We start from the raw sequence: 912421 nt of genomic DNA, 5'->3' as shown, positions 1-912421 counted from the left end.
CGAGGTGGGGGCCCGTCCCCTGGTGGAGCGCGCGGTGCTCGGCGCGGCCCCCGTGCGCCCGCTGCCGCCGCTCGACGGGGACAGCGCCCCGCTGCTGCCCGCCGCCGGGGTGCGCGTCCTGGATCTGACCCGGGTCCTGGCGGGCCCGGTCGCCACCCGCACCCTCGCCCTGCTGGGCGCGGACGTGCTGCGCCTGGACGCGCCCTGGTCGCCCGAACTCCCCGACCAGCACGCCGACACGGGCTTCGGCAAGCGCTCCGCGACCCTGGACCTGGCCGCCGACCGGGACGCCTTCGAGGAGCTGCTGGCCGGGGCGGACGTCGTGGTCACCGGCTACCGGCCGGGCGCGCTGGACCGCTTCGGCCTCTCCCCCGAGGCGCTCGCGGAACGGCACCCCGGACTGGTGCTGGCGCAGGTCTCGGCGTGGGGCACCTACGGGCCCTGGGGCGGGCGGCGCGGCTTCGACAGCCTGGTGCAGGTCGCCACCGGCATCGCGGTGACCGAGGGCTCGGCGGCGGAACCGGGCGCGCTGCCCGCGCAGGCCCTGGACCACGGCACCGGCTATCTGCTGGCGGCGGCCGTCCTGCGGGCGCTGACCGAACGCTCGTACGACGGTGCGGGACGCTCCGTCCGGCTGGCGCTGGCCCGCACGGCGCACTGGCTGACGGACGGGATGCCGTACGACGACGGCCCGGGGGCGGTCGAGACCCCGAAGGCGGACGACGCCGCCCGTGTCCCCCCGGACGCCTGGCTCGCCGAGGCCGACGGTCCCCTCGGGCGGCTGCGGCACGCCCTCTCCCCGGTGAACTTCGCGGGCGGGCCCGGGGATTGGCGCCGGCCGCCGACGCCCTGGGGTTCGGACCGGGCCGCCTGGGCGTGAGCCCGCACCACAGGGGCGCGCGTGCGGGTCGCCATCGGGGGCCTCCGGGCCCCGGAAAGCACTCCGCACCACAGGGGCGCGCGTGCGGGTCGCCCGGGAGCGAGCCCGGTCACCCGGTGCCTGGAGGTGCGACCCGGCCCCGGCGTGCGCCCCGCTCACACGCCGACCGCCCCCAGCAGGCTGCCCGCCGCGTACGTGACCGCCATCGCCAGCGCCCCGCCGCCCACATTGCGCAGCACCGCCCGCCGGGGCGCGGCCGAGCCGAGGCGGGCACTGGTCCAGCCGGTGAGGACGAGCGCGGCGAGCACGGAGAACACGGTGACCGGCAGCCGCCGGTCGGTCGGGGGCAGCACGATGGCCAGCAGCGGCAGCAGCGCGCCCACGGTGAAGGCGAGGAAACTCGCGCAGGCCGCGTGCCACGGATCGGTCAGCTCGTCGGGGTTGATGCCCAGCTCCACCCTGGCGTGGGCGCGCAGCGCGTCCCGCTCGGTGAGCTGCTCGGCGGCCTCCCGGGCCACCTCCTCGGACAGCCCGCGCGCCCTGAGCATCCCGGTCAGCTCGCGCAGTTCGGCCTCGGGCTGCTCGCGCAGCTCCCGTTTCTCCACGGCCAGCGCGGCCAGTTCGGAGTCGCGCTGGGTGGAGACGGAGACGTACTCGCCCGCCGCCATGGACATCGATCCGGCGAGCAGTCCGGCGAGGCCCGCGGTGAGCAGCGCGGTGCGGCTGCCGGTCGCCCCGGCCACGCCGACGACGAGGCCCGCGGTGGAGACGATGCCGTCGTTCGCGCCCAGCACGGCGGCGCGCAGCCAGTTCAGGCGCGCGCCGAGCGCGCCGCCGTGGTTCTCCTCGTGCTCCGGTTCCGTCACAGCGGCGAGGATCGCACTCTTGGACGCGTTCGCGCCGCTCGGACGCTCCCGGAGCGACAACAGGCGCGGCGGAAAGGGCCGTTCGGCCCGGACGGGCGCCGCGCCGGGGCCCGGGCGGGGCGAGCCGGGGGGACCTGTGGGGCGGAGATGTCGGTCGCGGCCCGTATCCTCAATGACCATGCTCGAAGACCGTGCGCCCGCAGTGTCCTCCGCCACCCGGTGGCCGACCGCGTATCCCCAGGGGTACGCGGTCGTTGACGTGGAGACCACCGGCCTGGCCCGGCACGACCGGATCATCTCCGCCGCCGTCTACCGGCTGGACGCGCGCGGCGAGGTCGAGGACCACTGGTACACCCTGGTCAACCCGGAGCGCGATCCGGGACCCGTGTGGATACACGGTTTGACGAGCGAGGCGCTGGAGGGCGCGCCGCTGTTCGCGGACATCGCCGAGGAGTTCGCGGCCCGTCTGGACGGCCGGGTGCTGGTCGCGCACAACGCGGTCTTCGACTGGCAGATGATCGCCCGGGAGTACGCGCGCGCCGAGCGCCGGGCGCCGGTGCGCCAGCGGCTGTGCACCATCGCGCTGTCCAAGGAGCTGGGGCTGCCGCTGCCCAACCACAAGCTGGAGTCGCTCGCCGCGCACTTCGGCGTGGTGCAGCAGCGGGCGCACCACGCGCTGGACGACGCGCGGGTGCTCGCGGAGGCGTTCCGGCCCAGCCTGCGGGCCGCGGCGGCGGGCGGCGTACGGCTGCCGCTGCTGGAGTGCCGCCCGCTGACGGAGTGGTCGGACGCGCCGGTGCCCCGGCAGTCCTCCCCCGGCTACGGCGGCTACCGTCCCGGCAGTTGGCGCCCCTCCCGCAAAAGGCCCGCATGCCCCTATCCCAACCCGGGCCGCTATGAAGACGGCAAACCTCTCAAACAGGGCATGCGGGTGGCGTTCTCCGGTGACACCTCCACCGAGCGGGATCTGCTGGAGGACCGGGCGACCGAGTGCGGGCTGCATGTGGCGTCCAGCATCTCCCGGCTGACCAGCCTGCTGGTGACCAACGACCCCGACTCGGGCACCTCCAAGGTGGTCAAGGCGCGGCAGTTCGGCACGCCGGTCGTGGACGAGGCCGCGTTCGGACAGCTGCTGCGGGATGTCGAGCCCGCGGACGAGTAGGGCCACGGCCGGGTGATCGTACGAAAGAGTGGTTGACGCACGACTCACCCGGAACCCGCTCGCCCGGACCCGCCCGACGGATCACCCTGTGGCGCATGGCGAGATGCGAAGTGTGCGGCAATGACTACGGAATGACCTTCGAGGTCCATGCCCAGGGCGCGGTCCATGTCTTCGACTGCTTCTCCTGTGCGATCCACCGCATGGCCCCGATCTGCGAGCACTGCCGGGTGCAGATCATCGGGCAGGGCGTGGAGGTGGACGGCCACTGGTACTGCGGAGCGCACTGCGCCCGCGCGGAGGGCCGTACCGGGGTCGTCGACCGGGTGTGACCGGCCGGCCGGACGCCACCGGGTGTGACCCGGTACCCGCCTGAATGCACCCCGCGGCCCGGATGTACCGTCGTGGGGTGCATCGCTACCGCTTCCTGTTGTCCCTCCAGTGGGTCATCCTCACCATCGTCGCGATCGCGCTGATCCCGACGATGATCAAGCTGGGTTTCTGGCAGAAGCACCGCTACGAGGAGCGCACCGCGCGCAACGACCTCGTCTCCTCCGCGCTGCACGCCCGGCCGGTCCCCGTGGAGCGGCTGTCCTCCCCCGGGCACGCCGTGACCCGGACCGAGAGGTACCGCACCGTCACCGCGACCGGCACCTTCGAGACCGCGAAGACGGAAGTGGTCCGGCGCCGGACCAACGAGAACGGCGATGTCGGCTACCACGTCCTGACCCCGTTCGTCCTCGCCGACGGCAAGGTACTGATGGTCAACCGCGGCTGGGTCGCCGCGGACGCCTCCCAGACCGCCTTCCCGGAGATCCCCGCGCCGCCCCCGGGGCGGACCACCATCAGCGGGCGCCTGATGGCCGACGAGACCACCGCGGCCAGCGGCATCAAGAACCTCAAGGGCCTGCCCGACCGGCAGATCATGCTGATCAACAGCACCGAGGAGGCGCACCGGCTCGGTGTGCCGGTGCTCGGCGGCTACATGGAGCAGACGGCGCCGACGCCCAAGGGCGGCTCCCCGGAGCAGATCTCCGACCCCGGCACCGAGGACGCCCCGCTGAACTACGCCTACATGATCCAGTGGTGGCTGTTCGCGGCGGCCGTCCCGGTCGGCTGGTGGTTCCTGCTCCGCCGGGAGATCCGGGACCAGGAGGAGGCCGCGGCGGCGCCGCAGCCCAAGGAGGGCGAACCGGCCGCCGTCTGACGGCCCGCGCGGGCCTCGTTTCACTCCCCCGGCGCACCACCTGATTGGCCCCCGGGCCCGCCGGGAAACCGCATCCCGTGAACGCCCGTGACCGTGCCCGTATCGAGGACTACGCCCTCATCGGCGACGAGCAGACCGCGGCGCTGGTCGGCAGGGACGGCTCGATCGACTGGCTGTGCCTGCCCCGCTTCGACTCCGGCGCCTGCTTCGCCCGGCTGCTCGGCGGCGCGGACCACGGCCACTGGCGGATCGCGCCCGAGGCCGCGGGCGACGACGGCACCTGCACCCGCCGGGCCTACCGCTCCGACACCCTCGTCCTGGACACCGAGTGGGACACCCCCGAGGGCACGGTCCGCGTCACCGATCTGATGCCGCAGCGCGAGCACGCCCCCGATGTCGTGCGCATCGTGGAGGGCGTCAGCGGCCGGGTCACCGTCCGCGGCACCCTGCGGCTGCGCTTCGACTACGGCTCGATCACGCCGTGGATGCGCCGCTCGGACGGCCACCGGGTGGCGGTCGCGGGCCCCGACTCGGTGTGGCTGCGCTCCGAGCCGCCGGTGCGCACCTGGGGCGAGGACTACCGCACCCACTCCGAGTTCACCGTCGGCGAGGGCGAGCGGGTCGCGTTCGTGCTCACCTGGCACCCCTCCCACGAGCGGCGCCCCCGGCTCGTCGACCCGTACGAGGCCCTGGAGAGCAGTGTCGGCGACTGGCGGGCCTGGGCCCGGCGCTGCCGCTACGACGGACCGCACCGGGACGCCGTCGTCCGCTCCCTGATCACCCTCAAGGCGCTCACCTACGCCCCGACCGGCGGGATCGTCGCCGCGCCCACCACCTCGCTGCCCGAGCGGCTGGGCGGGGTGCGCAACTGGGACTACCGCTACTGCTGGCTGCGCGACTCCACCCTCGCCCTCGACGCGCTGCTCACCGCGGGCTACCAGGAGGAGGCCGAGGCCTGGCGCAACTGGCTGCTGCGCGCGGTCGCCGGGAATCCCGCCGCGCTCCAGATCATGTACGGCGTCGCGGGCGAGCGGCGCCTGCCGGAGAGCGAGCTGCCCTGGCTGCCCGGCTTCGCCGGCTCCTCCCCGGTGCGCATCGGCAACGGCGCCGTGGAGCAGCTCCAGCTCGATGTGTACGGCGAGGTGATGGACTCGCTGTCGCTGGCGCGGGGCGCGGGCCTGCCCACCCGGCCGCACATGTGGTCGATCCAGCGGGCGCTGATGGACTTCCTGGCGTCGGCGTGGCGGCGGCCGGACCAGGGCCTGTGGGAGGTGCGCGGCGAGCGCCGCCACTTCGTGCACTCCAAGGTGATGGTGTGGGTGGCCGCCGACCGGGCGGTCCGGACCCTCGAACAGGGCCAGGAGACCAGCGGCGACCTGGAGGGCTGGCGGCGGCTGCGCGCGCAGGTGCACCGGGAGGGTCTGCGAGAAGGGCTACGACCCGCGGCGCAACACCTTCACCCAGTTCTACGGCTCCCGCGAACTGGACGCCGCCCTGCTGCTCATCCCGCGCGTCGGCTTCCTGCCGCCGGACGACCCCCGGGTGATCGGCACGGTCGACGCCATCCGCGCCGACCTCGCCCACCACGGCTTCCTGCGCCGCTACGACTCCGAGGACGACGACGACTCGGTGGTCGACGGGCTGCCGGGCGGTGAGGGCGCGTTCCTGGCCTGCTCGTTCTGGCTGGTGGACGCGCTGCATCTGACCGGGCGCCCGAAGGAGGCACGGGAGCTGTTCGAACGGCTGGTGCGGGTGGCCAACGACGTGGGACTGCTGGCCGAGGAGTACGACCCCGGCGCGGACCGTCAGCTGGGCAACTTCCCGCAGGCGTTCAGCCATCTCGGCCTGGTGAACTCCGCCCTCACACTGTTCGGGACCGACGAGGCAGGATAGGGGCCATGGATCTTGGACTGAAGGACCGGGTGTACATCGTCACCGGGGCCACCCGCGGCCTCGGCAACGCGGCCGCGCGGCAGCTCGTCGCGGACGGCGCGAAGGTGGTGATCACCGGCCGGGACGAGCAGCGGGCCGCGGCGGCGGCCGCCGAACTGGGCCCGGACGCGGTGGGCGTGGCCATGGACAACGCGGACGAGCAGGCGCCCGAGCGGCTGATCGAGACCGCCCGTGAGCGCTTCGGCGGCTTCCATGGGGTGCTGGTGAGCGTGGGCGGTCCGCCGCCCGGGTTCGTCGCCGACAACACCGACGAGCAGTGGCGCACCGCGTTCGAGTCCGTCTTCCTCGGCGCGGTGCGGCTCGCCCGCGCGGCGGCGGCCGAGCTGGACGAGGGCGGTGTCATCGGCTTCGTGCTGTCCGGCTCGGTGCACGAGCCGATCCCGGCGCTGACCATCTCCAACGGCCTGCGCCCCGGGCTCGCCGGGTTCGCCAAGTCCCTCGCGGACGAGCTGGGTCCGCGCGGCATCCGGGTGCTGGGCCTGCTCCCGGCCCGCATCGACACGGACCGGGTGCGCGAGCTGGACTCCCTGTCCGCCGACCCGGAGGCCACCCGCGCCGCCAACCAGTCCCGCATCCCGCTGCGCCGCTACGGCACCCCGGAGGAGTTCGGCAGGGTCGCGGCCTTCCTGCTGTCCCCGGCGGCGTCCTATCTGACCGGGATCATGGTGCCGGTGGACGGCGGGATGCGGCACGGATTCTGATCCCGCAGGTCCTTGACTGCGCCGGAGTCCGTCCGGAGGCCCGTCAGGTGACGCGCTCCGCCCGGTGCTTGACCGCCGCGAGGCGGACCTCCGCCGGGAGGGACGGCAGGCCCGCCGACTCGCGGGCGTGGGCCAGGGGCCCGGCGGCGAAGTCGCTCAGCGCGGTCGAGGGGGCCACCTCGGGGGCCAGCCGCAGCGCGACCCGTGCCCTGGGCTTCCTGCGCCGGCCCCGCAACCGGACCTGGGCATGGGCCACTCCGGTCCCCCTGCCGGTCTCCTCGGCCAGGGCGCTCTCCAGCGCCTTGGCCGACAGGAGCGCGGCGCCGCCGTCGCCGGTGTCCACCCGGATGTCGGCGAGGCGGTGCCGGCGCAGGATCACGTTCAGCCACCACAGGGCCCCCAGCACGAGCAGGGCCAGCGCGGCGATCAGCGCGGGCCACCACCAGTCGGCGGCCCGGTAGTGGGTGCGCTCGGCACGGCTGAGCAGGACGTCGTGCGAGCCGCCGTGGATCCACCAGGAGGGCGGCCGGACACCGAGGCCGACGGCGAGCACCGCGCCGCCGAGGGCGAGCAGGATCAGTCCGGCCAGGGCGAGCAGGGCCCGGTTGAGTGCCCCGGAGCGCATCGCCGTCACCCCTTCCGCGGAGCCCGGGTCACCCGCAGGGCGAGCCGGGGGGTATGGGTCAGGCCGAGGCCGTGGATCGCCTCGGTCAGCGTGGTGTCCAGGTCGGCGCGCACCTCGTCCGGTTCCCGGAAGTGCGAGACGGCGCGGACCGCGGCCTTGCGGCGGCGCATCCGCACCCGTACGGACCGTACGCCGGACAGTTCCATGGCCCGGTCGCGCAGCACCTGGGCAGCGGCGGCCCGCTTGAGCGTCGCGCGGACGTCCGGGTGCGGGCGGCGCATCGGCAGCAGGGAGCGTTTTCCCGGGGTGAGCGCGAGGAGCAGCAGCCACAGGCCGAGGGCGACCGCGAGGGCCGCGCCGGCCAGTACCCAGGTGTCGTCCAGGGGCCGTTCGGCCAGTTGACGGGCCAGGTAGCGGCGCCAGTGCATCGCGGGCCGGTGGGCGCGTACCGAGATGATGTCGTAGAGCAGCAGGCCCGCGCCGGCCAGCAGCAGGACGGCGACGACGGTCGCGGGGACGCGGCGCGGCGCCCAGGATCGGCGGCTGCGGCCCGCGTCCGCGGGGGCGTCGGCGCTCTTGTCGAGGGTGACCTGGCTCATCGGATCCTCCGGCCCGCGGCCGTCGGCGGGTGCAGCCGCTCGATGTGGACGGCGACCTCGGAGACCGTCAGGTTCACCAGCGCCCCCACCCGCTCGGTGACGTGACGACGCACGGCGGCGCAGCGGGCGCCGATGTCGCAGGGGTAGCCGAGTTCGAGAAAGACGCGGATCCGGGCGGTGTCGCGGTGGACGGCCACCGTGGCGTGCGGCGCCCCGGCGTCGGCGGGCGGCGGCCCCAGCGCCTCGCGGGCGGCCCGCGCGGCGACCTTCGCCACCACCCGGTCGGCGATCCGGGTGGCGCCCCGCTCCCCGGGCGGCACCCGGGCCGGTGGCTCTCGTACCGCTCCGGTCCCGGTGCTCACGGTGGTCACCGCCGCCGGTCGCGGCCGCGGAAGAAGTCGCCGGGATCCAGGTCGCCCTCGGCGAACCTGCCGACCACGAACCCGACGGCGCCCAACGCCGCCACCAGCAAAAACGCGCCGAACCCGCCGAAGTAGCCGGCGAACCCCAGCGCCAACCCGGCGATCATGCCGACCATGGCCGTGCTCATGAAGCGCTCCTCAGTCCATCGGATGTACGGGGTCCGGCGCGGGCCGGGTCACTGGATCCGGGGCTCCGGCTCCTCCTCCTCTTCCTCGTCGGGCAGCTTGACGTCGCTGACCGCGATGTTGACCTCGACGACCTCCAGGCCGGTCATCCGCTCCACCGCGGCGACCACGTTCTCGCGCACGGCACCGGCGACATCGCGGATGGAGACGCCGTAGTCCACCAGGATCTCCAGGTCGAGAGCGGCCTGCACCTCCCCGACCTCGGCCTTCACGCCACGGGTCACCGACTTGGAGCCGCCGGGGACCCGGTCGCGCACGGCGCCGAGGGTGCGGGCGAAGCCGCCGCCCATCGCGTACACACCGACCACGTCACGGGCGGCCATCCCGGCGATCTTCTCCACCACGCCGTCCGCGATGGTGGTCCGTCCCCGGGTCGACGGATCCCCGCCGCCGCGCCGGACGGCCTTCCGGGTCGACGTCTGCGGCTCGCCGCCGCCTTCAGGGGTCGTCGTCATGTCGGTCATCGCCGTACGTCCCTTTCGGTCGTCGTCCTTCCACCACCGTAAGCACGTTTGCGCGACCGCGCGCCGTGGATGGGGCAGGCTGGATGCATGACGGACGCGTGGACCCAGGTCGTACGACATCACACGGGGCTCGGCAGGCTGCTGCCGTTGGGTGAGCCGGAGGACGGCGCGTGGATCGCGGAGAACGCGGCGGGCGCGGTGCTGCGGCGGGCGGTGGCGGACGGGCTGCCCGGGGTGCGCCTGGGCGCGCTGCGGATCGGGCTCGCCGACCCGCAGGACGTGGCCGAGCCCGTGGTGCCGGCCCCGCCGAGCGCGCTGGGGCCGGGCGCCCTGCGGGTGACGGCGGACTTGACGGCGACCTCCGCCGAGCCGCTGCCCGCCACCGCGGAGCGCCTGCGGGACCTGCTCGCGACGGCGGCGGGCGAGCGCCTCGGCCTGGTGGTGGCGGAGGTGGATCTGCGGATCACGGATCTGCTGGAGCCGGACGGGCACCTCGTGGAGGTACGGCCGCCCGAGCCGCCGGAGGCCCGGGAGGAGACGGCCCTGTCCGCGTTGCGCGCGGCCGAGGCGGCCGTCGCGGTGCCGGGAGTCGTACGGCTGACCGGACCGGGCCGAGCGGTGCGGATCGAGGAGCGGACGGACGGCACGGCCGCGCTGGCCCACCGCCATGTGCGGGTGGACCTGGCGACCGACGCGACCCACCGGACCGTGGAGGTGGCCCGGCGGGTGCGCGCGGCCGTACGGGAAGCGCTGGAGGACAGGCCGACGGTGGCCGTCCTGGTCACGTCGGTGGGGTGAGCCCTATTCGCCGATGCCGGCCAGGTCGCGCAGGCGGCGGGCCTGGGCCGCGCGCTCGGCGGAGCGCTGTTCGTCGTACGAACGGCCGGCCGCGCCGCTGAGCAGTGCCTTGGTCTCGACCACGGCGTCCCGCGGGGCGGCCACCAGAGCGGCGGTCAGATCGCGTACGGCGCCGTCGAGTTCGTCCACGGCGACGGCCAGGTTCGCCAGGCCCGAGGCCACCGACTCCTGCGCGCCGACGAACCGCCCGGTCACGCAGATCTCCAGCGCGCGGGCATACCCGACCAGGCCGACCAGCGGATGCGTGCCGGCCAGGTCGGGAACGATGCCGAGACCGGTCTCGCGCATGGCGAACTGCACATCGTCGGCGACGATCCGCAGGTCGCAGGCGAGCGCCAGCTGGAATCCGGCACCGATGGCATGTCCCTGTACGGCGGCGACGGACACGATGTCGTTGCGTCGCCACCAGGTGAACGCCTCCTGGAATTCGGCGATGGTCGCGTCGAGCCCTGCGTCGTCACGACGCGCGATATCGGTGAAGGTCGGCTCGCCCGGGATCCCCTCCGGGGTGAACATCTGGCGGTCCAGCCCGGCGGAGAAGGACTTGCCCTCGCCGCGCAGCACCACGACACGGACGGAGCCCGGCAGCAGCCGGCCGGCCTCGGCGAGCGCCCGCCACAGGGCGGGGCTCTGTGCGTTGCGCTTGGCCGGATTCGTCAGCGTCACCGTGGCGATCGCGTCGTCGACGGTGAGCCGTACGCCGTCCTTGTCGAGTACAGGAGCGAGGTCCTTGTCGGGCGTGGCCATGGGGCGCCTCCGGTGGGTGCGGTCAGCGAAGCGAAGCTAAGTGACTGCACAGTAACCACCCGGCCGGTCGGTTCGCCGACCGGGTGGCCACCATCGAAGCCGATGGGCCGCCCGGAGTCAGGACGTCGCGGCCTTCTTGCCCCGGGTCGCTCCGCCACGCCCTCGCAGCGTGACGCCCGACTCGCTGAGCATCCGGTGGACGAAGCCATACGAGCGGCCGGTCTCTTCGGCCAGTGCCCGGATGCTCGCACCGGAGTCGTACTTCTTCTTCAGGTCTGCCGCGAGCTTGTCGCGCGCGGCGCCGGTCACCCGGCTGCCCTTCTTCAGAGTCTCGGCCACCCGTGCCTCCTCATGGGAAGTGCGCTCTGGTCTCCTCATGATCACCCCTCCGGGGCGTGATGGCCACCCATTCGGCAAGGTCGATGGGACATCGTTGTGACGACAGGAGCGGATCCCCACAAGCGGAACGCCGGATTCCAGCCCTCTCCGTCGACAGGGCCGAACGGGTGGGCTCGCGAAGTACCAGGTCAGAGACGCGACACGGCCGACCCCTTGCTGGACAAGGGATCGGCCGGGAAATCGGTGTACGACACACCCTGGTATGAGGAGATCTCACACAGATGGCGGATCACGGCTCGGCCGAATGATCCATACTCAGTGGATCAGGCTTTCGATCACGCCAGGGCGACGAGATCCGCGTAGTCGGAGCCCCACAGGTCCTCGACGCCGTCGGGCAGCAGGATGATCCGCTCGGGCTGGAGCGCCTCCACGGCGCCCTCGTCGTGGGTGACGAGGACGACCGCGCCCTTGTAGGTGCGCAGCGCGCCGAGGATCTCCTCGCGGCTGGCCGGGTCGAGGTTGTTGGTCGGCTCGTCCAGCAGCAGCACATTGGCGGAGGAGACCACCAGCGTCGCGAGCGCGAGCCGGGTCTTCTCGCCGCCGGACAGGACGCCCGCGGGCTTGTCCACGTCGTCGCCGGAGAACAGGAACGAGCCGAGCACCTTGCGGACCTCGACCAGGTCCATGTCCGGGGCGGCCGAGCGCATGTTCTCCAGGACCGTGCGCCCGGGGTCGAGGGTCTCGTGCTCCTGCGCGTAGTAGCCGAGCTTGAGCCCGTGCCCGGGGACGACCTCGCCGGTGTCGGGCTGCTCGGCACCGCCGAGCAGGCGCAGCAGGGTCGTCTTGCCCGCGCCGTTCAGGCCGAGGATGACGACCCGGGAGCCCTTGTCGATCGCGAGGTCGACGTCGGTGAAGATCTCCAGCGAGCCGTACGACTTCGACAGGCCCTCGGCCATCAGCGGGGTCTTGCCGCAGGGAGCGGGCTCGGGGAAGCGGAGCTTGGCGACCTTGTCGGACTGGCGGACCGCCTCCAGGCCGGAGAGCAGCTTGTCGGCGCGGCGGGCCATGTTCTGCGCGGCGACCGTCTTGGTGGCCTTGGCGCGCATCTTGTCGGCCTGCGCGTTCAGGACGGCGGCCTTCTTCTCGGCGTTGGCCCGCTCGCGCTTGCGGCGCTTCTCGTCGGCCTCGCGCTGCTGCTGGTAGAGCTTCCAGCCCATGTTGTAGACGTCGATGTTCGAGCGGTTGGCGTCCAGGTAGAACACCTTGTTGACGACCGTCTCGACCAGGTCGACGTCGTGGGAGATCACGATGAAGCCGCCGCGGTAGGTCTTCAGGTAGTCCCGCAGCCAGATGATCGAGTCGGCGTCGAGGTGGTTGGTCGGCTCGTCCAGGAGCAGGGTGTCGGCGTCCGAGAACAGGATCCGGGCCAGCTCGATACGGCGGCGCTGACCGCCGGAGAGAGTGTGCAGCGGCTGGCCGAGCACCCGGTCGGGCAGGTTCAGCGCGGCGGCGATGGTGGCGGCCTCGGCCTCGGCGGCGTACCCGCCCTTGGTGAGGAACTCGGTCTCCTGGCGCTCGTACTGCTTCATCGCCTTGGCGCGGGTGGCGCCCGTGCCGTTGGCGATCCGCTGCTCGTTCTCGCGCATCTTGCGCAGCAGCGTGTCCAGGCCGCGCGCGGACAGGATGCGGTCGCGGGCGAGGACGTCCAGGTCGCCGGTGCGGGGGTCCTGCGGGAGGTAGCCGACCTCGCCGGAGCGGGTGATGGTGCCGGCCGCGGGGATGCCCTCGCCGGCCAGGCACTTGGTGAGGGTGGTCTTGCCTGCGCCGTTGCGGCCGACGAGGCCGATGCGGTCACCCTTGGCGACCCGGAAGGTGGCGTTCTCGATGAGGATGCGGGCGCCGGCGCGCAGCTCGATTCCGGTGGCGGAGATCACGGACAGACTCCTGGGCGTACAGAGGTTGGCGGGTGGGCGGCTGAGGACGTTCCCGCCGTCTAATGCGCGAGGAGAATGGCCATGGGAAGAAGTCTAACGGGGCCGTGCAAGCCGATTTCCCGCGTCCGCGCCCCCGGGGCCGCATCCAGGGGCGGCGGACCGGGGAGAAATTCCCGGGAGCCACGGGAGGAGTGATCCGCATGGCATCGATGGGCGGGGGACGGCCGGGCATCTGCCCCACGCTGCTGTACACGGACGCGAAGGCGGCGATCCGGCAGCTCACGCGGGGCCTCGGCTTCACCGAGCTGACCGTGTACGAGGCGGCCGACGGCAAGGTGCTGCACGCCGAGCTGGTGCAGGGCAACGGCGCGATAATGATCGCCTCCAAGGGCCGCGGCGGGCCCTTCGACACGGCGCTGCGCGACGCGGGGCCCACCGGGATCTACGTCGTGGTGGACGACGTGGACGCCCATCACCGGCGGGCCGCGGCGCACGGCGTGGAGATCCTCGCGCCCCCGGCGGACCAGGACTACGGCTCGCGGGACTATCTGGCCCGGGACGTCGAGGGCAACATCTGGAACTTCGGGACGTACGCGCCGGAGATCGGCCTCTGAGCCGTCCCCGGCGGGCGCGCGGACCCGCACACCCGCCGGAGTCGCCGGCGCACCCCCTCAGCCGCCGGTGTGCACCTGGAACGCGGCCCGGCGCACGGCCTTGGCGAGGGCCGGGTCGGGATGGGCGGCGGCGAGGGCGACCAGGACCTGCACGGTGCGCGGGTGGCCGACGGCGCGGACCTCGTCGAGCAGCCGGGGCACGGTGGGCTGCACCGCGGACTCCAGGTGCCGTACCAGCATCGGCGCCTCGCCGTGGTCGGCGACGGCCGCGGCGGTGTCCACCCAGAGCCAGGTGGCCTCCTCGCGGGTGAGCACCTCGTGGGCGTCCTCCGGGTCGAGACCGTCGTGCTCGGCGAGCCACAGCAGGGCGTACGGCCGCAGCGTCGGCTCGTCCACCACCGCGCGCACCTCGGGCTCGGCGGGGGCGCCGACCACGCGCAGCGCCTCGAAGGCCAGCCCGCGCAGCAAAGCGTCCTCGCCCCGCGCGGCGTCGATCAGCTCGCTGACGGCGCTGCCGACGGTGCGGGCGGCGAGCCAGGCCCGGTACTCGGCGCGGGCCGCGTTGGGGCGCAGCTGGGCGCAGCCGCGCAGCATGTCCTCGGCGGACTGCTCGATGTTGCCGGCGGGGCTCTGCGCGGCCACGCAGATCTGCTCCAGCTTGACCCACACCGCCCAGCTGCCCAGCGGGGTGAGGGTGGCCTGCCCGCCGCCGCAGGTGAGGGCGCCGACGGACGCGAGGGCCGCCAGCGCCCAGTCGAGGAGCGGCGCGAGGGAGGCGGGCGGGGTGTCCGGGGTCCCGGCGGGCTCGGCGGCGGCCTCGACGGGGGGCTCGGTGCCGGGCCCGTAGGAGACCTCGCAGCGTTCGGTGCGCAGTTCGGTGACCCGCTGCTGGAGCAGGTCGAGCAGCTGTTCGACCGGGACGGGTCCGGCGGACAGCTGGAGGAAGGAGAGCACCTGCGGCATGGCGGAGACGGCCTCCGCGACGGCGGCCGGCTCGTGTCCCTCGGGTTCGGGCAGGGCGAGCGACCAGGCGTCGAAGAGGGCGACCCAGCCGCGCAGCACGGCGCTGTCGTCCCGGTCCCAGGCGCGCAGCCGCCAGCCGGGGCGCGCGCTGTCACCGTGCACCTCGACCAGTCCGGCCAGGCGTGCGGTGTCCCAGTCGGCGCGGATCTGCTCGGGGGTGAGCCCGAGGTCGGCGGCCGCGCGGTCCGCGGTGGCGGCGGAGAGGGTGGCCTTGCCGTCGGCGGTGGCGGCGTCGCGGCCGGGGCCCAGGGCGTTGTCCGCCCAGCGGGCGACGCGGACCGCGCCGGCCAGCCCGGCGCGGGCCATTTTGGCCAGCTCGGCGGGCGCGGGGGTGCCCTCCGGCGGCCGGGGTGCGGGGCGGCGCGTGGGCCGCTGGTTCACAGCTGCGGGGGCGGCGGCCAGGGGTCGAGGTCGGACGAGTCGGAGCCTGGAGTCGCGCGGGATACGGGACGTCACAGGGGCAGTCTTCCGGTTGACGGTCCGAAAACCCAAACGGAATGTCACGGCGGGCGACGGGGCTGGCCAACGCACCGGGCTCCACAGGGGGTCGGGGGGCATGTTCCGGCCAACCGCGCGATCACAACCGGAAGGACCCCGGCCGTTCCCGCGCGCGCCCGGTGCGACCCGGCGCGCGCCGTCACATCAGTGGGGTCAGGAAGCGCCGCAGCCGTTCCTCGTACGCCGGGGGGTCCGGGTTCCACATCGCCGCGTGCGGGGCGTTCGGCACGGTGTGCAGGGCGACACGGTCGGGGCGGCGGGCGGCGAGCAGCCGGGAGAACTCCCAGGGGGCGACCCGGTCGCCGGGCCCGTGGATGATCAGGGTGGGCACGGCGAGCCGGTCGGGGTCGGTGATCTCGGCGACCCGGTCGGCGTGCAGTCCGGCGCGGCCCTGGGCGGCGCGGACCGCGAGCGGCAGCAGCGGGGCGGGGGTGTGCCGGGCGCGGGCGAGGGCGCGCAGCGTGGCCTCCCAACTGAGCACCGGCGAGTCGAGGATCAGCCCGGCGATGTGCTCGCGCACGGCGGAGTGCTCGGCGGCGCGCAGCGCCATGGTGGCGCCGGTGGACCAGCCCAGCAGGACGACGCGGCGGGCGCCGTGGCGCACGGCGTAGCGGATCGCCGCGTCCACGTCCCGCCACTCGGTCTCGCCGAGGTGGTTCAGGCCGTCCGCGGGGCGGGGCGCGCCGAGGTCGCCGCGGTGGGCGAGGGCCAGCACCGGAAGCCTGCGGGCGACCAGGAAGCGCATGACGTTCATGGCGTGCTCGCGGGTGGTGCCCAGGCCGTGCACGGCGATCACCCAGGTGTGCCGGTCGCCGGGCAGGAACCAGGCGGGCAGCGCGCCGAGTTCGCCGGGCACGTCCACGTCGGCGTGGTCGAGGCCGAGCGCGGTGCGCGGGTTGCCGACGTACAGGTTGGGGGTGAGCCAGACGGAGTCGCCGGGCGCGAGGGTGCCGTGGGTCACGCCGTCCAGGCGGCGCACGACGGTGTCGGCGGTGTGCCGTGCCGTGTCCAGGACGGGCCCCACGACCGCGTGCGAGCCGTCGCCCGCGAGGCCGTAGAGACCGGGGCGCAGCGCGGCCAGGTCCCGGGTGAGCGTGATCTGGCCGGCCGCGGTGCCGTGCACGGTGAGCCGGGGCTCGGTGGGCAGCGGCCGGCCGCCGCTGGCCTTCAGCGCGACATCACTGGCGAGCCGCCCGGCGGCCACGGATGCTAGTCCGGCGGCCACGACGGCGGTGACCGCGGCGGCGGTCGCTTTGAGGGGGCGCACGGCACCAGTGTCACGGGGGGTGCGGTGCCCGGCCAGCGGAGAGGCGGGGCGGGGTGAGGGGGGTGAAGGGGGCGAGAGGTTAAGGAGCGAGGCCAGGTCGCGGATCGGGGAACTGATCGGGGAGCTGATCGAAAAGCTGCGGGACACGGGTCACCTCCGTTGGCCGTATCCCTTCAGGCGTTCCCCGACTTCGGCGAGTTGTGCCTCCGTCAGCAGAGACGGGGTCAGGCCCGGCACCGAGGAGGCGGTCAGCCAGAGGCGGCACATCCACTCCAGCTGGGCGGTGCGGTCGTACGCCTGGTCGAGGGTGGCGCCGTGGGTGAGGGTGCCGTGGTTCTGGAGGAGGCAGCCGGAGCGGCCGGCGAGGGCCTGGAGCATGTGCGCGGCCAGTTCGTCGGTGCCGTAGGCGGCGTACGGCGCGACGCGCACCGGTCCGCCGAGGGCGGCGGCCATGTAGTGCACCAGCGGCAGCTCGGGCACCAGCGTGGAGACCGCGGTGGCGTGCACGGCGTGGGTGTGGACGATCGCGCGGGCGTCGGTGGTGCGGTAGACGGCGAGGTGCATGGGCAGTTCGCTGGTCGGCACCAGTGTCCCGAGCACCTGACGGCCGGTGAGGTCCACGCCGGTGATGTCGTCCGGGGTGAGCCGGTCGTAGGGCACGCCCGACGGGGTGACCAGCACCACGTCCCCGACGCGCGCGGAGACATTGCCGGAGGTGCCGACGACCAGCCCGTCGGCGACGCTCCGCCGCGCCGTCGCCACCAGCGCCGCCCATGTCCCGGCCGCTTCCTCGCGCACTTCCTGGCCCGTCTCCCGCAGCTTGGAGGTCATGCCCGCGATCCTGCCAGCCGCTTGTACACCAGGTGGCCGGTCGCCGCACTTCCGACCGAACTCCCGCACCCCCAAAAGGGTGTACATCCGGCCAAACGCTAAGAATCTCCACTGATTCAATGATCACCGGCCCTTGAATGAGCGCTCCTTGCCCTCCGGGCGACCTGGTCGTCCGTCACCCCCGGGGAGCCGGCTCATGGCCCGTCACCGCACCCACCTCCGCCGCCGCGCCGGTGCCCTCGCCGCGACCACCGCGGCCCTCACCCTCACCTGCGCCGCCACCGCCGCGGCCGGCCCCCCGGAGCGGGTCGCGAGCCTGCCCAGGGGGCACGACGTGTCGTCCCACCAGAAGACGGTGGACTGGCCGGCCGCGCGGGCCCGCGGGGCGCGCTTCGTCTACGTCAAGGCGACCGAGTCCACGGGCTACCGCAACCCCTATTTCCACCAGCAGTACGACGGCGCCCGCGACGCGGGACTGATCCGCGGCGCCTACCACTTCGCGCTGCCCGACGAGTCCTCCGGCGCCACGCAGGCCCGGTACTTCGTGGCGCACGGCGGGGACTGGCGGCCCGACGGCTGGACGCTGCCGCCCGCGCTGGACATCGAGTACAACCCGTACAGTGCGAAGCACCCCTGCTACAGGCTGGGCTGGAAGCGCATGACGGCCTGGATCTGGTCGTTCAGCGACGAGATCGCCCGCGAGACCGGCCGCCGTCCCGTGATCTACACCACGGCCCACTGGTGGAGGCAGTGCACCGGCGACAGCCACGCCTTCGCCTCCCGCCACCCCCTGTGGGTCGCCCGCCACGGCTCCTCGGACCCGGGCAGGCTGCCGGGCGGCTGGCAGTACTGGACCTTCTGGCAGCACGCCACCTCCGGCCGGCTGCCGGGTGACCAGAATCTCTTCAACGGCAGCTCCAGCAGGCTGCGGACCTTCGCCACGGCCGGCGACCCAAGCGGTGCACGGGCACCGGGGGTTCCGGAAGCGGAAGCGGAGCCTCATACCCCCGACGCGGACACCACCCTGCCCGCCCCAGTTCATCTTCCGTTCACCCAGGTTGCCTACGTTCATCCGGACAACGACCTCGAATGATTGTCTGGGTAAATGGAAAGCTTCTCGCTGATCCTCGCGATTGTGGTGGTCACCGCACTCGCGTTTGATTTCACGAACGGTTTCCACGACACCGCGAACGCGATGGCCACCACCATCTCCACCGGCGCGATGAAGCCGAAGCTCGCGGTAGCCATGTCCGCCACCCTCAACCTGGTGGGCGCCTTCCTCTCCGTGGAGGTCGCCAACACGATCTCCAAGGGACTCGTCGACGAGAGCGGCATCCGCCCCGAGGTCATCTTCGCCGCCCTGGTCGGCGCGATCCTCTGGAACCTGCTGACCTGGCTGGTGGGCCTGCCCTCCAGTTCCTCGCACGCCCTGATGGGCGGTCTGATCGGCGCCGCCGTCGCCTCCGCCGGATTCGGCGCCGTGCACGGCGGGGTCCTGGTCACCAAGGTGCTGCTGCCCGCGGTCGCCGCGCCGGTCGTGGCGGGGATCGCCGCGCTGGTGGCCACCCGGCTCTCCTACGGCGCCGGCACCAGGACCGAGGGCGAGGCCACCCGCAAGGGCTTCCGCGTCGGCCAGGTCGCCTCCGCCGCGCTGGTCTCCCTCGCGCACGGCACCAACGACGCGCAGAAGACGATGGGCATCATCACCCTCGCGCTGATCGCGGGCGGCGCCATCGCCCCCGGCTCCAACCCTCCCACCTGGGTGATCCTCTCCGCGGGCCTCGCCATCGCGCTCGGCACCTACATCGGCGGCTGGCGCATCATCCGCACCATGGGCACGGGCCTGACCGATCTGGAGCCCCGGCAGGGCTTCGCCGCGCAGACCAGCGCCGCGACCGCCATCCTGGCCTCCTCCCACCTCGGCTTCTCCCTCTCCACCACCCATGTCGTCTCCGGCGCGGTGATGGGCTCGGGTCTCGGCCGCAAGGGCGGTGTGGTCCGCTGGTCCACCGCGACCCGGATGGCCGTCGCCTGGGTGCTCACCCTGCCGGCCGCCGCGCTGGTCGGCGCGGGCGCCGAGGCCGTCACCGAACTCGGTGACGGGGGCACCGCGGCGGTCGCCGTCTTCCTGGTCGCCGCGAGCGCCTGGATCTACAAGCTGTCCCGGCGCGAGGTCATCGACCACACCAATGTGGTCGCCGACCCGGCCGCGGAGCCCTCCGGCGTGGTGACCACCGCCATCGCCGCGGTGAGCCCCCCGCCCGCCGGCACGATCACCGAGGACCTCACGGCCACCATCCCGGCCCCCGCACAGGCCCCGGCCGCCGGACCGGCGGCCCCCGCCGCCGCGGCCCCGCCGGCCGCCACCGTCTGACCCCGAGCCCCGTTCACCAAGGAAGCAACCCCATGAAGATCGACTGGGCGGCCATCGGCTCCGTCTTCGGCGTCAGCCTCGCGTTCACCGTCGGCCTGGTGGTCCTGTTCACCCTCGGCGTCAACGGCCTGGCCCGGCGCGAGAAGGCCGCGGCCGAGGGCGGCTCCGCCACGCTCGCCGTCACCGGCGCCTACGTCTGCTTCGCGGCCTGCGCGGCGGCGGTGGCGTACGGCATCCTCCTCATCGTCTCCAAGTCCTGAGCCCGGGGCCCGGTCCCGGGTCCCGGCAGTTTCCCGAAGGCTCCCCTCCGCCGCCCGCGGCAGGGGAGCCTCTCGCGTGCCCGGCCACCCCTCGTGGTGTGGGAATCTGCACACTCCCGCAGGTCAACGGCAAGTTGACGGCCGTTCCGGGGGCGTGGTGGACTGCCCACGCCATGTACGGCAGCAGGAGAGGAAGCCGGTGCGAATCCGGCGCGGTCCCGCCACTGTCACCGGGGAAGAACTCCCCGGGTAGCCAGGAACTCTCGCCGCCGATCACGTCGAACCAGGGCGCGGACACCCTGAGTGAGGACACATCGCCATGCCCGGCTGCCGAAGGACCAGTACCAGGACCACCGCCACGGTGACCACGGCCGACTGAGCCGATGGCCGCCGATCGCAGTTACGCGTACGGCGCCGCCGCCGGACTTCTCGGCGACCTCCTCCTCGGCGATCCCCGCCGCGGGCACCCGGTCGCCGCGTTCGGACGTGCGGCCGCCGCTGTCGAGGGCGCGTTGTGGCACGACCACCGCGGCTGGGGCACCCTGCACACCACCGTGTGCGCCGGTGGCGCCGTCGCGCTCGGAGCGCTGGCCGCACACGTCGTACGCCCCTCCCCCGCCGCCTCCGCCGCCCTGACCGCCGCGGCCGCCTGGGCCGTCGTCGGCGGCACCTCCCTCGCCCGCGAGGCCGAGGCCATCGGGGCCGCCCTGACGGCCGGGGACATCGAGACGGCCCGCGCCCGGCTGCCGCATCTGTGCGGCCGGGACCCGCAGGCGCTGGACGCCGACGGGATCGCACGGGCCGTGGTCGAGTCGGTCGCCGAGAACACCTCCGACGCGGTCGTGGGCGCCCTGGTGTGGGGCGCGGCCGCCGGGGTGCCGGGGCTGCTGGGCTTCCGGGCCGTCAACACCCTGGACGCGATGGTGGGTCACAAGTCCGCCCGGTACCGCCGCTTCGGCTGGGCGTCCGCGCGCCTGGACGACGTGGCCGGCTGGCCGGGGGCCCGGCTGACCGCCGTCCTCGCCGCCGCGGCCGGACCCGATCCGCGCGGCGCCCTGCGGGCCTGGCGCGCGGACGCCCGCCGCCATCCGAGCCCCAACGCCGGTCCCGTGGAGGCGTCCTTCGCGGGCGCCCTCGGCGTCCGCCTGGGCGGCACCCTCTCCTACGGCGGCCGCGTCGAACACCGGCCCGTGCTCAACGGCGCTGCCGGACGGGCCGTACAAGTCCCCGACATCGGGCGGGCCGTACGGCTCTCCCGGCGCGTCGGCCTGCTCGCGCTCGGCACCACACTCGCCGCGCGCCTTTTCGTCAACGGACCGAAGGGACGCGGGAAGTGAACGGTGGTCTCCTCGTCGCCGGCACCACCTCCGACGCCGGCAAGAGCGTCGTGACGGCCGGGATCTGCCGGTGGCTGGTGCGCCAGGGCGTGAAGGTCGCGCCGTTCAAGGCGCAGAACATGTCCCTCAACTCCTTCGTCACCCGTGAGGGCGCCGAGATCGGCCGGGCGCAGGCCATGCAGGCCCAGGCGTGCCGGATCGAGCCGACCGCGCAGATGAACCCCGTGCTGCTCAAGCCGGGCGGCGAGCAGAGCAGCCAGGTGGTGCTGCTGGGCAAACCGGTGGGCGAGATGAGCGCGCGCGGCTACCACGGCGGGCGCCGGCAGCGGCTGCTGGGCACGGTGCTGGACTGCCTGGCCGAGCTGCGCGGGCAGTACGACGCGGTGATCTGCGAGGGCGCGGGCAGCCCGGCCGAGATCAATCTGCGCCGCACCGACATCGTCAACATGGGGATCGCGCGCGGCGCCCGGCTGCCCGTGCTCGTCGTCGGCGACATCGACCGCGGCGGCGTCTTCGCCTCCTTCTTCGGCACCGTCGCCCTGCTCTCCCCCGAGGACCAGGAACTGGTCGCCGGGTTCCTGGTGAACAAGTTCCGCGGTGACGTCTCGCTGCTGGAGCCGGGCCTCGACATGCTCAAGGGCCTCACCGGGCGGCCGGCGTACGGCGTGCTGCCGTTCCGGCACGGACTCGGGATCGACGAGGAGGACGGCCTCCGCGTCTCCCTGCGGGGCACGGTGCGGGAGTCGGCCGTCGCTCCCCCGCTCGGCGCGGACGTGCTGCGCGTCGCCGTGTGCGCGATCCCGCTGATGTCCAACTTCACCGACGTGGACGCGCTCGCCGCCGAACCCGGCGTCGTGGTGCGGTTCGTGGACCGCCCGGAGGAGCTGGCCGACGCCGACCTGGTCGTCGTCCCCGGCACCCGGGGCACCGTCCGGGCGCTGCGGTGGCTGCGCGAGCGCGGCCTCGCCGACGCGCTCGCCCGCAGGGCCGCCGAGCACCGGCCCGTGCTCGGCATCTGCGGCGGCTTCCAGATCCTCGGCGAGCACATCGAGGACGACGTGGAGTCGCGGGCCGGCGCGGTCCCCGGCCTCGGACTGCTGCCCGTGCGGGTGCGGTTCGCCCGCGAGAAGACCCTCACCCGCCCCGCCGGCCGGGCCCTCGGCGAACCGGTCGAGGGGTACGAGATCCACCACGGCGTCGCCCGCGTCACGGGAGGCGAAGCCTTCCTGGACGGCTGCCGGGTCGGCGCGACCTGGGGCACCCACTGGCACGGCTCACTGGAGTCGGACGGCTTCCGCCGGGCCTTCCTGCGCGAGGTGGCCGCCGCCGCGGGCCGCCGCTTCGTGCCCGCGCCGGACACCTCCTTCGCCGCGCTGCGCGAGGAGCAGCTGGACCGGCTCGGCGATCTGATCGAACAGCACGCGGACACGGACGCGCTGTGGCGGCTCATCGAGTCCGGCGCGCCGCAAGGACTGCCCTTCATCCCACCGGGAGCGCCCGCATGAGCACAGTGTTGTTGTTGTCCACCGCCGACACCGATCTGCTGGCGGCCCGGTCCTGTGGCGCCGGCTATCTGATCGGCAACCCCACCCGGGTCGACGTCGCCGAGGAGCTGCCGCGGCTGCTGGCGGGCGCGGACCTCGCCGTCGTACGGCTCCTCGGCGGCAAGCGCGCCTGGGAGGACGGGCTGGCCGCGCTGAAGGCGTCCGGCGTCCCGGCGGTGCTGCTGGGCGGCGAGGCGGTGCCGGACGCGGAGCTGATGGCCGAGTCGACCGTGCCCGCCGGAGTGGTGGCGGAGGCGCTGCGCTATCTGGTCGAGGGCGGCCCGGACAATCTGCGCGAGCTGTCCCGGTTCCTGTCCGACACCGTGCTGCTGACCGGCGAGGGCTTCGAGGAGCCGCGCCGGATGCCGGAGTTCGGCGTGCACGGCGGATACGAGGTCCAGGAGGGCCGCCCGACCGTGGGCGTGCTCTTCTACCGGGCCCATGAACTCAGCGGCAACACCGCCTTCGTGGACACCCTGTGCACGGCCATCGAGGCGCAGGGCGCCAACGCCCTTCCGGTGTACTGCGGTTCGCTGCGCGGCGCGGACGCCGGGCTGTACGAACTGCTGGGCCGCGCCGACGCGCTGGTCGCCACCGTGCTCGCGGCCGGCGGCACCCACGCCTCCGAGGCGTCGGCGGGCGGCGACGAGGAAGCCTGGGACATCGGCGCGCTGGCCGATCTCGACGTGCCCATCCTGCAAGGGCTCTGCCTCACCTCCTCGCACTCCGCGTGGGACGAGTCGGACGCCGCCCTCTCCCCCATGGACGCGGCGATGCAGGTCGCCATCCCCGAGTTCGACGGCCGGCTGATCACCGTGCCCTTCTCCTTCAAGGAACAGGGCCCCGACGAGGTCCCGGTGTACGTCGCCGACCCCGAGCGGGCCGCCCGGGTGGCCGGGATCGCGGTGCGGCACGCCCGGCTCGGGTACAAGCCGAACGCCGAGAAACGCGTAGCGCTGGTCTTCACCGCCTACCCGACCAAGCACTCCCGGGTCGGCAACGCGGTCGGCCTGGACACGCCCGCCTCCGCGGTCCGGGTGCTGGACGCGCTGCGCGACGCCGGGTACTCCCTCAGCGAATACCCGTCCGAGGGCGACGAGTTGATCCACCGGCTGATCGAGGCCGGCGGCCATGACGTGGAGTGGCTGACCGAGGAGCAGCTGGCCACCGCACCCGCGCGGGTGCCGCTGGCCGACTACCGGGCGTGGTTCGAGACGCTGGATCCCGAGCTGCGCGAGGCGATGACCGAGGCGTGGGGCGAGCCGCCGGGCAACCTCTACGTGGACGGCGACGACATCGTGCTCGCCTCCCTCCGGTTCGGCAACGTCGTCGTGATGATCCAGCCGCCGCGCGGCTTCGGCGAGAACCCGATCGCGATCTACCACGACCCCGACATGCCGCCCTCCCACCACTACCTGGCGGCCTACCGCTGGCTCGACCACACCTTCGGCGCGGACGCGATCGTGCACATGGGCAAGCACGGCACCATGGAGTGGCTGCCGGGCAAGGGCCTCGGCCTCTCGCGCGGCTGCGCGCCGGACGCGGTGCTCGGCGAACTCCCGCTGATCTACCCGTTCATCGTCAACGACCCCGGCGAGGGCACCCAGGCCAAGCGGCGCGGGCACGCCACGGTCGTGGACCACCTGGTGCCGCCGATGGCCCGCGCCGACACCTACGGCGACCTCGCCAAGCTGGAGCAGCTGCTGGACGAGTACGCGCTCGTCTCCGACCTCGACCCGACGAAGGCGCCGGCCGTGCGCGCCCAGATCTGGACCCTGGTCAAGGCCGCCGAGCTCCACCACGACCTGCATGTGGACGAGCAGCCGGACGACGAGACGTTCGACGAGTTCGTGATGCACATCGACGGCTATCTGTGCGAGATCAAGGACGTGCAGATCCGCGACGGCCTGCACATCCTGGGCGGCGGCCCGGTCGGCGAGCCCCGCGTCAACCTCGTCCTCGCCGTGCTGCGCGCCTCCCAGGTCTGGGGCGGGCAGGCGAACGCGCTGCCGGGCCTGCGGGCCGCCCTGGCCGAGCATTTCGGGCTGGTGGAGAAGGAGCTGCTGGCCGAGCCGGGCGCGCCGCTGAAGGTGCCCGTGGAGCTGACGGACCTGGTGGAAGGTCCGGCGCGGACGGCCGCCGACGCGATCGACCTGCTGGAGCAGCTGTGCCGGCGGATCGCGGAGGGCATGGAGGCGCGGGACTGGGCGCGCGAGGCCGTACGGGAGGTCGTGCGGGAGGCGCTCGGGGGTGTCGAACTCCCGGACGCGGTCGCGGTGTCGGAGTTCGCCTGCGACGAGGTCGTACCGCGACTCGCGCGCACCACGGACGAGATCGGGCACATCCTGCGGGCGCTGGACGGCGGTTACGTCCCGGCGGGGCCCTCGGGCTCGCCGACCCGCGGCCTGGTGAACGTCCTGCCGACCGGCCGCAACTTCTACTCCGTCGACCCCAAGGCCATCCCGTCCAGGCTCAGTTGGGAGGTCGGGCAGTCGCTCGCGGACTCGCTGGTGCAGAGGTATCTGGCCGACACCGGCGCGTACCCGAAGTCCGTCGGCCTGACGGTCTGGGGCACGTCCGCGATGCGCACCCAGGGCGACGACATCGCCGAGATCCTGGCACTGCTGGGCTGCCGCCCGGTCTGGGACGACGCCTCGCGCCGGGTGACCGGCTTCGAGGTGATCCCCCCGGCCGAGCTGGGGCGCCCGCGCATCGATGTCACGGTCCGCATCTCCGGCTTCTTCCGGGACGCGTTCCCGCACGTGGTCGGGCTGATCGACGACGCGGTGCGGGCGGTGGCCGCGCTGGAGGAGCCGGCCGAGTCCAACTACGTGCGGGCGCACGTGGAGGAGGACACCGCCGAGCACGGCGACCGGCGGCGGGCCACCGCCCGTATCTTCGGCTCCAAGCCGGGCGCGTACGGCGCGGGTCTGCTGCCGCTGATCGACGCCCGCAACTGGCGCTCCGACGCGGACCTCGCCGAGGTGTACGCGGTGTGGGGCGGCTACGCGTACGGCAGGGGCCTGGACGGGCGGGCGGCGCGCGGGGACATGGAGACGGCGTTCCGGCGGATCGCGGTGGCGGCGAAGAACGTCGACACGAGAGAGCATGACATCGCGGACGCCGACGACTACTTCCAGTACCACGGCGGCATGGTGGCCATGGTGCGCCATCTGACGGGGGCCAACCCCGAGGCGTACGTGGGTGATTCGGCGGTGCCGGACCAGGTGAGGACCCGCACGCTGGGCGAGGAGACGCACCGGGTGTTCCGGGCGCGGGTGGTCAACCCGCGCTGGATGGCGGCGATGCGCAGGCACGGCTACAAGGGCGCCTTCGAGATGGCGGCGACCGTGGACTACCTGTTCGGGTACGACGCCACGGCGGGCGTGGTGGACGACTGGATGTACGAGAAGTTGTCCGCCGAGTACGTGTTCGACCCGGAGAACCGGGACTTCATGAAGAAGTCCAACCCGTGGGCGCTGCGCGGCGTCACGGAGCGGCTGCTGGAGGCGGCGGACCGGGGCCTGTGGGCCGAGCCGGACGCGGAGACGCTGGAGCGGCTGCGCGCCACCTATCTGGAGCTTGAGGGCGACTTGGAGGGCGACGACCAGTGACCACCCCCTTTCCTTTCACGGCCGTTGTCGGCCAGGACGATCTGCGGCTCGCGCTGCTGCTGAACGCCGTGTCCCCGGCGGTCGGCGGTGTGCTGGTGCGCGGCGAGAAGGGCACCGCCAAGTCGACCGCGGTACGGGCCCTTTCGGCACTGCTGCCCGAGGTGGCCGTGGTGCCCGGGTGCCGGTTCTCCTGTGCCCCCGCGGCGCCCGACCCGGGGTGCCCGGACGGGCCGCACGAGGCGGGTCCGGGTGGCGAACGGGCCGCGCGGATGGTCGAGTTGCCCGTCGGGGCCTCGGAGGACCGGCTGGTCGGGGCGCTGGACATCGAGCGGGCGCTCGCGGAGGGCGTGAAGGCGTTCGAGCCGGGCCTGCTGGCCGACGCGCACCGCGGGATCCTGTACGTGGACGAGGTCAACCTGCTCCACGACCACCTGGTCGACCTGCTGCTGGACGCGGCGGCGATGGGCGCCTCCTACGTGGAGCGCGAGGGCGTCTCGGTGCGGCACGCCTCGAAGTTCCTGCTCGTCGGGACCATGAACCCGGAGGAGGGCGAGCTGCGGCCGCAGCTGCTCGACCGGTTCGGGCTGACCGTCGAGGTCGCCGCCTCGCGGGAGCCGGACCAGCGGGTGGAGGTCGTACGACGGCGCCTCGCGTACGACGACGACCCCGCCGCCTTCGCCGCGCGCTGGGCCGGCGAGGAGGCCGCCGTACGGCAGCGGATCGTCGCGGCACGGGAGTTGCTGCCCCAGGTGCGCCTCGGTGACGCGGCGCTGCGGCAGATCGCGGCGACCTGCGCGGCCTTCGAGGTGGACGGCATGCGCGCCGACATCGTGATGGCGCGCACGGCGACCGCGCTGGCGGCGTGGGACGGGCGGACGGACGTGCTCGCGGAGGACGTACGGCAGGCGGCGCTGCTCGCGCTGCCGCACCGCAGGCGCCGCAACCCCTTCGACGCGCCGGGCCTGGACGAGGACAAGCTGGACGAGACGCTGGAGCAGTCCGCCGGTCAGGACGGGGACGGCGACGACGATCCCGACGGTCCCGGTGGCGGCGGGCAGCCGGCGCCCGAGTCCGGTCCCGAGGGCGGCGGGGACACCGCCGCGCGGCCGGAGGCCGGTGAGGGCGGGGAGCCGCAGCCCGCCGGTGCCGGCGCGGGTGAGCAGTCCCCGGTGCGGGCGGCCGAGCCGTTCCGGACCAAGGTGCTCAGCGTGCCCGGGATCGGGGAGGGTGCCGCCGGGCGGCGTTCGCGGGCGCGGACCGAGCACGGCCGGACCACGGGGGCGCGGCGGCCGCAGGGGGCGCTGACCAAGCTGCATCTGGCGGCGACCGTGCAGGCGGCGGCGCCGCATCAGCGGGCGCGCGGCCGGTCCGGGCCCGGCCTCGTGGTCCGCCGGGACGATCTGCGGCAGGCGAGCCGGGAGGGGCGCGAGGGCAATCTCGTGCTGTTCGTGGTGGACGCCTCGGGGTCGATGGCGGCCCGGCAGCGGATGGGCGCGGTGAAGGGTGCCGTGCTGTCGCTGCTGCTCGACGCCTATCAGCGGCGGGACAAGGTGGGTCTGGTGACCTTCCGGGGCTCCGGCGCGGACGTGGCGCTGCCGCCGACGTCCTCGGTCGACGCGGCGGCCGTACGGCTTCAGTCGCTGCCGACGGGCGGCCGTACCCCGCTCGCGGCGGGGCTGCTCAAGGCGCACGAGGTGCTGCGGGTGGAGCGGTTGCGGGATCCGGCGCGGCGGGCGCTGCTGGTCGTCGTCACGGACGGCCGGGCGACGGGCGGTCCGGAGCCGGTGGCGCTCGCGGGGCGGGCGGCGCGGCTGTTCGCGGCCGAGCAGGTCGCCTCGGTGGTCGTGGACTGCGAGTCGGGGCCGGTACGGCTCGGGCTCGCCGGGCAGCTCGCGGGTGAACTCGCGGGTACGGCCGTCACGTTGGACGAGCTGCGGGCGGACTCCATCGCCGGGCTGGTACGGGATGTGCAGGGGACGTCGAGGAGGGCCGCGTAGTGCCGCAGGGACAGCCGAGTGTCGTACCGGACGACGGACTGACGACCCGTCAGCGTCGCAACCGGCCGCTGGTGGTGGTGCACACGGGCGTCGGCAAGGGGAAGTCCACCGCCGCGTTCGGGCTGGCGCTGCGGGCCTGGAACCAGGGGTGGCCCATCGGGGTGTTCCAGTTCGTCAAGTCGGCGAAGTGGAAGGTCGGCGAGGAGAACGCGCTGCGGGTGCTCGGGGCCTCCGGCGAGGGCGGGCGCGTGGACTGGCACAAGATGGGCGAGGGCTGGTCCTGGGTGCAGCGGGACGCGCAGATGGACAACGAGGAGAAGGCGCGGGAGGGCTGGGAGCAGGTCAAGCGTGACCTGGCGGCCGAGACGTACCGGTTCTACGTCCTCGACGAGTTCGCGTACCCGATGCACTGGGGGTGGGTGGACACCGAGGAGGTCGTGGAGGTGCTGCGCGGCCGTCCCGGTACCCAGCATGTGGTGATCACCGGGCGGAACGCGCCGGCGAAGCTGGTGGACTTCGCGGATCTCGTGACCGACATGTCCAAGGTCAAGCACCCCATGGACGTGGGGCAGAAGGGCCAGAAGGGCATCGAGTGGTGACACCGTCGATGCCGCGGCTGGTCGTCGCCGCGCCCTCCTCGGGCAGCGGCAAGACCACCGTGGCCACGGGGCTGATGGCCGCGTTCGCCGCGCGGGGGCTCGCCGTGTCCCCGCACAAGGTCGGGCCGGACTACATCGATCCCGGGTATCACGCGCTCGCGACCGGGCGGACGGGGCGGAACCTGGACGCGTACCTGTGCGGGCCGGAGCTGATCGCTCCGCTCTTCCTGCACGGGGCGCGGGGGTGCGACCTCGCCGTGGTCGAGGGTGTGATGGGGCTGTACGACGGTGCGGCCGGGGAGGGTGAGCTGGCGTCCACCGCGCAGGTGGCGAAGCTGCTGGGGGCGCCGGTGGTGCTGGTGGTGGACGCGTCGGCGCAGTCGCGGTCGGTGGCGGCGCTGGTGCACGGGTTCGTGTCGTGGGATCCGCGGGTGCGGGTCGGGGGCGTGATCCTGAACAAGGTGGGGTCGGCGCGGCACGAGGCTCTGTTGCGGGAGGCGCTGGAGTCCGTCGGGGTGCCGGTGCTGGGGGTGTTGCGGCGGGCTCCGCTGGTGGAGACGCCTTCCCGGCATCTGGGGTTGGTTCCGGTGGCCGAGCGGCGCGGGGTCGCGGTGGACGCCGTTGCGGAGATGGCGGCGTTGGTGGCCGGTGGGTGTGATCTGCCCGCGCTGGAGAGGCTGGCGCGTTCCGCGGGCGCCGTCCCAGGGGGCTCCGCCCCCTGGACCCCCGACTTCTCGCCCACCCACGACCACCCGTCTCAGCGAACTGGAAGGCCAAGGCCCAAAATCGCCGTCGCCGGTGGCCCCGCCTTCACCTTCTCCTACGCCGAGCACACCGAACTCCTCACCGCCGCCGGCGCCGACGTCGTCACCTTCGATCCGCTTCGTGACGAGGAACTGCCCGACGGCACCGCCGGGCTGGTCATCGGCGGCGGGTTCCCCGAGGTGTACACCGCCGAGCTGTCGGCCAACAAGCCGCTCCGGGCCGCCGTGTCCGAACTCGCGGAGCGTGGCGCGCCGATCGCCGCCGAGTGTGCCGGACTCCTCTACCTGTGCCGGGAGTTGGACGGCAGTCCCATGTGCGGCGTGCTGGACGCCACCGCGCGGATGGCGGAGCGGCTCACGCTCGGGTACCGGGATGCCGTGGCCGTCGGGGACAGTGTGCTGGCCGGTGCCGGGACGCGGATGCGGGGGCACGAGTTCCACCGCACCGTGGTGGAGCCGGGGGCCGGTGCCGTGCCCGCCTGGGGGTTTTGGGGCCGGGAGCGGCGGGTCGAGGGTTTTGTACAGCGGGGCGTGCACGCGAGTTATCTGCACACGCACTGGGCGTCCGAGCCCGGTGTCGCCCATCGGTTCGTGGAGAGGTGCCGGACGTCATGAGCAGCAGGCTGATCGGTGTCGGGGTCGGCCCCGGGGACCCGGAGCTGGTGACCGTGAAGGGGGTCAACGCGCTGCGGGCGGCCGAGGTGGTCGTCGTCCCCGTGATGGACAGCGGTGAGCGCGGGCGGGCCGAGGCGACCGTGGCGCACTACGTGTCCGGGGAGAAGATCGTCCGCGTGGTGTTCGCGCTGAACGAGCGGTCCGACCGGGCGCGCCGGGAGGCCGCCTGGGACGCGGCGGGCGCGCGGGTCGCGGAGCTGCTGGGGCGGCACGGCTCGGTCGCGTTCGCCACCATCGGGGACCCGAACGTGTACTCGACGTTCACGTATCTCGCGCAGACCATCGCCGGGCTGGTGCCCGGGGTGGTCGTGGAGACCGTGCCCGGGATCACCGCCATGCAGGATCTCGCGGCGCGCTCCGGTGCCGTGCTGACCGAGGGCACCGAGCCGCTGACGCTGGTGCCGGTGACGGCGGGCGCGGCGGTGCTGGAGGAGGCGCTGGCCGGTCCGGGGACGGTCGTGGCGTACAAGTTCGGGCGGCAGGCCGCCGAGGTCGCCGGGGCGCTGGCGCGGGCCGGGCGGCTGGACGACGCGGTGTGGGGCTCGGCGCTGGGGCTGCCGGAGGAGTCGGTGCGGCGCGCGGCGGAGCTGGACGGCTCGCCGCTGCCGTACCTGTCGACGCTGATCGCGCCGCCGCGGCGGGACGGCGGGCGGGGCGGGAAACTGTGACCGGTGCCCGGCGGCCGGCACGGTCAGCCGGAGATGCCGACCACCAGCCAGATGAACGCGGCCCCGGCCACCGTGCACAGCAGGGTGGAGCGGGCGGGGTGCTCGTGATGGGCCTCGGGCAGGATCTCGGCGGCGGCGAGGTAGAGCAGGACGCCGCCGAAGAGGCCGAGATAGCCGCCGAGCACCGGTTCGGGGATGTGGAAGAAGACGGTCGACAGCGCGCCCACCAGGGGGGCGCAGGCGTCCGCGACCAGCATCCCGATGGCGCGCCGGCGGGCGTTGCCGTACAGGCTGGTGATGGTGAAGGTGTTGAAGCCGTCCGCGAAGTCGTGGGCGATCACGGCGAGCGCGACGGCCGTGCCCATGCCGCTGCCGACCTGGAAGGCGGCGCCGATGGCGACGCCGTCCATGGCGCTGTGGCCCACCATGGCGCCGGCCGCGGTGAGGCCCACCTCGGGCGCCCGGTGGTGATCGTGCTCGGCGCCGCCGTGGGCGGCCTGGCGCGCGGCGAGGGTGCGTTCCACGAGATGGGCGAGCAGAAATCCGGCCACGAACAGCAGCAGGGCCGCGGGGACGCCGAAGATCTCGCGGTCGGCGGCGCGCAGCGCCTCCGGCAGCAGGTCGAGGCCGACCACGCCCAGCATCAGACCGCCGGCGAGTCCCAGGACGAGATGCCGACGGTCGGTCACTCGCTGAGCCGTCCAGCCGCCGGCCAGCGTCATCAGGAACGCGCCGAGCGCGACGAAGACCGCCATAGGCACTTGCTATCCGATGAAGGCGCCTTCGCGCACATCGGGCACCTCACATACCGCCTCGCATCCTGACATTTCACCCCGCTACTGCCGTGTGCTTTCCGTACGAGAGGATTTTCCCGATGGCCGACGCCGTCCCGGACGCCCCTGCCGGCGCCACCACCGAGACCCCTGGCGAGGACGTCGCCGCCACCCCCCTGGGTGACGGTGGCGGAAAAGTGACCTTCGTCGGGGCGGGCCCCGGCGCCGCCGATCTGCTGACGTTCCGGGCCGCGCGGGCGATCGCCGAGGCGGACGTGGTGATCTGGGCGGCGAGCCTGGTGCAGGCGGAGGTGCTGGAGCACGCGCGCGCGGACGCGGAGGTGCTGGACTCGGCGGCCATGTCCCTGGAGCAGGTCGTCGCGGTCTACACGCGGGCGCGCGCCGAGGGCCTGAAGGTGGCGCGGATCCACTCCGGCGACCCGGCGCTGTGGGGCGGTACCCAGGAGCAGCTGGACCGGTGCGCGGAGCTGGGCATCGCCACCGAGGTGGTGCCCGGGGTGTCGTCGTTCTCCGCGGTGGCCGCCCTCGCGCAGCGGGAGCTGACGATCCCCGAGGTCGCGCAGTCCGTCGTGCTCACCCGGCTCGGCGGCGGCAAGACGCCGATGCCGCCCGGCGAGGAGGTGCGCGAGTTCGCCCGGCACGGCACCACGATGGCGCTCTTCCTGTCGGCGGCGCGCAGCGGTCAGCTGGTGCGGGAGCTGCTGGAGGGCGGCTATCCGACGTCCACTCCGGTGATCGTCGCCTACCAGGCGACCTGGCCGGAGGAGCTGATCGTGCGGTGCACGATCGGCACCCTGGAGGAGACGGTCAAGGAGCACAGGCTCTGGAAGCACACGCTGTTCCTGGTCGGGCCCGCGCTGGCCGCGCGGGGCACCCGCTCGCACCTCTACCACCCCGGGCACTTCCACGGCTACCGCAAGGCCGAGCCCGGTGCGCGGCGGGCGCTGCGCGAGCGAGGGGCGGGCGGATGATCACGGTCGTCGGCACGGGGACGGGGGCACCGCTTCCCGAGGACGTCGCGTCGGGCGCCGCGCTCGTCGTCGGCGGGCGGCGGCATCTGGACGCGGTGCGGCTGCCCGCCGGGGCCGAGCGGATCGTGCTCGGGCCGCTGGCGCCCGCGCTGGACGCCATCGCCGGGTACGTCGGCAAGGAGCTGCCGGTGCTGGTGCTGGCCTCCGGGGACCCCGGTTTCTTCGGGATCGTCCGGGCGCTCGCCGAGCGCTTCGGCCCGGAGCGGCTGTCGGTGCGGCCGGGGGTCTCCTCGGTGGCCGCCGCGTTCGCCCGGCTCGGGCTGCCCTGGGACGACGCGCTCGTGGTCAGCGCGCACGGCAGGGATCTGCGCACCGCCGTGAACGTCTGCCGCGCGCGTCCGAAGGTCGCCGTCCTCACCGGCCCGGGCGCGGGCCCGGCCGAACTGGGCGCCGCGCTCACCGGCCACGACCGGACCCTCGTGGTGGCCACCGCGCTGGGCGACCCGCAGCGGGAACGGGTGGAGCGGGTCACGCCCGCGCAGGCGGCGGCGCGGGACTGGGGTACGGCGGTGAGCGTGGTGCTGTGCCTGGCGGAGCCCCCGGCACCGGGCCCCCCGCGCACCGTCGCCGGGGTGCCCGCCGCTCCGGCCCGCTGGGCCCTGGAGGAAGCCGCGTTCGCCCACCGCGACTCGATGATCACCAAGTTCGAGGTGCGCGCGCTCGCGCTGGCCCGGCTCGGGCCGCGGCTCGGGGACCTGGTGTGGGACGTCGGCGCGGGGTCCGGGTCGGTCGCGGTGGAGTGCGCGCGGCTCGGCGCGGCCGTCGTCGCGGTCGAGAAGGCCGCGGACGGGGTGGACCGGATCCGGGAGAACGCCCGCGCCCACGGCGTCGAGGTGGAGGCCGTGCACGGCACCGCGCCCGACGCGCTGGCCGCGCTGGCGGACGATCCGGACGCCGTCTTCATCGGCGGCGGGGGGCGCGAGCTGCCCGCCGTGATCCGGGCGTGCGCGCTGCGTGCGCGCCGGACCGTGGTGGTGGCGATGGCCGCCCTGGACCGGGTGCCCGCGGCCCGCGAGGCGCTGACCGGCGCCGGGTTCGACTGCGAGGGCGTGCTGCTGCACTCCTCGCGGCTCGCCCCGCTGCCGGGTGAGGTGACCCGGCTCGCGGCCACCAACCCGGTGTTTCTGCTCTGGGGCGTCAGAACCCCCGTTCCCATCGAAGGAGTTGACCAGTGATCGGCCTGATTTCCGCCACCGCGGCGGGGGCGGCGGCACGCGACCGGCTGGCCGCGGCCTGGCCGGACCGCACCCGGGTGTACGAGGGCCCGGTCGGGGAGGCGGTACGGTCCGCGTTCGCCGAGTGCGAGCAGCTGGTGTGCTTCCTGGCGACGGGCGCGACGGTACGGCTGCTCGCGCCGCTGCTCGCCGGCAAGGCGGCCGACCCCGGCGTGGTCTGTGTGGACGAGGGCGGCCGGTTCGCGGTGTCGCTGCTCGGCGGCCATGGCGGCGGCGCCAATGAACTCGCGCGGGAAGTGGGCGATTTGCTCGGTGCCGAGCCGGTGGTGACGACCGCCACGGACGCCGTGGGACTGGCCGGTCTGGACACGCTCGGCCTGCCCTGCGAGGGCGCGGTCGCCGCCGTGTCCCGGGCCCTGCTGGACGGCGAACCGGTCGCGCTCGCCGCCGAGTCGGCGTGGCCGCTGCCGCCGCTGCCGGTGTCGCCGCAGGGGTCGTACACGATCCGGCTCACCGACCGGGACGTCGAACCCGGCGAGCGCGAGGTGCTGTTGCGGCCGCCGTCCCTCGTCGTCGGGGTCGGCGCCTCCAGGGGCGCCCCGGTGGCGGAGGTGCTCGGGCTGATCGAGGGCGCGCTGCGGGAGGCGGGGCTGTCCCCGAGGTCCGTCGCCGAACTCGCCACCGTGGACGCCAAGTCGCAGGAGCCGGGCATCCTGGGCGCCGCCGAGCGGCTGGGCGTGCCCGTGGTGACGTACTCCGCCGAGGAGCTGGCCGCCGTCGAGGTGCCCAACCCCTCCGCCGCCCCGCTCGCGGCCGTCGGCACCCCGTCGGTCGCCGAGGCGGCCGCGCTGCTCGGCGGCGGCGAACTCCTCGTCCCCAAGCGGAAGTCGGACGCCGTCCCGGCGATGGCGACCTGCGCCGTGGTGCGCAGGCCCGGGCGTGGGCGGCTCGCGGTGGTCGGGCTCGGGCCCGGCGCCCGGGATCTGCTCACCCCGCGCGCGGCGGCAGAGCTGCGCCGGGCCTCGGTGCTGGTCGGGCTCGACCAGTACGTGGACCAGATCCGCGATCTGCTGCGGCCCGGCACCCGGGTGCTGGAGTCCGGGCTCGGCGCCGAGGAGGAGCGGGCCCGCACCGCCGTGGCGGAGGCCCGGCGCGGGCACGCGGTGGCGCTGATCGGCAGCGGGGACGCGGGCGTGTACGCCATGGCCTCGCCCGCGCTCGCCGAGGCGTCCGACGACATCGAGGTGATCGGGGTGCCCGGGGTGACGGCCGCGCTGGCCGCCGCCGCGATCCTCGGCGCCCCGCTGGGCCACGACCATGTCTCCATCAGCCTCTCCGACCTGCACACGCCGTGGGAGGTCATCGAGCGGCGGGTGCGGGCGGCGGCCGAGGCGGACCTCGTGGTCACTTTCTACAACCCCCGGTCCCGGGGCCGCGACTGGCAGCTGCCCAAGGCGCTCGGCATCCTCGCCGAGCACCGCGCGCCGACGACGCCCGTGGGTGTCGTGCGCAACGCCTCGCGGCCGGACGGGTCGAGCCGGGTCACCACGCTCGCGGCGCTCGACCCGGCGAGCGTCGACATGATGACGGTCGTCACCGTGGGCAACACCGCGACCCGGACCGTCGCCGGGCGCATGGTGACCCCGCGCGGCTACCGCTGGCAGAGCGGACGCCCGCAGGAGACGGAGGAGGCCCGGTGAACCGGATCGTGCACCCCATCGAGCAGGAGTCCTTCCGGCGGCTGCGCGCCCGCCTGGACACCTCGCACCTCCCGCCGCTGACCCGGGCGGTGGTGGAGCGGGTCATCCACTCCGCCGCCGACCTGGAGTACGCGAGCGATCTCGTGCTGGCGGAGGCGGACCTGGGGCCGGCGCATGCCGCGCTGCACGCCGGGGCGCCGGTCGTGGTGGACGTGGAGATGGTCGCCGCCGGCATCACCCGGCGCGCGACCGTGTGCCGGCTCAAGGACGCCAGGTCCGGCCCCGGACTGACCCGTTCGGCGCATGCGATCCGGCTCGCCTACGAGGAGGTCGGGCCCGGCGCCCTGTGGGTGATCGGCTGTGCGCCGACCGCCCTGGAGGAGCTGCTGACCCTGGACGCCGACCCGGCGCTCGTCATCGGCCTGCCCGTCGGCTTCGTCGGCGCGGCCGAGTCCAAGGCCGCGCTGCGCGAGAGCGGGCTGCCCGCCGTGAGCAACGTGTCCGAGAAGGGCGGCTCGGCGGTCGCGGCCGCCGCCCTCAACGCCCTGCTGTACCAACCGATTTCCCCCGAGGAGACCCTGTGACCACCCCGCCCGCCCTGCTGATCGCCGGCCATGGCACCCGTGACGACGCCGGAGCCGAGGCGTTCCGTGCCTTCGTACGGGAGCTGGGGCGCCGCCGTCCCGACCTGCCCGTCGCGGGCGGCTTCATCGAGCTGTCCCCGCCGCCGCTCGGCGACGCGGTGGCCGAGCTGGTGGAGCGGGGCGTACGCCGGTTCGCGGCCGTGCCGCTGATGCTGGTGTCCGCCGGGCACGCCAAGGGCGACATCCCGGCCGCGCTGGCCCGTGAGAAGGAACGGCACCCGGGCATCTCGTACACCTACGGCCGCCCGCTGGGCCCGCACCCGGCGCTGCTGAACGTGCTGGAGCGGCGCCTGGACGAGGCGATCGGGGACCAGGACCGCGCGGAGGTGACCGTACTGCTGGTCGGCCGCGGCTCCACCGACCCGGACGCCAACGCGGAGGTGTTCAAGGCGGCCCGGCTGCTGTGGGAGGGCCGGGGGTACGCCGGCGTGGAGACGGCGTTCGTGTCCCTCGCCGCGCCGGACGTGCCGAGCGGTCTGGACCGCTGTGTGGCGCTGGGGGCGCGGAAGATCGTCGTGCTCCCCTACTTCCTGTTCACCGGGATCCTCCCGGACCGGGTGCGGCGGCAGACCGAGGAGTGGGCGGCCGCGCACCCGGAGACCCCGGTGTCCTCGGCCGATGTCATCGGTCCCGAGCCGGAGTTGCTCGACCTGGTGCTCGAACGGTACGAGGAGGCCGTCAAGGGCGACCTGCGCATGAACTGCGACTCGTGCGTGTACCGGATCGCGCTGCCGGGCTTCGAGGACAAGGTGGGCCTGCCGCAGCAGCCGCACTTCCACCCGGACGACGACGGCCACGACCACGGGCACGGCCATCACCACCACGGCGGGCACACGCACAGCCATGCCCACTGAGGACTCCCCCGGGCCGGACCTGCGCCACCACGGGGACGCCGAGGTACGGGACGACGGCGCGGCGCTGGTCGATCTCGCCGTCAACGTACGGTCGGACACGCCCCCGCCCTGGCTGCGGGAACGGATCGCCGCCTCCCTGACCTCCCTCGCGGCCTACCCGGACGGGCGGGCCGCGCGGGCGGCGGTGGCGGCGCGGCACGGGCTGCCGGTGTCGCGGGTGCTGCTGACGGCGGGCGCGGCGGAGGCGTTCGTGCTGCTCGCCCGCGCCCTCGAGGTCCGCCGACCGGTCGTCGTGCACCCGCAGTTCACCGAGCCGGAGGCGGCGCTGCGGGACGCCGGGCACACGGTGGAGCGGGTGCTGCTGCGGCCCGAGGACGGCTTCCGGCTGGATGCCGCGCTGGTGCCGGAGCGGGCGGATCTGGTGGTGATCGGCAATCCGACCAACCCGACGTCGGTCCTGCATCCGGCCTCGGTGATCGCCGGGCTCGCCCGGCCCGGGCGGGTGCTGGTGGTCGACGAGGCGTTCATGGACGCGGTGCCGGGCGAGCGGGAGGCGCTGGCCGGGCGGACGGACGTCCCCGGACTCGTGGTGCTGCGCAGCCTCACCAAGACCTGGGGGCTCGCGGGTCTGCGCATCGGCTACGCGCTGGCCGAGCCCGGGATCGTCGCCGAGCTGGAGCGGGCCCAGCCGCTGTGGCCGGTGTCCACACCGGCGCTGGCCGCCGCCGAGGCGTGCGTGTCGGCCCGCGCCCTGGCGGAGGCGGGCCACGCGGCCCATCGCATCGCGAGCGACCGGGCGCACCTGGTCGCGGGCCTGTCCGCGTTCGCCTCCCGCGGGGTGCGGGTCGCGGGACCGGCCGAGGGGTCCTTCGTGCTGGTGGGCGTCCCGGAGGCGGCGGCCGTACGACGCCGGCTGCGGGACCTCGGCTACGCCGTGCGCCGCGGGGACACGTTCCCCGGCCTCGGCGCCGGCTGGATACGCCTCGCCGTCCGCGACCGGCCCACGACGGACGCCTTCCTGACGGCGCTGGCAGCCGCCCTCGGCTGACGGAAACCCCCGCCCCTGTCGACCACCCTCGGCCAACGGGAACCACCCCCTCGATCCTGCCGACGCCCCCGGCCGACAGACCCCCCTCAGCCCGGCGACCGCCCCCCGGCCGGCGGAAGCCGCCCCCCTCGGGGCCCCGACGACTGCTTGCGGCTGTTGGGAGCCGCCGTCCTCGATCCTGCCGACGGCCCCCGGTCGACAGGCCCCCGGCCGCCAGATCCCCCTCAGCCCCGACGACCACCCCGGGCTGATGGGAGCCATCCCCTCGGTCCACGCAGGCCCCGGCACGGCTCGGGACCGGTGAGGTCCCCCCGGCCTCCCCGGTCCCGCCCCGTCGCTCCCCCTGCCGTCAGCTCCTGCGGCGGCGCGCCATCAGTACCGCGCCGCCGCCCGCCGCCAGCAGCGCCACCGCGCCGCCCGCGATGTACGGCGTCGCCGGGTTGCCTCCCGTCTCCGCGAGGTTGGTGTCCGAGGCGCCGCCCTGCGGTTTCACGTCGGAGACCGGCGCGGCGTCGGACTTGGTGCCGGAGCCCGGGTCGTGACTCTGCGTCGGGGGCTTCGAGGGCGGCGCCATCGGGGACTCGCAGGTGGCCTTGGCCAGCGTGACCGTGCCCTCGACGTCCGCCACGTTCAGCTTCAACGGGTTGACGGAGACCTTCAGTTGGAGCGCGGTCGCGGTCGCCGTGCGCGAGGTGGTACTGCGCTGCGCGAGATCGAGGCGGACCTCGCCGACGCCGGGCACCTTGACCTCGACCGGCCCCCCGGCGGTGAGCGTGACCCGGCGGCCGAGGACGGTGACCGTGCCGACGATCTTCGTGTCGGCGGCCGGGGGCTTGCCCACCTCGCAGGTGGCCCGCGCGGTGACGGTGTCCACCTCGATCAGGGACAGCAGGGGCAGGCCGGGGACGTGCAGCCTGGCGTGCACGAGGCGGACGGAGCCCTCGGCGCGCCGGCCGGTGACGGTGGCCCGGGACTGGGCCACGTCCGCGCTGAGCACGGTGAACGGGTTGCCGCCGGACACCCCGTCGAGCCGGGCGGACAGGGCGGTCCGGTCGGCGCTCCGGGGTGCCGTGACCTCGTTGAGGGAGACGGCGAGCGGGACGTCGACGGACTTGTCGAGCAGGGACACGTCGAGCCCGGTGTGCAGGACGACGGCGGTGGCGCGGCCGGGATTCTCGGACGCGTGCGCCGCGCCCGCGCCGAGGACGGCGGGCGCGGTGGCCAGTGCGGTGACGGTCGCCGCAGCGGCCAGACGGCGCACGGGCATACGGAAGTTGGTGCTGTTCAAGGCGGTGGGACCCCCCACTTGAAATGCTTGGGACCCGTCAACCTTGTCGCCAGTGTGGGTGAACGGTCAGCAAACCTGGGTCACTTCACTCCAACGTGGAAATTCCGCACGCCTTTTCGAATCACCGTGCACACGCGTTCCCTCACCTGTCCGCGGGCCCTACTCCACCACCGCCCCGTTCAGCACCACCCGGCGCGGTGCCGCCAGCACCCCCACACCGGCCCGGGGGTCCTCGTCGTACACCACGAGGTCCGCGGGCGCCCCCTCCTCCAGGCCGGGCCGCCCGAGCCACGCGCGCGCGGACCAGCTGGTCGCCCCGAGCGCCTCGATCGGCGGGATGCCCGCGGTGACCAGCTCGGCGACCTCCGCCGCGACCAGCCCGTGCGGCAAGGAGCCGCCGGCGTCGGTGCCGACGAACACCGGGATCCCGGCGTCGTACGCGGAGCGCACCGTGTCGTAGCGGCGCTCGTGCAGCCGGCGCATATGGGCCGACCAGTCCGGGAACTTGCTCTCGCCGCCCGCCGCGAGCCGCGGGAAGGTGGCGATGTTGACGAGGGTGGGGACGATGGCGACGCCCCGCTCGGCGAACAGCGGGATCAGGTCCTCGGTGAGGCCGGTGGCGTGTTCGATGCAGTCGATGCCCGACTCGACCAGGTCGCGCAGGGAGTTCTCGGCGAAGCAGTGCGCGGTGACCCGGGCGCCCAGCCGGTGGGCCTCGGCGATCGCGGCCCCGACCGCCTCCCGGGGCCAGCAGGGGGAGAGATCGCCGAGGTCACGGTCGATCCAGTCGCCGACCAGCTTGACCCAGCCGTCGCCGCGCCGGGCCTCCTGGGCGACATAGGCGACGAGGTCGTCCGGCTCGATCTCCCAGGCGTAGTTGCGGATGTAGCGGCGGGTGCGCGCGATGTGCCGCCCGGCCCGGATGATCTTCGGCAGATCGGCCCGGTCGTCGATCCAGCGGGTGTCGGAGGGCGAGCCCGCGTCCCGCATCAGCAGGGTGCCCGCCTCCCGGTCGGTCAGTGCCTGCTTCTCGGCGGTCTCCGCGTCGACCGGTCCGTGCGCGTCGAGACCCACATGGCAGTGGGCGTCGACCAGGCCGGGCAGCGCCCACCCCGTCACGGTCCGGACGTCCCGGGCCCCGGTGGGGCGGTCGTACGACACCCGGCCGCCGACCACCCACAGTTCGTCGCGTACGTCCTGCGGTCCGACGAGGACCCTGCCCTTGACATGCAGCACCGGCTGATCGCTCATACCGGCACCTTAGAGGGCTAGCCGAGCCCGGTTCCTCCCTGGTCCGCGACCCCCTCCTCCACCTCGGCCATCGCCGGGTCGAGGAGGCGGGAGAGGAAGTGGCGGGTGCGCTCGTGCCGGGGAGCGCCGATGACCTGTTCGGGGCGGCCCTCCTCCACGATCACGCCGCCGTCCATGAAGACGACCCGGTCGGCGACCTCGCGCGCGAAGCTCATCTCGTGGGTGACGACCATCATCGTCATGCCCTCCCGCGCGAGGCCCCGCATCACCGCGAGGACGTCGCCGACCAGCTCGGGGTCGAGCGCCGAGGTCGGCTCGTCGAAGAGCATCACCTCGGGGCCCATGGCGAGCGCGCGGGCGATGGCCACCCGCTGCTGCTGGCCGCCGGAGAGGGCGGAGGGGTAAGCGCCGGCCTTCTCCGCGAGGCCCACCCGGGCCAGATTCTCGGCGGCGACGCGCTCGGCCGCCGCCCTGTCCCGCTTCAGTACCCGGCGCTGCGGCAGCGTGAGGTTCTCGGTGACGCTGAGGTGCGGGAAGAGGTTGAACTGCTGGAAGACCATGCCGATCCGGCGGCGGACGGCGTCGATGTCGACGTCCGGGTCGGTGACCTCGGTACCGCCGACGAAGACCCGCCCCTCGGTGGGCTCCTCCAGCAGGTTCACACAGCGCAGCAGCGTGGACTTGCCGGAGCCGGACGGGCCGATGACGCAGACGACCTCGCCCTGGGCGATCTCCAGGTCGATGCCGCGCAGCACCTGGTTGTCGCCGAAGGACTTGTGCAGACCCTGGACGCGGATCTCGGGGGTGGTCACCTGATCTCCCTGAGGGCCTTGGTTTCCATACGGCGGACGACGAGGCTGAGCGGGATGGTGATCAGCAGATAGCACAGGCCCGCGACCAGGATCGGCGTGGAGTTGGCGGTCTGGCTGGCCAGGTCGTTGCCGAACTTGGACAGTTCGCGCTGTTCCAGGGTGACGCCGAGGAACAGCACCAGCGAGGAGTCCTTGAAGAGCAGGACGAGTTCGTTGGTCAGCGGCGGCAGGATGATGCGGAAGGCCTGCGGCAGGATGATCGAGACCATGGCCCGCGCGGGCGAGAAGCCGAGCGAACGGGCCGCCTCCATCTGCCCCTTGGGCACCGCCTGGATCCCGGCGCGGATGGTCTCGGCCATGTAGGCGGCGGAGACCAGGCCGAGCGCCACGGCGACCTTGCCGTAGGTGCCGCCCGGGTACTGGACGGTCGGGAAGGCCAGCGGCACGCCGACGCCGACGAAGATGAAGATCAGCAGCGCGGGCAGGCCGCGGAAGATCTCGATGTAGATGCCGGCGAGCCAGCGGTAGGGGCCCACGGAGGACAGCCGCATCAGGGCGATGACCATGCCGAGGGCCAGGCCGACGACGAACCCGGACAGCGTGTACAGCACGGTGTTCTTCAGGGCGACCGTGATCAGCTCGGGGAACAGTTGCTTGGCGATGCCGGGCTGCGCGAACTGGTTCTGGAGCCGCCCCCAGTCCGCGGTGAGCGCGAAGGCGAGCACCGCGGCGGCGAGGACGGCGTACTGGGCGCCGCGCGAGAGCCTGCGCTTCTGCGTGCGCGTCAGCCCCGTGCGCTTCGGCTGGATGCCGGTGTCCGTGTCGGCCATGGGGTCAGGAACCGGCCGGGGAGGCGACGGAGGGGTCGTACGGGCCGATCCACTTCTCGTAGATCTTCTTGTAGGTGCCGTCGGCCTTGGCGTCCTTGAGGGCCTTGTCGATGGCCTTCAGCAGCGGCTTGTTGCCTTTCTTGACCGTGAAGCCGTACTGCTCGCCGGTCTTCAGGTTGTCGACCACCTTGAACTTGTCCGCGTTGGCCTTGTCCTTCAGCCAGCCCTGGACCACCGGGTAGTCGATGACGACGGCCTGGACCTGGCCGGTGCGCAGGCCGTTGAGGACGGCGTCGGAGGAGGCGAAGGAGACCGGGTCGAGGCCCTTCTTCTTGGCGAAGTCCTCACCGGTGGTCTGCGCCTGGGCGCCGAGCTTCTTGCCCTTGGCGCCGTCGAGCGAGGTGATCCCGCTGTTCTTGGCGACCAGCACCGCCTGGGTGGCCTCGAAGTACGGGTCGGAGAAGTCGACGTTCTTCGCCCGCTCGGGGGTGATCGTCATACCGGCGGCGGCCAGGTCGCACTGGCCGGAGTTCAGGAAGGCGCCGGTCTTGAAGTTCTCGAACGGCGTGTCCACGATCTGCTGCTTGACGCCGAGGTCCTTGGCGACCAGGTCGATCAGGGAGACGTCGAAGCCCTGCACCTTGCCGTCGACCACCGACTGGAACGGCGGGTAGGGCAGGTGGGTGCAGGTGGTGAGCTGCCCGGCCTTGGCGAGGTGGACACCGCCGGCCACGCTCTTGCCGCCCCCCGAGTCACTGGAGGAGCAGCCCGCCACGACGAGCACGAGGCCCGCGGTCGCGGTGGTGGCGGCCAGCAGGCGGGTCCGGCGTCCGAAGGGCGTTTTCATGGGGGGAGTCTCCTGAGGAGGGAACAATAGGTTCCGATTATAAGGAAATGTTTGGGTATCTCAAACCAAACCCATGGCCTTGGAGGGCCTGGACCTAAGATCGGGGGGAGCAGACCGCTGTGGCCCCTGCGAACCTCCCGACGAAGAGAGAGCACCGCCGTGACGCACCCCCTCCTCGACCTGCCCCCGCTGACCGCGCGGCGCTTCGCCGCGATCGAGGACCGGGTGGCCCGGCTGCTGGACACCCGGCAGGACGTACTGATCACCCAGGGCGAGGCGCTGCTGCCGCTGGAGGGCGCGATCCGCGCCGCCGCCGGTCCCGGCACGGTGGCGCTGAACGTGATCACCGGCCCCTACGGGCGGACCTTCGGTGACTGGCTGCGGGACGCCGGCGCGACCGTGTACGACATCGCGGTCCCCTTCCACACGGCGGTGCGGGCGGAGCAGATCCGTGCCGCGTTCGCCGAGCACCCGGAGATCGACTTCGTCTCGCTGGTGCACGCGGAGGCGGCGACCGGCAACACCAACCCGGTCGCGGAGATCGGCGAGGCGGTACGGGAGCAGGGCGCCCTCTTCTATCTGGACGCGGTCGCCTCGGTGGGCGCCGAGCCGGTGCTGCCGGACGCGTGGGGCGTGGACCTGTGCGTGATCGGCGCGCAGAAGGCGATGGGCGGCCCGGCGGGCGTCTCGGCGATCTCGGTGAGCGAGCGGGCCTGGGCCCGGATGGCGGCGAACCCGAACGCGCCGCGCCACTCCTACCTCTCCCTGCTGGACTGGAAGGAGCGCTGGCTGGACGCCGGCCGCACGGCCCTGCCGCACGCCCCGGCCCAGCTGGAGATGCTGGCGCTGGACGCCTGCCTGGAGCGGATCGAGGCGGACGGCCCGGAGACGGTGATGGCCCGCCACCGGCGCGCGGCCGCGGCCACCCGGGCGGGCGCGCTGGCCCTCGGCGGCGGCCTGGAGCCGTACGTCCACGACGCCGGGGACGCCGCCCCGGTCGCCACGACCCTGCGCGTCCCCTCCTCGCTCGCGGCCTCCGATCTGGTCGCCGCCGCGCTGGCCGCCGACCCCGCCCTCCCGCTGGCCGCGGGCGGCGGCGCCCTGGCCAAGGAGATGATCCGGGTCAACCACTACGGCCCCGACGCCACCGGGTCCGCCGTCCAGGCATCCCTGGCCGCCCTGGGCACGGCCCTCGCCGCGCGGGGCGCGACGGTGGACCCGGCGGCCGCCCGGCAGGCCGTGGAGCGGGCCTGGCGGTAACCGCGAGGAATTCCCGGGCAGCACGACGGCCCGCGCCCCGAGGCGCGGGCCGTCGCCATGCGCGCGGGTATTCCCGGTGAATGAATCGACGACGCTAAATCTCGAATTCAATTCGGCTTCACAATTCCCGCTAATTTCCCGGACGGCAGCTTCCCATACTCTTCTGCCCGCTTTTTGCACGGCTAAACGGGCCAGTTTTCCGGGAGATTTCCGACGGTTTCAGGGGTGTGACACACCCCACAAAATTTAGGTTTTGCCCCACTTTGCCATAGGTCAAAGCGGTCATTTCACTCCGCCTGTCGAGCGGTGCCGCATCTGCGGTGATGCATTTTTAAATTTGCCTCGCTAAATTCGTGCCGCATGACCGCCGCATCCGCAGACCTGCTCATAGACCGACCGGAAACGGCCGACGGCGCCGCGCTCTGGCGCCTCGCCAAGGACTCGAAAACGCTCGATCTCAACTCGTCCTACAGCTATCTGCTGTGGTGCCGGGACTTCGCCGGCACCTCGGCGGTGGCGCGTGATGCGGACGGCACACCCGTCGGATTCATCACCGGGTACGTGCGGCCCGACCGTCCGGACACCCTGCTCGTCTGGCAGGTCGCCGTGGACTCCGCCCAGCGCGGCCGCGGCATCGCCGCCGCGCTGCTGGACGGGCTGACCGCGCGGCTCGCCGCCGAGCGCGGCGTCACCCGCCTGGAGACCACCATCGCGCCCGGCAACACCGCCTCCGAGCGGCTGTTCACCTCGTTCGCCGAGCGGCACGGCGCGCACCTCACCCGCGAGGTGCTGTTCCCCGCCGAGCTGTTCCCGGACGGCCCGCACGACTCCGAAGTCCTCTACCGCATCGGCCCGTCGACCGATTCCCACGCCCTCTGAGGAGCGAATCACCGTGACCATCACCCAGCCCGACCTCAGTGTCTTCGAGACCCTCGAGTCCGAGGTGCGCAGCTACTGCCGCGGCTGGCCCACCGTGTTCGACCGCGCGCAGGGCAGCCGGATGTACGACGAGGACGGCCATGCGTACCTCGACTTCTTCGCCGGTGCCGGATCACTCAACTACGGCCACAACAACCCGGTGCTCAAACGGGCGCTGATCGACTATCTGTCCCGGGACGGGGTCACCCACGGCCTGGACATGTCGACCACGGCCAAGCGCCGCTTCCTGGAGACCTTCCAGAACCTGGTGCTGCGCCCGCGCGACCTGCCGTACAAGGTCATGTTCCCGGGCCCGACCGGCACCAACGCCGTGGAGTCGGCGCTGAAGCTGGCCCGCAAGGTGAAGGGCCGCGAGGCCATCGTGTCCTTCACCAACGCCTTCCACGGCATGTCCCTGGGCTCGCTCGCGGTGACCGGCAACGCCTTCAAGCGGGCCGGCGCCGGCGTCCCGCTGGTGCACGGCACCCCGATGCCGTTCGACAACTACTTCGACGGCACCGTCCCGGACTTCCTGTGGTTCGAGCGGCTCCTGGAGGACCAGGGCTCCGGTCTGAACAAGCCCGCCGCGGTGATCGTGGAGACCGTGCAGGGCGAGGGCGGCATCAATGTGGCCCGCCCCGAGTGGCTGCGCGCCCTCAAGGAGCTGTGCGAGCGGCAGGACATGCTGCTGATCGTCGACGACATCCAGATGGGCTGCGGCCGTACCGGCGCCTTCTTCTCCTTCGAGGAGGCCGGGATCACCCCCGACATCGTCACGGTGTCGAAGTCCATCAGCGGCTACGGCCTGCCGATGTCGCTGTGCCTGTTCCGGCCCGAGCTGGACGTCTGGGAGCCGGGCGAGCACAACGGCACCTTCCGCGGCAACAACCCCGCGTTCGTCACCGCCGCCGCCGCGCTGGAGGCGTACTGGACCGACGGCTCGGCCATGGAGAAGCAGACCCGCACCCGCGGCGAGCAGGTCGAGCAGGCGCTGATCTCCATCACCGAGGAGAACCTCGCCGACGTCAAGGAGTACCGCGGCCGCGGTCTGGTGTGGGGCCTGGAGTTCCACGCCAAGGACCGTGCCGGGCGGATCGCGCGGCGGGCCTTCGAACTGGGCCTGCTCATCGAGACCTCGGGCCCGGAGAGCGAGGTCGTCAAGCTGCTGCCGGCCCTGACCATCACCCCCGACGAGCTGGACGAGGGCCTGAGCATCCTCGCCCGCGCCGTCCGGGAAACCGCCTGAACCACCTGAACCACACCGTCCGACCGCAACGTCCGACCAGGAGGAAGCACCACCGTGATCGTCCGATCGTTCAAGGACATCGAAGGCACCGACCGGCACGTCAAGTCGAAGTCGGGTACCTGGGAGAGCAAGCGCATCGTCCTGGCCAAGGAGCGGGTCGGCTTCTCGCTGCACGAGACCATCCTGTACGCGGGGACCGAGACCCAGATGTGGTACGCCAACCACATCGAGGCCGTCGTCTGCACCCAAGGCGAGGCCGAACTGACCGACCGCGAGACCGGGAAGACGTACACCATCACGCCCGGCACCATGTACCTCCTGAACGGGCACGAGCGGCACACGCTGCGTGTCAAGGAGGACTTCCACTGCATCTGCGTGTTCAACCCGCCCGTGACCGGACGGGAGGACCACGACGAGAACGGCGTCTACCCGCTGCTCACGGAGCCCGAGCCCGAGGAGGTGTGAGCGACCATGACCACCGCCACCGTGAAGGACCTGTACCCGACCCGCGGCGCCACCGAGGTGACCGTCCCACGCCAGGACCCGGTCCTGTGGGGCACTCCGGACACCCCCGGGCCGATCGCGGCGGCCGAGCTCCAGTCGTACGAGCGTGACGGCTTCCTCGCCGTCGACCAGCTGATCGGACCCGGCGAGGTCGAGGTCTACCGGCAGGAGCTGGACCGGCTGGTCAGCGACCCGGCGATCCGCTTCGACGAGCGCTCCATCGTGGAGCCGTCGTCGCAGGAGATCCGCTCGGTCTTCGAGGTGCACCGGATCAGCGAGGTGTTCGCCCGGCTGGTGCGGGACGAGCGCGTGGTCGGCCGGGCCCGCCAGATCCTCGGCTCGGACGTGTACGTCCACCAGTCGCGGATCAACGTCAAGCCGGGCTTCGGCGCGAGCGGCTTCTACTGGCACTCGGACTTCGAGACCTGGCACGCCGAGGACGGCCTGCCGAACATGCGCACGGTGTCCGTCTCGATCGCGCTGACCGAGAACCACGACACCAACGGCGGCCTGATGATCATGCCGGGCTCGCACCGGACGTTCCTCGGCTGCGCGGGCGAGACGCCCAAGGACAACTACAAGAAGTCGCTCCAGATGCAGGACGCGGGCACCCCCTCCGACGGGGCGCTGACGGAGCTGGCGGGCGAGTACGGCATCAAGCTGTTCACCGGCAAGCCGGGCTCGGCCACCTGGTTCGACTGCAACTGCATGCACGGCTCCGGGGACAACATCACCCCGTTCCCGCGCAGCAACGTCTTCATCGTGTTCAACAGCGTGGAGAACACGGCGGTGGAGCCGTTCGCCGCGCCGGTGCGCCGACCGGAGTTCATCGGCGCGCGCGACTTCACCCCGGTGAGGTAGGCGCCTTCTGACACCGGGCCGGGGCCTTTACGTGTGGGACGGGAGGCCCCGGCCCGGTCATGTCCCGGCGGGGTCAGCCGGCCAGCGCGTCGAGCAGCCGGTCCACGTCCGCCGCCGTGTTGTAGAGGTGGAAGGACGCGCGCAGACTGCCCGCCCGGTCGGCGACCTGGATGCCGGCCCGGCTCAACCCGGCCTGCCGCGCGCCGAGTCCGGGCACGGAGACGATCGCCGAGCCGGGCGCGGGCAGCGGTTCGTGCCCCAGCCGGGCGATCCCCTCGGTGAAGCGGCCGGCGAGCGCCAGGTCGTGCGCGTGCACGGCGGCCACGCCCAGCTCCTCGATCAGCGTGAGCGAGGCGTACACCCCGCTGTAGGTGAACAGGCCGGGGCTGACGTCGAACCGGCGGGCACAGCGGGCGAGTTCGGCGACCGGGCCATAGCAGCCGCCCCAGGGATCCTCGGCCGCGACCCAGCCCGCGAGCAGCGGGGTCAGCCCGCCGAGGTCCTCGGGGACGACGAGGAAGGCGGCGCCGTGCGGGCCGAGCAGCCACTTGAAGGTGGTGGCGACGGTGTAGTCGTAGCCGTCCGCGTCGATCGGCAGCCAGCCGGCGGCCTGGGAGAAGTCGACGTAGGTGCGCGCGCCGTGGGCGCGGGCCGCCGCGCGCAGGGCGGGCAGGTCGGCGAGACGGCCGTCGGCGGACTGCGCGGCGCTGACCGCGACCAGCGCGGTGCCGGGGCGCACGGACTCGGCGAGCCGCTCCAGCGGTACGGCGCGCACCTTGAGGTCGCCGCGCACATGGAAGGGGTTCACCACGGAGGTGAAGTCGTCCTCGACCGTGAGGACTTCGGCGCCCGCGGGCAGGGAGGCCGCGATCAGACCGGTCTGCGCGGCGACCGAGGGACCGGCCGCCACCCGGCTCACCGGGACCCCGGCCAGCCGGGCGAAGGCGGCGCGGGCCCGCTCGACGTCCTCGAACAGCGGGTCCAGCGGCCGGCCCGCGGCCCGGATCGCCATCGCCTCCTGGAGCGCGGTGAGAGTGCGGGCCGGGAGCAGGCCGCTGGTCGCGGTGTTCAGATAGGTGTTCTCCGGGCGGAACTCGGCGCGGACGAGGCTCTCGAAGTTCTCCATGAGCCCACTGTGCGGGTCGGTGAGGTCCCCGTCCATCGCGCGTCTCTCCGGGGATCCGCCAAGCGTTTCTCGGACGACCGCGCCGAGCCGGGGGTTCGCGCCCCGCGCGGTCAGTCGCGCGGCGGCACCGCGCAGCCGTCCGGGCCGCAGGCGTCGGCACCGCCCTGGTCGACCAGCGTCAGCGGGGCGCGCTCGCCCCAGGCCTGGCCGAGCGCCTGGGTGAAGACCTCGGCGGGCTGGGCGCCGGAGACGCCGTACTTGCGGTCGAGCACGAAGAAGGGGACGCCGTTCGCGCCCAGCTCGGCGGCCTCGCGCTCGTCCGCGCGCACCGCCTCGGCGTACGCCTCGGGGTCGGCGAGCACCGCGCGCACCTCGGCCGCGTCGAGCCCGGCGCCGGTGGCCAGCTCGACCAGCCGCTCGTCGCCCCCGGTGAAGACGGACCGCTCCTCGGCGAAGTTGGCCCGGTACAGGGCCTGGATCAGCTCGTCCTGCCGGCCGCGCTCCTTGGCCAGGTGCAGCAGGCGGTGCATGTCGAAGGTGTTGCCGTGGTCGCGGCCCCGGGTGCGGTAGTCCAGGCCCTCGGCGGCGGCCTGGGCGCCCAGGTTGTCCTCCCCGGCCTCGGCCTGCGCCTCGCTCATGCCGTACTTCCTGGTCAGCATGGTGAGCACGGACTCGACATCGCCCTTGGCGCGGCCGGGGTCCAGCTCGAAGGAGCGGTGCACCACCTCGACGTCCTCGCGGTGCGGGAAGGCGGCGAGCGCCTTCTCGAAGCGGGCCTTGCCCACATAGCACCAGGGGCAGGCGATGTCGCTCCAGATCTCGACGCGCATGTCTTCGGCTCTTTCCAGGTCGTACGGGGGCGGAGACGATCCCCGCCGAGTACGTGAACATTCAAATGACCCCGGTCATTCCCCCGGCGCTTCCGGCGGCACCGCGTACCGCAGGAACAGATGGTGGTCCCCCGGCGCGGGCGGGTTCTCCGGGTCCGGCACCCAGCCCTGCCGGGCGTAGAAGGCCTGGGCCCGCAGGTTGTCCACATGCACGTCGAGCACGGCCGTGCGCCGTCCCGCCGCCCGCCACTCCGCCGCGCAGGCCGCGTGCAGGGCCGTACCGATGCCGCCCCGCCAGCGGTCCGGGTCGACATGGAACTGGAACAGCTTGACGGTGTCCGGGCCGGCTCCGTCCGGCGTCCGGAAGGAGGCGACCCCGGCGAGCCGGCCCTCCCGGACGGCGCACAGCACCCGCCCGTCGGGCCGCTCGATGGACCCCCGCCACGCCTCGGTCCAGTCGAGCTGCGCCTGCGGGACACCGTCCGGGTAGTACGTCGAGCGCGCGCGCAGATGCAGTGCGGCGACGGCCCCGGCCTCGGCGGACAGCGCGGTGCGGATCTCCAGGGTGCTCGCGGGTTCACTGATCATGGGACGGAGGACGCCGTGTCCGGGCCGCCGGTTCCCGGTGTTCTCTGCACTGGACGCCGTCGAAGCGAAGGGGCCGAGGGCGATGACGGCAGGGGACGCGGGCGGCGCGCAGGTCAAGTCCGCGGTACGGACGGTCGAGTTGCTGGAGTACTTCGCCGGCCGCCCCGGCATGCACTCCCTCGCGGCCGTGCAGGAGACCGTCGGCTACCCCAAGTCCAGTCTGTACATGCTGCCGCGCACCCTCGTGGAGCTGGGCTGGGTGGAGACGGACGCGACGGGCACGCGGTACGGCATCGGGGTGCGGGCGCTGCTGGTGGGCACCTCGTACATCGACGGCGACGAGGTGGTGGCCGCCGCCCGCCCGGCCCTGGGCCGGCTCGCCGACGACACCACCGAGACCGTCCACCTGGCCCGGCTCGACGGCACCGGCGTGGTCTACCTCGCCACCCGCCCGTCCCCGCACTCTCCTCGCCCCTTCACCCGGGTCGGGCGCCGCCTCCCGGCCCACTCCACCTCGCTCGGCAAGGCGATCCTCGCCACGTACACCGCCGACGAGGTACGGGCGCTGCTGCCGCCGGAGCTGCCCGCGCTCACCGAGCACACCCTCACCGACCGGGAGCGGCTGATCGAGGAGCTGCGCCGGGTGCGGGAGCGGGGCTTCGCGGTCGACCGCGAGGAGACACACGGTGGGGCTGCGCTGCTTCGGCGTGGCGCTGCCGTCCGCAGCCCGGCCCGGGACGCGGTCAGCTGCTCGGTGCCGGTGGCCCGGCTGACCCCCGACCGTGAGCGGACGATCAAGGACGCGCTGTCCGAGGCCCGCGACCGGCTGACCCTGGCGACGCGCAGGCTCTGAGCGCGGACCGGGGCCGGGGGCGAGCCGCGCGCCGCGCTCCGGCACGGCGGTCGCACCGTCGTAGTCTCGGGCCCCATGGAGATCGCGCTGCGGACCGTCCTCGACGAGGATCTGCCGTTGTTCTTCCGGCAGATGACCGACCCGGTGGCCCTGCGGATGGCCGCGTTCGGCCCCCAGGACCCGACCGACCGGGACGCCTTCGAGGCCCGGCTCAAACGGATCCGCGCCTCCTGCGACGTGCTGCGCACGGTGCTGGCCGACGGGCGGGTGGCCGGCAGCGCGGCGGTCTACGGGGAGCCCGGCGAGCGCGAGGTGACGTACTGGATCGACCGCGCCTACTGGGGCCGGGGCGTGGCGACGGCCGCGCTGCGCGCCCTGCTCGCCGAGGTCCCCGAGCGGCCGCTGTACGCGCGGGCGGCGGCCGACAACACCGCCTCGCTGCGGGTCCTGGCCAAGTGCGGCTTCCGCGAGTCCGTCCGGGCCCGGGGCTTCGCCAACGGCCGGGGCGAGGAGATCGAGGAGGTCGTGCTCGTCCTGGCCGCGGACATCCCGGAGGCATGACCCGGGGCGCATGAGTACGGGATGAACGGGACATGAGAATTCCCGGCGCGAGGGAACGTTCGTGCCCTTCCCGGACGTCTTCCGTACGGGATGAACGGGATGAACAAGACGATCAGGCGAGCGTCCGTCTTCTCGCTGCTGCTCGTGATCGCCCTGCTGGTCAGGGCGACCTGGGTGCAGTTCTACGACGGACAGGCCCTCGCGGACGACACGAACAACCGGCGCAACGCGATCGCGACCTACTCGCAGCCGCTCGGGAACATCATCGTGGCCGGAAACGCCATCACCGGCTCGGCCCGGACCAAGGGAGGCGACCTCGCCTACAAGCGCACGTACAAGAACGGCAAGCTGTACGCGGCGGTGACCGGCTACGCCTCGCAGGCGTACGCGCCCACGCAGCTGGAGGGCATCTACACCGATCTGCTCAACGGCACGGACCCCGGCCTGAAGTCGATCATGGACACCCTCACCGGTGAGCGGGCCGACCCCGGCGACGTGGTCACCACCATCGACCCGGCGGTGCAGAAGGCCGCCTACGACGCGCTCGGCGACAAGAAGGGCGGGGCCGTCGCCATCGACCCGAAGACCGGCCGCATCCTGGCCGCCGTGTCGACACCGTCGTACGACCCCTCGGAACTCACCGACGCCAACACGGCCGGCCCCGCCTGGAAGCGGCTCAACGCGGACCCGGACAAGCCGATGAGCAACCGGGCGCTGCGCCAGCCGCTGCCGCCCGGCTCGACGTTCAAGCTGGTCGTGGCCTCGGCCGCGCTGGAGAGCGGGCTGTACAAGAACGTGGACCAGCACACCGACAGCCCCGATCCGTACCGGCTGCCGGGCACGGTGCGGGACCTGGCCAACGAGAACCCCTCGGCGCCCTGCCGCGACGCCCCGATCCGGGTGGCGCTCCAGTACTCCTGCAACAACGTCTTCGCCAAGATGGCCGTCGACCTCGGCCAGGACAAGGTGCGGGCCATGGCGGAGAAGTACGGCTTCAACGACGACCGCCAGGACGTGCCGGTGCGCGCCTACCCCAGCGTCTACCCGAAGGACATGGACAAGTCCTCGACCGCGCTGACCGGCATCGGCCAGTACGACGTCACCGCGACCCCGCTCCAGATGGCGATGGTGTCCGCGGCGATCGCCAACGGCGGTGAGCTGCCCTCGCCGCACATGGTGTCCCGGACCGTGGACAGCGGCGGTGACGTGGTGCACGACTACGACGGCGACACCAGCAGCAAGCGGATCATCAGCGCCGGGACCGCGGCCCAGCTCCAGTCCGCCATGGAGACCGTGGTCAAGGACGGCACCGGCACCAACGCGCTGATCGACGGCGTGACCGTCGGCGGCAAGACCGGTACCGCGCAGCACGGCGAGAACAACAGCAAGACGCCGTACGCCTGGTTCACCTCGTTCGGCAAGTCCGACAGCACCGGCAAGGAGGTGGCCGTCGCGGTGATGGTCGAGCAGTCGGACGCGGCCCGCTCGGAGGTCAGCGGCAACGGGCTGGCGGCGCCGGTGGCGCGGGCCATGATGGCGGCGGCGCTGAAGAAGTGACGTGAGCGCCAGGGGACCGGCGAGAACCACCGCGCCCCCGCCACGGCGCCGTCCATGCGGCGGCCGGTGGCGGGGGCGCGGACGTCAGCGGGCCCTGCCGGGCCTCCGACGGAGGTCCGGGATGCCTCAGCCGACGAAGTACGTCGGGTTCGGCAGCTTGTACGTACGGCCGGAGTAGCCGCCGTCCAGGTCCGAGTACTGGTCGCCGAAGTCGGCGATGATCCGGTAGCCGAGGTCGTTCTCGATGTGCTTGCGGGTACCGGCCTTGTACTGGACGGTCGTGCACGTCCAGGTGCCCGGGGTGGCGCAGTCCTTCAGGTAGGCCGGCGGGTTGGCCGCGTCCTTGAGGAACATGTGGGCGGCGTCCAGGTTGACGTCGGCACCGACCTTCTTCAGGTTGGTGACGGCGGCACCGCGCTGCGCCTCGGTGAGACCGGAGTTGTAGAAGACCGTGACGCCCTTGGACCGGGCGTACCGGATCAGCTCCGGGCTGCCGAAGACGGCGGGACGGTTGGCCTGGTTGACGTAGTCGTTCCAGGTGGCCGAGCTGTAGCCGTAGTTGTTGCGCTTCTCGTAGTCGAGGCTCAGCAGCACCGTGTCGTCGATGTCGAACATGACGGCGGGCTTCTGGTGGTGCGCGCGCGAGGTACGGGCGGCCCGGTCGATGTACTTCTTGGCGTCCCGGTCGATCCGCGCCAGGTCCTTGGCGTACGGGCTGGTCGGCGACGCCTGGTAGACGCCGTCGCTGTCGGCGGTGGTGCCGTAGTAGGTGTCGATGTCCTTCGTCAGGAGCCCGATGTTGTAGGGCTCGTGGGTGGAGTTGGCCGTCGACTGACCGGCGGTGGCCGCGCCCGCGCCGTACAGGGCGGCACCGGCGACGATACAGGCGGCGCCGGCAGCGGCCGCTCTGAGGGACTTCCGCATGGATTCTCCGGATCTGGTGGCTAGAGTGAGTGACCAGGTCACGGATTGTCTACGCGCATAACAAGGGGTACCGCGAGGCCTGTTATCCGATCGATACGGACGTCTTTTTCCGGCCATGTCCGAGCGGCCCGCCGGAATCGCGTGTTCCGGTGCGGGAATTCGGGCATCAGGCGATGTTCCCCTGGAGTGCCGTCAGGCGGCGGCCGGGCCGGGGACCGATGCCGGTCGGCGGCGACCGCGCCAACGCCTCGGTGACCGACGGGACTTCGGCGCGGAACGCGGGGCGCGGAGCCCGGAACCCTGAGCGCGAGGCGTCCGCGAACGTGGTCCGGTCGCTTCAGCGTGCCGCCAGTGCCTCGCGCACCGCCGCGAGGTCCCCGTCCGACGCCAGTCCGGCGTGGTACAGCCGCAGTTCCGTCGCGCCGGCCGTCCGGGCGCGGGCCGCGTCCGCCGCGAGGGTGCGGGGGCTGCCGCCCATTCCGGAGACGACGGTGAAGTTGGCCGCCAGCACGGTCCGTTCGCCCGCGTGCGCGGCGAAGGGCGCCAGCGGGGCCGTGCCCGCGGTCCAGGGGACCACGACGCCGTCGGCCACGGAGAGGATGTGGGCGGGGTCGACGCCCGCGTTCGCTCCGCAGTGCTCGGGGACGGGGTCCGCGTGCAGCAGGACCTGGAACCCGGCGGGCGCGGCGGCGCGCACGGCGGACACGGCCGTCTCCTGGAGGGTGCGGGCGGTCCCGTCCCGCCAGGTCCGGACGGCGGCGGCCCGCTCCTCGCCGAGCAGTTCCGCCACCGTCGGCAGGCCCCGGTCGACCGCCTCGCCCCGCCACAGCGGCTCCAGTGCGGCCCGCACGGCGAAGGCCAACTCCTCGGCGCCCAGACCCTGTTCCCCGTAGCCCCTGCGGCAGGAGGGGCAGAAGCACAGCGACATCAGGTACTCCCCGGCCTCGCCCAGGGGCACGCCGGAGATCTTGTCGTGGGCGTGCAGATGCGGCAGTCCGTACCAGCCGAGGGACTCCAGTTCGGTGCCCCGCGCGCCGGGGCGTACGGCGGCCTCGGCGGCGAGGTCGACGAGGTAGGCGCGGGTGGCCTCCTGGGCGACGCAGGGCGCCCAGGGGTAGCGGTCGCCGTAGGCGTTGACGACGGAGGTGCCCGGATGTTCCGCGCCCAGGCGGGAGTTGTGCGCGAGGACCACCCAGGTGTGCACCGCGAGCCCGGCGCCGTCGAGCGCCCGCGCGGCCTCGCCGTAGGCGTCGCCGGGGGCCCAGCGGCCGGCGGGGTACGGGCTCGGGACGCGGCCGCTCCAGTGGTCGCCCGGCGGGTAGAGGACGGCCGCGTGTTCGGCGGTGACGACGCGGTGGCGGGGGTGGCGCGGGGTCAGGGCGCGGGTGGAGTGGTAGGCGGCGGCGAGGGTCACCTGTTCCACGCCGAGCCCGGCGATGCGGGCGGGGGCGTCGGGGTCCCCGTTGACGTCCCAGGGGTAGACGAACGCGGCGGCCTTCACGCGGGACTCCTCGACGTGCATTCCTCTGACCATCGTCCATATCCATGAACGGCCTCAAGCTAAGGGGGCCCCGCGAGGCGGTCAACACCGGGCGCCTCACGCGCGGCGCCCGGCCACATCGCGCCGTACCGGACGCAGAGAATCGGACACGCGGGCGCCGAACGGGCCCGTCCGGCGCCCCATCCGGGCACGCGGGCCGCCCGTTTCCACCCCGCCCGGCACCGCCGCGCAGGTCCGCGACGGACGGCATGCCCGGCAAACGGGCTCAAGCGGGCAGCATCGGGCGGGCAACAAGCCTGGTCAGGGCGGCGGACCGACGGTAGAACTTCCCCCGTGGGCCCGAACGGGCAGCTCCGCGGGAGGAGGGTGACGGGATGACCGGAACGGCGGAGGAACGCCGGCGCGAGATCGTGCGGGCCGCGCGCGCCACCGGCGCGGTCGATGTCACCGCGCTCGCCGCCGGACTGGGCGTGGCCAAGGAGACCGTCCGGCGTGATCTGCGCGCTCTGGAGGACCACGGGCTGATCCGCCGCACCCATGGCGGGGCCTACCCGGTGGAGAGCGCCGGTTTCGAGACCACGCTGGCGTTCCGGGCCACCAGCCAGGTGCCCGAGAAGCGCCGGATCGCCGCCGCCGCGGCCGAGTTGCTGGGCGACGCCGAGACCGTCTTCGTCGACGAGGGCTTCACCCCGCAGCTCATCGCCGAGGCCCTGCCCAGGGACCGGCCGCTGACCGTGGTCACCGCGTCCCTGCCGGTCGCGGGCGCCCTCGCCGGGGCGGACCACATCCAGGTGCTGCTCCTCGGCGGCCGGGTGCGGTCCGGCACACTGGCCACCGTCGACCACTGGACGACGACGATGCTGTCCGGCTTCGTCCTCGACCTCGCCTACGTCGGCGCCAACGGCATCTCCCGCGAACACGGCCTGACCACGCCCGATCCGGCGGTCGGCGAGGTCAAGGCGCAGGCGATGCGGGCGGCGCGGCGCGCCGTGTTCGCGGGCGTGCACACCAAGTTCGGCGCGGCGAGCTTCTGCCGGTTCGCGGACGTCGCCGCGCTGGAGGCGATCGTGACCAGCGCCCAGCTCCCCGCGGCCGAGGCCCACCGCTACGCCCTGCTGGGCCCCCAGGTCATCCGGGTCTGAGAAACCCGGTCCCCTCCCCTGCGGGCCTTCCCCACCCATCGAACACCCCTTATATCCCCATACATCCAGGAGTGATCCATGCGCACCCCGAGCCGACGGAGGCCACGAGCCACGCTCGTCCTGGCCGCCGCAGGGACGCTGCTCACCCCCCTGCTCTCCGGCTGCTGGGTCGGGGCGGGCGGAGCCGGATCCGGCGGCGACTCGATCAACGTACTGATGGTCAACAACCCCCAGATGGTGGAGCTCCAGAAGCTCACCGCCGCGCATTTCACCAAGGAGACCGGCATCAAGGTGAACTTCACCGTGCTGCCGGAGAACGACGTCCGCGACAAGATCAGCCAGGACTTCGCCAACCAGGCGGGCCAGTACGACGTCGCCACCCTCTCCAACTACGAGATCCCGATCTACGCCCGCAACGGCTGGCTGCGCCCGATGGACGGCTACGTCGCGAAGGACCCGTCGTACGACGAGAAGGACGTACTGGCGCCGATGCGCACGTCCCTGACCGGCGACGACGGCAAGCTCTACGGGCAGCCCTTCTACGGCGAGTCGTCCTTCCTTATGTACCGCAAGGACGTGTTCGCGGCGAAGGGCCTGACGATGCCCGCCCACCCCACCTGGCAGCAGGTGGCCGACCTCGCCGCGAAGGCCGACGGCGCGAAGCCCGGCATGCGGGGCATCTGCCTGCGCGGGCTGCCCGGCTGGGGCGAGATGGCGGCACCGCTGACCACGGTCGTGAACACCTTCGGCGGCACCTGGTTCGACAAGGACTGGAAGGCCCGGCTGGACTCGCCCGCCTTCCGGAAGGCGACGAAGTTCTATGTCGGCCTGGTCCGCGCGCACGGCGAGTCCGGCGCCGCGCAGTCCGGGTTCGCCGAGTGCCTGAACGACATGACGCAGGGCAAGGTCGCCATGTGGTACGACGCCACGTCCGCGGCCGGCTCCCTGGAGGCGAAGGGCTCCCCGGTCAAGGGCGAGCTGGGGTACGCCCCCGCCCCGGTCGAGCGGACCGAGTCCTCCGGCTGGCTCTACACCTGGGCCTGGGGCATCCAGCACGCCTCCCACAACCCCGACAAGGCATGGAAGTTCGTCTCCTGGGCGTCGAGCAAGGAGTACGAGCAGCTGGTCGGCGAGACCAGCGGCTGGCCCGACGTCCCGGCGGGCAAACGAGCTTCGACGTACGAGAACGCCGACTACCGGCGCTCCGCCGCGGCCTTCCAGGAGATGACCCGGCAGGCCATCGAGAGCAGCCGCCCGAGCGACCCCGGCGTGCAGCCCCGTCCCGCGCCCGGCATCCAGTTCGTCGACATCCCCGAGTTCACCGACCTCGGCACCAGGGTCTCCCAGGAGATCAGCGCGGCCATCGCCGGACGCCAGTCCGTCGACACGGCCCTGAAGAAGTCCCAGCAGCTCGCCGAGAAGATCTCCAAGGAGTACGAGGGACGATGACCGCCACCACCACGGCCCCGTACGCGGCCGCCCCCGCCCGGCCGCTGAAACGGCCCCCCGCCCGGCTGCGCGCCTGGGCCACCCGGGCCCCGCTGCTCCCCGCCCTCGTCTTCATGATCGCGGTCACCCAACTGCCCTTCGTGGCCACGCTGGTGATCTCGTTCTTCGACTGGAACGCCCTCTACCCGAAGGCCCGCCGCTTCACCGGCCTCGCCAACTACCGCCAGGTGCTCACCGACACGGACCTGCGCCACTCGGTGTGGACCACGGTCCTGCTCACCGTGGCGGTGGTGCTGGCCAGCCTGGTGCTCGGGCTGCTCCTCGCCCTGCTCCTGGACCGGCGCTTCCGCGGCCGGGGCGTCGTACGCACCCTGCTGATCGCCCCCTTCCTGGTGGTCCCGGTCGCCGCCGCGCTGCTGTGGAAGCATGTGCTCTACAACCCCGAGTACGGCCTGCTCAACGGGCTGCTGCACTACGTCGGCGGCCCCCAGCCGGACTGGATCTCGGGCACCCCGCTGCTCGCGGTGGAGGCGTCCCTGGTGTGGCAGTGGACGCCGTTCATGATGCTGATCCTGCTGGCCGGGCTGCAGAGCCGGGACCGGGAGCAGATCGAGGCGGCCCGGGTCGACGGCGCGGGCGACTGGCAGATCTTCCGCCATCTCACCCTGCCCCATCTGCGCCGCTACCTCGAACTGGGCGCCCTGCTCGGCTCGATCTACATCGTGCAGAACTTCGACGCGGTGTTCACCATCACCTCCGGCGGCCTCGGCACGGCGAACCTGCCGTACACCGTCTACCAGAGCTTCTACCAGGCCCATGAGAACGGCCTCGCCTCGGCGGCGGGCGTCCTGGTCGTCATCGGCTCACTCGTGATCGCGACCTTCGCGCTGCGCGTGGTCTCGTCCCTGTTCCGCGAGGAGGCGGCCCGCTCATGACCGCGCTGCGACGACACGGCCTCGGCCTCGTGGCCTGGCTGGCCGGCATCGTCTTCTTCCTGCCCATCGCCTGGATGGCGCTGACGTCCTTCCACTCCGAGCAGGACGCGGCGACCAACCCGCCGTCCTTCGGCGCCGCCCTCACCCTGGACGGCTACCGCGAGTTCTTCGGCGTCGGCGGCGGGGCCAGCCCCTGGCCCGCGCTGATCAACTCCGCGGTGGCGTCGGTGGTCTCCACCCTCTTCGTGCTGCTGCTCGCCCTCCCCGCCGCCTACGCGCTGTCGATCCGGCCGGTGCGCAAATGGACGGACGTGCTGTTCTTCTTCCTGTCCACGAAGATGCTCCCGGCCGTCGCGGGACTGCTGCCGATCTACCTGTTCGCCAAGCACACCGGGACCCTCGACAACATCTGGCTGCTCGTCGTCCTCTACACCGCGATGAACCTGCCGATCGCGGTGTGGATGATGCAGTCCTTCCTCGCCGAGGTGCCGGTCGCGGTGATCGAGGCGGCCCGGGTGGACGGGGCCCGGCTGCCGACGATCCTCGCCCGGGTCGTCGCCCCCATCGCGCTGCCCGGCATCGCGGCGACGGCCCTGATCTGCTTCATCTTCAGCTGGAACGAGCTGCTGTTCGCCCGGGTACTCACCGGCGTCGCCGCCGAGACCGCGCCCGTCTTCCTGACCGGCTTCATCACCAGCCAGGGCCTGTTCCTGGCCAAGGTGTGCGCCGCCTCGCTCGTCATCTCCCTGCCGGTGCTCGCCGCGGGGTTCGCCGCCCAGGACAAGCTGGTCCAGGGCCTGTCGTTGGGAGCCGTGAAATGAAGGCCGCCGTCATCGAGTCCGTGGGCCGCGCCGTCGTCACCGAGGTCCCCGACCCGGCCCCGGGACCCCGCGAGGTCGTCGTCGAGGTCGCCGCGTGCGGGCTGTGCGGCACCGATCTGCACATCCTCCAGGGCGAGTTCGCGCCCAAGCTGCCGATCGTGCCGGGCCATGAGTTCGCGGGCACGGTGGTGGCCACCGGCGCCCAGGTCACCGAGGTCACCACCGGCGACCGGGTGGCCGTGGACCCGTCCCTGTACTGCTACGAGTGCCGCTACTGCCGCGACGGCCACAACAACCTGTGCGAACGCTGGGCCGCGATCGGCGTCACCACGGCGGGCGGGGCGGCCCAGTACGCCGTCGCCCCCGTCGCCAACTGCGTCAAGCTGCCCGAGCATGTGCGCACCGAGGACGCGGCCCTGATCGAACCGCTGTCCTGCGCGGTGCGCGGCTACGACGTGCTGCGCTCCCGGCTCGGCTCCCATGTGCTGATCTACGGCTCCGGGACCATGGGCCTGATGATGCTGGAGCTGGCCAAGCGCACCGGCGCGGCGAGCGTGGACATGGTGGACCTGAACCCGGCCCGGCTGGAGACGGCCCGGCTGCTCGGCGTCTCGGGCGCGGCGGCCGGCGCGGACGAACTCGACCGGCCGGGCGGCTGGGACGTGGTGGTGGACGCGACGGGCAACGCGGCGGCCATCCAGGACGGTCTGGGCCGGGTGGCGAAGGCGGGCACGTTCCTCCAGTTCGGCGTCGCCGACTACGCCACCCGGGTGCAGATCGACCCGTACCGCATCTACAACCAGGAGATCACCATCACCGGTTCGATGGCGGTGCTGCACAGCTACGAGCGGGCGGCGGAGCTGTTCGCGAACGGTGTCCTCGACCCGGGGGTCTTCATCAGCGACCGGCTCCCGCTGGAGCGGTACCCGCAGGCGCTGGAGCAGTTCGCGGCGGGGGTGGGGCGGAAGATCGTCGTCGTGCCGTGAACGGCCGGGGCGGGGATGACAGCCGATGCCGGTGGTAAGGGAACGGTAAAGCGGTTTCGTTCGTTACCCCCCACATGACAGCTATGACCCCTGGCTCGAACGTTCCGCTCTCCGCCGCGCGCATCACGGTGGACGTGGCCGCTCCCGTGCGGCTGGACGTCTCGGGCCTGCTGCTCACGGGCGACGGCAAGGTGCGCTCGGACGACGACTTCATCTTCTACAACCAGCCGTCCGGACCGGGTGTGGCCTACCGGTCCGGCGGCGGTGCCGCGCCCGACGCGATCACGGTCGACACCGCGGCCGTGCCGCCGGACATCGAGAAGATCGTGGTCACGGCCAGCCCGGACGCGGCCGGGCAGACCTTCCAGGGCATCGAGCCGACGGCCACCATCCGCGACGCGGACGGCGGCGCGGTGCTGGCCACGTTCACACCGCCGCAGCTGGGCGCCGAGACCGCGCTCGTGGTGGTGGAGGTCTACCGCCGCGCCGGCCAGTGGAAGGCCCGCGCGGTCGGCCAGGGGTACGCGAACGGGCTCGCGGGCATCGCGACGGACTTCGGTGTGACGGTCGAGGAACCGGCGGCGGCCCCCGCGGCGCCCCCGCAGCCGGCGGCACCGCCGGTGGCGCCCTCGGCGGCCCCGCCGATGCCCGCCGCCCCGCCGGCCGCTCCCCCGGCCCCGGCCCCGGGCGCGGGGAAGATCAACCTGGACAAGGGCCGGGTCAGCCTCCAGAAGAACCAGACGGTGTCGCTGGTCAAGGGCGGCCGGCCGCTGCTCTCCCAGGTGCGGATGGGCCTCGGCTGGGAGCCCGCGTTCCGGGGCGGCGACATCGACCTCGACGCCTCCGTCATCGCCTACGGCCCGCAGCGCGACCACATCGACAGCTGCTACTTCGGCAAGCTGACGATCCTCAAGGGCGCGGTCAAGCACTCCGGTGACAATCTCACCGGCGAGGGCGCGGGCGACGACGAGGTGATCGTGGTCGACCTCGGCCGCATCCCCCAGGAGGTCACCGGTCTCGTCTTCACGGTCAACTCCTTCTCCGGCCAGAAGTTCACCGATGTCGCCAAGGCGTACTGCCGCCTCGTGGACGCCGCGTCGGAGGAGGAACTGGTCCGCTTCGACCTCACCCAGGCCGAACCGCAGACCGGTGTGCTGATGGCCAAGCTGATCCGCCAGTTCTCCGGTGAGTGGGAGATGACCGCGATCGGCGACTTCGTGAAGGCGAGGACGGTCCGCAACATGGTGGGCCCGGCGGCGAAGGCTCTCTGACCGCGGGGTCCCGCCACGCCACGACGGTCTGGCGGGACCCCGCGCCCCTTACTTCCGCTGCCGCTTCCAGGGCCCGGTGATGGCGAGCATGATGCCCGGGATCTGGATGTTGGCGTACAGGGTCCGCCCGTCGGGCGAGAAGGTGACGCCGGTGAACTCGCTGTATTCCGGCTCCTCTTCGGTGCCGATGTTCAGCTCGTTGCGCGCGATCGGGTAGGTGCGCCCGCTGTCGGTGGCCCCGAACAGGTGCTGGACGCCCTCGCCGTCCTCGGCGATGACCAGACCGCCGTACGGCGAGACGGTGATGTTGTCCGGGCCGTCGAACGCGCCGTCCCTGCCCGGGTCCGGGTTCACGCCGAGCAGCACCTTGAGGGTGAGGGTGCGGCGCCGGGGGTCGTAGAACCAGACCTGGCCGTCGTGCTGGACCGGGCTCTCCGCGCGGGCGAAGGAGGAGACGACGTAGACGCCGCCGTCACCCCACCACATGCCCTCCAGCTTGCGGGCGCGGGTGACCTGGCCCTCGCCGAACTGCTTGCGCGTGGAGACCTGCCGGGCGTCGCGGTCGGGGACGTCCACCCAGTCGACGCCGTAGACCGTGCCGGTCCTGGTGGCGCGGGAGAGGTCGTCCACGAACCGGCCGCCGGAGTCGAAGCACTTGAACGCCTGGAGGACGCCCGCGTCGTCGGCGAGGGTGCGCAGCCTGCCCCGGCCGTGGCGGAAACCGGTCGGCGGGGTCCAGCGGTAGAGCAGGCCGTTGGGGCCCGCGGCGTCCTCGGTGAGGAAGAGGTGGCCGCGCCCGGGGTCGACCACGACGGCCTCGTGGGCGTACCGGCCCAGCGCCTTGACCGGCTTGGGGGCGCGGTTGGCCCGGTGGTCGGCGGGGTCCACCTCGAAGACGTAGCCGTGGTCCTTGGTCATGCCGTTCTGGCCGGCCTTGTCCTCGGTCTCCTCGCAGGTCAGCCAGGTGCCCCAGGGGGTGCTGCCGCCCGCGCAGTTGGTGGCGGTGCCGGCGATGCCCACCCATTCGGCGACCCGGTCGCGGCGCACCTCGACCACCGTGCAGCCACCGGCCGCCGCGGGGTCGTACACCAGGCCCTCGGTGAGCGGCACCGGGTGGGGCCACTTGGCGCGCGGGCCCGCCAGCTCGTGGTTGTTGACCAGCAGGGTGGTGCCCCGGGGACCCGCGAAGGCGGCGGTGCCGTCGTGGTTGGACGGCGTGAACTCCCCCGACTCCAGGCGGGTCCTGCCGCTGTAGGTGATGATCTGGTAGCTGAACCCGGCGGGCAGCGCGAGGATGCCCTCGGGGTCGGCCTCCAGGGGGCCGTAGCCGACGCCGGGCAGGCCGTGGCCGTGACCGTGCCCCCGGCCGTGGGCGGAGGCGGCGTCCCCGTGCGCGGTGTCGGTCTCCGTGGACGCGAGGGCGTTCGGCGCGGTGGCGAGCACGCCGGCGCTGCCCGCCAGGGCGATCCCGGCACCGGTGATCGCTGAGGTTCTGGCGAAGTCCCTGCGGGTGAGCGACATGGTGTCTCCTGTGACGGATGGGTGAGCCGTGGAGGTCGGCGGACCGCGTTCGGCGCACACGCTCCCGGCGGCGCCTGAACGGGAGTTGAACGCGGGGCTACCGCAGGCACCCTTGTTCAAGAAACCGTATGCGCCACACCAAGAGCGGACCAAGCGTCACGGCGGACCGGAGCCACGCCGACACTCGCCACGCTCACCCCGCCCCAGCACGCTCGCCACACCTCGGCCCGGTCAGCCCACCGGCCCACCTCAGCCGCTCGCCACACCTCGGCCCACTCGACCCGACCTCGGCCGCTCACCCCGCGCCAGCCCCGTCAGCCCACCGGCCCACTCACCCCACCCCGGACCGGTCAGCCCACCCGCCCGCTCAACCCCCTTGCTGCGAGCGCGCCTTGAACGCCGCCTTGCGGGCCTCCTTGGCCACCTTCTTGTCCGGGTGCAGCCGTCCCATCGCCTCCAGCACATCGGCCGTCGCCGGGTGCTCCACCCGCCACGCGGCCGCGAAGAACCCGCTGTGCTGCTCGGCGAGCCCCTCCACCAGGGCCTGGAGCTCCTCGGAATTGCCCTCGGCGGCCAGCTGGGCGGCGACGGTGTCGATGGTCAGCCAGAACACCAGGTCCTGGGAGGGCGCGGGCACCTCGGCGGCGCCCCGCTCGCTGAGCCACACCCGGGCGAGACCGCCGAGTTCGGGGTCGTCCAGCACCTCCCGCAGCGCGGGCTCCGCCTCCCCGCCGACCAGGGACAGCGCCTGCTGGCAGCGCAGCCGGCGCAGCGGCCCCCCGGCGTCGGCGCCCCGGGCCGCGGCCAGCAACTCCCGTGCGCCGGACAGCGGTTCGTGCCGGTTCAGCCACAGCTCCGTCTCGGCGAGGGCGGCCGCGGGGCCGAACGCGGCGGTGCCGTCGAGCAGCACGTCCGCGCCCTTGTCGGCGAGTTCACCGACCACCGGGGCCTCGAAGCCGGCCTCCATCAGCCGCGCCCGCAGACCGTAGGCGCCGAGCGGGGTCAGACGCACCATGCCGTAGCGGGAGACGTCGGCCTCCTCCACCGGCGCGGCGAGTTCCTCGTCGGCGTCGGCCATCAACGCCTCGTCCACCGGCCGGTACTCGACCAGGCCGACCGGCTCCAGCGTCCGGAACTGGTCGTCCAGGCGCATCATCGCGTCGGACACCTGTTCAAGGATGTCATCGGTGGGCTCGCCCATGTCGTCCGGCACGATCATCGACGCGGCGAGGGCGGGCAGCGGGACCGGCCCGTCCCCGGCGCCGTCCTCACTCACCGTCAGGAGGTAGAGGTTGCCGAGCACACCGTCGAGGAACTCGGCCTCGGACTCGGGGTCCCAGTCGAGTGACGCGAAATCGATCTCGCCGCCCTCGTCCAGCGCGTCCACCAGATCGTCCAGATCGGGCACGCTCGCGTCCGCCAGCACGGTCTCCAGCGCGGCGAGCCACACCGTGAGCACCTCGTGCGGGGACCCGGTGAGCAGGGCCAGCGCCTCGCCCGCGCGGACCGTGCCGCTCTCCTCGTCGGCGATCTCGACCAGGCCGGAGTCCAGCGCGACCCGCCAGGCCTCGGCGGCGTAGGCGGCCGCGTCGTCGCCGGTCAGCCCGAGCTGCTCGGCAGCGGCGGGGAGCTGCTCCTCGACCAGGCTGCCGCCCGCGTCCACCTGGGTGTCGGGGCCGGCCCAGCGGGCGAGCCGGGCCGCCCGCGCGAGCAGCGGCGTGGACAGCGCGGCGCGTGCCAGCTCCGCTTCGGAGTGCAGCCGTACGGGCGGCAGGGGGGAGCTGTCTGACATCGGCTGGATCTCCTCGGACCGTGAAACGTGCTCAGCCCCTCAGCCTAGACGGATTTGGGCCCATGCCGCCCGGTTCATCTCCTCGCCGTCCCTCGTACATGGCCGAAACCTTGACAAGTCCCGGGCGCAGGCTGGAGATTGACGCGCGTAGAAGTCGGGGAACGACCGTTCACTCGGCGCTACGCGCGTCACGGAGGGCAACGGCCCCCACACGCAACCGATCCACCTCGTCCCGGCACCCCGTAACATCCCCGGAGGGATCCCTTGCCGAGCAGGTCCACCGCGCGTCTCGCCGCGCTCACCGTCGCCGCCGTCTGCTCCGCCGCGTCGGCCGTCGTCCTCACCTCCCCCGCGCACGCCGACGCGGTGCGCATCCACGACATCCAGGGCACCACCCGCCTGTCGCCGTACGCCGGGCAGAAGGTGACGGACGTGCCGGGCATCGTCACCGCCACGCGCACCTACGGCTCGTCCAAGGGCTTCTGGCTCCAGGACGCGACGCCCGACGACAACCCCGCCACCAGCGAGGGCATATTCGTCTTCACCAGCTCGGCGCCGAAGGTCGCGGTCGGCGACTCGGTGACGGTGACCGGCACGGTCTCCGAGTACGTCCCGGGCGGCACCGCCTCCGGTGAGCAGTCCGTCACGGAGATCACCAAGCCCACGATCACCACGGTCTCCACCGGCAACGCCGTCCCGGCGCCGGTCGTCATCGACGCGAGGTCGGTGCCGAGCCGCTACACGCCGCAGGGCGACACCGCGAACGGCGGCTCGATCAACAACCTGCCGCTCCAGCCCAAGAAGTACGCCCTGGACTACTACGAGTCCCTGGAGGGCATGAACGTCCAGGTCAAGAACGCCCACGTGGTCACCGCCACCGACCCGTACAGCGAGCTGTGGGTCACGGTGAAGCCGCGCGAGCACCACGACCGCCGCGGCGGCACGGTCTACGGGTCCTACGACTCGCAGAACACCGGCCGCCTCCAGATCCAGTCGCTGGGCGCCACCGCCGACTTCCCGAAGGCGAACGTCGGCGACACGCTGACCGGCACCACCACCGGCCCGCTGGACTTCAACCAGTTCGGCGGCTACACCCTGGTCGCCGGACAGCTCGGGACGCTCAAGAGCGGTGGCCTCCAGCGCGAGACCACCAAGAAGCAGACCGGTCGGCAGCTCGCGGTCGCGACGTACAACGTCGAGAACCTCGACCCGTCGGACAACACGTTCGACCAGCACGCCGCGGCGATCGTGCACAACCTCCAGTCCCCCGACATCGTGTCCCTGGAGGAGATCCAGGACAACAACGGTGTCACGGACGACGGCACGGTCGACGCGAGCGTCACGGTGAACAAGCTGATCGACGCGATCGTCGCGGCGGGCGGCCCGAAGTACGACTGGCGTTCCATCAACCCGGTCAACGACCAGGACGGCGGCCAGCCGGGCGGCAACATCCGCCAGGTGTTCCTGTTCAACCCCGAGCGGGTGTCCTTCGTGGACCGCGCGGGCGGCGACTCCACCACCGCGGTGGGCGTCGTCAAGGAGCACGGCCAGGCCCAGCTCACCGCGTCCCCGGGCCGGATCGACCCGGCCGGCACCGCCTGGCAGGACAGCCGCAAGCCGCTCGCCGGCCAGTTCGTCTTCCAGGGCAGGACGGTCTTCGTGATCGCCAACCACCTGATCTCCAAGGGCGGCGACCAGAGCCTGACCGCGCAGTACCAGCCGGTCACGCGCAGCTCGGAGACCCAGCGCCACGCCCAGGCGCAGGAAATCAACGCGTTCGTCAAGGACATCCTGAAGATCCAGAAGAACGCGGACGTGCTCGCCCTCGGCGACATGAACGACTTCGAGTTCTCCGGCACCGCGAAGATCCTCGAAGGCGACGGCGAGCTGTGGTCGGCGATCAAGTCGCTGCCCAGGAGCGAGCGTTACACGTACGACTACGAGGGCAACTCGCAGGTCCTGGACCAGATCCTGATCAGCCCGGCGGTGCGCCGCGACTCGTTCCAGTACGACAGCGTGCACATCAACTCGGAGTTCAACGACCAGATCAGCGACCACGACCCGCAGGTGCTGCGCTTCCGCCCCTGACCCCCGGGTCCAGGACCGGCTGAACACCGCGTTCAGCCGGTCCTGCCCGGCGGTCCCGCCCGCGAGACTTCTCCGTCCGGACGGACTCGGTGCCCGGTCGGCGGGCGGGACAGGTGAGGGGCGCTCAGCAGGAGCAGGGGCGGCGGCTCATGCCACGGGTCGCGCCACGGCTCCCGCCGCCGCGCAGCACCCCCGCCGCGATCAGGGCGACCGCCCCGGCCGCGCCCGCGATCAGCACCGGGCGCGGCACCCCGCGCAGGCCCTCGGCGGCCTTGCGGGCGGGCGGCGCGAGCTGTCGCTGGGCCACGGCGGCCCGGTCCTGCACGCGGTGCCCGGCGTCCATCGCCCTGCTCTGGGCCTGGCGTCCGGCCTCCAGGGCGCGGTCGCGCAGGGGCCGGCCGTCATGGGCGCCGCCGTGCTGGGCGACCCGGCTCTGGAGCGTGTGCCCGGTGCGCGCGGCCGTCCCCTGCACCGCGTGGCCCGCCTGTGCGGCCCGCCCCTTCATCGCGTGCGCCGCGTGCGTGGCCCGGCCCTGGGCGCCGTGCCCGGCCTGGGCGGCGCTGGAGCGCAGCTGCACCTTCATGGCGCCGGCCTTGTCCTTCAGATCGGCGGCCCGCGCCCGCGCACGCCCCTTCACATCGACGCGGTCCACCAACTGGGCCACGGTGTCGCCGAGTTGGTTCCTGGTCTGCGCGATCTGCGCGCGCAGCTCGTCGGGGCCCTTGGCGCCCGAGCCGTGCGGGTTCCTCTGGGTCATCGATGTGCCCTTTCCTTGATCACGTCGACATCGGCCCGGACGCTGCCGAGGGTCTCCTCCGGCACGGGCGATCCGGCGCGGCGCAGCTGGGCGCGTCCGGTGACGGCCAGGACGGCGGCCACGGCGAACAGCACGGCCGCGACGATCAGCGCCGCCGCCCACAGGGGCAGCACCAGGTCGAGGGCGGCGGTGGCCGCGCCGGCCAGCACGATCAGTCCGACGTAGCCGAGGGCGCCCGCGGCGCCCAGCAGCCCGCCGCCGGTCCCGGCCCGTTTGCCCTTCTGGGCCAGCTCCGCCTTGGCGAGGGCGACCTCCTGCCGCAGCAGCAGGGAGAGCTGTTCGGTGGCGCGATTGACGAGTTCCCCCGTGGAGGGGTGCCCGTCGAGTGCGGGGCGTGTGTGCGGTCGTGTGTGCGAGGTCATGGTCACGGTGTCCCGCCTCCTTCCTGTACGGGAACATCCGGGTACCCGGGCCGGGCGACGTCAGCCGCCCTTGTCCGCTCCCCCGGTCCCGCGGTCGCCGAGACGCCCGAGCTGGGACTGGAACCAGTCGAGCCGTGCCTGCAACAGGGCCGCCTCGGCGACCAGTTCGGGCACGCCCCAGTCGGTGCCCGTCGCCGGTTCGGTGACGGTCCCGGCCGAGGCGCCGCCGTCCGCCCGTACCCGCAGGCCCTCCCCGGCGAGCCGGGCGAACTCCGCGAGGGTGACGGCCGTACGGCCGCGCGCGCAGACCGCGCAGCAGGGGGCGAGGGCGCGCCGGCCGGGCCGGCCCCAGCCGGCGTCGGCCAGCAGGGCCGCGGTGGCGCCGCAGGCGCAGGGGCCCGCGGTGGCGGTGCGCACCCGCTGGCGGGCGTAGCGGAAGCCGCGCTCGAAGCGGATGTAGGCGCCGAGCACGGAGACCTCCAGGAGGAGCGCGGTGCGGTGCTCGGCGGTGCAGCGCAGGGCGTCGGCGGCGGCGCGGTCGTGGACGCAGTGGAATCCGCAGTCGCACAGGCGCGCGGGTGGGCGGTGCCTGCGGCCGTAGACGCAGGACGCCTGGTCGAGCACCCCGTACGGAAGCGCGCCGCCGAGCGACACCCCGGTGAACCCCGCCCGGGTGCCGTCCGGGGACAGCACCGGGTGGGCGATCTTGTAGCCGGTCGGCGGCTCCGTGGGGCGTTCTGCCGGGAGCCGGAGCCTCATCGGCCTGCCGGAACCTCTTCACGGGCCGGCTCGGCCGGTGCGGTACGGGCGGCCTCGGCGGGCTGCCGGACCGTCTCTTCCTCGTCGTGGATTCCCGGCCGCTCCTCGGCGACGCCGGTGGCCAGTGCCTTGCCGAGCTTCATGGTGCCTCCATGGCTCACGTCGGTGATGACCCTCCGCCCATGGTGACCCATGAACGGCCGACTTGGACACACGACCTTGCGCCACACCCGAACAAGTAAGCAAACTTACGAATACCGTGAAGAAGAATTAAGTGGAGCTACATCGACCCGCTGCCGACACTAACGGGTATGACGATCACACACAGCCCCTCCCCCTTCGGCCGCGTCCTGTGCGCGATGATCACCCCGTTCACCGAGGAGGGGGCGCTGGACCGGTCCGGCGCCCAGGAACTGGCCGCCCACCTGGTCGCGGAGGGCTGCGACGGGCTGGTCCTCAACGGCACCACGGGCGAGTCGCCGACCACCACCGACGGCGAGAAGGCGGAGCTGATCACGGCCGTACGGGAGGCGGTCGGCGCGCGGGTCCCCCTGATCGCGGGCATCGGCACCGCCGACACCCGGCACACCACCGAACTGGCCCTCGCCGCCGAGAAGGCGGGCGCCGACGCCGCGCTGGTCGTGGCGCCCTACTACAGCAGGCCGCCCCAGGAGGCCGTCGCCGCGCACTTCCGCGCCGTCGCCGACGCGAGCGGACTGCCGGTCCTGCTCTACGACATCCCGGGCCGCACCGGCACCCGCATCGAACCGGAGACGATCCTCCGTCTCGCCGGCCACCCACGGATCGCCGGCGTCAAGGACTGCTCCTACGACCTCCTGGGCGCCCAGAAGGTACTCGCCCGCACGGAGTTGGCCTATTACGCGGGCTGCGACGAGCACAACCTCGCCCTGTACGCCGTCGGCGCGGCGGGCTGCATCAGCACCGTCGCCAACGCCGCCCCGCGCCACACCCGCGCCGTCCTCGACGCCTTCGACGCGGCCGACACCGCGCGGGCGCGGCGACTCCAGCTGCGGGCGACCCCGTTGATCGAGGCCATGACGGCCGCGGACCTGCCCGGGACGGTCACCGCCAAGGCCCTCCTGTCCCGGCTCGGCCTGCCCGCGGGCCCGGTCCGCGCCCCACTGCTGCCCGCCTCTCCGCAGGTGACAGCCGAACTGCACGCCCGCTTCGAAGAACTGACCGAATCCTGATCCGCGCTCCCCCCGTCTGCCGTACGGTGTCCCCGTGAGCCGCCCCCTGCTCTTCCTGGACGTCGACGGTCCGCTCAACCCGTACGGCGCCCGACCGGAGCGCCGGCCGGAGGGTTATACGACGATCCGGGTGCCGCTGGCCTCCTCCCGCCGCCCCCTGCGGGTCTGGCTGAATCCGGCCCACGGCCCCGCGCTGCTGGCCCTCGGCTACGAGCTGTGCTGGGCGACGACCTGGATGGCCGAGGCCAACCACTGGATCGCCCCTGTCCTCGGACTGCCCGAACTGCCGTACGTCGACTTCGGCGCGGGCCTGTTCGCGCACCGGTCCGACGGGGTGCACTGGAAGACGGAGGCGATCGTGGCGTACGCCGGGGGCCGGCCGTTCGCCTGGGTCGACGACGAACAGAGCACCGAGGACGCGGTGTTCGTGACCGACCACCACCCGGGCCCCGCCCTCCTCCACCATGTGGACCCCCGCATCGGCCTGCGCGAGGGCGACTTCACCACCCTGGCGGAGTTCGCGGCCGGCCTGACCTGACCGAGCGCCCCTCACCACGCGGGCGAGGGGCGCTCCGGGCTTGCGGGGCCGGTCAGTTGTGGCTGTGCAGGATGTCGTTCAGGCCGCCCCAGACCGCGTTGTTCGGGCGGGCCTCGACCGTGCCGGTGACCGAGTTGCGGCGGAAGAGGATGTGGGAGGCGCCGTTGAGGTCGCGGGCCTTGACGATCTGGCCGTCGGGCATGGTGACGCGGGTCCCGGCGGTGACGTACAGACCGGCCTCCACCACGCACTCGTCGCCGAGGGCGATGCCGACGCCCGCCTCGGCGCCGACCAGGCAGCGCTCGCCGATGGCGATGATCACATTGCCGCCGCCGGACAGGGTGCCCATGGTGGAGGCGCCGCCGCCGATGTCCGAGCCGTCGCCGACGACGACACCGGCCGAGATCCGGCCCTCGACCATCGAGGTGCCGAGCGTGCCGGCGTTGAAGTTGACGAAGCCCTCGTGCATCACGGTGGTGCCCTCGGCCAGGTGCGCGCCCAGCCGGACCCGGTCGGCGTCGGCGATGCGGACGCCCTTGGGAGCCACGTAGTCCGTCATGCGGGGGAACTTGTCGATCGAGGTGACCTGGAGGTGCAGGCCCTCGGCGCGGGCGTTCAGCCGCACCTTCTCGATGTCGTCCACGGCGACCGGGCCGAGCGAGGTCCAGGCGACGTTGGCGAGGTGGCCGAAGATGCCGTCCAGGTTCTGGCCGTGCGGCTTGACCAGGCGGTGCGAGAGCAGGTGCAGGCGCAGATAGGTGTCGTGCGCGTCCAGCGGCTTCTCGTCCAGCGAGGCGATGACCGTGCGGACCGCGACCACCTCGACGCCCCTGCGGGCGTCCGGGCCGATCGCCGCGGTCGCGCCGCCGCCCAGCAGCTCCGCCGCGCGCTCGGCGGACAGCCGCTCGGTGCCGGCCGGGCCCGGCTCGGCGACCAGCTCGGGCGCGGGGAACCAGGTGTCGAGAACGGTGCCGTCGGAGGCGATCGTGGCGAGGCCGGCGGCGACGGCGCCGGTGGTACGGGAAGCAGTGTCGGTCATGGGACAAAACCTAACGTGGCACGGGGTGCGGGGGCGAACCGTGTCTCATGTGCCGGTCGCGGGATCCGCCTTCACCCGATCCGCCGGCCCCCGGCCGGACACCCTCCCGTTCGGCCGATCACCCGCCCGAGCGCCTCCCGCGCGTACGCCTCGTCGTACGACCCGCCCGTCAGCAGCACCTGGAGGCAGATCCCGTCCATCAGCGCGAGCAGCGCCCGCGCCGTCACCGCGTCGACCCGGGCGGACAGCCGCGCGCCGGTCTCCTCGGTCCACCGGGCGGCGACGGGCCGCAGGGCCGGGCGGCGCAGGGCGGCGAGGTACAGCTCGTACTCCAGCTCCGCGCCCGGACGGTCGCCGTTCAGCCAGTCGCCGAGGACCCGGGCGAGCCCGGCCGCGAGATCGCCGCAGGCCAGCGCCCCGCCGGCGTCGAGCGCCGCCGCGAACCCCTCGTTCGCCTGGCTCAGGGCGGCCACCAGCAGATCGTCCAGGGTGGCGAAGTGGTACGTGGTGGAGCCGAGCGGCACATCCGCCTCGGCCGCGACCGTGCGATGGCTCAGCCCGGCGAGCCCGTCCCGCCCGGCCACCCGGATCGCCGCGTCGATGATCCGCTGGCGCCGGCCGGGGTCGTAGCGCCGGGCCATCAGTGGCTCGTCCCGCCGAGGTTCAGCACCACCACGCCCCCGATGATCAGCAGGATCCCCGCCACCTTGACCGCGTCGAGCCCCTCCCCGAACAGCAGCAGCCCGAGCACCGCGATGGCCGCGGTCCCCACCCCGGACCAGATCGCGTACGCCGTACCGATCTGCACCGTCTTGAGCGTCTGCGCCAGCAGCAGGAAAGACACCAGATACCCCAGCGCCGTCACCAGCGAGGGTCCGAGCCGGGTGAACCCATGGCTGTACTTCATCGCCGTCGTGGCGGTCACCTCGGCGGCTATGGCGCCGGCGAGCGTCAGATATCCCATGTGTACGAGCGTACACAGGATGTGTACGGCCGTACATGACGACGGTGCGACGCGTAGGCGAACAGGGGGCGCCGGGGCGGGCGCCGGGCATGCGAAAGGGGCCACGGCATTCCTGCCATGGCCCCTCGCACAAGCTCTGTGCCAGACGCTGTCAGACGTTGAAACCCAGCGCGCGCAGCTGCTCACGGCCCTCGTCCGTGATCTTGTCCGGGCCCCACGGCGGCATCCAGACCCAGTTGATCCGGAGCTCGTTGACGATGCCGTCCGTGGCGGACTTGGCCTGGTCCTCGATGACGTCCGTCAGCGGGCAGGCCGCGGAGGTCAGGGTCATGTCCACGGTGGCCACGTTGGAGTCGTCCACGTGGATGCCGTAGATCAGGCCGAGGTTGACGACGTCGATGCCCAGCTCGGGGTCGACCACGTCCATCAGGGCCTCACGGAGTTCCTCCTCCGAGGCCGGCTTCATCTCGACGGTGTCGCTCATGCGGTCTTCCTTTCGGCTTCGGCGCCACCCAGCGCCTGGGCCGTCGCGTCCTTCCACGCCATCCAGCTCAGGAGGGCGCACTTGACCCGCGCGGGGTACTTGGAGACACCGGCGAACGCGACCGCGTCCTCCAGCACCTCCTCCATCGCGTCGTCCGGCTCGATCTTGCCCTTGGACTGCATCAGCTCCAGGAACGTCTCCTGGATCTTCTGCGCCTCGGGCAGGTCCTTGCCGACCAGGAGGTCGTTCAGCACGGAGGCCGATGCCTGGCTGATCGAGCAGCCCTGGCCCTCGTACGAGACGTCCGCGATCTTCGTGCCGTCGTACTTCACACGGAGGGTGATCTCGTCGCCGCACGTCGGGTTCACATGGTGCACCTCGGCGTCGCCATCCCGGAGACCACGCCCGTGCGGGTTCTTGTAGTGGTCCAGGATGACTTCCTGGTACATGGAGTCCAGCTTCACGGTTTTCGACACGCCTCTCAGCCGAAGAAGTTCCGTACGTGCTCCAGACCGTCGACCAGAGCGTCGATCTCGGCCGGCGTGGAGTACAGATAGAACGACGCTCGCGTGGTCGCGGGAATTCCGTAGCGCAGGCAGACCGGACGGGCACAGTGGTGGCCGACGCGGACCGCGATGCCCTGCTCGTCCAGGACCTGGCCCACGTCGTGCGGGTGGATGTCGCCCAGGGTGAAGGAGATCGCGGCGCCCCGGTCCTCGGCCGTGGTCGGGCCGATGATCCGCAGATCGGGGACCTGGGCCAGCCGCTCCACCGCGTACTGGGTGAGCGCGTGCTCGTGCGCGAGGATCTTCTCCATGCCGATCGCCTGGAGGTAGTCGATCGCCGCGCCCAGGCCGACCGCCTGCGCGATCGGGGGCGTGCCCGCCTCGAACTTGTGCGGCGCGGGGGCGTACGTCGAGGAGTGCATCGAGACGGTCTCGATCATCTCGCCACCGCCCAGGAACGGCGGCAGGTCCTCCAGCAGCTCCTGGCGGCCCCACAGCACGCCGATGCCGGTCGGACCGCACATCTTGTGGCCGGTGAAGGCCACGAAGTCGGCGCCGAGGGCCTGGACGTCCACCGGCATGTGCGGCGCGGCCTGGGAGGCGTCGACGCACACCAGCGCGCCGACCTCCTGGGCGCGGCGCACTATCGCCTCGACCGGGTTGACGGTGCCGAGGATGTTCGAGACCAGCACGAAGGAGACGATCTTCGTCTTCTCGGTGATGATCTCGTCGATGTTCGACAGGTCCAGGCGGCCGTCGTCGGTCAGGCCGAACCACTTCAGCTTCGCGCCGGTGCGCTGCGCCAGCAGCTGCCACGGCACGATGTTGGAGTGGTGCTCCATCTCCGTGATGACGATCTCGGTCTCGTGGTCGACCCGGTAGGGCTCGTCGGCCCAACCGAGCATGTTGGCCACGAGGTTGAGGGACTCGGAGGCGTTCTTGGTGAAGATCACCTCGTCGCGGCTCGGGGCGTTGACGAACTCCGCCACCTTGTCGCGCGCGCCCTCGTAGAGTGCCGTGGCCTCCTCGGCGAGGACGTGCACGCCGCGGTGGACGTTGGCGTTGTAACGCTCGTAGTACTCGTTGAGGGCGTCCAGCACCTGGCGCGGCTTCTGGCTGGTCGCCGCGTTGTCCAGGTACACGAGCTTCCTGCCGTCGTGGACGACACGGTCCAGGACGGGGAAGTCCTTGCGGATCGCCTCGGTGTCGAGGAGGCCCGACAGCTGTGTCACGCGGATGCGCCACCCTTCACGTATGCCTCGTAGCCCTCGTTCTCCAGCTTGTCCGCGAGCTCCGGGCCGCCGGACTCGACGATGCGGCCCGCAGAGAAGACGTGGACGTGGTCGGGCTTGATGTAGCGCAGGATGCGCGTGTAGTGCGTGATCAGCAGGGTGCCGACCTCGCCCGTCTCGCGGACGCGGTTGACGCCCTCGGAGACGATGCGCAGCGCGTCGACGTCCAGGCCCGAGTCGGTCTCGTCCAGGATCGCCATCTTCGGCTTGAGCAGTTCGAGCTGGAGGATCTCGTGGCGCTTCTTCTCGCCGCCGGAGAAGCCCTCGTTGACGTTGCGCTCGGCGAAGGCGGGGTCCATGTGGAGACGCTCCATGGCCTCCTTGACCTCCTTCACCCAGGTGCGCAGCTTCGGGGCCTCGCCGCGCACGGCGGTGGCGGAGGTGCGCAGGAAGTTGGAGACCGAGACGCCGGGGACCTCGACCGGGTACTGCATGGCCAGGAACAGGCCGGCGCGGGCGCGCTCGTCGACGGACATCTCCAGGACGTCCTCGCCGTCGAGCAGCACGGTGCCCTCGGTGATCGTGTACTTCGGGTGACCCGCGAGCGAGTAGGCGAGGGTCGACTTGCCGGAGCCGTTGGGGCCCATGATGGCGTGCGTCTCGCCCTGCTTCACGGTCAGGTCGACGCCCTTGAGGATCTCCTTCGTGGCGTTGTCGGCCTCGACGGTGACGTGCAGGTCTCGGATTTCAAGCGTTGCCATGGATGCCTCAGGACTCCTGGGTGAGGGAGACGAGCACGTCGTCCCCTTCGATCTTTACGGGGTATACGGGTACGGGGCGCGTCGCGGGGAGGCCGGACGGCTTGCCGGTACGCAGGTCGAACGCGGAGCCGTGCAGCCAGCACTCGATCTGGCAGTCCTCCACCTCGCCCTCGGAGAGCGAGACGTTCGCGTGGGAGCAGATGTCGTAGATCGCGAACACCTCACCCTCGGTGCGGACGACCGAGACCGGCGTGCCGTCGAGTTCCACCCGCCTGGGGGTGTCCTCCTCCAGCTCGCTCAGCCCACAGGCGCGTACGAAACTCATGCGACCGAGGCCTCCAGCTCCTGCCCGATCCTGGCGAGCAGACGCTCCTCGATGTCGGCGACGCCGATCTGCTGGACGAGTTCGGCGAAGAAGCCGCGGACCACCAGGCGGCGGGCGTCCTGCTCGGGGATGCCGCGGGCCATCAGGTAGAAGAGCTGCTCGTCGTCGAAGCGGCCGGTGGCGGAGGCGTGGCCGGCGCCCACGATCTCGCCGGTCTCGATCTCCAGGTTCGGCACCGAGTCGACGCGGGCGCCGTCGGTGAGGACCAGGTTGCGGTTCATCTCGTAGGTGTCGGTGCCCTCGGCCTTGGCCTCGATGAGCACGTCGCCGATCCAGACCGCGTGCGCGTCGTCGCCCTGGAGCGCGCCCTTGTAGACGACGTTCGACTTGCAGTGCGGGGTGTTGTGGGTGACCAGGAGGCGGTGCTCCTGGTGCTGGCCCGCGTCGGTGAAGTACAGGCCGTACAGCTCGGCCTCGCCGCCGGGGCCCGCGTAGGCGACACGCGGGTGCAGCCGTACGACGTCGCCGCCGAAGGTGACGACGACCGACTTGAAGGACGCGTCCCGGCCGATCAGCGTGTTGTGCTGGGCGGTGTGGACGGCCTTGTCGTCCCAGTCCTGGACGGAGACGACGGTCAGCTTGGCGCCGTCGCCCAGCACGTACTCGACGTTGGCAGCGAGCACCGCGTCGCCGGTGTGGTCGATGACGACCACGGCCTCGGCGAAGGCGCCCAGCTCGATCACCTGGTGGGCGAAGGCGGTGCCGCCCTGGCCGTGCACGGCGATGCGGACCGGCTCGGTGAGCACGGTCTCCTTGGGGACGGTCACGACCGAGGCCTGCTCGAAGGCGGAGTACGCCTGGGCGGCGATCCGGTCCACGGGGGTGCCCGCGCGGCCGAGGCGCGCGTCGTCGCGGCCCACGGTCTCCACGACGACGCCCTCGGGGGCCTGCACGTCGACCTTCACGCCGTCACCGGTGGCGACGGCGGTGCCGTCGTGCAGCCCGCGCAGGCGCTCCAGCGGGGTGAACCGCCACTCCTCCTCGCGGCCGTGCGGGACGGGGAAGTCCGCGACGTCGAAGGACGGGGGCACGCTCATGCGCGTGGCGACGGTCGACTCCGCGGCCACCGCGATCTGGCCGGCGGTGGTGGAGCCCACCGGGATGTTCTGGGCCTCAGCCATGGCTGTCGTATTGCTCGCTTTCTCAGGTCAGTGGCGTGATGGTGGGGCGGTGGGCGGTCAGCCGACCGCGCCTTCCATCTGCAGCTCGATCAGCCGGTTGAGTTCGAGCGCGTACTCCATGGGCAGCTCCTTGGCGATCGGCTCGACGAAGCCGCGCACGATCATCGCCATCGCCTCGAACTCGGTCAGACCACGGCTCATCAGGTAGAAGAGCTGGTCCTCGGAGACCTTGGAGACGGTCGCCTCGTGACCCATGGACACGTCGTCCTCGCGGACGTCGACGTACGGGTACGTGTCGGAGCGGGAGATGGTGTCGACGAGCAGCGCGTCGCACAGCACGTTCGACTTGGAGCCGTGGGCGCCCTCGCCGATCTCGACCAGGCCGCGGTACGAGGTGCGGCCGCCGCCGCGCGCCACGGACTTCGACACGATGTTGGACGAGGTGTTCGGCGCCATGTGGACCATCTTGGAGCCGGCGTCCTGGTGCTGGCCCTCGCCCGCGAAGGCGATGGACAGGGTCTCGCCCTTGGCGTGCTCGCCCATCAGGTAGACGGCCGGGTACTTCATCGTCACCTTGGAGCCGATGTTGCCGTCGATCCACTCCATGGTCGCGCCCTCGTACGCCACGGCGCGCTTGGTGACCAGGTTGTAGACGTTGTTCGACCAGTTCTGGATGGTCGTGTAGCGGCAGCGGGCGTTCTTCTTGACGATGATCTCGACCACGGCGCTGTGCAGCGAGTCCGACTTGTAGATCGGCGCGGTGCAGCCCTCGACGTAGTGCACGTAGGCACCCTCGTCGACGATGATCAGGGTCCGCTCGAACTGGCCCATGTTCTCCGTGTTGATACGGAAGTAGGCCTGGAGCGGGATCTCCACGTGCACGCCCTTCGGCACGTAGATGAAGGAGCCGCCGGACCACACGGCCGTGTTCAGCGCGGCGAACTTGTTGTCGCCGGCCGGGATGACCGTGCCGAAGTACTCCTTGAAGAGCTCCGGGTGCTCCTTGAGGGCGGTGTCGGTGTCCAGGAAGATGACGCCCTGCTCCTCCAGGTCCTCGCGGATCTGGTGGTAGACGACCTCCGACTCGTACTGGGCGGCCACGCCGGCGACCAGGCGCTGCTTCTCGGCCTCGGGGATGCCCAGCTTGTCGTACGTGTTCTTGATGTCCTCGGGCAGGTCCTCCCAGGACTCCGCCTGCTTCTCCGTGGAGCGCACGAAATACTTGATGTTGTCGAAGTCGATGCCCGACAGGTCGGAGCCCCAGTTCGGCATGGGCTTCTTCTCGAAGAGCCTGAGGCCCTTGAGGCGCAGCTTGGTCATCCACTCCGGCTCCGACTTCTTGTCGGAGATGTCGCGGACGACGTCGTCGTTCAGACCGCGCCGGGCGGAGGCACCGGCCACGTCGGAGTCGGCCCAGCCGTATTCGTAGTTGCCCAGGCCCTCCAGCTCAGGGTGGGCAGTCTCCGTGGGGAGAGTCATGCGGGGTTCCTCCCGGCCGTGCTTGCAGGTGCGTCAGTGGAAATCTTGGGAATGAACGTCGTGCAGACGCCGTCGCCGTGCGCGATGGTCGCCAGTCGCTGGACGTGGGTACCCAGCAGCTCGGCGAAGATCTCCGTCTCCGCCTCGCACAGCTGCGGGTACTGCTCCGCGACATGGGCGACCGGGCAGTGGTGCTGGCAGAGCTGCTCGCCGACCGGTGCGCTGCGCGCCGTAGCAGCGTACCCGTCCGCGCTCAAGGCCTTGGCCAGCGCTTCCGCGCGCTTGTCGGGGCTCACGCCCTCGATCGCCCGGCGGTACGCCCTCGCCTGGGAGGCGATCCGGGCGCGGGCGAAGGCGGCGACCGCGCCGGACCCGCCCTCGTGCTCGGCGATCCAGCGCAGCGCGTCCGCGGCCAGCTTGTCGTACGACTGGTCGAAGGCGTCGCGGCCGCAGTCGGTGAGCGCGAAGACCTTGGCGGGGCGGCCGCGCGTGCGTGTGCCGTACACCCGCTGCTCCCGGGCCTCCACCACGTCGTCCGCGGCCAGCGCGTCCAGATGGCGCCGGACGGCCGCCTGGGTCAGTCCCAGCCGGCCCGCGAGTTCGGCGACGGTCGAGGGCCCGTGGTCCAGGATGGATCGCACGACGCGGTTGCGCGTGGAGCGCTCACCGGTCGCGAGCTCCTCCTGCGGGGCCCCCGTGGGGGCCTCCCGAGCCTCGCCGACGTTTTTCACAACGCCATTGTTGCGTAATTCATCCGGGCCTGACAAGCGCCGTCGGGATCATCGACGGTGCCCTGCGTCACTTAGGTATACCTAATCTGACCTGCGAAAATGATCTCTGATCGATCATCCGGAGACCGCTCGGCAGGCAATCCGTCGGCGCCCCGTCCGCCCGTCCGGAAGGCTCTCCGGCCATGGTCACACCCCCTCCGACCGGGCCTCTTGCCACCGGGACGACATCGCCGCCGGACTGCGGCGGCTCGGCTTCGAGCGCGGCGAGACGCTCTTCGTACATTCGTCCCTAAGTTCGCTCGGGTGGGTGAACGGCGGGGCCGTTGCGGTCGTCAAAGCGCTCCTCGACGCGCTCGGTCCCCGCGGCACCCTGGTCGTCCCGGCCCAGTCCTCCGACCTCTCGGACCCGGCCGAATGGGTGAACCCGCCGGTGCCCGAGGAGTGGCGGGACCGGATCCGGGCCACCATCGCCACCGTACGACCCCCTGATCACCCCCGCCTCGGCGTCGGGGTGATTCCGGAGACGGTGCGCACCCGGCCGGGCGCCCTGCGCAGCGCGCACCCGCAGACCTCCTTCGCGGCCCTCGGCGCCCCGCGCGCGGGAGGGGAGGCCCGTCGCCCGGGGCGGGGTGGGCGCGGCCGACGCCCGGCTGTTCCCGTCGGCGGACGCCGTGGACCCACGCCGAGCGGTGGCTCCGCGCGCGCAGGCCCGTCACCTACGGGTTCCCGCACCCCCGCGACTGATCGGCGAGCGCTCTCCCTAGACTCAGGTCCCATGCGAAGTGAGCCCGTGGTCCAGGTCCAGGCCCTGGTGAAGCGGTACGGCACGAAGACCGCGGTGAACGGCCTCGACCTGGAGGCCAGGGCCGGTGTGACCGCCGTTCTCGGACCCAACGGCGCCGGCAAGACGACGACGGTCGAGACCTGCGAGGGGTACCGGAAGCCGGATTCCGGCACGGTGCGCGTCCTGGGCCTCGACCCCGTGCGGCAGTCGGCCGAGCTGCGGCCCCGGATCGGTGTGATGCTCCAGTCCGGCGGCGTGTACTCCGGCGCCCGCGCGGACGAGATGCTGCGCCATGTCGCCAAGCTGCACGCCCACCCGCTGGACGTGGCCGCCCTGATCGAACGACTCGGCCTCGGCAGCTGCGGCCGTACCTCCTACCGTCGGCTCTCCGGCGGCCAGCAGCAGCGCCTCGCGCTCGCCATGGCCGTCGTCGGCCGCCCGGAACTGGTCTTCCTGGACGAGCCGACCGCGGGCCTCGACCCGCAGGCCCGCCGGGCCACCTGGGACCTGGTGCGGGACCTGCGCGCCGACGGCGTCTCGGTGATCCTCACCACGCACCACATGGACGAGGCCGAGGAACTCGCCGACGACGTCGCGATCATCGACGGCGGCAAGGTCATCGCCCAGGGCTCCCCGGAAGAGCTGTGCAAGGGCGGCGCCGAGAACACCCTGCGCTTCTCCGGCCGCCCCGGACTCGACGTCGCCTCGCTGCTCAAGGCCCTCCCGGACGGCTGCACCGCCGCCGAGCTGACCCCGGGCGCCTACCGCGTCGTCGGCCAGGTCGACCCGCAGCTGCTGGCCACCGTGACCTCCTGGTGCGCCCAGCACGGCGTGATGCCGGACCGCATCTCGGTCGAACGGCACACCCTGGAAGACGTCTTTCTGGAGCTGACCGGCAAGGAGCTGCGTTCATGATCTCGACCCGCACGGAGATCGGCCGGGGGCCCGGGGGTCGCCCCCCAGGAGGACACAGCCTGGAGCTGACCGGCAAGGAGCTGCGCTCATGACCACCGCGCCGGGTACGTACGCGCCCAAGCCGGGGGCCGCGCCCCTGCCCCGCATGATCGCGGCGCAGGCGGCCCTGGAGACCAGGATGCTGCTGCGCAACGGCGAGCAGCTGCTGCTGACGGTCGTCATCCCGACCCTGCTGCTGGTGCTGTTCAGCTCCGTGGACATCGTGGACACCGGCAAGGGCAAGGCCGTCGACTTCCTCGCGCCGGGCATCCTCGCCCTCGCCGTGATGTCGACCGCGTTCACCGGACAGGCCATCGCCACCGGCTTCGAGCGCCGCTACGGCGTCCTCAAGCGGCTCGCCGCCTCGCCGCTGCCGCGCTGGGCCCTGATGGCCGCCAAGACGGCGTCCGTGCTGGTCACCGAGGTGCTCCAGGTGATCCTGCTGGCGGCGATCGCCCTGGCGCTCGGCTGGTCCCCGCACGGCAACCCCGCCGCCGTGCTGCTCCTCCTGGTCCTCGGCACCGCCGCCTTCTCCGGGCTCGGCCTGCTGATGGCCGGCACCCTGAAGGCGGAGGCGACGCTGGCCGCGGCCAACCTGGTGTTCCTGCTGCTGCTCGTCGGCGGCGGGGTCATCGTGCCGCTGGACAAGTTCGGCTCGGCCGGACAGCACATCCTCGGCCTGCTGCCCATCTCCGCCCTCTCCGACGGCCTGCGGGACGTGCTCCAGCACGGCGCCGGGATGCCCTGGGGCGACCTGGGGATCCTCGCCGTGTGGGCGGTCGTGGGGCTCGCGGCGGCGGGCAAGCTCTTCCGCTGGGAGTGAGCGGGGCTTCCAGGGCCGGCGGCCCGGAAGTGAGCGGCGACACGGCGCCCGTACGGGACCCTCGTGAAAGCGTGCACAAGCAGCGGCCTACGATGGTGGGCGTGCCAAAGCTGAACCGCGCCGACGCCGTAGCGGCCCTGCGTAATCCGCTCGCCTTCATCGCCGACCGCTGGACCCCGAAGCCGGGGACCGTGCAGCGGGCGGCCCTCATCGCGCTCGTGATGTCGGTGGTGATCGTCGTCACCGGCGGTGCCGTACGGCTGACCAGCTCGGGCCTCGGCTGCCCGACCTGGCCCGAGTGCACCGACGGGTCCCTGACGCCGACACAGGCGCTGAGCTATCACAGCGCCATCGAGTTCGGCAATCGCATGCTGACCTACGTGCTGTGCGCGGCGGTCGGCTGGGCGATCATCGCCGCCCGCGCCGAGAAGCCGTACCGGCGCGCTCTGACCCGCCTCGGCTGGGCGCAGTTCTGGCTGGTGATGGGCAACGCGGTGCTCGGCGGCATCGTGGTGCTGGTCGGCCTCAACCCGTACACCGTCGCCGCGCACTTCCTGCTGGCGACCGCGCTGATCACGGTCGCCGCGGTGATGTGGCAGCGCACCCGCGAGGGCGACACGGCGCCCCGGCCGCTGGTCGGCAAGGCCGTGGTGCAGCTGGTGTGGTTCCTGGTGGTCGCGGCCGTGCTGCTCATCGCGGCCGGCACCGTGGTCACCGGCGCGGGCCCGCACGCGGGCGACTCCAGCGATGTGAAGCGGATCCCGATCGACTGGGAGACCGTGGCCAAGCTGCACGCGGTGCTCGCGTGGATCGTGGTGACGCTGACGTTCGCCCTGTGGTTCATCCTCAAGGCCGTCGACGCCCCGCGCGGCCCGCTGGCCCGCACCCGGGAACTGTTCCTGATCCTGCTGAGCCAGGGGGCGGTGGGCTACATCCAGTACTTCACGCACCTGCCCGAGCTGCTGGTCGGCCTCCACATGCTCGGCTCCTGCCTGGTGTGGATCGGCGTCCTGCGGGTCCTGCTGGCGCTGCGCGAGCGCCCGGAGACGGAGCTGGAAGTACCCGAGCCCGCGGCCACGGTTCCCACGAACGCCTGACGCGCCCCTACGAGCGTCTCGCTCACCCGGGCCCGGCGATCAGCCCGTCGATCGCCGGGCCCTCAGCGCGCCCCGCCGGGTGAGCCACATGCCGCCGCCCACCGGGGCGCGACCTCTCGTACGGCCTTCAGACCCGGCGGCGCGGGAAACACCGCGATACCGGCCGCTGTGGGCGCCCCACAGGGGCGCGGGGAACCGCTCGATCAGCCACGAGGCACCCGCACGCGGCAGCACGACCGCATCCGCATCCGCTCGAAGCTAGCCCCCGACCTGGATCCCGGCCATCCGCTTCCACTCGTACGGCCCGGTCGTCACCTTCGCCGCGAACTCACCGTCAAACGCCTCGTGCCGGGTGATCCCGGCCTTCTCCACCGCCTGCTCGGCGATCGCGTAGGAGGGGGCCACCACATCGCCCCAGCCGCCGTCCTCGCCGACGAGCACGATCCGCGCCCCGCGCTCCCCGATGTACGCCACCTGCCCCTCCGCACCGCCGTGGGCCTTGGAGAAGGCGCTGATCCTCCGGGCGAGCCGGGCCACCGTGCGCTCGGCCTTCGCGTCAACCTGCTGCGTGTCTGCCATGCCTGGATGCTACCGACGAGTAGATCAAACGGCGACGGGAGGGGTGCGTGGCCTTGACCACGCACCCCTCCCGTCGGAACGCCTCGGGAAGCAGAAGGTGCGTCAGCGCAGGAACGGGTCCACCGCGACGGCGACGAAGAGGATCGACACATAGGTGATCGACCAGTGGAACAGCCGCATCTCCTTGAGCTTCGCGCCGGTCACCTCGGCCTTCGCCCGGTTCTGGAGCCCGTGCGCCTCCCACAGCCAGAAGCCGCCGGCCGCGAGGGCCACCACCGTGTAGAACCAGCCCGTGTACCCCAGCGGGGTGAGCAGCAGCGAGACGACGACCATCACCCAGCTGTAGATGACGATCTGCCGGGCCACGACCTTGTTGGAGGCGATCACCGGGAGCATCGGCACACCGGCGCGCGCGTAGTCCTCCTTGACCTTCATGGACAGCGGCCAGTAGTGCGGCGGCGTCCAGAAGAACATCACCAGGAACAGGATGATCGGTGCCCAGGACATCGAGTCCGTGACCGCGGACCAGCCGATCAGCACCGGCAGACAGCCCGCGATGCCGCCCCACACGATGTTCTGCGCGGTGCGGCGCTTGAGGATCATCGTGTAGACGACGACATAGAAGAGCAGCGCGCCGAGCGACAGCCAGGCACTGAGCCAGTTGACGGTCAGCCCGAACAGCAGCGTGGAGACGACCCCGAGGGCGATGCCGAAGGCCAGGCACTCGCGCGGGCTGACCATCCCGGTCACCAGCGGCCGCTGCGCGGTGCGGTCCATGACGGCGTCGATGTCGCGGTCGATGTACATGTTCAGCGCGTTGGCGCCGCCCGCGGAGAGGTAACCGCCGAGGCAGGTCAGCAGCACCAGCTTCAGATCGGGCACACCCTGCTGCGCCAGGAACATCACCGGCACGGTGGTGATGAGCAGCAGCTCGATGATCCGCGGCTTGGTCAGCGCCACGAATGCCTTGGCACGGGCCCCGAACGGCCGGTGGGCCGGGCTCGGGTTCGTACCACCGAGCACGGCAGCTGGACGGGATTCGACGGCCGTCACGCACACCCCTGACAGAGACATCCCAGCGAGCCTCCCCCGGATGAGGTCTTCATGAAGGGCTCGCGCGTACCACGCCACTTTAGACGTTGCCCATACCCCGGCCTTCGCGGGGGTGGGGTCGTGTTGGCGGTCACACGGACGGGCCCCCGCGGGGCGCTCCCGGGACGTCTCGGAACACCGTTTGTCGGAGATCGCAAAAGAGGGCACCCACCACTCTTTTGAGCGGTCAGATGAGCGTCTCTTTATTCATGTGCCAAATGCCGTCCCGACCAGTCGGGAGGCGGATCCCGTCGATGCCCGGCAGTCTGGAAACACCCGCGAAAACGCACGTCCTTACGAGGGTAGGCTCGACAACGGCCGGCGGGCAGAAGCACGCCGGCGGCCGGGTGGGCGCATGCCCCGAAGACCGGCGACCGACATGTGGAGAGGAGCCCTGACCCAGGGTGAGCACCAAGCCGACCACCACAGACCTTGAGTGGACCGACCTGGACCAGCGGGCCGTGGACACCGCCCGAGTCCTGGCCGCCGACGCCGTACAGAAGGTCGGCAACGGCCATCCCGGTACGGCGATGAGCCTGGCCCCCGCCGCCTACACCCTCTTCCAGAAGGTGATGCGGCACGACCCGGCCGACCCGGAGTGGGTGGGGCGCGACCGCTTCGTGCTGTCCGCCGGCCACTCCTCCCTGACCCTCTACACCCAGCTCTACCTGGCCGGCTTCGGCCTGGAGCTGGCGGACCTGGAGTCCTTCCGCACCTGGGGTTCCAGGACCCCGGGCCACCCGGAGTACGGACACACCAAGGGCGTCGAGACCACCACGGGCCCGCTGGGCCAGGGTGTGGCCAACGCGGTGGGCATGGCGATGGCCGCCCGCTACGAGCGCGGTCTGTTCGACCCGGAGGCCGCCCAGGGCGAGTCGCCGTTCGACCACTTCATCTACTGCATCGCCGGTGACGGCTGCCTCCAGGAGGGCATCTCCGCCGAGGCGTCCTCGCTGGCCGGCCACCAGAAGCTCGGTAACCTGATCCTGCTGTGGGACGACAACCACATCTCGATCGAGGGCGACACCGAGACGGCCGTCTCCGAGGACACCGCCAAGCGCTACGAGGCGTACGGCTGGCACGTCCAGCGCGTGGAGCCGAAGGCGGACGGCGACCTGGACCCGGCGGCGATCTACGCCGCGATCCAGGCGGCCAAGCAGGTCACCGACCGGCCCTCCTTCATCGCGATGCGCTCGATCATCGCCTGGCCGGCCCCGAACGCCCAGAACACCGAGGCCGCGCACGGCTCGGCGCTCGGCGCGGACGAGGTCGCGGCCACCAAGCGCGTCCTCGGCTTCGACCCGGAGCAGTCCTTCGCCGTCGAGGACGCTGTGATCACGCACACCCGCAAGGCCCTGGAGCGCGGCGCCCGCGCGAAGGCCGAGTGGGAGAAGGCCCTCCAGGTGTGGCGGGACGACAACCCCGAGCGCGCCGCCGAGTTCGACCGCATCGCGGCGGGCGAGCTGCCCACCGGCTGGGAGGAGAAGATCCCGGTCTTCGAGCCCGGCAAGTCGGTCGCCACCCGTGCCGCCTCCGGCAAGGTGCTCCAGGCGCTCGGCCCGGTGATCCCCGAGCTGTGGGGCGGCTCCGCCGACCTCGCCGGCTCGAACAACACCACGATCGACAAGGCCAGCTCCTTCCTGCCCGAGGGCAACCCGCTGCCGGAGGCCGACCCGTACGGCCGGACGATCCACTTCGGCATCCGCGAGCACTCCATGGGCGCCGAGCTGAACGGCATCACCCTGCACGGCAACACCCGTGTCTACGGCGGCACCTTCCTCGTCTTCTCCGACTACATGCGCAACGCCGTGCGCCTGTCGGCCCTGATGCACCTGCCGGTGACGTTCGTGTGGACGCACGACTCCATCGGCCTCGGCGAGGACGGCCCCACCCACCAGCCGGTCGAGCACCTGGCCTCGCTGCGCGCCATCCCGGGCCTGAACATCGTCCGCCCGGCCGACGCCAACGAGACCGCGATCGCCTGGCGCGAGGTCCTCAAGCGCTACACCAAGGAGTTCGGCAAGGGCCAGCCGCACGGCTTCGCGCTGACCCGTCAGGGCGTGCCGGCGTACGAGCCCAACGAGGACGCGGCGAAGGGCGGTTACGTCCTGTTCGAGGCCGAGGGCGGTGAGCCGGAGGTCATCCTGATCGCCACCGGTTCCGAGGTGCATGTGGCGGTTGAGGCGCGTGAGCTGCTCCAGGCCGACGGCGTCGCGACGCGCGTCGTGTCCATGCCCTCGGTCGAGTGGTTCGAGCAGCAGGACCAGGGGTACCGGGACTCCGTGCTGCCGCCGTCCGTCAAGGCCCGTGTCTCCGTGGAGGCGGGCATCGGGCTGACGTGGCACAAGTACGTCGGGGACGCCGGCCGCATCGTCTCCCTGGAGCACTTCGGTGCCTCCGCGGACGGCAAGGTGCTCTTCGAGGAGTTCGGCTTCACCGCGGAGAACGTGGCCGCGAAGGCCCGGGAATCCATCGCCGCCGCCCAGCGCTGACGCTCATATACGACACGTAGGAGATGTAATTCCATGACAGACGCACTCAAGCGCCTCTCCGACGAAGGCGTCGCGATCTGGCTGGACGACCTGTCGCGCAAGCGGATCACGTCCGGCAACCTCGCCGAGCTGATCGACCAGCAGCACGTCGTGGGCGTCACCACGAACCCGACGATCTTCCAGAAGGCGATCTCGCAGGGCGACGGCTACGACCTCCAGGTCTCGGACCTCGCCGCCCGCAAGGTCACCGTCGAAGAGGCCATCCGCATGATCACCACGGCGGACGTCCGCGACGCCGCCGACATCCTGCGCCCGGTCTTCGACGCCACGGACGGCCAGGACGGCCGGGTCTCCATCGAGGTCGACCCCCGTCTCGCGCACAACACCAAGGCGACCGTCGCCGAGGCCAAGCAGCTGGCCTGGCTGGTGGACCGCCCCAACACCCTGATCAAGATCCCGGCCACCCAGGGCGGTCTGCCGGCGATCACCGAGGTCATCGGCCTGGGCATCAGCGTCAACGTCACGCTGATCTTCTCCCTCGAGCGCTACCGCCTGGTCATGGACGCCTACCTCTCCGGCCTGGAGAAGGCCAAGGAGCGCGGCCTGGACCTGTCGAAGATCCACTCGGTGGCGTCCTTCTTCGTGTCCCGCGTGGACACCGAGATCGACCGCCGTATCGACGAGATGGGCACCGACGAGGCCAAGGCGCTGCGCGGCAAGGCCGGCGTGGCCAACGCGCGCCTCGCCTACCAGGCGTACGAGGAGGTCTTCTCCTCCGACCGCTGGAACGTGCTGGAGAACGCGGGCGCCAACAAGCAGCGTCCGCTGTGGGCCTCCACCGGTGTGAAGGACCCGGCGTACAAGGACACCATGTACGTCGAGGAACTGGTCGCGCCGAACACGGTCAACACCATGCCGGAGGCCACCCTGGAGGCCACCGACGACCACGGCGAGATCCGCGGCGACGCGGTCACCGGCACCTACGCCGGGGCCCGCGCCGACCTGGACGCGCTGGAGAAGATCGGCATCTCGTACGACGAGGTCGTACAGGTGCTGGAGGACGAGGGCGTCGACAAGTTCGAGACGTCCTGGAACGACCTGCTGAAGTCCACCCAGGCGGAGCTCGAGCGCCTCGCCCCTTCGGAGGGCTGACTTGTCACCCGTTTCGGGATCCGGAGCGACGAACCCGCTCCGTGACCCGGCCGACCGACGGCTCCCGCGTATCGCGGGGCCGTCGGGTCTGGTCATCTTCGGGGTCACGGGCGACCTGTCGCGCAAGAAGCTGATGCCCGCGGTGTACGACCTCGCCAACCGGGGTCTGCTGCCGCCGGGCTTCTCGCTGGTGGGCTTCGCCCGCCGCGAGTGGGCCGACGAGGACTTCGCGCAGGAGGTCCACGACGCCGTCAAGGCGCACGCCCGTACGCCGTTCCGCGAGGAGGTCTGGCAGCAGCTCATCCAGGGGATGCGCTTCGTGCAGGGCACCTTCGACGACGACGAGGCGTTCGAGCGGCTGCGCTCCACCATCGAGGAGCTGGACAAGGCACAGGGCACGGGCGGCAACTTCGCCTTCTACCTGTCGGTGCCGCCGCGCTCCTTCCCGGTGGTCATCCAGCAGCTGAAGAAGCACGGACTCGCCGACCAGTCCGGCGGTTCCTGGCGGCGCGCGGTCATCGAGAAGCCGTTCGGACACGATCTGAAGTCGGCCGAGGAACTGAACGCCATCGTGCACGAGGTGTTCGCCCCGGACCAGGTCTTCCGGATCGACCACTACCTCGGCAAGGAGACCGTCCAGAACATCCTGGCGCTGCGCTTCGCCAACACGATGTTCGAGCCGATCTGGAACCGGTCCTTCGTGGACCATGTCCAGATCACCATGGCCGAGGACATCGGCATCGGCGGCCGGGCCGGCTACTACGACGGTATCGGCGCCGCCCGTGACGTCATCCAGAACCATCTGCTCCAGCTGCTCGCGCTGACCGCGATGGAGGAGCCCGCCTCCTTCGACGCGCAGGCGCTGGCCGCGGAGAAGACCAAGGTGCTCGGTGCCGTACGGCTGCCGAAGGACCTGGGCAAGGGCACCGTGCGCGGACAGTACGCGGCGGGCTGGCAGGGCGGCGAGAAGGTCATCGGCTACCTCGAAGAGGACGGCATCGACCCGAAGTCGAAGACCGACACGTACGCGGCGATCAAGGTCGGCATCGACAATCGCCGCTGGGCGGGCGTCCCCTTCTATCTGCGCACCGGCAAGCGGCTCGGCCGCCGGGTGACGGAGATCGCCGTCGTCTTCCAGCGGGCCCCGCACTCCCCCTTCGACCACACGGCGACGGAGGAGCTGGGCCAGAACGCGATCGTGATCCGCGTCCAGCCGGACGAGGGCATCACGGTCCGCTTCGGCTCCAAGGTGCCGGGCACCTCGATGGAGATCCGGGACGTGTCCATGGACTTCGCCTACGGCGAGTCGTTCACGGAGTCCAGCCCGGAGGCGTACGAGCGGCTCATCCTGGACGTGCTGCTCGGCGACGCCAACCTCTTCCCGCGCACGGAGGAGGTCGAGCTGTCCTGGAAGATCCTCGACCCGATCGAGCAGTACTGGGACAGGCACGGCAGGCCCGCGCAGTACCAGTCGGGCACCTGGGGCCCCGCCGAGGCGGACGAGATGCTCGCACGAGACGGACGGAGCTGGCGCAGGCCATGAAGATCGACCTGACCGACACCACCGCCGGCGAGATCAACAAGGGGCTCGTGCGGGGCCGCCGCGCCATCGGCACGCCCGCCGTCGGCATGGTTTTGACCCTCGTCATCGTCACCGACGAGGAGAACGCCTACGACGCCCTGAAGGCCGCCAACGACGCCTCGCGCGAGCACCCCTCGCGCACGCTGGTGGTCATCAAGCGGATCTCCCGCACCTCGCGCGACCGCACCAGCTCGCGCCTCGACGCCGAGGTGCGGGTGGGCGCGGAGGCGGGCACCGGCGAGACGGTCATCCTGCGGCTGTACGGCGAGGTGTCCCAGCACGCCGACTCGGTCGTGCTGCCGCTGCTGCTGCCGGACGCCCCGGTGGTCGTGTGGTGGCCGGTGAACGCCCCGCTGGACCCGGCGAAGGACCCGCTGGGCGCGCTGGCCCAGCGCCGGGTCACCGACACCTACACCGCCGAGGAGCCGGTGCGGGAACTCGCGGCCCGCGCCGACGCCTACACCCCCGGCGACACCGATCTGTCCTGGACCCGGATCACGCCCTGGCGCTCGATGCTGGCGGCCGCCCTGGACCAGGTCGACTGCCGGGTGGAGGCGGTCGAGGTGCAGGGCGAGGCGTTCAACCCGAGCTGCGAGCTGCTGGCGATGTGGCTCGCGGACCGGCTGGACGTGCCGGTACGGCGTTCCCCGTCCGCCGGGCCCGGTCTGACCGGGGTCCGCATGGAGACGACGTGCGGACCGATCACCCTGGACCGCGCGGACGGCTCGCTGGCCACGCTGTCCATCAAGGGGCAGCCGGCCCGCGCGGTGGCGCTCAACCGGCGCGACACCGCCGAGCTGATCGCGGAGGAGCTGCGTCGGCTGGACCCGGACGACACCTACGCGTCGGCGCTGCGGTACGGAGTGGACCGGCTGGAGACGGTTCCGGAGCAGGAGACTTCGGACGCGGATTCCGCTTCGGGTTCGGCTTCGGACGCTCCTTCGGAGTCGGATTCGGCTTCCGAGGGTTCGGCTTCCGAGGGCGGGGCGAAGCCGGCCGCCGAGCCGGAGCCCGTCGAGGAGGCGGCCAAGGCGCCCGCGAAGAAGGCGACGTCGTCCCGGGCCGCGAAGAAGGCTCCCTCCAGGAAGGCGACGGCGAAGTGAGCACCCCCCAGCTGGTCGTCCACCGCGACAAGGAACTGATGGCCCAGGCCGCCGCGGCGCGCCTGATCACGAAGATCGTGGACGCGCAGGCCTCCCGGGGCACCGCGTCCGTGGTCCTCACCGGCGGCCGCAACGGCAACGGTCTGCTGGCCGCGCTGGCCGAGGCACCCGCCCGGGACGCCGTGGACTGGACCCGTCTCGACCTGTGGTGGGGCGACGAACGCTATCTGCCCGAGGGCGACCCGGAGCGCAATGTCACCCAGGCCCGCGCGGCCCTGCTGGACTCCGTCCCGCTGGACCCGGAGCGCGTGCACGCCATGCCCGCCTCCGACGGGCCGTACGGCACGGACGTCGAGGCGGCGGCCGAGGCGTACGCGGCGGAGCTGGCGAAGGCGGCCGGCCCTGAGAACCATGGCTCGGTGCCCACCTTCGACGTGCTGATGCTGGGCGTCGGCCCGGACACCCATGTGGCCTCGCTCTTCCCGGAGCTGCCGGCCGTGCGGGAGACCGAGCGCACGGTGGTGGGTGTGCACGGCGCGCCCAAGCCGCCGCCGACCCGGATCTCGCTCACCCTGCCCGCGATCCGCTCGGCCCGTGAGGTCTGGCTGCTCGCGGCGGGCGAGGACAAGGCGGAGGCGGCGGCCATCGCCCTGTCCGGCGCGGGTGAGATCCAGGCCCCGGCGGCGGGCGCCCGCGGCCGGAGCCGCACCCTGTGGCTGCTGGACTCGGCGGCGGCCTCCCAGCTGCCGCGCACGCTGTATCCGCCGGCGTCCCCGTGACGTCGGTCGGCGGGTAGGCGAAGGAGACGGCGGGGGCCGATGGTCCCCGCCGTCTCCCGTTCCGGGACTCAGCGGCCGTACGAGTACCGGGAGTCGTACGGTGTCCGGCCGAGGTGCGGCGCCGGATGGTCCGCCAGCCGTATGCCGAACCGCCGCTTCAGGACGGCCAGTTCGTACAGCGCTATCCCGGTGACCGTCACCGGGGCGCCGAGGATGAACACGATGCCGAGGGTGAGCCCGAGGCCGTGCAGATCGCCCGTGAACAGATCGGGCAGGGCCATCAGCCAGGCGGTGACGATGGCGAGCAGGGGCGGCAGTCCGCGGTGCACGGCGGCCGTGCCGAAGAAGTTTCCGGTGACGCGCAGGGCCCCGGCGCCGACGAACCAGACCAGCCACAGTGTCAGCGGACCCAGCGGGAGGATCAGCAGTCCCGCGCCCAGTCGGCTGCTGTTCTGGAGCAGGAAGAGGGTCAGGGCCGCCGCGGCCACGAAGGTGAGCAGCAGCCCCAGGGCCCGCAGCAGCAGCGGGCGCAGGGAGCGCAGGCTGCCGCCGCGCCGCCAGATCCACAGCATCACCCCGACCGTCAGCGGGGCGATCACCAGCAGCACCCCGCAGGCGATCAGCAGGTTCTCCAGCATCTCCGTGAGGGCGAAGCCGCCCTGTACGAAGGTGTAGACGCCGACGGCGGCGACGGTGCCCGCGGCCACCCGGATCCGCTTGAGCTGTTCGACGCCCGGATCGAGCGGTTCCGGTATCCAGGCGGGGTGGAACACCGCCCATGCCGCGTGATGGGCTTTCAGGTAGTTGCGTTTCCCCTGGGCACCCGGTGCCCGGTTTCCCCGTGCCACTGCGCACTCCCCCGAGTAGCGTCGTTCTTGATCATCGGGAGTGTACGGGACATCGGCCGGCGGACCGCCCGATGCCCCGCGCTCCCTGCCGTCGTCAACCGCGGCCGCGCAGCTCCCGGTAGGTGGCGACCAGCGCCTTGGTCGAGGCGTCGAGGCCGGGTACCTCCGCGCCCTCGGTGAGGGCGGGCTCGACGCGCTTGGCGAGGACCTTGCCCAGCTCCACGCCCCACTGGTCGAAGGAGTCGATGTCCCACACCGCGCCCTGGACGAACACCTTGTGCTCGTACAGCGCGATCAGCTGGCCCAGCACGGACGGGGTCAGTTCCTTCGCCAGGACGGTGGTCGTGGGCCGGTTGCCCGGGAAGGCCTTGTGCGGCACCAGTTCCTCGGGCACGCCCTCCGCGCGGACCTCCTCGGCGCTCTTGCCGAAGGCGAGGGCCTGGGTCTGGGCGAAGAAGTTGGCCATCAACAGGTCGTGCTGCGCCTTCAGTTCACCGCTCAGCTCGGCGACCGGCTCGGCGAAGCCGATGAAGTCCGCCGGAATCAGCTTGGTGCCCTGGTGGATCAACTGGTAGTACGCGTGCTGCCCGTTGGTGCCCGGCGTGCCCCAGACGACCGGCCCGGTCCCCCAGTCGACCTGCTTGCCGTCCCGCGCCACGTACTTGCCGTTGGACTCCATGTCCAGCTGCTGGAGGTAGGCGGTGAACTTGGACAGGTAGTGGCTGTACGGCAGTACGGCGTGCGACTGGGCGTCGTGGAAGTTGCCGTACCAGATGCCCAGCAGGCCCAGCAGCAGCGGGGCGTTGGCCTCGGCCGGGGCGGTGCGGAAGTGCTCGTCGACCAGGTGGAAGCCGTCCAGCATCTCCCGGAACCGGTCCGGGCCGATGGCGATCATCAGCGAGAGGCCGATCGCGGAGTCGTACGAGTAGCGGCCGCCGACCCAGTCCCAGAACTCGAACATGTTGTCCGGGTCGATTCCGAACTCGGTGACCTTCTCCGCGTTGGTGGACAGCGCCACGAAGTGCCTGGCCACCGCGGCGTCGTCGCCGAGCGCGCTCAGCAGCCAGGTGCGCGCGGAGGTGGCGTTGGTGATCGTCTCGATGGTGGTGAAGGTCTTGGAGGCGATGATGAACAGCGTCTCCGCCGGGTCGAGGTCGCGGGTGGCCTCGTGCAGGTCCGCGCCGTCCACGTTCGACACGAAACGGACCGTCAGGTCCCGGTCGGCGAAGCTGCGCAGCGCCTCGTACGCCATCGCGGGCCCGAGGTCGGAGCCGCCGATACCGATGTTGACGACATTGCGGATCCGCTTGCCCGTGTGCCCGGTCCAGGCGCCGGAGCGCACCCGGTCGGCGAAGTTGCTCATCTTGTCGAGGACGGCGTGCACCCTGGGCACCACGTTCTCGCCGTCGACCTCGATCACCGCGTCCCGGGGCGCGCGCAGCGCGGTGTGCAGCACCGCCCGGCCCTCGGTGACGTTGATCTTCTCGCCCCGGAACATGGCGTCCCGCAGCCCGAACACGTCCGTCGCCGCGGTCAGCTCGCGCAGCAGCCGCAGGGTCTCGCCGGTGACCAGATGCTTGCTGTAGTCGATGTGGAGATCGCCGACCCGCAGCGTGTACCCGGTGCCGCGCTCGGGGTCGGCGGCGAACAGATCCCTCAGATGGGTGTCGGCCAGTTCCTCCCGGTGCTCCGCGAGAGCGGTCCACTCGGGCGTCTGGTCGAGCCTGGTACGGCCGTCTGCTTTCATTTCCGACTTCCGCCTTCTGTCGTGCCTGTCCCAGCGATTCCAACCTAATTGATCACCCGGGGACGCGAGCCGTGGTGGCGCCGTCCCGTGGCGCGGTGACGGGTGCGTCCGGCCGGGCGGCCGGTATGAGCGCGAGGGCGGAGAGGACGAGGAAGGCGACGGGCAGGGCGGTCGGACCGGGCACGGAGCGCCTGACGACGGGCGCGGCGGTCCGCGCCGTACCGGCGAGCAGGGCGATGCGCACGGGGCCGAGCGCGGCGGCCCCGGTGACGAGCAGCAGCACGGCGAAACGCAACGCGGTGCCGATGCTGGACAACACGGCGAAACCCAGCGCGGTGCCGAAGCGGGACGGCACGGCGGCACTCCGCAGCCACCCGATGCCCCCGTGCCACACGGGCGCATGCATCTCCCCCGCCGCCACCGTCGTCACAACTCCCCCTCGCGGTCGTCGCCTTCACGAGAACCGTAGAGGGTGCCACTGACAATCGACCGGGAGCGAGCGGCGGATACGGCTCCGGCCAGGCACCCGAGGGTGCCTGGCCGGGCCTCAACGTCTAGATCTCGCCGCGCAGTTTGGCGAGTGCCTCGGCGAGGATCGCCTCGCCGTCCGCGTCGCTGCGCCGCTCCCGTACATACGCGAGGTGCGTCTTGTACGGCTCGGTGCGCGGCGGGTCCGGCGGGTTGTCCCGGTCCTGGCCGGCCGGAAAGCCACAGCGCGGGCAGTCCCAGGTGTCGGGGACCTGTGCGTCGCTGGCGAAGCTCGGCTGGGTCTCGTGCCCGTTGGAGCACCAGAAGGAGATGCGCAGCCGCGGTGCGGACTCGCCGCGCTCGGCCTCGCCCATCGGCCCCGCCCCGACCCGGCTTCCTCGGATCGCGTTGCCACTTGCCACGGTCGTAACTCCCTGCGTGATGGTGCCGCGAAGCGAGTCGGCGTACCGCTTCGCTGCGAGCGCCTCAGTCTACGTAAGGCCCAACGCGCGTCCAGTGATGGGAGTTACCGCCCCCGCACCCAGACGCAAGCCCCATGATAGGCCGCGCTCGGGAGCGCGTACCGAACATGGGGCTCAACGTACGGAATGAGTGTGCCTGGAAGGCCGGGATCAGCTGTTCGTCTTCATCAGGATGCCGAGGACCACGATGCACGCGATCCACAGCACGCCGATCACGACGGTGATCCGGTCGAGGTTGCGCTCGGCGACCGAGGAGCCGCCGACGGAGGACTGCATGCCGCCACCGAACATGTCGGAGAGGCCGCCGCCCTTCCCCTTGTGCATCAGCACCAGCAGCATCAGCAGCAGGCTGAAGACGATCAGGGCGATCGAGAACCCCAAAACCACGGCTGGACCAACTTCCTCGGAATCGGATGGACGACGGGGGCACAGCTCCTGGGCCGTGCCCCCGCAAGAGTACGACGTATCGCGGCTACCGCCTACTCATGGACGGTGCGGCCGCTCCGTCACTGATCGCGGAAGCGCACGATCTTGACGAACTCGTCGGTGTCCAGCGAGGCGCCGCCGACCAGGGCGCCGTCGATGTCGGCCTTGGCCATGATCTCGGCGACATTGCCCGACTTCACGGAGCCGCCGTACTGGATGCGGACCTGGTCGGCCACGTCCTGGGAGTACAGCTCGGCGAGCTTGGCGCGGATGGCGGCGCAGACCTCCTGGGCGTCCTCGGCGCCGCAGACCTTGCCGGTGCCGATGGCCCACACCGGCTCGTAGGCGATCACGATCGTCTCGGCCTGCTCGGCCGGGAGGTCCTTCAGACCGCCCTCGACCTGGGCGAGGGTGTGGGCGACGTGGTTGCCCGCCTCGCGGACCTCCAGCTCCTCGCCGACGCACAGGATCGGGGTCAGACCGTGCTTGTAGGCGGCCTTGACCTTGGCGTTGACGATCTCGTCGGTCTCGGCGTGGTACTGGCGGCGCTCGGAGTGGCCGATGACCACATAGGCGCACTTCAGCTTGGACAGCATCGGGCCGGAGATCTCGCCGGTGTAGGCACCGGAGTCGTGCTGCGAGATGTCCTGGGCGCCGTACTTGATCTTGAGCTTGTCGCCGTCGACCAGGGTCTGGACGGAGCGCAGGTCGGTGAAGGGCGGCAGGACAGCGACCTCGACGGCCTCGTAGTCCTTGTCGGCCAGGGCGAAGGCGAGCTTCTGGACGTGGGCGATGGCCTCGAGGTGGTTGAGGTTCATCTTCCAGTTGCCCGCCATCAGCGGCGTGCGGGTGGTCATACGGGGTCAGTCCTCCAGTGCGGCGAGACCGGGAAGCGTCTTGCCCTCGAGGTATTCGAGGGAGGCGCCGCCGCCGGTCGAGATGTGGCCGAATGCGTTCTCGTCGAAGCCGAGCGTGCGCACGGCCGCGGCGGAGTCACCGCCGCCGACGACGGTGAAACCGTTCGAGTCTACGAGCGCCCGGGCGACCGCCTTGGTGCCCTCGGCGTAGTCCGGGTGCTCGAAGACGCCCATGGGGCCGTTCCAGAACACGGTCCGGGCGTCGGCGAGCTTCGAGGCGTACAGCTCCCGGGTCTTCGGGCCGATGTCCAGGCCCTCCTGGTCGGCGGGGATCTTGTCCGCGTCGACGGTGTTGTACTGGCTCGGCGCCTTGGTCTTCAGGTCCGGGAACTCCCGGGAGACCAGGACGTCGACGGGGAGCAGCAGTTCCACGCCGAGCTTCTCGGCGCGCTCCATGTACTCGGTGACGGCCGGGATCTGGTCCTCCTGGAGGAGGGAGATGCCGACCTCGTAGCCCTTGGCCTTGAGGAAGGTGTAGGCCATGCCGCCGCCGATGAGCAGCCGGTCGGCCTTGCCGAGCAGCTGGTCGATGACGGCGAGCTTGTCGGAGACCTTGGCACCGCCGAGCGCGACGACGTAGGGGCGCTCGACCTCCTCGGTGAGCTTCTTCAGGACGCCGACCTCGGTGGCGATGAGGTGGCCGGCGTAGTGCGGCAGCCGGGCCGGGAGGTCGTAGACGGAGGCGTGCTTGCGGTGCACGGCGCCGAAGCCGTCGCCCACGTACACATCGGCGAGGGCGGCCAGCCGGTCCGCGAACTCGCCGCGCTCGGCGTCGTCCTTGGCGGTCTCGCCGGGGTTGAAACGCAGGTTCTCGATGACGGCGACCTGGCCGGGCTGAAGGCCGTCGACGGCGTCGTGGGCGGCGGGGCCGACCGTGTCCTCGGCGAAGGCGACCGGGGCGCCGAGCAGTTCACCGAGGCGCTCGGCGGCGGGCAGCAGCGAGAAGGCGGGCTCCGGGGCGCCCTTGGGGCGGCCCAGGTGCGAGGCGACGATCACCTTGGCGCCCGCTTCGGCGAGCGCCTTGACGGTGGGCAGCACGGCGCGGATGCGGCCGTCGTCGGTGATCGTCCCGTCGGCCAGCGGCACATTGAGGTCGGCGCGGACGAAGACCCGCTTGCCGCTTACGCCGTCGGCGAGAAGTTCGTCGATCGTCTTCATTGAGTGGACTCCTGAGGAGGGCTCGTGGTGCACCTTGATCGTATGAGGACGTGATCCGTGCGTGAGACAGGGCCCGGTCAGCGCGACGGTGCGCTGGCCGAGCCCTGCTCTCATGTCACGGTCGTGCTGCTGCGGTCTTCGGCGATCAGAGCTGGTTGCCGACGAAGACCGTGAGGTCCACGAGACGGTTGGAGTAGCCCCACTCGTTGTCGTACCAGCCGATGACCTTCACGTTCTTGCCCTCCTGGACCATGGTCAGGGAGGAGTCGAAGGTGCAGGACGCCGGGGCGTTGACGATGTCCGAGGAGACGATCGGGTCCTCGGTGTAGTCGAGGAGGCCCTTCAGCTCGCCCTCGGCGGCCTTCTGGAAGGCGGCGTTGACCTCTTCCTTGGTGACCTCGCGGCTGAGCTCGACCACGAGGTCGGTGACGGAGCCGGTGGGGACCGGGACGCGCATGGCCAGGCCGTCCAGCTTGCCCTTGAGCTGCGGCAGGACCAGGGCGGTGGCCTTGGCGGCACCGGTGGTGGTCGGGATGATGTTCTCGGCGGCGGCGCGGGCGCGGCGCAGGTCCTTGTGCGGGAAGTCCAGGATGCGCTGGTCGTTGGTGTACGCGTGCACCGTGGTCATCAGACCCTTGACGATGCCGAAGTTCTCGTCCAGGACCTTCGCCATCGGGGCCACACAGTTGGTGGTGCAGGACGCGTTCGAGATGACGTGGTGGTTGGCCGCGTCGTACTTGTCCTGGTTGACGCCCATCACGATGGTGATGTCCTCGTCCTTGGCCGGAGCCGAGATGAGGACCTTCTTGGCGCCGCCGGCCAGGTGCTTGGCGGCGTCCTCGCGCTTGGTGAAGATGCCGGTCGACTCGATGACGATGTCGACGCCCAGCTCGCCCCAGGGGATGTCGGCCGGGTTGCGCTCGGACAGCACCTTGATGGTGTGGCCGTCGACGGTGATCGTGTCGGCGGTGTGGGAGACCTCCTGCTTGAGGCGGCCCAGGATCGTGTCGTACTTCAGCAGGTGGGCCGTGGTGGCCGTGTCACCCAGGTCGTTGACAGCCACAACCTCGATGTCCGCACCCTGCTCCAGCAGTGCGCGGAAGTAGTTACGACCGATGCGGCCGAAGCCGTTGATGCCTACGCGGATCGTCACGAACCGATCTCCTCGTTGGTACGCCGGCCATGCGAGCCGGCGAGCTCTGTTTGGGATGTCCCCGACCACCACCGACCCTACCTCTCCGCGACCCCCTCGGTGACATCGAGATGACGCATACATGGGCAGGCGTTCCGTACCTGGCAGTAGAGGTACGGACCCTCTCGGATCGGCAGTTGATTCACCCGTTTTTGCTATCGAATGTCGCCCCTTGTTGACGTCAGTGTCACTCGTTCGTGAGCGGGTCGGCTCACCTGTTGACTACCCCGATTCCGCACCGTTGATGAGGGCTCCGCTCACCTGTGATATGAGCACTCCGGTCCGCCGGACGCGGGCGTACAAAAGCCGGTGCCGAATCCCCTCGAACGGGGTTCGGCACCGGCGTGTCGGTGTCGGTGTCGGGTCGGGTCGGGTCGGGTCGGGTCAGCCGACCAGGTTGTCCGCCAGCTCCTCCGACAGATTGGCCTCGGTGCCCGGGATGCCCAGATCCGAGGCGCGCTTGTCGGCCATGGCCAGCAGCCGGCGGATCCGGCCCGCGACCGCGTCCTTGGTCAGCGGCGGGTCGGCGAGCGCGCCCAGCTCCTCCAGCGAGGCCTGCTTGTGCTCCATGCGCAGCCGTCCGGCCGCGGCGAGGTGCTCGGGCACCTCCTCGCCCAGGATCTCCAGCGCGCGCTGCACCCGCGCCCCCGCGGCCACCGCCGCGCGGGCCGAACGCCGCAGGTTCGCGTCGTCGAAGTTGGCGAGCCGGTTGGCCGTGGCCCGCACCTCGCGGCGCATCCGCCGCTCCTCCCAGGCCAGCACCGACTCGTGCGCGCCGAGCCGCGTCAACAGCGCGCCGATCGCATCACCGTCCCGGACGACCACGCGGTCCACCCCGCGCACCTCCCGGGCCTTGGCGGCGATCGACAGCCGGCGGGCGGCGCCGACCAGTGCCAGCGCGGCCTCCGGACCCGGGCAGGTCACCTCCAGGGAGGAGGAGCGGCCGGGCTCGGTCAGCGAGCCGTGCGCGAGGAACGCCCCGCGCCAGGCCGCCTCCGCGTCACAGGTGGCCCCCGAGACCACCTGCGGGGGAAGCCCGCGGATCGGCCGGCCCCGGCCGTCCACCAGGCCGGTCTGCCGGGCGAGTTGGTCCCCGCCCGCGACGACCCGGACGACATAGCGCGAGCCGCGGCGCAGTCCGCCGGGGGCCATCACGATCAGCTCCGAGCTGTGGCCGAAGATCTCCAGGATGTCCCGTTTGAGGCGGCGGGCCGCCATCGCCGTGTCCAGCTCCGCCTCGATCACGATGCGCCCGCTCACCAGATGCAGGCCGCCGGCGAACCGCAGAATGGCGGAGACCTCCGCCTTCCTGCAGCAGGTCCGGGTGACGGGGAGCCGGGAGATCTCGTCCTTCACCGCTGCCGTCATCGCCATGGGCCGATCCTTCCATGCATCCGAAAAATACGGTCGTACGCGGCGGCCAACAGCTCCGGGTCGTGCCGGGGTGTTCCGTCGGTCCGGGCCACCGGGGCCAGCTCGACCGCGGCTCCCAGCCGCTTGGCGGCCTCGGTGAGCGAATCGCGGTCGGGCACGGCGGCCTCGTCGGCCAGCACCACGTCCAGGGCGAGTTTAGGGGCGTGTCGCCCCAAAACCTCCAAATGACGCTGCGGGGAGAAGCCGTCTGTTTCCCCCGGCTGCGGAGCGAGGTTCAGGGACAGGACCTTGCGGGCCTTGGTCTCGGTCAGGGCGTCCAGCAGCTCGGGCACCAAGAGATGCGGGATCACCGAGGAGAACCAGGACCCGGGGCCGAGCACCACCCAGTCCGCGTCCAGGACCGCCGCGAGGGCCTCCGGGACGGCCGGCGGGTCGTTCGGCACCAGGTGGACGGACTGCACCTCGCCGGGCGTCAGCGCCACGGTGGCCTGCCCGCACACCGTGTCCACGGCCTCCGGGTGCTCCGGATCATGTCCCTTGACCAGGGCCTGGAGCTCCAGTGGCACGGCGGACATGGGCAGCACCCGTCCGTGCGCGCCGAGCAGCTTGCCGACCAGGTCCAGCGCCTGGACATGGTCGCCGAGCTGCTCCCACAGGGCGACGATCAGCAGATTGCCCACCGCGTGGTCGTGCAGATCGCCCTGGGACTGGAAGCGGTGCTGGATGACACGGGACCAGGTCTGGCCCCAGTCGTCGTCCCCGCACAGCGCGGCCAGCGCCTTGCGCAGATCGCCGGGCGGCAGCACGCCCAGCTCGTCGCGCAGCCGTCCGCTGGAGCCGCCGTCGTCGGCCACGGTGACGACGGCGGTGAGATCGCCGGTGATCCGGCGCAGCGCGGCCAGCGAGGCCGACAGGCCCATGCCACCGCCGAGCGCGACGACCTTGGGCTGTGCGCCCCGGCGGCGGGGCCGGCCCCCGCGGGCCTCGACCGGGCGGCCGGCGCGGGTCTCGCCCGAGCGGCCGGAGCGCGCCTCGGGCACCATCCGGCGCAGCCGTCCCAGCCGCGGTGTACGTTCCGTCATTCCCGTCCCATGTCCCGGTGTACGACCACCGTTTCCACACCCTCGGCCGCGAGGCGCGCGGCGAGTTTCTCCGACATCGCGACCGAGCGGTGCTTGCCCCCGGTACAGCCGATCGCGATGGTCACATAGCGCTTGCCCTCACGCCGGTAGCCGGCCGCGATCAGCCGCAGCAGCTCGGCGTAGCGGTCCAGGAACTCCTTGGCGCCGGGCTGGTTGAAGACATAGGCGGCGACCTCCTCGTTGAGGCCCGTGAAGGGGCGCAGCTCCGGGACCCAGTGCGGGTTGGGCAGGAACCGCATGTCCGCGACGAGGTCGGCGTCGACCGGGAGGCCGTACTTGAACCCGAAGGACATCACGGTGGCCCGCAGTTCGGGCTCCTCCTCGCCGGCGAACTGGGCGTCCATCTTGGCCCGCAGCTCGTGCACGTTGAGGCTGGAGGTGTCGATCACCAGGTCGGCGTCGCCGCGCAGTTCGCGCAGCAGCTCCCGCTCGGCGGCGATGCCGTCCACGATGCGGCCGTCGCCCTGGAGGGGGTGCGGGCGGCGCACCGACTCGAAGCGGCGTACCAGGGCCTCGTCGGAGGACTCCAGGAAGACGATCCGCCGGGTGACGTGCTTGGCCTCCAGGTCCGCCAGGGACTCGCGCAGGTTGTCGAAAAAGCGCCGGCCTCGGACGTCCACCACGACCGCGATCCGCGCCACGTTCCCCTGGGAGCGGGCGCCCAGTTCGACCATGGTGGGGATGAGCGCGGGCGGCAGGTTGTCCACGACGAACCAGCCGAGGTCCTCCAGGCACTTCGCGGCCGTCGAGCGGCCCGCTCCGGACATGCCGGAAATGATCACCAGCTCGGGGATCGCCGCTTCGGGGACCCCGGGTGCCTCGCCGCCCGTACTCACCTGTGCTCCGTTGTCGTCGCCCGTGTCCTGCCCGCTCTCAGGGCCGGTGGGCCGGGGGGCGGTCTCCCCGCCCGGGTCCGGGTGCGCCTGATCTCGGCGCTGTGTGGGCTGTGCGTCGTTCTCGCTCATGTCTCCTGCCCCCGTCGTTCGTCCGAGGGGCCCGCGGTCACGGGCTCCCCTGAGGGACCCGCCGTCGTCTCGGGTTCCTCGTCTTCCATGATCTCTCCGGTCGCCGTGTTCACGGCGGGTGCGGCCGGGGCCGCCTGGGCGAGGGCCGCGGCGATGGTCTCGGCCGTCTTGCGGCCTATCCCGGGCACTTCCTGGATCTGTTCGATTGTGGCGGACCGCAGCCGCTTCACCGAGCCGAAATGCTTGATGAGCGCCTGTTTCCTCGTCTCGCCGAGGCCGGGGACGTCGTCCAGGGGGCCGGCGCGGAAGCGCTTGGCGCGCTTGGTGCGCTGGTAGGTGATCGCGAACCGGTGCGCCTCGTCCCGGACGCGCTGGAGCAGATACAGACCTTCGCTGGTGCGGGGCAGCACCACGGGGTCGTCCTCGCCGGGCAGCCAGACCTCCTCCAGCCGCTTGGCCAGGCCGCACACCGCGATGTCGTCGATCCCCAGTTCGTCCAGCGCCCGCCGGGCCGCCGCGACCTGCGGCTGACCACCGTCGACCACGACCAGCTGGGGCGGATAGGCGAACTTCCGGGGCCGACCGTCGTCGTCCTTGAGGGAACCGTTGAGAGGGACGGCGAGGGGGTCGTCGAGCGGGTCGGGGCCGCTGGGGGTGAGGGGGACGGCGGGTCGTGGGGCGGATCTCGGGGCGGCGGGGGCGCGGGACGCCGTGTCGGCGGGGACGTCGGATGCCGGGGTGGCCAGAGCGCCGGGTTCCGTGGCGGCGGGGGCTCCGGATGCCGGGGTGGCCGGAGCGCCGGGTTCCGTGGCGGCGGGGGCTCCGGATGCCGGGGTGGCCGGAGCGCCGGGTTCCGGAGCGGCGGGGGCGCCGGGGCCCTCGCTGAGGGGGGCTCCGGGTCCCGCGCTGGCGGGGGCCCCGTTTCCTGCGCTGACGGGAGTCAGTGGGGGCGCGGTGCCGGTGGGCGTGGCCGGGGCGTCTTCCGGTGCGGTGCCGGCGTCGGTGGGGGTGGCCCCGGCGTCGGCGGGCGCGGGGGCCTCGCCCGTGGGCGGGACCTCGGCGTTCGCGGGGGCTGTCGTCTCCTCCGACGGGGTGATCCCGGCCTCGGCGGGCGCGGCTCCCCCGTCCGTGAGCACGGCCTCGCCGTCGGTGCCCGGCTCCTCGCCGTCGGCCCACTCCCCCGTCCGCTCCTTGTCGGCGAGGTACCGCTTGAAGCGGCGGGTGATCACCTCGTGCATGGAGCGGACGTCGTCCTGGCCGGCGAAGCCCTTGATCTGGAAGCGGCGGTACTCGCCCTTGCGCTGGAGGCCGTCCTCGAAGACGACCATGGAGGCGACCACGTCGTCCCCCTGGAGGTGCGAGATGTCGTAGCACTCGATGCGCAGCGGGGCGCTGTCCAGGTCGAGGGCGTCGGCGATCTCCTCCAGGGCGCGCGAACGGGTGGTGAGGTCGGAGGCGCGCTTGGTCTTGTGCAGGGCGAGCGCCTGCTGGGCGTTGCGCTGCACGGTCTCCATCAGCGCCTTCTTGTCGCCGCGCTGCGGGATGCGCAGCGACACGATCGACCCGCGGCGGCCGGTCAGCCACTCCTGGACCGGCTCGACCGGCTCGGGCAGCGCCGGGACCAGCACCTCCTTGGGCACGGCGTCCCCGGTCTCCTCGCCGTACAGCTGCTGAAGGGCGTGCTCGACCAGGGCGCCGGTCGTGATCTCCTCGACCTTGTCGGTCACCCAGCCGCGCTGGCCGCGCACCCGGCCGCCGCGCACATGGAAGATCTGCACGGCCGCCTCCAGTTCGTCCTCGGCGACCGCGATGAGATCGGCGTCGGTCGCGTCGGCGAGCACGACCGCGCTCTTCTCCATGGCCTTCTTCAGGGCCCCGATGTCGTCGCGCAGCCGGGCGGCCCGCTCGTACTCCATGTCCTCGGCCGCCTCCGTCATCTGCTTCTCCAGGCGGCGGAGGTAGGTGCCGGTGCGGCCGGCCATGAAGTCGCAGAACTCGTCGGCCAGGTCCCGGTGGTCCTCGGGGCTGATCCGGCCGACGCAGGGGGCGGAGCACTTGCCGATGTAGCCGAGCAGGCAGGGGCGGCCGGTGCGGGCGGCGTTCTTGAACACGCCCGCCGAGCAGGTGCGCACCGGGAAGACCCGCAGCAGCAGGTCGACGGTGTCCCGGATGGCCCAGGCGTGTCCGTAGGGCCCGAAGTACCGCACGCCCTTCTTCTTGTGACCGCGCATCACCTGGACGCGCGGGAACTCCTCGTTCATCGTCACCGCGAGGTACGGGTAGCTCTTGTCGTCGCGGTACTTGACGTTGAACCGGGGGTCGTACTCCTTGATCCAGGAGTACTCCAGCTGCAGTGCCTCGACCTCGGTGGACACCACGGTCCACTCCACGGACGCGGCGGTGGTCACCATCGTCCGGGTGCGCGGGTGCAGGTTCGCCAGGTCCTGGAAGTAGTTCGCCAGGCGCTGGCGGAGGCTTTTCGCCTTTCCGACGTAGATCACCCGGCGGTGCTCGTCACGGAACCTGTACACCCCGGGGGTGTCCGGGATCTCACCCGGCCTGGGGCGGTAGCTGGAGGGATCGGCCATGTCTCACACCCTACTGGCGAGCACCGACACCGCGTCGGGCCTGTGGATAACCCCGGCCACGCGGCTCGTCCGCAGGCCCCCGCGCGGGCCTGCGGAGGTCACGCCCGCCGGTGCCGGAGGGCCGCCGGGGGACACGGTCCGGCCAGTAGTACGGGGCGTACGACCCCAAGGTGTTGTCGGGTTCCGGTCAACACGCTTCAATGCGGGGGAACTCGGGGCCGTCGCGCGCGGGAAGGGGCGCGACGCGCGCGGCCAGGGGCGTCCACGACGCCACGGGGGTGGCCCCGCACACCCGCGCAGACGGTCTGACCAGCCGTAGTGACACCGACAGAAAGGCCCCACGGCATGCGGCATGTCCTAGAGCACGCGGACCACCCCACCGGGGAACTGGACACGGCCCTGCGGGGCGGCCCTTTCCACGTGGCGCTGCGCGCCGCGATCGCCGCGCGCGGGCTGCCGCTCCAGCGTGTCCAGCACCATCTCTCGCGCCATGGCGTCAAAGTCGGTGTGACCAGCCTGAGTTACTGGCAGCAGGGTGCCCGCCGCCCCCAGCGCCCGGAGTCGCTGCGCGCCGTCCGCGCCCTGGAGGAGATCCTCCGGCTGCCGGACGAGTCGCTGATCAGGCTGCTCGCCGAGTCCGACCGGCGCGAGGAGGCCGACACCCCCGCGGGCCACCCGTACCGCTCGCCGGCCGAGACCGCGGGCGTGCTGGACCGGCTCCGGGCCGAGCTGGGCCGGCCGGCCGACAGCGGGCTGCACACCCTGGGCCACCACGAGTGCGTCCGGATCGGCGCCGGGCGGGAACTGGTGGCCCGCGAGGCCCATCACATCGTGCGCGCCCACCGCGACGGCGTCGACCGTTTCCTGGTCGTCCACCGGGGCGACCCCGGCCGCACCCCGCACGAGATGAGGGTGCGGGCCCTGGAGAACTGCCGCACGGGCCGTGTCCGCCGGGACCAGGGCACCGGGGTGCTGGTGGCCGAGCTGCTCTTCGGCACCCGGCTGCGGGCCGGCGACACCTTCCTCTTCCGGTATGCCGTCGAGGACGGCGCGGCCGCGCCCGCCCACGAGTACCTGCACCACTTCGAGGCGCCCGGCGGTCAGTACGCGCTCCAGGTGCGCTTCGACGCGGCCGCGCTGCCCGTGCGCTGCCGGCGCTTCACCCAGCACGCGCCGGAGGCCCCGCGCAGCGCCCGACAGGAGCTCCCCGTCACCGGGCCGCATCACTGCGCCCATGTGGTCGAGCCGCGCATCCGGCCGGGCGTCGTGGGCATCGCCTGGGACTGGCCCCAGTGAATGCCTCCGTGGGCAAGGGCCGCCGCCGCCCATCGGTCGGTGCGACCGCTGAGGCCGGGCGGTGCGGGTCGGACAGTGCGGGACGGGGATCAGGCGGCCGGGCCGGCCACGATCCTGCCGTTCTCCGTCTTCACCGACAGCTCCGTCAGCGGCTCGGTGGCCGGCGACTGGACCACCTTGCCGGTCACGGCGTCGAACTCGCTGCCGTGGCAGGGGCAGATCAGGGTCGTGCCCTGGAGCTTGTTGATCGGGCATCCGGCGTGCGTGCAGACCGTGCTGTACGCCTTCAGCGTGCCGCTCTTGTCCCGGCTGACCACCACATTGTGGTCCTTGTAGAGCTTGGCGCCGCCCTTGGCGACGTCGCCCTCCGCGCCGAGGTCCACCGGCGCGGTCGGAGTGGCGGCCGATCCGCTGTCTCCCGGCCCGGAGCACGCGGCCAGGCCGAGCCCGGCGACCGGGACCACGGCGGCCCCTCGAAGAACGGTACGACGGCTCGCGGAAGGACGCGTGGGCATCTCGGACTCCACTGGTCAAGGGGTGTACACGGCGACGATACCGGGGCGGGAATCCGGGCCGGGGGCGGGGTGCGGTGCGCGACGGCAGGGTGGGGGCGAGCGCGTCGGATGCGGCGGGATCGGGCACGTAAACGTTTGCGCAAGCGTTTACGCGGGCTCTGCCGATGGGGTACGTTCCCGGCCGGGCGCCCGTAACGGCGGGCGGTGAGGAGGGGAGCACGATGGCCACCATGGCGGACGTCGCGCGGAGCGCCGGAGTCTCCGTGGCGACCGTCTCCCATGTCCTCAACGGCACCCGTCCGGTCTCGCCCGGCACCCGCCGGGCCGTCCTGGACGCCGTGGACGTCCTCGGCTACACCCCCAACACCCTGGCCCGCTCCCTGGTGACCGCGCGCACCCGCTCCATCGGGCTCGCGGTGTCGGCGATCAGCAATCCGTACTTCACCGAGATCCTCCAGGGCGTCGAGGCCGCCGCCCTGGAGGCCGGCTACGGGCTGCTCCTGGCCGATCCGCACGACGACCCTCTCCATGAGCGCAAGGTCGCGCAGCTCCTGCATGAGCGCCGGGTGGACGGCATGATCGTCGCCCCGTCCGCGCGGCCGGGCGAGCTGGTCGACTACCTCGGCCGTCATGCCGTACCGACCGTGTTCCTGGACCGGCTGATCGACCCGCCCGGATCCGGCGAGGGGACGCCCCCGGCCACGGGCGCTCCGTTCTTCGACCAGATCTGTGCGGAGGGCGCCGAGCCGACGGCCCACCTCGTCACCCATCTCGCCGGTCTGGGACACCGCCGGGTCGGCCTGATCGCCGGGCTGCCGGGGCTCAGCACGACCCGTGAGCGCGTCACCGGCTATCTGGACGGCCTCGCCGCCGCGGGCCTGGCGCACGACGACCGTCTCCTGGTGTCCGGCAACTCCGAGTCCGCCGGCGCCGAGCGGGCCGCCGCCGCCCTGCTCGCCCTCCCCGATCCGCCCACCGCGCTCGTCACCGCCAACAACGCGATGACCCTCGGCGCCCTGCGCGCCCTGCGCCGACACGGCCTGGCCGTGCCCGGCGACATCGCCCTGTGCTGTTTCGACGACTTCCCCTGGGCCGACCTCTTCTCGCCCCGGCTCACCGCCGTCGCCCAGCCCAGCAGGGAGCTGGGCGCCCGGGCCGTACGGCTGCTCCTGGAACGCCTGGCCGAGCCGCACCGGCCGTCCCGGACCGTGCGGCTGCCCTGTGCGTTCGTCCACCGCACGTCCTGCGGCTGCCCGGAGGAACCAGAGCGGCCCGGGGCAGCCGCGCGCACCGCGTCGTCCGCCCTGTCCGAGATCCCGCCCGAGCCCCCGTCCGAGAAGGGAACCGCCTCGTGATCGTCGTCGCCGGTGAGGCACTGATCGACCTGGTACCGCAGGGCCCCGGTGCCCTCGCGGCCCTGAAACCGGCGCCCGGCGGCGGCCCGTACAACACCGCCCTGGCCCTCGGCCGGCTCGGTTCTCCCACCGCCTTCTGCTCCCGGACGTCGTACGACGCCTTCGGCGAGGCCCTGCTCGACGGGCTGCGGCGGGCCGGGGTGGAGGTGGCGGGCGTACAGCGCGGGCCGGAGCCGACGACCCTCGCGGTGGCCACGATCGACGGCGGCGGCTCCGCGTCGTACTCCTTCCATGTCGAAGGCACCGCCGACCGTCTCTTCACCGCGCCCGCCTCGCTCCCCGCGGGCACCCGCGCGGTGTCCTTCGGCACCCTGTCGCTCGTCCTGGAACCGGGGGCGAGCGCCTATGAGGAGCTGATGCGCGGGGCGGCCCGGCAGGGGCTGTTCACCGCGCTCGACCCGAACATCCGGGCGGGACTGATCCCGGACGCGGACGCCTACCGGGCGCGTTTCGCGAGCTGGCTGCCCTCGGTGGCGCTGCTGAAGGTGTCCGCGGAGGACGCGGCATGGCTGGGCGGGACGCCGCGCGCGTGGCTGGCCGAGGGGCCGTCGGCCGTGGTGGTGACCCGGGGCGGCGAGGGTCTGACCGTGTACACCCGGGACGGCGGGGAGTGTTCCGTACCCGGTGAGAAGGCCGACGTCGTGGACACCATCGGCGCCGGTGACACGGTGAACGCGGCGCTGCTGCACGGTCTGTCCGCCCTGGACGCGCTGTCGCGCGAGGCGCTGGCCGCCCTCGGGACGGAGGGCTGGACACGACTGCTGCGCTTCGCGGCGCGCGCGGCGGCGATCACCTGTTCACGGGCGGGGGCGGAGCCGCCGTACGCGGACGAGCTGGGTGCTGTGTGAGCCGTCCGCTTTCCGTCTGCTCTTGTCAAGGAGCGGCCGCCGGTTCGTGCGGCTGAGGGTGGAACGAACGGCGCCCCGCGGGGAGTTCCCGCGGGGCGCCGTATTTTTGACCTGATGTCAGGCTTTGCTCGCCCGTGTCGTCTTCCTCGCGGGCGCCGCCTTCTTCGTGGCGGTCTTCGTCGCGGCCGTCTTCTTCGTGGCGGTCTTCTTCGTGGCCGCTGCGGCCTTCTTGGTCGCCGTGTTGTCGGCCTTGGCCGTCACCGCCTTCTTGGCCGGCGTCCTGGCCGCGGCCGTCTTCCTGGTGGCGCGCGGTGCCTTCACGGGCTCCGCGTCGCTGACCCGGTCGGCGCCGAGGATCTCGCGCAGGAACTTGCCGGTGTGGCTGGCCGGGACCCCGGCGACCTCCTCGGGCGTGCCCTCGGCGACCACCAGGCCACCGCCGGCGCCGCCCTCCGGGCCCATGTCCACGAGCCAGTCGGCGGTCTTGATCACATCGAGGTTGTGCTCGATGACGATGACCGTGTTGCCCTTGTCGACCAGGCCACCGAGCACCTTCAGCAGCTTGCTGATGTCCTCGAAGTGCAGACCGGTGGTGGGCTCGTCCAGCACGTAGACCGTGCGTCCGGTGGAGCGCTTCTGGAGTTCGCTGGCGAGCTTGACGCGCTGCGCCTCGCCGCCGGAGAGCGTGGTGGCCGACTGGCCGAGGCGCACATAGCCGAGGCCGACGTCGTGCAGCGTCTTCAGGTGGCGCGAGATCGCCGGGACCGCCTCGAAGAAGTGCATGGCCTCCTCGATCGGCATGTTCAGCACCTCGGCGATGGACTTGCCCTTGTAGTGGACCTCCAGGGTCTCCCGGTTGTACCGGGCGCCGTGGCAGACCTCGCACGGGACGTAGACGTCCGGGAGGAAGTTCATCTCGATCTTGATGGTGCCGTCGCCCGCGCAGTTCTCGCAGCGGCCGCCCTTGACGTTGAAGGAGAAGCGCCCGGGCTGGTAGCCGCGGACCTTGGCCTCGGTGGTCTCGGCGAACAGGCGGCGGACGTGGTCGAAGACACCGGTGTACGTCGCCGGGTTGGACCGCGGGGTGCGGCCGATCGGCGACTGGTCGACATGGACGACCTTGTCCACCAGGTCGTCGCCCGCCACGCGCGTGTGGCGGCCGGGGACGGTGCGCGCGCCGTTCAGCTCGCGCGCCAGGTGGGTGTACAGGATGTCGTTGACCAGGGTGGACTTGCCGGATCCCGACACGCCCGTGACGGCCGTGAACACGCCCAGCGGGAAGGACACGTCGATGTCCTGGAGGTTGTTCTCACGGGCGCCGTGCACGGTGAGCTGGCGCGAGGGGTCGCGGGGGCGCCGGACCTCCGGCAGCGGGATCGCCTTGCGACCGGAGAGGTAGGCGCCGGTCTGCGACTCGGCGTTGGCGAGCAGTTCCTTCAGGGAGCCGCTGTGCACCACCTTGCCGCCGTGCTCACCGGCGCCGGGGCCGATGTCGACCACCCAGTCGGCGACCTTGATGGTGTCCTCGTCGTGCTCCACGACGATGAGCGTGTTGCCCATGTCGCGCAGCCTGACCAGGGTCTCGATCAGCCGGTGGTTGTCGCGCTGGTGCAGACCGATGGAGGGCTCGTCGAGCACGTACAGGACGCCGACCAGGCCGGAGCCGATCTGGGTGGCCAGGCGGATGCGCTGGGCCTCGCCGCCGGACAGGGTGCCGGCCGCGCGGTTGAGCGAGAGGTAGTCCAGGCCGACGTCGACCAGGAAGCGCAGCCGCTCGTTGACCTCCTTCAGCACGCGTTCGGCGATCTTCTTGTCGCGGGCGCTCAGCTTCAGCTCGCCCAGGAACTCCGCGCAGTCGCTGATGGACATCGCCGAGACCTCGGCGATCGACTTCCCCATGACGCTGACGGCGAGGACGATCGGCTTCAGGCGGGTGCCCTCGCAGGAGGGGCAGGGCACCTCGCGCATGTAGCCCTCGAAGCGCTCGCGGCTGGCGTCGCTCTCGGCCTCGCTGTGCCGGCGCTTGACGAAGGGCACCGCGCCCTCGAAGGGGGTGGTGTAGACCCGCTCGCGGCCGTACCGGTTGCGGTAGCGCACCTCGATCTGGGTCTTGTGGCCGTGGAGCAGGGCCTTCTTGGCGCGCTGGGGCAGGCCGGCGAAGGGGATGTCCGTGCGGAAGCCGAGCGCGTCCGCGAGGGCGCCGATCAGGCGGCTGAAGTAGTCCTTGGTGTGTCCGTGCGACCAGGGGTGGATGGCGCCTTCGTCCAGGGACTTGTCGGGGTCCGGGACGATCAGCTCGGCGTCGACCTCCATACGGGTGCCGATGCCGGTGCACTCGGGGCACGCGCCGAAGGGCGAGTTGAAGGAGAAGGAGCGCGGCTCCAGCTCCTCGAAGGACAGGTCGTCGTACGGGCAGTACAGGTGCTCCGAGTACATGCGCTCGCGCTCGGGGTCGTCCTCGGGGAGGTCCACGAAGTCGAGCACGACCATGCCGCCGGACAGGCCGAGGGCGGTCTCCACGGAGTCGGTGAGGCGGCGCTTGGCGGAGTCCTTCACCGTGAGGCGGTCCACGACCACCTCGATGGTGTGCTTCTCCTGTTTCTTCAGGGTCGGCGGTTCGGACAGCTGGACGGTCTGGCCGTCCACCCGCGCACGGGAGTAGCCCTTGGTCTGGAGGTCGGAGAAGAGATCGACGAACTCGCCCTTGCGCTCGCGCACCAGCGGCGAGAGCACCTGGAAGCGGCTCCCCTCCGGCAGCTCCAGGACCTTGTCCACGATGGCCCCCGGCGACTGGCGCGAGATCGGGCGGCCGCACTCGGGGCAGTGCGGCTTGCCGATGCGCGCGAAGAGCAGACGCAGGTAGTCGTAGACCTCGGTGATGGTGCCGACAGTCGAGCGGGGGTTGCGCGAGGTCGACTTCTGGTCGATGGAGACCGCCGGGGACAGGCCCTCGATGAAGTCGACGTCCGGCTTGTCCATCTGTCCGAGGAACTGCCGTGCGTACGAGGAAAGCGACTCCACGTAGCGCCGCTGGCCCTCGGCGAAGATCGTGTCGAAGGCCAGGGAGGACTTGCCCGACCCCGAAAGGCCCGTGAAGACGATGAGCGAGTCACGAGGCAGGTCGAGCGAGACATTCTTCAGGTTGTGCTCGCGCGCGCCACGGACGATGAGACGGTCGGCCACGCCGGTCCGCACCTTTCTTGGGAGAAGTGACAGGGGCGAAGCCCCCGTGCTTCTTCACACTAGGGGGAGCCACTGACAACGCCGGTCGGATTGCTCGGTTGCATAACAACCCCCGGCCTTCCAGCATGCCCGACGCCGTCTTCGACCATATAGCACGCGCATTCGAATTACGGACGAGCTTCACCAGCTTCACCCGAACGTGTGGCGGGGCTAGGGTCGGGCCCATGATTGATCACGCTCATGACCTGGCATGTGTACGTGACGCGACCGAGCGGCTGCTCAACGCGGTCGCACAACTGGACAACGCCTCACTCGCCGAGCCGTCACGGCTTCCCGGCTGGAGCCGCGGCCATGTCCTCGCCCACCTCGCCCGCAACGCGGACGCGCTCGTGAACGTCCTCGAAGGCCGTCCCATGTACGCGAGCGCCGAGGCGCGGGACGTCGACATCGACAACGGCGCCGCGCGCCCCCTGGAGACCCAGCTCGCCGACCTGCGCGAGACCGCGGAGCGGTTCCGGGCGGCGGGGGACGCGCCCGCGGACTGGACGCGCACGGTGGAGCTGCGCAACGGGGTCACCGACGACGCGGCCCGGGTGCCGTTCCGCCGGTGGGTCGAGGTGGACCTGCACCACGTGGACCTCGGGATCGGGTACGACCTGGAGGACCTCCCGGCCGAGTTCCTGGAGCGCGAGTCCGACTTCCTGACCCGGCGCTTCTCCGGCAACCCCGACGTGCCCGCGACCCGTGTGACGGACGGCACCCACGAGTGGACCACGGGACGGCACGCGGACAAGCCCGAGGTCACCGTCACGGGCACCCCGGCCGACCTGGTCGGCTGGCTCGCCGGCCGCCGCGACGGCTCCGCCCTGGCGGCGGACGGCGCCCCCCTGCCGAAGCTCCCACCGCTCTAGGTTTCGAACCCGAGGCCCGGCAGAGCGGCCGCCGGCGCCGGACGGTCATCCGGTGAACGTCCGCGGTTCGGACCGCTTGTGTCAGTGAGGCGTCGCCGTCACCGCGAACGGCATAGGCTGATCACCATGACGTACACGGGCGAGGTCAGGGTCGGCGGGCCGGCGGATGTGCATGAGCTCAAGGACCTGATGATCACGAAGATCGCGGTCGGGCCGATGGACAACAACGCCTATCTGCTGCGCTGCCGGGCCACCGACGAGCAGCTCCTGATCGACGCCGCGAACGAGCCGCGGACGCTCCTGGGGATGATCGGTGACGACGGCATCGCATCCGTCGTCACCACCCACCAGCACGGCGACCACTGGCAGGCGCTCGCCGAGGTCGTGGCCGCGACGGGCGCGCGCACGCACGCCGGCCGGGAGGACGCGCCCGGCATCCCGGTGGCCACCGACGTGCTCGTGGACGACGGCGACGTCATCCGGGTGGGGCAGGTGGAACTCACCGCCCGCCACCTCGTCGGGCACACGCCGGGCTCCATCGCGCTGGTCTACGACGACCCGCACGGCCATCCGCACGTCTTCACCGGCGACTGCCTCTTCCCGGGCGGCGTCGGCAACACGCGCAAGGACCCGAAGGCGTTCGCCAGCCTGATCCATGACGTGGAGACGAAGATCTTCGACGCGCTGCCGGACGAGACCTGGGTCTATCCGGGGCACGGCGACGACACCACGCTCGGCGCCGAGCGCCCGCACCTGCCGGAGTGGCACGCGCGCGGGTGGTGAACTCAGGCCGCCCGTAAGGGGGATGCCGTACGACCGGTATGTACGACGGGACGTGCGCCCGGCGTGAACGCCGTTCCGCGCGCCCCGTGTGAACGCTTCGCACACGCCCGGCGCACACGCACGCTCCCCCGGACCGGTGGCACGCGGTCAACTGGTCGCGGCCCCGCCCGGGATGACGGCTCCCGAGCGGAAGGGCCGCCGGTCTGCCCACCCTGCCCTGGGCCGGCGGCCCGGGCCGGGGCCCAGGTACCGCCGCCCGGCCCGCGTTCACACGGCCGCAACACCCGCTCCCACTATGCGGACAAAAATGGTCGTGACCTCGACAAATGCCGAGTTCGCTGCCACTCTCCCGCCATGCACCTCGCCCCTCGCACAGTGCGCCGCGCGGTAGCGGCCGCCACCCTCGTCCTGCTCGCCACCGCCGTCGGCTGCGCCCCGCAGCCCGAGGCGAAGTCGTCGGCCACCGCGCCCGGTTCGGCCGCCGCGAGCTGCGCCAAGGGCAAGCTGGCCACCAAGACGTCCGGGAAACTGACCATCGCGACGGACGAACCCGCCTACGAGCCGTGGTTCAAGGACGACAAGCCCGCCAATGGCAAGGGCTTCGAATCCGCGGTCGCCTACGCCGTGGCCAAGCAGCTCGGCTACGGCAAGGACGAGGTGGCCTGGCAGAGCGTGCCCTTCAACAAGGCGTTCGCGCCCGGCGTGAAGACCTTCGACTTCGACATCAACCAGGTTTCGATCAGCACCGAACGCAAAAAGGCCGTCGACTTCTCCTCCGGCTACTACGACGTGCGCCAGGCCGTCATCGCGCTCAAGGGGAGCAAGGCCGCGAAGGCGAAGAGCATCGCGGACCTGCGCGGCCTCAAACTGGGCGCCCAGGTGGGCACCACCAGCCTCGACTACATCACCGACGTGGTGAAGCCGAAGCAGGACCCCGCCGTCTACGCCAAGAACGACCAGGCCAAGTCCGCCCTGAAGAACGGTCAGGTCGACGCCGTCGTCACCGACCTGCCGACCGCGTTCTACATCACCTCCGCCGAGGTGACGAACGCCAAGATCGTCGGCCAGTTCGAGAACCAGGGCGGCACGCCCGAGCAGTTCGGCCTGGTGCTCGACAAGGGCAGCGCGCTGACCCCGTGCGTGAGCGGCGCCGTCGACGCCCTGCGCAAGGACGGCACGCTGGCGCGGCTCGACCAGCAGTGGCTGTCCGACGCCGTCGGCGCCCCGGTGCTCAAGTGACCGTCACCAGGGGCGAGTCCGCGCGGGAGGGGGCCGACGACGAGGACGGCATGCCCGGCGACGACTACGTCCCCTCCGCGCGGCGGCTGGAGCGCGAGCGCCACAAGCGGGTCCGGGCCCGCCGCGCGACGGCCGTCGCGGCGCTGTCCACCCTGGTCACCGCCGCCGTGCTCTACCTGGTCGTGGTCGACGCGCCCGGCTGGCCGCGCACCCAGGAGACGTTCTTCAGCGCCCAGTACGCGCGCGAGGCGCTCCCGAAGGTCCTCGAAGGGCTGTGGCTGAACGTCCGCCTGCTGCTGATCTGCGGTGTCGCCGTCCTGGTCCTCGGCATGCTGATCGCGATCGCGCGCACCCTGCGCGGCCCGGTGTTCTTCCCGCTGCGCGTGCTGGCGGCGGCGTACACCGACTTCTTCCGCGGGCTGCCGCTGATCATCAATCTGATGATCGTGGTCCTGGGTGTGCCCGCGCTGCGGCTCCAGGGCGTGACGGTCGATCCGGTGCTGCTCGGCGGTACGGCGCTGACGCTGACGTACTCGGCGTACGTCGCCGAGGTGTTCCGGGCCGGCATCGAGTCGATCCACCCCTCCCAGCGCGCGGCGGCCCGCTCGCTGGGCCTGACCAACCGCCAGGCCCTGCGCTACGTGGTGCTGCCCCAGGCGGTGCGCCGGCAGGTGCCGCCGCTGCTCAACGACCTGGTGTCGCTCCAGAAGGACACCGGCCTGGTGTCGATCGGCGGCGCGGTGGACGCCGTACGGGCGGCCGACATCATCGTGGGCCGCAGCCTGAACTACACGCCGTACATCGTGGCGGGCCTCGTGTTCGTGGCGCTGACCATTCCGATGACCCGCCTCACGGACTGGGTGACGGCCCGGCTGGACCGGCGGCGGGAGCAGGGGGGATCCCTATGAGCGACGCGCCCGTGCTGCGCATGGAGTCGGTCCGCAAGACCTTCGGCGAGTCGGTGGTCCTGCGGGACGTCGACCTGGAGGTCGCCCCGCACACGGTGACCGCGCTGATCGGCGCCTCCGGGTCCGGGAAGTCGACGCTGCTGCGGTGCGCCAACCTCCTGGAGGAGATCGACGACGGCGCGATCTGGCTGGACGGCGAGGAGATCACTGATCCCCGGGCCGACCAGGACGCGGTGCGGCGCCGGATCGGCGTGGTCTTCCAGGCGTACAACCTCTTCCCGCACATGAGCGTGCTGGACAACATCACGCTCGCCCCGCGCCGGGTGCACGGCGTCTCCCGCGCCGAGGCCGAGGAGCGGGCCAGGGGGCTGCTGGAGCGCCTCGGGCTGGCCGGCAAGGCGGACGCCTATCCGGACCGGCTCAGCGGCGGCCAGCAGCAGCGGGTGGCGATCGTCCGGGCCCTCGCCGTGCGGCCCCGGCTGTTGCTGCTGGACGAGGTCACGGCCGCGCTCGACCCCGAACTGGTGGGCGAGGTGCTGGAGGTGGTCCGGGGGCTGAAGGACGAGGGCATGACCATGGTGCTGGCCACCCATGAGATGGGCTTCGCGCGGGACGTCGCCGACCAGGTGTGCTTCCTGGACGGCGGGGTCGTCCTCGAACACGGCACCGCCGAGCAGGTGTTCGGGGATCCGCAGCAGGAACGCACCCGGCGCTTCCTGCGGCGGATCGTCGAGGCGGGCCGCCTGTAGGACCGCCTCAGGACCCTGCGGCGGCGCGGGGACTACGTGTCGGCCCGCGTCGCGCCCAGGAGTGCCACGACGCGCTCGACGCCGAACACGTAGCCCTGCACGCCGCAGCCCGCGATCACGCCGTCGGCACGCAGGGAGACGTACGAGTGGTGCCGGAACGTCTCGCGCCGGTGGATGTTGGAGATGTGCACCTCCAGGACGGGCATGTCGTCGCAGGTGTTGAGCGCGTCCAGGATCGCCACCGAAGTGTGGGAGTAGGCGCCGGGGTTGATGACGATGCCGCAGTGGTCCAGGCGTGCCTCGTGGATCCAGTCGACCAGTTCGCCCTCGTGGTTGGACTGCCGGAAGTCGATCGTGCCGCCGTGCGCGGCCACCGCCTCGGCGCACAGCGCCTCGACGTCGGCGAGGGTCTCCCGGCCGTAGATCTCCGGCTGGCGCTGGCCCAGCAGATTCAGGTTGGGCCCGTTGAGGATCATGATCGGGGCGTTGGCCAGGGTGCGGGGCACGGTTCCTCCGGTCGTTCAGGGCGGTGCGTCCGCGACCGCTCGTTCCCGGTGTATCACGGCTCCGGCGTGCGCTCCGGGCCCGTGCCCCACTCGCCCCGGGCGCGCGCTTCGGCCACTCGGTCACCCCTGTACGCCCCCGTAACTCGTGGTCACGGTGGGTAGTTGACGCACCATGCACGACGTACGCGCTGTCACCACCGCCTCTCTGCCGCGCCTGGCCGCCGCCTCGCTCGCCGGCACCGCGGTCGAGTTCTACGACTTCTATGCCTACGGGACCGCGGCCGCGCTGGTCCTCGGGCCGCTGTTCTTCCCCTCGTTCTCGCCGGCCACCGGGACGCTGGCGGCGTTCGCGACGTTCGGCGTGGGCTTCGTGGCCAGGCCGCTGGGCTCGGTGCTGTTCGGGCACCTCGGGGACCGGCGCGGGCGGCGGCCGGTGCTGATGACCTCGCTGCTGATCACCAGCGCCTCGACGATCGCGGTGGGCTGTGTGCCCTCGTACGCCTCGATCGGCGTGGCCGCGCCCGTGCTGCTCCTGCTGCTGCGGTTCCTGCAAGGGCTCGGGCTCGGCGGCGAGTGGGGCGGGGCCGTACTGCTCACCGTGGAGCACGCGCCCGCCGGACGGCGGGCCCTGTGGTCGAGCATTCCGCAGCTGGGGCCCGCGATCGGCTTCGTGCTCGCCAACGGGGCGATGCTGGCGCTGTCCACCGGGCTCTCCGACGCGCAGTTCGCGCAGTGGGGCTGGCGGGTGCCGTTCTGGGCGGCCGCGGTGCCCGCCCTGGCGGGGCTGTGGCTGCGCTCGTCGCTCGCCGAGAGCCCCCGGTTCCTGGAGCTCGACGACCACGCGCGCGTGCCCTTCATGGAGGTCGTACGGCACCACAGACGGCTGGTGCTGCTGGCCGCGGGGGCGCTGTCCGCCGGGTACGCGGTGTTCTACGCGGTGACGACCTGGTCGCTGTCGTACGCGACGGAACGGCTCGATGTGAGCCGGAGCGTCATGCTGACCTGTGTCATGGCGGCGGTGCTCGTGCAGGCCCCGCTCATCCCCGCCGCCGCGCTGCTCGGCGACCGCTACGGGCGCCGGCCGATGTGCGTGACCGGATGCGCGGCCTGCGCGCTGTGGATGCTGCCCATGGTCTCGCTGCTGGCGACCGGCGAGCCGCTGCTGATGTTCCTCGGGATGCTGGGCGCGCTGCTCGCCTTCGTCACGGTGTTCTCGGTGGTCTCCGCCTATCTGCCGGAGCTGTTCGACGCCCGGGTGCGCTGCACGGGCGCCGCGGTGGGCTACAACCTCGGCGGGGTGCTCGGCGGCGCGCTCACCCCGATCGTGGCCACGGCGCTCGCGCAGGGAGGCGGGCGGGTCCCCTGGGGCGTGGGCGGCTATCTGACCGGTATGGCGCTGCTCAGCCTGGGCTGCTTCGCGCTGCTGCCGGAGACACACCCGGCGCCGCTCCCGGCGGTGGAGACGGTCGCCGGCTCGGTCAGGGGTTGATCGCCAGCTCCAGGTAGGCCGCGAACAGCACCAGGTGGACGCCGCCCTGCAAGGGGGTGGCCCGGCCCGGCACCACGGTCAGGGAGGCGACCACCACCGTCAGCGCCAGCAGCAGCATATGGACGGAGTCGAGGCCGAGGACGAGCGGTCCCGACAGCCAGAGGGAGGCCAGTGCCACGGCCGGGATGGTCAGTCCGATGCTGGCCATCGCCGAGCCGAGCGCGAGGTTGAGGCTGGTCTGCACCCGGTCCCGGCGCGCGGCGCGCAACGCGGCGATGGTCTCGGGGAGCAGCACGAGCAGGGCGATGATCACACCGACGACGGCCTGGCGCAGGCCCGCCGCCGCCACGCCCGACTCGATGGCGGGTGAGACGCCCTTCGCCAGGCCGACGACGCCGATCAGGGCCAGACCGAGCATGCCGAGGCTGATCAGAGCGGTGCGCTTGGACGGGGGGCTGGCGTGGTCCTCGGTGCTGATGACCTCGCCCTGCCGGGTGATGGGCAGGAAGTAGTCCCGGTGCCGCATCGTCTGGGTGGTGACGAACAGGCCGTAGAGGATCAGTGAGGACAGCGCGGCGAAGGTCAGCTGGAGCGTGGAGAACTCCGGTCCGGGCTTGCTGGTGGTGAAGGTCGGCAGCACCAGGCTCAGCGTGGCCAGGGTGGCGACCGTCGCGAGCGCGGCACCGGAGCCCTCGGGGTTGAAAACGGCGGTGCCGTGCCGCAGCGAGGCGACGAGCAGGCAGATGCCGACGATGCCGTTGCAGGTGATCATCACGGCGGCGAAGACGGTGTCCCTGGCCAGGGTGGAGCTTTTGTCTCCGCCGTCGGCCATCAGCGTGACGATCAGCGCCACCTCGATGACCGTGACGGCGATGGCCAGCACCAGGGAGCCGAAGGGTTCGCCGATGCGGTGGGCCACCACCTCGGCATGGTGCACCGCCGCGAGGACGGCTCCGGCGAGCACCACCGTCACCAGGGCGATGACCAGGCCCGGCATGGCCCGGTGCCAGGTGAGGATCAGCAGGACGACCGCGAGCACCGGCACAAGGATCGTCCATCGCCGGGCGAGTGATCGCAGCCAAGTGATCATGCCGCGATCGTCGCAGAGAGCCACATGGTTCGCATTCTGTTCGTTCCGGATGCTTCCGTCCCTTCCCTGCGGTGTCCGGCGCCGGCTCGGGCCGGGCCCCGCGTGTCCGTTCGTGTCCCACGGAGGATCCTCCGCGAGCGGAGAGCCCTCCGTGGGTGGTGGCCCTGACGGGCCGTGCGAGCCGTGTGGTCAGGTCAGACGTCCACGGACTCCCTCTTCCCGGCGTCCTCGCCGTCGGCGCCCGCCTCGGCGGCCGCCTGTTTCCTGGAGGCCATGAGGCTGGTGACCGTGGTGATCACCAGGACCCCGCAGATCACGCCGAGCGAGACCGGGATGCTGATCTCGGGCACCGGCACGCCCGATTCGTGCAGTGCGTGCAGGACGAGCTTCACGCCGATGAATCCGAGGATGACCGACAGGCCGTACGAGAGGTGGACCAGCTTCTTCAGCAGGCCGCCGAGGAGGAAGTACAGCTGACGCAGGCCCATCAGCGCGAAGGCGTTGGCGGTGAAGACGATGTACGGGTCCTGGGTGAGGCCGAAGATCGCGGGGATCGAGTCCAGGGCGAATAGGACGTCGGTGGTGCCGATGGCGAGCATCACGACCAGCATCGGGGTCATGATCCGCTTGCCGTTCTGCCGGATCCACAGCTTGGTGCCGTGGTACCGGTCGGCCACGCCGAACCTGCGCTCCGCCGCCTTCAGCAGCCGGTTCTCCTCGAACTCCTCCTCGCCCTCGTCGTCGGAGCGGGCCTCCTGGACGAGCTTCCAGGCGGTCCATATCAGGAAGGCGCCGAAGAGGTAGAACACCCAGGAGAAGCTGGTGACGATCGCGGCTCCGGCGGCGATGAACACCGCTCGCAGCACCAGGGCTATCAGGACGCCGATGAGCAGGACGCGCCGTTGGTAGAGCGCGGGCACCGCGAACTTCGTCATGATCAGGACGAAGATGAAGAGGTTGTCGACGCTCAGCGACTTCTCGGTGATGTAGCCCGCGAAGAACTCGCCGGCCGGCTGTCCGCCACCGAAGAAGAGCAGGCCGAGGCCGAAGAGACCGGCCAGGACGATCCAGACGACGGTCCAGATGCCCGCTTCTTTGATCGACACCTCATGGGGCTTGCGCCCGATGAGGAAGTCGAAACCGATCAGGGCGGCCAGGCCCACGATGGTGAGGACCCACAGGGTCATGGAAACTTCCACGGCAACCTCCGGCATTTCGAGATGGCAAGCACATATGCGTTGTCACTGCCGGAGGTCTCTTCCACCCGCACGGGGGCCGACGCCCCGGGACCGGAACCGGTCCGTATTGACGGGTGCGCCGCAGTCAGGGAGTACTCCCCTCCGCTTGGAAAACAGTACCCCAATTACCAAGCGTTGGTAAAGTGCAATACCAAGAAAGATCCAAACTTGCAGGTCAGATGGGCTTTACTTACGCTTGATCAAGGCGGTGACGACCTCGTCCAAGACCTGTTCCACGACCCGGCTGCCCACCGGCACCAGCGCGGGCTCGTAGGTCCAGGCGTGGCCCACCCAGGGGTCGGCGAAGTGCTCGTCGGGGACCGGGGTGAGGCGCATCAGCGAGCGCCACAGCGGGTTGAGCAGGGGGCCGTAGGCGGCGGCGTCCGCGCGGTCCGCCACCAGCAGGAGGTGCACGCCGACCGCCGGTCCCTCGTCCGCGAGGTAGCGCAGCCGTGTGATGGCCCGGTCGTCGAAGCCGTGCGGGAAGTCGTTGACGACCAGCAGCTGCCGCGCGGTGTCCACACCGTCCGGCAGCGACCCGGCCGCGCCGCCCCGCACCGCCATCTGCACCAGGTCGACCCGCCGGGTGAGCCGTTCCAGCATCTCCGTGACGCCCGCCGCCCCGGTCGCGGGCGGTGATGCGAGGACTCCGGCGCCGGTCAGCGGCCGCAGCGCGCGGGTCCCCGCGCCGGCCGGGTCGATGACCCGCACGGCGAACTCCCCCGCCGGATGCACGGCGAGCAGCCGGGCCGCGAGCGCCACCGCCGTCTCCATGGCCGCCTGCCGCAGCGCGGCCGGGTCCGCGAAGGATCCCTCCGGCATGGTCGTGGCACCGCTGTCGATCCACAGACCGTGCTCCAGTGGCAGTCTGACCAGAAGCGGGATGCGCAGCGGCAGGCTCTCGGGCAGATGCAGATCGCCGAGCCGAAGCGCCATCGGCGGTTCGGTGGGCGTGCGGTAGCCGTGCCAGGCGGGGCTGTCCCAGCGGGCGTAGGCGGGCGGCAGCGCCGGTTCGACCACCTCGGACTCCGCCGTGAGCTGGGCGAGGTCGCGGTCGAGAGCGGCGCGCGCCTGCTCGGCCAGTTGGTCCCGGCGGGCCCGGGCCGCCTCGCGCGCGGCCGTGTTCCCGTCGCCGAGGCGGGCGCGCGGGTCGGCGAGGGCCTGGTCGAGCTCCTTCTCCAGGCGGGTGTCGGCGAAGTCGACGGCGCTGCGGTACGCGGCAGTGGTGCGCGTCAGGTCCTCGAACATGCCCCAGACCTGGTTGTACAGCCGTTCCTCCGTCGACCAGCCCACGGCGTCGCCCGCGACCGGTGGGGCAGGCTGTCCGTCGGCGGCCGGGGATGCCGCGGGCGTGGGCGGTGCGGTGTGCCGGGGTCGGCGGGGGTGGGAGTAGTCGATCGGGCCGCCCGGAGGTACGTCCGCCGGTGCCGGGGTGTCGTAGGGGTCGCGGCCCGTGTCGTGCGCGCGCCGCGTGTCGTGGTCGTACGCGGCCGTGGGGGCGGGGTTCGTCGTCCCCTGTATGACGGCGGCGAGCGTGTCGGCCTCGGGCAGGCCCTGGTCGGCGAGGAGGGCGGCGAGGCCGTCGGCGTAGCCCTGGCCCATGGCGCGGATCTTCCAGGCGCCCTGTCTGCGGTACAGCTCCAGGGCGACCACGGCCGCCTCGGTGTCCAGGCCGGTGACGGTGTAGCGGGCGATCTCGGTGCCGTCGGGGCCGTGCACCGTGGTGAGCGGGGCGGGGACGGCGCCGAACCGGAGCGGGCCCGTGGTCCCGGTGGGCAGGGCGAGGAAGACGCCGACCCGGTGGACGGCCTCGGGCACGGCCGACAGGTCCACGGCCAGGCGGTGTTCGGCGGCGGCCTGCCGGGGGACCTCGGCGCCGGGGAGCGCGGGGGCGCCGGGGTGGGCGACCCGCTGGGGGCCCCGCACCGTGCCGTTCTCGTCTGCGAGCGTTGCCCCGGCCAGGACCGGGACCGCGCACGATATCCGGATCTCCAGCCGGACCTGGGGCAGCGGGCGGTTCTGTCCCCGCACCAGTTCGGCCGTCATCCCCGTCGCCCCCGTGCTGTCGTGAAGCCCCGCCCACCGGATCCGCGGCTACAGGTGCGGCAGGATCGCCGGCATCAGGTCCTGGAAGGTGCGCCCGTTGGCGGCGCTACCGAGGGCGGTCATCGTCCAGCCCGGGCCCGCGCGGTGCACCTTGGCCATGATCTGGGCGGTGTACTCGCCGCCGCCGGCCAGCGTGTAGCGGGCGAGTTCCTGGCCGTTGGACTCGTCCACCAGGCGGCAGAACGCGTTCTCCACCTCTTGGAAGGTCTGGCCCGTGAAGGAGTTCACGGTGAAGACGATCTGGTCGATGTGGACCGGGACGCGCTGGAGGTCCACGAGGATCGCCTCGTCGTCGCCGCCCTGGCCGACGCCGCCGACCAGGTTGTCGCCGGTGTGGCGCACCGATCCGTCGTCGCTCACCAGGTGCCGGAAGAAGACGACGTCGACCGGCTGCTTCTCGGCGAAGAGCACCGCGGAGGCGTCCAGGTCGATCTCCTTGGTGCGCGAGCCGAACAGACCGCGGCGCTTGGCCGCCTGCCAGCCCAGCCCCATACGGACCGCGGTGAGGGTGCCCCCGTCGTTCTTCTCCAGGCTGATGGCCTGACCCTTGCTCAAGTTGACGGACACGGCTGAATCCCCTCTCGGAAGTCCCCTGTGCCGCAGGCCGCGCGGCTGGTCAGAACCCTACGCAGGGGCACGGACACCGCCGCACCCCGGTCCGCGCTTTGTGTCGGTGTTGCAACACTCGGCGCGTATGCCGAGGTCCGGCGGTGTCGCGCGGATCAGGCGATGCCCGCCTCCCGCATCTGGCGCAGCTCCTTCTTCATCTCCGAGACCTCGTCGCGCAGCCGGGCCGCGATCTCGAACTGGAGCTCCGCGGCGGCGGCGCGCATGCGCTCGGTCATCTCCTCGATCTGTTCGGCGAGTTCGGCCGCCGGACGGTCCGTGGGTACCGTGGCCGCGGCCTTGCCCTTCGCGCCCTTGACTGCCTTGCCGCCCTTGACCGCCTTGTCGCTCAGCGCGGGCACGGGGGCCTTGGCGCCCTTGCCGTCCTTCGACTTGCGGTAGCCGCTGCCGAGGAGCTGCTCGGTGTCGACCTCCTCGCGGGCGATCTGCGCGACGATGTCGTTGATCTTCTTGCGCAGCGGCTGCGGGTCGATGCCCTTTGCCTTGTTGTAGGCGATCTGCTTCTCGCGGCGGCGATTGGTCTCGTCGATGGCCCGCTCCATCGCCGGGGTGATCTTGTCGGCGTACATATGGACCTGGCCGGAGACATTGCGCGCCGCGCGGCCGATGGTCTGGATCAGCGAGGTGCCGGAGCGCAGGAAGCCCTCCTTGTCGGCGTCGAGGATCGCCACCAGGGAGACCTCGGGCAGGTCGAGACCCTCACGCAGCAGGTTGATGCCGACCAGGACGTCGTACTCACCGGCGCGCAGTTCGCGCAGCAGTTCCACGCGGCGCAGGGTGTCGACGTCGCTGTGCAGATAGCGCACCTGGATGCCCAGTTCCAGGAAGTAGTCGGTGAGGTCCTCGGCCATCTTCTTGGTGAGCGTGGTGACCAGGACGCGCTCGTCCTTGTCGGTGCGCTTGCGGATCTCGTGCACCAGGTCGTCGATCTGGCCCTCGGTGGGCTTGACCACGACCTCGGGGTCGACCAGGCCGGTCGGGCGGATGATCTGCTCGACGACGCCGTCGGAGCGCGACAGCTCGTAGTTTCCCGGGGTCGCGGACAGGTAGACGGTCTGCCCGATGCGCTCCTGGAACTCCTCCCACTTCAGGGGCCGGTTGTCCAGGGCGGAGGGCAGGCGGAAGCCGTGCTCCACGAGGGTGCGCTTGCGGGAGGCGTCGCCCTCGTACATCGCGCCGATCTGCGGGACGGTGACGTGCGACTCGTCGATGACGAGCAGGAAGTCGTCCGGGAAGTAGTCGAGCAGGGTGTTGGGCGGGGAGCCGGGCAGGCGGCCGTCGAAGTGCATCGAGTAGTTCTCCACGCCGGAGCAGGTGCCGATCTGGCGGAGCATCTCGATGTCGTAGGTGGTGCGCATCCGCAGGCGCTGGGCCTCCAGGAGCTTGCCCTGCTTCTCCAGCTCGGCCAGGCGCTCGCCCAGCTCCTTCTCGATGTCGTTGACGGCCCGCTCCATGCGCTCGGGGCCGGCGACATAGTGGGAGGCCGGGAAGACGTACAGCTGCTGGTCGTCGCTGATGATCTCGCCGGTGAGCGGGTGGAGGGTGGACAACGCCTCGATCTCGTCGCCGAACATCTCGATGCGGACGGCGAGCTCCTCGTAGACCGGGAAGATCTCGATGGTGTCGCCGCGGACGCGGAAGGTGCCGCGGGTGAAGGCCAGGTCGTTGCGCGTGTACTGGATGTCGACGAAGCGGCGCAGCAGGTCGTCCCGGTCGATCTCGTCACCGACTCGGAGGGGGACCATGCGGTCCACGTATTCCTGCGGGGTGCCCAGGCCGTAGATGCAGGACACGGAGGCGACCACGACGACGTCACGGCGGGTGAGCAGCGAGTTGGTCGCCGAGTGGCGCAGCCGCTCGACCTCCTCGTTGATCGAGGAGTCCTTCTCGATGTACGTGTCCGACTGCGGGACGTACGCCTCGGGCTGGTAGTAGTCGTAGTACGAGACGAAGTATTCGACCGCGTTGTTCGGGAGGAGCTCGCGGAACTCGTTGGCCAGCTGGGCGGCCAGTGTCTTGTTCGGCGCCATCACCAGGGTGGGGCGCTGGAGCTTCTCGATCATCCACGCGGTGGTGGCGGACTTGCCGGTGCCGGTCGCGCCCAGCAGGACGACGTCCTTCTCGCCGGCCTTGACGCGCTTGGCCAGGTCGGCGATGGCCGTCGGCTGGTCGCCGCTGGGCTGGTAGGGACTGACGACCTCGATGGGCGCCACCGTGCGTTCGATGTGGGAAACGGGCCGCATGCCATCAACCGTACGACCCCCCACTGACAACGGGTCCCGGTCAGCGGTCCTGCGGGGTGCGGGCGCCCTGCCGTACGGGCCCGCGGTCAGAGTGTCGGTGCTGGTGGGGGGCGGGTCGGGGGCCGGTGGGGGCGGCGGCCGGGACGCCCGGGGCGGTCAGGGCGACCGCCCGGTCGGGGTGGCGCAGGACGAGCATCGGGTCGAGGATGACGGCGACCCCGGCGAGGACCAGGAGGACGAGGGGGCCGAGCAGCATCGGTACGAGCGCGGACGCGTCCGGCGTGTCGGCCGTCGTCTCGGCGGTGCCGTCGAGGCGGACGGTGAGGGCGGCCATCGCCATGTAGTGCATGCCGCTGACGGCGACGCCCATCAGGAGGCTCGCCCCTACGCTCGGCAGCAGGCTCCGGGCGCGTCCGGCGGCCCACAGGGCGGCGGTGGCGGCGGCGACCGCGATGGCGACGGAGGCGACGACCCTTGGGGTGCTGTAGGCGAAGCTTCCGTGGAAGCGCATCCCGGCCATGCCGAGGTAGTGCATCGAGGCGAGGCCCAGTCCGGTGACGGTGCCGCCGGTGAAGAGCGGTGCCCCGGTGGCGCCCCGGTAGCCGACGATGAAGACTCCTATGCCGACCATGACGACGGCGAGTCCGAGGCTCGCGTAGGTCACCGGCTCGTCGTAGTGGACCGGTGCCTGCTCGATGCTGAAGCCCATCATGGCGATGAAGTGCATGGTCCAGGTGCCGCAGCCGAGCGCGGCGGCGCCGAGGGCCAGCCAGGCGGGCCGCCATGAGTGGGTGACCAGCAGGGACCGGGTGATGCAGCGCAGCCCGAGGGCGCCACCGAGGCAGGCCATCAGAAAGGCCACCAACGGGGTGACGGCCCCGTAGCCGAAACCGTCGACCGTGCCCTGCATCCGCGGCTGCCCTTCGCCCTCGTATGTCCCGGAAACCCTGAAGATCCGCGCCGTACCAGGATCACGTGAGCGGCCGGGGGTGTCGCAGAGAGTATGACTGCCACCGGAATGGTCGAACGACTTTCCGACAAAGAAACACGGCCCTGCCCCAGTTGTGGCGCACCGGTGAGCACCCGGAGGCGTCTTACCGCGATATGTGGCCTTCGGTGCGGTCGCGTACCGTTGGCGCTCTGCTGTCACTCTGGTGCTGTCGGTCGCCGGTCCGGCGTCGGTGGGTTTTCGTTCGACGCGAGGAGTAAGCATGCGCGCGCGCCTGGTCGCCGCTCTGGCCGCCGTGGTCCTGACCGTGCTGTCCGCGGTGGCCCTGGTGAGTCTCACCTCCGACGCCAGGGCCGGCGTGCGGCCGCCCTTGGTGATCGCCCACCGGGGTGCCCCCGCCCACGCTCCCGAGAACACGCTGCCCTCGATCGACAAGGCGGCGCGGCTGGGCTCCACGTGGGTCGAGAACGACGTCCAGCGCACCAAGGACGGCGAGCTGGTGGTCATCCACGACGACAGCTTGAAGCGCACCACGAACGCCGAGAAGGTTTTCCCCGGCCGGGCGCCGTGGAAGGTGAAGGACTTCACCGCCGCCGAGATCGCCCGGCTGGACGCGGGCAGCTGGTTCTCCCCCGCCTTCGCGGGCACTCGCGTGCCGACCCTGGAGCAGTACATGCGCCGGGTGGAGCACAACCACGAGAGCCTGCTCCTGGAGGTCAAGAACCCGGAGCTGTATCCGGGTATCGAACAGCAGATCCTGAAGGTCCTCGGCAACGAGGGCTGGCTGGACCGCGGCCATCTGAAGCGGCTTGTCGTGCAGAGCTTCAGCGCGGACAGCGTACGGACCGTCCATGAGCTGAAGCCCGCGCTGACCACGGCTTATCTCGGGGCGCCCCCGGTCTCGCGGCTGAAGGACTACGCGCGTTTCGCCGACCTGATCAACCCGTCGTACGGATCGCTCACCAAGTCGTACGTGTCGGCGGTGCACGGGGTGCGCGGGCCGCACGGCCGGCCGCTCGGGGTGGACGCCTGGACGGTGGACGACAAGGCCACCGCCCGCGAGGTCGCCGGGTACGGCGTCGACGGGATCATCAGCAGCAAGGCGGACGTGGTGCGGGCGGCCCTCGACACGAAGTGAGCCGGGCCCCCGCCGCGGCGAGTGGGCGGGCCTGCTGGGGGCGGGCGGCGCCGGACCGGCGGGCGTTGTCAGTGGTGGGTCGTACCGTGGGCGCATGGACAGCCATGGGCAGGACGAGCAGCGGGTGGTGTGGGCCCTCGTCGAGACCGACATCGGCCCGCTGATGCTGGCGGCGACCAGGAACGGACTGGTCAACGTGGTCTTCCACGCCACCGACGCGGTGCGCGAGCGGACGCTGGAGCGGCTGGCGGCCCGGTTCGGCAGCCCGCCCGTGGCGGATCCGCGGGCGCCGGTGCTGGTCGAGGCGATACGCCAGCTGCGGGCGTATTTCGCGGGTGAGCGGCAGGACTTCGAGCTGCCGCTGGACTGGTCGCTGATCTCCGGGTTCAACCGGCAGGTGCTGCGGGAGCTGGCGTCCGGGGTGCCGTACGGCAGCGTGGTGGGGTACGGCGATCTCGCGGGCCGGGTCGGGCAGCCCGGCGCGGCGCAGGCGGTCGGTGTGGCGATGGGCGCCAATCCGCTGCCGGTGGTCGTGCCGTGCCACCGGGTGGTCGAGAGCGACGGCGGGATCGGGGGTTTCGGGGGCGGACTGGAGACCAAGCGACAGTTGCTCGCCCTGGAGGGTGTGCTTCCCCAGCCGCTGTTCTGACCGGCCGCCCGCCGTATCCGGCCAGGGCCGGTCGCCGTTCGGCCAGGTACGGACGCTTCGCGTGCGGCACCGGGCCCCTGGGCGTTTAGCCGTGGCCGGTGCCCGCCAGGGATACCGGCAGGGACCGGCGGACAGGAGGCGGGCACATGGTGCTGGTGGTGTCGGAAGAGGTCCGGGAGGCGATCCAGGCGCGGCGGCCGGTGGTGGCCCTGGAGTCCACGATCATCGCCCATGGTCTGCCCCGCCCGCGCAATCTGCGGGTTGCCCTGGAGCTGGAGGAGGCGGTGCGCGGCGAGGGCGCGGTGCCGGCGACCGTCGCCGTGCTCGACGGTCGCCCGCTGATCGGCCTGGACAAGGCGCAGTTGGAGCGGGTCGCCAATGACGACGCCATCCGCAAGCTGGGCCATCGCGACCTGCCGTTCGCGGTGGCGGCGCGTGCGAGCGGGGCGACGACGGTGTCGGCGACCGCGCGGCTGGCCGCGCTGGCGGGCATCCGGGTCTTCGCCACCGGCGGGCTGGGCGGGGTGCACCGGGAGTGGACGGCGACCCAGGACGAGTCGGCCGACCTGGGGCTGCTGGCGCGGACCGGGATCACGGTGGTGTGCGCGGGCGTGAAGTCGATCCTGGACGTGCCCGCGACCCTCCAGCGACTGGAGACGCTGGGCGTGGCCGTCGCCGGGTACGGCACGGACCGGTTCCCTGGCTTCTACCTCTCCGACTCGGGACATCCGGTCGACTGGACGCTGAACGCCCCCGAGGAGGTGGCGGAGGTGATGCGTGCCCAGGACGCGCTGGGCGCGGCGGAGTCGGCGCTGATCGTCGCCAATCCGGTGCCGGAGGCGGAGCAGCTCGACCCCGAGCTGCACGCGCGCGTGCTCGACGAGGCGCTCGTCGCCTGTGCGGAGCAGGGCGTCACCGGTCAGGCGGTGACGCCGTTCCTCCTCGACCACCTGGTGCGGCACACGGACGGCGCGTCGCTGCGTGCCAACCTGGCGGCGGTGCGCGGCAATGTGCGGCTGGGGGCGCGGATCGCCACGGCGTGGGCGCGGGGGTGACCGGGGGCCGTACGGGGGCGCTGCTGGTCGTCGGGGACGTCGTCACCGATGTGGTCGCCCGGCACCGGGGGCCGCTCGCGACCGGCACGGACACGGCCGCCGCGATCCGGACGCTGCCGGGCGGCGCGGGCGCCAACGTGGCCTGTTGGGCGGCCCATTCGGGGTGTGCGGACGTACGGCTGCTCGGCCGGGTCGGCGCGGACGCCGCCGACTGGCACGAGCGGGAGCTGGTCGCGGCCGGGGTACGGCCGCTGCTGGTGACCGACCCGCAGGCGGCGACGGGGACGGTGGTGTGCCTGGTCGACGCGGGCGCGGCGGCCGAACGTACGTTCCTCACGGACAGCGGGGCGTCGTTGCGGCTGGAGCCCGCGGACTGGTCGGACGCCTTGCTCGACGGGGTCACCTGGCTGCATCTGTCGGGTTATCTGCTCTTCACTGAGTCGAGTCGGGCGCTCGCGGGGACCGCTCTCGATGCCGCTCGGGCGCGGGGTGTGCCGGTCAGCATGGATCCGGCGTCGGCCGGTTTTCTGGTGAAGCTGGGAGTCGACCGGTTCCTCGCCTTCGCCGAGGGGCTGGACGTGCTGCTGCCCAGCCGGGACGAGGCGTGTCTGCTGACAGGGGCCGTCGAACCGGCCGACGCGGCGGCCGAGTTGAGCCGTGCCGTCCCGCTGGTGGTGGTCAAGGCGGGGGCGGAGGGGGCGCTGGTGGCCCGTTCCGGGAGTGCGCCGGTGCGAGTTCCCGCCGTACCGGCGAGCGCGCGGGACACCACGGGTGCCGGTGACGCCTTCACCGGCGCCTTCCTCGCCGCCCTCCTCGCGGGCGCGGAGCCACGGGAGGCGGCGGCGCGGGGGTGCCGGGCGGGCGCGAGGGCGGTGGGCCGGATCGGTGGCAGACCGCCGTACCGGGGCGAGGTGGCCGAGGAGGGCGTGGCGCGGGGCGGATGAGGAGCGTCGGGCGGGACGACCGAGAGGGCCGTGGGACGAGGGGTTCGAGACGGCGTCGGTCGAGGCGGGCGCGGGTACGTCCGCCGCTTCACGAGGGCGGGTAGGTCGCCGCGCGGGAGGTGTTGTGCCTCACAGCGGGGAGGTATGCCTTGCGGCCGGCCGGGGGGTTATGCCTTGCGGCCCCACGCCGAGATCATCGGTGCCGTGGTCAGGTCCATGTCGCCGGACTCGACGTTGGCGAGGTGCTGGTCGATCTCCTCGTCGGTGGCCAGGCCCGCGTCGAGCAGGCGGCCGCGGATCTGGCGGACCGTCGCGGCTTCCAGTGCGGTGCAGGCGGGCGAGGTCATGGGGAAGAAGCCGTCGGCCTCGACCTCGTGCAGTCCGGCCTCGCGGAGCAGGCGGGGCAGTCGGCGGCCGTAGGAGAGGTCGGCGCCGTGTTCGGCGAGCAGGCTGCGGAAGCCCTGCCGGAGCCGGTTGGCGAGCCGCTGTTCGGGGCCGTACTCGTCGGGGCAGGTCAGCGACTGGAGGGCGGGGTCGGCGTCCTCGATCAGGAGTCGGCCGCCGGGCTTCAGCGCCTTGATCATGGAGGTCAACGCGCGTTCCCGGTCCGGGACATGGACCAGGACGAGCCGGGCGTGGACCAGGTCGAAGCCCTCTCCCGGCGGTTCCTCGGCGCCCACGTCGTGGGTGCGGATCCGCACCGGCGGGTGGTCCACGGGAGCCAGCCGCGAGGTGTCGATGTCGGTGGCGACGACCGTGCCGTCCGGCCCCACCTTCCGCGCGAGCCAGGACACCACGGAGGTGCCGCCGGCCCCGACCTCCCAGCAGCGCCAGCCCGGCTCGATACCGAGGGCCTCGATGTGCCGGAACGTCGTGGGGTCGAACAGGGTGGCGAACGCGCCGAAGCGCTCCCCCGCCTCGCGCTGCTGGTTGTCCAGGAGATACCCGCCGGATGCTGTCATACCGCGCATCATCCCAGGTGGCGGGCGGGTGCGGGCGGTCTGCTCCTGTGGGGCGGGGATCGATTTCTTGACGGCGGGCGGCCGGCTCCCCGGGAGGGGGCGGGGGTTTTCCACAGGCAGGAACAAAGCGGAACGTCGTGTTCCCACAGGCTTGCCCGCTCTTTGCTCAGGACTGGCACACTTTCGGGCCAGGGCGCGAAAGCGTTGCACGGGGAGATCCACGCGAGGAGATGCAGATGTCCATGGCAGGGAATCTGCGGAAGGTCACGAAGCTGGGCACGGCCGGCGGCCTGCGCAAGGTCGCACAGCTGGCCCGGCGGCGGCCGCGCGTGGACCTGAGCCATCCCGCCCGCTCGCCCCTGGGCTCCTCCGTGGTCAACTGCGTGACGTACCAGGACGGCATACGGGTACCGCAGTGCACCGACCTGCTGGAATCGGTGCGGATGGTCCGCAAGACCGGCGAGGGCTTCGTCTGGCTGGGGTTGCACGAGCCGACGGACCGCGAGTTCGCGGGCGTCGCCGAGCTGTTCGATCTGCACCCGCTCGCGGTGGAGGACGCGGTCGAGGCCCATCAGCGGCCGAAACTGGAGCACTACGGCAACACCTTGTTCGCGGTGTTCAAGACCGTCTGCTACGTCGAGCACGAACGGCTGACAGCGACCAGCGAGGTGGTGAACACCGGCGAGATCATGGCCTTCGTCGGCGAGGACTTCGTCATCACGGTGCGGCACGGCCGGCACGGCTCGCTGGGGCCGCTGCGCGAGGAGCTGGAGTCGCACCCGCACCAGCTCTCCAAGGGCCCGGCGGCGGTGCTGCACGCGCTGGCTGACCATGTGGTGGACGGCTATCTCAGTGTGACGGACGCGGTGCAGGCCGATATCGACCAGGTGGAGACGGAGGTGTTCTCGGAAGGAGGTGCGCGGCTCGACCCGGGGCGCATCTACCAGATGAAGCGTGAACTGCTGGAGCTGAAGCGGGCGGTGATGCCGCTGGCCCGCCCCGTGGAGGATCTGGCCACCCGGCCCCTGCGGGTCGTCGCCCCCGACATACAGGCGTACTTCCGGGATGTGCTGGACCATCTGACCCGGGCCAAGGAGCAGATAGCCGCCTTCGACGAACTGCTCAACTCCATTCTCCAAGCGCACCTGGCACAGGTGACGGTCGCGCAGAACGAGGACATGCGGAAGATCACGGCATGGGCGGCCGTGATCGCCGTACCGACCATGGTGTGCGGGGTGTACGGCATGAACTTCGACCACATGCCGGAGCTGCACTGGCGGTTCGGCTATCCGCTGGCCATGGCGGTGATGGCGGCGGCCTGCCTGGCGCTGTACCGGGGCTTCCGCCGCAACGGCTGGCTCTGAGCCGCGACGGCCGGCCCCGACCGGCGGGGCCCGCGGGGCGACGGGCGGGTGCCGATGGTCCGGTACGCGCGGCGGGGAGGGCTCGGTGCGGTGCCGTCGGAGGGCCGTCGGGGTCAGCCGCGCCAGGCGGGGTGGCGTGGGTCGTCGGCGCGGACGAGGACATCCGCCGTGGCGGCCGGGTCGGTCTCGGAGTCGTAGCGCTCGAAGGCGGGGAGCGTCCAGTGGTCGGCTTCGGGAGTACGGCGGCGCAGGGCCGCCGGGGACAGGAGGACGTGGACGGTCAGGTCGAACGGGAACCAGTGGCGCAGCAGAAGGGGGCCGTGGAGCAACAGGACGCCGCCGGGCGGGAGTTGGACGTACGGGCTGCGGGTGGCGCGGTCGGTGGCCGGGTCCCACAGGTCGGGCAGGACGCGGCCGCTGCCGCCGGGGTCGAGCGGGCCGAACACCTCTCGCCACAGAGCGCCGGTGTCCAGCCAGCCGCCGTAGTACGACTCCGCGTCGCGCCGTCCGTGCTCCAGGCGCAGTGAAGCGGGGCGCAGAAAGCCCTCTGCCCCGACGACCAGCGAGGGCCGGCCGCGCACGCGGAGCGCCTCGCCGACCCGCTCGGCCAGGTCCCCGGGACGGGCGGCCGGGGCCCCGTCGAGGGCGACGCGCAGCCACGCGCCACCGTCGGCCGGTTCCATTCCGGCCAGCCGGTCGGCGAGCAGTTCGGCGAGCCGGTCCCAGGTGATCGCTTCGAGTCGCACAGGGCCATGATGCCGGGTGCGGTCGGGGGCGGGGGCGAGGGGAGGAGGGCGCCCCTATTGCCTTTCATTGAGGGGAATCGGAGTGCGGTGGGTCGGCGAGCTGGGCGCAGACGCGGGGTGGCCGACCTGCTGTGGGATGACGTGAAGTGCTTCATCGACCCGGACTGGATGGGGTCGTTGTCGGACATGCGTCTCCCGAATACCTCGGTGGAGGGACTGGCAGGCGGTTCTGATCTTGTCGTGGAGAAGGGGGCAAGTCGGTGCCGATGGGGCCGGAAGGCGACAACGGCCATCCGGTGCTCGGCTTCGGCATAGAGGCCGATCGAGGCGTTCTCTTCGCAGACCCGCAGGTCAGGCGAGTGCGGCCGACGGCTGGGGTTCGCAGAGGGTTCCGTCGCGGGGCGTGGCGAGGAGGACAGCGGCTCAGCGCCTCGCGAGGCAGAGCAGGGCTTGGGCGTGACTCTTTTCCTGGGCGATCTTCTTGTCGTCGCAGGCCCGCGATGACGGGTCTCCCAGGGCCGCGAAGGCAGTGAGGAAGGAGGCTCGTTCGAGCTGCTTGTTTCCCCTTCTGGAGGGCTGTTCGCCTCGGATCGATGAGCCCGAGCTGCGAGGGGGTCGGGGAAACCCGAACGGGAGGCAGCACCCGCTGCGGGGAAGAACCCCACCATGGGAATCCCCTCAACTCCCCACCCCACTCACGGCCTTGTCGTCATCCAGCCCCTCAAGCACCAGCGCTGCTCCGCCTGCCGGCGCGGTCCGCTGTCCCTGTTGGTCATGGAGAACGGCGCCCCTCGATGCCTGAGCTGCGTCGATCTCGGCCATCTGGTCCTTCTTCCGCGTGGTGACACGGCGCTGACCCGCAGGTCGCGGGAGGAGAGCGCGTTGTCGGCGGTGGTGGTGCGGTTCAACCGGCGCAAGGGGCGGTACGAGCGGCAGGGTGTGCTCGTGGAGGAGGCGGCGCTGGCCCGTGCGGAGGAGCGGTGTCTGGCGGATGCGGAGGCTCGGCGTCGGCGGCGGGCGCGGGACGCGCGGCGCAGGGGGGTGGCGGACGAGCGGTTCGCGGCGGCGTTCGCGGCGGAGATCCTCCGGCTGTTCCCGGGCTGCCCGGCGGAGCGGGCGCGGGCGATCGCGGCGCATGCCTCGGTGCGGGGCAGCGGGCGGGTGGGGCGCAGTGCGGCGGGGCGGGCGCTGTCCGAGGGCGCGGTGATCTCGGCGGTGGTGGCGGGCGTACGGCATGTGGACACGCCGTACGACCAGCTGCTGATGAGCGGGGTACCGCGGAACGAGGCCCGGCGTCGGATCGCCCCTGCCGTGGAGGGTGTGCTGCGGGCGTGGCAGGAGGCCGGGGAAGAGGCCGAGGAAGAGGCCGAGGAAGAGGCCGAGGGCTCGGGGCCGGACGCCCCCGGCTACGGACGGTGAGCCCCCCGCCCCGTCGCCCGCCCCCGTCGCCCGCCCCCGCCGCCCTGCGCCGCCTCCTGGGCGGACGTATCGTGGCCGGAAGAATGCCGATATGTGCCGCCCGGTGGCGCAGGGCCGGTCGGGTGGCCGGTGCGGGGTGCCCGTAGGCGAGGAAGATGATCATGGCCGATCCAAAGGGGTTCATGACCACGCCGCGTCAGGAGTGGGCGCGGCGGCCCGTCGAGGAGCGGGTGCGGGACTGGGACGAGGTGTATGTGCCGGGGGCGCTGCTGCCGATCATCAGCAAGCAGGCGGACCGGTGCATGGACTGCGGGGTGCCGTTCTGCCATGAGGCCTGTCCGCTGGGCAATCTCATCCCCGAGTGGAACGATCTGGTGGCGCGGGAGGACTGGCGGGCGGCGAGCGACCGGTTGCACGCGACGAACAACTTCCCTGAGTTCACCGGGCGGTTGTGTCCGGCGCCCTGTGAGGCGGGGTGTGTGCTGGCGATCAATCAGCCGGCGGTCACCATCAAGAACGTCGAGTGCGCGATCGCCGACCGGGCCTGGGAGGAGGGGTTCGTGCCGGCGCGGCCTCCGGAGCGGTTGTCGGGGAAGACGGTCGCGGTGATCGGCTCGGGGCCGACGGGTCTCGCGGCCGCGCAGCAGCTGACGCGGGCCGGGCACACGGTGGCGGTGTACGAGAAGGACGACCGGATCGGCGGGCTGATGCGGTACGGGATCCCCTCGTTCAAGATGGAGAAGCGGCATCTGGAGCGGCGGCTGGGGCAGATGCGGGCCGAGGGGACGAGGTTCCGTACCTCGATGTCGGTGGGGCGGGATGTCGACGCGGCGGAGTTGCGGACGCGGTTCGACGCGGTGGTGCTCGCCACGGGTGCCACGGCGTGGCGGGAGCTTCCGGTGCCGGGCCGGGAGTTGGAGGGGATACATCAGGCGATGCGGTATCTGCCGCTCTCCAACCGGGTGGGTGAGGGGGATCTGGCGGTTTCGCCGTTGTCGGCGGCGGGCCGGCATGTGGTGATCGTGGGTGGTGGGGACACGGGGGCGGACTGTCTGGGGACGGCGGTGCGGGAGGGTGCCGCGTCGGTGACCCAGCTGGACATCTACGCGCAACCGGAGGCGGCACGCGACGAGTACGCGGAGCCGTGGCCGACGTATCCGAAGATCTACCGGCTGTCGCCCGCGCACGAGGAGGCGGGTGAGTTGCGGACAGCGCCGGCGGCGGACGCGGACGCGCGGTTGTTCGCGGCGTCGACGCTGCGTTTCTCGGGGGACGAGGGCGGGCATGTGCGGGCGCTCGAACTGGTGGAGGTGGACGAGCGGCGGCAGCCGGTGCCGGGGAGCGAGCGGACGATCCCGGCCGACATGGTGCTGCTCGCGTTGGGGTTCTCGGGGCCGGACCGGGAGGACGGGCTGGTCGAGCAGCTGGGGCTGGTGCTCGACGCGCGGGGCATGATCGCCCGGGACATCGGTTTCGCGACCAACGTTCCGGGGGTGTTCGCGGCCGGGGACGCGGCGCGCGGGCAGTCGTTGATCGTCTGGGCGATCGCGGAGGGGCGGGCGGTGGCGGCGGCCGTCGACCGTTATCTGACGGGCAGTTCGCAGCTGCCCGCGCCGATCTCACCCGAGGACAAGCCGATGCGGGTGTGAGCGGGCCGACGCGGGGGCGAACGGGGGGGCGGGCGGACACGTCCGTGGACGTGCGCCGCCCCCACCACGCTCACCAGGGCTTACGACCTACCGCTTGCGGGCCACCGCACCGTACCCGGGGATCACCCCGTCGTCCTGACCCGGCACCGGCTCGCCGAGTTCCGGATGCCACTTGTGGACGATCTCGACGCCGGGATCGACGAGTTCGAGGCCGTCGAAGAAGCGGGTGAACTCCTCGCGGGAGCGCAGGGCGATGGTGATGCCGGCGCCCTTGAGCTTGTCGGTGGCGGTGACGGACTCGTCGGGGGTGAAGTCCGAGGTCGCGTGGGTCATCACCAGGTAGCTGCCGGACGGCAGTTCGGACAACAGGCGGCCGACGAGGTCGTGGGCGCCGTCCGCGTCCGTGATGAAGTGCAGCAGGGCGATCATGGAGAGGGCGACCGGCTGCTCCAGATCGAGGACCTCGCGGGCACCGGCGATGATCGCGTCCGGGTCGCGCACATCGGCCTGGAGGTATTCGGTGGCGCCCTGCGGGGTGCTGCGCAGCAGGGCGGCCGCGTGGGCGAGGACGATCGGGTCGTTGTCGCAGTAGACGACCCGGGCGTCGGGCGCGACCTCCTGGGCGACCTGGTGCAGGTTCGGCTCGGTCGGTATGCCGGTGCCGATGTCCAGGAACTGCCGTACGCCCTGGTGGGCCAGCCACCTCGTGGCGCGGTGCATGAAGGCGCGGTTGACCCGGGCCATGACCGGGATGCGGGGTTCGAGCGCCAGCATCTGGCGGCCCATCTCCTCGTCCACGGGATAGTTGTCCTTGCCGCCGAGATACCAGTCGTACATCCGTGCGGGATGGGGTTTGCTGGTGTCGATCTCTACGGCCGTCGGGTCCTGCCCGCTCATGCGGAACTCCGTACACGTCTGTGGTGATGGTTAGTCAAGTCTGTTTTAAAAACGAGAAGTCGAGCAAGTAGCAACACAAGCGACACGTGTCAGGAGAGCAGGAAGTCGGCCTCCCCCGCCTTGGCTCCTTCTATGAAGGCGGTCATCTCGTCCGTGGTGTAGATCAGGGCCGGTCCGTCGGGGTCGGTGGACTGGCGTACGGCGATACGGCCGTCGGCCAGTTTCATCGCCTCCAGGCAGTTGCCGCCGTTGCCGCCGCTCCAGGGCTTGTGCCAGCCCTCACTGCCCAGCTCCCGTGCGGGCATGCCGTTGTAGACGCGGGCGCGCGGCTTGATGTGTTTCATTCACAGCTCCTTGCAGAGATCCCGGAGGATCTCTTTCGTGCGTTGTGCCGTGGCGGCCTGCGCCGCCATGCGGTCCATGACCTCGAGGTGGGTCGCCACCTCCGCGCGCGCGTCGAGGTAGACGGCGCCGGTCAGGTACTCGCTGTAGACCATGTCCGGCAGTTCTGACATGGCGAATCGGAACAGCACGAAGGGCCCGTACGTCCCCGGGTGCGGGCCGTTCTCGAACGGCGCGACCTGGAGGGTCACGTTCGGCAGGCTCGCGGCCTCGATCAGTCGTTCGAGCTGGGCGCGCATCACCTCGGGGCCGCCGACGGGGCGGCGCAGGGCGGTCTCGTCCATCACGGCCCAGAACCGGGGCGCGTCGGGGCGGTGGAGGAGTTCCTGGCGCCGCATGCGCAGCGCGACATGGCGCTCGATGTCGTCCGGGCTGGTCTCGCCGATCGCCCCGGACCTGAGCACTCCGCGCGCGTAGTCCTCGGTCTGGAGTAGTCCGGGGACGAAGTGCGGCTCGTAGGAGCGGATGAGGCTCGCGGCGCCCTCCAGGCTGACGTACATGGAGAACCAGCCCGGCAGGATGTCGTGGAAACGCTGCCACCATCCGGGGCGGTTGGCCTCCTCGGCCAGCTGGACGAAGGCTTCGGCCTCCTCGTCGGGGACGCCGTACGCCTTCAGGAGCAGCTGGAGGTACGGAATCTTGAGGGCGACCTCGGCCATCTCCATGCGGCGGACGGTCGCGGGGGCGACGCGCAGCACCCGGGCGGCGTCCTCGCGCTTCAGGCCGGCGCGTTCCCGCAGGTCCAGCAAACGCCGCCCGAGGACCACCTGACCCACCGTCGGCGCGGACCGCGGTTCACTCACGCCCCCACCTCCACCAAAAGCCTTCTGCCAAAGGAACCCTGACAGCCGTGCGGCGCCGTTCGAAGACTCTCTCGGAGATCGGGTCGGACCCCCGAGGGACCCAATTGGCGCCGCTCGACGTGCTGTTGCGAGCAGTGTGCCACGGCGCCTGACCGAGTCACACTGCACTCTGCAATTTTCAGAGTGACCCTTGCCAAGTGTCCGCGGCGGGGCGATAGTGGCAGGCGTGATTCCGTCCGCGCCTTTAGGAACAGACGCCGCCGCAGACCGTTCCGGTCGCGGCGCCTCAGCGGCGGCGGCCCCTCGGGGTGTCGCCGCCGTCGAGCGCCGGTTCCGTTTCGAGCTGGCCGCGCATCCGGGTTCCGTGGCCCGGGCGCGGCGCCTGGCGCATGCCCGGCTGACCGGCTGGTCGGTGTGCGCGGACACCTGTGACAGCGCGGCTCTGGTCATATCGGAGCTGGTCACCAACGCGATCGTGCACACCGCGAGCACGCGGGTCGTGTGCGAGCTGCACGACCGCGACGACCGGGTGCGTATCTCCGTGCGGGACGAGGGCTGCGCCCCCGGCGAGCCCCACCCGTCCCCGCAGCGCCCCGACGAGGAGCACGGGAGGGGGTTGCTCCTCGTCGAGGCGCTGTGCCGGTCCTGGGGCGCGCAGGAGCAGGGTTCCGGGCTGCTGGTCTGGGCGGAGCTGGCTCGCCGGGGCGAGGTGCCGGGAGGTGCCGAGCCGCGCGACGATCTGGGCTGGGGTGCCGCCCGCCCCAAGCCGGACCGGCCGGACGGCTCGGACGGCTCCGACGGCGACCAACCGGCCGAGGGCCCCGGGATGGGTCACGGCTCGGGACACGACTCGGGTCACGGTCCGGGCTTCGGCCTGGGCCTTGGCTCGAACCTCGGTCCGGGCCTCGGTACGGATCACGACAAGGGCCACGGCCCGGACCACGGTATGGACGGTGACATGGGTACCGACCGACTCTGGGGCACTCTCGAACAGCCCGCGCACCGGGTGCCGGCGCAGCATCCTGCGCACGAGCCGTCCGGGCGGCCCCCGCTGCGGACCCCGGATCACCGGTGGCACGGGGCGCAGGAGCGGTACGGCATGCCGGACCGCCGTTCGCACCGGGCTCCCGAGCCGCGTCTGTGGGAGCGGCCGTGACCGGCGCGACGGGCCGGGGGCGGCTCGGCGCCCGGGGTTCCGGCAGGCGTCTCGACGTCCGTTCCGAGGCCGCCGGGTCCGAGCGGGCGATGGGGATGGGGATGGACACCCTGGTACGGCTGCAGCGCCGCCGCCCGGGCGTGCAGCCGCTCCACCGGCTCCAGGTGCCGGAGGGCATGACGGTGCCGCTCGGCTGTGACGCCGTGGGGGTGCCGGACCGGCTCGGGCCGCACGTCGTGTCGCGGCTGCCGCGGCTGGGGTGTGTGTACGCCGACGACGCCTACTGGTGGTGGATCGTCCCGTCGGACTCCGACTACGCCCTGCCGTGGCCGGCGCCCGCCCAGTACGCTCCGGGCGCCCTGGTCAGGGGCACCGCCCGGCTGATCCACCGGCCCGGGGGCTCGGCGCCGTACACTCCGCCGATCCCGCTCTACCTGGCGCTGTGCCGGGCGACGGGCACGACTCCTGACTGGTCGCGCACCATCACCGCGTAGACCCACCGTCACCGCGACGCAAGGCCCGCTGTCGCCGCACGGCCTCACTCGACCGCCTCACTCCCCCGCACGATCACCAGGAACGTGTCCGTCGTGAGGTCCATGACGACCTCCGCGGGCAGGCCCTCCTTGCGTCGCGCGTGCGCGAACTCCTCCGCGGGCCACGATCCACGCGGCCCGCCGGCGGGAAAGCGTTCGAGCACCGTTCGCCCGGTCACCATCGCGCACCTCCACAAAGCGTCGTCCTTTCTGGAGTCAACGCGCTGGAGGGGCCGAACGCCTCGCCCGGTGACCCGACTGAGACATGGATGACACGATTCCGGTGCAGATCATGACGATTCGGTCACCGATCGACACAAAGCGTGCCGTCCGTGTTCAGAACCGCCCGGGGCAGAACCGTCTGGGTCGAAACCGTCCGCGGGTCAGAAGTCGTACTCGTCGTGCAGACGCGGCCCCTCGCTGCCGACGGCGCGGCGGCCGAGGGCGGTCAGATCGAGGAGGGCGGCGGTGGTGCCCAGTTCGTCCAGGTCCGCGCCGTACACCGAATAGGTGTGGAAGACCCGGTCGTGTTCGCGCAGGAAGCAGCTCAGGCCCGGTCGCTCGACCGGTTCCCCGCCGTCCCGCACGGTCGCCTCGAAGTCGTCGTTGAAGTCCCCCGGGGACGAGGAGTACCAGGGCACCGTCCAGCCCATCCGCGCCTTGAACGGCAGGATGCGGGTGAACGGCGCCCGGGAGACCGCGGCGAACGAGGTGTCGCGGGCGCGCAGATGGGCGAGGTGGCCGACCTGGTCCAGGAAGGCGGCGCAGCACGGGCAGCCGGTCGTCCGGTCGGGGGCGAACATGAAATGGTGGACGACGAGTTGGGAACGGCCCCCGAAGAGGTCGAGGAGGGTGGCCTTGCCGTCGCCACCCTCGAAGAGGTAGCCGGGGTCGACCTCGACCATGGGCAGCCGTCGCCGCTCGGCGCCGAGTGCCGCGCGCTCCCGCCTGACCGACTCCTCCCGGCGCCGCAACTCCTCGCGCGCGGCACGCCATTGCTCGCGCGAGACGATCTCCGGTGACGACATGGGCCCTCCTGTCCGACGGTCGGTTCGAGGTGGTGACCGGCGGCGGACCCGGAAATCATCGCCCGGGCGGGGATTTTCTCCGGTGGGTTTACGACGGCGATGTCCGCCGAGTCGCAGGCAGCGCCCCGGCGACGATCTCCTCCGCCCTGGCGACGGCCGCGACCAGGGCGTCGGGGGTGGCCCGCAGCCGGCCCGCCACCTCGTCGAACTCCCGCAGCCCGGCCCGCTCCAGCAGCCGTTTCTCGTTGGTGATCCACTCGCCGCGAGCCGCGAGCCGCGAGGACCGCGTCGGCCGCCTGGGCAGCCGCAGTGGCAGGGCGCCCGCGGTCTCGGTCAGTCGGCCCCAGGGCGCGTGGTTGGCCTTGGCGTAGCCGAGGGTGGCGCGGGCGGTGCCACCCCAGTGCCCGGCGGCGGTACGACGCAGCGGCTCCGGGTAGCCGGCCGGGCGGGGGCTCGGGGACCGGTTCGTCGCGCTGGCCAAGGAGCGCAGTCCGGAGGGGCTGACCCTGTGGGCCTTCCAGGTCAACGGGGCCGCGCACCGTTTCTACGAACGCCACGGCTTCCTCGCCGCCGAGTCCACGGACGGCAGCGGCAACGAGGAGCGGGAGCCGGATGTGCGGTACGTCTGGCAGCCCTGAACCCCGAGGAACGGCTCACCACGGCGCGCGCCCGGTGACGGAGAGAGCGGTTCAGCGCACCGGCAGCCCGGCCGTTCGCGCCGCCGTGCCCAGTACCTCGCGCAGCATCTCCGGCGTGAGCTTGCCGGTGAAGGTGTTGCGCTGGCTGACATGGAAGCAGCCGAAGAGGTCCAGGCCGTCGAGCGCGACGCGGGTGCCGTGGCCGAAGGGCGGACGGGGGCGGGGCACCGTCCAGCCGGCCTCGGTGAACGCGGGCAGTGCCGCCTGCCAGCCGAAGGCGCCGAGGACCACCACGGCCCGCAGCGTCGGGCGCAGCAGTTTCAGCTCCTGGACCAGCCAGGGGCGGCAGGTGTCGCGCTCGCCGGGAGTCGGCTTGTTGGCGGGCGGCGCGCAGTGGACGGGTGAGGTGACCCGGAGCCCGTACAGCTCCAGGCCGTCGTCGATGTGGAGAGAGGTGGGCCGGTTGGCGAGACCGAGGTCGTACAGCGCCTGGTACAGCACATCGCCGGAGCGGTCGCCGGTGAACATGCGTCCGGTGCGGTTGCCGCCGTGCGCGGCCGGGGCCAGGCCGATGATCAGCAGCCGGGCGTCGGCGGGCCCGAAGCCGGGCACCGGGCGGCCCCAGTACGTCCAGTCCGCGAAGGCGGCGCGCTTGGTCGCCGCCACCTCCTCGCGCCACTCCACCAGCCGGGGGCAGGCCCGGCAGCCCGTGACCCGCCGGTCCAACCGGGCAAGGGGGCTGCTGTCGTCCATAGAGTCACCGTATGCCCAGGTCGCCGCCGCCCATGCCCACGGCCTGGCGCCTTTCTCCCCGTCCTGGCCTCTCCCTGCGGCCTGGCCTCTCCCCGCGCCCTGATCTCTCCATCCCGGCCTCCGCACACCGACCCGGACGCCCCCTCCTGTCTGCGCGCCGACCCGGACGGCACCCCCTTCCTGTCTGCTCCCGTCTACGCGCCGATCCGGGCGGCGCCCCCCTTTCCGTGAGCCCTCGGGCCACCCCCCGGAAAACCTGTCCAGGTCGTCCGGCCCGTGGCGTTAGGGTCGGGACATGGCTTCCGAGGATGCGGACGAGAACGTGAACCGGGACGCCGGGGGACGGCCCGGGACGGCACCCGCCCAGGACGCCGGGGACGCCGGTACCTCGGCCGGCGGCCCGGTGGACCCCGGGGCGCGGCCCACGGGGAGCGCCACGGTGAACCCCGCCGTGGACCCCGAGGTCGCCGCCGCGGTCGCCGCTGCCGAGGCCGCAAGTCCCGGTGGTGGTGAGACGGTCCGGATCGACAGCTGGATCTGGGCCGTACGTCTGATCAAGACGCGGTCCCAGGGCGCCACCGCCTGCCGTGGTGGTCATGTGCGTGTGAACGGTGAGCGGGTGAAGCCGGCCTACTCGGTGCGGGTGGGCGACGAGGTCCGGCTGCGGAACGAGGGGCGGGAGCGGATCGTGATCGTCAAGCGCCTCATCCGCAAGCGGGTCGGCGCGCCCGTGGCCGTGCAGTGCTACATCGACAACTCCCCTCCCCCGCCGCCCCGCGAGGCCGTCGCCCCCGTCGGGATCCGCGACCGGGGCGCCGGCCGGCCCACCAAGCGCGACCGCCGGGACATGGAACGTCTGCGCGGCCTCACACCGCCGGGATTCAGCAGCGACATGAACGGACCGGAGGGACGACCCCGGGGCCGGTGACGGGCAACACCGGGCGCGCCCCTCCCCCGTCCGTGACGTCCGCCATGACGTCCGCCACGGCGTCCGCGTCGCGCCCACCGCGCCCCCCTGACAGTTACCACGTCCCACTCACGTTCACCTCGTACCCCTGGCGCTTACCGGGTCACCGGGGCGTCCGCACGGCCCGTACCCATGTCCCGTCCGGCGTCAGGTACTTGTCCGCCTCCAGTCCCACCTCCGCCAGCGCCGCTTCGAACTGTTCCTTCGTCAGGGGACGAGCGCGGAAGGTCTGGGTCCAGGTGCCGTCCGGGATGATCGCACCCGTGCCCGTGCCCTCGTATCCCTCACGCGTCTTGACCGTCATGCCCGGAGAACGGCCCGTCCTCGCCCTCCCGTTCCCGTTCGATCACAGTTCACCCGTTCGAGCGATCCACCGTCGGGCGGGGACGCGCGGCGGAGAGTACGTTGCAAGAAGGAGTGGTGATCCGATGCGTACGGGCAGTGAACCGGCGACCGCGCGCAGTGCTCTGCGGGCGCGGTTGTGGCTGAGCGTGTGGGGGCTGGTCTGGGCGGTCTTCGGCACGGCGGTGTTCGCGCTCGTCGGGCGCCCCGGCTGGGCGATCGCCTGCGGAGTGCTGCTGCTGATCGTCACCGCCGACCTGGCCCTGATCGTCCGGCACCTCCGGCAGGGCCCGCACTACCAGCCGGGCCGGAACGTGCCGCCGTACCAGCCGCCGGACGACGACGGGGCCCGCTCCCCCCGGCTGTCGCGGCGCGGCCCCTCGTGCCCCCGGCCGCCGCGCCACCGGCACCCCTGACGGACGCCCCCCGCACGGCCACGGCCTCAGCCGTCGAAACGGGCCGCCTTCAGATACTCCGGGTTCGGGTCCAGCGCCGCGGCCAGCCGGAAGTGGCGCTTGGCCTGGTCGGCGCGGCCCTGGCGCTCGTAGGTGCGGGCCAGGGCGAAGTGCGCGAACGCGTTGTCCGGCTCCCGCTCCAGGACGATGGTGAATTCCAGCTCGGCGGGCCGTAGTTGCGCGGCGGCGAAGAAGGCACGCGCGCGCAGCAGCCGGGCCGCGGTGTTCTCGGGGTGCGCGGCGATGACTCCGTCGAGCAGCTTCACCGCACCCCGCGGATCCCGCGCGTGGAGCAGTTGCTCGGCGGCACGGAAGTCGATGACATGCGTCTCCGGAGTGGGTCCGGGGGAACCGCTGGTCTCGGGCACGGCAGAGTCCTTCCCTCGTTCCCGAGGTTCAACGCCCCTGCCCGGGCCGCTATTCCGCGGGCCGGTCCGCTGCGGAGCCGGTGTGGGCCGGGCGCACCAGGCCGTCCCAGACCGCGTCGACCCGCTTGCGCAGCGCATCCAGGGGGACGTCGTTGTCGATCACGATGTCCGCGATCGCGTGCCGCTGCCCGCGGGTGGCCTGGGCGGCCATGCGGGCGCGGGCGTCCTCCTCGGTCATCCCGCGCAGCCGTATCAGCCGGTCGAGCTGGGTCTCGGGGCTCGCGTCCACGACGATCACGAGGTCGTAGAACGGCGCCAGTCCGTTCTCGGTGAGCAGGGGCACGTCGTGGATCACCACGGCGTCGGGGGACGCGGCCTCCTCCAGCTCGCGGGAGCGGGCGCCGACCAGGGGGTGCACGATCGAGTTGAGGACCGCGAGTCTGTCCGGATCGGCGAAGACGATCGAGCCGAGGCGGGGCCGGTCCAGGCTGCCGTCCTCGGCGAGGATGTCGGGTCCGAACGCCTCGACCACGGCGGCGAGGCCGGGCGTGCCGGGCGCCACGACCTCCCGCGCGATGCGGTCCGCGTCGATCAGCACGGCTCCGTGCTCCACGAGCAGCCGGGACACCTCGCTCTTGCCGGCGCCGATCCCGCCGGTCAGGCCAACTTTCAGCATGAGCGGAAGCTTAGGCCCTGCCACCGACAGTGGCAGGACCGGAGGCCGGACGGCGGCGGAAGCCGGGGCTCAGGCCTCTCCCTCGCGCTCCGCGAGGAAGCGCTCGAACTCGCGCCCGATCTCGTCGGCGGACGGGATCTCCACCGGTTCGGCGAGCATGTTGCCCCGGGTCTCGGCGCCGGCCGCCGCGTCGTACTGGTGCTCAAGGCCCTGCACGAGGGCGGTCAGCTCCTCGTCGCCCTCCTGGATCTGCCGGTCGATCTCGGTCTGGGTGCGCCGCGCGTCCGTGCGCAGGGAGTGCGCGATGCCGGGCAGGACCAGGCCGGTGGCGGCGGTGATGGCCTCCAGGACGGTCAGCGCGGCGTCCGGGTACGGGGAGCGGGCGACGTAGTGCGGGACGTGCGCGGCGACACCCAGGACGTCGTGACCGGCCTGCATCAGCCGGTACTCCACCAGCTGCTCCACGCTGCCGGGCACCTGGGCCTCCTCGAAGGGACTGGTGTGGCCGGGGACCAGGTCGACACGGTTGCCGTGCGGGGTGAGGCCCACGGGGCGGGTGTGCGGGACGCCCATGGGCAGGCCGCTGAAGTTCACGGACAGACGGACGCCGAGCCGGTCGGCGATCTGCCGTACCGCCGTCGAGAAGCGCTCCCATTCCACGTCCGGCTCGGGCCCGGACAGCAGCAGGAAGGGCGCGCCTGTGGTGTCCTGGACGAGGTGGACCTCGATGGCCGGGGTCTCGTAGTCGGTCCAGCGGTCGCGCTTGAAGGTGAGCAGCGGCCGGCGGGCCCGGTAGTCCACGAGCCGGTCGTGGTCGAACCGGGCGACGACCTGGTGGGGCAGCGAGTCGAGCATCCGGTCGACGATGAGGTCACCGGTCTCGCCCGCGTCGATGTATCCGTCGAAGTGGTAGAGCATGACAAGGCCGGCCGATTCCTGGGCGAGCGCCATGTCGACCACGGCGAGGCCCTTCGGCTCCCATGCGTACAAACCCTGCGGATCAAGCACTGTGACCGCTCCTCCTCCTGTTCCTCCGCTACAACGCGCCCTGGAACGGGGTCATTCCCGTGACACGCCGCTGATCAGCGATCTCCTGGGGTCCGTCTTGACGCCCTGTCACCTGGTTCGTACCTTCGCGGTGCGCTGTTCACCATGACGGCCGCGGTTCACGTATGCGATCGCGCGATGTCAGGCAAGAGCGCGCGATGTCACGCAAGAGATCGTCCCTGGGACAGGAAGGCACCCCTCTGCGCATATCCATGCCGCTCACCTCCCTGCTCGCCGCGGCCGCCGTCACCGGTGGTCTGCTGCTCTACGGCCCGGCCCCGGCCATGGCCGCCTCGACGGTCGAGGTGACGACCGCGGCCCAGCTGAAGACCGCGCTCGCGAACGCGCGGCCCGGTGCCACGATCCATCTCGCGGACGGCACCTACCAGGGCGACTTCAACGCGACCGCGCCGGCCACGGCGTCCGCCCGGATCACCCTCACCGGCTCCGCCAAGGCCGTCCTCACCGCGAGCGGCGGCTACGGGCTGCATCTCGACGGCGCCTCCTACTGGACGGTCAGCGGGCTGACCGTGACCGGAGGCCAGAAGGGCATCATGATCGACGCGGCCCAGGGCGTGATCGTGGACGGCGTCACGGTGCACGGCCTGGCCATGGAGGGCGTGCACTTCCGCGATTCCAGCGCGGACGGCGTGATCAGGAACTCGAGGATCTACGACACCGGGAACGACGGCGACGGCATGGGCGAGGGCGTCTACGTCGGCACGGCCAACACCCTGTCCGACCGCAGCGACCGCGTCCAGATCCTCGACAACACCATCGGCCCGGACGTGGGCGGCGAGAACGTCGACGTCAAGGAGGGCACGACCGGTACGCGGATCATCGGCAACACCTTCGACGGCAGCGGCCTGACCGGCGCGAACTACGACGACTCCTGGGTCGATGTGAAGGGCGACGACGTCCTGGTCCAGGACAACACCGGCACCCGCACCAGCAACGACGGCTACCAGACCCACACCCAGCAGCCCGGCTGGGGCTGCGGCACGGTCTTCAAGGGCAACAAGTCCGCCCTGACCGGCGCCACGGGCCCCACCCAGCTGGCCATCGACGTCAGCAACGACACCACGGCCTGCAAGACGACGGTCTACACCTCGAACACGGTCACGGGCGGCAAGGGCCTGACAAACATCGGGGTGACCTCCTGATACCGGCCACCGCAACCCCCTAGGGGAGCGGGGAACTGCGCGAAAAGCCACGACGAACCCGCACCCGAAACACGGCAGCCGCACCCCCGAAAACCCTGAGGGGCCCCACCTCGAAAGGTGGAGCCCCTCAGCAGCTAACTGCTAAGCCTCAGCGGCCGGCGTTCAGCTCTGGCCGCCCGCGAGCTTCTCGCGCAGCGCAGCCAGGGCCTCGTCCGACGCCAGGGCGCCGGAGGTGTCCGCACCCTCGGAGGAGTACGAGCCACCGGTCGCGGCCGGAGCCGCAGCCTCGCCGCCCTCGGCCGCGGCAGCGGCGTCGGCCTCGCGGGACTTGATGACCTGCTGCTGGTGCTGCTCGAAGCGGGACTGCGCCTCGGCGTACTGGCGCTCCCACTCCTCGCGCTGCTTCTCGTAGCCCTCGAGCCAGTCGTTGGTCTCGGGGTCGAAGCCCTCGGGGTAGATGTAGTTGCCCTGGTCGTCGTAGGACGCGGCCATGCCGTACAGGGTCGGGTCGAACTCGACGGCCGACGGGTCGGCGCCGAAGGACTCGTTGGCCTGCTTCAGCGAGAGGCTGATGCGACGACGCTCGAGGTCGATGTCGATGACCTTGACGAAGATCTCGTCGTTGACCTGGACGACCTGCTCCGGGATCTCCACGTGGCGCTCGGCCAGCTCGGAGATGTGGACCAGACCCTCGATGCCCTCGTCCACGCGGACGAACGCACCGAACGGAACCAGCTTCGTGACCTTGCCGGGCACGACCTGGCCGATCTGGTGGGTGCGGGCGAACTGCTGCCACGGGTCTTCCTGGGTCGCCTTCAGCGACAGGGAGACGCGCTCGCGGTCCATGTCCACGTCGAGGACCTCGACGGTGACTTCCTGGCCGACCTCGACAACCTCGGACGGGTGGTCGATGTGCTTCCAGGACAGCTCGGAGACGTGGACCAGACCGTCGACGCCACCCAGGTCCACGAAGGCACCGAAGTTGACGATCGAGGAGACCACACCGGAGCGGACCTGACCCTTCTGGAGGGTCGTGAGGAACGTCTGGCGGACCTCGGACTGGGTCTGCTCCAGCCAGGCACGGCGGGACAGGACCACGTTGTTGCGGTTCTTGTCCAGCTCGATGATCTTGGCCTCGAGCTCCTTGCCGACGTACGGCTGGAGGTCGCGGACACGGCGCATCTCGACGAGGGAGGCCGGCAGGAAGCCACGGAGGCCGATGTCGAGGATGAGACCACCCTTGACGACCTCGATGACGGTACCGGTGACGATGCCGTCCTCTTCCTTGATCTTCTCGATGGTGCCCCAGGCACGCTCGTACTGGGCGCGCTTCTTCGAGAGGATCAGGCGGCCTTCCTTGTCCTCCTTCTGGAGGACCAGGGCCTCGATCTCGTCGCCGACGGCCACGACCTCGTTCGGGTCGACGTCGTGCTTGATCGAGAGCTCGCGGCTCGGGATGACACCTTCGGTCTTGTAACCGATGTCGAGCAGGACCTCGTCCCGGTCGACCTTCACGATGACGCCGTCGACGATGTCGCCGTCGTTGAAGTACTTGATCGTCTCGTCGATCGCGGCGAGGAAGGCTTCCTCGTTACCGATGTCGTTGACCGCTACCTGCGGGGTGGTGGCGGTGGTCTCGGTGCTGCTCGTCATGTGGGAAAGGGCTCCGGTACGGACATTGAAGTCGTAGGTACTGCTTACGCCGGGAGCCTGTTTCGCTCTGCAGAAGACCGGACAGCCAAGGAAGCGCCACCTTTACGGACACCGGGTGCCCGGTGGCGCCTCGAGAACCGAGGGGACATACATACAGATGCGAGCGCAGCCTGCTACGTCTGAGGCGCGCAGGCCCGCAGCGCAACTTGTAGCATACGGGGGCAGCCGGAAAGGGTCAATGCGCGACGGCGGACACCCGGGGCGGATCGCCGTACATCCGGCACAAAATGTCCCACAGGACCGCGCGGCAGGGCCGTGCGCCGCCGTCCACGGCGTACCGCCGTCCGGAGGGCCGGGACGGAAGATTACGACGAGGGAGCCGATCATCCAAGAGTCCGAACGGCCCGAGCCCGAGGGGTTCGAGCCCGAAGCCACCCGCCGTGACGCCGATGTCGCCGAGAGCAGCCGGGCCAACCGGGGCTGGTGGGACCGCAACGCGGACGAGTACCAGGTCGAGCACGGCACGTTCCTCGGCGACGACCGGTTCGTGTGGGGCCCGGAGGGTCTGGACGAGGTGGAGGCCGAGCTGCTCGGCCCGCCGGAGGAGCTGAAGGGCAAGGAGGTCCTGGAGATCGGGGCGGGCGCGGCGCAGTGCGCGCGCTGGCTGGCCGCCCAGGGCGCCCGTCCGGTGGCCCTGGATCTCTCGCACCGCCAGCTCCAGCACGCGCTGCGCATCGGTGGATCGTTTCCGCTGGTGTGCGCGGACGCGGGTGCGCTGCCCTTCGCGGACGGCGCCTTCGACCTGGCGTGCTCGGCGTACGGCGCGCTGCCGTTCGTGGCGGATCCGCGCCTGGTGCTGAGCGAGGTGCGGCGGGTGCTGCGGCCCGGGGGCCGGTTCGTCTTCTCGGTGACCCATCCGATCCGCTGGGCGTTCCCGGACGAGCCGGGCCCCGAGGGCCTGTCGGTGGCCGCCTCCTACTTCGACCGCACGCCCTATGTGGAGCAGGACGATCAGGGCCGGGCGGTCTACGTGGAGCACCACAGGACGCTGGGCGACCGGGTCCGCGACATCGTGGCCGCCGGGTTCCGCCTGGTGGACCTGGTGGAGCCGGAGTGGCCGGCCTGGAACAGCTCGGAGTGGGGCGGCTGGTCCCCGCTGCGGGGCAGCCTGATCCCGGGTACCGCCGTCTTCGTGTGCGAGCGGGACTGAAACCTCCCCGATCGGGGACGCGTGGGGCGGGTCCGGCCGTCGTACGACACTTGGGGGCGTGATCCGTTACGACGCCCTGGACGCGCTGCCCGTGCGCTCCGCCCTGACCGCCCTGACCGACGCGCTCGCGGCCGACGGCACCGCCGTCCTGGTGGCGCCGCCCGGCACCGGCAAGACGACGCTGGTCCCGCTGGTGCTGGCGGGGCTGGTCGGGGAGGGGCCGGCGCGGCGGGTGGTGGTGGCCGAGCCACGGCGGATCGCGGCGCGTGCGGCGGCGCGGCGGATGGCGTGGCTGCTGGGCGAGCGGCCCGGCGAGAGCGTGGGCTTCACGGTGCGCGGCGAGCGGTCCGTGGGGCGGCGCACGCGGGTGGAGGTCGTGACCACGGGCGTGCTGCTCCAGCGGCTCCAGCGCGATCAGGAGCTGGCCGGGGTGGACGTCGTCGTGCTCGACGAGTGCCATGAGCGGCATCTGGACGCCGACACGGTGGCGGCCTTCCTGTGGGACGTACGGCAGGCGCTGCGGCCGGAGCTGCGGCTGGTGGCCGCGTCGGCGACCACGGACGCGGAGGGGTGGGCGCGGCTGCTGGGCGGGGCGCCGGTGGTCGAGGCGGTGGGGACGGCGCATCCCGTGGAGGTGGTGTGGGCGCCGCCGGTGCGCCCGGTGCGGCCGCCGCACGGGATGCGGGTGGACCCCGCGCTGCTGGCGCATGTGGCGTCGGTGGTGCGGCGGGCGCTGGCCGAGCGGGACGGTGACGTGCTGTGTTTCCTGCCCGGGGTCGGCGAGATCGCGCGGGTGGCCGGGCAGTTGGGTGAGCCGGCCGGGGTGGAGGTGCTCCAGGTGCACGGGCGGGCGCCGGCGGCCGTGCAGGAGGCGGTGCTGTCCCCCGGGGAGCGGCGGCGGGTGGTGCTGGCGACCTCGGTCGCGGAGTCCTCGCTGACCGTGCCCGGGGTGCGGGTGGTGGTGGACTCGGGGCTGGCCCGGGAGCCCCGGGTGGATCACGCGCGCGGGCTCAGCGGGCTGACGACGGTACGGGCGTCGCGCGCGGCCGGGCGGCAGCGGGCGGGGCGGGCCGGGCGTGAGGCGCCGGGTGCGGTGTACCGGTGCTGGGCGGAGGCGGAGGACGGCCGGCTGCCGGCGTTCCCGGCGCCGGAGATCAAGGTGGCCGATCTGACGTCGTTCGCGCTTCAAACCGCCTGCTGGGGGGATCCGGACGCCTCGGGTCTCGCGCTGCTGGATCCGCCGCCGGGCGGTGCGATGGCGGCGGCGCGCTCCGCGCTGGTGGCGGTGGGCGCGGTGGACGCCGCGGGGCGGGCGACGGAGCGCGGCGTACGGCTCTCCCGGCTCGGGCTGCATCCTCGGCTGGGGCGGGCGCTGCTGGACACGTCGGGGGCGGGGGCGGAGGTGGTCGCGCTGCTCTCGGAGGAGGTGCCGAGGGAGTACGGCGACGATCTCGCGGGCGCGTTGCGCTCCGCCCGGCGTGGGGGTGACGGCTACGCGGGGCGGTGGGCGGCGGAGGTACGGCGGCTGCGGTCCCTCGCGGCGGAGTCCTCCGGCTCACCTGCGCGGGACGGTCGCCCCCGGGTGGACGCCGGGCCGGGCACCCGGGGGCGGAATCCCACGCAACCGGTCCCGTCGGCCGGTGCCGGGGAGGACGGCCTCGCCGGGCTGGTCGCGGCGCTCGCCTTCCCCGAGCGGGTCGGGAAGTTGGACGGCGGGTCGTACCTCATGGTGTCCGGGACGCGGGCCGAGGTGGTGGAGGGGTCGGCGTTGCGCGGGGCGCCGTGGATCGTGGTGGCGGTGGCCGACCGGCCGGGCGGGAAGGGGCATGCCCGGGTGCGGCTCGGGGCCGCCGTGTCGGAGGAGGTGGCGCGGGCGGCGGCGGGGGCGGCGCCGGACGAGCGGGACGAGGTGCGCTGGGCGGACGGCGATGTCGTGGCCCGGCGGGTCGAGCGGCTCGGGGCCGTCGAGCTGACGGTGCGGCCCTTGAAGGACGCCGCGCCGGAGCTGGTGCGCGCGGCGCTGCTCGAAGGTTTGCGGCAGGAGGGGCCGGCGCTGCTGCGGTGGACGCCGGACGCGGAGGTGCTGCGACAGCGGCTGGCGTTCCTGCGCGCCCGGCTCGGGGAGCCGTGGCCGGACGTGTCGGACGAGGCGCTGCACGCGCGCGCGGAGCAGTGGCTGGAGCCGGAGCTGGGCCGGGCCCGGCGGCGGGCGGATCTCGCGCGGATCGACGCCGGGCAGGCGCTGGCGCGGCTGCTGCCCTGGGCGAGCGGGGCGGCCGGGCGCCTGGACGAGCTGGCGCCCGAGCGGATGACCGTACCGAGCGGGTCCAGGATCCGGATCGACTACCGGGATCCCGAGCGGCCGGTGCTCGCGGTGAAGCTCCAGGAGATGTTCGGGCTGCGCGAGACGCCGTCCGTGGCGGGTGTGCCGCTGCTCGTGCATCTGCTCTCCCCCGCCGGGCGGCCCGCCGCGGTGACGGTCGATCTGGCGTCGTTCTGGCGGGACGGCTACCGGGCCGTGCGGGCCGAGCTGCGCGGCCGCTATCCGAAGCACCCGTGGCCGGAGGACCCGGCGGCGGCCGAGCCCACCCGGCACACCAACGCGCGGCTCAGGCGCTGACCGGCCGCGGTTCCGCCGCCCGGGCGGGTGCCGGGCCCCCGGGGCGGCGGGCGCGGGCCTCCAGGACGAGGGAGAGGACGAGCAGGAGCAGACCGAGGGCCAGGGCGCCCCAGGGGACGTAGGAGGTGAGCGCGAGGACGAGGGTGCGGTTGTGCTTGACGAGGGCGACCGTGTGCTCGACGTAGTCCGCGCGCATCTTCACGTCCCCGGCGAACGCGGTGACCCTGGCGCGTCCGCCGAGCAGGGTGCCGCCGCGCAGTTCCTCTTGGTGGATCTCCTCGCCGTAAACCGGTGCGCCGGTGACGGGTTCGACCCAGAACGTGCGGACCGTGGTGTACCAGCGGGTGGTGCCGGTCCTGGCGACGGTCTGCGGGGTGATGCCCTTGACCGGCATGGACTTCGGCAGGGGGACCTTGGTCCAGGGGACGGTCTGTTCGAAGCGGTAGACCTTCAGGCCGTGGAACTCGCGGGTGCCCTGGTAGTGGATGGGGCTGGTGGTGCGGGTCTGCGCGTCGAAGTACTCGTAGTCCCGTTTCTGGGTCAGGAAGGGCCACTTGAACTCGATGCCGCCCCGCTCGACCGGGTCGCCGTCGACCATCTCGCCGGTGGCGTGGACGGGGGCCTGGCTGTGGGCGTCGAAGATGTAGCGCTCGGGGACCTCGGAGACCATCCTGCCGTCGGGCCCCTGGACGTAGGACAGGGCGTTCCAGACGACGACCGGCCGGTGCGCGGTCCTCCCGATCCTCTCGGCGGCCGCCACATCACCCTTGAGGGTCTGCACGATGGTGACCTGGGGGACCTTTTTCGCGCGCAGGGTGCCGTAGTCGAGGAGGGTCGCGTTCCTGGCCTCCAGGACGACGTCCTGGTACTGGTCCGGGGGGATCCGGGCCAGGCGTGGAAAGGCGTACCAGCGCGTCAGTGGGGACAGTGCCGCGCAGAAGACGGCACAGGCGAGCAGGATCAGGCTTGCCGTGCGGCGCATCGCGGCTTCCCTCCCGGACGGGTCACGGATGTGCGGGGACCGTGGTCAGCAGCGGTTTCGGTGAGGTGTGCCCGGACGGTGCGCCGAGTGCGCCGATGGTGAGGACCAGGGCGAAGGCGAGGGCGAGGCCGGTCGCGGCGGCGATCAGGGCGCGCATGCGGGGCCTCCCGGGGACGGTCGGTGCTCTGACGGTTTCTGGCGCCCTGACGGTTTCTGATGCGGCGTCAGGATTTGGGCACCGTAGCAACGGGCGGGCGAGATGAGAACAGCGGTGCGCCCACGAACGACGGCGCCCTCCCCGCCGGGAGCGGGGAGGGCGCCGTGGAGGTCCGGGCGGCTCAGGAACCGGCCGGGGCGCCCGGGGAAGCCGAGGCGCTCGGGGACGGGGACGGGCTCGCCGTGGCGGTGCCGTCGGCGGCGACCGTCAGCTGCACGGTGAGGGTGCCGCCGCCGGGGGTGGTGACGCGCAGCAGGAACGTGCCGGTGGTGTCGTCCGCGTACAGCTTCGGCAGCGTCAACAGGCCCTTGGCGTCCGTCTTCAGACCGGTGAGGGTGCGTACGGCGTTGCCGGTGGTGGCGTCCTTGAAGTAGGGGCCCTTGTCGTTCTCGGTGGCGTCGGTGGCGGACTTGATCAGGGTGGCGGTGGCGGCGACCTTGTCCGCGACGGCGCCCTTGTACGTCGCTTTCACCTGGATCCGGTCGGCGAACTCGCCGCCGGGGACGCAGGCCGGCGGCGTGTCGCCGGTGGTGACCGCGGTCAGGGTGTCGGCGGTGCGTTCGGTGACGGTCGCCTGGTAGTCGACGCCCTTGAGCGAGCGGCCCACGACGGTGGCGGTGACCTTGAAGTCGCCGGTCTTCTCGCCCGCCAGGAGCGCGGGGGCCTTCGCGACGCCCTTGCTGTCGGTGGCGACCGTGGCCACGTCCTCGCCGCCGGTGAAGGTGGCGTCGGTGTCCCCGGAGACGGTGAACCGGATCCTCACCTTGGCCACCGCCGCGCCCGCCTTGGTCTCGGCGCGGGTGCTGATCGTTCCGGTGAAGGCGTCTCCGGCCGTCGCGGTGAGCTTGGCCGTGCCCGTGCCCGCGTTCTCCAGGTGGTCCACCGTGTCGGTGGGGGTGGGCGTGCTCGGGTCGGGCTTCCCGGGCGGCCGCGGGGCGGGGTCGCCGCCGTCCTGGCCGTCGCCGGGCTTCGACGGCGAGGGGCTCGGCCGGCCGCCCTGGTCCTTCGAACCCGGCTTGCCCTGGTGCGGGTCCGCGGGCTCGGCGGGGGTGGACGGCGTGGTGCGCGGGGTGCCGTCGTCGCTGCGGCGGCCGGGCGCGGTGCCGGTGCCGTCGGGTACGGAGTAGGTGCCCTTGCTGTAGTACTCCATCCACGACAGGACGGTGTTCAGGTAGTCCTGCGAGTTGTTGTAGCCGAGGATCGCGGTGTGCAGGTCGGCCGCCTGGGACAGGTCCCGGTCGCCGCGGCACAGGTAGTGGCCGGCGGCGAGGGCGGCGTCGTAGATGTTGTTGGGGTCCTTCTTGCCGTCGCCGTTGCCGTCGCGGCCGGCCCAGGCCCAGGTGGACGGGATGAACTGCATGGGCCCGACGGCCTGGTCGTACTGGGCGTTGCCGTCGTACGCGCCGTGGTCGGTGTCCTGGATGAGCGCGAAGCCGTTGCCGTCGAGGACCGGGCCGAGGATCGGTTTCAGCGTGGTGCCGTCGGCGTCGACCTCGCCGCCGCGGGCCTGGCCGGACTCCACCTTGCCGATGGCGGCGAGGAGTTGCCAGGGCAGATTGCAGCCGGGCTTGGAGGCGCGCAGCTCCGCCTCGGCCTTCTTGTACGCGTCGAGGACCGTGGCCGGTATGCCCGCCTCGGCGGCGCCCTGGGCTACGGGGGTGCCGGCGCTCGGCGAGGGGCTCGGGTTGGGGCTGTTCAGGGGCGGCAGGTCCGTGTAGTACGGCGAGTTGCCCGTGGCGTCGCCGCCGGTGGGGTCCGGTACGGGGGCGGAGGCGCCGGCCGTCGTCTGTCTGCCGTGGTCCTCGCCGGTCGCTCCCGGAGCCTGGGACGCGGAGAGAGCCGCGACCGCCGCCGCGGCCACGGCGGTGGTCGCCGCCCCCTTGCGCAGCCGCCTGCCGAAATGCGCCGCCATAGAGTGACCCCTCCCAAGGACGCCGTGCGTCCGTATCCACGTGTGTGTCTCGCCCTGGTCTGACGAACGACCCGGTGTTCCGGTTGCCCCTGTGCCGACCTTTCCCCCGCATGACCGTATCCGGCCCGTGCGTCCGGCACGGCGCCGCAGGCGACCCTACGGCAACTTGCTTTGCGGGGGCACCCGTTCATGCCCGATTTTCACCGGTTGGCCACCTGCCGTTGAGGTGGGCGCGCCCGGCGGTCCGCCAGGGCGGTGACAATGGCCCGCTCTTGAGTTGGGAGGAGGGGAGGCCCGGCCCCTAGAAGACGGCGCGCGGCCCGGGGTCGCGGGGGCCGTGGCGGGGCGGGCGTTCGGCGAGGGGGGCGACGAAGACCGTGAGGGTGGGGCGGGGGCGGGATCTCGGGATCAGTGTGAGCGTGAGCGCGAGATAGCCGCGGGCCAGATCGGTCCACTGGCGCCAGTCGTGGGCGCGAGCGGCGGCCCCGGTCCGGTTGGCGCGGTCCTTGAGCCCGCGCCGGGCGTTCCGGGCGGCCCTGCGGACGGTCGTGGCCGGGTCGGCGGGGATGCGGGCGGTGCTTGCGTCGGCCGCGAGGGCCGGGACCGGCGAGGCGGGCAGTGCCTGTGCCTCGCCCGAGGCGGGGTCCGCCCAGACCCGGGTCACTGCCTCGGGCGTCCGGCGGTGAAGCATGCGTATACCCATGCCCGCAGTGTTGCGGCTGCGGAGGGTGCGGGGCGTTTTGACGGGGGCCACGTGAGTGACGGTCCCGCCGGGGGTTGAGCCGTCTTTGTGGTACCGGCGCGGAATGGGGGATCCCGGCTTGCGCGGGCGGCCGGGGGCGCCGTATCCCGACGGGATACGGCGCCCCTCACCGCTGCGGCCCGGGCGCGGCGGCTCCTCGGCCGTCGCGGCGTGGGCTAGTGCGCGGCCGACTCCCAGTCCGGGCCGACGCCGACCGAGACGTCCAGAGGGGCCTTGAGGCTCACGGCGCCGGACATCTCGTGGCGGACGAGCTCCTCGACGCGGGCGCGCTCACCGGGGGCGATCTCCAGGACGATTTCGTCGTGGACCTGGAGCAGCATCCGGGACCTCAGGTCCGCGGCCCGCAGCGCGGCGTCCACCTTGAGCATGGCGATCTTGACGATGTCCGCCGCCGTGCCCTGGATGGGCGCGTTCAGGGCCATCCGCTCGGCGGCCTCGCGGCGCTGGCGGTTGTCGCTGTTGAGGTCGGGCAGATAGCGGCGGCGTCCGAAGACGGTCGCCGTGTAGCCCGTGGCCCGGGCCTCGTCCACGGCGCGGCGCAGGTAGTCGCGGACCCCGCCGAAGCGCTCGAAGTACGCGTCCATCAGGGCGCGGGACTCCGCCGCCTCGATGTTCAGCTGCTGGGAGAGGCCGAACGCGGACAGGCCGTACGCCAGGCCGTACGACATCGCCTTGATCTTGCGGCGCATCTCCGCGTCCACCGCGGCCGGCTCGACGCCGAAGACCTGGGAGGCGGCCGTGGTGTGCAGGTCCTCACCGGAGGTGAACGCCCTGATCAGGCCCTCGTCCTCGGAGAGGTGCGCCATCACGCGCAGCTCGATCTGGCTGTAGTCGGCGGTCATCAGGGACTCGAAGCCCTCGCCGACGACGAAGCCGCGCCGGATCGCCCGGCCCTCGTCGGTGCGGACCGGGATGTTCTGGAGGTTCGGGTCCGTGGAGGACAGCCGGCCGGTCGCGGCCACCGTCTGGTTGAAGGTGGTGTGGATACGGCCGTCGCCCGCGATGGTCTTGACCAGGCCCTCGACGGTGACACGGAGCTTGGCCTGCTCGCGGTGGCGGAGCATGATCACCGGCAGCTCGTTGTCCGTCTGGGTGGCGAGCCAGGCCAGGGCGTCGGCGTCCGTGGTGTAGCCGGTCTTGGTCTTCTTGGTCCTGGGCAGGGCCAGCTCGTTGAAGAGGACCTCCTGGAGTTGCTTGGGCGAGCCCAGGTTGAACTCGTGGCCCGCGGCCGCGTGCGCCTCCTTCACGGCCTGCTGCACCGCACCCGCGAACATCTGCTCCATCGCGTCGAGGTGCGCGCGGTCCGCGGCGATGCCGTGCCGCTCCATGCGGGCGAGCAGGGCGGAGGTGGGCAGCTCCATGTCGCGCAGCAGATCGGCGGCGCCGACCTCCTCCAGGCGGCCTTCGAACGCCTCGCCGAGGTCCAGCACGGCGCGGGCCTGGATCATCAGGGCCTCGGCCTCCGCGGCCTCGTCCGTGCCGAAGGCGAGCTGGCCGTCGGCCGCGGCGGCGGGGGTCAGCTCGCGGTGCAGGTACTCCAGGGACAGCGCGTCCAGGTCGAAGGAGCGCCGGCCGGGCTTGACCAGGTAGGCGGCGAGCGCGGTGTCCATGCGCACGCCCTCGATGCGCCAGCCGTGCTCGGCGAAGACGCGCATGGCGCCCTTGGCGTTGTGGAACACCTTGGGGCGCTCGGCGTCCGCCAGCCAGGCCGCGAACGCGTTCTCGTCGGCCTCGTCCAGCTCGGCGGGGTCGAACCAGGCGGCCGCTCCCCCGGCCGCCGCCAGGGCGACCTCGGCGACGGAGCCGCTGCCCAGCGCCCAGGTGTCCACGGTGGCGACGCCCAGGGGCCCGGTGCCGTGCTCGGCGAGCCAGGGGGCGAGTTCGCCGGTGCGCAGGACGGTGCCGTCGATCTCGACGCCCTCGGCGGTGGCCGGGGTGGTGTCGGCCTCCTCGGTGCCGGGGTCGACGGCGAAGAGGCGCTCGCGCAGGGACGGGTTGCGGATCTCCAGGGTGTCCAGGATCAGCGCGACGCCCTTGCGGTCGTACGGCGCGCGCTCCAGGTCGGTGACCGCCTTCGGCAGCTCGACCTGGCGCTCCAGCTCGGTGAGGACGCGGTTGAGCTTGACCGACTCCAGGTGGTCGCGGAGGTTCTGGCCCGCCTTGCCCTTGACCTCCTCGGCGCGCTCGACCAGCTCGGCGAAGGAGCCGAACTGGTTGATCCACTTCGCGGCGGTCTTCTCGCCGACGCCGGGGATGCCGGGGAGGTTGTCGGACGGGTCACCGCGCAGGGCGGCGAAGTCGGGGTACTGGGCGGGCGTCAAGCCGTACTTCTCGAACACCTTCTCCGGGGTGAACCGGGTCAGCTCCGAGACGCCCTTGGTCGGGTACAGCACGGTGGTGTGCTCGCTGACCAGCTGGAAGGAGTCGCGGTCGCCGGTGACGATCAGTACGTCGAAGCCCTCGGCCTCGGCCTGGGTGGCGAGGGTCGCGATGATGTCGTCGGCCTCGAAGCCGTCGACGGCGAAGCGGGGCGCGTGCATCGCGTCCAGGAGCTCGCCGATCAGCTCGACCTGGCCCTTGAACTCGTCGGGGCTCTTGGAGCGGTTCGCCTTGTACTCGGTGAAGCGCTCGGAGCGCCAGGTCTTGCGGGAGACGTCGAAGGCCACGGCGAAGTGGGTGGGCGCCTCGTCACGCAGGGTGTTGGCCAGCATCGACGCGAAACCGTAGATCGCGTTCGTCGGCTGGCCCGTCGCGGTGGTGAAGTTCTCCGCGGGCAGCGCGAAGAACGCGCGGTAGGCCAGCGAGTGCCCGTCCATGAGCATCAGCCGGGGACGGGAGCCGCCGGGGGTCTTGTCGGTCTTCTTCGATGCTGTCTCTGCCACGCCACCGATCCTGCCACGCCCCACTGACACTCCGGACCGCGTGTGCCTCCGGCGGTCGGGCGGACGGTGCCGGCCGGGGCCCGGTTCGACGTCATCGAGCCCCAAGGCCCCATGGGTCACCGCCGTCGCGTCCGCTAGCCGGAAGGCCACCGGGTGGGGGGAGCGACGCATGGCGGGCGGTCCGGCGCCGGCCCCCCCCCCCCCCCCCCCCCCCCCCCCCCCGGGGGCGCTCAGCCGGGCCCCAAGGGGGCGCTCAAAGGGCAGCGGGCGGCCGAGGAAGACCCGGGGCGCCGACCGGTGCGGGCCGCCGACCGGTGCGGGTGCGGCCGAGCACCGTCGCGGCGGAGCACCGTCGCGGCGGAGCACCGTCGCGGCGGAGCACCGTCGCGGCGGAGAAGAGCGCCCCGGTCAGATCGGCCGATCGCCGCCGCCGTCGCGTTTCATCGCTTCGCGGCGAGTAAACCGGCGGCCGGGCGGAACAGACCGGAGGCCCGGGCGCAGACGCCGCACGAGCGGCCCCCTCCGAGCCCCGGGGTCGGCGGCACGCGAGGCAGCGGGGGCGGCGCAGGACGGTCCCGTATCGCCGCCGTGGCGGCTCACGAGGCGGCGTGGCGGCTCACGAGGCGGCGCGGCGGCGCACGAGGCGGCGCGGCGGCGCACGAAAGCCGCGTATCGCCACCTCGGAGACTCACCGTCGCGCTTCCCCAGGCAAGCCGATCACCTCACCGCTGACCGCCCTCCCTGCCGAGAACTCCCACCCCACCGGCCACCCCCACGAACCTCCGGCGAGCCGGACTCGCACGCCCCCGCCGACGCTCCCCCGCCCCCCCTGGAGCCGCCCGTTCCCCCTGTCAGTCCCCCGTGGGAGGATCGGCCCCGTACGTGGTACACGCAGTCGAAGGGGAGCGTGCGATGGCGACGAAGCCGCCCAAGGGTGATCCGGTGCAGGACGCGCCGCAGGTCGCGGAGCCGAAGCACGCGGCGGCGGGGCTGCCGGCCATCGGGCACACCTTGCGGATCGCCCAGCAGCAGATGGGCGTCCGGCGCACCGCGCTGACGCTGCTGCGGGTGAACCAGAAGGACGGCTTCGACTGCCCGGGCTGCGCCTGGCCGGAGCCGGAGCACCGGCACACCGCGGAGTTCTGCGAGAACGGCGCGAAGGCGGTGGCCGAGGAGGCCACCCTGCGCCGGGTCACCCCCGAGTTCTTCGCCGCGCACCCCGTCGCCGACCTGGCGACCAGGAGCGGGTACTGGCTGGGCCAGCAGGGGCGGCTCACCCATCCCATGTACCTCCCCGAAGGGGCGGCGCACTACGAGCCGGTCACCTGGGAGCGCGCCTTCGGCATCATCGCCGAGGAGATCGCCGCCCTCGCCTCCCCGGACGAGGCCGTCTTCTACACCTCGGGCCGCACCAGCAACGAGGCGGCGTTCCTGTACCAGCTCTTCGCACGCGAGCTGGGCACGAACAACCTGCCGGACTGCTCGAACATGTGCCACGAGTCGTCGGGCTCGGCGCTCACGGAGACCATCGGCATCGGCAAGGGCAGCGTCCTCCTGGAGGACCTCTACCAGGCCGATCTGATCATCGTGGCGGGCCAGAACCCGGGCACCAACCACCCCCGGATGCTGTCCGCGCTGGAGAAGGCCAAGGCGAACGGCGCGAAGGTGATCAGCGTCAACCCTTTGCCCGAGGCGGGCCTGGAGCGGTTCAAGAACCCGCAGACCCCGCAGGGCATGCTCAAGGGCGCCGCGCTCACCGATCTGTTCCTCCAGATCCGCATCGGCGGCGACCAGGCGCTCTTCCGGCTCCTCAACAAGCTGATCCTGGCGACGGACGGCGCGGTCGACGAGGAGTTCGTGCGCGAACACACGCATGGATTCGAGGAGTTCGCCAAGGCCGCGGAGTCCGCCGACTGGGACGAGACACTGGCCGCGACCGGTCTGAGCCGCGCGGAGATCGAGCGGGCGCTGGAGCTGGTGCTCGCCTCCGAGCGGACCATCGTCTGCTGGGCGATGGGTCTGACCCAGCACAAGCACTCCGTGCCGACGATCCGCGAGGTCGTTAACTTCCTGCTGCTGCGCGGCAACATCGGCCGGCCGGGCGCGGGCGTGTGCCCGGTGCGCGGCCATTCGAACGTGCAGGGCGACCGCACGATGGGCATCTTCGAGCGGCCCGCGCCCGCCTTCCTGGACGCCCTGGAGCGGGAGTTCGGGTTCGCGCCGCCCCGGGAGCACGGCTTCGACGTCGTACGGGCGATCCGCGCGCTGCGCGACGGCGAGGCGAAGGTGTTCTTCGCCATGGGCGGCAACTTCGTCTCCGCGTCCCCGGACACCGAGGTGACCGAGGCGGCGATGCGGCGGGCGCGGCTGACGGTGCATGTGTCGACCAAGCTGAACCGCTCGCACACGGTGACCGGCGCGCGGGCGCTGATCCTGCCCACCCTGGGCCGCACCGAGCGCGACGTGCAGGCGAGCGGCGAGCAGTTCGTGACCGTGGAGGACTCCATGGGCATGGTGCACGCCTCGCGCGGCCGGCTGGCGCCCGCGAGCGCGCAGCTGCTGTCCGAGCCGGCGATCGTGTGCCGGATGGCCCGCGCGGTGCTCGGGGAGCGCAGCGTGGTGCCGTGGGAGGAGTTCGAGAAGGACTACGCGGCCGTCCGCGACCGGATCGCGCGGGTGGTCCCGGGGTTCGGGGACTTCAACGCGCGGGTGGCCCGGCCCGGCGGTTTCGCGCTGCCGCACGCGCCGCGCGACGAGCGCCGCTTCCCGACCGCCACCGGCAGGGCGAACTTCACCGCGGCGCCGGTGGAGTACCCCGAACTGCCCGAGGGGCGGCTGCTGTTGCAGACACTGCGCTCGCACGACCAGTACAACACCACGATCTACGGTCTGGACGACCGCTACCGGGGCATCACGGGTGGCCGCCGGGTGGTGCTGGTGAACGCCGAGGACGCGCGCTCGCTCGGGTTCGCCGAGGGGGCGTACGTGGATCTGGTGAGCGAGTGGCGGGACGGCGTGGAGCGGCGGGCGCCCGGTTTCCGGGTGGTGCTGTACCCGACGGCCCGGGGCTGCGCGGCGGCGTACTACCCGGAGACCAATGTGCTGGTACCGCTGGACGCGACGGCCGACACCAGCAACACCCCCGCCAGCAAGTCGGTGATCGTACGCCTGGAGGCGCACACGGAAGGCCGTCTGGAACAATCGGCGACCGACTGAGCGTTCGCTCAGGTTAAGACAGGTGTACGACGAACGGAGCCGGCTCATGGGCGAGCAGCAGCAGGTGCAGTTCCCGCAGGAGGTCATCGAGGAGTACGCGGCGCTCGGTGTGGACCTGCCCGCGCTGTTCTCGGCCGGTGACCTCGGCACGCGGATGGGCGTGCAGATCGTGGAGGCGTCCCCCGAGAAGGTCGTCGGCACGATGCCGGTGGAGGGCAACACCCAGCCGTACGGCCTGCTGCACGGCGGCGCCTCGGCGGTGCTCGCGGAGACGCTGGGCTCGATCGGCGCGATGCTGCACGGCGGCAGCACCAAGGTGGCGGTCGGTGTGGACCTCAACTGCACGCATCACCGAGGGGTCCGCTCTGGTCTGGTGACCGGGGTGGCCACGCCGGTGCACCGGGGCCGGTCGACGGCGACGTACGAGGTCGTCATCAGCGACGAGCAGGGCCGCCGGGTGTGCAGCGCCCGGCTGACCTGTCTGCTGCGCGACCTCGGCACGCGAAGCGGCGAGCAGGCGCCCGCCGCGGTCTGACGCTCTCTCACCAAAAGCCCGGTCCACTCCCCAAAAGGGGTGCGACCGGGCCTTTTTGTCACCGATGCGATGTCATCCCGCATACGGAAAAGTGGAATTCCCTCGTCCGGCCGGGACGGCCCCTTGACGGCCACCGGAACCGGGGCGGCGATATCGACGTCCGGCCGCCCAAAATTGCTGTATACGGCACCTTTACTTTCCGGCGTAACGCTGCGTAACACACGCGCAATAAGCACCTCTTGCCTCCCCCGCGCGGGCGCACCCCTGGGTGATCTTCCCCGGGCGCCCCGGGGGCATCGCGCCCACCGGCCCGCGACCTCGACCCGAGGGCCAACCGGAAGTGCGCATTCTCAAAATGTGGACCGTGGGGAAATTCCGCCAAACCGGCCGAGAGTATCCCCGGCGGAACTTTCCCGTCCGCGCCGTCATAACAAGAAAGTCACAAGGACGCCTGCGGCGCTGCCCAGGTCTCCATAGCGGGCTTAGAGTCACGGCCAGTCACCGCTCCAACGGGAGTTCGGTACCAACGCGGCTCTACGCCGTCCCGTTCCAGGGACCGCTCATGCCTGCGGAAAGGATCGATTGTGCGACAGCGTTCTCTGGTGATTCTTACCTCCGTTCTGACGACCGGGGCTCTGACTCTCACCGCCTGCGGCTCCCGCAACAATGACAGCAAGGGCGGCGACAGCGGCAACGTGACGGTCACCATCGGCGTGGACGCCCCGCTGACCGGCCAGAACTCCGCGACCGGCCTCGGCATCCAGTACGGCGCGCAGATAGCGGTCGACGACGCCAACAAGAACAAGACCGTCCCGGGCGTGACCTTCAAGGTCAAGGCACTGGACGACAAGGCGATCCCGGCCACCGGCCAGCAGAACGCCACCCAGCTGGTCGCCGAGAAGGACGTCCTCGGCGTGGTCGGCCCGCTCAACTCCGGCGTGGCCACCCAGATGCAGCAGGTCCTGAACACCGCCGACCTGGTGGAGATCTCCCCGTCGAACACCGCCCCGGAGCTGACCCAGGGCAAGGACTGGCAGACCAAGAAGGTCCGCCCGTTCAAGAACTACTTCCGCACCGCGACCACCGACGCCCTCCAGGGCGCGTTCGCGGCGGACTACGCCTACAACGGTCTGCACAAGAAGAAGGCGTTCGTCGTCGACGACAAGCAGACCTACGGCGCCGGCCTCTCCAAGATCTTCAAGGAGCAGTTCGCCAAGCAGGGCGGCAAGGTCATCGGCACCGACCACGTCAGCGTGGGCGACCGTGACTTCTCCACCCTCGTCACCAAGATCAAGAACTCCGGCGCCGACATCCTGTACTACGGCGGCCAGTACGACGAGTCCCAGGTGCTGACCAAGCAGCTCAAGGACGCCGGCGCCAAGATCCCGCTGTTCGGCGGCGACGGCATGTTCACCCCGACCTACATCAAGACCGCCGGCAAGGCCGCCGAGGGCGACCTCGCGACCTCCATCGGCGTCCCGGTCGACACCCTGCCCGCCGCCAAGGACTTCGTGGCCACCTACAAGGCCAAGAAGTACCCCGGTGACTACGGCACCTACGGCTCGTACTCCTACGACGCCACCACCGCGATCATCAAGGCCGTCGGCCAGGTCATCAAGGACGGCAAGCTCCCCGACGACGCCCGCGCCAAGGTCGTCGACGCGGTCCAGCACAACTCCTTCGACGGTATCTCCGGCAAGATCTCGTTCGACGAGTTCGGGGACACCACGAACAAGCAGCTGACCGTCTACCAGGTCGTCAACGGTGCGTGGAAGTCCGTCAAGAGCGGCGTCGCCAACCCGAAGTAGTCCGCGGCACACATCGCGACTCCAGGGCCGCGCGGCACCGACCACCGTCACCGCGCGGCCCGCCCTCTACCGCCCCCTTGACTCTCCCCACCACATGGAGGCCATGCGGTGAACACCCTGCCGCAGCAGCTGGCCAACGGGCTGTTCCTCGGCTCGATGTACGGTCTGATCGCCATCGGCTACACGATGGTGTACGGCATCGTCCAGCTCATCAACTTCGCTCACGGCGAGATCTTCATGACGGGAGGCTTCGGCGCCCTCACGGTGTATCTCGTCCTGCCGGACGGCGTATCCATGTGGATAGCCCTGCCGGCGATGCTCGTCGGCGGCGCCCTGGTCGCCGTACTCATCGCCGTCGGCGCCGAACGCTTCGCCTACCGGCCGCTGCGCGGCGCGCCACGCCTGGCGCCGCTCATCACGGCCATCGGTCTCTCGCTCGCGCTCCAGCAGCTCGTCTTCAACCTGTACCCGAACGCCAAGGCCGCCCGGGTCTTCCCACAGCTCCCCTTCGGGCCCTACCACCTGGGCTCGGTCACCGTGCAGAGCGGCGATCTCTTCCTGATCATCGCCGCCCCGGTGTGCATGGCGATCCTCGCCTTCTTCGTACGGCTCTCGCGCACCGGCCGCGCCATGCAGGCCACCGCGCAGGACCCGGACACCGCCCAGCTGATGGGCATCGACACCAACCGCATCATCGTGATCGCGTTCGCCATCGGCGGCCTGTTCGCGGCGGTCGCGGGCACCGCGTACGGCCTCAAGTACGGCTCGGTCTCCTACGACATGGGCTTCCTCGCCGGCCTCAAGGCCTTCACCGCGGCCGTCCTCGGCGGCATCGGCAACATCTACGGCGCCATGCTCGGCGGACTCGTCCTCGGCATCGCCGAGGCCATGGCCACCGCCTACATCGCGGACATCCCCGGCATGCACCAGCTCGGCGGCCAGGGCTGGGCACCGGTCTGGGCCTTCGTCCTCCTCATCCTCGTACTCCTCTTCAGACCACAGGGTCTGCTCGGCGAACGCGTCGCGGACAGGGCGTGAGCACCATGACCGACACCACCCTCCAGACCCCGGCGGAGCGCGGCCCCCTGCCGCTCCCGGCCGCCGCGGCCCGGCCGCTCATCGCCGTCGGCGCCGTCGGCACCATCGCCAGCGCCTTCCTGAGCTGGACCTGGACGTCCGACTTCCCCGGCAACCTGACCATCTACGGCTACCCGGCCGGACTCCAGATCCTGGCCCTGGTCGCCGGCGCGCTCACCCTGCTGTACGCGCTCGCCCTGTGGCGGGTGAAGGGCCTCGGCTGGCTGAACCCGTCGGGCGCCACCAGCCCGGTGTTCCTGACCGCCCTGTCGGCGTTCGCCGTCTGCTGGTTCACCGGTATCGCCATCGCCGTCGACCTCGGCGGACTGGTCAACCTCGACCCGGGCGCGTACGTCGCGATGGTGGCCTCCCTGCTTCCCGTGCTCGGCGCCCTCGCCCTGCCGCACCCGGCCCCGGGCACCGGCCTCAAGGGCTATCTCACCAAGCCCGACCAGCCCCGCCCCGGCACCCTGTCGCCACTCGTGGAACGCGCCGTCGTCACCGTCGGCACCGCCCTCGGCCTGGTGGTCTTCACCTACGGCATCGGCATCGACGACGATGACAGCGAGACCTTCATCGGCTTCCTGCTGATCTGCGTCTTCGCCGCCTGGGGTCTGGTGCACGCCGGGCTCCTCGACCGGTACACGACCATGTCCACCCGCCACAAGGGCTTCGCGGCCTGCCTGGCGTTCGTGGCCGCCGTGATCTTCCCGTTCACGCAGAGCAACGACCACAACGCCAACATCGGCGTGAACATCCTCATCTTCGCCACCGTCGCGCTCGGCCTGAACATCGTCGTCGGCCTCACCGGTCTGCTCGACCTCGGCTACGTCGCCTTCCTCGGCGTCGGCGCCTACGCGGCCGCCCTGGTCTCCGGCTCCGAGTACTCGCCCTTCCAGGTCCACTTCCCCTTCTGGGCCGCGGCGCTCACCGGCATGGCCGCCTCGCTGGTCTTCGGTGTCCTGATCGGCGGTCCGACGCTGCGGCTGCGCGGCGACTACCTGGCGATCGTGACGCTCGGCTTCGGAGAGATCTTCCGGATCACCGTCAACAACCTGGACGGCGACTCCGGTCCTAACGTCACCCGCGGGCCCAACGGCATCACCCAGATCCCCGACATCCAGCTCTTCGGGTTCAACCTGGGCGACGCCCACACCTTCGGCTCGTTCACCCTCGGCCGGTTCGCCAACTACCTGTTCCTGATGCTGATCATCACGGCGATCGTGGTGCTCGTCTTCACCCGCGCCGCCGACTCCCGTATCGGCCGCTCCTGGATCGCCATCCGCGAGGACGAGACCGCCGCGACCGCCATGGGCATCAACGGCTTCAGGGTCAAGCTGATCGCGTTCGCGCTCGGCGCCTCCCTGGCGGGCCTGGCCGGCACCGTGATGGCGCACGTGAACTACAGCGTCAACCCGCAGCCGTACCAGTTCGCCGGCGCCGCCCCGCCCAACTCGGCCTTCCTGCTGGCCGCCGTCGTCCTCGGCGGCATGGGCACCGTCAGCGGCCCGCTGCTCGGCGCCAGCCTGCTCTACCTCATCCCGGAGAAGCTCCAGTTCATGCAGAACTACGAGCTGCTCGCCTTCGGTGTGGCACTGATCCTGCTGATGCGGTTCCGGCCGGAGGGCATCATCGCCAACCGCCGCCGCAAGCTGGAGTTCCACGAGACCGGCCAGCTCGACGTACCGGCACAGACGACGCTGTCCGAGGACACGGCCGTCACCAAGGCAGGGGCGTAAGGAACCATGACGACACCTGTACTCGAAGCCCGTGACGTCACCATGCGGTTCGGCGGTCTGACCGCCGTACGGTCCGTGGACTTCACGGTGAACAGCGGCGAGATCGTCGGTCTGATCGGGCCGAACGGCGCCGGCAAGACCACCTTCTTCAACTGCCTCACCGGCCTGTACGTGCCCACCGAGGGCACCGTCGCCTACCAGGGCAAGGTGCTGCCGCCCAAGCCGCACCTGGTGACGCAGGCGGGCATCGCCCGTACCTTCCAGAACATCCGGCTCTTCGCCAACATGACCGTTCTGGAGAACGTCCTGGTGGGCCGCCACACGCGGACCAAGGAGGGCCTGTGGTCGGCGCTGCTGCGCGGCCCCGGCTTCCGCAAGGCCGAGCGCGAGTCCGAGGCGCGGGCCCTGGAACTCCTGGAGTTCGTCGGCCTCGCCGGCAAGCGCGAGCACCTGGCGCGCAATCTGCCCTACGGCGAGCAGCGCAAGCTGGAGATCGCGCGGGCGCTGGCCAGCGAGCCGGGCCTGCTGCTCCTGGACGAGCCGACGGCGGGCATGAACCCGCAGGAGACCCGGGCCACCGAGGAACTGGTCTTCGCCATCCGGGACATGGGCATCGCCGTCCTCGTCATCGAGCACGACATGCGGTTCATCTTCAACCTGTGCGACCGCGTCGCCGTGCTCGTGCAGGGCGAGAAGCTGATCGAGGGCACCTCCGAGGTCGTCCAGGCCGACGAGCGGGTCATCGCCGCCTATCTGGGCGAGCCCTTCGAGGGCGAGCCGGGCGAGGCGGAGGCCGCCGAGGTCGAGGCGGCGGAGGCCGGAGCGGCCGCGGCCGAGACGGCGGACACGGCGAAGGCCGCGGCGACCGCGGCCCGGACGGCGCGGGCCGGCACAGCCGAGGGTGAGGCGACGGAGGCCGGGGCGGCCGAGGTCGAGGCGGCCGGTTCCGCCGACAGCACAGAGGGAGAGACCCAGTGACCGCACTGCTGGAGGTCGAGGACCTCAGGGTCGCCTACGGCAAGATCGAGGCCGTCAAGGGCATCTCGTTCAGCGTCGAGGCCGGCCAGGTCGTGACCCTCATCGGCACCAACGGCGCCGGCAAGACGACCACCCTCCGCACCCTGTCCGGGCTGCTCAAGCCGGTCGGCGGCAAGATCCTGTTCGACGGCAAGCCGCTCACCGGCGTCCCCGCGCACAAGATCGTCGCCCTGGGCCTGGCCCACTCCCCCGAGGGCCGGCACATCTTCCCGAGGCTGAGCATCGCGGAGAACCTCCAGCTCGGCGCCTTCCTGCGCAAGGACAAGGACGGCATCGAGCGGGACATCCAGCGCGCCTACGACCTCTTCCCGATCCTGGGCGAGCGGCGCAAGCAGGCCGCGGGCACTCTGTCGGGCGGCGAGCAGCAGATGCTGGCCATGGGCAGGGCGCTGATGTCCCGGCCCAAGCTGCTGATGCTGGACGAGCCGTCCATGGGTCTGTCGCCGATCATGATGCAGAAGATCCTGGCGACGATCGCGGAGCTGAAGTCCCAGGGCACCACCATCCTGCTGGTCGAGCAGAACGCCCAGGCGGCGCTCTCGCTCGCCGACCAGGGCCATGTGATGGAGGTCGGCTCGATCGTGCTGTCCGGCACCGGACAGGATCTGCTGCACGACGAGTCGGTCCGCAAGGCGTATCTGGGCGAGGACTGACGCTCCTTCTGACTGACGCCCCTTCTGTACGACGATGCCCGCGCCCCCTCCGGAAAGGGGGCGCGGGCATCGGTCGTACGCGGGAGCGGGCTCAGCCCTTCTTGGCGGCCTTCTTCTCCTCGTTGTCCGTGATCACGGCCTCGGCGACCTGCTGCATCGACATGCGGCGGTCCATGGAGGTCTTCTGGATCCAGCGGAAGGCGGCCGGCTCGGTCAGGCCGTACTCGGTCTGGAGGATCGACTTGGCGCGGTCGACCAGCTTGCGGGTCTCCAGGCGCAGGGTGAGGTCGGCGACCTCCTGCTCCAGCTGCTTCAGCTCGGTGAAGCGGGAGACGGCCATCTCGATCGCCGGCACCACGTCGCTCTTGCTGAACGGCTTGACCAGGTACGCCATCGCCCCCGCGTCCCGGGCGCGCTCGACCAGGTCGCGCTGGGAGAAGGCGGTGAGCATCAGGACCGGGGCGATGGACTCCTCGGCGATCTTCTCGGCCGCGGAGATGCCGTCCAGCTTGGGCATCTTCACGTCCAGGATCACCAGGTCCGGCCGGTGCTCGCGGGCCAGCTCGATCGCCTGCTCGCCGTCGCCGGCCTCACCGACGACGGTGTACCCCTCCTCCTCCAGCATCTCCTTGAGGTCGAGGCGGATCAGCGCCTCGTCCTCGGCGATGACGACACGGGTCGTCAGCGGAGGCACGTGCGACTTGTCGTCGTCGGGCGCGTCTACGGGCTGGGGCGACTCGGCGGTCACGGGGGCTCCTCGTTCGGTGCAGGGGTACTGCTGACAAGAGCCTACCTAGCTACGGTATGGTGGACGCGCGGAGGGTCGGGGGAAACCTTTGATTCTGCGAGCCCCGGTAGCCCAATTGGCAGCAGGCAACGGATTCAAAACCCGTACAGTGTCGGTTCGAGTCCGACCCGGGGCACTTTTTCCTTGTTTTCCAAGGTCACCGGTTTTCCCGATTCACGGGTTTGTGCGGGCCCCTTCGGCGAAGGGGCCCTTTTTCGTATCCGACCGCCGTCTACGCCTCCGGGCCGCCCTCGCCGATGCGGTGGACGCGGACCATGTTGGTGGAGCCGGAGACCCCGGGCGGGGAGCCGGCCGTGATCACCACGACGTCGCCCTTCGCGCAGCGGCCGTACCGCAGCAGCAGCTCGTCCACCTGCTCGACCATCGCGTCGGTGGAGTCCACGTGCGGGCCGAGGAAGGTCTCGGCGCCCCAGGTGAGGCTGAGCTGGGAGCGGGTGGCCGGCTCGGGGGTGAAGGCGAGCAGCGGGATCGGCGAGCGGTAGCGGGAGAGCCGACGGGCGGTGTCCCCGGACTGGGTGAAGGCCACCAGGAACCTGGCGCCGAGGAAGTCGCCCATCTCGGCGGCCGCGCGGGCGACCGCGCCGCCCTGGGTGCGCGGCTTGTTCCGCTCGGTCAGCTGCGGGAGCCCCTTGGCCAGCATGTCCTCCTCGGCCGCCATGACGATCTTCGCCATGGTGCGCACGGTCTCCACCGGGTACTTGCCGACGCTGGTCTCGCCGGAGAGCATCACCGCGTCCGTGCCGTCGAGGACCGCGTTGGCCACGTCGGAGGCCTCGGCGCGGGTGGGGCGGGAGTTGTCGATCATGGAGTCGAGCATCTGGGTGGCGACGATGACCGGCTTGGCGTTGCGCCGGGCCAGCTTGATGGCGCGCTTCTGGACGATCGGCACCTGTTCCAGGGGCATCTCCACACCGAGGTCGCCGCGCGCGACCATCAGCCCGTCGAAGGCGGCCACGATGTCGTCCAGGTTGGCCACCGCCTGGGGCTTCTCGACCTTGGCGATCACCGGGAGGCGGCGGCCCTCCTCGGCCATGATGCGGTGCACCACCCGGGCGTCGTCGCCGCTGCGCACGAAGGAGAGGGCGATGACGTCGACGCCGATGTGCAGCGCCCAGCGCAGGTCCTCCTCGTCCTTCTCGGACAGGGCGGGCACGGAGACGGCGACCCCGGGCAGATTGAGGCCCTTGTGGTCGGAGACCATGCCGCCCTCGACCACCCGGGTGCGCACCCGGGGGCCGTCGACGGCGGTGACCTCCAGGCAGACCCGGCCGTCGTCCACCAGGACGCGCTCGCCGGGGACGACGTCCCCGGCGAGCCCCGCGTAGGTGGTGCCGCAGCGGTGGCGGTCGCCCTCCACGCCGTCCTCGACGGTGATGGTGAACTCGTCGCCGCGTTCAAGGAGTACCGGTCCCTCGGCGAAACGGCCGAGGCGGATCTTCGGACCTTGAAGGTCGGCGAGGATTCCGACACTGCGGCCGGTTTCGTCGGCAGCCTTGCGCACGCGCTGGTAACGCTCCTCGTGTTCGGCGCGGGTGCCGTGGCTGAGGTTGAAGCGGGCGACGTCCATTCCGGCCTCGACCAGTGCCTTGATCTGGTCGTACGAGTCGGTGGCGGGCCCCAATGTACAGACGATCTTTGCTCGGCGCATGGTTCGAGCCTAGGGCTTACCCGCCGGTAGAGATTCCGGGCCGCATGACCACTCAACAACCTTTACGTGAAGCCTTATTGACAAGTGTTGAATTGTGCGGACGGCCGCTCCTATGAGCGAATTCCGCTCACTTCTCTTCGATGAGCGGGGTGAGTTGCTGGGTGGAGTGCCGGGCCTGGGGGACGGCGGAATGCGGTTCGCGCAGGCCGAAGGTGGTGAAGGCCGTGCGGTCCGGCAGGGGGTAGGCGTCCTTTCCGGTGAGCGAGTTGAGAATGGTGGCGCCGCGCCAGGCGGCGAGGCCCAGGTCGGGGGCGCCGACGCCATGGGTGTGCAGTTCGGCGTTCTGGACGTAGACGGACCCCGTGACCGAGGGGTCGAGGACCAGGCGGAAGTCCGCGTCGATGCGCGGCCGGTCGCCGGCGTCGCGGCGCATATAAGGGTCGAGCCCGGCGAGGAGACGGCCGAGGGGCCGCTGCTGGTAGCCGGTGGCGAGGACGACGGCGTCGGTGGCGAGCCGGGAGCGGCTGCTCTCCTCCAGGTGCTCCAGATGGAGCTCGATCTTGTTGCTGGCGATCCGGCCCGCGGTGCGCACCCGCACGCCCGGGGTGAGGACGGCGTCGGGCCAGCCGCCGTCCAGGGTGCGCCGGTACAGCTCGTCGTGGATGGCGGCGAGGGTGCCGGCGTCGACGGCCTTGTGCAGCTGCCACTGGGCGCCGACCAGCCGGTCGCGGACGGGCTCGGCGAGGGCGTGGAAGTAGCGCGTGTAGTCGGGGGTGAAGTGCTCCAGGCCGAGCTTGGAGTACTCCATCGGGGAGAACGCGGGGCTGCGGCCGATCCAGTGCAGCCGCTCCTCGCCGGCCGGGCGGCGGCGCAGCAGGTCGAGGAAGATCTCGGCGCCGGACTGCCCGGAGCCCACCACGGTGATGTGCCCGGCGGCCAGCAGTTCCTCGCGGTGGTCGAGGTAGTCGGCGGCGTGTACGACGGGCAGGCCCTCGGCGTCGACCATGGGCTTGAGCGGGGCCGGCACATGGGGGACGGTGCCGACGCCGAGGACCAGGTTGCGGGTGTAGGCGCGGCCGAGGGCGTCGGCCTCGCCGTCGGCGTCGAGCTGGGTGAAGTCGACCTCGAACAGGGCGCGTTCGGGGTTCCAGCGGACGGCGTCGACCTGGTGGCCGAAGCGCAGTCCGGGCAGGTTCCGGGCGGCCCAGCGGCAGTAGGCGTCGTACTCGGCGCGTTCGATGTGGAAGCGCTCGGCGAAGTAGAAGGGGAACAGTCGCTCGCGGGTTCTGAGGTAGCTGAGGAAGCTCCAGGGGCTGGTGGGGTCGGCGAGGCTCACCAGGTCGGCGAGGAAGGGCACCTGGACGGTGGAGCCCTCGATGAGCAGGCCGGGGTGCCAGCTGAAGCCGGGCCGCTGTTCGTAGAAGACGGCGTCGAGTTCGGGCAGCGGCTGGGCGAGGGCGGCGAGGGAGAGGTTGCAGGGGCCGATGCCGATGCCGACCAGGTCGCGGGGGGCGTCGGGGTCACGGCGCGGCAGGAGGGTGGTCCGAGGGGCCGGGTGGGGGGTCATCTGGGGGTGCTTCCTTCGACGAGTTTCAACAGGTGGGCCAGGTCGTCCGGCCGGGTGTGGGGGTTGAGGAGGGTGGCCTTGAGCCAGAGGCGGCCGTCGAGCCGGGCGCGGCCGAGGACGGCCCGGCCCTCGTGCAGCAGTGCGCGGCGGGCGTCGGCCACGGCGGCGTCGGTGGCCTCGGCGGGGCGGAACAGGACCGTGCTGATGACGGGCGTGTCGTACAGCTCGAAGCCGGGGTGTGCCTCGATGAGCGCGGCGAACTCACGGGCCAGGTCGCAGACCTGGTCGACCAGCGCGCCGAGGCCGCGGCGGCCGAGGGTCCGCAGGGTGACCGCGGCCTTGAGGATGTCGGGGCGGCGGGTGGTGCGCAGGGAGCGGCCGAGCAGGTCGGGGTGGCCGGCCTCGGTGTCGTCGTCCGCGTTCAGATAGTCGGCCCGGTGGTGGAGTACGGCGAGTTCGGCCGGGTCGGCGACGGCGAGCAGGCCGGCGGCGACCGGCTGCCAGCCGAGTTTGTGCAGGTCGAGGGTGACGGTGTGGGCGGCGTCGAGTCCGGCGAGTCTGCCGCGGTGCCGGTCGCTGAAGAGCAGTCCGCCCCCGTAGGCGGCGTCGATGTGCAGCCGGGCGCCATGGGCCGCGCACAGGGCGGCGATCTCCGGCAGCGGGTCGATGAGGCCGGCGTCGGTGGTGCCCGCGGTGGCGGCGACCAGCAGGGGGCCGGGGAGCGCGGTGAGGGCGGCGTCGAGGGCGGCCGGGTCGAGGGTGCCGCCGGGGGCCGGGACGAGCACCGGCTCGGGCAGTCCGAGCAGCCAGGCGGCGCGGGCCAGCGAGTGGTGGGCGGCGTCGCCGCAGACGAGCTGGACGCTGCCGTTTCCCGCCTCGCGGGCGAGCAGCAGGGCGAGTTGGTTGGACTCGGTGCCGCCGGTGGTGACCAGGGCGTCGGCCAGTCCGGCCGCTTGTGCGAGGGCCCGGGTGACGACGGCTTCCAGGGCGGTGGCTCCGGGAGCCTGGTCCCAGGAGTCGAGGGAGGGGTTGAGGACGCTGACCGCGAGGTCGGCGGCGGTGGCCACGGCGAGGGGCGGGCAGTGCAGATGGCCGGCGCACAGCGGGTCGGCGGGGTCGGCGGCGCCCTCGGCGAGCAGTCGTACGAGATCGCGCAGGCCGTCCGGGTCGCCCTCCTCCGGCAGTACGTCCCCGAACGCGTCGGCGACCTGCCGGGCGGTGGCCTCGGGTCCGCCTGCGGGCAGCGGGCCGCCGCGCGCCTCCCGGCCTTCCGCCAGCGCGTCCAGCACCGTGTCCAGGAGCGGGCGGAGGGCGGCCAGGCCGTGCGGGCCCGAGGCGAGGGGCTGGGTGGGCATGGGCTGGCCTCCGCTCTCGGGACTGCTCGGGGCGCGCCGCGTGGGCTCCGGGTGGTACGGGAACAGGGACGGGTGTCCCGTACGTCCAACGAGCGGGACCCGCACGTGGGTACTGCCGTACGGGGAAAACTTGTCGGAGCGGCCGGATCTGCCACTACCGTCGGCCGGATGGTGGACACGTGGATGCTCGAGGTGCCCGGCGAACGGGTGGTGGTACGTGAACTCGCCCCGGCGGACGAGGCGCCGTTGATCCGATTGTTCGAGGAGTGCGAGGACTGGTTCCTGGCGGCCACCGGGCTGCCGTCGGCGCCGGGTGATGTGCAGAGCCTGTACTACGGCCTGCCCGAGGGCGCGCGTCCCGATGCCAAGGTCCTGCTGGTGCTGGAGCGGGACGGGGTGGTCGCGGGTGTCGTGGACGCGGTGCGCGACCACCCGGAGCCGGGTGCGATCGCCGTCGGCCTGTTCCTGCTGGCCCCCTGGTCCCGGGGTCGCGGTCTCGGCCACCGCCTGGCCCGCTCCCTGCTGCAACGGGCCGGGGATCCGCCCCTGGTGACGGCGACGGTCCCACCCGGCTGGCGCGCCGGCGAACGCTTCCTGGAGCGGCTCGGCTTCACCCTGGACCCGGAACCCGGCCCGACCAGCGCCAACCGCAGGTCGGGACCGCGGGAGGAGGGGGTACGGCGGGCGGTGCTGAGGCGGGGCGGGGGGCTGGGGCGGGGCGCGGGGCCGGAGGGCGCTGAGGCGGGGCGCGGGGCCGGAGTGCGCGGATTGCGGCTTGGCTGCGGTCAGGGGCGTGGCGTTTAGATCCGCGGACGCGGCCAAGCCGTTGCCGGGCCGTACTCAGGCACTCGGGCACTCAGGCACTCAGGCACTCAGGCACTCAGGCACTCAGGCACTCAGGCACTCAGGCACTCAGGCACTCAGGCACTCAGGCACTCAGGCCATGCTCGGCGTGGCCACCAGGTCGAGGGAGTGCTGCCACAGGCGGGCCGCCTTCTTCGCCCTCGTGCGACGGGCAACCGGGCGCGGGAACTCGGCGGACTGCTGGTGTGCCCGCTGCTCGGCGGCCTGACGCAGCGCCGAGCAGCAGGTCCCGGAAACCGGGGGCTAGGCGCCGAAGTCCGCCGCGTGGTCACGGGCCCACCGGGCGAAGGTGCGGGCCGGGGTGCCCGTGATCCGTTCGACCGTGTCGGTGATCTCCGGGGGTACGCCGATGGTGGCCTCGAAGGTCTCGAGAAGGCGGTCGAGCATGTGCGCGTCCAGGTAGGGGAACAGCTCGGGGCCGGCCGTGCGGGGGTCGATCTCGACGAAGGTCAGCTCCTTGCCGACGGCCGCGCCGATCGCCGCGACCTGCTCGGCGTTGGTGGCCGCCGCCGGTCCGGTCAGACGGTGTACGGCACCCTCGTGGCCGTCGTCCAGGAACACGCGTTCGGCGACGGCGGCGATGTCGTCCTCGTGGATCGGTGCGGCCACCGCGTCCGCGTAGACGCCCCGGACGGTGTTCCCGGCGCGGACCTGGGGCGCCCACTGGAGGGCGTTGGTGGCGAACGCGTGGGGCCGCAGAAACGTCCACTCCAGGCCGCTGTCCCGGATCAGCCCCTCGGCGGTGGCGTGCAGGACGTGGATGGGGTGGGACTCGTCGGCGCCCTCCTGGACGATGCCGCTGGAGAGCAGGACGGCGTGCCGGACCCCGGCCGTGCGGGCCGCCGCCAGCAGGGGCTCGGTGACGGCCTGCGCGTAGAGGAAGACCCCGGCCACCCCGTCGAACAGGGCGGCGGGTTCCTCGGGCCGGAACCGCGCCACCTCGGCCCGCTCGGGCAGCGCGGCCCGCTCCGGGTCACGGGTCAGCGCGCGTACCGGCCGGCCCGCGGCGAGGAGTCGGTCCACCAGGGCGCGGCCCACGTTTCCGGTCGCGCCGGTCACTGCGATCACGATGGTTGCCTCCCGGCTCGGTCGATCATGTCGTTCCACCGAGCCTAGGAGGCCGATCCGGGTGCCGCATCGGCATTGAGGACCAGCGGCGCCTGGGCCATCGGTCCTACTTCCGTCCCTCCCCCTCGCGGGCCCGCAGCGCACGGCCCAGGTCGTCCAGGCGGTCGGCCAGGGCGCGGCGCAGGGACGGGGTGAGGTCGTCGCGGTCCAGGCATGCCTCGCCCAGGCGCACATGCTCGGCGTCGACGGCGTGGGCCGGGAAGCACCAGCGGCCGACGGAGGCGGCGATGGCGGGGCCGCGGCGGGCGGCGAGGGGGACCGACTCCTCGTAGAAGCGCGGCACGTACTCCCGCACCAGGTCGGCCTGTTCGGGCTGCCAGAAGCCGTGGGCGGTGGCCGTGAACAGGTAGTTGGACAGGTCGTCGCCGTCGAACATCGCGGCCCAGGCCGCGCGCTTGGCCTCCGGGTCGGGCAGGGCGGCGCGGCAGCGGGCGGCGCCCTCCTGGCCGGTGGCGCTCGGGTCGCGGGCCAGTTCGGCGGCGATGGCGGCCTCGTCGGTGGCGCCGAGCACGGCGAGCCGGGCGAGGATGCGCCAGCGCAGGTCGGGGTCGAGTTCGGGACCGCCGGGCACGGTGCCGTCGGCGAGCCAGGCGGCGATGGTGTCCGGGTGGGCGGCCACGTTGACCAGGTGGCGGACGGCGATCAGCCGCAGGCCGGGGTGGTCGCCGTCCTCGGTGCGGCGCAGCAGGTCGCGGCAGAGGGCGGTGAGGGTGCCCAGCGCGGCCGGGCGCTCCGCGGCCGGCAGGTACTGGTCGGCGATCTGGCCGCTCGCGAAGACGAGCACGCCCTGCACGATGGCGAGGTCGGTCTCGCGCGGCAGATGGGCGCGGGCGATCTCCAGGTAGGCGGCGGGCGCGAGTTCGCCGTCGCGCACCGCGTCCCGCAGAGCGTTCCAGACGATCGCGCGGGTGAGCGGGTCGGGCAGCCCGGACAGGCTGCTGCGGACCGATGCGAAGGACTCGGCGTCGAAGCGGACCTTGGCGTAGGTGAGGTCGCCGTCGTTGAGCAGGAGCAGCGCGGGGCGCTTGCCGATGGGGCGCGGTTCGTCCTGCGGGACGTCGAGTTCGAGGCGCTCGCGCAGGATCAGCCGGCCCTCGTCGGCGACGTCGTGGTCGTACAGGCCGGCGACGATGCGGTGCGGGCGGCTGCCCTTGTGGTCGACGGTCAGTGTGCAGGCGCCGTCGGCGGTCCCGGTCACGGGCGTGAGGGTGTCGACGCCGGTGGTGCGCAGCCAGCTGTCGGCCCAGGCGCGCACATCGCGTTCGGTGACGGAGGCGAGGGAGTCCAGGAAGTCGGCGAGGGTCGCGTTGCCGAACTTGTGCCGGGCGAAGTGGGTGTTGATGCCCGCGAGGAAGTCCTTCTCGCCCAGCCAGGCGGCCAGCTGGCGCAGCGCGGAGGCGCCCTTGGCGTACGAGATGCCGTCGAAGTTGAGCAGGGCGGAGGCGGCGTCGTCCACGCCCTCGGGGGCGACCGGGTGGGTGGTGGGGCGCTGGTCCGCCTCGTAGCCCCACGCCTTGCGGGTGACGCCGAACTCGGTCCAGGGGTCGCTGAAGCGGGTGGCCTCGGCGGTGGTCTGGTAGCCCATGTACTCGGCGAAGGACTCGTTCAGCCAGATGTCGTCCCACCACTTGAGGGTGACCAGGTCGCCGAACCACATGTGGGCCATCTCGTGCGAGATGACCATGGCGCGCAGCTGGCGCTCGGTGTCGGTGACGGCGGAGCGGTAGACGAACTCGTCGCGGAAGGTGACCAGGCCGGGGTTCTCCATGGCGCCCGCGTTGAACTCGGGCACGAACGCCTGGTCGTAGGAGTCGAAGGGGTACGGCTCCTCGAACTTCTCGTGGTAGCGGTCGTAGCACGCGCGCGTGACCTCGAAGATCTCCTCGGTGTCCACGTCGAGGTAGGGCGCGAGGGAGCGGCGGCAGTGGATGCCGAAGGGCAGCCCGCGGTGCTCGGTGCGCACCGAGTGCCAGGGGCCGGCGGCGACGGCGACCAGGTAGGTGGAGATCGGCGGGGTGGGCGCGGCCCGCCAGATGCCGTCCGGGCCGCGCTCGGTGACACCGTTGGCGAGTACGGTCCATTCGTCGGGCGCCTTGACCGAAACCTCGAAGACGGCCTTCAGGTCGGGCTGGTCGAAGGCGGGGAAGACGCGCCGGACGTCGTCCATGGCCAGCTGTGTGTACAGGTAGGTCTCGCCGTCGACCGGGTCGGTGAAGCGGTGCATGCCCTCGCCGGTGCGCGAGTAGCGCATGGCCGCCTCGGCGCGCAGTTCGTGCTCGCCCGCGGTGAGGTTCTTCAGCGGCAGCCGGTCCTCGTGCAGCGAATCCGGGTCCAGGGGCTGTCCGTCGAGGGTGACGGAGCGCAGCTCGGCGGGCTTCACCTCGAGGAACGTGTCCCCGTCGGACCGCGTGGTGAACCGGATCACGGTACGGGAGTCGAAGGTCTCGTCCCCGGTGGTGAGGTCCAGTTCGACCGTGTAGCGGTGGACGTCGAGGAGCTGAGCTCGGAGCTGCGCTTCATCGCGCGTGAGTGCGGACATGCACGCCATGCTGCCTGATGGGACTGACAGCGCACAGAGGAGGAGCGTTACACGGTTATTATCCGACCCGCCCCTTTCCTTCACCTTGTTCGGAATTCGGAGCCCGGGATCCGGGTTCCGGATTCAGCTCCCGTTGGTGTCCTCGGCGATGCGTTCGTGGTGCCTGATCACCTCGGCGATGATGAAGTTCAGGAACTTCTCGGCGAACGCGGGATCGAGCTTGGCGTTCTCGGCGAGTCGGCGCAGCCGGTCGATCTGGCGGCCCTCTCGGGCCGGGTCGGCGGGCGGCAGCTGGTGCACGGCCTTGAGCCGGCCGACCTGCTGGGTGGCCTTGAAGCGTTCCGCGAGCATATGGACGACGGCCGCGTCGATGTTGTCGATGCTGTCGCGCAGCCGTTCCAGTTCCTGGCGGACCTCGGGGTCCACGGCACCCGTACCCGTGTTGCTGGTGGTCATGGACGCCAACCCTATGTGGTCGACGGGGACCGGTTCATGGGGTGTCCGGTGGATGGATCGTCGGATGGTCGGATCGTCGAGGGAAGACCGGGGACGATCATCGGGGGGTCGTCCGGGTCCGGGACCCGCTCGCTCCAGCCGCCCGGGACGCTGCGGCCCTGCTGAACGCGGAAGCGGGCCGGGGCGAGGCCGACACGCCGGGTGAACAGGCGGGAGAAGTAGGCGGGATCGTCGTAGCCGACGCGGCGGGCGACGGCGGCGACGGGCAGTTCGGTGGCGGCGAGGAGTTCCTTGGCGCGGCCGAGCCGGATGCCGAGCAGGTAGTCCTTGGGGGTGCAGCCGGCGGCCCGGCGGACCGCGCCGCGCAGTTCGGCGGTGGTCATGCCGTGCCGGGCCGCGTGGTCGGCGACGCTGAGCGGGGCGCAGGCGTCCCGGGCGAGGGCTTCGAGGACCTGATCGCCGTCGGGGGCGAGATCGGCGCGGGCGCGGCGCAGGGCGACCAGGAGTTCATGCACGGCGGCGCCGGTCTCCACCTCCAGGAGGGGGTTGCCGCGCCGGGCGGCGCGGGCGATGCGGGCGACGACCGCGCGCGGTCCGGCGGCGTCGGAGAGGGCCACGACGGGCCGTTCGGGCTCGATGTAGCCCAGTTCCGTGTAAGTAGCGGTGGCGGGCCCGGCGAAGTCCACGAAGCCCTCGTCCCAGCCGGTGTCCGGATCGGGGGCGTAGTGGTGGGGCACGCCGGGGGTGAGCCAGAGCAGCGCGGGCGCGGTGACGGTCGTACGGCGGCCGTCCGCGCCGGCGTACCAGCCGCCGCCTGAGCTGATCACGACGGCCACATGGTGGTCGAGGGTGCGCGGGCCGACGGTGGGCAGCGCGCCGTGCTGGAGTCCGACGCCGAGGCAGACCAGGCCGAGGCGGTGGTGGGCCGGGCCGGGGCTGAAGAACCGCATCCAGGTCTGGTACATCGCTGCTCCTCCTGGCGTCGGCGGCGGCCGATTTTTGTCCAAGTGGCGCCGATCTTCGTCCATGGTGCCGGGCACCGGAAGGGGTGAGCCTTGGCGGTATGAGCGAGTTCACCGTGGGCGAGAGGGACTTCCTGCTGGACGGGCGGCCGGTGCGGCTGCTGTCCGGGGCGCTGCACTACTTCCGGGTGCACGAGGAGCAGTGGGAGCACCGGCTCGCGATGCTGCGGGCGATGGGTCTCAACTGCGTGGAGACGTACGTGCCGTGGAATCTGCACCAGCCGGCCCCGGGGCGCCACCGGGACGTGGCGGCGGTCGGCCGGTTCCTGGACGCGGCGCGCGCTGCGGGCCTGTGGGCGATCGTGCGGCCCGGTCCCTACATCTGCGCCGAGTGGGAGAACGGGGGTCTGCCGGCCTGGCTGACGGGCGAGCTGGGCGGGCGGGTGCGCACCAGCGACGAGCGGTACCTGCGCCATGTCCGCGACTGGTTCGGCCGGCTGCTGCCCGAGATCGTGTCCCGGCAGGCCGACCGCGGCGGCCCGGTGGTCCTGGTGCAGGTGGAGAACGAGTACGGCAGCTACGGCTCCGACGCGGGCTATCTCGCCGAACTGGCCGCCCTGTTGCGCGCCGAGGGTGTCACCGTGCCGCTGTTCACCTCCGACGGCCCCGAGGACCACATGCTGACCGGCGGGTCGGTGCCCGGGGTGCTCGCCACGGCGAACTTCGGCTCCCGCGCGCGTGAGTCCTTCGCCGCGCTGCGCCGCCACCGGCCCGAGGGCCCGCTGATGTGCGTGGAGTTCTGGTGCGGCTGGTTCGACCACTGGTCCGGCACGCCCGCCGTACGCGATCCCGGGGAGGCCGCCGAGGTGCTGCGGGAGATCCTGGAGTGCGGCGCCTCGGTGAACCTCTACATGGCGCACGGCGGCACGAGCTTCGGCGGCTGGGCGGGCGCCAACCGGGGCGGCGAGCTGCACGAGGGTGCGCTTCAGCCGGATGTGACGTCGTACGACTACGACGCCCCGGTGGATGAGTACGGCCGCCCGACGGAGAAGTTCCGGCGCTTCCGCGAGGTGCTGGCGCGCCACCGGGAGGGCCCGTTGCCGGAGCTCCCGCCGGAGCCCGCACGACTGGCCGCCCCCGCCGGGGTTCGGCTCGCCGAATGGGCTCCTATGGACGCCGTGCTGTCCGCCCTCGGCGGCGCGGAGACGACACGCCCCCAGGCGCCCACGTTCGAGGAACTGGGCGTCACCCGGGGCCTGGTGCGCTACGAGGTGGACGTGCCCGGACCGCGCGAGCCGTACCCGCTGTCCGTTCGGGGGCTGCGGGATCTGGCCGTGGTGTACGTCGACGGGGTGCGGGCCGGGGTGCTCACCGAGGCGGAACCGCGGCTCAAGGAGCCCGTCGCGGGTCCGGCGCGGGTGGAGCTGTGGGTGGAGTCCCTCGGCCGGGTGAACTACGGGCCGCTCCTGGGCGAGGCCAAGGGGATCACCGGGGGCGTGCTGCACGAGCGGCAGTACCTGCACGGGGTGCGGGCCCGGGGGCTGGACCTGGACGCGTTCGAGGACGGCGTGTCGGCGGTGCCGTTCAGCGCGCCGCCCCCGGCGGGCGGCCCTGGGCTGTACCGGGGCACGGCCACGGTCCTCGGGGCGGCCGGGGACGCCCGGCTGGAACTGACCGGGCTGACGCGCGGATTCGTGTGGATCAACGGGTTCTGTCTCGGCCGCTACTGGTCGGTGGGGCCCCAGCGGTCGCTGTACGTTCCCGGGCCGGTGCTGCGGGAGGGCGAGAACGAGGTGTGGGTGCTGGAGCTGGAGGACGCGGCGGGCGCGGGAGCGGCCGTGCCGCGGTTGCTGCCGGTGTGAGGGGGCGGTGCGGCGCCTACCCTGGAGGGGCGGTCGCCGAGGCGGTCGGGGACCGGCGCGGGATGTCCGGGGTCTGGGGGTGCCGACGTGGCGAACGGCGGACCGGTGGAGCACGGCTTCCCGCATCTGGAGACGGTGCGGGCGGCGATCACCGCGCTGTACCGGCGGCTGTCGCCGACGACCGTACAGACGTTCGCGACCAGCGTGGCCCCCGCGGACGTGGCGTTCTGCGACACCGACGACCTGCATCTGGGGGCTCAGCGGGTGGCCCGGGAGATGGTGCGGCACTTCCGGTTGCCGGACGCGCGGCTGATCGTCGGCTTCCGGGAGATGACCCACGCGGCGAACATCGAACTGGCGGCGGGGCCCGAGTACTTCGTGGAGCTGAACGACCGTTTCCGCACCCATCGCGAGGACATCGGCGCGGCGCTCGCGCACGAGGTGGCGCACGCCTATCTGCACCGCCTGGACCTCGCCTTCCCCACCACGGCGGAGAACGAGATCCTCACCGACACGGTGACGACGTACCTGGGCGCGGGCTGGCTGCTGCTGGACGCCTACCGGGAGGACTCGCTCTCCTCGCAGAAGCTGGGCTATCTCACCCCGGAGGAGTTCGGGTACGTGCTGGCCAAGCGGGCGCTGCTGTTCGACGAGGACCCCTCGATCCGGTTCACCAGCCCGCAGGCGTACACCGCGTACACCAAGGGGCTGGCGCGGGCCCGCCATGACGCCCAGCAGCCCCCGCTGACCGGCGCCGGCTGGGCGGGCCGCCGCCGCTACGCCCACGACCGCCGCCACGCCGCACCGGCTCCCCCGGGCGCCCCCTACTCCTTCGGCACCGACCCCGCCGGCGCCCTCCACGTCACCTTCCCGTGCCCGACCTGCCACCAGCGGATCAGGGTGCCGGTGCGGGGGCGGGTGCGGGCGCGGTGCGGGTTGTGCGGGGTGGTGTCGGAGTGCGATACGTGAGCGGGGGCGGTCGAGGGGGCGTGTCGGTCGGGGGCGCGAGGGGTGTTCCGTTGGCCGCGCCTCGGGCGCGGGGGGGGTTCCGTAGCCCGCGCCCCGGTGCCGGCGGGTCAGCCGGTCCCCGTCCCGTACACCGCGCCCGGCCGCTCCGCCTCCCCCAGCAGTCGTAACGCCTCCTCGCCCACCTCCTCCACTCCCCACCGGGCCCCCTTGTCCGCCGTGGGGCCGCGGCGCCAGCCCTCCATCACGCTGAGCCGGCCGCCCTCGATCTCGAACACCCGTCCGTTCACGCCCGCACTCGCGACCGAGCCCAGCCACACCACCAGCGGCGAGACGTTTTCCGGGGCCATGGCGTCGAAGCCGGTCGCCGGGGCGGACATCGTCTCGGCGAAGGTGCGCTCGGTCATCCGGGTCCGGGCCGCCGGGGCGATGGCGTTGACCCGGACGCCGTACCGGGACAGTTCGGCCGCCGCGACCAGGGTGAGGGCCACGATCCCGGCCTTGGCCGCGCTGTAGTTCCCCTGCCCGAGCGAGCCCAGCAGACCGGCCCCGCTGCCGGTGTTGACGACCCGCGCGACCGGCCCGCGCCCGCCCTTCGCCTCGGCCCGCCAGTACGCGGCGGCGTGCTTCAGCGGCAGGAAGTGCCCCTTGAGATGGACCCGGAGCACCGCGTCCCAGTCGTCCTCGTCGAGGTTGACGAGCATCCGGTCGCGCAGGAACCCCGCGTTGTTGACGAGCGTGTCCAGCCGCCCGTACGTCTCCACCGCGGTCCGCACCAGCGAGGCCGCGCCCTCGCTCGTCGCGACGTCCCCGCCGTGCGCCACCGCCGTGCCGCCCGCCGCGCGGATCTCGGCGGCGACGGCCTCCGCCGGGTTCCCACCGGCGGGCTCGCCGTCCAGCCGTACCCCGAGGTCGTTGACGACGACCCGCGCGCCCTCCGCCGCGAAGGCGAGGGCGTGCGCCCGCCCCAGCCCCCGCCCCGCGCCGGTGACGACGACCACCCGCCGCGCGCAGATTCCGCTCACACCCATCTCAGCTCTCCTCCGAGGACGTCGGACTTCCCGCGGGCCCTCGCCCCACCGCACCCAGAAATACCGGCCACTCCCCACCCCCGTGCACCTGGAGGCTCGCCCCGCTGATGTACGCCGCGGCGTCGGAGGCGAGGAAGACGGCGGCGGCGCCGACGTCGGCGGGAGCGGCCAGCCGGCCGAGCGGGACGGTGCGGGCGACGGCGGCGATGCCCTCGGGGCCGCCGTAGTGCGCGGCGGACCGCTCGGTGCGCACCATGCCCACCACGAGCGTGTTGACCCGTACATGCGGCGCCCACTCCACCGCCATGGACGCGGCGAGATTGGCGAGCCCCGCCTTGGCCGCGCCGTAGGCGGCGGAGCCGGGCGAGGGGCGGCCGCCGCTGACGCTGCCGATCATGACGACGGAGCCCCGGCTGCGCCGCAGGTGCTCGTGGGCGGCGAGGGACGCGGTCAGCGGGGCGGTCAGGTTCAGCTCCAGGACCTTGGCGTGGTGTTCGGCGTCCGCGTCGAGCAGCCGCCGGTACGGCGTCCCGCCCGCGTTGTTGACGAGTACGTCGAGCCGGGTCAGCGCGCCGAAGAAGGCCCGGACGGCGGGCGGGTCCCGCAGGTCGAGCGGGGTGAACTCGACGCCGTCCAGCGGCTGTTCGGGGGGCCTGCGGGCACAGGTCAGGACGTGGGCGCCCGCGTCCGCGAAGGCCCGTGCGATGCCGGCGCCGACCCCGCGGGTGCCGCCGGTGACGAGGACGGTGCGGCCGCGGAAGGAGCCGGCCGGGGCGTGCCAGGAGTTGTCCACAGGGCGCGCGGTCGAGTTTTCCACAGGGCCTCCCGCTGGTCCGTGGCGGCTGCTAATTTCGTAGCCATCGCACCTAACAAATGTTTGGTGGAAAGGTAGCTGATGCGCCCATGGGTGTCTCCCGTTCGTCCCCGGAAAATGGGATTTCCGTGGTCACCGTCGACTTCCCGCCGGTCAACGCGCTCCCGGTGACCGGCTGGTCCGCGCTGGCCGAGACCGTGCGCGCCGCGGGCCGCGACCCCGAGGTCCGCTGCGTGGTGCTGGCCGCCGAGGGCCGGGGGTTCAACGCGGGCGTGGACATCAAGGAGATACAGACGCACGGACAGCGGGCGCTGATCGGCGCGAACCAGGGCTGCGCCGACGCCTTCGCCGCGGTGTACGAGTGCGGGACACCCGTCATCGCGGCGGTGCAGGGGTTCTGCCTGGGCGGCGGGATAGGCCTGGTGGGCAACGCGGACGCGATCGTGGCGAGCGAGGACGCCGTCTTCGGGCTGCCCGAGCTGGACCGGGGCGCGCTGGGCGCCGCGACCCATCTGGCCCGGCTGGTCCCGCAGCATCTGATGCGCGCCCTGTACTACACGGGGCGGACGGCGAGCGCGGCGGAGCTGCACCGGCACGGCTCGGTGTGGCGCGTGGTGCCGGGCGCGGAGCTGCGGGCGGCGGCGCTGGAGCTGGCCCGGGAGATCGCCGCCAAGGACGGCCGGCTGCTGCGCATGGCCAAGGCCGCGATCAACGGCATCGATCCGGCCGATGTGCGCCGTAGCTACCGCTTCGAGCAGGGCTTCACCTTCGAGGCGGCCCTCAGCGGGCTGGCCGACCGGGTGCGCGACACGTTCGGCGAGGACACGGGCGGGGACAGGAAGGAGGGGGTGTAGATGGGCGACAAGACGATGACCGCCGAGGAGGTCGTCGGGCGGCTGGAGAGCGGGATGACCCTGGGCATCGGCGGCTGGGGCGCGCGCCGCAAGCCGATGGCCCTGGTGCGCGCACTGCTGCGGTCGGGGTTACGCGATCTCACGGTCGTCTCCTGCGGCGGCCCGGACGTCGGGATGCTGGCCGCGGCCGGGCGGGTGCGGCGACTGGTCACGGCCTTCGTCACCCTCGACTCGATCCCGCTCGAACCGCACTACCGGGCGGTCCGCGAGCGCGGCGGGCTCGAACTGACGGAGGTGGACGAGGGGATGCTGCTGCGCGGCCTGGAGGCGGCGGCGCAGCGGCTGCCCTTCCTGCCGGTGCGGGCGGGCGTCGGCTCGGACGTCATGCGCGTCAATCCCGGCCTGCGGACGGTCACTTCGCCGTACGAGGACGGGGAGACGCTGGTGGCGATGCCCGCGCTGCGGCTGGACGCGGCCCTGGTGCATGTGCACCGCGCCGACCGGCTGGGCACCGGTCAGTGTCTGGGTCCGGACCCGTATTTCGACGATCTGTTCTGCGCGGCGGCGGATACGGCCTACGTCTCCTGCGAGCGGATCGTGGACACCGCCGAGCTGACCGAGGGGGCACCGCCGGAGTCGCTGCTGCTGCGCCGGCTCACCGTGACGGGCGTGGTGGAGGCGCCGGACGGTGCGCATTTCACCTCCTGCGCGCCGGACTACGGACGGGACGAGGAGTTCCAGCGGCTGTACGCGAAGACGCCATGGCCGGAGTTCGCCGGGCGGTTCCTCGGCGCCGGCGAGGGCGGGTACCGGGCGGCGGTGGCCGAGTGGCGCAAGGAGGCGGGGCGATGAGGGCGACCCGGGCGGAGTACTGCGTGATCGCCTGCGCCGAGGCGTGGCGCGGGGCCGGGGAGATACTGGCGAGCCCGATGGGGCTGATCCCCTCGCTGGGCGCGCGGCTGGCCCGGCTCACCTTCGCTCCGGACCTGCTGCTGACCGACGGGGAGGCCCTGCTGGTCCGCCCGGACGGCACCCCGGAGGGCCGGCTGACGTTCCGGGAGCATCTGACGCTGGTGGCGGGGGGCCGCCGGCACGTGATGATGGGCGCGAGCCAGATCGACCGGTACGGCAACCAGAACATCTCCTGCGTCGGCGACTGGGCCCGCCCCCGCCGCCAGCTGCTCGGGGTGCGCGGGGCCTCGCTCAACACGCTGAACAATCCGACGAGTTACTGGATCCCCCGGCACTCGCGGCGGGTGTTCGTGGAGCGGGTGGACATGGTGTGCGGGGTGGGGTACGACCGGGCGGCCGCGCTCGGCCGGACGGCCCGGTTCCACCACCTCGGGCGGGTCGTCTCCGATCTCGGGGTCCTCGACTTCCGGGCGCCGGACCACTCGATGCGGCTGGCCTCGCTGCATCCGGGGGTGAGCGTGGCGGAGGTGCGGGAGGCGACGGGCTTTGAACTCGTGGCGCCGGACGAGGTGCCCGTCACCCGGGAGCCCGAGCCCGGGGAACTGCGGCTGATCCGCGAGGTGCTGGACCCGGAGGGGGCCCGGGAGCGCGCGGTGCCCGAGGGGGTGCGGGACTGATGGAGACCACGCTCACCCGGCTGACCGGCGTCCGTCATCCGGTGGTGCAGACCGGGATGGGCTGGGTGGCCGGGCCCCGGCTGGTGTCGGCGGCGGCGAACGCGGGCGCGCTGGGCATCCTGGGCTCGGCCACGATGACACCCGCTCAGCTGCGTTCGGCGATAAGGGAGGTGCGGTCGCGCACGGGGGCGCCGTTCGGGGTGAATCTGCGCGCGGACGCCCAGGACGCGGTCGAGCGGGTGGAGATCCTGCTGGAGGAGGGCGTCCGGGTGGCCTCCTTCGCGCTGGCACCCTCCCGCGAGCTGATCGCCCGGCTCAAGGGGGCGGGGGTGGTGGTCGTCCCGTCCGTCGGGGCGCGGCGGCACGCGGAGAAGGTGGCGGAGTGGGGCGCGGACGCGGTGATCGTGCAGGGAGGCGAGGGCGGCGGGCACACCGGCGAGGTGGCCACGAGCGTGCTGCTGCCGCAGGTGGTGGACGCGGTGCGGATACCGGTGGTGGCGGCGGGCGGGTTCTTCGACGGGCGGGGCCTGGTGGCGGCGCTGGCGTACGGGGCGGCGGGGGTGGCGATGGGCACCCGGTTCCTGCTGACCTCGGACTCCACGGTGCCGGATCCGGTGAAGGCCAGGTATCTGGCGGCCACGGTCCGGGACGTCACCGTGACCCGGGCGGTGGACGGGCTGCCGCACCGCATGCTGCGCACGGACCTGGTGGCGGCGCTGGAGCGTTCGGGCCGCATACGGACCCTCGGGCACGCGGTGCGGCGGGCGGCAGACTACCGGCGGCTGTCGGGGCTGACCTGGCGGCAGCTGGTCCGCGACGGTCTCGCTCTGCGTCACGGCAAGGAGCTGTCCTGGAGCCGGCTGCTGCTCGCGGCGAACACGCCGATGCTGCTCAAGTCGGCGATGGTGGACGGCCGTACGGACCTGGGGGTGATGGCGGCCGGGCAGGTCGCCGGGGTGATCGAGGACCTGCCCTCGTGCGCGGAACTGGTGGAGCGGATCGTGAAGGAGGCGGAGGAGGTGATGAAGGGGCTGACGGAAACGGCGGGGCGCGCCGGAGGCTGACGGGGTCGGCGTGGACGGCGTCCGGCGAACCCGGGGCCTGGCAGTACCGGGGCTGACGGGGTCACGGTCCCGGATCCGGCGGGTCCGGCGGGTCCGGCGGGTCCGGCGGGTCCGGAGATCGGCAGGGCCGTCGGCGGGGAGGCGGGCGGCCCTCGGACCCGGAGACCGGCATGAACAGCGGCGGACAGGCAGAGGGGCCCCGGGCCATTGGCGTCGATGGCCCCAGGCCCGGAGGCCGACCGGCTCTCAGGCCGATGGGCCCTCAGCTCCCGGGGTGGTCGGGACCAAGTGGCCGAGAGGCCGATGGCCCTCAAGGCATCAGGGACCCGGGCCCGGAGGCTGGCAGGGCAGGGCCAGCGACTGAGGGGCTGGCCGGGCCACCGGTCCCAACGACCGCAGGTCCGGTGGCCGCCGTGCCCCCAAGGCCCGCGAGTCCCGAGACCCGCGAGCCCCTAGGCCCGCGAGTCAAGGGGCCCGCGAGTCCTGGAGCTGGCGGGCTCCGATGCCGAGAGGCTGACGCCCCCGGGAAGAGAGGGCTGTGGCCGCCCGTGCTCAGAGGCGTTCGATGATCGTCACGTTGGCCTGGCCGCCGCCCTCGCACATGGTCTGGAGGCCGTAGCGGCCGCCGGTGCGCTCCAGTTCGTGGAGCAGGGTGGTCATCAGGCGGGCGCCGGTCGCGCCGAGGGGGTGGCCGAGGGCGATCGCGCCGCCGTTGACGTTGACCTTCTCGGGGTCGGCGCCGGTCTCCTTCAGCCAGGCGAGGACGACCGGGGCGAACGCCTCGTTGATCTCCACGACATCGAGGGCGTCGATGGTCAGGCCGGTCTTCTTCAGGGCGTGCGCGGTGGCCGGGATGGGAGCGGAGAGCATGCGGATGGGGTCCTCGCCGCGCGCGGAGAGGTGGTGGACGCGGGCGCGGGGACGCAGTCCGTGGTCGCGGACCGCGCGTTCGGAGGCGAGCAGCAGGGCGGCGGCGCCGTCGGAGGTCTGGGAGGAGCAGGCGGCGCTGATGGTGCCGCCGTCGAGGACCGGCTTCAGGGCGGCCATCTTCTCCAGGGAGGTGTCGCGGCGGGGGCCCTCGTCCACGGCGACCGGGCCGTAGGGGACGGTCTCGCGCGCGAAGCGGCCGGTGTCGAGGGCCCACACCGCCCGGCGGTGCGAGCGCAGGGCGAACTCCTCCTGCTCGGCGCGGCCGATGCGCCACTGGGCGGCGATCGCCTCGGCGCCGGCGAACTGGTTGACGGGCCGGTTGCCGTAGCGGGCGCGCCAGCCGGTGCTGCCGAGGAAGGGGCCCTCGGTCAGGCCGAGCGGGACGGCGGCCTGACGGGAGGCGAAGGCGATGGGGACCTGGGACATGTTCTGCACACCGCCCGCGACCACCAGGTCCTGGGTGCCGGAGAGCACGGCCTGCGCGGCGAAGTGCACGGCCTGCTGCGAGGAGCCGCACTGCCGGTCCACGGTCACGCCCGGCACCTCCTCGGGCAGCCCGGCGGCCAGCCAGCTCGTACGGGCGATGTCCCCGGACTGGGGGCCCACCGCGTCCAGACAGCCGAACACGACGTCCTCGACGGCGGCCGGGTCGACACCGGCCCGCTCCACGAGGGCTCGAAGGACATGGGCGCCCAGGTCGGCCGGGTGGACGCCGCTGAGTCCTCCCCCGCGTCGCCCGACGGGCGTGCGGACCGCTTCGACGATGTAGGCCTCGGCCATACGACTCGACTCCCTCACAGGAAAGGGGTGTTATCCGCTGTGCTCGCTCTTGTCGTTCTTCTCGCTGTGCTCGCCGTGCGCTTCGTGCTGTGCGCGTACGGCGATGCCGTCCAGCACCATCGACAGGTACTGGCGGGCGATCTCCTCGGGGCTGTGCTGTCCGCCGGGCCGGTACCAGGAGGCGGCGACCCACACGGTGTCGCGGACGAACCGGTAGGTGAGCCGGACGTCCAGGTCGCGGCGGAAGACGTGTTCGGCGACGCCGCGTTCCAGGGTGGAGAGCCAGGCCCGTTCGAACCGGCGCTGAGACTCGGCGAGGAAGGCGAACCGGTCCTGGGCGGCGAGGTGCCGGCTCTCCTTCTGGTAGATGGCGACGGCGGCGCGGTGCCGGTCGATCTCCCGGAAGGACTCGGTGACGAGGGCCTCCAGCGTCTCGCGGGGCCCGAGTCCGGCGGCGAGGACGGTGTCGTAGCCGCCCCACAGCTCGTCGAGGAAGGTGCGCAGGATCTCTTCGAGCATCGACTCCTTGGAGTCGAAGTGGTAGTAGAGACTGCCCGCGAGCATCCCGGCGTGGTCGGCGATGCGGCGGACGGTGGTGGCGTTGTAGCCGTGTTCGGCGAACACTTCGGCGGCGGTGTTGAGGAGTTCGCCGCGCCGGACCGCGGCGGCGGTCACCTGGGGCTTCTTCTTGGTCGGCACGCACCCATTCTGGACGCTCCCCCTCCCGCCCTAGGCGCGCTGGCTGCTGACGGCGACGGTCTCGCCGGTCATGTACGAGGAGTAACCGGAGGCGAGGAACACGATCACGTTGGCCACCTCCCAGGGTTCGGCGGCCCGGCCGAAGGCTTCGCGTCCGGCCAGATCCGCCAGGAGTTCGGGGGTGGTGACCTTCACGAGGTGGGGGTGGTGGGCGAGGCTGGGCGCGACGGCGTTGACCCGCACCCCGTAGGGGGCGGCCTCGATGGCGGCGCAGCGGGTCAGGGCCATCACCCCGGCCTTGGCGGCGGCGTAGTGGGCCTGTCCGGCCTGGGCGCGCCAGCCGACGACGGAGGCGTTGTTGACGATCACTCCGCCGCCGGTGGTCCGCAGGGCGCGCAGGGCGGCGCGGGTGCAGCGGAAGGTGCCGTTCAGGGTGACGTCGAGGACGCGGGTCCACTGGTCGTCGGTCATGTCGGCGAGGGGCGAAGTGCCGCCGAGTCCGGCGTTGTTGACGACGATGTCCAGTCGGCCGTGCTCGGCGGCGGCCGTCTCGAACAGGGCCCGGACCTGCCGCTCGTCGGTGACGTCGCAGGGCAGGGCGGTCACCGCGCCCGGGAACCGCCGGGCCAGTTCGGCCTCGCGCTCCGCGAGGCGGCGGGGGTGTGCGTCGCTGAGCAGGACGCGGGCGCCCTCCTCCAGGAAGCGGCGCGCGGTGGCCCCGCCGATGCCGGTGCCGGCCGCCGCGGTGACGACGGCGGTGCGGCCCTTGAGCAGTCCGTGCCCGGGGACGTAGGCCGGGCTCTCGACGCCTGTCATAGGGCCACGCTAACCTACCAAACACTTGTTAGGGAAGGACGGTGACGGCGGCCATGGACCTGACCTTCTCCCCGGCCGACGAGGAGTTGCGCGCCGAGGCCCGCGCCTGGCTGGCGGCGCATGTGCCGAGGGTGCCGTTGCCCTCGCTGGAGACCGCGGCCGGGTTCGCCGCCCATCGCGCCTGGGAGGCCGAACTGGCCGCGGACCGCTGGTCGGTGGTGTCCTGGCCGCGGCGGTACGGCGGACGGGACGCGGGGCTGCTGGGGTGGCTGCTGTTCGAGGAGGAGTACTGGGCGGCGGGCGCGCCGGGCCGGGTCGGGCAGAACGGGACCGATCTGCTGGCGCCGACCCTGCTGGAGCACGGGACGCGGGAGCAGTGCGCGCGGGTGCTGCCGCCGATGGCCTCGGGCGAGGTGGTGTGGGCGCAGGCGTGGTCGGAGCCGGAGGCGGGTTCGGATCTGGCCTCGCTGACCTCCCGGGCGGTGCGCGCGGACGGCGGCTGGCTGCTGAGCGGTCAGAAGACCTGGTCCTCGCGGGCGGCCTTCGCCGACCGGGCCTTCGGGCTGTTCCGCAGCGATCCGGGGGCGGAGCGGCCGCATCAGGGGCTCACCTATCTGATGTTCGACCTGCGGGCTCCCGGGGTGACGGTGCGTCCGATCGGCCGGCTGGACGGCAGGCCCGCGTTCGCGGAGCTGTTCCTGGACGAGGTGTTCGTGCCGGAGGAGGACGTGATCGGCGAGCCGGGGCAGGGCTGGCGGATCGCGATGTCGGCGGCGGGCGACGAGCGGGGGCTGACGCTGCGTTCACCGGGCCGCTTCCTCGCGGCGGCGCACCGGCTGGTCGGGCTGTGGCGGGCGCGCGGCTGCCCGGAGCACGCCCGGGAGCGGGTGGCGGACGCGGTGATCGGCGCCCGCGCCTACCGGCTGTTCACCTACGCGGCCGCCTCCCGGTTCCTGGCCGGTGACCGGCTCGGCCCGGAGACCAGCATGAACAAGGTGTTCTGGTCCGAGCTGGACCTCGCGCTGCACGAGACGGCGCTCGACCTGCTGGGCCCGGAGGCCGAGGCGGCCGACGGCGACTGGGCGCAGGGCTACGTGTTCGCGCTGGCCGGGCCGGTCTACGCGGGCACCAACGAGATCCAGCGCGACATCATCGCCGAGCGGCTGCTCGGCCTGCCGAAGGGACGCCGCTGATGCGCTTCCTGCCCGATGCCGAACAGCGCGCCTTCACCGACGCGTTGGGCGCCCTGCTGGCGGCGGCGGGCACCCCGGCGGTGGTCCGGGAGTGGAGCCGTGGCGAGCACGCGCGCGGACGGGCGTTGTGGGCGCGGCTCGGAGCGGCGGGGGTGTTCGGGCTCGCGGTGCCGGAGGAGTACGGCGGGGCGGGGCGGCGGCCGGTGGACCTGGCTCTCGCCTTCGTGGAGTTGGGGCGGCACGCGGTGCCCGGGCCGCTGGTGGAGACGGTCGCGGCGGCCCTGCTCCTGGACGCGCCGCCGTACGCCGGGCGCTTTCTGCCGGGGCTCGCGGCGGGCGAGGAGCCGGCCACCGTCGCGCCGCCCGGTGGCCTCGCCCTCGACGGGGACGCGGCCGCGCTCCGGCTCGCGCTCACCCCCGGCGGCCTGTACCTGGCGGCTCCGGGACCGGTGCGCGCCTCCCTGGATCCGGCCCGCCGGCTGACCCCGCTCGTCCCGGACGGCACGCCGCTGCTCACCGCTCCCCCGTACGAACGGGCTCTCCGCTGGGCCCGGCTGGCCGTCGCCGCCCAGGCCCTCGGGGTCGGTCTCGCCCTGCTCGACCGCACGGTGCGCTACGTAGGGCAGCGCACCCAGTTCGGGGTGCCCGTGGGCTCCTTCCAGGCGGTCAAGCACCGGCTGGCCGACGCGAAAACGGCCCTGGAGTTCGCCCGGCCCCTCGTGCTCGGCGCGGCGGTGTCGATGCGTCCGGCGGACGTGGCCGCGGCCAAGCTCAGGGCGTGCGAGGCGGCGTACACCACCGCGCGGACGGCGCTGCATCTGCACGGCGCGATCGGCTACACCGCGGAGTACGACCTCTCCCTGTGGCTGACCAAGGCCCGGGCGCTGCGCGCCGCGTGGGGGACGCCCGAGGAGTGCCGGGAGCTGGTCCTGGCCGATGCCCTCGGGGAGGTGACGCCCTGAGCGGGCCGGTTCAGGAGGGGCGGACGATGCCCGCGGCGCGCGCGGCCGACAGCCAGGAGGGGAACTCGGCGACGAGACGGTCGTACAGCTCGCTCTCGGGGACGCGCCGGGGGTCCTCGCCCGCGTGGAAGAAGCCGGCGTTGTCCACGATCCGCTTGCCGGGGACCGGGAGTTCGTCCAGTTTCCGCAGGAAGTCGAACTGCTTGCTGTGCGGGTCGCCGAAGCCGATGAACTGCCAGAACAGGGGGAGCTTGGCGGACTTGCAGAGGTAGCGTTCCGCGGCGAGCTTGTTGATCGGGCCGCCGTCGGTCTGGAAGACGACCAGGGCGGGGTCGGTGGCGCCGCTGTCCAGGTAGTGGTCGATGACGGCGTCCATCGCCAGGTGGTAGCTGGTCTTGCCCATGTGGCCGAGCCCGGCGGCGATCCGCTCGACGCTGCCTTCGTGACGGGCGAGGGGTATGTCGGTGACGGCGTCGATGTCGGTGGAGAAGAACACCACCGGCACCCGGCCGTCGTCGTCCAGGTGCGCGGACAGCCCCAGCACCCGGTCGGCGAGCGCCTGGACGCTGCCGTCCTGGTAGTAGGGGCGCATGGAGCCGGAGTGGTCGAGGACGAGGTAGACGGCGGCCCGCAGTTCGTCCAGGCCGTGTTTGCGCAGGCTGACCCCGGCCGAGCGGTAGGCGCCGACGAGCGCGGGCGCGGTCTCCTCCACCTTGCGCAGGCTGATCGCGGCCATGGCCCCCCTCTGGCTGTTCCGAGGAGCCGAGCCTACGTGATCACGCGCTCCGGGCGGCACGGCCGTCACACAGGTTCGCTCTTTTGATCGCTGCCGCCCCACCGGCTCGCCGTGCTTCCCCCCGCCCCTCCCCTTTCCTTAAGGGGTGCCCGTTCCATCCGGCAGGCGCGGACCGTGTTCGGGGGGCGGGTCACCGCGGTGCCGCTGCTGACCTATGTGCTGGTCGGGCTGAACGTGGTGGCTTATCTGGTGGAGCTGGCCCGGCCGTCGTTCGGGTACCGCTTCGCGATGCTCGGCACCACGCCCGCCGGCCATGTCCCGGAGGGGGTCGCGCACGGGGAGTGGTACCGGCTGCTGACCGGCGCGTTCCCGCATCTGACGCCCGGTGAGGGGACGTTCGGGATCAGGCACGTCCTGTTCAACATGGTGGCGCTGTGGAACATCGGCCGGGTCGTGGAGTCCCAGCTGGGCCGGGTGCGCTACCTCGCCCTGTATCCGCTGTCGGCGCTCGGCGGCTCGGTGCTGGAGCTGCTGCTGCTCCCGGAGTCGTACACGGTCGGCGCCTCCGGTGCGATCTTCGGGCTGGGCGCCGCCTACTGGGTCATGGGCCGCCGCCTCGGCCACGACATGCGCGAGGTCAACCGGTACACGGCGGGCCTGCTGCTGTGGCTGGTGATCTCCGCGGGGCTCACCTCCTGGCAGGGGCACCTCGGCGAGCTGCTCGCGGGCGCCGTGGTGACGCTGGCGTACGCCTACGCGCCCCGCGACGGGCGGCGCGCGCTGGTGCAGGCGGGGGTGTGCGTGGCCCTGCTCGCCCTGCTGATCGCGCTCGCCTGGCTGAAAGCGGCCTCGCTGACCGCCTGAGCCCAGGGCACCGCGAGGCGGGGCGGAAAAGTCAACGGCGTCTGCCCGGTCGTCCGGTCGGGGACAGGTGGGCAGACGCCATTGGTGTTCCGCACGCCTTTGTGCGGGACGTTCCAGGGGTGCCGTCAGACCGCGAGCGCGCGGTCGGTCGGGCGGATCGGGGCCGGCAGGTCGCTGGCCCCGGTCAGGTAGCGGTCGACGCCGCGGGCGGCCGAGCGGCCCTCCGCGATCGCCCAGACGATGAGGGACTGCCCGCGGCCGGCGTCACCGGCGACGAACACTCCCGGCACATTGGTCTGGAAGTCGGCGTCGCGGGCGATGTTACCGCGCTCATCGAGGTCTAGACCAAACTGCTCCACCAGGCCGTTCTCCCGGTCGGTGCCGGTGAAGCCCATCGCGAGGGTGACCAGCTGGGCCGGGATGCGGCGCTCGGTGCCCGGCTTCTGGGTCGGCCTGCCGTCCACGAACTCGACCTCGGCGATGTGCAGCCACTGCACATTGCCGTCCTCGTCGCCCTCGAAGTGGGTGGTGGAGGCGGAGTAGATCCGCTCGCCGCCCTCCTCGTGGGCCGAGGTGACCTTGTAGAGGATCGGGAAGGTGGGCCAGGGCTGCCCGGTCGGGTGCCGCTCGTCGTTCGGGCGGGGCATGATCTCCAGCTGGGTGACCGAGGCCGCGCCCTGCCGGTGGGCGGTGCCCACGCAGTCCGCGCCGGTGTCACCGCCGCCGATCACGACGACGTGCTTGCCCTCGGCCGTCACGGGGGCGGACACGTAGTCGCCCTCCTGGACCTTGTTGGCCAGCGGCAGGTACTCCATCGCCTGGTAGACGCCCTTCAACTCCCGCCCGGGTACGGGCAGATCACGGGCGGTGGTGGAGCCCGCGGCGATCACGATCGCGTCGTAGCGCTTCTTCAGGTCGCGGGCGTTGAGGTCGCGGCCGACCTCCACGCCGGTGCGGAAGCGGGTGCCCTCCGCGCGCATCTGCTCGATACGGCGGTTGATGTGCCGCTTCTCCATCTTGAACTCGGGGATGCCGTAGCGCAGCAGACCCCCGATGCGGTCCGCGCGCTCGTAGACGGCGACCGTGTGGCCGGCCCGGGTCAGCTGCTGGGCGGCGGCGAGGCCGGAGGGGCCCGAGCCGATGACCGCGACCGTCTTGCCGGACAGGCGCTCGGGGATGCTCGGGGCGACGTGCCCGCCCTCCCACGCCTTGTCGATGATGGAGACCTCGACGTTCTTGATGGTGACCGGCTGCTGGTTGATGCCGAGCACACACGCCGACTCGCACGGCGCCGGGCACAGCCGCCCGGTGAACTCCGGGAAGTTGTTGGTGGCGTGCAGCCGCTCGTAGGCGGCGGCCCAGTCCTCGCGGTAGGCGTAGTCGTTCCACTCGGGGATCAGGTTCCCGAGCGGACAGCCGTTGTGGCAGAACGGGATGCCGCAGTCCATGCACCGGCTGGCCTGCTTGCCGATGATCGGCAGCAGGGAGCCGGGGACGTAGACCTCGTTCCAGTCCTTGACGCGCTCACCGACGGGACGGGTCCTGGCGACCTCGCGGCCGTGGTTGAGGAAGCCCTTCGGATCAGCCATTGGTCGCCGCCTCCATCATCTTCTCGGTGATCTCGGTCTCGGAGAGACCGGCTCGCTCGGCGGCGTCCTTGGCGGCGAGCACTGCCTGGTACGTGCTGGGAATGATCTTGCTGAACCGGGCCGCGGCCGCTTCCCAGTCGGCGAGCAGCTTCGCGGCGACCGTCGAGCCGGTCTCCTCCGCGTGCCGGCGCACGACGTCGTGCAGCCACGCCTTGTCCGCGTCGGCCAGTTCCTGGACGGCGTCCGCGTTGCCCGCGTTGACGTTGGCGGGGTCGAGGTCGATGACGTAGGCGATGCCACCGGACATGCCCGCCGCGAAGTTGCGGCCGGTCGGGCCGAGGACGACCGCGTGACCACCGGTCATGTACTCGCAGCCGTGGTCGCCCACGCCCTCGGAGACGACCAGCGCGCCGGAGTTGCGCACACAGAACCGCTCACCGGTACGACCGCGCAGGAACAGCTCGCCGCGGGTGGCGCCGTAGCCGATGGTGTTGCCCGCGATCGTCGAGTACTCGGCGAGGTGGTCGGCCGCGCGGTCCGGGCGGACGACGATCCGGCCGCCCGAGAGGCCCTTGCCCACGTAGTCGTTGGCGTCGCCCTCCAGGCGCAGCGTGACACCACGCGGCAGGAAGGCGCCGAAGGACTGGCCCGCGGAACCGGTGAAGGTGATGTCGATGGTGTCCTCGGGCAGGCCCGCGCCGCCGAACTTCCGGGTCACCTCGTGGCCGAGCATGGTGCCGACCGTGCGGTTGATGTTGCGGATGGCGACCTGGGCGCGCACCGGCTGGGCCTCGGTCGCGTCGTCCGCGGCCAGGGCGTCGCCGGCGATCTTGATCAGCTCGTTGTCCAGGGCCTTCTCCAGGCCGTGGTCCTGGGCGATCTGCCGGTGGCGGGCGGCGCCCTCGGGCAGGTCCGGCACGTGGAACAGCGGTGCCAGGTTCAGGCCCTGCGCCTTCCAGTGGTCGACGGCGCGCCGCACGTCCAGCACCTCGGCGTGGCCGACGGCCTCCTCGATGGAGCGGAAGCCCAGTTCGGCGAGCAGCTCGCGGACCTCCTCGGCGATGAACCGGAAGAAGTTCACGATGTGCTCGGCCTTGCCGGCGAAGCGCTCGCGCAGCACCGGGTTCTGGGTGGCGATACCGACCGGACAGGTGTCCAGGTGGCAGACGCGCATCATGACGCAGCCGGAGACGACGAGCGGCGCGGTCGCGAAACCGAACTCCTCGGCGCCGAGCAGCGCGGCGATGACCACGTCGCGGCCGGTCTTGAGCTGACCGTCGGTCTGTACGACGATCCGGTCGCGCAGCCCGTTGAGCAGCAGCGTCTGCTGGGTCTCGGCCAGGCCCAGCTCCCAGGGGCCGCCCGCGTGCTTGAGGGAGGTCAGCGGGGAGGCGCCGGTGCCGCCGTCGTGACCGGAGATCAGCACGACGTCCGCGTGCGCCTTGGACACACCGGCCGCGACGGTGCCGACGCCGACCTCGGAGACCAGCTTGACGTGGATCCGGGCCCGGGGGTTGGCGTTCTTGAGATCGTGGATCAGCTGGGCGAGATCCTCGATGGAGTAGATGTCGTGGTGCGGCGGCGGGGAGATCAGGCCCACGCCGGGCGTCGAGTGACGCGTCTTGGCGACCCACGGGTAGACCTTGTGGCCGGGCAGCTGGCCGCCCTCGCCGGGCTTGGCGCCCTGGGCCATCTTGATCTGGATGTCGTCCGCGTTGACCAGGTACTCGGAGGTGACGCCGAAGCGGCCGGAGGCGACCTGCTTGATCGCCGAGCGGCGCGCGGGGTCGTACAGGCGCTCCGGGTCCTCGCCGCCCTCACCGGTGTTGGACTTGCCGCCCAGCTGGTTCATGGCGATGGCGAGGGTCTCGTGCGCCTCCTTGGAGATGGAGCCGTACGACATCGCGCCGGTCGAGAACCGCTTGACGATCTCGCTGACCGGCTCGACCTCCTCGACCGGGATCGGCGCCCGGTCCGAGGTGAAGCCGAACAGGCCGCGCAGCGTCATCAGGCGCTCGGACTGCTCGTTCACGCGCGAGGTGTACTTCTTGAAGATGTCGTAGCTCGCGGTGCGCGTGGAGTGCTGGAGGCGGAAGACCGTCTCCGGATCGAACAGGTGGGGCTCGCCCTCGCGACGCCACTGGTACTCGCCGCCGATGTCCAGGGCGCGGTGCGCCGGGGCGATGCCGGAGGCGGGGTACGCCTTGGCGTGGCGGGCGGCGACCTCGCGGGCGATGACGTCGATGCCGACGCCGCCGATCTTGGTGGCGGTGCCGTTGAAGTACTTCTCCACGAAGGTCTCGTCCAGGCCGACGGCCTCGAAGACCTGGGCGCCGCGGTAGGAGGCGACGGTGGAGATGCCCATCTTGGACATGACCTTCAGGACGCCCTTGCCGAGGGCGTAGATCAGGTTCTTGATGGCCTTCTCGGGGTCGGCGCCGTCGAGGAAGGTGCCCGCGCGGACCAGGTCCTCCACCGACTCCATGGCCAGGTACGGGTTGACGGCGGCGGCGCCGTAGCCGATCAGCAGGGCGACATGGTGGACCTCGCGGACGTCGCCGGCCTCGACCAGCAGGCCCACGTGGGTGCGCTGCTTGGTGCGGATGAGGTGGTGGTGGACGGCCGCGGTGAGCAGCAGCGAGGGGATCGGCGCGTGCTCGGCGTCGGAGTGCCGGTCGGAGAGGACGATCAGCCGGGCGCCGTTCTCGATGGCCGCGTCGGCCTCGGCGCAGATCTCCTCGATGCGGGCGGCCAGCGACTCGCCGCCGCCGCTCACCCGGAACAGACCGGAGAGGGTCGCGGCCTTGAAGCCGGGCATGTCGCCGTCGGCGTTGATGTGGATGAGCTTGGCCAGCTCGTCGTTGTCGATCACCGGGAAGGGCAGCAGGACGGACCGGCAGGAGGCGGCGGTCGGGTCGAGCAGATTGCCCTGGGGGCCGAGCGCGCTGCGCAGGGAGGTGACCAGCTCCTCGCGGATGGCGTCCAGCGGCGGGTTGGTGACCTGGGCGAACAGCTGGGTGAAGTAGTCGAAGAGCAGCCGGGGGCGCTCGGACAGGGCCGCGATCGGGGAGTCGGTGCCCATGGAGCCGATCGGCTCGGCGCCGGTGCGGGCCATCGGGGCGAGGATGACGCGCAGCTCCTCCTCGGTGTAGCCGAAGGTCTGCTGGCGGCGGGTGACCGAGGCGTGGGTGTGCACGATGTGCTCGCGCTCGGGCAGGTCGCCCAGCTCGATCTCGCCGGCCTCCAGCCACTCGGCGTACGGCTGTGCGCCGGTGAGCGAGGCCTTGATCTCGTCGTCCTCGATGATGCGGTGCTCGGCGGTGTCCACGAGGAACATCCGGCCGGGCTGGAGGCGGCCCTTGCGGACCACCCGGGCGGGGTCGATGTCGAGGACGCCGACCTCGGAGCCGAGGACGACCAGGCCCTCGTCGGTGACCCAGTAGCGGCCGGGGCGCAGACCGTTGCGGTCGAGCACGGCGCCGACCTGGGTGCCGTCGGTGAAGGTGACGCAGGCGGGGCCGTCCCACGGCTCCATCATCGTGGCGTGGAAGCCGTAGAAGGCGCGCCGGGCCGCCTCCATGGAGGCGTGGTTCTCCCAGGCCTCCGGGATCATCATCAGCACGGAGTGCGGCAGCGAGCGGCCGCCGAGGTGCAGCAGCTCCAGGACCTCGTCGAAGGAGGCGGAGTCGGAGGCGCCGGGGGTGCAGACCGGGAAGATCCGCTCCAGCTTCTCCGGGGGGCCGAACAGGTCGGAGGCCAGCCGGGACTCGCGGGCGCGCATCCAGTTGCGGTTGCCCTGGACGGTGTTGATCTCACCGTTGTGGGCGATGAAGCGGTACGGGTGCGCGAGCGGCCACGAGGGGAAGGTGTTCGTGGAGAACCGGGAGTGCACCAGCGCGATCGCGGAGGCGAAGCGGCGGTCGGACAGGTCCGGGAAGAAGGGCTCCAGCTGGCCGGTGGTCAGCATGCCCTTGTAGACGATGGTGCGCGCGGACAGCGACGGGAAGTAGACGCCCGCCTCGCGCTCGGCGCGCTTGCGCAGCACGAACGCCTTGCGGTCCAGGGCGATGCCCTCGCAGGCCCCGTCGGTGACGAAGATCTGCCGGAAGACCGGCATGGTGGCGCGGGCGGTGGCGCCCAGCAGCTCGGGGGCGACCGGGACCTCGCGCCAGCCGAGGACGGTCAGGTCCTCCTCGGCGGCGATCGTCTCGATCGCCGAGACGGCGTCCTCGGTGCCCTCACCGGGCAGGAAGGCGATGCCGACGGCGTACGAACCGGCGGCGGGCAGTTCGAATTCGGCCACCGCGCGGAAGAAGGCGTCCGGCACCTGCGAGAGCAGGCCCGCGCCGTCGCCCGAGTCCGGCTCGGAGCCGGTGGCGCCGCGGTGCTCCAGATTGCGCAGCACGGTGAGCGCCTGGTCGACCAGGGTGTGGGAGGCCTCGCCGGTGAGAGTGGCGACGAAACCGACGCCGCAGGCGTCATGTTCGTTGCGGGGGTCGTACATACCCTGCGCAGCAGGGCGAGCATCCATGAACGACCAGTTCTGGCCGTTCTCGGAATGCTGGGACGGCTGGCGCGGCGTACGCATCGGCTCTCCCGTCGTCGTCATGTGGCATGTGGCGTGTGCCGAGGGACGACGTTGGCCCTCTGCGGAGATGGCGAAATTTCGTGCAGGTTACATGATGACCCGGTTCTCGGGAAGCGGATACTCCGTTTCATCATGCGGACACCACGAGGGTTCTCGACGGGTGTCTGGGAGCCGCGCGGGGCGGCCGGGTACCGCACGAAGCGGCCGGTGCCGCATGGCGCGACGACCGGGTGCCGCACGGGGCGACCTGGCCGCCGCGGCGGCGGCGAACACGTGGAGGGTGGACCGCCGGGACACCATCGATCGGATCGGTGCCCATCGGTCCGGGGGAGCAGGAGGGTCTTCGTCGGCCCGCCCCGCAGGGGTGCGGCAGGCGTCATTGCCCACGGCGCTTACGGCTCATGCCCCGTGGTCATCCATCCGAAACCAGCGGGTAACGGCTACTTATTCGCCACCACGTATAAGTACCGGTCGCGCGTCATCCTACGGCCGTTCCGAACAGGGCGCCCAGGGCGTACGTCACACCGGCGGCCGCGCCGCCCAGCGCGAGCTGCCGCAGACCGCTGAACCACCAGCTGCGCGCGGTCACCTTGGCCACGACGGCGCCGCAGCCGAAGAGCCCGATCAGGGCGAGCAGCAGGGCGGGCCACAGGACGGTCGCGCCGAGCAGGTACGGCAGCAGGGGCAGCAGCGCGCCGAGGGCGAAGGAACCGAACGAGGAGACGGCCGCGACCAGCGGGGAGGGCAGGTCGCCCGGGTCGATGCCCAGCTCCTCGCGGGCGTGTATCTCCAGGGCCTGCTCGGGGTCCTTGGACAGCTGCCGGGCGACCTCGCGGGCCAGTTCGGGAGCCACGCCCCGGGCCGCGTAGAGTGCCGCGAGCTCGTCCTCCTCGTCCTGGGGGTGACGGCGCAGTTCGCGCCGCTCGACGTCCAGTTCGGCCTCGACCAGTTCGCGCTGGGAGGCGACGGAGGTGTACTCACCGGCGGCCATGGAGAAGGCGCCGGCGGCGAGGCCCGCGAGTCCGGTGATGACGATGGTCTGGTGGCCGACGGCCCCGCCGGCCACGCCGGTCATCAGGGCGAGGTTGGAGACCAGGCCGTCCATCGCGCCGAAGACGGCGGGGCGCAGCCAGCCGCCGTTGACGTCGCGGTGCGTGTGGTTGTCGCGGTGCGCTTCGTGCAGCGCCGCCGTGGTCTCGATGAGGGCCATGATCTTCTTCCCCGATTTAGCTTAGCCAAAGCTAACTTTGGACGAGTTCTATTTTTCGACACAACAGAATCTACGCCGTTCCTGATCACTCCGCCAGCAAGGGAAGGCTGGGCTAACCTGCGGCTTTACGGTTCGTGCGCTCATCGGCGCCCCTTACCGCTCAGGTTGGCCGAGCGGGTGACAGGACCCCTTCCCAGGCACGTACGGCGGCTCGTCGTGGGACACATCCGCAAAGGGTCCGCGGGCCCGGGTGGGCCCCGCCGAAGGAGGCCGCCCATGGCATCGACCGCCCGCACTCCCTCGCTCCCGGTGTCCGGGGAGCTCACCGGCCCGCGCTCCCGGGCCCGGGGCGCGCTGCTCGGCCTGGCCGTCGGGGACGCGCTCGGCGCCCCCGCGGAGAACCTGAAGCCCTCCGAGATCCGGGCCCGCTGGGGCCGTATCACCGGGTACGTCGCGGACCGGCCGCAGGGCACGGACGACACCGAGTACGCGCTCTTCTCCGGACTGCTGCTCGCCCGGCACGGCTCCGCGCTCACCCCGGCGCACGCGGAGGCGGCCTGGCACGAGTGGATCACCGAGCGGGCCACGTTCCGCGGCGCGGGCTTCAGCGAGCGGGGCACGCTGGAGAATCTGCGCCGGGGGCTCGCGGCGCCGATCTCCGCGCAGCACCGGCACGCCTGGAGCGACGGGCTGGCGATGCGCGCGGCCCCCTTCGGGGTGTTCGCGGCGGGCCGGCCCGGGGAGGCGGCCCGGCTGGTCGCCGTCGACGGCTCCGTCAGCCACGAGGGCGAGGGCATCTACGGCGGCCAGGCCGTCGCGGCGGGGGTGGCGGCGGCGATGGCGGGCGCCGCCGTCCCGGTGGTGATCGCCGCGGCCCTCGCGGTGATCCCGGACGACTCCTGGACGGCCCGGTCCCTGCGCCGCGCGGTGGCCGTCGCCCACCGGGGTGAACGCGCGGTCCGCTCCGCCGTCGTCATCGGCGGCTATCCCTGGACCGACCTCGCCCCGGAGGCGGTCGCCCTGGCGTTCGGCGCCTACGCCACGGCCGACGGCGACTTCCGCGAGGCGGTCCTGACCGCGGTCAACATGGGCCGCGACGCGGACACGACGGCGGCGGTGGCGGGCGCGCTGTCGGGCGCGACGCAGGGCCTGCCGGCCATCCCGACCGCCTGGGCGTCCGCGATCGGCCCGGCGCGGGGCAGGTGCCTGCCGTCGATGAGCGGGTGGCATGTGCTGGAGGTGGCGGACCTCCTGGTACGGAAGGCGAACGGGGAGCGGGCCGCCGAACCTCCCACGTCCCCACCCGCCCTCGCCTCCCTCCGGCCCACCGCTATTCCCCTACTCACCCCCACCCCCCAGCCGACCGATCCACCGCAGCCCACAACCATGGCCCGGCCGACCGCCGCTCCTCCTCTCGCCAGCGCCTCCCACCCGACCAACGCGCCTCAGCCCGTAATCGCCGCCGCCCTGCCGATCGCCCAACCCCAATCCGCCCTCACATCCCCCCAGCCAGCCACCGCTCCCCTCATCGCTCCCACCCTCCCGCCGACCGAGCCGCCCCAGCCCGTGACCACCGCCGCCTTGCCGACCACCCAACCCCGACCTGTCCTCGCATCCCTCCAACCGAGCACCACTGCCCTCATCGCCCCCGCCTCCCACCCGACCAGCGCACCCCAGCCCGTAACCACCGCCGCCCGCCCCACCGATCCGCCCCCGCCCGCCGCCACCCCGACCCACGCCCCATCCCCACCTCTCCCCACAGCCACCCGGGCCGCCGAACCACCCTCACCCCCGCCCGCCGCCTCCCCACCCCCCGAGCCACCCCCAGCCCCCTCCACAACCCCCCAGCCGATCGCCCCACCCCCGCCCCTCACCCCGGCCTCCCAGCCGACGGATTCGGGTGGTGGGTGGGCGAAGGAGGACGGCCGGGGGGCCAGGGGGCGGAGCCCCTTGGGCGGGGTGGACGTCGGCGGCATGGATGTGGTCGGCGTCGATGCCGACGTCGACAGTGAAGGGGCACCGTGATGGCCGGGCGGGTCGAAGGGATGTTGTTGGGGCTTGCCGCCGGGGACGCCGCCGGCTGGCCCGCGGGGCGGCACCGGGCGGCCCGGATGCCGGAGTGGACCCGTCGGCTCACCCGTGAACTGGACACCTTCGCGGAGCAGAACGCGACCACCACCCTCCCCGTGCCGATCGCCCTCAACCAACCCCCCGAACCCCTCCGCCTCGGCCCCTCCGACGACGCCGAATGGGCCGCCTTCGCCGCGGAGGCGGTCCTGCGGGCCGGTGCCGACGACGCCCTCGGCGACCTCAGCCGTGACCGCCGTATGCGCGCCGCCATCGACCTCACCTGGTCCGCCGTCGCCTGCGAGGTCGCCGCCGCCGCGGACCGCGCGCCGGAGATCGAGTCCGCCGTACTGCCGCTGCGCGCCCGCATCTCCGTCCGGGCCGGTCTCGGCAACCTCGCCACCGGCCTGCGCCCGCCCGCCAGCGGCCACGACAACCCGCACTACTTCGACGACGCCGCCTGCGTACGCGCCTGCGCCCTCGCCGTGGCCCACCCCGGCGACCCCGAACGCGCCGCCGACCTCGCCGAGTTCGACGCCCGCTACACCCAGGACGGCGACGGCGTGCACGGCGCCCGCGCCATGGCCGCGGCCGTCTCGCTCGCTCTCACCGGCGCGGACACCCGCGCCTGCGTCACCGCCGCCCTGGCCGAACTCCCGCCCGGGACCGAGATCGGCCGCAACGCCCGGCACGCGCTCGCCCTCGCCGCGGACGGCGCCTCCGCCTTCGCCCTCGTACCCCTCCTCGAACACCAGATCGTGGACCATGTCTACAGCTACGGCGTGGCCGCCGCCGAGACCGTCCCCGTCGCGCTCGCGCTGACCACCGCCGCCGACGGCCGTATCGCCGCGGCCGTACCCGCCGCCGCCTGCCTGTCCCGGGTCGCCGACTCCGCCCCCGCCCTCACCGGCGCCCTCACCGGAGCGCTCGGCGGCGCCGCCGCGATCCCGGGGACCTGGCGGGACGCCTGCCGGGTGCTGCCCGGCTGCGCCCTGCCCCGGCTGACCGGCACCGATCTGGTGGAACTCGCCGGACTCCTGGAAGCCGCGCAACCGGCCCGCCCGGGAGGATGATTCGGGCATGACGCCCAAGCAACCCAAAGGCACCGGACACCCCGATCTGGACGAACGGATCACCGGCGCCCTCGTCGGCGCCGCAGTCGGCGACGCCCTCGGCGGACCGGTCGAGGGCTACTCCCCCGACCAGATCGCCGAGCGCCACGGCGGCCTCGTGCACGGCATCGTCGGCCCCTGGCACGGCGACGCGTGGCGCACCGCCCGCCCGCTCGCGCCTTACCACAAGGGCGACGGACACGTCACCGACGACACCTTGATGACCCACGCCCTGGTCCGGGTCTACGACCGCGTCCGCGACCACCTCGACGCCTACGCGCTCGCCGAGCACCTGGTGCCGGACCTGATGACCAGCCCCCGCTGGATCCCCGAACTGGAGGCGGAGGCACTGCCGTTGCACCGCCTCTTCCTCGCCGAGAAGTGGCTGGTGGCCCGGCTCGCCTACGGTCACGCGGACCCCCGGGAGGCGGGCACCGGCAACATCGTCAACTGCGGTGCGGCGATGTACATGGCCCCCGTCGGCCTGGTCAACGCGGCCGACCCGCGCGCCGCGTACGCCGAGGCGCTGGACATCGCCGGGGCCCACCAGTCGTCGTACGGCCGGGAGGCGGCCGGTGTCTTCGCCGCGGCCGTCGCCGCCGCCACCGCGCCGGGCGCGACTCCGGACTCGGTGGTGACCGCCTGCCTGGCGCTGGCCAAGGACGGCACCCGGGCGGCGATCGAGAAGGTCTGCGAAGTGGCGTACCGGCACAGCGACTTCGCCTCGGCGCTCGGTCCGCTGCGCGCGGCGGTCGAGCCGTACGACACCGTCGGCCCGGACTACCGGGCCCCCTCGCTCGGCGCCCGCCGCCCCTCGCGGCTGCACTCCATCGAGGAACTCCCCGTCGCACTCGGCATGCTGGTGGTCTCCGGCGGCGACTACCGGCACGCGGTGCTCGGTTCGGTCAACTACGGGCGCGACTGCGACTCGATCGCCACCATGGCCGGTGCCCTCGCGGGCGCGCTCGGCTCGCCGGTGCCCGAGGAGTGGGCGAAGACGGTCGCGGAGGCGAGCCGCCTGGACCTGTGGCAGCCGGCCCGGACCCTCGCCCAGGTGGCGCGCGAGGTGTTCGCCCTCGACCGCGGCCGGCGCCGCGCCCATGAGCGGGCCTTCGGCGCCCTGGGAGGCGCACCGGACACGGGCGACCCGTCCCGCACCGGCCGGGGAGGCGTGCCGTGCTCCGACTGACCTGGGTCCAGCCCGAGGACCTGCTCGGCCACGAACTGCGCCAGGCCCGCCTCGACGGCCGCGAGCCGTCCCGGATCGAGGAGCGCTGGCGTGCGGCGGGCGGCCCGGACGCCCCGGACCGGGCGGGCGCCTCCCCGCACCGCGTCTCGCGCTATCTGCGGCTGCTCGCCGAGGACCTGCTGGACGAACTGGCGGATCTGCCCAGCCGGTTGGCCGACGACGAGCCGACCGAGTTGGCCGCGATCCGGGCCGCCTGCCCCGACTGGCCCGCCGGGCGGCTCGCCGGGACGCCGGGACCGCTCGCGTTCGAGGCGTCCTGGCTGGGCCGGGCCGCCGGCTGCCTGCTGGGCAAGCCGGTCGAGAAACTGCCCCTGGACGCCGTGCGCGCCCTCGCCCGGGCCAGCGGCAACTGGCCGCTGAACGGCTACTTCACCGCCCGTGGCGTGCCCGCCGAACTGCTCGACGCGCACCCGTGGAACCGCCGCTCGGCCGCCACCTCGCTGGCCGAGAACATCGATGGCATGCCCGAGGACGACGACCTCGACTACCCGCTGCTCAACCTGCTGCTGCTCCAGCGGCACGGCAAGGGCTTCAGCACCGCGGACGTCGCCCGGCTGTGGCTCGAAGAGCTGCCGCCGGGACGGACGTTCACCGCCGAGCGCCTCGCCTACCGCAACCTCCTCAGCGGCGTGGAGCCCCCGCACACCGCCCGCCACCGCAACCCCTTCCGGGAGTGGATCGGCGCCCTGATCCGCGCCGACGTGCACGGCTGGACCAACCCGGGCGACCCGGCCGCCGCAGCCGAACAGGCGTACCGGGACGCGGTGTTGACCCACACGGCAGGCGGCGTCTACGCGGCCATGTTCACCGCCGCCACCCTGGCCGCGGCCGCCACCGGCGACCACGACGTGCACACCTGCCTGCGCGTGGGCCGTTCGGTCGTCCCGCACCGCTCCCGGCTGGCCGGGGCCATCGACCACGCCGTTCAACTGGCCGCCACGCACGAGGACTTCGACACCGTGGTGGACGAACTCCACGCCGTCTACTCCCCCACCCACCACTGGGTGCACGCCCTGCCCAACACCGCCCTGCTGGCCGCCGCGCTCACCCACGCGGACGGCGACTTCACCGGCTCGATCCGGCGGGCGGTGGCGGGCGGCCTGGACACCGACTCGGTCGGCGCGAGCGCGGGCAGCATCGCCGGGCTCCTCGCGGGCTCCCCCGCCGCGCTCCCCGAGCACTGGCGGGCCCCGCTGAAGAACCGGCTCGCCACCGCCGTCGCCGACTTCGACGGCACCGGCTTCGACACCCTCGCCCACCTCACCCACCTGGAGGCGAACCGCCCATGACCCATATCGCCGTCCTCGGCAGCACGAACATGGACCTCGTCGCCTTCGTCGCCAGGGCCCCGCGGCGCGGCGAGACGGTGACCGGCCGGGAGTTCCGGACGATCCCCGGCGGCAAGGGCGCCAACCAGGCGATCGCCGCCGCGCGGGCCGGGGCCACCGTCTCGATGATCGGCGCGGTGGGCAACGACGCGGCCGGGACCCGGCTGCGGGAGACCCTCGAACACTCCGGTGTGGACACCGACTTCCTGCGCACGGTCGAGGGCCCCTCCGGCACCGCGCACATCGTGGTGGACGACGAGGGCGGCAACTCCATCGTCGTCGTCCCGGGCGCCAACGGCACCGTCGACCATCTCTCGCCCGGCGACGAGGGGCTGATCGCCTCCGCCGACACCCTGCTGCTCCAGCTGGAGATCCCGCCGGCCGCGGTGGTCGCGGGCGCCGCCGCCGCACGGCGGCACGGGATCCGGACGATCCTCACGCCCTCCCCCGTCCAGCCGCTGCCGCCCGAACTCCTCGCCGCCACCGACCTGTTGGTGCCCAACCAGTACGAGGCGATCACCCTCACCGGCCGCACCGACCCGCGCGAGGCCGCCACGGCGCTCCTTGAGCTGGTGCCGCGCGTGGTGGTCACCCTGGGCGCGACGGGCTGCCTGTACGTCGCCCGGGACGCCGAGCCGCTGGTGGTACCCGCGCCCCGGGTCGAGGCGGTGGACAGCACGGGCGCGGGCGACACCTTCACCGGGGCGCTCGCGGTGGCCCTCGCCGAGGAGAAACCCGTACGGGAGGCCCTGTCCTGGGCGGCCGCCGCGGCGTCCCTCTCCGTCGAGCGGGCCGGGGCGTCGGCGTCGATGCCGTACCGCCCGGAGATCGACGCCCGGTTCACCGCGTGAACGGGGGCGGGGCAGAAGAGGCGAACGGGGGTACGGCGGCGCGCGCCGGGGCGCTGGACGGGCTGCGGGTGCTGGACCTGGCCACGCTCTTCGCCGGGCCCATGGCCGCGACGCTGCTCGGCGACTTCGGCGCCGAGGTGATCAAGGTCGAGCATCCGGGGCGCCCCGATCCGTCCCGGGGGCACGGTCCGGCCAAGGACGGGGTCGGCCTGTGGTGGAAGGTGCTCGGCCGCAACAAGCGGGCGATCACCCTGGACCTGTCCCGGCCGGGCGGGCGGGCGACCCTGCTGCGGCTCGCCGCCACCGCCGATGTCGTGATCGAGAACTTCCGCCCCGGGACGCTGGAGAAATGGGACCTGGGCTGGGCGGAGCTGTCCGCGGCCAACCCGCGTCTGGTGCTCGCCCGGGTCACCGCGTTCGGGCAGTTCGGGCCGTATGCGCACCGGCCCGGGTTCGGCACCCTCGCGGAGGCGATGAGCGGCTTCGCCGCGCTCACCGGGGAGCCGGACGCGCCGCCGGTGCTGCCGCCCTTCGGGCTCGCCGACTCGGTCGCGGGCCTCACCACCGCGTACGCCGTGCTCACGGCGCTGGCCGCGCGGGAGCGCACCGGCACCGGGCAGGTCGTGGACATGGCGATCATCGAGCCGATCCTGTCCGTGCTCGGCCCGCACCCCACCTGGTACGACCAGCTCGGCTACGTCCAGGAACGCACCGGCAACCGGTCCGCGAACAACGCCCCGCGCAACACGTACCGCACCGCCGACGGCACCTGGGTTGCCGTCTCCACGTCCGCGCAGTCCGTGGCGGAGCGGGTGATGCGGCTGGTGGGGCGGCCGGAGCTGGTCGAGGAGCCCTGGTTCGCGTCGGGCGCGCAGCGGGCCGCGCACGCGGAGGTGCTGGACGCGGCGGTCGGCTCCTGGATCGCCGCCCGCGGCCGTACGGAGGTCCTGGCGGCGTTCGAGAAGGCGGAGGCGGCGGTGGCGCCGGTGCAGGATGTGCGGGACGTGTTCGAGGACCCCCAGTACCAGGCGCTGAACACGGTGACGACCGTGCCGGACCCGGAGCTGGGCCCGCTGCGGCTGCAGAACGTGCTGTTCCGGCTGTCCGCCACGCCCGGCGCGATCCGCTGGGCCGGGCGGCCGCACGGCGCGGACACCGACGCGGTCCTCACCGAGCTGGGCCTCGCCCCGGCCGATATCGCCGCCCTGCGCGCGGAGGGCGCCCTGTGACCCCGCTGACCTGGCTGTACGTCCCCGGGGACCGGCCCGCCGTGGTCACCAAGGCGCTGGCGGCGGGCGCGGACGTGGTGGTCGTCGACCTGGAGGACGCGGTGGCGGCGGAGCGCAAGGAGTACGCGCGCGCCGCCACGGCGGAGCTGCTCACGGCGGCGCAGCCGGTGCCGGTGCATGTGCGGATGAACGCCCTGGACACCCCGTGGGCGGCCGCGGACCTGGCGGCGCTGCGGGGTCTGCGCGGTCTGTCGGGGCTACGGCTGCCGAAGGTGACCGGTCCCGCGGAGGTGCGCCGGGTCGCCGCCGCCGTGCCGTACCCCCTGTACGCGCTGCTGGAGTCGGCGCTGGCCGTCGAGCACGCGTACGCCATCGCGGGCGCGCACCCGTCGCTGCGGGGCATCTCCCTCGGGGAGGCGGATCTGCGGGCGGACCTCGGGGTGCGGGCGGACTCGGGGCTCGACTGGCCGCGCTCCCGGGTGATCGTCGCCGCGCGCGCCGCCGGGCTGCCCCCGCCGGCGCAGACCGTCCACCCCGACATCCGCGACCTCGACGGCCTGGCCGCCTCCTGCGCCCACGGCCGCGCCCTCGGCTTCCTCGGCCGGGCCGCGATCCATCCCCGCCAGCTCCCGGTCATCGAGCGCGCCTATCTGCCCACCCCCGCCGAACTGGAGCACGCCGAGACCGTCCTCAAGGCCGCCACCACCGAACCCGGCGCCCAGGCCCTCCCCGACGGCCGCTTCATCGACGCGGCGGTGGTCGCCATGGCCCACCGCACACTGTCGCTGGCCCGGCGGGGGTGAGAGGCCGGGGACGGGCGGGGCCGACGCGGCACCGCCGGTCACCGCCGCCGTGTCGGGTGCCCTCGCGGTGGAAAGGAGGGGCGGCCACCGTGGTGGAGATCGGCGGTGCCGGGCCCGGTGGCGCAAACGCCGAGGGCGCCCGGGGGGATCCGGGCGCCCTCGGTGTCGTACAGGCGGTCGTCAGCTCTTCTTCGTCGCCGACTCGGTCTTCTCGTCGGTGGTCGCCTTCGGGCCGTCCGGCGCGTCCACGGGCTTCTCGGTGTCGGTGTCCGTCTCGGGCGCCGTCTCCGTGTCCTCGGCCGGGCCCCCGGCGGCGAGGGGTTCCACGACCTCCTCGCGGCCCGGACGGCGGCGGGACGAGACGATCATGTAGGTGACCGCCAGGAGGAAGACGATCAGCGCCGTCCAGTCGTTGAGACGCAGGCCGAGGATGTGGTGGGCGTCGTCCACCCGCATGTACTCGATCCAGCCCCGGCCCACGCAGTACGCGGCGACATAGAGGGCGAACGCCCGGCCATGGCCCAGCTGGAAGCGGCGGTCGGCCCACATCACCAGGAAGGCGACGCCGATGCACCACAGCGACTCGTACAGGAAGGTCGGGTGGTAGTAGCCCGGTACCCGGCCGCCCTCGGAGGACGTGATGTGCAGCGCCCAGGGGAGGTGCGTCTCCCTGCCGTACAGCTCCTGGTTGAACCAGTTGCCCCAGCGCCCCATGGCCTGCGCGAGGGCGATGCCGGGCGCCACCGCGTCGGCGTACGCGGGCATCGGGATGCCCCGGCGCCGCGCCCCGATCCACGCGCCCAGCGCGCCGAGCGCGATCGCGCCCCAGATGCCCAGACCGCCCTGCCACACCTTGAAGGCGTCCACCCAGTCACGGCCGGGGCTGAAGTACAGCTCGTAGTCCGTGATCACGTGGTAGAGCCGGCCGCCGACCAGGCCGAACGGCACGGCCCACACCGCGATGTCGGCGACCGTGCCGGACTGCCCGCCACGGGCGACCCAGCGCCGGTTGCCGAGCCAGACGGCGATGAAGACGCCGATGATGATGCAGAAGGCGTAGCCGCGCAGCGGAATGGGGCCGAGGTACAGCACCCCGCGGGACGGACTGGGAATGTAGGCAAGTTCCATGGCAAGTCCGACGCTACCGTGCCGGGCCCCGGCGACACCAAGCCGCCTGGCTACGGGTCCATAACAGGGACATGGGATGCGCTCACCCCGGGCCCGCTAGCCCTGGTCCGCCGACTCCACCATCTGCTTCAGCTTGGCCGGGGACATCGACTGGTCCTGGTAGATGTTCTTGCCGCCGAGCAGCACCGTGGGCGTGCCGGTGAAGCCGCCGCCCTGGAACGCCTTCTGCGAGCGGTTCACCCAGCTGTCGTGCGTCCCCGCGTCCACACACTTCCGGAACGCCGGTGAGTCCAGGCCGCCGACCTTGCCCGCCAGCGTGATCAGCTTGGCGTTGCTCGCGAAGGCGTCGTCGGTCTCCTTGGGCTGGTTCGAGTACAGCGTGTCGTGGTAGTCGCGGAACTTCCCGGCGTCCTGGGCGCATGCCGCCGCGTTGGCCGCGCGCAGCGAGCCGGTGCCGCCGAGATTGCCGTCGATCAGCCGGACCAGGTGGTACTCGACGCGCAGCTTGCCCGCGTCGACCAGCTCATGGAGGGTGGGCCGGTACGCCGCCTCGAAGGCCTGGCAGGCGGGGCAGCGGAAGTCCTCCCAGACGGTGAGCGTCGACTTCGCGCCGTCCTTGCCGACCGGGATCGCGAGACTGTCCTTGCCCTGCGCGCCGGAGGGCGCCACGACCGGGCCCGCGTCGCCGCTCGCCTTGTTCTTGCCCGCGTTCGCGGCGATCACGCCGATCACCGCCGCGAGGGCCAGGATGCAGACGACGCCGCCCCCCACGATCAGCGACCGGCGCCGCTTCTCCGCGGACTTCTGCTTCTCGCGCTCGACCGCCAGCCGCTGGCGGGCGGTCCGCTTTCCGTCACGGTTCTTCTCGCTCACACCCCCAGAACGAACCGGGGAGGCGCAGCGCGCCTCCCCGGCCCGAGGTCCACCCGTTCGAGTGACCGGAATGCCCGATACATGACGACCGGCAGGCGCCGACCGCCCCGCGACGGCACGCGCCGGTCACCCCGCGACGATCCCCGGGTCACGCCTGGCCGCGCACGCCCTTCGCCAGGTCACCGGCCAGCTCGCGCACCGCCGCCAGGCCGGACGCGTGGTCCGGGGCGTCCAGCATCCGCTTGACGAAGGCCGAGCCGACGATCACACCGTCGGCGAAGGTGGCGACCTCGGCCGCCTGGACCGCGTTGGAGACGCCGAGGCCGACGCAGACGGGCAGCTCGGCGCGGGTGACCCGGGTGCGCTGCACCAGGTCCTGGGCCTGCGCGCCGACGGACTCACGGGTGCCGGTGACGCCCATGAGCGAGGCGGCGTAGACGAAGCCGCTGCCCACCGAGGTGATCTCGGCGAGCCGCGCGTCCTTGCTGCTCGGCGCCACCACGAAGACGGTGGCGAGGCCGTGCTTGTCGGCGTGCTCCCGCCACAGCGCGGACTCCTGCACCGGCAGGTCGGGCAGGATGCAGCCCGCGCCGCCCGCCTCAGCCAGCTCGGCGGTGAACCGCTCGACGCCGTAGCGGTCGATGGGGTTCCAGTACGTCATCACGAGCACGGGCTTGCCGGTGGCCGCGTGGGCCTCCCGCACCGTGCGCATCACGTCCGCGATCTTGACGCCGCCGCGCAGGGCGATGTCGTCGGCGGTCTGGATGACCGGGCCGTCCAGGACCGGGTCGCTGTGCGGCAGGCCCACCTCGACCACGTCGGCGCCGCCGTCGAACACGCTCTTGATCGCCTCGATGCCGCCGTCCACGGTCGGGAACCCGGCCGGGAGGTAGGCGATGAGCGCGGCCCGGCCCTCGGCCTTCGCGGCGGCGAGGGTGTCCGTCAACAGCTCGATGTTGCCGCTCACTTGGCGTCCCCCTCGATCTCGGCGGTGGCGGCGGCGTCCGCGGCCACCTCGGCGTCGGTGTCGTACAGCCCGAAGTAGCGGGCCGCGGTGTCCATGTCCTTGTCGCCGCGGCCGGAGAGGTTGACGACGATCAGCCCGTCCGGGCCCAGCTCCTTGCCGACGTCCAGGGCGCCCGCGAGGGCGTGGGCGCTCTCGATGGCCGGGATGATGCCCTCGGTGCGCGACAGCAGGCGCAGGGCCTGCATCGCGGCGTCGTCGGTGACCGCGCGGTACTCGCCGCGGCCCGAGTCCTTGAGGTAGGCGTGCTCGGGCCCGATGCCGGGGTAGTCCAGACCGGCCGAGATCGAGTACGGCTCGGTGATCTGGCCCTCCTCGTCCTGGAGGACGTAGGAGCGGGAGCCGTGCAGGATGCCGGGCTCGCCCGCGGTCAGGGTCGCCGCGTGCTCGCCGGTGTCGATGCCGTGGCCCGCCGGCTCGCAGCCGATGAGGCGGACGCCTTCGTCGGGCACGAAGGCGTGGAAGAGGCCGATGGCGTTGGAGCCGCCGCCGACGCAGGCGACGGCCGCGTCGGGCAGGCGGCCCGCGCGCTCCAGGATCTGGCGGCGGGCCTCGACGCCGATGACCCGGTGGAAGTCGCGGACCATGGCCGGGAAGGGGTGGGGGCCCGCGACGGTGCCGAACAGGTAGTGGGTGCGGTCGACGTTGGCGACCCAGTCCCGGAACGCCTCGTTGATGGCGTCCTTGAGGGTGCGGCTGCCGGACTTCACGGCCACCACCTCGGCGCCGAGCATGCGCATCCGGGCCACGTTCAGGGCCTGGCGCTCGGTGTCGATCTCGCCCATGTAGATGGTGCAGTCGAGGCCGAACAGCGCGCAGGCGGTGGCGGTGGCGACGCCGTGCTGGCCCGCGCCGGTCTCGGCGATGACACGGGTCTTGCCCATGCGCCTGGTGAGCAGCGCCTGGCCGAGCACGTTGTTGATCTTGTGCGAGCCGGTGTGGTTCAGGTCCTCGCGCTTGAGGAACACCCGCGCGCCACCGGCGTGTTCGGCGAACCGGGGCACCTCGGTGAGCGCCGAGGGGCGGCCGGTGTAGTTGACCATCAGGTCGTCCAGTTCGCGGGCGAACTCGGGGTCCTGCCTGGCCTTGTCGTACTCGACGGCGACCTCGTCCACGGCGGCGACGAGGGCCTCCGGGATGAACTTGCCGCCGAACGCTCCGAAGTAGCCCTCGGAGCTGGGGACCTGACCCTCCGGGTCGGGGAAGAAGTAGTTGCTGGGCATGCGGAAACCTCACGGTGAGTGCGGTGAAAAGACACTGTTCGCCGTGGGGCGGGAGGTCGTCTGTCGACTGCGGGCCGTCAGTGACTCGTCGCGCTCACGCGACGGAGCCGCATTCGACTCTGCCCCGCGCCCCTGAAGGTCGGCCGGTGCCATCGCATGCCGTTGACCTGCCCCGGTTCGTCGCCGATGACGTAGCGGACCCGGCGGCCGTGGACGCGGCGCGCGGGTGCGCGGCAGCCGCGGGGGCGGCAGCCGCGGGCGAGGCGCGCGTAGCGGTCCGCGGTCGTCATGGTCGCAGTCATCGGGGTCAGCCTAGCGGGAGCTCAGTCGCGGCCGTGCCGCAGCGCGGGGTGCTCGCCGGCGGCGACCATGTCGGAGACGGCGGTCCTCGGGTCGCGGCCGGTGACCAGGGACTCGCCCACCAGGACGGCGTCGGCGCCGGCGTTGGCGTAGGCGATCAGGTCGTGCGGGCCGCGCACGCCGGACTCGGCGACCTTGACGATGCCCTCGGGCACCTCCGGGGCGACCCGCTCGAAGGTGCCGCGGTCCACCTCCAGGGTCTTGAGGTCGCGCGCGTTGACACCGATGATCCGGGCCCCCGCGGCCACGGCGCGCTCGACCTCGTCCTCGTCGTGCACCTCGACCAGCGGGGTGAGGCCGATGGAGACGGCGCGCTCGATCAGGGACTCCAGGGCGGGCTGCTCCAGGGCGGCCACGATCAGCAGGACGAGGTCGGCGCCGTACGCGCGGGCCTCCCACAGCTGGTACGAGGTGACGATGAAGTCCTTGCGCAGCACCGGGATGTCCACGCGGGCGCGGACGGCCTCCAGGTCGGCGAGGGAACCGCCGAAGCGGCGCTGTTCGGTGAGGACGGAGATGACGGCCGCGCCGCCCGCCTCGTAGTCGGCGGCAAGGCCCGCCGGGTCGGCGATCGCGGCCAGCGCGCCCTTGGAGGGGCTGGAGCGCTTGACCTCGCAGATCACCTTGACGCCGTCGCCCTTGAGCGCGGCCACCCCGTCCTTGGCGGCGGGTGCTTTGGCCGCGCGCTCCTTGAGCTCGTCGAGGCTGACGCGTGCCTGCCGCTCCGCGAGGTCGGCACGGACTCCGTCGATGATCTCGTCGAGCACACTCACGCGAGCGGCCCCCTTTCAGACGGTTGGTTCCTTCAGTTCCTTCAGGTTGTGAAAACCCTTGGTCACTCGATGGTATCCGGAGCGGGGCCCCGGCCTCGCATCCGGTGGACGCCGGTTTCACTCCTTGGACGTCGACGCCGCTGGTCAGGGGTGCAGCCAGGCGCCGGACGGCAGATTGCGGACCACGGTGAACACCAGCAGCAGCGCGCCGATGGCCCACATCTGGGCGTTGCCCGGCGCGAGCCGTGCGGGACGGCCGCGCCACGCCCGTACGACCCAGACCGCCCACAGCGCCGCGAAGAGGAAGTAGCCGGCCACGGCGGGCGCGTTGTCGTGCAGCGCCGCCGTCAGGTCGCCGTGCACGAACGCGTGCGCGCTGCGCAGCCCGCCGCAGCCGGGGCAGTACAGGCCGGTGAACCGGTAGAGGGGGCAGACCGGGTAGTGGCCGGGGTGGTTCGGGTCGACGGTCCCGACATAGGCGAAGGCACCGGCGACGGCCGAGAGCGCACCGGCGGGGGTGGCGAGACGCCGCCACCGGGGGGCCGGCGGAGCGGCGGCAGGGGGTGCGGACCAGGGGCGGGCGTCCGGCGACGAGAACGGCACCGGGGCGGGCGGCCCGAGGCCGGTGCGGGTGGCGGGGAAGGACGCGGCGGGCGGGGCCGGTCGGTCGGCGGCGGTCACGTCAGGCATTCTCGCCGACGCGGCGGCCGTGCGCGCGGGGTGCGGTCGCGGCGGGGCCCCGGCGGACGCGGAAGGGCGGCCCGGGTCCGTCAGGGACACCCGGGCCGCCCTCCACGAAGAGGTGCCGTGCTCGGCCGCTCAGCTCTCCACCGCGACGGGCTCGCGCGCGGCGATGGGGGCGCCGACCATCGCGAGGGGCTTCTGGCTGTCGCCGAGGCCCATGGCCTTCATGATGCCGCCGACGATCGCGCCGCCGATGATGAGGGCCATGCCGACCCAGAAGCCGATGGGGTCGGCCATCACCATGAAGGCGCCGGCGACCAGGAAGCCGACGAAGGAAATGATGACGCCGGTCCAGGCGGCCGGGGTGTGACCGTGGCCGTGGCTGCTGCCCGCCATGTCTGTGCTCCTCGTTGCTGTGTACGTGTCCCAGAAGAGCGACGTACGTGTCGTACGGCTCCGAGCCCGCCCGTCACTGTCCGAGCCGGACGCTCGCCGTCCATTGTCCCGTACGCGCACACGCGCCGGACGCGGGGGTGGCGTCTGGTTCGCCACATCCGCGCGGGGTCAGGCGCCGGTGGGGTCCTCGCCCCGGTCCAGGGCCTTCCAGATCTCCTCGGGCCGCTCCGGATCGACCGGCCTGGCCGCCTTGCGGGGGCGGTCGGTGCCGCGCTCGTAGCGCCCGGACATGGCGGGCCAGCCGCTGCCGAAGCGCAGCGCGAGCAGACCCGCGAGCAGGATCAGCAGTCCGCCGACGGCCGCCACGTACGGCCAGCCGGTGTGGCTCAGCGCCGCGACCGTGGCGGTGGTGTCGCCGCTGGCCTGGGCGGCCTTCTCGTCCAGCGCGCTGTTGTCGGTGGCGGAGACCAGGGCGGCGGCGACGATGCCCGCGCCGGACAGCGCGAGCAGCCCGGCGACGAGGAAGCGGCCGGCCCGGCGGACGGCGAAGACGGCGACGAGCGCGGCGAGACCCACTATGGCGAGGGCCGCGGGCACGCCCGTGACATCGCTGCCCTTCGCGGTGAGCGGGAACGCGCCGCCGGCCACCGACGCGGTGCCCTCCGCCCAGCGCTGCCGGCTGGCGAGCAGCGCCACGGCCGCGCCGAGCGCGCCGGACAGGAGGGCCACGGCGAGGCTGCGGCGGCCGGACCGGGCGGGCGCGGCGGCTTCGGATCGGGGGTGAGGAACGGCAGTCACGTACTCCACTATCGCCTGAACCCCGGGCGAACCGTCACCCGGGGTTCCGTGAGACGCGCCCTATGCGCCGAGCCGGTTGGCCGTGTGCACCGCGCGCAGCACCGCCGCGGCCTTGTTGCGGCACTCCTGGTCCTCGGCGACCGGGTCGGAGTCGGCGACGATGCCCGCCCCGGCCTGCACATACGCCGTGCCGTCGCGCAGCAGGGCGGTACGGATGGCGATCGCGGTGTCGGAGTCGCCCGCGAAGTCGAGGTAGCCGACGCAGCCGCCGTACAGACCGCGCCGGGAGGGTTCGAGTTCGTCGATGATCTGCATCGCCCGGGGCTTGGGGGCGCCGGAGAGGGTGCCGGCCGGGAAGCAGGCGGTGAGCACGTCGAAGGCGGTGCGGCCGCCGGCGACCCGTCCGGTGACGGTGGAGACGATGTGCATCACGTGCGAGTAGCGCTCGACGGACATGAAGTCGACGACCTCGACGGAGCCGGGCTCGCAGACCCGTCCGAGGTCGTTGCGCCCGAGGTCGACCAGCATGAGGTGCTCGGCGCGCTCCTTGGGGTCGGCGAGCAGTTCCTCGGCGAGTGCCTGGTCCTCCCGCGGGGTGGCGCCGCGGTGCCGGGTGCCGGCGATGGGGTGCACCATGGCCCGCCCGTCCTCGACCTTGACCAGGGCCTCGGGGGACGAGCCGACGACGTCGAACGCGCCGCCGTCCTCGTGGGGGAACCGGAACAGGTACATGTACGGCGAGGGGTTGGTGGCCCGCAGCACCCGGTAGACGTCCAGGGCGCTGGCCGTGCACGGCGTCTCGAAGCGCTGGGAGGGGACGACCTGGAAGGCCTCGCCCGCGCGGATGCGCTCCTTGACGTCCTCCACGGCACGCCGGAAGTCGGGGCCGCCCCACAGCGCGGTGTACTCGGGCAGTTCGGAGGGCGGCAGCACGGCCGGGGGCTGGGCCACGGCGCGGGTGAGGTCGGCCTCCATGGCGTCGAGGCGGGCCACCGCGTCGTGGTACGCCTCGTCCACGCCGGTGTCCAGGTCGTTGTGGTTGATCGCGTTGGCGATCAGCAGGACCGAGCCCTCCCAGTGGTCCATGACGGCGAGGTCGCTGGTCAGGAGCATGGTCAGCTCGGGCAGCTTCAGGTCGTCGCGCTCGCCGGGGCCGATCTTCTCCAGGCGGCGCACGATGTCGTAGCCGAGGTAGCCGACCATGCCGCCGGTGAAGGGGGGCAGACCCTCGGTGTGCGGGGTGTGCAGGGCCTGGAGGGTGGCGCGCAGGGCCTTGAGGGGGTCGCCGTCGACGGGGACGCCGGCCGGCGGGGTGCCGAGCCAGTGGGCCGCGCCGTCACGGGCGGTGAGGGTGGCGGAGCTGCGCACGCCCACGAAGGAGTAGCGCGACCAGGAGCGGCCGTTCTCCGCGGACTCCAGCAGGAAGGTGCCCGGGCGTTCCCCGGCCAGCTTGCGGTAGAGGGCCACCGGGGTGTCGCCGTCGGCGAGCAGCTTGCGGGTGACCGGGATGACACGCCGGTCGGCGGCGAGCTTGCGGAAGGTCTCCAGGTCCATGGCGGCGGGCCTCACTGGTCCGCGCCGGACGGGAGGCCGGCGTCCTTGAGCAGCACGTCCTCGTCGAAGCAGGTGCGCGCGCCGGTGTGGCAGGCGGCGCCCTCCTGGTCGACCTGGACCAGCACGGTGTCGGCGTCGCAGTCCAGCGCGACCGACTTCACCCACTGGACGTGCCCGGAGGTGTCGCCCTTGACCCAGTACTCCTGGCGGCTGCGCGACCAGTAGGTGCAGCGGCCGGTGGTCAGGGTCCGGTGCAGCGCCTCGTCGTCCATCCAGCCGAGCATGAGCACCTCTCCGGTGTCGTGCTGCTGGGCGATGGCGGGCAGGAGGCCGTCGGCGCTGCGCTTGAGCCGGGCGGCGATCTCCGGATCGAGGCTGCTGGGCCGGGGGGTGCCGGGCGTACTGGTCATGGGTGCCATTGTGCCGCGCGCCACTGACAACATCGGGCGGGTGTCCACTGCGCGGACCGGTGGCTGGCCGTAGGCTGACCCCATGTCGACCTTCGCCAAGCGTGAACGGCTCCTGTTCGCCGATCTCTTGGAAACCGTGGGCCCGGACGCGCCGACTCTGTGCGAGGGCTGGCGGACCCGGGATCTGGCCGCGCATGTGATCGTGCGCGAGCGCCGCCCGGACGCGGCCGGGGGCGCGCTGATCAAGCGGCTCGCCCCACGCCTGGAGAAGGTGATGGCGGAGTACACCGCGAAGCCGTACGAGGAGCTGATCCAGCTGATCCGCACGGGTCCGCCGCGGTTCTCGCCGTTCCAGGTCAAGCAGGTGGACGAGGCCGCGAACACGGTGGAGTTCTACGTGCACACCGAGGACGTGCGCCGGGCGCAGCGGGACTGGAGCGCGCGGGAGCTGGACCCGGTGTTCCAGGACGCGCTGTGGTCGCGCCTGGAGCGTACGGCGCGGCTGCTGGGGCGCGGGGTGCCGACGGGTCTGGTGCTGCGCCGGCCCGACGGGCAGACCGTGGTGGCGCACAAGGGCGCACCGGTGGTCACGGCGACCGGGGAGCCGTCCGAGCTGCTGCTGTTCGCGTTCGGCCGGGACCGGGCGGCGCGGGTGGAGCTGGAGGGCGAGGCGGACGCGATCGACAGGCTGCACTCCTCCAAGCAGCTGGGCTTCTGACCGGGGAGGCCCGCCCGTGATCAAGGTCGCGATGACCGGGGTGTACGTGGACGACGTGGTGCGGGCGCACGCCTTCTACACGGAGGTCCTCGGCTTCGAGACGCGCACCCGCATGGATCTCGGGGACGGCGTCCTCTTCGTCACCGTCGGCGCGCCCGGGGGCGCCCAGCCTGACCTCCAGCTCCTGCTGGAACCCGGCGAGGGCCCCATCGCGGAGTCCTACCGCCGCGCGCTGTACGAGGCGGGCATCCCCTGCATCGTCTTCTCGGTGGACGACCTAGCCGCCGAGCACCGGCGCCTGCGCGGCCTGGGTGTCCGCTTCCCCCACGGTCCGCGGGAGCAGGGGCCGGTGCTGGCGGCGGTCTTCGACGACACGTGCGGCAACCTGGTGCAGCTGGTTCAGCCGAAGGGATGAACGCCGGGGGCATGAGCCTCAGGCGGGCAGTTCGGCGCGGCGCAGGGCCGGTACGACGAGGGCGACGACCCCGCCGAGGGCGCACACGGAGGCACTGACCAGGTAGACCGGGCCGAGCCCCCAGGCACCGATCGCGGCGGCGGCGAGGGGCATGCTCAGCGGGGTGAAGCCGAGGCTGATCAGGCTGGAGACGGCGGTGACCCGGCCGAGGCAGGCGGGGTCGGACTGGGTCTGGAGCAGGGCGCCGCACATCGCGCCGCTGAGCCCGGTCAGCAGACCGACGAGCAGGGCGGTGCCGACGGCCGCCCAGAGGCCGGGCGCGTAGGCGAGGGCGCCGATGGCCAGGGAGCCGACGACGATGGTGACGCCGGCGAGCAGTCCGGCGCGCGGCAGCCGGCCCCGGAGGGTGAGCAGCAGCGAGGCGGCGCCGGCCCCCACGCCGAACCCGGCGAGCACCCAGCCCATCCCGGAGGCGCCCCAGCCGCGGTGGTCCGCGAGCAAGGTCAGACCGACGTTGAGCGGGCCGACGAAGCCCAGGTCGCCGAGGGCGATGGTGAGCATCAGCGGGGCGAGGACACGGTGGCCGCGGATGTGGCGCAGCCCGGCCGCGAGGTCGGCCCGTGCGGTGGCGCGGGGGCCGTCCGCCCGGTCGCCGGGCAGCTCCCGTATGCGTACCGAGAGCAGCAGCGGCACGGACACGGCGATCAGCAGTCCGGCGAGGGCGAAGGCCGCACTGGCGCCGCCGACGGCCACGCCGAGGCCGCCGAGCGGGGCGCCGACGACGCTCGCGAAGCGGATGGCCAGGCCGCGCATGCCCTGGACGCGGGCCAGCTGGTCCTTGCCGGTGACCCGGGCGGGCAGGGCGCCGACGGCGGGCACGAACACGGCGTCCACGGTGCCGAAGACCAGTGCGAGCAGGGCGAGCGGCCACAGTCCGGGGCTGGTGAGGTACAGCAGGGCGGCCACCGTAAGGACGGCGGCGCAGCGCAGGGCGTCGCTGCCGATGACGACCCGCCGGGGCCCGAACCGGTCGGCGATCACTCCCCCGCCGAGCATCAGCACGGCCCGGGGCAGCGCGCTCGCCGACATCACCAGGCCCGCCTGTGCGGCGGTCCCGGCCTGTACGGCCGCCCAGGACAGCGCCAGGTAGTACACGCTGTCGCCGAGCATGGAGCACGTGTAGGCGGACAGCCAGCGCCGCACATTGGGGTCCCGGTGGGCCTGTACGGCGGCCGGGGTGACGAGGGTCGAGGTCAAGGCGGGCTCCTTGGGGGGCCGGGGCGCAGGGGCGGGGAGGCGTCGGCGGGGCTCAGGCACGGAAGGGGAACGCGTAGGTGTGCACCGCGACGTTCTCGCGGCCCTCGTCCTCACCCGTCGCCTCCGCCGCCCGGCCGCGCTCGTCGTACCGCCGCACGAGGGCGAGCATCTCCCGGCTCAGCTCGGCGAGTTCGGCCGGTGTGAGCCGCAGTACGGACTCGGAGGAGACCGCGCCGGGTGCCCACTGCTCGCCCCAGTGCGGGCGCTCGTCCAGGAAGCGCAGGTACATGTCGGACCGCTGGGCGAAGAAGAGCCGGCTGGCGGCGGTGTGCGCGGCGATCTCCTCGGGGGCGTCGCGGAAGTCCTCGTCGCGGATCCGCACCCCCTCGGAGGCCGGCCGCCACCAGCGCTCCCGCCCGTCCCCGCGCCCCGGCCCGGCCTCCTCGATCAGCCCGTGCTCGGCGAGTTTGCGCAGGTGGTAGCTGGCCAGCGAGACCGCCTCGCCGACCTGGTCGGCGAGCTGGGAGGCGGTCGCGGTCCCGGCGAGGGTCAGGGCCCGGTACAGCCGCATCCGCAGGGGGTGGGCGAGCGCCTTGAGCGTGCCCATGTCCTGGATCCGGCGGTCTTCTTCCTGATCTGCCATGCCCGCGACGTCCTTCTCTGCCATGTCCACGACCCTAGATGCGAAAGAAATCTTGCGCAATAATTTTTGCGCAATTTCTCTTGTGTATCGGGCCGCACGAAGGCCCCGGCGGCTCAAGCCACCGGGGCCTTGGGGACGCGCGCGTCAGCGGACGGGGTGTCCGGCCTCCCGCAGGGTCTCCTTGACCTCGCCGATCCGCAGGTCGCCGAAGTGGAAGACGGAGGCCGCGAGGACCGCGTCCGCGCCGGCGGTGACGGCCGGCGGGAAGTGGGCCAGCGTGCCCGCGCCGCCGGAGGCGATCACCGGCACCGAGACGTGCTCCCGGACGGCCGCGATCATCTCCAGGTCGTAGCCGTCCTTGGTGCCGTCGGCGTCCATCGAGTTCAGCAGGATCTCGCCCGCGCCCAGCTCGGCGGCCCGGTGCGCCCACTCGACGGCGTCGATGCCGGTGCCCCGGCGGCCGCCGTGCGTGGTCACCTCGAAGGACCCGGACCCGGTGCGCCGGGCGTCCACCGACAGGACCAGCACCTGGCGCCCGAAGCGCTCGGCGATCTCCCGGATCAGCTCGGGCCGGGCGATCGCCGCGGTGTTCACGCCGACCTTGTCGGCGCCGGCCCGCAGCAGCTTGTCCACGTCCTCGGCGGTGCGGACGCCGCCGCCGACGGTGAGCGGGATGAACACCTGCTCGGCGGTGCGGCGCACCACGTCGTACGTCGTCTCCCGGTCGCCCGAGGACGCGGTGATGTCCAGGAACGTCAGCTCGTCGGCGCCCTCGGCGTCGTACACCTTGGCCATCTCGACGGGGTCGCCCGCGTCGCGCAGGTTCTGGAAGTTGACACCCTTGACGACCCGGCCGTTGTCCACGTCCAGGCAGGGGATGACTCGGACCGCCAGGGTCATGACCGCTCAGGCTCCTCTGAATGCTTCAAGCTCTACTTCGACCAGGATGCGCGGGTCCACGAAGCCCTCGACCACCAGCAGGGTCGAGGCGGGGCGCACGGAGTCGAACAGGTCCTTGTGGGCCCGCCCCACCTCGTCGACGTCGCGCACATGGTTCAGGTACATACGGGTGCGGATCACGGACTCGACGCCGAGCCCGAACTCCTTCAGCGCCTCCAGGGCGTTGCCGAAGGCGACCCGGGTCTGCTCGTACGGATCACCCTCGCCGTACAGGACCGTGCCCTTGAAGGACGTGGTGCCGCCCACCGACACCCGGTCGCCCGCCGCGACGGCGCGCGCAAAACCGAAACTCGCCTCCCAGGAACTTCCGCTCTGCACCCGCCGTACGGCTTCCGATGTCATGACGCCACAGCCTCCAAGGCCTCTTCCAGGGTGAACGCCTTCGCGTACAGGGCCTTCCCGACGATGGAGCCCTCGACACCGAGAGGCACCAGTTCGGCGATGGCGCGCAGGTCGGCCAGGGACGACACGCCGCCGGACGCCACGACCGGCCGGTCGGTGGCCGCGCACACGGTGCGCAGCAGCTCCAGGTTGGGGCCCTGGAGGGTGCCGTCCTTGGCGATGTCGGTGACGACGTAGCGCGCGCAGCCCTCCTTGTTGAGGCGGTCCAGCGTCTCGTACAGGTCGCCGCCGTCACGGGTCCAGCCACGGCCGCGCAGGGTGGTGCCGCGCACGTCCAGGCCGACCGCGATCTTGTCGCCGTGCTCGGCGATCACCTTGGCGACCCACTCGGGGGTCTCCAGGGCGGCGGTGCCGAGATTGACGCGGGTGCAGCCGGTGGCGAGGGCGGCGGCGAGGGTGTCGTCGTCGCGGATGCCGCCGGACAGCTCCACCTTGATGTCCATGGCCCTCGCGACCTCGGCGATCAGCGCCCGGTTGTCACCGGTGCCGAAGGCCGCGTCCAGGTCGACCAGGTGCAGCCACTCGGCGCCGGACCGCTGCCACGCGAGCGCGGCCTCCAGCGGGGAGCCGTAGGAGGTCTCGGTCCCGGACTCGCCGTGGACGAGGCGTACGGCCTGGCCGTCGCGGACGTCGACGGCGGGGAGGAGTTCGAGCTTGGCCATGGTCTACAGGGTTCCGATCCAGTTGGTGAGGAGCTGGGCGCCGGCGTCGCCGGACTTCTCGGGGTGGAACTGGGTGGCCCACAGGGCGCCGTTCTCCACCGCCGCGACGAAGGGCTTGCCGTGCGTGGCCCAGGTGACCTTGGGCGCGGCGATCAGCGGGTTGTGGGTCTCCTGCGTCCAGTCGTGGACGGCGTAGGAGTGCACGAAGTAGAAGCGGGCGCCGGCGTCCAGGCCGGCGAACAGCTCGGAGTCGGCGGGCGCGTCCACGGTGTTCCAGCCCATGTGGGGCACGACATCGGCCTCCAGGGGGCCGACGGTACCGGGCCACTCCTCCAGGCCCTCGGCCTGGACGCCGTGCTCGATGCCGCGCGAGAAGAGGATCTGCATGCCGACGCAGATGCCCATCACCGGGCGGCCGCCGGACAGCCGGCGGTCGATGACCCAGTCGCCGCGCGCGTCGAGCAGGCCCCGCATGCAGGCGGCGAAGGCGCCGACGCCCGGGACCAGCAGGCCGTCGGCGTTCATCGCCGCGTCGTAGTCGCGGGTGATCTCCACGTCGGCGCCGACCCGCGCCAGGGCGCGTTCGGCCGAGCGGACGTTGCCGAAGCCGTAGTCGAAGACGACGACCTTCTTGGCGGCAGCGCTCAACTCCACACCCCCAGCCGCATGACGCCGGCGACCAGGCACATCCCGGCCGCGATGGAGAGCAGCACGATCAGGCTCGTGGGCATCTTCTGCTTGACGAAGGAGATGATGCCGCCGACCAGGAAGAGGCCGACGACGATCAGGATGGTCGACAGACCGGTCATGGGTTACAGCGCGCCCTTCGTCGACGGGAGGATGCCGGCCGCGCGCGGGTCGCGCTCGGAGGCGTAACGCAGCGCCCGGGCGAGCGCCTTGAACTGGCACTCCACGATGTGGTGGGCGTTGCGTCCGTACGGTACGTGAACGTGCAGCGCGATCTGCGCCTGGGCCACGAAGGACTCCAGGATGTGCCGGGTCATCGTGGTGTCGTACTCGCCGATCATCGGCGCCATGCGCTCGGGCTCGGTGTGCACGAGGTAGGGGCGGCCGGACAGGTCGACGGTGACCTGGGCGAGGGACTCGTCCAGCGGGACCGTGCAGTTGCCGAAGCGGTAGATGCCCACCTTGTCGCCGAGCGCCTGCTTGAAGGCGGCGCCGAGCGCGAGGGCGGTGTCCTCGATGGTGTGGTGGGAGTCGATGTGCAGATCGCCGTCGGTCTTCACGGTCAGGTCGAACAGTCCGTGCCGGCCGAGCTGGTCGAGCATGTGGTCGTAGAAGCCGACGCCGGTGGCGATGTCGGTCCGCCCGGTGCCGTCGAGGTCTATCTCGACCAGGACCGAGGTCTCCTTGGTGGTGCGCTCGACGCGCCCTGCGCGGCTCATGCCTCAAGCTCCTTCTTGACTTCACGTACGGCGTCGAGGAACGCGTCGTTCTCCGCGGGGGTGCCGGCCGAGACCCGCAGCCATCCCGGTACGCCGTTGTCCCGGACCAGGACGCCCCGGTCGAGGATCTTTCGCCAGACCGCGTGGGCGTCGGCGAACCGGCCGAACTGCACGAAGTTGGCGTCCGACCCGACGACGTCGTAGCCGATCGCGCGCAGCTCGGCGACCAGCCGGTCCCGCTCGGACTTCAGCTGCTCGACATAGCCGAGCAGGGTGTCGGTGTACTCCAGGGCGGCCAGCGCGGTCGCCTGGGTGATCGCCGACAGGTGGTACGGCAGCCGGACCAGCTGCACGGCGTCCACCACGGCCGGGTCGGCCGCGAGGTAGCCGAGGCGCAGGCCCGCCGCGCCGAACGCCTTGGACATGGTGCGCGAGATCACCAGGTGCGGGCGGCCTTCGAGCAGCGGCAGCAGCGAGTCGCCGTGGCTGAACTCGACGTACGCCTCGTCCACGACCACCATCGACGGCCTGGCCGCCTGCGCCGCGTCGTACAGCGCGCGGACCGTCTCGGGCGGGATCGCGTTGCCCGTGGGGTTGTTGGGGGTGGTGAGGAAGACCACGTCCGGCTTGTGCTCGGCGATGGCGCGCTCGGCGGCGGCCGGGTCGATCGTGAAGTCCTCGTCGCGCGGACCGGGGATCCAGCCGGTGCCGGTGCCGCGGGCGATGAGCGCGTGCATCGAGTACGACGGCTCGAAGCCGATCGCGCTGCGGCCGGGCCCGCCGAAGGTCTGGAGCAGCTGCTGGATGACCTCGTTGGAGCCGTTGGCCGCCCAGACGTTCTCCAGGGCGAGCGGGAACCCGCCGGTGTCGCTCAGGTACTTGGCCAGCTCGGTGCGCAGCCGGACCGCGTCCCGGTCGGGATAGCGGTTCAGGTCGCGGGCGGCTTCCCGGACCCGCTCCGCGATCCGCTCGACCAGCGGCTCGGGCAGCGGGTACGGGTTCTCGTTGGTGTTCAGCCGGACGGGGACGTCCAACTGGGGCGCGCCGTAGGGGGACTTGCCGCGCAGCTCGTCCCGGATGGGGAGGTCGTCGATCCTCACGTCGCTCACTTGGTCTCCGGTACCTTCCACCCGAACCTCGCCTTGACCGCCGCGCCGTGCGCCGGCAGGTCCTCCGCCTCCGCCAGCGTCACCACATGGTGCGCGACCTCGGCCAGCGCGTCCCTCGTGTAGTCGACGACGTGGATGCCGCGCAGGAAGGACTGCACGGACAGGCCCGAGGAGTGGCAGGCGCAGCCGCCGGTGGGCAGGACGTGGTTGGATCCGGCCGCGTAGTCGCCGAGCGAGACGGGGGCCCAGGGGCCGATGAAGATCGCGCCCGCGTTGCGCACCCGGTCGGCCACGGCGGCGGCGTCGGCGGTCTGGATCTCCAGGTGCTCGGCGCCGTACGCGTCGACCACCTTCAGGCCCTCCTCGACGCCGTCCACCAGGACGATCGCGGACTGCCTGCCCGCGAGGGCCGGGCGGATCCGGTCCTCGACGTGCTTGGTCGCCGCGACCTGCGGCTCCAGCTCCTTCTCCACCGCGTCCGCGAGGTCCGGGGAGTCGGTGACGAGGACGGCGGCCGCGAGCGGGTCGTGCTCGGCCTGGCTGATCAGGTCGGCGGCCACGTGCGCCGGGTCGGCGGTGTCGTCGGCGAGGACCGCGATCTCGGTGGGTCCGGCCTCGGTGTCGATGCCGATGCGGCCGGTGAAGTAGCGCTTGGCGGCGGCCACCCAGATGTTGCCGGGGCCGGTGACCATGTTGGCGGGCGGGCAGGACTCGGTGCCGTGGGCGAACATCGCGACGGCGGTGGCGCCGCCGGCCGCGTACACCTCGTCCACGCCGAGCAGCGCGCAGGCGGCCAGGATCGTCGGGTGCGGGAGTCCGTCGAACTCGGCCTGCGGCGGGGAGGCGAGCGCGATGGACGCGACGCCCGCCTCCTGGGCCGGGACCGCGTTCATGATCACGGAGGAGGGGTAGACCGAGCGGCCGCCCGGCGCGTACAGCCCGACGCGCTCGACCGGAACCCATTTCTCGGTCACCGCGCCGCCGGGGACCACCTGGGTGGTGTGGGCGGTGCGGCGCTGCGCGCGGTGCACGAGGCGGGCGCGCCGGATGGACTCCTCCAGGGCGGCGCGCACGTCCGCGTCGAGGCCGGCCAGCGCGTCGGCGAGCGCCTGGGCCGGGACACGGACGGATTCCAGCCGTACTCCGTCGAACTTCTCCGCGAAGTCGATCAGCGCCGCGTCGCCACGATGATGCACGTCCTCGCAGATCGGACGCACCTTCTCCAGGGCGGCCTGAACGTCGAAGTCGGCTCGGGGCAGCAGGTCACGCAGGGCGGGCCCGTCGGGGAGGGCGTCGCCGCGCAGATCGATTCGGGAAATCACGGTTCCAATTCTCTCAGACCGCCGTCCGTAGTCGTCCGCACGTATCAATGGCTGATACAGGCCGTGGACCAATGCGTGGTACAGACGCTGGCCAAAACTCGGAAGATCCCCTTCACCCCGGGTGTTCCAGGCGTCACTCAGCGGGCATCAACGGCAGGACGAAACACCCGAACAGCGGAGAAAGAAGGAACAGCGGTGACCGAGGGGACCGGCTTCGCCGCCGGGGACCTGCCGGACGACCTGACCGCGGCCGAGGCGGGCATGTGGCAGGCCTTCCGCAACGGCAGTGTGTACGACCTGAGCAGCGGCGACTCCGTCGTGGACGATCCGCACGGCGGCCACCCCTGGGGGCCCGAGCGGTCCGTGCGGGCGCGCATCATCGCCTGGCTGCTGCTGGACGGACCGCCCGCGCTCGCCGGGCGGGTGTCCGCGCTCAAGCTGGCCGGGGTGCGGGTCACGGGCACCCTGGATCTGGCGGGCGGGACCGTGCGGCCGTACGTCGAGCTGCGCGACTGCCGCTTCGACACGCAGGTGCTGGTGCCGGAGGCGCGGTTCAGCACACTGCGCCTGGTGAACTGCTCGGTGCCGCGCCTGGAGGCGGCCCGGCTGCACACCGAGGGCGATCTGCATCTGCCGCGCTGCCGCTTCCAGAACGGGGTCCGGCTGACCGACGCGCGCATCGGCACCGATCTCCTGATCAACCAGGCGATCGTGTACCGGGACCGCAGCGGGCGCTCGATCTCCGCGGACGGCCTCAATGTGGGCCAGGACCTCCAGGCGGAGCTGCTGGAGTCGCACGGCGAGCTGCGGCTGCGCGGCGCCCAGATCGGGGTCTCGCTGAGCCTGCGCGGCGCGCGCCTGTCCAACCCGTACTCCCGGCTGGCCCTGAACGCGCCCCAGCTCAGCGTGGAGCGCACTCTGTACCTGACCCCGGCCGGGGTGGGGAACCCGCTGCTCAGCGGGACCACACCGGCGCGCGGGACGCGGATCCAGCGGTTCGAGTGCCAGGGCGGGCTGCGGCTGGACGACGGGCGGTTCGGGGACGCGGTGGACCTGGAGCGGGCCCGGTTCACCCTCACCGACGACCAGGAGCTGTCGCTGCGCCGGGTGCACGCGCCCGAGCTGCGTTTCCTCGGGGACGGCCCGGGGCGGGGCAAGGTGGTGCTGTCGGGGGCGCAGATCATGAACCTGGTGGACCGCGCGGGCGCCTGGCCGGGCGCCGGGCGGCTGCACATGGGCGGCTTCGCCTACGAGAACCTGGTGCCCCAGGGCCCGTTCCCGCTGACCCGGCGCCTGGACTGGATCGCCGCCGCCACCGCCGAGTACGCCCCGGAGCCGTACGAGCGCCTGGCCTCGGTGCTGCGGGAGGCCGGGGAGGACGAGGACGCCCGGGAGGTGCTGCTCGCCAAGCAGCGCAGGCGCCGGGAGACGCTGCCGCTGGCGGGCAAGCTGTGGGGCTACGTCCAGGACCTGACGGTCGCGTACGGCTACCGGCCCGGCCGCGCCGCGGTGTGGATGGCGGTGCTCTGGGCGGCCGGCACCCTCGCCTTCTCGCATGCCGCGCACCCCCCGACGAACCACGACGAGCACCCCTACTGGAGCCCGGCCCTGTACACCCTGGACCTGCTGCTGCCGGTGATCGATCTCGGGCAGGTCAGCGAGTGGCAGCTGCGCGGCCCCTGGCAGTGGCTGGCCGCCGCGATGATCATGCTGGGCTGGATCCTGGCGACGACGGTGGCGGCGGGCGCGACCCGGCTGCTGCGGCGCAGCTGATGTGCGGACACGCCGTGCGGCGGCGCGTGCGGGCGGGATGCGGGCGCGTGCGGGATGCGAAGCGCGTGCGGGGTGCGGGCGCGTGCTTGTGCGGGCATGTGCGGTCATGTGTGTAAAGACCGCCCTTGACGCACCCCGTCGTACAAAAGCCGAACACTCGCCCTTTGCCGGTCCTTGACCCTTGGCCGTACAACCTTCCACGACTTCCCCCAAGCCTCTGGCGCAGCCCCGACCTGCGGACTTTCAATGGTCCGCACCATGGTTCCGCTGCCTTCGTTCATCCGCCGCTCCTGGATGTCCCGACGTTCCGCGCGCCCGGCCGGAGGGATCGCCTCCGGGGACGAGGCCGTGCTCGACGCGCCCGACGACCGGCTCTCGCCCGCGCTGGTCGCCGCCGGACGCGGCGAGTACCGGGCGGCGGCCGAGCTGCTCACGGGCACCCGGGCCGCGGCCGAGTGGGAGAGCCACGACCGGTACGCCCGGCGGCTGGCCGCGTTCGCCCGGCTGCGCTCCGAGTGGTTCGAGGACTGGCGGGCGGCCGAGCCGGACGACCCCGGCGCCCTGCTGGTCGCGGCCCAGCTGGCGGTGGACCGGGTGTGGTCCTCACCCGCCCGCGCCGAGCTGCTGCGCGAGGTCAGCCCGCTGATCACGGCCGCCGCGCGGGCCGACGTCCGGGACCCGGTGCCCTGGCGGATCGCGCTGGACCACGCGCGTGGCTCGCGGGCCGGGCACCGCTACTTCGAGGAGCTGTGGGAGGCGGCGCTGCGCCGCGCCCCGCACCACTACGGCTGCCATGTGGCCGCCCTGCGCTATCTGGGCGCGTTCTGCTGCGTCCGCTTCGGGGACACCCCGCACGTGCCGAGCGCCGCGCACCGCGCGTGCTTCGACTTCGCCGAGCTGGCCGCGCAGGACGCGCCGGCGGACTCGCTGGTGCAGGTGCTGCCCGCGTGGGCCGCGTACGGCTATCTGACCGAGGGCGGCGGGCCCGGGGTGCCCCGGCAGCGGCTGGACTCGGCGGCCGACCGCGCGATAGCCCTGTCGGCGCGGTTCGCTCCGGCCGACCCCTGGTCCGCCGGGGTGCGCAACAAGCTGCTGTACGTGCTGCTGCGCCTGGACCGCCCCGAGGACGCCCGCGCCCTGGTGCATCTGATCGGCCCCTATGTGACCTCCTGCCCCTGGGACCGGTTCTCGGACGACCCGCTCGGCCACTTCCTGCGGCTGCGCGAGCACCTGCTGTCGGGGGGCGGAGCACCCGTTCCGGCGGGGCTGCTGCCGGTGCCGGAGGACCTTCTGCCCGGGCACCGCGGTCACGCGCGTCCCGCCGACCATTAGGCTGGGGCGCCGTGACCACCGTCCGTCTGCCGCTCTTCCCGCTGAACACGGTCCTCTTCCCGGGACTCGTGCTGCCGCTGAACGTCTTCGAGGAGCGGTATCGCGCCATGATGCGCGAGCTGCTGAAGACCCCCGAGGAGGAGCCGCGGCGGTTCGCCGTCGTGGCCATCCGCGACGGGCACGAGGTGGCGCCCAGCGCCCCCGGCATGCCCGACCCCACCGCGGAACCCGAGCGGGGCCCGGCCGCGGGCTTCGGCCCGGATCCGCTCAAGTCCTTCCACCAGCTGGGCTGTGTCGCGGACGCGGCGACCATCCGGGAGCGCACCGGCGGCACCTTCGAGGTGCTCGCGACCGGTACCACCCGGGTGCGGCTGCTGTCCGTGGACGCCTCCGGGCCCTATCTGACGGCCGAGCTGGAGGAGCTGGCGGAGGAGCCCGGCGACGAGGCGGGGGCGCTCGCGGAGGGCGTGCTGCGGGCCTTCAGGCAGTACCAGAAGCGGCTGGCCGGGGCGCGGGAGCGGTCGCTCGCCACGAGCGCGGAGCTGCCGGACGACCCGAGCGTGGTGTCGTACCTGGTGGCGGCCGCGATGGTGCACGACACGCCGACCAAGCAGCGGCTGCTCCAGGCGCCGGACACCGCGTCCCGGCTGCGGGACGAGCTGAAGCTGCTGCGCGGCGAGACCGCCATCATCCGTAACCTGCCGTCGCTGCCCGCGTTCGAGCTGACGCGGACGCCGACCAGTCTGAACTGAGTCCACACCCTCATGGCGAAGAAGCCGAAGAAACAGCAGCAGTCCGGGGGCACCCCGGCGACGGTCGCGCTGAGCGCGGCGGGCGTGGAGTTCACGGTCCACGCCTACGAGCACGACCCCTCCCACCCCTCCTACGGCGAGGAGGCGGCCCAGGCGATGGGCGTCTCCCCCGAGCGCGTCTTCAAGACCCTGGTGGCCGACGTGGACGGCAGTCTCGTCGTCGGCGTCGTCCCGGTCGCGGGCACCCTCGATCTGAAGGCCCTGGCCGCGGCGGTGGGCGGCAAGCGCGCCGCCATGGCCGACCCGGCCCTGGCCGAGCGCACCACCGGCTACGTCCGCGGCGGGATCTCCCCGCTCGGCCAGCGCAAGCGGCTCCCCACCGTCCTGGACGACTCGGCCCTCGGCCACGCCACGATCTGCGTCTCGGCGGGGCGGCGGGGCCTGGAGGTGGAGCTGGCGCCGGGCGACCTGGCGGAGCTGACGGGCGCGGTGTCGGCGCCCATCGGGCGGGGTTGAGGGAGCGGGGCCGAGTTCCCGTCGGGCGGGCTGAGGCAGCGGGCCCGGGTCACCAGTGGGCTGGGCTGAGGCAGCGGGGGCCGCGTACCTGTCGGGCGGGGCCGAGGGGCCCCGGTCCGCGTGCCTGCTGGACGGAGGGGGTGCGCGTGCCTACTGGGCGGGGGTGAGCGGCACCTCGTCCGGGTGCTGGGGCTCGGGGTCGCGGGGGCCGAACAGCGCGGTCAGGCCGAGATGGACCAGCACCGCGGCGAACGGCCAGGACAGCAGCGCGGCCTTGGCGCCCAGGCGCAGCGGGGCCGGGAAGGTGACCCCCTTGCCGACCGCGCGGGCATGGGCGATGACGTCGGACGTGGGGCCGAGCCACACACCGAGCCGCCAGGCCAGCAGGGAGCCGAGCAGTGCGCCGAGCGCGAGGCCCACGACCAGCGGTACGCCGCCCCGCCTGCGCCACAGGAACGCCGCGAGCCCGCTCACCGCGCCGAACGCGAGCGCCAGCAGGGTGAACGTGCCGTCCACGCCGACCGCCTGCTCCCCCTCGGTGTCCTTGAGGTAGACCACCCAGCTGTTGCCCGACTGGTCGCCGACCAGCGGCACATGGGGCGCCAGCCGCCACCACAGCAGCCCGAGGAGCGCCCCGCAGACCGCCACCAGCACGGTGATCACGGCGGCCTCGCGCGCTTCGGTCTTCATCCCGGGGCCGTCCTCTTGGTAGGCGCCCGCCGCCGGCGCCCCGGCGGGCGGCGCCTGCCGGACCTGGTGCGCGGAGTGGTCGTGCGGGGGCGGGGGCGGGTTCAGCGGTGCGGTCACCCTGCCATCGTGCCAGGTCGGCCTGTGCGCCGCGTCACCGGACGGCGGCCCTGCGGTACGCCCACGCGGCCACGGCCAGCGAGATCACCCCGACCCCCGCGCACACCCCCAGGTCAGCGAGGACCACGGCCCAGTCCGGGTGCGCGCCGAAGGTGCGGGCGTACGCCTCCACGCCGTACGTGGAGGGCAGCAGGTCCCGCGCCAGCCGGACGAGCTGCGGCATCCGGTCGGGCGGCAGCACGCCGAGCAGCAGCGCCGCCGACATGCCCAGCTGTCCGAGCAGCGTGGCCAGCTCGGGGCGGGGCGCGAGCAGGCCGAGCGCCGCGCCGAGCCCGGACAGCGCGGCCCCGGCGAGCGGTACGACGGCCAGCAGCACCCACAGATTGGCCAGCGGCAGCCCGAACAGCACACAGCCGAAGGCGGCGGTCACCAGCGTCCCGGGCAGCGTGAAGGAGGCGTACGCGGCCGCCGTGCCCAGCACCACCGCGGCGGGCGGCACCGGCAGCGTGGCGTAGTGGTCGAGCCCGCCGCCGGCCCGCAGCTGCCCGAAGTACTGGGCGAGCAGATTGAGCGCGACGAACGCGACGACGAGCACGGAGGAACCGGCCACCACGGACCGCGCCTCGAAGCCGTTGTCGACGACACCGCGCATCATCACGGTGATGCCGATGGACTGGAAGGTCGCCACGAACAGCAGCGGGATCCGCGCCACCCGGGCCCGGGACAGCTGCGCCCGGTACACGGCCACCAGCGACGGCCACAGCCGCGCCGCGGGGGCGAGTTCGGCCGCGACCGGCTCCGCCTCCGGCAGGACGCGGGCGGTGTCCGGCAGAACCTGCGCGGGTACGACACTCACGACGAGCTGCTCCTCTTCCCTACGGCAGTCGTACCGGCCTTGCCGCGTACGGCCCGTGTGCTCATGCCGTCACCGGCCGTCATGCCTTCACCAGCCCCTGCCGGGCGGCCCCGCCGAGGGCCAGATAGACGTCCTCCAGGCTGGGCGTGGCCAGGGTGAAGTCGTCCAGGGCGGCGAAGGCGGCGCCGCCGGTCACGGTGGCGACGGCGGCGCGGGCCTCCTCGGGCGCGAGCCGCAGCGTCCAGCGCCGGCCGGTCTCCACGGCGCGTTCGCGCAGCACGGCGACCTCGGGCACGTCCAGCGGCGCCCGTTCCCGCCACACCAGTTCCACCCGGACCTCGCCCGCGACGCGTTCCTTCAGCCCGGTGGGGGTGTCGCAGGCGATGACCCGGCCCCGGTCGAGCACGGCGACCCGGTCGAGGACGGTCTCGGCCTCGATGACGTTGTGGGTGACGAGGAGGACGGTGGTGCCGTACTCGGCGCGCCGCCGGTCCACGGCCGACCAGACCGCCCGCCGGGCCACCGGGTCCATGCCGGTGGTCGGCTCGTCCAGGACCAGCAGCGGACGCTCGCCGACGAGGACGGCGGCGAAGGTGGCGAGCCGGCGCTGCCCGCCGGACAGCTTCTTCAGCGGCCGCCCGGCGATCGGGGTGAGCCCCAGCTCCTCCAGTACGGCGTCCCGCTCGGCCCGCGCCCGTGTCACGTCCAGGCCGCGCAGGCGTCCGGTGGTCTCGGCGGCGAGGGAGACGGTCAGCTCGTCCAGGGCGGTGGACTCCTGGCCGAGGTAGGCGAGGAGGCGGGCGGCCCGCTCCGGGTGGCGCACGATGTCGTGGCCGAGGATCTCGACGCTGCCCCGGTCGGGGCGCAGCAGCCCGGTGAGCTGTCGTACGAGGGTGGACTTGCCGGCGCCGTTGGGGCCGAGCAGCCCGAAGATCTCCCCGCGCCGTACCGTCAGCTCCAGGGCGTCGGTGGCCCGCACCTCGGGGGTGCCGGGTGCGCCGCGGCGGCTCTTGACGGCCGGATAGGTCTTGGCGAGCCCGCGTACGCGGACGACCTCGTCCTGCCGAAGTGCCTGCCCCACGCGCGTACTCACAAGGGAAGAGGGTACGGGGTCCGGACCTTTACCCGCCCTTGGGGCCGCCCGAACGGCACCGGCCGGAGGGCTCCTCCGGCCTCGCTCCGCCCCTGCCCCGGCCTCGCACCGGATCCCGGCCCCGTGCGGCCCCGGTCCCACCCCCGTACGGTCTCCGACGGACGCCCCGATCCGCACCGGCCTCGCACCGGGCCTCCGACCAGCCTCATCAGGGCTCCCCGGCCCCCACTCGTACCGGCCGGCTCATGCCCCGTCGCGCACCGGCCCGTCCTCCCCCGCTCCCTGCCCCGTCCTCGTCCCGGCCCGGCGCCCGGTTCCGTCTCCGCGTCGTGCTCCCGCGCCCGCCGTCTCACTCCCCCGCGCTCGCGTGCTCCGCGGCGGCCGGGATGTCGAACTCCCGCCAGAAGCCAGCCCGGATGGCGTAGCGGTCGTGCTCGTCGATCTGGTCGTCCTTGTGCGCGAGCAGCCCGAAGCGCGCGGCGTAGCGCAGCAGCTCCCCGTCGATGCGGTGCGGGATGCGCGGGTACATCTGGGAGAGCCGCTGGAGATGGCTCTGGTCACCGAGCCGGGACATCCAGCGGCGGGCGAAGACCTGCCCCACCTCGTACGGATCGCCGCCGACGGTGGTGATGTCCTCCTCGCGGTCCGCCCAGCGCTGCTCGGCCGTGGTGAGCTGGGCGAGGGTCGGCATGGCGGCGGCCTCGGCGGGTTCGGCCACCGCGCCGGGCCGGTCCACCCAGCCCTTGTCGGAGGACCAGCGCAGGGTCGCGGTGGTGGGCTGCGGGGCGGGCTGGACGGTGCCGGGGGCGCGCAGCGCGGCGAGGTCCTTGGGGGTGGGGACGCCCTTGGGCGCGGGCACCCGCTCCTGGCTGCCGTTCCCGGTGGCGCCGGACGGCGGGTGCGGCTCCTGCTCGGCGGCGCGCTCGGTGGCCGCGGAGAGCGCGGACTCGGGCAGCGGGGCGGAGAGGATCGCGGCGATCTCGGGGCGGGGCACCGGCGGCGGAGCGCACACCCCGGTCAGCTCCTTGACGCGGACGGCCTGGGTGATCCAGGCCCGGTCCAGCACGCGCCGCTCGTCGGCCTCGGCGACCAGGTCCTCGGACTGGTTGTAGTCCCCGTCGGCGGCCTGGACGGCCCACAGGTGTACGGCCACGCCGTGCTCCTTGGCCGCCATCATGCCCGGCAGCAGATCGCCGTCGCCGGTGACGAGGACGACGTCGGAGCAGGCGCGGTTACGGGCCAGCTCGGTCAGCTCGGCGTGCATGGCGGCGTCCACGCCCTTCTGCGCCCAGCGTCCGTCGCTGCGGGTGAGGGCGCCGAGGCGGACGGTGACCCGGGGCATCACGCGCAGCCGGCGGTGCTCGGGCTGGGGAACCCGGTCGGGGGCGCCGTCGAACCAGTAGATGCGCAGCAGGGGCCGCTCGGTGTCGGACTCGGCGCGGTCGCGCAGGGCCTGGATCAGTGCGGTGTGGTCGACGGTGATCCGGGACCGCGAGGGCTCGCCCGCGAGGAGGCTGGCGGCCGCGCCCAACAGATACCCGGCGTCCACCAGGACGATGCAGCGGTCCACGCGACTCACCCTCTTCCCGGGAGGTTTTGCTTCGGACTTCCTTCGAGTCTGCCCGACCGCGCGGGGGTTAACGGCCCGAACTCGATCTTCGGCGTGGCGTTTGCGGCTGTTACTCGCCAACCTACCCTGTCACACAGGGTAATTGTCCGACATGCGATTGATGTCAGCGTATGTGAATCTGAATCCGGCCCTGGCCCCTAGATCCCCCGCAGGAGGCAGATCACCATGGCCAAGAACAAGAACCGTAAGCAGGGTGGCTCGCAGAACCGCGCCGCGCAGCACGCCGGTCAGGCTCACGAGCAGGCGCAGCACACCACGGAGGCCCATGAGTCTCCGGTGACACACATCCAGGGCAGTTCCGGTGATACCGGGCGTGGCAAGAAGCAGAAGAGCTTCGGCCACAACTAATGGGCGATCGACGCCTGTTGCGTAAGAAAAGAGGGGCGCACCCATGACGGGTGCGCCCCTCTCGCGCTGCCGGGAGCCGGCTCGGCCCGCTCAGCCCGCGAGGCAGGACGGACCGAGCAGCACCTTCAGGTCGCCGAAGAGCGCCGGGTCGGGCTTGACCCGGTGCCGGTCCAGGCGCAGCACCGTGGTCTTGCGCGGCCCCTGGAGCTTGATCCGCACCTCGCTGTCGCCCTTGTGGTGGCTGAGGATCTCGCCGAGGCGGCTGACCATGGGCGGGGTGACCCGGGTCGCCGGGATGGTGAGGACCACCGGCGCGTTGGCGCCCGCGTTGGACAGGTCCGGGACCATCAGTTCCATGGCGACCAGCCGGGGCACGTCCTCGCGCTTGTCGAGGCGGCCCTTGACGAACACCACGGCGTCCTCGACCAGTTGGGTCGACACCAGCTGGTAGGTGGCCGGGAAGAACATGCACTCGATGGAGCCCGCGAGGTCCTCGACGGTGGCGATCGCCCAGGCGTTGCCCTGCTTGGTCATCTTGCGCTGGAGGCCCGAGATGATGCCGCCGATGGTGACCACCGCGCCGTCCGCGTGCTCGCCGCCGGTGAGCTGGGAGATGCCCGCGTCGGCCTTGTCGGACAGCACGTGTTCGAGGCCGAACAGCGGGTGGTCGGAGACGTACAGACCGAGCATCTCCCGCTCCTGGGCGAGCAGATAGGTCTTGTCCCACTCGTCCTCGGTGAACTGCACGTCGAGACCGAAGCCGGGCTCGTCCGCGCTGTCGTCGCCCATGCCGCCGAAGAGGTCGAACTGGCCCTCGGCCTCCTTGCGCTTGACCGCGACCACGTTGTCGATCATCGGCTCGTACTGCGCGGTGAGGCCCTTGCGGGTGTGCCCCATGGTGTCGAACGCGCCGGCCTTGATCAGCGACTCGGTGGTGCGCTTGTTGCAGACGACCGCCTCGACCTTGTCGAGGTAGTCGGGGAAGGAGGCGTACTTCCCCTTGGCCTTGCGGCACTTGATGATCGACTCGACCACGTTGGTGCCGACGTTGCGCACCGCGGAGAGGCCGAAGAGGATCACGTCGTCGCCCTGGGCGGCGAAGTTGGACTCCGACTCGTTGACGTTCGGCGGGAGCACCCGGATGCCCATGCGGCGGCACTCGTTGAGGTAGACCGCCGACTTGTCCTTGTCGTCCTTGACGGAGGTCAGCAGACCGGCCATGTACTCGGCGGGGTGGTTGGCCTTGAGGTAGGCGGTCCAGTACGACACCAGGCCGTACGCGGCCGAGTGCGCCTTGTTGAACGCGTAGCCGGCGAAGGGGACCAGCACGTCCCACAGCGCCTGGATGGCCTCGTCGCTGTAGCCGTTCTTGCGGGCGCCGCCCTGGAAGATGGTGAAGTTCTTCGCCAGTTCCTCGGGCTTCTTCTTGCCCATCACACGGCGCAGGATGTCGGCCTCGCCGAGCGAGTAACCGGCGATGATCTGCGCGGCCTTCTGCACCTGCTCCTGGTAGACGATCAGGCCGTAGGTGACGTCCAGGACCTCCTTGAGCGGCTCCTCCAGCTCCGGGTGGATCGGCGTGATCTCCTGCTGCCCGTTCTTGCGCAGGGCGTAGTTCGTGTGGGAGTTCATGCCCATCGGGCCCGGCCGGTACAGGGCCGACACGGCGGAGATGTCTTCGAAGTTGTCGGGCTTCATCAGGCGCAGCAGCGAGCGCATGGGGCCGCCGTCGAACTGGAAGACGCCGAGGGTGTCGCCGCGCTGGAGCAGTTCGAAGGTCTTGGGGTCGTCCAGCGGCAGGGACAGCAGGTCGATGTCGAGGCCCTTGTTGGCCTTCACCATCTTGACCGCGTCGTCCATGATCGTGAGGTTGCGCAGGCCCAGGAAGTCCATCTTCAGCAGGCCGAGCGACTCGCAGCTCGGGTAGTCCCACTGTGTGATGGTCACGCCGTCGGTGTGCCGCACCCAGACCGGGACGTGGTCGGTGATGGTCTCGCTGGACATGATCACGCCGGCCGCGTGCACACCCATCTGCCGGACCAGGCCCTCCACGCCGCGCGCGGTGTCGATGACCTTCTTCACATCCGGTTCGTTCTCGTACATCCCCCGGACCTCGCCCGCCTCCGAGTAGCGGGGGTGCTGCGGGTCGGTGATGCCGGACAGCGGGATGCCCTTGCCGAGGACGTCGGCGGGCATGGCCTTGGTGATGCGGTCGCCCATCGCGTACGGGTAGCCCAGCACGCGCGCCGAGTCCTTGATCGCGTTCTTGGCCTTGATGGTGCCGTAGGTGCCGATCATGGCGACCTTGTCGGCGCCGTACTTCTCCGTCACGTACCGGATCACCTCGACGCGCCGGCGCTCGTCGAAGTCGATGTCGACATCGGGCATCGAGATGCGCTCGGGGTTGAGGAACCGCTCGAAGATCAGGCCGTGCGGGATCGGGTCGAGGTCGGTGATGCCCATGGCGTAGGCGACGATCGAACCGGCCGCGGAGCCTCGGCCGGGGCCGACCGCGATGCCGTTGTTCTTGGCCCACATGATGAAGTCGGCGACCACGAGGAAGTAGCCGGGGAAGCCCATCGAGATGATGACGTCCATCTCGTAGTCGGCCTGCTTCTGGCGGTCCTCGGGGATGCCGCCGGGGAAGCGGCGCTCCATGCCCCGGCGGACCTCCTCCTTGAACCAGGTGACCTCGGTGTAGCCCTCGGGGATGTCGAACTTCGGCATCAGGTCGCGCTTCTCGAACATGCCGGTGGTGTCGACCATCTCGGCCACCAGGAGCGTGTTGGCGCAGCCCTCCTGCCAGGCGTCCGAGGAGTCGATGGCGTACATCTCGTCCGTGGACTTCAGGTAGTAGCCGGTGCCGTCGAACTTGAAGCGGTCCGGGTCGGAGAGGTTCTTGCCGGTCTGGATGCACAGCAGCGCGTCATGGGCGGTCGCCTCATGGGCGTACGTGTAGTGCGAGTCGTTGGTGACCAGCGGGGGGATGCCGAGCTTCTTGCCGATCTCCAGGAGGCCGTCACGGACCCGGTGCTCGATGTCGATGCCGTGGTCCATCAGCTCCAGGAAGTACTTGTCCTTGCCGAAGATGTCCTGGTACTCGCCGGCGGCCTTGAGGGCCTCGTCGAACTGGCCGAGGCGCAGCCGGGTCTGGAGCTCGCCGGAGGGGCAGCCGGTGGAGGCGACGATGCCCTCGGACCACTGGGAGATGGTCTCCTTGTCCATCCGGGGCCACTTCTGCAGCCAGCCCTCGGCGTACGCGTCGGAGGACAGCCGGAAGAGGTTGTGCAGACCGGTCCGGTTCACCGCCCACATCGTCTTGTGGGTGTAGCCACCGGAACCGGAGACGTCGTCGCGCTTCTGGTGCGGCTGGCCCCACTGGATCTTGCGCTTGTTGCGCCGGGACTCGGGGGCGACGTAGGCCTCGATCCCGATGATCGGGGTGACCCCGGACTTCTGGGCGGTGTGGAAGAAGTCGTACGCCCCGTGGAGGTTGCCGTGGTCGGACATGGCGATGTGCGTCATGCCCATTTCATTGCAGGCATTGAACATGTCCTTCAGCCGCGCGGCACCGTCCAGCAGCGAGTACTGGGTGTGGACGTGCAGGTGCGTGAACGGCGGCTTTGACACGGTTCGGCCTCCAACAAAGAACGTCAGGCGACGGGCGGGCGGACACTCCGGGGACAGCGTCGAATCCTATGCCCTGGCACTGACAGCCGGGATCGGTCCCCGCGTACGGTCGGGCGGGAACCGGGCACTCCTGCACGGCGTCGCCCGTTGGAGACGGCGAAAGCGCTGTCGTATCCATGGACGCACAGTGACGCACCACTCCCGCACCAGGAGGCATCCCGCGATGTCGGTCCCCCAGCTCAGCGACGAGCAGCGCGGCGAGGAGATCCTCGCCGTGTTCGACACCGCCTTCGGCAGGCTCCTGGCCGCCGACCCGGCCGCGTTCCGGGTGAAGTTCCGGAAGATGGCGGCCTCGGCCTTCGCCTTCTACCGGGGCACGGCGTGCCTCTTCTACCACGACATCGACGCCGAGCGCCGGGGCGGCCCCTACCTGGACGACCGCACCTCGCGGGTGTGGATCCACGGCGACCTGCACGCGGAGAACTTCGGCACGTACATGGACTCGTACGGCCGCCTGGTGTTCAACGTCAACGACTTCGACGAGGCGTACGTCGGCCCCTTCACCTGGGACCTGAAGCGCTTCGCGGCCTCCATCGCGCTCCTCGGGTACGCCAAGGCGCTGAGCGACGAGCAGATCACCGAGCTGGTGACGGTCTACGCGGACGCGTACCGGGAGCGGATCCACGCCCTGGCCACCGGCGCCAAGAGCGACGAGGTGCCGCCGTTCACCCTGGACACCGCCGAGGGCCCGCTGCTCGGCGCACTGCGGGCGGCCCGCTCGCTCACCCGGTTCGAGCTGCTGGACTCGATGACCGAGATCCGTGACTTCGAACGCCGGTTCGCATCGGGTCCCGGCACCGTGGAGCTGGACGCGGCCGACCGCTACAAGATCCTCGCGGCCTTCGACGGCTATCTGGAGACGCTGCCGGACTCCTCCCTGGCCCGCCCGGACTCCTACCGGGTCAAGGACGTCGTGGGCCGCCGGGGCGTCGGCATCGGCTCGGCCGGGCTGCCGTCGTACAACATCCTCCTGGAGGGCCACAGCGACGCCCTGGAGAACGATGTGGTGATCTACATCAAGCAGGCGCAGACCCCGGCCGTCTCCCGGCACATCACCGACCCGGCCATCGCCGGGTACTTCCAGCACGAGGGACACCGCACGGTGATCTCCCAGCGCGCCCTGCAGGCGCACGCCGACCCGTGGCTGGGCTGGACCGAGCTGGACGGCGCGGGCCAGCTGGTCGCCGAGGTCTCGCCGTACGCGGTCGACCTGGACTGGAGCGACCTCGACGACCCGGAGGAGATCGCGCTGGTCGTGGCCGACCTGGGCCGGGCCACGGCGACCATGCACGCGGCGGCGGACGACACCTCCGGCGAGTCCCTGGTGCCCTTCTCCACCGAGCGGGCCATCGACGCGGCGATCGCGGCCCGCGAGGAGGGCTTCGCGCCCCTGCTGGTGGACTTCGCGCACACCTACGGCGCTCGGGCCCGCGCGGACCACCACATCTTCGTGGAGCTGTTCCGCAACGGCCGGATCCCGGGGCTGTAGGCGCCCGCCGGGGCGATGGCGTGCGCGTACTCACAGGCCCCCTTTAGGGGTCCCTTACTCCGGTTCGTGACAGACTCTCCTCTCGCTATGGACATATCCGGGACCTACCTCAGAGCCGTTCGCGCGGTGCTGTTCACGGCCTTCGTCGTGACCCTCGGCACCGCGTCGCACGTGCTGCTGTCCCGGACCCCGCTGCCGGCCGCGACCGTGGCCGCGGTCGCCGCCGGCGTCTTCACCGGCGCGTACGCGCTGGCGGGCCGCGAGCGCGGCTTCGGCCGGATCGCGGCCCTGCTGGTCCCGCTGGAACTGGCCGCGGACACGGTGTTCACCACCGGCCAGCAGACCTGTTACGGCCGGGCGGGCGGCCCGGTCGCCGGCCCCCTGCACGCCTTCGGCCTCGACCTGCTGTGCCACGGCGGCGCGGTGGGCACCCCGCTGGCCCAGGTGGGCCGGGGCCAGGCCGCCGGGGTGCTGGCCGACGCCACCCCGGCCACCGCCTGGCTGCTGCTCGCCGCGCACATCGGCGTGAGCCTGCTGGCCGCCGCCTGGCTGCGCCGGGGCGAGCGGGCCCTGGTGCAGCTGCTGCGCGCGGTGGCCGCCGCCTCCTTCCGGCCGCTGCTCCTCGCGGTGGCCGCGGTCGTCGTACGACTCCTGCCGGAGGGGCGCCCGCCCCGCCCGGTCCGGCGCCGGGCCGCCGCCCGCGACCGGCTGCTCGCCCACTCCCTGGGACGGCGTGGACCGCCGTGCTCCGCCCCGCTCACCGCTTGGTGAGCGGCTCCGAGCCACCCCACCCGTATCCCGCGCACGACAGCTGCGCGACCCCCAGGGAGAACACCCAGATGAGCAAGCGGAACAGCCAGGCGTCGAAGAACGCGGCCCGGGAGCGGCTGCGCGTGGAGCGCGAGCGCCAGGCCAAGCGCGACAAGGCCAGGCGCCAGGCGTTCGTGGCCGGCGGCATCGTGGTCGTCCTGGCCGCCGCGGGCGGCATCGGCTACGCCGTCGTCCAGGCCAACAAGCCCAGCTACTGGGAGGGGCTGAAGGACGCGAAGGTCGTCGCCCCGGCCCACACCGAGGGCGCCAAGGGCACCACGGTCGTCATCGGCAAGGCCGGCGCCAAGAAGACCCTCAAGATGTACGAGGACCCGCGCTGCCCGGTGTGCGCCCAGTTCGAGCAGACGGTCGGCCCGACGCTGCACAAGGACATCGACGACGGCAAGTTCAAGTACCAGTACGTCGGCGCCACGTTCCTGGACGCGCACGACAACGGTGTGGGCTCCAAGAACGCGCTGAGCGCGCTCGGCGCCGCGCTGAACGTCAGCCCCCAGGCGTTCCTGGACTACAAGTCCGCGCTGTACTCCACGAAGTGGCACCCGGACGAGAACGACGACAAGTTCAAGGACGACAGCTACCTCATCAAGATCGCCGACACCGTTCCGGCGCTGAAGGGCAACGCCACCTTCCAGAACGCCGTCAAGAAGGGCACCTACGACGCCTGGGCGGTGAACATGTCGAAGCAGTTCGACGACAACAAGGACGGCGTGACGGGCACCCCGGCCTTCGTCATGGACGGCAAGCAGCTCAACGGCGGCAACATGATCACGTCGGTGGACGAGTTCAACAAGGTCATCGACGCCGCCGTCAAGGGCTGACGGGCCCCGCAAGGGTGACGAACCCTCAGGGGTGACGAGCCCCAGGGTGACGGCTTTTCGGAAACCGAAGGCCGAGTGAAGAGCGGGCGAACATTCCCTGTTCGCCCGCTCTTTCGTTCTACTGATCGGTAACCTGATCGGCCGTGACCAGTCGAAACAGATCACTTCCGGCCTCCCAGGGCCTCAACTCGCTTTCTCCTCGCCGCCGTACGGTCGTCAAGGCCGCGGCGGCGACCGCTGTGCTGGCCGGGCCGCTCGCCGCCGCCCTTCCGGCCCGCGCCTCCGCTCAGGCCCCCGCCTTCCTGCACGGGGTGGCCTCCGGTGATCCGCTGCCCGACGGCATCCTGCTGTGGACCCGTGTCACCCCGACCCCGGACGCCACCCCCGGCTCCGGTGTCGGCCCGGACACCGTGGTGAGCTGGGTCGTCGCCACCGACAAGGCGCTCACCCAGGTCGTCAGCAAGGGCTCCACCACCGCGACGGCCGCCTCGGACCACACGGTGAAGGCCGACATCCGCGGCCTCCAGCCGGCCACGGACTACTGGTTCCGCTTCTCCTCCGGCGGCGCCGACTCGCCCGTCGCGCGCACCCGCACCGCCCCGGCCGCCACCGCGGACGTCTCCGGGCTCCGCTTCGGCGTGGTCACCTGCGCCAACTGGGAGGCCGGCTACTTCTCCTCGTACCGCCATCTCGCGGCGCGCAGCGACCTCGACGCCTGGCTGCACCTCGGCGACTACATCTACGAGTACAAGTCCGGCGAGTACGCGGCCCGCGGCAAGGTGATCCGGCAGCACGCCCCCGCCAACGAGATCATCACGCTCGCCGACTACCGCGTCCGGCACGGCAAGTACAAGACCGACGCCGACCTCCAGGCCCTGCACCTGAAGGCGCCGGTCATCGCGATCTGGGACGACCACGAGTTCGCCGACAACGCGTGGTCGGGCGGCGCGGTCAACCACACCGAGGGCGCCGAGGGCACCTGGACCGCCCGCAAGGCCGCCGCCAAGCAGGCCTACTTCGAGTGGATGCCGGTGCGCCCGGCCATCGAGGGCACCACCTACCGGCGGCTGCGCTTCGGCAAGCTCGCCGACCTGTCCCTGCTGGACCTGCGCTCCTTCCGCTCCCAGCAGGTGTCCGGCACCAGCGGCGCGGTGGACGACGCGAGCCGCACCATCACCGGCCGGGCCCAGCTCGACTGGCTGAAGGCGGGCCTGAAGGCGTCCGACACCAAGTGGCGCCTGGTCGGCAACTCGGTGATGATCGCGCCGTTCGTCATCGGCTCCCTCACCGCCGACCTGCTCAAGCCGCTCGCCCAGCTGCTCGACCTGCCGCAGGGCGGCATAGGCGTCAACACCGACCAGTGGGACGGCTACACCCACGACCGCCGGGAGCTCCTCGACCACCTGACGTCGAACAACATCGGCAACACCGTCTTCCTGACCGGCGACATCCACATGTCCTGGGCCAACGACGTGCCGGTGGACGCGGGCACCTATCCGCTGTCGGAGTCGGCCGCCACCGAGTTCGTCATCACCTCGATGACCTCCGACAACCTCGACGACATCGTCAAGGTCCCCGAGGGCGTGGTCTCCGCGGTCGCCGCGCCGCTCATCGAGGCCGCCAACCGGCACGTCCACTGGGTGGACACCGACCGGCACGGCTTCGGTGTGCTCGACATCACCGCCGACCGCGCCCAGATGGACTACTACGTCCTCTCGGACCGCACCGACCGGAACGCCACCGCCACGTGGGAGCGCTCGTACCGCACCCGCACCGGCACGCAGAAGATCGAGCGCACCTACGACCCGGTCTGAGGGGTCTGGAGGCCGTCGAGGAAACCGAGCGCCACGCGCCAGGTCGCCTCGGCGGCCTCCGCGTCGTGGTCCGGCAGGCCGGGGTCGGTGTACAGGTGCCCGGCCCCGGCGTACCGGTAGACCTCCACGTCGGCGCCCGCCCGGCCCATCTGGAGGTACCAGGCGCTGAGCCAGTCGTCCGTCTCGAACGGGTCCGGCTCGGCCACGTGCAGCTGCACCGGCAGCTCGTCCACGGACGCGTTCGGCGCGATGTCCGAGGTGCCGTGCAGAAGCAGCAGTCCGCGCGCCTTGTCGTCGCCGAGGGCGAGGGTCTGCGCCACGGAGGCGCCGAGCGAGAACCCGGCGTAGACCAGTCCACGCTCCGAGTACGGCGCCGCCGCCAGCACGGCCCGCTTCAGCAGCTCGTCCTTGCCGATGCCGTCGCTGAACTCCATGCCCTCCTCGACGGTGTCGAACGTCCGCCCCTCGAAGAGGTCCGGCGTCCACACCTCGTGGCCGGCCGCGCGCAACCGGTCGGCGGCATCGCGCACCGCGGGCCTGAGCCCGTAGGTCGAGTGAAAGAGCATGATGTTCATGGGCCCATGGTGCCAGCCACGGGGGCCAGGGCCGGTTCGGGCCCGGGGCGTGACGAGTCACACGTTCACGATCGCCGTGGGCGGTTACGTTCGAAGGCATGGAGACCGTACTGCGCCCTGTGATCGTGGTCGGCGCGTCCGTGTTCCTGACCGTCCTCATCGGCTGGGCCACCGACGTACTGCTGCGCAAGGCGGACGAACGCCACCCCGAGACCCCCCTGTGGGACCGGCTGCGGCGGGCCCGCGTCCCGTACCAGCTGGTCCTGTGCGCCGCCCTGCTCAGAGGCTCCTACGACCAGGCGGAGCTGCTGGAGGAGCACCGGGTCGGGGTCGGCCGGACCCTGACCCTGGTGCTGATCGGGGCCGCGGCCTGGCTGGCGATCCGGATCGCGAGCGCCGTGGTCGAGACCACGTACAGCCGCTACGCGCGCGCCCACCACGACGCGGCGCGGGTACGGCGGGTGCGCACCCAGGTCACGCTGATCATGCGCGTGGTCGCGGCGATCATCGGCGTGGTCGCGGTGGCCTCGATGCTGCTGACCTTCCCGGCGATGCGCGCCGCGGGCGCCTCCCTGCTGGCCTCGGCCGGTGTGCTCGGCATCGTGGCCGGTGTCGCCGCGCAGTCCACGCTGTCGAACCTGTTCGCCGGGCTCCAGATCGCCTTCGGCGACATGGTCCGCATCGGCGACACCGTGGTCGTGGACGGCGAGTGGGGCACGGTCGAGGAGATCACCCTGACCTTTCTGACGGTACGGACCTGGGACGAGCGCCGGATCACCATGCCGGTGTCGTACTTCACCTCCAAGCCGTTCGAGAACTGGTCGCGGGGCACCCCGCAGATGACCGGGATCGTGTTCTGGCAGCTCGACCACAGCGCGCCCCTGGAGGCGATGCGCGAGAAGCTGCGCGACATCCTGCGCCAGTGCCCGGCCTGGGACGGCCGCGCCTCCAATCTGGTGGTCACCGACTCCACCGCCAACACCATGGAGGTGCGCGCGCTGGTGACCGCGAAGGACGCCGACGACATATGGACGGTGCGGGTCGCGGTCCGCGAGCAGATGATCACCTGGCTGTCCGCCGAGCATCCCTACGCGCTGCCCCGGGTCAACACCTCGGACGCGGTGCTGCCGCCCTACCGGGTCCCCTCCCCGGACCGGCACTCGCTGCGCAAGGCGTACGAGTTCCCGCGCACCGGACGGAGCTGAGCGGGGCGGGGCCGGTCCGGCGGGCGAGCGGGCCGGTCCGGCGGGCGGGCCGGTCCGGCTCAGTGTCCGCGTTCGGCGCCTCCGTTGACCTGGATGATCTGTGAGGTGATGTGCCCGGCGGCGGGCGAGGCCAGCCAGTGCAGGGTGGACGCCACGTCGCCCGGCTCGCCCGCCCGGCCGGTGGAGGTCTCGGCCACGAGCTGTCCGCGCCGCTCCTCGGACATGCTGCCGCCGAAGAAGTCGGTGGCCTCGATGTAACCGGGCGCGACCACGTTCACCGTGATGCCCCGGTGGCCCAGGCGGCGGGCCAGATCGTGGGCATAGGGGTGCAGCCCGGCCTTGGACGCCGCGTAGGCGCCGCTGCCCGAGCCGCGGTAGGCGGCGATGGAGCTGAGGAAGAGCACCCGGCCGCCGGGCTCGGCGAGCCGCTCCTGGAGGGCCTCGGTGAGCAGCACCGCGGTCAGGGTGTTGAGTCTGAAGGCGACGGTCCAGGCATGGGCCACCCGGTCGAGGGGGTCCTCGCCGCCTGCCGGTGGCTCCAGGCCGCCGGAGCCCCCGGCGCTGTGCACGAGCACGTCGACGGTGCCGAACTCCCGGGCGACCAGCCGGGCCACCTCCCGCACGTCGGCGGGCTCGGAGAGGTCGGCCGCGTGGGTGAGCGCCCCCGGCACCCCGGCCTTCTCCAGCACCTCCGCGCGCCGCCCGAGGAGCAGCACCCGGTCCCCGTCCGCGGCGAAGGCGCGTGCCGTCGCCAGCCCGATGCCCGTACCGCCTCCGCTGATCACGATGTTGCGAGTCATGATCCGAGAGTAGAAGTACCCGGCGGACGGCGCTTGCGATTGTCCACAGACCCCATACATACGTATGCCCGGATATACACAGCCAGCCGAGCGGCCGGCCGCGCGCTCCTGGCGTCAGCGCAGGCTGCGCACATCGAGATGGCGCAGGACGCGGTCCACGATCTCCGGGTCCATCCCCGGCTCGCTGCGCGCGGCGAGCACCTCGTGCCGGGCCGCGCTGAGCATCTCACCCTGGATGCGGCGGATCCGCTTCAGCCGCTTGGCCCGCTGGTGCTGTGCCTCGCGGCGCTCCTCCTCGCCCATGTCGGGGCTGATCCGGATGCCGATGTCGAAGGCCTGCCGCAGCATCTGCTCGGACAGTTCCTCGGGGAGTTCCTCCACCTGTTCGATCTCCCGGAGCCGACGCTTGGCCGCCTTGGCCGCGCGCACCGCGAGATCCTTCTCGTACTCCTTCTCCCGCTCGGCGTCGGCCTGCACCCGCAGCCGTTTGACCAGCCACGGCAGGGTCAGCCCCTGGATCACCAGGGTGGCCACGATCACCCCGAAGGCGATGAAGACGATCTCGTCCCGGTCCGGGAAGGGTTTTCCGGCGTCGGTCTCCAGCGGGATGGCCAGCGCCAGCGCGACCGAGGCCACCCCGCGCATCCCGGACCACCACATCACGACCGTCTCCCGCCAGCTCGCCGGGATCTCCTCCTCCACGTCGCGCCGGGCGTGCAGCCGTTTCGTCAGCCAGGTGGCCGGGAGCAGCCACAGCAGTCGTACGACGATCACCACACCGGCGACGGCGGCCGCCCAGCCGAGCAGTTCGCCCCACCGCCCGCTGGCCGTGCGGATCGCGTTGTGCAGCTCCAGGCCGATCAGACCGAAGGCGACGCCCGTGACGAGGGTGTCGATGATGTCCCAGAAGGTGTGTCCGGCCAGCCGGGTCATCACGTCGTCGGCGCCGGTGGCGTACTCGGAGAGGTAGAGGGCCGTGGTGAGCACGGCGAGGACGCCGGAGCCCTGGAGCTTCTCCGCGAGCACGTAGGAGGCGTACGGCACCAGGAGGGTCAGGCCGATCTGGAGCGTCGGGTCCCCGAGCAGGTCCATCACCCGGTTCGCGCCCCAGCCGAGCAGCAGCCCCACGGCCACCGCGACCACGGCGGACAGCACCAGCGCGAGCCCGGCCCGCCAGGGCGAGAACAGACCGCTCACGGCGGCGGCGATCGCCACGTGGTAGAGCACGATGGCCGTGACGTCGTTGAACAGCCCCTCGCCCTCCAGGATGGACACCAGGCGGCGCGGCAGCCCGAGTTGTCCGGCGACGCTGGTCGCGGCGACCGGGTCGGGCGGGGCGATCAGGGCGCCGAGCGCCACGGCGGCGGCGACCGAGAGGCCGGGCACGATCGCGTGGGCGACGAAGGCGACGCACACCGTGGTGACGAACACCAGGGCGACGGCCAGGGTCAGGATCGGGCGTTTGTTGGTCGTGAACTGCCGCCAGGAGGTGCGCCGTACGGCCGCGTACAGCAGGGGCGGCAGCAGGCCGGGCAGGATCAGCTCGGGCGGGATGTTCACGTTGGGCACGAAGTCGGCCACCGCGAGGACCCCGCCGAACAGGGTCATCAGCACCGGGGCCGGCACCCCGAGGCGGTCGCCCACCGGGACACTCACCAGGGCCCCGAGCAGCAGGGCGAACAACAGAGCCAACTGATCCAAGGCCGGCACTCCGGGGTCGTCATGGCACGAGAGGGTTCAAGCCTGCCATGCCGACCGGCCACCGGCTGTCTCAGGGCATCGCCACGGTGGCTACCGCCGTACCCCGTTCACCGCCTCAAGTGCCGGTGGTCACAGGGCGCGGCGCATCGCCCGGTGGGGTATGTCGGCGTCCAGGAACTCTGGTCCGTACGCCGCGTAGCCGAGCCGCTCGTAGAAGCCCAGCGCCTGGGTCTGCGCGTGCAGGTCCACCGCGGCCAGGCCGCGCGCGCGGGCCGCGTCCTCGATGGCCCGCACCAGGGCGGCGCCGATGCCGAGCCCGCGGGCCGCGCGGGAGACCGCGAGCCGCCCGAGGGAACCGACGGAGGCGTCCGCGCCGGTCTTGGCGACGGCCGCCTCGCCGGTCAGCAGCCGGCCGGTGCCCAGCGGGGTGCCGTCCGCGCCCAGGGCGAGCACATGCACGGCGACGGCGTCGTACGCGTCGTACTCGATGGTCTCGTCCACGCCCTGCTCGCGGACGAAGACGTCCTTGCGGACCGCGAAGCACGCCTCCAGGTCGGCGGGGTCTCCGGCGACGCGGACGGTGGGGGTCCCGGTCATCCGTAGGTCTCCTCGCGGACCAGGTCCAGGGCCTGCTGGAGGTCCTCGGGGTAGTCGGAGGAGAACTCCACCCAGCTGCCGTCACCCGGGTGTTCGAAGCCGAGGCGCACGGCGTGCAGCCACTGGCGGGTGATGCGCAGCCGCTTGGCGAGGGTGGGGTCGGCGCCGTAGGTGAGGTCGCCGACGCACGGGTGGCGGTGGGCGGCCATGTGGACGCGGATCTGGTGGGTGCGGCCGGTCTCCAGCTTCACATCGAGCAGGGAGGCGGCGCGGAAGGCCTCGATGAGGTCGTAGTGCGTCACCGAGGGCTTGCCGTCGGCGGTGACCGCCCACTTGTAGTCGTGGTGGGGGTGGCGGCCGATCGGGGCGTCGATGGTGCCGCTCGTCGGGTCCGGGTGGCCCTGGACCAGGGTGTGGTAGCGCTTGTCGACCGTGCGCTCCTTGAACTGGCGCTTGAGCGAGGTGTACGCGTACTCCGACTTGGCGACCACCATCAGGCCGGAGGTGCCCACGTCCAGGCGGTGCACGATGCCCTGGCGCTCGGCGGCGCCGGAGGTGGAGATCCGGTAGCCGGCGGCGGCGAGACCGCCGATGACGGTCGGTCCGGTCCAGCCCGGGGAGGGGTGCGCGGCCACGCCGACCGGCTTGACGATCACGACCACGTCATCGTCGTCATGCACGATCTCCATGCCCTCGACGGGCTCGGCGACCACCTGCACCGGCGCGGGTGCCTGCGGCATCTCGACCTCCAGCCAGGCGCCGCCGCGCACCCGCTCGGACTTGCCGACGACCTCGCCGTCGACCTGCACCTTGCCGGACGCGGCCAGCTCGGCCGCCTTCGTGCGGGAGAAGCCGAACATGCGGGAGATGGCGGCGTCGACGCGCTCGCCCTCCAGGCCGTCGGGCACGGGCAGGGTACGGATCTCGGGAATCGTGCTCACCCGTCGAGTATGCCGGACGGGCACGGCGGCCCCGACCGAGCCTGTGGAAAACCGGCCCCGGCCCCGGTGCGCGGGGGCCCTGCCGTCAGTCCTTGTGGACCGTGCCGTCCGGGTCCAGGCCGCGGAAGGACAGCAGCACGATCAGGATGCCGCCGCACACGATCGCGGAGTCGGCGAGGTTGAAGATCGCGAAGCCCTTGGGCGCGATGAAGTCCACGACCTGGCCCTCGAACACCCCGGGGGCGCGGAAGATCCGGTCGGTGAGGTTGCCGAGCGCGCCGCCGAGCAGCAGGCCGAGCGCGATGGCCCAGGGGAAGCTGTAGAGCTTGCGGGCCAGCCGCATGATCACCACGATCACCGCGGCGGCGATCACCGTGAAGATCACGGTGAAGGCCGCGCCGAAACCGAAGGCGGCGCCCGGGTTGCGGATGGCGTTCAGTTCCAGCAGGTCCCCGACGAGCTTGATCGGCGCGTGGCCCTCCAGCTTGGCCACCACCAGCGTCTTGCTGATCAGGTCGAGCGCGTAGGCGAACGCGGCCACGGCGAACAGCACGGCGATCCGGCGGCCGCGGCCGGTCCGCTCCTGCTCCGGGGCGTGCTCCGGGGTCCGATGTGCGCCGTCCTCCGGGGTGTCCGGCGTATTGATGATGCGCTCCGCCTCTGCCACGTGCGTCCCTCGACCTAGGTACCTGACTCGGGACGAGACTACGGCACGCTCCGGCGGCCCCACACGCTCAGGAGCGGCGTTCCTGCTTCTGCTTGCACTCCACGCACAGGGTGGCCCGCGGGAAGGCCTGCATCCGGGCCTTGCCGATGGGGTTGCCGCAGTTCTCGCACAGGCCGTAGGTGCCCGCGTCCAGCCGTTCGAGCGCCCGTTCGGTCTGGGTGAGCATCTCGCGCGCGTTGGCCGCCAGCGCCAGCTCGTGCTCGCGGGTGATGTTCTTGGTCCCGGTGTCGGCCTGGTCGTCGCCCGCGCCGTCCCCGGAGTCGCGCATCAGACCGACCAGGGACTCCTCGGAGGAGCTGATCTCCCGGCGCAGCCGCTCCATCTCGGACTGGAGCTCCGCACGCGCCTCGGTGACCTCCTGTCCGGTCCAGGGGTCCTCACCGGGGCGCACCGCCAGCTCGCCGGGGTCCGCCGCGGCGAGGCGCGCCTTGGGAACGGCGGTGTCGTCCGCCGTGGCCGTGCCAGGGGTCTTCTTCGCAACCACGTTCGTGGCTCCTGTCTGCTTCGCGGCCCGCGCCGCACCCGCCTTCTTGGCCGTGCTCTTCGCGTCCGGCTCCGCCGTGCGGGCCGTGGTCCTCGCGGCCTTCCCGGCGGTGGTTCCGGCCTCGGCGGCGCCCCCGGCCGCCGTGTCGCCGGCCGTCGCGCCCCCGGCCGCCGTCTTCTTGGCCGCGCTCTTCCTGGCGGGCGCCTTCTTCGCCGCCTTCCTGGCCGCCGGTCTCCCGCCCGCCGGCTTCTCAGCCGCGCCCGTTCCATGCGCGGCCTCCGCCGTCTTCTCGGCCACCGCGCTCTTCTCGGCCGCCGCCTTCTTCTCCGGCGTCTTCCTGGCGGCCGTCTTCCTCGCCACCGGGTGGGCGGCGGCCTCCTCGGCCGCGCCCGTCTGCTCCAGGACCGGCTTCACGGTGGCTCCCTTCTCGGCGGCGGCCTTCCTGGCCACCGCCTTCCCGTCCCCCTCCTCGGCCACCGCCTTCCGCGCCCCCGCCTTCCTGGCAGCGGCCTTCCGGTCAGTGGATTCCTCGGTGTCCGTCCTCCCGGCCACGGTCTTCTTCGCGCTCTCTCTCGCCACCATGGCCGCGGCCCCTTCACATAGGGTGATCTCGCTCGCGAATCGTGCTGGGACGATAAATCGACTTGCCTCCCGCGGCAACGGGGCACACCGCCCGGTTCGCCCGGCCGCACCCCCCGCGCGACGGGCCTGCATCCGTTGTGCCCAGCTCCCCGCCGGGTAATCCGCCGCGCCGGGCATCACCCCCCGTACCCTCGCCATTCGGGGCATCGGGCGCCCGCGCCGGGCCCCCGGCGGCCGCCGCCCCGAAAAGCGGTCGGCCGCTGTCCGCGCGGCGCCGTACACTGGGCGCAGCGAGCAGCATGGATGGGGACGAGTAGCGGCGTACGCAGCCCAGAGCGACCCGGGGACGGTGGAAGCCCGGGGGCGAGCGCGACGTGAAGATCACCCCGGAGCCGCCGGAAGAAAGCCGCAGCCGTAAGGGCCAGGCCAGTAGAACCGGCTTCGCGAACCCAATGAGGGGGCCCACCGGCGACGGAGTCACGGCGGCGGGCCAAGGAGGGTGGTACCGCGGGAGCGCGCCGCACACGGCGTAGGAATCGAAGCTCTCGTCCCTCCGACGGAAGGCAGCAAGTCCGTTGGAGGATGCTCGCAGATGACAGCGCCGACGTACCGCCAGGTGCCCGCACAGGTCGACCTGCCCGCGCTTGAGCACGCCGTGCTCGACTTCTGGCGCGAGCAGAAGATCTTCGCCAAGACCCTGGAGCAGTCCGAGGGCCGCCCCGAATGGGTGTTCTACGAAGGTCCGCCCACCGCCAACGGCATGCCGGGCGCCCACCACATCGAGGCGCGCGTCTTCAAGGACGTCTTCCCCCGCTTCCGCACCATGCGCGGCTACCACGTGGCCCGCAAGGCCGGCTGGGACTGCCACGGCCTGCCCGTCGAGCTGGCCGTGGAGAAGGAGCTGGGCTTCTCCGGCAAGCAGGACATCGAGGCGTACGGCATCGCCGAGTTCAACGACAAGTGCCGCGAGTCCGTGACCCGGCACACCGACGCCTTCGCCGAGCTGACGACCCGGATGGGCTACTGGGTCGACCTGGACGACGCCTACCGGACCATGGACCCGGAGTACGTGGAGTCGGTCTGGTGGTCGCTGAAGGAGATCTTCGGCAAGGGCCTGCTGGTCCAGGACCACCGCGTCGCCCCCTGGTGCCCCCGCTGCGGCACCGGCCTGTCCGACCACGAGCTGGCACAGGGCTACGAGACGGTCGTCGACCCCTCGGTGTACGTCCGCTTCCCGCTCACCTCCGGCCCGCTGGCCGGCGAGGCCGCGCTGCTGGTGTGGACGACGACCCCCTGGACCCTGGTCTCCAACACGGCGGTCGCCGCCCACCCGGAGGTCACCTACGTCGTCGCGACGAACGGCGAGGAGAAGGTCGTCGTCGCCGAGCCGCTGCTCGCCAAGGCGCTCGGCGAGGGCTGGGAGCCCACCGGGCAGACCTTCACCGGCGCCGAGATGGAGCGCTGGACCTACCAGCGCCCCTTCGAGCTGGTCGAGTTCCCGAGCGTCAGCGAGGGAACCGATGGGCACAGCCCGGAGCCGGCCCACTACGTGGTGAACGCCGACTACGTGACCACCGAGGACGGCACGGGTCTGGTCCACCAGTCCCCCGCCTTCGGTGAGGACGACCTCAAGGTCTGCCGCTCCTACGGCCTGCCCGTCGTCAACCCGGTGCGCCCCGACGGCACCTTCGAGGAGGACGTGCCGCTGGTCGGCGGCGTCTTCTTCAAGAAGGCCGACGAACAGCTCACCGAGGACCTCAAGCAGCGCGGCCTGCTCTTCCGGCACCTGCCGTACGAGCACAGCTACCCGCACTGCTGGCGCTGCCACACCGCGCTGCTCTACTACGCGCAGCCCTCCTGGTACATCCGTACGACGGCCGTCAAGGACCGTCTGATCCAGGAGAACGAGAAGACCAACTGGTTCCCGGACACGGTCAAGCACGGCCGCTTCGGCGACTGGCTGAACAACAACATCGACTGGGCGCTGTCCCGCAACCGCTACTGGGGCACCCCGCTGCCGATCTGGCGCTGCGAGGACGACCACCTCACCTGCGTCGGCTCCCGCGCGGAGCTGTCCGAGCTGACCGGCACCGACCAGTCCGGGCTCGACCCGCACCGCCCGTACATCGACGCGCTCACCTTCGCCTGCCCGCACGAGGGCTGCGGCAGGGCGGCCACGCGCGTGCCGGAGGTCATCGACGCCTGGTACGACTCGGGTTCGATGCCGTTCGCGCAGTGGGGCTACCCGTACAAGAACAAGGAGCTGTTCGAGAGCCGCTACCCGGCCCAGTTCATCTCCGAGGCCATCGACCAGACCCGCGGCTGGTTCTACACGCTGATGGCCATCGGCACCCTGGTGTTCGACAAGTCGTCGTACGAGAACGTCGTCTGCCTCGGCCACATCCTCGCCGAGGACGGCCGCAAGATGTCCAAGCACCTGGGCAACATCCTTCAGCCGATCCCGCTGATGGACCAGCACGGCGCGGACGCGGTGCGCTGGTTCATGGCGGCCGGCGGTTCCCCATGGGCGGCGCGCCGGGTGGGCCACGGCACCATCCAGGAGGTCGTCCGCAAGACGCTGCTGACGTACTGGAACACGGTCGCCTTCCAGGCGCTGTACGCCCGTACGTCGAACTGGGCGCCGAGCGCGGCCGACCCGGCCCCGGCCGAGCGCCCGCTGCTGGACCGCTGGCTGCTGTCCGAACTGCACGCGCTCACCGACCAGGTGACGCAGGCGCTGGAGGGATACGACACCCAGCGCGCCGGCAAGCTGCTGTCCGCGTTCGTCGACGACCTGTCCAACTGGTACGTCCGCCGTTCGCGCCGCCGCTTCTGGCAGGGCGACAAGGCCGCGCTGCGCACGCTGCACGAGGTGCTGGAGACGGTCACCCGGCTGATGGCGCCGATCACCCCGTTCATCACCGAGCGGGTGTGGCAGGACCTGATCGCGCCGGTCACCCCGGGCGCCCCGGAGTCGGTGCACCTGGCGTCCTGGCCCGAGACCGACCTCGGTTCGATCGACCCGGAGCTGTCGAAGCAGATGGTGCTGGTGCGCCGGCTCGTGGAGCTGGGCCGTGCCACGCGTGCCGAGTCGGGCGTCAAGACGCGCCAGCCGCTGTCCCGCGCGCTGATCGCGGCGAGCGGTTTCGAGACCCTGGACCGCGAACTGCACGCGCAGATCACGGAGGAGCTGAACGTCTCCTCGCTGGCGTCCCTGTCCGAGGTCGGCGGCTCCCTGGTGGACACCACCGCCAAGGCCAACTTCCGCGCGCTGGGCAAGCGGTTCGGCAAGCGGGTGCAGGACGTGGCCAAGGCCGTCGCCGCCACCGACGCCGCCGCGCTGTCGCTGGCGCTGCGGCAGGGCACGGCCTCGGTGGAGGTCGACGGTGAGACGATCACACTGGCGCCGGACGAGGTGATCATCACCGAGACGCCGCGCGAGGGCTGGTCGGTGGCGTCCGACTCCGGTGCGACGGTGGCGCTGGACCTGGAGATCACGGAGGAGCTGCGCCGGGCGGGGCTCGCCCGTGACGCGATCCGGCTCATCCAGGAGGCGCGCAAGAACAGCGGCCTGGATGTCGCGGACCGGATCGCGCTGCGGTGGACGTCCACGGACCCGGCGGTGATCGCGGCCCTCGGTGAGCACACCGAGCTGATCGCGGACGAGGTCCTGGCGACGGACTTCGCCCAGGGCGAGGCCGACGACAGCTACGGGGACGCCTTCGCCGACGAGGGTCTGAGCCTGGTGTTCCGGCTGCGCAAGGCGTAGGCGCCGGCGGTCGCTTGAGAAGGGCCCGCCCTCCGGTCCGGAGGGCGGGCCCTTCTTGATGGGTGCGGCCTGGCACGCTTGGCGTGCGCGGTTCCCCGCGCCCCTGAAAGCTTCGACACACCCCGCTTGAAAGGGCACCGCGCACAAAAGAACGCGGCCCCGGACCGGAGTCCGGGGCCGCGTTCTCAGCGCTGCCGACGCCTATGGCGTACTACTCACCGCTGCCGGCGCTCAGTTGTCGTCCTCGTCGATCAGGAAGCCGCGCATCGGCGAGGGAGCCTGACCCATCGGGGACGGGCCCTGCGGGCGGACCGGAGCCATCGGCTGGGTCATGGCGGGCGTCATCTGCTGCTGACCGCCGTAGGACGGACCGGACGTCTGGGAGGGCGAACCACCCATCGCCTGGTTGCCGCCGTAGGACGGGGCACTCGCGCCGGCCGGAGCCATGGAGGGCGCCGGGGACGGCGGCAGGGACGCGGCGGCCGGGGTACGCGGCGGGGCCAGCGAGTCGTCGGCCTGGGTCTCCAGCTGGCGCAGCTGCGACTCCAGGTACGACTTCAGGCGCGTGCGGTACTCGCGTTCGAAGCCGCGCAGGTCCTCGACCTTGCGCTCCAGCGTGGCGCGAGCGGACTCCAGGGAGCCCATCGCGACGCGGTGCTTCTCCTGCGCGTCCCGCTCCAGGGCGTCGGCCTTGGCACGGGCGTCACGCTCCAGACCCTCGGCGCGGCTGCGGGCCTCGCCGACGATCTTGTTGGCCTCGGAGCGGGCCTCGGCGATCGCCTGGTCGGCGGTCTGCTGGGCCAGCGAGAGGACACGGGCGGCGCTGTCGCCACCGGGGCCCTGACCGGGACCGCCCATGGGACCGCCCATCGGGCCACCCATCGGACCGCCCATGGGGCCACCCATCTGCTGCTGCATGGGCGGCTGACCACCCATCGGGCCCTGTCCCATGGAGCCCTGTCCCATGGAGCCTTGCCCCATCGAGCCCTGACCCATGGACCCCTGTCCCATGGAGCCCTGACCCATCGGGCCCTGTCCCATCGGACCCTGGCCCATCGGGCCGGGACCCTGAGGACCACCCTGCCCGCTGGGACCGGCGGGCAGCTGCGGGGCACCGCTCGGCAGCTGGGGCGGACCACCCATGGGGCCACCCATCTGCTGCTGCGGCGGGCCCGATATGCCGGCGGGTACCGGAGAGCCGGGTCCTCGCATGCCCTGCTGCTGCTGTTCCTGCTCCGGAGGCTTCCGGGAGTTCTGCTGGTTCTGCGCCGCGGCCCGCGTGGCGGCCGCCAGCTTCGCGCGCAGGTCCTCGTTCTCCCGGAGCAGACGGGTCAGTTCGGCTTCGACCTCATCGAGGAAGGCATCGACCTCGTCCTCGTCATAGCCTTCTCGGAGGCGGACGGTCGTGAACTGCTTGTTCCGCACGTCCTCGGGGGTCAACGGCATCTCTTCACCTCAACGTAGTCATCGGCAGTCGGCAAGACCGGGTCGTCCACACGCTCATCTCACGAAGTTCTGCACGATGGCGATGAGAATGTAGACGATGATCATCAGTACGAAGAAGGACAGGTCGAGCGCCACGCCCCCGAGACGCAGCGGCGGAATGAACCGCCGCAGAAGCTTCAGCGGTGGATCGGTGACAGTGTAGGTGGCCTCCAGTACGACCACCATCGCCTTGCCGGGTTGCCATGAGCGGGCGAACTGGAAGACGTAGTCCATGACCAGCCGGAAGATGAGCACGACGAGAAACACCATCAGCGCGATGTAGATCACCTGCGCGAACACGCCCATGGCCTGCGTTTCCCTCTCCCCTGTTCCGAGCTCTTGCGTACTGCGGTCCGGTCTGCGTCTCAGCTCTGGTTGAAGAACCCGCCCTCTGCGATGCGGGCCTTGTCCTCCGCCGTGACATCGACGTTAGCAGGAGACAACAGGAACACCTTCTGCGTCACCCGCTCGATACTGCCGTGAAGACCAAACACCAAACCGGCCGCAAAGTCGACAAGTCGCTTGGCGTCTGTGTCATCCATCTCAGTCAGATTCATGATCACCGGGGTGCCCTCACGGAAGTGTTCCCCGATGGTACGGGCCTCGTTGTAGGTCCGCGGGTGCAATGTGGTGATCCGGTAAGGCTCTCGTTCCGACACGACCTTGGGCATGATCACCGGCGCGTTCTTCTCCAGGGACTGACGTTCTTGTGTGATGGACGCCACGGGCGCGATCCGCGCCGGGCGACCGGATTCCGCGGGTAGCGAAGCCGCCCTGGACACCGGTTCACGGGGCGCCGGAGGCTGCACCACTCGCACCGATTCATCCCTTTGGGGCTGATGTGCCTCATGCGGTTGATGCAGCGGCTCGTGCCGCCGGTGGTCCCGCTCGGGCTCCGGGTCCAACTCGGGCTCGAAATCGTCATCGGGGTCGAATCCGCGGCCGTCGTACCCATCGTCCTCCACGAGGCCGAGGTAGACCGCCATCTTGCGCATCGCGCCGGCCATGCTCTGAGTCCTCCGCTCTGTGGTGGATCGGCTGACGACTGCCAAGTGCCCGCGATCCACGCGGTCGTTGTGTCCGTTTCGCGAACACTGACCATATTTTCTGCTGTGGTCCGACTTCCTGGCGACGTTACCCGAGCCGGGGACGGACACCGAGTACCGCAGTGCCGACGCGCACATGTGTCGCCCCGGCAGCCACGGCCTGCTCCAGGTCCGCACTCATCCCTGCCGACACCATGGTTGCAGCCGGATGGACGCGGCGCAGGTCGGTCGACAAAACCATGAGGCGCTCGAACGCCGCCTGTTCGCGTCCCGCGTACTCACCGGTGAGCGGAGCCACGGTCATCAGACCGTCGAGCCGCAGTCCCGGCGAGCCGGCGACGAGGTCGGCCAACTCTTCGATTCCGTCCGGGGCGACGCCCCCGCGCTCCCCCCGCCCGGTCGCGTCCGCGTCGAGCGCGACCTGGATCAGGCACCCCACCTCGCGCCCGGCGCGCGCCGCCTCCTTGGACAGCGCGGTGACGAGCCGTGCGCGGTCGATCGACTGCACGACATCGGCGTAACCGACCACGGAGCGCACCTTGTTGGTCTGCAGCTGGCCGACAAAGTGCCACTCCAGGGACAGATCCGCACAAGCCGCCGCCTTCGGCGCGGCGTCCTGGTCGCGGTTCTCGGCGACATGGCGCACCCCGAGCTCCGAGAGGAACCGCACATCGCTCGCCGGGTAGGTCTTGGTGACCACGATCAGGGTCACCTCCTCCCGCCGCCGGCCCGCGGCCGCGCAGGCGCGGGCGATGCGCTGCTCCACATGCGCCAGATTCCCGGCGAGTTCGGTCTTACGGTCCGTCATTCCCCATCAGTCCAGCCAGACATAGGCCGCGAGCCGACCGGTGGTGCGGTCGCGGCGGTATGAGAAGTGGTCCCCCGACTCCAGCGTGCACACCGGCGAATGCGCCCGGTCGCACACCCCGAGCCGGTCGAGCTGCGCGTGCACTCCGGCGCTCACGTCGACCGCCGGTGTGCCCCAGCTGGTTTCGGCGTGCGCCGTCGGCTCCACCGCGGCCACCTCGGCACGCATGGTCTCCGGCACCTCGTAGCACCGGCCGCAGACGGCCGGTCCGGTGCGGGCGACGATCCGCTCGGGCACGGCGCCCAGTTCGGCCATGGCCCGTACGGCGGCGGGGACGACCCCCTTGACCATGCCGGGCCGGCCGGCGTGGGCCGCGGCGGCGATCCCGGCGACGGGGTCGGCGAGCAGCACCGGCACGCAGTCGGCGGTGAGTACGGCGAGGGCGAGTCCGCGCCGGGCGGTGACGAGGGCGTCGACCTCCGGCACCGGACGGGTGCCCCAGGGCTCGTCCACCACGGCCACCTCGGCACCGTGCACCTGGTTCATCCACACCACGCGAGCGGGATCCAGGCCGAGCGACGTGGCGGCCAGCTTCCGGTTGGCCGCCACCGCCTCGGGCGTGTCGCCGACCGCGCCGCCGAGGTTCAGCTCCTCATACGGAGCGGCGCTCACCCCGCCCCACCGGTCGGTGAAGGCGAAGTGCGCGCCGCTCACGCTCTCGCGCTGTCCTATCACTTCAGGAAGTCCGGGACGTCCAGTTCCTCGGCCGCGCTGTCCGAGTAGGCGGGGCGCGGCGCCGGGGTGAGGGGCGGGGCGACCGGGATGTCGGCCACCGGCTCGGGGGCCGGCTCCGGCTCCTCCTTCGGCTTCACGCTGCCGAGCGAGCCGAAGGACGGACGGCTCTCGGACTGCCGTACCGGCGCGGGCTCCTCGCGGCGGGCGGGGGCCGAGGTGGAGGCCGAGCCCAGGGCGCTGTCCCGGCGGGCCGGCGGCTGGCCGCCGTCGAAGCCGGCCGCGATCACGGTGACGCGGACCTCGTCGCCGAGGGCGTCGTCGATGACCGCGCCGAAGATGATGTTGGCCTCGGGGTGGGCGGCCTCGCTGACCAGCTGGGCCGCCTCGTTGATCTCGAAGAGCCCGAGGTCGGAGCCGCCGGAGATGGAGAGCAGCACGCCCCGGGCGCCGTCGATGGACGCCTCCAGGAGCGGGGAGGAGATCGCCATCTCGGCCGCGGCCACCGCGCGGTCGTCGCCGCGGGCCGAGCCGATGCCCATGAGGGCCGAACCGGCCTCGGACATGACCGACTTGACGTCGGCGAAGTCCAGGTTGATCAGGCCCGGGGTGGTGATGAGGTCGGTGATGCCCTGGACACCGGAGAGCAGGACCTGGTCCGCGGACTTGAAGGCGTCCAGGACCGAGACCTGGCGGTCCGAGATGGACAGCAGCCGGTCGTTCGGGATGACGATGAGGGTGTCGACCTCTTCGCGCAGTTCCGCGATGCCGTCCTCGGCCTGGTTCGCGCGGCGCCGTCCCTCGAAGGTGAACGGGCGCGTGACCACGCCGATGGTGAGGGCACCCAGGGAGCGCGCAATGTTGGCCACGACGGGCGCGCCGCCGGTGCCGGTGCCGCCGCCTTCACCGGCGGTCACGAAGACCATGTCGGCCCCCTTGAGGACCTCCTCGATCTCTTCGCGGTGGTCCTCGGCGGCCTTGCGGCCGACGGCCGGGTTGGCGCCGGCGCCGAGTCCGCGGGTGAGTTCCCGGCCGACGTCCAGCTTGACGTCGGCGTCGCTCATCAACAGCGCCTGTGCGTCGGTGTTGATGGCGATGAACTCGACACCCTTGAGACCGACCTCGATCATCCGGTTGATGGCATTGACACCACCGCCGCCGACACCGATGACCTTGATGACTGCGAGGTAGTTCTGCGGTGCTGCCACGTCGAAGGCCTCTCGCCTCGAATTACGTCGCCGCCGCGGGCGGTTGCCCGCGCCGTGACGACAGATGCCGAATGGGACGGTCCGTAGCGCCGACCCGAACCCTAAGCCTGAAGTTTAGGGTTACCAGTGTGTCTGTTCCCTGGAGTCTTCTGAACAGGACACTAAGTCGACAAGTGGCGCCCGTTCAACGAACACGCCGAACCTCCCGTTTTTCTTTTCACCCTATGTGATCAGCCATAGCCGTGCCCAACCAGGGTGCTGGCCTGCACTGATGCGCGTCAACTCGCCGATGACGCAGGGGCGGTGGGGACGCTGACGTCGAAGTGGCGTGCGCCGGAAGCTGCTTTCATGAGTGCGGTCAGGGTCCGCGCCTTGGCGCGGCCGTTCTCCGCGCTCCCCCAGGCGACGGTGCGGCCGTCGGCCAACTCCAGCCGGATGTCGTCGTAGGAGTGCACGTCGACGGTGCCGGTGAGGCGCCTGACGGGGCCCGGCAGTTCGCCGGCGACCAGGACCGCCTCCCGCACCAGCCGGTCGGTGCCGAAGCGCCGCAGGCTCGCGGCGGCCGAGCCCGACGAGGACACGGACATCCGCAGCAGCGGAGCGCCCTCGGGGGCCTGCGCGACCGTGGCGAACCGGACACCCTTGTGGTCGACTTCGACGAAGTTCTTTCCTTTTCGCACCAGCAGGACCGGGGTTCGCTCGGTCACCTTCAGCTCGATGCCGTGCGGCCAGGAGCGGGACACCTCGACCGTGTCAATTCGCGGCAGTTCGCGCCGGGTTCGGGCCGCGATGGCTCCGGTGTCGACCGACACCAAAGGCGCCCCCACCGGTACGGCGGCGGCGTCACGCACCTCGGCGGGCGTCAGCACCCGGGTGCCGGAGACCGGGACCCGCTCGACGCGCAGCCACGAGGAGCCGTACAACACCCATACGGCACCGGCCGCTACGAGCACCACGGCCACCGCCAGGATGACGATCGTACGAAGACGTAGTCGCCTTATCCTTCGAGTGAGCGGCGGACCGGACGACTCCTGCTGGCGTTCCCCGCGTTCACGAGTCGTCGGTCCGGCCACCCTCACTACCCTTTCGTCATACGGTCCTAACGGCGCGAGGCGATGGCCTCGTACACCATGCCGACGAGCAGCTCGTCGGCGTCCCGGCGGCCGAACTCGCTCGCGGCGCGGGACATCTCGTAGAGCCGGTGCGGATCGGCGAGCACGGGCAGCACGTTGTGCTGCACCCACTCGGGCGTCAGTTCCGCGTCGTCCACGAGGAGTCCGCCGCCCGCCTTGACCACCGGCTGGGCGTTCAGCCGCTGTTCGCCGTTGCCGATGGGCAGCGGTACGTAGGCGGCCGGCAGTCCGACGGCGGAGAGTTCGGCGACGGTCATCGCGCCCGCGCGGCAGAGCATCATGTCGGCCGCGGCGTACGCGAGGTCCATCCGGTCCAGGTAACTTACCGGGATATAGGGGGGCATCCCCGGCATCTGCTGTACCTGCGGCAGTTCGTTCTTCGGGCCGACCGCGTGCAGGATCTGGATACCGGCCTGCTGGAGCCACGGGGCGACCTGCTGGACCACCTCGTTGAGCCGGCGCGCGCCCTGCGAGCCGCCGGAGACCAGCAGCGTGGGCAGGTTGGGGTCGAGGCCGAAGCGGTGCCGGGCCTCGGGGCGCACGGCCGCGCGGTCCAGCGTGGCGATGGAGCGGCGCAGCGGGATGCCGATGTAGCGGGAGCCGCGCAGCTTGCTGTCCGGCGTGGAGACGGCGACCTGCGCCGCGTACCGGGACCCGATCTTGTTGGCCAGGCCCGGACGGGCGTTGGCCTCGTGGATCACGATGGGCACGCCGAGCCGCTTGGCGGCGAGGTAGGCGGGCAGCGCGACATAGCCGCCGAAGCCGGCCACGGCGTCCGCCTTGGTGCGTTCGAGGATCTGCTCGGCGGCCTTGATGGTGCCGCGCAGCCGCCCGGGGACGGTGATCAGCTCGGGGGTGGGCTTGCGCGGCAGCGGCACCGCGGGGATCAGCGCCAGCTCGTAGCCGCGCTCCGGGACGAGCCGGGTCTCCAGACCGCGTTCCGTGCCCAGGGCCGTGATCCCCACGCTCGGGTCCTGCCTGCGCAGGGCGTCCGCGAGGGCGAGCGCGGGCTCGATGTGGCCGGCGGTCCCTCCACCGGCGAGTACGACATGCACCGAAATTCACCGCTCTCCGGACGAACGCGCCGCCGAGGCACGCCGTCGCATCGTGTTCCATCTCCGAGACCCCCGAACCGCACCGGAGCCTCCCGCCCGCTTTCTACCAAAGCGAGGTTGCCGCAGCGCAAGCGCCGTCCGCGCAGCGGGGTCGTCGCGCGCGAACGCGATCAGCAGCCCGATGGCGAACATGGTCGGCAGCAGGGCGGATCCCCCGTAGGAGAACAGCGGGAGCGGAACACCGGCGATCGGCAGCAGGCCGAGCACCGCACCGATGTTGATCACCGCCTGAGCGATGATCCAGGTGGTCACACCTCCCGCGGCGTACCTCACGAAGGGGTCTTTCGTGCGTCCGGCCACGCGGATACCCGCATAGCCTAGAGCCGCGAACAGGGCGAGCACCGACAGTGTGCCCGCCAGACCCAGTTCCTCACCGGTGACGGCGAAGATGAAGTCGGTGTGCGCTTCCGGCAGTTGGCCCCATTTTTCCACACTCGCGCCGAGCCCGGAGCCGAAGAGTCCGCCGGAGGCGAGCGCGTAGATGCCGTGCACGGCCTGCCAGCAGTCGGCGCCCTGGGCGCGGGGCTCGGTGGCGCCGATGCAGGCGAGGCGGGCCATCCGGTTGGGGCTGGTCTCGATCAGGATCACCCCGAGCACGACCGCGACCGAGAGCACGCCCGCGAACAGCCGGGTCGGGGCGCCCGCGAGCCACAGCAGCCCGAACAGGATCGCTGTGAGAATGATCGCGGTTCCCATGTCGCCGCCGAGCATGATCAGTCCGAGCAGCAGGAAGGCGGCCGGCACCAGCGGCACCAGCATGTGCTTCCACTGGGTCAGCAGTTTCCGCTCCTGTTTGCGGGCGATCAGGTCGGCGCCCCACAGCACCAGGGCGAGCTTGCCGAACTCGCTGGGCTGGATCTGGAAGGAGCCGCCGAGAGAGATCCAGTTCTGGTTGCCGTTGACCGACATCCCTATCCCGGGGACCTGCACCAGGGCCATCATGAAGACGGCGCCGGCGAGGATCGGGTAGGCCAGGGCCCGGTGCAGTTTCACCGGCATCCGGGAGGCCGCGAACAGCAGGACACCGCCGATCACCGCGGCCAGCAACTGCTTGCGGAAGAAGTACGAGCCCGGCAGCGACATCTGGAGCGCGGTGACCTGGGAGGCCGAGTAGACCATCACCAGGCCGAGCACCGTGATCAGCATGCTGCCGCCGACGATCAGGTAATAGGCGGTCAGCGGCCGGTCCCAGGCCCGCCGGGCGCGCGTGACGAACCGCCGTACGGGGTTCTCGCGCGCGGCGCCGGGGACGGCGGGACGCCGGGACGCCCGCTGCACGGGGGGCTTTCCGGTACGGCTACTGGGCATCGGCGCCTCCACTGGACGTCGGCCGCCCCACGCGTCCCTCCCAGGATCCGCCCGGCGGGCGGCCGGGGTCAGGCGCGGAGTTCGCCGACCGCCGTCGCGAACGCGTCACCGCGCTGGTTGTAGTTGGTGAACATGTCCATGGAGGCGCAGGCCGGCGCGAGGAGCACCGTGTCGCCGGCGACCGCGAGCCGCTTGGCCTCCGTCACCGCCTGGAGCATCGCCCCAGTGTCGGTCCGGTCGAGGTCGACCACGGGTACTTCCGGGGCGTGTCGCGCGAGGGCCTCGCGGATCAGGGCCCGGTCGGCGCCGATCAGGACGACGGCGCGCAGGTGCTTCGCCGAGGCGGCGACCAGTTCGTCGAAGGTCGCGCCCTTGGCGAGGCCGCCCGCGATCCACACGATCGACTCGTACGCCGCCAACGATGCCTGCGCGGCGTGGGTGTTGGTGGCCTTGGAGTCGTCCACGTAGGCGACGCCGTCGATGTCGGCGACGTGCTCGATGCGGTGGGCGTCCGGCCGGAAGGCGCGCAGTCCGTCCCGTACGGCCTGGGCGGGCACCCCGAAGGCGCGCGCGAGGGCCGCCGCCGCGAGGGCGTTGGCGATGTTGTGCGGGGCGGGCGGCCGGACGTCGGAGACCTCGGCCAGTTCCTGCGCGTTCTTCTGCCGGTTCTCGACGAAGGCGCGGTCGACCAGGATGCCGTCCACGACGCCGAGTTGGGAGGGTCCGGGGGTGCCGAGGGTGAACCCGACGGCCCGGCAGCCCTCCTCGACGTCCGCCTCGCGCACCAGGTCCTCGGTGGCCCTGTCGACCACGTTGTAGACGCAGGCGACCTGGTTGCCCTCGTAGACGCGGCCCTTGTCGGCGGCGTACGCCGCCATGGAGCCGTGCCAGTCGAGGTGGTCGGGCGCGAGGTTGAGGACGGCGGCGGAGTGGGCGCGCAGCGAGGGCGCCCAGTGCAGCTGGTAGCTGGACAGCTCCACGGCGAGGACGTCGTACGTCTCCTCGCCGAGGACGGCGTCCAGCAGCGAGACCCCGATGTTGCCGACGGCCGCCGTGCGCAGGCCCGCCGCCTTCAGGATGGCGGCGAGCATCTGCACGGTGGTGGTCTTGCCGTTGGTGCCGGTGACGGCCAGCCAGGGGGCCGCGTCGGGCCCCCGCAGCCGCCAGGCCAGCTCCACGTCGCCCCAGACCGGTACGCCCGCCTGGCCGGCCGCCTGGAAGAGCGGCTTGCCGGGCGCCCAGCCGGGGGCGGTGACGATCAGCTCGGTGCCCTCCGGGAGGGTCGCGCCGTCACCCAGGCGCACGGTGATGCCGAGCGCCCGCAGGCCCTCGGCCTGCTCGCGGGCGCGGGCGTCGTCGCCGTCGTCGACGACGGTGACGATCGCGCCGCGCGCGTGCAGCGCCTCGGCCGCCGGGATCCCGGAGACGCCGAGTCCCGCGACGGTGACGTGCTTGCCCTGGAAGTCGAAGGGCGCCGAGCCGGTGGTCACTTTTCCGCTGCCCATCCCGCGTAGAAGAGGCCCAGTCCGACGATCACACAGATACCTTGGATGATCCAGAAGCGGACCACGACCAGGACCTCGGACCAGCCCTTGAGTTCGAAGTGGTGCTGGAGTGGTGCCATCCGGAAGACGCGCTTGCCGGTGAGCCGGAAGGAGCCGACCTGGATGACGACCGACATGGTGATGAGCACGAACAGGCCGCCCATGATGGCCACCAGCAGCTCCGTGCGGGAGAGGATGGCCAGGCCGGTGAGGACACCGCCGAGGGCGAGCGAGCCGGTGTCGCCCATGAAGATCTTCGCCGGGGACGTGTTCCACCACAGGAAGCCCAGGCAGGCGCCCATCAGCGCGGAGGCGACCACGGCGAGGTCGAGCGGATCGCGCACCTCGTAGCAGGCGGCCGGGTTGGTCAGGGTCTGCGCGTTGGCGCAGGACTCCTGGTACTGCCAGACGCCGATGAAGGTGTAGGCGCCGAAGACGAGGACGGAGGCGCCGGTGGCGAGGCCGTCCAGACCGTCGGTCAGGTTCACGCCGTTCGACATCGCGAGGATCATGAACAGCGCCCAGATCACGAACAGCACCGGGCCGATCGACCAGCCGAAGTCCGTGATGAACGACAGCTTGGTGGAGGCCGGGGTGTTGCCGCGGGCGTCGGGGAACATCAGCGCCAGGACGGCGAAGGAGATGCCGACGATCAGCTGGCCGGCCATCTTCGCCTTGGCGCGCAGACCCAGCGAACGCCGCTTGACGATCTTGATGTAGTCGTCCAGGAAGCCGACCAGGCCCATGCCGACCATCAGGCCGAGCACCAGCAGACCGGAGAACGTCGGCGGCTTGCCGGTGATCACCTTGGACAGGAAGTACGCGGCGACCGTGGCGAAGATGAAGGCGATACCACCCATGGTCGGCGTACCGCGCTTGCTGAGGTGCTCGCGCGGGCCGTCGTCACGGATGAACTGGCCGTAGCCCTTGCGGGCCAGCAGCTTGATCAGCAGCGGGGTGCCGACCAGGGTGAGGAAGAGGCCAATGACACCCGAGAACAGGATCTGGTTCATCATCGGGCGGCAACCTCACCCTCGGCACCGGTCTCCAGCAGCGCCGCGGCGACACCTTCGAGCCCCACCGAACGGGACGCCTTCACGAGGACGACGTCCCCCGGGCGCAACTCGCTGCGCAACAGGTCGATCGCCGCCTGTGCGTCGGACACGTGCACCGACTCCTCACCCCACGAACCCTCGTTATATGCGCCCAGTTGCAGCCAGGAGGCCTCAATCCCCCCGACGGCGACGAGCTTGCTGACGTTGAGCCGGACGGCGAGCCGTCCGACGGCGTCGTGCTCGGCGAGTTCCTCGTCCCCCAGCTCGGCCATCTTGCCGAGCACCGCCCACGTACGCCGTCCCTTGCCCATGGCCGCGAGTGCCCGGAGGGCGGCCCGCATGGACTCGGGGTTGGCGTTGTAGGCGTCGTTGACGATGGTCACGCCGTCCGGGCGCTCGGTGACCTCCATGCGCCAGCGGGAGAGGGAGCCCGCCCCGGAGAGCGCGGTGGCGATCTCTTCCGCGGACATGCCCAGCTCATGGGCGACGGCGGCCGCGGCGAGCGCGTTCGACACGTGATGCTCACCGTACAGGCGCATGGTCACATCAGATGCACCGGAGGGTGTGTGAAGCCTGAAGGCGGGCTGTCCGGTGTCCGTGAGTCGTACATTCTCGGCACGTACGTCCGCTTCGGCCGACTCTCCGAAAAGGACCACCTTCGCCTTGGTACGCGGTGCCATGGCGCGCACCAGCGGGTCGTCGGCGTTGAGCACGGCCGCGCCGTCCTCGGGCAGCCCCTCGATGATCTCGCCCTTGGCCTGGGCGATCTGCTCGCGGCCGCCGAACTCGCCGATGTGGGCGGTCCCGACGTTGAGGACGACACCGATCCGCGGCGGGGTGAGGCCGGTGAGGTAGCGGATGTGGCCGATGCCCCGGGCGCCCATCTCCAGGACCAGGAAACGGGTTTCCTCGGTCGCGGTGAGGGCGGTCAGCGGCAGCCCGATCTCGTTGTTGAACGAGCCCGGCGTGAACACCGTCGGCGCCTTGCCGCTCAGCACCTGGGCGATGAGGTCCTTGGTGCTGGTCTTGCCCGCCGAGCCGGTCAGGGCGACGAGGGTCGCGCCGAGCCGGGCGACGACGTGCCGGGCGAGGGCACCGAGGGCGTTCTGGACGTCCTCGACCACGATCGCGGGCACGCCGACCGGGCGCGACGCCAGTACGGCGACCGCGCCCGCCTCGACGACCCGCGGTGCGAAGTCGTGGCCGTCCACGCGCTCGCCGACGAACGCGGCGAACAGGCTGCCGGGCACCACCTCCCGGGAGTCCCGGACGACCGGTCCGGTGACCTGCACGGACGGATCCGGTATGTCGTGCGTCTGCCCGCCGACGACAGCTGCGATCTCGGCGAGGGAGAGGGCGATCACAAGTTCATCCCTGGGTCTTCTGGATAGCTTCGCGAAGCACCTGGCGGTCGTCGAAGGGACGGACCACACCGGCGATGTCCTGGCCCTGCTCGTGGCCCTTGCCCGCGACCAGCACGGTGTCGCCGGCCTGGGCGCGGCCCACGGCGGCGGTGATGGCGGCGGCCCGCTCCTCGAAGAGCAGCACCTCGCCGCGCTCGTGCGCGGGCACGGAGGCCGCGCCCTGGAGCATGGTCGCGAGGATCGCGAGCGGGTCCTCGGAGCGGGGGTTGTCCGATGTCAGTACGGCCGTGTCGGCGAGCCGGGCCGCGGCGGCGCCCATCGGGGCGCGCTTGGTCTGGTCGCGGTCGCCGCCGCAGCCCAGGACGATGTGCAGCCGGCCCTTGGTGACCTTGCGCAGCGCCTTGAGCACCGACTCGACCGCGTCGGTCTTGTGGGCGTAGTCCACGACCGCGAGGTAGGGCTGTCCGGCGTCGACGCGCTCCAGGCGGCCGGGGACGCCCGGGACGGCGGCGATGCCGTCGGCGGCGGTCTGCGCGTCGAGGCCGGCCGCGGCGAGGGCGACGACGGCGGCGAGGGTGTTCGCCACGTTGAAGGGTCCGGCCAGCGGCGACCTGGCCTGCACCCGCTCGCCGTTCGGGCCGAGGACCGTGAACGTCGAGTCCAGCGGGCCGACCTGGACGTGCTCGGCGCGCCAGTCGGCGTCGGGGTGGCCCTCGGCGGAGAAGGTGACGACGGGGACGGTGGCCTCCTCGGCGAGGCGGCGGCCGTACTCGTCGTCCACGTTGACGACGCCGAGCCTGCTGCGTTCCGGCGTGAAGAGCTGCGCCTTGGCCCGGAAGTAGTCCTCCATGCCGGAGTGGAACTCCATGTGTTCCGGGCTGAGGTTGGTGAAGACCGCGATGTCGAAGACGCAGCCGTCGACCCGGCCGAGGACCAGGGCGTGGCTGGAGACCTCCATGGCGACCGCCTCGGTGCCGCGTTCGCGCATGACGGCGAACAGGGCCTGGAGGTCGGTGGCTTCGGGGGTGGTGCGCTCGGACTTGATGCGCTCGTCGCCGATGCGCATCTCGACGGTGCCGATCAGGCCGGTGGCCTTCACGGTCCGCAGGCCGCCCTCGACCAGGTAGGCCGTGGTGGTCTTGCCGGAGGTGCCGGTGATGCCGATCTGGAGCAGGTCGCGCCCGGGGTGGCCGTAGATGGTGGCGGCCAGTTCGCCCATCCCGGCCCGCGGGTCGGGCACCACCAGGACCGGCAGTCCGGTCGCGGCGGCGCGCTCGGCGCCGGTCGGGTCGGTGAGCACGGCGGTCGCGCCGAGGCCGGCGGCCTGGGTGACGAAGTCGGCGCCGTGCAGGCGGGCGCCCGGGAGGGCGGCGTACAGGTCGCCGGGGCGGACGGCGCGCGAGTCGTGGGTGATCCCGGTGATCTCGGCGGTGGCGTCCGGGGCGGCGGCACCCAGCTGATCGGCCAGCTCCGCGAGGGGTGTGGCGGAGACGTGGACCGGTCGCGGCGGTCCCGGATATGTCACGGAAGCGCCCTTCTGGGTGGTTTGGGACTGATCAGCGTGTGGCACGGCGGTGAGCGTACCGGGCGCACCCGCCTCGGAGCGAAGCGAGGGCTCGGGGGGCCGGTGGTTCCCGGGTCCTGGGGTGATCGTTGTCACTGGCTGGATCCTGTGCTTTCGGTGCTGGTCAGGGCTTGTATTCGACCGGCAGGTTCGCGGGCGGCGCGCCGGTGGGCGGGACCTGGAGGGTCTTCAGGGCGAACTCCATGACCTTCTTGTAGATGGGCCCGCAGATCTGGCCGCCGAAGTAGCCGCCGGAGGTGGCGTTCTGGATGGCGCAGTAGACCGTGATGCGGGGCTTGTCCGCGGGGGCGAACCCGGCGAAGGACGAGGTGTAGCCGCGGTATCTGCCGGTGGCCGGATCCACTCGGTTGGCGGTGCCGGTCTTGCCGGCGACGTTGTAGCCGGGGATGCGCGCGGAGATGCCGGTGCCCTGTTCGTCGTCGACCACGGACTCCAGCATCTCGGCGACCGACCTGGCGGTCTTCGCGCTGACGACCCTGGTCTCCTCGGGCTTGGCCGCGGGGGTGAACCGGCCGTCGGGTCCCTTGGTGCCGCGGATCAGGCTCGGCTGGACGCGGACGCCGCCGTTGGCGATGGTCGAGTACACGGACGCGGCCTGGAGGGCGTTGATGGAGAAGCCCTGGCCGAAAGGGATCGTGTACTGCTGCGAGGTGGACCACTTCTGCGGCGGCGCCAGGATGCCCGGGGTCTCGCCCGGGAAGTGCAGCCCGGTGTAGCTGCCGATGCCGAACTTGCGCAGGTAGGAGTAGAGGACCTGGTTGGCCTGCGGCTGGGTCTTGCCGAGCTGGCCGGTGGCCAGGATGGTGCCGATGTTGCTGGACTTGGCGAGCACGCCGTTGAGCGTGAGGTCCCAGGTCGCGTGGTCGACGTCGTCCTGGAAGAGCCGGTCGCCGCGGTGCAGCCGGTTGGGTACGACGACATGGGTGAGCGGGGTCGCCGCGTTCTCCTGGAGGACGGCGGCCATGGACATCACCTTGGCGGTGGAGCCGGGCTCGTAGGCGTCCTGGACGGCCGCGTTGCCGAGGGCGTCCGGGTCCGCCTTGGAGAGGTCGTTGGGGTCGAACCCGGGCGCGTCGGCCATGGCGAGGATCTGGCCGGTGCGGGTGTCCTGGACGACGACGTAGCCGCGGTCGGCCTTGGACTTCTTCACCTGCTCGGTGATGGCGTTCTGGGCCGCCCACTGGATGTCGCGGTCGATGGTCAGCTCGACGTCGGAGCCGGGCACGGCGGGCGTCTCGGCGGAGCCCACGGTGGGCACCTCGCGGCCGCCGGACTGGGCGTAGCGGATCTTGCCGTTCTTCCCGGCGAGCTGCTTCTCCAGCATCCGCTCGATGCCGCCGCCGCCCTTGCCGTCGGCGTTCACCCAGCCGAGTATCGAGGCGGCGAGGTCGCCGTTGGGGTACACGCGCTGGCTACTGGGGTCGGCGAAGACGCCGGCCAGGACGTTGGCGGCGCCGGCCTTCTGGGCGAGGGCGGACTTCAGGTCCTTGATCTGCTTCCAGACCTGGGGGGTCTGCCGGGTGGCGAGCCGCGCGTAGCGGGAGTTCTTGTCGGCGGGCCGCAGCTTCTTCACCAGGGCGGCCTGGTCCTGGCCGAGGATCGGGGCGAGGAGGGCGGCGGCCCGCTCGGGTCCGTCGGCGATCTTCAGCTGCTTGGCGCTGAACATCGTCGGGTCGGCCGTGATGTCGTAGGCGTCCTCGCTGACGGCGAGGGCCACGCCGTCGCGGTCGGTGATGCCGCCGCGCTCGGCGGCCAGCGTATGGACGACGTACCGGTTGACCTCGGCCTTCGCCGCGTACGCGCTGGCCTCCACGGCCTGCACCTGGAGCAGTCGTACGACGAAGACGGCCAGCACCAGGCCGAGGGCGAGGCCCACCAGGCGCAGCCGGGGCCGGGGGCTGCCGAGCCGCAGCGGGCGCTGGGCGGGCACCCGGCCCGCGCTCGGGCGCCGTACCGGGCGGGCGCCGGGCCCTGGCTGCCGGCGTGCGGCGCCCTGTGGCCGGGACGGCTTCGCGGGGCGGGGCACGCGGCGGCGCGGGGGTTCCCTGTCGGACACTTCCGTCACCTGCCGGGGGTCGGGGTGGGAGCGGACTGGGGGGTGCCGGCGGCGGCCGGGGCCGCGGGGGCGGCGCCGCCGGGGGGTACCGGGCTCCGCGCCCCGGTCGCCGGGGCGGGGCCGGCCGGGAGGCCGGGCGGCGGGGTGAGCTCCAGGGACTCGGGGGCGGGCGGGCCTTCGAATGCGGCCGCCTCGGGGGAGGCGGCGCCGGGTACGCCCTTGACCGTGCCGTTCGGGTCGAGGAAGGCGGGGTCGCCGCCGGGGACCATGCCGAGTTCGTGGGCCCGGCGCTCCAGGGCGTCGGGGGACGAGTAGGTGTCGATGTCCCGCTGGAGGGCCTGTTCCTCGTCGGTGAGGTTCTGGGTCCGCTTCTGGAGATCGGCGAGTTTGAACGAACCCTCGCTCAGAGCGGAGTTCAGCACCAGCAGCCCGATGAGGCCGCCGCCGAGGAGCAGGACGACGAGGAGGACGAACGGGGTGCGGGCGGCCTTGGCGCGGCCGGCCGGGAAGAGCCGGGCGAGCCGCGCGGCCCGCCCCTTCAGTTCGGGTTTCCTAGGCACCGCTCCCCCAGTGGGTTCCGGGGACCGGGGTCCCGGGGACCAGCCCACCCGTCCGGCTCACTCGGCGTCCTCCCTGATGCGCTCGGCACCCCGCAGCCTGGCGGGGGCGGCCCGGCGGTTCTCGGCGATCTCTTCCTCGGTGGGAAGTTCGGCACCACGGGTGAGCAGCTTGAGCCGCGGCTGGTAGCGCTCGGGCACCACCGGCAGTCCGGGCGGCGCGGTGTTCGCCGCACCCGCCGCGAACACCTGTTTGACCAGCCGGTCCTCCAGCGAGTGGTACGACAGCACGGCGACCCGCCCGCCGACGGCGAGGGCCCGCACGGCGGCCGGGATCGCCCGCTCCAGGACCGACAGTTCGCCGTTGACCTCGATGCGCAGCGCCTGGAAGGTGCGCTTGGCCGGGTTGCCGCCGGTGCGCTTGGCGGCCTGCGGCAGCGCGTCGCGGATCAGTTCCACCAGACGGGCGCTGTTGCTGAACGGCTCCTTCTCGCGCTCGCGCACGATCGCCCCGACGATCCGCTTGGCCTGCTTCTCCTCGCCGTACGCGCGCAGGATGCGCACCAGTTCGCCCGCCGGGTAGGTGTTGAGGACCTCGGCGGCGCTCATGCCGGTCGTCTGGTCCATGCGCATGTCGAGTGGCGCGTCCTGGGCGTAGGCGAAGCCGCGGCCGGCCTCGTCCAGCTGCATGGAGGAGACGCCGAGGTCGAACAGGACGCCCTGGACGCGCGGGACGTCCAGCCGCTCCAGGACGTCGGGCAGTTCGTCGTAGACGGCGTGCACCAGGGTGGCCCGCTCGCCGAAGGGCGCGAGGCGCTCCCCCGACAGGCGCAGCGCCTCCTTGTCCCGGTCGAGGCCGATCAGACGGGCCTCGGGGAACCGGGCCAGCAGCGCCTCGCTGTGCCCGCCGAGGCCCAGGGTGCAGTCGACGACCACCGCTCCCGGGCGCTCCAGGGCGGGTGCCAGCAGGTCCAGGCACCGCTGGAGCATCACCGGGACGTGTCGACTCTGGCTCAAGGGGGCCTCTCATTCCGGCGAGGCGCCGTGCGCACCGCGGGCCCCCGCCAGCTCAGGAACAGGGGGGCGGCCGGCGCCGGAAGCGTCAGCCGACCGGGGAGCGGGAGGAGGCCGGGCCGTACGTACGCGCCGCGCACGCGGGGAGACGGATCCGGGCGGGTGCCGGGTCTCCGGGGTTTCACCAGCGGGGAGGAACACGCCTCCCGCTTCGCGTCACTTTAGTCCACGGTGTCTCACGGTCAATCAACCGGCCTGCGCGTCGCGCACCGCCTCCGCACGGACGCCGCCTTTCGAACAGATTCACCCTTCCGGCCCTGGTTTGCCGTCCGTATGGGGTAGCTCACAACAAGCCACGATGACGTTCTTTGTCCGCTCTCACAGCGGGCCACGTCCTTGAGTGACCAGTAACGTCATGAGTATGTCGACTTCTGCAGCAGTTCCCACTGGATCCGAAGGCGCCATAAGCGGCGGTGGCGCGGTGACCGACCGCCTGGTGGAGGCCAACCAGCGGTACGCCGCCCAGTTCGCCGATCCGGGCATGGACGCCCGGCCCGTGCTCAAGGTCGCGATCGTGGCGTGCATGGACGCCCGTCTCGACCTGCACGCCGCCCTCGGTCTGGAGCTGGGCGACTGTCACACCATCCGCAACGCGGGCGGGGTCGTCACCGACGACGTCATCCGCTCCCTGACCATCAGCCAGCGGGCGCTGGGCACCCGCAGCGTGGTGCTCATCCACCACACCGGCTGCGGCATGGAGACCATCACCGAGGAGTTCCGGCACGACCTGGAGATGGAGGTCGGCCAGCGCCCGGCGTGGGCGGTGGAGTCCTTCCGCGACGTCGACCAGGACGTACGGCAGTCGATGCAGCGGGTGCGCACCTCGCCGTTCCTGCTGAGCACCGAGGACGTGCGCGGCTTCGTCTTCGACGTGCGCACCGGCGCGCTGCGCGAGGTGGACCCGGCCTGACCGGCGCCCCGGCCACCCCGGGGCACTTTCCGTTCCGAGCTTCCGCCCCCGGCGCAATACCCGCCGAAACGTATCGAAAGCCTGGCCGAAAGGGCCGTACGACCGACATCGTGCGGGCAGTTGTCCACAGGCGGTGACACGAATCGGTAACGGCAGCAAGAATGCGGTGTGCGACATCGCGCGGAACCATTTCCGCGTGGTGTCCGTGTTTCGGGGTGGGCCGGCCGTGATCACGCGTGCCGGCCCGGGAAGAACGGGCCGAGGAGGGCCGGGTGACGACCTATGACGGTCGAGACAACCTCAGCGATCTGAGTGCCACGGTGGAGCGGGTGCGCGGCTCGGTGGAAGGCGTGATCGAGGGCAAGCCCGAGGTCGTACGGCTCGCGCTGACCGTGCTGCTCGCCGAGGGCCATCTGCTGATCGAGGACGTTCCCGGCGTGGGCAAGACGATGCTCGCCAAGGCGCTGGCGCGGTCCATCGACTGCGCGGTGCGGCGCATCCAGTTCACGCCCGACCTGCTGCCCTCGGACATCACCGGTGTCTCCATCTGGGACCAGCAGCGCCGCGACTTCGAGTTCAAGCCGGGCGCGGTCTTCGCGCAGATCGTGATCGGCGACGAGATCAACCGCGCCTCGCCCAAGACCCAGTCGGCGCTGCTGGAGTCCATGGAGGAGCGCCAGGTCACCATCGACGGGCAGTCCTATGAACTGCCCAGCCCCTTCATGGTGGTGGCCACCCAGAACCCGGTCGAGATGGAGGGCACCTACCCGCTGCCCGAGGCCCAGCGCGACCGCTTCATGGCCCGTGTCTCCGTCGGCTACCCGAGCGCGGAGGCCGAGCTGCGGATGCTGGACGTGCACGGCGGGGCCAACCCGCTGGACGACCTCCAGCCGGTGGCGCACGCGCACGAGATCGTGAAGCTGATCGACGCGGTGCGCGGGGTGCACGTCGCCGAACCGGTGCGCCGGTACGCGGTGGAACTGGTCGCCGCCACCCGTGTCCACCCCGATCTCAGACTCGGCGCCTCACCGCGCGCCACTCTGCATCTGCTGCGCGCCGCGAAGGCGTCCGCCGCCCTGGCCGGCCGGGAGTTCGCGCTGCCGGACGACGTCCGGGAACTCGCCGTGGCCGTCCTCGCGCACCGGCTGCTGCCCACCGCCCAGGCCCAGCTCAACCGCCGCGGCGCGGAGCAGGTGGTGCAGGAGATCCTCCAGCGCACCCCGGTGCCCGCCGCCCCGGGCGCGCGCGGCGGGCTCGACGGCATCGGCCGCGGCGTGCCCGCCTGTCCCCAGCAGCCCCCGCGGGGTCTGTGATGAGCGCCGGGGGGACGGAGCGGGCGGCGGCCGGGCGCGTGGAGGCGGGCGGGATCCGCACCGCGCTGGCCGGTCTGACCACCCGCGGCCGCTCCTTCCTGGCGGCCGGGATCGCCGCCGCGATCTGCGCCTATGTGCTCGGCCAGAGCGAACTGCTGCGCGTCGGCCTGCTGCTGGCCGCGCTGCCGCTGACCTGCGCGGCCGTGCTCCACCGCACCCGCTACCGGGTGTCCGGCACCCGGGCGCTGTCCCCCGAGCGCGTCCCGGCCGGCGGCGAGGCCCGGGTCCGGCTGCGGATGGACAACGTCTCCCGGCTGCCCACCGGGCTGCTGATGCTCCAGGACCGGGTGCCCTATGTGCTCGGGCCCCGGCCCCGGTTCGTGCTGGACCGGATGGAGCCGGGCGGCCGGCGCGAGGTGTCCTACCGGGTCCGCTCGGACCTGCGCGGCCGCTATCCGCTCGGCCCGCTCCAGCTGCGGCTCACCGACCCCTTCGGGATGTGCGAACTGACCCGCTCCTTCGCGGAGTCCGACACCCTCACCGTCATCCCCCGGGTGACCCCGCTGGCCCCGACCCGGTTCGCCGGCGAGGCCAAGGGCTACGGCGACGGGCACCGGCGCGCACCGGCCCTGGCGGGCGAGGACGACGTGATCCCGCGCGGCTACCGGTACGGCGACGATCTGCGCCGCGTGCACTGGCGCTCCACCGCGCGCTACGGCGAGCTGATGGTGCGCCGCGAGGAACAGCCCCGGCGCGCCCGCTGCACCGTCCTGCTGGACACCCGCGGCGGCGCCTACGAGGGCGCGGGCCCCGACTCGGCCTTCGAGTGGGCCGTCTCCGGCGCCGCCTCCACGCTGGTGCACCTGCTCGAACGCGGCTTCTCGGTACGGCTGCTGACCGACACCGGCAGCGCGGTGCCCGGTGAGAGCGCCGACGGTTTCGCGGGCGGCGGCCAGGAGTCCGCGGACGCGGCCGGGCTGATCCTGGACACCCTCGCGGTGATCGACCACTCCGGCGGCGAGGACCTCTCGCGGGCCCATGACGCGCTGCGCGGCGGCGGCGAGGGCCTGCTGATCGCCTTCCTCGGCGACCTGGACGAGGAGCAGGCCACCACGGTCGCCGGGATGAGCCGACGCGGTGGCGGCGCCGTCGCCTTCGTCCTGGACCCGGCCACCTGGACCCGCGACCCGTCCGAGCCCCCGCACCCCGAGGACCCGCGCACGGACCGGCTGCACCTGCTGCGCGAGGCGGGCTGGACGGTGGTCGAGGTGCCGCGCGGTGCCGCCCTCGACGAGCTGTGGCAGCGGGCGGACCGTGAGCGCTCGGGCCTGGCCGCGGTGGCGGGGGAGGCACGGGCATGAGCGGGCGGGCGCGCCTGGCGCTGTGCGCGGCGGCGGCCACCTTGATGGCCTCGTGCGCGCTGCTGCCGCTGGTGAACGGGCCGTCCTGGCTGCTGGAGCTGGTGCCGCTGGTGGTCGTGCAGAGCGGGGTGGGCGCGGCGGCGCGGCGGGTGCCGCTCGGCCGGCCGCTGACCGTGGTGGTGCAGGCGGTGGCCACGCTGGTGCTGCTCACCCTGGTCTTCGCCCGCGGGCACGCGATCGCCGGGGTGATCCCCGGCCCCGACACCTTCTCGTACCTCTCCGAGCTGCTGCGGCAGGGCGGGCAGGACGTGAGCCAGTACGCGATACCGGCGCCGCTCACCGACGGCATCCGGCTGATGCTGATCGGCGGTGTGCTGCTGATCGGCCTGCTGGTGGACACCCTCGCGGTGACCTTCCGCAGCGCCGCGCCCGCCGGGCTGCCACTGCTCGCGCTGTACTCGGTGGCCGCCGGACTGTCCCAGGGCGGTCCGGACTGGCTGTGGTTCCTGGTGGCGGCGGGCGGCTATCTGATGCTGCTGCTCGCCGAGGGCCGGGACCGCCTCGCACAGTGGGGCCGTGTCTTCGGCGCCGCGCCCCGCGCCCAGGGCGGCCCCCCGGACGGGGGCACGGTCGCCCCGGTGCGCACCGGGCGGCGGATCGGCGCGGTCGCCCTCGGGGTGGCCCTGGTGGTGCCGCTCGTGCTGCCCGCGATGCGGGGCGGCCTGCTGGCCGCGGACGGCGCGGGAGTGGGCGCGGGCCCCGGCCGCGGCGGCACCATCTCCGCGGTCAACCCGCTGGTGTCGCTGCGCGACAGTCTGAACACCACCGACGACCGCACGGTGCTGTCCGTGCGCTCCAGCAGCCCCGACCTCTCGGACCTGTATCTGCGCATCGTCTCCCTGGACGAATTCGACGGCACCACCTGGAAGCCGGCGCAGCGGCACATCGTGGGCGTGCCGAGCACGTTCCCGGCGCCGTCCGGGCTGGGTGCGGACGTCCGGCGGGACACCGTGCGGACCACCGTCAAGGCGGCGGACTGGTACGCGCAGGACTGGCTGCCGATGCCCTACCCGCCGAGCAAGGTGCGGATCGACGGCAGCTGGCGGTACGAACCGGTCGGCATGACCCTGGTGGGCGACCACGGCCAGACCACGCGCGGTACGACGTACCAGGTGACCAGCCTGGACGTGCGGCCGACCGCGGGGCAGCTGGCGACCGCGCCGGAGCCGCCGGCCGCGCTGCGGCGCGAGTACACCGAGGTGCCCGGCACCCTGCCGAAGGTGGTGGCGCGGACCGCCCGGGAGGTCACGGCGGGCGCGAAGAACCACTACGAGGAGGCCGTCCGGCTCCAGGACTGGTTCTCCACCGACGGCGGTTTCCAGTACGACACCCAGGTGGCGGTCGGCAGCGGTCCGGACGCCATAGCGAACTTCCTGAGGAAGAAACAGGGGTTCTGCGTCCACTTCTCCTTCGCGATGGCGGCGATGGCCCGCACCCTCGGCATCCCGGCCCGGGTCGCGGTGGGCTTCGCGCCCGGCACCCCGCAGGCGGACGGTTCGGTGACGGTGAGCCTGAAGGACGCGCACGCCTGGCCCGAGCTGTACTTCCAGGGCGTGGGCTGGACCCGGTTCGAGCCGACGCCGACGCGGGGCGTGGTGCCGTCGTACACCCAGCCGGTGGCGCCCGGCACCTCACAGCCGGACCAGTCGCTGCCGTCCAAGAACGGCTCCTCGAAGCCGTCGGCGGCCCCGTCGGACGGTGCCGACTGCGCGGGCGGTCCGGGGGCGTGCGACACGCCGTCGGCGGCGGCGGTCCCGGCCGGAGGCGGCAGCGGCCCGGGCCCGTGGTGGTTCGCGCTGACCGTGCCGGCCGTACTGGTGGTGCTGGCCGTGCCGCTCTCGCCGCTGCTGTGGCGATCCCGGATGCGGTCGGTGCGGCTCGGTGGGCATGCCCGCACCGACGAGGGGGCGGCGGCGCACACGCTGGCCGCGTGGCAGGAGCTGACCGACAGCGCGTGGGACCTGGGCATCCCGCCGGACGAGTCGCTGACCCCGCGGGGCGCGGCCGACCGGATCATCCGCCTGGGCCGTCTCGACGGACCGGCCGGCGCCGCGGTCCACCGCGTGGCCGGCGCCCTGGAACAGGTCCTGTACGCCCCCCGGCCGCGTCCCGCCCCGGGCGTGGCCGACGATGTACGCCAAGCGGCGGCGGCCCTCCACGGCACGGCCTCCCGCAAGGCCCGTCTGCGCGCCCGCCTCCTGCCCCGCTCGGCGGTCCGTGTCCTGTGGGCGTTCTCGGCCCGCTGGTCGACGCTCCGCACCCGGGCGACGGCGGCCCGGCCGGTGATCCGGCGCCCGCGCTCCTCGGAGCGTTAGCCACGCGCACCCCCGCGCCCTGTCAGGGGCGCGGGGAACTGCGCGACCAGCCACCACGGCGCGCCAGCCGACGACGGCAGGGCGGCAGGGCGGCAGCACAGCGGGAGACAAAGCCGAGGGGTGACCACCGGTCCTGGTGATCACCCCTGGGAAAAGCTCAGGCAGCCCGGCCGAAGCAGCGGAGCGCTACCGTCCCTGTTCGTCCCGCCGTCTTTGCCACCGCTCCTCGATGCGATCCATCATGGACCGCCTGGCCCGCATCGGGCGCCGAACCGCGCCCGCGGGTTGTTCCCCCGGTTTGGGCGCCTTGCGCCAGCCCGTGACCGCGAGTACCGCGCAGCCGAGCATGACGAGAAAACCTACGACGCTGACCCAGATCAACTGGGCGACCATTCCGGCCATGAGGAGCGCGATACCGACGAGGAAGCCCGCGACCGCCTGGTAGACCCGCCGCCGGGTGTACGTACGCAGCCCGCTTCCCTCAAGCGCTGACGCGAACTTGGGATCTTCGGCGTACAGCGCTCGCTCCATTTGCTCGAGCATGCGCTGCTCGTGCTCCGAGAGCGGCACGGAGTCCTCCTCATCGTGCGGTCGCCGGGGCGACCCGGGGGGTCCCTTCAGGATAGGCAGGGAATCGCCCCCGTGAAACCCGCCCCTCTGCGCCAATTGACCAACCGGGGTCCCGCCATGGCCGTCCCGGCTCGCCGATGCTTCCATTCCCCGGCGGCCGACCCGTCATGCCGGGTGGTGTACCTCGATCATACGGCGCAAACCCCTCGATCGGGGGGCTTGTGCTGTACTCCATCCGCCGCCGATGCCCTGATCAGCGGCGGGTCGGCCGCGTGCTCAGACCTCGGTGGCGGCCGGCGTCTCGCCGAGCACGTGCAGCTGGGTGGCCACGGAGTGGAACGCGGGCAGCTCGGCCGCGGCCGCCTCCAGCCGCAGCAGCGCGTCCAGCGCGGCGGGCTCGGTGTCCACCAGGACGCCGGGCACCAGGTCGGCGAAGACCCGCACGCCGTGCACCGCGCCGACCCGCAGGCCCACGCCCTCGACCAGCGCGGTCAGCTGCTCGGCGGTGAAGCGGCGCGGCATCGGGTCGCCGGGGCCCCAGCGGCCGTCGGGGTCCTGGAGGGCCTGCCGGGCGTCGGTGAAGTGGCCGGCGAGGGCGCGGGCGAGCACCGCGCCGCCGAGGCCCGCGGCCAGCACGCTGAGGACGCCCTCGGGGCGCAGGGCCGCGACCGCGTTGCGCAGGCCCTCGGCCGGGTCTTCCATGTACTCCAGGACGCCGTGGCACAGCACCGCGTCGTAGCCGCCGCGCTCGACCACGTCGAACAGGCCGTGGGCGTCGCCCTGCACGCCCTTGACCCGGTCGGCGACACCGGCCTCGGCGGCCCGGCGCTCCAGCGCGAACAGCGCGTTGGGGCTGGGGTCGACCACGGTCACACGGTGGCCGGCGCGGGCGAGGGGCACCGCGAAGTTGCCGCTGCCGCCCCCGGTGTCGAGGACGTCCAGCGCGTCCCGCCCCGTCGCCTTGACCCGCCGGTCGAGGGCGTCCTGGAGGACCTCCGAGACCACGGCGGTCCGCAGCGAGGCGCGGGTGCCGGAGCGGTCGGAGCGCAGCGAGGCCGTATGCGGGTGGTGAGGGGAGACGGGCGGGCGCATCGGGTCCGACACGGCAGTTGGCTCCTCGGCAGGCTGGACGTCTTTCAGACGTCTCCACCCTATTGCCTCCGGCGCTCCGCCTGGTCATCGCGGGGGCCGCGCCCGGCGTCCGTCTCGCTCGGCGGACGCCGGGCGCACCACCCGTGCTCAGCCGGCATCCGGTAGGTCACCGCGGGCCCCCGGAGCGCCGGGCTCCCCGGCGTCCTGGCGGGGCCGGGGCAGGACCGGCTGGAGGACGAGCATCCGCTCCACGAGGCGCAGGAACACCGCCACGTCCCGGACCAGGTCGTCGGCGTCCCGCCGGCTCGCGGCGCCCCGGATGCCGGCCTCGGCGCGGGCCCGGCGGGCGGCGCCGGAGGCGAAGAGGGCGCTCCACTCGGCCAGTTCGGGGGCGATCTCGGGCAGCACCTCCCAGGCGCTGCGGATCCGGGCGCGGCGGCGCGGGGAGGTCTCGGGCCGGCCGCGGGCGGCGAGCACGGCGGCGGCGGTGCGCAGGGCGGCGAGGTGGGCCGCCGCATAGCGCTCGTTCGGCGCTTCCAGGGTGGTGGCCTCCGAGAGGCCGGCGCGGGCCTGGGTGAGCAGGTCGAGGGCGGCGGGCGGGGCCGTGGCCTGCCGGACCACGGGGTGCACATCGCTCGCCGGGCCGGTCGCGGAGGGGACGGCGCTGGTCAGTGAGGGGGCAGGGCCGAGGGCGCGGCGCCGGGGTGCGGCGGCTGCGGACGAGTGGGCCATGACGAACCTCCTGTCGTCTGGGTGACAGCACGGGTGCCGTCTGTACCCATCGTGAGGTATGCCACTGACAATCCGACCTGACCTGGACTTTTACTTCACGCGACGATGGGCATAGTTTTATACTGACCAGTCAGTTTAAAAATACCGAACCGCAGGGGGGCTTGTGGACGGCGCGCACGTCACGGCCGAGGACCTCGGGCTCAAGGGACCACGGGGGTGGGCCTTTCGGGGCGTCACCCTCGACGCGGCACCCAGCTCGCTGATCGCGATCGAGGGACCGTCCGGCTCCGGCCGTACGTGTCTGCTGCTCGCGCTCACCGGACGGATGAAGTCCACCGAGGGAGTAGCCACTGTCGGCGGATCCACACTTCCCCGGCACCTGGCGGCCGTGCGCCGCTTCAGCGCGCTCGCCAACGTGCCCGGGGTGACGGATCTGGAACCCGCCCTGACCGTCGGCGAGCACCTGCGCGAACGCGCCCTGCTCCAGCACCGGTTCGGCGACTCCCTGCGCGAGCTGCTGCACCCGCGGGCCGGGCGCTCGCACGAGGCACGGCTGCGCGTGGACGAGGCACTCGCCGCGGCCGGACTCGACCTGGAGTCGCTGCCCAAGGGCTCCCGGACGGCCGTACGCGACCTGGAGCGGGTGCAGGAGCTGCGCCTGTCGGTCGCCCTGGCGCTCATCGGCCGGCCCCGGCTGCTGGGCGTGGACGACCTCGACACCAAGCTGTCGGAGGCCGAACGCGCCGAGGTGTGGGACCTGTTGGGCACCCTGGCGGGCGCGGGGACGACGGTCCTGGCGGTGTGCCGCAACGCCCCCGAGGGCTGTGTCACCGTGTCCACGAGCCGGACGGACGACACGGACGGCACGGAGGAGACGGGCGGCACGGAGGAGACGGCCGAGACGGACGACGGCGCCGGGAGCCGGAAGGCCGACCGCCGCACCGAGGAGGACGCCGATGCGCTCGCCTAGGCTCGCCGCCCTGGAACTGCGGCGCTTCGGACGCGGCAGGCTCCCGCGCGCCGCCCTCGTCGCCCTGCTCGTGCTGCCGCTGCTCTACGGCGGCCTGTACCTGTGGTCCTTCTGGAACCCGTACGGCCGCCTGGACCGCATCCCGGTGGCCCTGGTCAACGACGACAAGGGCGCCACCGCGGGCGGCAAGAAGATCACCGCGGGCGACGACCTCGCGTCCCGGCTGCGCGACAGCAAGACCTTCGACTGGCACGAGGTCAGCGACGCCGAGGCCCGCAAGGGCGTGGAGAACGGCACGTACTACCTGTCGCTCACCATGCCGGGCGACTTCAGCCGGCGCATCGCCTCCAGCTCCGGCGGCGACCCGGAGACCGGCGCCCTCCAGGTGCGCAGCAACGACGCGAACAACTACATCGTCGGGCAGATATCCCGCACGGTCTTCAACGAGGTGCGCTCGGCCGCGTCCAGCAAGGCGTCGCGGTCCTTCCTGGACAAGATCTTCATCTCGTTCTCCGACATCCACGACAAGACGGTCACGGCCGCCAAGGGCGCCGACAAGCTGAACACCGGCCTGGGGAAGGCCGAGAAGGGGTCCAAGGACCTCGCCGACGGGCTCGTGGACGCCAAGAGCGGCAGCGGGAAGCTCGCCAAGGGCATCAAGAAGCTGGACACGGGCTCCGGCGACCTCCAGCAGGGCTCCCGGCAGGTCGCCGACGGCACCCAGGCGCTCGCCGACAAGGTCGACGGCGTCTACGCCGAGGCGGGCCCGTTCCTGAAGGACAACGAGAAGACCATCGGGGACACCGCAGGTTTGGTCGCCGACTCGGCCAGGACGGTCCAGGACAACCTCGACGTCCTGGTGAAACACGCGCCCCTGGCCGCGAAGGCCGCGCACCTGTCCGCCGCCGCCCTCGCGGACATCTACAAGGAGCGCTGCGAGACCGCCGCCACCCCCGTCCCCGACCCGGCCTGCCCGCAGCTCAAGAAGGCGAAGCAGGCCGCCGCGGACGTGTCCGGCGTCGCCGACGACCTCAGCACCCTGATCGCCGACCAGAACGGCGACCTGACGACCATGCGGGACAACCTGGGCATCCTCCAGAAGCAGGCGACCGCCCTCCAGAAGAGCGCGCCGCACCTGTACGAGGACGTCAGCGACGCCGTCAAGAAGATCGACAAGCTGAACGCCGGCGCGCAGAAGGTCGCCGACGGCGCCAAGAAGCTGCACACCGGCCTGGCCACCGCCAACAAGGGCGCCACCACCCTGGACGCGGGCATCGGCACCGCCAAGACCGGCGCCCAGACCCTCGACGGCGGCCTGTACAAGCTGTCCGACGGTTCGGAGAAGCTCGCCGGCGGGCTGCACAGCGGCGCCAAGAAGATCCCCGACTACGACAAGCACGACCGCGACCGGCGCACCGGCGTCATGGCCGACCCGGTCCAGCTGGCCTCCCACGATCTGCACAAGGCGCCCAACTACGGCACCGGGTTCGCCCCGTACTTCATCCCGCTGTCCCTGTGGGTGGGCGCGATGGTCGCCTACATGCTGATCCCGCCGCTCAACCGGCGTGCCCTGGCGGCCGGTTCACCACCGTGGCGGATCGCGTTCGCCGGATGGCTGCCGGTGGTCGCGCTGGGCGTGCTCCAGGTGGTCGCGCTGATGGCCGTACTGCACTGGGCGATCGGGCTCCAGATGCTGCGGGCCGCCGGCACGATCGGCTTCCTGTTCCTGGTCGCCGCGTGCTTCGCGGCGATCGTGCAGTGGCTCAACGCCCGCTTCGGCGCGGCCGGCCGGATCCTGGTCCTCGCCCTGCTGATGCTCCAGCTGACCTCGGCGGGCGGCACCTATCCGGTGCAGACCAGCCCGTACTTCTTCAACGCCATCCACCCGTATCTGCCGATGAGTTACGTCGTGTCGGCGCTGCGCCGGCTGATCACCGGCGGCGGGCTGGGCCCGGTGTGGCAGGCGTGCGCGGTGCTGACCGCGTTCACCGTGGGCGCCCTCGCGCTGACCGCGCTCGCGGCCCGCAAGCGGCAGGTGTGGACGCTGGACCGGCTGCACCCGGAGCTGAGCCTGTGAGCCCCGGACCGGCCCGGACGGCCCGGGTACCTGTGAGAATCGGTGCCATGGAACGCAGCAGCGCCAGGTCCGGCGGCAGCACGCGCCGGGAGGCGACCCGGCAGAAGCTCTACGAGGCGGCCGTCACGCTCATCGCCGAGCAGGGCTTCTCCGCGACCACCGTGGACGAGATCGCCGAGCGGGCGGGGGTCGCCAAGGGCACCGTCTACTACAACTTCGCGAGCAAGTCGGTCCTCTTCGAGGAGCTGCTGCGGCACGGGGTCAGCCTGCTCACCGCCTCCCTGAAGGAGGCCGCGGAACAGACCGCGCACGAGGGCGGCAGCAGGGTGGACGCGCTGGACGCGATGGTCCGCGCCGGCCTGGTCTTCATCGACCGCTACCCGGCCTTCACCCAGCTGTACGTGGCCGAGCTGTGGCGCACCAACCGGGCCTGGCAGTCCACGCTGATGGTGGTGCGCCAGGAGGCCGTCGCCGTGGTCGAGGGCGTGCTGCGCGAGGGCGTGGCGGGCGGCGAGTTCAGCGAGGAGATCGACGTCCAGCTGACGTCGGCGGCCCTGGTCGGCATGGTCCTGGTGGCCGCGCTCGACTGGAAGTCCTTCCAGCCGCAGCGCTCCCTGGACGATGTGCACGCGGCCCTGTCCCGGCTGCTCCAGGGCCGGGTCAGCGGCCGGGTCTGAGCCACCGGGCGACCGGGGCAGAGCCATCGGGCGGCCGGACACCGCCGAACGGCACACGGAAGGCGCCGGTCCGCGTCAGGACCGGCGCCTTCGCGCTCCCCCGTACCTCTCCCCCGTGACCCCCCGTAACCCCCGTACTCCCCCTGGGTCGTGGCCAGGCGGCGGGCACCGTTCCGCCGCCCCGTGCCGGCGGTACCGGGCCGCGCCCCCTTGCCGGGCTCCACTCTTCCGTGCCGGCCCCTTCCGGCCCATCCGTGCGCCTACTCATCCGGTGAACTAGGTACGGATACTCAGGCCTGCGTGTACATGCCCAGGACGGGCGCCCCGGACCTCGCTACGATCGCCTGCGTGTCCGTACTCCCTCTCGTCTTCACCAGTGGCTGGGCCAGCGGCATCAACGCCTACGCGGTGGTGCTCCTGCTCGGCCTGTTCGGCGTGACCGGGGTGAGCGACGACGTCCCGCAGGCCCTCCAGCGGCCCGAGGTGCTGATCATCGCGGGCGTGCTGTTCCTGTGCGAGGCGGCCGCCGACAAGGTGCCCTACGTCGACTCGGTATGGGACTCCGTGCACACCGTGATCCGGCCCGCCGCGGGCGCCTGGGTGGGCGCGCTGCTCGCCGGGCACAGCGGCTCGTACTCGGAGGTGGCGGCCGCGCTGATCGGCGGTTCGACGGCGCTGGCCAGCCACTCGGTCAAGGCCGGGACGCGGATGGCGGTCAACGCCTCGCCGGAGCCGTTCAGCAACATCGCGCTGAGCATCGGCGAGGATCTGGGCGTCGGCGCGCTGGTCTCCTTCGCGATGTTCCATCCGCGGGCGGCGGCGGTCATCGCGGCGGTGCTGCTGGTCGCGGGGCTCGCCGCGCTGTTCTTCCTGGTCTCCCGCATCCGCCGCTTCCTGCGCCGCCGCGCCCAGCGCCGCGAGGAGCGCCGGCTGGCCTCACGGGTGCCCTGAGCCGCGTGGAGGCCGCCCCGGGATCGCGTTGTCGGTGGTGGTCGCTAGAGTCACGGACATGGCACGGATCGCGGTGATGGGCGCCGGTATGGGCGCGATGGCGGCCGCCGCCCGGCTGGCCGTCGCGGGCCACCGGGTGGTGGTGTACGAGCGCACGGACACCTACGGCGGCGGGGTGCGCCGCTTCGAGCGGGACGGGTTCGGCTTCGACACCGGCCCGGGGCTGCTGACCCTGCCCGCCGTCTACCGCGACCTGTTCGTCAAGACCGGCAAGGAGCCGCTGGAGGACCGCGTCGAGCTGGTCCAGGTCGACCCCTCCGCGCGGCACCTCTTCGCGGACGGCACCGAGGCGGCCCTGCCGAACGCCTCGCGCGCGGGCGTCGTCGCGGCGCTGGACGAAGCGCTGGGCGGCGGCGCGGGCGCCCGCTGGGGCGACTTCCTGGTGCGGGCCCGCGAGGCCTGGGACCGCACCCGCCGGCCGCTGCTGGAGGAGCCCCTGTGGCCCGACTGGCAGGTGCTGACCGGCAAGGAGCCGTATCCGGCGGTCCCGCACAAGCGGCTGCTGCGCACCCGGCGGGCGGGCACCCTGGCCGAGATCGGCGCCTGGGAGCTGCGCGACCCCCGGCTGACGGCGCTGCTCGCCGGGTATGCCCTGGCCTACGGCGTCGACCCGGCCACCGCCCCGGCGAGCGCGGCCGTGCTGCCGTACATGGAGCACGCCTTCGGCACCTGGTATGTGCGCGGCGGGATCCGGGAGTTGGCGCGTGCGGTGTACGAGCGGTGCCTGGCCCGGCGGGTGGAGTTCGTCTTCGGCGCCGAGATCACCCGGGTGCTGTTCGAGGACGGCCGGGCGGCCGGGGTCGAGCTGGCCGACGGGACCGTGGCCGAGGCGGACTTCGTGGTCGGGGCGGAGCCCTGGCGGCTGGGCGGCCTGGTGGAGGGGACGCCGTACGGACCGGGGGCGGTCGCGCCGGAGCCCGAGGACCGGTTCCCGGGGCGGATGGTGGTCTGCCTGGCCCTGCGCGGCGCCCGCGAGCCCGGTGCCGCGCATCGCACGGTGGTGCACTCGGCCGACACCGAGGGCGAGCTGGAGCTGTTCCGGCACGGCACCCCGCCGGGCCTGCCGACGGTCCGCGTCGACCGGCCGGACGACCCCGCGCTGCGCCCCGACGACACGCACGAGTCGATGGTGCTGACGGCGACGGTCCCGGCGGCGACGCGGTACGACTGGGGCGCGCCGGGTGTCGCCGACGCGTTCGCCGAGCGCATGATCACCGCCGCCGAGCGCGCGGTGCCCGAGCTGCGGGAGCGGATCCTGTGGCGCGAGGTGCGCACCCCGCTGGACACCGCGCGGGAGACGGGCGCCACCGGGGGCGCGGTCCCGCCGCCCGCGCTGGCCGCCCCCCGGGGCGTGCTGCACCCGGCCAACGCCACGGGGACACCGGGCCTGTTCGCCGTCGGCGGCTGGTCCCACCCGGGCGGCGGGCTGCCGCACGCGGGCATGTCGGGCGCGCTGGTGTCCGGGCTGATCGTGGAGGGACCGGACTTTCGGGGCTCACAGTGACCCGCGCGTGAGCCGGGCCCCGAACGGGAGTTGAGCCGCACCCGGGGCCCGAACCGCGCCCCGGCCGCGCCCCGGTCGGTACCCCCCCCCCGCGTCTCAGTAGCGGTACTGCTGCTCGTCGTACCCGGCGCCCGGCTGCTGCCGGCCGTGGCCCTGGTAGGGGTACGGCTGCTCCTGCGGGAGTTCGCCGCCCTCGCCCTCGTCGGTGCGCTGCTGCGGCACCCACACCCCGCCGGCCGGGGTCTCCCCGTAACCGCCGGTGGCGTACGGGTCCTGGGCGTAACCCTGCTGGCCGTACTGCTGGGCGTAGCCGGGGTCGTAGCCGTCGGCGGCGTAGGGCCGGCTGCCGATGTAGGGGTCCGAGTAGTTGGCGTAGCCCTGCTGGGGGGCGCCCTCGTAGCCGTACCCCTGCTGCTGCCCGTAGCCGGAGTAGTCGTAGGACTGGCCCTGCTGCTGGGCGGCGTGGGTGGCGGTGTCGCCGTAGACGCCGTAGTTGCCGGTGTCCTCGGGCAGGGGCTGCGGCTCGTAGACGGAGGCGCCGTCGGCCGGGGGACGCGCGGGCGAGAAGACGTCGTCGCGGTCGTAGTCGTCGTACGCGTCCGGGACGGAGCCGTCCGGGGCGTACGGGTCCTGACCGGGGGCCGGTTCGTCGGCGGGGCCGGCCGGTGCGGGCGCGGGGGCCTGCGCCGCCCGGGCGTTGCGGTCGCCGCGGCCGCGGCGGCGCTTGCTGCCGCCGGACTCCGCGGCGCCGGCCTCGGGCCGCCGGACCGCCCAGCCGGCCGCGAAGCCGCGGCGGAAGGAGAGCGTGACGAGGGTCTGACCGACGGCGAAGGCGATCGCGCCCGCGCCGATCACGAGGACGGACGGCATCATGACGCCGACCACCACCCCGAGGAAGCCGGCGAAGGCGAGCAGCCGCCAGCGCAGCCGCGCCTTGTACTGCAGCAGCACCTCGCCGAGCAACCACAGCGCGACGCCGCCGAATGCGATGTAGAGGACCGTCCAGCCCATGTACGCCCCTCTCCCAGTGGCCGTTACGCAGTGTGTCTCAACACCACGCGGCAGGTCTAGGCCTGCGGGGGGTGGTGCAGGCCCAGGTTCTCGTAGATCTCCAGGGTCGCCGTGGAGCTGTTGAGCGTGATGAAGTGCAGTCCGGGCACGCCTTCGGACAGCAGTCGCGCGCAGAACTCCGTGGCGAAGTCGATACCGATGGAGCGTACCGCCGCCGGATCGTCCTTCGCCGCGAGGATCCGCTCTTTCAGGACGTCAGGGAACTGAGCGTTGCTGAGCTTGGGCAGCCGCTCCAGCATGCGCACGCTGGTGACCGGCAGGATCTCCGGGATGACCGGGATGTCGCAACCCGCCTCCACCACCCGGTCGCGCAGCCGCAGATAGGACTCGGGCTGGAAGAACATCTGGGTGATGGCGTAGTCGGCGCCCGCCCGGCACTTGTCCACGAAGTGGGCGACATCGGTGTCCCAGTCCGCGGAGCGCGGGTGCATCTCCGGGAAGGCGGCGACGCCCACGCAGAAGTCGCCCGACTCCTTGATGAGGCGCACCAGTTCGGCCGCGTAGGTCAGGCCCTTGGGGTGGGCCACCCACGCGCCCATGGGGTCGCCGGGCGGGTCGCCGCGCACGGCGAGCATGTTGCGGATCCCGGCGTCGGCGTACTGGCCGATGATGTTGCGCAGTTCGGCGACGGAGTGGTCGACCGCGGTGAGGTGGGCGACCGGGGTGAGCGTGGTGTCGGCGACGATCTGCTGGGTCTCCCTGACGGTGCCCGCGCGGGTCGAACCGCCGGCGCCGTAGGTGACGGAGACGAAGTCGGGGGCGACCGCCTCGACCCTGCGCAGCGCGGTCCACAGGCTCCGCTCGCCCTTGGGGGTCTTCGGCGCCGAGAACTCGAAGGAGTACGTGGTCTTGCCGCCGGCGAGCATGTCACGCACGGTGCGCGCGCGATCAGTCCTGGTGGATGCGGTTCCGAGGGCCATACCCGCAGGTTAGCCAGGGGACGGCGGTCCCCCAACCGAACTCCGGAAATTTGCCCGAATTGTCGGCTTGTCGTCCACCCCTTGGGACGCGTCCCTGGGACAAGGCTTTGGGACACGCCCCCCGAGCGGGCTCGTCAGGACCGCCGCAGCCGCCGGGCGAACTCGGCGGCGGCGGCGCCAGGGTCGTCCGCCTCGGTGAGCGCGCGCACCACGACCACCCGGCGGGCCCCGGCCTCCAGGACCTCGTCCAGGTTGCCGAGGTCGATGCCGCCGATGGCGAACCAGGGGCGCTCGGTGCCGAGCGCGGCCGTGTACCGGACCAGGTCGAGGCCCGGGGCGGGGCGGCCGGGCTTGGTGGGGGTGGGCCAGCAGGGCCCGGTGCAGAAGTAGTCCACGCCGTCCTGGACGGCGGCTGCGGCGGCCTCGTCCTCGGCGTGGGTGGAGCGGCCGATCAGCACGTCGTCGCCGAGGATCGCGCGGGCCGCGGGGACCGGCAGGTCGCCCTGGCCGAGGTGGAGCACATCGGCGCCGGCGGCGTGCGCGACATCGGCCCGGTCGTTGACCGCGAGGAGCCGGCCGTGCCGGGCGCAGGCCTCGGCGAGGACCTCCAGGCAGGCCAGTTCCTCGGCGGCCTCCATGCCCTTGTCGCGCAGCTGCACGATGTCGACACCGCCGGCCAGCACCGCGTCCAGGAACTCCGGCAGGTCGCCCTGACGCCTGCGGGCGTCCGTGCACAGGTACAGCCGGGCGTCGGCGAGTTCGGCGCGGGCGGAGTCGGACATGCGTGGGCCCCCGGGGGTCGGTGTGTGCTGGGCGGGCGGTGGCGTACGGCGCGCGGGGCGTCGTACGCCACCCCCTCAGGTGGTCGGGCTCAGACGGCGAGCGCCTGGGCGCGGCGCTTCACCTCCGTGCCGCGATTCTCGCTGAGGGCCTGCGCGGGGGTGCCGGGCAGGGTCGGGTCGGGGGTGAAGAGCCATTCGATCATCTCTTCGGCCGTGAAGCCGTCGTCCCGCAGGAGCGTCAGGGTCCCGGTGAGGCCCTTGACGATCTGGTCGCCGTCGATGAAGGCGGCGGGGACGTGCAGCGCGCGGTTCTCACCCCGGCGTACGGCGATGAGCTGGCCGTCCTTGACCAGCTGCCGCACACGCGTCACCTCGATGCCGAACTGTTCGGCGATGTCGGGGAGGGTGAGCCAGGCGGGGACGAGAGCGTCGATCTTCGTGTCAATCTCGGTCACGGGTACAGGGTAGGCGCTCGGCCGGGAGCGGCGCTCTGTGCCGGTGGCCGAGCGCGGCTCCGTCGTGGCCGGTCGCGCGGTTCCCCGCGCCTCTTCGGGGCGCTAATCCGTCGTGGCGTCCTTCAGAGGGCGAGCCGGGTCCGCCACCGCCTCCGGGTCCAGGACGCGGCCCGCCTCGATCAGCTTGCGGCCCTGGGCGAGATCGCGCGGCCGGCCCACGGCCAGCAGGGCGACCAGGCGGCCCGCGCGCAGCCAGCACACCGTCCAGGCGGGTCCCGCGGGGTCGCCGCGCCACACCAGCCGGTCGGCGGCGGCATGGTGGCCCGCGTACTGGACGAAGCGGCCGAACTGCTCGGACCAGAAGTACGGCACCGGGTCGTAGACGGCGGTGCTCTCGCCGAGGATGCCCGCGGCGACGGTGCGCGGGCCCTGGAGGGCGTTGTCCCAGTGGTGCACGAGGAGGCGTTCGCCGTAGCGGGCCGAGGGGAAGGAGGCGCAGTCGCCGACGGCGTACACATCGGGCGCGGAGGCGCGCAGCCGGGCGTCGGTGACGACCTCGCCCGACGCGCCCAGCTCGATGCCGGAGCCGGTCAGCCAGCCGGTGGCGGGGCGGGCGCCGATGCCGACGACGACCGCGCCCGCGGGCAGCCGGGTGCCGTCGGCGAGCACCACCGCGCCGTCCTCGACGCGCTCCACGCGCGCGCCGGTGCGCAGTTCGGCGCCGCTGTCGGCGTACCAGCCGGCCATGGGGGCGGCGACCTCGGCGGGCAGCACCCCGGCGAGCGGCCGGTCGGCGGCCTCGACGACGGTCACCGCGCAGCCGGCCTCGCGGGCGGCGGTGGCGAACTCGGCGCCGATCCAGCCGGCGCCGACGACCACGATGTCGTGCTGCCGCGCGAGCACCGGTCGCAGCCGTTCGGCGTCGTCCAGGGTGCGCAGCAGATGCACGCCGGGGACGCCCTCGGTGCCGGGCAGGTTGACCGGTTCGGCGCCGGTGGCGAGCACCAGGACGTCGTACGGCACCGGGCCCGCCTCGGTGTCCAGTTCATGGTCGGCGGGGCGGGCGCCGAGGACCTCGCAGCCGAGCCTGAGGCCGACGCCGAGCGCGTCGAAGTCGAGGTCGAAGGCGGAGCCCTCGGCCTTGCCGAGCAGGACGGCCTTGGACAGCGGCGGCCGGTCGTACGGCTGGTGCGGTTCGGCGCCGACGACGGTCACGTCGCCCGCGAAACCCCGTTCCCGCAGGGCCACCGCGGTCTGCACCCCGGCCATGCCCGCGCCGGCGACGACCACGCGCCGGACCCCTGCCGTGCCCTCCTGGGCTGTCTGCTCGCTCACCCGATCACCATAGACAGTCGGCGATCAACCGGTCAGGGGGCGTGCGCGACGACCTGTTCCACGACGCTGGTGCCGGAGCCGGGTCCCGACTCCCACTCCCAGGTCTCCCAGGTCTCCTCCAGGCGCACCCCGCCGTCGGGCAGTTCCACGACCGTGGACACGCAGTGGCCGCAGGCCGTGCTGCCGTCGGTGCGCAGCTGCACGTACCGGAAGTCCAGGCGGTCGCCCGCGCGGGTGCCGGCCAGATGGCCGCGGACGATGTCGCCGCCCCGGTACTCGGCCCAGATCGCGCCGTCCTGCTCGTGGTAGGCGAAGCGGGTCCGGGTGCCGACCTGACCTGCGGACCGGTCGGCGACGGGGGCGAGGACCAGACCGTCGAGCGACGGGGCCATGACCGAGGGCTCCCTTACGGGTGGGGAGGGGGGCGGGCTAGGGTGGCCACCGTACAAGCACTCGCGGGAGCCCGGACGCACCGGGCTGAGAGGGAGGCTGGCGGCCTCCGACCGTACGAACCTGATCCGGGTCATGCCGGCGAAGGGAGGGGCTGGACGCCCATGTCCACACGTACGCCCGAAACCCCGGGACGCCCCGACGTCCTGGTCGTCGGGGGCGGGATCATCGGCCTCGTCACGGCCTGGCGCGCGGCGCGCCGGGGGCTCGCGACGGCCCTGGTGGATCCGGCTCCGGGCGGCGGGGCCGCGCAGGTCGCGGCCGGGATGCTGGCCGCGGTCACCGAACTGCACTACGGCGAGGAGACGCTGCTCGCCCTCAATCTGGAGTCGGCGCGCCGCTACCCCGGCTTCGTGGCCGAACTGACCGAGGCGAGCGGCCGGGACCTCGGCTACCGGCGCTGCGGCACCCTCGCGGTCGCGCTGGACGCCGACGACCGCGCCCATCTGCGGGAACTGCACGCCCTCCAGCAGCGCTGCGGCCTGGAGGCGGAGTGGCTGTCGGGGCGCGAGTGCCGCCGACTGGAGCCGATGCTGGCGCCCGGGGTGCGCGGCGGGCTGCGGGTCGACGGCGACCACCAGATCGATCCGCGCCGGCTGGCCGCGGCCCTGGTGATCGCGTGCGAGCGGGCCGGGGTGGTGTTCCACCGGGTGTGGGCGCAGCGGCTGGACGTCGTACGGGAGAGGGCCGTCGGGGTCACCGCAGCGGACGGGACGGCGCTCAGCGCCGGGCAGGTGGTGCTCGCGGGCGGCAGCCTCAGCGGGCGGCTCGCGGGGGTGCCCCCGGAGCTGGTGCCGCCGGTGCGGCCGGTGAAGGGGCAGGTGCTGCGGCTGGCGGTGCCCGAGCGGTACGCGCCGTTCCTCAGCCGGACGGTGCGGGCCGTGGTCCGGGGCGGCCAGCTGTATCTGGTGCCCCGGGAGAACGGCGAGCTGGTCGTCGGCGCCACCAGCGAGGAGCTGGGCTGGGACACGACGGTCACCGCGGGCGGCGTGTACGAGCTGCTGCGCGACGCGCACGAGCTGGTGCCGGGCATCACCGAGCTGCCGCTCACCGAGACCAGGGCCGGGCTGCGGCCCGGGTCCCCCGACAACGCGCCGCTGCTCGGGCCCTCGGGGCTCGACGGGCTGCTGCTGGCGACCGGGCACCACCGCAACGGGGTGCTGCTCACGCCGGTCACCGGGGATGTGATGGGGCAGTTGCTGGCGGGAGGCCCGCTGCCCGAGGAAGCCCGTCCGTTCACGCCGGAGCGCTTCGGCGCGCCGCGCGTCCAGCAGCTGGAGCAGACCGTATGAGCGCCGTGTCGTCCACCATCACCGTCTCCGTCAACGGGCAGCGCCGAAAGATCGCGCCGGGTACCGCGCTCGACGCCGTCGTACGGTCCCTCGTGCGGGCCCCCGCCGGGGTGGCGGCCGCCGTCAACGAGACGGTCGTACCGCGGACGGAGTGGGCCGGGACCGCGCTCGCCGAGGGCGACCGGGTCGAGGTGCTCACCGCGGTGCAGGGAGGCTGAGCCATGACCGAGGATCGCCTGGTCATCGGGGGTACGGCTGTCGGGTCGCGGTTGATCATGGGTACCGGCGGGGCGCCCAGCCTCGATGTGCTGGAGCGGGCGCTGGTGGCCTCCGGGACGGAGCTGACGACGGTCGCGATGCGGCGGGTCGAGCCGTCCGTGCACGGCTCGGTGCTGTCCGTGCTGGAGAAGCTCGGCATCCGGGTGCTGCCGAACACGGCGGGCTGCTTCACCGCCGGGGAGGCCGTGCTCACGGCGCGGCTCGCGCGGGAGGCGCTCGGTACGTCGCTGGTGAAGCTGGAGGTCATCGCCGACGAGCGGACGCTGCTGCCGGATCCGGTGGAGCTGCTGGAGGCGGCGGAGACGCTGGTGGACGACGGGTTCACGGTGCTGCCGTACACCAACGACGATCCCGTGCTCGCGCGGAAGCTGGAGGACGTGGGGTGCGCGGCGGTGATGCCGCTGGGCTCGCCGATCGGGTCGGGGCTCGGGATCCGCAACCCGCACAACTTCCAGTTGATCGTGGAGCGGGCGGGGGTGCCGGTGATCCTGGACGCGGGGGCGGGGACGGCGTCGGATGTGGCGCTGGCGATGGAGCTGGGGTGTGCGGGGGTGATGCTGGCGTCGGCGGTGACGCGGGCGCGGGAGCCGGAGGTGATGGCGGCGGCGATGCGGCACGCGGTGACCGGGGGGAGACTGGCGCGGGTGGCGGGGCGGATACCTCGCCGGTACTGGGCGGAGGCGTCGTCTCCTGCGGAGGGTCTGGCCGTGCTCGATCCCGAGCGTCCCGCGTTCTGACCTACCCGCGCACCACCCGAAACCCTCGGCCGGAAGGCCGGACCTCCCTGTGGGACGCGATCACCGTCGGCGGCTCCCCGCCCGTGGCCCGGCCTCTCGACCCGTGGACCGGCGTCCGCCCCTCGGTCGGCCACCGCCTCCTCCTCCTCCCCCGGAATATGGCGTCCCCGCGTAAGAAGCGTCACAGGTCGGCTTCAGTGCCCTGGTGGGGAAGGCGGAGGGGAGGGGGAAGGGTGTGGGGGCTCGTAGACTCGGCGTGTGGACATGACCCTTCAGGACGCCCTCGTCGGGCACGTGCTCGACGGTCGGTATCGCGTGGACGCGCGGATCGCGGCCGGCGGGATGGCGACGGTGTACCGGGCGCTGGACACGCGCCTGGACCGGGTGCTCGCGCTGAAGGTGATGCATCCCGCGCTGGCGGCCGACGGCGTCTTCGTGGAGCGGTTCATCCGCGAGGCGAAGTCCGCGGCCCGGCTCGACCATCCGAACGTGGTGCAGGTCTTCGACCAGGGCACCGACGGCTCGTATGTGTACATGGCGATGGAGTACGTCGCCGGGTGCACCCTGCGCGACGTGCTGCGCGAGCGCGGCGCGCTGCGCCCGCGGGCCGCGCTGGACATCCTGGAGCCGGTGCTCGCCGCGCTCGGCGCCGCCCACCGGGCCGGTTTCGTGCACCGGGACATGAAGCCCGAGAACGTGCTGATAGGCGACGACGGACGGGTCAAGGTCGCCGACTTCGGCCTGGTCCGCTCCGTCGACACGGTGACCAGTACGACCGGCTCCGTGCTCGGCACCGTCGCCTACCTCGCCCCCGAGCAGATCGACCAGGGCACCGCCGACCCCCGCGTCGACGTGTACGCCTGCGGTGTCGTGCTCTACGAGATGCTGACCGGCGCCAAGCCGCACTCCGGGGACTCCCCCGCGCAGGTGCTCTACCGGCACATCAACGAGGACGTGCCGCCGCCCTCCGCGCTGGTGCCGGACCTGGCCCCGCGGCTGGACGAGCTGGTCGCCTCGGCCACCGCCCGCGACCCAGAGGTGCGCCCGTACGACGCGGTCGCGCTGCTCGCCGGGGCCCGCGAGGCCCGCGAGGCGCTGACCGAGGAACAGCTGGACGCCGTACCGCCGGGGGCCAGGACGGTGGAGCACGAGAACGCGGAGAACCGTACGAGCGTGATCCCGCGCGCTCTCACCGTGCCCCGGCCGCTCCCGGTCGACGGGGACGGCGACGGCGTCAGCCGCACCGCCCGCTTCCAGGCCGCGCCGGTCCCGCCCCCGCGCCGGTCCCGGCGGCTCATGCTGACGATCGCCGTCGCCGTGCTGCTGGTGCTCGGCGCCGGCACCGGGGTCTGGTACATCAACTCCGGCCAGTTCACCAAGGTCCCGCCGCTGCTGACGAAGTCCGAGGCGCAGGCCCGGGACCGGCTCCAGGACGCCGGGCTGCACGTCGGGAAGGTGAAGCGGGCCTACGACGACACCGTCGAGCGCGGCACCGTGATCAGCACCGACCCTGCGCCCGGGGCCCGGATCCGGGACCATGACGCGGTGGCGCTGACCGTCTCGCTCGGCCCGGAGACGGTCAAGGTCCCGGACCTGGCCGGTCTGCCGCTCGCGAAGGCCCGGCAGAAACTCACGGCGGCCGGTCTGGAGCCGGGCATGGTCACCCGGCAGTTCAGCGACGACATCGACGCGGGCGCCGTCATCTCCACGGCTCCCTCCTCCGGGACCGAGCGGCACGCGGGCTCGGCGATCGCGCTGACCGTCAGCAAGGGCAGCCCGATCGACGTGCCGGACGTCACCGGCGACGACCCGGCCGACGCGCGGCAGGAGCTGACGAGCGCCGGGCTCAAGGTGAAGATCGCGAGCGAGCAGGTCAACTCCGAGTACGACAAGGGCAAGGTGGCCCGGCAGAGCCCCGGCGACGGCGAGCAGGCCGCCGCGGGCGACACGGTGACGCTCACCCTGTCCAAGGGCCCGCAGCTGATCGAGGTCCCGGACGTGACCGGCGACAGCGTGGACGACGCCCACCAGGCACTGGAGGACGCCGGGTTCAAGGTCAGCGAGGACCGCGGGATCCTCGGCCTGTTCGGCGACACCGTGCAGAAGCAGTCCGTCGAGGGCGGGAAGACCGCCCCCAAGGGGTCCACGATCACGATCACCATCAGGTGAGGCCGTGCGGATGCGCGGACGACGAGGCCGGTGACCGGGTTCACCCCCGGCGCCGGTCCGGGCGCGCCCGCGGACATGACACCCTGGACAGGTGAGTTCCGTTTCCTCGTCCCTCCCCCGGTCCCTCCCGCGCAACCCCGTCGGCGGCCATGTCCCGGTGGCCGGCGGTCTGCACTCCGTGGGGCTGTCGTACGCCCAGGAGCTGGAGGCGGAGACCGTCCAGGTCTTCGTGGCCAACCCGCGCGGCTGGGCCACCCCCGCCGGGAACCCCAGGCAGGACGAGGCGTTCCGCGCGGCCTGCGCCGAGGGGTCGGTCCCGGCGTACGTGCACGCCCCCTACCTGATCAACTTCGGCTCGCACACCGAGGCCACCGTGGAGAAGTCGGTGGAGTCGCTGCGGCACTCGCTGCGGCGCGGCCGGGAGATCGGGGCGCTCGGCGTGGTGGTGCACACCGGCAGCGCGACCGGCGGCCGGGCCCGCGAGGTGGCCCTGAAGCAGGTGCGGGAGCACATGCTGCCGCTGCTGGACGAGCTGACCGAGGACGACGACCCGTTCCTGCTGCTGGAGTCCACCGCGGGCCAGGGCGCCTCGCTGTGCTCGCGCACCTGGGACTTCGGGCCGTACTTCGAGGCGCTGGACGCCCACCCCAAGCTGGGCGTGTGCCTGGACACCTGCCACATCTTCGCCGCCGGGCACGATCTGACCGGCCCGGCCGGCATGAACCAGACGCTCGACCTGCTGGTGGAGACCGTCGGCGAGGGGCGGCTGAAGCTGATCCACGCCAACGACTCCAAGGACGTGGTCGGCGCGCACAAGGACCGGCACGAGAACATCGGCTCCGGGCATATCGGCGAGGAGCCCTTCCGCGCCCTGATGAACCACCCGGCGACCGAGGGCGTCCCGCTGGTCATCGAGACCCCCGGCGGCAAGGAGGGCCACGCGGCGGACGTGGCCCGGCTCAAGCGCCTCAGGGACGGCTGACGCGAGCCCCCGGCCCGCGCGCCTTTGGGGCCACCGGCCCGCGAGATTCCGGGGCCTGCCCCCGAGGCTCGGGGGCCGCCGGCCGGACCGTCACAGCTCCGGTCCCTCCCCCGGCTCCTCCTGGTAGGAGTAGCGCTGTTCCTTCCAGGGATCGCCCACGTTGTGGTACCCGCGTTCCTCCCAGAACCCGCGCCGGTCGGCCGTCATGTACTCGATGCCCCGCACCCACTTGGGCCCCTTCCAGGCGTACAGATGGGGCACGATCAGGCGGGCCGGGAAGCCGTGCTCGGCGGTCAGCAGCTCGCCGTCCTTGTGGGTGGCGAAGAGGGCGCGGTCGGAGAGGAAGTCCGCGAGGCGCAGGTTGGAGCTGAAGCCGTACTCCGCCCAGACCATCACATGGGTGACGTCCGGGGCCGGCGGCGCCAGGTCCACGATCGCGGCGGCCGGGACCCCGCCCCACTCCGCGCCGAGCATGCTGAACCTGGTCACGCAGTGCAGATCGGCCACCACGGTGGCGTACGGCAGGGCCGTGAACTCCTCGTGGTTCCAGCAGTGCTTGTCGGCGTCGGCGGTGGCGCCGAAGACCCGGAAGTCCCAGCGCTCGGGCCGGAACTTGGGGACGGGTCCGTAGTGCGTGACCGGCCAGCCGCGCTGGAGTCGCTGCCCCGGCGGAAGCTCGGACCCTGCCACCGCTCCAGTCTCTCGCTCCACCGGATGACCCATGCAACCATCCTGACAGACCTCGGGCGGTGCCCCTGACCGCCCCTCCTCGAAACGGGCAAAAGCCACCAAACCTCGGCAGACTTACTAAGTACGCACTTACTGGACGATCTTCGCGTCCGGTGCAATCATGCGGCCCACACCTCCCCCGATATCCGTGCGGGAGACATCCGTGTGGAAGGAGCCGCTGCGATGCAGGGCGACCCCGACGTCATCGAACTGCTCAACGAGCAGCTGACCGCCGAGCTGACGGCGATCAACCAGTACTTCCTGCACTCCAAGATCCAGGACCACCGGGGGTGGTCCAAGCTGGCGGAGTACACCCGGCGCGAGTCGTTCGACGAGATGCGGCACGCGGAGATCCTGACCGACCGCATCCTGCTGCTCGACGGGCTGCCGAACTACCAGCGGCTCTCCCACATCGAGGTGGGGCAGACGGTGACGGAGATGTTCCGGGCCGACCGGCAGATCGAGGTCGAGGCGATCGACCGGCTGCGCCGGGGCGTGCAGATCATGCGCGACAAGGACGACATCACGTCCGCGAACATCTTCGAGGCGATCCTGGCCGACGAGGAGCACCACATCGACTACCTGGACACCCAGCTGGAGCTGGTCGACAAGCTGGGCGAGGCGCTGTACATCTCGACGGTGATCGAGCAGAACCAGCCGGACCCCTCGGGGCCGGGCACCGGCAGCTTCTAGCGGTGGCCTAGGCGGCGTCGTCCATGCGGTCGAGCGTCGCCGGGGCGCGCTGTTCGATCAGCTCGCGGCGGGGGCAGGCGCCCCGGCCGAGCAGCGCCTGGATGCGTCGTACGCAGCGGCCGCAGTCCGTTCCGGCCTTGCACGCGGAGGCGATCTGTCGCGGGGTGGCGGCGCCGTCCTCCGCGTGCTGCTGGACCTGGGCCTCGGTGATGCCGAAGCAGCTGCACACGTACACGCGGACTCACCTCCCGACGGGATCGCCGTAACTCTGCCGTCCCGTTTCCCGGTGAGGCAAACCTAACCTTACCCGCCGCTTCGCGACCGCAAAAGGGCGAGGGGCGCGGATCGCATGTGATCCGCGCCCCAGCGCACCGCCGGTGAGGGGTTCGCCTACTGGTCCCGGTACATCTCCGCGACCAGGAAGGCCAGGTCGAGGGACTGGCTGCGGTTGAGCCGCGGGTCGCAGGCCGTCTCGTAGCGCTGGTGCAGGTCGTCCACGAAGATCTCGTCGCCGCCGCCCACGCACTCGGTGACGTCGTCGCCGGTCAGCTCCACATGGATGCCGCCCGGGTGGGTGCCGAGGCCCTTGTGGACCTCGAAGAAGCCCTTGACCTCGTCCAGCACGTCGTCGAAGCGGCGGGTCTTGTGCCCGGAGGCCGCCTCGAAGGTGTTGCCGTGCATCGGGTCGGTCACCCAGGCCACCGTGGCGCCGGACGCCGTGACCTTCTCGACCAGCTCGGGCAGGTGGTCGCGGATCTTGTCGGCGCCCATGCGGACGATGAAGGTCAGCCGGCCCGGCTCCCGGTCGGGGTCGAGGCGGTCGATGTACTTCAGCGCCTCCTCGGCCGTGGTGGTCGGGCCGAGCTTGATGCCGATCGGGTTGTTGATCTTCGAGGCGAACTCGATGTGCGCGTGGTCCAGCTGGCGGGTGCGCTCACCGATCCACACCATGTGCCCGGAGACGTCGTACAGCTTGCCGGTGCGGGAGTCGACCCGGGTCAGGGCGGACTCGTAGTCCAGCAGCAGCGCCTCGTGCGAGGAGAAGAACTCGACGGTCTTGAACTCCTCCGGGTCGGTGCCGCAGGCCCGCATGAAGTTCAGCGCGTTGTCGATCTCCCGGGCCAGCTGCTCGTAGCGCTGGCCGGAGGGGGAGGTCTTCACGAAGTCCTGGTTCCAGGCGTGCACCTGGCGCAGGTCGGCGTATCCGCCGGTGGTGAAGGCGCGCACCAGGTTCAGCGTGGACGCGGAGGCGTTGTACATCCGCTTGAGCCGCTCGGGGTCCGGGATGCGGGCGGCCTCGGTGAAGTCGAAGCCGTTGACGGAGTCGCCCCGGTACGTCGGCAGCGTCACCCCGTCGCGGGTCTCGGTCGGCTTGGAGCGGGGCTTGGAGTACTGCCCGGCGATGCGGCCGACCTTCACCACGGGCACGGAGGCCGCGTAGGTGAGGACGGCGCCCATCTGGAGCAGCGTCTTCAGCTTCTGCCGGATCTGGTCGGCGGACACCGCGTCGAATGCCTCGGCGCAGTCGCCGCCCTGGAGGAGGAACGCCTCTCCCTTGGCGACGGCCGCCATCCGGGCACGCAGCTGGTCGCACTCGCCCGCGAAAACGAGCGGCGGATACGTCTCCAACTCCGCGACGACTTCGCGCAGCGCCACGGGGTCGGGGTACTCGGGCTGCTGCGCCGCGGGCAGGTCTCGCCACGTCGCATGAGCGGCGGCGGCTTGGGAATCAGCGTTCACGGTCACAGCCCCAGGTTACGGCCTCACGTCCGACCCACCGGCCTCAGCTCACAAAATGAGACGGAGCGGGGCGACCGCCCCACCCGTCGACCCCCGCATGCGCGGGGAGCACATCGCGGATCTCGGTTCGTGACCGCCGCTCGTCGGACCACCCCCGCGTCTGCGGGGGCCGGGTGCCTCAGTACGTCCAGCGAACGCCAGTGTGAGAGATCACGCGGACCCCGGGGACCGGCCGGACATGGGGTACGCTGCGCAGCATGTTCGCGCTTTCCGACCAGAACTGGTGGTGGACCGCTCCTCCGGCGGCCCGCTGATCGCGCGTACCCAGATTTCGCGAAGGCCGCCCGAGGGCGGCCTTCGGTGTTTTCCGGGGTCGTTCCTCTCCTTGACCGAACAGGAGCCCGACCCGTGGATCTCAAGGACCTGCTGTCCGACCCCCGCCCCTTCGCCCTGCTGCGCCGCCGGGTGCCCGGCCGGGCCGAGCACCCGGTGGAGGTGCTGATCGGCCCGGTCGCCGGCCGGGACCGGCTCGCCGAGCTGCCGGACGAGGGGCTCGCCCTGGTGCCGTTCCGGCAGATCCGCGAGCGCGGCTTCGACGTCCGCGACGACGGCACCCCGCTCCTGGTGCTGACGCCCGAGGAGTCGTACGAGATGCCGTACGACGAGGCGCTGCGGCAGCTTCCCGCGCACCGGGTCCGCGTCGAGGGCGGCGGCTTCGACGTCGGTGACGAGGAGTACGCCGGGATCGTCGGCCGGGTCCTCGAACAGGAGATCGGCGGGGGCGAGGGCGCGAACTTCGTGATCCGGCGGACGTTCGAGGGCGAGATCCCCGGGTTCGGCCGGGCGGACGCGCTGGCGCTGTTCCGCAGGCTGCTGGAGGGCGAGCGCGGGGCGTACTGGACGTTCGTGGTGCACACCGGGGAGCGCACCCTGGTCGGCGCGAGCCCCGAGGCGCATGTGCGGATGTCCGGCGGCACGGTCGTGATGAACCCGATCAGCGGGACCTACCGCTATCCCGCCGAGGGCCCGGCCCCGGAGCACCTCCTGGACTTCCTCGCCGACGGCAAGGAGATCGAGGAGCTGTCGATGGTGGTCGACGAGGAGCTGAAGATGATGTGCACCGTCGGCGACATGGGCGGGGTCGTCGTCGGGCCGCGCCTGAAGGAGATGGCGCACCTCGCGCACACCGAGTACGAGCTGCGCGGGAAGTCCTCGCTGGACGCCCGGGACGTGCTGCGGGAGACCATGTTCGCGGCCACGGTCACCGGGTCGCCGGTGCAGAACGCGTGCCGGGTGATCGAGCGGCACGAGGTCGGCGGGCGCGGGTACTACGCCGGTGCGCTGGCCCTGCTCGGCCGGGACGCGGGCGGCGCGCAGACCCTGGACTCCCCCATCCTGATCCGCACCGCCGACATCGGCGCGGACGGCCGGCTGCGGGTGCCGGTCGGGGCCACCCTGGTGCGCGGCTCACAGCCGGCGGGCGAGGTCGCCGAGACCCATGCCAAGGCGGCGGGCGTGCTCGCGGCCCTCGGGGTGCGTCCCGGGCGGCCGCGCGCGGAGCGGGAGCTGCCCCGGCTGGCCGACGATCCCCGGGTGCGGGCCGCGCTGGACGGGCGGCGGGCCTTCCTCGCCCCGTTCTGGCTGCGGATGCAGCAGCCGGCCGCCGAGGTGAGCGGGCACGCCCTGGTGGTCGACGGCGAGGACACCTTCACCGCGATGCTGGCCCATCTGCTGCGCGCCACGGGCCTGGAGGTGACGGTACGGCGCTACGACGAGCCGGGGCTGCGGGCTGCGGTGCTCGCGCACGAGGGCCCGGTGGTGCTCGGCCCCGGCCCCGGGGACCCCTGCGACCTGGCCGATCCGAAGATGCGGTTCCTGCGGGAGCTGGCCCGGACCGTCCTGCGGGAGCACCGGCACGGGGTGCTGGGCGTGTGCCTGGGCCATGAACTGCTCGCGGCGGAGCTGGGGTTGGAGATCGTCCGCAAGGAAGTGCCGTACCAGGGGGCGCAGACGGAGATCGAGCTGTTCGGGCGCCGCGAGACCGTCGGCTTCTACAACAGCTTCACCGCCCGCTGCGACGAGGACGCGGCGCGGGAGCTGGCGGCGCACGGGATCGAGGTGAGCCGGGCGGCGAACGGCGAGGTGCACGCCGTGCGGGGGCCCGGGTTCGCGGGGGTGCAGTTCCACCCGGAGTCGGTGCTGACGCTCGACGGGGCGGCGATCGTCGGGGAGTTGACGGGGCGGCTGCGCGGCGCGGGCGCGTTCTGAAGCCGCCGGGCTGTGGGCCGGGTCGCCGGCCCACAGCCCGGCGGGTCCGTTCGGGCTCAGCCGAAGAACACCCCGGCCTCCTCGTACAGCTTCGGGTCGACCGTCTTCAGCTTGGCGGTCGCCTCGGCGAGCGGCACGCGCACGACGTCGGTGCCGCGCAGGGCGACCATCTTGCCGAAGTCGCCGTCGCGCACGCAGTCCACGGCGTGCAGTCCGAAGCGGGTGGCGAGCCAGCGGTCGAAGGCGCTGGGGGTGCCGCCGCGCTGGATGTGCCCGAGGACGGTGGTGCGCGCCTCGTTGCCGGTGCGCTTCTCGATCTCCTTGGCCAGCCATTCGCCGACCCCGGACAGCCGGACATGCCCGAAGGAGTCCAGCGACTGGTCCTTGAGCACCATCTCGCCGTCCTTGGGCATGGCGCCCTCGGCGACCACCACGATCGGGGCGTACGACGCCTTGAAGCGGGAGGTGATCCAGGCGCACACCTGGTCGAGGTCGAAGCGCTGCTCGGGGATGAGGATGACGTTGGCGCCCCCGGCCAGGCCCGAGTGCAGGGCGATCCAGCCGGCGTGCCGGCCCATCACCTCGCAGACGAGGACCCGCATATGGGACTCGGCGGTGGTGTGCAGCCGGTCGATGGCCTCGGTCGCGATGTTGACGGCGGTGTCGAAGCCGAAGGTGTAGTCGGTGGCGGACAGGTCGTTGTCGATGGTCTTGGGCACGCCGACGCAGGGCACGCCGTACTCGCCGGACAGCTGGGCGGCCACCCCGAGGGTGTCCTCGCCGCCGATCGCGATCAGGGCCTCGACCTCCTGCTTGGCGAGGTTGTCCTTGATCCGGCGGATGCCGCCCTCGATCTTGAGGGGGTTGGTCCTGGAGGAGCCGAGGATGGTGCCGCCGCGGGGCAGGATGCCGCGCACGGCGGGGATGTCGAGGCGGACGGCGCGGCCTTCGAGGGGGCCGCGCCAGCCGTCCCGGAATCCGACGAACTCGTAGTCGTAACTCTGCACGCCCTTGCGCACGATGCCCCGGATGACGGCGTTGAGCCCGGGGCAGTCGCCGCCTCCGGTCAGTACTCCGACCCGCATGGAAATGTCCCTTCACCCGCAGTGCCTGACGATTCGTCACGCTAATGGTGATGCGTGTCACATCGGGAGAGGCGGTACGGGTGAATCGGGGGGATTTCCACGGACGTCGGGGCGCGCCCGCGGGAGCGGGGGCCGGTGTGGCGGGTGGGGTGGGGCCGGTGCGGCGGGGGTGCCGGGTGTCACTCCTCGTCGAGGCCGCGTTCGATGGCGTACCTCACCAGCTCGACGCGGTTGTGGAGTTGGAGCTTGCCGAGGGTGTTCTGGACGTGGTTCTGCACGGTGCGGTGGGAGATGACGAGGCGTTCGGCGATCTGCTTGTAGCTCAGGCCCTTGGCGACCAGCCGCAGCACCTCCGTCTCCCGCTCGGTCAGCCGGGGCGCGCCCGGGGCGTCGGTGTCGGGCGCGGCCGCCGGTTCGGCGGCCAGGCGCCGGTACTCGCCGAGGACCAGTCCGGCGAGGCCCGGGGTGAACACCGCGTCGCCGACGGCCGTACGGCGCACCGCGTCCAGCAGTTCGCCGGTGGAGGCGGACTTCAGCAGATAGCCGGTCGCGCCGGACTTCACCGCCTCCAGGACGTCGGCGTGCTCACCGCTCGCGGACAGCACCAGGACGCGCAACGCCGGGTTGTGCGCGACCAGTTCCTTGCACACCTGGACGCCGGGCTTGGCGGGCAGGTTGAGGTCCAGGACCAGCACATCGGGGGCGGCGGCCTTGGCGCGGCGCACGGCCTGTTCGCCGTCGCCCGCGGTGGCGACCACCTCGAAACCGGACTCGGCCAGGTCCCGGGCGACCGCGTCGCGCCACATGGGGTGATCGTCCACCACCATGACCCTGATCGGGTCCTGCCGCTGTGTCATCGCCGCTCCGCCTTCTTCCCCCGCGCCGCCAGGGCGCCCTTCGGTACCTTCAGTTCGACCTCCGTGCCCTGGCCGGGCACCGAGATCAGCTCGGCGCTGCCGCCGAGGTCGCGCAGTCTGCCCCGGATGGACTGGGCGACGCCGAGCCGCCCCTCGCCCTCGGCCTCGGCGAGCCGTCCCGCGGGGATGCCGGGGCCGTCGTCCCGGACGGTGACGAGGATGTCCGCCGGTTCGTCCTCGACCAGGATCCAGGCCCGCGCCCCTTCTCCGGCGTGCCTGCGCACATTGTCCAGGGCGGCGCCGACGGCCGCGGCCAGCTCCCGGGCGGCCACCGGCGGCAGCGGCACCGGGGCGCCGGGCTCGGCGAGGCTCACCCCGTCGCGGGCGAACGGCGCGAGGAGGGTGCGCAGATCGACCGGGCCGCCGCCGTCCGGACCGTCGCCGTCCGCCGGGTCCGTGGCCGCCGCGACGGGTACGGCGGTGTCCTCGGCGATCCGGGCGAGTGGCAGCAGACCGCCGGCGACCAGGGTGCGCAGGGCCACCTCCTGCTCCCCGGCCAGCCTGCCCAGTTCACCCGCCTCGCCGCCGAGGGCGGTGCCGCGCCGCTTCACCATCGCGAGGACCTGGAGCACGCTGTCGTGGATGTCCCGGGCCAGCCGCTCGCGTTCCCGGGTCGCGGCCTGGATCTCCAGGGCGCGGGCGAGGGTGCGTTCGGAGGCGCGGGCCACTTCCACGACGTAGCCGATGCCGATGGAGGCCACCCAGACGAGGATCAGGCTGTGCAGGGTGTCCCGCGCGAGCTGGCCGCGCTCGACCAGGTTGGCGGCGGCCACCGCCGTGGAGGCGACGGCGGCCCAGCGCCAGCCGCCCTTGATGGCGAAGGCGAGCACCGCGCCGCCGGTCCATATCGTCGGCAGGGTGGGGCCGCCCGCGATCCGCTGATGGCTGTCGGCGAACGCGGTGAGCAGGACGCCGGCGAGGGCGATGGTGAGGTCGGCGGCGAGGAAGCCCCTGGTGCAGCTGGCCGCGCCGCGCACCCTCGGCAGGGTGGCGAGGGTCCAGACGACGAGGACGGCGTCGTAGCCGAGCGCGATCCACGGACGGGTGAACTGGTCGTACGTGGTGACGCACAGGCCGAGCGCGTACACCATGGTCAGCACGCGGTACCCGGCGAGCGCGCGCCACAGCGGCAGCTCCACCGACATCCTCAGCACGCGCTCGCGCCCGGCCATCCCCCGTGCCCCCCGTGAACCCCGTGAACCCCGTGAACCAGTGAACTCCGTGCGGCTACTTGCTCTCCGCTTCCCTGGCCTTCTCCGCCTTCTCCGCTTCCTTCTCCGCTTCCTTCTCCGCCTTGTCGGCTTCCTTGGCCGCCTTCGCCGCCTCCGCGATCTGCCGCTTGGCGGCGGTCGCGTACATGTCGACGTACTCCTGGCCGGAGAGCTTCATGATCTCGTACATGACCTCGTCGGTCAGCGCGCGCAGCACGAAGCGGTCGTGCTCCATGCCCTGGTAGCGGCTGAAGTCGAGGGGCTTGCCGATGCGGATGCCGGGCCGCATCAGCTTCGGCATCACCTGGCCGGGCGGCTGGATCTTCTCGGTGTCGATCATCGCCACCGGGATCACCGGCGCGCCGCTCGCGAGCGCCACCCGGGCGAGGCCACCGGGCTTGCCCCGGTAGAGCCGGCCGTCGGGCGAGCGGGTGCCCTCCGGGTAGATGCCGAACAGCTCGCCGCGCTCCAGCACCTCGATGCCGCTCCTGATCGCGGCCTCACCGGCGCCGCGCGCACCGGAACGGTCCACCGGGAGCTGGCCGACGCCCTTGAAGAAGGCGGCGGTGAGCCGGCCCTTCACGCCGGGCGTGGTGAAGTACTCGGCCTTCGCGATGAAGGTGACCTTGCGGTCCAGCATCGTCGGCAGGAAGAACGAGTCGGAGAAGGACAGGTGGTTGCTGGCCAGGATGGCCGGTCCCTCGTCCGGAATGTTCTCCAGACCCTCCACCCAGGGCCTGAAGGCGAGCTTCAGCGGCCCTCCGATGGCGACCTTCATCGTGCCGTACAACACCCGTGTGCCTCCCGTTTCCGTCGCACAGACCTTAACCCGCTGGACCGTCAAAGCACCCGACGGCCCTGGTCGGTGTCCGTGCGGTCGCGTACCGTGAAGCACATCCGCGTGTTCTCTCATCGCCCCGGCCGGACAGCGGCGGGGCCCTTCCCCAGGAACAGGAGCGTCGAAGGTGCCGGTTCTCCCTGGAGCCGAGCCGTACCGCCACTCCGGCGGCGAGGTGGGCGTCCTCTTCTGTCACGGCTTCACCGGCTCGCCGCAGTCACTGCGTCCCTGGGCGGAGCACCACGCAGCGCACGGACTGACGGTGTCGCTGCCCCTGCTGCCGGGACACGGCACGCGCTGGGAGGACATGCAGCTCACGGGCTGGCAGGACTGGTACGCGGAGGTGGACCGCGAACTGCGGCTGCTGTCCGAGCGCTGTTCCCAGGTGTTCGTCGCGGGCCTGTCCATGGGCGGCGCCCTCGCGCTGCGGCTGGCGGCCCTGCACGGCGAGCGGATCAGCGGCGTGGTCGTCGTCAACCCGGCGAACAAGGTGCACGGCCTGTCCGCGTACGCCCTGCCCGTGGCCCGGCACCTGGTGCGGTCCACCAAGGGCATCGCCAGCGACATCGCCAAGGGCGGCGTGGCGGAGACGGGTTACGACCGGGTGCCGCTGCACGCGGCGCACTCGCTGCGCCGGTTCCTGCGCCGGCTGGACGGCGAGCTGCCCCGGATCGCCCAGCCACTGCTCCTGCTGCGCAGCGCCCAGGACCATGTCGTACCGGCCGTCGACTCGGCCCGGGTGCTGGAGCGGATCTCGTCCGCCGACGTCCGGGAGATCGTGCTGGAACACAGCTACCACGTCGCGACGTTGGATGTGGACGCGGACCGGATCTTCGAGGAGAGCCTCGGTTTCATCAGCCGGCTCGCACCGATTCCGGGCAAGGAAGGGACGGCCGCAGTTGGCTGAGCACGACCCGGGTCCCGAGGGCCGCGAGGACCGGGAAGACCGGGAGGACCGGCAGGACCGGGAGCCGGAGGAGAGCGGGCTGCGTTTCGACGAGGACGCCGCCTGGCGGGCCATCGTGGCCGGGTACGGCGAGGAGCCGCCGGACCCGCCGGGCAGCAAGCCCTTCAAGCCGGTCGAGGACCTGGCGCTGCTGGAGAAGGACGCGCTGCTGGAGCGGTTGGAGAAGGACACCGCGGCGCACGAGGGCGACGACGGCAAGAAGGGCGACGGCAAGAAGAAGGAGGAGCCGCGGCCCGCCCGGCCGCTGGGCAGCTCCATCTCCTTCGCGCCCGGCGTCGGCCCCCGCGACCACCGTGCGCCGGGAGCGTCCGAGGACGACTTCGACGAGGACGACGCGGGCCACTTCGTGCCGCCCGAGCCGCCGCCGCTGGACACCGGCGACACCACGTCGAAGTTCGCCTGGCTCGGCGTGGTCGGCGGCCCCGTTCTGCTGCTGCTCGCGGTCCTGCTGGGCTGGGACATGACCTGGTGGCTGACGACCCTCGGCATCGGCGGCTTCCTCGGCGGCTTCGCGACGCTGGTGGCGCGGATGCGGACGGACGAGGACGACGACGATCCGGGCCGGGGGGCCGTGGTCTAGCCGGGGGGCCGTGGTCTGGCCGGGGGCCGTGGTCTGGCCGGGGGCCGTGGTCTGGCCGGGGGGCCGTGGTCAGGCCGGGGGGCCGTGGTCAGGCCGAGAGGGTCGTGGTCAGGCCGAGAGGGTCGTGGTCAGGCCGAGAGGGTCGTGGTCAGGCCGAGAGGGTCGTGGTCAGGCCGGGACCGGGGCTAACAGGCTTGGCCGGGCCCGGACTCCCCTACGGCGGGCGGGACGCGCAGGGCGGTCAGGACCGGGAGGTGGTCCGTGGCGGCGGCCAGGTCGGCGCGGGTGACGCCCGGCAGGTCCTCCGGGACCCCGCAGCCGAGGACCTCGACGCCCTTGGTGGCGAACACCGCGTCGATACGGCGCGCCGGAGTGGTCCGCGTCCAGGTCTCCTCGCCGCCCCAGGGGGCCACCGCCCGGCAGTCCTGAAGGGCACCGGCCAGCAGGCGGAAGGCGCGGCCGTCGGGCCCCTCGTTGAGATCGCCGCCCACCAGGGCGTGCTCCACGCCGAGTCCGTCGAGACGGTCGAGCAGCAGCCCGCCCTGGGCGTACCGCTCGCCGCCGTCGAGGCTGAGATGACAGCTGATCACCCCGAGCCGGGCGGCGCCGAAGCGGACCACCGCGGTGGCGAGACCGCGCCGGTGCAGGCCGGGGGTGAGCGGCAGCAGGACGTCCTCGGTGCGCTCCACGATGGCGCGCAGCGAGCACAGGATGGCGGGCCCCGCGCTGGTGCCGCCACCGGTGAGGACGACGAGACCGGCGGCCCCGGCGAGCCGCGCGAGCTTCTTGCGCCAGCGGAAGAACCGGGGCGCCTCCTGGAGGAGGACCAGGTCGGGGGCGCAGGCGGTGATCACCCGGGCGAGGGCGTCGGTGTCGTCGCGCAGGGAGCGGATGTTATAGCTCAGCACGCGGACGACGGCTGAACCATCGGGCTCTGTGTGGGAGTTGGGGAGCGGCGCCATGTGGATCAATGTACGCCGCGCTTGTACGAGCGGCCGACCGTGCCGGCCGAAAGGGGCGCGGGGAACTGGGCGGCAGGCCACGATGAACGGGCAGCCGCGCACAGACCTCGCGCCCCGAGCTGTTCGCGTGTCGGTTACATGATCGGGTCGGGCTCGCGGGCCAGGTCCGCCGCGCCGACCATGCCCGCCTTGTTGCCGAGCTGCGCCGCGATCACATCGGCGACGGGACGCCAGTTCCCGCCCACCAGCCACCGCTTGTACGACTTGCGGATCGGGTCGAGGACCAGCTCGCCCTCGTCGGAGAGGCCGCCGCCGACGATGAAGGCGGACGGGTCGAAGAGCGAGGCCAGGTCGGCGAGGCCGGCGCCGGCCCAGCGGGCCAGCTCGCGGTAGGAGTCGACGGCCACCGGGTCGCCCTGCCGGGCGGCCATGGAGATGTGCTTGCCCTCGATGCCGTCCGGGGTGCCGTCGCCGAGCGAGAGCAGCACCTCCGCGTTCTCGGGGGTGGCGTTGGCGCGCTGCTTGGCGTAGCGGACCAGGGCGCGCCCGGAGGCGTACTGCTCCCAGCAGCCCTGCGAGCCGCAGCCGCACAGCAGGCCGTCCGGCACCATGCGGATGTGGCCGAACTCGGCGGCCACGCCGAAGTGGCCGCGGCGCAGCTTGTTGCCGATGATGATGCCGCCGCCGAGGCCGGTGCCGAGGGTGATGCAGATGACGTTGCGGTGGCCCTTGCCGGCGCCGAACTTGTACTCGCCCCAGGCGGCGGCGTTGGCGTCGTTCTCGACCACGACGGGGAGGCCGGTGCGGGCCTCGACCTTCTCCTTGAGCGGCTCGTTGCGCCAGTCGATGTTGGGCGCGAAGTACACGGTGGAGCGCTGCCGGTTGACGTAACCGGCCGCACCGATGCCCACGCCGACGATCTCGTGCCCGGCACGCGCGCCCTCCACCGCGGAGGCGATGGCGTCCACGATGGCCTCGGGCGTGGTGGGGGTCGGCACCTTGAAGGTCGAGAGGATGTTGCCTTCCTCGTCGACCACGCCGGCCGCGATCTTGGTGCCGCCGATGTCGACGCCGATGGTGAGTCCCATGAATCCCTCAGTTCGGTCGAGCCCCGCTACGGCCAACCGTACCCGAGGCCCTTGCGGACGAGGGCTTCAGTCCAGGTCGATGCGCTCTCCGGAGCCGGTCCCCTCACCCCGGTCGCGCCCCTTGTCCCCCGTGCCGCCGTCGCCCTCGCGCCCCTCGTCGGCGGCGTCGTCCGGACCGGCGGTCCAGCGCCGCTCCTGGGACTGGACGGCGGAGCGGTAGGCGGCGAGCAGTTCGCCGCCGGCGGCGGCGAGGTGGTCGAAGACGCCGGGGTTGCGCTCCATGACGGGCTCGACGGCGGCCTTCGCCTGCTGGACGACCTGTCTGACCATCTGCTGGGCGGCGGGTCCGGCGAGGGTGCCGAGCGGGGACTGGAGGCCGGACAGCTTGTCGGCCACCGCGTCCACGAGCTTCTTCAGTTCCTCGGCGGCGGAACCGGGGGGCGGACCGTAGGTGGTGCGGCGGCGGGCCTTCTCGGCCTCCAGGTCCTCGGCGCAGGCCGTGGCCCAGGCGTCGGCGTCGCTCACCCGCGGCTCCTCGTGCGGTTCGGCGGGGCGCTCTTCGCTCATGGCGGACTCCTGACTGCGGTACGCCCTTACCCGTACGACGTTACCCGAACAGCGATGCCGAGTTCACCGTGCGGCGGCGGGCCACAGGCCGGGATCCGGGGCGAAGCGCACCCGCAGCTCGCCCTCGCGCAGACCGGCGCCGGAGACGGTGCAGCGGCGCAGGGCGGAGGGCAGGGGGACGATCCGCCGGAAGGCGCTCGCGGTGATCACGAGTTCGTCGCCGCGCCGGATCAGGTCGAGCTCCTCCCGTATGGCGCCGGGCAGCGGGATGTGCCAGACCAGCACCCCGTCCTCGGCGATCCGGTCGGCGACGGGCCACTCGACGGGGCGGTCCGGGCCGGTGACGGCGGGTACGGCGAGGGCGGCGAGGTCGTCCGGGGTGCCCGGGTCGCGGCCGAGGTGCGGCACGGGGTGCACGCCGTACTCCTCCCCCTCGGCCTCCCACTCCCGGAGCGCCTTGCGCTGCTGGGCGACGAGACCGGCGAGCCAGGTGTCGGGGGTGGTGTCGGGCAGGACCCGGTTGGCGACGAGCGCCTCGGTGCGCAGTCCGCGCAGGGCGAGTCCGAGGCGGGCGGTGCGCAGGGCGTCCACGGCGGCGGGGCCGGGTTCGGCGACCAGGCGTACGGCGGTGTCGCGGTCGGTGAGCACGGCCTCCACGGCGGCCAGCTCCACGTCCCAGCGGCCTGCCGTCTCGTACAGCCAGTCGGCGGGCATGGGGACACCGGCGAGCCGGCCGAGCACGGGGCGCAGGGCGCGGGCGGCCTGGCGCTCGGGGGGCAGCAGACGGCGCAGGTAGCGGCGCAGTTCCTCGGGGAGGGCGAGCAGGGCGAGGGCCCCCGGCAGGGGCGGCAGGTCCACGACGAGAAGGTCGTACTGCTCGCAGAGCGCGGCGTCGCGCAGCGCGCGCAGGAACGTCAGCTCCTCGGCGCCGGGCAGCGGGGTGACCTCCTCGGCGTCCAGGCGGGAGGCGCCGAGCAGATCGAGGACGCCGGCGGCGCGCTGCTGGAACTCGGCGAGGTCCTGGCGGAAGCCGGCGGTGGCGTCGGGGCGCCAGGCGGTGAGCCGGGGCGCGATCTCCACGGGCCGGGCCCCGGTCGGCGTGCCCAGCGCCGCGCCGGGGGTGTCCGCACGCTCCGCGCTCAGCAACAAGGTCCGGCTGCCCTCGCGGGCGGCGCGCAGCGCGGTGGCGGCGGCGACGGTCGTCCGCCCGCTGCCCCCGGGCCCCGTGATCAGGATGGTCCGCATAGGTCCGAACGGTAACGGACGTCCTGGCGCCCGCGAGGTGCCTCCCCCGGCGGGGGCGTCCCCGGCGCCCACCCTGCCGCCGGCCGGGCCGGGCGGGTGGGCGAAGGGATGTCGGGGGGAAGGGGTGTCAGGGGGTCTCGACGCGCTTCTTCAGGCCCGCCAGGGCGCGGTCGATGATGACCTTCTCCGCCTTGCGCTTGATCATGCCCAGCATGGGGATCTTGACGTCGACGGTGAGCCGGTACGTGACCTCCGTGCCGCCCGCGCCCGCCGGTGCCAGCAGGTAGGACCCGTCGAGCGACCGCAGCATCTGGGACTTGACCAGCGTCCAGGAGACCTCGTTGTCACCGGCCCAGGTGTAGGCCAGCGTCTGGTCGTCCTTGATCGCGCCGGCGTCCATGACGAGCCGTACCTCCTGGGCACGCCCCCGCTCGTCGGTCTTGAGGACCTCCGCCTCCTTCACCTCACCGGTCCAGTCCGGGTAGCGGGCGAAGTCGGCGATCACCGCCATGACGTCGGCGGGAGCCGCCTCGATCGTGATGCTCGAACTGGTGTGTTCCGCCATCGCCGTGGCTCCTCCAGATGCGGACCGAAGAGACTCATGCCCTGTGCTGACTGCGCACGTGTGTGCAGCGTGAAGGCTACCGTGCGCCCGCCCCGGCCCCGTCCGCGCCCCGTCACCACTCAAGGGCCCACGGCCGCCCGCTGCTCGCGAAGTGCCCCACGTTCACACACTCCGTCGCCCCGATCCGCATCCTGCGCGCCAGCGGCTGGTGGACGTGCCCGAAGAGCGAATACCGGGGCCGGGTACGGCGGATGGCGTCCAGCAGCGCCCGGCTGCCCCGCTCGAAGCGGCGCGCGACGGTGTCGTACACCAGCTCGGGCACCTCCGGCGGGATGTGGGTGCACAGCACGTCGACCTCGCCGACCGCCTCGATCTTCGCGGCGTACTCCTCGTCGGAGATCTCGTACGGCGTGCGCATGGGGGTGCGCAGTCCCCCGCCGACGAAGCCGAACGTCCACCCGCCGATCTCCACCCGCCGCCCGTCGAGGACGGTGGTGCCGGGACCGGCGTATTCCGGCCACAGCTGCGGCATGTCGACATTGCCGTAGGTGGCGTACGTCGGGGTGGGGAACGCGGCGAAGAGTTCGGCGTACTGCCTGCGCACCGCCTTCTCGATGGCGGTGAAGCGGTCGCCCTCGATCCCGCTCCACAGCTCGGCGCCGAACGCCCGGGCCTCCTCGAAGCGCCGGGCGGTGCGCAGCTCCACGAGGCGGTCGGCGTTCGCCGCTCCGAACAGGTCGGGGAAGATGCCGCGCGAGTGGTCGGCGTAGTCGAGGAAGAGCACCAGGTCACCCAGGCAGATCAGGGCATCGGCACCCTCGCCGGCCCGCGCCAGGTCCCGGGCGTTGCCGTGCACATCGCTGACCACATGGACGCGGTGACGGCTGCTTCGAGGGGGTGTGGATGCCATGGCGATCAAGCGTAGGCGTGTGTGCCGCAGGTGAACAGTCCTGGTCGTGGCCTGCGGTTACTCGCCGGTCGGAGAGGCCGTGGACTACTGTGCGCGAAGGAAAGCCAACCTGTGTGACGCAGCGAACATCTGGCCGGGAACCCCTGTCGGGAACCGCATACCGACGGGTAACGTCCGGGCAGTCCAGTCGTGCTCTGGGTTTCAGCCACCGGTAGCCCCGAGCACCACCCGAGCCTTGGACCGCACCGTCGCATCACACAACGTCGTGGCGCCGGCGCCCTATGAGGAGCAGCAGTCTTGCGCGAGTTCAGCCTTCCGGCCTTGTACGAGGTCCCTGCGGACGGAAACCTGACCGACATCGTCCGCAGAAACGCCGCGCAGCATCCCGACGTCGCCGTGATCGCCCGTAAGTCGGGGGGCACCTGGCAGGACGTGACGGCCCGGAAGTTCCTCGCCGAGGTGCACACCGCGGCCAAGGGGCTCATCGCCGCCGGGGTGCAGCCGGGCGACCGGGTGGGCCTGATGTCCCGGACGCGCTACGAGTGGACGCTCCTCGACTTCGCCATCTGGAGCGCGGGCGCGGTGACCGTGCCGGTGTACGAGACCAGCTCGCCCGAGCAGGTGCAGTGGATCCTCTCCGACTCGGGCGCGACCGCCTGCGTGGTGGAGCTGGACGCGCACGCGGCCGCGGTGGAGGCCGTACGCGACACGCTGCCCGCGCTGAAGAACGTGTGGCAGATCGAGGCCGGCGCCGTCGAGGAGCTGGAGCGGCTCGGCCAGGACGTGTCGGAGGAGACGGTGGACGAGCGCTCCTCGCTCGCCTGCGCCGACGACCCGGCCACCATCGTCTACACCAGCGGCACCACCGGCCGCCCGAAGGGCTGTGTGCTCACCCACCGCAGCTTCTTCGCGGAGTGCGGCAACATCGTGGAGCGGCTGCGGCCGCTGTTCCGCACCGGCGAGTGCTCGGTGCTGCTGTTCCTGCCGCTGGCCCATGTCTTCGGCCGGCTGGTGCAGATCGCGCCGATGATGGCGCCCATCAAGCTGGGCTGCGTCCCGGACATCAAGCACCTCACCGATGAACTGGCCGCGTTCCGGCCGACGTTGATCCTCGGTGTGCCACGGGTCTTCGAGAAGGTCTACAACTCCGCGCGCGCCAAGGCGCAGGCGGACGGCAAGGGCGCCGTCTTCGACAGGGCGGCCGACACGGCGATCGCGTACAGCAAGGCCCAGGACACCCCGGGCGGGCCGTCGTTGGGGCTGCAGATCAAGCACAAGATCTTCGACAAGCTGGTCTACGGCAAGCTGCGCGCGGTCCTCGGCGGCCGGGGCGAGTACGCCATCTCGGGCGGCGCCCCGCTGGGCGAGCGGCTCGGCCACTTCTTCCGGGGCATCGGCTTCACGGTGCTGGAGGGGTACGGCCTGACCGAGTCCTGTGCGGCGAGCGCGTTCAACCCGTGGGACCGGCAGAAGATCGGCACGGTGGGCCAGCCGCTGCCCGGTTCGGTGGTGCGGATAGCGGACGACGGCGAGGTGCTGCTGCACGGCGAGCACCTGTTCAAGGAGTACTGGAACAACCCGGGCGCGACGGCGGAGGCGCTGGCCGACGGGTGGTTCCACACCGGGGACATCGGCACCCTGGACGAGGACGGCTATCTGCGGATCACCGGCCGCAAGAAGGAGATCATCGTCACGGCGGGCGGCAAGAACGTGGCCCCGGCGGTGATCGAGGACCGTATCCGCGCGCACGCGCTGGTCGCGGAGTGCATGGTGGTCGGCGACGGGCGGCCGTTCGTCGGCGCGCTGGTCACGCTGGACGAGGAGTTCCTGGCGCGCTGGGCCGCGGAGCACGGCAAACCGGCGGGCTCCACGGCGGCGTCGCTGCGCGACGACCCGGACCTGAACGCCGCGATCCAGGAGGCCGTGAACGACGGCAACGCGGCGGTGTCCAAGGCCGAGTCGGTGCGCAAGTTCCGTATCCTCGCGACCCAGTTCACGGAGGACTCCGGCCACCTCACCCCGTCGCTGAAGCTGAAGCGGAACGTGGTGGCCAAGGACTACGCGGACGACATCGAGGCGATCTACACGAAGTAGGCCGCCCGGCGTGCGTCAAGCGGCCGTTCCGGCAAGGAAGTCGACCGCCCATCAGCTCGGCGGCTGCTCAGAGCAGCTCCTTCAGCCGCTCCGCCAGCAGGTCCCAGCGCCACTTCTCCTCCACCCACCGGCGGCCCCGCTCCCCCATCCGGCGGCGCAGTCCGGGATCGCCGAGCAGGGCGACGATGCGGTCGGCGGCGTCGAGGGGTTCGCCGCCGCGGACCACCCAGCCGGTCTCGCCGTCGAGGACCGCGTCCGGGGCGCCGCCGGAGTCGCCCGCGACGACCGGCAGGCCGGTCGCGGACGCCTCCAGGTAGACGATGCCGAGACCCTCCACGTCGAGGCCGCCGCGGCGGGTGCGGCAGGGCATGGCGAAGACGTCGCCCGCGCCGTAGTGGGCGGGCAGCTCGGACCAGGGGACGGCGCCGGTGAAGCGGACCGAGGCGGCGACGCCCGTCTCCCGGGCGAGGCGGCGCAGGTCCCGCTCGTAGGGGCCGCCGCCGACGATCAGCAGCACGGCGTCCGGCTCGGCGGCGAGGATCCGGGGCATGGCCCGGATCAGCGTGTCCTGGCCCTTGCGCGGCACCAGCCGGGAGACGCAGACGACGACCGGGCGGTCGGTGAGGCCGAGCCGGGCGCGCACCTCGTCGCCGCCGGAGCCCGGGTGGAAGGTCTTCTCGTCGACGCCGGGCGGCAGTTGCACCATCCGGGCGGCCGCCTCGGGGGTGAGCGCGCCGGCGATCCGGGAGCGGGTGTACTCGCCCAGGTAGGTGATCGTGTCCGTGCCCTCACCGATCCGGCGCAGCAGCTGCCGGGCCGCGGGCAGCTGGGCCCAGCCGGCCTCGTGCCCGTGGGTGGTGGCCACCAGGCGCTCGGCACCGGCCCGGCGCAGCGCGGAGGCCATCAGCCCGAGCGGTGCCGCGGCCCCGAACCACACCGAGGTGCAGCCGTGCTCGCGCAGCAGCCCGGCCGCGCGCCGGGTCGCCCCCGGGGTGGGCAGCAGCATGGTCGTACGGTCGCGTACGACGGTGAAGGGCTGCTCGGCGTCGAAGGCGGCCGTCGCCTCGACGCCCTCCCGGCTCCGCTTCCAGGTGGAGGCGTAGACGACCAGCCGGTCCGGGTCCAGGCGCAGCGCCATGTTGTGCAGGAAGGCCTGGATGCCGCCCGGACGGGGCGGGAAGTCGTTGGTCACGATCAGGGTCTTGTGCATCGCCGCCGACCCTACCGAATCGGCCGTCCGGCGCCGGGCGGCGGCCGGTGCGTTGGCACGGCCCGGGGGGCTCGGGACATCATGGTCCCTCGGCACGGGGCTCGAAACGGAATCGAACGGCAGGGGAACACGTGGAGACCAAGGACGTCCGGCGGTCGCCGGCGTACCTGCTCGCGACCTGGTGCGTCACCCGTGCGGTGCTGCTGCTCTTCGTCCTCGGGGTGTACGTCTTCCCGGGCCCGGACGTCACCACCGATGTGTCGGTGATCTACCGCAACTGGTACGAGGTGCTGCGCCAGGGCACGTTCCCGCTGGACGACGTCACCTGGCAGTACCCGCCGGCCGCCGCGCTGGCGATCCTGGCGCCCGCCCTGCTGCCGTTCCTCTCCTACCCGCACGCCTTCTTCGCGCTGGCGTTCCTCGCCGACCTGGTGGTCCTGGCGCTGCTGCTGCGCGCGGACAGGCGGCCCGGCCGTTCCCGGCGCGGGGCCTGGGTGTGGGTGGCGGGCGTCCCGCTGCTCGGGCCGACGGTGTACGCGCGCTACGACGTGATGGTGACCGCGGTGGCCGTGGCCGCGCTGCTCGCGGGGGCCCGGCACCCCCGGGTGATGGGCGCGCTGACGGCCTTCGGGGCGCTGCTGAAGGTGTGGCCGGCGCTGCTGCTGGCCGGTGCGGTGCGGCGCCGGGCGTGGGTGTCGGCGGCGGTGACCGGGGCGGGGCTCGCGGCGGTGTTCGCGCTGTGGATGCCGGGCGCGTTCGCCTTCCTGACCTTCCAGCGGGAGCGGGGCACGGAGGTGGAGTCGCTGGGCGCCCTGGTCTTCCATGTGGCCCGGCACTTCGGCTGGAGCGGGCAGGTGCTGCTGAACTACGGCTCGATCGAGTTCCTCGGCCCGTACGTGCCCGAGGTGAGCGCGGCGGCGCTGGCCCTGTCGGCGGGCGCGTTCGGCTGGCTGCTGCTGTGGCGCCTGAAGGCCCGCCGCTTCCCCGCGCACACCCTGACGGACGCGGCGCTGACCGCCGTGCTCCTGTTCACCACCACGAGCCGGGTGATCAGCCCCCAGTACCTGGTCTGGCTGATCGGCCTGGCCGCGGTCTGCCTCACCCACCGCGCCTCCCGGATGACCGCCCCCGCCCTCCTGGTCCTGGCCGCCTCCTTCCTGACCGTCCTGGAGTTCCCCGTCGGCTTCGTCCACGTGGTCACCAGCGACTGGTACGGGACCACCCTCCTGCTCCTGCGCAACGGCCTGCTGGTCACCGCGACCCTCCTCGCGGCCCGCCGCCTGTGGCGCACGACCGCCGCCCCCGCGGCCACCCCGCTCCAGCCGCTCCCCGCCCGCGAGCCCTCGGTCTCCCCCTGAGCCCGCGCGCGCTCAGCGCAGCTCCGCCTCGACGTACTTCCGCCAGCGGGCGGTGAAGGCGTCCGGGGTCAGGCCGAGGACGTCGTGCAGGGCGGTCTCGACGGCGCCGGGGCGGGTGGTGCGGGTGCCGACGGCGCGGTAGAAGGCGGCGAGTCGGGCCGGGCCCCACCCGTCGGCGATCATGCGGCAGGCCAGCCAGCCGCTCTCGTAGGACCGGGCCAGTTCGGTGGGGTCGCTGGTGAAGCCGAAGTCCTTGTCGGTGGGGAGCGCGGCGGGCACCCGGCCGTCGGCGACGGCGCGGGCCAGTTCCGGGGCGGCCTGGGCCGGGGTGCGGTCGGTGCCGAGGTAGCCGATCCAGTCGGCGTAGCCCTCGGAGAGCCAGAGGGGGGTGGCCGCGGTGGTGTGGGCGCGGGTGGCGACATGGGTGGTCTCGTGGGTGAGGACGACCTGTTTGCCCATCGCGCCGAGGACGGCGTACGCGTCCGGGTTGATCACCACCCGGTCGGCCGGTGTCCGCCCCGCGCCGCCCGCCTCCCCGGTGGTCACGGCGGCGATCCCCCGGTAGTTCGCGGCGGGCGAGCCGAGCAGACCCGCCATCCCCTGGAGGGACTTGGGCACCAGGACGACCACCCGGCGCGTCCAGTCCGTGCCCCACTGCCTGGACACCGCCGGTACCGCCTCGTCGGCCATCCTGGCGTAGGCGCGCAGGTCCGCCGCCGGCTGCCCGGTGCCCAGCACCAGGCTGTGCGCGCCGGGTACGGCGGTCACCGTGCCCTGGTCCCACAGCTGCTGCCCGGACTTGTCGGCGGGCCGGTCGGCGGTGACGTACCAGGTGCCGGAGGCGGTGCGGGCCAGGGTGAGGGCGCGCCGGGTGTCGACGGGGGCCCGGTCGTACCCGGCGACCTTGTAGCTGAGGTCGGCGTCCGCGGTGGCCCCCGTGGCGGTGCGGCGCAGGGTGGTGATCCGGTACGCCCAGGAGGCCAGCGGCAGGGCGCGCAGCCTGGTGTACTCGGTGCTCGCGCCCGTCGCGCCGTACGCCCCGGCGTCATGCCGCAGCAGCGCCGCCGAGCGCAGGTCGAGCAGGTGCTGCACCTCGCTCCTCGCGGAGTCGGCCGCCGTCCGCCCGGCGCACCCGGTCAGGGACAGCAGCAGACACAGGGCCGCCGCCCCGACGCTTCTCACCCGCCTGCCACCGGCCATCACACGATCGTACGGCGCGCCGCCGGGGCGTCAGGGCCGGGTCACCGAGGAGATCGGCATCATCCCCACCGGGTCGTAGCGCACCGCGGCTCCCGGATGGGGCGCGTGGATGACCTGGCCGTGGCCGACGTACATCGCCACATGGCTGGCGTCGGAGCGGTAGACGATCAGGTCGCCGGGGCGGGCCTGGGAGAGCGGGATCCGCCGTCCGGCGAACCGCTGCTCCTGGGAGGTGCGGGGCAGCTGGATGCCGGCGTGCGCGTACGACCACTGCATCAGGCCCGAACAGTCGAAGCCGGAGGGCCCGTTGGCGCCCCACACATAGGGGCGGCCGAGTGCGGAGCGGGCGGCGGCCAGGGCCGCGGCGGCGCGCGCGTCGGGGGCGCCGGCCACGCCGGTCAGGTCGGGCAGGCCGAGGCGGTCGGGGCCGGCCGAGCGGGAGGACCGGTCGTAGGCGGCGCGGTCGGCCGCGGACAGCGAGTTCAGCAGCTGCCGGGCGCGGGCGAGCTTGCCCTCCACCGTCCGCTTGTGGGCGGCGACCGCCCGGCGGCTGCGGTCCAGCGCGTCGAGCTCGTCGGCCGCCTCCGCCCGCTCCTGCTCCAGCTCGCGCAGCGCGCAGCGCAACTCCCGCAGCCGGCCCGCCTCCTGGGCGCTGATCCGGTCGAGGGTGGCGGCCTTGTCGAGGTAGTCGTCCGGGTCGTCGGAGAACAGCAGCGCGACGGCCGGGTCGATGCCGCCCGAGCGGTACTGCGCCCCGGCCAGCGAACCCAGCTCCTCGCGCAGCGTGTTGACGTCCTGCTGGCGGCGGGCGACCCGGTCCTGGGCGTAGCGGACCTCGCGGCGCAGCGCGTCGGTGCGCTCCTGGGCCTGGTCGTAGGCCTGGGTCGCCTGCTCGGCCTGGGTGTAGAGCCGGTCCACCTCGGCGCGGGCGTCGGGATGCGGTGCGGCGTGCGCCGGTACCGCGCCGAGGGCCGCGGCGGCGGCCGACAGGGCGCACAGGGCTGCGGCACCCCGGTCGAATCCGGCCGGTGCGCGGCGCTGACCGGACGGTGCAAGGCGGCGATGGGACCCCACGGGTTGCCGAACCCCTTCCACTGGCTGACACGGACGGCGTTCCCCGGCGCCTGGAGACGGGGAGGCCCCGGCGCCGGGGAAACGCGGCAGACAGTAGCCGTGCGGAAGGGCCGCGGCCAAAGACCGCGACGGCAACAAAGAGTGACGCCCCGCCGCTGACGCAGGTCACCGGCGGGGCGTGGAGTCAGTTTGCGTCCCGTGGATTCGCCCGATCGGGCGCCCTCCCCGGGTGCGTCGGAGGTTTAGACGCGGACGCCGAACTGGAACGGCATGTCGGCCATCGCCTCATAGCGCACCACGGCACCGGTGTGCGGGGCGTGCAGCACCTGGCCGCCGCCCGCGTACAGGCCGACGTGGTGGATGTCGCCGTAGAAGAACACCAGGTCGCCGACCTGGAGGTCGCTCTGGTTGTAGATCCGGGTGCCGATGTTGGCCTGCTCCTCGGAGGTGCGCGGGATGGAGACGCCGGCCTGCGCGTAGGCGTAGGAGGTCAGACCCGAGCAGTCGAAGGAGGAGGGGCCGGTGGCGCCGTAGACGTACGGCTTGCCGATCTCGCCCTGGGCGGCGGCGAAGGCGGCACCGGCCCTGCCGGAGGCGGGCGGGGTGTCGCCGAGGTTCACCCGCTGGCTGGAGGAGCGGTCGGCACGCTGCTGCTGGGCGGCGAGGTCGGCCTTCTCCTTGGCGGTGAGGCTGTTGAGGATCTTCTGGGCGGCTGCGAGCTTGCCCTGGACTTCCTTCTTCTTGTTGCCCAGTTCGGTGCGGGTGTCCGCGAGGTCCTTGAGCTTCTCGGTGGCCTCGGAGCGCTCCTGGGCGAGTTCGCGCTGCTTGCTCTGGATCTTGCGCAGCGCGTCGACCTGCTGGCTGCTCAGCTGGTCGAGGGTGGACGCCTTGTCGAGGAAGTCGTCCGGGTCGGAGGAGAGGAAGAGCTGGACCGAGGGGTCGATACCGCCGGAGCGGTACTGGGCCGTGGCCAGCGAACCCAGGCCGTCGCGCAGCTTGTTGAGGTCTTCCTGACCCCGCGCGACGTTGTCCTGGATCGTGGAGATCTCCTTCTGGAGCTTCTGCTGCTTCTCCTTGGCGCCGTTGTACTTCTCGGTGGCCTGCTCGGCCTGCTCGTACAGCGTGTCGACCTTGGACTTGACCTGGTCCTTGCTGAGCTTCTCGCTCGGCGCGGCGTTCGCGGCGTTCGCGCTGAGCACGACGGCGGCGGCTGCTGCGGTGGTCAGCACGGTCACGCGTGCACGGCTCTGCTGCTTGGGTCGACGGTGGGACGCCACGGAGGACGAACTCCTTCTTGTGAGTGTTCACCCGTTCGGAGGTTCGAGCCCCGACCCTAGTGACCATGTTGTGATCATTCAAATCCTCACGGCAAAAATTCCCGTCACGCAATGCATTCTTTGCACACAATCCACGAGCAGTGATGGCCGATTGACCCTACGTCGCGTGAGGGGGCGGCCAATTCGGGCATTGCGTATGCCCGTTGGGCCTTCAGGACAGTCGCTTCAGAAGTACCGCAGAGGCCACGGGACGGGCACCCGCGCGCGCCACGCCGTCGGCCACCTCGCGGTCGGTGGAGGCGACGATGACCGGCCGGCCCGGCGGTTCCGCGCGCACCAGCTGGCGGATCAGCTCGTCGGCCGTGACGCCCGGCTTGGAGAACAGCACCCGCACCCCGCGCGGCGGCGCGAGCAGCACCGGCGCGGCCAGCTCGGCGCCGTCGAAGACACAGGTCACCTCGGCGCCGGTCTGCGCCGCGAGCGCGGACAACTGGCCCAGCAGCCGCAGCCGCTGCTTCTCCAGCGGCATCTGCGGATAACCGGTCTTGGTCACGTTGTAGCCGTCGACGACCAGATGCGCCTGCGGCAGGGCGAGCAACTGGTCGAGGATGGCCGGGTCGTGCTCGGACAGGGCGCGCGCCGCGATGTCCTTCGGCGTCATCCGGCCCGGCTCCACCGCGTCGACGGTCTCGGCCGGGCGCACGGACACCGGCGGCAGCGCCAGCTCGCGGCGCAGGCCCTGGGTGGCGTCCAGCAGGGTGTCGAGCAGCAGCCGGACCCGCATGTCCTCCACGCTGCGCCCCTCGCGGGCGGCCTTGCGGGTGGCCTCCAGGGCCGCCTCCGCCTCGCCGAGCCGCGCCTTGAGCCGCCGGGACTCGCTCTCCGCGGCCGACACCCGGGTGCCCGCCTCCGCGCGTACGGCGTCCATCTCGCCCTGCGCCTTGCGCAGCGCGGCCTCGCCCCGGCGCACATCGCTCTGCGCGGAGCGCAGCTTGCGGTTCAGCGACTCCAGCTCCCGCCTGGCCGATTCCAGCTCCGCGCGCAGCCGTTCGGTCTCGGCTCTGGTGTGCTCGCGGGCGCGGTCCAGTTCGGCGCGCAGTCGCTCCAGCTCGGCGCGGCTCTCCTCGTCGGCGCGCTCGGCGTCGGCGCGCTGGGCCTCCTCGCCGGCCGCGGTGACCAGCTTCACCCAGCCCGCGGGGCGCAGCACATAGGCGGCCGCCGCCACGTCGAGCGGGTCGACGGCCGCGGGCACCGAGCCGGCCTCCAGGACGCCGGCCAGCTCCGGCTGCGCGGCGCGGAACTTCTCGCCGATCCGCTGCCGGAACAGCGTGTCGGTCTCCAGCGCGGCGGCCATCGCGTTCCCGGCGAACTTCGCGCGGCGATTCGGGGCGAACCGGACGTACTGCCGCAGCTGTGCGGGCAGTTCGGCCACGGTCAGCTTGCCGAAGCACTCCGCGACGATCGTGACGACCCTGCGGCGCACCCCGTCGGGCAGCGGACGGTCAAGCACCTCGGCGGTGCCGTCGCCCGGCCCCCCGCCTTCGCTCTGAACCATCCGTCACACCCCACTACCTTGCCGAAGAAATGCCTCTTCGGGCCCGGCCCCCGTCAGGAGTCGATGCCCGGCCTGTCCACGAGTTCCACCTGGTCCGCCGCGTTGCACCAGCGGCAGCGCACCGATTCGATGGTCTCACTGACCACCTGGCGCTCCTCCACCGTCGGCTCGCCCGCGAGGTCGAGGTGGACATATTCCACGACCTTCGAGGAGCGGGTGACGTCGAAGCGGGTGAGGTTGCCGCACAGGGTGCAGCGCCATCGCGTCGTGGCGGTCGGCTGGGGAACCGTCATCGTGCCCTTCTCAGGTCGGTCGGACCACGCCGGCGGGCCGGCGCGTGTGGCTCGTAACCCTACGGCCTGGCGGCCTCCCGCCGCCCGTCCATCCGAGGCGGCGAGGCGGTCTGTCAGCTTGCGTCCGGTTACGTCATGCTCTGTATTCATGATCAGCGAGTGGAGCGCGGCGGCCGGCAGGACCTTCAGGGCACTTCGGGACGCGCCGATGACATACGGCCTGATCGCCCTGTGCTGTCTGATCTTCGTACTGGGCCCGGCCTCCGGAATCGTCCCCGGATACGGCACCGGGTACGTGCTCCAGGACGCGCAGCGGGTGTACTTCCGGACCTGGGGGGTGGTCCCGGCCGAGCTGCTCGCCGCACCCCTGGCGCACGCGCTGACCCCGGTCACGGCGCTGTTCGTGCACGGCAACTGGGTGCATCTGCTCGGCAACATGCTCTTCCTCCTCGTCTTCGGCGTGCTGACCGAGGAGCGGATGGGCCGGGTGGAGTTCACCCTCTTCTACATCGGCTGCGGCTACCTGGCCCTGCTGGGGTACGCCGTCGCCAACGACACCTCCGAACAGTCGCTGGTGGGCGCGTCGGGCGCGATCTCGGCGGTGCTCGGGGCGTTTCTCTTCCTGTTCCCGCGCGCCCGTGTCACCAGTCTCCTGCCGTTCCTCTTCTTCCTGCCGCTGCGCTTTCCCGCGTGGGTCGTGCTGCCGTTCTGGGTGACGCTCCAGTGGCTGGCGGCGGGGCGCTCGGTACAGGGGCCGGGGGTGGCGTATCTGGCGCACCTGGTGGGGTTCGGGGCGGGGTTCGTCTACGCGTGGGTGCGCCATGGGCGTGGGGATAGAGTGAAATGCGCACCTGAACCGGCCCCTGAGGGAGAGAACCAGCCGTGATCACCGCGATCGTCCTCATCAAGACCAGCGTGGACCGGATTCCCGAGATCGCCGAGCAGATCGCCTCGCTGGAGTCGGTGAGCGAGGTCTTCTCCGTCACCGGTACGTACGACCTGATCGCCATGGTGCGGGTGCGGGAGCACGAGGATCTGGCCGATGTGATCCCCGGCCGGATCAGCAGGATCCCGGGCGTCGAGGCGACGGACACGCATGTGGCGTTCCGTACGTACTCGCAGCACGACCTGGAGGCGGCCTTCGCGATCGGTCTGGACTCCTGACCGTCCGCTGAAAACCGCCTCCCGGACCGTTCAATTCTTTACGCCACCGTCTTTACGCCACCGGCACGCAGCGCCCCTCCTCCGTGCGGTACGTCCACTTCGCGCCCTCGGTCACCAGCTGCCGTACGGCCGTGACGAAGCGGTCCACGTGCTCGTCCGGGGTGCCCGCGCCGAAGCTCGCGCGGATGGCGTTCAGGGACGGGGCGCCGCACTCCGCGGGGGTCTCGGGGGCCGTGCCCAGCAGGGTGCGCAGCAGCGGGTGGGCGCAGAAGAGGCCGTCGCGGACGCCGATGCCGTACTCGGCGGAGAGCGCGGCCGCGAAGTGGGAGCTGTTCCAGCCGTCCACCACGAAGGAGAGCACGCCGACCCGCGGGGCGTCGTCCCCGAACAGGGACAGGATCCTGACCTGCGGGATGTCGGCGAGGCCCGCGCGCACCCGGTCGATCAGGTACTGCTCGCGGGCGACCAGCGCGTCCCAGCCGGCCTCGGTGAGGGCCTGGCAGGCGGAGGCGACGGCGTAGGCGCCGATGACGTTCGGGGAGCCCGCCTCGTGCCGGGCGGCGCTCTCGTGCCACTCCACCTCCACTCCCCCGTCCGCGCGCCGGGCGACCGTGCGGCTGGCGCCGCCGCCCGCGAGGTACGGCTCGGCGGCCCGCAGCCAGTCCGCGCGCCCGGCCAGCACGCCCGCGCCGAACGGGGCGTACAGCTTGTGCCCGGAGAAGGCGACCCAGTCGACGTCCAGATCGGCGAGGGAGACCGGGTGGTGCGGGGCCAGCTGCGCGGCGTCCAGGACGATACGGGCGCCGTGGGCGTGCGCGGCGGCGGCCAGCTCGCGCACCGGCCACAGCTCCCCGGTGACATTGGAGGCGCCGGTGACACAGACCAGGGCCGGGCCGTACGGCTCCCGGTCGGCGAGGGCACGCTCCAGCGTCTCGACGGCCTGCCGGGGGCTGCGCGGCGCGTCCAGGTAGGTGACCTGGTCGTCCCGCCAGGGCAGCAGCGAGGCGTGGTGCTCGGTCTCGAAGACGAACACCCGGCAGCCGGCCGGGACCACCCGGGCCAGCAGGTTCAGCGAGTCCGTGGTCGAGCGGGTGAAGACCACCTGGTCGTCGGCGCGGCAGCCGAGGAACTCCGCGACCGTGCGGCGGGCCTTCTCGAACAGGTCGGTGGAGAACTGGGAGAGGTACCCGGCGCCCCGGTGGACGCTGCCGTAGTACGGCGCGTAGGCGGCGACGTCGTCCCAGACGCGCTGGAGGGCGGGGGCGCTGGCCGCGTAGTCGAGGGCCGCGTAGGTGATGGTGCCGCCGGTGACGAGCGGCACGGTGACATCACGCCCCAGAACGGGCAGCGGGGTGGAAATCGACGCGTCGACGGCAACGGTGGAGACAGACATGGGGGACTCCCGTGAGAACGCACGCCGAAGGAGGCGTACGGAAAAAGGTGAAAGGGGTGCGCGGAGGCGGGGCTCGGCGGCCCTAACGCATTCGCTTGCTCACGGGAAGCTCCCTCGCGGTGACCAGGACCCCTGGCCCGGCGCTGTCGAGAGCGCCCGAGGGGTCCGCGCTTGCCGCAGACCTCGCTGCCTACGACCTGGTCCTCACCCGGGGCACCCCGCCACGGACGGAGGGTTGCCGGACAGTCGGCCGGGGCCTCATGACTGTCACTCATGACCTGACAGGGAACGTACGCGAAAAGATCGATGTCCCGCAACCCGTGTCCGGATCGCGGGACGATCAGCTGCCGGCCCGCGGCCGTCAGGCGTTGCTGGCGGCCACCCAGCGCTCCAGCGTCCGCTTCGCCGCGCCCGAGTCGATGGACTCGGCGGCCCGCGCCATCCCGGCGCGCAGCTGCTCGGTGAGCGGGGCGTCGGTCGGCTCCAGGGCCGCGAGGGCCGCCGCCGAGTTCAGCAGCACCGCGTCCCGTACGGCCCCCCGCTCGCCGTCCAGCACCCGGCGGGCGACCTCCGCGTTGTAGGCCGCGTCCGCGCCGCGCAGGGCCTCCACGGGGACCAGCCCGATGCCGACGTCCCGCGGGTCGAAGACCTCCTCGCAGACCTTCCCGTCGCGCACCACCCACACCCGGGAGGTGGCGGTGACGGTCAGCTCGTCCAGGCCGTCGTCACCGCGGAAGACCAGCGCGGAGTTGCCGCGCTCGGCGAAGACACCGGCCACCACGGGCGCCATCCGGAGGTCGGCGACGCCCACCGCCTGGGCACGCACCTTCGCCGGGTTGGTCAGCGGGCCGAGCACATTGAAGGTCGTACGGATGCCCAGCTGGCCGCGGGCGGCGGCGACATGACGCAGCGAGGGGTGGAACTTCACCGCGAAGCAGATGGTGATGCCGGCCTCCTCGGCGACCTCGGCGACCCGCTTCGGGGTCAGCTGGAGGTTGATGCCCAGCTTCTCCAGGACGTCGGAGGAGCCGGAGGCGGAGGAGGCGGCGCGGTTGCCGTGCTTGACGACCTTGGCGCCGGTGCCCGCGACCACGATCGAGGACATGGTGGAGATGTTCACCGTCTTGGCGCCGTCGCCGCCGGTGCCCACGATGTCCACGGCCGGGCCCGGCACCTCGATCACGTTCGCGTGCTCGTACATGGTGCGCACGAGACCGGAGATCTCCTCGACGGTCTCGCCCTTGGCGCGCAGCGCCACCATGAACCCGGCGATCTGGGCGTCGGTCGCCTCGCCCCGCATGATCAGGTCCATCGCCCAGGCGGTGTCGTCCGCGGACAGGTTCTGGCCGGTCAGCAGGCCGTTCAGCAGGGCGGGCCAGGAGCGGGCCGCCGCGGTGTCGCCTCCGGCGGGGGTCACAGCGCTCATCAGCCGCTCCTCGGGAAAAGTCGTGCTCAGTGGTGCTCAATGGCGGAAACTCCTACCCACCTTATCGAGCCCCCGGCACGGCGAAGGGCCCCGTCCGGCTCGCGGACGGGGCCCCTCTGTGGCGTGGCGACGCGGGGATCAGTGGTGGCCGTGGCCGCTCGTGATCTCCTTGTACTCCTCGGAGGTCGGCTTCGGGATCTGGTTGTCCTCGCCGTAGTAGGCGTTGGACAGCTTCGCCCGGAGCTTCTCGGACGCCGTCACCTTGCGCTCGACACCGTTCTCGTCGACCGCGGGGCCGATCTCGGCCGGCGCGTACTGCGTGTGGGCGGTGAGCGTGTGCAGCTGCTCCTGGCTGAGCGGCTCGTGCACCTCGATGAACTCACCGTGCGGCAGCCGCTTGATGATGCCGGTCTCGCGACCGTGCAGCACCTTCTCGCGGTCGCGGCGCTGGAGGCCGAGGCAGATCCGCTTGGTGGCGATGAACGCGATGACCGGACCGACGAAGAAGAAGATCCGCACGAACCAGGTCACGGCGTTGATCGACAGGTGGAAGTGGGTGGCCCACAGGTCGTTGCCACCACCGACCAGCGTGATCATGTACATCGTCACCCAGGCGACACCGAGACCCGTACGGGTCGGGGCGTTGCGCGGGCGGTCCAGGATGTGGTGCTCGCTCTTGTCGCCGGTGATCCAGGACTCGATGAACGGGTAGGCCGCCATCGCGCCCAGCACCACACCGAAGAGCACCAGCGGGATGAACACGCCCAGGACCAGGGTGTGGCCCCAGAAGTTGATCTCCCAGCCCGGCATGAAGCGGATCAGACCCTCGGCGAAGCCCATGTACCAGTCGGGCTGGGCGCCGGTGGACACCTGGTCCGGACGGTAGGGGCCCATGGCCCAGATCGGGTTGATCTGCGCGACCGCGGCGATGGCCGCGATGACACCGAAGACCAGGAAGAAGAAGCCTCCGGCCTTGGCCATGTAGACCGGCAGCAGCGGCATGCCGACGACGTTGTTGTTGGTCTTGCCCGGACCCGCGAACTGCGTGTGCTTGTGGTAGAAGACCAGGATCAGGTGCGCCACCATCAGGCCGAGCATGATGCCCGGCAGCAGCAGGATGTGGATCGAGTAGAACCGGCCGACGAAGTCGTGGCCGGGGAACTGACCACCGAAGAGGAAGTACGAGATGTACGTGCCGACGATCGGCATGGACAGGATCGCACCCTCGGTGAAGCGCACACCGGTGCCGGAGAGCAGGTCGTCCGGGAGCGAGTAACCGGTGAAACCGGTGAACATGCCGAGGACGAACAGCAGGAAGCCGAACAGCCAGTTGATCTCACGCGGCTTGCGGAACGCGCCGGTGAAGAACACACGCATCATGTGCACGAACATGCCGGCGAGGAAGATCAGCGCGGCCCAGTGGTGGATCTGCCGGACGAGCAGACCACCGCGCACATCGAAGGAGATGTGCAGGGTCGAGTTGAACGCCTCCGACATCATCTGCCCCTGGAGCGGGACATAGCTGCCGTGGTACACGACCTCGTTCATCGACGGGTGGAAGAACAGTGTCAGATAGACACCCGTCAGGATGATGATGATGAAGCTGTACATGCACACTTCGCCCAACATGAACGACCAGTGGTCGGGGAAGATCTTGCGCATGTTGGCCTTGGCCAGGGAGTAGATCCCGAGCCGGCCGTCGGCCCAGTCGGCGATGCGCTCGCCGGCCGGTGCCTTCCCGCGTGCGCGGGAGGTGTCGTTCGCTGCAGTACTCATCCGCGCTCCCAGAATGCAGGACCGACGGGCTCCTCGAAGTCGCCGAGCGCCTGGAGGTAACCCTCACTGTCCACACCGATGCGCAGCTGCGGCAGGGCGTGGCCGGCGGGGCCGAAGATCACTCGGGCGCCGTCGGAGAGGTCGAAGGTGGACTGGTGGCACGGGCACAGCACGTGGTGCGTCTGCTGCTCGTACAGCGAGATCGGGCACCCGACGTGGGTGCAGATCTTGGAGAACGCGACGACGCCCTCGTGCGACCAGTCGAGCTCGCGCTTGTCCTTGATGTTGTCCGGCTGGAGCCGGACGATCATCAGCGCGGCCTTGGCCAGCTCGTCCTGGAACTCCTCGTCCGTCTCCTCCAGGCCGTCCGGCTTGGCGAAGGTGAGGGAGCCGACGGCGATGTCCTCGGGACGCAGCGGCTGGTTGGTGTTCATGTTGACCAGGCGCTTGCCCTTGGCCCACAGGGTGTGCCGCAGCGAGGTGCCGGGCAGCGGACCGAGGTCGCGCAGCAGCATGACGCCGGAGAGCGGCACCAGGGCCAGCGCGCCGAACATCGTGTTGCGGATCAGCTTGCGGCGGCCGAGCGCCGACTCCTTCGCGCCCTGGCGGAAGTCCGCGTGGACCTTCGCCCGGACCTCGGGAGAGGCCGCGATCGCGTGCCGGTCGTCGGCGACCTCGACGTCGGACATCAGGGTGCGGGCCCAGTGGACCGCGCCCGCGCCGATGCAGAACAGCGCCACGCCCAGGGTCAGGCCCAGCGCGAAGTTCAGCGCGCTGATGTGCCCGATCGGGAACACGAAGATGTTCTTGTCGTGCGGGATCGTCACGTACGACACGATGAAGCCGACGGTGGCCAGCATCGAGATCGTGAACAGCAGGGCGACCATACGCTCGGACCGCCTGGCGGCCCGCTCGTCGATGTCCTGGATGCGGTGCTCGTGGGGCGGCATCCCCGGGTCGGCGAACGGGTTCTCCTCGTCCGCGACCGCTACCGCGCCGTGCGCGTGGTCCTGCTCAGCGGGCAGGTTCTCTTCTGGAATGTCTTGGCTACTCATGACTTCTTGGCCTTTGCGGTCCGAGCGGCGACCCAGACGGCGACGGCGATCAGCGCGCCGAGACCGAAGATCCAGGCGAACAGGCCCTCACTGACCGGCCCGAGGCCGCCCAGCTCCAGACCGCCCGGGTTCGTCGTCTCGCTGCTGTCGATCGCGTGCAGGTACGCGATGATGTCCTTCTTGTTCTGGGAGGACATCGTGGTGTCCGGGAAGGACGGCATGTTCTGCGGGCCGGTCTGCATGGCCTCGTAGATGTGCTTCGGGTCGACGCCCTCCAGCGTGGGGGCGAACTTGCCCTTGGTGAGGGCACCACCCTTGCCGGTGAAGTTGTGGCACTGCGCGCAGTTGGTGCGGAACAGCTCGCCACCCTTGGCGATGTCCGCGCCGTCCGGACCGTACTGCTGCTTGGTCGGCACCACCGGACCGGCGCCCAGCGACGCGATGTACGCGGCGAGCTGGTCGATCTGGGTCTGGTTGTACACGGTCTTCTTGCGCGGGACCTGGGCGCCCTGCGAGGTCGCGGCCGGCATACGGCCGGTGCCGACCTGGAAGTCGACGGCCGCAGCGCCCACGCCGACCAGGCTCGGACCGTCGGAGGAGCCCTGCCCACCGGTGCCGTGGCAGCTGGCGCAGCCGACCTCGAAGAGCTTCTTACCCTCCTTGATGGTCAGGGACTGGGAGCCTGCGTCGGCCTGCGCCTTGCCCGCGGGCGCGAACGCGGTGTACAGCCCCCCCGTGGCCGCCAGCGCGAGGAGTAGGACGACGACCGCCGCCAGCGGATGGCGTCGTCGTGCGGAGAGCTTTTTCACGGATTACCCCGGTGTCAGGATCTTCTGCGTCGGTGCTTCTGGACTTAGCGGGAGCGGTCCCGGCTACTTGATCAAATAGATCGTGGCGAAGAGGCCGATCCAGACGACATCGACGAAGTGCCAGTAGTAGGACACGACGATGGCGGCCGTCGCCTGCTCGTGGGTGAACCTCTTGGCCATGTAGGTGCGGCCGAGGACCAGCAGGAAGGCGATGAGACCGCCCGTCACATGCAGGCCGTGGAAGCCGGTGGTCAGGTAGAACACCGAGCCGTACGGGTCGGAGGAGAGCGAGAGGCCGTCCTCCTTCACCAGGCTCGTGTACTCGTAGATCTGACCGCCGATGAAGATCGCACCCATGATGAAGGTGAGGATGAACCAGCCACGGAGCTTCTTCACATCGCCCCGCTCGGCCGCGAACACGCCGAGCTGACAGGTGAGCGACGAGAGCACCAGGATCGTGGTGTTCGTCGCGGAGAAAGGCACATTGAGGCTTGAAGCCATGTGCTTCCAGTGAGCCGGTCCGGTCACCGACCGGAGGGTGAAGTACATCGCGAAGAGGGCCGCGAAGAACATCAGCTCGGAACTCAGCCAGATGATGGTTCCGACGCTGGTGAGGTTCGGCCGGTTGACCGACGGGTGCGCGTGCCCGGTTTCTACTGTCGTTGCTGTCGCCACGACCGACATTATGTCGGTCGCTTATCTCGCCCTCACTCCGGGGGGTGCCGTTCGGAGTGTTGCTGCCCTCCGAACCGGTGTTGACGTGGTGTTCATGGGAGTAACATCCGCCCGAACGGCCCCGTCCGTCCTGTCCGTACGACGCCGACGTCGACCCGGAGGAACAATGCAGCCGACCGCCACCGTGCTGGTCTACAGCGACGACTCCAACACCCGCGAGCAAGTACGGCTGGCCACCGGGCGGCGTCCCGCCCCGGACGTGCCCCCAGTGGAGTTCGTGGAGTGCGCCACGCCCGCGGCGGTGCTGCGCGAGCTGGACCGCGGGGGCATCGATCTCTGCGTGCTCGACGGCGAGGCCGTCCCGATGGGCGGCATGGGGGTGTGCCGGCAGATCAAGGACGAGGTGTTCCGGTGCCCGCCCGTGCTGCTGCTCATCGGCCGCCCCCAGGACGCCTGGCTGGCCACGTGGAGCCGTGCGGACGCCGCGGTGACCCTGCCGGTGGACCCGGTGGAGTTCGCCGCCTCGCTGGCCGCCCTGCTGCGCCGGCAGCGGCTTGTGAGCGCCTAGCGCGAGAGGGCGCGGGCCGTGCGCCGGCACGGTCCCGCGCCCTTTCGAGGCGCTGCTCACACGGCCGCTGGCTGGAGCCGGACCGTGTCCGGGGAGGACTGGCCGCCGGTCTGGGTGCCCGTCAAGGCGGAGCCGTCGCGCCACTTCTTCCAGGTGACGTTCCAGTCGCCGAAGCCGTTGCCGAACGGTTCCATCGGACGGCCGTTGGAGTTGACGACCCGGACGATGTCACCCTCGTGGACGGTGTCGAAGAACCACCGCGCGTTGGCCGTACTCATGCCGGTGCAGCCGTGGCTGACGTTGGCGTAGCCCTGTGAGCCCACCGACCAGGGCGCCGCGTGCACGTATTCGCCGGACCAGGTGACCCGGGTGGCGTAGTACACCGGCAGGTCGTAGTTGTCCCGGCTGCCCTCGGCGATACCGACGGTGGTGCCGCGCATGCGTACGAAGTACTGCTTCTCCAGGACCACCTTGACGCCGTTGCGGGTCTCGAAGCCGGGCTTGCCCGTGGTGACCGGGATGCTGTTGATCACGGCGCCGTCCTTGAACACCGTCATCTCGTGCGCGGAGGCGTCCGTGACGGCCTCGACGCGGTCGCCCGTGGTGAGCTTCACCGGCTGCGTCTTGCCGCCCCAGAGCCGGTCGCCGATCTTCACGCCGTCCAGGTTGCTGTGCACCAGGATCGTGGCGTGGGCGGGCCAGTACTCCTTGGGCCGGTAGTGGAGCTCCTTGCCGCTCACCCAGTACCAGGAGCCGGGCACGGCGGGCACGGAGTCCACCCGCAGGGCGCGCTCCACGACGGCCCGCTGCGCCTTGTCGGCGACGTCCTCGCTGAGTTGGGCGGTGATGATCTGCCCGACTCCGTACTCGCCCGCCTTCGGCCCGAAGGCGACGCCCAGCTGCTTCTTGGCGGCCGGCTGGGTGGTGTCGAAGCTGAGGACCTTGCGGCCGGGTGCCCCGTCGTCGTCCTCGGTGCTCACCGTGACCTTGTAATGGGCGTTCGCGGCCAGCGGGGAGGTGCTGTGCCACCGACTGCCGTCGGCGCTGAGTTCGCCCGCCACAAAGCGTCCTGTGGAGTCCTGGGCGGTCACGTCGGTGATGCGGCCCTCGTCCTTGACGCTGACCTCCAGGGGCTTGTCCGGGTCGGCCCGTTTGCCCGCCCCGGTGGGGGCGTTGAAGGAGATCAGGCCCGCTGCGTCGTACGGCGTGGCGGACAGGGGGTCGCCCTCCGAACCGCAGGCGGTGATGCCCGCGCCCAGGGCGGTCACCAGCACGACACAGCTGACGACGGTACGGGTCCGCGGAATGTGATTCATACGATCACGCTATGAGATGGAGAGCCTACTGGCGCGGTACGTAACCCATACGAGGGAACGACATTCCGGCATCCGAAGGACACCGGTTCGGACGCGGAAAAGCCGGGAGCCCGGACCCTCCTGACGGAGGATCCGGGCTCCCGGGGTGGTGCTCGGAGTCTTACTGGGTGCGGTTCTCACCGTGGTAGTACTCGAACACCCAGCCGAACAGACCGATCACGATGAACGGCGCCGAGAAGTAGATCAGCCACCAGCCGACCGCGATGCTGAGGAAGGCGATCGCACCGCCGAAGCCCAGCATGAGCGGCTGCCAGCTGTGCGGGCTGAAGAAGCCCAGCTCGCCCGCGTCGTCCGCGACATCGGCCTCCTTGTCGTCCTGCGCACCGGCGTCCACCCGGCGGGCGGTGAAGCCCAGGTAGAAGCCGATCATGATCGACAGGCCGAAGGCCAGGAAGAGCGCCGTGGTGCCGGCCGGCTCCTTCGACCACACGCCGTACACGACGGCCATGATCAGGATGAAGAAGCTCAGCCAGATGAACATCCGGCCCTGGATCTTCACTTGCCGGCCTCCTTGCTGTCCGCGACGGCAGGCGCGTGACCGGCGTACTCGAGCTGCTCGAGCGCGGCGATCTCGGGGTGGTGCAGGTCGAACGCCGGGGATTCGCTGCGGATCCGCGGCAGGGTGGTGAAGTTGTGCCGCGGCGGCGGGCAGGAGGTCGCCCACTCCAGCGAGCGGCCGTAGCCCCACGGGTCGTCCACGCCGACCGGCTTGCCGTACTTGGCCGTCTTCCAGACGTTGTAGAGGAACGGCAGGATCGACAGGCCGAGCACGAACGAACCGATGGTGGAGACCGTGTTCAGCGCGGTGAAGCCGTCGGCCGCCAGGTAGTCGGCGTACCGGCGCGGCATGCCCTCGGCGCCCAGCCAGTGCTGGACGAGGAAGGTCGTGTGGAAGCCGATGAACAGCGTCCAGAACGTGATCTTGCCGAGGCGCTCGTCCAGCATCTTGCCGGTGAACTTCGGCCACCAGAAGTGGAAGCCGGAGAACATCGCGAACACGACCGTACCGAAGACCACGTAGTGGAAGTGGGCCACCACGAAGTACGAGTCCGAGACGTGGAAGTCCATCGGCGGCGCGGCCAGGATGACACCGGTCAGACCACCGAACGTGAAGGTGATCAGGAAGCCGGTCGCCCAGAGCATCGGCGTCTCGAAGGACAGCGAGCCCTTCCACATGGTGCCGATCCAGTTGAAGAACTTCACACCGGTCGGCACCGCGATCAGGAAGGTCATGAAGGAGAAGAACGGCAGCAGCACACCGCCGGTGACGTACATGTGGTGCGCCCACACCGTCACGGACAGACCCGCGATGGAGATCGTCGCCGCGATCAGGCCCATGTAGCCGAACATCGGCTTGCGGGAGAAGACCGGGATGACCTCGGAGATGATGCCGAAGAACGGCAGGGCGATGATGTACACCTCTGGGTGTCCGAAGAACCAGAAGAGGTGTTGCCACAGCAACGCGCCGCCATTTGCCGCGTCGAAGACATGCGCACCGAATTTACGGTCCGCCTCCAGGGCGAACAGCGCGGCGGCGAGCACCGGGAAGGCCAGCAGGACCAGCACACCGGTCAGCAGCACGTTCCACACGAAGATCGGCATACGGAACATCGTCATGCCGGGCGCGCGCATGCAGATGATCGTGGTGATGAAGTTGACCGAGCCGAGGATGGTGCCGAAGCCGGACATGGCCAGACCCATGATCCACATGTCGGCGCCGGCGCCCGGCGAGCGGACCGCGTCCGACAGCGGGGAGTAGGCGAACCAGCCGAAGTCGGCCGCGCCCTCGGGGGTGAGGAAGCCACCCACCGCGATCATCGAGCCGAACAGGTACAGCCAGTAGGCGAACATGTTCAGCCGCGGGAACGCCACGTCGGGCGCGCCGATCTGGAGCGGCATGATCCAGTTCGCGAAGCCCGCGAACAGCGGCGTCGCGAACATCAGCAGCATGATCGTGCCGTGCATCGTGAACGCCTGGTTGAACTGCTCGTTCGTCATGATCTGCAGGCCCGGACGGGCCAGCTCGGCACGCATGAGCAGCGCCATGACGCCGCCGATCAGGAAGAACGCGAACGACGTGACGAGGTACATCGTCCCGATCGTCTTGTGGTCGGTGGTCGTCAGCCACTTCACCACGGAATTGCCGGGCTGCTTGCGCCGAACCGGCAGCTCGTCCACGTACGAGCCTTCAGCGGCCGCGGCACCCTGGGGTTCGTTGAGGATGCTCACAGGTTGTTCGTCTCCCGGTTCTTCTCGTGGCTCGTCTGCGCGATGCCGGCGGGAATGTAACCGGTCTGCCCCTTCTTGGCGAGGTCCTTGAGGTGCTGCTCGTACGCCGCCGGGGAGACGACCTTCACGTTGAACAGCATCCGGGAGTGGTCGACGCCGCAGAGCTCGGCGCACTTGCCGAGGAAGGTGCCCTCCTTGTTGGGGGTCACCTGGAAGGCATTGGTGTGGCCCGGGATGACGTCCTGCTTCATGAGGAACGGCACCACCCAGAAGGAGTGGATGACGTCACGCGAGGTCAGGACGAAGCGGACCGTCTTGCCCTTGGGGAGCCAGAGCGTCGGACCAGGGTTGCCGGTCTGCGGGTTGCGCGTGCCCGGGGTGCCGACGTCGTAGACGCCGCCGGCGTTCGCCGGGAAGGCGGCCTTGAACCGGTCGGGGATCGCGGACAGGTTGGTGTCCGTCTTCGCGTCACCCGAGACACCGGGGACGTTCTCGATGTAGTTGAAGCCCCAGCTCCACTGGAAGCCGACCACGTTGACCGTGACATCGGGCTTCTTGTCGAGGCTCAGGAGCTTCGTCTCGTCCCGGGCCGTGAAGTAGAACAGCACCGAGATGATGATGATCGGGACCACCGTGTACAGGGCCTCGATCGGCATGTTGTACCGGGTCTGCGGAGGTACCTCGACCTTGGTGCGGCTGCGCCGGTGGAACATGGCGCTCCACAGGATCAGGCCCCACACCAGCACGCCGACGGCGAGCGCGGCAGCCCAGGAGCCCTGCCACAGGGAGAGGATCCGCGGAGCCTCTTCCGTGGTCGGGGTGGGCATGCCAAGGCGGGGGAAGTCCTTGTATGTGCAACCGGTTGCGGTCGCCAGGACCAGGCCCGCGGTCAGTGCCTGCAGCAGCTTCCGCCGCATCGGGCGCCGCGGCGAGCGGTCGGAGCCGTTGGGACTCACGTAGCGCCTTCCCGAGAGTCTCGCCCGCGCGGTCGGCTGCGGCCTTCTCGCTGGTCGGTCGCCGCCCTGCGTCGGGCAGGGGTTTGGATGTTTATGCGGACCAAACCCTAGCCGACGCCCTCCGGGGGTTCGCGGGGAGGGGGGCATACGCGTCGCGCCTCACTCAGTTGGGGTGTGGATGGGCGCCCAATAGCTCGGGTTGTGGGGGTTTGGGGAGCGGGGGCGGGTGTGCTTCGGGCTGGTCGCGCCCCGCGGCGGAGCCGTCGGCGGGCACCGCCCCGCGCCCCTGGTCCGGCCGACGCGACCTGCGCTTTAACGTGGAAGCGTGGCTTACTTCGACGCGGCTTCCGCCGCTCCCCTTCACCCTGTCGCCCGTCAGGCGCTGTTGGCTTCCCTGGACGACGGTTGGGCCGATCCCGCGCGGTTGTACCGGGAGGGGCGCAAGGCGCGGATGCTGCTGGACGCGGCGCGGGAGGCGGCGGCCGAGGCGGTGGGGTGCCGGGCGGACGAGCTGGTCTTCACGCCCTCGGGGACACGGGCCGTACATACGGGTGTCGCGGGGGCGTTGGCCGGAAGGCGGCGGGTGGGACGCCACCTGATCGTGTCAGCGGTCGAACACTCCTCTGTCCTCCATTCGGCGGAGGTGTTCGAGGCGGAGGGCGGCTCGGTGACCCAGGTGCCGGTGCTGCGGACGGGCGCCGTGGCCCCCTCGGACTACGCGGCGGCCCTGCGCTGCGACACCGCGCTCGCCGTGCTCCAGTCGGCCAACCACGAGGTGGGCACCGTCCAGCCGGTGGCCGAGGTGGCCGAGGCCTGCCGGGCGGCCGGGGTGCCGCTGCTGGTGGACGCGGCGCAGTCGCTGGGGTGGGGGCCGGTCGGGGGCGGCTGGTCGCTGCTCGCGGCGAGCGCCCACAAGTGGGGCGGCCCCTCGGGGGTCGGGCTGCTCGTCGTGCGCAAGGGGGTACGGTTCGCCGCCCAAGGCCCGGCGGACGAACGGGAGTCGGGGCGCGCGCCGGGGTTCGAGAACATCCCGGCCGTGGTGGCGGCGGTCGCGTCGCTGCGCGCGGTACGGGCCGAGGCGGCGCGGGAGTCGGTACGGCTGCGGGAGCTGACGGAGCGGATCCGGACGCGGGTACCCCGGCTGGTGCCCGATGTGGAGGTGGTGGGCGACCCGGAGCGGCGGCTGCCGGGGATCGTCACCTTCTCCTGTCTCTATGTCGACGGGGAGACCTTGCTGCACGAGCTGGACCGCGAGGGCTTCGCCGTCTCCTCCGGCTCCTCCTGCACCAGCAGCACCCTGACGCCGAGCCATGTCCTGAAGGCCATGGGTGTGCTCAGCGAGGGCAATGTCCGGGTGTCGCTGCCGCCGGGCACGGCGCAGGAGGACGTGGAACGCTTCCTGGCCGTGCTGCCGGGGGCCGTCGCCGGCGTACGGGACAGGCTGGGCGCCCCCGCGGCCGCCGTCGGCGCGGCGGCCGGGCCGGCCCCCCTGGTCGTGGACGCCCTCGGCAAGCGCTGCCCCGTCCCGGTCATCGAACTGGCCAAGGCGTTCCCCGGCGTCCCCGTGGGCGGCACCGTCCGCGTCCTGTCGGACGACGAGGCGGCCCGCCTGGACATCCCGGCCTGGTGCGAGATGCGGGGACAGGAGTACGTGGGCGAGGAACCGGCGGAGAAGGGAACGGCGTACCTGGTCCGCCGGCTCGGCTGAGGGCCCCCCGGAGGCGGGCGGGGAACCGCGCGGCCGGCCCGCCCGGCCCCGCGCCCGACAACGACGGTCCTGGGTCGGGCGCGTGGCCGACGGATCCGTCAGCGCAGGTACTGACGGACCTCCTCGCCCGCCTCGTCGCCGTACGCCTTCACGAACCGCTCCATGAAGTGGCCGCGGCGCAGCTGGTACTCCTGCGTGCCCACGGTCTCGATGACCAGCGTCGCGAGCATGCAGCCCACCTGCGCCGCCCGCTCCAGCGAGACGCCCCAGGCGAGGCCGGACAGGAAGCCCGCGCGGAAGGCGTCGCCGACACCCGTGGGGTCGGCCTTGCGCTCCTCCTCCGCGCAGCCGACCTCGATCGGGTCCGCGCCGGCCTGCTCGATGCGCACGCCCCGGGAGCCGAGGGTGGTCACCCGGTGGCCGACCTTGGCGAGGATCTCCTCGTCGGTGAGGCCGGTCTTGGTCTGGATGAGGCCCTTCTCGTACTCGTTCGAGAAGAGGTACGTGGCACCCTCCAGCAGGATCCGGATCTCCTCGCCCCCCATGCGGGCGATCTGCTGCGAGAAGTCCGCGGCGAACGGGATCGAGCGGGACCGGCACTCCTCCGTGTGGCGGAGCATCGCCTCGGGGTCGTCGGCGCCGATCAGCACCAGGTCGAGGCCGCCCACCCGGTCGGCGACCGTCTTCAGCTCGATCAGCCGGGCCTCGCTCATCGCGCCCGTGTAGAAGGAGCCGATCTGGTTGTGGTCGGCGTCGGTGGTGCACACGAAGCGCGCGGTGTGCAGGGTGTCGGAGATGCGGACCGACTCGGTGTCGACGCCGTGCCGGTCGAGCCAGGCCCGGTACTCGTCGAAGTCGAAGCCGGCCGCGCCGGCCAGGATCGGCCGGGTGCCGAGCTGGCCCATGCCGAACGCGATGTTCGCGGCGACACCGCCGCGGCGCACGTCGAGGTTGTCGACGAGGAAGGAGAGCGAAACCGTGTGCAGCTGGTCCGCGACGAGCTGGTCGGCGAACCGGCCGGGGAAGGTCATGAGGTGGTCGGTGGCGATGGAGCCGGTGACTGCGATGCGCACGACGGGGATCTCCTGCGGAATAAGAAGGTGCGCGCGATAGCGCTCGTTGGAAGGGCGGCGGTGGGAGACGGGAGGGCCGCGATGACAGTTCACGCTACCCGGTCAGGGATCGGCGCTGTAGTTGACGAAACTACCCGATAGTAGATCTTTCTTCGCGGGCTCGACCATGCCTACGGTTCCCTCATGACGAACCTCAAGGGCTCCTCGTCCGCCGCGTCCGGCACTCCCGTCTCCCCCGCCCCCGGCGATCTGGAGGGCGGCCTCGGCACCCTGCGCGGCGACTGCGCCCGGATGGCCCAGCGCTGGCCGGCGCCCGCGCGCGCCGCGTCCCGCCCGGTGCCGCCGTCCCGCATCCACAGGGTCTCCGTGTCGAAGCGCTCCGTGCGGCTGCTGGAGGGCATGTCCGAGTACGGCGACTGATCCGGCTCACCCGTACGGCGTAGCCCGGGGAACCTCCCGCCCGCCTCCCTCGTCCCATGGTCGTCCCCTCACGCGGGGCACGCGGGAAACGGACGGACCGGCGAGGAGCGATGCGGTGAACACGGAGCTGCCTGAGAACACGGGGGACGCCCCCGAGGTGCCGGACGCGCGGGAGGCGGGGCGGTCCAGGCGGCGCTCGCGTGCCGTCGTCCTCTCCGCCCTGGCCGCCGTCCTGCTGGCCGGCGGCGGTGGCGCGTACGTCGCGGCGAGCGACGGCCCGGGCGGTCGTACGGCCCCCACCGCGGCGGAGTCCACCACTCCCCCGCCGCTCGCCCTGGACGACGGGTCGGACCCCTACGGCGCCCATTACGTGGCGCAGGGCGCGCTGCCGAAGGGCCCCGGCGCGGCGGCGGTGTACGGAGCGGGGGCGGCGGTCCGCGAGGACCAGGTGGTCCGGCTGGCGAAGGCGCTCGGGGTGAGCGGGACGCCGGTGGCCGAGGGGTACGGCTGGCGGATCGGCGGCAAGGACGGTTCGGGGCCTACGCTCCAGGTGAACCGGGACGCGCCGGGCAGCTGGACCTTCAGCCGGTACGCGCCGGGTACCGACGACTGCGGCAAGGGCCCCCTGTGCGCGCCCGGCCCGGTGGGTCCGACCGGGGCGCCGGTGAGCGCGGCGACGGCCGGGAAGGCGGCGGCGCCCGTGCTGCGGGCGGCCGGTCTGGAGGGCGCGCGGACCGATGCCGGCCAGATCATGGGCAAGCAGCGGGTGGTGACCGCCGACCCGGTGGTGGGCGGCCTGCCCACGAGCGGCTGGGCGACCGGGCTGACGATCAGCCGGCAGGGTGAGGTGGTCGGCGGGCGCGGGCTGCTGTCGACGCCGGTGAAGGGGGCGACGTACCCCGTCCTGGACGCGGAGAAGACCCTCGCGCTGATGAACGCGGCGCCGAGGGGCGACCACCGGATGGGCCCCGGGGGCTGTGCGGGCCCGGCGCGGTTCGCGACGCGTCTGGAGGGGCCGTGCGGGCAGGCGTCCCCGGCGTCCTCCGGGACGGTCACCGTGGACAAGGCGGTGTTCGGGCTGGCCGCGCACTCGGTCGGCGGCCGGCAGACCCTGGTGCCGTCCTGGCTGTTCGAGACGCGGGGCTCGGGGACGGTGTCGTACCCGGCGATCGACCCCCGCTACCTTGCCTCCCCGGCACCCTCCACGTCACCGACGACGGGCCCCGGCGGCTCGGTACCGCCGACGGCCGCCCCCCGCGGCTCGGTCAGGATCACCGGCTATACGGCCGACGACCGGAGCCTCACCGTGAGCTTCTACGGCGGCCTGTGCGCCGACTACACGGCGGCGGCCCGGGAGAGCGCCACCCGGGTGACGGTCACGGTCACCGAGCGCCGGCAGGAGGGCAAGATCTGCCCGATGATCGCCAAGGAGTTCACGCGGACCGTACGGCTGAAGGCGCCGGTGGACGGCCGGACGGTGGTCGGCGCGGACGGCGCGCGGATCCCGCAGGCGAAGCCGGGGGCGCTGCGGCCGTAAGCCCTCTCATGGCCGTGGCCCTCTCATGAGGGCCCGCCCCCTGTGCGGTCCCGGCTGCCGTGAGTTCCCGGCTGCCGGTGATCCGTTCGAGCGGTTGTCCGACGGTCGTACCTTCACCCTCGCCGACCGGACCGATGTGACGGCTAGCGTGACATTTCAGCGGTTTTCCGACGGGCGAGCAACGGAAGGGCCCGGCATGTCCAACCACTTCACCGGCCTCAGTCTTGGACCACCACTCGGCGACCAGCGCCTGGATCTGTGCGACCTCTACGCCTTCACGGCGCCCGCCGATCCGAGCAGGACCGTGCTCATCCTCAACGCCAATCCCCGCGCGGATGCCATGCATCCCGACGCCGTGTACCGCCTGAACATCGACAACGACGGCGACTTCCTCACCGACCGCGCCATCAGCTGGGTCTTCGGGCCGCCGGCGGCCGACGGCTCGCAGACCTACAGCGTCTTCATGGCGACCGGCGCGGAGGCCCGCAGGCCCGAGGCGGTCGGCACGAAGATCGTCTCGGACGCCGCCGTCTCCTTCGGCCCGCAGGCCAATGTGGTCACCTTCGGCGAGTACCAGGTGGCCGCCGGCAGCCGCAGCGACGCCTTCTTCTTCGACTTCGACGGAATCAAGAACCTGTTCGACACCAGCGGCAAGCGGAACTTCACCGCGCCGCACCTGGGCGGCGAGTCCCCCTGGACCGGGGTCGATTCCAACGCCACGGCCAACGTGTTCTCCATGGCGATCGAACTGCCGACCGCGGAGCTTGCCGCCCAGTCCGAACTGCACATCTGGGGCCGGTGCAGCGTCCTGCGCGACGGCGAACTCGTCCACGCGGACCGGGCCGGCCACCCGTCGATCAGCAGCTTCTTCAACACCGACGACACGAAGGAGGAGTACAACGCGAGCGAGCCGGCGGGCGACCGGGCCAGATGGACGGACCAGTTCGTCCATCTGCTGGGCCACACCGGCGGTTACTCGCGCGAGGAGGCGATCGCCGCGCTCGACGAGCACGGCATCCTGCCCGACGTGCTGCACTTCGACCCGTCCAGGCCCGCCGTGTACCCGAACGGCCGGACGTTCACGGAGGACGTCATCGACATCCGCGTCGCCTTCCTCACCAAGAACGAGGCGCCGCCCACCGGTCTGTCCCCGCACACCGACACCCTGGACCGGTTCCCGTACCTCGGCGACCCGCACCCGGTGACCGCTCCCTGACGGAGCCCGGTCCGCAGCGGGCACGACGGAGCGCGCGGGTACGACAGAGGCGGCGAGCCCCGCTGGTGGGGGCCGCCGCCTCTGTCGTACCGGCTTCATCGGCTTGAGCGCGATGGCTCAGCTGAAGGAGTCACCGCAGGCGCAGGAGCCGGTCGCGTTCGGGTTGTCGATCGTGAAGCCCTGCTTCTCGATCGTGTCCACGAAGTCGACGGTGGCGCCGCCCAGGTACGGGGCGCTCATGCGGTCGGTGACGACCTTGACGCCGCCGAAGTCCTTCTCCACGTCGCCGTCGAGGGCGCGCTCGTCGAAGAACAGCTGGTACCGCAGGCCCGAGCAGCCGCCGGGCTGGACGGCGACGCGCAGCGCGAGGTCGTCACGGCCTTCCTGGTCGAGCAGGGCCTTGACCTTGGCCGCGGCGGCGTCGGTCAGGATGATGCCGTCGCTGACGGTAGTGGTCTCGTCCGATACGGACATCTACATCTCTCCCGGGTTGTACGGAGACTGCTTGCCGACGAGTGCAACCGGCGCTTCCGCGGATTCATTCCGGGCCGGGCGTCACGTGGTCGCGATTTTGCCTACTGCCCCTTCATGCTCGCATACCCGGGCGAAGGCGCACAGCGGCCCATGGAGGGATCCGGGTCGGCCGGACCGGGATTCACGTCACATGGACACGATGGCCATCGTCAAACTGACGTGAAGCGTTTATGATAGATAGCGTCAGATAGACGAGAAATAGAAAGGGTGCGTGCCGTGACCACCGCCCAGACCCCGGAGCTCGACGTCCAGCCGACTCCGCTCGCCCTGTTGCTGCTCGGCCGCGAGGCCGACCCGAGGAGCGAGCGCGGCGTCGAGTGCCCCGGCGATCTGCCGTCGCCGTCCGACCCCGCCCTGGTCGAGCGCGCCCGCGCCGCCAAGGAGAAGCTCGGCGACAAGGTGTTCGTGCTCGGTCACCATTACCAGCGTGACGAGGTGATCCAGTTCGCCGACGTCACGGGCGACTCCTTCAAGCTGGCCCGGGACGCGGCCGCGCGTCCGGAGGCCGAGTACATCGTCTTCTGCGGTGTGCACTTCATGGCCGAGTCCGCGGACATCCTCACCTCCGCCGACCAGAAGGTCGTCCTGCCGGACCTCGCGGCCGGCTGCTCCATGGCCGACATGGCGACGGCCGAGCAGGTCGCGGAGTGCTGGGACGTGCTGACCGAGGCCGGGATATCCGAGCAGGTCGTGCCGGTGTCGTACATGAACTCCTCGGCCGATATCAAGGCGTTCACCGGCAAGCACGGCGGCACCATCTGCACCTCCTCCAACGCCAAGCGGGCGCTCGACTGGGCGTTCGAGCAGGGCGAGAAGGTGCTCTTCCTGCCCGACCAGCACCTCGGCCGCAACACCGCCGTGCGGGACATGGGGATGTCCCTGGAGGACTGCGTCGTCTACAACCCGCACAAGCCGAACGGCGGCCTGACGGCGGACGAGCTGCGCGCCGCGAAGATGATCCTGTGGCGCGGCCACTGCTCGGTCCACGGCCGCTTCAGCCTGGACTCGGTCAACGATGTGCGCGCCCGCATCCCCGGGGTGAACGTCCTGGTCCACCCGGAGTGCAGGCACGAGGTCGTGGCCGCGGCGGACCACGTCGGCTCGACCGAGTACATCATCAAGGCCCTGGAGGCGGCCCCCGCCGGCTCGAAGTGGGCGATCGGCACGGAACTGAACCTGGTCCGCCGCCTCGCCAACCGCTTCGCCCCCGAGGGCAAGGAGATCGTCTTCCTCGACCGCACGGTCTGCTTCTGCTCCACCATGAACCGCATCGACCTCCCCCACCTGGTCTGGACCCTGGAATCCCTCGCCGAGGGCACCCTGGTCAACCACATCCAGGTCGACGACGAGACCGAGGCGTTCGCGAAGCTGGCGCTGGAACGGATGCTGGCCCTGCCGTAGCCTCCGGCGGTCCGGCGAGCACGACGCCCCATACCCGGTCCCGGTACCGGGTGCGGGGCGTCGTTCGGTGTCGGGGTTCCTGGGTCCGGGTGGCGGAAGCAGTACTCCCTGGGCGGATGCGGGGGCCGGGACCTCAGCCCGCGGTTCACGCGGCACGCTCCAGCCACCTCTCCCCGAGCCGGACTCGCACAGCGGCCTTCCTCTTTGTCGAGGTCTTGTCCAACCGCCGAGAGCCCGACTGCGCCGACCGTGCGCCAAGGCGGTCCGGCACGTGATGCCGCTCGACCGAATTCGACTGCGTCAGCGCTCGGCATGGCTGTACAGGCGCCCAACGCACTGCTGCTACGACCCACGGGTGAACGGGACTGACAGCCGGGCCAGGAACTCCGTTACGGAACACTTGCCGATACCGTTCGGGAGGCGAATTCCGCCAACGGGACGTATTCATAGGATTGTTGAGCACAACCTCCGCCTCCCGCACCAAGCATGCCCAGCATCGACGCAACACCGCACGACCAGCCGGAAGAACCGAAATGTCCCCTTCCCGAGAAGTAAGGAATCCCACCTCCCCACCCCACCAAACCCCCAGCTCAAGAACTGTGGTCCCCGCGCCTGCGGGGGTAGTCCCAGGATCACCGGCCCCCGGGTCTCCGGGCACTGGTGGTCCCCGCGCCTGCGGGGGTAGTCCCAGCGATGCGAACATGTGGTCCTCTCGGCCCGCGTGGTCCCCGCGCCTGCGGGGGTAGTCCCTCCCGGGCGGCGTCGCTGACCTCGATGAGCCAGTGGTCCCCGCGCCTGCGGGGGTAGTCCCCCACCTGGTCAGGGGCCGTCTCCTGGGAAAGGGTGGTCCCCGCGCCTGCGGGGGTAGTCCCAAGCGGGGCCCAGCCGGAGCCATACCGGTCCTGTGGCCCCCGCGCCTGCGGGGGTAGTCCCTGCTCATCGGGCGGCCTCCGTCGTCGCGCCAGGTGGTCCCCGCGCCTGCGGGGGTAGTCCCGGCATCACGGGCACGGCCGCACAGAAGCTCATGTGGTCCCCGCGCCTGCGGGGGTAGTCCCTGCCACCAGGAGGCGACGTGACCGAGACGACGTATGGTCTCCGCGCCTGCGGGGGTAGTCCCGAGCAGCGGCTCGGACTGGACCCGATCGAAGCGTGGTCCCCGCGCCTGCGGGGGTAGTCCCACGGCGTTCCTCGCCGCCGCGGCCCGCCTGGTGTGGTCCCCGCGCCTGCGGGGTGGTCCCTGCCCCCGCCCCGCCAGCGCGGCGACGTGAACGTGGGCCCCGCGCCTGCGGGGGTGATCCCGGCCGACGGCACTGGACGCTCGATGGCGGCGAGTGGCCTCCGCGTCCACCGGGGCGATCCCCCACCGACCCGCAGCTCGTCCCCGCATTCCATGGGGTTGTTCCCGATACCGGAGCCTCAGCCCTAAGCCCTAGCCGGCTCCATGGTCGTCACACCCTGCGGAGGGGGGCGCCCGCCGCCCGTGGCTTCTCGCTCGACGCATGGATGGCTCGCTCGTGCGTTCGCAGGAGGCGGTCGGGCCAGCGTGTCACACACAACGATACCGAGCCGACTTGAGTTCCGGCGCTGGTTTTCAGTTTCGGGGAACGACCGCACACTCTCCCAACTGCCATGTAGCGTAGTGCTGTTGGGTCACAACGTGGCTGTGAACAGGCCGGACTGGTGCGTGCGCGTCGGCAGCCTTGAGCCCGGTTCACCTTGGGCCCAATACGTCGAGACAGGAACGCCCTCGCCTTCCCAGTGGGTACGGAAGAGAACATCAGCTCACCAGCCTCGACCGCATTCGACGGCCGCCGGGCACGCATGCCATACGCACCGCAGGTCAGAGGTGCCGTCGTACGCAGACGCGCTTGCCATTTGCCCAGCTTGCCGCACACCAGCCACGAAACTTGAGCTCTGCGGGCGGTTCCGCCGTTTCACACAGGAAGGGAGAGTATGACCGACGCGGAATCCGGGCCGCCCGGCGTAGAAGTCGTCTTCGCCACCGGCCAGTTGTCCGCCCCCACCCGATCTGCCTGGGCCAAGCACGACCAGAGAGCCGGTGGTTGGCTCCCCCTGTGGCGACACATGGCCGACAGCGCGGCTGTCGCGGGGCGGCTGTGGGAGCAGTGGGTTCCGCGGTCCGTCAAGGAGTTGGTGGCCGACGCGTTGCCCGCAGGGGACGCGGATGCCCGGAAGCTCGTTGTGTTTCTCGCCGGTGTGCACGACGTGGGCAAGGCGACCCCGGCCTTCGCATGTCAGGTCGAGGCCCTGGCCGGGCGGATGCGTGACGAGGGACTCGACATGCCGAGCGACCGCGAGTTCGGGCAGGACCGGCGGATCGCGCCGCACGGGCTGGCCAGCCAGTTGCTGGTGCAGGAGTGGATGGCCGAGCGGTACGGGCTCCGCAGCCGGGTGTCCGGGCAGTTCGCGGTCGTCGTGGGCGGCCACCACGGCACGTACCCCGATCACCCGCGCATCCACGATCTGCAACTGCGTCCTCATCTGATGCGGCACCACGGACCGAGCGAAGCGGTCTGGCGCGGGGTGCAGTTCGAGTTGATGGACCTGTGCGCCGCTTCGGCGGGGGCGGCGGACCGGCTTCCGGAGTGGACCGGGGTCAGGCTGCCCCAGCCGGCACAGATCGCCTTGACGGCCGTCGTGATCCTCTCGGACTGGATCGCGAGTTCGGCCGAGCTGTTCCCCTACGATCCCGAAACCTGGCAGCCCCTTGGCCCCCAGGGCGAGCGGCGCCGGCTCACCGCGGCCTGGGCCGGGCTCGATCTGCCCCGCCCTTGGGCCCCCCGTGAACCGGGAGGAACCGCCGAGGAGTTGCTCCGAAGCCGGTTCCCCGGCCTGGAGAACGCGGTCATCAGGCCGGTCCAGGCCGAGGCCGTGCGGATGGCCCGCAGCATGCCCGCGCCGGGCATGCTGGTGATCGAGGCACCCATGGGCGAGGGCAAGACCGAGGCGGCACTGGCCGCGGCAGAGGTCCTCGCGGCCCGATCGGGCGCCGGTGGAGTGCTCGTGGCGCTGCCCACTCGGGCGACAGGGGACGCCATGTTCCCGCGGGTCCTGGACTGGCTGAAGCACCTGCCCGAGGGGGAAGAAGGCGAAGACGGCCGGCGTTCCGTCGTACTCGCTCACGCCAAAGCCGCTCTCAACCACGTATGGGCGGGACTACTGCGCCAAGGGCGGCGAAACATCGTAGCTGTCGAACTCGACGGCTGCGAGGAAGAAAGAGGAGAGAAGAGCGCTGTCCGGCCGGCCAGGGAGGCCGGATTCCACGCTCATCAGTGGCTGCGGGGGCGCAAGAAGCAGCTGCTGGCCTCCTTCGCCGTAGGGACCATCGACCAAGTCCTGTTCGCCGGGCTGAAAAGCCGGCACCTGGCCCTGCGGCACCTGGCGGTGGCAGGCAAGGTCGTCGTGATCGACGAGGTGCACGCGTACGACGCGTACATGGGGCGGTATCTGGACCGGGTACTGGAGTGGCTGGCGGCGTACCGAGTTCCGGTCGTCCTGCTGTCGGCGACGTTGCCGGCCGACCGCAGGCGCGCGCTGGTGGCCGCGTACTCCGGTTCCTCGGGCTTCGGCTCCCCTGACGGGAGCTCCGCGGCGAGCAGTGACGGCTATCCCCTGATCACCGCCACGGCCCCTGGACACCCGGTCCGTATCGCCTGCCCTCCCGCCGCTTCCGGCAGACACGTCGCGGTGGCCCTGGAGCGGTCGGACGACGACCTGGCCGTGCTGGCCGACCGGCTTGAGCGCGAACTCGCCCAGGGCGGCTGCGCGTTGGTCGTACGCAATACGGTGGACCGGGTGCTGGAAGCCGCGGACGTGCTGCGCGCACGGCTGGGCGAGGACGCGATCACCGTGGCGCACTCCCGCTTCCTCGCCGCCGACCGTGCGGCCCTGGACGCGGACCTGGTACGGCGCTTCGGACCGGACGGCCGGCAACGGCCCCACCGGCATGTCGTGGTCGCCAGCCAGGTGGCTGAACAGTCGCTCGACATCGACTTCGACCTGCTGATCACAGATCTGGCCCCGATCGACCTGCTGTTGCAACGGATGGGCCGCCTGCACCGGCACACTCGGATCCGACCAGCTCACCTGGCACAGGCGCGCTGCCTCGTCACCGGAGTGGACTGGGGGGCGGATCCGCCGCAGCCTGGTGACGGCACTCGTGCGGTCTATCGCAGTGAGTACACCCTGCTGCGTTCGCTGGGCGCGCTCGGTCCGTACCTCGACGGCCGGGCGCTGGGCCTGCCCGGCTCCATCAGCCCATTGGTCCAGGCGGTTTACGGGGACGGGGCGGTCGGTCCGGCCGCGTGGGCGGAGCGGCTCGCTGCTGCTCGTACCGAGCATGACCGGTTACTGGACGAGAAGCGGCACAAGGCCGAGACCTTTCTGCTCGGCCCTGCTCGGCGCGCCGGGCGGCCCGTGTACGGGTGGCTGGAGGCGGCGGCGGGGGATGTGGACGACAGCCCCGCGGGGCGCGCTCAGGTACGCGACAGTGAGGAGACGCTGGAGGTTCTGGTCGTCCAGCGGCAGGCCGACGGTCGTCTGACGACCGTGCCATGGCTCGACGACGGCCCGGACGGCCCGCGGGGTGGTCTGGATCTGCCGGTCGACTTCGTGCCCGGTCGCCGGGCCTGCGAGGCGGTGGCGGCGAGTGCTCTCACGCTGCCGGGCCGTTTCAGCAAGCGCTGGATGATCGACCGAACCATTGCCGAACTTGAGCAATTTCTGGTCCCTGCCTGGCAGGTAAAGGAGTGTCCTTGGCTGGCTGGTGAGCTGATTATCGTTCTGGACCCGGATTGTCAGACCCATCTGGCAGGCTTCGTACTCGCCTACAGCCGCACCGACGGACTGCGGGTCACGTCTGCTGACGCGCCCGCGATCGCACGGAGCGGCGAGGAACGAGCGGCGGGCGGTTCCGGTGAGGAACAAGCGGGGGAAGCGGGCAGCCAGGATGAGCATGGTGAGCGATCGGCCGAGGTGGTCGAGGTGGTGAGCCGGAGGACCATGGCGACGTCGGGGCCGATCTCGTTCGATCTGGTCACCGAGCCGTGGCTCCCGGTGCAGCGCGGGGACGGGACGACCGATGTCGTCTCCATGCTCGGGCTCTTCGAGCAGGCCGACTCCCTGCGGGGACTGGTGGGAGATGTGCCCACCCAGGAGATCGCGATCTTACGGCTGCTCCTCGCGATCCTGTACGACGCTCTGGACGGCCCGGCGGAGGTGGAGGAGTGGGAGGATCTGTGGCTGTCGGCCGACCCCTTTGCCGCCGTTCCCGAATACCTCGCGGCGCACCGGGACCGTTTCGATCTGTTCGCCACGGACCGGCCGTTCTACCAGGTCGCCGGCCTGAGGACCGCGAAGAACGAGATCGCGCCGCTGAGCCGGATCGTCGCGGACGTCCCTGTGGGCGAGCCCCTGTTCTCGATGCGCCGTCCCGGCGTCGACTGTCTGTCGTACGCGGAGGCCGCCCGGTGGCTGGTGCACGCACACGCCTTCGACACCTCCGGGATCAAACCGGCCCTGCTGGGCGACGACCGGGGCAAGGCGGGAAAGGTCTACCCCTTGGGGGTGGGTTCGCTGGGCAGTCTCGGCGGGGTGTTCGCCGAGGGCGCCACACTCCGCGAGACCCTGCTGCTCAACCTGATCGCCCTGCAAGAGGTGGAAGGCTGGGGCGCGGACGGCTCGACCGGCCAGGACATGCCGGTATGGCGCCGCGCGGCTGCCCCCGGCGCCGGACCGCGCGAGGGCAGCGGCGGCGCCGCCCGCCCGCAGGGGCTCCGGGATCTGTACACGTGGCAGTCGCGCCGGATTCGGCTGCACGCGGAGAACGGCGCCGTGACGGGCGTAGTCCTCGGGTACGGCGACCCGCTCACGATGAGCGCTCCCTGGAACACCGAGCCGATGTCCGGTTGGCGGCGTAGTGAGACGCAGGAGAAGAAGCAGGGCCGCGTCCCCGTCTACACGCCGCTCCGGCACCACCCGGACAGAGCGGCCTGGCGGGGGCTTGCCGCTCTGCTCCCGGCCCGTGGACCGGCCCCAGGCGGAGGGAAACGGGGGGAGCCCGAGCGCGAACTGTCCTCCGGCATCGCCCGTTGGTTCACGCACGTGATCACCGCCGCCGAGATCCCCCCGGGAACGCTGGTACGGCTGCGTCTCGTGGGTGCGGCGTACGGCACCCAGCAGTCGGTGGTGGACGAGATCGTGGACGACTCCGTGGTCCTGCCCGTGATCACCCTGCACGAGACGAACCCGGTCTTCGGCGCGGCGGCGGTCGACGCCGTCCGCGACGCGGAGGACGCCGTCAAAGCTCTCGGCGGGCTCGCCGGTGATCTGGCCCGTGCCGCCGGTACGGACCCCGCGACGCCCGTCACCGCCGCCCGTGACCTTGGCTTCGGCACCTTGGACGGACCGTACCGGGCCTGGCTGAAGGGTCTGCTGTCCTTCCCCGACCTGGAGACGGCACGACGCGCATGGCGGACCGCGGTGCGCCGCCATCTGCTCGGACTCGGCCGACAGGTGCTCGACGACAGCGGTCCGGCCGCGGACGAAGGCCGCCTGATCACCGTTCCCGGCGGCGGTACGCGGCTGATGGACGCCGGCCGCGCCGAGCAGCTCTTCCTCATCCGGCTCGACAAGGTGCTGGGTCCGCCCCAGGGGCCGGGCCCCGCGCGTCCGCTTCCTGCGAGCACGGAAGCCGACAGCCACGACCTCACGCGGAGCACATCATGACCACGACCACGGGAACCGCCGGTGCCGACCGTCCCGCGGGACACCGCGAGCAGCACACGCCCTCCCTCGTCCGGACGGCCACCGGGCGCACGGTGAGCCGTCTTCAGGGCGGCTACCGCAAGGACAGCCCGGCGGCCGTGGCCGCCGTGGCACGGTTGCGACGCGAGGTCGGCCGGGACGTCCACGCCTCGCCCACCAACTGGGGGCTCGACCATGTGGAAGCGCTCACCGAGCTCCGGGAGCGCAGGAGCGCGGAGGGCGAGGACCCCACGCGTCACCTGGTGGCGGGAGGACAGCGGCAGCAGGAGGCGCGCGAGGACCGTGAGGACCGCGCGGTCCATCTCGCCGTGACGCTCTGGGCGTTGCACCAGCAGTCGTTGCGGGACGAGCCGATGCACGTCCCGGGCTGGTCGCTGGGTCGGTCCGTACGGCGACTGGCCGAGGCGAAGTCCTCGGGACCCGGCCTCCCCGCGCAGCGGACCGGAGACGAGGAGGCGCCGGAGAGCACCGGGTACACCCCGGTCGAGGACGTGAGTGCCGCCCTGCGCAAGCGGTTCGTACGGATCGGGACGTCGTCCGATCTGGAGACGCTGGGCCGCCGGCTGCGCGAGATGGTGCTGCTGCTGCGCGGCGCCCGCATTCCACTGGACTACGGCGACCTCGCCGACCAGATCTACCGCTGGCAGTACGAGACGGGCCGGGTCGAGGTCAGGCGTCGCTGGGGCCGGGACTTCCACCGAGTGCATCGGAGCGGCCGACGGGAGGAGGACGGCACCGGACCGGGCGACGACACGGGTTCGCCCGCCGACTCCTCCACCTCCGCCGCCTTCCCGGCCGTGGACGCGGACTGACCGCCCACGTGCCGCATCCTCATCGCCCGAAAAGATCGGAATGACCATGCCCCGAACCATCCTCGACATCCATGTCCTTCACGTCGTCCCGCCGAGCAATCTCAACCGCGACGACACAGGGACGCCCAAGTCGGCCTACTACGGCGGGGTCCGGCGTGCGCGAGTGTCGAGTCAGGCCTGGAAACGGGCCACGCGCACGGCCTTCGAGAAGCTGCTGCCGCCCGAGGCACTCGGCGTCCGTACGAAGAAGATCGCCGAGGCGCTGGCCGATCGCATCATCGACCGGAACGAGTCGTTGGCGCCCGTCGCGGTCCAGTTGGCCGCCGAGACGCTGAAAACGGCGACGGGGATCAAGATCGAGGTGCCGAAGCGAAAGGCCAGGAGCGGAGACGAGGAATCGGCCGCGCCCGAGTCGTCGTACCTGATGTTCCTGAGCAGCCGGCAGCTGGACGCCCTCGCCGAGGTGACGATCGAGGGCAGCGGCCCCGAGGGTGACCTCAAGGTCCTCCAGACCTATCTGAAGGACAAGGAGAACAAGGCCAAGGCCCGGCAGTCGGTGGACTCCAGGCACTCGGTGGACATCGCTCTCTTCGGACGCATGGTCGCCGATGCCGCCGACCTCAATGTGGACGCGGCCTCACAGGTAGCTCATGCCATCAGCGTGCACAAGTCGGAGATCGAATCCGATTACTACACCGCCGTGGACGACCTCAGCGGCGCGGACGAATCCGGCGCCGGAATGATCGGGACCATCGACTTCAACTCGGCGACCCTCTACCGCTACGCCGCCGTGGACGTGGACGAGTTGACCCGCAACCTGGGGCTCGGGCTGCGGACGGACGAGGCACCCAGCGCCCCGGTGGAAAAGGCGGTCGGGGCTTTTCTGGACGCCTTCGTCACCTCCCTCCCGACGGGGAAGATCAACACCTTCGGGAACCACACCCTGCCCTCCGCGGTGATCGTGCGGCTGCGCGACCGCCGGCCGGTGAGCTTCGTCGGCGCATTCGAGGAGCCGGTGCCGCAGGGTCCGGAGGGTGGCTACCTCCGGGAGAGTTGCCGCAGGCTCGCCGCATATGTACCGGATCTGGAGAAGCAGTACGGCATCGAGGCTCCGGAGCACGGCTGGGTGTTCCGCGTGGGCGACGAGACGGATGCGCTCGAACCGCTGGGCCACCGGGTGTCCTTGGACGCCCTCGTACGGGAGGTGCAAGAGGCGGTGGCGGCGCGGGTGAGCACCGGAGCGGACGCATGACGGTGTTGCTGCTGCGGCTGGCGGGCCCGCTGCAAGCCTGGGGCTCGGCCGCCCGGTTCGCCCGTCGCACCACTGAGAACGCACCCACCAAGAGTGGCGTGCTCGGGCTGCTCGCGGCCGCCGAAGGGCGCCCCCGCGGTGCGGACCTCGCCGACCTGGCCGCACTGCGGTTCGGCGTACGCATCGACCAGCCCGGCTCCCGGCTGCGGGACTTCCACACCGCCCACCACGGGGACTCCGGCAAGGCGATGCCTTTGTCCGAACGGTTCTATCTCGCCGACGCGGTTTTCGTCGCAGGGGTCGAGGGGGACGCCGTGCTGCTGAACCGTCTGTACGAGGCCGTGCGTGCCCCACATTTCCTTCCGTACCTCGGCCGGCGCTCCTGTCCCCCGTCCCGCCCTCTCGACATGGGCCGGCCCTTTTCGGGCCCCGGCCTGGAGGACGCGCTGCGGGCCGCGCCCTGGCAGGCGGCGTCCTGGTACCGCAAGCGCATCGGACAGGCCGCCCAGGCGTACGGCCGGACCGGGTACGGAGGACCGGACCCGAACGGCCCCCCGCCCGAGGTAGCCGTGGATCTGCTGCTCGACTGTCCACCGGGCGAGCTCCCTCATCTGTCCCTCAGGGACACCCCGGTGAGTTTCGACCCCCGTCATCGGCAGTACGGGCTGCGCGGCGTGGTCACCTCCCTCACCGAACCCCGGCGGCACTCGTCCGACGGCGCTCCCGCCCCCGAGCACGACCCGACCGTCCTCCTCCGCTCCCTCGATCCCTCCGCGAGCACCAGCACGGCAGAGCACCGTCCGAGGAACAGCTGATGTACCTGACCCGTTTCCGTATCAACACCGCCCGGCCCGGCGCTCGTCGGTTGCTCGGATCACCGCACTTCATGCACGGAGCCGTGAACATGTCCTTCCCCGAGGCTCCGCCTCGCGGTGACGGCGGACCGCGGGTCCTGTGGCGAGTGGACCCGGCCGCCGCCGGACGCGCCGACCTGTTCATCGTCAGTCCGCTCCGCCCCGACCTCACTCATCTCGTGGAACAGGCGGGGTGGCCGAGCGCCGAGCAGCCGGGCTGGACGACCTTCGACTACCAGGGGCTGCTCGACCGTCTCGCCGTCGACAGCACCTGGGGATTCCGGCTCACCGCGAATCCGGTGCACTACATCCGCAGGCCACAGGACTCCAGGGAGACACCGACGAAACGGGCCGCGCACATCACCCCGCGGCATCAGATCGGCTGGCTGCTCGACCGGCAGCAGCGGGCCGGTTTCGAGGTGCTGCGCGTCCCCGCCGAACGTCGGCTGACCGAGCACGGCAGCGAGCACGAAGTCGTCGTGCACGACAGGACGCCCACTCAATTCGGCAAGTTCGAGGGCGTGGCACACCGCAGTCGGCGGCAGGTCGACTTCACCCGCGTCACCTTCGACGGCCGGCTCCGCGTCACGGACGCCGAGGTCTTCCGCCGTACTCTCACGCACGGGTTGGGCAAGGCCAAGGCGTACGGCTGCGGGCTGATGACCCTCGCGCCCGTGCGCGCGTCATGACCACCGTCAGCCGCCGGGGCGCATCCTCACCTCGGGAACTCACCCGGGTCGGTGACCGGGTCTCCTTCATCTACCTGGAACGCTGCACGGTTCACCGGGAGGACAACGCGATCACCGCGACGGACACGGACGGGGTCACCCACATCCCGTCCGCGACCATCGGGACGCTTCTCCTCGGCCCCGGAACCCGGCTGACCCACCAGGCGATGTCCGTGCTCGGGGAATGCGGGGCCGCAGTGGTGTGGGTCGGTGAGCAGGGAGTGCGTTTCTACGCGGGCGGACGAGCCCTCACCCGCTCCTCGCACCTCGTCGAGGCACAGGCGACGGCCTGGGCGAATCGTCGTACTCGGCTCGATGTCGCCCGGGCCATGTACCGGATGCGCTTTCCCGAGGACGATCCGTCCGGCCACACCCGGCAGGAACTCCTCAGTATGGAGGGCCGGCGGGTGAAGGAGTGTTACCGCCGCGAATCGGCCCGTACCGGGGTCTCCTGGCGGCGGCGTGATTACCATCATGGCGACTTCGCCGCGGGAGATGCGGCCAATCAGGCCGTGACCGCGTCCGCGCAGTGCATGTACGGAGTGGCCCACGCCGTGGTGGCGGCGCTCGGCTGTGCGCCGGGGCTGGGCTTCGTGCACTCCGGGCATGAGCGCTCGTTCGTCCTGGACATCGCCGATCTCTACAAGACGGAGATCGGGATCCCGGCCGCGTTCGACGCGGCCGCCGAGGGCGAGGAGGATGTGGCGACGCGCACCCGCCGGGCGCTGCGCGACCGCATCAACTCCACCGGTCTGCTCGACCGTTGCGTACGGGACATCAAAGAGCTGCTTCTCGGGCAGACCGGCCTCGCCGAGCCCCGGGGGACGGCCGATCGGGTGAGTCTCCAGTCGGACGGGGACCGGCTCGTCGAAGCCGGCCGCAACTATGACGGTGCCGCTGGCGAGGAGCCCCTCTGGTGACGGTCATCGTCCTCGCCAACTGCCCACCGGGCCTGCGGGGCTTCCTGACCCGCTGGCTGCTGGAAGTCTCGCCCGGCGTCTTCCTGGGCTCACCCTCGGCCCGGGTACGCGACATCCTGTGGGAGGAGGTCCGCCAGTACCGCGGCAAAGGGCGCGCCCTGCTCGCGTACCAGACGGACAACGAACAGGGCTTCACCTTCGCGACTCACGAACACGCCTGGCATCCCACCGACCACGAAGGCCTCGTCCTCCTCAAACGCCCCTCACCCCACTCCCCACCCACCACGAACTCGCCGTCACCTCCGCGCCAGGGCTGGAGCAAGGCCGCCAAGAGACGCCGCTTCGGTAACTCCTGAGCCCCCCTCCACCTACCGATTAGCCTGAAAGCCCGAAATGCCCGTTTCTCTGAAAGTGGGGCACACCCTGTAACCCAACCAACTAAATCCCCAGCTCAGGAACTGTGGTCCCCGCGCATGCGGGGGTGGTCCCGCGCCGACCGTCGGGACCTGGCCGTCCTCGTCGTGGTCCCCGCGCATGCGGGGGTGGTCCCCGGTTCACGCTGCTCTGAGGTGACGCGGCCCCGTGGTCCCCGCGCATGCGGGGGTGGTCCCCAGCCATGCCGAAGAACCGGACCACCGCACAGGTGGTCCCCGCGCATGCGGGGGTGGTCCCATCCGCCCAACTAGCGCTGAGTCCAGGGGGAGTGGTCCCCGCGCATGCGGGGTAGCCCCCTCGGCTGGGTGGGCACGGTGAGAAGGCGGTCTCAGTGGGTCGGGGGACCGCTCTCGCGTGTGAGTTGCCGTGGTCCTTGGGGCTGGCCGGTTCCCACAGTTGTGAGGCTTCAGCACGGCTCGGCAGCGGGCGTCGGTATGGGCTGCGCCGACTCGGCCCGGTACGCCGCGCCCCGCCGTACTGTTCCTTGTGTGACCACTCTCGAACGCGCCCGCTGTGAGCTCAAGGCCCACCCCCTCGCGCTCGACGCGGCCCTCGCCGCGGCCGTTCTCGTCTGCATGGTCGCCGGTTCCTTCGCCGCTCCCTCGGACGACCAGGGCGTCACCTGGGACGTCCGCAGCCCTGGTGTCCTGAGCCTGCTGCTGATGCTGCTGGCCGCCGTCGCCCTCGTCTTCCGTCGCCGCGCCCCCCGGACCGTCCTCGCCCTCACCGGCACCTTCTCCGTGGTGGAGTGCGTCACCGGCGACCCCCGCGCCCCGGTCACGATGTCCGCCGTCGTCGCCCTGTACACCGTCGCCGCCACCACCGACCGCACCACCACCTTCCGCGTCGGCCTGCTCACCATGACCGTGCTGACCGCCGCCGCGATGCTCGCCGGGCCCCTGCCCTGGTACGCGCAGGAGAACCTGGGCGTCCTCGCCTGGACCGGCATCGGCGCCACCGCGGGCGACGCGGTCCGCAGCCGCAGAGCCGTCGTCCAGGCCATCCGGGAACGCGCCGAACGCGCCGAGCGCACCCGGGAGGAGGAGGCGCGCCGCCGGGTCGCCGAGGAGCGCCTGCGCATCGCCCGCGACCTGCACGACGTCGTCGCCCACCACATCGCCCTGGTCAATGTGCAGGCCGGCGTCGCCGCCCATGTCATGGACAAGCGCCCCGACCAGGCCAAGGAGGCCCTCGCCCACGTCCGCGAGGCCAGCCGCAGCGCGCTCAACGAGCTGCGCGCCACCGTCGGCCTGCTCCGCCAGTCCGGCGACCCTGAGGCGCCCACCGAACCCGCCCCCGGCCTCAGCCTCCTGGAAGAGCTGGCCGGCACCTTCCGCAGCGCGGGCCTGCCGGTGGAGGTCGCCCGCGCCGACCAGGACACCCGTCTGCCCGCGGCCGTGGACCTCGCCGCCTACCGGATCGTCCAGGAGGCCCTGACCAACGTCCGCAAGCACGCGGGCGCGGGCGCGCGGGCCGAGGTGAGCGTCGTACGCGTCGGACGGGACATCGAGATCACGGTCGTGGACGACGGCGCCGGCGCGGCTCCCGGCCCCGACGCCCACCCCGAGCACGACCCCGAGCGCGACCCTGAAGGCGCCCCCGGCCCCGTCCCCGAGACGGGCGGCGGCCACGGCCTCCTCGGCATGCGTGAACGCGTCAGCGCCCTCGGCGGCACCCTCAGCACCGGCCCCCGCTACGGCGGCGGTTTCCGCGTCCATGCGATCCTGCCGGTCAGCACCACCGACACCCGCATCGAGGGCCGTACGACGGCACCGGGGGAGCCCGTATGACGATCCGTGTCCTGCTCGCCGACGACCAGGCCCTGCTGCGCAGCGCGTTCCGGGTGCTGGTCGACTCCGAGCCCGACATGGAGGTGGTGGGGGAGGCGTCCGACGGCGCGCAGGCGGTCCTGCTGGCCAAGGAGCGGCACCCCGACGTCGTCCTCATGGACATCCGCATGCCCGGCACCGACGGCCTCGCCGCCACCCGTCTGATCAGCGAGGACACCGATCTCGCCCAGGTGCGCGTGGTCATCCTGACCACCTTCGAGGTGGACGACTACGTGGTGCAGTCACTGCGCGCCGGCGCCTCCGGCTTCCTCGGCAAGGGCAGCGAACCGGAGGAACTGCTCAGCGCCATCCGGATCGCCGCGGGCGGCGAGGCCCTGCTCTCCCCGGCCGCCACCAAGGGCCTGATCGCCCGCTTCCTCGCCCAGGGCGACGGCGACGACGGCCGCGCCCCCCTCGGCGCCGAACGGCTCGACGCGCTCACCGGACGCGAGCGCGAGGTGCTCGTCCAGGTCGCCGGCGGCCACTCCAACGACGAGATCGCCGAACGCCTCGCGGTCAGCCCCCTGACGGTGAAGACGCATGTCAACCGGGCCATGGCCAAGCTCGGCGCGCGCGACCGGGCCCAGCTCGTGGTGATCGCGTACGAGTCCGGGCTCGTCCGGCCGCGGGTGGACTGATCTCCACCCGCGTACCTCCGTACATCTCCACCCGCCGTGTACTGCGCGCGGAGTAGGAGACGGGTAGGGAAACGGGACCTGCGGCCTACGGTCCGGGCCTCCCGGATGGCCGAAGGTGGTGGGGTGTGGACGCTCCTGGGCGTCCGTCGCCGCTTCCCGCGCACCCTGTGGGTTCCCTTGGGGCCCTTGCGTTCTCGGTGACCGGAAGCGCTTCTGCCGCTCACGGAAGAGAGACCCTCACCCATGTCCTGGCTGTCCAGATTCAGCCTCGCCCAACGGGCCCTCATCGGCCTGATCTCGATCGTCGCCCTGGTCTTCGGCGCGATCGCGATACCCCAGATCAAGCAGCAGCTGCTGCCCACCATCGACCTGCCCATGGTGTCGGTGATCGCGCCGTACCAGGGCGCCGCCCCCGACGCCGTCGAGAAGCAGGTGGTCGAGCCGATCGAGGACGGCCTCCAGGGCGTCGACGGCGTCACCTCGGTCACCTCCACCGCGGGCGAGGGCAACGCCGTGATCATGGCGTCCTTCGACTACGGCAACGACACCAAGCAGATCGTCGCCGATGTGCAGCAGGCCGTGAACCGGGCCCGCAACCAGCTGCCGTCCGAGGTCGACCCGCAGGTGATCTCCGGCTCCACCGACGACATGCCGACCGTCGTGCTCGCCGCCACCTCCGGCAAGGACCAGCAGGCGCTCGCCGACCAGCTCGACAAGACGGTCGTACCGGCGCTGAAGGACATCGACGGCGTCGGCCGCGTCCAGGTCACCGGCGTCCGCGACCTCCAGGTCGATGTCACCCCCGACGACGCCGAGCTCGCGCGGGACGGCCTCACCCCCGCCGACCTCGCCCAGGCAATCCAGGCGGGCGGCGCGAGCGTCCCGGCCGGCTCCTTCGACGAGAACGGCGCCAACCGCACCGTCCAGGTCGGCGGCGGCTTCACCACGCTGGAGCAGATCAAGGACCTCACCGTCACCGGCCAGGGCGGTCACAAGGCCGTACGACTCGGGGACGTGGCCACCGTCAAGGAGCAGCCGGCCCCGGCCGACTCCCTCACCCGTACCGACGGCAGGCCCAGCCTCGCCGTCAACGTGACCATGGACCACGACGGCAGCGCGGTCACGATCTCCAACACGGTCAAGGACAAGCTGCCCGGCCTGCGCGAACAGCTCGGTCCCGACGCCAAGTTGACGGTCGTCAGCGACCAGGGTCCGGCCGTCTCCAAGTCCATCAAGGGCCTGACCACCGAGGGCGCGCTCGGCCTGCTCTTCGCCGTCCTGGTCATCCTGCTCTTCCTCGCCTCGCTGCGCTCCACGCTGGTCACCGCGGTGTCCATCCCGCTGTCCGTCGTCCTCGCGCTGATCGTGCTGTGGACCGACGGCCTGTCCCTGAACATGCTCACGCTCGGCGCCCTGACCATCGCCATCGGCCGGGTCGTGGACGACTCGATCGTGGTCCTGGAGAACATCAAGCGGCACCTCGGCTACGGCGAGGAGCGCCGCTCGGCGATCATCGAGGCGGTGCGCGAGGTGGCCGGCGCGGTCACCTCCTCCACCCTCACCACGGTCGCGGTGTTCCTGCCGATCGGCCTGGTCGGCGGCATGGTGGGCGCACTGTTCGGCTCCTTCAGCATCACCGTCACGGCGGCCCTGCTGGCCTCCCTGCTGGTCTCGCTGACCGTCGTCCCCGTGCTCTCCTACTGGTTCCTGCGCGCCCCCAAGGGCACCCCCGAGGACGCGGCACAGGCCCGCCGCGAGGCCGAGGAGAAGGAGGCGAACAGCCGCCTCCAGCGCACCTACGTCCCCGTGCTGCGCTTCGCGACGCGCCGCCGCCTCACCAGCGTGCTGATCGCGATCGTGGTCCTGGTCGTCACGTTCGGCATGTCCGGACTGCTCAAGACCAACTTCTTCGACCAGGGCGAGCAGGAGGTCATCACGGTCAAGCAGGAGCTGAAGCCCGGCACCAGCCTGGCCGCGACCGACGCGCAGGCGAAGAAGGTCGAGAAGCTCCTCGCCACCACCGACGGCGTCAAGGACTACCAGGTCACCGTCGGCTCCTCCGGCTTCATGGCGGCCTTCGGCGGCGGCACGGACACCAACCAGGCGTCCTACCAGGTGATGCTGAAGGACTCGAAGTCGTACGACAGCGTGCAGAAGCACCTGGAGAGCGGCCTGAAGGGCCTCAAGGGCATCGGTACGACCACGGTGTCGGCAGGCGACGGCTTCGGCAGCCAGAACCTCAGCGTCGTGGTGAAGGCCGCCGACCCGGAGGTGCTGCGCACGGCGGCCGAGCAGGTCCGCTCCACGGTGGCCGGGCTGGACGGCGTCACCGACGTCACCAGCGACCTGTCCACCAGCGTGCCGCGGATCTCGGTGACGGCCAACGCCAAGGCGGCCGCGGCCGGTTTCGACAACCAGAAGCTCGGCGCGGCGGTGGCGCAGGCGGTGCGCGGTACGACGGCGGCGAAGGCGACCCTCGACGACACCGAGCGCGATGTCGTCATCAAGTCGGCCGAGCCCACCACGACCGTCGCCCAGCTGAAGAAGCTGCGCCTCGGCCCGGTCCGGCTCGGTGACATCGCCACGGTGAAGCTGGTGGACGGGCCGGTCTCGCTGACCCGGATCGACGGGCAGCGTGCCGCGACGATCACGGCCAAGCCGACCGGTGACAACACGGGCGCGGTCAGCACCCAGCTCCAGTCGAAGATCAAGGCCCTGAAGCTGCCCGCGGGCGCCGAGGCCCAGATCGGCGGGGTCACCTCCGACCAGAACGACGCCTTCAAGAACCTCGGCCTCGCCATGCTGGCCGCGATCGCGATCGTCTTCATGCTCCTGGTCGCGACGTTCCGCTCGCTGGCCCAGCCGCTGATCCTGCTGGTCTCCATCCCGTTCGCGGCGACCGGCGCCCTCGGCCTGCTGATCATCACGGGCACCCCGATGGGCGTCCCCGCCATGATCGGCATGCTGATGCTGATCGGCATCGTGGTGACCAACGCGATCGTGCTGATCGACCTGATCAACCAGTACCGGGCTCAGGGCCACGGCGTGGTCGAAGCCGTGATCGAGGGCGGCCGGCACCGCCTGCGCCCCATCCTGATGACGGCCCTGGCCACCATCTTCGCCCTGCTCCCGATGGCCCTGGGCGTCACGGGCGAGGGCGGCTTCATCGCCCAGCCGCTCGCGGTCGTGGTGATCGGCGGCCTGATCACCTCCACCCTGCTGACCCTCCTCCTGGTCCCGACCCTCTACGCGATGCTGGAACTCCGCAAGGAACGCCGCGCGAAGAAGAAGTCGGCCAAGCGCCAGCCGCCGGCCCCGGCAGAGCCGGACCTGGCCCAGGTCTGACACCGGTCCCACGCGCAGAGGGGCACCCCCGGATCTCTGGGGGTGCCCCTCCGGGCTTTCCGGGTCCGGGGCATGGACGACTCGTTCAGGTGCCCGGAGAGCGAACCCCACCACATCCCTGATCCGTGATGCGGTCGAACTGCTCGGCTGGAAGCGGAGCGTGGCGCTACGCTCCGCTTCCATTAGCCCCTGCCCTCATCCCGGGACAACTCCGCAGGCGCAAGGATCACCCTGGCGCGACAAGGGTCGGTGCACTGCGCTTGGGACCCACCCCGCAGAGGCGGGGAGCACGAGAAGGCGGGCGACTGGTGGCGCGGGCAGACGGGACCACCCCCGCAGGCGCGGGGACCACCTCCTCGGTCACGTTCAGCCGGTCCGCCGCCAGGGACCACCCCCGCAGGCGCGGGGACCACGTCTCCAAGGGGCGGAGGAGTCATGCCGTCGTGGGACCACCCCCGCAGGCGCGGGGACCACCGGTGGAAGACCGGGCGCGGGGTGAACAGCACGGGACCACCCCCGCAGGCGCGGGGACCACTCTTCGCCGCCCTTTCCGCCCTCAGCCGCGGCGGGACCACCCCCGCAGGCGCGGGGACCACTGGGGCTGCCCGGCACCGTACGGCCGGGTGTCGGGACCACCCCCGCAGGCGCGGGGACCACCGCCTGTGGGACCACGCGGAGGTCACGGAGTGGGGACCACCCCCGCAGGCGCGGGGACCACCGCCCTCACCGATGGGGTGAGACACCTCGGGAGGGACCACCCCCGCAGGCGCGGGGACCACTCGCTGTCCGGGGCCCCGCGTCTGTACGGCATGGGACCACCCCCGCAGGCGCGGGGACCACCGTCCGGGACGGGTCGTCCAGGCAGTACAGGGAGGGACCACCCCCGCAGGCGCGGGGACCACTTGACACTGAAATTCGCGTTGGTGCCGGTGAGGGGACCACCCCCGCAGGCGCGGGGACCACGACGCCTCGAACGACGACCTGGAAAAACTTCTGGGACCACCCCCGCAGGCGCGGGGACCACATGTCACCGGAACCCTCACCCTGACCGGGCTGGGGACCACCCCCGCAGGCGCGGGGACCACCCTGCTCGGCGCCCTGTGGGCCCTGCAGCGCGGGGACCACCCCCGCAGGCGCGGGGACCACTGCGGACGCCATGATGACGGGGTTCTCGCTGCGGGACCACCCCCGCAGGCGCGGGGACCACAGTTCGTGAGCTGGGGTTTTAGTGGGGCCGGGAGGCGGAATTCCTCACTTCTCGGAAAGAGGACATTTCGGTTCTTTCGGCTGTTCATGCAGTGCTACGTAGATGCTAGACCTGGTTCGTGAACAATGGCGCTACGGACGTGGCCAGTTGCCGGGGTCGCCGTTCGGTAGGTCTCGGCATTCGCTCCGCCATGGAGTTCACGCCCCGACACGTCTACCAGCCCGGCGGATCCCATGGGCCGCAGCCGCATGAGACCGGACGCATGTACGTTTACGTCGGCGTCGTTCAGACAAAGAGCCGGTGGTCTTGGAAAGTTGGCCGGCACCGCCGCAATCAGGTCCAGTTGAGCAGGACCTCCACCCGACGCTAGGCGAGCTTCAGTCGAGAGGCGCCCCTCCATGTGACGGACGGCGCCCCGCCCCAGTTCGGAAACATGAGTGCGGGGGCTGTCCTCGTCGTACCTTCCCGGCGCCCGGAGGTCCTTTGCCGCGGTGAGGGCACGAGGCCGACCGGAACACCGGGTTCGTCGTCACGCCCGTCCCCGTTCAGACGCAACCACCCAGCTCGCCTTCGTCACCGTGGGCCACCGGCCGCTCGACGGTCTGGCGGTACGAGACAAGGGCCAGCAGCGACCGGCGCGGCTTCGCCGCAGGTGACGCCACCAGGCAGACCTCGAAGGAGACCAGGACCACGGTGTACGTCGGTTTCGGCGCGCCCCGGCCCCTCGTATCACCCCGGAACGGGCGGCGACGCATTCGTCCACGACCTGCGCCGCAACGATCAGGGGCGGTGCACCCCTGGGACGGTGTCGCGAGCGATCAGCCGGTGAAGGTGTCGACCTGCCAGCGGTGGACGCGGGGCGGGCTCCTGGGAGTCGATCGTCTCCGTACCGCGCCTGGCCGCCTCGGCGCATGAGCAACGAAGAATCTGACCTGCCTGGAGCAGCAAGAAGCCCCCGCACAGTCCGCTTCACCCGGAACAGGCCCTGAGGCCCGGTCCCAGGCGCTCAGTCCGGGATCAGGCCGTCCTCGTCGAGCATCAGGCGGACCTCCGCCAAGGATGCGTCCGGGGAGGGGAGGATCAGGTCGGAGGGTTCGAGGTCGTCGTCCGCGAGGGGGGTGCCGAGGCGGCGGACCGCGGCGAGGAGGGCGCTCAGGGTGCGCCGGAAGCCCTCCTCGTCGCCGGTCTGTGTCTCGGCCAGCAGCTCGTCGTCGAGCCTGTTCAGCTCGGCGAAGTGGGAGTCGTCCAGCCTGACCTGGCCCTCCCCCATGATCCGTACGATCACGTCGGCCTCCTCGGCTCGTCTCCCGGCTGCGGACCCGGCTACTGCTTGTCGAAGCGCGGGGTGTCCCGCGGCTGCTGCTGGGCCTGGGGCTGCCCCTGACCGGCGCCGCCCTCGATGGCCTGCTGCTGGGTGCCTCCGGCCAGCTCGGCCTTCATGCGCTGCAGCTCCAGCTCTACATCACTACCACCGGAGAGCCGGTCCAGCTCGGCCGCGATGTCGTCCTTGGCCATGCCGCTCGGGTCGTCCAGGGCGCCCGAGGCGAGCAGTTCGTCGATGGCGCCGGCGCGGGCCTGGAGCTGCTGCGTCTTGTCCTCGGCACGCTGGATCGCGAGGCCGACGTCGCCCATCTCCTCGGAGATGCCGGAGAAGGCCTCGCCGATCCGGGTCTGGGCCTGGGCGGCGGTGTAGGTGGCCTTGATGGTCTCCTTCTTGGTGCGGAAGGCGTCCACCTTGGCCTGCAGGCGCTGGGCCGCCAGGGTGAGCTTCTCCTCCTCGCCCTGGAGGGTGGCGTGCTGGGTCTCCAGGTCGGTCACCTGCTGCTGGAGCGCGGCGCGCCGGGACAGCGCCTCGCGGGCCAGGTCCTCGCGGCCGAGCGCGAGCGCCTTGCGGCCCTGGTCCTCCAGCTTCCCGGACTGCTGCTGGAGCTGGTTGAGCTGGAGCTCCAGGCGCTTGCGGCTGGTCGCCACGTCGGCGACCCCGCGGCGCACCTTCTGGAGCAGCTCCAGCTGCTTCTGGTACGAGTAATCGAGGGTCTCGCGCGGGTCCTCGGCCCGGTCAAGGGCCTTGTTCGCTTTCGCGCGGAAGATCATCCCCATACGCTTCATGACACCGCTCATGGGCTTCGCGCGCCCCCTTCTGACGGACTCCAGCTCACCGATCCTGCGACAAGACCCACAGTACGGGCCTTGCCTCCATTACCGCACTGTCCGGGGCCTGATGCGCTCATCCCCAAGAACGACTGCGGACCGTAGCGCTCCCGCGCAGGGAGGAGGCGGTCCCTCACACGGACCCCGCTCGAACCCGCCGGAACACCCCCTCTGCGTCGTACAGACGCTCGGCGTTGCCGGATCGTTCCCGGCCGGGCTGGGGTCCATGCCTCGGATGCCCTTACCCTTGGTCTTTGTGTTCCGTAGCCGTGCCAAGGAAGAGAAGTCCCAGGCCGACCAGCCGGTGAACTTCTCCAAGCAGCCCCGTGACCCGCAGGCCCCGAAGGGCAGGCCCACGCCCAAGCGCAGTGAGGCCCAGTCCCAGCGCCGCAGCGTCGCCCACACGCCGACGACGCGCAAGGACGCCTCCAAGCGCCAGCGCGAGGAGCGCCGCCTCGCGCTCCAGAAGCAGCGCGAGGCGCTGGCAGGAGGCGACGAGCGTTTTCTGCCGGCCCGCGACAAGGGCCCGGTCCGCAGGTTCGCCCGTGACTGGGTGGACTCGCGGTTCAACGTGGCGGAGTTCTTCCTGCCGCTCGCCATCGTGATCCTCGTGCTCAGCGTGGTGCGGGTGCCCTCGATCCAGAACATCGCGCTGCTGCTGTGGGCCGCGGTGATCGTCCTGATCGTGGTGGACGCCGCCGTCAGCGGGCTGCGGCTGAAGAAGCGCCTCAAGGAGCGCTTCCCGGACGGCAACACGCGCGGCGCGGTGGCCTACGCCCTGATGCGTTCGCTCCAGATGCGCCGGCTCCGGCTGCCGAAGCCGCAGGTCAAGCGCGGAGAGCGGCCCTGAGCGCAGACGCTTTCACCGGGGGTGCGGCGCACTCCTGGCTGGACAAGGTGGGGGGCCTCCGGGATGTCGTACGCCAGGAACTGGTGGCACGGCAGCTGGACGAGCAGATAGCCGGGCGGTTCCCGGTCGGGCGGCGGCTGCGGGTGCTCGACGTGGGGATCGGGCAGGGCACCCAGGCCCTGCGCCTGGCCCGCCTCGGTCATCAGGTGACCGGGGTCGAGCAGGATCCGGTGATGGTCGCGGCGGCCCGCGAGGTGCTGGCCCGGGAGCCGGAGGGCATCCGGGAGCGGGTGCGGCTGGTGCAGGGCGACGGCCGGGACACCGGGGTGCACTTCCTGCCGGGCAGCTTCGACCTGGTGCTCTGCCACGGTGTGCTGATGTACGTCACCGAGCCCGATCCGCTGGTGGCGGGCCTGGCGCGGGTGCTGGCGCCGGGCGGCCTGCTCTCGCTGCTGGTGCGCAACGGCGACGCGCTCGCCATGCGGCCCGGGCTCGCCGGTGACTCGGCGGGCGCGCTGGCCGCCTTCGGCTCCACCGCGTACACCAACCGCCTCGGTCTGAACGTGCGGGCCGACCGGCTGTCCGCGCTGACCGCGACCCTCGCCGGCATCGCCGCCCCGCTGCACGCCTGGTACGGCGTGCGGGTCTTCACGGACCTGGCGGCGGACGACGCCCCGCTGCCGGACGACCTCCCGGCGCTGCTCGCGGCCGAGGAGCGGGCGGGCCGCACGGACCCCTACCGGGGCGTCGCGGCGCTGCTGCATCTGTGCGGGGTACGGGGCTGAACCGCCGCGGGGCACCGGCCGTGCGGAGTACGGGGCCGAGCCCGATCGGGGCAACACGGCGGGCCCGCTGACCGGCGCGCGGCCAGACTCGGGGCATGGACGCTTCCGCTTCCCCTGCCCCTGTCCGGTGCCGTGCCTTCCTCGCCGTCGTCCTGCTGTGCTGCGCGGCGCTCACGGCGGGCTGCGAGGGCCCCGGCGCCCCGAGCGCGCGGCGGCCCGGCGCGGCGACGGCGAGCCCGGTGACCGTGCCGATGGCGGCGGACGATCTCCAGAGCGCCTACCAGCGGGTGATCAAGCAGGCGCTGCCCTCGGTCGTGCAGATCGAGGCGAGCCGTGATCTGGGTTCCGGGATCGTGTACGACGACCGGGGGCACATCGTCACCAACGCGCACGTGGTCGGCGACGAGAAGACCTTCCGGGTGACCACGGCGGGCAACGAGGAGCCGCTCACCGCGAGCCTGGTCTACTCCTACCCCCAGCAGGACCTCGCCGTGATCAAGCTGGACCGGGTGCCGGACGGGCTGAGGCCCGCGGTGTTCGGGGACTCCGAGAAGGTGGAGGTCGGCCAGATCGTGCTGGCCATGGGCTCGCCGCTCGGACTGTCGTCCAGTGTGACGCAGGGGATCGTCTCGGCGACCGGGCGGACCGTCAGCGAGGGCAGCAGCGGCGGGGCGACCGGCGCCACCATCGCCAACATGGTGCAGACCTCGGCGGCCATCAACCCGGGCAACAGCGGGGGCGCCCTGGTCGATCTCGACGGGCAGGTCGTCGGCATCCCGACGCTGGCCGCGGCCGATCCCAACCTGGGCAGCGCGGCGGCCGGGATCGGCTTCGCCATCCCCGCGTCGATGGCGCGGACCATCGCCGGTCAGATCGTGCGCGAGGGCCGGGTCGTGGACTCGGGCCGGGCCGCGCTCGGCATCACCGGGCGGACCGTGGTGGACGACCGCCTCCAGCCGGCCGGGGTCGCCGTCGCGACCGTCCACGGCGGGGGCCCCGCGGCCCGGGGCGGGCTGCGCACCGGCGACATCATCACCAAGGTCGGCGGCCGGTCCATCACCACCATCACCTCGCTCCAGGAGGCCCTGGCGGGGGCCAAGCCGGGCCAGCGGACGACGGTGACCTATCTGCGCGACGGGGCGGGGCGGACGGCGCAGGTGACGCTGGGCGAGCAGTGAGGGCGGCGCGGATGAGGAGGGATGTGGGCGAGGTGGGGTGCGGGTGAGGTGGGGTGCGGGTGAGGAGGGGTGCGGGTGAGGAGGGGGGCGGGTGAGGAGGGGGGCGGGTGAGGAGGGGGGCGACCTTCCCGGCCGTACGGCCTTCCGGGCACCGGGGCCTCCGGGTACCCGGGCCTGCGAGTACCCCAGCCTCCGAGTGCTCGGGCCTCGGGAGTGGTGCGCCCCTCCTCACCGCGACCGCGGGGTCAGGAGGCGTCGGCGCGCAGGTTCATCGGGCCGTAGATCTCGGTGGTCTCCTCGAACAGCCGCACCTGGTCCGCGCCGCCCTCCAGCAGCGCCCGCCAGTGCTCCCCCACCCAGGACTCGGCGTCCCCCTGGGTGGTGAACTCCTCGGGCTGGACCGCCGGCTGGACCTCCGTCCCGTCGGCCTTCTCGAACCGCCACGTCCATGCCGTCATGTGGGCCTCCTAATAATCCGACACCTGCTGGAAGAGTAGACGGAAGCGCAATACCCGATCGGACAGGCGAAAATCGTTCCGTGGAAGTGACTCTGCTCGGTACCGGTGCCCCCGCCGGCCTGCCCCGCCCCGACTGCCCCTGTGCCGCGTGCGCGACGGCGCTGGGTCCGCACGCGCGGGCGGCCACCGCGCTGCTGGTGGACGGCGCGCTGCTGCTCGACCTCACCCCGGGCGCGGCCTTCGCGGCGGCGCGGGCCGGGCACTCGCTGGGCGGGGTGCGCCAGGTGGTGCTGTCCCACCCGCACGACGGTCCCCCGGTGGAGGTGCCGGCCGGGCTGCCGCATCCGGTACGGGTGCCGGACGGGCGGGAGCTGACGCTGCTGACGGGACATCGGGTGCGGGCGGTGGCGATGGACGCGGGCGGCACCGGGTACGCGGTGACCGGTCCGGACGGGCAGCGGCTGCTGTATCTGCCGCCGGGCGGGGCGCCGGCGGGTCTGGAGACGGCGACGGCGGAGTCGTACGACATGGTCCTCGCGGATGTCGTCGGCCGGCCGGACGCGCTGGCCCGGCTGCGGGCGGTCGGTTCGGTGGGGCCGACGACGGATGTGCTCGCGGTCCATCTCGACCACGATGTGCCGCCCGGCACTGAGCTGCGGCGCCGGCTCGCGGCGGCGGGGGCGCGGGCGGTGCCCGACGGTACGACGCTGGTGGTCGGCGCGTACGAGGAGGTGCCCGATGTGCCCCGGCGCACGCTGGTGCTCGGCGGGGCGCGCTCCGGCAAGTCGGTCGAGGCGGAGCGGCGGTTGGAGTCCTTCCCCGAGGTGCTGTACGTCGCGACCGGCGGGACGCGGGGCGGCGACACGGAGTGGGCGGCGCGGGTGGCGGCGCATCGGGAGCGGCGGCCGGGTTCATGGCGTACGTCCGAGACGACGGACCTGGTGCCGGTGCTCGCGGAGGACGGGCCGCCGGTGCTGATCGACTGTCTGTCGCTGTGGCTGACGGACGTGATGGACGAGGTGGGGGCGTGGGACGACGCGGAGTGGGCGGGCGGGGGCGAGAAGGCGTTGCGGGAGCGGGTACGGGAGTTGACGGAGGCGGTGCGGTGTGCGCGGCGGACGGTGGTGGCCGTGTCGAACGAGGTGGGCTCGGGGATCGTCCCCGCGACCGCGTCGGGACGGCGGTACCGGGACGAACTCGGGCGGCTGAACGCGGCGTTCGCGGCGGAGTGCGAGCAGGTGCTGCTGATCGTGGCGGGGCAGGCGATGGTGTTGCGGGGGTAAGCCCCGTGCGGGGCGCGGGGAACTGCGCGGCGCGCCGCGGCGGGCCCGCGGTCAGGCGACGGCTTTGCGGGCCACGAACCGGTGCTGGTGGAGGAACGGGATCGGAAAGGTGCCGGGGAGGACGGCGCAGGCCAGGGCCTCCAGGTCGGCCGGTGACCAGTAGGCGCCCAGGACGATGTGGCCCCCGGGGCGCAGCACCGTGACCGCCGCGCCGAGTTCGGCGTCCGGGGTCTGCCTCGGCGGCCCGAAGATGCTCACCACGTCGTAGCGGGCGCGCAGACGCGGTGCCACGTCGGTCAGCCGGCCCCGGTACGCCTCCTCCACCCGCTCCCGCGCCAGCGCCCGCTCCACGCGGTCCGTCGGGTCGACGCCGTCGAAGCTCGTGTAGGGGAAGACGCGCTTCGCCGCCTCCGGGAAGTGGCCGTACCCCGTGCCCACGTCCAGCCAGCTCTCCGGTTCGGGGAGCGACGACAGCGCGCGGGCGGTGAGGCGGTGCCGGATCAGGGCCAAGCGGTGTTCGTAGTAGCTGCGTCGGAGGAGGGGTTGCGGTGTGCGGGGCGAGGTCGGCATGGACGGCGGCTCCCTGTGCGACATTTCGCGGCAAAACGGAACGTATGGGATGCCGATCTTGGACGCAATGACATCGCCGGGTCGTGGTGGCGATGTGGCGCGGAACCGTTCGCCCGCTGGCGGTACTGTTCGGCGAATGAGCAGGATTGATCTGGACGACTTCACCGATCTGATCGAGCGCCCGGACGGGGGCGTGCGCCGTGACGCCGAGGCCCGGCGGGAGCGCCAGATCGTGCCGCCCGGGGCGCTGGGGCGCCTGGACGAGCTGGGCGAGTGGCTGACCGCCGCGCAGAGCGCCGTACCGGTACGGACCGTCGAACGGCCCCGGCTGATCCTCTTCGCCGGCGACCACGGCATCGCCGGACTGGACATCTCGGCGCGGCCCGCGGGCGGCGCGCGGGAGCTGGTGCGGGACGTGCTGGAGGGCGTGAGCCCCGCCGCGGTGCTCGCGCGCCGGCTCCAGGTGCCGGTCCGGGTCGTGGACATGTCCCTGGACTGCGACCCGGGCGACCTCCCCGAGGACGTCGGGCGGCACCGGGTGCGGCGCGGCAGCGGTCGTATCGACGTCGAGGACGCGCTCACCGAGGAGGAGGTGGACGCCGCGCTGCGGGCCGGTGTCGCCGTCGCCGACGAGGAGGCCGACTCCGGTACGGACCTGGTGGTGCTCGGCGACATCAGCGTGGGCGGCACCACCGCGGCGGCGGTGCTGATCGCGGCGCTGTGCGGGACCGACGCGTCGGTGGTGACCGGGCGGGGCGGCGTCGCGATCGACGACCTCACCTGGATGCGCAAGTGCGCGGCGATCCGGGACGCGCTGCGCCGGGCGCGGCCGGTGCTCGGCGACCAGGCGCAGCTGCTGGCCGCGGTCGGCGGGGCGGACCTCGCGGCGATGACCGGGTTCCTGCTCCAGTGCGCGGTGCGCAAGCTGCCGGTGATCCTGGACGGCGTGGTGAGCGCGGCGTGCGCGCTGGTCGCGCAGCGGGTCGCGTTCCGGGCGCCGGACTGGTGGCTGGCGGCGCACGACAGCGGTGAGCCGGGGCAGGCGAAGGCGTTGGACCGGATGGCCCTGGAGCCGCTGCTCCAGCAGGGCGTGAAGGTCGGCGAGGGCATGGGCGCGCTGCTGGCGCTCCCGCTGGTGCAGGCCGCGGCGGCGCTGGCCGCGGAGATGCCGGAGCGGGATCCGGAGCCCGAGCCGGAGCTGGAGCCCGAGAAGGAACTGGAGCCGGAGACCGAGAAGGAACCGGAGCCGGAGTCGGAGTAGCCGGTGGCGTGGCGGCCGGTTCGGCACCGCCGGGCCGCGCCGTCGCGGCCGAGCGCCGTCCCGGCCGAGCGCCGTCCCGGCCGAGCGCCGTCCCGGCCGAGCGCCGTCGCGGCGGAAAGAAACACAAGCGGCGCCGCGACCGACCACCGCAGCGGACCGGCCGCCCCCGGGGATCGACCGCCACCGCGGCCGGCCCACGCCGCCGCCGGGCCATGTCGCCGCCGGGCGACGCCGTGCCGGTGAGACCCATGCGCACCCCGGCCCGATAAGAGCCGTACCTCCGGGCGGCGCCCATATGATCCCTCTCCATGGGAGATGCCCGAATTGCCGCCCCGCCGCGCGTCGAGGCGGGGCGGTCGGTCGAAGTGGAGCGGTCGGGTGCGGCCGGGCGGCGGTCGGGCGGGGTGGCCTCCAAGGCCGCCGCTTGCGCCGTCTGGTACCTGCGGGTCGTCGCGTTCATCAACTTCCTCACCGCGGTGTGGGTCTCGCTGTACCAGGACGTGCGCCGGCACAACCAGGACGACTTCTTCACGCCGTACCTGCTGACCGCCGGCTTCGCCTCCGGTGTGTTCACCGCGTTCCTGGCGATCACGATGCGGCGCCGCAAGCGCGCGGCGTGGATCCTCAACCTCGTGCTCAGCGGCGTCTTCCTCGCGCTGTTCGCGTTCGCCATGGCGTTCCCGGAGATCCACCGGTACGCGCAGAACTGGGTGTCGCTGGTGCTGACGGCCGCGTTCGTCGCGGCGCTGCTGGTGGGGCGGCGGGAGTTCTACGCGAAGGGCGACCGCGCCAACCCCCGGCTCGCGGCCACCGTCGCCGTCGGCGGCGGGCTGGCCGCCAGCCTGCTGGCCGGGCTGCTGGTGACGGTCACCAACCAGGCACCGGACGCGGCCCGTTCGACGTTCCGGGAGCGCTGGCACTACGGCACCCTGCGCCTGGTCTCGGTCTCCGCCGACGAGCGCCACTTCCCCGGCATCGCCCCGCCCACCTGGGCCAATGTCGTCGTCAACGTGCTCAGCACGGCCCTGGTGCTCGCCGTGTTCTACGCCGCCTTCCGCTCCCGGCGCGCCGTCGACCCGCTCACCGCCGACGACGAGGCGCGGCTGCGGGCGCTGCTGGAGCGGCACGGCGAGCGGGACTCGCTCGGCTACTTCGCGCTGCGCCGGGAGAAGAGCGTGGTGTGGTCGCCGACCGGCAAGGCGGCCGTCGCCTATCGCGTGGTCGGCGGGGTGAGCCTGGCCTCCGGGGACCCGCTCGGCGATCCCGAGGCTTGGCCGGGCGCGATCGTGCCGTGGCTGGCGCAGGCGCGGGCGCACGGCTGGATCCCGGCGGTGATGGGGGCGGGCGAGGAGGCGGGCACCGTCTACCGCCGGTACGGCCTGGACGCCCTGGAGCTGGGGGACGAGGCGCTCGTGGAGGTCGCCGACTTCACCCTGGAGGGGCGGGCGATGCGCACCGTTCGGCAGGCGTACAACCGGGTGCGGCGGGCCGGGTACGAGGTGCGGGTCCGGCGTCACGAGGACATCCCGGCGGCCGAGATGGCGGTGCTGGTCGAGCGCGCGGACGACTGGCGGGACGGGGCGACCGAGCGCGGGTTCAGCATGGCGCTGGGGCGGCTCGGGGACCCGGCGGACGGCCGGTGCGTGATGCTGGAGTGCACGGACGCCGAGGGCCGGCCGCGCGCGCTGCTGTCCTTCGTGCCCTGGGGCCCGAGCGGGCTGTCGCTGGATCTGATGCGGCGCGACCGCGACGCCGAGAACGGGCTGATGGAGTTCATGGTCATCGAACTGCTGCGGCGCGCCGGGGAGATCGGGATCACACAGGTATCGCTGAACTTCGCGATGTTCCGCTCGGTCTTCGAACGTGGCGCGCGGCTCGGCGCCGGACCGGTGCTGCGGCTGTGGCGCTCGCTGCTCAGCTTCTTCTCGCGCTGGTGGCAGATCGAGTCGCTGTACCGCGCCAACGCCAAGTACCGGCCCATCTGGGAGCCGCGGTTCCTGCTCTTCGAGAAGAGCGCGGACCTGCCGCGCATCGGCCTCGCCTCGGCCCGCGCGGAGGGCTTCCTGGAGGCGCCGGGACTGCCCAAGTGGCTGCACCGGGGACGGCTCGGGGCGCGCCGATGACCGTACCGGGGTAGGGAAGTTCACATGGGATCGCTCACTCGCTGGGCCCGCACCGAGTGGGGACCGCTGTACGGCACCGTGCGCGGGCCCCTGCGGGGACCGCGTCCGTGGGCGATGCCGATGACCGCGCTGCCGATGACCGCCGCGGCGGTGCTGCTGACCGCGCTGCTCCAGTTCGCGCAGAACCGGCCGTGGGGCTTTCGGGTGGTGCAGAGCCTCGGCGCGGTCCGGGCCGAGGACCCCCTGTGGCTGGCGCTGCTGCGCACTCCCCTGTCGCTGTTCGTGCCCGCGCTGGACCTGCCGGTGTGGGGCGCGCTGGCGCAGATCCTGCTGGTGTTCGGGATCGCCGAGCTGTGCCTGGGCTGGTGGCGCACGCTCGTCATCGCGTATCTCGCCACGCTCGCCGGGACGCTGTACGCGCGCCTCGGCATCACCCTCGGCGCGCACGCCCCCTTCGGGCTGCCGTGGACGGACGCGCAGGTGGTGGACACCGGCCCGTCGGCCGCCGTGGTGGGTCTCGCGGTGTTCGTGGCCTGGCGGCACGGCGCGTACGCCACGGCGGGCGCGGTGACCGTGGCGATGGTCGCGGAGGTGCTGCTCAAGGAGAACCTGGCGGGCAAGGAGCATCTGGCCGCGCTGATGGCGGTGGGCTCGCTGTGCCTGGCGGTGGCGGTACGGCACCGCCCCGGCCGCCTGCTTCAGCGGCGCCCGCCGGGCAGCCTGGCCGGGTCCGGGTCGGGTCTGCCGCCGATCCAGTCCTGAAGGGCGCGGCCGCGCGGGGTCCAGCGGCGGTCGTGGCGGTAGGCGCGCAGGGTGGCCCGCGCGCGGGTGCGGGGGCGGCGGCCGTAGAAGCGGCGGGCCCAGAGCGAGTCGGGGCGGGCCAGGCGGAGCGCGCCGACCAGCGCGACCAGCGGCACGATCGCGCCGAACACCGCGGTGCGGGTCTTGCCCTTGCTCAGGGCGACCAGGGAGAGCGCGAAGTTGGCGGCGACGTTGGCGATGACGGTGCCGCGGTCGGCGACTTCCTCCTGGGTCAGGTCGTTGACGCCGAACGGCGCGAACCCGGCGAGCAGCAGCCCCACCAAGGCGGCGGTGAGCACCACGGCCTCGACGCTCTGGCGGCCCTCCTCGGTCCAGTAGACGTCCTGGAGATGCAGGATCAGCGCGAACTCGTCCAGGACCAGGCCCACGCCGATCCCGAACACCACGGCGGCCAGTGCCCCGCCGGTGCCGTGCCGGTCGCTGGCGATCGCGCCGAAGCCGCCGACGACGGTGAGCACGACCCCGGGCACGACATGGTGGATGTGCAGTCCGCCCGCGCTGACATTGCGGAACGGGCCCCTGCCGGCCCGGATCAGACGGGTGATCACCCGCGTGATGGCGAACGTCAGTACGAAGGCGGTGAGGGCGAGCAGCAGCGGAAGCTTGCCCGGCTCGACGATGTTCCGCACCCACCAGTGCCCCATGTGCGCACTTTATCCCCGCCGCCCGGCCGGCGGCGGGCCCCGGAGCGCCGGATAACCTGCGCCGATGCGCATGTCCTCGCCCCGGCCCTCCCCCCTCGACGGTCTCCGGTTCGCCTTCGGCACGCTCACCGTGCTGCCCGTACGGGTGCACCGCTGGGACCGCGGGGCCGCGCGGTCGGGCATGCTCGCCGCCGCCCTGGTGGGCCTGGCCGCCGGCGCCTTCTCGGTCGCCCTCGCGCTGCTCCTGCTCCTGCTGGGCGCGGGCCCGCTGCTCGCCGCCGTCGGTTCGGTCGCCGTACCCGCCGTCCTCACCCGCGGACTGCATCTGGACGGGCTCGCCGACACCGCCGACGGGCTGGGCAGCGGCAAACCCGCCGAGGAGGCGCTGACCATCATGAAGCGGTCGGACATCGGCCCGTTCGGGGTGCTCACCCTCGTCCTGGCGCTGCTGGCCCAGGTGGCGGTGCTGGCGCAGTCGTACGACGACTCGTGGGCGCGCGGCGCCGCGGCGGCGGTGATCTCCGCGGTGACCGCCCGGCTCGCGCTCACCCTGGCCGCCCGCACCGGGGTGCCGGCCGCGCGGCCCGAGGGGCTCGGGGCGGCCGTCGCCGGGGTGGTGCCGGTGCCGGGCGCGCTCGCCCTCACCGTGCTGTGCGCCGGGGGCGCGGCCGCCTGGGGCGCCGGGTCCGGCCCGTACGGCGCCCTGCGCGCCGCCGCCGCCGTGCTGTTCGCGCTCGCCACCGCCGAACTGCTGCTGCGCCGCTGTGTGCGCCGCTTCGGCGGGGTGACCGGGGACGTGTTCGGCGCGCTCGCCGAGACGGCCGCGACGGCGTCCCTCGTGGTGCTGGCCCTCGGACGCTGACGGGCGGGTCGCAACTCCCTCGCGCGAGGAGCCACTTGGCCCGAAAGGGAAGGTCACAGGGCCTGCCCGGACAGGTGGTGGGGGCCGCCGCGCCACATACGGGTGCACACCGGGGGCATGAGCGCGGCGGGGCACGCGCGTAGTCTCGTCCCGGGTGTTCGCCTACAAGGCGGGGATCCCGGTTGCCACCTGCCCCCGGACCTGGACCTAGGGTCGGCTGTCGGGCCCGGTCGACCCACCCCAAGCAACTTCACATCGGAAGCGAGAATTCACCACCGTGACTGCTCTGACTCTCAGCACCGCCGCGGCGCCCGGCCTGCGGGCCGACGCGATCGTGATCGGTGTCGCCAAGGGCGCCAAGGGACCCGTCGTCGCGCCGGGCGCCGAGGCCGTGGACAAGGCGTACGACGGCAAGCTGGCCGGCGTCCTGGAGACCCTCGGCGCCTCGGGCGCGGAGGGCGAGCTGACGAAGCTGCCCGCCCCGGCGGGCTTCAAGGCCCCGCTCGTGGTGGCGGTGGGCCTGGGCGCGGAGCCGGACACCAAGGACGCGGCGGCCGGTTTCGGCGCCGAGGCGCTGCGCAAGGCCGCGGGTACGGCGGCCCGGGCGCTCACCGGCGCCAAGAAGGCCGCGTTCGCGCTGCCCGTGGACGGCCCCGGCGCCCTGGAGGCGATCGGCGAGGGTGCGCTCCTCGGCGCGTACTCCTTCGACTCCTTCAAGGAGAGCAGCGGCAAGGCGAAGGGCGCCCGCGCGAAGAACGGCAAGGCCCCGCTGGGCGAGGCCGTCCTGCTCGGCGGCAAGCCGCGCGACGCCGCCCACAAGGGTGCCCTCGCCCGCTCCCTCGCGGTCGGCGAGGAGCTGAACCGCGCCCGCGACCTGGTCAACCTGCCGCCGAACGACCTCACCCCGGAGAGCTTCGCGGGCATCGTGCAGGCCGCGGCCAAGGAGCACGGCCTCAAGGTGCAGGTGCTCGACGAGAAGGCGCTGGTCAAGGGCGGCTACGGCGGCATCCTCGGCGTCGGCGGCGGCTCGGCCGCGACCCCGCGCCTGGTCAAGATCGCCTACACGCACCCGAAGGCCGAGCGGACCCTCGCCTTCGTCGGCAAGGGCATCACCTACGACTCGGGCGGCATCTCGCTGAAGCCGGCCGGTCACAACGAGACGATGAAGTGCGACATGGCCGGTGCCGCGGCGGTCTTCGCGGCCGTCGTCGCCGCGGCCCGGCTCGGCCTGCGGGCGAACGTCACCGGCTGGCTGGCGCTGGCCGAGAACATGCCGTCCGGCTCGGCGGTGCGCCCGGGTGACGTGCTGCGCATGTACAGCGGCAAGACGGTGGAGGTGCTCAACACCGACGCCGAGGGGCGGCTGGTGCTCGGCGACGCGCTGTGGGCCGCCTCGCTGGAGGAGCCGGACGCGATCGTGGACGTCGCGACGCTGACCGGCGCGATGATGGTGGCGCTGGGCAGCCGGACGATGGGTGTCCTCGCCAACGACGACGCGTTCCGCACCTCGGTGTACGAGGCGGCGGAGGAGACCGGCGAGCCGGCGTGGCCGATGCCGATGCCGGAGCACCTGACCAAGGGCCTGGAGTCCCAGGTCGCCGACATGACCAACGTCGGCGAGCGCTGGGGCGGCGGGCTGCTGGCCGGTCTGTTCCTGCGCGAGTTCGTGGGCGAGGGCATCGCCTGGGCGCACCTCGACATCGCGGGCCCGGCCTTCAACGAGGGCGCGCCCTTCGGGTACACGCCGAAGGGCGGCACCGGCACGGCGGTCCGTACGCTGGTCCGGCTCGTGGAGCTGACGGCCGCGGGCGAGCTGGGCTGACGCCTGCTCGATGGCTCGGGCCGCACGGTCCGTGGCGCGTCCTCGGGGCGTGGGGGCCGCTCGCGCGGTTCCCCGCGCCCCTTCGGGCGCTCGTAGTGGGACGTCTCACACACCAGCCCGGCGTCTCGTCCGCCTCCAACAAGTGCAAAGATGGAGCCCGGCAGGACAGGGCCCCCACCGAAGGGCCGAAGCATCAAGCGGCCGGACACCAGCCGCCCGCCGGTCATCGGAGATCGGCGCAAGGCGCACATGCATGGAGGACGTGACGTGGCGAACGACGCCAGCACCGTTTTCGACCTAGTGATCCTCGGCGGTGGTAGCGGTGGTTACGCCGCGGCCCTGCGCGGGGCGCAGCTGGGCCTGGACGTCGCCCTGATCGAGAAGGACAAGGTCGGCGGCACCTGCCTGCACCGGGGCTGCATCCCCACCAAGGCCCTGCTGCACGCGGGCGAGATCGCCGACCAGGCCCGCGAGAGCGAGCAGTTCGGCGTCAAGGCCACCTTCGAGGGCATCGACGTCCCGGCCGTCCACAAGTACAAGGACGGCGTGATCGCCGGCCTGTACAAGGGCCTCCAGGGCCTGATCGCGTCCCGCAAGGTGACGTACATCGAGGGCGAGGGCCGGCTGTCCTCCCCCACCTCCGTCGATGTGAACGGTCAGCGTGTCCAGGGCCGCCACGTCCTGCTGGCGACCGGCTCCGTGCCGAAGTCGCTGCCGGGCCTGGAGATCGACGGCAACCGGATCATCTCCTCGGACCACGCCCTCGTCCTGGACCGCGTGCCCAAGTCCGCGATCATCCTCGGCGGCGGTGTCATCGGCGTCGAGTTCGCCTCCGCGTGGAAGTCCTTCGGCTCCGACGTGACCGTGATCGAGGGCCTCAAGCACCTCGTGCCGGTCGAGGACGAGAACTCCTCGAAGCTTCTTGAGCGCGCGTTCCGCAAGCGCGGGATCAAGTTCAGCCTCGGCACCTTCTTCCAGAAGGCCGAGTACACCCAGGACGGCGTCAAGGTCACCCTCGCCGACGGCAAGGAGTTCGAGGCCGAGGTCCTCCTCGTCGCCGTCGGCCGCGGCCCGGTCTCCCAGGGCCTCGGCTACGAGGAGCAGGGTGTCGCCATGGACCGTGGCTACGTCCTGGTCGACGAGTACATGCGGACCAACGTCCCGACCATCTCCGCCGTCGGCGACCTGGTCCCGACCCTCCAGCTCGCGCACGTCGGCTTCGCCGAGGGCATCCTGGTGGCGGAGCGCCTGGCCGGTCTGAAGGCCGTCCCGATCGACTACGACGGTGTCCCGCGGGTGACGTACTGCCACCCCGAGGTCGCCTCCGTCGGCATCACCGAGGCCAAGGCCAAGGAGATCTACGGCGCGGACAAGGTCGTCGCTCTGAAGTACAACCTGGCGGGCAACGGCAAGAGCAAGATCCTGAACACCTCGGGCGAGATCAAGCTCGTCCAGGTCAAGGACGGTGCCGTGGTCGGCGTCCACATGGTCGGCGACCGCATGGGCGAGCAGGTCGGCGAGGCCCAGCTGATCTACAACTGGGAGGCGCTGCCGGCCGAGGTGGCCCAGCTCATCCACGCCCACCCGACGCAGAACGAGGCGATGGGCGAGGCCCACCTGGCGCTGGCCGGCAAGCCGCTGCACTCCCACGACTGAGCCCTCGGTCACGGGCGCGACGACACAGACTTCCGCAATTCGTAAGGAGCAACCGAAACCATGGCGGTTTCCGTAACCCTTCCGGCGCTCGGTGAGAGCGTCACCGAGGGCACCGTCACCCGCTGGCTGAAGGCCGAGGGTGAGCGCGTCGAGGCCGACGAGCCGCTGCTCGAGGTCTCGACCGACAAGGTCGACACCGAGATCCCCTCGCCCGTCTCCGGCGTGCTGGCGTCCATCAAGGTCGCCGAGGACGAGACCGTCGAGGTCGGTGCCGAGCTGGCCCTGATCGACGACGGCAGCGGCGCCCCCGCCGAGGCCCCGGCCCCGGCCGCCGCCGAGGCACCTGCCGCCGAGGCCCCCGCCGCCGAGGCGCCGGCCCCGGTGGCCGAGCCCGCCCCGGCGCAGCCCGCCGAGGCCCCGGCCGCCGCCCCCGCCGGTGGCGCCGAGGGCACCGACGTGGTGCTGCCCGCGCTCGGTGAGTCCGTCACCGAGGGCACCGTCACCCGCTGGCTGAAGTCGGTCGGCGACTCCGTCGAGGCCGACGAGCCGCTGCTCGAGGTCTCCACGGACAAGGTCGACACCGAGATCCCGGCGCCCACGTCCGGCGTGCTGCTGGAGATCGTGGTCGGCGAGGACGAGACCGCCGAGGTCGGCGCCAAGCTCGCCGTCATCGGCGCGCCCGGTGCCGCCCCCGCCGCCGCCCCGGCTCCGGCCGCCCCGGCCCCCGCCGCCGAACCGGCGCCCGCCCCGGCCCCGGTCGCCGAGCCCACCCCGGCTCCCGCCCCGGCCGCTCCGGCTGCCCCCGCGGCCCCGGCTCCGGCCGCCCCGGCGCAGCCCGCCACCCCGGCGCCCGCCCCGGCCCCGGCGCCCGCCCCGGCTCCGGTCACCCCGGCCACCGCGCCGACCTCCCCGACCGCCACCCAGGCGACGGACGAGGGCGCGTACGTGACCCCGCTGGTGCGCAAGCTCGCCGCCGAGAACGGCGTCGACCTGTCCACCGTCAAGGGCACCGGTGTCGGCGGCCGTATCCGCAAGCAGGACGTCATCGCCGCCGCCGAGGCCGCGAAGGCTCCCGCCGCCGCTCCGGCTCCGGCCGCCGCGGCCGCCGCCCCGGCCGCCAAGAAGGCCCCGGCGCTGGAGGCCTCCCCGCTGCGCGGCCAGACCGTCAAGATGACCCGCATCCGCAAGGTCATCGGCGACAACATGGTCAAGGCGCTGCGCGAGCAGGCCCAGCTGTCGTCGGTCGTCGAGGTCGACGTGACGCGTCTGATGCGGCTGCGCGGCCAGGCGAAGGCCTCCTTCGCGGCCCGCGAGGGCGTCAAGCTCTCCCCGATGCCGTTCTTCGTCAAGGCCGCCGCGCAGGCGCTGAAGGCCCACCCGGTCATCAACGCCAAGATCAACGAGGCCGAGGGCACGATCACCTACTTCGACACCGAGAACGTCGGTATCGCGGTGGACTCCGAGAAGGGCCTGATGACCCCGGTCATCAAGCACGCCGGCGACCTCAACATCGCGGGCATCGCCAAGGCCACGGCGGAGCTGGCGGGCAAGGTCCGCGCCAACAAGATCACCCCGGACGAGCTGTCCGGCGGGACCTTCACCATCTCCAACACCGGTTCGCGCGGTGCCCTGTTCGACACGATCATCGTGCCGCCGGGCCAGGTCGCGATCCTCGGCATCGGTGCCACGGTCAAGCGTCCGGCCGTCATCGAGACCGAGGAGGGTACGGTCATCGGCGTCCGCGACATGACCTACCTGACCCTCTCCTACGACCACCGCCTGGTCGACGGCGCCGACGCGGCCCGTTACCTGACGGCGGTCAAGTCGATCCTGGAGGCGGGCGAGTTCGAGGTCGAGCTCGGCCTGTAAGGCTCGAACGCCCTGCGGCGACCACGGCGGAGCCCCCGCCCGGAGTTCTTCTCCGGACGGGGGCTCCGCCCGTTTCCACTTCCGACTTCCTGATCGGACACGAGGGACAGGCCAGGTCCCGGTCGTGCACGGAAATCGGGTCGCACCCCGAGATGCCCCTGCACCCGCCGGGCCTGCCAGTCGGCCCGGCGGTACTTGTCCGCCGTGTCCGTGAGGCCGACGGCGGCCCCGCCCCACGTGTCGGTCACGCTGCGGCAGGACGCCGCGAAGGCGTCCGGGGCCCCGGATCCGTCGCCGGGTGCGAGCGGGCGCACGCGGGGTGTGGTCGTCCGGCAATCACCGAACCGAACCGAAAGGCGCCCGTTTGCCCCTCCGCGTCCCGTGTAAGCCTCGTCTCACCTGCATCGAAGCGCCCCCCGCGCACGCTCCCGCCGAGCGAAGCCGCCGTATTGTCTAAAGGTCAGCCCCCGGGAGGAGCCCTCATGACCGCGCCCGTAGTCCACTCGCTGCGCGAACAGATCCGCGAGCACATCGTGGAGGGGATCGTCAGCGGGCGCTGGCAGCCGGGCGAGCGCATCGTGGAGCGCCGTATCGCCACCGAGCTGGAGGTCAGCCAGACCCCGGTGCGCGAGGCGCTGCGGGAGCTGGAGACGCTGCGGCTGATCGAGTCGGCGCCGAACAAGGGCGTGCGGGTCCGCAATCTCACCGCGGCCGACCTGGAGGAGAGCTACCCGGTCAGGGCCGGTCTGGAGGCCATCGCGGCCGAGCTGGCCGCCGACCGCCTCGCCGGCGACTGCTCGGCCCTGGAACCCCATGTGCTGGCCCTGTACGAGGCCGACCGCGCCGCCGACGGCACCGCGCAGGTGCGGCACACCGTCGGCTTCCACCGCGAACTCGTGCGCGCCGCCGACAACTCGGTGCTGCTGCACACCTGGGAGGGGCTCGGCATCGAGGTCTTCACCGCCCTGTCGATCCGCTGGCTGGGCACGGTGCAGCAGTCGTACGCCGAGGAGCACGAGGAACTGGTGCAGGCGTTCAAGCGCCGGGACCCGCGGATCGCGGAGCTGGTGAAGGCGCATGTGCTCGGCTGCGCGCCTCGCGCCTGACCGGCATCCGGTCTGACGGCCGGCTGACGGTCGACTGACGCGGACTGACGCCCGGCTGACGCTCGCACCCCCGAGCATACCCCCGCTCACCTGCGAATTCCCTGATCAAAGTCGGCACCGGGTGCCCAGTTCCAAGGCACCGGGTGCCGACTTTCTTGGAATCAAGAGGTTTTCCCGCTCAACCCTTTGATCGATCATCGATCAGGGAGTTACAGTCACCGACGGACTTCCACCCGAGGTCCTCTGCCCTGTCCTGCCAAAGACACAAGGGCACCCCCGAACCCTTACCGATGAGGGAACCCCCTTCGACTGAGGAAGGCGGCGACATGACCGACCCCCACGCCATCCAGCCGAGCGAGCTCGACCAGCTCCCGGACCGCGACCCGGAGGAGACCGCCGAATGGCAGGCCTCCCTGGACGCCGTGGCCAGGGAGGCGGGCCCGCATCGTGCCGCGTACCTGATGCGGCGCACGCTGGAGCGCGCCGAGGCGGGCGGCATCGCGCTGCCGAAGCTGCTGGAGACGGACTACGTCAACACCATCCCCACCTCCGCGGAGCCGGGCCTGCCCGGTGACCCGGAGATGGAGGCCCGGATCACCGCCTGGAACCGCTGGAACGCGGCCGCGATGGTCACCCGGGGCAGCAAGCACGGCGTCGGCGGCCACATCGCCACCTTCGCCTCCGCGGCCTGGCTCTACGAGACCGGCTTCAACCACTTCTTCAAGGGCAAGGACACCGGGGAAGCCGCCGGGTCCGGCGACCAGCTGTACATCCAGGGCCACGCCTCCCCCGGCATCTACGCCCGCGCCTTCCTGGACGGCCGCCTGAGCGAGGCGCAGCTGGACAACTTCCGCCAGGAGGCGGGCGGCGACGGTCTGCCGTCGTACCCGCACCCGCGCCGGCTGCCCTGGCTGTGGGAGTTCCCGACCGTCTCCATGGGCCTCGGCCCGCTGTCGGCGATCTACCAGGCGCGCTTCAACCGCTACCTGACCAACCGCGGCATCAAGGACGTCTCGGCCTCGCACGTCTGGGCGTTCCTCGGCGACGGCGAGATGGACGAGCCCGAGTCCACGGCGGCGCTCGCGCTCGCCTCCCGCGAGGGTCTCGACAACCTGACCTTCGTCATCAACTGCAACCTGCAGCGCCTGGACGGCCCGGTCCGCGCGAACTTCAAGATCGTGCAGGAGCTGGAGGCCCAGTTCCGCGGCGCCGGCTGGAACGTCGTCAAGACGCTGTGGGGCACCGCCTGGGACGAGCTGTTCGCACTCGACACCACGGGCGCGCTGGTCCGCCGGCTGCGCCAGGTGCCGGACGCGCAGGTGCAGACGTACCAGACCCGCGACGCCGCCTACATCCGCCAGGACTTCTTCGGCGCCGACCCGGCGCTGGTGGAGATGGCGAAGCTGCTCTCGGACGACAAGATCCTGGAGTGCTTCCACCTCTCGCGCGGCGGTCACGAGGCCCGCAAGGTCTACGCCGCGTACAAGGCGGCCGTCGAGCACAAGGGCGCGCCGACCGTGATCCTGGCCCAGACGGTCAAGGGCCACACCCTGGGCGAGGGCTTCGCGTCGAAGAACGCCAACCACCAGATGAAGAAGCTGACGGTGGACGAGTTCAAGGCGATGCGGGACCTGCTCGACCTGCCGATCAAGGACAGCGACTTCGCCGACGGCGTGGTGCCCTACGGCCACCCGGGCGCCGACTCCCCCGAGGTCCGCTACCTCCAGGAGCGCCGCGCGGCCCTCGGCGGTCTCGCCCCGGCCCGCCGTACGCACCCGATCGCCCCGCTGCCCGCCCCGGCCGAGAAGGCGTTCGCCTCCTTCGACAAGGGCTCCGGCTCGCAGAACGTGGCGACCACGATGGCCTTCGTCCGCCTCGTCAAGGACCTGGTCCGCGACAAGGAGACGGGCAAGCGCTGGGTGCCGATCGTCCCGGACGAGGCGCGCACCTTCGGCATGGAGTCGCTCTTCCCGTCGCTCGGGATCTACTCCCCCAAGGGCCAGACGTACGAGCCGGTCGACCGCGACCAGCTGATGTACTACAAGGAGGCCAAGAACGGCCAGATCCTCAACGAGGGGATCACCGAGGCCGGTTCGATGGCCGACTTCATCGCCGCGTCCACCGCGTACGCGACGCACGGCGAGGCGATGATCCCGTTCTACATCTTCTACTCGATGTTCGGCTGGCAGCGCACCGCCGACCAGATGTGGCAGCTCGGCGACCAGCTCGGCCGCGGCTTCCTCGTCGGCGCCACGGCCGGCCGTACGACGCTGACGGGCGAGGGCCTCCAGCACGCCGACGGCCACTCGCCGGTGATCGCCGCGACCAACCCGGCCGCGCTGTCGTACGACCCCGCGTTCGCCTACGAGATCGCGGTGATCGTCCGCGAGGGTCTGCGCCGGATGTACGGCGAGGCCCAGCCGGGCGAGGACCAGAACGTCTTCTACTACCTCACCGTCTACAACGAGCCGCTGCCGCAGCCCGCGAAGCCCGGTGTCCCCGGTGTCGACGAGGGCATCGTCAAGGGCCTGTACCGCTTCAACACCGCGGAGTCCGCGGGCGTCACCGTCCCGGCCAACGCCCCGCGCATCCAGCTGCTGGGTTCCGGTACGGCGATCCACTGGGCGCTTCAGGCGCAGCGCCTGCTGGCCGAGGAGTGGGGTGTCGCGGCCGACGTCTGGTCGGCGACGTCCTGGACCGAGCTGCGCCGTGACGCGCTGGAGGCCGACGCGGCCCTGCTGCGCGGCGAGGAGCGGGTGCCGTTCGTCCGCCGGGCGCTCCAGGGCGCCGAGGGCCCGGTCCTCGCGGTCTCCGACTACATGCGCCAGGTCCCGGACCAGATCGCGCAGTGGGTCGACCAGGACTGGTCCTCCCTCGGCACCGACGGCTTCGGCATCTCGGACACCCGTCCGGCCGCCCGCCGTCACTTCGGCGTGGACGCCGAGTCGATCGTGGTCGCCGCCCTCGCCCAGCTCGCCAGGCGCGGCGAGGTCAAGGCGACGGCGGTGAAGGAGGCCCGGGAGAAGTACGGGCTGTGATCGCCGCGCGGCGACGCGCGAGGTGACGTGAGAAGGGGTACGGCGGACCGCCGTACCCCTTCTCTGTCAGTGCCTCCCGGCATCATGGGGCCATGCGTGCGGCCCGGCTCATCAAGATGGTCCTGCTCCTCCAGTCGCGGGCGGCCATGACCGCCGGTGAGCTGGCGCGGGAGCTGGAGGTGTCGGAGCGGACGGTGACCCGGGACGCCCAGGCCCTGTCGGAGGCGGGGGTGCCGGTGTACGCGGACCGGGGGCGGGCCGGCGGGTACCGGCTGGTCGGGGGGTACCGGACGCGGCTGACGGGGCTGGGGCGGGACGAGGCGGAGGCGCTGTTCCTCAGCGGGGTGCCGGGGGCGCTGCGGGAGATGGGGCTCGCGGACGCGGCGTCGGCCGCCCGGCTGAAGGTGGCGGCGGCGCTGCTGCCCTCCCTCCGGGACGCGCCCCGGGCCGCGGCCCAGCGCTTCCATCTGGACGCGCCGGGCTGGTTCCGGGCGCCCGAGACACCCGCGCCGCTGCCCGCGCTGGCCGAGGCCGTGTGGGACGACCGGTGCGTCACGGCCCGCTACCGGCGCGGGGACGGCGAGGTGGAGCGGCTGCTGGAGCCGTACGGGCTCGTGCTGAAGGCGGGCGCCTGGTATCTGTGCGCGCGGGTGCCGGATCCGGGGGCCTTCCGCACCTACCGCGTCGACCGGTTCACCTCCGTGGACGCGTCGGACACCCGTTTCCACCGGGACGAGGACTTCGACCTGCCCGCCCACTGGTCCGATCAGGCCGAGCGGTTCGCGCGCTCGCTGCTGCGCGCCGAGGCGGTCGTACGGCTCTCGCCGGAGGGGGTGCGCGGGCTGCCGGACGCCGTCGGTGTGCCGGCCGCCCGGGAGGTGTCGGCCGGTGCCGGGGAGCCGGACGCCGCGGGATGGGTGACGGTGACGCTGCCGGTGGAGTCGGAGGAGGTCGCGCACGCCCAGCTGACCGGGCTCGGCCCCGAGGTGGAGGTGCTGGCCCCGGAGAGCCTGCGGGCGCGGTTCGTGCGGGACGCGGGGCGCCTCGCGGCGTTGTACGGGGAGCGGTGACGCGGCCGTCGTACTCCCGCGTGCGTCCCACCGGCGCAGGCCCGATGCTGGAGCGGTGATGGACGAGACGGAGTTCTGGGAGCTGGTCGACAGCACGCGCGAGGCCGCCGGGGGCGATCCCGAGGACCAGGCCGAGCTGCTGGTGGACCGGCTCACCCGACTGGACCCCGAGCAGGTCCTGGACTTCGCCCGCCATTTCGAGGCCCGTTACAACCGCGCCTACCGCTGGGACCTGTGGGGCGCCGCCTGGGTGCTCCTGGACGGGGCCAGCGACGACGCGTTCGACTTCTTCCGGTGCTGGCTGATCGGCCAGGGCCGGGAGGTGTTCGAGGGCGCCCTGCACGACCCGGACGCGCTGGCCGGGCTGCTGGGCGACTTCGACGAGGAGGTCGACGGCGACGCCGAGGAGCTGGGGTACGCGGCCGACGAGGCGTACGAGCAGCTCACCGGCACGGTGGCGGCCGACCTCGGCATCCCGCCCGCGCCCGCGGAACCGGTGGGCACGCCGGTCGACCTGGAGGACGAGGCGCTGCTCGCCGAGCTCTACCCGAGGCTCTGGGCGCGCTTCAGGGGCTGAGGAGAGCGGACGGGGTGGGCGCGGGGGGCGTGTGTGACGTGGTGGGGGGGGTGTCTGTGACGTGGTGGGCGTGTGTGACGTGGCGGGTGTGCCCGTGGCGGGTGTGCCCGTGGCAGGCGTGCGCGTGGCAGGCGCATCCGTGGGGCGCGTGGCGGGTGTGCGCGGGGCGCGGGGTGTCGGCGCGGTGGGTGCCCGGCCCTGGAGGCGGGCCGCGGTCTCCCTGATCTCGGGCAGCCGGGCGGCGAGGGCGGCACCCGGGCAGTTGGTCATGAACCCGTCGTTGTGACCGGCGACGGCGGGCAGCGTGACCGTGGTGCCCGCGCGGAAGCGGCTGTGCCCGTTGCTGGAGACCAGCCGCACCCGGCCGCGCGGATCGATGCCGGCCGGCCCCAGTTTCCAGGCGGCGATCGCCGCGATGGCGTCCGTCATGGCGCGCGGCACCGGCACGCCCGCGGTGAAGGTGCCGATCGCGGCGATCCCGGCGGTGCGGTGGTTGAAGCCCTGTGCGTGGGCGCCGGTGACGGCCCGGTCGGCGCCGCCCGCCCGGCCCTCGTAGATCGTGCCGCAGCGGTCGACGAGGAAGTTGTAGCCGATGTCGTCCCACTGCCGGACGCCGGTCTGCCCGGCGTAGAGGCGGCGGATGATCTCGGGGGTGTCCGCGCACCGGTAGGCGTTGGACGAGTCGGTGTGGTGCACGAAGACGGCGATCACCTTGTCGTCGTAGCGCGGCGGCGGCTGGCTGTGCCCGGCGGGGGCGCCGGCCAGCCAGGCGGAGCGCGGCACGATCAGGGGCCGGCCCGCGAGGTGGGTGGGCGCGGCGGAGCGCAGGTCGAGGGCGGCGGGCCGGTCGACCGGGATCCGGGCGGGCCGCTCCACGCCGCGCGCGTACAGGGCGAGCGCGAGGACGGCCATCAGACCGGGCAGGGAGCCCAGCAGCACCAGCAGCGGACCGGGGAGCCGGCCCCGGCGCGTAGGGCGGGGCGACCGGGAGGGCGGCTGGGACGGCCGTGGTGACCGGGAGCGCCGGGGCAGCAGGGACGGCCGGGGCAGCAGGGACGGCCGGAGCGGCCGGAGCAGCAGGGCGGGCCGCGGCAGTCGTGCGGTGAGCGAGCCGCGGATCCCCCTGGCTCTTCGGACGACGGACATGGTCCCACTCTCGGACCGGTCACCCCTGCCCGCGATGTGCGCTGTGCCACCTGGCGGAACCGACGTCCCGGTCCGGGACGTTTCTGCGGTTACAGGCACACGTGGCCGGTTCGCCCTCGGCGCCCGATCATGTACCTGTGACCCTTCAGCGGGCCCGACCCGCCCGTGTGAGGGGTCCGAAGAGAAAGGCGGCCCCGTGGACCTGCTCGACCTGCTCCTGGCGCTGGTGATCCTCCTGTACGCCGCGTCCGGTTACCGGCGCGGCCTGGTGGCCGGGTGTGTCTCGCTGGCCGGGTTCGTCGGCGGCGCGGTCGTCGGCGTCTGGGCGCTGCCGTGGGTGACCGGCCAGGTGGCGCGGGGTACGGCGACGGCGACGGTGCTCGCGGTGCTGACCGTGCTGGTGCCCGCCGCGGTGGGCCATGAGCTGGCGGGCCGGCTCGCGCTGCGGCTGCGCGGGGGCCTGGACAAGGGCCCGCTGCGGGTGGTGGACGGCGTCGGGGGCGCGGCGGCCAACGCGGTCGCCGTGCTGCTCGTGGCCTGGGTGGCGGCGAGCGTGCTCAGCGCGGCCCCCTCCCCCGCGCTGACCACGGCGATCCGGGACTCCTCGCTGCTCGGTGCCGTACAGCGGACGATGCCGGAGACGACGCCCGCCTGGTTCTCCCGGGCCACCTCGGCGCTCACCGACGCGGGGTTCCCGCAGGTCTTCAACCCGTTCGAGAACGAGTCGACGGCGCAGGTGCCGCGCCCCACCGGGGACAGCGTCACGGCGGCCGCGACGAACGCCGCCAAGGCGAGCACGGTCAAGATCGAGGGGGTCTCGGGCAGCGAGGGCCGGGAGGGCAGCGGGTTCGTGTTCGCGCCGGGGCGGGTGATGACCAACGCGCATGTGGTGGCGGGCATCGCCCGGCCGAGCGTGCGGGTGGGCGGGGTCGGCCCGGTGTATCCGGCGCGGGTGGTGCTCTTCGACCCCGACCGGGATGTGGCCGTGCTGTACGTGCCGGGGCTGAACGCGCCGGTGCTGCGCTTCGACACCGCCGCCTCGCGCGGGGACTCGGCGGTGGTGGCGGGCTATCCGCAGGACGGCAGCCTGAATCTCCAGGCGGCGACCGTGGGGAACCTGGTGCGGGCGACCGGGCAGAACATCTACAGCGACGGCGCGGTCACCAGGGAGATCTACTCGATCCGCTCCACGGTCCGGCCGGGCAACTCCGGCGGGCCGCTGCTGACCACGGACGGGCGGGTGTTCGGGGTGGTGTTCGCCCGTTCCACCTCGGACGCCGAGACGGGGTACGTGCTGACGGCGTCCGAGGTGGCGGCGGACGCCCGGCGGGCGGCCACGGCGACGGCGGCGGTGGACACGGGCGCGCTGGTCGGCTGAGCGCGGCCGCCCGGCCCACCCGGCCCACCCGGCCCCCGGCGGTCCGCCTACAGGGCACGGCCCATGGAGATGTCGTCGACGTAGGCGCCGTCGAGGAGGAACTCCTCCGGGCTGACGCCCTCCACGGTGAAGCCCTCGGTCTCGTAGAGCTTCCTGGCCGGGGTGTTGTGGCCGAGCACGCGCAGGTTCAGCCGGCGGGCGCCGCGCGCGCGGGCCTCGGTCACGGCGGCCCGGATCAGCGCCCGGCCCAGGCCCCGGCCGCGGGCCTCCTCGGCGACCACGAAGCCCTGGATGGTGAGGATATGCGCGTGGGCGGGCAGCGGGATCATCTGGACGAGGCGCACATAGCCGACGACGCGCCCGTCCAGCTCGGCGACGAGGAAGTCTTCGGGGCGGTGGCGCTCGTCGAAGAGCGGCGGGTACGGCGGCTCGGGGCGGGGCATCACCGCGTGCAGGGTGGACCAGGTGTCCCGGTCGAGGTGGGCGAGGGGCTCCTCGTCGGCGGGCGTGGCGGTGCGTATGTGCGGCTCGGGCATGGTGGTCACCCTAAGTCGGCGCTCCCCGGGCGGCCTACGGGGTTTCCGTGTCCGCGCTCCGGGTGGCCTACGGGGTTTCCCCGACCGTGCTCCGGGCGGCCTGTGGGGCCTGCCTGCCCGCGCTCCGGGCGCGCGCGGGCGCTTCGTGGTGGCGCGCAAGGGCGGCGTGCGGCGTGCGGAACGGATGTGACCGTATGCGACCTCTATGCGACCGTGCTCTGTCCATGCGCGACTCCTTACGACCGATAACGGCGCTGATACTCGACCCGAACTCGGGTATCCCTGAAGCCGGTTGGGGGCACTACGTCTCCACCGACCGCTCAGCGCAACCACAGGAGGGGCCTCGTGCTTGAGCCCGCGAACCAGGTGGACGTCGTCATCGTGGGGGCCGGCATCGCCGGACTCTCGGCGGCCCACCGGCTCACCAGCGCAGGAGTAACGACCGCAGTCCTGGAGGCCGCCTCCTGCGTCGGCGGCCGCATGGCGACGGAGAAGGTCGACGGTTTCCGGCTCGACCGGATCGGACAGCTGCTGTCCACGGCATACCCCGAGCTCCGGCTGACGCCGGGGCTGGACTCCCTGGTCCTGCGGCCCTTCGCGCCGGGCGTCCTGCTGCACCGCGACGGGCGCACCCATCGGGCGGGCGCGCCGGCGAACGGAGGAAGCGCGAGGGGCGCACTTCATGCGGTGCGCGCCCTGGCGAGCGCCCCCAGGGGAGCGGCGGCACCGCCCGGGAGGGGCGGTGGTGGCGCACCGGTGGGCGGCGCGATGGACCAGGCACGGCTGGGCGCGGCGCTGAGCCGGATCGCCGCGATGCCGGTCGAACGGCTGCTCGCCCGCCCGGAGCTGCCCGCCGCGCAGGCCCTCGCGGCCCGGGGGGTGCCGGTCCGTACGGTCGAGGGGTTCCTGCGGCCGCTGCTCGCCGCGTTGCTGTGCGACCCGGAGCTGACGACGTCCAGCAGGTGCGCGGACCTGGCGCTGCGGGCGTTCGCGGGCGGGCGGCTGTGTGTGCCGGAGGGCGGCGCGGACATGCTGCCCGAGGTGCTGGCGCGGGCGCTGCCGCCGGGGACGGTGCACACCGGGGTGCGGGTGACATCGGTGTCCACGACGAGGGTGACCACGGCGGAGCACGGGGAGATCCGCTGCCGTGCGGTGCTGCTGGCGGCCGACGCGCGCTCGGCGGCGGAGCTGCTGCCGGGGCTCAGGGTGCCGGAGTTCCATCCGGTGACGGTGGTCCACCACACGACGGACGAGCCGGCGGCGGCGTTCGCGACGAGGGCGTCGCTGCTGCTGGACGCGGACCGGGGCGGGCCGGTGGCGCACACGTCGGTGCTCAGCAACGTGGACCCGAGCCGGGCGCCGGGCGGGCGGGTGCTGATCTCCTCGACGGTGCTCGGTACCCCGCCCGAGGGCGTGGACACCGCGGTCCGTATCCATCTCTCCCGCCTGTACGGCATGTCCACGCGCCGCTGGGAGACGCTGGCCGTGCACCACACCCCGGAGGCGGTCCCGGTCATGCGCCCGCCGCACGACCTCCGCCGCCCGGTGCGCCTGCTCGCCGGCCTCTACGTCTGCGGCGACCACCGCGGCACCAGCACCCTCCAGGGCGCCCTCCACTCCGCCCACCGCGCCACCAGGTCCATCCTCTCCGACCTGGGCACCACGGGCTCCCTCCACACGGCCGACCCGGCCCCGACGATGCCGAAGGCCGCCTGACGCCTCCGGCGGTACGGAGCGCCACCGCGGCGGGATTTCGATGCGACCGGCCCCCGAATCCCGCCGCTGACCGGTCCTCACCAGCCCCCTGATCCGGCCGCGACGGCGAACCACCACGACGGCGTGTCCCGGCGGTGCCGAACCCTGCCCGGCCCCACCGGCGGCCGACACCGGCCCGGCACCGCCGACCACCACCGTCGTGGCCGAGCGCCGTCGCGGCGGACTTCGGATCGACCGGCGCCGTTTCGGGACCCGCCGGCCTCGCCCCTGGACCGGATCAGCACCGGATCAGCGTCGCCCGGGGGCCGTTCGGCGTCAGTTCAGGGCCGCCACCTTCTCGTGGTACGTCCTCGCCGGGGCCGCGTCCTTGTAGGGCTCCAGGCGGCGTTCGAAGTCGCGGATGTACTCGACGGCGCGGGCGCTGCGCATGTCCGCGGCCTGGGTCGCCGCCTCGGCCGCCAGCGCGCACGCCTGGTCGAGTTCGCCGAGGCCGAGGCGGGCCGTGGCGAGGACGACCCGGCAGAAGAGCCGGCTGCGGGCGTACGCGGGGGCGCGCAACTGGAGCGAGCGCTCGGCGTGTTGCGCGGCCGCCCGGAACTGCTGGAGGTCCCGGTGGCAGTGCCCCAGCTCGTCCGCGAGCTGCGCCTCGTCGAAGAACCGCGCCCAGTACGGCACTTCGTCCCCCGGCCGGGCCGCCTCCAGCGCCCGCTCGGCCCGCACCAGCGCCGCCGTGCACGCCCGCACCTCCCCCAGCACCCCGTGCGCCCGCGCCTCCGCCGCGTGCAGCAGCGACTGCACGGCCGGCGGTCCCCCGGTGCCGATCCCCTGCTGGGCGACCCGCGCCAGCTGCACCGCCTCCCTGCCGTGCCCGAGGTACACCGCCTGCCTGCTCATCGTGACCAGCACGAAGGAGCCGTACGGCCGGTCCCCCGCCGCCTGCGCGAGCCGCAGCGCCTGCACGAAGTACCGCTGGGCCAGCCCGTGCGCGGCGATGTCGTACGACGTCCAGCCCGCGAGCCGGGTCAGGTCCGCGGCCGCCGAGAACAGCCGGCGCCCGGTGGGCTCGTCGTAGCTGCCGCGCAGCATCGGCTCGCACTCGTGCTCCAGGTACCGCACCAGCGCCTGCCGCGCGTGCCCGCCGCCGAACCGGTCGTCCAGGGTGCGGAACAGCTCGCCCACCGAGCGCAGCGCGGCGATGTCGCCCGCGCCGACCCGGTGCCCGGGGATCCGCTCCAGGGGTCCGCGCGGGCGGGGCCGCCCGACCGGTGTCCGCAGCACGCCCGGACGCCCCTGCGCGGGCACCCGGGGCGCCGGCTCCCGGGCCACCCGGTCGTCGGGCTTGCCGATCAGCCAGTCCCGGCTGGGCACGACGAGCCCCGCCGGGGTGAACGCGATCTTGCGCAGCTCGGCGTGGCTGCCGGAGTCCTTGCGCCACAGCCCGCTGACGATGTCCACGGCCTCCTCCGGGGTGGCCGCGAACTCCAGCCCGGCGTACACCGGCGCACACGCGTCCAGGCCGAGATCCTGGGCGGAGAGCCGGCGCCCGAGCCGGCGGGTGAACACCTCGGCGATCAGCGCGGGCGTCGTACCTCTCGGCTGCTGGCCGCGCAGCCAGCGGGTGACGGAGGTCTTGTCGTATCTGAGGTCCAGCCCGTGTTCCAGGCCGAGCTGGTCGACGCGCCGGGCCAGACCCGCGTTGGAGAACCCCGCCTCTGCGATGAGCGCGGCGAGCTGGCGGTTGGGGGTGCGCTGCGCGGGTCGGTCCGTCATGGGTGGTGCGGTCTCCTGCCTCCGGGCGTCGTGACGTGCCGGGATTGCCTGTGAGCAGCCCTTTTGGCCTCATGAACGGCGCGAATGTAGCGGAGAGTGAGCACCCGGTCGGATACTTCAGCTTTCATTCATCCGATCGTGTGAGGATTGCCCGCAGGGCTGACGGCGCGCGGACGGACGTACAGTGGCGTGGGCGCGTTACGTGCCTGACATCGCTAGGGAGGCGCTTGCCGTGAGTGAATTGCGGTTCGTCCGTATGGGGTTCGGCGCGGAGGCCGTCGACTACCAGGAGGCATGGGACGAGCAGCGCCGGGTGCACGCCGCCCGGTTCGCCGACGAGATCCCGGACACCCTGCTGCTCCTGGAGCACCCCCCGGTCTACACGGCGGGCCGGCGCACGGAGGACAGCGAGCGCCCGCTGGACGGCACCCCGGTGATCGATGTGGACCGCGGCGGCAAGATCACCTGGCACGGCCCGGGCCAGCTGGTCGGCTACCCGATCCAGAAGCTCCCCCGCCCGGTGGACGTGGTGGCGCACGTACGACGCCTCGAAGAGGCCCTGATCCGCACCTGCGCGGAGTTCGGCCTGGAGACCACCCGCGTCGAGGGGCGCAGCGGCGTGTGGGTGCTGGGCGACCCCGTCGAGCAGCGGCCCGCGATCGGCGGCCTCTCCCTCGACTTCGACCCCCGGCTGGCCGACGAGGAGTTCGACCCGCGGCTCGACGGCCCCGAGTACGCCCCCTCGAACGCCGGCCAGCGCCGCGAGGACCGCAAGATCGCCCAGATCGGCATCCGGGTCGCCAAGGGCGTCACCATGCACGGCTTCTCGTTCAACGTCTGCCCCGACATGAAGTGGTTCGACCGGATCATCCCCTGCGGCATCCGCGACGCGGGCGTGGCCTCCCTGGCGAGCGAGCTGGGCCGGGACGTCACGGTGGAGGAGGTCGTACCGGTGGCCGAGAAGCATCTCCGGGAGGTTTTGGAGAACGCCGACCCGCGGCCCCGGCCGGTCGAGAAGGCGTCGGCCTGAGAATCCCCCGGACGGGAATGCGCCCTGCGGTCATGGGGTTGGTCTCGGCGCCAGGGCGTACAGAACACGGGCGTACCCTGGGGGACGCCGAAGAATCAAAGCTGAGGGAGCCGGTCGTGTCCGCAGTCGCACCCGACGGACGCAAATTGCTGCGCCTGGAGGTCCGCAACAGCCAGACCCCCATCGAGCGCAAGCCCGAGTGGATCAAGACCCGGGCGAAAATGGGCCCCGAGTACACCAAGATGCAGAACCTCGTGAAGAGCGAGGGCCTGCACACGGTCTGCCAGGAAGCCGGCTGCCCGAACATCTACGAGTGCTGGGAGGACCGCGAGGCCACCTTCCTCATCGGCGGCGACCAGTGCACCCGTCGCTGCGACTTCTGCCAGATCGACACGGGCAAGCCCGAGGCCCTGGACCGCGACGAGCCCCGCCGGGTGGGCGAGTCCGTGGTCACGATGGACCTCAACTACGCCACCATCACCGGTGTCGCCCGCGACGACCTGGCGGACGGCGGGGCCTGGCTGTACGCCGAGACCGTGCGCCAGATCCACCAGCAGACCGCGGAGCGCGCGGACGGCCGTACGAAGGTCGAACTGCTCGCCCCGGACTTCAACGCGGTTCCCGAGCAGCTGGCCGAGGTCTTCGAGTCCCGCCCCGAGGTCTTCGCGCACAACGTCGAGACCGTGCCCCGGATCTTCAAGCGGATCCGCCCCGGCTTCCGCTACGAGCGGTCCCTGAAGGTCATCACGGACGCCCGCGACTTCGGTCTGGTCACCAAGTCCAACCTGATCCTCGGCATGGGCGAGACCCGCGAGGAGGTCAGCGAGGCGCTGCGGCAGCTGCACGAGGCCGGCTGCGAGCTGATCACCATCACGCAGTACCTGCGCCCCTCCGTGCGCCACCACCCCGTCGAGCGCTGGGTGAAGCCGCAGGAGTTCGTGGAGCTGAAGGAGGAGGCCGAGCAGCTCGGCTTCTCCGGTGTGATGTCCGGCCCGCTGGTGCGCTCGTCGTACCGCGCCGGCCGCCTGTACCGGATGGCGATCGAGAAGCGCGGGAGCTATGTCGCCGGCCAGGCGGTGTGAGCCCCGTACCCCCGCCCGTGTGTGAATTCGCGCACAAGTGATTACCGGCCAGTAGCGGCCGGTTCGGCGCGGTCCTGACCGTCCTCCCTGATGGGGGCGCCCGTCAGGGCCGCGTCAGGGTTTGTGGGTCCCATATCAAGGCTTCATTGGCGTTTGACCGCTCGGACACGCCCTGGTAACACCAATCAGTGACCCTCGAATCACGCCTCGTACACCACCCGCTCGCAGGGGGTATCTCGACCATGCAGGCCCCGCCGGTACGCGCCACCGCCATCCCCTCCTTCACCGACGCCCTCCGCGCCGTCGAGTCGCTGCTGATGAGCGGCGGCCAGCGCACCGCCCGCCGCAACGCCTGGACCTCGGTCCTGGAGGACCGCCGCCGGGCCAAGGACCGGGTGGAGGCGCAGCGCTTCTACGAGCGGTCCGCGGGCGGCTCGTAGCCCCGCCGCCCCCGCGGGCACTGCCGTCGTCCGCGCTCCCGGGGCCACGTAGACTTCGTGCCATGGCGAGGAAGGAAACCGCGGCGGACGCCGCGAATGCCGGGCGACTGAAGCAGATCGCCCTCACATACAAGATGACCCGCAAGGTCGACACCAAGATCGGCCTTGTGCTCGCGGCGGTCGGCCTCGGCACGCTCGCGGTGTTCCTCGTGATCGGCTTCTTGCTGGGCCACCCGGTGTACCTGGGCATCTTCGGCCTGCTGGTCGGCCTGCTGGGGGCGGCGGTCGTGTTCGGCCGCCGGGCCGAGCGTGCCGCCTTCGGTCAGATGGAGGGCCAGCCGGGCGCCGCGGCGGCGGTGCTGGACAACGTCGGCCGGGGCTGGACCACCACTCCGGCGGTGGCGATGAACCGCAGCCAGGACGTGGTGCACCGCGCGGTCGGCAAGGCCGGCATCGTGCTGGTCGCCGAGGGCAACCCGAACCGGGTGAAGAGCCTGCTGGCCGCCGAGAAGAAGAAGATGAACCGCATCGTCGCCGATGTGCCGGTGCACGACCTCATCGTGGGCAGCGGCGAGGGCCAGGTCGAGCTGAAGAAGCTGCGGACCACCATGCTGAAGTTCCCGCGGGTGCTGACCGGCCCCCAGGTGACCGCCACCAACGACCGGCTGCGCGCGCTCGGCGACCTGATGAGCAACATGCCGGTGCCGAAGGGTCCGATGCCCAAGGGCATGCGGATGCCGAAGGGCGGCAAGAGCGGCCGCTAGGCCCGCGACGCGCGTACGGCGCGATCACGACGACGAGGGGGCGCCCGGTGTGACACCGGGCGCCCCCTCGTCGTACCGCTCGCCCCCCGGTCGTACCGGGGCTCAGACCCGGACCTCGACCGTCTTGGCCAGCCGGTCGTGCAGGCCGCGGCCGTCGCGGTCCCAGACCAGGGCCGGGATGGCGAGGCACAGCAGCACGGTGCGCACCAGGGCGCGCAGCGGGTTGACCGTGCCGGTCTCCAGGGCCACGACCCGGATGCCGAACAGGCGCTTGCCCGGGGTGAAGCCGATGGTGCCGACCAGCAGGGCGCTCATCACGAGGAAGACGCCGAGCGCCCAGTTGCCGGTGCCCTGGTCGTAGCCATGCGTGATCAAGCTGTATGCGATCAGCAGGCACAGCGCCCAGTCGACCGCGATGGCCCCGAGCCGCCTGCCCGGCCGGGCCAGGGAATTGGGGCCCTCCTCGGGAAGACCCAGCTGTTCACCCCGGTAACCGAAGTCCGCGCCGGCGTCTTCCATGGCCGCGCGGGGGCCGGAGAGCCACGATCCGATTGCCTGCCTGTTGTCCACCCGACCACGGTACTGCGTCCCCATATGACCGGGGGACGCCGGGGTGTCCCGGGGCTACGGTTGAGGAGGGCCCGGTTAACTTCTGCGAAACAATCGGGTCACGCCGGAGAAATCACCCGTCCCTAGGGTCGTGACGAGCGTGTGCCACCGCACTGGCCGCACGAACGATCTACCACCCCGGCGCGGACGGTCGGGAGTAGGAGGAGCTGGATGTTCCAGAACGCCGACGAGGCCAAGAAGTTCATCGCGGACGAGGACGTCAAGTTCATCGACGTCCGGTTCTGCGACCTGCCGGGCATCATGCAGCACTTCACCGTGCCCGCCGAGGCGTTCGACCCGGACGAGGAGCTGGCCTTCGACGGATCGTCGATCCGCGGATTCCAGGCCATCCACGAGTCCGACATGGCGCTGCGCGCCGATCTGTCCACGGCCCGTGTCGACCCGTTCCGCCGGGACAAGACGGTCAACATCAACTTCTTCATCCACGACCCGATCACGGGCGAGCAGTACTCCCGTGACCCGCGCAACGTGGCCCGCAAGGCGGAGGCGTACCTCGCCTCGACCGGCATCGCGGACACCGCGTTCTTCGGTCCCGAGGCCGAGTTCTACGTCTTCGACTCGGTGCGCTTCCAGACCAGCGCGAACGAGTCCTTCTACCACATCGACTCCGAGGCGGGCGCCTGGAACACCGGTGCGGTGGACGACAACCGCGGCTACAAGGTCCGCTACAAGGGCGGCTACTTCCCGGTCGCGCCGGTGGACCACTTCGCCGACCTGCGCGCCGAGATCTCCCTGGAGCTGGAGAGGTCCGGCCTGAAGGTGGAGCGCCAGCACCACGAGGTGGGCACGGCCGGCCAGGCGGAGATCAACTACAAGTTCAACACGCTGCTCGCCGCCGCCGACGACCTCCAGCTCTTCAAGTACATCGTGAAGAACGTGGCCTGGCGCAACGGCAAGACCGCGACCTTCATGCCGAAGCCGATCTTCGGCGACAACGGCTCGGGCATGCACGTCCACCAGTCGCTGTGGAGCAACGGCGACCCGCTGTTCTACGACGAGGCCGGGTACGCGGGCCTGTCCGACACCGCCCGCTACTACATCGGCGGCATCCTCAAGCACGCCCCGTCGCTGCTGGCCTTCACCAACCCGACGGTGAACTCGTACCACCGCCTGGTGCCGGGCTTCGAGGCGCCGATCAACCTGGTGTACTCGCAGCGCAACCGCTCCGCCGCGATGCGTATCCCGATCACCGGCTCCAACCCGAAGGCCAAGCGCGTCGAGTTCCGCGCGCCCGACTCCTCCGGCAACCCGTACCTCGCCTTCTCGGCCCTGCTCCTCGCGGGCCTGGACGGCATCAAGAACAAGATCGAGCCGGCCGAGCCGATCGACAAGGACCTCTACGAGCTGGCCCCCGAGGAGCACGCGGGCGTCGCCCAGGTCCCGACCTCCCTCGGCGCCGTCCTCGACCGCCTGGAGTCCGACCACGAGTTCCTCCTCCAGGGCGACGTCTTCACGTCCGACCTGATCGAAACCTGGATCGACCTCAAGCGCACCCAGGAAATCGCCCCCCTCCAGCTGCGCCCGCACCCGCACGAGTTCGAGCTGTACTTCGACGTGTGACCGGCCCGTCACGCGGACCCGCGTGACCTCATACACGGCCGGGGCCGCCTCCTCCACGGGGAGGCGGCCCCGGCCGTGTTCGGCGTAGGGGTGTGCGGCTCCGTCGTCCCTGGGAATGACGCCCCGGAATGCCCGGCGACTGGCTCCGCGGGTTCTGATCAGCTCGTCGGCGCGAGCGGGGCGGCCTGACGGTACGTGTCCGGGTATCCGCGCAGCCAGGGGCGCGGCGGGGCAGGGGGTAGTCGCGCGCTGGACGCCCTCCGGGAGGACTCCGGTCGCGGGCGGCGGCGGAAATCTCGGCCGAGGCGGCAAGGTAGGCCCAGATCCCGCTGTCGAGCGGCGCCCCGGTGAGGGGGCGGCGGGGGACGAGGAGGACGTCGGGGCGAGGCCGGGGTTCCGGGCGATTGTGTCGCGCCCGCGGTACGGATGCCACTGGGATCCGGAGCGCTCAGGGTGCGGCCTTCCTTCGGATCACCGCACCGCCCGGCGGTCTCCGCTCACCGATCCGACGGCTCCGGCACCCGCCAGGTGATCCGGAAGCGCTTGGCGGGCGGCAGACCGGGGCGGCCGACGGCCGTCACCTCCTTGACGAGGTACCCGAAGACCATGTGATGCGCCTGTTCCGACACGTCGTCCCATGTCTCGGGGGTGACCGTCATGACCTCCCGTATCAGGGCCGGGTCCGCCTCGTTCTCCAGCATCTCCGCCCTGTCGTCCCGGTCCATCGTCGTGTCGGCCCGCATCGCCAGGATCGATTTCTGGAGGATATTGGGCTCGGTGCCCAGCCGCCGACGGATCTGCGCGCAGCAGTACTGGAAGGCCGCCCGAGCCTCCATCGCCTCGGACTCCGGATCGCGGTAGCCGAAGGGCGATCCGCTCTCGACTCCCACGTAGTCGCCCTTGAGCGTGTGCAGCAGGAGGCGCAGGGCGAACTCCGCGCCGTGCTGCTCGATCATGCGCACCCCCATCCTGACCCACTCGTCCTCGGTCACCACCGGATCGTGCGGCACCGCGAGCGCGGGATGGATCTCGATGGCGTTGAACGGGTTGATCAGCATCCCGGCGACCTGTTCGGCGGCCCACGCACCATCCTCGCCGCCCAAGCCGCCCAGCTCGATCTCCCGTGCCGACCTGAGCGTCCCCGCCTCCCCTTCACGGGTCGCGCGCCAGAGCGGGAGGAGCCTGGCCACCTCCGCCCGAGGGTCCCGGGGCGGGTCGCACAGCTCCGCCAGCACCGTGACGATCGACTGAACGGTCTCCCAGCGGGGGACGCGCAGTCCCTTGAGGGTGGTGCGGACACCTTCGTGGCTGACGACGCCCGGTAGGTCGTCCCGGTCCTTGAGAAGCGTGCTCACCTTGCGCATGCTCGGCCAGCCCGCTGCCCGGTGCAGCTCTTCGAGAGCCGCGCCCAACTCGGTTCGGTGCTCCGCTCGTTGACGGGACGCCTCGGTGTCCACGGGCGTGACCTGCCTTCTGGATCGCAGTGCCAAGTTTTGTCAGAACACTAAGACAGCAGACAACAGCGCTGTGACAGATTTCGCCAAGTTGCCGTGCAGTCCGTCAAACACTGACTCGGGATCGGTCCGGAAGGGGAGCATGGACGTCGGTGCCGGGGGGCTCGGCACCAACTCCCAAGGAGCCGCCCGCCGATGCACATCCCCTCCTACGCGCGCGCCACCATCCGTGCCGCGCTGCCCACCGTGCCCACAGCGCGCCACGTCGGCGCCCTCGACTGCGGCCTCTGCGACACGCCGTTCGAGGACCGGGAACCGGTACCGCTCGGACCGACACCGACATCGGGGCTGTTCAGCTGCCATGACTGCCTGACCCGGCTGATCGCACAGGCGCGGCGGTCACGGGACTCGGCCCTCGCGCGGAACGCCGAACACGCCAGAGCGGAGTGGGCCGCGTGGACCCGTACCCGCGACCGGTATCTGGCAGGGGTGGAATCCGTGCGCGAGGCCGCCGAGGCAGTCGCCCGGCTCGCGGCGGACGGCACCGCGAAGCCGCTGGAGATCGCCTGGCTTCTGGTGGCACTGGAATCCGCGCACACCTGGACCGCGGACGATGCCCCAAAGGCGCCCAACCCCGTGGATCCCTCGGACAGTTCCGTGCGCGACGCGGAGTTCCGGCTGGGTCTGGAGTTGATCTCGGCACGAGAGGCGGTGGCCGAACGGCTCGCCTATCACCTGATCAACGAGGCCATGCCCGCCGAGCCGGAGATGTGCGAGGAGTTCGACTGCCCGGACGGTTGCTCCGGACGGCATGACAGCTCGCACATCGGCTGCGGCCCGGACACCGTCTTCGAGGGCCTGGCGCGCCACGGGGTCGTCGTACCCCGTGCGGAAGACGATCCCGCGCCCGCCCCGGACCGCGCCCTCCCGGGACGGACGAGGAAATCCGCCCCCGGCATGACCGGACCAGCCGAAGCCCTGGCGCAGCACGGCATCGACACCGACGACACCGAACTCCTCCTGGACGCGGCTGCGGTCGGTCTCGTGACCGACGCGTGGCACGACGCCCTCCTGAGCGAGATCCCCGCCACCGCCCAGCCGGCCCCCGGGGAGATCCTCGCGCAGCGCGCCGACCTGTACCGCAGGGCGCGCAGGGCACTGGCGGCTGCCCGGGACGATGGGCCGCAGACACTGCGCGCCTTCCAGGCGGTGGCTTCCTCCGTGGACCTGCCGTGGGCCGGGAACTCGCCCTTCACCTTGCGGGCCAGCGGCGCGACCACGGAGAACTTCGTCCAGCGCATCGACGACCGGATCCGGTACATGTCGGAGATCATGCGTGAGCAGGGCTGGCGGGCGGGACTGCTGCGCCTGGCGGTTTCGGCCGCTTCCCGTGCCCCAGGCCATTTCGGCATGCCGGGCTGGGCCGACCGCGTGGCCTCGGTGACGAGGCGCCTCGCCGAGCTGGACCGTTCGGACGCGCCCCCTGCGCTGGCCGACCTCGGGGCGGTGGAAGCGCTGCTGATCGAGGCGCCCGACCGGCTCGGGGCGGACGCCCTCGGCTGGATCCTTGATCAGAGTGCGGAGGCCGCGTTGTGAGGTGGGACGACATCACCTTGGGGGTGCTCGCGGCGTCCGGCTGTCTCACCCTGCTGCTCACGCAGATCAGCGAGGTGCTGTCCAAGCTGCCGCAGGTCATCCGCGCATGGCGGCGGGTACGACAGGAACTGCGCGGCAGGGCCGTCTCCGAGGACGACGTGGCGGCCACCGACGAGCGCGGCCCGCAGCCGCCTTGAGCCGGTACGACACCGGGGCCGCTCCCCTCGTGGGAAGCGGCCCCGGGCATACGTCACAGCCTGGGTGCGTCAGGGCACCACGACGACCACCACGGGGGAGTTGTAGCCGTAGCCGAAGCCGTTGTTGTAGCCGAAGAAGCCGCCGCGGTTGAAGCCGCGGTTGAAGTTGTTGAAGCCGAAGCAGTTACGGCCGTAGCAGCCACGGTTGGTGGAGACGTGGGTCTGGGTGGTCGCCGACGCGGAGCCGGCGGTGGCGACGGTGGCACCGCCCGCCAGCAGAACGCCGACGGCGGACACCGCGGCGAGACGCCTCGCACGCTGTGCATTCATCGAACTGCCCTCCTTCCATTCCCCCGGGGCCGTTTCGGGCACCGGAAGATGGCCGCACCCGCGCTTTCGCGGGACGCGGTCGTGGGTGATGCCGCCCGGGTTCAGGAAGCAGGGCTGACGTTCCCCTGGTCGACGGGGATGGCGCACGTCCGGCGCACCCTGCGGCGCGGCTCTGCTGAAAATGCTAGCGGCCGGATCTGCACCCGGCATCCGGACGCGAAACGGGCGTAAACGGGCTGCTCAGGGCCTCTGTGCAACCTTTCGTATCGCTCAGGCTTCCTATTTCCGGGGGCCCCACGGGATGGTGCCCCCGCAGCTGTCCGGACCAGAGAGGTTGAACGGGGAATGTCTGAACAGGACGACTGGGAGCGGGAGTTCGATCATGGTTGGGCGAACTCCGCCCAGCACAAGGAGCCTTCCGCCCGTGCCCGGATGCTCGCCGCCCGCTGGAAGGAGAACCCCCCGGACCCGGCGCCCTTCCGCGCCGATCCGGAGCTCACGGGGCCCCGCCGTTCCTCCTGGGTGTCCACCGCGGTGGTCCTCGGCTGCGTGGCCGGGGTGATCGTACTGCTGGGTTACGCTCGGATACGGAACGGCTTCTGATGCGTCACTGGGAGTGACGAAGGTCGCCGGTCCCAGCGAGTGGGGCCTGTCGGCCCCCTCGCCATACCGTGCCGCAGGTGCACACTGGACAGCGGGACGAAGGTGCCCGACTGCGGGGTGATGCAAGATGCGGAGCCGCTTCCGGAGCGACCGGCGGCTGACCGTGCGGATGACGGTCACCATGTTTCTGCTCGGACTGCTGTACGTGGCCTTCATCGCCGCGCTGCTCGTACTGCTGAAATCCTGGCTGCTGGTCGTGGTCCTGATGGGCGCGCTGTTCGTGGCCCAGTTCTGGTTCTCCGACCGGATCGCGATGTTCGCCATGCACGGGCGGGTCGTGGAGCGCGAGGAGTATCCCGAGCTGCACGCGGTGGTGGACCGGCTGTGCGCGTTGGCGGACATGCCGAAACCGACGGTCGCCGTGTCCGAGATGGACATGCCGAACGCGTTCGCGACGGGGCGCAATCCCGATCACGCCGTGGTCTGCGTGACCACCGGGCTGCTGCGCCGGCTGGAGCCCGGCGAGCTGGAGGGCGTGCTGGCGCACGAGCTGTCGCACGTGGCGCACAAGGACGTCGCCGTGATCACCATCGCCTCCTTCCTCGGCGTGGTCGCGGGCCTGCTCGTGCGCTTCGCCTTCTACTCGCAGATCTTCGGCGGGGGCCGCAGGGACCAGAACACCGCCGTCGTCTTCGCGGGCGTGATGGGTGTCTCGGCGGCCGTGTACGCGATCAGCTTCCTGCTGATCAGGGCGCTGTCGCGGTACCGGGAGCTGGCCGCCGACCGCGCCGCCGCGCAGCTGACCGGGCGCCCCTCGGCGCTGGCCTCGGCGCTCACCAAGGTCACCGGGGACATCGCCCGCATCCCGACCAAGGATCTGCGGACGGCCCAGGCGTTCAACGCGTTCTACTTCACCCCGGCGACCGGCAAGGAGCCCGGCATCGAGCGGTTCTTCTCCACCCACCCGACGCTCCAGCAGCGGCTGGACCAGCTGGGCCGGATCTCGGCGGAGCTGGGCGAGACGGCCGTACCGCCGGAGGCCGACCGGGCATGAGCGGAGCGGAAGCGGGGATACCGACGACATCGTCGTCACCACCGACATCTCCACAAGAAGGCGGGCTGAGCGTTGGGGCTGCTGGACATCCTGCTGGGGCGCACCAAGCCCGTCGCGCCCGATCTCGACCAGCTCTTCGCGCTGCCCTCGGCCGCCATCACGCTCCAGGCCGCGATGGGCTTCGCCCCGACCGGCCGGGGCGCGGTGTGCTTCGCGACCGTGGAGGGCGCGGCCTTCGAGCAGACCCACCGGGAGGTGCAGGCGCTGCTGGACGCGGACGCGGAGCGCGCCGACTCACCGGTGGAGCTGCGCCGGGACGACTACGGCTACTCGTGGCTGGTCTCCCGCCGCTCCCCCGACCAGCTGCCGCAGCTGGTCAACGATCTGCACGCGGTGAACAGCTCCCTGGAGATCAACGGCTTCGGGCCGCAGCTGCTGTGCTCGCTGGCCGGCTTCGCCGACGACGCGGGGCGCGCCCTCGCGCTCGTCTACCTCTACAAGCGGGGCACCTTCTACCCCTTCGCCCCGCTGCCCGGGGGCGGTGAGCGCCGGGACAACGCGCTGGAGCTCCAGGCGCGGTCCGTGCTCGCCGGGGATCTGCGGATCGAGCAGGACCTGTCCCGCTGGTTCCCGGTGTGGGGCGCCCCCGGTCTGTGATCCCGTACGAGGCAGCTGTCGGCGGCGCCGGGCGGCCCCGTCGGCCAGGTGCCCGGCGCCGTGGCGGGTCAGCGGCTGTAGCGCATGAGCGCCCGCACCATACGGCACGTGGTGTCGGACGGCGGGCGCATGCCGATCGTCTCGGCGGTGCCCCGGATGGTGTCGTCGCGCGCCTGGTCCGGCAGGTAGACGCCGGAGTCGAGCAGGGCGATGGCCAGGCGCATGGCCTTCAGGCGCCGGTTGTGCGAGACGTACCACTCCCGGGGGCGCCCGGCCGGCAGGGGCCGCTTCGTGGTGGGCTCGTACGGCGAGTCGAGGAGCACGGGGTGCTGGGCGGTGGACTGGGTCGGCGACGGCTTCGGCTTGAGAGCGGCAGCGGGCACGGGCATCCTCCAGACGCGATCAGGGCACCGGCCGGCGAGCCCGGCGGCACCCTCGAACACTGCTTCTATTCTACGGCGGACCACTGACAAAAGGCCCTGGCCACAAGGGCTTTCGGGGCTCTCGGGACAGGGGTGGCGAACGGGTTCTCGCGTACCGTGGGGGCATGGAGATCTGGATCAATCCGGCCTGCTCGAAGTGCCGCAGCGCGGTCAGCCTGCTCGACGCCGAGGGGGTCGGGTACACCGTGCGCCGCTACCTGGAGGACGTGCCGAGCGAGGACGAGATCAGGGCCGTACTCGGGCGCCTCGGCCTGGAGCCGTGGGACATCACCCGGACCCAGGAGGCGGACGCCAGGGAACTGGGGCTCAAGGACTGGGCGCGGGACGAGGGTTCCCGGGAGCGCTGGATCCGGGCGCTGTCCGAACACCCGAAGCTGATCCAGCGGCCGATCATCACGGCGGACGACGGCACGGCGCTGGTGGCCCGGACGGAGGAGGCGGTCCGGGAGGCGATCGGGCACGGTTCGGCCTCCGCGTGACGCGGCGGTACGGGGCCGGGCGAGCGATCCGCACGACCGCCCCGGCCCCCGTTCCACCCCGGCCCCCTGTGCCACCTCGCTGCCTCGCTGCCTCGCTGCCTCGCTGCCTCGCTGCCTCGCCGCCTCGCCGCCTCGCCGCCTCGCCGCCTCGCCGCCTCGCTGCCGAGGGTGATGAGACGGAACGCCTCTCAATGGCGGAACGCGCCACACCGAGCGGTTCATCCGACGGGAAATCCGATTTCCCGGCCCCTGTTCTGTGAACGGATCGGCGGGGGCGGAATCCGGAACGGACGTCATCACCATCGGAGATCACGCGCATGAGCGACCAGAGGAACGCGAGCGAATTCCCCCGGCGTCGATTCGTCGCCCTCTCGGGCACCCTCGGTGCCGCGACGCTGCTGACCGGCGCGGGAGTCATGGCGGGCACGACCGCCGCGGCGAATCCCGGGCACGGCGCTCCCTCGCCCGACCCGTCGTGTCCCGCGACCCCACCGCCCGGCGGGACCGCGAGCCCCTGTCCGCCCGCCGGGCTGCAACCCCTGTGCGGCAGGCCCACCGACAACGACCCGCTGTGGCACGACGTCCAGTACTGCACACAGGGCATCACCCCGCCGCCTCCGCAGACCAAGCCCGACTGCCTGAAGATGACGGCGAATTACGTCGTACTGCACGGAAAGCCGGAGAACACGCACAACTACCTCCTCCTCCCCTCCTGCCGGATCACGGGCATCGAATGCCCCTTCGTCCACGCGGACTCGGCGGCCAACTACTGGCACGAGGCCTGGGAGAACGGGAGAAGAGGGGGAAGCGTCCCCGTGCAGTACCCGGACATCGGGCTGGGGATCAACTCGCAGCACGCCCGCCGCTACGACCAGCTGCACATCCACATGGCCGGGATCAGGGCGAGCACACAGCGGCGGCTGCAGGAACTCGAATCGCAGGGCCGTATGGCCACCCAGCCCTCCCAGTGGGCCGCCCCGGGAAGCCAGGCACCCGTGTCGGGGCCCGCGGGCTCGGGCGACCGCGTCTACCGCATCCTCAAGCTCCAGGACCTCCAGCAGAACCTGTTCACGCTGCTGTACCGGAACGTGGTGGTCCCGAACTCGCTGAACATGGCGGACCAGACCGTCATCGTGGTCCCCAAGCTGACGGCCGCCGGAGTCTTCGCCGGATCCTTCTACGTCCTCAACAGCGACACGTCCCTCCACGACGGCACGAGCACGTGCGACTACCTGCTGGTGTACGGCTGACCAGGCGCCGCGGTCGGGGCCGGCCGGCGGCTCCCGGCCGGCCGGGTCCCCTCGCGTGATCCGGGGCACAGAACCTCCAGGTAACACGGGGTTCACAGAAGGGCAATGGTCGGGAAACCGCCTGTTGACAGGCTGCGGGACAGATCGACAGACGGCGCGCGGCGCCGCACCGGCACCCGCAAGTGCGCCCGAACCACCCCGAAGGATGTGTCCCCCGTGACCTTCAAGGCCGAGTACATCTGGATCGACGGCACCGCGCCGACGGCCAAGCTCCGTTCCAAGACGAAGATCATCACGGGTGCCCCGGCCGGTCTCGACGCGCTGCCGCTGTGGGGCTTCGACGGCTCCTCCACCAACCAGGCCGAGGGCCACGCCTCGGACCGCGTGCTCAAGCCGGTCTTCACCTGCCCGGACCCGATCCGCGGCGGCGACGACGTGCTGGTGCTGTGCGAGGTCCTGAACACGGACATGACGCCGCACTCCTCCAACACCCGCGCCGAACTGACCGAGGTCGCCGCCCGGTTCGCCGCGCAGGAGCCGGTCTTCGGCATCGAGCAGGAGTACACCTTCTTCGACGGCACCCGCCCGCTGGGCTTCCCCGAGGGCGGCTTCCCGGCCCCCCAGGGCGGCTACTACTGCGGTGTCGGCGCCGACGAGATCTTCGGCCGCGAGGTCGTCGAGGCGCACCTCGACAACTGCCTGAAGGCCGGTCTCGGCATCTCCGGCATCAACGCCGAGGTCATGCCGGGTCAGTGGGAGTTCCAGGTCGGCCCGCTCGCCCCGCTGGAGGTCTCCGACCAGCTGTGGGTGGCCCGCTGGCTGCTGTACCGCACCGCCGAGGACTTCAAGATCTCCGCGACCCTCGACCCCAAGCCGGTCAAGGGCGACTGGAACGGCGCGGGCGCGCACACCAACTTCTCCACCAGGGCGATGCGCGAGGGCTACGACGCGATCATCACCGCGTGCGAGGCGCTGGGCGAGGGCTCCAAGCCGCTGGACCACGTCAAGAACTACGGCGCGGGCATCGACGAGCGGCTGACCGGTCTGCACGAGACCGCCCCGTGGGACGAGTTCACCTACGGCGTCTCCGACCGCGGCGCCTCGGTGCGCATCCCGTGGCAGGTCGAGGTGGACGGCAAGGGCTACATCGAGGACCGCCGTCCGAACGCCAACGTCGACCCCTACCTGGTGACCCGTCTGATGGTGGACACCTGCTGCGCGGCGCTGGAGAAGGCCGGACAGGTCTGATCCGCCCGGAGATCCGCCCGGAGACTCGGAGACCCTGACAGGGGCGCTCGCCGTTCGCGGCGGGCGCCCCTGCCGTATGCCCGGGTGCGCCCCGGAGTACCCCCGGACACCGACGCCTGTCCGCATACTGAGACATCAATTCGGCCGTCTCCACACCCACAACTCGCTGATCAGCGGCTTAACCACGGCTCTCACGGCCCTCGCAACGCAGACTTCACGCCAATGACACGTCCAACCTGTGAGAGGACTCTCGTGCCGGGCGCACACCTCTGCTTCAATGGGCGCATGGCCAGCTTCCAGAAGATCACCGCGACGGGTCGCCACGACCTTGAGCCCTTCTGGCCCTCCCGCCAGCATCACGACTTCGACCGGGTGTGTTGTCGCGCGATGTCCGCGCGGGCCCTGTGAAGCCGTAACCCCGGCCTTCGGCCAGCGCGGAACGACGTACGTCCCGGCGCGCCCCGACCACGAATCGCGGCCGCCGTCCCTCCCGACGAACCTCTCGCGCGAAAGAGCTGACCTCTCATGGCGACCTCTCGTTCCGTCTCCCCCGTCTCCGCTGTCTCCCCGGCCCCCTCCGCGGCCCCCCTGAACTCCCCCGCCCGGCACCGGCTGCGCGCCGTCGACCGGGACGAGGTGGTCGACGTCGCGGACTTCCTGCCGCCGGGCGCCACCTGGCTGCCCGCACCGCAGCACACCCTGCCCGTCCTGCCCGGCCGCCCGCCGATGGTCGGCTATCTGGTGCTGGTCCCCGCCGACCAGCAGCCGCCGTTCCTGCCCGTCGCGGTGCCGGACCAGCCGGAAGCGGCGGGCCGGCCCGCGCTCGCGGGCCAGGCCGGGCAGCCGGGGCTTGCGCACCAGCCGGGAGCGGCCGGGCAGACCGTCCGGACGGACCTCTCCGGCCGGGCGGCCGCCTCGGGCCTCGCCGCCTGCGAACCGCTGGTGCGGATCGACTCCGGGCGCCGTACCGCCTTCATCGAGGGCCGTGAACTCGACCTGACCTACCTGGAGTTCGAGCTGCTCGCGCATCTGGTGGCCCATCCGCACCGGGTGCACACCCGCGACCAGCTGGTCACCACGGTGTGGGGGTACGGCCATGTCGGCGACGGCCGCACGGTCGACGTCCACATCGCCCGGCTGCGCCGCAAGCTGGGCGCCGAGCACCGCCGGACCATCCAGACCGTGCGCCGGGTCGGCTACAAGTACATTCCGCCGACCGGGCGTTGACCTCGCGGTTCCGCCCTCGGCGGAGTCCCGTGCCCCGCGGCGCCCGGCCGGGCAGGCTGCCCGGCATGAGACTTCTGGTGCTGGGCGGAACGGAGTTCGTGGGGCGGGCCGTGGCCGAGGCGGCCCTCGGGCGCGGCTGGGACGTGACCGTCTTCAACCGGGGACGCCACCAACCGCCGCCCGGGTCAAGGCTGTTGCGCGGTGACCGCACCGCGCCCGGCGGTCTGGACGCGCTCGCCGAGGGCGACTGGGACGCGGTGGTGGACACCTGGTCGGCGGCGCCCCGCGCGGTGCGGGAGACGGCCCGCCTGCTGCGCGGCCGCGCCGGGCGGTACGCGTACGTCTCCAGCTGCTCGGTGTACGCCTGGCCCTGGCCCGCCGGGGACAGGGCGGACGCCCCGCTGGTCGAGGGCGCGGCGGCGGACGCCGGGCAGCGCGAGTACGCCGTGGACAAGCGGGGCGGTGAGCTGGCCGCGCTGGAGTCCTTCGGCGCGGACGGCTCGCTGCTGGTGCGGGCGGGGCTGATCCTCGGGCCGTACGAGAACGTGGGCCGGCTGCCCTGGTGGCTGGCCCGGATCGCCCGCGGGGGTCCCGTCCTCGCGCCCGGCCCGCGCGAACTGAAGCTCCAGTACATCGACGCCCGCGACCTCGCGGACTGGCTCCTCGGCGCCCTGGAGCGGGAGTTGAGCGGCCCCTACGACCTGGTGAGCCCGCCCGGGCACACCACCATGGGCGCCTTCCTCGACGCGTGCCTCGCGGCCACCGGCGCGGACGCCGAGCTGTGCTGGGCCGACCCGCGGACGGTGCTGGACGCCGGGATCGAGCCGTGGACCGAGCTGCCGGTGTGGGTGCCGCCGGGCGGTGAGATGTACGACGCCTGTCACCGGGCCGATGCCGGCCGGGCGGCGGACACCGGGCTGGTGTGCCGTCCGGCGGCGGAGACCGTCGCGGACACCTGGCGGTGGCTGACCTCGATCGGCGGCACCCCGCCCCGGCGGCCCGGCCGGCACGCCCCGGGCCTCGCCCCGGAGGTGGAGGAGAAGGTGCTGGCCGCGCTGCGCGACGGCGTCCCCGGCGCCGCGTCCGAGGGCGACGGCGCGTCCGGCACCGCCCCCGGGGCCGATGGTGTACCTGGCACCACCCCCCGAGAGGGGGCCTCGGGCCAGTGACCCGCGCCCGCCGGTCGGCGAGACTCGCCGTATGAACAGCGACAACATGCGCGACAGGGCCCGCCGGTCCGTGCTGGCAGCCGTACGGGGACTGATGCTGGCCCTGATCACGATGCCCTTCGGCATAGCGTTCCTGGTGCTGACCCTGCTGTCCCTCGCCTTCGTCCCGCTCGGCATCGGACTGCTCACGACCCCCCTCGTGCTGGCGGGGGTCAGGGCGCTGGCGGATGTGCGCCGCAGGCTGGCGGCCGAGTGGTGCGGGGTGCGGATCCGGGCGGTGTACCGGCCCGTCCCGCGCGGCACCAGCCCGTGGAGGCGCACCTTCACGATGCTGGGCGACCCGCAGACCTGGCGGGACGTGCGCTGGCTGCCGGTGGACTTCACGGCGGGCTTCGTCAGCGCGCTGCTCCCGGCCCTGCTGCTGTTCTACCCCGTCGAGGGACTGCTGCTGCCCTTCGGGCTGTGGCGGGCGTACACCCATGGCGGCGACACCTACTGGTACGCGTTCGTCCCGGTCACCGGGGAGGCCACCGCCATCGGCGCGGCCCTGCTCGCCCTGGTGATCGCGCGCGTCTCCCTGCGGTTCACCCCGGGCCTGCTGACCGCGCACTTCCGGCTCGTACGGGCGGTCCTCGACAACAGCGAGGGCGAACTCGTGGAGCGGGTGCGGGTGTTGACCGAGACGCGGCGGGACGCGGTGGACACCTCCGCCGCCGAACTGCGCCGCATCGAACGGGACCTGCACGACGGCGCCCAGGCCCGTCTCGTCGCCATGGGCATGGACCTCGGCACCATCGAGATGCTGCTCGACAAGGACCCGGCGCAGGCCCGGCGGCTGCTGGCGCAGGCCCGGCGCAACTCCGTGGACGCCCTGGAGGAGCTGCGCGACCTGGTCCGCGGCATCCATCCGCCGGTGCTCGCCGAACGCGGACTGGGCGACGCCGTACGGGCGTTGGCGCTGCGGCTGCCGCTGCCCGCCGAGGTCGCGGTGGAGCTGCCGGGCCGCGCCGACGCGCCGGTGGAGTCGGCGGCCTACTTCGCGGTCAGCGAGGTGCTCACCAACGCGGCCAAGCACGCGGGCGCCGACCGGATCTGGGTGGATCTGCACCACACCGACGGCCGGCTGCGGATCACGGTCACCGACAACGGCGGGGGCGGTGCCTCGGTCGGCGCCGGCTCCGGGCTCGCCGGGGTCGAGAAGCGGCTCGGTACATTCGACGGCGTCCTGGCCGTCAGCTCGCCCGCGGGCGGCCCCACCATGGTGACCATGGAGATCCCGTGCGCGTTGTCCTAGCCGAAGACCTCTTCCTGCTGCGCGACGGACTGGTCCGGCTGCTGGAGGCGTACGGCTTCGAGATCGCGGCGGCCGTCGAGTCCGGGCCCGAACTGACGCGGGCGCTGGCCGAGTCGGTGCCGGACGTGGCGGTGGTGGACGTACGGCTGCCGCCCACGCACACCGACGAGGGCCTGCAGTGCGCCCTGGCCGCCCGGCGGGCCCGGCCGGGGCTGCCGGTGCTGGTCCTCTCCCAGCATGTGGAGCAGCTGTACGCGCGGGAGCTGCTCGCGGACGGCGACGGCGGGATCGGGTATCTGCTCAAGGACCGGGTGTTCGACGCGGAGCAGTTCGTGGACGCCGTACGACGGGTCGCGGCGGGCGGTACGGCGATGGATCCGCAGGTCATCCAGCAGCTGCTGGCCCGGAGTTCGGCCGACGACCGGCCGCTCGCGCGGCTCACCCCGCGCGAGCGGGAGGTGCTGGAGCTGATGGCGCAGGGCCGGTCGAACGCGGGCATCGCCGCCCAACTCGTGTTCACCGAGCGGGCGGTGGCCAAGCACACCTCCAACATCTTCGGCAAGCTCGGCCTGGAGGTGTCGGACGACGACAACCGGCGCGTGCTCGCGGTGCTGGCGTACCTCGACGGCGGACCCCGCTGAGCACCGGCTTACGGACCCCGGTGAGCACCGGCTCGCGGACCCCGCTGAGCACCGGCTCAATTCCGGTGACCCCGGGGGCACGTGTGTGCGAGGGTGACGCGGTGAACCAGGACTGGGAAGACCGTGTGGACGCCGCTTGGGCCGCCTTCGCCCGCGACGAGTACCCGGAGGAACGCGCGGCGGAGTTCCGCGCCCTGATCGACGGCCTCGTCGCCGAACTGCCCGAGGACAGCCCGCGGGGCCCCTTCGAGCGGGCCTGCGCCTTCGACTCGACCGGGCACTCGGACCGGGCCGTGCCGCTGTACCGGCAGGCGCTGGCGCGCGGCCTCGACGGCTACCGGGGGCGGCGGACCCGGATCCAGCTGGCGAGTTCCCTGCGCAACGTCGGGCAGCCCGAGGAGGGTGTCAAGCTTCTCACCCCCGAACTGGACGGTCCGAGCGACGAGTTGGACGACGCGGTGCGGGCCTGTCTCGCGCTCTGCCTCTCCGGTCTCGGCCGCGACCGGGAGGGCCTGTCCCTGGTGATCGAGGCGCTGGCCGCCCATCTGCCGCGCTACCAGCGGTCGATGGCCCGTTACGCGCGCGCCCTGGTCGATCCGGAGGGGCCTGAACCGCCCGCCCCTCGGCATGTACGCGTCGCTTGACGGTGACCAACCAAGGGCTCGCTCGTTCTCCCGGACGTGCAGTCACAGGATGTAGCCCACCGTCACGCACCCGCCCCCGGACCGGCCGGCGCCGAGCGCGCCGAGGCCACGCTCGTCGAGCACTACCCGCCGCTGGTCCGGCTCGCCTATCTCGTGCTGCCGCCGGGCCTCGGCCGCGGGCGCCGGGTGCTGACCGCACACGCCCTCGTCCAGCGCGCCCTGCCCCGGGGCCGCAAGCAGGCCGACCGGATCCCGGCCCAGCCCTTTGGCCGTAACCGCGCCCGCCGGGACCCCGGGGGCCCGGGGGCCCGGGAGAGCGACCCCGGCTACGCCTATCTGCGCGAGCGCGTCCTGTGCGCCGCCCTCGCCGCCGCCCGCCCGCACCGGGGCCTGCCCCCGCTGCTCCCCCGCGTCTGGGGCCTGCGGCTGCTGCCGCGCTCGGGCGGCGCCGACGAACTCGCCCTGGAACAGCGGCTGTCGAAGCTGTCCGCGCCGGCCCGCGCCGCCTATGTGCTGCGCGGCCTGGACCGGCTGCCCGACCAGGACATCCGCGAACTCCTCGACGCGGCCGGGGTGGACGACCCGGGCGGCGCCCTCGCCATGGCGAACAGCGTGCCCGCCCAGCCGGGCCTGCTCTCCTCCCCCGAGTTCGACCCCTGCGCCCTCCAGGCCCGGCCCACCGATCTGCTGCGCCGCCGCCAGCACACCCGGGCCGCCCTCGGCGCCGCGGCGGCCCTCGCGGTGTGCGGGGCGCTGCTGGTGATGCCGCACTCCGGCTGGGGCCCGGACGGCGCCGCCGCCCCCGTCTACGCCGAGAACCCGGCCGCCCAGGCCGCCCTCGACCCGGGCAGGCTGACCCGGGTCTCCCCCACCGCCTGGCGCTCCGCGGCCCGCACCGACTTCTCGGCCTGGCCCGCGCGCGGCCCGCTCACCGGCGACAAGGACCTGCTGCGCCGCGCCCTCGCGGTCTGGGCCCGGCCTGGGCGCAACGTCCGGGTCTCGGCCACCCCCGGCACCCAGACCGGCGGCCCCGCGGGCCCGCCGCAACTGCTGTACGCGGGGCAGGTCGACGCCGCCCGGGTGGTGATCCTCTACGACGGTCTGCGCATCGCGCGCTACGCCGAGCCGACCGACGGCACCCAGGGCGCCGCCCTGGACTTCGCCCGGGTGGACGGCGCGACCGGCGCCGAGGCGAGCGCCCTGGTCCTCGGCCGCGCCGACGGCAATGTGCAGTACCTGCTGGCCCCCTGGGTGAAGAAGGCGGCCACCCGTGACCTGATGAAGCCCTCCTCGGCGCCGGTCCCGCTCACGGTCACCGACGGCCTGACCGCCCCGCTGACCAGCCCCGCCCTGGGGACCGGCAACTGCACGTCCTGGACCGTGCTCCAGGTCTCCGGCGGCCAGGGCACCCAGCTCGCCACCGACCTCGGCGAGCTGGTCCCGGCCCGCCTCACCGCGGGCCGCCCCGGTGCGAGCGCCGAGGCCGCGACCCCCGAAGGGCTCCAGGCGTGGGCGCCGTTCGCCTGTTCGCTGGCCACCGAGCGCTCCTCGGGGGTGCGCAGTGTGAACGCCTGGGACTACGCGGAGCAGCCGCTGCCCGACGGCAGCGGGGCCGGTCAGTGGGCCTGCACCCGCGCCGAGACCTGGCGCGGCGACGGCAGCGCGGCGCTGGCCCAGTTCCGCACCCCCGGCTCCCGCTACGGCGCCGTCACGGCGAAGGGCACCGACACCACGGCCTGCGGTCCGCGCGATCCGCATGTGCTGGCCGGGGTGCTGTGGAAGTCCCAGGGCGGGCACTGGTATCTGCTGGCCGCGGGCTCCCCGGACACGGTGGGGATCCACGCGAGCGGCGGGATCACCGCGTCGGCTCCGGGCTCGCTGCTGGTCTCCAAGGCGGCCAAGGGGGCGCAGGCCCAGCTGAAGGCCACCCTGGCGGGCGGCAGGGTGATCGACGGGCTGCACTAGGACCCCGCGCGCGGATGCCACCGGCATCCCACTGCTGACATTCGTGTAAACAAGCCGTGCCGGAACCCTTCTCAGAGCGCCTACCCGTCAGTACATTGACGCCATGTCTCATACGCAGGCCCGGCCGGTGGAGTCCGAGCGCATCGCACTCAAGGCCCGCAATGTGTCCTTCTCGTGGGAGGACACGCCGCTGCACTGGGTGCCCGGGGATCCGTTCACCACGCACACCATCAATGTGCTGCACCTGCTGCTGCCCGCCGGCGAGCGCTGGTTCGTGCACGTGTACAAGCAGGCGCTGCCGCTGATCGAGGACGACCGGCTGCGCGAGGACGTCATCGGGTTCATCGGGCAGGAGGCCATGCACTCCCAGTCCCATGACGAGGTGCTGCCGCACCTGCGCGAGCAGGGCCTGGACCCGACGCCGTACACCGCGCAGGTCGACTGGTTCTTCGAGAAGCTGCTCGGCGACCGCACCCTGCCGCCGGGCCGGGCGCGCCGCTGGTGGCTCCTGGAGCGGGTGGCGCTCATCGCGGCGATCGAGCACTACACCGCGTTCCTCGGCGACTGGGTGCTCGGCGCGGCCGAGCTGGACCGGCGCGGCGCCGACCCCACCATGCTGGACCTGCTGCGCTGGCACGGCGCGGAGGAGGTCGAGCACCGCTCGGTCGCCTTCGACCTGTTCACGCATCTGGACGGCAGCTACCGGCGCCGGGCCCGCACCTGGGCGAGCGCGTTCTCGGCCCTGCTGTTCCTGTGGCAGCGCGGGGTCCGCTTCTTCATGGAGAACGACCCGACGCTGACCGGCCCCAAGGCGGCCAAGACGTCCTTCAAGGACTTCTACGACCGCGGCCGTGCGGGCGTGCTGCCCGGCACCGGCGCCATGCTGCGCTCCATCCCGCGCTATCTCGGCCGGGACTACCACCCCTCGCACGAGTTCTCCACCGCCCAGGCCGTCGCCTATCTGTCCGCCTCCCCGGCCGCGCTCGCCGCCGAGCAGGCGGAGCGCTCGCTGAAGGGTGCCGCCTGATGCCGAAGCTGCGTACGGTCGCCCTGCTCGCGGGCGCCGCCCTGCTCACCCGGAGCGCGCTGCGCCGCCGCGTCCAGGTCTCGCCGCTGTGGCCGATGCCCGCGCTGGAGACGCCGATCTCCGGCCGGCCGCGCTCCCGGGCCCTGCGGCTGCTGGTCACCGCGCACGAGACGATCGCCGACGGGGTCGTACAACTGCGCCTTGAGGGACCGGAGTTGCCGCGCTGGACGCCGGGGGCGCATCTGGATCTGGTGCTGCCCTCGGGTCTGGTGCGGCAGTACTCGCTGTGCGGGGACCCCGAGGACACCTCCGCGTACACGGTCGCCACCCGGCTGGTCGAGGACGGGCGGGGCGGTTCGCGGGAGGTGCACGAGCAGCTGGCCGAGGGCATGGAGCTGGAGGTGCGCGGGCCGCGCAACCGGTTCCCGCTCGCCGAGGCGCCGTCGTACGTCTTCGTCGTCGGCGGGATCGGCATCACCCCGGTGCTGCCGATGCTGCGCGCGCTGCCGGAGGACGCGCAGTGGCGGCTGCTGTACTGCGGGCGGAACCGGGCCTCGATGCCCTTCCTGGACGAGGTGGGCGAGCTGGCCGGGGACCGGCTGACGCTGGTCGCGGAGGACGAGGACGGGCGGCCTGACCTGGACGCCCTGTTCGCGGGGGTGGCCCCGGGCACGGCGGTGTACTGCTGCGGTCCCGAGGGGCTGATGGAGGCGGTCGCGAAGCGGGTGCCGGAGGGGGCCACGCTGCATCTGGAGCGGTTCGCGCCGCGCACCCCGGCGGGCGGGGACACCGCGTTCGAGGTGGAACTGCGGCGCAGCGGGCGCACGGTGAGCGTGCCGGCCGACTCCACGGTGCTGGCCGCCGTGCGGCGGGAGCTGCCGGGCACCGTCTACTCCTGTGAGCAGGGTTTCTGCGGGACCTGCCAGCAGCGGGTGCTGGAGGGCGAGGTGGAGCACCGGGACGAGCTGCTCACGGACGCGGAGCGTGCCGACTCGATGCTGATCTGTGTGTCCCGCGCCCGTGGCGAACGCCTCGTGCTCGATCTGTGACGCGGTGATGTGAACACCGGCTCGGGTCCGGACCGTTGACGGCCGGATCCGCTCGGTAAGGTGTTCGTATGAGTACCGGGGTGCGCCGCAGGATGGGTGTCGAGGAGCGACGGCAGCAGCTGATCGGCGTCGCTCTCGACCTGTTCAGCCGCCGCTCGCCCGACGAGGTCTCCATCGACGACATAGCGGCGGCCGCGGGTATCTCGCGGCCGCTGGTGTACCACTACTTCCCGGGCAAACTCAGCCTGTACGAGGCCGCGTTGCGGCGCGCCTCCGAGGAGCTGAAGGCCCGCTTCACCGAGCCGCACGAGGGGCCGCTGGGCGCCCGGCTGCTGCATGTGATGCACCGCTTCTTCGCCCATGTGGACGAGTACGGCCCCGGTTTCTCGGCCCTGATGCGCGGCGGCCCGGCCGTGTCCGCGACCGGCTCCCGGGAGAAGGAGCATGTCTCGACCACCAACGCGCTGATCGACGACGTACGGCAGTCCGCGTACGAGCAGATGCTCTCCCACCTCGGGATCGCCGAGGCGCCCCCGCGCCTGGAGCTGGTCATCCGCTCCTGGATCTCGCTCGCCGAGTCCACCGCGCTGATCTGGCTGGACGGCCGCCGCATCCCGCGCGAGGAACTGGAACTCCAGCTGGTGCACGACTTCGCCGCCCTGGTCGCGGTGAGCGCGACCCGCGACGAGGGCATGGCGGACCTGCTGCGGGCCATGCTCAAGGACGAACCGGCCGACGGCCCCTTCGCGGAGCTCGTCGGCCGGCTCACCTCCCTGGCTGCATAGGGCGGCTAGGACCGGGTGAACACCGCCACGGTCCTGGCCGGCACCGTGAAGGTGCCGGTGGCCGCCGTGTAGCCGGAGGTCTTCACCACCGGGTCCGCGCCGGACGCCTGCACGGGGTGCAGCCGGTACGGGGTCCCGGCCAGGGCGGAGACGGTCTGCCGCCGCGCCTGCGGGGTGGCGTTGAAGACGACGACCAGGCCGCCGAGGCGCATGGTGATCACGCCCGGGGTCTCGTCCTTGCCGGACAGCGGGAAGGACAGCTCGCTCTGCACCCGGCCCGCCGTGTCGAGCGAGAACGCCTTCTCCGTCGTACGGATCTTCAGCAGGTCCTGGTAGGCGGCCGAACCGCCCTCGATCTGCGGGCAGCCGACCTTGACGGAGGTCAGCAGCGGGACGGCGTACGGCCACTTGTCCTGGTTGCCGGCCGCCATGGGCAGGCCCCGGCCGAAGCCGTTGCCGTCGGCGCAGTTCCAGTGGATGGCGTTGAACCAGTCGCCGCTGTCGAAGGAGTTGCGGTCCAGCGACTTCGAGCGCAGCAGATCGGTGCCCGCCTGCGACAGGGACGGGCCCTGCGAGAGGGTGGCCGTGGCCATCGCCAGGACCTGCATCCGGGCCCGGTCGGCGGCCGGGGTGCCCCCCGGCAGCTTGTAGGCGAGGGCGTCGAACAGGGACTCGTTGTCGTGCGCGTCCACATAGGCGAGGGCGTCGCCGGGCGCGGCCGCGTATCCGGCGGGCGCGCCGTTGTAGTCGACCTCGGCGCCGGTGACCTCCTTGCCGCCGGTGTCCGTGAAGCGGTACGCGGCGAGGTTGCCGGTCAGCCCGATCTTGATCAGGTCCTGGTAGTGCAGCAGCCGGGCCTTCTGCTCGGCCGGGGTGCCGTTCGCGGTGGAGCCGTTGGGGTCGGTGTACAGACCGGAGGCGAAGCCCTGGACGCCGGGGTCGGAGTCGAAGGGGCTCCCGCCGCGTACCGCGTCGCGGGCGCGGTCGGAGAAGGTGGCGATGCCGGTGCCGGCCATGTTGGCCTGTGTGGCCTGCACGAAGCGGGCGTCGTCGGCGACCTCGCCGAAGTTCCAGCCCTCGCCGTACAGGATGATCTTCTTGCCGTCGACGCCGTCCTTGTTCAGGGTGAGCGCGTCGAGGGCCTTCCTGACCGCGAGGATGTTGGCCTTCGGGTGGTGGCCCATGAGGTCGAAGCGGAACCCGTCGACCTTGTACTCCTTGGCCCAGGTGACGATCGAGTCCACGACCAGCTTGCCCATCATCGCGTTCTCCGGCGCGGTGTCGGAGCAGCAGGTGGAGTTCGCCACCGAGCCGTCGGCGAGCAGCCGCTGGTAGTAGCCGGGCACGATCTTGTCCAGGACGGAGGTGTCCGCCTGGCCGCTGGCCGCGGTGTGGTTGTAGACGACGTCCATCACGACCCGCAGGCCGTCCTGGTTGATCCCCTGCACCATCTGCCGGAACTGCCTGGTGCGCGCGGTGCCGTCCGGGCCGGTGGCGTAGGAGCCCTCGGGGACGGTGAAGTGGTACGGGTCGTAGCCCCAGTTGTAGGCGTCCTTCGCGGCGCTCTTCGCCACGCACGCCTGCTGCTGGTCGGAGTCGGCCGGGTAGGCGGCGAGATCGCAGCCGGGGCTCTGCTGGTCGGCCTTCTTCTCGGGGACGGTGGCGAAGTCGAAGGCGGGCAGCAGGTGCACGTACGACGTGCCGGACCCCGCCAGCGCCTTCAGGTGCTTCGAGCCGTCGCTGTTGTTGTCGGTGAAGGCGAGGTAGGTGCCCTGGTCCTTCGCCGGGACGGTCTTGTCCGCGACCGAGAAGTCCCGGACGTGCAGCTCCTGGATCTGCGCGTCCCGCAGCGGTACGGCCTTGGGCTTGCGCAGGGTGGACCAGCCGCTCGGGGCGAGGGACCTGTCGTCCAGGTCGGCCACGACGCTGCGCTCGGAGTTCGCGGTGAGGGCGACCGAGTAGGGGTCGGTGACCTTGTTGGTGACCAGCTGCCGGACGCTGGGCGCCCACACCGTGACCACGTAGCGGTAGGTCCTGCCCTTCCAGGACGCGGGCCCGGTGATCGACCAGACGCCGGTGGTGTCGTCGCGGTGCATGGGCTCGACGGTGCCGTCGATCTCCAGGGAGACGCTCTGGGCGGTCGGCGCCCATACGGACAGGGTGGGCTTTCCGCCGTGGAGGACCGGGCCGAGCCGCGCCTTGGTGGCGGCCGGGTAGAGGTCGTCCAGGACGCCCGCGGTCTGCACGCCGGTCGCGGCGAGCACGGCGCCGTCGGCGGCGCGCTGGGAGGCGACCAGCTGACCGGTGAGCGCCTCGCGCACCCGGCCGCGGTCCCGCGGGTCCACGGACCAGGCCGTGTAGTCCTTCAGATAGGGGAACCTGGCCTTCTGGGCGGCCGTGAGGGTGGTCTTCCCCAGGCGCAGCCAGCGCTCGTCGTCGCTGGTCAGGGCGCCGTCCTTGGCGGCGATGGAGCCGTCGTGGGAGTAGACCAGCTGGGTGGAGGCGGCGCCGTCGGCGCCGTCCCAGGCGACCGTGTCCTTGTCGATCCAGACCGCCTTGGAGGTGGTCAGGTCGAGGGCGGCGGCGCTGCCCGCGGGCTGCGGCAGCAGGTGCTTGTCCTGGCCGTTCAACAGCCACACCTCGTAGCCGTCGGACGTGAGGTCCAGGGACTGGTCGGTGGCGAGGTCCTTCTCGTCGCCCTTGTGGATGATGTAGCTGAGGCTGCTGGCACCCGCGGCGAGCGGGACCTCGAAGACGGCGCCATAGGCATCGGTCTTCACCGGCTTCAGCGGGGCCGACCAGTCGGTGGGGTGCGCGGCGCCGGTCCAGACGTGCAGCCCCCAGCCGTCGTAGTCGCCGTCGGCGCGGTGGTAGTGGATGACCGCCTCGGTGGTGTCCGGCGCGGGGTACGAGGAGGGCCGCTGGGTCTGGACGCCGGAGTCGCCCTGCTGGACCCAGACCTCACCCGTCCTGGTGACGTCGATGCTGCGGTCGGCGTCACCGTCCTTGTTCCCGTGTCCGTCCACGACCAGGAAGCCCACGTTCGAGGCGCCCGGCTCGACCTTGACGTACGCGAAGGCGCCCCAGGCGTCCCGGCCGGTGAAGGGGTGTCCGGTGGGCCAGGTGGTGGACTCGCCGTCGGCGATGTCGCCCCAGGCGTACAGGCCCCAGTCGGCGTAGTCGCCGGCGGTGCGCCGGTAGTGGACGATCACGTAGTCGCGCGAGGAGGCGGTGGGCGGGGCGGGCGCGGGTACGGCGCCGGTGGTGCTCTGCGCCGTGGCGCTCGCGGTGTGGCCCGCGCTGTCGGTCACGACGGCCTTGTAGCGCAGCGCGGTACCGGCCGGGACCTTGGCCCCGAGGGTCTGGGTGACCTGGTAGGGGGCGTGGTCGGCGGAGCCGAGGACCTGCCACTTCGCGTCGCCGACCTGGGCGGCGAAGACCACCCGGTTCAGCTGCCCGCCGTCGACGTCCGCGCCGAGGGTCACCGTGCCGGTGGCGCCGGCGGCCGGGGCGTTCAGGGTGAGCGTGGGCCTGCTCGCGGGCTTGTCGAGCGTGCCGGACGCCTTGTAGACGACGGCGGACTCGGCGGGGACGGTGACGGTGACCTCGCGGCCGCCGCCCGAACTCACGCTGCCCGTCGCGCCGTAGACGCCCCGGTACGACATGTCCGCCGAAGCGGTCCTGAAGGTCGCCGACTTGGCCTCGCCCGCGTTGTTGAACGCGACGATGTACTCCTGGCCGCTCTTCGCGTCGGTGCGGGTGAAGGCGTAGATCCCGGCGCCGTCGGCCGCGTACCGCTCGCTCTGCACGCCGTCGGTCAGGGCCGGGTTGGCCTTGCGCAGGGCGGAGAGACCGGCGATCTGCCGGTACAGCGGCGCTTTCGTGTCGTACGCGTCACTGGCGTGGGTGCGGTCGGTGCCGATCTCGTCGTCGGCGAGGTAGGCGGGCACCCGGGAGGCGAACATGGTCTGGCGGGCCGCCTTGTCGCCGCCGTTGCCGGTGAAGCCCTGTTCGTCGCCGTAGTAGACGACCGGGTTGCCGCGGCTGAGGAACATCACCTCGTTCGCCAGCTCGTCCTTCTTCAGCAGCTCGGCGTCGGAGGCGTCCGGGTTGTCCTGCTTCAGGAAGTACCCGATGCGGCCCATGTCGTGGTTGCCGAGGAAGGTGACCTGCTCGTAGGCGTTGGCCCGGTCGGTCGTGTACTTGTAGTCGTCACCGAGGACGCCCGCCAGCTTCCGGGCGCTCGCGCCCTGGGAGGCGTAGCCGCGGGCCGCTCCCTGGAAGGGGAAGTCGAGGGTGGCGTCGAGGCGGCCCCGGGTGACGTAGGGGGCGGTCACCGAGGTGTCGGTGTCGTACGTCTCGCCGAACAGGAAGAAGTTCCTCCGGCCGTGCGCCGCCGCGTAACGGTCGAGTGCGGTGGCCCACTGGGTCCAGAAGTCCAGGTCGACGTTCTTGGCGGTGTCGATGCGGAACCCGTCGACGGCGAAGTCCTTCACCCACCGCTCGTAGATCCGCTCCATGCCGTGCACGACCTCGGGACGCTCGGTCCACAGGTCGTCCAGGCCGTCGAAGTCGCCGTAGGTGCCGGACTCGCCGGTGAAGGTGGAGTCGCCCCGGTTGTGGTACATCGTCGGGTCGTTGAGCCAGGCCGGGACCTTGGACTCGCCGGTGACCTGCGGGGTGTACGGGAAGGAGGCGTCGGAGACGGCCGGGAACGTCCTGGCTCCGTCCGCGTAGTCGGCGTCGTCGAAGGGCCTGCCGTCCTTGGTGAGATACGGGTAGGCGCCCTTGGAGCGGTAGTCGGAGGAACCCTCCTTGTTCGTCACCACGTCGGCGGTGTGGTTGGTGATGACGTCGAAGAAGACCTTCATGCCCTTGGCGTGCGCCGCGGAGATGAGGTTCCGCAGATCCTGGTCGGTGCCGAAGTGCGGGTCGACCTGGGTGAAGTCGGTGATCCAGTAACCGTGGTAGCCCGCCGAGGCGTTGCTGCCCGTGCCCTGCACCGGGATGTTCTTGAAGATCGGCGCGAGCCACAGGGCGGTGGTGCCGAGCCCCTTGATGTAGTCCAGCTTCCGGGTGACGCCCTTGAGGTCGCCGCCCTGGAAGAAGCCCGCGTCGGTGGGGTCGTAGCCGGTCGTCATCCGCGAACCGGTGAGCCCGCCCTTGTCGTTGGCCCTGTCGCCGTCGGCGAACCGGTCCGGCATGACGAAGTAGAACTGCTCATGGGTGTCGCCGTGCCGGGCCGGCTGGGCCGCGAGGGCCGAGTCCGACGGGGGCGGGGGCGGGGCGGCGGCCTGCGCGGCGGGCGCGGCCAGTGGCTGCACGAGTGCGGCCGTGAGCGCGGCGACGGCGAGGGCCGCGGCTCTCCTGCGGTGGGTGGTGCGACGCCGCGCGGGCGTCGGCCATCTCGGTATCACAGGCATGAACTCCTTGCGATGGCGGCTCAGTCGGGTCCGACCCCACGCCGCGGCTCGGCCTCGATGCCGGGCGCCCGCGCGACCGTACCCCTCGTGAAAGGGTTGCAGCAAGAGTCCTGAAAGCATCGGAAAGGAATTTCAACCACCGCGGCCCGCACCGCCGTGGGGGCGCGGTGCGGGCCGACTCCCGGTTCAGCAGGAGGACTTGCCGGCGTAGATCGCCAGCGCGGTGTCCGGGGCGACCGAGGCGGTGAACCAGCCGGTGCCGTTGACCGTCACCGTGGTGTTGTTCTGCACGTCGCAGTAGCTGCCGGCGGGCAGCGAGGTCTGGAAGGAGCGACTGGCCGTGGCGCCCTCGTGGTTGATGACCACATAGCCCTTGCTGCCGCGGCCGAAGGCGATCAGGTTGTCGCCGTCGTCCCACCAGTTGGAGACCGCCTGGCCGTGGGTGGTGTTGCGGAAGGCGACCATGGACTTGATCTCCGGCCAGGCGTGCTGGCACTTCCAGCCGTCCTGCCAGCAGGCGTTGACCTGGCCGTTGTTCGGCGGCCCCGCGTCCGCGTCGCTCCACTCGTAGCCGGAGTCGATGTCCGGGGAGCCGTAGGGCCAGGCCAGCATGAAGACGTTGGCCAGCGTGTAGTTCGCGCCGTCCTTGTAGTTCAGGGTGGCGCCGTTGCGCTCGGTGTCGTGGTTGTCGACGAAGACACCGGCCACATTGCCGGGCATATAGCCCCAGCCCTCGCCGAAGTTGTCCAGGTAGGCGAGCTTCTCGCTGGTGAAGACGCGCTTGAGGTCGTAGCCGTAGCGGAACTCCTGGACGTCCCCGTTGCCCGTGTACTCGGTGGGCTGGACGGCCTCGCCCGCGCCGTAGATGACCTCCTGCTTCCAGTAGACGCCCGGGTCGGTCAGCCGGCTCTTGATGTTCGCGAGGTCGGCGGCCGCGATGTGCTTGGCCGCGTCGATGCGGAAGCCGTCGGCGCCGAGCGAGAGCAGGTCGTTCATGTACCCGGCGATCGTCGCGCGCACATGCTCCGCGCCGGTGTCCAGGTCGGCCAGGCCGACGAGTTCGCAGTTCTGGACGTTCGAGCGGTCCTGGTAGTTGTCGATCGGCGTCCGGCAGGTGTGGAAGTCGGAGTCCGAATACACGCCCGGGTAGGTGTACTTGGTGTACTGCGTGCCGCCGGTGCCGGTACCGCTGCCGGCCGTCATGTGGTTGACGACGGTGTCCACCACGACCTTCACACCGGCCGCGTGGCAGGTGGAGATCATGTTCCTGAAGGTGGCCCGGTCGCCGAGCCGGCCCGCGATCTTGTACGAGACGGGCTGGTACGAGGTCCACCACTGGGAGCCCTGTATGTGCTCCTCGGGCGGCGAGACCTGCACATAGCCGTAGCCGGCGGGGCCCAGCGTGCTGGTGCACTCGCGGGCCACCGAGGCGTAGTTCCACTCGAACAGGACGGCGGTGACGTCCTTGGTGCCGGGCGGGGAGGCGTCCGCTGTCGTCGGGGTCATGACAAGGGCGGCGGCTGCGAGGGCGACCGCCCCGGAGAGCGTCTTGCGTGGCATGTGGGGGTTCCTTCGTCCTTGAAGGTACTTGCAGCAAAGTTTCAGAAACCTTGCGGTGACGCAGATGTTAAAGGCCCGCTGCCGGAAAAGGCAGCGGGCCGTAGAGAAGTTGATGCAAGAAATTTCACACGGGGCGTCAGACCGCCGCGGTCCACCACACCGTGGTGTCGGCGGGCACCTTCGCCTCGCCGCCGGTCTCGGCCACCTCACCGCTCGCCAGCAGCACCCGGCCGTACGCCGGGGTCGTCACCGACTCGCCCGTGGTGTTGGTGACGCACACGAACTCGCCCCGGCGGAAGGCCAGGACGCCCTCGGGGGCGCGCAGCCACTCCAGCGTGTCCCCGGCGCCCAGGTCGGGCCGGGCACGGCGGGCGGCGAGGGCGGCGCGGTACAGCTCCAGGGTGGAGCCGGCCGCCCCGGTCTGCGCCTCGACGCTCAGTTCGCCCCAGCTCTCCGGCTGCGGGAGCCAGCTGCCGCCGTCGCCGAAGCCGTACGACGTCCCCGTGCGGGTCCACGGGATCGGCACCCGGCAGCCGTCGCGGAAGCCGTCCTGGCCCGCGCCGCGGAAGTACGCCGGGTCCTGGCGCACCTCGTCGGGCAGGTCCACGACGTCCGGGAGGCCCAGCTCCTCGCCCTGGTAGAGGTAGGCCGAGCCGGGCAGCGCCAGCATCAGCAGGGTCGCGGCGCGGGCCCGGCGCAGGCCGAGTTCGCGGTCGCCGGCCGTGCGGATCTGGGTGCCGAGCCCGGCCGGGTTGGCGAAGCGGGTGGCGTGCCGGGTGACGTCGTGGTTGGACAGCACCCAGGTGGCCGGGGCGCCGACCGGACGCATCGCCGCCAGCGTGGAGTCGATGACCGCACGCAGCTCGGTCGCGTCCCAGGCCGTCGACAGGTACTGGAAGTTGAACGCCTGGTGCAGCTCGTCCGGGCGAACGTAGTTGGCGGTGCGCTCGACGGTCGGGGTCCACGCCTCGGCGACGAAGATACGCCCACCCGTCTCCCACCACCGCCCTTGTGACGAAGGCCCCTCGGGCCCCATTTTATTGGCGTACTCGTCGAGGATCATGCGCCACTGCCGGTAGATGGCGTGCACGCCGTCCTGGTCGAAGAACGGCATGACATCGTTGCCCAGCAGCTTCAGCTGCTCGGCCGAGCCGAGGTCGGGCAGGCCCTCGGCCTTGACCAGGCCGTGCGCCACGTCGATGCGGAAGCCGTCCACACCCATGTCCAGCCAGAAGCGCAGGATGGAGCGGAACTCGTCGCCGACCGCCGGGTGTTCCCAGTTGAGGTCGGGCTGCTCGGGGGCGAAGAGGTGCAGGTACCACTCGCCGGGCGTGCCGTCGGGCTCGGTGACGCGGGTCCAGGCCGGGCCGCCGAAGATGGACTCCCAGTCGTTGGGCGGGAGTTCGCCGTCCGCGCCCTTGCCGGGGCGGAAGTGGTAGCGCTCCCGCAGCGGGGAGCCGGGGCCCTCGGCGAGGGCGCGCTTGAACCACTCGTGCTGGTCGGAGGAGTGGTTGGGCACCAGGTCCACGATGATGCGCAGGCCGAGCCCGTGGGCCTCGCGGATCAGCGCGTCGGCGTCCAGCAGGGTGCCGAACATCGGGTCGACCGCGCGGTAGTCGGCGACGTCGTAGCCGGCGTCGGCCTGCGGGGAGGCGTAGAAGGGGCTGAGCCACACCGCGTCGACGCCGAGGTCGCGCAGGTACGGCAGGCGGGTGCGTACGCCCTCCAGGTCGCCCATGCCGTCGCCGTTGCTGTCGGCGAAGCTGCGCGGGTAGACCTGGTAGATGACCGCCTCCCGCCACCAGTCGCGGCGGTGGCCTGCGACGGTGGCGGTGGCGGAGTCGGTGGCCGGGGCGGCGGAGTGCTGCTGGCTCATGGCTTCCTTGGTGGTGACGGGATTCGGGTCATGGCGCGTGGGGTCACGGACACGTATGGCCCTGGTGGTTCGGCGGCGGAGGCGGGCCGGGGGAACGGATGCGAGGCGGCCGCGGTGTCAGCGGGGTCGGAGGGACACCGCGGCCGCCTACCCGCGCGTCGGGCGCGCGGGAGCCTCTTGTGCGCCTTGTGCGCCTTGTGCGCCGGGGGCGTCAGCCCTTGGTGCCGCCGGAGGTGAGACCGGTGACGAGGTTCTTCTGCACCAGGTAGAAGAACACGGAGACGGGTATCGCGATCAGCACCGCGGTGGCGGCCATGTAGTTCCACTCGGCGTCGTGCTCGCTGACGAAGGTCTGCAGGCCGACGGAGAAGGTGTACTTGGAGTCGTCCAGCATGAAGGTGGTCGCGAAGGCCACCTCGGCGACCGCGGTGATGAAGTTGTAGAACGCGGCGACGGCCAGGCCCGGCCGGGCCAGCGGCAGGATCAGCCGGAAGAAGGTGCCGAACGGGGTGAGCCCGTCCACCCGGCCGGCCTCGTCGATCTCGATCGGGATCGTGTCGAAGTAGCCCTTGAGCAGCCAGGCGCTGTACGGCACCGCGGTGGTGCAGTTGACGAGGATCAGCGCCCAGTAGGAGTTGATGAGGCCCAGGTCGCTGAAGATCTGGTACATCGGCACGATCAGGACGGCGATCGGGAACGCCTGGGTGAGCAGCAGGACCCACATCAGCTGCTTGTGGCCGGGGAAGCGCATCCGGGAGACGGCGTAGCCGGTGGTCGCGGCGAGCAGCACACCGACGACGGTGGTGCCGAGGGCCACGATCATCGTGGACTTGAACCAGCTGAAGAACTCCGTGTGCTGGAGCACGAAGCTGTAGTTGGCGAAGCTCATCTTCCCCGCGATGCCGCCCGGGTGCAGATAGTCGTTCTTGTCCGGGCCGAGCGAGAGGTAGACCAGCCAGGCCACCGGGGCCAGCGCGATGAGGCTCGCGACCATGAGGCCGGCGTGCAGCAGGACGGTGCCGAGGGGGCCGCGCTCGCCCGGTCGGCGCCCGCGCCCGGCGGGCCGCGCGGCGGGGGCCGGTGCGTCGGCCGGCTTCTCGAGGGTGGTGGTGCTCATGGCGGCGGCTCCTGCGGCGTCAGACGGCGAGCTGGTCATTGCGCTTCAGCCAGCGGAAGTAGAAGGAGGTGAAGACGGTGACGATCGACAGCAGCAGTACGCCGTAGGCGGCGGACTGCGCGAAGTCGCGCGGCTGCTGTCCGAAGCCCAGGTAGTAGGCCCAGGTGACGAGGATCTGGGCGTCCGGGGCGCTGGTCGGGCCGAACAGCAGGAAGATGATGGCGAACTGGTTGAAGGTCCAGATGACGCCGAGCAGGACGACGGTGGAGCTGACCGAGCGCAGTCCGGGCAGGGTGACGTGCCGGAAGCGCTGCCAGGAGGTGGCGCCGTCCATCTTCGCCGCCTCGTACAGGGTGGCGTCGATGGACTGGAGGCCGCCGAGCAGCGAGAGCATCATGAACGGCACACCGCACCAGGTGTTGACCATGATGGCGGCGAAGCGCTGCCAGAAGGTGTCCTCCAGCCACTGCGGCTGCGGCAGGTGCAGCGCGTGCAGGATCTGGTTGATCGCGCCGGAGTCGGCGAGCATGATCCGCCAGGAGAAGACGGTGACGAAGGTGGGCACGGCCCACGGCAGGACGAGCAGCACCCGGTAGACGGTGCGGCCGCGCAGCTTCTGGTTCAGCATCAGCGCGAGGCCGAGGCCGAAGGTGTAGTGCAGGGTGACGCAGGCGACCGTCCATACGATCGTCCAGATCACATGGGACCAGAAGCGGTCGTAGGACAGCGGGCCGAACAGGATGTTCCTGTAGTTGTCCAGACCGACGAACTTGTAGGTCGCGGCGATGTGGTTGACGCCGATGGTGCGCGCCGAGTTGAGGCTGTCGGCGTCCGTCAGCGTGATGTAGAAACCGCGCACGAGCGGGTAGCCGACGAGCACGGCGAGCACGATGACCACCGGGGCGATCATCGCGTAGGCGTACCAGTACTTCTGGAGACTGCTCCTCACGCGCTGCCCCAGCCCTGGCCGAGGCGCACGGTCACCGCGGCTCCTGCCGGTCGCGCGGTCGATGGCGACTGTCATGGTTCGACACCTTCAAATGGTTCAAGGATGGCCGGGCAGGGCGGTGGCCGCCGGCTGCCTCCTCGTGGGTGAGGCAGCCGGCGGCCGGCCGGTCTTACTTGCCGAAGTCGGGGACCAGCTTGCCGATGGCGGAACCGGCGTTGCTCAGGCCCTGGTCCAGCGACTCCTTGCCGCTGGCGATCTTCGGCAGCTCGGTGTCGAGCGGCGCCCACAGCGAGCCGTACTCGGGCAGGGCGGGGCGGGGCTGGGCGGCGGACAGCACGCGCTGGAAGCCGGCGGTGCCCGGGTCGGCCGTCACCTTGGCGGTGTAGGCGTCCGTACGCGTCGGCAGGGTGGCGTTCCCCAGCGCGATGGTCTCCTGGGAGGAGGCCGACGTCATGAAGTTGACGAACTTCAGGGCCGCCGCCTGGTGCGCCTTGTCGGAGCCGGCGTAGACGGAGAGGTTGTGACCGCCGGTCGGGGCCTCCGCCTTGCCGGTGGAGCCGGCCGGGACGACCGCGACGCCCAGGTTGGCCTTGTCCTTGAAGGCGCTGCCCTTGTAGATGTTCGTGTTCTCCCAGGGGCCCTGGATGATGGCGGCGACCTTGCCGTTGGAGAACGCGTCCATGATGTGGGCGTACGCGTCCGCGGTGATGTCGGCCTTGTGCAGACCCTTGCCGGAGAACAGGCTCAGCCAGGTGGCGTACGCCTTCTTGGCGGCCGGCGTGTCGATGGTGACCTTCTTGGCGGCGGTGTCGACGGTGTCGGTGCCCTCGCCGTACAGGAACGGCTGGCCGTAGTAGCCCGCGGTGGAGCCCCAGTAGCCGTCCTGGCCGGTCTTGTCCTTGATCTTGGCGGCGTCGCTCTTCAGCTCGTCCCAGGTCTTGGGCGGCGTGGTGATCCCGGCCTTCTTGAACAGGTCCTTGTTGTAGACCAGGGCCAGGGTGTCGGTGACCAGCGGCACGCCGTAGGTCTTGCCCTGGTACTGCGCCTGCTTGATCAGGTTCGGCTCGAACTTGGCCCGGTCGGCGAGGGCCTCGGTGCCGTCCAGCGGCAGGAAGTAGCCCTTCTTGGCGAAGGCGGGGGTCCAGCCGACCTCGGAGCGCATCACGTCCGGGGCACCGGAGGCACCCGCGGCGGTGTCGAACTTGTTCTGCGCCTGGTCGAACGGGACGTTGACGTACTTGACCTTGATGTTCTTGTTCGCGGCTTCGAACTTCTGAACAAGGGCCTTGTAGGTCGGTGCCTCATTCGTGGCGTTGGAGGTGTCCCACCAGGTGATGGTCACCGGCCCGTCCGACTTGCCGTCGCCGCTCCCGCCGCCGCAGGCCGTCGCCGCGAGGGCGAGGGACGCCACCAGCGCGGAGGCCGCTATGCCACGCCGCATGAGTTCTCCTTGAGGGTTGAGCCCGAGTGATGCCGACTGCGCCGTTGCGTCCGGCGGGCGTCAGGGAACGTAACAGCGATGTAAGCGTTGCGAAAGACCTTGCAGAAAAAAAATGCAAGGGAACCCGGTGGTTACCCCGTCGTTACCGCTCAGCGGCCCGCAGGAAGTTGTGCAAGACTCTGCAAGCTCTTGCCACGACGAACGCAGAGGGAGCGCGATGAGGCAGCAACCCGCAGGGGGTCGTACGACCGCGCGCACCCGGCGCCCGGGCGGTGTGCAAGGCGAGAGACGACCGGTACAGTCCAGTGGCGTGACCACACGGCTTGCCGACATCGCAGCGCAGGCGGGGGTGAGCGAAGCGACCGTCAGCCGGGTCCTCAACGGGAAACCGGGCGTCGCCGCCACCACCCGCCAGTCCGTGCTCGCCGCACTCGACGTGCTCGGCTACGAACGGCCGGTGCGGCTGCGGCAGCGCAGCGAGGGCCTGGTCGGGCTCATCACGCCGGAGCTGGAGAACCCGATATTCCCCGCTCTGGCGCAGGTCATCGGCCAGGCGCTGACCCGCCAGGGCTACACCCCGGTGCTCGCCACCCAGACCCCGGGCGGCTCCACCGAGGACGAGCTGACCGAGCTGCTGGTGGACCGCGGGGTCGCGGGCATCATCTACGTCTCCGGACTGCACGCCGACACCACCGCCGACATGCAGCGCTATGAGCGGCTGCGGGCGCGGGGCGTGCCGTTCGTGCTGGTGGACGGGTTCTCGCCGCGGGTGCAGGCGCCGTTCATCTCCCCCGACGACCGGGCCGCGATGACGCTCGCGGTGACCCATCTCGTCTCGCTCGGCCACACCCGGATCGGGCTCGCGCTCGGCCCGAAGCGGTTCGTGCCCGTGCAGCGCAAGATCGAGGGCTTCCTGCGGGCGATGCAGGACCAGTTGGGACTCGGCGCCGAGACGGTGGAGACCGAGCTGGTGCAGCACTCGCTGTACACCCTGGAGGGCGGTCAGGCGGCCGCGACGGCGCTGATCGACCGGGACTGCACCGCGGTGGTGTGCGCCAGCGACATGATGGCCCTCGGCGCCATACGGGCCGCCCGGCAGCGGGGCCTGGAGGTGCCGCGGGACGTGTCCGTGGTCGGTTTCGACGACTCCCCGCTGATCGCCTTCACCGACCCGCCGCTCACCACGGTCCGCAAGCCGGTCCCGGCGATGGGGCAGGCGGCGGTGCGCACGCTGCTGGAGGAGATCGGCGGTACGCCCGCGCCGCACAGCGAGTTCGTCTTCATGCCGGAGCTGGTGGTGCGCGGGTCCACGGCCTCGGCGCCGCACCTCCTGCGCGCGCCGTAGAAGCCGCAGAACATGCGGGGCGGCCCCGGTTCCGGGATGATCGGGCGCTGAGGCCGTTTTCTGGCAGACTTGATGCCTATGAGTGACTCGACCGTGACGCAGTGGGAAGGTCGCGAGGAGGCGGCCGGTCCCCGGACCGACACGGGCAGGGCCGGCAGCGGCGTGCGAGGTCTGCTGGGCCGGCTGCGACGGCCGCGCAGACCCCGGCTCCGGTTCGAGATCCTTCTGATCGCGGTGAGTTACTGGCTGTACTCGCTGATCCGCAACGCGGTGCCCGAGCAGAAGAGCGAGGCGCTGCGCAACGCGGACCGGATCTGGCGCGCGGAGCAGGCGCTGGGCATCGATGTCGAACGGTCCGTCAACCACGCGGTGAACGCGGTGACTTGGCTGATCATCGGCATGAACTACTACTACGCCACACTGCACTTCATCATGACGCTGGGCGTCCTGGTGTGGCTGTACCGGTGGCATCCGGGCCGGTACGCGGCCGCGCGCCTCGCGCTCTTCGCCACCACGGGGGGCGCGTTGGCCGGTTACTACCTGTTCCCGCTCGCCCCGCCCCGCCTGATGCGGGGCGGGGGGTTCGTGGACACGGTGATGGTGCACCACACCTGGGGCTCGATGGCCTCCGGGGACCTCAAGCACATGTCCAACCAGTACGCGGCGATGCCCTCCATGCACATCGGCTGGTCGCTGTGGTGCGGGCTGACGATCTTCGCGCTGGCGTCGGTGCCGTGGGTGCGGGTGCTGGGGCTGCTGTACCCGGTGGCGACACTGGTGGTCATCGTCTCCACGGCCAACCATTTCTGGCTGGACGCGGTGGGCGGCGTGGTCTGCCTCTCGTTCGGGTTCGCGGTGGCGCGGCTCTGGTACGGGGCGGGGCCGTACGGATTGCCGCGCGGAGTACGCGAGGGCGCGGGCCGCCGGCCCGGTTACGCCTCGTCGTCGTAGAAGAGCTCCTCCATGACGGTGCGGGCCTTGCGGGTCGTACGGCCGTAAGCGTCCAGCATGTCGCCGACGTGGCCCTCGCCGTAGCCCAGGTAGCGGCCCACCGCGGCCAGCTCGCGGGGCTGGGTCGGGAAGGTGTCGCCCGCCCGGCCGCGCACCAGCATCACCGCGTTGCGGACCCGGGTGGCCAGCACCCACGCCTCGTCCAGGGTCGCCGTCTCCTCCTCGCCCAGCAGGCCCGCCTCCCGCGCGGCCGCCAGCGCGGCCCGGGTGCGGGTCGTACGCAGCCCGGGGATCTCGTGGGCGTGCCGCAGCTGGAGCAGCTGGACCGTCCACTCCACGTCCGAGAGGCCGCCGGGGCCCAGCTTGGTGTGCAGCCGGGGGTCGGCGCCGCGGGGCAGCCGCTCCGACTCCATGCGGGCCTTCAGCCGGCGGATCTCGCGCACGGAGTCCTCGCTCAGGCCGCGCGCCGGGTAGCGCAGCGGGTCGATCAGCTCCACGAAGCGGCGGCCCAGGTCGGCGTCGCCCGCGAACGGCTCCGCGCGCAGCAGCGCCTGCGACTCCCACACCAGTGACCAGCGGCGGTAGTACGCCGCGTACGACTTCAGCGTGCGCACCAGCGGGCCCGACTTGCCCTCCGGGCGCAGGTCGGCGTCGATCAGCAGCGGCGGGTCGGCGCTGGGCAGCTGGAGCAGTCGGCGCATCTCGCCGACGACCTTGTTCGCGGCGGCGGTGGCCTCCTGTTCGTCCACGCCGTCCTGCGGTTCGTGCACGAACAGGACGTCCGCGTCGGAGCCGTAGCCCAGTTCATGGCCGCCGAAGCGGCCCATGCCGATGATCGCGAACCGGGTGGGCAGCGTGTCGCCCCAGCCGGCCCGCACCACGGCGCGCAGCGTGCCCGCGAGGGTGGCGGCGGTGAGGTCGGAGACGGCGCCGCCGACGAGGTCGACCAGGGCGCCCTGGTCGGCCTGCACGGGGGTGGTCTCGGTGCCGTAGGAGGCGACGATGTCGGCGGCGGCGGTGCGGAAGAGTTCGCGGCGGCGGACGCCACGGGCGGCGGTGACGCCCTGCTCGGCGTTCTCCGCCCGGCCGACGGCGGCCAGGATCTCCTGTTCGAGGGCGGTGCGGCCGCGGGGGGTCAGGCCGCTCGCCGCGCCGTCGCCGTCACCGAGGAGGGCGACGGCCTCGGGGGCGCGCATCAGCAGGTCGGGCGCCAGGCGGCCCGCCGACAGGACGCGGGCCAGGTTCTCGGCGGCGGCGCCCTCGTCGCGGAGCAGGCGCAGGTACCAGGGGGTCTTGCCGAGGGCGTCGGAGACCTTGCGGAAGTTCAGCAGGCCGGCGTCCGGGTCGGCGGAGTCCGCGAACCAGCCCAGCAGGACGGGGAGCAGAGTGCGCTGGATCGCGGCCTTGCGGGTGACGCCCGAGGCCAGGGCCTCCAGGTGGCGCAGGGCGGCGGCGGGGTCGGCGTAGCCGAGGGCGACCAGGCGTTCCCGGGCGGCCTCGGGCCTGAGGCGGGCCTCGCCGGGGGCGAGCTGGGCGACGGCGTCCAGGAGCGGGCGGTAGAACAGCTTCTCGTGCAGCCGTCGTACGACGCCGGCGTGCCGTTTCCACTCGCGGTTCAGCTCGGTGACGGGGTTGGCGCGCAGGCCGAGGGAGCGGCCGAGGCGGCGCAGGTCCTCCTCGGCGGTGGGGACGAGGTGGGTGCGGCGCAGCCGGTAGAGCTGGATGCGGTGCTCCATCGTGCGCAGGAAGCGGTACGCCTCGTCCAGGCGGGCGGCGTCCTCGCGGCCCACGTAGCCGCCGGCGGCGAGGGCCTCCAGGGCGTCCAGAGTGGTGCCGCTGCGCAGGGTGGGGTCGGTGCGGCCGTGGACCAACTGGAGGAGCTGTACGGCGAATTCGACGTCCCGCAGGCCGCCGGGGCCGAGCTTCAGTTCACGGTCGACCTCGGTCGGGGGGATGTTGTCGACGACGCGGCGGCGCATCTTCTGCACGTCCGCGACGAAGTTGTCGCGGTCGGCGGCCTGCCAGACCAGGGGGTGCAGCGCGGCCAGGTACTCCTGGCCGAGGTTCTCGTCGCCGGCGACCGGGCGGGCCTTGAGGAGGGCCTGGAACTCCCAGGTCTTCGCCCAGCGTTGGTAGTAGGCGACGTGGGAGGAGAGGGTGCGGACGAGGGGGCCGTTGCGGCCCTCGGGGCGGAGGTTGGCGTCGACCGGCCAGATGGAGCCCTCGACGGTGGTCTCGGAGCAGATCCGCATCAGGTGCGAGGCGAGGCTGGTGGCCGCGCGGACGGCCTTGGTCTCGTCGGTGCCGTCGGTGGCCTCCGCCACGAAGATGACGTCCACGTCGGAGACGTAGTTCAGTTCGTGGCCGCCGCACTTGCCCATGCCGATCACCGAGAGGCGGCAGGCGGCGGCGTCCTCGGGGGCGGCGGCCTGGGCCATGGCCAGGGCGGCGCGGAGGGTGGCGGTGGCGAGGTCGGCGAGTTCGGCGGCGGTCTCGGCGACGTCGGTGGTGCCGCAGACGTCGCGGGCGGCGATGGACAGGAGGCAGCGGCGGTAGGCGACGCGGAGGGCGACGGGGTCGGTGGCGCCGTCCAGGCCGCGTTCGAACTCGGTGACGCCGGGGTGGAGGTCCTGCGGCTCGTACGTGACCAGGGCCTGCCAGTCGGTGGGGTGGCGGGCGAGGTGGTCGGCGAGGGCGGTGGAGGCGCCGAGGACGCCCAGGAGGCGGTCGCGCAGGGGTTTGGCCGCGATGAGGGTGTCGAGGAGTTCGCGGTGAAAGTCGGGGGCGGGCTGGGCTTCCAGGAGGCGGACGAGGCCGTGCAGGGCGAGGTCGGGGTCGGCGGTGGCGCCCAGGGCTTCGAGGAGGAAGGGGTCGTCGCGGACGTGGGCGAGTTCGGGGGTGTCGAGGAGGCGTTCGGCGGCGGTGGCGTCGGTGAAGCCGTGTCGGAGCAGGCGCGTGAAGGTGCTGCTTCTGCGGCCCGGCGTCATCTGTGGGGCTCCCCTCGGGGTCGGCTCTGGTCCTGGGGGGAGCGTAGTCGCCTGCGGCGGGCTGTGCCGGGTCGGGTGCCTGGGCCGGCTCGGCGTCGTGGTGGGGGTGCCTGTGGCGGCCGCTTCAACGCCGTCGCCGGGTGCCTGCGGCGGCCCCCTCAGCGCCGTCGTGGCCGCCTGCCTACGGCGGCCTCGCCGTCGCCGGGTGCCTGTGGCGGCCTCTTGATCGCCGTCGTGGTGCGGGTGCCTGCGGCAGCCGCTTCAACGCCGTCGCCGGGTGCCTGCGGCGGCCCCCACAGCGCCGTCGTGGCCGCCTGCCTGCGGCGGTCACTTGATCGCCGTCGTGGTGGGGATGCCTGCGGCGACCGCTTCAACGCCGTCGCCGGGTGCCTGCGGCGGCCACTTGATCGCCGTCGTGGCTTGGGTCGCGCCTCGGGGAGGCGGTGAGTCGGTGCCCCGGCGGGTGGTGTCCGTCCTCGGGTCGGCGGAGAGTCGGTCGAGTGGTTCGACGAGTCGGAGCCGACCGCTGCGGGCGGACACCACCCGCCGTGTCACCTTCCCGCCGTGCGCGGGTGCGGCGGCGTCGTGGCGTGGAGGGCCGTCCGCATCGTCTCCGCCGCCTTCGCGGCGGCGTCGCCGCAACAGTTGTTGAAGAGGAGGTGGAGTTCGTCGGTGCGGGTGGCCAGGTGGTGGATCCGGGGGAGCCACTCCGACAGTTCCTGGGAGGTGTAGGTGTGGCGGAAGCGGTCCTCCTTGCTGCCCGTTCCCCAGTGGGGGCTGCGGCCGTGGAAGCGGACCAGGGAGAGGCGGGGGGTGGTGACGAGGGGGGTCGGGGGGAGGGTGGGGGCGTCCACGGATACGGCGGTGGCGTCGAGGTCGGTGAGGAAGGGGAGGGTGCGGGCGCTCTGCCACCAGGCGGGGTTGCGGAACTCCACGGCGAAGGGCCAGCCGCGGGCGCGTTCGCGGGCCGTGCGGATGAAGGTCTCGGCGTCGGGGCCGGGGGTGAGGGACGGGGGGTACTGGAAGAGGAGGGTGCCGAGGCGGTCCGCGCGGCGGAGGGGGGCCAGGGCGTCGGCGTAGCGGGTCCACAGTTCGGTCAGGAGGGCGTCGTCGCGGGGGTGCGTGCGCAGGTCCTCGGGGAGGGCGGAGGGGCGGGTGGGGTGGCCGGTGAGGAGGGCGGGGGCCTTGACGTCGAAGCGGAAGCCGTCGGGGGTGCGCTCCGCCCAGTTGGCGGTGGTGCGGGCGGTGGGCAGGGCGTAGTACGGGGAGTCCGCCTCGACCAGGGGGAAGCGGGTGGCGTAGTGGCGCAGGCGGCCCTCGGTGTCGCGGTGGCCGGGCGGGTACCAGCCGCTGGTGAGGAGGGCGCGGTCGGTCCAGCCGCAGGTGCCGATGAGGATGTTCGCCATGGGAGCCGGAGTACCCCGTGGCGCGGCGGGTACGGCTTGTTGACTCAGGTGCGCTGGGTCGGGAACTCCCCCAGGCCCCGCAGGAGTTCGAAGAGTTCCGTGGAGGAGCCGGCCACCGCGGTGCCGCCCGCGTCCGTGATCTCCTCGCGCAGGGTGAGGGCGCGGGGGGTGGCGTAGACGAAGACCGGGATCGGGTCGTCCTGGGCGCGCAGTTCGCGGATCAGGTCGAGGCCGGCGGTGCGGTTGGTGCGGGTGCGTTCCCTGCGGCTCAGGTCCGAGATGACGGCGTCGAAGGGCTGGTGGGGGCGGGCGAGGAGGCGCAGGGCCTCGTCCGTCGACTTCGCGAGGGCGACATCGACGCCCAGGGCGCGGAGTTGGGCCACCTCGGTGGCGTTGTTCTCCGGGCGGTCGTCCACCCAGAGCACGGAGTCCAGGGTGCGCGAGGCCGCCGGTGCGCGCACGGAGGCCAGCCGGCCCTGGAGGTCGGCCGTGGTGCGGATCAGGCTCTCCGAGACCTCCTGCACCGACAGCTCGGCCTCGCCCACCTTGATCGTGAAACCCCGGGACCGGACCATCTCCTTGATCAGGGGAAACAGCCGCCAGAGCGCGACCCCGGTCATCAGCGGCCAGGCCAGGCCGGTGAGGGCCTTGATCAGTTCCGTCGCGTCCTTCACCAGGCTCCCCCGAGGTCGAATGGGCGTGCGCCCGATTCTGACAGGGGGGAGGGAGTGGGGCCGGGCGGGTCGTGTCCGTCGGCCCCGGGTGATCGCCGCTGTGCAGAGCCCGTCCGCCGTCTACAGCACCGGCAGGTTCTTGCGGAGTTCGAAGGCCGTGACCTCCGAGCGGTACTCCTCCCATTCCTGGCGCTTGTTGCGGAGGAAGAAGTCGAAGACGTGTTCGCCCAGGGTCTCGGCGACCAGGTCGCTGCGCTCCATCAGGGTCAGGGCCTCGCCGAGGTTCTGCGGGAGGGGTTCGATGCCCATCGCGCGGCGTTCGGCGTCCGAGAGGGCCCAGACGTCGTCCTCGGCGCCCGGCGGCAGCTCGTAGCCCTCCTCGATGCCCTTCAGGCCCGCGGCGAGGAGGACGGCGTAGGCCAGGTAGGGGTTGGCGCCGGAGTCCAGGGAGCGGACCTCGACGCGGGCCGAGCCGGTCTTGCCGGGCTTGTACATCGGGACGCGGACCAGGGCGCTGCGGTTGTTGTGGCCCCAGCAGATGTAGGAGGGGGCCTCGCCGCCCGCGCCCGCCGTGCGCTCGGAGCCGCCCCAGATGCGCTTGTAGGAGTTGACCCACTGGTTGGTGACGGCGGCGGCCTCCGCGGCGTGCTTGAGCAGGCCCGCGATGAAGGAGCGGCCCACCTTGGAGAGCTGGTACTCCGCGCCGGACTCGTAGAACGCGTTGCGGTCGCCCTCGAAGAGGGAGAGGTGGGTGTGCATACCGCTGCCCGGGTGCTCGGAGAAGGGCTTCGGCATGAACGTGGCCTGGACGCCCTGTTCCAGCGCGACCTGCTTCATGACCAGGCGGAAGGTCATGATGTTGTCGGCCGTCGAGAGGGCGTCGGCGTAGCGCAGGTCGATCTCCTGCTGGCCCGGGGCGCCCTCGTGGTGGGAGAACTCCACCGAGATGCCCATCGACTCCAGCATCGTGATCGCCTGGCGGCGGAAGTCCATGCCCACGCTGGTCGGCGTGTGGTCGAAGTAGCCCGAGTTGTCGGCCGGCGTCGGGCGGCTGCCGTCCAGCGGGCGGTCCTTCAGCAGGAAGAACTCGATCTCCGGGTGGGTGTAGAAGGTGAAGCCCAGGTCGGAGGTGCGGGCCAGCGCGCGCTTGAGGACGTAGCGCGGGTCGGCGAAGGACGGGGAGCCGTCCGGCATCAGGATGTCGCAGAACATCCGGGCCGTGCCCGGGGTCTCCGCGCGCCACGGCAGCATCTGGAAGGTGGACGGATCCGGCTTGGCGATCATGTCGGACTCGTAGACCCGGGCGAAGCCCTCGATCGCGGAGCCGTCGAAGCCGATGCCCTCGTCGAAGGCCTGCTCCAGCTCGGCGGGGGCCACGGCGACGGACTTGAGGAAGCCCAGGACGTCCGTGAACCACAGGCGTACGAACCGGATGTCGCGCTCCTCCAGGGTGCGGAGCACGAACTCCTGCTGCTTGTCCATCTTCCGATTCCCCATCCTTGCTGGTCAGGAGCATCCCACCACAACACCGTTTCATCCGTGTTGCGGACCTTGATCGCCCCGACGTCCACCTTCTGAACGCCTCTCCTACGGCAGGTGTACTGCCCTGCCGCCCATCTTGCCTGTCGGCGGCGGCATCCGTAACGGCCGGGCGGGGTGGGGGCGTGAGGCAGGACACCTCCTTTAAATTTGCATCTCTGATGCATATTTAAATAGCGTTCGAGCAGCCGAGATCGCAAGGAGCCCGCGATGCTGTCCGAGAAGTCCGCTGCCACCGTCCGCGCCACCCTCCCCGCCGTGGGTGCCGCCATCGAGCAGATCACCGAGCGCTTCTACGCCCGGCTCTTCGACGCCCACCCCGAACTGCTGCGGGACCTGTTCAACCGCGGCAACCAGGCCTCCGGCGCCCAGAAGTCGGCCCTCGCGGGCTCCATCGCCGCGTTCGCCGGGCACCTGGTCGAGCACCCGGACCAGCGGCCGGACGCGATGCTGAGCCGCATCGCGCACAAGCACGCCTCGCTGGGCGTCGTACCGGAGCAGTACCCGGTCGTGCACGAACACCTCTTCGCGGCCATCGCGGAGATCCTCGGCGAGGCCGTCACCCCCGAGGTCGCCGCCGCCTGGAGCGAGGTCTACTGGCTGATGGCCAACGCCCTCGTCGCCGTCGAGAAGCGGCTGTACGAGGAGAGCGGCGGCCGGGAGTTCCGGGAGTGGGAGGTGGTGGGGAGGCAAGAGGAGACCGCCGATGTCGTGTCCTTCCGGGTGCGGCCCCTCGACGGTTCCCCCGTGCGTGGCTTTTGCGCCGGGCAGTACGTCTCCGTGGGCGTGAAGCTGGCCGACGGGGCGCGGCAGATACGGCAGTACAGCCTGTCGGGGGCGCCGGGCGAGGACGTACGGCGGTTCAGCGTCAAGCGGGTGCACGGGGGCGCGACGCCGGAGGGGGAGGTGTCCAACCGGCTGCACGCGCACGTACGGGTGGGTGACGTCCTCCAGTTGTCGGAGCCGTACGGCGACCTGGTGCTCGACGGCGCCGCCGGGCGGCCCCTGCTGCTCGCCTCCGCGGGCATCGGCGTGACCCCGATGGTCGCCATGCTGGCCTCGCTCGCGGCCGACGGGTACGACGGGCCGGTCACCGTCGTGCACGGCGACCGCTCCCCCGCGGACCACGCCCTGCGCGCCGAGCACCGGGCGTACGCGGACAAGCTCGCGGACTCGGCCGTCGGCTTCTTCTACGAGCGGGACGCCGGGCCCGGGGACCGTACCGGCCTGGTCGACCTGTCCGGGACCGGCATCGCGCCCGGCACCCGCGCCTACCTCTGCGGGCCGCTGCCGTTCATGCGCGCCGTGCGCGGTCGGCTGATCGAGAAGGGTGTGGCGCCGGCCGACATCCACTACGAGGTCTTCGGACCCGATCTGTGGCTCGCCGCCTGAGGTCCGGGACGGCGAGAAGGGGTCTCCGGGGCGGACGGCCGGGCCGGTTCAGGAGGGGCGCAGCGAGATGCCCAGCAGTACCGGTCCGGTCGGGTCCCTGACGATCTGGTCCAAGGTGATCGGGTCCAGCGAGGCGTAGAACGCCTCCTGGGCCCGGCGCAGGGCGCCGCGCAGCCGGCAGTCCGCGCGCAGCGGGCAGGGGGTGGCGCCCTCGCACTCCACCACCTCGTCGTCGCCCTCGAAGGTGCGCACGAGCGCGCCGACGGAGGCCGTACGGCCGCGTTCGGTCAGCGCCAGGCCGCCGCCTCGGCCGCGGCGGGCGTCGACCAGGCCGAGGTGCTGGAGTTCGGCGACGACCTTCGCGGCATGCGTGTAGGGCACGCCCATGCCCTCGGCGACCGTGCGGGTCGCGGGCGTGTCGTCGGTGGCCACGGCGAGGCGCATCAGGATGCGCAGGGCGAGGTCGGTGGAGCGCAGCAGCCTCATGGCGCGAGCGTAAATAATACGCATCCCAGGTGCAAATTCAGCCCTTTTGCCCTGCTCGCTCTACGGCAGCCCGCCACTCCCCCACTACGATCAGCGGGCTCCACCCCCTGCCCGCTCTCTCGCCCCAGAAGGACATCGCCTCATGGGTTCCGCCAACAACAGCAGCAGCGCGGCGCGCAAGGCGCGCATCGAGGAGATGCGGCGCGCCGAGCGTTCGCGCGAGCGCCGCAAGCGGACGCTCGTCATCGCCGCGTCCGTGGTCGTCGTGGCCGGGCTCGTCGTGGGCGGTGTCGTCCTCGTGGACTCGCGGTCCGGCACGAAGGACACGGCCGCGAGCAGCGACAACGGCAAGGACACCGGCGATGTGAACAGCAAGAGCTCCGGGGACTCCGGGCACTTCACCACCGGGAAGGACGGCGTGCGCACCTGGAAGGGCACGCTGCCGCGGACCCATGTGACGACCCCGGTGTCGTATCCGATGCATCCGCCGGTGGGCGGCAACCACAACCCGGTGTGGGCGGACTGCAACGGTGACGTCTACACGCAGCAGTTGCACGACGAGAACGCGGTGCACTCGCTGGAGCACGGCGCGGTGTGGGTGACGTACACCCCCAAGGCGGCGAAGGCCGACATCGAGGCGCTCGCGGCGAAGGTGAAGAAGACGCCGTACTCGCTGATGAGCCCGTACGAGAACCAGGCGTCGCCGCTGATCCTGTCGGCGTGGGGTCACCAGGTGGCCGTGAAGAGCGCGAGCGATCCCGAAGTGGACAAGTTCTTCGCGGACTTCGTGCAGGGGCCGCAGACACCGGAGCCGGGTGCCTCGTGCACCGGCGGGGTGATGAAGTGAGCCGGCGCGCCATCGGCTGGGCGGCGGGGGCCGCGGCGGCGGTGCTCGTCGCGGCCGGTGCCGTCACGTACGCGGTCGCCGACCCGGGTTCCGTCTCCGGCTCCGGTTCCGGTGACGGGAAGGCGGCGCAGAGGACGCCGGCCGCGGACTCGGCGGACGCGGGCTTCGCGCGGGACATGGCCGTGCATCACCAGCAGGCCGTCGAGATGTCGTACATCGTCCGCGACCACACGAAGAACGAGGACGTACGGCGGCTCGCCTACGACATCGCGCAGACGCAGGCCAACCAGCGCGGGATGCTGCTGGGTTGGCTCGATCTGTGGGGGCTGCCGAAGGTGTCGGCGGACCCGCCGATGACCTGGATGGGCATGGGCGGCATGGTCACGGCCGAGGACGGCTCGCTGATGCCCGGTATGGCCACCAACACGCAGATGAGGAAGCTCGCGGCCCTGAACGGGAAGCAGGCCGAGATCTTCTACCTCCAGCTGATGACGAACCATCACAAGGGCGGCATCCACATGGCCGAGGGCTGCGTGGCCAAGTGCACGGTGGGCGTGGAGAAACGGCTGGCCCAGGGCATGGTGGACGCGCAGCAGTCGGAGCTCCAGGTGATGGCCCAGATGCTCAAGGAGCGCGGAGCCGAACCGCTCCCCTGACCAGGGAACAAGTCACTCCGTAACACAGCTGTAAGGAAAAACCGCCCAAATGCCCCTAGGTGGCGGTTACTTGAGCTTCTCTTTCCGTCCCGTTTACCTGGCATGAGCAGTTCATCGGTCAGAGTTGCCCCCATCGTGTGATCCATTCGCCGGCTGTTCACCACCGCCGCCGGCCGGCGCGGAGCCGCGTGTACCTACCTACTACGTGCATGCGCAACGCATCGCAGGGGGTTCTATGAGATCCAATAGCGCCAAGACGCGCGCCGTGAGCATGGCAGCCGCGCTGCCCATGATCGCCGGTGCGCTGGCGCTGGGCATACCCGCGGCCCACGCCGCGGACAGCCCCGCCCGTAATGCTCTGAAGGGCACCAAGCCGCTGTGGGCCACGGCCAAGGCGGACAAGGGCGCCACCAGCAACGGTGCCCAGGTCAAGGCCCGGGTCTACCTGGCCGGCCGGGACGCGGCGGGCCTCGCGGCCTACGCCAAGGCGGTCGCCGACCCCAGCTCGCCGTCCTACGGCAAGTACCTGTCGGCCAAGCAGGCCCAGACCCGCTTCGGCGCCACCAAGGCGCAGGTCGCGGCCGTCAGGTCCTGGCTGACGTCGGCCGGTCTGAAGGTCACCGAGGTCACGCAGCACTACGTCGCCGTCTCCGGTGACGTCGCCTCCGCCGAGAAGGCGTTCGGCACCCAGCTGCACAACTACGCCAAGGGTTCGAAGACCTACCGCGCCCCGGCGCAGGCGGCCTCCGTCCCGGCGGGCCTCAAGGGCACCGTGCTGACCGTCACCGGTCTGGACAGCGCCCCGCACAAGGCCGACCACGACGACACGCTGCCGCCCCCGGACGCGGTGTTCAAGAACGCCGGTCCGTTCTCGTCGTACTACGGCTCGAAGACCGCGAGCACGCTGCCGGACGCGTACGGCACCAAGCTGCCCTACGCCGTCAAGGGTTACACCGGCAAGCAGCTGCGCTCGGTCTACGGCGCCGGCAAGTACACCGGCAAGGGTGTCCGCGTCGCCATCACCGACGCCTACGCCTCGCCGACCATCGCCTTCGACGCCGGCACGTACGCGGCGAAGAACGGCGACAAGGCGTGGAAGACCGGTCAGCTGCACCAGTCGCTGCCGGCCAACTTCACCCGGACCGACGAGTGCAAGGCGTCGGGCTGGTACGGCGAGGAGACCCTCGACGTCGAGGCCGTGCACGCGGTCGCGCCGGACGCCGACGTCACCTACGTCGGTGCGGCGTCCTGCTACGACGACAACCTGCTCGACTCGCTGAGCAAGGTGGTCGACAACCACCTGGCCGACATCGTCTCCAACTCGTGGGGCGACGTCGAGGCCAACCAGACGCCGGACCTCGCGGCCGCCTACGACCAGGTCTTCCAGCTGGGCGCGGTGCAGGGCATCGGCTTCTACTTCTCCTCCGGTGACGACGGCGACCAGGTCGCCAACACCGGCACCAAGCAGGTCGACACCCCGGCCAACTCCGCCTGGGTGACCGCCGTCGGCGGCACCTCCCTCGCGGTCGGCAAGGGTGACAAGTACCTGTGGGAGACCGGCTGGGGCACCACGAAGTCCAGCCTGTCGGCCGACGGCAAGAGCTGGACCAACTTCCCCGGCGCCTTCACCTCGGGCGCGGGCGGCGGCACCAGCAGCACGGTCGCCGAGCCGTACTACCAGAAGGGCGTCGTCCCGGACTCGCTCGCCAAGGCGAACAACGCCTCCGGCAACCGCGTCGTCCCGGACATCGCGGCCATCGCCGACCCGAACACCGGCTTCCTGGTGGGCCAGACCCAGACCTTCCCCGACGGGTCGCAGCAGTACAGCGAGTACCGCATCGGCGGCACCTCGCTGGCCGCGCCGACCATCGCGGCGGTCCAGGCCCTCGCCCAGCAGGCGGCCGGCGGCAAGGCGATCGGTTTCGCCAACCCGTCGATCTACGCGAAGTTCGGCAAGAAGGGCGTCTTCCACGACGTCACGGACAACCCCACGGGCCATGGCCTGGGTGTCGTCCGCGTCGACTACGCCAACGGCCTCGACGCCACCGGCGGCCTGCTCTACTCCGTCCGCACCCTGGGCAAGGACAGCTCCCTGTCCGCGACCAAGGGCTACGACGACGTGACGGGCGTGGGCTCTCCGGCGGACGGCTACGTCGCGTCGTACGCCAAGAACAACAGCAAGAAGCACTGAACGGCTCCGCTGAGCTGAACTGAGCTTCTTCGGGAGGGGACGTGGGGCCGTCATCGGCCGCACGTCCCCTTCGCCTTGCGGGAAGAGCCGGGGTCAGTTCCCGCGCCGCCGGTCGAGCAGGCAAAAGACGAGGAGGGACGCGGCGAGCAGGAGGATGCCGGTGAGGAGGAAGGGCCAGGGGGCGAATTCGTCCGTGCAGGTGGTTTCCGTCGCCGTCGACCGGCATACGGCTCCCGGGCCGCCCCGGTTGGCGTACGCGAGGTAGAAGAGCGGCAGGGCCGCGCCCGCGAGGGCGCCGACGGCGGTGGTCAGGTGTCGCTTGCGCAGCAGGAGGACGGCGGCCGGCAGCGCCGCCGCGAGCAGGAGCACGCCGACGGACAGCAGGGCGGCCAGCCCCAGCGCGGCAGCCGCGCCGACCGCGGCCCAGGCCAGGAACCAGCCCCAGGGTGCGCCGGGCTGTCCGACGGCTTCGGCGGTTCTGCTGCGCATGGTGCCTCCCGGTGCGGACGAGGCCGAGCCGGCCCCCGTGTCCAGCGGGCTCAGCACTTCGTGAAGTCTCCCAATTCGTCTGCCTGACAAGCGGGTTGGCGGGGCGTGACAGTGGTCACGGGACGTTCGGTTCGGCGGCTCGGCCGGGCTCGGGTGGCCTCGCGTCGCATCGCCTCGTGCGGCCTCGTGCGGCACCGACCCCCGGGCCCACGGCGCCGACCCGGCGGACGCCTTCCACCTGGTCCTGCCGAGCATCCCCGGCTTCGGCTTCTCCGGGCCCACCCGCGAGAAGGGCTGGGAGTACCGCCGGGTCGCGGCCGCGTTCGGCGAGCTGATGTCCCGCCTGGGGTACGGCCGTTACGGCGCCCAGGGCGGCGACTGGGGCGCGGCGGTCTCCCGCGAGCTGGGCCGCATCCGCCCGGACCGCGTCATCGGCGTCCACCTGAACCTGCTCCCCGGCGCGGGCGCCACGGCCGAGCCGACGCCCGAGGAACTCGCCGCGCTCACCCCGGCGGAGCGGGAGCGTACCCGGGCGTCCTGGGAGCGGATGCGGGCCTGGAGCCGGGAGCAACAGGGCTACGCGGACATCCAGTCGACCCGCCCGCACACCCTCGCCTACGGGCTCTCCGACTCACCCGTCGGCCAACTCGCCTGGATCGCCGAGAAGTTCAAGGAGTGGACGGACTCCGCCGACGGCCCGGAGGACGCCGTCGACCGCGACCACCTGCTGACGAACGTGATGCTGTACTGGCTGACCAACACCTCCGCCTCCGCCGCACGCCTCTACTACGAGCGCGCCCACGCCGCCTACCGGGGCCGGCCGCCGAAGCCGTCCTCGACGCCGACCGCGTTCGCCTCCTTCCCCCGGGAGAACTTCATCGCGCTGCGCCATGTCGCCGAGCGCACCGACCACATCGTCCGCTGGACGGAGTTCGACCGGGGCGGGCACTTCGCGGCGATGGAGCAGCCGGAGCTGCTCGTGGCGACATCCGGGCGTTCTTCCGGGGCCTGCGCGACGCGGGCGACGGAGTCTCGCCCTGAGGGTGGCTAGGGTCGTATCCCCCGACCCGGAAAGGCAGTTGCATGGCCGAGATCAAGACCGAGATCGAGATCGTGATCGCGCAGACGACCATCGACGACGAGGGGCGGGCGAAGGCCCTCGCCGGGGGCGCGGTGGAGAACCGTCTGGCGGCCTGCGCCCATATCGACCCGCCGTTCACCGCGGTGTACCGGTGGCAGGGGGCGATCGAGACGGCGCGGGAGTGGCGGATCTCGTACAAGACGACCGCGGACCGGTTGCCGGAGCTGGCGGCCTGGGTCGCCGAGCACCACGGCTACGAGGTCCCCGAGTGGATCACACTGCCGGTGACCGGGGGCTCCGAGGCGTATCTGAGGTGGGTGGCCGAGGAGACCTCCCCCCACACGGCGGGGTGACGCGGCACGTCTCAGGCCCCGGAGGTGTCCCGGCCCTGGATCAGCGCGGCGGTGGTGCGCGGTTCGGTGTGCACTCCGCTCAGCGGTCTGAGGAGCCCCGCTGGTCCTGGACCAGCGGGGCTCCTCGGTTCACCGGGTCAGGCAGGCATCGTCGCTTGTCTCGACCGCTTCACTCATCAGGCTCAGTGACTCATCCCTCAAGGCCGGACTGGATCTGATTCCAGTAAGCGTGCTGGTCACGCCACGCGGCGCTCTCGTAGATCGCGGTCTTCGCCTCGGCCAGAGACAGCCCGAGGACGCGAGAAGCAATGTAAATCGCCTCTGTGGGAGAAAAACCCCGATCCCGCAATTCCTGGAATACATCCTCGCGCCCCAGGCTGCGGACAGACATTTCTGAAGCCAGATTGTCCAGGATGGTTCGATTCATTTCTCTACTTCCCAAGGATTTCTGCGACCACCAGCGTCATAGAGCCACGGCGCTTGAAAATACTGCCGTCCTTCCGCGGTATATGACGTTCGTAATTGATCACGATCTTGTTGAACCCTTCGGACTTTGCCATCTCTGCCATGGGACGCTTCAATTCCATGACCTTGTCGATTCCGACTGGCGCCCGTTCGAGCCCACTGGTTCCCTGAGGGAAAACCGAAAGATCGTCGAGATGCAGAGTGTCTCCGGAGGCGCGGACCTCCGCCATCAGGTCGATCTTATGGCCTCCGGTCTCGAAGGTCTCACCCCAGATCTCCCCGTCGATGAACTTGGGGCAATTGCTGTTGTGGACCAAAACCGGCGTCCGGCCCGCCAGCACATAGTAGGTGTGCAGGTCGGCGACGGTGAGATTGTACGTCCGGGCCGTCTTCTCGAACGATCGGTTGTCCCGGACCGTGACGGTGGTGCCGTCGACTGTACGGAGGGTGGTTCCGGCGGTCAGCCGGTCGGCACGCACCCAGTTTCCGGCCGAGGGTGACCAGAACGGGTGCTCGTTCGTCGCAGTGAGGTGCTCGGTCTGGTGGCTGGTCTCGAGTGTGAGGTCGTTGAAGTGCTTGTCGTGTTCGGTGACGATGCGATCGGTCACCGTCCGCGATCCGGTGATTCCGGTGGCCGGATCGGTCGACACGACCTGGTCCCCGACCTCGACGGACTCGATGTTCTTGGTCGAGCCGCCGGCCATGAGCACCTTGGTGCCGGGCAGGAAGCATTTCAGGCACTTGGCTGCCACTTTCCCTGCCCGAGAGGCTTCAGCGATGGCTTCGACGCCCTCTTCAGCCTTCTTGAGCAGTTTCAGCTTACCGACCGGAAGAACACCGGCCACGGCCAGACCGCATCCCACCAGGGTGGGGTGTTCGACGCACTCGATGAGGTCCGTGATACCGAGGACCATCATGCCGCCGTCAAGCAGATGCTTTGCCAGATCAGGGGCCACCTCCGGATTTTCCAGAGGTTGTCCCGCCATCGCGCACGGAGGCACGCTGTCCCGGGACATGTAAGCGACACAGCGCTTCTTTTCCTTGGTCTTCTTCTCCTGCTCGCGCTGCTTCTTCCGCTCGTCCGCTGCTTTCCTGTTGGCCTCGGCCTGCTCCGAAAGACGCTTCTTCAGTACGTCCTTCCATGCCTGTGTCGCGGCGGTTTCAGCTTCCGCGGCACTCTTGCCGGCCGAGATGGCGGAGGCCCGAGCATCAAGCGATGCGTTGTTGGCCACGGTGGCCGAGTCACGGGCATAGTTCGCGGACCACGCCGCCTGGGCGGCAGACTCCTCGGCGCCGGCTGCGTCCTGCTCGGCCCGGTCCGCAGCACTGCGGGCGGTCTTCGCGGACTGGGCCGCCTTGTCCGCGCTCTGCTGGGCTTGATCAGCGGACTTCTTCGCGTCCTCGGCGTATTTGCCCGCCTGCTCCGCGTTCTCCTTCGCGTCGGCAGCCGCCTTATCCGCCTCGGTCTTGGCGTTCTTGGCTTGTGCCGCGGCTTGGGCCGCCAGGTAGCTGTCCTTGCGCGCCGTGGCGGCGATGCCGTCGACGTCGCTCAGCAGCCGTCGCATCTGCGCGACATGGGTCTGGGAGAGCTTGTCCTTGCGGTCGGCCATGTACTGACCGACCTGGATGAACTCATGCAGCTCGTCGGCGGGGCCGGTGAGGGCGATCTTGGCCGCCGCCTGCACCTCCGGACCGCCCTCGTCGACGAGCTTGGATACGAGGACCCGTTCGTCGGAGTTGCGAGCCATGTACTGGCCGCCGTTGACGAAAGACATCATGGCCTGTGGGCTGCCGTCGGCGAGGGCTGCCTCGGAGGCGTCCTTCACGGCCGGTCCACCGGCGTTGTTGATCCGGGAGACGAGCACGCGGTAGTCGGCGGTGGCCACCGTGTACTGACCAGTGGTGTAGAAGTCGCGAACCTGCGAGTCGCTGCCCTGGAGCGCCTTCTGCGCACCGGTGCGAACGGCGTCGTAGGGACTGGTCGCCGCCAGGTCAGTGACCTGCTGCCGGATCTCGTCCGTCGCGCCCTGCTCGGCACCGGTACGCAGATAGTCGAGGACTGCCTCGTCATCACCGCTCAGCGCATCGGCGGCCGCTTCCTGGCGCCAGGCGCCGTACTGCTTGAGAGCGCGCACGGCAACGGCGCGCCCCTTGGCCGCGATCGCGGCGCTGTCGGCGCCGGGCTTGTCCGCCTCCGCCGCGAGGGCGGCGGTGTCCTCCGCGATTCGCTTGTCCTCCAGCGCGACCTTGGCCAGTGCGGAGGTGAAGGTGTCGGTGGCCGACTTGCGCGACTGCGCGGCCTCCATGGAGGCGTTGGTGCGGTTGACGAGGTCCTCAGCCTCCGTCTTGCGGGCGACGTCGAAGACCTTGTGCGCGGTGGCGGCGGCAGCGGTCGCGGTGGCGGCGGCTTTCTTCGCGTTGGCCGCCTGCTTGGCCGCCTGGTTGGCCGCGTCCGTCGCCTTGCCGGCCTGCTTGGCGGCTTCCTCCGCGGCGACCGCCGCGTTCTCGGCGTGTGTCGCCGCCGAGTTCGCCGCGTCCCGCGCTTCTCCGGCGGCCTCGGCCGATTCGCGGGCGAGCGTGTCGGCGGCGTCAGCGGCACGGGCGGCCTCGCGGGCATGGCGTCGCGTCTCGGCCGCGGCGGCCTGCGCCTCGGCGGAGTGCACGCCTGCGGCTTCCGCAGCCCGGTTGGCCTCGTCGGCCGAGTCAGCGGCCGCGTTCGCGTTGCCCGTCGCGCTCCGGGATGCCGCGACAGCGGCACGGGCGGCCGTGGACGCCTTGGCGGCCTGATCGGCCGCGTCCGCCGACTTCTTCGCCAAGGCTCCGGCGGCACGGGCCTGCTTGGCCATATCCCGCGCCTTGCCCGCGGCCTTGGCGTCACCGGCCGCGTCCGCGGCCGCCTTGTACGCGGCGCTCGCCGCGTTGGCGGCGGCGGTGGCGGCGGCCGAGGTCTGCGCGGCCGCCAACGCGGCTATACGCGCCGAACGATTCGCGGCGCTCGCCGCGTTAATAGCGGTCTGCGCTGCTTCCGCAGCCGCTTTCGCCGCTTCGGCTGCCTGCCGGGCCTTGGCCGCGGCCCTGATCGAGTCGTTCTTCGCGGCCGCGGTCTCCTTGGCCGCCTTGTCCGCCGCCTGCTTGGCCAGCTCGGAGGCCGCGATCGCCTTCGCGGAAGCTTCCTGAGCGGACTTGGTGGCGTCCTCGGCTTGCTTGCCCGCCTGCTGGGCCTGCGCGGTCAACTGAGCGATCGTGGAATGTTCCTGATCGTGATCACGGGCGATGAACTGCCCGACCTCCAGGAACTCCACCACGTCGTCCGGCGTCCCCTGCAGAGCCAGCTTCCCGGCCGCCTTCAGCGCCGTACCGCCGGAGGCGATCAACTGGGAGACCTGCACCCGGTTGTCGGCCTCACGGGCTGTGTACTGCCCCTCGGAGAGGAACTTCGCCACGTCCTCGGGCGAACCCTGCAAAGCCGCCTTGCCCGCGTCCTGCACACCAGGGCCGCCGAGATCGACGACCCGCGAGACCTCCACACGCCGGTCCTGCTCCAGCGGAGCCTTCCAGCCATCGCGCAGGAACGCCGCCACGTCATCCGCGTTCTGCGAAGCGAGAGCGGTCTTCGCCGCCCCACGTACCGCCGGACCACCCGCGTTGATGATGCGGCTGACTTCCACCCGGTCGTCCGCGGTTTGAAGGGCCGGCTGGTCCCTGACGAACGCACGGATGTCGTCCTCGGTGCCGAGCAGGGCGCGCTCGGCGGCTTCCTTGACACCGCTACCGCCGTCGCGCCAGTACTCGACGACGATTCCGCGGTTGAGAATGTACTCGGAGTCGTCGTCGGCCAGGGCCGGAGCCGGACCGAGGAGCCCTATCGCGAGAGCGGTGGAAAGCAGCCCCGCGGTCACACCGCCGCACAGGCCGGACCGTCGGGTACGGCTCCGCGCGGACTCATGGGTCCGTCTGTGTGACGCCCGCACAGGGCGCCAACGCTTTGTCATACAACGTCCACTTCGATCGTCACGCACCCCCTCGCCGTCTCGCCACGGCCACCGCATCCACTTCTGCCTGGCATACCGGCGATGAGATGGATCGCGGCGGGGCGATCGCCGCCGGCCGAAAGCGGGTTCGACGATCGACCGGCCGTCAATTTGACCTGAGCGTGGAGGAATAGAGGGGGTATCTTAAAGTCAATCTTACATATGCTTTACTTATGTACCCCTTGTGGGCTGCGATGCCCCACTACTCACCAACTGGAAGGACTTTGTGGTGATTTCCCGTGCCGTCAAGGCACTCGCGGTCGGCACCGCGACGGTCATGCTCAGCTCTGTCGGGTTCGCCGCGATCGCGTCGGCCGACGGCTCCGCACCAACCTCGCCGCAGCCGGGCGCTTCGGACATGCCGTCCGCGGTCGAGACCTTCGACTACCCGGGGGCCGCCCGGATCCAGGCCGAGCGAAAGATCGTTCTCAAGCGTGGTGACGGCCACATCATCCTCACGGGCTGCGACTCGGCCTATGACATCAAGGTCGAGTCCCGCACTGCCGATATGTTCTTCTGCTTCAAGGCCAGCGGTAAGCAGGGCTACCTGGCCATGGAGCTGCCCGACGCGTACGGAATCTGGACCGAGGACCACCCTGTCCAGGCCACCCTGACCGCCGAGGGCAAGGAGACCGTGGTCAACGCGCCCAAGAACGACTACACACCCGTCGGCGAGGCGGGCAGCGCCGCCAAGCGCTCCGTTCTCATCGAACTCCGCGTCAAGGGCTGACCCCTCGGCCCAGCAAGAGCGGGCACGACCAGTCGGATTCGGTGAGCCCCGCAGCTCTGTTCACCGGGCCCCACGACTCCCGGGAGCCACGGACGGACGGCAGACCGCCGACCACGGGCCGACCCGTACACCTCCGCAGCGCCCACCGCACCCATGAACCACCAGGAAGTCCACGTGTCCAACCCCCGCCCCTACGCGGCGCTGACGAGCACACTGCTCGCCGCCGCCGTCGTGTCCGGTGTGCTCACCGGTCCCGGCGCTTACGCCATCACCGGTGGCGCCGCGGCCAACGGTTCCTTCGCGTACACCGCGCATCTCACCATCGGCTCCGGCGACCGGGCTTGCACCGGGGTACTCGTCGACCCGCAGTGGGTCCTCACCGCGGCGAGCTGCTTCGCCGCCGACCCCGACCGCGGCACCACCGTCCGCGCGGGCAAGCCCTCCAAAGCCACCACCGCCGTCCTCGGCCGTACTGACCTGACCAGTACCGCCGGCCAGGTCAGGCAGGTGGTCGAGCTGGCACCCCGTGCGGACCGCGACATCGTCCTGGCCCGGCTGTCTCGACCCGTCGGCGGAATCACACCGGTCAAGTTGAGCGCCGCCGCTCCGGCCGCCGGGGAGACACTCACCGTGGCCGGCTACGGCCGCACGAAGACGGAGTGGGCCCCGCTGAAGCTGCACACCGGCAGTTTCAAGGTGACCACCGTGGAGTCCGGCACCATGGAAATCAGCGGCCAGAACGGCGCCGCTGTCTGCGCGGGGGACACCGGTGCACCGGCCCTGCGTGCCATCGGCGGAAGCTACGAGCTGGCCTCACTCAACACCCGCTCCTGGCAGGGCGGTTGCTTCGGGCAGGAGCCGGCCGAGACCCGCACCGACGCACGCAATGCGCGAGTGGACGACCTGGGTGACTGGATCAGTTCCACCGTCCAGGCGGCTGCCGTCACGGACTTCAACTGCGACGGCATCGAGGACACGGCGATCTCGGACCCCAAGGCCGCGGTCGGCGGCGACGACGGGGCCGGCGTTGTCCGTGTTGTCTACGGCGGTGGCAAAGGCACCGCCGAGATCGACCAGGACCTGGACTGGGTGCCGGGCGGTTCCGAAGCGGACGACTGGTTCGGCGAGACCATCGACACCGTCGACTACAACCAGGACGGCTGCACGGACCTGATCGTGGGTACCCCGTCGGAGGATCTTGACAAGGCCACCGACGCGGGCATGGTCGATGTCCTGTACGGCGCGCCGGGCGGTATCGGCACCGGCACGGTGAAGGACACCCACTTCGAGCAGCAGACCGGCACCGGGTCCATCAACGCGTCGACGCCCGAGACCGGTGACCGGATGGGCCAAGCGCTGGCCGCCGGCACCACCGCCTCCGGCGAGCCGTTCCTGGTGATCGGCGCGCCGGGCGAAGCGATCGGTTCCGTGCCCAAGGCGGGTATCGCCTTCTACGTGCACGACAGCACCAGCACCGCCATCACCACGGCCAATGTGGGCATCACCCAGGACAGCACGGATGTGCCTGGCGCAGTGGAGGCCAACGACAACTTTGGCGCCGCCGTCGCGGCCGACGCGAACCACATCGCCATCAGTGCCCCCGGCGATGCCATCGGTGCCGATGCCGGGGCGGGCAATGTGGTGGTCTTCTCCCACAAACTCAACTCCGAGAATCGTCCGACACCGCTGTTCGGCCTCGACCAGGACTCGGACAGGGTCTCCGGCGGCGCCGAAGCAGGCGACCAGTTCGGGAAGTCCCTGGCCATGGTCCCCTACCGCCCCTCGGGCGCGGCATCCGCCACGGACTCCATACTCGCAGTCGGCGCGCCCGGTGAAGACCTGGACATCGACGGCGTCAACAAGAGCGACGCCGGCAACGTGATCACTTTCCGCCTCGCCGCCGCGGGGACGTTCACCCAGATGAACGTGTACAGCTCAGGCACCGCGGCGGACGACGTCGTGGGTACCTCCGAGGCCGGTGACCGCTTCGGTCAGACCTTGGCCGCCGTGAACACCACGCCCGGCATGGCCAGCACCGCGGCGACGATGAAGCTCGCCGTCGGCGCGCCCGGCGAGGCGGTCGGTACCGCGACCAAGGCCGGCGCCATCACCACCTTCTCGCTGCTGGGCTCGCCCGGCGCGAGCGACCGCTGGATCGAGGCCGGCACCTCCGGCATCCCCGGCACGCCCGGTGTCGATCAGCAACTCGGCTCCAGCATCCACTACACCGGCACCAGCCTGTACGTCGGTATGCCCTACGGCCCGTCCAAGTACGGCGCGTTGCACGCTCTGCCCCTGGCCAACGTGACCGCGGGCGGCAGCAACGCCGCGATCACCTCGTACCAGCCCGGCCAGGGCGGGCTCCCCAACACCGGGGGCCGCTTCGGCTACGCCTCCCGCTGACCGGACACCGGCTCAGGAGCGAGCGGCCGGTGGGTCACACCGGCTGCCGCTCCTGCCATGGGTGCGAGGAGAAGTCGCGCGGCCGCGGGCGGTGGTCGTGTCGACCAGCCCGCGGCCGCGTGGGTGGGATCAGCGGATGTGGACCGTGGCCACGCTGGAGGTGTGCAGGCGCACGGGGTGGTGGTCGTGCTTGTTCTTCAGGCCGTAGAGCACGGCGCGGAGTTGCAGGTCGCCGCGGTGGGCGGCCGAGCCGTGGGTGGTGATGCGGGCGTCGCCCTTGGCCGGGGTGGTGCAGTTCTCCTGGTGCCAGGTCTGCTTGCCGGTGCGCTCCTCCAGGCACAGCTGGTGCAGGTAGCCGGCGATGTCGTCGTCGCCGTCCGCCTTGATGGTGAACGTCTTGCCGACGTGCGCCGTGCGCGGCACCGTGACCGCCACATCCCCCTTGGCGAACGCCGGTACGGCGGCCAGCGTCACCGAGGCGAGCCCCAGCGCGCCGATCACGACCGCGCGAACGCCGCGCGCCTTATTCGTCCCGTTCATGTGCTTCCCTCCCCCGAGTCCCCCTGGTCTGGAGAGACCCGTTTCCTTCCGAAAGCGCCGTATTGCGCCTTGCCGGTTGTTCAGACGGACGGGATGACGGGTCGGGTTGGGTCTCGCCCGACGGCTTTGCGAAATCATGCCAAAGCCCCCAGGCGGGGAGGGTGAGACTCAGGTGGCGGGGAGCCCCAGGGAGCGCAGTGTGCCGGGAGGTACGTCGGTGCCTTCGAGGGCGTCGGCCAGGCGCAGGGCGCGGTCGGCGACGAGGAGGTCGGGGGGCGTCTCGGGTACGTCCTCACCGATGCGCGCCAGCCATTCGGTGATCTTGCGCCAGGAGTAGAACTCCGTACCGCCGACGCCGGGTTCCGGGGCCGGGAATCCGGTGAACTCCTTCCGCCACCGGGACAGTTCCCGCCCGCAGCGCTGGGCGGCCTCCTCCAGGGTCACGGTGTCGTCGTACCGGACACCGATCGCCCGCAGTCCCGGAATGAGACGGAGGTCGCGGGCCACCTGGGCGACGGCGTCCAGCAGGGTCGGGGCGTCGATGTCGCAGGACAGTTCCCTGAGCGCGCTCGCATCCGGGACACGCGCGTGGTCTCCGGGCCTTTCAGGACCCAGCGTGTAGGAGACCGACCCGTCCGCGAGGGCATCGCAGTGGTCGAAGGCGTCTGCCTGCTCGGCGGTGAGAGGCTGGTCGACCAGGAGGGTGAAGCTCCACTCTGACACGACGGCGGTCCTTTCAGTGCTGGTGCTCCCGGACGAAGCGGTCGATGCGCTTCGCCTCGTTCCCGGGGTTTTTCGGAGCGCCTGAAACCACGTGGCGCGCTCCGCAGGAGCAGCACACCACCCACCCCATCGGTGTCCGTTCTTGTCCGGCACCACCTGGCATCCGGCGCGCTTCGCTCGGTCCAAGGCCGCCGCGACATCCCCATTTGGTGCCGCCCCTTGGAAATCACAGACGGATACTACTCATCGCAGCGAATCAGTCACAAAAGGCGACGGGCGGTCTGGCCTCGGTCGACCAGGGGAAGTCGTTCAGCGCGTGCTGCAATGCCTCAAGAACTCGTCCCGGACGCCCTCGACAAGGCCCCGCATGTCGTCGCCGTAGAGCGCCACCGCGGCGAACCTGTCGAACGTGTCGACGTACGTCTGGACATCCCGCGGGTCCCGTGTCGTCACCTCCGAGTGGAAGGTCTCGACAATGACGAGGCTGTCGTCGTGGATGCTGAAACAGGTCATGGGGAAGTCCGGTTTCCGGCCCGCTTGGGGGGCGACGCCGACGCGGACGGCGGGGAGCCGTGACAGGGAGACGAGCCGGTCGAGTTGGACGGCCATGACGGTGGGCTCGCAGATCAGCCACCGCAGCACGTGTTCGCAGATGACGAAGTGGAACGACCGCCCGTCCTCGTACAGTGCAGCCTGCCGCTCCAACCGGGCCGCCACGGTCCGCGCCCTGGTCTCGTCCGGCAGAGCCGGTGGCAGGGAGAACACCGCCGTGGCGTACTCGGGGGTCTGGAGGAGGCCGGGGATGAGCTGTCCCTGGAAGAGCCTGAGCGCCTTCGTCTTGGCTTCGATGCCCTTGATCGTGTTCTGGTGCTTCCAGGCTCCCATGCGACGCAGCAAACGCCATGCCTTGGCTTCCGTGGCCTCGGCCCGCGCCGCCGCGAGGAACTGTTCCTTGGCCTCTTCGGACACCCCGAGGGCGGACAGGACGAGGTCGACGTCCTGCACCGTGGGCATGGTCCGGCCGTTCTCGATCTTCGAGAGCTTGGCCGCGGACATGGAAGCCTTGCGGGCGACCGTGCTGCCGGTCAGTCCCGACGCCTCGCGCAATGCCCGCAACGCTCTTCCGAGGGATTCCGTGGTCAGTGGTGCCGCTCCCAGTAGCGCGCGAACGGCACGGCCCGGGAGAGCGCCAGGTCCTGATATCCCCGGTACTCCGGGAAGCGGTCGGCGGGCAGGAGTTCACCGCCGAGGAACCGGCCGTCGGGGGTGTAGTGCATCCGGTACACGTCACGGTCGTCGAAGAGCCAGAAGTCATGGTCGGGCAGACCGTTTACGTTCTGTTCGGCGAGGTCGATGACGCCGATCGCCTCGCCGGCCTTGATGTTGCCGGGGTAGGCCGCCAACTCGTAGCGCAGATAGTCGGTCAGCGGGGAGCGCAGGACGTGGACGCGGGACACTCGCTTGCCCTTGTCGGTCATGGACCGCACCCACGGGTTGTCGTCCCACTCCGGACCCATGTCCTCGCCGGCCAGGAAGCGCGCGATCTCCTCGCGCTCCTCCTCCACGTCGTACTCGGCCAGCGTCTCCAGCCGGAACGCGGTCCGCTCGAATGTCTCGAAAAGGCGCCCGAACTCCTCACCGGTGAGCACGGAAGTACTCCTCCAGTACGGCCGCGGGGACCGCGACCGCCGTCTCGCCCTCGGGCAGGTCAAGCTGCGCCAGCCGCTCAGAGTCGTTGATCACGTAACCCTGTACGACGTACTCCTTGCCGTCGGCCGTGCTCCACAGGGTGGGGCAGGTGCCGTTCTTGCAGTCCGGGTCTCCCGAGAGCTTCCGCAGCGGTGCGCCCACGGCGTCCCTCTCCTGTCGACAGGTTTGGTCAAGCCGATGCTCCCGACCTGTCGACTACCGGGTCAAGCTCCTCGGCTTTCCAGTACAGGAAACCCGGCGGGCAACCGGCCGAGCCCGGACGACACGGTTCTACTTGAGCGACCCGATGAACGGGGCCCAGGCGGTGGCCGTCAGGAGGAGGGCGGGGCCGTCGGGGACCTTGGAGTCGCGGACCGGGACGAGGCCGGGGACGTTGTCGGCGATCTCCACGCAGTTGCCGCCGCCCCCGTTGCTGTAGCTCGACTTGCGCCAGAGGGCGGCGCCGGGGAAGTCGGTGGCAACTTCCAGGCAGTTGCCGCCGTCACCATTGCTGTAGCTGCTCTTGAGCCAGAGCGCGTCACTCAAGTCGATCCGGTTGCTTGCCATTTCGGTAATCCTCTGCCGCGGCTTTGATCAGGTCGAGGGACGCCTCCGGAGACAGCGCGACGGCCCTGAGGCGATCGTACGACCTGCGGTACTCCTTCACGATCGCCGGATCATCGATGGTGTCGCCGCTGTGCACCGCCTCCGTGTAGAACAGCGGCGGCGCGTCAGGGAACGTCATGATCATCGCCGGGCCGGTCATGAGCGGATGCGTACCAATTTTCCGCAGGATGAGCTGCGGAGTGATCCGGCGCCGTTCGGTCAGCTCCACGATCCGGTCCAGCTGTTCGGCCATCATCGGAAACGGCAGGATCGGGTCGGTGATCAGCGACTCGTGCAGGATCGTCCAGTACTCGGGGACCCGGTGGTCCACCTCAAAGAGCTCGGCTCGCGCCATCCTGCCGTTGACCTTCGCCGCCACCTCCTCCTCTAGGGACAGCGGAAGCTCCGCCAGGATGACGGCTCGCGCGTAGGCGGGTGTCTGAAGCAGCCCCGGAATGAGGATCGGGCACCACTCCTCGATGGTCAGAGCGAACTTCTCCGCCTCCAGAACCTTCTCGAAGTACGCGGCATGTCCAGATCTCCTGGCCTTCTGCACGTCCTCGCAGTTCCGCTCGAAGAAGCCGTCGGTCTCCAGGGTCCGATCCGCATGCCGCGCCAACTCGATCGGCATCCTGCGCTGACCGTGCTCGATGTCGCTGAGGTAGGTCTTGCCGAAGTAGCTGCCCTTCAGGAACGTCTCCAACGACAGCCCCGCCGCCTCCCGCTTCCACCGCAACTCCTTGCCGTAGAAGGTCGGAACGCTCATCGAGCCGTCGATGTCCTTACGCCGAACCACGCGCTCACCGCCGTAACTCACCGTGCCGATTCCGCTGTTCGCGCCGTGGACGCGAAACGTCTTCCACCGTAGCGAACCAGGCGACACGCTGTGAGGTGTTCGTCACACAACGCACAGAAGGCTGGATACCCCATGTCCGACCACTCCCCCACCGCCCCCTACGACGTCGTCCTCTGCGTGGAGCAACTCCGCGCCGCCCTCGCCCTGCACAACATCAAGCTGCCCTCCCTGTCCGTCCATCTGCCGAGTTTCGCGGGGAAGTACGGACGGACGCAGGGGCTCGTCACGCTGGGGAACTGCAACATGGACATGGCGCGGGCGCTCACCGTCGTGCTGAAGAAGTCGGCGGCCGAGGAATGAGGGCGGTCGACCTGCACCTGGCGGCCACGCCGAAAGCCGTACCGGAGCTGCGTCATCGACTCCACGGGTACGACTACGACGTCCGCCTGTGCGCGACAGAGTTGCTGACGAACGTCATCGAGCACGTCGGCGACGGAACTCCGGTGCGGGTGAGGGTCATTGCCCTCGGCATTCCCACCCGCACCCGCATCGAAGTGACCGATCCGGACCCACGCGGAATGCCCACGGTTGTGTCGGCGGCCGAGACGGCGGAGTGCGGGCGGGGGCTCGTCCTCGTGTCCGCGCTGGCTGAGCGGTGGGGGGTGGAGCGCGGGCCCGGGGGCAAGACGGTCTGGTGCGAGGTGGTCCGGGGGCGGGAGCCGGCGGGCTTCGGCGAGATGGCGGTGCGGGGGTGCCTCACCCGGCCCTCACCCGGCCCTGACCCGGCCCTCACCCGTCCATGACCCGTCCATGACCCGGCTCCGACCCGCCCCTGACCCGGGGTCACCCGTGATGCGCGATGAGCGAGCCGACCACGAAGACGACCAGCAGGACCAGACCGGCCAGCGCCCCGAGGATCGCGGAGCGGTCGGAGCGTGCCCGGTGGTCGTGGTCCAGTTCCCGGTTGTCCCGGTCCCGGAGGCGGCGGTGGAGTTCCGTCGCCGTCGGGTCGGCGGCCGCTTCCCGCTCCCCTCTCCGGACCAGGCGGGCGAGGTCGCGGTCCGTGGGCTTCCGGGTCATGGCGCACCTCGTGGTCGGCGGGGTAGCCGCATCGTCGCACAAGGTGACGGCCGTCACGAGGATCAGGAGCGCAGGGCCTCGGAGTCCTCGGACCGGTGCAGGTGCGAGGTGACGACGCGGCCCGTCGAGGGGAGCGCGCGGCGGCGGTCCACCGTGTACGCCGCCCCCGCCACGCCCAGACCCAGCACCGCCAGCGCCGCGCCCGCGAGGGCAGGGGACGTCGTGCCGTAGCCCGCGGCCAGGGCGATGCCGCCCACCCAGGCGCCGCCCGCGTTGGCCAGGTTGAAGGCGGCCTGGTTGGCGGAGGAGGCCAGGGAGGGGGCGGCCGTGGCCTTTTCCATCACCATCAGCTGGAGGGGCGAGCCGGTGACGAACGCGGCCATGCCCAGCAGGGTGACCGCCAGCGCCGCGCTCCACTCCGCCCTCATCAACAGGGGGAACAGGGCCAGGACCACCGCGAGGGAGACCAGGCCGCCGAACAGGGTGCCGCGCAGGGAGTGGTCGGCCAGGCGGCCGCCGAGGAGGTTTCCGGCGGTCGCGCCGACGCCGAACAGGGCGAGCAGGAGGGTCACGCTCGTCTCCGCGTAGCCCGCCGCGTCCGTCAGCATCGGCGTCACGTAGCTGTAGGCCGCGAACAGGGCGCCGAAACCCGCCACCGTCGTACCGAGCGCCAGCCACACCGGCAGGGAACGCAGCGCGGCCAATTCGCCGCGCAGGCCGGTCGCGGAGGCGTGGGTGTGGTCGTGCGGGATCAGGAGGGCCAGGGCGGCGATCGCGGCGAGGCCGATCGCGCTCACGCCGAGGAAGGTGGCCCGCCAGCCCAGGTGCTGGCCCATCAGCGTGGCCGCCGGGACGCCCGCGATGTTGGCGACCGTCAGGCCGAGGAACATCAGGGAGACCGAGCGCGCCTTGCGCTCCGGCGGGACCATGCCGGTCGCCACCACCGCGCCCACCCCGAAGAACGCCCCGTGCGGCAGCCCGCTGAGGAAGCGCGCGGCGAGCAGGGAGCCGTTGCCGGGGGCGAACGCGGACAGCGCGTTGCCCACCACGAAGAGGGCCATGAGGGCGATCAGGACCGTACGGCGGGACATCCGGGCGGTGACGGCGGCCAGCAGCGGGGCGCCGATGACGACGCCCAGCGCGTACGCCGAGACCAGGTGCCCGGCCGAGGGTATGGAGATGTGCAGGTCGGACGCGACGTCGGGAAGCAGTCCCATCATCACGAATTCGGTCGTTCCGATTCCGAAGGCGCCGACGGCCAGCGCGAGCAGGGCCAGGGGCATGGAGGGGCCTGTGCCTTTCGGGAGCGTAGGGGGAGAGCGTCGTACCACGGGACGTGTCGTACCGGGCACGCGCCGTACCAGGGACGTGTCTAAGTTCAGGTACGGAACAAAGCCTCTCAGGCCCGCTATTCCACGAGGTTACGAGGGCGTGTCCAGGTTCACACGGGCCGCCACCGGCAGATGGTCGCTGCCCGTGCGCGGCAGGGTCCAGCTGCTCTCCGGTTCGACGCCCTTGACCATGATCTGGTCGATGCGCGCCATCGGGAACGCGGCCGGCCAGCTGAACCCGAAGCCGCTGCCCGCCGCGCCCTGGGTGGAGCGCAGCTGGGAGGTGACGCCGTTGAGCGAGCGGTCGTTCATGGTGCCGTTGAGGTCGCCGAGGAGGATGACCCGGCTCAGGGTCTCGTCGGCCACGGCCTCGCCGAGCGCGTCGGCGCTGGTGTCCCGCTGCCGGGCGGTGAAGCCGGCCTTCAGCTTCACCCGCACCGAGGGCATGTGGGCGACGTACACCGCGACCGGCCCCTCGGGCGTGGTCACGGTCGCGCGCATCGCCCGCTTCCAGCCGAGCTTGATGTCCACGGCCTGTACGGAGGTCATCGGGTACTTGCTCCACAGCCCGACCGTGCCCTCGACCGCGTGGTACTTGTACGTCGGCGCGAGCGCCTGCTCGTAGACCGACACCTTGGACGCGGGGATCTCCTCCAGCGCGAGGATGTCGGCGCCGGAACCGGCCACGGCGCGGGCGGTGCCGACCGGGTCGGGGTTGTCGGCGTTGACGTTGTGCGTGGCCACCATCAGCTCGCCGCCGCCGCCCGACTTGTCGGTGAGCAGCCCGCCGAAGAGGTTGAGCCAGACGATCGCCGGCAGGAGTACGGCGATGAGCGTGATCGCCGACCTGCGCCACAGGCCGAGCAGCAGCAGGACCGGCACGAACACGCCCAGCCAGGGCAGGAACGTCTCGGTGAGGCTGCCGAGGTTGCCCACGGTGTTGGGCACGTGCGCGTGCAGCAGCATCACCAGGGCGAGCAGCAGCGCGAGCGCGGTGAGGACGGCGCCCCGGCGCCAGATGCCGGGGTCGTTGCGCCAGGGGGCGAGCATCCGGTGCAGCAGGTGCCGGAGCCGGGATCCCGGCCGCTCGGGCCCCGAGCCGCCGTCCGCCGTCTCCGTCATGTATGCCTGCTGCGCCATGCCGTCTGCCTCACTGCCCGCCGTGCACACCGTTCGCCCCCCACGTCCGACCCTAGGGGATGAACGGCTCCGTTCTCGCCGTCCCATGACGGCCGTACGGAAGACGATGACGAACGGGTGGCGCGGGGAGTTCCGGTCAGCGGGGCGATGCGGGTGGTCTGTGACAAAACATGCACATCAGCGCTACGAGACTGTGGAGCTGACGGGTCGTAGCCCTTCCAGAGTGATGTCCACGACGCGTTCCGCCAGGTCCTCGGGCAGGTCGCCGTCGGGGCGCATGACGGTGCGTACCAGCATGGCGCCGACGAACATGTCGTTGGCCAGGTCGAGGTCGATGTCGGGGCGCAGTTCGCCGTCGCGCTGGCCGCGCCGCAGCACGTCGAGCATGAGGACGCGCCGGGGGGCGACGACGCCCGCGTGGTAGGCGGCCCAGATGCGGGGGCTGGACTTCATCTGCACGTACACGTTGTGCAGGATCGCCGAGGAGCGGCTGACCAGGCCGCGCCGGCGCAGGGACTCCAGGATGACGATCAGGTCGTCGCGCATGGAGGTGCCGGGGAGTTCGGGGTCGGGCGGTTCGGCGGCGCGCAGGACGTCGACGAACAGTTCCTCCTTGCCGCTCCAGCGGCGGTAGATGGTGGCCTTGCCGACGCCGGCGGTGCGGGCGATGCGCTCGATGGAGAGTTCGGCGAGGGGTACGCCGTCCTCCAGGAGCTGCATCACGCCCTCCAGGATGGCCTGTTCCGCGGCCTCGCTGCGGGGGCGGCCCCGGGCGGGTCCGGCCGGGCAGGACCGGTTGTCGGCAAAGCTCACGTCGATCCGTCCTCTCACTGTGCTGCGGGAATTCTCCCGCAGCCGCCTCCTCCCCCCGTGGAGCCGCCGTCGAGCCGTTCATGGGCGCGGGCCCGGTGCGCCGTCCGTCCGGCCGGCACACCGGGCCGGGTGCGGGGCCGGTGCCCCGCCCCTGGCCTCAGTCCAGGGCGTGATCTCAGCCCAGGGCGTGGCCTCAGTCCAGGGCGTGATCTCAGCCCAGGGCGTGGCCTCAGTCCAGGGCGGCGACCAGCTCCTGCTCCTCGCCCTCCTGCTCGCCCGCGCGCGTCCTGCCGGGCAGGTACAGGGCGGTGATCACGGCGCCGATCAGGGCCACGCCCGCGCCCCAGAAGGCGGTGACGTGCATGGCGTGCAGGAAGGCGTCGTCGGCCGGGCCGACCAGGAGCTTGCCCTGCGGGCCGAGCTTCTGGGCGATGCCGAGGGTGGCCTCGATGGAGTCGCCGGCCTTGTCGCGCAGCCCGGCGGGCAGCACGGCGAGCTTGTCCTCGATGCCGTTGCGGTAGGCGGTGGCGAGCACCGAGCCGAGGACGGCGATGCCGAGGGCGCCGCCGACCTGGCGGAAGGTGTTGCTCAGCGCGGAGGCGGAACCGGCCTTCTCGCGGGGCAGCGCCTGCATGATGACGACGGAGGTCGGCGTCATGATGTGCGCCATGCCGGTGCCCATCAGGAAGAAGATGACCTCCAGCAGCCAGATCGGCGTGTCGGCGTCGAAGGTGGCGAAGGCCGCCAGGGTGCCGGCGATCACCACCAGGCCGGCGGTCGTGGTGGCCTTGTTGCCGAACCGCTGGACCACCAGGCGGGCACGCGGCGCGAAGATCATCTGCGCGGCGGCCAGCGGCAGCATCAGCACGCCGGACTGGAGCGGCGAGTAGCCCCGCACGCTCTGGGTGTAGAAGACCGAGAAGAAGGTGACGCCCATCAGCGCGAAGAAGACCAGCGCGATGGCGGCCATGGCGCTGGAGAACACCTTGTTCTTGAAGTAGCTCACGTCCAGCGAGGGGTGGTCGCTGCGCTTCTCGAACACCACGAACGCGGCGAGGACGACGACGCCCGCGCCGATCGTGGCGAGCACGGTCGGGTCGGTGAAGTCGGCCAGCTGACCGCCCTTGATGATGCCGTAGACCAGCAGGACGAGGCCGACGACGGACAGGACCACGCCGATCGGGTCGAGGCGGCCCGGGCGCGGGTCGCGGGAGTCGGGGACGAGCCAGATCATCAGCACGAGCGCGATGATCACGATCGGCACGTTGATGAAGAAGACCGAGCCCCACCAGAAGTGGTCGAGGAGGGCGCCGCCGGTGATCGGGCCGATGGCGATGGCGAGGCCGACGCCGCCGGCCCAGATGCCGATGGCCTTCGGCTGCTCCTCGCGCTCGAAGACGTTCATCAGGACGGCCAGCGTGGCCGGCATGACGAACGCGGCACCGAGGGCCATCAGCGCGCGGTAGGCGATCAGCTGGCCCGGGGAGCCGGACTCGGCGGCGAGGGCGGAGCCGATGCCGAAGACGGCGATGCCGCCCAGCAGCACCTTCTTGCGGCCGAGGCGGTCACCGATCAGACCGGAGGTGAACAGCAGGCCCGCGAAGACCAGGGTGTACGCGTTGATCGCCCACTCGATCTGGCTCTGCGTGGCGCCCAGGCCGACGGGGGCCGGGGTGGAGATGGTCTTGATGGCGACGTTCAGGATCGAGTTGTCGAGCACCACGATGAGCAGGCTCAGCATCAACACGCCGAGGATCGCCCAACGGCGGCGGTGCACCGCCTCCGGTATGCGGGAGGCAGGGACGGAAGTTGTCATGCGTTCGAGCGTAGGGGGATTCCGATACGGAACCGTCTCGTATCGGAACTTCTTTACGGAGAACTTACCCGTTCGAGGGCTTGACGTTGCCCGGAGTGGAGGGCCCGGTCGGGCCACGGTGGAGGATCACGGGGACCCCTCTGGCCCTGCTTGGCACGAGGTGCCACCATGGAGGGGATCCGGGGACGCCGTCAGGGCGCCTCGAGATGACTTGAAGGAGCCGTTGCCATGACGCAGCTTTCGGCTGCCCAGAACAAGCCCTCCGACGGCAGCAAGGCGCTGTACGGGGGCAAGGGCACGCGCCGCATCACGGTCCGCGACATCGCCCTCGCCAAGGAACGCGGCGAGAAGTGGCCCATGCTCACCGCCTATGACGCGATGACCGCGTCCGTCTTCGACGAGGCCGGCATCCCGGTCCTGCTGGTCGGCGACTCGGCGGGCAACTGTCACCTCGGCTACGACACGACGGTGCCGGTCACCCTCGACGAGATGACGATGCTCTCGTCGGCCGTCGTCCGGGGCACCAGCCGCTCCCTGATCGTCGCCGACCTGCCCTTCGGCACGTACCAGGAGGGCGCGACGCAGGCGCTGCGCTCGGCCACCCGGCTGGTCAAGGAGGCCGGGGTCGGCGCGGTCAAGCTGGAGGGCGGCCAGCGCTCGCACGAACAGATCCGGCTGCTGGTCGAGGCCGGCATCCCGGTCATGGCCCACATCGGGCTGACCCCGCAGTCCGTCAACGCGATGGGCTACCGCGTACAGGGGCGCGGCGAGGAGGCGGCCGCGCGGATGCTCCAGGACGCCAAGGCCGTCCAGGACGCGGGCGCCTTCGCCGTCGTCCTCGAACTGGTCCCGGCCGAGCTGGCCGCCGAGGTGACGCGCTCGCTTCAGATCCCCACGGTCGGCATCGGCGCGGGTCCCGACACCGACGCGCAGGTCCTGGTCTGGACGGACATGCTGGGCCTGACCTCCGGGCGGGTCCCGAAGTTCGTCAAGAAGTACGCCGATCTGCGCGAGGTGATGGGCTCCGCGGCGAAGTCCTTCGCGGAAGACGTGGTCGGCAGCGCGTTCCCGGCGGAGGAGCACTCCGTCCACTGACCCCCGGACCACCACGGCACCACCGGCAGCCCCGCTGATCTTCCCCCGTCAGCGGGGCTGCCCCCTTTCACGGCCGGATGTCAGCTTCCCCGCCGAATATCGGCTTCGCGGCCGTATGTCAGCGGCGCTCCGCGACCGCGACGCGCCCCGAGTCCAGGGAAGTCCGGTTCCGGGCCGGGGTGCCGAGGGAGCGGGCGAGGGCGAGGAGGCCGTCGTCGGAGATCACGTGCAGGCCGTACTCCGTGAGCAGGGCGGCCATTCGCTCCGGTGTCCACAGGGAGCGCCAGGGTTCGCCGGCGGTGGCGGAGTGGCCGAGCAGGCGGGCCAGCAGCCGGCCGGCGGTGGCCTTCGGGGAGGGCGTCTGGTAGTTGACGACCAGGGTGCTGCCGGGGGCCGTGCGGGCGGTGAGGGCGGTCAGGGTGGCGCGGACCTGGTCGCGGGTCAGGTAGGGGACGACGCCCTCCCACAGCCAGGCCGTCGGCGCCGAGGGGTCGTGGCCGGCGGCGTCCAGGGCCGCGCCGAGATCGTCGACGGCGAAGTCGACCGGGGTGAACCGTACGGAGCGGGCGGCGGTCGGCAGTCCGGGACCGGCCTCGGCGAGGCGGGCGCGCTTGTCTCGCTGGGAGGCGGGGTGGTCGACCTCCCAGACATCGGTGCGGGCCAGCTCCGGCAGCCGCCAGGCGCGGGTGTCCAGGCCGGCGCCGAGGATCACCAGCTGACCGGTCGCGCGGGCGCGCAGCGCCTCGTCGATCGCGACCGTCCGCGGCCCCACCACCTCGGCGCACGCCCGCACACTCTCGTACGCCGTGCGCGCCCGCCAGCCCTGCGGCGGGGTTCCCGCGCGCACCTCGTCCACCCGTGCGCGCTCCTCGGCGCGCAGCAGCCGCACCGCCACCGGGTCGGCGAACCGGCCCACCGCCGCCCTGCCGTCCGCGGCGGCCCGCCCCTGGCAGACGAGTACCGCCGTACGGCTCGCCGCGCGCTCCCTCTCGCTCATGGGGCCCGATTCAACACCACCGGCCATCGCCCGCCGAGGGGCTGTCGGCGTGCTGTCGGCACGCTGTCGGTGGTTTGTCGGTGGGGCCTGGCACTGTCAAGGGCATGACGCGAATCGATGAGAACCCCGGCGGCGGACGCAACGCCGTGACTGTGCGGGGACTGGTCAAGCACTACGGCGAGACCAAGGCGCTGGACGGCGTCGACCTGGATGTGCGCGAGGGCACCGTGATGGGCGTGCTCGGGCCGAACGGCGCCGGCAAGACCACGCTGGTGCGGATCCTGTCGACCCTGATCACCCCGGACGCCGGGCAGGCGACGGTGGCCGGGTACGACGTCGTACGACAGCCCCGGCAGCTGCGCAAGGTGATAGGGCTGACCGGCCAGTACGCCTCCGTGGACGAGAAGCTCCCGGGCTGGGAGAACCTGTACATGATCGGCCGGCTGCTGGACCTGTCCCGCAAGGACGCCCGCACCCGCGCCGACGAGCTGCTGGAGCGGTTCTCCCTGACGGAGGCCGCCAAGCGCCCGGCGAGCACGTACTCCGGCGGTATGCGCCGCCGGCTGGACCTGGCCGCCTCGATGATCGGCCGCCCGGCCGTGCTCTACCTGGACGAGCCGACGACCGGCCTCGACCCCCGCACCCGCAACGAGGTGTGGGACGAGGTCCAGGCGATGGTCGGCGAGGGCGTGACCGTGCTGCTCACCACCCAGTACATGGAGGAGGCCGAGCAGCTCGCCTCGGAGCTGACCGTGGTGGACCGCGGCAAGGTGATCGCGACCGGCGGCATCGAGGAGCTGAAGGCCCGGGTCGGCGGCCGCACCCTGCGGGTGCGCCCGGCGGACCCGCTGGAGCTGCGCCCGCTCGCCTCGATGCTGGACGAGCTGGGCATCACCGGGCTCGCGGCCACCACCGTGGACAGCGAGACCGGCACCCTGCTGGTGCCGATCCTCAGCGACGAGCAGCTGACCGCCGTGGTCGGCGCGGTCACCGCGCGCGGTCTCACCCTCTCCTCCATCACCACCGAACTGCCCAGCCTGGACGAGGTGTTCCTCTCCCTCACCGGCCACCGCGCCGGCGACACCCAGGACGCCAAGCCCGCCGACGCCCGCCAGGAGGTCGCCGTATGAGCGCCCACCCGTCTCCCACCACCACCCTGAACGAGGCGCTGCGCGCCGCACCTTCGGGCACCACCACTTCCGCCGCGGACGACGTCCGGATCCCGCTGCGCGGGCACCTGCGGCACACCGGCGCGCTGATCCGGCGCAACCTGCTGTGGATCCGGCAGGACCCGGAGTCCATGTTCGACGCGCTGCTGATGCCGATCGTCTTCACGCTGCTGTTCGTGTACGTCTTCGGCGGCTCGATCGGTCAGTCCCTCGGCGGCGGCCAGGAGAGGTACGTCCAGTACGTCATCCCCGGCATGCTCGCGATGATGAGCATGACCCTGTCCCAGGGCGTCGGCACCGGCTTCAGCCAGGACTTCAACAGCGGGGTGATGGACCGGTTCCGGACGCTGCCGATCGGGCGCGGCTCGGTGCTGTTCGCGAAGATCGCGGTGGAGCTGGGCCGGATGCTCTTCGCGACCGCCATCCTGATGGTCGTGGCCGTGCTGGTCGGCTTCCACATCACCAGCTGGCCGGGGCTGTTCGCCACGGTGGGCCTGTCGGCGCTGTTCGCCTCCTCGATCATGTGGGTGTTCCTCACCCTCGGCGTGCTCCTCAAGAGCGCGCAGTCCGTGCAGGGCGTGGGCTTCCTGGTGCTGTTCCCGCTCCAGTTCGGCTCCTCGATCTTCGCGCCGACCGCGTCGATGCCGGGCTGGCTCCAGGCCTTCACCGACTACAACCCGCTGTCCACGCTCGCGGACGCGGCCCGGGGGCTGATGATCGGCGGCCCGGTGGCGCACGATCTCTGGGTGACCGTGGGCTGGTCGGTGGCGATCACCGCGGTGATGGCGCCGTTCGCGATCCACAAGTTCCGCACGAAGAGCTGACGTTCGCTGCGTACGTCACATCAGGGCGGTGGCCTCCACGAGGGAGAGGCCACCGCCTTCGGCGTACGCCCTCGCGTACGACTCCTCGTCCAGCGCCTCGCGGATCTGGGCCTCGGTCATGTCGCGGGCCCGGCGCTCCATGCCGGAGGCGACATGCCCCGCGGGCAGCAGCCGGTCGGCGGCGGCCAGCGCGCGGGCGGCGTCGGCGGCACGGGCGCCGGAGTCGACGCGGGCGAGCGCCATGGCACCCACGGTGAGGGCGGTGGAGGGCAGTTGGGGGATGACGGCCTCGGCGAGCGGGTCGGTGGTGTGCCCGAGCGTGGTGCGGATCTTTTCCAGCGCCTCCTCGTGCAGTCCGTCCATCGCGTCCACCCAGGCTTCCTGGCAGAGCAGCAGCGCGTCGAAGACGACGAAGTTGGCGATCCTGAACTCCTCGCGCAGCAGCTGAAGTTGCTCACGGGCCTCGGGGGTGCGGTCCTCCAGGCCGAGCCAGCAGGCCAGGAAGAGCCGGGCGACGGGCATCGCCTCGCTGTGCGCGGCGTCCTGGCTCTCGACGACCTCCCACAGCAGCCGTTCGCCCTCCTCCAGCTCGCCCGACTCCATGAGCACGCTGCCGAGCCGGGCGCCGAGCACGGCGGTCTGGGCGCGGGCACCGAGGCGTTCGGCGTGCTCGATGGCGGCGCGGTAGTCGGCGGCGGCCGCGCCGTACAGGCCCTTGCGCTCATGGGACTCGCCGCGCGCGGACAGCGCCTCGGCGGTGCCCCAGTCGTCGCCGAGACGGCGGTAGATCTCCAGTGCCTCGTCGGCGTCGCGGGTGGCGTCGCCGGCCCAGGCGGTGCGGTTGGCGAGGAAGTTGGCGCGCATCTGGAGGGCGCCGGCCAGCTCCCACTCGAAGCCGGGGGTGTTGCGGCAGGTCTCCACGTTGGCGTCGGCGATCGTCCGTACCCGCTCTCCCCCGCCGGTGAGCATCACCGCGAAGAACCACACCATGCCGGGCGACCGGCAGGTCTGCGGCATGCCCTCCTCGTATGCCTGGGCCACGGCGCGCAGCTTGGCCTGCGCCGCGGGGGTCTGCCATGCCTCCAACTCGGTGTCCATGCAGGCGAGATGGGCGAGGTGGACCCCGCGCCGGGCCTCCAGGAGGACCTCGCCGGCGTAGGGCGGCGGGGCGTCGTTGCAGCGCCGCCAGACCGGTTCGGCGCGGCGCACCGGTTCGGCGAAGGGGTCCGGGCCGAGCGCCATGACCTCACGGCACCAGGTGCGGGTCTCCAGGCGCTGGTCCCGCATCTGCCAGAACCACACCAGGGACAGCACCAGGCACAGCCCCTCCTGCTCGTCGCGGGCGGCGACGGCGTGCCTGAGGGCGGTGCGCAGGTTCTCGTACTCCGCCTGGAAGCGTCCGATGGCGGCGCGTTGCCCGGGACCGCGCAGCAACGCGTCGGTGGTGCGGGCGAGTTCGCGGTAGTACGTCAGATGGGCGCGCTCGGCCCCGGCGCGGTGGCCGGTCTGGGCGAGCCGCTCGGTGGCGTACTCGGCGACGGTCTCCAGGAGGCGGTAGCGCATGGTGCCGTCGGCCGCGGGGGCGGCCACCACCAGGGACTTGTCGACCAGGGAGCCGAGGGCGTCCAGGGCGGCGGACCCGCACACGGCCTCGGCGGCGGCCAGGTCGCAGCCGCCCGCGAAGACGGACAGCCGGGCGAGCACCTCGCGTTCACCGGCGTCCAGCAGGTCCCAGGACCAGTCCACGACGGCGCGCAGGGTCTGCTGGCGGGGCAGGACGGTGCGGCTGCCCGAGGTGAGCAGCCGGAACCGGTCGTCGAGGCGGTCCGCGATCTGCCGGGGCGTCAGCATCCGCAGCCGGGCCGCGGCCAGTTCGATGGCGAGGGGCAGTCCGTCGAGGCGGCGGCAGATCTCGGCGCACGCCTCCGGGTCGTCCTCGACGCGGAACCCGGGCCGCGCCGCCGCGCCGCGCTCGGCGAACAGGCGCAGCGCGACGGGTTCCGGCAGCGGCTCCACCGGGCGCACCAACTCCCCCGGCACGCCGAGGGGTTCGCGGCTGGTGGCGAGGACGGTCAGTTCGGGGCAGCGGGCCAGCAGCCGTTCGGCGAGGTGGGCGGCGGCCTCGATGACGTGCTCGCAGTTGTCGAGGACGATCAGCATCCGGCGCCGGGCGCAGTGCTCCACCAGCCGGTCCAGCGGGTCGTGTCCGTCGACCACCGCGCGCATGCTCTCGGCACCGGCGCCGTGCAGCACGGTCTCGCGGGCGCCGATCGCGGTGAGGACGGCCTGGGGTACGGCGTCGGGGTCGTCCACGGGCGCGAGTTCGGCGAGCCACACGCCGTCGCGCACAAGGTGCCGTACTGTCTCCGCGGCCTCCTGGGAGAGCCGGGTCTTGCCCGCGCCGCCGGGCCCGAGCAGGGTGACGAGGCGAGCGGTTTCGAGGTCGGCGGCCAGGGCCGCGAGGTCGGTTTCCCGGCCGACGAAGGAGGTGAGACGGGCGGGGAGGTTGCCCTGGGCGGGCGCGTCGGGGGTGTGGGGCCGGTCGGGGGCCTGGGACGGGCCGGGTGCCTCGGACCGGCCGAACGGGTCGTACCGGCCGGATGTGTCGTACCTGTCGAACGTGTCGAGCCTGTCGGACGCGTGGGAAGGGCCGGACGGGTGGGAAGGGCCGGACGGGTGGGAAGGGCCGGACGCATGGATCCGGTCGGGCGCAGGGGAAAGGCCGGACACGCGGGAAGAGCCGGACGCGTGGGAACGGCCGTCGGGGGTACGTCGGTCGGGGTGGGCGCCCCGGACGGCATCGCCGGTCCGGCCGTCGGCCATGGCGCCCCCGCCGCCCCGTGCGCCGTCTCCGGGTCTGTCACCCCGGCCCCAACTGCCGCGCGCCGCGCCGGAGTCACGCCCGGATCCGCCGTCCGCGCCCAGCAACTCCGCGTGCAGCGCCCGCAGTTCGGCTCCCGGGTCGGAGCCCAGCCGGTCGGCGAGGAGTCGTCGTACGTCCTCGTAGCCGGCGAGGGCCTGGGCCGGGCGGCCGAGGTCGCGCAGGGCGCGCAGCCGCAGCGCCTGGAGGGGCTCGTCCAGCGGGTGGGCGTCGCACAGGGCGGTCAGTTCGGGCAGGGCGCTCTCGGCCTGGCCGAGGGCGAGCGCGGCGGTGTGCCGGGCGCGCTGCGCGTCCAGGCGCCGGGTCTCCCAGCGGGCGGCCTCGGCGGTGCGGTCGGGCAGATCGGCGAGGGCCTGGCCGTGCCACAGCGCGAGGGCGTCGTCCAGCAGACCGGCGGCCTTGGCGGGGTCGCCCTCGGCGAGGGCGGCGAGGCCGTCGCCGGTCAGCCGGTCGAAACGGGTGAGGTCGATGTCGTCGGCGGAGGCGGCGAGCCGGTACCCGCCGTCGGCGGAGGCCACGGCGTCCGCGCCGAGCGCGCGCCGCAGCCGGCCCACGAGCGCCTGGAGCGCGCCGGCGGCGTCGGCGGGCGGTTCCACGCCCCAGACCTCGTCCACCAGCACGCCCACGGGCACGGTCCGCCCGGCCCGCAGCGCCAGCACGCTGAGCAGCGCGCGCAGCCGCGCTCCGCCGACCGGGACGGCCGTACCGTCGGGGCGGAGCGCCTGGGTGGGGCCGAGAAGGCGATAGCGCACGGGGTCCATTGTCTCCGGAGGCTCGGGAAGCGGTCAGGGGGTGGTCACCGGACGCGGCGGGCGCTCCCGGTGAGGTCCGGGGTGACGAGGACGCCCACGGTACGACGGATCCGGCGCGGGCCGTCCACGGAGCCGGGGCCGGTCTCCTCCTCCCGTCCCGGGCGGCCGTCGGCGCACCACCTCGGGCTGCCGTCGGCGGACTCCATTGTCACCGACCCGGAGCCGGGTCCGAGGCGCACCCCCGGGAGGCGGCGCCCCGGAAGGCCACAGGCGTAGACCTTGCCCGCGGGAACAGGAGTACACGAGCACGGGAGTACCCGACTTCACGGATGCACGAGCACACGGGTGCACGAGTTCGAACGCCCGCGCGTACTCTTCCGTGGCATTCACCCACTCTCCAGGAACCGGACGGCGCGTGCGAGACGTTTTCCGCGTGTCGGCCGGGGTCGTCCCGCGCGCCGATCCGCCCACCCGGCCAACCCGCCCGCTCAACCCTTTCGCCCAGCTCAGGAGCCGCTCATGACCACCGCCACCACCCGACGATCCGGCGGCGACCGGAGGATCAGCCCGGTGTTCATCGGGATCCTGGCCGTCGCGGCGGTGGCCGGCTGGGCCACCTGGACCGGGTTCGCGGCGCGGCCGGGCGTCGCGGTGTTCCTGTTCGTGACCGCCGCCTGGGTCGTCTCCCTGTGCCTGCACGAGTACGCGCACGCGCGCACCGCCCTGCACAGCGGCGACATCACGATCGGCGCGAAGGGCTATCTCACGCTGAACCCGCTGAAGTACACGCACGCGCTGCTGAGCATCGTGCTGCCGGTGCTGTTCGTGATCATGGGCGGGATCGGTCTGCCGGGCGGCGCGGTGTTCATCGAGCGGGGCCGGATCCGGGGCCGCGTCCGGCTGAGCCTGATCTCGGCGGCGGGCCCGCTGACGAACGCGCTGTTCGCGGTGGTGTGCACGGCGCCGTTCTGGCTGCACGCGCTCGACGGGGTGCCGATGGTCTTCCGCTTCGCGCTGGCCTTCCTCGCGCTGCTCCAGGTGACGGCGGCGCTGCTGAACCTGCTGCCGGTGCCGGGTCTCGACGGGTACGGCGTGCTGGAGCCGTGGCTGCCGTACGGCGTGCGGCGGCAGGTGGAGGCGTTCCCGATGTTCGGGCTGCTGATCGTGTTCGCGCTGCTGTGGATCCCGTCGCTGAACATCGCGTTCTTCGGGCTGATCCACGACATCCTGCGCGGGCTCGGGGTCGACTCGGCCTACTCGGACTGCGGGTACTGGCTCTACCGCTTCTGGAGCGGCACCCCGGAGGTGTGCGTGGTCAGCCCGTGACCGGCCCGTCCTGGAGGGCGGCCCGGTCCTGCGCGGCGGCGCGGGCGCGCTTGACGTAGTACCAGGTCATGTTGGACGCGAGGCCCGCCAGCAGCACCCAGACGATCCCCAGCCAGCTGCCCTGCACGAAGGAGACGACGGCCGCGGCCAGCGAGAGGACGCAGACGACGAGGGTGTAGAGGGCGATGCGGGGCATGTCGGGCGGCTCCTGTCGGGGGACACTGCTACGGCGAACAGTGTCCCCCATGGCCATGGCCGGCTCACAGGAAGGTCGGCCCCGGCTTGCCGGACGAACGGCTCACACGTCGGTGAGCCGGAGCCCCGCGTGCGCCTTGTAGCGGCGGTTGACCGAGATCAGGTTGGCGACCAGCGACTCCACCTGGTGGGCGTTGCGCAGCCGGCCCGCGAAGATGCCGCGCATGCCGGGGATGCGCCCGGCGAGCGCCTGCACGATCTCCACGTCGGCGCGCTCCTCGCCGAGCACCATGACGTCGGTGTCGATCCGCTCGATCTCGGGGTCCTGGAGCAGGACGGCCGACAGATGGTGGAAGGCGGCGGCGACCCGGGAGTCCGGGAGCAGGGCCGCGGCCTGCTCGGCGGCGCTGCCCTCCTCGGGCTTGAGCGCGTAGGCGCCCTTCTTGTCGAAGCCCAGCGGGTTGACGCAGTCCACGACGAGCTTGCCGGCCAGGTCGGCGGCGAGCGACTTCAGCGTGTCGCCGTGCCCGTCCCACGGTACGGCGACGATCACGATGTCACTGCGGCGCGCGGCCTCGGCGTTGTCGGCGCCCTCGACGCCGTGGCCGAGCTCGTCCGCGGCGGCCCGGGCGCGGTCGGCGGACCGGGACCCGATGATCACCTTCTGCCCGGCCCTGGCGAGCCGGTAGGCGAGTCCCTTGCCCTGCGGCCCGGTGCCGCCGAGCACGCCGACGACGTACCCGGAGACGTCGGGCAGGTCCCAGGGATCCTTGGCGGGGGCCTTCTGTGCGCTGTCGGTAGAGGTCATGGGGCGACTCTACGTCGCCGGGTGCGCACGGTGACCGGGAAGAGCGGGGACGAGATCGGGACGGCCGGCGGAGAAAAGCAGTTGCCTCCGCACCCCCCTCGTCCGGAGCATGCCCAGGTGACTTCCGCGCTGCTTCCCGATCTTGCTCCCTGGCGGGCCTCCGTCGACTTCCGGCGGTTGTGGAAGTCGGGGCTGATCAGCGGCTTCGGCAGTTTTCTGACCCTGGTCGCGCTGCCCGTGCAGTTGAAGGGCCTGACGGAGTCCACCGCGGCCGTCGGAGCGATCGGCGCGGTGGAGCTGCTGCCGCTGATCGTGTGCGGGCTGTACGGCGGCGCGCTGGCCGACGCGCTGGACAAGCGGCGCCTGATCCTGTGGACGGAGGCCGGGCAGGGGCTGCTCAGCGCGGTGCTGCTGCTCAACGCCCTGCTCCCGGGCCCCGCGATCTGGCCGCTGTACGCCGTCGCCGCGCTCTCCTCCGCGCTCGGCGCGGTGCAGCGCCCGGCCCTGGACTCGCTGTGGCCGAGGATCGTCGCCCATGACGACATGGCCGCCGCGGCCTCGCTGAACTCGCTGCGCTGGACCGTGGGCGGTGTCGCGGGCCCGGCGCTCGCCGGCGTGGTCGTGGCGTACGCGGGCCTGGGCTGGGCGTACGCCGCCGATGTGCTGACCTTCGCCGTGTCGCTGGCGTACATCGTGCGGATCGCGGCCTCCCCCGCCGCCCACGAGGCCGCGAAGCCCTCGCTGCGGGCGATCGCGGAGGGCGCCCGGTACGCGTGGAGCCGCAAGGAACTCCTCGGCACCTATGTCGTGGACCTCGCGGCGATGTCCCTGGCGATGCCGCTCGCGGTGCTGCCGTTCCTCGCCGACGAGCTGGACGCCGACTGGGCGCTCGGGCTGATGTACGCGAGCATCCCGGCGGGGGCCCTGCTGATGAGCCTGGTCAGCGGCTGGTCCTCGCGGGTGCACCGGCACGGCCTGATGGTGGTGCTGGCGGCGGCCGGCTGGGGCCTGTCGGTGACGGCGGCGGGGCTGACCCGGCACGTCTGGCTGGTGCTGCTCCTGCTCGCCGTCGGCGGCGCGTTCGACATGGTCAGCGGCATCTTCCGGTCGGCCATGTGGAACCAGACGATCCCCGACGAGCTGCGCGGCCGGCTCGCCGGGATCGAACTGCTGTCCTACTCCGTGGGGCCCCAGCTGGGCCAGGTCCGCGCGGGCGGCCTCGCCGCGTGGCTGGGCCTGCGCACGTCCGTCGCGAGCGGCGGCCTGGCCTGCGCGGGCGTGGTGGGCCTGCTCGCGCTGTGCCTGCCGGGCCTCATGACGTACGACGCGCGGACGAACGCGCACGCGGTGCGGATGCGGGAGCGCCGCGCCGAGGCCGCCGCCGCGAGGGCGTGATCACTTCCCGTCGGGGTCCCCGGAGTCCGACGGGGAGGCGTCCGTCGGGGAGGCGTCGCGCCACCGCGGATCGTTCTCCCACTCCAGATTCCGCTCGGCCGCCGCCTCCATCGCGTGCTGGGCCTCCTGCGGGGAGGCGTACGGCCCGAACCGGTCCTTGCCCGGACAGTCCGGCCCCTCCTCGACCTTCTTGTGCTCCAGGCAGTAGTACCACTCACCCGGCTTGCCCACGGTTCGCTTCTTGAACAGGGCCATGGACTGCTCCTCTCACCGACCAACGACATGTTCCCCCATGTCCGCTGGATAGACTCGCCGGTATGTCTGGCCAGTCGCTGCTCGTACCGGGGGAACAGTCCCCCATTCGCTCCGTCCCGGGGAACATCCGTCGCCCCGAGTACGTCGGCAAGCCCGCGCCGACGCCGTACACCGGACCCGAGGTGCAGACCCCGGAGACCGTCGAGGCGATGCGGGTCGCCGGGCGGATCGCCGCGCGGGCGATGGAGGAGGCCGCGAAGATCATCGCGCCCGGGGTCACCACGGACCAGCTGGACAAGGTGGCCCATGAGTACATGTGCGACCACGGCGCCTACCCGTCCACGCTCGGCTACCGCGGCTTCCCCAAGTCCCTGTGCACCTCCGTCAACGAGGTCATCTGCCACGGCATCCCGGACTCGACGGTCCTGCGGGACGGCGACATCGTCAACCTGGACGTGACCGCGTACATCGGCGGGGTGCACGGCGACAACAACGCCACGTACCTGGTCGGGGACGTGGACGAGGAGTCGCGGCTGCTGGTGGAGCGCACCCGGGAGGCCCTGAACCGGGCGATCAAGGCGGTCAAGCCGGGCCGGCAGATCAACATCATCGGCCGGGTCATCGAGTCGTACGCCAAGCGGTTCGGCTACGGCGTGGTGCGGGACTTCACCGGGCACGGCATCAACTCGTCGTTCCACTCCGGCCTGATCATCCCGCACTACGACAGCCCGCACGCCACCACGGTGATGCAGCCGGGCATGACCTTCACCATCGAGCCGATGCTGACCCTGGGCACGCACGAGTACGACATGTGGGAAGACGGCTGGACGGTCGTGACGAAGGACCGCAGGCGCACCGCGCAGTTCGAGCACACGCTGGTGGTCACGGACGACGGCGCGGACATCCTGACCCTGCCCTGACCGCCCCGCCCTGCCCCGCCCGCTCCGAGGAGAACCCGCCCCCTGCCAGGGCGGGTTTTCTCTTGTACGATTTTACCGACACACTGTCGGGAAAGGTACCGACATGAGGTCGGTAAAGCCATTGACTTAGGTAAGCCTTACCTTAGAGGATGTGCCTCATGGACTCTTTCTCGCGCCTCATCCGCACCGCGTCCCACGAACAGCACACGGAGGCGGAGACCTCGACCTTCATGAGCGATCTGCTCGGCGGCCGGCTGGGCGTGGACGCCTACGCCCGCTACACCGAGCAACTGTGGTTCGTCTACGAGGCACTGGAGAGCGCGGCCGAGCGACTGGCCGGCGACCCGGTGGCCGGCCCGTTCATCCGGCCGGAACTGCTGCGGCTCGCCGCCCTGGAGCAGGACCTGGCGCATCTGCGGGGCCCCGACTGGCGGGCGGGCCTGAGCGCCCTGCCCGCGACCCGGGCGTACGCCGACCGGGTGCGCGAGTGCGCCGAGGAGTGGCCCGGCGGTTACGTCGCCCACCACTACACCCGCTACCTGGGCGACCTGTCGGGCGGTCAGATCATCCGCGACCGCGCGGAGAAGACCTGGGGCTTCGCCCGGAAGGGCGCCGGGGTGCGCTTCTACGTCTTCGAGGAGATCTCCAACCCGGCCGCGTTCAAGCGCGAGTACCGGGAACTGCTGGACGGGATACGGGCGGACGACCTGGAGAAGCAGCGTGTCACGGCCGAGTGCAAGCGGGCGTTCGCGCTGAACACGGCCGTCTTCCACGCCCTGGGCGAGGAGTTCCCGCTCTCCGCCTGACCCTCCTGGAGCGCGCCCGGCCGGGTCAGCGCTCCAGGCACACCCGGCCACCCAGCTCCACCCAGCCCGCCGGCTGCGGCGCGGTGAGCAGCTGGGAGCCCTTGCCCTGGGTGATGTTGAGGGCGCGGTCGAGACGTCCGGTGAGCTGGAGCGCGGCCGCGCCCGTGGCCTCGTCCTCCTCGATGCCGTCACCGCGGCCGGGGAAGCCCCGGGCCCGGATCCGCCCGGCCGCCTCGTCCTCCCACGCCCAGGCGTACAACCAGTCGCCGGGAGGCGGTACTTGGAGCGCGTCGACCTCGGCGGGGGTGGCGTACCGGCGCAGGGTGCGCGGCGCGGCCCACTCCGGGCGGGCCTCGATCCAGCAGAACTCGCCGTCCTGCCGGGCGCCCACCGTCCCGGCCGGGACGACGAGTTCGGGCACGTCCAGCAGCCAGGCGGCGCCGACGCACGGGTACCCGGCGAACGGCAGCCGGGCGGAGGGCGTGTAGATGTCGATCACGCCGCGCTCGGGGTCGTCCACGAACACGGTCTCGCTGAAGCCGAGTTTGGCGGCGAGCGCCTGCCGGTCGGCGCGCTCGGGCAGCGTGGAGCCGTCGCGGACGACGCCGAGCTCATTGCCGTAGCCGCCGTGCGGTGCGCAGAAGACGCGCAGTACGTCGTAGTCAGTCACCGGGGAATTGAAACACCGCGCGCGCCGCGAGCGCGTCCCGGACGGCGGCAGCGGTACGACGCCTGCCGGCCGCCGCCGCGGTGGAGGCCGAGGCTGGCGCCGGGCCACTCCCGCAGGAGGTTCTCGGTCCAGCTGCCGGGCTGGAACCGGGTGCGCGGGGCCGGTTCCCAGCGGCCGTCGGCGAGCGCCCGGCTGTGCGCACCCGGCAACTGACCGCAGGCGTACGCCCGTCGGCGCGGTGGAGGTGGGGGCCGGGGCAGCGGGGCGCGCTTCCGGTGACCGAGCGGCCGAGCGGCAGGGGCCGTTCGCCCTGCCGCAGCAGCGGCCGGCCGTCGGCGGTGGTCTCGAAGCGCGGGGGCGGCGGGCCCGGCCGGTCCGTGATGTCCGGTACCAGGCGCCCCGGCCCCGGCGGCCCCCGCGCGCTGCCCGCGTGCCCGGTCCTCTCCCCCGCCGCGAAACGCCCCGAGGGCAGGAGACGGCCCGGTCCTGAGCGTCCAGGACCGGGCCGCCGGTCTTGTTTCCGATCCCCTGCCTTACGCCTCGGCGCCCGCCGGGCGCCGCCTGCGGACCGCGATGACCACACCCGCGCCCGCCGCGACGGCGACCGCGGCCGCCGCGCCCAGGGCGCCGACCGGGGCGTCGGAGCCGGTGGCGGCCAGGCTGCCGCCGGCCACGCCACCGCCGCCGACGGTGGATCCGGTGCCGGTGCCGCCGGTCGTACCGGCGCCGCCCGCCGTGCCGGTACCGCCTCCGGTGCCCCCGGTGCCCCCGGTGCCCCCGGACGACGTGCCCGTGCCGCCGTTGCCGGAGGGCAGGTCGGCGTCGTCGGTCAGGGCCACGGACAGGGCGACCGGGTCGAGCACGGTGCCCTTGGTGTAGTAGCCGCTGAACGCCTTGGCGCCCGCGTCGGTGAGCGTGGCGGTGACGCCGTTGACCGTGATGACGTCGTTCTTCGCGGTGAGACCGGTGGACTTGGCCTTCAGGTCGGCCAGCACCACGTCCTCGGACTTCTTGCCGAGGCTCGTGACATCGGCGGTCAGCGTGCCGGTGCCGTGGTTCAGCTTGGCGTGCAGATCGCTGAGGGTGAGGTCGAGGCCGTACGTGCCGTTGCTCTCGTGGCCCTTGAAGTTCACCGCGCCCTTGAAGGCGGCGGCGAGGGTGCCGGCCTTGGTGTCGTAGCTGCCGGTGGCGCCGGGGAAGGTGAACGCGCCGTTGCCGGACGCCTGCTTGGCGCCGCCCGAGGCGGTGATCTTCCCCTGGGCCGGGCCGCTGACGACGTAGGTGCGGAAGGTCTCCTTGACGCCCCAGCCGAGCGTGCCGTCGGCTATGGCGCCCTTGGTGGGAGCCGTGGAGGGGGACGCGGTCGGGCTCTTGGAGGGGGACCCGGTGGGCTTCGGGGTCGTGGTCTGCGTCGGCTTCGGGGTCGCCGTCCTCGTGGGCGTGGGGGCCGGGGTGGTGGTCTTCGTCGGTTCCGGCTCCGGGGACTGCTTCGGCGCGGCCACCGTCAGCGGGTCGCCGGCCGCGCCCGCGTAGGAGGAGCTGCCGAGGAAGGCGCCCGCCTCGGTGGTGAGCGTCGTGGCCAGGCCGGTCATGTCCGGGCCGGTCGGCGCGGCGACCTTGGCCAGCGGCACGTCCTGCTGCTTGGCGCCGCCGTCGGAGACCAGGTCGGCGGTGAGGGCGCCGGTGGCGCTGTCGTACTGGACGTCGGAGATCTCCCGGGTGAACCCGTGCAGCGTGGACTTGATGGTGAGGGTGCCCCGGAAGGCCAGGTGCACGGTGTGCTTGGCGCTGTCGTAGGTCCCCTTGCCGTCCGTGAAGGTGAAGGCGCCGTTGTCCGCGGCCTGGGAGGCGCCGTCGGTGGCGGTGAAGGTGCCCTGGGCGAAGCCGGTGACGTAGGAGCGGTACGACTGCTTGATGCCCCAGGTCAGCTGGTAGCCGGTGAGGGGGACGTCGGCGGCCGAGGCGGCGGTCGCGGTGAGGGTGCCGCAGCCGAGGGTGACCGCGACGGCGGCGGCGAGGGCGAGTCGTCTGGGGGTGATGGCGGACATGGGTGGTTTCCGTCTCCTTGGAATGGGGGTGGGCGGGGGTCAGTTGTCGTCGGCGGCGCGGCGGGCGCGGTGCCTGCGCAGGGCGTAGACACCGGCCGCGGCGAGCAGCAGCGCACCGGCCGCGGCGGCGAGGGTGAGGGGCAGGACGGGGGTGCCGTCGTCGGCGGCGGCGGTGCCGGTCTTCGAGGCGGCCGGTGTCCGCGCCGGTTCGGGCGCCGACGGGGTGGCGGTGACATGGCCCGGGTCGGGCAGGGCGGGCAGCTCGGCGTCGTCGGTGAGGGTGACGGCGAGGGACACGGGGTCCATCGCGGTGCCCGGCTGGTACATCCCGCCGAACGCCTCGGCGCCCTCGGCGGTGAGCTTCGCCGGAGCCTCCGTCAGCTCGGCGAGGCCCTTCACCGGGGTGAGGTCCTTGGCGGTGAAGGTCACGAGCGGGACCTTCCTGCTGGTGGCGTCCGCCGTGGTGACATCGGCGTAGAGGGTGCCCTTGCCGTCGTGGACGGCGACCCGGACCGCGCCGAACCGCAGGTCGAGCCCGTGCTCGCCGGTGAAGCGGATCGCGCCCCGGAATCGGGCGGTCAACTCGCCCTTGGCGTACGTGCCCTGACCTGACGTGAACCGGAAGAGGGCACCGCCGTCGCGAGCGCCGTCGCTGAGCTTCCACGCGCCCTGGGCGATGTCGCCGGTGACGTACTCGCGGAAGGTGCGGCGCACGCCCCAGTCGACGGCGCCGTCCACGAGGGCGCCGGGCGCGGGGGGCTTCTTGTGCCCGGTGCTCCTGGACGGGCTGGGCGAGGGCGCGCCGGCGGGCTCGACGTCGACCGCGAGGCTCACCGGGTCCAGCGCGGTCCCGGCCGTGTAGTACCCGGCGAAGGACGTGGCGCCCTGGGCGGTGAGCGTGGCGGGCACGTTGTTCAGGACGACCTCGCCGCCCGCGCCGCGCATGTCGATGCCGCGCAGCGAGAGGGAGGCGAAGGGCACCTGTGTGGACGCCGTGACCGCCCCGGTGCCCTTCGCCTTGCCGGTGACGTCCAGATACAGGGTGCCGGTGGTACCGGAGATCCGGACGGTGGGGTGGCTGAGGGTGAGGTCGAGCTGGTAGCCGCCGCCGCTCGCCCGGTGGCCGACGAAGCGGACCCCGCCGGCGAAGGAGGCGCCGAGTCTGCCGGTGTCGCCGTCGTAGGAGCCGGTCGCCGAGGGGAAGCGGAACTGGCTGCTGCCCACGGTGCCGGCGCCCCCGGTGAGGGAGTAACCGCCGTTGGCGATGGGCCCGGTGACATAGCTCTGGAAGGAGGATTTCACCCCCCAGTCGAGCCGTCCTCCTTGCACGGTACGGCTCGTGGCGTGCGCGGTACCGGCCGGGAGCAGCAGGGCCCCCAGGACGGCCGTGCACACCACGGTGACCAGGGCACGAAGGCGCGCGGGCATGGGAATCCTCCGGAAACGACGGCCGGTAGCGAACTAAGGTAAGGCTAACCTAAACTCCCCTGGGGGGATCAAGAAGCCGACCGAAGGGAACGGGACGAGGCCGTGAGACGGTTCCGTACACAACTGGCGGGGGCACTGGTGTCCTTGGCCGTGCTCCTCGCGGGCGCCACCGGATGCGGAGGCTCCCCGAAGGCCGCCGCGCAGGCCCCGGCGACCGCCGCGGCCGACCGGGTGGAGCCGCTGAAGGACACCCCCGCACCCCACCTGCCGGTCACCGTCGCCTCGGCCGACGGGCGGAAGGTGACCGTGCGCGAGGCGCGCCGGATCGTGCCGCTGTCCGGCAGCCTCAGCGAGATCGTGTTCACCCTCGGGCTGGGCGAGCGGGTCGTGGCGCGGGACATCACCGCCACCTTCCAGCAGGCCGCGAAGCTCCCGGTGGTCACCCGCAACCACGACGTCTCCGCCGAGAGCGTGCTGTCCCTGAAGCCCGATCTGGTCATCGCCGAGACGACGTCCGGGCCCGCGGAGGCGGTCGACCAGATCCGCGCGGCCGGTGTCCCGGTGCTCGTGGTCGCCCCGGCCGAGGGCCTGGCCGATGTGAGTCCGCGCATCGAGACCGTCGCCCGCGCCCTGGGCGTCCCGGCCGCGGGCAAGGAGCTGGCCCAGCGCTCGGAGGCCCGGATCGCCGCCGTGCGCAAGGAGATTCCGGCGCACAAGGACAGGCCCCGGGTCGCGTTCCTCTATCTGCGTGGCTCGGCCTCCGTGTATCTCATCGGCGGCAAGGGCTCCGGCGCGACCTCGCTGCTCGAAGCCGCCGGGGCGGTGGACGCCGGGGCCGCGTCCGGGCTCACCAAGGACTTCACCGCCATCACCGCCGAGGCACTCGCCCAGGCCGCGCCGGACGCGATCCTGGTGATGACCAAGGGACTTCAGTCCGTGGGCGGTGTCGACGGGCTGGTGAAGATCCCGGGGGTCGCCGAGACACCGGCCGGGATGCACCGCAGGATCGTCTCCGTCGAGGACGGGGTGCTGCTGAACTACGGGCCGCGCACCGACCAGGTGCTGGCCTCCGTGGTCCACCAGCTCTACGGAGGCGGGGACAAGTGACCGTGCTCGACAAACCGGCCGAGCGGACGGCGCCCGCCCCGGCCCCCGCCCGGCGCCCCGCCGCCTGGCTGCTGACCGCCGCCCTGGTCCTCGCCCTGCTGGTCCTGGTGCCCCTGGCCGCGGGCCTCGGCGCCTATCCGATCCCGGTCGCCGACGTGCTCGGCTCGGTGCTGCACCGGGCCCACCTCGGCGGGACGGAACTGGACCGGGTGGCCGAGTCGGTGCTGTGGAACGTGCGGTTCCCGAGGATCGCGCTGGCGCTGCTGGTCGGCGCCTCGCTGGGCTGCGCGGGGGCGCTGATGCAGGGCGTGTTCGGCAATCCGCTCGCCGAGCCGGGCGTCATCGGCGTCTCCTCGGGCGCGGCGGTGGGCGCGGTCGCCGCGATCGCGTTCGGCCTCGACTTCCTGGGCATGTGGACCGTGCCGGTCCTCGCGTTCGTCTCCGGTCTCGGCACGGTGCTGCTCGTCTACGCCATGTCCCGCTCCGGCGGCCGTACCGAGGTGGTGACGCTGATCCTCACCGGGATCGCGGTGAACGCCTTCGGGGGCGCGCTGATCGGACTGTTCCTCTTCTTCGCGGACACCGCCGCCGTGAACCAGATCACCTTCTGGCAGCTCGGCTCGCTGTCCCAGGCGACCTGGCCGAAGGTGCTCGCGGTGCTGCCCTGCGCGCTGCTCGGGCTCGGCCTCGCACCGCTGTACACGCGCCGCCTCGACCTGCTGGCGCTGGGCGAACGCCCGGCCCGGCACCTGGGGGTGGACGTGGAGCGGCTGCGCCTCGTGCTCGTCCTGGTGATCGCGCTGCTGACGGCGGCGGCGGTCAGTGTCGCGGGCATCATCGGCTTCGTCGGGCTGGTCGTCCCGCATCTGCTGCGGATGATGGCGGGTCCCGGCCATCGCTTCCTGGTGCCGGGCAGCGCCCTGCTCGGCGCGCTGGTGCTGCTCGCCGCCGATCTGGTCGCGCGCACCGCCGCCGCCCCGGCCGAGCTGCCCCTCGGGGTGCTGACCGCCCTGATCGGCAGCCCGTTCTTCTTCCTGCTGCTGCGCAGGACCCGGCGCCGGCAGGGGGGTTGGGCATGAGCGCGCTGTTCGCCCCGGGCCGGATGCGGCTGCGCCGCCGCCCCGCCCCGCCCGCTCCCGCCGCCCCCGGTGACGTGCTCGCCGAGGCCGAGGGCCTTCGGGTACGACTGGGCGCCCGGCCGGTGCTCGACGGGGTCGGGGTGAGCGCCCGGGCCGGTGAGGTGCTCGCGCTCGTCGGACCCAACGGGGCCGGGAAATCGACCCTGTTGGGCGCGCTCGCGGGGGACGTCCCGGCCGCCGGGGGTGTCGTACGACTGCACGGCCGCCCCGTCGACGCCTGGACGGCGGCCGAACTCGCGCTGCGCCGGGCGGTGTTGCCGCAGTCGGCGGCGCTGGCCTTCCCGTTCACCGTGGCGGAGGTCGTCCGGATGGGCCGGGCGCCGCACGCGGCCGCGCCCGCCGAGGACGACCTCGCCGTGGCGGAGGCGATGGCGGCGACCGAGGTGAGCGACTTCGCCGGGCGGCTGTTCGGCGCGCTCAGCGGCGGCGAACGGGCCCGGGTCGCACTGGCCCGGGTGCTGGCCCAGCGCGCCCCGCTGCTGCTGCTCGACGAGCCGACCGCCGCGCTCGACCTGCGGCACCAGGAGGCGGTGCTGCGGCTGTGCCGGGAGCGGGCGCTGGCCGGCGACGCGGTGGTGGTCGTGCTGCACGACCTGGCGCTCGCGGCGGCCTACGCGCACCGGGTGGTCGTCCTGCGCGGCGGCCGGGTCGCGGCCGACGGGCCACCGGCCGAGGTGTTCACGGAGCCGCTGCTGTCCGAGGTGTACGAGCACCCGGTGGAGGTGTTCGCCCATCCCCGCGGCACCGGTGTCGTCGTCGGCCCGAGGCGTATGCCGTGAGAGCCGGATCACGCGCCCGACGGGTATGAGAGGGGTAAGGCTCAGGTAAGTTAGGGCAGCCTCACCACACTGGATCGTCAGGGAGTCCGCATGCGTGCCGTCCGTCCGACCGTCATCGCCGCCGTCACCGCGGCCGCGTTGACCGCCCTTTCGGCCTGCACCGCCAAGAGCGAGGGCAAGGACGGCGACGCCATCCGGGTCACCGCCGCGGACTCGGCGTGCGACACCTCCGCCACCTCGGTCCCGGCCGGCCAGGTGACCCTGGAGATAGCGAACAAGGGCTCCAGGGCCACCGAGGTGGAGATCCTGTTCCCGGACGACCGGATCGTCTCCGAGAAGGAGAACATCGGACCGGGCACCAAGTACACGCTGACCGCCGAGGTGAAGGCGGGGTCGTACGAGATAGCGTGCCGCCCCGGCATGAAGGGCCACGGCGTCCGCCAGAAGCTCACCGTCACCGGTGGCTCGGCGTCGGCGAAGCGGGACCCGAAGCTGGACAAGGCGGTCGCCGAGTACCGGCAGTACGCGCAGGACCAGGCCGACGCCACCGTGCCGCTCGCGCAAAAGTTCGCCGACGCGATCAAGGCGGGCGACCTCGACGCGGCCAAGAAGGCGTACGCGCCCTCGCGCCTGGGCTGGGAGCGCACCGAGCCGGTCGCGGAGTCCTTCGGTGACATCGACCCGAAGACCGACACCCGCGCCGACGGCCTGGAGAAGGGCCAGAAGTGGACCGGCTGGCACCGCCTCGAAAAGGCCCTGTGGGCCGACAAGAAGATCGGTGCCGAGGAGAAGACCCTCGCCGACCAGCTGGTGAGCGACCTCAAGGACTGGCAGCGGCGGGTCGGCAAGGCCGAGATCACCCCGACGTCCATGGCCAACGGCGCCAAGGAGCTGCTGGACGAGGTCGCCACCGGCAAGGTCACCGGCGAGGAGGACCGCTACTCGCACACCGACCTCGCCGACTTCAAGGGCAATGTCGAGGGCGCGCAGAAGTCGTACGAGCTGCTGAAGCCGGTCGCCGTCACGCACGACCCGGCGCTCACCAAGGAGCTGGACAAGCAGTTCGCCGCGCTGGACAAGGTGCTGGACGGCTACCGCTCGGACACGTCGTCGTACGACTTCGTCTCCTACGACAAGGTCACCGGGACCCAGCGCAAGGAGCTGTCGGACGCGGTGAACGCGCTCGCCGAGCCGCTGTCGAAGCTCGCCGCCGCGGTCGTCAAGTAAGGGTCCGGGCCGATGACTGAGGATCAGCGGGAGACCCGGCCCTCGCGCCGGGCGCTGATCGGCTGGGGCGGGGCCGGGATCGCGCTCGGTGCCGTGGCGGCCGGGGGCGCGGTGGCGCTGACGAACGCGGGGTCCGGCACGGCGGACGCGGCCGGGGCCGGGGGCGCGGTGGAGTTCCACGGCGCCCACCAGGCGGGCATCGCGACGCCCGTGCAGGACCGGCTGCACTTCGCCGCGTTCGACGTGAAGACGGACGACCGCGAGGAGTTCGTCCAGCTGCTGAAGGACTGGACGGCGGCGGCCCGGCGGATGACCGCGGGCAGGCCGGTCGGCGAGGGCGCCTACGGCGGGCTCCCCGAGGCCCCGCCGGACGACACCGGCGAGGCGCTGGGCCTCACCCCGTGCCGGCTGACCCTGACCATCGGCTTCGGCCCCTCCCTGTTCGACCGGTTCGGGCTGCGCGGCAAGCGGCCCGAAGCCCTCGTCGACCTGCCCGAGTTCCCCGGGGACAACCTGGAGAAGACCCGCACCGGCGGCGATCTGTGCGTCCAGGCCTGCGCGGACGACCCCCAGGTCGCCGTGCACGCCATCCGCAACCTCGCCCGCATCGGCTTCGGCAAGGTCGCCGTGCGCTGGTCCCAGCTCGGCTTCGGCAAGACCTCCTCGACCACCCCGGACGCGCAGACCCCGCGCAACCTCTTCGGCTTCAAGGACGGCACCCGCAACATCGCGGGCACCGAGACCGACCGGCTGGCGAAGCACGTGTGGGTCGGCGCCGGGGATGGCCCGGACTGGATGACCGGCGGCTCGTACCTGGTCGCCCGGCGCATCCGGATGAACATCGAGACCTGGGACCGTACCTCGCTCCAGGAGCAGGAGGACGTGTTCGGGCGGGACAAGCGCGAGGGCGCGCCGGCCGGCCGGGCGGGCGAGCACGACGCGCCGTTCCTGAAGGCGATGAAGCCCACCGCGCACGTACGGCTCGCGCACCCGGACGCCAACTCCGGGATCACCATCCTGCGCCGCGGCTACTCCTTCACCGACGGCACCGACGGCCTCGGCCGGCTGGACGCGGGCCTGTTCTTCCTGGCCTACCAGCGCGATGTGCGCCACGGCTTCATCCCGCTCCAGCGCAAGCTGTCCGCGCACGACGCGCTGGGCGAGTACATCCAGCACGTGGGTTCCGCGGTCTTCGCGGTCCCGCCGGGCGTCCGGGACGCCGCCGACTGGTGGGGCCGCCCACTGTTCTCGAAGGAGGCGTAGCCCGTGTTCTCCAACTACCTGATCGGTCTGCGGGAGGGGCTTGAGGCGTCGCTCGTCGTCTGCATCCTGATCGCGTACCTGGTCAAGACCGGCCGCCGGGACGCCCTGCGGCCCATCTGGACCGGCATCGCCGTCGCGATCGCGCTGGCCCTCGGCTTCGGCTGCGCGCTCGAATTCGGCTCCCAGGAGATGACGTTCCAGGCGCAGGAGGCGCTCGGCGGCTCGCTGTCGGTCCTCGCGGTGGGCCTGGTGACCTGGATGGTGTTCTGGATGCGGCGCACCGCCCGGCACCTGAGGTCCGAGCTGCACGGCAAGCTGGACGCGGCGCTCGCGATGGGCACCGGCGCGCTGGTCGCCACGGCGTTCCTCGCGGTCGGCCGGGAGGGCTTGGAGACCGCCCTGTTCGTGTGGGCCTCGGTGCACGCGGCCGGGGACGGCACCCCGCGCCCGCTGATCGGCGTCGCCCTCGGCCTCGCCACGGCGGTGGTGCTGGGCTGGCTGTTCTACCGGGGCGCGCTGCGCATCAACCTGGCGAAGTTCTTCACCTGGACCGGCGGCATGCTGGTCGTGGTCGCGGCGGGCGTGCTGGCGTACGGCTTCCACGACCTCCAGGAGGCCGGCTGGATCCCCGGCCTCACCCACCTGGCCTTCGACATCAGCGACACCGTCGAGCCGGACAGCTGGTACGGCACGCTCCTGAAGGGCGTGTTCAACTTCCAGCCGGACCCGACGGTCGTCCAGGTCACGGTCTGGGCCCTGTACGTGGTCCCGGTGCTCACGGTGTTCCTCGCCCCGGTAGGGTTCGCCTCCGGGAAGGGGAAGGTGAAGGAACCCGATGACCAGGGAACGCAGTCCTCGACGGCTTCGCCGGCGTGACCGGAACGCACTGACAGCGGCCGCACTGACCGCCTTGTCGCTGACGGTGAGCGGCTGCGTGGTGGTGCACGGGGAGCGCGAGGTGCTGCCCGGCGCCACCCGGGCGGAGGCCGCGAAGGCGGTGGCCGCGTTCACCGACGCGTACAACAAGGCCGACAAGGCGTACGACAGTTCGCTCGACGCGCCCTATGTCACCGGGCCGCTCGCCGACATCGACGCCGCCCGGCTGAAGGCGGGGCACGCCGACAGCCCGTCCGGCAACGCGGGTCACGTACCGCTGAAGCTGTCGGACGTGAAGATCACGATCCCGAAGAAGGCGGGCTGGCCCCGCTGGTTCCTCGCGGACGCGCGGGGCAACAAAGGCGGCGACCACCGCTGGTTGCTGGTGTTCACCCGGGCGGATCTGGGTGAGCGGTGGCGGGTGGCGTATCTGACGCTGGCGGCCCCGGGCGCCGTACCGGAGTTCAAGAAGGACAAGGACGGCTGGGCCGAGGCGGTGCCGGCGTCCTCGGACGAACTGGCCGTGACGCCCGGGGACTTGAGCCGCTCGTACGTCGACTACCTGAAAAAGGGCGGCAGGACGTTCGCCGCCGGGCCCAACACCAGCCAGCTGCGCGCCTATCGGGAGAGTCAGGCCCGCAAGCCCGGCCTGGTGCGCCAGTACATCGACCAGCCGCTGACCCGCGGCGACTACGCCCCCCTGGCGCTGCGCACGACGGACGGCGGTGCGCTGGTCTTCTTCACCACGCACCACTACGAGAAGGAGACCGCCGCCGCGAACTCCTCGGTGCCGACGCCCGGCAAGGCCGTGCTGGCCCTCACGAAGGGCGAGATCCACCAGTCCCTCACGCTGGAGTCGGTGGCCGGCCAGGCCGCGCTGGACCCGGCGGGCAAGGGGGCGGTGTCGATCGTGGCGAAGGTGAACGGTGTGACGGGGGCGAAGGGCGAGTAGCGCCAGGGCTTCAGCGGCGCAGCGGCCAGGGCCGGTCCAGGTCGGCGGTGGCCTCCCCGGCGACGTGCCGGGCGCAGGCGTCGGTGAGGGACTCCAGCAGGGTCAGGGGCTCGGGCAGCGGATGCTCCGGGCCGCGCAGCCAGCGGACCTGCTGGTCGTCGTCGCCGGGCAGGCGGGCCGGGGGCACGAGGACGTAGGAGCCCCGGCAGTGCCAGCGCAGGCCGGGGTGCTCGGCCATCGTCTCGGGGTGGCAGTCCAGCTCGCAGGGCCACCACTCGTCCTCGTCCTCGGGGGTGCCCCGGGTGAGGGTGAAGAACAGCATCCGGCCGTCGTCGCTCTCGGCGACCGGCCCCACCTCGACGCCCTGGGCGAGCAGCCGTTCCAGCGCCTCCCGGCCGGCCTGCGCGGGCACGTCCAGGACGTCGTGGACCATGCCGGTCGCGGTGATGAAGTTGGCCTGCGGCTGGTGCCGGGCCCAGCGCTCGATCTGCGGGCGGTCGATCGTGGACTGCGTCTGCCAGGCGAACGACACGGGGTGCCGGGCCGGGGTGGGGCAGCCCACGCGGTCGCAGGAACATCGGTAACCGGGCGCCGGATGCGCGGCGGGCGCGAGCGGGAGACCCGCTTCGGCGGCGGCGAGCAGCAGGGCCTCACGGCCGCCGTCGCCGGCGACGTCCTCCTTGGGGCGGCGGCCACGCAGCCACTGGGAGAGTTTGCCCTGCCGGCCGCTCCGGCCGTCGAACGTGCCGCTCATCAATCCCCTCGCCTCGCTGGTGTGCGGACAGCATGCCTCATGGTCCCACCTTCGTGCGCTTCGGGGGGCGGCAGGCGGATACGGGGGGAATCGGACGAGACGTACCTCACATCGACGCGTCCGGGGGCCAGGCGGCGCCCCAGTCCGTGTCGCGGGCCGCCTTGTACAGGTCGCCGTGGCGTTTGGTGACCGTCGTGCGGCGCAGCTGTTCGTCCGCCTCGCACAGGTCCAGCAGCACCTGGCCCTTGCGGATCTGGGGGCGGCGTACGACGCGGGCGGGGGCGGGCTCGGCGGGCAGGCGGGTGGCGGCGACGTAGGAGAACTTCTCGTCCTCCCAGGCCAGGGAGCCGCCCTTGACCCTGCGGTGCAGGGAGGAGCGGGGGACGCGGGCGGAGAAGTGGCACCAGTCGGTGCCGGGGGCGATCGGGCAGGCGGCGCTGTGCGGGCAGGGCGCGGCGACGCGGAACCCGGCACGGATCAGCCGGTCGCGGGCCTCGATGACCCGGGCGTACCCGGCGGGCGTGCCGGCCTCCACGATCAGCACGGTCCGGGCGGCGGCCGCGGCGGCGTCGACGAGGGCGGTGCGGTCGGACTCGGCCAGCTCGTTGAGGACGTACGACACCGTGAGCAGGTCGGCGGGCGCCAGGTCGAGCGCGGAGCCGATGCGGGCGCGCTGCCAGCGGGCGCCGGTCAGGGCCGGGTTGGCGGCGGCCAGTTCCCGGCCGAGGGCGAGCGCGGGCTCGGCCCAGTCGAGGACGGTGACCGGGCGGGTGCCGGCCCAGGTGTCGGTGACCGCCCAGGTCGCGGCGCCGGTGCCGCCGCCGACGTCCACATGGCTGCCGGGAACCCAGCCGGGCACGGCATCGGCGAACGCCCCGAGCGCCGAGCGCACGGCCTCGAAGGTGGCCGGCATCCGGTAGGCGGCGTAGGCGGCGACGTCGGCACGGTCGCGGAGGATCGGCGCGTGGGTCGGGGTGTCGCCGCGGTAGGCGGCGATGAGCCGTTCGACGGCGCCGGCGGCCTGGCTGGGCGGCAGTCCGTCGAGCATCTCGGCAAGGCTGCGGCGAAGCACGTCGGCCGGTGGTACGGGGGCGGTCACCTGGAGATTCTATGGCGAGCGGCGGGGACAGCGGACCGACCGGGGCCCGGCTCCCGGACGGCATCACCCGATACCCGGGCCGGTATCACCCAATACCCGGGCCGGTATCGCCCGGCGCCTGGTCCGGCATCGCCCGGCTCCCGGATCGGTACCGCCCGACACCCGGACCCGTATCGCCCGGCACCCGAACCGGCATCACCCGACACCCAGACCCGTATCGCCCGCCACCCGGACCGGCATCACCCGATACCCGGGCGGGTATCGCCCGGCTCCCGGACCCGTATCGCCCGGTGCCTGGACCGGCATCGCCCGACTCGCGGATCGGTACCGCCCGACACCCGGACCCGTATCGCCCGGCACCCGAACCGGCATCACCCGACCCCCGGACCCGTATCGCCCGCCACCCGGACCGTTATCCCCCGCCCCCCCTCACACCACTGCCCGCGCCAGCCACGTCCCGATCGTCGCTCTCGGTGCGCTGTCGGCCGGGCGGCGGCGCGGGTGCACGGTGTTGGCCAGGAGGACCACGAACGTGTCCGTCGCCCGGTCGAGGACCAGGGACGTGCCGGTGAAGCCGGTGTGCCCCGCGGCGCCGTGGCCGGAGAGGGCGCCCATGAACCAGGGCTGGTCGAGGGCGAAGCCGAGGCCGGGCGGGGTGAACAGGAGGTCGGTGAAGTCGGGGGCGAGGACGCGGGCGGGGCCGTAGGAGCCGCCGGCGAGCAGGGCGCGGCAGAAGACGGCCAGGTCGCGGGCGGTGGAGAAGAGACCGGCGTGCCCCGCGATGCCGCCGAGGGCCCAGGCGTTCTCGTCGTGCACGACGCCCCGCAGCATCCCCCGGTCGGCCTTGGCCCACGGCCGCCACTGGTCCTCGGTGGCCGCCGCCCCCGGGCAGGGCCCGAACCCGGTCGCGGTCATGCCGAGCGGCCGGGTGATGCCGTTGCGCACGAGGACGTCGAGGGTGCGGCCGGTGACGCGCTCCAGGACGAACTGGAGCAGCAGCATGTTCAGGTCCGAGTAGCGGTACGTGCCGGGCGGGCCCGACGGCGCCTCGGCACGCAGCATCGTCAGCCGGGCGGCGCGGTCCGGGCAGTCGTACAACGGGAGTTCGGGGCGCAGCCCGGAGGTGTGGGTGAGCAACTGCCGTACCGTCACCCGGTGTTCGGACAGGGTCCGGAACTCCGGCAGGTAGTGCCCCACTTGGGCGTCCATGCCCAGCGTGCCGCGCTCGATCTGCTGCACCGCCGCGACCGAGGTGAACAGCTTGGTCAGGGACGCCAGGTCGAAGGGGGTGTCCACGGTGACCGGCACCCGGTCCTCGGGCCGCAGCTCGACGCCGGTGTCGGTGCGGGGGTCGTAGGACGAGTAGCGGACGGCCCAGCCCGCCGCCTCGGCCACGGCGATCACGGGCCCGCGCCCGGCCACCACGACCGCGCCCGCCGCCCAGGGGCGCGGCCCGGCGGTGAGGGCGTGCACCTCGCCGACCAGGTGCCCGAGCGCGTCGGGGGCCAGCCCGGCCCGCTGTGGTGTGTCGGCCCGCAGTCTCGGTGCGCTCAGCTCTCGTCTCCTTCCGACCCCGCACGCGCGTTCTCCCGCGTGTTCCAGGGACGGCACATTCCCACGAAGCAGGCCCCCGCGACCAGTGCGGCCGCCAGTTGGACGACGGCCATCGGGACGGCGGTGTGTTCACCGGCGATCCCGACGAGCGGCGAGGCGACGGCGCCGACGAGGAAGGAGGAGGTGCCGAGCAGCGCGGACGCGGACCCGGCCGCGTGCTTGGTGCGCAGCAGGGCGAGGGTCTGGGCGTTGGGCATGGCCAGGCCCATCGCGGACATCAGGACGAACAGCGCGGCGGCGATGGGCGCGAGCCCCACCGTGCCGAAGACGCCGGTGGACATCAGCAGCAGCGCGGTCGCGGCGAGCGTGATCACCGCGAGCCCGGCGGCCAGCACCTTGTCCAGGCTGACCCGGCCGACCAGCACCTTGCCGTTGATCTGCCCGGCGATCACCAGGCCGACCGAGTTGAGGCCGAACAGCAGGCTGAAGGTCTGCGGGGAGGCGCCGTAGATCTCCTGGATGACGAAGGGCGAGGCGGATATGTAGGCGAACAGCGCGGCGAAGGCGAAGCCGCCGGCCAGCATGTAGCCGGTGAAGGGCAGGTCGGCGAGGAGCGCCCGCATCGAGCGCAGCGCGTGCCCCACTCCCCCGCCGTGGCGTTCGGCGGGCGCCAGCGTCTCGGGCAGCCGCAGCCAGACCAGCGCGCCGAGCAGCGCCCCGATCACGGTGAGCACCAGGAACACCCCGCGCCAGTCGGTCACCCGCAGGATCTGCCCGCCGATCAAGGGGGCCACGACCGGCGCGACCCCGGAGATCAGCATCAGGGTGGAGAAGAAGCGGGCCATGGCGACACCGTCGTAGAGATCGCGTACGACGGCTCGCGCGATGACAATGCCGGCCGCGCCCGCGAGGCCCTGGACCAGCCGGAAGGCGACCAGTGTCCCGACGTTCGGGGCGAGGGCGCACAGGGCGGTCGCGACGAGGTTCACGGCGAGGCCGATCAGCAGCGGCCGGCGCCGGCCCCAGCGGTCGCTCATCGGTCCGACGACCAGCTGACCCAGGGCCATGCCCAGCAGGCACGCGGTGAGGGTGAGCTGGACGGTGGCGGCGGGCGCGTGCAGCGACCCGGTGACCTCCGGCAGGGACGGGAGGTACATGTCCATGGCGAGCGGGGGCGTCGCGGTGAGGCCGCCGAGGACGAAGGTGACGAGGAGGCCGGTGCGGCGGGCGGCGGGGGACGCGGTGATGGTCTCCGTGCTGTCGTCGCTGCCGTCGTCGGTCCGCGGTGCCGGTGCCGCCGCGTGCTCGGGCATGGGGGCCCCTCCCTGGGTCGAGGCGTCCCGGCCGGGACGCCCTGCTTGAAACTTCCACTGAAACGCGCCTCCCATGTTCGCAGCTCAGACAAACTGCCGAGGAACATACGAGCGACGATCAGGCCGCCTACGCTCCGTGCCATGACTGACACGCAATCGAAGATCGCGGTGGTGACCGGTGCCGGTTCCGGGATCGGCCGGGCGGTCGCCGTGGAGCTGCTGCGCACCGGCTGGTCGGTGGCGCTGGCCGGACGGCACACCGAGACGCTGGAGGAGACGGCGGCGCTCGCGCCCGGGGCGCCCTCGATCGCCGTACGCACCGATGTGGCGCGGCCCGAGGACGTGGCGGCGCTGTTCGGGGCGGCCGTGGACCGGTTCGGCCGGCTGGATCTGCTGTTCAACAACGCGGGCACGTTCGGGCCCGGCGGGGTCCCGGTCGAGGAACTCCCCTACGACGCCTGGCGGCACGTGGTGGACACCAACCTCAACGGGGCGTTCCTGTGCGCGCAGACGGCGTACCGGACGATGAAGGAGCAGACCCCGCAGGGCGGCCGGATCATCAACAACGGCTCGATCTCCGCGCACGCGCCCCGCCCGCACTCGGTCGCCTACACCGCGACCAAGCACGCGCTGACCGGCCTCACCAAGTCCCTCTCCCTGGACGGGCGTCCGTACCGGATCGCGGTCGGGCAGATCGACATCGGCAACGCGGCGACGGAGATGACGCGGCGGATGAGCAGCGGCGCCCTCCAGGCGAACGGCGAGACGGCGCCGGAGCCGATGATGGACGTGGCCGAAGTGGCGCGCACCGTACGGCACATGGCGGAGCTGCCGCTGGAGGCGAATGTGCAGTTCGCGACGGTGCTGGCGACGGCGATGCCGTACATCGGGCGAGGCTGACCGCCAACTCCCGTCACTCGTACGTACATACGTGCGGCAGGAATTCCAACGCCCCGGGTATTGCGGCCGGTTGCGGCCCTGTGCTCAACTCTTCTCCACAAGAGCTTCACACTTGGGGCAGAGGCATTCCGAGACCATCGCGAGGGGGGGGGATACGGCGGTCGTCCCACCGCAGCACCGGCCGTCGCACCGAGGTGGGACGAGCGCCGGTCGGGACGACCGCCGTACGACGTCAGCGCCGGTGCCGGCCGCCGCCCGGCTGGTCCGTGGGGGCCGGGGACTCCTGGAGGTCCGGCTCGGCCGCGCGGGGCGCGGGGGGCCTGCGGGTGCCGGCCGCCTCCCGGGCCGTGAGGGCCTGGCGGCGGCGCCGCAGCAGAAAACCGCCGGCCGCCGCGAGCAGCGCCGCGGTGCCCGCCGCGCCCTCCACGAGGCGCGCCGCGGAGGGACCCTTGGCGGAGGCGTCCGTCGCCGCCTGGCCGCCCGCGTGGCCGGGCGCCGGGGACGCGGGCGCGCCGCCCTCGCTGAGCGGCTTGACCAGCGCGCCCACCGGCTGGACCGTACGGCCGTGGGTGAAGCCCCAGTCCAGGAGGGCGGCGGTCTGCTCGTAGACGGCGTTGCTGCCGGTGGCCGGGTGCATGACCGTGACCAGCAGGGTGCGGCCGTCGCGGGTGGCGGCGCCGGTGAAGGTGTTGCCGGCGTGGCTGGTGTAACCGTTCTTCACGCCGATCAGGCCGTCGTACGTCTTCAGGCCCCACGCCCCGGTGAGCAGGCGGTCGGTGTTCTGGATCTGGAAGGTCTTCTTGCCGCCCGCCGGGAAGTCGGCGACGCGGGTGCCGCAGTAGCCCCGGAAGTCGGGGTCCGCCAGCCCGTGCCGGGCGAAGAGCGTGAGGTCGTACGCCGAGGACAGCTGGCCGGGGTGGTCGAAGCCGTCGGGGCTGACCACATGGGTGTCGAGGGCCTGGAGGTCCTGCGCCCTGGCCTGCATCTCGGCGACGGTCCTGGCGATGCCGCCGTTCATGTGCGCGAGGACGTGCACGGCGTCGTTGCCGGAGCGCAGGAAGACGCCCTGCCACAGCTGCTCGACGGTGTAGGTGATGCCCGCCTTGATCCCGACGAGGCTGGAGCCGGCCGGGACGTCGGAGATGTCGGAGTCCTTGACCGTGTACTTCTCGGCGCGGTCGAACTTCTTCAGCACGGTGTCCGCGAACAGCATCTTCAGCGTGGACGCGGGCGCGAGGCGCTGGTGGGCGTTGAAGGAGGCGAGCACCTCACCGGTCGTACCGTCGGCGACCAGCCAGGCGCGGGCGGTGAGCAGCTTCGTGGGCACCGCTGCCGCGCCCTCCACCTGGAGCCCGCGGCGGGCCAGCCGTTCGCCGCCGATGGCGGTGGCCGGGGACGCGGCGAGCGCCGGGGCGGCCGCGGCCAGGGGAAGGGCGGTGGCGGACAGGGGAAGGGCGGCGGCCGTCAGCCCGAGGACGGCACGCCGGCTGAGCCGGGAGGATTCGCGCACCCCGGGACGGTACACCGCGCCGAGCAGCGGATTCGGCATCGAAGGGTGGTGACGGCCAGGGAATTTGCCACGTTATGAAAATCTGACCGGATAACGTGACGTTGCCGACGTGAGCAGCTTCACGCCTGACCGGTCTCGAAACGGGAGATCCGTCCGTCCTCGTCGACGGTGAAGCTCCACCTGGTGCTCATCTCGCCCCAGGTGTCGTTGCTGTAGCGGGCGACCAGGGCACGGCCGCCGCGGGACTCGTTGTCGACGTCGATATGGCCGTGGGACGAGAAGATCTCCCGGTCGATCCAGTCGGCGAGATCGCGGTCGGAGCCGTCGTCGGACATGGTGGCGTCGGGCGTGAGCAGCGCCAGGAAGCCCTCGCGATCATGGGCGTTGACGGCGTTGACGAAGGCCCGGACGGCCGGATCGCTGAGTCTGGCTGGCTGAATCGTCATGGCGCCAGGCTCACACCGGGGCCGGGGCGCCGCCACCGGAGCGCGGGACGAAATACGTCCGATGGTGTGACCGGAGTGACGGTGGTAACACGGGAAGGACTTCGTCATACGCCTTCCCCGCCCGTCTCCGTCTCTGCCGCCTCGGCTTGGGAGTCACCATGACCTGTTACGACCGACGTGATCTGGGCCTGCTGCTGCTCCGGCTGGGGACGGGCGGGGTGCTGGTGGCGCACGGCACGCAGAAGCTGTTCGGCTGGTTCGGCGGCCACGGTCTCGAGGGCACCGGCCAGTTCATGGAGTCCGTCGGCTACGCCCCCGGCAAGGCGAGCGCCACGGCGGCGGGCCTCGCGGAGACCGGCGGCGGCACCCTGCTCGCCCTGGGCCTGGCCACCCCGGCGGCGGGCGCGGCGGCCGCGGGCGCGATGGCGGGCGCGGCAGCCGTCCACACCCCCAACGGCTTCTTCGCCCAGGCGGGCGGCTACGAGTACGCGGCCACCCTGGGCCTGGCCGCGGTGGGCCTCGCGATCTCCGGCCCCGGCCGCCTCTCCCTCGACCACGCCCTGGGCCACGTCCTCAACCGCGGCTGGATGGTCCCGGCGGCTCTCGCGGCGACGGCGGCGGGCACGGCGGTCGTGGTGGGAGCACGGACGAGGCGGGTCCGGGCAAGGGCGGAGGGGAAGCAGGAGGCGCTGTTCGAGGAGGTCGAAGAGTCCTAGGGGGACGGGGCGGAGTTCTGGGCAGGTCGGGCGTCCTGGGGAGACGGAGGGGCCCGGAGTCCTCGGGAGGCCGGGGCATCGCGGGAGGAGTGGTCTCGGTGGTCCACGACGTGCCGGGCGCCCCCGCGTGGGGGGCTGCCCCGCATGACCGACCAGGACTCGACCGCCCTCCCCCTCTGGCCCACCATCGACGAACTCTTCTCCCGCCTGGAGGCCACCCAGACGGCCCAACCCGGCCGGGAGGCCCTGCTGTTGCGCATCCTCAAGCTGTCGGAGGAGGCCGGCGAGGTCGCGGAGGCGGTGATCGGCGCGACCGGCCAGAACCCCCGCAAGGGCGTCACCCACACCTGGGACGACGTCCAGGCGGAACTGTGCGGCGTCGTCATCACCGTCCTGGTCGCCCTGCGGTCCCTGACCCCGGAGGCGGGAGATGTGTTCGAACGGCATCTGAAGGGGGCGCGGGAACGACCGCTGAAGCCGTCGGTGTAGCTCGCGAACGGTTCGGTCGTCCTCGAAGCGCTTGTCCCGCGACTCCCCGGGATCAACCTGCCGGAGTACGGGAGAACCGCCCGCGTCGCCCGGTCACCACGGCCAGGGTGTGAATGATCCGGGCCAGCGAGGCCGCGCCCACGGGGTCGTCCGCGTACCTGCGGATCTGGATGGGGCCTACCTCGTCCAGCAGGATGTCTTCCTGTGCCAGCACGAAGCCGAGTGCCAGCAGGGCGGCGCGGCCGTTGCCGTCGTGGAACGGGTGGAAGAAGCAGACGTCGAGATACAGGCGGGCGGCACGTGCGGTCAGGGGAACGCCCGGGGACGCGCTCTCTGCCGGACAGGCATCGAAGAGCGAGGGTGTCTCGGCGCTGAGGCCGTACCGTTCCCTTCCCCCCTTGGCAAAGGCGGGCAACGTGCGGAAACGGATCTCGGGCAGGCCCGGCACGAGCTTCTGCCACTCCTGGAGCAGGCGGAACCCGAGGACCTCTCCGGCCGTAGCGTCGTCGGGCGCCCGCTGCCAGGCGGCCCGCAGACCATCGTCCCTCCTGGTCTCCCCCGGCTTGTCCCACAGCGCGGCCGCGGCCAGGACTCCATCGCGACGCCCACGGATCGGACCGGACCGGCCACATCCCGGACGTCGCGCCAATCCCCAGAGCTCACCCGCGTCGGTACGCTCCACCACGCGAGCCGCCACGGGGGCCACGCCGCGCTCGCGGGAGCGTCGCCTTTCTTCCTCGCCGGCGTCGGCATGGGTTTCGGGAGCGGACTCGGCGAAAAGCGCGGCCAGTTCCTCCAGCCATGAACGCCACTCCAGCAGAATCCCTGTGTACTCCTGGACTTGGGCATCGAGGTCACCGGCGATGTCACCGAGAGGTTTCCTGATGAGGGCGCCCGAACAGGGGTCCTGATCCACATTCCTGTACCAGCCGAGAGCCCAGGATCCGTAGTGTTCGGCCAGGCCTCGGGCCACCGAATGGGACGACACCAGCCCTCGTGGTCCGCCCGTCGCCGGGTCCGGCGAGGAAACCACTTGGCGTACTACGGCGAGCGCTCGCCCGGGATCGAACGGGTGCGTGGCCGGATCCATGTCCGCCCACGTCATCGGCTCGGGGTCCAGAGCGGTGAGTGGGCTTCCTTCAGGTGATCGACGCAGTGCCGGGCGAGCAGCGGGAAGAAGCCGAGGAAGTCCTCGCTGCCCGACCCGCCGCCCATCGCCTCGCAGAAGAACGCGTCCATCTGGTCCTCGGTGTGGAAAAGGGCGAGAGCCTGGGCGCACTCGGACACGACACTCGGCAGCTGCCACGGGCACCGCGGGTGCGTCTCCTCGATGAACAGGCGGATTCCGTCCTCCACGGTGGAGCCCTGCATGTCGTCGCTGATCGCCACGCCGTCCTGACCCCAGTAGATCGGCAGGATCTGGGAGAAGCGCGGGAAGCGCAGAAGCAACTCACCCGTGCCCAGCGGAACGTCCTCGGCGGACCACCAGTTCCCGCTCTCCAGATGCCCGGCGATCTCCCGGAGAACCTGGGGTGTGCGTTCCTCGGTCTCCGCGCGAGGAATCCGGCCCAGCGCCTCATCCTCGGGACGAATCTCGAACAGCGCGGCGGCCACGCGCAGTTCGGCGGCGATCTCCCGCAGATTGCGGCCGCCGTCCTGCTCGGCGGTCCGCATGCCACGGATGAGGGGAAACAGCCGCACCCGCCAGTGAGCGGAGTCGTCGGGAATCCTTGTGTCCCACCCGTCGTACGGGGCGAGGAGTACGCGAGCCCCCTGAAGGCTCCAGTAATCCACAGATCTCGAATCCGTCATGTGCTCACCCTGGATTCAGGCCCCGCGAGGTGCAGGGGCTCCTCGGCTCAGTGCTCACCGGCCGGCACGGCGAGTTGTCCCGCGACGACCGCCAGCCAGCCGCTGGGTGAGTAGGGGGCGGGAGGGTCGACCTCCATGCCGAGTTCCGCGACGGCGAGGGCGTAGTCGGACTCGTCCAGGTCCAGCGCGAGCAGTTCCTGCAGCTCCCCGACGAGGCGGGCGACGAGCTGCCGGTCGGCGGAGTCGCGGTAGTCCTCGACGGCGGCGTGATGGTCGTCGTACTCGTCGGGCATGTCCTGGGAGAACCATCCCCCGAGGAACTGCCCCAGCTCCGGGAAGCGGGCGTGCCACTCCCAGTGGGTGGCGGGGGCCGCGGGCGGCGGCACCTCTCCCGTCTCGATGCTGTGCTTGATGTGGTCGGCGAGGCAGCGCAGCCAGGACTGGATCTCGCCCTGGGGCAGGCCGACATCGGGGATGGCGTAGAACTCGCCGAGCCGCAGCCGGAGCCGTCCCGGCGGGTTGTCGGCGTACTCCCGCAACTGCCGTTCGGCGGCCGCGAGGGCCCACGGCCGGCTGTGCCAGGTGTGCCGGAGGTAGGCGGTCAGGGCCGGGCCGGCCTGTTCCGCGGTGTCGTCCGCGGGTTGCCCGAGGTAGGCGCGCATGACCTGGTCGAGCTCGCCGTAGCGGCGGTCGTGTTCGAGGGGGCTCAGGGGCACGGTGGTCAGCCTCTATGGGTCTACAGATAGATCGGGAACGTGGACTGCACGGTGAAGCCGTGCGGGCGTGCGGGGTCCCGTCTGAGGACCACCCGGGCGGCCCGCACCTCGACGGGCTCCCGGCCGGCCAGCATCATCGCCTGCAACAACACCCGCCCGACCGGCTCCTCCCGCGCGGGCCAGGCCGCCTCGATGCTCAACCGCGCCCGCGTGGACTGCGCGAGCCAGCGGTGGATGAGCTGCTCATTGGCGGTGACGACCTGCTGGGTGGCCCATTGGGCGGTGTCGCGGTCGGGGTAGGTGGCGGATCGGGTGCGCATGATGGATTTCAGTCCTCGAAGAAGGCCCAGAAGACTCCGACCTCGGAGTCGGAAACGACGACGATGCCGCAGTCTGTGGTGAACTCGGACAGGCAGTTCCACTCGGTTTCAGGATTCATGAGGTTGACGTTCGGATCATCTCGGGCCTCTGCCGCATTCGTATAACAGCTGGCATCCCGGCCGAAGCGAGAGAGGATTTCATGGGCGCAGCCCATGAGCCGCTCTTCACGGTCTGCGAAATCCGGAATATTGGCCGACTGATAGAACTCCCCTTGCAGAGCGACCAGCAACTGTGCGGCGGATTCCCGCCCCACCGGGTACAGGAGTCTGTCGAATTCCTCGAGGCGCAGATCGGCGAACGGCTTCTCGTCGGTCATCGCGGTGGCGCTCGGCGGGGGGACGACCAGGGCACTCCAGCCACGCGGGTCCTTGGCCCTGAGCATCATGACCGCCTGCACATCGCGGCGCCAGTCGCCCTGTGTCCGCGGACCCACCGCCGCGAAGGCGAAAGCCCCCCCGAACAATTCCAGCAGGCCGGCCCGCCAGGCAGCGGAATCGAGCACCCTGTCCCCTTTCGTGGCTACGGCTGAACCGTGTCGCTGGGCATCGAGGTGAGCACGACATACGGAGGATGGCCACCCGGGCGTGGCTTCAGCGTCACATTGACCATATGCGAGTCATGGGCGGAGGAGTCACCCCGAGTCCACGTCCTGCCCACGACGTCGGGGAAGGCGAGGCCCATGGTCCGCTTGGACCGCGCCGGATCCGGATTTCCCGCCAGCCACCGGGAAATCTTCTGCTGGTTGGCCGGGTCGTCGAGAACCTCCTGCGTGTAACGCTGCGCCGAACCCAGGTCGGTGAACGTCGAGGCGGCGATCGGCGCGACCGTGCCGTCCGGGCGGACCCTCGCCTGATCGCGAAGCCGCTGCTCCAGCTGGGCGTCCGTCTTGCCCACGTGTTTGTCGATGACGTGCGAGCCCGAAATGCCTTCCTGATTCGCGAGATCGACGGGGAAACGGTGGTGGGACTCGTCGTCCCCGGGAACCGTGTAGAGCGGATCCCCCTTGAATTCCGTCAGGGCGCGCGCTCCGAATGCCTCGGCCCTCGCCGTTTCGGCATTGAAGCTCGGCGCACTGGTGTACGCCTCGTCCAGCGCCGCCATCAGGTCCTCGACGCGCCGGGCCTGGCGGTCGACCCGGTTGTCGTAGGCGGTGACGGCGTCGTTCATGGCGCCCTCGTCGATGTCCAGGACGATGCCGACCGAGAGGTCCGTCACCACGCCCTTGCCCATGTGCCACAGTCCCTTGAGCACGCTCGTGGGGTGGCTGATCTCCATCTTCTCCGGGTCGAGCTGCCGGATGCTGTCCTTCACGGCCTGGGTGTAGATCCGGTGCAGGTCGCTGCGCACGTCCTCCGCCGCCAGGGCCACGTTGTACACCGCGTCGACCATGGTGTCGCAGGTGTCGAACAGGACAGCGAAGACGGGGTGGCTGGTGCCCGTCTTGTTCGCTCCGTCGTTCGCCCAGTCGTAGCCGTCCCGCGTCTTGCCCCAGGCGGATGTGCCCCACAGCGTGCTGCAGAACGTCCGCATCGCGTCGTACCACTCCTGGTTGGACTGGTCGGTGATGCCGCTGAGGTAGCCGGTCAGCATCCCCTCCACCATGCCGAGCGTGCCCTGCGGCATGCGCCACGCCTCGGAGATCGAGTACAGGCGCTGGTGGTTGGGGAGCGGGAGGATCTCCGCCGCCTTGCCCCACCGGCACTCGTGCTCCAGCAGGGGCCGCATGACGGTGAGGACCACGCCCTCAAGACCCTCCAGGATCTCCTGCGTGAGGCTCTGGCCGGCGTCGATGTCACCCCACTTGAAATCGGTGACCGGGCCGTACTTGGGCGGTGTGTCGATCACGTGCGGGGCGGGGCGTTGCGCCGGAGGGCCACTCGGTGCGGGGTGCGTGGCGTGGTCGGCCGCCGCGTAGTTGTTGGCGGTGCTGTTGAAGCCGACCGCCGCACCGCCCACGCTCACCACGGACTTGGCCCAGACGTCGAGGAACCGGTTGGCGATCTTCACGTAGGACGTGGTGAAGCCCTTCATCGCCGTCCCCTTGCCACCACCGTCCGGATACCGCGCCAGCTCGGCGAGGAACGCCTTGACGCCCTGGTCGAGAGGGCTCTGCTGGCCCGCCACGTTGGAGGACACCTGGTGGAGGACCGAGGGCGTCACATCGATCGTGCCCTGGCCGGGTTGTGCCGGAGTGCCCATCAGGCGGCTCCCCAGCCGCGCAGCACCGCCCGGTGCGCGGCCGCGTAGTTGGCGTGCCCGGTGGTGACGTACGCGTGCAGCCACTTCTGGGCCGCCTGCAAGTCCTGTGCGGAGCGGTCCCATTCGTCCAGCTTCTCGACGAAGATCTCGCGGGCCTCGCCCTTCCAGGACAGCACGACCGGTTCGACGCGGTCGTACAGGCCGCCGAGTTCGCCATTGAGCTTCTTGAGGATGTCCTCAAGGTCCATGGCGAGATCGTGGAGCGTGGCGAACGAGACGGTGATGTGGTCGTCGTCGGCACCGGTCGACATGTTTCCCCCTTGTTTGTCGGTCACGCGGTGGTCACGCGGTGGTGGGACAGGCGTGTCAGAAGCCGTCCAGGCTGCTGTGCGGGCGCGTCGAGGCGTCGTCCGCCGCGGTGTTCGGCGTGGACAGCCTGCCGACCTCGCTGTCGATGTCCACGTGGATGCGCCGCATCTGCTCCAGCACGTGCAGATCGTCGCTGCTGAAGCCGTCACGGCTCAGCCGCACCGCCTGCTCCAGGCCCTTCATCACTTCCCGGATCCGTACGGCGTCCTCGGCCGCCGCGCGGTGGAAGTCCCGGTACGCCGTCGCCGCGGGACCCCGCCAGCCGGCCTCGACGCGGTCGACCAACTCGTCCATGCGGCGGACCTGTTGGTCGAGATGGCTCTGCATGTGGTCGAGGTCGTTCGCCAGCTTGGTGAGGTCCTCGGACGACACATGCAGGTCGGCCCCCTGCTGCCGGCCCTGCCCCGTCCCCCGTGTGCCCATGTCGTGTCTCCCCCCGGTCACCGACGGTACGAGCGGCCCGTCGACGGGGTCATTCTACGGCGGTCCCCTCGGAAGACCCCCTGTCCACCGGGGGCGCGGTCCGCCGCAGCGCGTACTCCGCCCACACCGTCCTGCCCGGCCCCTCGGCACGCGGGTGCCAGCCCCAACGGGCCGCCAGGTGTCGTAGCGTGACGAGTGGTGACGCACTGACGCCCGCCGGTTGTACGTGCGTTGTGTCCACGCGTATGAGGCGTGCGGCGTGACGACTTTCCCCTGCGGGGCGTTGGCCGAGGGGGTGGCGGTGGAAATGACAGAAAATGGGGATACGGCGCCGGAGCGGTACCGGAGGGTGCCGGGACGGGTGTCGTCGGTCAGCCGTGCGCCACCGGCCCCTCGGCCAGCTCCAGCACGGCGAACGGCCCGTCACTGAACAGCGGTAATGACGCAGGCATTGGGAGGCCAGGACTCTCAACCCGTCAGCGCCCGCCGACACCACACTTTGAACCTCAGTAACGTCGGCGCACGAGCAACTCAGCCTCGTCTGAATGCCCGGAGAGTCGCCCAGCCTCCCGGATCTGTTCGTCAGTCATAGAGCTAGCCAATTTGATCGCATCATGGATTCCGTCTCCATTTCCACGATCAAGCGGAGCCAAGAACCAGCGGACTGCTTGAACCGGATCAACGGCAGTTCCAATACCATCTCGGTAACGCTGCGCCGCCACAAACATCGCAGGTACATGTGATGACCTGGCCGCACGGACGTACCACTGCAAAGATTCTCCATCGAGACCCTTCTTTGCACATTGGTCTCCGAGTACGGCGCATGCTTCCGGAATACCCAGGTCGCCGGCCATTTGCAGCCACTTGGTGAATTCTCGGAAGCTCTTTTCAGTTCCGTGCCCACGGTAAAAATTAACAGCGAGATTGAAGGCAGCATAGCCATCCCCAGCCTCAGCCGCAGCACGGTACAGACTATTAGCTCTGACTGGATCGGGCGCCACGCCCATCCCCGCAGCCAGGACGAAACCCAATTCCCTCATACCTTCGGCAACGGCCGCCCCAGCAGCCGACTCAAGCAAAGCGGCTGCACGAGGAAGCTGCTCACCGCGCTCCAGAAGCAGACCGGCCACCAGCACCTTCGCGTCGGAATTCCCCTGCTCAGCGAGGGTCTCCAGTCGAGACTGAAGTCCCCGGGCCTTGTCCCGCCCCTCTATCGATCCCCTGCGCTTGGCATGGAAGTACCAATTTCCGGCAGAGATAAGATCTCCGGCTTCCGCGGCCTGGTCACCGTTTTTCAGTAGTTCCTGGACAGGAATTCCCTCCGGAAAGACACGCCAACTCGGCACCGCTTCACCCACGGAAATCTCCTCATGATCAGCACCTTGGTTGCCCACCGGCCGGTGGGGGTGATCCTACCGCACGGACCACCCCCACCCACCTGCGCGTAATGCTGTCTAGCCCATCCAAGACGGGTAGTCATGCACCATCCATGACCCGTCCGGCGCAAATACGTGTATAGATGTCGGATCAGACACGTAGAGATGGGCACCTAGCTGAGTTGCTCGTTCTTGGAACCAGCCGATGCAGTTGTCGCACATGTCTCGACTCACCGAAATAGAGATACCTGGGCGCAGGGTGGAAGCCTGCTTCTCGGCGTGGGAGAGGTAGTAGGCTCCATCTCCTCCAGAATTATCGAAGAAGAATGGCGTGCGATCAGTCGGCATCGCCGCATAAACCTGCTCAGGCATCGCCCGGTCGTAACCAGCGGGAATATCTGTGGCGAAACCGCTGGCCGCTTGAATATCCCCGGCCTCCGCAGCAGTCTTACTAGCCAAATCCACGGACGTGGCAAATGAGACATCAGCGGGATGAGGTGCTGCCCGAAGGGCAGCTTCCGTCGGACAACCCGTGTTATGAACAAGAACCGGAATATTGCCGGCCAGCACATAGTACGTGTGCAGTTCCCGGACCGTGAGGTTCCAGCGGTTCGCCAAACCGGGCGTGATCCGGGTCTTGACGACGAAGGCGTGGCTGCTGTCGACGGTGTTGAGGGCGTCCCCGCGGCGGAGTTCGCCGGCCGGCTTCCATCTGTGGCTGGTGGCGTCCCAGAACGGGTGGTTGGCCGTGGTGTGCAGGGTGGCCTTGTGGCCGTCCTCGTCGCGGACGGTGACGTCGAGCAGGTCCTTGTCGTGGTTGATCCAGATGTGCTGGACCGTGCGGGTGCCCTTGTGCTTGCCCGTCTTGGGGTCGGCCGATTCGACCTTGTCACCAGTCTTGATCTTGCCGATGGCCTTGGTCTTGCCACCGGCCATCAGGACGGGGGTGCTGGGCGAGAAGCTGCAGCGCGAACGCCCGCCGCCGGAGTTCTTGCCGGTGGTGCCCGAGTTGCCGGTGCTGGGCTCGTCAGGTGCGGCCGCCACCTTGCCCGAGGCCGACGCCTTCTCCTGGGCGTCGGCCTTCTTCGGTGCCGCCGCGTTGCTGCCGGCCGAGTCGGTGCTGGATTCCTTGCCCGCGCCGGAGGCGGCCGCCGCGTCGCCCGAGCCGCTGCCCGCCTCGTGCGGTGCGGCGTCGGCCGAGGCCTTCGGCGCCTCGCCGGAGCCGCCCGAACCACCCGCGGAGGATGAGGAGTCGGCATCGTCTCCGGCTATCGGGTCGCCTCCACCGCAGCCCATCGCCATGCAGTCGGCACCGCCGGCCAGGCCGCCGACCGCTCCGATCGCCTCTCCGGCGCCCATGACACATGCGGGGGCTGCGACCACCGTCTCGGTGCAGGCGGCGACCGCCACGACCACGACGACCACCACGGCGACGACCGCAACCACGGTCGCGACCTTCTCCGCGACCGGGAGCGCCTTCTTGAAGTAGTGGCCCGCGCAGCTCCAGAAGCCCGAGCAACCGCTGCTGTGCTTCTTCGTTCCGCTGGAGGAGGTGGTGGAGGCGTACGCCTTGTCGTTGGCCGCGGCGCACTTGGCGTCACAGCCACCGCCACCGCCACCGCCGTCCATCACCAGCATCAGACCGCTCGGGTCGGAGCCGCTGGCCGGGTTGTCTCCGGCGTAGGTATAGCCGCCCATCTGGTTGGGGTCGCCGGGCTCGAAGACCGGGTCGGGGCTGAGGAAGCGGCCCTGGACGGGGTCGTAGTCGCGGGCGCCGAGCAGGTCGAGGCCGGTCACGGGGTCAGCGGGCTGCCCCAGGAAGCCGTGGTTCTCGTCCGTTGCCACCCAGGAACCGGGCTTGGTGCCGCGGGGGTTGCCGAAGGGGTCGAACGAGCGGCGGGTGACGGCCAGCGTGGAAGCGTCGACGGCCGTGACGGCGGTGCCCTGGCCGTTGGCCACCTGATAGGTGACGGTGCCGGTGCTGGAGCGAGTGACGGTGGTGCCGTCGGGGCCGGTGATGTTGCGCAGGCCGGTCCAGGTCTTGGCGGAGACGTTGAGGGTGATCTGCTCCGCGCCCCCGAAGAGGTAGAGGACTCGGCTCTTGTCGACGCCGTCGACCGCGGCGGTCTGCTCGAGCAGGCCGCCCTGAGCGTCGTAGAGGTACTTGCTGGTGTTCGTGTGGGCGCCGGAGGTCGTCGCGACGGTAGCGGTGCGGCCCTCGGCGTCGTAGGTGAAGGTCTGGCTCTGACCGGCCGGAATGGCGCCCGTGGCCGCGTTGGTCCAGGTCTGGCCGCTGCCGCCGCAGGTGGCGAGGGTCAGCTGGGTGCCGGTGGTGGCGGAGGCGGCCGGATCGGTCAGGCACATCGCGGTGTTGGCGTTGCTGACCAACGTGCCGGTGGTGGTGACCTTCCACTTCTGGGTGGCGTCGGTCTTGCAGGTGTCGATGATCACGAGGGTGCCGCTGGTGGTGGCGTTGCCCGTGGTGTCCAGGCACATGCCGAGGACCTTCACGGTCCCGTCGGTGCCGATAGTCCACTTCTCGCTGGTGGCGCCGCTACAGGTGTTGATCTGCACCTTGGTACCGGCCGTGGTGGCGCCGCCCGTGTCGTCGACACATCGCTTGCCACCGCCGGAGATGGTGAAGGCACTGGTCAGCGGGCCGATGGCGGTCACCTTCCGGCTGATGGTGTCGCCTGCGTCGACGTTGCTGTAGGCGGGGTCGGTGTAGGTGGAGGCGATGGTCGCCGTACCGGAGGGGTTCGTGAGGGTCGCCGTGCCCGCCTGGTCGGGCAGGGTCGCGGGAGCCGTGCCGTTCGCGCCGGGGTAAGTGACGGCCTGCGTGGTGTCGTTGAGGGCGTTGCCGGTGGTGTCGTGGTTTACGGTGCCGGTGCGGTCGCCGAGTTGGTCATAGGTGTAGGTCTGCCAGTACGGGGCCGGACCGCCGACGGTGGTGGCCTTGACGGGGGACGTGGTGGTGGTCTGCACCCGTGCGGTGGTGCAGCCGCCGACCGCGCCGGGCGTGGCCGCGCTCGGGTCGGTGATGCCGACCGTGTCCGTCCATGCTGCGGTCAGCCGCTGGAAGGAGTCGTAGGTGAAGCACTGGGTGTCGTGAGTGGTGTTGTCCTGCAGGTCGTCGATCGCCGTGAGTTCGCCGGCCTGGTTGTAGCGCATGTTGGTGACGTCCAGGGCGGACGTGGAGGTCTGCAGCATGCTGCTGGTCTGGGTGGTGCGCCCCGTGGTGGCGTCGTACTGGGCGAAGGTCGCCAGTTCCTTGCCGGTGTGGCCGTAATCTGCCTGCACCACGCGTCCGAAGGCGTCGTGGACGGCGGTGTCGAGGTAGGCGGGAGTGTTGGCGGAGTTGATGAAGCCGCCGATGCCGTCGAGGTTGCCCTGCTGGGTGTAGCCGTAGTCGATGTCCTCGGCCGGCAGGTTGCCGTCCGCCTGGTAGTGCGTGGTGGACAGCAAGCCGACGGTGTCGGTGTAACGGTTGGTGGCCGTGTAGGTGACGGTGCCGGAGGCAGGCGCACTGGACTGCCCCGCGGCGGCGAAGCCGTCGGACGACGGGACGGTCAGCGTGGTGCCCAGCGGCTGGTACGCCGTGTTGTAGCCGGTGACGGCCTGGGTGTACGCGGCTCCCGAGGCGCCACCGACGTAGCGGGTGGAGGAGGTCGCGTAACCCTTCGCCAGCGTGTCGTACACGTGGGAGACCAGCAGCTTGGACCGGTCGGGGGTGGACGACCAGGGGGCGGCGTACTCCTCGGTGGGGCGGTTGTCCCAGTCGTAGGTGTAGGACCGGGCCTGGCCGCGGGGGTCGGTGACCTGGAGCAAGTTGCCGGCGACGTCGTACTTGTCGAACGTGGTCTTACCGGTGTTCGGGTCGGTCTGGGTCAGCTTCTGGCCGAGCAGGTTGTAGGTGTAGGACCAGGTGTTGCCCGCGTTGTCCTTGATCGTGTCGACCTGGCCGGCCGGGGTGTAGGTGTAACGGGTGGTGGCGTCCGCGGCGGGGACGGCGCCCGCGGTGCCCTGCTTCCACAGCATGGTGGTGCCGTTGGAGGCGACGACGTCGGCCGTGGAGTCGTTGCGGAGCTGGAAGGTGGCGCCGGTGGTGGCGGTCAGGCCGGTGGTCCACAGCTGGGCGACGGCCGTGCTGCAGATGACGAGGTTGCCGTCGGTGCCGAACTTGGCCCAGGCACCGGGGTGTCCGGAGGTGCCCGAGGACCAGATGGTCGCGCCGGTCGCCAGGGCGGACAGTACGAGGTTGCCGTCGGACTGCATCGTCAGGCGCACGCTGTCGGAGGTCAGCGACGTGCCTGAGGGGATCACCGAGCCGCCCGTCAGGGTGACGGTGGAGCCGGTGTTCTTCACGACCGTGCTGGTGGTCTGGCCGACGGCATTGGTGAAGGAGGCGGTGGAGCGGCCTCCGGCCGGTGCCGTGGTGTCGACCTCGTCGGCGCCCGGGTAGCTGGTGGAGGTGTGCCACTGCTCGACGGCCTGGTGCCAGAGGGTCTCCTTCAGGGGCCGGCCCTCACCGTCGTAGGTGGTGGTGGTCTCCGAGGGGATCTGGTTCTCGTTCGCCGCGTAGAGGGTGGCGGAGGGGAAGCCGTTCGGCTCGGAGTACGGCGCGTACGACGCCGCCTGCCAGCCGTGGGAGTCGTAGAAGGTGTCGGAGATGACCCGGCCCGAGTTGGAGTCGCCCATGGCGGTGGCCTGCGTCTGGCGGGGCTGGAGCATGCCGTCGTAGATCGTGACGGAGGTGGCGTAGGTGCCGTCGTCGCGCAGCGTCTTGGAGGTGACGGACGTAGGCGCGCCGGGCTGGGCGATGGTGTCGCCGGGTGCCGGGACGGCGCCGGGGTTGATGGAGTACGCGAAGATACGGTCCGCGCTCTGACCGGCGTCCTTGTCCCGGCCGGGCAGCCATACGGCCGTGCGCCGGCCGAGCGCGTCATAGGTCATGTCGGTCTTGCGGCCGTTGGCGTCGACGCTCTCCAGCGTGGCGCCGCGCAGGGCGTCGAGCGTGGAGGTGACCTTCCAGCCCTTGCTGTTGGTGGAGGTCTCCCCGACGGCGTTGGTGTTACCGCCGGCGGTACTCCATGACGGGCTGAAGTCGGTATGCGTCTTCTGTCCGGTGGCGTCGTAGGAGTCGGTGACCCGGCCGGCGCCGTCGTAGGTCATGGCCGAGGTGGTCAGCCAGTTCTCGGTGGTGCCGGTGTAGCTTGTGGCGGTCTCCGTCGCGGTGGCTTCGCCGTTGGCGGAGACCTTGCCGAAGGTGCCCAGCGTGCTGGGGGTGCCGTCGCCGAGGTAGTAGATCTTCTTGTCCGTCAGCAGGTTGCTCGCGCTCGGCGCGGTGGAGCAGTCACCGGCGACCGAGGTGACGCGGTCCGGGTAGGACAGCATCATCGTGTTCGAGGACGGCGGGTCGGCGTACGTCGTGGTGGCGCACTTCTCCTGCTCGGGGTCGGCGCCGTCGCCGTGCGCGTTGACGGTGGACAGCCGCCCTTGGCCGTCGTACGTGGTGTCGGTCTTGGTGTGCCGCCAGGTGCCGTCGGCGAGGAGCTCGTACCGCAGGGAGCTGCTGGCGTTGATGCGGTGGGCGGTGAGGTCGGGCAGGGTGGACGCGTCGGGCTTGGTCCCGCCGGGGTTGTCGTCCTGGGTCCACGCCGTCCAGGGCGTCCGGGCGGCGGAGGCCGTGGTGGTGAAGGTGAACGGGCCGTTGACGCTGACCTCGTCGGCCTTGCCGCCGGCCTGGGTGTAGCTGGTGTCCGTGAAGTCGGTGCCGGCGAGCTGGTCGGCGTCGGTGACGCTCAGGACCGTGGTGCCGCCGACCTTGGCGTCGACGGTGACGGAGCGGCGGGTGCCGTCGGCCTTGTAGTCGCCGTCCATGCCCTGCAGGTAGGTGGTGGTCTGCTGGGTGACGGGCTCCGGGGCCTGGCCGGTCTGGACGGTGACGGTGCGGAAGCCGCGGAACTGGTCCCACGTGCGGTACTGGTCGTCGGTCAGTGCGTCGTCGTCGCGGTGCCAGGCCGGGCCCGAGTAGCTGTAGCGGGAGATCTGGGCCTCGGAGCCGGCCGGGTTGTTCTGGGCGTCGGGCTTGTACTGGCCGGCGATCGTCAAGTCGGACGTGGTGACGCTGTCTACCGTGACCTTGTTGAACCAGTCCGCGATCGGCTTGGAGGCCCCGGGGACCGTCCAGTAGGCGGGGTAGCAGGATTCGGTGTTGCTGTCGGCGTGGGCGATCGACAGCGTCTTGCCCGCGCAGGGCGCGGAGTTGTACTCGACGGCGATCGACTCGCCGGTCTCCGTCTGGATGCTGGAGATGCGCGGCCGGTACAGCGGGGGCGCGGACGGGGAATCGTCGTCGACCCGGTTGTCGATCTCGGTGCCGGTGAACGACACCTGGTTCAGCGCGATGTCACTGTTGCCGTTGTCGTAGGTGCCCTTGCCGGTGTGCTTGAGGGACTGCAGCCACATCACGGCCTGCAGCATCCCGGCGTCCTTGGGGTCGACCGTGGTGCCCGTGACCGGGTCGACGGTGCCGCCCGCGTCCGAATAGACCTGGCCCAGCTTGTAGGTGTCGACCGCGGTGAGCTGGTCGGTGGCCTTCACATGGACCTTGGTGGTGATGGAGTCCAGTCGGGTCGTGGTCCAGAAGCTGGGTCCGGCGGTGACGCACACATCGGCGGGGACGGTGGTGGCGCCGTCGGGGAGCTTGGTCTTGTCGGTGGAGTCGCAGTGCAGGTCCCACGGCACGTCGGGCCAGTGGGTGGCGGTGCTGTCCTTGAGGTTGTCGGCCGAGCAGTCGGTGAACGTGCTGGTGGTCTGGCAGCGCTGGGCCAGTCCGAAGTCGACCTCGGCGGCCGGGGTGCGGCCGGCCTGCTCGTCGTCCAGGGTGTAGCCGTACGAGATCAGCGACAGCGCGCCGCCACGGGTGTACGACGTGAGGGTGCCGGTGTCATCCGGGTCGTCGGTCGCGGCCGCCTGACCGCCGCCGAGGTCGTAGTAGTTGGACTCGGCGGTGTAGTCGTAGCGCTGCACGAACCCGTCCGGCGCCACCACGAAGTCGAGGTTCCAGCGCCAGCCTTCGGGCTTGTCGCACTGCGACAGCTTGCCCTTTGCGTCGTCGTGGCAGGGGTCCGTCGAACGTGGGTGGAGGACCGGGACGCCCCACGCGGAGTGCGTGGAGGAGTCGGCGGGGTCGGACGGCATGGTCGCACCGGTGCCGGGGTTGTTCGGCGAGTGGTCGGCGCCGAAGTAGGCGGCCGTGCCGTCCGTCGTCAGCACACGGTAGTAGACGCCGTCGTGCAGGCCGTTGGCCGCACCGGACAGCTCCTGTACGACCGTGCCGTCGTCGCCCTGGATGCGCCACTGCTTGATCTCACCGGCCACGCCGGAGTCGACGCCGTCCGGCACCAGGACACCGGAGTGGGAACCGAAGGAGAGGGTGGCGTTGTCGCCGCCCCAGCACTCGTCGGCCGAGCCCTTGACGAGCTTCTTGCCGTCGGAGTCGAGCAGCGAGCTGCAGCTGCGGTAGCGCCGCTCGACGTAGCCGACCTGGTAGCTCCAGCCGTCGCCCACCCAGGACGCCTGGGAGTTGCGGGCGGTGGTCTCCCCGTCGACGGACTGGGAGTCGTACCCCAGGTTCACCGAGGGCGCGTTGCCGCCGATCGCGGCCGGCACGGAGATCGGGTAGGAGTACGTGAAGGAACCGGTGGCAGACGCTTGCCAGGTACCTGCGGCCGACAACTGCGTAGCCCCGTAGTCGCCTTGGGAGCCGGAGGCGCCGGAGGTCACGGCGAGTGCCGTGGTGCCGGTGGCAGCGACCGCGCTCAGCGGCGCGGTGCGCTCCGACATCGCCTCCGGGCCGTTCGCGCTCTCGGACGGATTGGGGGATGCGGTGCTCTGGTCGGGCTTCGGGGATTCCGTGCCGCCGTTCGGCTTCGCGGTGCCGGTGCCGGTGGTGTCCGGGGACTGTGAGGGGCTGGCGCTTGCCGTCGGCGTCGAACTGGCCGTGCTGTCGCTCGGCTTGCGGTCGGCCGTGCCGGCGTCGCCGGAGGCGGAGGCCATCGTGACGGTCGCCGTCAGTTGCTCGGCGGAGGCCCGGTTGGTGAACTTCAGCGGGGTGGCCTTCTGGCACTCCGTCTTCTGCGGGGTGGTCAACGCGCAGCCGGGCAGCTGTACCAGCCGCAGCCGGGAGCCGTAACCGCCACCATACGCGCGGGCGATCGACGAGTAGTCGATGACCACCTTGATCCTGCCATGGGCGGACGTCGTGCCGGAGGGGGTGATGCCCAGAAGCATGCCGTTGGCGCCCGTGCGCAGCGTCTGGTTGTGGGACGCGGTCTGCACCCGCACGGAGTCGACGCTGTGCCCGGTATCGGCGGGCGCCACCCAGACGGGCAGTGAACCCGCCTTCACCGGCTCGGACTTGGACGTGGACTCGGCCTGCGGGCTGAGGTCGACGACGGCAGCGCCGGCCTTGGGCCAGTGGGCTTGCTGCGCCCGGTACGCGCCCAGCGCCTTGTAGTCCTTGGGATGCTTGGCGGTCTTCGGCTGCAGGAGGTGCGCACCTACGGCCTTGGTGGCGGGCAGCTTCTTGGGACGCCACACCTTGCCATCGAACGAGAAGCCGCCGTGGTGGCCGAAGCCGTCGTCCGAGTGACCGGCGAGGAAGCCCGGCATGCTGAAGCCGCCGGCGATCGCCACCGGCAGCAACAGCGCGAACAGCGCGACCGGAATGATCCACAGCCCCAGTCCGCCGACGAATTTCCGATGCCATCTGCCCGCGAACCAGCACCGTCTGCCACTCACGCCCAAACCCCCCGGTTATGCCCTTTGAGGGGCCATCACACAGTCAGATCACAGGTAAGTGATCGACCCGGAGGCTAGGTACCGGCGCCATCACGACTCAAGACCCTTTGCCGTTTCCAGGCCAAGACCATGCATATATGTGGCAGATGCTGTGTAGGTTCTGTGCCGAAATTGATCGCTTCCCTGCTCTCTGTGGCAACCGGGCCTTCCCCACCCCGCTGCCCGCGAACCGAAGGACCCCCGCCAGGTGTTGAGACCACCGATACGCACCGGCCGAAGACGCGCCGTACCGGCCGGCAGACTGGCCCTGTTCGCCACGGCACTGAGCCTGCTGGCGGCCCTCCCGACGCTACCGGCCGTCGCCGACGACACCGCGCCCGCCCCGTCCGACCCGCTGCTGGCGGCCCGGTCCGAGGCTCTCTCCACCGGACAGACCGTCCCGGTCGACGCGCTGACCACCGAGGTCTCCACCACCAAAGCCCTGCCGGACGGCACCTTCACCAGCACCACCAGCGCCCTGCCCACCCGGGTCTACAAGGACGGCGCCTGGACCCCGGTGGACGCCACCCTGGCCGCCGACGGCCATGGCGGCTACACACCCAAGGCCACCCCGAACGGCGTCACCCTCTCAGGCGGTGGCACCGGCCCCCTGGTGACCCTCACCCACGCCGACGGACCCAGCATGGGCCTGACCCTGCCTTTCCGCCTGCCCGCGCCGACCGTCAGCGACGACACCGCCCTGTACCCCTCGGTGCTGCCCGGCGTCGACCTGTCGGTGTCCGTCACCGACCAGGGCGGCTTCAGCGATGTCCTGGTCGTCCATGACGCGGAAGCCGCCGCCAGCCCCCAGTTGCGGCAACTCAAGCTGGCCGTGGACACCCACGACCTCACGCTGGCCACTACCGACTCCGACAGCATGGAGGCGACGTCCACCGACGGCGACCTCGCCTACACCAGCCCCCAGCCGCTGATGTGGGACTCCTCCTCCACTCCCGCCAAGCTCGGCGGGCCGGTGGCCGACATGACGTCCTCCGTGGACGGCCCCGGTCCGGAGGCCGACACCGAGCCGGTCGCCATGACCGCCACCAGCAAGGCCGTGACGCTGACCCCGGACGCCGGCATGCTGACCGACCCGGACACCACCTATCCGGTGTACATCGACCCCTATACCAACCCGGTCGACTCCGACGCCGGCCACTACACCGAGGTCTACTCAAGCTCCACCTGCGACAACTCCCCGCAGTACGACAAGGCGCAGACCAACGGACAGGGCGCCGGCTACCAGCGCTGGGGCGGCGCTTGCGGCGTCGGCGTGGAACGCTCCTACTGGGCGATCAACACCGGAGGACTGCACTCCTCGTTCGTCGTCAACGACGCCTATGTGCAGATCTCCACCACCTTCGCGGCGAGCTACAACTGCAGCCAGAACCAGCCCCTGACGCTGCACACCACCAACGCGATCAGCTCGAGCACCGACTGGCTGTCACGGCCCGGCGTGCACGACACCGCCTTCGCACCGGCGACCGACACGGTGCCCAGCGGCGCCAACTCCGGCAGCTCGTGCAGCAACAGCACCGCCACCTTCCATGTGAAGACCCAGGCGCAGAAGATCGCCGACAAGGACGGCAACGGCTACGACGCCGACGGCACCTTCGGCGACGGCGCCAACACCTGGACCATCGGCCTGTACGGCAACGAGTCCGAGTCCTCGAGCAACGACGACTACCTGCGCCTGTCGACCACGCTGACCCTCACCACCAAGTTCGACATCCCGCCCGGCACCCCCACCGGCCTGCACATCACCCCGGCCGCCGCCGGTGCCACGGCCGCCTGCGCCACCAGCGGCGCGGGCTGGATCGGCGCCACCACCTACTCCGACGCCGGCAGCAATGTCACCCTGCACGCCACTGTCACCAGCCAGATGCACGGCGAGAACGTCAAAGCGCACTACTACGTCTGGGACCGCACCATCGACCCCGACGGCGACGGCAACGGCGCCGCCGTCTCCAGCCCGGACAGCGGCTGGCTGGCCTCCGGCACCGACGCCGCGATGAAGGTCGGCGCCACCCTGAAGGACGGCCACCAGTACGGCTGGGACGTCTACGCCGAGGACGACTCCACCCAAGGACTGACCTCGGGCAAGTCCGACCACTGCTGGTTCTCCACCGACTTCACCGCGCCGCTCACCCCTGACATCACCGGCAACGCCGCCTTCCCGCCGGTGGGGACCGCCCGCCAGGGCGACCCCGTCTACGCGGGCCCCGGCAAGACCACCGACTTCACCGTGGCCGGCGCCGACGCCCCCTCCAGCGACGACAGCTGCAACCCCGGCGCCTGTAAGTCCAGCGGCATGAAGTCCTTCCTGTGGCAGCTCGACTCGCCGCCCACCGGCGCCGACGGCCGGAGCGCCGCGATCACCGGCACCGACAGCCAGGGCCGCTCCACCGCCGCCATCCCCGTCCCAATCCAGGACTGGGGCGTGCACACCCTGTACGTGGCCGGCGTGGACAAGGCCGGCAACATCTCCACCAGCCCGGCCGGCTACACCTTCACCGTCCCGTGGAACCCCGCCACTAAGGTCAAGGCGGGCGACATCACCGGCGACGGCGTGCCCGACCTCCTCGCCGCCACCAAGACCGGCGACCTCGACCTCGTCCCCGGCAACCAGGACCCCGCGCAGTCCGTGGCACCGGTGCACAGCGACCCGGTCACCGGAACCCCGCCGGACGTCACCGGCCCTGTCACCGTCTCCACCAAGGAGGACTCCCCCGACGGCACCGGCTGGAACAACTACATCGTCGCCCACCGCGGCAACCTGCACGGCGCCAACGGCGACGACCTGTGGGCGTACAACAAGGCCAGCAAGTACCTCTACCTCGTCAAGAACGACCTCGACCCCGCCGACGACGCAGCCTTCCCCCGTGCCCCCTTGTCCACCCTCGGCGGCTTCACCGGCGGTCGCTCCGACGGTGTGGTCAAGGCTCCCTGCGCGCTGTCCGACATCGTCGCCGACGACACTCGCTGCCGCAGCACCGACTACAACAGCACGACCTGGAACATCAGCCAGCTCATCGCACCGGGCAATGTCTTCGGCAACCCCGACGGCTATCCCGCCGTCATCACCGTCGAGAACAAGGAACTCTGGATCTACCAGTCCGACGGCGGCGACCACCTGAAGAACCCGATCCTGCTCGGCGACGGCGACTGGACCACCCAGACCCTCATCGCCGCGGGCACCTTCCAGAACAAGCCCGTCCTGTGGTCCCGCGACAACGCCACCGGCCAGCTCTACAGTTACCCGATCACCGTTGACCCGGCCACGCTGGTCCCGGCCCTGCTCCATCCCACCGTGCGCACCAGCCTCGGCCTCACCCTGTCGCCGACCCTCTACCCCTTCGTCGCCTCTCCCGGTGACGTCAACAGCCCCGTCCGAGCCGGCGACATCAACCCCGGCGCCCTGGACGGCAACCCCGACCTCTACGCCGTCGGCCCCTTCGGCCAGCTCGTCGAGTACAACTACCGCCAGAGCCCGGACCAGACCTCGCCGCCCGCCTACGGCTTCGGCTCACCGGTCTCGCTGGGTTCGGTCACCGACACCGCGACCCACTGGTGGAAACTCGCCGAAGGCAGCGGCACCACCACCGCCGACAGCACCGGCACACTCAACGCCACCCTGTCCGGCGGCTACTCCTGGACCAGCGACACCACCCACGGCAACGCGGTGACCCTCAACGGCACCACCGGCTACGGCAGCACGACGGGTCCGGCCGTGGACACCTCCAAGAGCTTCACCGTCTCCGCCTGGGTCAAGCTCACCTCACTGGGCGCCAACGGCACCTTCCTCTCCCAGAACGGCACCACCAACAACGGCTTCCAGCTGTACTACTCCTCCGGAGCCCAGTCCTGGGCGTTCGGCCGCCACAGTACCGACGCCGACGGCGCCGTCTGGCGCGCGACCTACGGCGGCAAGCCCGTGGCCGGACGCTGGACCCACCTCGTCGGCATCTACGACGCCACCGCCAAGGAGATCCGCCTCTACGTCGACGGCAAACTCGTCGGCACCCAGGACTGGACCTACACCCCCTGGAACGCCACCGGCCCGGTCCAGATCGGCCGCAAACTCGCCTCCGGCACCTACGGCGAATTCACCAACGGCGCGATCAACGACGTCCGCATCTGTCCCACCGCCCTGCCTCCGGCGGACGCCGCTTCCAGCGGCGACCTGCCGAAGGTGACCCAGCTCGACTGACGATCTGTCTTCCCCGGCGTGCCCGCACACGGAGTCTCTGGGCGCGGGCACGCCCGTTACCGCCGCCGCATGGATGTGCCACTTTCAACCGAGTGGACAGGCGCTGGACGCAAACAGCGGCAGACGAGTCGGGCTGTACGCCGGGTTCTGTTCCCCGGGTCCCTCGCGGGGTCCGGGGCGACGGCCATCCATCTAGGGCCGACGTTGCCGCCGGCCTCGTGCGGTCTACCCGCGGACTCGGGCGGGCAGCCCTCGAACGTCCGCGCAGAGCGCTTTTCACGGCGCTCCTTTTGACCTTGCTCCGGGTGGGGTTTACCTAGCTGCCCAGGTCGCCCTGGGCACTGGTGGTCTCTTACACCACCGTTTCACCCTTACCGAGGACCGAGGTCCCCGGCGGTCTGTTTTCTGTGGCACTGTCCCGCGGGTCACCCCGGGTGGCCGTTAGCCATCACCCTGCCCTGTGGAGCCCGGACGTTCCTCGGGAAGCCCCCTAGGGGGACTCCACGCGGCCGTCCGCCCGGCTCGTCTGCCGTGCCGACCATGGTACCGGTCGTGTGCGGCGCCGCGGACCGGCCGCCGTCGCCAGCACCGAGCCGGCCAGGATGAACGCGAAGGCCAGCAGCACGGTGAGGGTCAGCGGCTCGTGCAGGAAGGCCGCACCGGCGGCCACCGCCACGGCCGGGTTCACGTAGGTGATGACCGTGGCGCGGGTGGGGCCCGCCTCCTTGATCAGCTCCAGGAAGGCCACGAAGGCGAGGGCCGTGCAGATCACGCCCAGCGCGGCGAGGGCGGCGAGGGCCTGGGCGGAGGGCAGCGCGGTCGGGTGGGTGAGGGCGGCGGCGGGGGCGTAGACCAGGGCGGCCAGGGTCAGGCAGGGGGCCGTCAGGTGCAGGGAAGGGACGTCCCCCAGGTGCCGGGCGGCTATCAGGGGCGCCGTGGCGTAGCCGACGACGGTGAGCAGTACCTCGGCGAGGGAGCGGGCGTCGCCGCCGGTGAGGTGGGGCAGGGCCAGGACCGCGACCCCGGCGAGGCCCAGGGTGAGGCCGGTCAGCCGCCGGGGGCCGAAGTGCTCCGTCGTACCGAGGAAGCGGGCCGCGATCAGGCCCACGATCGGCACCCCGGCGATCAGCAGACCCGAGGTGGAGCTGGACAGATGCCGTTCGGCGTCGGTCAGGGTGAACCAGGGGACGACGATCTCCAGGACCGCGAAGGCCAGCATGGGGCGCCAGTGGGTGCGGACCGTGCGGGACAGGCCGCCCTGGCGCAGCGCGAACGGCAGCAGCAGGGCCGCGCCCAGCGCGCAGCGGGTGAACACCAGGACGGGCGGCGACACCTCGGCCACCGCGACCTTGATCAGCAGATAGGGGATGCCCCAGACCACTCCCATCAGGGAGAACAGGAACCAGCCACGTGCAGTCATGCGGCGAGTCTCGGCCACTTCCTCAGCGGGTGTCTTGAACGCTGTTGCGGTACACCGCCGGGGTCACCCCGAGCACCCTGCGGAACCAGCGGGTCAGATGCGCCTGGTCCGCGAAGCCGACCAGGCCCGCCACCTCCGCCGGCCGCAGCCCCGCCTCCAGCAGCACCCGCGCCCTGCCCACCCGGTACTGGGCGAGCCAGGCGTACGGCGGGATGCCCGTCTCCGTACGGAAGGCCCGCAGCAGCTGGTACCGGGAAAGGCCCAGGTCGGCGGCGAGCGAGGCGAGCACCGGCGGGGCGGTCAGCTCGTCGGCGAGCCGGTCGCGGACCGTCCGCGCGATGCCGGCCGCACCGGGCACGCGGTCGGGGAGCGGCCGGGCGGCGGAGTGCCGCCGGGCGAGCGCGGTGAGCAGCCAGGGCACCCGGGACTCGGCCTCCAACGGGTCCGGGCAGGAGCTGAGTTCGGCGTGCGCGCGGGCCAGTGCCAGGGCCAGCTCGGGGTCGTCCAGCAGGGGTTCGGGAAAGTGCGGGGCGCCCCCGGTGGCGCCCTCCCCCAGCAGGGACGGCGCGGCGTACAGCGCGCGGTAGGCGTACCCGTCGGTGGCGTTGCCGGGCCCACCGGTGTGCATCTCACCGGGGTCCAGTACGACGATCGTCCCGGCCCCGGTGCGTATGTGGCCGCCCCGGTAGTCGATCACCTCGTACCCGCCGACGCAGACGCCGATCGTGTACTCGTCATGGGCGTGCGGGGCGTAGGTGTGCCGCCGGAAGCTCGCGGTGAGCAGGTCGAGGGGCGGTCCCCCGTGGCCGAGTCGGGCCCGTCGCCACCGGGCCTGTTCGGGCCCGCACGCACTCACTGCTTCCGCACTCACCGCTTCGGTCATGGACGCCCCCTCGTCGTACGGCGATCACCTCGCCCGCCGTTGGAACGTCCGCCGGGTCCCGCTTCCTTCCGCGCAGGTCAGCGGGCGGGCCGGGCGCCGAGCCCGGCCCGTTCCAGCGCGGTGAACGCCCTCTCCAGGCGGGCCCGGTGGTCCTCGGCCACCGGTGCCACCGGTTCACCGGCGAGGAGCCGGCGTGCGGTGGTGACGAAGACCGTGCGGTACGCGGCGACGGCGAGGGCCGCGAGGAGGTCCGGGTCCGGTGTGCCGGCGTCGGCGAGGGCCGCCGCGAGGGCCGTCTCCACCTCCTCGACGCCCTCGCGGGCGCGGGCGCGCAGGGCCGGGGAGCCGATGACGATGCGCCAGAAGGGGACGTAGTTCTCCCCCACGGCGCTCAACGGGTGCCGCTCGTCCGCGAGTCGGAGGGCCAGGCGGCGCAGGGCGGCCAACGGGGCTTCGTCCGGGGCGCGTTCGCGTACGGCCGTGGCGAAGAGGTCGGCGGCCTCGGGGATGCGGTCGAGGAGCAAGTCCTCTTTGCGCGGGAAGTAGTTGAAGACCGTCATGGCGGAGACCTCCGCCGCGCGGGCCACCTCCGCGACCGTCACCGCGTCGAAGCCGCGCGCGCGGAACAGTTCCGTCGCGATGTCGGAGATCCGCCGACGCGTCGCGCGCTTCTTGCGTTCCCGCAGCGGAAGCACGTTCTCGCCGTCCGGGCCGCCCGCCGGGGCGTCGCTCAGCTCATCGTTCATGAAAAAACTATAGCGGATAAAAACTTTTAGTGACTATAGTTCGGCTCATGACGACGACACAGGGCACGCAGTACGACGTGGTGGTGGCCGGCGCCGGCCCCGTGGGGCTCTTCCTCGCCGGTGAGCTGAAGCTCGGCGGGGCCGCACGGGTGCTGGTGGTGGAGCGGCTCACCGAGGTGGACGAGACGATCAAGGCGGGCTGGATCAACCACCCGAGCGTGGTCGCCCTGAACCGGCGGGGGCTGCTGTCCGAGCTGACGGCGGTGCGCGAGGCGGTGCAGGAACGGCTCCGGGCGTTCCGGGACCTCAAGGACGGCGACGGGGACGGCGACGGGGACGGGGGCGACGACAACGGCGGTACGACTCGACGCCCCGGGTTCGCCGGGCACTTCGCCGGGATCACGCTGGACCCCGAGCTGTTCGACGGTTCCGGCCCCGAGTGGGCGGACGCCGATCCCGCCGCCGGACCCGGACTCGTCATCCCGCAGGCCGAGTTGGAGCGGGCGCTGGGCCACTGGGCCGAGCGGCTCGGGGTGGAGGTGCGGCGGGGCGTGGAGCTGACCGGCTTCACGGAGGACGCGGACGGGGTCGTCGTACAGCTCGACAAACAGACCGTGCGCGCGGACTGGCTGGTCGGCTGCGACGGCGGGCGGAGCACGGTGCGCAGGCTGGCCGGGTTCGAGTTCCCGGGCACGGCACCGGAGATCACCGGCTACCAGGCGCTGGTCGAACTCAGCGGCGCCGAGCGGCTGAAGACGGGCTGGAACACGACGGACGTGGGCACGTACGTGCACGGGCCGTTCCCCGGACGCGTCCTCACCGTCGAGTTCGACAGCCCGCCGGCCGACCGGTACGCGCCCGTCACCGCCGGGGAGTTGGAGGCGAGCCTGCGCCGGGTCTCGGGCGTACCGGAGGTGAGCGTCACCGGGGTGCGCACGGCGACCCGGTTCACGGACAACGCCCGGCAGGCCACCGAGTACCGCAGGGGCCGGGTGCTGCTCGCGGGCGACGCGGCGCATGTGCACTCGCCGTTCGGCGGGCAAGGGCTCAACCTCGGTCTCGGGGACGCGCTGAACCTCGGCTGGAAGCTCGCCGCGGTCGTCCGGGGCCGGGCGCCCGAGTCGCTGCTGGACACCTACACCGCCGAACGGCATCCGATCGGCGCCTGGGTGCTCGACTGGACCCGCGCCCAGATCGCGCTGATGCGCCCGGACCGGCACGCCCGCGCGCTGCGCCGGGTGGTCGAGGACCTCGCGGGCAGCGGCGCCGGCACGACCTACCTGGTGAACCGTGTCTCCGGTGTCTGGCAGCGCTACGACCTGCCCGGCAGCCACCCGCTGACCGGCGCGAACGCCCCCGACCTCCCGCTGTCCGACGGCACCCGCCTGGGCGAGCACCTGCACACCGGCCGCCCCCTCCTCCTCGACCTCGCCGGCTCCCCCGCCCTGCGCGCCCTGGCCGCCCCCTACGGCGGGACCCTGACCGTCCTCACCACCACCTGCCCGGCCAGGCCCGCCCTCAGGGCCCTCCTGGTCCGCCCGGACGGCTTCGTGGCCTGGGCGGCGGACACGGAGGACGACGAGCGGGGCGGCGAACTCACCGCGGCCCTGGAACGCTGGGTCGGAACGCCGAAGGCCGCCGTGAAGACGCTCACGCGGGAATGAACAGGGGCCCGGCCGTGCCCGGCGACGCCCTGACGAGGCGGACCCGTAGGGGGTCGCCCAGGGGGAGATCGGGGCCCTCGACGCGGCCGAGGACGGCGGGGGAGGCCGGCTGGATCCTGCGGCTGAGCATGAGTCGAGCGTAGGACGCGGGGGGCCGGGCAGCACCCCGTACGCTGGCGGCTGAGCGCAAGAGAAGGAGTACGTGTTGCTGGTCCTGCTGCCGCCCTCGGAAGGTAAGGCCGACTCGGGCAAGGGTGACCCGCTGCGGCTGGAGTCGCTGTCCCTGCCGGGACTGACCGGCGCGCGCGAGGCCGTGCTCGGGGAACTGGTCGAGCTGTGCGCGGGCGACGAGGAGAAGGCGCGCGAGGTGCTGGGGCTCAGCGAGGGGCTGCGCGGCGAGGTCGCCAAGAACGCGGCCCTGCGCACGGCCGGCGCGCGCCCCGCCGGGGAGATCTACACCGGTGTCCTGTACGACGCCCTGGACCTGGCCTCCCTGGACGCGGCGGCGAAGCGGCGGGCGACGCGCTCACTGCTGGTCTTCTCCGGGCTGTGGGGCGCGGTGCGGGTGACCGACCGCATCCCCTCCTACCGCTGCTCGATGGGGATCAGGCTGCCGGGGCTCGGCGCGCTGGCCGGGCACTGGCGGGCCCCGATGGCCGAGGTGCTGCCGGAGGCGGCCGGGAACGGGCTGGTGCTGGATCTGCGCTCGGCGGCGTACGCGGCGGCGTGGAAGCCGAAGGGCGAGGTCGCGGGCCGGACGGCGACGGTACGGGTGCTGCACGCGCCGACCCGCAAGGTCGTCAGCCACTTCAACAAGGCGACGAAGGGCCGGATCGTACGCTCCCTGCTCTCGAACGGCTCCGCACCCCGCGACCCCGCCGAACTGGTCGACGCCCTGCGGGAATTGGGGTACGAGGTGGAGGCGCAGGCCCCGGAACGGGCGGGGAAGGCGTGGGGGCTGGATGTGTTGGTGGAGGAGGTCCACTAGGGGACGTTGCGCTGTGTGCAACGACGATTGCGGGGAGTGTGGCGGGTCGGGACGATGAGGGCATGATCTCGCCCGAGCCCAGGCCGTTGCCGCCGTCGCTGTCGCCGTCGTCGCCGTCGTCGCCGGTCGGGTCTGTGCTCGATCTTGCGGCTGTCGTGCCGGTGGTCGTGCTCGCGGATGCCTGCGCCGCCGTGCCGCTGGCGCGGGCGCTCGTGGGTGGGGGGTTGCCGGTGGTCGAGGTGACGCTTCGTACGCCTGCCGCGTTGGAGGCGATCCGGGCGATCGCCGAGCAGGTGCCCGAGGCCGTCGTCGGGGCGGGGACGGTGATCACGCCGGGGCAGGTGGCGGCGGCCGTCGGGGCCGGGGCGCGGTTCCTGGTCAGTCCCGGGTGGACGGAGGGGCTGCTGGCGGCGATGCGGGGGTGCGGGGTGCCGTTTTTGCCGGGGGTGTCGACCGCTTCGGAGGTCGTGGCGCTGCTGGAGCGCGGGGTGCGGGAGATGAAGTTCTTCCCGGCGCAGGCGGCGGGAGGTACGGCGTATCTGCGGTCGCTGGCCGGGCCGTTGCCGCAGGCGCGGTTCTGTCCGACCGGCGGGATCGGGCCCGGGAACGCGGCGGAGTATCTGGCCCTGCCCAACGTCGCCTGCGTGGGCGGGAGTTGGATGGTGCCGGCGGACGCGGTGGCGGCCGGGGACTGGGCGCGGATCGAGGCGCTCGCGCGGGCGGCGGCGGGGCTGCGCCCGGCGTCAGCGCAGGTGTGAGGTGTCGTTGAAGAGGCGGACGCTCGCGTTGCCGTCGGCGTAGTACGCCACCGCGGAGAGGGAGGCGGCCGAGAGTTCCATGCGGAACAGGGACTCGGGCGGGGCGCCGAGGGCGAGGCGGACGAGCGTCTTGATCGGGGTCACATGGGTGACGAGCAGGACGGTGCGGCCCGCGTGGGCGGTGACCAGTTCGTCCTTGGTGACGGCGATGCGGGCGGCGACCTCGGCGAAGCTCTCGCCGCCGCCGGTGGGGCGGGCGGCGGGGTCGGCGAGCCAGGCGTTCAGGTCGTCCGGGTGGCGGTCGCGGACCTCGCCGAAGGTCAGGCCCTCCCAGGCGCCGAAGTCCGTTTCGCGCAGGCCGTCTTCGAGGACGACGTCCAGGTTCAGGCGGGCGGCGACGATCTCGGCGGTCTCGCGGGTGCGGGTGAGGGGGGAGGCGAGGATGGTCTGGACGGTGCCGCGTCTCGCCAGGGCGTCGGCGACGCGGTGGGCCTGGTCGCGGCCGGCGACGGAGAGGGGCGGGTTGGTGCCGCCGCTGCCCGAGAAGCGTTTCTGGGGGGTCAGGGGGGTTTCCCCGTGGCGGAGGAGGACGAGGGTGGTGGGGGTGCCCAGGTCGGGGGCGGCTGACCATCCACGGGTGGTGGGCTGCTGCCTGCCTGAGCCGTCGGGGTGCTGTTGGCCCGGGGGTTCAGGGCGCTGCTCGGTGTGAGGTGCCGCTGCGCCCGCCCGCCCCCGCTCTCGGCTTCGCGCGAGCGGGGGGACCCCCATCGCCCCAGCGACACTGCTGCCCGCAGCCACGGCAGACGCGGCGGGCGCGGCAGACGCGGCGGGCGTGGCAGACGCGGCTGCACCGGCATCCCCGGCGCCCGCGGCACCCGCGGCACCCGCGGCACCCGCCTCCAGCTCCGCCGTCGACTCCCCCGGGCTCCACCGCTCCCCCCGCGCCCCCGCGTCCATCGCCTCGTTCGCCAGGCGGTCGGCGTGCTTGTTCTCGGCGCGGGGGATCCACTCGTAGGTCACCCGGTCGGCCGGGAACACCCCTCGGGCCTCCGTCGCCAGCGGCTTCATCGAGGGGTGTTTGATCTTCCAGCGGCCGGACATCTGCTCGATGACCAGCTTGGAGTCCATGCGGACGTGGACGGTGGCGGCGGGGTCCAGGGTGTGGGCGGCGTGCAGGCCGGCCAGCAGACCCCGGTACTCGGCGACGTTGTTCGTGGCGACGCCGATGTACTCGGCCGCCTCCAGCAGCGTCTGGCCCGTCGCCGCGTCGCAGACCACCGCGCCGTAGCCCGCGGGCCCCGGGTTGCCCCGGGAACCGCCGTCCGCCTCGACGATGAACTCCCGCACGCCGTACGCCCCTTACAGCCCGGACTCGGCCGTACGCACCAGGATCCGGCGGCAGTTCTCGCAGCGCACCACGGTGTCGGGGGCGGCCGAGCGGACCTCGTTCAGCTCGGTGATGGCCAGCTCCTGGCGGCAGCCCTGGCAGGTGCGGGCGTACAGCTTGGCCGCGCCGATGCCGCCCTGCTGCTCGCGCAGCTTGTCGTACAGCTTGAGCAGGTCCGCCGGGACGGAGCCCGCGACGACCTCGCGCTCCTTGGTGACGGACGCGGCCTCGCGGTCGATCTCCTCGAACGCGGCGTCCCGGCGGCCGGTCGCGTCGTCGATCTTCGACTGGACGGAGGCGACCCGCTCGGTCAGCTCGTTCACCCGCTCCTGGGCGGACTCGCGGCGCTCCATGACCTCCAGGACGACGTCCTCCAGGTCGCCCTGCCGCTTGGCGAGCGAGACGATCTCGTGCTGGAGGTTGGCCAGGTCCTTCGGCGAGCTGACCGCGCCCGAGTCGAGACGCTGCTGGTCGCGGGTGGCGCGCTGGCGGACCTGGTCGACGTCCTGCTCGGCCTTGGTCTGCTCGCGGGCGGTGTCGCTCTCCTCGGTCTGCGCGGCCACGAGCAGGTCGCGCAGCTGGGTGAGGTCCTTGTTCAGCGTCTCGATCTCGGCGTGCTCGGGCAGCGACCTGCGCTTGTGCGCGAGCTGCTGGAGGCGGACGTCGAGGGCCTGGACGTCGAGGAGTCGGATCTGGTCGGCGGGCGCGGCGTTCAGTTGGGGGCTCCCATTAGCTAGTGGTGACGGAGGACGCCGCGTGGGCGGTCCAGGGGTCGGTGACCGTCGTGGAGACATGGACCCGCAGGTCCCAGCCGTGGCGGTCGGAGATCTCGTCGAGCTGGCCGGCGGCCTGCTCGCACCAGGGCCACTCGGTGGCCCAGTGCGCCGCGTCCAGCAGCGCGAGCGGGGTCTGCGCGACGGCCTCGGAGGCCGGGTGGTGGCGCAGGTCGGCGGTGAGGAAGGCGTCCACGCCGGCCGCGCGCACCTGGTCGAAGAGGCTGTCGCCGGAACCGCCGCTGACCGCGAGGGTGCGCACGACGGTGTCGGGGTCGCCCGCCACCCGGATGCCCTGCGCGGTGGCGGGCAGCCGCCCGGCGGCGCGCGCGGCCAGTTCGCGCAGGGTGAGCGGATGGTCGAGTTCGCACACCCGGCCGAGGCCCCGGCGCCCGTTCGGGTCGGTGGGGTCCGGCACGAGGGGGCGTACGACACGGACGTCGAGCGCGCCGGCGAGGGCGTCGGAGACACCCGGGTCGGCGGTGTCGGCGTTGGTGTGGGCGACGTGCAGCGCGATGTCGTTCTTGATCAGCGTGTGCACGACCCGGCCCTTGAAGTGCGAGGCCGCGACCGTGGTCGTGCCGCGCAGATAGAGCGGGTGGTGGGTGACCAGCAGGTCGGCGCCGAGTTCGACGGCCTCGTCGACGATCTCCTGGACGGGGTCGACGGCGAACAGGACCCGGGTGACCTCCTGGCCGGGATCGCCCACGACCGTGCCGACCGCGTCCCAGGACTCGGCCCGCTCGGCGGGCCACAGGTTCTCCAGCGCGGCGATGACTTCAGACAGACGGGGCACGGGAAAAGGCTACCTGGCTGTTCGGCGGGGCTGAACCGCGTCCGCCCCTCCCGGCCGCCCGCAGCACAGTCATGTCCTTTTCCTCAGAAGAATCGCTTCTGCGCCACCCGTATGTGTGAAGCGAGGGTCGGCCACCCGCACGGCCGTGCGTTCCGACCTAGCTTCGTCGCCGGAGGTGACCGAACGATGACAGCCTGTGCAGTCGAATCCCCGTCCGTCGGTACGGACGACCGCTCCCCGGAGCGCGGTTGCGTGCTCACGGCGGACGGCGCGTACGCCGCGCGGCTCACGCGGGACGGTGACTCCTGGTTCCCGGAGCGCTGGACGCTGGACGGCCCGGAGCCGTACGCGGTGCCGCTGCCCGGCAACCAGCCGGAGGAGCCCGGCACCGAGCTGCAGCCGCTGGGCGACGGGCGGGTCCTGATCCACCGGCGGGCGGGGGTACGGCACCTCTTCGCGCTGCTGTATCCGACCGGGCCCGGCACCGGGGAGCTGCCGCTGGGCGCCATGGAGTGCGCGGGGCCCGGGGTCCGGCTCGACCTGCTGCCCCCGGCGCCGGGCGGTGCGCGGGCCTACGCCGTCACGGTCGGCGCGCGCGGCAGCGCGGTGTGGCAGGTGGCGGGCGGGCCGGGCGGGCCCGAGCGGCTGGTGGAGGTGCCGGGGCGCTGTTCGGGCGGGGTCTGGCTGGACCGCACCGGGCGGCTGCTGGCGCTGGACCGGGAGCTGGAGGGGTGCGTCAAGACGGTCGTGGTGGACCTGGAGCTGGGCCGGGTGACGCCGCTGCTCCAGATCACCCCGGGCAGCGACGACCGGCTGCTGATGGCCGATCCGGACAGCGGGCTGCTGCTGATCTCCTCCGACGCGCCCTCGCCGGGGCAGGAACGATTGGGCTGGGGGGTCCTCGGTTCCACCCTGCCGGTGCGCTTCCCCACCTCGCTGCGGCTGCCGGAGTGCACGGCGGTGCCGTTCGCGATCCAGCCGGGTCGGATGCTGGAGCCGGAGAGCTGCGCGGTGGCGCTGCGCATCGAGGGGCCGGTGGGCACCTGGGTGGGCATCTGGCGGCCGGCCGAGCGGCGGGTACGGCATCTCGCGGCGCCCAAGGGCTGGTTGACCGGGTCGGGGCTGTGGACCCCGGAGGGGGTGCTGCGGCTGCCGTACGCCACCCGGGAGACGCCGTGCGGGGTGGCCGAGCTGCGGGCGCCCGCGGGTGAGCCGCGTCCGCATCCGGGCGGTGCGGAGGCGGCTGCCGCCACGGCCGCCGGGACGCCCGCCGCGAAGAGCGCCGGGGCGGCCGGTCAGGGCTCCGCGGAACCGGCGGCGCCGCGTCCGGTGCCCTTGGCGCAGGCACCTCTGGGACGTCTTGTAACGAACTAGTGCCGGTTGGCGTGTGCGCCTGGATTCGGGCCGTGGTGTGCCGGTTACACTCCTCCGGCTGTACGAAAGATGATGTTGACGGGGTGAATACGTCCAATGAGCGACACCAGCATGACGGAGCAGCTGTCTGCCGACTCTCTGGAAGACGCCGGCCACGGCCGGCACCGCGGCCCGGTCTCGGCCACGGAGACGGACACGTCTCCGCACGGCCGGCACCGCAGGGCCGCCGAGGAGACCACCGAGGCGGCTGCCTGAAGGTAGTGGGAGGAGGAGGGGGCACCCGCCAGGGTGCCCCCTCCTCTTGCTTCCCGTGCCACCGGGTGCCGTCGGGCGTCGCCGGGTCTACCGCTCGCGCTTGAGGGCCAGCACCTCCGCCGCCGCGAACGTCTCCCCCGGCGGTCGCCGCGCGTAGTGCGGGGTGAGCAGCGCGTCGAGTTCGTCGTACGTGAACGTCTCCTGCTTGCTGTCGAACCGCTCCCGGACCCGGGGCCGTTCGACGATCGCCACCATGCCGCCGTGCACCACGAGCAGCTGTCCGTTGACGCGGGCGGCGGCCGGCGCGGCCAAGTAGCCGACGAGCGGGGCGACATGCTCGGGGGCGAGCGGGTCGAGGCCCTCGGCCGGTGCCGCCAGGCCCGCGAAGACGTCCTCGGTCATCCGGGTGCGGGCGCGCGGGCAGATGGCGTTGGCGGTGACGCCGTACTTGGCGAGGGCGAGGGCCGTGGAGGTGGTGAGACCGACGATCCCGCCCTTGGCGGCGGCGTAGTTGGGCTGTCCGGCGGATCCGGCGAGGAAGGCTTCCGAGGAGGTGTTGATGATCCGCCCGTAGACCGGTTCCCCGGCGGCCTTGGCGCGTCTGCGCCAGTGCGCCGCGGCGAAGCGGGTGGTGTTGAAGTGCCCCTTGAGATGGACGCGGAGCACCGAGTCCCACTCGTCCTCGGTCATGGAGAAGATCATGCGGTCGCGCAGGATGCCCGCGTTGTTGACGAGGATGTCCAGCTTGCCGAACTCGCCGATCGCCAGCTCGACCAGTTCCCGGGCCTGTTGCGAGTCGGCGACGTCCCCGGTGTGGGCGAGGGCGGTACCGCCGAGGGTGTCGCGGATCTCGGCGACGACCTGTTCGGCGGGTCCGGCCGAGGCCTCCCCGGTCCCGTCCCGGCCCGGGCGGCCGTGATCGTTGACGACGACGGCGGCGCCGAGGCGGGCGAGTTCGAGGGCCTCGACCCGGCCGAGCCCGCGCCCGGCCCCGGTGACGACGGCGGACAGCCCCTGAAGTGGCAGTGTCATGGGCGGCGTTCCTCAGATCTCGACGCACGTACGCAGGGCGGTCCCGGTACGCATCTGGTCCAGTGCCTCGTTGATCGCGGCGAGCGGGACCCGGTGGGTGATCAGCCCGGCCAGGTCGATGCGGCCGGCCCGCCACAGGGCGATGGCGCGCTCGTAGGAGCGGACCACGTCCCCGCCGCCGTAGAGGGAGGGCAGGATGCGCTTCTCGTCGAAGAACAGCTCGAACATGTTGAGCTGGAGGAAGTCGTCCATGGCCCCGGCGCCGACCACCACGAGGGTGCCGCCGCGCCGGGTGTTCTCGTAGGCGGTGCGGGCGGTCGCGGACCTGCCGACGACCTCGAAGACGTAGTCGAAGCCCTCGCCGCCGGTGAGCTGCTGCCTGGCCTCGGCAAGGCCGTCGGGTGCGACGGCCCTGGTGGCGCCGAATCCGAGGGCGGCCTCGCGGCGGGCCGGGACCGGGTCGACGGCGACGATCTCGGCGGCGCCCTTCAGCCGCGCCCCCTGGATCGCGGAGATGCCGACGCCCCCGCAGCCGATGACGGCGACCGAGGAACCGGCCGCGAGATCGGCGGTGTTGAGGGCGGCGCCGAGTCCGGTGGTGACACCGCAGCCGATCAGCGCGGCGATGTCGTACGGCACGTCGTCGGGCAGCGGGACGGCGCACCCGGCGTCCAGCACGACCTCCTCGGCGAAGGTGCCGGTGCCCGCGAAGCCGAAGACGTCGCCGCCGGGGCGGCGGAAGTTGGGGGTGCCCGCGTTCATGAACCCGGCCAGGCACAGCTCGGTCTGGCCGCGCCGGCAGGCCGGGCAGGCGCCGCAGGCGGGCAGCCAGCAGACGACCACCCGGTCGCCGGGCTTCAAGTGCCGTACGTCTTCACCGACTTCGAGTACCTCGCCCGCGCCCTCGTGGCCCGGTACGAACGGTGCGGGCTGGGGCAGTACGCCGTTCATCGCGGACAGGTCCGAGTGGCACAGCCCGGTGGCCCGCACCCTGATACGGACCTTGCCCGGGCCAAATCCGGCCGCCTCGATGTCGTCGAGGACGTCGAGCTTGTCCTGGCCGGTCTCGTGCAGTACGGCTGCGCGCATGCCGTGACTCCCCTCGATGCTGGCGGTACTGGCGGTACTGGATTCAGGAGTGCTCGACGACGGTGTCCGCGAGCACCGGCGCGTCGTCCCGTTCGACGGCGGCGACGGCGACCCGCACCCGGTCCGCCGCCTCGCGCCACATGCGGATGCGCAGGGTCTCGCCCGGGAAGACGACGCCCGCGAACCGGGTGGTGTACGACCGCACCCGGCCCACGTCGCCGTCGAGGAGGGTGTCGGCCACGGCCTTGAGCGTCATGCCGTAGGTGCACAGCCCGTGCAGGATGGGCCGGTCGAACCCGGCGAGCTTGGCGAACTCGGGGTCGGCGTGCAGGGGGTTGAGGTCGCCGGAGAGCCGGTAGAGCAGGGCCTGGTCGGGGCGGACCGGGCGCTCGACGGTCCGGTCCGGCTCACCGCCCGGTTCCGGCAGACGGGCCGAGGGGCCCCGGTCGCCGCCCCAGCCGCCCTCGCCCCGGACGAAGATCTGCGCGTCGTTGGTCCACAACGGGCCCTCGGCGTCGCCTGCTTCGGTGCGCAGCACCAGGACGGCGGCCGTGCCCTTGTCGTACACGGCCGCGACGCGGGAGGTGGTCGTGGCGCTGCCCTCGACCGGGATCGGCCGGTGCACCCGCAGGGTCTGCCCGCCGTGCAGCACCCTGGCGAGATCGACGTCGACGCCCGGCATGGACAGCCCGCCGGTCACCCCCGGTTCGCCGGCGCCCGCGACGGTGGCGAAGCTCGGCAGCACATGCAGCCGGGACTCCAGCGTGTAGCGCAGCTCGTCCGGGTCGGTGGCGGGGCGGCCCGCGCCGATGCCCAGGTGGTAGAGCTGGACGTCCTTCGCGGTCCAGGTGATCCCACCCGAGCGGGGTCCGGCGGCGAGGGCCTTGGCTGCGTCGATGGGCATGGGGCTCCCAAGAGGTATCGAGACCTCGGCGCGGTCGTCCGCACCGTCGGCCGCGCCGAGGTCGTCCACGGGTCTAGAACGCGTTCCAGTCCGGCGCCCCCTGTATAGCCCAGCCCCCCGCAGTTGTGAAGGCTACTGACGGTACGTCAGCTCGCTCGGACCGTGACGCCGGGACCCGTGACATTTGTACCGCCCGAGTCCGTACAACTGCGTCTGCCGGGGCACCGGCTCCCGCTCCTACCGTCGTAGGCATGACACAGAGGGACGAGGACACCACCGCCGTGTCCTTCACGGGGGCGATGCGGACCTTCGGGTCCGTGCGCGCCGTGGACGGGGTGGACCTGAGGATCGGGCGCGGCGAGACCGTGGCCCTGCTGGGCCGCAACGGCGCCGGCAAGTCGACCACCATCGGGATGCTGCTGGGGCTGTACCCGCCGGACGCCGGCCGGGTGGAGCTGTTCGGGACCGAGCCGGAGCGCGCGGTGCGGGCCGGCCGGGTGGGCGCGATGCTCCAGGACGCCCGGCCGGTGCCCCGGGTCACCGTGGGCGAACTGGTCGCCTTCGTGGCCTCGCGCTATCCGGCGCCGATGCCGGTGGCGCGGGCCCTGGAGCTGGCCGGGATCGCCGCGCTGGCCGGGCGCCGGGTGGACCGGCTGTCCGGCGGGCAGGTGCAGAGAGTGCGGTTCGCGGTGGCGCTGGCCGGCGATCCCTCGCTGCTGGTCCTCGACGAGCCGACGGCGGCGCTGGACGTGGAGGCGCGGCACGCGTTCTGGGAGTCGATGCGGGGGTACGCCCGGCGCGGGCACACCGTGCTCTTCTCCACCCACTACCTGGAGGAGGCGGACTCCTTCGCCGACCGGATCGTGGTGCTGGACCGGGGCCGGATCGTCGCGGACGGCACGGGCGAGGAGCTGCGGCGGGCCGCGGGCGGCAGCCTGGTCTGCGTGGACCTCGGGGACCGTACTCCGGACGGCCTGGCCCTGCTGCCCGGCGTCCGCTCCCTGGAGGTGGCCGGCGGCCGGGTCCGGCTGCGCACGGACGACTCCGACGCGACGGTGATCGCGCTGGCGGAGCTGGGCGCGGTCCGCCGCCTGGAGGTGGCCCCGGCGTCGCTGGACGACGCGTTCCTGGCCCTCACTTCATCGGCGGCCTCGGGGCAACCCCCCAGGGGCACGGGGAACCGCGCGAACGGCCACGACGCACCCGCACCCGCACCCGAAAGCGCGCCTCCCACCCCCTCGTCCACCGCGAAGGCCCTGTGATGCTCACCTATGTCCGGCTGGAGATCCGTCGCACCCTGCGCGACCTGGGATTCGTGATCGGCGGGATCGCGATGCCCGTCATGATGTACCTGCTGTTCACCAACGTCGGCGAGAACAGCGGTACTTGGCGGACCGCGGCGATGATCGGCATGGCGGCGTACGGCGCCGTCGGCTCCGCCCTGAACACCGGCGGCGCGGTCGCCGAGGACCGCGCGGTGGGCTGGCTGCGGCAGCTGCGGGTGACGCCGATGACCCCGCGCGAGGTGGTGGCCGGGCGGACGCTGACCGGTGTGGTGACGGTGCTGCCCTCGATCGTCGCCGTGCTGGCGGCGGGCGGCCTGGTCGACGGGGTGCGGCTCGCGGTGTGGCAGTGGGCGGCGGTCGCGCTGCTGCTGTGGCTGGGCTCGGTGCCGTTCACGCTGCTGGGCCTCGGCAACGGCTACCGGCTGACCGGTCCCGCCACGGGCGTGGCCAACATGACGTGCAATCTGGGCCTGGCCGTGCTGGGCGGGCTGTGGTTCCCGACCACGCTGTTCCCGGGGTGGCTGCGGTCGGTCTCGGTGTACACGCCGACCAACCGGTTCGCCCAGCTGGGCGGCGCGGTCGCGGAGGGACACGCCCCCGGCGCCGGTGCGATCATCGTGCTGACGGGCTGGCTGCTGGTGTTCGGATCGTACGCCGTGCTGTCGTACCGCCGTGGGGCGGGCTCCGTCTGACCTGGGGGAACGGAAACATGTCGGGATGGCGGAGGGTGCGGTGCCGGGCGCGGGCCTGGCAGGCGGCGCGGCTGGAGTGGAAGGCGGATCTGGAGCGCTGGAAGGCGGAGAACGAGCGGTTCAAGGCCGACGCGCGGGCCGCCCGGAAGCGGGGCGAGGCACCGGCCGTCAGCGATCCCGGGCCGCCGCCCAGCGGCTTCGCGCTGCTGCCCTGGCTGCTGATGGGGATGGGGGCCTTCGCCAATCTGCTCCAGGGGCGGACCCCGAACCCGCTGATCGGCGGGCTGGGCCTGTTCGCCTTCAACTCCCTGTACATCTACGTCACCTTCCGCTCCTTCGACCGGGCCAGGCGCGAGGAGCCGCGCACCCGGGTGGCGCTGCTGCTGATGGGCCTGCTGACCACGGGCCTGGCGCTCGGCTACGGCGGCAACTGGCTGATGTTCTTCCCGCTGCTGGGCCTGGCCGCGGGGGCCGCGCTGCGCGGACCGTGGCTGGGCCGCTCGGGGATCCTGCTGGCGGTCTACGCGGCCGCGCTGTCCGGGGTGCACGGCGACTGGTCGGACGCGACGAACATCGGGTACGCCACGTTCCTGTCCACCATGGTGACCGCCGCGATCCTCGGACTGTCCGAGGCGGTACGGGAGTTGCGCGCCGCCCGTGAGGAACTGGCCCGGCGCGCGGTGGAGAAGGAGCGGCTGCGCTTCTCCCGCGATCTGCACGATCTGCTGGGCCACACCCTGTCGGTGATCGTGGTGAAGTCGGAGGCGGCCCGGCGGCTGGCCCCGCGCGACATGGACGCGGCGCTGGGCCAGATCACGGACATCGAGTCGGTGGGCCGGCAGGCGCTCACCGAGATCCGGGAGGCGGTCACCGGCTATCGCGAGGGCAGCCTGGCGACCGAACTGGACCGCGCCCGCTCGGCGTTGACGGCGGCGGGCGTCGAGCCGGTCTTCCGCCGGTCCGGCACCCCTCTCGCGCCCCAGACGGAGGCCCTGCTGGGGTGGGTGGTCCGCGAGGCGGTCACCAATGTGATCCGGCACAGCGACGCGAGCCGCTGCGAGATCGCCGTGACCAGCGCCGCGGAACGCGTCCGGCTGACGGTCACCGACGACGGCTCCGGCACCCCGGCCGGCCGCCCCGCCCCGGGCATCGGGGGCACCGGCCTCACGGGCCTCACCGAACGCCTGGCCGCCGCGGGTGGCTCCCTCACGGCGGGAGAGGCGGCACGCGGCGGCTTCACGGTGACGGCGGAACTCCCGCTGGTGGCCGAGGAACCGGCGGCGGCCGGGGTGGCGGCGCCGGATCCCTCGTGAGGCGGTCGGCCGTACGCTGACCCCATGAACGAGACACCCCGGGGGGCGATCCGGGTTCTGCTCGCCGAGGACCAGGGCATGATGCGCGGCGCGCTCGCCCTGCTGCTCGGGCTGGAGGAGGACATCGAGGTCGTGGCGCAGGTGGCCGCGGGGGACGCGATCGTGGCCGCCGTGCTCCGGCACGAGCCGGATGTGGCGCTGCTGGACATCGAGCTGCCCGGGATGAGCGGGCTCGACGCGGCGGAGGAGCTGCGGGCGCGGGCGCCGGGCTGCCGGGTGCTGATCCTGACGACGTTCGGGCGGCCGGGGTATCTGCGGCGGGCCCTGGAGGCCGGGGCGGCCGGGTTCCTGGTCAAGGACGGGCCGGTGGAGGAGCTGGCGGCGGCGATCCGGCGGGTGCTGGCCGGGGAGACGGTGGTCGATCCGGCGCTGGCGACGGCCGCGCTCAGCGCCGGGCCGAACCCGCTCACCCCGCGCGAGCGCGAGGTGCTGAAGGCGTCCGTGGACGGGGCGACGGTCGCCGATGTCGCGGGCCGGCTGCATCTGTCCGAGTCCACCGTGCGCAACTACCTGTCCGCGGCCATCGGCAAGACCGGCACCCGCAACCGCGCGGAGGCGGTGCGGGAGGCCCGTCAGCAGGGGTGGCTGTGAGACCGGCGGCGGAACCGGCCGCTCGGCACGCTCACTTGTGCGGCAGATGGCGCGGCAGCCACAGCGCCATCAGCAGCGCCCCGCCCAGCAGCACCGCCGTGGAGGCGCGGAAGGCCAGGGCGTAGCCGTCGGTCAGGGCCTGGGGGCCGGTGCCGGCGCCCGTGCCGGCGGCGGCGATGGTCGACATCACGGCCAGACCGAGCGAACCGCCCATCGTGCGCGAGGTGTTGACGAGGCCCGAGACCACCCCGGCCTCGCCGACCGCCGCCCCCGAGGTCGCCAGCGCGGCCAGCGGGGTCATCGCCAGACCGCCGCCCAGCATCATCAGGATGCCCGGGAACATGATCGCGGTGACGTACGCCTCGTGCGCGCTCATCGTGGACTGCCAGGCGAAGCCGCTCGCGCCGATCAGCGTGCCGAGCACCGCCACGAAGCGCGGGCCCGCCGTCCGCATCAGCCGGGGCGCCACCTTGGAGCCGATGATCACGGCCAGCGAGCTGGGCACGAGCGCGGCACCGGCCTCCAGCGGGGAGTAGCCGAGCACGTTCTGCGCGTACAGCGTCATGAAGTACCACATGCAGAACATCGCCGAGCCGGACACCAGCATCGCCGCGTTCGCCGAGGCCACCGGGCGCCGCCGCAGCAGCCCGAGCGGCATCAGCGGGGCCAGGGTCCGCGCCTCGACCAGCAGGAACAGGGCGATCAGCAGCACCCCGGCGGCCAGCGGCAGCAGGCTCGCCGGGGCGGTCCAGCCCTTCTCCTGGGTGCGCGAGATGCCGTACGCCAGCGTGGCCAGGCCGGCGGTGACCAGCAGGGCGCCGGGCAGGTCGAGGCGGCGGCGGTCACCGGCGCGGCTCTCCACCAGCCAGCGCAGCGAGCCGGCCAGGACGACCGCGCCGACCGGCACGTTGATCAGCAGCACCCAGCGCCAGGACAGCACGTCCACCAGGACCCCGCCGACGAGTCCGCCCGCGGCGCCGCCGCCCGCGCCGACCGCGGCCCAGGTGGCGATGGCCCGCGCGCGTGCGGCGCCCTCCGGCACCGCGGCGGTCAGCAGGGTGAGCGTGGAGGGCGCGAGGACCGCCGCGCCGAGTCCCTGCACCGCGCGGGCGAGCAGCAGCTGCCAGCCCTCCTGGGCGAGGCCGCCGCCCAGCGAGGCCAGGGTGAACAGGCCGAGGCCGACGAGGAACATCCGCTTGCGGCCGTACAGATCACCGGCCCGGCCGCCGAGGAGCATGAACCCGGCGAAGGCGATCGCGTACGCGTTCACCACCCATTGCAGGCCGGACACGCTGAGACCGAGGTCGGTGCGCATGGACGGCAGCGCGACGTTCACCACGGAGACGTCCAGCACCACCAGGAACTGTCCGGCGCAGGCCAGCGCCACCACCAGCCAGGTCGGGGGTGTCGTACGACGGGATATGAGGGGCGGGGTGTCGGCGGTCTCCAGCATGGATGTCATGGTCTCAGGCCGGTTGCGGTCCTTGCATCGGCATTTCGGACCAGGGGTCCTACTCCGCGCGGACTACGTCACCCCGCCCGCCCTGGTCACGCCGTCGGTACTACCCACAGCCCCTGACAGTGCCTCAGAAACCCATAGGATGGTCAAATAATCATTAGGGGCCCGAAGCAACGGAATAGTTGCTTGTGCATACGAGGTTTACCCCGCACTCATGTCTACGGGAGGCCGCCCTCAATGACCCACACGACGACCGACGCACCGCGGCGCGAGGCGAGCGGGGCCGTCGTCCCGGTGCTCGCCTTCGCGGGCATCGTGGTCGCGGTGATGCAGACCCTGCTCGTGCCGGTCATCAAAGACCTGCCCCAGCTGCTGCACACCGCGCCCAGCAACGCCACCTGGGTGCTCACCTCGACCCTGCTGTCCGGCGCCGTCGCCACCCCGATCATGGGCCGGCTCGGCGATCTGTACGGCAAGCGGCGCATGCTGATCGCCAGCCTCGCCGTGATGGTGGTCGGCGCGCTGGTCAGCGCGCTCACCAGCCAGCTGCTCGTCATGATCGCGGGCCGTACCCTCCAGGGCTTCGCCATGGGCGCGATCCCCCTCGGCATCGGCCTGATGCGGGACATGCTGCCCCGCGAACGGCTCGGCTCGGCCATGGCCCTGATGAGTTCCTCCATAGGCGTGGGCGGTGGCCTCGCCCTGCCCGCCGCCGCGCTGGTCGCCCAGCACATGGACTGGCACGCGCTGTTCTACGGCGCCGCCGGCCTCGGCGTGCTCGCCATCGCCCTCACCCTGCTCACCGTCCCCGAGTCCCCGATGCGCGCGGCGGGCTCCTTCGACCTGCCCGGCGCGCTCGGGCTCTCCGCCGGCCTGGTGCTGCTCCTGCTGCCCATCACCAAGGGCAGCGACTGGGGCTGGTCCTCGGCGACGACGCTCGGCCTGTTCGCCGCGGCCGTGGTCGTCCTTCTCCTCTGGGGCCTGTTCGAGCTGCGTGCCAAGGCGCCGCTGGTCGACCTGCGCACCACCGCGCGCCCCGCGGTGCTCTTCACCAACCTGGCGTCGATCATGGTCGGCGTCGCGTTCTACGTCGTCTCGCTCGTCCTGCCCCAGCTGCTCCAGCTGCCGAAGGCCACGGGGTACGGGCTCGGCCAGTCGATGGTCGTCGCCGGTCTGTGCGTGGCGCCGCTGGGCCTGACGATGATGTTCACCGCGCCGGTGTACGCCCGGCTCTCCGCACGCTACGGCCCCCGGACCACCCTGATCATCGGCCTGCTGATCATCGCGATCGGCTACGGCGGCGGGCTCGGCCTGATGCAGGCGGCCTGGGAGACGATCCTCACGTCCGTGATCCTCGGCGCGGGCATCGGGCTCGCGTACTCCTCGCTGCCCGCGCTGATCGTCGGCGCGGTGCCGGCGTCGGAGACGGGCGCGGCGAACGGGCTCAACACGCTGATGCGCTCGATCGGTACGTCGGTGTCGAGCGCCGTCGTCGGCATGGTGCTCGCCAACACGGCGCACACCGTGGGGGGCATGGCGATCCCGACGATGCACGGGTTCCGGGTGTCGTTCCTCATCGCGACGGGCGCGGTGGCGGCGGGTCTGGTGCTGGCCCTGTGCCTGCCGAGGACGGGCCGCCCGGTGCGACAGGTGCGACTGCGGGCCAGCAGCGAGGAGGACGACGCGGTGCTGGAGCTGGCGGAGGAAGTGCTGCGGGGGTTCCGGGGGCGGGTGCTGGACGCGGCGGGGGCGCCCGTCGCGCGGGCCAAGGTGACGCTGATCGACCACCGCGGCCGGCAAGCCGGGGCGGCCGTCTCCGACGAGGGCGGCCGGTACGAGCTGGCGGTGCCGGCGGAGGGGGCGTATGTACTCGCCGCGAGGGCGTACGGGCATGGGCCGCTCGCTTCCTCCGCTTCGCACTCCGGTGCGGAGAGGGCGGTCGAGCTGGACCTCTCCCTGCCGGGTGAGACGGTGAGTTTGTAGCGGAACGCCGTGGTGCGATCGGTTGTGCCGCGGCTCGCGCCGCGTTGTGGCCGATCGCGCCCGCGCGGCGGAGCCGCACATGAACACGGCCCCCCGCCCCTGAAGCGGCGCCCCGCGTGACGCCCTTTCACAGGTGTGCGGCAGCATGGGGCCGAACAGCCGTGCCACCCCGAAAGGCGTCCTATGGCCACCGCCCCCCAGCCCGAGATTCTCGCCGCGTTCGAGGCGGCCAAGGGGTTCATGCCCGTGGACGAGGGGCTGGCCCTGTACGCGGCGGCGGTGGCGGCGGGGGCGCTGGGGCTGCCCCTGCTGGAGGTGGGGACGTACTGCGGGCGGTCGACCGTGCTGCTGGCCGACGCGGCACGGGCGGCGGGGGTGACCGCGCTGACCGTGGACCATCACCGGGGCAGCGAGGAGCAGCAGCCGGGCTGGGACTACCACGACCCGGAGACGGTGGACCCCGAGGTGGGGCTGATGGACACGCTGCCCACCTTCCGGCGCACGCTGTTCAGGGCGGGCCTCGAAGAACACGTGGTCGCGCTGGTCGGCCGGTCGCCGCAGGTCGCGGCGGTGTGGGGCGGCCCGCTGGGCTTCGTGTTCATCGACGGCGGCCACACCGACGAGCACGCGAGCGCCGACTACGAGGGCTGGGCCCCGCACCTCGCCGACGGCGCACTGCTCGCCATCCACGACGTGTTCCCCGACCCGACGGACGAGTTCACCGGCCAGGCCCCCTACCGGGTGTACCTGCGCGCCCTCGCCTCCGGCGCCTTCACCGAGGTCTCGGCCACCGGCTCCCTGCGGATCCTGCGGCGAACGGGGGCGGGGATCTGAGGTCCCGGTTAGAGTCGCTGACGTGTCATACACAGGTCCGGAATCCGAACCCCCGCAGCAGCGTCGTTCCTGGCGGGTGCCGATCGTCGTGGCGGGTGGTGCCCTGGTGGCCGGGGGGCTGGTCGGGTGGGGGGCGTATGCGGCGGTCGGGGGGTCGGCCGGGGGTGAGGGTGCGGCGAAGCCGGTGGGGCGGAGTTCGCCGTCCGCTTCCGTGAGCGCCGACGGCAAGGCCGCGGCGCCGCTCAAGGGGAAGATCGTGGTGATCGACCCGGGGCACAACACCGGCAACTTCCGGCACACGGCCGAGATCAACCGGCAGGTGGATGTCGGCAACGGCCGCAAGGAGTGCGACACCACCGGTACGTCCACGGACGACGGGTACGCGGAGGCCCGGTTCACGCTCGATGTGGCGCACCGGCTGCGCGCGTTGCTGGAGCGGCAGGGTGCCACCGTGCGGCTGACCCATGACGAGGGCGGCCCGGACTGGGGGCCGTGCGTGGACGAGCGGGCGGCGATCGGCAACAAGGCGCACGCGGACGCGGCGATCTCGATCCACGCCGACGGGGCGCCGGCGGGCGACCGGGGGTTCCATGTGATCCTGCCGGGCGCCGTGCACGCGGGCGGCGCCGACACCCGGCCGATCGTGGGGCCCTCGCGCGATCTGGGCGAGCGCGTCGCGTCGGACTTCCGCCGCACGACCGGTGAGCCGCCGTCCAACTACATCGGCCACGGCACCGCGCTGGACACCCGCACCGATCTCGGCGGTCTCAATCTGTCAACGGTTCCCAAGGTGTTCATCGAGTGCGGCAACATGCGCGATACCAAGGACGCGGCACTACTGACCAGCGGAACCTGGCGGCAGAAGGCCGCGCGGGGGATGTCCGAGGGAATCGTGAGTTTCCTGCGCGAGTCCTGACCGGGGCCTCGACCGGCCGGACAGCCAGATCTTGCGGACGGTAGGGTCTAGCGACGACGAGACGACTCACGAAGGACCTGAAGTGAACATCCGCTCCCTCACTAGAGGCGACGGCGTGGTGATCGGAGCAGCGGTGTTGCTGTTCATCGCGTCGTTCCTCGATCTCTACTCCTACTCGGCCGCCGGATACTCGAGCAGCCAGAGTGTGTGGGACAACCTCGGGACGGGCCTCGGCACGTACATGGGGGCCGTCATCGGTGCCGCGCTGATCGTGCTCAACCGCTGCCTGCCGCAGCCGCGCAAGGTGCTGGGCCTGGATCTCGGTGTGGTGGGCACGGCATTCACGGTCCTCTCCGCCTGGACCCTGTTCTGGACGCTGGTGGACGTGCCGAACGGGGTCGACGCGGGCGCCGGGCTGGTGCTCGGGTTCATCGCGGCGCTGGTCCTCGCCGGTGCCGCCGTCGCCGCCCCGCTGGTCCCGGCGCTCCAGGGCGCGCTGCTTCCGGCGCCCAAGCCGGTCGCTCCGAGCCCGTACGGCGCGCAGTCGCCCGCCGGTTACGGCTACCCGGGCGCCCAGGGTGCCCCGCAGCAGCCGTACGGCGCCCAGCCGCAGCAGGGCCAGCCGTACGGCGCGCAGCAGCCGGCGCCCGCGCAGGGTGCCGCGCCGCAGCAGCAGGCCGCCGCTCCGGCGGACTTCTCGCCGTTCTGGTTCGCGGTGCCGGTGACCCGTCCGCTGTTCGCGGAGGACGGCTCGCCCGCCCCGATCGCCGAACTGGCGCCGGGCACCTGGTACTTGGCGGTGGAGCAGCGTGGTGCCACGCTGATCGCCCAGACCCAGGACGGCCGTCGCGGCGTGCTCCAGGACACCTCGGGCATCCAGCGCGGCTGAGCAGCGCTCACGGCCACGGCCCCTCGCCCTTCCGGGCGGGGGGCCGTTGTCGTACAGTCGCCTCCGGCCGGTGGACTGACGGTACGTCAGGAGGGGTGCGCATGCGGCTCGGTCTCGCGCTCGGGTACTGGGGGCGCGGCCCCGACGCCGCCCATGTGCCGCTCGCCCAGGAGGCGGAACGGCTCGGCTACGGCTCCGTGTGGACGGCCGAGTCCTGGGGCTCGGACGCCTTCACCCCGCTCACCTGGATCGCCGCGCGGACCTCAAGGATCGAGCTGGGTACGGCCGTTGCCCAGATGGCGGCGCGCTCCCCGGTCACCACCGCGATGCACGCGCTCACCCTGGACCACCTCTCCGGCGGACGCATGACGCTGGGGCTCGGGCTGTCCGGGCCGCAGGTGGTGGAGGGCTGGTACGGCCGCCCGTTCCCGGCCTCGCCGCTGACCGCGACCCGGGAGTACGTGGACGTCGTACGGCAGGTGCTGCGCCGTACCGCGCCGGTGTCGCTGGACGGGCGGTTTCATCCGCTGCCGTACCGGGGGCCGGACGGCACCGGGCTCGGCAGGCCGCTCAAGCCGATCACGCATCCGCTGCGGCCCGGTCTCCCCGTGCTGCTCGGCGCGGAGGGCCCCCGGAACGTGGCGCAGACCGTGCGGATCGCCGACGGCTGGCTGCCGCTGTACTGGGCGCCGGACCGGCCCGAGGTGTACGGCGACTCGGTGCGCGAGCTGCCCGACGGGTTCCGGGTGGCGCCCATGGTCCGGGTGAAGGTGTGCGACGACGTGGCCGAGGGGCTGCTGCCGGTGAAGGCGATGCTCGGCTTCTACATCGGCGGCATGGGGCACGCCTCCCGGAACTTCCACGCCGACCTGATGGCCCGTATGGGATACCCCGAAGCGGCCCGCCGGGTACAGGAGTTGTTCCTGGCGGGGCGGCGGGAGGAGGCGGTGCTCGCCGTACCGGACGCCTTCGCCGACGAGATCTCGCTGGTCGGCCCGCGCGAACGGATCGCGGAGCGGCTGGAGTCGTGGCGAAGGGGCCCGGTGACCGACCTGCTGGTCCTGTCACCGGACCCCTGCACACTCCGCGTGCTGGCGGAGCTGAACTCCTAGACTCTCCGGGGGACTTAGTGGCTGCCGCTGCGGAGCTGACCCGCCGACGGCACCTTGTTCTTGACCGGGGCGCCCGCGCTCTTCCCGGCGTCCTTCACGTTGTTGATGACGTCGTTGAAGCCGCCCGCCGCGCCGGTGTCACCGTGCCGCAGCTTGGTCGACAGGTCCTTCAGGCTCTCGATGCTCTTGCTCAGCGGCGCGATGGCCTTGGAGAGCAGCGGGTCGCCCTTGGCGTTGCGCTCGGCGGCCTTCAGCCGGTTGTAGGTGAACAGACCGGCGACACCGGCCTTCACCAGGGCCAGCTTGCGGCCATGGGCGCCCTTCTTGAACTTGCCCGCCTTCCACGGCTTGTAGATCCACTGGTAGGTGGCTCCGGCCGCGAGGCCCGCGTTCGCCACGAACCTGGTCTTGGCGAACTTCTGCTTCTCGGCGGAGGTGGAGGGGCTGGGCTCGGCCGCCGGCTGGTTCAGGGCCGCGGTGGTGACCGCCGTCTTGGTGTTGGTGTGGGAACCGGCGTTGCTGTTTCCGCAGGCCGTGCCACCGGCCACCAGGGCGCAGCACACGGCCAGCGCCACGCAGAGACGCCGAATCGGTACAGGCACGAGGTCCTCCCGACGTGTCTTTCCGAATGGGGAGCTTCCTTCTCCACCGTCACTCCGCGCCCGCGGTTACGCCACTCGGGGGAAACGCCGGGAGGTGCGCCGGGCCGCGTCGGGCCTGCTCAGCAGCAGTCCGGGTCGAGGCCCGCCGGGAGGTGCGTACCGCCGAACACCGCGCAGGTCGCCTCGTGCCCGCCGAGCGCGGCGACCGCGAGCAGCAGCGAACCCGCGGTCCAGGTGGTCAGTTCGCGCGGCCAGATCGCCTCGTCGTCGAAGACGTAACCCGTCCAGTACAGACCGGAGTCGGCGTCCCGCAGATGCTGCACGGACTTCAGGATCTCCAGCGCCCGGTCCGACTCCCCCACCGCCCACAGCGCGAGCGCCAGTTCGCAGGACTCGCCGCCGGTCACCCAGGGATTGGGTACGACACAGCGCACCCCGAGGCCCGGCACCACGAACCGGTCCCAGGACCCGGCTATCCGCGCCTCGGCCTCCGCGCCGGTCAGGGCGCCGCCGAGGACCGGGTAGTACCAGTCCATCGAGTAGCGGTTCTTGTCCAGGAACCGCTCCGGGTGCCTGCGGATCGCGTGCCGCAGCGCCCCGGCCGCCAACTCCCAGTCCGGCTGCGCCTCTTCGCGCTGCTCGGCGATGGCGAGCGCGCAGCGCAGCGCGTGGTGGACGGAGGAGCTGCCGGTGAGCAGGGCGTCCGCGGTGGGCGTCCCGTCCTCGTCGCGCCGCCAGCCGATCTGCCCGCCGGGCTGCTGGAGGCCGAGCACCCACTCCACGGCCGCGTAGACGCAGGGCCACATGCGGTCCAGGAACGTGTCGTCGCCCGTGGACAGGTAGTGGTGCCAGACGCCGACGGCTATGTACGCCACGAAATTGGACTCGCGGGCGCGGTCGGTGACCTCGTCGTGGGCGCCGTCCGCGTAGGCCGCGTACCAGGAGCCGTCCTCGTTCTGGTGCCGGGCGAGCCACAGGTAGGCGCGCTCGGCGGCCTCGTGCTCACCGGCCGCGTCCAGGGCCATCGCGGCCTCGGTGTGGTCCCACGGGTCCAGGTGGTGACCCCTGAACCACGGGATCGCGCCGTCCTCCCGCTGCACGGCGAGGATGCCGCGTACGGTCGCGGCGGCCTGCTCGGCGGTGAGGACCCCGGGCAGGACGAGGTGTTCTGTCCGGGGGGTGGTCACTGGGCGGCCGCCTCCTCGGCGAGCCGGGGCAGGTGGGGCTTGGTCGCGTAGACCACGAAGCTCTTGCCCATCACCGGGTTGAGGGTGCGCTCGGCGAGCCGGGTGGCCAGCGGCTTCTTCATGATGTCCCAGACCAGGAGCTTGTGGTACGCGCGTACCGGCAGCGCCTTGTCGTTGTCGACGCCGAAGGCGCACTTCAGCCACCAGTAGGGGGCGTGCAGGGCGTGCGCGTGGTGGCTGCCGTACGGCTTCAGACCGGTCTCGCGGACCTTCGCGACCAGTTCGTCCGCCTTGTAGATGCGGATGTGGCCGCCCTCGACCTCGTGGTAGGCGTCGGACAGCGTCCAGCAGATCTTCTCCGGGCCGTAGCGGGGCACCGTGATGGCGATCCGGCCGCCGGGGCGCAGCACGCGCACCATCTCGGCGAGCACGCCCTTGTCGTCGGGGATGTGCTCCATCACCTCGGAGATGATCACGACGTCGAACGAGTCGTCCGGGAACGGCAGCGCCAGCGCGTCGCCCTCCAGCGCGGTCGCGGTGGCGCCCTCGGGGGCCTCGCCGGCCTCCTTCATCGCCGCGAACCACTTGGTGACTTCGCGGATCTCCTCGGCGTTCTGGTCGAGGGCCACGACCCGGGCGCCGCGCCGGTAGCACTCGAACGCGTGCCGGCCGGCTCCGCAGCCGAGGTCCAGGACGCGGTCTCCCGGGGCGATGGGGAACCGGGAGAAGTCGACGGTCAGCACGTGGCCCTGCTTTCGGGATAGACGCTGGTGTCACTCGGGGAGGCCGTGGAAACGGCGGCAACCGACGGGGCCGCGGGGCGGCCGGGGGTCTCGGGCGCGGGGCGGCGGGTGCCGGTGGCGGGGCCGCGGGCGGCGATGGCCTCGCGGTACCGCGCCACCGTGCCCTGTGCCGCGCGGGCCCAGGTGAAGTTGGCCAGGACGCGGTCGCGGCCCGCCGCGCCGAGCCGGGCGCGCAGCCCGGCGTCGCCCAGCAGCCGGCCGAGCCCCGCGGCCAGCGCCCCCGCGTCGCCGGGCGGCACCGCGAGGCAGGTCTCGCCGTCGCGGCCCGCGACCTCGGGGATCGCGCCGCCGGTCGTGGCGAGCAGCGGGGTCCCCGTGGCCATGGCCTCGGCGGCGGGCAGCGAGAAGCCCTCGTACAGCGAGGGCACGCAGGCGACCTCGGCGGAGCGGATCAGGTCGACCAGTTCGGCGTCCGAGATGCCCTTGACGAACTCGACGGCGCCGTCCAGGCCGTACCGCTCGACCGCCTGGGCGACCGGCCCCTCCTCGGGGCGCTTGCCGACGACGACGAGATGCGCGTCCGGGTGCTCGGTGCGCACCTTGGCCAGCGCCTCCACGAGGAACACCAGCCCCTTGAGCGGCACATCGGCGCTGGAGGTGGTGACGATCCGCCCCGGCACCTCGGGCACCGCCGGATTCGGCGCGAACAGGTCGGTGTCGGCGCCGATGTGCACCACGTGGACGCGGTCCTGCCGCACCCCGAGGTGGTCGACGATCTCCTGCCGGGAGCTGCCGGAGACGGTGAGCACCGAGGGCAGCCGGCGCGCGACCCGCTTCTGCATCCGGGTGAAGGCGTACCAGCGGCGCACGGAGTACCGCCGCTGCCGGCCCTCGGCCGCGTCCAGCTCCAGCTGCCGGTCCACGGTGATGGGGTGGTGGATGGTGGTGACCAGCGGGGCGCCGACGTCGCCGAGGAGGCCGTAGCCGAGGGTCTGGTTGTCGTGGACGACGTCGAAGTCGCCGCGCCGGGCCCGCAGCAGCCGGCGGGCGCGCAGCGAGAAGGTGAGCGGCTCGGGGAAGCCGCCGGTCCACATCGTGCCCACTTCGAGGGCGTCGATCCAGTCCCGGTACTCGCCGCGGCCGGGGGTGCGGAAGGGGTCGGGCTGGCGGTAGAGGTCGAGGCTCGGCAGCTCGGTCAGCGTGAGCGAGGGGTAGCCCTCGTCGAGCACGGGGTAGGGCTGGGAGCCGATGACCTCGACGCGGTGTCCGAGGCGGGCCAGCTCGCGCGAGAGGTGCCGTACGTAGACGCCCTGCCCGCCGCAGAACGGGTTCCCTTTATAGGTGAGGAGCGCGATGTCGAGCGGTCGCTCCCCGTCGGCGGCGAAGTCCTCACGGGCACCCGCTTCCCGGGCCTCGGCGGTCACTCTGTGCCCCCTTCTGCCTGCACTGTCCCGCGAGACTACGACGGGACGCTAATCTAGAACAAGTTTCAGACTTGATCGTTCGGGAGCCTCTGAATCTACCGGCAGGTAGGGGTGCTGTGAGCAGTGGATCAGGTGATTCGCGCCACGGCGCGCGGCCCTGCCATCCTGTCTGACCACGTGCCCTACCGACACCCTCACCGATTGTCACGGAACGGGACCCATGCCTGCGGAAGCCAGTACGTCGCGCACTCCCTCGCCGCCCCTCACGGAGCGTCAGGAAGCCCGCCGTCGCCGGATCCTGCACGCGAGCGCGCGGCTGGCGGGCCGGGGTGGGTTCGACGCGGTGCAGATGCGCGAGGTGGCCGAGTCCTCCCAGGTGGCCCTGGGCACGCTGTACCGGTACTTCCCGTCCAAGGTGCATCTGCTGGTGGCCACCATGCAGGACCAGCTGGAGCGGATGCACGGCACCCTGCGCCGCAAGCCGCCCGCCGGGGACACCGCCGCCGAGCGGGTCACCGAGACCCTGATGCGGGCCTTCAGGGCGCTCCAGCGCGAGCCGCACCTGGCCGACGCGATGGTCCGCGCGCTGACCTTCGCGGACCGCAGCGTCAGCCCCGAGGTAGACCAGGTGTCCCGGCAGACCACGGCGATCATCCTGGACGCGATGGGCCTGGACGACCCGACGCCCGAGCAGCTCTCCGCCGTCCGGGTCATCGAGCACACCTGGCACTCGGCCCTCATCACCTGGCTGTCCGGCCGTGCCTCCATCGCCCAGGTGAAGATCGACATCGAGACGGTCTGCCGGCTGATCGATCTGACCGACCCGGGCGAATAGCACCGGACCGGCTCAGTCCTCGGGCGGGAACACCGGCTCCCCGCTGCCCCGCAGGGTGATGGAGATGGCCTCCGCGGGGCAGGTCTCGGCCGCCGTGAGGACGGGTTCGGCCGCGTCGGTGTCGGCGTCCGTCGGGTGGGACCGGCGGGCGGAGTCGAGGCGGAAGCGGCCCGGCGCGTGGTGCAGGCACTGGCCTGAGCCGACGCACAGGGAGCGGTCGACCTCGATGTGCCAGCGGTCGGCCATGGCTCACGCCCCCGCCGGGAGGTGGATCATCTTGTGCTCCAGGTAGGCGCCGTACCCCTCGGGCCCGAACTCCCGCCCGATCCCGGAGTTCTTGTAGCCGCCGAAGGGGCCCAGCATGTCCAGGCTGAAGGTGTTGACGCTGTAGGTGCCGGTGCGCACCCGGCGGGCGACCTCGATGCCGCGCTCGACGTCGGAGGTCCATACGCTGCCGGAGAGGCCGTACTCGGAGTCGTCGGCGATCCGTACGGCCTCCCGCTCGTCGCCGTACGGCAGCAGGCAGACGATGGGGCCGAAGATCTCCTCGCGGGCGATCCGCATGGAGTTGTCGACGTCCCCGAAGAGGGTCGGCTCGATGTACCAGCCGCGCTCCAGGGCGGCCGGACGGCCGCCGCCGGCCAGGACTTTGGCGCCCTCCTCCTGGCCGAGACGGATGTATTCGAGGCTGCGCGCCCGCTGGCGGCGGGCGACCAGCGGGCCGACCTGGGTGGCGGGGTCCAGCGGGTCGCCGACCACGAGGGCGTCGGCCGCCCGGGCGAAGGCGTCGGCGAACTCGTCGTAGCGCTCGCGCGGCACCAGGACGCGGCTCTGGGCGACACACGCCTGCCCGTTGTTCATCCAGGCGGCCGGTACGATCCCCGCGACCGCCGCCCGGAGGTCCGCGTCCGGCAGTACGACCGCCGCCGACTTGCCGCCCAGCTCCAGGGTGACCCGGGTGAGATGACGGGCCGCGACCGCCATCACCCGCTTGCCGGCCGCGACCGACCCGGTAAAGGACACCTTGTCCAGGCCGGGATGCCCGACCAGGTACTCACTGACCTCCCGGTCGGCGGGCAGGATGGACAGAACCCCCTCGGGCAGCCCGGCCTCGCGGGCGATCTCGCCGAGCAGGTAGGCGTCCAGCGGGGATTCCGGGGAGGGTTTGAGTACGGCGGTGCAGCCGGTCAGCAGCGCGGGCGCGAGCTTGGCGGCGGCGACGAACTGGGGCACGTTCCACGGCACCACGGCCGCCACCACCCCGACCGGCTCCCGGCGCACCAGCAGCGGCCCGAGGGCGCCGTCGCGCCGCTCCTCGTACACATACTCCCGGGCGACGCGGATCGCCGAGTCCCACACCATCATCGCGCCGAGCGCCTGGGCGAGGACGCTCCAGGAGTACGGGGAGCCGTTCTCGGCGGAGATCACCCGGGCAATCTCCTCGTGCCGGGCGGCGATGCCGTCCTTGATCCGGGTGACGACGCCGATCCGCTCCTCGGGGGTCATGCGCGGCCAGGGCCCCTCGTCGAAGGCGCGGCGCGCGGCGGCCACGGCCCGGTCCACGTCCGCGCGCGAGGCGTGCGGCACCCGGCCGATGACCTCCTCGGTGTGCGGGGAGATCACCTCGATGACGTCCTCGCCCAGCGGCTCGGTCAACTCACCGCCGATGTACAGCTGTCCGTGTTCCACGAGCCCGGTCATGGCCGCCTCCCGCCGTGCCGCCTGCCGCACACTACTTTCTGACGCCGCATCAGAACTGATATCAGTTCCGGTGACAGTGGGCAATGGCCGGGTCGGAGACGGCGGGCGAAGGGGCGGACCATGGCGCGGACGTTCGATCACGGCGGGGGCGTGCGGTCGATCCGGGTGCCCATCCCGGACAACCCGCTCGGCTACACGCTGGTGTACGTGGTGGACACCGACCGGGGGCCGGTGCTCGTGGACACCGGCTGGGACGACCCGGACTCCTGGGACGTGCTGGTGGCGGGCCTGGACGCGTGCGGCACCGGGGTGGCGGAGGTGACCGGGGTGGTCGTCACCCACCACCACCCGGACCACCACGGGCTGTGCGGGCGGGTGCGCGAGGCGTCCGGGGCGTGGGTGGCGATGCACGCGGCGGACGCGGCGATCGTGCGCAGGACCCGGGCGGCGCGGCCCGAGCGGTGGTACGCGTACATGGCCGCCAAGCTGACGGCGGCGGGGGCACCGCGGGAGCAGGTGGCGCCGCTGCGGGCGGCCGCGGCGGGCGGCCGTGAGCTGCCCCGTCTCTCCCCCGCGCCGCCGGACCGGGAGATCGTCCCCGGTGAACTCCTCGACCTGCCGGGCCGCCGGCTGCGCGCGATCTGGACCCCGGGGCACACCCCCGGCCATGTCTGCCTGCACCTGGAGGAGGAGCACCCGGGCGAACTCCCGGGCCGGGGCCGCCTGTTCAGCGGCGACCACATGCTCCCCGGGATCACCCCGCACATCGGTCTGTACGAGGATCCCGGCGACGCGACCGTGACCGACCCGCTCGGCGACTACCTCGACTCCCTGGAGCGGGTGGGCCGTCTCGACCCCGCCGAGGTGCTGCCCGCGCACCGGCACGCCTTCACCGGCGCACCCGCCCGGGTACGGGAGTTGCTGGACCACCACGAGGAACGCCTGCGGGGCCTCCTCGCCCTGCTGGCCACCCCGCTCACCCCCTGGCAGCTGGCCGAGCGCATGCGCTGGAACCGCCCCTGGGCCGACATCCCGCCCTCCTCCCGCACCATCGCCGTCTCGGAGGCCGAGGCCCATCTGCGCCACCTGTTCAAGCGGGGCTTGGTGGAGCCGGTGCCGGGGAGCGATCCGGTGACGTACGCGGCGGTGTGAACTCCCTGCGCCCTCGGCTCCCGGGTGCGCCGGCCGTCCTTCGGTGGGGCTACGCCCAGGGTTCGAGGCCGGACAGGAAGTCACGTTCGGCGGCTGTCAGCGGGGGGCCGGACAAGGCGGGCAGCGGGGGGCCGGCGAGGGCGTGGAGGAGAGCGTCGGGGCGGAAGAGGCGGGTGGGTGGGGTGCGCAGGGTGGTGACGTCCCACAGGGCGGTGGCCGCGGCGTAGGAGCCGGTGGCCGCGTGGTTCAGGCGCCGGGAGTAGGCGGCGGCCAGCCGGTCGCCGAGCGTCGCGCGGGCGCCCTCCACCCCCGGGTAGAGGACATCGGTACTGACGGCCGCCGTCCACGCCCCCCGCGCCGCCCGGGCCACCGCCCGCTGCACCCGCCGCGCCAGCCCCGGCGCCTCGACGCCGTGCTCGCGCACCGCCCGCGCCAGCGCGCGGGCGCCGAGCGCGGCCGAGGACATGCCCTGCCCGTAGATCGGGTTGAAGGTGGCCGCCGCGTCCCCGATCGCCACCAGCCGCTCCGGCCACAGCCGCGCGTCCTCCAGGTACCGGCGGGAGTTGCTGGTGCTGCGGCTGACGTGCACCGGGCCGAGCGGCTCGGCGGCCTCGATCAGCCGCCCCACCAGGGGACTCGGCAGGTTCAGCGCGTAGGCGACGAAGGCGTCCGGGTCCTTCGGGGGCTCGCTGCCCCGCATCCCGCCGAGGCTGACCATCCACCTGCCGTCCTCGATCGGCACGATCATGCCGCTGCGGCCGGGCCGCCCGCTCCAGGGGTCGGACTGCACCAGGGTCATCGGCCAGTCCGGGGCGCCGGGCGGGGTGCGGTAGACGCGGGTGGCGTTGGCCAGGCCGCTGTCGACATGGCGCTCGCGGATGCCGTCCACACCGAGGGCGTCGAGCCAGGGCAGCAGCCGGGTGCCCCGGCCGCTTGCGTCCACCACCCAGTCGGCGTCCAGGTCCTCGGGCGCCGTGCCGTCGGCGCCGGCCAGCCGTACGCCGGTCACCCGGCGGGCGCTGCCGCACAGCCCGCTCACCCGGGCGCGGCGCACCGTGACATTGGGGTTCGTGTCCAGCACCGCCCGGCGCACGCCCCACTCCAGCAGCGGCCGGCTCGCGGTCATGGTGACGAAGGCGCGGTGCCGCCAGCGCCGGAACCAGCCCGTCGGGGAGAGCGCCAGCAGGTCCGAGCTGAGCGCCGTCTCCCTCGCCCCGGCCGCCACCAGCCGCCCCCGCAGGTCGGCCCCGGGAAGCAGTTCCTCCATCACCGTCATGCCGCCGGGCATCAGCAGATGGGCGTGCCGGGACTGGGGCACCCCCTTGCGGTGCTCGGGCGCCCCGGGCAGTTCGTCGTGGTCGAGTACGACGACCTCGGCCACGGCGGGCGCCAGCGCGGCGGCGGCGAGCAGACCGGCCGGTCCGGCCCCGATGACAACGGCTCTTCGTGCGTTCACGGTTCCCCGATTCTTCTGGTGAGACGTCCGGTGGGACGTCCGGTGACACGTGCGCATGGACATCGCTCCCGGCGCCCGCGCCGGGCGGCGGGCGCCCTGGTCCGGCCCCCTTCAGCCGCGGGCGGTACGTGCCGCGCCCTCCCGGGCCGCCCTGACGACCGGCGACCCGGCCAACGCCCTGGCCAGCCGCACCAGTTCACCCGTGTCGGAGAAGAGCGCGGTGTGCAGCCGGGAGCCGCCCTCCGGTTCGGGGCTCTCCGGGGGCCGCGGCCGGCCCGCCTGGTGCGCGGCGTGCACGACCATCGCGGCCGCCGCGATGAAGTGCGCCTCGCCCGGCGGGCTGCCCTGGCCGCGGGCCTGCCGGTACGCCGTCTCGCGCACCCGGCCGTCGCAGCGGGACTGGAGGGCGAGCAGCGCGTCGAGGATGCGCAGCTCGCGGTAGTACAGCCGGCCGCGCGGCAACTGCCAGCGCGGCGGGGCGGGTTTGGGCGCGGTCGGTACGTTCCGCAGCTCCGCCCACAGGGGGCCGAGCGCCCGGTAGTCCCAGATGCTGCGCCACTGGGCGAGGGTCGCGGGCAGCAGCCGGGGCAGCACGAAGCCCGCCGCGCACAGCAGGGCGCCCAGCGCGGCGGCGCGCGGGGCCAGCCCGGTGGACAGCCGGTCCAGGTCGTACCCCGCCCAACGGGCCGCGACCGCCGTCGACTTGGCGCACTCGAAGCCGAGCACGTCCACGGCCAGGCCCGCCATGATGAGCCGCAGCCCGGTCCGCAGGATCCCGGTCACCTCCCGGGACCAGCGCAGGCACACATAGATGGTGATCACCGCGCAGGCGCCGTGCCCGAGGAGGTACAGCACGATCATCTCGCGCATGTACGGCGTGTTCGCGTAGTAGGTGTCGAGGTCCCGCAGCCGTTCCACGGGGGCGTGGGCGAGCGCGAACAGCGCGATGACGGCGATGATCATCAGGCTGTACACGGTGGCGACCCGCACCACCTGGCTCCGCACCCGCTCGGCGGGCCCCCCGCGCCAGTTGATCAGCAGGATCAGCAGGGAGGCGCTGTAGGCGGAGATGACGCTGTAGGTCATCGGGGCGCCGAAGTTGGGGACATGGGTGAGGTCGTTGACCGCGCCCAGGGTGACGGGGGCCGAGCAGAAGAAGCAGAGCCCGCCGAGGAAGATCGACACACAGGTGGAGGCGGTCAGCGGGTCCCGCAGGGCGAGGCGCGGCCGGCGGAAGATCAGCAGGGCGGTCACGGTGAACAGGCTCGCCACCGTGTACACGATCAGGCTCATGGTGCGGCGGGCCCCCTCAGCACACGGCCAGGGCGCGGTCGCCGGTGCCGTCGGCGAGGGCGTCGGAGATGCGCAGCAGCACCGGGAGGTCGGGCCGGCCGGCGAGCGGCACGACCGCGTCCGCCCGTTCCTCGTGCGGCGCCCGGACGGCGGCGGCGATGACGGCGGCCCACGCGGCGGCCTCCGCCCGCTGCGGATCGGCGCCCGCCCGCGCCCGGTCGGCGTACGTCTGCCGGAACAGCCCCTCGTCCAAGTGGCGCCCCAGGTAGTGCAGTCCGTTGTAGATGGAGCTCTGCCGCCAGGTCAGCCAGCGGGTGGCGGAGGGCCACAGCGGGCGCGGCGCGCGCAGGCCCTCCCGGGTGAGCAGCCCGGTCAGCGTCCGCTCCAGCGGGCCGAGCCGCGCGTACGCCCGCCAGCAGCGGGCCCGCACGGCCACGAAGGGGGCGAACAGCGGGATCACGATGCCGACGACGGTGATCGCGGCCCCGAGTCCGGCGCAGGCCGCCGGGAACGTCGTACCGAGCACGGTCCAGTCGCGGCCGGACCAGCGGGCGCCCACGGCGAGGAGTTTGGCGACGCTGTAGCCGCAGCCGACGAGATTGCCGGCGCCCATCGTCACCAGGCCCGCGCGCAGCGGGCCGCGCAACTGCCGGGCCCAGGACAGGGACCGGCACGCGGTGACGACGACGGCGGTCAGATGCGCGCCCAGGTAGAGGACGATCATCTCGGCGATGTACGGCGTGGTGGCGTAGTACGTGTCGAAGTCCGTACGGCGCTCCACGGCGGCGTCGCCGAGCAGGAACAGGGCGGCGATGCCCGCGAGTACGGCGGTGTAGCCGAGGGTCCAGCGGCGGATCGCGCGGCCGGTGCCGGGGCCGCCGCGCCAGCGCATGACGAGGGCGAGGGAGGCGGCGCCGTACGCGGTGACGGTCCCGTACGTCAGCGGGGCGGCGAGGTTGGGTATGCCGCTGGTGTCGTTGACGAAGCCGACCGTGCCGGGGGCGCCGATCAGGAAGCACAGCGAGGAGAGGGCGAGCACGGCGCTGAGGGTGAGCAGGAAGGGGTCCCGCCAGCGGCGCGCCAGATCGGGCGCCTTGGTCAGCAGGCCGAGCCAGAGCAGCCCGCAGCTGGCGTAGTTGATCAGGTCGCTCATCTGGCCCCGCGGTAGTTGAGGGCCGCGCCGATGCGCCCGGCGAGGTCGTCGTGGCCGGAGGTGTGCGCCGCGTACACGGAGTCGGGGGACGCTTTCAGCCAGGGCCGCAGCCGGTCGCCGATCAGCATGCCGAACAGGTCGGCGCGCTGCTCGGCGGCCTCCAGGAAGCGGGTGCGGGCGGCGGTCGCCACGGTGTCGTCGGCGCCGTCGGGCGCGAGGGCGGCGTCGGTGTGCGCGGCGCGGTGGACGGGGTCGTCGTCGGCCATGTGCCACAGCTCGTGGCCCAGGATCACGAGCTTCATCCAGGGCGGGGCGTCCGCCTCGATGACGATGTCGTCGCGGCCGACGCGCTCGATCCACAGTCCGGTCGCGGAGGTCCCCGGCGGAAAGTTCGCCTGGTGGACGACGATGGGGCGACCGCGCCAGCGGGTCGCGGACTCGACCAGGGCGTCCAGCAGATCGCCGGGGTCGGCGGGGATCGACACGCGCAGGGGGTCGATCAGCTCGTTGGCGAACCGGCGCATCTTCCTGGTTGTACGCACCATTCCCCCGGAGGCTGCGAGCGGTCACGTCTGACCGCAATATGCCAACTCCGCGCCGCTCGGGCCACCTTCACCCGCGGGGCCCGGTCGGCACAAATGCGATGTACCTCACCAAGGGGACACCGCCCGCCCCGCCCCCTGGCCGAAACGACCACTCCGCACCCCGCCGGGGCACCCTCACTTTCAGCCAACACGAAAGCCCGCGCCGGCCGTGACCCTCGTCACCGTCACGGTGTGCTCACGGGCACGCGCGGGGCCCCGTGGGGCTGCCGGTAAAGTGGCGGGGTCGTCATCACACCCGTACGGGGGGAAGCCGGTGCAATTCCGGCGCTGCCCCCTCCCCGCTTCTCGGCTTCGCTCGAAGCGGGGAGGCCCCGATCCGTGAGCCACTCCCACAGGAAGCGGCGAGCCGGAACGCCCCGGCGCGGACGTGACCGGCTCGCGTGTGTCGGCCCTCGCCGCGCACGGCACCGTCGAGGTATACGGAGTCGAGCCGCCCGGGTCCTTCCCGTGCGCTGCCCGGCTCCCCGCAGGGAGAGGCAGTCGCCGACCATGAACGTCCGCCGCAACGCCGCGGCTCTCGCCGCCATAGGCGTGCTGGCAGCCGCCGCACCCGCCGTGGCCGCCGGCCCGTCCCCTTCCCCCAAGGCATCGGTCCCGGCCGGTCTCTACGGCAAGTCGGACCCCACGTACGACGGTGTGTGGCGCCAGTCGCTCACCCTCGTCGCCCAGCACACCCTCGGCTACCGCCCGGCCACCGCCGCCGTCGACTGGCTCACCGGCCAGCAGTGCGCGAACGGCTCCTTCGCCGCGTTCCGCGCCACCCCCGCCAAGGCCTGCGACGCCAAGACCATGGTGGACACCAACAGCACGGCCGCCGCGATCCAGGCCCTGCACGCGACCGGCGGCCACGACGCCGCCGTCACCAAGGCCGTGGACTGGCTGAAGTCCGTGCAGAACAAGGACGGCGGCTGGGGCTACAACCCGGGCAGCCCCAGCGACACCAACTCCACCTCCGTCGTCGTCGGCGCGCTCGCCGCGACCGGCGCCGACCCGGCGGGCGTCGAGAAGGACGGCAGGTCCCCGTACGACGCGCTGGCCACCTGGTCCATCCCCTGCGACCAGGACGGCGGTGGCGCGCTCGCCTACCAGCCGGACAAGAAGGGCAAGCTGGCCGCCAACGCCGACGCCACCGCGGCCGGGGTGACCGCCGCGCTCGGCAAGGGCTTCGTGGCACGGACCGGCAAGGCCCCCGCCTCGGACACCTGCGCGAAGGCGGACCGGCCCACCCCGGCGCGGATCGCCGACAACGGCGGCGCGTACCTGGCGGCCGCGGTCGCCAGGACCGGCCACCTCATGTCCGTGCTGCCCGGCGCCACGGACCAGCCCGACTACGGCAACACCGCCGACACCGTCGTCGCCCTCGCCGCCGACGGGCGCACCGCGGCGGCGAAGAAGGCGTACGCCTTCCTGGAGAAGCACGCCGGACCCTGGGCCGCCCGGACCGGCCCGGCGGCGTACGCGCAGCTGATCCTCGCCGCGCACTCCGTCGGCGCCCAGCCCGGCGACTTCGGCGGCACCAGCCTTGTGACCTCCCTCAACGCCCTCGGCCCCGAGCCGCACATGGGGGCCGCCGCCGAGAAGCAGGCCAAGGCGTCCGACGGCGGCTCACACGCCGGGGTCTGGTGGAGCGTCGGCATCTGCCTCGTCGCGGGCATCGGCATCGGCTTCCTGCTCAGCACCCGCAAGAAGCGGCAGCCGTGACCGCCGTCCGCCGTGCCGTGCCGGTGCTGCTGGCCGCGCTCGCCCTGCTGCTCGCCGCGGCGGCGGGGCAGGCGGCGGCCACGGGGTACCGCTACTGGTCGTTCTGGGAGCGCTCCGGCGACCACTGGACGTACGCGACCCAGGGGCCCTCGCTCGCCCGCCCCGAGGACGGCGCCGTGGAGGGCTTCCGCTTCTCCGTGAGCGCGGACTCGGGGGACGCGAGCAAACCGCGCGGTACGGCGGACTTCGCCACGATCTGTTCGGGGACGGCCGCGAAGCCGGGCACGAAGCGGGTGGCGCTGGTCGTCGACTTCGGCGTCCCGGCGGACGCGCCTTCCGGCGAGACCCCGCCGGGGCGCCGCACGGCGTGCGCGCGGGTGACGCCGTCGGCCTCCGCGGCGGAGGCGCTGGCCGCGGTGGCGAAGCCGCTGCGGTACGACACGAACGCGCTGCTGTGCGCGATCTCCGGGTATCCGCGCCAGGGGTGCGGGGAGCAGGTCGGCGCCACCGGTTCGACCGCTCCTGAGAAGCCCGCCTCCTCGTCCGGTGGCCCGTCCCTGGGGTTGCCGATCGGCGCCGGTGTCGTCGTCGTCCTGGCGGGCGCGGCGGTGTGGCAGTTCCGCCGGCGACGCGGATGACCCCGTCGGATCGGCCGGCGGGGCGTGCGGTTCCTCGTGGGCGGGCGGGCGTCGGGGGCGGCGACCGTCCTGCCCCGGCCGCCGTATCCGGCCGCGAGCCGTCCGTGGCCGATCGCGCGGTTCCCCGCGCCCTTCCGGGGCGCGAGCGGCACCGGAGCAGCGTGCACCCCGGAGCCTGGTGGATCTGGGCGATATCCCTCGGCACGGCGGCGACCCGCACCACCGATCCGCTGCTCCTCGGCCTGCTCATCGCCGTGTCGGCGTACGTCGTGGCGACGCACCGCTCCCCCGCCCCCTGGGCCCGTTCCTACTCCGCGTTCGCCAAGCTCGCGTTCGCCGTGCTGCTCATCCGCCTGGTGTTCGCGGTGGCCCTCGGCTCCCCCATCCCCGGCACCCATGTCCTGCTCACCCTCCCGGAGATCCCGCTGCCGCACTGGGCGCAGGGCATCCGGCTCGGCGGCGAGGTCACCGCGGAGGCGCTGGTCTTCGCGGCGTACGACGGGCTGAAGCTGGCCACCCTGCTGATCTGCGTCGGCGCCGCGAACGCCCTCGCCAGCCCCTCCCGGCTGCTGAAGTCCCTGCCCGGCGCCCTGTACGAGACCGGGGTGGCCGTCGTCGTCGCCCTCACCTTCGCGCCGCATCTCATCGCCGACGTCCAGCGGTTGCGCGCCGCCCGCCGGCTGCGCGGCCGCCCGGACCGGGGCGTCCGGGGGCTGCTCCAGGTCGGACTCCCGGTCCTGGAGGGCGCGCTGGAACGCTCCGTCGCCCTCGCCGCCGCCATGGAGGCCCGCGGCTACGGCCGCACCGCCGACGTCCCCGCCCGGATCCGCCGTACGACCGCCGCGCTCACCCTCGGCGGTCTGCTCGGCGTCTGCGCGGGCACGTACGGGCTGCTCACCGCCGAGGGCGGCGGCTACGGCGTCCCGCTGCTGCTCGCCGGGGTGGTCGCCGCCCTCGCCGGGCTGCGGCTCGGCGGGCGCCGCTCGCTGCGTACCCGGTACCGGCCCGACCCCTGGGGCCCCCGCGCCTGGCTGGTCACCGGCTCCGGCGTCGCCGTGGCCGCGCTGCTGACGCTCGCCGCGTCCCGCGACCCCGAGGCCCTGCATCCCGGCGTGGTCCCGCTGACCGCCCCCACCCTCCCCCTCTGGCCCGCCGCGTCGGTCCTCCTCGCCCTGCTGCCCGCCTTCGTCGTCCCGAGGGAGCACCCGTGATCCGCTTCGAGAAGGTCAGCGTCACGTACGACGGTGCCCCCGAACCCACCGTCCGCGACGTCGACTTCGAGGTGCCGGAGGGCGAACTGGTGCTGCTCGTCGGCCCGTCCGGGGTCGGCAAGTCCACCGTGCTCGGCGCGGTCAGCGGGCTCGTCCCGCACTTCACCGGCGGCACCCTGGGCGGCCGGGTGACCGTGGCCGGCCGCGACACCCGCACCCACAAGCCCCGTGAACTCGCCGATGTCGTCGGCACGGTGGGCCAGGATCCGCTGGCCCATTTCGTCACCGACACCGTCGAGGACGAACTCGCCTACGGCATGGAGTCGTTGGGCCTGGCGCCCGAGGTGATGCGCCGCCGGGTCGAGGAGACCCTCGATCTGCTGGGCCTCGCGGGGCTGCGCGACCGTCCCATCGCCACCCTCTCCGGCGGCCAGCGCCAGCGCGTCGCGATCGGCTCCGTGCTCACCCCGCACCCCCGGGTCCTCGTCCTCGACGAGCCGACCTCCGCGCTGGACCCCGCCGCGGCGGAGGAGGTCCTCGCGGTGCTCCAGCGCCTCGTGCACGACCTCGGTACGACCGTCCTCCTGGCCGAGCACCGCCTCGAACGCGTCATCCACTACGCCGACCGCGTCGTCCTGCTCCCCACCCCCGGCGCACCCCCCGTCACCGGCACCCCGTCCGACATCATGTCCATCTCCCCGGTCCACCCCCCGGTGGTGGCCCTGGGCCGCCTGGCCAACTGGTCCCCCTTGCCCTTGACCGTCCGCGACGCCCGCCGCAAAGCCGGTGACCTGCGGGACCGCCTCGCCGCCACCACGGGCATGCCTGCCGCCGTAGCTGCGGGCAGTCGTGCCGCTGGGGCGATGGGGGTCCCCCCGCCCGAGCGGAGCCGAGAGCGGGGGAGGGCGGGCGCAGCGGCACCCGGCCAGCGCCGGCAAGCGACCCAACCCCCGGCCGGCAGCAACACCGGGCGCCTGTTCAAACGCCGCGCCAAGACCGCTCCCGAACCCCAGCCCCACCCCGCCGACGCCCACCACCTCACCGTCCGCCGCGACCACCTCACCGCCCTCCACCACATCGACCTCACCGTCACTCCCGGCGAGACCATCGCCCTCATGGGCCGCAACGGCGCCGGCAAATCCACCCTCCTCAACACCTTCGTCGGCCTCCTCGAACCCACCACCGGCACGGTGACCGTCGGCGGCCGCGTCCCCCACCGCACCCCGCCCCGCGACCTGATCCGCCACGTCGGCCTGGTCCCCCAGGAACCCCGGGACCTCCTCTACGCCGACACCGTGGCAACGGAGTGCGCCGCCGCCGACCAGGACGCCGACGCACCCCCCGGCACCTGCCGCACCCTCCTGGACCGGCTCCTCCCCGGCATCGCCGACGGCACCCACCCCCGCGACCTCTCCGAGGGCCAGTGCCTCGCCCTCGCGCTGGCCGTCGTACTGACCGCCCGCCCGCCCCTGCTCCTCCTGGACGAGCCGACCCGCGGCCTGGACTACGCCGCGAAGGCCCGCCTGGTCACCGCGCTGCGCGAACTCGCCGCCGCGGGGCACGCGATCGTCCTGGCCACGCACGACGTGGAGCTGGCGGCCGAGATCGCCCACCGGGTGGTGCTGCTGGCCGAGGGCGAGGTGATCGCGGACGGCCCGACGGCGGAGATCGTGGTGTCGTCCCCCTCCTTCGCCCCGCAGGTGACCAAGATCCTCGCCCCCCAGCAGTGGCTGACCGTCTCCCAGGTCCAGGAGGCCCTGGGATGACCCCGCCCGCGCCCGCCCCTTCCACCGCGCCCGCCACCCTCACCGCCGCGCCCCGGCGCATCCGCGCCGTCCGCCTCGGCCCCCGTTCCGTCGCCGCCCTCGCCCTCGTCACCGCCGTCGGCGTGATCGCCTTCGGCTGGCCCTTCCTCGCCCCGCCCGCCTCCCAGCTCAGCGCGCACGCCCAGGACGCCCCCTGGCTCTTCGCCGGTCTGCTGATCCTGCTGGTCGCGGTGGTCGCGGCGACGATCTCGGAGTCGGACCTCGGCCCGAAGGCGGTCGCGATGCTGGGCGTGCTCGCCGCCACCGGCGCCGCGCTGCGCCCGATCGGCGCGGGCACCGCCGGGATCGAGCCGATGTTCTTCCTGCTGGTGCTCAGCGGCCGCGTCCTGGGCCCCGGCTTCGGCTTCGCGCTGGGCTCGGTGACGATGTTCGCGTCCGCGCTGCTGACCGGCGGCGTCGGCCCCTGGCTGCCGTTCCAGATGCTGTCGATGGGCTGGTTCGCGATGGGCGCGGGCCTGCTGCCGGGTCCGGTGCGGCTGCGCGGCCGGGCCGAGCTGCTGCTCCTGGCGGGGTACGGCTTCCTCGCCTCGCTCGCCTACGGCACGGTCATGAACCTGGCCGGCTGGCCCTTCATGGGCGCCACCGCCTCGGGCATCTCCTTCCACCCGGGCGCCTCGGTCGCCGCCAATCTGGCCCGCTTCGCCGCCTACTGCCTGGCCACCTCCCTCGGCTGGGACCTGGGCCGGGCCCTGTGCACGGTGGTGCTGACCTTCGCGCTCGGCCCGGCCGTGCTGCGCGCGCTGCGCCGGGCCACCCGGCGGGCCGCGTTCGAGACGCCGGTCACCTTCGACGGCCCCGGGGCGTGAGCGGTCGTACCCACGCGGTGAGCGGGCCGGTGAGGCACCCCACATGACGCAGCTCACCTACGAAGCGCGGTCGTAGCGCGGTATGTCCGATACATCCCGCGCCGCACCCCCGCCGACCTGCGGTTTGAGAGCTGCGCCACAGAACGCCCATTACCGCTCCATCCGGCCACAACTAGTAAAAGGGGTGATTGCGGACGGATTTCCGGGCTGCTTATCTGGTCGGCGTCGCCAGGCACCACGAGCCCCCAGGGTTCACGCCGGCCGCTCCCGTCCCCGACGCAAGAGGTGCTCCGTGTCCGTCATCCGCCGCATCGCCTCCCCGAAGAAGGCCCTCACCGTCGCCGCCGTGGCCGCCGCCACCGCCGGCATGGCGCTGTCCGCCGCCCCCGCCCAGGCCGCCGCCCCGGCCTCGGCCTCCTCGGCGCAGACGATTGCGCACAAGATGATCCCGGACGCCGCGCAGTTCAACGCGTTCAGCCAGATCGTCCAGCGCGAGAGCGGCTGGAACCCGAGCGCCACCAACGCCTCCTCCGGCGCCTACGGCCTGGTCCAGGCGCTGCCGGGTTCGAAGATGGCGTCCGCCGGCGCCGACTGGAAGACCAACCCGGCCACCCAGATCAAGTGGGGCCTGGACTACATGAACTCCCGCTACGGCAGCCCCGCCAAGGCCTGGGCCTTCTGGCAGGCCAACCACTGGTACTAAGCCGTCCCCTCGGCAGCCAGAACTTCGGAAAGCACCCTCGCCCCGCTCGGCGAGGGTGCTTTCCGCATGTCCGGGCATTGCCGGGCGGCGCGTGGTGAAGTGGTCCCCGCCCCTGTCCGTCCGGCGCACCGGAGGAACCGTGACGACACCGCCGACACCGCCGACACCCCCGACCACGCCGCCCGCGCCGGACCCGGAGGCGCGCGGGCTGCGGCTGGTGCTCGTACTGATCACGCTGACCGTGGTGAGCGGTCTGATCGACGCCGTCAGCTATCTGGGCCTGGGCCGGGTCTTCACCGCGAACATGACCGGCAATGTGGTGGTGCTGGGCTTCGCTGCGGCCGGGGCGCCCGGGTTCTCGGTGCCGCGCACCGCGACCTCGCTGTGCTGCTTCCTCGTCGGCGCGGTGGCGGGCGGCCGGGTGGCCACCCGGTTCGGGAACGGCGGGTCCCGGCGCCGCTGGGCGCGGCTGACGCTGGCGGCGGAGGCGGTGCTGGTGGGGCTGTCGGCGGCGGCGGCCTTCGCCTGGCCGGGCCGCACCGGCACGGTCTACGCCCTCATCGCCCTCACGGCCTTCGCGATGGGCGTGCGCAACGCGACGGTCCGCAAGCTCGGGGTCCCCGATCTGACGACCACGGTGCTGACCATGACCCTGACCGGCCTGGCCGCCGACTCCCGCCTCGGCAACGGCACGGGGCACCGCTCCCCGCGCCGTACCGCCTCCGTGATCGCCATGCTCGGCGGCGCCTTCGCCGGGGCGTGGCTGGTGCTGCACCACGGCCTGGGCATCCCGCTGCTGATCGCGGCCGTCGCCTCGGCGGTGCTCGCGGTGTCCGCCTCCGGCAAGGAGTGAGGACCGGCCGAGGGGACGGGCGACGGTCTCAGCCGGTGGTCACCTGGAGCTGTTTGACGCCGTTGATCCAGGCCGAGCGCAGCCGGCGCGGGGCGTCGGCCAGCCTGAGGTCCGGCATGGCGTCGGCGATGGCGTGGAAGATCAGGTCGATCTCCAGCACGGCGAGGGACTTGCCCAGGCAGTAGTGGGGTCCGCCGCCGCCGAAGCCGAGGTGGGGGTTGGGGTCCCGGGTGATGTCGAAGGAGCCGGGGTCGGTGAAGACGGCCGGGTCGTGGTTGGCGGAGGCGTAGAAGAGGCCCACCCGGTCGCCCTTCCTGACGGGTGTCCCGCCCAGTTCGGTGTCCTGGGTGGCCGTGCGCTGGAAGGCGTTGACCGGGGTCGCCCAGCGCACGATCTCCTCGGCCGCGGTCGCCGGGCGCTCCCGTTTGAAGAGGTCCCACTGCCCGGGGTGGGTGAGGAAGGCGTGCATGCCGTGGGTGATGGCGTTGCGCGTCGTCTCGTTCCCGGCGACCGCCAGCATCAGCACGAAGAAGCCGAACTCGTCGGAGCTCAGGTTGCCCTCGTCCTCCGCCGCGACCAGCGTGCTGACGATGTCCCGGGCCGGGCAGCGCTTGCGTTCGGCGGCCATGTTCATCGCGTAGGAGATGATCTCGGCCGCGGACCGGGCACCGATCTCCTCGGTGATGGCGTACTCGGGGTCGTCGTAGGCGATCATCTTGTTCGACCAGTCGAAGATCTTCACGCGGTCCTCCTGGGGGACCCCGATCAGCTCGGCGATGGCCTGGAGCGGCAGTTCGCAGGCGACCTCGGTGACGAAGTCGAAGGGCCCCGTACGGGTGCGGGCGGCGCCGACGATCGCCTCGGCGCGGGCGCGCAGCCGGTCCTCCAGGGCGCGGATCGAGCGTGGCGTGAAGCCGCGCTGCACGATCTGCCGCACCCGCGTATGTTCCGGGGGATCCATGTTGAGCAGGATCAGCCGCTGTACGTCGATGGCGTCGCGCGAGATGTGCTCGTTGAAGCGGATGACGGCGGTGTTGAGGAAGGAGGAGAACAGCTCCGGGTGCGTGGAGACGTACTTGACGTCCGCGTGCCGGGTCACGGCCCAGTAGCCGGTGTCGGCGAATCCGGCGATGCCGTGCGGTTGCGGTACCCAGCGGACCGGCTCGGTGCGGCGCAGTTCGGCGAACTCCGGCAGGGGCACTCGATGGTGCAGCAGGTCGGGGTCGGTGAAGTCGAACCCGTCGGGCAGCGCGGGGCAGTGCATCGGCGGCTCCAGCCATCCGTCTACAGGCATCTGACGATCCATCAGCTGATGTCCCCCGAACGTAATAACGGGTTCCAGAAGTGGCAAGGGGCGACGTCCGGCCAATCCGTGCGGAATTCGTGCAGATTACGACTTCGGCGGTTGCACGCCCCTTGCGGTGACGGACGGCACGTCCCCAGACTGCACCACAGAACTAGTACGCGTTCTAGTTCTGGAGGAGCGCCCCTCTCGGAGAGGACCCGCACGCATGGCCGCGGAACCCGTGATCGTCGAAGCCGTCCGGACCCCGATCGGCAAGCGCGGCGGCGCGCTCGCCAATCTGCACCCCGCCTATCTGCTGGGCGAGACCTACCGTGAACTCCTCGGCCGTACCGGCATTCCCGCCGACGCGGTCGAGCAGATCGTCGGCGGCACCGTGACCCATGCCGGCGAGCAGTCCATGAACCCCGCGCGCACCGCCTGGCTGACCGTGGGGCTGCCGTACGAGACCGCCGCGACGACCGTGGACTGCCAGTGCGGGTCCTCGCAGCAGGCGTCGCACATGGTGGCCAACATGGTGGCGGCGGGCGTCATCGACATCGGCATCAGCTGCGGTGTCGAGGCGATGTCCCGGGTGCCGCTGGGCTCCGGCTCCAAGCACGGGCCGGGCAAGCCCTTCCCCGACGAGTGGAACGTCGATCTGCCCAACCAGTTCGAGGCGGCGGAGCGGATCGCGCGTCATCGGGGGCTGACGCGCGCGGACGTGGACGCGTTCGGACTGCGGTCCCAGGAGCGGGCGGCGCTCGCCTGGGCGGAGGAACGGTTCAAGCGGGAGACGTTCGCGGTGCAGGTGCCCACCACGGAGGAGGAGCAGTACGCCGGTCAGGGCATGTGGCGTCTGGTCGACCGGGACGAGGGGCTGCGGGACACCTCCCTGGAGGCGCTGGCCCGGCTCAAGCCGGTGATGCCGACGGCGGTGCACACGGCGGGCAACTCCTCGCAGATCTCGGACGGTTCGGCCGCGATCCTGTGGGCGTCCAAGCGGATGGCCCGCGCGCTGAAGCTGCGGCCCCGGGCGCGGATCGTGGCGCAGGCGCTGGTGGGCGCCGATCCGCACTTCCATCTCGACGGGCCGATCGACGCGACCCGGGCGGTGCTGGGCAAGGCGGGGATGTCGCTGAAGGACATCGACCTGGTGGAGATCAACGAGGCGTTCGCCTCGGTGGTGTTGAGCTGGGCGCGGGTCTTCGGGCAGGACCTGTCGAAGGTCAACGTCAACGGCGGCGCGATCGCGCTCGGCCACCCGGTCGGTTCGACGGGCGCCCGCCTGATCACCACGGCCCTGCACGAACTGGAGCGCACCGACAAGGAGTTCGCGCTGATCACGATGTGCGCGGGGGGCGGCCTGGCGACCGGCACGATCATCCAGCGCCTGTAGCGAACGCCGGGCGCCCCGGCGGTCCGGTGCCCACCGGCGGCCGCGACCGCCCCCGCTCGGCTATGTCACCGGCACCGGTTCCATCAGCCCCGACTCGGTGAGCGCCGGGGCCCGCGCCGCCCGCGGCCCCTGGACCACGTACGACAGGGCGAAGCCCGCGGTGACCACCACGGCGCCGCCCACCGCGTCGAGGACCCAGTGGTTGGCGGTGGCGAGGATGGCGGAGATGGTGCACAGGGGGTGCAGCAGGCCGAGGGCCTTCATCCACCACTTCGGGGCGAGGACCATGATGACGATGCCGCACCACAGGGACCAGCCGAAGTGCAGCGAGGGCATCGCCGCGTACTGGTTGGTGAGGGCCGTCATCGCGCCGTAGTCCGGGTGGGCGAGGTCCTGCGCGCCGTGCACGGTGTCGATGAAGCCGAGGCCCGGCATCAGCCGCGGCGGGGCCAGCGGGAAGAGCCAGAAGCCGATCAGGGCGAGGAAGGTGGCGAAGCCGAGGGAGGTGCGGGCCCAGCGGTAGTCGACGGGACGGCGCCAGTACAGGACCGCGAGGACCGTGAGCGGCAGCACGAAGTGGAAGGACTCGTAGTAGAAGTCGAAGAAGTCCCGCAGCCAGCCGATCCCCGCCACCGTGTGGTTGAGCCAGTGCTCGATGTCTATGTGCAGGAACCGCTCGATGTCGACCACGATCCGCCCGTGGTGCTCCGCGGTGGCCCGACCCCGGTCGTCCCCGCCGGCGCCCGCGGCCAGCCGGACCTGCGCGTACGCGGCGTACACGACCCGGATCAGCAGCAGCTCCAGCAGCAGGTTCGGGCGGGTGAGGACCCGGCGCAGGAAGGGCAGCAGCGGGATGTGCCGGAAGCGGGCGGGGACCGCGGGGGCGTACTCGGTGGGGACGGGTTCCTGGTAGTACGGCGAGGTGCGGGACAGGAACGGTACGGCGACGGCGGCGGCCAGCGCCGCGACCAGCACCAGGTCGTCGCGCAGGGCGTACAGCGCCGGGGTGTTCGGCAGCATCATCTTCGCCGGCAGGGTCATCACCAGCACCACCGCGACCGGCCACACGCTGCGGTCCGAGGCCCGGCGGCCGACCCGGCCGACCACCGCGAGCAGCAGCCACAGCAGCTGGTGCTGCCAGGTGGTGGGCGAGACGGCGACCGCGGCGCAGCCGGTGATCGCCACGGCGAGCAGCAGCTGCCCGTCGTGCGCGTAGCGGACCGCGCGGCGCAGGGCGAGGACGGAGACGGCCGCGCCGAGCAGCAGGAACAGCGCGATCTCCAGCGGGCCGGTGAGGCCGAGGCGCAGCAGCGCGCCGTGCAGGGACTGGTTGCCGAGGGCGTCGGCCTTGCCGCCGAGGCCCACACCGGCCGTGTGCTGGAGCCAGTAGGTGACCGAGTCGTGCGGCAGCGCGGCCCAGGCGAGCGCGGTCAGCGCGGCGAAGGTGCCGGCGCCGCTGAGGGCGGCCCGGCGGCGGCCGGTGAACCACAGCAGCGGCGCGAAGAGGAGCACGGTGGGCTGGAGGGCCGCGGCGAGGCCCAGGCACAGCCCGCTCGCCCGCTCCCCCCGTACGGCGAAGCAGGCGAGCAGCACCAGCAGCACCGGGATGATGCTGGTCTGCCCGAGCCGGAGCGCGTTGCGCACCGGCAGCGACAGCATGAGCAGGCTGATGGCGACCGGCGCGGCCAGCAGGGAGGTGCGCCGGCTCACCGGCTGGGGCAGCGCGCGGGCGGCGATCAGGCCGAGCGCGACCACCAGCAGCAGGCTGGCGAAGGTCCAGCTCCAGCCGAGGGCGGCCTCAGCGGCCCGGGTGAGCGGCTTGAGCACGAGCCCCGCGAACGGTGTGCCGGTGAACTGCGTGGAGTCGTACAGGGAGCCCTTGACGTGCAGCACGCCGTTCGGGCCGACCCATGTCTCCAGGTCGGTCAGGCGTTTGCCGCTCGGGGTGGTCAGGACGGCGGTCAGCTGCCGGACCGCGAGGACGGCGGCCACCGCCCACAGCGCGAGCCGCGCCGCCCGCAGCCGTCCTTCGGCGTCCGGTGTCCCGAAGCCGTCCCTCGGTCCCCCGCCGTGTTCCACGTTCGCCACGCCTCGTCGGCCTCCCGCCCCGTTTTCGTCCCGGCCGTGCGTCGTTCACGTCGGGTCACCTCTGCGCAACCCTACGAGGCTCGCAGACCCCCCGGAAGGGGACGCAGGCAACCCCCGGTTCACCTGGCGCCCGCAACCCTTTTGTCCCGATGACGATAGTGCGCGGGGGTTCCGGTTGCGGTGCGGGGGCGCGAGAAGCATCACAGCGGGAGCGCGGATCAGTCGGCCGAGAGCGGGCAGAGTTACCAGTTGACGCGCCCTTTAGCTGCGGTATGCAGGCATCTGTGCACGTCACGTAAGGGCGCAACCCGCGCCTATGGTCGATTTTCGGCCCTTCGTACGTCAGGCGTTTCCGCGCTCGCCGTCGGGGCCGCGTCCTTGTCCCCGACGAAAGGCAGGCGAGCCCCGTTTTGGCGACCGTCACAGCCGTCACCTCCCAGCTGAAGGCCCGCGGGGCCGCTCCGGCGGCCGCCCGCGACGTCACCGTCACCGATCCCGCGCTCGTCAAACGCGCCGTGAAGGCGGCCGCGCTCGGCAACGCCATGGAATGGTTCGACTTCGGTGTCTACAGCTACATCGCGGTCACCCTCGGCAAGGTCTTCTTCCCGTCCGGCAACCCGACGGCCCAGCTGCTGTCGACGTTCGGCGCCTTCGCGGCGGCGTTCCTGGTGCGTCCGCTCGGCGGCATGGTCTTCGGCCCGCTCGGCGACCGGGTGGGGCGGCAGAAGGTCCTCGCGCTCACCATGATCATGATGGCGGCGGGCACGTTCGCGATCGGTCTGATCCCCTCCTACGCCTCGATCGGCGTGGGCGCGCCGCTGCTGCTGCTCGCGGCGCGGCTGGTGCAGGGCTTCTCCACCGGTGGCGAGTACGCCGGCGCGTCCACCTTCATCGCCGAGTACGCCCCCGACAAGAAGCGCGGCTTCTTCGGCAGCTGGCTGGAGTTCGGCACGCTCGCGGGGTACATCGGCGGCGCGGGTCTGGTGACGCTGATGACGGCGCTGCTGTCCTCCGCGGACCTGCTCTCCTGGGGCTGGCGCGTCCCCTTCCTGATCGCCGGTCCGATGGGCATCATCGGCCTGTATCTGCGGATGCGCCTGGAGGAGACCCCGGCGTTCGCGGCGGAGGTCGAGAAGGCGGAGGCCTCGCGCCCGAAGGTGCCGCTGCGGGAGATGGTGGCGGGCCAGTGGAAGGCGCTGCTGCTGTGCGTGGGCCTGGTGCTGGTCTTCAACGTCACCGACTACATGCTGCTGTCGTACATGCCGAGCTACCTCACCAGTGAGCTGAAGTACGACGAGACGCACGGCCTGCTCGTGGTGCTCGGCGTGATGGCGCTGATGATGATCGTCCAGCCGTTCGCCGGTGCGCTGACCGACCGGATCGGCCGCCGTCCGGTGATCGCGGCGGGGTGTGCGGGCTTCCTGTTCCTCTCCGTCCCGGCGCTGCTGCTGATCCGCCAGGGCAGCCTGCTCGCGGTGGCGCTCGGCATGGGCGCGCTGGGTCTGCTGCTCGTCTGCTTCACGGCGGCCATGCCGGCCGCGCTGCCCGCGCTGTTCCCGACGCGGGTGCGGTACGGGTCGCTGTCCATCGGGTTCAACGTGTCGGTGTCGCTGTTCGGCGGGACGACGCCGCTGGTGGTGACGGCGCTGATCGGGGCGACGGGGAACATGATGATGCCCGCGTACTACATGATGGCCGCGGCGGTGGTCGGTGGGTTCGCGGTGTGGCGGATGTCGGAGACGGCGGGCCGGCCCCTGCCGGGTTCCGCCCCGGCGGTGGAGGGCCGGTAGGCGCCGTAGGGGCACGGGTGAATCGCCGGGTGCGGGCCGTCGTGGCTCGTCGCGCGGTTCCCCGCGCCCCTCACGGGCGCCCCACGTCCCGGAACCGCGGTCCCGCCTCCTTCGTCCGTACCGGTCGTAACCGCAAGACGGGGGACGGACATTGCGCACGCCAAGGACCGCACGCATACTCTCGGTCGTACTCACACTCCTCGGCATCCAGCTCACCTGGCTGATCTCTCCCGCCTGGGCCTGCGGCTGCGGTGCCATGGTCGTGGACCCGGCCCAGCGGATCGCCGTGTCGGACGAGCAGTCCGTCCTGCGCTGGGACGGCCGCCAGGAGCAGATCGTCATGCGCCTGACCGTCACCGGCGACGCCCGCGACGCCGCCTGGATCATGCCCGTCCCGCACCGCGCCACCGTCCGCCTCGGGGACCCCGCCGTCTTCGACCAGCTGGCCCGGGCCGTCGCCCCCGCGCACCGCACCCGGCACCATTTCTGGCCGCAGGACGGCGACTGGCCCTTCGACGGCCACGCGGACGGCACCGCCGCCGCCCCGGCGCCCGGCGCCGCCGTGGGGGTCGTCGGACGCCAGCGCCTCGGCCCGTTCGACGTGGCGCGGCTGACCGCCACCGACCCGGCCGCCCTGGCCACCTGGCTGCGGGCCAACGGCTTCACGCTCCCCGACCGGCTGAAGACGGCCCTCGCGCCGTACGTGGCCGAGCACTGGGAGTACGTCGCCGTCCGCCTCGCCCCCGACACCGCGGGCACGGCCCTGCGCGGCGCCCTCGACCCGCTGCACCTCACCTTCGCCGCCGACCGCGCCGTCTACCCGATGCGGCTGTCCCGGCTGGCCACCACCCCCCAGTCGCTCGGCCTGTACGTCCTCGCCGCGCACCGCATGGAGCCGGCCACCGCGATCGGCGGACTGCCGCCGCGCACGGTCTACGCCGGCCGCCTCGCCGCCCCCGGCGGCGCCCTCGGCGCCCTCGCCCACGGCACGCCGTACCTGACCGCGCTCACCCAGCAGTTCCCGCAGCCCGCCCGCATCGACGGCGACCACGAGTTGCGCCGGGCCGCCACCGACACCCCGGTCCAGCAGGTGATCTACGACGACGAGCTGGACCGGGTGGCCGGCGTCCCCGCCTGGCTGCTCACGGTCGGCGGCCTCGCCCTGCTCCTCGTGGCCGCGCTCGCCGTCCTCGCCGTACGACGCGCACGGCGGCCCGTGCCGCCCCCGCCGCCCGTCGCCCCGCCCCCGCCCCTGGCCCGAACGCGGTGATCCCGCGAGCCCGGCCGATTCTCTGCCCCTCCCCACCGCCCAGCTGAGATGATCGAACGGCGGCGGCAACGGGCCTCGGCAGGCACTCGGGAAAGGCAGCAGGCGCATGAGCGGGCAGCAGCTCTGGGACGACGTCGACGACTACTTCATCAGCAACCTCTCGCCCGACGACGAGGCACTGCGGGCGGCCCTGCGGGAGAACGACGCCGCCGAGCTGCCGCCCATCGGGGTGACCGCGGCCCAGGGCAAGCTGCTCCAGCTGCTCGCCCAGGTGCAGGGCGCGCGGACCATCCTGGAGATCGGCACGCTCGGCGGCTACAGCACCATCTGGCTGGCCCGCGCCCTGCCCGAGGACGGCAGGCTGGTCACCCTGGAGTACAGCGCCCGGCACGCCGAGGTGGCCACCCGCAACATCGCGCGCGCGGGCCTGGACCGGATCGCCCAGGTGCGGGTGGGCCCGGCCCTGGAGTCGCTGCCCAAGCTGGCCGACGAGAACCCGGCCCCCTTCGACCTGGTCTTCATCGACGCGGACAAGGCCAACAACGCCCACTACGTGGAGTGGGCGCTGCGTCTGACCCGCGCGGGCAGCCTGATCGTGCTGGACAACGTGGTGCGCGGCGGCCGCGTCGCCGACCCGGACGCCACCGAGCCGGACGTGGTCGGCACCCGTACGGCCATCGAGCTGATCGCCTCCCACCCGAGGCTCAGCGGCACGGCGATCCAGACGGTCGGCTCCAAGGGGTACGACGGCTTCGCGCTCGCCCGGGTGCTGGGCTGACGCCCGGCTCTCAAACCTCCTGGTAGAAGCCGACGTTGACGCTGCGCGGGCCGCTGCGGTCCTGGACGACTATCTCGCCCGAGCCCCCGCGCGGCAGCGGCACGGTGGCGCCGTAGTCCAGGAGTTGCGTGCTCCCCCGGGCCGTCAGCCGCACCTCGGACGCCGGGTCGGGCTGGGATCCGCACAGCCAGGTCAGGTGCCAGACGCCGTCGGGGCCGCAGCGGAACTCCAGGTGGACGCGGGAGACGAACAGCCAGTCCTCGGGGGTGACCAGCCGGCATCCGGCGGCGTCCCGGCCGACCCGCAGCACCGCGCCCGGCTCGCTCGGCGCCTGTGCCATCGTCATGCCGGCCGTGGCCCCCGCGTCGGCCGCGGAGACGGTGGCCATGGTGAGTTCGAGCACCTGCGTTCCCCCTGAGAACTCGTTGCGCGACGGGCCGTTGCCCCGCGCGCCGCCGCCGCATGATAGAACGCGCGGCCGGGCGCCGTCCGGCACACTGGGGTCATGACCGAGCGAAAGCCACCCGGCGTCCCGTTCGAGAGCTGGGTCGACAAACAGATCCAGGACGCCCAGGCCCGCGGCGAGTTCGAGCGGCTGCCGGGGGTCGGCGAGCCGCTGCCCACCGAGGTCGAGTCCGCCTACGACGAGCTGTGGTGGGTCAAGCGGAAGATGGCGCGCGAGGGCCTCGCGGTGCTGCCGCCCGCCCTGGCCCTGCGCAAGGAGGCCGAGGACGCGCTGACGGCGGCCTGCGCGGCGCCCTCGGAGCGGATGGCCCGGAAGATCATCGAGGACGTCAACGTCAAGATCCGCGACATGATGTTCAAGCCGCCGCCGGGTCCCCCGCTGGGGAAGAAGCCGTACGACGTGGAGGACGTCGTGGCGCGGTGGCGGCGGCTCAGGGGGACGCGGGCCTGATCGCGCCGTCGCCCGTGGCGTCCGGGACGAGGGCCCGTACCGCCTCCAGGCAGGCCGCGACCGGGGGTTCCCGCATCGCTCCGCGCCGTGCCGCGGCCTCGATGGTGCGGGCGAGCGAGGGGTCGTCCAGCGGCCGGGCGAGGAGCCCCGGCGGGAGCTGGGCCGCCGCCATGCGGGGCAGGACGACGGGGAGGCCGCAGCTCGCGGCCAGGGCGATCATGGCGGTGAAGTCGGTGCAGGTGTGCCGTACCCGCGGGGTGAATCCGGCGGACCGGCAGGCGTGCAGGACGGCGGTCCCGCACGCGGTGTGCGCGGGGGCGCCGATCCAGTCGCTGTCCGCGAGCTCCCGCAGCTCGACGGGGGCACCCTCCGGCCGGGCCGCCGGGTGCTCGCGCGGCAGTACGGCGACCAGCGGGTCGACGCCCAGGACGTGGGACTCGACACCGGAGGGTGTGGGGTCGGCCAGGTTCGTGTAGCGGTAGGTCAGCGCAAGGTCGGCCCGCCGCTGGAGCAGCAGGCGCGCCGCCGGTTCGGGCTCCGCCTCGGTGATGTGCAGACGCAGGCCCGGGTGGGTGTTCCGCAGCGCTCGGCCGAGCGGGGCGGCCAGCGGGACGAGGGCGCTGGGGAAGCAGGCGAGGTGGAGCGGGCCGGCCGGTTCCGCGGCCTCGCTGTGGAGGTGGCTCCGCGCCTGTTCCAGGGCGTCGAGCACGTGCTCGGTGTCCTCGGCCAGCCGGCGTCCGGCCGCCGTGAGGTGGATGGAGCGCCCGGTGCGTTCCAGCAGGCTGGTGCGGGTCTCCTCCTCCAGGAGCCGGAGCTGCTGCGAGACGGCGGAGGGGGTGACGCGGTGCAGTTCGGCCACGGCGGTCACGGTGCCGTGGGCGGCCAGATCGCGCAGGAGGACGAGCCGTCGTACATCGAGCATCAGCTCAGCTTAAGCGACTGCTGTAGAGGATGTAGCTGGACAGGGGGAACGCCGGGCGGCGACGCTGGGCGTCTCCCCCGTTCCGCAGCATCAGGAGTTCCCGCAATGCGCGCCACCGTGATCCACGGCCCGAACGACATCCGGATCGAAGAGGTGCCGGACCCCCTGATCCAGCAGCCCTCGGACGCGGTGGTGCGGGTGGTGAGCGCCTGTATCTGCGGCAGCGACCTGTGGGCCTACCGGGGAGTGGCCTCGCGCGTGCCGGGGCAGCGCATCGGGCACGAGTTCCTCGGTGTGATCGAGGAGACCGGCTCCGAGGTCAACGGTTTCGCGCCGGGCGATTTCGTGGTCGCGCCCTTCGTCTGGTCCGACGGCACCTGCGACCACTGCCGGGCCGGTCTGCAGACCTCCTGCCCGCACGGCGGCTTCTGGGGCGAGGTCGGCTCCGACGGCGGCCAGGGCGAGGCCGTCCGGGTGCCGTACGCCGACGGCACCCTGGTCCGGCTGCCCCGGGAGGCCGCCACCGACGACAAGCTCGTCCCCGGCCTGCTGGCCCTGTCCGACGTGCTGAGCACCGGGCACCACGCCGCCGTCTCGGCGCGGGTGCGGCCCGGCGCCACCGTCGCGGTCGTCGGTGACGGCGCCGTCGGCCTGTGCGGTGTGCTCGCCGCCCGACGGCTCGGCGCCGACCGGATCATCACGCTCGGCCGCCACCGGGCCCGCACGGACATCGCCCGCTCGTTCGGTGCCACCGACGTCGTCGCGGAGCGGGGCGAGGCCGCGATCGAGGCGATCCGTGAACTGACCGGCGGTCGGGGCGCCCACGCCGTGCTGGAGGCCGTCGGCACCGAGGAGTCGATGCGCACCGCCCTGTCCATCGCCCGCGACGGCGGCGCCGTGGGCTACGTGGGCGTGCCCCACGGCGGCAGCGCGGGCGTCGACATCAGCCAGATGTTCGACCGCAACATCACGCTGGCGGGCGGCGTCGCCCCGGCCCGCGCCTACATACCCGAACTGCTCGACGACGTCCTGGCGGGCGTCGTCGACCCCGCCCCGGTGTTCGACCGGACCGTCGGCCTCGACGGTGTCCCGGACGGCTACCGCGCCATGGACGACCGGTCGGCGCTGAAGGTCCGCATCGCCTTCTGACGGCCGCCTGCCGCCGCCGGGGTGCCCCGCGCCGCCCGGGGGACATACGGGCGGCGCGGGGCTGTGTCCCTAGCTGTGCAGCAGGCGTTCCGCCAGGTCGCGGTAGTCCCGCATCGCCAGCCGCAGCTGCTCGGTGTCGGTCTCGTTCGCCGGGCTCCGCTCCTCGCCGTCCTCCCAGGACATCCGCAGGCTGCGCCGGCGCCTCGTCACGGCGTCCCCGAACCGGGCGGCGATCTCCTCCAGCGCCCGGTCGGCCTCCTCCACGGCCGCCCTGGGCCGGTCCACGAATCCGGCCGCCACCTGCCGCATCCGCTCCTCCCACCGCTCGGCCTCCTCGTGCGGCAGCAGCGGGGCGGTGGCTGCCGAGGACGAGGACGCGCCCGCGGCCCCGTCGCCCGTCGTCGCGGGCCAGGCGTCCGACGCGGTGCCCTCGGTGGTGCGCGCCTCACGTCCGCTGAGGTCCCCGGGCGAGGGCGCGCCGAGCCCGTCGTCCGGCATCCGCGCCATGTCCGGGGCGGGCGCGGACGTCCCGAGGCCGGACTCGCCGCGCGCGGTCATGGACCGGTCCCGCCCGGCCGCATCCGGGTCACGTCCCGGTCCGGCCATCCCCGGCTCGCGTCGGCCCGTCTCCGGATCGCGTCCGGCCATTCCCGGCTCCCGTCCGGCTCCGGCCATGCCCGGCGCGCGCCCGGTCGACGCCGGATCGCGTCCGCTCGAACCGGGATCGCGTCCGGCCGCTCCCGGCTCCCGTCCCGGTCCGGCCATACCGGGCTCCCGCCCGAGCGTGCCCGGATCGCGTCCTGTCGCGCCCATCCCCTCGGTACCGGGCCGCAGCCCCTCCGTACCGTGTTCTTCCCGTTGCTCGGTCTCCGGCGTCCACTCCGCGTCCGGCGGGCGGGCGTAGCGGCTGCTGCTGGGGTACCGCTCGTCACCGGGGCCGTTTCTCCTGTCCGGCATGGTGTTCGTCCCTTCTTCGCTGAAGCTTCGCTGAGGCATCACTGGGGCATCGCTTGGGCATCGCTGAGGCTTCGCCGCGGCTCTGCCGGGGTCGCCCGGGTCAGGCCGCGCGGTGCCGTCCGGAGACCGACGTGCCGCTGCCGGTGCCGGTCAGGTCGTCGAACAGCTCATGCGCCCCGACCAGGGCCGACCGCATCTCCTCGGTCTCGGCACCGGGCGCGGCACTCGTCCCGGCGGCTCGGGCCATCCGGTGCACCCGGCGGTAGCCGTCGACGTGGTCGGCGTGGTGCACGGACAGCGCGGCCAGCTGCTCGTCGTAGCGGCCGCCGTCGGGGTAGCCGCGCACGGTGGCGACCTCCCCGAGCAGCTGGTCGGCCTCGGCCACCGCCTGCCGCGGGGACTCCACGAAATGTTCCTGGACGCTCGTCCAGCGGGCCGCGTACCGGTCCCGCTCCTCGGGGGCGAGGGGCCGCTCGCGCAGCTCGCCGTGGCGTTCGACGCGCTCGTTCAGCTCGCGTTCGGCGGCCCGGGTGTCCCCGTCGTGCGCGGCCACGGTCCGCTCGTACTCGGGGCCGAACCGCCGCTTCAGACCGGGTCCGGCGCCGCTGCGGCGACCGATCAGCACCGTCACCAGCGCGGCGACGACCACGAGCGCCACGATCACGGCCAGCAAGATGATCAAACCAGTGGACATGGCTGCCTTCCGCTCGGATCGCGGACCGGTCCGGCGGACCGGTCCTTCCTTGCGGGTCACCCGGAACCCCGCTCACAAACGGCGCGCGGGCACACACCGGGGCCGCCGGGCCCGGAAAACCGCTCGGACCGGTCCGGGCCCGCGTCCCACAATGGCCCGCATGACGATGTGGACCATCACCCCGGAGGCGCCCGGCTCCCCGGTCGCCGCCGCGCTGTGGCGGGCGTACTACACCGAGGTCAGCGACCGCTGGTACCTGCGGTACGAAGGCCACCGCACCGATCCGGCGGAGCTGGAACGGGAGATCGCGGCCGCCACGGGCGCCGAACTCGCCCCGCCGAGCGGGCGGTTGCTGGTGGGACGGTACGACGGGACACCGGCCGGCAGCGCGGGCGTACGGCTGCTCGATCCCGAAACCGCCGAGCTGACCCGGGTGTTCGTGGCGGAGGGCAGGCGCGGCAAGGGCGGGGCGGCACTGCTGGTGGCCGCCGCCGAGGACGCCGCCCGCGCGCTCGGCGCCCGCCGGCTCGTCCTCGACACCCGCGGCGACCTGGTCGAGCCCCGCGCCCTGTACGCCCGCCTCGGCTACACCGAGACCGGACCCCACAACGCCGACCGGTACGCCGAGCACTGGTTCCGCAAGGAGCGGGAACCGGTCAACTGAGCCTGGTATCAGGCGTGTTGTGCGGATGCGGCTCGGGCACGGTGTGCGGGCGTTCGCGTTCGGCGCCGCACAGTTCCGTGGACAGTTCCCTGACCAGTCTCACCAGGTCGGTGGAGCGGCCGGGCTGCCACCAGTCGCCGAGCAGTTCGGCGAGCGACTCCTCGCGGGCCACGGCGAGCCGTTCGGCGGCCTCCCGGCCGGTCGCGGTCAAGTACAGGTCCAGGCCCCGGCGTTCGGCCAGCCGACGCTCCTCGACCTGGCGGGCGGCGGCCATGACGGCCTCCAGCGGGACGGGGCTGCGCTCGGCGAGCACGCCGGGTTCCACGGAGCCGCCGCGGCGGATGCGCAGCAGCAGCCAACTGGCCGCGGGCAGCAGGTCGTACCCGGCCCGCTCGGTGATGTCCCGGTAGATCTCGCGCCGCCCCTCCCGGGTGCCGAGCACCGACAGGGCGCGGCACACCTCGTCGTACGAGGAGCGCTCGACCGGGTTGGGCGGGAGGGTCTCGGAGACGTCCGGCGCGGTGACCGAGCCGCGCAGCGGGTCCTCCTTGAGCAGCCAGGCCAGCAGGAAGCCGAGGAGGGCGACGGGGGCGGCGTAGACGAAGACATCGGTGATGGAGGACGCGTAGGCGTGCAGGGCGGCGGGGCGCAGGGCGGGCGGCAGGGCCGCGATGCCGCGCGGGTCGGCCTTGAGGGTGTCCGCGTTCACCCCGGGCGGCAGACGGACGCCCGCGAAGGCGGCGGTGAGCTTGTCGGCGAGGCGGCTCGCGAAGACGGTGCCGAAGATGGCGACGCCGAAGGAGGCCCCGATGGAGCGGAAGAAGGTGGCCCCGGAGGTGGCGACGCCCAGATCCTCGTACGAGACGGCGTTCTGCACGATCAGCACCAGGACCTGCATGACCAGGCCGAGGCCGAGGCCGAAGACGAAGAAGTAGGTGCTCATCTCGGCGGTGGAGCTGGTCTCGTCCAGGCGGTGCAGCAGGAGCAGGCCGATGGCGGTGACGGCGGTACCGGTGACCGGGAAGACCTTCCAGCGGCCGGTGCGGCTGACGATCTGCCCGGAGACGGTGGAGGACAGCAGCAGCCCGAAGACCATCGGCAGCATGTACACGCCGGACATGGTCGGGGAGACACCGTGCACGACCTGGAGGAACGTCGGCAGATAGGTCATCGCGCCGAACATGGCGAAACCCACGATGAAGCTGATGACGGCGGAGAGAGTGAAGGTGCGGATGCGGAACAGGCCCAGCGGGAGCACCGGCTCGGCGGCCCGGCGCTCCACGGCCACGAACGCGACCGCGAGCAGCACGCCGGCCACCGCGAGGGCGATGATCTGCGGGGAGCCCCAGGCCCAGGTGGTGCCGCCGAGGGAGGCCACCAGGACCAGGCAGGTGGCGACGCAGGCGATCAGGAAGGTGCCGAGGTAGTCGATGACGTGGCGGGCGCTGCGCACCGGTATGCGCAGGGCGGCGGCGATCACGGCGAGCGCCACGATACCGATGGGCAGGTTGACGTAGAACACCCAGCGCCAGCTCAGATGCTCGGTGAACAGTCCGCCGAGCAGCGGTCCGAGCACGCTGGTCGCGCCGAACACGGCTCCGAACAGGCCCTGGTAGCGGCCCCGGTCGCGAGGCGGCACGATGTCGCCGACGATCGCCATCGACAGCACCATCAGCCCGCCGCCGCCCAGGCCCTGGAGCGCCCGGAAGCCGATCAGCTGGGGCATGTTCTGCGCCATGCCGCACAGCGCCGAGCCGATCAGGAAGATCACGATGGCGGTCTGGAACAGCTTCTTGCGCCCGTACTGGTCGCCGAGCTTGCCCCACAGCGGGGTCGCGGCGGTCGAGGCCAGCAGATAGGCGGTGACCACCCAGGACAGGTGTTCGAGGCCGCCGAGATCGCTGACGATGGTGGGCAGCGCGGTCGACACGATGGTCTGGTCGAGCGCGGCGAGCAGCAGGCCGAGGAGCAGCGCCCCGATCGAGACGAACACGCCGCGCGCCACGTGTTCCTCCCCGCTCACGTCCTTCGCCGCACCGTGCGTGTCCAGGGCCATGGAGACCTCCCGGGGCTCGGGGCTGGGATGCGCCCTTTCCATCCTGGGCGGTGTCGCCGTTTATGGCCTGTCGAGTCCTGCGGATGTGGAGGGAATGGGCATAGCCTGTGTGGCTTCGGGGGTCGGGGGTTCCAGGGGAGGGGACGAACGTGACCGGGGAGAAGGGCACGGCCTGCCCGGAGTGCGGCACACCGAGGGACGCGGCGGGCGCCCCGTCCTGCGACTGCGCCGAGCGCACGGCCGAGGCGGTGCGCCGGACGCGTACGGCACAGGCGGCAGCGGCGGAGGACTTCGACCCGCTGCGGATCAGGCCCTACGTGGACGTGGGGCCCGGGGACGGCGCGGATCCCCCGCCCGCTCCCCCACCCGTTCTCCCGCCCGTTCTCCCGCCCGTCGAGGCCACGCTGCCGCTGCGCCCGGTGGCCGGATCCGCCGATGTACGGCTCCTCACGGCGGCCCCCGGCGAGCCCGGCCCCGCGTCCGCGCCCGCCGGGACACCCGGGGAGCCGGTCCGGCGCCGGCGGTTCCGCCGTACCGCGTTGATCGCCGCGGCGGGCGCGGGCGTGGCGGTCGTCGCGGCGGCCGGTGTCGCGCTGTTCTCGTACCACACGCCGTCCCGCGACGACGCGGCCCCGGAGGTCAGGGAGAGCGTCCCGGACGTGCCGCCGCCGGCCACCGCGACCCCCTCGGCGCACGACACCTCCGCCCCGTCCCGCTCGACGGCACGCTCCATACCCGCGCCGCCCCCGCCGAGCCCCTCACCCACCCCGACACGCTCACCGTCGCCGTCGCCGACCCCGAGCCGGACGCCTTCCCGGCCCCCCTCCCCCACCGCCTCCGCGCCGGCCGCCCCGGCGAACGCGGCGGTCCTGGAGCGCGGGGACTCCGGCCCACAGGTCGTCGAACTGGAGTACCGGCTGTGGGAGTTGAACCTGTACGACGGTGACGTGAACGGCGTCTACACGCACCCCGTGGAGAACGCCGTCAGCACGTACCAGCTGACCCGGGGCATCCAGGGCGACCCCCTGGGGGTGTACGGCCCACAGACCCGGGCGAGCCTGGAATCGGAGACGTCGGAACCGTAGGGGCCGCAGGGGCCGCAGGGGCCGCAGGGGCCGCAGGGGCCGCAGGGGCCGCAGGGGCCGCAGGGGCCGGCCGACAGGCGTTGCCGTCGGCCGATACGCGGCCCGGGTCCGGTGGCCGTCAGCCGATGTGCAGCCGGATACCGGTGCCCGGCAGGGCCTCCACCCGTACCCGGGTCAGGTCGGGCACCACGACGTCGGGGCCATGGGCGGCTGCCCGGGGGCCCACCCCCACCACGACCATCCCCGCGGCCCGGCCCGCCGCGATCCCCGCGCCGGAGTCCTCGAAGACGACGCACTCGGCCGGGGCGACACCCAGCTCGGCGGCGCCCTTGAGGAAGCCCTCGGGGTCCGGCTTGCTCGCGCCGACCGATTCGGCGGTGACCCGGACCTCGGGCAGCGGCAGCCCCGCCGCGTTCATCCGGGCGGTGGACAGGCCGACGTCCGCCGAGGTCACCAGGGCGTGCGGCAGCTCACGCAGCGCGGCGAGGAAGACCGAGGCCCCGGCGACCTCGACCACGCCGTCCATGTCGGCGGTCTCCTCGGCGAGCATGCGCGCGTTCTCCGCGAGGTTCTGCTCCACGGGCCGCTGGGGCAGCAGCGCGGCCATCGTGGCGTGTCCCTGGCGGCCGTGCACGACCTTCATCACGGCGTCGCCGTCCAGCCCGTGCCGCCCCGCCCAGCGCCGCCAGACGCGTTCGACCACGGCATCCGAGTTGACGAGGGTGCCGTCCATGTCGAGCAGCAGGGCGCCGGCGTCGAGGACGGTGGGGGCGGGCGTGGGGGTGGCCGTCATCGGCAGTGCTCCAGGAACGAGAGGCCCCGCACGTTCGCGACGGGGAGGGACAAGGCGGCCCCGCCCGCCGGTCAGGGAAAACGGGCGGGAGCCACTTTGTTTTTCTACGGTACAAAACCCGGCGGCATTCTCGCCACCGCCCCCCGCGATGATTCACCTGGCGTTCAGCTCAGCCCGCGACCGCCTCGTACAGGCTCCAGGCGCCGAGGCCCAGCATCAGCAGCGCCGCGATCTGCGTGATCAGCCGCAGCGGAACCTTCTTCATCAGGGCCTTTCCGCCCACGATGCCGAGCCCGGCGACGGCCCACAGACCGAGCACCGCGCCGAGGCCGACGGAGATCGGGTCGTCGTAGCGGGCGGCGAGGTTGGCGGTCATGATCTGGGTGAGGTCACCGAACTCGGCGACCAGGATGAGCATGAAGCCCGTCCCCGCGACCTTCCAGAAGGACTGGTCGGCGGGCTTCTTGATCTCCTCCTCTTCCTCCCCCTTGCTGAACAGCAGCATCGCGGCGCCACCGAGGAAGAGCAGACCGGTGATGGCGTGCACGAGCCGCTGGGGCAGCAGGGTGAGCACGCTGCCCGCGGCCACCGCGAGCACGACATGCACCAGGAAGGCCGCGGCGACGCCCGCGAAGACGTAACTGGCGCGATACCGGGTGCCGAGCACGAGACCGGCGAGCGCGGTCTTGTCCGGCAGTTCGGCGAGGAAGATGACGCCGAAGACGAGCGCCGTCACGGTGATGCTGATCAAGGGTCCTCAATCGGTCGGGGCCACCCCACCGAGAGTGCGGTACATCTTGCGACGACACCTCGGCACGGCAGCACACTCGGCGCCCGCACCTGGTCGCGCGGACGTGCACTGCTTTGCCGAAGGTCTCGCTGGCGGTACCGAGGGTCCGCCTCCGGGCGCCGGCTCAGGCTCGCTGAGCAGTATGTCGACGGTCCGGCGAAGAGCTACTCCCCTTCTGCGCTCCCCATGATACGGGACGGCAAAGTCCGGTCCTCAACCTTGCATTGACATGATCACGTCACTAACTTCTTACCGGGCGCTCACCCTCCGGTAACTCCACGTCGCGAGCATTCCCTGACTCGTGGCCCAAAACCCCACCCCCACAAGGGAGTTCAGCAATGCCCAAGTTCTACGCGCGTCGACGTCTCAGCGTGCTCGCCGGTCTCACCGGCCTGGTCGCCACCGCCGCGCTGTTCAACTCCCCCACCGCCTCCGCGGCCCTGCCGACGCCGGTCGCCGCGTCCACCGCCCGTGGCTACCTCTCCCAGCTCACCGTCGCCGCCGAGGACCGCACCGGCTACAGCCGCGACAAGTTCCCGACGTGGATCACCATCGAGGGCAACTGCAACACCCGTGAGTGGATCATCAAGCGGGACGGCACGAACGTCGTCACCAACTCCGCCTGCACCGCGACCAGCGGCAGCTGGTACTCGCCGTACGACGGCGCGACCTGGACGTCCGCCTCCGACGTGGACATCGACCACCTCGTGCCGCTGGCCGAGGCCTGGGACTCCGGCGCGAGCAAGTGGACCACCGCCCAGCGCCAGGCGTTCGCCAACGACGTCACCCGCCCCCAGCTCCTCGCCGTCACCGACAACGTCAACCAGTCCAAGGGCGACCAGGACCCGGCCACCTGGATCCCGTCCCGCACCGCGTACGACTGCACGTACGTCCGCGCCTGGGTGCAGGTGAAGTACTACTACAACCTGTCCGTCGACCCGGCGGAGAAGACCGCGCTCCAGAACGACCTGTCGGGCTGCTGACCCGGGCCCCGCGCGCGAGAGCCCGGCCGGATCGACTCCGGCCGGGCTCTTCGACGTGACGACTGTGACAACTGTGACGGCTATGGCGGCTGTCGTGGCTGTCGTGGCTGTTACGACGATGCCGCGCGCGGCCTCAGGAAGCGGGCTGCCTGCGCATCAGGAATCCCGCCGCCGCGCCCGCCCCGAACAGCGCGGCCAGGGACACCCCGGTCGCCAGCCAGGTGGCGCCGAGCCAGCGCGCGCCGAAGTAGCCGAGGGCGACGCTGTAGGCGGCCCAGGACAGACCGGCGAGGGCCGACCAGGGGAGGAAGTCGCGGGCCCTGCGGTGGGCGGCGCCGGCGCAGAAGGAGACGACCGAGCGCCCGGCGGGGGCGAAGCGGGCGAGGACGACGAGCGCGCCGCCGCCCCGGGCCAGGGCACCGCCGAGACGCTCCTGCGCGGTGGTCAGCCGACGGGAGCGGGCTATCGCGCGGTCCAGCCGCTCCCCGCCCCGCCAGGCCAGCCGGTAGGCCACCAGATCGCCGAGGACCGAGGCCGCCGCGGCCAGCAGGACCAGGGCCAGCAGGTCCGGCACCCCGTGCGGGACCCGGCCGGTGGCGGCGGTCGCCGCGCCCGAGCCCGCGGCCGCCGCCGTGCCCGCCGTGATGACGAGCACACCGCTCGGCAGCACCGGCAGGAACACGTCGAGCAGCACGGACAGGGACACCACGGCATAGATCCACGGACCGGCCGCGAGCGACCCCACACTCTCGAACACGTCTTCTCCTGTTACTTCCCCCGATGACAGCCGTACAGCGTACGCCGCGGGTGTGACAGGAGGTGCGCGGGGGGCTACGGAACCGGTCGAACGGTACGGCGCCCCGTCCCGGCCGGGCCGGGACGGGGCGCCGTGAAGACGCGGGAGGGACCCGTCACGCGGCTATCGGGGCCTGCTCCGGAACGCGCTCGTCCGCGTCCGCCGAGCGCCGGACGAGGAGCCGGTCGAGGCCGAAGGCGCCGGACCCGGTGAAGACCAGCAGGAGGAAGGCCCAGCAGAACATGGCCGCGGGCTCGCCGCCGTTCTGGATGGGCAGCAGCGCCTGCTGCTGGTGGATGTCGAAGTACGCGAACGCCATCGAGCCGGAGGCGATCAGCGCGGCACCGCGGGTGCCCAGGCCGATGAGCACCAGGGCGCCGGCCACCAGCTGGATCACGGCCGCGTACCAGCCGGGCCAGGTGCCGGTGGCGACGGTGCCGCCATGGGTGCCCACGGCCCCGCCGAAGACGCCGAAGAGCGAGGCGGCGCCGTGCGCGGTGAAGAGCAGGCCGACGACGATGCGGAACAGCCCGAGGGCGTAGGGCTGCGCGGAGTTGAGGCGAGCGGAAGGCATGGGAGGTTGACCCTCTCGGTGTCGGACGAGTCCGCCGGGGACAGGCGGACCGGTGGGGGTGGCGGTACCGAATGAGGGGTATAGGTTAGGCGTACCTAACCAATGCTTGCAAGTTCAAGTTCTGGCCAGTGCTCCGCTTCAGATGAGACCCCCGCTCCCGAACTGACAGCACGTAGGGTCGTATGCGTCTCCGCGTCAAGGCCCGAAAATATGGCCGAAACCGCCTCTGGCCGACCGGATCGATCGCATGAAAGGCGCCACGAGGAACGCTATGGGCGCGGTGTTACGGGCGTTCTTCCGCTTCCGTAACAGCGCGTGGCGCGTGCCCGCGCACCTCCAGGCCGCCGAGCAGTTCGGCCGTGGCACGGGCGACGGCGGCCACGGCGGCGTCGAAGACCTCGCGGTTGTGGGCGGCGGGGGCACGGAAGCCCGAGACCTTGCGCACGTATTGCAGCGCGGCGGCGTGAATGTCCTCCTCCGTGGCCTCGGTGGGCAGCACGGGCGGACGCAGCGTCTTGATACTCCGGCACATGCCTTCAGTCTCCCGCCGCGACCGGAGCGGCGAGAGGGGCGCGGCGGGGACGAGGGGAGGAGAGGAGAAGGCGCGAGGGGCGCCGGGGGTGGCGGGGGGCGCCGGAAAAAGCGAATGGCAAGGACGTCACCGGACTCCTTGCCACTTACAACCTATAGCGCATGGGGGGCCTTGCGGCAAGGCCCCCCTGATGCCGCACAATCGCCCGTCTGGCCCGAAAGCCACCGAAACGGGGAACCGAGAGCACCGCCTCCCCTCCCCCTCTTCCCCTCGTCCCCCTCCCCTCCTCCCTCTCCCCCTCGTCCCCCTCTCGTCCTCCCTCTCGAACCGGAGCCTCCCCGTGCCCACCGCCACCAGCGCCTTCGACCTCCCCGACCGCCTCGTCGCCAAGGCCGCCCCGGAGCTGATCGCCACCGACGACGCGCACTTCGCGGCGATCGCGCGGTGCCTGGAGCGGACGATCGCCGAGGTCTCCGACCAGCTCGACCAGGAGCGCCGGGCCCCCGGCGGACTGGGCCGGCAGGCACTGGACCGGGACGCCGAGGTGCACCGGCTGACCACCCGCCTGCGCGCCCTGCGCCGCTTCGGCCTCGACCTGTGCCTCGGCCGCATGGTGAGCGCCGAGAACCCCGACGAGCCGGTCTACGTCGGCCGGCTCGGCCTCACCGACCACACCGGCCGCCGGCTGCTGCTGGACTGGCGCTCCCCGGCCGCGGAGCCCTTCTTCGGCGCCACCCACGGCAATCCGACGGGCCTGGCGAGCCGTCGCAGATACCGCTGGGCGGACGGCCGTATCCGCGACTACTGGGACGAGGTGTTCGCCCCGGACGCGCTGGACGGGCACGCCGCGCTGGACGACCAGTCGGCGTTCATCGCGAGCCTGGGCGGCGAGCGCTCGCCGCGGATGCGCGATGTGCTCGGCACCATCCAGGCCGACCAGGACGCCATCATCCGGGCGGGCTCGCGCGGCGCCCTCGTCGTGGACGGCGGCCCCGGCACCGGCAAGACGGTCGTCGCCCTGCACCGCTCCGCCTACCTCCTCTACTCCGACCCGCGCCTCGGCCACCGGCGCGGCGGGGTGCTCTTCGTCGGCCCGCACCGGCCGTATCTGGCGTACGTCTCCGATGTGCTGCCGAGCCTCGGCGAGGAGGGCGTGCAGACCTGCGTCCTGCGGGACCTCGTCGCCGAGGGCGCCGCCGCGCGCACCGAGCCCGATCCCGAGGTGGCGCGGCTGAAGTCGTCCGCGCGGCTGGTGGGGGCGATCGAGCGGGCCGTACGGTTCTACGAGGAGCCGCCCACCGAGCCGCTGACGGTCACCACCCCCTGGGGCGAGCTCGAACTGACCGTCTCCGACTGGGAGTCGGCGTTCGACGCGGCCGAGCCCGGCACCCCGCACAACGAGGCACGCGCCCAGGTCTGGGACGAACTCCTCACCCTCCTGGCCGACCGGCACGACGGCGCCCCCACCGAACTCCTGCGCAGGTCGCTGGCGGGCGACCGGGAGCTGCGCACGGCCTTCGACCGCTCCTGGCCGCTGCTGGAGGCGGCCGACCTGGTCGGCGACCTCTGGTCGGTCCCGGCGTATCTGCGGCTGTGCGCCCCCTGGCTCACCCCCGAGGAGGTACGACTGCTGCGGCGCGCGGACGCGCAGGCGTGGACGGTGTCCGACCTGCCGTTCCTGGACGCGGCACGGCAGCGCCTCGGCGACCCGAAGGCGGCGGTGCGCGAACGCCGGCGCAAGGCGGCCGTCGCCGCCGAACACGCGCGGATGGCCGGGGTCATCGACAACATGCTCGCGGCCGACCACGACGGCGAGGGCGCGGTGACGATGCTGCACGGACAGGATCTGCGGGACGCCCTGATCGACGAGACGGTGCTGCCCACCGCCGAACCGGACGCGCTCGCGGGGCCGTTCGCGCACATCGTGGTGGACGAGGCGCAGGAACTCACCGACGCGGAATGGCAGATGCTGCTGTCGCGGTGCCCGTCGCGCAGCTTCACCATCGTCGGCGACCGCGCCCAGGCCCGGCACGGATTCACCGAGTCCTGGCAGGAGCGGCTCGCCCGTATCGGCTTCGGCCGGGTCGAGTTGGCCGGTCTGACCGTCAACTACCGTACGCCGAAGGAGATCATGGCGGAGGCGGAGCCGGTCGTACGGGCCGCGCTGCCGGACGCCAATGTGCCGACCTCGATCCGCGGCAACGGCCTGCCGGTGGGCCGCGGCTCGGCGGCCGACCTGACCGCGGTCCTCGACGACTGGCTCGCCGCCCACCCCGAGGGCACCGCCTGCGTCATCGGCGCCCCGGACTTCCGCCCGTCGAGCCCCCGCGTCCGCTCGCTGTCCCCCGCCCTGTCGAAGGGCCTGGAGTTCGACCTGGTCGTCCTGGTCGATCCCGAGCGCTTCGGGGAGGGCGTGGCGGGCGCCGTGGACCGCTATGTGGCGATGACCAGGGCCACCCGGCAGCTGATCATCCTCACGAGCCCCACCGCGGAGCCCGCCCCCATCGATGAACACCCGTTCGGATGAACCTCTCGATCGACCTCGCAACCGTAAATCGAACAGGCGTAGCATTGCGGCGTGGCTACGACCTATCAATTCCCCAGTGACCTCCTCGCCGGCCAGGAGGAGCTGCACCAGGTCAGGGCCGAGCTGTCGGCCCTGCTCAGGCGGCTGCCCTGGTCGGTCGAGCCGGTCGACGGCTTCAGTGACGACAACGGCTGGCGCAAGCGGGAGCGCCCCGCCTCCCCGGGCTGGACGGCCGACGAACAGGCGGAGGTGGAGAAGCTGCGCCGCCGCGAACACGAACTCGCGGTGTTCATCAGCACCCACCGCTTCTGGGCCGAGGTCGCGGCCGAACAGCGCGTGCAGGCCCGCAGCCGCCTGAAGCACGCCCACGAGGAGCAGCCGGCCGGGGACCCGGAAGACGCCTGACCGGCCGATCCGGTCCACCCCGATCGGCCTCGGCGCCACGGGCCTCGGCCTCCCCGCCCGCCCCCTCTCAACGCGAAGAGCCCCCGGCCGCATTCGGCCGGAGGCTCTCCCCATCGGTGGGCGCGGACGGTTTCGAACCGCCGACATCCTGCTTGTAAGGCAGGCGCTCTACCCCTGAGCTACGCACCCGTGTCCCGGGCAGGCGCCCAGGTCGAGTCGACAGCCTACCTTGCCCGAGCCGGTGCGGGGCAAACCCGAACGGCGGGACGGCAAGGGTGGTCGAGGGTCGTCCCCGCTCCGGTCGCCGAAAGCGAACCGACCGGCCCGTGTGTTCGTCCGTACGGGGTGGGAGAATGGCACCACCCAGGGCGGACCACAGCACGGGAGAGGGATGTGACGGCGAGACCGGGCACGTCAGTGACACAGCCGTACCCACCGTCGTCCGCCGCGAGGACCCGGCACGGGGCCGCCGCCGCTCTCCGGGACACCCTCACCCTGATGAGCCTGCCGGCGCTCGCCGTGCTCGCGCTGCCCGTGGCCTTCGCGGGGGGCGGCACCCGGCGCTGGTTCGGCGGCCGGGCGGAGAGCCAGCGGGCGCAGGCGCAGGAGGCGAAGGACGCGGCGGCGGCCGCGTTCTACGAACTGGACACCGCGCAGCGGGACCTGCGGATCTCGATCGAGACCATCACGGCGGTGGACGACTCCCCCGCCGCCCGGCGTGCCGCCGCGGACTTCGAGGGCTTCGGACGGCGGATCGACGAGGTCAGCCAGCGGTACATCCAGGCGGTCGACGCCCATGACCTGGACCGGGCCGATCTGGAGGCCGGGGCGGCGGCGCGGGCGCGCACCGAGCTGACGGCGGCGCGGGACGAGCTGGTGCGGGTCAGGCAGGAGCTGGAGCGGTTCGGCGGCTCCCTCGGCCCGCTGCTGGGTTCGGCCGAGACGCTGCTCGCCCGGGTGGCGCCCGCGGTGGAGCGGGCCCGCCAGGCGCTGCTGGCGGCGAGCAACGCGCTGGACGGCGTACGGGAGCAGGGGCTGCGCGCCGATGACCTCGCGGGCCGGCTGGCCGCGCTGGCGCCGGAGCTGACGAAGCTGAACCAGGGCGCCGGTCAGCACGGGGTGCAGCAGACGCTGGAGCGGGCCGAGCGGGTGCAGCGGGAGGCCGGGGCGATCCGGGCGGAGGCCGAGGGGCTGCCGCAGAAGGCGGCCGAGATCGACCACCGGCTGGTCTCGCTGCGGACCCGCGCGCAGGCGCTGACCACGCGCGCCGGGCAGGTGGACCCGGTGCTCAGCGAGTTGCGGCGGCGGTTCGCGGCGGCGTGCTGGCAGGACCTCCAGCAGGTGCCGGCACAGGCCGCGGAGAATGTGACGCAGGCGGAGCGGAAGCTGGGCGAGGCGCAGGCCGCGCGGGACGCGCAGCGCTGGGCGGACGCGGCCTCGCTGCTGTCGACGGTGCGGGCGCTGCTGAACACGACGGACGACGCGGTCTCGGCGGCCGGTGACCGGCTGGCGCGGCTGAACGCGGTGCAGAAGGATCCGCAGGCGGAGATCGAGCGGACGCGGTTCGCGATCCGGGACGCGCAGCGGCTGGCGATGACGGGCCGGGCGACCCCGGATCCGGGTCACGCCCGGCCGCTGGACGACGCGGTGGCGCGGCTGGAGCGGGCGGTCGCGGGCCTTGAGGGCGGCCGGCATCCGGACTACTGGCACTTCCTGACCGAGACGGACGCGGTACGGCAGGCGGTGGCGCAGGTGGTGACGCGGATCCGGGAGGACCGCGGGGGCGTCGCGCACTAGGGACTGCCCGGCGGATCGTGCGGCAGTCGCAGGGGGCCGGCACCCGCCCGGTCCCCGCCCACCCGCGCCGAACCGATGCGGCACCGCCGGCTGGTGCTCATGTTGCCGGGTGCCCCGGTTCGGGCGGATATTGAGGTAAGCCGCGTTCCGGGACGTTCCGGGACGGGTGGCCGCCGCCAGCGCCCGAGGGAGGCCGAGATGGCCACGCACGCAGCGCGTACGCAGGACAAGCAGCGGATCCGGTTCGATCAGCATCTGCCGACCGATCACCGGCTGAACCTGGTGTACCGGGTCGGTGCGGGGCTGATCGGCGCGTTCCTCGTCGTCTTCGGCATCCTGGGCCTGATCAACCACATCGGGTTCTTCGACATCGGCGGTGCGACCGTCGCCGGTCTGAACACGAACGGCACGCTCAGTGTGCTGTCGATCTGCATCGGCGCGCTGCTGCTGGTCGGCATGGTGATCGGGGGGAACGTCGCGTCCACGCTGAACATGGTGCTGGGCATCCTGTTCCTGCTGAACGGGTTCCTGTTCCTGGCCCTGCTGGACACGCCGAACAACTTCCTGGCGTTCAGGATCCAGAACGTGCTGTTCAGCTTCGTGGTGGGGCTGCTGCTGATGACCTTCGGGATGTACGGCCGGGTCGGTCACGCGCTGCCGCACGACAATCCGTACTGGCGGGCCCGCCACCCCGAGTCCTCCCCGCAGGAAGGACCGGGGCGGCCGGACCGGCGCGGTCAGGTCCTGTAGGCGTAGTAGTACGCCGTCGGGTAGGACGCGACCAGGCTGGCCACCGACCTGTTGTAGGTGTTGGTGGAGTGGTACGTCACGTAGGGCACGCCGGAGGCGTCCCGGTAGGTGACGACCATGGAGTGGTCCTTGGACCCGTCCCGGTTGAAGTCCATCTGGATCACGTCACCGAGGTCCGCCTGGTACACGTTGGCGAGCGGGGTGACGCGCTTGGAGGACAGCGCGAACCAGGAGAACTCGTTGACGCCGACGAAGGAGTCGGACTGGATGTCGGCGGTGCCGAACCACTTGGTGTAGTCGTCGGTGTAGCCGGGGACGTGCTTCCAGCCGCCCGCCTTCAGCACCTGGCTGACGAAGTTGGTGCAGTCGCCGCCGGCGCCTTCACCGTTGTAGTCCGGGTACGCGGTGTTGTAGTGGTTCCAGTACTTCTGCGCGTACGTGACCATCGCCTTGTAGTCGTACGTACCCCCGGTGAGCTTCTTGGGGTTCGCCGGTGCCGGGTAGCTGATGGCCGCGCGGGGCGCGGTGGGCGGCCCGTCGTCGGAGGCGGCGGCGGGCTTGTCGTCCTTGGGCGCGGAGGGCGTGGCGACCTGGTTGACGGCGAGGTAGCCGTCGTCGGTGTCCTTGATGCCCGTGAGCTGCCAGTCACCGTGCCGGCCGGCCTGGAAGGTCAGCTCGTGGTGGGCCTGGAAGCCCGTCGTCCTCGGGCCCTTGGCCGAGGTGGTGCCCGGCTTGTAGGTCAGCGACGTCGTCTCGGTGACGGCGACCTTGGCGCTGCGGCCGTGCACCTCGGTGGCGTCGAGCGTCACCGTGGTGTTGCCGGCGCTGTACTTCTCGCCCAGCTTGGCGAGGCGGTCCTTGCGGGCGCGCAGCTGGCCGAGGGCGGAGGACTGCTCGTGGCTCTGGCCGCCGGAGAGGCGGACGGAGCCGTGGAAGCCCTTGGTGTGCTGGGTGCGGGCGCTGGTGGAGCCGTCCACCAGGGCCTGGGTGCGGTCGGTGAAGACCGCGTCGGCGAGCTTCTGGAAGGTCGCCTTGGTGGCCGCGTCCACGGTCGGGTCGTTGGTGACCGCCGCGCCCGCGCTCCAGTTGGGTATGAGCGCCACGCCGGCGACCACGGCGGCGGCGGAGGCGCCGACGATGGTGGTGCGACGCCCCTTACGGCTGAGTCTTCTTGACTTCAATGATGTTCCCCTCTACGCCGGTACACCTACCGGGAGGGGGCATCTTCGCATGATCCCCTGGGCGCGTGTGAAGGGGGTTGCACAAGCGGAACCTGGCCTGCGTTTACGTCATTTGACGACGGTGGACCAGTCCGGGGACTGGGCGGGGTCGAGGCTGCGCAGCGCGGCCAGTGTCGAGGGCTTCTGGACGTCCATCCAGTCGGCGAGTTCCTTGAACGACACGCACTTGACGCCCTTCTTGGTGCAGATCTCCGGGATGATCCGGTCGATGGACTTCATGTAGATGCTGCCGTTCCAGTGCTCGAAGTGGTTTCCGATGAACAGCGGTGCGCGGCTGCCGTAGTAGACGCGGTTGAAGCCGGCCATGTAGGAGTCGACCGTCTGCTGTTCCCACTGCGCGTACTTGGCGGGGTCGCCGTCGGTCTCGCCATTGGACTGGTTGTAGAGGAAGTTGAAGTCCATGGACAGGCCCTGGAACTTGCCGTTCTCGTACGGGAGCATCTGGAGCGGGAAGTCCCAGATGCCGTTCTTCTTGGCGGGCCATATCTGGAAGTCGCCCGGGGAGCTGGCGTCGTAGCGCCAGCCGTAGCTCTTGATGGCCTTCAGCAGGTTGGGCTGGCCCTCCAGGCAGGGTGCCCGACCGCCGGTGACCTCCTGCTTGAAGTCGAAGGGCAGCGGCGGGATGTCGGTGTATCCGGTGTTCGTCTTCCAGTTCTCCACGAAGGAGTAGAACTGGTCGATCTCGCTCTTCCACTCCTGGACGCTCCAGTCGCCGCCGCCCTTGGCGCCGCAGAAGTGGCCGTTGAAGTGGGTGCCGATGTCGTTGCCCTGCTCGTAGGCGAGGCGGAGCTGTTCCAGGGTGGTGCGGATGTGCTCGTCGGTGGGGTAGTCGATGGCGGCGTCGCCGGGCTCGTGCATCGGCCCGTGGTAGAGGTCCTTCTTGCTCTTGGGCAGCAGGTAGATGCCGGTGAGGAAGAAGGTCATGTGGGCGTTGTACTCCTGGGCCATCTCCCGGTAGTGCGAGAAGAGATGGTCGTCGCCCTCCAGGGCGCCGTCCCAGGAGAAGACGACGAACTGGGGCGGCTTCTCGCCGGGCTTGAGCGGTACGGGCTTGAGCGTGCCCTTCTGCGGGCCGGTGTCGGAGGTGGAGCCGTCGCCGAGGACGTGGGTCCTGCCGTCCCATTTCGCGGTCGCGGAGGGCGCGGGGCCGCCCGCCTTGCCGTCCTTGCCGGAGGCGGCGGTGGGCGTGGTGTCGTCGGGGCGGCTCAGGGCGAGGTAGCCGGCCACCAGGGAGGCCACGACGAGGAAGGCGGCGAGCGTGAAGAGCTGCGGGCGGGTGGCGGCGGGGACGCGGCGGCGGCCGGGGGCGCGACGCCGGCCCCGGCCCGTCTGTGGCTTCTTGCGAGACATGCGCGGCTCAATCTCCGTGTGGTCGAGGGTTCGGGGCCCGGGTGATCAGTCCAGGCCCATGGCGGCCGACCAGAGGGCGTAGGGGACGGTGTCCGGCGAGGTGCCCGCGAGTCCCTTCAGCGGGAGCGGTTCGAGGGACTTGGCCAGGTCCATGCGGTAGACGACGACCGCCGTGGACACCGAGTCGGCCGTGCCCGCGTACCAGGCGGCGGTGTTCCGGCCGGTGCCGCCCTCGTCGGTGGTGCCCTGGTCCGCCGTCCCTGCCTTGCCCGCCACGCCCGGGGTGGTGACGTCCGGGTGGGCGGCGCGGAAGGAGTCGGTGAGCGCCTGGTCGACGTCCTGCGCGACGTCGGCGCCGATCGCGCGGGCGGGGCTCGGGGTGGCCAGGTCGACGGGGGCGCCGTTGCGGGTGATACGGCGCACCGAGTACGGCTCCGTGTGGGTGCCGCCGGCGGCGAAGGTGGCGTATCCGCTGGCCATCCGGATGGCGCTGGGGGTGGAGCTGCCGAGCGAGAGGGTGGGCACCTGGGGACCGATGCTGGCGGGGAGCAGCCCGGCGGCCTGGGCGGTCTGGCGTACCTGGCCGAGGCCGGTGTCCATGCCGAGCTGCATGAACGGTGTGTTGACCGATTTGGCGAGGGCCTCGCGCAGGGTGATCCTGCCGTACGACTTGTTGCCGTCGTTGTGCGCCGCGACCTTCTTGCCGCTGCGGTCCCAGTAGGGGCCCTCGGGGGTGGTGACGGGTACGGCGTCGTCGCCGTCGTAGACACTGTCGGGGGTGACCGGGGTGGCGGGTCCGCCGCGGGTCTTGTGGACGCCGTGTTCGAGCCCGGCGGCGTAGACGAAGGGCAGGAAGGCGGTGCCGGCCGGGACGGTGGTCGCGTTGGACTCGTTGTAGCCCTGGGTGCGGTGGTCGGGGCCGCCGTAGACGGCGAGGATCCGGCCGTCGGTGCCCACGGAGGCGGCCCCGTAGTGGCCGTTCTTCGCGGCGTCGGGGTCGTCCTGCTTGGCCTTCTTGCGGGCCTTGGTGACGGCGCCGGTGAGCGCGTTCTCCCGCTCGCGGTCGAAGGTGGTGTAGATCTGGTAGCCGCCGAGGTCGAACTGCTGGTCGGTCAGGTGGGCGGACTTCTTGGCGTACTGGGAGGCCAGTTCCACCAGGTAGTCGCTCTGCTCGCCGGTGTTGTACAGCGGGTTGGACTTCAGCGGCTCGGGAAACGTCTTGTACTGGGCGCGCTGGGCCGGCGTCAGCTTGTGGATCTTGACCATGCGGTCGAGGATCCAGGACCAGCGCGCGACGGCCCGCTGGTGGTTGGCCTTGCTCAGGGTGGGGTCGTACAGGCCCGCGCCCTTGAGGAGTCCGGCGAGCATGGCGGCCTCGGACACGTCGAGCTTGCTGACGTCCTTGCCGTAGTAGGCCTGGGAGGCGCGCTGGATGCCGTAGGTGCCGCGGCCGAACCAGCTGGTGTTGAGATAACCCTCGAGGATCTTGTCCTTGCTCATCTTGTTGTCGAGCTTGAGCGAGATCATCGCCTCGGTGAACTTGCGGCTGACGGTCTGGTTCTGGTTCAGATAGACGTTCTTCACGTACTGCTGGGTAATGGTGGAACCGCCCTGGGTGTCCCCCTCTCCCACGGTGCGGAACAGCGCCCGGCTGATGCCCTTCACGGAAATCCCGGGGTCGGAGTAGAAGGTCTCGTTCTCCGCGGCGAGCACCGCCCAGCGGACGTCCGGGGGGATCTCCTTCAGGGGCATCGCCTGCCGCTGCACCCAGCCCGTACGGGCCATCGGGGTGCCGTCGGACCAGAAGTAGACGTTGTCCTGCTGGGTGGCGTACGAGTTCAGGTCGCTCGGTATGCCGGTGACCGCGTACGCGGTCACCAGGAAGGCGCTGAGCAGGCCGAAGGAGGCCAGGGTGCCGCCGAGCCACTGCCGCCAGGAGGGCAGCCAGCGCCGCCAGCCGTTGCGGCCGGGGCGGGGGTAGGCGGGCCTGAGGCGCCGCGCGTAGGGTGCGAGGGGGCGCAGGTACGGCGCGAGCCGGCGTGTCAGTGGCGTCGGCAGGGTGAGTATTCGGGCCGTCACGCTCCCCGCGCGCTCCCGCGGGGAGGGGCGCGCGCTGCGTCTGCGCTCGGCCCGTCCGCCGCCGGACGGGGGCTCGGGCGGCGGGGGCACGCGCAGTTGCACGGTCTCGTCGGCCCGGAGAGCGTCCACTCTCAGATGCAGGGTCCGGTCGGCGTCGAGCGGCTGCTCGTCCCGGCCGGTCCGGCCCTCCCCCTGCGACGCATCGGTCACTATGCGTCTCCCCTCCGCACTCGCTCTTGCTCGCGCGGTGAGCTGAGCGTCCTCGCAACGGCGTTCACAAGTTATCAGCGAAGTTTTCGATTCCTCCGCACGAGTACCGGGTGCCTGCCAACACTCATCAAACATTGAGACGACGCGTTTGCCCCTCGCGGCTACGCTGTGCTCATGCCTCGCTATGAGTACCGCTGCCGGAGCTGCGGCGACACGTTCGAACTGAGCCGGCCGATGTCGGAGTCGGCGGCACCGGCGCAGTGCCCCGCCGGGCACGCGGACACGGTGAAGCTGCTGTCCACGGTCGCGGTGGGCGGTTCGGCCCCGTCCTCGGCCCCAGCGCCCCAGGGGGGTGGCGGCGGCTGCTGCGGCGGGGGCTGCTGCGGCTGACCCCGGCCGGGGCCCCACCGGGCCCCCACCGGGGGTCACCTACGGGGCGGCCGTGCGCGTCGCCTTCAGGAACTCTCTCAGGATGCGCTCCCCCGCCAGCACCCCCCTCTCCGGCAGCGCGCTGATCCCCGGCGCCAGCCACCCCGTGTCCGCCAGTTCCCCGTGGCCCGGTCGCCAGCCCCGGTCCGCGGCCAGCAGGAGGTCGGCGTCCAGCAGGGAGTCGCCGGCGGCCAGGGTCAGCTCGGCGCCGGTGCGGCGGGCCACCTCGTGGACGGCGGCGCTCTTGGTGAGCGGCTTGGGCACGGCGTAGAGCTTGCGGCCCTGGAGCGAGACGGTCCAGCCACGGCTCTCGGCCCAGGCGCTCAGCTCCTTCACCCAGTCCTCGGGCAGCAGCTCGCGCTCGACCACGAGGTAGGCGAACAGGTCCTCGGCGACCCGCTGCTTGCGCAGCCACACGGGGTCGGCGGTCCGCGTCAGATGCTCCTGGACCTTTGCGAGCGGCGCGCACTCGTCGGCGAGGCGGGCCAGCACCCGGGCGTGCCAGTCGCGGTCGGTGACACCGTCGACGAGCAGGTGGCCGCCGTTGGCGCAGATCGCGAACGCGGGCTGCGGGCCGGGCAGGTTGATGCGCTGGTACTGCTTGCGGGTCCGGGTCGTGGTCGGCACGAACACGGCCGCGTCCCCGAGGTCGGTCAGCAGCCGCGCCGCCGTCTCGGTCATGTACGACAGCGGTCGGCTCTCGTGCACCTCCACGCACAGCAGCCGGGGCGCGCGGGCGTCCGGCATGGTCAGCGCGAGGGCCGCCGAGGAGTAGATCAGCGTCCGGTCGAGGTCGCTCGCCACCAGCACCGGCATCAGACGTTCACCGCCCGGCCGTCGGCACCGGTCGCCCCGCGCGTGTACCGGGGGTGGATCAACCCGACGCAGGTGTACGGCAGTTCGTCCACCTCCTCGACCGGTACCCCGCGCTGCCGGGCGAGCAGCCGGACATGGTCCAGGTCGGCGCCCGCGCCCTTGCGCGCGAGGATCTTCCAGGGCACCCGGCGCAGCAGCACCCGGGTGGTCTCGCCGACGCCCGGCTTGACGAGGTTCACGTCGTGGATGCCGTACTCCTCGCTGATCCGCTCGACGGCCCGCCAGCCCGCCCAGGTCGGGGTGCGGTCCGCGGCCAGCAGTTCCTTGACCGCCTCCGCCACGCCCTCGGCGACCTCGGAAAAGCGTGCCTCGACGGTGTCGAGGAAGGCCACGGAGACATCGGCGCCGGCGAGTTCGCGGTAGAACTTCGCGCCGTGGAAGTCGTCCGGGCCGACCAGGTCGGCGCGCAGGACGGTACGCGAAATCAGCCCGGAGACGGTGGAGTTGAGGCAGGCGGAGGGGACGAGGAAGTCCTCGCGGGTGCCGTAGGTGCGCACGCAGGAGCCCGGGTCGGCGAGGACGGCGATCTCCGGGTCGAAGCCGCTGATGCCCTCCGACTTCTCGAACTCCTCGATCGCCTGGGCGAGTTCACGGGTGATGGCGCCCTTGCCGGTCCAGCCGTCCACGAACACGACGTCTCTCGGGTCGTGATGGGCGGCGAGCCAGCGCAGCGCGTTGGCGTCGATGCCCCGGCCGCGCACGATCGACACGGCGTAGTGCGGCAGTTCGAGGCCGTGCCGGAAGTGCGCCCAGCGGCGCATCAGCACACCGACCGGGGTTCCGGCACGGGCCAGCGACACCAGCACCGGGCGCGGCGACCTCTCGCCGAGGGCCGTCTCGGTCACCACGCCGACGGCGCGGGCGATCCGCGCGGCCGAGGTGTCGAGGGCCGCGTGGAACAGCTCCTGGTACTGGGCGCTGGGCTGGTACTCCACCGGCAGCGACTCGGCGTAGTGCGCCCCGCCGCTCTGGACGGCCTCCTCCCGCTCCTCGGTCGGCGCCTCCAGGGTGACGTCGGAGAGGTCCCGGAGCAGCCAGCCGACCTCGTCGGGCGGGTACGAGGAGAACGCGGGGCCGCGGAGGGGCTCGGGCAGCATGGCCGGCCTTTCGGGAGCGTGCGGGGGTGCGGGGACGAAGGAGGGGACGACCGCGAGCAGGACGTGCGGCACCTGTTCGGCGAGCCGCGCGAGCAGTCCGTCCGGCGCGTGCAGCGCGGGGGTGTCGCCGGCCGAGTCGACCACGGCGACGACGGCGTCGAACCCGCCGCCCGCCACGTTGTAGGCGTACCGCTCGCCGGGCCCGTCGGCCGGGTCGTCGTGCGCCGGGAAGACGATGCGGCTGCGGATCGCGTACCCCGGGTCGTCCACCGCGAGCACGGGCGAGCGCGTGGTGGTGGAGAACCGCACCGCGCCGTCCCGCGTCCGCTCCAGCTCACCGGCGAGCCGCAGGGGGGCGTACATCAGCTCCTCGAAGCCGAGGACCAGCACGTTCCCGGCGTCGGCGGGGAGGGCGCCGGATATTCGGCCGGCCATCGCGGGGAGGGCGGCTTCGAGGCGGGCGCGGTGGTCGGGGGTGAATCCGTGCCGTCCTCCGTCGGGAAGGCCGGCGGGCCAGCCGAGGTCCACACGCGTCGCCCCCTCAGGGACGCGGGGAACCGCGCGGCCGGCCGCCCCGGAGCCGCGCCCGGCCGCCTCATGGCGGCCCACCAGCTCCTGCCCCTTCTCCAGCACACCTTCCGGAAGCAGTACCGTCCCCGAGGCCGCGGCGACGAGATCCACCCGCGCCCCGATCTCCGCCGCGAACCCCTCCAGCCGCCGGACGTCCCGCGCCGACCGCATGTCCACGAGCGCGACCACCACATACCGCGTCCGTGGATACCGGGCATGGAGATCGCGGATCGTGTTCAGGACCGTGTTCCCGGTGGAGAACTCGTCGTCCACCAGCACCAGCGGCCCGTCGCCGCCCAGCAGCCCGGGGTCCGAGGGCAGCAGCAGGTGCGACGTGGCGTGGGAGTGCGACTCCTCGAACCCGCCCGCGGGGGTCACCCCGGCGACCGGCCGCCGCGTGGAGTGCAGATACGGCGCCGCGCCGAGGCCGTCGGCCACCGCGTGCCCGAGTCCCGTCGCGGTCTCCGCGTACCCGAGGACGACCGCGCGGGCCGCCTCCCGCGGGCCGAGCAGCGCGTGCACCCGCCGGCCGAGCCGCACCCCGTGGCCGTACACCACCGAAGGCGTCTGCGGTACGTGCTTGCCGAGCACGTGGGAGACCAGCAGATGGGCCCGCTTGGGGTTGCGGCGCAGGGCGAGGCCCAGCATGGCGCGCAGCTCCTCGCCGCCCCGGCCGTCGTCGCCCACGAGTTCGACCCCGAGTCGCTCGGCGACCCAGCTGCCGGACCAGACCCCGTCGTTCACTGCGTTGTTCATGCGTTCCTTGGGTGCGTCTCCCGGTGCGGGAGAGTCAGTCGGGTATTCCGGCGGCGAGCAGTTCCACGAAGTTGACGTCCTCGTGCGCGACGCCGAACACCTCCGCGCGCAGCAGGGTCCGCTCGGCCCAGGCGCGGTGGGGCTTCACCTCGTTCATCTTGTTCGTGTAGGCGGACCTGAGGACGCCCCCGCCGCCGCGTTCCGGCCGCAGGATGTCCTGGGCGTCGCTGTACTCCTCGTGGCTGACCACGGACAGCGTGTGCACGGGCAGCACGTGGGAGGGGTGGATGCAGGTCTTGCCCAGCAGGCCGTTGGCCTGGTCGAGGGAGATCTCGCGCAGCAGCCCGTCCATGGCGTGCTCCAGCAGCTTCGCGCGCAGCTCGGCGGCCCGCACCTCCAGGAAGGGGCTCTGCCGCAGCTGGGGCTTGAACATGCGCTCGGAGAGGCGGAAGTACTCCCACACGGGCCCGGTGACCGTGAACCCGGTGCCGTCGGCGCGGCCCAGCATGTTCACCACGTCGGCGATGACGGAGGCGACGACCTGGACGTCGTACGCGGTCATGTCGGGGGCGCGGCGCAGGCCGTAGGAGGAGCAGAAGTCGGTGACGCCGAGGCGCAGCGCGAGGACGCGGTCGCGGTATTTGTCGACGGCGCGGAAGATGCCCTCCAGGGTCTCCACGCGCGACTCGCGGTAGAGCAGCTCCGGGGATTCCAGGACCGGCATGGCGAAGAGCCGGCGTCCGGCGTCCGCCTCGGCGGCGGCCAGGGCCTCCAGGAAGGGCAGGCCGCGCTCCCCGGTGAACTTGGGCAGTACGAATCCGGACAGCAGCCGCACGGACGGGCCGAGGCGGCGTACGAGGTCGGGGATCTGCTCGGGGGTGCGCACCCGGATGAACAGCAGCGGGGGCTCGGCGCCCGCCCGGGAGTCGAGGTCGGCGAACTGCCGGACCAGGTTCTCCTCACCGGCCACCACGTCCGCGTCGCCGATGGAGTCCTCCAGGCAGAGCACCATGGAGACCACGCCGTTGCCCGCCTGCCGCAGGACGTCGTCGGCGAGCCGGGGCCGGGTGGCCGGGCTGTACAGGGTGGCGCCGAGGGCGGCGGCGAGCAGCCGGGCCGGGGAGTCGGCGGTGAACGCGCACGGCTCCCGGTGGAAGAGGCGCTGCCGGACCTCAGGGGCGATATGCCCGAAATGACGCATAGGACTCCCCCAAGAGATGCAACCCGGGATTGAGGATTCGGTAAAGGGTGGCCGGTAATAGTACGTAGGGTGACCTGTCCGAGGTTCCCTCCTGGCGTGAATTTCCGGTAACTCCACTGTGTCGGTCACCGGCACCCCCCGCATTGTCGTGGCCAGGACCGAGAGGGCAGGATGACGGCATGACGCACGCGATGCTGAAGGGGTCGAACGTCCCGCTGGAGGCCACCACGGTGCGCGCCGTGCTGCGCTGGACGCCGGGGACGTCGGTCCCGGACGTGGACGCCTCGGCGCTGCTGCTGGGCCCCGGCGGCCGTGTGCGCTCGGACGAGGACTTCGTCTTCTACAACCAGCCCCGGCATCCCTCGGGGAAGGTGTGGCGGCTGGGCAAGAAGCGGGTCGCCGACGGGCTGACCGACACGATCCAGTCGGAGCTGACGGGGGTCGAGCCGGAGATCGGGCGGATCCTGCTGGTCGCGTCCGCGGACGGGGTCACCTTCGACCGGGTGCCGAACCTGAGCATCGCGGTGTACGACGCCGCCGTCGCCGACGGTGAGCCGTGGGCGGTGTTCGAGATCAAGCCGGAGACCGGCGCGGAGACGGCGATGATCTGCGGCGAGCTGTACCGCCGCGGGGAGGGCTGGAAGTTCCGGGCGCTGGGCGAGGGCTATTCCAACGGCCTCAAGGGCCTGGCCACGGACTTCGGCATCTCGGTGGACGAGTCGGAGGAGCAGGCGTCCTCGGAGCCCGCGGTCGACGAGGGCGTCACGGTCTCCCGGCCGCTGCCCCCGGAGCAGCCGACCACGGCGGTGCCGCCCCAGCCGGGCTACGGCTTCCCCCCGCCGACCTCGGCCCCGGCGTACGGCTGTCCGCAGCCGGTGCCCGCGCCCTTCACCCCGGACCCGAACTTCCGGCTGCCGCCGCAGGGACCGCAATTCATCGGGCGGTAGCGACCGGACCGCCGATGAGGATCAGACTTTCGCCTTGTAGCCCCGGCCCCACTGGAGCCCCCACCCGTACAGCCGGTCCAGTTCGGCCTGGAAGCCGTAGACGAACTTGACCTCGCGGCGGACCATGAGTTCGCCCTTGACGTTCTCCAGGAGCAGGACGGCGCAGGAGCGGGCCTGGGGGTGCCGTTCGTCCAGGCTGATCTCCAGGCGGGGCCCGCTGCTGGGGTACAGGGTCACGATGGCGTGGGTGCGGTCGAACGCCGGGGTCTGGTCGTAGATGTAGACGAAGACCAGGATCCGCTTGATGGACTCGCGGTGGTCGAGGTTGATGTACATCGTCTCGCCGGAGCCCGAGCCGAACCGGTCGTCACCGCTGATCTTGATGTACGGCGCCGCGTTGATGTCGCCCAGGTAGTCGCCCAGCGGCTGTACGACGCCCTTGGTGCCGTCCGCCAGCTCGTACAGGCAGCCCAGGTCGAGGTCGACGTCGACCATGCTCTGCCCGTGGCCCTGGATCTCCGGCGGCTTGAGGGCCTTGAGGGGGTGCCGCAGCAGGCTGGGGCGCTGGGCGCCGAAGTCGGAGGTGCGCATCCGCCAGGTGAGGTTGACGCGCAGATGCCCGGTGGCCGCGCCCTGCTTGGTGAGGGACGCCGACTGGCGCCGCTTGGTGAGCTCGATGGCGTTGGTGGCGTTGCCGGAGTCGAAGTCGACCGCGCGTGCGCCCAGCAGCCCGTCGAAGAAGCCCATTTCCCGCCCCCAGGTCATCGTCCTCATGCGTGCGGGGCGGCCGGCCGTGCCAACCGCCCCGAACAGAGCGTTCCTCATGGACCAGGGTGTCACACCCCGGAGGGGACCTCGGTCTTCTCCCCGCTGCCGCCCTCGGCCGCCGCGAGGGCCCGGTTGCGCCGTACGGAGGACCAGAAGGACAGCGCGATCAGGACGACGCCGACGAGGCCGGTGATCACCTCGTTGATCTCGTACTGGATGGTGACCATCAGGATGATGGCCAGGGCGCCGATCGCGTAGTGGGCGCCGTGCTCCAGGTAGACGTAGTCGTCGAGGGTGCCCTGGCGGACCAGGTAGACGGTGAGCGAACGGACGTACATCGCGCCGATGCCGAGGCCGAGGGCCATCATCACGATGTCGTTGGTGATGGCGAAGGCGCCGATCACACCGTCGAAGGAGAAGGACGCGTCCAGGACCTCCAGGTAGAGGAACATGAAGAACGCGGCCTGGCCGGCCAGCAGGACGGCCGACTTCTTCTTGCCGGTGCGGGCGGCCTCTTCCTCCGCCTCGTGCTCGCGCTCCTCCTCCTCTTCGAGCCGGTCCTCGAAGAAGCCGGAGAGACCGCCGACGATCATGTACGTGATCAGGCCGGCGATGCCGGAGATCAGGACCGTCTGCGCCTTGTCGATGTGCGCGCCGCCGTGCTGGTGGGCGTGGGTGGCGAAGGTGAAGGAGGTGATCAGCAGGACGATCAGGGCGATGCAGACCGACAGCATGTCGACCTTGCCGAGCTTGGCCAGCGGCCGCTCGATCCACTGCAGCCACTTTATGTCCCGGTCCTCGAAGATGAAGTCCAGGAAGATCATCAGCAGGAACATGCCGCCGAAGGCCGCGATCGCCGGGTGGGCGTCGGTGACCAGCTGCTGGTAGCGGTCCTTGTCCGCGAACGCGAGGTGCACGGCGTCGATCGGGTTGAGCTTGGCGGTGATGGCCACGATGACGACGGGGAAGACCAGCCGCATACCGAAGACGGCGATGAGGACACCGACCGTGAGGAAGATCTTCTGCCAGAAGGCGTTCATCTTCTTCAGGATTCCGGCGTTGACCACCGCGTTGTCGAAGGACAGCGAGATCTCCAGGACGGCGAGGATCGCCACCACCCCGAAGGCCTCCCACCCCCCGTAGAGGACGGCGGCGACGAGGCCGATCGCGGTGACCGCGAACGACCAGCCGAAGGTTTTCAGCAGCACTGGTTACCCCATCGTGTTGTGGGGGCGCCTCCCAAGAGGGTCTCCCCCGCGCCGAGCACGGCTTTACGAAACGTTGACCCCAAAGTCTAGAGCGATGCCGCGCAGTCCCGACGCGTACCCCTGGCCGACCGCCCGGAATTTCCATTCGCCCTGGTAGCGGTACAGCTCGCCGAAAATCATGGCGGTCTCGGTGGAGGCGTCCTCGCTGAGGTCGTACCGGGCGAGTTCTTGACCGTCCGACTGGTTGACGACCCGGATGAAGGCGTTCGAGACCTGTCCGAAGGTCTGCCCGCGCTCGTCGGCCATATGGATGGAGACCGGGAAGATGATCTTCTCGCACTGGGGCGGGACCTTGGGGAGGTCCACCAGGATCGACTCGTCGTCGCCCTCGCCCTCACCCGTGAGGTTGTCGCCGGTGTGCTCGACCGAACCGTCCGGGCTCTTGAGCTGGTTGTAGAAGACGAACCACTCGTCGCCCATCACCCGGTTGTTGGCGCCGCACAGCAGGGCGCTGGCGTCCAGGTCGAAGGGGGCGCCGGTGGTGGAGCGCGCGTCCCAGCCGAGCCCGATCATGACGTTGGTGAGGTTCGGTGCGGCCTTGGAGAGGGAGACATTGCCCCCCTTGGCGAGCGTCACGCCCATGATTGCTGGTCCTCCCCTGACAGTGCTTCCTGTTTCCTGCGCGTCCGGCGCCGGCCGTAAACGGCGCGGCGCCGGACGGTGTCCCAGCTGGCGGACGTCAGACGTTGACGCCGAAGTCCTGGGCGATGCCGCGCAGCCCGGACGCGTAGCCCTGGCCGATGGCGCGGAACTTCCACTCCGCGCCGTTGCGGTACAGCTCGCCGAAGACCATGGCGGTCTCGGTGGAGGCGTCCTCGCTGAGGTCGTAGCGGGCGATCTCGGCCTCGCCGGCCTGGTTGACGACGCGGATGAACGCGTTGCGCACCTGGCCGAAGGACTGCTGGCGGTTCTCGGCGTCGTAGATCGACACCGGGAACACGATCTTGTCGACGTCGGCGGGCACACCGGCGAGGTTGATCTTGATCTGCTCGTCGTCGCCCTCGCCCTCACCGGTGATGTTGTCGCCGGTGTGCTCCACGGAGCCGTCGGGGCTCTTGAGGTTGTTGAAGAAGACGAAGTGCTGGTCGCTGATGACCTTGCCGGAGCTGTTCAGCAGCAGCGCGCTCGCGTCGAGGTCGAAGTCGGTGCCGGTCGTGGTGCGCACGTCCCAGCCCAGTCCGACGATGACGGCGGTCAGGCCCGGGGCCTCCTTGGTCAGCGAGACGTTGCCGCCCTTGCTGAGGCTGACTCCCACGAGTCCTCCATGTGGTGTCGAGGGGCGGGGAGCCCCGTCGTGCTTCGGATATGGGATCAACGAGCCGATCCTAGTGACGAGTTCCCGCCCCCCGCAGACCCTGGACCCGAAGGTTCCCAGGTTCGGCCGACCGGCCGACTAGAGGGTGTCGAGCGCCTTCACGTACTCGTTCAGGTCGCGCGCGTCGGGCAGCCCGTTGACCACGGTCCAGCGCACGACGCCGTCCTTGTCGATGATGAAGGTGCCCCGCACCGCGCAACCCTTGTCCTCGTCGAAGACGCCGTAGTCGCGCGAGACGTTGCCATGCGGCCAGAAGTCGCTGAGCAGCGGGTACTCCAGGCCCTCCTGCTCGGCGAAGACGCGCAGGCTGTGGATGGAGTCGTTCGAGACGGCGAGCAGCTGGGTGTCGCGGTCGGCGAACTTCGGCAGGTTGTCGCGCAGCTCGCACAGCTCGCCGGTGCACACGCCGGTGAAGGCGAAGGGGTAGAAGAGCAGGACCACGTTCTTCTCGCCGCGGAAGTCGGCGAGCCGCACCGTGCGGCCGTGGTTGTCCTTGAGCTCGAAGTCGGGTGCCTTGTCGCCGACCTGGATCGCCATGTCGTGCTTCCCTTCGGTGGGCTGTTCGGATGAGAGCACAGCAAACGCTCTGGTCCACCCTACGCAGCGATCACCTGGGTCCCGGACGGGCCGGGGCGAGATCCGGCCCGTCCGGTCGCGGTCACCGCTTCGACTTGGCCGCCTTCGGCGTGGCCAGCCGGCTGCCGCTCCAGTCCTTGCCGACGCTGACGCTCTTCGCGGCGGTCAGGCCGGCCGTCGTCGCGGCTTCCGAGATGTCGCTCGGCTCGACGTATCCCGAACGGCCGGTCTTCGGCGTGAGGAGCAGAATCGCGCCGCCCTCTTCGATGTACGTGGTGGCGTCCACCAGCGCATCCGTCAGGTCGCCGTCGTCGTCCCGGAACCAGAGCACGACGGCGTCGGCCACGTCGTCGTATTCCTCGTCCATCAGGTCGCCCTCGACGGCTTCCTCGATGGCCTGGCGGAGTTCCTGGTCGACGTCGTCGTCGTAGCCGATCTCCTGGACCACCTGTCCGGGCTGGAACCCCAGCCTGGCGGCAGGGTTCGTCCGCTCCTCCGCGTGGTCCGCGGTCGCGCTCACGGGTTGCCTCCTGATCATGTCTGGTGAATATCTCAGCCACGCGCGTGCGCGAAGCATTGGCCGTAGTCCACACGGGCGGGGCGGATAGCGCAAGTACCCGGCCGTCCCGACCGCCGAAACGGTGACGATACCGGCCGTGTCGTGGCAACTCCTGGCACCGTATCTCGATTCCTCGCCACCCACATCACCCGCATGTGCCCGGTTTGCGTTCAGCGGAATCATCCGCGGATGGAACCATCGAACAACTTTGCCAAGCGCGTCACACCCCGGGCGTATCGTTGCGTTTTGACCGGCGGTGTGCTCCGGCGGTACGCGGGGTGGCGTCGGTGGAGATGACGGACGTCCCCCCGAGGTACACGATGGGGAACGGCGCGGGCACTGGCAGTAGGCATGAGCGGCAGCGCCTACGAGCAGTAGGCACGAGCAGCGACAACCGGCCCTCCGACAGGTAAGGAACAGCGTGGCTTCCGGATCCGATCGCACCCCGATCATCATTGGCGGCCTTCCGAGTCAGGTGCCTGACTTCGATCCCGAAGAGACCCAGGAGTGGCTCGACTCCCTGGACGCCGTCGTGGACGAGCGCGGCCGGGAGCGGGCGCGCTATCTCATGCTGCGGCTGATCGAGCGAGCCCGCGAGAAGCGCGTGGCCGTGCCCGAGATGCGCAGCACGGACTACGTCAACACGATCCCGACCAAGAGCGAGCCGTTCTTCCCGGGCAACGAGGAGATCGAGCGCAGGATCCTGAACGCGACGCGCTGGAACGCGGCCGTGATGGTCTCGCGCGCCCAGCGCCCCGGCATCGGCGTGGGCGGCCACATCGCCACCTTCGCCTCCTCGGCGTCCCTGTACGACGTCGGCTTCAACCACTTCTTCCGCGGCAAGGACGAGGGCGACGGCGGTGACCAGGTCTTCTTCCAGGGCCACGCCTCCCCCGGCATCTACGCCCGCGCCTATCTGCTGGACCGGCTCACCGAGAACCAGCTGGACGGCTTCCGCCAGGAGAAGTCGGCGTACCCGAACGGCCTGTCCAGCTACCCGCACCCGCGCTCCATGCCGGACTTCTGGGAGTTCCCGACGGTCTCCATGGGCCTCGGCCCGCTGGGCGCGATCTACCAGGCGCGGATGAACCGCTACATGGAGGCGCGCGGCATCGCGGACACCTCCAAGTCGCACGTGTGGGCGTTCCTGGGCGACGGCGAGATGGACGAGCCCGAATCGCTCGGCCAGCTCACGCTCGCGGCCCGGGAGGGCCTGGACAACCTGACCTTCGTGGTCAACTGCAACCTCCAGCGCCTGGACGGCCCGGTGCGCGGCAACGGCAAGATCATCCAGGAGCTGGAGTCGGTCTTCCGGGGCGCCGGCTGGAATGTGATCAAGCTGATCTGGGACCGCTCCTGGGACCCGCTGCTCGCGCAGGACCGGGACGGCGTCCTGGTCAACAAGATGAACATGACGCCGGACGGGCAGTTCCAGACGTACGCCACCGAGTCGGGCGCCTACATCCGCCGGCACTTCTTCGGCGACGACCACCGGCTGCGCGCGATGGTCGAGAACCTGAGCGACGACCAGATCCTGCACCTGGGCCGCGGCGGCCACGACCACCGCAAGATCTTCGCGGCGTTCAAGGCGGCCAACGAGCACAAGGGCCAGCCGACGGTCATCCTGGCCAAGACGATCAAGGGCTGGACACTGGGCCCGAACTTCGAGGGCCGCAACGCCACCCACCAGATGAAGAAGCTGACGGTCGACGACCTGAAGCGCTTCCGGGACCGGCTGCACCTGCCGATCTCCGACCGGGAGCTGGAGTCCGGCCTGCCGCCGTACTACCACCCGGGGCGGAACTCGGAGGAGATCCAGTACATGCACGACCGCCGCAAGGGCCTCGGCGGGTACGTCCCCACGCGCGTGGTGCGCTCCAAGGCACTCGCGCTGCCGGACGACAAGGCGTACGCGACCGTGAAGAAGGGCACCGGTCAGCAGTCCATCGCGACCACGATGGCCTTTGTGCGGCTGCTCAAGGACCTCATGCGGGACAAGGAGATCGGGCGGCGCTTCGTGCTGATCGCGCCGGACGAGTACCGCACGTTCGGCATGGACTCCTTCTTCCCGAGCGCGAAGATCTACAACCCGCTCGGCCAGCAGTACGAGTCGGTGGACCGGGAACTGCTCCTCGCCTACAAGGAGTCGCCGACCGGCCAGATGCTGCACGACGGCATCTCCGAGGCGGGCTGCACGGCCTCGCTGATCGCGGCGGGTTCCGCGTACGCGACGCACGGCGAGCCGATGATCCCGGTGTACGTCTTCTACTCGATGTTCGGGTTCCAGCGCACCGGCGACCAGTTCTGGCAGATGGCCGACCAGCTGGCGCGCGGCTTCGTCCTCGGGGCGACGGCGGGCCGTACGACGCTCACCGGCGAGGGTCTGCAACACGCCGACGGGCACTCGCAGCTGCTGGCCTCCACGAACCCGGCGTGCGTCGCGTACGACCCGGCGTACGCCTACGAGATCGCGCACATCGTCCAGGACGGGCTGCGCCGCATGTACGGCAGCTCGGCGGAGCACCCGCACGGCGAGGACGTCTTCTACTACCTCACCGTCTACAACGAGCCCATCCAGCACCCTGCGGAGCCGGCCGACGTGGACGTCGAGGGCATCGTCAAGGGCGTCCACAAGCTCTCCGACGGTCCCGGCGGGGCGATCCCGGCGCAGATCATGGCGTCGGGCGTCGCCGTGCCCTGGGCCCTCGACGCGCAGCGGATCCTCGCGGAGGACTGGAACGTACGGGCCTCGGTGTGGTCCGCGACGTCCTGGAACGAGCTGCGGCGCGAGGCGGTGGCCTGCGAGCAGCACAACCTCCTGCACCCGGAGGAGGAGCAGCTCGTGCCGTACGTGACGCGCAAGCTGAGCGGCGCGGAGGGGCCGTTCGTGGCGGTGTCCGACTGGATGCGGTCGGTGCCGGACCAGATCGCGCGGTGGGTGCCCGGCACCTACCAGTCCCTGGGCGCGGACGGCTTCGGCTTCGCGGACACGCGGGGGGCGGCGCGGCGCTTCTTCCACATCGACGCGCAGTCGATCGTGGTGGCGGTGCTCACGGAGCTGGCGCGGGCGGGGCGGGTGGACCGCTCGGTGCTGAAGCAGGCGATCGACCGGTATCAGGTGCTGGACGTGACGGCGGCGCATCCGGGGGCGGCGGGGGGCGACGCGTAGTCCAGGTCTGCTGGGGCGGGCCGGGGGTGGGTGACACTCACCGGCGCCGGCCGGGTGCCTCCCCCAGCGGGGGTACCCCCAGCGCCCACCCGTGCCGCCCCAGCGGGGCACGTCTGTCCGCAGTGGAGTAGCCCCGTAAGGGGCGCGGGGAACTGCGCGACAAGCCACGGCGCACCCGCAGCCGCAGACGCGCACCGCCCCCCTCCTGCCGTGCGCGTCTGCAAACCCGGCTGCCGGTGGAACTCTGTCCCGCCCCGGCCGCGCCGCGCCAGCGAACGCCCCTCACATCACCCGGCCGGGCGACCGCGGGTCAGATATGACCCACGCCCGCCCCCGCCTCCGCGTTCCCGCCCCGCTTGGTGAGCAGCGCGACCAGCACCGCGCCCACGGCGACACCCGCGGCGACCAGGCACGCGAGGCTCATCCCGGAGATGAACGTGTCGTGCGCCACGGTCGTGATCCTGGCGGCGATCTCGGCCGGTATTCCCTTCTGCACCGGTGCCACCCCCGCCTGCACCGCCTGCGACGCCTGGTCCAGCTGGGCCGGCTTCAGCGGTGGCAGCCCCGCGCGGGACCAGTTGCCCGGCAGCGCGCTGTCGACCTTGGAGGCCATCACCGCGCCCAGCACCGCCGTACCGAGGCTGCCGCCGATCTGCATGGCGGCCTGCTGGAGACCGCCGGCCACACCGGACAGCTCCATCGGCGCGTTGCCGACGATGACCTCGGTCGCGCCGACCATGACCGGGGCGAGGCCGAGGCCGAGGAGGGCGAACCAGACGGACATCACGCCGCCGCCCGTACCGGCCTTGAGCGTGGACATGCCGTACATGGCGATCGCGGTCGCGGCCATGCCGCCGGCCAGCGGGACCCGCGGGCCGAGCTTGGTGATCGCGGCGCCGGCGAGCGGCGAGGCGACGATCATCATGCCGGTGAGCGGCAGCAGGTGCAGACCGGCGTCGACCGGGGACATCCCGTGCACGTTCTGGAGGTAGAAGGTCACGAAGAACAGGCCGCCCATGAAGGCGATGGCCATGAGGACCATCAGGACCACACCGGCCGACAGCGGCACGGAGCGGAACAGGCCGAGCGGGATGAGCGGCTCGGCGACCCTGGTCTCCCAGAACGCGAAGAACGCGAAGAGCAGGACCGAGGCGACGAGGAAGCCCCAGGTCCTGCCGTCGCCCCAGCCCCAGCTCGGCGCCTTGATGAGGGCCCAGACGAGGCAGAACATCGCGCCGGACAGCAGCACGATGCCGAGCACGTCGAAGGAGCGCGGCGCGTTGTGCGCGCGGTGGTCGAGCAGGATCAGCAGGCCGAGGACCAGGGCGATCGCGCCGACCGGCACATTGATGAAGAACACCGACTGCCAGTTGACGTGCTGCACGAGCACACCGCCGAGGATCGGGCCGCCCGCGGTGGACGCGCCGATCACCATGCCCCAGATGCCGATGGCCATGTTGAGCTTCTCGGCCGGGAACGTGGCCCGCAGCAGGCCGAGCGCGGCCGGCATCAGCAGCGCGCCGAACAGTCCCTGGAAGACGCGGAAGGTGACGACCGCGGCGATGCTGTCCGACAGCCCGATCGCGCCGGAGGCGACGGCGAAGCCGGTCACGCCGATGAGGAAGGTCTGCCGGTGCCCGAAGCGGTCACCGAGCTTGCCCGCGGTGATCAGGGTGACCGCGAGGGCGAGGAAGTAGGCGTTGGTGATCCACTGCACATCGGCGAAGGTCGCGTTCAGATGGTCGCGGATGGCCGGGTTGGCGATGGCCACGATGGTGCCGTCCAGGGCCACCATCATGACCCCTACGGCGACGGTGATCAGGGTGAGCCACGGGTGGCCGCGCATCCCTGTGGCCGGCGCTCGCTCCGCCTGGGCCGGCGGGGCTCCGTCACCCGGGCCCGTCGTGTCGATGGTGGTCTGACCAGTCATGCGTTCGAGACTAGTGACAGCCACTGACAGTTGACAAACATTTTCATAAGTCGGTAACTGACAGGGTGCACCGCCACATAGGCTGAGCTGGTCGAACGTTCGGGAAGGGGCAGTCGAGGGGCCATGGAGACGCTGCGCGAGCGCAAGAAGCGGCGTACCCGGGAGTCGCTGCTGCGGGCCGCTCTCGAACTGTTCACGACCCAGGGGTACGAGCGCACCACGGTGGACGAGATCGCCGCGGCCTGCGAGGTCTCGCAGCGCACCTTCTTCCGCTACTTCGCGGGCAAGGAGGACGCCGCCTTCGCGGTCCAGGAGATGACGGAGGCCCACTTCCTGTCCGTCCTGCGCGCCCGGCCGCCGCACGAGGCGCCGATGGAGGCGCTGCGGCAGGCCGTCCTCCAGGACTGGGAGTCGATCCGCGAGACCGTCGAGTCGGCCGTGCCGATGGAGCTGTACCTGCGCATGTACCGGACGATCGAGTCGACGCCCGCGCTGCTCGCCGCCCATCTGCGCCGCTCGACCGCCGTGGAGGAGAGCCTCGCGCGGCTGCTGGCCGAGCGGGAGGGCGTGGACGTGGACGCCGACCCCCGGCCGAGGCTCGCGGTGGCGGTGTTCGGCGGGGTGATTCGGGTCACGGAGCGGCAGTGGTGCCTGGGCCGGGACTTCAGCCTGGAGGCCGTCAGATCGCTCACCGTCTCGTACCTCGATCAGGTGGGTTCGGCCCTCCAGGGGAACTGGCGCGCGCGCTGAGGCCGTTGGCACGACGCCGGAGAGATCGACGGAAGTGCGCCGGGGGTCCGCCGATGTGGTGTTCGGCAGATCGACCGCGACGGGTTCGAAAGATCGTTCACCGCGTGTTCGATCTCCGCCGAAACGTGATCCCGGTCACTGGGTTACCGCGAGACCGTCTCGTTCTCCTAGTGTGTCCTCCCAGTGACTTCCTTCGACACCTCCTCCCCGCAACTCAACGTCTGGCGCGCGATGCTGGCGCTGGCCGTCGTGTTCGTGATGCTCGCCACCACCGGTTGGACCGCCCTGCGCACCCACCGGGAGTCCGGCGAACTCCAGGCGTCCCGCGACAAGTGGACGCACGGCAGCCTGCACGGACGGCGGCTGCCGGATCCCGGGGCCGGCCCGGCGCGGCTCACCCGCTTCTTCGTCTCGCTCTCCGCGCAGGACCGCTCCCGCCTCGCCCACCGCTATCCGCTCGCGGTGGGCAACATGAACGGCGCGCCGGTCTCCCTGCGCTACGAGGCCAACCACCTCGCCCTGGAGCAGCAGCGCGCGGTCGAGCGCGAGCGCATGCACGACAGCCGGCTCAGCACGGCCGGCCAGCAGGACGCGGGCCGTCGTATGCACCGCTACGAGTCGCTGCTGACCCCCGGCCGCCAGATCCTCTCCTTCGACCCGGCGGGCAGCGGCCGTATCTCCGAGGTGTTCGGGAACCTGGCGAAGGCGCAGCGGATCTCGGTCGTCGTCCCCGGCGTCGACACCGATCTGCTCACCTTCCAGAAGACCAGCCGCCCCTACACCGCGCCGGTCGGCATGGCCAAGGCGCTGTACGCGGCGGAGCGCACCGCCGCCCCGAGGACGCGTACGGCCGTGATCGCCTGGGCCGACTACACCTCCCCCGACGGCCTCGGTATGGACGCGGCCACCGGGGCGCGCGCGGCGGAGGGCTCCCTGCGGCTGAACGCGCTGCTGCGGGCCCTGCCCGGCCGGGCCCCGGTCTCGATGTTCTGCCACAGCTACGGCTCCGTGCTGTGCGGGGTCGCCGCGCACGGCATGCCCGGGCGGGTCGCCGACATAGCGGTGGCCGCCAGCCCCGGGATGCGGGTCTCCAGGGCCGCCGACCTGGACACCACCGCCCGGGTGTGGGCGATGCGGGATGCCACCGACTGGATCCAGGACGTGCCGTACCTGGAGCTGGGCGGGCTCGGGCACGGCGCGGATCCGGTCGCGGCGGGCTTCGGTGCCCGGGTGCTGTCCGCGCGGGACGCGCAGGGCCACGCCGGGTACTTCACGCCGGGCACGGACAGCCTGCGCAACCTCGCCGACATCGGCACGGGAGCGTACGACGCGGTGACGTGCGCCGGTGGAAATGACGTGTGCCGGGCCGGTCTGGGCACGACGACCACGGCCCGACGCGCGTAGAAACAGCAGGAAGTGCGGTCCGCGAAGGTGGCGACGGAGAAGGACGTGCCGCATACGATGAGCCGCATGGGTGACGTACTGGCGGGTTTTCATGCCGTCTGGGAGTTCGAGTCCGACTCCGTGCTCATCCGCTACGAACGGGGGATTCGAACACCGAAGTTGTTCCAGGCGCTCGGCGAGCGGCGGATCCCGCTGGCCGCGCTGGAAGAGGTCACGCTCACTCCCGGCCGGCGTGGCACCCTCGTTCTGCGGCTGGTGCCCCGGGCGGGCGCGGATCCCCTCATGGAGGCGGCGGACGGGCAGCTGAAGGAGGGTTCCGACCCCTACCGGCTGGTCCTACCGGCCGAGCGGGAGCCCCAGGCGGCGTCCCGCGCGGAGGAGTTGGCGGCGCGGCTGACGGAGTCGGGCCCCGCGGACCGGTACCTGGTGGCCGCGCCCACGGCGCCGCTCCAGTTCAAGGCGTACGACGGGAAGGCGACGTTCGACGGGACGTCGGTGCAGTTCCGCTGGTCCTGGACGGGCGCGTCCACGGCCAAGTGGAAGGCCGGCGACCAGAGTTACGCGGTCGCCGGCCTCAGCGGGGTGGAGTGGCGCTCACCGGAGGCCCTGGAGGGGTTTTTGCGGCTGCGCGCCTCGGGCACGGCAGCGGTCCCGGAGCCCGACCAGGACCCGGCGGCGGTGGTGTTCGGGCTGGGCTACGGCCCCGTGCACGAGTCGCTGCCGTTCGCCGCCGCGGTGCTCGCGGCCGTGCGTGCGCGCCGGCCGGTGCCCGCGGTGTCGCAGTGCCGCCGCGACCCCGCGGACATCGCCGAGCGGATCAGACACCTCGGTGAGCTGCACCAGGCCGGTCTGGTGACCGACGAGGAGTTCGCCGGGAAGAAGGCGGAACTGCTCGCGGAGCTGTGAGGCGTCCGCCGGGCTCGGTGAGGTCGTCAGGGCGCGGGTCCGAGGTGGTTTCTCGCGCGGTTCCCCGCGCCCCTTCGGGGGCGCCCCTATGCCTCCCGGCCGGCCGAGGTGAACGCCATGTCCGCGTACCGCTCGCCCGCCACCTTGCCCGCGATCGGCTCCAGCTGCGCCAGCTCCTCCTCGGTCAGGGTGATCCGGGTCGCGCCCACGTTCTCCTCCACCCGGCTCGCCTTGCGGGTGCCCGGGATCGGGATCACCGGCAGGGAGTCGACCGCCGCGCGCTGCTGGACCCAGGCCAGGGCGATCTGCGCGGCGCTCGCGTCGTGGGCGGCGGCGATGGTGTGCAGGGGCTTCAGGAGGGCCGCGTTGGCGGCGGCGTTGTCACCGGTGAAGCGGGGCTGCTGGCGGCGGAAGTCGTCGGCGGTGAGGTCCTTGTCCGCGTTGGCGAACGCGCCGGTGAGGAAGCCCCGGCCGAGCGGCGAGTACGGCACCAGGGCGACGCCCAACTCCCGTGCGGCGGGCACGACATGCGCCTCGATGTCCCGGCTGAACAGGGACCACTCCGACTGCACGGCCGCGATCGGGTGCACGGCGTGCGCGGCGCGCAGCTCCTCGGCGGTGACCTCGCTGAGGCCGAGGTGCTTGACCTTGCCCTCGCGCACCAGCTCCGCCATCGTGCCGACGGTCTCCTCGATGGGCACGTTCACATCGCGGCGGTGCATGTAGTAGAGGTCGATCACATCGACGCCGAGCCGCCGGAGGCTGCCCTCGACGGCCTCGCGGATGTACGGGGAGTCGTTGCGGATGATCCGCTTGGTCGGGTCGTCCTTCGGGATGGACAGGGCGAACTTGGTGGCGATCACCACCTCGTCGCGGTGGGCCCGGAAGAACGGGGCGAGGAACCGCTCGTTCTCACCGGCGCCGTACGCGTCGGCGGTGTCGTAAAGGGTCACGCCCAGTTCGAACGCGCGGTCGAGGGCGGCGCGCGCCTGGTCGGTGTCGGTGGGGCCGTAGCCGAAGCTCATGCCCATGCAGCCGAGTCCCTGCACACCGACCTCGGGCCCCTGCGCTCCCAGGCGGGCCGTCGGAATCCTGGTGTCGGTCATCGCGTGTTCCCCTCAGTGGCGTAAAAATCGATCTTGCGGTCGAGCACGGCGAGCGTGTCCCGCAGCTCCGCGATCCGGCCGAGCACGTCCCGGCGGGTCTGCTCCAGCAGTTCCTGCCGCTCCCGGTAGGTGCCGGCGCCCTCGCGCACCAGTTCCGCGTACCTGACCATGTCCGCGACCGGCATGCCGGTCAGCCGCAGCTTGGTCACCAGGTCCAGCCAGTCCAGGTCGCGGTTGGTGTACCGGCGCTGACCCGTGTGCGAGCGGTCGACGTGCGGCATCAGGCCGATCCGCTCGTACCAGCGCAGCGTGTGCGCGGTCAGGCCGGTGCAGGCGACGACCTCGCTGATCGTGTAGCGGTCCTGGCCGTCCGGGCGCGGGTGGCGCGGGGGCCGGGCGGAGCAGATGTCGGCGGGGTGTGAGTCCTCAAGGGTCGCAGGCGTGGTCTGCATCACCGTCATGCCTCAACGCTATGACCTTCGAGTGCACTCCAAGCAAGCCGGGCCGGTAAGAAAACCGCAGGACCGGGCGCGGGGTGGCTGGATGGCGTGCGCGGCCTGAGTCTCGCACGCCGGGCCGGGCCCGAGGACGCCGCCGAGGTACCGCGCCTGCGCCAGGTCATGATCGATTCGCTGGGCAGGCCGGGCTTCGCCGGGGAGACGGGCCGGCACGCCGAGTCCCTGCCGCTGCTGCGCGAGCGGCTCGCGGACACCGGCTCGGACGTCGGGGCGTTCGTCGTCGAGGCACCGGAGAGGCCGGGCGGGCCGGCCGCGCCGGCGGCGGGCACGGTGGACCACCGCGTCGGCACCCCGCACGATCCCCGGGGCCGGGTCGGCTACGTCTTCAGCGTGGCCACCGGCCCGGACGCCCGGCACCGGGGATACGCGCGGGCGTGCATGGCCGAGCTGCTGGCCCGGCTCCGGGAGCGGGGCGCCGGACACGTCCTGCTCACCGCCTCCCCGGACGCCCGGCCGCTGTACGCGTCACTGGGCTTCACCCGGGACCCGGACCCGTCGATGCGGCTCATGCTGTGAGCGGCATAGTCTCGACGGCATGTCGTTGAACAGCCTGGTGTCGATCGAGAACTGGCCCGTGCCCACCGCGGCCGCGGGTGTCGTACGAGCCGACGGGACCGTCCTCGGGACGCACGGACCCCTCGCCCACCGTTTCCCCCTCGCCTCGGTCACCAAGCCGCTGGCCGCCTACGCGGCGCTGGTGGCGTACGAGGAGGGGGCGATCGAGCTGGACGAGCCGGCCGGGCCGCCCGGGGCGACGGTGCGGCATCTGCTGGCGCACACCTCCGGCCTCGCCTTCGACGAGCACCGGGTGATGGCGCCGCCCGGGGAGCGGCGGCTGTACTCCAACGCCGGGTTCGAGCAGCTCGGCGACCACATCGCGAAGGCGACGGACATCCCGTTCGCGGACTACGCGCGGCAGGCGGTGCTGGAGCCGCTGGGCATGACGGCCACCTCGCTCGCGGGCTCCCCGGCGAAGGACGGTGTCTCGACGGTGGCGGACCTGCTGCTGTTCGCGGCGGAGGCGCAGGCGCCCCGGCTGCTGGACCCGCGCACCGTCGCCGAGGCGATGACGGTCCAATTCCCGGGCACCAAGGGTGTGCTGCCGGGCTACGGCCATCAGAACCCCAACGACTGGGGTCTCGGCTTCGAGATCCGTGACGGCAAGTTTCCGCACTGGACCGGCAGTTCCTCCTCCCCGCGCACCTTCGGCCACTTCGGCCAGGCCGGCACCTTCCTGTGGATCGACCCGGACGCGGGCCTCGCCTGCGCCGCCCTCGCCGACCGCGCCTTCGGCCCCTGGGCCGTCGAGGCGTGGCCGGTCTTCACCGACGCGGTGCTGGGCGAGACGCGCGGCATGCGCTGACCCGGCCGTCGGCGCCGGGGCCGCGAGCGGGGCCCGTCAGCCGGACATCTCCCAGACGAGCAGCTCGGCGGGCGTCACCGCGACCGCCTCCAGGCCCCGCGCGCCGGTGACCCGGGCCGCGTCCCCGGCGCCCAGCCCGGCGCCGTCCAGCAGCAGTTCGCCGCGCACGACATGGACGTACAGGTACGCCGCGTCCGGTACGGCGGTCCGCTCCCCCGCGCCCAGCCGGCGCACATGCAGCATCGCGCCCGCGGCCGGGACCGCGTAGGGGGTGGCGTCGGCGATGCCGGGGACGATGCCGTACGACGGCTCGCCGCCCGGCTCCAGCGGGGCCAGCCACATCTGGAGGAAGACCAACGGGCCCTCGCCGTCGTTGCGTTCGACGTGCCGTACGCCCGCCGCCGCGCTCAGATGCTGGACGTCCCCCGCGCGCACGGTCCGCTCGTGGCCCGCGGAGTCGCGGTGGGTCAGCGCGCCCTCGATCACCCAGGTGACGATCTCGGTGTGGCTGTGCGGGTGTTCGCCGAATCCGGCGCCGGGCGCGAGCCGTTCCTCGTTGCAGGCGATCAGCGGGCCGAAGCGCAGATTGCCGGGGTCGTAGTGCGGGCCGAAGGAGAAGGCGTGGCGGGTCTCGATCCCGGCCGCCGGGTCCCCGCCCGGGTAGCGCTCGGCGGCGCGCCGTACGTCGATCACGGGCCCACCGTAGTCCCGTCCCCGGTGCGCGCGGGCCCCGGGTCGCCGACCCGGCGACGCATGGTCCCGTCCTGATAAGGCACTCTTGTCCCCGTGCCCGAACCCGAATCCCACCCTGGTGACCCCGCAGCATCCTTCGTCCATACGCACGCCGCGACCCTGAAACGGCTGGAGAAGTCCTCCGGGAGTCTCGCCGCCCAGGCCATCGCGCGGATGGACGAGACCCTGCCGTGGTACCGGGCGATGCCCCCGGAGAACCGGTCCTGGATCGGACTGGTCGCCCAGGCGGGCATCGCGGCGTTCACCGAGTGGTTCCGGCACCCGGACACCCCCCAGGCGATCTCCACGGACGTCTTCGGGACCGCGCCGCGCGAGCTGACCCGGGCGATCACGCTGCGGCAGACCGTGGAGATGGTGCGCACCACCATCGAGGTCATGGAGAGCGCCATCGACGAGGTGGCCGCCCCGGGCGACGAGCGCGTGCTGCGCGAGGCGCTGCTGGTGTACGCGCGGGAGATCGCCTTCGCGACCGCCCAGGTGTACGCCCAGGCCGCCGAGGCACGCGGTGCCTGGGACGCGCGCCTGGAGTCGCTGGTGGTCAACGCCGTGCTCAGCGGCGAGGCCGACGAGGGCGCCGTCAGCCGGGCCGCCGCGCTGGGCTGGAACTCCCCCGAGCATGTGTGCGTCGTCCTCGGCACCGCCCCGGACGGGGACAGCGAGCTGACCGTGGAGGCGATCCGGCGGGCCGCGCGGCACGCCAAGCTCCAGGTGCTCACCGGCGTGCTCGGGAACCGCCTCGTGGTGATCGCGGGCGGCAGCCCCAACCCGCTCGCGGTGGCGAAGTCTCTGATCGGGCCGTACGCGGCGGGTCCGGTGGTCGCCGGTCCCGTCGTACCGGACCTGCTGGCCGCCACCCGGTCCGCGCAGGCCGCCGCGGCCGGGCTGAAGGCGTGCACGGCGTGGCAGGACGCGCCGCGGCCCGTGCTGGCGGACGATCTGCTGCCGGAGCGCGCGATCGCGGGCGATCCGAGCGCCCGTGAGCAGTTGGTGGAGGAGATCTACAGACCACTGGGAGAGGCCGGATCGGCGCTCCTGGAAACCCTGAGTGTCTACCTGGAGCAGGCGAGCAGCCTGGAGGGCGCGGCGCGCATGCTCTTCGTTCACCCGAACACCGTGCGCTACCGGCTCCGACGTGTGACAGACGTCACCGGGTGGTCGCCTTCGGATGTACGATCCGCGTTCACGCTGCGGATCGCGCTCATCCTGGGGCGCCTGGCCGACGGTGACCCCCAGGCATAGGGTTTTGTCGGAGGTCAACAAAAGCCCTTCGTGTTCTTCGTCCCTGTCCCCACGGGCGGCCGTGCCCGTACCCAAGAGAGAGTGTGAGAGTGCTCGTACTCGTCGCTCCCGGCCAGGGCGCCCAGACGCCCGGCTTCCTGACCCCCTGGCTCGAACTCCCCGGCGCCGCCGACCGTGTCGCCGCGTGGTCGGACGCCATCGGTCTCGACCTGGTGCATTACGGAACCCAGGCCGACGCCGACGCGATCCGGGACACCGCCGTGGCGCAGCCGCTGCTGGTCGCCGCCGGGATCCTGTCCGCCGCGGCACTGGGTGCCATGTCGGAGATCGCGCCGGGCGCGGTGGCCGGGCACAGCGTCGGCGAGATCACCGCGGCCGTCTTCGCGGGCGTGCTGCCGGACGCCGCGGCCCTGAAGCTGGTCCGCACCCGTGGCCTCGCCATGGCGGACGCCGCCGCGATCACCGGGACCGGCATGTCGGCGCTGCTCGGCGGCGACCCCGAGACCTCCCTCGCGCACCTGGAGAAGCTGGGCCTGACGCCGGCGAACATCAACGGCGCGGGGCAGATCGTCGCGGCGGGCACGCTGGAGCAGCTGGCGGTGCTGAACGAGGACAAGCCCGAGGGCGTGCGCAAGGTCGTCCCGCTGAAGGTGGCCGGCGCCTTCCACACCCGGCACATGGCCCCCGCGGTCGCGACGCTGGCCGAAGCCGCCGCCGGCCTCGCGCCCGCCGACCCCGAGGTCCCCTACGTCTCCAACAAGGACGGCGCGTCCGTCACGTCCGGCGCCGAGGTGCTGGAGCGCCTGGTCGGCCAGGTGGCCAACCCGGTGCGCTGGGACCTGTGCATGGAGACGTTCAAGGAGCTGGGCGTCACCGCGCTCATCGAGGTGTGCCCCGGCGGCACGCTCACCGGACTGGCCAAGCGGGCACTGCCCGGCGTCAGGACGCTGGCCCTGAAGACCCCCGACGACCTCGACGCGGCCCGTGCGCTCATCACCGAGCACGTCGACGCCTGACGCCTGACGCCTAAGGAGCCGTAGATGGCGAAGATCAAGCCCAGCAAGGGCGCCCCGTACGCGCGCATCCTCGGTGTCGGCGGCTACCGCCCGACCCGGGTGGTGCCCAACGAGGTGATCCTGGAGAAGATCGACTCGTCCGACGAGTGGATCCGCTCCCGCTCCGGCATCGAGACCCGGCACTGGGCGGGCCCCGAGGAGACGGTGGCCGCGATGTCGGTCGAGGCGGCCGGCAAGGCGATCGCCGACGCCGGTATCGACGCCTCGCAGGTCGGCGCGGTCGTCGTGTCGACGGTGTCGCACTTCGCCCAGACCCCGGCCATCGCCACCTCGATCGCCGACCAGCTCGGCACCGAGAAGGCGGCCGCCTTCGACATCTCGGCCGGCTGCGCGGGCTTCGGCTACGGCCTCACCCTGGCCAAGGGCATGGTCGTGGAGGGCTCCGCCGAGTACGTCGTGGTGATCGGCGTGGAGCGGCTCAGCGACCTGACCGACCTGGAGGACCGGGCCACGGCCTTCCTGTTCGGCGACGGCGCCGGCGCGGTCGTCGTCGGGCCCGCCACGGAGCCGGCCATCGGCCCGACCGTGTGGGGCTCCGAGGGCGACAAGTCCGAGACCATCAAGCAGACCGTCTCGTGGGACCGGTTCCACGTGGGCGACGTCAACGAGCTTCCGCTGGACAGCGAGGGAAACATCAAGTTCCCCGCGATCACGCAGGAGGGCCAAGCGGTGTTCCGCTGGGCCGTGTTCGAGATGGCGAAGGTCGCCCAGCAGGCGCTGGACGCGGCCGGGATCACCTCGGAAGACCTGGATGTCTTCATCCCGCACCAGGCCAATGTGCGGATCATCGACTCGATGGTGAAGACTCTCAAGCTGCCGGAGCATGTCACGGTCGCCCGTGACATCCGCACCACCGGCAACACCTCGGCCGCCTCGATCCCGCTCGCCATGGAGCGGCTCCTGGCGACCGGGGAGGCGAAGAGCGGTGACACCGCGCTCGTCATCGGATTCGGGGCGGGTCTCGTCTACGCCGCCACGGTCGTTACCCTCCCCTAGGCACTCCGTGCCGGATCATGCGATCCGGTGGGGGGTAAATGCCACAAACCGTCTGGAACATCGAAGAAGGAGCGCCTGACATGGCCGCCACTCAGGAAGAGATCGTCGAAGGTCTCGCCGAAATCGTCAACGAGATCGCCGGCATCCCGGTTGAGGACGTCCAGGTGGACAAGTCCTTCACCGACGACCTGGACGTCGACTCGCTGTCCATGGTCGAGGTCGTCGTCGCCGCCGAGGAGCGCTTCGACGTGAAGATCCCGGACGAGGACGTCAAGAACCTCAAGACCGTCGGCGACGCGACCGACTACATCCTCAAGCACCAGGCCTGAGCCATCCGCTGAAGGCCCTACGGCCGTCAGGCCGCGAGGCCGTCAGGCTGGCAAGGCCCCGCCACCCGGCGGTGGCGCCGTAGATTCCCGCATCCGTTGGAGAGAGAATTCCCGTGAGCCCGACCAATCGCACCGTGGTCGTCACCGGTATCGGCGCAACCACACCGCTGGGTGGCGACGCAGCCTCGTTCTGGGAGGCCCTGGTCGCCGGCGAGTCCGGTGTCCGCCTCCTGGAGGAGGAGTGGGCGGCGGACCTCCCGGTCCGCATCGCCGCCCGTATCGCCGTCGAGCCGGGTGAGATCATCCCCCGGCCGCAGGCCCGCAAGCTCGACCGCTCGGCGCAGTTCGCGCTGATCGCCGCGCGCGAGGCGTGGAAGGACGCCGGCTTCACCGCCCGGGCCGGCGAGGACGCGTCCGTCAACCCCGACCGCCTCGGCACCGTGATCGCCTCCGGCATCGGCGGTGTGACGACGCTGCTCGACCAGTACGACGTGCTGCGGGAGAAGGGCGTACGCCGCGTCTCCCCGCACACCGTGCCGATGCTCATGCCCAACTCCCCGGCGGCCAACGTCGGTATCGACCTGGGCGCGCGCGCCGGCGTGCACACCCCCGTGTCGGCCTGCGCCTCCGGCGCCGAGGCCATCGGGTACGCGATCGAGATGATCCGCACCGGGCGTGCGGACGTCGTCATCGCCGGTGGCACCGAGGCCGCGATCCACCCGCTGCCCATCGCCGCGTTCGGCAACATGATGGCGATGTCCAAGAACAACGACGACCCCTCGGGCGCGTCCCGGCCCTTCGACACGGGCCGCGACGGCTTCGTGCTCGGCGAGGGCGCCGGTGTGATCATCCTGGAGTCCGAGGAGCACGCGAAGGCTCGCGGCGCCCGGATCTACGTGGAGGCGGTCGGCCAGGGCATCTCCGCCGACAGCCACCACATCACGCAGCCGGAGCCCTCGGGCAACGGCATCGCGCACGCGCTCCAGAACCTGCTGGACAACACGGATCTGAAGCCGGCCGAGGTCGTGCACGTCAACGCGCACGCCACGTCCACCCCGCAGGGTGATGTCGCCGAGATCAAGGCGCTGTGGAAGGTGTTCGGCGACGACGTCGAGCACATGGCGATCTCCGCGACCAAGTCGATGACCGGTCACCTGCTCGGTGGCGCCGGCGGCATCGAGACGGTGGCGTCGATCCTGGCGCTGGTGAACCGTACGGCGCCCCCGACGATCAACATGAAGGACCTCGACCCCGAGGTCAACGCGGACATCGTGGTCGGCGAGGCCCGGCAGCTGCCGGAGGGCCGGATCGCCGCGCTGAACGACTCGTTCGGGTTCGGCGGCCACAACGTGGTGCTGGCGTTCCGCACCATCTGAGTACGCACAGGGAAGGGCCCCCACCAGCCGGTGGGGGCCCTTTCCCGTGCCCGGGGACGAACCGCGCGGCCGTACCGGGACTCAGACCACCTGGTGCAGCCAGCGCACCGGCGCGCCCTCCCCGGCGTACCGGAACGGCTCCAGTTCGTCGTCCCACGGCTTGCCGAGCAGCTTGGCGATCTCGGCCTCCAGGTCCGTCTCCTCGCGCTGGGAGCGGGTGAGGGCGGCGCGCAGGCGGTCCTCGGGGATGAGGATGTCGCCGTGGATACCGGTGACGGCGTGGAAGATGCCCAGGTCGGGGGTGCAGCTGTAGCGCTCGCCCTCGGCGGTGGCGCAGGGCTCCGCGGTGACCTCGAAGCGCAGCAGATGCCAGCCGCGCAGCGCGGAGGCGAGCTTGGAGGCGGTGCCGGGCCGGCCCTGCCAGGAGAACTCGGAGCGCCAGGTGCCGGGCGCGGCGGGCTGCCGGATCCAGTCGAGGTTGACGCGCGTGCCGAGCACCCCGGCGATGGCCCACTCGACGTGCGGGCACAGCGCGCGCGGCGCGGAGTGCACGTACAGAACTCCACGGGTCGTCACCGGAACCTCCGGGCTGAGCGGGACATCTTGCTGGCTTGCCGGCGGCTGTGGCACCACGGCCGCGCTGATGGCGAGGCTACCTTGCGGCGGGGCAAGGAGTGTGACGTACCGTCGGTCCCGGTGCCAGGAATCCTTCACCATTCACCCAGTGGGACGCTTGTACGGGCCCCGTTCGTTCCAGCGGACCCGGCGCCGGGAACCCTCGCACGTTGATATGGGGGAAGGCACCCGACTTCGAGCGAGGAGAACAGCGGGCATGCGGAAGCGAAGCCAGTGGGCGCGGCCCGCCCTGGCCGTGGCGGCGGCCACCGTGCTGGGCGTCGCCGGGTGCGACGCCCAGGGTTCGCCCACGGCCCGGGGCACCGGGACCCGGGCCGCACAGGCGCCGGTGTGGAACCGCAGTCCGGCCTCGGTCGCCGCCGTCGGCGACTCCATCACCCGCGGCTTCGACGCGTGCACGGTGCTGTCGGACTGCCCCGAGGTGTCCTGGGCGACGGGCAGCGACGCCGCGGTGGAGAGCCTGGCGGTACGGCTCCTGGGCGCGGCGGGCGCGGCCACGCACAGCTGGAACTACGCGATGACGGGCGCCCGGATGGCGGATCTTTCGCAGCAGATGGCGGATGCGGCGAGTCGCGACCCGGAACTGGTCACCGTGATGGTCGGCGCGAACGACGCCTGCCGCTCCTCCACCCGGGCGATGACCCCGGTCGCCGGGTTCCGCGCGGACTTCGAGGAGGCCCTGCGCACCCTGCGCGCGACCGCCCCGAAGACGCAGGTGTACGTCGCGAGCGTGCCGAACCTGAAGCGGCTCTGGGAGCAGGGCCGGGGCAATCCGCTGGGCAAGGAGGTCTGGAAGCTCGGCATCTGCCCCTCGATGCTGGGCGACGCCGACGACCTGGGCGAGGCGGCCGAGCACCGGCGCGACCAGGTCGAGGACCGGGTGGTGGCCTACAACAAGGTGCTGAAGGAGGTCTGCGCCGCCGACCGCCGCTGCCGCTTCGACGGCGACGCGGTGTACGACTACCGCTTCGACACCGACCAGCTCAGCCACTGGGACTGGTTCCACCCCAGCAAGGACGGCCAGGCCCGGCTGGCGTCGATCGCCTACCGGACGGTCACGGCCGCCGGTCCGGTGGCGTGACTCCCCCGCCCCCGCCCCCGTCCCTGCCTCCGCCCCCGTCCTCGCTCGCGTGCCGGGCGAGTTCGGCGGCCAGGCGGCGCATGACCGTCCGGTTGGCGCGGCGCATCGCGGCGCGGACGACGGGGGCCAGCAGGCGTTCGGGCAGCGGCGCGCACAGCCAGGTGCAGGTGAAGGAGACCCGGCTGCCGGCGCCGTCCGGGAGCGGGGCGATGGTGTACGTGCCGTGGGCCTGGCGGCGGCCGGCGGCGCTGACGTTGTGCTCGACGACGCGGTGCGGCGGTTCGGAGTTGATGACCTCGATGCTGACATCGGTCCGGGTGCCGCCCAGGGCGGCGGTGACGGTGGCGCGGGCGCCGAAGCCCCGGCTCGGGCCGCTGTAGCGCCAGTCGGTCAGGTAGTGGTCGGTGAACCGCTCGTGATGGGCCATCACTTCGAGGAAGTCATGGACCTGCGCGGGCGGGTACGGAACCTCGGTCGACACGGTGACGGGTCGCATGCACGGCACGCTATAGACGACCGCGCCGGTCACCTAGGGTTCCGGCATGAGCGAACTCTTCGGCACACTTCCCGACGGCACCGAGGTCCACCGCTGGACGCTTCAGCGGGGCGGGACGCGGGTGGAGGTTCTGACGTACGGCGGGATCGTGCGCTCGGTGGAGGTGCCGGACCGGGAGGGCCGGACGGCGGACGTGGTGCTCGGGTTCGCGGGTCTCGACGGCTATCTCGCGCACCCGGAGCCGTACCTGGGCGCGCTGGTCGGGCGGTACGCCAACCGGCTCGCGGGGGCGCGGTTCCCGCTGGACGACGCGGTGTACGCCCTGGAGCCGAACGAGGGGCCCCATCTGCTGCACGGAGGTGCGCGGGGGTTCGACAAGCGGGTGTGGGAGGCGACGGGCGTCGCGCACGGGGTGCGGCTGGCCCGGGTGAGTCCGCACGGCGAGGAGGGTTTCCCCGGCCGGCTGGACGTGGCGGTGACGTACACGCTGGACGCCGACGGCGCCCTGCGGATCGCGTACGAGGCGACGACGGACGCCCCGACGGTGGTCGCGCTCACCAGCCACGGCTACTTCAACCTCGCCGGTTCCGGGACGGGTTCGGCGGCCGGGCACGAACTGCGGCTCGCCGCCTCCCGGTTGACGCCGACCGGCGAGGACCTGATCCCCACGGGCGAGCTGCGCGAGGTGGCCGGCTCGCGCTTCGACTTCCGCGGCGCGCGCAAGGTGGGCACGGGCTACGACCACAACTTCGTGCTCGACAAGGGGGTCACGACCGCGCCCGAGGAGGTCGCCGAGCTGCACGACCCGTCGTCCGGCCGTACCCTCACCGTCTCCACGACCGAACCCGGTCTCCAGCTCTACACCGGCGACCACCTGCCCGCGCCCTTCGCCCCCTGCGACGGGATCGCCCTGGAGACCCAGCACTTCCCGGACTCCCCGAACCACCCGGACTTCCCGTCCACGGTGCTGCGCCCCGGCGAGGTGTACCGCTCGCAGACGGTGTACGGCTTCTCCGCGCGCTGACGGTGCCACGGGTGTCCCCCGGCCGGCGCGGGCCGGGGGACACCGGTGCTCACGCCGTGGCGGTCCGCCCGGTGATCGGGCAGGTTCCGGCCGCGGCGGCGCCGAAGGCGGCGGTGTGCGCGGGTGCCGTGCCGCCGATCTGCTGGAGGATCTCCTTCGAGAGCAGGTCCTCCTTGCCCTTGAGCGCGTCCGCGACGTCGAGGGCGGCGTTGAAGACCATCTCGGCGGCCACGTTGTCCTGGACGATGCGGGCCAGGTTCTCCAGGGCCACGCCGATCGGGTCGGCGGGGGTCTGTGCGGTCGGCAGGTCGATGAGGTGGGTGTTCACCTTGGCCTGGTTCATGGTGCGCCGGATGATGATGGACGCCTGGTTGAGTTCGGCGGTGGTCCAGATCGACAGCACCATGACGTACAGGTCGCTCCACGCCTGCTCGCCGATCCGCGCCCGCCAGCGCTTCATCAGCGCCTCGATCCCGGTGATCTGCGCGGTGGCCGCGGCGGTCATGTTGACGCGGATGGACGGGTACACGGTGGCGGCGAACCGGTTGAAGGCCACCATGTCGAAGGACTTGGCGCCGACGGCGGTGTCGATGAACTTGATGGCCTCGGTGAGGATCTTGTTGCTGGAGGCCGTCAGGTCGGCGGGGAGGTTGGCCGTCGGCAGCTTGGTGCGGGCCGTGCCGAGCGTGGCGCGGAAGGCGGTCAGCGGGGTGATCCAGCCGGTGTCGCCCGCGGGCTTGAAGGCGACCATGTCCAGGTCGTGCGGGTCGATGCGCTCGGAGTTGGCGATGTTCGGCACCTTGTCGCTGAGATAGGCGGCGATGACCGAGTAGACGCCGAGGGGTACGTGGGCGATGGACTTGGCCAGTTCGAAGTACTCCGGCACCGGGTCCACCGTCTCGACCTGCACCCCCTTGTCGATCAGGGTGAAGCGCCCGCCGACGGCGTTGTTCTGCACGACGACGACCGGGCTGAGGTGCTTGGTCAGTTCGGACTTGAGGGACGCGTAGTTGGCACGCATCCCGGCGTTGACATTGCGTATCGCGTCCCGTGCGGCCTTCTCGTCGGTCGCACCGGCCGCGCCGGTCGCGGCCGACGCGCCGGCGGCCGCCTGGGTCTCCATGAGGAGGGTGGCTGCGCCTACTGCGGAAACGGTCCCCAGAAATCCTCTGCGAGTGGTCATGCCCCGTCTTTCCGTGATGAGTGGTGGTGCTCCTGTGGGGTGGGGGGAAAGATGTGGGGGGAGTTCTCGGGGGGTGGTGCGCCGGCGAGAGGGGAGTCGCCGGGGCCATGGGCGTCGCCGCGGCCCCGGCTGCGGATGCCTCACCGGGTCGGACCGGACCGGGCCTCAGCGGCCCGGTGCAGGCCGGGTCGGCTCAGGTCAGGGACTTCTGCGTGGGTACGACGACCCCGTAGAGGTCCTGGACCGTGGCGAGGGCGGCCTCGTGGACCTGTCGCGCGGGGATGCCCTCGGGGTCGCCCTTCAGCGGCAGCGGCCGGGTGGCCGAGGCGTCGGCGACGACGGTCGGGTGGTAGCCGGCGAGGAACGCGCCCTGGGTGGTGAACAGGACGCACATGTTGGTCATGAAGCCGGCGACGATGACGTTCTTGCGCCCGGCCTGCTTCACCTTCTGGGCGAGGTCGGTGCCGTGGAAGCCGTCGGGGACGCTCTTCTCGACCACCGGCTCGCCCTTGGCGGGCTTGAGCTCCGGGACGATCTGCCCGGCCCTGGACTTGAGGTCGTAGCCCTTGTCCACGATGTGGATGACCGGTGTGCCCGCCGCGCGGGCCCGGTTCAGCAGGGCCTTGGCGTTGGCCAGGGCCGGCTTCCAGCCGTCGAGTTCCATCACACCGTCGGTGTAGGTGTTCTGGTAGTCGACCAGGATGAGCGTCGCGTCGGAGAGCGTGGCCGGGGTCTCACCGAGGCCGTTGAGCTTGCGCAGCGTCGTGGTGTCCTTGGCCACGTTCGCGTGGGCGGCGGGCGCGGCGGACTCCTTCTTGGGGGAGGCGGAGTCCGAGTCGGAGCCGCAGGCGGCGAGCGTGGCCGTCAGGAGGGCGGCGATGCCGAGCGCGGCGGTACGGCGGGTCGCGTTCATCAGCCGATGTCCTCCTGACCGGCTACGACGACCCCGTACAGGTCGGCGATGGTGGCCAGGGCGCTGAGGTGCACGCCGTGGGCGTCCACCTCCTTGCCCGCGACCGGCAGCGCGCGGGTGGCGCAGGCGTCGGCGACCACGGTGGGGCGGTTGCCGCGCAGGAAGGCGCCCTGGGCGGTGAAGGCGACGCACATGTGGGTCATGAAGCCGGCGACGACCAGGTCACCGCGGCCGGCCTCGTCCACCAGCCGGCCCAGGTCGGTGCCGTGGAAGGCGTCGGGGGCCTGCTTGACGACGACGGACTCGCCGTCGGCCGGGGCGACGCTCGGGTGGATCTGCCCGATCTCGGCGCGGATGTCGTAGGGGGTGCCCTCGCCGCCGTCGTTGACGACGTGGATGACCCGGGCGCCTTCCCGGCGGGCCCGCTCCAGCAGCCGGGCGGCCGCGTCCAGGGCGGGCTGCCAGCCGTCCAGCTCCATCACACCGGTGGTGTAGGTGTTCTGGTAGTCGATCAGGACCAGCGTGGAGTCGGCGAGCTTCGGGGGCGTCTCGTCGAAGCCGTTGAGCTGACGCAGAGTCGTTCTGGGCATGGCAAACCACCTGGGGGGGGATCGGGAGTTGGGAGGCGGCGCGCCGGTGCGGCGGCCTGTGCCTTGACGTTATGGCCCCGCCCCATACGTCGGCAATGACGTCTAGCATGCAGAAACCGACACCGTCGTATTCCGTTGCCCGGGGGGCCTGTGCACACCGTCGACCAGCTGATCGTGATCGTCCTCTTCGACCAGGTGGACCTGCTCGATGTCACGGGACCGCCGGAGGTCTTCCATCTCGCCCGCCGGGAGTCGGAGGAGGCCGCGGCGTACGACGTCGTGCTCGCGGCCGAGACCATGGACCCGGTGGTCACGGCCGCCGGGGTCCGGGTGCTGCCCGATGTCACCTTCGACGCGCTGGCGTCCCGGAGCATCGACACCGTGATCGTGCCGGGAGCCGTCGCGGCCGACGGCGGCGGCCGGCTGCGGCCGACGGTGGACCCGGTGGTCGTACGGCGCGTACGGCAGCTCGCCGCGCGCACCCGGAGGATGACCTCGGTGTGCGTCGGGGCGCACATCCTCGCCGCCGCCGGGCTCCTCGACGGCAAGCGGGCCACCACGCACTGGTCGACCGCGCAGCAGCTCGCCGCCGACCATCCGGACGTCGAGGTCGACGCCGACCCGATCTTCATCCGCCAGGGCGATGTGTGGACCGGCGCCGGTATCAGCGCCTGCCTGGACCTGTCGCTCGCGCTGATCGCCGACGACCTCGGCGAGGCCGTCGCGCTACGGGTCGCCCGGCAGCTGGTGATGTACCTGAAACGGCCCAGCGGGCAGAGCCAGTTCAGCGTGCCGCTGGAGCAGACGTCCACGACCCGGCGGATCGAGGACCTGCGCCACTACATCCTGCGCCATATCGCCGAGCCGCTGACCGTCACCCAGCTCGCCGAGCACGCCCACATCAGCGACCGGCAGCTGACCCGGATCTTCAAGAACGAGCTGGGCACGACCCCGCACGCCTACATCGAGTCGGTACGCGTCGAACGCGCCCGCCATCAGCTGGAGTCCACCGACGCCACCCTCGAACGCGTCGCCGCGGCCTGCGGGTTCGGCACCCTGGACACGCTCGTCCGGTCCTTCCGCCGCCGGCTCGACACCACCCCGACGGAATACCGCCGCCGCTTCCGGACGACACCCGCCTGAAGTCCCTTGTGCGGCGGGCCGGTTCGGGTCGTGCACCGCACGGTCTCGCTCGCGCTCGTGGCCCGTCGGTCCGCCGCGGGACGTGCGGACGTGCGGGTGGGGTCAGCGGTCCGGTGTCCGTTCCTGGGCGGCGGGCTCGGGTTCCGCCGGCCCGGACTCCTCCCCCAGCAGGTCCCGCGCCAGCAGGGTCGCGCCGGCCACCGCGCCCGGCATCAGGAAGACGGCGACGAAGGGGACCAGGAAGGCGAGGCCGAGCGGGGTGCCGTAGCCCCAGACCAGCAGGCGGCGGGAGCGCAGCAGGGTGAGGCGGGTGCGCAGGTCGAGGCCCCGGCGCTGCAAGGGGATGGAGGTCAGCTCCTCGGCGAGGAAGAAGCCCGTCACGAAGAAGCCCAGCACCGGGATCACCGTCTGGCCGACGAACGGCAGCAGGCCGAGCGCGAAGAGCAGGACGCCCCACAGCGTCGCCCGGATCAGGACGCGGACGCTGTCGCGGGCCGACAGCCACAGCTCCCGCCAGAAGGTGAGCCCGGATCGGGGGGCCGTACCGTCGGGCGACTCGCAGGCGTCGACCCGCTCGGAGAGGCTGTCGTAGAACGGCTGCCCGATCACCAGGGTCACGGCGGTGAACGTGAGCACCGCGAGGAGCAGTCCCAGGGCGAACAGCACGGCCGTCAGGAAGCCCCGGAACAGCGCGCCCCAGGGGCTCGACCAGCGGTCCGCGAAGGGCGTGGCCCACGTCACCGCGTCCTCGCCCCATATCGCCAGCGCGACCAGCGCGGCCACATAGAGGACCAGTGCTATCAGGCCGGGCAGCAGGGCGACGCCGTACTGCCGGCCGTGCCGGGCCACCCACCGCTGGCCCTCGACCAGGTACTTGAATCCCGCCCCCAGATCACGCATGGCGGAAACCTTACGTGCCGAGCATGCGCCGCAGCAGATCCCGCAGGGTCGCCCGCTCGTCCGCCGACAGCCCCGCCAGCGGCTCCCGCGCGAAGTGCAGCCCCTCCCGCAGGTCCCGGGCCACCCGCAGCCCCTCCTCCGTGGCCGCGGCCATCTTGATCCGGCGGTCGGCGGGGTCCGGGCGGCGCTCGGCCAGGCCCCGGGCCTCCAGGCGGTCCACGATCCCCGTCACGTTCGACGGCTCGCACTTCAGCTTCTGCGCGAGCTTGCGCATGGGCAGCGGCCCGAGGGACAGCAGGCTGAGGAGCTTGGCCTGCGCGCCGGTCAGCGCGTGCTCGGCCGCCGCCTCGTCGTAGTCCGCGTGGTAGCGCGCCACGACCTCGGCGATCAGTTCGACGACGTCCATGGTCAGCTGGTCCGGACGGCGGGGATGCGGTGGTGCCATGCCGTCCAGCCTACCCTGTTACTTGACAACCTGAAATATTCAGCCTAACCATTGTTTCAGGTGATGAAATAAATGAAAGGCACCGCCGCGATGACGACCGAGATCAACCGCGAATGGCACCTGCTCAGCCGCCCCGTCGGCTGGCCGAAGCCCGAGGACTTCGCGCTCGTGGAGACGCCCGTCCCGACCCCGGGCGAGGGCCAGATCCTGGTACGGAACACGTACCTCTCCGTGGACCCGTACATGCGGGGCCGGATGAGTGCCGCGAAGTCGTACGTAGACCCGTTCGAGCTGGGCAAGGTCATGCAGGGCGGCGCGGTCGGCGAGGTGATCGAGTCCCGCGCCGAGGGGATCGCCGCCGGCGACCATGTGCTGCACTTCCTCGGCTGGCGCGAGTACGCCGTGCTGGACGCGCGGCACGCCGTCAAGGTCGACCCGGAGGCGGCGCCCCTGTCGGCGTACCTCGGCGTGCTCGGCATGACCGGCCTGACCGCGTACGCGGGCCTGCTGCGCACCGCCTCCTTCAAGGAGGGCGACATCGTGTTCGTGTCCGGCGCCGCGGGGGCCGTCGGCAGCCAGGTGGGGCAGATCGCGAAGCTCAAGGGGGCCTCGCGGGTGATCGGCTCGGCCGGGTCGGACGAGAAGGTGCGGCTGCTGGTGGAGGAGTACGGCTTCGACGCGGCCTTCAACTACAAGAACGGCCCGGTGTCGAAGCAGCTGCGCGAGGCCGCGCCCGACGGGATCGACGTGTACTTCGACAACGTCGGCGGGGACCACCTGGAGGCGGCGATCGGCTCGCTGCGGGAGGGCGGCCGGATCGCCGTCTGCGGCATGATCTCGGTCTACAACGACACCGAGCCCGCGCCCGGCCCGCGCAACCTGGCGCGGCTGATCCAGACGCGGGGCCGGATCGAGGGCTTCCTCGTCAACGACCACCGCGATCTCCAGCCGCAGTTCGTGCGGGAGGTCGGGCCGTGGGTGGCCTCGGGGCGGCTGAAGCACCGCGAGACCGTGGTGGACGGCATCGAGAACACCGTGGAGGCGTTCCTGGGACTGCTGCGCGGTGACAACACGGGGAAGATGGTCGTCAAGCCGTAGCCCCCGGCGCGCCGGGCCGCTGGGTGGGGAGGCGTGTCCCCACCCGGTGGGGCCGTCACCCGGCGGCCGTCGCCGCCCGATGCACCGCCCGCACCAGCCGGTCGTTCTCCGGCGCCGCCCCGTGCGGGAAGGTGAACCGTCGCCGGGTGTACCCGTACGCCAGGGCGGCGTGCGGGTCGGCGAACGCCTGGGTGCCGTTGGCGCCGCTGTGGCCCACGGAACCGGCGCCCAGGAAGGGGTGCCAGAGGTCGGCGGTGGCCTGGAAGCCGAGGCCGAAGGAACGGTGGTCGCGGGTCACGAGGTCGTAGCCGGCGGAGTGGATCCGGCCGAACTCGGCGACGGTGTCCGCCTTCAGCAGCGGCGCCTTGCCGTCGACCTCCCCGATCATCGCCGCGTACATCCGCGCGAGCCCCCGCGCGGAGGCGATGCCGCCCGCCGAGGCGGGGCCCTTGGCGCGGATCAGCGGGTCCTCGTACAGCCGCTCCAGGTCGGTCGGTTCGGCGCCGTGCCGGTTGAAGGCGATCGCCTCCAGGGTGTGCGGGCCGCGCGGGGAGGCGTCGATGAGCGCCTGCTGCCCGGGGGCGGGGAGCAGCGGCTGGGCGGCGCGGAAGCGGGGGTCTGCGGTGGCGGGGAGGCCCAGGTAGAAGTCCAGCCCGTAGGGGGCGCGGACCCGGTCCTCGTACAGGTCCTGGATCGTACGGCCGGTCGCCCGGCGCACCACCTCGCCCGTCAACGCGCCGATGACCAGGGCGTGGTAGCCGAACGCGGCTCCCGGGCGCCAGAACGGGCGCTGGTCGGCGAGGTGTTCGGCGATCGCACGGTCGTCCGCCAGTTCGGCGCGGGTGAACCCGGCGTCGGTGCCGACGAGTCCGGCCCGGTGCGCGAGCAGGTCCCGCAGGGTCAGCTCGCCCTTGCCCTCGGCCCCGAACTCGGGCCAGTAGTACGTGACTTTGCGGTCCAGTTCCAGCGTGCCGTCCTGCACCAGCAGCGCCGTGACCAGGTGGGCCGCGCCCTTGGTGGCCGAGAACACGCCGTACAGCGCGTCACCGGTGCCGGTCTCCCCCGCCCACAGGTCCACCACGCATCGCCCGCGCACATAGGCGCACAACTGGCCCTCGTAGTCGTCCCGTTCGCCGGCGACTAACCCGGCGAATTCCTCGTGTACCGCCTCGAACCCCTCGGCGACCGTGCCGTGCACGGCGATGTCCTGCGTCATCCGTTCTCCTTCAGAACCTGTCCCTGTAACGACTCAACCGCCCTGAAGGCCCTTCGGTGTCATCGATGCCCCGAACGGCCGATGGCATGGGAGAGGCGCAATTCCGGCGGCCCTGATCAGGCGCACCACCACAGGAAGCGGTCGCAGGTGCGGGTCGGGGACGGAGCCGGGGGCGGTGCGGAGGTCGCGGGGGCGGTGGTGGGGGGGGCGGCGGTCGGCCGCGTCGTGGGCGGGGCGGTGGGGGCGGTGACGGGTGAGCCGGGGGCGGTGGTGGCGGGGGGTGGCGGCTTCGTCGTACCGGTGGCGGAGGGGGAGCCGGAGCCGGTGGCCCCCGCGGAGGGGGACCCGCTCGCGGAGGCCGTCGCCCCGGAGGTCGCCGAGACGTCGGTGCCCCGGGGCGGGGCGGTCGTACGGCCCGAGGGGCTGGAGCTGTCGCCGTCGTGGTCGCCGGTCGAGGTGTCCTTGACGGTGGCCGTGCCGCCGCCGGTGAAGGGCAGCGGCGCGTCCGTGCCGAGTCCGGCGAAGCCGAGGCCGCCGGCCGCGAGCAGGAAGCCGGCGGCGAGGAGGACGGTACGGCGACGCCGCCGCCGGTGCGCGGCGGCCCTACGCCCCCGCCGCTCCGCCCTTCCCCCTGCGGGCTCCCCTTCCGGGCGCCCTTCCACCGGACGTTGTTCGGGCTCCCCGCGTTCCGGCTCCACCGCCACCGGACCGGGTATTCGGTCGGCCGGTGTTCCGCACCCCGGGCAGACCAGGGCGCCGTTGAGGTGCCGTCGGCACGGGAGGCAGTAGTCCATGACGCCGGGAAGACCAGGGTCGACGCGCGTCACGTTCCTAGGCACCGCTGTGAATGTTCGATGCGGGATCGAAAGCATTCTCGAAAGGCGCCGGTACGGCGACGACGGCCCGCACGGTCTTGCCGGGCGGCGGCTCCCGGTCCACCACCTCCCACCGCCGCGCCACCGCGTCCACGAGCAGCAGCCCGCGCCCGGACTCGGCGAGCGGGGAGGGTGAGGTCACGTTTTCGGGGCCGGGCGGCTGACGCTCCGACCGGGTGTCGCTCACCTCGATCCGGATACCGTCCGCGTCCCGGGCGAGCCGCAGCTCGAAGTCCCGCCCCGGCACGCGGCCGTGGGTGACGGCGTTGGCGGCGAGTTCGGCGACGACCAGGGCGACGGCCTCGGTGGTCCGACTGTCATGGGCGAACCCCCAGGCATCCAACTGCGCCACGGCGAGCCGCCGCGCGAGGCGTGCGCCGCGGGGGGTGGAGCTGAGGCGTTGGACGAGTGTGGGGGTGATGACCGGGAGTGCTGTCATGCGCCCAATGTGGGGCGCGGGGAGGGGGGTTCACCAGGGGTGACGCGTGTACGCTGCGGGGGCGTACGCGGTCACGGACTGGACAGTACTCATGACGGGGCGTGACCATCGGTCGCATGGCTACGGGAAGCGGCGGTGAGCCGGAGTCGTCGGTAAGTCTGCGCACGTTCGGAGCGGTGCTTCAAGCGCTCCGCGAGTATCACGGGCTCACCCGAGAGGAACTTGGGGAACTCGTGGGGTACTCCAAGCACACGATCGCCTCGATCGAGTTGGGCAGGCGTATGCCCGACCCCGACTTCATCGAGGCGGCGGAGGCGGCGCTCGGCAACACGGGCGCCTTCCGACGAGCCGCCGAGCATCTTGAGCGCGAGCCTGGACTGGCTTCCTGGTTCCGCCGCTGGGCGATGCTGGAGCAAGTGGCCATCACGCTCTACACGTACGAGTCCAGGATGGTGCCGGGGCTCTTGCAGACGGAGCGGTATGCGCGGGTGTTGTTCACCGAGCAGCTTCCGCCGCTGAGCGACAGCCAGATCGAAGAGCAGTGGCTCGCCCGCGCCAAGCGCCAGCAGTTGCTGTGGGAGCGCCCGAACACGGCGTTCAACTTCATCCTGGAGGAGCATGTCTTCCATCGGGGCACGGGCGGGCCGGACGTCACCCGGGAAGTCATCGACCACATCCTGGAGGTCAGCGAGCTACGGAACGTCGAGATCCAGATCATGCCGACTGCCCGCGCATCGCACGCCGGTCTCGCCGGTCCCATGCAGTTGCTGGAGACCCCGAAGCACAAGTGGTTCGCCTACTGCGAAGGGCAGCGTGGCGGGATCCTCGTATCGGACGCCAAGGAGATCAGCATCCTTCACCAACGGTATGCCAGGATGCGTTCGCAGGCTCTCTCCCCGGAATACTCACGGAGCCTGTTGCAGCGGATGCGAGGGAACCCATGAACTGGTTCAAGAGCAGTTACAGCAGCAGCGGCGACGGCGACTGCGTCGAAGTCGCCCTGAACTGGCGCAAGTCCAGCTACAGCAGCGCGTCCGGCGACAACTGCATCGAAGTCGCCACCACCCCCGCCACCATCCACATCCGCGACTCCAAAGCCAAACAGGGCCCCCAACTCGCCCTCACCCCCACCACCTGGTCGGCGTTCGTCGCCTACGCCGGGGCGCGGAGTTAGTGCGTCGGCGCGGGCGAAAAGGTCGTCCGCCGGGAACGGGCAACGCAACGCTATGACCTGTGACAAGACGTCCCCGCCCGGATCGCCCCGGACGGGGACGTCGTCGTTCCTGAGATCAGACGGTCCCCTCGATGCGTTCGAAGATGTCCGCGTCCGTCTCCCGCTGCCAGACCGGCAGGTCGGACCAGTCGGCAACATACCCAGGCTTCGGGTCTTCGAAGTGCCTGAACATCTGAGCGGTCCAGCAGATCGCGACGAACCGGCCCTTCTGCTCGCGGGAGAGCCGGGCCGCATGCCCGCCACTGACCTTGATGAAGTCGCGCACCTGCCCGTACACGGCGGTGGCGGCTTCGCGCTCCCACGCGGGCGTCTCGTCCCACGGCGTGACATAGCCGGGCTTCGGATCGCCGGGATAGTGCTTGTTCACACCGTCGATCCACGCCTCGCGGAAGATCCGGCCGTCATTCATGCACGTGTCCCTCTCGTCATGCGGTGCGCGGAAGCGCCGCGATTCGGTGATCAAGAGTCGAGACTCGGTCATCGGACATGAGCGGGGCAAGACGCCCCCGAAGCCCGTCCAGCTTCTTGCCGATGAATCCCGAATTCGACCGGTCGGCCAGTCCGAGTGCTTGCTCCGCGTAGTGCACGACCTGGTCGACGTCCCGCCTGTGCGCCCCGAGCACGGCGAGGTCGCTCAGAACAGCGGCGCGGCGACGCAGGGACAGAGGCTGGGCAAGGGCCGCGGTGAGCGCTTCCTCGGCGAGATCAGGGCGGCCCAGCTGGAGGTAGCAGGCCCCTCTCTCCTCGGCCAGGCGGGAGCCGTCGAAGCGGAGCCAGCCCCCGTTGTGGGAGTGAGCGCCGTCGAGACCTTGCACCTTCCCCGCTTCATCCAGAGCCCTTCTGCACGCGTCGAGATCGCCCACGGCCGCGTACACCTGTGCCTGGACGGCCGCGATCCAGTGCCGGGTGGAAAGAGTGCCGTCGCCCCTCCGAGCAACGCGGAGCGCCGCCGCGAGCAGGGGTTGGGCAGCGTGCGCGCGGCGCGCGTACAGCTCGACGTACGCGTGGCGGGTCATGGCACAGGCCCACAAATCGTGGTCGCCACCGGCGTAGGCCGCGTTGGCGGCCAGCGTGTAGCACTGCGCGGCGTCGGTGTAACGGTTGGTGTCGAAGAACAGCTCACCGACGAGCTGGTAGAGGTCGGCCGTCATCCGACACAGTCGGGACCGATCCACAGCGGTACGGGTCTCGGTCAGTCCCTTCGCCATCACATCGAGTTGTGCGCGCACCGCGGGGAACACAACCTGCTTGGAGTCCGACAGCGCGTAGACCTGCCAGAGGCTGCGATGCAGGGCGTCCCCCGTCTCCAAGAGTGTCGACGCCGCCCGCCCTCGGGAGGTCTCACCGGAATCGGGAAGAGCGACCAGCGCACCCGTGACGGCGAGCAGACCCAGGACTTCGCGGCGCTTCATGTCGTCATCATCACCATGGAGGAGGGGGGGAGCGGCGGAGAGCCCGGCTGTCTCGGCCGGCTGTTCGTCGGAGAAAAGGGCTTCCAGCTCGGGGAGGGCCACTCCCAACAACTCTGCGATCTTGGGCCGTTGATGGGGACGCGGGGTGGCACGACCGCTTTCCCAACGGACCACGGTGGACGCGGCCACCAAGAGCGCTTCTGCGAATTCCTCCTGCGAGTAACCTCGGGCCGCGCGCCGTTCCGCCAAGTGCTTACGCCGCGACGTCATAGGTCTCTAGGTCTCCCCTCACGAGAACCCTTTCACGCACTCATGCTCGCCACCCGCCAACGCCTGGAAAACGCCCGGGTATTGCGCGAGGTTCGCTCTGGGGGAAGGTAACGGATCGTCGTTCACTGGTCACACGCCACTCGGAGGCCGAAGGCCCCCTCCGGACTCCCCCGCAGGACCCTGGCGCCAGTGGCCGGACGTACAACCCCAGTGGGGTGCGCCGAGCCGGGCTCCGTCACACACCGACGGAGACGGTTTCCCGCACCACACCCTTCACCCCAAGGAGTCTCATGACCACCTCTGTCGCACTTCCCTCCCCCACGAGGCCGTGGGGTGCGGGCCGACTCGCGCCCTACCCGACGGTCATCCGCCGACCCCACGCCACGGTCGCCATCGACCCCTCAACGCAGCTCGGGGTGTTCCGCGACCGCGTCGGGCAGGTGGTCGAGATGGGCAAGCACGGCACCAGCTCCGGTACCGAGACCTCCACGACGACGAACTCGGACTCGAAGAACGACCAAGGGCACGACCAGGACAGCAATCAGGACTGATGGCCATGACCGAGGAGAAGCCGGTTCTGGTGGCCACCGAGGCGGACGACATCACCGCCGACATGGTGATCACCGAACTCAACCGGCGCGATGTGCCGGTGGTCCGGTTCAACCTCGCCGACATCGGCGAGGACCTCACGGTCTCGGCTCGGTTCGGCACCTGCCCGACACCGGTGGTTGGGCAGGTGCGCACCCCGTCGAGAACCGCTGATGTGACCCAAGTCCGCTCGGTGTACTGGCGCCGCCCGGAATGGCCCACGTTTCCCCACCTGTCCCCTGACGACTCCCGGTTCGCGGCAGCGCAGGTCCGCTACGGACTCGGTGGCACCCTCTACGCCCTGAGCGGCCCGCTCTGGGTCAACCACCCCCTGCGCGTCGCCGCAGCCGACTACAAACCCGCGCAGCTCGTTCTCGCCCAGCAACTCGGCTTCACCATCCCGCCCACCCTTGTCACCAACGACCCGGACGAAGCGCGCGAGTTCGTCCGCGCTCAGGAGCAGTCGATCTTCAAGACACTGCGATGGACCCCCTACACGCGTGACCGCGTGCCGGTGACTGGCTGGGCGGACCCAGTCACCGCCGACGAGATCGACGACAGCGTCCGGTTCGCCCCCCATTTGTTCCAAGCCCGTGTAGACAAGGTCGCCGATGTCCGCGTGCTGCTCGTAGGCCGGCATACGTTCGCCGTACGCATCGACTCCGACCTCTTGGACTGGCGCAAGGACTACAGCGCGCTGACCTACACCGTGGAGCACCTTCCCGACCGTGTGGCCAAGGCGCTGCACGCCTACCTGGACCGACTGGATCTGGTATCGGGAAGCTTCGACCTCGCGGTCGACCGCGCGGGGGACTACTGGTGGCTGGAGCTGAATCCCAACGGACAGTGGGGGTGGCTGGAGACCGAGACCGGCCTTCCGATGTCCAGCGCCTTCGCCGACCTACTCGTACAAGGAGACCGCCGATGACCGACCCGGCATCCGAGCGGCGTCGCATGGTGACCGTGCTCATGGACGAAGGTGTCCTGAAATCCCCATGGCTGCGTGCGGCCGTCGAGGCCGTCTCCCGTGAGCGGTTCCTCCGCCCCGGAGTCTTCCTGGACGAGGGGCGGACCTGGCGGCCCGTCACCGCCGCCGACACGGACCCGGACGAGTGGGTGAAGACCGCGTACAGCGTCGACACCCTCACCACCCAGCTCGACGGCCACCTCACCGCCGACCAGGCCGACGGACCCGTCATAGGCGTGCCCACGTCCTCCTCGACCGACCCGGCCACCGTCGTCGGCATGATCGAGAACCTGGACCTCGCGACGGGCCACCGAGTCCTGGAGATCGGCACAGGCACCGGCTACTCCACGGCCCTGCTGTGCCACTACCTCGGCGAGGACAACGTCGCCACGGTCGAGGTCGACGCACAGGTGGCCGCGCGCGCCGATGCCGCTCTCGAAGCCGCCGGCTTCTCGACGTGGACGGTGACGGGCGACGGGCTGCTCGGCCACCCGTACCGGGCACCCTACGACCGGGTCATCGCCACCTGCGCGGTCCGCCGCATCCCGTACGCGTGGATCAGGCAGACGAGACCCGGAGGCGTCGTCCTCGGCACGGTCGGCTCGTGGCCGTGGGGAACCGGCCTCGCGAAACTGGCCGTCGGCGATGACGGCACCGCCGAGGGCTCGATCGTCGGGCGCTCCTCCTTCATGCAGGCGCGAGCCCAGGCAGTGGCCCCCGTGGCCGGCGATCTCTCCGCCCGGACCGCGTACGCGGACAGCGAGCGGCGCACTCGGGTGCCTCCTCTTGTCCTGGAGGAGTGGATGCCCGCCTTCCTTGCGCAGTTGGCGGCGCCGGGCGCTCAGTTCGTCCGCGCGACGGACGGTGACGGGTCGCCCTTGCGGTACCTGTTCGATCCGGAGAGGGAGTCGTTCGCCGAGTTCTTCCTCGACGGCGAGAACTGGGCCGTCCGCCAAGGCGGCCCGATGGCCCTGTGGGACGACGTGGAACGTTCCCTCGTCGCCTGGCGGGACGCCGGGGCTCCGGAGATCGACTCCGTACGGCTCCGCGTGACGCCCGCGTCCCACCGGTACTGGATCGACCAGGCCCCCTCCCTGCGCTGGGAGCACCGGATCGCCTGACCCACTGCGCTCCGGACACGGACGGCGAACCGCTCCTGTTTCCCCGCGCCGAACTGTCGCCACTCCTGAGGCGTCACCGGAGCTCGGCCCCCGGATCGGCAGGCATTCGAGGACCGCACAGGAGTGAGGCGACGCCCACGATTCCGCGAGAAAAGGCACCTGACCTGCGATATCGCAGGTCAGGTGCCTGGGGGCAGACGAGTCGGGCGGTACGCCGTGTACCGGCCCGGTCAGGCGTGGGCGGGGACCGGGGGTTGTTCCACCGCCGGGGCGACCCGCTGGGGGCGCATCAGGAGCAGGGCCAGGAGTCCGGCGGCCAGGCCCACCACCCCGGCGACGGTGAAGCCGGCCCGCAGGGCGTGGGCCGCGGCGCCGTGCAGGGCGTCGGCCAGCTCGGCGCGCCCCGCGGGCGGGGTCGCGGCCAGGACGTGGCCCGCGCCGCCCCCGGAGAGGGCCCGGCCGAGGGCGGCGCCGCCCCGGACGTGGTGGTCGGTGAGCCACGCGGCCGACGAGGACGCGAAGACGCTGCCGAGGACGGCGATGCCGATGGCGTGGCCCAGCTGGCGCGCGCTGTTGGTCGCGCCCGCGGCCATGCCCGCCCGCTGCCAGCCCACCGCCGCGGTCGCCGAGGAGCCCAGCGTGGGCAGCGTGGCGCCGACCCCGACGCCGATCACCGCGTAGCCGACGATCAGTGCCGTCCAGTCGGAGCCCGCGCCGATCAGCAGGCTCTCGGCCAGCGCGCCGGCGCCGATCAGCACCATGCCCACGCCTATCAGCAGCTGCGGGCGGACGCCGTGCAGGAAGCGGCCGACGACCAGCGAGGTGAAGAACGAGGCCACGGACAGCGGCAGTCCGGTCAGGCCCGCCTCCAGCGGCGTCAGGCCGAGCAGGGACTGCAGCCAGATCGACGTGTAGGCGAGCATCGCGAACGCCGCGACGTTCACCGTCAGCGACGCGATCATGATCCCGGTGAACGAGCGGCTGCGGAACAGGGACAGGTCGAGCATCGCGTGCGGCGAGCGGGCCTGGACGACCAGGAAGACGACGAAGGCGACGACGGCGAGGGCGAACAGGCCCAGGACCGCGCCGGAGGTCCAGCCGTGCTCCTGGGCGCGGATCACCCCGAGGACGAGGGCCGCGGCGGCCACGGTGAACAGCACGGTTCCCGTCCAGTCGGGGCGGCGCCCGGACGTGGGCCGGTCCGCGGACAGGGCCTTCACGGCCAGCAGGACCGCCACCACACTGATCGGGATGTTGACGTAGAAGATCCACCGCCAGTCGACGGCCTCGGTGAGCAGACCGCCGAGGACGGGGCCGACCGCGGCGGCGGCGCCGGAGACCGCGCCCCACACGCCGTACGCGGTGCCCCGGTCGCGCCCCTGGTAGGAGGCGTTCAGGAGCGGGAAGGCGGTCGCGAACATCGCCGCGCCCCCGAGCCCCTGCACGGCACGGGCCGCGATCAGCAGGCCCGGGTTCGGCGCCGCGCCGCACACCGCGGAGGCGAGCGCGAAGGCCACGAGGCCGCCCAGGTAGACGCGCCGGTGCCCGGTCAGGTCGGCGAGCGCTCCCACGCCGAGCAGCACCACGGCGAGGGCCAGGGCGTAGGCGTCGATCACCCATTGCAGCGAGGCGAACGTGCTGTGCAGGGCGAGGGACATGTCGGGGAGGGCGACATTCACGATGGTGACGTCGATCAGCAGCATGAACGAGCCGAGACAGACCGCCAGGAGGGGCAGCCACTTACGCATGGGAACACGCGTCCTTTCCATTGGTACGCCCCTCACCCTCGGCGACCGCCGGACCGTGCTCCAAACGGACCCCTCCGCCCGGTCCAAAACCTCCATACCTCACCCGTCCATGGGACGATCCACTCATGCCCGACGCCCTGGACCGACAGATCATCCGCGCCCTCCAGTGCTCGGCGCGCGCCCCTTTCGCCCGGATCGCCGAGGCCGTGGGCGCTTCGGAGCAGACCGTCGCCCGCCGCTACCAGGCGCTGGTGCGCAGCGGTGTGGTCCGCGTCCACGGCCGGGTCGTGCCCGCCTCGTACGGGCAGGTCGAGTGGGTCGCCCGGATCGCCTGCCGGCCCGACCGGGTGGGGGCGCTGGCCGAGGCCCTGGTCCGCCGCCCCGAGGTGTCGTTCGCACGGCTCGCCTCGGGCGGCTCGGAGATCATCTGCCTGCTGCGCTCCTCGGCGGGCGACTCCGGGGACACCGTTCTCCTGAAGGAACTCCCCCGCACCTCGGCCGTGCTGAACCTGCACATCGACATGATCCTGCACGACTTCGGCACCGGGCTGTCCGCCGAATGGAACGGCTACGGCGGCCGTCTGACGGCGGAGCAGCAGGCGCTGCTGACCGCCGGCACCGCGCCCCCGTCGGGGCCGTACCGGGAGATCACGGACGAGGACCGGCCGCTGCTCGCCGCGCTCGCCGAGGACGGCCGCGCCACCCATGCCCGGCTGGCCGCCGAGACGGGCTGGAGCAAGGGCCGGGTCCTGCGCCGCTTGGCGGCGCTGGAGGAGTCCGGCACCCTCGCCTACGACGTGGACCTGCTCTCCGAACCGCTCGGGCACCATCTCCACGCCACGCTCTGGCTCCGGGTCCCGCCGCACCGGCTGGAGGCGGTCGGCGAGGAGATCGCCCGGCACGACCAGATCGCCTTCGCCGGTGCCATCAGCGGACCGCACAACATCATGGCCATCGCCATCTGCCGTGACACCGACGACCTCTACCGCTTCCTGACCCGGCAGATCGCGTCGATCCCGGACATCGTCGGCTATGAGGTGAGCATCCGCGTCCGCGGCCTGAAGCAGGCCGGTTCCCTCATCACCGGGGGGCGTCTCACACCGGCCCCGGGGCCCTACGTCCGCCCGAGGGGCACGGGCCGCGGTGAGCGGCCCCGCGGCTCAAAGGGGACATGACCGGACGGGCTCCGTGCATCGGTCGGCGGTCTACGGGTTCTCCCACGCCGCCGGTTCCGCCGCCAGCGTCCGGACCGGGTCCGGCAGCGTGCCCGACGCCAGGTCCGCGACCGTCACACCCTCCAGGATGCGGCGGACGCCCGCGCGCAGGGCGATCCACAGCGGGAGCAGGGGTTCGGCGGTGCCGGTGTAGGTGAGGCCCGTCGGGCGTTCGCCGCGCACGGAGACGATCGGGCCGTCCACGCCCCGGACGACGTCGGCCACGGTGATCGCCGCGGCCTCGCGGGCAAGCCGGTAACCGCCGCCCCCGCCGCGCCGGCTGTCCACGATCCCGGCGCGCCGCAGATCGCCGAGGATCCCCTCCAGGAACTTGTGCGGGATCCCCTGCGCGGCCGCGATTTCCTCTGCCTTCACCGGGCCGTTACCCTGCCGTACGGCCAGCTCCAGTACCGCCCGTACCGCGTAATCCGCCCGTGCCGAGATCCTCATGGATCCATTGTGGGACGTCCTCGCGTGGAGAATGGCCGGAACCCGCGCCCCGTAAGATCGCCGGGAGGATCCACCTTGGCGCTCAGCAGACGTACCTTCAGTGCCCTGTCCGGCTCGGCCGCGCTCGGCCTCGCCCTGGGCGGCAGCGGCGGGACCGGGGCGCCCTCGGCGTACGCGGCCCGCAGCGTGCCGACCGGCCCGACGCCCGCCCCGCCGCGCGCGGACGGCGAGCACCACACCATCGGGTACGACCGCTACTCCCTGCTGGTGGACGGCAGACGGCTGGTCGTGTGGTCGGGCGAACTGCACCCCTTCCGGCTGCCGAGCCCCGCCCTGTGGCGGGACGTGCTCCAGAAGATGCGCGCGCACGGCTACAACGCGGTGAGCGTCTACGTCGCCTGGAACTACCACTCCCCCGCCCCGGGCACGTACGACTTCTCCGGCGTCCGCGACCTGGACCTGTTCCTGCGCACGGCCGCCGAGACCGGGCTCTACGTCATCCTGCGCCCGGGCCCGTACATCAACGCCGAGGTGGACGGCGGCGGTTTCCCCGGCTGGCTGACCGCGACGAAGGGCCGGGCCCGCTCCGCCGACCCGACGTACCTCGGCCACGTGGACGAGTGGCTGACACACGTGAACCGGATCGCCCGCGAGCACCTGTTCACGCAGGGCAGGGGCACCGTGCTGCTCTACCAGATCGAGAACGAGTACGACGCGCGCGTGGACTCGGCGGACAGCCGCGCCTACATGTCCCACCTGTACAAGAAGGTCCGCGCCGACGGCATCGACGTCCCCCTCTTCCACAACGACAAGGGACGCAACGGGTACTGGACCCCCGGCTCCTTCGACACCGGTGGTGAGCGCGGCGGTTGGCTGTACGGCTTCGACGGCTACCCCTCGCCGTCCCAGACCCCGCCGGACTGGGGGACGTTCGGGCCCGGCGGGGCGAAGGGCGGCGCCAGTGCCTCGCCGACCACGCCCGGGTTCGTGCCCGAGTTCGGCGGCGGCTGGTTCGACCCGTGGGGCGGTTCCTTCTACGACGGCAAGGGCTACGCCGAGGCCCGCCGCACCCGGGACTCCGCCTACGAGCGCCGCTTCTACCTGACCAACCTCGCCAACGGCATCACGCTGCACAACGTCTACATGACCTTCGGCGGCACCTCCTGGGGCTGGCTGCCCGCGCCGGTCGTCTACACGTCGTACGACTACGGCGCCGCGATCGACGAGGCCCGCAACGTCACCGCGAAGATCGCCCCGATGCACCAGCTCGGGCATCTGCTGCAACGCGTCCCGGACTTCGCCAAGCTGGACCGCGCGGCGGATGTGCACGCCGAGGGGCTGAAGGTCTACCACCTGACCAACCCGGACACCGGCGCCCATGTGTACATCGCGCGCAACGACGCGGCCGAGCCGGTGGCCGCCGATCTGCCCACCGCCGAGGGGCGCGTGCGGATCACCGTGCCGGGCAAGGACGCCAAGCTGCTGGCCACCGGCCTGTCGCTGGGCAGGCGGAAGCTGAAGTACGCGACCGTGCAGCCGACCATGTGCCTGACCGCCGGGCGGCAGGACGTCGCCGTGTTCACCGGCCGCAAGGGCGAGATGGCCGAGCTGGTGCTGGCCTGCGACACCGACCCGGACGTCATGCGGCTCGACCCGGAGGCCGCCTGGGGCGTGGACGACTCGGGCCTGCATGTGAACGCCCCCCTCGGGCAGAGCGGCCTGATCCGCGTGCTGGTGGAGAAGGGCGACGCCGACACCCCGCTGCTGCTCCTCTTCGCGGACGACGCCACCTCCGTACGGCTGTTCCCCTACGACACCCCGTCCGGGTCCCTGCTGGTCTACGGCCCCCAGCTGCTGCGCCACGTCGAACTGCGCGGCTCCGAGGTCCACTTGACCGGTGACATCACCGACCCGACGAGCGTGGAGGTGTGGGGGCCGCGCGGCATCTCCGGCCTGGTGTGGAACGGGCGCAGGCTCGCCACCCGGGTGACGATGTCCGGCAGCCTGATGACCACCGCGATGCTGCCCGCCGTGCCGGACGTCCGGCTGCCCGCACTCGGCAAGTGGCGGATGCGCCGCGAGAACCCCGAAGTGGGGCCGGGCTACGACGACTCGAAGTGGAAGAGGGCGGACAAGAAGACCTCGTACAGCACTTCGGCCGTCCCGGACGGGCAGCCGGTGCTGTTCGCCGACGACTACGGGTTCCACTACGGGGACGTCTGGTACCGGGGCGTCTTCGACGACTCCAGCGGCATCTCCGAGGTCGCGCTCGGCTACAGCACCGGCACCCAGGGCCTGTTGATGGCGTGGCTGGACGGCGAGCCGCTGGGCACGCACCGGATGCCGGTGCCGGACGCCGCCACGATCCGCAAGGGGACCTGGTCGGACACGGCCGCCTTCCCGGTGCGCGACGCGCTGCGCTCCCCCGGCCGGCATGTGCTGTCCGTCCTCGTCCGGCGGATGCAGCACGACCAGGACGGCAAGTCGGACGACACCCACAAGGCGGCGCGGGGTCTCACGGCGGCGGTCTTCAAGGGAGCGTCGCCGAAGGTGAGCTGGCGCATCCAGGGCGAGGGCCGCCCCGACCCGGTGCGCGGGCCGCTGAACAACGGCGGGCTGCACGGGGAGCGTTCGGGCTGGCACCTGCCGGGGTTCCAGGACGGCGACTGGGAGTCCGTGGCCCTCCCGCGCGCCGAGCGGTACCAGGGGGTGACCTGGTACCGGACGGCCTTCCGGCTGGCCGTGCCCGGCGATGTGGACGCCTCGATCGGGCTGACGCTCCAGGACGACCCGTACCGGGCCTACCGGGCGCAGATCTTCCTCAACGGCTGGAACATGGGGCAGTACATCAACAACGTGGGCCCGCAGCACACGTTCGCGCTGCCCAACGGGGTGCTGCGGACACGCGGCGAGAACACGCTCGCGCTGGCCGTGCTGTCCGAGTTCACCACGCTGTCGGGTCCGGGCGAGGTCCGGCTGACACTGCTGGGGAAGGCCGCCGGAGGGTTGGTTGTGTCTTGAACCACGCCCCTGAGATCGCGTGACGAGGGCATATCCCGGCGCGTACGCTCGTAGGGCTGCGGCGGCGAGAGGCGGCGAAGGACGCCAAGAAGGGGAACGGATGGGCATCGCGGGCGCGCGACAGCGGGCGGCGCAACTGACCGCACGACTGCGACGCCCCGGCGGCTCCGGCACGGCCATGCGTTCCCTCGCCGGGGAACTGGCCGCGGCGGTCCGCGCCCGGCCCGAAGCACCGCAGGACGTACGGGGGTTGTGCCGGGCGCTGTGCGAGGAGATGAGCGCGCTGCGCGGCGGACGGCCGCTGGAGCTGCGCTTCGAGCGCTTCCCGGACGAGATCGAAGTGACCGGGCTGTGGGTGGAGTTCGCCGACTTCGACCTGGTCATCGTGGAGGACCGGGCCGAGGACGTGCAGCAACTGGTCATTCTCGGCCATGAGCTGTGGCATCTGCACGCCGGGCACCGGCACCACCACCTCGCCGGTGACGCGGCGGCCCGCGCCTTCGCGGACGCGCCCGGCTGGCCGGACACGGCGCTCACGGTGGCCGCGCGCAACGGGTCCCGGGAGACGGACGAGGCCGAGGCGGACGACTTCGGCCACCGGCTCGCCACCCTGTTCCGGGCCCGGCTCAGCGGGTCCGGGGACACCCCGCAGGACCCCTTGCAGCGTGCCCTCGGCTATCGCGGGCGGGGCGGAGCGGCGCGGTGAGCACGCTGGCACTGGACCCTTCGGTGCTGCTCGGCCGCTTGTACATCTCCTTCTGGATCCCGGCGGCGCTGCTGACCGTCGCGCTGCTGCTGAAGCTGCCCACGATCATCCGGCTGTGGCGGGACCCACTGCTGCGCGCGGTCGGCGGGGTGCTCCTGTTCGCCTGCACGGTGTTCGTGTTCTGCGTGCCGTCGATGATCCACCGGATGAACGTGCTCACCGGGGTGCCCAACTTCGCGGCGCCCTGGTGCTATTCGCTGATCACCGCGAACTCCGGGGCGGGGCTGCTGTTCATCGTCACCTGGCGCAACGGCCGCGCCGGGCGGGCCGGGCGGCCGGCGCGCACCCGGCGGGCGACCTGGTGGATCGTGTCGGGGTACACCCTGGTGGTGGTCGCGCTGTGGGTGCTGTTCCTGCTGGCCGACGTGCCGGTGGAGCGGGTGCGGGACCTGGACACGTACTACGCCCGTACGCCGTTCATGCGCGAGGAGATCCTGCTCTATCTGCTGGCCCACACCCTCGCCTGCGCGCTGAGTTCCCGGGTGATCTGGGACTGGGTACGGGACCGGGGGCTGGACGCGTGGCTGCGGTGGGGGCTGCGGCTGCTGGGCGGGGGGTACGCGCTGAGCCTGCTGTACGACGCGGCCAAGGTGACGGCGGTGGTCGCGCGGTGGGCGGGCCGGGACCCGGACTGGCTCAGCACGAACCTGGCACCGCCGGTGGCCTCGCTGTCCGCGATCCTGCTGGCGACCGGCTTCATCCTCCCGCACGCCGGGCAGGCCCTGCACGACCGGTGCCGGGTCCGGCTGGCGTACCACCGGCTGGGGCCGCTGTACCGGGTGCTGCGGGCGGCGGCGGGGGCGGGGGCGGGGCCGCGGTTCTCGCTGCGGGCCACGGGGGAGCTTCGGCTGATCCGCCGGGAGACGTACATCCGCGACGCCCTGCTGCCGCTCGCCCGTCACATGGACACGGACCTCACGGAGCGGGCGTACGCGGCGGCGATCGCGGCGGGCCGTCCGGAGGCGCGGGCCCGTGCGGAATCGGCGGCGGTGGGCATCCTGGACGCGATCGAGAACGGCGGGCGGGCGGTGCGGGGGGACGCCGACCCCACGGTGCTCCTCCGGGACATCGCGGCCATCTCCTCCGCCCTGCGGCACCCGAAGGACTTGGCGGCGGTCCGTGCGGTGTCAGCGACGACCCCGGCTCCGCCGAGCGTCACGGTCCCGGAGTAACGGGGGCCCGCAGGGGGTGGTTCCGCCCGTCGTCCGGCTCCGACCGCGTCATGGCTCGTCACGCAGTTCCCCGCGCCCCTCACGGGGCACTCACCGGGCACCATGGATACCGTGACTCTCGATTTTCAGCTGGTGCTGCTGCGCCGCATGGCCGATCACAATCCGGAACTCGTGGCCGAGGCCCGCAGGACGCTGGGCGTGTCGATCGGGGAGATGCGGGAGGCCAACAAGCGCTGGCAGGCGATGGTCCGCTCGCCGAGGGCACGCGGCGCCGCCGCGCGGTACCGGTCGGTCCTCGGGGAACCCGAGAGCGTCGTACCCCGCGAGCTCGGCGACGCCGAGTGCGAGGCCCGCCGCTGGGCACTCCCCCTCTGGCCCGACCTGCGGTTCGAGGTGCTGGTGGGCCCCGACGGCGCCGTATGGAACGAATGGCTCGTACGAGCACCCGGCGCCGCACCCCCCGCCCCGCGCACCCTGGAGGACCTCGCCCCCTGGTCCCGCACCGTGGACGAAGTCGCCCGCGCCTTCCCCCCGGCCCGCCCCCTGGAGGGCACCGCCCCCACCCGCTGGGGCCTCGCCTTCACCGCGCCCGACCGGGAGGGCGTACCCCACGACATGGTCGCCGAGTTCACCTGGGGCCTGCTCCAGCGCACCGGAGCCGTCCGCCCTCGGGGGTCCTAGACCGTCGCCTCGGCGAGGATCGCGGCCACCGTCCGGGGCAGGGAGTCCGGGTGCAGGAAGAGGAAGAGGTTCGGTTCGACCAGTTCGAGTTCCATCAGACGGGGTGCGCCGTCCGGGCCGTCGGCGAGGTCCACGCGGGCGTAGAGGAGGGGCGCGGTGGAGCCGGGGACGGCCGCCAACGCCTTTTCCGCCACGGTGAGTTCGGCGTCCGTCGGCTGCCAGGGGGTGAGGTCGGGGTGGGCGACCTTGTCGGCGTCGTACGGGGTGCCCGGGGAAAGGACGGCGCCCTTGCGGCTCGCGTGCAGCAGGCGTCCGCCGAAGAACTGGAGGGCGCGTTCGCCGGTGACGTCGATGGCCTTGAGGTAGGGCTGCACCATCGCGGTGAAGCCCTCGGCGTGCATCCGCGCGAGGTGTCGTACGGCCGTCTCGTGCTCGGCGGGCGGGTAGCGGGCGGCGAAGCGGGCGCCCGCGCCGGAGGTCGGCTTGATGACGTACTCGTGGTCCGTGGGCAGAGCCGGGGCACCGTCCTCACCTGGGGCGACATAGCTCGTGGGGACGGTGGGGACACCGGCCGCGGCCAGTTCGCCCAGATAGCGCTTGTCGAGGTTCCAGCGGATGACCTCGACGGGGTTGGCGATCCGGGTCACCCGGGCCACCCGCTCCAGCCAGGCCGTGAACTCCGCCGCGCGCCAGCTGTAGTCCCAGGTGGAGCGGACGACGACCAGGTCGTACGCCGACCAGTCGATGTCGGGGTCGTCCCAGTAGGGGGCGTCCGCCCGCGCACCGGCCTCGTCCAGCGCCCGCACCAGCACCGGCAGGTCCGCGTCCCTGCTCGGGGCGGTGCCGGGGTCGTAGGTGGCGAGGGCTATGCGGGGCACGGCGGGACTCCCTGTCGTACGGCGTTCGAACACTCGCGAGGCTAACAAGCGGCCCGGAACCGGTACAGGGGGTTTGACCTTCCCCTTCGGTGAAGCCCCAGCATCGGTGGTGGACGACGAGGAACGGGGACGCGATGGAACTGCTGACGATCGGGGCGTTCGCGAGGGTGAGCCGGCTGTCGCCGAAGGCGCTTCGGCTGTACGACGAGCTGGCGCTGCTGCGGCCCGCCCGGGTCGACCCCGAGACCGGCTACCGGTACTACGCCACCGGGCAGTTGGGGCGGGCACGGCTCGTGGCCTGGCTGCGACGGCTCGGGATGCCGCTCGCCGGGATACGCGCCGTGTGCGCGCTGGAACCGGCCGAGGCCGCCCGGGAGATCGGCGCGTACTGGGCGCGGGTCGAGGCGCGGACGGCGATGCGGCGGGATCTCGCGGCGTTCCTCGTCGACCAGCTGACCGGCACGACCGACGCATCGGGAAGGGAACCCATGACGACGCTGGAGCTGAGGCACGCCGCGCGCACCGACCGCGGGCTCGTCCGCCCCGCCAACCAGGACACCCACTACGCGGGCCGCAGGCTGCTCGCCGTCGCCGACGGGTTCGGGCCCGCGGGGCTCGCGGCGAGCGGGGCGGCGGTGGCGGCGCTGCGGCACCTGGACGAGGCGGCGCTGCCCGTGGACGGGGAGCTGGGAGAGCTGGGCGTGCTCGGGGCGCTGGAGGACGCGGTACGGTCCGCGGGGCTGGCGGTGGCGGACCTCGCGGGCGGTACGGACGAGGCCGGCACCACGCTCACGGCGCTGCTGTGGACCGGGTCCCGGCTGGCGCTCGCGCACATCGGGGATTCGCGGGCGTATCTGCTGCGGGGCGGGGAGCTGTACCGGATCACGCAGGACCACCGGGTCTCGCCCCGGGATCTGCTGCTGTACAGGGCGCTGACCGGCGGCACGGATCCCGTGCCGGACCTGCGCCTCCAGGAGCCGCTGCCGGGCGACCGGTATCTGCTGTGCTCCGACGGCCTCACGGAGGCGGTCCCGGACGCGCGGATCAGGGAGCTGCTGGCGTCGGCGGCGGGCCCGGAGGAGCTGGTGTCGGCGGCGCTGGCGGCGGGCGCGCCGGACAACGTGACGTGCGTCGTCGCGGACGTGGCCGTCGCGACGGGGTGAGAGGGGGTCGTCCTCCGCATCGGCACCCGGCGCTGCCCCGGCCCTTCTCCCGCCCACCGGCCCACCGGCCCACCCGCCCGGCTCGCTCGGATGTGAGGTGGGCCATCAGGGACGGCGCCGCCCTCGCATCCGGCCGATCCTGGTGTAGGAAGGGGCTGAATGGTCGCGAGCGTGAAGGGGTGCGTGGGGTGTCGTCACTTTTTCCTGGGCTTGTCGGTGGGTCGCGGGAGCGGGCCGCGGTGGCGTTCGGCGAGCGGTCGTTGACGTACGGCGGGCTCGCGGACGCCGCCGGGGCGGTGGCCCGGCGGGTCCGCCGGGGCGACCGCGTGGCCGTCTGGGCGACGCCCGAGCTGGAGACCGTGGTCGCCGTCGTCGGCGTGCTGCTCGCCGGTGCCGCCGCCGTGCCGCTCAACCCCAAGTCCGGGGAGAAGGAGCTGGCCCATATCGTCTCCGACAGCGCCCCCTCCCTCGTGCTCGCCGCTCCGGGCACCCAACTGCTTGTCGCTCTCGGGGACTTGGAACGCGCCGACGTCGACGCCGACGCCCACGCCGACTTCCCGCACCCCGAACTCCCCGACGACGCCCCCGCCCTCGTCGTCTACACCTCCGGCACCACCGGCCCGCCCAAGGGCGCCGTGCTCCCCCGCCGCGCCCTCACCTCCACCCTCGACGCGCTCGCCGACGCCTGGCAGTGGACCGAGGCCGATGTGCTGGTGCACGGGCTGCCGCTCTTCCATGTGCACGGGCTCGTGCTCGGCATGCTCGGCCCGCTGCGCCGCGGCGGCTCCGTGCGGCACCTGGGACGGTTCTCCACCGACGGCGTGGCCCGCGCCCTGTCCGGCGGCGCGACCATGCTGTTCGGGGTGCCGACGATGTACCACCGCATCGCCGAGACCCTCCCCGGCGACCCCGCACTGGCCAAGGCACTCGGCGGGGCCCGGCTGCTGGTCTCCGGTTCGGCCGCGCTGCCGGTCCACGACCACGAGCGGATCGCGGCGGCCACCGGACGCCGGGTCATCGAGCGGTACGGCATGACCGAGACCCTGATGAACACCAGCGTCCGCGCGGACGGGGAGGCCCGCGCGGGGACGGTCGGCGTGCCGTTGCCCGGCGTGGAGCTGCGGCTCGTGGAGGAGGACGGGAGCGAGATCGGCGCCCGTGACGGGGAGAGCGTCGGGGAGATCCAGGTCCGCGGGCCCAACCTGTTCACCGAGTACCTGAACCGGCCCGACGCCACCGCCGCCGCGTTCACCGCCGACGGCTGGTTCCGCACCGGTGACATGGCCGTGCGCGAGCCGGACGGCTATGTGCGGATCGTCGGGCGCAAGGCCACCGACCTCATCAAGAGCGGCGGTTACAAGATCGGCGCGGGCGAGATCGAGAACGCGCTGCTGGAACACCCGGGCGTCCGGGAGGCGGCGGTCACCGGGGAGCCGGACGCGGATTTGGGCGAGCGGATCGTCGCCTGGATCGTCCCGGCGGATCCGGAAAGCCCGCCGGGGGTCGAGGAGTTGGCCGGCCATGTGGCCCGCCGGCTCGCCCCGCACAAGCGGCCCCGCGTCGTCCGCCACCTGGCGGTCCTGCCCCGCAACGACATGGGCAAGATCATGAAGCGGTCCCTCACCGAGGCCGGTACCGATACCGATGCCTGATCAGCGGCGCACCGCGCGCGAGGTGCTGGCCCTCGTCTCGGACGACGGCACCTTCACCGAACTCCCGCCTCCGGTACGGGAGTCCCGGCCCGACGGCCCGCTCTCCTGGCAGGGGTACGACGCCTCGCGCGCCCGCGCCGCCGAACGCACCGGCGAGGAGGAGTCCGTCGTCTGCGGCACCGCGGCCGTCGGGGGCACCCGTGCCGTCCTGATCGCCTTCGAGTTCGGCTTCCTCGGCGGCTCCCTGGGCGAGCGCACCGGGGACCGGCTGGAGGGGGCCTACGCGCACGCCCGTGAACACCGCCTGCCCGTCGTGCCGTTGATCGCGACCGGGGGCAGCCGGATGCAGGAGGGCATGGTCGCGCTGACCCAGCTCCAGCGGGTCGCCCGCCAGGCGGCGCTCACCCGGGCGGCGGGCCTGCCCCAGATCGCCGTCCTGCGCGACCCCACCACCGGCGGCGGCTGGGCCACCCTGGGCGCCGGCGCGGATGTCGTCCTCGCCCTCCCCGGCGCCCAGGTGGGCTTCGCGGGCTCCCGCGTCCGCCCGCCCGACGCCGACCCGGCCGCGTACACGGCCGAGGCCCAGGTGGCGGCGGGGGCGGCGGACGCGGTCGTACGGCCGGAGGACCTGAAGGAGACCCTGGGGCTGTGGCTGCGGCTGCTGTCCGCGACGGACGGCCGGCCCCCGCCCGCACCCGTCCCCGCGGCTCTCGCCGCCACCGGCCTGCCCGCCACCGGCTGGGCCGCCGTCCAGCGCGCCCGCTCCCCCGAACGCCCCCGCGCGCACGCCTACTTGGACGCGTACTTCACCGTCCGCGTCCCCGTCAGCGGCGACCGGTGCGGCGGTATGGACCCCGACGGCATCCTCTGCGGGTTCGGTGAGCATCACGGCCGTACCGTCGCGTTCGCCGCGCAGGCCGGGACGGGGACGCGGCCCGCCGGGTACCGGACGGCGGCACGGCTGATCCGCCTGGCGGACCGGCTCGGGGTGCCGGTGCTGACGCTGGTGGACACCCCCGGCGCCGCGAACGACGCGGAGGCCGAACGGCAGGGCACCGGCGCGGCCATCGCCGAGGTGTTCGGCGCGGTGGCCGGGGCGCGGGTCCCGGTGACCACCCTGGTGATCGGCGAGGGCGGCTCCGGCGGCGCCCTCGCCTTGGCCGCCCCGGACAACACCTGGGCCACACCGGACAGCTACTTCTCGGTGATCGCCCCGGAACTGGCGGCGGCCATCCTCAAACGCCCGCAGGAGGAGACCGAGAACACCGCCGACCAACTCCGCATCCGCCCACAGGACCTGGTGGAGCTGGGGATCATCAGGGGCATCGCTCGAAGCTCCGGGCCCGGGAGCGCCCCTACGGCCGCCTCACCCCCACCGCCCTGACGATCTCCTGCGCGACCGACCCGCCCCGGTCGTCCCGGGCCGACGCCCGCAGGGAAACGGACGTGGCCGCGCCCGGCACCTCCAGCGTGCCGTGCCAAGAGGCACCGGCGCCCCGGAGGGTCACCGGCTTCCAGTTCGCGCCCTCGTCGTACGAGACCTCCAGCCGCCCCCCGCCGAGCGTGCCCGTCCCCGTGGCGCCCGCCATATAGCCGGCGCCCAGGGTCACCGGCAGCCGTCGCCCGCCGGGCACCGTGCCCGCGAGGTCGGTGGCGAGGGTGCAGGAGAGGTTGATCAGCGGCAGCGTCGTCGCGTGGTCGTCCGGTGTCCGCGCCGACCGGAACGTCCACTCGGTGTGCCCCTGGGTCGTGAGCTTCCAGTGCTCCGCGTCGAGGGCGGTGTCGGTCACCACCCGGTACGTGTGCGCGTCGGCCGGCGCGTCCCGGACGAACGCGGTCGAGCCGGACTCGCTGTCGGCGAGGGTGCCGTCCTGATAGACGGACGTGGTCTGGGTCATGCCGCTGTCGCCCCAGACATCGCCGAACCCGGTGTGGTCGGGGCCGGAGTCGCCCCAGCCGGGCGTGTTCAGCTCGATCTGGTTCCCGGTGCGCTGCTCGCCCCAGCCGAGCCCGGTGCCGAGCCAGGGGTGCCAGACCGGCTGGAACCAGTGCAGCTGTGTCCGGCTGCCGCCCTGGTGGTGGACCGGTCCGCCGCGCTCCTCCAGGGTGCCCGCGCCGGTCGTGACGGACTCGGTCCACAGCTGGCCGGGGGCGGTGGAGACGTAGTCGGTGCGCTCGGCGGGCAGGTCGATGTTCTCCTGGAAGCCGATGCCGACGGGGAAGGTGCCGGTGAGGGAGTAGCGGAACTCGCCGCCGCTCGCCGGCCGTGCCGCGTGGAACGAGACGTGCAGGGCGGCGAGTCGGCGTGGGGAGGGCCGGTAGGTGAGGTCGTGGTCGGGGATCGAACCCGGGTGGCCCTCGGAAAGGTCGTACACGTAGGGAGAGTCGGGCGTGCCGGTCATGTCGGCCGTCGAGGACGCCCGCAGCCGGGCCGCGTCCGCCTGGTTCACCGTGGCGATCAGCAGCGGGCGGTCGGTGTTGTCGTCGTTGCCCCACCAGTCCATCAGCCGCCCCGGCGCGTCGTCCGTGACGAACAGCGCCTCGGCGCCCGCGTCCTGTGCGGCCCGGGCGAGCGCCCGCGGGTCCGCGCCGTCGGCGAGGTGGGCCAGCACCGCCTTGCCGGAGGCGGCGGCGGGCACGGGACCGTCGCCGACGTCCAGCAGCGGGAGTCTCCGCCGCCCGGCGGTCAGGGTGCCGCCCGGCTGGACGGTCGCCTCGCCGATCCCCTTGACCTCCAGCTGCGGCTTCGCCAGCCGCCACACCGTGCGGTACTCGAAGCTGCCCCGGGTCACCCGGGGTGTGGGGGCGGCGAGGACGCTGTCGTAGGTGAGGGGCACCTGGACCGCGCCGGACAGGTGGGCGCCGTTCGCGGCGCGGTCGTACTCCATGAGGAGCTGGTGGGTCTCGGTGCGTCGTGGGACCGCCGCCCTGATCTCGCGCAACGTGGTGCCGTCGAGGGTGACTTCGCTGTCGTGGTCGAGGGTGACCTCGGGCGCGGCGAGGAAGCCGAGGCCGAGCGAGTCGGCGCCGTGGCCGCCGTGCACGTCGAGGAAGGAGGTGAGGGCGTATGTGCCCGGTTTCAGACGGAGCTTGAGCGTGCCGGAGTCGCCGACGTGGTCCGGCTCGGGGTCCGCGTCCGGGGCGAGCTGCTGCACGGTGAGGTCGGCGGCCGTGGGGGCGCCCGCGCGGTCCTTGACGTGGACCGTGAGGGTGTACCGCTCGTCCTCCTTGACCAGCCCGAACACGGTGTGCGCGCGGACCGCGCCGGTGTCGTCGGTGGCCACGATCTGTCCGCTGGTGGTGCCGACCGGCGCCTTGGAGCCGTCGCCGGTGACGGTGGTGGTGGCGGTGCCGTGCGCGGGGACGGTGAGGGCGGAGTCGGCGAGGGTGGCGACGCCGTCCGGGGCGTCCTGCGCCGAGAGGGTCAAGTGGACGGGACGGTCGGCCGAGTTGGTGTAGGTCAGGGTGCGGGTGACCGGCTTGTTCGCGGGGTAGGGCCAGCGGTAGAAGCCGAGGTCGGCGCTGCCGGTGGCGGTCACCGTGGCCTGTACGGCGGCCGGGACGCTCACCCGTCCGGCGCCCACCGTGTAGGCGGAGCCGCCGAGTTGCCCGGAGGTCGACATCAGCGCGTCCTTCACCTGGGCACCGGTCCAGTCGGGATGCTCCTGCGCGAGCAGCGCGGCCACCCCGGCGACGTGCGGGGTCGCCATCGACGTACCGCTCATGGTCGTGTAGTAGCCGCTGCCGTCGGTGAGTTGGGAGCGGGCGGCGAGGATGTCGACGCCGGGGGCGGACAGGTCGGGCTTGAGGGCGTCGTCGCCCGCGCGGGGGCCCGCGCTGGTGAAGGAGGCGGGCTGGTCGGCGGAGTCGACCGCGCCGACGGTCAGGGCGGCGTCGGCGGCGCCGGGCGAGCTGATGGAGGAGGGGGCGCCGGTGTTCCCGGCGGCCACGACGAAGAGCGCGCCGGTCTCCTGGGAGAGGCTGTCGACCGCCTGGGACATCGGGTCGGTGCCGTCGCTCGGGTCGCTGGAGCCGAGGCTCATCGAGACGATCCGGGCGTGCACGTCCCGCGCGGCCCACTCCATCCCGGCGATGATCTGCGACTCGCTGCCCGAGCCCGCGTCGCTGAGCACCTTGCCGACCGCGAGGGTGGCGTCCGGCGCCACGCCCTTCTCCTTGCCGTCGGAGGCGGCGCCGCTGCCGCCGACGGTGGAGGTGACATGGGTGCCGTGCCCGTCGCGGTCGGCGACCTCCTCGCCGTCGATGAAGCTCTTCGACTCGCTGATCCGGCCGGCCAGGTCGGGGTGGGTCAGGTCGGCGCCGGAGTCGAGCACGGCGACGGTGACGCCCTTGCCGGTCAGCCCGGCCTCCCACGCGGTCCGCGTGCCGATCTGGGCGTTGCTCTCGGCCATGTCGGCCTCGACCCGCCCGTCCAGCCACACCTTGTCGACGCCGTCACCGCGCGTGAACGACCGCCAGAACGTACGGCCCTTGCCCGCCTCGACGGCCGCGCCGCGCACGCTGGGCAGGCTCCGGGTGCGGGAGGTGCCGGCCGGGGCGGCGGCGGGGACGCGGGTGCCCTCGCCGTAACCGACGATCAGGGGCAGGGAGTCGGCCCGGGTGCCGGTGAGGCCCTGCCGGATCAGCGCGCTCACGTCGAACAGCCGCCGGTCCAGCCTCCCGGAGCGCAGGTACGGCAGCGCCTCGTCCGGTACGACGGTCACGTCGCCGTCGCTCGTCTGCGTCCGTACGGCCCCCGTGGCGCCGCGCGGCCGCTCGACGGTGACGGTCTTCCTGCCGTGTCCGAGGTCGGCGACGGTCACCTTGTCGCCGGTGACCAGGGTGACGGTCCTCGGGGCGGCCCCGGCCTGCTTCCCCGGCGCGGCCTTCACCACCGGCGTCACCCCCTGCGCGGCGGCCGACCCGGGTACCGGCACCGCGGCCAGCACGAGCCCCGCCGACAGCAGCGCCGTCCGGCGTCCGACTGGTCCTCTGCTCATCCACGCCCTCTTCCAGGTGCTCTTCGCGTGCCCGTCCAGGTGCTCTTCGCGTGCTCGTCCAGGTGCTCTTCGCGTGCTCGTCCACGTCCGGATCGCCAGCCGGGACAGCCCGACGGAAATGTCGTGTGCATGATGTGCGCGGTCGGGAAGAGTGTGGTGCGCGCGCCGGGAGCGCACAGCGGGCCGGGCATGGCGGGTTGTCATCGTGGCGGATTCTCGCCACGCCGCACCGATCGACCCGCCGGGGCGTAATGAGTGGGACGGGCGAAGCGCCGTCCGTACCATGGGGGTTGCCCACAGGTCGGCGACGAGGGGGAGCGAGCGGCGGCATGGACCAGCTGGTGGAGTTCACGACCGAGGACGGCGCGCTCGTCGTGGTGGAGGGCGCCGCCGGCACCCCCCGGCCCGGCACCCGGCTGGTCTCGCGCGGCGACGAGGTGGTGCGGGCGGCACGCACCTTCGAGGGCGCGCTGGACGGCGTACGGGCGGCGGCGGAGGCCGCGCTGCGGGTCTTCCGGGACGGCGCCCTGCGGCCCGACGCGGTGGAGATCGAGTTCGGTGTGAAGATGTCCGCCGAGGCCGGCGCGATCATCGCCAAGGGCTCCGCGGAGGGCCAGCTGGTCGTCAAGCTCCACTGGACACCGGGGAGTTCGGCGGGCGCCACGCTGCCCGCCGTACCGGGCCAGGCCGCCGCCGGGCCGGAGTCCGCCGAACGCCCATGACCAGTGCCGCCTGGCATGCCCGGATCCACTGCGGCCCCGAGGTGGGCGCGGGATTCCTGATCAGCGCCCGCCGGGTGCTCACCTGCGCGCATGTCGTGCGCGCCGCCGGACCGGACGCGGTGACCGTGGTGTTCCCGCACGCCAGGGAGCTGGGCGAGGTGTCCGCGTCGGTCGTCGCGCACGGCGGCTGGGCGGGCGGCCTCACCGACCCCGGTGACGTGGCCGTGCTCGAACTCGACCGGGAGGTCCCCCTCGCACCGGCCGGCTTCGCACCACCGGAGGCCGCCTACACCGAGCCGCAGCCCCGGCTGCTCGCCTACGGTTTCCCGGTGGGATACGACGAGGGCACGCTCGCCGAATACCGCGCCCTGTCCGGGCAGTTGATCGCGGGCGAGTGGCTGGAGCTGGTGGCCTGGCAGGGGCACGGACAGCCGATCGAGGCCGGGTTCAGCGGCGCGGCGGCGACCCTGCCGGACGGCCGGGTGGTCGGCATGGTCACCTCCGCCTCGGACGCGCCGGACGTACGCAAGGGCCGGATGCTGCCACTGGACGTACTGGCCCGGTACTGGCCGGAGTTGGGCGAGCTGGTGCCGACCCCGGGCCATCGCGCCGACGTGCTGCGGGAGTTGTACGCGCTGCTGCGGAGCGCGCCGGGCGCCCGGGAGTGCGATCCCGACCGGCTGTACGTGGACGCGGTGGGCGCCTTCGGGCCGCGATTGCCCGAGGGCGGGTTCCCGACGCTCGGGGCGGCCGCCGCGTATGTGCAGTGGGAGGTGCCCGATCCGGCGGCGGTGGACCGGTTCACGGAGCGGCTGCGGGAACTGATGGGCGCGGGGTCGGCGGACGCGGGGTCGGCGGTCGCATCCGCCCCGCAGATCGCGAAGGCCGCGCAGAGCGCGCGCGGTTCAAAGCCCGCGCAGGTCACGCACGGCTCGGAGATCGCGCAGGTCACGCACGGTCCGGAGGGCGCCCCGGGCACGCACGGTCCGGAGGGCGCCCAGGGCACGCAGGTGTCACCGCTCTGGGCGCCGGTCGTCGTGGAGATCGACCACAGCGGTGCCGGGCCCGACCAGGTGACCGTGGAGGTGTCGGCGTACCGCGACGGGCAGCGCCGCCCGGTGGGCGCGTGCCGGCTGCCGCGCTCGGGCGTGCGGTCGTACGTCCAGCACCGCATCGACGAGGCCGTCGCCCATCTCGACCCGGACGCCGAGGAACTGGTGACCTTCGTGCTGCCGCGCGAGTGGCTCAACGAGGCGGTGGCGCACTGGGAGTGCGGCGCGGACGACAGCACACCGCTCGGCTGCGCCTACCCCCTCGTGGTGACCGACCGCGCCCGGCACCGCAGCAACCGGCTGCGGCACCAGCTGCGCAAGAAGTGGCAGAGGCTGGACGCCGGGCAGCCGGTGCCGGTGCACCGGGTGGAGTGCGGCAGCCAGGAGCGGCCGCCGAGCCTGCGCAAGCGGCTGTGGGACGGCGACGCGGGGCTCGCCGGGTTCGCGGTCCCGCCCACGGCGGCCCGGGAGCACTTCGAGATCGGCCTCACCGTCCCGGTCCCGGTCCTGCTGTGGTCCCGTACGGGCTGCCCGGCCGGGGAACACCGCGAGGCACGGTACGCGGGGACGCCGGGACACGGCCGTGACGGGTACGAGGATCCGCGCCGGGCCTGTCACGGCCCCGGGGAGACGGCCGGCACCGCGACCGCCGCCCGGCCCCGCGCCGAGGCCGGGGCCCCCTGCCCCGGCACCGCCTTCCTGGACCAGCTCGCCGCCGCCGTCGCCGAGGTGACACCCGCCGAACTCCCACGCCACATCCTGTCGTTACGGATGACCGCGGACGCCGCCGACGAACCCGACCGGCACTGGGCCCGGGACCTCCAGCTGCTCTGGGACGACCCCCGCTGCTTCCCCGAGCCCGCCGCCAGCCTGCGCTCCCCCGTCGACTGACCGCCCGCACCCCCACCACGGAGAAGAAGAAGCCATGCCCCTGTGGCCCGTCTACACCGGTACGAACGCGCCGCACGACGGCATCGAGCGGCTGCCCCCGCCGCCGCCCTGGCGCGCCTTCGACGGCGGCCCCGTACTGGATCCCCCGGACGCGGCCGCCGACCGCTCGGCCGTCTCCCCCGACCGGGTGCACCGCGCCGAGACGTACCGGGCCACCGAGGACACGGTGCAACTGGTCAACGCGGCCCTGTATCTGCGCCGCCCGCTGCTGGTCACCGGTCCGCCCGGCACCGGCAAGTCCTCCCTGGTGTACGCCGTCGCGCGCGAGCTGCGGCTCGGCCCGGTGCTGCGCTGGAACATCACCAGCCGCAGCACGCTCCACGACGGGCTCTACAGTTACGACCCCCTGTCCCGGCTGTACGCGGCCCGGCAGCAGGCCGCGCACCAGGAGGCCGGGACCGGAGCGCCGGACGAGCGGCCCGGGGTGCCGGACGAGACGGGCATCGAGGACCATCTGCGCCTCGGCCCGCTCGGCACCGCCCTGCTGCCCTACGCCCGGCCCCGCGCGCTGCTCATCGACGAGATCGACAAGAGCGACCTCGACCTGCCCAACGATCTGCTGAACGTGCTGGAGGAGGGCCAGTACCAGATCCCCGAGCTGGTGCGCGCGACCCGGCTCACCCCGGACGGCACCGCCCGGGTCCCGGCCGACGGCACCGGCGAACCGGTCCCGGTGGTGCGCGGCCAGGTCCGCTGCCGCGCCTTCCCGTTCGTCGTGCTCACCAGCAACGGCGAGCGCGAGTTCCCGCCCGCCTTCCTGCGCCGCTGCGTCACGCTGCGGCTGCGCCGGCCGGACGACCGGCACCTCGCCGACATCGTCCGCGCCCATCTGGGCGAACCGGACGCCTACGCGCGGGAGTTGATCGGCCGCTTCCTGGACCGCACCGGCGCCGGCGACCTGGCCACCGACCAGCTCCTGAACGCGATCTACCTGGCCCGCACCAGCAACCTGGACACCGGTTCCCTCGACCAGCTGGCCGAGCGGCTGATGCCCCACCTGGGACAGAGCACGCAGACCGATGTCTTCTGACACCCCGGAGACCCCGGACGCCCTGGCCCGCCTCGCCGCCGTACTGGCCGAGGCGGCCCAGGGCGAGCCCCCGACACCGCGTGAACTGGCCGAACTGCTGTGGCTGACCGGGCACATGGGCGCCGAGGACACGGCGGACACCGCGGACACCGCCGGGGACGACAGGAGCGTCAGGAACCCCGAGGACTCGGGCGACGGCGACGGCGAGGACAGAACCACGGAGCCGGAACCCCCGCCCGGCCCCGGTCCCGCCCACGACCCCCGGCCGCCCGAGCGGGAGACCCACCGGCCGCGCCCCGGCACCCCCTCCCGGGTCCCGCTGCACCTCCCCTCCCCCTCCCCCGCCCTCGACCGCGCGCCCCACACCGCCCTGACGGCCCCCGCGCCCCCGATGCTGCGCCACCCGCTCGCCCTCCAGCGCGCGCTGCGCCCCCTGCGGCGCCGGGTCGACGCGCCCGTGGGCCAGGAGCTGGACGAGCGGGCGACCGCCGACCGCATCGCCCGCCTCGGCGCCGCCCCCGACCGCTGGCTCCCGGTGCTGCGGCCCGCCCGGGAGCGCTGGCTGAGCCTGAACCTGGTGTACGACGCCGGTCCCACGATGCCGGTGTGGCGGCCCCTGATCGATGAACTGCACACCGCGCTGGCCCAGTCGGGCGCCTTCCGCACGGTCGCCCTGTACCGCGCCGCCGCCGACGGCACGGTCCGCGGCCCCGACGGGCAGCCCCCCGCCGACGGCCGTACCGTCACCCTGCTGATCAGCGACTGCATGGGCCCGCAGTGGCGCGAGGGCCCGGCCGGCACCCTGTGGTACGCCACCCTGCACCGCTGGGCGCGCCGGATGCCGCTGGCCGTCGTACAGCCGCTGCCCGAACACCTTTGGCGGGAATCGGCGTTGCCCGCCTCCCCGGGCCGGCTCTCGGCCCCGCATCCCGTGGCGCCCTCGGCCGCGCTCACCTTCACGCCGTACGACGAACCGGAGTGCGACGACGAGGCGGGCGCGGTGGTGCTCCCGGTACTGGAGCCCGAGCCGCGCTGGCTGGCGAACTGGGCCGGGCTGATCAGCACGCCCGGCGGCACCCGGTTCCCGGCCGCCGCGGCCCGGTTGACGCGTCCGCTGCCGTTCGACGCGCAGGACCGTACGGACGTCGGCCGGTTGTCCGCCGAGGAGTTGGTGCTGCGGTTCCGGGCGACGGCGTCCCCGGAGGCGTTCCGGCTGGCCGGGCATCTCGCGGTGGGGCGGCCCGACCTGCCGGTGATGCGGCTGGTGCAGGCCGCGGTGGAGCCGGATCCGCGGCCCCGGCACCTGGCCGAGGTGGTGCTCAGCGGCATGCTCACCGCGCTGCCGGGGGCACCGGCCGGCTCGTACGCGTTCCGGGAGGGCGTACGGGAACTGCTGCTGCTCGGGCTGCCCCGCACCGAGCGCAACCGCACGGTCGAACTCCTCGACCGTATGGGCGAGTTCATCGACGAGCTGGCCGGGCGGGCGCCGGGCGGGTTCCGGGCGGTGGTGCCGTCCTCGGGTGGTGCGCCGACGCCGGTGGAGCGGCAGCCGGTCGCCATGCTCAGCGAGGAGAGCGTGCGCAGGCTGGCACCGGCCGGCGGCGGGGGGCTGCTGGCGGGGCGGTACCGGCTGCTGCGCAAGTCGACGGCGGGGGTCGGGGGTTGGGTCGCCGAGGACGTGTGGGACGGGGGCGCGCGGGTCGTCGTGTGCCGGTATGCGCCGGGCGAGTACCAGGAGCCCTTCGGCACGCTCTGCCAGCACCTCGCGGAGGTGACCCACCCGGGCGTCGCGCGGGTTCTCGATCATGGCTTTGCCGAGGGAAAGCCTTACCTGGTACGGGAGTTCGCGGAGGGTCCGACGCTGCACGAGCGCCTGGCCGACGGTTCCCCGGACCTGCCCGAGGCCGAGGTGCGCGAACTGAGGCTGCGGCTGCGCGAGGCGGTCCTCGCCCTGCATGCGGTGGAGGGGCCGCGCGGCGAGCTGAACGCCCGCTGTGTGGTCCTCTCCCCGCGCGGGCCGGTCCTGACCTGCCTGGACGCCGCGCCGATCGTGCCCGGCAGCCGCGCCGAGGCCCTGCGGACGGTCACGGAACTCCTCGCCAATCTCGCCCCCGAACCCCTGAGCACACACCCGGACACCACCCGGATCCTCTTCACCACCGACGACCTCACCGGCCGCCCCGAGACCCGGATCTCCCTCGAAGCCGCCGTGCACGAGATCCTCACCCGCTCGCTGCCCCCGGGCCGGTTCCAGGTGCGGGTCCGTCCGGACGGCTACCGGGTGGACGTCGAACCCGGCACCTATCTGCTGCCCGTCCTGGTCGCCGTGCTGCGGGAACTCCCCTTCGCCCTGCCCCGGCCGGCCGAGCGCACCCGGCTGCGGGTGGCGTTCGGGCAGCGGGCGGTCCGGCTGCCGGAGTCCGCCACCGGCGTCGACGTCCTCGTACCGCCCGCGCTCTACGACGAGTTCACCGCCAGCTCGGCCGCCCGGGACGCCCCGCCCTTCGAGCCGCTGTACGCCGACGACGCCCCGGACGCGCCGCCGCTGGCCTGGTACTGCCCGCTCACCACCGGGCATCCCCGCCGCGATCTGGTCCAGGGCCCGTTCATCACCCAGGATCTGCGCGAGCTGGGCGTGCCCACCCCGGGCCGTGCGGCCGTCGTGCACACCCGTGCCGACGGACCGCTGACCGTGCTCGACCCGATCCGGCCGTACGGCGGGCGGGCGCCGCGCGCGGAGACGTACTACACGGTGGACCTCACCGTGCGGCAGGCGCGGCACCAACTGTCCCTGCCCAGCTCCGGGAAGGCCGACTTCACCGCCTCGGCCGAGCTGACCTGGCGGGTCGGTGACCCGGTCGCCTTCGTGCGGTCCGGCGCCACCGGGGTCTCCGTCCTGCTGCTGGAGCATCTGCGTGCGGCCGCGGCGCAGATCACAGCTCGGCATCCGGTACGCCGGACGGGCGCCGCCGAACGCGCGGTCAACGACGGGGTGCGCGACTGGCCGGTGCCGGGGCTCGCGGTGACGTACACCGTCCGGCTGGGATCGTGGCGCGAGCCCGAGCCCGCCCCTTCCCCCCGATCGTCGGTGACCTCGCGGCGCCGGGCGGTGGACGCGCTCATGGGCGCCGGACATGTGCTGATCGGCTTCGACGGCCCCCTCACCCGGCTGTTCGCGGCGCATCGCGCGCGGACGGCCGTCCTCGCCCTGCTGGAGGTCGTGGCGGAGAACCGCGACCCCGAGAGCGCCTTGGCGGGACTGCCGCTGTCGGCGGCCACGTGGTCCACGGCCAGGAGTCCGTTCCCGCACCCGCTGGATCTGCTGCGCGCGTTCGCCCGGGACCCGCTCGGGCCGCTGCTGCGGGACCGGCTGGAGGAGCTGGAGCTGGCGGCCGTACCGGACGCGCCCATGACGCATCGTTCGCTCGCGCTGGTGCGGGCGCTGCACAGGTCCGGGCGGCGGGTGAGCGTGGTGTCGGACGTGAGTTCCCGGGCGGTGCAGCGGGGCGTGCAGTCGTACCGGCTGCCGCTCGCGGGGGTGCACGGGCGGCGCGAGGATCTCGGTCTGCTGACGCCGGATCCCCACTGTCTGCTGCGGGCCCTGGAGCATCTCGCCACCCCGGCCCGCACCGGGGTCCTGCTCGGCTCCTCGGTGGCCGAACTGACCGCGGCCCAACGGCTCGGTCTGCCCTTCATCGGGTTCGCACCGGCCACCGACGCGCGCCAACTGTTCCATGACGCCGGGGCGGAGGCCGTGGTCTCCACACTCGAACCGCTGCTGGAGGCCGTGCACGCCGGTTGACCCGGCGACACTCCGACGCCCCCGGCGATTACCCCCGTTCGGCGGCGCCCCGCCCGGCCCCCCACAAAAGGCGGTCCGGGCCGTGTGCCGCGCAGGATACGGAGAGCAGGAAGAGCCGAATCCCGCGCCCGGAAGGAGCTGCCGTGTCCGTCAGCCTGGAGCAGTTGCGCCGCTGTCACTTCGCCGTCGACCTGGGCGCGGCCCGTACCCGGGTGTATGTGAAGGGCGTGGGGCTCGTCGTGGACCAGCCCTCGGTCGCGGCGGTGAACGTCCGTTCCGGCTCGCTGATCGCGGTGGGCGACTTCGCGGAGCAGATGACCGGCCGCACCCCCGACTACATCAGGGTCGTCCGGCCCATCTCCGGTGGCACGGTGGTCGACATCGACATGGCCCAGCGGATGCTGCGGCATCTGATGGGCGACAAGTTGCGCCGGGCGCTGCGCCGCAAGGCCCGGCTGCGGGCGGCCGCGTGCACCCCGCACGACGCCGATCCGCTGGCCCAGCGGGCGACGATCGAGACGCTGCTCGGGCTCGGCGCGCGCCGGGTGGAGCTGGTGGACACGCTGATCGCGGCGGCGGTGGGCTGCGGGCTGCCGGTGGAGCGGCCCGAGGCCACCATGATCATGGTGTGCGGGGCGGCGGCGACGCAGGTGGCGGTGCTGTCGCTGGGCTCGATCGTCACGGCCCAGCGGATCCCGGTGGGCGGGGAGGCCGTGGACAACGCGGTCGTGCAGTACCTGCGGCACACGCATGAGCTGCTGCTGCCGAGCCAGTCGGTACGGCCGCTGCAACTGGCCCTGTCCGGCAACGGGCTCACCCCGCAGGGTCCGCCGCAGACCGAGATCAACGGCCGGGACGTGGCCACCGGGCTGCCGCGCACCGTACGGGTGGACACCTCGGCGGTGCGGGAGGCGATCCAGACCCCGCTGACGGCCGTCCTGGACGGCATCGGCAAGGTGCTGCGCGAGTGCCCGCCGGACCTGGTGGCCGATCTCGCCGACCGCGGGATCATCATGGTCGGCGGCTCGGCGCTGCTGCCCGGCCTGGACCAGATGGTGCGCGAGGCCACCGGGATGCCGGTGTTCATCGCCGAGCGCCCGGACGTGTGCGCGGCCCGGGGGCTCGGCGAGATGCTGGAGGGCCGGATCGAACCGCTGGTCCTGGACCCGCTGGCGGCATGAACTCCCCTTCTTTCCAGCGGGGTTCAGTAGGCGTGGTCGGCCGTGATGTCCGCCGACAGGTCGAGGTGGCGGCGCGCGGTCTCGGGGCGCAGGCCCATCAGGAGATGGGTCAGGGCGTCCACCGCGGCGAGATGGGCGATCCGGCTGGCGGAGGTCTCCAGGCCGAACACGAGGTCCTGGCCGCCGGCGACGAGCACCTGGCTGCTGGTCTCGCTCAGCGGTGAACGGGCGTAACTGGTGAGCGTGACGACGGTGGCCCCGGCCTTTCGGGCGCGCCGGGCGGTGTCGACCGTGGTGCGGGTGGCCCCGGTGTGGCTGATCGCGAAACAGACTCCGTCCGGCGGGAGTTGGGCGGCGGCGAGCTGTGCGGTGAGGGGGTCGGGCGGGGCGTCGACCTGGCAGCCGAGGGCACGCAGCCGGTAGGCCACGTCGAGGGCGACCGCGCCGGAGAGCCCCGCGCCCACGACGACGACCCGTGACGCCGTGTGCAGGGCCTCGGCCGCGGCGGTGAGGGCGCCGGGGTCGAGGGTCGCGGCGACGCCGTCCAGGGCGTCGCGGGAGGCGTGCAGGGTGGCGGCGAGCGCGTGCGCGGCGGGCTCGTCCACCGGCGGCGGGGGCGGCGCGGGCACCTGCCGTGCGGCCTCCAGCTTCAGCTCCTGGAAGCCCCGGAAGCCGAGCCGCTGGCAGGTGCGCACGACGGAGGAGGACGCGGTCCCGGCCAGCGCGGCCACATCGCTGACACTGAGGTGGACCAGCGCGGCGCCCTGATCGAGCACCACCCGCGCCACCCGGGCCTCGGTGTCGCGCAGCTCGGGCAGCCGGGCGCGGATCCGGGCGGCGAGGGAGCCCCGGGGGCCGTCGGCGTCCCCGGGACCACTGGTGGAATTCTGTTCCATGGAGTTAGCGTACCGTGGAATTCAATTCCACGACCCCGGCCCCCGCTCCCTCCCCCGCCCGCTCGCACCTCTCCGCCAGGAGTCGCTCCGCCATGCCAGGAACCATGCCCGCCCCCGTGCTCGCCGCCGTCCTGACGGCCGCGGTGCTGCACGCCGTCTGGAACTCGATCGCCCACCGGATACCGGACAAGCTCATCGGATTCACGCTGATCAGCGTCGCGTGCACCGGCTGCGCGGCCGTCCTGGTCTGCCTCACCCCGCTGCCCCCGGCGGGCGCCTGGCCGTTCCTCGCGGCCTCGGCCGTGCTCCAGGTCGCCTCGCAGCTGTTCCTGCTGCGCGCCTACCAGCTGGGCGACTTCGGGCAGATGTACCCGCTGGCCCGCGGCGTCGCCCCGCTGCTCGTGGCCATCGCCTCGGTGACCCTGCTCGGCGGCGCGCTCACCGCGCTCCAGGCGGCGGGCGTACTGCTGGTCTCCGGGGGCCTCGCCGCCCTCGCCCTCGCCTCCGGCCGCATCCGCCGCGCCCAGCTGCCGGCCCTCGGCGCCGCGCTCGGCTCGGGCACGATCATCGCGTCGTACACCCTGGTCGACAGCCTGGGCGTACGGCACTCGCCCGACACCCTCGCCTACACCGCCTGGCTCTTCCTGCTCCAGGGCCCGCTCATGCCGCTGATCGCGCTGGCCAGGCGCCGCGGCGAGCTGTTCGCCCAGCTGCGTCCGGTCCTCGGCACCGGGCTGCTCGGCGGGGTGCTGTCCATGACGGCGTACGGCCTGGTCGTCCGGGCCCAGGCGCACGGGGAGGTCGCGGCGGTCGCGGCGCTGCGGGAGACGGGCATCCTGGTCGCCGCGATCATCGCGACGCTGCTGTTCCGGGAGCCGTTCGGACGGCTGCGGCTGGTGGCGGGGGCGGTGGTCCTGACGGGGATCGGGCTCATGCGCTGAGGCGCCCCACGCGCCGAGCCGGCAACGGGCCGTCGTACCGGCGGACAGCGCGGCGCGGCCGAAGGGCTTTCGACCACGGGGGGTGTAGGCATCCATACGCAGGGCAGGCGACCTGCTGGTGCCCAAGGACCGAGCGGGAGGGGAGACATGACCTCAGCGGGACTCGCAGCTCACACCGTGCGACTGAACGCCCTGGTGATCGATGCCCGGTGGGAGGGCGTGCGCGCTCTTCTGACGGCCCGTGGCGAGCTGGTCCACGGCGGCACGGCCACCCTGGGGAACGCCCTGGCCGCCCTCCCGCCGGGCATCACCGCGCTCGAACTGGACATGGCCGGGGTGTCCTTCCTGGACACGACGGGGCTCGCCTGCCTGGATCTGCTGAGCGAGTACGGCGGGCGGCACGGCGTACGGGTCACCACACACGGCTGGCAGGGCCAGCCGCGCCGCGTCCTCGAACTCGTGGGCCTGGACACGGCGGACCCCCTGCGCGACGGGACCGGCGGATGCGCCGACCTCCCGGTCCGCACCGCCTCCGCGGTCGCCCGGGAACGCGCCGAGCAGCTGGACCTGCTGCGCCTGGAGATAGCGCAGCTGCGGCAGGCCCTGGACTCCCGCCCGGTGATCGACCAGGCCCGCGGCGTCCTGATGGCCGCCCACGGCTGCACCCCCGACCAGGCCTGGGAGATCCTGCGGGAGGCGTCCCAGCACTCCAACACCAAACTCCACCGCATCGCCGCCGCCGTCACCGCGAGCGCGACCCCCGGCGGCCCACCCCCGCCGGAACCCCTGCGCCGCGCCCTGCGCACGGCGGTGGCCCGTCACCTCCCGTGAGGCGGTGACGACTTCAGTACGGCAGCACGCGCCCCGACGGCGTCCTGCGATCGATCTCCTGCTCCCGCGGCGCGATGGGCCGCCGGCTGACACGTACCCGGATCCGACGGTCCATGACGCCTCCTCCTGCCGACATCGGTAGGAGGTCCGTGCCCACCCGGGGCCCTCTTCAAGCATGGGTACACGGCACCCACCGCTCATCCGGCGCCGTCCGTCACGAGGGGCGTCACCAGCCGGACGACCGCGAACAGACCGAGCAGGAGCCGGCAGATGTCGAGTTCTTTCAAACGCCAACGCCAAATTGACCGTATCCGACCGCTATTAACCGGGGGATTGCGCAGGCGTTCGACGGCCAGATGCAAGACCCAGAACGCTGTACGGTTCTGCTCAACGGCCCTTCCCCGTAACGGGGTTGCCCCGCCCGGTGGTAGGACATCGGGCGGAGCGAGCGGGTCGATCACGGAAGATGAGGCGCATCCATGCATGACCGACCCTCCCTGAAGCAGGCAAGCCTGCCCCCGGTGACTCCTCACGCTAGCAGGGGCGGCAGCACCTTCACGGGATTTCGCCACCTGCGCGCCACCCCCGTTCGGGCTCAACTCGCCACCGTGCGCACGGTGTTCGCACTCATCTGAGCAGTGCACGCGTTCCGGAACCGCCCTCTCCGGGCGAACCGAACCCTCTGCGTTCTCGCGCCCCTCCCACGCCTGATCGTTCTTCGCACACCTACGGCCCGACGTCGCACAGGAGGCATGATGCCCGGTTCGCACAGGCCCTCGACGGGCCTCCTCGGCTACGCGGCGTTCGTCCAACTCCACCGCCGCGACTACGAGATGTACGCCGGCGCCCGCCTGGGCGACAGCAAGCTGGCCATGTCGGTCGTAGCGGACGTCCTGCGCAGGGCCGAACTGAGCTGGAACACGCTGATGCTCCGCGAGAACCCGCTCGCCCTCACCTGGCGGGCGCTTCGCGACTCGGTCACGACGGCGCGAACCGAGACGCACGAATCCCGAACCGACGGCCTGCACCGCGCCCTCCCCGACCAGGCCGCCGACGCCGTGCTCCTGCGCGAGAAGCTCGGCATGGACACCAAGGCCGCGGCGGCCCTCATGGGCCTGGAAGAGCCCGAACTGCACATGCAGTTCCAGGCCGCCCGCAGGATGCTGGCCGGCCCCGGCCACGGCCGGTAAGGAGCCGCCTGACACCCCACCCCCTCGAACGCCGCCTTCAGCGTGGCGCATACGGGCGCTCCCAGGGGCGCACGTGCGCCACTGTTTTGGCATGCCGTGTTACAGGTTCACCCGTCGGGGTAGTTTCAACCGAGAGTCCTGGAACCCAGCCCATCCCTGGCCATCACAATTGCGTGCTGGCAAGAGCTTTCGGCGAACGTAGGGGACGACGTGGACGACGGAACAGCCGACTCGCACGATCAGATTGACATGCACACGCCGAGCGCGGCGAGGATGTACGACTATCTCCTCGGCGGACACTATAACTACCCGTCCGACAGGAGCGCCTGCGACCAACTACTGACGACCGCGCCCAGCACCCGGGAACTCGCGGTCAACAACAGGGCCTTCCTCGTACGCGTGGTGAGGCACATCGCCAGGCACTACGACATCAAGCAGTTCATCGACCACGGGTCGGGCCTTCCCACCCAGAGCAATGTGCACCAGGTCGCGCAGAGCGTCGATCCGGGCTGCCGAGTGGTCTACGTCGACAACGACCCGATGGTCCTTGGCTACGGCCGCGCGTTCCTGGAGGAGAACAAGAACGTCCTCATCCTGCCGTCGGACATGCGGGACACCAGGAAGATCGCGGCCGACGCCGCACAGATCATCGACTTCACCCTGCCCGTGGCAGCCCTGTTCGTCTCGGTGCTGCACTGCATCCCCGACGACGGCCTGGGCAATCCGCGCAGGATGATCGAGGACACGGTACGTCTGCTGGCCCCCGGCAGCGTCGTGGTGATCTGCCAGCTGGTGAGCGAGGACGCCCGCATCCGCGACGAGGTGACGGAGCTGATGCGGGAGCAGACCGGCGACCGCTGGGGTCGTGTACGGACGAGGGCCGAGGTGGACGACTTCTTCACCGTTCCCCGCCTGCGTATCGACGAAGAGTTCGGGTTGCGTGACGTCACCGACTGGCGGCCGGACACCGATCTGGTCCGCCGTCAGAAGACCCAGGAATGGATCGAGTACGGAGGCTTGGCCACGGTCGACTGAGAACGCGGGGACGGATGCCCCTCTTATCCGCCTTCGGGGAGGGGCATCAATCGCGGGGTGCGCTTGAGCGGGATCGGAGACGCTCGCGGTGCCACTCGAGCGCATTGGTGATCAGCTCGCGGCTCCTCAGCAGTCCGGGGGCCTGTTTGATGACCGTGTCACTGAGATCCTGGTAGTCGAGATAGTCCGAGTCCGCTTCTTCACCTGCGAGCGGACCCCGGTGAAATTCGGCCCGCGCGCCGGCCTCGGTGTAGATGACATCCGGCGCGGCGAACGCGCCCTTGGCGAAGCTGAGTCGGATCAAGGCCGTGACCTGGATCGCGAGTGGGTTCACCGCCTCGATGACACGGATGGCGACCGGAGACTTCTCGTCGTTTGCGTAGCGCAGCAAGAGCGTCAGCTGCTCGATCATCATCTCGGTTTCGCCGAAGTCGGCGTAAAGGGCGCCGCAATAAATGAAGAAGGTGGACCTCGGCTGGCTGACCACGAACTGCTCGGCGCGCCGGCGCCGGACATCGATGATCCGGTCGGCCAGCCTCCGCTGGCCGGCGAGCAGCGTCTTGGCCGTGACCACCTGGCGGTACCTCGGAGTCTGGAGCACTCCCGAGATCACATTGGTGTCGATGACGATCTGCCGCTCGGTCCACTCCTCCAGGCTCGTGAGACGGAGCATCGAGTCCGGCACCGCCTCGCGGTACGCGGCGCCGGCCCGGGAGCGGACGGTGCTGGCCCAGCCCTCCGCGGAGGCGTCGTGGGCGAGCCGGAGAAGGTCCTGCCGCCGCGGTCCGGGGGGAACTCCGAGAGCCTCCAGCAGGGCCTCGACCACGGCGGGCTTGTCGATCCGCGTCTCGCCGTTCTCGATGCGGCTGTAGACCGACGCGGATACCCTGATCCTGGACTTCTCCGTCACCTGGCGCTGCGTCAGGCTGCCGCGTTCGCGCCTCATCTCGGCGCCCAGCAGCAGAGCGGGCACGCCCCAGGAGCCCGGAGGGTCGGCTGCCGGCCGTCCGAACTGGACTACACGATCTTCCATGGCCACAGGGCCCCCTTGGGCAAAACTCGAATCACCCGAACGGTCGGGTCAAGCATCACACAAAGGGGGCACCGCGGTCACGCCACGCCGCTAGAGAACGGCGTTTAATCTACGTCTCAAATCGCCATGTGGTCGAATTCGCCGCCCTTGGCCCCGGACAGGAGCGCCTCGACCTCCAGCGCGGTGAAGACCAGGGCCGGCCCGTCCGGGAAACGGCTGTTCCGCACGGCCACCTGACCGTCGTTCAGCTTCCTCATCTCGACGCAGGCGCCGGTCCCCTGACTGGCCCGGGCCTTCTGCCAGCCCCCGCTCGCCTGAATCACGTCCGCCTGCATGCCGTTGAAGTACTGGCTCATGATCGCCTACCTCCGGTGTCCGATTTTCGTGCCCGCTCTCTCGATAGTCATACTTATAGAGAAAGCCCCTGGTCGTGCGTCCAGGAAATCCCGTACGGGAATTCTTGGAGCGGGCGAGTTGAATCATTCACCTCAGAAATCGAACAACACCACTCCCTGATCGAGTGAATGCCACCTCGCTCCCGTGCAATCACGATCAGAATCCGATACCAAAATCAGAAGTATGCGATCACGTTGCCCCTCCGGTCGCGGCTCCCGCCGCCGGCGACCGCTGACCGCCCGTCCCGGTCGGTGCCGTACGCCACGGGCACCTCGTGCACGGCCAGCCGCCACAACTCGTACGGCGGGCTCACGTCCTGGCCGGCTCCGGGAAGGCGAGACCTTCCGACCCGCCGCGGCCCGGGCGCCCGCCCGGCTGCCTGAGTCGAGCGCCACACCGCACCGGCTGTCGCCGCCGTCCGAGCATCGACCTCCTTCAAGAGCATGGGAGTTGCTCGGGGTCGGAAAAGCGCCATCGCTCCTCCTGCCGGGCATGGCCATCCAGTGCTCCACGTCGGACATGTCCGGAAAGAGGGCCAAGTTGGCCAAGCGCGCACGAATCCGCAGGAACGAGAGAACAGAGGGAGGAAGGGGACGATCGCCGCGAGTGGACGGCGATCGCGCTCAGAGCTGAAGCTCTGATCCACGTCACCGTCATCGCCGACCGCGAAGGCGCCCGGAGCGTCGGTGTGAAGGGCCGCTTCCGGATCTTGGCGGCGGACAGGGGCCGCCACCGCGCGCTTCCGGAGTCCGTCGAGGGGCAGGATCCGGATGCCGACGCCCAGGCCCCCCGCGCGGTCCCTGGATCTTGCTCTGAAGGAATGAAACGGGGGCCGCCACCCTGGAGTGGCGGCCCCCGTTCCCGCGCTCCCGCAGGTAGAAACGGTCCTGCGGCAGCGTGCGGCGGTGGGGCGGGTGGGACTCGAACCCACGGCCGACGGATTATGAGTCCGCTGCTCTAACCGGCTGAGCTACCGCCCCATAGCGGCGTGTCGCGTACAAGTGTGCGCGCCGTCTGCCGCAGCATAGCCGCTCATACGATCTCCTGCTTCGGATGGTCGGCTTCCGCTCTGCTCACGACGATGAGGACATCCGTGCAGGCTCAGCGGTTCCCGCGGACATGAAAAAGGACCCCTGAGGGGCCCTCGTTCAGCGTGCTCCCCCGACTGGACTCGAACCAGTAACCTGCCGGTTAACAGCCGGCTGCTCTGCCAATTGAGCTACGGAGGACCGAAGCTCCCCCGACTGGACTCGAACCAGTAACCTGCCGGTTAACAGCCGGCTGCTCTGCCAATTGAGCTACGGAGGATCGCCTCGATTGCATCGAACGCGGCTCCCGGGGTATTCGCCGGGGGGCGGTTGCTCGCTGCGACACATACATTAGCGCAAGCAGGGGGGTGCTCCGCCAATCGGTACCCTCCGGATCCTGCGCCGCACCAGACACCTACACACGGGAAGGGTGGCAGCCATGCGCTACCGGCTCACGTTCATCGCCGGAGTGGCCCTCGGTTACGTACTCGGCACACGGGCCGGACGCGAGCGCTACGAGCAGCTGAAGAAGGCCGCTCGTCAGTTCGCCCAGAACCCGGCCGTCCGCAACACCGCCGAGACCGCGGCCCAACAGGGCCGCACCTACGCCGGCAAGGCCGTCCACACGGTCGCGGACAAGGTGGGCGACCATGTGCCCTCCTCCATGGCCGAGCGGGTCCGCTCCCTGCGCGACCGCTCGGCGGGCGGCTCCGCGGGCGACGACTGGGGCACCAGCAACACCTAGCCCCTCGCATGCGGCAATATTCTCCGCATGGGGATAGTCGCCGGTTTGGACAGCTCACCTGATTTCACCCGCATCGTGGTCTGCGACACAGACAGCGGTGCCGTACTCAGGCAGGGGTACGCCCCCCATCCGGTCGACTCCCCGGAGGGTGGCCGCCCGAGCGACATCGACCCGCAGGCCTGGCTGCTCTCCCTCGGGGAGGCGGCCGGCGGCGGTCTGCTGGAGGGCGTCCAGGCCATCGGCGTCTCCGCCCAGCAGCACGCGCTGATCCCCCTGGACGCCCACGGCAACACGGTGCGCCCGGCCCTGGTCGGCGGTGACCGGCGCGCGCAGGTCGCCGCCGCCGATCTCGTGGACGCCCTCGGCTCCCGGGAGGCCTGGGCGCACGCCGTCGGCTGTGTGCCGGGGGCCGCGCAGCCGGTCACCAAGCTGCGCTGGCTCGCCAGGAACGAGCCCGAGAACGCCCAGCGCACCGCCGCCCTGCTCCAGGCCCACGACTGGCTGGTCTGGCAGCTGCTGGGGCGCCCGGCGCGCCGTACCACCGACCGCGGCGGGGCCTCCGGCACCGGGTACTGGTCGGCGGCCACCGGGGTCTACCGCCCCGACCTGGTCGAGCTGGCGCTCGGCCACCAGGCGATGCTGCCGGAGGTGATCGGCCCCGCCGAGGCGGCCGGTACGACCCCCGAGGGGCTGCTGATCTCGGCCGGCACCGGGGAGACCATGGCGGCCGCGTTCGGGCTCGGCATCGGGCTCGGGGACGCGGTGGTGTCCCTCGGCGCGTCCGGCTCGGTGATGGCCGTGCACCCCGAGCCGCTGGCCGACCAGTCCGGGATGATCACCTCGCTCGCCGACGCCACCGGCATGCACCTGCCGGTCGTCACGACCCTGAACGCCGTACGCACCCTGCGCGGCACCGCCGAACTCCTCGGGCTGCCCGATCTGGAGGGCCTGTCCGAGCTGGCGATGAAGTCGACGCCGGGCGCGCACGGCCTCGTCCTGCTCCCCTACCTGGAGGGCGAGCGCACCCCGAACCTGCCGCACGCCGCGGGCACCCTCACCGGGCTGCGGCGCGAGTCGATGAAGCCGGAGCACCTGGCGCGGGCCGCGTTCGAGGGCATGCTGTGCGGGCTCGCCGACGCGCTGGACGTGCTGCGCGGGCGGGGCGTGGAGGTGCGGCGGATCTTCCTGCTGGGCCCGGCCGCCGAGCTGCCCGCCGTGCAGGCCGCCGCGCCCTCCCTGTTCGGCGCGCAGGTCGTCGTACCGCAGCCCGCGGACTACACGGCGATCGGCGCGGCCCGGCAGGCGGCCTGGGCGCTGGGGGTCTCGCAGGGCACGCTGGACCCGCGCACCCCGCCGGCCTGGCAGGGGGCCGCGGCGCAGGTCCTGGAGCCGGGCGAGGAGCTGGCCGCGGGGCAGGCGGTACGGCAGCAGTTCACGGCGGTGCGGGAGCAGACTCACCCCGGAGCGTTCCAGTAAGCCGCGCGAAACGCCGCAAACCACCCCGTACCCCCCGGCACTCGGAAGGCCGTACGGAAATCCGCTGTTGGGTTAATCGGTTGAGGTAACACGGGTGGAGTGTCCGACGATAGGGGCCAAGGGCAGACCGACCTGCCCCTGCCGCCCACTCCGAGAGACGTAGCGTGCTCATACGACTTCTACGGACCTATCTCAGGCCCTACAAGAAACCCATCACTCTTCAGGTGCTGCTCCAGTTCCTGCAGACCTGCGCCACCCTGTACCTGCCCACCCTGAACGCCCACATCATCGACAACGGCGTCGTGAAGGGCGACACGGGCTACATCCTGTCCTTCGGCGCCCTGATGATCGGCATCTCGCTGGTGCAGGTCGTGTGCAACATCGGCGCCGTCTACCTGGGCGCCCGCACCGCCTCGGCGCTCGGCCGGGACATGCGCGCCGCCGTCTTCGACCGGGTGCAGTCCTTCTCCTCCCGTGAGGTGGGTCACTTCGGCGCGCCCTCGCTCATCACGCGCACCACGAACGACGTCCAGCAGATCCAGATGCTGGTCCTGATGACGTTCACGCTGATGGTGTCGGCGCCCATCATGTGCGTCGGCGGCATCGTGCTGGCGCTCGGCCTGGACGTGCCGCTGTCCGGGGTGCTGATCGCGGTCGTCCCGGTGCTGGCCGTCTGCGTGACGCTGATCGTGCGCAGGCTGCGGCCGCTGTTCCGCACCATGCAGACCCGCCTGGACAAGGTGAACCGGGTGCTGCGCGAGCAGATCACCGGCAACCGGGTGATCCGCGCCTTCGTCCGCGACGAGTACGAGCAGGCCCGCTTCGGCCGGGTCAACGGCGAGCTGACCGAGATGCAGCTGGCCACCGGGCGGCTGCTGTCGCTGATGTTCCCGATGGTGATGACCGTGGTGAACGTGTCCTCCATCGCGGTGGTGTGGTTCGGCGCGCACCGCATCGACAGCGGCGGGATGCAGATCGGCGACCTGACGGCGTTCCTCGCCTATCTGATGCAGATCGTGATGTCCGTCATGATGGCCACCTTCATGTTCATGATGGTGCCGCGCGCCGAGGTGTGCGCCGAGCGTGTCCAGGAGGTCATGGACACCGGCTCCAGCGTGCTGCCGCCGCTCGCGCCGGTCACCGAGCTGCGCCGGCACGGGCATCTGGAGATCCGCGGGGCCGGCTTCCGCTATCCGGGCGCCGAGGAGCCGGTGCTGCGCTCCGTGCAGCTGGAGGCGCGGCCCGGCGAGACCACGGCCGTGATCGGGTCCACCGGCAGCGGCAAGTCCACCCTGCTCGGGCTGGTCCCGCGCTTGTTCGACGCCACCGAGGGCGAGGTCCTGGTGAACGGCGTGGACGTCCGCGAGGTCGACCCGGCGCTGCTGGCACGGACGGTCGGACTCGTGCCGCAGAAGCCGTACCTCTTCGCGGGCACCGTCGCCACGAACCTGCGCTACGGCAATCCGGACGCCACCGACGAGGAGCTGTGGCACGCGCTTGAGGTGGCGCAGGCCGAGGAGTTCGTGACCAGGCTGGAAGGCGGCCTGGACGCGCCGATCGCCCAGGGCGGCACCAATGTGTCGGGCGGCCAGCGCCAGCGGCTCGCGATCGCGCGCACGCTCGTGCAGCGCCCGGAGATCTACCTGTTCGACGACTCCTTCTCCGCGCTCGACTACGCCACCGACGCGGCCCTGCGCGCCGCGCTGGCGCAGGAGACCGCCGAGGCGACCGTCGTCATCGTCGCCCAGCGGGTGGCGACCATCCGGGACGCCGACCGGATCATCGTCCTCGACGAGGGCCGGGTGGTCGGCTCCGGCCGGCACCAGGAGCTGATGGCGGGCAACGACACCTACCGGGAGATCGTGCTCTCCCAGCTGACGGAAGCGGAGGCCGCCTGATGTCCGGGCCCATGGGACGCATGATGGCCGGGGGCGGCCCCGACCAGCGGTCGATGGACTTCAAGGGGTCGGGCAGACGACTGCTCGGCCAGTTCAGGCCCGAACGGCTGACCGTGTACGGCCTGCTGGTCTGCGTGGTGGTCAGCGTGGCCCTCAGCGTGATCGGCCCGAAGATCCTCGGCCGCGCCACCGACCTGGTCTTCTCCGGCATCATCGGCCGGCAGCTGCCCGCCGGGACCACCAAGGCGCAGGTGCTGGCGCAGATGCGGGCGCACGGCAAGGGCGCCGTCGCGGACATGCTCCAGAGCACCGACTTCACCCCGGGCAAGGGCATCGACTTCGGCGCGGTCGGCGACGTACTGCTGCTCGCGCTCGTCACCTTCCTGGTCGCCGGGCTGCTGATGGCGGTGGCGACACGGCTGGTCAACCGGTCGGTGAACCGCACGATGTACCGGCTGCGCGAGTCCGTGCAGACGAAGCTGTCGCGGCTGCCGCTGTCGTACTTCGACAAGCGCCAGCGCGGCGAGGTGCTCTCGCGGGCGACGAACGACATCGACAACATCGGGCAGACGCTCCAGCAGTCGATGGGCCAGCTGATCAACTCGGTGCTGACCATCGTCGGTGTGCTGGCGATGATGTTCTGGGTCTCCTGGATCCTCGCGCTGGTCGCGCTGGTCACGGTGCCGCTGTCGTTCTTCGTCGCCACCCGGGTCGGCAAGCGTTCGCAGCCGCACTTCGTGCAGCAGTGGCGCTCCACGGGCAAGCTCAACGCCCATGTGGAGGAGATGTACACCGGGCACACGCTGGTGAAGGTGTTCGGGCGGCAGGAGGAGTCGGCGAAGCAGTTCGCTGAGCAGAACGAGGCTCTGTACGAGGCCGCGTTCAAGGCGCAGTTCAACAGCGGTGTGATGCAGCCGCTGATGATGTTCGTGTCGAACCTGAACTATGTGCTGGTGGCGGTCGTCGGCGGGCTGCGGGTGGCGTCCGGCGCGCTGTCCATCGGTGATGTGCAGGCGTTCATCCAGTACTCGCGGCAGTTCTCCATGCCGCTGACGCAGGTGGCCTCCATGGCGAACCTGGTGCAGTCCGGGGTGGCCTCGGCGGAGCGGGTCTTCGAACTCCTCGACGCCGAGGAGCAGGAGGCGGACCCGGTGCCGGGCGAGCGGCCCGCGGAGCTGCGCGGGCGGGTGCGTCTTGAGCATGTGTCCTTCCGGTACGACCCGGAGAAGCCGCTGATCGAGGATCTCTCGCTCACGGTGGAGCCCGGTCACACGGTGGCCATCGTCGGCCCCACGGGCGCGGGCAAGACCACGCTGGTCAACCTGCTGATGCGGTTCTACGACGTCTCCGGCGGGCGGATCACCCTGGACGGGGTGGACGTACGGAGGATGACCCGGGACGAACTGCGGTCCGGGATCGGCATGGTGCTCCAGGACACCTGGCTGTTCGGCGGCACCATCGCGGAGAACATCGCGTACGGCGCCTCGCGGGAGGTCACCCGGGGCGAGATCGAGGAGGCCGCGCGGGCCGCGCACGCGGACCGGTTCATCCGGACGCTGCCCGAGGGTTACGACACCGTGATCGACGACGAGGGCTCGGGGGTGAGCGCCGGTGAGAAGCAGCTCATCACCATCGCGCGGGCGTTCCTGTCCGACCCGGTGATCCTGGTCCTGGACGAGGCGACGAGTTCCGTGGACACGCGGACCGAGGTGCTGATCCAGAAGGGCATGGCCAAACTCGCCGCCGGACGTACGTCGTTCGTGATCGCGCACCGGCTGTCGACCATCCGGGACGCGGACACGATCCTCGTCATGGAGAACGGCTCCATCGTCGAACAGGGCGCGCACACCGAGCTGTTGGCGGCGGACGGCGCGTACGCCCGGCTGTACAAGGCGCAGTTCGCGCAGGCGGTGGCGGAGGTGGACTAGGCGGGAGGGAGAGGGGGCCGCTTGCGGACTGTCCGGGCGGCCCCCCTTTTCCGTTCTCCGTCCTCAGTCCAGGTAGCCCCTCAGCTGGTCCGCGTACGCGTGGTCCCGGAGCTTGTTCAGCGTCTTGGACTCGATCTGGCGGATCCGTTCGCGGGTGACGCCGAAGAGGCGGCCGATCTCCTCCAGGGTGCGGGGGCGGCCGTCGAGGAGGCCGTAGCGCAGTTGTACGACCTTGCGCTCGCGCTCGCCCAGCGTGGACAGCACGGCGTCCAGGTGCTGCTTGAGCAGCAGGAAGGCGGCGGACTCCACGGGGCTCGCGGCGTCGCCGTCCTCGATGAGGTCGCCGAGCGCCACATCGTCCTCCTCGCCGACGGGGGCGTGCAGCGAGATGGGTTCCTGGGCGAGCCGCAGCACCTCGCCGACCCGCTCGGGCGGGAGGTCGAGATGGGCGGCGACCTCCTCGGGGGTCGGCTCGTACCCACGTTCCTGGAGCATGCGGCGCTGTACGCGGACGACGCGGTTGATCAGCTCCACGACGTGCACCGGGACGCGGATGGTGCGGGCCTGGTCGGCGAGGGCGCGGGACATGGCCTGCCGGATCCACCAGGTGGCGTACGTGGAGAACTTGTAGCCGCGCGCGTAGTCGAACTTCTCCACGGCGCGGATCAGCCCGAGGTTGCCCTCCTGGACGAGGTCGAGCATGGTGAGGCCGCGCCCGACGTACCGCTTGGCGACGGAGACGACGAGCCGCAGGTTGGCCTCGATCAGCCTTCTCTTGGCCACCCTCCCCATCACCACGAGCCGGTCCAGGTCGTGCGCCAACTCGCCGTCGAGATCAGGGGTGTTGCTCAACTTCTCCTCCGCGAACAGCCCGGCCTCGACCCGGCGGGCCAGCTCGACCTCCTCGGCGGCGGTGAGCAGCGGGATGCGGCCGATCTCGCGCAGGTACTGCCGGAACAGGTCGGCGGACGGCCCGGCGCTCTCGGTGCGCGCCGCGGCCGGTGCCTCCTCGGCGGCCGCCTCCGGATGCAGGGGGGCACGCCCCTGCGGCGGCACGGCCGCGCCGCCGTCGGGCTCCGCGTCCGTCTCGTCCACGCCGGCACCGGTGCTCTGGGCGGTAGGGGTGAGGGTCTGGGTCTGCACGAGGGCGACCTCCAGGATGTACGCCGGACTCGGCATCCCCCACAGTGTGGAGTACGACACATCGCCGCCACGAGGGGTGTGCGGTGACTTTTTGCGTCCGATCCGTGACCCGCTGCTGACGGCGCCCGCCCGAAGGGCCCCTAGAGCGCCCCCGCGCCCCTCTCGCGCAGGGATTGGTCGTACTGCTGGAGGATCCACATCTCGTTCTGGACGGCGGCCAGTTGGCTCGGGTCGCCGCCGGAGGAGAGGCGGGTCATCTGGAACTCGATGTCGCGGATGCGGCGTTCGACCGCGCGGCGGCGGATCTGGACCAGGACGGTGCCGGCGTAGGTCTCGTCGACGGTGCGGCGCATGATCGGTTCGACGGCCAGCTCGGTGACCATGGCGCGCGTGGTGTCGTCCGGTGCGGCCTCGCGGACCCGGACCAGGTACTCCTGCGGGTCGGACACGCCGAACTCCGCGCCGCCCGCCTCCGCGATGGTCTGCCGTACGGCGGCGTAGGGCGGGGCGGTGAACTCGTCCACCCCGTACGCGTCGAAGGCGGGCGAGACCAACTCGGGCCGCTGGAGGGCGAGTTTGAGGAGTTCGCGTTCGGCGGCGTACACCGGGTTGCGCAGGGTGAGGGCGGGTCCTGAGTTCGCGGTGCGCGGGGCCCCCGCCCACTGCTGTTCGCCGCCGCGCGGCCGGTCCTGCGCCGGTCCCCGGCCGCCCCGGTCCCGCGCCCAGCGGGCCAGCTGGGCCACCCTGCGCACCACGAACTGCGTGTCCAGGATGCCGAGCAGCCCGGCCAGTTCGACCGCGACCTCGTGCTGCGCGCCGCTGTTCTTGATCCGGGCCACGATCGGCGCGGCCTCGTCCAGGGCGGCGGCACGGCCCCCCGAGGTGTCCAGGTCGTACCGGCTGACGACCTGCCGCAGCGCGAACTCGAAGAGCGGGGTGCGGGGTTCGGCCAGGTCGGCCACCGCCTCGTCGCCCTTGGCGAGCCGCAGCTCGCACGGGTCCATGCCGTCCGGCGCGATCGCGATGTACGTCTCGGCGGCGAACTTCTGGTCGTCCTCGAACGCCCGCAGCGCCGCCTTCTGGCCCGCCGCGTCGCCGTCGAAGGTGAAGATCACCCGGGCCGAGCCGTTGTCCATCAGCAGCCGGCGCAGGATCTTGATGTGCTCGCCGCCGAAGGCCGTACCGCAGGTCGCGATGGCCGTCCTCACCCCGGCGAGATGGCAGGCCATGACATCGGTGTAGCCCTCGACCACGACCGCCCGGCTGGACTTCGCGATCTCCTTCTTGGCCAGGTCGATGCCGTAGAGGACCTGCGACTTCTTGTAGATCGCGGTCTCGGGGGTGTTGAGGTACTTGGGCCCGTTGTCGGACTCGTACAGCTTGCGCGCGCCGAAGCCGACGACCTCGCCGCCGATGTCCCGGATCGGCCACATCAGCCGGCCCCGGAAGCGGTCGATCGGTCCGCGCCGGCCCTCCTGGGAGAGGCCGGAGAGGACCAGTTCCTTGTCGCTGAAGCCCTTGCCGCGCAGATAGCGGGTGAGGTGGTCCCAGCCCTGGGGGCTGTAGCCGACGCCGAAGTGCTCCGCCGCGCCCTGGTCGAAGCCGCGCTCGGCGAGGAAGACCCGGCCGGTCTCCGCCTCCGGGCTGTCCGCCAGCTGCTCGGCGTACCACTGCGCGGCGATCTTGTGCGCCTCGACCAGCCGGATGCGCTCGCCGCGCTGGTGGGCCGGGTTGTACCCGCCCTCCTCGTACCGCAGCGTGATCCCGGCCTGGGCGGCGAGCCGCTCCACCGCCTCCGAGAAGGAGAGGTGGTCCACCTTCATCACGAAGGTGATGGTGTCGCCGCCCTCCTGGCACCCGAAGCAGTGGAAGAGTCCCTTGCCGGGGCTGACCTGGAAGGACGGCGACTTCTCGTCGTGGAACGGGCACAGCCCCTTGAGGTTGCCGCCGCCCGCGTTGCGCAGCTGGAGGTACTCGGAGACCACGGCGTCGATCGGGACCGCGTCCCGTACCGCCTTCACGTCCTCGTCGTTGATCCGTCCTGCCACGGATGAATTCTACGGTGGCGGACGGGGCCTTCGGGGCTCCCGGGGGTCAGGGGACGAGCTGTTCCAGGGGCACGTGCGGGTCGGCCAGCGCGTCCGTCTCCACCTGGGCCCGGGAGCGGATGAGCCGCTGGATCTGTTCCGTGACGTTCCACACATTCACGTTCATGCCCGCGAGCACCCTCCCCTCGCCGACCCAGAACGCGATGAACTCCCGCTTGCCCATGTCGCCCCGGACGACCACCTGGTCGTACGACCCCGGCGGCGCCCACCCGCTGTACTCCATCCCCAGGTCGTACTGGTCGGTGAAGAAGTACGGCACCCGGTCGTACACGGCGTCCTGTCCGAGCATCGAGCGCGCCGCCGCCGGTCCCCCGTTGAGCGCGTTGGCCCAGTGCTCGACCCGGATCCGGGTGCCGAACAGCTCCAGCGGGAACGCGGCCACGTCACCGGCGGCGTAGATGTCGGGGTCGGACGTCCGCAGCCGCTCGTCCACCACGATCCCGCCGCCGTGCGCCCGGTCGGCGATCTCCAGGCCCGCCGCCTCCGCGAGCGCGGCCCGCGGCACCGCGCCGATCGCCGCGAGGACGTCGTGCGCCGGGTGCTCCTCGCCGTCGTCGGTGCGTACCGCGAGGACCATGCCGTCCTGGCCGATGATCTCGGTGAGCCGCCGCCCGAACTGGAAGCGCACCCCGTGCCCGCTGTGCAGCTGGGCGAAGACATTGCCCAGTTCGGGGCCGAGCACGCCGTGCAGCGGGGTCGGCTCCGGCTCGATCACGGTGACCTCCGCGCCGTACTCGCGCGCCGCCGCCGCGACCTCCAGGCCGATCCAGCCGGCGCCGGCGATCACCAGGTGTCCGTTGTCCCGGCCGAGGGAGGCCAGCACGCCCTTGAGCCGCTCGGCGTGCGCGAGCCGGCGCAGATGGTGGACGCCGGCGAGGTCGGTGCCGGGGATGTCCAGGCGGCGCGGTTCGGCGCCGGTGCACAGCAGCAGCTTGTCGTACCGGACGAGGGTGCCGTCGTCGCCGTAGCGCACGGTCTTGGCCGTACGGTCGACGCGGTCGACGCTCTGGCCGAGGTGCAGCTCGATGTCGTTGCGCGCGTACCAGGCGGGCTCGTGCACGAAGACGCCCTCGCGCTCCTCCTTGCCGAGCAGGAAGCCCTTGGACAGCGGCGGTCGCTCGTACGGGTGGTCGCGTTCGTCGCAGATCAGTATCACCCTGCCGGTGAAGCCCTCCGCGCGGAGCGTCTCCGCCGCCTTCGCACCGGCGAGGCCGCCTCCGACGATGACGAATGTCTGATCCGCGTCGACCACTTGTATGCCTCCTCGTAAGGGTGCCGCCACCCGCGAGCGTCCCGCACCCGGCGGGCCGCGGGAAGGGGGAGTGACCCGATCAGGCCACCCGGTGCACGTTCCTCTCACATATGCCCGGTCAGTCTCGCGTGCAGCGAGAGCGCGGAGGCGTCGGTGAGGGATGCGATCTGGTCGACGATCACCCGCTTGCGCGCGTGGTCGTCGGATGCCCCGTCGAACAGGGCGCGAAACTGCGGATCCAGGCCGTCCGGCGCGCGGGCGGTGAGCGCCTCGGCCAGCTCCGCCACGATCACCCGCTGATCGGCCCGCAGCCGCTCCTGCTCGGCGCGCTGCATCACGTACCGGTCGGCGACCGCCTTGAGCACCGCGCACTCCATCCGGGCCTCGCGGGGTACGACGAGACGCGCGTCGTAGCGGGTGAGCCGGCCGTGTCCGTAGGCGGCGCGGGTGGCGCCCTCGGCGGCCAGGCAGAACCGTCCGATGAGCTGACTGGTGGCGTCCTTCAGGCGGGCCTGGGCGACCGCGCTGCCGTCGTAGCCGTGCGGCCACCACTCGGCGTCCTGGAGGCGGTCGAGGGCGTCCGCGAGTTCGGCCGGTTCGGTGCCGGCGGGGACGTAGCGGCCGATGGCCACCTCGAACACGGTCTGCCGTTCGGGCTCGGCGTGCAGGCAGTTGGGGTCGATGTGGCCGGCGTGCAGGCCGTCCTCCACGTCGTGCACCGAGTAGGCCACGTCGTCGGACCAGTCCATGACCTGGGCCTCGAAGCAGGTGCGGGTGCCGGGGGCGCCGGCCCTGGCCCAGTCGAACACCGGGCGGTCGTCCTCGTACACGCCGAACTTCACCGAGGCGGGGTCGGTGGGGTGGGCGCCGCGCGGCCAGGGGTACTTGGTGGCGGCGTCGAGGGCGGCGCGGGTGAGGTTGAGGCCGACGGAGCCCTGCTCGGTGAACCGCTTGGGTTCGATGCGGGTGAGCAGCCGCAGCGACTGGGCGTTGCCCTCGAAGCCGCCGCAGTCGTCCGCGAACGCGTTCAGCGCCTGTTCGCCGTTGTGGCCGAAGGGCGGGTGGCCCAGGTCGTGGGAGAGGCAGGCGGCTTCCACGAGGTCGGGGTCGCAGCCGAGGGCCGCGCCCAGTTCCCGGCCGACCTGGGCGCATTCCAGGGAGTGGGTGAGCCGGGTGCGGGGGCTGGCGTCCCAGACCTGGCTGTGGCTGCCCGGCGTGACGACCTGCGTCTTGCCCGCGAGGCGGCGCAGCGCGGCGGAGTGCAGGATCCGGGCGCGGTCGCGCTGGAAGGCGGTGCGGCCGGGGCGTTTGTCGGGCTCGGGCGCCCAGCGCTCCAGGTCCGCGGGGCTGTAGGGATCGGGGCCCCAGGGGCCGGGGGGTGCGCTGCCTTCCATGATTCGACAGTAGACGCAAGGGGTGACGAATGGGGGTGCCGGGTGGCCCAGTCGTACGGCGGGAGCGGGAATCCGGCCGTCCCGGCGGGGTGGATTCGCACACCGAGGCGAACCGGACGGCCCCCGGTGGCGTCCTCCATGGTCGGAACCGGCACCGGGTTCCGGGTCTGGGTTCCGGGTCCGGGTTCCGGGTTCCGGGTCCGGGTTCCGGGTCCGGGTCCGGGTTCCGGGTCCGGGTTCCGGGTCCGGGTCCGGGTTCCGGGTCCGGGTCCGGGTTCCGTACCGAGGGGGAGCAGCACATGAGGATCCGTGGACCGCGGTTGCCGCGCACCCGCGCCGGGCAGCGGCGGCTGGTGCGGGCCGTGGTGGCCGTCTGCGTGCTGGCGCTGCTGCCGGGGGCCTGGCTGTTCACGTCCACGGCGGACCGGCTGCGCACGGTCGCGGACGCGCCGCCGGCGCCGGTCGCGGTGGTGTTCGGGGCCGGGCTGTGGAACGGGGAGCCGTCGCCGTACCTCGCCCGCCGCCTGGACGCGTCGGCGGCGCTGTACCGTGCGGGCCGGGTCAAGGTCGTCCTCGTCACCGGCGACAACAGCCGCGAGGACTACGACGAGCCGGACGCCATGCGCACGTACCTCACCAAGCACGGGGTGCCGGGTGGCAGGATCGTGCGGGACTATGCCGGTTTCGACACCTGGGACTCCTGCGTACGGGCCAGGAAGATCTTCGGTGTGGACCGCGCGCTGCTGGTCAGCCAGGGTTTCCACATCCGGCGGGCGGTCGCGCTGTGCGAGGCGGCGGGCATCGACTCGTACGGCGTCGGGGTCGACGAGCCGCACGACGCCACCTGGTACTACGGCGGCACCCGCGAGGTGTTCGCGGCGGGCAAGGCGCTGCTGGACACGGTCTTCCGCCCGGACCCGAAATTCCTGGGCCCCCGGGACAAGGGGGTCGCCGAGGCGCTCGCCGGAGCGGGGAGCCCCGCCCGGCGCGGAAAGGGCTGAGCGCGTGGACCTCGCCGACCTGACGCCCGCCGAACGCCGGGTCCTGGACGCCTTCCCGCTCGGCGAGGGGGTCGACTTCCAGGAGGGCGACGAGGACGGTCCCGAGCGGGGCGCCGACTGGGGCGCGGAACGCACCGTACGGGGGGAATTCCTGCGGGAGTTGCTGCTGGCGGGGCCGGTCCGGGAGGGGCGTACGGCGGGGCTGAAGGTACGCGGCGCGCGGGTCACCGGGCGGCTCGACCTGAAGTACGGCACCGTCACCTGCGCCGTCCGGCTGCGCGCCTGCCACTTCGAGCAGGCGCCCGACCTGTACGGGGCGCGGATCGGCGCCCTGGTCCTCAGCGACTCGGTGCTGCCGGGGCTGACGGCCGGGACGCTGCGCGCCGACGGGGTGGTGCGGATCACCTGCTGCCGTGTCACGGGCCCGGTGCGGCTCCAGGGCGCCAGGCTGGCCGGGGGGTTCTTCGCCAACGGGGCGCGGCTCGGCAGGCCAGGGGAGGACCCGGAGACGGCCGTGCTCCAGCTCAACCACGCCGAGGTGGCCGCGGACGTATGGGCACCGGAGCTGGTCGCGCACGGCATGGTGCAGCTGAACGGGGCCGTCGTCGGCGGGCAGGTGCGCCTCGACGACGCGCTGCTCGACGCCCCCGGCGGTACCGCGCTGCACGCCGAGGTGCTGTCCGTCGGCACCGATCTGCACGCGATGCGGCTGCGCGCGCGGGGCCGGGTGAATCTGAGCGGCGCCCGCATCCCGCGCCAACTCAACCTGGCGTACGCCCGGTTGGCGAACCCCGGCGGGCACGCCCTGCGCGTCAGCAGCGCGGTCGTCGGCGAGCTGTGGCTGCGCGAGGCCGCGCCGATCGAGGGCACGGTCAATCTGCGCCGCGCCCAGCTCGATCTGCTGCACGTGCCGCCGGAGGTATGGCCCGGGCAGGTCCAGCTCGACGGTCTCGCCTACCGCGTCCTGACGCCGCACCTCCCCGCCGAGCAACGCCTGCCGCTGCTGGAGCGGGAACCGGACGGCGGCTGTCTCCCGCACCCCTACGAGCAGTTGACCACCGCCTACCGCACGGTGGGCGACGACGCCGCCGCCCGCACCGTCCAGTTGGCCAAGCTGCGCCGGCACCGCCGCACCCTGCCGGCGTACGCCCGGCTGTGGGGCCATCTCCAGGACGCCGCCGTCGGCTACGGCTTCCGCCCGATGCGCGCCGCGCTCTGGCTGCTCCTGCTGCTGTGCTCGGGCACCCTCGCCTTCGCCCTGCACCACCCGCCCGCCCTCAAGCCGTCCGAGGCCCCCGCCTTCAATCCGCTCTTCTACACCCTGGACCTGCTCCTCCCGATCATCGACTTCGGCCAGGAATCCGCGTACGCCCCGCGCGGCGGCTTCCAGTGGCTGTCGTACCTGCTGGTCGCGATGGGCTGGGTGCTGGCGACGACGATCGCGGCGGGCGTCACCCGTTCCCTCAACCGGCAGTAGCCGGGGAGGAGTTGAAACAGGCCGGGCAGGGCCTCCTTCTCCCCTTCCTGTGAGTTCCCTATGGACACGCGTTGTCATGCCCACTTAAATCTCAGGGGCGTCCAGCGCCATCCCCCCATGCCTGGATGGCGCCCTTTCCGAGGAGACAGATGAGCCGAATACGGCAGCACGTCCGAGGATCCCGTCGTCTCGCCACCGCCGGTGTCGCCGTCAGCGGCGCGACCCTGCTGGCCGCCACCCTCTCCCCCGCCGCCCACGCCACGGCCGGACCCACCCGGGCCACCGCCGTGCGGCACGCGGCGTCGGCGCTGCTCGCGCACGCGTCGAGCCTGGGGCTCGACTCCGCGCAGGCCACGAGCGTCCGGGACGTGATCGTGGACAAGGACGGCAGCCAGCACGTCCGCTACGACCGCACCTATCACCGCCTCCCCGTACTGGGCGGCGACTTCGTCGTCCATCTGGACCCCGACGGCGGCTACCGGGGCGCCGACCGGGCCGCCCGCGCCCCGATCGCGCTGCCCTCCACCACGCCCGGGGTGGCCGCGCCCAAGGCCGCCGACCTCGCGGCGAACGCGCTGCGCGCGGCCAACCCCGGGCAGCGGCTGCGGCAGGTCAAGGCCAAGCCGCAGCTGATCGTGGACGCGCTGCACGGCACGCCCCGGCTCGCCTGGCGGACGAACGCGGTCGGTCTCGACCCGCTCGGCAACCCGGTCGCGCGCACCGTGCTGACCGACGCCCGCACCGGCGCCCGGATCGACGCCTGGGACAGCATCGAGACCGCCACCGGTGACGGCCGGTCGCTGTACAGCGGGACGGTGCCGCTGGAGACGACCCAGTCGGGATCGTCGTACCAGCTCAAGGACCCGACCCGGGGCAACACCTACACCGGGGACGCCGCGAACAAGACCGATCTGTGCATCTTCGGCATCTGCATCAGCCGGGCGCCCTCGACCGTGTTCACGGACACCGACAACCACTGGGGCACGGGCGCCACCGCCGACCGCTCCTCGGCCGCGGTCGACGCCCAGTACGGCACCGACGAGACCTGGGACTACTACAAGAACGTCCACGGCCGCAACGGCATCGCGGGCGACGGCAAGGGCTCGTACAACCGCGTCCACTACGGCAGCAACTACAACAACGCCTTCTGGGACGACAGTTGCTTCTGCATGACGTACGGCGACGGTGACGGGACCACCTTCGGACCGCTGGTCGCCCTCGACGTCGCGGGACACGAGATGTCGCACGGCGTCACCTCCAAGACGGCCGGTCTGACCTACTCGGGCGAGTCCGGGGGCCTGAACGAGGCCACCTCCGACATCCTCGGCACCATGGTCGAGTGGTACGCGAACAATCCCTCGGATCCCGGTGACTACCTCATCGGCGAGCAGATCGTCCGCTCCGGCTTCGGGGGGACCGCGCTGCGTTACATGGACAAGCCCTCCAGGGACGGCAGTTCGGCCGACTACTGGAGCAGCTCGGTCGGCAACCTCGACGTCCACTACTCCTCCGGCGTCGCCAACCACTTCGCCTACCTCCTCGCGGAGGGCAGCGGCGCCAAGACCATCAACGGCGTGAGCTACAACTCGCCCACGTACAACGGCTCGACGGTCACCGGGATCGGCCACGACAAGGTCGGCAAGATCTGGTACCGGGCGCTGACGGTCTACATGACGTCCTCCACCAACTACGCGGGCGCCCGCACGGCCACCCTCAACGCGGCGAAGGACCTCTACGGCGCGGGCAGCGCGGAGTACAACGCGGTGGCGGCGGCGTGGAGCGCGGTCAACGTGAACTGAGCGGACGCCGGTCGACGTGTCGACGTGAACTGACCTGATCGGTCGGCGGTACGGGCCCGGGGGCGCACCCCCGGGCCCGTATGACGGCCCGTCACCCGGCCCGTCATCCGGCCCGTCACCCGGCCGGTCACCCGTTCAACGGCCCCTCGTCGCTCCATTCGTGTGTTCTTCGTACTTTCTTCTCGTGCTCCCCGGCACACCACCCCTGACCTGCCCCGACTCCGCCACGGCTCAGCCGTATGGCCGCCGCGCCCGCCACCCGTTCACCGCAGTCCGGCCGATCTCTCGGCAAGCGGATCCCGGCGCGAGCCCTTTACCTCGGAAGGGCAGGGGACACACCAGTCGGACAAGCTCGACAAGCTCTGGGGAGCACCATGCGACGCACCGCCCGTCTGCTGACCGGTACCGCGCTCGCCGTGGGAACGGCAGCGCTCGCCGCCGCGCCCGCCTACGGCGGCACGGCGGCCGCGCGCCCCATGCGCGCCCCCACGGGCAGCCTGGAGGTGTACCCGTCCACCGCGATCCCCGGCGGACAGGTCACGGTGAACACCGCCGCCTGCGGGGACAAGAGCGGCGCGACCGGGGACGCGGGCGCGGTCGGCGCCGGCGTCTTCACCCTGGCGCCCACCACGCACCAGGGCGAGGCGATCGGACAGTTCCAGGTGCCGCCGAGCGCGCAGCCGGGGACGTACGAGATCGTCGCGAAGTGCGCGGAGGGCAGCAGACAGGTGACGGGCGACCTGGTGGTGGCCCTCGGCGCGGCGCACGAGCAGGTGCAGCCGCGCGGCAGCCTGAAGACGGGGGTCGGGGGCGCGCTCGGTCCCGACCCCGTGCAGACCGCGGCGGGTGTGACGGCGCTGGCCGTCGCCGCCGCGGGCGGTACCTGGCTCCTGCATCGCCGGGCGAGAGGCGACGGGATCTGACGGACACCCTCCGCTGTCCGTCCGCCGGTACCGCACGTCCCGCCCCCTCCGGGTCCGATGCCCCTCGCGGCCCGGAGGGGGAGGGGGTCCGCCCCAGGTCCAGTTCGGGGGTCCGCTCCCGGGAGAGGGGTTCGTATGCGCAGCACACGTCCGACCGGGAGCCGTACCCGTGTCCGCGGGACCCGGGGGCGCCGCGGGCGGCGGCTCGGGGACACCGCGATAGCCGCGGTCACCGCCGTGGCCCTCGCCTCGGGGGTCTGGCTGCTGGGCGGCCAGTCGCACACTCCCCCGCAGCCTGCGGCCGCCGAGGGCCGCCCCGACCCCGGCGAGGAACGCCTGTCCGCGCCCTCCCTGCCGCCCTCCCCGCCGCTGCGCATCCGCATCCCGGCCATCCGCGTGAACGCCCCGCTGATGGGCCTCGCGCTCACCCCCTCCGGCAGCCTCGACGTGCCGCCCGCGCAGAACAAGAACCTGGCCGGCTGGTACGAGGCGGGAACCGCGCCCGGCGAGCGGGGGACCGCGATCGTCGCCGGGCACGTGGACAACACGGAGGGCCCGGCCGTCTTCTACGATCTGGGCGCGCTCAAGCGGGGCGCGCGGATCGAGGTGGACCGCCGGGACGGCACCGTGGCCGAGTTCACCGTGGACGCCGTCGAGGTCTACGCCGCCAGCGACTTCCCCGACCAGAAGGTCTACGGCGCCGCCACCCGCCCGGAGCTGCGCGTGATCACCTGCGGCGGCGGCTACTCGAAGACCACCGGTTACCAGGGCAACGTGGTCGTCTTCGCCCATCTGACCGGCAGCCACTGAGCCCCCGTCTCCTCCCCTCCTCTCCTCCCCTCCCCTCCTGTGCTGTCCTCGGCCTCAGTCGATGCCGGATCGCTCCACTCCCGCCACGATCCACCGCTGGAAGCACAGGAACACCACCAGCAGCGGCAGGATCGACATGGCCGCCGCGATGAACAGCTCGTGCAGTCGCACGACTTGGGCGGTGGTGAAGGAGGACAGCGCCACCTGGACCGTCCAGGCGCTCTGGTCCTGCCCGATCACCAGCGGCCACAGGAAGGAGTTCCAGGCGCCGAGGAAGACGATGGTGCCGACCGCCGCGAACACCGGCCGCGCGTTGGGCACGACCACCAGCCAGTACGTCCGCCAGTGGCCGAGCCCGTCGACCTGTGCCGCGTCCTCCAACTCCCCCGGGAATCCCAGGAAGTACTGCCGGAAGACGAAGCAGGCGAACGCCGAGAACAGGGTCGGCACGATCAGCCCGCGCAGCGTGGAGACCCAGCCGAGGGAGGACACCAGCACGAAGCTCGGTACGAAGGTGACGGCGGCCGGGACCAGGAGGGTGCCGAGGATGCCGTAGAACACCTTGTTCGCGTGCCGGTAGGGGATCCGGGCGAGGCCGTACCCCGCGAGGGAGGCGAGCAGCAGGGTGCCGAGGGTGGTGGCGACGGCGATCAGGGCGGAGTTGAGCAGCGAGCGGGCGAACGGTACGGAGGGGTCGTCAAACAGTTCTCGTACGTTCCCCCACCTCAACTCCGTGGGGAAGAAGGTCCATTCGGGCGAGGTGATGTCCCGCTCACTGGACAGCCCGTTGCGCAGCAGCAGATAGAAGGGGATGAGGAAGAGCAGCGCGAGCACGACGAGCACCACGGCCCGCAGCGCCCGCCCGGCCCTCACCAGGGCGTCATCCATCGGCCTCACTCCTCACTCCTCACTCCTCACTCCTCACTCCTCATTCCTCCTCGCTCCTTCCGAGCCTGAGCCAGCGCGCCTGTCCCACGGTGACGATCGCGATGATCAGCGCGAGGATCACGGCGCCCGCGCTGCCGAGCCCGAGGTTCTGCCCCTGGCCGAGGGCGGTGTAGTAGAGGTAGACGAGCGGCGGGCGGGCGTACGGCGGATAACCCCGCGCGTCCGAGAGGAGGTTGTAGAACTCGTCGAAGGCCTGGAAGGCGTTGATGACGAGCAGCAGCAGCACCGCGACCGAGGTGGCGCGCAGCTGGGGCAGGGTGATGTGCCGCAGCACCGTCCAGCCGGGCCGGGCCCCGTCCACGGCGGCGGCCTCGTACAGCACCGGGTCGATCCGCTGGAGTCCGGCGAGGAACAGGATCATGTAGAACCCGGCCTGGAGCCACAGTCGTACGGTCACGATGACCAGCCAGTACCAGGGCGGACGGGTGGTCGACAGCCAGGCCACGGGGTCGGTGCCGAACCAGCCGAGCAGGGTGTTGGCAAGCCCGAAGCGCACCCCGTTGAAGATCGACATCTTCCAGATCAGGGCGGCCACGACATAGCTGCACGCGGCCGGCAGGAAGAACACCGACCGGAAGAACGCCTGGGCCCGCCGCACCCGGTTGACCATCAGCGCGAGGGCCAGGGAGAGGGCGAAGGTGACGGGCACGATGAAGGCGGTGAACACGAGGAAGGTGCGCAGGCTCCCGGTGAACGCGCTGTCCTTCAGCATCGCGGTGTAGTTGTCCAGGCCGACGAAGTCCGTGGGCGTCACGGTGTTGTGCGCGTCGAAGAAGCTCAGGCCGACGCTCCACAGCAACGGGACGTACGTGAACAGCGCGAGCCCGGCCGCGAAGGGTCCGACGAAGACCCAGAACCAGAATGCCCTGCGGCGCCTCACGAGGTGTGCTTGACCCGGTCGAGTTCGGCGGTCACCTTCCGTACGACACCTCGCAGTTCGCTCTCCGGGTTCGCCCCGTCCTTGATGATCCGGCTCAGCGCGTCCTGATAGGCGGTCTGGGAGGCGGGGGTCCACAGCAACGGCTGGGCGTACCCGTGGTCGGTGGCGAACCGTACGGCGTCGGCGGCGGCGCCCGTCCTCAGCTTGGCGGCCTTCTTCGCGAGCGAGATCCGCGCGGGGATATGGAATCCGTACCCGAGCGCGAAGTCCTCCTGGTAGTCGGTCCGTTCCACCCAGAGCCACCTCACATACGCCTTGGCCGCTTCCCTCTCCTTGCTCCGCGCGCTGACGGCGGCCCCGTACGCCCCGACGGGTACGGTCGGCTTCCCGTGGCTCCCGTCCCCCGGGAACGGCAACACCCCGAAATCATCGCCGAGTTCCTTCTGCACCTGCGGCAGCGCCCAGAGCCCGGACCACTGCATCGCGGTGAGCCCCTGGAGGAAGGCCGAGGGATCCGACCAGTCGGTGGGCGCGCCGAGGAGCAGCGCCTTGCCGGCGTACAGCTCCCTCAGCTTCCCGAGCGCCCGCGCCGCCGCCGGATCGTCGAACCCGACCTTCCCGTCCTCGGTGACGAGCTGAAGCCCCGCCGCGTACAGGGGCGTTCCGCCGAGCACCCCGGCTCCCCCGTCGTTCCCGAGGAACAGCCCCTTGACCTTGCTGTCGCTCAACTTCTGTGCGGCATCGACGAGTTCGTCGAGCGTCCGGGGCGGCCGCACCCCCGCGTCCCGCAGCATGCTCTTGCGGTAGTAGAGCATCTGCATGTCGATGGTCTGCGGAATGCCGTAGACCTTCCCCTGATACGTCTTCGGCGCCAGCACCGCCGGATTGAAGTCGTCCTTCACCCCGTCCAGCAACGCGGTCAGATCCTCGACCTGCTTGCCCTGGATCTGGTCCAGCGAGGGCCCGTTGACCTCGAACACATCGGGCCCGGAATCGGTGAGCAGCGCCGCGGCCGTCTGCTGATCGTAATTCCCGGGCCGCCACTGCACGGTGACCCGCGCTTTCGTGTAGGCGCCGGCATACCGCTTCACCGCCTGCTCGGTCCCGGCCTCCCCATACTGGTGATACCACTGCGCAAGCCGCACTCCACCGGACCCCCCGCCCCCACGCCCGGTATTGGACCCACACCCACCCAACACCCCGACCCCGATCCCAGCACCCGCGCCCAGCAGCGTCCTACGACTGATCGTCATGCACTCCCCCTGACATCGGTCCTCAACGCACGGCCCAACGATCAACCATGCGGGGCGATTACGAAAGGGGTGTTGCGGCGGTGTGTCACTGCGCGCGGACGGTGGGTGAGAGGTCTGACCTGACGCCCGCGCCCCTCATAGAGAGCGGCGAACCGCACTCCACCCCCGGAAGTCCCGCACTTCGGCGCGACGCTTGCTGGAGGCACAAGAGGATTCGCAAGCCATAGACGGTGGACGGAGCCCGCTCCAAGCCAGGCGACTCCTAGTAGTTCTGTGGCCATCGGCGCGGAGGTCTACGCTGCGGTACGTGGATGATCTCTCTGGAGAACCTATGAGCGACCGAGCATACGAGGACGCCTGCCTCGCCTGGCGGTCATCCCTGACGACTCTACTTGGGGATACCTCACTGCTGGCGCGGTGGCAGGAGCGCCGATATCAGTTCGCTCACCGGGTGGGGGCCCTCCTGACGGAGGCACATGCAGACAGCTCCGTCACAGTGGGCCCGGTGCTGTACGGAGTGTTCGCGTCGGGAGCAGGGCTCTGCTACGTAGGGCAGACGCAGGAAGCGGAGCGTCGCCTGAGGGATCTTCCAGTGGGCGAGAGCCACCACTTGGCCAACACCGTGCCACCCGAGGTCTGGGAGAGGGTGGTGGTGATCCGATGGCCACTGCTGCTCTCCGAGGCGCCGGTGTCCGAGCAGATGGAGGTCGAAGCGATGGGTTCTGCAGTCTGCGGCCTCGCGCTGGAGCACATGCTCCAGGTGGCGACAGCCCCTCCGCTGAACAGTCGCCGACGGCGAACTTCCGGCGAGTGGCAGCCGCGGAACCTTTCGCAGAGCCGTTCCCGTGGTGCCATCCATTCGCAGCGGATACCGGAGCTCAGTCGACTCACCCTCGACGCCTGGAAGGCTCTATCGGAGACGGAGGTTCCGAAGGGGACAGCAGTGGTTGCCTCAAAGGTTGGCCGTGTGGTGTACCCCTCGACATTGCACGAGCCGCGTCACTCGTGAGGCGTCGCCCAGCGGGAGCGGTTCCACAGGAACCCACAGATGAAGGAAACGGACCGGGGCCGCTGTACATCTGACCCCGCAGGAGGTGCGGCCAGGCTAAAGGGGCCGCTCCTCCGGGTAGTGGTCAGTGGTCAGCCTTTTTCCTGTGGTTGGCAACGCTCTTGGGCACGCCCCGATACTTGCAGTCGGGGCACACTTCCCATATTCCCTGGGCTTCTGCTTCGTCGACGACGGAGATGTCCGAGTTGAAGCCGTGGTGCGCCAAGAGCCGAACGACGGAGTTCCCGTAGCGCGTGACCAGCACCGCTGCTTCCGCGATCTTGTCGTGCCCTTGGCGGAAGTATGCCTCGGGGCCGGTTGCCGGCCGCATCCGCACCAGCATCTACCGGTCGGCGCCGGCCGGGTCTGTCCGTTGTCGCGAGTCAGGGCCTCAAGTTAGCTACGGTCCCATCGGTCCGATGCGAAGTTCATGGAACCGGGATGCTGCTTGAGCTTTTCGCTGGAGAACTGCCCGCGTGCGGCGCCTCACCCTGCCAGGAAGGATGGCAGCTCTACGCGCCGAGAGGCGGTACATCGCAGTCCTCCCGATCGGAGCTTTCAAGCAGCACGGCGCCCACCTGCCATTCATCACGGACGCTGCGCTAGCAAGCATCATCGCGCGGGAAGCCGCGGCGACCTACCCCGTACTGCAGGGGCGGAAGTGGAATCGAGCCCGCGACCGTGCCGGCCTGGTCACCGACGCGCACGAGACTATGCACGCGGGCGAACTTGAAACCTCGATCCTCCTGCACGCGGAACCGTCCCTCCTGCGCCCGGCTACGAGGATGCCGATCATGACTGCGGTGAGCGGCCGTTCCTCCTCACGGAGGGGATGAAGGTGTACACCGAATCCGGCGTCATCAGCTTCCCGTCCCACGCTGCGGCGGACAAGGGGAAGGCAGTCTTGGCGAGCTTGGTCGAAGACTTCGCGGCTCGTGCTCGGGGAGTGAGCCCGGAGGCCGCCGCGGGTGCCGTTTTCCGGCGCCCGCGGGCCATGTGCGGGCCAGACTGGCCAGTCTCGACGGAAGAAGCTCCGCCCCGGCAGGTCATCGCCGGTGCGGTCGGTTCGACCCCGGCCGCTGCCAAAACCCGCCCTCCCAGGGCTTGGGTTCTTCCGTTACCCGATCGGGGAGAGCCTCTTCCATGCCGTCTACGTCGATCGGTACGTCAACGGGCTAGAAGATCAAACGGTCCGGCATGGCAGCGCTCCCGCCAACGCCCGGCGGGGGCGCAAGATCTTAGCGATCACTTAGGCCAAGGCGCGCAACGCCGCGGCCGACGCCACCAGACCTTCGCTCTCCAACGAGGCGATCACATCTGCGACCACCGCGTTGGGTGGAGTCCTCCACGCATCGGCTATCTGCGTCAGAACCCCGTACACCTGCTGGGGTGCCAAGCCCACCTGCGCCTCGATAAATGCATCAGGGTGCACGGCCTCGACGTCCCGTGGAGACAGCTTGTCTACGGGGAAGTCCCTCAGGTTGAACGTGACTATGACCTGCGCCTTCGACCTGATGTGGCTGCGAGGACATGACGATCATCTGGGTCCGGCAGATCGAGGACCTCGACCAGCGGCTCATAACCCTTGATCAGCACGTCCCTGATCGAGCCAGCCATCAGCTCCCGCGTTCGGTCCAGCTTGCTCGGGTCCAGGTCAGGTCGCTTCTCCTTCAGATTGCGGAAGGTCTCGTCGAGGATCTGGTCCGTCCACTTCGCCTGCACCAAGCCAGCCTGAGCAACGCGGATCAGGACGTCACGCAAGGTGCTCGGGTACAGGACGTTGGCGTCGTAGACGGCGATGAAAGCCATGACCTAGCCCATTCCCATCTCCTGGCCGAGCTGGGTGAGCTCATCAGCCACCAGTCGGCGACGGTGGTCGTCCTTGCGCTGGTACGCCAGCAGAGACGACGCGGTGATTCTGCGGTGCGTGCCCACAGTCCTGTACTCGATCTCGCCGGCGTCCAGTAGGCCGATGAGGAACGGGCGGGACACGTTGAGCATGTCGGCGGCTTGCTGAGTCGTCAGTTCCGCATCGGACGGAACGACGGAAACAGCTCGCCCAGCACCAAGGTGCGCCAGGAGCGTCGCAAGGAGTTCTACAACCTCACGAGGCAGGTCAAGGGCCTCACGTTCACCTCCATCTGGGACATTGACTCGAATCTGCGATGCGTTCTGGTGCTCAGCCAGGTAGGTCCGAACCCGCTCCAAGGCGTGGTTCGCCGTCTCCTGCTTGTGAGCCGGTAGCTTCACCGGCCGAAGATCAATCTTGGTCATTTGCGCGCCCCTAGCTGTGAGGTCGGGCGCCAGTAAGAGTCCGCCACCGTTGACGCGATGGCGGGCTGGCGACGAGAGCGGGTGCGGTAGCCATGGCGGCGGCGACAGGACCCACCCTCGTTAGGGCAGTAGCAGCCCAGCCATCGTTGGCGCGGTGGCGGGCTGAAGACGACAACGGCCCCGTGGTCGTTGGCGGCGACATCGGGCTCCTCCGTCGTGAGATCGTTGGTTGGTGGCGGATTCCATAGTGATCACCAGCACCGTGTCACTATCAGAAGTATCCGCAATAGTCGAAACAAACGCAACATGTGAAGGACGCCTTGGCTCAAACCGCAAGGCTGGTTCGGCGAGGCGCCAGAGAATCGCCAGTGCCTCAAGTACGCGTCAAAATGAGATGTCCCCCAGCTCCGGAACGCCTTCCGCTGCTCATCCAAGTGACGTGTGGGTGTAGACCTTGATCACAGCCGCCCCGGAGGCACAACGGCTTCAGACAAGCTCAACGCCAACCAACGATGGGAAACGTCGTTTTTCCTGGTCAGCAGCTCACTGGACAGGCTTCGCAGATGATGCGCCGAGAGGCGGCACCCCCGCACAGGGTGCCGCCTCTTTCGTGCGCCGGGGCGTCGTCGGTCGGTTGAGGGTCGGGGACCGGCGGCGGGCCCGGGGTTCAGCGGTGGTCGCTGCCCGTGGACTGGGTGGCCGCGCGGCCCGCTTCGAGGCGGGCGACCGGGATGCGGAACGGGGAGCAGGAGACGTAGTCCAGGCCGACCTCGTGGAAGAAGTGGACGGACTCCGGGTCGCCGCCGTGCTCGCCGCAGACGCCGAGCTTGAGGTCGGGGCGGGTGCGGCGGCCGGCCTCCGCGGCCAGCTTCACCAGGGAGCCCACGCCGTCCTTGTCGATCGTCTCGAAGGGGGAGACGCCGAAGATGCCCTTCTCCAGGTAGGCCGTGAAGAAGGATGCCTCCACGTCGTCCCGGCTGAAGCCCCAGACCGTCTGCGTGAGGTCGTTGGTGCCGAAGGAGAAGAACTCCGCCGCCTCCGCGATCTGACCGGCGGTCAGCGCGGCCCGGGGCAGTTCGATCATCGTGCCGATCGCCAGCTTCAGCTCGGTGCCCGTCGCCGCCTGGACCTCCGCGATGACCTTGTCGGCCTCCTCGCGGACGATCTCCAGCTCCTGGACCGTGCCCACGAGCGGGATCATGATCTCGGCGCGCGGGTCGCCCTTCGCCGACTTGCGCTCCGCGGCGGCCTCGGCGATCGCGCGGACCTGCATGGCGAACAGACCGGGGATGACCAGGCCGAGGCGGACGCCGCGCAGGCCCAGCATGGGGTTCTGCTCGTGCAGCCGGTGCACGGCCTGGAGCAGGCGCAGGTCGTTCTCGTGCGGCTCCTGGCGGGACTCGGCGAGGGCCACGCGGACCGAGAGCTCCGTGATGTCGGGCAGGAACTCGTGCAGCGGCGGGTCGAGGAGGCGGACGGTGACGGGCAGGCCGTCCATCGCCTCGAACAGTTCGACGAAGTCCTTCTTCTGGAGCGGGAGCAGCTCGGTGAGAGCCGCCTCGCGCTCCTCGCCCGTGTCCGCGAGGATCAGCTTCTCGACCATCTCGCGGCGCTCACCGAGGAACATGTGCTCGGTGCGGCACAGGCCGATGCCCTGGGCGCCGAAGCGGCGGGCGCGCAGCGCGTCCTCGGCGTTGTCCGCGTTGGCCCGCACCCGCAGCCGGCGCTTGCGGTCGGCAAAGGCCATCATCCGGTGCACGGCCTCGACCAGCTCGTCCGCGTCGTCCGCGCCCGGGTGCATCCGGCCCTCGAAGTACTCCACGACCGGGGAGGGGACCACCGGGACCTCGCCCAGGTAGACCTTGCCGGTGGAGCCGTCGATGGAGATGACGTCGCCCTCCTCGACCACATGGCCGCCGGGGACCGTCATACGGCGCCGCTTGGTGTCGACCTCCAGCTCCTCCGCGCCGCACACACAGGTCTTGCCCATGCCGCGCGCGACCACGGCCGCGTGGGAGGTCTTGCCGCCGCGCGAGGTCAGGATGCCCTCGGCCGCGATCATGCCGTCGAGGTCGTCGGGGTTGGTCTCCCGGCGGACCAGGATGACCTTCTCGCCCGAGCGCGACCACTTGACGGCCGTGTACGAGTCGAAGACCGCCTTGCCGACCGCCGCGCCCGGCGACGCCGCGATGCCGCGCCCGACCTGCTCGACCTTCGCCTTCTCGTCGAAGCGCGGGAACATCAGCTGGGCCAGCTGGGCGCCGGTGACGCGCTGGAGCGCCTCGGTCTCGTCGATCAGGCCCTGGTCGACCAGCTGGGTGGCGATGCGGAACGCGGCGCCCGCGGTGCGCTTGCCGACCCGGGTCTGGAGCATCCACAGCTGACCGCGCTCGATCGTGAACTCGATGTCGCAGAGGTCCTTGTAGTGGTTCTCCAGCGTCTCCATGATCTGCATCAGCTGGTCGTACGACTTCTTGTCGATCTGCTCCAGCTCCGCCAGCGGGACGGTGTTGCGGATGCCCGCCACCACGTCCTCGCCCTGGGCGTTCTGGAGGTAGTCGCCGTAGACGCCCTGGTGGCCGGAGGCGGGGTCCCGGGTGAAGGCGACGCCGGTGCCGGAGTCGGGGCCGAGGTTGCCGAAGACCATCGAGCAGACGTTGACGGCGGTGCCGAGGTCGTGCGGGATGCGCTCCTGGCGGCGGTAGAGCTTGGCGCGGTCGCCGTTCCAGGACTCGAAGACGGCCTTGATGGCGAGGTCCATCTGCTCCCGCGGGTCCTGCGGGAAGTCCCGGCCGGCCTCCTTCTTGACGATCTTCTTGAAGGCGGTGACCAGCTTCTTGAGGTCGGCGGCCTCCAGGTCGGTGTCGACCTTGACCTTCTTGGCGTCCTTGGCCTTCTCCAGGGCCTCCTCGAAGAGGTCGCCCTCGACGCCGAGGACGGTCTTGCCGAACATCTGGATGAGGCGGCGGTAGGAGTCCCACGCGAAGCGCTCGTCGCCGGCCTGCTTGGCCAGGCCCTGGACCGACTTGTCCGACAGGCCGATGTTGAGGACCGTGTCCATCATGCCGGGCATGGAGAACTTGGCGCCCGAGCGCACCGACACCAGCAGCGGGTCGTCCGCCTGGCCGAGCTTCTTGCCCATGCGGGCTTCGAGGGCGTCGAGGTGCGCACTCACCTCGTCACGCAGTGCCGCCGGCTCCTCGCCGTTCTCCAGGTAGCCCTTGCAGGCCTCCGTGGTGATGGTGAAACCGGGAGGAACCGGAAGACCCAGGTTGGTCATCTCGGCGAGGTTCGCGCCCTTGCCACCGAGGAGGTCTTTGAGGTCCTTGTTTCCCTCGGTGAAGTCGTAAACGAACTTCGCTACGTGGGGTGCTTTGTTTTCCGACACGGGACTCGACTCCTTGAGGCCACGGTGGCTGCCCTGACGGCCAGGAACATACCCAGATCGAAGGCACATGGGTACGTCCACTTGCGGGTCATGTGCATGTAACCACCCGTCCGCCAGCGGATCGAAAGTCAAAGCTTGGCAAGCCGACACGCCAGCACGTGTTCACTTCTTGAAGGCAAACCCGCCGGATGAGTGGATTTAGTGCTCACATGAGCGCCACGCGCCACGCCTGAGTTCGATCGATGAACGATCAAAGGGTGGCACCCAGTGCCACCCTTTGGAGAAGTGCAGCCACCCTCCAATCGCTCATCTGAGCGCAACCCTTATCAGGGGTGGCGAGAATCACGCTGTCACAGAGCCCCGGATTTCACCATCCGGACCCCGCTCCGGCGCGCCCTCACACCCCCAGCGCCCGCAACCGCTCCTCCACCCGCTCCGGCGCATACAGGTGTTCCACCACGAGCGCCCCCGCTCCGATGAGCGCGGCTCGCTCTCCGAGCCGGGAGGTGACCACGTCCAGGTGGGCCGTGGAGCGCGGCAGCGCCCGCTGGTAGAGCAGTTCCCGTACGCCGGTGAGGAAGGGAGTTCCGGCCAAGTCTCCGGCGATCATCAGCACGCCCGGGTTGAGCAGCGTGACGACGGTCGCCAGGACGTCCCCGACCCTGCGCCCCGCCTCCCGGGCCAGCGCCGCCGCCTCCGGGTGCCCCGCCGCCAGCAGGTCCCGTACGTCCGAGCCGGAGGCGGCCGGCACCCCGGAGGACGCCAGCCGCCGGGCCACCGCGCCACCGCTGGCGACGGCGGCGAGACAGCCGTACGAACCGCACCGGCACAGCGCGTCCGCGCCCACCCTTATGTGCCCGATGTCGCCCGCGCCGCCGTCGATGCCCCGGTATATGGAGCCGTCGACCACGACTCCCGCGCCTATGCCGGTGGACACCTTGACCAGGACGAAGGCCGCGCAGTCCGGGTGCCCGGCGCGCTGTTCGCCGTACGCCATCAGGTTGGCGTCGTTGTCCACCAGGACCGGGACCGGTGGCGCCCCGGTGTGTTCGGTGAGGGCGCGGGAGAGGCGGCCCGTTACGTCGTAGCCGTCCCAGCCGGGCATCATCGGGGGCTGCACCACCCGGCCGGTCGCGCTGTCCACCGGGCCCGGGACCGCGAGCCCGATGCCGCACACCTCCCCCGGCCGCTGCCCGGCCTTCTCCAGCAACTCGCCGAACCAGCGCCCGAGTTCGGCGAGGACCAGATCCGGTCCCTCCTCGATCACCAGGGTGCCGGAGTGCTCGGCCAGGATCTCGCCGGTCAGGGAGAGCACGGCGGCGCGCGCGTGCCGGGTGTCGAGGTCGGCGGCGAGGACGACCGCGTGGTCGCCGTCGAACTCCAGGGTGATGGAAGGGCGTCCGCCGAGCGGCGACTCGACCGGGCCGCCGGCGCCCTCGCGCAGCCAGCCGGCCCGGAACAGCCGGTCCAGGCGCTGGCCGACGGTCGCCCGGGACAGCCCGGTCGCCTGCTGGAGCGCGCCCCGGGTCACCGCCCGTCCGCTGCGCACCAGTTCGAGCAGATCCCCGGCGCCTGCCTGACTGCCGCTTCTGGAGTTCATCCCGGTCCTCCCCGGACGTCCGGTCATGCGCACCCCCTTGTGTTTCCCAAGCGTGCATTACATAGTGGGTTTTGCGTGTTAAATAGACGTAACTCTACGGCGGCCGATGCCGAACCGCGTCGGCCGTGCGTCCGGACGTCGTCGTCTTGGGGGAGCCCCGAGTGGACCGCACCGCCCAACTCACCGCCCACGCGCTGTCGTACGCGTCCCCGTCCGCCCTGCCGGTACGGGCCGCGCGGGTGCTCGACGCCAACTGGACGGGCGCCTCGACGGTCCCCTCCCAGGGCCTGTATCCGCACCAGTGGTCCTGGGACTCGGCGTTCATCGCGATCGGGCTGCGGCATCTGTCGCCGCTGCGCGCGCAGACCGAGCTGGAGACGCTGCTGGCCGCCCAGTGGGCGGACGGGCGCGTGCCGCACATCGTCTTCAACCCCTCCGTCCCCCTCGACGCCTACTTCCCCGGCCCCGACTTCTGGCGCTCCACCACCGCGGGACGCGCGGCGGGCGCCCCGCGCACCGTACAGACGTCCGGCATCGTGCAGCCACCGGTGCACGCGCTGGCGGCCTGGCTGGTGCACCGCGCCGACCCCGGACTCTCGCACGCCCGGGGCTTTCTGGCCCGGGTCCATCCGAGGCTGGCGGCCTGGCACCGCTATCTGCTGCGGCACCGGGACCTGGGCGGCGGCGGTCTGGTGTCCGTCGTACACCCCTGGGAGCAGGGGATGGACAACAGCCCCTGCTGGGACGCGCCGCTCGCGCGGATCGACCCGGCGCCGGCCCGCTCCTTCCGCCGGGCCGACCTGGACCACGGCGCGCCGGAGGACCGGCCGACGGATCTGGACTACGGGCGGTACGTACGGCTGGCCGTCGAGTACCGGGACCGCCGATACGAGGACGGGCACGGGGAGTTCGCGGTGGAGGACCCGTCCTTCAACGCCCTGCTCATCGCCTCCGAGCACGCCCTCGCCCATATCGCGGCCGAGTTGGGCGCGAGCCCGGCGGCCCGGCACGCGCGGGCCGAGCGGCTGACGTCGGCGCTGGTGGAGCGGCTGTGGAGCGCGGAGTCCGGGATGTTCCTGTGCCGGGACGTGAGCGGCGGCGAACTGATCCCCGAACGCGGGGTGTCCGGCCTGATCCCGCTCCTCCTCCCCATGCTTCCACGCGAGTTGGTCACCACGCTCGTGCGCACGCTGACCGGCCCGCACTTCGGGCTCGGCGGCGCGACCCGGCTCGTGCCCAGTTACGACCTGCTCGGCGAGGCGTTCGATCCGCACCGGTACTGGCGGGGCCCCGCCTGGTTCAACACGAGTTGGCTGGTGGAGCGGGGGCTGCGGCTGCACGGCGAGCGGGCGCCGGCCGACGCGCTCGCGGCGGCGATGCTGGAGCTGGCCGAGGCGTCCGGCTTCGCCGAGTACGTCGATCCGTACACGGGCGAGGCGTGCGGCGCGATGGGCTTCGGCTGGACGGCGGCGCTCGCGCTCGATCTGCACCACAGGCTGCTCGACCGGCCCGGGTGACGGGCCACTCCCGCGCACGAAGGACGGCTCTGGCGGCTAAAGGGCGTCTCAAGCGACCTGCATGAAGAGCTCAAGCGCCCGTCGCGAGGCGTGTCCAAGGCGGGCACCGGCACGTTCGATGAGGAGTGACGAGGGAAGGGACCGGGGATGACCGACCGGCATCATCTGCTCGTGCACGGCGCGACGTTCGCCGCCGTGGGCGATCGGGGCGACATCAGCGGGGTCCGGGGCGGCGGCTCCCCGGACGGGTTGTTCGTGCGCGACGCCCGGCATCTCAGCCGCTGGCAGCTCACCGTGGACGGCGCGGTGCCCGAGGTGCTCACACCGGTCGCGGACGACGGCGCCGCGCGCTGTGTCCTCGTACCGCGCGGGGCGCGTCCGGAGCCGCCCGCGCACACGCTCTTCCGTGAACAGGCCGTCGGGGACAGCTCGTTCGTGGAGACGGTCCGGGTGACGAGCAATCGTCCGGTGCCGACGACCATCCGGCTGGCGATCACCGCGGACGCGGACTTCGCCGACCAGTTCGAGCTGCGGCCCGATCACCGGACGTACGTCAAGGCGGGTGCCCTGCGCTCGCGGATCGTGCTGGACGACGGGATCGAGTTCGCCTACCGGCGCGCGGAATGGCGTTCGTGCACGACGATCACGGCCGATCCGGCGCCGGAGGCGGTGGAGGAGACCGGTACGGGCGCCCGCCGGCTGGTGTGGACGCTGGAGCTGCCGCCGCACGGGACGCGCGAGCTGGTCCTGCGGGTGATGGCGCGCCCGCACGGCGACCGGCGCGCGCTGCGGGTACCCAAGGACCCGTCCACCATGGCGGCCCAACTCGACGCGTCCGAGGCGGAGTTCGTGGAGGGCGTGGCCTTCCCGACCGGGTGGCCGGAGCTGGCGGCGGCCTGTGCGCGGGGGCTCACGGATCTGGCGGCGCTCCAGGTCCCGGCGACGGGCCCGGACGGCGAGGAGCTGCGGGTGCCGGCCGGGGGCGCCCCCTGGAATCTGACGCTGCTCGCCCGGGACGCGCTGCTCACCTCCCTGTTCGCGCTCCCCTACCGGCCCCGCCCGGCCGCCGCGACGCTGCTCGCGCTGGCCTCGACCCAGGCGACCGGCACCGGGGGCGCGCGGGGCGCGGAGCCGGGGAAGATCGTGCACGAGGTACGGCACGGGGAGCTGGCGCACTTCGGGCAGGTGCCGTACGCGCGGTACTACGGCTCGGTCGACGCGACCCCGCTCTTCCTCGTGCTGCTCGGCGCGTACACCGAGCAGACCGGTGACCTGGCGCCGGCCCGCCGTCTGGAGGCGCACGCGCGGGCCGCGGTCGGCTGGATGCTGGACCACGGCGGGCTGACCTCGCGCGGCTATCTCGTCTACCGCGCCGACGAGGGCGGTCTCGCCAACCAGAACTGGAAGGACTCGCCCGGCGCGATCTGCCGCGCCGACGGTACGCGGCCGAGCGGGGCGGTGATGGCGGCGGGCGCGCAGGGCTACGCGTACGACGCGCTGCGGCGGACGGCGTGGGTGGCGCGGACGGTATGGGCCGACGAGACGTACGCGGCGCTGCTGGAGCAGGCGGCGGCGGATCTGCGCGACCGCTTCCAGCGGGACTTCTGGATGCGGGAGGCGTCCTTCCCGGCGCTGGCGCTGGACGGCGAGGGCCGCGGGATCGACGCGCTGGCCTCCGACGCGGGGCATCTGCTGTGGACCGGTCTGCTGGACAAGGAGTACGGCGAGGTGGTGGGGCGGCGGCTGCTGGAGCCCGACTTCTTCTCCGGCTGGGGCGTGCGCACGCTGGCCGCCGGGCAGCCCGCCTACCATCCGCTCTCCCCGCACCGCGGCTCCGTGTGGCCCCACGACAACGCGCTGATCGCCCTGGGGCTGGCCCGCTACGGCCTGCACGACGAGGCGCGGGCGGTGGCGCACGCGCTGGTCGACGCGGCGTCCCTGTCTCCCGCCCACCGCCTCCCCGAGGTCCTGGCCGGCTACCCCCGCACCACCCACCCCGAGCCGGTCCCCTACCCCCACGCCTGCACCCGCGAATCCCGCTCCGCTGCGGCCCCGCTGGCTCTGCTGACGGCGGTGGGGGGAGCGTAGGGGGGCGACGAGGAGGCGCCGGGTACCTGGCAGGGCGCTGCGGTCCGAGGCATCACCATGCCCCGTATGAGCGCCCTGCCGGTGCCGGCGCCGGATGTCCTCGGAGGACACCCCTGGAGGACACCATGAGCACTCGGGCCGACCACGGGCACGGGCTGATCCCGCGTCCCGAGCCGACTCCGGAGGCCCTCCGTGCCGCGCTCGCCGTCGTGGCGCCGGGCCGCTTGGCCGAGATGCAGTCCGGCAAGGACGAGGCGTTCGCCAAGGCGGTCCAGTGGCAGTCCCAGCCCCGTACAGAGCTGGGTCCTGCTCCGGGCCCGGGAGATCGAGATCGCCCGCCGCCCCGACCTCTCCACCCGCTGCACCCACGCCCGGGCCGGCCTGGAACACGAGGACCCGCTCCTCGCGGAGTCGGCCCTGCGCGACCTGGGCGCGGTGCCGGACGAGGCCATGACCGTCTGAACCGGGTTCCCGGCCTCCGGACCCGAGCCGTCCAGCCGGCCTTCGGGGGCCGGGCCGGCGGATCGGCTCTCCCGTCCAAAGTCCGGTGATGGGCCGGTGCCGCGCTCGGCCCTTCGGCCGTGAGCTTCGGGAGCGGGCCGGTGGTTCAGCTCGTCGGCGATTCAGCTCGTCGGCCGAGAGTCCGGGTCGTGGGTGGGCGAGGCCGGGTCCGGGGCCCCCGGTGGGGCGGAGCCCCGGGAACGGCTCAGCCGCCCGACGTGTCCAGTTCCGCGTCCTCCGTCACGCCCGCGCAGTCGTACGGGTCCTTCAGCCAGCCGTCCGGGAGGACGACCCGGTTGTTGCCGGAGGTACGGCCGCGGGGGCCGTCGGCGCCGGTGGGCCAGGGCTGGGAGAGGTCGAGTTCGTCGAGGCCCGCGCGCAGTTCGGACAGCGACGAGGTGATCGCGAGGCGCTTGCGCATCTCGGAGCCGACCGCGAAGCCCTTCAGGTACCAGGCGACATGCTTGCGGAAGTCGATCACGCCCTTGGACTCGTCGCCGAGCCACTCGCCGAGGAGCCGGGCGTGCCGGACCATCACGTCGGCGACCTCCCGCAGCGCGGGCCGGTGGAAGTCGTCGCGGCCCTCGAACGCCGCGACCAGATCGGCGAACAGCCAGGGGCGGCCCAGGCAGCCGCGGCCCACGACCACACCGTCGCACCCGGTCTCCCGCACCATCCGCAGCGCGTCCCCGGCCGACCAGATGTCCCCGTTGCCGAGCACCGGGATCTCCGGCACATGCTCCTTCAGCCGCGCGATCGCGGACCAGTCGGCGGTGCCGCCGTAGTGCTGCGCCGCCGTACGGCCGTGCAGCGCGATCGCCGTCACGCCCTCCTCGACCGCGATCCGCCCGGCGTCGAGGTAGGTGATGTGGTCGTCGTCGATGCCCTTGCGCATCTTCATCGTCACCGGCAGGTCCCCCGCCCCGGACACCGCCTCGCGCAGGATCGCCCGCAGCAGGTTCCGCTTGTACGGCAGCGCCGAGCCGCCGCCCTTGCGGGTCACCTTGGGGACCGGGCAGCCGAAGTTCAGGTCGATGTGATCGGCCAGGCCCTCCTCCGCGATCATGCGGACGGCCTTCCCGACGGTCGCGGGGTCGACGCCGTACAGCTGGATCGAGCGCGGGGTCTCGCTCGCGTCGAACCTGATCAGCTGCATGGTCTTCTCGTTGCGCTCGACCAGCGCCCGAGTGGTGATCATCTCGCTGACGTACAGCCCCTTGCCCCCGCTGAACTCGCGGCACAGCGTGCGGAAGGGCGCGTTCGTGATCCCCGCCATGGGTGCGAGCACGACGGGCGGAGTCACGGTGTGCGGGCCGATGGAGAGCGGGTGGGTCATCAGACGGCTCCGGAACGGATGTACAACGGAAGGACAGCGAAGACAGCAGGGACAGCGTGGGGCAAGGAACCATTGTCCCTCACCGGCCGAGGTGCCCGGAGCCCGTGTAACGGTCATTAGTTAGACGCACTATCGAAGTCGGCGTACGATGACGCGCATGCCAGAGTTGAGTCCCCGCAGACGCATGCTCGTGCTCGCGATCTGCTGCATGAGCCTGCTGATCGTGAGCCTCGACAACACCGTGCTGAATGTGGCGCTGCCCTCGATGCAGCGCGATCTGCACGCCACCACCTCCGGTCTGCAGTGGACCATCGACGCCTACACCCTGGTTCTGGCCTCGCTGCTGATGCTGGCCGGCTCCACCGCCGACCGGATCGGCCGCAAGCGCGTCTTCATGGCCGGCCTGGTGGTGTTCACCATCGGCTCGGTGCTGTGCTCGCTCGCCCCCAGCCTGTCCCTGCTGGTCGTCTTCCGCATGGTCCAGGCGATCGGCGGCTCGATGCTCAACCCGGTCGCCATGTCGATCATCACCAACACCTTCACCGACGCCCGTGAGCGCGCCCGCGCCATCGGCGTCTGGGGTGCGGTGGTCGGCATATCCATGGCGCTCGGCCCGCTGGTCGGCGGCCTGCTGGTGCAGTCCGTGAGCTGGCGCGCGATCTTCTGGATCAACCTGCCGATCGGCCTCGCGGCCCTGCTGCTCACCCTGCGCTTCGTCCCGGAGTCCCGCGCCCCCAAGGGCCGCCGCCCCGACCCGGTGGGCCAGGTGCTGGTGATCGCCCTGTTCGGCGCGCTGACCTACGGCATCATCCAGGCGCCCGACTCCGGCCTCGCCTCGGTCGCGCCCTACTTCGTGATCGCCGCCGCCGCGCTGGCCGCCCTGCTCCGGTACGAGCCCCGGCGTGCCGAACCCCTCATCGACCTGCGCTTCTTCCGCTCCGCTCCGTTCAGCGGGGCGACCGTGATCGCGGTCAGCGCGTTCGCCGCGCTCGGAGGCTTCCTGTTCATGTCGACGCTGTACCTGCAGAACGTGCGCGGCCTCGACGCCCTGCACGCGGGCCTGTGGATGCTCCCCATGGCCGCGCCGACCTTCCTGTGCGCCCCGCTGTCCGGCCGCCTGGTCGGCACCCGGGGCCCCCGGCTGCCGCTCCTGATCGCCGGTACGGCCATGACGCTCAGCGGCCTCATGTTCGCGCTGTTCGAGGCCGAGACCTCGAACACCACCCTGTTCATCGGCTACGTCCTGTTCGGCATCGGCTTCGGCTTCGTCAACGCGCCGATCACCAACACGGCCGTCTCCGGCATGCCCCGCGCCCAGGCCGGGGTCGCCGCCGCCGTCGCCTCCACCAGCAGGCAGCTGGGCCAGACCCTCGGTGTCGCGGTGATCGGCGCGGTCCTGGCCGCCGGCATCGGCTCCTCGTCGTACCGCAGCACCTTCGTGGACGCCGCCCGTCCCGGCTGGTGGATCCTCACCGTCTGCGGTGTCGCGGTGCTCGCCCTGGGCCTGCTCACCAGCGGCCGCTGGGCCCGCCGTACGGCCGAGCACACGGCGCGGCGGCTGGAGACCACGGAGATCCGCCAGGCGGTGGGCGCCCCCGGCCGCGTCTGACCCGGCACGGACGAGACGAGGGGAGAGCCGGTCCGGTACGACACCGGGCCGGCTCTCCCCCGTTCGGCGATGCGTGGTCCGCGTCAGCGGCGCGCGGCCTTCGCCAGCGACTTCACGAAGCTCGGCGCGTCCAGTGTGCCGACGCCGGTGGCCATGTCGTAGCCGTTGACGGCCTTGTAGCCGGTGACACCGGCGTAGGTGTTGTCCGTGCCGTCGTTGACGTCCACGATGCCGGTGCCCTTGTGCTTGGCCAGGCTGTAGAGGGCGGCGTCGACGTTGCCGAGGCGGTGCCCGGCGACCTGGTCGGCGAGCGCCACGATGCCCGAGAAGAGCGGGCTGGACTCGCTGGTGCCGCCGTAGACGTCCCAGCCGACGGCCGTCGGGTCGTAGCTGGAGTACACCCAGGCACCGCCGTCGACGGCCGCGGACATCGAGATGTCCGGGGTGCCGCGGTGGTTGCCGACGATCTTCTTCACGCCGTTCTGGTAGGCGGGCCGGGAGAAGACGTGGGAGATGCCGCCGCCGCCCGCGCCGTGGTCGTTGTAGACGCTGTCGGGGCTGAGGCGGTCGCCCTTGTCGTTCAGGTGCAGCTGGGTGCCGCCGACCGAGGTGATCAGCGGGTCGGACGACGGCCAGGAGTTGACCTGGTGCTTGTAGTCGGCCGAGCCGTCCAGGACGCTGCTGGTGGGGCCGTCGTCGCCGGAGGAGCCGAGGACGGTCACGTGCTTGCGGGCCGCGTCCTTGAACGCGTACCGCAGTTTCTGGATGCTGGAGAAGTCGCCCTTCCCGAAGCCCGGGAAGGTGTTCTCGGTCGCGCTGAAGCTCTGCGTGATGACGTCGCCGACCCCGTGGTCGATCAGGTGCTTCTCGGCGCTCATCATCTCCGGCAGGCCGGTGACGCCCTCGGTCTCCGCGACGCCGGTCTCCACGAGCACGATCTTCGCGCCCGGCGCCACGGCGTGCGCCATCTCGACGTCCAGGGTGGTCTCGCCCGCCCAGCCCGTCATGTCGCTGTTCTTCGGGTCGAAGGGGGGCACCTTGCCCCACTTGACGACCGAGACCTTGGCGCTCGCCATGCCGAACTGCTTGCTGTACACGTCGAGGTCGTGCTGGATCGTCGGGGAGCCGAACGAGTCCACGATGACGATCGTGCGCCCCTTGCCCGTGATGCCCTCGCGGTACAGCGAGTTCAGGTTGTACGCGGTGCGGTACTGGAGCGGCGTGTAGCAGTTGATGTGCCACTTGGCCTGGCACTGGGCGATGGAGATCGGGCTGTCCACGTCGTGGGCGAGGGTGTGCCCGGCGATGGCCGGGGCAGCGAAGGTGTGCGGCACGGCCGCGGGGGTCGCGGTGGCGACACTCGCGGGGGCGGCGGTCGCCAGCGCGGCGGCGACGAGAGCGGCGGCCCCGGTGGTGGCCGCGGCGAAGCCTCGCCCGGTACGGGATATGTGCATGAAATCCCCTGAGTGGTCTGGTGTCGACCGAAGTGGTCTCGCGCATCCCATCGAGCGAGTCATGCACAGGACAACCCTGTTGAACTGGAGATTTCGAATCTTTTACCGAAACCGCACCCGTACGCGGCGGATTGATCAGCTCCCCTGGGCCGCGCTCCCCCGCGCCAGGCGGTGGAGCCGCTCCAGACGCTCGCGCGTCTCCTCGTTCTTCGGTGTGTACGTCACCATCCGGCCGCCCAGTTCGGGGGCCAGCCACAGATCGGTGTGCTCCAACGTCAGGTGTCCCACATGGGGGTTGACGAACTCCTTGGTCTTGGAGCGGTGCCCGACCACCTCGTAGCGGTCCCAGTTCTCCCGGAACTCCGGTGATTCCTCAAGGCGTTTGAGCAGCACCTTCCAGGCGGGCTCGCCGAGATGACCCGCGAGCGCCGCGCGCAGCCGGGCCGCCATGAGCCGCTGGGTCTCCTCCAGGTGCACGATCGCGGCCCGCCAGTGGGGGTTGGTGTAGGCGAGCAGGACGCAGTTGCGGTCCTCGGGCGGGATCTCGTCCAGATCGGCGCCCATCAGGAGGGCGTAGGTACGGTTGTAGGCGAGGATGTCGTACCGGCTGTTCTGCACGGCGGCGGGGATCGGTCCGAGCCGGTCCAGCATCTCGCGCAGCGCGGGCGTCACGCTCGGGCAACGGGCCCCCGGCGCCGGGTCGTTGGCGCCGGCCAGCTGGAACAGATGGGCGCGCTCGCTGGCGTCGAGCCGCAGGGTGCGCGCGAGGGCGTCCAGGACCTGCACGGAGACCTGGATGGCACGCGCCTGTTCAAGCCACGTGTACCAGGTGACGCCGACCGCGGACAGGTGCGCCACCTCCTCGCGGCGCAGTCCCGGTGTACGGCGGCGGGGGCCGCGCGGCAGGCCGACCTGTTCGGGGGCGATGCGTTCGCGCCGGCTGCGCAGGAAGGCGGCCAGTTCGTGCCGCCGGATCTCCGCGCCGCCCGCGGCGCTCCCCAGGTCCGGTGCGGTGGTCGTCATGGTGGCCATGCCCTCCAGGGTGCCGCGCCGGTCAGCCTGTTTCCAGGTACTCCTGGTACCAGGATGAGGACACTCTGGTACCCGTCTGGGCCGCGGCGCAGGCTCGGTGGCATGAGTGAGACCGTCACCGTCCACACCGCCCGCCGGGCGGCCACCGCGGCACCCGTGCTCGGCGGCCCCGGGCTGTTCACCGTTCTGCTGGCCGCGGCGCTGCCGCTGGTCGACTTCTTCATCGTCAATGTCGCCCTGCCGACCATGGGCACCGATCTGCACGCGGGCGAGGCCGTGCTGGAACTGGTGGTCGCGGGGTACGGCGTCGCCTACGCCGTGCTGCTGGTGCTCGGCGGGCGGCTCGGTGACCTGTTCGGGCGCCGCCGGCTGTTCCTCGGCGGCATGGCGGCCTTCGGGCTGACCTCGCTGGCCTGCGGACTGGCACCGGACGCGTGGAGCCTGGTGGCCGCGCGGGTGGCGCAGGGCGCGGCGGCCGCCGCGATGCTGCCGCAGGTGCTCGCCACCATCCAGTCCGCCACGCAGGGCGCGCGCCGCGCCAAGGCGATGAGCCTGTACGGCGCCACGGCCGGTCTGTCCATGGTGGCCGGGCAGGTGCTCGGCGGGGTCCTGGTCGCCGCCGACATCGCCGGCAGCGGCTGGCGGTCGGTGTTCCTGGTCAACGTGCCGGTGGTCGCGCTGGGCCTGCTGCTGGCCGTACGGCTCGTACCCGAGACCCGTTCGCAGCACCCGGAGCCCGTCGACGGCCCCGGCACCGCGCTGCTCGCGGCGTCCCTGCTGACGCTGCTCGCGCCGCTCACCGAGGGCCGGGCGGCGGGCTGGCCGCTGTGGACGTGGCTGTCGCTGGCCGCGTTCCCGTTCGCGGCGGCCGGGTTCTGGCTGGTGGAGCGGCGGGCGGACCGGGCGGGGCGCACTCCCCTGGTGCCGCCGAGCCTGCTGCGGCTCGCCTCGCTGCGCCGCGGCCTTGTGCTGATCGTGCCGTTCTCGGTCGGCTTCAGCGGGTTCATGTTCGTGATCGCGCTGGCGCTCCAGCAGGGTGCTCATCTGGGTCCGGTGCCGGCGGGACTCGCGCTCGCGCCGATGGCCGTGGTGTTCCTCTTCGTGTCGCTCGCGGGCCCGCGGCTGATGGGGCGGTTCGGCACCCGGGTGATCCCGGCCGGATCCCTCGTGCAGGGCGTCGGTGTGCTGCTGATCGCGGGGACCGTGTGGCGGGACTGGCCGCAGGTGAGTGTGGCCGCGCTGCTGCCGGGGGTGGCGGTGGCCGGGGCCGGGCAGGCGCTCCAACTCCCCAATGTGATGCGGCTGGTGCTGTCCGAGGTGCCCACGGCGCGGGCCGGTGTGGGCGGTGGGGTGCTGGTCACCACGCAGCAGTCGGGACTGGCGCTCGGGGTGGCGACGCTGGGGACGCTGTTCCTCACGCTGGCGCCGCGGGTGGGGATGCGGGAGGCGCTGGTCGTCACGCTGCTCGCGCAGTTGGGCGGGATCGTGCTGACGGGGGTGCTGGGGCTGCGGCTGCCGAGGAGGGTGGGCTGACGAGGAGGGTGGGCCGAGGGGTCGGGGAAACTGTCGTAATACGCCGCTGACCTGCGCTTTCATAGATCACCAGAGGCGGTTACGCAGCGCTTCGAGTGGCCGACGGAGCGAAGTCGGGTCAGCCTGGGTTACGTCCGATCGAGCGAACGATCGAGCGACAGGAGAGAACCATGACCTCCGTACTCCGCCACCACCGCTACGGCCGTGCTCTGGGCGCCGGTGTACTGTCCGTGGCGCTGCTCTCCGGCGGTACGGCCGGAGCCTTCGCCGCGACCAGCACCCCCAGCCCGAAGGTGACCACGACCAAGAAGCCGATGCCCACGCGCACGGCGACGATGAAGCCGAAACCGATGCCGACGCGCTCGGCGACCAAGAAGGCGCTGCCGAAGACCGCGGCGGCGACGGCCGCGGCGGGCTCCATCACGGTCTCGACCGCCCACAAGACCGTCAAGCACGGCGAGAACGTGGCCTTCGCCGGTCGCGTCAAGGGCGTGAAGGCCGGCACGACGCTGGTCCTCCAGCACCGGATGAACGGCAAGTGGACCGCGCTGCGGACCACGACCACCGTCAACCGGAACGGCACCTTCACCATCCGCCGCGCCTTCACCAAGGGCAACGAGACGGTGCGTGTGGTCACGAAGGACGGCAAGGTCATGTCCTCGCCGGTCAGCGTGAAGGTCAGCTGACGACGCCCGGCTGATCCCGGTCCTCGCCGACGCCGGTCGACGGTGTCAGCGAAGACCCCGCACCAGCAGGTCCACGACGGCCGTGAACTCCTCGCCGACGCCGGGCCGGGTCCACTCCCTGGCATAGCAGGGATCGTGGAACCGGCCGGTGGCCTGGAAGACGGCTCGGGCCGCGGCGGCCGGGTCGGACACCGAGAAGGTGCCCGACCCGGCCCCTTGCGTGATGATCCCGGTCAGCTGCGCGGTCAGCTCGGCTATGTGCTCGCCGACGACCGCGCCGTTCTCGTCCGTCAGCACGGTATAGGTGGCGAACAGCTCCGGGTCGTCGCCCGCCTTGTGCCGCTTGGCCTCGAACAGGGCGGCGAGCCAGTCCCACAGCCGGGCCTCGGGATCCCGCTCGCTCGCCGCGGCGATCACGGCGAGCTTCCCGGAGGTCCGGTCCAGCCAGCGCTTGGTGACCGCCTCGCGCAGCGCGGCCTTGGTACGGAAGTGCCGGTAGACACTGCCATGGCTGACGCCGAGCGCGCGGGCCACGTCCACCACGGTGGCCTTGGCCGGGCCGTGCCGGCGCAGCACTTCCTCGGTCGCCGCCAGAATGCGCTCGGCGGTCAGGATCTCGCTGGTCGATGCCATGCCTAGACCGTACCCGGCATCAGGATCAGCGCTCGCTGTCGAGGTGTGCCATCTGCGCGCTGGGGTAGCGGTCGCCGGCCGCCGCGTCCGCCGGTACGGCCTCCTCGATCGCCGCCAGGTCGGCCGCGTCCAGCGTCACGTCGAGGGCGCCGAGCGACTCGGTCAGCCGCTCCCGGGTGCGGGCGCCGACCAGCGGCACGATGTCCTCGCCCCGGGAGAGCACCCAGGCGATGGCGGTCTGCGCCACGGTGGCGCCCTTGCGCTCGGCGATCGCGCGCAGCGCGTCGACCAGGTTCAGGTTGTGCTGGAGGTTCTCGCCCTGGAAGCGGGGCGAGTGGGCGCGGAAGTCGCCCGCGGCGAGCTGCCGGTCGCGGGTGAAGTGGCCGGAGATCAGGCCCCGGGAGAGCACTCCGTACGCGGTGATGCCGATGCCCAGTTCACGGGTGGTCGGCAGGATCTCCCGCTCGATGCTCCGGGAGATCAGGGAGTACTCGATCTGGAGGTCGGAGACCGGCGCGGTGGCGGCGGCCCGGCGGATCGTCCCGGCGCCGACCTCGCTGAGGCCGACATGGCGGACGTACCCCTTCTCGATCAGTTCGGCGATGGCGCCGACGGTCTCCTCGATCGGGACGTCCGGGTCGAGGCGGGCGATCCGGTAGACGTCGATGTGGTCGACGCCGAGGCGCTGGAGGGAGTAGGCGGCGAAGTTCTTCACGGCGGCGGGCCGGCCGTCGTAGCCGCTCCAGTTGCCCTCCGGGTCGCGCAGGGCGCCGAACTTCACGCTGACCAGGGCCTGTTCGCGCAGCGCGGCGGGCGCGGTGCGCAGGGCCTCGCCGATCAGCATCTCGTTGTGCCCCATGGCGTAGAAGTCGCCGGTGTCCAGCAGGGTCACGCCCGCCTCCAGGGCGGCGTGGACGGTCGCGACGGACTCGGCGCGGTCGGCCTCTCCGTACAGCGCGGACATGCCCATGCAGCCGAGGCCGAGGGCGGAGACCCGGGGGCCGGTGGTGCCGAGGTTTCGGGTGTGCGGTGTCGTCGTCATGGATCCAGCATGGCATGACAGCTGACAGATTTCAATATCTGTCATTCCATACTCGTCACCCCACCCCTCCCCTGCCGCGCACCGCCTCGATCGCCGACTTGGTCCAGACCTATTGACGAATGGTCTGGACCAGAGCACCGTCATGTACAGGACATGCCAGGACATGACCCGGGAGGCCCGTATGCTCCGCCGCTCGCTGTCCCTGCTCGCCGCCGCCCTCGCGACCGCCTGTCTCACCCAGCTCCCCGCCGCGCACCCCGCCTCGGCCGCCGACACCTGCGCGGTGAAGTCCCGCCCGGCGGGCAAGGTGCTCCAGGGCTACTGGGAGAACTGGGACGGCGCCGCCAACGGGGTCCATCCGCCCTTCGGCTGGACCCCGATCACCGACTCCCGTATCCCCGCGCACGGTTACAACGTCATCGACGCGGCCTTCCCGGTGATCCGCTCCGACGGCACGGCGCTGTGGGAGGACGGCATGGACACCGGGGTGAAGGTGCCGACGCCCGCGGAGATGTGCGCGGCGAAGGCGTCCGGCCAGACGATCCTGCTCTCCATCGGGGGCGCGACGGCCGGCATCGACCTCAACTCCACTGCGGTCGCCGACACGTTCGTCTCGACCGTCGTACCGATCCTGAAGCAGTACAACTTCGACGGCATCGACATCGACATCGAGACCGGCCTGACGGGCAGCGGGAACATCAACCAACTGTCCACGTCCCAGGCGAACCTGATTCGCATCATCGACGGCATCCTCGCGCGGATGCCGGCCGGCTTCGGGCTGACGATGGCCCCGGAGACGGCGTACGTCACCGGCGGCAGCGTCACCTACGGCTCGATCTGGGGCGCGTACCTGCCGGTCATCAAGAAGTACGCGGACAACGGCCGGCTGTGGTGGCTGGACATGCAGTACTACAACGGCAGCATGTACGGCTGCTCCGGCGACTCCTACGAGGCCGGCACGGTGGCGGGCTTCACCGCCCAGACCGACTGCCTGAACAAGGGCCTGGTGGTGCAGGGCACGACCGTCAAGGTCCCCTACGACAAGCAGGTCCCGGGGCTGCCCGCCCAGCCCGGCGCGGGCGGCGGCTACATGTCCCCGTCCCTGGTCTCCCAGGCGTGGCAGCACTACGGCACTTCACTCAAGGGCCTGATGGACTGGTCCCTCAACTGGGACGGCTCGAAGAACTGGACCTTCGGCGACAACGTCAAGGCGCTGCAAGGGCGTTGAGGGGGCGCCGACGCGAAAGCGCCCGCCCACCGGCCGACGGGATCGGACGGTGGGCGGGCATGAGCCGAGTCCGGGGGCGGGACCCCTGGGCGGCGACGGCGACCGGGGTCAGCAGCCCAGCAGGCGCTGCGCCAGGTACCCCTCGATCTGGTCGAGCGACACCCGCTCCTGCTTCATCGTGTCGCGCTCGCGCACGGTCACCGCGTTGTCCTCGAGCGTGTCGAAGTCGACGGTGACACAGAACGGCGTACCGATCTCGTCCTGACGGCGGTAGCGGCGGCCGATGGCGCCCGCGTCGTCGAAGTCGATGTTCCAGTTCTGCCGCAGCGCCTGCGCGAGGCCCTTGGCCTTAGGCGACAGCTCCGCGTTGCGGGACAGCGGCAGCACGGCCACCTTCACCGGGGCGAGGCGGTGGTCGAGGCGCAGCACCGTGCGCTTCTCCATCTTGCCCTTGGCGTTGGGCGCCTCGTCCTCGACGTACGCGTCGAGCAGGAAGGCCAGCATGGTGCGGCCGACGCCCGCCGCCGGCTCGATGACGTACGGCGTCCAGCGCTCCCCGGCCTCCTGGTCGAAGTAGGAGAGGTCCTGGCCGGAGGCCTTGGAGTGCGCGCCGAGGTCGTAGTCCGTGCGGTTGGCGACACCCTCCAGCTCGCCCCACTCACTGCCACCGAACTGGAAGCGGTACTCGATGTCCGCGGTCCGCTTCGAGTAGTGGGAGAGCTTCTCCTTCGGGTGCTCGTACCAGCGCATGTTCTCGGTGCGCAGGCCGAGGCCCGTGTACCAGTTCCAGCGCTGCTCCATCCAGTATTCCTGCCACTGCTCGTCCTCGCCCGGCTTGACGAAGAACTCCATCTCCATCTGCTCGAACTCGCGGGTGCGGAAGATGAAGTTGCCCGGCGTGATCTCGTTGCGGAACGACTTGCCCATCTGGGCGATGCCGAACGGCGGCTTGCGGCGCGAGGCGACCTGCACCTGGGCGAAGTTGGTGAAGATGCCCTGGGCGGTCTCGGGGCGCAGGTAGGCGACCGAGCCGGAGTCCTGGGTCGGGCCGAGGTGCGTGGACAGCAGGCCGGAGAACTGCTTGGGCTCGGTGAACTGGCCCTTGTTGCCGCAGTTGGGGCAGTTGATGTCGGCCAGGCCGTTCGCCGGGGCGTGGCCCTTCTTCTCCTCGTAGGACTCTTCGAGGTGATCGGCGCGGAACCGCTTGTGGCACGCGGTGCACTCGGTCAGCGGGTCCGTGAAGGTGGCGACGTGGCCGGACGCGACCCAGACCTCGGGGGCCAGGATGACGGACGAGTCGATACCGACCACGTCCTCGCGGGACGTCACCATGTAGCGCCACCACTGGCGCTTGATGTTCTCCTTGAGCTCGACACCCAGCGGTCCGTAGTCCCAGGCGGCACGCTGACCGCCGTAGATCTCACTGCACGGGAAAACGAAGCCACGGCGCTTGCTCAGGCTGACGATGGTGTCGATCTTGTCGGCGGCCACGGTGCTCTCTTCATTACGACGACGGGCGTTGAAGCGAGATGCTTCCAGCGAATGCTTCAGGTTACCGGCGCAGGCTCCCCCACGACCAAATCGGCCCCGGTATACGGGCACCTCGGGGGCATCTCGGGCAGCTTGTTGACAACGGTTTCCATTTTTGTTGAAAATGACTGTCATGAACATACGTGGACGCCTCATACCCGCCGCCGCCCTGACCGCCGTCACCGCCCTCGGCCTCGGCACCCTCTCCGGCTGCTCCGGGAGCAGCTCGGCGGCGAGCGGTGACGGCAGGCTCGACGTCATCGCGTCCTTCTATCCGATGTCCTTCCTCGCCGAGCGGATCGGCGGCGACCACGTCCACGTCACCAGTCTCACCACACCCGGCCAGGAGCCGCACGACCTGGAGATCAGCCCCAAGCAGATCGCCGCGATCGACGACGCCGACGCCGTCCTCTACCTCAAGAACCTCCAGCCCTCCGTGGACGCCGCGGTCGCGCAGTCCTCGGTGAAGACCAAGGTGGACGCCGCCTCCCTGGTCTCCATGGAGGCCCACGGCAACGAGGTCGGCGGACATGCGGCCGCGCACGACACCGGCAAGGGCGAGGAGTCGGCCGGCCAGGACCCGCACATCTGGCTCGACCCGGTGCGCTACGCCCAGGTCGCCCAGGGCGTCGGCAAGGCCCTGGAGAAGGCCGACCCCGAGCACGCGGGCGACTACCGGAAGAACACCGCGGCCCTGGTCAAGCAGCTCGGCGACCTGGACCAGCGCTTCCGCACCGGCCTCGCGCACACCGAGTCCAAGGTCTTCATCACCACCCACGCCGCCTTCGGCTACCTCGCCGAGCGCTACGGCCTCACCGAGGAGGCGATCAACGGCCTCGACCCCGACTCGGAGCCGAGCGCCGCGCGCGTGCGGGACCTGGAGCGGCTGGCGAAGGCCGACCACGTCTCGACCGTCTTCTACGAGACGCTCGTCAGCGACAAGACCGCGAAGACCATCGCGCACGACGCGAACCTGAAGACCGATGTCCTCGACCCGATCGAGGGGATCACGGGCAAGTCCCGCGGCAAGGACTACTTCTCCGTCCAGAACGCCAACCTCAAGGCGCTTCAGCAGGCGCTGGGCACCAAGTGACAGGAGTCAGCATGGAGACGCACGGCGAACCCGTCATATCCCTGCGCGGAGTGCGGGCCGACCTCGGCGGCCGGCCGGTCCTGCGCGGCATCGACCTCACCGTCTCGCGCGGCGAGGTCGTCGCCCTCCTCGGCGCCAACGGCTCCGGCAAGTCCACGGCGATCCGTACGATCATCGGCCAGGTCCCGCTCGCCGACGGTGCCATCGAGCTGTTCGGCACCCCCCGGCGCGCCTTCCGCGACTGGTCCCGCGTGGGCTACGTACCGCAGCGCACCACGGCCGCGGGCGGTGTCCCGGCGACGGTCACCGAGATCGTCTCCTCCGGCCGCCTCGCCCGCACCCGCTTCGGCCTCTTCCGCAAGGACGACCGGGACGCCGTACGCGAAGCCCTGGAGCGGGTCGGCATGGCGGACCGCGCCAAGGACTCGGTGAACGCCCTGTCCGGGGGCCAGCACCAGCGCGTGCTGATCGCCCGCGCGCTCGTCGCCCGCCCCGAACTGCTGATCATGGACGAGCCGATGGCCGGCGTCGACCTGGCCAGCCAGGAGATCCTGGCCCGGACGCTGAAGTCCCAGGTGGCGGCCGGTACGACGGTCCTGCTCGTGCTGCACGAACTGGGCCCCCTGGAACCGCTGATCGACCGCGCGGTCGTCCTGCGCGACGGCTGCGTGCTGCACGACGGGCCGCCCCCGAGAGCCGTCGGCCAGCATGCGCTGCCGGGCCACGACCACGTACACCCGCACGCGCCCGCGGGCGCCGAACCGATCCGGACGGGGCTGCTGAGCTGATGGACTTCCTGAACTACGCCTTCATGCAGCGGGCCCTGCTCGCCGCCGTCCTGGTCGGCATCACCGCCCCCGCCATCGGCATCTACCTGGTCCAGCGCCGCCAGGCCCTGATGGGCGACGGCATCGGACACGTCGCCATGACCGGCGTCGGCCTCGGCTTCCTGCTGTCCACCTCCCCGGTCTGGATGGCGACGGCGGTCTCGGTGCTCGGCGCCCTCCTGATGGAGCTGATCCGCTGGTACGGCAGGACGCGCGGCGACATCGCGCTGGCCATGCTCTTCTACGGCGGCATGGCGGGCGGCGTGATGTTCATCAACATGGCGCCGACGGGCTCCAACGCCAATCTGACGACCTACCTCTTCGGCTCCCTGTCCACGGTCTCCCCGTCCGACGTCCTCGCGATCTGCCTGCTGGCCGCGTTCGTGGTGCTGGTCACCCTCGGTCTGCGCCGCCAGCTGTTCGCGGTCAGCCAGGACGAGGAGTTCGCCCGGGTCACGGGGCTGCCGGTGCGCGCCCTGAACCTGCTGACGGCGGTCACGGCGGCGGTGACGGTGACGGTCGCCATGCGCGTCGTCGGGCTGCTGCTGGTCTCCGCGCTGATGGTGGTGCCGGTGGCGGCGGCCCAGCAGCTCACCCGCAGCTTCGCCATGACGTTCGCGATCGCGGTGGCGCTCGGCATCACGGTGACCGTCAGCGGCACGATCGCGTCGTTCTACCAGGACGTGCCGCCCGGTGCGACGATCGTCCTGCTCACCATCGCCGCGTTCGTCGTCCTGACCGCGCTGGCGGCCCCGTTGGCCCGCCGACGCGCCCGCGCGGCCACGGCCGCGGGGCCGGGCGGGGGTCCGGCGGAGTGCGTGATTCCGGCCGCGCGCGGCACGGGGGAGGAGATCAACGCCTGACCTCCGGGGCGCCGGGCTGGCACAATGGCCCGGGTCAAGGGTGAGACGTGAGGAGGCAGCAGTGACGACCGCTGGACCGCCCGTGAAGGGCCGCGCGACCCGTCAGCGGGCAGCAGTGGCGGCCGCGCTGGACGAGGTCGACGAGTTCCGCAGCGCGCAGGAGCTCCACGACATGCTCAAGCACAAGGGCGACTCCGTCGGGCTCACCACCGTCTACCGCACGCTCCAGTCCCTCGCCGACGCCGGCGAGGTCGACGTGCTGCGCACGTCCGAGGGCGAGTCCGTCTACCGCCGCTGCTCCACCGGCGAGCACCACCACCATCTCGTCTGCCGCGGCTGCGGCAAGGCGGTGGAGGTGGAGGGCCCCGCGGTGGAGAAGTGGGCGGAGGCGATCGCGTCGGAGCACGGGTATGTGAACGTGGCGCACACCGTGGAGATCTTCGGTACGTGCGCGGAGTGCGCCACGCGGAACAACTGAGGGAGGCGGCTCAGCCGTCGCCCTCCATCGCCAGCAGCTCCTCGTTCGGGATCGCGCCGCCGAACCGCCGGTCGCGGGAGGCGAATTCCAGGCACGCCCGCCACAGGTCCCGCCGGTCGAAGTCCGGCCACAGCACGTCCTGGAAGACCAGCTCGGCGTAAGCGCTCTGCCAGAGCAGGTAGTTGGACGTCCGCTGCTCCCCGCTGGGCCGCAGGAACATGTCGACGTCCGGCATGTCCGGGTAGTACAGGTACTTCTGGATCGTCTTCTCGGACACCTTGGACGGATCCAGCCGCCCGGCCCGCACGTCCTCCGCCAACGCCTTGGCCGCGTCGGCGAGTTCGGCCCGGCCGCCGTAGTTCATGCAGAAGTACAGCGTGAGCTTGTCGTTGTCCTTGGTCTGCTCCTGCGCGACCTGGAGCTCCTTGGCGACCGACTTCCACAGCCGGGGCATCCGCCCGGCCCAGCGCACCCGCACGCCCAGCGCGTCCAGCTGGTCGCGGCTCTTGCGGATGAAGTCGCGGTTGAAGTTCATGAGGAAGCGCACCTCCTCGGGCGAGCGCTTCCAGTTCTCGGTGGAGAAGGCGTACAGCGAGATGTTGCCCACGCCCATCTCGATCGCGCCCTGGAGCACGTCGAGCACCTGCTCGGCGCCGACCTTGTGCCCCTCGGTGCGCGGCAGCCCCCGCTCCTTGGCCCACCGCCCGTTGCCGTCCATGACGATCGCCACGTGGTTCGGGACCAGCTCACCGGGGAGCTTCGGCGGACGGGCACCGGAGGGGTGCGGCTCCGGCGCCGAGTACTCGCGCCGCTGGCGCCCCAGGATCCCGCGTACCACCATGTGCTCCGACTCCTCTACGACTTCTCCGGGCCGGCTCTCCTGGCCCGGCTAGGACTTTTCCACGTACCGCAGCGAGCGCAGCCCGCGTTCCAGATGCCAGTGCAGATAGGCGGAGACCAGCCCACTGCCCTCCCGGACGAACCGCGCCTCGCAGGCGTCCGCCGTCTCCCAGTCTCCCGTAAGCAGCGCGCCCAGCAGTACCAGGGTCCCCGGGGACGGTACGACGCTGCCGGGCACCCGGCAGTCCACGCACACGGAGCCGCCGGAGGCGACGGAGAAGAACCGGTTGGGCCCCGGCATCCCGCACCGGGCGCAGTCGCCGAAGCTGGGCGCGTACCCGTTGACGGCGAGCGAGCGCAGCAGGAACGCGTCCAGCACCAGGTTCGGGGCGTGCTCCCCCCGCGCCAGCGTCCGCAGGGCGCCGACCAGCAGCAGGTACTGCTGTACGGCGGGCTCGCCCTCGTGGTCGGTGAACCGCTCGGCGGTCTCCAGCATGGCCGTACCGGCGGTGTAGCGCCCGTAGTCGGTCACGATGCCGCCGCCGTACGGCGCGATCGTCTCGCTCTGGGTGCACAGCGGCAGCCCGCGCCCGATCAGCTCGCTCCCGCGCGCGAAGAACTGCACGTCCACATGGGAGAAGGGCTCCAGCCGGGCCCCGAACTTCGACTTGGTGCGCCGCACCCCCCGCGCCACGGCCCGCACCCGGCCGTGCCCCCGGGTGAGCAGGGTGATGATCCGGTCCGCCTCACCCAGCTTCTGGGTGCGCAGCACGATGCCGTCGTCGCGGAACAGACTCATGCGCTCCATTCTCGCCCATGGCCCCGGCGGCCCGGCGCCACCGCCGCCGCCCCCCTACGGCACGAACATGTTCGTTACGATCGGGGCATGACAGTGAGGACCGGGGCATGGCAGTGAGAAGAGAGCCGGCCAGTCGCAGGGAGCGTCCCGCGAAGCCCGCGCTGACCCGGCAGGGCATCGTGGACACCGCCGTACGGCTCATGCGCGCCGAAGGGCTGGAGAAGGTCACCATGCGCCGGCTGGCGCAGGAGCTGGACACCGGCCCGGCCTCGCTGTACGTGTACGTGGCCAACACCGCCGAGCTGCACGCGGCCGTACTGGACGCGCTGCTCGGCGAGGTCGACCTGGTGGCGGAGGGCGCCGGGGAGGACTGGCGGGAGCGGCTGCGGGCCGTGCTCGCGTCGTACACCCGCGTCCTGTTCACGCATCCGCAGCTCGCGCGGTCGGCCCTCGTCGCGCGGCCCAGCGGCGAGAACTACCTGCGGCTGCTGGAGCGGATCCTGGAGCTGCTCTCCCGCAGCGGGGCCGCGCGCGAGCAGGTCGCGTGGGGCGTCGACAAGCTGCTCCAGGACGCGACGGCGGCGGCGGCCGAGCACGCCACGCAGGCGCACGATCCCGCCCACGCGGACGACTGGGACGCCCTCGCCCGCGCCCTGCACTCGGTGAGCAGGGCGACGCATCCGGCGATCGAGGCGCACATGCCGATGCTGCTCGGCGGCGCGGTGCCGGACCGTATGCGCTGGAGCTTCGACGTGCTGGTCAACGGCATCACGCGGACCCCGGTCCCGGCCCCGGCCGACCGAGCGGACTGACCCGGCACACCCCCGCGCACCTCTCCCGGCTTCCTCGTATCCGCCGACGAACTTGTTCGTTACGAACATGTTCGTTACGGTGGAGGCGTTCGGTAGACGTTCGGTGGAAACCCCTTGGCCGGCCGGGAGGCCCCAGTGACACACGACAAGCACGTCCCCATCGCGATCATCGGCGCGGGACTCGGCGGTCTGACGGCCGCCCGGGTCCTGCGGGTGCACGGGATCGAGGCGACGATCTTCGAGGCGGAGGCGTCCGCGGCGGCGCGTACGCAGGGCGGGATGCTCGACATCCACGAGGAGAACGGGCAGCGGGCGCTGCACTCCGCCGGCCTCCATGACGCGTTCCGGGAGCTGATCCACGAGGGCGGCCAGGCGATGCGGCTGGTCGGCTCCGACGGCACCGTGCATGTGTCCCGGGAGGACGACGGCGCGGGCGGCCGCCCGGAGGTGGACCGCGGCGCCCTGCGCGATCTGCTGCTGGACTCGCTGCCGCAGGGCACGGTCCGCTGGGGCGCCAAGGTGACCGGGGCGCGGGGCCTCGGCGGGGGGCGTCACGAGGTGACGTTCGCCGACGGTTCGACCGTCACGACCGATCTGCTGATCGGCGCGGACGGCGCGTGGTCCCGGATCAGGCCGCTGGTGTCGTCCGCGCGGCCCGCGTACACGGGGATCTCCTTCGTGGAGACGGATCTGCTGGACGCCGACACCCGCCATCCGCGCAGCGCGGCGCTGATCGGCGGCGGGTTCTTCATCAGCCTGGGCGACGGGCGCGGCTTCCTGGCGCACCGGGAGACCGACGGGAGCCTGCACGTCTACACGGCGGTGAAGGCGGACGAGGGCTGGCTCGGCACGATCGACTTCGGGGACACGGCGGCCGCGAAGGCGGCGGTGCTGGCGGGCTTCGAGGGCTGGGACGAGGGTCTGCGGAGGCTGGTCGCGGACGCCGACGGCCCGCTCACGCCGCGCCACATCCACGCCCTGCCCGCCGGCCACCGCTGGGACCGGGTCCCGGGGGTGACCCTGCTGGGCGACGCCGCCCACCTGATGTCCCCCTTCGCGGGCGAGGGCGCCAACCTGGCCATGTACGACGGCGCGCTGCTCGCCGAGGCCATCGCCGCGCATCCGGACGACCGCGAACTCGCCCTGACCGCCTACGAGTCGGCCCTCTTCCCCCGCAGCGAGACCTCCGCCACCGAGTCCGCGGCCAACCTGACCTCGATGTTCAGCGAAAACGGCCTGACCGAAATGCTGACCTTCTTCACGTCCGACCCATCGGCGATGTGACGCCTCCCGGCAGCCTCGTCCGGGGGCCGGGCCGTGCCGCACCGTCCGCGACCGGGCCACACGGCGGCGCGGCGAGGTCGCGCGGCCGGGCCCCTCACCCGACCTTGCGCAGCTCCCCGTCCGCGAACACCGCCACCATCACCAGGCTTTTGCCCAACGCCTCGACGTACCGGGCGACGACCTCCGTCCCGGCCACCTGCCCACTCTCGATCTGCGAGACCCGCCCCTTGCTCACGCCCATGCGCTCGGCGACCTGAGCCTGGTTGAAGCCCCGCTCCCGCCTCATCTCCACCGCCACGCCCGCGCCTTCGCCAGCAGCCGCTCCGCCCCCGCGGCGAACGGCTCCCGCCCTCCGGCCAGTTCTTCCGCACGCTCACGGTGACCACTGCCGGACCACCTGGTGTATCCGCTCATTTCCCCGACTCCTTCTCCCGACCAGTTCCCCTCTTTGTCCCCGGCCGTCAAGAGAATCGCGGAACGCCAGGGGCCGCACATGAACAGGACGCGCGCTGTGCTGCGTCCCGTCGAGCCGGGGCGCAGGTCACACCTCTCCTCCCCCTTTGGCCCGCCCCCTGGTGGCTAGCCCATTCGTGTGTGCCCCCTTGACCGTCCACATGGGTGCTTTTATGGTCGCGCTGATCGAACCGGACGTAGGACGTCGTACCTCTTACCGCCTCCCCGACCTTGTTGGAGGACCCGTGCGTGAGGACGTGATCCGCGATGTGGCGGCCCCGGGCCGGCGGGCCCTGCTCGTGGGGGGCGGGGCGGTCGGGGTGGCCGCCGCGCTGCCCGGCCTCGGTGCCTGTTCCGCGGGGCCGCAGTCCACGAACGACACCGGGAGCGGAGGCAGCGGCAAGGACCGGACGCTGACCGCCGTGATCGGGTACGGCAACGACGGCAGCTGGGATCCGACGCAGACGGCGTCGGCGTTCTCGATGGCGGCCAACAACCATGTCTACGAAGGGTTGTTGGACACCGATCCGATCACCCGGGTGCCCTATCCCGCGCTCGGTACCGAGGTGCCGAAGGACCCCGGCGCCACCTCCTGGCACTTCCGGCTGCGACCCGGCGCCACCTTTCACGACGGCAAGCCCGTCACCGCCGACGACGTCGTCTTCGTGTTCGACCGGATCCTCGACCCGAAGACCCAGACCCTCGCCAAGGGGTTCTTCGAGAGCTGGCTGGAAGGGGTCAGGAAGACCGGCGGTGACAGCGTCGAGCTCGTGCTCAAGTTCCCCTTCCCGGACGGGCTTTCGCGGCTCACGCTCGCCAAGATCATGCCCGAGCACGTGTTCGGGCGGCCCGGCGCCTGGGACGACGCGATCAAGGGGCTGGCGGTGGGATCGGGGCCGTACCGGCAGACCGCGCATCACCCGAAGTCCAATACGACGTTCGAGGCGTTCGACGGCTACAACGGCCCCCGCAGGCCCGCGTTCCGGAAGATGAACTGGCTGACCATCGTGGACGCCGCCCCCCGCGTCGCCAGGATCTCCGGGACCGGCGCGGGCGCGCAGATCGCGGACAACATCCCGTACGCCAACATCAGCAGGCTCGAACAGGGCGGCCTCAAGGTCGCCGGCGGCGCCGGGATGAACAACCTGTTCCTGATGTTCGACACACAGCACAAGCCCTTCGACGACGTCCGGGTACGCCAGGCCCTGCACTACGCCATCGACAAGGAGAAGATGGTCGAGGTCGCGCTCAAGGGACACGGAAGGGCCGCCTCCTCCTTCCTCGACCAGGGAAACCCGTCGTACCGGCGGGCCAGGACCGTGTACGACCACGACCCGGACAAGGCGAAGGCGCTGCTGAGAGCCGCGGGCGTCACCGGGCTCAGCATCAACCTCCTGGCTGTCAACGTCAGCTGGATCGTGGACTGCCTGCCGACCATCAAGGCGTCCTGGGACGCGATCGGCGTCCGCACCACCCTGGCGCCGCAGGAGACCACCGCCGTCTTCACCAAGATGGATCAGCGGCAGGACTACCAAGTCGTCGCCGCGGCCTCCGACCCCAACCAGTTCGGGCTCGACGCCGACCTGATCATGCACTACAACTACGGGCCCCAGAACCTCTGGATGCGGTACACCCGCTGGGCCGGCCACCCCGTCGCCAAGCGGCTCTTCACGGACATGGACCGCGCCACCCGGGAGCCGGACCCCGCGCGGAAGAAGGCGATGGTCCAGGACTGCATCGACGTCGTCGCCGAACAGGCCGTGCTCTACCCGGTCGTCCACAACGAGCTGATGACCGCCTGGGACCCCCGCCTGCTCACCGGGATAAGGGCGCAGCCGTACCCGGGGATCAACCTGCTCCAGGCCAAGTGGGCCTGACCGGATGACGGCCGTCGTCCGTATCCTGCTGCGCCGGATCGCCCTGCTGGTGCCGCTGATGCTGGGGATCGTGCTCTTCGTGTTCCTGGTGATGCGGTTCTCGGACGTCGACCCGGCCTCCGCCTTCTTCCAGGGCGCCAACCCGACCCCGCGGCAGCTGCACGAATTCCGGGAGCGCAACGGCCTGCTGGACCCGCTGCCCCTGCGGTACGTCCATTTCGTCGGCGCCCTGCTGCACGGCGACCTCGGCACCAGCGCCCTCACCCGCGCCCCCGTCGCCGACCAGGTCACCACCGCGCTCCCCCTCACCCTCCAACTGACCTTCCTGGGCCTCGGGTTCGCGGCCGTCCTGGCGCTCGCGGGCGGGGTGACCGCCGCCGTGTACCGGGGCCGGCTCTTGGACCAGGCCATCCGGGTCGTCTCGCTGATCGGCGTCGCCGCGCCCGGCTTCTGGCTGGCGCTGCTGATGATCCAGTACCTGGCGGTGGACCGGGGCTGGTTCCCGACCGGCGGCTACATCAACCCGGCCGACTCCGTCACCGGCTGGCTGAAGACCATGGCGCTGCCCGCCCTCGCGCTGTCCCTGCCGGTGGCCGCGCAGCTGACCCGGATCGTGCGCACCTCGGTGGTGGAGGAGCTGGACAAGGACTATGTGCGCACCGCGATCGGCGGCGGGCTGCCGCCCTGGGTCGTCGTCGGGCGCAACGTCCTCAGGAACGCCCTGGTCAACCCGCTGACCGTGCTCGGTCTGCGGGTCGGCTATCTGCTGGGCGGCGCCGTCGTGATCGAGACGGTCTTCTCGCTGCCGGGGATGGGGAAGCTGATGATCGACGCCGTGCAGAACGGCGATCCCGCGGTGGTCCAGGGCGTCGTCCTGACCACGGCCACCGGGTTCGTCGTCGTCAACCTCGTGATCGACATCCTGTATCTGCTGGTCAACCCCCGGCTGCGGGCGGCCTGATGATCTCCCGCGCCGAACTCGCCGCACGGCTCTCCGGCCCCCGGGCGAGGCCGCGCGGCCGGCGCCGGCTGCCGCCGCTGTCCGCACTGGCCGTCTGCTTCCTCGCGCTCGTCGTCCTCGTCGCCCTCCTCGCGCCCCTGCTCGCCCCCGACGACCCGCTCGACCAGCAGGACCCGGTGGGCGGCACCGGGCATCCGTCCGCCGCGCACTGGATGGGCCAGGACAGCCTGGGCCGGGACATCCTCAGCCGGCTGATGTACGGCGCCCGGTGGTCGCTGGCGATCGGGCTCGGCGCCACCGGGCTCGCCCTGGTCGTCGGGGCGGTCCTCGGCGCGGTCGCGGCGACCTCGCGCAAGGCGGTCGACGAGACGCTGATGCGCTGCCTGGACGTGGTGATGGCGTTCCCGGGGATCGCGCTGGCCGCCGTGCTCGTCGCCGTGTTCGGGGGCGGGATCGGCGTGCTGATCTGCGCCATCGCCTTCCTGTTCACCCCGCCGGTGGCACGCGTCGTACGGGCGAACGTGCTCGATCAGTACGGCGAGGACTATGTCACCGCGGAACGGGTGATCGGCGCCCGCACCCCGCACATCGTGCTGCGTCATGTGGCCGTCAACTGCGCAGCCCCGGTCCTGGTGTTCTGCACCGTGCAGGTCGCCGAGGCGATCGTGTTCGAGGCGTCGCTGTCCTTCATCGGGGCGGGGGTACGGCCCCCGGACCCGTCGTGGGGCAGTGTCATCGCGGACGGCAAGAACATGGTGCTGACCGGGGGCTGGTGGGCGACCGTCTTCCCCGGGCTGCTGATCCTGCTGACCGTGCTCGCGCTGAACATCCTCTCCGAGGGCGTCTCGGACGCGTGGGCCGCTCCGGCGCCCCGGGAGGTCGGGGCGGCCGACGAGCCCGGGGAGCAGGCGGGTTCGGGCGAGGTGCTGCCGCTGCCCGGTCTCGCCGAGGCCGCCCGGGGGCTGCGCGCCCGCGCCCGGCCGCCGGTGGACCGCACCGGGCCGCCCGCGCTCGCCGTGGAGGACCTGGCCATCGGGTTCCCCGGCCGGCACCGGGGCGTGGACATCGTCGCCGGGGTCGGCTTCGAGGTGTACCCCGGTGAAGTGCTGGGCCTGGTCGGCGAGTCGGGGTGCGGGAAGTCGCTGACCGCGCTCACCGTCATGGGGCTGCAACCGCCCGGCGCCCGGGTGCGCGGCCGGGTCCGCTTCCGGCAGCGCGACCTGCTCGCCGAACCGGCCCGTGCCCGGCGGAAGTTGCTGGGGCACGAGATGGCGATGGTCCACCAGGACGCCCTGTCCTCCCTGAACCCGGCCATGACCGTCCGCGCCCAGCTCAAGCAGCTGGTACGGCGCGGAGGGCGGCGCGGTCCGGGCGAACTGCTGGCCCTCGTCGGCCTCGATCCCGAGCGCACCCTGCGCAGCTATCCGCACGAGCTGTCCGGCGGGCAGCGGCAGCGGGTGCTGATCGCCATGGCCCTGTCCCGCGATCCGAGCCTGATCATCGCCGACGAGCCGACGACCGCGCTGGACGTCACCGTGCAGGCCCAGGTGATGGAGCTGCTGCTGCGGCTGCGCGCGGAACTGGGCTTCGCGCTGGTCCTGGTCTCGCACGATCTGGCGCTGGTCGCGGATGTCACCGACCGGGTGGTGGTGATGTACGGCGGGCAGATCGTGGAGAGCGGGGTGACCGCGGAGCTGGTGGGGGCCCCGGCCCACCACTACTCGCGGGGGCTGCTCGGCAGCGTGCTCTCGCTGGAGTCCGCCGCGCGGCGGATGACCCAGATCCGGGGCGTCGTACCGGCCCCCGCCGACTTCCCGCCGGGCTGCCGCTTCGCCGGCCGCTGCCCACGGGCGAGCGAGGTGTGCCACACCCGGGCCCCGGCCCTCACGGGCCCCGCCACACACACGGTCGCCTGCCACCACCCGGCCCCGGCCGACAGCGAGGAGGCCGTCCAGTGAGCGCCGTACCGGAAAGGGATCGTCCAGTGGGCGCCGTACCGGAAGGGGACCGTCCGGTGAACCCCCTGGCGGAAGCTCCCGTCGTGGAGGTGCGGGGTGTGCACGTGGTGCACAAGGCGCGCACCGGGGGGCTGTTCGCCCGGGACCGGGTGTACGCGCTGACCGGCGCCGATCTCGCGGTGGCGGCCGGTGAGACGGTGGGGGTCGTCGGCGAGTCGGGGTGTGGGAAGTCGACGCTGGCGAAGGTGCTCATCGGGGTGGAGCGGCCGGTCGCGGGGACGGTGGCGTTCCGGGGGCGGGACCTGTGGGCGATGCCGGGCGCCGAGCGGCGGACCACGGTCGGCGCGGGCACCGGCATGATCTTCCAGGACCCCGCGACCGCCCTGAACCGGCGGCTCACCGTCCGCCGTGTCCTGCGCGATCCACTGGATGTGCACGAGCGCGGCACCCGGGTCCAGCGGGAGGCACGGGTGCGGGAGCTGATGGGTCTGGTGGGGCTGCCCCGGGGGCTCGCGGAGGCGCTTCCCGGGCAGTTGTCCGGCGGCCAGCGCCAGCGCGTCGCCATCGCCCGCGCGCTCGCCCTGGACCCGGCGCTGGTCGTCGCCGACGAGCCGACCAGCGCGCTGGACGTGTCGGTGCGCGCGCAGATCCTCAATCTGCTGCTCGACCTCAAGGACCGGCTCGGGCTCGCGCTGGTGTTCGTCTCGCACGACATCCAGACGGTACGGCGGATGAGCGACCGGGTGGTCACCATGTACCTGGGCCGGATCGTGGAGGAGACCCCGGCGGACCGGGTGACCGGCCGGGCCCGGCACCCGTACACCCGTGCCCTGTTCTCGGCCACCCCCGGGCTGCTGCACCCCGTCGACCCGATCCCGCTGGCCGGCCCGGTGCCGTCGGCGACCCGGCCGCCGAGCGGCTGCCCCTTCCGCACCCGGTGCTGGAGGGCGGACGCGGTGTGCGCACAGGTGATGCCGGACTTCTCGGCCGCGTCGCACCCGGCGCACCGCTACCGCTGTCACCATCCTGTGGAGGAGGACCTGTCGACCCGCGACCTCACCCGCAGGAGCCGTGAATGACCTTCCCCGCCCCGCTCACCGGAGTCGTCCCGCCCGTCTGCACGCCCCTGACGCCCGAGCGCGAGGTCGATGTGCCCTCGCTGCTGCGACTCGTGGACCATCTCGTGGGCGCGGGGGTGCACGGGCTGTTCGTGCTCGGCTCGACCTCCGAGGCGGCCTTCCTCACGGACGCCCAGCGGCGCCGGGTGGTGGAGGCGGTCGCGGGGCACGTGGGCGGCCGGCTGCCGGTGCTGGCCGGGGTGATCGACATGACGACCCCGAGGGTCCTGGACCAGGTCCGTGCGGTCACGGCGGCGGGCGCGGAGGCGGTCGTGGTCACCGCGCCGTTCTACGCCCGCACGCACCCCTCGGAGATCGTCCACCACTACCGCCGGATCGCCGCCCTGAGCCCGGTGCCGGTGGTCGCCTACGACATCCCGGTCGCCGTGCACACCAAGCTGCCCCCCGAGCTGGTGCTGGGGCTCGCCGGGGACGGGGTGCTGGCCGGGATCAAGGACTCCAGCGGGGACCTGGCGGCCTTCCGCGAGCTGGTCACCGGGGCCCGCGCCCACCCCGGTTTCGCCGTGCTGACCGGCTCCGAGCTGATCGCCGACGCCGCGCTCGCGCTGGGCGCGGACGGGGCGGTGCCGGGGCTGGCCAATGTCGATCCGCACGGGTACGTACGGCTCTACCGGCAGTGCCGGGCGGGCGACTGGGAGGGGGCGCGGGCCGAACAGGACCGGCTGTGCGCGCTGTTCGGGCTGACCGGGGCGGGGGATCCGGCGCGGATGGGCGGCAGCTCCTCGGCGCTGGGCGCGTTCAAGGCGGCCCTGCATCTGCGGGGCGTGATCGACTGCCCGGTCACCGCGGAGCCGCAGGTGCCGCTGTCGGGCGAGGAGAGGGAGAAGGTCGCCAAGTACCTCGCCTCGGCGGGGCTGTTGTAGCCGTCCGCCGCCGGATCCGCCCGGCTCAGTCCGCTTCCGGCGCCCCGGTGACGTGGGTCTCCGCCCAGGTGAGCAGCTCCGGTTCGCGCAGCGACGGCAGCCACAGGTCGGCCCGTTTCGCACCGTCCCCGGCGGGCCGGGGGCCGACCCCGAGCACCCGCAGTCCGGCGCGGTGGGCGGACTCCACCCCGGTCAGGGAGTCCTCGACGGCGAGCGCCCTGAGCGGGGGCACCCCGCACAGCCGGGCCGCCAGCAGGTACACGTCCGGCCAGGGTTTGGGTCGTACGGAATCCCCGGTCTCGGGGACGACGATGTGCTCGAAGTGCGTGCGCAGCCCGGCCCGTTCGAGGCTGCCCTCGACCACCACCATCGGGCAGTTGCTGGCGACCGCCAGCGGCAGCCGCCCGGACAGCGTCCGTACGAGCTGGGCGGCGCCCGGCATGGTGACCGGGTCGTCGGTGACCAGCTCCAGGAAGTGGTCGAGGAGCGCTCCCGTGAGGCCGGCCGCCAGCTCGGGCTTGTGCACCGAGTCCGCCATCAGGCGGCCGCACTCCTCGTAGTGCATGCCCTTGGCCTGCTCGGCGAACCCGGGCGGTGCCTGGAGGCCGAACTCCCGGAAGGCCAGACTGCGGGCCTCCACCCAATGGCGTTCGCTGTCCATCAGGGTGCCGTCGCAGTCGAAGACGACGGCCTCGGGCGACCAGTCGAGCAGAGGGCGGGCATGAGGGGTCACAATGGCCTCCTAAGGTGGCAGGGACGGGGGGTGGCGTGCGGCGCACGCGTCGTTGAAATGCGTCATTCCCGACGTTCCACAGGAAACGGAAAGATAGCGACGACTACGTTATTTTCGCGGCGGCAAATCAGGCAATAACCCCATAGAGGGACTGGACCTTGGCGCCGCTCGGGTGTATAGGGCACAGAGAACACGCCCCTTACCACTCGCTCGCGTTCCCCTTCGAAAGAAATACGTAATTACCGCACGCGTGTGATTTCTGTTTGCTCCCGGCGTACGCGGGCGCACTACATTCAGCCCGTCGGAAATACCGAGCGAGGGCAGGCGGAACGTTGCAGGATCGGGCCAGGACAACCCGCAGATCACTTCTGGAAGCGGCCGCCCAGCTCTTCGCCGAACAGGGATACGCGGGCACGAGCGTCAACGACATAAGCGCCCGGTCCGGCCGGACCAGCGGCGCCGTCTACTTCCACTACGCCAGCAAGGAGGGCATCGCCCTCGCCGTCGTCCAGCACCGCTTCGCCACCTGGCCGCAGCTCACCGCGCGCTACGCGGACGCGGCCGTCCCCCCGGTCCAGCGGCTCGTCGCGCTCAGCTACGACATCGCCCGCGCCCTCGCCGAGGATCCGCTGACGCGCGCCGGCGCACGCCTGTGGGCCGAGCGCGCCACCATCGACGCCCCCCTGCCCGACCCCTTCGCGCTGTGGACCGCCGCCGCCACCCGGCTGCTCGCCGAGGCCCGCAACGCCGGTGACCTGGCGAAACACGTACGCCCCGCGCCCACCGCCCGGACCCTGGTGCGCGCGTTCTTCGGGCTGTGCTCCCTCACCGAGGCGCTGGAGGGCGCGGCCACCGTCAGCGACCGGCTCACCGACTGGTGGCAGCTGACCCTGCCCTCCCTCGGGGCCGCCCCGGGAATTCACCCGTGGGACGGCACCCCGGCGGGTGAGTGAGCGCCGATCCCGGTGAGCCGGCGGAACGAGAGGCCGTCGTAGGAACCCGTCTCGTACAGCACCCCCACCGCGCCGGTGCCGAGCTGGACCAGGTCGGAGTAGGCGGCCGGGCCGTCGTCCAGGGTGGTCAGGCGGGAGAAGCCGCGGCCCGCGTCGGTGCTGGACCAGACGGCCATGGCGCGGCGGGCGGTCGGCACGGAGGGCGCGGAGAACAGCAGCGGGGCGTGCGCGCCCTGGAGTTGCAGCACGCTGCCCTGGACCACCGGGACGTCCTTGAGGGTGTCCTGGGCGGCGTAGGGGCGGTCGAGGGTGGCGCCGCCGTCGGAGGAGTAGGTGTCGACGCGGTTGCCCGGGACGCTGCCGTACTGGTCGCGGGCGCTGAAGTAGACCCGTCCGTCGGGGAGTTGGGTGGCGCTGGTCTCGTTGACGTTGACGACCCCGCTGGGCCCGGTCGCGGTGAAGCCGAGGTGCCAGGTGCGGCCGCCGTCGTCGCTGTAGAGGGCGTGGCCGCCGTAGTAGCGGGACTCGCGGCCGGTGTCCTTCGAGCCCTCGGGCGGGGCGGTGGAGTGGTTGGCGGGGACCAGGATGCGCCCGGCGTGCGGGCCCCGGGTGAGGGCGACGGCGTGGCCGGGGCCGGTGGCGTACCAGCGCCAGTCGGGCCGTTTCGCGGCGGCGGTGATGTCCTTCGGCGCGGTGAAGGTGCGGCCGTCGTCCGCGCTGCGCTGCACATAGACCCGCCGGCCCCGCTCGGCCGTGACCTGGCCCCGCATGATCTGGTCCTCCGTCACATCTCCCGCGTTCCCGCAGGTCACGAGGACGATGGTGCCGGTGCGCGGGTCGACGGCGGGGGCCGGGTTGCCCCGGGTGTTCCCGTCGCCCGCGGCCACCACGGCGAGCGGGCCCCAGGTGCAGCCGCCGTCGGTGGAGCGGCGCACCACCACGTCGATGTCCCCGCTGTCCCCGGATCCGTGCCGCCGGCCCTCGGCGAAGGCGAGGACGGTGCCGCGCAGGGTGCGGACCACGGCGGGGATGCGGTAGGCGGCGTACCCGCCCTGCCCGGAGACGTACGGCCGGGAAGAGGCGCACTCCGGCGCGGAGTCGAGCGGCCTCGCGGCGGCGGGCAGCGGGGCCGTCGCGAGGGCGGCGAGGAGGGTGAGGCTGGTGAGTACGGTGCGTCGCAGCGGGGTCACGCCGTGATGCTGCCCCCGGTACGGTCGGACGCCACTACTCCGTTCGAGGTAATCGAGCGGGAGCAGGCGGGGCGCCCCGCCGTGGGTCAGGACGGGGTGCGGGCCGCCTCCAGGAGCCGGGTCACGTCCTCGGCGGGGAGCGTCAGGGCCGCGCCGACCGTGGTCAGCGCGTCGCGTTCGGCGGGCGTGTAGGGGCCGTCGGCGAGGGCGATGTGAGCGCCCTGGAGGAGCAGGGCCTCGCGCCCGGCCGGGGCGAGGTGCGGGGCGAGCGGGTCCAGCGCCTCGTGCAGCTCTATCGTCAGGCCGGCCCCGCAGGGCCCGCCCAGGACCCGCCCGGTGTCGGCGGCCAGGGCGTCGACCAGGGCGGCGAGCTGCTCCTCGGTACAGTCCTCGACGCCGCCCGCGCGGACCGCGGCGCAGGCCGTCTCCAGGGACGCGCGGGAGCCGGTGCCGCCCGCGGCGAGGACGGCGAGGGCGACGGTGTGCACGCTGTCGCGGAGCATCGCGGAGAAGCGCCGGGTGGTGGGGTGGTCCAGGACGTCGGTGCCGTAGTGCCGGCCGCAGGCGGCGCACTCCACGACGGGTCCGGTGGTCCCGCGCGGCAGCACCGGCACCCCGAGCAGGGTGAGCCGGCGGCGTCCGGTGAGCCGCTGGTAGTTGCGGTCGCCCCCGCAGCCGGGGCAGTAGAACTCGCCGTCACCGACGGGTGTCCACGCGGTGCGCGTGCCCAGGACGCACAGGGCCCTGGTGGCACGGTCGTCTCGTCCCCTTACCGGCAGCACGTCGCACCTCCCTAGAGCACGGCACCATCGCCGCGCTGGCGTGATGTTAGCCACATCACGGAGGCTGAGTCAGTACCCCGGACGAGACCAGTCTGTGACCTGTCCGGCCCTATGGCCGAGAAGCGACGAGGCTCCGGCCGCCGTATGCGGCGACCGGAGCCTCGAAACCCCCGGTGGGGGTGGGTCAGCGGGTGGCGCGGTTGACGGCGGAGACGACCGCCTTCAGCGAGGCACGCGTCGTGTTCGCGTCGATGCCGATGCCCCACAGGACCTGGCCGTCGATCGCGCACTCGATGTACGAGGCGGCCTGCGCGGAGGCGCCCTCGCTCATCGTGTGCTCCTGGTAGTCCAGCAGGCGCACATCGATGCCGACGGCCTGCAGGGCGTCGAAGAAGGCCGAGATCGGACCGTTGCCGGAGCCGGTCAGCACGCGGTCCTCGCCGTCCACGGTGGCCTCGACGGTCAGCGTGTCCACGCCGTCGTTGTCCGTGGTCGACTGGCCGTTCCTGACCTGGATGCGGCCCCACGGGTTGGCGGAGTTGGGCAGGTACTCGTCCTGGAAGGCCGCCCAGATGTCCTTCGGGGTGATCTCGCCGCCCTCGGCGTCCGTCTTGGCCTGGATGATCTTCGAGAACTCGATCTGCATCCGGCGCGGCAGGTCCAGCTTGTGGTCGTTCTTCAGGACGTACGACACACCGCCCTTGCCGGACTGCGAGTTGACGCGGATGACGGCCTCGTAGGAGCGGCCGACGTCCTTGGGGTCGATGGGCAGGTACGGCACCGCCCACTCCAGGTCGTCCACCGTGACGCCCTTGGCCCGCGCGTCGGCCTCCATCGCGTCGAAGCCCTTCTTGATGGCGTCCTGGTGGGAGCCGGAGAAGGACGTGTAGACCAGGTCGCCCACGTACGGGTGGCGCGGGTGGACCTCCATCTGGTTGCAGTACTCCCACGTACGACGGATCTCGTCGATGTCGGAGAAGTCGATCTGCGGGTCGACGCCCTGGGAGAACAGGTTCATGCCCAGGGTGACCAGGTCGACGTTGCCGGTGCGCTCGCCCTGGCCGAACAGGCAGCCCTCGACGCGGTCGGCGCCGGCCATCAGGGCCAGTTCGGCCGCCGCCACCGCCGTACCGCGGTCGTTGTGCGGGTGCACGGACAGGCATACGTACTCACGGCGGGACAGGTTGCGGTGCATCCACTCGAAGCGGTCCGCGTGCGTGGAGGGGGTCGAACGCTCCACCGTGGCGGGCAGGTTGAGGATGATCTCGCGGCCCGGACCCGGCTGGTAGACGTCCATGACCGCCTCGCAGACCTCCAGGGCGAAGTCCAGCTCGGTGTCGGTGAAGATCTCCGGGGAGTACTGGTAGCCGAACTCGGTCTCCGGGCCCAGCAGTTTCTCCGCGTACTCCATCACCAGGCGGGTGCCGTCGACGGCGATCTGCTTGATGTCGTCCCTGGAGCCGCGGAAGACGACCCGGCGGAAGACCGGGGCGGTGGCGTTGTACAGGTGGACGGTGGCGCGGCGGGCGCCCTTCAGGGACTCCACGGTCCGCTCGATCAGGTCCTCGCGGGCCTGGGTCAGGACGGAGATCGTCACGTCCTCGGGGATCGCCCCCTCCTCCTCGATGATCGAGCGCACGAAGTCGAAGTCGGTCTGGCCGGAGGCGGGGAAGCCGACCTCGATCTCCTTGTAGCCCAGCTTGACCAGCTGGTCGAACATCCGGCGCTTGCGCTCGGGCGACATCGGGTCGATCAGGGCCTGGTTGCCGTCGCGCAGGTCGGTGGAGAGCCAGCGGGGAGCGACCGTGATCCGCTCGCCGGGCCAGGTGCGGTCCGGGATGTCCACCTGGTCGTAGCGGCCGTACTTGTGGATCGGCAGGGAACTGGGCTGCTGGCGATTGGCCATGGTGCGTGGCTCCTCAAAGGGGTCCGGATGTCCGAGTGGACGGCCGACGACGCAACGCCAAGCTCCGCGGGGAGGGAGTCGGCCTCGACTACAGACCCTCGCCGCGGCAGCTAAGAAGAAGCAGCACGAATCGCATGATGCAGCGCAGCCTAGCCGAGCGGTTCAGGATGTGGGGACGCCGTCCAGTATGCGGGACCGGTAGGACAAATAGGGCATAAAGTGCGACAGGCCACAGGGGTGCCGCACGGGCCACGCACGGGGGGCGCGCAGTCGTACCACAATGTCACGCTCCGTCGCGCCCTCTGTCCCGGTATTTCACCAATCATGGTTGCGAGTAGTGACTTTGGCGTCACTCAGTGCAATGGTCGATGACATGACGACGAGGAACGGGGCCCTCGAGCCCGTCTTCTGCACGATCGTGCCACCGCACGTCCTCGACCAGCTCTCCCGGACCGCGGACCCGGATGTGTCGGCACCCGCACGCCGCTCCCTGGAACACGACGCCTACCAGCGCACCCGTCGGCGGCTGACCACGGTCATCGGCGCGACCGCCGTCGCGCTGCCCGAGGGCGCCGCCGCCGACCAGCCGCACCGCACCATCTACGACACCCACCACTCCCAGGACCTGCCCGGCGACAAGGTCCGCGAGGAGGGCTCGGACCCCGGCTCCGACGCCTCCGTCAACCGCGCCTACGCCGGCCTCGGCGCCACCTTCGAGCTGTATCTGAAGGTGTACGGCCGCCACTCCATCGACGGCAACGGAATGCCGCTCGACGCCACCGTGCACTTCGGGGAGGGCTACGACAACGCCTTCTGGAACGGCGAGCAGATGGTGTTCGGCGACGGCGACGGGAAGGTCTTCCTGGACTTCACCATCCCGGTGGACGTCATCGGCCACGAGCTGACCCACGGCGTCACCCAGCACACCGCCAACCTGGAGTACTTCGGCCAGTCCGGCGCGCTCAACGAGTCGGTCTCCGACGTCTTCGGCTCGCTGATCAAGCAGTACGCGCTGGGCCAGACCGCCGCCGAGGCCGACTGGCTGATCGGCGCGGGGCTCCTCGCCCCGGGCGTGCACGGCACCGCGCTGCGCTCGATGAAGGCCCCGGGCACGGCGTACGACGACCCGAACCTCGGCAAGGACCCGCAGCCCGCGACCATGGAGCACTATGTGCGCACCGGCCGCGACAACGGCGGGGTGCACATCAACTCCGGCATCCCCAACCACGCCTTCTACCTGGCCGCCAAGGCCCTCGGCGGGCACGCCTGGGAGAAGGCGGGACAGGTCTGGTACGACGCGCTGACCGGCGGCGACCTCAAGTCGGACGCGCAGTTCGCCGACTTCGCCACGCTCACCGTGAAGGCGGCGCGCCACCGGTTCGGCGCCGACGAGCTGGAGGCCGTGCAGAAGGCGTGGGAACAGGTCGGGGTGCATACGCGGTAGTACGTACCCGGTAGTCCCCCCGCGGCGGCGTCCGCGCTGCGACACTGGACCCATGCGGATTCAGGTGACGCGCACAGGCGGTTTCGCGGGCATCGAGCGCCGGTCCGAGGTGGACACCTCGGACCGGCCCGACGCCGAGGAATGGCAGGCACTGGCCGGACGCGTCCTCGCGTCCGGCCAGGCCCTCCCGCCGGCCGGTGTGCCGGACGGGTTCAGCTACGAGATCACGGTGGACGACCGCACGGTGTACGCGGCCGACCCCCGACTCACCGACGACCAGCGGGAGTTGGTCAGCCGGGTGCTCAAAGAGGGCGCCTAGCAGTAGCCCCTCCGGAGGAAGCCGCGCTGGTTCGGGTCGCCGAGGTCCAGCGGGATGTCGACGTGGCTCGGCAGCTTCCGGAAGGACGCGTTCGGCAGGATGAACTCCCGCCCGGTGTACCGCTGTCGTACGGTCTGGTCGTCGGCGGACTCGCACACGAACGGGTTGGCGTACGTGTTGTAGCCGAGGCCCACGCCGGTGTTGAGGAACCCGGCGTCCTGGCACTGGTACAGCACCCCGCGCAGGGCGGCTGCGTCGCGCGGGCCGGTGTAGCCGGACTGGAAGTTGGCGAAGCAGGCCAGCGAGGACGCGCCGTCGTACGGGGAGGGTCCCGCGGCGGCCAGCGCGTCCAGGAAGTCGCGGCTGCACCCGATCGCCGCCGAGGGCGCCGCGCCCTCGAGGAGCCGGCTGCGCCGGCACCCGGTCACGTCCTGGAAGGCGCCGACGACGTCCTCGCCCCGGCCGAGGCGTGAGTAGGCGAGCACCAGGTCGCGCTGGGCGGCCAGCGGGTAGGCGTCCGTGTGGCCGAACTTCTCGTCCAGCAGCCGGAACCAGGTCTCGAAGGCCGGGACCTGGGCGCGGGTGCCGGACGGCAGGGTGTAGACGGCGAGATCGGTCGGGGTGTCCCAGCTGTCGAGCCCCGGGTAGCCGACGAAGGACAGGACGCCGATGCCGGTCTTCGGGGGCTGGGCGCCGTACCGGCTGCGCAGCTGGAGGTACCGCTCCAGGTTGGTGTTCGAGCCCGCCCACGCGTACCAGAAGCCGCTCGGGTAGAGGGTGGTGTCGCCCCGGGTGTGGGTGGTGCCGAACAGGGTCGGGGAGACGCAGCGCACCTGGCGGGCGTCCCAGGCGGCCTTGTACTCGGCCGGGGTGGAGATGCAGGCCGCGGGGTCGCGGCGGGTGTCGGCGAGCGCGCCGGGCACGCCGCCCAGCAGGACGAACAGACACGCCGCGAGCACGGTGAGCAGCCGTGTGCGCGGCCCGGTGGTCAGCTGATGGACTGTCATACGGTTCAGTTTCGGAACCATCGGGCCGCGAATGCCAGTCGATTGGGCCATGCGGCCCACATCCGGTGACCGCTGGAGCCGCCGGGCGCACGGGCGTTGGCCCGCGCACGGGCGTTGACTTCGTTACCGGCGGTACGGATGATCCGGCCATGGCGACTGACGCACGCGATCCGATCCCCCGGTTCCCGGCCGGCTTCCTGTGGGGCGTGTCGACCTCCGCCCATCAGATCGAGGGGGCGGCCGACCGGCGCGGCCCCTCGGTGTGGGACGTGTTCACCGCCGGGCCGGGCCGGGTGAAGGACGGCTCGACGGCGGCGGTGGCCTGCGACCACTACCACCGCTACCCCGAGGACGTGGCGCTCCTGGCCGGTCTCGGTGTGGACGCCTACCGCTTCTCCGTCTCCTGGCCCCGCGTCGGCTCCCCGGGCGGCCTGGACTTCTACGACCGGCTGGTGGACGAGCTGTGCGCGGCGGGGGTACGGCCGGTCCCCACCCTCTTCCACTGGGATCTGCCCGCGTCCCTCGACTGGCTGGAGCGGGACACGGCGTCCCGGTTCGCCGACCATGTGTCCGTGGTCGCCGAACGCCTGAACGACCGGGTCGCCAAGTGGATCACCCTCAACGAGCCCGCCGAGCACACCCTGCTCGGCCATGCCCTCGGCGTCCACGCCCCCGGCCGGCGGCTGCTGTTCGACGCCCTCCCGGTGGCCCATCACCAGCTCCTCGCCCACGGTCTCGCGGTGCGGGCCCTGCGCGCGGCCGGCGCCGCCGACATCGGCATCGCCAACTCCCACGGCCCGACGTGGCCGGCCTCGCCCGACCCGGCGGACGCGGAGGCGGCGGACTTCTACGACACCCTGCTCAACCGCCTCTTCGCGGACCCGCTCCTGCTGGGCGAATACCCGGCCGGACTGGGTGAGTTGATGCCTTCAGCCGACATCGCGGCGGACCTGAAGGTGATCGCGGAACCCCTCGACTGGTACGGCGTCAACTACTACGCCCCGACGCTGGTGGGCGCCCCGCTGGGTACGGAGTCGGAGTTCGGCGGCGTGCCGATACCCGCCGAACTCCCCTTCTCCGTAAGGGAGATACCGGACCGGCCCCGGACCGACTTCGGCTGGCCGGTGGTCCCGGAGGGGCTGACCGAGCTGCTGTGCGGCTTCCGGGAGCGCTACGGCGACCGGCTCCCGCCGGTCGTCATCACCGAGAACGGCTGCTCGTACGAGGGCCTCGACGACCAGGACCGCATCGCCTACCTGGACGCCCATCTGCGCGCCCTGCACGCCGCGTTGACCGCCGGGGTGGATGTGCGCGGCTACTTCGTGTGGTCCCTGATGGACAACTTCGAGTGGGCCGAGGGCTACGCGCGGCGCTTCGGTCTGGTGCATGTGGACCACGAGACGCTGGAGCGGGTGCCGAAGGCGTCGTACCACTGGTTCCGGGATGTGCTGCGGGCGCAGAGATGACCACCGGCCGCCCGCCGGCCGCGCTCACCGAGCCGGCCGCGCCGGTGGGGCGGGGCTGGACGGCGGCCCTCTCGCTGGCCAACGGGGCGATCTGGGTGGGCTGGTTCGGCCCGCTACAGATCCTGCTGGCCTCCCAGGCGAGGGACCTCGCGCCCGGCACCGGGATGTCCAAGGAGACCCTGCTGGCCTGGGTGACCGGGGCGGGCGCGGTGGTGTCCCTGCTCGCGAACCCGTTCTTCGGCGCGCTGTCCGACCGTACGACCGCTCGGGCGGGCCGCCGTACCCCGTGGATCGCGGCCGGGGCGGCGGGCGGGGCGCCGGCCCTGCTGCTGCTCGCGGGCGCGGGCGGGCCGTGGTCGATGGTGCTCGGCTGGTGCCTCGTCCAGCTCGCCCTGAACGCGGCCTTCGCGGCGGTGACGGCGGCGGTTCCGGACCGGGTGCCGAGGCGCCAGCGGGGGGTGGTGGGCGGCTGGTTGGGCGCGGCGCAGATCCTGGGCGTGGTCGCGGGCACGGGGCTCGCGACGGCGGCGGGCGGGATCGGCGCGGGGTACGCGGCCTGCGCGGTGTGCGCGGCGGCGGGCGCCCTGCCGTACCTCCTCCTCTTCCGCGACCTCCCCCTCCCGCCCGGGGACCGGCCCCCGTGGTCCTGGCGTGGGTTCCTCGCGGGCTTCTGGCTGAGCCCGCGCCGGTATCCCGACCTGGGCTGGGCCTGGCTGACCCGTTTCCTGATCAACCTCAGCAACTCGCTGGTGCTGCTGTACCTGCTCTACTACCTGCGCGACCGCGTCCACTACCCCGACCCCGGCCGGGGCGTCCTCGTCCTGACGGCGGTCAACGGTGTGACGCTGCTGGCCACGGTGGTGCTGGGCGGCGCCTGGTCCGACCGCACGGGCCGCCGCAAGCCGTTCGTGGTCTGGTCGGGCGTGCTGATGGCGGTGGCGACCGGGACCCTCGCGGGCTGGCAGACCTGGCCCGGCGCGGTGACGGCGGCCGCCGTCCTGGGCATCGGCTTCGGCGTCTTCACCTCCGTCGACTTCGCCCTGATGACCGACGTCCTCCCCCACGCCCTCTCCCGGGCCAAGGACCTGGGCCTCGTCAACGTGGCCAACGCCCTCCCCCAGGCGGCCGCCCCGGCGCTGGCGGCGCCGCTGGTGGCGTACCTGGGCGGATACCGGACCCTGTATGCGGTGTCGGCGCTGATCGGGCTGGCGGGGGCGGTGCTGGTCGGGCGGATCAGGGGGGTGGACTGAAGGAGGGGTGGCCTGAAGGGACGGTCAGAAGCCGAGCTTGCGGAGCTGCTTCGGGTCGCGCTGCCAGTCCTTGGCCACCTTGACGTGCAGGTCCAGGAAGACCGGGGTGCCCAGGAGCGCTTCGATCTGCTTGCGGGACTTGATGCCGACGTCCTTGAGGCGCTTGCCCTTGGGGCCGATGATGATCCCCTTCTGGCTGGGGCGCTCGATGTAGACGTTCGCGTGGATGTCGAGCAGCGGACGCTCCGCCGGCCGGTCCTCGCGCGGCAGCATCTCCTCCACGACCACCGCGATGGAGTGCGGCAGCTCGTCGCGCACGCCCTCCAGCGCCGCCTCGCGGATCAGCTCGGCCACCATCACCTGCTCGGGCTCGTCCGTGAGGTCGCCCTCGGGGTAGAGCGCGGGGCCCTCGGGCAGCAGCGGCACCAGCAGGTCGGCCAGCAGCTCCACCTGCTTGTCGCCGACCGCCGACACCGGCACGATCTCCGCCCACTCGAACCCCAGCTCCTTGCCGAGCTGATCGATGGCGATCAGCTGCTCGGCGAGGGCCTTGGAGTCCACGAGGTCGGTCTTGGTGACGACGGCGACCTTGGGCGTCTTCTTGATCCCGGCCAGTTCCTTCGCGATGAACCGGTCACCGGGGCCGAGCTTCTGGTCGGCCGGCAGACAGAACCCGATCACGTCGACCTCGGCCCACGTCGTGCGCACGACGTCGTTCAGCCGCTCGCCCAGCAGTGTGCGCGGCTTGTGCAGCCCGGGGGTGTCGACCAGGATCAGCTGGGCGTCGGGCCGGTGCACGATGCCCCGCACCGTGTGCCGCGTGGTCTGCGGCCGGTTCGAGGTGATCGCCACCTTCTGCCCGACCAGAGCGTTCGTGAGGGTGGACTTGCCCGCGTTGGGGCGGCCCACGAAGCAGGCGAAGCCGGCGCGGTGGACGGTTTCCGCCGGCTGCTCGGATGACTGGGTGCGAACGCTCATGCCGTTCATTGTCCCTGATCCCGGAGCCCCCGCCGCACCGCGAAGCGATGGTTACGCAACGTCACCAATACGTCACGGAAACGTACCCTCATCCGCCACCCGGCCACCACCGCCACCACCGCCACCACCGCCACCACCATGAACACCAGCACCACCAGCGGCAGCCACGGCACCGCGTAGAACGACGTCCCCGCCGTCGCCGACGCCCCCCGCGCCCGCGCGCTCACCGCGACCGCCACCCGGTCGAGCACCGGCGTGCCGCGCCAGGTCTCGGTGAGCCGTACCGACTGCCCCGGCAGCAGCTCCGCCGGTACCCGGGCCGCCCGGCGGTCCAGCAGGGTGCGGCCGAACAGTCCGCGCGCCGTCAGCTCCACGCTCGGCCGCAGCGTGACGTTGCCCGTGTTCCGCAGGGTGTACGACACGGTCGCCGTACCCGTGCCGAGGAAGAGCGACCGGTGGCGGCCGAGGCTCGGCCGGGAGACCGCCAGCGCGGGCAGCGCCGGACCGCCGACCCGCAGATACACCCGCGCGCCGACCGCCCGCCGGATCCCCAGCGCGAGCCTCCCGCCGCCCGGCTCGGTCCGCTCGTCCAGCGCGACGACGGCCCCGGGATGGTCCCCGGGCTCCGCGCCGGCCGGCACCCGCAGCGTGAACGGCACGGTCACGGTCCGATGCCCCGGCACCGTGATCCGGGACCTGGCGAGCCGCGCCCACGCGCCCACCCCGCGCATCGTCTCGTCCACCGTGCGCACGGCGAAGCCGCCGTCCCGGGGGGTGTTGTAGGCGTCGGCCGCGTAGAGCCGGAAGGTGAGCGGCCCGCCGGTCCTGTTCTGGACGGCGACCTTGTCGGTGAGGGTCTGGCCGGGGTCGGCGGAGAGGTAGAAGTAGGGCCGGGCCGATGCCTGGGCGGCGACCGGGTACACGGACCAGCTGCCGTTGTCGGCGGCCCGCGCGGGCACGGCGGGGAAAAAGGGCAGCAGCAGGCCGAGCGCGACGACGTAAGCCGCGCGCAGGGCCCGGGACCCCCACGGCCGGGAGCGGGCCGGGGCACGGGCGGGTGCGGGCGCCCGTACGCTCATGACAGCGTCAGCGTGAGCACGCCGGAGTACGCGCCCGGAGGCGTGAACGCCGGTACGGCCAGGGAGAGTCCGGCGTCGACGGTGAACTCGCCGCCGGTCAGCGTCCCGTCCGGCGTCCCCGCGAGGGTGGCCCCCGAGGAGCCCACCGTGCCCGCCGAACCCGCCGTACACGTGCTGGGACTGCCCGCCCCGGTCGCACACGACGGTGTCCAACTCAGCCGGTCCGCGCCGATCTTGCCGCCCGGTCCGGTGAAGTCGGTGACCCTGCCGGTCAGCGACCAGCCCGCCGGACCGCCGCGGAAGTCCTTGACCGTGACCGTCCGGAGCGCGCCGGTCGAGGCGCCGCCCCGGCCGAAGTCGACCCCCGACAGCGCGACCGAGTCCCCGGCCTGGGTCATGGCGAGCGTGCCCGCCCTGACGCTCGTGGTGAGCTTCTGACTGCCGGGCGGCACCGGCGTGTCGACGACGTAGGCCGCGGGGCCCGCGCCGGTGTCGGCGTTCCAGGAGGCACCCTCGTACGCGACGATCCCGGTGGTCGAGGTGTCGTTCACGACGAGGGAGCCGCTGAAGGAGCCCTGCCCGTCCGCCGTCACGCTCGCGGTGTCCCCGGTCTGGGTGGTCCCGGAGCGTCCGGCGAGGGTGACGGCGGCGCCCGGGGTGAAGCCCGTACCGCCGACCCTGACGCTCGCGCCCGGGTCGCCGGTGGCCGAACCCAACGTGATCGCGCGGGTGTTGGCCGGGGTACCCGCCGTCGCCGTGATGGTCTCGGACGCCGGTGCGGGCGGGTTCGTGACCGTGCAGGGGGTGTCCAGTTCCATGATGTAGCTGGTGTGGATGTTGTAGTCGCCCGGCGCGAGGGTGATCTTCCCGGGCTTGGTGACGGTGAACGTGCCCGTCATGGAGAAGGACGGGAAGGCGGCCTTCCCCGGCACCGGGGGGTTCTTCTTCGGCCCGGCGACCGTGATGTCACCGCTCTGGGCGCCGCCCAGCGTGACCTTGCCGGTCGGGGTCATGATGTCGGCGGGCAGCGCCAGGTCGGTGGGGTTGCTCGCGGCGGCCGTGACCACGGTGTAGGTGACGGTGACGGTGTCGCCGACCTTCGGGCCGGTGTCGTCCGCCGACACGGTGGCGGTCGTGGTGCCGTCGATCGGCGGCAGGCCCGCGATGGCGGGCGGGACGCAGTGCGTGGCGAAGTCCACGTCGGTGCCCGCGGCGCCGGCCGGGCAGGCCAGCGCGCCGCCCGCGCCGGCCACGAGCGCGGTCGCACCGAGCAGTGACGCCCAGCGCCACCGTCCGGATCTTCGGGTGATGAGACCCATGGGGCCCCTCCTGAGGGTGGTGGGCGCGGCCGAACGGGCGCCCCGACAGGGGGCATTGGCGGGGCGGCGGGACGAGAAGTCAAGAAGGATGCCGCAGAATCCTGACGGCTCGTCAGTTCCCGCGGCATCCGGGGGCGGACCGGAACGGGCCGGTCGGCGGGGGCGGGCTCAGAACACGAACGGGCCCGGCGACTGGTGACCGCTCGCGGTGCACGTCACGGTGACGCCGAAGATCACCATCTTCAGCGAACCGCCGTACGCGTCCAGGCTGTACCCGGAGGCGACGGTCCCGGAGAGCGGGCCGACGCTGACCGGGGCGCCCGGGTTCATGACCGGGTTCTTCGTGCCGCTGAACACGACACTGCCGCCGCCCGCCCTGGCCATGGTGAGCGTGGAGGTGATCGAGTCCGCGGCCACCGTGACCGGGGCGGTGATCGCGGTGGAGGTGAGGCTCAGGGTGGCCGAGGTGCCGCTCTGGGTGGCGGTGAGCGTGGCCGTGCCGCCGCCGAAGATGCCGCAGCTCGCGGTGATGGTCGCCGTCTGGGGAGTGACGGCGGACGCGGAGGGTGCGAGGGCGAGACCGGTGACCGCGAGGGCCCCGGCCGCCAGGGCCGCACCGGTTGCCGTGCGCTTGGCTCTCATGGGGATCCGCTTTCCTTCCTGCTGGGCACGCCGGACGTGCCGGGTGGGGTGATCGGAAGGTGCGCCGACGAGCGGCAGGCCGGCCGGGCGGGTGCGGACGCGCCGGACGGCGGTGCGGATCTGACGGGTCGTCGGGACGTACGCGTTCATTGACGCGCGCGCCCCGCGCCCCAGCAAGGTCGAATTCCAGCCGACCTTTCGGTCGGTTTCCCCCCGGCTCGCCGCGGGCGGTCAGCCCTCGGAGCGGCCCGCGGCGGCGGTCGTACGGACCGTGCCGTCCGCCCCCGCGAGCAGCACCGGCGTGTCCGCGCCCCCGAGGTCGGCCACCGCGGCCAGGTCCTCGGCCGGTACCGACTCCGCGTCGCCGACCACGGCCGCCGCCTCCAGTGACGCGGCCCCGGACGCCACCGCCATGGCGACGGCGGTGCGCAGCGCGCTGAGCTTCAGCGAGGGCAGGTCCACCGTGGCGGCGACATAGGTGCGCCCGGTGTCGTCCCGTACGGCCGCGCCCTCGGGCACTGCGTTGCGGGCCCGCGCGGAACGGGCCAGGGTCACGATCTTGCGGTCCTCGGGGTCAAGCGCGCTGCTCTCGGTCATGCCCCGAGCATACGAAGGGGTACGACGCTCATCCCGCCACGGGGTACATCGCGCCCCGGCGGCCCTCCGGGGAGGCCAGCCACTCCAGCTTCTCGGCGGTGTTCGCCTCGTCCAGCGGGGTGTGCAGCACGATCATCAGATCGGGGCGGGCGGGTACCTTCAGGACCGTCGACTCCACGACCAGCAGCCCGGCCAGCGGATGCGACAGCTCCTTGCGCACCTGCCCCTGGTCCTCGATGTCCCGCTCGGCCCACAGCGCCGTGAACTCCGCGCTGGCGGCGCTCACCTCGGCCAGCACCTCGCGGAAGCCCTCGTCGTCGGGGCGCGCCGCGCAGGCCGCCCGGAACTGCGCCACCACCGTGCGCGCGTTGCGCTCCCAGCTGTGGCTGCGCTCGCGGTACAGCGGGTCGGTGAAGAAGTCGATCAGGCAGTTCTGGGTGATGCCGGGGCGCATGCCGAGCACGATCGCGGCCGCGTCGTTGTACTGCACGCAGTTGTAGTAGAGGTCCATGATGTGCGCCGGGTACGGCATCCAGGTGTCGATCAGCCGCCGCAGCCCGTCGCACATGTCCTTGCGGCCGGGCACCACTTGGGGCGTCGGCGGGTTCAGTCCGGCCAGCAGATACAGGTGCCGGCGCTCGGCGTCGCTGAGCCGCAGCACCCGCGCGACCGCGTCCAGCACCTGCGGGGAGACGGAGATGTCCCGCCCCTGTTCCAGCCACTGGTACCAGGAGGCGCCCACCCCGGCGAGCACGGCGACCTCCTCGCGGCGCAGTCCGGGCGTACGGCGCCTGCCGCCGCCCGCGGGCAGTCCGGCCTCCTCGGGACGGACCCGGGCGCGCCGGCTCATCAGGAACTCCCGCAGTTCGTCACGCCGATGACTGCGCGTCGCCTCAGCAGCGGCCACGTGCCGCCCCTCCCCCGTCGGTCCTGTGCGGTGGCCTGTCTGGTGGTGCCACCACCACCATAAGTTCCGACTCCCCACCGGTATTCCGTTCGCCCGAAGCTCTTTCCATGGCGATCGACACCACCACCCAGACCTCCCCCGCAGCGGTCACCGCGGCGCCCGGCATCCCCCGGTTGTCGACGCGTGACAAGCTGGTCCTGTTCGTCCTGTGCGCGGCCCAGTTCATGGTCGCGCTGGACTTCTCCGTGCTGAACGTGGCGCTGCCCGACCTCGGCCGCGACCTCGGCATGAGCCGGTCCGCGCTCCAGTGGGCCGTCACCGCGTTCGCGCTGCCCTCCGGCGGCTTCCTGCTGCTGTTCGGCCGCGTCGGCGACCTCTTCGGGCGCCGCAGACTCTTCCTCACCGGCCTCGCCCTGTTCGGCGCGGCCTCGCTGCTGTCCACCCTGGCCTGGGACCCGGCCTCGTTCCTCACCGGGCGCGCCCTCCAGGGGCTCGGCGCGGCGGCGATCGTGCCGACCGGCATGTCCCTGCTGACCACCACCTTCCCGGAGGGGCCGGCCCGCGACCGCGCCCTCGGCATCTCCGGCACCCTGCTGTCGCTGGGCTTCACCATCGGCATGGTCGCGGGCGGCACCCTCACCGACACCTTCGGCTGGCGCTCCACGATGGCCCTGCTGACCCTGTTCGCGCTGATCGTGCTGCCGCTGGCGCCGGGCCTGCTGCCGGAGTCGCTCCCCCATAGCCCTAAAGGCATGGGAGGTACCCCCATCCCGGACCGCCCGCGTCTGGACGTGCCCGGCGCGATCACCGTCACCACCGGACTGCTGTCGCTGATCTACGCCCTGTCCACCGCCGCCGACCACGGCTTCGGCCGCCCCGATGTCCTCGTGGCCCTGGTCGCGGGTCTCGTGCTGCTGACCGCGTTCGTGCTGGTGGAGGCCCGCTCGGCGGCGCCCCTGGTGTCGCTGCCGATGCTGCGCCGGCGCACGGTGGCCTGGGGCAACATCGGCGGTCTGGTCACCTTCTCGATGATGTCCACGATCGTCTTCGTGCTGACCCTGTACCTCCAGGAGATCCTGGGCCTGTCCGCCTTCGAGACCGGGCTGGTCTTCGGCTTCCAGGGCCTGCTGTCCGTGGTCGCCGGCACCCTCGCCCCGAAGGTCATCGGCCGCCTCGGCGCCCGCCGCACCCTGGTCGCCTCGCTGACCGGCCAGGGCGCGCTGACCGCGACGCTGCTCCTGCTGAACACCCATGCCTGGTCGGCGTGGCTGGCCGCGGCCGCGGTGGCGCTGGCCAGCATGTGCCACCTGGGCGCGATCATCTCGTACGGCGTGACGGTCACCTCCGGTGTCCCGGACGAGGAACAGGGCCTGGCCACCGGCCTGGTGACGTCCACCCAGCAGGTCGGCATCACGGTCGGCATCCCGCTGCTCGGCGTGCTGGCCACCACCTCCGGCGACCTGCTGACCGGCGTGCACACGGTGATCGCCCTGGACACGGCGATCGTCCTCGGCGCAGCGCTCCTGATCGGGCTGGGCCTGCGCCGCTCCAGGGCCTGAACTCCAAGCCCCGGCTCTCAGTCCAGGGTCTGGATGATCTCGCTCCGCGCGGCCGTGTGCACCACACGGCCGCGCGCGCCGTCGACCAGCGGGAGGTACGGCGCCACATGCCCGCACTCGACGTCGGCGAGGACCGGCACGCCCAGCGGCCCGAGGGCGTCGAGGACGGCCGCGTCCTGGGTGAGGGTGGGCGCGTCGGGGGCGTGGGTGCGGCCGACGAGGACGGCGGCGGCCCGGTCGAAGAATCCGGCCAGGCGCATGCCGTGCAGATGGCGTGCGATGACGAGCGCGTCGTCCTCGCACGCCTCGACGTGGACGAGCAGCGGTTCACCGGCCGCGAACCGGGTGGTGTCGAGGTAGCGGCTCCCGGCGAGCGGGGCGACGGTCTCGACGCAGCCGCCGATCAGCCGCCCCTCGACGTCCACGTCCCCGTCGCCGTCGAGCCGCCGCCAGCCGCCCGCGCCGTCCAGGGTGAACTCGTCGGTCCCCGGGTCGCGGATCCAGTCGTCCCGGCCGCCGGTGCGGTGCCGGCCGGGCGGAGTCTGGGCGAACGGCTCGCCCTGGGGCGCGGCCACGATGTCCAGCCAGGACACCAGCCCCTCGGGCACCCGGTACGGGGTGTCCATGAGGTTGTTGCCGTGCACGGTCGCCACCCCGGTCAGCAGGGTCAGCGGGGCGAGCACGGTCGACATGTCCGAGTAGCCGACGAGCCAGGTGGGTTCGGCCCGGCCGATCGCCTCGAAGTCCAGGTGGGACATCAGGTCGATGGCCGTCTCGCCGCCCCACGGGGGCACCACGGCCCGGACGGCGGGGTCGGTCAGCATCTGCGTCAGCTCGGCGGCGCGGTCGGCGGCCGGAGCGCTGATGTGGGTGGTGCCGTCCATGCACCGGCCGACGACCACCTCGTAGCCGCGCCTCTCGACCTCCCTGATCGCGACATCGAGGCGGCCCCGGAGCGGCCCGGCCACGCCCGAGGAGGGGGAGGTCACACCGACACGGTCACCGGGGCGCAGGGGGCGCGGGTATCGCATGGTCATACGGGATGCTCTCGAATCCCCCGGGCCCCGGGCAACGCGATTACGGCCGGTCCAGCCGCAGCCGCTCCGCCCTCGGCAGAGCCGCGACGACGAGGTCGTACGAGTCCTCGATCAGCTCGCGCAGCAGCGGGTCCGGCAGGCCGCCGTCGACGGTGACGGTGTTCCAGTGCCGCTTGTTCATGTGCCAGCCGGGGACGATCAGACCCTCGTGGTCGGCGCGCAGCCGTACCGCGTCCTCCGGGTCGCACTTGAGGTTGACCGTCAGGGGCCGCGCGTCCAGGTTCGTCAGGGCGAACAGCTTGCCCAGCACCTTGAAGACCGAGGTCTCCGGACTGAACGGGAAGTCCTCCACGGCCGCGTTGAAGGACAGGCAGAAGGCGCGCAGCTCCTCGGGTCTCACTCGGCCTTCGTCTCCTCGGCGGGCTCCACCAGCACGGTGACGATCTTGTTCCGGCGGCCGGCGGAGGACTCCGCGGTGAGCTTCAGCCGCCGCTCGTCGGGGAGTTCGACCTCGGCGGACGCGCCCGCGATGGGGACCCGGCCGAGCGCCTTGGCGAGCAGTCCGCCGACGGTCTCCACGTCCTCGTCGTCGTACTCCTCCAGGCCGTACAGCTCGCCCAGGTCGGTGATGTCCAGGCGGGCGGTGACCCGGAAGCGGCCCTCGCCGAGGTCCACCACGGGCGGCAGTTCCCGGTCGTACTCGTCGGTGATCTCGCCGACGATCTCCTCCAGGATGTCCTCGATGGTGACGATGCCCGCGGTGCCGCCGTACTCGTCGATGACGACGGCGACGTGGTTGCGCTCCTTCTGCATCTCGCGCAGCAGGTCGCCCGCGTTCTTGGTGTCGGGCACGAAGACCGCCGGGCGCATCGCGGTGGAGACCAGGTCGCTCTCCGCGTCCCGGCTGATGTGCGTCTTGCGGACCAGGTCCTTGAGGTAGACGATCCCGACGATGTCGTCCTCGCTCTCCCCGGTGACCGGTATCCGGGAGAACCCGGAGCGCAGGGCGAGGGTGAGGGCCTGCCGGATGGTCTTGAAGCGCTCGATGGTGACCAGGTCGGTGCGCGGCACCATGACCTCGCGCACCAGGGTGTCGCCCAGTTCGAAGACGGAGTGCACCATCCGGCGCTCCTCGTCCTCGATCAGCGACTCCTTCTCGGCGAGGTCGACCAGCGCGCGCAGCTCCGCCTCGGAGGCGAAGGGGCCGCGCCGGAAGCCCTTGCCGGGGGTGAGCGCGTTGCCGATGAGGATCAGCAGCGAGGGGATCGGGCCCATCACCCGGGCCAGCGGCACCAGGACGTAGGCGGCCACGGTCGCGGTGTTCAGCGGGTGCTGGCGGCCGATGGTGCGCGGGGAGACCCCGACGGCGACGTACGACACCAGGACCATCACGGCGATGGCGACCAGCAGGGCCTGCCAGGTGGCCGAGAACGCCTCCAGGCAGGCATAGGTGACCAGGGCCGCGGCCGCCATCTCGCAGGCGACGCGGACCAGCAGGGCCACATTGAGGTAGCGGGTGGGGTCGGCGGCGATCTGCGCCAGCTTCTCGCCGCCGCGCCGCCCGGACTTCACGGCCTCCTCGGCCCGGAAGCTGGAGACGCGGGCGAGGCCCGCCTCCGCGCAGGCGGCGAGCCAGGCGACGACGACCAGCGCGATCGCGCCGATCACGATCTGCGGGGACATCCGGCCGCTTACGAGACGGTCGGCGCCGGAGACGGGCCGGTCAGCCCGTGCTCGGCCCGCCAGCCGTCCACGATGGCGGCCTGCAGCCCGAACATCTCGGCCTTCTCGTCCGGCTCCTCGTGGTCGTAGCCGAGCAGGTGCAGCACACCGTGGACGGTGAGCAGCTGGAGCTCCTCGTCCATGGAGTGCTGCGTCGGGGCCTCGGCCCCCTGCCTGGTCGCGACCTCCGGGCACAGCACGATGTCGCCGAGCAGCCCCTGCGGGGGCTCCTCGTCGTCCTTGCCCGGTGGACGCAGCTCGTCCATCGGGAAGGACATGACATCGGTGGGCCCGGGCAGATCCATCCACTGGATGTGCAGCTGCTCCATGGCGGCTTCGTCCACGACGATCACCGAGAGCTCGGAGAGCGGGTGGATGCGCATCCGCGCGAGCGCGTAGCGGGCGATGTCGAGGATCGCCTGCTCGTCGACCTCGGTGCCGGATTCGTTGTTGACGTCGATCGACATGCTCGTGCCGGTCTACTTCCCCTTGGTGCCCTTGGCGCCGGTCCTGCCACGGCCCGTGTGGGAGCCGTTCTCCGTGCCGTTCTTGCTGTCGTACTTCTCGTACGCGTCGACAATACGGCCCACCAGCTTGTGCCGTACGACATCGTGGGACGTCAGCCGGGAGAAGTGCACGTCCTCGACGCCCTCCAGGATCTCCTGGACCTGGCGCAGACCCGACTTGGCGCCGCCCGGCAGATCGACCTGCGTCACATCGCCCGTGATCACGATCTTCGAGTCGAAACCGAGGCGGGTGAGGAACATCTTCATCTGCTCGGGGCTCGTGTTCTGGGCCTCGTCCAGGATGATGAAGGCGTCGTTGAGCGTGCGCCCGCGCATGTACGCCAGCGGCGCGACCTCGATCGTCCCGGCGGCCATCAGCTTGGGGATGGAGTCCGGGTCGAGCATGTCGTGCAGCGCGTCGTACAGCGGGCGCAGGTAGGGGTCGATCTTCTCGTAGAGCGTGCCGGGCAGGAAGCCCAGCCGCTCGCCGGCCTCGACCGCGGGGCGGGTCAGGATGATCCGGTTGACCTGCTTGGACTGGAGGGCCTGGACGGCCTTGGCCATGGCCAGGTAGGTCTTGCCGGTACCGGCGGGGCCGATGCCGAAGACGATCGTGTGCTTGTCGATGGCGTCGACATAGCGCTTCTGGTTGAGGGTCTTGGGGCGGATGGTGCGGCCGCGCGAGGACAGGATGTTCTGCGTCAGCACCTCGGCCGGGGTCTCCGAGCCTTCGCTCGTACCGTTGTCGCTCGCCTTGAGCATGGCGATCGAGCGCTCCACTGCGTCCTCCGTCATCGGCTGCCCGGTGCGCAGCACCAGCATCATCTCGTCGAACACGCGTGAGATCAGGGCGACGTCGGCGGGATCGCCGACCGCGCTGATCTCATTGCCCCGGACATGGATGTCGGCCGCCGGGAAGGCCCTCTCGATCACGCGCAGGAGGGAGTCGCCGGAACCCAGAACGGTCACCATGGGGTGCTGGGCGGGGACGGTGAGCTGTGCTCTCGCCTGCTCCTGCGTGGGGGTGTGAGCTGTGGGTGTCTGTGTCATGGGCCGGCGCGAAGGCCTGGTGCTTCCTCCTCCTCGCGACCGCACAACCTAGGGCGGCCTCGTCGGTGTCCAGGGTACGCCGGACGGTTCAGAAGCCTGTAGGACTTTTCCGCCGGTCGGGGGGTGCCCGCCCGTCAGCCGGGGCCCCGGAAGCCGATCGTGGGCACGGCCCGGCGCAGCGGCCAGGGGCGGTCCAGCTCCTCCGGGACCAGCCGGTCGAGGAAGGCGTACCGCTGGAGCGCCATGGGGTCCTGGGCGGGCACGGACTGGACCCGCCGCCACCAGGCGCCGATCTCCGACCAGCCGGGCGCCGACAGGGAGCCGCCGAACTCCTGCACGGACAGCGCGGCCGTGAGCCCCGCGAACGCCAGCCGGTCGGCCAGCGGCCAGCCCGCCAGGGACCCGGTCACGAACCCGGCGACGAAGACGTCCCCCGCGCCCGTGGGGTCCAGCGCCTCCACCGCGATCGCCGGGACCTCCGCGGCCTCGCCGGTACGGCGGTCCACCGCGTACGCGCCCTCCGAGCCCAGCGTCACCACCGCCACCGGCACGTACTCGGTGAGCGCGTGCGCGGCCAGCCGGGGGCAGTCGGCACCGGTGTACCGCTTGGCCTCCTCGGCGTTGGGCAGGAACGCCTCGCAGTGTTCGAGGTCGGAGAGGCCCGCGAGGTCCCAGGCGCCGGTCTCGTCCCAGCCGACGTCGGCGAAGATCCGGGTCCCGCCGCGCGCGGCCTGGGCGATCCAGGGGGCGCGGCGGCCCGGGGTGAGGGAGGCGACGGCGGCGCGGGCGCGGGGCGGGCAGTCGGGGGCCGGCTCCTCCGGCGGCGGCTCGTGGCCGTGCGAGACCATGGTGCGCTCGCCCTCGTACGCCATGGACACGGTCACCGGCGAGTGCCAGCCGGGGACCGTGCGCGACGGTGTGAGGTCGATGCCCTCGCCCTGTTCGAGGGCGTCCCAGCAGTACTCCCCGTAGTGGTCGTCCCCGAAGGCCGCCGCGAGCGAGGTCCGCAGCCCGAGCCGGGCCAGCGCGCTGGCCATGTTGGCGACCCCGCCGGGGCTGGAGCCCATGCCGCGCGCCCAGGACTCGGTGCCGCGCACGGGCGCCGAGTCCAGGCCGGTGAAGATGATGTCGAGGAAGACGGTGCCCGTGAGATAGACGTCCCAGGGCGGGTCCCCGGGGGCGCGCCGCGCGGCGAGCGGATCGACCTGGGCCTGGCGGTGGCCCGCCCGGGTGAGGTGCTCGGGTTCCTCTCCGATGAGGGTGTGCGACGAGGTCACGGTGCGCTCCCTGGTGTGCTGGGTCTGGCCAGTGTGCACCACCGGGGCCGCCGAGCACGGGCATACGGCCGGGGATGCGCGCACCTGGGCAGGTCCGCGCGCACAGCGAAGAGCCCCGCCCCGCACACGGCGGGACGGGGCTCTTCGGTGGAGCGCCGGGCAGGCCTTGCACCTGCATTTCCCCGCAGGAAGCGGGGCGTCTTTCCTTGGACCACCAACGCACTGTCCGGCTACCGGAGTTCCGGCGGCCTCGACATGATCAATCATAGCCCATGCCGGGGCCGGTGCCGGACACGCGTGGGACAGACGCACGCGTCAGAACGCGTACGCGTCCACCTCGGCGAGACAGCGGGCGCGGCGCTCCTCGTCGTCCTCCAGGAAGGAGGCGAGGAAGGAGTTGCGGGCCAGTTCGCGCAGCCGGTCCTCGGTCAGGCCGAGACTCTCGCGCACCGCCCGGAAGTTGTCGTCGGCGTACCCGCCGAAGTAGGCCGGGTCGTCGGAGTTGACCGTGCACAGCAGCCCCGCGTCCAGCATGGCCGGCAGCGGGTGGTCGGCCAGGGTGTCCACCGTGCGCAGCCGGACGTTGGACAGCGGGCACAGAGTGAGCGGGATCCGCTCGCGCACCAGCCGCTCCACCAGCTCGGGGTCCTCCATGCAGCGCAGTCCGTGGTCGACGCGCTCGATGCCGAGCAGGTCCAGGGCCTGGGTGATGTACTCCGGCGGGCCCTCCTCACCGGCGTGCGCCACCCGGCGCAGCCCGAGCCCGGCGGCGGTCTCGTACACCTGGCGGAACTTCGCCGGCGGGTGCCCGACCTCGGCGGAGTCCAGGCCGATGCCGGTGATCCGGTCCAGGTACGGCCGGGCGGCCTGAAGGGTCTCCAGCGCGGAGTCGGCGGACTCGTCGCGCAGGAAGCACAGGATGAGCCTGGTGGAGACGCCGTGGTTCTCCTCGCTGCGGCCGAGCGCCCGCCACAGCCCCTCCACGACGGTGCCCATGGCCAGACCCCGGGCGAGGTGGGCCTGCGGGTCGAAGAAGATCTCCGCGTGCCGTACGCCCTGCGCCGCGGCGCGGGTCAGATAGGCGTTGGCCAGGTCCTCGAAGTCCCGCTCGGTACGCAGGACGGTCATCAGCTCGTAGTACAGGTTCAGAAAGGACTGGAGGTCCTCGAACCGGTACGCCTCGCGCAGCTCTTCCGTGTCGGCGTAGCGCAGCTTCACGCCGTTGCGGGCGGCCAGGTCGAAGGCCAGCTCCGGCTCCAGGGTGCCTTCGATGTGGAGGTGCAGTTCTGCTTTGGGGAGGGGCATCAAAGCATCGTACGGCGCACTTACCGTCGTTTCGGAACCGGCACTCGCTGAAGGTCGTACGCCACGGTCAGCTCGCCCCCGAAGCCGGCGGCCCGTGCCTGCCGCTCGAACTCCTCCGGTTCGGAGTACCGCTGGCTGAAGTGGGTGAGCACGAGGTGCCGCACCCCCGCCTCCCGCGCGACCGCCCCCGCCTGCCCGGCCGTCAAGTGGCCGTGCTCCACGGCGAGTTCCTCGTCCTCGTCCAGGAAGGTGGACTCGATGACCAGCAGGTCGCAGCCCTCGGCGAGGGTGTGCACGCCCGCGCAGAGCCGGGTGTCCATGACGAACGCGAACCGCTGTCCGCGCCGTACCTCGCTGACCTCCTCCAGCGTCACGTCCCCGAGCCGCCCCGCGCGCTGGAGCAGCCCCACGTCCGGCCCCTCGATGCCGTGCGCGGCGAGCCGCTCGGGCAGCATCCGGCGGCCGTCGGGCTCGGTCAGCCGGTAGCCGTACGACTCCACCGGGTGCGAGAGCCTGCGGGCCTCCAGGGTGTACGACGGCGTCACCGCGAGGGTGCCGTCGGCGGTCACCGGGACCTCGGTGACGCCGACGGTCTCCCGGTACGCGGTGGCGTACCGCAGCCGGTCGAAGAAGCGCTGCCCGGAGGCCGGGTAGTGCGCGGTGACCTCGTGCGGCACCCGGTCCAGGTTGATGCGCTGGATGACCCCGGCGAGGCCGAGGCTGTGGTCGCCGTGGAAGTGGGTGACGCAGAGCCGGTTCAGGTCGTGCGCGGCGACCCCGGCGCGCAGCATCTGCCGCTGGGTGCCCTCGCCGGGGTCGAAGAGGATGCCCTCGCCGTCCCAGCGCAGCAGATAGCCGTTGTGGTTGCGGTGCCGGGTCGGGACCTGGCTCGCGGTGCCGAGGACGACGAGTTCACGGACGGACACGGCACTCTATCCGGGCGGCCACTGGAGGCCGCGGCCGCCGAGCACGTGCCCGTGGGCGTGCCAGACGGTCTGGCCGGCGCCGGGCCCGGTGTTGAAGACGACGCGGTAGCTGTCCAGCTTCTCCTCGTCGGCCACGGCCTGGGTCTCGCGCAGCACGTCCGCGGCGATCTCGGGGGCGCCGGCGGCGAGCGCGGCGGCGTCCCGGTAGTGGACCTTGGGGATCACCAGGATGTGCGTGGGCGCCTGGGGGTTGATGTCCCGGAAGGCGACGGTGGTCTCCGTCTCGCGGACGACGGTGGCCGGGATGTGGCCCGCGACGATTTTGCAGAACAGGCAGTCGTCCTGCGGTTCTCCAGCCATTTCGCGTGCGCTCGCTTTCGCCGGGATCAGGTTCGAGAGGATCATCGTAGTCGGTGGGGCGCAGGTGAGTCGGGGTCGCTCGCGCATCGGAGGAGCCCGGCGGCCTATCATCGACCGATGATCTTCATCGTCGTCAAGTTCCCCGTGAAGCCCGAACACGCCGAAGAGTGGCCGCAGCACGTCGAAGCCTTCACCCGGGCCACCCGCGCCGAGGCCGGCAATCTGTGGTTCGAGTGGTCCCGCAGCCTGGAGGACCCCGACACCTACGTTCTCGTCGAGGCCTTCCAGGACGGCGCCGGCGAGGCGCACGTCAACTCCGACCACTTCCGCGCCGGTCTCGAGACGATGCGCCCCCTGCTGCGCCGCACCCCCGACATCGTCAGCACCACCATCGAGGGTGCGGACGGCTGGAGCGCGATGGGTGAGCTGTCCATCGGCTGACGTACGGGCCGAAGGAGACGGCTTCCAAGGCCGCCGAGGCGGATGTCCAGGGGGCGCGGGGCGCTGCCGTCGAGGTCGTCGAGGAGCCGGAGGCGGCCGGCGCTGGTGTAGACGACACGGGTGCCGTCGGTGGCGGCGTGCCGGGCGTAGAAGCCGTCGATCGGGGTGTGGCGGCGCAGGACGGAGGCGTCGGCGCGGGCCCAGGTGCGGCGCGGGCTGGGCTGGCCGGTGGTGCTCAGCGCGAGGACGCGGCCCTCGGGGGTCCAGCCGCGGACCTGGGTGCGCCGGCTGCCCCAGTGGGTGAGACGGGTGGCCGGGCCGCCGTCGAGGGGGCGGTGTGCACCTCGGGGGCGCCGTCGCGGGTGAAGGTCCAGGCGAGGGTGGTGCCGTCGGGCGGGATACGGGGGTGGTCCACCGGGGTGTTGTCGGCACTGGCCCGCCAGGCGCGGCCCCCGTCGAGCGGGCGAGCCACACGTCGTCCTCGGCGACGGAGGTCACCACGTCGCCGTGCAGGTGCGGGATTCGGAGGTAGCCGGAGGTTCCTGTCGAAGCGCCCTGAGCCACTCCGTCACCTTACGCAGCGGCGCCGTCCGCGGGTCCCTTTTCGATCACTTGCCCGCCACGGGCAGGCAGTTGGGGTCGCTCCGGCACCAGAGGGTGCGGGTGACGGTGACCGTGACGGCGGGTTGCGCGCCGACGGGCGGGTAGCCGGGCGGGCGGTACGTCGGTCCCGGCGCGGCGGAGCAGTCGCCGAGCCCGCTGACGTGGAACACCTGCTTCCCGCCGACCCTGGCCCGCAGGTCGCCCCGCACACAGGCGCCGTCCACGGCCCGGGTCACCTCTCCGTTGACGGTGATCCGCCCCCGGTCCCCGGTCTCGCCCTGGCAGTCCACGGAGACGACCGCGCTCCGCCCGGGCGCGACCGTCGCGGCCGCGCCCGGATCACCGACGCAGTTGAGCCAGCTGACGTCCACGTCCGCCTGCTCCAGCCGCGCGCTCGCCACCGTCTGGGTGGTGTAGGCGACCCCGGCCGCCCCGAGCACGTCCGGCTGGCATCCCACGACCCCGGCACAGACCGCACCGACGATCCCGGCAACGGCCACCGCTCGCGGACGGATCCACATGAATGCCCCCATGCACGGCAGCCTGCCAGCCCAGCCTCACCGGACGGAAGCCCGCACCCGCGCACTCACCCGTTCGGCGTGCCGGTTCCTTCGAAACGGCGCCCACCGGGGGGTTGGTCGGCCACGCCCTCGGCTGCCCTCAGCCCCGCAGCAGCAGCCACTCCTGGAGTTCCACCAGGTTGTCCTCGGGGTCCTTGAGGTGGGCGACGCGCATGCGGTCGGTCAGGGGGGTGGGGGGTTGGAGGAGGGTGGCGCCGCGGGAGGTGATGTCGGCGCAGTAGGCGTCGAGGTCGTCGACGCGCAGGACGACCAGGGAGCGGTGGCCGTCGGCGGGGCCGGCGAGTTCGGGCAGGAGTTCGGCCATCATGGCGCGGTCCTGGAGGGCGATACCGGCGGAGCCCGTGTGGGGGCTGAACTTCTCGTAGGGGCCCTCGGTCGCGCCGGACTGCGGCTTCAGGCCGAGGACATCGGCGTAGAAGCGGTAGCAGGCAGCGAAGTCGCTGACCAGGAGCCGTACTTGGGCGAGTTCCATGGTGTCCCCAGTCGGTGTTCAGGACCAGCGGCCGGTGCGTCCCAGGAGGAGGGCCGCGGCCGCGGTGCCGGCGGTGGAGGTGCGCAGGACGCTGGGCCCGAGGACGTACGCCTGCGCGCCCGCCTCCTCGAAAAGCGCCAACTCGTCGCGGGAGACGCCCCCTTCGGGTCCGACGACCAGCACGATCTCACCCTCGGCGGGGAGTTCGGCGGTGGCCAGCGCCTCGCTGGTGTGCTCGAAGTCGGAGTGCAGCACCCCGGCGAAGTCGGCCCCGGCCAGAAGTGCCGCGACCTGCTTGGTGCTCGCCGCCTCCGCGACCTCGGGGAACCGCACCCGCCGGGACTGCTTCCCGGCCTCGCGCGCGGTCGCCCGCCACTTGCCGAGCGCCTTCAGCCCCCGCTCGCCCCGCCACTGCGTGATGCAGCGCGCGGCCTGCCACGGCACGATCGCGTCGACCCCGACCTCGGTCATCGTCTCGACGGCCAACTCCCCCCGGTCGCCCTTGGGAAGAGCCTGCACGATGGTGATCCGGGGCCGCGGCGCGGGCTCCTCGGACACCTCCGGCATCCGTACGACGAGACGGTCCTTGCCCTCGCTGCCGAGCACCTCGCACACCGCGTGACGCCCCGCGCCGTCGGTGAGCACGACCTCCTCACCGGCCTCCAGACGCTTGACCGACACCGCGTGCCGGCCCTCGGGACCGTCCAGGACATAGCGGTCGCCGTCCGCGGTGAAGTCCGCCACGACGAACACGGGCGCGGTCATCGGGCACCTCCGTCGGCGAACGCCGCCCGCGCCGCGGCGAGTTCGGCCGCGAGCACCTCGACGAGCTGCCCGGCGGGCAGCTCCCGGGCCAGCCGGTGGCCCTGGCCCGCCCACAGCGCCATGCCCTGCGCGTCCCCGGCCTTCGCGGCGGCCTTGCGCAGCGGCGAGGTGAGGTGGTTGATCTCCGGGTAGGCGGCGGGCGCGTACGGCCCGTGCTCGCGCAGGAAGCGGTTGACCAGACCGCGCGCCGGCCGGCCGGTGAACGCGCGGGTCAACTCGGTGCGGACGAACAGGGGGTTGGTCAGCGCCTCCTTGTGCACGGCGGGCGCGCCGGACTCGGGGGTCGCGAGGAAGGCGGTGCCCAGCTGGGCCGCGCTCGCACCCGCCGCGAGGACCGCCGCGATCTGGGCGCCGCGCATGATCCCGCCGGCGGCGACGACGGGGATGTGCACCGCCTCACGGATCTGTGTGATCAGGGACAGCAGGCCGAGGCCGGTGCCGTCGTTCTCCCGGACGTCCCGGTGCGTGCCCTGGTGGCCGCCCGCCTCCACGCCCTGCGCGATCACCGCGTCCGCCCCGGCCCGCTCCACCGCGACGGCCTCCTCGGCGGTGGTGGCGGTGACCAGCGTGAACGTCCCGGCCCGCCGCAGCCGCTCCAGCGCCTCGCGGCTCGGCACCCCGAAGTGGAAGGAGACCACCGGTACCGGGTCGTCCAGGAGCACCGCGAGCTTGGCGTCGTAGCCGTCGTCGCGGCCGCTGTCCGGGTCGCCCAGCTCCGTCTCGTACCAGGCGGCCTCGCCCGCGAGCTGGTGGGCGTAGACCTCGACCGCGCCGCTCTCGGCGTATTCCGGCTGGGGCATGAACACGTTCACGCCGAAGGGCCGGTCGGTGAGGCTCCGCAGCCGCTTGATCTCCTGGTACACACCGTCGGCCGTCTTGTACCCGGCGGCCAGGAACCCGAGGCCGCCGGCCTCGGACACGGCGGCGGCGAGCTCCGGCCCGGAGACACCGCCCGCCATGGGGGCCTGCACGATCGGGTGCGGGAGGAGATCGGTCAGCGCGGAGGACATGACCGCATGGTGTCACGTCCTGTGAACAAGTCCGAATCGGGCGCCATGATCGGCATATTCCATTACGGGCCCGGTCAGAGGCGGTGACGGCGTCCGCGGACAGAGCGTGGCGGCCTCCGGTCAAAGGCCGCCACGGCACGTGTCACGGTCGGGCGGTCAGCGCCCGTTGAACGCGTCCTTCAGGCGCGTGAACAGCCCCTGCTGGCCCGGCTGGAACTGCCCCTGCGGGCGCTCCTCGCCGCGCAGCTCGGACAGTTCGCGCAGCAGCCGCTCCTGCTCGGCGTCGAGCTTCGTCGGGGTCTGCACCTCGACGTGCACGATGAGGTCGCCCCGGCCGCCGCCCCGCAGATGGGTGACGCCGCGGCCGTGCAGCGGGATCGACTGTCCGGACTGGGTCCCGGGCCGGATGTCGATCTCCTCCAGGCCGTCCAGCGTCTCCAGCGGCACCTTGGTGCCGAGCGCCGCCGCGGTCATCGGGATGGTGACCGTGCAGTGCAGATCGTCGCCGCGGCGCTGGAAGCGCGCGTGCGGCAGCTCGTGGATCTCGACGTACAGGTCGCCGGCCGGACCGCCGCCGGGGCCGACCTCGCCCTCGCCGGCGAGCTGGATCCGGGTGCCGTTGTCGACACCGGCCGGGATCTTCACGGTCAGCGTGCGGCGCGAGCGGACCCGGCCGTCACCGGCGCACTCCGGGCAGGGCGTGGGGACCACGGTCCCGAAGCCCTGGCACTGGGGGCACGGCCGCGAGGTCATGACCTGGCCCAGGAAGGACCGGGTGACCTGCGAGACCTCACCGCGGCCGCGGCACATGTCACAGGTCTGCGCCGAGGTGCCCGGGGCCGCGCCCTCGCCGTTGCAGGTGTTGCAGACGATCGCGGTGTCGACCTGGATCTCCTTGGTCGTCCCGAAGGCCGCCTCGTCCAGTTCCACCTCGATCCGGATCATCGCGTCCTGGCCGCGCCGGGTGCGCGAGCGCGGCCCGCGCTGCGACGCCGTGCCGAAGAACGCGTCCATGATGTCGGAGAAGTTGCCGAAGCCACCGGCCCCGAAGCCGCCCGCGCCGGCGCCGCCGGACTGCGAGAGGGGATCCCCGCCGAGGTCGTAGACCTGCTTCTTCTGCGGATCCGACAGCACCTCGTAAGCGGCGTTGATCTCCTTGAACCGCTCCTGGGTCTTCGGATCCGGGTTGACGTCCGGGTGCAGCTCGCGCGCGAGCCGACGGAACGCCTTCTTGATCTCATCCTGCGACGCGTCGCGGCGCACGCCGAGAACGGCGTAGTAGTCCGTGGCCACTTACGACTCCGCCAGGATCTGTCCGACGTACCGTGCCACTGCGCGTACCGCTCCCATCGTTCCCGGGTAGTCCATGCGGGTCGGTCCGACCACGCCGAGCTTGGCAACCGCCTCGCCGCCCGAACCGTAGCCCACCGACACCACGGAGGTGGAGTTGAGTCCTTCATGGGCGATCTCGTGCCCGATGCGCACGGTCATGCCCGGATCCTTCGCCTCGCCGAGAAGCTTGAGGAGCACGACCTGCTCCTCAAGGGCCTCCAGGACGGGCCGGATCGTGAGGGGAAAATCATGTCCGAAGCGGGTGAGATTGGCGGTGCCGCCGATCATCAGCCGCTCCTCGTTCTCCTCGACCAGTGTCTCCAGAAGGGTGGAGAGCACCGTGGAGACCGTACCGCGATCCTCGTGTTCGAAGGCATCGGGCAGGTCCTCGACCAGCTTCGGCACATCCGCGAACCGGCGGCCCGCGACCCGGCTGTTGAGCCGCGCGCGCAGATCCGCGAGGGACGCCTCGCCGAAGGGGGCCGGGCAGTCGACCATCCGCTGCTCGACCCGGCCGGTGTCCGTAATCAGCACGAGCATCACGCGCGCCGGGGCGAGCGCGAGCAGTTCCACGTGCCGCACGGTGGACCGGGTCAGGGACGGGTACTGCACGACGGCGACCTGCCGGGTCAGCTGCGCGAGCAGCCGCACCGTGCGTGTCACGACGTCGTCCAGGTCGACGGCGCCGTCCAGGAAGTTCTGGATCGCGCGGCGCTCGGGCGCGGTCATCGGCTTGACGCCCGCGAGCTTGTCGACGAAGAGCCGGTAGCCCTTGTCGGTGGGGATGCGCCCCGCGCTGGTGTGCGGCTGCGCGATGTACCCCTCGTCCTCCAGGGCCGACATGTCATTGCGCACGGTCGCCGGGGACACCCCGAGGTTGTGCCGCTCGGTCAGGGCCTTGGACCCGACCGGCTCCTCGGTGCCGACATAGTCCTGGACGATGGCGCGCAGTACCTGAAGCCTGCGTTCACTCAGCATGGGCGCGCACCTCCAGCACGTGGTCCCCTCACTCCCGTGGTCGTCCCTCTTGTGTCCGTCTTGGCACTCTTCGCATGCGAGTGCCAGCGTTCCCCGGCCAGTGTACGGCCGTGGGGTACGCACCGGGCAAGGTCGGTGCCCTCGCGACCCCGGCTGCGGTTAGCGTCGCGGTGTGACGGTGACTTGGGAAGAGCACGGATGGGAGCGGCTCGCCGCCGGGGTGGGGCGGTGCCGGCTGCCGGGCTGGGACTGCACGGCGGGGCTGGTCCTGGGCGCGGGCACGGCGCTGATGGTGGACGCCGGGTCGAGCCTCGCGGAGGGGGCTCGGCTGCGGTCCTCGGCCGAGGCGCTCGCCGGTGGACGTGTGACCCATCTCGCGCTGACCCATGTCCATTTCGACCATGTCTTCGGGGCTCCGGCCTTCGCGGGGGCCGCGGTGTACGCGGCGGTGGGGGCGGACGGGGTGTTCCTGCGCGGGCGGGACGAGCTGCGGCGCGACGCCGTCCACCACGGGCTCCCGGCGGAGGAGGCCGAGGAGGCGGCGCTGGCCCTGGTGCCGCCCCGGCATCCGGTCTCCGGGGAGCGGACCCTGGACCTGGGCGGCGGGCGCCGGGCGCTGCTGGCCGACGTGGGCCCCGGGCACACCGCCCATGACCTGGTGGTCCTGGTGCCGGGCGACCCGGACGTGGTGTTCTGCGGAGATCTGGTGGAAGAGTCCGGGGAGCCCCAGGCGGGCCCGGACGCCGTACCGTCGCGCTGGCCGGACGCGCTGGACCGGCTGCTGGCGCTGGGCGGCGGGGACGCGCTGTACGTGCCCGGACACGGCGCGGTGGTCGACGCGGCCTTCGTACGACGCCAACGGGACGCGCTGGCCAGGCGTTTCGGCGTGAACTGAGCCGCACCGGCGCGTGGTTTCCGGCGTGTCGTGGGCGCTGGCCCGCCGCTTCTCCTATCGTCATCCGAATGCGCCCACCCGTCTCCCACCACCGCCCTTCCAGCGAGGGCCCTTCGGGCCCGCGCTCCCGCCAGTACTCCGCCGACCTGACGCCTCCCTGGAAGAAGCCGCAGCCGGTGCCCGAGGTGCCCGCCGACCCGGGTCTGGTCGTGGAGGAGCCCGGCACCGGGTTCTGCGGGGCGGTGATCCGCTGCGAGGCGGGCACGGTGACGCTGGAGGACCGCTTCGGCAAGCACCGGGTGTTCCCGCTGGAGCCGCGCGGCTTCCTGCTGGAGGGCAGGGCGGTGACCCTCGTACGGCCCGCCGCGGGCCCCGCGCGCCCCGCCCGCACCGCCTCCGGTTCCGTCGCCGTCCCCGGCGCCCGCGCCCGCGTCGCCCGGGCCGGCCGGATCTACGTCGAGGGCCGGCACGACGCCGAGCTGGTCGAGAAGGTCTGGGGCGACGACCTGCGCATCGAGGGGGTGGTCGTGGAGTACCTGGAGGGCGTGGACCACCTCCCCTCGATCGTCACCGACTTCGCCCCCGGCCCCGACGCCCGCCTCGGCGTCCTCGTGGACCACCTCGTGCCGGGCTCGAAGGAGTTCCACATCGCCCGCTCGGTGACCAGCGAACACGCGCTGGTGGTGGGCCATCCGTACATCGACATCTGGGAAGCGGTGAAGCCCGCGTCACTGGGCATCCCGGAGTGGCCCCGGGTGCCGCGCGGCCAGGACTGGAAAACAGGCGTGTGCCGCGCCCTGGGCTGGCCCTCCGACAACACCGGCGCGGTGTGGCAGGCGATCCTGAAGCGCGTGCACTCCTACAAGGACCTGGAACCGGAACTGCTGGGCCGGGTGGAGGAACTGATCGACTTCGTCACGGGTAGCGGTGGGGTCTGACTGCCACGACCGGATCGATGATCAGGTACGTGGGCACCCTTGCGGCGGCACCCGAGCCCGGTGCGATGACGATGGTCCGCCGCAGCAGCTCGGCCCTGGCGCCCTCGGGCGGGCGCAGCCCCTGGAAGTACTCGACGATGATCCGATCCCGCACAGCCGCACCCTACGAACCGAGCTTCACCCGGTCGAGTGATCAGTCCACCAGGTCCCGTACCACCGCGTCCGCCAGCAGGCGGCCGCGCAGGGTGAGGGCGGCGCGGCCCTCGGCGTAGGGGCCGGGCTGGAGGAGGCCGTCGGTCAGGGCGCGGCGGGAGGCGGCGAGGCCCTGGTCCTTCAGGAGGGCGAGGGGGGCGCCCTCGCGCAGCCGGAGCTCCAGCAGGATGCGCTCGACGCGGCGGTCCTCGGCTGACAGCAGCTCGCGGCCCGCGCCCGGGGAGCGGCCGGCGGCCAGGGCGGAGGCGTACGCGCCGGGGTGCTTCACGTTCCACCAGCGCACGCCGCCCACATGGGAGTGCGCGCCGGGGCCCGCGCCCCACCAGTCCGCGCCGCGCCAGTACAGCTCGTTGTGCAGGCAGCGGCCCGCCTCGGAGGTGGCCCAGTTGGAGACCTCGTACCAGTCGAAGCCCGCGGCGGAGAGGGTCTCCTCGGCGATCAGGTAGCGGTCGGCGTGCACGTCGTCGTCGGTCATCGGGACCTCGCCCCGGCGGATCCGGCGGGCGAGCTGGGTGCCCTCCTCCACGATGAGGGCGTACGCGCTGACATGGTCGGGGCCGGCGCCGAGCGCCGCGTCGAGGGAGGCCCGCCAGTCGTCGTCGCTCTCGCCGGGGGTGCCGTAGATCAGATCGAGGTTCACATGCGCGAAGCCCGCCGCACGGGCCTCCGCCACGCACGCCTCCGGGCGGCCGGGGGTGTGGGTGCGGTCGAGGATCTTCAGCACGTGCTGCCGCGCGCTCTGCATCCCGAAGGAGATCCGGTTGAAACCGCCCTCGCGCAGGGTCGCGAGGTAGGCCGGGCCGACCGACTCCGGGTTCGCCTCCGTGGTGACCTCGGCGTCCGGGGCGAGCCCGAACTCGTCGCGGATCGCCGCCAGCATCCGTACGAGGTCGTCGGCGGCCAGCAGCGTGGGCGTACCGCCGCCGACGAACACCGTGCGCACCGGCCGCGGGTCGTCGCCGAGCACCTTGCGGGCCAGCCGGACCTCGTCGACGAGCGTCCGGGCGTAGTTGTCACGGGAGGCCAGCACCCCGCCGGTGCCGCGCAGCTCGGTCGCGGTGTACGTGTTGAAGTCGCAGTACCCGCAGCGGGTCGCGCAGTACGGCACATGCAGATAGAAACCGAGCGGACGCTCCCCCGCCCCGTCGAACGCGTGCGCGGGCAACGCGCCGTCGTCGGGTACGGGCTCACCGTCGGGGAGTGCGGAAGGCATACGCCCATTGTCCAGCACCGGCGAAGATCCCCGGGCGACGGCCAGGGCCCCCTCAGTCCGCCTGGAGCACCAGCAGGGCCAGGTCGTCCTCCGGGGGTGACTCGCTGAAGGTGTGGACCAGGTGGCGGATCCTTTCGGCGATCTCGTCGGCGGTCAGCCCGGCGCAGGAGGCGAGGGCGGTGGCGAGGCCGTCGGCGTCGTCGAACTGGTGGGGACCGCGACGGCGTTCGGTCACGCCGTCGGTGACGCACAGCAGGCTGTCGCCGGGCCCGAGGTCCAGGGTCTCGCTGGTGTAGGTCTCGTCCTCGACCACGCCGAGCAGCGTCTGCGGGCGGGCCGCGGTGCGCACCGTACCGTCGGGGCCGAGGACCAGCGGCAGGGGGTGCCCGGCGGAGGCGAGGGTGCAGCGGACGCCGCCGTCGTACGGGACCAGCTCGCCGTACAGGAGCGAGAGGAAGCGCGTCTGCGGGCCCTCCCCGCGGCCGTCCGCGGCGACCAGGGCGCGCGCCGCGGCGTCGGCGGCCTCCGTGGCGTCGTCGAGGAGGAGCTGGTTGAGGCGGTCGAGGACGTCGGCGACCCGGTACCCCTCGCGGGCGAGCAGCCGCAGCCAGGGCCGGGCGAGGCCGATCACGACCGCCGCCTCCGGGCCCTTGCCCTGCACGTCGCCGATCGCGAAGCACCAGCGGCCGTGGCCCGCCGGGAACAGGTCGTAGAAGTCGCCGCTGGGACCGCTCTTGTCGCACGGCTCGTAGACGAGCGCGCTGCTCATCCCGGGGATCTCGGCGACCGCGCCGGGCAGCAGACCGCGCTGGAGGATGGCGCTGATGGTGGCCTGCCGGGCGTACTGCCGGGCCGCGCCGATGGCGAGGGCCACCCGGCGGCCCAGGTCCTCCACCAGGCCGGTGATCTCGTCGGGGAAGCGGGCGAGCCCGCACCGCCCGATGACCAGCGTGCCCAGCGGCCGGCCGCCCGCCACCAGCCGGTACGCCAGCGCCGTACCGTCCGCGCCCCGCGCGCCCAGCGCGTCACCGGGCCAGGGGTAGGGCGAGGGGCCGAAGCCGACCCCGTCCCCCGGCTGCGGCGGCTCCTTCTCCAGGGCGCGGCGCAGTTCCTCGATGCGGTTCTCGCTGGCGTGCCAGACCCGCGCGGGCCCCTCGTACGACCCACCGCGCGCCGACGCCTCGTCCTCCAGCCACACCGCACACCAGTCGGCGAGCCGGGGCACGATCAGCTGGCCGGTGAGGGCGGTGACCAGGTTCTCGTCCAGCTGGCCCGCGAGCAGGTCGGACGCCTCGGCGAGGAAGGACAGCGCGCCCCGGCCGAGCCAGTCCCGGTCGCTGTCCGTGCGCTGCGACTGCGGGGCCAGCACCTCGGCGACCTCCAGGGCGTCCCGCGCCCCGCCGCCGGCCGGTGGTTCGCCGCCGCCCGGGGGCAGCCTGGCCCACACCGTCTTCGCGCCGGTGCGGTAGGTGACCCCCCAGGACTCGGCGAGCGCCCCGACCAGGCGCAGCCCGCGGCCGTACTCCAGGGTGTCGTACGACGGCTCGCCCGCGGTCGCGTCCCGCGGTGGCCGGGCCGGGTGCCGGTCCCCGACCTCGACCAGGAACGTGCCGCCGTCCTCCAGGCACCAGTCGAGGGATATCTCGGTGCCCGCGTGCACCACGGCGTTGGTGACCAGCTCGCTGACGACCGCCACGGCGTCGTCGACGAGCCGGGGCGCCACGGGTGCCTCGGCCAGCGCGGCCCGCACCAGGGCCCGCGCGGAGCCCGGCGCGAGCGGACTGCCGGGCAGCGCGGCGTGCCCGCGCGCCCGGCCCACCGTCTCCCGCTGCGTGGGTATGGCCGCCATGTCCATGCGGCCAGGGTGACAGACGGGGGTCGCACATAAGCGTGAAGTCACCGAAGTGGCCACGCATGGCCGAGAAGCGTGCTAGGACGGCATCACAAGGGGAACCTTTTCGAGCGCCGGTGGCCAAAAAGGTGTCCTCGGTGCGGGACCGGGCGGGAGCCCTACTTCTCCCGCGTCCCGGCGTACATCTCGTCGATCAGGCCCTTGTACGCCCGCTCCACCACCGGCCGCTTCAGCTTCAGGCTCGGCGTGATCTCGCCGTGCTCCACATCGAGGTCCCGCGGCAGCAGCCGGAACTTCTTGATGGTCTGCCAGCGCTGGAGCCCGGCGTTGAGCTGCTGGACGTACCCGTCGACCATCTCCACGGTCTGCGGCGCCGCGACGATCTCGGCGTACGGCCTGCCCTCCAGGCCGTTGTCCTTCGCCCAGTCCGCGAGCGCGAACTCGTCCAGGGAGATGAGCGCGGTGCAGTAGTTCCGGTCGGCGCCGTGCACCAGGATGTTGGAGACGTACGGGCAGACCGCCTTGAACTGGCCCTCGACCTCGGCCGGTGCGACGTACTTGCCGCCGGAGGTCTTGATCAGGTCCTTCTTGCGGTCGGTGATCCGCAGGTAGCCGTCGGGCGAGAGTTCGCCGATGTCGCCGGTGTGGAACCAGCCGTCGGACTCCAGCACCTCGGCGGTCTTGTCGGGCAGCTTGTGGTAGCCCTGCATGATGCCGGGGCCGCGCAGCAGGATCTCGCCGTCGTCGGCGATGCGCACCTCCGTGCCGGGCAGCGGCTTGCCGACCGTGCCGGTGCGGTACGCCTCCCCGGGGTTCACGAAGGACGCCGCCGAGGACTCGGTCAGGCCGTAGCCCTCCAGGACGTGGACGCCGGCGCCGGCGAAGAAGTAGCCGATCTCGGGCGCGAGCGCGGCGGAGCCGGAGACGCAGGCGCGCAGCCGCCCGCCGAACGCCTCGCGGATCTTGGCGTAGACGAGGGTGTCGGCGACCTTGTGCCTGGCGGCGAGGCCGAAGGGCACGCTGCGGTTGCCGGTGTGCCGGAAGTTGTCCTGCTCGGCCTTGGCGTACTCGCGGGCGACCTCGGCCGCCCACTGGAAGATCTTGTACTTGGCCGCGCCGCCCTCCCGGGCCTTGGCCGCGACACCGTTGTAGACCTTCTCGAAGATGCGCGGCACGGCGGCCATGTACGTCGGCCGCACCACCGGCAGATTTTCGATGATCTTGTCGACACGGCCGTCCACGGCGGTGATGTGTCCGGTCTCGATCTGGCCGGAGGTGAGCACCTTGCCGAAGACGTGCGCGAGCGGCAGCCACAGGTACTGCACGTCGTCCGGACCGAGCAGCCCGGTCGCGGCGATGGCCTTGGCCATGTACGACCAGTTGTCGTGCGGCAGCCGTACGCCCTTGGGGCGGCCGGTGGTGCCGGAGGTGTAGATGAGGGTGGCGAGCTGGTCCTTGGTGATCGCGCCGACCCGCTCCTTGATCAGCTGCGGGTGCTGCTCCAGGTAGGCGGTGCCGCGCTTCTCCAGCTCGGCGAGGGTGATCACCCAGTCGTCGCCCTCGGGCACGCCGGCCGGGTCGATGACGACGACCCTGGTCAGCTCGGGCAGCTCGGCGCGCTTCTCGACCGCCTTGGCGACCTGGGCCGCGTTCTCGGCGATCAGTACCCGGCTCTCGGAGTCGGCGAGGATGAACGCGGACTCGTCGGCGTTGGTCTGCGGGTAGATCGTGGTGGTGGCGCCGCCGGCGCACAGGATGCCGAGGTCGGCGAGGATCCACTCGACGCGGGTGGAGGCGGCGAGCGCCACGCGCTGCTCGGGCTCGATGCCCAGCTCGCTGAGTCCGGCCGCGATCGCGTACACCCGGTCGGCCGACTGGGCCCAGCTCAGCGACTTCCAGTCGTCCGGGCCCTGCCCGGCGGCGGGAGGCACCGGATAGCGGTAGGCCTCGGCGTCCGGTGTCGCCGCGACGCGCTCAAGGAAGAGGGCCGCGACGGACGGCGGACGGTTCTCGATCTGGGTCTGTGTGTCGCTCACGACATCCTCCGGGGCCCGCGACAGCGCGGTTGGTACTCGTGCGGCTGGGTTAACTCACGGTGGGGTTCGGGCTGTTGTTTAACTCGCGAGTAACTAACGAGCAGGCATCAGGGTAAGGCGCGACCGCCCGCTGCGTAAGGGGCTTCACCCTGTCTCTTTCCCCGCACCGGCGACGCGCAGTGACGGCGCCCACGCGCAGAGGCCCGCCGCGCTTTCGCACGACGGGCCCCCTGGTGTCCGTTTCGCGGACGCGACCGTTTGTTACCTTCGGTTACTTCCCGACGCCTCCGGTCACTTCTTGCTCTTGCCCGATCCCGCGCTGTCATCGCTGGACAGGACGGCGATGAAGGCTTCCTGCGGAACCTCCACCGAGCCCACCATCTTCATCCGCTTCTTGCCTTCCTTCTGCTTCTCCAGCAGCTTGCGCTTACGGGAGATGTCGCCGCCGTAGCACTTGGCGAGGACGTCCTTGCGGATGGCGCGGATGGTCTCGCGGGCGATCACCCGGGAGCCGACGGCGGCCTGGACCGGCACCTCGAAGCTCTGCCGCGGGATCAGCTCCCTGAGCTTGGCGACGAGCCGCACGCCGTACGCGTACGCCTGGTCCTTGTGGGTGATCGCCGAGAAGGCGTCCACCTTGTCGCCGTGCAGCAGGATGTCGACCTTGACCAGGCTGCTGGACTGCTCGCCGGTGGGCTCGTAGTCGAGCGAGGCGTAGCCGCGGGTCTTGGACTTCAGCTGGTCGAAGAAGTCGAAGACGATCTCCGCGAGCGGCAGCGTGTAGCGGATCTCGACGCGGTCCTCGGAGAGGTAGTCCATGCCGAGCAGGGTGCCGCGCCGGGTCTGGCACAGCTCCATGATCGCGCCGATGAACTCGGTGGGCGCGAGGATCGTGGCCCGCACGACCGGCTCGTAGACCTCGTCGATCTTCCCCTCGGGGAACTCGCTCGGGTTGGTGACCGTGTGCTCGGTGCCGTCCTCCATGACCACGCGGTAGACCACGTTGGGGGCGGTGGCGATCAGGTCGAGGCCGAACTCGCGCTCCAGGCGCTCGCGGATCACGTCCAGGTGCAGCAGGCCGAGGAAGCCGACGCGGAAGCCGAAGCCGAGGGCGGCGGAGGTCTCCGGCTCGTAGACCAGGGCGGCGTCGTTGAGCTGGAGCTTGTCCAGGGCCTCGCGCAGCTCGGGGTAGTCGGAGCCGTCCAGCGGGTACAGGCCCGAGAACACCATCGGCTTCGGGTCCTTGTAGCCGCCGAGGGCCTCGGTCGCGCCCTTGCTCTGGCTGGTGACGGTGTCACCGACCTTGGACTGGCGGACGTCCTTCACACCGGTGATCAGATAGCCCACCTCGCCCACGCCCAGGCCGTCGGCCGGGAGCATCTCGGGCGAGCTGACGCCGATCTCCAGCAGCTCGTGGGTCGCGCCGGTCGACATCATCCTGATGCGCTCACGCTTGTTGAGCTGGCCGTCGATGACACGGACGTACGTCACGACACCGCGGTAGGAGTCGTAGACCGAGTCGAAGATCATCGCGCGGGCGGGGGCGTCGGCGACACCGACCGGGGCCGGGATCTCCTCGACGACCCTGTCGAGCAGCGCCTCGACGCCGAGACCCGTCTTGGCGGAGACCTTGAGCACGTCCTGCGGCTCGCAGCCGATCAGGTTCGCCAGCTCCTCGGCGAACTTCTCCGGCTGGGCGGCCGGCAGGTCGATCTTGTTGAGCACGGGGATGATCTTGAGGTCGTTCTCCATCGCCAGGTAGAGGTTGGCGAGGGTCTGCGCCTCGATGCCCTGGGCGGCGTCGACGAGGAGGACGGTCCCCTCGCAGGCGGCCAGCGACCGCGAGACCTCATAGGTGAAGTCGACGTGACCCGGGGTGTCGATCATGTTGAGGATGTGCGTCGTGCCCTGGTCGGGGCCCTCGGTCGGGGCCCAGGGCAGACGCACCGCCTGGGACTTGATCGTGATGCCGCGCTCGCGCTCGATGTCCATCCGGTCGAGGTACTGAGCACGCATCTGCCGCTGCTCGACCACGCCGGTCAGCTGGAGCATCCGGTCGGCGAGCGTGGACTTGCCGTGGTCGATGTGCGCGATGATGCAGAAATTGCGGATCAGCGCCGGGGCGGTACGGCTCGGCTCGGGCACGTGGTTAGGGGTCGCGGGCACGCAGGGTCCTGTCTCTTGAGGCGCCTTATGCCTCGGGTCGGATCGATACGTAGTCTCCATGGTCCCACGCGGAGGGACCGACGGGCGTTTTGGGCCGCTCGCAGGGCCACTGGTACTGTAGATGGCTGTGCCTCATGCCCTCTCGGCCCGAGGCACGATCAGAGAAATTTTGGATCACCGGTACGGGTCCCGAGCGGCCCCGTGCCTGAACCTGAAAAGGCTCCTTCGTGGCGAACATCAAGTCCCAGATCAAGCGGATCAAGACCAACGAGAAGGCTCGGCTGCGCAACAAGGCCGTCAAGTCCTCCCTGAAGACCGCGATCCGCAAGGCCCGCGAGGCCGCTGCCGCGGGTGACACCGCCAAGGCGACCGAGCTGCAGCGCGCCGCCGCGCGTGCGCTCGACAAGGCCGTCTCCAAGGGCGTCATCCACAAGAACCAGGCCGCCAACAAGAAGTCGGCGCTTGCTTCCAAGGTCGCGTCCATCAAGGGCTGAACTTCCCCTTTGATCTGACCGCCGGAAAGACCAAGAGCGGGCCCTCTCTCATCCGCTCCCGACCGGCAGCCCCGAAGCCTCACGCGGCCTGCGTTCGCCACGCGGGTGAGGCTTCAGCATCGTGAACCGAGAACCCCATCTCCTGCCCTTCCCCAGGGCGGGGGTGGGGTTTTCGGCGTATCCAGGGACGGTTTCCTGTCGGAGACGGCGCGGGGGCAGCCCTCACGGGGTCGCATCGGAGGCCGTGCGGGGAGAGGGGGCGAGGGCGGGGGTGCGCTCCTCGCAGCGCGGACGGGTTCGGGGCGTGCGGGGGGGGCTTTCGGCGGGGGGCGGGTGGTTCGCAGCCGACGGCTTTGAGGAGGGCCGCCCGGCAGCCGACGGTTTCGGACGACGCCGAGGGGCTTCCGGCGCCGGGGCCGGGTGGCGGGCGGCTCCCAACCGACGGCTTCGAGGAGGGCCGCCCGGCAGCCGACGGTTCAGGCGGTTTCGGGCGTTCCGCGAAGTCATCGACCCGGGCCTGCTTCTCCGGTGCGGGCGGAGCGGCGTGCTTCATGGCCGCCTCGGCCACTGCCGGCCTGTTGGCGCAGGGCGGGTGAGCCGACGGGCGGTGGGCAGCCGAGGTCTTCGGGGCTTCCTCGCAGCCGACGGTTCCGGGTGGCGCAGGGCGGCGGCCGGGTCGACGGGAGTGCGTGGGCGATGGTCCGGTGAGGCGCCTCGCAGCCGGTAGTTCGGCGCAGGGGCGGGGCCTCTGTGACGGCCGAGAAGGGCGTGCCGGTGGGCGGGTGCAGCCGAGGTCTTTGGGGGGCTCGCAGCCGACGGTTTCGGGTGATGGGTGCGCGAGGCGGGGTTCACGGGCGGAGCCCCTGGCGGGGGCTGGGGCGGAACCCCGGAGGGGGAGCCCCGGGGGGGAGCCCCGGGGGGGGAGCCCTGGGGGGGAGCCCTGGGGGGGGAGCCCCGGGGGAGGGAGGCCGCCCGCGCCCGGCCGAGGGGAAGCCGCGCCAGCGGTCTGCGGCTAGGAGCTGTCCGGCGGATCATGGGCGGAGCCATAAGCGGATCGCTGCTGCGGTGACCGTGCCGTGGAAGACGTAGGCCCGTTTCTCGTAACGGGTGGCGACAGCGCGGAAGTGCTTGAGCCGGTTGATGGTCCGCTCGACCTCGTTGCGACGCCGGTAGCGCTCGCGGTCGAACCCGACGGGTCTGCCGCCCGTGCTGCCTCTGCGCCGACGGTTGGCCCGCTGGTCCCTCGGCTCAGGAATCGTGTGTTTGATCCTGCGTCTTCGCAGGTAGCGGCGGTTGCGCTGGGAACTGTAAGCCTTGTCGCCGCTGACGTGACCGGGCCGGGTCCGGGGCCGTCCGCCCAGCGGCCGGGTGACTCGGATCCGGTCCAGGACCTCGATCATCTGCGGGGCATCGCCCCATTGACCCGGCGTGAGCAGCAGGGCCATGGGACGGCATCCACCCTCGCCGGCGAGGTGGATCTTGCAGGTCAGACCGCCCCGGGACCGTCCGAGTCCCTCATCGGGGCGGTGGTGCCGGGGCGTCGTCCTTTTTTCGGAACCCGCGGCCTGGCCTTGCGGGCGCCGGCCGCGTGCTGGTGAGCCCGGCAGGACGTCGAGTCCACTCCGACCATCGACCAGTCGATCCGCCCCGCAAGGTCGGCGTCGGCCTGGACCGCTTGCAGGATCCGGTCCCAGGTGCCGTCCGCCGACCAGCGGCGATGCCGTTCATAGACCGTCTTCCAGGACCCATAGCGTTCCGGCAGGTCACGCCACGGGACACCGGTCCGAACCCGGAACAGGATCCCGTTGATCACTGTGCGATGGTCGCTCCACCGGCCTCCCCGACCGCCCGCGGACGGCAGATGCGGCTCGAGCAGCGACCACTCGCGATTCGTCAGATCCCCCCGACCCATGCTCGATCCAACGAGCAGCCAGCCAGAAAGTCACATGATCCGCCGGACAGTGCCTAGCCGCGTCCCCGGGAGCGGGCCGCGCGGGCGATGATCACGACCGCCTTCTCCAGCGCGTACTCCGGATCGTCGCCCCCGCCCTTCACCCCCGCGTCCGCCTCCGCGATCGCCCGCATCGCCACCGACACCCCGTCCGGCGTCCACCCCCGCATCTGCTGCCGCACCCGGTCGATCTTCCACGGCGGCATCCCCAGCTCCCGCGCGAGGTCCCCCGGCCGCCCACCCCTCGCGGACGACAGCTTCCCGATCGCCCGCACCCCCTGCGCCAACGCGCTCGTGATCATCACCGGCGCCACCCCCGTCGACAGCGACCACCGCAGCGCCTCCAGCGCCTCCGCCGTACGCCCCTCCACCGCCCGGTCCGCGACCGTGAAGCTGGAGGCCTCGGCCCGCCCGGTGTAGTACCGCCCGACGACGGCCTCGTCGATCGTCCCCTCGACATCCGCGGTCAGCTGCGCCACCGCCGACGCCAGCTCCCGCAGATCACTGCCGATCGCGTCGCACAGCGCCTGGCACGCCTCCGGCGTCGCGGAGCGTCCCGTCGTACGGAACTCCCCCCGCACGAACGCCAGCCGGTCCGCCGGCTTGGTCATCTTCGGGCAGGCCACCTCCCGCGCCCCCGCCTTGCGCGCGGCGTCCAGCAGGCCCTTGCCCTTGGCGCCGCCCGCGTGCAGCAGCACCAGCGTGATCTCCTCGGCGGGCGAGCCGAGATACCCCTTCACATCCTTGACGGTGTCGGCCGACAGATCCTGCGCGTCGCGTACGACGACGACCTTGCGCTCGGCGAACAGCGAGGGGCTGGTCAGCTCGGCGAGCGTGCCGGGCTGCAACTGGTCCGGGGTCAGGTCCCGTACATCCGTGTCGGCGTCGGCGGCGCGCGCGGCGGCCACCACCTCCCGCACGGCGCGGTCCAGCAGCAGGTCCTCCTGGCCCACGGCAAGCGTCACCGGGGCGAGAACATCGTCATTCGCAGTCTTCCTGGCCATCGCACCAAGCATCCCACGCCCCACCGACAACGCCCCGGGCCCGACGCCCGCGCTCCCGTCGGCTCACGGCGCCCCAGGGGTCTACGGCTCCTCGCGCCACCCCTCCCACTCCCCCGCGAACTCGTCCAGCTCCCGGGGGTCCAGCCGCTCCGCCTCGTCGGCCAGTACGACCAGCCACTGCGCGTCCTCGGCATCGTCCTCGCCGGCCAGCGCGTCCCGGAGCAGCCGGGGTTCCTCGTCGAGGGCGAACCGCTCCCCGAGCGCCTCCGCCGCCTCCTCCGCCGCGTCCCGGTCGGGCAGCACCAGCACATGTCTCACATCGCTCACGCCGCCATTGTCCGGCACGCCCGCGGCGCCGAACCGCCAGGTCAGCCCGTGGGCCCCTGGGGCACGAGCTGCACATCCAGGTCGACGCGGATGCTCGGCCCCACCGCCGCGATCCCCCGGGCCAGCATCGACTGCCAGCTGATCGTGAAGTCGTCCCGGTGCAGCTCGGTGGTGGCCCGGCAGGCGGCCCGGGTCTCGCCCTCGATGCCGTTGCCGAGCCCGAGGTAGTCGGTGTCGAGCGTCACCGTGCGGGTCACCCCGTGCAGCGACAGCGCGCCGGTGACCGTCCACCGGCTGCCGCCCCGGTGCGTGAACCGGTCGCTGTAGAACTCCAGCGTCGGGAACCGCCGTACGTCCAGGAAGTCCCCCGACCGCAGATGGTCGTCCCGCATCCGCACCCCGGTGTCGATGGACGCCGCGTCGATCACCACATGCATCGCCGACCGCTCGATCCGCTCGGCGATCCGCACCGCCCCCGCGAAGGAGTTGAACCGCCCGTGGATGCGGGCCAGCCCGATGTGCCGCGCGGTGAAGCCGATCGAGGAGTGCCCGGGGTCGAGCTGCCAGTCACCGGCCGCCGGCGGCTCCGGCGGCTGGGCGACCTGGAGGGTGACGTCGCCCAGCGAGGCGAGAGTGCCCTCCGTGACTAGCACGGTGGCCCGGTAGGGCGTGTACCCCTCGGCCGTCACCGCGAGCCGGTACTCCCCCGCCGGGACGGTCGCCAGGAACGACCCGTACGGGTCCGTCCCCCCGGTCACCACCTTGCGCCCCATGGTGTCGCTGACCGTCAACTCGGCGCCGGTGACAGGTTCGTTGACCGGATCGACCACCCGGCAGCCGATCACCCCCGCCCCGGCCGGCGTCCGAACCGACCCCAAAGGGCTCCCCGGTCGCATCCCGTTCGTCCGGTTACCCAGCCAGCGGCCGAACATCCACTGCACCCCTGTACACCTCGACATCTTCTGTTGCCGAAGATCCATTCGATCACCGTTGCGACTTTCGGGGCAACACGGGCCCACATCACGGGAATCCGGCGCATGCGCCACAACTGAGCGCATTTGACCGGCCAATGCCCGTTTCGCATCACCTTCACCACGTCACGAACAAGCGACTCCCACACGAAAACTTCACATGAACATCACATCCGGAGTTACGGTCTTACCTCCAACACACCTTGGGGGGACCCATGAGCAACCCGTACCAGCCGTACGCCACGCCACCGCAGCCGCCGCGACCGCCGCAGCCGCCCCTGCGAACGGCTCCCAAGTGGGCGCGCAAGCGCTACGTGTTGCCCACCATCGGACTCGCCTTCTTCCTCGGCATCGCGGCCGGCGCCGGCGGCCAGGACAACGGCGCCGACGCCAAGCCGACGGCCGCCAAGGTGCAGCCGGCCGCCACGGTCACGGCGACCGCCACCGCCACCGCCACGGAGACGGCGGCCCCCGAGCCCGCGCCGACGGTCACGGAGACCAAGACGGTCAAGGTGCAGGTGACCGTCACCGCCCACGCCCCGGCCGCCGGTTCGGGCGGCAGCGGGGGCTCGTCGGGAGGCTCCTCCGGCGGCTCGTCGGGGAGTTCGTCGAGCGGCGGCGGCTCCAGCTCCTCAGGAGGCTCGACCGGCGCCGGCAACGGTGCCACCGCCCTGTGCAACGACGGCACCTACTCCTACGCCGCCCACCACCAGGGCGCCTGCTCGCACCACGGCGGCGTGGCCGTCTTCTACCGGTAGCGCTCAGGAGCCGTCCCGCGTCACCTTCACCCCCCTCTCCGCCCCGGCCCCGACCGCGAGCGCCCCGTCCCGGTCGGTCCGCAGCACCAGCGCGCCACCGGCCCGCAGCGCGGCCACCGTCGACGGGGCCGGGTGCCCATAGGGGTTCCCGGTGCCGCAGGAGATGAGCGCCACCCGGGGAGCCACGAGCCGTATCAACTCCGGGTCCTGGTAGGCCGATCCATGGTGGGCCACCTTCAGCACATCCACCCCGGTCATCCCCGCCGCCTCCGGAGACCTCAACAGCGCCTGCTGGTCCGGGGGTTCGAGGTCCCCGAGCAGCAGCAACCGCAGCCCACCCGTGCGGACCAGCAGCGCCACACTGGCATCGTTCGGCCCGTCGAACTCGGGGGCGGCGACCGGCCCGGGGACGGCGGCCGGCCCGGGTCCGGCGAGTGGGCCGGGTCCGGCGAGTGGGCCGGGTCCGGTGAGTGGGCCGCTCCCCATCGGCGGGCCCGTGTCCGCCGGTGGCCACAGCACCCGCCAGGACAGCGGGCCGGTGCGCCGCTCCTCGCCCGCGACGGCCCGGGTGACCGGGATGTGGCGCCCGGCTGCCTCCCGTTCCACGAACTCCGCCTCCTGCCTGGGCTCCTCGAACCCCGTCGTCTCGATCGCGGCCACCTCCCGCCCCCGCAGCACCCCGGTCAGCCCCGCCACATGGTCGGCGTGGAAGTGGGTCAGCACGAGGAGGGGGACGCGAGTGATGCCCAGCTGCCGGAGACAGCGGTCCACCGCCGCCGGGTCGGGCCCGGCGTCCACGACCACCCCGGCCCCGGCGCCCGCCGCCAGCACGGTCGCGTCGCCCTGTCCGACATCGCACATCGCATACCGCCATCCCGGCGGCGGCCAACCCGTCACCACCCGGGTCAGCGGCGCGGGCCGCACCAGCGCCAGCAGGAGCAGCGCCCCGCACAGTCCGCACCACCACGGGTGCCGCACCAGCCGCCGCCCGGCCAGGACGACGGCCACCGTGACCGCCGCGAGCAGCAGCGCCCCCGGCCAGCTGCCCGGCCAGTCCACCCCGGCGCCGGGCAGCGCGGCCCCGGCCCTGGCGACGCCGGCGATCCACCGGGTCGGCCAGCTCGCGCCCCAGGCCAGCAGCTCGGCGAGGGGCATCGCCACCGGAGCGGTCGCCAGCGCGGCGAACCCCAGCACGGTCGCGGGCGCCACCGCCGCCTCGGCCAGCAGATTGCACGGCACCGCCACCAGGCTCACCCGGGCCGACAGCACCGCCACGACCGGCGCGCACACCGCCTGCGCCGCGGCGGCCGCGCCGAGCGCCTCGGCGAGCCTCGGCGGCACCCCGCGCCGCCGCAGCCCCTCGCTCCAGCCCGGGGCCAGTACCAGCAGGGCGCCGGTGGCCAGCACGGAGAGCAGGAAGCCGTAGCTGCGGGCGAGCCATGGGTCGTAGAGCACCAGCAGCAGTACGGCCGTGGCCAGGGCGGGGACGAGGGATCTGCGGCGGCCCGCGGCCAGGGCGAGCAGCGCGATCGCTCCGCAGGCGGCGGCCCGCAGCACGCTGGGGTCGGGCCGGCACACGAGCACGAATCCCAGCGTGAGCGCCCCCGCGAACAGGGCGGTCGCCCTGAGGGAGAGCCCCAGGCGCGGGGCCAGGCCCCGGCGTTCGGTCAGCCGGGCCAGGCCGGGCGGGCCGATGAGCAGGGCGAGCAGCACGGTGAGGTTGCTGCCGGAGACCGCGAGGGTGTGGGTCAGGTCGGTCGCCTTGAAGGCGTCGTCCAGCTCCGGCGTGATCCGCGCGGTGTCCCCGACGACCAGGCCGGGCAGCAGCGCCCGCGCGTCCCCGGGCAGTCCGTCGGTCGCCGCCCGCAGCCCGTCCCGCAGCCGCCCCGCCCACCGCTGCGCCCCGCTCGGCCCCGCCAGGACCCGCGCCCCGGGCAGCCCGCGCACCCTGAGCACGGCCGCCGTCCGGTCACCCCCGGCGAGAGCGGGCGCCAGCCGCCCGCCCACCCGCAACCGCGTGGACGGCAGCAACCGAAGCCAGCCCGCCTGCCCGGCACGCGCCCGGGAGCCCCCGGCCGACGCCGCGGCCTTCCCCGACTTCTCCGACGGCACCCCGAGGCCTTCGACCGCCGCCACTCCGCCCACGGGCGCCCCGGAACCTTCGGCCGACGCCACCGCCATCGCCTCGTCCTCGGCCGCCCCACGCGCCCGGCCCGGTACCTCGGCACCCTCCGTAGTCCCCTCCTCCGACGGCCGTCCAGCGCTCCCCTCCGGCCCCGCCACCCCCGCGTCGACCACCACCAGAACCGGCGCCCGGGTCCGTGTGCTCCTCCCGTCGCTCTCCTCGACCCGCCGCACCTCCGCCCGGACCAGCACCGCCGCCGGGGCCGTGTGGTCCCCGCGCACCCGGGGTCTGCTCAGCCAGGGGTCGCCGGTCAGCTCGACGTCGGCGGTCACGGTGGCGGAGCGGCGGGCCAGTTCGGGGACCGGTCCGCGTCGTACGTCCGTGCCCTGCAACCCGGCGGATGTGGCCGACGCGGCGACGCAGAGGAGCACCGCGGCGAGGGAGGCCCGCGCCCAGGCCGGCCGTCCGCCCGGGGGGTGCGGGCCCGCCCGGCTCGCGCCCAGCAGGACGATCCCGCCGAGCAGGGCGACGGCCGCGATCCACACGGTCAGGCCCGTCGGAGCGTCCAGGGTGAGGGACGCCGTGGCCCAGGCGGCGAGCGCGGGGGGCACCAGGCGCAGGTCCAGGGGACCCGGCTCGGGGTCGGGCGCGGTGCCGTGAGGAAGGGGAGCACTCACCGTCGTACCAAGAGGGGTGGCGCTCATGGTCGTACCAGGTCGCGGAGGTCGGTGAAGCGGCGGTCGCCGATGCCGTTGACCTGGCGGAGTTCGTCCACCGAGCGGAAACCGCCGTGCCGGGTGCGGTAGTCGACGATGTGGTGGGCCAGTACCGGGCCGACTCCCGGCAGTGTGTCGAGCTGGTCCTCGGTGGCGGTGTTCAGGGAGACCTGCGCGGCCGGGCCGGACGGGGCCGCGGTGCCGGCGGGGGCGACGGCGGCCGGCTCGCCGACGACCACCTGTTCGCCGTCGACCAGGAAGCGGGCCCGGTTGAGGCCGTCGGTGTCCACGCCCGGCCGGACCCCGCCCGCCGCCCGCAGCGCGTCGGCCACCCGGGAGCCCGCGGGGAGGCGGCGGATCCCCGGGGCGCGGACCTTGCCGCCGACGTCCACGACGATCTGCCCGCCCGACGCCGCGGCGCCGCCCCCACTCGCGCCAGGTGCCTTCGCGTACGTCGGCCGCGCGCGCACCACTTGGGGCGCGCTCACCTGCTCGGGCCGGCCCACCCAGAAGTGCTGCACGGCGAACAGCGCGGCCACCACCAGCAGCACGGCGAGCGCCACGGTCCCGCGCCGCTCCACCCCGCACCGTGATTGCAGCCACACCGGCAGCCGCTCCCGCAGCGCCGTCCCGGCCCGCTCCCACCGGTCCGGGGGCGGCGGGTCCATGTGCTGCGGCGGCCGGTCCAGCGGTTCGGGAGTGCTCGCAGGGGGCGGTGCCTTCCCCGATTCCCGGCGCTGCACGGCCTGTTCGCCGAAGAGGAGTTCCGCCCGGCGCCGCAGATCCTCCGCGGGTGCGTGCGCGCGGTGCCGGATGCGGCGGTGCTCGGAGGCGCGATGCCGCATGCGGACGTCGGAGGCGGGACCGCGGCCGGGGCCGCTGGTCGGGGTGACGGTGCGAGGACGTGATCGGAGTGCCATGCGACGAGGATCGGGCATCCCGTCACTTCGCGATGATCTTGGTCAATTCCCGGGGAAACCGGATGAGTTGTGGATAACTTCGCCACTCGTGTGGGTGACCCCCACCCTCACCTCGTCCACCCCCGCCTCACCCCGCTCCCGGTCTCACCGCGGCGAGACCACCGCCCCCAGCAACCCCGGCCCGGTGTGCGCCCCGATCACCGCTCCCACCTCGCTGACGTGCAACTCCCCCAGCCCCGGCACCCGTTCCCGGAGCCGGTCGGCGAGTGCGGCGGCGCGTTCGGGGGCGGCGAGGTGGTGGACGGCGATGTCGACCTCCGCGCCCCCGGCCCGCTCGGCGGCGAGTTCCTCCAGGCGGGCGATCGCCTTCGAGGCCGTACGGACCTTCTCCAGCAGCTCGATACGGCCGCCGTCGAGGCTGAGCAGGGGTTTGACCGCGAGCGCCGAGCCGAGCAGGGCCTGCGCGGCGCCGATACGGCCGCCTCGGCGCAGATAGTCGAGGGTGTCCACGTAGAAGTAGGCGCAGGTGCCGGCGGCCCGTTTCTCGGCGGCGGTGACGGCCTCGTCCACGGTGCCGCCCGCCTCCGCCGTCTCGGCCGCGGCGAGGGCGCAGAAGCCGAGGGCCATCGCGACCATCCCGGTGTCCACCACTCGCACGGGCACCGGCGCCTGACGGGCCGCGAGGACGGCCGCGTCGTAGGTGCCGGACAGCTCGCCGGACAGGTGCAGGGAGACGATGCCGCGCGCGCCGGACTCGGCGACCCGGCGGTAGGTCTCGGCGAACACCTCGGGGCTGGGGCGCGACGTGGTGACGGAGCGCCGCTTGGTGAGGGCCTGGGCGAGGGCGCGGGTGGAGATCTCGGTGCCCTCTTCGAGTGCCTGGTCGCCGAGGACCACGGTCAGCGGGACCGCGGTGATGCCGTGCCGCTCCATCGTCCGGTGCGGCAAGTAGGCCGTGGAATCGGTGACGATGGCGACATGGCGGGACATGAGCTGGAGGTTACCCGCCGGGGCGCACGTGCGGCAGCCCGGCCCCTGACGTGTGCCCGCGGGCGGCCTTCCCACGCCCGGATCGGCCCCGGTCCCCCGGGCGGTCCGGTGCCGGTCAGGTGGTGCTCTCCGGGCGGGGGCTCTTCTGCCAGGGGTAGGACGGGCGCGGCGTGGGCGGGGTGAGGGAGTGCGGCGCGGGCTCCGGGGCCGGCTCCTCGGTGCTGCCGGGCCGGGTCCAGTGGCGCAGGGCGTCGGCCTCGATGTCGATCTGGGCGCTGAGGGTGCCGAGATCGTCGTCGGCGAAGCGGCGGGCGCGGTCGCGGACGGCCCAGCGCAGCGCGTCGGCGGACTGGGTGATCCGCTCGGTGCGGGTGCGCAGGCCGGGCAGCCGGGCGGCGAGCGTGGCGCGGTCGGGCTCGGACTCCAGGCGCTTGAGGTCGGCGTCCAGCTCGTGTCCGTGCGCGCTGAGGCGCTCGAAGAGGCCCAGGGACTCCTTCAGCGACTCGTCCTCGGCCGCGCCCGCGTGCAGCGCGTCCTGGGTGGCGCGCATGGAGGTGCGCAGGGTGAGCCGCAGCTGCGCCAGCTCGGCGGCCGGACCCACCTGGGCGAAGGACTTGGCGCGCAGCGTGTGGTCCTCGACGGTGCGCCGGGCCTGGCCGATGGTGCGGTCCACGCCGCGCTTGGCGGCGCCCACCACCTTGATCGTGGCATACGCGCCCAGGGCGACGAAGGCCAGGAAGAACAGGGAGATGACGATGATCACTGCTTCCACGGCGCTCCTCCTCGGGGCAGGTGCGCCGCGTGTCGCGGCACTCCTCAACGGTAAACGCAACGGGCAGGCCCGGGGTTCCAGAAAAACCCCGAACCTGCCCGTAGGGGAGTACCCCGAGAGGCCTCGCGATTACGCCGGAACGATGTTCACCAGCTTCGGCGCGCGCACGATGACCTTGCGGATGCCCGCGCCGTCCAGGGCCGCGACGACCTTCTCGTCGGACAGGGCCACCTTCTCCAGCTCCTCCTCGGAGATGCCCGGGGGCACCTCCAGGCGGGCCTTGACCTTGCCCTTGATCTGGACGACGCACGTCACGGTGTCGTCGACCACGTACCGCGGGTCGGCGACCGGGAAGTCCTGGTGGACGACCGAGTCGGTGTGGCCCAGGCGGCGCCACAGCTCCTCGGCGACGTGCGGGGCCAGCGGGGCGACCATCAGCACCAGCGGCTCGGCCACCGACCTGGGCAGGGGGGCGTTGGCCTTGGTCAGGTGGTTGTTCAGCTCGGTGACCTTGGCGATGGCGGTGTTGAAGCGCAGGCCCTCCAGGTCCTGGCGCACCCCGTCGATCGCCTTGTGCAGGGCGCGCAGCGTGTCCTCGTCGGGCGCCGCGTCGGTCACGGTCGGCTCGCCGGTGTTCTCGTCCACGATGTTGCGCCACAGCCGCTGCAGCAGCCGGAACTGGCCGACGACCGCGCGCGTGTCCCAGGGGCGGGAGACGTCCAGCGGGCCCATGGCCATCTCGTACAGGCGCAGCGTGTCGGCACCGTACTCGGCGGCGATCTCGTCCGGGGTCACCGCGTTCTTCAGCGACTTGCCCATCTTGCCCAGCAGGCGGCTGACCTTCTCGCCCTCGTACCAGTAGGCGCCGTCGCGCTCCTCCACCTCGGCGGCCGGCACGGCGATGCCCCGGCTGTCGCGGTAGACGTAGGCCTGGATCATGCCCTGGTTGAACAGCTTGTGGAACGGCTCCGCGGAGGAGACGTGTCCCAGGTCGAACAGCACCTTGGACCAGAAGCGGGCGTACAGCAGGTGCAGCACGGCGTGCTCGGCGCCGCCCACGTACAGGTCGACACCGCCGTGCGGCTGGCCCTCGCGCGGGCCCATCCAGTAGCGCTCGATCTCCGGGTCGACCATCTTCCGGTCGTTGTGCGGGTCCAGGTAGCGGAACTCGTACCAGCAGGAACCGGCCCAGTTGGGCATGGTGTTGGTCTCGCGGCGGTACTTCTTCGGCCCGTCGCCCAGGTCCAGGGTGACGTGGACCCACTCGTCGTTGCGCGACAGGGGGGTCTCAGGGCGGGTGTCCGCGTCGTCCGGGTCGAAGGTGCGCGGGCTGTAGTCCTCGACCTCGGGCAGCTCCAGCGGCAGCATCGACTCGGGCAGCGCGTGCGCGATGCCGTCCTCGTCGTAGACGATCGGGAAGGGCTCGCCCCAGTAGCGCTGGCGGCTGAACAGCCAGTCGCGCAGCCGGAAGTTGACGGTGCCCCGGCCGATGCCCTTGCGCTCCAGCCACTCGGTGATGCGCGCCTTGGCCTCGGTGACGCCCAGGCCGTCCAGGGTGATGCCCTCGCCGGCCGAGTTGACGATCTTCGCGTCGTACGAGGCGAACGCGTCGTCCCAGCCGGCGGTGTCGGTGCCGCGGCCGTCGGTCGGCTCGACCACGCAGCGCACGGGCAGCTCGAAGGCGCGCGCGAAGGCGAAGTCGCGGGTGTCGTGCGCGGGGACGGCCATGATCGCGCCGGTGCCGTAGCCCATCAGCACGTAGTCGGCGATGAAGACGGGGACCTGCTCGCCGTTGACCGGGTTCACGGCGAAGACGCCGGTGAAGACGCCGGTCTTGTCCTTGGCCTCGGCCTGGCGCTCCACGTCGGACTTGGCGGCGGCCTGCGCGCGGTAGGCGGCGACGGCCTCGGCGGGGGTGGCGTGGCCGCCGGTCCACGCCTCGCGGGTGCCCTCGGGCCAGGTGGCGGGGGTGAACTTGTCGGCCAGCGGGTGCTCCGGCGCCAGCACCATGTAGGTGGCGCCGAACAGGGTGTCCGGGCGGGTGGTGAAGACGGTGATGTGCTCGCCGTCGACGGGGAAGTCGACGCGGGCGCCCTCGCTGCGGCCGATCCAGTTGCGCTGCTGCAGCTTGATGGCCTCGGGCCAGTCCAGTTCCTCCAGGTCCTCCAGCAGGCGGTCCGCGTAGGCGGTGATGCGCATGTTCCACTGGCGCAGCTTGGACTTGAAGACGGGGAAGTTGCCGCGCTCGCTGCGGCCGTCGGCGGTGACCTCCTCGTTGGCCAGCACGGTGCCCAGGCCGGGGCACCAGTTGACCGGCGCGTCGGAGGCGTAGGCCAGGCGGTACTCGCCCAGGACGTCGGCGCGCTCGGCGGCGGTCAGCTCGTTCCAGCCGCGCGTGGTGCCCTCGATCGCGCGCTCACCGGTCTCGAACTGGGCGATCAGCTCGGCGATCGGACGGGCCTTGCGGGCCTCGTCGTCGTACCAGGAGTTGAAGATCTGCAGGAAGATCCACTGGGTCCACTTGTAGTAGTCCGGGTCGATCGTGGCGAAGGACCGGCGCTTGTCGTGGCCCAGGCCCAGCCGGCGCAGCTGGGCCTTCATGTTCTCCATGTTGGCCTCGGTGGACACGCGCGGGTGCGTGCCGGTCTGCACGGCGTACTGCTCGGCGGGCAGGCCGAAGGCGTCGAAGCCCAGGGTGTGCAGGACGTTGTGGCCGGTCATGCGCTGGAACCGGGCGTAGACGTCGGTGGCGATGTAGCCCAGCGGGTGGCCGACGTGCAGGCCGGCGCCGGAGGGGTACGGGAACATGTCCATGATGAACTTCTTGGGCCTGGCGGCGTCCTCGCCCGCCAGGTCGCCCGTGGGGTTGTCCGCGGCGTACGTGCCGTCGGCGTCCCAGAAGTCCTGCCAGCGTGCCTCGATCTCGGCGGCCATGGCGGCCGTGTAGCGGTGCGGGGCGGCTTCCGCCGCAGGCGCGGCGGCAGCGGGGTTCGTCTCGCTCATGATCCTCAAAGCTCCATCGATCGTCTCTGCCTGCAGAAATGAAAAATCCCCTCACGCAGGAGGGGACGCCGCGCCGATGCCGACCTCAGGGGTACCACCGGGGTCGGTACTGATCAGCGCGGCCCGCTAAGCAGAAGGCGTACGGCACGCATGGCGCTAGGGTACCGCAGGCGTCGATCCGACGGGGACGCGGGGCACGCATAGGCCGAGAGCGGACCATCCTTCCGGATGATCCGCTCTCGACTTCTGTGGAGCTAAGGAGAATTGAACTCCTGACCTCCTGCATGCCATGCAGGCGCTCTACCAACTGAGCTATAGCCCCTTGTTTTGTTTCTCCGCCCGGTTCCCCCGGCGACGTCGTAAACATTACAGGCACCGGGCCGGAGCGCCAAATCCACTTCCATGACGACCACTTGGTCGCGAATGTCCGTTTTTACGATGATCAACTCAGGCGGTGACGAACGAGTAGAACCTCTTGAGGGTGCAGTGCTCCTCCAGGAGGCGGCCGTAGATCGGCTCGCCCTCCAGCTCCCGGTACGTCTCGATGGGATCGCCTTTTATGATCAGCGCCCGCGCGCATTCCTCGCACCAGTACTGGTAGTCGGCGTTGACCGGCTCCATGTCGCGCACGATGGGCGTACCGCTGCCGCACCAGTCGCACTTCCGCCTGTGTGCACCCATCGATCAGCTCCCGTCGGACCGCGCCCCCTTCCGGCCGTCCGATTCTGCCACGAGGGGACCGACACGGTCAGCGACGCTTCAGTAGCACAAACAGAAGATCCCGCCCCCTGACGGGGACGGGATCTTCCTCCTGTGGAGCTAAGGAGAATTGAACTCCTGACCTCCTGCATGCCATGCAGGCGCTCTACCAACTGAGCTATAGCCCCTTGCCGTGTTCTTCCCGCTCGGCGGGGCGAACAAGAAGAACTTTAGCCTGTGACCTGCCGGAAAGTGAAATCCGGGGTGCCGGCGCCGCCGCGGGCTCAGTCGTCGTCGCCGAGGACCGGCTCGGGGAGGGTGCCCGCGTTGTGCTCCAGCAGGCGCCAGCCGCGCGCGCCCTCGCCCAGCACGGACCAGCAGCAGTTGGACAGACCGCCGAGGCTCTCCCAGTGCGGGGCCTGGAGGCCGAGCAGCCGGCCGATGGTGGTGCGGATGGTGCCGCCGTGGCTGACGACCACCAGGGTGCCGTCCACGGGCAGCTTCTCCACATGCCGCAGGACGACGGGCGCGGCACGGTCGGCGACCTCGGTCTCCAGTTCGCCCCCGCCGCGGCGGATCGCCTCGCCGCGCTTCCAGGCGGCGTACTCCTCGCCGTGGCGGGCGATGATCTCCGCGTGCGTCAGCCCCTGCCAGACGCCCGCGTAGGTCTCGCGCAGGCCCTCCTCGCGGGTGACGTCGAGGCCGGTGAGGGCGGCCAGCTCGGCGGCCGTGTCCGCGGCCCGGGTCAGGTCCGAGGAGACGATCGCGTCGGGGCGCAGGGAGGCCAGCAGCCGGGCGGCACGGCGGGCCTGCCCGACACCGGTCTCGGTCAGCGGCACATCGGTGCTGCCCTGGAAGCGGCGCTCCACGTTCCACGAGGTCTGGCCGTGCCGCCACAGGATGACGCGGCGGCCCCGGTCCCCGCGGTCGGTCACCTCACCGGTGGCGCTCATCACCACGCCCCGCCCGGCTCCCCGTCGGCCTCGGACTCCTGGAGCTTGGCGTGCTCCTCGCCCTTGCCGCGGGTGGCCTTGGCGTCGGCGGGCAGCTCCAGCTCGGGGCAGTCCTTCCACAGCCGCTCCAGGGCGTAGAAGACACGCTCCTCGCTGTGCTGGACGTGGACCACGATGTCGACGTAGTCGAGCAGGATCCAGCGGGCGTCGCGGTCGCCCTCGCGGCGCACCGGCTTGGCGCCGAGCTCCTTCTGGAGGCGCTCCTCGATCTCGTCGACGATGGCCTTGACCTGGCGGTCGTTCGGCGCGGAAGCGAGCAGGAAGGCGTCCGTGATCGACAGGACGTCGCTGACGTCGTAGGCGATGACGTCATGGGCGAGCTTGTCGGCAGCCGCCTGGGCGGCGGTGTGGATGAGCTCAAGGGAACGATCGGTGGCGGTCACTGCGTGGCTTTCCGTCGGCGGGCACTGAACCTCAAGGGTCTCACGGACCGCCGGGGGCACCCCACGCGATTAAAGGCATCGCAAAGGGCGCCCCGCGCGAGCCGGAGCATCGCGGGGGGCGCCCCGGAGGGTGCTCAGGAGCCGGACGGCTTGTAGTCCTGGCCCAGGACCACCGAGACGTCGGCGCCCGAGGAGACCGAGCCCTTGGTGACGGAGCCCGCGGACAGGCCGAGGGTCTTGGCGACCTCGGTGGCGTTCTGCTTGTCGGAGGCGTCCTGGTAGACGACCTTCGAGGCCGTCGCCGTCCCGCCGCTGCCGCCCTCCAGGAAGGTGAAACCGCCGTTCAGGAGCGCCACGCGGGCCTGCTCGGTGTCGTCCTTGACGCCGGTGGCGTTCTGCACCGAGACCCGGACCGCGCTGCCGGCGTCGGGGCTCTTGGCGGTGCCGCCGAGGATGTCCTTGACCACACTGTCGCTGGTCCGGGCGCTGAGCGTGCCGTCCGGCTGCACCGGCAGCAGGGCCGTCCCGTAGTCGCCCTCCTTGGCGAGGCCGGCGAGCTTGGCCAGGAAGGCGCCGAGGTCCTTGTCGGTGAGCGAGGGGTCGAGGATCTGCGCGAGGCTCTGCACGGTGACCGTGGCGTCCGAGGCGTCGGTCGAGATCTTGCGCAGCACGCCCTGCATGACCTGCCCGAACCGCTCCAGCTGGGCGTTCTCCGACTCGCCGGGGGCCCGGTAGGTGGCATAGGCGACGGCCATCTTGCCGCTGAGGGTCTGGTCGCTGCCCTTGGCGACGAGCGGCTCGGCGCCCTTCTTCCTGGCGTCCGGGTCGGGCACGGCGACGTTGGTGTCCATGTCGATGTTGCCGACGAGGTCGACCAGGTTCTGCAGGTAGGGCGTGTCCAGACGCCAGGTGCCCTGGATGTTGGTGCCGAGGACGGTGTCCAGCTGGTCGCGGGTGCCGGAGGAGCCGTCCTCGTCCACCGACTTGGCGAGGGTCGTGGTGGAACCGTCGTCGTCGGTCAGCGCCAGGGAGTTGGGCAGCAGGACGGTGGTGCCGCGCTTGGTGGTGGCGTTGTCGACCAGCAGCACGGTGGAGGTGCCGCGTTCGCCGGTGTTGTGCAGATGGACGACGATCACGTCGCGCTTCTGGGCGCCGACCGCCACGGCCGTGCCCGAACCGGTGCCGGAGGAGGACACGAAGGGCAGCTTCCCGGCGTACCAGAGGTAGCCGACGCCGCCGACCGCGACGAGGGCGAGGACGACGCCGAGGGCGACGAGCCGGCTGCGGGCGCGGCGGCGGGCCTCCTCGCGGCGCTCGGTGCGGTTCTCGGTGAACTTCAGCCAGTCGATGACGTCCTCGGAGTCGCCGTCCGGCTCCTCCACGAACGCGAACTGCTCGGTGCGGTAGTCCGGTTCGCCCTCCGCGCGCCCCTCGTCCCCGTCGTCGTCGCTCGCGAGTTCCGCGTACGGGTTGTGCCGGGGCGGGTCCTGGGGGCGTGCCTGCTGGGGGATGTGCGCCGTCTGCTCGGCGACCCGGGGCTGCTGCCCGCTGCTCGCGGCCTGCCCGTAGGGGTCGTAGCCGGAGTGCCCGGGATTCCCCCCGTGCCCCTGGCTCTGAAGGCTCTGGGCCCCGTAGGGGTCATACCCGGCGTAGCCGTCACCACGGTAGGCGTCGTTGCCGTGGTAGTCGTCGCCGCCGCGGTAGCCGTCGTCGCCGGGGTAGCCGTCGTCGCCGGGGTAGCCATCGTTGTCGGAGCAGCCGTCGTTCGAGGGGTACGACGGGGCCTGCGGCTGCTGGCCGGTGCCGTACGAGCCGTACGGCTGCGCCGGCTGAGGGGTGCCGGTGCCGTAGGGGTCGTAGCCGTATCCCTGCTGCTGGGCGTAGGGGTCGTAGGCCCCGGACCCGGATCCGCCCGGGGTCTGCTGCGCCGGGACCTGGCGGTAGACGGGCTGTCCGTACTCGTCGTAGCCGACGATCTCGTACTGCCCCGCGTCGTATCGGTCGTTCACCGTCGGTGCCCCTCTCGGCTCACTCGCCGCGGTACAGCTCGCGCTTGTCGATGTAGCGCACGACTCCGTCCGGCACCATGTACCAGATGGGGTCGCCCTTGGCGACTCTCGCGCGGCAGTCTGTGGAGGAAATGGCGAGCGCCGGGACCTCGACCAACGAGACGCCGCCCTCGGGCAGTCCGGGGTTGCTGAGGTGGTGGCCGGGCCGGGTGACGCCGATGAAGTGGGCGAGGGAGAACAGTTCCTCGCTGTCGCGCCAGGTCAGCAGCTGGGCGAGGGCGTCGGCACCGGTGATGAAGAACAGGTCGGTGTCCGGGTTGAGGGCGCGCAGGTCGCGCAGGGTGTCCACGGTGTAGGTGGGGCCGCCGCGGTCGATGTCGATGCGGCTGACGGAGAACTGCGGGTTCTCGGCGGTGGCGATGACCGTCATCAGATAGCGGTCCTCGGCCGGGGAGACCTGGCGGTAGGACTTCTGCCACGGCTGGCCGGTGGGGACGAACACCACCTCGTCCAGCTCGAACTGCGCGGCGACCTCGCTGGCCGCCACGAGGTGCCCGTGGTGGATCGGGTCGAAGGTGCCGCCCATGACACCCAGGCGCCGCTTGCCGGAGCGGGCGGGGCCGTGGCCCGGCCGGTGCCGGCGGTACTGCGGCTGGTCGGTCATGTCGGCGTCGTCGGCGCCATCGTGCGCCGGACCGGTAGGCATGTCCTGCTCTCCCATGCGTGCAGACCCTACCGGCCCGGTCCTCGGCGTCCGGCCGGGGCCGGTACCCCGGCTCAGCGGTCGCGGTTGAAGCGGGTGGTGATCCACAGCAGCAGAAGCAGGATGATGAAGGCGGCGCCGCCGGTGATGGCGGGGTTCAGGCTGTCGTGGTGGCCGCCCTCTTCGGCGGCGAGGGAGATCAGCGGGGCTGCGGCGCTGGTGAGCATCATCTTCGACAGGACCTATCGCGTGTGGGCGGGATAAAGACGTCGGCTCATCGTATGCGGGCGGTCCTCCGGCGATCACGCCGACTCCGCCGTTGGGAAGCGAGGGGGGCCGGGGCGGGGAACTCCGGCGGCCCCTCAGTCGTCCTTCTGCTTGTAGCCGCGCAGCAGGAACCAGGCGGTCAGCGCGCAGCCCACGATCATCACGAGCAGCACGATGCGGAGCATGGGGCCTCCGCCTCCCTGGTGCTGGGCGGCGCTCGCTGCGGCCTCGGTCAGCCGGGCGGCTGCGGGGTGGTGCTCCATGGCGTGGACTCCTTCGGCTGTCTGCCCGTCCACGGTATCTCCGCCTAGGCTGAACCCCGCCTCGGGGGCTCACCGCACTCACACGCACTTGGGGGAAGACATGCACGACGGCGATCGGCAGAGCGGGCACGAGCGGGTGCCCAGCAGGCAGCGGGCGCGCTTCCCGGGGATCTCCTCGCGGGCGTACGAGCATCCGGCGGACCGGTCCGCCCTGGTGGCGCTGCGCAAGCTCAGCGGGTTCGACCAGGTGTTCAAGGCACTGAGCGGGCTGCTGCCGGAGCGGAGCCTGCGGCTGCTGTTCCTGTCCGACTCGGTGCGCGTCTCCGAACGGCAGTTCGGTCATCTGAATGACATGCTGCTGGACGCCTGCTACATCCTGGACCTGCCGACGGTCCCGCCGATGTACGTCACGCAGGACCCGCAGCCGAACGCGATGTGCATCGGCCTGGACGAGCCGGTCATCGTGATCTCCACGGGTCTGGTGGAGCTGCTGGACGAGGAGGAGATGCGGGCGGTCGTCGGCCACGAGGTCGGGCACGCGCTGTCCGGGCACTCCGTGTACCGCACCGTCCTGCTGTTCCTGACGAACCTGGCGGTCAAGGTCGCCTGGATCCCGCTGGGCAATCTCGCGATCATGGCGATCGTCACGGCGCTGCGGGAGTGGTTCCGCAAGTCCGAACTGTCCGCGGACCGGGCCGGGCTGCTGGTGGGCCAGGACGTACGGGCCTCGATGCGCGGCCTGATGAAGATCGCGGGCGGCAACCACCTGCACGAGATGAACGTGGACGCGTTCCTGGAGCAGGCCGAGGAGTACGACTCCGGCGGCGACCTGCGCGACTCCGTCCTGAAGATCCTGAACGTGCTGCCGCGCTCGCACCCGTTCACCACCGTGCGCGCCGCCGAGCTGAAGAGGTGGGCCGAGTCGCGGGACTACCAGCGGATCATCGACGGTCACTACCCGCGCCGCGACGACGACAAGGACGCCAAGGTGAGCGACTCCTTCCGCGCGTCCGCGGCGAGCTACGCCAGTGACGTCAAGGACTCCAAGGACCCGCTGATGAAGCTGGTCACCGACCTGGCGGGCGGCGCGGGCGACCTGGGCGGCCGGGTCAAGCGCGGCTTCGACGGCTTCAAGAGCCCCCCTCCGGCCAAGGACGGACCGGCGCCGGCGGCGGAGTAGGTAGGACGGGCGCGGGGGCCGGGGCCGAAGCCCGGGTCCGGGGGCCGGGGTCGGGGTCCGCGGTCGGGTCCGGGGCCGGGGTCGAGTCCGGGGTCGAGCCCGAGCCCGGGGCCGGGGGTCGGGGGTCGGGGCTGCGGTCTGGGTCGAGTCCGGGGTCGGGGGCCCGGGGTCGGGGCCGGGGTCGAGCCCGGGTCCGGGGTCGAGTCCGGGGTCGGGGGTCGGGGCCGCGGTCGGGGTCGGGTCCGGGTCCGGGTCCGGGTCCGGGTCCGGGTCCGGCGGGACTCTGGCCTTGGCCCGGCAGGAGTCTGCCCGGGGCCCGACAGGGCTCCGGACGAGGTACCGGTAGCAGGTCCGGACGGAGGGAGTGCCGATTGCGGGTCCGGTCCGGGTGCCGGTAGCAGGGCCGGACCGGGTGTGCCGGTAGCAGGTCCGGTCCGGGGCCGGCGCGGTTCCGGGTGCGGCCGGTTCGGCATCGCCGGGCGCCCGGCCTCCGACCGAGGTCCGCCCGGCGGATCGAAGTGCCTCTCCCGGCGGATCGAAGTGCCGGCGGGCGGGAAGGCGGGCGGTCCGACCGCCCGGCCGTACGACGGGGGCGGGCCACCGCGGGAAGAGGGCGCGCCCCCTGGTCGCTCGCAGCCGTTCACACCCTCCTGCTGAACGGGACCCGGGGCAATGCGCCCGGCCGGACGCGGAAAGCAGCCCCCCGGCCCGGCCCTCCTCGGGCGCCCTCACGCCCTGGGCTGGGACCCCGTGGCCAGCGTGCCGCACAAGGAGGCGGGGCTGTCCGTCCGGTACGGGTCGGTGCCCGCGGGGGCACCCGGGTGGGGGGCCTGGCCCGCCAGCAGGGGGTGGAGGTACGACGTGGAGTCCGCGGCACAGGACAGCGGGCCGGCCTCGACATAGGCCGTGATCAGCTGGACCTGGCGGGTGCGCAGGTCGTCGCGGGTGAAGCGGAAGGTCAGCGCGCGGCGGACGGTGAGGAGGGAGACGGGGGTGCTCGCGGTGCCGGTGGGGCGCAGGGCGTAGACGAAGGTGTGGTCGGCGCTGACCTCCAGGGTCGCCGGGTCCGCCTCCGTGAGGCGCAGCACGCCCCGGACCCGGATCCGGTCGTCGGCCAGCCGGTCGCGGGCCGGGTCGAGGCGCACCACCCAGCCGGTCGGGGCGTGCCGCCCGTCCGCCGCCGGGCGGGCGAAGCTCTGGTCGAACTGGGCGAGCTGGTCGGAGTCCACCAGCGCCCGCGCGGGGGCCGTCTCGTGCCCGGTGAGCACCTCCGGATAGAGCGAGGAACGGACGATGTAGTCCTTGGCCGTGGTCAGCGCCGTCATGACCTGACTGTCGGAGAAGTGCGCGGTGGCCCGCGCGGCCGGCAGCGGGACCCCCTCGGCGCCGATGTCGAACTGCGCGGCGGGGCTGTGCGCGTACAGCGTCTCCGCGTCCGTCCCGCCGGGCACCCTGCCCCGCGGGGCGAGCGGTATGACCGTCATCCGCAGGGGCTCCACGGGCCGCGGGGCCTCAGCGGAGTCGTACGGATGACGCACCCCCATGTAGACGGCGGTGCCGAAAGCCACGGCGATCAGCAGGGCCAGGACCATCGCCTGGCGGACGAGCCCCCGGTGCAGCGGCCGGCGGCGCACGGCGGGCGCGTGGTCGGCCATCCGCTCCTCGGCCGAGTACTCCTGGAGGCGGGCAGCGCGGACGAACGACTCGTCGAAGACGACGGATCGGTATTCGTCCTCCGCACCACCGGGGCCGCCCTCGGGTGTCCCCTCCGGTGGGTCTCCAGGCCCGCCCATACTTTCAGAGTGGGTTTCCGGGGCCCCGGGTAAACGCCCCGCTCCACCACAACTTCTGACAACTCCTCACCCGGAGCCGGTCAGGGCAGGCGGGGCACCGCCGACACCGTGGGGCGCACGGAAGCCGCCGTGGGGATCTGGTTCTGGCCGGTCGTGGTGGACGAGGGCAGCTGGTCCCGGGTGTCCGAGGAGGCGCCCCGGTAGACCGCGGCGAAGGCGAGGGCGACCATGCCGACACCCATCACCACGGCGAGCACCCAGGCCACCGGCCGGTGCCAGCGGGCCTGCTTGCCGTGGCCGTCGAAGGGGCCCCGGTCGAGGGCGTAGACGTCCTCCAGGTCATCGAGGTCGTCGTCGTCCGGGTCCTCGCCGGGATCGGCGCCTCCGTAGACGTCGTCGTACCGCTCGCTCCGGGCCCGGGCGCGGCGGGCGGCCTCGGAGGCCTCGGCTCTGGCCTTCGCGGCGGCAAGGAGGCGTTCGACGGCGGTCGGCTCATGGACCGTGGCCGCCCGTACGAAGTCCTCGTCGAAGACCACGGAGGCGAACTCTTCGTCCGACACCCCGCGGTCGTGGTCGTCGTCGGGCTCCCAGCCGTCAGGGAACGGCGTGCCCCCCACGTCCTCCGGCACACCTCAAGAGTAGACCTGGGGGGTCAATTTGGGCAGACGGTACGGAAATTCATCCGCCTGTCGAGACGCCCCGCCGGGCGGGGTGTCAGGGGCGGACGTGCCCGTCGCCGGTGACGATGTACTTGGTGCTGGTCAGCTCCGGCAGGCCCATCGGGCCCCGGGCGTGCAGCTTCTGGGTGGAGATGCCGATCTCCGCGCCGAAGCCGAACTGGCCGCCGTCGGTGAAGCGGGTGGAGGCGTTCACGGCGACCGTGGTCGAATCGACCAACTGGGTGAACCGGCGGGCGGCCTGCTGCGAGGTGGTGACGATCGCCTCGGTGTGCCCGGAGGTCCACAGCCGGATGTGCTCGACGGCCTTGTCGAGGGAGTCCACGACGGCGGCGGCGATGTCGTACGACAGGTACTCGGTCTCCCAGTCCTCCGGGGTCGCCTCGACCACGGTGGCCTTCGAGCCCTCGGCGTGGGCCATGACCCGCTCGTCGGCGTGCACGGTGACACCGGCCTCGGCCAGGGCGTCCAGGGCGCGCGGCAGGAACTCGGCGGCGATGTCCTGGTGGACCAGCAGGGTCTCGGCCGCGTTGCACACGCTGACCCGCTGGGCCTTGGAGTTGACGAGGATGTCGATCGCCATGTCGATGTCGGCCTGCGCGTCGACGTAGACGTGGCAGTTGCCGGTGCCGGTCTCGATGACGGGCACGGTGGACTCGCTGACCACGGTCCTGATCAGGGAGGCGCCACCGCGCGGGATGAGGACGTCGACCAGGCCGCGGGCGCGCATCAGCTCGCGCACGGACTCGCGGCTCTCCCCCGGCACCAGCTGTACGGCGTCGGCGGGCAGACCGGCGCCGCCGACCGCGTCCCGGATCACCCGGACGAGAGCGGTGTTGGACTCGTAGGCGGAGGCGGAGCCGCGCAGCAGGACGGCGTTGCCGGACTTCAGGCAGAGCGCGGCGGCGTCCACGGTGACATTGGGCCGGGCCTCGTAGACGATGCCGACGACGCCGAGGGGGACGCGGACCTGGCGCAGGTCGATGCCGTTGGGCAGGGTGGAGCCGCGGACCACCTCGCCGACCGGGTCGGGCAGCTTCGCCACGTCACGGACGTCGGCGGCGACGGCCCGGACGCGCTCGGGGGTGAGGGTGAGCCGGTCCACGACGGCCTCGCTGGTGCCGCTCTCGCGGGCCTTGGCCACGTCCTTGCCGTTGGCCTCGATGATCTCCCCGGTGCGTACCTCCAGGGCGTCCGCGATCGCCAGCAGCGCGTCGTCCTTCACGGCGCGCGGCAGCGGCGCGAGGTCGGCGGCGGCTGCCCTGGCCCGGTAGGCGGCCTGGGTGACCGGGGACATCGAGTCGTACGGCGAGAGCGTGGTCATGGGGGAAGGGTAGTGCGCGGTGCTCGGGCCCTCCGCGCACGTTCCACACCCCGAGACGAAAACCCCCGGTAAGGGCTCAGAAGGGGTGGACCCCTACGGGGGTCGCGGGCGGCGGCCCGTACCCCTCGGCGACGCGCTGGTGGTACGTCTCGCGGTCGATGACCTCCAGGCCGACGATCTCCCACGGGGGCAGTCCGGCGCTGAGCCGGTGCTCGCCCCACAGGCGCAGGGCGACCGCGGCCGCGTCATGCAGGTCGCGGGCCTCTTCCCAGTACCGGATCTCGGCGTGGTCGCTCGCGTATCTGCTGGTCAGCAGGAAGGAGTGGTCGTGAGCCAGCTGTTCCAGGGCCCGGCGCAGGTCCGTGAGGGGGACGCTCTTGCCGGCCACGCTGAGCGTGACGTGCCACAGCCGGGGCAGATCCCTGGGTTCCTCGTAGGTGCCCCCGGCGGCGACGCTCGTCAGGGCACCTCGGGTGGTACCCCCAGGGCGCACTCGTCTCACGACGGCCTCCTTCACCCAAGTGCTCGGAAACATGTCTCGCACACAAAGTTGAGCAGGCCGTAAGGCTTCTCGGGGCGGTTTTACGGAACGTCCCCCACCGGAGGCCCCCCGGGGGTGCCCCGCTGTACGAGTGTCACCCGTGCAGGAGCACCAGGTCGTCCCTGTGTACGACCTCGCGTTCGTACGCCGGGCCCAGTTCGCGCGCCAGCTCATGGGTCGAACGCCCGATCAGCCGGGGGATCTCCTTGGCGTCGAAGCTGACGAGCCCCCGCGCCACCGCGCGGCCGCCGGCGTCCCGCAGCTCCACCGGGTCGCCCGCGCTGAACTCGCCCTCGACGGCGGCGATCCCGGCGGGCAGCAGCGACTTGCGGCCCTTGACGACCGCCGTCACGGCGCCGTCGTCCAGGGTGAGCGCGCCCTGCGGGGTGGAGGCGTGCTGGAGCCAGAGCAGCCGGTCGGCGGAGCGCTTGCCGGTGGGGTGGAAGTACGTGCCGGTGTCGCCGCCGCCGAGGGCGTCCGCCGCGTGCACGGTGGAGGTCAGCACCACCGGGATGCCGGCGGCGGCCGCGATCCGGGCGGCCTCCACCTTGGTCACCATGCCGCCGGTGCCGACGCCCGCCTTGCCCGCGCTGCCGATCTCGACGTCCGCGAGGTCGGCCGGGCCGTGGATCTCCGCTATCCGGGAGGTGCCGGGCCTGCTGGGGTCGCCGTCGTAGACACCGTCGACGTCGGAGAGGAGGACGAGCAGGTCGGCGTGGACGAGGTGGGCGACGAGGGCGGCGAGCCGGTCGTTGTCGCCGAAGCGGATCTCGTCGGTGGCGACGGTGTCGTTCTCGTTGACGATCGGCAGGGCGCCCATCGCGAGCAGCTTGTCGAGGGTGCGCGAGGCGTTGCGGTGGTGGGCGCGGCGGCTCATGTCGTCGCTGGTGAGCAGGACTTGGCCGACGCGGACGCCGTACCGGGCGAAGGAGGCGGTGTACCGGGCGACCAGCAGTCCCTGGCCGACGCTGGCGGCGGCCTGCTGCCGGGCGAGGTCCCGGGGCCGGCGGCGCAGTCCGAGCGGCGCGAGCCCGGCGGCGATGGCGCCGGAGGAGACGAGGACGACCTCTCTGTCCCCGGTGCCGCGGCTCTTGGCCAGCACGTCCACCAGGGCGTCCACCCGGTCGGCGTCCAGCCCGCCCGCCGCACTGGTCAGGGAGGAGGAGCCCACCTTGACGACGATCCTGCGGGCCGTGCCCACGGCCTGCCTCGCGCTTGCCACCTTGCCGCCGTCCCTTTCGCCCGTGTACCGGCCTCGTGCTGCGCAATGTACGCGACCCGCGACCTTCGGCGCGCTCCGGTTTCACCGGCCGGACGCCGACCGCCGCCGCACGGCGACGGGGAAAGGACGGGAAAGGCGAATGGAGAGGTGGCTGGAAAGGTGAGTGGAAAAGCGGAGCGGAAAGGCGGATCGCGCGGCCGCCCAAGGGGTTTCGCAATTCGGGAAAGAGTGACGCCTTTTCTTCTCCTCCTATCAGGGGGCCGCTGTCGCCACGGCCGGTGCCGCCGGGCCCGAACCCCGCCGGGCGCCCCGTATGCGACCGCGCTGTGTGGATCGGTGTCGAATCCACCACATCCCGCCCGAAACCATGGACCGGAACGCACAACATCCGCACCACGGGCCCCGACGAGGGAGGCGCGGGGCAGGTTGACCGGATCGTCCGGTTCGCGCCGCCGAGAGCGCCGTTCTCACCGTGGGCTCACCTTCTCTTACCCAGGCGGGCGGCCACTCGCGCCAATCGGCGCCGCCCTGCCCGCGGGGCCGTATCCGGCCACCTCGGGAGCCGTTGGCCCGCGCCCGTGAGTCACGCCACACCCGGGCCACCGGGTCCCGTCCGGTCATACGGTGAGACCATCCGGTAGGGCACGTTAGGGTAGGGTTAAACGCCCCTTAACCTCGCACTCCTTGTGCCTCTCGCCTCCCACGCCGCACCGGCAGCGGGAGGCGGTTGAGAGTCTGACCGACAGTCCAGGAGCCCCAAGCATGCCCGTAGCGAATGGAAACGCTTCGCCGAAAATAAGCGTTGTCGTCCCTGTCTACAAAGTCCAGGGATATCTGCGTGCGTGCTTGGACTCCATTCTGTCCCAGTCCTTCGAGGACTTCGAGATCGTCGCCATCGACGACCACTCGCCCGACGCCTGCGGTCGGATACTCGATGAATACGCCGCCCTCGACAGCCGCGTCATACCCGTGCACCTGGAGCAGAACCAGGGCATCGGAAAGGCGCGCGACGCCGGTGCGCTGAAGTCCCGCGGCGAGTACATCCTCTTCCTGGACAGCGACGACACCCTGGCCGACGGCGCGCTCCAGGCGATCGCCGACCGGCTGGAGGCCACGGGCGACCCCGACATCCTGCTGCTCAACCACGTCCGCACGTACTGGAACAACCGGGTCCAGGCGAGCGCGGCCGGTGAACTCCTCGCGAGCGCGGGCACGGACGTCTTCACGGCCCTCGAACGGCCCGACTTTCTCACCATGTTCGCCGTCGTCTGGAACCGCGCCTACCGCCGCGAGTTCTACGTCGGCAACAACTTCATCTTCACGGACGGCATTTACGAGGACGCGCTCATGGTCTACAAGACCATGCTGACCGCGGAGACGATCGCCGCCACCGACCACGTCTGCGTCGAGTACCGCCAGCGCCGCCAGGGCAACTCCATGCGGACGCCCGGCCGTAAGCACTTCGGCATCTTCCAGCAGTACGCCCGCCTCTTCGAGTTCCTCGACCAGCACCCCGAGACCGAGCCTGTGCGCGCCCTGCTGTTCGAGCGCGCGGCGAGCCACTACCTGTTCACGCTGGCCCGCGAGGACCGCATCGTCCCCAAGGACCGCGCGGAGTTCTTCAAGCTCGCGGCCGCCTCGTACAAGCGCTACAAGCCCAAGGGCTTCGTGCTCCCCGAGGGCTCCCAGGGCGTGCGGTTCCAGCTGCTGGAGCGCGGCTCCTACACGGCGTACGCCGCGGTGACCGCCGCCGGGAACACCCGCCGCCAGGTCATCCAGCGCGCCACCAAGGTCAAGACCAAGCTCGGCAAGACCGCCTACAACCGGCTGTACCGGCTGCACCTGCGCCGCCCGGTGGACGAGAACCTCGCGGTCTACGCGGCCTACTGGAACCGCGGTGTCGCCTGCAACCCCGCGGCCATCTACTACAAGGCCAAGGAACTCGCCCCGAACGTGCACGGGGTGTGGATCGTGCGCCGCGACATGGTGGACAACGTCCCGGCGGGCGTCGACTACGTGGTGGCCAACTCGCCGCGTTACTGGGAGGTCATGGCCCGCGCCAAGTACCTCATCAACAACGTCAACTTCCCGAACAACATCGTCAAGCGCCCCGAGCAGGTCTTCCTCCAGACCCATCACGGCACCCCGCTGAAGCAGATGGGCATCGACCAGCAGAAGTACCCGGCCGCGGCGAAGAACATGAGCTTCGCCAAGATGCTGGAGCGGGCCGACAAGTGGGACCTCAGCCTCACCTCCAACCAGCACTCCACGGAGAACTGGGAGCGGGTCTACCCCTGCGCGTTCGAGGCGATCGAGTTCGGCTACCCACGCAACGACGTCTACTTCCGCACCGACGGTGACGACGTCCTGCGCATCCGCCGCGAGCTGGGCATCGAGGACGGCAAGAAGGCCATCCTGTACTGCCCGACCGTGCGCGACTACCAGAAGGGCTACGTCCCCCGGATCGACCTGGAGCGCTTCTGCTCCGAGCTCGGCCCGGACTTCGTCGTCCTGGTGCGCACGCACTACTTCTACGGCGCCGACCCCCGCCTGGAGGCCCTCCAGGAGCGCGGTCTGATCAAGGACGTGTCGACGTACCCGGTGGTGGAGGACCTCTGCCTGGCCGCCGACGCGCTGATCACGGACTACTCGTCCATCATGTTCGACTACGCGTGCCTGGACCGTCCGATCGTCACCTACGCGGACGACTGGGAGGTCTACCGCAAGGCCCGCGGTGTCTACTTCGACATCCTCTCCGGCCAGCCGGGCGAGACGCCGGGTGCGACCGCGACCGACGAGGACCAGCTGATCGAGGTCTTCCGCTCCGGCGCCTGGAACGACTCCAGGGCCGCCGAGCTGCGCGCCGCGTTCCGCGAGCGCTTCGTGCAGTTCGACGACGGAAACGCGGCCGAACGTGTGGTGCGCCGGCTGTTCCTCGGCCAGCAGGAGACCACCCCCGCGGTGCTCCCGCTGGACGAGCGGACGCCCGCGCCCGCGCCGGGGGCCCTCGCCCAGGCCCGCATCCCGCGGCAGCCCACCGGTGAGCACGGCCTCATCGACGCCTGAGCCGGGCCCCTCCACGCCTGAGCACGGCTCATCGACGCCCGAACGCGGCCGGGGACGACCCCGGCCGCACCGGCGCCCGACGCGCAGAACGAGAGAGACGAACACCTGATGGCTTCCCGCCCCACCATTTCCAAGGCGGTCATACCGGCGGCGGGTCTCGGCACCCGCTTCCTGCCGGCGACCAAGGCCACCCCCAAGGAGATGCTGCCGGTCGTCGACAAGCCCGCGATCCAGTACGTGGTCGAGGAGGCCGTGTCCGCGGGGCTCGACGACGTCCTGATGATCACCGGTCGTAACAAGCGTCCCCTGGAGGACCACTTCGACCGGAACTACGAGCTGGAGTCCGCCCTCCAGAAGAAGGGCGACGCGAGCCGGCTCGCGAAGGTGCAGGAGTCCAGCGACCTGGCGACCATGCACTACGTCCGCCAGGGCGACCCCAAGGGCCTCGGCCACGCCGTGCTCTGCGCCGCCCCGCACGTCGGCCACGAGCCCTTCGCGGTCCTCCTGGGCGACGACCTGATCGACCCCCGCGACCCCCTGCTCCAGCGCATGATCGAGGTCCAGGAGCAGCACGGCGGCAGCGTGATCGCCCTCATGGAGGTCGCGCCCGAGCAGATCCACCTCTACGGCTGCGCCGCCGTCGAGGCCACCGCCGAGGGCGACGTCGTCAAGATCAGCGGACTGGTCGAGAAGCCCGACCCCGCCGACGCCCCCTCCAACTACGCGATCATCGGCCGCTACGTGCTGGCCCCGCAGATCTTCGGCGTCCTGCGCGAGACCGAGCCGGGCCGCGGCGGCGAGATCCAGCTGACCGACGCCCTCCAGCAGCTCGCCACGGACGAGAAGCTGGGCGGCCCGGTGCACGGCGTCGTCTTCCGCGGCCGCCGCTACGACACCGGCGACCGCGGCGACTACCTGCGCGCCATCGTCCGGCTCGCCTGCGAGCGCGAGGACCTGGGCCCGGAGTTCCGGACCTGGCTGCGCGACTACGTCGGCCAGGAGCTGACCGAGGGCTGATCCGGCCGCCGTACCGGATACGACAGAGGGCGGGCCCGGAGGAGAAATCCTCCGGGCCCGCCCTCTGTCATCGGCTCCGTCCGGAGAACGGCGCCGCCCGGAACGGCCCTGTCCCGAACGGCCCCGTCCGGAACGGCGCTGTCTAGAACGGCTCGAAGTCGTCGAACTCCCGGCCGGCCTCGTCCCGTTCGGCGTCCCGGTCCCGGCGGCGCTGGGCCGCGGGGCGGGGTGCCTCGAAGCGGTGGTCCTCACCGCGGCGGCCGAGCATCTCGGCGCCCGCCGTGACCGACGGCTCCCAGTCGAAGACGACCGCGTTCTCCTCGGGGCCGATGGCGACGCCGTCGCCGCCCCGGGCGCCGGCCTTCATCAACTGCTCCTCCACACCGAGGCGGTTGAGCCGGTCGGCGAGGTAGCCGACGGCCTCGTCGTTGTTGAAGTCGGTCTGGCGCACCCAGCGCTCGGGCTTCTCGCCGCGCACCCGGAACAGCGGCTCGCCGCCGGTCTCCTCGCGGGTGACGGTGAAGCCGGCGTCGTCCACGGCCTTGGGCCGGATGACGATCCGCGTCGCCTCTTCCCTGGGCTTGGCCGCACGCGCCTTGCCGACCAGGTCGCCGAGGGCGAAGGACAGCTCGCGCAGACCGATGTGGGCGACCGCCGACACCTCGAAGACGCGGTAGCCGCGGGCCTCCAGGTCGGGGCGGACCATCTCGGCGAGGTCCTTGCCGTCGGGCACGTCGATCTTGTTCAGGACGACGATGCGGGGCCGGTTGTCGAGACCGCCGTACTGCCGCAGCTCCTCCTCGATGATGTCGAGGTCGGAGATCGGGTCGCGGTCGGACTCCAGGGTCGCGGTGTCCAGGACGTGCACCAGCACGCTGCACCGCTCCACGTGCCGCAGGAACTCCAGGCCCAGGCCCTTGCCCTGACTGGCGCCCGGGATCAGTCCCGGCACGTCGGCGATGGTGTAGACGGTGGAACCCGCGGTCACCACACCGAGGTTGGGCACCAGGGTGGTGAAGGGGTAGTCCGCGATCTTCGGCTTGGCGGCGCTGAGCACCGAGATCAGCGAGGACTTGCCGGCGCTCGGGTAGCCGACCAGCGCCACGTCGGCGACGGTCTTCAGCTCCAGGACGACGTCCTGGAGGTCCCCGGGCACACCGAGCAGCGCGAAGCCGGGCGCCTTGCGGCGGGCCGAGGCCAGCGCCGCGTTGCCGAGGCCGCCACGACCGCCCTGTGCGGCGACGTACGAGGTGCCCTGGCCGACCAGGTCGGCGAGGACATTGCCCGCCTTGTCGAGCACGACGGTGCCGTCCGGGACCGGCAGGATCAGGTCCTGGCCGTCCTTGCCGGCGCGGTTGCCGCCCTCGCCGGGCTTGCCGTTGGTGGCCTTGCGGTGCGGGGAGTGGTGGTAGTCGAGCAGCGTGGTGACCGACTGCTCCACGGTCAGGATGACGTCACCGCCACGCCCGCCGTTACCGCCGTCCGGGCCGCCCAGCGGCTTGAACTTCTCGCGGTGGACGGAGGCACAGCCGTGGCCCCCGTTACCCGCGGCGACATGCAGTTCGACGCGGTCCACGAAGGTGGTCATGGTTCAGTGCCTCCAGAAATCACGGGTATGTCTAGGTACTAACACGCGAAAGGCGGACCCGCCTTCCCGTCCGGGAAGTGAGGTCCGCCTCGCGAAACGTTCGGTGCTGAATCAGCTGATTCAGGCGACCGGAACGATGTTCACGACCTTGCGGCCACGGTGGGTACCGAACTCCACCGCGCCCGGCAGCAGGGCGAACAGGGTGTCGTCGCCGCCACGGCCGACACCGGCGCCGGGGTGGAAGTGGGTGCCGCGCTGGCGGACCAGGATCTCACCAGCGTTGACGACCTGACCGCCGAAGCGCTTCACGCCGAGCCGCTGGGCATTGGAGTCGCGACCGTTCCGGGTGGACGATGCGCCCTTCTTGTGTGCCATGTCTCCTCAGTCCCTTACTTCGCAGCCGTGGGGATCGACGTGACCTTGATCGCCGTGTACTGCTGGCGGTGGCCCTGCCGACGGCGGTAGCCGGTCTTGTTCTTGTAGCGCAGAATGTCGATCTTCTGGCCCTTGTGGTGGTCCACGACCTCGGCCTCGACCTTGATACCGGCCAGCACCCACGGGTCGCTGGTCACAGCGTCGCCGTCGACAACGAGCAGGGTCGAGAGCTCGACCGTGTCGCCAACCTTGGCAGTGGAAATCTTGTCAACCTCAACGATGTCGCCGACAGCAACCTTGTGCTGGCGACCACCGCTGCGCACGATGGCGTACACGCGGATCTCTCTTTCGCTCGTTCAGAACCGGCACCCCCGCAGGCCAGCCGCCCGGCATACGCATGGGCGACCTCTCCCGGCCGGCCTAGCGTCCGGGAGGAACAGGTTTACGGGGATGTGGCGGGCTCGATGACACGCCGACGGTCAAGGTTACGGGCCGGGGCCGTAGGGGTCAAACTGGGCGTCCGGCCCCCACGCCCGGAGAAACGTCCCGCCGCTCAGCCGGCCGCGGCGACGTACCCGGCGTACGCCTCCGCGATCCCCTCGGGTGCCAGCCCCAGGTGCTCCAGGATCGTGTAGCGGCCCGGCCGGGTCTCCGGCGCGAACGCCACGGCCCGGACGAACTCCTCGTCGCTGAAGCCGATCTCCCCGGCCACCACGGGCAGCCCGTGCCGGCGCAGGCCCTCCACGATCAGCCGGGAGCCGTCGTGGTCGCCGCGCAGATACATGGCGAACGCGGCGCCGAGACCCACCTGTTCGCCGTGCGCGGCGGCCCGGCGGGGGTAGAGCAGGTCCAGCGCGTGGCTGATCTCGTGGCAGGCGCCCGAGGACGGCCGGGTGTGCCCGGCTATCGACATGGCGATGCCGGTCAGCACGAGCCCCTCGGACAGCACGGTGAGGAACCCGTCGTCGCCGCAGCCGCCGGGGTGCCGCAGCACCGCCTCGCCGGCCTGGCGGGCCATGGCCGCGGCGAGACCGTCGATCTTCTCGCCGTTGACCCGGTGGTCCAGCTCCCAGTCCGCGACCGCGGAGATGTTGGACAGGGCGTCGCCGATCCCGGAGCGCACGAAGCGCAGCGGGGCCTCGCGGATCACGTCGAGGTCGATGAACAGGGCGACGGGCGCGGGCACGCCGTAGGAGCCGCGCCCCGCGTCGTTGTCCAGGTTGGACACGGGCGAGCAGATGCCGTCGTGCGAGAGGTTCGTCGGCACCACGACCAGGGGCAGGCCGATCCGCGCCGCGGAGTACTTCGCACAGTCGATGATCTTGCCGCCGCCGATGCCCACGACCGCGTCGAAGTCGCCGGACTTCATCCGGTCGGCCAGGTCGACCGCCTCGTCCAGGGTGCCGCCGCCCACCTCGAACCAGGTGGCGGCGGGCAGCGCCGGCGCGAGGCGCTCGCGCAGCTGGGCGCCGTAGCCGCGGCTGACGGCGACGGCGAGCCGCCCGGAGTCCGAGATGCGCTGGTCGGCGAGCACGCCCGCCAGATCGTCCAGGGCACCCGCGCGGATGTCCATCACGATCGGCGAGGGGAACAGCCGGGTCAGTACCGGCATGCGATCTCCCGCCCGCGGGCGAGGTCGTCGTGGTTGTCGATCTCGACCCACGGGACGTCGCCGATGGGCGCCACGTCGATCCGGAAGCCGCGGTCGACCAGCTCCTGGTAGCCGTCCTCGTAGTACAGCTGGGGGTCGCGCTCGAAGGTCGTGCGCAGGGCGTCGGCCAGCTCCTCGGCGGCGTCGCCCTCGATCAGGGTCACACCGATGTACTCGCCGGTGGCCTCGGCCGGGTCCATCAGCTTGGTGATGCGCGTCATGCCCTTCTCAGGGTCGACGACGACCTTCATCTCCTCGTCCGCCAGGGACTTCACGGTGTCCAGCGCGAGGATGATCCTCTTGCCGTCGCCGCGCGCGGCCAGCAGCGTCTTCTCGACCGAGACCGGGTGCACGGTGTCGCCGTTGGCGAGGATCACACCGTCCTTGAGCGCGTCGCGCCCGCACCACAGGGAGTAGGCGTTGTTCCACTCCTCGGCCTTGTCGTTGTCGATGAGCGTCAGCTTCAGGCCGTACTTCTGCTCGAACTCGGCCTTACGGGCGTAGACGGCCTCCTTGCGGTAGCCGACGATGACCGCGACCTCGGTCAGCCCGATCTCCGCGAAGTTGCCCAGGGTCAGGTCCAGGACGGAGACGGCCTCGGGCGCGTCCTGTGCGCTCACCGGCACCAGGGCCTTGGGCAGGGTGTCCGTGTAGGGGCGCAGTCGCCGTCCGGCGCCGGCCGCCAGCACGAGGCCTATCATCGCGGTTCTCTCCTTCGGTTCAGGGGCGCGGGCGCGGGGCGCGGTGCCCCGGCCCGCTGGAAAAAAGCGGGTGCGGCCCTCTCCTCGCGGACAGGACCGCACCCAGACGTGCCGGTGACCGGTCAGTCGACGGAGGTCGACTCCGGGGCCGCCGCCGTCTTCTTGGCCGCCGTCTTCTTCGTGGCGGCCGCCTTCTTGGCCGTCGTCTTCTTCGCGGCGGTCTTCTTGGCGGCGGTCTTCTTCGCCGCCGTCTTCTTGGTGGCCGCCTTCTTCGCCGTGGCCTTCTTGACCGCCTTGCGGGCGGTCTTCTTGGCCGGGGCCTCGCCCCCCTCGGCGGCAGCCGCCTCGGCGGGGGCCTCCTCGACGGGAGCCTCCGCGGCCGCCGGGACGACCACGACGGCAGTCTCCTCGGACGCGGTCGGCGCGGCCGTCTTCCGCACCGCGCGACGGCGCGGACGGGCCGGCGCGGCGCTCTCGGCGGGCGCCGGAGCCTCCTCGGCGGCGGGCTCCGCCACCGGGGCCGCGGGCGCGGTCTCGGCGACGGTCACCACGGCGGCCTCGGCACCCGCGGGGGAACCGGCAGGCGCGGACACCTTCCGGGTCGCCCGACGGCGGGTACGGCCCTTGGGCGCCTCCTCGGCGGCCTCGGGAGCCGGCACCACCTGGTCCTCGACGGCGGCGGGCTCGGCCAGCGCCTCGGCAGCCGGCTCGGGCCGCACCGGACGGGCCGCGGCCTCCTCGGCGGTGACGTCCTGCGCGGTCGGCACGGCGGCCTCGGCGACAACGTCCTCCTCGGCGTCCTTCGCCCGAGCGGACTTGCGGGCGGACCTCTCCGCCTTCGGCGCGCCCGCCGGGGCCGACGCGCGACGGCTCGCCCGGCGGCGGGTACGGCCGCGACCGGCCGCCGCCTCCGCCTCGGCGACGCTGCTGTACAGCTCCTCGTCCGGCGTGAACTCCGGGGCCGTGAGGGCGACCGGCTCGGCGATCTCGGCGGCCACCTCGGCGGCCGTCTCGATCTCCGGCGCGGCGGCCTCGCCGCTGTCCACGGCGACCGCGGCGGTCTCGTGCACATGCTCGTGCTCGTGCGGCTGCTCCTGCGCGTCGCCGCCGCGGCCGCGCTTCTTGCGCTTGCCGCCGCCACCGGCGCCGGCCGAACCGGGCTGCTCCATGTGCACGATGACACCGCGGCCGTTGCAGTGCACACAGGTCTCGGAGAAGGACTCCAGCAGGCCCTGACCGACCCGCTTACGGGTCATCTGCACCAGGCCCAGCGAGGTCACCTCGGCCACCTGGTGCTTCGTGCGGTCGCGGCCCAGGCACTCCAGCAGGCGGCGCAGCACCAGGTCGCGGTTGGACTCCAGGACCATGTCGATGAAGTCGATCACGATGATGCCGCCGAGGTCGCGCAGCCGCAGCTGGCGCACGATCTCCTCGGCCGCCTCCAGGTTGTTCCTGGTGACCGTCTCCTCCAGGTTGCCGCCCTGGCCGGTGAACTTGCCGGTGTTGACGTCGACGACGACCATCGCCTCGGTCCGGTCGATCACCAGCGAACCGCCGCTGGGCAGCCAGACCTTGCGGTCCAGCGCCTTGGCGAGCTGCTCGTCGATCCGGTAGGTGGCGAAGACGTCGACCTCGGAGGTCCACTTCGACAGGCGGCCCGCGAGATCCGGGGCGACGTGCGCGACGTACCCGTGGATCGTCTGCCAGGCGTCGTCACCGCTGACGATGACCTTGGAGAAGTCCTCGTTGAAGATGTCGCGCACGACCCGGACGGTCATGTCCGGCTCGCCGTAGAGCAGCGTCGGCGCGTTGCCGCTCTTGGCCTTCTTCTGGATGTCCTCCCACTGCGCCTGGAGCCGCTCGACGTCGCGGCGCAGCTCGTCCTCGCTCGCGCCCTCGGCGGCGGTGCGCACGATGACACCCGCGTCCTCGGGGACGATCTTCTTGAGGATCGTCTTCAGCCGGGCCCGCTCGGTGTCGGGCAGCTTGCGGCTGATGCCGGTCATGGAGCCCTCGGGGACGTACACGAGGTAGCGGCCCGGCAGGGAGACCTGGCTGGTCAGACGCGCGCCCTTGTGCCCGATCGGGTCCTTGGTGACCTGCACCAGGACCGACTGCCCGGACTTGAGGGCGGACTCGATGCGCCGCGGGCCGTTGCCCATGCCGAGCGCGCCGAAGTTGACCTCACCGGCATACAGCACGGCGTTGCGGCCCTTGCCGATGTCGATGAAGGCGGCCTCCATCGACGGCAGCACGTTCTGCACCTTGCCGAGGTAGACGTTGCCGACGTACGACGTCGACTGCTCCTTGTTGACGTAGTGCTCCACGAGCACGTTGTCCTCAAGGACGCCGATCTGGGTGCGCTCGCCGTGCTGGCGGACGACCATCACCCGGTCGACGGCCTCACGGCGGGCCAGGAACTCGGCCTCGGTGATGATCGGGACACGGCGGCGGCCCTGCTCACGGCCCTCGCGGCGGCGCTGCTTCTTCGCCTCCAGACGGGTCGAGCCCTTGATGGACTGCACCTCGTCGGACGGCTCGCTCTGCTTGCGCGGCTCGCGGACCTTGACGACGGTACGCTCCGGGTCGTCCAAGGACGGCTCGCCGTCCGCGGCGGACTCACCGGCGCGGCGACGGCGGCGACGACGGCGACGGCTGCCGGCGCTGGAGCCGGCGGACTCCTCGCCGTGCGCGTCCTCGTCGTCCTCTTCCTCCTGCTCGGCGGTGTCCTCGGCGTCCTGCGCGGCCTGCTCGGCGGCCAGCTCCTCGGACTCCTCGCCGCCCTCGCCCTCGGCGGCGTCCCCGCGACGGCGGCGACGGCCGCCCCGGCGGCGACGGCGGCGCGAGGAGGACTCCTCGTAGCCCTCGGCGTCCTCGGCCTCGCCCTCGGCGCCCTCCGGCTCCTCGTCCTCGTCCTCGTCCTCGTCGGCGGCCTCGACGACCGGGGCCTCCTCGACGCGCTCGGCACGGCGACGGCGGCGCCGGCGCGAACCGGCCTCGGCACGCTCCTCGGCGTACTCCGCGCGCTGCTGCGGCTCCGCGGGCTGCTCGGCCTCGGCGGGCTCGGCGGGCTCGACGGCTCCCGCGGCGGCCTCGGCGGCGGCCCGCTCGGGGGTCTGGAAGCGCGGCTCGGCGAACACCGGCGCCTGGAAGACGGCGACGGCGGGACGGGCGGGACGGCGCGAGCCCTCCTCGGCCCCGGCGCCGCGCGCGGGCTCGGAGAACCCGGACGCGGGGCGCACGGCCCGGCGCCGGGCCCGGCGCGGAGCGGGAGTGTCGGCGGTCCCGGACGCCTCGGCGGCGGCCGGGACGGCCTCGACGGCCGGCGCGGGCTCGGTGGTGTGCGTGGTGACGGGAACCTCCGGGGTGTGCGCCGTCTCGGCGGGGGCGCTCTCGGGCGCGGTGACCCGGCGGGTGGCGCGGCGGCGGGCACGGCGCGGGGCGGCGTCCTCGCTCTCGGCCTCGGCGTTCCCGGTTTCCGCGGCGGGGGCCTGCGCCTCGACGGCGGGCTCGGCGACCGGCTCGGCGGGGGCCTCTTCGGCGGCCTTCGGCGCGCCGGTGGGCGCGGAGGCGCGGCGGGTGGCGCGACGGCGGGTGCGGGCGGGGGCGGCCTCGGCGGCGGGCTCCTCGGCGGCCGGGGCGGCCTCGGGAGCGGCCTCGGCGGTGGCCCGTACGACGGTCTCGGCGGCCTCGGCGGGCGCGGGTTCGGGCGAGCCGGCGGGCGCGGAGGCACGGCGGGTGGCCCGGCGACGGGTGGGGGCGGCGGGCGCCTCCTCCTGGACCGGTGCGGCCTCGACGGCGGCCGGCGGCGTGACGGTCTCCGCCTGCTCGACGGCCTCGGCGACCTCGGCGGCGGCGGGCGCACCGGCCGGGGCTCCGGCGGGCGCGGACGCACGGCGCGTGGCACGGCGGCGGGGACGCGCGGGCGCCTCCTCGGCCGGCTCGGCCTCCGCGGCCGGGGTCTCGGCGGCCTCGGCGGCCGGTACGGCGGTCTCGGTGACCTCGGCGGCGGGCGCGGCGGCGCGGCGGCCGGTGCGGCGGCGCGGACGCGCGGCGGGGGCCCCGGCCTCGGCTGCGGCCGGGGTCTCGGCCGGGCTCTCGGTCTCGGCGGGGGCTTCGGCGGTGGCCTCCGCCTCCGCGCTCGGCGTGGCGACGCTGCGGGTGGCGCGGCGGCGGGTGCGCCGCGGTGCGGCCTCCTCGCCGACGACGACCTCGCCGCCCTCGGCGACCTCCGCGGCTGCGGTCGGCGCGACGGTCTCCGCGGACTCGACGGCCTCGGCGGCGGGTGCGCCGGCGGGGGCCGAGGCGCGGCGCGCGGCACGGCGGCGCGGACGCGCGGCGGGTGCGGTCTCCTCCGCCTGGGGGGTCTGGTCCCCGGCGGCGTTCTCCGCCGTCTCCTCGGTGTCCTCCGCGGCCGGTATGGCCGGGACGGTCACCTCGGCGGACGCCTCCCCCGCGACGGGCGGACCCGCCGGCCGGGAGGCGGCACGGCGACGCCTGCGCGGCGGCAGGGTGTCGCTCGGGGTGTTCAGTTCGGAACCCTCATTGGGTTCGGTCGGCTCAAGCATGCGGGCGTTTCTCCCGTCAGGCTCCCGGGCGCCGCGCCTGGTTCCGGCACCGGCCCGAAGGGGCCGTCCACCGGTGACGTCCGCGGCCGCGCGATGCGCGATGGCCGCCGTCCGGGGCGCGGGCGCCGCACGGGAGCACTCTGTGTCCTGTCTCGCCGGTTCCGTACGCCTTGTCGGTACGGCCTGGCGAAAGTCTTCTGGTCGGTGCGCTGCCCGACCCAGGTGGCTCCCGAGTACGAGGGCGGCGCTTACGACGTCCGTCCCTACGCGGAACCTTCCGGCGCCGGCACCGTCGCGGCGGCGGCCGGTACGGCCGTTTGGGCCGGGGCTGCCTCGCGGTCGGGCGCGAGCGGGTCGGTCACCGTGCCGGTCTCTTCATCGAACAGCCCCTGCGCCAGCCTGGTCACCGCAGCGGGGACCGGCGGCGCCAGGTCGGCCACGGCGCGGAGACCGGACAGGACGTCGTCGGGTCGTACGGCAGGCGTCACGTGCCGAACAACCAGCCGCAGTATCGCACAGGGCTGGCCGGTCGGCCCATCAGCCGGTGCGCCGTGCGCCTGAAGGCTCGCCACGGCCGGGCGGGCGTCGAAGGTGCGCACACCGTTCTTGGCCATGCGCTGCACCTCGACGGACTCGGCCCCGTTGAAGGCCTCGACCGCGCGCTCGGCGTCGGCCGGATCGACTCCGGTGAGCCTGAGCTCCCAGACGGAGGCCGTCAGCCGGTCGGCGAGACCCGAGGTGTGCGCCTCCACGGCGTCGACGATGTCGAGCCCGGTGGGCAGCGACTCGTCGAGGAGGACGCGCAGTGTCTCGGGGTCGCGCGACGCGGTGAGCGCGATCTCCAGGTACTCCGCCTCACTGCCGGTGCCGGTGGGTGCGGCATTGGCGTACGACACCTTCGGGTGCGGCGTGAATCCGGCCGAGTAAGCCATGGGCACCTCGGCGCGGCGCAGCGCACGCTCGAAGGCGCGCTGGAAGTCTCGGTGGCTGGTGAACCTCAGGCGGCCGCGCTTGGTGTAGCGCAGTCGGATGCGCTGCACCGCGGGTGCGGGCGGCGGGCCTTCGGGCTGTCGCTTGCCCAGTGGAACTTCTCCTTGTGTACGCGGTCCGTGCACCAACCCCGCCTGCGCGGGGAACACGTCCGGGCCGACGCTTGCCCGGTGTCGTAGTCCGGATCCCCCGCATCGGCGGGGAAACACGCCGGTCCTCCTCCCAAGAGTACGCGTTTCGCCACCCGAAGGTTCCCCCCGTGTCGACCGGGAGCGGGACGGGCGCGGACGGCTACCCTCCCTTTTACCTGTTCTGCCCCTTCTGAACGTCCCGGAGGGTACGACGGCGGAGAACCGCGGCCGGCGCCTGCTCAGGGCCCTCACCTTCTGGCTGCGTCCGGCGTTCACCCTGCGGGTGCTGGGCCGCTTCCAGCGGGTCGCGGGCTTCGACCGCTCCATGGCCCTCGCCTCCAGCGCCCTGACCGCGCTGGTGCCGCTGGTGATCCTGGCCGCGGCGGTGCTGAACAGCGTCGGTTCGTACGACATCGCGCGGCAGCTGATCACCCGGTACGGCCTGACGGACGAAGGCGCGACGGCGGTCAACGCGCTCTTCTCCCCCGAGCAGGGGCAGGTGGACGCCAGCGTCCTGGGCGTCCTGTTCCTCGCGGTGTCGGCGCTGAGCTTCACCCGTGCCCTGCAACGCCTGTTCGAGCAGACCTGGGAGCTCCGGTCCCTGAGTGTGCGCAACACCCGCAACGGACTGGGCTGGCTGCTCTCCGGCGCCTGCTACATGGCGGTCAGCGGCCTGATCCAGGCGCTGCCGAGCGAGAGCCGGGCGCATCTGCTCAGCGCGGCGGTGGAGTTGCCGGTGACCGCGGTCTTCCTGGTGTGGACGGGTGTCCTGCTGTCCGCCCGCCGGATCGCCTGGCGCGACCTGATCCCCTTCGGCGTCACCGGCGCGGTGGCCATCGCGGTCTACTCGGTGGGCGCGACCCTCTACCTCCCCCACCTCTTCAACACCTCGGCCCACCGCTACGGCGTCGTCGGCGCCGTCTTCGCGATGATCTCCGCCCTCTTCGCGGTCATGCTCTGCCTCGTCGGCGCCTCGGTGACGGGCCGCGAGATCCGCGACGAACTGACCCGCATCTCCCACGGCGGACGCACTCCCGACGACGAGGTCCGCCGCCAATGGAACGACCTCGTCTCCCGAACCCGCTCCCGCCGGCACTCGGCCCGCCGCCGGACGTTCCGGCACCACACGGACGACTAAGGAATTTTTGGCCACCTTCGCCTTCACTTCGAAGGCGGGGGCGACAGCCGGGCGGACGCGGGGAGCCATGCACCGTTCCGGCCCGGGACGGCGGCGCAATTACCTACCCTTTAGGTAAGCCTAGCCTTACCTTGTATGAGTGGGGATTACTCTCAGACACGTTCGAGTGCTGTCCGGAAGGGAATGTCCCAGTGATCCCCACTCTTGTGATCGGGCTGCGGGAGGGCCTGGAGGCGTCGCTCATCGTCGGCATCATCGCCGCCTTCCTCGGCGCCAACGGCCGCCGCGACGCCCTGCGCCAGGTGTGGATCGGAGTGGTCGCCGCCGTCCTGCTGTGCCTGGCGATCGGGATCGGGCTGATCACGCTCTCCCGTGAGCTGCCCCAGCGCCAGCAGGAAGCAATGGAGACCGTGATCGGCGCGTTCGCCGTCGTCATGGTCACCTTCATGATCCTGTGGATGAACAAGCACGCCCGCGGCATGAAGAAGGAACTGGAGGGCCAGGCCGCCCACGCCCTGGCCCAGGGATCCGCCAGGGCCCTCGTGGCCATGGCCTTCCTCGCCGTGCTGCGGGAGGGCTTCGAGACCGCCGTGTTCCTCATCTCGGTGATCCAGAACAGCACCAGCGTCGCGAGCGGCACTGCCGGGGCGCTGATCGGCATCCTGATCGCGGTCGTCATCGGCTACGGCATCTACCGCGGCGGGCTGCGTCTCAACCTCGGCCGGTTCTTCAAGGTCACCGGCCTGGTCCTGGTCCTCGTCGCGGCCGGCCTGGTCATGACGGTCATGCACACCGCCCACGAGGCCGGCTGGCTGAACGCCGGTCAGGCGCAGGCCGTGGACCTGGGCTGGCTGGTGCGGCCCGGCACCGTGGTGTCCTCCCTGCTGACCGGTGTCCTGGGCCTCCAGCCGCAGCCCGTGGTCGCCGAGGCGGTGGCCTGGCTGGTGTACGCGCTGCCGATGCTCGCCTACCTCGTCGCGCCGCGCCGCGCCGCCCGCCCCGCGGGCAGGCCCGCTCTCGCCGCGGCGGCGGCCACCGGACACGAGACCACCGGACACGAGACCACCGAACACGCCTGACCGTGCCCGCCCTTCTCGTCCCGATCCCCTGAAACACCCCTGACCCGAGGGAGCACTGCCCCATGCCCAGATCCACCACGCCGCGCGTCCTCCAGGTCACCGGTCTGCTCGCCATCGCCGGACTCGTCGCCACCGGATGCGCCAAGCACAAGACGGACAGTGCCCCCGCCGGCGCGGCCAAGGTCTCCGTGGAACTCGACGACAACGGCTGCCACGTCACCCCGAACTCCGTCGCCGCGGGCCCGGTCACCTTCACGGTGAAGAACACCAAGGCCAACAAGGTCTCCGAGGCCGAGCTGCTGCGCGACGACATCATCATGGGCGAGAAGGAGAACCTCTCCCCCGGTCTGTCCGGCACCTTCTCGCTGCACCTGAACGGCGGCAAGTACCAGGTCTACTGCCCCAACGCGAAGACCGAGAAGACCGCCTTCACGGTCACCGGCGCCGCGGGCAAGCCGTCGCAGGACCCCAAGGTCAAGGCCGACCTGGACCAGGCCGTCGGCGGGTACAGGAGCTACGTCGTCACCGAGGTCGACAAGCTGGTCCCGGCGACGAAGAAGTTCACCGACGCGGTCCGGTCCGGTGACATCGCCCAGGCCGAGCAGGCGTTCGCGCCCGCCCGCTACTACTACGAAGAGGTCGAGCCGGTCGCCGAGAGCTTCGGCAACCTCGACCCCGACATCGACGCCCGGGTCAACGACGTCACCGACCAGTCCAAGTGGACCGGCTTCCACCGCCTGGAGAAGGCGCTGTGGCAGGACAAGTCCCTGACCGGCACCGCCCCGATCGCCGACAAGCTCGACGCCGACGTGGCCAAGCTCAAGTCCCTGGTGGCGAAGACCTCCTACCAGCCGGCCCAGCTCGCCAACGGCGCCACCGATCTGCTCAACGAGGTCGCCTCCAGCAAGATCACCGGCGAGGAGGACCGCTACAGCCACACCGACCTGTCCGACTTCGAGGCCAACGTCGTCGGCGGCGAGAAGGCGTTCGACCTGCTGAAGCCCGCGCTGACCCGGATCGACCCGGCGCTGGCGAAGACGGTCACCCAGCAGTACGCGAGCGTCCTCGACGCGCTCAAGCCCTACAAGAAGGGCAGCGGCTACGTCGACTACTCCACGGTCGGCAACGACAAGCGGCGCGTGCTCACCCAGAAGGTCGACGGACTCGCCGAGCCGCTCTCCCAGGTCGCCGCCAAGGTGAACAGCTGATGTCCGAGCGCCACCATTCCCGCCGGGGGCTCCTCGCCCTCGGCGGGGCGGCACTCGCGGGCGGGGCCGCCGCCGGGGCCCTGACCGGCTGCCGGCAGGAGTCCCACGCCGCCGACGCCCCGGCGGACCTCGTCCCGTTCTACGGCACCCACCAGGCCGGCATCGCCACCCCGGCCCAGGACCGGCTGGCCTTCGCCACCTACGACATCACGGCGACCGGCGGCGTCAAGGAGAAGCGGGCCGCGCTGCGCGCGCTGCTGAGGACCTGGACCGCGGCCGCGGCGGCGATGACCCAGGGGCGTACCGTCCCGGGCGACAACGCCAACCTGAGCGCGCCCCCGGCCGACACCGGCGAGGCGTACGGGCTCTCCCCGGCCAACCTCACGATCACCTTCGGCCTCGGTCCGTCCCTGTTCGACGACCGGTTCGGGCTCGCCGACCGGCGCCCGGCCGCGCTCGCGGACCTCCCGCATCTGCCACCGGCCGACCTGGACCCGGACCGCAGCGGCGGCGACCTCGCGATCCAGGCGTGCGCCGACGATCCGCTCGTCGCCTTCCACGCCATCCGCAACCTGGCCCGGATCGGCCGGGACACCGTGGTCATGCGCTGGTCCCAGCTCGGCTTCGGAAAGGCCGCCTCCAACGGCGCCGACCAGCAGACCCCGCGCAACCTGATGGGCTTCAAGGACGGCACGCGCAACATCCACGGCGACGACACCGACCTGATGAACGAGCACGTATGGGTCGGCAAGGAGACCGATCAGGCGTGGATGCGCGGCGGCAGCTACCTGGTGGCCCGGCGGATCCAGATGCGGATCGAGGGCTGGGACCGCGACTACCTCGCGGACCAGCAGAACGTGTTCGGCCGCCACAAGTACTCCGGGGCCCCGCTGACGGGCTCGAAGGAGTTCGACACGCCCGACTTCAAGGCCAAGGGCGCCGACGGCCGTCCGGTCATACCGGCGAACGCGCACATGCGGCTGGCCGCCCACGAGAACAACGGGGGCATCCGGATCCTGCGGCGCGGCTACTCCTTCACCGACGGCATCGTCCCGTCCAGCGGTGAACTGGACGCCGGGCTGTTCTTCATCGCCTTCCAGAAGGACCCGCGCGAGCAGTTCGTCGCGCTCCAGCGCAAGCTCGGCATGAACGACGCCCTCAACGAGTACATCCAGCACGTCGGTTCGGGCCTGTTCGCCTGCCCGCCCGGTGTCTCCGCCCCCGGCCGTACCTGGGCCGAGGAACTGCTCGCCTGACGAACACGGCCCGCACACCGGGCGGTCACGACGATGAGCCCCTTCCCGGTCCGGGAAGGGGCTCAGCCGTCACTCGGCCACGTCAGTGCGTGTGCCCGCTCGCCGCCGGCGCCGGGCCCGCGTTCTTCACGGTCAGCGGCAGCAGCTTCTTGCCCGTCGGGCCGATCTGGATGTGCGTGTCCATCTGCGGGCAGACACCGCAGTCGAAGCACGGGGTCCAGCGGCAGTCCTCGACCTCGGTCTCGTCGAGGGCGTCCTGCCAGTCCTCCCAGAGCCAGTCCTTGTCGAGACCGGAGTCGAGGTGGTCCCAGGGCAGGACCTCCTCGTAGGCGCGCTCGCGGGTGGTGTACCAGTCGACGTCCACGCCGTGGGCCGCGAGGGCCTTGTCGGCGCAGGCCATCCAGCGGTCGTAGGAGAAGTGCTCGCGCCAGCCGTCGAAGCGGCCGCCGTCCTCGTAGACCGCGCGGATGACATCGCCGATACGGCGGTCACCGCGGGACAGGAGGCCCTCCACGATGCCGGGCTTGCCGTCGTGGTAGCGGAAGCCGATGGAACGGCCGTACTTCTTGTCGCCGCGGATCTTGTCGCGCAGCTTCTGGAGCCGCGCGTCCGTCTCCTCCGCCGACAGCTGCGGGGCCCACTGGAAGGGCGTGTGGGGCTTGGGGACGAAGCCGCCGATCGAGACGGTGCAGCGGATGTCGTTGGCCCCCGACACCTCGCGGCCCTTCTGGATGACGTGGGTCGCCATGTCGGCGATCTGCAGCACGTCCTCGTCGGTCTCGGTGGGCAGGCCGCACATGAAGTACAGCTTCACCTGGCGCCAGCCGTTGCCGTAGGCCGTGGCGACCGTACGGATCAGGTCCTCCTCCGAGACCATCTTGTTGATGACCTTGCGCATGCGCTCGGAGCCGCCCTCGGGGGCGAAGGTCAGACCGGAGCGGCGCCCGTTGCGGGTCAGCTCGTTGGCCAGGTCGACGTTGAAGGCGTCCACGCGGGTGGAGGGCAGCGACAGGCCGATCTTGTCGTCCGTGTAGCGGTCCGCCAGGCCCTTGGCGATCTCGCCGATCTCCGAGTGGTCCGCGGAGGACAGGGAGAGCAGGCCGACCTCCTCGAAGCCGGTCGCGTTCAGACCGCGCTCCACCATGTCGCCGATGCCCGTGATGGAGCGCTCGCGCACGGGGCGGGTGATCATGCCCGCCTGGCAGAAGCGGCAGCCGCGGGTGCAGCCGCGGAAGATCTCCACCGACATCCGCTCATGGACGGTCTCGGCCAGCGGCACGAGGGGCTGCTTGGGGTAGGGCCACTCGTCCAGGTCCATGACGGTGTGCTTGGAGACCCGCCACGGCACGCCCGACCTGTTCGGTACGACGCGGCCGATCCGGCCGTCGGGGAGGTACTCGACGTCGTAGAACGCCGGGATGTACACCGAGCCCGTCTTGGCCAGCCGGAGAAGGACCTCCTCGCGGCCGCCGGGGCGGCCCTCGGCCTTCCACTCCCGGATGATCCGGGTCATGTCCAGCACGGCCTGCTCGCCGTCGCCGATGATCGCCGCGTCGATGAAGTCGGCGATCGGCTCCGGGTTGAAGGCCGCGTGGCCGCCGGCCAGGACGATCGGGTCGTCCTCGGTGCGGTCCCCGGACTCCAGCGGGATGCCGGCCAGGTCCAGGGCGGTGAGCATGTTCGTGTAGCCCAGCTCCGTGGAGAAGCTGAGGCCGAACACGTCGAACGCCTTCACCGGGCGGTGGCCGTCCACCGTGAACTGCGGGACGCGGTGCTCACGCATCAGCGCCTCCAGGTCCGGCCACACGCTGTACGTGCGCTCGGCGAGGACGCCGTCCTGCTCGTTGAGCACCTCGTAGAGGATCATGACGCCCTGGTTGGGCAGACCGACCTCGTACGCGTCCGGGTACATGAGCGCCCAGCGGACGTCGCACTCGTCCCAGTCCTTGACGGTGGAGTTGAGTTCTCCGCCTACGTACTGGATCGGCTTCTGCACGTGCGGGAGCAGAGCTTCGAGCTGCGGGAAAACCGACTCGACAGGCATCTCGCGAACCTTCATGAGCTGACAGGGGTGACCATCCAGCGTAACCCGCCCGCGGGGCTCCTCCGAACGGTCAGCCGGACGAGCGGTCCGCGGCCTTGCGCCACCGCTTCGGCAGCTCGGCCTCCGCTGCCGCCGCCCGCGCCTCCTCCCTGGCGTACAGCACCCCGTAGGGGAACGCGTTCTCCCCCGCCGCGTGGGCCACCGCGGCCAGCTCGCGCAGGGTGCGGCGGGCCATGACGCTGTCCTGGTGGTCGCCGAGAAGGGTGGTGAGGGACTTCATGGCGGCGGTGAGCTCGCGGGCGCGGGCGCCGAGCGCGGGGGTGGCGGCCTCGGCGGCGTACCGGGTGCGCTTGGCCTTCTTGCGGGCCTCGTGCAGGGCGAGGTCGCGGTCCGTGCCGGGCGGCAGCGCCAGCGCCCGCTCGATCCGGGTGGTGAGCTTCGCGAGGTCCTTGTGTACGGCCTTGAGCAGCGCCTTCTTCGGTTTGCGGGCGGCGGCCCTGCGCAGCGGCGGGTCGGCGAGCAGGGCGTCCAGGGTGTTCAGGAGGGCGAGGTGGCGGGGGGAGTCCAGGACGCCGGCGAGGTGGGCGGGGGCGGCGGAGGTCCGGGTCCGGGCCCAGGAGGTGAGGCGCTCGTGGATCCGGCCGGTGGCCAGGTCGGCCGGCAGGGCGTCGAGGGCGGTGGTCAGCCGCTCGGCCAGCACCTCCTGGTCGCGGTCGACGCCCAGTTCGCCCGCGAGCCACTTCAGGTCGGCGGCGACCGGCTCGGTGGCGGCGCGGTCGAGGATCGCGCGGAAGGTGTGCAGGGTGCCCCGGGCGCGGCGGGTGGCGACCCGCATCCGGTGCACGGCGTCGGGGGTGCCGAGGCGGACGGCGGGGTCGAGGGCGACCAGGGCGTCCCGCTGGGCGCGGAGATAGGCGAGGACGTGGTCGCCCGCGGTGACCGGCTCGGCGCGCGCGGCGGGCGGGCGGCGCAGCCCGCCGGTGAGTTCGAGGGCGCGGGCCAGTTTGGAGGGCGAGGCGGACGGCCGTACGCCCGCCCTGGCCAGGCGTTCCTCCACCTGGTCGAGGAAGGCGGGGTCTCCCCCGTCGGCCAGCTCCACCTCGATCTCGGTCCACCGGACGGTCCCGCCCGCGCCGGTGAGCCGTTCGGCGGTCACCGCGTCCACGCTCGCCTCGGCCAGCAGGGCGCCGTCCGCGTCCACCAGATGGCGCACGTCCCGGGCGGAGCGCAGCCGGACCAGCGGGACCGGCTCCGCCTCCCGGACCCGGGAGCGGACCAGGGCGGCGAGTTCCCCGGGGAGGGTGTCGGAGAGCGGGGCCCGGATCTCGTCCCGGACTCCGGGGGCGACCGGGAGTTTGAGGTGCCAGCCGGCGTCGGAGCCGCCGGTGCGGCGGCGCAGGGTGACGGAGGCGGCGGCGAGGCGCTGGTCGGCGGTGTCGTAGTAGGTGGCGTCCAGCTCGACCAGGCCCTTGTCGAGTACGGCGGCCACCGGGCCGACGCCCGTCAGATCGGGCAGCCCGCCCTCATCGGATTCGTACTTGCGCTCGATCTCGCGTTTCGTCTCCGCCATGGATCGAATCTAGTGCGCGGCGGGCGGATACGGCAGAGGGCGCCCGGACGGACGCCCTCTGCCGTGGTGGTGCCTTACGCCGACATCGGCCGCTGCACCTTGATCGACTGGAGCAGTCCCACGGCCACCCACACCGCGAACATCGATGATCCGCCGTACGACACGAAGGGCAGCGGCAGGCCGGTGACCGGCATGATGCCGAGGGTCATGCCGATGTTCTCGAACGACTGGAAGGCGAACCAGGCCACGATCCCGGCGGCCACGATGGTGCCGTACAGCTCGGTCGAGTCCCGGGCGATCCGGCAGGCGCGCCACAGGATGACGCCGATCAGGAAGATGATGAGACCGGCGCCCAGGAAGCCCAGTTCCTCGCCCGCCACCGTGAACACGAAGTCGGTCTGCTGCTCGGGCACGAACTGGCCGGTGGTCTGCGAGCCGTGGAACAGCCCGGCGCCGGTCAGTCCGCCGGAGCCGATGGCGATACGGGCCTGGTTGGTGTTGTAGCCGACGCCGGCCGGGTCGAGGTCCGGGTTGGCGAAGGCCGCGAAGCGGTTGATCTGGTACTGGTCCAGGATGTGCAGCTGCCAGATGGCGATACAGCCGACCACACCGGTGGCGAGCAGCCCGAACACCCAGCGGTTGGAGGAGCCGGAGGCGAGCAGCACGCCCAGGATGATGGCCACCATCGCCAGCACCGAGCCGAGGTCCGGCATCAGCAGCAGGATCATGCAGGGCACGGCCGCGAGCCCCAGGGACTGCGCCACGGTGCGGTGGTCCGGGAACGGCTTGTCGCCCGCGTCCACCCGCGCGGACAGCAGCATCGCCATGCCCAGGATGATCGCGATCTTGAGGAACTCGGCGGGCTGGACGGAGAAGCCGCCGATCACGATCCAGTTGCGCTGGCCGTTGATGGTCGCGCCGAGCGGGGTGAGCACCACCAGGGCGAGCAGGACCGAGGCGCCGTAGAGGACCGGCACCGCGTTGCGCAGGGCGCGGTGGCCCAGCCAGAGGGTGGCGAGCATCAGGGCGAACCCGATGCCCAGGTTCATCAGGTGCCGCTCCAGGAAGAAGTACGGGTCTCCCTGGTTGATCTCGGTGCGGTTGCGGGTCGCCGAGAAGACCAGCATCGAGCCCATCAGCGACAGGGCGAGCGCGGACAGCAGTATCGGCCAGTCCAGGCGCCGCGCCAGCGAGTCGCGGGCGAAGAGCCTGGTCCAGCCGGCCCGCGCGGGGCCGTACCCGGAGACGGAGAAGCTGTTCGCGCCGGTCATGAGGGCATCCTCCGGCTCCCCCGCTTACGGCGCGGGCGCCTTCGGGTGTTGCTGTTGCCGTTGTTCGTGGGTGGGGCGGTACCGGCGGGCTGCTGCTGGTCGGTGCCGTTGCTCGGGTTGTTCTTCTGGGCGGCCTCGGTGTCCTTCGCCGCGTCCTTGGGGACCTTCGGCGCGGCGATGGTGCCGTCCGTGCGGATCTTCGGCAGGGACTGCTGCGGCTGGGGCAGGAACGCCTTCTTGCTGTCGACGGAGCCGTCGCCCTGGACGCCGTAGAGCGCGCTGTAGATGTTGCGCACGGCCTCACCGGAGGCTCCGGAACCCGTACCGGCCTGGGCGATCGTCATGATCACCGTGTAGTCCTTGGAGTACGTGGCCATCCAGGAGGTGGTCTGCTTGCCGTAGACCTCCGCCGTACCGGTCTTGCCGTGCAGCGGGATCTTGTCCTGCGGCCAGCCGCTGAACTTCCACGCCGCCGTACCCCGGGTGATGACGCCCGCGAAGGCGTCGTCCATGCCCTTGAGGGTGGCCTGGGTGATCGGCAGCTTGCGCTGCACCTGGGGCTTGATCTCCTGGACGGTCTTGCCGTCGGGGCTGACGATCGCCTTGCCGATGGTCGGGACGTACTCGGTGCCGCCGTTGGCGACGGCGCCGTAGATCATCGCCTCCTGGATCGGCGTGACGAGGGTGTCGCCCTGGCCGATGGAGTAGTTGATCTCGTCACCCTCGCGCATCTTGTCGCCCTCGAGGCAGTTCTCGTAGGCGATCTTCTCGACGTAGGTGCCGTCCTTCTTGCCGGTCTTGCACCAGGAGTCCTTGTTGGCCTTCCAGTAGTCCAGCTTCCACTGGCGGTCCGGGACGCGGCCGTTCACCTCGTTGGGCAGGTCGACGCCGGTCGGCTTGCCGAGGCCGAACTGGTGGGCGGTCTTGAAGAAGTAGTCCTTCGGCTCACCCTTCTTGGGGTTGATGCCGCCGTCCTTCTTCCACTCCTTGTCGGCGATGCCGTAGAACACGGTGTCGCAGGAGACCTCCAGGGCGCGGCCCAGCGAGATGTCGCCGAAGTTCTCGCCCTCGAAGTTCTTGAAGATCTGGTTGCCCACCCGGTAGTCGCTGGTGCACGGGTAGCCGCCGTTCCACGCGTAGCCCGCCTGGACGGCGGCGGCCGTGGAGACCACCTTGAAGGTCGAGCCGGGGGCCGCCTGACCCTGTATGGCCCGGTTGAGCAGCGGGTAGTCGGAGTTCTTGCCGGTGAGGGCCTTGTAGTCCTTGGCGGAGATACCGCCCACCCAGGCGTTCGGGTCGTACGTGGGCGCCGAGGCCATGGCGACGATACGGCCGGTCTTGGCCTCCATCACCACCACGGCGCCGGAGTCCGCCTTGTAGTTCTCCCCGGTGATGGAGTCGAACTGGGTGCGGGCGGCCTTCATCGCCTTGTCCAGTTCGTACTCCGCGACCCGCTGGACGCGGGAGTCGATGCTGGTGACCAGGTTGGAGCCGGGCTCGGCCGCGTCCGACTTGGCCTTGCCGATGACCCGGCCGAGGTTGTCCACCTCGTAGCGGGTCACGCCGGCCTTGCCGCGCAGCTCCTTGTCGTACTCCCGCTCCAGGCCCGAGCGGCCGACCATGTCCGAGCGCAGATAGGGCGAGCTGGTGTTCTTGGCCTTCTGGATCTCGTCGTCGGTGACCGGCGAGAGATAGCCGAGGACCTGCGCGGTGTTGGACCTGCCGGGGCTCGGATAGCGGCGCACGGCCTCGGGCTCGGCGGTGATGCCGGGGAAGTCCTCGGAGCGCTCGCGGATCTGGAGGGCCTGGCGGGGCGTGGCCTTGTCGGTGATCGGGATCGGCTGGTACGGCGATCCGTTCCAGCAGGGCTGGGGGGTCTTGGCGTCGCAGAGGCGGACCTTCTGCATGACGTCCTCGGTGGGCATGCCGAGGACCCCGGCCAGCTTGGTCAGGACCGCCTTGCCGTCGTCCTTCTGCTTGAGCAGGTCGGTGCGGGAGGCGGAGACCACCAGGCGGGTCTCGTTGTCCGCGAGGGGCACGCCGCGGGCGTCCAGGATCTCGCCGCGCACGGCGGGCTGGACGACCTGCTGGACGTGGTTGCCCGACGCCTCCTTCTGGTACTGCGCGCCCTCCCGGATCTGGAGGTACCACAGCCGGCCGCCGAGCGTGCCGAGCAGCGAGAGGACGAGGATCTGGATCACGACGAGCCGGATCTGGACCCGTGGGGTCCGGCCGGTCTCGGGGATGTTGGTCACTGCGGGCTGCTCCCCCTCTCAGCGCACGGACGTCCGGACGCGCGGCGCGTGTGTGCGACCGGACCGCGCGCGTACGAATGATGAACGATCAGTCTGTGAGCCCGCGTTCCGCGAAAGCCGACCCGTACGAGTGAATGTGCGTGGCCCGGGCTTCCCGGGGGCCTGACGTGTGGTCACAGCCGCTTGACCCCCTTGATGCGGCCGACCCGGGCCGAGCGGCTGCGGGCCTTGGCCTTCAGGGCGCCGAGGCCGCTGCGCTGGCTGCCGATGCGCAGCCCGGTGCCGGAGGACAGCCAGCCCGAGGAGATGTCGGCCGCCTTGGCGCTGGTGGCGGTGGTCTCGGCCAGCGGGTCGTTGTCGCAGCGGCGGGCCAGCCACATCACCCCCGGCACCACGAAGGGGGCCAGCAGCAGGTCGTACAGGGCGGCCGAGACCAGCAGGCCGGGCAGCCCCACATGGCGGGCGGCGGTGTCGCCGACCAGGGCGCCCACCCCGGCGTACAGCAGCGTGGAGCCGATCGCGGCGACGACGACCACGGCCATCGGGCCGGTCGCCGACTTCAGCCGGCCGTTCTCCGGCTTGACCAGCCCGGCGAAGTAGCCGGTCACGCAGAGCACCAGGGCGTAGCGGCCCGCCGCGTGGTCCGCGGGCGGCGCCAGGTCGGCCAGCAGCCCTGCGGCGAACCCCACGAGGGCGCCGCCGACATGGCCGTACACCATGGCGAGGCCGAGGACGGTCAGCAGCAGCAGGTCGGGGACGGCGCCCGGCAGATGGAGGCGGGCGAGGACGCTCACCTGGATCACCAGGGCGACCACGACCAGCGGCACGGAGAGCAGGATCCGGTTGACACGCATGGGGATTGGGCTCCTACTGCTGCTCGTCGGTCTGCGGTTCGTCGGTCCGGGACGGGTCGGACGGCGACTGGTCGTTCTGCGACCGGTCGCTCTGGCCGCCGCCCTGGCCCGCGCCCGCGGACGGGGTGACCGTGACGGTCACGGTGGGCGTCGGGACCGGCTTGGGCTTGCTCGGCAGGACCTCGTCGCGCGGGTCCTTCTTCGGCGCCTTGACGACCACGCCGACGATGTCGAGCTTGGTGAAGCTGACGTACGGGGTGACGTACAGGGTGCGGGTCAGGCCGCCGCCGGAGGGGTCGACACGCGAGACCACGCCGACCGGCACGCCCGGCACGAACGGCTTGTCGGACTCCGAGCCGAAGGTGACCAGGCGGTCGCCCTTCTTCACCTCGGCCTTGCCGTTGAGGAGTTGGACGCGCAGCGGGCGGTCGCCCTGCCCGGAGGCGAAGCCGAGTTCGTCGCTGCCCTCCATCCGGGTGCCGACGGTGAAGTCCGGGTCGTTGGCGAGCAGCACCGTGGACGTGTCGGGCCCGACCGTGGTGACCCGCCCGACCAGGCCGTCGGCGTTGAGGACGGTCATGTCCCGCCTGATGCCGTCGCCGGCGCCGACGTCGATGGTGATGGTCCAGGAGAAGCCCTGCGCCGACCCTATGGCGACGACCTGGGCGCCCTTGATGCCGTACTGGCCCTCACCGGCGAGCTTCAGCATGCTGTCGAGCTGGTTCAGACGGCTGCGGCTGCGGTCGTCGCTGCCGAGCTTCGCCTTGAGGGCCGCGTTCTCCTTCTCCAGCGTGGCGAGCCTGCTGTGCCGGTCGCCCGAGTCGCGGATCGCGGAGACGGCGTCGCCGACCGGGTCGACCACCGAGGACAGTCCGTCCTCCACCGGGCCGAACACGGTGGCCGCGGCCTGCCGGGCACCGTCGACCGGGGAGTTCCGGCCCCCTCGGATGTCCACGGTGATCAACGCGAACGCGACGGCGATCAGCAGGACCAGGAGCAGCCGGCTCTCTTTGGTGTCCCTCACGTGCGGCGGCCGTGCCCTTCCTCAAGTAGGAATTCATCGGACCACCGGAAAAAGCGCGAAAGGTGCGGCGCAAATCCGAGCGGCCCGTTCGGGGGAGCTTATGCCTCTATATCAACGATCCGCCGCACGAGAGGAGAACGTCTCGTACGGCGGAATCGATGCGCCGTGTCATCGACGCGGCTGCGCGTCCAGAACCTGCTGGAGCGCCTCGAACTCCTCGACGCACTTTCCGGATCCGAGCGCCACGCTGTCCAGCGGGTCCTCGGCGATATGGATCGGCATGCCGGTCTCGCGGCGCAGCCGCTCGTCCAGGCCGCGCAGCAGGGCGCCGCCGCCGGTCAGCACGATGCCCCGGTCCATGATGTCGCCGGACAGCTCCGGCGGGCACTTGTCGAGGGTCGTCTTGACCGCGTCCACGATCGCGTTGACCGGCTCCTCGATCGCCTTGCGGACCTCGGCGGCCGAGATGACGACGGTCTTGGGCAGCCCGGACACCAGGTCCCGGCCGCGCACTTCGGTGTGCTCGTCGGAGTCGAGTTCGTACGCGGAGCCGATGGTGATCTTGATCTGCTCGGCGGTGCGCTCACCCAGGAGAAGGCTGTACTCCTTCTTGATGTACTGGATGATCGCGTTGTCCAGCTCGTCGCCCGCCACCCGGATGGACTGGGCGGTGACGATGCCGCCGAGGGAGATGACCGCGACCTCCGTGGTGCCGCCGCCGATGTCCACCACCATGTTGCCCGTGGCCTCGTGGACCGGCAGGCCGGAGCCGATGGCCGCGGCCATGGGCTCCTCGATGATGTGCACCTGGCGGGCGCCCGCCTGGGTGGAGGCCTCGATGACCGCGCGGCGCTCGACGCCCGTGATGCCCGAGGGCACACAGACCACGACGCGCGGGCGGGCCAGATAGCGGCGCTTGTGGATCTTCAGGATGAAGTAGCGCAGCATCCGCTCGGTGATCTCGAAGTCGGCGATGACGCCGTCCTTCAACGGCCGGACCGCCACGATGTTCCCCGGCGTCCGGCCGATCATCTTCTTCGCTTCGGCGCCGACCGCCAGGATTCCACCGGTGTTGGTGTTGATCGCGACGACGGACGGCTCGTTGAGTACGATCCCGCGACCCCTGACGTACACCAGCGTGTTGGCGGTCCCGAGGTCGACAGCCATGTCACGGCCGATGAACGACATTGAGTTCCCCATCCGGATTCATCTGGCCTTCCTGAGCTTTTGAGGGCATGTCAGGCAGGCGAGGCGGGTGCTGTGACGTGAAGGCTTCCATCGTAAACGCGCCTGCACGAACACTGCGCGAGGGTCCAGGCCATTGTCACCAGATGGCGGGCCGCCTCGCTTGTGGAGACGGGCGTTCGGGGGCGTTCGTTCCCTCTATCGCCGGTATTACGCGCGTCCCGGGAAGAAGATCTTCACCTCGCGCTCGGCGGACTCCTCGGAGTCGGAGGCGTGGATCAGGTTCTCCCGGACGATGACGCCGAAGTCGCCGCGGATGGAACCGGGCTGGGCGGCGATCGGGTCGGTCGGACCGGCGAGCGCGCGCACGCCCTCGATGACCCGCTCGCCCTCGACGATCAGGGCGACGACGGGACCGGAGGACATGAACGCGACCAGCGGCTCGTAGAACGGCTTGCCCTTGTGCTCGCCGTAGTGCTGCTCCAGGGTGTCCTGGTCCAGGGAGCGCAGCTCCAGCGCGGTGATCTGCCAGCCGGCCTTGCGCTCGATTCGGCTGATGATCTCGCCGGTCAGGCCGCGCCGGACGGCGTCGGGCTTGAGCAGGACGAGGGTGCGCTGGCTCACGAGGGGACTCCTTACGCGTGGGACGTGTGCGGTGGGACGAGGTTACAGGGCGTATCCGCGGGCCCGTTACGCAGCGTCAGCCGATGCCTCGGCCTGGGCCGCGAACCGGGCCTTGGCCTCGTCCACCTTTCGCCCGAAGTGCACCGAGGCCCACCACAGGGCGGCGAACACCACGCCCATGAAGTACATGGCCGGTACGAAGACACCGGAGGCGATCAGGGCGATCTGGAGGGCCCAGCCGAGGGCGACGCCCCCGGGCCGGGTCACCATGCCGCACAGCAGCACGCACAGAGCCATGGCGATGCCGCTGACCAGCCAGACGGTGGAGACCGACAGGCTCGGGTCCTTCATGGCGACCAGACCGGCGAAACCGATGACGAAGAACTCGCCGATCAGCGTGGATGAACAGAGCGTACGCACGTCGGACTCCTCAGCCCTTGCCCAGCAGCAGCCGGGCCTCGCCGACCGTGATGACGGAACCGGTGACCAGCACACCGCCGCCCGCGAACTCGCCCTCCTCCTCGGCCAGCGTGATCGCGGCCTCCAGGGCGTCGGGCAGTCGCGGCTCGACCTGGACCCGCTCGTCGCCGAAGACCTCGACGGCGATGGCGGCCAGTTCGTCCGCGTCCATGGCGCGGTGGCTGGAGTTCTGGGTGACGACGACCTCGGCGAAGATCGGCTCGAAGGCCTCCAGCAGCCCCCGCACGTTCTTGTCGCCGCTCGCGCCGACCACGCCGATCAGCCGCGTGAAGTCGAACGCCTCGCGCACCGCCTCGGCGGTGGCCTCGGCGCCGGCCGGGTTGTGCGCGGCGTCCAGGACGACGGTGGGAGACCGCCGTACGACCTCCAGGCGGCCCGGGGAGGAGACGGCGGCGAACGCCTTGCGGACGGTGTCGATGTCCAGCGGTTCGGCGCGCTGGGCGCCGACGCCGAAGAACGCCTCCACGGCGGCGAGCGCCACGGCCGCGTTGTGGGCCTGGTGGGCGCCGTGCAGCGGGAGGTAGACCTCGGGGTACTCGCCGCCGAGGCCGCGCAGGGTGAGCATCTGCCCGCCGACGGCGACCTGGCGGGCCACGACGCCGAACTCCAGGCCCTCGCGGGCCACGGTGGCGTCGACCTCCACGGCCTTCTTCAGCAGCACCTGGGCGGCGTCCACGGGCTGCTGGGCCAGGATGACGGTGGCGCCCTGCTTGATGACACCGGCCTTCTCGCCGGCGATCTCGCCGGTGGTCCCGCCGAGGCGGTCGGTGTGGTCCAGGCCGATCGGGGTGACCACGGCGACGTCGCCGTCGATCACGTTGGTGGCGTCCCAGGTGCCGCCCATGCCGACCTCCACGACGGCCACATCGACCGGCGCGTCCGCGAAGGCGGCGTACGCCATGCCGGTGAGGACCTCGAAGAAGGACAGCCGGTACTCCTGGGCGGCGTCCACCATCTCGATGTACGGCTTGATGTCCTGGTACGTCTCGATGAAGCGCTCGGCGGAGACCGGGGCGCCGTCCAGGCTGATCCGCTCGGTGACCGACTGCACATGGGGGCTGGTGTAGCGGCCGGTGCGCAGCTCGAAGGCGCCGAGCAGGCACTCGATCATGCGGGCGGTGGAGGTCTTGCCGTTGGTGCCCGTGATGTGGATCGAGGGGTACGAGCGCTGGGGGTCGCCCAGCACGTCCATCAGCGCGGAGATCCTGCTGACCGAGGGCTCCAGCTTGGTCTCGCCCCAGCGGGTCGCCAGCTCGGCCTCGACCTCGCGCAGCGCCTTGTCGACCTCCGGGTCCTCGGGCCGCGCGGGCACGTCGGCCTGCGGCGCGCCGCCCTGGGTACGGAGGGTGCGGCTGCCGGCCTCGATGACGGCGAGGTCGGGGTCGCGGTCGGTCTCGGCCTCGATGATCTCCTCGAAGGAGTCAAGGGGGTCGGGCTGCTCGTTCTCGTGCGGGAGGTCGCTCACGGGTATCAGTCTACGGAGGCGCTGGGAGGCTTGCGGCGCCGGTTCGGGGGCGGCTGATCGTCGCGCCCGGCCGCGGGACCGTCATGGCTTGTCGCGCAGTTCCCCGCGCCCCTGAGGACGCCGATGGCCCCGGCACCTCATCGGTGCCGGGGCCATCGGTCACGCAGAACGGCTCACGCTGCCGGGAGCTTCGCCAGCTGGGACTGGATGCGGGTGATGTCGTCCTCCGCCTTGGCGAGGCGGGTGCGGATCTTGTCGACCACGTTGTCCGGGGCCTTCGCCAGGAACGCCTCGTTGCCCAGCTTGGCGGTGGCCTGGGCCTTTTCCTTCTCGGCGGCGGCGAGGTCCTTCGCCAGGCGCTTGCGCTCGGCGGCCACGTCGATCGTGCCGGAGAGGTCGAGGGCGACCTCGGCGCCGGCGATCGGCAGGGTGGCCGTCGCCGTGAAGGAGTCGCCCTCCGGCTGGAGGCGCAGCAGCTGGCGGATGGCCGCCTCGTGCGGCGCCAGCGCCGTGCCGTCCAGGGTCAGCCGGGCCGGGACCCGCTGGCCGGGCTGGAGGCCCTGGTCGGCGCGGAAGCGGCGGACCTCGGTGATCACGGACTGGAGCGCGGAGATCTCCTGCTCGGCGGCCGTGTCGCGGAAGCCGCTGTCGGTCGGCCACTCGGCGATGACGATCGACTCGCCGCCGGTCAGCGTCGTCCACAGCGTCTCCGTGACGAACGGGACCACCGGGTGCAGCAGCTTCAGGGTGACGTCCAGGACCTCGCCCAGGACCCGCTTGGAGACCTCGGCCGGCTCGCCGCCCGCCTGGAAGACGGTCTTGGACAGCTCGACGTACCAGTCGAAGACCTCGTCCCACGCGAAGTGGAAGAGGGCGTCCGACAGCTTGGCGAACTGGAAGTCCTCGTACAGCGCGTCGACTTCGGACACGACCGAGTTGAGGCGGGAGAGGATCCAGCGGTCCGTCGCCGACAGCCTCGACGCCTCGGGCAGCGGGCCCTCGACCGTCGCGCCGTTCATCAGCGCGAAGCGCGTGGCGTTCCAGATCTTGTTGGCGAAGTTGCGCGAGCCCTGGACCCAGTCCTCGCCGATCGGCACGTCGACGCCCGGGTTGGCGCCGCGGGCCAGCGTGAAGCGCAGGGCGTCGCTGCCGTACTTGTCCATCCAGTCCAGCGGGTTGACCGCGTTGCCGAAGGACTTCGACATCTTCTTGCCGAACTGGTCGCGGACCATGCCGTGCAGGGCGATGGTGTGGAACGGCGGGGTGCCGTCCATCGCGTACAGGCCGAACATCATCATCCGGGCGACCCAGAAGAAGAGGATGTCGTAGCCGGTGACCAGGACGGAGTTCGGGTAGAACTTCGCGAGCGACTCGGTCTGTTCGGGCCAGCCCAGGGTGGAGAAGGGCCACAGGCCGGAGGAGAACCAGGTGTCGAGGACGTCGGTGTCCTGGTGCCAGCCCTCGCCGGCGGGCGGCTCCTCGCCGGGGCCGACGCAGACGACTTCGCCCTCGGGGCCGTACCACACCGGGATCCGGTGGCCCCACCACAACTGCCGCGAGATGCACCAGTCGTGGAGGTTGTCGACCCAGTCGAAGTACCGCTTCTCCATCTCCTGCGGGTGGATCTTGACCTTGCCGTCGCGGACCGCGTCGCCCGCGGCCTTGGCGAGCGGGCCGACCTTGACCCACCACTGCATGGACAGGCGCGGCTCGATGGTGGTCTTGCAGCGCGAGCAGTGGCCCACGGAGTGGACGTACGGCCGCTTCTCGGCGACGATCCGGCCCTCGGCGCGCAGCGCGGCGACGATGGCGGAGCGGGCCTCCAGGCGGTCCATGCCCTGGAAGGGGCCGTGCACGGTGATCACGGCGTGCTCGTCCATCACGGTGATGGACGGCAGGTCGTGGCGCTGGCCGATCTCGAAGTCGTTCGGGTCGTGCGCGGGGGTCACCTTGACGGCGCCGGTGCCGAACTCGGGGTCCACGTGGGCGTCGGCGACGACCGGGATGGAGCGGTCGGTCAGCGGGAGCTTGATGAGCTTGCCGACCAGGTGCCGGTAGCGCTCGTCCTCGGGGTGGACGGCGACGGCCGTGTCACCGAGCATCGTCTCGGCGCGGGTGGTGGCGACGACGATGGTGTCGTCCCCCTCGCCGTACGTCATGGAGACCAGCTCGCCGTCGTCGTCCTGGTACTCCACCTCGATGTCCGAGATGGCCGTCAGACAGCGGGGGCACCAGTTGATGATGCGCTCGGCGCGGTAGATCAGCTCGTCGTCGTACAGGCGCTTGAAGATGGTCTGGACGGCCTGGGAGAGGCCCTCGTCCATGGTGAAGCGCTCGCGGGACCAGTCGACGCCGTCGCCGAGGCGGCGCATCTGGCCGGAGATCTGGCCGCCGGACTCGCCCTTCCACTTCCAGACGCGCTCGACGAAGGCCTCGCGGCCCAGGTCGTGGCGGGACTTGCCCTCCTTGCCGAGCTCGCGCTCGACCACGTTCTGTGTGGCGATGCCGGCGTGGTCCATGCCGGGCTGCCACAGGGTCTCGTAGCCCTGCATGCGCTTGCGGCGGGTCAGGGCGTCGATGAGCGTGTGCTCGAAGGCGTGGCCCAGGTGGAGGGAGCCGGTGACGTTGGGCGGCGGGATGACGACGGTGTACGGCGGCTTCTCGCTCTTCGCGTCCGCCTCGAAGTACCCCCGCTCCACCCAGCGCTCGTACAGCGGCCCCTCTACATCGGCCGGCGCGTACTGGGTCGGCAGTTCGGTGTCGGGCGCGGGTGGCTGCTGCTGAGCGTTCTCGGTCACGGGGGTCAGTTTAGAGGGGTCACGGGCCGGTCCCGAAACGCGTTCGTTCTGTAACGGTGCGGCCCCCGGTGCCCTGCGGTTCTTCGGGCTGGTTCAGGATGTCAGGGACATATAAGCGTCCTAGGGGGATCCCAGAGATGAGCAACAACCAGCCGGGCCCGTACGGCCAGCCACCGCAGCAGCCGGGTCCCTACGGGCAGCCGGGTCAGCCCGGGCCGTACGGGCAGCCGCAGCAGCCTGGTCCGTACGGTCAGCAGCCGCAGGGCGGCCCGTACGGCCAGCCGCCGCAGGCGCCGCAGCAGCCCGGCTACGGGTACCCCCAGCAGGCCCCGCCGCCGCAGCCGGGGTACGGCTACCCCCAGCAGCCCGGCCCGTACGGCCAGCAGCCCTATGGCCAGCAGCAGCCGTACGGCAGCCTGCCGCAGCCGCCCCAGCCGGGCGGCGGCAAGAAGAAGACCGGCCTGATCATCGGCTCGGTCGTGGTCGTGGCGGCGATCGTGGTGGGCGCGGTCCTCCTGCTCGGCGGCAGCGACGGCAGCAGCACCGTCGCCGACGACGGCGCGCACAAGCTGATAACCCCGGCGACGGTGATCAACGGGACCTACACCAAGCAGGACGGCTCGGACGGGTCCTCGGGCGGGCTCAGCGACTCCGACAAGTCGGACTTCCAGAAGTGGGGCGTGCAGAACCCCACGGAGGTCAGCTCCAGCTACGAGACCGGCACCGGACTGACCAAGAAGGGGCTGTCCTTCAGCGGTGTGTACGGCACCGTCAAGGACCCCGAGGCCGTGGTGGACGCGATGTTCGCCAAGATCAAGACCGAGGCGTCGAAGGACCAGAGCGACTCCGCCACCAAGGGCAAGATGCTCGGCAGCCCGGAGACCGTGCACCCGGCCGGGTTCTCCAACGGTGTCATGAAGTGCCAGGTGGCGCAGATCGACAGCAGCGGCTCCTCGTCCTCGGCCTCCGGTATGCCGAAGAGCTTCAAGATGCCGGTGTGCATCTGGGGCGACCACAGCACCGTCGCCTTCGTGTCCGACTACAGCGTGGCCTCCCTCGCCTCCGGCCAGTCCGGCTCCCTGGACGACACGGCCGAACTCGCGGCGAAGCTGCGCAACGACGTGCGCGTCAAGGCGTGAGGCCGCGGACTGGAACTTCCTGAACGGCGAAGGTGGCTCATGCGCATGAGCCACCTTCGCCATGCGGTCAGGCCAGCTTGCAGGCCGGCAGCGAAACGTCGCTCTTCACGCCAAGCTGGGCCAGGTCCGTGACGCAGACCGGGTTGGCCGCCTTCCCGATACCCGTGTCGATCGCCCCATGACCGCAGGCCGCCTTCACCTTCGTGCCTGCGCGATATCCGTGGCTCGCCACGTAGTTGCTGCAAGCGCTCTGCGTGGCGCTCGCAGGTGCGGCCACGAGGATCGGCAGGGCCCCTGCCGCCAACACCACGCCGGCTGCGGCCGCCATGCGCTTCGTCTTCTGGAAAGTCATGTCGAGTCCTCCGTTTCACGCAGCCGGACGTACTGCTTCACGCAGGTCCGACTCGGTCATGTTGATCCGATCACGAGAACGGGGAGAACTTCAGCAGCCGCCCGAACGATGACTCGATCCCGTCGTCCCTCGTCCGACACACCAGCGGGCAGGCACCCCTCGCAGGGTGCCTGCCCGTCGGCGCGGTGATGCTTACGCCGTCTTCTGCTCGCCCGAGCCCCGGCCGCGGGCGTCGCGGGGGATCAGGGTCGGGTTGACGTTGGAGAGGACCACGTCGGCGGTGATGACGACGCGGGCGACGTCCTTGCGGGACGGGACCTCGTACATCACGCCCTGGAGGACCTCCTCCATGATGGCGCGCAGGCCGCGGGCGCCGGTCTGGCGGAGGATGGCCTGGTCGGCGATGGCCTCCAGGGCCTCGCGCTCGAAGTCCAGCTCCACGCCGTCGAGTTCGAAGAGGCGCTGGTACTGCTTGACCAGCGCGTTGCGCGGCTCGACGAGGATCTTCAGCAGGGCCTCGCGGTCCAGGTTGTGCACCGAGGTGATCACCGGCAGCCGGCCGATGAACTCGGGGATCATGCCGAACTTGACCAGGTCCTCCGGCATGACGTCCTCGAAGACGTCCTTGGCCTCCAGCTCGCGCTTGGACAGGATCGTCGCGCCGAAGCCGATGCCCTTGGCGCCCGCACGCGCCTCGATGATCTTCTCCAGACCTGAGAAGGCACCGCCCACGATGAACAGCACGTTCGTCGTGTCGATCTGGATGAACTCCTGGTGCGGGTGCTTGCGGCCGCCCTGCGGCGGCACCGAGGCCGTGGTGCCCTCCAGGATCTTCAGCAGGGCCTGCTGCACGCCCTCGCCGCTGACGTCCCGGGTGATCGACGGGTTCTCGCTCTTGCGGGCCACCTTGTCGATCTCGTCGATGTAGATGATGCCCGTCTCGGCCTTCTTGACGTCGTAGTCGGCGGCCTGGATGAGCTTGAGGAGGATGTTCTCCACGTCCTCGCCGACATAGCCCGCCTCCGTCAGCGCGGTCGCGTCGGCGATGGCGAACGGCACGTTCAGCATGCGGGCCAGGGTCTGGGCGAGGAGGGTCTTGCCGGAGCCCGTGGGGCCCAGCAGGAGGATGTTGGACTTCGCCAGCTCGATGGCGTCGTCACGGCCGCTCCCGCCGCCGTTCTCGCCCGCCTGGACCCGCTTGTAGTGGTTGTACACCGCGACGGACAGGGCCTTCTTGGCGGCCTCCTGGCCGACCACGTAGCCCTCGAGGAACTCGTAGATCTCGCGGGGCTTGGGCAGCTCCTCCCAGCGCACCTCGCTGGTCTCGGCCAGCTCTTCCTCGATGATCTCGTTGCAGAGATCGATGCACTCGTCGCAGATGTAGACACCGGGACCTGCGATGAGCTTCTTGACCTGCTTCTGGCTCTTGCCGCAGAACGAGCACTTGAGCAGATCGCCGCCGTCACCGATGCGTGCCACGGTGTGCTTCCCCTTCGCCTGGGAGCCGCCTGGACACTGCGTTCCAGCGGCTCCTGGTGCTGCCTTATGTCCGACGGTACCTTGCCGGGCCCGATGTTCGGGCCCCCCTTGGCAGGGTTCACTTGCCGTGAGCCCTGCCAAGGGGGGCTTGAGAGCGCGCCGCTCCGCGTCAGCGGACGTCGGCGTTGTTCAGCTTGCGGGTGGAGATGATCTGGTCGACGAGGCCGTACTCCAGCGCCTCCTCGGCCGTGAGGATCTTGTCGCGCTCGATGTCCTCGCGGACCTTCTCCAGCGGCTGGTTCGAGTGCTTGGCCAGCATGTTCTCCAGCTGCTCACGCATCCGGGTGAACTCCTTGGCGATGATCTCCAGGTCGGAGAGCTGGCCACGGCCGGAGGAGCCGGCCGGCTGGTGGATCAGCACGCGGGAGTTCGGCAGCGCCATGCGCTTGCCCGGGGTGCCGGCGGCGAGCAGCACGGCCGCGGCGGAGGCCGCCTGGCCCATGCACACCGTCTGGATGTCGGGCTTCACGAACTGCATCGTGTCGTAGATCGCCGTCAGGGCGGTCATGTCGCCGCCGGGGCTGTTGATGTAGATCGAGATGTCCCGGTCCGGGTCCATCGACTCCAGGCACAGCAGCTGCGCCATGACGTCGTTGGCGGAGGCGTCGTCGATCTGGACGCCCAGGAAGATCACGCGCTCCTCGAAGAGCTTCGCGTACGGGTCGTACTCGCGGACGCCCTGGGAGGTGCGCTCGACGAAACGCGGGATCACATAGCGGGCGTCGGGCCGGGGCCCTTCGTACAGGCCGCTGGCCGCGCCGGGGAAGTTGCTCATGGGATGTTCACCGTCCTGGTGGCGTTCTGGGGGCGTGGGTGGTGGCGGTGCGTGGCGTGGCCGGGCCGGTCAGGCTCCGGTGCCGCCGCCTCCCGGAACACCCGAGGCGTTCGTGATGATCTCGTCAATGAGACCGTACTCCTTGGCCTCTTCCGGGGTGAACCAGCGGTCGCGGTCCGCGTCCCGGGTGATCGTCTCGAAGGTCTGGCCGGAGTGGAGCGCGGTCAGTTCCGCCATGCGGTGCTTGGTGCGCAGCAGGTACTCGGCCTGGATCTTGATGTCCGTGACCGAACCGCCGAGGCCCGCGGACCCCTGGTGCATCATGATGTCGGCGTGCGGCAGGGCGAAGCGCTTGCCCGCGGCACCGCCGGTGAGCAGGAACTGGCCCATGGAGGCCGCCATGCCCATCGCGATGGTGACCACGTCGTTCGGGATGTACTGCATGGTGTCGTAGATCGCCATGCCGGCCGTCACCGAGCCGCCGGGGCTGTTGATGTAGAGGTAGATGTCCTTGTCCGGATCGGCGGCAAGGAGCAGCAGCTGAGCGGTGATCTTGTTGGCGATGTCATCGTCGACCTGCTGGCCGAGGAAGATGATCCGCTCGCCGAGCAGTCGGTTGTAGACCTGGTCGCCGAGGCCGCCACCGATGGAGGGCTCGCCGGCGGCGGAGGGCATCAGATTCGTCACGTATCCACCTGGTCGTCTCACGACGGCGCCGAGCCGTCTCAGTCGTCCTGCCGGAGGTTCGGGGGTTTCAGGAGACTCCCCTGCCCCCGTACTCATGGACCCTAACGCTCGGGCACGTTCGGGGAATCCCGGAGTAGCGACTGTTCGCCGGGGGCGTAGCGCTCCGCTCAGGTGAGGCCGGGTGCGAGGGGGTCCTGCCGGGTGCGGGCCGTCGCCGGGACGCGGGCCGGACGCGGCCTCTCGCACGCCGCGGCGGAGCCGCGATCGGATACCGCCCAGCGCCCCTCGGGTGGTACGCCGACGGGCCCCCGGGGGAAGTCCCGGGGGCCCGTCGTACGAGCTTCAGAGGTGCCGTGGGGCGGTTCAGCCCTCGGTGGTCTCCTCGGCGGCCTCGGCCTCGGTGGCCTCGGTCTCCTCGTCCTCGTCGCCGAGGTCCACGACCTCGCCGTTGGTGTCCTTCACCGTGGCGGCCTCGACCACGACGGCCAGGGCCTTGCCGCGGGCGACCTCGCCGACGAGGAGCGGCACCTGGCCACCCTCGACGACGGCCTGGGCGAACTGGTCGGGGGACATGCCGGAGGAGGCCGCACGCCGCATGAGGTGCTCGGTGAGCTCCTCCTGGTTGACGTTCAGCTCTTCCTTCTTGACCAGCTCGTCCAGGACGAACTGGGTCTTGATGCCCTTGACCGCGGCCTCGCGGGTCTCGGTCTCGAACTCCTCGGCGGTCTTGCCCTGGATCTCCAGGTACTTGTCGAGGGTCAGGCCCATCTGGCCGAGCTGGTGGTGCTCCAGGTTGTGCTTGCGGGTGTTGACCTCGTCCTCGAGCAGCTTCTCGGGGACCGGGACCTCGACCAGCTCCAGGAGCTTCTCCAGGACGCGCTCCTGGGCCTGCGTGGCCTGGTCGAACTCCTTCATGTTCGCGAGGCGCTTGCGGCTGTCGGCCTTCAGCTCGTCCAGCGTGTCGAACTCGGAGGCGAGCTGCGCGAACTCGTCGTCCAGCTCCGGCAGTTCGCGCTTGGCGACCTGGGTGACCTTGACGGAGACCTCGGCCTCCTTGCCCGCGGCGGAGCCGCCCTTCAGCTCGGAGGTGAAGGTGGCCTCCTCGCCGGCGGACAGGCCCTTGACGGCCTCGTCGATGCCGTCGAGCAGCTCACCGGAGCCGATGGTGTAGGAGACGCCGCTGGCGATGCCGTCCTCCAGCACCTCGCCGTCGACCTTGGCCTCCAGGTCGATGGTGACGACGTCGCCGTCCTCGGCGGCGCGCTCCACCGGGGCGGTGGAGGCGAAGCGCTCGCGGAGCTGCTCGACCGACTTCTCGACGTCCTCGTCGGTGACCTCGATGGCGTCGACCTCGACCTCGATGCCGGAGTAGTCCGGGATCTCGAGGGCCGGGCGGACGTCGACCTCGGCGGTGAAGTTCAGCGTCTCGCCGTCCTTCAGCTCGGTGATGTCGACGTCGGGCTGGCCCAGCGGGCTCAGCTCGGCCTCGTTGACCGCCTCGGTGTAGAACTTCGGAAGCGCGTCGTTGACCGCCTCCTCCAGGACCGCACCGCGGCCGAACCGCTGGTCGATGACGCGGGCAGGGATCTTGCCCTTGCGGAAGCCCTTCACCGTGACCTGCTGGTTGATCTTGCTGTACGCCGCGTCGAGGCTGTCCTTGAGCTCCTCGAAGGGCACCTCGACAGTGAGCCGAACCCGGGTCGGGTTCAGGGTCTCCACGGCGCTCTTCACGGTTCGGTCTCCTTGTGGCTGACTGCTTGGGTTCTGCCGGAGCCAGACAGCTCCGGCGGATTCGCCGCCCGGAGGAGTACGTAGGCCGTGAGGGCCGGGGCACACGGGCGTGCAGCTTGCATAGTAACCGCAGGCGTTCGGCGCCCCAAAAGGCGATCTTCGCGGCGCCGCCGGCGGGTGTGGCCGGACCCGGCCGGAACCGGCCCGGAACCCGGCGAAAGAGCCGATCGGTGGTCGGGGTGGCGGGATTTGAACCCACGGCCTTCCGCTCCCAAAGCGGACGCGCTACCAAGCTGCGCCACACCCCGTCTGTGTGCGACACGTAGGGTACATGGCCGGGCGGCCCGCGTCGGCCGCATTCTTCGAGGCGGGGCGCGTGGTGTTCGGTGATCGGAACGTGTTGGCCCAAGCGGCGGGCGACCCGCTACGATGCCTGAGTGCCGCGGTCCTCGACCTGCGGCGCAGCGCTGCGGGCGTAGCTCAATGGTAGAGCCCTAGTCTTCCAAACTAGCTACGCGGGTTCGATTCCCGTCGCCCGCTCTGGATGCCGAAGGCCCAGGTGAGAGGTTGTCTCCTCTCCCTGGGCCTTCGTCGTTCCCCGGTACCTGGGCCTTTGTCGTTCCCCGGTACATGGGTTATGTTCCGTACCGGTACGGAACATAACTGGGCACGACCACGGCAGGGGGCGTCCGACATGCGGATCAAGGACTTCGACCATCTGGTGCTCAACGTCTCGGACGTCGAGCGGGCACTGGCGTTCTACACGGGGCCGCTGGGGCTCGCGGGCGAGCGGGTGGAGGAGTGGCGGGCCGGGAAGGTGCCGTTCCCGTCGGTGCGGGTCAGCGCCACGACCGTCATCGATCTGTTCGAGCGGCCGCGCGGCGAGTCCAACGTCGACCACATCTGCCTGGTGGTGGACCCGCTGGACTGGCAGGAGGTCGTCGCCTCCCAGGCCTTCGACGTGATCGAGGGGCCGGTGCCGCGGTGGGGCGCCCGGGGCTCCGCGCAGTCGGTCTATGTGCGCGATCCCGAGGGAAACACCGTGGAGCTGCGCTGGTACCCCGAGGACGTCGCCGCGTGAGCCCGGCGGCCGGCGGCCGGCCCAGGGACCCGGCGATCGACGCGGCGGTGCTGGCGGCGACCGTACGGCTGCTGCGCGAGGACGGCTACGGCGCCCTCGCCCTGGAGAAGGTGGCGGCCGTCGCGGGCACCAGCAAGGCCGCCATCCGCCGCCGCTGGCCCCAGCGGCAGCGCCTGGTGATCGACGCGCTCGCCTCGGTCCTCGTCGTACCGCCCGCCCCGGACAACGGCTGCACGCGCTGCGATCTGCACCAGAGCGTGCGGCTGCTCGCCGAGGTGCTGCACGAGCGGTTGCCGGCCGGGGTGCTCGCGCCGCTGATCGCCGACTGCTCCGCCGACCCCGGGCTCCACGAGTACCTGCTGCGCAGCCTCGTACAGCCGGGTCGGGCGGCCGCCGCGGTCGCGGTGCGGCGGGCCGTCGGGCGCGGGGACCTCCAGCCGGACGTGGACCCCGAGCTGTTCGTGGACCTGCTCGCCTCGGTGGTGTACCGGCGGGCGCTCTTCGGCGAGGCACCCGTCGACGCGTCCTCGGCACGCGCGCTGGTGGACCTGCTGCTGCGCGGGGTGGCCGTGGACTTCGACCGGCTGGTGTTCATCAGCCGGCAGCCGGCCGAGCAGCGGCACCGGTTCCACTAGCGGCGGTAGCGGCGGCCGGTCAGAACTTGATGGAGGAGATCGAGTCCGCTATCGAGTTCAGGAACCGCTGGATGGACGGCGCCATGCCGCTGGAGGCCAGGAAGAAGCCGAAGAGTATGGCCACGAGGGCCGGTCCCGCCTTGAGGCTCTTGCCTCTTATGAGCACCACCAGGATGACCGCCAACAGCACCACTACGGACAGCGAAATGGCCACAACTGATCACAACCCTCGGTCGGTCCCTCTGCCGGCCCGGGGGTACGGCCCGCACCCCCGCCAGAACCATCGTGCCACCAACGGGCCCTCTCCATGCGGCAGCTGACAGGATGTCGGACAGGCCGTCCCGGCGCGGGGTACGCACCGCACTGCAATTCGACGGACAGGCGCGCGGGACTACGGCCGTAATTGCGCGAGTTCGTTTCCATGTCCACACATCTCGTGTGCAGGTAATTCGAATTGATGACACCCTGACATCGCCCGGAGGGCACCGAGGTGCGGTATGCCCTAATTATTAGGGATGAAGTGGTACATCGGGGGCCAACGGTGGACCTTCCGTGTGCGCATCATCACGTGCATGAGGGCGGCGAGTTCGGGAAATCCCCGGGCACACGCAGGGGATAACCAGGAATGACTAGGGGGGTTTTACGAAATCCCGCCGACGACGCTAGGGTGCCTGAGATGTTTGACGCCGCCTCGTCCCCCGGCCAGAACCCACGGCCGCTCCCCCCGGCACAGTCGCCGGCGGATGGAGTGCCCGGACCGCGTGCCCCGCAGCGTGCGCAGGAGGAGCAGGCGAAGGCGGGCAGACCCGGCAAGGAGCGCGATCCGTTCTTCGACAACGCCAAGTACCTGGCGATCGCGCTGGTGGCGATCGGGCACTCCTGGTCCCCGCTGAAGACGGACAACCGGGCCCTCGAAGACCTGTACAACGTCGTCTACACGTTCCACATGCCGGCGTTCATCGTCATCTCCGGCTATTTCTCCCGCAGTTTCGACATGCGCCCCGACCGGCTGAAGCGCCTGGTCACCGGCGTCGCGGTGCCCTATGTGCTGTTCCAGCTCGCCTACTCGCTGTTCAAGCGGTACGCCGGTCACATGGGCGGCCCGATCGACCTCTTCTCGCCGTACTACCTGACGTGGTTTCTGCTCGCGCTGTTCGTGTGGCGGATGACCAGCCCGCTGTGGAAGCTGGTGCGCTGGCCGCTGCCGGTCGCGCTCGGGCTGGCCATGATCGGATCGGTCACCCCGGGGGTGGACGACAGCCTGGACTTCGGCCGCATCCTCCAGTTCCTGCCGTGTTTCGTCCTCGGACTGCTGCTGAAGCCGGAGCACTTCGCGCTGATGCGCACGCGCCGGATGCGGATCCTGTCGCTGCCGGTGTTCGCGGCGGCGCTGGCCATCGGCTGGTGGACCGCGCCGCACATGAACGACAACTGGTTCTACCGCCAGAACGCCGCCCAGGAACTCGGCGCCCCCTGGTGGATCGGGCCGCTGATGACGCTGGCCATGTTCGGCTGCGCGGTGCTGCTGACCGCCTGCTTCCTGGCCTGGGTGCCGGGCCGCCGCACCTGGTTCACCGCGCTCGGCGCGGGCACCCTGTACGGCTATCTGCTGCACGGCTTCGTCATCAAGAGCGTGCTCTTCCTCGGCGGCTTCGACATCGCCCAGCGCTACGGCGACTACGGCTCGGCCGTCGTCACCGTCCTCGCGGTGGCCACCGTCACCGTCCTGTGCACCAAGCCGGTGCAACGGGTGTTCCGCTTCGCCATGGAGCCCAGGATGGCCTGGGCCTTCGTCCAGGACGCCACCGAACTGGCCCGCGCGCGGCAGCGCGGGGAGCGGGAGCCGGTGAAGGCGGGCGTCTGAGGCCCGAGGCCCTGAGGCACCCGAGACCGCAAGTCAGGCGTCGAGACCGAGGAGGGCGCGCATCCGCGTGTACTTCTCGGTCAGTCGTCTCCGGGTCGGTTCGTCCAGTACGGCGAGCCGGTCCGGGTCGGCGTTGTGCGCCAGGTCCGCCTCCTTGACCAGCAGCGCGCCCGGGGTGTCGAGGATGCGCCGGGCGTACGCCCCCGGCTCCTCCCCCGCGCGCTTCGTGACGGCGTCCACGATGGCCTTGGTGCGCGGGGTGAGCGCGGCCCCGGCCAGCCAGGCGCGGCTCAGCGCGTCGTCCTCCACGGCGTCGTGCAGCCAGGCCGCCGCGATCTGCTCGGTGTCGCCCCCGCGGGCACGGACGCCCTCGGCGACGGCGGCGAGGTGTTCGGCGTACGGCCGGCCCGCCTTGTCCCGCTGCCCTTCGTGCGCGGCACGGGCGAGGGCCTCGACGTCGGCGAGGGTGAGCGGTGATGTCATACGGGCACTCTCCGGGGGTCGTCCGTCAGCGGGCGTGGGCGGCGGACTCGCGGCAGATCAGCAGCAGCGCCCTGTCGTCGTTGACGTCCTTGGCGACGGCCTCGATGAGATGCCAGGCGGCGCCGTGGAAGCCGCCGGCGACATAGCGGTCGGCCTCGCCGGTGAGGCGGTCGATGCCCTCGACGATGTCGCGGTCGGAGGTCTCCACCAGGCCGTCGGTGAAGAGCATCAGGACGTCGCCGGGGCGCAGTGAGCCCTTGACGGCGTCGAACTGGGCGCCGTCGTAGACGCCGAGGAGCGGGCCCTCGGCGGACTTCTCCTCCCAGCGGCCGGTGCCGGCGCTGAGCTGGAGGCCCGGCGGATGGCCCGCGGAGTACAGCTCGTAGTCCCCGGAGTCGAGGTCCAGGACGAGGTGGATGGAGGTGGCGAAGCCCTCGTCCCAGTCCTGGCGGAGCAGATAGCCGTTGGCGGCGGGCAGGAAGGCGTGCGGGGGCAGCGAACCGAGCAGTCCGCCGAAGGCGCCGGACAGCAGGAGGGCGCGGGAGCCGGCGTCCATGCCCTTGCCGGAGACGTCGGTGAGGACGACCTCCAGGGTGCGGCCGCCGTTGGTGCGGGCGGCCACCACGAAGTCGCCGGAGAAGGACTGGCCGCCGGCGGGCCGCAGGGCCATCTCGTGGTGCCAGCCCTGGGGCAGCTTGGGCAGGGTGGACTGCACCCGGATCCGCTCGCGCAGGTCGAACAGCATGGTGCCGCCGCGCCGCCAGGGCACGCCGACGCGGCTGCGGAACTGGGCGGTGAGCAGGCCGAAGAAACCGCAGGCGGCCACCACCAGGACGACGCCCGGGGTGACGCGCGAGGGACCCTCGGTGTACGGGCCGAGGCGTACCGACTCCACGATCAGCGCGGTGGCCGCCGTCGCGTACAGGCCGAGCAGGCTGGCCGGGCGCAGCAGCAGCCCGCCGGCGACGATCGGCAGGACGAGCATGGCCGGGGAGCACCACACGGAGTCGAACAGGGTCAGGGCGGCGAGGACGGGGACGGTCAGCAGGAGTCCCGCGAAGGCGATCCAGTCGGAGCCGTCGCCGCGGAAGTAGTCGACGGCGCTTCTGCGCAGCCCGACGCGGGCCCGGTGCCACTGCATCTTCCACCGGGCCGTGAGCGTGTCGGCCTTCGCGCGCGTCTCTCGTCCTGCTGCCATTAGTTCGGGACCCTATCCATCGCACCGGCCCGTTGGCACGGGAGGTCCTGCTTGTCCCCCGTGCGGGGCTCGGGTTCACAGGTTCGCTCAGGCACCGGAATTCCGTAAACCCACCCGAAGGGGTGTCAGCGCTTCTGACAGGTGGGGCACCAGAACAGATTGCGGGCGGCGAGCCCCGCGGTGCGGATGTGGTCGCCGCAGATGTGGCAGGGCTGGGTGGCGCGGCGGTAGACGTAGACCTCGCCGCCGTGGTCGTCCACGCGGGGCGGGCGGCCCATGGCCTCGGGGGTGTGCTCGGGCCGTACGGTGTCGATCCGGTTGTTGCGCACGCCCTCGCGCATCAGGGCGGCGAGGTCGGTCCAGATCGCGTCCCATTCGGCGGGGGTGAGGTCGCGGCCCGCGCGGTAGGGGTCGATGCCGTGCCGGAAGAGGACCTCGGCGCGGTAGACGTTGCCGACGCCGGCCACGATCTTCTGGTCCATGAGCAGGGCGGCGATCGTCGTACGGCTGCGGCTGATCCTGCGGTACGCCGCCGCCGGGTCGGCGTCCTCGCGGAGCGGGTCGGGGCCGAGGCGACGGTGGACGGCGCGTTTCTCGTCGTCGGTGATCAGGGCGCAGGTGGTGGGGCCGCGCAGATCGACGTACGACAGGTCGTTCGCGAGCCGGAGCCGGACGGTGTCGGTGGGCGGGGGCGCGGGGGCGTCGCCGAAGCCGACCTTGCCGAACAGGCCGAGGTGGACATGGACCCAGTCGCTGTCGCGGAAGCGCAGGAACAGGTGCTTGCCGTGGGCCTCGGTGGCGGTCAGCTCGGCACGGTCCAGCAGGGCGGCGGCGTCGGAGAACTTGCCCTGGGGGCTGGTGACGCGGGGGGCCGTGCCCTGGAATCGGGCGGCGTAGTCCTGTGCCAACCGGTGAATCGTGTGCCCTTCCGGCAAGGCGGGCCGTCCTTTCGTCTTCTCTCCCGCCCGCCCACCCGGCCCATGCGGCCGGAGGGCGGCCCTCGCCCCTCAGCCTAGGCGCGTTCCCCGGTCGCCCCTCCCGCATCCGGCCGGCCGGCGATCCGCCTCCCCGGCCGCCCCGCGGCGTCCGGAAGGTCCCCCGTCACGCACGACGCCCACCCGCCGCCGAGCGCGTCGGCGAGGGGTGGGCGCAGGTGGAGGAGGGAGAGGGCTACTGCTGGGGGTGGTGGGCGGGGACCGGGGGGAGGTCGCCCGTCGACTCGTAGTCGCTCAGCATGTCGATGCGGCGGATGTGGCGCTCGTCACCGGAGAACGGGGTGCCGAGGAAGGTCTCGACGAACTTGGTCGCCTCCTCGGTGCTGTGCATGCGCGCACCGACGGCCACCACGTTGGCGTTGTTGTGCTGACGGCCGAGCGAGGCCGTCTCCTCGCTCCAGGCCAGCGCCGCGCGCACGCCCTTCACCTTGTTCGCGGCGATCTGCTCCCCGTTGCCGGAGCCGCCGATCACGATGCCGAGGGCGTCGGCGTCGGCGGCCGTGCGCTCGGCGGCGCGCAGGCAGAAGGGCGGGTAGTCGTCCTGGGCGTCGTAGATGTGCGGCCCGCAGTCGACGGGCTCGTGCCCCGCCGCCTTGAGCCACTCGACGAGGTGGTTCTTGAGTTCGAAGCCCGCATGGTCGGAGCCGAGGTACACGCGCATGACACGAGTGTGACACGCCGGAATCGGGGCAGCAGCCGGGGGTCCACGGCATTCGAAGGGCGTCCGTCAAGGAGTCCGGAGGTGACTCATGTGACACCCGGATACCTACGGATTTCGTCGTCAAATGTGAGCAGGGCCATAGAACCTCAAGGGAACCTCAAGTAACAATCCGGATTCAGAGGTTCCCGAATTCGTTCGCCTCGGATTCACTGGACCGACTCGTACACCGCTCGTACGAATCCCGTACCGGACCCCGCAACGGGCACCCCCGTTTCCGTACGAGGACCCCCGCTCAACAGGCGCAAAGGAATCCGTCCATGACCCCTCCTGGTTCCGGACTTCAAGCAGGCCTCAAGAACCGGCACCTGACGATGATCGCCATCGGCGGTGTGATCGGCGCCGGACTGTTCGTCGGCTCCAGCTCCGGCATCGCCGCGGCCGGACCGGGCATTCTGCTGTCCTACGCCCTCGTCGGCACCCTCGTCGTCCTCGTGATGCGAATGCTGGGCGAGATGTCCGCCGCCAACCCGACCTCCGGCTCCTTCTCCGAGCACGCCGACCGCGCGCTCGGCCGCTGGGCCGGTTTCTCCATCGGCTGGCTGTACTGGTTCTTCTGGGTCGTCGTGCTCGCGGTCGAGGGAACGGCCGGCGCGAAGATCCTGGCGGGCTGGGTACCGGCGGTGCCGCAGTGGGGCTGGGCCCTCATCGTGATGCTGGTGCTGACCGCGTCGAACCTCGTATCGGTCGGTTCCTACGGCGAGTTCGAGTTCTGGTTCGCCGGTATCAAGGTCGTGGCGATCGGCGCGTTCATCGTCGTCGGCCTGCTCGCGATCTTCGGTGTGCTGCCGGGCGCGCACACCGACAAGGCGTCCTTCGCCAACCTCACCGATCACGGCGGATTCCTGCCGCACGGTCCGGGAGCGATCCTCACCGGTGTGCTGCTGGTCGTCTTCTCCTTCATGGGCAGCGAGATCGCCACCCTGGCCGCCGGTGAGTCCGAGGACCCGCAGCGCGCGGTCACCAAGGCCACCAACAGCATCATCTGGCGTATCGGTGTCTTCTACCTCGGCTCGATCCTCGTCGTGGTCACGCTGCTGCCGTGGAACGACGCGTCGCTGGTGAAGCAGGGCTCGTACGTCGCCGCGCTGAACTCCCTCGGGATCGCGCACGCCGGCCAGATCATGAACGTCATCGTGCTGACCGCGGTGCTGTCCTGTCTCAACTCCGGTCTGTACACGGCCTCCCGGATGGCCTTCTCGCTCGGCCAGCGCGGTGACGCGCCGAAGGCGTTCGCCCGCACCACCTCGCGCGGTGTGCCGATGGCGGCGATCCTCGCGTCGGTCGTCTTCGGCTTCGTGGCGGTCTTCTTCAACTACGAGTTCCCGGACACCGTCTTCCTCTTCCTGGTCAACTCCAGTGGTGCGGTGGCCCTGTTCGTGTGGCTGGTCATCTGCTTCTCGCAGCTGCGGATGCGCCGGATCATCCAGCGCGAGGCGCCGGAGAAGCTCGTCGTGCGGATGTGGCTGTACCCGTACCTGACCTGGGCGGCGGCCGCGGTGATCGTGGCGGTCCTGGTGTACATGCTCTTCGACACCGAGCACGACGGCCGGGAGACCGTGCTGCTGTCGCTGCTGGTCGCGGCGATCGTGGTGGCCATCGCGTTCATCAAGCAGAAGGTCACCGGCGACCGCCCGGCGCCGGCCGCCGAGGCCGCGACGGACAAGGTCTCCATCGGCTGACCCGGTCCTCGCACGTACGACGGCCGCGGGGCCCGACGAAGTTCGTCGGGCCCCGCGGCCGTCGTCGTGTGCCGGTGGGCGCTCAGCGCTTGCCGGCGAACTTCCACGCGGTCGGCAGCAGACCCATCGCGAGGGCGGCCTTGAGGGCGTCGCCGATCAGGAACGGGACGAGGCCGGCGGCTACCGCCTGGCCGAGGGAGAGGTGGGCGGCCAGGGCCAGGTAGGGGACGCCGACGGCGTAGATGACGGCCGAGCCGAGGATCATCGTGCCGGCCGTGCGCAGCGGGGAGCGGTCGGCGCCGCGGCGGGCGAGGGCGCCCACGACGGCGGAGGCGAGCAGCATGCCGAGGACGTAGCCGAAGGAGACCGCGCCGGTGCCGGAGTCGCCCTCCGCGAACCACGGCACGCCGATCATGCCGGCCACGGTGTACAGGGCGAGGGAGAGGAAGCCGCGGCGGGCACCGAGCGCGGTGCCGACCAGCAGCGCGGCGAAGGTCTGGCCGGTCACCGGCACCGGGGAGCCGGGCACGGGCACCGACAGCTGGGCGGCGAGCCCGGTGAGCGCGGCACCGCCGAGCACGAGGACGGCGTCACGGGCGCGGGACGCGGGCAGCAGATCGGCGAGGACGGCACCCGGACGGGCGCTGACGGTGGCGGTGCTCATGGGGACTCCGCGGGGTGAAGGGGGCAGGGACAGGTGGGACATCGCGACGCTATACCGGCGCCCCGAACCCGATCACCGTCAGCGCTCGACAAAGGGTTGATCGACAGCTTGGTGGGCTCCGCACAAAGAGTGCCGTTCACACCGGGTACGGCGTGACGACGGTCACGGAGGTGGGGTGCTCCAGCAGACCTCGGGGGCCGGCTGCGGGTCTGTAGGGATCCACCAAAGGGGCGGCGGCTCCCGCCGCGGGGGTTCCCGGCCGTCTCGGTCGGTGGGCGAGGGGTGGGCAGTGGTCGGGGGGTTTGCTAGCTTCGGGGGCATGGTTGCGCAGGCCCGGTATTTCACGTCGCGTCGCTATGTCGACCTGCGGCGCCAGGGCACGGCCACCTGTCGTCGTTCGGGATAGGGGCGGCCCGCCGCTCGGCGCCGCCTCGTCCTTTCCGGTCTTCCGATGTACCGGCTCCGGTCCCGAGGACGGTTCTCCATGCCCCGCAGTGCGGCGTCCACCCTTGTCTCCCCCGTGCCCCGCGCCGCCGAGCGCGACCGGCGGCGCACCAGTGCCAGTTCCGTGCTGCGGTCCGTGCTGGAGCACGGCCCGGTGGCGCGCAGCACGGTGGCGCGGCTGACCGGCCTCTCCCCGGCGTCGGTGACCGAGCACTGTGCGCGGCTCGCCGGGCTCGGGCTGATCAGGGAGTCCCCGGCGCCGCGCCGCTCGCGGCAGGTGGGCCGGCCGCATGTGCCGATCGAGCTGGACGACGCCCGGTTCGTGGTGGGCGGGGTGCATGTGGCGGTGCCGTACACCACCGTGGCGCTGCTGGATCTGCGCGGCCGGGTGCTGGCCCGGCGCGAGCTGAAGCATGACCGGACCGATCCCGGGCGGGTGCTGGCGCGGGCCGCCGAGGGGCTCGCCGCGCTGTTCGCCGAGGCGCCCGGGCGGCGCCCGCTGGGGGTCGGGGTCGCCGTCGGCGGCTGGGTGGACCGGGAGACGGGCACCGTGGTGGAGCACGAGCTGCTGGGCTGGCGGGAGGTGCCGGTGCGGGAGCTGCTCGCCGCCCGTACCGGTCTGCCGGTCGAGGTCGACGGGCACGCGCGGGCGCTGGTGAACGGGGAGCGTCTGTTCGGGCGGGCCCGGGGCAGCCGGAGCGTGCTGCATCTGTTCGTGGGCAATGTGGTCGACGCGGCGTTCGCCACCCATGACGAGGTGCACCACGGCCCCCGGTCCGCGGCCGGCGCCATCGCGCATCTGCCGGTGCCCGGCGGCACCGAGCCGTGCCCGTGCGGTCGTACCGGCTGCCTCCAGGTGGAGCTGGGAGAGCGGACGTTGTGCCGCAGGGCGCGCGCGGCCGGGGTCACCGACTCGGCGAATCCGATGCATGTCGTGGCCGCGGCGGCGGCCGGCGACGCGGTGGCCCGGCGGCTGCTGGTGGAGCGGGCGCGGGCGACGGGACGGGCGGCCGCGCTGCTGCTCGATGTGCTCAACCCGGAGACGGTCGTGGTCACCGAGGTGGGGGTCATCCACTTCGAGGAGTGCCTCGACGCGCTGCGGGAGGCGGCCGGTGATTCCCGCAGCGCGTCGGTGCGGGCGACGAGTTTCCCGGATTCCGTACTCGCGGTCGCGGGTGGTTCGGTGCTGCTCGACGCGTTGTTCCGGGATCCGCTGGCCGCCTCACCTGAGGGTATTTAATTCAGAAACTCGGAATGTTGACACGGGTCGCACGGGACCTGGAACATGCTGGTCATGAGCCCCTTCACGAGCTGTCGAACCGACTGTCACGCCTTCTGTTGCTGACAGTTTGCCGCGCGTGACGCGCGTGTTGCCGTGAATCTCCCAGGGCTTCTCATATTTCTCCGAGTTTCCCTGCGTTTCTCCGTGTATCTCCGCGTTTCCGTTGACCGGATTTCTTCGTTGACCGGCTCTTTCCGGGAGACCCCCATGCACCGTCGCCTCTTTCTCACCTCCCTGCTGGGCGCGTCCGCCGCCGTCGCCGGACTCGACGGCTGCGCCAAGGGCGTGGCCACCGCCGACACCGGCGGCGCCGCGGCCACCCGGCCCCTCGCGGCCGAGGTCCCCGCCGGGACCGGCCTGAAGATCACCTCGTACCAGGGTGTGGAGCAACTCCAGTTCAGACTGGGGAAGTTCCCGCCGCTGCCGTTCACCGTGTCCGACTGGGTGAACATCGGCGCCGGGCCCGATGTCATCAACGCCTTCCGGGCCAGGTCCCTGGACGTCGCCAACAACGCGGGCATCCCGCCGATCCAGGCGCAGTTCCAGGGGCTCGCGGCGAAGATCGTGGCGATCGAGCTGACCCGCAGGCCGAACTACCTGTTCGCGACCCGGCCCGGCAGCGACATCCGTACCGTGGCCGACTTCGAGGGCAAGCGGCTCGCCTTCTCGCAGGGGCAGGCGCAGGGCGTGGTCCTGCTGCGGGCCCTGAAGAAGGCGGGCCTGGCGTACGACGACGCGAAACTGGTGCCGCTGACCAGCAACCAGTTCCTGACCGCCCTCCAGTCCGGGCAGGTGGACGTGGCCCCGCTCGCCAACAGCCAGGCGCCCGCCTACCTCAAGCAGTACGCGGGAAAGGGCGCCCGCACCGTCACCACCGACGTGGTCGACCTGCTCAATCTGCTCTGGGCGCCGCAGGCCGCGCTGAACGATCCCGCCAAGGCCGCCGCGATCGCCGCGTACATCCCGCAGTGGGCCAGGGGCCAGGTGTGGCAGTACGAGCACCCGGACCAGTGGAACGAGGAGTTCTACGTCAAGACGCAGAACCTGACCCTCCCGCAGGCGAAGTCCATCACCGCGCTCGCCAACAAGCCATTGTTCCCGCCGAGTTGGGACGAGGCGATCAAGTGGGAGCAGGAGACCGCCGATCTGCTCGCCGAGGGCGGCTTCGTGAAGAGCACCGACGTGACCGGGCTGTTCGACCACCGCTTCGAGGCGATCGCCGCCCGGGCCGTACCCGAGGAGTACCGGAGGTGACCGCCGTGACCACGACGCCGGCCGTCGCACCCGCCACCGGATCCGGCGAGCTGCCCCCGGTGCGCCGGCGGCGCCGCCTCTCCCCCGGCCGCCGGCTGCCCGCCGCCCGGCTGGCCGGACCGCTGGTGGTGCTGGCCGCCTGGGCGATCGCCTCGGCCGCCGGGCAGCTCGACCCGGCCGCGATACCCGCGCCCTGGACGGTGCTGCGCACCCTCGGCCGTCTGTGGACCGACGGCACCCTGCCCACCGATGTGCTGACCTCGCTGCGCCGGGCCGCGTGCGGCTTCACGATCGGGCTGGTCGCCGGGGTGCTGCTGGCGCTGGTGTCCGGGCTCAGCCGCACCGGGGAGGCGCTGATCGACGGGACCGTGCAGCTCAACCGGGCGATCCCGACCCTCGGCCTGATCCCGCTGTTCATCCTCTGGCTGGGCATCGGGGAGACCTTCAAGATCGCCATCATCGCGATCGTCGTCTACGTCCCGGTCTATCTGAACACGCACGCCGCGCTGGCCGGCATCGACAGCCGCTATGTCGAACTGGCCGAGGTCCAGGGCCTGTCGAGGCTCGGCTTCGTGCGGCAGGTGGTGATCCCGGGGGCGCTGCCCGGCTTCTTCGTGGGGCTGCGGCTCGGGGTGACCGGTTCCTGGCTGGGCCTGGTGGTGCTGGAGCAGATCAACGCCACCAGCGGGCTCGGCTACCTGATGTTCCAGGCGCAGAACTACGGCCGTACCGACACCATCCTCGTCGGCCTGCTGATCTACGGCGTCTTCGGCCTGGTCTCCGACAGCGCGGTCCGTCTCGTCGAACGGAGGGTGCTGTCATGGCGCCGCACACTGAGCAGCTGACCCGGCCCGCCACCGCCGTCCAACTGCGGTCCCTGCACCGCTCGTTCGGGGACCGTACGATCCTCGACGGCATCGATCTCGAACTGCCCGCCGGACAGTTCACGGCGCTGCTCGGGCACTCGGGGTCCGGGAAGTCCACCCTGCTGCGGGCCGTCGCCGGGCTGGATCACGGGGTGGCCGGGTCCGGGCAGGTCGCGGCGCCGAGGCAGGTCTCGGTGGTGTTCCAGGACTCCCGGCTGCTGCCGTGGCGCCGGGTGCTGGACAACGTGCTGCTGGGCCTGGACGGGAAGGACGCGGCACGGCGCGGCCGGGCCGCCCTCGCGGAGGTCGGCCTCGAAGGGCGGGAGCGGGCCTGGCCGGGCGAGCTGTCCGGCGGTGAGGCGCAGCGGGCCGCGCTGGCCCGTGCCCTGGTGCGCGAGCCCGAACTCCTGCTGGCGGACGAGCCGTTCGGGGCGCTGGACGCGCTGACCCGGATCCGGATGCACCATCTGCTGCGCGAGCTGTGGGAGCGCCACCGGCCCTCCGTGCTGCTCGTCACCCATGACGTGGACGAGGCGATCGTGCTCGCCGACCGGGTCCTCGTCCTGGAGCGGGGCCGTATCGGCCTCGATCTGACCATCGACCGTCCCCACCCGCGCTCCTACCGGGAGCCGGTCCTGGGCGAGTACCGGGAGCGGCTGCTCGCCGCCCTCGGTGTCACGGAGGACCACCGATGACCACCCGCCGACTCCACCTGAACGCGTTCCTGATGAGCACCGGCCACCACGAGGCGTCCTGGCGGCTCCCGGAGAGCGATCCGTACGCGCATGTCGACCTGCGGCACTACGTGCGGCTCGCCGAGACCGCCGAACGCGGCACCTTCGACAGCCTGTTCCTCGCCGACAGCCCCCAGTTGTGGGGCGACCTCGGCCAGCGTCCGGCCGGTGCCCTGGAGCCGCTGACCCTGCTGACGGCGCTGGCGACGGCCACCAAGCACATCGGCCTGATCGCGACCGCGTCCACCTCCTACAACTCCCCCTACAACCTGGCCCGCAGACTCGCCTCGCTGGACATCGTCAGCGGCGGCCGGGCGGGCTGGAACATCGTCACCACCGCCGGCGCGGAGGCGGCCCGCAACTTCGGCCTGGCGCAGGAGCCCGCGCACGCCGAACGGTACGCACGGGCCGCCGAGTTCCTCGATGTGGCGCGGAAGCTGTGGGACAGCTGGGAGGACGACGCGATCGTCGCCGACAAGGCGGCCGGTGTCTGGGGCGACGACGGCAAGATCCATCCGCCCCGGCACGAGGGGCCGTACTTCCGGGTCGCGGGCGCCCTCAACGTGCCGCGCTCCCCGCAGGGTCACCCGCTGCTGGTGCAGGCGGGCTCCTCGGCGGACGGCAAGGCGTTCGCGGCGCGGTACGCGGAGGCGGTGTTCACCGCGCAGCAGACCCTCGCCGACGCGCAGTCCTTCTACGCGGACATCAAGGACCTCACCGAGCGGGCCGGGCGCGACCCCGGGCACCTCAAGGTGCTGCCCGGGATCGTGCCCGTCCTGGGCTCCACGGAGGCCGAGGCGCGGGCGAACGAGCAGGTCCTGGACGACCACATCGTGCCCGAGCACGGGCTGCGGCGGCTGGAGGGCCTGCTTCAGCTCGCCCCCGGCTCACTGCGTCTGGACCGGCAGCTGCCCGCCGATCTGCCGCCCGAGTCCGCCGTCGAGGGCGCCAAGAGCCGGTACACGCTGGTGGTGGAGCTGGCCCGGCGCGAGCGGCTCACCGTGCGGCAGCTGATCGGCCGGCTCGGCGGCGGGCGCGGGCACCAGACCTTCGCCGGGACGCCCGAGCAGATCGCCGACCGCATCGAGACCTGGTTCACCCGGGGCGCGGCCGACGGCTTCAACATCATGCCGCCCGTGCTGCCCTCGGGCCTGGACGCCTTCGTGGACCACGTCGTACCGATCCTGCGCGCCCGGGGCCTGTTCCGCACGGAGTACGGCCCGCGGCGGACCCTGCGCGAGCGCTACGGCCTGCCGCGCCCCGCGAACCAGCACCTGTCCCCCGCCTTCGCCTGACATCCCCCTTCGGAGAGGAACCCCCATGTCCCTGGAGATCACCAAGGTCACCGCGCGCATCGGCGCCCGCGTCTCGGGCGTCGACCTCACCCGGCCGCTCACCGCTGAGGAGGTGACCGGCATCCGCGAGGCGCTGAACGTCCACAAGGCGCTGGTCTTCGCCGCCGAGGGCCTGGACGACGCGGGCCAGCAGGCGTTCGCCCGGCACTTCGGCGCGCTGACCACCGCCCATCCGACGGTCGGCGCCGTCGAGGGCGCCCCGAACGTGCTGCCCGTGGACAGCGAGCGGGGCCGCGCCAACCACTGGCACACGGACGTCACCTTCGTCCTCAACCCGCCCCAGGCCAGCACCCTGCGCTCGATCACCATCCCGCCGTACGGCGGCGAGACCCTGATCGCCGACACGGCCGCCGCCTACCGCGATCTGCCCGAGCCGCTGCGCCGGTTCGCCGACACGCTGTGGGCCGAGCACACCAACGACTACGACTACGCGGTGCCGGACGAGGAGATCGACGCGGAGAGGGCGGCCCAGCGCGCCCAGTTCACCTCGATCACCTTCCGCACCGCCCACCCGGTGGTCCGCGTCCACCCGCTGACCGGGGAGCGCGGGCTGTTCGTCGGCGGGTTCGCCCAGCGGATCGTGGGCCTGTCGGCCGGCGAGTCCCGCACGATCCTGGACCTGCTCCAGTCGTACGTGACCCGTCCCGAGAACATCCTGCGCCACCGCTGGGCGGAGCGGGAACTGGTGCTGTTCGACAACCGGATCACCCAGCACTACGCCATCGACAACTACGACGGCCTGCCGCGCCGGCTGCACCGGGTGACCGTCGCCGGTGACGTCCCGGTCGGCCTGGAGGGCAAGGAGAGCTACTCCATCGAGGGCGACGCCTCGCACTACACACCCGTACCCGCCCCGGCGGACACCCCCGCCCGGGAGCCCGCGGCGGTGTAACCGGAGTCTCACTCTCCGAATGCCGGGTGTCCGGATACTGGGCGGTCTCTCCGCGTGAGCGGACGGACCGCCCAGACTGGGTTAGTTTTTGCCCGCCCATTGCACACCCGCCTATCGCATCGGGAGAGCCGCGCCCATGCCCAGCCCCACCCGCTCGGACACGCCACGCCTGGCGGAGGATCCGGCCCTCTCCCACGGCCTCAAGCAGCGCCATCTGTCGATGATCGCCCTCGGCGGAGTGATCGGCGCGGGCCTGTTCGTCGGCTCGGGCGCGGGCATCGCCGCCGCCGGACCGTCCATCGTGATCGCCTACGCCCTGTCCGGGCTGCTGGTGATGCTGGTCATGCGGATGCTCGGCGAGATGTCGGCCGCGTACCCGTCCTCCGGCTCCTTCTCCGCCCACGCCGAGCGGGCGATCGGGCCCTGGGCCGGGTTCGCGGCCGGGTGGTCCTTCTGGGTGCTGCTGTGCACCGCGGTGGGCCTGGAGGGCATCGGCGCGGCGAAGATCGCGCAGGGCTGGGTGCCCGGCAGCCCGCAGTGGCTGTGGGTCGCCCTGTTCATGGTGGTCTTCCTGGGCACGAACCTGGCCGCCGTGAAGAACTTCGGCGAGTTCGAGTTCTGGTTCGCCGCGCTCAAGGTCGGCGCGATCTCGCTGTTCCTGGTGCTCGGGGTGCTCGCCCTCACCGGTGTGCTGCCCGGCACGGACTCCCCCGGCACCGCCCACCTCAGCCACTTCCTGCCGCACGGCGGCCAGGGCCTGGTCATCGGCCTGCTCGCCTCGGTCTTCGCCTACGGCGGCCTGGAGACGGTCACCATCGCGGCGGCGGAGTCCGAGGACCCGGTGCGGGGCGTGGCACGCGCGGTGAGGACGGCGATGTGGCGGATCGCGGTCTTCTACATCGGCTCCATGGCCGTCGTCGTCGCCCTGGTGCCCTGGAACGACCCGGAGGTCGTGGCGCGCGGCCCGTACGTGGCGACCCTGGACCACCTCGGCATCCCGGGCGCGGGCCGGCTGATGGACGTCGTGGTGTTCGTGGCCCTGCTGTCCGCGATGAACGCCAACATCTACGGCTCCTCGCGCATCGCCTACTCCCTGGTCCAGCGCGGCCAGGGCCCCAAGGTGCTGGCGAAGGTGTCCGGCGGGGTGCCCCGGATCGGTGTGCTCACCTCCTGCCTGGTCGGGTTCGTCTGCGTGCTGCTCAGCTACTGGCGGCCCGACGACGTCTTCCCGTGGCTGCTGAACATGATCGGCGCGGTGATCCTGATCGTCTGGATCTTCATCGCCGTCTCCCAGCTGCTGCTGCGCCGCCGCATCGAACGCGAGGCCCCGGAGAAGCTGGTGGTGCGGATGTGGGCGTTCCCGTACCTCACCTGGGTGGCGCTCGCGGGCATGGCCGCGGTCTTCGTCCTGATGGCACGGCAGCCCGACACCCGGGTCCAGCTCTACGCCTCCGGCACGATGACGGTCGTGCTCGCGGCGGCGGGGTACGCCTGGCAGCGGGTGCGCGCCCGGCGCTGACCCGACCGCGTACGACGGCTACGACAGCGCGGCCAGCCGGGAGATCTCGGCGGCCACGGCCTCCGGGTCGGGGGCGACGGTGACGCGGGCGACGCCGTCCAGGGCCGGGTGGGCGCCGACCCGGACCGAGTGGTGGGCGTGGCGCAGCAGGCCGAGGTCGTTGATGTCGTTGCCGAAGGCGTTGTAGCGGTCGATGCCCAGGGAGGCGAGGGCCTCCCACTTGTTCGTGGTGCCCGGGGCGAAGTCGATGACCGCCTCGTCGAGATGGTGGTGGACGGTCATGCCGAGCACCCGGCCGGCCTCGGCGAGGGCGGGCATGTCGGTCGCGTCGACCACGAGGAACTTCACCACCGCGGGCAGGCCCGCGAGTTCGACCCGGCGGGCGAGGCGGCCCTGGTCGACACGGCCGAGGATCGGGTGGCCGGCCGGTCCGGTGTAGGCGTAGTCCCAGGGCCCGTCGGCGAGGTAGCCCGCGCGGAAGCGGTCGGCCTCGATCAGCAGCTTGCCGAGGTCGCCGGGCTCGAACGCGGCCCGCGCCCGGACCTCGCCGCCGACGGAGACGAGGCTGCCGTTACCGCCGATCAGCGTGGCGCCGGGGAAGGCCCCGCCGAGCACGGGCAGCAGGTCGCGGACCGGCCGGGCGGAGGCGAAGACCAGGTGGTGCCCGGCCCGGTCACAGCGCTCGATGGCGGCGCGGATCCCGCCGTCGATCGTCCGTCCGTCGAAGCAGAGCGTGCCGTCGACGTCGAAGACCGTGGTGCGGGCGCTGGAAGTGATCACCGCGCGATCGTATCGGCACTGAACGTATCGACACTAAGGGGAGCCTTCCTGTCGCCCTGGTGCAGTTGTTGCTAGCGTGTAGTTGCAAGGAGTTTGCAATAAGGTTCCGGAGGGGATCACCCATGCCCGTCTACACGCTGCCCGAGCTGCCCTACGACTACTCCGCGCTGGCCCCCGTGATCAGCCCCGAGATCATCGAGCTGCACCACGACAAGCACCACGCGGCCTATGTGAAGGGCGCCAACGACACGCTGGAGCAGCTGGCCGAGGCGCGGGACAAGGAGTCCTGGGGTTCGGTCAACGGCCTGGAGAAGAACCTGGCCTTCCACCTTTCCGGACACATCCTGCACAGCATCTACTGGCAGAACATGACCGGCCCGAAGGACGGTGGCGGCGAGCCGCTGGCCGCCGACGGCGTGGGCGCGCTCGCCGACGCGATCAAGGAGTCCTTCGGCTCCTTCGCCGGGTTCAAGGCCCAGCTGACCAAGGCCGCGGCCACCACGCAGGGCTCCGGCTGGGGCGTCCTCGCGTACGAGCCGCTGAGCGGGCGGCTGATCGTGGAGCAGGTCTACGACCACCAGGGCAACGTCGGCCAGGGCGCCACCCCGATCCTGGTCTTCGACGCCTGGGAGCACGCCTTCTACCTCCAGTACAAGAACCAGAAGGTCGACTTCATCGACGCCATGTGGGCCGTCGTCAACTGGCAGGACGTGGCCCGCCGTTACGAGGCCGCCACCTCCCGCGCGAACACGCTGCTGCTGGCTCCCTGAGCCTCGGCGCGTCCCGCGCGCCGCCGAAGCGTCCTGCCTCGTGATCGTCTTCTCACCCTTCACGGCGGCAGGCGGATGAGGGGAGGCCCTCCGTGAGGACGTGACTCGCGGGGGGCCTTCTGCCGTATACGCGTGGCCTGTTCGGAGTTTCCCCCCGCTTTCCCCACACACCGGGGATTGACTCCCCTCGGGCGATCATTACAACCTGTGTTCCTGTGATGACCTCCAGTGTGCGGGTACTGGCCGCCGGCGACCACTTCGTGCTCCCCTCGCTGATCACGGCCGCGCTGGCCAGGCAAGCCCACTGCGATGTACGGGAGCTGACCCTCGGCTGGCCGCAGAAACCGTTCGGCACGGTCGCCGAGGTGGCGGAGGCCAGCGGCGCGGAGGACGAGCTGATCGCGGCCCTCGCGGGGGCGGACGTCCTCGTCACCCAGATGGCACCGGTCACCGAACGGGTCCTCGCCGCCCGCCCCGAGCTGCGGCTGGTCGCGGTCTGCCGGGGCCGCCCGGTGAACGTCAACCTCGACGCGGCCCGCGCCCACGGGGTCCGGGTGTGCTGCGCGCCCGGCCGCAAGGCGGCGGCGACGGCCGAGTTCACCGTCGGACTGCTGCTCGCGGCCCTGCGGCGCATCCCGCAGGCCCATGACCGCCTCACCACGCAGGGGAGTTGGGCCGGGTCGCGGTACTACACGTACGAGCACAGCGGCCTGGAGGTGGAGGACCTGCCCGTCGGACTCATCGGGTACGGCGCGGTCGGCAGCCGGGTGGCACGGGCACTGGGGGCGCTCGGGGCGCGGGTGATGGTGTACGACCCGTACGCGCGCGGGGAGATGCACGGGCTGCGGATGGCCTCGCTGGACGAGCTGCTGCGGCGCTCGCGGGTGATCAGCCTGCACGCCCGGGTCACCGAGGAGACACGGGGGCTGATCGGGGCGCGGGAGCTGGCGCTGCTGCCGCCGGGGGCGGTGGTGGTGAACGCGGCGCGGGGGGAGCTGCTGGACGAGGGGGCGCTGTGCGACGCGCTGGAGGACGGGCGGCTCGCGGTGGCGGCGCTGGACACCTACGCCGACGAGCCGCTGCCGGCGGACTCGCGGCTGCGGACGGTCGGGGGGCGGGTGGTGCTGACGCCGCACGTCGGCGGGGCGAGCCGGGCGGTGGCGGAGAAGGGGGCGCGGATCGCGGCGGCGGAGGTGGGGCGGTGGGTGCGGGGGGAATCGCTCGCGCACTGTCTTACGTGACCTGTGGCGCGGTGGTGTGGGCGGAGGCCCGCCTCAGGAGGTGCGGGTGCGTCGTGGCGCCGTGGAGGGTGCGGGCGCGTGGCCGGGTGCGGGTGCGCTGTGGCTGGTCGCGCCGTACCCCGCGCCCCTGAGGGAGCTGCCGGGCCCGGTATCGGAACGGGCCCGGCATCGCGGCTACAGGTTGCTGAAGTCGGGCCCCTGCGTCCGCGTCCGCTTGATCTCGTAGAAGCCCGGGACCGAGGCGACGGCCAGGGTGCCGTCCCAGAGGCGGGCGGCCTGTTCGCCCTTGGGGGTCGGGGTGACGACGGGGCCGAAGAAGGCGATCTGCTCGCCGTCCTCGCCGGGGACTGCGATGACCGGGGTGCCGACCTCCTGGCCGACCTTGTCGATGCCCTCCTTGTGGGAGGCGCGCAGCTCGGCGTCGAACTCGAAGTCCTGCTGCTCGGCGTAGTCGATCAGCTCGGCGGGCAGCCCCACCTCGGCGAGCGCCCCGGCGATGGACTCCAGGGTGGCGCCCTCGCCGTTGTTGTGGATGCGGGTGCCGAGCGCGGTGTACAGCGGGCCGACGACCTCCTGGCCGTGCTTCTGCCAGGCGGCGGTGACGACCCGGACCGCCTGCCAGGCGCGCACGGCGAGCATCTCCCGGTACTCCTCGGGCAGCGTGTCCAGCTTGTCCTCGTTGAGGACGGCGAGGCTCATGATGTGCCAGCGGACCTCGATGTCGCGGAGCTTCTCCACCTCCAGGACCCAGCGGGAGGTCATCCAGGCCCACGGGCACAGCGGGTCGAACCAGAAGTCGACGGGGGTCTTGCCGGACGGGGACGCGGTCTCGGACATGGCTCTCCTCAGCGGAACGGTCTTCTTGAGGGATCAACGACGTCGTCCCGGAGGGCATTCCCCGGTGCTTCCGGTCAGGGGCGCATGGCAGGATCGGTCCTGTTCAGCCCCCCATCACGCGATCACAAGGGAGTGCCGCCGTGCCCGGTGAGAATCTTTCCCGCGACGAGGCCCGGGAGCGGGCCGCACTGCTGTCCGTCGAGGGATACGACGTGTCCCTGGACCTCAGGTCGGCCGTCGGCGACGCGGACGGCGAGCCGCGCACCTTCCGCTCGGTCACCACGATCCGCTTCCGCTGCAACGAGCCGGGCGCGTCCAGCTTCGCCGACCTGATCGCGCCGAGCGTGACCGCGGTGTCGCTCAACGGCAAGGACCTGGACCCGAGCGAGGTCTTCGACGGCACCCGGATCGCCCTGGAGGACCTGGCCGCGGAGAACGAGCTGGTGGTCGACGCCCGGTGCGCCTACTCCCGCACCGGCGAGGGCCTGCACCGCTTCGTGGACCCCGAGGACGGCGAGGTCTACCTCTACACGCAGTACGAACCCGCCGACTCCCGCCGGGTGTTCGCGGGCTTCGAGCAGCCGGACCTCAAGGCGCCCTTCCGCTTCGAGGTGCGCGCGCCCGAGGGCTGGACCGCGTGGAGCAACGGCGCCGGTGAACTCACCGACGGCGTCTGGAAGTTCGCGGAGACGAAGCCGATCTCGACGTACATCACCTGCGTGGTGGCGGGGCCGTACCACTATGTGACGGACTCCTACTCCCGTACGTTCGCGGACGGTACGACGCTGGAGATCCCGCTGGGCGCGATGTGCCGCAAGGGGCTCGCGCCGCACTTCGACGCCGACGACGTCTTCCTGGTCACCAAGCAGGGCCTGGACTTCTTCCACGAGAACTTCGACTATCCGTACCCGTTCGGGAAGTACGACCAGGCGTTCGTGCCGGAGTACAACCTGGGCGCGATGGAGAACCCGGGCCTGGTGACCTTCCGCGAGGAGTACATCTTCCGCGGGAAGGTGACGCAGGCGTCGTACGAGGCCCGCGCCAATGTGATCCTGCACGAGATGGCGCACATGTGGTTCGGCGACCTGGTCACCATGGCCTGGTGGGACGACCTGTGGCTGAAGGAGTCCTTCGCGGACTTCATGGGCACGTTCGGCAATGTCGGCGCGACCCGCTTCAAGGACGCCTGGATCACCTTCGCCAACCGCCGCAAGGCGTGGGCGTACCGCGCGGACCAGCTGCCGTCCACGCACCCGATCACCGCGGACATCCGCGACCTCCAGGACGCCAAGCTGAACTTCGACGGCATCACCTACGCCAAGGGCGCCTCCGTCCTCAAGCAGCTGGTGGCGTACGTCGGCCAGGACGCGTTCCTGGAGGGCGCCCGCCGCTACTTCAAGCGGCACGCGTACGGCAACACGCGCCTCGGCGACCTGCTGTCGGTGCTCGGTGAGACCAGTGGCCGGGACATGACGGCCTGGTCGCGGTCCTGGCTGCAGACGGCCGGGGTGAACGCGCTGACCCCGCAGGTGCTGCTGGAGGACTCCCGCGTCGCCGAGCTGGCGGTGCTCCAGGAGGCCGCGGAGTCCGCTGAATCCGATCATGCGGCTGCGCCGCGTGGCGAGCTGCGCCCGCACCGGGTCGCGGTGGGCCTGTACCGGCTGACCGAGGGCGGCGCCCTGGAGCGGTACGCGCGGGTGGAGACGGACGTGGAGGGCCCGCGCACGGTCGTGGCGGACCTCGCCGGCGCCGAGGCCCCCGACCTGGTGCTGGTCAACGACGACGACCTCACCTACTGCAAGATCCGCTTCGACGCGGCCTCGCTGGACACGCTCCGCGCGCACCTGGGCGACCTGACCGACCCGCTGGCGCGCGCGCTGTGCTGGTCGGCGCTGTGGAACATGACCCGGGACGCGCTGCTGCCGGCCCGGGACTTCATCGCCCTGGTGCTGCGGTTCGCGAGCCGCGAGTCCGACATCGGTGTGCTCCAGATGCTGCACGCCTGGACCCACACCGCGCTGGACCGCTACGCCGCCCCCGGCTGGCGGGCGACGGGCGGCGCGCTGCTCGCCGAGGGCGCGCTGCGTCAGCTGCGGGCGGCCGGACCGGGCAGCGAGCACCAGCTGGCCTGGGCGCGCTTCTTCGCCTCCACGGCCTCGGCCGAGCCGGACCTCGCGCTGCTGACGGAGCTGCTGGACGGCACCACGTCGATCGAGGGCCTGGAGGTGGACCAGGAGCTGCGCTGGGCGTTCCTCGGCCCGCTGGCCGCCCATGGCGCCGCGGACGAGTCCGTGATCGCCGCCGAGCTGGCCCGGGACGACACCGCGTCCGGCAGGCGCCACCAGGTGCGCTGCCTGGCGGCCCGTCCGTCGGCGGCGGTCAAGGCGCAGGCGTGGGCGCAGGTCGTGGAGTCCGACACGCTGTCGAACGCGCTGGTGGAGGCGACCATCGCGGGCTTCGACCAGCCCTCCCAGCGGGAGCTGACCGCGCCGTACGCCGAGAAGTACTTCGCGGCCATCGACCGGCTCTGGCGGGAGCGTTCGATCCAGATCGGCATGGACATCGTCAGCGGGCTGTTCCCGGCCCTCCAGGACCGGCCCGAGACGCTGGCGGCGGCGGACGCGTGGCTCGCGGCGCACGAGGACGCGGCGCCGGCGCTGCGGCGGCTGGTGCTGGAGGCGCGGGACGACCTGGCGCGTGCCCTGCGCGCGCAGGAGTGCGACGCGCAGGCCGCCTGACCCATGGTCCGGGCCGGCCTCCGGCCCGAGCCGACCTTTGGCCTGAGATTCGGCGGGCGGTGACCGTTACGGGACCCGTACCCGCGAGGCCGTAACCCCTGGTCCGCACCCGGGCGGACCAGGGGTTTCCGGTGCCCTTTCGGCATCCGAACACCTGACCTTTAGTACTACCTTGTCCGCATTTCTCGACGACCGTGTAACAGCGGTTAAAGGGGGGACCAAGGGTGGGCATCCGAAGGGCATGACGCACAATGCACCGCTCTCCTCCCGCCCCCTCGGTCACCTCGGTTCGCTCGCCGAGCCGCATCAGCGGGTCCTGACCACGGCCCAGCTGCGTGCCCACGGGGTGACCGCGGCCGAACTGTCCGCGCGCTGCCGTCCGGGCGGGCCCTGGTCCCAACTGCTGCCGCACGTCTACTTGGTGCACCCCGGGCCGCCGACGAGCGAGGAGCGGCTGCACGGCGCCCTGCGGTACGCGGCCCGGGAGCCCGCCCCCGGCGTCCCGGTCCAGCCGACCGGGCGGCACGCGCACCGGCCGCCGTACCCGGGCGCGGTGCTCACCGGCCTCGCGGCGCTCGCCCTGTACGGCTTCACGCGGACGCCGCCCCTGCCGGACCTGGAGCAGGTCGACGTCCTGGTGCCCCGGCAGCGCCGGCTGCGCTCCACCGGCTACGTCCGCGTCCTGCGCACCGCCGAGCTGCCCGAGCCCGCCACGGTGACCGGGCTGCCGGTGGCGCCGGTGGCGCGGGCACTGGCGGACGCGGTGGCACAGCTGCGGGACGGGGCGGCGGTACGGGGGCTGCTGACCGAGGCGGTGCGCGGTGGGCACTGCGAACCCGCCGCCGTCGTACGGGAGTTGACCCGCGCGAAGCTGCTCGGGCTGCCGCATGTGGTGGACGCGGTGGACTCGCTGGTGGCGGAGGGCCGCGCGATCGCGGAGAGCCGGCTGTACCGGATGGTGTCCGAGCACGGTCTGCCGGACCCGCTGTGGAACGTCGATCTGCGGCTGCCCGGCGGGCCCCGCCTCGGCTCCCTGGACGCGTACTGGCCGGACCAGGCGGTCGCGGTCGAGCTGGACACCCGGGCGCGGCACGGTCACCCGGCGGGCGAGGGCGACGAGGAGACGGAGTGGGCCCGCTGCGCCCGCAAGCGGGAGCACCTGGAGCGGCTCGGCATCACGGTCGTCCATCTGACCCCGAGGAAGCTCAGGGACGCGATGGAGCAGCAGGCCGCGGTGGTGCGTACGGCCCTGATGGCGGCGGACGACCGCGAGCCCGCCGCCTATGTGGTGGTCCTGCCCCGGTAGTTCAGGCCTCTTCCGGGGTGTCGTGGTGGACGTGCAGATCGCCGGTCATCACGGTGTAGACGGTGCCGTGGTCCTTGGCCGTGTTGTTCTGGACGGGCCCGGCGGCCTCCCGGCCGGCCTCGGGGGCGGCCTGCCGGACCTCGACGCGGTTGTCGTTCCCGGCGACGACCGGGCCGAAGGCGTCGCCGCCGATGCGGATGCTGTCACGGGACATGGGGGCCTTTCCTCGGGCGGGGGATCACTGCCGGCGGGTCAGGTAGAACGTTCCGCAGCTGAGGCACTGCACGCCCTGCTGGTAGGTCTTGGTCATGGTGGTGGTGACCTCGGCGGAGTCGACGTCGGTCAGGGTGATCGTGGTGGTGGCCTCGCCGAGGAGGCCGGTGCAGGAGCCGCTGGTGGTGTCGTAGATGGGCCGCTCGGCGCTGTAGGTGTCGCCGATGCCGGTGAACTCGGTGTTCGCCTCCTGGCCGCAGGCGTCGCGTCCCCGGGAGACGTACCCGCCGCCCGACGCGTCGAACTCGTACGTCGCGCCGTCGCTGCCCGTCCAGCGCCCCGCGAGACCGGTGGCCGAGGAACCGGACGGGCTGGACGAGCTGGACGAACCGGAGCGGCTCTCCGCGAACGAGTGCACGGCCTGGCTGATGACGGCCCGGCCGACGACGACGGCGACGATCATCGCGACGACCTTGAGCACCACGGAGACCCCCGCCATGGACGCCCCGGCACCGGCCGCGCCCGCACCGGCGGCACCCGCGCCCGCCGCTCCCGTCCCCGCGGCGCCGCTCGCGGCCGAGGCTCCGGCGTGCGCGGCACCGGCGGAGTGGGCCGCCGCGCCCGCTTGGGCGGCGCCCGCCTTGGCCGCACCGGCTTTCGCGGCACCGGCCTTCGCGGCACCCGCCTTGGCCGCTCCCGCCTTCGCCGCACCCGCCTTCGCCGCACCGGCGTTCGCCGCGTGCGGGGCGGCCGTCGTGTGCGTCGTGGCGGCCGTGTGGGAGGTGGCCGTGGTGTGCGCGGTGGCCGTCGTGTGCGGGGCCGCCGCCGTGTGGGCCGCCGTGCCGGGGTCCGTCGCGGTGCCGGGCGCATGCGCCGCCGTACCGTGTGCGCCCGCCGCGTGGGCGGTGGCCGGGTCGGGGGCGGCGGGTCCCGAGGAGGCGAGGTGGGAGGCGCCGCCGTCCGGCTGGAGCAGGGTGCCCTGGGCGTTCGCGGCGTGCGCGGGGACGTACTGGTGGGCCCCGGCGGCCGCGTCGGCGCCGTGCACGTCGCCGAGTTGGCGCCACAGGACGACCGCCTCGGTGAGCAGCACGGCCGCCATCACCCGGCGCCCGGTGAGCAGGCTGCGGATGCCCTGCTCGTGGGTGAAGTACGCGACGGCCCGCCGGTCGCCGGCCAGCTGGGCGGCGGGCAGCCCGAGGTCCAGCAGCCTGCCCCACACACCGAACCGCAGCGAGCGGGCCAGTGCCGGGGACGCGGCCCGTACGATCCGTACCGCCAGCTCGGGGCGGCCGTCCCGCTCGGCGAGTTCGGCCACCACCTCCAGGGCGCGGGCGTGCTGCTCGACCTGCGCGGGGGTGGTGGCGGGGCGGCCGATCCAGGTGGCGAAGTGCTCGCACAGCACCTCGACGGGGAAGGGCTCGGGGTCGCGCTCGCGCAGCGCCGGTACGACGTCGGCCACGGCCCGGTAGCCGCGCTGGGTCTGCTCCGCGAGGCCCAGGTCCACCAGGCGGCCGCAGAGCACGGCGGTGTCGGAGGCGCCGCCGAGGGCCTCGATGTGGCCGATGTCGAGTTCGGCGTCGTCGAGGGTGGTCAGCAGCCTGAGGACGCGCAGCGGTTCGGCGTCCAGGCGGCCGAGCAGCAGGGGCAGCAGATCCCCGACTTCGGCGGGGCGGGGCAGGGCGCCGGTGCCGGCTGGTTCCAGGCGGGTGAGGGCGGCGGCGCGCAACAGCAGCAGGGGCCGCCCGGACGACGTCTCCCACAGGTCGCCCGCCGTGTCGCCCTCCGGGCCCGCGACCAGGGGCCGGCCCAGTTCGCGCGCGAGCAGGTCGAGGGCGGGGGCGCGGCCGATGCCGTCCAGACGCAGGGCGGTGCCGTCGCCGAGCAGTGATCTGTCCCGGCCGGCGACGACGAACGTGGCGTCGGGTGCCGCGTCCATGAGGGTGCGCAGCCCCTCCGGGGAGAAGTCGGCGTTGTCGACGTAGACGGTGACGCGCACGCCGGTCATCAGGCGGCGCAGTTCGGGGCTGGAGGGGGCGTAGCCCCGGGTCTCGTAGCAGGCCTCGAACATGTCCTGGGCGAGGTCCTCGGGTTCGCGCCGGGCGGCGTCGAGGAAGAGCACGCCGTCGCGTTCCGGGGCGAGGGTGCGGGCCGCGTGCCGCAGCAGGGTGCTCTTGCCGACGCCGGGCGCGCCCCACAGCTGGACCGGGCCGCCGTCGCGGACGGCGGTCGCCAGCCGGGCCAGGTCGGTGTCCCGGCCCAGCGGCGCGTTCTGCCGCCGGGGCAGCAGGGCCACCCGGTCGCGGCGGACCGGGCGGGGCCGGCGGCCCTCCATGAGGAGGGTGACGGTCGAGCCGTGCTGGGCGTCGATGACCACGTTGTGGTCACCGGCGACGACCGGGCCGCCCGCGTCGCCCGCGATGTCGATCCGCCGCTCGGACCGCTCCTCGGACCGCTCCTCGGACCGCTGTCCGGGCCGCGCCTCGGACCGCTGTCCGGGCCGCCGCTCGGGCCGTCCCGCGTCGGCCGGAGCGGGTCCGCTCGTGTCCCTGTCCGTCATGACAACCCCCGTCGTGCCGGCGGCCCCGGAGCCCTGTCGCGCCGGCGCCCTGCCGCCACGCTAGCCACGGACGGGCACCGGGCTGTCGTCAAAGTACGGTTTTCCCGGACCGGTTTCGAGCGGCTGCGGGGCTCTCGACACCACTCCTGCACAAGGGGGTTCAGGATTCCGGGTAGGCGATGCGGTGGAGCAGGGCGAGGTCCTCGATGCGGACGCTGCGGTAGCCGGTGGCGACGGCGCCCGAACGGCGCAGCCCGCGCAGCGCCTTGTGCACACTGACCTCGGCCGCGCCCGCCAGGGTGGCCAGTTCGGGCTGGGTGATCGGCCAGTGGATCACCGCGCCGGCGCCCGCGCGCTCCCCGTAGGTCATCGCCAGATGGTGCAGCACCCGGGCGAGGCGGGTGCCGACGTCACAGCCGGTGAAGTTGATGCGATGGGCGTTGGCCAGGCGCAGTTTGGCCACGATGGCGCGGTTCACGGCGTCCGCGATCCGCGTGTCCCGGCGCAGGCAGTCCAGGAAAGCCGCGCGGGTCATCATCCGGGCGACGACCGGGCCGCAGGTGGTGACGGTGGCCGAACGCGGATTGCCGTCCACGGCGGCGAGTTCGCCCACCAGGTCGCCGCCCATCCGCACGGCGAGCAGGGCGTCCCGGCCGTCCTGGGTGCGGCCGGTGGCCTTCACCACGCCGTCCAGCAGGATCAGCGCGAAGTCGGTGCGGTCCGCCTCCCGCATCAGGATCCGGTCCGCGTCGTAGCGCACCCGCGTCCCCAGGGCCAGCAGGCGGGCGCGCGCGTCCGCGCCGAGGCCGCCGAGCAGGCTGGGCGCCGGCCAGTCCCACTCCTCGCGCGGCCGCCGTCCGGACCGCGCGACGGACCGTGTGCCGTCCACCATGGCCCCAGTATCCCCGCCGGACCCCGTATTCCTACGAGTTGTGCGCACACCGGCAGGGGAAGACTGGGGTACGTCACCTCCGCCGCCGAGCCGAAGCGGGTGCCATGAACGACGAGTTGGAGTACCGGGCCGTGCTGGCCGTGGACATCGAGCGGTCCGCCGGGCGCGGCGACCGGGCGCTCCTGGAGATCCGGGCGCGGCTCACGGGGATGCTCCGGGAGGCGTGCGCGGCGAGCGGGGTGGACTGGGCCGCGTGTCTGGTCCACGACCTGGGCGACGGGCTGCGGGTGACGGCACCGGCGGGCACCCGCAAGGCGGCGCTGGTCCATCCGCTGGTGCCCGAACTCGCCCTGCGCCTGCGCACGTACAACCGGGGGGCCTCGCCGCTGACCCGGATCCGGGTGCGGATCGCGCTGCACGCGGGCGATGTCCATGTGGCCCCGGACGGGACGGTCGCCGGGGGCCCGCTGGAGGTGCTGGCCCGGCTGCTCGACGCGCCGCCCGCACGGACCGCGCTGGCCGGGGCGCCGCCGACGGTGCCCGCGTCGCTGCTGCTGTCCGGGCACTTCTACGACGAGACGGTGCGGCACGGCCATCTCGGGCTGTTCCCGGAGGACTTCCGCAAGGTCGGCTTCACGGTGAAGGAGCACACCGGGGAGGCGTGGCTCCAGTTGCCGGGATGGCAGCTGCCGGTGCGGGCCGCCGCCGAACCGGCCGACGCCGTTCCGCGACCGGCCGGCGCCCCGGAGGAGCCCGCCGGTCCGGACCCGGCCGGTTCGAAGATGGTCAACAAGGCCTCCGGGCACGGCGTCGTCTACGCGACCCAGCACGGCACCCAGCACATCCGGATCGACAGGAAGCACTGAGGAGGGCCGTATGAACGACGAACTGGCGGTGCTCGCCGAGGCCGGGGCCGCCGCCGTGGTCACCGCGATGGCCACCGATCTGTGGCAGGAGACCCGCGGCGCCGTCGTCGCCCTGTTCCGCCCGGACCGCCGTCGCCGGGCCGCCCTGGAGTCCCAGCTCGACGGCAACGCGACGCTCGTCCGGCAGGCCCCGGACCCCGACGCCGCCCGGCAGGCGCTCCTCTCCTACTGGACCCTGGAGCTGACCGCGCTGCTCCGCCGCGACCCGGCCGTCCGCGCCGCGCTGGAACGGCTCGCGGCGGCCGTCGCGGACGCCCCCGGGGACGGGCCGCGCGGCCGGGTGCTGCGGCAGACGAACACGGCGCACGGCTCCGGGACCGTGTTCGCCGTACAGCAGGGCGAGCAGCATGCCTACGGCGCCGGGGCGGAGGGGACACCGGCGCGGGGCTAGCGGTCCGCGGCGCGTGGCTCAGCCCTTCCTGAGCACCAGTTCCGTGTTGCGGTCGGCCGAGGTGCCCGCCAGGTCGGTCTTCGCGCCGGGGGCGTTGAAGGCCAGTTCCCGGTAGAGGGAGGCCAGTCCGGTCTGGGAGAAGTCGGTGAAGTCGGTGCGGGCCGGGGCGGCGGACTCGATCAGGGTGGTGAACAGGGAGATCGTGCCGTCCTTGTTGTCGACCAGCTCGATGACGCGGGCCAGGTGCGGGTGGTCGATGTGCGAGGCGGTGGAGATCTCCCAGAAGGAGCCGCCCGCGCTGTTGCGGTGCGGGGTGATCTCGTTCTCGTGCTTGTGTCCGTTGACCCAGGCCAGCACATGGGCGTGCCGGGCCAGCAGGTTGGCCACCTCGGCGCCGGTGTGCCGCATCTCGCCGGGGCGGGCCGGGTCGGGGCGCCGGTTGGTCATCGAGCCGCTGGTGTGGTGGCTGAAGACGATCGCGTAGGAGTCCTTGTTGTCCTTGAGGGTCTTCTCCAGCCACTTCAGCTGGGCGGTCCCGACGGACCCCTGGTAGTGGCCGCCCGCGTCGGTGGTGTCCAGGCTGATGCCGAGGACGTCCCCGGCGATCCGGAAGGCGTAGTACTGGGTGCCCGCGTCGAGGTTCGCCGAGGAGTAGCCGTGGCCCGCCGGACCGTGGCCCTTGTGGGCGGGGTCCAGGTGGGCCTTGAGGTACTCGGCCGGGGTGTACAGGGCGCGCGACTCGTCCGCCGTGACCGAACGCGTGCCGCTCGCGTGGGACTTGAGGAAGTCGCGGTACGCGGTGCCCTTGGGGTCCTTGCCGCCCCAGATGGAGTCCTGGAGCTTCTTGGCGTCGGCGGCGCTCACGCTGAACAGCTTCGTGCCGCCGGTCGCGGCCTCGGCGAGGTAGGGGTCGCCGTGGGCGCCGTACAGGCCGAGCGGGAGGGCGTCGTGGTTGCCGACGGTGGAGTACCAGGGCAGGTTCAGGCCGGGGCTGCGCACCTCGCGGATCGCGGCGGCGAGGAAGCCGTCCAGGTGCGGGAAGCCGAGCGCCTTGTCGCTGTCCCCGGCGGTGGACTCGGGCTGCCAGTACAGGGACAGGCCGCTGTTCTGCACGCCCTCGTAGTGTCTCGGGTCGCCGGTGTTGGGGGTGATCCGGCCGCCGCTCATCACCTTCATGAACCAGTCCAGCTCGCAGCGGGCGTTGTTGTCGGTGTTGTCGCCGGTGGTCATCACGAACTGGAGCGGGGCGCCGGTGACGGGGGCGCCGCGCAGCGCGTTGACCCGCTCCACCAGCGAGACGGCGCCGGGCACGGTGAGCGCCTCGTGCGGCCGCCAGACGTCCTGGTGGGCGGCGCGCAGGTACTCCAGGCGCAGCGGGTGCTGCACGTCCTGGAGATGCAGGTCGGTGAACTGTACGAACGCGGCGATGGCGTGGCGGCGCTTGTCGCGGCCGACCTTGGGCTTGGCCAGCTCGGTGCGCACCACCCGCTGCCAGCCGGGGCCGTCGGCGAGCCGCCGGTAGCCGGTGCCGTGCGGGGTGGAGACGGTGGCGAGGGTGGTGCCCGTGCGGTAGGGGGCGAGCGGGGTGGCGGCGGCCTGCCGGGACCGGGCGACCGGCGGCTGGCCGCCGGCGGTGGCGGCGGTGGCCGCTTCGCTGTCGGTGGGGCGCAGGGCGAAGCCGATGCCCGCGGCGAGCGAGACCGCTCCGGCGGCGGTGAGAACGGTGCGGCGGTCGACCCCCGCGGCGGAGGTGGCGGCAGAGCGTGGACGCGACATGGTGCGATCTCCCCGAGTGCGAACGCGTCGGCAGTGGCCGCGGGCCGTCCCGGACGCGAACGTCCCGCTTGCCAAGGACCTTTGGCAACGGGGATGGCATCTATGCGAACGCCACGGCAAATCGCGGCGCCGATCACCGTACGTGGATCTATGGCCCCCGGCCCGGCCATGGACTCGTCCGCGCCTCGCCGGGGGCCGGTCGCCTTCCGTTCAACTACCGGGGTACGGGGGTCTTCCCGGCACCCGGCCACGACCGGGGTACGGTGCCCTCCTCGGCACCCGGGCTACGGGCACGTCGTCCGCCGGGACGCGGACGGGGCCGCCTCGATCCGGGCGCGCTCGGCGGCCACCGCGGCGGCCCCGACGGTCCACCGGCTCACCTTGCGGCCTACGACGCCGCAGCGGGCGGAAACGTTCGGACCGGCCGGGCGACGGGCAGAGGCGTACGTCACATCGTCGTATGAGCGGGATCCGCAGGGGCAGGGGCGGGCGAGGGGACGCCGTGGAACCCGGAACCGTCCCCGCGGCCGATGGTGTCCCACTCCTCGGGCACCTTTCGCAAAGAATTGGACAGGTGGACCGGGGTCGGCCGCATGATGGAAACGCCCCGGTCATCCCGGGGCCAGGCAGGAATCGGACAGAGGGAGTCGTCGTGAGGGTCGGAATCGTCGGAGCCACCGGTCAGGTCGGCACGGTCATGCGCAGGATCCTCGTGGAGCGGGCCGCGTCCAATTCCTTTGGCCCGGTCACGCAGCTGCGCCTGTTCGCCTCGGCCCGCTCGGCCGGGACGGTGCTGGACGGCGTGACGGTGGAGGACGCGTCGACCGCCGACTACTCCGGCCTGGACATCGTGCTCTTCTCCGCGGGCGGCGCGACCTCCAGGGCACTGGCCGAAAAGGTCGCCTCGCAGGGCGCCGTGGTGATCGACAACTCCTCGGCGTGGCGCCGGGACCCCGAGGTGCCGCTGGTCGTCGCCGAGGTGAACCCGCACGCGATCGCCGACCGCCCCAAGGGCATCATCGCCAACCCGAACTGCACCACCATGGCCGCCATGCCGGTCCTCAAGCCGCTGCACGAGGAGGCGGGCCTGGAGGCGCTGATCGTCGCGACGTACCAGGCGGTGTCCGGATCCGGGCTCGCGGGCGTGGCGGAGCTGCACGGCCAGGTGCAGAAGGTCGCCGCCGAGGCCGACAGGCTGACCCACGACGGCGCGGCGGTCGACTTCCCCGAGCCGGGTGTCTACAAGCGCCCGATCGCCTTCAACGTGCTCCCGCTGGCCGGCTCGATCGTGGACGACGGTCTGAACGAGACCGACGAGGAGCAGAAGCTCCGCAACGAGTCCCGCAAGATCCTGGAGATCCCCGCGCTGAAGGTCTCCGGCACCTGTGTGCGCGTCCCGGTCTTCTCCGGCCACTCCCTCCAGATCAACGCCCGCTTCGCCCGCCCGATCTCCCCGGAGCGCGCCACCGAGCTGCTCGCGAAGGCCCCCGGCGTCGCCCTCTCCGACATCCCGACCCCGCTCCAGGCGGCCGGCCAGGACCCGTCGTACGTCGGCCGGATCCGTGGCGACGAGACGGTGGACAACGGTCTCGCGCTGTTCGTCTCCAACGACAACCTCCGCAAGGGCGCCGCGCTGAACGCGGTGCAGCTCGCGGAGCTGGTCGCGGCGGAGCTGTCCGCCAGGTAACCCCACGGCACGACGCGAAAGGGGCGCCCGGCGAAGCCGCCGGGCGCCCCTTCCTCGTACCGCTCGCCGCCGCTACTTGGCGGCGCCGTCCGCGGCCTGGGCCCTCAGCGCGCGCTCGATGCCCGCGCGGGACTCGGAGACCAGGCGGCGCAGGGCCGCGCCGGGCTCGGCCGAGGCCAGCCAGGCGTCCGTGCGGTCCAGGATCTCGCCGGAGATCTGGAGCGACGGGTAGAGGCCGACGGCGATCTGCTGGGCGATCTCGTGCGAACGGGAGTCCCAGGCGTCCTTGACGACCTCGAAGTACCGCTCGGCGTACGGCGCCAGCAGCTCGCGCTGGTCCGTCTGCACGAAGCCGCCGATCACGGCCTCCTGCACCGCGTTGGGCAGCTTGTCGGAATCGACCACCGAGGACCAGGCCTCCGCCTTCGCCTCCTCGGTCGGCCGGGCCGCGCGGGCGGTGGCCGCGTGCCGCTCACCGGCGGCGGTCTTGTCCCGCTCGTACTCGCCGGCGATCTCCGCCTCGTCGTACCGGCCGACGGCCGCGAGGCGCTCCACGAACGCCCAGCGCAGCTCGGTGTCCACGGCCAGGCCCTCGATGGTCTGGGAGCCGTCCAGCAGGGCCTCCAGGAGGTCCAGCTGCTCGGGGGTGCGGGCGGTCGCCGCGAAGGCCCGCGCCCAGGCCAGCTGGTGGTCGCTGCCCGCCTCGGCGCTGCGCAGGTGCGCGAGCGTGGCGTCGGTCCAGCGGGTGAGCAGGGGCTCACGGGCGGCCGGGTCGGCGTACAGGTCGACGGCCAGCTTCACCTGGCGGTGCAGCGACTGCACGACGCCGATGTCGGACTCCTTGCCGATGCCGGACAGCACCAGCGAGAGGTAGTCGCGGGTGGCCAGCTCGGCGTCCCGCGTCATGTCCCAGGCGGAGGCCCAGCACAGGGCGCGCGGCAGGGACGCCTCGAAGTCGCCGAGGTGCTCGGTCACGAACGCGAGGGACTGCTCGTCCAGGCGGACCTTGGCGTACGACAGGTCGTCGTCGTTGAGCAGGATCACGGCCGGGCGCGCCTTGCCGGTCAGCTGCGGTACGGCGGTCAGCTCACCGTCCACGTCCAGCTCGATGCGCTCGGTGCGCACCAGCTTGCCGGCCGCGTCGAGGTCGTACAGGCCGATCGCGATGCGGTGCGGGCGCAGGGTCGGCTCGCCCTGGGCGCCGGCGGGCAGCGCGGGGGCCTCCTGGCGCACGGCGAAGGAGGTGACGACCCCGTCGGCGTCCGTCTCGACCTCGGGCCGCAGGACGTTGATCCCGGCGGTCTCCAGCCACTTCTTCGACCAGGTCTTCAGGTCGCGTCCGGAGGTCTCCTCCAGGGCGCCCAGCAGGTCGGACAGGCGGGTGTTGCCGAACGCGTGCCGCTTGAAGTACGCCTGCACGCCCTTGAAGAACTCGTCCTCGCCGACGTAGGCCACCAGCTGCTTGAGGACGGAGGCGCCCTTGGCGTAGGTGATGCCGTCGAAGTTGACGAGGACGTCGTCCAGGTCGCGGATGTCCGCCATGATCGGGTGCGTGGAGGGCAGCTGGTCCTGCCGGTACGCCCAGGTCTTCATGGAGTTGGCGAACGTGGTCCACGAGTGCGGCCAGCGCGAGCCGGGGGCGGCGGCCTGGCAGGCGATGGAGGTGTAGGTGGCGAACGACTCGTTCAGCCACAGGTCGTTCCACCACTCCATGGTGACCAGGTCGCCGAACCACATGTGGGCCAGCTCGTGCAGCAGCGTCTCCGCGCGCAGCTCGTACGCCGCGTCGGTCACCTTGGACCGGAAGACGTACTGGTCGCGGATGGTGACCGCGCCGGCGTTCTCCATGGCGCCCGCGTTGAACTCGGGCACGAACAGCTGGTCGTACTTCTCGAAGGGGTACGCGTAGTCGAACTTCTCCTGGAACCAGTCGAAGCCCTGACGGGTGACCTCGAAGATCGCGTCCGAGTCGAGGAACTCGGCGAGCGAGGGCCGGCAGTAGATGCCGAGCGGCACGCTCTGCCCGTCCTTCTCGTAGGCGCTGTGCACCGAGTGGTACGGGCCGACGATCAGCGCGGTGATGTACGACGAGATGCGCGGCGTCGGCGCGAACGTCCAGACGTTGTCCACCGGCTCGGGGGTCGGCGAGTTCGACACCACGGTCCAGCCCTCGGGGGCCGTCACGGTGAACTGGAAGGTGGCCTTCAGATCCGGCTGCTCGAAGGAGGCGAAGACGCGGCGGGCGTCCGGGACCTCGAACTGGGTGTACAGGTAAGCCTGCTCGTCGACCGGGTCGACGAACCGGTGCAGGCCCTCACCGGTGTTGGTGTAGGCGCAGTCGGCCACGACCCGCAGGACGTTGCGGCCCTCCAGCAGGCCCGGCAGCGTGATCCGCGAGTCCGCGAACACCTCGGCCGGCTCCAGCCGGTCGCCGTTGAGCACGACCTCGTGGACGGCCGGGGCCACCAGGTCGATGAAGGACTCCGCCCCGCCGCGGGCGACGTCGAAGCGCACCGTGGTCACGGACCTGTAGGTACCGCCCTCCTGCGCGCCGGAGAGGTCGAGATCGATCTCGTACGAGTCAACGTTGAGCAGCTCAGCCCGCTGCCGCGCCTCTTCGCGAGTCAGGTTTGTGCCAGGCACGCGGTCATCTCCTCGTTTATGTGTGGGTTGCGCCATCCTTCCATGCCGTCCGGCGCGAACGCGATGTCCGTATGCCGCCGGTGACGTGGGCCGCGCCGCCGGAGGGTGGACTCATGACGACGTACACCGTGTGTCCCGTTCCCGCCCCTGTCCTCGCCGCCCTGCCGGCCGAGGACGACGCGGGGAATCCCGCGGCCCCCTGCCCCGACCCGGAAGGCGGCGCGCCCCTGCGCTGCTGTCTGCGCCGCAGCGCACCCGGGGAGCGGATCGCCCTGGTCTCGTACGCCCCGTTGCGCCGCTGGGCGGCGCGGACCGGCGCCCGCCCCGGCGCGTACGACGAGCAGGAGCCGGTCTTCGTCCACGCGGCCGGCTGCCCCGGCCCATTCGACCGGGCCCTCCCCTTCACCGACGCCCACCGCGTCCTGCGCCGGTACTCGGCGCGGGGGCACATCCTCGGCGGGGAACTGGTGAGCGAGGACTTCCCGGCGGCCCTTGCGCGGGCGTTCGCCGGCCCGGAGGTGGCGTTCGTCCAGGTGCGGGCGGTGGAGCACGGGTGCTTCCTGTACGAGGTCAGGCAGGGCTGACCGGCCCGGCGGGGCCGGTACCGGACACGTCGAGCAGGGGGCGGGGTAAGCGGCGCTCCGCTCAGTGGAGTTGGCGGGCGGGGGCGGGGGCGCCCAGGTGGGTGGTCAGGGCGGATCGCAGGGTGTCCGGGGTGGGGGTGGTGTCCGTGGCCCAGGCCGCGTAGCCGTCGGGGCGGACCAGGAGGGTGGTGCGGCGGGGGCTCGCCCAGTGGGCCGTGGTCAGGCGGTCGGGGTGGGGCGGGGTCGGGGCCGACGGGCCGTGGGCCGGGGTGATCAGGACGAAGCGGCCGCCGCGCAGGGCCTCGTGGAGGCGCGTGCCGTCGGCGAGGCGGACGTCGGGGACGCGGGTGCCGGTGAGCGGGTGGGCGCCGCGGGGTGCGGGGTAGCGGTAGCCGATGCCGGTGATCTGGGCGATGACCTTGCGGCGGGCGGGGCCGAAGTCGCTCAGGAGCCCGGTGAGCGCGGCGCGGGCGGCCCGGGACCAGGGGCGCTTGGCCATGGCCAGCCGCACGAGCCCGCCGCTGCTGCGCAGGACCGCCCTGCCGACGGGGTGCCGTTCGGCCTGGTAGGTGTCGAGCAGGCCCGCGTCGGCGTGCCCGGCGAGGACGGCGGCCAGCTTCCAGCTGAGGTTGGCCGCGTCCTGGAGGCCGGTGTTCATGCCCTGTCCGCCGGCCGGGGTGTGCACATGGGCCGCGTCCCCGGCGAGGAAGACCCGACCGACCCGGTACGCCGGTGCCTGCCGTTCGTCGCTGTGGAAGCGGGACATCCAGCGGGCGTCGTGCATCCCGTAGTCACGGCCGAGCGCGAGCCGGGTGATCTCCTTGATCTCGGCCAGGTCCAGCGGCTCGGTGTCGGGCACGTCGTGGCCGCGGTGCCAGCCGATCACCCGGTGGTATCCGTCCCCGAACGGCGCGAGGAACGCGAACGCGTCACCCACCGCGTCGACCGTGAGCAGCTCCTCGGGCTCCTCGGCCAGCCTGACGTCGGCGAGGACGACGGACCGGATCACGGACTTCCCCGGGAACGGCAGCCCGATCGCCGCGCGCACCGCGCTGCGCATGCCGTCCGCGCCGACGACGTACGCGGCCCGCAGGGTCTGGGTACGGCCGTCCGGCCCCCGGGTCTCGACGGTCACCCCGTCCGCGTCCTGGACGAGTCCGGCCATCTCGGTGTCGTACCGGAACTCGGCTCCCGCCTCGACGGCGCGGCGCGCCAGTGCCTTCTCGACCTCGTACTGCGGGAGGACGAGGAGGTGGTTGAAGCGGGTGGGGAGGTCGGTGAGGCCGAGGGAGAGGCGGCCGAAGAGGCGGAGCCGGTCGAGGGGGCGGCCGGTGGCCTCCAGCTCGTCGGCGAGGCCTCGGGCGTCGAGTTGTTCGAGGGTGCGGGCGTGCAGGACGAAGGCGCGGGAGAGGTTGCTGATCTTCCGGGGGCGCTTCTCCAGCACGGTGACCGGGAGGCCGGCGGCGGCGAGATCACCGGCGAGGAGGAGTCCGGTGGGGCCGGAGCCGACGACGATGACGCCGGTGCTGTGGACGGTGTCGGTGGGATTTCCGTGGGGATTTCCGTCGGTGCCGGTCATGGTGGCCTCCTGTGGGTGCCAACGCCCGTGGGTCAACGTTTGTTGGCCACCCTCTACCGGTGACCAACGCTCGTTGGCCAACACCTGTTGGCCAACGTCCGTTGACAACGGTAGTGCGGGGCCGAGGCGAGGTCAACGCTTGTTGGCCCACGCGTGTTGGCCTACGCTCGTTGGCGTGACCGAGAATCACCCGACTGCGACTCCGACTCCGACCCCGACCCCGACCTCAAGGCCGGCCCCCGCCCCTACTCCGCCTCCGGCGGCCCCGCCCCGCCGCTCCGACACCACCCGCACCGCCATCCTCACCGCCGCCCGCGAACGCTTCGCCGCCGACGGCTACGACCGCGCCACCATCCGCGCCATCGCCAAGGACGCGGGGATCGACCCGTCGATGGTGATGCGCTACTTCGGCAGCAAGGAGGGACTGTTCGCCGCGGCCATCGACGTGGATCTGCGGCTGCCCGACCTCACGCCGGTGCCACGGGAGGAGGCCGGCCGCGCGCTGGTGGGTCACTTCCTCGACCTGTGGGAGGGGAACGAGCAGCTGCGGGCCATGCTCCGGGTCGGCGTCACCAGCCAGGCCGGTGCCGAGCGGATGCAGGGCGTCTTCCGCGACCAGCTGCTCCCGGTGGCCCGGCAGGTGTGCCCCGACCCCGAGCAGGTCCCGGCCCGCGCCGCCCTGTGCGCCGCCCAGCTCCTCGGCCTGGCCCTCACCCGCCACGTCCTCCAGATGCCCGCCGCGCAGACCCTGACCAGGGCGGAACTGGTGGCCTGGATGGGACCGACGGTGCAGCGCTATCTGACCGCGCCGAACCCGTGAAACAAGGTGTCGAGCACGCTGCGTCCCGCCGCTCACCCGGAGGGGCCCACTGCCAATGAACACCACCGTTGACGACCGGGGCGTACGAGCTGACCGTGATGGTCGCCGAGCTGCTTCCCGGCGCCTTCAGCCGGGGGGCGCCGTAACCGCAGAGGGGCGCGGAAACGCCGAGGGCGCCGACCTCACCCGGGTACGGCGTGCGCGCGTACCGACGGGAGGACAGGCGCCCCCGGCGTAGGAACCGATGATCCGGCGATCAGACCTTGGCCTGGGCGTCGGGCTTCACGTTGATGTTGGACGAAGGCGTCTTGCTCTTGTTGGGGGACAGCACCATCACCAGACCCGCGATGACCCCGAAGAGGACCAGCGGGAGCAGCACGTACAGACCCAGCGTCTGGACGACGCTCAGGCCCGGACCGGGGTCGTCGCCGTCGTCGCGGATCAGCGCGAGCGCAGGGGACGACATGAGCAGCATCATCAGCGTCGTACCGGCGCCCAGGGTGCCGGCGCGCAGGGCGTTCTTCTTGTCCACGATCTCAAGTTAGCGAATCACCCGGAAGGACGCGCGCCCGGGGTCCCATAGCGCCCCCTCAACCGTCCCTGAGCTGGGCGAACACCTCCAGGAGCGCGCGCAGTCGCGGCGCGGCCGTCAGTTCCTCCAGCGGCACCGCCCTGCCCTCGCGATCCGCGATCGGCAACCGCCAGTTGGGGTATTCCGCCCAGGTGCCCGGCAGATTCTGCGGGCGGCGGTCGCCCACGCCGTCCGGGAGCCAGACCCCGATCAGCCGGGCCGGGGTGCGCAGCAGGAACCGGTGGACGGCGCGCACCTCCGCCTCCTCGTCGGCGCCGGGCGGCCCGGTCGCCGTACTGTCCACCAGCCCGAGGCTGCCCAGCAGGGCGAGCCACTCGGCGGCGTCGGCGACGGCCTCGGCGCGCTCCTCGGCGACGGGGCGGGTCAGCAGGCCGAGCCGGTCGCGCAGTTCGACGTGGTCGCCGGTGAGACGGGCGGCGGTGGGCGGCAGATCGTGGGTGGTGGCGGTGGCGAGGCAGTCGGCGCGCCAGCGTTCGGGGGGCAGCGGCCGGCCGTCGCCGGTCCAGTCGCGTTCGAACCAGAGCACGGAGGTGCCGAGGAGGCCGCGCCGCTGCAGGGTCTCGCGGACGCCGGGCGCCACGGTGCCGAGGTCCTCGCCGATGACGACGGCCCCGGCGCGCCCGGCCTCCAGGGCGAGGACGGCGAGCATGGCCTCGGCGTCGTAATGGACGTACGTGCCCTCCGTGGGCGGGCTGCCCGCGGGGATCCACCAGAGCCGGAACAGGCCCATCACGTGGTCGATGCGCAGGGCGCCCGCGTACCGGAACAGGGCGCGCAGGAGGTCGCGGTAGGGGGCGTAGCCGCAGGCGGCGAGGCGGTCGGGGCGCCAGGGCGGCAGGCCCCAGTCCTGGCCCCGCGCGTTGAAGGCGTCCGGGGGCGCGCCGACGGACATGCCGGCGGCGAAGACGCCCTGCTGGGCCCAGGCGTCGGCGCCGGTGGGGTGCACGCCGACGGCGAGGTCGTGCACGATCCCGACCGGCATCCCGGCCTCCCGGGCGACGCGCTGCGCGGCCCGCAGCTGTCCGTCGGTGAGCCAGGCGAGGCGGGTGTGGAAGGCGACGCGGTCGGCGAGTCCGGTGCGGGCGCGGGCGGTCTCCTCGGAGCGGGGGTCGCGCAGGCCGTCGGGCCAGGTGGTCCAGTCGGGGCCGTGGGTCTCGGCGAGGGCGCAGTACGTGGCGTGGTCGTCGAGGGCCTGTCCGTGGGCGGCGCGGAAGGCGTCGTAGGCGGCGCGGCGGCCGGGGCCGAGGGGTACGGCGAGGACCGTCTCCAGCGCCTCGCGCTTGAGTTCCCACACCGCGTCGCGGTCGATGAGGGCGCCCTCGCCGAGCACGGCGTCGCGCAGCCGCGCGGCCCGCTCCAGCAGCCCGGCGAGCCGCTCGCGGTCCTCGGCGTACGCGTACTCGGGGACGTCCTCGACCCGCAGGTGCACGGGGTCGGGGAAGCGCCGGGAGGAGGGCCGGTACGGCGACGGGTCCGTGGGCGCGCCGGGCACGGCCGAGTGCAGCGGGTTGACCTGCACGAACCCGGCCCCTGCGGTCCTCCCGGCCCAGCCGGCCAGCTCGGCGAGGTCGCCGAGGTCGCCCATCCCCCAGGAGCGGCGGGAGAGCAGCGAGTACAGCTGGACGAGGAGTCCGTAGGAGCGTCCGGGCGGTGCGGGCAGCCGGTCGGGGGCGACGACGAGGTGGGCGTGTCCGGTGCGGCCGTCGGGGGCGGTGGCGGTGACCCGGTGGACGCCGAGGGGCAGCCCGGCGACGAGGGGCGCGCTCGCGCGGTACGACTCCTCGCCCTCCTCCGTCTCGATCCGCACCCGGGTGCCGGGCGGGAGCGCGGTGACGGCGGCGGGGTCGTGGGTGTCGCCGGCCCAGTGCACGACGGTCGGCGGCAGCAGGCGCGCGTCCAGCGCGCGCTCCCGGTCGGCGAGGGCGGCGCGGACCGCTTCGGGGGTGGTGGCGTCGACGCCGAGGGCGCCCAGCGCGGCGACGACGGCGGAGGCGGGGACGGTGACCGTGAGGTCCGGGGCGGGGCTGTAGGAGACGGCGACCCCGTGCAGCTCGGCGAGCCGTGACAGCTCGTCCGCGCGCGCCCCCGTCATCTACGACCCCGCCGCGTAGGCGTCCGACTCACTGGTGAGGGTGCTGGTGTCGGCGAGCGGCGGCTCGCTGGTCAGGGGCTCGGCGGCGGGCAGCGGCGGCTCGCTGGTGAGCGGCGCCGTCGTGGCGGCGGCCTCCGCGTTGAACGCGTACAGCCTGATCTCCCCGGTCTCGGTCGACTCGATCGACTCGATGGTCTCGGCGGACGTCTCCGCCAGGGGTTTGCGCACGGTGTCGGCGCGGCCGTGTTTCCACTGGGCCGGGATCTGGGTGCGGGCGGATACGGGCACGGGGGCTCCTTCGTCGCTCATGGCCGGTCAGGGCAGGCCTACCCAGTGAGCGCGATGACAGACGTCCCCGAACGGCGGAGCTGTGTCACGTGTCCGGTACGGCACCGCGCGCCGCCGCCTCCACCGCATGCCGGCGTCCCCCGCGTCCCGTCCTCTCGGGCAGGGCGCGGGGGGGATGCGCGAAGGCCCGGATCGTCAGGCCGAGATGCCGTCGATCCGGGCCATGGCGTCGTCCGCGCCGTACGGCTGCAGGTAGGGCAGCCAGCGCGGGTCCCTGTGGCCGGTGCCGATGATGCGCCAGGCCAGACCGGTGGGCGGGGCGGGTTTGTGGTGCAGGCGCCAGCCCAGTTCGACGAGGTGGCGGTCGGCCTTCACGTGGTTGCAGCGGCGGCAGGAGGCCACCACGTTGTCCCAGACGTGCTTGCCCCCGCGGCTGCGCGGGATGACGTGGTCGACGCTGGTTGCGACGCCACCGCAGTACATGCACCGGCCCCCGTCGCGTGCGAAGAGCGCACGGCGGGTGAGCGGAACGGGCCCGCGGTAGGGAACCCGGACGAATCGCTTGAGCCGGACCACGCTGGGTGCGGGGAGTGTGACGGTCGCGCTGTGCATGAAGGCGCCGGATTCCTCCAGGGAGACGGCCTTGTTCTCCAGGACGAGGATGAGCGCGCGGCGGAGCGGTACGACGCCGAGCGGCTCGTACGACGCGTTGAGGACCAGGACATGCGGCACGGGTGCCTCCTTGGGCGTCGGCGGCGCGTGGCTCGCGCCGGGACGATCTGCAGCCAGTCTCCCCTCATGCCTGGTGGCGGCGCCACCATGTCCCGGTAACGGGCTGGGAGTGTTTTCGACCACAGGTGATACATCCCCCTCTTCATGGCCCGTTCAAGCCAGGGTGAGCCGTGTCTCTCCTGCGCTCCTCCTTGGCGGATCCGCACAGGACACCCACAATGCCCCGTTAGTGTGGTGGTGCTGGCCGTCCGGTGATCTTTTCGTGACCTCGCAGACCCTGCCCGCCCCACCGGTACGGACCGTGCAGCACCTGGAGGTACCTGCCGTGTCGTCCTTGCCCGTGGTCCTGATGGCCGCCGGTGCGTCACCGTCCCCGTCGCCCTCGGGTACGGCGCCCGTGGTGCCGACGCTCCAGGACGCCCAGGACAGCGCGACGAACGCGGCGAGCTGGGTCGAGCAGAACTGGTCGACGTGGCTCGCCATGGGGCTGCAGATCCTGCTGATCATCGTGGTGGCGGTCGCGCTGCGGTCGGTGGTGCGGCGGGCGATCACCAAGCTGATAGAGCGGATGGCCCGGACCGCGCAGGCCGTGGACGGCACCGCGCTGGGCGGACTGCTGGTCAACGCGGAGCGGCGGCGGCAGCGGTCGGCGGCGATCGGGTCCGTGCTGCGCTCGGTGGCGAGCTTCCTGATCCTCGGTACGGCGGCGCTGATGGTGCTGTCCACCTTCAAGATCAACCTGGCCCCGCTGCTGGCGTCCGCCGGTGTCGCCGGTGTCGCGATCGGTTTCGGCGCGCGGAACCTCGTCACGGACTTCCTGTCCGGCGTGTTCATGATCCTGGAGGACCAGTACGGCGTCGGCGACGTGATCGACGCGGGCGTGGCCACGGGCGAGGTGATCGAGGTCGGGCTGCGCGTGACGAAGCTGCGCGGCGCCGAGGGAGAGATCTGGTACGTCCGCAACGGCGAGGTCAAGCGGATCGGCAACCTGTCCCAGGGCTGGGCGACGGCCGGGGTCGATGTGACCGTGCGCTCCAGTGAGGATCTGGACAAGGTCAAGGCGACGCTGGACGAGGTCGCCGAGAAGACGAGCAAGGAAGAGCCCTGGAACGAGCTGCTGTGGGGCCCGATCGAGGTCCTCGGCCTGGACTCCGTGCTCATCGACTCCATGGTGGTCCGCGTCTCCGCGAAGACCATGCCCGGCAAGTCCGTCGCCGTCGAACGCGAGCTGCGCTGGCGCATCAAGCGCGCCTTCGACGCGGCGCACATCCGCATCGTGGGCGGCGCGACGGCGATCGAGGACGTGGCGGACGCCCCCGACCCCACCGCCGCGGTCGCCGCCCCCTCCGCCTTCTCCAACGCCGACTCCCCCCAGTCGATGGCCGCGACCCCGATCACGACCCAGCGAACGGTCCCGCCCCGGAAGTAGGGGAACGGTTCAGCACACTCGTTCGAGTGAAGGGGTGGGGCATTCCGGCGCGGTGGCGTTCGGGGTGCCCCATCGTTCTGCCGGGGCGCCCGGAGCGGGCTTAGCCTGGCATCGATGCGACAAGGAGAACGAGCGATGAGCGCCGGACCTCTCGTGGAGCCGATGATGACGCAGGACCCCATCGATCTGCTGATCGCGTTCGAGAAGGCGTCGGTGGCGCCGATTCGACCCGAGTACATCGAGGGGACGGTCATCGTGCCGCCGCAGCCGGATTACAACCACAGCAAGGGCGCGGTCAAGCTCACCTTCCAGCTCCACATGGCCGGACTCGATCTGGCGGGTATGGGCATGGGCTTCCGCGCGGCCCACCAGGACGGCAGCACCATGGCATTGGTGATCCCCGACTTCTACATCCTGCGCCGTGAGCCGACCGAACTGGACAGCTCGTATCTCAGGGTCCACAAGGGCTGGTACCCGATCGGCATGATCGCTCTGGTCGGCGAGGTCACGTCGTCCAACCACGCCATCGACACGGGCGCCATGCTGGCCGCTTACGCCGCAGCCGGAATCCCGGTCCATGTCCTGATCAACCGCGAAACGCGGACGGCCCACTGCTACACCGGACCGACGCTTTCCGGTGACAACCCCGTAGATGCCTACTACGAGCACGACATCAAGGTCGACCTCGGCGACCCCCTCCCCCTTCCGGCGCCGTACCCCACCCTCGACACCAGCCCCTTCCTCGTCACCAGCTGACGAGCCCTCCGCACCCCGAGATAACGACTCCGTTGCCTCGGGGGTCTCACGTATTGACGCCCCCTCCCCGCCGGGCTTACGTTCGGGCGCAATAGGAAAGTTTCCTAACAGTGAGGCAGGTGGCGGGATCCATGGCAGGAACGGCCGGTACGCCGGGGACCCCGCGCGTGCTGCGGGCGATGAACGATCGTGCCGCGCTGGATCTGCTGCTGGAGCACGGGCCGCTGTCCCGGACCCGGATCGGGAATCTGACGGGGCTGTCCAAGCCCACCGCCTCCCAGCTGCTGGCCCGCCTGGAGGCCGCGGGGCTGGTCCGGGTCACCGGGACCAGCGAGGGGCGGCCGGGGCCCAGCGCCCAGCTGTACGCGGTGAACCCCGGTGCCGCCCACGCCGCCGGACTCGATGTCGCCCCGGACCGCATCCGCGCCGCCGTCGCCGACATCACCGGCCGCACGGTCGGCGAGTACGAGCTGCCCACCCCCGGCAGAAGGCCCGCGCAGTCCGTCGTACGACAGGTCACCGACGCCCTCGACGGCGCCGTGAAGTCGGCCGGGCTGACCCGCGGCGAGCTGCACCGGGTCGTCATCGGCACGCCCGGTGCGTTCGACCCGAACACCGGGCGGCTGCGCTACGCCTCGCACCTGCCCGGCTGGCACTCCCCCGCGCTGCTCGACGAACTCGCCGCCGCGCTGCCGATGCCGGTCGAGTACGAGAACGACGTCAACCTCGTCGCCGTCGCCGAACAGCGCCTCGGCGCCGCCCGCGGCCACGGGGACTTCGTGCTGCTGTGGAACGAGGAGGGCCTCGGCGCCGCCCTCGTGCTCGGCGGCCGGCTGCACCGCGGCTGGACCGGCGGCGCCGGCGAGGTCGGTTTCCTGCCGGTGCCGGGCACGCCCCTGGTGCGCCAGGTGACCCGGGCCAACAGCGGCGGCTACCAGGAGCTGGCCGGCGCCCAGGAGCTGCCGAAGCTGGCCCGTGAACTCGGCGTCCCGGACGTGCCGCCGGGGCCGTACACCGAGGCGGCGCGACAGCTGCTGGCCCGTGCCGCCGACCACGCGGGCGGCCCGCACCGGGAGCTGCTGAAGGCGTACGCGACCCGCCTCGCCACCGGTCTCGCCGCGCTCGTCTCGGTCCTCGACCCCGAACTCGTCGTGCTCAGCGGCTCCGCCCTGACCGCGGGCGGCGAGGTGCTGCGCGCCCTGATCCAGGCCGAACTGGAGGAGCTGGCGGCGGCCCGGCCCCGGCTCGTCCTCGGCGACATCCGCGAACACCCCGTCCTGCGCGGCGCGTTGGAGTCCGCGCTCGCCACCACCCGGGACGAGGTCTTCGACACCTCCCGCTGACCGGACCCCGGCCACCCCGGAAAGCCCGGGTCCCGGAATACCCCCGCACCGCGCCCTCCCCACCCCGACCCGACCGTCCTGGGAGATCCGCCATGCCCACCGCAACATCCGGAGTCACCAGAGCCACCCGCGCAGCCGCCCTCGCCCTCACCGCCTCCGCCGTGCTGCTGACCGCCGCCTGCACCGGGCAGTCCGACGCGGGTGCCACGGACGATCCCACCAAGGACACGACGATCACCTTCTGGCACGCCTGGAGCGCGCCGAACGAGGTGGCGGCGGTCAAGTCCCTGGTCGCCGGGTTCGAGAAGGCGCACCCCGACATCCATGTGCGCATCGTCGGCAACATGACCGACGACAAGATCAACCAGGCGCTGCGCGCGGGCGGCGGCGACGCCCCGGACGTGATCTCCTCCTTCACCACCAACAACGTGGGCAAGTTCTGCTCCTCCGGCGCGCTGATCGACCTCGATCCCTTCCTGAAGAAGGCGGGCATCGACCCCGCGCGCACCTTCCCGAAGGCGATGAACGAGTACACCCGGTTCGACGGCGACCGCTGCACCGTGCCGCTGCTCGGGGACGCGTACGGGCTGTACTACAACAAGACGGCGTTCGCGAAGGCCGGGATCGGGCAACCTCCCAAGACGTGGAGCGAGTTCGAGGCCGACGCCAGGAAACTCACCGTGCCGGACGGGGACTCGTACAAGCAGCTCGGGTTCATGCCCGACTACCACGGCTGGGAGACCACCACCGAGCACTACTTCGGCCAGTTCTCGCCGACGTACTTCACCGCGGACGGCAAGTCGAACGTCGCCAAGGACCCGGCGTTCCAGGAGGGGTTCGCGCTTCAGAAGCGGCTCGTGGACGAACTCGGCGGATTCCGGAAGCTGGAGAGGTTCCGCGCCACCCTCGGCGACGAGTGGGGCGCCAAACACCCCTTCCATACGGGTCAGGTGGCCATGCAGCTGGACGGCGAGTGGCGGCTCGGGATGGCCGAGCAGACCAAGCCGAAGTTCGAGATAGGCGTCGCCCCGCTGCCCGTACCGGACGATCAGTTGGACCAGTACGGCAAGGGCTACATCACCGGCACCATCACCGGCATCGCCGCCACCAGCCACAAGCGGAACGCCGCCTGGGAGTTCGTGAAGTACATCAGCACGGACACGGACGCCGTGGTCGGCTTCGCCAACGCCATCCACAACGTGCCGTCCACCCTCGCGGCCCTCAAGTCCCCCGAGCTGAAGTACGACCCGCGCTTCAAGACCTTCCTGGACATCGCCGCCGACCCCGACTCCACCACCACGCCGGCCTCCCTCAACGGCGGCCAGTACCTGGTGACGCTCCAGCAGCTGGGCTACGACTACGAGAGCGGCAGGGTCACGGATCTGACGGCCGGGCTGAAGAAGGCCGCCGCGCAGATCGACACGGACATCGCGCAGGCGAAGTAGCCCATGAGCACGCTCACCCTGGCCGCCAAGCGCCGCCGCTCGGCGCTGCGCACGCTCGCCTTCCTGTCGCCGTGGCTGATCGGCTTCGCGGTGTTCTTCGCGTACCCGCTGATCTCCACGGTCTACTTCTCCTTCATGCGCTACGACGGCTTCCGGCCGCCCACCTGGAGCGGCGGGAAGAACTGGGCCTACGTCTTCGAGCACTACCCGCTGTTCTGGCCCGCGCTGCGCAACACCCTGTGGCTGGTCGTGGTGATGGTGACCCTGCGCGTGGCCTTCGGGCTCGGCATCGGGATGCTCATCACGAAGATCAAGACGGGTACGGGCGTCTTCCGCACCCTGTTCTACCTGCCCTACCTCGCCCCGCCGGTCGCCGCCACCATGGCCTTCGCGTTCCTGCTCAACCCCGGTACCGGGCCGGTCGATTCACTCCTGGAGAAGGTGGGGATCCCGGCGCCGGGCTGGTTCGACGACCCCGACTGGTCCAAGCCGGCGCTGACCCTGCTCGCGCTGTGGGGCATCGGCGATCTGATGGTGATCTTCATGGCCGCGCTGCTCGACGTGCCGAGGGAGCAGTACGAGGCGGCCGAGCTGGACGGCGCCTCCGCCTGGCAGCGGTTCCGGTACGTGACGCTGCCGAACATCTCCCCCATCGTCATGTTCGCCGTCGTCACCGGCGTGATCCAGGCCATGCAGTGCTACACGGAGCCGCTGGTCGCGGGGAAGGTGGCCTCCGGGGTGATCCAGGGCGCGGGCGCCCAGTTCGAGCCCGGCTACCCGGACAGGTCCACGCTCACCCTGCCCCAGCTGGTCTACAACCTCGGCTTCCAGCGCTTCGACTACGGCTCCGCGTGCGTCGTCGCCCTCGTGCTCTTCGCCCTGTCCATGGCGTTCACCGCGCTGCTGATGCGGCGCCGGGGCGGCCTGATCCAGGCAGGTGACTGATCGTGACCCAAGTGCTATCCACACCAGCTCAGTCGACACCGGTGTCCACGCCCGCGCGGCGCACGGCCCGCCGCAAGGAGCTGCTGCGGTGGATCGCGGTGCACTCCCTCGGTGTCGCCGCCGCGCTCTTCTTCGTGCTGCCCTTCGTGTTCGTGCTGCTGACCTCGCTGATGAGCGACAGCCAGGCACTGAGCCGCGATCTGGTCCCGCACACCTGGGAGTGGGGCAACTACCGCGAGGTCTTCGACACGCCCGGCTTCCTCACCTGGTGGCGCAACACCCTGCTCTACGCCGGCCTCGGCACCGCGCTGACCGTGGTGTCCTCGGTCCCGGTGGCGTACGCGCTCGCCAAGTTCCGCTTCCGGGGCCGCGGTCTCGCCCTGATGCTGGTGATCTCGATGATGATGCTGCCCCCACAGGTCGTCGTCATCCCGATGTACCTCTTCTGGGCGAAACAGCTGGGCCTGTCCGGGACGCTGTGGCCGCTGATCGTCCCGATGGCGTTCGGCGACGCGTTCTCCATCTTCCTGCTGCGCCAGTTCCTGACGACCATCCCGGACGAGTACGTCGACGCCGCCCGGGTGGACGGCTGCGGCGAACTGCGCACCCTCCTGCGGGTCGTCCTGCCGATGGCCAGGCCCGGTATCGCCGCCGTGGCCCTCTTCCAGTTCTTCACCGCCTGGAACGACTACTTCGGCCCCCAGATCTACGCCTCCGAGAACCCCGGCGCCTGGACGCTGAGTTACGGCCTGGAGTCGTTCAAGGGCGCGCACCACACCGACTGGAACCTCACCATGGCCGCGACGGTGCTGGTCATGGCCCCCGTGATCCTCGTGTTCTTCTTCGCCCAGAAGGCATTCGTCGAGGGCGTCACGCTCACCGGAGTGAAGGGCTGATCTCTGCATGAAACTCACCGTGGTCGGCGGCGGCTCGACCTACACCCCCGAACTCGTCGACGGCTTCGCCCGGCTCAGGGACACCCTGCCCGTCGAGGAACTGGTCCTGGTGGACCCGGACGCCGAACGCCTCAAGCTGGTGGGCGGGTTGGCGCGGCGGATCTTCGCCAGGCAGGGGCACGGCGGCCGGATCGTGACCACCGCCGACCTGGACGCGGGCATCGACGGCGCCGACGCGGTGCTGCTCCAGCTGCGCGTCGGCGGCCAGGCGGCCCGGCAGCAGGACGAGACCTGGCCGCTGGAGTGCGGCTGCGTCGGCCAGGAGACCACCGGCGCGGGCGGCCTCGCCAAGGCGCTGCGCACCGTACCGGTCGTGCTCGACATCGCCGAGCGGGTCCGGCGTACCAATCCCCGCGCCTGGATCATCGACTTCACCAACCCGGTCGGCATCGTCACCCGCGCCCTGCTGCACGCCGGGCACCGCGCGGTCGGGCTGTGCAACGTGGCGATCGGCCTCCAGCGCAAGTTCGCCGACCGCCTCGGGGTGACCCCGCGGGACGTGCACCTCACGCACGTGGGGCTCAACCACCTCACCTGGGAGACCGCCGTACGGCTCGGCGGGCCCGAGGGCGAGAACGTGCTGCCCAAGCTGCTCGCCGAGCACGGCGACGCCATCGCCGACGACCTGCGGCTGCCGCGCGCCCTCCTCGACCGCCTCGGCGTCGTCCCCTCGTACTACCTGCGCTACTTCTACGCCCACGACGAGGTCGTACGGGAGCTGCGCAGCAAGCCCTCACGGGCCGAGGAAGTGGCCCGGATGGAGCGGGAACTGCTCACGATGTACGGCGATCCGGCGCTGGACGAGAAGCCGGCGCTGCTCGCCCAGCGGGGCGGGGCCTACTACTCGGAGGCGGCGGTGGACCTGGCGGCGGCGCTGCTCGGCGGGGAGGGCAGCCCGTACCAGGTGGTGAACACGCTGAACAAGGGCACGCTGCCGTTCCTCGCCGACGACGCGGTGATCGAGGTGCAGGCGGCGGTCGGCCCGGCCGGTCCCGCGCCGCTGCCGGTGCCCGAGGTGGACCCGCTGTACGCGGGCCTGATCGCGAACGTGACGGCCTACGAGGAGCTGGCCCTGGAGGCGGCGCTGCGCGGCGGCCGGGACCGGGTCTTCCGCGCCCTGCTCGCGCACCCGCTGATCGGCCAGTTCGAGTACGCCGAGACCCTGGCCGACCGACTGATCGCACACAACCGGGAGCATCTCGCGTGGGCCTGACCTCGACCGACAGAGCGAGCGTGCTCGCCATCGACGCGGGCAACAGCAAGACCGACGTGGCCGTGGTCGGCGCCGACGGCGAGGTGCTGGCCACGGCGCGCGGCGGCGGCTTCCGGCCGCCGGCGGTGGGCGTGGCGGCGGCCCTCGACGCGCTCGCCGAACCGGTGCGGCGGGCGCTGGCGCAGGCCGGCCTGGACCGGGTCACCCAGGTCTCCGCGTGCCTGGCCAACGCCGATCTGCCCGTGGAGGAGGAGCGGTTGGCGGCCGCGCTGCACGCGCGCGGGTGGGGCGGGGCGGTGGAGGTGCGCAACGACACCTTCGCGATCCTGCGCGCGGGCGTCGCCGAGCCCCGGGGCGTGGCGGTGGTCTGCGGGGCGGGCATCAACTGCGTGGGGATGCGGCCCGACGGCCGTACCGCCCGCTTCCCGGCGATCGGCCGGATCTCCGGTGACTGGGGCGGCGGCTGGGGTCTCGCGGAGGAGGCGCTGTGGTGCGCGGCGCGGGCCGAGGACGGCCGGGGCGAGGCGACGGCCCTCGCACGCACCCTGCCCGCCCACTTCGGGCTGCCCTCCATGTACGCGCTGATCGAGGCGCTGCACCTGGAGCGCCTGGCGCCCGAGCGGCGCGGTGAGCTGGCCCCGGTGCTGTTCGCCACGGCGGCGGGCGGCGACCCGGTGGCGCGGGCGCTCGTGGACCGGCTCGCGGACGAGGTGACGGTGCTGGCCGTGGTCGCGCTGACCCGCCTCGAACTGCTGGACGAGCAGGTGCCGGTGCTGCTCGGCGGGAGCGTGCTGACCGCCGGGCACGCCCAGCTGGACGACGGCATCCGCGCCCGGCTCGCGGCCCGCGCCCCCAAGGCCGCCGTACACATCGTCAACGCGCGTCCGGTGCTCGGCGCCGTCCTCCTCGGGCTGGACCGGCTCGGGGCGGGAGCGGGGGCGCGGGAGCGGGCGCGGGGGTACTGGGAGGCGCCCTGAGGTACGGGGAGCGCCCTGAACTCCCCCTGTGGAGAAACGGTCTCCTCGGGGCAGGTCAGGGCCTGGCCCACGCCCCGGCCCGAGGAACCGAACACCTGCTCCCGGCGTGTATAGGGGCAGCGCACCCGGGGATGCGCACAAGATCCAGTGAAGGCCGGTGCGGAATGTCGGTCCGTGCGGCGATACTTGGCTGCGTACGGATGACCATGGGGGAGGTCGAGTGACACACCCGCCGCAGAGCGCAGCACCACCGGCCACGGGTTCCGCCGTGCCCGCCGCCCCCGGCATCCCCGCCCAGCCCGGCCCGCCCGCTCCGGCACCGTCCCACGCGCCGCACCCGCCCCGGGCGCCGCGTCCCCGGCGCACCGCGTTCGCCGAGGGCGCCGAGAAGCTGCGGGCCGCCGCGACCACCGAGCCGGGCCGGCTGCGCATCATCGGTGCCGTACTCGCCCTGCTGGTCGTGACGTTCGGCGCGGCCACCGCCTGGCAGAGCAGCGAGCGCGCGGCCGCGGCGGACGACGTGCTGCACCGCAGCCAGCCGCTCAGCTCCGGCGCCGCCGACATCTACCGCTCGCTCGCGGACGCCAACACCGCCGCCTCCAGCGGCTTCCTGGCGGGCGGCCAGGAACCCGCGGCCACCCGCGACCGGTACGAGAAGGACATCAGCGCGGCCGCCTCCGGCCTGGTCACGGCCGCCGCCAACGCCGAGCCGGGCAGCGCCTCCGAGGCCACCGTCGCCCGGCTGAACCGGCTGCTGCCCGAGTACAAGGGCCTCGTCGAGCGGGCCCGCACCTACAACCGGCAGGGCTACCCGGTCGGCGGCGCGTATCTGCGGTACGCCAACGAGAAGATGCAGACGCAGATGCTCCCGGCCGCGGAGGACCTCTACACCAAGGAGAACGCGCGCCTGGACGCCGACTACGGGGACGCCACGCCGTACCCCTGGGCGGCCATCGCGCTCGGCGTGCTCACCCTGGCCGGGCTCGCCTGGGCCCAGCGCCGCGACTACCGGCGCACCAACCGCGTCCTCAACCCCGGCCTGGTCGCCGCCGGCGGCGCCACCGTCGTCGCCCTGCTGTGGCTCACCGCCGGACACACCGTCGCGCGCTCCGAGCTGACCGGCTCCTACGACCACGGCATCCGCTCCCTGACCGTCCTGCACGACGCCCGCATCGCCTCCCTGAAGGCGCGGGGCAACGAGAACCTGAGTCTGGTGGCGCGCGGCGCCGAGACCGTCACCGTCGACGGCAGGCAGTACGACACGTACTCCTACGACTTCGACAAGGACATGACCGTGCTCGGCAAGGGACTGGACCGGGCGGAGCGGCTCGCCGACGACTCCGGCGGCACCGCGCCCGTGAAGTCCGCAGAGACCGGCGCGGCGCTGTGGAAGCAGCGGCACACCGCGGCCCGCACCTCGGACGAGAACGGCGACTACCAGCAGGCGCTGGACAAGGTGATCGGCGCCAAGGGCACCACCGGGGAATGCTTCGACGGTGTCGACAGGGACCTCGCCCGCGCGATAGGCCATGAGCAGGCCGAGTTCCAGCGGGCCGCCGCCGCCGGGCGGGACGCCATGACCGGGCTGCCCGTGGGCGCCGCCGCCCTCGCGGTGCTCGGCGCGGCGGGCGCGCTCGCCGGGATCGGCCGCAGGCTTTCGGAGTACCGGTGAGAAGGGGCGGGGCGATGGACGCGAGCCGGCTGCGCGGCTGGGGCGGGGTCGGCACGATGGCGGTCCTGTGCGCCCTGGCGCTGGCCTTCGTCCTGCTGCTGCCGTGCACCCAGATCGCGCACCACCACCACGCCGCCCCGGACCGGGCCGGGCAGCAGCTCGCCGAGGGCAGCCAGGTGCGCGCCGGGTCCTGCCAGGACTCCGAGGCGCAAGCGCAGACCCTCGCCCCCTCCGGCGCGGACGGCCCGACCGTCGACGCCATCAAGGACCGCGAGGGCGCCCGGCGCAAGCTGATCGTCGGCGTCGACCAGGACAGCTACCGCTGGGGCTACCGCAACCCCAACACCGAGGGCGCCCAGCTGGAGGGCTTCGACATCGACCTGGTGCACCGCATCGCCCAGGACATCCTCGGCGACCCGGACGCGGTCCAGTTCAAGGCGATACCGACCAACCAGCGCATCGCGGCGATCCAGGACGGCCGGGTGGACATGGTCGTGCGCACGATGACGATCACCTGCGAGCGGCTCGGGCAAGTCGCGTTCTCGGCGCCGTATTTCAAGACCGGTCAGCAGGTCCTCGCCCCCAAGTCGTCCCCGATCACCGGGTACAACGGCACGCTGGCGCACAAGAGGGTGTGCACGGCGGCCGGTTCGACGGGGTACGCGAAGCTGGACGCGGACAAGAAGGCCGGGACGCTGCCCGCCTCCACCGACATCTCCACCACCGTGCCCAACCAGCTGGACTGCCTGGTGCGGCTCCAGCTCGGCGAGGTGGACGCGGTGGTCACCGACGGCGCGCTCGCCGCGAGCCAGGCCGCGCAGGACCCGACCGTGGAGCTCAAGGGCGCGCCGTTCACGACCGAGTACTACGGAGTGGCGATGAAGAAGGACGCCTCCGATCTGGTGCGCCGCGTCAACCGGGTCCTGGTCGCCTACCGCGCGAGCGGCTGGCAGGCGTCGTACGACACATGGCTGTCGGCCACACTGGGAAAGGACTCCTCGGCGTCCAGGCCGCCCGCACCGCGGTATCTGCGCACCAGTTGAACCACGGCCGACCGGAACACACAGCAAGCGAGAGGTGATCGATGGGCGTCACGGACCCCGCCGGGCCGGTGATGGACCGGGACGAGGTGGACCGTGCGCTGGCGCGGCTCGGCCAGGAGCACGAGGCCATCGAGACCTCGCTGTTCGCCCTCCAGGACCACGCGGGCCGCAGACTCCTGGAGGGCGCCGAACTGGCCGGTGTCACCCAGGAGCGCTGGCAGGCCGCGGAGGCGCGGATCACCCTGCTGTGGTCTTACTTCGACGCCTATACGGCGGCGCTGCGCGGCGCCCGCGAGATCCGCGCCCGGCGCCGCTGGTCCAGCCGGGAGGACCTGGCCGAGCTGACCGAGCTGCTGCGCGGCACCTCCGTGGCGGTCCCGGGGCCCGGCACCGGCAGGCTGAGCGAGAGCTTCTCGCTGGCCGAGCTGGTGGACCGGATGAACGAGCTGTACGCGACCAGCCTGGACCTGGTCGTCACCGCCGACGCGGTCTGGTCGGCGCTGCCCGCGCGGATCGACCTCCTCGCCGCCGAGCTCCAGCGCACCCGGCAGCTCGCGCACTCCGTCGGCGTGCGCCCCGGCGAGCACCCGGCCGGGGACGACCTGGAGCGGATCACCCGCACCCTGACCCGGCTGCGCGAGGACGTGATCCGCGACCCGCTCGCCTTCTGGGTGCCGGCCAAGGGCAGTTCGGCGCCCGGCGGCGGGCGCCCGGACACCACGGTGTACGACCGCGAGGCGCGCGCCCTGGAGGACGTGCGCCGGGAGATCGACGCGGTGCTGACCGTGCGCCAGGACGCGGAGGCCCGGCTGATCCGCCTCCGGGACCTCCTCTCGCGCGCCGACCGCACCCTCGCCGAGGCCCGTACCGCGCGCGGCGAGGTGCTGGCGAAGATCGCCGCCACCGAGGTGCCGGTGGTCAGCGGGCCGCCGACCGTGCTCCAGGAGCAGCTGGCGACGGCGGCCGAGTACCGGCGGGGCGCCCAGTGGCACCGGCTGTCCCCGCTGCTGGAATCCCTCGAACGCAAGGCCGAGGACGAACTGCTGCGCGCCCGCGAGCAGTTGACCGCGGTCACCGCGCCGCTCGCGGTCCGTGCCGAACTGCGCGGCCGGCTCGACGCCTACAAGGCGAAGGTCGCCCGGCACGGCCTGGCCGAGGACCCGTTCCTGGTGGAGCGGTACGACGCCGCACGGCGGATGCTGTGGAGCGCGCCCTGCGATCTGCGGGTGGCCGAGGCCGCGGTGCTGCGCTACCAGCGGGCGGCGGCCGAGCTGCTGGACGGCGCGCCCGAGGACCGTAAGGGGGACCAGTGATGAGCGGGGCCGGGCGGGCCTGTCAGCGGCCGGGCTGCGAGGGGTCGTACGAGGACGTCGGCGGCGGTGAGCTGTACTGCGACACCTGCGGCCTGGCGCCCGTGGTGTCGCCGACCGGGATGGTCGGCTCGCCGCCCACCGGTCTGACCCGGGGCGCCGCCGAGAGCCGGGGGTCGGCCAGCGCCCGCAGCGCGCGCACGTCCTCCCAGTCGTCCCGGTCGCGGCGCTCGGTGTCCGGGCGGCTCTCGCGGTCCCTGTCGGGCGGCGCCGCCACCGCCCGCTCGGTGTCGGTGCGCAGCTCCGGCTCCGCCTCGGGGTCCTCGGGGCGCGGCCGGCTCGGCGCGGGCCTGGTGGACGTCCCGCAGGTGCCGCGGCCCGACCCGCACTCCATGGTCCTCGACAACCCCGAGGTGCCCGAACGCAAACGGTTCTGCTCCCGCTCGGACTGCGGGGCGCCGGTCGGCCGGGCCCGGGGTGAGCGGCCGGGCCGTACCGAGGGGTTCTGCACCAAGTGCGGCCACCCGTACTCCTTCGTGCCCAAGCTGAGGGCCGGGGACATCGTGCACGGCCAGTACGAGGTCGCGGGCTGCCTCGCGCACGGCGGCCTGGGCTGGGTCTACCTCGCCGTGGACCGGGCCGTCTCCGACCGCTGGGTGGTGCTCAAGGGCCTGCTGGACACCGGGGACCAGGACGCGATGGCCGCCGCGATCTCCGAGCGGCGTTTCCTCGCGGAGATCGAGCACGCCAACATCGTGCGGATCTACAACTTCGTGGAGCACCTGGACCAGCGCACCGGTTCCCTCGACGGCTACATCGTCATGGAGTACGTCGGCGGCAAGTCCCTCAAGGAGATCGCCAACGCCCGCCGCACCCTGGAGGGCAGACGCGATCCGCTGCCGGTGGAGCAGGCGTGCGCGTACGGCATCGAGGCGCTGGAGGCGCTCGGCCATCTGCACAGCCGCAACCTGCTGTACTGCGACTTCAAGGTCGACAACGCCATCCAGACCGAGGACCAGCTCAAGCTGATCGACATGGGCGCCGTACGCCGCATGGACGACGACGAGTCCGCGATCTACGGCACGATCGGCTACCAGGCCCCCGAGGTCGCCGACGTCGGCCCCTCGGTGGCGAGCGACCTGTACACCGTGGGCCGCACCCTCGCCGTGCTCACCTTCGACTTCCAGGGCTACACCAACGTCCACGCCGACTCGCTGCCGGACCCGGAGACCATAGACGTCTTCCGCCGCTACGAGTCCTTCTACCGCCTGCTGGTGCGCGCCACCGACCCCGACCCGGCCCGCCGCTTCGGTTCCGCGCAGGAGATGGCGGAGCAGCTGATGGGGGTGCTGCGGGAGGTCGTGGCCCTGCAGAGCGGTCAGGCGCGGCCGGCCCTGTCGACCCTGTTCGGGCCCGAAGTGCGGGTCACGGACGTGGAGTTGTTCCCCGTTCTGGCCGGTGACGTGTCGCGGCTGGGGGCGCGGGAGCTGCCGGGGCGAAAGCGGGGCACCGCCGCCTCCGCGCCGCCCCCGTCGCCGGCCGCCCTGGTCAGGCCGCTCGACTTCGCCGCCGCCGCCCTCGCGCTGCCCGTGCCCCTGGTCGACGCGAGCGACGCCAACGCCGGGTTCCTCGCGGGCCTCGTGACGTCCGCGCCCGGGGAGCTGCTCGGGGCGCTGACGGCGGTGCCCGCGCAGAGCGTGGAGACCCGGCTGCGGCAGGTGCGGGCGCGGCTGGAGACCGGGGACCACTACGGCGCCCTGACCGGGCTCGCCGCGCTGGACGAGGAGCGGCCCGAGGACTGGCGGGTGGTCTGGTACCGGGGCCTTGCCGCGCTGGTCACCGGCGACTTCGAGGGCGCCGCGCTCGCCTTCGACGCGGTCTACGACGCCTTCCCCGGCGAGGCCGCGCCCAAGCTGGCGCTCGGCGCCTGCGCCGAGGTGCTGGGCCAGCTGGACAACGCGGCCGACTACTACCACCTGGTGTGGACGACCGATCCCAGTTATGTGAGCGCGGCGTTCGGGCTCGCCCGGGTGCGGCTCGCCGCCGGGGACCGGCCGGGCGCGGTGCGCACGCTGGAGTCGGTGCCGGAGTCGTCCATCCACTACACGGCCGCCCGGGTCGCCGCCGTGCGGGCCCGGCTCAGGGGACGCACCGCGGGCGTGGGTGACGTACCGTTCCTGGAGGATCTGACCGCCGCCGCCGGGCAGGTCGAGGCGCTCCAGGCGTACGGGCTCGACCCGGCGCGGCGCGAGCTGCTGTCGGCGGAAGTGCTCGGCTGTGCGCTGGACTGGATACTCTCCGGGGACCGGAACACCGCCCGGACGGCTTCCGGCGGGCGGGTGCTGCTGGGCAGCGGACTGGACGAGCGGGGCCTGCGCTTCGGCCTGGAGCGCGCCTACCGCACGCTGGCCCGGCTGGCACCCGGTGGCCAGGAGAGGAACGAACTGGTGGAACGGGCCAACCGTTACCGCCCCCGGACGTGGGTGTAGTTGATGTCGCAGATGCCCCAGCAGGCCGCACCGGCCACGTGCCCGAGCTGCGCGGAACCCGTCGAACCGGACGACCACTTCTGCGGTGCGTGCGGTCACGACCTCTCGGTGCCGCCCGCCCCACCCCAGGACCACCCCACGCTGGCCATGACCGGCTCTCCCGCGCCCGGCACCCGGGACTCCGGTGTCCCGGCGCCCAGGGAGGGCGTGGAGTGGCCCGCCCCCGAGCCCCCCGGCTCCGGCTCCACCTCCCCCAAGACGCATCTGCCGACCGATCTGCCCGGCACCGACTCGGGTGGCCACCCGCTGCGCCCCGGCGCACCCGCGGGAGCCCCCGGGTCCGGCGTCCGCCTCGACCGGCCGGCGGAACCCGAGGAGTACCCCTTGCAGGCCCCCGAACCCCGTGCCGCGAACGAGACCCCCGAGCCGGAACAGCGGCCCGCGCCGCCCGCGCGGCCCGCCACGACCTGTGTCGCCTGCCGCGCCGGCCGGGTGGACGGCGACGGCTACTGCGAGAACTGCGGGCACGCCCAGCCCCGCGAACGCGACCACATGGAGCGGGAGTCGGGCCCGGTGGCCGCCGTCAGCGACCGCGGGCTGCGCCACCACCGCAACGAGGACTTCTTCGCCCTCGGCCACACCGCGCTGCCCGACGGCGCCCCCGCCACGCTCGCCGTCGTCTGCGACGGCGTCTCCTCGGCGACCCGCCCCGACGAGGCGTCGGCCGCCGCCGCGCGCGCGGCCGGTGACGTCCTGCTCGCCGCCCTGCCGCGCGGCACGCACCCGCAGGCGGCCATGCACGAGGCGATCGTCGCCGCCGCGGGGGCCGTCGACGCGCTGGCCGGGGAGCCGGACACGGCCCGTGAGCACGACCCGCACCAGAACGCCCCGGCCTGCACCATCGTCTCCGCCGTGGTCGCCGCCGGGCTCCTGGTGGTCGGCTGGGTCGGCGACAGCCGCGCCTACTGGGTGCCGGACGACCGCGGCGCGCCGCCCGCCCGGCTGACCGAGGACGACTCCTGGGCCGCGCAGATGGTCGCCGCCGGGCTGATGAACGAGGCCGAGGCGTACGCCGACGAGCGCGCCCACGCGATCACCGGCTGGCTCGGCGCGGACGCCTATGAACTCGACCCGCACACCGCGTCGTTCAAGCCGGACCGGCCCGGCGTGGTGGTGGTGTGCACCGACGGGCTGTGGAACTACGCCGAGACGGCGCGGGAGATGGCCGAGACGATCCCGGCGGACGCCGCGGTACGGCCGCTGCACAGCGCCCGCGTCCTGGTCGGCCACGCCCTGGACGGCGGGGGCCACGACAACGTAACAGTGGCCGTCCTGCCGTTCCCGGTACCGCCGCAGGGGGCAGGATCGGCCTGAGGCCACGGGGGCCACGGGCCGGAGGGGACCGGCCCGTACACAGCACCGCCGCGCGTGAGCGGGCCGGTGGAGGGGGATTTGAGTTCGTATGGCCAATTTCGCGAAACCGAGCGTGCCACGGTTCTCGGTGGACGTGTACCAGAACGAGTACCTGCCCGAGGGCGGCCGCGAGGTCAACGCCATCGTCACGGTGACGGCGACGGGGGGCGGCACGCTGGCCGGGGGGCTGGGCGGGGGGCTGAGCCCCGCCGCCTCGGACGGGCGCCCCTCCGCCGCCGTGGCGATCATGGTCGACTGCTCGGGCTCCATGGACTACCCGCCGGCGAAGATGCGCAACGCCCGGGACGCCACGGCCGCCGCGATCGACACCCTGCGCGACGGCACCCGCTTCGCGGTGATCGCCGGCACCCATGTGGCCACCGAGGTCTACCCCGGCGACGGCGGCCTCGCCGTCGCGAGCCCCACCACCCGGCACCGGGCCAAGCAGGCGCTGCGACGGCTCGCCGCGGCCGGCGGTACGGCCATCGGCACCTGGCTGCGCCTCGCCGACCGGCTGCTGTCCTCGGCGGACGTCACCCTGCGGCACGGCATCCTGCTCACCGACGGGCGCAACGAGCACGAGGCCCCGGAGGATCTGCGCGCCGCCCTCGACGCCTGCGCCGGGCGGTTCACCTGTGACGCGCGGGGCGTGGGCACCGACTGGGAAGTGAAAGAAGTCACAGGGATCGCCTCGGCGCTCCTCGGCACGGCCGACATCGTCGCCGATCCGGCGGGCCTCGCCGCCGACTTCACGCGGATGATGGAGACGGCGATGGACAAGGAGGTCGCCGACGTCGCCCTGCGGGTGTGGACGCCGGTCGGCACCGCCATCCGCTATGTCAAGCAAGTCGCCCCGGCCGTGGCGGACTTGACCGCCCGCCGCACCGAGGCCGGGCCCCGCGCCGGGGACTAT

803 protein-coding genes, 9 tRNA genes, 1 other RNA gene, 12 pseudogenes, 3 CRISPR repeat arrays and 3 riboswitches (2 of these 831 running past the window's edge) are annotated in these 912421 nt (G+C 72.1%); of the genes and pseudogenes, 379 read left to right on the top strand and 446 right to left on the bottom strand.

The genetic code is table 11. The features are described 5' to 3' along the window. Positions 1–880 carry the 3' portion of a CoA transferase gene (locus tag QHG49_RS27005; protein WP_301491621.1) on the top strand. It extends 524 nt beyond the left edge of the window, so only the last 880 of its 1404 coding nucleotides appear in the window; its start codon lies beyond the left edge, outside the window; its stop codon occupies positions 878–880. A gap of 155 nt (positions 881–1035) precedes the next feature. On the opposite strand, the gene QHG49_RS27000 is transcribed toward QHG49_RS27005, so the two are convergent. Next, positions 1036–1746: a VIT family protein gene (locus QHG49_RS27000; protein WP_159700201.1), complete on the bottom strand. Its 711-nt coding sequence runs from the start codon at positions 1744–1746 to the stop codon at positions 1036–1038. 178 nt (positions 1747–1924) lie between these two features. Between QHG49_RS27000 and QHG49_RS26995 the strand changes: the two genes are divergently transcribed. The 5 genes and pseudogenes from QHG49_RS26995 (at position 1925) to QHG49_RS26975 (ending at position 6766) form a co-directional block, all read left to right on the top strand. After that, positions 1925–2908 (top strand): DEDDh family exonuclease, encoded by a 984-nt coding sequence (locus tag QHG49_RS26995; protein ID WP_301491620.1) that lies wholly within the window; start codon positions 1925–1927, stop codon positions 2906–2908. Positions 2909–3003: 95 nt separating this feature from the next. Next, on the top strand, positions 3004–3237 hold the full coding sequence (locus tag QHG49_RS26990; protein WP_111586429.1) for a hypothetical protein: 234 nt from the start codon (positions 3004–3006) through the stop codon (positions 3235–3237). Positions 3238–3281: 44 nt separating this feature from the next. Beyond that, entirely contained in the window at positions 3282–4112 is an 831-nt protein-coding gene (locus QHG49_RS26985; protein WP_201300535.1) for an SURF1 family protein, read from the top strand. Between the two features lie 77 nt (positions 4113–4189). After that, a pseudogene (locus tag QHG49_RS26980) lies at positions 4190–6005 on the top strand (glycoside hydrolase family 15 protein). 5 nt (positions 6006–6010) lie between these two features. Next, positions 6011–6766, top strand: coding sequence for an SDR family oxidoreductase (locus QHG49_RS26975; RefSeq protein ID WP_145489218.1), 756 nt, complete (start codon positions 6011–6013; stop codon positions 6764–6766). A gap of 43 nt (positions 6767–6809) precedes the next feature. Here QHG49_RS26975 and amaP read toward each other — a convergent pair whose 3' ends face one another. From amaP to QHG49_RS26950, 5 genes are read right to left on the bottom strand one after another with little or no spacing between them, the layout of a single operon-like run. After that, on the bottom strand, positions 6810–7391 hold the full coding sequence (amaP, locus tag QHG49_RS26970; RefSeq protein ID WP_301491619.1) for an alkaline shock response membrane anchor protein AmaP: 582 nt from the start codon (positions 7389–7391) through the stop codon (positions 6810–6812). Between the two features lie 5 nt (positions 7392–7396). Next, positions 7397–7990: a DUF6286 domain-containing protein gene (locus tag QHG49_RS26965; RefSeq protein ID WP_236576251.1), complete on the bottom strand. Its 594-nt coding sequence runs from the start codon at positions 7988–7990 to the stop codon at positions 7397–7399. Then, on the bottom strand, positions 7987–8361 hold the full coding sequence (locus tag QHG49_RS26960; protein WP_301491618.1) for a hypothetical protein: 375 nt from the start codon (positions 8359–8361) through the stop codon (positions 7987–7989). The genes QHG49_RS26965 and QHG49_RS26960 overlap by 4 nt, the downstream gene beginning before the upstream one ends. Beyond that, complete coding sequence (locus QHG49_RS26955) at positions 8358–8540, bottom strand: hypothetical protein (RefSeq protein WP_145489214.1); 183 nt, start codon at positions 8538–8540, stop codon at positions 8358–8360. The genes QHG49_RS26960 and QHG49_RS26955 overlap by 4 nt, the downstream gene beginning before the upstream one ends. A gap of 48 nt (positions 8541–8588) precedes the next feature. Further along, positions 8589–9062 carry an Asp23/Gls24 family envelope stress response protein gene (locus tag QHG49_RS26950; protein WP_159700216.1) on the bottom strand — a complete coding sequence of 158 codons (474 nt, stop codon included), beginning with the start codon at positions 9060–9062 and terminating at the stop codon, positions 8589–8591. A gap of 87 nt (positions 9063–9149) precedes the next feature. Here QHG49_RS26950 and QHG49_RS26945 point away from each other — a divergent pair, with 87 nt between their 5' ends. After that, the gene (locus QHG49_RS26945; RefSeq protein WP_301491617.1) at positions 9150–9860 is read left to right on the top strand and encodes a nucleopolyhedrovirus P10 family protein; all 711 of its coding nucleotides are present in this window, start codon (positions 9150–9152) and stop codon (positions 9858–9860) included. Between the two features lie 3 nt (positions 9861–9863). On the opposite strand, the gene QHG49_RS26940 is transcribed toward QHG49_RS26945, so the two are convergent. From QHG49_RS26940 to QHG49_RS26930, 3 genes are all read right to left on the bottom strand, one after another. Beyond that, positions 9864–10667: an enoyl-CoA hydratase/isomerase family protein gene (locus QHG49_RS26940; RefSeq protein WP_159700222.1), complete on the bottom strand. Its 804-nt coding sequence runs from the start codon at positions 10665–10667 to the stop codon at positions 9864–9866. A gap of 117 nt (positions 10668–10784) precedes the next feature. Further along, positions 10785–11006, bottom strand: coding sequence for a helix-turn-helix domain-containing protein (locus QHG49_RS26935; RefSeq protein WP_010355597.1), 222 nt, complete (start codon positions 11004–11006; stop codon positions 10785–10787). A gap of 335 nt (positions 11007–11341) precedes the next feature. Next, positions 11342–12940 (bottom strand): ABC-F family ATP-binding cassette domain-containing protein, encoded by a 1599-nt coding sequence (locus QHG49_RS26930; RefSeq protein WP_301491616.1) that lies wholly within the window; start codon positions 12938–12940, stop codon positions 11342–11344. 200 nt (positions 12941–13140) lie between these two features. Between QHG49_RS26930 and QHG49_RS26925 the strand changes: the two genes are divergently transcribed. Next, positions 13141–13554, top strand: a complete 414-nt coding sequence (locus tag QHG49_RS26925) for a VOC family protein (protein WP_145489205.1) — start codon at positions 13141–13143, stop codon at positions 13552–13554. A gap of 57 nt (positions 13555–13611) precedes the next feature. Here the strand turns inward: QHG49_RS26925 and QHG49_RS26920 are convergent, their stop codons facing one another. The 3 genes from QHG49_RS26920 to QHG49_RS26910 form a co-directional block, all read right to left on the bottom strand. After that, positions 13612–15033 carry a hypothetical protein gene (locus tag QHG49_RS26920; RefSeq protein WP_201300536.1) on the bottom strand — a complete coding sequence of 474 codons (1422 nt, stop codon included), beginning with the start codon at positions 15031–15033 and terminating at the stop codon, positions 13612–13614. A 181-nt stretch (positions 15034–15214) separates the two neighbouring features. Next, positions 15215–16342 (bottom strand): alpha/beta hydrolase, encoded by a 1128-nt coding sequence (locus QHG49_RS26915; RefSeq protein ID WP_301491615.1) that lies wholly within the window; start codon positions 16340–16342, stop codon positions 15215–15217. A 150-nt stretch (positions 16343–16492) separates the two neighbouring features. Then, positions 16493–17173: a class II aldolase/adducin family protein gene (locus tag QHG49_RS26910; protein WP_145489199.1), complete on the bottom strand. Its 681-nt coding sequence runs from the start codon at positions 17171–17173 to the stop codon at positions 16493–16495. A gap of 196 nt (positions 17174–17369) precedes the next feature. On the opposite strand from QHG49_RS26910, the pseudogene QHG49_RS26905 reads away from it, so the two are divergent. From QHG49_RS26905 to cobI, 10 genes and pseudogenes are all read left to right on the top strand, one after another. Continuing rightward, a pseudogene (locus tag QHG49_RS26905) lies at positions 17370–18113 on the top strand (lysozyme); the annotation flags it as partial. Positions 18114–18278: 165 nt separating this feature from the next. Further along, positions 18279–19547 carry an inorganic phosphate transporter gene (locus tag QHG49_RS26900; RefSeq protein WP_145489195.1) on the top strand — a complete coding sequence of 423 codons (1269 nt, stop codon included), beginning with the start codon at positions 18279–18281 and terminating at the stop codon, positions 19545–19547. Positions 19548–19579: 32 nt separating this feature from the next. Next, positions 19580–19807, top strand: coding sequence for a hypothetical protein (locus QHG49_RS26895; RefSeq protein ID WP_145489193.1), 228 nt, complete (start codon positions 19580–19582; stop codon positions 19805–19807). A gap of 140 nt (positions 19808–19947) precedes the next feature. Further along, a riboswitch (cobalamin riboswitch) is annotated at positions 19948–20091 on the top strand. 99 nt (positions 20092–20190) lie between these two features. Continuing rightward, positions 20191–21144: a cobalamin biosynthesis protein gene (locus tag QHG49_RS26890; protein WP_301491614.1), complete on the top strand. Its 954-nt coding sequence runs from the start codon at positions 20191–20193 to the stop codon at positions 21142–21144. After that, positions 21141–22649, top strand: coding sequence for a cobyric acid synthase (locus tag QHG49_RS26885; protein WP_301491613.1), 1509 nt, complete (start codon positions 21141–21143; stop codon positions 22647–22649). Before QHG49_RS26890 ends, QHG49_RS26885 begins: the two co-directional genes overlap by 4 nt. Then, positions 22646–26302 carry a cobaltochelatase subunit CobN gene (gene cobN / locus QHG49_RS26880; RefSeq protein ID WP_301491612.1) on the top strand — a complete coding sequence of 1219 codons (3657 nt, stop codon included), beginning with the start codon at positions 22646–22648 and terminating at the stop codon, positions 26300–26302. The genes QHG49_RS26885 and cobN overlap by 4 nt, the downstream gene beginning before the upstream one ends. Then, positions 26299–28299: a putative cobaltochelatase gene (locus tag QHG49_RS26875; RefSeq protein WP_301491611.1), complete on the top strand. Its 2001-nt coding sequence runs from the start codon at positions 26299–26301 to the stop codon at positions 28297–28299. The genes cobN and QHG49_RS26875 overlap by 4 nt, the downstream gene beginning before the upstream one ends. Further along, entirely contained in the window at positions 28299–28898 is a 600-nt protein-coding gene (gene cobO, locus QHG49_RS26870; protein WP_301491610.1) for a cob(I)yrinic acid a,c-diamide adenosyltransferase, read from the top strand. The genes QHG49_RS26875 and cobO overlap by 1 nt, the downstream gene beginning before the upstream one ends. A gap of 8 nt (positions 28899–28906) precedes the next feature. Further along, on the top strand, positions 28907–30277 hold the full coding sequence (locus tag QHG49_RS26865) for a cobyrinate a,c-diamide synthase (protein ID WP_301491609.1): 1371 nt from the start codon (positions 28907–28909) through the stop codon (positions 30275–30277). Then, positions 30274–31005, top strand: coding sequence for a precorrin-2 C(20)-methyltransferase (gene cobI, locus QHG49_RS26860; RefSeq protein WP_301491608.1), 732 nt, complete (start codon positions 30274–30276; stop codon positions 31003–31005). Before QHG49_RS26865 ends, cobI begins: the two co-directional genes overlap by 4 nt. A 23-nt stretch (positions 31006–31028) precedes the next feature. On the opposite strand, the gene QHG49_RS26855 is transcribed toward cobI, so the two are convergent. Beyond that, on the bottom strand, positions 31029–31760 hold the full coding sequence (locus QHG49_RS26855) for a ZIP family metal transporter (protein WP_111586407.1): 732 nt from the start codon (positions 31758–31760) through the stop codon (positions 31029–31031). A 119-nt stretch (positions 31761–31879) separates the two neighbouring features. Here QHG49_RS26855 and cobM point away from each other — a divergent pair, with 119 nt between their 5' ends. From cobM to cobC, 6 genes are read left to right on the top strand one after another with little or no spacing between them, the layout of a single operon-like run. Continuing rightward, positions 31880–32770 carry a precorrin-4 C(11)-methyltransferase gene (gene cobM, locus QHG49_RS26850; RefSeq protein WP_236576252.1) on the top strand — a complete coding sequence of 297 codons (891 nt, stop codon included), beginning with the start codon at positions 31880–31882 and terminating at the stop codon, positions 32768–32770. Beyond that, positions 32767–34005, top strand: a complete 1239-nt coding sequence (cbiE, locus tag QHG49_RS26845; protein WP_301491607.1) for a precorrin-6y C5,15-methyltransferase (decarboxylating) subunit CbiE — start codon at positions 32767–32769, stop codon at positions 34003–34005. Before cobM ends, cbiE begins: the two co-directional genes overlap by 4 nt. Further along, entirely contained in the window at positions 34002–35705 is a 1704-nt protein-coding gene (cobJ, locus tag QHG49_RS26840) for a precorrin-3B C(17)-methyltransferase (RefSeq protein WP_301491606.1), read from the top strand. Before cbiE ends, cobJ begins: the two co-directional genes overlap by 4 nt. Further along, on the top strand, positions 35702–36289 hold the full coding sequence (locus QHG49_RS26835) for a precorrin-8X methylmutase (protein ID WP_301491605.1): 588 nt from the start codon (positions 35702–35704) through the stop codon (positions 36287–36289). The genes cobJ and QHG49_RS26835 overlap by 4 nt, the downstream gene beginning before the upstream one ends. After that, a complete protein-coding gene (locus QHG49_RS26830; RefSeq protein WP_145489174.1) occupies positions 36286–37203 on the top strand; it encodes a sirohydrochlorin chelatase in 918 nt (305 codons plus the stop codon). The genes QHG49_RS26835 and QHG49_RS26830 overlap by 4 nt, the downstream gene beginning before the upstream one ends. Next, positions 37193–38251 carry an Rv2231c family pyridoxal phosphate-dependent protein CobC gene (cobC, locus tag QHG49_RS26825; protein ID WP_159700257.1) on the top strand — a complete coding sequence of 353 codons (1059 nt, stop codon included), beginning with the start codon at positions 37193–37195 and terminating at the stop codon, positions 38249–38251. Before QHG49_RS26830 ends, cobC begins: the two co-directional genes overlap by 11 nt. A gap of 349 nt (positions 38252–38600) precedes the next feature. Here the strand turns inward: cobC and QHG49_RS26820 are convergent, their stop codons facing one another. The 5 genes from QHG49_RS26820 to QHG49_RS26800 all read right to left on the bottom strand — a co-directional run bounded on the left by QHG49_RS26820 (position 38601) and on the right by QHG49_RS26800 (position 43279). Next, positions 38601–39539, bottom strand: coding sequence for an SCO1860 family LAETG-anchored protein (locus QHG49_RS26820; RefSeq protein WP_301491604.1), 939 nt, complete (start codon positions 39537–39539; stop codon positions 38601–38603). Positions 39540–39698: 159 nt separating this feature from the next. After that, on the bottom strand, positions 39699–40790 hold the full coding sequence (locus QHG49_RS26815; RefSeq protein WP_301491603.1) for an amidohydrolase family protein: 1092 nt from the start codon (positions 40788–40790) through the stop codon (positions 39699–39701). Between the two features lie 17 nt (positions 40791–40807). Next, positions 40808–41602 carry an amino acid ABC transporter ATP-binding protein gene (locus QHG49_RS26810; protein WP_159700266.1) on the bottom strand — a complete coding sequence of 265 codons (795 nt, stop codon included), beginning with the start codon at positions 41600–41602 and terminating at the stop codon, positions 40808–40810. Continuing rightward, positions 41599–42432 carry an amino acid ABC transporter permease gene (locus tag QHG49_RS26805; RefSeq protein WP_159700269.1) on the bottom strand — a complete coding sequence of 278 codons (834 nt, stop codon included), beginning with the start codon at positions 42430–42432 and terminating at the stop codon, positions 41599–41601. Before QHG49_RS26805 ends, QHG49_RS26810 begins: the two co-directional genes overlap by 4 nt. Positions 42433–42436: 4 nt before the next feature. Continuing rightward, positions 42437–43279, bottom strand: coding sequence for a basic amino acid ABC transporter substrate-binding protein (locus QHG49_RS26800; protein WP_301491602.1), 843 nt, complete (start codon positions 43277–43279; stop codon positions 42437–42439). 159 nt (positions 43280–43438) lie between these two features. Between QHG49_RS26800 and QHG49_RS26795 the strand changes: the two genes are divergently transcribed. From QHG49_RS26795 to thpD, 5 genes are all read left to right on the top strand, one after another. Then, positions 43439–44539, top strand: a complete 1101-nt coding sequence (locus QHG49_RS26795; RefSeq protein WP_159700275.1) for an aminotransferase class V-fold PLP-dependent enzyme — start codon at positions 43439–43441, stop codon at positions 44537–44539. 360 nt (positions 44540–44899) lie between these two features. After that, positions 44900–45418, top strand: coding sequence for a diaminobutyrate acetyltransferase (ectA, locus tag QHG49_RS26790; RefSeq protein WP_145489161.1), 519 nt, complete (start codon positions 44900–44902; stop codon positions 45416–45418). A gap of 13 nt (positions 45419–45431) precedes the next feature. Continuing rightward, positions 45432–46703, top strand: coding sequence for a diaminobutyrate--2-oxoglutarate transaminase (gene ectB / locus QHG49_RS26785; protein WP_145489159.1), 1272 nt, complete (start codon positions 45432–45434; stop codon positions 46701–46703). A gap of 54 nt (positions 46704–46757) precedes the next feature. Beyond that, on the top strand, positions 46758–47168 hold the full coding sequence (locus tag QHG49_RS26780) for an ectoine synthase (RefSeq protein WP_145489157.1): 411 nt from the start codon (positions 46758–46760) through the stop codon (positions 47166–47168). Between the two features lie 6 nt (positions 47169–47174). After that, a complete protein-coding gene (gene thpD / locus QHG49_RS26775) occupies positions 47175–48068 on the top strand; it encodes an ectoine hydroxylase (RefSeq protein WP_145489155.1) in 894 nt (297 codons plus the stop codon). Positions 48069–48141: 73 nt separating this feature from the next. Here thpD and QHG49_RS26770 read toward each other — a convergent pair whose 3' ends face one another. The 3 genes from QHG49_RS26770 to QHG49_RS26760 form a co-directional block, all read right to left on the bottom strand. Further along, positions 48142–49194, bottom strand: coding sequence for an aminotransferase class V-fold PLP-dependent enzyme (locus tag QHG49_RS26770; RefSeq protein ID WP_301491601.1), 1053 nt, complete (start codon positions 49192–49194; stop codon positions 48142–48144). 110 nt (positions 49195–49304) lie between these two features. Next, on the bottom strand, positions 49305–50024 hold the full coding sequence (locus QHG49_RS26765; protein ID WP_301491600.1) for a DsbA family oxidoreductase: 720 nt from the start codon (positions 50022–50024) through the stop codon (positions 49305–49307). A 75-nt stretch (positions 50025–50099) separates the two neighbouring features. Continuing rightward, a complete protein-coding gene (locus tag QHG49_RS26760) occupies positions 50100–50612 on the bottom strand; it encodes a GNAT family N-acetyltransferase (protein ID WP_301491599.1) in 513 nt (170 codons plus the stop codon). A gap of 82 nt (positions 50613–50694) precedes the next feature. Here QHG49_RS26760 and QHG49_RS26755 point away from each other — a divergent pair, with 82 nt between their 5' ends. The 3 genes from QHG49_RS26755 to QHG49_RS26745 all read left to right on the top strand — a co-directional run bounded on the left by QHG49_RS26755 (position 50695) and on the right by QHG49_RS26745 (position 53583). Further along, positions 50695–51465, top strand: a complete 771-nt coding sequence (locus QHG49_RS26755) for an IclR family transcriptional regulator (RefSeq protein WP_301491598.1) — start codon at positions 50695–50697, stop codon at positions 51463–51465. A 75-nt stretch (positions 51466–51540) separates the two neighbouring features. Further along, positions 51541–52026, top strand: a complete 486-nt coding sequence (locus tag QHG49_RS26750) for a GNAT family N-acetyltransferase (RefSeq protein WP_159700290.1) — start codon at positions 51541–51543, stop codon at positions 52024–52026. Between the two features lie 99 nt (positions 52027–52125). After that, positions 52126–53583, top strand: a complete 1458-nt coding sequence (locus tag QHG49_RS26745) for a penicillin-binding protein 2 (RefSeq protein WP_145489147.1) — start codon at positions 52126–52128, stop codon at positions 53581–53583. Positions 53584–53709: 126 nt separating this feature from the next. On the opposite strand, the gene QHG49_RS26740 is transcribed toward QHG49_RS26745, so the two are convergent. Then, positions 53710–54507: an HAD family acid phosphatase gene (locus tag QHG49_RS26740; RefSeq protein ID WP_145489145.1), complete on the bottom strand. Its 798-nt coding sequence runs from the start codon at positions 54505–54507 to the stop codon at positions 53710–53712. A 337-nt stretch (positions 54508–54844) separates the two neighbouring features. Next, on the bottom strand, positions 54845–56008 hold the full coding sequence (locus tag QHG49_RS26735) for a hypothetical protein (protein WP_301492935.1): 1164 nt from the start codon (positions 56006–56008) through the stop codon (positions 54845–54847). Positions 56009–56382: 374 nt separating this feature from the next. On the opposite strand from QHG49_RS26735, the gene QHG49_RS26730 reads away from it, so the two are divergent. The 6 genes from QHG49_RS26730 to QHG49_RS26705 all read left to right on the top strand — a co-directional run bounded on the left by QHG49_RS26730 (position 56383) and on the right by QHG49_RS26705 (position 62612). Continuing rightward, positions 56383–57150: a DeoR/GlpR family DNA-binding transcription regulator gene (locus tag QHG49_RS26730; RefSeq protein ID WP_145489144.1), complete on the top strand. Its 768-nt coding sequence runs from the start codon at positions 56383–56385 to the stop codon at positions 57148–57150. Positions 57151–57228: 78 nt separating this feature from the next. Next, positions 57229–58599 carry a sugar ABC transporter substrate-binding protein gene (locus tag QHG49_RS26725; RefSeq protein ID WP_145489142.1) on the top strand — a complete coding sequence of 457 codons (1371 nt, stop codon included), beginning with the start codon at positions 57229–57231 and terminating at the stop codon, positions 58597–58599. Continuing rightward, positions 58596–59534 (top strand): carbohydrate ABC transporter permease, encoded by a 939-nt coding sequence (locus tag QHG49_RS26720; protein ID WP_145489141.1) that lies wholly within the window; start codon positions 58596–58598, stop codon positions 59532–59534. Before QHG49_RS26725 ends, QHG49_RS26720 begins: the two co-directional genes overlap by 4 nt. After that, positions 59531–60355: a carbohydrate ABC transporter permease gene (locus QHG49_RS26715; RefSeq protein ID WP_145489139.1), complete on the top strand. Its 825-nt coding sequence runs from the start codon at positions 59531–59533 to the stop codon at positions 60353–60355. The genes QHG49_RS26720 and QHG49_RS26715 overlap by 4 nt, the downstream gene beginning before the upstream one ends. Further along, on the top strand, positions 60352–61341 hold the full coding sequence (locus tag QHG49_RS26710; RefSeq protein ID WP_145489137.1) for a zinc-dependent alcohol dehydrogenase family protein: 990 nt from the start codon (positions 60352–60354) through the stop codon (positions 61339–61341). Before QHG49_RS26715 ends, QHG49_RS26710 begins: the two co-directional genes overlap by 4 nt. A gap of 83 nt (positions 61342–61424) precedes the next feature. Then, positions 61425–62612 (top strand): TerD family protein, encoded by a 1188-nt coding sequence (locus QHG49_RS26705; protein ID WP_301491597.1) that lies wholly within the window; start codon positions 61425–61427, stop codon positions 62610–62612. A gap of 48 nt (positions 62613–62660) precedes the next feature. Here the strand turns inward: QHG49_RS26705 and QHG49_RS26700 are convergent, their stop codons facing one another. Next, a complete protein-coding gene (locus tag QHG49_RS26700; RefSeq protein WP_301491596.1) occupies positions 62661–64133 on the bottom strand; it encodes an alkaline phosphatase PhoX in 1473 nt (490 codons plus the stop codon). Between the two features lie 367 nt (positions 64134–64500). After that, positions 64501–65925: a hypothetical protein gene (locus QHG49_RS26695; RefSeq protein WP_301491595.1), complete on the bottom strand. Its 1425-nt coding sequence runs from the start codon at positions 65923–65925 to the stop codon at positions 64501–64503. 264 nt (positions 65926–66189) lie between these two features. Here QHG49_RS26695 and QHG49_RS26690 point away from each other — a divergent pair, with 264 nt between their 5' ends. Beyond that, positions 66190–68013, top strand: a complete 1824-nt coding sequence (locus QHG49_RS26690; protein WP_301491594.1) for an endonuclease/exonuclease/phosphatase family protein — start codon at positions 66190–66192, stop codon at positions 68011–68013. A 124-nt stretch (positions 68014–68137) separates the two neighbouring features. Here the strand turns inward: QHG49_RS26690 and QHG49_RS26685 are convergent, their stop codons facing one another. From QHG49_RS26685 to QHG49_RS26670, 4 genes are read right to left on the bottom strand one after another with little or no spacing between them, the layout of a single operon-like run. Continuing rightward, positions 68138–68770 (bottom strand): DUF3618 domain-containing protein, encoded by a 633-nt coding sequence (locus tag QHG49_RS26685; protein ID WP_301491593.1) that lies wholly within the window; start codon positions 68768–68770, stop codon positions 68138–68140. Next, on the bottom strand, positions 68767–69192 hold the full coding sequence (locus tag QHG49_RS26680) for a phage holin family protein (RefSeq protein ID WP_145489284.1): 426 nt from the start codon (positions 69190–69192) through the stop codon (positions 68767–68769). Before QHG49_RS26680 ends, QHG49_RS26685 begins: the two co-directional genes overlap by 4 nt. A 60-nt stretch (positions 69193–69252) precedes the next feature. Next, on the bottom strand, positions 69253–69951 hold the full coding sequence (locus tag QHG49_RS26675; protein WP_145489127.1) for a hypothetical protein: 699 nt from the start codon (positions 69949–69951) through the stop codon (positions 69253–69255). Then, the gene (locus QHG49_RS26670; RefSeq protein ID WP_167532379.1) at positions 69948–70094 is read right to left on the bottom strand and encodes a hypothetical protein; all 147 of its coding nucleotides are present in this window, start codon (positions 70092–70094) and stop codon (positions 69948–69950) included. Before QHG49_RS26670 ends, QHG49_RS26675 begins: the two co-directional genes overlap by 4 nt. A gap of 168 nt (positions 70095–70262) precedes the next feature. Here QHG49_RS26670 and dapA point away from each other — a divergent pair, with 168 nt between their 5' ends. Together dapA and QHG49_RS26660 are read left to right on the top strand one after the other, a co-directional pair. Next, positions 70263–71162 carry a 4-hydroxy-tetrahydrodipicolinate synthase gene (gene dapA, locus QHG49_RS26665; RefSeq protein WP_301491592.1) on the top strand — a complete coding sequence of 300 codons (900 nt, stop codon included), beginning with the start codon at positions 70263–70265 and terminating at the stop codon, positions 71160–71162. Between the two features lie 34 nt (positions 71163–71196). Then, on the top strand, positions 71197–71700 hold the full coding sequence (locus tag QHG49_RS26660) for a hypothetical protein (protein WP_186337926.1): 504 nt from the start codon (positions 71197–71199) through the stop codon (positions 71698–71700). 52 nt (positions 71701–71752) lie between these two features. Here the strand turns inward: QHG49_RS26660 and dapD are convergent, their stop codons facing one another. The 11 genes from dapD to QHG49_RS26605 form a co-directional block, all read right to left on the bottom strand. Next, positions 71753–72739, bottom strand: coding sequence for a 2,3,4,5-tetrahydropyridine-2,6-dicarboxylate N-succinyltransferase (gene dapD / locus QHG49_RS26655; protein ID WP_159700308.1), 987 nt, complete (start codon positions 72737–72739; stop codon positions 71753–71755). A 71-nt stretch (positions 72740–72810) separates the two neighbouring features. After that, a complete protein-coding gene (locus QHG49_RS26650) occupies positions 72811–73380 on the bottom strand; it encodes a TetR/AcrR family transcriptional regulator (protein WP_301491591.1) in 570 nt (189 codons plus the stop codon). After that, positions 73380–73703 (bottom strand): multidrug efflux SMR transporter, encoded by a 324-nt coding sequence (locus tag QHG49_RS26645; RefSeq protein WP_159700314.1) that lies wholly within the window; start codon positions 73701–73703, stop codon positions 73380–73382. The genes QHG49_RS26650 and QHG49_RS26645 overlap by 1 nt, the downstream gene beginning before the upstream one ends. A 151-nt stretch (positions 73704–73854) precedes the next feature. Beyond that, positions 73855–74187: a metal-sulfur cluster assembly factor gene (locus tag QHG49_RS26640; RefSeq protein WP_037656710.1), complete on the bottom strand. Its 333-nt coding sequence runs from the start codon at positions 74185–74187 to the stop codon at positions 73855–73857. Continuing rightward, entirely contained in the window at positions 74184–74651 is a 468-nt protein-coding gene (gene sufU, locus QHG49_RS26635; protein ID WP_159708046.1) for a Fe-S cluster assembly sulfur transfer protein SufU, read from the bottom strand. Before sufU ends, QHG49_RS26640 begins: the two co-directional genes overlap by 4 nt. 17 nt (positions 74652–74668) lie before the next feature. Next, positions 74669–75925, bottom strand: coding sequence for a cysteine desulfurase (locus tag QHG49_RS26630; RefSeq protein ID WP_301491590.1), 1257 nt, complete (start codon positions 75923–75925; stop codon positions 74669–74671). After that, positions 75922–76686, bottom strand: coding sequence for a Fe-S cluster assembly ATPase SufC (gene sufC, locus QHG49_RS26625; protein WP_145489116.1), 765 nt, complete (start codon positions 76684–76686; stop codon positions 75922–75924). The genes QHG49_RS26630 and sufC overlap by 4 nt, the downstream gene beginning before the upstream one ends. A 7-nt stretch (positions 76687–76693) precedes the next feature. After that, the gene (locus QHG49_RS26620) at positions 76694–77011 is read right to left on the bottom strand and encodes a non-heme iron oxygenase ferredoxin subunit (RefSeq protein ID WP_145489114.1); all 318 of its coding nucleotides are present in this window, start codon (positions 77009–77011) and stop codon (positions 76694–76696) included. Further along, the gene (sufD, locus tag QHG49_RS26615) at positions 77008–78192 is read right to left on the bottom strand and encodes a Fe-S cluster assembly protein SufD (protein ID WP_145489112.1); all 1185 of its coding nucleotides are present in this window, start codon (positions 78190–78192) and stop codon (positions 77008–77010) included. Before sufD ends, QHG49_RS26620 begins: the two co-directional genes overlap by 4 nt. A gap of 57 nt (positions 78193–78249) precedes the next feature. Then, the gene (sufB, locus tag QHG49_RS26610) at positions 78250–79671 is read right to left on the bottom strand and encodes a Fe-S cluster assembly protein SufB (protein WP_145489110.1); all 1422 of its coding nucleotides are present in this window, start codon (positions 79669–79671) and stop codon (positions 78250–78252) included. Next, complete coding sequence (locus QHG49_RS26605; protein WP_159700320.1) at positions 79668–80402, bottom strand: metalloregulator ArsR/SmtB family transcription factor; 735 nt, start codon at positions 80400–80402, stop codon at positions 79668–79670. The genes sufB and QHG49_RS26605 overlap by 4 nt, the downstream gene beginning before the upstream one ends. Positions 80403–80709: 307 nt before the next feature. On the opposite strand from QHG49_RS26605, the pseudogene QHG49_RS26600 reads away from it, so the two are divergent. The 4 genes and pseudogenes from QHG49_RS26600 to QHG49_RS26585 form a co-directional block, all read left to right on the top strand. Beyond that, positions 80710–80934, top strand: a pseudogene (locus QHG49_RS26600) (AAC(3) family N-acetyltransferase); the annotation flags it as partial. A 243-nt stretch (positions 80935–81177) separates the two neighbouring features. Further along, complete coding sequence (locus QHG49_RS26595) at positions 81178–82101, top strand: ABC transporter ATP-binding protein (RefSeq protein ID WP_301492933.1); 924 nt, start codon at positions 81178–81180, stop codon at positions 82099–82101. Between the two features lie 88 nt (positions 82102–82189). Continuing rightward, positions 82190–82963 carry an ABC transporter permease gene (locus QHG49_RS26590; protein ID WP_301491589.1) on the top strand — a complete coding sequence of 258 codons (774 nt, stop codon included), beginning with the start codon at positions 82190–82192 and terminating at the stop codon, positions 82961–82963. Between the two features lie 92 nt (positions 82964–83055). After that, entirely contained in the window at positions 83056–84060 is a 1005-nt protein-coding gene (locus QHG49_RS26585; protein WP_301491588.1) for a heme A synthase, read from the top strand. A gap of 258 nt (positions 84061–84318) precedes the next feature. Here QHG49_RS26585 and QHG49_RS26580 read toward each other — a convergent pair whose 3' ends face one another. Both QHG49_RS26580 and QHG49_RS26575 read right to left on the bottom strand, forming a co-directional pair. Next, a complete protein-coding gene (locus QHG49_RS26580; protein WP_145491614.1) occupies positions 84319–84639 on the bottom strand; it encodes a hypothetical protein in 321 nt (106 codons plus the stop codon). Between the two features lie 102 nt (positions 84640–84741). Further along, entirely contained in the window at positions 84742–85698 is a 957-nt protein-coding gene (locus QHG49_RS26575) for a heme o synthase (protein ID WP_167532200.1), read from the bottom strand. Between the two features lie 437 nt (positions 85699–86135). Here QHG49_RS26575 and tkt point away from each other — a divergent pair, with 437 nt between their 5' ends. From tkt to pgl, 5 genes are read left to right on the top strand one after another with little or no spacing between them, the layout of a single operon-like run. Beyond that, on the top strand, positions 86136–88223 hold the full coding sequence (tkt, locus tag QHG49_RS26570) for a transketolase (RefSeq protein WP_145491609.1): 2088 nt from the start codon (positions 86136–86138) through the stop codon (positions 88221–88223). A gap of 33 nt (positions 88224–88256) precedes the next feature. Next, complete coding sequence (gene tal, locus QHG49_RS26565; RefSeq protein WP_145491606.1) at positions 88257–89375, top strand: transaldolase; 1119 nt, start codon at positions 88257–88259, stop codon at positions 89373–89375. 1 nt (position 89376) lies between these two features. Further along, positions 89377–90918 carry a glucose-6-phosphate dehydrogenase gene (gene zwf / locus QHG49_RS26560; protein ID WP_145491603.1) on the top strand — a complete coding sequence of 514 codons (1542 nt, stop codon included), beginning with the start codon at positions 89377–89379 and terminating at the stop codon, positions 90916–90918. Next, on the top strand, positions 90915–92060 hold the full coding sequence (gene opcA / locus QHG49_RS26555; RefSeq protein WP_145491600.1) for a glucose-6-phosphate dehydrogenase assembly protein OpcA: 1146 nt from the start codon (positions 90915–90917) through the stop codon (positions 92058–92060). Before zwf ends, opcA begins: the two co-directional genes overlap by 4 nt. Further along, positions 92057–92839, top strand: a complete 783-nt coding sequence (gene pgl, locus QHG49_RS26550; protein WP_301491587.1) for a 6-phosphogluconolactonase — start codon at positions 92057–92059, stop codon at positions 92837–92839. The genes opcA and pgl overlap by 4 nt, the downstream gene beginning before the upstream one ends. A gap of 68 nt (positions 92840–92907) precedes the next feature. Here the strand turns inward: pgl and QHG49_RS26545 are convergent, their stop codons facing one another. The 12 genes from QHG49_RS26545 to uvrC form a co-directional block, all read right to left on the bottom strand. Next, positions 92908–93687, bottom strand: coding sequence for a hypothetical protein (locus tag QHG49_RS26545; RefSeq protein ID WP_301491586.1), 780 nt, complete (start codon positions 93685–93687; stop codon positions 92908–92910). 94 nt (positions 93688–93781) lie between these two features. Further along, positions 93782–95434, bottom strand: a complete 1653-nt coding sequence (gene pgi / locus QHG49_RS26540) for a glucose-6-phosphate isomerase (protein WP_301491585.1) — start codon at positions 95432–95434, stop codon at positions 93782–93784. A 52-nt stretch (positions 95435–95486) separates the two neighbouring features. Then, positions 95487–95789 (bottom strand): hypothetical protein, encoded by a 303-nt coding sequence (locus QHG49_RS26535; protein WP_301491584.1) that lies wholly within the window; start codon positions 95787–95789, stop codon positions 95487–95489. Positions 95790–95988: 199 nt separating this feature from the next. Beyond that, positions 95989–96324, bottom strand: coding sequence for an RNA polymerase-binding protein RbpA (locus QHG49_RS26530; protein ID WP_003957010.1), 336 nt, complete (start codon positions 96322–96324; stop codon positions 95989–95991). A 210-nt stretch (positions 96325–96534) separates the two neighbouring features. Next, positions 96535–96771 carry a preprotein translocase subunit SecG gene (gene secG / locus QHG49_RS26525; RefSeq protein ID WP_078967713.1) on the bottom strand — a complete coding sequence of 79 codons (237 nt, stop codon included), beginning with the start codon at positions 96769–96771 and terminating at the stop codon, positions 96535–96537. A 119-nt stretch (positions 96772–96890) separates the two neighbouring features. Then, entirely contained in the window at positions 96891–97667 is a 777-nt protein-coding gene (gene tpiA, locus QHG49_RS26520; RefSeq protein WP_145491586.1) for a triose-phosphate isomerase, read from the bottom strand. Positions 97668–97673: 6 nt separating this feature from the next. Beyond that, the gene (pgk, locus tag QHG49_RS26515; RefSeq protein WP_301491583.1) at positions 97674–98885 is read right to left on the bottom strand and encodes a phosphoglycerate kinase; all 1212 of its coding nucleotides are present in this window, start codon (positions 98883–98885) and stop codon (positions 97674–97676) included. A 145-nt stretch (positions 98886–99030) separates the two neighbouring features. Then, a complete protein-coding gene (gap, locus tag QHG49_RS26510) occupies positions 99031–100038 on the bottom strand; it encodes a type I glyceraldehyde-3-phosphate dehydrogenase (protein ID WP_145491580.1) in 1008 nt (335 codons plus the stop codon). Positions 100039–100461: 423 nt separating this feature from the next. Next, complete coding sequence (whiA, locus tag QHG49_RS26505) at positions 100462–101451, bottom strand: DNA-binding protein WhiA (protein WP_145491577.1); 990 nt, start codon at positions 101449–101451, stop codon at positions 100462–100464. Then, positions 101442–102533: a uridine diphosphate-N-acetylglucosamine-binding protein YvcK gene (gene yvcK / locus QHG49_RS26500; RefSeq protein ID WP_145491574.1), complete on the bottom strand. Its 1092-nt coding sequence runs from the start codon at positions 102531–102533 to the stop codon at positions 101442–101444. Before yvcK ends, whiA begins: the two co-directional genes overlap by 10 nt. After that, on the bottom strand, positions 102530–103558 hold the full coding sequence (gene rapZ, locus QHG49_RS26495; protein ID WP_145491572.1) for an RNase adapter RapZ: 1029 nt from the start codon (positions 103556–103558) through the stop codon (positions 102530–102532). The genes yvcK and rapZ overlap by 4 nt, the downstream gene beginning before the upstream one ends. Continuing rightward, positions 103555–106146, bottom strand: coding sequence for an excinuclease ABC subunit UvrC (gene uvrC, locus QHG49_RS26490; protein WP_301491582.1), 2592 nt, complete (start codon positions 106144–106146; stop codon positions 103555–103557). The genes rapZ and uvrC overlap by 4 nt, the downstream gene beginning before the upstream one ends. Before the next feature lie 345 nt (positions 106147–106491). Between uvrC and QHG49_RS26485 the strand changes: the two genes are divergently transcribed. Continuing rightward, positions 106492–107442: a hypothetical protein gene (locus QHG49_RS26485; protein WP_159700350.1), complete on the top strand. Its 951-nt coding sequence runs from the start codon at positions 106492–106494 to the stop codon at positions 107440–107442. 89 nt (positions 107443–107531) lie between these two features. Here the strand turns inward: QHG49_RS26485 and QHG49_RS26480 are convergent, their stop codons facing one another. Further along, positions 107532–107957, bottom strand: a complete 426-nt coding sequence (locus QHG49_RS26480) for a Rieske (2Fe-2S) protein (RefSeq protein WP_301491581.1) — start codon at positions 107955–107957, stop codon at positions 107532–107534. 221 nt (positions 107958–108178) lie between these two features. Between QHG49_RS26480 and QHG49_RS26475 the strand changes: the two genes are divergently transcribed. Both QHG49_RS26475 and QHG49_RS26470 read left to right on the top strand, forming a co-directional pair. Continuing rightward, positions 108179–109312 (top strand): LacI family DNA-binding transcriptional regulator, encoded by a 1134-nt coding sequence (locus tag QHG49_RS26475; RefSeq protein WP_301491580.1) that lies wholly within the window; start codon positions 108179–108181, stop codon positions 109310–109312. Beyond that, positions 109309–110220: a carbohydrate kinase gene (locus QHG49_RS26470; protein ID WP_145491557.1), complete on the top strand. Its 912-nt coding sequence runs from the start codon at positions 109309–109311 to the stop codon at positions 110218–110220. The genes QHG49_RS26475 and QHG49_RS26470 overlap by 4 nt, the downstream gene beginning before the upstream one ends. A 117-nt stretch (positions 110221–110337) precedes the next feature. On the opposite strand, the gene uvrA is transcribed toward QHG49_RS26470, so the two are convergent. Next, positions 110338–113403, bottom strand: coding sequence for an excinuclease ABC subunit UvrA (gene uvrA, locus QHG49_RS26465; RefSeq protein ID WP_301491579.1), 3066 nt, complete (start codon positions 113401–113403; stop codon positions 110338–110340). 224 nt (positions 113404–113627) lie between these two features. Here uvrA and QHG49_RS26460 point away from each other — a divergent pair, with 224 nt between their 5' ends. The 5 genes from QHG49_RS26460 (at position 113628) to QHG49_RS26440 (ending at position 117993) form a co-directional block, all read left to right on the top strand. Next, positions 113628–114314 (top strand): maleylpyruvate isomerase family mycothiol-dependent enzyme, encoded by a 687-nt coding sequence (locus QHG49_RS26460; protein ID WP_159700356.1) that lies wholly within the window; start codon positions 113628–113630, stop codon positions 114312–114314. A gap of 126 nt (positions 114315–114440) precedes the next feature. Further along, a complete protein-coding gene (locus tag QHG49_RS26455) occupies positions 114441–115097 on the top strand; it encodes an MBL fold metallo-hydrolase (protein ID WP_159700359.1) in 657 nt (218 codons plus the stop codon). A gap of 354 nt (positions 115098–115451) precedes the next feature. Next, the gene (locus tag QHG49_RS26450) at positions 115452–116336 is read left to right on the top strand and encodes an ABC transporter substrate-binding protein (protein WP_145491546.1); all 885 of its coding nucleotides are present in this window, start codon (positions 115452–115454) and stop codon (positions 116334–116336) included. Continuing rightward, positions 116333–117244: an amino acid ABC transporter permease gene (locus QHG49_RS26445; RefSeq protein ID WP_159700362.1), complete on the top strand. Its 912-nt coding sequence runs from the start codon at positions 116333–116335 to the stop codon at positions 117242–117244. The genes QHG49_RS26450 and QHG49_RS26445 overlap by 4 nt, the downstream gene beginning before the upstream one ends. Further along, positions 117241–117993 carry an amino acid ABC transporter ATP-binding protein gene (locus tag QHG49_RS26440; RefSeq protein WP_301491578.1) on the top strand — a complete coding sequence of 251 codons (753 nt, stop codon included), beginning with the start codon at positions 117241–117243 and terminating at the stop codon, positions 117991–117993. Before QHG49_RS26445 ends, QHG49_RS26440 begins: the two co-directional genes overlap by 4 nt. A 32-nt stretch (positions 117994–118025) precedes the next feature. Here the strand turns inward: QHG49_RS26440 and aroQ are convergent, their stop codons facing one another. Further along, entirely contained in the window at positions 118026–118499 is a 474-nt protein-coding gene (aroQ, locus tag QHG49_RS26435) for a type II 3-dehydroquinate dehydratase (RefSeq protein WP_145491539.1), read from the bottom strand. 172 nt (positions 118500–118671) lie between these two features. Between aroQ and QHG49_RS26430 the strand changes: the two genes are divergently transcribed. Beyond that, positions 118672–119988, top strand: a complete 1317-nt coding sequence (locus QHG49_RS26430; RefSeq protein ID WP_201300538.1) for an MFS transporter — start codon at positions 118672–118674, stop codon at positions 119986–119988. Here QHG49_RS26430 and QHG49_RS26425 read toward each other — a convergent pair. The 6 genes from QHG49_RS26425 to QHG49_RS26400 form a co-directional block, all read right to left on the bottom strand. Further along, entirely contained in the window at positions 119978–121078 is a 1101-nt protein-coding gene (locus tag QHG49_RS26425) for a calcium:proton antiporter (RefSeq protein WP_145491535.1), read from the bottom strand. The two genes, QHG49_RS26430 and QHG49_RS26425, sit on opposite strands and share 11 nt — an antisense overlap. Positions 121079–121272: 194 nt before the next feature. Further along, positions 121273–122277 carry a TerC family protein gene (locus QHG49_RS26420; protein WP_301491577.1) on the bottom strand — a complete coding sequence of 335 codons (1005 nt, stop codon included), beginning with the start codon at positions 122275–122277 and terminating at the stop codon, positions 121273–121275. Between the two features lie 225 nt (positions 122278–122502). Then, positions 122503–124362, bottom strand: a complete 1860-nt coding sequence (locus QHG49_RS26415) for a TerD family protein (RefSeq protein WP_301491576.1) — start codon at positions 124360–124362, stop codon at positions 122503–122505. Between the two features lie 48 nt (positions 124363–124410). Next, positions 124411–124989 carry a TerD family protein gene (locus QHG49_RS26410; RefSeq protein WP_145491529.1) on the bottom strand — a complete coding sequence of 193 codons (579 nt, stop codon included), beginning with the start codon at positions 124987–124989 and terminating at the stop codon, positions 124411–124413. 155 nt (positions 124990–125144) lie between these two features. Continuing rightward, positions 125145–127292 carry an excinuclease ABC subunit UvrB gene (uvrB, locus tag QHG49_RS26405; protein WP_145491526.1) on the bottom strand — a complete coding sequence of 716 codons (2148 nt, stop codon included), beginning with the start codon at positions 127290–127292 and terminating at the stop codon, positions 125145–125147. Between the two features lie 40 nt (positions 127293–127332). Next, positions 127333–128202 (bottom strand): MHYT domain-containing protein, encoded by an 870-nt coding sequence (locus tag QHG49_RS26400; RefSeq protein WP_301491575.1) that lies wholly within the window; start codon positions 128200–128202, stop codon positions 127333–127335. A gap of 301 nt (positions 128203–128503) precedes the next feature. Here QHG49_RS26400 and QHG49_RS26395 point away from each other — a divergent pair, with 301 nt between their 5' ends. The 4 genes from QHG49_RS26395 (at position 128504) to QHG49_RS26380 (ending at position 132027) form a co-directional block, all read left to right on the top strand. Next, positions 128504–129379, top strand: a complete 876-nt coding sequence (locus QHG49_RS26395; RefSeq protein ID WP_301491574.1) for a glycerophosphodiester phosphodiesterase family protein — start codon at positions 128504–128506, stop codon at positions 129377–129379. A 94-nt stretch (positions 129380–129473) separates the two neighbouring features. Beyond that, entirely contained in the window at positions 129474–130028 is a 555-nt protein-coding gene (locus QHG49_RS26390) for a methylated-DNA--[protein]-cysteine S-methyltransferase (protein ID WP_145491518.1), read from the top strand. Positions 130029–130174: 146 nt separating this feature from the next. Beyond that, positions 130175–131083 carry a pseudouridine-5'-phosphate glycosidase gene (locus QHG49_RS26385; RefSeq protein WP_301491573.1) on the top strand — a complete coding sequence of 303 codons (909 nt, stop codon included), beginning with the start codon at positions 130175–130177 and terminating at the stop codon, positions 131081–131083. Continuing rightward, entirely contained in the window at positions 131068–132027 is a 960-nt protein-coding gene (locus tag QHG49_RS26380) for a carbohydrate kinase family protein (RefSeq protein WP_301491572.1), read from the top strand. The genes QHG49_RS26385 and QHG49_RS26380 overlap by 16 nt, the downstream gene beginning before the upstream one ends. 167 nt (positions 132028–132194) lie before the next feature. Here QHG49_RS26380 and QHG49_RS26375 read toward each other — a convergent pair whose 3' ends face one another. Then, the gene (locus QHG49_RS26375; RefSeq protein WP_301491571.1) at positions 132195–132989 is read right to left on the bottom strand and encodes a methyltransferase domain-containing protein; all 795 of its coding nucleotides are present in this window, start codon (positions 132987–132989) and stop codon (positions 132195–132197) included. A 236-nt stretch (positions 132990–133225) separates the two neighbouring features. On the opposite strand from QHG49_RS26375, the gene corA reads away from it, so the two are divergent. Next, entirely contained in the window at positions 133226–134353 is a 1128-nt protein-coding gene (gene corA, locus QHG49_RS26370) for a magnesium/cobalt transporter CorA (protein ID WP_145491506.1), read from the top strand. A 113-nt stretch (positions 134354–134466) separates the two neighbouring features. Here corA and QHG49_RS26365 read toward each other — a convergent pair whose 3' ends face one another. Together QHG49_RS26365 and QHG49_RS26355 are read right to left on the bottom strand one after the other, a co-directional pair. Continuing rightward, on the bottom strand, positions 134467–135099 hold the full coding sequence (locus QHG49_RS26365; RefSeq protein ID WP_159700388.1) for a uridine kinase: 633 nt from the start codon (positions 135097–135099) through the stop codon (positions 134467–134469). A 351-nt stretch (positions 135100–135450) separates the two neighbouring features. After that, a pseudogene (locus tag QHG49_RS26355) lies at positions 135451–135708 on the bottom strand (IS110 family transposase); the annotation flags it as partial. Positions 135709–135765: 57 nt separating this feature from the next. Between QHG49_RS26355 and QHG49_RS26350 the strand changes: the two are divergent. Then, positions 135766–136518, top strand: a complete 753-nt coding sequence (locus QHG49_RS26350) for a DUF2293 domain-containing protein (protein WP_301491570.1) — start codon at positions 135766–135768, stop codon at positions 136516–136518. A gap of 161 nt (positions 136519–136679) precedes the next feature. Then, positions 136680–138167: a glutamate synthase subunit beta gene (locus QHG49_RS26345; RefSeq protein WP_301491569.1), complete on the top strand. Its 1488-nt coding sequence runs from the start codon at positions 136680–136682 to the stop codon at positions 138165–138167. Positions 138168–138254: 87 nt separating this feature from the next. Here the strand turns inward: QHG49_RS26345 and QHG49_RS26340 are convergent, their stop codons facing one another. The 3 genes from QHG49_RS26340 to QHG49_RS26330 all read right to left on the bottom strand — a co-directional run bounded on the left by QHG49_RS26340 (position 138255) and on the right by QHG49_RS26330 (position 140269). Then, positions 138255–139064 carry an SAM-dependent methyltransferase gene (locus tag QHG49_RS26340; protein ID WP_145491495.1) on the bottom strand — a complete coding sequence of 270 codons (810 nt, stop codon included), beginning with the start codon at positions 139062–139064 and terminating at the stop codon, positions 138255–138257. 89 nt (positions 139065–139153) lie between these two features. Beyond that, positions 139154–139408: a DUF397 domain-containing protein gene (locus QHG49_RS26335; RefSeq protein WP_037653243.1), complete on the bottom strand. Its 255-nt coding sequence runs from the start codon at positions 139406–139408 to the stop codon at positions 139154–139156. After that, entirely contained in the window at positions 139409–140269 is an 861-nt protein-coding gene (locus tag QHG49_RS26330; protein WP_159700397.1) for a helix-turn-helix transcriptional regulator, read from the bottom strand. 217 nt (positions 140270–140486) lie between these two features. On the opposite strand from QHG49_RS26330, the pseudogene QHG49_RS26325 reads away from it, so the two are divergent. Beyond that, a pseudogene (locus tag QHG49_RS26325) lies at positions 140487–141074 on the top strand (ATP-binding protein); the annotation flags it as partial. A 440-nt stretch (positions 141075–141514) separates the two neighbouring features. Beyond that, positions 141515–141919 (top strand): hypothetical protein, encoded by a 405-nt coding sequence (locus QHG49_RS26320; protein WP_370530587.1) that lies wholly within the window; start codon positions 141515–141517, stop codon positions 141917–141919. A 44-nt stretch (positions 141920–141963) separates the two neighbouring features. Here QHG49_RS26320 and QHG49_RS26315 read toward each other — a convergent pair whose 3' ends face one another. The 3 genes from QHG49_RS26315 to QHG49_RS26305 all read right to left on the bottom strand — a co-directional run bounded on the left by QHG49_RS26315 (position 141964) and on the right by QHG49_RS26305 (position 143467). Continuing rightward, positions 141964–142140 (bottom strand): hypothetical protein, encoded by a 177-nt coding sequence (locus tag QHG49_RS26315; RefSeq protein ID WP_167532194.1) that lies wholly within the window; start codon positions 142138–142140, stop codon positions 141964–141966. A gap of 201 nt (positions 142141–142341) precedes the next feature. Continuing rightward, positions 142342–142986 carry a DUF899 domain-containing protein gene (locus QHG49_RS26310; protein ID WP_301491568.1) on the bottom strand — a complete coding sequence of 215 codons (645 nt, stop codon included), beginning with the start codon at positions 142984–142986 and terminating at the stop codon, positions 142342–142344. An 88-nt stretch (positions 142987–143074) separates the two neighbouring features. Further along, complete coding sequence (locus tag QHG49_RS26305) at positions 143075–143467, bottom strand: hypothetical protein (protein WP_370530511.1); 393 nt, start codon at positions 143465–143467, stop codon at positions 143075–143077. Here QHG49_RS26305 and QHG49_RS26300 point away from each other — a divergent pair. Continuing rightward, a pseudogene (locus QHG49_RS26300) lies at positions 143430–143624 on the top strand (histone acetyltransferase); the annotation flags it as partial. The gene QHG49_RS26305 and the pseudogene QHG49_RS26300 sit on opposite strands and share 38 nt — an antisense overlap. A gap of 51 nt (positions 143625–143675) precedes the next feature. On the opposite strand, the gene QHG49_RS26295 reads toward QHG49_RS26300, so the two are convergent. Next, positions 143676–144377: a uracil-DNA glycosylase gene (locus QHG49_RS26295; RefSeq protein WP_145491484.1), complete on the bottom strand. Its 702-nt coding sequence runs from the start codon at positions 144375–144377 to the stop codon at positions 143676–143678. A gap of 295 nt (positions 144378–144672) precedes the next feature. On the opposite strand from QHG49_RS26295, the gene QHG49_RS26290 reads away from it, so the two are divergent. Next, on the top strand, positions 144673–145305 hold the full coding sequence (locus QHG49_RS26290) for an RNA-binding S4 domain-containing protein (protein ID WP_301491567.1): 633 nt from the start codon (positions 144673–144675) through the stop codon (positions 145303–145305). Between the two features lie 142 nt (positions 145306–145447). On the opposite strand, the pseudogene QHG49_RS26285 reads toward QHG49_RS26290, so the two are convergent. After that, a pseudogene (locus QHG49_RS26285) lies at positions 145448–145594 on the bottom strand (SAM-dependent methyltransferase); the annotation flags it as partial. A gap of 178 nt (positions 145595–145772) precedes the next feature. Between QHG49_RS26285 and QHG49_RS26280 the strand changes: the two are divergent. Then, a complete protein-coding gene (locus QHG49_RS26280; protein WP_301491566.1) occupies positions 145773–146102 on the top strand; it encodes a DUF6343 family protein in 330 nt (109 codons plus the stop codon). A 26-nt stretch (positions 146103–146128) separates the two neighbouring features. Here QHG49_RS26280 and QHG49_RS26275 read toward each other — a convergent pair whose 3' ends face one another. The 3 genes from QHG49_RS26275 to QHG49_RS26265 all read right to left on the bottom strand — a co-directional run bounded on the left by QHG49_RS26275 (position 146129) and on the right by QHG49_RS26265 (position 148193). Further along, positions 146129–146509, bottom strand: coding sequence for a tetratricopeptide repeat protein (locus QHG49_RS26275; protein ID WP_037653237.1), 381 nt, complete (start codon positions 146507–146509; stop codon positions 146129–146131). A gap of 49 nt (positions 146510–146558) precedes the next feature. Then, positions 146559–147185 carry a dephospho-CoA kinase gene (gene coaE, locus QHG49_RS26270; RefSeq protein ID WP_301491565.1) on the bottom strand — a complete coding sequence of 209 codons (627 nt, stop codon included), beginning with the start codon at positions 147183–147185 and terminating at the stop codon, positions 146559–146561. Positions 147186–147254: 69 nt separating this feature from the next. Further along, on the bottom strand, positions 147255–148193 hold the full coding sequence (locus QHG49_RS26265) for a PAC2 family protein (RefSeq protein ID WP_145491468.1): 939 nt from the start codon (positions 148191–148193) through the stop codon (positions 147255–147257). Positions 148194–148390: 197 nt separating this feature from the next. Between QHG49_RS26265 and QHG49_RS26260 the strand changes: the two genes are divergently transcribed. Next, positions 148391–149395: a right-handed parallel beta-helix repeat-containing protein gene (locus tag QHG49_RS26260; protein WP_370530510.1), complete on the top strand. Its 1005-nt coding sequence runs from the start codon at positions 148391–148393 to the stop codon at positions 149393–149395. A 162-nt stretch (positions 149396–149557) separates the two neighbouring features. Here QHG49_RS26260 and rpsA read toward each other — a convergent pair whose 3' ends face one another. Then, on the bottom strand, positions 149558–151048 hold the full coding sequence (gene rpsA, locus QHG49_RS26255) for a 30S ribosomal protein S1 (RefSeq protein ID WP_046426488.1): 1491 nt from the start codon (positions 151046–151048) through the stop codon (positions 149558–149560). Positions 151049–151286: 238 nt separating this feature from the next. Here rpsA and QHG49_RS26250 point away from each other — a divergent pair, with 238 nt between their 5' ends. Both QHG49_RS26250 and hrpB read left to right on the top strand, forming a co-directional pair. Further along, on the top strand, positions 151287–152258 hold the full coding sequence (locus QHG49_RS26250) for a class I SAM-dependent methyltransferase (RefSeq protein WP_301491564.1): 972 nt from the start codon (positions 151287–151289) through the stop codon (positions 152256–152258). A gap of 58 nt (positions 152259–152316) precedes the next feature. Next, positions 152317–154878: an ATP-dependent helicase HrpB gene (gene hrpB / locus QHG49_RS26245; protein WP_301491563.1), complete on the top strand. Its 2562-nt coding sequence runs from the start codon at positions 152317–152319 to the stop codon at positions 154876–154878. On the opposite strand, the gene QHG49_RS26240 is transcribed toward hrpB, so the two are convergent. The 5 genes from QHG49_RS26240 to polA form a co-directional block, all read right to left on the bottom strand. Continuing rightward, positions 154868–155860: a DUF3068 domain-containing protein gene (locus QHG49_RS26240; protein ID WP_301491562.1), complete on the bottom strand. Its 993-nt coding sequence runs from the start codon at positions 155858–155860 to the stop codon at positions 154868–154870. The genes hrpB and QHG49_RS26240 overlap by 11 nt on opposite strands. Before the next feature lie 22 nt (positions 155861–155882). Beyond that, the gene (locus tag QHG49_RS26235) at positions 155883–156017 is read right to left on the bottom strand and encodes an SPW_0924 family protein (protein ID WP_159700454.1); all 135 of its coding nucleotides are present in this window, start codon (positions 156015–156017) and stop codon (positions 155883–155885) included. A gap of 181 nt (positions 156018–156198) precedes the next feature. Next, complete coding sequence (locus QHG49_RS26230) at positions 156199–157989, bottom strand: lytic murein transglycosylase (protein WP_301491561.1); 1791 nt, start codon at positions 157987–157989, stop codon at positions 156199–156201. A gap of 301 nt (positions 157990–158290) precedes the next feature. Further along, positions 158291–158692, bottom strand: coding sequence for a hypothetical protein (locus QHG49_RS26225; protein ID WP_301491560.1), 402 nt, complete (start codon positions 158690–158692; stop codon positions 158291–158293). A gap of 215 nt (positions 158693–158907) precedes the next feature. Next, on the bottom strand, positions 158908–161634 hold the full coding sequence (gene polA, locus QHG49_RS26220) for a DNA polymerase I (protein WP_159700460.1): 2727 nt from the start codon (positions 161632–161634) through the stop codon (positions 158908–158910). A gap of 912 nt (positions 161635–162546) precedes the next feature. Here polA and QHG49_RS26215 point away from each other — a divergent pair. From QHG49_RS26215 to QHG49_RS26185, 7 genes are all read left to right on the top strand, one after another. Next, positions 162547–164850 carry an FdhF/YdeP family oxidoreductase gene (locus tag QHG49_RS26215; protein WP_301491559.1) on the top strand — a complete coding sequence of 768 codons (2304 nt, stop codon included), beginning with the start codon at positions 162547–162549 and terminating at the stop codon, positions 164848–164850. A gap of 46 nt (positions 164851–164896) precedes the next feature. After that, positions 164897–165385, top strand: a complete 489-nt coding sequence (locus tag QHG49_RS26210) for a PaaI family thioesterase (protein WP_145485161.1) — start codon at positions 164897–164899, stop codon at positions 165383–165385. Between the two features lie 599 nt (positions 165386–165984). Then, a complete protein-coding gene (locus QHG49_RS26205; RefSeq protein ID WP_145485162.1) occupies positions 165985–167193 on the top strand; it encodes a branched-chain amino acid ABC transporter substrate-binding protein in 1209 nt (402 codons plus the stop codon). Positions 167194–167301: 108 nt separating this feature from the next. Next, complete coding sequence (locus QHG49_RS26200) at positions 167302–168231, top strand: branched-chain amino acid ABC transporter permease (RefSeq protein ID WP_037653224.1); 930 nt, start codon at positions 167302–167304, stop codon at positions 168229–168231. Positions 168232–168236: 5 nt separating this feature from the next. After that, entirely contained in the window at positions 168237–170009 is a 1773-nt protein-coding gene (locus QHG49_RS26195; protein WP_301492929.1) for a branched-chain amino acid ABC transporter permease, read from the top strand. A gap of 6 nt (positions 170010–170015) precedes the next feature. Continuing rightward, complete coding sequence (locus tag QHG49_RS26190; RefSeq protein ID WP_145484804.1) at positions 170016–170987, top strand: ABC transporter ATP-binding protein; 972 nt, start codon at positions 170016–170018, stop codon at positions 170985–170987. Beyond that, entirely contained in the window at positions 170984–171700 is a 717-nt protein-coding gene (locus tag QHG49_RS26185) for an ABC transporter ATP-binding protein (protein WP_159700466.1), read from the top strand. Before QHG49_RS26190 ends, QHG49_RS26185 begins: the two co-directional genes overlap by 4 nt. 91 nt (positions 171701–171791) lie before the next feature. On the opposite strand, the gene QHG49_RS26180 is transcribed toward QHG49_RS26185, so the two are convergent. Then, positions 171792–172448: an ANTAR domain-containing response regulator gene (locus QHG49_RS26180; RefSeq protein ID WP_145484808.1), complete on the bottom strand. Its 657-nt coding sequence runs from the start codon at positions 172446–172448 to the stop codon at positions 171792–171794. A gap of 100 nt (positions 172449–172548) precedes the next feature. Here QHG49_RS26180 and QHG49_RS26175 point away from each other — a divergent pair. Beyond that, a tRNA-Leu gene (locus QHG49_RS26175) sits at positions 172549–172623 on the top strand. A gap of 96 nt (positions 172624–172719) precedes the next feature. On the opposite strand, the gene pyk is transcribed toward QHG49_RS26175, so the two are convergent. From pyk to QHG49_RS26160, 3 genes are all read right to left on the bottom strand, one after another. Next, on the bottom strand, positions 172720–174156 hold the full coding sequence (gene pyk / locus QHG49_RS26170; RefSeq protein ID WP_145484810.1) for a pyruvate kinase: 1437 nt from the start codon (positions 174154–174156) through the stop codon (positions 172720–172722). A gap of 127 nt (positions 174157–174283) precedes the next feature. Beyond that, the gene (locus QHG49_RS26165; RefSeq protein ID WP_301491558.1) at positions 174284–175723 is read right to left on the bottom strand and encodes a lysine N(6)-hydroxylase/L-ornithine N(5)-oxygenase family protein; all 1440 of its coding nucleotides are present in this window, start codon (positions 175721–175723) and stop codon (positions 174284–174286) included. Beyond that, positions 175720–177078, bottom strand: a complete 1359-nt coding sequence (locus QHG49_RS26160) for an aminotransferase class V-fold PLP-dependent enzyme (RefSeq protein WP_301491557.1) — start codon at positions 177076–177078, stop codon at positions 175720–175722. Before QHG49_RS26160 ends, QHG49_RS26165 begins: the two co-directional genes overlap by 4 nt. A gap of 168 nt (positions 177079–177246) precedes the next feature. On the opposite strand from QHG49_RS26160, the gene QHG49_RS26155 reads away from it, so the two are divergent. Then, positions 177247–177882 carry a GNAT family N-acetyltransferase gene (locus QHG49_RS26155; protein ID WP_301491556.1) on the top strand — a complete coding sequence of 212 codons (636 nt, stop codon included), beginning with the start codon at positions 177247–177249 and terminating at the stop codon, positions 177880–177882. Positions 177883–178185: 303 nt separating this feature from the next. Here the strand turns inward: QHG49_RS26155 and QHG49_RS26150 are convergent, their stop codons facing one another. The 4 genes from QHG49_RS26150 to QHG49_RS26135 all read right to left on the bottom strand — a co-directional run bounded on the left by QHG49_RS26150 (position 178186) and on the right by QHG49_RS26135 (position 183030). Further along, the gene (locus QHG49_RS26150) at positions 178186–179010 is read right to left on the bottom strand and encodes an NAD(P)H-binding protein (protein ID WP_301491555.1); all 825 of its coding nucleotides are present in this window, start codon (positions 179008–179010) and stop codon (positions 178186–178188) included. A 106-nt stretch (positions 179011–179116) separates the two neighbouring features. After that, entirely contained in the window at positions 179117–181609 is a 2493-nt protein-coding gene (gene pepN / locus QHG49_RS26145) for an aminopeptidase N (protein ID WP_167532193.1), read from the bottom strand. A 123-nt stretch (positions 181610–181732) separates the two neighbouring features. Then, complete coding sequence (locus tag QHG49_RS26140) at positions 181733–182065, bottom strand: chorismate mutase (protein ID WP_145484821.1); 333 nt, start codon at positions 182063–182065, stop codon at positions 181733–181735. Positions 182066–182076: 11 nt separating this feature from the next. Beyond that, positions 182077–183030 carry an AraC family transcriptional regulator gene (locus QHG49_RS26135; protein WP_301491554.1) on the bottom strand — a complete coding sequence of 318 codons (954 nt, stop codon included), beginning with the start codon at positions 183028–183030 and terminating at the stop codon, positions 182077–182079. A 98-nt stretch (positions 183031–183128) separates the two neighbouring features. On the opposite strand from QHG49_RS26135, the gene QHG49_RS26130 reads away from it, so the two are divergent. Continuing rightward, positions 183129–184889 carry a beta-galactosidase family protein gene (locus tag QHG49_RS26130; RefSeq protein WP_301491553.1) on the top strand — a complete coding sequence of 587 codons (1761 nt, stop codon included), beginning with the start codon at positions 183129–183131 and terminating at the stop codon, positions 184887–184889. A gap of 87 nt (positions 184890–184976) precedes the next feature. Then, the gene (locus QHG49_RS26125; protein ID WP_301491552.1) at positions 184977–185858 is read left to right on the top strand and encodes a hypothetical protein; all 882 of its coding nucleotides are present in this window, start codon (positions 184977–184979) and stop codon (positions 185856–185858) included. Between the two features lie 107 nt (positions 185859–185965). Here the strand turns inward: QHG49_RS26125 and QHG49_RS26120 are convergent, their stop codons facing one another. Together QHG49_RS26120 and QHG49_RS26115 are read right to left on the bottom strand one after the other, a co-directional pair. Continuing rightward, entirely contained in the window at positions 185966–186880 is a 915-nt protein-coding gene (locus tag QHG49_RS26120) for an SDR family oxidoreductase (protein ID WP_301492928.1), read from the bottom strand. Between the two features lie 7 nt (positions 186881–186887). Continuing rightward, complete coding sequence (locus tag QHG49_RS26115; protein WP_301492926.1) at positions 186888–187679, bottom strand: SDR family oxidoreductase; 792 nt, start codon at positions 187677–187679, stop codon at positions 186888–186890. A 110-nt stretch (positions 187680–187789) separates the two neighbouring features. Between QHG49_RS26115 and QHG49_RS26110 the strand changes: the two genes are divergently transcribed. From QHG49_RS26110 to QHG49_RS26095, 4 genes are read left to right on the top strand one after another with little or no spacing between them, the layout of a single operon-like run. Continuing rightward, positions 187790–188554: an enoyl-CoA hydratase family protein gene (locus tag QHG49_RS26110; protein WP_301491551.1), complete on the top strand. Its 765-nt coding sequence runs from the start codon at positions 187790–187792 to the stop codon at positions 188552–188554. Beyond that, a complete protein-coding gene (locus QHG49_RS26105; RefSeq protein WP_301491550.1) occupies positions 188555–189406 on the top strand; it encodes a CoA transferase subunit A in 852 nt (283 codons plus the stop codon). Further along, on the top strand, positions 189403–190143 hold the full coding sequence (locus QHG49_RS26100; protein WP_301491549.1) for a CoA-transferase subunit beta: 741 nt from the start codon (positions 189403–189405) through the stop codon (positions 190141–190143). The genes QHG49_RS26105 and QHG49_RS26100 overlap by 4 nt, the downstream gene beginning before the upstream one ends. Further along, positions 190143–191207 carry a nitronate monooxygenase family protein gene (locus QHG49_RS26095; RefSeq protein WP_301491548.1) on the top strand — a complete coding sequence of 355 codons (1065 nt, stop codon included), beginning with the start codon at positions 190143–190145 and terminating at the stop codon, positions 191205–191207. The genes QHG49_RS26100 and QHG49_RS26095 overlap by 1 nt, the downstream gene beginning before the upstream one ends. A 552-nt stretch (positions 191208–191759) precedes the next feature. Here the strand turns inward: QHG49_RS26095 and QHG49_RS26090 are convergent. Genes QHG49_RS26090 through QHG49_RS26080 form a run of 3 tightly spaced genes read right to left on the bottom strand, consistent with a single transcriptional unit; the run spans position 191760 to position 194432 of the window. Further along, entirely contained in the window at positions 191760–192917 is a 1158-nt protein-coding gene (locus QHG49_RS26090; RefSeq protein WP_301491547.1) for an acetyl-CoA C-acetyltransferase, read from the bottom strand. Positions 192918–192947: 30 nt separating this feature from the next. Beyond that, complete coding sequence (locus QHG49_RS26085) at positions 192948–193616, bottom strand: TetR/AcrR family transcriptional regulator (protein ID WP_301491546.1); 669 nt, start codon at positions 193614–193616, stop codon at positions 192948–192950. 30 nt (positions 193617–193646) lie between these two features. Next, positions 193647–194432 (bottom strand): SDR family oxidoreductase, encoded by a 786-nt coding sequence (locus tag QHG49_RS26080; protein WP_301491545.1) that lies wholly within the window; start codon positions 194430–194432, stop codon positions 193647–193649. Between the two features lie 53 nt (positions 194433–194485). Here QHG49_RS26080 and QHG49_RS26075 point away from each other — a divergent pair, with 53 nt between their 5' ends. Continuing rightward, on the top strand, positions 194486–195625 hold the full coding sequence (locus tag QHG49_RS26075) for an acyl-CoA dehydrogenase family protein (protein ID WP_301492924.1): 1140 nt from the start codon (positions 194486–194488) through the stop codon (positions 195623–195625). Beyond that, a complete protein-coding gene (locus QHG49_RS26070) occupies positions 195625–196587 on the top strand; it encodes an acyl-CoA dehydrogenase family protein (protein WP_301491544.1) in 963 nt (320 codons plus the stop codon). Before QHG49_RS26075 ends, QHG49_RS26070 begins: the two co-directional genes overlap by 1 nt. A gap of 10 nt (positions 196588–196597) precedes the next feature. Here the strand turns inward: QHG49_RS26070 and QHG49_RS26065 are convergent, their stop codons facing one another. Beyond that, positions 196598–197323 (bottom strand): VWA domain-containing protein, encoded by a 726-nt coding sequence (locus QHG49_RS26065; RefSeq protein WP_145484837.1) that lies wholly within the window; start codon positions 197321–197323, stop codon positions 196598–196600. 108 nt (positions 197324–197431) lie between these two features. Between QHG49_RS26065 and QHG49_RS26060 the strand changes: the two are divergent. Further along, positions 197432–198187: pseudogene (locus QHG49_RS26060) on the top strand (rhomboid family intramembrane serine protease); the annotation flags it as partial. Positions 198188–198312: 125 nt separating this feature from the next. On the opposite strand, the gene QHG49_RS26055 reads toward QHG49_RS26060, so the two are convergent. The 3 genes from QHG49_RS26055 to QHG49_RS26045 form a co-directional block, all read right to left on the bottom strand. Continuing rightward, a complete protein-coding gene (locus QHG49_RS26055) occupies positions 198313–199776 on the bottom strand; it encodes a glutamate synthase subunit beta (RefSeq protein WP_159700513.1) in 1464 nt (487 codons plus the stop codon). Next, positions 199769–204280: a glutamate synthase large subunit gene (gene gltB / locus QHG49_RS26050; protein ID WP_201300784.1), complete on the bottom strand. Its 4512-nt coding sequence runs from the start codon at positions 204278–204280 to the stop codon at positions 199769–199771. The genes QHG49_RS26055 and gltB overlap by 8 nt, the downstream gene beginning before the upstream one ends. A gap of 562 nt (positions 204281–204842) precedes the next feature. Then, positions 204843–205574 (bottom strand): VIT1/CCC1 transporter family protein, encoded by a 732-nt coding sequence (locus QHG49_RS26045; protein WP_159700516.1) that lies wholly within the window; start codon positions 205572–205574, stop codon positions 204843–204845. 276 nt (positions 205575–205850) lie between these two features. Between QHG49_RS26045 and QHG49_RS26040 the strand changes: the two genes are divergently transcribed. Genes QHG49_RS26040 through QHG49_RS26010 form a run of 7 tightly spaced genes read left to right on the top strand, consistent with a single transcriptional unit; the run spans position 205851 to position 214213 of the window. Further along, the gene (locus QHG49_RS26040) at positions 205851–207599 is read left to right on the top strand and encodes an ADP-ribosylglycohydrolase family protein (RefSeq protein ID WP_301491543.1); all 1749 of its coding nucleotides are present in this window, start codon (positions 205851–205853) and stop codon (positions 207597–207599) included. After that, complete coding sequence (locus tag QHG49_RS26035) at positions 207599–208714, top strand: ADP-ribosylglycohydrolase family protein (protein ID WP_301491542.1); 1116 nt, start codon at positions 207599–207601, stop codon at positions 208712–208714. Before QHG49_RS26040 ends, QHG49_RS26035 begins: the two co-directional genes overlap by 1 nt. A gap of 7 nt (positions 208715–208721) precedes the next feature. Beyond that, positions 208722–209942: an ADP-ribosylglycohydrolase family protein gene (locus QHG49_RS26030; RefSeq protein WP_301491541.1), complete on the top strand. Its 1221-nt coding sequence runs from the start codon at positions 208722–208724 to the stop codon at positions 209940–209942. Then, a complete protein-coding gene (locus QHG49_RS26025; protein WP_301491540.1) occupies positions 209930–211291 on the top strand; it encodes an ADP-ribosylglycohydrolase family protein in 1362 nt (453 codons plus the stop codon). Before QHG49_RS26030 ends, QHG49_RS26025 begins: the two co-directional genes overlap by 13 nt. Then, positions 211288–212181, top strand: a complete 894-nt coding sequence (gene rbsK, locus QHG49_RS26020; protein WP_145484849.1) for a ribokinase — start codon at positions 211288–211290, stop codon at positions 212179–212181. The genes QHG49_RS26025 and rbsK overlap by 4 nt, the downstream gene beginning before the upstream one ends. Further along, positions 212178–213410 carry a CaiB/BaiF CoA transferase family protein gene (locus QHG49_RS26015; protein ID WP_370530509.1) on the top strand — a complete coding sequence of 411 codons (1233 nt, stop codon included), beginning with the start codon at positions 212178–212180 and terminating at the stop codon, positions 213408–213410. The genes rbsK and QHG49_RS26015 overlap by 4 nt, the downstream gene beginning before the upstream one ends. Then, positions 213407–214213 (top strand): CoA ester lyase, encoded by an 807-nt coding sequence (locus QHG49_RS26010; protein ID WP_159700525.1) that lies wholly within the window; start codon positions 213407–213409, stop codon positions 214211–214213. Before QHG49_RS26015 ends, QHG49_RS26010 begins: the two co-directional genes overlap by 4 nt. Positions 214214–214393: 180 nt before the next feature. Here QHG49_RS26010 and lgt read toward each other — a convergent pair whose 3' ends face one another. The 11 genes from lgt to hisI form a co-directional block, all read right to left on the bottom strand. Next, positions 214394–215341 (bottom strand): prolipoprotein diacylglyceryl transferase, encoded by a 948-nt coding sequence (gene lgt, locus QHG49_RS26005; RefSeq protein WP_301491539.1) that lies wholly within the window; start codon positions 215339–215341, stop codon positions 214394–214396. A 96-nt stretch (positions 215342–215437) separates the two neighbouring features. Then, positions 215438–216214 carry a thioredoxin domain-containing protein gene (locus QHG49_RS26000; RefSeq protein ID WP_159700531.1) on the bottom strand — a complete coding sequence of 259 codons (777 nt, stop codon included), beginning with the start codon at positions 216212–216214 and terminating at the stop codon, positions 215438–215440. 148 nt (positions 216215–216362) lie between these two features. Next, positions 216363–217181: a tryptophan synthase subunit alpha gene (gene trpA / locus QHG49_RS25995; RefSeq protein ID WP_159700534.1), complete on the bottom strand. Its 819-nt coding sequence runs from the start codon at positions 217179–217181 to the stop codon at positions 216363–216365. Further along, positions 217178–218461, bottom strand: coding sequence for a tryptophan synthase subunit beta (trpB, locus tag QHG49_RS25990; RefSeq protein ID WP_145484856.1), 1284 nt, complete (start codon positions 218459–218461; stop codon positions 217178–217180). The genes trpA and trpB overlap by 4 nt, the downstream gene beginning before the upstream one ends. A gap of 77 nt (positions 218462–218538) precedes the next feature. Beyond that, complete coding sequence (gene trpM, locus QHG49_RS25985) at positions 218539–218763, bottom strand: tryptophan biosynthesis modulator TrpM (RefSeq protein WP_145484857.1); 225 nt, start codon at positions 218761–218763, stop codon at positions 218539–218541. A gap of 21 nt (positions 218764–218784) precedes the next feature. Further along, positions 218785–219594, bottom strand: a complete 810-nt coding sequence (gene trpC / locus QHG49_RS25980; protein ID WP_145484858.1) for an indole-3-glycerol phosphate synthase TrpC — start codon at positions 219592–219594, stop codon at positions 218785–218787. Between the two features lie 144 nt (positions 219595–219738). Continuing rightward, positions 219739–220284 (bottom strand): DUF2752 domain-containing protein, encoded by a 546-nt coding sequence (locus QHG49_RS25975; RefSeq protein WP_301491538.1) that lies wholly within the window; start codon positions 220282–220284, stop codon positions 219739–219741. 129 nt (positions 220285–220413) lie between these two features. Next, on the bottom strand, positions 220414–220674 hold the full coding sequence (locus tag QHG49_RS25970) for an HGxxPAAW family protein (protein WP_145484860.1): 261 nt from the start codon (positions 220672–220674) through the stop codon (positions 220414–220416). A 168-nt stretch (positions 220675–220842) separates the two neighbouring features. Further along, positions 220843–221481 carry a TIGR02234 family membrane protein gene (locus tag QHG49_RS25965; RefSeq protein WP_145484861.1) on the bottom strand — a complete coding sequence of 213 codons (639 nt, stop codon included), beginning with the start codon at positions 221479–221481 and terminating at the stop codon, positions 220843–220845. A gap of 51 nt (positions 221482–221532) precedes the next feature. Next, positions 221533–223026: an anthranilate synthase component I gene (locus QHG49_RS25960; RefSeq protein ID WP_159700543.1), complete on the bottom strand. Its 1494-nt coding sequence runs from the start codon at positions 223024–223026 to the stop codon at positions 221533–221535. Positions 223027–223037: 11 nt separating this feature from the next. Next, positions 223038–223436, bottom strand: coding sequence for a phosphoribosyl-AMP cyclohydrolase (gene hisI, locus QHG49_RS25955; RefSeq protein WP_085564265.1), 399 nt, complete (start codon positions 223434–223436; stop codon positions 223038–223040). Between the two features lie 82 nt (positions 223437–223518). Between hisI and QHG49_RS25950 the strand changes: the two genes are divergently transcribed. Together QHG49_RS25950 and QHG49_RS25945 are read left to right on the top strand one after the other, a co-directional pair. Then, on the top strand, positions 223519–224154 hold the full coding sequence (locus QHG49_RS25950; protein ID WP_159700546.1) for a TIGR03085 family metal-binding protein: 636 nt from the start codon (positions 223519–223521) through the stop codon (positions 224152–224154). A gap of 16 nt (positions 224155–224170) precedes the next feature. Further along, entirely contained in the window at positions 224171–224569 is a 399-nt protein-coding gene (locus tag QHG49_RS25945) for a VOC family protein (protein ID WP_111582433.1), read from the top strand. A gap of 18 nt (positions 224570–224587) precedes the next feature. Here the strand turns inward: QHG49_RS25945 and QHG49_RS25940 are convergent, their stop codons facing one another. From QHG49_RS25940 to hisD, 10 genes are all read right to left on the bottom strand, one after another. Continuing rightward, positions 224588–225826, bottom strand: coding sequence for an MFS transporter (locus QHG49_RS25940; protein WP_301491537.1), 1239 nt, complete (start codon positions 225824–225826; stop codon positions 224588–224590). Positions 225827–225878: 52 nt separating this feature from the next. Further along, on the bottom strand, positions 225879–226469 hold the full coding sequence (locus QHG49_RS25935; RefSeq protein ID WP_159708074.1) for a helix-turn-helix transcriptional regulator: 591 nt from the start codon (positions 226467–226469) through the stop codon (positions 225879–225881). A gap of 144 nt (positions 226470–226613) precedes the next feature. Continuing rightward, complete coding sequence (gene hisF / locus QHG49_RS25930) at positions 226614–227369, bottom strand: imidazole glycerol phosphate synthase subunit HisF (protein WP_159700552.1); 756 nt, start codon at positions 227367–227369, stop codon at positions 226614–226616. A gap of 6 nt (positions 227370–227375) precedes the next feature. Beyond that, the gene (locus tag QHG49_RS25925; RefSeq protein ID WP_085564270.1) at positions 227376–227771 is read right to left on the bottom strand and encodes a RidA family protein; all 396 of its coding nucleotides are present in this window, start codon (positions 227769–227771) and stop codon (positions 227376–227378) included. Next, complete coding sequence (gene priA / locus QHG49_RS25920; protein ID WP_128789623.1) at positions 227768–228493, bottom strand: bifunctional 1-(5-phosphoribosyl)-5-((5-phosphoribosylamino)methylideneamino)imidazole-4-carboxamide isomerase/phosphoribosylanthranilate isomerase PriA; 726 nt, start codon at positions 228491–228493, stop codon at positions 227768–227770. The genes QHG49_RS25925 and priA overlap by 4 nt, the downstream gene beginning before the upstream one ends. A 3-nt stretch (positions 228494–228496) precedes the next feature. After that, complete coding sequence (hisH, locus tag QHG49_RS25915) at positions 228497–229141, bottom strand: imidazole glycerol phosphate synthase subunit HisH (RefSeq protein ID WP_186337766.1); 645 nt, start codon at positions 229139–229141, stop codon at positions 228497–228499. Further along, positions 229138–229302: a hypothetical protein gene (locus QHG49_RS25910; RefSeq protein WP_167532192.1), complete on the bottom strand. Its 165-nt coding sequence runs from the start codon at positions 229300–229302 to the stop codon at positions 229138–229140. Before QHG49_RS25910 ends, hisH begins: the two co-directional genes overlap by 4 nt. A gap of 3 nt (positions 229303–229305) precedes the next feature. Continuing rightward, a complete protein-coding gene (hisB, locus tag QHG49_RS25905; protein ID WP_037653146.1) occupies positions 229306–229899 on the bottom strand; it encodes an imidazoleglycerol-phosphate dehydratase HisB in 594 nt (197 codons plus the stop codon). Then, positions 229896–231008: a histidinol-phosphate transaminase gene (locus QHG49_RS25900; protein ID WP_159700555.1), complete on the bottom strand. Its 1113-nt coding sequence runs from the start codon at positions 231006–231008 to the stop codon at positions 229896–229898. Before QHG49_RS25900 ends, hisB begins: the two co-directional genes overlap by 4 nt. Further along, positions 231005–232330, bottom strand: coding sequence for a histidinol dehydrogenase (gene hisD / locus QHG49_RS25895; RefSeq protein WP_159700558.1), 1326 nt, complete (start codon positions 232328–232330; stop codon positions 231005–231007). The genes QHG49_RS25900 and hisD overlap by 4 nt, the downstream gene beginning before the upstream one ends. 195 nt (positions 232331–232525) lie before the next feature. Between hisD and QHG49_RS25890 the strand changes: the two genes are divergently transcribed. The 4 genes from QHG49_RS25890 (at position 232526) to ybaK (ending at position 236703) form a co-directional block, all read left to right on the top strand. Further along, positions 232526–234103, top strand: coding sequence for an oxidoreductase (locus QHG49_RS25890; RefSeq protein ID WP_159700561.1), 1578 nt, complete (start codon positions 232526–232528; stop codon positions 234101–234103). Between the two features lie 258 nt (positions 234104–234361). Further along, positions 234362–235435 (top strand): hypothetical protein, encoded by a 1074-nt coding sequence (locus QHG49_RS25885; protein ID WP_370530508.1) that lies wholly within the window; start codon positions 234362–234364, stop codon positions 235433–235435. Positions 235436–235446: 11 nt separating this feature from the next. Beyond that, positions 235447–236187 carry an LON peptidase substrate-binding domain-containing protein gene (locus QHG49_RS25880; protein WP_159700567.1) on the top strand — a complete coding sequence of 247 codons (741 nt, stop codon included), beginning with the start codon at positions 235447–235449 and terminating at the stop codon, positions 236185–236187. Between the two features lie 12 nt (positions 236188–236199). Further along, positions 236200–236703, top strand: a complete 504-nt coding sequence (gene ybaK / locus QHG49_RS25875) for a Cys-tRNA(Pro) deacylase (RefSeq protein WP_159700570.1) — start codon at positions 236200–236202, stop codon at positions 236701–236703. Between the two features lie 150 nt (positions 236704–236853). Here the strand turns inward: ybaK and QHG49_RS25870 are convergent, their stop codons facing one another. From QHG49_RS25870 to QHG49_RS25855, 4 genes are all read right to left on the bottom strand, one after another. Then, positions 236854–237510 (bottom strand): AAA family ATPase, encoded by a 657-nt coding sequence (locus QHG49_RS25870; protein WP_301491535.1) that lies wholly within the window; start codon positions 237508–237510, stop codon positions 236854–236856. 34 nt (positions 237511–237544) lie between these two features. Continuing rightward, positions 237545–238366 carry an ABC transporter permease gene (locus QHG49_RS25865; RefSeq protein ID WP_159700576.1) on the bottom strand — a complete coding sequence of 274 codons (822 nt, stop codon included), beginning with the start codon at positions 238364–238366 and terminating at the stop codon, positions 237545–237547. Positions 238367–238445: 79 nt separating this feature from the next. Beyond that, entirely contained in the window at positions 238446–239459 is a 1014-nt protein-coding gene (locus QHG49_RS25860) for an ABC transporter ATP-binding protein (protein ID WP_301491534.1), read from the bottom strand. Between the two features lie 349 nt (positions 239460–239808). Further along, the gene (locus tag QHG49_RS25855; protein ID WP_159700582.1) at positions 239809–241029 is read right to left on the bottom strand and encodes an NYN domain-containing protein; all 1221 of its coding nucleotides are present in this window, start codon (positions 241027–241029) and stop codon (positions 239809–239811) included. Positions 241030–241254: 225 nt separating this feature from the next. Between QHG49_RS25855 and QHG49_RS25850 the strand changes: the two genes are divergently transcribed. Next, on the top strand, positions 241255–241437 hold the full coding sequence (locus tag QHG49_RS25850; protein ID WP_037653130.1) for a hypothetical protein: 183 nt from the start codon (positions 241255–241257) through the stop codon (positions 241435–241437). Between the two features lie 90 nt (positions 241438–241527). On the opposite strand, the gene dnaE is transcribed toward QHG49_RS25850, so the two are convergent. Next, positions 241528–245067: a DNA polymerase III subunit alpha gene (gene dnaE / locus QHG49_RS25845; RefSeq protein ID WP_159700585.1), complete on the bottom strand. Its 3540-nt coding sequence runs from the start codon at positions 245065–245067 to the stop codon at positions 241528–241530. 223 nt (positions 245068–245290) lie between these two features. Between dnaE and QHG49_RS25840 the strand changes: the two genes are divergently transcribed. The 4 genes from QHG49_RS25840 (at position 245291) to QHG49_RS25825 (ending at position 250079) form a co-directional block, all read left to right on the top strand. Beyond that, positions 245291–246616, top strand: a complete 1326-nt coding sequence (locus tag QHG49_RS25840; protein ID WP_301491533.1) for a DUF2252 domain-containing protein — start codon at positions 245291–245293, stop codon at positions 246614–246616. A gap of 87 nt (positions 246617–246703) precedes the next feature. Beyond that, positions 246704–247387, top strand: coding sequence for a hypothetical protein (locus QHG49_RS25835; RefSeq protein ID WP_301491532.1), 684 nt, complete (start codon positions 246704–246706; stop codon positions 247385–247387). A 68-nt stretch (positions 247388–247455) separates the two neighbouring features. Continuing rightward, positions 247456–248265, top strand: a complete 810-nt coding sequence (locus tag QHG49_RS25830) for a thioredoxin domain-containing protein (RefSeq protein ID WP_145484882.1) — start codon at positions 247456–247458, stop codon at positions 248263–248265. A 143-nt stretch (positions 248266–248408) separates the two neighbouring features. Next, complete coding sequence (locus QHG49_RS25825; RefSeq protein ID WP_301491531.1) at positions 248409–250079, top strand: alkaline phosphatase; 1671 nt, start codon at positions 248409–248411, stop codon at positions 250077–250079. Here the strand turns inward: QHG49_RS25825 and QHG49_RS25820 are convergent. After that, positions 250064–250654, bottom strand: a complete 591-nt coding sequence (locus tag QHG49_RS25820) for a dienelactone hydrolase family protein (protein WP_145484884.1) — start codon at positions 250652–250654, stop codon at positions 250064–250066. The genes QHG49_RS25825 and QHG49_RS25820 overlap by 16 nt on opposite strands. A 98-nt stretch (positions 250655–250752) precedes the next feature. On the opposite strand from QHG49_RS25820, the gene QHG49_RS25815 reads away from it, so the two are divergent. Next, a complete protein-coding gene (locus QHG49_RS25815) occupies positions 250753–251859 on the top strand; it encodes a mechanosensitive ion channel family protein (protein WP_145484885.1) in 1107 nt (368 codons plus the stop codon). Positions 251860–251918: 59 nt separating this feature from the next. Here QHG49_RS25815 and QHG49_RS25810 read toward each other — a convergent pair whose 3' ends face one another. The 6 genes from QHG49_RS25810 to QHG49_RS25785 all read right to left on the bottom strand — a co-directional run bounded on the left by QHG49_RS25810 (position 251919) and on the right by QHG49_RS25785 (position 257691). Next, on the bottom strand, positions 251919–252659 hold the full coding sequence (locus QHG49_RS25810; RefSeq protein ID WP_145484886.1) for an SDR family NAD(P)-dependent oxidoreductase: 741 nt from the start codon (positions 252657–252659) through the stop codon (positions 251919–251921). 114 nt (positions 252660–252773) lie between these two features. Beyond that, positions 252774–254360 carry a Na+/H+ antiporter gene (locus QHG49_RS25805; RefSeq protein ID WP_145484887.1) on the bottom strand — a complete coding sequence of 529 codons (1587 nt, stop codon included), beginning with the start codon at positions 254358–254360 and terminating at the stop codon, positions 252774–252776. Between the two features lie 129 nt (positions 254361–254489). Then, on the bottom strand, positions 254490–254957 hold the full coding sequence (locus tag QHG49_RS25800; RefSeq protein WP_301491530.1) for a GNAT family N-acetyltransferase: 468 nt from the start codon (positions 254955–254957) through the stop codon (positions 254490–254492). After that, positions 254954–255898, bottom strand: coding sequence for an RluA family pseudouridine synthase (locus QHG49_RS25795; protein ID WP_145484889.1), 945 nt, complete (start codon positions 255896–255898; stop codon positions 254954–254956). Before QHG49_RS25795 ends, QHG49_RS25800 begins: the two co-directional genes overlap by 4 nt. Before the next feature lie 85 nt (positions 255899–255983). Then, entirely contained in the window at positions 255984–256565 is a 582-nt protein-coding gene (lspA, locus tag QHG49_RS25790) for a signal peptidase II (RefSeq protein WP_145484890.1), read from the bottom strand. 67 nt (positions 256566–256632) lie between these two features. Continuing rightward, positions 256633–257691, bottom strand: coding sequence for a TraR/DksA C4-type zinc finger protein (locus tag QHG49_RS25785; RefSeq protein WP_301491529.1), 1059 nt, complete (start codon positions 257689–257691; stop codon positions 256633–256635). 592 nt (positions 257692–258283) lie between these two features. Here QHG49_RS25785 and ileS point away from each other — a divergent pair. After that, positions 258284–261460, top strand: coding sequence for an isoleucine--tRNA ligase (ileS, locus tag QHG49_RS25780; RefSeq protein WP_301491528.1), 3177 nt, complete (start codon positions 258284–258286; stop codon positions 261458–261460). Between the two features lie 231 nt (positions 261461–261691). On the opposite strand, the gene QHG49_RS25775 is transcribed toward ileS, so the two are convergent. The 16 genes from QHG49_RS25775 to rsmH all read right to left on the bottom strand — a co-directional run bounded on the left by QHG49_RS25775 (position 261692) and on the right by rsmH (position 279473). Then, complete coding sequence (locus QHG49_RS25775; RefSeq protein WP_301491527.1) at positions 261692–262906, bottom strand: DivIVA domain-containing protein; 1215 nt, start codon at positions 262904–262906, stop codon at positions 261692–261694. A 54-nt stretch (positions 262907–262960) separates the two neighbouring features. Further along, positions 262961–263251, bottom strand: coding sequence for a YggT family protein (locus tag QHG49_RS25770; RefSeq protein WP_037653106.1), 291 nt, complete (start codon positions 263249–263251; stop codon positions 262961–262963). A 59-nt stretch (positions 263252–263310) separates the two neighbouring features. Continuing rightward, on the bottom strand, positions 263311–263952 hold the full coding sequence (gene sepF / locus QHG49_RS25765; protein ID WP_111582403.1) for a cell division protein SepF: 642 nt from the start codon (positions 263950–263952) through the stop codon (positions 263311–263313). A 127-nt stretch (positions 263953–264079) separates the two neighbouring features. After that, positions 264080–264799 (bottom strand): YggS family pyridoxal phosphate-dependent enzyme, encoded by a 720-nt coding sequence (locus QHG49_RS25760; protein ID WP_301491526.1) that lies wholly within the window; start codon positions 264797–264799, stop codon positions 264080–264082. A 6-nt stretch (positions 264800–264805) separates the two neighbouring features. Continuing rightward, a complete protein-coding gene (gene pgeF, locus QHG49_RS25755) occupies positions 264806–265534 on the bottom strand; it encodes a peptidoglycan editing factor PgeF (protein ID WP_301491525.1) in 729 nt (242 codons plus the stop codon). Further along, entirely contained in the window at positions 265531–266739 is a 1209-nt protein-coding gene (gene ftsZ, locus QHG49_RS25750) for a cell division protein FtsZ (protein ID WP_145484895.1), read from the bottom strand. Before ftsZ ends, pgeF begins: the two co-directional genes overlap by 4 nt. A 278-nt stretch (positions 266740–267017) precedes the next feature. Next, positions 267018–267812: a cell division protein FtsQ/DivIB gene (locus tag QHG49_RS25745; protein ID WP_145484896.1), complete on the bottom strand. Its 795-nt coding sequence runs from the start codon at positions 267810–267812 to the stop codon at positions 267018–267020. Positions 267813–267838: 26 nt separating this feature from the next. Then, complete coding sequence (gene murG / locus QHG49_RS25740) at positions 267839–268927, bottom strand: undecaprenyldiphospho-muramoylpentapeptide beta-N-acetylglucosaminyltransferase (protein ID WP_145484897.1); 1089 nt, start codon at positions 268925–268927, stop codon at positions 267839–267841. A gap of 6 nt (positions 268928–268933) precedes the next feature. Then, positions 268934–270295 carry a putative lipid II flippase FtsW gene (gene ftsW, locus QHG49_RS25735; RefSeq protein WP_145484898.1) on the bottom strand — a complete coding sequence of 454 codons (1362 nt, stop codon included), beginning with the start codon at positions 270293–270295 and terminating at the stop codon, positions 268934–268936. Between the two features lie 68 nt (positions 270296–270363). Beyond that, on the bottom strand, positions 270364–271800 hold the full coding sequence (gene murD / locus QHG49_RS25730; protein WP_301491524.1) for a UDP-N-acetylmuramoyl-L-alanine--D-glutamate ligase: 1437 nt from the start codon (positions 271798–271800) through the stop codon (positions 270364–270366). After that, complete coding sequence (gene mraY, locus QHG49_RS25725) at positions 271782–272855, bottom strand: phospho-N-acetylmuramoyl-pentapeptide-transferase (RefSeq protein ID WP_145484899.1); 1074 nt, start codon at positions 272853–272855, stop codon at positions 271782–271784. Before mraY ends, murD begins: the two co-directional genes overlap by 19 nt. Then, positions 272852–274258 (bottom strand): UDP-N-acetylmuramoyl-tripeptide--D-alanyl-D-alanine ligase, encoded by a 1407-nt coding sequence (murF, locus tag QHG49_RS25720; protein ID WP_145484900.1) that lies wholly within the window; start codon positions 274256–274258, stop codon positions 272852–272854. The genes mraY and murF overlap by 4 nt, the downstream gene beginning before the upstream one ends. 4 nt (positions 274259–274262) lie before the next feature. After that, positions 274263–275783, bottom strand: a complete 1521-nt coding sequence (locus tag QHG49_RS25715; protein ID WP_159700627.1) for a UDP-N-acetylmuramoyl-L-alanyl-D-glutamate--2,6-diaminopimelate ligase — start codon at positions 275781–275783, stop codon at positions 274263–274265. 163 nt (positions 275784–275946) lie between these two features. Beyond that, positions 275947–277899, bottom strand: coding sequence for a penicillin-binding protein 2 (locus tag QHG49_RS25710; RefSeq protein ID WP_301491523.1), 1953 nt, complete (start codon positions 277897–277899; stop codon positions 275947–275949). 5 nt (positions 277900–277904) lie between these two features. Further along, positions 277905–278459, bottom strand: coding sequence for a septum formation initiator family protein (locus tag QHG49_RS25705; RefSeq protein WP_145484903.1), 555 nt, complete (start codon positions 278457–278459; stop codon positions 277905–277907). A 57-nt stretch (positions 278460–278516) separates the two neighbouring features. Next, positions 278517–279473 carry a 16S rRNA (cytosine(1402)-N(4))-methyltransferase RsmH gene (gene rsmH / locus QHG49_RS25700; protein ID WP_301491522.1) on the bottom strand — a complete coding sequence of 319 codons (957 nt, stop codon included), beginning with the start codon at positions 279471–279473 and terminating at the stop codon, positions 278517–278519. Positions 279474–279891: 418 nt separating this feature from the next. Here rsmH and QHG49_RS25695 point away from each other — a divergent pair, with 418 nt between their 5' ends. The 4 genes from QHG49_RS25695 (at position 279892) to QHG49_RS25680 (ending at position 285489) form a co-directional block, all read left to right on the top strand. Then, positions 279892–280440, top strand: a complete 549-nt coding sequence (locus tag QHG49_RS25695) for a carbonic anhydrase (protein WP_145484905.1) — start codon at positions 279892–279894, stop codon at positions 280438–280440. 272 nt (positions 280441–280712) lie between these two features. Continuing rightward, positions 280713–281753, top strand: a complete 1041-nt coding sequence (locus QHG49_RS25690) for a MoxR family ATPase (RefSeq protein WP_145484906.1) — start codon at positions 280713–280715, stop codon at positions 281751–281753. Further along, on the top strand, positions 281753–283114 hold the full coding sequence (locus QHG49_RS25685) for a DUF58 domain-containing protein (RefSeq protein ID WP_201300543.1): 1362 nt from the start codon (positions 281753–281755) through the stop codon (positions 283112–283114). The genes QHG49_RS25690 and QHG49_RS25685 overlap by 1 nt, the downstream gene beginning before the upstream one ends. Further along, a complete protein-coding gene (locus QHG49_RS25680; protein ID WP_301491521.1) occupies positions 283111–285489 on the top strand; it encodes a DUF3488 and transglutaminase-like domain-containing protein in 2379 nt (792 codons plus the stop codon). Before QHG49_RS25685 ends, QHG49_RS25680 begins: the two co-directional genes overlap by 4 nt. A gap of 186 nt (positions 285490–285675) precedes the next feature. On the opposite strand, the gene QHG49_RS25675 is transcribed toward QHG49_RS25680, so the two are convergent. The 3 genes from QHG49_RS25675 to QHG49_RS25665 all read right to left on the bottom strand — a co-directional run bounded on the left by QHG49_RS25675 (position 285676) and on the right by QHG49_RS25665 (position 287883). Further along, entirely contained in the window at positions 285676–286059 is a 384-nt protein-coding gene (locus QHG49_RS25675) for a DUF3040 domain-containing protein (RefSeq protein WP_145484909.1), read from the bottom strand. 276 nt (positions 286060–286335) lie between these two features. Next, positions 286336–287163, bottom strand: coding sequence for a bifunctional 2-polyprenyl-6-hydroxyphenol methylase/3-demethylubiquinol 3-O-methyltransferase UbiG (locus QHG49_RS25670; protein ID WP_167532190.1), 828 nt, complete (start codon positions 287161–287163; stop codon positions 286336–286338). Between the two features lie 135 nt (positions 287164–287298). Beyond that, complete coding sequence (locus tag QHG49_RS25665) at positions 287299–287883, bottom strand: SAV_6107 family HEPN domain-containing protein (RefSeq protein WP_159700642.1); 585 nt, start codon at positions 287881–287883, stop codon at positions 287299–287301. A 163-nt stretch (positions 287884–288046) separates the two neighbouring features. Here QHG49_RS25665 and QHG49_RS25660 point away from each other — a divergent pair, with 163 nt between their 5' ends. The 5 genes from QHG49_RS25660 to QHG49_RS25640 all read left to right on the top strand — a co-directional run bounded on the left by QHG49_RS25660 (position 288047) and on the right by QHG49_RS25640 (position 294122). Then, the gene (locus QHG49_RS25660) at positions 288047–288853 is read left to right on the top strand and encodes an ATP-binding cassette domain-containing protein (RefSeq protein WP_301491520.1); all 807 of its coding nucleotides are present in this window, start codon (positions 288047–288049) and stop codon (positions 288851–288853) included. Then, complete coding sequence (locus QHG49_RS25655; protein ID WP_159700648.1) at positions 288840–290930, top strand: YhgE/Pip domain-containing protein; 2091 nt, start codon at positions 288840–288842, stop codon at positions 290928–290930. The genes QHG49_RS25660 and QHG49_RS25655 overlap by 14 nt, the downstream gene beginning before the upstream one ends. A 47-nt stretch (positions 290931–290977) precedes the next feature. After that, complete coding sequence (locus QHG49_RS25650) at positions 290978–291607, top strand: TetR/AcrR family transcriptional regulator (protein WP_145484913.1); 630 nt, start codon at positions 290978–290980, stop codon at positions 291605–291607. 348 nt (positions 291608–291955) lie between these two features. Beyond that, a complete protein-coding gene (locus QHG49_RS25645) occupies positions 291956–292558 on the top strand; it encodes a DUF4126 domain-containing protein (protein WP_145484914.1) in 603 nt (200 codons plus the stop codon). 58 nt (positions 292559–292616) lie between these two features. Continuing rightward, positions 292617–294122 carry an NAD(P)/FAD-dependent oxidoreductase gene (locus QHG49_RS25640; protein ID WP_159700651.1) on the top strand — a complete coding sequence of 502 codons (1506 nt, stop codon included), beginning with the start codon at positions 292617–292619 and terminating at the stop codon, positions 294120–294122. A 96-nt stretch (positions 294123–294218) separates the two neighbouring features. Here the strand turns inward: QHG49_RS25640 and QHG49_RS25635 are convergent, their stop codons facing one another. The 6 genes from QHG49_RS25635 to QHG49_RS25610 all read right to left on the bottom strand — a co-directional run bounded on the left by QHG49_RS25635 (position 294219) and on the right by QHG49_RS25610 (position 299077). Then, positions 294219–295133, bottom strand: coding sequence for a hypothetical protein (locus QHG49_RS25635; protein WP_301491519.1), 915 nt, complete (start codon positions 295131–295133; stop codon positions 294219–294221). Positions 295134–295189: 56 nt separating this feature from the next. After that, positions 295190–296113 carry a methylenetetrahydrofolate reductase [NAD(P)H] gene (metF, locus tag QHG49_RS25630; RefSeq protein ID WP_301491518.1) on the bottom strand — a complete coding sequence of 308 codons (924 nt, stop codon included), beginning with the start codon at positions 296111–296113 and terminating at the stop codon, positions 295190–295192. Between the two features lie 134 nt (positions 296114–296247). Then, entirely contained in the window at positions 296248–296895 is a 648-nt protein-coding gene (gene thiE, locus QHG49_RS25625) for a thiamine phosphate synthase (RefSeq protein ID WP_301491517.1), read from the bottom strand. Between the two features lie 89 nt (positions 296896–296984). After that, positions 296985–297350 (bottom strand): Rv2175c family DNA-binding protein, encoded by a 366-nt coding sequence (locus tag QHG49_RS25620; RefSeq protein WP_159700660.1) that lies wholly within the window; start codon positions 297348–297350, stop codon positions 296985–296987. Between the two features lie 102 nt (positions 297351–297452). Then, positions 297453–298685, bottom strand: a complete 1233-nt coding sequence (locus tag QHG49_RS25615; RefSeq protein WP_301491516.1) for an NAD(P)/FAD-dependent oxidoreductase — start codon at positions 298683–298685, stop codon at positions 297453–297455. A gap of 32 nt (positions 298686–298717) precedes the next feature. Beyond that, positions 298718–299077 carry a hypothetical protein gene (locus QHG49_RS25610; RefSeq protein ID WP_301491515.1) on the bottom strand — a complete coding sequence of 120 codons (360 nt, stop codon included), beginning with the start codon at positions 299075–299077 and terminating at the stop codon, positions 298718–298720. A 53-nt stretch (positions 299078–299130) separates the two neighbouring features. Continuing rightward, a riboswitch (TPP riboswitch) is annotated at positions 299131–299242 on the top strand. On the opposite strand from QHG49_RS25610, the gene thiO reads away from it, so the two are divergent. The 5 genes from thiO (at position 299240) to QHG49_RS25585 (ending at position 304594) form a co-directional block, all read left to right on the top strand. Then, the gene (gene thiO / locus QHG49_RS25605) at positions 299240–300427 is read left to right on the top strand and encodes a glycine oxidase ThiO (protein ID WP_301491514.1); all 1188 of its coding nucleotides are present in this window, start codon (positions 299240–299242) and stop codon (positions 300425–300427) included. Its footprint overlaps the riboswitch before it by 3 nt. Next, positions 300424–300645, top strand: coding sequence for a sulfur carrier protein ThiS (gene thiS, locus QHG49_RS25600; protein WP_145484922.1), 222 nt, complete (start codon positions 300424–300426; stop codon positions 300643–300645). Before thiO ends, thiS begins: the two co-directional genes overlap by 4 nt. Before the next feature lie 3 nt (positions 300646–300648). Further along, on the top strand, positions 300649–301443 hold the full coding sequence (locus QHG49_RS25595; RefSeq protein ID WP_145484923.1) for a thiazole synthase: 795 nt from the start codon (positions 300649–300651) through the stop codon (positions 301441–301443). Positions 301444–301701: 258 nt separating this feature from the next. After that, the gene (pknB, locus tag QHG49_RS25590) at positions 301702–303612 is read left to right on the top strand and encodes a Stk1 family PASTA domain-containing Ser/Thr kinase (RefSeq protein WP_301491513.1); all 1911 of its coding nucleotides are present in this window, start codon (positions 301702–301704) and stop codon (positions 303610–303612) included. Positions 303613–303703: 91 nt separating this feature from the next. Continuing rightward, positions 303704–304594, top strand: a complete 891-nt coding sequence (locus QHG49_RS25585; protein WP_301491512.1) for a deoxyribonuclease IV — start codon at positions 303704–303706, stop codon at positions 304592–304594. A gap of 90 nt (positions 304595–304684) precedes the next feature. On the opposite strand, the gene QHG49_RS25580 is transcribed toward QHG49_RS25585, so the two are convergent. Next, the gene (locus QHG49_RS25580) at positions 304685–305317 is read right to left on the bottom strand and encodes a sulfite oxidase-like oxidoreductase (RefSeq protein ID WP_145484925.1); all 633 of its coding nucleotides are present in this window, start codon (positions 305315–305317) and stop codon (positions 304685–304687) included. A 189-nt stretch (positions 305318–305506) separates the two neighbouring features. Here QHG49_RS25580 and bfr point away from each other — a divergent pair, with 189 nt between their 5' ends. Further along, positions 305507–306016 carry a bacterioferritin gene (gene bfr, locus QHG49_RS25575; protein WP_145484926.1) on the top strand — a complete coding sequence of 170 codons (510 nt, stop codon included), beginning with the start codon at positions 305507–305509 and terminating at the stop codon, positions 306014–306016. Positions 306017–306023: 7 nt separating this feature from the next. On the opposite strand, the gene QHG49_RS25570 is transcribed toward bfr, so the two are convergent. Both QHG49_RS25570 and QHG49_RS25565 read right to left on the bottom strand, forming a co-directional pair. Beyond that, positions 306024–306251 carry a bacterioferritin-associated ferredoxin gene (locus QHG49_RS25570; protein WP_145484927.1) on the bottom strand — a complete coding sequence of 76 codons (228 nt, stop codon included), beginning with the start codon at positions 306249–306251 and terminating at the stop codon, positions 306024–306026. A 155-nt stretch (positions 306252–306406) separates the two neighbouring features. Further along, positions 306407–307762: a class II 3-deoxy-7-phosphoheptulonate synthase gene (locus tag QHG49_RS25565; RefSeq protein ID WP_145484928.1), complete on the bottom strand. Its 1356-nt coding sequence runs from the start codon at positions 307760–307762 to the stop codon at positions 306407–306409. A gap of 251 nt (positions 307763–308013) precedes the next feature. Between QHG49_RS25565 and QHG49_RS34175 the strand changes: the two genes are divergently transcribed. Next, on the top strand, positions 308014–308070 hold the full coding sequence (locus QHG49_RS34175; protein WP_145485173.1) for a trp operon leader peptide: 57 nt from the start codon (positions 308014–308016) through the stop codon (positions 308068–308070). A 94-nt stretch (positions 308071–308164) separates the two neighbouring features. Beyond that, a complete protein-coding gene (locus QHG49_RS25560) occupies positions 308165–310024 on the top strand; it encodes an anthranilate synthase family protein (protein WP_301491511.1) in 1860 nt (619 codons plus the stop codon). A 56-nt stretch (positions 310025–310080) separates the two neighbouring features. Here the strand turns inward: QHG49_RS25560 and QHG49_RS25555 are convergent, their stop codons facing one another. The 4 genes from QHG49_RS25555 to QHG49_RS25540 all read right to left on the bottom strand — a co-directional run bounded on the left by QHG49_RS25555 (position 310081) and on the right by QHG49_RS25540 (position 314027). Beyond that, positions 310081–311109 carry a 6-phosphofructokinase gene (locus QHG49_RS25555; protein ID WP_145484930.1) on the bottom strand — a complete coding sequence of 343 codons (1029 nt, stop codon included), beginning with the start codon at positions 311107–311109 and terminating at the stop codon, positions 310081–310083. 179 nt (positions 311110–311288) lie between these two features. Further along, on the bottom strand, positions 311289–311966 hold the full coding sequence (locus QHG49_RS25550) for a response regulator transcription factor (protein WP_145484931.1): 678 nt from the start codon (positions 311964–311966) through the stop codon (positions 311289–311291). Then, the gene (gene macS / locus QHG49_RS25545) at positions 311963–313198 is read right to left on the bottom strand and encodes a MacS family sensor histidine kinase (protein WP_159700676.1); all 1236 of its coding nucleotides are present in this window, start codon (positions 313196–313198) and stop codon (positions 311963–311965) included. Before macS ends, QHG49_RS25550 begins: the two co-directional genes overlap by 4 nt. Before the next feature lie 55 nt (positions 313199–313253). Continuing rightward, positions 313254–314027 (bottom strand): 1-acyl-sn-glycerol-3-phosphate acyltransferase, encoded by a 774-nt coding sequence (locus QHG49_RS25540; protein ID WP_301492920.1) that lies wholly within the window; start codon positions 314025–314027, stop codon positions 313254–313256. A 175-nt stretch (positions 314028–314202) separates the two neighbouring features. Between QHG49_RS25540 and QHG49_RS25535 the strand changes: the two genes are divergently transcribed. Continuing rightward, complete coding sequence (locus QHG49_RS25535; RefSeq protein ID WP_301491510.1) at positions 314203–314982, top strand: carboxylesterase; 780 nt, start codon at positions 314203–314205, stop codon at positions 314980–314982. Beyond that, positions 314975–315622 carry a hypothetical protein gene (locus QHG49_RS25530; RefSeq protein WP_301491509.1) on the top strand — a complete coding sequence of 216 codons (648 nt, stop codon included), beginning with the start codon at positions 314975–314977 and terminating at the stop codon, positions 315620–315622. The genes QHG49_RS25535 and QHG49_RS25530 overlap by 8 nt, the downstream gene beginning before the upstream one ends. A gap of 185 nt (positions 315623–315807) precedes the next feature. Here the strand turns inward: QHG49_RS25530 and QHG49_RS25525 are convergent, their stop codons facing one another. The 6 genes from QHG49_RS25525 to QHG49_RS25500 all read right to left on the bottom strand — a co-directional run bounded on the left by QHG49_RS25525 (position 315808) and on the right by QHG49_RS25500 (position 320959). Next, complete coding sequence (locus QHG49_RS25525; protein WP_301491508.1) at positions 315808–316584, bottom strand: endonuclease/exonuclease/phosphatase family protein; 777 nt, start codon at positions 316582–316584, stop codon at positions 315808–315810. Between the two features lie 134 nt (positions 316585–316718). Further along, positions 316719–317672, bottom strand: a complete 954-nt coding sequence (locus QHG49_RS25520) for an ROK family glucokinase (RefSeq protein ID WP_037653011.1) — start codon at positions 317670–317672, stop codon at positions 316719–316721. A gap of 66 nt (positions 317673–317738) precedes the next feature. Further along, positions 317739–318239, bottom strand: a complete 501-nt coding sequence (locus QHG49_RS25515; RefSeq protein WP_301491507.1) for a DUF5304 domain-containing protein — start codon at positions 318237–318239, stop codon at positions 317739–317741. Between the two features lie 63 nt (positions 318240–318302). Further along, positions 318303–319484, bottom strand: a complete 1182-nt coding sequence (locus QHG49_RS25510; protein WP_145484937.1) for an ArsA family ATPase — start codon at positions 319482–319484, stop codon at positions 318303–318305. A gap of 127 nt (positions 319485–319611) precedes the next feature. Then, entirely contained in the window at positions 319612–320049 is a 438-nt protein-coding gene (locus QHG49_RS25505; RefSeq protein ID WP_301491506.1) for an SRPBCC family protein, read from the bottom strand. Positions 320050–320161: 112 nt separating this feature from the next. Beyond that, a complete protein-coding gene (locus tag QHG49_RS25500) occupies positions 320162–320959 on the bottom strand; it encodes a metallophosphoesterase (protein ID WP_145484939.1) in 798 nt (265 codons plus the stop codon). Positions 320960–321256: 297 nt separating this feature from the next. On the opposite strand from QHG49_RS25500, the gene QHG49_RS25495 reads away from it, so the two are divergent. Further along, positions 321257–323053 (top strand): long-chain fatty acid--CoA ligase, encoded by a 1797-nt coding sequence (locus QHG49_RS25495; protein ID WP_301491505.1) that lies wholly within the window; start codon positions 321257–321259, stop codon positions 323051–323053. Positions 323054–323120: 67 nt separating this feature from the next. On the opposite strand, the gene QHG49_RS25490 is transcribed toward QHG49_RS25495, so the two are convergent. Next, the gene (locus tag QHG49_RS25490) at positions 323121–324263 is read right to left on the bottom strand and encodes a glycosyltransferase family 4 protein (protein ID WP_301491504.1); all 1143 of its coding nucleotides are present in this window, start codon (positions 324261–324263) and stop codon (positions 323121–323123) included. 131 nt (positions 324264–324394) lie between these two features. Between QHG49_RS25490 and QHG49_RS25485 the strand changes: the two genes are divergently transcribed. Then, positions 324395–325621 (top strand): glycosyltransferase 87 family protein, encoded by a 1227-nt coding sequence (locus QHG49_RS25485; RefSeq protein ID WP_145484942.1) that lies wholly within the window; start codon positions 324395–324397, stop codon positions 325619–325621. 12 nt (positions 325622–325633) lie between these two features. On the opposite strand, the gene QHG49_RS25480 is transcribed toward QHG49_RS25485, so the two are convergent. The 5 genes from QHG49_RS25480 to QHG49_RS25460 form a co-directional block, all read right to left on the bottom strand. Continuing rightward, complete coding sequence (locus QHG49_RS25480) at positions 325634–326821, bottom strand: hypothetical protein (RefSeq protein ID WP_159700690.1); 1188 nt, start codon at positions 326819–326821, stop codon at positions 325634–325636. A 30-nt stretch (positions 326822–326851) separates the two neighbouring features. Next, a complete protein-coding gene (locus tag QHG49_RS25475) occupies positions 326852–327895 on the bottom strand; it encodes an NlpC/P60 family protein (RefSeq protein ID WP_186337768.1) in 1044 nt (347 codons plus the stop codon). Positions 327896–328137: 242 nt separating this feature from the next. After that, a complete protein-coding gene (locus QHG49_RS25470) occupies positions 328138–329172 on the bottom strand; it encodes a C40 family peptidase (RefSeq protein ID WP_159700692.1) in 1035 nt (344 codons plus the stop codon). Between the two features lie 211 nt (positions 329173–329383). Continuing rightward, positions 329384–330727 carry an NYN domain-containing protein gene (locus QHG49_RS25465; protein ID WP_301491501.1) on the bottom strand — a complete coding sequence of 448 codons (1344 nt, stop codon included), beginning with the start codon at positions 330725–330727 and terminating at the stop codon, positions 329384–329386. Positions 330728–330780: 53 nt separating this feature from the next. Continuing rightward, complete coding sequence (locus QHG49_RS25460; RefSeq protein ID WP_145484946.1) at positions 330781–331020, bottom strand: hypothetical protein; 240 nt, start codon at positions 331018–331020, stop codon at positions 330781–330783. Between the two features lie 148 nt (positions 331021–331168). Between QHG49_RS25460 and QHG49_RS25455 the strand changes: the two genes are divergently transcribed. Further along, positions 331169–331906: a rhomboid family intramembrane serine protease gene (locus QHG49_RS25455; RefSeq protein WP_145484947.1), complete on the top strand. Its 738-nt coding sequence runs from the start codon at positions 331169–331171 to the stop codon at positions 331904–331906. Further along, complete coding sequence (locus QHG49_RS25450) at positions 331903–332184, top strand: Lrp/AsnC family transcriptional regulator (protein ID WP_046421294.1); 282 nt, start codon at positions 331903–331905, stop codon at positions 332182–332184. The genes QHG49_RS25455 and QHG49_RS25450 overlap by 4 nt, the downstream gene beginning before the upstream one ends. A 52-nt stretch (positions 332185–332236) precedes the next feature. Here the strand turns inward: QHG49_RS25450 and QHG49_RS25445 are convergent, their stop codons facing one another. The 6 genes from QHG49_RS25445 to QHG49_RS25420 all read right to left on the bottom strand — a co-directional run bounded on the left by QHG49_RS25445 (position 332237) and on the right by QHG49_RS25420 (position 339327). Next, the gene (locus QHG49_RS25445) at positions 332237–333577 is read right to left on the bottom strand and encodes an aminotransferase class V-fold PLP-dependent enzyme (RefSeq protein ID WP_145484948.1); all 1341 of its coding nucleotides are present in this window, start codon (positions 333575–333577) and stop codon (positions 332237–332239) included. A 162-nt stretch (positions 333578–333739) separates the two neighbouring features. Next, a riboswitch (SAM riboswitch) is annotated at positions 333740–333856 on the bottom strand. An 82-nt stretch (positions 333857–333938) separates the two neighbouring features. Beyond that, positions 333939–335003, bottom strand: coding sequence for an anthranilate phosphoribosyltransferase (trpD, locus tag QHG49_RS25440; protein WP_301491496.1), 1065 nt, complete (start codon positions 335001–335003; stop codon positions 333939–333941). Positions 335004–335141: 138 nt separating this feature from the next. Then, positions 335142–336779, bottom strand: coding sequence for a cytochrome bc complex cytochrome b subunit (locus tag QHG49_RS25435; RefSeq protein WP_145484950.1), 1638 nt, complete (start codon positions 336777–336779; stop codon positions 335142–335144). After that, complete coding sequence (locus QHG49_RS25430; RefSeq protein ID WP_159700700.1) at positions 336776–337834, bottom strand: ubiquinol-cytochrome c reductase iron-sulfur subunit; 1059 nt, start codon at positions 337832–337834, stop codon at positions 336776–336778. The genes QHG49_RS25435 and QHG49_RS25430 overlap by 4 nt, the downstream gene beginning before the upstream one ends. Then, complete coding sequence (locus QHG49_RS25425; protein WP_145484952.1) at positions 337831–338643, bottom strand: c-type cytochrome; 813 nt, start codon at positions 338641–338643, stop codon at positions 337831–337833. Before QHG49_RS25425 ends, QHG49_RS25430 begins: the two co-directional genes overlap by 4 nt. A 63-nt stretch (positions 338644–338706) precedes the next feature. Next, the gene (locus tag QHG49_RS25420; protein WP_111582346.1) at positions 338707–339327 is read right to left on the bottom strand and encodes a heme-copper oxidase subunit III; all 621 of its coding nucleotides are present in this window, start codon (positions 339325–339327) and stop codon (positions 338707–338709) included. Between the two features lie 157 nt (positions 339328–339484). Here QHG49_RS25420 and QHG49_RS25415 point away from each other — a divergent pair, with 157 nt between their 5' ends. Next, entirely contained in the window at positions 339485–339886 is a 402-nt protein-coding gene (locus QHG49_RS25415; RefSeq protein WP_145484953.1) for a response regulator transcription factor, read from the top strand. Positions 339887–339942: 56 nt separating this feature from the next. On the opposite strand, the gene QHG49_RS25410 is transcribed toward QHG49_RS25415, so the two are convergent. The 4 genes from QHG49_RS25410 to coxB all read right to left on the bottom strand — a co-directional run bounded on the left by QHG49_RS25410 (position 339943) and on the right by coxB (position 344447). Beyond that, entirely contained in the window at positions 339943–341202 is a 1260-nt protein-coding gene (locus QHG49_RS25410; protein WP_159700703.1) for an Ig-like domain-containing protein, read from the bottom strand. 160 nt (positions 341203–341362) lie between these two features. Further along, positions 341363–341761, bottom strand: a complete 399-nt coding sequence (locus tag QHG49_RS25405; RefSeq protein ID WP_046421283.1) for a cytochrome c oxidase subunit 4 — start codon at positions 341759–341761, stop codon at positions 341363–341365. Next, positions 341758–343491 (bottom strand): cytochrome c oxidase subunit I, encoded by a 1734-nt coding sequence (gene ctaD, locus QHG49_RS25400; protein ID WP_145484955.1) that lies wholly within the window; start codon positions 343489–343491, stop codon positions 341758–341760. Before ctaD ends, QHG49_RS25405 begins: the two co-directional genes overlap by 4 nt. Then, a complete protein-coding gene (gene coxB / locus QHG49_RS25395; RefSeq protein ID WP_037652958.1) occupies positions 343488–344447 on the bottom strand; it encodes a cytochrome c oxidase subunit II in 960 nt (319 codons plus the stop codon). Before coxB ends, ctaD begins: the two co-directional genes overlap by 4 nt. Before the next feature lie 325 nt (positions 344448–344772). Here coxB and QHG49_RS25390 point away from each other — a divergent pair, with 325 nt between their 5' ends. Beyond that, positions 344773–346155 (top strand): cysteine desulfurase/sulfurtransferase TusA family protein, encoded by a 1383-nt coding sequence (locus QHG49_RS25390; RefSeq protein WP_301491484.1) that lies wholly within the window; start codon positions 344773–344775, stop codon positions 346153–346155. 98 nt (positions 346156–346253) lie between these two features. Here QHG49_RS25390 and QHG49_RS25385 read toward each other — a convergent pair whose 3' ends face one another. Beyond that, complete coding sequence (locus QHG49_RS25385) at positions 346254–347228, bottom strand: carbohydrate kinase family protein (RefSeq protein ID WP_145484957.1); 975 nt, start codon at positions 347226–347228, stop codon at positions 346254–346256. 183 nt (positions 347229–347411) lie between these two features. Between QHG49_RS25385 and QHG49_RS25380 the strand changes: the two genes are divergently transcribed. The 3 genes from QHG49_RS25380 (at position 347412) to QHG49_RS25370 (ending at position 350401) form a co-directional block, all read left to right on the top strand. After that, complete coding sequence (locus QHG49_RS25380; protein ID WP_159700707.1) at positions 347412–347648, top strand: hypothetical protein; 237 nt, start codon at positions 347412–347414, stop codon at positions 347646–347648. Between the two features lie 115 nt (positions 347649–347763). Then, the gene (locus QHG49_RS25375) at positions 347764–349185 is read left to right on the top strand and encodes a hypothetical protein (RefSeq protein ID WP_301491481.1); all 1422 of its coding nucleotides are present in this window, start codon (positions 347764–347766) and stop codon (positions 349183–349185) included. A 196-nt stretch (positions 349186–349381) separates the two neighbouring features. Continuing rightward, a complete protein-coding gene (locus QHG49_RS25370) occupies positions 349382–350401 on the top strand; it encodes a DUF4331 family protein (RefSeq protein WP_301491480.1) in 1020 nt (339 codons plus the stop codon). A gap of 117 nt (positions 350402–350518) precedes the next feature. Here QHG49_RS25370 and QHG49_RS25365 read toward each other — a convergent pair whose 3' ends face one another. Then, entirely contained in the window at positions 350519–350875 is a 357-nt protein-coding gene (locus QHG49_RS25365; RefSeq protein ID WP_037652949.1) for an iron-sulfur cluster assembly accessory protein, read from the bottom strand. A gap of 276 nt (positions 350876–351151) precedes the next feature. Between QHG49_RS25365 and nadA the strand changes: the two genes are divergently transcribed. The 11 genes from nadA (at position 351152) to QHG49_RS25310 (ending at position 369935) form a co-directional block, all read left to right on the top strand. Further along, the gene (gene nadA, locus QHG49_RS25360; protein WP_159700716.1) at positions 351152–352336 is read left to right on the top strand and encodes a quinolinate synthase NadA; all 1185 of its coding nucleotides are present in this window, start codon (positions 351152–351154) and stop codon (positions 352334–352336) included. A gap of 599 nt (positions 352337–352935) precedes the next feature. Then, positions 352936–353696: direct repeats of the CRISPR family, unit length 29 nt; unit sequence GTGGTCCCCGCGCCTGCGGGGGTAGTCCC. Positions 353697–354289: 593 nt separating this feature from the next. After that, on the top strand, positions 354290–359083 hold the full coding sequence (gene casA, locus QHG49_RS25355; protein WP_301491472.1) for a type I-E CRISPR-associated protein Cse1/CasA: 4794 nt from the start codon (positions 354290–354292) through the stop codon (positions 359081–359083). Continuing rightward, positions 359080–359934, top strand: coding sequence for a type I-E CRISPR-associated protein Cse2/CasB (gene casB / locus QHG49_RS25350; protein ID WP_301491470.1), 855 nt, complete (start codon positions 359080–359082; stop codon positions 359932–359934). The genes casA and casB overlap by 4 nt, the downstream gene beginning before the upstream one ends. 46 nt (positions 359935–359980) lie before the next feature. After that, a complete protein-coding gene (gene cas7e, locus QHG49_RS25345; protein ID WP_301491468.1) occupies positions 359981–361186 on the top strand; it encodes a type I-E CRISPR-associated protein Cas7/Cse4/CasC in 1206 nt (401 codons plus the stop codon). After that, positions 361183–362001 carry a type I-E CRISPR-associated protein Cas5/CasD gene (gene cas5e, locus QHG49_RS25340; protein WP_301491467.1) on the top strand — a complete coding sequence of 273 codons (819 nt, stop codon included), beginning with the start codon at positions 361183–361185 and terminating at the stop codon, positions 361999–362001. Before cas7e ends, cas5e begins: the two co-directional genes overlap by 4 nt. After that, a complete protein-coding gene (gene cas6e, locus QHG49_RS25335; RefSeq protein ID WP_301491466.1) occupies positions 362001–362729 on the top strand; it encodes a type I-E CRISPR-associated protein Cas6/Cse3/CasE in 729 nt (242 codons plus the stop codon). Before cas5e ends, cas6e begins: the two co-directional genes overlap by 1 nt. Next, a complete protein-coding gene (cas1e, locus tag QHG49_RS25330; protein WP_301491465.1) occupies positions 362726–363688 on the top strand; it encodes a type I-E CRISPR-associated endonuclease Cas1e in 963 nt (320 codons plus the stop codon). The genes cas6e and cas1e overlap by 4 nt, the downstream gene beginning before the upstream one ends. Continuing rightward, positions 363685–364044 (top strand): type I-E CRISPR-associated endoribonuclease Cas2e, encoded by a 360-nt coding sequence (cas2e, locus tag QHG49_RS25325; protein ID WP_301491464.1) that lies wholly within the window; start codon positions 363685–363687, stop codon positions 364042–364044. The genes cas1e and cas2e overlap by 4 nt, the downstream gene beginning before the upstream one ends. A 104-nt stretch (positions 364045–364148) precedes the next feature. Next, a CRISPR array of direct repeats spans positions 364149–364420; the repeat unit is 29 nt; unit sequence GTGGTCCCCGCGCATGCGGGGGTGGTCCC. 191 nt (positions 364421–364611) lie between these two features. Further along, entirely contained in the window at positions 364612–365913 is a 1302-nt protein-coding gene (locus QHG49_RS25320; RefSeq protein ID WP_301491462.1) for a sensor histidine kinase, read from the top strand. Beyond that, positions 365910–366590, top strand: coding sequence for a response regulator transcription factor (locus tag QHG49_RS25315; protein ID WP_301491461.1), 681 nt, complete (start codon positions 365910–365912; stop codon positions 366588–366590). The genes QHG49_RS25320 and QHG49_RS25315 overlap by 4 nt, the downstream gene beginning before the upstream one ends. Before the next feature lie 243 nt (positions 366591–366833). Beyond that, positions 366834–369935, top strand: coding sequence for an efflux RND transporter permease subunit (locus QHG49_RS25310; RefSeq protein WP_301491459.1), 3102 nt, complete (start codon positions 366834–366836; stop codon positions 369933–369935). Positions 369936–370197: 262 nt separating this feature from the next. Continuing rightward, positions 370198–371142: direct repeats of the CRISPR family, unit length 29 nt; unit sequence GGGACCACCCCCGCAGGCGCGGGGACCAC. A gap of 545 nt (positions 371143–371687) precedes the next feature. Here QHG49_RS25310 and QHG49_RS25305 read toward each other — a convergent pair. From QHG49_RS25305 to QHG49_RS25295, 3 genes are all read right to left on the bottom strand, one after another. Beyond that, positions 371688–371897, bottom strand: a complete 210-nt coding sequence (locus QHG49_RS25305; RefSeq protein ID WP_301491458.1) for a hypothetical protein — start codon at positions 371895–371897, stop codon at positions 371688–371690. Between the two features lie 251 nt (positions 371898–372148). Beyond that, the gene (locus QHG49_RS25300; RefSeq protein WP_159700727.1) at positions 372149–372427 is read right to left on the bottom strand and encodes a hypothetical protein; all 279 of its coding nucleotides are present in this window, start codon (positions 372425–372427) and stop codon (positions 372149–372151) included. 38 nt (positions 372428–372465) lie between these two features. Continuing rightward, a complete protein-coding gene (locus tag QHG49_RS25295) occupies positions 372466–373263 on the bottom strand; it encodes a PspA/IM30 family protein (protein ID WP_145484967.1) in 798 nt (265 codons plus the stop codon). A 256-nt stretch (positions 373264–373519) separates the two neighbouring features. Here QHG49_RS25295 and QHG49_RS25290 point away from each other — a divergent pair, with 256 nt between their 5' ends. From QHG49_RS25290 to QHG49_RS25280, 3 genes are all read left to right on the top strand, one after another. Next, on the top strand, positions 373520–374143 hold the full coding sequence (locus QHG49_RS25290) for a DUF3043 domain-containing protein (RefSeq protein ID WP_145484968.1): 624 nt from the start codon (positions 373520–373522) through the stop codon (positions 374141–374143). An 83-nt stretch (positions 374144–374226) separates the two neighbouring features. Next, positions 374227–374928, top strand: a complete 702-nt coding sequence (locus tag QHG49_RS25285) for a bifunctional 2-polyprenyl-6-hydroxyphenol methylase/3-demethylubiquinol 3-O-methyltransferase UbiG (RefSeq protein ID WP_159708086.1) — start codon at positions 374227–374229, stop codon at positions 374926–374928. A gap of 95 nt (positions 374929–375023) precedes the next feature. Continuing rightward, on the top strand, positions 375024–376106 hold the full coding sequence (locus QHG49_RS25280; protein ID WP_301491456.1) for a S1C family serine protease: 1083 nt from the start codon (positions 375024–375026) through the stop codon (positions 376104–376106). Between the two features lie 245 nt (positions 376107–376351). Here the strand turns inward: QHG49_RS25280 and QHG49_RS25275 are convergent, their stop codons facing one another. Then, a complete protein-coding gene (locus tag QHG49_RS25275) occupies positions 376352–376564 on the bottom strand; it encodes a hypothetical protein (protein ID WP_301491455.1) in 213 nt (70 codons plus the stop codon). Positions 376565–376644: 80 nt separating this feature from the next. Between QHG49_RS25275 and QHG49_RS25270 the strand changes: the two genes are divergently transcribed. Then, complete coding sequence (locus QHG49_RS25270; protein ID WP_301491454.1) at positions 376645–377847, top strand: bifunctional adenosylcobinamide kinase/adenosylcobinamide-phosphate guanylyltransferase; 1203 nt, start codon at positions 376645–376647, stop codon at positions 377845–377847. A gap of 51 nt (positions 377848–377898) precedes the next feature. Here QHG49_RS25270 and QHG49_RS25265 read toward each other — a convergent pair whose 3' ends face one another. After that, positions 377899–378417: a methyltransferase domain-containing protein gene (locus tag QHG49_RS25265; RefSeq protein ID WP_370530507.1), complete on the bottom strand. Its 519-nt coding sequence runs from the start codon at positions 378415–378417 to the stop codon at positions 377899–377901. A 136-nt stretch (positions 378418–378553) separates the two neighbouring features. Between QHG49_RS25265 and cobT the strand changes: the two genes are divergently transcribed. The 3 genes from cobT to QHG49_RS25250 all read left to right on the top strand — a co-directional run bounded on the left by cobT (position 378554) and on the right by QHG49_RS25250 (position 382563). Beyond that, entirely contained in the window at positions 378554–379678 is a 1125-nt protein-coding gene (gene cobT / locus QHG49_RS25260; RefSeq protein ID WP_159700736.1) for a nicotinate-nucleotide--dimethylbenzimidazole phosphoribosyltransferase, read from the top strand. A 308-nt stretch (positions 379679–379986) separates the two neighbouring features. Beyond that, positions 379987–381801, top strand: a complete 1815-nt coding sequence (locus QHG49_RS25255; protein WP_244320093.1) for a phosphatidylglycerol lysyltransferase domain-containing protein — start codon at positions 379987–379989, stop codon at positions 381799–381801. Between the two features lie 24 nt (positions 381802–381825). After that, positions 381826–382563, top strand: coding sequence for a hypothetical protein (locus QHG49_RS25250; RefSeq protein ID WP_159700739.1), 738 nt, complete (start codon positions 381826–381828; stop codon positions 382561–382563). On the opposite strand, the gene QHG49_RS25245 is transcribed toward QHG49_RS25250, so the two are convergent. Next, a complete protein-coding gene (locus QHG49_RS25245; RefSeq protein ID WP_145484973.1) occupies positions 382500–383267 on the bottom strand; it encodes a hypothetical protein in 768 nt (255 codons plus the stop codon). The two genes, QHG49_RS25250 and QHG49_RS25245, sit on opposite strands and share 64 nt — an antisense overlap. 70 nt (positions 383268–383337) lie before the next feature. Here QHG49_RS25245 and QHG49_RS25240 point away from each other — a divergent pair, with 70 nt between their 5' ends. The 8 genes from QHG49_RS25240 (at position 383338) to QHG49_RS25205 (ending at position 395267) form a co-directional block, all read left to right on the top strand. Continuing rightward, entirely contained in the window at positions 383338–384129 is a 792-nt protein-coding gene (locus tag QHG49_RS25240) for an adenosylcobinamide-GDP ribazoletransferase (protein ID WP_301492919.1), read from the top strand. A gap of 277 nt (positions 384130–384406) precedes the next feature. Beyond that, positions 384407–385951, top strand: coding sequence for a leucyl aminopeptidase (locus tag QHG49_RS25235; RefSeq protein WP_301491453.1), 1545 nt, complete (start codon positions 384407–384409; stop codon positions 385949–385951). A 267-nt stretch (positions 385952–386218) separates the two neighbouring features. Further along, the gene (lpdA, locus tag QHG49_RS25230) at positions 386219–387607 is read left to right on the top strand and encodes a dihydrolipoyl dehydrogenase (RefSeq protein ID WP_145484975.1); all 1389 of its coding nucleotides are present in this window, start codon (positions 386219–386221) and stop codon (positions 387605–387607) included. Positions 387608–387667: 60 nt separating this feature from the next. Beyond that, entirely contained in the window at positions 387668–389476 is a 1809-nt protein-coding gene (gene sucB, locus QHG49_RS25225; RefSeq protein ID WP_301491452.1) for a 2-oxoglutarate dehydrogenase, E2 component, dihydrolipoamide succinyltransferase, read from the top strand. Positions 389477–389958: 482 nt separating this feature from the next. Further along, positions 389959–390582, top strand: coding sequence for a GntR family transcriptional regulator (locus QHG49_RS25220; RefSeq protein ID WP_145484977.1), 624 nt, complete (start codon positions 389959–389961; stop codon positions 390580–390582). Between the two features lie 326 nt (positions 390583–390908). Next, positions 390909–393620 carry a pyruvate dehydrogenase (acetyl-transferring), homodimeric type gene (aceE, locus tag QHG49_RS25215; protein WP_159700745.1) on the top strand — a complete coding sequence of 904 codons (2712 nt, stop codon included), beginning with the start codon at positions 390909–390911 and terminating at the stop codon, positions 393618–393620. A gap of 92 nt (positions 393621–393712) precedes the next feature. Continuing rightward, positions 393713–394690 carry a YafY family protein gene (locus QHG49_RS25210; protein WP_159700748.1) on the top strand — a complete coding sequence of 326 codons (978 nt, stop codon included), beginning with the start codon at positions 393713–393715 and terminating at the stop codon, positions 394688–394690. Positions 394691–394748: 58 nt separating this feature from the next. Beyond that, positions 394749–395267 carry a DUF4240 domain-containing protein gene (locus QHG49_RS25205; RefSeq protein WP_145484980.1) on the top strand — a complete coding sequence of 173 codons (519 nt, stop codon included), beginning with the start codon at positions 394749–394751 and terminating at the stop codon, positions 395265–395267. Positions 395268–395459: 192 nt separating this feature from the next. Here the strand turns inward: QHG49_RS25205 and QHG49_RS25200 are convergent. Then, a pseudogene (locus tag QHG49_RS25200) lies at positions 395460–396179 on the bottom strand (peptidoglycan recognition protein); the annotation flags it as partial. A gap of 430 nt (positions 396180–396609) precedes the next feature. Between QHG49_RS25200 and QHG49_RS25195 the strand changes: the two are divergent. Beyond that, positions 396610–397791 (top strand): MarP family serine protease, encoded by a 1182-nt coding sequence (locus QHG49_RS25195; protein ID WP_301491451.1) that lies wholly within the window; start codon positions 396610–396612, stop codon positions 397789–397791. A gap of 47 nt (positions 397792–397838) precedes the next feature. Here the strand turns inward: QHG49_RS25195 and QHG49_RS25190 are convergent, their stop codons facing one another. Beyond that, positions 397839–398327 (bottom strand): GNAT family N-acetyltransferase, encoded by a 489-nt coding sequence (locus QHG49_RS25190; RefSeq protein WP_186337770.1) that lies wholly within the window; start codon positions 398325–398327, stop codon positions 397839–397841. Between the two features lie 345 nt (positions 398328–398672). On the opposite strand from QHG49_RS25190, the gene QHG49_RS25185 reads away from it, so the two are divergent. Further along, positions 398673–400043 (top strand): NAD(P)/FAD-dependent oxidoreductase, encoded by a 1371-nt coding sequence (locus tag QHG49_RS25185; RefSeq protein WP_301491442.1) that lies wholly within the window; start codon positions 398673–398675, stop codon positions 400041–400043. A 315-nt stretch (positions 400044–400358) separates the two neighbouring features. Here QHG49_RS25185 and QHG49_RS25180 read toward each other — a convergent pair whose 3' ends face one another. After that, on the bottom strand, positions 400359–401813 hold the full coding sequence (locus QHG49_RS25180; RefSeq protein WP_159700760.1) for a regulator: 1455 nt from the start codon (positions 401811–401813) through the stop codon (positions 400359–400361). A gap of 232 nt (positions 401814–402045) precedes the next feature. Between QHG49_RS25180 and lipB the strand changes: the two genes are divergently transcribed. The 4 genes from lipB to QHG49_RS25160 all read left to right on the top strand — a co-directional run bounded on the left by lipB (position 402046) and on the right by QHG49_RS25160 (position 405129). Then, positions 402046–402843 (top strand): lipoyl(octanoyl) transferase LipB, encoded by a 798-nt coding sequence (gene lipB, locus QHG49_RS25175; RefSeq protein WP_159700763.1) that lies wholly within the window; start codon positions 402046–402048, stop codon positions 402841–402843. A 116-nt stretch (positions 402844–402959) separates the two neighbouring features. After that, entirely contained in the window at positions 402960–403925 is a 966-nt protein-coding gene (lipA, locus tag QHG49_RS25170; protein ID WP_145484986.1) for a lipoyl synthase, read from the top strand. A 242-nt stretch (positions 403926–404167) separates the two neighbouring features. Further along, a complete protein-coding gene (locus QHG49_RS25165; protein ID WP_145484987.1) occupies positions 404168–404365 on the top strand; it encodes a hypothetical protein in 198 nt (65 codons plus the stop codon). Positions 404366–404427: 62 nt separating this feature from the next. Next, positions 404428–405129, top strand: a complete 702-nt coding sequence (locus tag QHG49_RS25160) for a DUF4191 domain-containing protein (protein WP_145484988.1) — start codon at positions 404428–404430, stop codon at positions 405127–405129. A gap of 102 nt (positions 405130–405231) precedes the next feature. Here the strand turns inward: QHG49_RS25160 and QHG49_RS25155 are convergent, their stop codons facing one another. Continuing rightward, positions 405232–405699 (bottom strand): RDD family protein, encoded by a 468-nt coding sequence (locus QHG49_RS25155; protein ID WP_159700766.1) that lies wholly within the window; start codon positions 405697–405699, stop codon positions 405232–405234. Between the two features lie 210 nt (positions 405700–405909). Between QHG49_RS25155 and glnA the strand changes: the two genes are divergently transcribed. After that, the gene (gene glnA / locus QHG49_RS25150; RefSeq protein ID WP_145484990.1) at positions 405910–407319 is read left to right on the top strand and encodes a type I glutamate--ammonia ligase; all 1410 of its coding nucleotides are present in this window, start codon (positions 405910–405912) and stop codon (positions 407317–407319) included. A 497-nt stretch (positions 407320–407816) separates the two neighbouring features. Here the strand turns inward: glnA and QHG49_RS25145 are convergent, their stop codons facing one another. Then, positions 407817–408683, bottom strand: coding sequence for a hypothetical protein (locus QHG49_RS25145; RefSeq protein ID WP_301491436.1), 867 nt, complete (start codon positions 408681–408683; stop codon positions 407817–407819). 285 nt (positions 408684–408968) lie between these two features. On the opposite strand from QHG49_RS25145, the gene QHG49_RS25140 reads away from it, so the two are divergent. After that, positions 408969–410369, top strand: coding sequence for a hypothetical protein (locus QHG49_RS25140; protein ID WP_301491435.1), 1401 nt, complete (start codon positions 408969–408971; stop codon positions 410367–410369). Then, positions 410366–410566 carry a hypothetical protein gene (locus QHG49_RS25135; protein WP_301491433.1) on the top strand — a complete coding sequence of 67 codons (201 nt, stop codon included), beginning with the start codon at positions 410366–410368 and terminating at the stop codon, positions 410564–410566. The genes QHG49_RS25140 and QHG49_RS25135 overlap by 4 nt, the downstream gene beginning before the upstream one ends. A gap of 69 nt (positions 410567–410635) precedes the next feature. Here QHG49_RS25135 and QHG49_RS25130 read toward each other — a convergent pair whose 3' ends face one another. Further along, the gene (locus tag QHG49_RS25130) at positions 410636–410896 is read right to left on the bottom strand and encodes a hypothetical protein (RefSeq protein WP_145484992.1); all 261 of its coding nucleotides are present in this window, start codon (positions 410894–410896) and stop codon (positions 410636–410638) included. A gap of 345 nt (positions 410897–411241) precedes the next feature. On the opposite strand from QHG49_RS25130, the gene QHG49_RS25125 reads away from it, so the two are divergent. The 3 genes from QHG49_RS25125 (at position 411242) to QHG49_RS25115 (ending at position 413210) form a co-directional block, all read left to right on the top strand. Next, complete coding sequence (locus tag QHG49_RS25125; protein WP_301491431.1) at positions 411242–411499, top strand: hypothetical protein; 258 nt, start codon at positions 411242–411244, stop codon at positions 411497–411499. Between the two features lie 127 nt (positions 411500–411626). Next, positions 411627–412553 carry a zinc metalloprotease HtpX gene (htpX, locus tag QHG49_RS25120; protein WP_145484994.1) on the top strand — a complete coding sequence of 309 codons (927 nt, stop codon included), beginning with the start codon at positions 411627–411629 and terminating at the stop codon, positions 412551–412553. Positions 412554–412625: 72 nt separating this feature from the next. Further along, positions 412626–413210, top strand: coding sequence for a hypothetical protein (locus QHG49_RS25115; RefSeq protein ID WP_145484995.1), 585 nt, complete (start codon positions 412626–412628; stop codon positions 413208–413210). 68 nt (positions 413211–413278) lie between these two features. Here QHG49_RS25115 and QHG49_RS25110 read toward each other — a convergent pair whose 3' ends face one another. Next, on the bottom strand, positions 413279–413593 hold the full coding sequence (locus tag QHG49_RS25110) for a hypothetical protein (RefSeq protein ID WP_145484996.1): 315 nt from the start codon (positions 413591–413593) through the stop codon (positions 413279–413281). Between the two features lie 164 nt (positions 413594–413757). On the opposite strand from QHG49_RS25110, the gene QHG49_RS25105 reads away from it, so the two are divergent. The 13 genes from QHG49_RS25105 (at position 413758) to QHG49_RS25045 (ending at position 426431) form a co-directional block, all read left to right on the top strand. Next, the gene (locus QHG49_RS25105; RefSeq protein ID WP_145484997.1) at positions 413758–414132 is read left to right on the top strand and encodes an arsenate reductase family protein; all 375 of its coding nucleotides are present in this window, start codon (positions 413758–413760) and stop codon (positions 414130–414132) included. 317 nt (positions 414133–414449) lie between these two features. Then, complete coding sequence (locus tag QHG49_RS25100) at positions 414450–415382, top strand: CDP-diacylglycerol diphosphatase (protein ID WP_301491427.1); 933 nt, start codon at positions 414450–414452, stop codon at positions 415380–415382. Positions 415383–415598: 216 nt separating this feature from the next. Beyond that, positions 415599–416630, top strand: a complete 1032-nt coding sequence (gene glnII / locus QHG49_RS25095) for a glutamine synthetase (RefSeq protein ID WP_145484998.1) — start codon at positions 415599–415601, stop codon at positions 416628–416630. 285 nt (positions 416631–416915) lie between these two features. Beyond that, positions 416916–417038, top strand: coding sequence for a hypothetical protein (locus QHG49_RS25090; RefSeq protein ID WP_260864742.1), 123 nt, complete (start codon positions 416916–416918; stop codon positions 417036–417038). 117 nt (positions 417039–417155) lie between these two features. Beyond that, entirely contained in the window at positions 417156–417857 is a 702-nt protein-coding gene (locus tag QHG49_RS25085; protein WP_145484999.1) for a winged helix-turn-helix domain-containing protein, read from the top strand. Between the two features lie 65 nt (positions 417858–417922). After that, positions 417923–419026, top strand: coding sequence for an NAD-dependent epimerase/dehydratase family protein (locus QHG49_RS25080; RefSeq protein ID WP_301491424.1), 1104 nt, complete (start codon positions 417923–417925; stop codon positions 419024–419026). Positions 419027–419057: 31 nt separating this feature from the next. Then, on the top strand, positions 419058–420320 hold the full coding sequence (locus tag QHG49_RS25075) for a sensor domain-containing protein (protein ID WP_301491422.1): 1263 nt from the start codon (positions 419058–419060) through the stop codon (positions 420318–420320). Continuing rightward, positions 420305–420961 carry a response regulator transcription factor gene (locus tag QHG49_RS25070; protein ID WP_301491421.1) on the top strand — a complete coding sequence of 219 codons (657 nt, stop codon included), beginning with the start codon at positions 420305–420307 and terminating at the stop codon, positions 420959–420961. The genes QHG49_RS25075 and QHG49_RS25070 overlap by 16 nt, the downstream gene beginning before the upstream one ends. Positions 420962–421044: 83 nt before the next feature. After that, the gene (locus tag QHG49_RS25065) at positions 421045–421605 is read left to right on the top strand and encodes a tetratricopeptide repeat protein (protein ID WP_301491420.1); all 561 of its coding nucleotides are present in this window, start codon (positions 421045–421047) and stop codon (positions 421603–421605) included. 36 nt (positions 421606–421641) lie between these two features. Continuing rightward, entirely contained in the window at positions 421642–423570 is a 1929-nt protein-coding gene (locus QHG49_RS25060; protein WP_301491419.1) for a hypothetical protein, read from the top strand. 103 nt (positions 423571–423673) lie between these two features. After that, positions 423674–424597: a metal-dependent hydrolase gene (locus QHG49_RS25055; protein ID WP_301491417.1), complete on the top strand. Its 924-nt coding sequence runs from the start codon at positions 423674–423676 to the stop codon at positions 424595–424597. Then, positions 424597–425646, top strand: coding sequence for a PDR/VanB family oxidoreductase (locus QHG49_RS25050; protein WP_301491414.1), 1050 nt, complete (start codon positions 424597–424599; stop codon positions 425644–425646). The genes QHG49_RS25055 and QHG49_RS25050 overlap by 1 nt, the downstream gene beginning before the upstream one ends. A 68-nt stretch (positions 425647–425714) precedes the next feature. Further along, on the top strand, positions 425715–426431 hold the full coding sequence (locus QHG49_RS25045; protein ID WP_301491412.1) for a TetR/AcrR family transcriptional regulator: 717 nt from the start codon (positions 425715–425717) through the stop codon (positions 426429–426431). A gap of 5 nt (positions 426432–426436) precedes the next feature. Here QHG49_RS25045 and pulA read toward each other — a convergent pair whose 3' ends face one another. The 6 genes from pulA to QHG49_RS25015 all read right to left on the bottom strand — a co-directional run bounded on the left by pulA (position 426437) and on the right by QHG49_RS25015 (position 438797). Further along, a complete protein-coding gene (gene pulA, locus QHG49_RS25040) occupies positions 426437–431848 on the bottom strand; it encodes a pullulanase-type alpha-1,6-glucosidase (protein ID WP_301492918.1) in 5412 nt (1803 codons plus the stop codon). A 192-nt stretch (positions 431849–432040) separates the two neighbouring features. Beyond that, positions 432041–433414, bottom strand: coding sequence for an alpha-amylase family protein (locus QHG49_RS25035; protein WP_301491409.1), 1374 nt, complete (start codon positions 433412–433414; stop codon positions 432041–432043). Between the two features lie 136 nt (positions 433415–433550). Beyond that, positions 433551–435290 (bottom strand): glycoside hydrolase family 13 protein, encoded by a 1740-nt coding sequence (locus QHG49_RS25030; RefSeq protein WP_145485008.1) that lies wholly within the window; start codon positions 435288–435290, stop codon positions 433551–433553. Between the two features lie 211 nt (positions 435291–435501). Then, positions 435502–436407: a sugar ABC transporter permease gene (locus QHG49_RS25025; RefSeq protein WP_301491407.1), complete on the bottom strand. Its 906-nt coding sequence runs from the start codon at positions 436405–436407 to the stop codon at positions 435502–435504. Between the two features lie 19 nt (positions 436408–436426). Then, positions 436427–437431: a carbohydrate ABC transporter permease gene (locus tag QHG49_RS25020; RefSeq protein WP_159700796.1), complete on the bottom strand. Its 1005-nt coding sequence runs from the start codon at positions 437429–437431 to the stop codon at positions 436427–436429. A 94-nt stretch (positions 437432–437525) separates the two neighbouring features. Beyond that, a complete protein-coding gene (locus tag QHG49_RS25015; protein ID WP_159700799.1) occupies positions 437526–438797 on the bottom strand; it encodes an extracellular solute-binding protein in 1272 nt (423 codons plus the stop codon). Positions 438798–439107: 310 nt separating this feature from the next. Between QHG49_RS25015 and QHG49_RS25010 the strand changes: the two genes are divergently transcribed. After that, positions 439108–440142 carry a LacI family DNA-binding transcriptional regulator gene (locus QHG49_RS25010; protein WP_145485012.1) on the top strand — a complete coding sequence of 345 codons (1035 nt, stop codon included), beginning with the start codon at positions 439108–439110 and terminating at the stop codon, positions 440140–440142. 78 nt (positions 440143–440220) lie between these two features. Then, positions 440221–441093, top strand: coding sequence for a phosphatase PAP2 family protein (locus tag QHG49_RS25005; RefSeq protein WP_145485013.1), 873 nt, complete (start codon positions 440221–440223; stop codon positions 441091–441093). Here QHG49_RS25005 and QHG49_RS25000 read toward each other — a convergent pair. The 4 genes from QHG49_RS25000 to QHG49_RS24985 form a co-directional block, all read right to left on the bottom strand. Beyond that, positions 441075–444080: a bifunctional [glutamine synthetase] adenylyltransferase/[glutamine synthetase]-adenylyl-L-tyrosine phosphorylase gene (locus QHG49_RS25000; RefSeq protein WP_301491405.1), complete on the bottom strand. Its 3006-nt coding sequence runs from the start codon at positions 444078–444080 to the stop codon at positions 441075–441077. The two genes, QHG49_RS25005 and QHG49_RS25000, sit on opposite strands and share 19 nt — an antisense overlap. 551 nt (positions 444081–444631) lie before the next feature. Further along, positions 444632–445486 carry a DUF72 domain-containing protein gene (locus QHG49_RS24995; protein WP_301491404.1) on the bottom strand — a complete coding sequence of 285 codons (855 nt, stop codon included), beginning with the start codon at positions 445484–445486 and terminating at the stop codon, positions 444632–444634. A 44-nt stretch (positions 445487–445530) separates the two neighbouring features. Beyond that, the gene (locus QHG49_RS24990; protein WP_145485016.1) at positions 445531–446160 is read right to left on the bottom strand and encodes a response regulator; all 630 of its coding nucleotides are present in this window, start codon (positions 446158–446160) and stop codon (positions 445531–445533) included. Positions 446161–446280: 120 nt separating this feature from the next. Further along, entirely contained in the window at positions 446281–447642 is a 1362-nt protein-coding gene (locus tag QHG49_RS24985; protein ID WP_145485017.1) for a glutamine synthetase family protein, read from the bottom strand. Between the two features lie 267 nt (positions 447643–447909). Here QHG49_RS24985 and QHG49_RS24980 point away from each other — a divergent pair, with 267 nt between their 5' ends. Next, positions 447910–449091 (top strand): globin domain-containing protein, encoded by a 1182-nt coding sequence (locus QHG49_RS24980; RefSeq protein WP_301491403.1) that lies wholly within the window; start codon positions 447910–447912, stop codon positions 449089–449091. A 48-nt stretch (positions 449092–449139) separates the two neighbouring features. Here QHG49_RS24980 and QHG49_RS24975 read toward each other — a convergent pair whose 3' ends face one another. Further along, positions 449140–449577: an Rrf2 family transcriptional regulator gene (locus QHG49_RS24975; protein WP_301491402.1), complete on the bottom strand. Its 438-nt coding sequence runs from the start codon at positions 449575–449577 to the stop codon at positions 449140–449142. Between the two features lie 142 nt (positions 449578–449719). On the opposite strand from QHG49_RS24975, the gene QHG49_RS24970 reads away from it, so the two are divergent. From QHG49_RS24970 to QHG49_RS24960, 3 genes are all read left to right on the top strand, one after another. Continuing rightward, positions 449720–450424 carry a DUF3105 domain-containing protein gene (locus tag QHG49_RS24970; protein WP_301491401.1) on the top strand — a complete coding sequence of 235 codons (705 nt, stop codon included), beginning with the start codon at positions 449720–449722 and terminating at the stop codon, positions 450422–450424. Then, positions 450421–451080, top strand: coding sequence for a DUF305 domain-containing protein (locus QHG49_RS24965; RefSeq protein WP_145485021.1), 660 nt, complete (start codon positions 450421–450423; stop codon positions 451078–451080). Before QHG49_RS24970 ends, QHG49_RS24965 begins: the two co-directional genes overlap by 4 nt. Before the next feature lie 235 nt (positions 451081–451315). Continuing rightward, the gene (locus tag QHG49_RS24960) at positions 451316–453271 is read left to right on the top strand and encodes a protease pro-enzyme activation domain-containing protein (RefSeq protein WP_301491397.1); all 1956 of its coding nucleotides are present in this window, start codon (positions 451316–451318) and stop codon (positions 453269–453271) included. 93 nt (positions 453272–453364) lie between these two features. Here the strand turns inward: QHG49_RS24960 and QHG49_RS24955 are convergent, their stop codons facing one another. After that, the gene (locus QHG49_RS24955) at positions 453365–453760 is read right to left on the bottom strand and encodes a hypothetical protein (protein WP_301491395.1); all 396 of its coding nucleotides are present in this window, start codon (positions 453758–453760) and stop codon (positions 453365–453367) included. Between the two features lie 181 nt (positions 453761–453941). On the opposite strand from QHG49_RS24955, the pseudogene QHG49_RS24950 reads away from it, so the two are divergent. Together QHG49_RS24950 and cutA are read left to right on the top strand one after the other, a co-directional pair. Next, positions 453942–454801, top strand: a pseudogene (locus QHG49_RS24950) (alpha/beta hydrolase); the annotation flags it as partial. 42 nt (positions 454802–454843) lie between these two features. Further along, positions 454844–455194, top strand: a complete 351-nt coding sequence (gene cutA / locus QHG49_RS24945; protein ID WP_159700829.1) for a divalent-cation tolerance protein CutA — start codon at positions 454844–454846, stop codon at positions 455192–455194. 190 nt (positions 455195–455384) lie between these two features. Here cutA and QHG49_RS24940 read toward each other — a convergent pair whose 3' ends face one another. Next, positions 455385–455621, bottom strand: coding sequence for a hypothetical protein (locus QHG49_RS24940; RefSeq protein WP_301491393.1), 237 nt, complete (start codon positions 455619–455621; stop codon positions 455385–455387). Positions 455622–455625: 4 nt separating this feature from the next. Beyond that, positions 455626–459558 carry a polymorphic toxin-type HINT domain-containing protein gene (locus QHG49_RS24935; protein WP_301491392.1) on the bottom strand — a complete coding sequence of 1311 codons (3933 nt, stop codon included), beginning with the start codon at positions 459556–459558 and terminating at the stop codon, positions 455626–455628. A 361-nt stretch (positions 459559–459919) separates the two neighbouring features. Here QHG49_RS24935 and QHG49_RS24930 point away from each other — a divergent pair, with 361 nt between their 5' ends. Both QHG49_RS24930 and QHG49_RS24925 read left to right on the top strand, forming a co-directional pair. Next, entirely contained in the window at positions 459920–460420 is a 501-nt protein-coding gene (locus QHG49_RS24930; RefSeq protein WP_241670594.1) for a hypothetical protein, read from the top strand. A 153-nt stretch (positions 460421–460573) separates the two neighbouring features. Then, the gene (locus tag QHG49_RS24925; protein ID WP_301491391.1) at positions 460574–462823 is read left to right on the top strand and encodes a trypsin-like serine protease; all 2250 of its coding nucleotides are present in this window, start codon (positions 460574–460576) and stop codon (positions 462821–462823) included. Positions 462824–462952: 129 nt separating this feature from the next. Here QHG49_RS24925 and QHG49_RS24920 read toward each other — a convergent pair whose 3' ends face one another. The 7 genes from QHG49_RS24920 to QHG49_RS24890 all read right to left on the bottom strand — a co-directional run bounded on the left by QHG49_RS24920 (position 462953) and on the right by QHG49_RS24890 (position 467147). Further along, entirely contained in the window at positions 462953–463363 is a 411-nt protein-coding gene (locus tag QHG49_RS24920) for a hypothetical protein (RefSeq protein WP_301491390.1), read from the bottom strand. A 168-nt stretch (positions 463364–463531) separates the two neighbouring features. Further along, positions 463532–464086 carry a hypothetical protein gene (locus QHG49_RS24915; protein ID WP_301491389.1) on the bottom strand — a complete coding sequence of 185 codons (555 nt, stop codon included), beginning with the start codon at positions 464084–464086 and terminating at the stop codon, positions 463532–463534. 309 nt (positions 464087–464395) lie between these two features. Next, positions 464396–465229 (bottom strand): helix-turn-helix transcriptional regulator, encoded by an 834-nt coding sequence (locus QHG49_RS24910; protein WP_145485029.1) that lies wholly within the window; start codon positions 465227–465229, stop codon positions 464396–464398. Beyond that, positions 465226–465735 (bottom strand): DUF6879 family protein, encoded by a 510-nt coding sequence (locus QHG49_RS24905; RefSeq protein ID WP_159700838.1) that lies wholly within the window; start codon positions 465733–465735, stop codon positions 465226–465228. Before QHG49_RS24905 ends, QHG49_RS24910 begins: the two co-directional genes overlap by 4 nt. Next, positions 465722–465937 (bottom strand): hypothetical protein, encoded by a 216-nt coding sequence (locus tag QHG49_RS24900; RefSeq protein ID WP_199573455.1) that lies wholly within the window; start codon positions 465935–465937, stop codon positions 465722–465724. Before QHG49_RS24900 ends, QHG49_RS24905 begins: the two co-directional genes overlap by 14 nt. 129 nt (positions 465938–466066) lie before the next feature. Beyond that, a complete protein-coding gene (locus tag QHG49_RS24895) occupies positions 466067–466342 on the bottom strand; it encodes a DUF397 domain-containing protein (RefSeq protein WP_301491385.1) in 276 nt (91 codons plus the stop codon). After that, entirely contained in the window at positions 466314–467147 is an 834-nt protein-coding gene (locus QHG49_RS24890) for a helix-turn-helix transcriptional regulator (RefSeq protein ID WP_145485185.1), read from the bottom strand. Before QHG49_RS24890 ends, QHG49_RS24895 begins: the two co-directional genes overlap by 29 nt. 162 nt (positions 467148–467309) lie before the next feature. Between QHG49_RS24890 and QHG49_RS24885 the strand changes: the two genes are divergently transcribed. Beyond that, the gene (locus tag QHG49_RS24885) at positions 467310–467537 is read left to right on the top strand and encodes a hypothetical protein (protein ID WP_145485032.1); all 228 of its coding nucleotides are present in this window, start codon (positions 467310–467312) and stop codon (positions 467535–467537) included. Continuing rightward, positions 467534–467980, top strand: coding sequence for an ATP-binding protein (locus QHG49_RS24880; RefSeq protein ID WP_159700844.1), 447 nt, complete (start codon positions 467534–467536; stop codon positions 467978–467980). The genes QHG49_RS24885 and QHG49_RS24880 overlap by 4 nt, the downstream gene beginning before the upstream one ends. 40 nt (positions 467981–468020) lie before the next feature. Here QHG49_RS24880 and QHG49_RS24875 read toward each other — a convergent pair whose 3' ends face one another. The 5 genes from QHG49_RS24875 to QHG49_RS24855 form a co-directional block, all read right to left on the bottom strand. Continuing rightward, positions 468021–468257, bottom strand: a complete 237-nt coding sequence (locus QHG49_RS24875) for a hypothetical protein (protein WP_145485034.1) — start codon at positions 468255–468257, stop codon at positions 468021–468023. 62 nt (positions 468258–468319) lie between these two features. After that, positions 468320–469540 (bottom strand): MFS transporter, encoded by a 1221-nt coding sequence (locus QHG49_RS24870; protein ID WP_301491383.1) that lies wholly within the window; start codon positions 469538–469540, stop codon positions 468320–468322. 138 nt (positions 469541–469678) lie between these two features. Continuing rightward, complete coding sequence (locus tag QHG49_RS24865; RefSeq protein WP_370530586.1) at positions 469679–470638, bottom strand: endonuclease/exonuclease/phosphatase family protein; 960 nt, start codon at positions 470636–470638, stop codon at positions 469679–469681. Between the two features lie 273 nt (positions 470639–470911). Further along, positions 470912–471541, bottom strand: coding sequence for a TetR/AcrR family transcriptional regulator (locus tag QHG49_RS24860; protein ID WP_236576260.1), 630 nt, complete (start codon positions 471539–471541; stop codon positions 470912–470914). Between the two features lie 229 nt (positions 471542–471770). Next, positions 471771–473357 (bottom strand): MFS transporter, encoded by a 1587-nt coding sequence (locus QHG49_RS24855; protein ID WP_186337772.1) that lies wholly within the window; start codon positions 473355–473357, stop codon positions 471771–471773. 228 nt (positions 473358–473585) lie between these two features. On the opposite strand from QHG49_RS24855, the gene panB reads away from it, so the two are divergent. Continuing rightward, positions 473586–474452, top strand: a complete 867-nt coding sequence (gene panB / locus QHG49_RS24850) for a 3-methyl-2-oxobutanoate hydroxymethyltransferase (RefSeq protein WP_145485037.1) — start codon at positions 473586–473588, stop codon at positions 474450–474452. 118 nt (positions 474453–474570) lie between these two features. On the opposite strand, the gene QHG49_RS24845 is transcribed toward panB, so the two are convergent. Further along, positions 474571–475449: a class I SAM-dependent methyltransferase gene (locus QHG49_RS24845; protein ID WP_301491381.1), complete on the bottom strand. Its 879-nt coding sequence runs from the start codon at positions 475447–475449 to the stop codon at positions 474571–474573. Between the two features lie 104 nt (positions 475450–475553). Between QHG49_RS24845 and QHG49_RS24840 the strand changes: the two genes are divergently transcribed. Then, a complete protein-coding gene (locus QHG49_RS24840; RefSeq protein ID WP_159700855.1) occupies positions 475554–476579 on the top strand; it encodes an ATP-binding cassette domain-containing protein in 1026 nt (341 codons plus the stop codon). Further along, positions 476576–477442, top strand: a complete 867-nt coding sequence (locus QHG49_RS24835) for an ABC transporter permease (RefSeq protein WP_301491380.1) — start codon at positions 476576–476578, stop codon at positions 477440–477442. The genes QHG49_RS24840 and QHG49_RS24835 overlap by 4 nt, the downstream gene beginning before the upstream one ends. A 15-nt stretch (positions 477443–477457) precedes the next feature. On the opposite strand, the gene QHG49_RS24830 is transcribed toward QHG49_RS24835, so the two are convergent. Continuing rightward, positions 477458–481084, bottom strand: coding sequence for a BTAD domain-containing putative transcriptional regulator (locus tag QHG49_RS24830; RefSeq protein WP_301491379.1), 3627 nt, complete (start codon positions 481082–481084; stop codon positions 477458–477460). A gap of 35 nt (positions 481085–481119) precedes the next feature. Next, complete coding sequence (locus QHG49_RS24825) at positions 481120–481281, bottom strand: hypothetical protein (protein WP_301491378.1); 162 nt, start codon at positions 481279–481281, stop codon at positions 481120–481122. 313 nt (positions 481282–481594) lie between these two features. Between QHG49_RS24825 and QHG49_RS24820 the strand changes: the two genes are divergently transcribed. Continuing rightward, positions 481595–482401 carry a site-2 protease family protein gene (locus QHG49_RS24820; RefSeq protein WP_159700864.1) on the top strand — a complete coding sequence of 269 codons (807 nt, stop codon included), beginning with the start codon at positions 481595–481597 and terminating at the stop codon, positions 482399–482401. Here QHG49_RS24820 and QHG49_RS24815 read toward each other — a convergent pair. Together QHG49_RS24815 and npdG are read right to left on the bottom strand one after the other, a co-directional pair. Next, positions 482391–482597: a hypothetical protein gene (locus QHG49_RS24815; protein WP_145485043.1), complete on the bottom strand. Its 207-nt coding sequence runs from the start codon at positions 482595–482597 to the stop codon at positions 482391–482393. The two genes, QHG49_RS24820 and QHG49_RS24815, sit on opposite strands and share 11 nt — an antisense overlap. A 102-nt stretch (positions 482598–482699) precedes the next feature. Continuing rightward, on the bottom strand, positions 482700–483404 hold the full coding sequence (npdG, locus tag QHG49_RS24810; RefSeq protein WP_145485044.1) for an NADPH-dependent F420 reductase: 705 nt from the start codon (positions 483402–483404) through the stop codon (positions 482700–482702). A gap of 117 nt (positions 483405–483521) precedes the next feature. Between npdG and QHG49_RS24805 the strand changes: the two genes are divergently transcribed. Continuing rightward, on the top strand, positions 483522–484799 hold the full coding sequence (locus QHG49_RS24805) for an MFS transporter (protein ID WP_301491377.1): 1278 nt from the start codon (positions 483522–483524) through the stop codon (positions 484797–484799). Here the strand turns inward: QHG49_RS24805 and QHG49_RS24800 are convergent, their stop codons facing one another. Next, on the bottom strand, positions 484800–485054 hold the full coding sequence (locus QHG49_RS24800) for a hypothetical protein (RefSeq protein WP_145485046.1): 255 nt from the start codon (positions 485052–485054) through the stop codon (positions 484800–484802). It abuts the gene before it with no gap. Positions 485055–485116: 62 nt separating this feature from the next. Between QHG49_RS24800 and map the strand changes: the two genes are divergently transcribed. Further along, positions 485117–485974 carry a type I methionyl aminopeptidase gene (map, locus tag QHG49_RS24795; protein WP_145485047.1) on the top strand — a complete coding sequence of 286 codons (858 nt, stop codon included), beginning with the start codon at positions 485117–485119 and terminating at the stop codon, positions 485972–485974. 158 nt (positions 485975–486132) lie between these two features. Beyond that, the gene (locus QHG49_RS24790; RefSeq protein ID WP_301491376.1) at positions 486133–486780 is read left to right on the top strand and encodes a heme oxygenase (biliverdin-producing); all 648 of its coding nucleotides are present in this window, start codon (positions 486133–486135) and stop codon (positions 486778–486780) included. 25 nt (positions 486781–486805) lie between these two features. On the opposite strand, the gene QHG49_RS24785 is transcribed toward QHG49_RS24790, so the two are convergent. The 3 genes from QHG49_RS24785 to QHG49_RS24775 form a co-directional block, all read right to left on the bottom strand. After that, positions 486806–487450, bottom strand: coding sequence for a PhzF family phenazine biosynthesis protein (locus QHG49_RS24785; protein ID WP_159700870.1), 645 nt, complete (start codon positions 487448–487450; stop codon positions 486806–486808). Positions 487451–487983: 533 nt separating this feature from the next. Beyond that, positions 487984–489498 (bottom strand): HtaA domain-containing protein, encoded by a 1515-nt coding sequence (locus QHG49_RS24780; protein ID WP_301491373.1) that lies wholly within the window; start codon positions 489496–489498, stop codon positions 487984–487986. 39 nt (positions 489499–489537) lie between these two features. Beyond that, positions 489538–490926 carry an HtaA domain-containing protein gene (locus QHG49_RS24775; RefSeq protein WP_301491371.1) on the bottom strand — a complete coding sequence of 463 codons (1389 nt, stop codon included), beginning with the start codon at positions 490924–490926 and terminating at the stop codon, positions 489538–489540. 102 nt (positions 490927–491028) lie between these two features. Here QHG49_RS24775 and QHG49_RS24770 point away from each other — a divergent pair, with 102 nt between their 5' ends. The 7 genes from QHG49_RS24770 (at position 491029) to QHG49_RS24740 (ending at position 498269) form a co-directional block, all read left to right on the top strand. Then, complete coding sequence (locus tag QHG49_RS24770; protein WP_370530506.1) at positions 491029–492033, top strand: hemin ABC transporter substrate-binding protein; 1005 nt, start codon at positions 491029–491031, stop codon at positions 492031–492033. Next, complete coding sequence (locus QHG49_RS24765) at positions 492030–493112, top strand: iron ABC transporter permease (RefSeq protein WP_159700879.1); 1083 nt, start codon at positions 492030–492032, stop codon at positions 493110–493112. Before QHG49_RS24770 ends, QHG49_RS24765 begins: the two co-directional genes overlap by 4 nt. Then, complete coding sequence (locus QHG49_RS24760; protein ID WP_301491370.1) at positions 493109–493951, top strand: heme ABC transporter ATP-binding protein; 843 nt, start codon at positions 493109–493111, stop codon at positions 493949–493951. Before QHG49_RS24765 ends, QHG49_RS24760 begins: the two co-directional genes overlap by 4 nt. A gap of 90 nt (positions 493952–494041) precedes the next feature. Continuing rightward, a complete protein-coding gene (gene efeO, locus QHG49_RS24755) occupies positions 494042–495178 on the top strand; it encodes an iron uptake system protein EfeO (protein WP_145485054.1) in 1137 nt (378 codons plus the stop codon). Positions 495179–495190: 12 nt separating this feature from the next. After that, a complete protein-coding gene (gene efeB / locus QHG49_RS24750; protein WP_145485055.1) occupies positions 495191–496441 on the top strand; it encodes an iron uptake transporter deferrochelatase/peroxidase subunit in 1251 nt (416 codons plus the stop codon). Positions 496442–496444: 3 nt separating this feature from the next. Beyond that, positions 496445–497317 carry an iron uptake transporter permease EfeU gene (gene efeU / locus QHG49_RS24745; protein WP_145485056.1) on the top strand — a complete coding sequence of 291 codons (873 nt, stop codon included), beginning with the start codon at positions 496445–496447 and terminating at the stop codon, positions 497315–497317. After that, positions 497277–498269, top strand: coding sequence for a hypothetical protein (locus QHG49_RS24740; RefSeq protein ID WP_145485057.1), 993 nt, complete (start codon positions 497277–497279; stop codon positions 498267–498269). The genes efeU (QHG49_RS24745) and QHG49_RS24740 overlap by 41 nt, the downstream gene beginning before the upstream one ends. A gap of 10 nt (positions 498270–498279) precedes the next feature. Here the strand turns inward: QHG49_RS24740 and QHG49_RS24735 are convergent, their stop codons facing one another. The 4 genes from QHG49_RS24735 to QHG49_RS24720 all read right to left on the bottom strand — a co-directional run bounded on the left by QHG49_RS24735 (position 498280) and on the right by QHG49_RS24720 (position 502989). Then, the gene (locus tag QHG49_RS24735) at positions 498280–499023 is read right to left on the bottom strand and encodes a bifunctional DNA primase/polymerase (protein ID WP_301491366.1); all 744 of its coding nucleotides are present in this window, start codon (positions 499021–499023) and stop codon (positions 498280–498282) included. Between the two features lie 106 nt (positions 499024–499129). After that, positions 499130–500122 (bottom strand): small ribosomal subunit Rsm22 family protein, encoded by a 993-nt coding sequence (locus QHG49_RS24730; protein WP_301491364.1) that lies wholly within the window; start codon positions 500120–500122, stop codon positions 499130–499132. Positions 500123–500551: 429 nt separating this feature from the next. After that, the gene (locus QHG49_RS24725) at positions 500552–501733 is read right to left on the bottom strand and encodes a serine hydrolase (RefSeq protein WP_301491362.1); all 1182 of its coding nucleotides are present in this window, start codon (positions 501731–501733) and stop codon (positions 500552–500554) included. Next, a complete protein-coding gene (locus QHG49_RS24720; protein ID WP_145485059.1) occupies positions 501673–502989 on the bottom strand; it encodes a multidrug effflux MFS transporter in 1317 nt (438 codons plus the stop codon). The genes QHG49_RS24725 and QHG49_RS24720 overlap by 61 nt, the downstream gene beginning before the upstream one ends. 141 nt (positions 502990–503130) lie before the next feature. Here QHG49_RS24720 and QHG49_RS24715 point away from each other — a divergent pair, with 141 nt between their 5' ends. Further along, positions 503131–503889: an SDR family oxidoreductase gene (locus QHG49_RS24715; protein ID WP_159700888.1), complete on the top strand. Its 759-nt coding sequence runs from the start codon at positions 503131–503133 to the stop codon at positions 503887–503889. 232 nt (positions 503890–504121) lie between these two features. On the opposite strand, the gene QHG49_RS24710 is transcribed toward QHG49_RS24715, so the two are convergent. Then, a complete protein-coding gene (locus QHG49_RS24710; protein WP_159700891.1) occupies positions 504122–505438 on the bottom strand; it encodes a D-alanyl-D-alanine carboxypeptidase family protein in 1317 nt (438 codons plus the stop codon). A gap of 80 nt (positions 505439–505518) precedes the next feature. Then, positions 505519–505845 carry a nuclear transport factor 2 family protein gene (locus tag QHG49_RS24705; RefSeq protein WP_145485062.1) on the bottom strand — a complete coding sequence of 109 codons (327 nt, stop codon included), beginning with the start codon at positions 505843–505845 and terminating at the stop codon, positions 505519–505521. A gap of 158 nt (positions 505846–506003) precedes the next feature. On the opposite strand from QHG49_RS24705, the gene QHG49_RS24700 reads away from it, so the two are divergent. Both QHG49_RS24700 and QHG49_RS24695 read left to right on the top strand, forming a co-directional pair. Further along, a complete protein-coding gene (locus tag QHG49_RS24700) occupies positions 506004–506561 on the top strand; it encodes a DoxX family protein (protein WP_145485063.1) in 558 nt (185 codons plus the stop codon). Positions 506562–506705: 144 nt separating this feature from the next. After that, entirely contained in the window at positions 506706–507050 is a 345-nt protein-coding gene (locus tag QHG49_RS24695) for a MazG-like family protein (RefSeq protein ID WP_301491357.1), read from the top strand. A 52-nt stretch (positions 507051–507102) separates the two neighbouring features. Here the strand turns inward: QHG49_RS24695 and QHG49_RS24690 are convergent, their stop codons facing one another. From QHG49_RS24690 to QHG49_RS24645, 10 genes are all read right to left on the bottom strand, one after another. Beyond that, positions 507103–508140 (bottom strand): Fic family protein, encoded by a 1038-nt coding sequence (locus tag QHG49_RS24690; protein ID WP_301491355.1) that lies wholly within the window; start codon positions 508138–508140, stop codon positions 507103–507105. Between the two features lie 11 nt (positions 508141–508151). Then, a complete protein-coding gene (locus QHG49_RS24685; protein ID WP_301491353.1) occupies positions 508152–508724 on the bottom strand; it encodes a hypothetical protein in 573 nt (190 codons plus the stop codon). Between the two features lie 185 nt (positions 508725–508909). Then, positions 508910–509578: a contact-dependent growth inhibition system immunity protein gene (locus QHG49_RS24680; protein WP_301491351.1), complete on the bottom strand. Its 669-nt coding sequence runs from the start codon at positions 509576–509578 to the stop codon at positions 508910–508912. 20 nt (positions 509579–509598) lie between these two features. After that, positions 509599–509898, bottom strand: coding sequence for an RNase A-like domain-containing protein (locus QHG49_RS24675; protein WP_145485066.1), 300 nt, complete (start codon positions 509896–509898; stop codon positions 509599–509601). An 8-nt stretch (positions 509899–509906) separates the two neighbouring features. Then, the gene (locus QHG49_RS24670; protein WP_301491348.1) at positions 509907–510461 is read right to left on the bottom strand and encodes a hypothetical protein; all 555 of its coding nucleotides are present in this window, start codon (positions 510459–510461) and stop codon (positions 509907–509909) included. Positions 510462–510478: 17 nt separating this feature from the next. Further along, complete coding sequence (locus QHG49_RS24665; protein ID WP_301491347.1) at positions 510479–512158, bottom strand: RNase A-like domain-containing protein; 1680 nt, start codon at positions 512156–512158, stop codon at positions 510479–510481. Continuing rightward, positions 512158–512469, bottom strand: a complete 312-nt coding sequence (locus tag QHG49_RS24660; RefSeq protein ID WP_301491346.1) for a WXG100 family type VII secretion target — start codon at positions 512467–512469, stop codon at positions 512158–512160. Before QHG49_RS24660 ends, QHG49_RS24665 begins: the two co-directional genes overlap by 1 nt. A gap of 55 nt (positions 512470–512524) precedes the next feature. Then, positions 512525–512950, bottom strand: a complete 426-nt coding sequence (locus tag QHG49_RS24655; protein ID WP_159700909.1) for a WXG100 family type VII secretion target — start codon at positions 512948–512950, stop codon at positions 512525–512527. Between the two features lie 506 nt (positions 512951–513456). Next, positions 513457–514308, bottom strand: a complete 852-nt coding sequence (locus QHG49_RS24650) for a tetratricopeptide repeat protein (RefSeq protein WP_301491343.1) — start codon at positions 514306–514308, stop codon at positions 513457–513459. Between the two features lie 96 nt (positions 514309–514404). Continuing rightward, entirely contained in the window at positions 514405–523131 is an 8727-nt protein-coding gene (locus QHG49_RS24645; protein ID WP_301491342.1) for a ricin-type beta-trefoil lectin domain protein, read from the bottom strand. 250 nt (positions 523132–523381) lie between these two features. On the opposite strand from QHG49_RS24645, the gene QHG49_RS24640 reads away from it, so the two are divergent. Next, a complete protein-coding gene (locus tag QHG49_RS24640) occupies positions 523382–527380 on the top strand; it encodes a LamG domain-containing protein (protein ID WP_301491340.1) in 3999 nt (1332 codons plus the stop codon). Between the two features lie 120 nt (positions 527381–527500). Here the strand turns inward: QHG49_RS24640 and rnpB are convergent. The 4 genes and pseudogenes from rnpB to QHG49_RS24620 all read right to left on the bottom strand — a co-directional run bounded on the left by rnpB (position 527501) and on the right by QHG49_RS24620 (position 530429). Then, positions 527501–527905, bottom strand: an RNA gene (gene rnpB, locus QHG49_RS24635) — RNase P RNA component class A. Positions 527906–528020: 115 nt separating this feature from the next. Further along, a pseudogene (locus QHG49_RS34170) lies at positions 528021–528767 on the bottom strand (DMT family transporter); the annotation flags it as partial. A gap of 55 nt (positions 528768–528822) precedes the next feature. Further along, the gene (locus tag QHG49_RS24625) at positions 528823–529683 is read right to left on the bottom strand and encodes an AraC family transcriptional regulator (RefSeq protein WP_301491338.1); all 861 of its coding nucleotides are present in this window, start codon (positions 529681–529683) and stop codon (positions 528823–528825) included. Between the two features lie 77 nt (positions 529684–529760). Then, positions 529761–530429: a TetR/AcrR family transcriptional regulator gene (locus tag QHG49_RS24620; protein ID WP_301491337.1), complete on the bottom strand. Its 669-nt coding sequence runs from the start codon at positions 530427–530429 to the stop codon at positions 529761–529763. A gap of 47 nt (positions 530430–530476) precedes the next feature. Between QHG49_RS24620 and QHG49_RS24615 the strand changes: the two genes are divergently transcribed. Further along, the gene (locus QHG49_RS24615) at positions 530477–532093 is read left to right on the top strand and encodes an FAD-dependent monooxygenase (RefSeq protein WP_301491336.1); all 1617 of its coding nucleotides are present in this window, start codon (positions 530477–530479) and stop codon (positions 532091–532093) included. Here the strand turns inward: QHG49_RS24615 and QHG49_RS24610 are convergent. Further along, positions 532080–532223: a hypothetical protein gene (locus QHG49_RS24610; RefSeq protein WP_159700930.1), complete on the bottom strand. Its 144-nt coding sequence runs from the start codon at positions 532221–532223 to the stop codon at positions 532080–532082. The two genes, QHG49_RS24615 and QHG49_RS24610, sit on opposite strands and share 14 nt — an antisense overlap. Positions 532224–532298: 75 nt before the next feature. Between QHG49_RS24610 and yaaA the strand changes: the two genes are divergently transcribed. Together yaaA and eda are read left to right on the top strand one after the other, a co-directional pair. Continuing rightward, the gene (gene yaaA / locus QHG49_RS24605) at positions 532299–533081 is read left to right on the top strand and encodes a peroxide stress protein YaaA (RefSeq protein WP_301492914.1); all 783 of its coding nucleotides are present in this window, start codon (positions 532299–532301) and stop codon (positions 533079–533081) included. Between the two features lie 62 nt (positions 533082–533143). Then, positions 533144–533839 (top strand): bifunctional 4-hydroxy-2-oxoglutarate aldolase/2-dehydro-3-deoxy-phosphogluconate aldolase, encoded by a 696-nt coding sequence (gene eda, locus QHG49_RS24600; RefSeq protein WP_301491335.1) that lies wholly within the window; start codon positions 533144–533146, stop codon positions 533837–533839. On the opposite strand, the gene QHG49_RS24595 is transcribed toward eda, so the two are convergent. From QHG49_RS24595 to QHG49_RS24585, 3 genes are read right to left on the bottom strand one after another with little or no spacing between them, the layout of a single operon-like run. Further along, the gene (locus QHG49_RS24595; protein ID WP_301491334.1) at positions 533825–535186 is read right to left on the bottom strand and encodes a bifunctional RNase H/acid phosphatase; all 1362 of its coding nucleotides are present in this window, start codon (positions 535184–535186) and stop codon (positions 533825–533827) included. The two genes, eda and QHG49_RS24595, sit on opposite strands and share 15 nt — an antisense overlap. Positions 535187–535198: 12 nt before the next feature. After that, on the bottom strand, positions 535199–535942 hold the full coding sequence (locus tag QHG49_RS24590; RefSeq protein WP_159708119.1) for a zinc ribbon domain-containing protein: 744 nt from the start codon (positions 535940–535942) through the stop codon (positions 535199–535201). A gap of 13 nt (positions 535943–535955) precedes the next feature. Continuing rightward, entirely contained in the window at positions 535956–536795 is an 840-nt protein-coding gene (locus QHG49_RS24585) for a Nif3-like dinuclear metal center hexameric protein (protein WP_301491333.1), read from the bottom strand. 186 nt (positions 536796–536981) lie between these two features. On the opposite strand from QHG49_RS24585, the gene QHG49_RS24580 reads away from it, so the two are divergent. Further along, positions 536982–538169 (top strand): hypothetical protein, encoded by a 1188-nt coding sequence (locus QHG49_RS24580; protein WP_301491332.1) that lies wholly within the window; start codon positions 536982–536984, stop codon positions 538167–538169. A gap of 96 nt (positions 538170–538265) precedes the next feature. Beyond that, positions 538266–538424, top strand: a complete 159-nt coding sequence (locus tag QHG49_RS24575; protein ID WP_201300552.1) for a hypothetical protein — start codon at positions 538266–538268, stop codon at positions 538422–538424. 87 nt (positions 538425–538511) lie between these two features. On the opposite strand, the gene QHG49_RS24570 is transcribed toward QHG49_RS24575, so the two are convergent. Genes QHG49_RS24570 through QHG49_RS24560 form a run of 3 tightly spaced genes read right to left on the bottom strand, consistent with a single transcriptional unit; the run spans position 538512 to position 541449 of the window. Beyond that, positions 538512–539456, bottom strand: a complete 945-nt coding sequence (locus QHG49_RS24570) for a 3-oxoacyl-ACP reductase (RefSeq protein ID WP_301491330.1) — start codon at positions 539454–539456, stop codon at positions 538512–538514. A 12-nt stretch (positions 539457–539468) separates the two neighbouring features. After that, on the bottom strand, positions 539469–540545 hold the full coding sequence (locus tag QHG49_RS24565) for a Zn-dependent alcohol dehydrogenase (protein ID WP_159700948.1): 1077 nt from the start codon (positions 540543–540545) through the stop codon (positions 539469–539471). 43 nt (positions 540546–540588) lie between these two features. Next, the gene (locus QHG49_RS24560) at positions 540589–541449 is read right to left on the bottom strand and encodes a MaoC/PaaZ C-terminal domain-containing protein (protein ID WP_301491328.1); all 861 of its coding nucleotides are present in this window, start codon (positions 541447–541449) and stop codon (positions 540589–540591) included. Positions 541450–541700: 251 nt separating this feature from the next. Here QHG49_RS24560 and QHG49_RS24555 point away from each other — a divergent pair, with 251 nt between their 5' ends. The 4 genes from QHG49_RS24555 to QHG49_RS24540 are packed head-to-tail and all read left to right on the top strand — an operon-like array spanning position 541701 to position 545391. Further along, complete coding sequence (locus QHG49_RS24555) at positions 541701–542711, top strand: ABC transporter ATP-binding protein (protein ID WP_301491326.1); 1011 nt, start codon at positions 541701–541703, stop codon at positions 542709–542711. Then, positions 542711–543427: an ABC transporter permease gene (locus QHG49_RS24550; RefSeq protein WP_301491324.1), complete on the top strand. Its 717-nt coding sequence runs from the start codon at positions 542711–542713 to the stop codon at positions 543425–543427. Before QHG49_RS24555 ends, QHG49_RS24550 begins: the two co-directional genes overlap by 1 nt. A 17-nt stretch (positions 543428–543444) precedes the next feature. Next, on the top strand, positions 543445–544740 hold the full coding sequence (locus tag QHG49_RS24545; protein ID WP_301491323.1) for a sensor histidine kinase: 1296 nt from the start codon (positions 543445–543447) through the stop codon (positions 544738–544740). A gap of 24 nt (positions 544741–544764) precedes the next feature. Beyond that, entirely contained in the window at positions 544765–545391 is a 627-nt protein-coding gene (locus tag QHG49_RS24540) for a response regulator transcription factor (protein WP_145485086.1), read from the top strand. A gap of 31 nt (positions 545392–545422) precedes the next feature. Here the strand turns inward: QHG49_RS24540 and QHG49_RS24535 are convergent, their stop codons facing one another. Further along, the gene (locus QHG49_RS24535; protein WP_159700960.1) at positions 545423–546853 is read right to left on the bottom strand and encodes an MFS transporter; all 1431 of its coding nucleotides are present in this window, start codon (positions 546851–546853) and stop codon (positions 545423–545425) included. 234 nt (positions 546854–547087) lie between these two features. Between QHG49_RS24535 and QHG49_RS24530 the strand changes: the two genes are divergently transcribed. The 5 genes from QHG49_RS24530 to QHG49_RS24510 all read left to right on the top strand — a co-directional run bounded on the left by QHG49_RS24530 (position 547088) and on the right by QHG49_RS24510 (position 552584). Continuing rightward, positions 547088–548833 carry an MFS transporter gene (locus QHG49_RS24530; RefSeq protein ID WP_145485088.1) on the top strand — a complete coding sequence of 582 codons (1746 nt, stop codon included), beginning with the start codon at positions 547088–547090 and terminating at the stop codon, positions 548831–548833. 183 nt (positions 548834–549016) lie between these two features. Continuing rightward, positions 549017–549667: a class I SAM-dependent methyltransferase gene (locus QHG49_RS24525; protein ID WP_301491319.1), complete on the top strand. Its 651-nt coding sequence runs from the start codon at positions 549017–549019 to the stop codon at positions 549665–549667. A 22-nt stretch (positions 549668–549689) separates the two neighbouring features. Next, complete coding sequence (locus tag QHG49_RS24520; RefSeq protein WP_201300553.1) at positions 549690–550583, top strand: N-acetylmuramoyl-L-alanine amidase; 894 nt, start codon at positions 549690–549692, stop codon at positions 550581–550583. A 115-nt stretch (positions 550584–550698) separates the two neighbouring features. Continuing rightward, a complete protein-coding gene (locus QHG49_RS24515; protein WP_159700969.1) occupies positions 550699–551472 on the top strand; it encodes a DUF5336 domain-containing protein in 774 nt (257 codons plus the stop codon). A 101-nt stretch (positions 551473–551573) separates the two neighbouring features. Continuing rightward, positions 551574–552584, top strand: a complete 1011-nt coding sequence (locus QHG49_RS24510; RefSeq protein WP_301491316.1) for an LLM class F420-dependent oxidoreductase — start codon at positions 551574–551576, stop codon at positions 552582–552584. Positions 552585–552598: 14 nt separating this feature from the next. Here the strand turns inward: QHG49_RS24510 and QHG49_RS24505 are convergent, their stop codons facing one another. The 4 genes from QHG49_RS24505 to QHG49_RS24490 form a co-directional block, all read right to left on the bottom strand. Then, a complete protein-coding gene (locus QHG49_RS24505) occupies positions 552599–553186 on the bottom strand; it encodes a hypothetical protein (protein WP_145485095.1) in 588 nt (195 codons plus the stop codon). A 119-nt stretch (positions 553187–553305) separates the two neighbouring features. Next, positions 553306–554373, bottom strand: coding sequence for a prenyltransferase (locus QHG49_RS24500; RefSeq protein ID WP_145485096.1), 1068 nt, complete (start codon positions 554371–554373; stop codon positions 553306–553308). Further along, positions 554370–555116 carry a class I SAM-dependent methyltransferase gene (locus QHG49_RS24495; protein WP_145485097.1) on the bottom strand — a complete coding sequence of 249 codons (747 nt, stop codon included), beginning with the start codon at positions 555114–555116 and terminating at the stop codon, positions 554370–554372. The genes QHG49_RS24500 and QHG49_RS24495 overlap by 4 nt, the downstream gene beginning before the upstream one ends. Next, a complete protein-coding gene (locus QHG49_RS24490; RefSeq protein ID WP_301491314.1) occupies positions 555110–556540 on the bottom strand; it encodes a glycosyltransferase family 4 protein in 1431 nt (476 codons plus the stop codon). The genes QHG49_RS24495 and QHG49_RS24490 overlap by 7 nt, the downstream gene beginning before the upstream one ends. A 220-nt stretch (positions 556541–556760) precedes the next feature. On the opposite strand from QHG49_RS24490, the gene QHG49_RS24485 reads away from it, so the two are divergent. Beyond that, on the top strand, positions 556761–557375 hold the full coding sequence (locus tag QHG49_RS24485) for a TetR family transcriptional regulator (protein WP_145485099.1): 615 nt from the start codon (positions 556761–556763) through the stop codon (positions 557373–557375). Between the two features lie 12 nt (positions 557376–557387). Here QHG49_RS24485 and QHG49_RS24480 read toward each other — a convergent pair whose 3' ends face one another. Then, positions 557388–557621 (bottom strand): ferredoxin, encoded by a 234-nt coding sequence (locus QHG49_RS24480; RefSeq protein ID WP_301491313.1) that lies wholly within the window; start codon positions 557619–557621, stop codon positions 557388–557390. 3 nt (positions 557622–557624) lie between these two features. Beyond that, the gene (locus QHG49_RS24475; RefSeq protein WP_301491312.1) at positions 557625–559076 is read right to left on the bottom strand and encodes an aldehyde dehydrogenase; all 1452 of its coding nucleotides are present in this window, start codon (positions 559074–559076) and stop codon (positions 557625–557627) included. Between the two features lie 120 nt (positions 559077–559196). Between QHG49_RS24475 and QHG49_RS24470 the strand changes: the two genes are divergently transcribed. Beyond that, positions 559197–560228: an MBL fold metallo-hydrolase gene (locus QHG49_RS24470; RefSeq protein WP_301491311.1), complete on the top strand. Its 1032-nt coding sequence runs from the start codon at positions 559197–559199 to the stop codon at positions 560226–560228. A gap of 49 nt (positions 560229–560277) precedes the next feature. Here QHG49_RS24470 and QHG49_RS24465 read toward each other — a convergent pair whose 3' ends face one another. From QHG49_RS24465 to QHG49_RS24450, 4 genes are all read right to left on the bottom strand, one after another. After that, positions 560278–561684, bottom strand: a complete 1407-nt coding sequence (locus tag QHG49_RS24465; protein WP_301491310.1) for an NAD(P)/FAD-dependent oxidoreductase — start codon at positions 561682–561684, stop codon at positions 560278–560280. Positions 561685–561795: 111 nt separating this feature from the next. Further along, positions 561796–562977, bottom strand: a complete 1182-nt coding sequence (locus QHG49_RS24460) for an MAB_1171c family putative transporter (RefSeq protein ID WP_301491308.1) — start codon at positions 562975–562977, stop codon at positions 561796–561798. A 16-nt stretch (positions 562978–562993) separates the two neighbouring features. Beyond that, positions 562994–564130 carry a DUF6545 domain-containing protein gene (locus QHG49_RS24455; RefSeq protein ID WP_159700990.1) on the bottom strand — a complete coding sequence of 379 codons (1137 nt, stop codon included), beginning with the start codon at positions 564128–564130 and terminating at the stop codon, positions 562994–562996. Beyond that, a complete protein-coding gene (locus QHG49_RS24450) occupies positions 564127–564672 on the bottom strand; it encodes a toxin (RefSeq protein WP_301492912.1) in 546 nt (181 codons plus the stop codon). The genes QHG49_RS24455 and QHG49_RS24450 overlap by 4 nt, the downstream gene beginning before the upstream one ends. Positions 564673–565224: 552 nt before the next feature. On the opposite strand from QHG49_RS24450, the gene QHG49_RS24445 reads away from it, so the two are divergent. From QHG49_RS24445 to QHG49_RS24415, 7 genes are all read left to right on the top strand, one after another. After that, the gene (locus QHG49_RS24445; protein WP_301491303.1) at positions 565225–566436 is read left to right on the top strand and encodes a prenyltransferase/squalene oxidase repeat-containing protein; all 1212 of its coding nucleotides are present in this window, start codon (positions 565225–565227) and stop codon (positions 566434–566436) included. Then, positions 566433–567074, top strand: a complete 642-nt coding sequence (locus tag QHG49_RS24440) for an SCO2322 family protein (protein ID WP_159700993.1) — start codon at positions 566433–566435, stop codon at positions 567072–567074. Before QHG49_RS24445 ends, QHG49_RS24440 begins: the two co-directional genes overlap by 4 nt. After that, entirely contained in the window at positions 567071–568285 is a 1215-nt protein-coding gene (locus QHG49_RS34165) for an energy-coupling factor transporter transmembrane component T (RefSeq protein WP_159700996.1), read from the top strand. Before QHG49_RS24440 ends, QHG49_RS34165 begins: the two co-directional genes overlap by 4 nt. Beyond that, complete coding sequence (locus tag QHG49_RS24430; protein ID WP_301491301.1) at positions 568282–570051, top strand: ABC transporter ATP-binding protein; 1770 nt, start codon at positions 568282–568284, stop codon at positions 570049–570051. Before QHG49_RS34165 ends, QHG49_RS24430 begins: the two co-directional genes overlap by 4 nt. Then, a complete protein-coding gene (locus QHG49_RS24425; RefSeq protein ID WP_301491299.1) occupies positions 570048–570917 on the top strand; it encodes an ECF transporter S component in 870 nt (289 codons plus the stop codon). The genes QHG49_RS24430 and QHG49_RS24425 overlap by 4 nt, the downstream gene beginning before the upstream one ends. Before the next feature lie 292 nt (positions 570918–571209). Continuing rightward, a complete protein-coding gene (locus tag QHG49_RS24420) occupies positions 571210–571620 on the top strand; it encodes a transglycosylase SLT domain-containing protein (protein ID WP_301491298.1) in 411 nt (136 codons plus the stop codon). A 139-nt stretch (positions 571621–571759) separates the two neighbouring features. Continuing rightward, positions 571760–572473, top strand: coding sequence for a YoaK family protein (locus QHG49_RS24415; protein ID WP_301491297.1), 714 nt, complete (start codon positions 571760–571762; stop codon positions 572471–572473). 28 nt (positions 572474–572501) lie between these two features. Here the strand turns inward: QHG49_RS24415 and QHG49_RS24410 are convergent, their stop codons facing one another. After that, a complete protein-coding gene (locus QHG49_RS24410; protein WP_301492911.1) occupies positions 572502–573737 on the bottom strand; it encodes a cytochrome P450 in 1236 nt (411 codons plus the stop codon). 247 nt (positions 573738–573984) lie between these two features. Between QHG49_RS24410 and QHG49_RS24405 the strand changes: the two genes are divergently transcribed. Beyond that, positions 573985–575154: a steroid 3-ketoacyl-CoA thiolase gene (locus QHG49_RS24405; RefSeq protein WP_159701008.1), complete on the top strand. Its 1170-nt coding sequence runs from the start codon at positions 573985–573987 to the stop codon at positions 575152–575154. Between the two features lie 60 nt (positions 575155–575214). Here QHG49_RS24405 and QHG49_RS24400 read toward each other — a convergent pair whose 3' ends face one another. Continuing rightward, the gene (locus QHG49_RS24400; RefSeq protein ID WP_301491295.1) at positions 575215–577242 is read right to left on the bottom strand and encodes a bifunctional glycosyltransferase 87/phosphatase PAP2 family protein; all 2028 of its coding nucleotides are present in this window, start codon (positions 577240–577242) and stop codon (positions 575215–575217) included. Positions 577243–577652: 410 nt separating this feature from the next. On the opposite strand from QHG49_RS24400, the gene proP reads away from it, so the two are divergent. From proP to QHG49_RS24385, 3 genes are all read left to right on the top strand, one after another. Continuing rightward, entirely contained in the window at positions 577653–579032 is a 1380-nt protein-coding gene (gene proP, locus QHG49_RS24395) for a glycine betaine/L-proline transporter ProP (RefSeq protein ID WP_145485112.1), read from the top strand. Positions 579033–579183: 151 nt separating this feature from the next. Then, a complete protein-coding gene (locus QHG49_RS24390; RefSeq protein WP_301491294.1) occupies positions 579184–580302 on the top strand; it encodes a DUF2330 domain-containing protein in 1119 nt (372 codons plus the stop codon). 106 nt (positions 580303–580408) lie between these two features. Further along, positions 580409–581080, top strand: a complete 672-nt coding sequence (locus tag QHG49_RS24385; protein ID WP_159701014.1) for an O-methyltransferase — start codon at positions 580409–580411, stop codon at positions 581078–581080. Between the two features lie 10 nt (positions 581081–581090). Here the strand turns inward: QHG49_RS24385 and QHG49_RS24380 are convergent, their stop codons facing one another. Further along, a complete protein-coding gene (locus QHG49_RS24380; RefSeq protein ID WP_301491293.1) occupies positions 581091–581483 on the bottom strand; it encodes a hypothetical protein in 393 nt (130 codons plus the stop codon). Positions 581484–581585: 102 nt separating this feature from the next. Between QHG49_RS24380 and QHG49_RS24375 the strand changes: the two genes are divergently transcribed. Further along, on the top strand, positions 581586–581996 hold the full coding sequence (locus QHG49_RS24375) for a DUF1992 domain-containing protein (RefSeq protein WP_301491292.1): 411 nt from the start codon (positions 581586–581588) through the stop codon (positions 581994–581996). Here the strand turns inward: QHG49_RS24375 and QHG49_RS24370 are convergent. Continuing rightward, positions 581977–582918: a LysR family transcriptional regulator gene (locus tag QHG49_RS24370; RefSeq protein ID WP_159701020.1), complete on the bottom strand. Its 942-nt coding sequence runs from the start codon at positions 582916–582918 to the stop codon at positions 581977–581979. The genes QHG49_RS24375 and QHG49_RS24370 overlap by 20 nt on opposite strands. 105 nt (positions 582919–583023) lie before the next feature. Between QHG49_RS24370 and QHG49_RS24365 the strand changes: the two genes are divergently transcribed. Then, the gene (locus QHG49_RS24365) at positions 583024–584067 is read left to right on the top strand and encodes a zinc-dependent alcohol dehydrogenase family protein (RefSeq protein WP_301491291.1); all 1044 of its coding nucleotides are present in this window, start codon (positions 583024–583026) and stop codon (positions 584065–584067) included. 69 nt (positions 584068–584136) lie between these two features. Here QHG49_RS24365 and QHG49_RS24360 read toward each other — a convergent pair whose 3' ends face one another. Continuing rightward, positions 584137–585024: a hypothetical protein gene (locus tag QHG49_RS24360; protein ID WP_301491290.1), complete on the bottom strand. Its 888-nt coding sequence runs from the start codon at positions 585022–585024 to the stop codon at positions 584137–584139. A 100-nt stretch (positions 585025–585124) separates the two neighbouring features. Then, entirely contained in the window at positions 585125–585718 is a 594-nt protein-coding gene (locus QHG49_RS24355; RefSeq protein ID WP_236576267.1) for a hypothetical protein, read from the bottom strand. Between the two features lie 151 nt (positions 585719–585869). On the opposite strand from QHG49_RS24355, the gene QHG49_RS24350 reads away from it, so the two are divergent. After that, on the top strand, positions 585870–586382 hold the full coding sequence (locus tag QHG49_RS24350) for a GNAT family N-acetyltransferase (RefSeq protein ID WP_370530505.1): 513 nt from the start codon (positions 585870–585872) through the stop codon (positions 586380–586382). Here the strand turns inward: QHG49_RS24350 and QHG49_RS24345 are convergent. Then, positions 586375–588438 (bottom strand): MDR family MFS transporter, encoded by a 2064-nt coding sequence (locus QHG49_RS24345; protein WP_145485201.1) that lies wholly within the window; start codon positions 588436–588438, stop codon positions 586375–586377. The genes QHG49_RS24350 and QHG49_RS24345 overlap by 8 nt on opposite strands. 149 nt (positions 588439–588587) lie before the next feature. On the opposite strand from QHG49_RS24345, the gene QHG49_RS24340 reads away from it, so the two are divergent. Continuing rightward, positions 588588–589523, top strand: a complete 936-nt coding sequence (locus tag QHG49_RS24340; protein WP_301491286.1) for a peptidoglycan-binding protein — start codon at positions 588588–588590, stop codon at positions 589521–589523. Positions 589524–589641: 118 nt separating this feature from the next. Here the strand turns inward: QHG49_RS24340 and QHG49_RS24335 are convergent, their stop codons facing one another. Beyond that, on the bottom strand, positions 589642–590316 hold the full coding sequence (locus QHG49_RS24335) for an HAD-IA family hydrolase (protein WP_301491285.1): 675 nt from the start codon (positions 590314–590316) through the stop codon (positions 589642–589644). A 169-nt stretch (positions 590317–590485) separates the two neighbouring features. Further along, a complete protein-coding gene (locus QHG49_RS24330) occupies positions 590486–591067 on the bottom strand; it encodes a TMEM165/GDT1 family protein (protein WP_145485121.1) in 582 nt (193 codons plus the stop codon). A gap of 377 nt (positions 591068–591444) precedes the next feature. Between QHG49_RS24330 and QHG49_RS24325 the strand changes: the two genes are divergently transcribed. After that, positions 591445–592089, top strand: coding sequence for an HNH endonuclease family protein (locus tag QHG49_RS24325; protein ID WP_145485122.1), 645 nt, complete (start codon positions 591445–591447; stop codon positions 592087–592089). A 133-nt stretch (positions 592090–592222) separates the two neighbouring features. On the opposite strand, the gene QHG49_RS24320 is transcribed toward QHG49_RS24325, so the two are convergent. The 3 genes from QHG49_RS24320 to QHG49_RS24310 form a co-directional block, all read right to left on the bottom strand. Beyond that, positions 592223–592846, bottom strand: a complete 624-nt coding sequence (locus tag QHG49_RS24320) for a DedA family protein (protein ID WP_145485123.1) — start codon at positions 592844–592846, stop codon at positions 592223–592225. A gap of 154 nt (positions 592847–593000) precedes the next feature. Next, the gene (locus tag QHG49_RS24315) at positions 593001–593459 is read right to left on the bottom strand and encodes a DoxX family protein (protein ID WP_145485124.1); all 459 of its coding nucleotides are present in this window, start codon (positions 593457–593459) and stop codon (positions 593001–593003) included. Between the two features lie 283 nt (positions 593460–593742). Further along, positions 593743–593991, bottom strand: coding sequence for a DUF2277 domain-containing protein (locus QHG49_RS24310; RefSeq protein WP_111582175.1), 249 nt, complete (start codon positions 593989–593991; stop codon positions 593743–593745). 340 nt (positions 593992–594331) lie between these two features. On the opposite strand from QHG49_RS24310, the gene helR reads away from it, so the two are divergent. After that, positions 594332–596518, top strand: a complete 2187-nt coding sequence (gene helR / locus QHG49_RS24305; RefSeq protein ID WP_301491279.1) for an RNA polymerase recycling motor ATPase HelR — start codon at positions 594332–594334, stop codon at positions 596516–596518. A gap of 51 nt (positions 596519–596569) precedes the next feature. After that, on the top strand, positions 596570–596923 hold the full coding sequence (locus tag QHG49_RS24300) for a hypothetical protein (protein WP_145485126.1): 354 nt from the start codon (positions 596570–596572) through the stop codon (positions 596921–596923). 117 nt (positions 596924–597040) lie between these two features. On the opposite strand, the gene QHG49_RS24295 is transcribed toward QHG49_RS24300, so the two are convergent. Further along, positions 597041–597112: transfer RNA gene (locus QHG49_RS24295), tRNA-Val, on the bottom strand. A 204-nt stretch (positions 597113–597316) separates the two neighbouring features. Between QHG49_RS24295 and QHG49_RS24290 the strand changes: the two genes are divergently transcribed. Further along, positions 597317–598720, top strand: a complete 1404-nt coding sequence (locus QHG49_RS24290) for a hypothetical protein (RefSeq protein WP_370530504.1) — start codon at positions 597317–597319, stop codon at positions 598718–598720. A gap of 198 nt (positions 598721–598918) precedes the next feature. Continuing rightward, entirely contained in the window at positions 598919–599470 is a 552-nt protein-coding gene (locus QHG49_RS24285; protein ID WP_301491274.1) for a DUF4383 domain-containing protein, read from the top strand. On the opposite strand, the gene QHG49_RS24280 is transcribed toward QHG49_RS24285, so the two are convergent. The 3 genes from QHG49_RS24280 to QHG49_RS24270 form a co-directional block, all read right to left on the bottom strand. Beyond that, positions 599458–600585 carry an amidase domain-containing protein gene (locus QHG49_RS24280; RefSeq protein WP_301492910.1) on the bottom strand — a complete coding sequence of 376 codons (1128 nt, stop codon included), beginning with the start codon at positions 600583–600585 and terminating at the stop codon, positions 599458–599460. The two genes, QHG49_RS24285 and QHG49_RS24280, sit on opposite strands and share 13 nt — an antisense overlap. Before the next feature lie 174 nt (positions 600586–600759). After that, positions 600760–602061, bottom strand: a complete 1302-nt coding sequence (locus QHG49_RS24275; RefSeq protein ID WP_159701041.1) for a hypothetical protein — start codon at positions 602059–602061, stop codon at positions 600760–600762. 45 nt (positions 602062–602106) lie between these two features. Further along, the gene (locus tag QHG49_RS24270) at positions 602107–604350 is read right to left on the bottom strand and encodes a transglycosylase domain-containing protein (protein ID WP_301491273.1); all 2244 of its coding nucleotides are present in this window, start codon (positions 604348–604350) and stop codon (positions 602107–602109) included. A 174-nt stretch (positions 604351–604524) separates the two neighbouring features. Between QHG49_RS24270 and QHG49_RS24265 the strand changes: the two genes are divergently transcribed. Then, on the top strand, positions 604525–604740 hold the full coding sequence (locus QHG49_RS24265; protein ID WP_145485130.1) for a zinc ribbon domain-containing protein: 216 nt from the start codon (positions 604525–604527) through the stop codon (positions 604738–604740). A 39-nt stretch (positions 604741–604779) separates the two neighbouring features. On the opposite strand, the gene QHG49_RS24260 is transcribed toward QHG49_RS24265, so the two are convergent. From QHG49_RS24260 to QHG49_RS24250, 3 genes are read right to left on the bottom strand one after another with little or no spacing between them, the layout of a single operon-like run. Next, a complete protein-coding gene (locus QHG49_RS24260; RefSeq protein ID WP_159701044.1) occupies positions 604780–605595 on the bottom strand; it encodes an HAD family hydrolase in 816 nt (271 codons plus the stop codon). After that, on the bottom strand, positions 605595–608078 hold the full coding sequence (locus QHG49_RS24255; protein WP_301491271.1) for a phosphoribosyltransferase: 2484 nt from the start codon (positions 608076–608078) through the stop codon (positions 605595–605597). Before QHG49_RS24255 ends, QHG49_RS24260 begins: the two co-directional genes overlap by 1 nt. Positions 608079–608112: 34 nt before the next feature. Continuing rightward, positions 608113–609279 carry an HpcH/HpaI aldolase/citrate lyase family protein gene (locus QHG49_RS24250; protein ID WP_145485133.1) on the bottom strand — a complete coding sequence of 389 codons (1167 nt, stop codon included), beginning with the start codon at positions 609277–609279 and terminating at the stop codon, positions 608113–608115. 179 nt (positions 609280–609458) lie between these two features. Between QHG49_RS24250 and QHG49_RS24245 the strand changes: the two genes are divergently transcribed. Further along, the gene (locus tag QHG49_RS24245) at positions 609459–610226 is read left to right on the top strand and encodes a TerD family protein (RefSeq protein WP_159701050.1); all 768 of its coding nucleotides are present in this window, start codon (positions 609459–609461) and stop codon (positions 610224–610226) included. A gap of 21 nt (positions 610227–610247) precedes the next feature. On the opposite strand, the gene QHG49_RS24240 is transcribed toward QHG49_RS24245, so the two are convergent. The 6 genes from QHG49_RS24240 to QHG49_RS24215 all read right to left on the bottom strand — a co-directional run bounded on the left by QHG49_RS24240 (position 610248) and on the right by QHG49_RS24215 (position 614673). Beyond that, positions 610248–610973: a Tellurium resistance gene (locus QHG49_RS24240; RefSeq protein WP_159708135.1), complete on the bottom strand. Its 726-nt coding sequence runs from the start codon at positions 610971–610973 to the stop codon at positions 610248–610250. An 89-nt stretch (positions 610974–611062) separates the two neighbouring features. Next, positions 611063–612202: a DUF475 domain-containing protein gene (locus QHG49_RS24235; protein ID WP_159701053.1), complete on the bottom strand. Its 1140-nt coding sequence runs from the start codon at positions 612200–612202 to the stop codon at positions 611063–611065. Positions 612203–612265: 63 nt separating this feature from the next. Further along, the gene (locus tag QHG49_RS24230) at positions 612266–612844 is read right to left on the bottom strand and encodes a TerD family protein (RefSeq protein ID WP_037661547.1); all 579 of its coding nucleotides are present in this window, start codon (positions 612842–612844) and stop codon (positions 612266–612268) included. A 97-nt stretch (positions 612845–612941) separates the two neighbouring features. After that, positions 612942–613517, bottom strand: a complete 576-nt coding sequence (locus QHG49_RS24225) for a calcium homeostasis/redox stress adaptation protein (RefSeq protein ID WP_145485136.1) — start codon at positions 613515–613517, stop codon at positions 612942–612944. 138 nt (positions 613518–613655) lie between these two features. Further along, on the bottom strand, positions 613656–614114 hold the full coding sequence (locus QHG49_RS24220) for a peroxiredoxin (RefSeq protein WP_037661544.1): 459 nt from the start codon (positions 614112–614114) through the stop codon (positions 613656–613658). A gap of 121 nt (positions 614115–614235) precedes the next feature. Beyond that, on the bottom strand, positions 614236–614673 hold the full coding sequence (locus tag QHG49_RS24215; RefSeq protein WP_037661542.1) for a DUF3052 domain-containing protein: 438 nt from the start codon (positions 614671–614673) through the stop codon (positions 614236–614238). A gap of 460 nt (positions 614674–615133) precedes the next feature. On the opposite strand from QHG49_RS24215, the gene aceE (QHG49_RS24210) reads away from it, so the two are divergent. Then, the gene (aceE, locus tag QHG49_RS24210; protein ID WP_145485137.1) at positions 615134–617881 is read left to right on the top strand and encodes a pyruvate dehydrogenase (acetyl-transferring), homodimeric type; all 2748 of its coding nucleotides are present in this window, start codon (positions 615134–615136) and stop codon (positions 617879–617881) included. Positions 617882–618191: 310 nt separating this feature from the next. Here the strand turns inward: aceE (QHG49_RS24210) and QHG49_RS24205 are convergent, their stop codons facing one another. After that, the gene (locus QHG49_RS24205) at positions 618192–619727 is read right to left on the bottom strand and encodes an MFS transporter (RefSeq protein WP_370530585.1); all 1536 of its coding nucleotides are present in this window, start codon (positions 619725–619727) and stop codon (positions 618192–618194) included. Between the two features lie 207 nt (positions 619728–619934). Between QHG49_RS24205 and QHG49_RS24200 the strand changes: the two genes are divergently transcribed. From QHG49_RS24200 to QHG49_RS24190, 3 genes are all read left to right on the top strand, one after another. Beyond that, positions 619935–620561: a TetR family transcriptional regulator gene (locus QHG49_RS24200; RefSeq protein ID WP_145485139.1), complete on the top strand. Its 627-nt coding sequence runs from the start codon at positions 619935–619937 to the stop codon at positions 620559–620561. Positions 620562–620744: 183 nt separating this feature from the next. Next, positions 620745–621965, top strand: a complete 1221-nt coding sequence (locus tag QHG49_RS24195; protein WP_159701056.1) for an alpha/beta hydrolase — start codon at positions 620745–620747, stop codon at positions 621963–621965. 66 nt (positions 621966–622031) lie between these two features. Further along, positions 622032–622871 (top strand): DUF4429 domain-containing protein, encoded by an 840-nt coding sequence (locus QHG49_RS24190; RefSeq protein WP_301491260.1) that lies wholly within the window; start codon positions 622032–622034, stop codon positions 622869–622871. 86 nt (positions 622872–622957) lie between these two features. Here the strand turns inward: QHG49_RS24190 and QHG49_RS24185 are convergent, their stop codons facing one another. Both QHG49_RS24185 and QHG49_RS24180 read right to left on the bottom strand, forming a co-directional pair. Beyond that, the gene (locus QHG49_RS24185; protein ID WP_301491258.1) at positions 622958–623977 is read right to left on the bottom strand and encodes an aldo/keto reductase; all 1020 of its coding nucleotides are present in this window, start codon (positions 623975–623977) and stop codon (positions 622958–622960) included. Further along, complete coding sequence (locus QHG49_RS24180) at positions 623974–624438, bottom strand: MerR family transcriptional regulator (RefSeq protein WP_085564545.1); 465 nt, start codon at positions 624436–624438, stop codon at positions 623974–623976. Before QHG49_RS24180 ends, QHG49_RS24185 begins: the two co-directional genes overlap by 4 nt. 96 nt (positions 624439–624534) lie before the next feature. Here QHG49_RS24180 and QHG49_RS24175 point away from each other — a divergent pair, with 96 nt between their 5' ends. Then, positions 624535–625011 (top strand): GNAT family N-acetyltransferase, encoded by a 477-nt coding sequence (locus QHG49_RS24175; RefSeq protein WP_301492908.1) that lies wholly within the window; start codon positions 624535–624537, stop codon positions 625009–625011. Between the two features lie 19 nt (positions 625012–625030). Continuing rightward, positions 625031–625858 carry a serine hydrolase gene (locus QHG49_RS24170; protein ID WP_301491255.1) on the top strand — a complete coding sequence of 276 codons (828 nt, stop codon included), beginning with the start codon at positions 625031–625033 and terminating at the stop codon, positions 625856–625858. Between the two features lie 36 nt (positions 625859–625894). On the opposite strand, the gene QHG49_RS24165 is transcribed toward QHG49_RS24170, so the two are convergent. Then, positions 625895–626548 carry a pirin family protein gene (locus QHG49_RS24165; protein ID WP_301492906.1) on the bottom strand — a complete coding sequence of 218 codons (654 nt, stop codon included), beginning with the start codon at positions 626546–626548 and terminating at the stop codon, positions 625895–625897. A gap of 96 nt (positions 626549–626644) precedes the next feature. On the opposite strand from QHG49_RS24165, the gene fasR reads away from it, so the two are divergent. The 5 genes from fasR (at position 626645) to fabF (ending at position 631627) form a co-directional block, all read left to right on the top strand. Beyond that, positions 626645–627850 (top strand): fatty acid biosynthesis transcriptional regulator FasR, encoded by a 1206-nt coding sequence (gene fasR, locus QHG49_RS24160; RefSeq protein WP_145485145.1) that lies wholly within the window; start codon positions 626645–626647, stop codon positions 627848–627850. An 89-nt stretch (positions 627851–627939) separates the two neighbouring features. Then, positions 627940–628866 (top strand): ACP S-malonyltransferase, encoded by a 927-nt coding sequence (locus QHG49_RS24155; protein WP_145485146.1) that lies wholly within the window; start codon positions 627940–627942, stop codon positions 628864–628866. A gap of 24 nt (positions 628867–628890) precedes the next feature. Beyond that, complete coding sequence (locus QHG49_RS24150) at positions 628891–629922, top strand: ketoacyl-ACP synthase III (RefSeq protein ID WP_145485147.1); 1032 nt, start codon at positions 628891–628893, stop codon at positions 629920–629922. Between the two features lie 80 nt (positions 629923–630002). Beyond that, on the top strand, positions 630003–630251 hold the full coding sequence (locus tag QHG49_RS24145) for an acyl carrier protein (protein ID WP_037661514.1): 249 nt from the start codon (positions 630003–630005) through the stop codon (positions 630249–630251). 113 nt (positions 630252–630364) lie between these two features. Beyond that, entirely contained in the window at positions 630365–631627 is a 1263-nt protein-coding gene (gene fabF / locus QHG49_RS24140; RefSeq protein ID WP_145485148.1) for a beta-ketoacyl-ACP synthase II, read from the top strand. Positions 631628–631708: 81 nt separating this feature from the next. Here fabF and QHG49_RS24135 read toward each other — a convergent pair whose 3' ends face one another. Further along, positions 631709–632203: a DUF3145 domain-containing protein gene (locus QHG49_RS24135; RefSeq protein ID WP_037661510.1), complete on the bottom strand. Its 495-nt coding sequence runs from the start codon at positions 632201–632203 to the stop codon at positions 631709–631711. A gap of 256 nt (positions 632204–632459) precedes the next feature. On the opposite strand from QHG49_RS24135, the gene QHG49_RS24130 reads away from it, so the two are divergent. Next, the gene (locus tag QHG49_RS24130) at positions 632460–633344 is read left to right on the top strand and encodes an SGNH/GDSL hydrolase family protein (RefSeq protein ID WP_159701068.1); all 885 of its coding nucleotides are present in this window, start codon (positions 632460–632462) and stop codon (positions 633342–633344) included. On the opposite strand, the gene QHG49_RS24125 is transcribed toward QHG49_RS24130, so the two are convergent. Continuing rightward, complete coding sequence (locus QHG49_RS24125; RefSeq protein WP_301491252.1) at positions 633319–633840, bottom strand: SRPBCC family protein; 522 nt, start codon at positions 633838–633840, stop codon at positions 633319–633321. The two genes, QHG49_RS24130 and QHG49_RS24125, sit on opposite strands and share 26 nt — an antisense overlap. A 46-nt stretch (positions 633841–633886) precedes the next feature. Here QHG49_RS24125 and QHG49_RS24120 point away from each other — a divergent pair, with 46 nt between their 5' ends. Continuing rightward, on the top strand, positions 633887–634864 hold the full coding sequence (locus QHG49_RS24120) for an aldose epimerase family protein (protein ID WP_301491250.1): 978 nt from the start codon (positions 633887–633889) through the stop codon (positions 634862–634864). 49 nt (positions 634865–634913) lie between these two features. Here QHG49_RS24120 and QHG49_RS24115 read toward each other — a convergent pair whose 3' ends face one another. The 3 genes from QHG49_RS24115 to QHG49_RS24105 all read right to left on the bottom strand — a co-directional run bounded on the left by QHG49_RS24115 (position 634914) and on the right by QHG49_RS24105 (position 637550). Next, entirely contained in the window at positions 634914–635987 is a 1074-nt protein-coding gene (locus tag QHG49_RS24115; RefSeq protein WP_236576271.1) for a hypothetical protein, read from the bottom strand. A 253-nt stretch (positions 635988–636240) separates the two neighbouring features. Continuing rightward, the gene (locus QHG49_RS24110; protein ID WP_159701077.1) at positions 636241–636960 is read right to left on the bottom strand and encodes a cysteine hydrolase family protein; all 720 of its coding nucleotides are present in this window, start codon (positions 636958–636960) and stop codon (positions 636241–636243) included. Continuing rightward, the gene (locus QHG49_RS24105; RefSeq protein WP_145485152.1) at positions 636960–637550 is read right to left on the bottom strand and encodes a cysteine hydrolase family protein; all 591 of its coding nucleotides are present in this window, start codon (positions 637548–637550) and stop codon (positions 636960–636962) included. Before QHG49_RS24105 ends, QHG49_RS24110 begins: the two co-directional genes overlap by 1 nt. Before the next feature lie 150 nt (positions 637551–637700). On the opposite strand from QHG49_RS24105, the gene QHG49_RS24100 reads away from it, so the two are divergent. Further along, entirely contained in the window at positions 637701–638693 is a 993-nt protein-coding gene (locus tag QHG49_RS24100; protein ID WP_159701080.1) for a GlxA family transcriptional regulator, read from the top strand. Between the two features lie 102 nt (positions 638694–638795). Here the strand turns inward: QHG49_RS24100 and QHG49_RS24095 are convergent, their stop codons facing one another. Together QHG49_RS24095 and QHG49_RS24090 are read right to left on the bottom strand one after the other, a co-directional pair. After that, positions 638796–639593: an EI24 domain-containing protein gene (locus tag QHG49_RS24095; RefSeq protein WP_301491249.1), complete on the bottom strand. Its 798-nt coding sequence runs from the start codon at positions 639591–639593 to the stop codon at positions 638796–638798. A gap of 10 nt (positions 639594–639603) precedes the next feature. Continuing rightward, entirely contained in the window at positions 639604–640038 is a 435-nt protein-coding gene (locus tag QHG49_RS24090) for a MarR family winged helix-turn-helix transcriptional regulator (protein ID WP_145485155.1), read from the bottom strand. 72 nt (positions 640039–640110) lie between these two features. Here QHG49_RS24090 and QHG49_RS24085 point away from each other — a divergent pair, with 72 nt between their 5' ends. After that, entirely contained in the window at positions 640111–641136 is a 1026-nt protein-coding gene (locus tag QHG49_RS24085; protein WP_236576272.1) for an NADP-dependent oxidoreductase, read from the top strand. Positions 641137–641191: 55 nt separating this feature from the next. Here QHG49_RS24085 and QHG49_RS24080 read toward each other — a convergent pair whose 3' ends face one another. The 3 genes from QHG49_RS24080 to QHG49_RS24070 all read right to left on the bottom strand — a co-directional run bounded on the left by QHG49_RS24080 (position 641192) and on the right by QHG49_RS24070 (position 643666). Beyond that, positions 641192–642352: a serine hydrolase gene (locus QHG49_RS24080; protein ID WP_159701086.1), complete on the bottom strand. Its 1161-nt coding sequence runs from the start codon at positions 642350–642352 to the stop codon at positions 641192–641194. A gap of 116 nt (positions 642353–642468) precedes the next feature. Further along, positions 642469–643014 (bottom strand): hypothetical protein, encoded by a 546-nt coding sequence (locus QHG49_RS24075; RefSeq protein ID WP_301491247.1) that lies wholly within the window; start codon positions 643012–643014, stop codon positions 642469–642471. Positions 643015–643183: 169 nt separating this feature from the next. Then, positions 643184–643666, bottom strand: coding sequence for an ATP-binding protein (locus tag QHG49_RS24070; protein ID WP_301491245.1), 483 nt, complete (start codon positions 643664–643666; stop codon positions 643184–643186). A 116-nt stretch (positions 643667–643782) separates the two neighbouring features. Between QHG49_RS24070 and QHG49_RS24065 the strand changes: the two genes are divergently transcribed. Further along, entirely contained in the window at positions 643783–644610 is an 828-nt protein-coding gene (locus QHG49_RS24065) for a helix-turn-helix transcriptional regulator (protein ID WP_161217354.1), read from the top strand. Next, positions 644607–644840, top strand: coding sequence for a DUF397 domain-containing protein (locus QHG49_RS24060; RefSeq protein ID WP_301491244.1), 234 nt, complete (start codon positions 644607–644609; stop codon positions 644838–644840). The genes QHG49_RS24065 and QHG49_RS24060 overlap by 4 nt, the downstream gene beginning before the upstream one ends. A 115-nt stretch (positions 644841–644955) precedes the next feature. Here QHG49_RS24060 and QHG49_RS24055 read toward each other — a convergent pair whose 3' ends face one another. Further along, positions 644956–645309, bottom strand: coding sequence for a hypothetical protein (locus QHG49_RS24055; protein ID WP_301492904.1), 354 nt, complete (start codon positions 645307–645309; stop codon positions 644956–644958). 16 nt (positions 645310–645325) lie between these two features. Continuing rightward, the gene (locus QHG49_RS24050; protein ID WP_159701104.1) at positions 645326–646582 is read right to left on the bottom strand and encodes a helix-turn-helix transcriptional regulator; all 1257 of its coding nucleotides are present in this window, start codon (positions 646580–646582) and stop codon (positions 645326–645328) included. Positions 646583–646872: 290 nt separating this feature from the next. Between QHG49_RS24050 and tgmA the strand changes: the two genes are divergently transcribed. From tgmA to tgmC, 3 genes are read left to right on the top strand one after another with little or no spacing between them, the layout of a single operon-like run. Beyond that, the gene (tgmA, locus tag QHG49_RS24045) at positions 646873–647133 is read left to right on the top strand and encodes a putative ATP-grasp-modified RiPP (RefSeq protein WP_159701107.1); all 261 of its coding nucleotides are present in this window, start codon (positions 646873–646875) and stop codon (positions 647131–647133) included. A gap of 5 nt (positions 647134–647138) precedes the next feature. Next, the gene (tgmB, locus tag QHG49_RS24040; RefSeq protein ID WP_301491240.1) at positions 647139–648098 is read left to right on the top strand and encodes an ATP-grasp ribosomal peptide maturase; all 960 of its coding nucleotides are present in this window, start codon (positions 647139–647141) and stop codon (positions 648096–648098) included. Next, entirely contained in the window at positions 648095–649258 is a 1164-nt protein-coding gene (gene tgmC, locus QHG49_RS24035; RefSeq protein WP_301491238.1) for an ATP-grasp peptide maturase system methyltransferase, read from the top strand. The genes tgmB and tgmC overlap by 4 nt, the downstream gene beginning before the upstream one ends. Positions 649259–649488: 230 nt before the next feature. Here the strand turns inward: tgmC and QHG49_RS24030 are convergent, their stop codons facing one another. Then, positions 649489–651006 carry a DHA2 family efflux MFS transporter permease subunit gene (locus QHG49_RS24030; protein WP_301491237.1) on the bottom strand — a complete coding sequence of 506 codons (1518 nt, stop codon included), beginning with the start codon at positions 651004–651006 and terminating at the stop codon, positions 649489–649491. 125 nt (positions 651007–651131) lie between these two features. Here QHG49_RS24030 and QHG49_RS24025 point away from each other — a divergent pair, with 125 nt between their 5' ends. After that, positions 651132–652181 (top strand): Lrp/AsnC family transcriptional regulator, encoded by a 1050-nt coding sequence (locus QHG49_RS24025; RefSeq protein ID WP_145488376.1) that lies wholly within the window; start codon positions 651132–651134, stop codon positions 652179–652181. 30 nt (positions 652182–652211) lie between these two features. Here the strand turns inward: QHG49_RS24025 and QHG49_RS24020 are convergent, their stop codons facing one another. Next, positions 652212–652670, bottom strand: coding sequence for an Rrf2 family transcriptional regulator (locus QHG49_RS24020; protein ID WP_301491235.1), 459 nt, complete (start codon positions 652668–652670; stop codon positions 652212–652214). Positions 652671–652745: 75 nt separating this feature from the next. On the opposite strand from QHG49_RS24020, the gene QHG49_RS24015 reads away from it, so the two are divergent. The 4 genes from QHG49_RS24015 to QHG49_RS24000 all read left to right on the top strand — a co-directional run bounded on the left by QHG49_RS24015 (position 652746) and on the right by QHG49_RS24000 (position 658310). Continuing rightward, positions 652746–655691 (top strand): beta-galactosidase, encoded by a 2946-nt coding sequence (locus tag QHG49_RS24015; protein ID WP_145488373.1) that lies wholly within the window; start codon positions 652746–652748, stop codon positions 655689–655691. Positions 655692–655791: 100 nt separating this feature from the next. Then, on the top strand, positions 655792–656397 hold the full coding sequence (locus QHG49_RS24010; protein WP_186337880.1) for a toxin-antitoxin system, toxin component family protein: 606 nt from the start codon (positions 655792–655794) through the stop codon (positions 656395–656397). Next, on the top strand, positions 656394–657629 hold the full coding sequence (locus tag QHG49_RS24005) for an MAB_1171c family putative transporter (RefSeq protein WP_301491231.1): 1236 nt from the start codon (positions 656394–656396) through the stop codon (positions 657627–657629). Before QHG49_RS24010 ends, QHG49_RS24005 begins: the two co-directional genes overlap by 4 nt. A gap of 102 nt (positions 657630–657731) precedes the next feature. Further along, entirely contained in the window at positions 657732–658310 is a 579-nt protein-coding gene (locus QHG49_RS24000) for a hypothetical protein (RefSeq protein WP_145488369.1), read from the top strand. Here QHG49_RS24000 and QHG49_RS23995 read toward each other — a convergent pair. Then, a complete protein-coding gene (locus QHG49_RS23995) occupies positions 658307–659188 on the bottom strand; it encodes a RimK family alpha-L-glutamate ligase (protein WP_301491230.1) in 882 nt (293 codons plus the stop codon). The genes QHG49_RS24000 and QHG49_RS23995 overlap by 4 nt on opposite strands. Positions 659189–659322: 134 nt before the next feature. Here QHG49_RS23995 and QHG49_RS23990 point away from each other — a divergent pair, with 134 nt between their 5' ends. The 3 genes from QHG49_RS23990 to QHG49_RS23980 all read left to right on the top strand — a co-directional run bounded on the left by QHG49_RS23990 (position 659323) and on the right by QHG49_RS23980 (position 663387). Continuing rightward, positions 659323–660351 carry a MerR family transcriptional regulator gene (locus QHG49_RS23990; protein ID WP_301491229.1) on the top strand — a complete coding sequence of 343 codons (1029 nt, stop codon included), beginning with the start codon at positions 659323–659325 and terminating at the stop codon, positions 660349–660351. A 188-nt stretch (positions 660352–660539) separates the two neighbouring features. Then, entirely contained in the window at positions 660540–662003 is a 1464-nt protein-coding gene (locus QHG49_RS23985) for an acyl-CoA synthetase (protein WP_301491227.1), read from the top strand. Next, positions 661996–663387 carry a carboxyl transferase domain-containing protein gene (locus QHG49_RS23980; protein ID WP_301491225.1) on the top strand — a complete coding sequence of 464 codons (1392 nt, stop codon included), beginning with the start codon at positions 661996–661998 and terminating at the stop codon, positions 663385–663387. The genes QHG49_RS23985 and QHG49_RS23980 overlap by 8 nt, the downstream gene beginning before the upstream one ends. On the opposite strand, the gene QHG49_RS23975 is transcribed toward QHG49_RS23980, so the two are convergent. Next, a complete protein-coding gene (locus tag QHG49_RS23975) occupies positions 663359–667003 on the bottom strand; it encodes a S8 family serine peptidase (RefSeq protein ID WP_301491222.1) in 3645 nt (1214 codons plus the stop codon). The two genes, QHG49_RS23980 and QHG49_RS23975, sit on opposite strands and share 29 nt — an antisense overlap. A 329-nt stretch (positions 667004–667332) precedes the next feature. Here QHG49_RS23975 and QHG49_RS23970 point away from each other — a divergent pair, with 329 nt between their 5' ends. From QHG49_RS23970 to QHG49_RS23950, 5 genes are all read left to right on the top strand, one after another. Further along, positions 667333–667725: a CU044_2847 family protein gene (locus QHG49_RS23970; RefSeq protein WP_301491220.1), complete on the top strand. Its 393-nt coding sequence runs from the start codon at positions 667333–667335 to the stop codon at positions 667723–667725. Continuing rightward, positions 667722–669668 (top strand): trypsin-like peptidase domain-containing protein, encoded by a 1947-nt coding sequence (locus tag QHG49_RS23965; RefSeq protein ID WP_301491218.1) that lies wholly within the window; start codon positions 667722–667724, stop codon positions 669666–669668. Before QHG49_RS23970 ends, QHG49_RS23965 begins: the two co-directional genes overlap by 4 nt. 34 nt (positions 669669–669702) lie before the next feature. After that, positions 669703–670758 (top strand): MoxR family ATPase, encoded by a 1056-nt coding sequence (locus QHG49_RS23960; protein ID WP_301491215.1) that lies wholly within the window; start codon positions 669703–669705, stop codon positions 670756–670758. Beyond that, positions 670748–674560 (top strand): SAV_2336 N-terminal domain-related protein, encoded by a 3813-nt coding sequence (locus QHG49_RS23955; protein ID WP_301491214.1) that lies wholly within the window; start codon positions 670748–670750, stop codon positions 674558–674560. The genes QHG49_RS23960 and QHG49_RS23955 overlap by 11 nt, the downstream gene beginning before the upstream one ends. Positions 674561–674703: 143 nt before the next feature. After that, a complete protein-coding gene (locus QHG49_RS23950) occupies positions 674704–675741 on the top strand; it encodes a rod shape-determining protein (protein WP_301491213.1) in 1038 nt (345 codons plus the stop codon). Between the two features lie 23 nt (positions 675742–675764). Here QHG49_RS23950 and QHG49_RS23945 read toward each other — a convergent pair whose 3' ends face one another. Then, a complete protein-coding gene (locus tag QHG49_RS23945; protein ID WP_301491212.1) occupies positions 675765–676637 on the bottom strand; it encodes a MurR/RpiR family transcriptional regulator in 873 nt (290 codons plus the stop codon). Positions 676638–676741: 104 nt separating this feature from the next. Here QHG49_RS23945 and QHG49_RS23940 point away from each other — a divergent pair, with 104 nt between their 5' ends. The 4 genes from QHG49_RS23940 (at position 676742) to QHG49_RS23925 (ending at position 680634) form a co-directional block, all read left to right on the top strand. Beyond that, positions 676742–677578 carry an EamA family transporter gene (locus QHG49_RS23940; protein ID WP_159708143.1) on the top strand — a complete coding sequence of 279 codons (837 nt, stop codon included), beginning with the start codon at positions 676742–676744 and terminating at the stop codon, positions 677576–677578. Positions 677579–677755: 177 nt separating this feature from the next. After that, positions 677756–678409, top strand: a complete 654-nt coding sequence (locus tag QHG49_RS23935; RefSeq protein ID WP_328707411.1) for an ANTAR domain-containing protein — start codon at positions 677756–677758, stop codon at positions 678407–678409. A 755-nt stretch (positions 678410–679164) separates the two neighbouring features. Further along, on the top strand, positions 679165–679599 hold the full coding sequence (locus tag QHG49_RS23930; RefSeq protein ID WP_301491209.1) for a hypothetical protein: 435 nt from the start codon (positions 679165–679167) through the stop codon (positions 679597–679599). 210 nt (positions 679600–679809) lie between these two features. Further along, entirely contained in the window at positions 679810–680634 is an 825-nt protein-coding gene (locus QHG49_RS23925; protein WP_260864771.1) for an SAM-dependent methyltransferase, read from the top strand. Positions 680635–680680: 46 nt separating this feature from the next. On the opposite strand, the gene QHG49_RS23920 is transcribed toward QHG49_RS23925, so the two are convergent. From QHG49_RS23920 to QHG49_RS23895, 6 genes are all read right to left on the bottom strand, one after another. Further along, a complete protein-coding gene (locus QHG49_RS23920; RefSeq protein ID WP_236576669.1) occupies positions 680681–681667 on the bottom strand; it encodes a Scr1 family TA system antitoxin-like transcriptional regulator in 987 nt (328 codons plus the stop codon). Positions 681668–681783: 116 nt separating this feature from the next. Further along, positions 681784–682023, bottom strand: coding sequence for a DUF397 domain-containing protein (locus tag QHG49_RS23915; RefSeq protein WP_145488343.1), 240 nt, complete (start codon positions 682021–682023; stop codon positions 681784–681786). 215 nt (positions 682024–682238) lie between these two features. Next, a complete protein-coding gene (locus QHG49_RS23910; RefSeq protein WP_301491207.1) occupies positions 682239–682376 on the bottom strand; it encodes a hypothetical protein in 138 nt (45 codons plus the stop codon). Positions 682377–682969: 593 nt separating this feature from the next. Continuing rightward, positions 682970–683043: transfer RNA gene (locus QHG49_RS23905), tRNA-Ile, on the bottom strand. Between the two features lie 176 nt (positions 683044–683219). Beyond that, a tRNA-Asn gene (locus QHG49_RS23900) sits at positions 683220–683292 on the bottom strand. Between the two features lie 6 nt (positions 683293–683298). Next, positions 683299–683371, bottom strand: a tRNA-Asn gene (locus tag QHG49_RS23895). A gap of 159 nt (positions 683372–683530) precedes the next feature. Here QHG49_RS23895 and QHG49_RS23890 point away from each other — a divergent pair. The 4 genes from QHG49_RS23890 (at position 683531) to QHG49_RS23875 (ending at position 689138) form a co-directional block, all read left to right on the top strand. Beyond that, on the top strand, positions 683531–683836 hold the full coding sequence (locus QHG49_RS23890) for a YtxH domain-containing protein (RefSeq protein ID WP_145488340.1): 306 nt from the start codon (positions 683531–683533) through the stop codon (positions 683834–683836). Positions 683837–683863: 27 nt separating this feature from the next. Then, positions 683864–685312, top strand: a complete 1449-nt coding sequence (locus tag QHG49_RS23885; RefSeq protein ID WP_301491206.1) for an FGGY-family carbohydrate kinase — start codon at positions 683864–683866, stop codon at positions 685310–685312. Positions 685313–685476: 164 nt separating this feature from the next. Next, the gene (locus tag QHG49_RS23880) at positions 685477–687210 is read left to right on the top strand and encodes an ABC transporter ATP-binding protein (protein WP_159701162.1); all 1734 of its coding nucleotides are present in this window, start codon (positions 685477–685479) and stop codon (positions 687208–687210) included. Then, positions 687210–689138: an ABC transporter ATP-binding protein gene (locus QHG49_RS23875; protein ID WP_145488335.1), complete on the top strand. Its 1929-nt coding sequence runs from the start codon at positions 687210–687212 to the stop codon at positions 689136–689138. The genes QHG49_RS23880 and QHG49_RS23875 overlap by 1 nt, the downstream gene beginning before the upstream one ends. Before the next feature lie 63 nt (positions 689139–689201). Here the strand turns inward: QHG49_RS23875 and QHG49_RS23870 are convergent, their stop codons facing one another. From QHG49_RS23870 to QHG49_RS23855, 4 genes are all read right to left on the bottom strand, one after another. Then, entirely contained in the window at positions 689202–690317 is a 1116-nt protein-coding gene (locus tag QHG49_RS23870) for an RNA polymerase sigma factor (RefSeq protein WP_236576274.1), read from the bottom strand. Between the two features lie 104 nt (positions 690318–690421). Beyond that, the gene (gene dnaG / locus QHG49_RS23865) at positions 690422–692329 is read right to left on the bottom strand and encodes a DNA primase (RefSeq protein ID WP_145488334.1); all 1908 of its coding nucleotides are present in this window, start codon (positions 692327–692329) and stop codon (positions 690422–690424) included. Positions 692330–692375: 46 nt separating this feature from the next. Then, complete coding sequence (locus QHG49_RS23860; RefSeq protein ID WP_301491204.1) at positions 692376–693641, bottom strand: NAD(P)/FAD-dependent oxidoreductase; 1266 nt, start codon at positions 693639–693641, stop codon at positions 692376–692378. Between the two features lie 104 nt (positions 693642–693745). Continuing rightward, a complete protein-coding gene (locus tag QHG49_RS23855; protein WP_301491202.1) occupies positions 693746–695035 on the bottom strand; it encodes a deoxyguanosinetriphosphate triphosphohydrolase in 1290 nt (429 codons plus the stop codon). A gap of 299 nt (positions 695036–695334) precedes the next feature. On the opposite strand from QHG49_RS23855, the gene QHG49_RS23850 reads away from it, so the two are divergent. From QHG49_RS23850 to QHG49_RS23830, 5 genes are all read left to right on the top strand, one after another. After that, positions 695335–696036 carry a vancomycin high temperature exclusion protein gene (locus QHG49_RS23850; protein WP_159701174.1) on the top strand — a complete coding sequence of 234 codons (702 nt, stop codon included), beginning with the start codon at positions 695335–695337 and terminating at the stop codon, positions 696034–696036. A gap of 4 nt (positions 696037–696040) precedes the next feature. Beyond that, complete coding sequence (locus tag QHG49_RS23845) at positions 696041–697513, top strand: membrane-associated oxidoreductase (protein ID WP_301491199.1); 1473 nt, start codon at positions 696041–696043, stop codon at positions 697511–697513. 149 nt (positions 697514–697662) lie between these two features. Beyond that, on the top strand, positions 697663–699312 hold the full coding sequence (locus QHG49_RS23840) for a M4 family metallopeptidase (RefSeq protein ID WP_301491197.1): 1650 nt from the start codon (positions 697663–697665) through the stop codon (positions 699310–699312). 374 nt (positions 699313–699686) lie between these two features. Further along, positions 699687–700235 (top strand): hypothetical protein, encoded by a 549-nt coding sequence (locus tag QHG49_RS23835; RefSeq protein ID WP_159701183.1) that lies wholly within the window; start codon positions 699687–699689, stop codon positions 700233–700235. Positions 700236–700370: 135 nt separating this feature from the next. Next, complete coding sequence (locus tag QHG49_RS23830) at positions 700371–701045, top strand: class F sortase (protein WP_145488322.1); 675 nt, start codon at positions 700371–700373, stop codon at positions 701043–701045. Positions 701046–701099: 54 nt separating this feature from the next. Here QHG49_RS23830 and QHG49_RS23825 read toward each other — a convergent pair whose 3' ends face one another. The 3 genes from QHG49_RS23825 to QHG49_RS23815 are packed head-to-tail and all read right to left on the bottom strand — an operon-like array spanning position 701100 to position 704126. Next, positions 701100–701933 carry a carbohydrate ABC transporter permease gene (locus QHG49_RS23825; protein WP_301491194.1) on the bottom strand — a complete coding sequence of 278 codons (834 nt, stop codon included), beginning with the start codon at positions 701931–701933 and terminating at the stop codon, positions 701100–701102. A 40-nt stretch (positions 701934–701973) separates the two neighbouring features. Continuing rightward, positions 701974–702873, bottom strand: coding sequence for a carbohydrate ABC transporter permease (locus tag QHG49_RS23820; protein ID WP_145488318.1), 900 nt, complete (start codon positions 702871–702873; stop codon positions 701974–701976). Continuing rightward, positions 702870–704126, bottom strand: a complete 1257-nt coding sequence (locus QHG49_RS23815; RefSeq protein ID WP_301491192.1) for an ABC transporter substrate-binding protein — start codon at positions 704124–704126, stop codon at positions 702870–702872. Before QHG49_RS23815 ends, QHG49_RS23820 begins: the two co-directional genes overlap by 4 nt. A gap of 331 nt (positions 704127–704457) precedes the next feature. On the opposite strand from QHG49_RS23815, the gene QHG49_RS23810 reads away from it, so the two are divergent. Then, positions 704458–705135: a hypothetical protein gene (locus tag QHG49_RS23810; RefSeq protein ID WP_301491191.1), complete on the top strand. Its 678-nt coding sequence runs from the start codon at positions 704458–704460 to the stop codon at positions 705133–705135. A 124-nt stretch (positions 705136–705259) separates the two neighbouring features. Here the strand turns inward: QHG49_RS23810 and QHG49_RS23805 are convergent, their stop codons facing one another. After that, positions 705260–705505, bottom strand: coding sequence for a hypothetical protein (locus QHG49_RS23805; RefSeq protein WP_301491190.1), 246 nt, complete (start codon positions 705503–705505; stop codon positions 705260–705262). Positions 705506–705677: 172 nt separating this feature from the next. On the opposite strand from QHG49_RS23805, the gene QHG49_RS23800 reads away from it, so the two are divergent. Beyond that, positions 705678–706010, top strand: coding sequence for a creatininase family protein (locus QHG49_RS23800; RefSeq protein ID WP_301491189.1), 333 nt, complete (start codon positions 705678–705680; stop codon positions 706008–706010). Positions 706011–706665: 655 nt separating this feature from the next. Here the strand turns inward: QHG49_RS23800 and QHG49_RS23795 are convergent. From QHG49_RS23795 to QHG49_RS23780, 4 genes are all read right to left on the bottom strand, one after another. After that, positions 706666–706983 carry a PIN domain-containing protein gene (locus QHG49_RS23795; protein ID WP_301491188.1) on the bottom strand — a complete coding sequence of 106 codons (318 nt, stop codon included), beginning with the start codon at positions 706981–706983 and terminating at the stop codon, positions 706666–706668. Between the two features lie 3 nt (positions 706984–706986). Then, complete coding sequence (locus tag QHG49_RS23790) at positions 706987–707448, bottom strand: helix-turn-helix domain-containing protein (protein WP_301491187.1); 462 nt, start codon at positions 707446–707448, stop codon at positions 706987–706989. A gap of 667 nt (positions 707449–708115) precedes the next feature. Beyond that, positions 708116–710836, bottom strand: coding sequence for a pyruvate, phosphate dikinase (gene ppdK, locus QHG49_RS23785; RefSeq protein ID WP_145488306.1), 2721 nt, complete (start codon positions 710834–710836; stop codon positions 708116–708118). 397 nt (positions 710837–711233) lie between these two features. Next, a complete protein-coding gene (locus QHG49_RS23780) occupies positions 711234–712463 on the bottom strand; it encodes an ROK family protein (protein ID WP_186337883.1) in 1230 nt (409 codons plus the stop codon). A gap of 134 nt (positions 712464–712597) precedes the next feature. Between QHG49_RS23780 and QHG49_RS23775 the strand changes: the two genes are divergently transcribed. The 3 genes from QHG49_RS23775 to QHG49_RS23765 all read left to right on the top strand — a co-directional run bounded on the left by QHG49_RS23775 (position 712598) and on the right by QHG49_RS23765 (position 716503). After that, positions 712598–713953 (top strand): trehalase family glycosidase, encoded by a 1356-nt coding sequence (locus QHG49_RS23775; protein ID WP_301491182.1) that lies wholly within the window; start codon positions 712598–712600, stop codon positions 713951–713953. Positions 713954–714100: 147 nt separating this feature from the next. Beyond that, entirely contained in the window at positions 714101–716041 is a 1941-nt protein-coding gene (locus QHG49_RS23770; RefSeq protein WP_301491180.1) for a glycogen debranching N-terminal domain-containing protein, read from the top strand. Positions 716042–716233: 192 nt separating this feature from the next. After that, complete coding sequence (locus QHG49_RS23765; RefSeq protein ID WP_370530503.1) at positions 716234–716503, top strand: hypothetical protein; 270 nt, start codon at positions 716234–716236, stop codon at positions 716501–716503. A 244-nt stretch (positions 716504–716747) separates the two neighbouring features. Here the strand turns inward: QHG49_RS23765 and dusB are convergent, their stop codons facing one another. After that, positions 716748–717878: a tRNA dihydrouridine synthase DusB gene (gene dusB, locus QHG49_RS23760; protein ID WP_145488298.1), complete on the bottom strand. Its 1131-nt coding sequence runs from the start codon at positions 717876–717878 to the stop codon at positions 716748–716750. A 157-nt stretch (positions 717879–718035) separates the two neighbouring features. On the opposite strand from dusB, the gene QHG49_RS23755 reads away from it, so the two are divergent. Further along, positions 718036–719487, top strand: coding sequence for an MFS transporter (locus QHG49_RS23755; RefSeq protein WP_301491179.1), 1452 nt, complete (start codon positions 718036–718038; stop codon positions 719485–719487). A gap of 83 nt (positions 719488–719570) precedes the next feature. On the opposite strand, the gene QHG49_RS23750 is transcribed toward QHG49_RS23755, so the two are convergent. Together QHG49_RS23750 and QHG49_RS23745 are read right to left on the bottom strand one after the other, a co-directional pair. Next, complete coding sequence (locus QHG49_RS23750) at positions 719571–720941, bottom strand: S8 family serine peptidase (protein WP_159701206.1); 1371 nt, start codon at positions 720939–720941, stop codon at positions 719571–719573. Positions 720942–721076: 135 nt separating this feature from the next. Continuing rightward, positions 721077–721973, bottom strand: coding sequence for a helix-turn-helix transcriptional regulator (locus QHG49_RS23745; RefSeq protein ID WP_145488293.1), 897 nt, complete (start codon positions 721971–721973; stop codon positions 721077–721079). A gap of 102 nt (positions 721974–722075) precedes the next feature. On the opposite strand from QHG49_RS23745, the gene QHG49_RS23740 reads away from it, so the two are divergent. Both QHG49_RS23740 and QHG49_RS23735 read left to right on the top strand, forming a co-directional pair. Further along, positions 722076–723506: an MFS transporter gene (locus tag QHG49_RS23740; RefSeq protein WP_301491176.1), complete on the top strand. Its 1431-nt coding sequence runs from the start codon at positions 722076–722078 to the stop codon at positions 723504–723506. A gap of 170 nt (positions 723507–723676) precedes the next feature. Continuing rightward, positions 723677–724192 (top strand): hypothetical protein, encoded by a 516-nt coding sequence (locus QHG49_RS23735; protein WP_301491175.1) that lies wholly within the window; start codon positions 723677–723679, stop codon positions 724190–724192. 45 nt (positions 724193–724237) lie between these two features. On the opposite strand, the gene QHG49_RS23730 is transcribed toward QHG49_RS23735, so the two are convergent. Both QHG49_RS23730 and QHG49_RS23725 read right to left on the bottom strand, forming a co-directional pair. Further along, positions 724238–724825, bottom strand: coding sequence for a TetR/AcrR family transcriptional regulator (locus QHG49_RS23730; protein WP_301491173.1), 588 nt, complete (start codon positions 724823–724825; stop codon positions 724238–724240). A 25-nt stretch (positions 724826–724850) separates the two neighbouring features. Further along, on the bottom strand, positions 724851–725867 hold the full coding sequence (locus QHG49_RS23725; protein WP_145488285.1) for an aldo/keto reductase: 1017 nt from the start codon (positions 725865–725867) through the stop codon (positions 724851–724853). Between the two features lie 181 nt (positions 725868–726048). Between QHG49_RS23725 and QHG49_RS23720 the strand changes: the two genes are divergently transcribed. After that, positions 726049–727095: a chitinase gene (locus QHG49_RS23720; RefSeq protein WP_301491170.1), complete on the top strand. Its 1047-nt coding sequence runs from the start codon at positions 726049–726051 to the stop codon at positions 727093–727095. 108 nt (positions 727096–727203) lie between these two features. Here the strand turns inward: QHG49_RS23720 and QHG49_RS23715 are convergent, their stop codons facing one another. Then, complete coding sequence (locus QHG49_RS23715) at positions 727204–728586, bottom strand: glycine--tRNA ligase (RefSeq protein ID WP_145488281.1); 1383 nt, start codon at positions 728584–728586, stop codon at positions 727204–727206. A gap of 172 nt (positions 728587–728758) precedes the next feature. Between QHG49_RS23715 and QHG49_RS23710 the strand changes: the two genes are divergently transcribed. From QHG49_RS23710 to QHG49_RS23695, 4 genes are all read left to right on the top strand, one after another. Next, a complete protein-coding gene (locus QHG49_RS23710; RefSeq protein WP_145488280.1) occupies positions 728759–729718 on the top strand; it encodes a metal ABC transporter substrate-binding protein in 960 nt (319 codons plus the stop codon). 11 nt (positions 729719–729729) lie between these two features. Then, a complete protein-coding gene (locus QHG49_RS23705; RefSeq protein WP_159701214.1) occupies positions 729730–730506 on the top strand; it encodes a metal ABC transporter ATP-binding protein in 777 nt (258 codons plus the stop codon). Beyond that, a complete protein-coding gene (locus QHG49_RS23700; protein ID WP_301491167.1) occupies positions 730506–731408 on the top strand; it encodes a metal ABC transporter permease in 903 nt (300 codons plus the stop codon). The genes QHG49_RS23705 and QHG49_RS23700 overlap by 1 nt, the downstream gene beginning before the upstream one ends. A 61-nt stretch (positions 731409–731469) precedes the next feature. Continuing rightward, the gene (locus tag QHG49_RS23695; protein WP_086807036.1) at positions 731470–731886 is read left to right on the top strand and encodes a Fur family transcriptional regulator; all 417 of its coding nucleotides are present in this window, start codon (positions 731470–731472) and stop codon (positions 731884–731886) included. Positions 731887–731896: 10 nt separating this feature from the next. Here the strand turns inward: QHG49_RS23695 and QHG49_RS23690 are convergent, their stop codons facing one another. Next, positions 731897–732727 carry an isoprenyl transferase gene (locus QHG49_RS23690; RefSeq protein ID WP_145488274.1) on the bottom strand — a complete coding sequence of 277 codons (831 nt, stop codon included), beginning with the start codon at positions 732725–732727 and terminating at the stop codon, positions 731897–731899. A gap of 48 nt (positions 732728–732775) precedes the next feature. Then, entirely contained in the window at positions 732776–733525 is a 750-nt protein-coding gene (gene recO / locus QHG49_RS23685) for a DNA repair protein RecO (protein WP_161216187.1), read from the bottom strand. Positions 733526–733632: 107 nt separating this feature from the next. On the opposite strand from recO, the gene QHG49_RS23680 reads away from it, so the two are divergent. Both QHG49_RS23680 and QHG49_RS23675 read left to right on the top strand, forming a co-directional pair. Then, entirely contained in the window at positions 733633–734337 is a 705-nt protein-coding gene (locus tag QHG49_RS23680; RefSeq protein WP_301491161.1) for a TetR/AcrR family transcriptional regulator, read from the top strand. A 135-nt stretch (positions 734338–734472) separates the two neighbouring features. Next, entirely contained in the window at positions 734473–735621 is a 1149-nt protein-coding gene (locus QHG49_RS23675) for an NAD(P)/FAD-dependent oxidoreductase (RefSeq protein ID WP_301491159.1), read from the top strand. Positions 735622–735715: 94 nt separating this feature from the next. Here the strand turns inward: QHG49_RS23675 and QHG49_RS34160 are convergent, their stop codons facing one another. Together QHG49_RS34160 and QHG49_RS34155 are read right to left on the bottom strand one after the other, a co-directional pair. Then, positions 735716–735919 (bottom strand): helix-turn-helix domain-containing protein, encoded by a 204-nt coding sequence (locus QHG49_RS34160; RefSeq protein ID WP_370530502.1) that lies wholly within the window; start codon positions 735917–735919, stop codon positions 735716–735718. Continuing rightward, a complete protein-coding gene (locus QHG49_RS34155; protein WP_370530501.1) occupies positions 735904–736035 on the bottom strand; it encodes a hypothetical protein in 132 nt (43 codons plus the stop codon). The genes QHG49_RS34160 and QHG49_RS34155 overlap by 16 nt, the downstream gene beginning before the upstream one ends. A 284-nt stretch (positions 736036–736319) precedes the next feature. Here QHG49_RS34155 and QHG49_RS23660 point away from each other — a divergent pair, with 284 nt between their 5' ends. The 5 genes from QHG49_RS23660 to QHG49_RS23640 all read left to right on the top strand — a co-directional run bounded on the left by QHG49_RS23660 (position 736320) and on the right by QHG49_RS23640 (position 742872). Then, positions 736320–737951 (top strand): ABC transporter substrate-binding protein, encoded by a 1632-nt coding sequence (locus QHG49_RS23660; RefSeq protein WP_301491157.1) that lies wholly within the window; start codon positions 736320–736322, stop codon positions 737949–737951. A 4-nt stretch (positions 737952–737955) separates the two neighbouring features. Continuing rightward, complete coding sequence (locus tag QHG49_RS23655) at positions 737956–738912, top strand: ABC transporter permease (protein ID WP_301491156.1); 957 nt, start codon at positions 737956–737958, stop codon at positions 738910–738912. Next, positions 738912–740870 carry a dipeptide/oligopeptide/nickel ABC transporter permease/ATP-binding protein gene (locus tag QHG49_RS23650; RefSeq protein WP_301491154.1) on the top strand — a complete coding sequence of 653 codons (1959 nt, stop codon included), beginning with the start codon at positions 738912–738914 and terminating at the stop codon, positions 740868–740870. Before QHG49_RS23655 ends, QHG49_RS23650 begins: the two co-directional genes overlap by 1 nt. 65 nt (positions 740871–740935) lie before the next feature. Continuing rightward, positions 740936–741949, top strand: coding sequence for an oligopeptide/dipeptide ABC transporter ATP-binding protein (locus QHG49_RS23645; RefSeq protein ID WP_370530584.1), 1014 nt, complete (start codon positions 740936–740938; stop codon positions 741947–741949). Beyond that, positions 741946–742872 (top strand): dihydrodipicolinate synthase family protein, encoded by a 927-nt coding sequence (locus QHG49_RS23640; protein WP_301491152.1) that lies wholly within the window; start codon positions 741946–741948, stop codon positions 742870–742872. Before QHG49_RS23645 ends, QHG49_RS23640 begins: the two co-directional genes overlap by 4 nt. 25 nt (positions 742873–742897) lie before the next feature. On the opposite strand, the gene QHG49_RS23635 is transcribed toward QHG49_RS23640, so the two are convergent. Continuing rightward, positions 742898–743605, bottom strand: a complete 708-nt coding sequence (locus QHG49_RS23635; RefSeq protein WP_145488256.1) for an HAD family phosphatase — start codon at positions 743603–743605, stop codon at positions 742898–742900. 332 nt (positions 743606–743937) lie between these two features. Between QHG49_RS23635 and QHG49_RS23630 the strand changes: the two genes are divergently transcribed. Further along, a complete protein-coding gene (locus QHG49_RS23630; RefSeq protein ID WP_145488254.1) occupies positions 743938–744558 on the top strand; it encodes a ScbR family autoregulator-binding transcription factor in 621 nt (206 codons plus the stop codon). On the opposite strand, the gene QHG49_RS23625 is transcribed toward QHG49_RS23630, so the two are convergent. The 3 genes from QHG49_RS23625 to leuA form a co-directional block, all read right to left on the bottom strand. Next, a complete protein-coding gene (locus QHG49_RS23625; protein WP_301491150.1) occupies positions 744525–745748 on the bottom strand; it encodes an exo-alpha-sialidase in 1224 nt (407 codons plus the stop codon). The genes QHG49_RS23630 and QHG49_RS23625 overlap by 34 nt on opposite strands. Before the next feature lie 86 nt (positions 745749–745834). Continuing rightward, positions 745835–746530: a TerB family tellurite resistance protein gene (locus tag QHG49_RS23620; RefSeq protein ID WP_145488250.1), complete on the bottom strand. Its 696-nt coding sequence runs from the start codon at positions 746528–746530 to the stop codon at positions 745835–745837. 184 nt (positions 746531–746714) lie between these two features. Then, complete coding sequence (gene leuA, locus QHG49_RS23615; protein ID WP_145488248.1) at positions 746715–748436, bottom strand: 2-isopropylmalate synthase; 1722 nt, start codon at positions 748434–748436, stop codon at positions 746715–746717. A gap of 373 nt (positions 748437–748809) precedes the next feature. Here leuA and QHG49_RS23610 point away from each other — a divergent pair, with 373 nt between their 5' ends. Both QHG49_RS23610 and QHG49_RS23605 read left to right on the top strand, forming a co-directional pair. After that, positions 748810–749880 (top strand): M4 family metallopeptidase, encoded by a 1071-nt coding sequence (locus QHG49_RS23610; RefSeq protein WP_301491149.1) that lies wholly within the window; start codon positions 748810–748812, stop codon positions 749878–749880. A 52-nt stretch (positions 749881–749932) separates the two neighbouring features. Then, positions 749933–750199, top strand: coding sequence for a protealysin inhibitor emfourin (locus QHG49_RS23605; RefSeq protein ID WP_159701234.1), 267 nt, complete (start codon positions 749933–749935; stop codon positions 750197–750199). Here QHG49_RS23605 and QHG49_RS23600 read toward each other — a convergent pair. After that, positions 750196–751206 carry a hypothetical protein gene (locus QHG49_RS23600; protein ID WP_301491148.1) on the bottom strand — a complete coding sequence of 337 codons (1011 nt, stop codon included), beginning with the start codon at positions 751204–751206 and terminating at the stop codon, positions 750196–750198. The two genes, QHG49_RS23605 and QHG49_RS23600, sit on opposite strands and share 4 nt — an antisense overlap. 149 nt (positions 751207–751355) lie before the next feature. On the opposite strand from QHG49_RS23600, the gene QHG49_RS23595 reads away from it, so the two are divergent. Beyond that, positions 751356–752672 (top strand): GH1 family beta-glucosidase, encoded by a 1317-nt coding sequence (locus tag QHG49_RS23595; RefSeq protein ID WP_301491147.1) that lies wholly within the window; start codon positions 751356–751358, stop codon positions 752670–752672. Further along, positions 752669–753922, top strand: a complete 1254-nt coding sequence (locus tag QHG49_RS23590) for an MFS transporter (protein ID WP_301491146.1) — start codon at positions 752669–752671, stop codon at positions 753920–753922. The genes QHG49_RS23595 and QHG49_RS23590 overlap by 4 nt, the downstream gene beginning before the upstream one ends. 24 nt (positions 753923–753946) lie before the next feature. Here the strand turns inward: QHG49_RS23590 and era are convergent, their stop codons facing one another. The 6 genes from era to QHG49_RS23560 all read right to left on the bottom strand — a co-directional run bounded on the left by era (position 753947) and on the right by QHG49_RS23560 (position 759387). After that, on the bottom strand, positions 753947–754900 hold the full coding sequence (gene era, locus QHG49_RS23585; protein WP_145488236.1) for a GTPase Era: 954 nt from the start codon (positions 754898–754900) through the stop codon (positions 753947–753949). 5 nt (positions 754901–754905) lie between these two features. Continuing rightward, positions 754906–755979 carry a WxL protein peptidoglycan domain-containing protein gene (locus QHG49_RS23580; RefSeq protein WP_301491143.1) on the bottom strand — a complete coding sequence of 358 codons (1074 nt, stop codon included), beginning with the start codon at positions 755977–755979 and terminating at the stop codon, positions 754906–754908. Next, positions 755976–757298, bottom strand: a complete 1323-nt coding sequence (locus QHG49_RS23575) for a beta-xylosidase (protein ID WP_301491142.1) — start codon at positions 757296–757298, stop codon at positions 755976–755978. The genes QHG49_RS23580 and QHG49_RS23575 overlap by 4 nt, the downstream gene beginning before the upstream one ends. Positions 757299–757466: 168 nt before the next feature. Beyond that, positions 757467–757940: a hypothetical protein gene (locus QHG49_RS23570; protein WP_159701252.1), complete on the bottom strand. Its 474-nt coding sequence runs from the start codon at positions 757938–757940 to the stop codon at positions 757467–757469. A 231-nt stretch (positions 757941–758171) separates the two neighbouring features. Next, positions 758172–758537 carry a cytidine deaminase gene (locus QHG49_RS23565; RefSeq protein WP_301491140.1) on the bottom strand — a complete coding sequence of 122 codons (366 nt, stop codon included), beginning with the start codon at positions 758535–758537 and terminating at the stop codon, positions 758172–758174. Between the two features lie 28 nt (positions 758538–758565). Then, positions 758566–759387 (bottom strand): helix-turn-helix transcriptional regulator, encoded by an 822-nt coding sequence (locus tag QHG49_RS23560; protein ID WP_145488389.1) that lies wholly within the window; start codon positions 759385–759387, stop codon positions 758566–758568. A gap of 164 nt (positions 759388–759551) precedes the next feature. Between QHG49_RS23560 and QHG49_RS23555 the strand changes: the two genes are divergently transcribed. Then, positions 759552–761003: an MFS transporter gene (locus QHG49_RS23555; RefSeq protein WP_301491139.1), complete on the top strand. Its 1452-nt coding sequence runs from the start codon at positions 759552–759554 to the stop codon at positions 761001–761003. Positions 761004–761020: 17 nt separating this feature from the next. Here QHG49_RS23555 and QHG49_RS23550 read toward each other — a convergent pair whose 3' ends face one another. The 9 genes from QHG49_RS23550 to QHG49_RS23510 form a co-directional block, all read right to left on the bottom strand. Beyond that, entirely contained in the window at positions 761021–762040 is a 1020-nt protein-coding gene (locus QHG49_RS23550; protein WP_301491138.1) for a S66 peptidase family protein, read from the bottom strand. A 40-nt stretch (positions 762041–762080) separates the two neighbouring features. Continuing rightward, positions 762081–762440, bottom strand: a complete 360-nt coding sequence (locus QHG49_RS23545; RefSeq protein WP_301491137.1) for an MmcQ/YjbR family DNA-binding protein — start codon at positions 762438–762440, stop codon at positions 762081–762083. Continuing rightward, on the bottom strand, positions 762437–763723 hold the full coding sequence (locus tag QHG49_RS23540) for a hemolysin family protein (protein ID WP_136101315.1): 1287 nt from the start codon (positions 763721–763723) through the stop codon (positions 762437–762439). Before QHG49_RS23540 ends, QHG49_RS23545 begins: the two co-directional genes overlap by 4 nt. Before the next feature lie 8 nt (positions 763724–763731). Further along, positions 763732–764229, bottom strand: coding sequence for an rRNA maturation RNase YbeY (gene ybeY / locus QHG49_RS23535; protein ID WP_159701261.1), 498 nt, complete (start codon positions 764227–764229; stop codon positions 763732–763734). A 12-nt stretch (positions 764230–764241) separates the two neighbouring features. Beyond that, complete coding sequence (locus QHG49_RS23530; protein ID WP_145488227.1) at positions 764242–765318, bottom strand: PhoH family protein; 1077 nt, start codon at positions 765316–765318, stop codon at positions 764242–764244. A gap of 134 nt (positions 765319–765452) precedes the next feature. Beyond that, on the bottom strand, positions 765453–766595 hold the full coding sequence (locus tag QHG49_RS23525; protein ID WP_145488225.1) for a carbohydrate kinase family protein: 1143 nt from the start codon (positions 766593–766595) through the stop codon (positions 765453–765455). A gap of 315 nt (positions 766596–766910) precedes the next feature. After that, positions 766911–767900, bottom strand: a complete 990-nt coding sequence (locus QHG49_RS23520) for an adenosine deaminase (protein ID WP_145488224.1) — start codon at positions 767898–767900, stop codon at positions 766911–766913. A 20-nt stretch (positions 767901–767920) separates the two neighbouring features. Further along, positions 767921–768826 carry a ribonuclease Z gene (locus QHG49_RS23515; RefSeq protein WP_159701264.1) on the bottom strand — a complete coding sequence of 302 codons (906 nt, stop codon included), beginning with the start codon at positions 768824–768826 and terminating at the stop codon, positions 767921–767923. A 6-nt stretch (positions 768827–768832) separates the two neighbouring features. Beyond that, the gene (locus QHG49_RS23510; RefSeq protein WP_145488220.1) at positions 768833–769186 is read right to left on the bottom strand and encodes a histidine triad nucleotide-binding protein; all 354 of its coding nucleotides are present in this window, start codon (positions 769184–769186) and stop codon (positions 768833–768835) included. Positions 769187–769303: 117 nt separating this feature from the next. Between QHG49_RS23510 and QHG49_RS23505 the strand changes: the two genes are divergently transcribed. Further along, positions 769304–769627 (top strand): putative quinol monooxygenase, encoded by a 324-nt coding sequence (locus tag QHG49_RS23505; RefSeq protein ID WP_301491131.1) that lies wholly within the window; start codon positions 769304–769306, stop codon positions 769625–769627. A gap of 29 nt (positions 769628–769656) precedes the next feature. Here QHG49_RS23505 and QHG49_RS23500 read toward each other — a convergent pair. The 7 genes and pseudogenes from QHG49_RS23500 to hrcA form a co-directional block, all read right to left on the bottom strand. After that, a pseudogene (locus QHG49_RS23500) lies at positions 769657–770128 on the bottom strand (hypothetical protein); the annotation flags it as partial. 107 nt (positions 770129–770235) lie between these two features. Further along, positions 770236–770763, bottom strand: a complete 528-nt coding sequence (locus QHG49_RS23495; protein ID WP_236576277.1) for a hypothetical protein — start codon at positions 770761–770763, stop codon at positions 770236–770238. A 127-nt stretch (positions 770764–770890) separates the two neighbouring features. Further along, positions 770891–771283: a VOC family protein gene (locus QHG49_RS23490; protein WP_145488216.1), complete on the bottom strand. Its 393-nt coding sequence runs from the start codon at positions 771281–771283 to the stop codon at positions 770891–770893. A gap of 18 nt (positions 771284–771301) precedes the next feature. Further along, positions 771302–772048 carry a 16S rRNA (uracil(1498)-N(3))-methyltransferase gene (locus QHG49_RS23485; RefSeq protein ID WP_159701267.1) on the bottom strand — a complete coding sequence of 249 codons (747 nt, stop codon included), beginning with the start codon at positions 772046–772048 and terminating at the stop codon, positions 771302–771304. After that, positions 772045–773118, bottom strand: coding sequence for a nitronate monooxygenase (locus QHG49_RS23480; RefSeq protein WP_145488213.1), 1074 nt, complete (start codon positions 773116–773118; stop codon positions 772045–772047). The genes QHG49_RS23485 and QHG49_RS23480 overlap by 4 nt, the downstream gene beginning before the upstream one ends. A 156-nt stretch (positions 773119–773274) precedes the next feature. After that, a complete protein-coding gene (gene dnaJ / locus QHG49_RS23475) occupies positions 773275–774411 on the bottom strand; it encodes a molecular chaperone DnaJ (RefSeq protein ID WP_301491128.1) in 1137 nt (378 codons plus the stop codon). Further along, entirely contained in the window at positions 774412–775428 is a 1017-nt protein-coding gene (hrcA, locus tag QHG49_RS23470; RefSeq protein WP_145488210.1) for a heat-inducible transcriptional repressor HrcA, read from the bottom strand. 172 nt (positions 775429–775600) lie between these two features. Between hrcA and QHG49_RS23465 the strand changes: the two genes are divergently transcribed. Beyond that, entirely contained in the window at positions 775601–776323 is a 723-nt protein-coding gene (locus QHG49_RS23465) for an MBL fold metallo-hydrolase (protein ID WP_159701273.1), read from the top strand. Positions 776324–776391: 68 nt separating this feature from the next. Further along, the gene (locus QHG49_RS23460) at positions 776392–777261 is read left to right on the top strand and encodes a DUF3097 domain-containing protein (protein WP_301491125.1); all 870 of its coding nucleotides are present in this window, start codon (positions 776392–776394) and stop codon (positions 777259–777261) included. Here QHG49_RS23460 and QHG49_RS23455 read toward each other — a convergent pair. The 5 genes from QHG49_RS23455 to lepA all read right to left on the bottom strand — a co-directional run bounded on the left by QHG49_RS23455 (position 777239) and on the right by lepA (position 784741). After that, positions 777239–777415, bottom strand: a complete 177-nt coding sequence (locus tag QHG49_RS23455) for a hypothetical protein (RefSeq protein ID WP_301491124.1) — start codon at positions 777413–777415, stop codon at positions 777239–777241. The genes QHG49_RS23460 and QHG49_RS23455 overlap by 23 nt on opposite strands. Before the next feature lie 39 nt (positions 777416–777454). Continuing rightward, positions 777455–778687, bottom strand: a complete 1233-nt coding sequence (gene hemW / locus QHG49_RS23450) for a radical SAM family heme chaperone HemW (protein ID WP_301491122.1) — start codon at positions 778685–778687, stop codon at positions 777455–777457. Positions 778688–778739: 52 nt separating this feature from the next. Continuing rightward, positions 778740–780536 (bottom strand): SpoIIE family protein phosphatase, encoded by a 1797-nt coding sequence (locus tag QHG49_RS23445; protein WP_186337889.1) that lies wholly within the window; start codon positions 780534–780536, stop codon positions 778740–778742. Between the two features lie 161 nt (positions 780537–780697). Next, positions 780698–782575 carry a long-chain fatty acid--CoA ligase gene (locus QHG49_RS23440; RefSeq protein ID WP_167532332.1) on the bottom strand — a complete coding sequence of 626 codons (1878 nt, stop codon included), beginning with the start codon at positions 782573–782575 and terminating at the stop codon, positions 780698–780700. A 291-nt stretch (positions 782576–782866) separates the two neighbouring features. After that, on the bottom strand, positions 782867–784741 hold the full coding sequence (gene lepA, locus QHG49_RS23435) for a translation elongation factor 4 (RefSeq protein ID WP_145488199.1): 1875 nt from the start codon (positions 784739–784741) through the stop codon (positions 782867–782869). Between the two features lie 227 nt (positions 784742–784968). Between lepA and rpsT the strand changes: the two genes are divergently transcribed. After that, positions 784969–785235 carry a 30S ribosomal protein S20 gene (rpsT, locus tag QHG49_RS23430; protein WP_037655051.1) on the top strand — a complete coding sequence of 89 codons (267 nt, stop codon included), beginning with the start codon at positions 784969–784971 and terminating at the stop codon, positions 785233–785235. A gap of 1031 nt (positions 785236–786266) precedes the next feature. Here the strand turns inward: rpsT and QHG49_RS23425 are convergent. The 4 genes from QHG49_RS23425 to QHG49_RS23410 all read right to left on the bottom strand — a co-directional run bounded on the left by QHG49_RS23425 (position 786267) and on the right by QHG49_RS23410 (position 789449). Then, a protein-coding gene (locus QHG49_RS23425; RefSeq protein WP_301491119.1) for an IS5 family transposase occupies positions 786267–787147 on the bottom strand; the annotation gives its coding sequence in 2 pieces (ribosomal slippage) (positions 786267–786787 and positions 786787–787147; 882 coding nt in all). Between the two features lie 53 nt (positions 787148–787200). Continuing rightward, the gene (holA, locus tag QHG49_RS23420; protein WP_186337885.1) at positions 787201–788190 is read right to left on the bottom strand and encodes a DNA polymerase III subunit delta; all 990 of its coding nucleotides are present in this window, start codon (positions 788188–788190) and stop codon (positions 787201–787203) included. Between the two features lie 81 nt (positions 788191–788271). Continuing rightward, positions 788272–788517 carry a hypothetical protein gene (locus QHG49_RS23415; RefSeq protein WP_145488194.1) on the bottom strand — a complete coding sequence of 82 codons (246 nt, stop codon included), beginning with the start codon at positions 788515–788517 and terminating at the stop codon, positions 788272–788274. A gap of 41 nt (positions 788518–788558) precedes the next feature. Beyond that, positions 788559–789449 carry a YceI family protein gene (locus QHG49_RS23410; RefSeq protein WP_301492898.1) on the bottom strand — a complete coding sequence of 297 codons (891 nt, stop codon included), beginning with the start codon at positions 789447–789449 and terminating at the stop codon, positions 788559–788561. Between the two features lie 254 nt (positions 789450–789703). Here QHG49_RS23410 and QHG49_RS23405 point away from each other — a divergent pair, with 254 nt between their 5' ends. Continuing rightward, complete coding sequence (locus QHG49_RS23405) at positions 789704–790246, top strand: DUF3761 domain-containing protein (RefSeq protein ID WP_301491115.1); 543 nt, start codon at positions 789704–789706, stop codon at positions 790244–790246. Positions 790247–790249: 3 nt separating this feature from the next. Here the strand turns inward: QHG49_RS23405 and QHG49_RS23400 are convergent, their stop codons facing one another. The 14 genes from QHG49_RS23400 to QHG49_RS23335 all read right to left on the bottom strand — a co-directional run bounded on the left by QHG49_RS23400 (position 790250) and on the right by QHG49_RS23335 (position 804109). After that, complete coding sequence (locus tag QHG49_RS23400; protein WP_301491113.1) at positions 790250–793075, bottom strand: ComEC/Rec2 family competence protein; 2826 nt, start codon at positions 793073–793075, stop codon at positions 790250–790252. After that, positions 793072–794007, bottom strand: coding sequence for a ComEA family DNA-binding protein (locus QHG49_RS23395; RefSeq protein ID WP_159701291.1), 936 nt, complete (start codon positions 794005–794007; stop codon positions 793072–793074). Before QHG49_RS23395 ends, QHG49_RS23400 begins: the two co-directional genes overlap by 4 nt. 144 nt (positions 794008–794151) lie before the next feature. Further along, positions 794152–794997 carry a DegV family protein gene (locus QHG49_RS23390; protein WP_145488191.1) on the bottom strand — a complete coding sequence of 282 codons (846 nt, stop codon included), beginning with the start codon at positions 794995–794997 and terminating at the stop codon, positions 794152–794154. Positions 794998–795112: 115 nt separating this feature from the next. Beyond that, entirely contained in the window at positions 795113–795769 is a 657-nt protein-coding gene (locus QHG49_RS23385) for a hypothetical protein (protein ID WP_301491111.1), read from the bottom strand. A gap of 129 nt (positions 795770–795898) precedes the next feature. Continuing rightward, entirely contained in the window at positions 795899–798772 is a 2874-nt protein-coding gene (gene leuS / locus QHG49_RS23380) for a leucine--tRNA ligase (RefSeq protein WP_145488187.1), read from the bottom strand. A gap of 249 nt (positions 798773–799021) precedes the next feature. Further along, a tRNA-Ala gene (locus tag QHG49_RS23375) sits at positions 799022–799094 on the bottom strand. 125 nt (positions 799095–799219) lie between these two features. Next, complete coding sequence (locus tag QHG49_RS23370) at positions 799220–799453, bottom strand: hypothetical protein (RefSeq protein WP_005479297.1); 234 nt, start codon at positions 799451–799453, stop codon at positions 799220–799222. Between the two features lie 133 nt (positions 799454–799586). Then, a tRNA-Ala gene (locus QHG49_RS23365) sits at positions 799587–799659 on the bottom strand. Between the two features lie 96 nt (positions 799660–799755). Further along, positions 799756–800424: a histidine phosphatase family protein gene (locus tag QHG49_RS23360; protein ID WP_145488185.1), complete on the bottom strand. Its 669-nt coding sequence runs from the start codon at positions 800422–800424 to the stop codon at positions 799756–799758. Next, complete coding sequence (gene rsfS / locus QHG49_RS23355; protein ID WP_145488183.1) at positions 800424–800867, bottom strand: ribosome silencing factor; 444 nt, start codon at positions 800865–800867, stop codon at positions 800424–800426. The genes QHG49_RS23360 and rsfS overlap by 1 nt, the downstream gene beginning before the upstream one ends. Before the next feature lie 134 nt (positions 800868–801001). Further along, positions 801002–802876 carry an LCP family protein gene (locus tag QHG49_RS23350; RefSeq protein WP_301491101.1) on the bottom strand — a complete coding sequence of 625 codons (1875 nt, stop codon included), beginning with the start codon at positions 802874–802876 and terminating at the stop codon, positions 801002–801004. 19 nt (positions 802877–802895) lie between these two features. Beyond that, the gene (nadD, locus tag QHG49_RS23345; protein ID WP_370530500.1) at positions 802896–803597 is read right to left on the bottom strand and encodes a nicotinate-nucleotide adenylyltransferase; all 702 of its coding nucleotides are present in this window, start codon (positions 803595–803597) and stop codon (positions 802896–802898) included. Positions 803598–803653: 56 nt separating this feature from the next. Then, positions 803654–803809 carry a hypothetical protein gene (locus tag QHG49_RS23340; RefSeq protein ID WP_167532334.1) on the bottom strand — a complete coding sequence of 52 codons (156 nt, stop codon included), beginning with the start codon at positions 803807–803809 and terminating at the stop codon, positions 803654–803656. Between the two features lie 132 nt (positions 803810–803941). Further along, positions 803942–804109: a hypothetical protein gene (locus QHG49_RS23335; protein WP_167532335.1), complete on the bottom strand. Its 168-nt coding sequence runs from the start codon at positions 804107–804109 to the stop codon at positions 803942–803944. A 100-nt stretch (positions 804110–804209) separates the two neighbouring features. Between QHG49_RS23335 and QHG49_RS23330 the strand changes: the two genes are divergently transcribed. Continuing rightward, entirely contained in the window at positions 804210–805289 is a 1080-nt protein-coding gene (locus QHG49_RS23330) for a M48 family metallopeptidase (protein ID WP_159701303.1), read from the top strand. 728 nt (positions 805290–806017) lie between these two features. Here QHG49_RS23330 and QHG49_RS23325 read toward each other — a convergent pair. The 5 genes from QHG49_RS23325 to proB all read right to left on the bottom strand — a co-directional run bounded on the left by QHG49_RS23325 (position 806018) and on the right by proB (position 810846). Then, a complete protein-coding gene (locus tag QHG49_RS23325; protein WP_145488178.1) occupies positions 806018–807082 on the bottom strand; it encodes a hypothetical protein in 1065 nt (354 codons plus the stop codon). 80 nt (positions 807083–807162) lie between these two features. Next, positions 807163–807711, bottom strand: coding sequence for a hypothetical protein (locus QHG49_RS23320; RefSeq protein ID WP_301491098.1), 549 nt, complete (start codon positions 807709–807711; stop codon positions 807163–807165). Between the two features lie 85 nt (positions 807712–807796). Further along, on the bottom strand, positions 807797–809083 hold the full coding sequence (locus tag QHG49_RS23315; RefSeq protein WP_145488175.1) for a glutamate-5-semialdehyde dehydrogenase: 1287 nt from the start codon (positions 809081–809083) through the stop codon (positions 807797–807799). A gap of 76 nt (positions 809084–809159) precedes the next feature. Further along, positions 809160–809585, bottom strand: coding sequence for a hypothetical protein (locus QHG49_RS23310; RefSeq protein ID WP_145488173.1), 426 nt, complete (start codon positions 809583–809585; stop codon positions 809160–809162). Between the two features lie 133 nt (positions 809586–809718). After that, entirely contained in the window at positions 809719–810846 is a 1128-nt protein-coding gene (gene proB, locus QHG49_RS23305) for a glutamate 5-kinase (protein ID WP_145488171.1), read from the bottom strand. A gap of 846 nt (positions 810847–811692) precedes the next feature. Between proB and QHG49_RS23300 the strand changes: the two genes are divergently transcribed. Continuing rightward, positions 811693–813912: a CDP-glycerol glycerophosphotransferase family protein gene (locus QHG49_RS23300; RefSeq protein WP_370530499.1), complete on the top strand. Its 2220-nt coding sequence runs from the start codon at positions 811693–811695 to the stop codon at positions 813910–813912. Between the two features lie 108 nt (positions 813913–814020). Next, a complete protein-coding gene (galU, locus tag QHG49_RS23295) occupies positions 814021–814929 on the top strand; it encodes a UTP--glucose-1-phosphate uridylyltransferase GalU (protein WP_301491094.1) in 909 nt (302 codons plus the stop codon). A gap of 142 nt (positions 814930–815071) precedes the next feature. Here galU and obgE read toward each other — a convergent pair whose 3' ends face one another. From obgE to QHG49_RS23260, 7 genes are all read right to left on the bottom strand, one after another. After that, the gene (gene obgE, locus QHG49_RS23290; RefSeq protein WP_145490491.1) at positions 815072–816517 is read right to left on the bottom strand and encodes a GTPase ObgE; all 1446 of its coding nucleotides are present in this window, start codon (positions 816515–816517) and stop codon (positions 815072–815074) included. Positions 816518–816637: 120 nt separating this feature from the next. Beyond that, on the bottom strand, positions 816638–816892 hold the full coding sequence (gene rpmA / locus QHG49_RS23285; protein ID WP_030779398.1) for a 50S ribosomal protein L27: 255 nt from the start codon (positions 816890–816892) through the stop codon (positions 816638–816640). A gap of 14 nt (positions 816893–816906) precedes the next feature. Continuing rightward, on the bottom strand, positions 816907–817227 hold the full coding sequence (gene rplU / locus QHG49_RS23280) for a 50S ribosomal protein L21 (RefSeq protein WP_111586158.1): 321 nt from the start codon (positions 817225–817227) through the stop codon (positions 816907–816909). Between the two features lie 218 nt (positions 817228–817445). Next, positions 817446–818504, bottom strand: coding sequence for an iron-containing alcohol dehydrogenase family protein (locus tag QHG49_RS23275; RefSeq protein WP_167532403.1), 1059 nt, complete (start codon positions 818502–818504; stop codon positions 817446–817448). Further along, positions 818492–819244, bottom strand: a complete 753-nt coding sequence (locus tag QHG49_RS23270) for a phosphocholine cytidylyltransferase family protein (RefSeq protein ID WP_301491088.1) — start codon at positions 819242–819244, stop codon at positions 818492–818494. Before QHG49_RS23270 ends, QHG49_RS23275 begins: the two co-directional genes overlap by 13 nt. A gap of 122 nt (positions 819245–819366) precedes the next feature. Next, positions 819367–823812 (bottom strand): Rne/Rng family ribonuclease, encoded by a 4446-nt coding sequence (locus tag QHG49_RS23265; protein ID WP_301491086.1) that lies wholly within the window; start codon positions 823810–823812, stop codon positions 819367–819369. Between the two features lie 263 nt (positions 823813–824075). After that, on the bottom strand, positions 824076–824852 hold the full coding sequence (locus QHG49_RS23260; RefSeq protein WP_301491084.1) for a TIGR03936 family radical SAM-associated protein: 777 nt from the start codon (positions 824850–824852) through the stop codon (positions 824076–824078). Positions 824853–825216: 364 nt separating this feature from the next. On the opposite strand from QHG49_RS23260, the gene QHG49_RS23255 reads away from it, so the two are divergent. The 4 genes from QHG49_RS23255 (at position 825217) to efeB (QHG49_RS23240) (ending at position 829614) form a co-directional block, all read left to right on the top strand. Beyond that, on the top strand, positions 825217–826071 hold the full coding sequence (locus QHG49_RS23255) for a YhjD/YihY/BrkB family envelope integrity protein (RefSeq protein WP_236576278.1): 855 nt from the start codon (positions 825217–825219) through the stop codon (positions 826069–826071). Positions 826072–826262: 191 nt separating this feature from the next. Further along, on the top strand, positions 826263–827150 hold the full coding sequence (efeU, locus tag QHG49_RS23250) for an iron uptake transporter permease EfeU (RefSeq protein WP_301491081.1): 888 nt from the start codon (positions 826263–826265) through the stop codon (positions 827148–827150). 62 nt (positions 827151–827212) lie between these two features. Continuing rightward, entirely contained in the window at positions 827213–828358 is a 1146-nt protein-coding gene (efeO, locus tag QHG49_RS23245) for an iron uptake system protein EfeO (protein ID WP_145490477.1), read from the top strand. Then, the gene (gene efeB, locus QHG49_RS23240) at positions 828358–829614 is read left to right on the top strand and encodes an iron uptake transporter deferrochelatase/peroxidase subunit (RefSeq protein ID WP_301491080.1); all 1257 of its coding nucleotides are present in this window, start codon (positions 828358–828360) and stop codon (positions 829612–829614) included. Before efeO (QHG49_RS23245) ends, efeB (QHG49_RS23240) begins: the two co-directional genes overlap by 1 nt. A gap of 82 nt (positions 829615–829696) precedes the next feature. On the opposite strand, the gene QHG49_RS23235 is transcribed toward efeB (QHG49_RS23240), so the two are convergent. The 11 genes from QHG49_RS23235 to QHG49_RS23185 form a co-directional block, all read right to left on the bottom strand. Then, the gene (locus tag QHG49_RS23235) at positions 829697–831658 is read right to left on the bottom strand and encodes a TIGR03960 family B12-binding radical SAM protein (protein WP_145490472.1); all 1962 of its coding nucleotides are present in this window, start codon (positions 831656–831658) and stop codon (positions 829697–829699) included. 70 nt (positions 831659–831728) lie between these two features. After that, the gene (locus QHG49_RS23230; RefSeq protein ID WP_301491077.1) at positions 831729–833228 is read right to left on the bottom strand and encodes a CYTH and CHAD domain-containing protein; all 1500 of its coding nucleotides are present in this window, start codon (positions 833226–833228) and stop codon (positions 831729–831731) included. Positions 833229–833302: 74 nt separating this feature from the next. Further along, positions 833303–834499, bottom strand: a complete 1197-nt coding sequence (gene rodA / locus QHG49_RS23225; RefSeq protein ID WP_145490467.1) for a rod shape-determining protein RodA — start codon at positions 834497–834499, stop codon at positions 833303–833305. Further along, positions 834496–836754 (bottom strand): penicillin-binding protein 2, encoded by a 2259-nt coding sequence (mrdA, locus tag QHG49_RS23220; RefSeq protein WP_159701329.1) that lies wholly within the window; start codon positions 836752–836754, stop codon positions 834496–834498. The genes rodA and mrdA overlap by 4 nt, the downstream gene beginning before the upstream one ends. Before the next feature lie 173 nt (positions 836755–836927). Continuing rightward, a complete protein-coding gene (gene mreD, locus QHG49_RS23215) occupies positions 836928–837608 on the bottom strand; it encodes a rod shape-determining protein MreD (protein ID WP_145490461.1) in 681 nt (226 codons plus the stop codon). 13 nt (positions 837609–837621) lie between these two features. Further along, positions 837622–838632, bottom strand: a complete 1011-nt coding sequence (mreC, locus tag QHG49_RS23210) for a rod shape-determining protein MreC (protein WP_145490458.1) — start codon at positions 838630–838632, stop codon at positions 837622–837624. A gap of 168 nt (positions 838633–838800) precedes the next feature. Further along, the gene (locus tag QHG49_RS23205) at positions 838801–839820 is read right to left on the bottom strand and encodes a rod shape-determining protein (protein ID WP_046421714.1); all 1020 of its coding nucleotides are present in this window, start codon (positions 839818–839820) and stop codon (positions 838801–838803) included. A gap of 207 nt (positions 839821–840027) precedes the next feature. Further along, on the bottom strand, positions 840028–840441 hold the full coding sequence (gene ndk, locus QHG49_RS23200) for a nucleoside-diphosphate kinase (protein ID WP_085564722.1): 414 nt from the start codon (positions 840439–840441) through the stop codon (positions 840028–840030). 66 nt (positions 840442–840507) lie between these two features. Next, a complete protein-coding gene (locus QHG49_RS23195; RefSeq protein ID WP_145490456.1) occupies positions 840508–840861 on the bottom strand; it encodes a DUF4233 domain-containing protein in 354 nt (117 codons plus the stop codon). A gap of 10 nt (positions 840862–840871) precedes the next feature. Further along, positions 840872–842386 carry a folylpolyglutamate synthase/dihydrofolate synthase family protein gene (locus tag QHG49_RS23190; protein WP_301491072.1) on the bottom strand — a complete coding sequence of 505 codons (1515 nt, stop codon included), beginning with the start codon at positions 842384–842386 and terminating at the stop codon, positions 840872–840874. A 173-nt stretch (positions 842387–842559) separates the two neighbouring features. After that, positions 842560–845184 (bottom strand): valine--tRNA ligase, encoded by a 2625-nt coding sequence (locus tag QHG49_RS23185; RefSeq protein ID WP_301491071.1) that lies wholly within the window; start codon positions 845182–845184, stop codon positions 842560–842562. A gap of 137 nt (positions 845185–845321) precedes the next feature. Between QHG49_RS23185 and QHG49_RS23180 the strand changes: the two genes are divergently transcribed. Further along, positions 845322–846323, top strand: a complete 1002-nt coding sequence (locus tag QHG49_RS23180; protein WP_159701338.1) for a hypothetical protein — start codon at positions 845322–845324, stop codon at positions 846321–846323. Between the two features lie 67 nt (positions 846324–846390). Here QHG49_RS23180 and QHG49_RS23175 read toward each other — a convergent pair whose 3' ends face one another. From QHG49_RS23175 to QHG49_RS23150, 6 genes are all read right to left on the bottom strand, one after another. Next, a complete protein-coding gene (locus QHG49_RS23175) occupies positions 846391–846675 on the bottom strand; it encodes a hypothetical protein (RefSeq protein ID WP_301491070.1) in 285 nt (94 codons plus the stop codon). 192 nt (positions 846676–846867) lie between these two features. After that, complete coding sequence (clpX, locus tag QHG49_RS23170) at positions 846868–848154, bottom strand: ATP-dependent Clp protease ATP-binding subunit ClpX (RefSeq protein WP_145490443.1); 1287 nt, start codon at positions 848152–848154, stop codon at positions 846868–846870. A 169-nt stretch (positions 848155–848323) separates the two neighbouring features. Then, on the bottom strand, positions 848324–848989 hold the full coding sequence (locus QHG49_RS23165; protein WP_046421702.1) for an ATP-dependent Clp protease proteolytic subunit: 666 nt from the start codon (positions 848987–848989) through the stop codon (positions 848324–848326). A 69-nt stretch (positions 848990–849058) separates the two neighbouring features. Continuing rightward, positions 849059–849664: an ATP-dependent Clp protease proteolytic subunit gene (locus tag QHG49_RS23160; protein ID WP_085568519.1), complete on the bottom strand. Its 606-nt coding sequence runs from the start codon at positions 849662–849664 to the stop codon at positions 849059–849061. Between the two features lie 375 nt (positions 849665–850039). Further along, entirely contained in the window at positions 850040–851407 is a 1368-nt protein-coding gene (gene tig, locus QHG49_RS23155; RefSeq protein ID WP_145490439.1) for a trigger factor, read from the bottom strand. Positions 851408–851638: 231 nt separating this feature from the next. Next, positions 851639–851715: transfer RNA gene (locus tag QHG49_RS23150), tRNA-Pro, on the bottom strand. A gap of 161 nt (positions 851716–851876) precedes the next feature. Between QHG49_RS23150 and QHG49_RS23145 the strand changes: the two genes are divergently transcribed. The 3 genes from QHG49_RS23145 (at position 851877) to QHG49_RS23135 (ending at position 853123) form a co-directional block, all read left to right on the top strand. Then, positions 851877–851947: transfer RNA gene (locus QHG49_RS23145), tRNA-Gly, on the top strand. Between the two features lie 154 nt (positions 851948–852101). Next, entirely contained in the window at positions 852102–852488 is a 387-nt protein-coding gene (locus QHG49_RS23140) for a VOC family protein (RefSeq protein ID WP_159701340.1), read from the top strand. Continuing rightward, complete coding sequence (locus QHG49_RS23135; protein WP_301491069.1) at positions 852485–853123, top strand: TetR/AcrR family transcriptional regulator; 639 nt, start codon at positions 852485–852487, stop codon at positions 853121–853123. Before QHG49_RS23140 ends, QHG49_RS23135 begins: the two co-directional genes overlap by 4 nt. A 19-nt stretch (positions 853124–853142) precedes the next feature. Here QHG49_RS23135 and QHG49_RS23130 read toward each other — a convergent pair whose 3' ends face one another. Further along, entirely contained in the window at positions 853143–853337 is a 195-nt protein-coding gene (locus QHG49_RS23130; protein WP_145490431.1) for a hypothetical protein, read from the bottom strand. A 462-nt stretch (positions 853338–853799) separates the two neighbouring features. Between QHG49_RS23130 and QHG49_RS23125 the strand changes: the two genes are divergently transcribed. After that, positions 853800–854987, top strand: coding sequence for an acyltransferase family protein (locus QHG49_RS23125; protein ID WP_159701346.1), 1188 nt, complete (start codon positions 853800–853802; stop codon positions 854985–854987). A 33-nt stretch (positions 854988–855020) separates the two neighbouring features. Here the strand turns inward: QHG49_RS23125 and QHG49_RS23120 are convergent, their stop codons facing one another. From QHG49_RS23120 to QHG49_RS23105, 4 genes are all read right to left on the bottom strand, one after another. After that, entirely contained in the window at positions 855021–855470 is a 450-nt protein-coding gene (locus QHG49_RS23120) for an HD domain-containing protein (protein WP_159701349.1), read from the bottom strand. Between the two features lie 25 nt (positions 855471–855495). Beyond that, the gene (locus QHG49_RS23115; RefSeq protein WP_145490423.1) at positions 855496–856668 is read right to left on the bottom strand and encodes a PP2C family protein-serine/threonine phosphatase; all 1173 of its coding nucleotides are present in this window, start codon (positions 856666–856668) and stop codon (positions 855496–855498) included. Positions 856669–856793: 125 nt separating this feature from the next. After that, positions 856794–857603: an Fpg/Nei family DNA glycosylase gene (locus QHG49_RS23110; protein ID WP_145490420.1), complete on the bottom strand. Its 810-nt coding sequence runs from the start codon at positions 857601–857603 to the stop codon at positions 856794–856796. Positions 857604–857838: 235 nt separating this feature from the next. Beyond that, a complete protein-coding gene (locus tag QHG49_RS23105; protein WP_145490417.1) occupies positions 857839–858324 on the bottom strand; it encodes a ribose-5-phosphate isomerase in 486 nt (161 codons plus the stop codon). A gap of 317 nt (positions 858325–858641) precedes the next feature. Between QHG49_RS23105 and QHG49_RS23100 the strand changes: the two genes are divergently transcribed. Then, positions 858642–860063, top strand: a complete 1422-nt coding sequence (locus QHG49_RS23100; RefSeq protein WP_145490414.1) for an amino acid permease — start codon at positions 858642–858644, stop codon at positions 860061–860063. Between the two features lie 82 nt (positions 860064–860145). Here QHG49_RS23100 and QHG49_RS23095 read toward each other — a convergent pair whose 3' ends face one another. Then, entirely contained in the window at positions 860146–860727 is a 582-nt protein-coding gene (locus QHG49_RS23095; protein ID WP_159701352.1) for a biotin transporter BioY, read from the bottom strand. 484 nt (positions 860728–861211) lie between these two features. Between QHG49_RS23095 and QHG49_RS23090 the strand changes: the two genes are divergently transcribed. From QHG49_RS23090 to QHG49_RS23060, 7 genes are all read left to right on the top strand, one after another. Beyond that, positions 861212–862411, top strand: coding sequence for an ROK family transcriptional regulator (locus QHG49_RS23090; protein WP_145490409.1), 1200 nt, complete (start codon positions 861212–861214; stop codon positions 862409–862411). A gap of 249 nt (positions 862412–862660) precedes the next feature. Next, on the top strand, positions 862661–863707 hold the full coding sequence (locus QHG49_RS23085) for an ABC transporter substrate-binding protein (protein ID WP_301491066.1): 1047 nt from the start codon (positions 862661–862663) through the stop codon (positions 863705–863707). Further along, a complete protein-coding gene (locus QHG49_RS23080; protein WP_145490404.1) occupies positions 863704–864552 on the top strand; it encodes an ABC transporter permease in 849 nt (282 codons plus the stop codon). The genes QHG49_RS23085 and QHG49_RS23080 overlap by 4 nt, the downstream gene beginning before the upstream one ends. Beyond that, positions 864528–865268 carry an ABC transporter ATP-binding protein gene (locus QHG49_RS23075; protein ID WP_161220185.1) on the top strand — a complete coding sequence of 247 codons (741 nt, stop codon included), beginning with the start codon at positions 864528–864530 and terminating at the stop codon, positions 865266–865268. The genes QHG49_RS23080 and QHG49_RS23075 overlap by 25 nt, the downstream gene beginning before the upstream one ends. After that, complete coding sequence (locus QHG49_RS23070) at positions 865265–866602, top strand: LLM class flavin-dependent oxidoreductase (protein ID WP_301491065.1); 1338 nt, start codon at positions 865265–865267, stop codon at positions 866600–866602. The genes QHG49_RS23075 and QHG49_RS23070 overlap by 4 nt, the downstream gene beginning before the upstream one ends. A gap of 25 nt (positions 866603–866627) precedes the next feature. Further along, positions 866628–867554, top strand: coding sequence for a TauD/TfdA family dioxygenase (locus tag QHG49_RS23065; protein WP_301491063.1), 927 nt, complete (start codon positions 866628–866630; stop codon positions 867552–867554). 136 nt (positions 867555–867690) lie between these two features. Beyond that, positions 867691–869073 (top strand): amino acid permease, encoded by a 1383-nt coding sequence (locus QHG49_RS23060; protein WP_145490393.1) that lies wholly within the window; start codon positions 867691–867693, stop codon positions 869071–869073. 18 nt (positions 869074–869091) lie between these two features. On the opposite strand, the gene QHG49_RS23055 is transcribed toward QHG49_RS23060, so the two are convergent. Then, a complete protein-coding gene (locus QHG49_RS23055) occupies positions 869092–869853 on the bottom strand; it encodes an HAD family hydrolase (protein WP_201300564.1) in 762 nt (253 codons plus the stop codon). 122 nt (positions 869854–869975) lie between these two features. Between QHG49_RS23055 and QHG49_RS23050 the strand changes: the two genes are divergently transcribed. Next, entirely contained in the window at positions 869976–870623 is a 648-nt protein-coding gene (locus QHG49_RS23050; RefSeq protein ID WP_145490391.1) for a superoxide dismutase, read from the top strand. Positions 870624–870841: 218 nt separating this feature from the next. Then, the gene (locus QHG49_RS23045; RefSeq protein ID WP_145490388.1) at positions 870842–871864 is read left to right on the top strand and encodes a 2-hydroxyacid dehydrogenase; all 1023 of its coding nucleotides are present in this window, start codon (positions 870842–870844) and stop codon (positions 871862–871864) included. 174 nt (positions 871865–872038) lie between these two features. Here the strand turns inward: QHG49_RS23045 and QHG49_RS23040 are convergent, their stop codons facing one another. Beyond that, complete coding sequence (locus QHG49_RS23040; RefSeq protein WP_301491060.1) at positions 872039–872701, bottom strand: DsbA family protein; 663 nt, start codon at positions 872699–872701, stop codon at positions 872039–872041. A 140-nt stretch (positions 872702–872841) separates the two neighbouring features. Here QHG49_RS23040 and pepN (QHG49_RS23035) point away from each other — a divergent pair, with 140 nt between their 5' ends. Together pepN (QHG49_RS23035) and QHG49_RS23030 are read left to right on the top strand one after the other, a co-directional pair. Beyond that, positions 872842–875439, top strand: coding sequence for an aminopeptidase N (pepN, locus tag QHG49_RS23035; RefSeq protein WP_301491058.1), 2598 nt, complete (start codon positions 872842–872844; stop codon positions 875437–875439). A gap of 241 nt (positions 875440–875680) precedes the next feature. Continuing rightward, positions 875681–876745, top strand: a complete 1065-nt coding sequence (locus tag QHG49_RS23030) for a hypothetical protein (RefSeq protein WP_159701376.1) — start codon at positions 875681–875683, stop codon at positions 876743–876745. 1 nt (position 876746) lies between these two features. Here the strand turns inward: QHG49_RS23030 and QHG49_RS23025 are convergent, their stop codons facing one another. The 3 genes from QHG49_RS23025 to QHG49_RS23015 form a co-directional block, all read right to left on the bottom strand. Continuing rightward, a complete protein-coding gene (locus QHG49_RS23025) occupies positions 876747–876959 on the bottom strand; it encodes a hypothetical protein (RefSeq protein ID WP_159701379.1) in 213 nt (70 codons plus the stop codon). A gap of 24 nt (positions 876960–876983) precedes the next feature. Next, a complete protein-coding gene (locus QHG49_RS23020; RefSeq protein WP_301491055.1) occupies positions 876984–879515 on the bottom strand; it encodes an ATP-binding protein in 2532 nt (843 codons plus the stop codon). A gap of 160 nt (positions 879516–879675) precedes the next feature. Then, positions 879676–880407, bottom strand: a complete 732-nt coding sequence (locus QHG49_RS23015) for a Crp/Fnr family transcriptional regulator (protein WP_145490375.1) — start codon at positions 880405–880407, stop codon at positions 879676–879678. Positions 880408–880511: 104 nt separating this feature from the next. Between QHG49_RS23015 and QHG49_RS23010 the strand changes: the two genes are divergently transcribed. Continuing rightward, positions 880512–881273 (top strand): hypothetical protein, encoded by a 762-nt coding sequence (locus QHG49_RS23010; protein WP_301491054.1) that lies wholly within the window; start codon positions 880512–880514, stop codon positions 881271–881273. 10 nt (positions 881274–881283) lie between these two features. Continuing rightward, positions 881284–881724 carry a hypothetical protein gene (locus tag QHG49_RS23005; protein WP_301491053.1) on the top strand — a complete coding sequence of 147 codons (441 nt, stop codon included), beginning with the start codon at positions 881284–881286 and terminating at the stop codon, positions 881722–881724. An 18-nt stretch (positions 881725–881742) separates the two neighbouring features. Here the strand turns inward: QHG49_RS23005 and QHG49_RS23000 are convergent, their stop codons facing one another. After that, positions 881743–883500 (bottom strand): TIGR03767 family metallophosphoesterase, encoded by a 1758-nt coding sequence (locus QHG49_RS23000; RefSeq protein WP_301491052.1) that lies wholly within the window; start codon positions 883498–883500, stop codon positions 881743–881745. A gap of 652 nt (positions 883501–884152) precedes the next feature. Between QHG49_RS23000 and QHG49_RS22995 the strand changes: the two genes are divergently transcribed. After that, complete coding sequence (locus QHG49_RS22995; RefSeq protein ID WP_145490363.1) at positions 884153–885187, top strand: aspartate-semialdehyde dehydrogenase; 1035 nt, start codon at positions 884153–884155, stop codon at positions 885185–885187. Between the two features lie 72 nt (positions 885188–885259). Here the strand turns inward: QHG49_RS22995 and pepN (QHG49_RS22990) are convergent, their stop codons facing one another. Continuing rightward, positions 885260–887830: an aminopeptidase N gene (gene pepN, locus QHG49_RS22990; RefSeq protein WP_145490359.1), complete on the bottom strand. Its 2571-nt coding sequence runs from the start codon at positions 887828–887830 to the stop codon at positions 885260–885262. 113 nt (positions 887831–887943) lie between these two features. Here pepN (QHG49_RS22990) and QHG49_RS22985 point away from each other — a divergent pair, with 113 nt between their 5' ends. Further along, positions 887944–888414, top strand: coding sequence for a DUF1203 domain-containing protein (locus tag QHG49_RS22985; protein ID WP_301491048.1), 471 nt, complete (start codon positions 887944–887946; stop codon positions 888412–888414). Between the two features lie 61 nt (positions 888415–888475). Here the strand turns inward: QHG49_RS22985 and QHG49_RS22980 are convergent, their stop codons facing one another. Further along, on the bottom strand, positions 888476–889993 hold the full coding sequence (locus tag QHG49_RS22980) for an FAD-dependent monooxygenase (RefSeq protein ID WP_301491046.1): 1518 nt from the start codon (positions 889991–889993) through the stop codon (positions 888476–888478). A 298-nt stretch (positions 889994–890291) separates the two neighbouring features. Here QHG49_RS22980 and QHG49_RS22975 point away from each other — a divergent pair, with 298 nt between their 5' ends. Beyond that, positions 890292–890813: a TetR family transcriptional regulator gene (locus tag QHG49_RS22975; RefSeq protein ID WP_236576672.1), complete on the top strand. Its 522-nt coding sequence runs from the start codon at positions 890292–890294 to the stop codon at positions 890811–890813. A gap of 256 nt (positions 890814–891069) precedes the next feature. Here the strand turns inward: QHG49_RS22975 and QHG49_RS22970 are convergent, their stop codons facing one another. From QHG49_RS22970 to QHG49_RS22955, 4 genes are all read right to left on the bottom strand, one after another. Beyond that, positions 891070–891345, bottom strand: coding sequence for a hypothetical protein (locus QHG49_RS22970; protein WP_085564762.1), 276 nt, complete (start codon positions 891343–891345; stop codon positions 891070–891072). A gap of 58 nt (positions 891346–891403) precedes the next feature. Next, positions 891404–893497, bottom strand: a complete 2094-nt coding sequence (malQ, locus tag QHG49_RS22965) for a 4-alpha-glucanotransferase (protein WP_301491043.1) — start codon at positions 893495–893497, stop codon at positions 891404–891406. Beyond that, the gene (locus QHG49_RS22960; protein WP_145490342.1) at positions 893498–893785 is read right to left on the bottom strand and encodes a hypothetical protein; all 288 of its coding nucleotides are present in this window, start codon (positions 893783–893785) and stop codon (positions 893498–893500) included. It lies immediately after the preceding gene. Between the two features lie 195 nt (positions 893786–893980). Beyond that, on the bottom strand, positions 893981–894517 hold the full coding sequence (locus tag QHG49_RS22955) for an HNH endonuclease (protein ID WP_085564765.1): 537 nt from the start codon (positions 894515–894517) through the stop codon (positions 893981–893983). 349 nt (positions 894518–894866) lie between these two features. On the opposite strand from QHG49_RS22955, the gene QHG49_RS22950 reads away from it, so the two are divergent. From QHG49_RS22950 to QHG49_RS22885, 14 genes are all read left to right on the top strand, one after another. After that, complete coding sequence (locus QHG49_RS22950) at positions 894867–895946, top strand: mechanosensitive ion channel family protein (RefSeq protein ID WP_159708165.1); 1080 nt, start codon at positions 894867–894869, stop codon at positions 895944–895946. Positions 895947–896081: 135 nt separating this feature from the next. Beyond that, positions 896082–896702 (top strand): Uma2 family endonuclease, encoded by a 621-nt coding sequence (locus tag QHG49_RS22945; protein WP_301491040.1) that lies wholly within the window; start codon positions 896082–896084, stop codon positions 896700–896702. Positions 896703–896833: 131 nt separating this feature from the next. Beyond that, positions 896834–898045, top strand: a complete 1212-nt coding sequence (locus QHG49_RS22940) for an ROK family transcriptional regulator (RefSeq protein WP_159701410.1) — start codon at positions 896834–896836, stop codon at positions 898043–898045. Between the two features lie 92 nt (positions 898046–898137). After that, on the top strand, positions 898138–899490 hold the full coding sequence (locus tag QHG49_RS22935) for an ABC transporter substrate-binding protein (protein WP_301491039.1): 1353 nt from the start codon (positions 898138–898140) through the stop codon (positions 899488–899490). A 3-nt stretch (positions 899491–899493) separates the two neighbouring features. Then, a complete protein-coding gene (locus QHG49_RS22930) occupies positions 899494–900435 on the top strand; it encodes a carbohydrate ABC transporter permease (RefSeq protein WP_301491038.1) in 942 nt (313 codons plus the stop codon). Between the two features lie 2 nt (positions 900436–900437). Then, complete coding sequence (locus QHG49_RS22925; RefSeq protein ID WP_159701419.1) at positions 900438–901331, top strand: carbohydrate ABC transporter permease; 894 nt, start codon at positions 900438–900440, stop codon at positions 901329–901331. Positions 901332–901338: 7 nt separating this feature from the next. Continuing rightward, entirely contained in the window at positions 901339–902604 is a 1266-nt protein-coding gene (locus tag QHG49_RS22920) for a 6-phospho-beta-glucosidase (RefSeq protein ID WP_301491037.1), read from the top strand. Next, on the top strand, positions 902595–903581 hold the full coding sequence (locus tag QHG49_RS22915) for an N-acetylglucosamine kinase (protein ID WP_159701425.1): 987 nt from the start codon (positions 902595–902597) through the stop codon (positions 903579–903581). The genes QHG49_RS22920 and QHG49_RS22915 overlap by 10 nt, the downstream gene beginning before the upstream one ends. Positions 903582–903801: 220 nt before the next feature. Then, on the top strand, positions 903802–905253 hold the full coding sequence (locus QHG49_RS22910) for a hypothetical protein (protein ID WP_301491036.1): 1452 nt from the start codon (positions 903802–903804) through the stop codon (positions 905251–905253). Positions 905254–905267: 14 nt separating this feature from the next. Continuing rightward, the gene (locus QHG49_RS22905; RefSeq protein WP_159701428.1) at positions 905268–906296 is read left to right on the top strand and encodes a glutamate ABC transporter substrate-binding protein; all 1029 of its coding nucleotides are present in this window, start codon (positions 905268–905270) and stop codon (positions 906294–906296) included. A 41-nt stretch (positions 906297–906337) separates the two neighbouring features. Further along, a complete protein-coding gene (locus tag QHG49_RS22900) occupies positions 906338–907609 on the top strand; it encodes a hypothetical protein (RefSeq protein ID WP_159701431.1) in 1272 nt (423 codons plus the stop codon). Continuing rightward, the gene (locus QHG49_RS22895) at positions 907609–910095 is read left to right on the top strand and encodes a serine/threonine-protein kinase (protein ID WP_301491031.1); all 2487 of its coding nucleotides are present in this window, start codon (positions 907609–907611) and stop codon (positions 910093–910095) included. Before QHG49_RS22900 ends, QHG49_RS22895 begins: the two co-directional genes overlap by 1 nt. Then, entirely contained in the window at positions 910096–911469 is a 1374-nt protein-coding gene (locus tag QHG49_RS22890; RefSeq protein ID WP_370530498.1) for a protein phosphatase 2C domain-containing protein, read from the top strand. Between the two features lie 88 nt (positions 911470–911557). Beyond that, positions 911558–912421, top strand: partial view of a VWA domain-containing protein gene (locus tag QHG49_RS22885; RefSeq protein WP_301491026.1) — the 5' portion only. 486 nt of this gene lie beyond the right edge of the window; only the first 864 of its 1350 coding nucleotides appear in the window; the start codon lies at positions 911558–911560; the stop codon falls past the right edge of the window.

Source organism: Streptomyces sp. WP-1, assembly GCF_030450125.1.
Classification (GTDB): Bacteria; Actinomycetota; Actinomycetes; order Streptomycetales; family Streptomycetaceae; genus Streptomyces; species Streptomyces incarnatus.
Note: the sequence above shows the minus strand (reverse complement) of the source record. Positions and strands in the feature narration are given on the sequence as shown.

Bases quoted from the DNA above. Each gene is read 5' to 3' on its own strand.
- QHG49_RS25840 (WP_301491533.1), top strand. From the start codon at position 245,291: ATGTCGGTCCCCCAGCTCAGCGACGAGCAGCGCGGCGAGGAGATCCTC.
- QHG49_RS25250 (WP_159700739.1), top strand. From the start codon at position 381,826: ATGGGATCGCTCACTCGCTGGGCCCGCACCGAGTGGGGACCGCTGTAC.
- pyk (WP_145484810.1), bottom strand. From the start codon at position 174,156: ATGCGCCGAGCAAAGATCGTCTGTACATTGGGGCCCGCCACCGACTCG.
- QHG49_RS24720 (WP_145485059.1), bottom strand. From the start codon at position 502,989: ATGCCCGAGCACGCGGCGGCACCGGCACCGCGGACCGACGACGGCAGC.
- QHG49_RS25595 (WP_145484923.1), top strand. From the start codon at position 300,649: ATGACCGAGGATCGCCTGGTCATCGGGGGTACGGCTGTCGGGTCGCGG.
- QHG49_RS26250 (WP_301491564.1), top strand. From the start codon at position 151,287: ATGCGCGACGGCGGACACCCGGGGCGGATCGCCGTACATCCGGCACAA.
- sufD (WP_145489112.1), bottom strand. From the start codon at position 78,192: ATGGCTGAGGCCCAGAACATCCCGGTGGGCTCCACCACCGCCGGCCAG.
- QHG49_RS25950 (WP_159700546.1), top strand. From the start codon at position 223,519: ATGTCGACCTTCGCCAAGCGTGAACGGCTCCTGTTCGCCGATCTCTTG.
- cas6e (WP_301491466.1), top strand. From the start codon at position 362,001: ATGTACCTGACCCGTTTCCGTATCAACACCGCCCGGCCCGGCGCTCGT.
- QHG49_RS24895 (WP_301491385.1), bottom strand. From the start codon at position 466,342: ATGGCAAGCAACCGGATCGACTTGAGTGACGCGCTCTGGCTCAAGAGC.
- QHG49_RS23490 (WP_145488216.1), bottom strand. From the start codon at position 771,283: ATGGAACTCGCCCAAGTACGGCTCCTGGTCAGCGACTTCGCTGCCTGC.
- QHG49_RS22940 (WP_159701410.1), top strand. From the start codon at position 896,834: ATGGCAGGAACGGCCGGTACGCCGGGGACCCCGCGCGTGCTGCGGGCG.
- QHG49_RS25015 (WP_159700799.1), bottom strand. From the start codon at position 438,797: ATGCGGCGTGGCATAGCGGCCTCCGCGCTGGTGGCGTCCCTCGCCCTC.
- QHG49_RS23710 (WP_145488280.1), top strand. From the start codon at position 728,759: ATGAACATACGTGGACGCCTCATACCCGCCGCCGCCCTGACCGCCGTC.
- QHG49_RS24360 (WP_301491290.1), bottom strand. From the start codon at position 585,024: ATGCCGGACAGGAGAAACGGCCCCGGTGACGAGCGGTACCCCAGCAGC.
- QHG49_RS25310 (WP_301491459.1), top strand. From the start codon at position 366,834: ATGTCCTGGCTGTCCAGATTCAGCCTCGCCCAACGGGCCCTCATCGGC.
- QHG49_RS25480 (WP_159700690.1), bottom strand. From the start codon at position 326,821: ATGGCCGGTGGCAGGCGGGTGAGAAGCGTCGGGGCGGCGGCCCTGTGT.
- QHG49_RS26705 (WP_301491597.1), top strand. From the start codon at position 61,425: ATGACCCCTGGCTCGAACGTTCCGCTCTCCGCCGCGCGCATCACGGTG.
- QHG49_RS25000 (WP_301491405.1), bottom strand. From the start codon at position 444,080: ATGACGCCGGGCCGCAGAAGCAGCACCTTCACGCGCCTGCTCCGACAC.
- QHG49_RS25290 (WP_145484968.1), top strand. From the start codon at position 373,520: ATGCCTCGGATGCCCTTACCCTTGGTCTTTGTGTTCCGTAGCCGTGCC.
- QHG49_RS22980 (WP_301491046.1), bottom strand. From the start codon at position 889,993: ATGACCGGCACCGACGGAAATCCCCACGGAAATCCCACCGACACCGTC.
- QHG49_RS25515 (WP_301491507.1), bottom strand. From the start codon at position 318,239: ATGAGCGAAGAGCGCCCCGCCGAACCGCACGAGGAGCCGCGGGTGAGC.
- QHG49_RS24970 (WP_301491401.1), top strand. From the start codon at position 449,720: ATGGGTTCCGCCAACAACAGCAGCAGCGCGGCGCGCAAGGCGCGCATC.
- QHG49_RS24575 (WP_201300552.1), top strand. From the start codon at position 538,266: ATGAGCGACACCAGCATGACGGAGCAGCTGTCTGCCGACTCTCTGGAA.
- QHG49_RS26805 (WP_159700269.1), bottom strand. From the start codon at position 42,432: ATGGCCGACACGGACACCGGCATCCAGCCGAAGCGCACGGGGCTGACG.
- QHG49_RS26685 (WP_301491593.1), bottom strand. From the start codon at position 68,770: ATGACCCAGAGGAACCCGCACGGCTCGGGCGCCAAGGGCCCCGACGAG.
- QHG49_RS23835 (WP_159701183.1), top strand. From the start codon at position 699,687: ATGCGACGCACCGCCCGTCTGCTGACCGGTACCGCGCTCGCCGTGGGA.
- QHG49_RS26770 (WP_301491601.1), bottom strand. From the start codon at position 49,194: ATGGAGAACTTCGAGAGCCTCGTCCGCGCCGAGTTCCGCCCGGAGAAC.
- QHG49_RS24925 (WP_301491391.1), top strand. From the start codon at position 460,574: ATGAACCACCAGGAAGTCCACGTGTCCAACCCCCGCCCCTACGCGGCG.
- QHG49_RS23140 (WP_159701340.1), top strand. From the start codon at position 852,102: ATGCGGATCAAGGACTTCGACCATCTGGTGCTCAACGTCTCGGACGTC.
- QHG49_RS23410 (WP_301492898.1), bottom strand. From the start codon at position 789,449: ATGTTCGGCCGCTGGCTGGGTAACCGGACGAACGGGATGCGACCGGGG.
- galU (WP_301491094.1), top strand. From the start codon at position 814,021: ATGGCTTCCCGCCCCACCATTTCCAAGGCGGTCATACCGGCGGCGGGT.
- QHG49_RS26965 (WP_236576251.1), bottom strand. From the start codon at position 7,990: ATGAGCCAGGTCACCCTCGACAAGAGCGCCGACGCCCCCGCGGACGCG.
- QHG49_RS25275 (WP_301491455.1), bottom strand. From the start codon at position 376,564: ATGACGGCATGGACGTGGCGGTTCGAGAAGGCCGACGGGACGGAGGTC.
- QHG49_RS23810 (WP_301491191.1), top strand. From the start codon at position 704,458: ATGAGCGACCGAGCATACGAGGACGCCTGCCTCGCCTGGCGGTCATCC.
- QHG49_RS25130 (WP_145484992.1), bottom strand. From the start codon at position 410,896: ATGAATGCACAGCGTGCGAGGCGTCTCGCCGCGGTGTCCGCCGTCGGC.
- QHG49_RS25180 (WP_159700760.1), bottom strand. From the start codon at position 401,813: ATGACGGACCGACCCGCGCAGCGCACCCCCAACCGCCAGCTCGCCGCG.
- QHG49_RS23030 (WP_159701376.1), top strand. From the start codon at position 875,681: ATGACGCACAATGCACCGCTCTCCTCCCGCCCCCTCGGTCACCTCGGT.
- QHG49_RS24535 (WP_159700960.1), bottom strand. From the start codon at position 546,853: ATGACATCCATGCTGGAGACCGCCGACACCCCGCCCCTCATATCCCGT.
- QHG49_RS23020 (WP_301491055.1), bottom strand. From the start codon at position 879,515: ATGACGGACAGGGACACGAGCGGACCCGCTCCGGCCGACGCGGGACGG.
- QHG49_RS26815 (WP_301491603.1), bottom strand. From the start codon at position 40,790: ATGAGCGATCAGCCGGTGCTGCATGTCAAGGGCAGGGTCCTCGTCGGA.
- QHG49_RS25635 (WP_301491519.1), bottom strand. From the start codon at position 295,133: ATGGGCTGGACGGTCCTCTACATCGCATTCGGCGGCGTCGCGCTGTGG.
- QHG49_RS25460 (WP_145484946.1), bottom strand. From the start codon at position 331,020: ATGACGGTTCCCCAGCCGACCGCCACGACGCGATGGCGCTGCACCCTG.
- QHG49_RS22905 (WP_159701428.1), top strand. From the start codon at position 905,268: ATGGACGCGAGCCGGCTGCGCGGCTGGGGCGGGGTCGGCACGATGGCG.
- QHG49_RS25525 (WP_301491508.1), bottom strand. From the start codon at position 316,584: ATGGCGCCGCTCCCCAACTCCCACACAGAGCCCGATGGTTCAGCCGTC.
- QHG49_RS23400 (WP_301491113.1), bottom strand. From the start codon at position 793,075: ATGAGCGCCACCCCTCTTGGTACGACGGTGAGTGCTCCCCTTCCTCAC.
- QHG49_RS26135 (WP_301491554.1), bottom strand. From the start codon at position 183,030: ATGTACCAGACCTGGATGCGGTTCTTCAGCCCCGGCCCGGCCCACCAC.
- QHG49_RS24245 (WP_159701050.1), top strand. From the start codon at position 609,459: ATGACGCACGCGATGCTGAAGGGGTCGAACGTCCCGCTGGAGGCCACC.
- QHG49_RS24255 (WP_301491271.1), bottom strand. From the start codon at position 608,078: ATGAACAACGCAGTGAACGACGGGGTCTGGTCCGGCAGCTGGGTCGCC.
- QHG49_RS26950 (WP_159700216.1), bottom strand. From the start codon at position 9,062: ATGACCGACATGACGACGACCCCTGAAGGCGGCGGCGAGCCGCAGACG.
- QHG49_RS25430 (WP_159700700.1), bottom strand. From the start codon at position 337,834: ATGAGTAGCCAAGACATTCCAGAAGAGAACCTGCCCGCTGAGCAGGAC.
- casA (WP_301491472.1), top strand. From the start codon at position 354,290: ATGACCGACGCGGAATCCGGGCCGCCCGGCGTAGAAGTCGTCTTCGCC.
- QHG49_RS25435 (WP_145484950.1), bottom strand. From the start codon at position 336,779: ATGAGTACTGCAGCGAACGACACCTCCCGCGCACGCGGGAAGGCACCG.
- QHG49_RS24120 (WP_301491250.1), top strand. From the start codon at position 633,887: ATGAGCGAACTCTTCGGCACACTTCCCGACGGCACCGAGGTCCACCGC.
- ftsW (WP_145484898.1), bottom strand. From the start codon at position 270,295: ATGCCCAGTAGCCGTACCGGAAAGCCCCCCGTGCAGCGGGCGTCCCGG.
- QHG49_RS25105 (WP_145484997.1), top strand. From the start codon at position 413,758: ATGGAGATCTGGATCAATCCGGCCTGCTCGAAGTGCCGCAGCGCGGTC.
- QHG49_RS24530 (WP_145485088.1), top strand. From the start codon at position 547,088: ATGACCCACACGACGACCGACGCACCGCGGCGCGAGGCGAGCGGGGCC.
- QHG49_RS26030 (WP_301491541.1), top strand. From the start codon at position 208,722: ATGACGCCCAAGCAACCCAAAGGCACCGGACACCCCGATCTGGACGAA.
- dusB (WP_145488298.1), bottom strand. From the start codon at position 717,878: ATGACCCACCCGCTCTCCATCGGCCCGCACACCGTGACTCCGCCCGTC.
- QHG49_RS23930 (WP_301491209.1), top strand. From the start codon at position 679,165: ATGCCCGGTTCGCACAGGCCCTCGACGGGCCTCCTCGGCTACGCGGCG.
- QHG49_RS23610 (WP_301491149.1), top strand. From the start codon at position 748,810: ATGACGACGAGGAACGGGGCCCTCGAGCCCGTCTTCTGCACGATCGTG.
- QHG49_RS25420 (WP_111582346.1), bottom strand. From the start codon at position 339,327: ATGTCGGTCGTGGCGACAGCAACGACAGTAGAAACCGGGCACGCGCAC.
- QHG49_RS23085 (WP_301491066.1), top strand. From the start codon at position 862,661: ATGCACCGTCGCCTCTTTCTCACCTCCCTGCTGGGCGCGTCCGCCGCC.
- QHG49_RS23550 (WP_301491138.1), bottom strand. From the start codon at position 762,040: ATGACCATGCGATACCCGCGCCCCCTGCGCCCCGGTGACCGTGTCGGT.
- QHG49_RS23100 (WP_145490414.1), top strand. From the start codon at position 858,642: ATGACCCCTCCTGGTTCCGGACTTCAAGCAGGCCTCAAGAACCGGCAC.
- QHG49_RS25315 (WP_301491461.1), top strand. From the start codon at position 365,910: ATGACGATCCGTGTCCTGCTCGCCGACGACCAGGCCCTGCTGCGCAGC.
- QHG49_RS24565 (WP_159700948.1), bottom strand. From the start codon at position 540,545: ATGCGCGCAGCCGTACTGCACGAGACCGGCCAGGACAAGCTCGACGTC.
- QHG49_RS24695 (WP_301491357.1), top strand. From the start codon at position 506,706: ATGACCGACCAGGACTCGACCGCCCTCCCCCTCTGGCCCACCATCGAC.
- QHG49_RS23480 (WP_145488213.1), bottom strand. From the start codon at position 773,118: ATGTCCTCCGCGCTGACCGATCTCCTCCCGCACCCGATCGTGCAGGCC.
- QHG49_RS24610 (WP_159700930.1), bottom strand. From the start codon at position 532,223: ATGCTCAGCCGCAGGATCCAGCCGGCCTCCCCCGCCGTCCTCGGCCGC.
- QHG49_RS23560 (WP_145488389.1), bottom strand. From the start codon at position 759,387: ATGAGCCGGCGCGCCCGGGTCCGTCCCGAGGAGGCCGGACTGCCCGCG.
- QHG49_RS24555 (WP_301491326.1), top strand. From the start codon at position 541,701: ATGACACAGAGGGACGAGGACACCACCGCCGTGTCCTTCACGGGGGCG.
- cas1e (WP_301491465.1), top strand. From the start codon at position 362,726: ATGACCACCGTCAGCCGCCGGGGCGCATCCTCACCTCGGGAACTCACC.
- QHG49_RS24890 (WP_145485185.1), bottom strand. From the start codon at position 467,147: ATGAGCGTTCCGACCTTCTACGGCAAGGAGTTGCGGTGGAAGCGGGAG.
- cobM (WP_236576252.1), top strand. From the start codon at position 31,880: ATGGCCGACGCCGTCCCGGACGCCCCTGCCGGCGCCACCACCGAGACC.
- QHG49_RS23005 (WP_301491053.1), top strand. From the start codon at position 881,284: ATGAACGACGAACTGGCGGTGCTCGCCGAGGCCGGGGCCGCCGCCGTG.
- QHG49_RS23960 (WP_301491215.1), top strand. From the start codon at position 669,703: ATGCCCCTGTGGCCCGTCTACACCGGTACGAACGCGCCGCACGACGGC.
- QHG49_RS25410 (WP_159700703.1), bottom strand. From the start codon at position 341,202: ATGAATCACATTCCGCGGACCCGTACCGTCGTCAGCTGTGTCGTGCTG.
- casB (WP_301491470.1), top strand. From the start codon at position 359,080: ATGACCACGACCACGGGAACCGCCGGTGCCGACCGTCCCGCGGGACAC.
- QHG49_RS23600 (WP_301491148.1), bottom strand. From the start codon at position 751,206: ATGACAGTCCATCAGCTGACCACCGGGCCGCGCACACGGCTGCTCACC.
- QHG49_RS23050 (WP_145490391.1), top strand. From the start codon at position 869,976: ATGCCCGTCTACACGCTGCCCGAGCTGCCCTACGACTACTCCGCGCTG.
- QHG49_RS25770 (WP_037653106.1), bottom strand. From the start codon at position 263,251: ATGGGCGTGTTCGCGCAGGTGATCTACATCGCGCTGATGGTGTTTCTC.
- QHG49_RS24580 (WP_301491332.1), top strand. From the start codon at position 536,982: ATGACAGCCTGTGCAGTCGAATCCCCGTCCGTCGGTACGGACGACCGC.
- QHG49_RS24145 (WP_037661514.1), top strand. From the start codon at position 630,003: ATGGCCGCCACTCAGGAAGAGATCGTCGAAGGTCTCGCCGAAATCGTC.
- QHG49_RS24055 (WP_301492904.1), bottom strand. From the start codon at position 645,309: ATGAATGACGGCCGGATCTTCCGCGAGGCGTGGATCGACGGTGTGAAC.
- QHG49_RS25815 (WP_145484885.1), top strand. From the start codon at position 250,753: ATGGAGACCGTACTGCGCCCTGTGATCGTGGTCGGCGCGTCCGTGTTC.
- QHG49_RS24230 (WP_037661547.1), bottom strand. From the start codon at position 612,844: ATGGGCGTGACGCTCGCCAAGGGGGGCAATGTCTCCCTCTCCAAGGCC.
- QHG49_RS24275 (WP_159701041.1), bottom strand. From the start codon at position 602,061: ATGTCTCGCAAGAAGCCACAGACGGGCCGGGGCCGGCGTCGCGCCCCC.
- QHG49_RS24995 (WP_301491404.1), bottom strand. From the start codon at position 445,486: ATGGCGAACATCCTCATCGGCACCTGCGGCTGGACCGACCGCGCCCTC.
- rpmA (WP_030779398.1), bottom strand. From the start codon at position 816,892: ATGGCACACAAGAAGGGCGCATCGTCCACCCGGAACGGTCGCGACTCC.
- QHG49_RS24240 (WP_159708135.1), bottom strand. From the start codon at position 610,973: ATGGGCTTCTTCGACGGGCTGCTGGGCGCACGCGCGGTCGACTTCGAC.
- QHG49_RS26940 (WP_159700222.1), bottom strand. From the start codon at position 10,667: ATGGCCACGCCCGACAAGGACCTCGCTCCTGTACTCGACAAGGACGGC.
- QHG49_RS26105 (WP_301491550.1), top strand. From the start codon at position 188,555: ATGGGCGACAAGACGATGACCGCCGAGGAGGTCGTCGGGCGGCTGGAG.
- QHG49_RS24865 (WP_370530586.1), bottom strand. From the start codon at position 470,638: ATGCTCGCCCCCTGGCGCAACGACCCCGGCATCTGGCGCCGGGGCGCC.
- QHG49_RS23830 (WP_145488322.1), top strand. From the start codon at position 700,371: ATGCGCAGCACACGTCCGACCGGGAGCCGTACCCGTGTCCGCGGGACC.
- QHG49_RS26295 (WP_145491484.1), bottom strand. From the start codon at position 144,377: ATGGACGACAGCAGCCCCCTTGCCCGGTTGGACCGGCGGGTCACGGGC.
- npdG (WP_145485044.1), bottom strand. From the start codon at position 483,404: ATGACCTCTACCGACAGCGCACAGAAGGCCCCCGCCAAGGATCCCTGG.
- QHG49_RS24560 (WP_301491328.1), bottom strand. From the start codon at position 541,449: ATGCCCATCGACGCAGCCAAGGCCCTCGCCGCCGGACCCCGCTCGGGT.
- QHG49_RS26215 (WP_301491559.1), top strand. From the start codon at position 162,547: ATGGCGACGAAGCCGCCCAAGGGTGATCCGGTGCAGGACGCGCCGCAG.
- QHG49_RS26095 (WP_301491548.1), top strand. From the start codon at position 190,143: ATGGAGACCACGCTCACCCGGCTGACCGGCGTCCGTCATCCGGTGGTG.
- QHG49_RS26695 (WP_301491595.1), bottom strand. From the start codon at position 65,925: ATGTCAGACAGCTCCCCCCTGCCGCCCGTACGGCTGCACTCCGAAGCG.
- QHG49_RS25785 (WP_301491529.1), bottom strand. From the start codon at position 257,691: ATGGTGGCGAGAGAGAGCGCGAAGAAGACCGTGGCCGGGAGGACGGAC.
- QHG49_RS26045 (WP_159700516.1), bottom strand. From the start codon at position 205,574: ATGGCCCTCATCGAGACCACGGCGGCGCTGCACGAAGCGCACCGCGAC.
- QHG49_RS24685 (WP_301491353.1), bottom strand. From the start codon at position 508,724: ATGCGGACCGCCGAGCAGGACGGCGGCCGCAATCTGCGGGAGATCGCC.
- QHG49_RS23070 (WP_301491065.1), top strand. From the start codon at position 865,265: ATGACCACCCGCCGACTCCACCTGAACGCGTTCCTGATGAGCACCGGC.
- QHG49_RS24705 (WP_145485062.1), bottom strand. From the start codon at position 505,845: ATGACGATTCAGCCAGCCAGACTCAGCGATCCGGCCGTCCGGGCCTTC.
- htpX (WP_145484994.1), top strand. From the start codon at position 411,627: ATGCGGAGCCGCTTCCGGAGCGACCGGCGGCTGACCGTGCGGATGACG.
- QHG49_RS24325 (WP_145485122.1), top strand. From the start codon at position 591,445: ATGCCCAAGTTCTACGCGCGTCGACGTCTCAGCGTGCTCGCCGGTCTC.
- QHG49_RS26440 (WP_301491578.1), top strand. From the start codon at position 117,241: ATGAGCGACGCGCCCGTGCTGCGCATGGAGTCGGTCCGCAAGACCTTC.
- QHG49_RS26750 (WP_159700290.1), top strand. From the start codon at position 51,541: ATGGAGATCGCGCTGCGGACCGTCCTCGACGAGGATCTGCCGTTGTTC.
- QHG49_RS23115 (WP_145490423.1), bottom strand. From the start codon at position 856,668: ATGGCAGCAGGACGAGAGACGCGCGCGAAGGCCGACACGCTCACGGCC.
- QHG49_RS25365 (WP_037652949.1), bottom strand. From the start codon at position 350,875: ATGTCCGTATCGGACGAGACCACTACCGTCAGCGACGGCATCATCCTG.
- QHG49_RS24220 (WP_037661544.1), bottom strand. From the start codon at position 614,114: ATGGCGATCCAGGTCGGCGACAAGGCACCCGACTTCGAGCTCAAGGAC.
- QHG49_RS24385 (WP_159701014.1), top strand. From the start codon at position 580,409: ATGAGCGGGCAGCAGCTCTGGGACGACGTCGACGACTACTTCATCAGC.
- QHG49_RS23595 (WP_301491147.1), top strand. From the start codon at position 751,356: ATGGCGACTGACGCACGCGATCCGATCCCCCGGTTCCCGGCCGGCTTC.
- QHG49_RS25550 (WP_145484931.1), bottom strand. From the start codon at position 311,966: ATGACACAGCGGCAGGACCCGATCAGGGTCATGGTGGTGGACGATCAC.
- whiA (WP_145491577.1), bottom strand. From the start codon at position 101,451: ATGGCGATGACGGCAGCGGTGAAGGACGAGATCTCCCGGCTCCCCGTC.
- QHG49_RS24080 (WP_159701086.1), bottom strand. From the start codon at position 642,352: ATGACGCAGGACATCGCCGTGCACGGCACGGTCGCCGAGGGGTTCGAG.
- QHG49_RS24170 (WP_301491255.1), top strand. From the start codon at position 625,031: ATGTCGTTGAACAGCCTGGTGTCGATCGAGAACTGGCCCGTGCCCACC.
- corA (WP_145491506.1), top strand. From the start codon at position 133,226: ATGTCCATGGCAGGGAATCTGCGGAAGGTCACGAAGCTGGGCACGGCC.
- QHG49_RS26400 (WP_301491575.1), bottom strand. From the start codon at position 128,202: ATGCAGGGCACGGTCGACGGTTTCGGCTACGGGGCCGTCACCCCGTTG.
- hrcA (WP_145488210.1), bottom strand. From the start codon at position 775,428: ATGCTGAGTGAACGCAGGCTTCAGGTACTGCGCGCCATCGTCCAGGAC.
- dapA (WP_301491592.1), top strand. From the start codon at position 70,263: ATGACGATCACACACAGCCCCTCCCCCTTCGGCCGCGTCCTGTGCGCG.
- QHG49_RS23990 (WP_301491229.1), top strand. From the start codon at position 659,323: ATGGAACTGCTGACGATCGGGGCGTTCGCGAGGGTGAGCCGGCTGTCG.
- efeO (WP_145485054.1), top strand. From the start codon at position 494,042: ATGCGTGCCGTCCGTCCGACCGTCATCGCCGCCGTCACCGCGGCCGCG.
- QHG49_RS26425 (WP_145491535.1), bottom strand. From the start codon at position 121,078: ATGATCACTTGGCTGCGATCACTCGCCCGGCGATGGACGATCCTTGTG.
- QHG49_RS25500 (WP_145484939.1), bottom strand. From the start codon at position 320,959: ATGGCATCCACACCCCCTCGAAGCAGCCGTCACCGCGTCCATGTGGTC.
- QHG49_RS24375 (WP_301491292.1), top strand. From the start codon at position 581,586: ATGACCGAGCGAAAGCCACCCGGCGTCCCGTTCGAGAGCTGGGTCGAC.
- QHG49_RS24625 (WP_301491338.1), bottom strand. From the start codon at position 529,683: ATGACCGAAGCGGTGAGTGCGGAAGCAGTGAGTGCGTGCGGGCCCGAA.
- cobC (WP_159700257.1), top strand. From the start codon at position 37,193: ATGCCCACTGAGGACTCCCCCGGGCCGGACCTGCGCCACCACGGGGAC.
- QHG49_RS24920 (WP_301491390.1), bottom strand. From the start codon at position 463,363: ATGAACGGGACGAATAAGGCGCGCGGCGTTCGCGCGGTCGTGATCGGC.
- eda (WP_301491335.1), top strand. From the start codon at position 533,144: ATGATCTCGCCCGAGCCCAGGCCGTTGCCGCCGTCGCTGTCGCCGTCG.
- QHG49_RS25210 (WP_159700748.1), top strand. From the start codon at position 393,713: ATGCGTGCGGCCCGGCTCATCAAGATGGTCCTGCTCCTCCAGTCGCGG.
- QHG49_RS26760 (WP_301491599.1), bottom strand. From the start codon at position 50,612: ATGATCAGTGAACCCGCGAGCACCCTGGAGATCCGCACCGCGCTGTCC.
- QHG49_RS26235 (WP_159700454.1), bottom strand. From the start codon at position 156,017: ATGCGCGCCCTGATCGCCGCCGCGACCGGCCTCGCCCTCGCCTTCGCC.
- ectA (WP_145489161.1), top strand. From the start codon at position 44,900: ATGACCGCCGCATCCGCAGACCTGCTCATAGACCGACCGGAAACGGCC.
- QHG49_RS24955 (WP_301491395.1), bottom strand. From the start codon at position 453,760: ATGCGCAGCAGAACCGCCGAAGCCGTCGGACAGCCCGGCGCACCCTGG.
- QHG49_RS24150 (WP_145485147.1), top strand. From the start codon at position 628,891: ATGGCGAAGATCAAGCCCAGCAAGGGCGCCCCGTACGCGCGCATCCTC.
- QHG49_RS25295 (WP_145484967.1), bottom strand. From the start codon at position 373,263: ATGAGCGGTGTCATGAAGCGTATGGGGATGATCTTCCGCGCGAAAGCG.
- QHG49_RS25055 (WP_301491417.1), top strand. From the start codon at position 423,674: ATGTCTCATACGCAGGCCCGGCCGGTGGAGTCCGAGCGCATCGCACTC.
- QHG49_RS24855 (WP_186337772.1), bottom strand. From the start codon at position 473,357: ATGACAACTTCCGTCCCTGCCTCCCGCATACCGGAGGCGGTGCACCGC.
- QHG49_RS22950 (WP_159708165.1), top strand. From the start codon at position 894,867: ATGGCCGCCGGTGCGTCACCGTCCCCGTCGCCCTCGGGTACGGCGCCC.
- ileS (WP_301491528.1), top strand. From the start codon at position 258,284: ATGACAGCGCCGACGTACCGCCAGGTGCCCGCACAGGTCGACCTGCCC.
- thiO (WP_301491514.1), top strand. From the start codon at position 299,240: ATGTCCACACGTACGCCCGAAACCCCGGGACGCCCCGACGTCCTGGTC.
- QHG49_RS23745 (WP_145488293.1), bottom strand. From the start codon at position 721,973: ATGGCCACCATGACGACCACCGCACCGGACCTGGGGAGCGCCGCGGGC.
- QHG49_RS24835 (WP_301491380.1), top strand. From the start codon at position 476,576: ATGAGCGCCCACCCGTCTCCCACCACCACCCTGAACGAGGCGCTGCGC.
- QHG49_RS26385 (WP_301491573.1), top strand. From the start codon at position 130,175: ATGGTGCTGGTGGTGTCGGAAGAGGTCCGGGAGGCGATCCAGGCGCGG.
- QHG49_RS25970 (WP_145484860.1), bottom strand. From the start codon at position 220,674: ATGGCGGGCAGCAGCCACGGCCACGGTCACACCCCGGCCGCCTGGACC.
- QHG49_RS25760 (WP_301491526.1), bottom strand. From the start codon at position 264,799: ATGACGGACCGTAAGACCGAACTCGCCGGGAATCTGGCGCATGTGGAG.
- QHG49_RS24790 (WP_301491376.1), top strand. From the start codon at position 486,133: ATGGACTCTTTCTCGCGCCTCATCCGCACCGCGTCCCACGAACAGCAC.
- leuA (WP_145488248.1), bottom strand. From the start codon at position 748,436: ATGGCCAATCGCCAGCAGCCCAGTTCCCTGCCGATCCACAAGTACGGC.
- QHG49_RS26900 (WP_145489195.1), top strand. From the start codon at position 18,279: ATGGAAAGCTTCTCGCTGATCCTCGCGATTGTGGTGGTCACCGCACTC.
- QHG49_RS26195 (WP_301492929.1), top strand. From the start codon at position 168,237: ATGACCGACACCACCCTCCAGACCCCGGCGGAGCGCGGCCCCCTGCCG.
- QHG49_RS24660 (WP_301491346.1), bottom strand. From the start codon at position 512,469: ATGTCGACCGGTGCCGACGACGACCACATCACCGTCTCGTTCGCCACG.
- QHG49_RS26100 (WP_301491549.1), top strand. From the start codon at position 189,403: ATGAGGGCGACCCGGGCGGAGTACTGCGTGATCGCCTGCGCCGAGGCG.
- QHG49_RS25125 (WP_301491431.1), top strand. From the start codon at position 411,242: ATGTCTGAACAGGACGACTGGGAGCGGGAGTTCGATCATGGTTGGGCG.
- QHG49_RS25835 (WP_301491532.1), top strand. From the start codon at position 246,704: ATGGACATATCCGGGACCTACCTCAGAGCCGTTCGCGCGGTGCTGTTC.
- QHG49_RS23000 (WP_301491052.1), bottom strand. From the start codon at position 883,500: ATGTCGCGTCCACGCTCTGCCGCCACCTCCGCCGCGGGGGTCGACCGC.
- QHG49_RS24090 (WP_145485155.1), bottom strand. From the start codon at position 640,038: ATGGCACCACCGCATCCCCGCCGTCCGGACCAGCTGACCATGGACGTC.
- QHG49_RS25035 (WP_301491409.1), bottom strand. From the start codon at position 433,414: ATGCCACGCAAGACGCTCTCCGGGGCGGTCGCCCTCGCAGCCGCCGCC.
- QHG49_RS25220 (WP_145484977.1), top strand. From the start codon at position 389,959: ATGACCGCGCCCGTAGTCCACTCGCTGCGCGAACAGATCCGCGAGCAC.
- QHG49_RS26190 (WP_145484804.1), top strand. From the start codon at position 170,016: ATGACGACACCTGTACTCGAAGCCCGTGACGTCACCATGCGGTTCGGC.
- nadD (WP_370530500.1), bottom strand. From the start codon at position 803,597: ATGGGAGAGCAGGACATGCCTACCGGTCCGGCGCACGATGGCGCCGAC.
- QHG49_RS24355 (WP_236576267.1), bottom strand. From the start codon at position 585,718: ATGTCCACTGGTTTGATCATCTTGCTGGCCGTGATCGTGGCGCTCGTG.
- QHG49_RS24800 (WP_145485046.1), bottom strand. From the start codon at position 485,054: ATGGCCCTGTTCAAGAAGCGAACCGTGGGCAAGCCGGGTGAGTGGTAC.
- tal (WP_145491606.1), top strand. From the start codon at position 88,257: ATGACAGACGCACTCAAGCGCCTCTCCGACGAAGGCGTCGCGATCTGG.
- QHG49_RS23530 (WP_145488227.1), bottom strand. From the start codon at position 765,318: ATGACACAGACACCCACAGCTCACACCCCCACGCAGGAGCAGGCGAGA.
- cobI (WP_301491608.1), top strand. From the start codon at position 30,274: ATGAGCAGCAGGCTGATCGGTGTCGGGGTCGGCCCCGGGGACCCGGAG.
- QHG49_RS25820 (WP_145484884.1), bottom strand. From the start codon at position 250,654: ATGAACATCATGCTCTTTCACTCGACCTACGGGCTCAGGCCCGCGGTG.
- QHG49_RS26485 (WP_159700350.1), top strand. From the start codon at position 106,492: ATGCGGCATGTCCTAGAGCACGCGGACCACCCCACCGGGGAACTGGAC.
- QHG49_RS25650 (WP_145484913.1), top strand. From the start codon at position 290,978: ATGGAACGCAGCAGCGCCAGGTCCGGCGGCAGCACGCGCCGGGAGGCG.
- malQ (WP_301491043.1), bottom strand. From the start codon at position 893,497: ATGACGGGGGCGCGCGCGGACGAGCTGTCACGGCTCGCCGAGCTGCAC.
- QHG49_RS26925 (WP_145489205.1), top strand. From the start codon at position 13,141: ATGGCATCGATGGGCGGGGGACGGCCGGGCATCTGCCCCACGCTGCTG.
- QHG49_RS25020 (WP_159700796.1), bottom strand. From the start codon at position 437,431: ATGACAGTCGCCATCGACCGCGCGACCGGCAGGAGCCGCGGTGACCGT.
- tgmB (WP_301491240.1), top strand. From the start codon at position 647,139: ATGACCGAGGAGAAGCCGGTTCTGGTGGCCACCGAGGCGGACGACATC.
- hisF (WP_159700552.1), bottom strand. From the start codon at position 227,369: ATGACCCTGGCGGTCCGAGTCATCCCCTGCCTGGACGTGGACAACGGC.
- QHG49_RS24085 (WP_236576272.1), top strand. From the start codon at position 640,111: ATGAAAGGCACCGCCGCGATGACGACCGAGATCAACCGCGAATGGCAC.
- QHG49_RS23360 (WP_145488185.1), bottom strand. From the start codon at position 800,424: ATGAGCGCCACCGGTGAGGTGACCGACCGCGGGGACCGGGGCCGCCGC.
- QHG49_RS26955 (WP_145489214.1), bottom strand. From the start codon at position 8,540: ATGAGCACGGCCATGGTCGGCATGATCGCCGGGTTGGCGCTGGGGTTC.
- QHG49_RS26475 (WP_301491580.1), top strand. From the start codon at position 108,179: ATGGCCACCATGGCGGACGTCGCGCGGAGCGCCGGAGTCTCCGTGGCG.
- mreD (WP_145490461.1), bottom strand. From the start codon at position 837,608: ATGCGTGTCAACCGGATCCTGCTCTCCGTGCCGCTGGTCGTGGTCGCC.
- QHG49_RS26670 (WP_167532379.1), bottom strand. From the start codon at position 70,094: ATGAAGCTCGGCAAGGCACTGGCCACCGGCGTCGCCGAGGAGCGGCCG.
- QHG49_RS23390 (WP_145488191.1), bottom strand. From the start codon at position 794,997: ATGTCCCGCCATGTCGCCATCGTCACCGATTCCACGGCCTACTTGCCG.
- QHG49_RS24205 (WP_370530585.1), bottom strand. From the start codon at position 619,727: ATGCGCGGCCACCCGTGGCTCACCCTGATCACCGTCGCCGTAGGGGTC.
- glnA (WP_145484990.1), top strand. From the start codon at position 405,910: ATGTTCCAGAACGCCGACGAGGCCAAGAAGTTCATCGCGGACGAGGAC.
- holA (WP_186337885.1), bottom strand. From the start codon at position 788,190: ATGGCCAGGAAGACTGCGAATGACGATGTTCTCGCCCCGGTGACGCTT.
- coaE (WP_301491565.1), bottom strand. From the start codon at position 147,185: ATGCTGAAAGTTGGCCTGACCGGCGGGATCGGCGCCGGCAAGAGCGAG.
- QHG49_RS24000 (WP_145488369.1), top strand. From the start codon at position 657,732: ATGGATACCGTGACTCTCGATTTTCAGCTGGTGCTGCTGCGCCGCATG.
- trpD (WP_301491496.1), bottom strand. From the start codon at position 335,003: ATGAGCGCTGTGACCCCCGCCGGAGGCGACACCGCGGCGGCCCGCTCC.
- hemW (WP_301491122.1), bottom strand. From the start codon at position 778,687: ATGCCTTCCGCACTCCCCGACGGTGAGCCCGTACCCGACGACGGCGCG.
- QHG49_RS23850 (WP_159701174.1), top strand. From the start codon at position 695,335: ATGAGGATCCGTGGACCGCGGTTGCCGCGCACCCGCGCCGGGCAGCGG.
- QHG49_RS24880 (WP_159700844.1), top strand. From the start codon at position 467,534: ATGAGGGCGGTCGACCTGCACCTGGCGGCCACGCCGAAAGCCGTACCG.
- QHG49_RS23065 (WP_301491063.1), top strand. From the start codon at position 866,628: ATGTCCCTGGAGATCACCAAGGTCACCGCGCGCATCGGCGCCCGCGTC.
- QHG49_RS26345 (WP_301491569.1), top strand. From the start codon at position 136,680: ATGGCCGATCCAAAGGGGTTCATGACCACGCCGCGTCAGGAGTGGGCG.
- QHG49_RS25030 (WP_145485008.1), bottom strand. From the start codon at position 435,290: ATGAGCCAGCAGCACTCCGCCGCCCCGGCCACCGACTCCGCCACCGCC.
- QHG49_RS23680 (WP_301491161.1), top strand. From the start codon at position 733,633: ATGGCAGTGAGAAGAGAGCCGGCCAGTCGCAGGGAGCGTCCCGCGAAG.
- QHG49_RS23095 (WP_159701352.1), bottom strand. From the start codon at position 860,727: ATGAGCACCGCCACCGTCAGCGCCCGTCCGGGTGCCGTCCTCGCCGAT.
- QHG49_RS26680 (WP_145489284.1), bottom strand. From the start codon at position 69,192: ATGACCTCGCACACACGACCGCACACACGCCCCGCACTCGACGGGCAC.
- QHG49_RS25680 (WP_301491521.1), top strand. From the start codon at position 283,111: ATGAGCGGGCGGGCGCGCCTGGCGCTGTGCGCGGCGGCGGCCACCTTG.
- cas5e (WP_301491467.1), top strand. From the start codon at position 361,183: ATGACGGTGTTGCTGCTGCGGCTGGCGGGCCCGCTGCAAGCCTGGGGC.
- QHG49_RS25610 (WP_301491515.1), bottom strand. From the start codon at position 299,077: ATGGCCCCGTCGCTCGACGGTCTGGTCCTCGCCCCCGTCGCCGACCGG.
- QHG49_RS26620 (WP_145489114.1), bottom strand. From the start codon at position 77,011: ATGAGTTTCGTACGCGCCTGTGGGCTGAGCGAGCTGGAGGAGGACACC.
- QHG49_RS22945 (WP_301491040.1), top strand. From the start codon at position 896,082: ATGAGCGCCGGACCTCTCGTGGAGCCGATGATGACGCAGGACCCCATC.
- sucB (WP_301491452.1), top strand. From the start codon at position 387,668: ATGGCGGTTTCCGTAACCCTTCCGGCGCTCGGTGAGAGCGTCACCGAG.
- QHG49_RS23870 (WP_236576274.1), bottom strand. From the start codon at position 690,317: ATGCCGAGTCCGGCGTACATCCTGGAGGTCGCCCTCGTGCAGACCCAG.
- QHG49_RS24540 (WP_145485086.1), top strand. From the start codon at position 544,765: ATGAACGAGACACCCCGGGGGGCGATCCGGGTTCTGCTCGCCGAGGAC.
- QHG49_RS25800 (WP_301491530.1), bottom strand. From the start codon at position 254,957: ATGACCGGGACCCCCACCGTCCGCGTCGCCGGAGACCCCGCCGACCTG.
- QHG49_RS23730 (WP_301491173.1), bottom strand. From the start codon at position 724,825: ATGGCATCGACCAGCGAGATCCTGACCGCCGAGCGCATTCTGGCGGCG.
- metF (WP_301491518.1), bottom strand. From the start codon at position 296,113: ATGGCCCTCGGAACCGCATCCACCAGGACTGATCGCGCGCGCACCGTG.
- QHG49_RS25100 (WP_301491427.1), top strand. From the start codon at position 414,450: ATGAGCGACCAGAGGAACGCGAGCGAATTCCCCCGGCGTCGATTCGTC.
- QHG49_RS25190 (WP_186337770.1), bottom strand. From the start codon at position 398,327: ATGCCCGAGCCGCACATACGCACCGCCACGCCCGCCGACGAGGAGCCC.
- panB (WP_145485037.1), top strand. From the start codon at position 473,586: ATGACGCAGCTTTCGGCTGCCCAGAACAAGCCCTCCGACGGCAGCAAG.
- QHG49_RS24455 (WP_159700990.1), bottom strand. From the start codon at position 564,130: ATGAGCGACCTGATCAACTACGCCAGCTGCGGGCTGCTCTGGCTCGGC.
- cutA (WP_159700829.1), top strand. From the start codon at position 454,844: ATGGCCGAGATCAAGACCGAGATCGAGATCGTGATCGCGCAGACGACC.
- QHG49_RS24425 (WP_301491299.1), top strand. From the start codon at position 570,048: ATGACCCCGCCCGCGCCCGCCCCTTCCACCGCGCCCGCCACCCTCACC.
- QHG49_RS24310 (WP_111582175.1), bottom strand. From the start codon at position 593,991: ATGTGCCGGAGTATCAAGACGCTGCGTCCGCCCGTGCTGCCCACCGAG.
- QHG49_RS23340 (WP_167532334.1), bottom strand. From the start codon at position 803,809: ATGATGCTCACCAGCGCCGCAGCCCCGCTGATCTCCCTCGCCGCCGAA.
- QHG49_RS23690 (WP_145488274.1), bottom strand. From the start codon at position 732,727: ATGGTGGTACGCGGGATCCTGGGGCGCCAGCGGCGCGAGTACTCGGCG.
- QHG49_RS24105 (WP_145485152.1), bottom strand. From the start codon at position 637,550: ATGCCCAGAACGACTCTGCGTCAGCTCAACGGCTTCGACGAGACGCCC.
- QHG49_RS22895 (WP_301491031.1), top strand. From the start codon at position 907,609: ATGAGCGGGGCCGGGCGGGCCTGTCAGCGGCCGGGCTGCGAGGGGTCG.
- QHG49_RS23755 (WP_301491179.1), top strand. From the start codon at position 718,036: ATGCCAGAGTTGAGTCCCCGCAGACGCATGCTCGTGCTCGCGATCTGC.
- QHG49_RS24185 (WP_301491258.1), bottom strand. From the start codon at position 623,977: ATGACCGACACCAGGATTCCGACGGCCCGCCTGGGAGCGCAGGGGCCC.
- QHG49_RS24190 (WP_301491260.1), top strand. From the start codon at position 622,032: ATGGGTGACGTACTGGCGGGTTTTCATGCCGTCTGGGAGTTCGAGTCC.
- QHG49_RS26675 (WP_145489127.1), bottom strand. From the start codon at position 69,951: ATGAGGCTCCGGCTCCCGGCAGAACGCCCCACGGAGCCGCCGACCGGC.
- QHG49_RS24370 (WP_159701020.1), bottom strand. From the start codon at position 582,918: ATGCTCGATGTACGACGGCTCGTCCTCCTGCGCGATCTGGCCGCCCAC.
- QHG49_RS23940 (WP_159708143.1), top strand. From the start codon at position 676,742: ATGCCCGCCCCCGTGCTCGCCGCCGTCCTGACGGCCGCGGTGCTGCAC.
- QHG49_RS26165 (WP_301491558.1), bottom strand. From the start codon at position 175,723: ATGACCCCCCACCCGGCCCCTCGGACCACCCTCCTGCCGCGCCGTGAC.
- murD (WP_301491524.1), bottom strand. From the start codon at position 271,800: ATGGGCAGCGGAAAAGTGACCACCGGCTCGGCGCCCTTCGACTTCCAG.
- QHG49_RS23915 (WP_145488343.1), bottom strand. From the start codon at position 682,023: ATGAGCCAGTACTTCAACGGCATGCAGGCGGACGTGATTCAGGCGAGC.
- cobT (WP_159700736.1), top strand. From the start codon at position 378,554: ATGAGCAGGATTGATCTGGACGACTTCACCGATCTGATCGAGCGCCCG.
- rpsA (WP_046426488.1), bottom strand. From the start codon at position 151,048: ATGACGAGCAGCACCGAGACCACCGCCACCACCCCGCAGGTAGCGGTC.
- QHG49_RS23840 (WP_301491197.1), top strand. From the start codon at position 697,663: ATGAGCCGAATACGGCAGCACGTCCGAGGATCCCGTCGTCTCGCCACC.
- hisI (WP_085564265.1), bottom strand. From the start codon at position 223,436: ATGACCAGTACGCCCGGCACCCCCCGGCCCAGCAGCCTCGATCCGGAG.
- QHG49_RS26740 (WP_145489145.1), bottom strand. From the start codon at position 54,507: ATGCGGAAGTCCCTCAGAGCGGCCGCTGCCGGCGCCGCCTGTATCGTC.
- QHG49_RS23395 (WP_159701291.1), bottom strand. From the start codon at position 794,007: ATGGCACTCCGATCACGTCCTCGCACCGTCACCCCGACCAGCGGCCCC.
- QHG49_RS25465 (WP_301491501.1), bottom strand. From the start codon at position 330,727: ATGGTTCAGAGCGAAGGCGGGGGGCCGGGCGACGGCACCGCCGAGGTG.
- QHG49_RS24030 (WP_301491237.1), bottom strand. From the start codon at position 651,006: ATGCGTAAGTGGCTGCCCCTCCTGGCGGTCTGTCTCGGCTCGTTCATG.
- opcA (WP_145491600.1), top strand. From the start codon at position 90,915: ATGAAGATCGACCTGACCGACACCACCGCCGGCGAGATCAACAAGGGG.
- QHG49_RS26455 (WP_159700359.1), top strand. From the start codon at position 114,441: ATGACGTACACGGGCGAGGTCAGGGTCGGCGGGCCGGCGGATGTGCAT.
- QHG49_RS23640 (WP_301491152.1), top strand. From the start codon at position 741,946: ATGACCTTCCCCGCCCCGCTCACCGGAGTCGTCCCGCCCGTCTGCACG.
- QHG49_RS23010 (WP_301491054.1), top strand. From the start codon at position 880,512: ATGAACGACGAGTTGGAGTACCGGGCCGTGCTGGCCGTGGACATCGAG.
- QHG49_RS24980 (WP_301491403.1), top strand. From the start codon at position 447,910: ATGCTGTCCGAGAAGTCCGCTGCCACCGTCCGCGCCACCCTCCCCGCC.
- QHG49_RS24545 (WP_301491323.1), top strand. From the start codon at position 543,445: ATGTCGGGATGGCGGAGGGTGCGGTGCCGGGCGCGGGCCTGGCAGGCG.
- QHG49_RS25555 (WP_145484930.1), bottom strand. From the start codon at position 311,109: ATGCGGGTCGGAGTACTGACCGGAGGCGGCGACTGCCCCGGGCTCAAC.
- QHG49_RS25045 (WP_301491412.1), top strand. From the start codon at position 425,715: ATGAGTACCGGGGTGCGCCGCAGGATGGGTGTCGAGGAGCGACGGCAG.
- QHG49_RS24735 (WP_301491366.1), bottom strand. From the start codon at position 499,023: ATGAGCGGCACGTTCGACGGCCGGAGCGGCCGGCAGGGCAAACTCTCC.
- QHG49_RS24620 (WP_301491337.1), bottom strand. From the start codon at position 530,429: ATGAACGATGAGCTGAGCGACGCCCCGGCGGGCGGCCCGGACGGCGAG.
- lgt (WP_301491539.1), bottom strand. From the start codon at position 215,341: ATGGAACTTGCCTACATTCCCAGTCCGTCCCGCGGGGTGCTGTACCTC.
- QHG49_RS24675 (WP_145485066.1), bottom strand. From the start codon at position 509,898: ATGCGCACCCGATCCGCCACCTACCCCGACCGCGACACCGCCCAATGG.
- QHG49_RS24570 (WP_301491330.1), bottom strand. From the start codon at position 539,456: ATGACACTGCCACTTCAGGGGCTGTCCGCCGTCGTCACCGGGGCCGGG.
- QHG49_RS25050 (WP_301491414.1), top strand. From the start codon at position 424,597: ATGCCGAAGCTGCGTACGGTCGCCCTGCTCGCGGGCGCCGCCCTGCTC.
- QHG49_RS24510 (WP_301491316.1), top strand. From the start codon at position 551,574: ATGCGGCTCGGTCTCGCGCTCGGGTACTGGGGGCGCGGCCCCGACGCC.
- QHG49_RS26895 (WP_145489193.1), top strand. From the start codon at position 19,580: ATGAAGATCGACTGGGCGGCCATCGGCTCCGTCTTCGGCGTCAGCCTC.
- QHG49_RS23370 (WP_005479297.1), bottom strand. From the start codon at position 799,453: ATGGGTGCACACAGGCGGAAGTGCGACTGGTGCGGCAGCGGTACGCCC.
- QHG49_RS26700 (WP_301491596.1), bottom strand. From the start codon at position 64,133: ATGTCGCTCACCCGCAGGGACTTCGCCAGAACCTCAGCGATCACCGGT.
- QHG49_RS23605 (WP_159701234.1), top strand. From the start codon at position 749,933: ATGCGGATTCAGGTGACGCGCACAGGCGGTTTCGCGGGCATCGAGCGC.
- QHG49_RS24335 (WP_301491285.1), bottom strand. From the start codon at position 590,316: ATGACGGCCACCCCCACGCCCGCCCCCACCGTCCTCGACGCCGGCGCC.
- QHG49_RS24780 (WP_301491373.1), bottom strand. From the start codon at position 489,498: ATGTCCGCCATCACCCCCAGACGACTCGCCCTCGCCGCCGCCGTCGCG.
- sufC (WP_145489116.1), bottom strand. From the start codon at position 76,686: ATGGCAACGCTTGAAATCCGAGACCTGCACGTCACCGTCGAGGCCGAC.
- QHG49_RS34155 (WP_370530501.1), bottom strand. From the start codon at position 736,035: ATGAGCGGATACACCAGGTGGTCCGGCAGTGGTCACCGTGAGCGTGCG.
- QHG49_RS24200 (WP_145485139.1), top strand. From the start codon at position 619,935: ATGGAGACGCTGCGCGAGCGCAAGAAGCGGCGTACCCGGGAGTCGCTG.
- QHG49_RS24760 (WP_301491370.1), top strand. From the start codon at position 493,109: ATGAGCGCGCTGTTCGCCCCGGGCCGGATGCGGCTGCGCCGCCGCCCC.
- QHG49_RS23460 (WP_301491125.1), top strand. From the start codon at position 776,392: ATGCGCCCACCCGTCTCCCACCACCGCCCTTCCAGCGAGGGCCCTTCG.
- QHG49_RS24345 (WP_145485201.1), bottom strand. From the start codon at position 588,438: ATGGCCCTGGACACGCACGGTGCGGCGAAGGACGTGAGCGGGGAGGAA.
- QHG49_RS24655 (WP_159700909.1), bottom strand. From the start codon at position 512,950: ATGGGCACACGGGGGACGGGGCAGGGCCGGCAGCAGGGGGCCGACCTG.
- QHG49_RS23945 (WP_301491212.1), bottom strand. From the start codon at position 676,637: ATGGAACAGAATTCCACCAGTGGTCCCGGGGACGCCGACGGCCCCCGG.
- QHG49_RS24815 (WP_145485043.1), bottom strand. From the start codon at position 482,597: ATGCCCCGCATCGCCCTCTACACCCTCGTCGTCTGCGTCCTCTCGCTG.
- QHG49_RS23075 (WP_161220185.1), top strand. From the start codon at position 864,528: ATGGCGCCGCACACTGAGCAGCTGACCCGGCCCGCCACCGCCGTCCAA.
- QHG49_RS24260 (WP_159701044.1), bottom strand. From the start codon at position 605,595: ATGCCGGTGCTGGTGGCGAGCGACCTCGACCGGACGCTGATCTACTCC.
- QHG49_RS22985 (WP_301491048.1), top strand. From the start codon at position 887,944: ATGACGACGTACACCGTGTGTCCCGTTCCCGCCCCTGTCCTCGCCGCC.
- QHG49_RS26480 (WP_301491581.1), bottom strand. From the start codon at position 107,957: ATGCCCACGCGTCCTTCCGCGAGCCGTCGTACCGTTCTTCGAGGGGCC.
- QHG49_RS24985 (WP_145485017.1), bottom strand. From the start codon at position 447,642: ATGGACAAGCAGCAGGAGTTCGTGCTCCGCACCCTGGAGGAGCGCGAC.
- QHG49_RS26070 (WP_301491544.1), top strand. From the start codon at position 195,625: ATGCGCTTCCTGCCCGATGCCGAACAGCGCGCCTTCACCGACGCGTTG.
- sufB (WP_145489110.1), bottom strand. From the start codon at position 79,671: ATGACTCTCCCCACGGAGACTGCCCACCCTGAGCTGGAGGGCCTGGGC.
- QHG49_RS23520 (WP_145488224.1), bottom strand. From the start codon at position 767,900: ATGCCCCTCCCCAAAGCAGAACTGCACCTCCACATCGAAGGCACCCTG.
- QHG49_RS24350 (WP_370530505.1), top strand. From the start codon at position 585,870: ATGGCCCGCATGACGATGTGGACCATCACCCCGGAGGCGCCCGGCTCC.
- QHG49_RS26065 (WP_145484837.1), bottom strand. From the start codon at position 197,323: ATGGCCGCGATCAGCCTGCGCAAGGTGGAGGAGACCGCGCCCGCGCTC.
- QHG49_RS23015 (WP_145490375.1), bottom strand. From the start codon at position 880,407: ATGGTGGACGGCACACGGTCCGTCGCGCGGTCCGGACGGCGGCCGCGC.
- QHG49_RS25415 (WP_145484953.1), top strand. From the start codon at position 339,485: ATGCAGCCGACCGCCACCGTGCTGGTCTACAGCGACGACTCCAACACC.
- QHG49_RS22920 (WP_301491037.1), top strand. From the start codon at position 901,339: ATGAAACTCACCGTGGTCGGCGGCGGCTCGACCTACACCCCCGAACTC.
- QHG49_RS25580 (WP_145484925.1), bottom strand. From the start codon at position 305,317: ATGGGTCATCCGGTGGAGCGAGAGACTGGAGCGGTGGCAGGGTCCGAG.
- tgmC (WP_301491238.1), top strand. From the start codon at position 648,095: ATGACCGACCCGGCATCCGAGCGGCGTCGCATGGTGACCGTGCTCATG.
- QHG49_RS26210 (WP_145485161.1), top strand. From the start codon at position 164,897: ATGGGCGAGCAGCAGCAGGTGCAGTTCCCGCAGGAGGTCATCGAGGAG.
- mraY (WP_145484899.1), bottom strand. From the start codon at position 272,855: ATGATGAACCAGATCCTGTTCTCGGGTGTCATTGGCCTCTTCCTCACC.
- QHG49_RS26725 (WP_145489142.1), top strand. From the start codon at position 57,229: ATGCGCACCCCGAGCCGACGGAGGCCACGAGCCACGCTCGTCCTGGCC.
- cas7e (WP_301491468.1), top strand. From the start codon at position 359,981: ATGCCCCGAACCATCCTCGACATCCATGTCCTTCACGTCGTCCCGCCG.
- pepN (WP_167532193.1), bottom strand. From the start codon at position 181,609: ATGTCCGCACTCACGCGCGATGAAGCGCAGCTCCGAGCTCAGCTCCTC.
- QHG49_RS23125 (WP_159701346.1), top strand. From the start codon at position 853,800: ATGTTTGACGCCGCCTCGTCCCCCGGCCAGAACCCACGGCCGCTCCCC.
- tpiA (WP_145491586.1), bottom strand. From the start codon at position 97,667: ATGACCACCCGCACGCCGCTGATGGCGGGCAACTGGAAGATGAACCTC.
- QHG49_RS26800 (WP_301491602.1), bottom strand. From the start codon at position 43,279: ATGAAAACGCCCTTCGGACGCCGGACCCGCCTGCTGGCCGCCACCACC.
- QHG49_RS23165 (WP_046421702.1), bottom strand. From the start codon at position 848,989: ATGAGCAACTTCCCCGGCGCGGCCAGCGGCCTGTACGAAGGGCCCCGG.
- rapZ (WP_145491572.1), bottom strand. From the start codon at position 103,558: ATGAGCGAGAACGACGCACAGCCCACACAGCGCCGAGATCAGGCGCAC.
- QHG49_RS24050 (WP_159701104.1), bottom strand. From the start codon at position 646,582: ATGACGTCGCGGCGTAAGCACTTGGCGGAACGGCGCGCGGCCCGAGGT.
- QHG49_RS26720 (WP_145489141.1), top strand. From the start codon at position 58,596: ATGACCGCCACCACCACGGCCCCGTACGCGGCCGCCCCCGCCCGGCCG.
- QHG49_RS24125 (WP_301491252.1), bottom strand. From the start codon at position 633,840: ATGCGACCCGTCACCGTGTCGACCGAGGTTCCGTACCCGCCCGCGCAG.
- QHG49_RS23975 (WP_301491222.1), bottom strand. From the start codon at position 667,003: ATGAGCAGAGGACCAGTCGGACGCCGGACGGCGCTGCTGTCGGCGGGG.
- QHG49_RS26595 (WP_301492933.1), top strand. From the start codon at position 81,178: ATGCGAAGTGAGCCCGTGGTCCAGGTCCAGGCCCTGGTGAAGCGGTAC.
- QHG49_RS24010 (WP_186337880.1), top strand. From the start codon at position 655,792: ATGGGCATCGCGGGCGCGCGACAGCGGGCGGCGCAACTGACCGCACGA.
- QHG49_RS23325 (WP_145488178.1), bottom strand. From the start codon at position 807,082: ATGGGCGGGCCTGGAGACCCACCGGAGGGGACACCCGAGGGCGGCCCC.
- QHG49_RS23825 (WP_301491194.1), bottom strand. From the start codon at position 701,933: ATGGATGACGCCCTGGTGAGGGCCGGGCGGGCGCTGCGGGCCGTGGTG.
- QHG49_RS25305 (WP_301491458.1), bottom strand. From the start codon at position 371,897: ATGCGTCGCCGCCCGTTCCGGGGTGATACGAGGGGCCGGGGCGCGCCG.
- sepF (WP_111582403.1), bottom strand. From the start codon at position 263,952: ATGGCCGGCGCGATGCGCAAGATGGCGGTCTACCTCGGCCTCGTGGAG.
- QHG49_RS24715 (WP_159700888.1), top strand. From the start codon at position 503,131: ATGACTGACACGCAATCGAAGATCGCGGTGGTGACCGGTGCCGGTTCC.
- QHG49_RS26040 (WP_301491543.1), top strand. From the start codon at position 205,851: ATGGCATCGACCGCCCGCACTCCCTCGCTCCCGGTGTCCGGGGAGCTC.
- QHG49_RS23485 (WP_159701267.1), bottom strand. From the start codon at position 772,048: ATGACCGCGCCCGTGTTCGTCGTGGCGGACTTCACCGCGGACGGCGAC.
- QHG49_RS26160 (WP_301491557.1), bottom strand. From the start codon at position 177,078: ATGCCCACCCAGCCCCTCGCCTCGGGCCCGCACGGCCTGGCCGCCCTC.
- QHG49_RS23025 (WP_159701379.1), bottom strand. From the start codon at position 876,959: ATGTCCCGTGACAGCATCCGCATCGGCGGCGACGCCTTCGGCCCGGTC.
- QHG49_RS25490 (WP_301491504.1), bottom strand. From the start codon at position 324,263: ATGCACAAGACCCTGATCGTGACCAACGACTTCCCGCCCCGTCCGGGC.
- QHG49_RS26430 (WP_201300538.1), top strand. From the start codon at position 118,672: ATGCACGACGTACGCGCTGTCACCACCGCCTCTCTGCCGCGCCTGGCC.
- QHG49_RS24875 (WP_145485034.1), bottom strand. From the start codon at position 468,257: ATGACCCGGAAGCCCACGGACCGCGACCTCGCCCGCCTGGTCCGGAGA.
- ybaK (WP_159700570.1), top strand. From the start codon at position 236,200: ATGGCGAAGAAGCCGAAGAAACAGCAGCAGTCCGGGGGCACCCCGGCG.
- QHG49_RS23040 (WP_301491060.1), bottom strand. From the start codon at position 872,701: ATGTCCGAGACCGCGTCCCCGTCCGGCAAGACCCCCGTCGACTTCTGG.
- QHG49_RS26450 (WP_145491546.1), top strand. From the start codon at position 115,452: ATGCACCTCGCCCCTCGCACAGTGCGCCGCGCGGTAGCGGCCGCCACC.
- QHG49_RS23750 (WP_159701206.1), bottom strand. From the start codon at position 720,941: ATGCACATATCCCGTACCGGGCGAGGCTTCGCCGCGGCCACCACCGGG.
- uvrC (WP_301491582.1), bottom strand. From the start codon at position 106,146: ATGGCCGATCCCTCCAGCTACCGCCCCAGGCCGGGTGAGATCCCGGAC.
- QHG49_RS26090 (WP_301491547.1), bottom strand. From the start codon at position 192,917: ATGGCCGAGGCCTACATCGTCGAAGCGGTCCGCACGCCCGTCGGGCGA.
- QHG49_RS26390 (WP_145491518.1), top strand. From the start codon at position 129,474: ATGGACAGCCATGGGCAGGACGAGCAGCGGGTGGTGTGGGCCCTCGTC.
- QHG49_RS26240 (WP_301491562.1), bottom strand. From the start codon at position 155,860: ATGCGCCGCACGGCAAGCCTGATCCTGCTCGCCTGTGCCGTCTTCTGC.
- obgE (WP_145490491.1), bottom strand. From the start codon at position 816,517: ATGACCACCTTCGTGGACCGCGTCGAACTGCATGTCGCCGCGGGTAAC.
- QHG49_RS23875 (WP_145488335.1), top strand. From the start codon at position 687,210: ATGTCCGGGCCCATGGGACGCATGATGGCCGGGGGCGGCCCCGACCAG.
- QHG49_RS23275 (WP_167532403.1), bottom strand. From the start codon at position 818,504: ATGCCGGTACTGACCCGGCTGTTCCCCTCGCCGATCGTGATGGACATC.
- QHG49_RS26260 (WP_370530510.1), top strand. From the start codon at position 148,391: ATGTCACGCAAGAGATCGTCCCTGGGACAGGAAGGCACCCCTCTGCGC.
- QHG49_RS23205 (WP_046421714.1), bottom strand. From the start codon at position 839,820: ATGTCGTTCATCGGCCGTGACATGGCTGTCGACCTCGGGACCGCCAAC.
- QHG49_RS23120 (WP_159701349.1), bottom strand. From the start codon at position 855,470: ATGACATCACCGCTCACCCTCGCCGACGTCGAGGCCCTCGCCCGTGCC.
- QHG49_RS22930 (WP_301491038.1), top strand. From the start codon at position 899,494: ATGAGCACGCTCACCCTGGCCGCCAAGCGCCGCCGCTCGGCGCTGCGC.
- QHG49_RS23105 (WP_145490417.1), bottom strand. From the start codon at position 858,324: ATGCGCGTGTACCTCGGCTCCGACCATGCGGGCTTCGAACTCAAGAAC.
- QHG49_RS26395 (WP_301491574.1), top strand. From the start codon at position 128,504: ATGCGCGCGCGCCTGGTCGCCGCTCTGGCCGCCGTGGTCCTGACCGTG.
- QHG49_RS24820 (WP_159700864.1), top strand. From the start codon at position 481,595: ATGACCACCGCCACCACCCGACGATCCGGCGGCGACCGGAGGATCAGC.
- QHG49_RS24460 (WP_301491308.1), bottom strand. From the start codon at position 562,977: ATGAGCCTGATCGTGTACACGGTGGCGAGCCTGTTCACCGTGACCGCC.
- QHG49_RS23790 (WP_301491187.1), bottom strand. From the start codon at position 707,448: ATGACCAAGATTGATCTTCGGCCGGTGAAGCTACCGGCTCACAAGCAG.
- QHG49_RS26280 (WP_301491566.1), top strand. From the start codon at position 145,773: ATGCGTACGGGCAGTGAACCGGCGACCGCGCGCAGTGCTCTGCGGGCG.
- QHG49_RS25245 (WP_145484973.1), bottom strand. From the start codon at position 383,267: ATGGGGCACTGGTGGGTGCGGAACATCGTCGAGCCGGGCAAGCTTCCG.
- QHG49_RS26225 (WP_301491560.1), bottom strand. From the start codon at position 158,692: ATGGGTATACGCATGCTTCACCGCCGGACGCCCGAGGCAGTGACCCGG.
- QHG49_RS25280 (WP_301491456.1), top strand. From the start codon at position 375,024: ATGGACGCTTCCGCTTCCCCTGCCCCTGTCCGGTGCCGTGCCTTCCTC.
- QHG49_RS23540 (WP_136101315.1), bottom strand. From the start codon at position 763,723: ATGTCCCCGCAGATCGTGATCGGCGCGATCGCGCTGGTCGTCGTCGCC.
- QHG49_RS26755 (WP_301491598.1), top strand. From the start codon at position 50,695: ATGACGGCAGGGGACGCGGGCGGCGCGCAGGTCAAGTCCGCGGTACGG.
- QHG49_RS24475 (WP_301491312.1), bottom strand. From the start codon at position 559,076: ATGACCGGGCTCGTGGAACACGGACAGCTGTACATCGGCGGTGAGTTG.
- cbiE (WP_301491607.1), top strand. From the start codon at position 32,767: ATGATCACGGTCGTCGGCACGGGGACGGGGGCACCGCTTCCCGAGGAC.
- QHG49_RS24700 (WP_145485063.1), top strand. From the start codon at position 506,004: ATGACCTGTTACGACCGACGTGATCTGGGCCTGCTGCTGCTCCGGCTG.
- rodA (WP_145490467.1), bottom strand. From the start codon at position 834,499: ATGACCGGCGCGAACAGCTTCTCCGTCTCCGGGTACGGCCCCGCGCGG.
- efeB (WP_145485055.1), top strand. From the start codon at position 495,191: ATGACTGAGGATCAGCGGGAGACCCGGCCCTCGCGCCGGGCGCTGATC.
- bfr (WP_145484926.1), top strand. From the start codon at position 305,507: ATGCAGGGCGACCCCGACGTCATCGAACTGCTCAACGAGCAGCTGACC.
- QHG49_RS26290 (WP_301491567.1), top strand. From the start codon at position 144,673: ATGGCTTCCGAGGATGCGGACGAGAACGTGAACCGGGACGCCGGGGGA.
- era (WP_145488236.1), bottom strand. From the start codon at position 754,900: ATGAGCGTTCGCACCCAGTCATCCGAGCAGCCGGCGGAAACCGTCCAC.
- QHG49_RS23650 (WP_301491154.1), top strand. From the start codon at position 738,912: ATGATCTCCCGCGCCGAACTCGCCGCACGGCTCTCCGGCCCCCGGGCG.
- QHG49_RS26140 (WP_145484821.1), bottom strand. From the start codon at position 182,065: ATGACCACCAGCAACACGGGTACGGGTGCCGTGGACCCCGAGGTCCGC.
- QHG49_RS26645 (WP_159700314.1), bottom strand. From the start codon at position 73,703: ATGGGATATCTGACGCTCGCCGGCGCCATAGCCGCCGAGGTGACCGCC.
- QHG49_RS23780 (WP_186337883.1), bottom strand. From the start codon at position 712,463: ATGACCGGACGTCCGGGGAGGACCGGGATGAACTCCAGAAGCGGCAGT.
- aceE (WP_159700745.1), top strand. From the start codon at position 390,909: ATGACCGACCCCCACGCCATCCAGCCGAGCGAGCTCGACCAGCTCCCG.
- QHG49_RS25885 (WP_370530508.1), top strand. From the start codon at position 234,362: ATGGTTCCGCTGCCTTCGTTCATCCGCCGCTCCTGGATGTCCCGACGT.
- QHG49_RS24775 (WP_301491371.1), bottom strand. From the start codon at position 490,926: ATGCCCGCGCGCCTTCGTGCCCTGGTCACCGTGGTGTGCACGGCCGTC.
- QHG49_RS26985 (WP_201300535.1), top strand. From the start codon at position 3,282: ATGCACCCCGCGGCCCGGATGTACCGTCGTGGGGTGCATCGCTACCGC.
- QHG49_RS24690 (WP_301491355.1), bottom strand. From the start codon at position 508,140: ATGGATCCGGCCACGCACCCGTTCGATCCCGGGCGAGCGCTCGCCGTA.
- QHG49_RS24550 (WP_301491324.1), top strand. From the start codon at position 542,711: ATGCTCACCTATGTCCGGCTGGAGATCCGTCGCACCCTGCGCGACCTG.
- priA (WP_128789623.1), bottom strand. From the start codon at position 228,493: ATGGCCAAGCTCGAACTCCTCCCCGCCGTCGACGTCCGCGACGGCCAG.
- QHG49_RS25145 (WP_301491436.1), bottom strand. From the start codon at position 408,683: ATGCGCAAGGTGAGCACGCTTCTCAAGGACCGGGACGACCTACCGGGC.
- QHG49_RS23855 (WP_301491202.1), bottom strand. From the start codon at position 695,035: ATGGAAGGCAGCGCACCCCCCGGCCCCTGGGGCCCCGATCCCTACAGC.
- uvrB (WP_145491526.1), bottom strand. From the start codon at position 127,292: ATGCGGCCCGTTTCCCACATCGAACGCACGGTGGCGCCCATCGAGGTC.
- QHG49_RS25085 (WP_145484999.1), top strand. From the start codon at position 417,156: ATGGCGACCTCTCGTTCCGTCTCCCCCGTCTCCGCTGTCTCCCCGGCC.
- QHG49_RS25910 (WP_167532192.1), bottom strand. From the start codon at position 229,302: ATGACCGGTCTGTCGACCATCCTGATCGTCGTCGGCCTCTTCCTGGTC.
- pgi (WP_301491585.1), bottom strand. From the start codon at position 95,434: ATGAAAGCAGACGGCCGTACCAGGCTCGACCAGACGCCCGAGTGGACC.
- QHG49_RS23445 (WP_186337889.1), bottom strand. From the start codon at position 780,536: ATGGCGGCCATACCCACGCAGCGGGAGACGGTGGGCCGGGCGCGCGGG.
- QHG49_RS24250 (WP_145485133.1), bottom strand. From the start codon at position 609,279: ATGCGTCATTTCGGGCATATCGCCCCTGAGGTCCGGCAGCGCCTCTTC.
- QHG49_RS25445 (WP_145484948.1), bottom strand. From the start codon at position 333,577: ATGTCTGTCTCCACCGTTGCCGTCGACGCGTCGATTTCCACCCCGCTG.
- QHG49_RS26110 (WP_301491551.1), top strand. From the start codon at position 187,790: ATGGGTGTCTCCCGTTCGTCCCCGGAAAATGGGATTTCCGTGGTCACC.
- trpM (WP_145484857.1), bottom strand. From the start codon at position 218,763: ATGACTGCGACCATGACGACCGCGGACCGCTACGCGCGCCTCGCCCGC.
- QHG49_RS23795 (WP_301491188.1), bottom strand. From the start codon at position 706,983: ATGGCTTTCATCGCCGTCTACGACGCCAACGTCCTGTACCCGAGCACC.
- QHG49_RS23575 (WP_301491142.1), bottom strand. From the start codon at position 757,298: ATGGGTCTCATCACCCGAAGATCCGGACGGTGGCGCTGGGCGTCACTG.
- QHG49_RS26350 (WP_301491570.1), top strand. From the start codon at position 135,766: ATGGGAATCCCCTCAACTCCCCACCCCACTCACGGCCTTGTCGTCATC.
- QHG49_RS26975 (WP_145489218.1), top strand. From the start codon at position 6,011: ATGGATCTTGGACTGAAGGACCGGGTGTACATCGTCACCGGGGCCACC.
- QHG49_RS22900 (WP_159701431.1), top strand. From the start codon at position 906,338: ATGGGCGTCACGGACCCCGCCGGGCCGGTGATGGACCGGGACGAGGTG.
- QHG49_RS23720 (WP_301491170.1), top strand. From the start codon at position 726,049: ATGCTCCGCCGCTCGCTGTCCCTGCTCGCCGCCGCCCTCGCGACCGCC.
- QHG49_RS23920 (WP_236576669.1), bottom strand. From the start codon at position 681,667: ATGGAAGATCGTGTAGTCCAGTTCGGACGGCCGGCAGCCGACCCTCCG.
- QHG49_RS24095 (WP_301491249.1), bottom strand. From the start codon at position 639,593: ATGCGTGATCTGGGGGCGGGATTCAAGTACCTGGTCGAGGGCCAGCGG.
- QHG49_RS26890 (WP_301491614.1), top strand. From the start codon at position 20,191: ATGGCCGCCGATCGCAGTTACGCGTACGGCGCCGCCGCCGGACTTCTC.
- QHG49_RS25830 (WP_145484882.1), top strand. From the start codon at position 247,456: ATGAGCAAGCGGAACAGCCAGGCGTCGAAGAACGCGGCCCGGGAGCGG.
- QHG49_RS23970 (WP_301491220.1), top strand. From the start codon at position 667,333: ATGGACCAGCTGGTGGAGTTCACGACCGAGGACGGCGCGCTCGTCGTG.
- QHG49_RS26315 (WP_167532194.1), bottom strand. From the start codon at position 142,140: ATGGTGACCGGGCGAACGGTGCTCGAACGCTTTCCCGCCGGCGGGCCG.
- QHG49_RS23180 (WP_159701338.1), top strand. From the start codon at position 845,322: ATGAGCAACAACCAGCCGGGCCCGTACGGCCAGCCACCGCAGCAGCCG.
- QHG49_RS24070 (WP_301491245.1), bottom strand. From the start codon at position 643,666: ATGACAGCACTCCCGGTCATCACCCCCACACTCGTCCAACGCCTCAGC.
- QHG49_RS26460 (WP_159700356.1), top strand. From the start codon at position 113,628: ATGATTGATCACGCTCATGACCTGGCATGTGTACGTGACGCGACCGAG.
- QHG49_RS24615 (WP_301491336.1), top strand. From the start codon at position 530,477: ATGACGACGACACAGGGCACGCAGTACGACGTGGTGGTGGCCGGCGCC.
- QHG49_RS25265 (WP_370530507.1), bottom strand. From the start codon at position 378,417: ATGCCGACCTCGCCCCGCACACCGCAACCCCTCCTCCGACGCAGCTAC.
- QHG49_RS24410 (WP_301492911.1), bottom strand. From the start codon at position 573,737: ATGCACTGCCCCGCGCTGCCCGACGGGTTCGACTTCACCGACCCCGAC.
- QHG49_RS23655 (WP_301491156.1), top strand. From the start codon at position 737,956: ATGACGGCCGTCGTCCGTATCCTGCTGCGCCGGATCGCCCTGCTGGTG.
- QHG49_RS23590 (WP_301491146.1), top strand. From the start codon at position 752,669: ATGACCACCGGCCGCCCGCCGGCCGCGCTCACCGAGCCGGCCGCGCCG.
- QHG49_RS26710 (WP_145489137.1), top strand. From the start codon at position 60,352: ATGAAGGCCGCCGTCATCGAGTCCGTGGGCCGCGCCGTCGTCACCGAG.
- QHG49_RS25005 (WP_145485013.1), top strand. From the start codon at position 440,221: ATGAGTGACTCGACCGTGACGCAGTGGGAAGGTCGCGAGGAGGCGGCC.
- QHG49_RS24110 (WP_159701077.1), bottom strand. From the start codon at position 636,960: ATGAACGCGACCCGCCGTACCGCCGCGCTCGGCATCGCCGCCCTCCTG.
- QHG49_RS24845 (WP_301491381.1), bottom strand. From the start codon at position 475,449: ATGAGCGAGAGGGAGCGCGCGGCGAGCCGTACGGCGGTACTCGTCTGC.
- amaP (WP_301491619.1), bottom strand. From the start codon at position 7,391: ATGCGCTCCGGGGCACTCAACCGGGCCCTGCTCGCCCTGGCCGGACTG.
- QHG49_RS23740 (WP_301491176.1), top strand. From the start codon at position 722,076: ATGAGTGAGACCGTCACCGTCCACACCGCCCGCCGGGCGGCCACCGCG.
- QHG49_RS26075 (WP_301492924.1), top strand. From the start codon at position 194,486: ATGGACCTGACCTTCTCCCCGGCCGACGAGGAGTTGCGCGCCGAGGCC.
- QHG49_RS25775 (WP_301491527.1), bottom strand. From the start codon at position 262,906: ATGCCGTTGACCCCCGAGGACGTGCGGAACAAGCAGTTCACGACCGTC.
- yvcK (WP_145491574.1), bottom strand. From the start codon at position 102,533: ATGACGGAACGTACACCGCGGCTGGGACGGCTGCGCCGGATGGTGCCC.
- QHG49_RS25640 (WP_159700651.1), top strand. From the start codon at position 292,617: ATGGCACGGATCGCGGTGATGGGCGCCGGTATGGGCGCGATGGCGGCC.
- QHG49_RS25935 (WP_159708074.1), bottom strand. From the start codon at position 226,469: ATGGCAGATCAGGAAGAAGACCGCCGGATCCAGGACATGGGCACGCTC.
- QHG49_RS23090 (WP_145490409.1), top strand. From the start codon at position 861,212: ATGCCCCGCAGTGCGGCGTCCACCCTTGTCTCCCCCGTGCCCCGCGCC.
- QHG49_RS23980 (WP_301491225.1), top strand. From the start codon at position 661,996: ATGCCTGATCAGCGGCGCACCGCGCGCGAGGTGCTGGCCCTCGTCTCG.
- QHG49_RS25090 (WP_260864742.1), top strand. From the start codon at position 416,916: ATGGCCAGCTTCCAGAAGATCACCGCGACGGGTCGCCACGACCTTGAG.
- QHG49_RS23265 (WP_301491086.1), bottom strand. From the start codon at position 823,812: ATGCTTGAGCCGACCGAACCCAATGAGGGTTCCGAACTGAACACCCCG.
- QHG49_RS24840 (WP_159700855.1), top strand. From the start codon at position 475,554: ATGACGCGAATCGATGAGAACCCCGGCGGCGGACGCAACGCCGTGACT.
- pgk (WP_301491583.1), bottom strand. From the start codon at position 98,885: ATGAAGACGATCGACGAACTTCTCGCCGACGGCGTAAGCGGCAAGCGG.
- QHG49_RS23555 (WP_301491139.1), top strand. From the start codon at position 759,552: ATGGCGATCGACACCACCACCCAGACCTCCCCCGCAGCGGTCACCGCG.
- QHG49_RS24285 (WP_301491274.1), top strand. From the start codon at position 598,919: ATGGCCACGCACGCAGCGCGTACGCAGGACAAGCAGCGGATCCGGTTC.
- QHG49_RS23335 (WP_167532335.1), bottom strand. From the start codon at position 804,109: ATGGAGCACCACCCCGCAGCCGCCCGGCTGACCGAGGCCGCAGCGAGC.
- QHG49_RS26585 (WP_301491588.1), top strand. From the start codon at position 83,056: ATGGTGGGCGTGCCAAAGCTGAACCGCGCCGACGCCGTAGCGGCCCTG.
- QHG49_RS25510 (WP_145484937.1), bottom strand. From the start codon at position 319,484: ATGCGGACCATCCTGATCACGGGGCCCGGGGGCAGCGGGCGGACGACC.
- QHG49_RS26910 (WP_145489199.1), bottom strand. From the start codon at position 17,173: ATGACCTCCAAGCTGCGGGAGACGGGCCAGGAAGTGCGCGAGGAAGCG.
- QHG49_RS23315 (WP_145488175.1), bottom strand. From the start codon at position 809,083: ATGACCACGCTCTCGCCGTACGACTCGATGTCCCCGGTCACCCAGGCC.
- QHG49_RS26230 (WP_301491561.1), bottom strand. From the start codon at position 157,989: ATGGCGGCGCATTTCGGCAGGCGGCTGCGCAAGGGGGCGGCGACCACC.
- QHG49_RS23060 (WP_145490393.1), top strand. From the start codon at position 867,691: ATGCCCAGCCCCACCCGCTCGGACACGCCACGCCTGGCGGAGGATCCG.
- QHG49_RS26945 (WP_301491617.1), top strand. From the start codon at position 9,150: ATGACGGACGCGTGGACCCAGGTCGTACGACATCACACGGGGCTCGGC.
- QHG49_RS23800 (WP_301491189.1), top strand. From the start codon at position 705,678: ATGGCAGCTCTACGCGCCGAGAGGCGGTACATCGCAGTCCTCCCGATC.
- QHG49_RS25975 (WP_301491538.1), bottom strand. From the start codon at position 220,284: ATGCCTGACGTGACCGCCGCCGACCGACCGGCCCCGCCCGCCGCGTCC.
- QHG49_RS23235 (WP_145490472.1), bottom strand. From the start codon at position 831,658: ATGCCTGTCGAGTCGGTTTTCCCGCAGCTCGAAGCTCTGCTCCCGCAC.
- QHG49_RS22935 (WP_301491039.1), top strand. From the start codon at position 898,138: ATGCCCACCGCAACATCCGGAGTCACCAGAGCCACCCGCGCAGCCGCC.
- hisB (WP_037653146.1), bottom strand. From the start codon at position 229,899: ATGAGCCGCGCAGGGCGCGTCGAGCGCACCACCAAGGAGACCTCGGTC.
- dapD (WP_159700308.1), bottom strand. From the start codon at position 72,739: ATGACCGACACTGCTTCCCGTACCACCGGCGCCGTCGCCGCCGGCCTC.
- thiE (WP_301491517.1), bottom strand. From the start codon at position 296,895: ATGTCCGACTCCGCCCGCGCCGAACTCGCCGACGCCCGGCTGTACCTG.
- QHG49_RS26320 (WP_370530587.1), top strand. From the start codon at position 141,515: ATGGGGATGGGGATGGACACCCTGGTACGGCTGCAGCGCCGCCGCCCG.
- cobN (WP_301491612.1), top strand. From the start codon at position 22,646: ATGAGCACAGTGTTGTTGTTGTCCACCGCCGACACCGATCTGCTGGCG.
- QHG49_RS23565 (WP_301491140.1), bottom strand. From the start codon at position 758,537: ATGACCGAGAGCAGCGCGCTTGACCCCGAGGACCGCAAGATCGTGACC.
- QHG49_RS23230 (WP_301491077.1), bottom strand. From the start codon at position 833,228: ATGGCGGAGACGAAACGCGAGATCGAGCGCAAGTACGAATCCGATGAG.
- trpB (WP_145484856.1), bottom strand. From the start codon at position 218,461: ATGCCCAGCAACTACTTCTTCCCCGACCCGGAGGGTCAGGTCCCCAGC.
- QHG49_RS24315 (WP_145485124.1), bottom strand. From the start codon at position 593,459: ATGCCTTCCGCTCGCCTCAACTCCGCGCAGCCCTACGCCCTCGGGCTG.
- QHG49_RS23885 (WP_301491206.1), top strand. From the start codon at position 683,864: ATGGGGATAGTCGCCGGTTTGGACAGCTCACCTGATTTCACCCGCATC.
- QHG49_RS26055 (WP_159700513.1), bottom strand. From the start codon at position 199,776: ATGGCTGATCCGAAGGGCTTCCTCAACCACGGCCGCGAGGTCGCCAGG.
- QHG49_RS26745 (WP_145489147.1), top strand. From the start codon at position 52,126: ATGAACAAGACGATCAGGCGAGCGTCCGTCTTCTCGCTGCTGCTCGTG.
- QHG49_RS24025 (WP_145488376.1), top strand. From the start codon at position 651,132: ATGCCCGACGCCCTGGACCGACAGATCATCCGCGCCCTCCAGTGCTCG.
- QHG49_RS25850 (WP_037653130.1), top strand. From the start codon at position 241,255: ATGGCCAAGAACAAGAACCGTAAGCAGGGTGGCTCGCAGAACCGCGCC.
- QHG49_RS25505 (WP_301491506.1), bottom strand. From the start codon at position 320,049: ATGGCGGAACACACCAGTTCGAGCATCACGATCGAGGCGGCTCCCGCC.
- QHG49_RS25165 (WP_145484987.1), top strand. From the start codon at position 404,168: ATGCAGGCCCCGCCGGTACGCGCCACCGCCATCCCCTCCTTCACCGAC.
- QHG49_RS34165 (WP_159700996.1), top strand. From the start codon at position 567,071: ATGACCCCGTCGGATCGGCCGGCGGGGCGTGCGGTTCCTCGTGGGCGG.
- macS (WP_159700676.1), bottom strand. From the start codon at position 313,198: ATGGCCGGGCGCGAGCGCGTGCTGAGGATGTCGGTGGAGCTGCCGCTG.
- QHG49_RS23965 (WP_301491218.1), top strand. From the start codon at position 667,722: ATGACCAGTGCCGCCTGGCATGCCCGGATCCACTGCGGCCCCGAGGTG.
- ybeY (WP_159701261.1), bottom strand. From the start codon at position 764,229: ATGTCGATCGACGTCAACAACGAATCCGGCACCGAGGTCGACGAGCAG.
- QHG49_RS24405 (WP_159701008.1), top strand. From the start codon at position 573,985: ATGGCCGCGGAACCCGTGATCGTCGAAGCCGTCCGGACCCCGATCGGC.
- QHG49_RS24180 (WP_085564545.1), bottom strand. From the start codon at position 624,438: ATGACGGTGATGCAGACCACGCCTGCGACCCTTGAGGACTCACACCCC.
- QHG49_RS23725 (WP_145488285.1), bottom strand. From the start codon at position 725,867: ATGACGACGACACCGCACACCCGAAACCTCGGCACCACCGGCCCCCGG.
- QHG49_RS24885 (WP_145485032.1), top strand. From the start codon at position 467,310: ATGTCCGACCACTCCCCCACCGCCCCCTACGACGTCGTCCTCTGCGTG.
- QHG49_RS23735 (WP_301491175.1), top strand. From the start codon at position 723,677: ATGACCTCCGTACTCCGCCACCACCGCTACGGCCGTGCTCTGGGCGCC.
- QHG49_RS24485 (WP_145485099.1), top strand. From the start codon at position 556,761: ATGCCTGCGGAAGCCAGTACGTCGCGCACTCCCTCGCCGCCCCTCACG.
- QHG49_RS23770 (WP_301491180.1), top strand. From the start codon at position 714,101: ATGACCGACCGGCATCATCTGCTCGTGCACGGCGCGACGTTCGCCGCC.
- QHG49_RS23805 (WP_301491190.1), bottom strand. From the start codon at position 705,505: ATGCGGCCGGCAACCGGCCCCGAGGCATACTTCCGCCAAGGGCACGAC.
- QHG49_RS25685 (WP_201300543.1), top strand. From the start codon at position 281,753: ATGAGCGCCGGGGGGACGGAGCGGGCGGCGGCCGGGCGCGTGGAGGCG.
- QHG49_RS26995 (WP_301491620.1), top strand. From the start codon at position 1,925: ATGCTCGAAGACCGTGCGCCCGCAGTGTCCTCCGCCACCCGGTGGCCG.
- QHG49_RS26080 (WP_301491545.1), bottom strand. From the start codon at position 194,432: ATGACAGGCGTCGAGAGCCCGGCCTACGTCCCCGGGCACGGACTGCTC.
- QHG49_RS24130 (WP_159701068.1), top strand. From the start codon at position 632,460: ATGCGGAAGCGAAGCCAGTGGGCGCGGCCCGCCCTGGCCGTGGCGGCG.
- QHG49_RS23815 (WP_301491192.1), bottom strand. From the start codon at position 704,126: ATGACGATCAGTCGTAGGACGCTGCTGGGCGCGGGTGCTGGGATCGGG.
- gltB (WP_201300784.1), bottom strand. From the start codon at position 204,280: ATGTACGACCCCCGCAACGAACATGACGCCTGCGGCGTCGGTTTCGTC.
- QHG49_RS25455 (WP_145484947.1), top strand. From the start codon at position 331,169: ATGATCAGCGAGTGGAGCGCGGCGGCCGGCAGGACCTTCAGGGCACTT.
- QHG49_RS25810 (WP_145484886.1), bottom strand. From the start codon at position 252,659: ATGACTCGCAACATCGTGATCAGCGGAGGCGGTACGGGCATCGGGCTG.
- QHG49_RS24975 (WP_301491402.1), bottom strand. From the start codon at position 449,577: ATGAGGCTGCTGCGCTCCACCGACCTCGCCCTGCGCATCCTGATGCGC.
- QHG49_RS25665 (WP_159700642.1), bottom strand. From the start codon at position 287,883: ATGGCCCACTCGTCCGCAGCCGCCGCACCCCGGCGCCGCGCCCTCGGC.
- QHG49_RS26865 (WP_301491609.1), top strand. From the start codon at position 28,907: ATGCCGCGGCTGGTCGTCGCCGCGCCCTCCTCGGGCAGCGGCAAGACC.
- QHG49_RS24740 (WP_145485057.1), top strand. From the start codon at position 497,277: ATGACCAGGGAACGCAGTCCTCGACGGCTTCGCCGGCGTGACCGGAAC.
- QHG49_RS26375 (WP_301491571.1), bottom strand. From the start codon at position 132,989: ATGACAGCATCCGGCGGGTATCTCCTGGACAACCAGCAGCGCGAGGCG.
- QHG49_RS23495 (WP_236576277.1), bottom strand. From the start codon at position 770,763: ATGGGGGCATTCATGTGGATCCGTCCGCGAGCGGTGGCCGTTGCCGGG.
- QHG49_RS24480 (WP_301491313.1), bottom strand. From the start codon at position 557,621: ATGGCCGACCGCTGGCACATCGAGGTCGACCGCTCCCTGTGCGTCGGC.
- QHG49_RS25370 (WP_301491480.1), top strand. From the start codon at position 349,382: ATGTCCAACCACTTCACCGGCCTCAGTCTTGGACCACCACTCGGCGAC.
- map (WP_145485047.1), top strand. From the start codon at position 485,117: ATGTCTGGCCAGTCGCTGCTCGTACCGGGGGAACAGTCCCCCATTCGC.
- QHG49_RS25140 (WP_301491435.1), top strand. From the start codon at position 408,969: ATGCACATCCCCTCCTACGCGCGCGCCACCATCCGTGCCGCGCTGCCC.
- QHG49_RS24115 (WP_236576271.1), bottom strand. From the start codon at position 635,987: ATGGAGACCCAGGCGGCCGCCGGCGCGTCGGCCGCGACCGGCGCGGCC.
- QHG49_RS23955 (WP_301491214.1), top strand. From the start codon at position 670,748: ATGTCTTCTGACACCCCGGAGACCCCGGACGCCCTGGCCCGCCTCGCC.
- QHG49_RS26855 (WP_111586407.1), bottom strand. From the start codon at position 31,760: ATGGCGGTCTTCGTCGCGCTCGGCGCGTTCCTGATGACGCTGGCCGGC.
- QHG49_RS24265 (WP_145485130.1), top strand. From the start codon at position 604,525: ATGCCTCGCTATGAGTACCGCTGCCGGAGCTGCGGCGACACGTTCGAA.
- QHG49_RS24710 (WP_159700891.1), bottom strand. From the start codon at position 505,438: ATGCCGAATCCGCTGCTCGGCGCGGTGTACCGTCCCGGGGTGCGCGAA.
- QHG49_RS23505 (WP_301491131.1), top strand. From the start codon at position 769,304: ATGATCTTCATCGTCGTCAAGTTCCCCGTGAAGCCCGAACACGCCGAA.
- QHG49_RS23160 (WP_085568519.1), bottom strand. From the start codon at position 849,664: ATGCCCTCCGCCGCCGGCGAGCCCTCCATCGGTGGCGGCCTCGGCGAC.
- QHG49_RS23175 (WP_301491070.1), bottom strand. From the start codon at position 846,675: ATGACTTTCCAGAAGACGAAGCGCATGGCGGCCGCAGCCGGCGTGGTG.
- QHG49_RS26035 (WP_301491542.1), top strand. From the start codon at position 207,599: ATGGCCGGGCGGGTCGAAGGGATGTTGTTGGGGCTTGCCGCCGGGGAC.
- QHG49_RS23510 (WP_145488220.1), bottom strand. From the start codon at position 769,186: ATGGCTGGAGAACCGCAGGACGACTGCCTGTTCTGCAAAATCGTCGCG.
- efeB (WP_301491080.1), top strand. From the start codon at position 828,358: ATGTCCGAGCGCCACCATTCCCGCCGGGGGCTCCTCGCCCTCGGCGGG.
- QHG49_RS23270 (WP_301491088.1), bottom strand. From the start codon at position 819,244: ATGATAGGCCTCGTGCTGGCGGCCGGCGCCGGACGGCGACTGCGCCCC.
- QHG49_RS24830 (WP_301491379.1), bottom strand. From the start codon at position 481,084: ATGGACCCCGTGCGCTATCGCCTTCTCGGCCCCACCCAGGCGCTCCGC.
- QHG49_RS25075 (WP_301491422.1), top strand. From the start codon at position 419,058: ATGAACAGCGACAACATGCGCGACAGGGCCCGCCGGTCCGTGCTGGCA.
- QHG49_RS25520 (WP_037653011.1), bottom strand. From the start codon at position 317,672: ATGGGACTCACCATCGGCGTCGACATCGGCGGCACCAAGATCGCGGCC.
- QHG49_RS25240 (WP_301492919.1), top strand. From the start codon at position 383,338: ATGTCCTCGCCCCGGCCCTCCCCCCTCGACGGTCTCCGGTTCGCCTTC.
- QHG49_RS23700 (WP_301491167.1), top strand. From the start codon at position 730,506: ATGGACTTCCTGAACTACGCCTTCATGCAGCGGGCCCTGCTCGCCGCC.
- QHG49_RS24445 (WP_301491303.1), top strand. From the start codon at position 565,225: ATGAACGTCCGCCGCAACGCCGCGGCTCTCGCCGCCATAGGCGTGCTG.
- efeO (WP_145490477.1), top strand. From the start codon at position 827,213: ATGCCCAGATCCACCACGCCGCGCGTCCTCCAGGTCACCGGTCTGCTC.
- leuS (WP_145488187.1), bottom strand. From the start codon at position 798,772: ATGAGCGAGACGAACCCCGCTGCCGCCGCGCCTGCGGCGGAAGCCGCC.
- QHG49_RS23570 (WP_159701252.1), bottom strand. From the start codon at position 757,940: ATGAGAGCCAAGCGCACGGCAACCGGTGCGGCCCTGGCGGCCGGGGCC.
- QHG49_RS26650 (WP_301491591.1), bottom strand. From the start codon at position 73,380: ATGGCCCGGCGCTACGACCCCGGCCGGCGCCAGCGGATCATCGACGCG.
- QHG49_RS26335 (WP_037653243.1), bottom strand. From the start codon at position 139,408: ATGAAACACATCAAGCCGCGCGCCCGCGTCTACAACGGCATGCCCGCA.
- QHG49_RS23580 (WP_301491143.1), bottom strand. From the start codon at position 755,979: ATGAGCGTACGGGCGCCCGCACCCGCCCGTGCCCCGGCCCGCTCCCGG.
- QHG49_RS26310 (WP_301491568.1), bottom strand. From the start codon at position 142,986: ATGTCGTCACCGGAGATCGTCTCGCGCGAGCAATGGCGTGCCGCGCGC.
- QHG49_RS25255 (WP_244320093.1), top strand. From the start codon at position 379,987: ATGGGAGATGCCCGAATTGCCGCCCCGCCGCGCGTCGAGGCGGGGCGG.
- QHG49_RS26715 (WP_145489139.1), top strand. From the start codon at position 59,531: ATGACCGCGCTGCGACGACACGGCCTCGGCCTCGTGGCCTGGCTGGCC.
- QHG49_RS24065 (WP_161217354.1), top strand. From the start codon at position 643,783: ATGGCTACGGGAAGCGGCGGTGAGCCGGAGTCGTCGGTAAGTCTGCGC.
- QHG49_RS26130 (WP_301491553.1), top strand. From the start codon at position 183,129: ATGAGCGAGTTCACCGTGGGCGAGAGGGACTTCCTGCTGGACGGGCGG.
- QHG49_RS25960 (WP_159700543.1), bottom strand. From the start codon at position 223,026: ATGGACCTGGAGACCTTCCGCAAGCTCGCCGCCGACCGGCGTGTCATC.
- QHG49_RS26730 (WP_145489144.1), top strand. From the start codon at position 56,383: ATGACCGGAACGGCGGAGGAACGCCGGCGCGAGATCGTGCGGGCCGCG.
- QHG49_RS25380 (WP_159700707.1), top strand. From the start codon at position 347,412: ATGACGAACCTCAAGGGCTCCTCGTCCGCCGCGTCCGGCACTCCCGTC.
- QHG49_RS26590 (WP_301491589.1), top strand. From the start codon at position 82,190: ATGACCACCGCGCCGGGTACGTACGCGCCCAAGCCGGGGGCCGCGCCC.
- QHG49_RS24940 (WP_301491393.1), bottom strand. From the start codon at position 455,621: ATGAATCGAACCATCCTGGACAATCTGGCTTCAGAAATGTCTGTCCGC.
- QHG49_RS25205 (WP_145484980.1), top strand. From the start codon at position 394,749: ATGGACGAGACGGAGTTCTGGGAGCTGGTCGACAGCACGCGCGAGGCC.
- QHG49_RS24020 (WP_301491235.1), bottom strand. From the start codon at position 652,670: ATGAGGATCTCGGCACGGGCGGATTACGCGGTACGGGCGGTACTGGAG.
- QHG49_RS24060 (WP_301491244.1), top strand. From the start codon at position 644,607: ATGAACTGGTTCAAGAGCAGTTACAGCAGCAGCGGCGACGGCGACTGC.
- QHG49_RS26640 (WP_037656710.1), bottom strand. From the start codon at position 74,187: ATGAGCGACACCGTCGAGATGAAGCCGGCCTCGGAGGAGGAACTCCGT.
- QHG49_RS24960 (WP_301491397.1), top strand. From the start codon at position 451,316: ATGAGATCCAATAGCGCCAAGACGCGCGCCGTGAGCATGGCAGCCGCG.
- QHG49_RS26155 (WP_301491556.1), top strand. From the start codon at position 177,247: ATGGTGGACACGTGGATGCTCGAGGTGCCCGGCGAACGGGTGGTGGTA.
- QHG49_RS24665 (WP_301491347.1), bottom strand. From the start codon at position 512,158: ATGGGCACTCCGGCACAACCCGGCCAGGGCACGATCGATGTGACGCCC.
- QHG49_RS23330 (WP_159701303.1), top strand. From the start codon at position 804,210: ATGCACGACGGCGATCGGCAGAGCGGGCACGAGCGGGTGCCCAGCAGG.
- thiS (WP_145484922.1), top strand. From the start codon at position 300,424: ATGAGCGCCGTGTCGTCCACCATCACCGTCTCCGTCAACGGGCAGCGC.
- QHG49_RS24870 (WP_301491383.1), bottom strand. From the start codon at position 469,540: ATGCCCCTGGCCCTGCTCGCGCTGGCCGTCGGCGCCTTCGGAATCGGA.
- thpD (WP_145489155.1), top strand. From the start codon at position 47,175: ATGACCACCGCCACCGTGAAGGACCTGTACCCGACCCGCGGCGCCACC.
- QHG49_RS26340 (WP_145491495.1), bottom strand. From the start codon at position 139,064: ATGAGCGGGCAGGACCCGACGGCCGTAGAGATCGACACCAGCAAACCC.
- QHG49_RS24525 (WP_301491319.1), top strand. From the start codon at position 549,017: ATGGCCACCGCCCCCCAGCCCGAGATTCTCGCCGCGTTCGAGGCGGCC.
- QHG49_RS23045 (WP_145490388.1), top strand. From the start codon at position 870,842: ATGACCTCCAGTGTGCGGGTACTGGCCGCCGGCGACCACTTCGTGCTC.
- QHG49_RS24365 (WP_301491291.1), top strand. From the start codon at position 583,024: ATGCGCGCCACCGTGATCCACGGCCCGAACGACATCCGGATCGAAGAG.
- QHG49_RS25080 (WP_301491424.1), top strand. From the start codon at position 417,923: ATGAGACTTCTGGTGCTGGGCGGAACGGAGTTCGTGGGGCGGGCCGTG.
- QHG49_RS26415 (WP_301491576.1), bottom strand. From the start codon at position 124,362: ATGACGGCCGAACTGGTGCGGGGACAGAACCGCCCGCTGCCCCAGGTC.
- QHG49_RS26765 (WP_301491600.1), bottom strand. From the start codon at position 50,024: ATGCGCGTCGAGATCTGGAGCGACATCGCCTGCCCCTGGTGCTATGTG.
- QHG49_RS25925 (WP_085564270.1), bottom strand. From the start codon at position 227,771: ATGACATCGGAAGCCGTACGGCGGGTGCAGAGCGGAAGTTCCTGGGAG.
- QHG49_RS25695 (WP_145484905.1), top strand. From the start codon at position 279,892: ATGTCGACTTCTGCAGCAGTTCCCACTGGATCCGAAGGCGCCATAAGC.
- QHG49_RS23890 (WP_145488340.1), top strand. From the start codon at position 683,531: ATGCGCTACCGGCTCACGTTCATCGCCGGAGTGGCCCTCGGTTACGTA.
- QHG49_RS24470 (WP_301491311.1), top strand. From the start codon at position 559,197: ATGGCGCGGACGTTCGATCACGGCGGGGGCGTGCGGTCGATCCGGGTG.
- QHG49_RS23405 (WP_301491115.1), top strand. From the start codon at position 789,704: ATGAGCAACCCGTACCAGCCGTACGCCACGCCACCGCAGCCGCCGCGA.
- QHG49_RS23705 (WP_159701214.1), top strand. From the start codon at position 729,730: ATGGAGACGCACGGCGAACCCGTCATATCCCTGCGCGGAGTGCGGGCC.
- QHG49_RS24825 (WP_301491378.1), bottom strand. From the start codon at position 481,281: ATGGAGTCCGCCGACGGCAGCCCGAGGTGGTGCGCCGACGGCCGCCCG.
- recO (WP_161216187.1), bottom strand. From the start codon at position 733,525: ATGAGTCTGTTCCGCGACGACGGCATCGTGCTGCGCACCCAGAAGCTG.
- tgmA (WP_159701107.1), top strand. From the start codon at position 646,873: ATGACCACCTCTGTCGCACTTCCCTCCCCCACGAGGCCGTGGGGTGCG.
- QHG49_RS25655 (WP_159700648.1), top strand. From the start codon at position 288,840: ATGCGCTCGCCTAGGCTCGCCGCCCTGGAACTGCGGCGCTTCGGACGC.
- QHG49_RS25025 (WP_301491407.1), bottom strand. From the start codon at position 436,407: ATGAGCACCACCACCCTCGAGAAGCCGGCCGACGCACCGGCCCCCGCC.
- QHG49_RS26580 (WP_145491614.1), bottom strand. From the start codon at position 84,639: ATGGCAGACACGCAGCAGGTTGACGCGAAGGCCGAGCGCACGGTGGCC.
- QHG49_RS26990 (WP_111586429.1), top strand. From the start codon at position 3,004: ATGGCGAGATGCGAAGTGTGCGGCAATGACTACGGAATGACCTTCGAG.
- QHG49_RS25160 (WP_145484988.1), top strand. From the start codon at position 404,428: ATGGCGAGGAAGGAAACCGCGGCGGACGCCGCGAATGCCGGGCGACTG.
- rbsK (WP_145484849.1), top strand. From the start codon at position 211,288: ATGACCCATATCGCCGTCCTCGGCAGCACGAACATGGACCTCGTCGCC.